This is a genomic window from Rhodoferax sp. TH121 (genome assembly GCF_002251855.1).
Lineage (GTDB): Bacteria > Pseudomonadota > Gammaproteobacteria > Burkholderiales > Burkholderiaceae_C > Allorhodoferax.
The window spans coordinates 114,760-934,707 of the sequence record NZ_NOXW01000021.1 but is presented as its reverse complement, the minus strand read 5'-3'; the positions used below and the strand labels follow the sequence as shown (position 1 = coordinate 934,707).

The following is an 819,948-nucleotide window of genomic DNA, read 5'->3' as shown; positions in this document are numbered from 1 at the left end:
CGACGGGGCGAGGGGCTGGGGGAGTGGGTGTTAAAAAAGCGATGCAACAACAGCAAAAAACAGCTGAAGAAGAAACCCCATCAAGCCCCGATATTGCATTCCCGCCGCAACAAAGCCACCGCATCGTTGAACGTGTAGTCGTGGTCACTCTCCAGCGTAGGCCGTGCGTCCTCGATGAAGTTGTCCCACAAACTCGCGAAATCGTCCTGGTGCTGGACCGGTGCATGCTCCGCAATGAACTGACGCGGCAGTTCAGGCTGGAGACCAGATTTGCGTATCTTGCGCACCAGGGTGGCGGCCGCCTTTTCTGTGAGCAAGGTTTTGGGGGTGCTGCCTGCTGCCATACACAGGAACAGGGTCAGCAGCGAGCTTTCATCGTCGTTGCCGCCTGTCGCCTTTTCCCACGCCTTGCTGGTGGCGCGCTCAAAGTGGTCCACTTCGGCCAGCGCATCTTCGAGCCAGAAATAGCGACCCATGAAAGCCGGGGTCTGGTCAAACAGTTTGCGCGCGGGAACGGTGGACTCCAGCCATTTGGGCGCATCCTGCAGGAGGGACTGGCGCACGGCTTCCACCACCTCTGTGTATTCGGCCGGCAGCGCTTTGGGCAGCGGGATCTTGAACTTCTCAGTCTGGCCCACAAACTTTTTGCGCAAGGCCAGCACCATTTTTTCGAACAGCACCCAGTCGGGCATCTCGGTGCGTTTGAGCGCCATGGCCAGCAGGCTGGTGCGAATCACTGCCTCCGCATCCTTGCCGGCTTCTTCCAGCGCGTCTTCGTCTACCCCCAGCTGCTGCGCCATCCAGATGGCGGCATCCACCACGGCTGCAACACGGCTGCGGCTGGCTAGCTCGGCCTGGTAGTCGGGCAGGCTGCGCAGCGCCCATTTGGCCAGCAGGGGAATGTGCTCGTCGCGGAAGCCACTGCGCTCGTTCATGCCGAAGTGTGTGGTCTGCGGCATGGCAATCAGGGCTTTGAGCATGTCAGAGCCGCCCTTGGAGCGTGAGAGGAAGCTGTGGTCGCGCAACGACTCGGCGGCGCGCTGGAGGTCGCCGCCACTACTATGTTCCAAATACAAGCTCACAAGGTTGACCATGCGGTCGCGCGCAATCTCGAGTTCCGGGCGGAGGAACTCGGTGCCGAAGTAGCGCGCAATCTGCACTATGCCTTTGGGGGCCTCGGTGCACATGGCCTCACGTTTGGCTGCATCGATCAATCCGTGCTGCACTCCATAGGCCAGCGCCTTCTCAAAGAAGGGGCGGGCGTCGTACAGGGAAACAGCTTGTGGTGCAGCAGACATGGTCAGATGGCAGATTCTTCGTCGTCGTCTTCGCGGGCGGCCGGTGTGGCTTTGCCCCGGTCGGTGTCACCGGTCTCCACTTTGCCATCGTCTTCCTCGGTCTCTTCCTCTTCGTCCAGACCCAGATCATGCGCGCGCGCCTTGGCGCGCAGCACCAGCAGCATTTCGATGAAAAGGTCGGGCAGCTCATGGCGCAGGGTCCAGGCCATCTGCATCCAGTCCTGGTCGGCGACTTCGTCCAGATCCACGCGCGGGCGCACGTAGGCAGACTGGTACAGCGCCTGCTCGGACAACATTTCGCCGTCATCTTCGACCGTGTCAAAGACACCGCTGCGTGCAAAAGCTTCCACGCGGCTCCACTTTTCGGTGAAGTAGTCGGCCAGCGCTTCGCTGCCGCCCTCCAAGTCGCCAATGGCGGTCAGAAATTCGATGGCGTCGGCCGAATCATCGCGAAAGATGACCGAGTTCATCATGCCGCGCAGATGGGTGCGGGTCAGGTCCTTGTATTGCTTTTCGATGACCACCGCATGGGCAAACTGCTGGGGCGTGATCAGCAGGTTGACGATGGATTCCTTGGAATCGTCGTACTCGCGGATCACGGCCAGGATGTCCTTGGGGGGCAGCTGCTCCAGCACCACCATCAGGGCGCCATCACCCTCGCTATCGGCCAGTTCGGTAAGCACGGATTCGGCGCCCACGATGTCGCCGGCGGCGATGAGGGCTTGGGTTTTTTCAATCAGGGCAAGTTGGGACATCGTGTTCTCAGCTCAATCAGTCTTTGTGGTCAAAGCCTTGTTCCACCATCCAGGCGGCGCCTTCTTCCTCGCGCACACGGGCTTCGCGTTCGTCTTCGTCCAAGCCCTCTTCATCTTGATGGTCAACGTCCGAGTCTTCATGGTCATCGTCGTCCTCGCTGTGCGCTGCCGTTCGGCTGTCAGGGCGACCGTACATGTACTCCAGCGCCGCCGCCACCGACATGAACCAAGCGCCAGCCGGCTGCTGCAACACCTGGCTGACCAAGGGGCGGGCTGCCGGTAGTACTTCCACTGTGTCGCAGACACTGTCCCAATCGGGCAGGTCTTCCGATTCGTGGGAGAGCAGGTGGTTCATGGCTGCTGTGGACTTGAAGCGAAAGGACTGGTGAAACACCACGGCCACCATCTCAGGACTCAGCTCCAGCATGCTGAGCAAGAAGCCCAGTTCCTTGCGGCGCTCAGCCAGCTTTTTGGGCAGCATGTGCTTGCCCTCGGAGTCGGAGGCCAGGTCATCGATCTCGGCCTCGTAGGCGCTACGCAGGTGCTGGAAAAACGGAGAAATGCTCATGCGGATTGTGTGCTCAAAGAATGCGGGTGAAGTAGGTGTTCCAGATCTCACGTGCGGTGTCGATCGGGCTGTCCAGCAGGCCACGGCGGCGGTTGTCGTCGTAGGCCTGGCGTTTGCTGTCATCCGACAGCGTGTCATAGGCTTCTTGCACTTCACGAAAGCGCAGAGCCGCATCCGCAGCCGGGTTGCGGTCCGGGTGGTACAGCGCAGCCTTTTGGCGGAATGCCTTCTTGATATCGGCCAGCGTGGCAGCGCTGTTGAGCCCGAGGGCAGCGTAGTGGTCTTTCATGCAGCGGCTTTCATGGAAGCGCATTGTGGCGGACAAAGAAAAAACCCCGCTACTGAAAAAGTAGCAGGGTTTTTTGCACCCTTGCGGGATTTTTTGGCTCCTCAACCTGGGCTCGAACCAGGGACCTACGGATTAACAGTCCGGCGCTCTACCGACTGAGCTATTGAGGAATGAAGCCTCAGATTATAGCGTGGTTTTTTCGGTGATTTGGAAAACACGCTAATTTTTTTAAAATCAGGCTATTTTTTTTCCGGCGTCTGCACACCGAGCAGCGCATGCAAGCGCGGACTCGTGGTGGTGTATTGCAACATGACTTTCTTCTCTGGAGAGATGAAGAGCATGGCGCCGTAGGCAGCGAGTGTAGCTTCATGGAAGCCGCACAAAATCAATTTCTTCTTGCCGGGGTAATTATTTATGTCCCCTACAGCAAAAATGCCGGGCACGCTGGTGCCAAAGGTCTCGGTGTTGACCTCCAGTTGTTTGCGTTCCATCGCCAAGCCCCAATCGGCCACCGGGCCCAGTTTGGGTGAGACGCCCAGAAATACCAGCAGTAGGTCCAAAGGCAGGGCGTGCGTGTCGCCGTCGGCATCGAGAATGTTCAGTGCCTGCAGCTGGTCCCCCTGTGCTTGCAGGCCGGTGATCTGGGCAGCCACAAAGCGCAGCACGCCGCTGGCACGCAGCGCTTGGACGCGAGCGATGGTGTCTGCTTGGGCTAGGAACACATCGCGCCGGTGCAGCAGCGTGACCGAAGCCGGGCGGTGGTGGTTGTCGGGTGCTAGGAGTTGCAGAACGCACTCCAGTGCCGCATCCCCGCCACCATGCACCACGACATGCCGCTTGGCCAAGCTATCCAGCGCTGGCATGTGGTAGTGCAGTTGGCGGCCTTCGAATGCGGTGGCACCTTCCACGGCCAGGCTGCGTGGCACAAAAGCCCCGACACCTGCGGCAATGAAAACAGTCTTGGCAAGAAAGCCTTGCCCGCGCGTGGTCTGTAGTGCAAAGCGGCCATCGCCCTGCTGCTGGAGTGTGGCCACCTGCTGCGCCAGATGCATCTGTGCGCCAAAGGGCGCAATTTGTTGCAGCAGGCTCTCGATGAGGCCGCGGCCCGTGGTGACCGGTACGGCGGGGATGTCGTAAATGGGTTTGTCGGCGTAGAGCTCGACGCACTGGCCACCCGCATAGGGCAGGGCGTCGATCACATGGGTGCGAACGTCGAGTAGGCCGAGCTGGAAGACCTGAAATAGGCCCACCGGCCCTGCTCCGATGACGACGGCATCAGCTTCAATGACGGGGGCCGCCATGCCGCGCGTCCGGCGCAATCAGCGCAACAGTTCCGACAGCTTGCCGGTCTTGTCTTTCCACTCTTCGGCTTCAGGCAGAGGCGCCTTGCGCTTGGTGATGCTCTTCCAGCCGGGCAGCTTGGCCAGGTCTGCGTTGAGTTGGATCATGTGCTGCTGGTCTTTGGGGGCGTCTTCTTCGGCGTAGATGGCGTTGACCGGGCACTCGGGGATGCAGACGGCACAGTCGATGCACTCATCGGGGTCGATGGTCAGAAAGTTGGGGCCTTCGCGGAAGCAATCCACGGGGCACACGTCCACGCAGTCGGTGTATTTGCACTTGATACAGGCTTCGGTGACGATGTGTGTCATGTTATTTGGCGGCTAGTAGTAGTAAATGTGGCAGCAAAGTGCCAAGCCCTTGATTTTATTGGGTTTTGAAGTCGCACCTGTAAACAGGGGCGACTCCTTTGCGTTGCGTCAACCCAGCAGCAGTGCGCCCGAGGTCTTGTGGCTGGCCGTGTCCACCAGAATCAGCGAGCCCAGCACCCGGCTTTGGGCATAGGGCAGGGCTGCAATCGGCTCCTGCAAGGACACTTCGATGTGGCCAATCGCGTTGGGCAGGATCTCGCCGGCGTCGTGTTCGGCCAGCGTGTTGATATCCAGGCTGTGCACGATGCGCTTGACCTTGGCCTTGATCCAGCGGTGCCCATGCAGCGCCAGGTACACGCGGCCGGCGACCAGTGGCTCGTCGTCCATCCAGGCCACGGTGGCCTTGATCTCGCGGGTGGTCTCAAAGTGGCTGGGCGCGTCGTTGGAGGCCAGAATCCAGTCGCCACGGGACACGTCGACCTCGCGGTCCAGCACCAGGCCGGCACCGTGGCCTGCGCCCAGGTCCTTGGGCACGCGGGCGTGGTTCAGCACCTGGGCGACCACGGCAGTTTTGCCGCTGGGCAGGATGGAGACGGTGTCACCGGGTTGCACGGTGCCTGTGGCTACACGGCCCCAGAACACACGGCGGCCCTTGCTGGTGTCGGCGGAGTCGTGGAATTTCTCGACCCACTGCACGGGGAAGGCGAAGGGGACGTTGGTCTCTGCTGCCGTTACGGGCAGGGTTTCCAGCAGCGCCAGCAGGCTGGGGCCGGTGTAGCCGCACCAGCCAGGGTTGGCCGTGACCACGTTGTGGCCCTTGAGCGCAGACATGGGGATGGTGGCGGTGATGGCAATGCCCGCTTGCGCGGCAAAGGCCTGCAGCGCCTCGGTGATCTTGGCGAAGGCCTTGGCAGCGTCGTCACCCAGGGCGTCCAGCTTGTTCACCGCGAAGATGATGCCGGGCACGCGCAGCAGGTTGACCAGCAGGCTGTGGCGGCGTGTCTGCGGCAGCAGGTCCACCAGTCCATCCACATTCCACTTGAGTTTGGTGGCGTCCACCAGCACTACTGCGGCGTGGGCGCTGCTGGCGGCAGTCACCATATTACGGGTGTACTGCTCATGGCCGGGCGCGTCGCCGATGATGAACTTGCGCGCGGGCGTGGCGAAGTAGCGGTAGGCCACGTCGATGGTGATGCCTTGCTCGCGCTCGGCGGAGAGGCCGTCGGTGAACAACGCTAGGTCGGCCTCGCCGCTCTTGGAGACGTTGGCCAGCTGGTCTTGCAGCACCGAGCGGCTGTCCACCAGCAAGCGGCCGATCAGCGTGCTTTTGCCATCGTCCACACTGCCGCAAGTGATGAAGCGCAGGGCAGATGAGGTGTCATTTGTGCTGCCAGCCGCTGTGGATTGTGCGGGGGCTGCTATCGTATTCGTAGCGGTCATCAGAAGTATCCGTCCTTTTTACGCTTCTCCATGGAAGCCTCAGAAGTCTTGTCGTCCATGCGGGTGGCGCCGCGCTCGCTCACGTCCGCCTGCAGTGTTTCGATCACGATATCAGCAGCGGTGGCGGCCAAGCTTTCCACCGGGCAGGTGCAGGTGATGTCGCCCACGGTGCGGAAGCGCACGTCGCGGCTTTCAATGGTTTCGCCCTCTTTGGCGGGGGTCAGGTCGGTCACCGGCACCAGGAGGCCCTTGCGCTCGACCACATCACGCTTGTGCGTGTAGTACAGGCTGGGCAGGGCGATCTTTTCGCGCTCGATGTACTGCCACACGTCCAGCTCCGTCCAGTTGCTGATGGGGAACACGCGGAAGTGTTCGCCGGGTTGAAGGCGGGTGTTGAACAGCGTCCACAGCTCGGGGCGCTGGGCCTTGGGTTGCCATTGTCCAAAGCTGTCACGGTGGCTGAAGATGCGCTCTTTGGCGCGGGCTTTTTCCTCGTCGCGGCGGGCACCGCCAATCAGCGCGTCAAAGCGGAACTCGTCGATGGCTTCGAGCAGCGTGACTGACTGGTGCACATTGCGGCTCTCGCCGGGGTGGGCCAGGCGCACGGTGCCGCGGGCCATGGAGTCTTCCACGCTGCGCACGATCAGTTCAGCCCCCAGTTCCTTGGCGCGGAAGTCGCGGAAGTCGGTCACTTCATGGAAGTTGTGGCCGGTATCGATCATCAGCAGCGGGTAGGGGATGCGGCCGACGCCGAACGCCTTCTCGGCGCACTTGAGCATGACCAGCGAGTCCTTGCCGCCCGAGAACAGCAGGGCGGGGCGCTCGAAGGCGGCTGCGACTTCGCGCAGGATGAAGATCGTCTCTTCTTCCAGCGCGTCCAGGTGCTGGTTCGAGAGGCGGTCGAAATGGGAGGTGTCTGTCATGGCGTTCATGCTTTGGCTTCTTCGTGTTTCACATGCAGGCCGCATTCCTTGGCGGCTTCGTCTTCCCACCACCAGCGGCCGGAGCGGAAGTCTTCACCCAGGCTGATGGCGCGTGTGCAGGGCTCGCAGCCAATGCTGGGGAAAAACTGGTCGTGCAACGGGTTGTAGTCCAGCTTGTTCGTTTGGATGTAGTGCCAGACATCGCCCCAGGTCCAATTGGCCAGGGGGTTGATCTTGGTGCGCTTTTCACTGGTGTCCACCAGCGGAACCTCGGCGCGTGCCCCTGATTGTTCCCGGCGCAGGCCGGTGATCCAGGCGTCCTTGCCCTTGAGGGCGCGGTCCAGTGGTTCCATCTTGCGGATGCCGCAGCAGGCCTTGCGCAGGTCAATGCTTTTGTACATCGCATCCTTGCCTTCGCGGTCCACAAACGCGATCACGGATTCCTGCACCGGTGTGTAGACGGTGACTGCAGCACGGCTGGACGCCTTGAAGCGCTCCAGCAGGTCCAGCGTTTCCTGGTGCAGGCGGCCGGTTTCCAGCACAAAGATGCCGATGTCCAGCTTCAGGCTGTTGATGAGGTGGCTGATCACCACGTCTTCAGCGCCCAAGCTGGAGGCCTGAGTCACCTTGGCGGTGCCACTGTCCTCACCGGCAAACTGCGCCGCAGCTTGCGACAGAACGGCCTGGGCCTCTGCCAGCTTGATGATGTAGTCGCCCGAGGGAGCCGCATTCCGTGCGATGGCGCTGCCAGCCGGCTGGGCCTGGGGCGCAAAGCGGCCGCTCAGGGAGGAGGTTTCTGCGCTCATGCGGCCGCCCCTTCTCGGGCGAACACAGGTTGCACGGTGACCGCATCGCCCTGGTAGAAGCCGCGGTAGCGGTCAAACTGGCGCTGGGCGAAGTCGATGTTCTGGTCGGCACGCAGGACGGCCACGTCAAAGCCGGTGCGTTCCATTTGCACCAGCTGGTCGATCAGCACGTCGCCCGTGGCGCGGATCTCTCCGGTGAAGCCCAGGCGGCGGCGCAACAGAAAGGCCTGGCTGTAGGCGCGTCCGTCGGTGAACTTGGGGAAGTGCAGGTCGATGCGGGTCACGCCCGTCAGGTCCAGCGTGCGGGGGTCATCAGTATTCGCAACTTCAAGGACTTTCTCGCCTTCAGCCCCGGTGGAATGTGCGCTAGCAGCTATTAATTTCATAGTGTTCTCTCTTTCTGCGTCCGGGGCTCAGGCTTCTTGTGCGTCTTTGGCGTATCCGTCGGCCTTGGGCATGGCGTGCAGGTCTTCTTTCTTGTCGGCCAGGCGGGCGCTGTTGGCGGCCGCCTTGAAGGTATCGAAGCCCACGCGCTTCACGCAGTCGATAAAGGTTTCGCTACCCAAACGGTGCTGGCGGAAGGTGTCGAGCAGGGCTTCGATGACGCCGGGCACTTCCAGCGCGGTGAAGGACGGGCCCACCACCTTGCCAGCGACGGCGGCACCACTCAGCGCGGAGCCGTCCGAGCCGCCCAGGGAGACCTGGTACCACTCCTTGCCGTCCTTGTCGACGCCCAGGATGCCGATGTGGCCGCTGTGGTGGTGGCCGCAGCTGTTGATGCAGCCGCTGATGTGCAGGTCGATCTCGCCCAGGTCGTGCAACTCGTCCATGTCCTGGTAGCGCTCGGTGATGGCAGCGGCAATCGGGATGGAGCGCGCATTGGCCAGCGCACAGAAGTCACCGCCGGGGCAGGCAATCATGTCGGTCAGCAGGCGCACATTGCTGCGCGCCAAACCGGCGTGGCTGGCGGCCACCCACAGGGCGGGCAGATCTTCCGCGCGCACCCAGGGCAGCAGCAGGTTCTGGTCATGCGTCACGCGCACTTCACCGGCGCTGAACTCGTCGGCCAGGGCGGCTGCGGTGTCCAGTTGGTCAGCGTCCGCGTCGCCAGGGGCCTGGCCTAGGCGCTTGTAGGACAGGGTGACGCAGCGCAGCGCGGGGTTCTTGTGCAGAGCCACGTTCTGTTGGAGCCAGCGGTCGTAGTCCTTTTGGCGTTCGGGCGGAATTGCTACAGTTTTGGTAGCTGCTTGCGCACGTTCTACGAGGGCTGGAGGCACAAAACATGCTGTAACGCGGTCCAGTTCGGCCTGCGGGATGGTGTGGGGGGCGCCGTCGCGGGTCAGGATTTCCTGGTACTCGGCTTCGACTTCGTCCACATAGCGCTGGCCCTCGGCCTTCACCAGGATCTTGATGCGGGCCTTGTAGAGGTTGTCGCGGCGGCCCCAGCGGTTGTAGACACGCACCACGGCTTCCAGGTAATTCATGATCTGGTTCCAGGGCAGGAACTCACGGATCACGGTGCCGGTGATGGGCGTGCGGCCCATGCCACCGCCCACCAGCACCTTGAAGCCCAGCTCGCCGGCGTCGTTCTTGATGAGGTGCAGGCCCACGTCATGCCAGCTCACGGCGGCGCGATCTTCCGTGGCGCCGGTGATGGCGATCTTGAACTTGCGCGGCAAGAAGGCGAACTCTGGGTGCAGCGTGCTCCACTGGCGCATGATTTCGGCAAAGGGGCGCGGATCGGCAATCTCGTCCGGCGCCACGCCGGCCAGCTCGTCGCTGGTGATGTTGCGGATGCAATTGCCGCTGGTTTGGATGCCGTGCATGTTTACGGTGGCCAGCAGGTCCATCACGTCGGCGCTCTTGACCAGGGGAATCCAGTTGAACTGCACGTTCTGGCGGGTGGTGAAGTGACCGTAGCCCACGGGCAGGTGGGTGGTGCCCCAGGTGGCCTGGGTGCCGATGGCCTTGTCGAACACCTCTTTGCTGGGGTGGTCGTATTCCCGGGCGATGCGGGCCAGGACACGCAACTGGGCGCTGGAGAGCTCGCCATACGGCACGGCCACGCGCAGCATGGGCGCGTAGCGCTGGATGTACCAGCCGTTTTGCAGGCGCAGGGGGCGGAATTCGTCGTCGCTCAGCGTGCCGGCCAGGTTGCGTTCCAGCTGGTCGCGGTGCTGGGCGGCACGGGCACGGACGAACTGGCGGTCAAATTCGGTGTATTGGTACATGGTCAGAGTGCGATGAGTTTCAGGCCCGCGTAGGCAAGAAGAAGGGAAAGCAAAGAACGAATGACGCGCTCGGGCGTTTTGAACATCAGGTGGGAGCCCACCCAGATGCCCGGAATGGAGCCCGCCAGCAGCTTGGCCAGCATGGGCCAGTCCACCGACCCCAGCGACGCATGGCCCATGCCGGCCACCAATGTCAGGGGGACGGCGTAGGCAATGTCCGCTGCCACGATGCGCGGCAAGGGGAGCAGGGGATAGAGCAGCATCAGCACGGTCACGCCAATGGCACCCGCACCGACGGACGTGAGTGTAACCAGCGTACCGATGAGCGCCCCAAACAGCAGCGGCAGGCTCCAGTGGCGGGGACGGGCGGCCGCAGCCTCCTGGCCGGCCGCAACCGCGGTGGGGGCGGTTTTGCCACGTAGGGCCTTGTAGAGCGTGGCGGCCGCCGTCATCAGCAGCGCACCGCCCAAGGTGGTGGTCATCAGGCGTTGCACCTCCGGGCTGGTAGCGCCCAGGGTGTGCAAGACATAGAGGGTGATCAGTGCGGCCGGGATGCTGCCCGCCGACAAATTGAGGACCACACGCCAGTCGATGTGTTTGGAGCGTGCCAGCTTGATGGTGCCGCCCATTTTGGTAAACGCCGCAAACAACAGGTCGGTGCCGACCGCCATATAGGGCTTGACGCCAAAGAAGAAAATCAAAATGGGCGTCATCAAGGAGCCACCGCCGACCCCGGTGAGCCCCACGATCAAGCCCACAAAGAAGCCCGCAAAAACAAACGCCACATCATGCATGGCAGCGAATGTAGGCGGGCGTGCTTAGCTTGAAAACTATTTTTTAGCTATGCCTATATGCCAATTGAGAATATGTAGACCGAAATGTTGGGATGTAGCGAGCAGACGCTTTACCATCAGCCCGCCAACGGCCCTCTGCGCCGCACGAGAAGGAGAACTCCATGGATTTGGATGCAGTCCCCAGTACCGCGGACCCAACGGGCTTGGTGGTCGTGGCGTCTGCCGAGGTATTGGCGCGGGTGCGCGATATGCTGGCTGCTGATTACCGGTTGCAGGTGGCCGCCACCCAAACCCAGGCTCTGGACATGGCCGCAGCGGCCACACCGGCAGAGTTGGTCGTGATGGACCTGGATGCGCAGTCATTCGCAGCCATGGCGCAGCAGACGGCTGCCGTGCAGGATGTGACCATTCTGGCCATGGCAGCACTGGCCGAAACCCGCGACTCCGACACCGGGAACCACCTGCGCCGCACCCAGCACTATGTGCGGGCATTGGCACGCAAGCTTTCCATACATCCGCGTTTCAGTGCGGTGCTTACCCCCAAAAACATCGGCATGATTTTCAAATCGGTGCCGCTGCACGACATCGGCAAGGTGTGCCTGCCTGACCGGGTGTTGCTCAAGCCGGGCAAATTGACAGAAGAAGAGTTCGAAATTATGAAGACCCACACCACCTTGGGCCGCGATGCGATCGTGCAGGCCGAGCAGGCGGTGGGGGTGGAGCTGGATTTTTTTATTTTTGCCAAGGAAATTGCCTATTCCCACCAGGAAAAGTGGGATGGTACGGGCTACCCGCAAGGGCTGGCGGGAGACGAGATCCCGGTATCGGCCCGCCTGATGGCGGTGGCGGATGTGTACGACGCGCTGATCAGCCGGCGGGTCTACAAAGCAGCCATGTCGCACGAGGATGCCGTGGCCATCATTGCCCAGACACGGGGACGCCACTTTGACCCCGATGTGGTGGATGCTTTTTTGGCGCTACAAGATACGTTTCACGCGATTGCCATCGCGTTTTCGGACACCGACGCCGATCTGGACAAAAAGGCGGCCTACCTGCAGACGGCACATTTCCAAGGCTGATTTTCAAGCCAAATCTGGCCTTGGGCCTCGTGGATACTGCGCAAGCAGCTTCTCTTTTGATAGCAAAAAAGAAGCGTCGCCGTGTCCGGTTTCAGTACTTCTTGCCGCGCAGTTCTTCCATGCGCTCGTTGAAGTAGCTCTCGACCGTGTAGCGCTCCGACAGCACCACCTCGCGGCGCGGGTGCAAGAAAAGTGGCAGCGAGATGCGTGATTTCTTGGCGCCTTCACCCGTGGGGTTGAGTACGCGGTGCACAGTGCTGGGGTAGTAATGGCCTGAGGCCTCTTGCAGCATGTCGCCAATGTTGACGATCAGCAGGCCAAAGTCGCAGGGCACATCGAACCAGGCGTTGTCCTTGCCCAGCACCTGCAGGCCAGGCTCGGTGGCCGCAGGCAGGATGGTCAGCAGGTTGATGTCGCCATGGGCGGCGGCACGTACGGCACCGGGTTCCTCGTCGCCACGCAGGGGCGGGTAGTGCAGCACGCGTAGCAGCGTGTGGTCGCTGCCTTCGATCATCTGGGGCAGCGGCATCGAATACCGTGCCTTCACCTCGGGTGGCGAGTTGTCTTCCACCCAGCCCAGCAAGGTCGCGGCCAGCTTGGCGCCCTGTGCGTAATACGCCTTGGCGTTGTTGCCCACCTCGGCGGGATAGCGACCCCAGGGGTAGATATGAAAGAACTCCTTGAGGTCTTTTTTGGTGTTGTTCTTGGCTGTCTCGGACACGCTGGGCGAGAAGTAGCCGTCGTGCTTGACCGGGTCATGGGCGTACTGGTGCTTGGCCTCGGTCTTGAAGAAAGCCAGCCATTCGGCGTAAATGCTTTCCACCAAGTCCTGGTTCAGCGGGTGGTTCTTCAGCACACCAAAGCCGGTATCGTGCAGGCTTTTGCAAAACTCTTGCGGCGCGGTTGGGCTGGTGAAGTCGACAACAGGTAAATGCATGGTGTTCCTTGCAGCGGTGTGGAATTACAGCCAGTTCGACATCAGGGTCTTGTCAATCAGCTGCAGTGCGGCCTCTGCCTTCAGGTTCAGGCAGACCTGGGTGTCGGGGACCTCATCGCCCCAGCCGGGTTGGGGGTAGAAGATGTCACGGCGACGCATCATGGTTTGCCCATTGGCAGGGCCGTCCAGCGCCACGCGAACGCGGCCTGCCTGGATGTCAAACAGCTCGGGATTGGTCAGCGCCACAAAAGCCAGGACATCGTGGCCGAAGCAGCCGTGGATCTTGGCCACATGGGGGTATATGCCGCTGTAGAAATCAGCGTAAAAGCTCACTGCGTGGTGCAGCACATCGGTAGCGACATGCTTGTGATGCTCAGCCACGCGTTTGAACAGCGCCAGCGGCACGATCAGCTGGTGCGTCACGTCCAAGCCCACCATGGTCAGCTTCCAGCCAGCGGTGAACACGAAGTCGGCCGAGTGGGGGTCGTTCCAGATATTGGCTTCGGCCACCGGGGAAACGTTGCCCGGCTCCATCACGGTACCGCCCATGATGATGACCTCTTGCAGCAATTGGGGCAGCTTGGGTTCGAGCTTGAGTGCGGTGGCCAGGTTGCCCAGTGGGCCCACGGCCACCAGGGTGATCTCGCCGGGGTGGGCGCGCGCCATGTCTACGATGAACTGGGCGGATGGGCGGGGGTCCAACACGCTGGTGGTGGGCACGCGGCTGGGCAGGTTGCCTAGGCCATCGGCGCCGTGGATGAAGTCGGGCGGCGTGCCGGGCGCCTTGAGCCAAGGCGTTTTGACGCCCAGGGTCACCGGGATTTTCTTGCCAGCGATTTCGGTCAGGTAGAGGCCGTTGGTGGCAGCTTGCTCCACCGTCACATTGCCAAATGTTGTGGTGATGCCCACCACGTCGATGCCGGGGTGTGCCAGCGCGTAGTACAGCGCCATGGCGTCATCCACGCCAGGGTCGGTGTCATAAATAACTTTGCGTGCGGGGGTGTTGCTCATAGGTGTCTCGCTTGAAAAATTGGGTTGAAAAAATCAGCTCAGGCCGCAGAAGGCGCGCAGGGCCTGTTCTGCCTGCGGCGATGTGGTGGGGTGCTGGGCCATGAAAGCCGTGACCTCCGCTGCCTCGGGGATGCTGGACTGGGCACCCCAGCGGGTGCACGCAATGGCGCTGGCTGCGCTGGCAAACTGCAAGGCGTCCGCCAAGGTCTTGCCCTGGCTCAAGGCCGCCACCAGGCTGCCGCAGAAGGTGTCGCCTGCACCCGTGGTGTCGACCGGCGTGATCGGGTAGGCGCCCTGCAGGGTAAAAGCGCCTTGCTGGCTGGCGCAGCTGCCGTGGTGCCCGAGAGTGACGACGACGGTGGGGACCTGGATGCGTTCCAGGCACTCGGCAATGCTGCCGGCGTGGCCAGACACGGTCGCCAATTCGCCTTCGTTCACCACCAGCACATCGATGTGGGCCAGCAAGTCGGCAGGCAGGTTTTGCGCCGGGGCTGCATTGAGCACCACTGTGACGCCTTGGGCTCGGGCGGCGCGCGCGTAGGCGCTTACCGTGTCCATGGGCGTTTCCAGCTGCAGCAGAAGGTGGGTGAAGCCCTTCAGGCTGGGCAGGTGTTCGGGGCGCAATTCGGCATTGGCGCCTGGGGCCACGGTGATGGCATTTTCGGCGTCGTCAGACACGCAAATGAATGCGGTACCCGTGGGGTGATCGGGCGTGCGCACGGTGTGCAGTTGCACGCCGGCCCCTTGTAGGGAGCTTTCGAGTGGAACGGCAAACGCATCCTGGCCTAAACCCAGCAGCATGTGCGTTGGGGCAGCACCGGCGCGGGCACTAGCCACCGCCTGGTTGGCGCCCTTGCCGCCAGGAAACGTTTTGAAATCACGGCCCAAGACCGTTTCCCCTGGGCTGGGGATGTGAGGGGCGCGGACCACAAAGTCCAAATTCGCAGAACCAGCCACCAGTATCATCAGTTCTTCTTTCTGTGCAAAAAGGACGTCTATTTTGACGCCGAAAATGCCAGCTCCCAATAAGACCCGTTGTATAGCCCCCAATGTATTCCCCCATGCCAGTTGCCGATGCCCCGCAGAGTTCGATGGAAGGGCCCCTGGCCGTGACCGTGGTGGGGGGGGCCAACATGGACGTGGGGGCCCAGACCGAGGCACCGCTGCTGCCAGGCGACTCCACGCCGGGGCACATCCACTACGCTCCTGGTGGAGTAGGGCGCAATATTGCTGAAAACTTGGCTCGCCTGGGTGTCCCTGTGTCTTTGTTGAGCGTGGTGGGGGACGACGCCTTTGGCGCCCAGTTGATCGCATCGACCACCGCCAGCGGAGTGAAGACCGGCAGCATGCTGCGCTTGCCGGGCCAGCGTACGGCCACCTACCTGTCCATGCATGGGCCCGATGGCGACATGGCCCTGGCCGTGAACGACATGGCCATTCTGGAGCAGCTCACCCCGGCCTGCTGCGCGCAACATCTGCCGCCGCCGGCGCCTGGTGAGTGGTTGTTGCTGGACTGCAATCTGCAGGCCGCAACGCTCGCCTATCTCCTGTCCCTGGGGCGTACCACGGTGGTCGACGCCGTGTCGGTGGCCAAGTGCAGCCGGGTGCAAGCCCATCTGCCGGCTGTGCATCTGCTCAAGGTCAACCGGCTGGAGGCCGAGGCGCTGACGGGCATTGCCGTGCACACCCCTGCAGATGCACTGCATGCCGCGCAGTCCTTGCATGGGCATGGTGTGTCGCGAGTGTTGGTCAGTCTGGGGGCGAAAGGGGTGGGCTGGTGCGATGCTGATGGCAGCAGCGACTTTTTGGCCGCCCGACCGGTTCCTGTTGTCAACACCACCGGGGCGGGTGATGCTTTGTTGGCAGGTGTGGTGGCGGGTTTGCAGCAGCAGATGCCCCTGTCGCAGGCCGTGGTCCATGGCCGGTCCTGCGCAGAGATCACACTTTCCAGTACATTCGCCAACTCTTCTGAATTGAGTCACGCCGCCGTTGTGCGGCACAACCCGAGTCTTCTATGAACGCTTTGCCTTATCTGGATATCGCCCCCGAGGTGCAACACGCCCTAGCGCAACAGCAGCCCGTGGTGGCGCTAGAGTCCACTATCATCTCGCACGGCATGCCCTATCCGCAGAACGTGCAGACCGCCCTGCAGGTCGAGGCCGAGGTACGAGCCCACGGCGCTGTGCCGGCCACCATCGCCATCGTCAATGGTCGGCTCAAGGCCGGCCTGTCGGGTCAGGACATCGAGCAACTGGGGCGTAGCGGACGCGAGGTGGTGAAAGTGAGCCGGCGCGACATCCCCTTTATCGTGGCGGCTGGCGCCACTGGCGCGACCACGGTAGCGTCTACCATGATCATTGCCGCTATGGCTGGCATCCGAGTCTTTGCCACCGGTGGTATTGGCGGCGTGCACCGCGGAGCGCAACAGAGTTTTGATGTCTCGGCCGATTTGCAGGAACTGGCCCAGACTCCGGTGGCGGTGGTCTGTGCAGGAGCCAAGTCAATTCTCGACTTGCGCTTGACCCTGGAGTATCTGGAGACCCATGGTGTACCAGTCGTTGGCTACCAGACCGATGCCTTGCCCGCCTTCTTTACGCGTGACAGTGCGTTTTCGGTGGACTACCGGCTGGACAGTCCGGAAGCGATCGCCCGTGCACTGCACGTGAAATGGCGCATGGCGCTGGCCGGTGGCATGGTAATTGCAAACCCGATTCCACAAGCGTATGCCATGGAGCGTGAAGCGATTGATGCCGCGATTGAGCAGGCTTTGCAGGAGGCACAGACGCAGGGTATTGGTGGCAAAGAGTCCACGCCATTTTTGTTGGCACGGGTGTGCGAGCTGACCGGTGGGGACAGTCTGGCCTCTAATATCCAGCTGGTGCTCAACAATGCGCGCTTGGCGAGTGCCATTGGCGCGGAGCTGGTGCGTCTAGATCGCGACAGTGCGGCGTGACGCAGAGGATGGTCGGTGGCGTAACAGGTGTATAACGTCGGCGTTATATACGGATAAGCCCTGATGGCCACACTCGGAGCGGTCAGTATTCTTGCTCTACAGTGCGAGGTGTTTGCCTTGCGTATGGCGTGTGCAAGTTTTCGGGGCGCCCGCAATGCGCCCCGATTTTGGTAAAAGTGGTTTCTTTTTTTAACCTGATAGAGAACTGAGAGAAGTTATGAACGTCAAATCTACTGTGCAAATGAGCCTGTTGGCCGCCACCTTGGCTGCAAGCTTCCAAGCGATGGCTGCTGACCCTGCGGTGGTGTTCGATATGGGTGGCAAGTTCGACAAGTCGTTCAACGAAGCCGCCTACACCGGCATCGAAAAATGGAAGAAAGAGACCGGCAAAAAGTATCTGTCCTTCGAAATCACCAATGAATCGCAGCGCGAGCAAGCCATTCGTCGCATGGCAGAGCGTGGTGCCAGCCCTATCATCGGTATTGGTTTTGGCCAAGCCTCCAGCATTGAAAAAGTAGCCAAAGAATTCCCCAAGCTGCAATTCGCCATCATCGACATGGTGGTCGACCTCCCCAACGTGCAATCCGTGGTGTTCAAGGAGCAGGAAGGCAGTTTCCTGGTGGGTGCCATGGCGGCCATGGCCAGCAAGACCGGCAAGGTTGGGTTCGTGGGCGGTATGGATATCCCCTTGATCCGCAAGTTTGAGTGCGGCTACAAGCAAGGTGCCATGTGGGCCAACCCCAAAGCCGAAATGATTGGCAACATGACCGGCACCACCGGTGCCGCTTGGAACGACCCCGCACGCGGCGGTGAGTTGGCCAAGGCCCAGTTCTCTCAAGGCGTCGACGTGGTATTTGCTGCTGCGGGTGGCACCGGTATTGGTGTGTACCAAGCTGCCAAGGACAGCGGCAAGCTGGCCATTGGTGTGGACAGCAACCAGAACCACATCCAGCCCGGCACCATGCTGACCTCCATGCTCAAGCGCGTGGACGTGGCCGTGTACAACGTGGCCAAGGGTCACAAAGCTGGCATCTCCGTGCTGGGTCTGAAAGAGGGTGGTGTGGACTACGCAGTGGATGCCAACAACGCCAAGCTGGTGACCGCCGACATGAAGAAGAAGGTGGAAGCCGCCAAGGCCGACATCATCAGCGGCAAGATCAAGGTTGCTGACTTCATGGCCGACAACGCCTGTAAGTTCTAAACCAGGTCAGGCTGTGGTGGGGCCGTGTGCGCCCCGCCCAAGCCGAAAAAACAAAAGCCCGCGGTGCTGCACACAGTGCCGTGGGCTTTTCACTTGATTACTTGAGAGCAAGAGCCCCCAAGAGGAGCAGGATTTGAGTGCAGATAGCTTGAGCCCCCGTGACGGCCCCTGGGCCATCCATATGCAAGGCATCAACAAACGATTTGGAGCGGTGGCGGCCAATGCCGACGTGGAGTTGCGCGTGGCCACGGGTACGGTGCATGGCATCGTGGGTGAAAACGGTGCTGGCAAGAGCACCCTGATGTCCATTTTGTACGGCTTCTACCAAGCGGACAGCGGGACGGTGGAGGTGGCGGGGCGTCGCGTGACGATTCGCAACGCAGACGACGCCATTGCGCAGGGTATTGGCATGGTGCATCAGCATTTCATGCTGGTGGACACTTTGACGGCCCTGGAAAACGTGATGCTGGGGGCCGAACCGCATTGGCTGCTGCACAAGGCGGATGCCACCGTGCGCAGCAAGCTGGAGACCCTGATGCTGGCCACTGGGCTGCAGGTCAAGCTCGACGCTTTGGTGAGCGATTTGCCCGTGGGGGACCGCCAACGCCTGGAAATCCTGAAAGCACTGTACCGGGGCGCCAAGGTGTTGATTCTGGACGAGCCCACCGCTGTGCTGACGCCGCAGGAGACAGAGCACCTCTTCAAGGTGCTGCGCGTATTGCGCGAGCAAGGCACCACTATTTTGCTGATCACCCACAAGCTTAAGGAAGTCATGAGGCTGTGCGACCAGGTCACTGTGATGCGCGGTGGCCGTGTGGTGCAGGAGTTGCCGATTGCCCGGGCCTCCATCGAGACTCTGGCTGAGGCCATGGTCGGCCGCAAGGTCCAGATGGGGCGTGTGGACGAGCAAGCCCGCCCGGTGGGGGATGTGCTGCTGGAAGCCAAAGAGGTGCTAGTGCGTGATGCCATGCAGGTGGTACGCCTGCAGGGCTTGAATCTGCAGCTGCGCGCTGGAGAGATCGTGGGCGTGGCCGGTGTGTCGGGCAATGGACAAAGCGAGCTTCTGGATGTGTTGTCCGGACTGTTGGCACCTCAGGAAGGCAGTTTGCAACTGGGCGGTCACAGTTTTGGGGCCAGCCAGTGGCTGGACCCGCGTACGGCCCGGGCCCTGGGCCTGGCCCATGTCCCGGAGGACCGGCATGCGCGTGCCATGGTGATGGACTTTGTGGCCTGGGAGTCTGCCGTGCTGGGTTACGACGGCTTGTCCGAGTACGCCAGCCACGGCTGGATGGCCCATGGCCGCATGCGCCAGGCCACGGCGCGGATGATGGAGCGTTTTGATGTGCGCCCCCGCGATCCCGAACTGGGGAGCAGCAAGTTCTCTGGCGGCAACCAGCAAAAGCTGGTGCTGGCGCGTGAAATTGGGCAATCCCCCAAGGTGCTGCTGGTAGGCCAGCCCACCCGTGGTGTGGACATCGGCGCAATTGAGTTTATTTACAGCCAGCTGCGTGCGATGCGCGATGCGGGCTGCGCAGTGTTGGTGGTGTCCAGTGAGCTGGATGAAATTTTGGCATTGTCAGACAGGGTGATAGTGATGAACCAGGGACGGGTCACCGGGGAGTTGGCGATTGCCGATTGCACCGAGGCTGGGTTGGGCTTGCTGATGACGGGGGGCGGGCAATGAGCGCATCCACTCCCTTGCCACGTTGGGCGGATCTGGTGTTGCTGCCGGCGGTGTGTCTGATGGTGGCACTGCTGGCCGCTGCCGGTGTGGTGGCCTTGGTGGGGCAAGACCCTGCAGAAGTCATCTCGGTGCTGATCCACGGCGCATTTGGCACACAACGTGGCATCAGCTACACGCTGTACTACGCCACCACGTTTATTTTTACGGGCTTGGCCGTCGCGGTGGCTTTCCATGGCGGCCTGTTCAATATCGGTGGCGAAGGCCAGGCGATTATGGGTGGGCTGGGCGTCGGCTTGGTGGCCTTGTGGTTGTCGCACGCTTTGCCAGCCTGGATCATGCTGCCGCTGATGGTGCTTTCGGGCGCCTTGTTTGGGGCGGCGTGGGCGGCGGTGCCCGCGTACCTGCAGGCCTACCGTGGTAGCCATGTGGTGATCACCACCATCATGTTCAACTTCATTGCCAGCAGTGTGCTGGTTTACCTGCTGGTCAACCACCTGCGCCCTGCGGGCTCCATGTCGGTGGAGAGTGCTGCATTTGCTGACTCCGCCAAGTTGCCGCCCATGCACGAGGCTTTGGCATCGCTGGGCATCGAATGGTCCGCCTCGCCCCTGAACGTGAGTTTGTTTTTGGCACTGGGCGCAGCGCTGGCGGTCTATTTGTTCTTGTGGCGCACGCGTGCGGGCTACCACTTGCGGGCGGTGGGCTCCAGCGCCAGTGCGGCCGAGTACGCGGGCATTCGCTCGCGGCACCAAGTGATGATTGCCATGGCCATCTCGGGTGGCTTGGCCGGCTTGGTAGGCATGAATGAGATTGCCGGCGTGAATGGTCGCTTGCTACTCGAATTTGTCAGTGGAGCCGGTTTTACAGGCATCGCGGTGGCGTTGATGGGGCGCAACCATCCTGTGGGTATTGTGTTCGCCAGTGTGCTGTTCGGGGCGCTGTTCCAGGGCGGGGCCGAAGTGGCGTTTGAGGTAACAGGGTTTAGTCGCGAGATGGTCGTGATGTTGCAAGGATTTATCGTGCTGTTTTCCGGGGCCATGGCCTATGTGATTGCGCCGCGCCTGGGTTGGGTGTTGGTGCGCGTATTCAAGGTGGGGGTGCGCCATGGATGAGTCCCTGATTTACGCCATGCTGGCGTCCACCCTGCGGGTGTCCACGCCGCTGATTCTGTGCGCGCTGGCGGGCTTGTTGTCCGAGCGCTCGGGGGTGGTAGACATCGGCCTGGAAGGCAAGATGTTGTTTGCTGCCTTCGCGGCCGGTGCGTGTGGTGCCGTGTACCAGTCCACCATGTTGGCGCTTTTGGTGGGGATTCTGGTCTCTACGGCTTTGTCCTGGATGCATGGCTTGGCCTGTGTGAGCCACAAGGGCGATCAGGTGGTGTCGGGCGTGGCCATCAACATCATTGCGGCGGGCATGACGGTGGTGCTGGGCATCGCCTGGTTCGAGCAGGGGGGGCAAACCCCGCCGGTGAGCGATGTGGTGCGTATCCAGCCCTTGTTTCCCGCGCTACAGGCGTCGGTAGAAACCATTCCTGTGGTGGGCAACTTCATCGGCGTGGGCTTGTTAAGCCATAACGCGCTGGTGTACTTGGCGTTTGCCCTGGTCCCAGCCACGTGGTGGCTGCTGTTCCGCACCCGCTTTGGCCTGCGCCTGCGGGCGGTGGGCGAGAACCCCCAGATGGTGGACGCCGCTGGCGTGTCCGTGGCCCGTTTGCGGTACAGCGCGCTCACGCTCAATGGCATTTTGTGTGGTTTGGCGGGCGGCTATTTGGTGCTGGCCCAAAGTGCCAACTTCTCCGCCAACATGACGGCTGGGCGTGGCTTCATGGCCTTGGCCGCGCTGATATTTGGCCGTTGGCACCCAGTGGGGGCATTTTGGGCCTGCTTGCTGTTTGGTTTTCTGGACGCTGCGGCCATTCGCCTGCAAGGCGTTCAGATACCCGGTATGGGCGAGGTGCCAGTGCAGTTCATCCAGGCACTGCCTTACCTGCTGACTGTGATCTTGCTGGCAGGCTTTATTGGCAAGGCAGTGGCGCCACAAGCTTTGGGCAAACCTTACACCAAGGAGCGCTAGACTCGGGTCAACATGGCAGCGACGGTATTGGTCAAGGTGGTGGGTTTCAGTGATGTTGAGCGGCATTCGCTCAACACCCTGTTTCGCCTGTCTGGCCGGGAGGGCCCGAATTACCAGCTTTGGACGTCTGACGCGGCCAGCCCGGCCCAGGTGGCCCTGATTGATGTGGACAGCTACGAGGCAGGCTTGGAGTTGGTCTCACCCAGTTTCAATCCCAATCTGAAAATGATTTGTGTGGGGGCCGAGGCCCCCACACTGGCGTGGCGTACCGTGCAACGCCCGGTAGATTGGGCTGCCATGGTGGGCTTGTTGGATGAGCTTTTTGTATCCGCAGCGGATGTAGATATCGACATCAGCCAGGAGGATCCCCCCGCGGCGCCCTTGCCACCAGGAGTCAAATGTGCCCTGTTGGCGGGCCTCCCCCAAGAGGCGCGTCTCTATCTGCGCGCGCGCTTGGCATTGGCAGGCATTACGGCGGTGGACGAGGTACAAACCGTGGCCCAACTGGACGACAGTGTGAAGGCGCGGCCGTATGACCTCGTGCTGGTGCACGTGAATGACGACGCCATTGACCCTTGGGTGTTGGTGAAACACTTGCAAGATTTGGAAAAACCTGTGCGCAGCGTGGTGGGCGTGTCCACCAATTCAAGCTGGAAAACGGCCAATCTGGCAGAGCGTATGGGCTGCATCGGTTTACTGGAAATGCCTTTCAACCCCTTGCAGGTCATAGGCATGCTGCAAAAAGTCTAGCTGCGCTTGCGTTTGGGGCGGCGCACATCCAGACTGCGCGCCAGGCTGCTTTCCAGTGGCCAAGGTTCGCCACATAGTCGTGCCACCAACAACTCGGCGCCCAATGCCGAGAACGTCAATCCCCGCGCGCCCATACCAGCGTGAATCCAGAGAGAGGCAGTTCCAGCTTCCGGCGCATCGTCGAGCGCCCCCACCCAAGGCAGTCGGTCGTGGGTTACACAACGGGTGGCAGACCAGTGCAGAACCTCCTGGCGTGCGAATGCAGGCGCTACATCGGCTCCTACGGCGGGCAGCAGTTCGCTCAAGCGCTGCGCATTGGCCCGGTGCTGGTCGGCCAGCGGTGCCAGGTGGTGGCCGGCCTGTTCGGGAATGCGGTCTGGCTCAAACGTGGAGCCCGCGAGCCAGGCCGGCCCGGCGTCCAGCGGCACGTTGGGTAAAAAGTTGCCATGGCCATTGACCGGCTGCCGGGGCCAATGCGCGGCCAGAGGCAGCGTACTGTGCGTGGCGTAACTCACCGTGCCGTGCACCGCGTGCAGAAATCCCAGCCGTTCGACCACGCCTTCACCCAAAACATCCACATGGGCCGGGTCCAGCATCAAGGGCACGCAGCCCGTGGCATTAGCCAGTACCACCAGCTCCGACTCGGCCCAGGTCTGCCCCTCGGGACCCTTCAAGCGCCACACACCTTCGCGGCGCTCCACGCTTGTCACACGCGCTGCAAACTGGCAGTGAATGCCGGGATGGCGCAGCCAGGCTTGCACCAAGCGGGCGGGGCGTATCCATGCGCCTTGGGGATGCCAGCGCGTTGTGTTTTCCTCGAGGTCCCGCTCCTGGACCCCGCTGGCATGCCAGTCGGTGCCGTCTTGCAACAGCGCCGCAGCATGCAGCAGCATCAGCCGCGCGCCCACACGCGACATGCGTGAACGCGGGCTGTCATCCGCCGATACATGGGGAACCACCAAGCCTGCTGGCAGGCCGGAGGCCCCGCCGGCTGCCGCAGCGTGCTGGTCCAGCACCGTGACGTGCCAACCGCGTCGCGCCAGGGCATGGGCCACGCTGGCGCCGGAGATACCGGCTCCCAGCACCGTGCAACGTTGTGGAGCGACTGTGGCGGGGCTCTGGTCGCGCGCGCCCAAAGACCAACGTGGCTCAAAACGTGCCTGCAAGCCTTGCCCGTGGGTTTGCACATCCACATAGCCTGCCTCCGCCAGCCATGCCTGGGTCTCGGTGGTCGCACTGTCTAGCATCAGCCGGGCGCCGCGATGGCTGGTGCGGGCCAGCGCCTTGATGCGCCACCGGTCCCACACCAGCGCTGCGCCATGCACCCACAGAGTGTGGGCCAGAAATTGTTGCTCTTGCAAGAGGGCGGCGGCATCGCCCACACACAGGGTAAGCGAGAGTTGGCCCTGCGCTAGCAGGATGCGGTGCTGGCCTGGCACCACCTCCGCGCAGGCGCTCGCCAGGGCTTGGGCCAAGGCCTGCCAGTGGGTGGCGGTGTGTGCGGCCTGCTGTGCCAGCGCAGGCAGTTGCTGTGCCTGGGCTGGTGTCAGCATGCCCACGTAATGCAGCATGCGCGGACGCCGTGCATCAGCCTGCCAGGTGTGCCAGCAGTGCAAAAACGGGGTGAGGGCTGCAAAGTCGGTGTCCAGCACCGTCCAGGCAGGGCGGTCGGCCCAGGCCTCGGGGAGTGCGCAGGACGCGAGCAGGCGCTGGGGCAGGGAGCCTGCGTCGTCCACGCGTGGCCTCAGGCGCTGGGGGGAACGTAGCCTTGGGCGGCGTCGGCACCATCGCCGAAGAAGTGGTTTTCCATCTGGCGGGCCAGGTACTGGCGCGCGCGCGCGTCGGCCAGGTTCAGGCGGTTTTCATTGACCAACATGGTCTGGTGCTTGAGCCAGGCGGCCCAGGCTTCCTTGCTCACGCTCTCCCAGATGCGTTTGCCCAGCTCACCGGGGTAGGGCGCAAAATCCAGGCCTTCAGCCTCTTTGCCCAGCTTGATACAGTTGACGGTGCGTGCCATGGGGAAAACCTCTTAGTCGGTGGTGTGAAAATCAGAACCGCGAATCTTATTCGGTTTGGCCCAAGCCCTGCAGACCCGGGGAACTTCGGCCATGTGTAGGGCACCAACCCGCAACGCCGCCCGTCGGCCGTGCAACAGAACGAGGAATTGATCTTGAATTTGGTTTTCAGCTGGATGGACAACGCGCCGCGCCGCGTGTTCGGTGGGGTGGTGTTGGCCTGTGTGGCCATGCTGGCGTTTGGCATGTACCTGCAGCATGTGGTGGGTCTGGAGCCTTGCCCGATGTGCATTGTGCAGCGTTATGCTCTCATTTTGGTAGCTATCAGCGCAGCATTGGCGGGGGCTAGTGGCCGAAAAGGCTTGCAAATCACCGGTGCGGTTCTGCTGATGGTGTTTGCAGTGGCGGGGGCCTATGTGGCGGCCCGCCAGAGCTGGCTGCAGTGGTACCCACCCGAGGTGGTGTCCTGCGGGCGCGACCTCTACGGCATGATCGAAACCTTCCCGCTCAAGCGCGCGCTGCCCATGATCTTCCGTGGTGGCGGTGACTGCAGCAAGATCGACTGGACTTTCCTGGGCGGCACCATCGCCAACTGGTCGTTCCTGTGTTTTACAGGCTTTGCCGTCTTTGGCTGCCTGATGGTCTGGCGCCGGTTTAAAGCTTCTTGACCAACACCTGGCTCTTGCGGTCCCAGTTGTACTTGCGTTTGCGGGCCTCGGGCAGCCAGTCCGGGTCCACCTGCACAAAGCCGCGCTTGATGAACCAGTGCATGGTGCGGGTGGTCAGCACGAAGATGCTGTCCAGCCCCGCCGCCTTGGCGCGTTGCTCCACGCGCTTTAACACCCGCTCGCCGTCGCCCTGACCCTGCACATCGGGCGACACGGTCAAGGCTGCCATCTCGGCGGTCTTGGCTTCGGGGTAGGGGTAGAGCGCGGCGCAGGCGAAGATCACGCCGTCGTGCTCGATGATGGTGTAGTTGCCGGCGTCGCGCTCGATCTCGGTGCGGCTGCGTTTGACCAGGGTGCCGTCGCGCTCAAACGGTTCGATCAGTTGCAGGATGCCGCCCACATCTTCTTCCGTCGCCTCGCGCAAGCTCTCCAGCTTTTCGTCCACCACCATGGTGCCGATGCCGTCGTGCACATACACCTCCAGCAGAATGGCGCCGTCCACCGAGAACGGAATGATGTGGCTGCGTTCCACACCCGCCTTGCAGGCTTTCACACAGTGCTGCAGGTAGAAGGCTACGTCAGTCGGTTGGTTGGCCGCGGGCAGGGCCTTGAGCAGCTTTTCGGCGGCGGCCAGGGGCAGCTCGGTGTCGATGGGGTTGTCTTCGCTGGCGGGCTGCGTTGGGTCCATACGAATGCCGGGCACTTCGGTCAAAAAGATCAGCTTGTCCGCCTGCAGCGCGGTGGCCACGCTGGTAGCGACCTCTTCCATGGCCAGGTTGAAGGCCTCACCGGTGGGGGAGAAGCCAAAGGGCGAGAGCAGCACCATGGCGCCCATGTCCAGCGTTTTGGTGATGCCGGCAATGTCCACCTTGCGCACCAGCCCACTGTGCTGGAAGTCCACGCCGTCCACAATGCCCACAGGCCGTGCGGTGATGAAGTTGCCCGAGATCACACGCACCGTGGAGTCCGCCATGGGCGTGTTGGGCAGGCCCTGGCTGAAGGCGGCCTCAATCTCATAGCGCAGCTGGCCTGCAGCCTCCTGGGCGCAGTCCAGTGCCACTTCGTCGGTAATGCGGATGCCGTGGCTGTACTTGGGCGTGTGCCCCTTGGCCTTGAGCTGCTCGTTCACCTGCGGGCGAAATCCATGCACCAGCACAATCTTTACGCCCATGCTCTGGATCATCGCCAGGTCTTGGGCCAAGCTTTGCAGCTTGCCGGCGGCAATGGCCTCACCTGCAATGCCCACCACAAAGGTCTGGTTGCGGAACTTGTGGATGTAGGGCGCGACCGACCGGAACCAGGGGACAAAGGTGAAGTTGAAGACAGAGGTCATTGCGGTGGCGGATGCCGGTAAATAAGTGGGCGGGGCGGGGATAATCTGCAATTCTCTACGAAGACCGCCCTTTGACAGCCAGCACGTTAAAAATCGAATTTCCTGAGTCGCTCCCGGTGTCGGGCAAACGCGACGAAATCATGGAGGCCATTGCGGCGCACCAGGTGGTCATCGTCTGTGGCGAAACCGGCTCGGGCAAAACCACGCAGCTGCCCAAGATCGCTTTGGCGATGGGCCGGGGCAAGCTCAACTACCCGGAAGGCCAGCGTGGCAAGCTGATTGGCCACACCCAGCCGCGCCGCATTGCGGCCAGCAGCGTGGCCAAGCGCATCGCCGAAGAGCTGAAGACGCCGTTGGGCGATGTGGTGGGCTTCAAGGTCCGCTTCAACGACCGCTTGGGCAAGGACGCCTCGGTCAAGCTGATGACAGACGGTATTTTGCTGGCCGAAACGCAGACGGACCCGCTGCTTAACGCTTACGACACCATCATCATCGACGAGGCGCACGAGCGCTCGCTCAATATTGACTTCCTGCTGGGCTATTTGCGCCAGATCCTGCCGCGCCGCCCGGACCTGAAGGTCATCGTTACCTCCGCCACCATCGACGCGGACCGTTTTGCCGAGCACTTCGCGTCTGCCAAGGGCAAGGCGCCGGTCATCATGGTGTCTGGCCGTACCTTCCCGGTGGAGCAGCGCTACCGGCCGTTTGAAGAGAGCCGCGAGTTTGACCTGAACGACGCGATTGCCGATGGTGTGGACGAGCTGTGGCGCGATCCGCAACATCAGGGCGACATCCTGGTCTTCCTGCCCGGTGAGCGCGAAATCCGCGAGGCGGCAGACCACCTGCGCAAGCACCTGAGCCACCAGCCGGTGATGCGCGGGGCCGAGGTGCTGCCACTATTTGCGCGCCTGAGTCCGGCCGAGCAGGACAAGATTTTTGACGGCCACACGGGCCGGCGCATCGTGCTGGCCACCAACGTGGCAGAGACCTCACTGACTGTGCCCGGTATCCGTTACGTCATTGACGCAGGTACAGCGCGCGTAAAACGCTACAGTTTCCGTAGCAAGGTGGAGCAACTGCTGGTCGAACCCATCAGCCAGGCCGCGGCCAACCAGCGCGCCGGGCGCTGCGGGCGTGTGGCCAACGGCATCTGCATCCGCTTGTACGACGAGAAGGACTTTGCGGGCCGTGAGCGTTTCACCACGCCGGAAATCCTGCGTTCCTCGCTGGCCGGGGTCATCCTGCGCATGAAGTCCTTGCATCTGGGCCATGTGGAAGACTTTCCCTTTATCGAACGCCCCAGTGGCCGGGCCATCGCTGATGGCTACCAACTGCTGAACGAGCTGGGTGCGGTGGACGACGCGAACGAGCTGACGCCCCTGGGCGGCGAGCTGTCGCGCCTGCCGCTGGATCCACGCGTGGGCCGCATGCTGCTGGAGGCGCGCAGCCGTGAGGCACTGGACGAAGCGCTGGTGATTGCATCGGCCCTGAGCGTGCAGGATGTGCGCGACCGTCCCATGGAGGCACAGCAGCAGGCTGATACGGCGCACAAGAAGTTTGAGGACGAGAAGAGCGAATTCACTGGCTACCTGAAGCTGTGGAAGTGGATCCACGACGCGCGGGGTGAGAAATCCGTCACCGCAACGACGGGCACCACAGGCCAGCACAAGCTGACCAACCGCCAGTACGAGCAATTGATGCGGCAGAACTTCGTCAACATGCGCCGCGTGCGGGAGTGGAAGGACATCCACAGTCAGCTGCACACCGTGGTGGCCGAGCACAAGTGGCGCCTGAACACCAAGCCGGCCAGCTACGAGCAGCTGCATATGTCCATGCTTTCGGGCCTGCTGGGCAACATCGGCTGCAAGCTGGAAGAGGGCCAGAACGGCGAGTACCTGGGCGCGCGCAGCATCAAGTTCTTCTCGCATCCCGGTGCGCACCTGAGCAAGAAGCCGGGCAAGTGGATCGTCGCCTCCGAGCTGGTAGAGACCACGCGCCTGTTTGGCCGCGGCATTGCGGCCATTGAGCCGCAGTGGCTGGAACAGGTGGGCGGGCATTTGCTCAAGAAACAGCTGCTGGACCCGCACTGGGAGAAGAAGGCGGCGGAGGTGGTGGCGCTGGAGCGGGCCACGCTGTACGGCATCGTCGTCTACAGCGGGCGACGCGTGAACTATAGCCGCGTAGATCTGGCGGGTGCGCGCGAAATCTTCATCCGCGAAGGGCTGGTGAACGGCGAGTGGGAAACCCCGCTGCCGTTCCTGACCGCCAACCGCAAGCTCATCCGCCAAGTGGAAGAGCTGGAGCACAAGGCGCGCCGCCAGGACGTGTTGGTGGACGACGAGCTGATCTACGCTTTTTACGACCAGCAGCTGCCCGCCGATGTATGCAGCGGCTACAGCCTGGAGCGCTGGTACCGCGACGAGGTAAAGAAGCAGCCCGAGCTGCTGAAGCTCACCCGTGAAGAGCTGATGCGCCACGAGGCAGCCGGCATCACCACCGCCTCTTTCCCCAAGACCATCCGCCTGGGCGGCGTGGACTGCGCTGCCACTTACCTGCACGAACCGGGCGATGCGCGCGACGGCCTGACCGTGACTGTGCCGCTGTTTGTGCTGAACCAAGTGAGCGAAGAGCGTTGCGAATGGCTTGTGCCCGGCATGCTGAAGGACAAGGTGCAGGCGCTGCTGAAGACCCTGCACCAGCGCCCGCGCAGCCGCCTGGTGCCGCTGCCGGATACGGCAGCCAAATTTACCGAGGCGCTGAACGCGCCCGAGAAGTTTGGCGGCGGCGGCCTCGTCGAGGCTGTGCTCAAGCTGGTGCGCGACGCGACCAGCCTGGACATTGTGAAGGCCGACATCAAGGTCGACATGCTGACGCCGCACCACTTCATGAACTTCCGCGTGGTGGACGAGCATGGCCGCCAGCTGGGGCAGGGGCGCAACCTGGGTGCACTCAAAGCGGAGCTGGGTAGCCAGGCACGTGGCGCGTTCCAGGCGCTGGCTTCGCTCAAACTGGCGCAAAACGCGTCGTCTGAAGCTGGTTCGACAGCGCATTCTGCGCAGGTCAAGGGGGGGGGCGCAAGGCGGGCGGAGGACACGGAGCAGAACGCCCTGCCGTTTCAGCGCCCGCCCCCCGCCAAAACTGCGCAAGCAGCTATAAAAAACGTAGCGCCCAGTATTCTCGATGGCCGTTTCACCGCCTGGACCTTTGGTGAGTTGCCGGAGCTGCTGGAGATCCGCAAGGGCGGCCAGACGCTGATTGGTTTCCCTGCGCTGATCGACGCGGGCGACGCGGTGACGGTGGAGGTGTTTGATGAACCGGAGGTGGCCGCCGCCAAGCACCGCGCCGGCCTGCGCCGCCTGTTTGCGATCCAGATCAAGGACGCGCTGAAGTACCTGGAAAAGAACATCCCCGACCTACAGAAGATGGCCGTGTCCTACATGAACGTGGGCAAGGCCGACAACGGCAGTGGCGGCGGCACCATCGAAGAACTGCGCGAGCAGATCATCGCTGTGGCGCTGGACCGTGCATTTCTGCTGGACCCGTTGCCCACCGATGAATTCGCCTTCAAGCGCCGCATCGAGGAAGGGCGTGGACGCCTGACGCTGATTGCCAATGAGGTGGCGCGCATGGCGGCGGTAATCCTGCTGGAATACGCCACGGCAGCGCGCAAGATCAAAGACACCAAGAACGCCACCGACGCGACCACCGACGCCCAGCAGCAGCTCAACCGTCTGATCCCCAAGAAATTCCTGCAGGCCACGCCCTGGGAGCGCCTGCAACACCTGGCACGCTACCTCAAGGCCATCACGCTGCGGCTGGACAAATACCGCGCCGATCCGGCCCGGGACGCCGCCCGCATGGCCGAGCTGCGCCCGCAGGAGCAGCGCTACTGGCGCTTGGTGGCCGAGCGCAAGGGGGCCGTGGACGAGCGCATGGCCGAGTTCCGCTGGTTGCTGGAAGAGCTGCGCGTGAGCTTTTTTGCCCAGGAGCTGCGCACGCCGCAGCCCGTGAGCGTGAAGCGACTTGACAAGGCCTGGGCCCAGATCGGGGGCTGAAGAGCTCTAGGGCTTGGGGGCTGCGGCGCCCTCAGTCCTCGGACGGCAGCAGCATGGCGATGCGCTCGCTGATGGAGTCGGCCCGCTCGTGGCCGGCGATGGTTTCCACCGCGGCGATCATGTCACGGGCCGCGGCCAGCATGGAGTCCCGGTCCTTGGCATTGCGCAGCGCTTCGCGGAAGGCTTCGGCCTGCTCGGGGGCGCGGCGCACAAACATGCGCTCGCAGATGTCAAACAGAAACATGCGCGTGGTGGCCAACGAGCGTTTGCCTTCAAAGCGGTCGGCGGCACTGGCCGTGGGCGTCGCAGGCTCGGGGGCCGGCTGTGGCACTGCCGCAAGGGGCGCCGCGCGTGGGGCGATGGGGCGCTGGAGGTCGATGCCCACAAGATAGCCGGCTTCGATGAGCCGGTGGGCGAGGACCTGGGCCTGGCCGTTGAACAAATGGTCCACCGCATGCACGGTGGTTTTGCCATCTGCCAGGATCAAGAGGGCGCGCTCACGCTGGCCCAGCGTGCGGCTGCCGCCCTGCAATTCGGCCCGCGCTTTGTCGGTCTTTTGAAGTTGCATGGTTCACCTCCAACGAAGCCCGCATTACACCGTTGGCAGATGACAGCCGCATGAAACCCCGCGGCCCGGTGCGGGCCACGCATCAGCTTGGCAGTACGCGCAGCAGGCGCCCGTTGGGGCTGTCGGTCAGGAGGTAGAGCAGGCCGTCGGGCCCCTGGCGTACATCGCGAATGCGCTCGCCCAGGTCAGGCAGCAGTTTGGTTTCACGCAGCACTTTGCCACTGAAGGGCGCAGAGAGTTCCAGCCGGGCCAGGTAGCCAAACTTGAGCGAGCCCACCAACAGGTTGCCCACCCAGGCCTTGCCATACCGTGTGCTGGTAATGAAGGCCATGCCGGACGGCGCGATGGATGGAACCCAATAGTGAAGCGGCTGTTCCATGCCGGCTTGCGCTGTGGTGCCCGCACCGATCTTGCCGCCACCGTAGTTTTCCCCATAGGTGACGACGGGCCAGCCGTAGTTGCGGCCGGGCTGGATGAGGTTGATCTCGTCACCGCCTTGCGGGCCGTGCTCGTGCTCCCACAAGCTGCCATCGGGCGCCAGCACCAGGCCCTGCGGGTTGCGGTGGCCGTAGCTCCATATCTCGGGCCGGGCGCCGTTGCGCTTGGCTGCGGTTGTATTGAAGGGGTTGTCGGCTGGAACGGTGCCATCTTTGTGGATGCGCACCACCTTGCCATGGTGGTTGTCCAAGCGCTGTGCATCGTCCCGTCGGCTGAAACGCTCGCCCAGGGCCAAAAACAGGGTGCCGTCGGGTTGGCCGGCTTTGCGGCCTTCCGCGATGCGGCAGCCAAAGTGGGCGCTGCTGGCCGCCTTGGGCTGTTGGCTGAACAGCACTTTCACGTTGTTCAGCGCGTCCCGGTCCTCGGCCAGCGTGGCGCGTGCCAGCGCCGTGCTGTTGCCGCCAGCGCCCGGTTCCGAATAGCAGAGGTACAGCGTGCGATTCTTGGCAAAGTCGCTGTCCAGCAGCACGTCGAGCAGGCCACCCTGGCCACCTGCGGCGACTGCAGGCACGCCCGCCAGAGGGGCAGACACGGCGCCCGTGGCTTCCACCACACGCAGCGTGCCGGGGCGTTCGGTCACCAGAAAGCGCCCTTCGGGCAGAAAGGCCATGGCCCAAGGGCTTTGCAATGGCGTAGCGACCACTTCCACGCGCAGAGTGGGGGGTGTTTGTGCCAGTACGCTGCTGCCAGCCAGGGCCGTCAGACAAAGACTCAGGCCGCGCCAGAAAGAATGCTTCAGAACCATTTTCGCCCTTCTTTTTAGGTTAAATCGGCCTCTAGCCCATATGGAATATGCGCAAGCAGCTCCTGAAACGATAGCGAATCAGAGCTTTTGCAAGCGCTCCAGCGCGGCGTGCAGGGTCGCATCCTGCTTGGCAAAGCAAAAACGCACCACGCGCTGGTCAAAGCCATTGCCGTAGAAAGCGGACAGCGGAATGGCTGCCACACCCACTTCCCGCGTGAGCCACTGGCAGAAGTCGGCTTCGTTCAGGTCGCTCACCTCCGAGATGTCCACGCACTGGAAGTAGCTGCCCTGGCTGGGCAAGAGCTTGAAGCGGGTCTTGGCCAGCCCGTCGCGGAACAGGTCGCGCTTGCCTTGGTAGAAGGCTGGCAGCTTCAGGTAGGGGGCGGGGTTGGACAGGTAGGCGGCCAGGGCGTGCTGCACCGGGGTGTTCACCGTGAACACATTGAACTGGTGCACCTTGCGGAACTCCGCCATCAGCGGCGCGGGCGCGACCACGGTACCCACTTTCCAGCCGGTCACGTGAAACGTCTTGCCAAAGCTGGACACCACAAAGGCACGTGCCGCCAGCCCGGGGTAGCGCGACACACTCTCATGCGGTTGGCCGTCGAACACCATGTGCTCGTACACCTCGTCGCTGATCAACAGCACATTGGTGGGGGCGAGCAGGTCTTGCAGCGCCAACATGTCCTCGCGCGACCACACGGTGGCGCTGGGGTTGTGCGGGGTGTTGATGAGCAGGGCGCGCGTCTTGGGTGTGATGGCCGCAGCAATTTTGGCAAAGTCCGGCCGGAAACTGCCGGGTGTGAGCGGAACGCGTACCACCACGCCGCCGGCCAGCTCGATATTGGGTACATAGCTGTCGTAGCAGGGCTCCAGCACGATGACTTCGTCACCCGGGTGCACCACCGCCAGGATGGCGGTGATGATGGCCTGCGTAGCGCCGGCGGTGATGGTGATCTCTAGATCGGGGTGGTACTGCTTGCCGTGCAGCGCCGCAATCTTGGCCGCCACGGCCTGGCGCAGCACCGGCACACCGGTCATGGGCGGGTACTGGTTGTGGCCGGCCTGCATGGCGGCGGTCACGGCATCCACCAGCGCGGGGTCGCAGGCAAAGTCCGGAAAGCCCTGGCCCAGGTTCACGGCCTTGTGCTCGGCGGCCAGCGCCGACATGACGGTGAAGATGGTGGTGCCGACCTTGGGTAGGCGGGAGACGATGGTTGGGGTAAGGTATTGGGTCATGCAATCAGCCTCTATCTGCGCGAAATGTCTTGTTTTGGGCTAGCGCGGAACCGGCTTTGCCGGGCCGCTGCTAGCGCCCCCTGAGGGGTAGGCGGCCGCAGGCCGCTTCGGGGGGAGTCATAACTCATAGTCATTGACATGGCCTTCCATAGCCTTGGCGATCAGGGCGCGGTCCAGGCGGTTGGAGAGCAGCTCGGCAAAGGTGTAGACGAAGTTGCGCAGGTAGGCGCTGCGCTTGAACGCCACGCGGGTGATGTTCTGGCCAAACAGATAACCCGCCGGGCGCACCACCAGGCCACCCTTGGAACCATTGTTCTCCATATCTTCCACCACGTCGGTAACCGCCATTTCGGCCGCGATGCCGATGCCCAAGCCCAGGCGCACATAGGTCTTGATCACGTCCGAATCGATTGCTTCGAGCGAAATGCGGGGCTCCAGCTTGCGTGCCGCGAAGGCTTGGTCGATCTTGGTACGGCCTGTGAACGACGGGTGGTAGGTGATCAGCGGCTCCGCTGCCACGTCCTCCAGGCTGATTCGCTCTTTCTGCGTCAACGGGTGGTCTACCGGCAGCACTAGCACGTGTTGCCAGTCGTAGCAAGGCAGGGTGACCAGTTCGGAGTAATTGGCCAGCGATTCGGTGGCAATGCCTATCTCGGCCACGTCGTCGATCAGCATGCGTGCCACCTGGTCGGGCGCACCCTGGTGCAGGCTCACGTTCACCTTGGGGAAGGCGGTGCGCAGGTGGGCCACTTTTTCGGGCAGCACGTAACGGGCCTGGGTGTGGGTGGTGGCAATCGACAGCGTGCCGCTGTCCTGCGAGCTGTATTGCTCGCCAATGCGCTTGAGGTTGTTCACCTCACGCAGGATCAGCTCAATGCTTTTGAGTACGTGCTGGCCGGGCTCGGTAATGCGCTTGAGGCGTTTGCCGTGGCGGGCAAAGATGTCGATGCCCAACTCTTCTTCCAGCTCGATGATGGCTTTGGACACGCCGGGCTGCGAGGTGTGCAGCGCTTTGGCGGCTTCGGTCAGGTTGAGGTTGCGGCGGGCGGCCTCTTGCACGAAGCGGAATTGGTGTAAGTTCATATCAAATTTCACCTAAAGATGAAATTCATTATGCACCGAAACATCTATCGCTAAACGCTATCCAAGGCAATTTGCGCCAGCAACCGCACCATGCGCGGGTCTTCGCCCACGGCGTCTTGCAGCAGGATGGGAATCAGGTGGTACTGCACGCGCAGGTCGTGCACCAAAGCGGGCAGGTCTTCGCGCGCATGGCGGCCCACGCCCAAAAACATGGGCATGATGCGCACCGCCCGCGCGCCCTGGGCGACCAAGTCGGCGACCGCAGCGGGCAGGTCCGGAGTGCTGAGCTCCAGGTAGGCACAAGCGACCAAGGCGCCGGGTGAGGATTGGCGGATCTGGGCGGCCACCGCCTCAATCGGTCGGTGCCACAGCGGGTCGCGCGAACCGTGGGCAAAGAGAACAATACCGGTGGGGTGGGGTGTGTTCATCGTCGCAGTACCAGCCAAGAGAAGGCAGTGAGGGATATCACCGAATAAATCAGCCCTGGAAGGGCCGCCGTGAACCAGGGCTGCCAGCCTTGCAAATTACCCAGGTCATTCATCACGTTGTTAAGAAGTACAAAGCTGATGCCGGCCATGACGCCACCAAAGGTGTAGCTGGCAATGCCGCCCGAGCGGAAATGCAGGTAGGCAAAGGGCAGGGCCAGCACCACCATCACCAGGCAGCTCATGGGGTAGAACACTTTTTTCCAGAACTGGATCTCGTATTTTTGTGCCGACTGGCCGTTGGCATTGAGGTGGCGCATGTACTGGAACAGATCGATGGTGCCCATGCGCTCGGGGCGCAACACGGCGGCTGACACCATTTCGGCACTCACCTTGGTGGGCCACCGAAAGCTATCGAACTGTGCGCGATCGGCGCGCGGCGTCGCGCTTTCGGGTGCGCTGAATTCGGTTCGCTCCACGTTTTGCAACAACCACGATTCATCTTCACCAAACTGCCCGGTTTTGCCTTGCGTCAGGGAGACCAGGTAACCTTGGTTGTCGAACTCGAAAATGCGCACGTCCTCCATGCTGGCGTCTGGCGCCAGCGAGCCCACATTGACGGCGTAGTGGCCATAGGCTTGTTTTTCCTTGAGCCAAGCGCCGGTTTTGCCGACCGACATGCTGCCTTGGAAGCGCGATTTGAGCAATTGTGCCGTCTTGTCGGCCAAAGGCGCGACATAGTCACCCACGGCAAAGGTGAACAGCACAAAACCCAGACCCAGCGCCATAAGGGTGCGCAGGGCCCGCCAGGGCCCCAAGCCACTTGTGCGCAGAATGGTGAACTCGGAGCTGCGCGCCAGGCGCGACATCACAAAAATGGTGCCAATCAAGACCGTGATGGGAAATAGTTCGTACACATGGCTGGGAATCATCAACGCCACATAAATCAGGGCCTGGGGGATCTGGTAACCCACAGCTTTGATCTTGCCCACCGCCTGCAGCTCTTCCACCACATCAAAGAAAAAGAACAGGGCAATGAAGCCCAGCGTGACCAGGGATACAGCGACGATGACCTCGCCGTACAACAAACGCCGCAGGGTTTTCATGGGCGGACCTCGGGTGCTGTGGTGCGGCGTCGGCGCAAGCGGGGTGTCCAGTTGGTGTGGCGTTTGGTCAGCCAGAGCAAGCCCAGTACCAGGGCCCCGCCATGCAAGGCCAGCAAAAACACGCCAAATCCGACTTGCCCGGACTGAATCCAGCTTTTCCCCAGCACCAGCAGGTTGAAGTACACCACGAAGGTGAGGAAGGCAAAACCCAGGTTGCCCGCGCGCCCGGCGCGTGGGTTGACCCCGGCAGAGGCCAGGCCAATGACGATAAAGTTAATGGCTGCAAAGGTGAGCCCGACGCGCCAGGCCAGCTCGGCCAGATGCGGGGGCGTGGGGCTTTGCAGCAGTTCCAGCGTAGTCTTGGCGTGGGTGGGTGCGTAGTCGCGGGTGGATTGGTCGTCCGCGCCCACGCGCGCGCCATAGCGTTCAAACACGCTGACGGTCATGTCGGCCTTGCCGGGAGTGCGTTCCAAGCGCTGGCCATGGTCCAGCACCAAAAATTTGTCGTCCCCGATCACTTCGACCCGGCCAGTCCGTGCCGAGGTGATGGTCTCTTTGCCCTGTTCCTGGGTGGCAATGAAGACGTTGTTGCCGGTCTGCTGGCCGCGCGCGTCTTTTTCAATGAAAAAGACGCGGTCGCCATTGGCCGATTCCTGGAACTGGCCAGGTTCGATGCGGGCAATGTCGCCGCGCTTGTCGTACTTGTAGCGCAGGTCTTCAATGCGGCCAAAAGCCCAAGGCAGAATCAGGAATGCCAAGGCCAGAATCAGCACAAGAATGGGCCAGGCAAACCGGAGCAGCGGCTTGAGCAAAGACGCCAAGCCGCGGCCGCTGCCAAACCAGATGACCATCTCGCTGTCTTGGTACATGCGTGTCAGTACGCTGAGCACCGCAATAAAAAGACTCATGGACAAGATGGTGGGCATGTCGGAAAGCACCGTGTAACCCATGATGATCATCACGTCGGCGGGGTTGAACGTGCCGCGCGAGGCCTCACCCAGCGTGCGGATCAGGGTCATGGTCATGACCACGGTGACCAGCACCACCAAGGTGGCACCGAAACTGCGGGCCAACTCTTTGCGGATGGAGGAATGGAATAACATGGCGGTGAAAGAAAGCACGAATTATGAACTTTGAACTCAAGCCTTTGACCCTGGTGGGCCTTGCCAACGAAAAATGTGATGTCCTGGTGCTGCTGGTGCAGCAGGATTTCAAGCCCGGCAAGGACGAGCTGTCCCTGTTGGTGGCCCAAGCCGTGAAGGCGGGTGATCTGGGCACCAAGCCCGGGCAGCTAGTGTCGCTGTACCGCGCGCCACAGGCCAACACCCCGCGTCTGGTGTTGGTGGGTATTGGAGAGGGCAAGGCCAAGCAGGTTCGGGCTGCGGTGATGTCCGCCGTGGGGGCGGTCAAGGCGTCCTTGGGCAAAAAACTGGTGCTCGGGTTCGCTGCTGCTGCCCAGGAAGATGCAGTACGCGCGGCCGTGGTGGCCGTGGCCGATGTGACCTACAGCTACACGCACGCCAAGAGCAAACCTGAACCACGCACCCTGCAGAAGTGCCTGGTCGCTGCCAGCAACGCCGCTGAGGTGTCTGCCAGCTTTACGCGCGCCACCGCCACCATCTTGGGTATGGAGTTGGCCAAGGAATGGGCCAACCGTCCCGCCAACCATGCCACGCCGACGCTGTTGGGGCAGGCGGCCCAGGCTTTGGCTAAGTTGCCCAAGGTGTCTTGTGAAGTGCTGGGCCCGAAGGAAGTCGCCAAGCTGGGCATGGGCTCATTTATGGCCGTGGCCCAGGGCTCGGACGAACCCTTGCGATTCATCGTCTTGCGTTATGACGGCGCCGCCAAGACCAAAGCGCCAACGGTGTTGGTCGGCAAGGGTATTACCTTCGACAGTGGCGGCATTTCGATCAAACCTGCAGCCGAGATGGATGAAATGAAGTTCGACATGTCAGGTGCCGCCAGCGTGCTGGGGGTGTTTAGGGCTCTGGCAGAGCTCAAGCCAAGCCTCAATGTGGTGGGCTTGATTCCTGCGTGCGAAAACCTGATCAATGGCCGTGCTGTCAAACCCGGCGATGTAGTAACCAGCATGAGCGGGCAGACCATAGAGATTCTGAATACGGACGCTGAAGGGCGGCTGGTGCTGTGTGATGCGCTGAGTTATGCCGAGCGCTTCAAGCCCACCGCTGTGGTAGACATTGCCACACTGACCGGTGCCTGTGTGGTGGCTTTGGGCAGTGTGCGTAGTGGCTTGTTTGCCAGCGACGACGCCCTTGGGGATGCGTTGTTCTCGGCTGGTGAGCGCAGTGGCGACCTGGCTTGGCGCATGCCTCTGGACGATGATTACGCCGAAGGCCTAAAAACCAACTTTGCGGATGTTGCCAATGTGGCGGGGCGCATGGGCGGCGCGATCACGGCCGCCAAGTTCTTGCAGCGTTTTACCAGCCAATTCCCCTGGGCACACCTGGATATCGCAGGCACAGCATGGAAAAGCGGTGCGGCCAAGGGTGCTACGGGGCGCCCTGTCGGTCTGCTGGTTGAATTTTTGATGGCCCGGGCAGAGAACAAGTGACGGAAGTGGCCTTCCATTTCGGCGCACCCAATAAGCTGGAATACGCCGGGCGCTTGTTGCGTAAGGCTGTCGGGCGCGGTGCACGTTTGGTGGTACTGGGGTCGCACGAACTGGTGCGGCGCCTGGATTCCCATTTGTGGGCACAGTCACCCACCGAGTTTTTGGCGCACTGCGTGGATGGAGATCCGTTGGCATCACGCAGTCCTGTGGTGTTAGTCACGGCGTTGCGCGCGGACTGGTCTTCGGACCGCGTGCTGTTGAATTTGTCCGACGCCGTGCCGGATGGTTTTGACCGCTTTGACAGGGTGATTGAAGTGGTGAGCCATGACGAAGAGGACCGCATGGCAGCCCGGGCACGCTGGAAGCACTATGCCCAGCAAGGTATTGCCATTCAAAAGCACGACCTGAATCTCAAAGGAGCCGCGTAATGCGCACCTCCAAGCCCACCCCGCGGTTCTTGCCGACGCTCACAGAGGTGGTTCAGCCGCCCCAGCCACCAGAACCGCCGCCTCAACCATCCATCGATACCGATGCCATGGTGGCCAAGGTCATGCAGGCTGTCGCACCTCATATCGAGAATCAGCTCCGTGAACTGGTTGCTGACTTGGTACAGGAGCAGTTGCGTGCGCTATCGCCGCGCATTCAGCACGACCTGGAGCAGATGGTGCGTGCGGCAGTTGAAGGCGCTGTGGCCGAAATGCCGGTACCGCCAACGCGCTGAGTGAGACCTCGGATCAAGGTTTTTTGTGCAGTTTGCAGCCATCGGTCCAAATCAGGCCGAAAGACAGGCTAGAATACGAGGCTCTGGAGCGGTGGATGAGCGGTTTAAGTCACACGCCTGGAAAGCGTGCGTGGGGTAAAACCCACCGCGGGTTCGAATCCCGCCTGCTCCGCCAGAAAACAGATAGCCCGTAGTGCAGCGCACTACGGGCTTTTTTGTTGCCCGTATTTCCAGCTTATTTGCTGGATTGCACCATCTTCATGGCGGTGGCGATCAGCCCGGACACCTCGCTCATGTTGCCGGGGATGATCAGGGTGGTGGTGGCATCCGCGGCCACTTTGCCATAGGCGTCGACAGCGCGCTCTGCCACTTTCAATTGGACGGCTTGTTCACCACCAGGTTGGCGGATGGCTGCTGCGATTCTCTCAATGGCATTGGCTGTGGCCTCGGCGACTGCAGTGATCGAGGCAGCCTCACCTTGTGCACTGTTGATGGCAGCCTGTTTCTCACCTTCGGAGCGGGCAATAAAGGCTTCGCGCTCGCCCGTAGCGATGTTGATCTGCTCTTGGCGGCGGCCCTCGGAGGCGGCGATCAGCGCACGCTTTTCCCGCTCAGCGGTGATCTGGGCTTGCATGGCGTGCAGGATTTCTTTAGGAGGCGTCAAGTCTTTGATTTCGTAACGCAGCACCTTCACCCCCCAGTTCAACGCAGCTTCATCGATGGCCGCAACGACCTGGGCGTTGATGATGTCGCGCTCCTCGAAGGTTTTGTCCAGCTCCAGTTTGCCGATAACCGAGCGCAACGACGTCTGGGCCAGCTGGGAGATGGCCATGATGTAGTTGCTGGAGCCGTAGCTTGCCCGCATCGCATCAGTCACCTGGAAATACAGGATGCCGTCGACCTGCAGCTGGGTATTGTCTTTGGTGATGCAAACCTGGCTGGGGATATCCAGCGGGATTTCCTTGAGCACGTGTTTGTAGGCCACGCGGTCAATGAAGGGCACCAAAAAATTCAGACCTGGGGTCAGGGTGCCGTGGTATTTGCCTAGGCGCTCAATCACCCACGCGTGCTGCTGGGGCACGACTTTGACTGAGCGGGTGATGAAGATGACGGCAATGACCAAAAGAATAATTGCGATTTCCATAAGGTTTTCCTGTTCAAGCTTTGTCGACCAAAAGGCGGTTTCCAACCATTTCTGCCACCCGGTGTGGGCCGGGAGACGGATTGATTCCTGCGCGGTGCATGGCAGTCCATTGCGCGCCGCGGTAGTGCACGCTAGCCGTCCCATCGGCATTCCAGCTACTCACCTGCACGGTTTCGCCAATGTCCAAGTTGACGTTGGGATTGGCCTGGGCCGGCGGTTCAGTGCGGCTTGCCGCCCGCTTGAGGTGCCAAAGCACGACCGCACCACCGCCCACGGCAGAAGCCAGCACCATCTGGAGGGTCAGGCTGGCCCCTAGGTGCGCGGCCAACGCAGCAGCGACTGCGCCCAGACCCAGCATCAGCAAGTAAAAAGTACCGGTCAGAAGTTCCGCGGCCACGATGGCACCGGTGATCAACCACCAGAGGGTGGGTTGCGACATGGGGGAAGCCTCCTTTGTGTTGATGACGCCACATTGTGGGCCAAATGCATGACCCCGCCATAACGTTGTCGCCAGAAGTCCTTACACTTCGCGCCTGTTTTTCGTTTTTTAGCCCGTCGTTGGAGCCTTTCGATGAAGTTTCGCTTTCCCATCATCATCATTGACGAAGATTTCCGTTCGGAAAACACGTCGGGCTTGGGCATTCGTGCCCTGGCACAGGCTATCGAGTCGGAAGGGTTCGAAGTTCTGGGCGTCACCAGCTATGGCGATTTGAGCCAGTTCGCCCAGCAACAAAGCCGCGCCAGTGCTTTCATTTTGTCGATTGACGATGAAGAGTTCACCCCCGGTCCGGATCTGGACCCTGCGGTGCTAAACCTGCGCCACTTCATTGAAGAAGTGCGCCGCAAGAACCTGGACGTGCCTATCTATGTGTATGGCGAGACCAAGACCAGCCGCCACATCCCCAACGATATCCTGCGCGAGCTGCATGGCTTCATCCACATGTTTGAAGACACGCCCGAGTTCGTGGCGCGCCACATCATCCGCGAGGCCAAGGGCTATCTGGAGGGCGTGCAGCCGCCATTCTTCAAGGCGCTGCTGGATTACGCCGAAGACGGTTCCTACAGCTGGCACTGCCCGGGGCACTCCGGTGGCGTGGCCTTCTTGAAGAGCCCGGTAGGTCAGATGTACCACCAGTTTTATGGTGAAAACATGCTGCGCGCCGACGTGTGCAATGCGGTGGAAGAGCTGGGTCAGCTGCTGGACCACAACGGAGCCATCGGTGCCTCCGAGCGCAATGCGGCGCGGATTTTCAATGCGGATCACTGCTTCTTTGTGACCAATGGCACCTCCACTTCCAACAAGATGGTGTGGCACCACACCGTGGCGCCCGGTGACATCGTGATCGTGGATCGCAACTGCCACAAGTCCAATCTGCACGCGATCATCATGACCGGGGCGATTCCCGTGTTCCTGAAGCCCACGCGCAACCACTTCGGCATCATTGGCCCGATCCCGCAAAGCGAGTTTGAGCCGGCGACTATTCAGGCCAAGATCAAGACCAACCCCTTGCTCAAGGGCGTGGACGCGAAGAAGGTCAAGCCGCGCATCCTGACGCTGACGCAATCCACCTACGACGGAGTGCTCTACAACACCGAAACTATCAAAAGCATGCTCGATGGCTACGTGGAAAACATCCACTTTGACGAAGCCTGGCTGCCACACGCTGCGTTTCACCCGTTCTATGGCACCTACCATGCCATGGGCAAGAACCGCGCACGCCCCAAGGAAGCGGTGGTCTACAGCACCCAGTCCATCCACAAGCTGCTGGCCGGTATCAGCCAGGCCAGCCATGTGCTGGTACAGGACTCCCAGACCGTGAAGCTGGACAAGCACTTGTTTAACGAGGCCTACCTGATGCACACCAGCACCAGCCCGCAGTACAGCATCATTGCCAGCTGCGACGTGGCTGCCGCCATGATGGAGCCGCCTGGCGGCACTGCACTGGTGGAAGAAAGCATCGCCGAAGCGCTGGACTTCCGCCGCGCCATGCGCAAGGTGGACGAAGAGTATGGCGATGACTGGTGGTTCAAGGTCTGGGGACCGGACAAGCTGGCCGAGGAGGGCATTGGCAAGGCGGCAGATTGGATCATCAAGGGTGAATCCAAGACGGCCAAGGCCAACTGGCACGGCTTCGGCAAGCTGGCCAACGGCTTCAACATGCTGGACCCGATCAAGTCCACCATCGTGACGCCCGGTTTGGACCTCAACGGCAAGTTCGCCAAAACTGGTATTCCGGCTTCCATCGTGACCAAGTTCCTGGCGGAGCACGGCGTGGTGGTGGAGAAGACGGGCCTGTACAGCTTCTTCATCATGTTCACCATCGGCATTACCAAAGGCCGCTGGAACAGCATGTTGACTGCGTTGCAGCAGTTCAAAGACGACTACGCCAAAAACCAACCCATGTGGCGCGTGTTGCCTGAGTTTGTGCAAAAGTACCCGCGCTACGAGAAGATGGGTCTGGCGGACTTGTGCCATCACATCCACCAGCTGTACGCCAAGTTCGACATCGCACGCTTGACGACTGAGGTGTATCTGAGCGACTTGGTGCCTGCCATGAAGCCCAGCGATGCCTACGCGCACATTGCCTTGCGCAAAACAGAACGTGTGGAAATAGACCACCTGGAAGGGCGCGTGTCTGTCGGCATGGTCACGCCATACCCACCCGGAATTCCCTTGCTGGTGCCCGGCGAGGTGTTCAACAAAAAAGTGGTGGACTACCTCAAGTTCTCGCGCGAGTTCAATGCGCAGTGCCCTGGCTTTGAGACCGATGTACACGGCTTGGTGAGCGAAGTGGGCGAAGATGGCAAGCTGCGGTATTACGCCGACTGCGTCAAAGCTTGAGCGAACGCCCCGACTGGGGCATACCAACAAAAATAGCGCGAATGCGGTGGCATTGGCGCTATTTTTTTAGGAGCTGCTCGCACGGCATCTACGGGGTCTAGCCCCCAATTTGGCTTAAATTAGCCGGCCGCAGGCTCCGTCGTTACGCCCATGGTCTGGCTGTAGCCGCCATCGACATAGGTGATTTCAGCGGTCACGCCACCGGCCAAATCGCTCAGCAAAAAAGCAGCCACGTTGCCTACATCTTCAATCGTCACGTTGCGGCGGATGGGCGACGCACCAGCCACCATGTTCAGCAACTTGCCGAAGTCCTTGATGCCGCTGGCGGCCAAGGTCTTGATCGGGCCGGCGCTGATGCCGTTGACGCGGATGCCCTTGGGGCCCACGGCCTCGGCTAGGTAACGCACGCTGGCTTCCAGACTGGCCTTGGCCAGGCCCATGGTGTTGTAGTTGGGGATGATGCGCTCCGCACCCAAATAGGACAGGGTCAGCAGAGCCGCTTTGGGAGTCAGGTAGGGCAGGGCGGCCTTGGCCATGGCGGGGAAGCTGTAGGCGCTGATGTCGTGCGCGATCTTGAAATTTTCGCGTGTCAAGCCGTCCAGGAAATTGCCGGCAATCGCTTCACGCGGCGCAAAGCCAATGCTGTGCACAAAGCCGTCAAAGGTGGGCCAGTGAACAGACAGATCCTTGAACAACTGGTCGATCTGCTCATCGTTGCCCACATCGCAGTCAAACACCAGCTTGGAATCGAAGTCAGCTGCGAACTCGGTGATACGGTCCTTGAAGCGTTCGCCCACGTAGCTGAAGGCTAATTCGGCGCCTTGCTCTTTGCAGGCCTTGGCAATGCCGTACGCAATGGAACGGTTTGACAATACGCCGGTGATCAACAACTTCTTGCCTGCTAAAAAGCCCATAGTGTCCTCATGAAAAATGCTTGGTCTGGTGCAGAATTGTCGCATGCGAATTCGGGAGTTTCTTTGTCTGGCATTTGGCAGCGTTTGTGCGCTTCCCGTATGGGCTGCCCATGGTTATGCGCTTTGGGGAGACCTCAAGTACCCTGCGGGCTTCTCTCAGTTTGACTATGTGAATCCGCAGGCACCCAAGGGCGGAGAACTACGCTTGGTGAGTAATCTGCGCGTCTCCACGTTCGACAAGTACAACCCTTTCACCATCAAGGGGACGGCCCCCGCCTATCTCAGCGGGCTGATGTTCGATACCCTGCTGGTTGGCGCGCTTGATGAAACTGCTGCTGGATATGGTTTGCTGGCCGAGGATGTGACTGTGGCAGCCGATGGCCTGAGTGCCACGTTCAAGCTGCGCAAAGAAGCCCGCTTCCACAACGGTGACCCGGTACTGGCGCGCGATGTCAAACACAGCTTTGACACCTTTATGGGCCCTTTTACCTCCCCGGCCTACAAGAGCGTGCTGGACGATGTTGCTGGCGTGGACGCCCTGGATGCCACGACGGTGCGCTTCCGCTTCAAGAAGCCCAACCGCGAGCTGCCACTGACCGTGGGTGGCCTGCCGGTGTTCAGCCACCGCTGGGGCGAGGAGGGGGGCAAGTCCAAGCCCTTTGACCAGGTGGTCATGGACATTCCGATTGGCAGCGGCCCCTACAAGATTGGCCCCGTTGTGTTCGGCAAGGACATCACCTATGTGCGCGACGCCACTTACTGGGCCAAAGACCTGAATGTAAAGCGCGGCAGTGCCAACTTTGACCGCATCACGGTCAAGATCTACAAGGACAACACCGCGCGGCTCGAGGCACTCAAGGCTGGAGAGTTCGACCTCATGCGTTTCTTTTCAGCGGGTGACTGGGCGCGCCGCGTGAACGGCCGCAAGTTTGACAGCGGCGAACTGGTCAAGGCCGAGTTCAAACACCGTCTGCCTACGGGTTTTCAGAGCTACGTGCTCAACACCCGGCGCGACAAACTCAAGGACGTGCGCGTGCGCCAGGCGCTGGGCTTGGCGCTGGACTACGAATGGATGAACCGCCAGATGTTTTACGGCGCCTACCATCGTGTGCAAGACCTATTTGGCAACACCGACTGCCAGGCCACTGGCGAGCCTTCTGCCGAAGAGCTCGTACTGCTGGAGCCTTGGCGCGCCCAAGTGCCTCCTACAGTGTTTGGTCCCATGGCCGTCCCTCCGCGGACCGATGGTGAACATAGCCTGCGCGACAACCTGCGCCTCGCACAAAAGCTCTTGAAGGACGCCGGTTGGACGTACCGCGACGGCGCTTTGCGCAACGCCAAGGGAGAGGCCTTTGCTCTGGAGTACCTGGACAGTGCTGAAACCGGCGCCCGGGTGGTGGCACCCTGGTCGCGCAACCTGGAGAAGATCGGTGTCAAACTCAACTTCCGCCCGGTGGACTTTGCGCTGTACCAGCAACGCTTGCAAAAGTTTGATTTCGACATCACGTCCATTGCCTACGGCGGCACCCACAACCCCGGGCAGGAATATGCCGACATGTTTGGAAGCAAGGCCGCCGACACCGAAGACTCGGGTAATTTCACGGGCATCAAGAGCCCGGCAGTGGACGCGCTAGTGACCCAGATCACGGCGGCCAAGCGCAAGCAGGATCTGCTATCAGCCTGCCGCGCGCTAGACCGCGTCATCATGCACAGCCACATTCTGGTGCCGCAATGGTCCGCGGGTACCCACCGCTTGGTCTACAACAGCTGGCGCTTGGATAAACCGGCCCAGATGCCTCCCTACGCGCAGGGCGAGGGTTGGGCCATTGATACCTGGTGGGCTAAATGAAGCCCCCACGCTCCACCGCTGCGCGGGTCACTGCCCCCCAAGGGGGGCCTCGCGCCTTGGGGCGGCCCGGCGGCGCTCACCCATTCGCATAATCAACGCATGTTGCTGTACTCCCTCAAGCGCCTGGCGCTAATGTTGCCCACACTGTTTGGCATCCTGTTGCTGACCTTTGTGGTTATCCAGTTTGTGCCCGGTGGTCCCGTGGAGCAGTACCTGGCGGAATCCCGGGCGTCTGCCGGGGGGGGGGGCGACGGTAGCGCCTTGAGCTACCGCGGTGCGCAGGGGGTGGATCCCAAGCGTCTGGAGCAAGCCAAGGCTTTGTATGGCTTTGACAAGCCAGCACCTGAGCGCTTTTGGCAGATGCTGGTGCAATTCGCCCAGTTTGATCTGGGTAAGAGTTTTTTTCACAACAAGAATGTGTCTGCCCTGGTGTGGGAGAAACTGCCGGTTTCCATGAGTCTGGGTCTGTGGACCTTTTTCATCAGCTACCTGGTTGCCGTACCGCTGGGGGTGGCCAAGGCAGTGCGGGCGGGTTCTCGCTTCGACCTGGCCACCAGCGTATTGGTGCTGATCGGTTATGCCATCCCGGGCTTTGTGCTGGGCGTAGCCCTGTTGGTGGTGTTTGGTGGACAGTTGCAATGGTTTCCGCTGCGCGGACTGACCTCCGCCAACTGGGAACAACTGAGTTGGGGCGGCCGCATCGTGGACTACCTTTGGCACATTGCCATGCCAGTCACGGCCATGGTGATGGGCAGTTTTGCAGTGACGGCCATGTTGACCAAAAACGCCTTCCTCGAAGAAATCCGCAAACAGTACGTGTTGACGGCGCGCGCCAAGGGATTATCCGACAAGCAGGTACTGTGGAAACATGTGTTCCGCAATGCGCTCATCCCCATCATCACGGGTTTTCCGGCAGCCTTTATCGGTGCATTTTTTACCGGTGCTTTGCTGATCGAGACACAGTTCTCGCTCGATGGCCTGGGCCTGCTGAGCTATGAAAGCGTCATCCGGCGTGACTACCCTGTGGTTTTGGGAACACTTTACCTGTTCACCCTGATCGGTTTGGTCACCAAACTGGTATCCGACCTCTGCTATGCCTGGGTGGATCCGCGCATCACTTTCGACTGAACCATGCAGCAAGCCGCATCCAACAGTAGCCAGCCGTTTGAGGCCGCAACCAGTCCCAGCCGCCGGGCCTGGCGGCGTTTTCGCAGCAACCGGCTGGGCTTTGCCAGTTTGGTGCTGTTCCTCCTGCTGGTGCTGTTCAGTCTTGCGGCCGAACTGGTCTCCAACGACAAACCGCTGGTCGTGAGCTACCAAGGCCAGACTTACTGGCCGCAGTGGCGCGAATACCCCGAGACCACCTTTGGTGGCGACTTTGCCACGCCTACCGATTACCTGGACCCCTTCATCCAGCAGCGCCTTGCCGAGCCTGGCAATTGGGCCCTGTTTGCGCCGAACCGCTACGGCCCCAAAACGCTGAACTACTTTGCCAAGGCGCCCAACCCGGCCCCGCCCAGTGCGGACAACTGGCTGGGCACCGACGACCGTGGGCGCGACCTGTTGGCCCAGCTGATTTATGGCTTCCGCGTCAGCGTACTGTTTGCGCTGGCGCTTACCTTGACCGGCGTAGTGCTTGGAGTCGTCACGGGTGCTATCCAGGGTTTTTTTGGCGGCAAGACTGATCTGGCATTCCAGCGTTTTATTGAAATCTGGAGTGCGATGCCTGAGCTTTACTTGCTCATCATCTTCAGTGCCATCTTTGCGCCCAGCATCGCGCTGCTGCTAGTGTTGCTGAGCCTGTTTGGCTGGATGGGCTTGTCGGACTACGTGCGGGCTGAATTTCTGCGCAACCGGCAGCTCGACTATGTGCGGGCTGCCCGTGCCTTGGGCGTCTCCAACTGGCGGATCATCACGCGCCATGTGTTGCCTAACAGTTTGACGCCTGTGGTCACATTTTTGCCTTTCCGCATGAGCGGCGCCATTCTGGCGCTCACCTCGCTGGACTTTTTGGGCCTGGGCGTACCGCCCGGCACGCCGTCCTTGGGCGAGCTGCTATCGCAGGGGAAAAACAATATTGATGCCTGGTGGATTTCGTTATCGACCTTCGCTGTGCTGGTCGTGACGCTGCTGCTGCTCACCATGATGGGCGATGCACTGCGAGATGCCCTGGACCCCCGCAAACAAGACACATGAGCGAACCGACCCCTCTTCTGGATGTGCAGGGCCTGCGAATCGCTTTTGGCGGACGCGAGGTCGTGCGTGGCGTGAATTTCCGCTTGGCTGCGGGTGAAAAGTTGGCCCTTGTTGGAGAGTCTGGCTCGGGCAAGACGGTGACGGCCTTGAGCCTGCTGGGCCTGGCCCAGGGGGCACGGGTGCAAGGGCATGCCCATTTCGGGTTGGCACAGCCAGTCGATTTGCTGGCCTTGCCGGAACAGCGCTTGCGCGGAATCCGTGGCGAAGACATCGCCATGATTTTTCAGGAGCCCATGACGGCGCTCAACCCGGTCTTGACCATTGGCGAGCAGATTGCGGAGATTTTGAGGCTAAAACAGGGTCTAAGCCTCGTAGAATCTGCGCAAACAGCTATACAATTGATAGCAGATACCGGCATTTCGGAGCCGCAGCGCCGCTTCAAGGCCTATCCCCACCAGCTTTCGGGCGGACAGCGCCAACGCGCCATGATCGCCATGGCCCTGGCCTGCAAACCCAAGCTGCTACTGGCAGATGAGCCCACTACAGCACTGGACGTGACTGTGCGCCGCCAGATTCTGGACCTGCTAGACGAGTTGCAACACAAACACGGCATGGCCGTGATACTCATCACCCACGACCTGAACCTGGTGCGCCAGTTCGCCCACCGCGTGGCGGTGATGGAGAACGGCCATCTGGTAGAACAGGGCCGTGTAGAACAGGTGTTCGCACAGCCGCAGCACGCTTACACCCGCCGTCTGCTGGCCAGTCGCCCGGTGCGCGATGTGCCGCCCCGCAGTGCCGACGCAGAGGTCTTGCTGCAAGGGCGGGCGGTCCGTGTCAGCTACCGCGTCCCGCTTGGGGGCTGGCGTGGCTGGTTTCGCTCGGGTGCCTTTGTGGCTGTGCAAGGTGCCGATTTCACCTTGCCAGCGGGACAGACCGTGGGCGTGGTGGGCGAATCCGGTTCAGGCAAGTCCACGCTCGCGCTGGCCGCGCTGGGCTTACATCCATTTTCGGGGAGCTTGTCAGTGCTGGGACAAGCTTGGGGGCAGGGGGGGCGTACTGACACAACCCTGCGTCGTGCGCTGCAGGTGGTATTTCAAGACCCATTTTCCTCGCTGTCCCCCCGATTGACGGTGGGCGAGATTGTGGGCGAGGGCCTGCTGGTGCACGCCCCCACGCTGTCGCCGCAGGCCCGCCGCGGCCGGGTGGCGGCGGTGCTGGAGACTGTGGGCTTGGGCGAGTCTCAGTTTCCGGGCCTGCTGGAACGCTATCCGCACCAGTTTTCTGGCGGGCAGCGTCAGCGTATCGCCATCGCCAGGGCCTTGGTGATCGAGCCACGGATGTTGGTGCTGGACGAACCAACCAGTGCGCTGGATGTGACCATGGCCCAGCAAATCCTGCAGCTCTTGCAGCGCCTGCAGGCAGAGCGCGGACTGGCCTATTTGCTGATTACCCACGATGTGGGGGTCATCCGGGCCATGGCGCACCAAGTATTGGTCATGCAAGCGGGTCAGATTGTGGAAAGCGGCCCTGTGGAACAGGTGCTGGAACGTCCACAGCACGCGTACACCCGTACTCTTCTGGCAGCCGCCGAATAATTCCTTACGAATCAAGGCTCTTAGCACAGTTTTGGAGTACAATCCAAAGCTCACGACCAAACGGGCGGGTAACTACCGCCCGTTTTTTTTGGTCGATTGTTTTTCATTCACGCTTTTTTCACTCTTAGGCAGGCTTTACCGACGTGGCATTACAGGAAATCGTTGCACAAACCGTAGCAGGGCTGGGATATGACTTGGTGGAGATTGAGCGCTCCGCCGGGGGCTTGCTGCGCATTACCATCGATTTGCCCTGGACTGCGCCGGTGGACGGCCAGGCGTCTGACGAGCAGTTTGTCAACGTGGAAGACTGCGAAAAAGTTACTAGGCAATTGCAGTTTGCCCTTGAAGTGGATGGCGTGGAGTACAAGCGGCTGGAGGTGTCCTCGCCCGGTATTGACCGACCGCTGCGGCACGCCCAAGATTTTGAGCGTTTTGCGGGGCAGATCATCGACATCACCCTCAAAGCGCCGATCGGCGAAGCCGCTGCAGGCCAGGTCAACGCCAATCGCAAGAAATTTCGCGGCACGCTGGAGCGTGTAGCAGCGGCCGATGGCGCCGTGGGGTGGCAAATCGTCTGGAGCGATGCGCCCGAACCCAAACCCGGTCAGAAGGTCAGTAAAAAACGTGTACCCCCGCCGATGCAGGCGCTGGGTTTCACTTTGGATGAGCTGCGCGATGCGCGGCTGGCACCGATTGTGAGTTTCAAGGGCCGCGGCAACGCCGGGGCCGCGGAGTAAGCCGTACCGCTGGGTTCCAGTTGGCGCGTCCCCCAAGTTTGTTTGTATTGATCAGAGTGTTCAGGAGAGTCATGGCATGAATCGCGAACTGTTAATGCTGGTGGAAGCAATTTCCCGAGAAAAAAACGTAGAGCGTGACGTGGTGTTGGGTGCTGTGGAAGCAGCCCTGGCCCAGGCCACCAAAAAGCTGTATCCCGGCGAAGTGGATATCCGCGTGGCTCTGGATCGTGACAGCGGCAATTACGAGACGTTCCGCCGCTGGCATGTCGTGCCCGATGAGGCTGGCCTGCAACTGCCTGATCAGGAAATTCTCTTGTTTGAAGCCAAAGAGCAGATTCCAGACATCGAAGTCGACGAGTACATCGAAGAACCCGTCGCGTCTGTGCCGATCGGCCGTATCGGTGCCATGGCTGCCAAGCAAGTCATTCTGCAAAAAATCCGTGACGCAGAGCGCGAAATGCTGCTCAACGACTTCATGTCGCGCGGTGAAAAGATTTTTGTCGGTACCGTCAAGCGTCTGGACAAGGGCGACATCATTGTCGAGAGCGGCCGCGTTGAAGGTCGACTCAAGCGTGGCGAGATGATCCCCAAGGAAAACCTGCGCACTGGTGACCGCGTGCGTGCCATGATCATGGAAGTGGACCTGACGCTGCGTGGCGCACCCATCCTGTTGTCGCGCTCCGCGCCTGAGTTCATGGTGGAGTTGTTCCGTCAGGAAGTGCCTGAAATCGAACAGGGCCTGCTGGAAATCAAATCCTGCGCCCGTGATGCAGGATCTCGCGCCAAGATCGCCGTGCTGTCGCATGACAAGCGCGTAGACCCAATTGGCACCTGCGTGGGCGTGCGTGGCACCCGTGTGAACGGTGTGACCAACGAACTTGCTGGTGAGCGTGTGGATATTGTGCTGTGGTCCGAAGACCCTGCCCAGTTTGTCATCGGTGCTTTGGCTCCAGCCAATGTGTCCTCCATCGTGGTGGACGAAGAGCGCCACGCCATGGATGTGGTGGTGGACGAGGAAAACTTGGCAATCGCGATTGGCCGTGGCGGCCAAAACGTGCGCCTGGCCTCCGAGCTGACCGGCTGGAAGATCAACATCATGGACGCCGCTGAGTCGGCCCAGAAACAGGCCAACGAGACGGATTCCGGCCGCAAGCTGTTCATGGAAAAGTTGGATGTGGACGAGGAAATCGCCGACATCTTGATCGCTGAAGGTTTTACCAGCCTGGAAGAGGTGGCTTATGTGCCCTTGCAGGAAATGCTGGAAATCGAGAGCTTTGACGAAGACACGGTGCATGAGTTGCGTAACCGCGCCAAAGATGCGCTGTTGACCATGGAAATTGCCCATGAGGAAAGCGTCGAAGAAGTTTCGCAAGATTTGCGTGACCTCGAAGGCCTGACCCCGGAGCTGATCGGCAAGCTGGCAGACGGCGGTGTACACACCCTCGATGACCTGGCCGACTTGGCCGTTGACGAACTTACAGATATCACTGGCCAGTCTGCGGACGAGGCCAAGGCCCTGATCATGAAGGCGCGCGAGCATTGGTTTACCAATGACGCTGCCTCTCAAGAGTAACGGTCATGAAAGGTTACACAGAATATGTCCAGTACGACCGTTGCCGAGTTTGCCAATGAACTCAAAAAATCTACCGATACCCTGCTTGAACAACTGAAGTCAGCTGGCGTTCCCAAGGCCTCGGCCTCGGACGTCCTGACCGATGGTGACAAACACAGTCTCTTGAACTTTCTGCAAAACAGCCATGGCACTGCCAGTCCGGAGCGCAAAAAGATCACGCTGGTGAAGAAGCAAACCACCGAAATCAAGCAGGCTGATGCCACAGGCAAGGCCCGCACCATCCAGGTGGAAGTACGCAAGAAGCGTACCTTTGTGCGCCGAGATGACGGTCTGGATGCTCCGTCGGATGCGCCCGAGGTGGAGTCGGAAGCTCCGGAATCTGCAGCACCTGCGATTGACCATGCCGAGCTCACACGCCGCGAGGAAGAAGCACGCCGCCAGGCGGAGCTGATTCGCCGCCAGGAAGAAGACCTGGCCGAAAAACGCCGCTTGCGTGAAGACGCCGAACGCCGTGAGCGTGAAGCCGAGGAACGTGCCGCCAGCTATGCGGCAGCCGAAGCACTGAAAAAGAGCCAGCTGAGCGCGACCGAGGCAGAGGCCTCGGCAGAAGCCGCACAAGCGGCTGCAGCGCGCGCCGCAGCGCAAGTGGAAGCACGTGAGACGGCTGCCGCCGAATCCAAAGCCCGTGCAGAAGAAGAGGCCAGCCGCGCCGCCGATCTGGGAGATCGCCGCCGCAAAGCAGAGGCCGAGGCTGCAGCTATCCGCATGATGATGTCAGCACCCAAAAAGGTGCTGGTTGCCAAGAAACCCGAAGAAGCCAAGCCTGCGGCCGATGCCAAGGCCGGCATGAAGGGAACGCTGCACAAGCCTGCAGCCGGCTCCACCGTGGCCAAACCCGGTAAACCAGCGGCAGGTGCGCCTGCGGGCAATGCAGGCCCAGGTGCGGGTAAAGAGGTCAAGTCGGCCAAGCTGTCTAGCAGTTGGGCGGGTGATCCGGCCAAGAAAAAAGAACTTAAAACCCGTGGAGACACAGGTGCTGGCGCAGGCCGATCTACCAATTGGCGTGCCGGTCCTAAGGGGCGCCGTGGCAATGACCGCGACCGCGATGAGCAGCACACCCAGTCGGCACCGGTGGAAGCGCGCGTCATTGAAGTGCACGTGCCTGAAACCATTACCGTGGCCGAACTGGCGCACAAGATGGCGATCAAGGCTTCTGAGGTGATCAAATCGCTGATGAAGATGGGCCAGATGGTCACCATCAACCAGCCGCTGGACCAGGACACCGCCATGATTGTGGTGGAAGAATTGGGCCACAAGGCCATCGTGGCGGCGCTGGACGACCCCGAAGCGTTTACCGACGATGAAGTGCAGGGCCAGGAAGCTGCGTCCATGCCGCGCGCACCCGTGGTGACTGTCATGGGCCACGTGGACCACGGTAAGACCTCGCTGTTGGACTACATCCGCCGCGCCAAGGTGGCTGCGGGCGAAGCCGGTGGCATTACCCAGCACATTGGTGCCTACCACGTGGAAACCCCGCGCGGCATGGTGTCCTTCCTGGATACCCCGGGCCACGAGGCGTTTACTGCCATGCGTGCCCGCGGTGCCCAGGCTACTGACATCGTGATTCTGGTAGTGGCAGCCGACGACGGCGTGATGCCCCAGACCAAGGAAGCTATCAAGCATGCCAAGGCGGCTGGCGTTCCTCTGGTGGTGGCGATTACCAAGTCCGACAAGCCCGACGCCAACCCCGAGCGCGTGAAGCAGGAGTTGGTGGTCGAAGAAGTGGTGCCCGAAGAATACGGCGGCGACTCTCCGTTTGTGCCCGTCTCCTCCAAGACCGGCATGGGCATTGACGCGCTGTTGGAACAGGTGCTGTTGCAGGCCGAAGTGCTAGAGCTCAAGGCCCCGGTGGATGCCATGGCCAAGGGCCTGGTCATCGAAGCCAAGCTGGACAAGGGCCGTGGTCCTGTCGCCACGGTGCTGGTCCAATCCGGCACGTTGAAGGCCGGCGACGTGGTACTGGCGGGTCAGACCTATGGCCGCGTGCGCGCCATGCTGGACGAGAACGGCCAGAAGATCGAATCTGCCGGCCCCTCCATCCCGGTGGAAATCCAGGGCTTGACCGAAGTGCCGCAAGCCGGCGACGAATTCATGGTGATGGGTGACGAGCGCCGTGCCCGTGAAATTGCCACCTACCGTGCTGGCAAATTCCGCAATACCAAGCTGGCCAAACAACAAGCCGCCAAATTGGAATCCATGTTCTCCGACATGTCTGCTGGGGACGTCAAGACGCTGCCCATCATCGTCAAGGCCGATGTACAAGGTTCGCAGGAAGCGCTGGCCGCCTCGCTACTCAAGCTGTCGACGGACGAAGTCAAGGTGCAGATGGTGTACTCCGCCGTGGGTGGCATTAGCGAATCCGACATCAACCTCGCGATTGCCTCCAAGGCCATCGTGATCGGCTTCAACACGCGTGCCGATGCAGGTGCGCGCAAGCTGGCGGAAGGCAATGGCGTCGATATCCGTTACTACAACATCATTTACGATGCCGTAGACGAGTTGAAAGCGGCCATGTCTGGCATGCTGGCACCTGAGAAGCGTGAAGAGATCATCGGTATGGCCGAGATCCGCACGGTGTTCGTGGCCTCCAAGATTGGTACGGTCGCAGGCTGTATGGTCACCAACGGCATGGTCAACCGCAACGCGCATTTCCGCCTGTTGCGCGACAACGTGGTGATTTACACCGGCGAGCTGGACTCCCTGAAGCGCATGAAGGACGATGTGCGCGAAGTGAAGGAAGGCTTCGAGTGCGGTATCAAGCTCAAGAACTACAACGACATCAAGGAAGGTGATCAGCTGGAGTTCTTTGAGGTTAAGGAAATCGCTCGTACGCTGTAAAAAACCATGGTGAAAAAGAAGTCATCCACCCCCAACCGCAGCTTTCAGGTTGCCGACCAGATCCAGCGCGATCTGGCGGAACTGATCGCCCGCGAGTTGAAAGACCCGCGGGTGGGCATGGTGACCATCCAGGGCGTCGAAGTGACGCCGGACTATGCCCACGCCAAGGTGTTTTTCAGCCTGTTGGTGGGTGATCCGGTGGCCACTGCCGAAGGGCTGAACCAGGCGGCGGGCTTTCTGCGCGCTGGCTTGTTCAAGCGTTTGCACATTCATACGGTGCCGACGCTGCATTTCATTTTCGACCAGACCACCGAACGCGCGGCGGATATGAACGCGCTGATTGCGCGTGCCGTGTCGTCGCGCGCCAAAGAGGACTAGCCATGAACGCGCCGCGCACGAGGGTGCTACGGCGCCCCGTGCATGGGGTGCTGTTGCTGGACAAGCCGATTGGTCTGTCGAGCAACCAGGCTTTGCAGAAAGCCAAATGGTTGCTGCGGGCGGAAAAGGCGGGCCATACGGGCACGTTGGACCCGCTGGCCACAGGAGTGCTGCCGCTGTGTTTTGGCGCTGCCACCAAGTTCAGCCAGATGCACCTGGATGCCGACAAAGCCTACGCCACCACGGTGCGGCTAGGTATTCAGACCAGCACGGCAGATGCCGAAGGTGAGGTGATCAGCGAGCGACCGGTTTCGGTGACACCTGCGGAATTGGACGCGGTGGTGCGGCGATTCACCGGGCCCATTGCCCAAGTGCCTCCCATGCACAGTGCCCTGAAGAAGGATGGTAAGGCACTGTACGAGTACGCCAGGGCCGGAATAGAAGTGGAGCGCGAAGCGCGCCACGTGACGATTTATGCATTAAATGTGCAGGAGTCCCTTGTAGATACTGCGCAACCAGCTATCAAAATGATAGTGGATTGCAGCAAGGGGACGTACATCCGCACGCTGGGTGAAGATATCGGAGAGGCGCTCGGCTGTGGAGCCCACCTCAGCGCGTTGCGGCGTATCCGCACTGGTGGCTTCAGCGAGGCCCAGTGCGTCACGCTGGAGGCCCTGGAGGCCATGGGCGAGGCGGAACGGCTGGCGTGTCTGCTGCCTGTGGATGCGCTGTTGCCAGAGCATGTGCCTGTCACACTGGACAGCGACAATGCGGCACGATTTTTGAGTGGAATGCGCAGACGCGGCCCTTGGCCGGATGCAGACCATGTGGCAGTGTATGCAGCGAGCCCACGTTCGCTGCTGGGAACTGCGCAGGTCAAAGCGGGTGAGTTGATTCCAGTACGGCTGCTGAGCCCTCAGGAGATCAGTGAATCCCAGGCCCAGGCAGGGGCCATGGAACAGAGTTTGAAGCAAGTAAATGAAACCTTGGCCCTTGGGGCGTAAGCAGAAAGTGAACCATGAGTAAACAAATCCGAAACATCGCCATCATTGCCCACGTGGACCATGGCAAAACCACCATGGTGGACCAGCTGCTGCGCCAGTCCGGCACCTTTGCCGAGCACGAAAAAGTGGTCGACACCGTGATGGACAACAACGCCATTGAAAAAGAGCGTGGCATTACCATCTTGGCCAAGAACTGCGCCGTGAGCTGGGAAGGCACGCACATCAACATCGTGGACACTCCCGGACACGCGGACTTCGGTGGCGAGGTGGAACGTGCTTTGTCGATGGTCGACAGCGTGTTGCTGTTGATCGATGCGCAGGAAGGCCCCATGCCCCAGACGCGCTTCGTGACCAAGAAGGCGCTCGCCCTGGGTCTGAAGCCCATCGTCGTCGTGAACAAGGTGGACAAGCCTGGAGCCAACCCCGACAAGGTGGTCAACGCCGCTTTCGACTTGTTCGACAAGCTGGGTGCCACAGATGAACAGCTGGACTTCCCCGTGGTCTACGCCTCCGGTATCAACGGCTGGTCGTCGTTAGAAGAAGGCGCACCTGGTGAGCAGTGGGGCCCCGACATGTCGGCCCTGTTCAACACCATCCTGAAACACGTGCCACCGAACTCTGGTGACCCTGCAGCACCTTTGCAGTTGCAGATTTCCGCGCTGGACTTCTCCAGCTTTGTCGGCCGTATTGGCGTGGGCCGTATCAGCCAAGGTACCTTGAAGCCCATGCAGGACGTGGTGGTGATGGAAGGCCCGGATGGCAAGGCTGTCAAAGGCCGCGTGAACCAGGTGCTGACATTCCAAGGTCTGGACCGCATGCAAAGCCCCCTAGCTGGCCCTGGCGACATTGTTTTGATCAACGGTATTGAAGACATCGGTATCGGCGTGACAGTGACGGACCCCGCCAACCCCCAGCCGCTGCCCATGCTGAAGGTGGACGAGCCCACGCTAACCATGAACTTCTGCGTCAACACCAGCCCGTTGGCTGGCCGCGAAGGCAAGTTCGTCACCAGCCGCCAGATCTGGGACCGCCTGCAGAAAGAACTGCAGCACAACGTGGCGCTGCGCGTCAACGAAACCGACGAAGAAGGCGTGTTTGAAGTGCTGGGTCGTGGTGAATTGCACCTGACCATCCTGCTGGAAAACATGCGCCGCGAAGGCTATGAAATGGCCGTCTCCAAGCCCCGCGTGATGTTCAAAGACATCAATGGTGAGAAGCATGAGCCGATCGAATTGGTGACCGCTGACATCGAAGAGCAACACCAAGGCGGCGTGATGCAAGCCCTCGGCGAGCGCAAGGGCGAGTTGATCAACATGGAACCAGACGGCCGTGGCCGTGTCCGTTTGGAATACCGTATTCCAGCCCGTGGCCTGATCGGTTTCTCCAACGAATTCCTGAACTTGACCCGCGGTTCCGGCCTGATCTCCAACATCTTTGACAGCTATGAGCCGCACAAGGGTGACATCGGTGGCCGCAAGAACGGTGTGCTGATCTCCATGGACGACGGTGAAATCTTCACCTACGCCCTGGGCAAGTTGGACGACCGCGGCCGCATGTTTGTGAAGGCGAACGATCCGGTGTACGAAGGCATGATTGTGGGTATCCACAACCGTGACAACGACTTGGTGGTGAACGCCACCCGTACCAAGCAGCTGACCAACTTCCGCGTGTCCGGCAAGGAAGATGCGGTGAAGATCACGCCTCCTATCGAGTTGACACTCGAATACGGCGTGGAATTTATCGAAGACGACGAGCTGGTCGAAATTACGCCTAAGTCGGTCCGCCTGCGCAAGCGCTTTCTGAAAGAGCACGAGCGCAAGCGCGCTAGCCGCGAGTAAGGCAAACAGGCGGCCCTTGCGGGCCGCTTTTTCGTTCATGAAACTCACCCACAACCGGGCCGTCTTTTTGATGGTGGTGGTGACCTTGATGTGGTCTACCGCTGGCGTTGTCACGCGCCATCTCGAATTTGCCCGCAGCTTTGAGGTCACCTTCTGGCGCGCCTTTTTCACGGTGCTCAGCCTGTCGGTGATCTTGCCATTTGTGCGCGGGCGCGATGTGTTCCGCAAGATGCGCCACGCGGGGCGGTTCTTCTGGCTCTCAGGCCTGTGCTGGAGCGTGATGTTCACGGCCTTCATGGTGGCGCTCACCCTCACCAGTGTGGGCAATGTGTTGGTCACCATGTCGATCGGGCCCTTGCTCACTGCGTTGATTGCGCGGATTTTCATCGGGCACCGGGTACCACTGCGCACCTGGCTGGCCATCGTGGTGGCCGGGGCGGGCATTGTTTACATGTACGCGTCCCAGCTCGGCAACGTGTCGCTACTCGGCACGCTGGTAGCGCTGTGTGTGCCCATCGCAGGGGCTACCAACTGGACGGTGACCCAGCATTCGCACGATCAGGGCTACGATGTGGACCTGATGCCTGCGGTGTGGGTCGGTGCGGTGATCTGCTGCATCGTGACGCTGCCTTTGTCTTATCCCTTCCAGGCCAATGTCCACGATGTAACTTTGCTCGGCTTTCTGGGTGTCGTGCAATTGGCCATTCCTTGCGTGCTCAGCGTGCGCTGCGCACAAATCCTCAAAGCCCCCGAGATCTCCCTGCTGCAGTTGCTGGAGGTGATCTTCGGCATTCTTCTGGCCTGGCTGGGCGCCAACGAAGTGCCCGCAAACGCCGTACTGTGGGGCGGGGCGCTGGTGATTGGCGCCTTGGTGACAAATGAACTGATTGGATGGAGACAACGCGCATGAATACCAATGCCCTGCACACCGCAGACCTGATCACCGACATCCGTGGCAGCGTGGGCTGCATTACCTTGAACCGAGCCAAGGCCCTGAACGCGCTGAGCCTGGACATGGTGCGCGGCCTCACCGCGGTGCTGCGTGCTTGGAAAGACGATGCCTCGATCAAAGCGGTGGCTATCCGGGGCAGCAACAAGGCAGGCGTTTTTGGCAGTTTCTGCGCGGGTGGCGACATCCGCTTCTTCCACCAGGCAGCCTTGGCGGGCAATCCGACGCTGGAAGACTTTTTCACTGAGGAATACGCTCTCAATTACCTGATCCACCACTTTCCCAAGCCCTATATTGCCTTCATGGATGGCATCGTGATGGGTGGAGGCATGGGAATCAGCCAAGGTGCGTCCCACCGCTTGGTGACCGAACAGACCAAGATGGCGATGCCGGAGACCGGCATCGGACTGTTTCCCGATGTCGGCGGTGGCTACTTCTTGAGCCGCTGCCCGGGCCGTACCGGGGAGTGGCTAGCGCTCACGGGTGATGTGATCGACGGCGCGACTGCCGTGGTCTTGGGTCTGGCCGATCATCTGGTAGATGCAGCCCGCCTCCCTGAGGCTTGGGAGGCCTTGGCGACCCTGAACTGGTCTTCGTCCGATCCTTTGAGTGCCTGGGCTGCTATGTTTTCAGGAGCTTCTCACGCAGATTCCGTGGGAGCTAGAGACCAAATCGACCAATATTTTGCACTCGACAGCGTGCAGGCCATCGTGCAGGCGTTAGAGGCCGACAGCAGCGAGTGGGCCCAGTACACAGCGGCTACGTTGCGCAAGCGCTCGCCGCTCATGCTGCATGTGGTCCTAGAGCAGGTGCGCCGCGCACGCAGCTTGGCGCTGGCAGACGATCTGCGCATGGAACGCGACATGGTGCGCCATTGCTTCTTCACCCAGCACCTGGGCCGCTCTGGTGCGAGCAGCGAAACCGTAGAAGGAATTCGCGCCTTGGCTGTTGACAAGGACCACACTCCCCGTTGGACCCCGGCCAGCATTGAAGAGGTGACTGTAGAGATGGTTGCGCCGTTCTTCGCCAGTCCGTGGCCTGCATCTGCTCACCCGTTGCGCGAACTGAATTAAATCGTATGGCTCCGCCGAGCGAGGAGTGGTACGAAATCGCACCCAACTGTTGGTGCCAATGTACTGCCGAAGTATTGGGCTAGCGGTTGCGGTCCTTCATGGCGCGCTCCACTTCCCGTTTGCCTTCGCGGTCCTTGATGGTGTCGCGCTTGTCATGCTCGGCTTTGCCTTTGGCCAAGGCAACATCACACTTCACCTTGCCAGCTTTCCAATGCAGATTGATGGGTACCAAGGTATAACCTTTTTGCTCTACCTTGCCGATCAAGCGTTTGATTTCCGCCTTGTGCATTAGCAGCTTCTTGGTCCGCACATGGTCAGGATTCACGTGACTGGAGGCAGTATGCAAAGGATTGATTTGCAGGCCAATGATGAAAAGCTCACCGTTGCGTATGACCACATAGCCATCGGTGAGCTGCACTTTGCCTTCGCGCAGGGATTTAACCTCCCAGCCTTCCAGCACCAGGCCCGCTTCAAAGCGTTCCTCAAAAAAGTAGTTGAACGCGGCCTTTTTGTTGTCGGCGATGCGGGAAGCAGTTTCGGGTTTTTTGGCCATTGCACTCAGGTGGGGATTACAGACAGGATTGAAAGGGCAGACGCTGTTGGGCTTGTCTACAATCCCGCGCAGACCGCCATTCTATGAAAACTGTTCACAAGTCCGTTCTGATCTGGTACAGCCCGCACGAGATGTATGCCCTGGTAACCGATGTCGCCCAGTATCCGCAGTTTTTGCCTTGGTGTGACCATGCCCAAATTCTGGAACATGATGACCAGGGAATGACGGCCGAGGTAGGCATTTCTTTCAGCGGTATCCGCCAAACGTTTACCACCCGCAACCGGCACACGGAACCTAGCCAAGTCGGGATGCAATTGGTCAAAGGTCCATTTTCCAAACTCGACGGTGTCTGGAACTTCCACCCTCTCGGGGACGGCTCGCAGCGCGCCTGTAAGGTAGAGCTGGTACTGAACTATGGATTTGACAATGCCACGCTCGGCAAGCTGGTCGGCCCCGTGTTTGACAAAATTGCGGCGAGCTTGGTGGACGCTTTTGTCAAACGTGCGCAACAGGTCTACGGTGACTGAGGCACTTTTTGCCGTAACAGTGGTGTTAGCGACCGGGCCCCGGCAGGTTCACGTCAGCCATTTGCAGGTAGCACAAGGCTGCACTGCTGCCATGGCCGTGCGGCAAAGTGGCTTGCTTGAGCCCCTAGAAGAATCGGAAATTGAACAATTGACCTTGGGAATCTGGGGCCAGAAGGCCAATAGCCAGCAGCCGTTACGCCCACACGACAGGGTGGAACTTTACCGCGCCCTGCAAGTGGACCCCAAGGTCGCACGCCGTGAACGCTTTGCCAAACAGGGGGCCAAATCCGCAGGTCTGTTTGCAAAACGCCGGGCAGGTTCCAAGGCCGGCTATTAGCGGCCCTAGCGCCGCCCCTATTTGCAATCGGCGTCGATGACGGTTTGAATGCGTTGGGCTTCGGCTGCGCGTGTTGCATCGTCCATGACTTCCCGTTCACCGGCAGCGTTGGTACGTGACAAACGGACACCAGATTCAAACGCCGCTTTCGCCTGTTTAGCGCGTGCGCAGTTCTCCACTTTGGCCTTTGCCACACGCTCTTCTTCGGCCTTGCGTTTGGCGGCTTCTGCATCTGCGGCCTGTTTTTTCTTGGCTTCGAGCTCTTTGTCTACGCCAGCGCCTTTGGCTGCGCTGCTCGGCAACGCAGGTACGGGCGCTGTGGGTGTGGCCGCTGCATCCACAGTCGCTGCAGGTGCAGACGCGGCCCGTTGCCCAGCGGGGCGCTTCAGAATACTTTTTTCAGGTATCTCAGCGCCCGGGGCACGGTCGCTAAAGACCTTGCGCCCGTCCTTGTCCATCCACTGCCATTGGGCCCAGGTACCTGTGACAGATAGGGCCAAAACGGCTGCCAAAAGTGCGTGAAAGGGTTTCATACAAGCAAGTGTAGCGCGCGGGGCAGGGCAAGGACAAATTGACGCGGGTACAATCCGATTTTTGGAGCTTTGACATGCGCCTTCTCGGCAAAGCGCTCACCTTCGACGATGTGTTGTTGGTGCCAGCGTTCTCCCAAGTCCTTCCCAAGGACACCAGCCTCGCCACCCGTTTCTCCCGCAACATCGCACTGAATCTGCCGCTCGTTTCCGCGGCCATGGACACAGTGACCGAAGCCCGCTTGGCGATAGCCATAGCGCAAGAGGGTGGCATGGGGATTGTTCACAAAAACCTGACTCCGGCCGAACAGGCTGCGCAGGTCGCCAAAGTAAAGCGCTACGAGTCCGGGCTGCTACGTGACCCGGTGGTCATCACACCGGAAACCACGGTGCGCCAGGTGATTGCGTTGTCAGAGCAGCTAGGTGTATCCGGATTCCCGGTTTGCGATGGCGGCAAGGTGGTCGGTATCGTGACAGGACGTGACTTGCGGTTCGAGACCCGCTACGACCAACCTGTGCGTGAAATCATGACACCGCGCGAACGGCTGATCACGGTTCCCGACGGCACGACACCAGATGCCGCCAAGGCCTTGCTGAACAAACACAAGCTGGAACGCTTGCTGGTCGTCAACGAGGCCTTCGAGCTCAAGGGCTTGATCACCGTTAAGGACATTACGAAACAACTCAACTTCCCTAACGCCGCCCGGGATTCCGCAGGTCGTCTGCGTGTAGGCGCTGCCGTCGGAGTAGGCGACGGCACCGAGGCCCGTGTGGAGGCGCTGGTGGCGGCAGGTGTCGACGCTATCGTGGTTGACACCGCGCATGGTCATAGCAAGGGGGTGATTGATCGGGTGCGCTGGGTCAAACAAAACTTCCCCCAGGTGGATGTGGTGGGCGGCAATATTGCCACCGGTGCTGCAGCGCTGGCTTTGGTCGAAGCGGGAGCAGATGCCGTGAAGGTCGGTATTGGCCCTGGCTCCATCTGTACTACGCGCATAGTGGCTGGCGTGGGCGTCCCTCAAATCATGGCCGTGGACAGTGTTGCCACCGCCTTGCGCGGTACCGGTGTCCCCCTGATTGCTGACGGCGGTATTCGTTACAGCGGAGATATTGCCAAAGCGATCGCGGCTGGTGCAAGCACCGTCATGATGGGGGGCATGTTTGCAGGTACTGAAGAAGCGCCTGGCGAGGTGATCTTGTACCAGGGCCGCAGCTACAAGAGCTATCGCGGCATGGGCTCCATCGGCGCCATGCAGCAGGGCAGTGCGGATCGCTACTTCCAGGAGTCGAGCACCGGAAACCCCAATGCTGACAAACTGGTGCCCGAAGGAATCGAAGGTCGTGTTCCTTACAAAGGCTCCATGGTGGCTATCGTGTTCCAAATGGCCGGCGGCATTCGTGCCAGCATGGGTTATTGCGGTTGCGCCACCATCGAAGAGATGCAGAACAAAGCTGAGTTCGTGGAAATCACAACGGCTGGTATTCGGGAGAGCCACGTCCATGACGTGCAAATCACCAAAGAAGCCCCCAACTACCGCGCGGACTGATCGGTACCTTTCCCATGCACCAGAAAATTCTCATTCTTGATTTCGGGTCCCAAGTCACGCAGCTGATTGCCCGCCGTGTACGTGAGGCCCATGTGTTTTGCGAAGTGCATCCTTGCGATGTCAGTGATGAATGGATTCGGAAATACGCCGCGGATGGTCAGCTGAAAGGCATCATTCTTTCCGGTAGCCACGCTAGCGTGTACGAAGAAGCTACGGACAAAGCGCCTCAAGCGGTATTTGAGTTGGGGATTCCAGTGCTGGGGATTTGCTATGGCATGCAAACCATGGCACAGCAACTTGGCGGCAAGGTTGAAGCCGGCCACACGCGCGAATTCGGTTTCGCCCAGATACGCGCTCACGGCCATACGGCTCTGTTGGACGGCATCCAGGATGCGGTGAATGCGCAGGGCCATGGCTTGCTGGATGTCTGGATGAGCCACGGCGACAAAGTCACTGAACTCCCCCCTGGCTTCAAGCTTATGGCCAGCAATGCAGCCTGCCCAATTGCTGGCATGGCGGACGAGTCTCGTAATTTCTATGCCGTGCAGTTCCATCCAGAAGTGACGCACACAGTGCAGGGGCAAGCCATGCTAGAGCGCTTTGTGCTAGGTATTTGTGGCACCCGTGCCGACTGGATCATGGGCGACTACATTGCCGAGGCCGTTGAGCGTATTCGTGCCCAAGTCGGTGATGAAGAGGTCATTCTTGGGCTCTCCGGTGGGGTCGACTCGTCGGTAGCGGCCGCATTGATCCACCGTGCCATTGGGGATCAGTTGACTTGCGTGTTTGTGGACCATGGTCTATTGCGCCTCAATGAGGGCGATATGGTGATGGACATGTTTGTTGGCAAGCTGCATGCCAAAGTCATCCGCGTAGATGCCTCTGCCCAGTTCCTGGGGCATCTCGCCGGTGTGAGCGAGCCTGAAGCCAAGCGGAAAATCATTGGCCGCGAGTTTGTGGAAGTCTTCAAGTCAGAAGCTGCAAAACTAACGGCATCGGGCGCCTCCAAATCCGGTGCAAAGTGGCTGGCACAAGGCACCATTTATCCAGACGTCATCGAATCAGGTGGCGCCAAGACCAAAAAAGCGGTAACGATTAAGAGTCACCACAACGTGGGCGGACTACCCGAGCAACTGGGCCTCAAACTTCTGGAACCATTGCGCGAGCTGTTCAAGGATGAGGTACGTGAGTTGGGGGTGGCCCTCGGCTTGCCGGCGGACATGGTGTATCGCCATCCGTTTCCCGGCCCAGGCTTGGGCGTGCGTATCTTGGGCGAGGTCAAGAGAGAATACGCAGACTTATTGCGTCGAGCTGATGCCATCTTCATTGAAGAGTTGCGCAAAGCGCCTTATGAGGGCAGTATCGCCTTGGGTGCAAACCCACGCCACGTGCCAAAAACTTGGTACGACGCGGTATCCCAGGCCTTTACGGTGTTTTTGCCGGTAAAAAGTGTGGGGGTCATGGGCGACGGCCGAACCTATGACTATGTTGTGGCTTTGCGTGCCGTGCAAACCAGCGACTTCATGACCGCTGACTGGGCTGAATTGCCTTACAGCCTACTAAAGACCGTGTCTGGTCGGATCATTAACGAGGTGCGCGGTATCAATCGTGTGACCTACGACGTCAGTAGCAAACCGCCCGCCACCATCGAGTGGGAGTAGGGGGATCGCTCCTAGGGAAATCCCGAGAGCGAATAGGTTTTCCGCAGAATCAACGTAAAAAGTTCATCCGGCGCCCCTCGGGGCGCTGACTTTTTATGCAAGCTTGGTGCACAATGTTTTTATGAACACCGAGCATCTGATGGGCCTCCACACAGACTCCGACACGCTGCATTTCTTGGAAGATGAGGCAGTCGGCGGGGCTGCCAAGGAGCCGGTGTGGCGTTTGTTGGTGGTGGATGACGAACCGGATGTTCACCGGGCGACAACCTTTGCATTGGCTGGCGTTCGGATTCTGGGTCGGGCATTACATTTTCTGCATGCGTATTCTGCTGCGGAAGCCAGCCAAATTCTCAACGCTGAACGTGATGTTGCTGTAGTGCTGCTCGACGTTGTGATGGAGCGGGAGGATGCAGGCTTAGCGCTGGTGAAGACGATTCGCCAAGACCTGCGCCTCAACGAGCTGAGAATTATTTTGCGAACTGGCCAGCCCGGTTACGCACCAGAGATCGAAACCATCCATGATTTCGATATTAATGACTATAAAACCAAGTCCGAACTAACACGTACCAAGCTCTACGCGACGGTAACTGCGGCACTGCGGGCGTATGAGCAGATTCGGAAATTAGACGAATTGGCTTTTTATGACCGGTTATCTTGTCTGCCTAACCGCAACAAGTTCATTGACCTGAGTGAAGAGCGGCTTAAGAACCAGCCCAAGGCGGACGACGTCATTGCCATTTTGGACATTGACGATTTTTCTGAAATTAATGATGCCTTGGGGCATCAGCAGGGCGATCGCTTGCTGCAGTCGGTCGCAGACCGACTCAAGACAGAACTGGGTAATGAAGTAATTTTGGCACGCATTGGCAGCGACACCTTTGGGCTCATGGGCGAACAGTCCGTGGTAAATCCTTTGCGGGTGTTGGCCATGTTTCGGGAGCCTTTCCAAGTGCAAGACGATTCCATGGTGGTGACAGCCACCATGGGATTGACCAAGCTGTTATCAGACGGTGTATCCGGGCGCGATGCCCTCAAGGATGCCAATATCGCACTCAAGCGTGCCAAAAAAAGCCGTCGTGGCAGTTTTGTTATGTTTTCGAGCGAAATGGGATCGGACATCCGCGAGCGTGTCCGTCTCCTGCAAAGTCTGCGCAGTGCTGTGGAAAGCGAGCGCTTGTTCATCGTCTACCAGCCGCAAATTAACCTCAGCAGTGGCAAGGTAGTGGGTATGGAAGCACTCATACGGTGGCGCAACGAGGATGGAACCTTTGTGCCGCCTGATCGCTTCATCCCGCTTGCTGAAGCTTCCGGCATGATTGTGGCCATTGGCGACTGGGTATTGCGCATGTCTTGCCATGAGTTGGTACGCCTGCAAGCGCTTGGGTTGACCGATTTGCGAATGTCGGTCAACGTCTCTCAAATTCAGTTCCGGCACCCTGAGTTTCTGGAGAAACTCAATGCCGCTTTGTTGGACACGGGAATCCGTCCGAATTGCCTGGAGTTGGAAATAACGGAGTCAGTAGCAATGGAGGATGCCGACTTCATGCTTGAGACACTGAATCTCGTGCGAGAGCTAGGTATTTCCATTGCAATTGACGACTTCGGAACTGGCTATTCATCACTCAGCCAGTTGCGCCAATTGCCGATAGACCGGCTCAAGATCGATCGGGCATTTGTATCTGAGCTACAAAAAGACATGTGCGGTGGGCATATCGCTTCCATGGTGATTGAGCTGGGGCGCAATCTCAATTTGACGGTTATTGCCGAAGGTATAGAAGAGGAGGCTCAAGCGGAAGCCCTGCGCGCCTTGGGCTGCCACGAGGGGCAAGGTTATTTGTATGCCAAGCCTATGACACCGCCACTGCTGAAAGAATGGCTAGTCGCTCGAGGCAGCATCTCCTGAACGCCTTGCTACCGAGCGTATGCACCTAGGTGCAAGCTAGTAGGATTAGGGGATGACACAAGACACCGCTTTTATGCGCCTGGCGCTGGAACAAGCCCAAGAAGCGCGCAAAGTTGGGGAAATACCGGTTGGAGCCATTGTTGTTAAAGAGGGGCGCGTACTGGGTGTTGGTCGCAATATGTCTGTTGCTACACATGACCCAAGCGCACACGCTGAGATCGTAGCTTTGCGTGCCGCTGCACAAACGCTGGGTAATTACCGGCTGGACGGCTGTGAGCTTTACGTCACGCTAGAACCCTGCGCCATGTGTGCTGGCGCGATACTACATGCCCGCATAAGCCGATTGGTATACGGTGCAGCAGACCCCAAGACCGGTGCTGCTGGATCAGTAATGGACCTTTTTGCGAATCCACGGCTGAACCATCACACCCAGGTTTGTGCAAACGTGCTGGCTGACGAATGCTCTGGCACATTGCGCAGTTTTTTTCAGGCCCGACGACAAACCCGGGCAGCACAGGCCCAAGCACTCTCAGATGATGCCTTGCGGACGCCGCTGTCAGTGTTTGCTGACCTGCAGGACTATCCTTTTACTCCCCACTTCTTTATCGATGGAGAAAAATTACATGGTTGGCGCATGCACTACCTCGATGAGGGTTGCGCAGGGGCGGCTTGTGTCGTACTTTGTTTACATGACCTACCAGGGTGGAGTTACCGGTTCAAGGCTTTGATTCCAGCGTTGAAAGCGAAGGGGCTTCGTGCCCTTGTGCCAGATTTGATAGGCTTTGGTGCCAGCGACAAACCCAAGAAGGAAACGGCGCACACCATAGACCTGCATTTGCGGAGTTTACAAATGCTTTTGGCGTCTTTAGGGGCTCCGAAATTGCTGATCGTGGCTGAAGGCAACGCGCTTCACTTGGCGCGCATGCTAGTGCAAAGCAAAGTTGTACGCGTGATCAATGTGGTTCAAGTCACATCCGACCCTGATGTTGCCTCCGACTCTCGTCCGTTTCCAGACAAAGGTTATCAAGCCGGGGGGAAGGCTGCGGCAAGACTGGTTCAGCAAATGGAGCTGGCCTCAGGTAAGCTGGCGCATCCTTTGGATGGCGTCATTCTGAATGGCCCCCCGGACGTGATGGCGGAGCAGATTTTCAGCATCACTTGCGACGGATAATCACCTATGGTGAAAAAACACATTTACATATATTCCCCGTCGGGGGCCGTGCGCGATAAAGCGGCATTCAAACGTGGGGTAAAACGCCTAGCAGCCCTAGGTTACGACGTTGAATTGGACGCCGATGCTTTAAGCAGCCATATGCGTTTTGCGGGTGATGATGACACCCGTTTGGCAGCGATTCACCGAGCTGCGGCAAGTGGCGCAGACATTGCAATGATCTCTCGGGGAGGCTACGGACTCACACGGATTCTGGATGGCATTCGCTATAAGACTATTTCGAAGGCGATTGAGCGCGGTACCCAGTTCGTTGGTATCAGTGACTTCACCGCATTTCAGATGGCGCTCCTTGCCAAAACGGGAGCGGTTACGTGGGCCGGCCCGGCCTTGTGCGAAGGCTTTGGCGTAGGCGGGGCCCCTGATTTGCAACCCGATGACATCATGGAAGACTGTTTTCATGACATGGCCAGCGGGCAGGGGGAAGGTACCGGTTGGCGCCAGAACCAAGCGTGGCCGAGGGCGACGCCTTTAAATGTTCACCATGCCACCGTGTGGGGCGGCAATCTCAGCGTGCTGGCGTCGATGGTCGGAACACCGTATTTCCCCTCTATCAAGAGCGGCATTCTATTTTTAGAGGATGTTGGCGAGCATCCCTATCAGATCGAACGTATGCTGACCCAGCTTTTGCTTGCAGGCATTTTGTCAAGCCAAAAGGCTGTGGTCTTAGGGCAATTCACAGGCTTTACGCTGAATTCGCATGACAAAGGCTTCAAGCTAAACACCGTAGTTGCTTGGCTTCAATCGCGACTAAAGGTGCCCGTGTTGACCAACTTGCCCTATGGGCATGTCCAAACCAAAGTGTTATTGCCTGTGGGTAAGTCAGCAGATTTGGCTGCCGAAGGCAAAGATGTGATGCTGGTTTGGGGGCACTGACGCTACTAGCGACCCAACGGGCTAGTGCGTGCGCTAAGGCTACGAGGTAAGAGGCCGTTGAACATGGCGTTGATATCCGCCAACTGTTTCCTCGCCGTAGCCTCACCATCGAGTGCGGCTATCGCAGCCATTACATCTCCGCGAAGGTACCAGAGGTCCTGCACATCATCAGCATATGTTACACGCAACTGAACAACAGGATATGCCTGTGCTCCTCGCTCACCAAGAATGTCCAGCATGGCATGACGAATGTCATTCAGTGTCCGGGCCGGAAGCCTGGATTCAGTGCCAACGCTACTTTTCAGTAGACTGTTCATCAAATTAGAGGGAGTCCAACGCATATATATTTCTTCTCAAGCCAGTTGCCGTGCGACCATAAGCAAACCTAATGCCATGGGCAATAGGGTGTGATACCGGGTTTGCGAGATATACAACACTGCACATCGAGGAGAACTCCGTCTAAAGTGCGTCGAACATTGATCGGCTATAGCGTTCTTATGGCCAAGCTTAGAGCTTTTGAAGCTTGGTCAAACGACGAATAAGCCTTGAAAAGCAAAGCTGTTTCTTTTTGCAGGCGGGTGGGGTTTCGTCCGCTCTATTTCCTACTCGTTTGCCCTAAACTCAACGACTAGACAAGCACAGGATCAATTGGGAATGGGTGTTCAAGCGACCGTTGTATTTACCGACTTACACGGCAGTACTGCGGTGTTTGAAGCGTTGGGTAATGCACGTGCCACTGAGTCCGTGACCCAGATTACGACTTGGATCACTGTCCAATGTGAAATACATGGTGGACGTCTTGTCAAGACACTCGGTGATGGAGTGATGGTTATTTTTGGGGATCCGGCCCAAGCTGTTGCTGCGGTTGTGGATATCCAGAGACTACATCACAAAAAGACTGTGCGCCTGCAGTCTGGGCTGCGGTTGCCCATACGTATCGGACTGGCCTCGGGTGAGATTGAGATGGTTGCAGATGACTGTTACGGTGACGCTGTTAACGTAGCCTCTAGGTTGTGCGATTTATGTGGGCCGCATCAGATTTGGGCTAGTGCTAATACGCTGGAGACGGTCCAAGAAGTACGAGGTAGTAGTTTTCGGATGTTGGGCCCCATTCATATTCGTGGCCGAGCCGAGCCTTGCAACGTGTTTCAGATTGAGTGGCGCGAGGAAGAGCCGTCGGACTTTTTGACAATGCAGGCACAACTCAGTCCTGAGGATTTGCTTGACTTCGGAGATGCGCTGGGGCGTGAAGTTGTATTGCAATGGATGGATACAGTAAAAAGCTTCAAGTCTTTTGAGTTGCCGATTCACATTGGGCGTGTCAAAAGTGTGGAGTTTGCGGTTAATGATCCCCGGGTGTCACGCACACATGCACGCTTGGAGTGGCGTAACGGTTGCGTTATGTTGGTAGACATGAGCAGCTACGGAAGCTGGGTACGTTTCTCTGAGGCCGGTGGCGCTGACGTGTTGTTACGCAGAGAAGAGTGCGTATTGCATGGCAAAGGAGAATTGGCTTTGGGGGCATCTTTCGCAGATTTGAGTGCTCCGACTGTGACGTTCACGATTAAATAAGTCTTAGACTCTCAGTTTCTTTTATTAACATAATATACATCGTATAAAGTAATATGAGCACAGGAAGACCCCCCGCCGTTCTTGACAAACCCGTTCGGTTGGTAAATATCCATTCAAATAACATTGGCTATTGGAAGTCCAACTGCGAAGCGATTCGCTGTAGCGCAAAGCTCAAAGCTCTTTACCAAGCCCCTTTGGGTCGTCTGGCGCGAATAAAGGCGGCAATTATGGTGGTGGAATCGGTATTCTTGACGCGTTCCGCGAAATCGATGGCCGTCAACCCCAAGTCATTTTTAATAGTTGGATCAGCACCAGCTTCCAGCAGCAACTTGACGGCGGAAGCGTTACCGTACATCGCGGCCATCATCAAAGGGGTTGTGCCATTGGGTGACGCTGCATCGATGTACGCATGCTGGTCTAGCAACAACTGCATAACAGCAATATGGCTCTCCGTTGCAGCGTAGTGCAACGGTGCCCAGCCAGACTTGTTCACGTCAGCGTCTCGCTCAATCAATAGCGCACACACCTCCAAGTAGCCGCGCAATGCAGCCAACATCAAGGGGCTCTCATCTTGCGCGTTGCGCGCCTCGACCTTCAGATCCGGCTGCCGCACAAGCAAAGATGCAACCTTGGGAGCGGGTACTTTCAACGCTGCAATCAGCGCGGGGACACCTTTCGGGTTTGGGGTGTTGGGATCAAACCCGCGCTCGAGGAGTTGGGCGACCACAACAGGATTGTCTGCATCCAGTGCATGAAAAAAATCTTCGTAAGAACCCGCCCTTGCAGGGTTTATTGCAATAAAAACAAGAAGATAGAGTACCTTCTTAAACTGATTTCGCATAAGATTTTGGGCGAAATAAGGTATCAAAATTTGCGCTACTCACATCGGCAATGGTTTGAAGATCGCACGATTTGAGGGTTGCCAGTGTTTGCGCAATATAGGGCACAAATGAGGGATTATTGGTTTTGCCTCGGAACGGAACTGGTGCCAAGTAGGGGCTATCGGTTTCGATCAGCAAACGATCCATGGGTACCAAGGCAGCCACATCTCGAATGGTTTGCGCGCTCTTGAAAGTCAAGATGCCAGAAAACGAGATATAGAAACCCAATTCCAACGCCGCCTTGGCGACCGCCATGTCTTCTGTGAAACAGTGGAAAACGCCGCCAGCGCACCCTGCCCCGCCCATTTCTCCTTGTTCACGCAGGATAGCGAGTGTGTCGTCCGACGCACTTCGGGTGTGGATCACGAGCGGCTTCTGAACTCTCCGTGCTGCCTGGATATGGCGACGAAACCTCTCGCGTTGCCATTCCATATCACCTACCGTACGATCGCCAAGACGGTAATAATCAAGACCAGTCTCACCAATGGCAATCACCTTGGGCAGTGAACCAAGGCGCACCAACTCCGCGACACTCGGTTCCGTCACGCCTTCATTGTCGGGATGAACTCCTGCACTGGCCCAAATGTTCGGATGGGCCAATGCCAATGAATGAACTGCAGGAAATTCCTCAAGCGTAGTGCAGATACAAAGTGCTCTGTGTACCTGAGCCTGGGCCATGGCCACCTGGATGGCGGGCCAATCAGCCACCAACTCTGGAAACGTCAGGTGGCAGTGGGAATCGGTAAACATGGGAATTCTTCTCTCAAAACTGCAGCAGTACTACAGTTGGCCCACTGTATGAGCCTAGTACTACACGGTCTGGGTGGGGCGGTCCGACGCCATGTGGGCACCCAAGATTTCCTCAATCTTGAGTTTGAGTTGACGTGACTTTTCGTCTTTGGGAAACAAAATGCCCACGCCCTGGGTGCGTCCGCCCGAGGCTTTTGGGGGGGTGACCCAAGCCACCTTGCCGGCAACCGGGTAACGCTGCACATCTTCAGGCAAGGACAGCAATACATACACATCGTCGCCCAGCGTGTATTCCCGGGTGGTCGGAATAAACACACCACCTTCGGTAAACATGGGAATATAGGCCGCGTACAGGGCGGCCTTCTCCTTGATGGAGAGCTGGATGACGCTGGGGCGGGCGGTGGCGGGATTGGTGCTCATGGTCGCGGTCTAATGGCCTGAGTTTAGGGCCGATTGGGCTTGCCCGACAAGCGCCTCAGCCATCAGGCCCGCGTTGAAAGGGTGGTCCATGGTTTTCATGGCATTTGACAGGGCCTTGCTCCACTTGCTCAGCACCGGCATGGTGACATGTAGAGTTCCCAAATCTTTGGATTCAAAAAATCGCGGGGGAGCCCCACAGAACTTGGCCATCAGATCGTGACAGAGCTTGTGCTGGGCATCGATGATCTGCGCGGCAGTCCAATCCTTGAGCACAGTCACGTCGCCATGGGCCATGGCGCGCGGAAAGGCCGCCCAAGCCATGGGGTCGCGGCCCGACTCCGCAAAAAGCAGCGCATCGGCCGGGCGTCCCCCCGTAGCACGCAACAAAAACTGGGCACGCCCCGCATCCATTCCCTGGGTTTGCAACCACTGAGCCCCCTCTTCTGTGCTGGGCCACACCATGGTATGGCCTATGCAACGGCTGCGGATGGTGGGCAACAACTGGTGAGCCGATTCGCTGGCCAAAACAAACCGAACATCACCAGCCGGCTCCTCCAAGGTTTTGAGCAAGGCATTGGCGGTAACGGTATTCATGTTCTCTGCAGGAAACACCAAGACCACTTTGCCACGGCCACGGGCACTGGTGCGTTGGGCAAACTCGACTGCGTCGCGCATGGCATCCACCCGGATTTCCTTGCTGGGTTTTCGCTTTTTGTCGTCAATCTCGCCTTGTGCTTTCTCACTCAACGGCCAGCCCATTTCCATCATCGTGGTCTCAGGCATCAGCATGCACAAGTCTGCATGGGTACGTACATCAATAGCGTGGCAGCTGCCGCACTCACCACACGCACCATGTGGGCTGGCACGTTCACACAACCAGGTCCGGGCCAATGCAAGTGCCAAGGCGTATTGCCCCAGGCCAGAAGGCCCCTGCAACAACCATGCATGGCCGCGTTGGCCCAGTAGCGTGTGCAGCTGGGTCTGAATCCAGGGCGCCAGATGATTGTTGATGCCAGACTCGGTCATGTACGCAGCACTCCGCGGGCACACAATGCGGCATGCACATCGTGCCAAACGACTGCCGGCGTCTGGTGTGCGTTGATTCGGGCAAAACGTGCTGGGTCTTCGGCTTGGCGGCGTGCATAACCCGCAGCCACGTTTTCAAAGAAGGCGATTGGTTGGGATTCAAATTTATCGGGCACCCGGGCGCCAGCCAATCGTTCGGCAGCCACTGCTGGCGGCAAATCAAACCAGACGGTGGTGTGCGGCTGCAGGAGTGCGGCGCCAAGGCTTTGCACCCATTGCTCCAGTTGGCGCAGCACCTGCCAGTCAAAGCCCCGCCCGCCCCCTTGGTAAGCAAAAGTGGCATCGGTAAATCGGTCGCACAGCACCACGTCGCCCCGCGCAAGAGCCGGTACGATGACGCGCTGCACGTGATCACGGCGCGCAGCAAACACCAGCAACGCCTCCGTCATGGGGTCCATACTGTCATTGAGCACCATGCTGCGCAGTTGCTCCGCCAGCGGGGTTCCGCCGGGTTCACGGGTCAGGGTTACGGCCTTGCCCTGGTCCCGCAAGGCATCCGCCAGGGCTTGGATATGGGTGGATTTGCCTGCCCCGTCGATGCCTTCAAAACTGATGAAAAGTCCGCTCATGCCGCCCTTGTGCTCGCGTCAAGCCTTATTGGCCGCGCTGGTATTTGTTGACTGCCCTATTGTGCGCGTCCAGAGACTCGCTGAACTCACTGCTGCCGTCTCCGCGTGCCACAAAATACAGCGCCTTGCTGGCCGCAGGCTGCACTGCAGCCAATAGCGCCGCCTTGCCTGGCATCGAAATGGGACTAGGAGGAAGGCCCTCGCGGGTGTAGGTGTTGTAAGGTGTGTCGGCCAGCAAGTCCGCGCGACGCAAATTGCCATCAAAGGCCGATCCCAAACCATAGATCACGGTGGGGTCGGTCTGCAAGCGCATGCCAATCAGCAGACGGTTGTTAAAAACCGCGGCAATCAGGGCTTGGTCGCTAGCTTTGCCTGTTTCCTTTTCGATGATGCTGGCCAGCACCAGAGCGTCTTCGGGGGTTTTGAGTGGGATTTGTGGGTTGCGCAGAGACCAGGCAGCGTCGAGCTGCTGGTCCATGGCACGCAGCGCGCGCTGTAACAAGGCCAAATCGCTTGAGCCCTTGGCATAAGTATACGTATCGGGGAAAAACCGCCCCTCAGGATGGACCCCGGTGCGACCCAGCTGAGCCATCAGCGCTTGGTCGGACAACCCCGCACTCTCCGCGTGCAAATGTGGGGCCTTGCGCAAGGCGTCACGCACTTGCCCAAAGTTCCAGCCTTCCACCAGCGTCACGCTGCGCAGGGCTTGGTCTCCATCAACCAGCTTGCGCAACAGGCTGTGGGGGGTACTGCCGGCTTCTATTTCATAACTGCCCGCCTTGATCGCGCGTGATTGGCCTGACAGGCGGAACCACCAGAAGAGCAGGCTTGAGGGCGTCTGCACACCGGCTTGGGTTACCGTGCTGGCGACATGGCGGGCACTGGCACCTGGTGGAATCACCACGTCCACAACCGGCGTGTTAAGCGTGAGCGGCGACTGCACCCAAACATAGCCTGCCCCCAGCATCCCCAAAGCGGCGAGTAGCACCGCAGCAAAAAACAAGCGCACAGCCCTACTTCCCGTCCGTCATCAAAAGCGGAATGATAATTCAGCCATGAGTACCCAGCCCTCTTCTCCTGCTGCCGTTGGCACCCTGCATGGTGTGGCCCTTCTGAGCCATCTGGGCGTGATCCAGATTGAAGGCGAAGACGCCGCCAAATTTATCCACGGTCAGCTGACACATGACTTTGCGCTGCTGGACCTGAACAATGCCCGCTTGGCTGCCTTTTGTTCAGCCAAGGGCCGTATGCAGGCCAGTTTCATCGGTTTCAAACGCCCTACGGGTGAGATTCTTTTGGTGTGCAGCATGGACTTGCTCGCTCTAACGCTCAAGCGCCTATCCATGTTTGTGATGCGCGCAAAGGCCAAGCTCAGCGACGCCACTGATCGGTATTCCATCTGCGGTCTGTCCGGAGATGCTACAAAAAACGTAGCTATTCACGCAGATTCTGTATGGTCAAAAGCCGATTTGGACACCGAATCTGTGATTCAGCTTTATCCAGCAGACGGAACCCCACGGCAACTGTGGATCGCTCCGGTGGGAACCCCAGCTCCGCAGGGGGCTCCCATGGCGCTAGACACATGGCTGTGGGGCGAGGTTCGCAGCGGGGTGGCAACGCTGAATCAAGCAGTGTTTGAAGCCTTTGTGCCGCAGATGCTGAATTACGAATCGGTGGGTGGTGTGAACTTCAAGAAAGGCTGCTACCCAGGCCAAGAGGTGGTCGCACGCAGCCAGTTCCGCGGCACGCTCAAGCGCCGGGCATTTGTGGTGCACAGCCAGGGAATGCTGCAGGCCGGTCAGGAAATCTTCACCCCTGCGGACGCCACCCAGCCGGTTGGTACCGTAGTACAAGCTGCCATGGCCCCTGGTGGCGGTATGGACGCCATCGTCTCCTTGCAACTCTCGGCACTGGAAGCCGGACCCTTGTTGGCTGCAGATTCGACTCTGCAGGTCTTGCCTCTGCCCTACCCTCTGCTGGACGACATTTAAACCTTCTTTTTCTGTCCGCCAGGGCTCCGGGGACTGCCGGCTGGATTCATAATGAAGGGGCCAAATAATGCGTCGGGAAGGGAATGTCTGCTTATGTCAACGCCGCTTAGCAAAGAAGAAGCATTTGCCCGCCTGGGCGCCATCACCCGGGAAATGCACGAAGCATTGACGGTGCTGGGTGGGAACCAGTTGAGCACCATCGTCGAGGAAATCCCGAACGCCCGAGACCGTTTGGCCTATGTCGGCAAGATGACCGAAGACGCGGCCAACAAGGTTCTGACCCTGGTGGAAACCGCCAAACCCGAATGTGATGACCTAGCCACCCGTGGTGTGCAGTTGGGGGAATCCCTGGCCCGCTTGGCTGCGGCCCCAGACATGAGCGTGGACAAAGCCCGCGGCCTGATGGTGGTTTGCGGCAAGTTCGCCCAAAGCACCGCCAAGTTTGCCGAGGGTCAGGGCGCTGTGCTCAGCGACATCATGATGGCTCAGGACTTTCAGGACTTGTCAGGCCAAGTGATCAAAAAGGTGATCGACATCATCACCCGCACTGAAATGCAGCTCGTGCAGTTGCTCGTCGACAGCTCCCCCACGACGCCCGCGTCGCTTGCCAAATCCGAAAATGCGGAGCCGGTGACCGTGGACAACCATGTGCTAGAAGGCCCACAAACCGCTGAAAGCGCCCTCAAGCAGGATGACGTGGACGATTTGCTGGCGTCGCTGGGTTTCTAGCGTTCAGCTCAAGGCCCGCACCATTTCTTGGTGTGCAATTCCGGCCTCTTCAAACACCGGGCCTCGCGGTACAAAACCTTCTTTGGCATAAAAACCCTCTGCACTGCATTGGGCATGCAGCATGACTTCGCTGTCCCCTCGCGCTTGGGCTTGCGCCATCAGTGCGCGCAGTACCTGCAAACCTAAACCTGTCCCTCGCAGTACGCGGTGGGTTGCCATTCGCCCGATGCGGGCCACCCCAGGTGCATGCACCAGCATGCGGCCACCGGCAACGACTTGTCCCACGGCATTGGGCACTACCGCGTGGACGGCCTCGGGGTCCGCTTCATCCACGACCAGGTGTTCGGCAATCCCTTGCTCCTCCACAAATACCGCGCGGCGCAAGGGCGTGATGCGCGCCGCCCAAGTGTTCCAGTCGCCCACAAGGCACTGGGTCAACGCAAGCCCGGATGTTTGTGCCGCAAACGCCTGGCGCAAGGCCTCGGGCACGGGGCGCGAGGTCTGACTGGCTGGATCAGCAAACACATACAGCAGCTCGCCCGAAACCAAGAGCGCGACACCCCGAAAAATGCCAGCCTCAATCACAATGGACGACCTGCCGACCCGCGCGCAACGCAAACCAATGTGCAGCTGATCATCGTAGTGGGCCGAGGCGTGGTACTCCAGCGTGGCCTTCTTCACATACAGGTCACCGCCCAGCAGGGCCATGCTCTCCTGGTAAGGCAGGGCTAATGCGCGCCAGTAATCGCCCATGGCCGTGTCCAGGTACATCAGGTAGTGGGCGTTGAATACGATCTGCTGCATATCCACTTCAGCCCAGCGCACCCGCAGAGGATGAAAGAAGCGAAAGTCAGCGCGTTGCAGTGCCATGGGGTACCTCAGCAAATGGAAAAAGCTTGGCGCAGTGCGCGCGCTGCATCGGCATGGGCGGTCGCGGCCTCGGGGATGGCGCGGCCCATCTTGATAAATTCATGCACCATGCCACGGTAAATCTCGAGATCCACTGCGACGCCAGCCATGCGCAGGCGATCGGCGTAGGCGACACCCTCATCGACCAGCGGGTCGCATTCCGCCAGACCTATCCAGGCAGGGGCCACACCGCCCAGATCCACCTCATATCCATCAGGGCCTTTGCCATCCAAGGGCGCAAAGCGCCAATCATCGCGATCGGCCGCGCTGCGGATGTACTGTTCAAAAAAATACGTGATGTGGGGCTCCTCAATCACAAAGCCCGTCGCAAAAGTACGGTGCGAGGGCGTGTTCTGGTGCCCCGCACAGCCAGGGTAGAAGAGCAGCTGCAGGGCCAGCGGTACGCCTACGTTGCGCGCCTCGATGGCGCATGCCGCGGCCAAGGTGCCGCCTGCGCTGTCGCCACCGAGAGCCATACGGGTGGATTCCAGCTGACGGGCAGCCCCCTCGCGCACGACCCACTGCACCACATCCCATGCATCGTTGTGGGCCGTGGGAAACTTGCTGTCGGGGGCCAACCGGTAGTCCACCGAAAGAACTGCACAGTGACCCAGGTGGGCGAGGCGCCGGCACAGGCCATCATGGGTGGCGATGCCGCCTACCGTAAAGCCACCGCCATGGAAGTACACCAATACCGGTAAGGGGCCTGCGGCAGGCGCGTAGTGGCGCACAGGAATGGCAAAGCCATCACGCGCCATGACGGTAAAGTCCTCCACCCGCGGCAGCTTCTGGGTGGGTAGTTCCAACACATTGGCGCCAGCGGCGTAGGCCGCACGGGCCTGGTCGGCACTCAGGGCGTGCATGGGTACATGGCCCGCACGGGCAATGCGGTCCACCACGCTGCGCATCGCGGGGGTCAACAGGGCACGCGGATGGGCGTGGCGGTCATGGTGGTGACTCATGGAAACTTGGCTTCTTGCTACAGTGTTTTTTTCAATCCTACACGCGGAGCCGCATGTCCCTCATTTACTACGTGACCCAGATCCAGTTCGAATGTGGTGCAGTTCGCCTGCTCCAACAAGAATGCGAACGCGTAGGCATCAGCCGCCCGCTTATCGTGACCGACGCGGGAGTGAAAGCGGCTGGCATTTTGCAAAAGGCGCTGGATGCCCTGCCCGGCCTGCCGGTCGCAGTGTTCGACCAGACCCCATCCAACCCCACCGAGGCTGCCGTGCGCGCTGCAGCGGCCGTGTACCGGGCCCAAAGCTGCGACGGGCTGATTGCCGTAGGCGGGGGCTCCGCCATCGACTGCGCAAAAGGCGTGGCCATTGCCGCTACGCACGAAGGCCCGCTGACCCAATACGCCACCATCGAAGGCGGCTCGGCGCGCATCTCTGAGCGCGTGGCGCCCATCATCGCAGTACCCACCACCAGTGGCACGGGCAGCGAGGTTGCACGCGGCGCCATCCTCATCGTAGACGACCACCGCAAACTGGGCTTCCACAGCTGGCATCTGGTCCCCAAGACCGCCATTTGCGACCCCGAACTCACTCTGGGCCTGCCGCCCAAACTGACCGCCGCCACTGGTATGGATGCCATAGCACACTGCATGGAAACCTTCATGGCGCCCGCCTTCAACCCGCCCGCCGACGGTATTGCACTGGACGGGCTGGAGCGCGCCTGGACCCACATTGCCCGCGCCACCGACAACGGCAGTGATGTGGAGGCCCGGACCCAGCTCATGAGCGCCAGCATGCAAGGCGCCATGGCCTTTCAGAAAGGGCTGGGCTGCGTGCACAGCTTGAGCCACAGCTTGGGCGGCGTGGACCCGCGCCTGCACCACGGCACGCTCAATGCGATGTTTTTGCCCGCCGTTGTTTCTTTCAATGCGCAGGCCGAATCGGTGCAAAAAGACAAACGTCTGCAGCGTATGGCCCACGCCATGGGTCTGGCTTCGGCCAGTGACATCGGGGATGCCATCAAAGACATGAATGCCCGCTTGGGCCTGCCCAACGGGCTGGCCGCCATGGGCGTGCAGGAGTCGCAATTCGACCAGATCATCACCGGTGCCCTGGCCGACCACTGTCACAAGACAAACCCCCGCATCGCCACGGCAGACGAGTACCGCGAACTCTTGCGCACCTCCCTCTAAGCACACCGTTGCAAGGGGATGCGTGACCCTACTCCCCCAATCGGTATATAAACGCGCCTTCAGGTTTGAAACCGTTTTCTTGTGAGTGCCCTCAGGGCACCAAAGGGTGGGTCATAAAAAGAATGCAAACATCTTCTATCAGGGACTGGATCAGCCGGGGCACTTACCCTCGGCTATTTGTGCCAATTTTTGTCATCATCGTGACGGTGACGTTGGTGCGCTACCACCTCTTATTCCAGGCTGAGCTGAAGGAGGCCCAGGAACTGCGGCAGGCCCAAATCGCCACCATTGGTCACTATTTGCCGCCCGCTTTGGCCAACACCAGCGTGCTTGGAGCCGCATCCGATGTCCAAGCGGCACTCAAGGTGGCACTGGATTTTCACCCTGAGCTGCAACGCTTGGTGTGGGCGTTCGGCGGCCAAACCTTTGATGCCCGCCAATCCGCATTGCTTCACCCCAAGGTGCCCGCATGGTTCGAAAGCTTTGCGAGCATGGATCCCTTGACCCAGGAATATTCAGTTGCCCTGCCCGATGGCTCGCAAGCAACCTTGTCGGTGGTGGTAGACGGTAAAGCGTCATTGGAGCAAGCCTGGCGCACCATCGGTACCCAGATGCGGATCTCGATCGTCAACGTGATCACCATCGTGGTCTTGCTGACTTTGCTGCTGCGTGCCAACGCCCGCCTGTTGGCCCGTCTCAAGCTCGCAACGGAGAACTTCCGGGGCGGAGCCTTGCACACCCGCATGCTGGAAAAAGGGACTCTGGAGATGCGCGCAGTGGCCCAAGCTTTCAATGCCATGGCGGCGCAGATCCAAGCCTTGGTTGGGTCTTTGCAAAGCACACGCTCTGCACACAGCGAACAGCGCCATTTCACCCACCAGTTCATCAATGCCCTGCCCTTGCCGGTGTTTGTGCGCGGCCACGACGGCACCTGCCTGGGGGTCAACAAAGCGTGGGAAGAGTTTTTTCATCAGCCTGCCAGTGCCGTGGTGGGGGCGCCTCTGCGTAGCGATTTCGTGGCCATGCCGCACGAATGTGAGGCCCGCGAGCGGCGCAACCAACCGCAGCAGGACAACGAGATCTCCGTCAAGGTGGGTGAGCATGAAGTGCGTGAGATGGCGTACTTCAAGGCCCCCTTCACACTCACCGATGGCAGCCAAGGGGGAACGATTGGTGCGCTGGTCGACATCACCGAGCGCAAGCTGGCCCAGGAAGCCTTGCTGGCCGAGAAGGAGCGGGCGGTAATTACCTTGTCCTCCATCGCCGATGGGGTCATCACCACCGACGCGAGCGGGCGCATAGAAACCCTCAACGAGGCCGCGCAGTTTTTGACAGGCTGCACTGCCGCGCAGGCTTTGGGCAGGCCATTGGCGACCGTGTTCCAGCGCGACTCTGCCTCCCAACCGCTGCCACATGAGTTGGAAGTCGCCCAGTTCCATCTGGTGGAGGCACCGGTGCATGCGTTGAACCAATTCCTGCAGCACCGTTCAGGAGAACGTTACGCCATTGAATTCACCGTCGCCCCAATTCGCCAGGCCCAGGGCTCCGCCGTCGGCTGCGTACTGGTGTTCCGCGATGTGACCGAAACTCGCGAGCTTGAGAAAAAAATCTCGTGGCAAGCCCGCCACGATGCCCTGACCGGGCTGAACAACCGCGCCGCCCTGGCCGAGCGACTGACCCATGCCGTGTTCCAGGCGCGAGAGTCGCAGCTGCTGCTTGGCATTTGTCTGCTGGACCTGGACCATTTCCAGGCCATCAACGAACAACACGGCATCTGGGTAGGAGACCGCCTTCTCAAGGAGGTCGCACAGCGCCTGCGGATCGGTGTGGCCGATATAGGGGACGCAGCGCGTTTGGGTGGCGATGAGTTTGTGGTCTTGCTGAATGGGCAGCGAGATCTCAGCACGATAGAGGCTGGGGTGCAGGCCCTGCTGCAGAGCCTGGCCCAGCCCTACGCAATTGACGATCTGTTGATCAACTGCACTGCCAGTGCTGGGGTGGCCGTGTTCCCACAAGACAAGGCTAGCCCCGACACCTTGTTGCGCCATGCCGACCAAGCCATGTACCACGCCAAGCAGGCTGGCCGGGGTGGATTGCATCTGTTTGATGCCCAGCAAGACCAGGAAGTACAAACCCACTACAACCGCCTGACCCGGCTAGGCCAGGCCCTGCAACAGGAAGAGTTCCGTCTGCACTACCAGCCCAAGGTTCACCTGCGCACGGGCGCTGTGGTGGGCGTGGAGGCCTTGTTGCGCTGGCAACACCCAGAGCAAGGTCTGATCGCCCCCGGGCACTTTTTGCCATTGATGGAACATACGGATCTGGTGGTGGACACCGGGGAATGGGTGCTGCACCAGGCGCTAGCGCAGTTGCAGGAGTGGGTGCGACAAGGGCGGCGTTGGGTCGTGAGTGTCAACATCGCCGCGCGCCATTTCCACCGCAAAAATTTTGTCGACCGCCTGCGCTTCTTGCTCGCCCAGTACCCGGCGGCACCGGCGCATTTGCTGGAACTGGAGATTCTGGAGTCCGCCGTGCTGCAAGACATCCAGCACATGCGTGAGGTCATGCAGGGCTGCCAGGCGCTGGGCGTGTGCTTTGCGCTGGATGACTTTGGAACCGGCTTCTCATCCCTCTCTTACCTCAAACGCTTGCCGGCCGAGACCATCAAGATCGACCGCATGTTTGTGGACGGCATCCTGGATGATCCGGAGGACATCACGCTGGTCAGCGCTATCGTGGCTTTGGCCAAGGCTTTTGAGCGCTCCGTCATCGCTGAAGGTGTGGAAACTCCGGACCAGGCGCGCAAGCTCCTGGCGCTGGGCTGTGAGCTGGGTCAGGGCTACGGTATAGCCAAACCCATGCCAGCGCAGGCGGTGGCCAGTTGGGCCGCCAACTACGCGGGTTTTGGCGTTCTGGCTTAACGCAAGCGGCTGGCCAGCGTGGGCGACAGGCTGGACAAAAACGCCTCCACGGCGGCGGTGTAGTCACCTGGCAGGCCCAGCTGTTCGTTGATGTCCCCGTGGCTCAGGTCTTGCGGTAGCACCTGAGCCCGCACTTGCAGCTGGCTGGCCTGGGCGGCAAAAGCGCGGGCCTGATCGCAGGACTCAGTGCGGCGGCTGGAGCACACGGCCAATAGCGGTTTGGTCCCCGAATGCAACTGCTGCAAGGGCGATACCGCCCGCCAAAACGTGGGATCGATGCCAAACGCGGGGTCGTAGAGTTTGTAGTGTTTGCGCTGCATGATGGGCAACACATCCAGCGCGGCACTGTCCAGTGCCACGGTGCCGAGCCAGGGTTTCGCACCCGCCTCGCTGCCCAGCGTGGCGGAGGCTGCCAACAGTGCCACCAAATGTGCGCCCGCCGAGTGCCCCATCAACACAAACTGTTGAGGGTCTGCACCCCAGCTGGCGGCCTGCGCCTGTGCCACCGCCAAGGCCCGTGCAATGTCATGCACCTGGTCCAACGGATCGGCCTCTGGCAACAGACGGTTGTTCACCGAGACAAACACCAACCCGCGCGGCAACCAGCGGGCGGTCTTGTTGTCCACCACCCGGGCCATGCGTTTGTCACCCGTGCGCCAGGCGCCGCCGTGCACCATAAATATCACCGGTGCCGGACCGGTGCTGGTGCCCGGGGCGGGCAAATACACATCCATGCGCTGCTTGGGGTCGCTCCCGTAGGGCAGATCACGCAACACTTTGCGGTGGGTGGTGACGCTGGGGCTGCGCTCCTCCCCATACGGCGTGTCCAGTTGCTGCTCCGGGCTACCCGGATTGCGCTCGGCCTGGCGTGCGGCGTGCCGCTCTTTGATGCGCTCCAGCAGCGGACCACCGGAAGCAGCACCGCTGCCCAGGACCAGGGCAGTGATCAAGACAATGGCAAAGGTGCTTGCAGCAGGCGGTTTCATAGAGGGCGTACCAAGTTCATATCGGGCTTGTCCAGCCAGGCGATGAACTCGTCCACCATCTGCTGACTGGCGCGGGTGGCGGCAGTCCATGCTTTCACCCGCGCTGCCAGATCATTGCCGTAGTGCGTAAAGTCTGTGCGGTCCGGAAGTTTGCTGTTTGGTAAAGTTTTTACCCACTCGGGGTTGGGTGCCAGTAGCACCATGGTGTCCAGAAAGGCGGTGGCACCATGGCGCCACTTGAGCCCTTTGTCCAACCAACCGGGTACCACGCTTTTCTGGAAGTGCGGGTACAAAACCAGTCCTTTGGCATCAAATTGGCCATCAGACCCCGCGGATTCTGCGCGAACAGCTCCTGTTTTAATAGCGTTTTTGGCGCCGGGGTAGTTCAGGTGCAGGTGGTAGTCGGTGATGCCGCCGTCCCAGTAGGCCCCGGAGGGCGCGCCAGGGATGTTGTGGATGGCCTTGAGCACAAAGGGAATTGAGCAACTCGCCTGCAGAGCAGGGTTGAAGTTGGCCTCACTCAGCGCCACCTGGCGCGTGCGGTAGTCACCGGTCGCAAAAGGCAAAGGCGCGCACAGGCCGCCTGAAGCGGCGTGTGGGCTGGAGAACACCACCCGCTCCAGCCAGGCCCCCATGGCCTTGCGGTGTACGGTGTTGGTCAGAAAAGCGCCCAGATAGCCCAGCGGTGTGCGCACGCCATGTTCGCTACGCAGCACATGGCGCCCACGGGACGTGACGATGTGCAGCCGGTAGCGGGGGTGGTGCAGCACTTCAGGCACGCGGCCACCATAAAAAGCCTGCAGGTTCTTGCCAAAGGATTCGCTGACCTGCTCGGCACTTACCCGCTTTTGCCCCGGCGCCAGCTCGTAATGCTGGTGGATGTAGTCATGCTCCAGCCGGGCAAAGGCGGCAGCAGGATCATTGAGGCAGGCGCTGGCCATGCGCCAGGCACCGATCGAGGCGCCCACCAGATCCACAGCTTGCTGCGATCGGGCTAGCCAGTCTCCAAAAATGAACCGGTCCAGCCGACCCAAGATCAGGCCTTTGGGGCCACCAGCAGCACCTGGAATGGTACGGATGTGCTCGGGCTGCAGCCCGTTGGCAGCCAGCGCCGCCCGGGCCTTGGGGCCCGCGTAAATATGAAGTGCCTGCATTCTGAATTTTCAAAACAGAGCTGTGTTTAGCGTATGCCGTGCGGGTGCGCGGGAGCCAAACCAACCTGAGGGGTCATGTGTAGGCTGTCCAGTCGAACGGGTCCTGCTGCAAGACCATGTCGATGTCCAGACCCAGGGCCAGGCCCACGCTACCGGGAAAGGTAACGGCCAAGCCACGCTGGGTAAGCTTGGCCTCCTTGCCACGGGCGCGCCAGGCAGCCAGGTGAATGACACCTGCCAGCGGCTCGTAGACATGGTTTTCAAACGGAGCGTACTGGTGCTCGAGCGCGTCCACCATGGGCTGTGGAAACTGCCACATGCGTGCAAAGCCTGCGCCCACGCTGGCATAGCAGTAGCCCAGCAGTTTGCGCTCGTGTGTAGCCCGATTCATGCCCAACGGATGTATATCTTCGTCCAGCGCCGCAGTGATGTCGGGCATGGCGAGATGCATGGCAAGTTCACCCACGGCATGGATCAGCCCGCAGGTAAACGCGGCCTGCTGGTTGAGCCGCACCAACCCGGCCAGCGAACGCGAGACGCGCGCCACATTGAGGCTGTAGTCCCAAAACTGCTGCAACTGGATCCCGGGCACCGCCTTGAGCGAGGCCCCCGTGGCTGCGGCATGTGCCATGGTGCGCACCTGGTTGAGGTCCAGCAGGGCCAGCGCTTCGGAGACACTGCTGATGCGGCCCGAGAGCTGAAAAAACGGGGAGTTGGCAAGCTGCAGCAGTCGGGTGGTCAACGCCGGGTCGGTGCTGATCAGTTGAGTGACCTTTTTCAGGTCAATTTCGGGGCGGTCGAGTTCGTTGAGCAGCAGTGCCACCACTTTGGGAATGCTGGGCAGCTCGAACTGCTGCTCCAGCAAGGCACTGAGTTTCATGGTGTCACGCTCCGCTTACAACGACTGTTACTGATGTGAATTATGGTACGCCAGCGCGCCCATAAAACAAAACCCCGCCGCAGCGGGGTTGGCAGGCAACATAGGCCTTCAGGCTTGCCGTGACTTGCGACGGCGCACGATAGCGCCCATCAGACCCAAACCAGCCACCATCATGGCGTAAGTTTGCACCTCTGGCACCGCAGTGACAAACGCATGGTTGTCCGTCTCAAAGGCCATGCCGCTGGAAGCAAAGGTGACCTTGGTGATCACATCGCCACCTGTGGCGCTGACGTTGAAATAGCTGGCGAAACTTTGGTTGCCGTTGGGCGGTGCCATCACTGCAGAGCCGCTGTAGCTGCCCAGCACAGTATTGCCATTCCAGAAAGTGACCTGGTTGTACGCGTCAGGCGAGCCCCACAGAAAGCCAAAGTAGCTCAGGCCCTGGGTAAATGTCAGTGTGGTGGGGCCAGACGAGTTACCAGAATTGCCCACCGACAGGAAGTTGCCCGTGGAACCAACAGGGCGAGCCGCCACGCCGTTAATCAGCGTAGTGTTGTACAGCGCACCATCAACGTACTGAAAACTGTTGCCCTGTGCCGCACCGTTGTAAATCACTTCGTTAGGCGCACTGGTGCCAGCCACCGAACTCGCGTTGTTGACCGCGCTGGCACCGAAGTCAATGGTGTACGCCCCTGCTTGTCCACTGATCGCTCCAAAACTGGTCGAGGTGTTGAGCGCAGCGTGGGCATGTGTGCCGCCAGCCAGCAGCAAGGCCGCAGCGGCCAGCGAATAAAGTGAGCTCTTGGGTGCCATGGCCTGTCTCCTGGAGTGTGCTAAGTCGATGGCCTGATTCTCCGCAGCAAGTGACTGCGGGCAATAGTCCATGTGGACTAATGCCGCATGCAACGAACCGTGCTTAACGCTTGAGCTTGGCAAAGGCCGAGGCCATGGCCGAATTGCCTGCGGGGGCATTGTCCCGGTAGCTACCCTGCTGGCGCTCGCCACGGGCGGGGCCTTGGTAGCGGTTGTCCCCTGCCCTGTCACCCCCGCGGCTGCCCGCGGGCGCCGCACCAATCTTCATGGTCAGGCTGATGCGCTTGCGGGCTACGTCCACCTCCTGCACTTGCACTTTGACGATGTCACCGGTCTTGACGACCTCACGTGCATCATTCACAAACTTGTGGGCCAGCTGGCTCACGTGCACCAGACCGTCCTGATGCACCCCCAAATCGACAAACGCACCGAACTGCGCCACGTTGCTGACCGTGCCTTCCAGAATCATGCCTTCCTTCAGGTCGGCAATGTCTTCCACCCCATCGTTGAAGCGCGCCACCTTGAAGTCCGGGCGCGGGTCGCGGCCGGGTTTTTCCAACTCGGTGAAGATGTCTTTGATCGTGATGACACCAAACTGTTCGTTGGCAAACAGTTCGGGCTTGAGGGTCTTGAGCATGTCGGCCCGGCCCATGATCTCTGCCACGGGCTTGCCGGTCTTGGCAATGATTTGCTCCACCACGGGATAGGTCTCAGGGTGTACGCCGGTCATGTCCAGCGGGTTGCTGCCGCCGCGGATGCGCAGGAAGCCCGCGCTTTGCTCGAAGGTCTTGGCGCCCAGACCAGTGACCTTCATCAGGTCCTGGCGACTGCCAAACGCGCCGTTGCTCTCACGCCAACGCACCACGGCCTTGGCCACGGTGCCCGACAGGCCGGACACGCGGCTCAGCAAGGGCACGGAGGCGGTGTTCAGGTCCACGCCCACCGAGTTGACGCAATCCTCCACCACCGCGTCCAGCGTCTTGGCCAGTTCGCTCTGGTTCACATCATGCTGGTACTGGCCCACGCCAATGCTCTTGGGGTCGATCTTGACCAGCTCGGCCAACGGGTCTTGCAGGCGTCGGGCAATGGAGGCCGCACCACGCAGGCTCACGTCCACATCGGGCATCTCTTGCGAAGCAAATTCACTGGCGGAATAGACCGAGGCTCCGGCTTCGGACACCACCACTTTCTCCACCTTGGTCTCCGGCAGACCCGCTTGCGTCGCCATTTTGGCCAGCAACTTGATCAGGTCACCAGCCAGTTTGTCGGTCTCGCGGCTGGCGGTCCCGTTGCCAATCGCAATCAGGTTCACGCTGTGCTTGGCGCACAGCTTGCCCAGGGTGTGCAACGAGCCTTCCCAGTCGCGCTTGGGTTCGTGGGGGAACACGGTGGCAGTGTCCACCAGCTTGCCGGTGGAATCGACCACTGCCACTTTGACGCCAGTACGGATGCCTGGGTCCAAGCCCAGCACCACACGCGGGCCCGCGGGGGCGGCCAGCAACAGGTCACGCAGATTGTCGGCAAACACCTTGATGGCGACCTTCTCCGCCTCTTCGCGCAGCTTCGCAAACAAGTCGCGCTCGGTGGACAGGCTGAGCTTGACCTTCCAGGTCCAGGCCACGCATTTGCGAATCAGGTCGTCCGCAGGACGGGCCTTGTGGCTCCAGCCCAGCTTGAGGGCGATACGGCCTTCGGCCAGACTCACCACTGGTGTCGCTATCTTTTTAGGAGCTGCTTGCGCAGTATTGGCGGTGGCTACTGCCACTTCCGGCTCCGGAAACACCAGCTTGGCGTCCAGAATGTCGAGCGCACGGCCACGGAACACCGCCAGCGCCCGATGGCTGGGCACGCGGCTGACGGGCTCGTCGTAGTCAAAGTAGTCGCGGAACTTGGCCACATCGGGGTTGTTCTCGTCTTTGCCCTCAGCCAGCTTGCTTTGCAGCAGGCCTTCGCTCCAGGCCCAGGCGCGCAGCTCCTGTACCAGGGTGGGGTCTTCCGCCCAGCGCTCGCTCAGCAAGTCGCGCACGCCGTCCAGCACCGCCTGCACCGTGGAAAAGTCGGGCTGCTTGTCGGCGATTTGCTCAGGCGTCAGCGGAGGCTTGAGGTAAGGCTGCGCCGCATCTGCAGGCACCAGTGTGGGGTCGGCAAACAGGGCATCGGCCAGTGGTTCCAGCCCAGCCTCCTTGGCCAATTGGCCCTTGGTGCGGCGTTTGAGCTTGAACGGAAGGTAGATATCTTCTACTTCCTGCTTGGTGGCGGCGTTATGGATAGCGGCGATCAGCGTGGGGGTTAGCTTGCCCTGTTCATCAATCAGCTTGACCACGGCCTCCTTGCGGTCGGCCAGCTCACGCAGGTAAGACAGGCGGGTTTCCAGCTCACGCAACTGGATGTCGTCCAGCCCGCCGGTCACTTCCTTGCGGTAACGGGCGATGAACGGGACAGTGGCACCTTCGTCCAACAGGGCCACAGCGGCCTCGACTTGCTGGGGACGAACCTGGATTTCTTGCGCGATCTGCGCGATGATTTTCTGCATTGCGAAAAATGGCTGGCCCAGTGCAGCCAGCGGGGAATCAATCAAGGGCGGGAGTGTGCCACAGCCCTTGCCCCGGATTTGCCACCGGTACACCCCCAGCCACCTGTCCCTTGGTGGCCAGGAGTGCATCGCAGGTCCCGAAGGCCCGCGGGTTCTTGCCTACACCTAGCTGGGTGTTTTTGCCTGGGCAGCTTTGCGGCGACGTGCCATGGCACCGACGGCGCCCAAGCCAAGCAGCATCATGGCGTAGGTTTCAGGTTCGGGCACCGCGGACACAAAGGTCACACCCACCACAAAATCATCCCAGTCGCCCAGCCGGGAGGCACCCGCAGAGTCGTTATAGCCCAGGATGAAATCGTAATTACCTACCGTGGAGCCCGTGGCTCCAGTGATCAAGCCGATCGAGGTGCCCGTGGCCCAGCTGCCGCCGTTGTAGGCGAACTTGCCGGTATTACCCTCAAACCAAAAGTTCAAGTCGCCAGGCCCGATAGAGGCGGACACGGATGTTCCTACCGCATTGCTTTCCAGCAAAGTCTGGCCGGCCCCCCCCAGATACATGCTGAAGCTGTCCACGTAGCCTGACTCGTTCCCCAAATACGTGAAGGTCACGGTCCCCGCACGGTCCGACACCAGCTTGCCCAGCGTCACCGACGTGCCAACGGCCATGTTGTTGATGCCCCCAATTCCGTTGAATGCCTCCGTTCTGGCAACCACCGGGTTGGATGCAATTTGCACAAAAGACAGGCCAGCCTGCGCGGCATTGGCCAAAGTCAGCCCGGCTGCGGCCAGCAACGCGTACTTCAATGTCATGTGTTTCTCCTTGAACCAGTTTACATACGCTTACAACTTGAGCTTCATTCTGGACTGCGGATGGGAATTCTCAATAGCCCGTTCGGACTATGGGAGGCCCTGCCGCATTGGAACCAACACCGCTTGGGGCCTGATAGCCATAAGCACCTATAACCCACGGAGCCCGGCGTAAACTGCAAACCATGCCTTGGCTTTTCACGCTGTTCGTCAGTGCCTGTGTCACCCTGCTGCCACTGGGAAATGCCGGCGCCGCGGAGCTGCGGGTGGGTTTCGGCCTGACCAAGCCGCCTTACGTCCTGGAGTCAGGCAAGGAAGGGCTGGAAGTGGAGATCGCAGAACAGGCCCTGGCGGCGGCGGGTTACAAAATGGTGGGCCTGCAGCTCCCACCCGCCCGCGGATTGGCCATGCAACGCGCCGGGCAGTTGGATGTGCTGCTGACGGTGGACGAGGGCATAGGCGGCAGCGACCATTTCTCGGAGCCCTATATCGTCTACCAGAATGTCGCGATCAGCCTGGCCGCGCGCAACTTGCAAATCAAACGCATTGAAGACCTGGCCCTGCACTCGGTGGCCGCCTTCCAAAACGCCGAGGTCATTTTGGGGGAGCGCTTCAGGACGCTGGTACTGAACCACAGCCAGTACAAAGAGTATCCGCAGCAAATCATTCAAAACAACCTGCTCTACACCAACCGGGTGGATGTGGTGGTGGGCGACCGGCGCATCTTCCGCTACTTCAGTTCCCAGCTCGACCCCAAGGTCGATGTGAGCCAACCTATCGCGATCCACGCCATATTTCCGCCAAACCCCCGCAAAGCAGTATTCAAGGACGCACTGGTGCGAGACCGCTTCAACGCTGGCCTCAGAACCATCCAGGGCAACGGCGTGTACGACGCCATCGTAAAAAAATACGCGGGGCAGCAGTGAGACAGCCAACGTACGACAGACCCATTCAAGGCATGTATGGAACCGTTTGATTTGATGGTGATTGGCGGTGGCTCTGGCGGGGTGCGTGCCGCGCGCATCGCCGCCAACCACGGGGCCCGCGTGGCGCTGGTGGAGGAATACCGCTTGGGCGGCACCTGTGTGATCCGTGGCTGTGTGCCCAAGAAACTGATGGTCTACGCCTCACGCTTTGCGCAGGAGTTCGAGGAAGCCGCCGGTTTTGGCTGGACGCTGGACACCCCCCGCTTGGACTGGAGCACCCTCAAAATCCGGCGCGACGCCGAGGTCGCGCGACTGGAAGGCACTTACCGTAGCAACCTGCTGGGTGCTGGCGTACAGATTCTGGAAGGACGCGCCACGCTCGCAGATCGCAACACCGTGCGGCTGTCCACCGGCGAGCGCTACCACGCTAAACACATTTTGATAGCTACGGGCGCAGAGCCCACGCCGGGTCCGGCCATTTCTGGCCATGAACTGGCGATCGACTCCAACGGTTTCTTTGACCTGCCCGCCCTGCCCAGGCGCGTGGTGGTGCAAGGCGCGGGTTACATCGCACTGGAGCTGGCCTGTGTGCTGCAGCGACTGGGCGCAGCGGTCACCGTGGTGGTGCGGGGCCAGCAGATTCTGCGCGGCTTTGACAATGAGTTGCGCGAGCATCTGGCTGCTGAGATGGCCCAAAGCGGCCTGCAGTTCCGCTTTGGCCGTGAACTGCAGGCCATTGCCCGTAGCGGCGCGTCACTACAGGTGCAGCTTGATGACGGCGACACGCTGGTCGCTGATTGTGTATTACGCGCTGTAGGGCGACGGCCCAACACCCATGGCCTGGGCCTGGAAGCGCTGGGTATCACGCTGGACGCCCAGGGCGCCATTCCGGTGGACGACTTCAGCCAGACCGCGGTGCCCGGTATTTATGCCGTGGGCGACGTGACCAACCGCGTCAACCTCACGCCCATGGCAATTCGCGAGGGCCATGCCTTTGCCGACACCGTGTTTGGCGGCATGCCGCGCCGCGTGGACCACACGCTGATCCCCACAGCGGTATTCACCACCCCCGAAGCCGGCGTGGTGGGGCTGACGGAAGAACAGGCCTTGCAAACCCATCCGCGGCTGGACGTGTACCGCGCCAGCTTTCGTCCCTTGAAGGCTACGCTATCGGGCCACCCGGGCAAGATGCTGCTCAAACTGCTGGTGGACCGCGATACCGACCGCGTGCTGGGCTTCCATGCCGTGGGGCCGGATACCGGCGAAATGGCGCAGCTGGTGGGCGTCGCCCTGCAGCTGCAAGCCACCAAGTCCGCGCTGGATGCCACACTCGCCGTTCACCCCACGGCCGCGGAGGAGTTGGTCACCATGCGGACCCCAACGGTGCGCCACAAGCTCTGAACCACGGGGGGGGACCAACGCCCGTCACGCATGGGCATGCGGGTTCGTTGCTTCAGGCACTGAACGGTCTGCCAGGCGCACTTGTATGGCCCTGCGCTCTTCGCCGGCGGACATCAGGGCTTGGACGCAGTGTTCATCCAAACGGCCCAAGACGACCTCTTTGGACAACTCTGCAGCAATCTCATCTTCCGTCCAGGGTTCCTTGTAGGGTCTGCGGTTCGACAGCGCGTCATACACATCGGCAACGGCCACAATCCGCGCCTCCAGGGGAATATCACCCATGTGCAAGCCCCGCGGGTACCCGGATCCGTCGCCCCGCTCATGGTGGCCGGCAACAATATTGCGCATCACCTCGGTAGCCAGGCTGCTGCCCAGGTTCATTTCGTGTGCCATTTGCGCAATGATCGACTCGCCGATTTCCACGTGGCGGCGCATCGTCACCCATTCATCTGCATCCAGTTTGCCCGGCTTGAGCAACACCTTGTCAGGAATCCCCACCTTGCCAATATCGTGCAAGGGCGCGAACAGATGTACGTACTCCACAAACTCGTCATCCAGTCCGTGTTGCGGAGCCAAACTGCGGGCCATCAAGCGGGAGTACGCAGCCATGCGCTCCAAGTGCTGCCCCGTTTCGAGGTCGCGAATACGCGCCAGACCACTTGCCAGGTTGACCGTGCCCACCAGGCTGTGCACCACCTGGAGCTGCAGCAGGTAGAGCTGAGAAATCAAGTTTGCAAACACCTCCAGAAACGCGGTGGCATCGGCATCGAAAGCCTTGGCGGTTTTGGAGTCAAAGAACAAAAATGCGGCCAAGTGCTCGCCATTGAACACCGGAACGGTGAAGCTGGACCGGTAATCCCGCTCCTTGAGCCAATCGGTGTGTGTGCTGTGCGCCTGAAAATTGTCAGCAATGTCATCGACCACCCGGCACTGGCGGTTCTGCATCAAGGTCAGCAATGAGGGAACCTCGGCCAGCTTGGCTTGGTAGTGCGACAGCACGGCACCATCCACGTTGCTGCTTACAAAGGTTTGGAGTTCGTCGGTGTCTGCAGAATAGGTTGCCAGGGCCATCCGGTCAATCGCCGGGTACCGCGAACGCACGACCCCATGCACGGTGCGCAATTGTTCTGTCAGGTTGCTGGCGGAAAAACCCGCTTTGCCAGAAAGGTGCTGCAGCCTTGGAGTGTTCATCGCGCCAACCGGATAGTTGATCTGCGGTTCATGATGCAGACAAATGCAGGCACTGACAAGCCCAAAAGACCTCCTTCGGGCAGAAAAACAAAAAGCTTGGTAGGCTGCGCCCTCTTGCATGACTACAAACCTATCCCGCATGACCGACGCTCTCTACACCGCCTCCGTTCCTGTCTTCAAGCAGATGCTTCACGCCCTGAGCCACGTGCTGCACAAGGCCGAAGAACACGCCACGGTCAAGAAGATCGACCCCAATGCTCTGTTACAGGCGCGCCTCTACCCCGACATGTTTCCGCTGCTGCGCCAGGTGATGATTGCCACCGACTTTGCCAAAGGCGCTGGTGCGCGCTTGGCCGGTGTGGACGTGCCCGTGATGCCCGACACCGAGCTGACCTTTGCTGAGCTGCAAACCCGTATTGCCACCGTCATCGCCTTCCTCAGCGGCCTGGATGCCAGCTTGTTCGACAAACCCCACAGCCGCGAAATCGTGATCCAAGCCGGTACGCCCCGTGAGCGCCGCTTTGACGCCTCCACCTACCTGCTGCACTACGCCATTCCCCAGTTCTTCTTCCACGTGACCACGGCCTATGCGCTGCTGCGCCACAACGGCGTGGAAGTGGGCAAAAAAGACTATATGGGCGTGAAGTAATTGCTATATTTTTAATAGCTGCTCGCGCAGAATCCATAAGCCCTCTAGCCACTTTTGATGCATGAAAACAAAAAGGCCCTCAATGAGGGCCTTTTGTATGGGGACACCCCGCGCGGGGTGTCGGGCTTAACCGTGGCGTTTGCCGGGGTTCTTTTTGCTGCGGGTTGCAACACCACGCTCCAGGCTCACGCGTTGGCCACGGCCGGCGGTGGGCAGGGTGTAGCCAGGCAGGGGCTTGGGAGCGGGAGTGGCTTTGCGGTCGGCTTCGGTAACGATTTTGTTGCCCATGGAACTATCCTGTTGGTTGGTGTGAAAACGCGTATTTTCTCATTTTTTTGAAGCCCCCCGGCCTTTGCCACAATCCAGACATGCAGGCCTACTATTCCGACCAGTTTGTGCTGCCCTTGCCCGAGGGTCACCGCTTTCCCATGGCCAAGTACCGCATGCTGCGCGACCAGCTGGTGGAGCACCTGCCAGCCGTGCGACTGACGGAGGCGCCTGCGGCCACGCGTGGCGAACTTGCATTGGTGCATACCCAAGGCTATATCGACGCGATTCTGGAAGGCACGGCAACGCCTGCCGTATTGCGCGAGATCGGCTTCCCTTGGAGCCCGGCCATGGCCGAACGCGCGCGCCGCAGCGTGGGGGCCACGGTGGCGGCTGCGCGGGTTGCGCTGCAGGAAGGGCTAGCTGCCAACCTGGCCGGTGGCACGCACCACGCCTATGCCGACAAGGGGGGCGGCTTCTGTGTGTTCAATGATGTGGCCGTTGCCGCCCGCGTACTGCAGGCCGAATGGGGCCGCACCCGCTTGGCGGACGGGCGCCAACGCCCCGCCCTGCAGGTGGCGGTGATTGACCTGGACGTGCACCAGGGCAATGGCACGGCGCACATCTTCCAGAACGACGCAAGTGTGTTCACGCTGTCCCTGCACGGCGACAAAAACTTCCCATTCCGCAAAGAAGCTGGCGACCTGGATGTGCCCCTGCCGGATGGCAGTGGCGATACCGACTACCTGGCGGCGCTGGAGCAGGCCTTGCTCACGCTGGACGGGCAGTGCCAGCCCGGTGTGGTGTTTTACCTGGCCGGAGCCGACCCGCACGAGGGGGACCGCCTGGGGCGCCTGAAGATTACGGCCGATGGCCTGGAGGCGCGAGACCGGCGTGTGATGGAGTGGTGCTGGCAACGCCGCATCCCACTGGTGTTCACCATGGCGGGCGGGTACGGGGTGAAGATTGAAGACACGGTGCAGGTGCAGCGCACCACCTACACAGTGGCACTGGACTACTGGCGACGCTGGCAAGCCCAGGCAATGCGCGCCGCCTGAGGTGCTTCAAGCCGCTGTGGCCTGGTATCTGGCGCGCCAGGCGATGAAATCGTTCAGCGGAATTGGCTTGCTCAGGTAGTAGCCTTGGGCTTCGTCACAGCTCAGCGTACGCAGCTGGTCCAGAATGGCCTGGTTTTCCACCCCTTCCGCCACCACGCTCAGACCCAGGTTGTGTGCCAGATCGATGGTGGAGCGCACGATCTTTGCGTCGCTCTCGTCTTTCTCCATGCCCATGACAAAGGACTTGTCGATCTTCAGTTCATTGACCGGCAAGCGTTTGAGGTAAGCCAGTGAGGAATAGCCGGTACCAAAATCGTCGATGGAAAGCTTGAAGCCGCGCTCGGCCAGGCGGTTGAGTGTGGCTTCGGCGCGCTGGGGGTCATCCATGATGGCACTCTCGGTGATCTCCAGGCAGAAGGCGTCGGTGGGCGCCTTGTACTTGGCCATCATCGCGTCCAGCTTGGCCGGAAAGTCCTGGTCCAGCAGGTCGCGGGTGGACAGGTTGATGGCCACCCGCAGCGGCCGACCGTCCGCACGCAATGTGGGCAGTTCGCGCGCCACTTCTTCAAACATCCATAAGGTCAGCTGTCGCACAAATCCCGTTTGCTCCGCAAACGGGATGAATTGCATGGGCGGCACCAGGCCACGCAACGGGTGCTGCCAGCGCACCAAGGCCTCAGCCGCCAGCACCGTGTTGTCAGCCAGATTGAGCTTGGGCTGAAGGTACAGGCGCAGCTGGCCTTCATCCACCGCATGGCGCAACTCGGTCAACAGCGACAGGGTTTGGGTACTCGACGAGTCCAGCGCCGGGTCGTAGACCTGGATACCGGTGGTCTTTTGCTTGGCCACGTACATGGCGATTTCGGCCCGGCTCAGCAAGGTGTCGGCGTCTTGCGCGTGGGCGGGCCAGGAGGCCACCCCGATACCGGCGCTGAAGTCCACTGTCTGGTCCTCCAGCGTCAAGGGCTGGTCAAACGAGGCGGCAATCTTTTGGGCTACTGCTATGGCTTCTTCGGCCGTGCTGCCCTCAATCAGCACCGCAAACTCGTCCCCCCCCATGCGGGCCACCACACCGAGTTCTGCCGAAATCAGGGCACTCAAGCGCTGCGCAACAGCCACCAACAAGCCGTCGCCAAAGGCATAGCCCAGCACATCGTTGACATGCTTGAAACGGTCCAGATTCAACAGCACCACGGCCACAGGAGGCGCGGCAGCTTCCATCGCAATGCTGGCACGGATGGACTGCTGCAACAGGTCGCGGAACTGGGTGCGGTTGGGCAATGCGGTCAGGCGGTCCCAGTAGGCGAGCTGCAGAATCTCGCCCTGCTGCTTGCGAATACTGCTGCGCATGTGGTCAAAGGCGCGTGCCAAGTCTCCGATTTCATCCTTGTGTCGCAGCGCGGGCAGCTTATGGTCGTACTCGCCCCGGCTGAGCTGATCTGCCGCCCCCACCAAGGACCGCAGGGGCGTGGTGATGCGACGCGCCAGTGTGGCACTGCCCACGACAAACAAGGCCAGGCCCAAAGCGGTGATACCGAGCAAGGCGATTTGCACCTGCAAATAGGGTGCAACCACCTCGTCCAGCGAACGAAGCAGGTAGGTCTCGACCGCCTTCACATCAGTGCGCTCGCTGCTGCGGCGCACCACCAAGGTGCCCTCAGGCACCTGCAGCTCGGCTCCCTGCCCCAACTGCTGGAGCGCGGCCTGCTCTTTGGCAGGGATACTGCTGAGCACAATGCCGCCTTGCGGTTTGACCAGCGCCACGTGGATGCTGGAGAGCCCAAACATGTCGTTGGCCTGGGATTGCTCGATGGGAAAGCCCATCAACACCCAGCCGATGGTCAACGGTGCCTTTAGTGGCACCATGACAAACTGGTACAGGGTGGTGTTGATCAGTTGCAGCTGCGAACTTTGCTCCGTCTGGCTCAGTTCTGCCGCCACCTGTTGCAGCACGGGAGTCAGGGCTTCCTGGCCGCCCATTTCAAAGCCTGCCGCCTGCAGGGCGAATCCGGTATCCAGCAATGCGGTGATCGGAGCACCAATACGTGCGCCGCTGTTCTCCAACGCCGAACGCAGCGTTTCGGTGTCGCCACTGCTTAGGGCAGACCGGAACCCGAAATCCGCCGCCAGTACGGCGGCCCCCTGACGCAGCTTCTGGGCGTTCTGGTCCAGCAGGCGCCACCACACCTTGTCACCAATGGCCAACTCTTGCGCCAGCTGGGCGCGCACATTGCTGCTGATGCTGGTGCGCACCACGCTGTACACGGCAATCTGCACCAGCAAGAGCAAGGCCACCGAAAGCACCAAAAATTTGGTGCCTATGCCCCAGTGGGCGTAGAAGCGAAACAGCGGGTTCTTCAACTGCTGCTCCCTGCCAGCTTCACTACCACGGTTGCCGGGCTTGCCCCCACGGCCTGGGCCTGCTCGGCCGCCGGGGCGCCGGTTGGCAGCGTCGCGTGCCAGGTACGCAGTTTGTAGCTTCCGTTCGGTACGTCGTTCAATGTGAGTTTGCCCTGGGCATCGGTGTGGCCAAAGTGGGGGGTGTCCACCACCAACACCCACGCAACCATGTTGTCGTGGATGTTGCAGCCCAACACCGCGACGCCTACCTTGTCAAACACGACCGGGTTGGCCGGCACCCCTGCATAGAGCTTGAGCTCGAAGGTTTTGGCAGGCGAGAATGAATATACGTGGTGGCGCACCGTGTCATTGTTGGGAAAGAGAACGGCAGTGCCCGGCGTGACCACCGTAACCGCGGGCTTGAATTGCCGCGCGATCTGCGCCACCTCCACCCCCTTCAGGGGCTTGGCCGCAGCCTTGGCCTCTGCCGACTCCAGAAAGACGACGGCATCCGGCAAGGGCTTGCCATTTTTATCCTGCACTTGCAGCTGCAGCGTACCGGCCCCAGCCGATTGCAGCACACCCCAGACGCCAACGACAGCGGCCGTGCGGTACAAGCTTTTCTTCAACAACATGCGGCACTCCAGGTGAATAGCAGTCGCGCGCCCTGTTTGGGGCACCGGGTTACGACTCTAACCCAAGCCGGAGGTTCCGCAGCGCTACCAGGCCGGCAGCGAGGCCCTTTTTAACCGCCGCGCAGCGCCTTCTTCAGTTCCACACCCAGCTCGGGCTTGTGGGCAAACGGATCGGTCGGGTTGCGTGCCATCAGCACGTCTTCCATACGCGTCTGCACCGAGCCAATGGCCTTGGGGTGGCTGTAGATATAGAACTGCCCTGCCGACAGGGCGTCGAACACCTTTTGCGCCACCTCGGCCGCTGTCACCTTGCCGCTGCCCACGGCCTTGTCGGTCATGGCCTGGCCGATAAGCTGGCTTCGCGTAGGCGTTGGGGCGTCGCCCGCAGGGCGGTTGCGATGGCTCTGACTGATGCCAGTGGGCACAAAGAAGGGGCACAGCACGCTGGCGCTGACCTGGTCGGTCACCAGCGCCAAATCCTGGTACAGGGTTTCGCTCAGGGCCACCACGGCGTGCTTGCTCACGTTGTACACGCCCATATTCGGCGCATTGACTAGGCCCGCCATGCTGGCGGTGTTGACGATGTGGCCGCGCCAGGCCGGGTCTTTGGCGGCCGCCTCCAGCATCATGGGGGTGAACACGCGCACGCCGTGCACCACGCCCATGAGGTTGACGCCCAGCACCCACTCCCAGTCCTTGGCGGAGTTTTCCCAGACCAGGCCACCAGCGCCCACACCCGCATTGTTGAACACAAAGTGCGGTGCACCAAAACGCGCCAGCGTAGCCGCACCCAGCGCCTCCACCTGCTCGGCTTTGGACACGTCCACGCGCATGGCCAGCACTTGGGCGCCTTCTTTCTGCATTTCTACGGTCGCGCGGTCCAGTGCGTCCTGCTGCACGTCGGCCAGCACCAGGTTCATGCCCAGGCGGGCGCCGATGCGCGCGCATTCCAGGCCAAAGCCCGAGCCCGCGCCGGTGAGGACGGCGGTTTTGCCTTTGAAATCAGTAATCACAAACGTTGCTCCAATCAAAGTTCAAGCGGGACGCAGCATTTCCAGGTGGGGAATGCCGTCCTCGAGGTACGGCTTGCCCACATCGGCAAAGCCATGGCGTTGGTAAAAATCTTTCAGGTGCGCCTGGGCGCCGATGCGGATGGGCTGGGCGCCCCACTCTGCCACCAGCGCGCGAATGGCCTCGGCCATCAGCACATGGCCCATGCCGCCCCCGCGCGCACTTTGGCGTGTGACCACGCGGCCAATGCTTGCCTCGGCAAACGTCACGCCTTTGGGGAAGCAACGCACGTAGGCCACCAATTCTGATGCCCGAACTCCCAGCAAGTGCATGGCTTGGTCGTCCAGACCGTCCATATCCTGGAACACGCAGTTCTGCTCCACCACAAACACCTCGCTGCGCAGGCGCAGCAGCGCGTACAGCTGCTCGCGGCTTAGCTGGTCAAAACGCAACCATTGCCATTGCAAGCCCTCGCTCATGCGGCAGCCTTGAGCACGTAGCCGATGCGGGGAAAGTGCACGCGCACCGTGCCAGCGCGCGCGTCGGTGCGCTGCAGGGTGAAGCGGGTGCGGGTTGCGGCGATCAGCGTGCCTGGCGTAGGCTCTTGACCGAACGTTTCGGCCGCAATGGTGACCTCGCTGCCCAGGGGAATGCCGTGTTCATCCTGGAAGGTGGTGTCGGAATCATGGGCAAATGGGGCGCTAGACACCGTGGATGCTGCGCAAGCAGCTATCGCTTCCGTAGCAGACAGTTTTTCCATTTGCCCGTGTCCGATGGCCGCCATGCGGCCCATCCAGGCCAGTACCGCGGGCGTGGTGGTCAGGATGTCGGCCATCACCGGCACGCGTTTGGCGGTGAACCACAGCGGGTGGTAGGCCGCAAAGTCGGCCACACAGGGGGCACCGCCGAGCAAAAAGTCTTGCCCTTCCAGCATGTTGGCCAGGCGGCGCAAATAGCTCTTGTAGGCGGCGGTGGCGTCGGCCGGGCGCAGGCGCGTCATGCCGGCGGACATGGCGGCGCGGTCGGCGCCAAAGGCCTTGGCGGCCTCAGGCGGCGCGCCCTCAAACATGCTGGCCGCGCCCTTGGGCTGCAGGTTGTACGCCATCGCGGCCCAGAACAAGGTGGTGTCAGCCCACTGCGCCAGCACACGGGCCACACCCTTGTGCGCGGCGGGGTACAGCGTAGGCGTAGGCTGGATGTGCTCCAGTACATCGCAGATCAGCGCGCTGTCGCAGTAGATGTCGTTGCCGATCTGCAGGAACGGCGTCTTACGGTAGCCGCCGGTCAGCGCCACCACGTCCGGTTTGGGCAGGATGGCGGGGATGACCACGGACTTCCAGGCCAGCTGCTTGTAGCCCAGTACCAGGCGCACTTTCTCCGAGAAAGGCGAGGTGGGGTAATGGTGGAGGATGAGGTCGGTGTGGCTACTCATGGCATGGCCCTTTCAATAATGCTGTCAAAGTCGGTGTCGGCGCCCAGGGTGCCGAAGGTGTGGCCCCAGTTGCCCGCCAGACGGGAATCACAAAACGCACTGAACACGGATGACGGTGCGGACTGGCACAGCAGCGCAGCCTGCACGGCCAGCGCCACGTCTTGGGCCAGGCGGCGTGCTTCCATTTCATTGGCCATCAGCTCCACGCGGCTAGGCAATGCGGCAGCCAGGCGGTCCAGCGCTGGGTGCGCTCCTTGGGCCGGCGCCAGCTCGCGCGCCAACGCAGCGGCCACGTCGCCCTTGCGCAGCGCGCGCAGCAGGTCCAAGGCCATGATGTTGCCCGCGCCTTCCCAGATGGAGTTGAGCGGCATCTCGCGGTAGATGCGGGCCATGGTGCCTTCGCCGCCCTCCTCCACATAGCCGTTGCCGCCCAGGCATTCCATGGCTTCTTGCGCAAAGGCGGCGCCGCGCTTGCAGATCCAGAACTTGGCAATCGGCGTGAGCAGGCGGCCCATGAGTAGCTCGTGAGCGTCATCTTTATGGTCAAAAGAGCGTGCAAGCCTCATGGATAGTGCGCAAGCAGCTTCGCTTTCGATAGCAAGGTCGGCCAGCACATTGCGCATCAGCGGCTGCTCGATCAATCGCTTGCCAAAGGCGTGGCGCTGCGCCGTGTGGTGCAGCGCGATGCTGAGCGCCTGGCGCATCAGGCCGCTGGTGCCCAGCGCACAGTCCAGCCGCGTCATGGTGCCCATTTCCAGAATCTGCGGTACGCCCCTGCCCTCTTCGCCCACCAGCCAGGCGGTGGCGTTGAGAAACTCCACCTCGGAGCTGGCGTTGGCCTTGTTGCCCAGCTTGTCTTTCAGGCGCTGGATGCGGATGGTGTTGGTGCTGCCGTCGGGCAGGATACGCGGAATGAAAAAGCACGACAGACCGGCCGGCGTCTGTGCCAGCACCAAGAAGGCATCACACATGGGGGCCGAGAAAAACCATTTGTGCCCCACCAAGGTGTAGCGCTGGCCCCAAGCGTCCTGCCCGTCGGGGAAGGCCTGGGTGGTATTGGCCCGCACGTCGGAACCGCCCTGCTTCTCCGTCATGCCCATGCCCATGGTCAGGCCTGCCTTTTTGCCAAAGGGCTTGAAGGCGGGGTCGTAAGCACGCGCCGTCAGACCCGGCGCCCAGTCCTTGAAGATGGCGGCATTGCCCGGCAGCGCGGCCATGACGGCATAAGTCATGGAGATGGGGCACAGGATCGACGGCTCCGCCTCCGTAAACAGCATGAAGGCGGCAGCGCGGCGGGTGTGGCCGTGCACCTTGTCCGTCCACGGCGTGCCATGCAAACCAGCCTCTGCGGCGGCCGTCATCAGCGCGTGGTAGCTGGGGTGGAATTCCACTTGGTCCACGCGGTGACCCATGCGGTCATGGCTATGCAGAACGGGGGTGTACACATTGGCCAGGCGCGCGTGGGTCTGCATCTCGGCGCTGCCCATCTGGGCGCCCAGGGCGTGCAGGCTGGCGGTGTCCAGCGTGGGCGCGTTGAATTTCAGCGCGCTCTGCAGGGCCTGGTTGCCACTGAAGAGATTGCGGCCCACCAGAGGTTCGGCCTGGTTGAACACGGTATGGGTGCTGATGTAATTCAGCGTCGGACTGGCCATGCGTTGCTCCTGATGATTGCTATTCTTTTGATAGCTGCTTGCGCATATTCCGCGGGGGCTAGGTGCCTATTTCGCTCTCAATCAATCGGTGGCGATGGCGTCGGGCGGATTCAGCGGGTTCACGCTGCGACTGCCCGTGGCCAGGCGCTTGAGGTATTTGAAGGTGCCGGTGGCGTGCGCGCAGGGCTTGCCGTCGGCATCGAAGACCGTGGCCTGGGTAAAGGCCATGGTGGCGGTGCGGTGCATCAGTTCGCCACGCGCGGTGAGCGTGCCCACCGCGGGCTGCATGAAGCTGGTTTTCATCTCGATAGTGACTGCACCCTGCTCCGGCGCCACGCTGCGGGCCGCCGTGGCCATGCTTACATCCAGCAGCGTCATCAGCGCGCCGCCATGGGTGACGTTGAAGGAATTGAGGTGCTCGGCCTTGGGCGTGTAGACGATTTCCGAGCGCCCGTCGGCAAAGGCCGTAAGCGCAAAGCCCAGGTGCGTAACAAAGGGAATCTCGACGCCAAAGCCCAGGGCCTGCTCCCACATCACGCTCAGCCTCCGGTGACGACGCTAACACCGCCATCCACCGCCAGCCACTGGCCAGTGATGTGCTTGCCAGCGTCCGACGCGTAGAGCACGGCCAGACCTTTCAGGTCCTCGTCGTCGCCCAGGCGCTTGAGCGGTGCGGCGGCAGCCAGCTTGTCTTCGCCCATGGCCTTGAGCAGGCCATAGGTCATCTTGCTGGGGAAGAAGCCCGGGCAGATGGCATTGACGGTGATGTTGTACTTGCCCCATTCCGCGCCCAGCGTGCGCGTGAAGTTGACCACCGCGCCCTTGGAGGTGTTGTAGGCAATGGTGGTCATGCCTTCGGGGTTGCCGTTCAGGCCGGCGATGGAGGCCACGTTGATGATGCGCCCGCTCTTGCGCGGAATCATGCTCTTCTTGGCAATGATTTGGCTCAGCAAGAAATAGCCGCGCACGTTAAGGTTCATCACCTTGTCCCAGGCCTCGACCGGGTGGTCCTCGGCCGGCGAGCCCCAGGAGGCACCGGCGTTGTTGACCAGAATGTCCACATCGCCCATGCGCTGCAGGGTTTCTTCGGCCAGGCGCGTGATTTCGCTGTCCTTGGCGCAGTCGGCGGCAATCCAGCGCGCGTCTATGCCGGCGGCCTGCAGCTCGGCACAGGCCTGCTCCAGGTCTTCGGCCTTGCGCGAGCTGATCATCACCTTGGCGCCAGCCTCGCCCAGCGCGTGCGCCAGTTGCAGACCGAGGCCGCGTGAGCCACCAGTGATCAAGGCGGTCTTGCCGGTCAGGTCAAAGAGTTGCTGGATGGTGCGTGTCATGCGATCTGCCTCGTTGGAATGGGTAAAAACAATGCGCCGCCCGGAGGGCGGCAGTGCGCCGACGATTGTGCGCAAGCGTGCATCGCTCGCATGTCTCCGGCGCGATACGCGGCAGGTCTTAGTGGTCTTCTTCGCGCATGCGGGAGCGCACGTAAATCAGCACCACACCGGCCGCCACGGCTAGGCCACCCAAGTTGTAGAACAGGCCAGCGTCCTGCGCCTCTTGTTGGTCCACAAAAGCACCCAACACAATGGCCAGCAGGCCGCCATAGATCAGCGTCCAGATCAGCCGCTCGATGCGCAGCAGCTTGGTGTTGGTGGTGCCGTTGTACTTCTTAAAAAATGCCATCAGAAAGCTCCTTCGGGAAATGATGCACAGGTCAGATCCCGTGATTGCACCACACCCAGCCACGCTCCGATTTTTGGCAGCTCGTAATGGAAGAAGAAACGCGCGCAGCCCACCCGGCCCTGGGTGCTGAGTTCGGTCTGTTTCGGGTCGTTGTCCAGCGCGCAGGCGGCCACGTCCAGCCAAATCCAGGCCAGCACCGTGTGGCCAAAGGCTTGCATATATGGCACGGCATTGGCCAGCGCCTCGGTCGGCACGCCGGTGGACCAGGCCTGCTGCGTCGCGGTGCTCACGTCCTGCAGCGCGCGGCCCAGCGCCTTGGCGTGCGCCGCTAGCGCCGGAATGCCGCTGCTGCGGTGGATGGTGGCTTGCATGCGGTGGGCCAGCAGCTGCAGGCCTTTGCCCTCCTCCATCAGCACTTTGCGGCCCAACAGATCCATGCCCTGGATGCCGTGCGTGCCTTCGTGGATCATGTTGAGGCGGTTGTCGCGCCAGTACTGCTCCACCGGGAAGTCGCGCGTGTAGCCGTAGCCGCCATGCACCTGGATGGCCAGGCTGTTGGCCTCCAGACACCATTCGCTGGGCCAGCTCTTGGCAATGGGCGTCAGCACTTCCAACAACAGGCGGGCTTCCTCGGCAGCTTCGCCGCCCGCCGTGTGATGCTCGTCCACCAAGCGCGCGCAATACAGCTCCAGCGCCAGCGCGCCTTCGGTATAAGCCTTTTGCGCCAGCAGCATGCGCTTCACATCGGCGTGTTCGATGATGCGGGTTTGAGGCGCAGCTGCGTCCTTCCCGGCGCCGGTGATCGGGCGGCCCTGCGGGCGGTTCTTGGCGTAGTCCAACGATGCGTAGTAGCCCGCCATGCCCAGCATGGTGGCCGCCATGCCCACGCCAATGCGCGCCTCGTTCATCATGTGGAACATACAGGCCAGGCCCTTGCCGGGCTGGCCCACCAGGTAGCCCACGGCACCAGCTTGGCCATCCACCGGGAACTTGCCTTCACCAAAGTTCAGCAGCGTGTTGGTGGTGCCGCGCCAGCCCAGCTTGTGGTTCAGGCCGGCCAGCGCCACGTCATTGCGCACACCGGTCAGCTCGCCCTGGGGGTTGACCATCTTCTTGGGAACGATGAATAGCGAAATGCCGCGCGTGCCGGGCACCAGCTTGCCGTCCGCATCGGGAATCTTGGCCAGCACCAGGTGGATGATGTTCTCGTTGATCTCGTGCTCACCTGACGAGATCCACATCTTGTTGCCCTTGAGGCGGTAGCGCGGGCCCAGCGGGTCGCTTTCAAAATCTGCACCGTCCGGTACAGCGCGCGTCGCCACGTCGCTCAAGGACGAACCGGCTTGCGGCTCAGACAGACACATCGTGCCCGACCAGCGACCCGAAAACTCGTTTTTGGCAAACACCTCTTTTTGCATGTTCGTGCCGTGCACCATCAGCAAGTTGGCGTTGCCCGTGGTCAGCAAGCCGGTGCCCATGCTGACCGACGCACAGGCAAAGAAGGCATTGGCCGCCGCCTCCACGCTGTACGGCAGCTGCATGCCGCCCAAGTCGTAATCCTGCGCGGCCGACAACATGCCGGATTCGGCATAGGCCTTCTGCGCATCGTGCGTAGCCCGCGGCAACACCACCCGCAGGCTGCCGTCCGGCTCTGTCACCGTGCGCGGCTCTTCCACATCGGCCAGCCGGTTGAACGGCGCGTACTTCTCCCGCGCAATTCGCTCGCAGGTGTCCAACACCGCGCCAAAGGTCTCGCGATTGTGGTCTGTAAAGCGCTCACGCTCGGTCAAAGCCGCAGTGTCGAGCCAGTCGTTGAGAAGGAAATCTAGGGTCGTGCGAAGGGTCATGGAGAGATTTTCCTGCAATGTTGGTGACTGGCTAACTACCGGTGTCCGCTAGGTGACCTGCCCATACCAATCCACCTTGCGCGTCCCCAGCATCACCGCAGCCAGCAGCAAGAACATCAACACCGAGCCAAGCAACAGTGCGTTTTGTTCCGACTGCAGGATGCCGAACAAGGCTGCGTAGAGCGTGCCCATGGCGGTGCTGAAGCCTACAGCCCGCGAGGCACCACGCAGCACAGACGCCAGGTAGATGCCCACCAAGACCACCGACGCCGTGGCGGACACGCCGTAGGCCACGGCAAAGGCCATGTGCTCGGACAAGCTGGTGAGCAACAGAAAGAACACCGCTTGGGCCAGGCCGACCAGCAGGTACTGGATGGGGTGGATGCGCAGGTTCTTGAGTTGTTCAAACACAAAGAAGGCGGCGAAACTCAGCGCGATGAACAGGAAACCATATTTCACTGAGCGCGTGGCCTGCTGGTACACATCGACCGGTTCAATCAGGCGCACCTGAAACCCTTGTGCCGTGGCACCGCCGTTGGACGCAAGCGCTGTGGTGCCCCACTGGGCGTTGAACCCAGTATTTTGTACAGACCGGGTGCGTGGCAAAAAGTCGCCCCCAAAGCTGGGGTGCGGCCAGTTGCTGCTCAGGTTGGCGGTCACCACCTCACCCACCGGAACAAAGCCGAAGACGCTGGTACCGACCAAACGCACCGTCACGGTAAATGGCAAGGTCTTGGCACTCCCGTCCAGGTGCACATTGCCAGCGACGCCATGAAAGCCGCCTTCAAAGTCTTTCACCTCGCTGCCGCCCTCGATGGCCAGCGTGCTCCCGGCCAGCATTGCCACGGGTGCACCGGCAATGCCGCGCGCATCGCCCACACCCACGCTCAACACCGGGGCGCCCCATTTGAGCCGGGCATTGGGCCCCAGGCCTGGCAGGTCTTTGGCCGTGGGGGCCACGTAATGGCCGCTGAGCGTGGCGTTGAGTTCAAACACGGGTGTACTGAACAAGCCCAGCTTGCGCCGCTCGACCTCCATGTGGCCCTTCAAATCGACCGCCGACGGTATCACCTGCAGCATGTGTTTGCGTGTTTTGCGGGTGGTACCTGCCACGGTACCTGACTTGATCCAGCCGCTCACGGTTTCGTCAAACTCTTCCTCCACGGTGATGGTCAGCACCGGGCCCCACAGCTTTTGTTCGCCGGCAGAACTGGCGGCAATGGCTTGTACGGCTTCTTCGCGGTAACGGGTGCGCTCCTGAATGGTGTTCTCGATCATCATCAGCGGAAACCAGAGTACAAGCCCCAGTACCGCGACTATGGCGCATTTCACAAGCAATGCGTTCTTCATTCCAGCTCCTTGTTGTTGCATGAGCGGGAAGTGTCTGGAGCCACGGCGATGCCAATGTGATGGCGACGTGCAGCCACCATGAAGTCTGTGTGAAGCGCAATAAAAAAGGCCACCGTCTCCGGTGGCCTTTGGCATGGCAAATGCGGCGGCGCGTTTACAGCACTTCAAACACCCCAGCTGCGCCCATGCCACCACCAATACACATGGTCACACAGACCCGTTTGGCGCCACGGCGTTTGCCTTCGATGAGGGCGTGGCCAGTCAGGCGTTGGCCCGACACACCGTAGGGGTGACCCACAGCAATGGCGCCGCCGTTCACGTTCAACTTGTCGGCAGGGATGCCCAGCTTGTCACGGCAGTAGATCACTTGCACAGCAAAGGCTTCGTTGAGCTCCCACAGGTCAATGTCGTTCATGCCCAGACCCAGACGCTTCAAAACCTTGGGGATGGCGAAGACGGGGCCAATGCCCATTTCGTCAGGTTCGCAACCGGCTACGGCAAAACCCAGGAAGCGGCCCAGGGGCTTGAGGCCCTTCTGTTCGGCCAGCTTTTCGTGCATCACGACCACGGCGCCGCCACCGTCGGAGAACTGGCTGGCGTTGCCGGCGGTGATCAGGCCGCCAGGCACGGCAGAGCGTAAGCCGCTGATGCCTTCTTTGGTGGTACCGGCGCGGATGCCTTCGTCATCGCTGACAGTGACTTGTTTGCTCATGAGGCCCATGACCTTGTCGGCCACGCCCATGGTGACAGTGATGGGGGCGATTTCGTCTTTGAACAGGCCAGCAGCAAGCGCGGCGGTGGCCTTCTGCTGGCTGGCGGCACCGTACTCGTCCATGGCGTCGCGGCTGATGTTGTAGCGCTTGGCCACGTTCTCTGCCGTTTGCAGCATGTTCCAATAAATTTCAGGCTTGTTTTTGCTCAGCCATGGGTCGTTGAGCATGTGAATGTTCATCTCTTGCTGCACGCACGAGATGGCTTCCACGCCACCAGCCACATAGATGTCGCCTTCGTTGGCAATGATGCGCTGGGCGGCGGTGGCTATGGTTTGCAAGCCGGAGGAGCAAAAGCGGTTGATGGTCATGCCAGACACGGTGACGGGGCAACCTGCGCGCAGGGCGATTTGGCGCGCGATGTTGGCGCCGGTGGCACCTTCGGGCGTGGCGCAGCCCATGATGACGTCGTCCACCTCGGCGGCTTCGATGCCAGCTCTGGAAATAGCGTGCTCCACGGCGTGGCCGCCCAGCGTGGCGCCATGGGTCATGTTGAAGGAGCCCTTCCAGCTCTTGGCCAGAGGGGTGCGCGCGGTGGAAACGATAACTGCGGATGTCATGGTGGTCTCTCCTAAATTCGGTCAAATACGGTCAGGGTTGGGTGGCCTTCGCACCCTGCGTGACAAGGCGGTGGTAGAAGCGGATCAGTTCGGCGTAGTTGCTGACCGCGATGCGTTCGTTGGTGCCGTGAAAGCGCGACAGGTCTTCCGGCCCGGCGCGCACGGGCGAGAACTTGAAGATGTGGTCACTGATGTCACTGAAATGGATTGAATCGGTCGCGCCGAGCATCAGGCCCGGTGCCACCAGCGTACCGGGGAACACCTCACGCACCGTGCGGTTGATGAGGGCGTACTGCGCGGAATCCACCGGCGTAACCTTGGAAGCCTCGGAGCCGCCAGGAAGTGCAAACAACTCGAACTTGTCGGTCTTGGTCGTATCGGCCACCAGAGCACGGGTGCGTTCCACCACCATGTCCTTGGTGTCTCCGGGCAGCAGGCGGAAGTTGACCGTGGCCTCGGCATTGCCGGGCAGCACGTTTTCCTTGTTGCCGGCGTTCACGATGGTCAACGCGGTGGTGGTGCGCATGACGGCGTTCGTACCGGCGCCATTCTCCAGCTGCTTCTGCACGATGGGGCCGAACAACCAGAGGTTGGACAGCGCCACGCGGGAGAAACCGCTCATCTCGGGCGCGATGGTGGCAAACATGTCGGCCGCCACACCGCGGATGCCGGCAGGCAACTGCTCGTCATCAATGCGCTTGAGCGCCGCACTCAGCATGGCAATGGCACTTTGGCCCTTGGGCGGCGGCATGGATGAATGGCCGGGCGTGGCCGCCATCTTGAGCACCACGGTGAGGTAGCCTTTTTCGGCCACACCAATCAGTGCTGCAGGCGCTTTGGGGCCGGGCATGATGCCTTCGGTGATCAGCAGGCCCTCGTCGATGACAAAGTCCAGCCGCACCTTGCGCTCTTTCAGCAAGGCCGCAATCTTCTCCGCACCGCGGTGGCCGCCCACCTCTTCATCCGCACCAAAGGCCAGGTAGACAGTTCGCTCGGGCTGGTAGCCGCTAGCAATCAGCATCTCCAGCGCTTCGAGCTGGGCCATGAGGTTGCCCTTGTCGTCCCAGGCGCCACGGCCCCAGACAAAACCGTCTTTGACCTGCCCTGCAAAGGGTTCGGTTTGCCAGTTTTTCTCGGTCCCCGGTGCAATGGGCACCACGTCTTGGTGCGCCATCAGCAAAATGGGCTGGGCATCCGGTTTGCTGCCGGGCCAGGTGTAGAGCAGGCTGAAGTTCCCCACCACCTCGCGCTTGAGCGCGGCGTGGACCTTGGGGAACTTGGCCTGCAAGAGCGCGTGCAGTTGCTTGAACTGGTCGGCGTTGAGTTCGGCGTCGTCGCGGGACGAGATGGTGCGCAAGCGTACCGCCTCGGCCAGGCGTTGGGCGGCCCCGGCCTCGTCCACGGCCACCACAGGCACCGGTGGCACGTCAAGCTGGCGCGAGCCCTTGCGCACGGTGTTGAGGGCCAGGACGGCCACCAGCACCAGCAGCAAGGCCAGTACGCTCCAGGCTAGTTTCTTGAGCATGGCGAGCAAGCGGCTCAGTTGAAGCGCTTGCCTTCAGCGGCCAGCTTGGCCAGCAGAGGCGCGGGCTGCCAGAACTTGGCGTCGTCCAGCGGATTCTGGGCAAAGCGGTTCATGGCTTGCACCACGTTGAAAAGGCCCACTTCGTCGGCATAGTTCATGGGACCGCCGCGGTGGGCGGGGAATCCGTAGCCAAAGATGTAGACGATGTCGATATCGCTGGCTTTGTTGGCAATACCCTCTTCCAGGATGTGAGCCGCTTCGTTCACCAGGCTGAACACCAGGCGCTGCACGATTTCCTCGTCCGAAATCTTGCGTGGCGTGATGCCCAGGGCCTTACGGTGCTCTTCAATCATCGTCACCACTTCGGCGTTCGGAATTGCATCGCGCTTGCCTTCGACATAGTCGTACCAGCCCTTGCCCACCTTCTGGCCAAAGCGGCCTTTTTCGCAAAGCAAGTCAGCGGTCTTGCTGTACTTCATGTCAGGTTGCTCGGTGTAGCGGCGCTTGCGGATGGCCCAACCGATGTCGTTGCCGGCCAGATCTCCCATGCGGAACGGGCCCATGGCCATGCCGAATTTCTCCATCGCTTTGTCCACCTGGGCGGGCGTGCAGCCTTCGTCCAGCAGGAAACCGCCCTGGCGGCCGTATTGCTCGATCATGCGGTTGCCGATGAAGCCATCGCACACACCGGAGACCACGGCCGTCTTCTTGATCTTCTTGGCGACCGTCATCACGGTGGCCATGACGTCCTTGGCGGTCTTCTCGCCGCGCACCACTTCCAGAAGTTTCATCACGTTCGCCGGGCTGAAGAAGTGCAGGCCCACCACGTCTTCGGGGCGCTTGGTGAAGGATGCGATCTTGTTCACGTCCAGCGTGGAGGTGTTGGAGGCGAGGATGGCACCGGGCTTCATCACGCGGTCCAGCTCCTTGAACACGGCTTCCTTGACGCCGATCTCTTCGAACACGGCCTCGATCACGAGGTCGGTGCCCGTCAGGTCGTCGTAGTTCAGCGTGGTGGACAACAGGGCCATGCGCTGCTCGTATTTGTCCTGCTTGAGCTTCTTCTTGGCAACTTGTGCTTCGTAGTTCTTGCGGATGGTGCCTAGGCCACGGTCAAGGGCTTCCTGCTTCATTTCCAGCATCTTGACGGGGATGCCGGCGTTCAGGAAGTTCATGGCAATGCCACCGCCCATGGTGCCGGCGCCGATGATTGCTACCGAATTAATAGCGCGCTGCGCAGTATCGGCGGGGACATCGGGGATTTTTGACGCTGCGCGTTCGGCCAAAAACAGGTGGCGCAAGCTGCGGCTCTCCGCAGTCCACATCAGGTTGATAAAGGCCTCGCGTTCCACGGCCATGCCGTCCTCAAATTTCTTCTTGGTGGCGGCCTCCACAACGTCCACGCACTTGGCAGGCGCAGGGAAGTTTTTGCTCATGCCCTTGACCATATTACGTGCGAACTGGAAGTAGGCATCGCCCAGCGGGTGCTTGCACTTGAGATCGCGCACCAAGGGCAAGGGGCGCACATCCGCCTTCTCGCGGGCGAAGGCCATCGCTTCCTCCAGCACGCTTTCAGCTGACGCCGCCAGCTTGTCGAACAGCTTTTGGCCCGGGGCCAATGCCAGCATTTCGCTTTTGACAGTTTCGCCGCTGACGATCAAGTTCAATGCGGGTTCCACACCCAGCACGCGCGGCAGACGCTGCGTGCCACCGGCACCGGGCAGCAGGCCCAGCTTCACTTCGGGCAGGGCCACGCTGGTACCAGGAGCGACAACGCGGTAGTGGCAGCCCAGGGCCAATTCCAGCCCACCGCCCATCACCACGGTATGGATCGCTGCGACCACGGGCTTCCCGGAGGCTTCAAGCACGCCGATCACACTGTTCAGGTTGGGTTCCTGCATGGCAGTGGGTTTGCCGAATTCTTTGATGTCCGCTCCGCCGGAGAAGGCTTTGCCGGCACCAGTGATCACGATGGCCTTGACCGCTGCGTCCGCTTGCGCTTTGGCCATGCCGTCCGCAATGCCTTGGCGGGTGGACAGACCCAGACCGTTGACGGGCGGGTTGTTCAGCGTGATTACGGCGATATCGCCATGGACTTGGTACTGGGCGGTCATGCTTTCATTCCTTGAAAAGGTGGAGCCAGAAAAAAATAGAACGATCGTTCTTTTTTAAAGATTGTAGGGGCTTTGAATGTCTTTCCAATGGCCTTTGTCCCGCGAGGGACAAACCGAGGGTTATCCCTTAGACCTCTAGCCATTCCTTACGTGTGTCGCTGTCTTCGCGCAGTGCCTGCGGTGTGCCCTCAAACACAATGCTGCCGTGTCCCATGACGAGACAACGGTCGGAAATCGCCATGGCGATGGTGAGCTTCTGCTCAATCAGCAACACCGAAACACCACGCGCCCGCAAAGCCTGCAGGTACTGTGCGACCAGCTCCACGATCTTGGGAGCCAATCCTTCGGTGGGTTCATCAATGATGATGAGGTCGGGGTCACCCATCAGCGTGCGGCATAGGGTGAGCATTTGCTGCTCCCCACCCGAGAGAACACCGGCCTCTGTGTGTTCCCGTTCCTTGAGGCGCGGGAACATGGTGTACATGTCCTCGAAACTCCAGCGCGCCTGCTTCTTGCTGTGCTTTTGGCCCAACAAGAGGTTCTGGTGCACGGTGAGCTTGGGAAAGACGTCGCGATTTTCTGGCACGTAGCCAATGCCCAAGTGGGCAATCTCAAACGGTGCTTTGCCAAGAACATTCTGCCCCCGCCATTGCACCGACCCATCACAGGCCACCAGGCCCATGACGGCCTTGGCGGTCGTGGAGCGGCCCGAGCCATTGCGCCCCAGCAGCGCCACAATTTCTCCCTCGCCCACCTCCATGTCCACACCATGCAGGACATGGCTCTTGCCATAGTAGGCGTGCAGATTCTTGATGTTCAACATGGCGGATTTCATCTCAATGTCCTGCCGCTTGCGCATCGGCTACCACGGAGCCGAGGTAAGCCTCTTGCACGCGCGGGTTGGCGCGTACGGCGTCAGGGGTATCAAAGGCAATCACCTCGCCGTAAACCACCACGGCAATTTTGTCGGCCAGCCCAAACACGACGCCCATGTCATGTTCCACCGTCATCAATGTCTTGCCCTCCGTCACTTCTTTGATCAAGCCCACAAAGCGGCTTGTCTCGCTATTGCTCATGCCAGCCGTGGGTTCGTCGAGCAAGATCACACTGGCGCCGCCACCGATGGTCACACCGATCTCCAGCGCACGCTGCTCGGCGTAGGTTAGGTTCATCGCCAATACATCGCGCTTTTTTTCGAGCTTGATCCGAGCCATGAGCTCTTCGGTGCGTGCATTGGCATCATCCAGATCCGCCAGGAACTTGAGGAAGGTGTACCTGTAGCCGAGACTCCAGAGCACACCACAGCGCAGATTCTCAAACACGCTGAGCTTGGGGAAGATATTGGTGATCTGGAAACTGCGCGAGAGGCCAAGGCGGTTGATCTCAAACGGCTTTTTACCGTTGATGCGGTGACCATTGAGCAACACGTCACCGCTGCTGGGCTCAAAGCGTCCACTTATCAGGTTGAACAAGGTGGACTTGCCGGCGCCGTTGGGGCCGATGATGGCTACACGTTCACCGGCTTGCACTAACAGGTTGACACCACGAATGATTTCCGACTTGCCAAAACTCTTGCGCAAATCGCGCAGTTCCAGTGCCGGGGTCGGCTGATGGTTTGCGCTCACAAGGCGTCCTTCCGCTGTATGTCTTGTTCAATCTCTTCCTGGATCTGGCTCCAGTCGCGGGTGAACTGGCGCCGTACCAACTCAAACAACGCCACGCCGGTGATCATCACCAAGCCAGCGCCGACCCAGCTGTTGACACTGCTGGCGTTGAGCGTGGCCCCCAAAAAACGCAGTTCCGGCCCCAGGGCGGCGTTGAGCTGTTGGTGGTACACCATTTCAACCATGGCCCCTGCACCTGCCAGTGCTACCAAGGCTGTAGCCGCCAGCCCCAGGTAGCTGACCCACAGCCGCCCGAGCTTGCCAAACTTGGCCACGCGCAGATTCATCATGATGAGACTGGCGATACCGCCAGGCGCATACATCACCATGAACAAAAAGATCAGGCCCAAATAGAGAAGCCAGGCCTTGGTGAACTCACTGAGCAAGACAAAGGCCAGGACCATGAGCACGGCACCAATAATCGGCCCGAAGAAAAAGGTGGCACCGCCCAGAAAGGTAAACAGCAGATAGGCACCCGAGCGCGCCGCACCCACCACCTCGGCGGTGACAATTTCAAAGTTCAGCGCCGCCAACCCGCCCGAAATACCGGCAAAGAAACCCGCAATGATGAAGGCTGTGTAACGGATACGCTGCGGGTTGTAGCCGATGAACTCCACGCGCTCGGGGTTGTCGCGCACGGCGTTGAGCATGCGGCCCAATGGTGTGCCAGTGAAGGCAAACATGGCAGCCACAGAGACAAAAGTGTATGCCGCAATCAGGTAGTACACCTGTACCGCAGAAGCAAAGGTGACGCCGAAAAATGGCTGCCCAACCACGCGGTTGGCAGAGACACCGGCCTCGCCACCGAAGAACTCTGAAAACATCAGCGACATGGCAAACACCAGCTCGGCCATGCCCAGCGTGATCATGGCAAAGGTGGTGCCCGATTTGCGCGTGGTGACATAGCCCAAGAGTGCGGCAAAGCCCATGCCTGCCACGCCCCCGACCAAAGGAATCACGCTCACCGGAATCGGCAAGGTGCCAGCACCGGCCGCATTGAGCGCATGGATCGCCATGTAGGAGCCCAGGCCGGTGTAGACGGCATGCCCAAAGCTCAACATCCCCCCCTGGCCCATCAACATGTTGTAGGACAGGCAGGCAATGATGGCAATGCCCATTTGCGACAGCATGGTGATGGACAAACCGCTGGTAAACACACGCGGCGAAACCAAAAGCAACAAGGCAAACAGACTCCAGACCACGACGCGGCCCACACGGGGAGATGAGGTGGCGCGAGAGTGCATAGGTGCGTGCATAAACAGTTCAGCCTTCCCGGGTGCCCAGCAGCCCTTTGGGCCTGAAAATCAAGATCAACACCAAAAACAGGTAAGGCAGGATGGGCGCGACCTGGGCAATAGTCAGCTTGACGACGGAGTTGTTGCGCAAAGCATCACTGACCTGAACCCCAAGGTGCGGCAGCACATCGAGCAGGGAGTAATCAAAGGCTACGGCGAAGGTCTGGATCACTCCAATCAGCAAGGAGGCGAGAAAAGCACCCGATAGCGACCCCATGCCACCCACCACCACCACCACAAAGATGACGGAGCCCACTGTAGCGGCCATGGCAGGCTCAGTGACAAAAGTGCTGCCGCCGATGACACCCGCCAAACCCGCAAGCCCGGTGCCCACACCAAACACCAACATGAATACGCGCGGCACGTTGTGCCCCAGTGACTCCACCATGTCTGGGTGGGACAAGGCAGCCTGGATCACCAGACCGATGCGGGTGCGTGTCAGCATGAGCCAGAGAGCCAACAGCATCAGCAGCGCAATCACCATCATGAAGCCGCGTGTCATGGGAAACGGTGAACACACCACACGCACCGCTGCGTCGGCGGCGGTGCACAGCTCGGCGGGCGCAGCGCCCCAAACAATTTGCAAACCGTTCACAGTATGGTTGACCAGAGTGAAAGCAGGCCCTTGCAATGACGCCGGTGGCCGGAATTCGAGGGCTGAACGGCCCCAGATGAGCTGCACCAGCTCCAAAAGAATGTAGGACAGGCCAAAGGTGATGAGCAGCTCGGGCACGTGGCCAAACTTGTGCACCTTGCGCAGGGCCATGCGCTCAAACACAGCGCCCATCGCCCCCACCACCACAGGCGCAATGACCAGCGCAGGCCAAAACCCTACCCAGCCCGACATGGTGTAACCCAGATAGGCGCCCACCATGTAAAAGCTGGCATGCGCAAAGTTGAGCACGCCCATCATGCTGAGGATCAACGTCAGGCCGGCACTGAGCATGAACAGCAGCAGCCCATAGCTCAAACCGTTCAATGTGGAAATGATGAAGAATTCCATCCGCAAACACCTTTAATCCCCGGCGGACGCGCAGTCCAGCCAAAAAAAGGCCCGACGAGGATGACCGGGTCGGGCCTGCGTACCATACACGACGAACGTTCAACCGGGACGCTTCATCTGGCAGCTGGTGGGGGTGCTGGACACATACGACTCAAAGGTTTTGACAGGTGCCAGGGTCATACCGGTGTTCTCAGGGCTGTAGGGATATTTCTTGTCCGCCTTTTGCCATACCGTCAGGTACAGGGGTTGCTGCAACTGGTGGTCGGTTTTCCGCATTTCCACATCCCCGTTGTAGCTTTTGAACTTCATGCCTTCCAGCACGGCCGCGACCTTGACTGGATCGGTGGACTTGGCTTTGGCCATAGCCTCCCCCAACGCCGTGTAGATATGGATGACCGAGCCAGTATAGAAGTCGTCGTTGAATTTGGCCTTGAAATCGGCGGTCCACTTGTCCATCTGGCCACCCATGTTGTAGTGGCTGTAGGCGATCTGGTAGACGCGCCCTGCCGAATTGCTCCCTAACGCGGTGGGCGTACCACTCACTCCGGTGTAATAGGTGTAGAAGCTGCCGGTGTAACCGCCTTCGTTGGCCGCCTTGACCAACAACGCAAGGTCAGAGCCCCAGTTGCCGGTAATCACGGTGTCGGCACCCGAGGCCTTGATCTTGGCAATGTAGGGCGAAAAGTCGCGTACCTGGGCCAGCGGATGCAGGTCGTCCCCCACAATTTGCACATCGGGACGCTTGCGGGCCAGGGTCTCCTTGGCGTAACGCGATACCTGCTGGCCGTGAGAGTAATTCTGGTTGAGCAGGTAGACCCTCTTCACATCCTTTTTGTCTGCCATGAAGGTTGTCATGGCCTCCATCTTCATGGAGGTGTCGGCATCGAAGCGGAAGTGCCAGTAGTTGCACTTACTGTTGGTGAAATCAGGATCCACGGCCGAATGGTTCAGGAAGATGACTTCCTTGCCGGGGTTGCGCTCATTGTGCTTGGCCACAGCGTCAATCAGCGCGCCAGCCACGGCAGAGCCGTTGCCCTGGGTGATGTAGCGCACGCCTTGGTCCAGCGCGGACTTGAGTGCATTCAGGCTCTCCGTCGGGCTGAGCTTGTTGTCAATGCCAATGATTTCAAATTTGACGCCTGCGGGGTTGCTAGCGCTGAATTTTTCGGCGAAGAACTGAAAGCTCTTGAGCTGGTTGGTACCAACAGGCGCCATCAGCCCAGACAGGGGATCAATCCAGGCAATCTTGACGGTCTCCCCCTTTTGCGCAAGGGCGTTTTGGGCACAGACCAGCAGGGAAGCTGCGGCGACAAATTGGAGTGTGTTCTTCATCGTGTTGTCTCCTGTAAAACTCAAGCCAGCGCAGCGTACATTTGTTTGTGCAGTGCAGCGCAAGGGTTTCCACCAAGAGGTATCACCCATGCGACTGCAGACTCTTTTCAGAGTGAAGGGAGACGGTAGTCCTTGAGCAGTTCGCGCAGCTTGCTCTTCTGCATCTTGCCCGTGCCGCCCAGCGGAATGGCATCCACAAACACCACGTCATCGGGCACTTGCCACTTGGCGGTTTTTCCTTCGTAAAAAGCCAGTAGCTCTTCACGCGAGACCTCACTGCCCGGTTTCTTGACCACAGCAATGATGGGGCGTTCATCCCATTTGGGATGCTTCATGCCGATACATGCCGCCATGGCCACGGCGGGGTGGGCCATGGCGATGTTTTCCACATCAATCGAGCTGATCCACTCGCCACCCGACTTGATCACGTCCTTGCTGCGGTCCGTGATCTGCATGTAGCCGTCGGGGTCGATCGTGGCCACATCGCCAGTAGGGAACCAGCCATCCACCAATGGCGAGCCGCCCTCTCCCTTGAAGTACTCACTGATGATCCAAGGCCCCTTGACCAACAGGTCGCCATAGGCCTTGCCATCCCAGGGCAATTCCTTGCCAGCGTCGTCCACAATCTTCATGTCCACGCCGTAGATACCGCGGCCTTGCTTGAGGCGCACCTTCATCTTGTCTTCGGGCGACAGGGGCAGGTGCTTGTTTTTGAGCGTGCAAACCGTACCCAGAGGCGACATTTCGGTCATGCCCCAGGCGTGCAGCACCTCCACGCCATAGACATCGTTGAATGCCGTGATCATGGCTGGCGGGCAGGCGGAGCCACCAATCACGGTGCGCTTGAGGGTGGAAAACTTCAGGTTTGCCGACTGCATATGGGCCAGCATCATTTGCCACACCGTGGGCACACCGGCCGCAAAGCTGACCTTCTCAGACTCGATCAATTCGAAAATGGACTTGCCATCCATCGCCGGACCGGGGAACACCAGCTTGGCGCCAGTCATGGCGGCAGAGTAAGGCAAACCCCAGGCATTGACGTGAAACATGGGCACCACGGGCAGCACACTGTCACGTGCGCTCATGTTCAGTGCATCGGGCAGCGCGCCCGAGAACGCATGCAGGATGGTGGAGCGGTGGCTGTAGAGCGCCGCCTTGGGGTTGCCGGTGGTGCCACTGGTGTAGCACATGCTCGATGCCGAGTTCTCGTCAAACTCGGGCCAGGTGTATTGCTCGGGTTGCTTGCCCATCCAGGCTTCGTAGCTTTGCAAACCGGGGATGCCTGTGTCGGCAGGCAGCTTGTCGGCGTCGCACAAGGCGATCCAGTGCTTCACCGTGGTGCAGCGGCTGTATACGGCCTTGATGATGGGCAAAAAGGTCATGTCGAAGCACAGCACCTGGTCTTCGGCGTGGTTGGCGATCCAGGCAATCTGGTCCGGGTGCAGGCGCGGGTTCAGGGTGTGCAGCACGCGGCCCGACCCGCTCACGCCAAAGTACAGCTCCAGGTGGCGGTAGCCGTTCCAGGCCAGCGTGGCCACGCGGTCGCTGAAGGCCAGGTTCAGTCCATCCAGTGCATGGGCCACCTTGCGGGCACGCACTGCAATCTCCTTGTAGGTCGTTCGGTGGATGTCTCCCTCCACACGTCGCGAGACCACTTCGCCCTCGCCGTGGTGGCGCTCCGCAAAATCGATCAGGGTAGAAATCAGCAGCTGCTGGCTTTGCATCAAACCTAACATGGGTCACCTCTGGAATTATTCGAATATTCGCCACGCGCCACGACGGTTGTCGCCAACGCGTCGCCGCATGGTAATCCCAGCAAGCCCCTGAAAAAGGCCTGCATTAGTCATATGCGGGACAATTCAGCCATGCCTAATTCGTCACATCAGGGTGACCCGCTGGATGTGGGACTGCCCTGGGTCAATCGCTTTGCCACACTGGGTGATGACTTTTACGCCACCCTCTCCCCTACCCCTTTGCCCGCCCCTTACTGGGTGGGCCGCAGCATGAGTGCTGCGCAGGCTTGGGGGCTAGATCCTCAGTGGCTACAGGCAGACGACGCCCTGCAGGTGTTCACGGGCAACCGTCCGCTAGCCGGCGGCCTGTCGCTGGCCAGCGTTTACAGCGGCCACCAGTTCGGCCAATGGGCAGGTCAACTGGGCGATGGCCGCGCGATTCTGTTGGGCGAGACACCGGGTTGGGAAGTCCAGCTCAAAGGCGCCGGGCTGACGCCGTTTTCCCGCATGGGCGACGGGCGCGCCGTTCTGCGCAGCAGCATCCGCGAATTTTTGGGCAGCGAGGCGATGCACGGCCTGGGCATCCCGACCTCTCGGGCACTCTGCGTCACGGGTTCTGACGCGCCGGTGCGCCGCGAAGAAATCGAGACTGCCGCTGTGGTGACGCGGCTGGCGCCCAGCTTCATCCGGTTTGGCCACTTCGAACACTTCTGCCACCACGGACACCACGACCAACTCAAGGCGCTGGCCGACTTTGTCATTGACCACCACTATCCCGCCTGCCGCACCGATGCGCGCTGGGGTGGCAACCCTTACGTATCGCTGCTGGCCGCAGTGACCGAGCGCACGGCCGAAATGGTGGCGCAGTGGCAGGCTGTGGGCTTTTGCCACGGGGTGATGAACACCGACAACATGAGCATCCTGGGGCTGACGATAGACTACGGCCCCTTCCAGTTCATGGACGCCTACGACCCCGGCCACATCTGCAACCACTCCGACCACCAGGGCCGCTACGCCTTCTACAAGCAACCCAATGTGGCGTACTGGAACCTGTTTTGTCTGGGCCAGGCGCTGATGCCGCTGATAGCTGCGCAGGAAGACGCCATCGCGGCGCTGGAGACCTACAAAGACCTCTACCCGCGCGCCTTCGCCCGGCGCATGGCTGCCAAGCTCGGTTTTGCCGACCTGCAGGAGGCGCACCGCCCCCTGATCGAAGACATCCTGAAGCTGCTGGCCGCCGACAAGGTGGACTTCACGATCTTCTGGCGCCGCCTGAGCCACTGGGCGCGTGCGCAGCGTGCGGACGACGATTCGGTACGCGACCTGTTCCTCGATCGGGCCGGGTTCGATGCCTGGCTGCTATCCTATTCGGAGCTGCTAGCGCAGGTACCACAAGGGCTAGCGGCCGATTTGATGCTAAAAATCAACCCCAGATACGTGCTGCGGAACCACTTGGGCGAAGAAGCCATCCAAGCCGCCAAGCAGAAAGATTTCACCGTGGTGGCCGAATTGCTGCAAGTTTTGGAGCGCCCGTTCGACGAACATCCCGAGCATGCCGCCTGGGCGGATTTTCCGCCGGACTGGGCATCTCACATCGCCATCAGCTGTAGTTCATAAGGATGCCCATGACCTTTCCTATTCAAAAAACCGATGCCGAATGGCAAGCCGTGCTGGCCGAAAAAGGCGCCGAGCCCGTGGCCTTTCAGGTCACCCGCCACGCAGCCACTGAGCGCCCCTTCTCCGGCAAGTACGAGCGCCAGTGGGCCGACGGCAGTTACCACTGCATTTGCTGCGGCAACACACTGTTCAGCTCCGACACCAAGTTCGACGCCCACTGCGGCTGGCCCAGCTTCTCGCTGGCGGTGCCGGGCGCCATCACCGAAATCACCGACCGCAGCCACGGCATGGTGCGCGTGGAAACCGTGTGCAGCCAGTGCGGCGCACACCTGGGCCATGTGTTTGACGACGGCCCCACCGAGACCGGGCTGCGCTACTGCATGAACTCGGCCTCGCTACACTTCACGCCTGCATGAAAACCTTTCTCGACTTCTTTCCCATCCTGCTGTTCGTTGGCGCCTACAAGTTTTACGACATCTACGTCGCCACCGCCGTACTGATGGGCGCCACCGTCTTGCAAATGGCGGTGATCTACGCCATGGACCGCAAGCTCCAGATGATGCACAAGATCACGCTGGTGCTGATTCTGGGCTTTGGTGCGATGACGTTGGCGCTGCACGACGACCGCTTCATCAAATGGAAGCCCACAGTGCTGTACACCGCGATGGGCATTGCCCTGGCCGTGGCGGTGTGGGGCCTGAAGAAGAACTTCCTCAAGCTGCTGCTGGGCAGCCAGCTGGAGCTGCCGGACCGCATCTGGCACAAGCTCAATGTGGCCTGGATTGCCTACACCCTCTTCATGGCCGCCATCAATGCCTATGTGGTGCTGTATTTCAGCACCGAGACTTGGGTGAATTTCAAACTCTGGGGCTATGTGTTTCCCCTAGTCTTCATTGTTGGGCAAGGCTTGTACATCTCGCCCTACCTCAAAGGGGATGAGACATCGCAAGACAAACCCGCACCATGAGCAACGCACCCACCGCCGCCCAATTGCAGGTGCGCCTGCAGGAAAAACTGTCCCCCACCCGCCTGGAGGTGCTGGACGAAAGCCACCAGCACGCGGGCCATGCTGGCGCCAATGGCAGCGGCTTTGGTACCCATTTTCGGGTGCGTATCGCTTCACCTTTGTTTACAAGTCTGAGCCGTGTGGCGCGGCATCGCCTTGTGTATGATGCGCTGCAAGATTTCATTGATCAGGGCCTGCACGCCCTGGCCATTGAGGCCGAAGACTCGCCCTCTGGCAGCACCACTTCCCATTGATACAAGCATCCCTGAAGGAACCGGTATGAAGAAGCACATTTTGTCCGCCCTGGCCGCCGCTGCGCTGTTGAGCGCTGCCTCGGCCTCCATGGCCCAGAACATCGCCATCGTGAACGGCAAAGCCGTTCCCAAGTCCCGCGTGGATGCCTTGGCTGAGCAAGTAAAGCGCTCCGGCCGTCCTGTGACACCGGAAATGCAAGGTCAGCTGAAGGAAGAGATCATTGCCCGCGAAATCTTCGTGCAGGAAGCCCAGGCCCGCGGCTTGGATGCTACCGACGACTACAAAAACCAACTGGAGCTGACTCGCCAGTCCATCCTGATCCGCGAATTGTTCAACGACTACCAGAAGAAGAACCCCGTCACTGACGAGGAAATCAAGGCTGAGTACGACAAGTTCGCCGCTGCCAATGCGGGCAAGGAATACCGCGCACGCCACATCCTGGTGGAAAAAGAAGACCAGGCCAAAGCCATCATTGCCCGCCTGAAAAAGGGTGCCAAGTTTGAAGACATTGCCAAGAAAGAATCCAAGGATCCCGGCTCTGGTGCCAACGGCGGCGATCTGGATTGGGCCAATCCCAGCAACTACGTGAAAGAGTTCTCCGACGCGCTGCTGGCCCTGGCCAAGGGCAAGACCACTGACACCCCGGTGAAGTCCCAGTTTGGCTACCACATCATTCGCCTGGAAGACATCCGCGAAACCCAGTTGCCCAAGCTGGACGATGTGAAACCCCAGATTGCCCAACAGCTGCAGCAGCAAAAAATGGGCAAGTTCCAGGAAGACCTGCGCGCCAAGGCTAAGGTGGAATAAATCTACGGTCTTTCTGCAAAGCAGTACATTCCAAGCGCGGCTCCGGCCGCGCTTTTTCTTTGCCCGTCATTTTTTCATGAGCCGCAAGCCCGACCTCAGCCACCCGGACGACCAGCAGCTGGTGCGCCAGCACAGCCCGCTGGTCGGAAAAATTGCGCGCTCTATGGCACAGGGGATGCCGCCCAATGTGCTGACGGATGATCTGGTGCAAGACGGCATGCTGGGTCTCATCGATGCGATCATCCGCACCACACGCAAGACATCGGGTGCCGAGTTTGAACACTACTTGGCCCAGCGCGCCCGTGGTGCCATGCTGGATGGCCTGCGTGCATTGGACCCTGCGACCCGCCTGATGCGCCGCCGCATGCGTGAGGTAGAACACGCCTTGCAGCGCCTGAGCCACCAACTGGGCCGCCCTCCAGCCGAAGGTGAGGTGGCGCTGGCCATGGAGATTCCGCTGGAAGACTACCGCCAGCTCTTGCAACAAGCCCATGGCTATTGGCTGGTGTCGCTGGACGACCTGGCCGGCAACGTGGACTTGCACGGCTACCTGGACCAGTGTGCAGGCAGCGACGCCGATCCATTGGTCATGCTGGAGCGCTCGGTATTTCGCAAGGCGCTGGCCAACAGCCTGGGCACACTCACTGTGCAGATGCAAGAGGTGCTGAATCTGTATTACGCCGAGGGCTACAAGATGCACCAGATCGGCAGCCAGATGGGCTTGAGCGAATCCCGTGTGTCACAGCTCCATACCAGCGCCATTGCCGGTTTGCGTGCACAGTTGCTGGACGCAGAACAGCACCAACAACTGCTGCGACCACGCCGCGTGGCGCGTTAGGTCCAGAGCCAGAGTAGACCCAACAACACCGGCTGGTGCAGCATGTAGTAGCTCAGGCTCCAGGTGCCCAGAAAGGCTACTGGGCGCACGGCTGGCGGCGGAATCCAGGCCGGCGCGAGGGGACGACGGCGCAACCACCACTGGGTGGCTGCCACGCCCCACCACATCACACCAAGCCATGGAACCAGGGGAACATAGTCCTCGGTCAGCGGCTTGGTGTTGATCAGGCCCAACCAGTTGAGCCACTTTTCATTAAAAAATAGTGGCATAACCCCCGTATCCATTGCGTAAGCAGCTATATATTTCATAGCAATCGCCAACCCGCCAAGCCACCACAGCCAACGGCCCCAACGCACCGTCAAGCGCGCAATCAACAGCATGACTGCCATACCGTGCAGCACACCAAAATAGATATAACTTTTGGGGAACATGAGCGAAGAAGCCGCCGTCACCAGCAGCGCACACCCGGCAATCTGGCCCCAGCGCTGCCAGAAGCGACGCCAGGACTGATCCTGCGCGCTCGCCAGCGCCTGCCCGGCACCAGCACACAGCAAAAACATGCTGAGGATGGCGGTGCGTTGCCAGGTCCAGACCGGATCTTGGTAAAAGTCTTGCCGGATCAGGCCAGCACTCGTCAGGTCAAAACAGAAATGGTAGACCGTCATCCACAGCAAAGCCACGCCTCGCAGCACATCCACACCGGCATGGCGCATCGGTTTCATGCCGCCCGCCGGTATTGGGTGGCGCCCCAGAGGCTCAGGGACAAGCCGAAGCTGGCGCACATCAGCACGCACACGGCCAAGCCCACGCCACCCAGAACGCTGATGGCCAACGCAAAACCGGGCGGGCCCAAGGTGGCGCCCAGGTTGCCCATCTGGGCCACCGCACCGTTAGCCCGCGCTTGCTGCGCCGGCTCCTCGTTCAAATAGGGGATCAATGCAAACGAACCACCGCCGGACAAGCCTGCTGCAAACATCAGTACCAACGCCACCGGAGCCACCCACCAACCGAGCCACAGCCCCAGGGCCCAGGCCAACCCGCTCAGGCCCACCGCCACAAAGGCCCAGCGCGCCAAGCGCAGGGGTGACAGCCAGTACTGCGCAATCCAACCCGCGCAAAATGTACCTGCCACCCCGGTGAGCGGCAGTGCCGCGGCCAGCCAAGCCCGGTCAGCCCCACCCTGCTGGGGCAAAAAAGTCAGCAACGCCACCGCCATACCGGTGTAGCCCAAAAAGCACAGGCCGGGCAGTGCCGTGGTCCAGCGCGTGTAGATATGCACATGCTGGCGCAACAAGGCGTAGGCATGCAGGGAGGATGGCCCTGCGTGCGGGCCGCGCTGGCGCCGCACATCGGCCGGCAACAGCAACAGCACCGCCACGGCGACCACCGCCAGAGCGAGTGCGTGGACCTGAAACAGCGCTGCCAGACCGGCGCTGGCGATAAAAGGCAGACCGAAGGCCCCCGTGATGGCAAAGGCCACCCCGACAAAGGTGCTCCACAGGCCCATGGCAATCGCGCGGTGCTGCGGTGCGGCGCTGGCTGCCATCAGCGTAGGTGCAGCGACCACCACCGCCAAGTGCGAAGCCCCTTCCAGAACGCGGCTCCCCCAAAACCAGGGCAAAGGCAAGAGAAACGATTGGGCGAAAGCCAGCAGTGCTCCCAAGCCCAGGCCGCCCACGAGCAGACGCCGGTATCCAATGCGGGGAGCGAGCAGCCCCATGGTCACGCCCAGCAACAAGCCCACCATACCTACCGTAGACAGGACCCACCCCATGCTGGCAGCGCTTGCGGCGTAGTGGCGCTGTAGCTCGACAAAGGCCACAGCAATCTTGGCGAACTGCATGGCGGCCAGAATGCCGCTGAACCAGAGCACGGCCACGCGGGGCCAATGGGTAAAGGAGACGGGAGAGGGAGCTTGGGCCATGGGAAGCGCCGCAGTGTACCGCCTAGGTCGGCGGGCTGGGATAATCGCGCCCATGTCTTTGCAAGATTTCCAACTCGAACTTTTGGCCCCCGCGCGTACGGCCGATATTGGCATTGAAGCCGTCAACCACGGGGCCGATGCCGTCTACATTGGCGGCCCGGGCTTTGGGGCACGGTCGAGTGCCGACAACAGCGTGGCCGATATTGCGCGCTTGGTGCAGCACGCGCACCGATTCAACAGCCGCATCTTCGTCACCATGAACACCATCCTGCGGGACGATGAACTGGAGCCCGCCCGCCAGCAGGCCTGGCAGCTCTATGAAGCCGGGGTGGACGCGCTCATCGTGCAGGACATGGGGCTGCTCGCCATCGACATGCCGCCCTTGCAGCTGCACGCCAGCACCCAAACTGATATCCGCACGCCCGAGAAAGCCCGCTTTCTGCAGGACGTGGGCCTGAGCCAGATCGTGTTGGCGAGGGAGCTCACCGCCAAGCAGATTGCGGCCATCCGCGCCGCGACCGATCCGGAAAAATGCACGCTGGAGTTCTTTATCCACGGCGCGCTGTGCGTGGCCTACAGCGGGCAGTGCTACATCAGCGCCGCGCACACCGGGCGCAGCGCCAACCGCGGCGAATGCAGCCAGGCCTGCCGCCTGCCCTACCAGGTGGTGGACGACAAGGGCCGCTTTGTGGCGCATGACAAGCATGTGCTGTCCATGAAGGACAACAACCAGAGCGAGAACCTGGCCGCCCTGGTGGACGCGGGTATCCGCAGCTTCAAGATCGAGGGCCGCTACAAGGACATGGGCTATGTGAAGAACATCACCGCCCACTACCGCAAGTTGCTGGACCGCCTGATCGAAGATCGCCAGGATTCTGACCAGCCCCTGGCGCGCAGCAGCAGCGGCACGACCACTTTCACCTTCGAGCCCGACCCCAACCAAAACTTCAACCGCGAATTCACCGACTACTTCGTACAGGGACGGCAGATCGACATTGGCGCCTTCGACAGCCCCAAGAACCCCGGCCAGGCCATTGGCTGGGTGAGCAAGGTGAACGCGGACAGTGTGGAACTCGAACTGAGCGACCGCAGCAAGGCGCTCAGCAATGGTGATGGTCTCTGCTACTACGACTTGCAGAAGGAACTGGTGGGCCTGGCCATCAACCGGGCCGAGGCCATCAGCGCGGCCAAAGGCCTCTGGCGCGTCTTCCCCAAAGACCCGATTGCAGGGCTGAAAGACCTGCGCAAGGGCGTGGAGGTGAACCGCAACCGCGATGTGAACTGGACCCGCGTGCTTGAAAAGAAAAGCAGTGACCGGCGCATTGGCGTTTGGGCTGTGTTGGCCGAAATAGCCGATGGCATTGCACTGACGCTGACCGACGAAGATGGCTTTGCTGCCACCGCCCGCACCACCCTGCCCCGTGAGCTAGCCAAGGATGCATCCACCGCAATGGACACCTTGCAGGCCAATGTCAGCAAGATGGGCGCCACTATCTTCGCTGCGCTGGATGTGCAAGTGCAGTTCAGCCAACCCTGGTTTGTACCGGCCTCGGTGCTGAACCCGCTACGCCGCGAAGCCGTGGAGGCACTGGAGCGTGCCCGCGCCACCGGCTTCCAGCGTCTACTGCCCGCCACGCCGGTGGAGCCGCCCGTCGCCTACCCGGAAGACACGCTGAGCTACCTGGCCAATGTATTCAACCAGGCGGCGCACGGCTTTTATGCCAAACATGGCGTCAAGGTGATTGCCCCGGCGTATGAGGCGATCGAAGAAATGGGCGAAGTCAGCCTGATGATCACCAAGCACTGCGTTCGCTTTTCGTTGAGCCTCTGCCCCAAGCAGGCGAAAGGTGTGACCGGAGTTCAGGGGCAGGTGAAAGCCGAGCCGCTGCAGCTGATCAACGGCAAAGAAAAACTCACCCTGCGCTTTGATTGCAAACCCTGCGAAATGCATGTGGTGGGCAAGATGAAAACCAGCGTGGCCAACCAGAGCCGCAAAGAGCTGCTGGAGGCCGCACAAGGCGTGCCCATGACGTTTCACAAATCCCGACCCAAGCAAGAGTTCGGGCATTGAAGGATCAGGAACTGTCTTCGCGGTCTGGCGGGGCTTGCAACAGCTGCCAGGCAAAACGCAGGCCCAAGGCTGCGTTGCCGATGGCAAAAACTGCCACCAACAACGCTGCCACGGGCACCAGGGCCCGGTTTTGCACAATCCAGACGAGTGCCGTGGACAGCGCATTGAGCGCCAGCATGAGCCAGAACGCAGGTTTGCGTGGCTGGAACAAGCGGCGCAGGTAGATCACGCGACCTCAGTGATGAACTGGTCGCGGGGGCGGCGCACCTTCTTCAGGTTTTGCAGCCAGTCGCCCTCATCCGCACGGTAGCCCAGGGGCAAAATTGCCACACTGCGCAGGCCACGGGCGCGCAAGTCCAAGATCTCGTCCAAGGCTTTGGGGTCGAAACCTTCCATGGGCGTGGCGTCCACCTGTTCCTCGGCGGCCGCAATCAGCGCAGTGCCCAAGCCGATGTAGGCCTGGCGTGCGGTGTGCTGGTAGTTCACTTCCGCATCGCGCTGGGGGTACATGCCCAACAGCATCTGGCGGTAGTTTTCCCAACCTTCGTTCTTGAAGCCACGTTCTTCGTTCACCAGATCAAACATGGTGTTGATGCGCTCAGCGGTGTAGTTGTCCCAAGCGGCAAACACCAACAGGTGGGAGGCATCGGTAATTTGTTCCTGGTTCCAGGCGATGGGTTTGATCTTCTCGCGCACTTCTTTGTTGGTCACCACAAACACTTCAAAAGGCTGCAAGCCGCTGGAGGTAGCAGTCAGGCGAATGGCTTCCAGAATGCGGTCCAGCTTTTCCTGGGGTACCACTTTGCTGGGGTTGAACTTCTTGGTGGCGTAGCGCCATTGCAGTTTGCTGATCAGATCGGACATAGTGCGTCACACATATTGGTTGCTAAGGGAACAGAGTTTGGGGGACTTTGCCCAAATGCAAGCCCGGGCACCTCAATTCACTGAGCAAACGCCCCCACTTTCCCCTGCGCCCAGCCCGAATCTCAAAAAAGTGCTACCACTCTGCCTAGCGGAGGATCCACCGGCCGATTAGCACGCCTCACAGGCCCTAGCCCACCCAGCGGCGCGCGTTGTGCCAGAGCTGCATCCAGGGGCTGAACTCGCTCTTGTCCAAGCTGGTCCAACTCATCTGCACGTTGCGGAACACGCGTTCCGGGTGCGGCATCATGGCCGTGAAGCGGCCGTCGGCCGTGGTCACCGCCGTCAAGCCGCCGGGGCTGCCGTTGGGGTTGAATGGGTACGCTTCGGTGGGCGCACCGCTGTTGTCCACAAAACGCATGGCGGCAATGGCTTTGTCCGCGTTGCCACGGTACTTGAAGTTGGCATAGCCCTCACCATGCGCCACGGCAATCGGCAGGCGCATGCCGGCCAAGTCCTTGAAGAACAGGCTGGGCGACTCCAGTACCTCCACCAGCGAGAGGCGCGCCTCGAAGCGCTCGCTCTGGTTGGTGGTGAAGCGCGGCCAATCCTGCGCGCCGGGAATGATGTCGGCCAGCTCGGCAAACATCTGGCAGCCGTTGCAAACGCCCAGGCCAAAGGTGTCCTGGCGAGAGAAGAAGGCCTTGAATTGATCGGACAGGCCGTCGTTGAAGGTGATGCTGCGTGCCCAGCCAATACCTGCCCCCAGGGTGTCTCCATAGCTAAAGCCACCGCAGGCCACCACGCCTTTGAAGTCGGCCAGCTTGGCGCGGCCGCTCTGCAGGTCGGTCATGTGCACGTCAAAAGCCTCAAAGCCCGCTTCGGTGAAGGCGTAGGCCATTTCCACATGCGAGTTGACGCCCTGCTCGCGCAGCACGGCCACCTTGGGGCGGTTCTTGAGAATCGCCGGCGCTACGTCTTTAGTAGCTGCTTGCGCAGATTTCACGAGGTCCAGAGCACGATTTGGCAGATAAACATGCAGGCCAGTGTCACCATCGGCACCGGTAGCAGCGTGTTCCGCATCGGCGCACGCGGGGTTGTCGCGCTGCTGGGCAATCTTCCAGCTCACGGCGTCCCAGACCTGGTGCAGATCGGCCAACTTGGCGCTGAAGATGTTCTTGGCATCGCGCCAGACTTGCAGCTCGCCCTTGCCGGCGGCGATGGCATCAGACGCTGGACGTGTCTTGCCAATGAAATGGCTGAATTTCGAGAGTCCATGCTCACGCAGCGTGGCCATCACGTCAGAACGGTCCGCCGTGCGCACTTGCAGCACCACGCCCAGCTCTTCGTTGAACAGGGCCTTGAGCGTCAGCTCATCGCGGCGGGCACCCACCTGCCCTGCCCAATTCTTGCTGTCACCCACGTCCATGCGGCTGTCGCTGATGCCGTCGCCTTCGGTCACCAGCATGTCCACGTTCAGCGCCACGCCAACACGTCCGGCAAAGGCCATTTCCGCTACCGTCGCCAGCAGGCCGCCATCGCCACGGTCATGGTAGGCCAAAACCTGGCCCTTGGCGCGCAATGCGTTCACGGCGTTCACGAGGTTGACCAGATCCTTCGCATCGTCCAGGTCAGGCACGGCATCACCGGTCTGGTTCAGTGTCTGCGCCAGGATGCTGGCGGCCATGCGGTGCTGGCCTTTGCCCAAATCCACCAACACCAGCGTGGTGTCGTCCGTCGCATTGAGTTGTGGGGTCAGCGTGCCGCGCACATCCTGCAGCGTGGCAAATCCGCTCACGATCAAGGACACGGGGGATGTGACCTTCTTGTCTTGGCCTTCTTCCTTCCATTGCGTACGCATGGACAGCGAATCCTTGCCCACGGGGATGGAAATGCCCAGCGCCGGGCACAGCTCCATGCCCACGGCCTTCACCGTGGCGTAGAGCGCGGCATCTTCACCAGGTTCACCGCAGGCCGCCATCCAGTTGGCAGACAGCTTGACGCGCGGTAGCTCAATGGGCGCCGCCAGCAGGTTGGTGATGGCTTCGGCCACGGCCATGCGGCCCGAGGCAGGCGCGTCCAGTGCAGCCAGTGGCGTCCGCTCGCCCATGGACATGGCTTCGCCTGCAAAGCCCTTGAAGTCGGCGAGCGTGACGGCACAGTCCGCCACCGGCACCTGCCATGGGCCCACCATCTGGTCGCGGTGCGTGAGGCCACCCACGGTGCGATCGCCAATGGTGATCAGGAAGCGCTTGGAGGCGACCGTGGGGTGCGCCAGCACGTCGATCACGGCCTTTTGCAGCTCCACGCCATCCAGATCCAGCGGCTTGAATTGGCGGGCGACGGTCTTCACGTCGCGGTGCATCTTGGGTGGCTTGCCCAGAAGCACGTTCATGGGCATGTCCACAGGCGACTCGGCGCCCTCGTCTACCAGCTGCAGCTGGCGTTCTTCGGTCGCGACACCAATCACCGCAAACGGGCAGCGCTCACGCTCACACAGGGCCTGGAACTGCTCCAGCGATTCGGGCGCGATGGCCAGCACATAGCGTTCCTGGCTCTCGTTGCACCAGATTTCCTTGGGTGCCATGCCGGACTCCTCCAGCTTCACGGCACGCAGGTCAAAGCGCGCACCGCGCCCGGCGTCATTGGTCAGCTCAGGGAAAGCGTTGGACAAACCACCTGCGCCTACGTCGTGGATGGCCAAAATCGGATTCTTGTCGCCTTGCACCCAGCACTGGTTGATCACCTCTTGCGCCCGGCGCTCGATCTCGGGATTACCGCGCTGCACCGAGTCAAAGTCCAGCTCGGCCGCGTTGGCACCCGTGGCCATGGAGCTCGCCGCGCTGCCCCCCATGCCGATGCGCATGCCGGGTCCACCCAACTGGATAAGCAAGCTACCTGCAGGGAATTCGATCTTGTGCGTCTGGCCCGCGTCGATAACGCCCAAGCCGCCGGCAATCATGATGGGCTTGTGGTAACCGCGCAGCACGGTGTCTACATCGCTGGCCACGGCCTGCTCGTATTCGCGAAAGTAACCCAGCAGGTTGGGCCGTCCGAATTCGTTGTTGAAGGCTGCGCCGCCCAGCGGGCCTTCCACCATGATTTGCAGCGGGCTGGCAATGTGCTCGGGCTTGCCAAATTCACCGCCCCAGAGTTTGGACACGGTGAAGCCGGTCAGGCCCGCCTTGGGCTTGGAGCCGCGGCCGGTGGCACCTTCGTCGCGGATCTCGCCGCCAGCGCCGGTGGAGGCACCGGGGAAGGGAGAGATGGCAGTCGGGTGGTTGTGGGTCTCCACCTTCATCAGGATGTGATTCGTCTCGCTACGCTTTTCATAGCTGGCTGCGCTTATTTCACGCAGGCCAGATGCCGATTTGGCAACAAAGCGCTCGACCTGCACGCCCTCCATGACGGAGGCGTTGTCCGAGTACGCCACCAGCATGTACTGGGGATGCAGCTGGTGCGTGTTGCGGATCATGCCGAACATGCTCTTGTCCTGCGCCACACCGTCAATCGTGAACTGGGCGTTGAAAATCTTGTGGCGGCAGTGCTCGCTGTTGGCTTGGGCGAACATCATCAGCTCCACGTCCGTGGGGTTGCGGCCCAGGGTGGTGAAGGCGTTGACCAGGTAGTCAATTTCGTCGGCCGCCAGGGCCAGGCCAAACTGGGTGTTGGCCTTGACCAGCGCATCCTTGCCGCCACCCAACACGTCCACATGGTCCATGGGCGCGGGCTGCAGCGCGTTGAACAGCTCCCGGGCCTGGGCGCGGTCCAGCATGGCGCTTTCGGTCATGCGGTCGTGCAGTAGGCCAGCAATTTTTTGCAGTTCGTCGGCGCTCAACGCGGACTTGGACAGCAGGCCACTCTTGAGCGTCAGGCGGTATTCCACCAGGCGCTCAATGCGCTTGACGGCAAAGCCGCAGTTGTGAGCGATATCGGTGGCCTTGGAAGCCCAGGGGCTCACCGTGCCAAAACGGGGGCTGACCACGATGGCTGGGCCGTCGGTGGGGCCGGTATATGGGTCGCCATAGGTCAGCAGCGCGGCCAGTTTGTCGGCCAGAGGCTTGTCCAGCGCGGTTTCAGTAGCCACCAAATGGACAAAACGGGCCGAAATGCCCGAAATTTTGTCGTGAATGCCCTGCAATTGCGGCAAAAGCTGTTGAACGCGGAAGTTGCTCAGGGCGTTGCCGCCTTCGAAAGAGGTCAGATGCAGGGTCACGATGGTGGCCTAGGAAAGATGAAGCGTTGCCCGAGGGGCTGGATGGGTGAGCGGCGATTTTAACTGGCTGTGCGGCGTGCTTCGGCGCGACAGAAGCGCCTTCTTGGGGGCACAATTTGCCGCGGGCGGCAGCCCGCACCACAAACCGGAGAATTGCCCGTGGCGCTTTTCAATAAATTTCGCAGTCTTTTCCAGGCGCCGCCCGCGGCAGCTTTGCCCATCGTTGACCCCACCGGACAACTGCCCGAGCGGCGGGTGCGCCCGCGGCTCAATGCACGGCCCGATTTACGCATCGTGGTGATTGACGACTCTGCCACTGTGTGCGCGGCGCTGCGCAAGATTTTGCAGAGTATTGGCCTGAATGTGCGTATTGCCGGCGATGCCGAAAACGGCCTGGCCATGGTGATGGCCGATCCACCGGACCTGATTTTTCTGGACATCGTGCTGCCGCAGATGAATGGCTTCTCGGCCCTGCGGGTGCTGCGCCGCAACGCCCTGACCCGCGCCATCCCCGTCATCATGATCAGCGGCAACGAGCAGGCCACCGAGCAGTTTTTTGGCAGCGCCATAGGGGCGGACGACTTCATGAAAAAGCCCTTCTCCCGATTGGAGGTCTTCGAGCGCATCGAACGCCTGCTCGATGAGCAGCACGTGCCGCGCCGCAAAACCCCCATGACCATGCCGGCCCCCTTGTCGACCTGAGCCCGGGAGGCTCCGCAGACCGGGGCCTAGCAGCCAGGCTCAAAGATTGGCTTGGGGCGCTTTTCTCTGCAGTGCAACCAGTTCACGCACCATGTGCTCCCCCGCCAAGCGCAACTTGTCCTGCATGGGGGCCAGCAGGGATGGCAGGGCCGCCATCACCCCTTGCATGATGTGCGGCATCTTGGTCACCATGGATTTGCCCACCGGGCTTTGGTAGAAGGTGATCATTCCGTCAACTTCTTCCTGGGTTAGGTGCTGGCCATAGAGCTGCAAGTGCAAAGGTTTGATGCGGTCCATCGTCAAGGTTTCGTTCACGATTTGCGTCGCAGTGAGCAGGTAGGCGTCGAGCACTTTTTGCTCTTCCGCGCTGGGCCTGCGGCCCTTCAGCGCCTGGTCCATATTGGCTTTCATGGCCCCCTGGACCTGCGGTTTGATGCCATCCATGATTTTTTCGGCCTGCACCAGGTCCAGCAAGAGCTCAATGGACTCGGGTGTTGGCGGAGCCGCATGGGCCATCCAAGAACAGACCGTCAGCAATGACGCCACAAATATACGTTTCACGATGTTCTCCCTGAAAAAATGGAATGCTCGCGGCAAAGTACCACAGGACAAGCCCTGCGCATGCGAGCCCGGGTCGCGTCTGGGATAATCCTGCCCCATGACTATCACCTACAAAGACGCTGACGGTATTGCAGGCATGCGTATCGCCGGCCGGCTGGCCTCCGAAGTCCTCGACTACCTGACCCCCTTCGTCAAACCCGGCGTGACCACCAACGAACTGGACAAGCTGGCGCACGATTACATCACCCAGGTGCAAGGCGCCATTCCCGCCCCGCTCAATTACACCGGCGGTGGCAATGTGCCCTACCCCAAATCCATCTGCACCTCGGTCAACCACCAGGTCTGCCACGGCATCCCCAACGACAAGCAGCTCAAGAAAGGCGATATCGTCAATATCGACGTCACCGTCATCAAGGATGGCTGGCATGGCGACACCAGCCGCATGTTCATGGTGGGCGAAGTCTCTATTGCCGCCAAGCGCCTGTGCGCCATCACCTACGACGCCATGTGGCACGGTATCAAGATGGTCAAGCCCGGCATCCACCTCGGTGACATTGGCTACGCGATCCAGAAATTTGCCGAGGGACAGGGTTTCAGCGTGGTGCGCGAGTTCTGTGGCCACGGCATCGGCCGCATCTTCCACGAAGAACCGCAGGTGCTGCACTACGGCCGCCCCGGCACACTCGAAAAGCTGGTCGAAGGCATGACCTTCACCATTGAACCCATGATCAATGCGGGTGGCAAAGACATCAAAGACGGCCCCGAGAAAGACGGCTGGAGCATCGTGACCAAGGACCGCTCGCTCTCCGCCCAATGGGAACACACCGTGCTGGTGACGCCCACCGGCTACGAGGTGCTGACGCTGTCCAGTGGCAGCCCTGCCACCCCCGCTTTTGTGACGGCCTGAGCTCCCCGTCTCCATGACTGAGCTGCATGCCCTGCGCGCCGAGTACCGCGCGCACAAAGCGCAGTTGCTGCAAACCATTGCAGCGCCCCAATCCACCGGCCGTGCCGTGCGCAAGGTGCTGCAGCGTATGGCCCAGCTCACCGACAGCGTGCTGATGCGCCTGTGGCTGCAGGCAGGTCTTGGGGAGCCTTTTGCCCTGCTGGCGGTAGGCGGCTTTGGCCGTGGCGAGCTGTTCCCGCACTCCGATGTGGACGTGCTGGTGCTGTTGCCCGACGGCCAATCGCCTGAATTCGACCCCGAACTGCAGAAGAAAATTGAAGCTTTCATCGGCAGCTGCTGGGACGTAGGCCTGGAAATTGGCTCCAGCGTACGCACCCTGGCTGACTGCCTGGCCGAGGCCGACAAGGACGTGACGGTGCAAACCGCGCTGCTGGAATGCCGCCTGATCATCGGCAACCAAGCGCTTGTAGCCCAGTTCCAGCAGGCATTCTTCGCAGCCATGGACCCCAAAGCCTTTTTTGTGGCCAAGACGCTGGAGCTGCGCCAGCGCCATACCAAGTTTGAAGATACGCCCTATTCGCTGGAGCCCAATTGCAAGGAATCGCCCGGTGGACTGCGCGACTTGCAGGTCATTTTGTGGGTGGCCAAGGCGGCGGGCTATGGCAACGACTGGGCGGCACTGGCCGCCAGCGGCCTGGCCACTGACTTTGAGGTCAAACAGATCCAGCGCAACGAAACCCTGCTGCTGTTGATCCGCGCTCGCCTGCACCTGATTGCCAACCGCCGTGAAGACCGTCTGATTTTTGACATGCAAACGGCGGTGGCTGAGTCTTTTGGCTACAAAAACACCAGCGCCACAGAGGGCCAGACCAAAACATTGGTGCGCGCCAGTGAAGCCCTGATGAAACGCTACTACTGGGCCGCCAAGGCGGTGACCCAGCTGAACCAGATTTTGTTGTTGAACATCGAGGAGCGGCTCAACCCCTCCACCCATGCGCCACGTCGCATCAACGACCGGTTCAACGACAAGGCGGGCATGATCGACGTGGCCAGTGACGACCTGTACCGCCGCAACCCGCACGCCATTCTGGAGACCTTTCTGGTCTACCAGACCACGGTCGGCGTCAAGGGTCTGTCGGCCCGCACGCTGCGCGCGCTCTACAACGCTCGCGACCTGATGGATGGCAAGTTCCGCAGCGATCCGGTCAACCGCGCCACCTTCCTGCAAATCATGCAGGCGCCCGAGGGCATCACGCATGCCATGCGCCTGATGAACCAGACTTCGGTGCTGGGCCGCTACCTCTGGGTGTTCCGCAAAATTGTGGGCCAGATGCAGCACGACCTGTTCCATGTCTACACCGTCGACCAGCACATCCTGATGGTGCTGCGCAATGCGCGGCGCTTCTTCATGGGCGAGCATGCGCACGAGTACCCGTTTTGCTCACAACTCGCCTCGGGCTGGGACAAGCCATGGATCTTGTATGTGGCCGCCCTGTTCCACGACATTGCCAAGGGCCGCGGTGGCGACCACTCCGATCTGGGCAAGGTGGAAGTGCGCCGTTTCTGCAAGCAACATAGCATTCCCTCGGAAGATGCCAAACTGATCGAATTTTTGGTTGGCGAGCACCTGACCATGAGTCGCATCGCCCAGAAGTCCGACCTGTCCGACCCCGAGGTGATTGCCGACTTTGCCCATCGGGTCGGCAACGAGCGTTACCTGACTGCGCTCTACCTGCTCACCGTGGCGGACATCCGCGGCACCAGCCCCAAAGTCTGGAACGCCTGGAAAGGCAAACTACTCGAAGACCTCTACAAGTACACCGCCCGTGCCCTGGGCGGCCGCGCGCCCGACGCGGACGCCGAGGTGGAATTGCGCAAGCGCGAGGCGCTGGTGATGGTGGCGCTCTACGCCATGCCGTTTGAAGCGCACAAGCCGCTGTGGGACACGCTGGACGTGAGCTACTTCATGCGGCACGATGCGGCCGACATTGCCTGGCACACCAAGCAGCTGTCGCGCCATGTGGGGACCGACCAGCCCATCGTGCGGGCCCGCCGTTCTCCAGTGGGCGAAGGCTTGCAGGTGCTGGTGTACACCCAGGACCAGCCCGACCTCTTTGCCCGCATCTGCGGCTACTTTGACCAGGGCGGCTTCAGCATTCTGGACGCTCGCATCCACACCACGCACAAGGGGTACGCGCTGGACACCTTCCAGATCGTAACTATGGCCGACATGGACGAGCACTACCGCGAGATGACCAGCCTGCTGGAAACCGGCCTCGCGCAGGCCATTGCCGAGGCCGGGCCCTTGCCCGCGCCCAGCCGAGGCCGTGTGTCACGCCGCGTCAAGAGCTTCCCCATCGCACCACGCGTATCGCTCAAGCCTGACGAAAAAGCGCAGCGCTGGCTGCTCAACATTTCGGCCAGCGACCGCCTGGGCCTGCTCTACAGCATCGCTCGCGTGCTGGCGCGCCACAACATCGTGGTGCAGCTGGCCAAGGTGGCCACGCTGGGCGAGCGGGTGGAAGACACCTTCTTGATCCACGGCTCCCAGCTACAACACAACCGCGCACAAATCGATATCGAAACCGAGCTGCTGGACGCCCTCAAAGCCTAGGCACGCCGGCTGCGCCATAGACACAGGCGCGTTGGCGTCCACCGTGTTTGGCGGCATACAAGGCCTTGTCGGCTTGGGCAATAAATTCTGCTGCGCCTCCGTCCTGTACCCAGGGCCAAGTCACGATACCGATGCTCACCGTCACCTGGGGCGCGGTGAGCGAGTGTTCATGGCCAATCGCCAGTGCGGCCAGCGCTTTCATCAACTTGTCCGCCATGGCGGCAGCACCCGCTGCGTCGGTGTCCGGCAGCAGCAGGCCAAATTCTTCGCCCCCCAGGCGGGCGGGCAAATCCTGCTGGCGACAGCTGGCCCGTAACAGTGCGCCCAGCTGGCGCAACACGTCATCCCCAGCGGGGTGGCCATAGTGGTCGTTGTAGAGCTTGAAGTGGTCCACATCCAGCATCAGCAAGGAGAGCGGCTCACTGTGCCGCCCCAGCCGTACCAGTTCGTGGGCCAAGCGTTCGTCAAATTGGCGGCGATTGGCAATGCCGGTCAGTGCATCGGTGCTGGACAGCGCCTCCAAGGCCCCCACTTGCTCATGCAACACCGCCAGCAAGCTATTGATGCCTTGGGTCAGTGCCCCAATCTCATCAGGCCGGTCGTAGGCCAGCGTCTGCTCCCAGCGCCGTGTGGCGCTGATGTCGGCAACCGCCCCGCGCAGGCGACCAATCGGCCGCACCAGCCACCAATGCACAGTCATCAACAACACAAGCCCTGTGGCCAGTGCCACCACCGCGAGCTGCAACAGCACATTCACCATGACACGCTGCCCCTGCTCCATCAAGTCACGATGCAGGCGGATGCGCACCCACGATAGCGGGTGCTCATTCAAATCCAGCAACAAATACTGCATGGCCATGCTGTCTTTGGAAAACTCTGCATACAACTCGCTCTTGGGCAAGTATTGAAAGGCAGGCAGTTGCCACATCAGCACGCCCTGCTCCGGTGTGGCTGGGTGGTTGGCACCCAGTTGCTCAAGCGTGAAGGTAACCCCGGCAAACTGGGCCATGCTCTTCAAGGCACGGGCATCCAGTTCCCGTGCCATCACGACGGTACCCACGGTCGGTCCCTTGCCATTGCTCTGCACAATGCCCGTCCAGCACACCGCACTCAGGGCGTAGGCCACCCGCGCCAGCCCGCATTCGGTACCGCCCGCCTGCACCGGAAAACGGGCCCAGCGATGCTGCAAAGGCGCCAGCAGGTCTTGCGCCTGCGCTTGTGCGCCGCCACTGAAATCACGCGCACCAAAACCCGCCACGCGGCCTTGCAAATCTACCAACAGGATGGCGTGCAAGCTGGAGCTCTGCATCGATTCGTTGCCCAGGTTGCTGCGTGCGAACGCCGGATCGCGGCGCTGCATGTGCTGGTACAGCTCGTCCCAGTATGCCCAGTCCCGGTTCAAGTTGCCGACGCTGCCCAGCTGCTGGTCAAACAGGCTGACCACGCGCTCGGCACTTTCTTGGGCAAACCCATGCTCCATGTTGTCGAAGGTGGGCAGCAGGCTGTTGCGCATCAGCAGCAGGCCCAAGCCGCCCATACAGACAAATACAAGAACAAAGACCAACACGATCCGGGAGCCGATCCCCAGACCGGCCATCAGGTGGCGAGTGGGCGGGCGCATGGGGCGAACACACTGTTCTTCATGGAGCCTCAGCTTAGCGCTGAATGTGCTTGTGCGCCAGCCCGGAAAAAACCCGCAATTTCACAGTGTTTTAGTGCCCTAAGCCTTGCTAAGTAAGCGCAAGCAGCTCCTAAATACATAGCAAACAAGGGCTCAATCGTCCTCTGCAGCAGCAATACCAGGGAGCAGCACCTCGGTGTAGCCAAACTTGGTGAAGTCGCGCATGCGCATGGGGTAGAGCTTGCCCCAAAGGTGATCGCACTCGTGCTGCACCACGCGCGCATGGAAGCCCTCCACCGTGCGGTCGATGGCGTCACCGTACTGGTCGAAACCGGTGTAACGGATGCGCGACCAGCGTGGCACCTGGCCGCGCAGACCGGGAACGGACAGACAACCTTCCCAATCGGTTTCCTCTGCCTCGCCCAAGGGGGTTATGACTGGGTTGCACAGCACGGTGGGTGGCACGATGGGACGGTCCGGGTAGCGTGGGTTGCAGTCCTTGGAGCCAAAGATCACGACTTGCAGGTCCACACCGATCTGCGGCGCCGCCAGCCCGGCACCGTTGGCCGCGCGCATGGTGTCCAACAAGTCAGTGATCAGCAGGTGCAGCGCATCACTGTCAAAGTCGGCCACCGGCTGCGCGGTGCGGAGCAGACGCGCGTCCCCCATCTTCAAAATTTCACGAACCGTCATGCGTTGCCTTTCTGTTCACCCGGCACAATCCGGGGCATGTCTGCATCTCCCAGTTCCCCGTCCGCGACCACGCCTCCGGTCCCCTTGCCCCACTGGCTGCAATGGCTGCTGCGCGTGCTGGCGGTGGTGAGTCTGGCGCTGGGCTTTCTGGGCATGTTCCTGCCGGTGCTCCCCACCACGCCCTTCATTTTGCTGGCTGCCTGGGCCGCCACCCGCAGTTCCCCGCGCCTGCTGGCATGGCTGGAGCAGCACCGCCTGTTTGGCCAGATGCTGCGCGACTGGCGCCAGGGTGGCGTGGTGAGCCGCAAGGCTAAATGGGGCGCCACCAGCGTGATGTCGGCCAGCGGTGTGTTTTTGCTATTCACCATGTCCAAACTCTGGGTAGCTGGTTGCGCCATTGCCTGCATGGCCACGGTGCTGGTGTGGCTGTGGCGAAGACCTGAGCGCATGCCGTCTGGGGTCTAAGCCGCAGGGTCAGGCCAGCTCACGCGGGCTGGGCTTGCAACAAGGCCAGCATGGCGGCCTCATCCAGCACCGGCACACCCAGCTCCTGCGCTTTGTCGAGCTTGCTGCCAGCCTCAGCGCCAGCCACCACATAGCTGGTTTTCTTGCTGACTGAGCCGGCCACCTTGGCGCCAGCGGCTTCCAGCAGGTCTTTGGCTTGGTCGCGGCTCAGCGTGGGAAAAGTGCCAGTCAGCACAAAAGTCTTGCCAGCGAGGGGCTTGGGCGCTTGGGCTGCTGCTTCGCCTTCTTCCCAGATTACGCCGCAAGCGCGCAACTGCTCCACCACCTCGCGGTTGTGCGGCTGGGCAAAGAAGGTGTGCAGGCTCTTGGCGACGATGGGGCCTACGTCGTTCACCGCCAGCAGTTGCTCTTCGCTCGCGTCCATGATGGCGTCCAGCGTGCCGAAGTGGCGCGCCAAGTCCTTGGCCGTAGCCTCTCCGATATGACGGATGCCCAGGCCAAACAGAAAACGCGGCAGCGTGGTCTGTTTGGACTTCTCCAGCGCGTCGACGATATTCTGGGCCGACTTCTCGGCCATGCGCTCCAGCGCGGCCAACGTGCTCAGGCCCAACTTGTAAAGGTCGGGCAGCGTGCGGATGGTGTTGCTCTCCACCAGCTGGTCCACCAGTTTTTCACCCAGTCCTTCCACCTCCACCGCGCGGCGCTGCGCGTAGTGCAAGATGGCCTGCTTGCGCTGCGCCGGGCAAAACAGGCCGCCGCTGCAGCGGTGGTTCATCTCGGTCTTTTCGCGCACCACCTCGCTGCCGCAGATGGGACAGATGCGGGGCATGCGGAAGTTGGGCACATACGCCTGCCGCACGGCTGCCACCACCCCCACGACTTCAGGAATCACATCGCCCGCGCGGCGCACGATCACACGATCGCCCACACGCGCCTTCTTGCGCCGCAGCTCAAACAGGTTATGCAGCGTGGCGTTGCTGACCGTAGTGCCGCCCACAAACACCGGCTCCAGACGCGCCACCGGCGTGAGCTTGCCAGTGCGGCCTACCTGCACGTCGATACCCAACACCGTGGTGATCTGCTCCTGCGCCGGGTATTTGTGCGCCACGGCCCAGCGGGGCTCGCGCGTCACAAAACCCAGCTGACGCTGCAGAGCCAGGCTGTTGACCTTGTAGACCACGCCATCAATGTCGAAAGGCAGTTGGTCGCGCGCGGCTCCAATGCGCCGGTGATACGCTATTAATTCAGGAGCGCCTTGCGCAGTATCCACCTGGCCTGCCACCGGAAAACCCCATGATTTGAGGGTTTGCAGCATGGCGAAATGGGTAGAAAACGCCGGGCCGCCCTGCTCCGCTGGCGTCACCTCGCCCAGGCCATAGGCAAAAAAGCTTAGAGGTCGCTGCGCTGCTATGCCTGGGTCCAGCTGGCGCACAGCACCTGCCGCCGCGTTGCGCGGGTTCACAAAGGTTTTTTCACCTTTATCGCGCTGCTTCTCGTTCATGGCCTCGAAGTCGTCGCGCCGCATGTAGACCTCACCGCGTACTTCCAGCACAGGGGGCACGCCCTCGCCTTGGAGCTTGAGGGGAATCTGGCCAATCGTGCGGATGTTCTGCGTCACGTCTTCACCGTACTCGCCATCGCCACGCGTGGCCGCCTGCACCAGCACGCCCTGCTCATAACGCAGGCTCATGGCCAGGCCGTCGAACTTGAGTTCGGTCACGTACTCCACGGACGCATCGGCGTCCGTCAACTCCAGCTCCTTGCGCACGCGGGCGTCAAAGGCTTCGGCGCCGGTGGACTCGGTGTCGGTCTCGGTACGGATGCTAAGCATGGGTACCACATGGCGCACGGTGGCAAACGCATCCAGCGGCTTGCCGCCCACACGCTGGGTAGGCGAATCGGGTGTCAGCCATTCGGGGTGCGCCGCCTCCAGCGCCTGCAGTTCACGGAACAAGCGGTCGTATTCCGCATCAGGAATTTGCGGAGTGTCCAGCACGTAGTACTGGTGCGCATGGTGGTGCAGCTGGGCGCGCAGCGCCAGCAGGCGGTCGTGGTCCGATGGAGGGGCCGGCGTGGCCGGCTCGGAAGAAAACAAGTCCAGCGTAGCCATGGGATGCGGGAGGATTTAGCTGAAGAGGCGGCGTGCCAGCGGCGAACCTGCGGCCAAGTCACGCTGCTCCAGCGTGTCGTACAGGGTATGCAACTCGGTACCGATCACGTCCATGGTCTGCGCTGCCAGAGGCTGGCCGTTGTCGTCAGTGACCACGCCTTCCATCGCCTGCGCCAGCGCTGCAGCGGACTCGCGCATGCGTTCAAACGCATGTTCAGCCCGGTCCACCTGCGCCACATCCAGATGCAGGCTGATGTCGCGGATGGCCGATTGGGCGGGGTCGTCAGCCAGCGCGGCCTGCGAGTCAAAGCCCAGCACCAGCACCGGAGGCAAGCCTTCTTGCGACGCGGGCAGCACCATGCGCCCGGGAATCACACCGGGCACAAAGCCCAGGCGCGCGGCGTTTTGGTGGATGTAGCCCGGGCTCCACGATGCATTGCGAGCGCGGATGGTGAAGCCCAGCTGTGCATCGTGCGCGCTGGCAAACTGGTCCAACTCACGGGCACGCGCCACCTCATCCAGCATCTCGGGGAATTCGGGGGTGGCGTTGATGGCGTCGGCAAAGGCCTGGGTCTTGACCACGAACTCGGAATACTCAATCTCGTTGAGCGCGCCCGAGCGGTTGGCCAGTTGCACCCCAGCCTGGAAGCCGCCGTAACGCTGGCCGGGCAAGGGAGCTTCCCACACCAGGGAGTTCAGGTTGTAGCCTTCGATGGAGAAGGGTTTGGTGCCCGCCCGGCGCGTGGCCGGCATGGCCGCCAGCGCGGCCTCGCCGGACACCGCGGAAACGCTGGGGTCCAGCGCCACCGTGGCGATCACGTCGATGAGCGAATCCATGACCGGACGGCGTGGCGGCTGCGGCAGCGAAAACGCAGGCGTGTCCAAGTCGATCTCCGACAAGGTGGGTTCTTGGTCGGACAGGGCAGCGCCGTCGAGGGAAGGTTCGGGTTGGGCCTGGCGTGGGGCGTTGCGGCGCGAGGTCCAGGTGCTGTGGGCGACCACCGCAGCCAGCACAACGCCGCCTGCGATAGCCAGTCCGATTTGCAGAGTACTCATGGTGGGTTCTTGTCGGTTGTGCTGGGAATGCGTGGCCTGTGTGTCAGGCCAGCTCCGCCAGATGGACCGCGGACTCCATGTCCACGGCCACGATACGGGAAACGCCCTGCTCCTGCATGGTCACGCCAATCAGTTGCTCAGCCATTTCCATGGCGATCTTGTTGTGGCTGATGAACAGGAACTGGGTGCCTTTGCTCATGCTGGAGACCAGCTTGGCGTAGCGCTCAGTGTTGGCGTCGTCCAGCGGCGCATCCACCTCGTCCAGCAAGCAGAACGGCGCAGGGTTGAGTTGGAAAATGGCAAACACCAGCGCAATCGCGGTCAGCGCCTTTTCGCCGCCGGATAGCAGGTGGATGGTTTGGTTCTTTTTGCCGGGCGGCTGGGCAATCACCTGCACGCCGGAGTCCAGAATTTCGTCACCGGTGATCACCAGACGCGCATTGCCGCCACCAAATAGCTCGGGGAACATGCGGCCAAAGTGGGCGTTGACCTGGTCGAAGGTGCCGGACAGCAACTCGCGCGTCTCGGCGTCGATTTTGCGGATTGCGTCTTCCAGTGTGTTCATGGCCTGGGTCAGGTCCACGTTTTGCATGTCCAGGAACTGCTTGCGCTCGCGCGCGGCGGCGAGCTCTTCCAGCGCAGCCAAGTTCACGGCGCCCAGCGCAGCAATCTCGCGATGCAGCCGGTCAATATCGCCCTGCATGCCGAACAGGCGCACATTGCCGTCCTTGATGCTTTGCTCGATGGCTTCCAGGTCGGCCTGCGCATCGACAAGCTGGGCCTCAAACTGCTCGAAGCCCAAGCGCGCAGCCTGCTCCTTGAGCTGGAATTCAGTGATGCGCGAACGCAGTGGTTCGAGCTCACGCTCCAGCTGCATGCGGCGCTCGTCGCTGGCGCGAAGCTTGGCAGTCAGGTCGTCGTATTCGCTGCGCTTGGCTCCCAAGGCCTGTTCGCGCTCCAGCTTGAGCGCCAGCGCGTTTTGCAGGCCCGCCTGGGCTGCGGCATCGGTCAAGCGGGTCAGTTCGTCTTGCGCACGCTGCTCCTCAGAGGCGATGCTCTGCGTTTGCTGTGCTGCGGTTTCAATGGCACGGGAGAGTTCTGCATTGCGGGCCTGCAGGCTCTTTTGTGCAAAAACGGCTTCTTGCGCCTGGCGTTCCAGTGTGCGCTGCTGTTCACGGCACTGCACCAGCTTGCGCTGGCCTTCAATCACACGTTCCTCCAACTGGGCGTGGCGCTCTTGGCTGTCGGCCAACTGCATGTCCAGCGATTCAAAGCGCGCTTCGGCCTCTACGCGGCGCTCTTGCAGGTCGTCGAGCTGGGCTTCCACCTCGGCCATGTCCGACTCGATCTGCGCGCTGCGCGCACGCGTCTGCTCCAGGATTTGTGTGAGGCGCAAAGTCTCCACCTGCAATTCGTGGGCGCGGCTTTGCGTTTCGGCGGCTTCCCGGCGCACACCAACCAGACGCTGGGCACTTTCGGCATAAGCGCTCTCAGCACGGGCCAGCGCCACGCGAGATTCGTCAGCAATCAGCTGCTGAGCACGCAGCTGTTTTTCCAGATTTTCAATCTCTTGCGCGCGCGCCAGCAAGCCCGCCTGCTCGCTGTCCTGCGCGTAGAAGCTCACGCTGTGGGCCGTCACCACGTGGCCGGATTTGAGGTAAATGCTTTCACCGCCCTGCAGCTTGTCGCGCTGGGCCAGGGCATCTTCAAAGCTGCCAGCGGTGTAGCAGCCCTGCAACCAGTCGGTCAACACGGCTTTCTGGCCGGCATCGTTGACACGCAGCAGGTCCGACAGACGCGGCAGGCTGCCAGTGCGTTCGGGCACGGCGGCTTGGGGCGGGCTGTAGAAGGCCAGCTTGGCCGGTGGCGCATCCACCGCAAAGGCACGCAACATTTCCAGGCGGGACACTTCCAGCGCGCCCAAGCGTTCGCGTAACGCGCCTTCCAGCGCGTTTTCCCAACCCTGCTCAATATGGATGCGGGTCCACAAACCCTGCAGGTGGCCCAACCCGTGTTTGGCCAGCCAGGGTTGCAGCTTGCCGTCGGTCTTTACTTTCTCTTGCAGGGCCTTCAGTGCTTCCAGCCGGGCGGAAAAATCGGCCTGCTTGGCAGATTCGTCGTTGACCGTGTGCTGCTGGGCGCGGCGGGCTTCATCGAGCTGCGGCACTGATTCCTGCAGCTCTTGCAAGCGGGCATCGGCGATCTGGTTGGCTTCCTGGGCGGCTTCCAGCTGTTCTTGCAGGTTTACCAAGCGCGCCTCATCCGGGGCAGACAGCGCGTTGCGGTCGGCCATGAGACGGTCACGGCGCGTGCTGAGCTGGCGGCTTTGTTCTTCAATGTTGCGCTGCTCGGCGGCCAGCACCTGGATCTGCTGCTGCACCTGGGTGACGGCGCTGCGCTGCTCGTTGGCGGTGGTCTGGGCGCGGGCCACGGCGTCTTCCAGCTCGGGCAGCTGCAGGGCCTGCTCTTCCACTTGGGCGGCCAGCAACTCGGTCTGTTCTTCGCCCAAGGCGGCCAGTTCGGCCAGGCGTTCAATTTCGGCCTGCGCATCGTCACGGCGCACCGCCCATTCAGCGACCTGCGCCTTCAGTGTGGCCAGGCGTTGCTCCACGCGCTGGCGACCTTCGACCACAAAACGGATTTCGGCTTCCAGCCGGCCCACATCGGTGCTGGCTTCGTACAGCAAGCCCTGGGCCTGATTCACCTGATCGCCCGCCGCATAATGGGCCTGGCGCACGGTTTCCAGATCGGCTTCGATGTGGCGCAAATCGGCCATGCGCGATTCGAGCGCATTGACGGCAGCCAGCCCTTCGGACTGCACCTTGGCTTGGTCGGCCAGCGCTTCCGCGCGCTTCAGAAACCACTGCTGGTGCTGCTTTTGGGTGACGTCAGCCTGCAAGGCGTTGTACTTCTGGGCCACTTCGGCCTGCTTTTCCAGACGCTCCAAGTTGGTGCCCAGCTCGCGCAGGATGTCTTCCACCCGCGTCAGGTTCTCGCGCGTGTCGGAAAGGCGGTTCTCGGTCTCTCTGCGGCGCTCTTTGTACTTGGAGACACCCGCCGCTTCCTCGAGGAACAAGCGCAGCTCTTCGGGCTTGGACTCAATGATGCGGCTGATGGTGCCCTGGCCGATGATGGCGTAGGCGCGCGGGCCCAGGCCAGTACCCAGAAACACATCCTGCACGTCGCGGCGGCGCACGGGCTGGTTGTTGATGAAATAGCTGCTGGTTCCGTCACGCGTCAGCACGCGCTTGACGGCAATTTCACCAAACTGGCCCCACTGTCCGCCAGCACGGTGGTCGGCATTGTCGAACACCAGCTCCACGCTAGAACGGCTGGCCGGCTTGCGCGTGGTGGTGCCGTTGAAGATCACGTCCTGCATGGACTCGCCACGCAATTCCGACGCTTTGCTCTCGCCCAGCACCCAACGCACCGCATCCATGATGTTGGACTTGCCGCAGCCATTGGGCCCCACCACGCCCACCAGTTGCCCTGGCAGCAGGAAGTTGGTGGGCTCCGCGAAGGACTTGAAGCCGGATAACTTGATGGAATTGAGACGCACGGGCGGGTGGTATCTGCTCTAAGCAGTTGATTTCATTGAATTAATCAGTCAGCGGTGACTGAGGAAAGGCCCCCGATGATACTGTGTCGCACGCGTGGTGGCCGCTATGGCGCCACGGGTAAACGTTACAGCATGAAAACCGCCGCCATGCCTGCGCGCTACGGGGCGGCTCATGGCCGGACGCACTGGGGACTCGGGGGATAATGCCGCCCCATGAACCCGAATTTGTCGCGCCTGCAGGCCTACCCCTTTGAACGCCTGCGCCAGCTGTTCTCCACCGTCACCCCCAACCCCGCCTACCGCCCCATCAGCCTGGGCATTGGAGAACCCCGCCACCCCACGCCCGACCTCATCAAGGACGCCTACTGCGACGCGATCCGCAGCGCAGACGGCGGCTTGTCGGTCTACCCGGCCACCACCGGTGACACCAAGTTGCGCAATTCCGTGGTGCGCTGGCTGCAGCGCCGTTATGGCCTGCAGCTCGATGCGGCCAGCCAGGTGTTGCCCATCAACGGCTCGCGCGAAGCGCTGTTTGCCTTTGCCCAGACGGTCGTGAACCCCGAGAAGACTGGCACGACTGGCCCCGTGCAAGTCGTGTGCCCCAATCCCTTCTACCAAATTTACGAGGGCGCGGCCCTGCTCTGCGGTGCCCAGCCCTACTTCGTGCCCTCGGTGCCCGAGCGCAACTTTGCGCAGGACTGGGACAGTGTGCCGGCCGAGGTATGGGCCCATACCCAACTGCTGTATGTGTGCTCGCCTGGCAATCCGGCTGGCGCGGTGATGCCGCTGTCGGAATGGAAAAAGCTGTTTGCGCTGAGCGACCAGTACGGCTTTGTGATTGCGTCGGACGAGTGCTACAGCGAGATCTACTTCCGCGACGAACCCCCGCTTGGCGGGCTGGAAGCAGCAGCCAAATTGGGCCGCAGCGACTTCAAGAACCTGGTGTCCTTCACCAGCCTATCCAAGCGCAGCAACGTGCCGGGCATGCGCAGCGGCTTCTGCGCAGGTGATGCCAAGCTCATCAAGCAATTTCTGCTCTACCGCACCTACCACGGCAGCGCCATGAGCATGGTGGTGCAAACCGCCAGCGCCGCCGCCTGGGACGACGAGGTCCACGTGGTGGACAACCGCGCCCAGTACCGCGAAAAATTTGCGCAGGTCACGCCAATGCTGGCTGAGGTGATGGATGTCGCCCTTCCGGACGCGGGCTTCTACCTGTGGGCCAAGGTCCAAGGCAGCGACACTGACTTCGCGCGCGACCTGCTCGCTCAATACAATGTGACCGTCTTGCCCGGAAGCTACCTGGCCCGCGAGGCCCATGGCAGCAACCCGGGCGCGCAGCGCATCCGCATGGCGCTGGTGGCCGAAGCTGCCGAGTGTGTGGAAGCCGCGCAGCGCATCGTCCAGTTTGTGAAATCCCGCGTTTCCTGAGTCTTTCAACCCCTTTTCCCCTCTGAAGAGCCCTATGAGCCAACAACTGCAAACCGTTATCGAAGCCGCGTGGGAAGACCGCGCCAACATCTCCGTCGCCTCTGCTTCCGCCGAAGTGCGCGATGCTGTGGAACATGTGCTCAACGAACTGGACGCAGGCCGCCTGCGCGTGGCCACCCGCGAAGGCGTGGGCCAGTGGACCACCCACCAGTGGATCAAGAAGGCCGTGCTGCTGTCCTTCCGCTTGAAAGACAACGAAGTGATCCAGTCCGGCGACCTGGGCTTTTACGACAAGGTGCCCACGAAGTTTGCCGGCATGAGCGCCGAAGCCCTCAAAGCCACCGGTGTGCGCGTGGTGCCCCCGGCCGTGGCACGCCGTGGCAGCTTCCAGGGCAAGGGCGTGATCCTGATGCCGTCCTACTGCAACATCGGCTCCTATGTGGACGAGGGCACCATGGTCGACACCTGGGCCACCGTGGGCTCCTGCGCACAGATCGGCAAGCACGTGCACCTGTCCGGCGGCGTGGGCATTGGTGGCGTGCTGGAACCCATGCAAGCCGGCCCCACCATCATTGAAGACAACTGCTTTGTGGGCGCGCGCTCCGAAGTGGTGGAAGGCGTGATCGTGGAAGAGAACTCGGTAATCTCCATGGGCGTTTACATCGGCCAAAGCACTCCCATTTACGACCGTGCGACCGACACCGTGAGCTATGGCCGCATCCCCGCGGGTTCTGTGGTGGTCAGCGGCAGCCTGCCCAAGGGCGACGGCAAGTACAGCATGTACGCCGCCATCATCGTCAAGAAGGTGGACGCCAAGACCCGGTCGACCACCAGCCTGAACGACTTGCTGCGCGACTAAACCGTAGACTTGTTCCAAGAGAGGTACGCCATGGCCACCACCACGCCCCAACCATCCGGAACGATGGAACGCATTCTTCGCCTGATGAGCGAAAAGAAAGCGTCGGATGTGTACTTGTCAGCCCATGCGCCTGCGCTGATCAAGATCAATGGCCAGTGCGTACCGATCAATAGCCAGACCCTGCCGGCCGATGCCCCGCGCAACCTGCTGGCCGAGGTGCTGCCTGCGGAGCAGATCGCCCAGCTGGAAGCCGAGGGTGAGCTCAATGTGGGCTTTCCCATGGCGGGCGTCGGCCGTTTCCGCGTCAGCGCCATGCGCCAGCGCGGCTCTATTGCCGCAGTGATCCGCTACATCGCTGTGGACGTCCCTTCCTTGGCGAGCCTGCAGCTTCCGCCGGTGCTGGGCGACTTGATCATGGAAAAACGTGGACTGCTGCTGATGGTGGGCGCCACCGGTGCGGGCAAGAGCACCACGCTGGCGTCGATGATGGACTACCGCAATGAGAATGTGTCGGGACACATCCTGACCATCGAAGACCCGGTGGAATTTTTGTTCAAGAACAAGAAGTCCGTGGTCAACCAGCGCGAGATCGGCACGGACACCGCCTCTTTGCAGGTGGCGCTGAAAAATGCGCTGCGCCAGGCCCCTGACGTGATTCTGATCGGAGAAATCCGCGACCGCGAAACGATGTCCGCTGCCGTGGCCTACGCACAATCGGGCCACCTGTGTCTGGCCACCATGCACGCCAACAACAGTTATCAGGCGCTGAACCGCATCTTGAGTTTTTATCCGGTGGAGGTGCGCCCCACCATGCTGGGGGACCTCGCTGCGGCCTTGCGCGCCATTGTGTCTCAGCGCCTGCTACGCACCACTACGGGCACACGCATACCCGCTGCCGAGGTCTTGCTCAATACCAAGCTGATTGCCGAATTGATTGAGAAAGGCGACTTCTCAGGGGTGCGCGAAGCCATGGAAAAATCCATGGCCGAAGGCTCGCAGACCTTTGAGTACGACATTGCCCGCCTGATTTTGGAAGGATCGGTCGATCGCAAAGAAGGCCTTGCCCACGCCGACTCGCCCACCAACCTGCTGTGGCGTCTGCAAAACGACTTCACCAAAGCCGCCAAGCCGGCCGCTGCGATGGAGGAGGACGAAGAGGCCTCATTCACCGAAATTACCCTGGATGTGAAGCACTGATGACAAATACACTGCAGCTCACCGAGCAGCTGCTTTCCATGGCGTCGGTCACGCCCAGCGACGGCGGTTGCCAAGCCCTGATTGCCCAGCGCCTGGCCCCTTTGGGCTTTGTGTGCGAGACGATGGAGAGTGGTCCCACCGACTTTCGCGTCACGAATTTATGGGCAAAACGCATTGCAGAACCCGTCAATACTGCGCAATCAGCTACAAAAACAATAGCGCCCAAAACTCTGGTGTTTGCCGGCCATACCGACGTGGTGCCCACTGGCCCTCTCGCGCAGTGGGACAGCGCCCCTTTTGTGCCCACGCACCGTGACGGCAAGCTGTTCGCCCGCGGCGCCAGCGACATGAAGACGTCACTGGCGGCTTTTGTGGTGGCCATCGAAGAGTTTTTGGCGGCCACCCCCGACCCGCAACTTAACATCGCGCTGCTGCTGACCAGCGACGAAGAAGGCCCGGCCAACGATGGCACCGTCGTCGTCTGCAATACGCTCAAGGCCCGTGGCGAGGTGCTGGACTATTGCATCGTGGGCGAGCCCACGTCCGTCGAGCGCACCGGCGACATGATCAAGAATGGCCGGCGCGGCACCATGAGCGGCAAGCTCACGATCAAAGGCGTGCAGGGCCACATTGCCTACCCGCATCTGGCCAAAAACCCCATCCACCTGGCAGCGCCTGCGCTGGCCGAACTGGTGGGCATCGAGTGGGACCAGGGCAACGACTTCTTTCCGCCCACGACCTGGCAGGTCAGCAACATCCATGGTGGCACGGGGGCGAGCAACGTCATCCCCGGCCATGTGGTGATCGACTTCAACTTCCGTTTCTCCACCGAGTCCACGCCCGAGTCCTTGCAAAAGCGGCTGGCCAGCGTATTGGAAAAGCATGAGCTGGAATACGACCTGGCCTGGACCGTGGGCGGCCTGCCCTTCCTGACCACGCCGGGCACGCTGGTGGACGCAGTGCGCGACGCCATCCGCTCGGAGACTGGCATCGACACCCAGCTGTCCACCACGGGCGGTACGAGCGACGGGCGCTTTATCGCCCAGGTGTGCCCCCAAGTCATCGAGCTGGGCCCGCCCAACGCGACCATTCACAAGATCAACGAATTTGTGGCGGTTGCGGATATCGAGCCGCTGAAGAATATCTACCGCCAGGTGCTGGTGAATCTGAACCGTCAGGCGCAGGCATGACCTTGGCCGAACTGGTGGCGCAAGCCGCCCAGCAGCTCACAGACGCCCACGTCTCCTTTGGCCATGGCACGACCAACGCGCGCGACGAAGCGGCATGGCTGGTGCTGCACGCCGTGGGCTTGCCGCTGGATACGCCACTGGACCCCGGTGATTTGGAATCAAATCGGCCTGTAGCCCCCGAGGAATATGCGCGAGCAGCTACTCTTTTAGGAGCGCGCATCAGCACACGCAAACCGGCAGCGTATCTGACGAACGAAGCCTGGCTTCAGGGTGTGCCTTTTTATGTGGACGAGCGCGTCATCGTGCCACGATCTTTGATTGCCGAGCTGCTGATGGATGGCAGCATTGACTATTGGCTGAAAGAAAGCACGCACCGGGTGCTGGATCTGTGCACCGGCAATGGCAGCCTGGGGATTCTGGCGGCGATGGTGTATCCCGAAGTGGAAGTCACCGGTGCCGACATTTCCGCCGATGCACTGGCCGTGGCACGCATCAATGTGGACAAACACCAGTTGGTAGACCGTGTGCAATTGGTGGCGTCTGACGGACTGACTGCTGTCCAGGGACCGTTCGACCTGATCCTGTGCAACCCGCCTTATGTGAATGCCCAGAGCATGGCCGCCTTGCCCGCCGAGTATCTGGCCGAGCCGTTTATCGCCTTGGATGGCAACCAGGCTGGTGGCAGTGGCGACGGTATGGACTTTGTGCGCGTGCTGCTGAAGCAGGCGCCTGCTCATATGGCGGACGACGCCGTGTTGGTGCTGGAGATTGGCAATGAGCGGCCTTTTTTTGAGGCTGCGTTTCCTGAGTTGGAAGTGGTGTGGCTGGAAACCAGCGCCGGGGAAGACCAAGTATTGCTGGTGACCAAGGAGGCTTTGCTGCTTTAGCGCCTTGGCGCTGGGCTTAGGTGCTGAGCACGCAACAGGCCAGAGGCAGGGAGCTCCGTTCCTGTCACCCGGCCTTCGGCCTCCTCCTTGACCTCACTGCGCCACCTGCCCCTACCCTGCTGCTACGAAGAATTTTCCTTAGGGCGCAAAAAGTGCCGCGCTGAAGATGGTGGATGGGGTGTTCGAGCGTAGGCGCTGTTCGCGGTTGCCACAGAGCGACCTGACCAACCAAGGCATTAACGAAAAAACAGAAGCGAACTAAGCGTGTTCGCCCGCGAGATGCACCGGAGAACGGATACCCCGTCCGCCAGCCCTCGCCAACCTGCAGGTGAGATGTGCCTGAACAGACAGATAACTGAGTCAAAAGAATGATTACCCTGAAAAACGTCACCCTGCGCCGCAGCGCCAAGGTGCTTCTCGAAGGTGCTTCCGTCACCCTCAACCCTGGCGAAAAGGTCGGTCTGGTGGGCCGCAACGGCGCCGGCAAGTCCTCGCTGTTTGCGCTGCTCAACGGTAACCTGCATGAAGACGCCGGCGAGTACTACATCCCCGCGCAATGGCGCATGGGCCAGGTGGCCCAGGACATGCCAGAGACCGAGATGGGCGCCACCGCCTTTGTGGTCGAGGGCGATACCGTGCTAGGCGCCGCTCGTGCGGAAGTAGCCGCTGCCGAAGCGACCGATGACTACGACCGCATGGCCCATGCCTACACGGCCCTGCACGATGCGGGCGAGTACGACGCCCCGGCACGCGCACAGGCGTTGATTTTGGGCTTGGGTTTCAAGACCACCGAGCTGGACAAACCCGTCAACAGCTTCTCGGGCGGCTGGCGCATGCGCCTGCAGCTGGCCCGCGCCTTGATGTGCCCCAGCGATCTGCTGCTGCTGGACGAACCCACCAACCACTTGGACTTGGACGCGCTGGTCTGGCTCGAAGCCTGGCTCAAGAAGTACGAAGGCACCATGGTCGTCATCAGCCACGACCGGGAGTTTCTGGACGCGGTGACCAATGTGACCCTGCACATCGACATGGGCAAGCTGGTGCGCTACGGCGGCAACTACAGCAAGTTTGAGGACATGCGCGCAGAACAGATGGAGCTACAGCAAAACGCTTTTGCGAAGCAACAAGAAAAGATAGCCCACCTGCAGAAGTTCATTGCACGCTTCAAGGCCAAGGCCAGCAAAGCCAAACAGGCACAGAGCCGTGTGAAGGCGCTGGACCGCATGGAGAAAATTGCGCCGTTGATGGCCGAGGCCGAGTTCACCTTCGAATTCAAGGAGCCCGCCAACCTGCCCAACCCCATGCTGTCCATGCAGGGCGTGAGCTTTGGTTACCCGCCGCCCGAGGAGGCCCCCAAGGGCACGCCACCCACCACCATCGTGCACAACGTCAGCAAGTCGGTACTGGCCGGGCAACGTATTGGCATTTTGGGTGCCAACGGCCAGGGTAAATCGACGCTGGTGAAAACCGTGGCGCGCGATCTAGCGCCGCTAGGCGGTGAGGTGACCGAAGGCAAAGGATTGAACATCGGTTATTTCGCCCAGCAGGAGCTCGACGTGCTGCGGCCCGATGAATCCCCGCTAGAACACATGATCCGCTTGGTGCGCGAAATGACAGCCGCCGGCAAGATCACCGGCCAGCAAACGCGCGAGCAAGACTTGCGCAGCTTCCTGGGCACCTTCAATTTCAGCGGAGACATGGTCAAGCAAGCCGTGGGCAGCATGAGTGGCGGCGAAAAAGCCCGCTTGGTACTGTGCATGATTGTGTGGCAACGCCCCAACCTCCTATTGCTCGATGAGCCGACCAACCACCTGGACTTGGCGACCCGCGAAGCATTGGCCATGGCCCTGAACGAATTCGAAGGCACGGTGATGCTGGTTAGCCACGACCGTGCGCTGCTGCGCTCGGTCTGTGACGAGTTCTGGATGGTGTCGCGCGGCGGTGTGGAACCGTTTGACGGCGATCTGGACGACTACCAGCGCTACCTGCTCGACGAAGCCAAGCGCCAGCGCGAACTGGCAAAGGAAGAAGCCAAGACCGAGGCCGTGAAGCCTTCGAAGGCCCCCGTCGTGGCTGCCAAGGTGGGCCCTACGCCTGAAGCCCTGCGAAAGTGGAAGAAAGAACTCGCTCAGGTGGAGGAACGCCTAGCCACCCTGAACACTGAAGGCGCTGAACTGGAAGCCAAACTTTCCACCAACCCGCATCCATCCGTCATCGCAGAGACCGGCAAGCGGCTGAAGACGGTGAACGCCGAGCTGCAAGCGCTGGAAGAGCAGTGGCTGGAGCTGACGACCCAGATCGAGGGCTGAGGCAGACTACAGAGAGGGCGCCACGGCCCTTTCTTGTCGTAACGACAAGGGCAAGGGGCAAGAAAAAAGCCCCCTGTTTTGCAACAGGGGGCTTTCTGATTCCACATAGAGTGGTGGGAACTGAGAGATTCGAACTCTCGACCTACGGATTAAGAGTCCGCTGCTCTACCAGCTGAGCTAAATTCCCTTAAATCGTCAATAAACTTGGTGGGACCAGCGGGGGTCGAACCCACGACAAACGGATTAAAAGTCCGCTGCTCTACCAACTGAGCTATGGTCCCTACGGGGCAAACAACTTAAGTCACTTGATCCCGCGAAGCCTCAAATTATAGCGTGTTTTTTTCTTTCTTTGGCCGTTGCTGCGATATTTTGTCAATGATCCAGCCAGCGGCACACATACCAAAGGTGGCGGTCACTGTCACCAAAGAGCCATACCCATGGCAGTTGAGTGATCCATCGGACACTACTGCGCACGATGCATCGGGAGCAGCGACGGCCTCCTTACTGAAAACACAAGCGACATGTATTTTTTTGCCATTCTTGGGGGCCCCGTACTCCTTGCGCAGACGATAGCGAACCTGTGCTAGCAGAGGGTCATGCGTCGTCTCGCTCAAGTCTGCAATGTCAACCGCATGCGCGAGGCGCTTGCCACCTGCAGCCCCAACGGTCACGAACAGAGTGCGGGATTGGACCGCCCAAGCAGCCATCACCGCTTTGGTGCGTACTTGATCGCAAGCATCCAATACGGCATCCACGCCATCCGCGACGAGAGAAGCCCAATTGTCTGCATCAGCAAAAACGTCAAGACAACGGACTTCACACGCCGGGTTAATGAGGGAAATACGCTGCCGCATGGCCTCTATCTTGGCCATTCCCAGTGTCGAAGACAAGGCGTGGAGTTGGCGATTGATGTTGGATTCGGAGACATGGTCCATATCAACCAGGGTCAAGCGCCCCACACCGCTGCGGGCCAATGCCTCGGCAGCCCAAGAACCGACTCCGCCAATACCGACCACCATGACGTGGGCGTGACGCACCCGTTCTGCGGGAGTCACGCCCAACAAGCGGTCCAGGCCGGAAAAGCGGCGTGCCAGATCGGCAGACACCTCGCTATCGATCATCGGCAAACCGCTACCACATCGATTTACTTGAGACGAGCCAGACGCTCTTTGGCTGCAGCGGCGGCCTCAGTCCCCGCGTGCTTGGCCAACACCTCTTCCAAGGTCTTGCGCGCCCCCTTCACATCTTTACCTTCGAGCTGGCAGTTGGCAATCGCCAAAAGTGCCTCGGGGACACGCATATGGTCTGGGCTTTGCTGTACCAGCAAACGAAAATTGGCTTGCGCGTCTTTGTAGTCCTTGGTCGCATACTGTGCGTTGCCAAGCCAAAACAAGGCCGACGATCGATATCCGCTGGCGCTGTAGCGGTTCAAGAAATCTACAAATGCGGTCTGAGCGGCAGTGAAATCACCCCTGCGAAACACTGCCAACGCGGCTTCGAAATCGCGCTTCTCGGCAGGTTCGGCTGAGAACTCTCGACCATCCACACTTACACGGACAGGTTCTAACTTGCGGAGGCGCTCTTCCAGCGATTGCCCCGCATCTTTTTGCAGACGCTGAATGTCAGCAACGTCGCGCGCCAACTGCTCGCTTTGTCCGCGCAATTTGGCCATCTCCGAACGCATGGCCTCCAGTTGATTCTGCAAATCGAGCATGGCACGACGCAACTGAGCAGTTTCCTCAGAGGATCGCTTGGTTTCCGCGGCCAGTTTTTGCTCAGACTCTTGCCTGAGCACATCAATACGCTGCCGCAAGTCCAGGATCGCGCGGCGGGCCTCTTCGTCGTCAAACAAACCCGCGTACGCAAAACCAGCACACGCAGTCAAGGCGAACGCAATAACCCAGCGCCCACCAACTGAACCTAAACGCAGTAAGCGCATGGTTTAGCGGTAGCTGATTTCGGTGCGGCGATTCTTTTCCATCGCAGCTTCCGAATTGCCCAAGACCGCAGGCTTTTCCTTGCCAAAGCTCACAGCCTCCAATTGGCTATCGGCCACGCCTTGCAGCACCAGCGCCTTGCGCACCGCTTCAGAACGCTTCTGACCCAAGGCCAAGTTGTACTCACGGCCGCCGCGCTCGTCAGTATGGCCTTCCAAAGTCACCTTGCGAGCCTTGTCTGATTTCAGAAACTTAGCGTGTGCTTCGATGACGGACTGAAACTCGGGACGAATCACGAAACTGTCGTAATCAAAATACACCGTACGGGTCGTGGACTTCATCAAGGCATCCAGCTTGGCCTTCTCCAAATCCACCGAAGCTACGTCGCTCTTCGCGACACCGCTTCCGTCGATTTTCCCAGCATCTGTGGTGGTGCTCACAGTAGCGCCAGACTTGTCTTCCACTGGAACCTTGTCGAGCTTGACAGACGAGCCGCATGCGGTAAGAACCAATGCAACGGCCATGGACAAAACGATACGCTTCATTAAAAACTCCTTGTTAAATTTGAAATTACTTTTGGTAAGGGCCCCAGTCCGGTTCCCGAATATCACCATTTTGGCCCGCCAAGCGTGCCTTGATTTTCCCGTCCAAAGTGCTGGTCATCAGCGCCTCTCGCCCCTGTTGCAAGGTGGCATAAATAACCAACTTGCCATTGGGAGAAAAACTGGGATTTTCATCTGCAGTGGTATCTGTGATTGCACTCACCGCACCGGATGCAATATCCATCACGTGGAGCTTAAACGCCCCACTCACCCTGGAGATATAGGCCAACCATTTACCGTCGGGACTCACTGCGGGCGATATGTTGTAGGTGCCGGTAAAGGTCACGCGCTCCGGGTTTCCACCACTGACCGGCATTTTATAGATTTGCGGAGATCCTCCCCGGTCACTGACAAAGTAAATGGTTTTCCCGTCCGCTGTAAAGGCTGGCTCTGTGTCTATGGCGCTGGATTGCGCAAGCCTACGAGGCTCGCCGCCATTGGCATCCATCAGATAGAGCTGCGAACCACCATCACGACTCAAGGTGAGTGCAAGCGTTCGACCATCGGGAGACCAAGCTGGCGCACTGTTGGAGCCTTTGAAGTTAGCAACCAAGCGGCGTCGGCCAGTGGAAACATCGTGCACATAAACCACTGGTTTACGCGATTCAAACGACACGTAGGCGAGTTGGTTGCCGTTCGGAGCCCAAGAGGGCGAAATCACAGGCTCTGGGCTGTTAAGGGCGCTTTGTGCGTTCTCACCATCTGCATCTGCAACCCAGAGGTTGTAGCTGCTGCCAGCCTTGGTCACATACGCCAAACGTGTGGAAAATACACCTTTGTCCCCAGTTAGTTTTTCGTAGACAAAATCCGAGATCCTGTGGGCTGCGAGCCGCAGGTCCCCCGCAACAACTGCATGACTTTGGGCACCCAGATCTTGAGCGCGCACTGCATCCCACAAGCGAAAGCGCACATCGAAACGGCCATCCGCTAATCGCGTCACGCTGCCCGTCACAAAAGCATCCGCCCCCTTTTGGCGCCAAGCCGACATCTCCGGACGGGAGCCTTCATCCCACAGACCAGAGACACTCTCCGTGCCACGGAACTGGCCACTGCGTTCCAGATCAGCCATCACGATGGCCGACAGCTTTTGAGGGGAAGCATCTTCTCCCTTGAAGCTAGGAATGGCGACCGGGATCTGGGTCAAACCAACGCCCGAGACCTCTACCCGAAACTGTGCGCTCGCCTGCAGACTCACGACACAGGTGATGACTGCCAGCATAATTTTTTTCATCATCTTTCAATTATCCCCAACTGCGCACCACCACGTCGGCGGCGCCTTTGCTTTCTTGGTAACCAATGGTAGACCGCACTTGGCCAGAGGCCTGGCGCTGGCGAACCTTCGCGGCATTCACGCCCTCTTCTGTTCGGCTGGCTTCTGGATGCCACAGGTGATATACCTCTGTGGCACAAAATCCATTCTTACGAATCAAGCCAGCGTTGTGCAGGCGCAGCACAAAATCTGCATCCTCATGACCCCACCCCACAAAGGTCTCATCAAAGCCATTGACCTGCAAATAGTCAGATTTCCATAGCGCCATATTGCAACTGCGTATCCCTTTCCACACAAAATTGGCCTGCAGTCGATAAGCAAAGTCGGGTAATCGCAGCAAGCCCGTTAGCTTGCTTGCATCGCCCGACAATCGCTTGCCAAACCAATAAACCAAAGACTGAAAATGCAACGTTTCTGCGTGAACCAATAAGCGCTGAGTCAATCGCTCGCTCAGCAAAACCCGACTTCCGTTTACAAAACATCCAGCCTGCATTAGCGCCCGATGGCGTGCGATGAAATCCACCTCAGGGACACAATCACCATCTAACAACACCAGATACGGGCACTCGGCGACCGCAACTCCCAAATTTCTGACCTGGGACGCAGTAAAGCCGACATCGGGATGCCAAACATGGCGCACCGGGAATCGCTGGGACTCGCAGGCTTTTGCTATCTGATCCTGGTGGAACTGGGTCGATCCGTCGTCCGCAACAATGACCTCAAAATTCACATCTGTCTGATGACTCAGCCCTTCCAACACTATGGCCAGCGCATCGCTGCGGTTATAGGTGGTGATTACCACCGATATCGGATCGGAAGAAGACATTTTGGAATAGACTAGACCGCTCGCGCGGGGTGTCGACAACACTTTGGCTTGCAGTAGAGCAAGCGCTGCAGAGAAAGTTCACAACACGAATGAATGTTATCACCGCATGCCACTGATTTCCGTTTACATCATCGCTTTCAACGAAGCAGAGAAAGTGCGGGCCGCAATCGACAGTGTGCGATGGGCCGATGAAATCATCGTCGTAGACTCTTGGAGCACGGATGGCACCGCCGAACTCGCTACGAGTCTCGGTGCCCGGGTGGTTCAGGTGAAATTTCAGGGTTTTGGTGATCTGCGCAACCGAGCCATTGCGGCCTGCACCCACGAATGGATTTTCAGCCTGGACGCCGATGAGCGCTGCACGCCCGAGGCCGCGGCCGAGATCCGTGCGCTGACACAAAATCCGGAAGCGCTGGACGCCTACCAAACGCCAAGGCGCAACTTCTTTATGGGCCGCTGGATCAAGCACTCGGGTTGGTACCCCAATTACCGCCAACCCCAGCTGTTCCGCAAGGGTGCCATGCATTACGATCAAAAGCCGGTGCACGAGGGCTATATCCTCACCTCGGACAAGGCACTTGGCCATATGCAACAGGCGATCTGGCAGTTCCCCTTCAAGAACATGGCCGAGGTGATGCACAAGGCGAACCGCTATTCCTCCCTGGGCGCGGAAAAGATCAAGCATAAGCGCATCACCATGCTCTCGGCCCTCCTGCACGCCAAATGGGCCTTCTGGAAGCACTACCTCTTCAAGCTCGGCTTCCTCGACGGCTGGGCCGGTTTTGTGATTGCCGTGGGCAACTTCGAGGGCACCTTCTACCGCTATGTGAAGGCGCTGGAGCTTCAGAAGGGGGAGGCGTGGCGCTCCCCGGCCCAGCCCACGATGTTCCGGCATGACTAAAGGGGACCGCACGCTCTACCTTCGGCTGCTGGGCTTTCTGCGCCCCTACTGGAAGGCCTTTTCCATCGCTGTGCTCTGCATGATCTGCACGGCAGCGACCGAGCCGGTATTTCCGGCCATAATGAAGCACCTGCTCGACAGCGGCTTTCGCGCCACCGAGGCGCGCATGGTCTGGCTGATCCCCACCAGCATCGTACTGCTGTTTCTGGCGCGCGGTGTGCTGTCCTTTGTCACCAACTACCTCATGACATGGGTCTCCACGCGCCTGGTGGTGGACCTGCGGCGTGCGATGTTTGACAAGCTGGTGGGTGCGCCTACCCAGGTCTTCCACACCCAGCCCGCCTCGCAATGGATTGCGCGCCTGCTATACGACGTGGACAACATCAACCAGGCCGCCACCAATGTGCTGGTCACCGCAGTACGCGAGTCGCTGACCGCGATAGCGCTGCTGTCCTATTTGCTCTATCTGGACTGGAAGCTGACGCTGATCACGCTGACCGTGGGTCCGGTGATTGCGGCGCTGATCCAGAGCTTTGGCAAACGCATACGCAAGGCCAGCAAGGCCAGCCTGGAGTCGCTGCGTGCTGTGGCACATACCGTGGAAGAGACCACGGCGGCCAACAAGGTGATCAAGATCTATGGCGGCCAAGCGCAGCAGAAAGCACGTTTTCACGCTGTAACCGAGAGCTTCCGGCGCAGCATGATGAAAGAAGCGGTACCGGCCTCAGCACTGACGCCCATCACACACATGACGGCCTCGATGGCGATCGCCTTCATCATCTATATGGCGCTGAGCCGCTCCATGGGCCAGGCTGGCGATACAGCCGGTGGCTTTGTCTCCTTCATCACCGCCATGTTGCTGCTGATCTCGCCGATCAAGCAGCTCACCACCATCAGCCCCATCCTGCAGCGTGGCCTAGCCGCCTGCGAGAGTGTTTTTGGCGTACTGGACGCACCCGTGGAGGCCGATGCCGGGCGGGCGAGGTTGGCCGCCTGCCGTGGCGCGATCCGATTCGAGGCCATCTCGTTCCGCTACCCAGGCAAGGATGGACTGGCGCTGAACCATGTCGACCTGCAGATACAACCCGGGCAGACTGTGGCGCTGGTGGGTGCCTCGGGTGGCGGCAAAAGCACGCTGGCAGCGCTGATTCCGCGCTTCTATGCACCTGACACCGGCCGCATCACGATAGACGGCATCGACATCCAGTCGCTGGCGTTGACCAGTTTGCGTGAACAGATCGCCTTGGTGAGCCAAGACATCGTACTACTCAATGACAGCATTCGGGCAAATATTGCCTTTGGCGAGTCGCAAGGTGCCGACGAGACCAGAATCAAAGAGGCGGCCATCGCCGCCCATGCCTGGGAGTTCATTGCGCAGCTGCCGCAGGGTCTGGATACGTTGGCCGGCGAAAATGGCGCTACCCTCTCTGGCGGCCAGCGCCAGCGCATTGCAATTGCACGCGCCTTGCTCAAGGATGCGCCCATTCTTATTCTGGACGAAGCGACCTCGGCACTGGACACCGAGTCCGAGCGTGTGGTGCAGGATGCCCTGGCTACGCTGATGCACAACCGCACCACCCTGGTCATCGCCCACCGCTTGAGCACGATAGAACGCGCCGACCTTATCGTGGTCTTGGACCAGGGGCGCATCGTCGAATCTGGTGACCACACCAGCCTGCTCCAGCACAACGGCTACTACGCCAACCTGCAGAGGTTGCAGACATGAAGATTCCGATACTGATGTACCACCAGATCGACGAGCCTCCCCAGCGCGGCACAGCGTTGCGCGGCCTCATCGTGGCCCCCTCCTCCTTTGCTTGGCAGATGCGCATGCTGCGTCTTATGGGCTACCGAGGCCTGTCCATGCGCGACCTGGAACCCTATCTGCGGGGAGAACAGCAAGGCAGAGTAGTAGGTATCACGTTCGATGATGGCTACCAGAACAACCTGATCCAAGCCCTGCCCGCCCTGCAGGCTAATGGCTTCACTGCCACCTGCTACGGCGTGAGCAGCATGGTGGGCGGTACCAATGCCTGGGATGCCGGCAAGGTAGCGCAAAAACCTCTGATGACGCAGCAGGACTGGCGGACCTGGCATGCTGCTGGCATGGATGTGGGCTCGCACACCCAGACCCACGCCAATCTCAAGGAACTGCCCAACGAGGAAGCGCGGCAACAGATTGTTCAATCCAAGACGGAACTTGAACAGCTGCTGGGCGCCGAAGTGCGGCACTTCTGCTACCCCTATGGCTGGTTCCAGACCCAGCACGAGGAAATGGTGCGCGCGGCCGGCTATGTCACGGCCACCAGCACGCGCCGTGGCCGGGTGCAGGCCGGCGACAACCCCTATGCGCTGAACCGCATCATGGTGGCACGCGCCACTCATCCCCTGCAGTTTTTCATGAAGGTGGCCACGGCCTACGAGGACAAGCGCGCATGAGCCCGCTGGCCCTGTATTGCAAAAGCTACAGCATCGATCTGCGCCGTGTGGTGCGCCTCATGGCGTCGATTGCACGCTTCAATACCAGTCACATCCCCGTCTACATCTCCGTACCCGAGACCGACCTGGCGCTGTTCCGCGAGCACCTGAGCGGCACCCCGGCACAACTGCTCAGCGATGAGAGCATTCTGCAAGCCTCGCCGCGCATAGACGCTGCACAGGTCGCGCGCATGCATGGCGCCGTGGCCCAGCAGGTCGTGAAATCGGAGTTCTGGCGCCTGGGGCTGTCGCAGACCTATGTCTGCCTGGACTCGGACGCGGTCTTCATCCGCCCCTTTGATGCCCAGGATTTTCTGGCGCCCGACGGCTACCCCTACACCGTACTAGACGAAGCCCACGACCTGCTCGAAGGCGCACTGCAGCATGGGCGCGGCCGCATCCTGGACGCCTTTATTCGCGAGGCCGCCCAGGTACAGCAGAAGTTTGGCCGCCAGGGACGGCGCTACAGCTTCGGCCCCTTCCCCCTAGTCTGGCACCGTACCGTCTGGGAATCATTGGACCAACGCTATCTGCAGCCACGCGGCATGAGCTTTGCCGATGCGATTACCGAGGCGCCCATCGAGTCGCGCTGGTATGGCGAGGCGCTGCTAGCTTATCAAGCAATCCCCCTGCACCCCTGCCAGGCGCTGTTCAAGGTCTACCACTACGCCTGGCAGCTCGACCAGGAAACGCGCCGGGGCATCACCCAAGCCCAGCTGGCTCCGCTGTATTGTGGCGTGATCTACCAATCGGCCTGGGAGCGCGAACTGGACTGGCCTATGGAGGGCGGCAGCCTGCTCTCGCGCCTGGGCCGGCGACTGCGCCGCAAGCTGGGGCGCATATGAGCCACACCCACATCCCGATCCTGCTGACCTCCAGCGTAATCGCCCATGACAAAGGCGTGCGTTTGCAGGACCCTGGCGAGCGCGAACGGCTGGCGCTGGAGTCCATCCAGGCCTGGAGGCGCATCGCGCCACACAACCCGCTGGTACTATGCGATGGTTCAGGCTTTGATTTCCAGCCCCATGTGGCCGCCCTGCCCGGCAGTGGCCCGGTGGAGTGCCTGAATTTCCAGAACGATGTGCAACGCGTCCAGCAGCAGGGCCGCGGCTATGGCGAAGGCGAGATCGTGCGCCATGCCATCGAACACTCCACGCTGATCCAGAGCGCCGGCAGCTTTGCCAAATGCACCTCCAAGCTATGGGTGGAAAACTTCCGAGATTGCATGCAGCCATGGAACGGACGCTTGCTCATAAAAGGAGTTTTTGACCACGTGTTTTCACCACATAGGAAGACAACGCTTGCCTATATTGATACACGGTTTTATGCGATGGACGTGCAGACCTACCGGCTCCACTTTCTACACGCCCATGAGACGATCCGTGTCCAGGATGGCTATGGATTGGAAGAAAGCTTCAGGGACATCTTTCTAAAAGAGCGGCTACAAGGTTGCCTAATGAGTCCCCCACCGGTTATCTGCGGCGTTGGTGGCGGAACTGGAGCGTATTACAAAAACACTCCGCTCCGACAATTCAAGGAAAGATGTCGATACAGGTTGGTCAGGGGCAATCCACTATTCGAACGCTGGTTTGCCTGAGCGCAAAAGGAAGAACAAGGTGAGCAGGAAAAAAGCCTGCATTTCCAAGTAGTGTTCCTGATAGACCGCATCCACCATGCCGCGCAAAAGCCAGAATATGGACAGTAGTAAAAGCGCCATACCCTCCGGCCATTTGTGCTCCTGCTTCAGCGCACTACAGCCCGACTTTGCGAATTGCAATAACACCCAAGCATAGAGTAATGCTCCGACCCAGCCCACGGCCAGTATTAGATTGATCCAAGCACTGTGAGCATGAGAAAAGTACAGGGCTGGCACGTGACCACACATTTGCTCGATACGGTACTGATATGCATCGCGCCCACCATTCCAACCCCAAGGATTGCTGGCACTAAGCTCAGCCCCGACACGGGCCAGCAAAACACGCCCCCCATCGCCACGAAGACCATCAATCAAGGACTCAACATAAGCTTGGTCCTTCCCAGGATGACGCTGGCGTACAAATTCCGTCGTCGCTGAGGAGAAACCGTCACATATCAAATCCCTCGGGTTCTCGACATACAACCCTACTGTCATTTTAGCCCCAACAGAATACCAAAACGAGTTTTGAGATACGACCTGTTGAAAGAACACCAAACACAGCACGACGATGCCAACAATAGATAGACGCACGCCCGTACTCAAAGAAACGCGCTTTGCGGGCACCGTCACCGTAAAGAACAAGCAGGCACATGCTAAGAGAAGAAAGCTGAAGTAAGTAGCAGCACGTGATGCTGCAATCACAACGCTCAAAAAGCAAAGTGCAACTAAGGTTCCCGCCTCGATCACTCTGCGTTGTTTCCCTTGCTGCCAAGCGGAAAACATCACTGCCAAGCCAACACACATGGTTTGTGAGGCAGGATAGCCCAAATTTCCATGCATGGGCTCTATTCCCCTAAACCCCAGAGGAAAAGATTGAAACGGTTTCTGCGGCAGGGACCCATCCTGCAGTATTGCCCACAATGACTGGCCTGCTGCCAGCAGGGAAGGATCTTGATAAAACGCGGGTTGAAGGACACCGGCCCAAGCCAGCAAGGTAAGACACAAGTGGATGAACACGGGTACCGCACTGACTAATGCAAGCAACCAGAGCGTCAGGCGCTTCTTGCCCAAGATCAAAAATGCCCCACCGGCAAGCAACCAAGTCAGCAGGGACTCACCCCACATACCTTTACCAATTAAGTTGCTCCATGCCCCGGCCGAATTGGGCGCAAACAAAGGAAATAGCAGAAGATAGGCACACCAGCACCAGACTGGCAATGGCACTGTACGGGTCAGTGCGACCACACGCCCCCGCTCCGTACGCCACATAAAGCCCAAGTACACCAACAGGAGTAGCAACAAGCCCAGATGCAGGAGGTTTCGCAAGGCGATCGTCCCCGAAACGGACAACACACCAGCAAAGGCCAGCAGCAGCGCAAGATAAAAATTCTGAAATCGGTTTAAAGTCATGCTCATCTCAGCGATTGACGCCGTTCAAACTCTCGCTCAGCCGCATGGAGCCAGCATGAGACAGGTGATTCTCGTCCTTGAAAATACTGTGGCCATCCTTCATGATGGGGCAATGCCCTTCATTGCATAACTGGGTATTAGGGTCCACAACACGCACCTGAGGCCATCGTGTGAGCACGCGCGCAGCACTCAAACGCACTGCTTCTGATTGAGCGTCATCTGCAGTTTTATCAATGACACAGGAATACGGGGGCTTCCGTCCAAGTGGCAACGCGCCCATGCAAAGACGGGGGTCAAAGCCCGGTTCCACTACTGGTAAAAAATAATAAACCTGCTTGCCACTTGCTTGCAGTAGCGCCAGCGTGGCATCCAGCTTTTTCTCAAAGTCATTGCGCTCCTGCTGCGAAGACTGAGCCGTCAAGTAGCGCCCTCTGAACACCAATGCCACGGTACGTATTTGTGAATCCGCCGCTATATCTCGCAACGTCGTCTCCATGTGGCCCTCACAGTCTGAAGCCGTTGTACCCGGTTTGAGCGCCATAACTGGAACACAAGCGCCCTTACCACGGACAGCAAGGTTCTGCCCTTGGGCATCAAGGGCTTCTGCTAGCCCCCAAAACGCGTGCACCGCATGGCTATCGCCGAGCACCACTGCGCTTACCGGCTTGTCTACATGGGCTTGCAGACATACGTCCCGCTCTGGAAACTTGAAGGGTTTTTCACATTTGGCCTCAGTAATCAGCCCCTGCTTCTCGAAGTCGAGGAAATCTTGGCTAGAAGCCTGATCAAGTTGAATAAGGTTCTTGTGGCGTATGCGCTCTAAACCGTGACGGTCATAAATATTCTTCCCCAGCAATCCTAAGATTGCTATAGTCACTACCATCAAACTGACAACCAGTCGGCTTGGCAATTGCCGCAGGGGTAACTCCCAGTACCGGTAAGTCAAGGTCGCAAGCAACAGGCTTGCCAATACAAGCCCTAAGCGCAGCCCCACTGATGCTTGGCCACTTTCGATAATGTAAGTAAAGCTCAGTAAAGGCCAATGCCATAAATACCAAGGGTAGCTCACCTTACCCAAGGCCACCATCCACGGAAGGCCAAGGAAACGCCCTGTCAAGTCGGACCTTGCCGGCGTGCCAACCAGAATCACCGCAGCCAACACGGGCAGCAGCGCCACCACACCAGGAAACGGCACATCGGCGTCCAAGAACATCGTCAAGCATGCCAAGACAGCAACGGCCAAGGCCCGCACAACAGTCGGAAAGGATTGCAAACGCTGGGGCTGCAAGGCAAGCCAAGCACCAGCAAGTAGTTCCCACGCCCGGCTAGCGGGCGAATAAAAGGCCTGCGTTCGATCACTCCAAACCCACCAGATCGAAAGCAATAGCGAAACGAGGGTCAGTGCGGCAACACTGCGCCCAGCGCTGGCACGACTACGCAAAAACAGCCACAACAAAATAGGCCAGACGATATAGAACTGCTCCTCAATCGCAAGCGACCACAAATGCAACAATGGCTTGACTTCAGAAGCCTTATCAAAGTAACCCACTTCCCACCATAAACCGATGTTAGAGAGAAAGACAGCACCGAGGCTTAAGTGTTTACCTAGCTCCTTGTACTCTTGCGCCAGCAACATGTGCCAGCCAGCGACTAGGCAAGCAAGCAGCACTAGAGTCAACGCCGGAAAAATACGCAGAATGCGCCGAGCATAAAAAGACGAGAGGCTCCATTGACCAATCTTTATTTCATGCTGCAGGATGCTAGTGATCAGAAAACCCGAAATCACGAAAAAAACATCGACGCCGATAAACCCACCTGGAAAAACCTCGGGAAATGCATGGAAAGCAACGACAGTCAGAATAGCAACCGCTCTAAGACCATCAATATCGGATCGGTATACGAGGCTCATACTCTTGCATCCAGTACGCGCAAAAGCTGGTTGACCGCTGCTTGCGTCGTGTAGGGACTTAATAATCCATTGTCCGCAAGCCCGTTACCCTCCCAAACAGCAGCCAACTGCGCAGTGGCCAGAGTCAGTGCTTCTTGGGCATTCGCGGTTCGCATTTCCACAGCAATATGTCCCAGCCCTCGCAACAACTGAGTCATTTGCGCGTTGCCATTTACCGTCGCCAGAATCGGCCGTTGCATCCACAAGTATTCGTAGAGCTTGGACGGGATGTACTCTGCGCAAATGGGCTCAGTACCATGTAGCAACAGCAGGACATCAGCACGGCGCATCTGACGTAATATCTGTTCACGACCGGATCTACCGGTCTGTTGGTCAGCCTCGACACGTCCAATATGACGCACTAAATCCCGGATGGGTGACTGCGCGATGACGGCCTCTGAGACGGCATCCAGAGGACCACCAGTGAGCTGAAGCTCCAGCATGCTATGCAATTCGGGGCGTTGAGACATCAACACTTCCAATGCTGAAATAATCGGGGCGAGGTTGCGTGTGGCAGACAGGGAGCCAAAGTGCCCTATGACCATCTTCGGTCCCGGTAGATACGGTGGCAAATCCCTGAAAGGCGCATCGATGCCTGGCAACATCATCTTGCCTCGATCACCCAGTTGGGGGTTGCGGCGCCCGGCACTGGCCAAAGCTTGTTCTGTAAACCAAATGGCCACATCTGCATCGGTGCAGATGTGGCCTTCCACCTCTGCTTGCATACGCTCCTGTGCAGTCTTAGGTTTGCTACCCGGCATCACCAGCGGGTCATGAACTTCAGCCAGCCATCGGACACCCAGTGATTGCTTCAAAGCCTGCGCAGCCACATGTGCGGCAAGGGCGCCCCCAGTAGAGTAGATCAAGTCGAACTTGCGCTGTCGGGCAAGTGACCGCCCCTTGCAGTAGGCACTCAGCCACCAGGACCAAGAGCTCTCCACGGGCCGCAGCAGCTTCTCCATGAACATAAAGGGCAGCAGGGGCAAGGAAAGCGACAACATCACCAAACGGTAGAGCTTGGGGCCACGCAGACGCTTGCGTAGCACATGGCGCAGCTCAAACCGTATCCCGGCGGGCCCGGTAGGCCAAAGTTGGTAATGTTCATAGTGGCGGTCACGCTCGCCCGACACGCCGCTCAACACCACCACCTCAATACCTGCTGCCTTCAGATGCGGCAGTTTGTCAGTGATCGTTTGGCTGGCGGCCCGGCCATCCATATTGAATGCGTGGGCAAGCACGAGCCATCGCTGCTTGAAACGCGGTGCGGCAAAGGCATACAGGCCCTCGTACGACGCGGCAGCCCGCGCCCAGGATCGCTCGTTTGCAAAAGCTGCGGCGGCCCGGGATAGTGCGTCGACCTCCGCCCCCCCCGGCAGTACACGTTCTATCGCTAGTGCCAAGGCAGAGGCATCTTGCGGATCCTGCAGCAGCAGGGCATCCACCCCATCACGCAGCTCCCGCGCGATACCGCAGTAGCGCGCCTGACTTACCACCACCGGCAATCCGTGCGCCATCGCCTCCAGCACCACCATGCCATAGGCATCTTCCAACGTGGGGTGCACCAAGGCGTCTGCAGCCCTGTAGACAGGCCCCATATCCCGTAGCGCCCCCAAAAACCTGACACGCGACGCCAAACCTTGCTCCTGCGCCTGGACCATGGCAGCCGCATGCCCATCACCCTGCCCCACGACCAGCAGGCCTATGGTTTCCGGCAACTGCCGCATGGCCTCTAGCAAGCCCGGCAGCCCCTTACGCACCACATCGTTGCCCACAAACAGCAACCACGGGCCAGACCCCGGAGGCAGGCCCAAGCCGCGACGGGCCGCCTCTTGCTCTACAGACGTAACCCTGCCTGGTGCAGCCTCCACACCCGGCGCCACCACAGACAGCATGGATTGGCTACCCGGAAAGGTCTTGGCCACTACCTCCCGCAAGGTTTCCGAAGCCGCAACAATCTGTTTGCGCAAACCCCAGGCATAGCGGCGCTTTTCCAGCCACAAATAGGCCAACAAGCGCGGGCTGGTCAACACTTTAAACCAACGCAACGCCAACGCTACGCCCCTCTTGCCAGCAAACAGGGTATGCCTGACAGGTAGTACATGCACCGTCTGCACATTGCCATGCCAAGTATTTTCGTGCGAATGCACGATGTCAAAACCCGCGCGGGTAGCACGCCAGGTCTTCCAGGCAAAGTAGAGCTGGTTGACCCAACGCGGCCGCTCTAGCGGCATTGCGATGCGGTGGTAGGTCACCCGAGGAAAGTCATGCGCAATAGTCTGCGCAAACACATGAATCTCATGCCGCGCGGCAAGCTGCTCCACCAGCGCGATGGAATACCGCTCCGCTCCACCGCCGGTGGTGGAAAAGTTACGGCTCAATACGGCAATGCGCAAACGCTCAGACACACATTCCCCTCACAGCAGCACGATGTCGTATTGTTCTTGGGCCATTGCCGCCTCACTCTGCAGCGAGACCGGCTTGCCGATGAACTCCGACAGCCCCGCTAGGTGCTGGCTTTCCTCATCCAGAAACAACTCAATGACCTTGGGCGAGGCCACTACGCGGAACTCGCGCGGATTGAATTGGCGCGCCTCGCGCAGGATTTCGCGGAAGATGTCATAAGCCACACTGCGCGGGGTTTTCACAATACCCTTGCCTTCGCAGGTCGGACACGGTTCACACAACATATGCGCCAAGGACTCACGTGTGCGCTTGCGCGTCATCTCCACCAAGCCCAGCTGTGAGAAACCGCCTGCCATGGTCTTGACACGGTCGCGCGCCAGTTGTTTTCGGAATTCACCCAGCACGGCTTCCCGGTGATCTTCGCGCGCCATGTCGATGAAGTCTACGATGATGATGCCACCCAGATTGCGCAAACGCAGCTGCCTCGCAATCGCCTGCGCGGCCTCCAGATTGGTCTTGAAAATCGTGTCATCAAAATTGCGCGCACCGACAAAGCCGCCGGTGTTCACGTCCACCGTAGTCAGCGCTTCGGTCTGGTCGACGATGAGGTAGCCGCCCGACTTGAGCTCCACACGACGCGCCAGCGCCTTGGCGATTTCTTCGTCAATGGAATAAAGGTCGAAGATGGGCCGCTCACCCTTGTAATGCTGCAATTTTTCGGCCGCGGCGGGCATGAACTCCGATCCAAAGGCCTTGAGTAGGTCAAACTGCTCGCGCGAATCCACGCGGATAGTCTGCGTGCCTTCGCCCACCAGGTCCCGCAGCACGCGCTGCAATAAGCTCAAATCCTGATGCAATAGGCTTTGCGCGGGCAGGCGCAGCGCAGCGTCCTTGATGCGCGCCCAAGCCTTGCGTAGGTAGGCAATGTCATCCCCCAACTCTGTATCGGACGCTTCTTCACCATTGGTCCGTAGGATGAAGCCCCCGCCCTCCTTGCCTGCCAGCTTCTGCAGACGGCTGCGCAGCTCGTCGCGCTGCGTAGTCGGTATTTTTTGCGACACGCCGATATGGTCATCCTGAGGCAAAAAGACCAACAGGCGCCCCGCAATACTGATTTGTGTGGACAGTCGCGCGCCCTTGGTACCAATGGGGTCTTTGATGACCTGCACCATCAACGACTGCCCCTCAAACACCTGTTTCTCGATAGGAATCTGCGGTTGCGAGGCACGCGAAGCGCTTAACGACTCACCCTCTGCCGGCGGGTGCCACACATCGGCCACATGCAGAAAGGCAGCGCGCTCCAGCCCAATGTCGATGAAGGCCGACTGCATGCCCGGCAGTACACGGGCCACCTTGCCCAAATACACATTGCCGACCAGCCCGCGCTCCAGCGTACGTTCTACGTGCAGCTCCTGCACGGCACCGTGTTCGACAATGGCCACTCGCGTCTCCTGCGGTGACCAGTTGATCAGGATGTCTTGTTGCATGCAAAGCCCAATTCGCGCAAGGCCTGCGCAGTTTCAAACAAAGGGAGGCCCATGATGCCAGAGTAGGACCCCTCGATCCGTGCAATGAAAGCAGCCGCCCTGCCCTGCACGCCATAGGCGCCAGCCTTGCCCATGGGTTCGCCACTGACCACATAGTCGGCGATCTGGGCATCGCTCATATCTGCGAAGGTGACTAGCGATTCGCAGAGGGCCTGCGCGGTCTTGTCACCCCAGCCAATGGCTATAGCGGTGTACACGCGGTGCGTCTGGCCGGACAGCATGCGCAGAATGCGCGTGGCATCAGCAGCATCGTCCGGTTTGCCCAAAATGGTGCCACCCATCGCCACTGTAGTATCTGCGCACAATATTGGGCGATTTTCACCTCCAGCCCTCACCAAACGTGCGCGAGCAGCTCTCAATTTGAGAGCAGTTACGCGTCGCACGTAAGCGTCAGGAGCCTCTCCCTCCAGCACAGCCTCCAGGCTTTCAGCGTCTTCCTCAGGCGTTGGCAAAAGCAACTCATGCGCCACACCTATCTGCGCCAGCAGCTCCCTGCGGCGCGGGCTTTGGGATGCCAGGTAGATGAATTCGGCACTGGACATAATTACTCGCGGTGATAAGGATGGTTGGCGTTGATAGACCAAGCACGGTAGAGCTGCTCAATCAGCAGCACGCGCACCATGGCGTGGGGCAAGGTCAAATCAGAGAGGCGAATGCGTTCGTGGGCGGCTTGGCGGAAGTCTGGGGCCAGCCCATCAGGCCCACCAATGACCAGAACGACATCCGTACCGCCAAGCTGCCACTCTTGCAGGCGTTCGGCCAGCGCCGTGGTGCGCAGGCTAGTGCCGCGCTCGTCCAGCGCGACGACGCGCGCACCTTTCGGAATCGCCTCCTCAATGCGCTTACGCTCGGCGGCGTAAAGCTGCTCAACGGTTTTGGAGCCCCGTGGCTCAGTTTTGATGGCTTTGAGCTCCACCTTGAGCTCATGCGGGAAGCGCTTGGCGTAGTCGTCCCAGGCGGTTTGCGCCCAATCCGGCACCCGCTGCCCCACAGCGATGATGACCAGTCGCATGACTGGCCTCAGGCTTTGCGGGTGGCGGCTTTCTTGGCAGGGGCTTTTTTGGCCGCAGCCGATTTAGTGGCAGCCTTTTTTGCAGCCGGCTTTACATCGGGCTTCACCACTACGGTCTTTACGGCCTTGGCTGGGGCAGCCTTTTTAGCGGGGGCCTTCTTGGCGGGTGCCGCTTTGGCGGCAGCTTTCTTCAATGCGGCCTTGGATGGGAAAGCCTCTTCCACCCCCTTCTTCGCGGCACTGGAACGGCGCATGCTGCCTTCGCCCGCCGCCTTCTTGGCGGGTGCTTTGGCAGCCGCCTTGACGGCCTCGGGTTGGGCTGGCTTGGCCGCACCCAACTTCAGGCGAACCGGCTTCTCGCCCCACAATTCTTCCAGGTGGTAGTACTGGCGGAAGTTGGGTTGCATGATGTGCACCACCACCTGCGCACAGTCCACGATGATCCATTCGCCATTGGCCTCCCCTTCAACACGGGGTTTGGGGAAACCGGCTTCACGCACGGCATCGCGCACGCTGGCAGCCAAAGCCTTGGTCTGGCGGTTGCTGGTGCCGGAGGCAATGATCACGCGTTCAAACAGGGCGGAGAGGTGCTCGGTGTCAAACACCACAATGTCTTGGGCCTTGACGTCTTCCAGGCCGTCCACGATGGCACGCTGGAGTTTTTGGGTGTTCTTGGCAACGGTGGAAGTAGTCATCAGGCAGGTCGGTAAAGATGGTGTTGGTCAATATAACGCGCAACGGTTTCAAAAACCAGAGGGCCAATGCTTTGGCCCGTGGCAGCGCGGTGTCGGATGTCGGTGGCACTGGTGGCCACGGGGGGCATATTCAGAACCGTCAGGCCGGGCAAAGTTGCCTTTAGGGCATCAAATTGGCCCTTGGCCCCCGTTGAATCTGCGCGAGCAGCTACACAAATTATAGCAAGTGCGGGCAACTGCTCCCAACGGCTCCAACTGGGCAGCGCGCGGGCCTGGTCTTCGCCAATCAGCAGGTAGAGCTGGGCGGCGGGATTTTCCTGCTGCAGCTCCTGCAATGTGTCCACGGTGTAGGTGGGGCCGGGCCGGGCAATCTCGCGGCGATCCACGACTACCTGCGGCAAGTCGGCAAAGGCCAGGCGCGCCATCGCCAGTCGGTGCTGCGCGTCGCTCAGTGTGCGGCTTTTGTGCCAGGCGTGGCCGGTGGGAATGATGTGCAACGCATCCAGCTGCAGCTGGGCAATGGCGGTAGCTGCCAGCGCGTGGTGCCCCAGATGTGGCGGGTCAAAGGCGCCTCCAAATACGCCAATACGACGCACCGGACTCGTCACACCCAGTCCCGCGCGGTCAAAAACCGCTCGGTCAGCGCCGCCTCGGGCGAGCCTGCTTCGGGCCGCTGCTGGTAGGCCCAGCTCACCAGTGGCGGCATGGACAGAAGGATGGATTCGGTACGCCCGCCCGACTGCAGGCCAAAGTGCGTGCCCCGATCCCACACCAGGTTGAACTCCACATAGCGACCACGGCGGTAGAGCTGAAAATCACGTTCGCGTTGGGTGTAAGCCATACCCATGCGGCGCTGGACTATGGGCAGGTAAGCCGCCAGAAAGGCATCGCCCACGGCCTGCAGCATGGCAAAGCTGCGGTCCTGGCCCAGCTCGGAGAAATCGTCAAAAAACACCCCCCCCACACCGCGTGGCTCATTGCGGTGCTTCAAAAAGAAGTATTCATCACACCACTTCTTGAAGCGCGGGTACTTATCCTCGCCAAACGGCGCCAGCGCATCCTTGCACGTCTGGTGAAAGTGCACCGCGTCCTCGTCAAAGCCGTAGTACGGCGTCAAATCCATGCCGCCACCAAACCAACAGACTTCCTGTCCCTGTGGGTTTTTGGCGGCCAGCATGCGCACATTCATATGCACCGTGGGCACACAGGGGTTGCGCGGGTGGAACACCAGTGACACGCCCATGGCCTCAAACGGCGCGCCAGCCAATTCCGGGCGGTGCTGGGTGGCACTGGGCGGCAGCTTGGGGCCGCTTACATGTGAGAAACCGCAGCCTGCGCGCTCGAACACCGTGCCACCTTCCAGAATCTGCGTGATGCCACTGCCCTGCAGCGGCTCGTGGGCGGCTTTTTCCCAGGGGTCAACCAAAAAATGGCCGCCGTCGAGATCGGCAATCGCCGTCGTGATGCGGCTCTGCAGGCCCAGCAAATACTGGCGGACCAAGGTAGGGGTGGCGTGTGGCTCGGCCATGGGGCTCATTCTTTACGTTTGCCAACGCCATGGGGCGCCGACAGGGGTTGGATAGGGGCAGCCAGCGCGGGATTCTTGCCCTGCACGCCAGCCAACAAGGCCGCCAAGTTGGCGAAATCCGCCTCCTGATTGCCCGTCAATGCAATGAATGTGGTCGCATTCACCAGCTTGCGCTGGTAATCCAGACTCACCACGCCCAGCGGCACACCGGCACGCAGCGCCACCTGGTAAAAGCCGCTGCGCCAGCCCGGGGTCCACTGGCGCGTGCCTTCCGGTGACAAGCCCAGCCAGTACAAACGCTGCTGCGCGCGTGCCTGGGCCACGCTAGCCACCACCTGTGCCACGACACCTTGGGGTGCATGGCGTCGCACCGGCACGCCACCCACCCATTGCAACCATCGGCCAAAGCCCGGCAGCCGGAACAAAGTGTCCTTGGCCCAAAAGTTCAGTTCCAAGCCCACCGCCCATTTGGCAAGAATCGCGACGATGAAATCCCAGTTACTGGTGTGCGGGTACACGACGAGCACACCTTGCGGCGCAGGCAAGCCCTCAAAACGCACCTTCCAGCCCAACAAGGCGAGCACCCATCGCGCCAGCGGGCTGCCCCGCAACTGCACGGGGTGCGGCAGCTTCTCGATCGGCTGCACGCTCAGCCCTTGAGGGCGCGGTAGCCGATGTCTGAGCGGTACTGCATACCGTCGAACGCAATTTCGCTGATGACCTGATAGGCACGCTGCTGCGCCTGCTTCACACTGTCCGCCAGGGCGGACACGCAGAGCACACGCCCGCCCGAGGTTTGCAGTACGCCATCCTTGAGGGTGGTGCCGGCGTGGAACACAGCAGCGTCTTCGCTGTCTTTGGGGATGCCGGTGATGGCATCGCCCTTGCGCGGGTTGAGCGGATAACCATGGGCAGCCAGCACCACGCCCAGCGCGGTGCGGCGGTCCCACTGCAGTTCCACCTCGTCCAGTTTGCCATGCGGGCCGGGTTCGGTAGCTGCCAGCAGGACATCCACCAAGTCGGTCTTCAGCCGCATCATGATGGGCTGAGTCTCGGGGTCGCCCATGCGGCAGTTGAATTCCAACGTCTTAGGCTGGCCGTTCTTGTCGATCATCAGGCCAGCATAGAGGAAGCCGCTGAACGGAATGCCATCGGCTTCCATACCCTTGACAGTGGGCAGAATGATCTCGCGCATGGCCTTGGCGTGGATGTCAGGCGTGACCACGGGGGCGGGTGAATAGGCGCCCATGCCGCCCGTGTTGGGGCCCTGGTCGCCATCGTGCAGGCGCTTGTGGTCCTGGCTGGTGGCCAGGGGCAGCACGTTTTTGCCGTCGACCATGACGATGAAACTGGCCTCCTCGCCCTCCAGAAACTCTTCAATCACTACGCGCGCACCGCCGTCGTTATGTGCCACGCCCAGGATGTTGTCCACCAGCATGAAGTCGATGGCCTCGTGTGCCTCCGCCACCGTCATCGCCACCACCACCCCCTTGCCGGCCGCCAAGCCATCGGCCTTGACCACGGTAGGTGCGCCCATCTTGTCCACATAGGCATGGGCCGCGGCGGGGTCGGAGAAGGTGGCGTATTCGGCGGTGGGAATGTTGTGGCGGCGCATGAAGGCCTTGCTGAAGGCCTTGGAGCTTTCCAGCTGGGCAGCGGCTTTGGTGGGGCCAAAGATGCGCAGGCCGTGGGCGCGGAACTCGTCCACCACACCCGCCGCCAGTGGCACTTCGGGGCCCACCACGGTCAGGGTGATTTTGTTGTCCTGCGCCCAGGTGCGCAGGGCCACCACGTCGGTAACGGCAATGTTTTCCAGATGTGGGTCAGAGGCTGTGCCACCGTTGCCCGGTGCCACATACACCATCTGGATTTTGGGGGACTGCGCCAGTTTCCAGGCCAAGGCATGCTCGCGACCACCGCCGCCAATAACTAGTACGTTCATAAATTGCTTTGTGTTCTTAAAGAGCTGCGTTATGGAAGAGATCCTGGGTGTCGTCCAAGTCTTCCAACACGTCCAGCAGTTTTTGCATGCGCTCGGCATCGTCGCCGGTCAGCTCGATGGAGTTGTCGGCGCGCATGGTGACGTTGGCCACTTCGGCCGTCAGGCCTGCGGCTTCCAGCGCCTTTTTGACACTTTCAAAGTCTGCGAAGGCGGTCAGCACCTCGATGGCGCCATCGTCGTCGGTGATCACGTCTTCGGCGCCAGCTTCCAGCGCCACCTCCATCACCCTATCCTCACTGGTGCCGGGGGCAAAAATCAACTGACCGCAGTGCTTGAACTGGAAGGCCACGGAGCCTTCGGTACCCATATTGCCCCCATGCTTGAGGAACGCATGGCGCACCTCGGCCACGGTGCGCACCTTGTTGTCGGTCATGCAGTCCACGATGATGGCCGCGCCGCCAATGCCGTAGCCTTCGTAGCGCACCTCTTCGTAGCTCATGCCTTCCAGCGTGCCGGTAGCCTTGGCAATCGCGTGGTTCACATTGGTCAGCGGCATGTTGGCCGCCTTGGCTTTTTCAATGGCCAGACGCAAACGGGGGTTGGCGCCCGGGTCACCTCCGCCAGTCCGGGCCGCCACCATGATTTCCCGGCTCACCCGGGTCCAGACGCGCTGGCGCTTCTCGTCCTGGCGCCCCTTGCGGTGCTGAATATTGGCCCATTTGCTGTGTCCTGCCACGCGAAATCCTTCAAAAATTCGTTACGCTACTCCCTAGATTGTACTTTTTGGGACATCCATGGCTTCCATCCAAGACGAGGGCATCCTGATTGCCCAACACGGCACCGGCAACTCCACCGTTCGCTGCTTTTTACGGCCCGACAAGGCCAATCGCCATGGACTCATCACCGGCGCCACCGGCACCGGGAAGACCATCACCCTGCAAACCCTGGCCGAGGGGTTTTCCAGCATTGGTGTGCCCGTTTTCATGGCCGATGTGAAGGGCGACCTCACCGGCATCTCGCAAAGCGGTAAGGTGAGCGACAAGCTCGCCAAGGTGCTGGCCGAGCGCGGTATCGAAGCGCCCGAGGCCTCGGCCTTCCCCACCACGCTGTGGGACGTGTTTGGCCAACAAGGCCACCCGGTGCGCGCTACCGTGAGCGACCTGGGCCCCCTGTTGCTTGCCCGCATGCTGAACCTGAACGAAACCCAGGCTGGCGTGCTGCAACTGGTGTTCAAGATCGCGGACGATGACGGCCTGCTGCTGCTCGACATGAAAGACCTGCGCGCCATGTGCCAGGACGTGGGCGACAACGCCAGCCACTACACCACCGAATACGGCAACATCAGCGCGGCCAGCATTGGCGCCATCCAGCGCGGGCTGATGCAAATCGAGCAACAAGGCGGCGACCAGTTCTTTGGCGAGCCCATGCTCAATATTGAAGACTTCATGCAGACCGATGGCTCTGGCAAGGGCTTGGTCAACATCCTGGCAGCAGACAAGCTCATGCAGTCGCCCCGGCTGTACGCCACCTTTTTGCTATGGATGCTCTCCGAGCTGTTCGAGGCCCTACCCGAGGTGGGCGACTTGGACAAGCCCAAGCTGGTCTTCTTCTTTGACGAAGCCCACCTGCTGTTTGCCGATGCGCCCAAGGTGCTGATTGAGCGCATCGAGTTGGTCGTGCGCCTGGTGCGCTCCAAGGGCGTGGGCGTGTTCTTCGTCACGCAGAACCCGCTGGACATTCCCGACAGCGTGCTGGCCCAGTTGGGCAACCGCGTACAGCACGCACTGCGCGCCTTCACCCCGCGCGACCAGAAAGCTGTGAAAAGCGCCGCCGACACCATGCGTGCCAACCCCGGGTTGGACGTAGCTACCGCCATTACCGAACTGGGCGTGGGTGAGGCGCTGGTCAGCCTGTTGGACGAAAAAGGCCGCCCCTCCCTCACCGAGCGCGTGTTTGTGCTGCCGCCTGCCAGCCAGATTGGACCCATCAGCCCCGATCAACGCAAAACACTGCTGACCGAATCCATCGTCGCCAGCGTGTATGAGAAGGCGGTGGACCGTGAATCCGCCTTCGAGAAGCTCAAAGGCCGCACCCAGGCCAATATGGGCCATGCTGAACCGGTGCAGGAAGACTTCCCCGGTACCGCCGCTCCTGCGCCGCGCGCTTCTCGCCGGGGCTCTGCCCCCGCACCAACGGCCTCACCCGCGCCCAGCGGCGGCGGCATTCTGGACAGCATTGGCGACATGCTGGGCGGCGGCGCCCGCCGTTCACGTGCCAGTGTGGGTGAGCAAATGATCAAAAGCGCCGCCAGCTCCATCGGCCGCGAAGTGGGCCGCCAGATCATCCGTGGCGTGTTAGGCAGCATTCTGGGTGGTTCGCGCCGCTGACAGAGCAACGCCCGGGCGCGAAACCTGCTTTGCCACAATCCATCCATCAACTAAACCAACAAGGAACACACATGGTCACCATCAACCCCGCTGCGCGTGCCAACGTCACGCTGATCGATCACCCCCTGGTGCAGCACAAGCTCACCCTGATGCGCAAGAAGGAAGCCAGCACCAGCAGCTTTCGCCGCCTGCTCAATGAACTGGCCGGCTTGATGATTTACGAAGTCTGCCGCGACATGCCGCTGCAAGATCTGGACATTGAGACCCCGCTGGAAAAAACCACCGGCAAGGTCATCGATGGCAAAAAGCTGGTGTTTGCCAGCGTGCTGCGTGCTGGCAATGGCATTCTGGACGGTGTGCTCTCCGTGGTGCCTGGCGCCCGCGTGGGCCATGTGGGCCTGTACCGCGACCCCAAGACCCTGCAGGCTGTGGAGTACTACTTCAAGATGCCCAGCAACATGGAAGAACGCGACGTGGTCGTCGTCGACCCCATGCTGGCCACCGGCAACTCCGCCGCAGCCGCAGTGACCCGCCTGAAGGCCTGCAATCCCAAATCCATCAAGTTCCTGTGCCTGCTGACCTGCCCCGAAGGCATTAACACCCTGTACAAAGAGCACCCCGATGTGCGCGTCTTCACCGCTGCCATCGACCGCGGCCTGAACGACCACGGCTACATCATGCCGGGCCTGGGCGATGCCGGGGACCGCATCTTCGGCACCCAGTAATTTCAAACCAAATGGGCGTCAAGCCCTCACCAAATCTGCGCAAGCAGCTCCTGAAACCATAGCAAATCTACGCCATGCTCGACCTGCTCATCCACAACGCCGCCCTGCCCGATGGGCGCCAGAACATGTCGGTGGCGGTGCAGGCCGGGCGGATTGTGGAGGTGTCCGAGGGGCTGATGGCCCCGGCGGCCGAGGTGGTGGACGCGGGTGGCTTGCTGCTCTCCACGCCCTTTGTGGATGCCCATTTCCACATGGATGCCACGCTCAGCCTGGGCCTGCCGCGCCTGAACCAGAGTGGCACGCTCTTGGAAGGCATTGCGCTGTGGGGCGAACTGAAACCCCACCTCACCTTTGACGCACTGGTTGACCGCGCCCTGGCGTATTGCGACTGGGCGGTGGCCAACGGCCTGCTGGCCATCCGCAGCCATGTGGACACCAGCGACCCGAGCATGTTGGCGGTGGAGGCGCTGCTGGCCGTCAAGAAAAAAGTCGCTCCCTATATCGACCTGCAGCTGGTCGCCTTCCCGCAAGACGGCGTGCTGCGGAGCAAAGGCGGTGTGGACAACCTGAAAAAGGCGCTCAGCCTGGGCGTGGACGTGGTGGGCGGCATTCCCCACTTCGAGCGCACCATGGCCGATGGCGCCGCCAGCGTGAAGCTGTTGTGCGAGCTGGCCGCCGAGCAAGGCAAGCTGGTGGACATGCACTGCGACGAATCGGACGACCCGCTCTCGCGCCATGTCGAGACGCTGGCCTATGAGGCCAACCGCCTGGGCCTGCACGGCCGCGTCACCGGCTCCCACCTCACCTCCATGCACAGCATGGACAACTACTACGTCAGCAAGCTGCTGCCGCTGATGGCCGAGGCGCAGCTCAGTGTGGTGAGCAACCCGCTCATCAACATCACCCTGCAAGGCCGGCACGACACCTACCCCAAGCGCCGCGGCATGACCCGTGTGCCCGAGATCATGGCCGCCGGCATGACGGTCGCCTTTGGCCAGGACTGCTGCATGGACCCTTGGTACAGCATGGGCAGCGGCGACATGCTGGAGGTGGCCAGCATGGGCCTGCACGTGGCACAGATGACCAGCCAAAGCGCCATGCAGCAATGCTTTGACGCAGTAACCAAAAACCCCGCCCGCATCCTGCACCTGCAGGGCTACGGGCTTGAGGCCGGTTGCAACGCCAACTTGGTGCTGCTGCAGGCACAAAACCCCGTGGAGGCCCTGCGCCTCAAAGCGACCCGGCTCAAGGTCTGGCGCCGGGGTGTGCTAGTGGCCCAAACACCACCCCGTACCGCCGCGCTGAGCCTAGCTGGTCGGCCACCCCAAACCTCGTTCTTACATACCAAATAAGCCTGCATTTCCCGTGGATATTGCGCAAGCAGCTAGCAAAGATATAGCAATCACCATCGCTGCAGCCCAAAGCACGTCGGCGCCTTTGGATGTGGCGGCCAATGTTCGGACCCACCTGCGCTTTGTGGAGGCAGCGGCGGACCACGGCGTGCAATGGCTGGTGTTTCCCGAGTTGTCACTTACCGGCTACGAACTAGCCGCCATGCCGGCCATGCTGTTACACCCCGGCCACGCGCTTTTGGCGCCCTTGCGCGAGGCGGCGCGACGCACCGGACTAGCCATTACCGTGGGTGCACCAGTGGAATCCGAGAATGCCCTGCCCTCGATCGGCGCGATCACGCTGCAGCCTGGTGGGGGGCGCAGTGTGTACCGCAAATTCCATTTGCATGCGGGTGAGAAACAGTTTGCGACGCCGGGTCAAGAGCCGATGCACCTGCAGCAGATGGGCGCCACCTGCATTGCCAGCGCCATCTGTGCAGATACCAACCAGCCCATCCACGCTGCCCGCGCCGCCCAAGCGGGTGCCCATGTATACGCGGCCGGCATCCTGACCTCGAAGACAGGCTACGCCGCAGAAGCGCCACTATGGCGTGCTTACGCCCGGGAACACCGCATGGTGGTGTTGATCGCTAACCACGGCGGTCCTTCCGGCAGTTATGTATCAGCTGGCAAGAGCTGCATCTGGAACACCCAGGGGCTTCCCATCGCCGCAAGCCCCGGCGACGGCGACTGGCTGGTCATCGCCCGCCCTTCGCCGCAGGAGTCCGCTTAGCCGCAGCGCGTGAGGCTCAGTGCGCTTGCCACCAGGCTTGCGCTTTGGCCCGATCGAACGGTGGCAAGATGTCCTTGGTGATCGTGACGCCCTTCAAAGCCGGAAATTTGGCGCGAAACAAGGCCTCGTCCTTGTCGAAGGCATCGCTGATGGTGACATCAAACGTTCCGCCTGATGCACCTACCACCGCTTGGTCAATCAGAGGAACCGGGGACCCTGCGCGGAACTCCTCACCCTTGCGCTCACGCACGGTCGCATCGACGTGTCCCAGGTAATACACCCCACTTTTTTTGGCGACGATGTCACTGTGCAAGGGCGCAAAGAAGTAACCGTTGATCAGAAAACCCGTGGAAGTGCTGGTGAGCCCCATGATTTTGTAGGGCCCTGGCTCGAGCTCCATGCGGATAAAGTAGTTATTGCCGGTTTCTGGCTTGTCAGTCTCCACCTTCGCCTTCTCATCCATCGTGAAGTTGAAACGCTCGCTGGACTCTTTGGCATCCGGCTTCTCGACATTCACCACCAGCAGTTTGGGCTGGTGAGACGTCTTGTAATGGTTCTTTAAGGTCACGGTCATCAACAAAACCGGCTTGCTGTTGGCAGTCAGTGTGTCGCTCTCGTTTTCAAAGGCCATCTTGGTACGTGTAGCACATCCTGTCAGCAACACCGCGGCCGCCAGCATTCCCATGCCGATCACTTTTCTCATCATGCATTCACTCCCTTGTAATTGAAATACGCACAGGCCGTATCGTTGTTCGCCCGCGCGCGCGCCCGAAATTCGAGGCCCCGCGTTTATAGCCCGACTGAGCACGACTTTTCGGGATTCCTCGGTCAAAATTCCCAACAAGCTGCCAATCCCAACCGAACACTGCCAACTTGCTATGAAAAACTACTGGTTGATGAAAGCCGAACCCGCCGAAGCCTCCATCGACGACGTGCTGGCCATGCCCAACGCCACGGTGCCGTGGACGGGCGTGCGCAATTACCAGGCGCGCAACTTCATGCGCGATGCCATGCAGGTGGGTGACGGTGTGCTGTTCTACCACTCCAGCTGCGCAGAGCCGGGCATTGTGGGTCTTGCGCGCGTGGCCTCTGGTGCCTACACCGATCCCACGCAGTTTGACGCCCAGTCACCCTACTTTGACGCGGCCAGCAAAGCGGAGGCACCGCGCTGGATGTTGGTGGACGTGCAAGTGCTACACAAGACGCGCAACTTGACACTGCCTGAGCTGCGCCAGGACCCCGAACTGCAAGCACTGACCGTGCTGAAGAAAGGCAACCGCCTGTCCATCACGCCGGTGGAGGCCCACCACTGGCGTACCATCCTGCTACGGCTGGGGCACGTCGACTCAGTATAAAACTGGCCTCTAGCCCTCGTATTTATTGCGCAAGCAGCTCCTAACTCTATAGCATTTACCATGACCATCGCCACCGACCTGGACCGCCTGGCACTGCAAGAGCAACGCCTGCAATTCGACGCCTTTGACCAGACCACTGCGTGGACGCTCGGCAGCACGCTCAAAGCATTGTGTGAAGCCGCAAGCGTAGCGCTGGCCATTGAAGTGCGTTTGTCCAAAGAAACTGTTTTCTACTACGCCATGCCGGGAACCGGGCCCACCAACGCCGACTGGGCCCGCCGCAAACGCAACACGGTGGAGCTGCTGCACACCAGCTCTTATGCAATGGGGCTCAAGCTGGAGCAGGAAAAGAGCTCACTGGAGGCCAAACAAGGTCTGCCTCTGCGTGACTACGCCACCCACGGAGGCAGCTTTCCCATCCGCGTGCGCGGGGTGGGCGTGGTTGGAGTGGTCACCGTATCAGGCATTCCACAGCGTGAAGACCATGCCATGGTGGTACAGGCGCTGGCCACGCTGTGTGGTGTCCCGCTGGCCGACGTAGCGCTCGACTGAACGCTGCTCAACTACTGTGCCGTCTTGCCAGAAAGACGGCCTCAAACTCCTGCGCCGGAATAGGTTTGGAATAGAAGTAGCCTTGGAGCAAGTCGCAGCCCTGCTGGGTGCAAAACTCAGCCTGGGCTTGGGTCTCCACACCTTCCACCACAATCTGCATATTCAGCGCCTTGGCAAACGCGATGATGGCCACGAAGAGTTTTTCACTCTTGCCGCCCTCGCCTACCGCAGACACAAACCCCTTGTCAATCTTGAGAATGCTGATGGGGAACAGCTTGAGGTGATCCAGGGATGAGTACCCGGTCCCAAAGTCATCCAGTGACATGGCCACGCCTTGGGCGGAAATGTCGGACAGCAGGGACACCGTGGTGTGGGTCACCTCGATCAACATGCTTTCGGTAATCTCCAGCTCAAGGCAGCTCGCTGGCAAACCGTGCTCGGCCAGCGCCGCCATGACGGTGCGGGGCAATTGATCCTGCTTGATCTGCACAGCCGACAAATTGATGGCCAGTGTCAGCTCTGCCAGGTGGGGCGCGTAGCGCTCACGCCAGACCTTGAGCTGTCGGCACCCCTCGCGCAACACCCAAACTCCGATGTCCACAATCAGGCCGGTTTCTTCGGCAATCGGCAAAAAGGCTGCTGGTGATAGCACGCCAAGGCGGGGGTGGTGCCAACGTAGCAGAGCCTCCATGCCGCGCAGACTGCCATCCATGGAACGAATCTGCGGCTGGTAATAAATCTGGAGCTCATCTCTTTCCAATGCACGCTGCAGGTCATTTTTGATAAGCGAGCGAAATTGCACCGCCTCTTGCAGCGACACAGAGTAGAAACGACTTTTGTTGCGCCCATCAAGCTTGGCCTGGTACATGGCCAGGTCGGCATACTTGAGCAGATCGGCTGCGTTGTCAGTCGTGTTGCCCAGCACCGCAATACCGATGCTCGCGGTGATGCTCTGCTCAGTGGAGCCGATGAAGATGGGCTCACGCAAGGTGGCATTGATCCGGTCGGCCAGCACAATGGCCTGCTCGTCATAGTCAAAGCTGGTCATCATCACCACAAACTCATCGCCCCCCAAACGGCACAGCAGGTCCCCATCCCGGGCTATCATCGTCAGGCGTCGCGCCACCTCCACGAGCAGTTGGTCTCCTGCATCGTGGCCTTGGGTGTCATTGATGCTTTTGAAATCGTCCAGGTCCAGCAGCAAGATGGCCAGGCGTCCATCCCGGCGTCGGACACGGGCCAACTGGGTTTCCAAAGAGCGCTCGAAACCACGGCGGTTCATCAGCCCGGTCAGCGCGTCGTGTTCGGACAGGCTGCGCACCTGCTCCAGGCTGTAGCGCAAGCGTTCCTCAATCTGGAAGCGCTGGCGGGCCTGAAGCACCACGCGGGTCAGGTGGCGGCTATTCACCTCGTCTTTGAGCAGGAAGTCTTGCGCCCCCGCCTCCAGACACTCTTCGGCCAAACTCTCGTTCTCGAAGCGGCTGAGCATCACCACCGCCACCCCGTCGTAGGTACCGCCACGCAGGGTGCGCAGCACCTCCAGCCCGTTGTCGTCCGGCAAACGGTAGTCCAGCAGGATGGCGTCGAACTTTTTACTCGCGGCCATTTCCAGCCCCGCAGCAGCCGTTTCTGCATAACTCACATCACAAGGCACCGTGCTTTTGCGCAGCGTGCGCGTGATGGCATGCCGGTCCAGCTCGTCATCATCGATCAGCAGCAGGGAGAGTTCTGCAATCATGAGTAACTTTTTTTCTAGGCGATGAGCTCCACCACACGCCAATAGCCATGCAGCATCTCCATGGCCCGCATCACACCGTCGCCGACCTGGCTTTTGATGATGTACCCAGCGATGTTGTTCTGGTAGGCCATCGCCTTGTCCTCTTCCGCCTTGGACGTGGTCAAAACAAACACCACGGTGCTGGACAACGCCGGGTCTTTGCGGATTTCTGCCAACACCTCCAAACCATTCAAGCGAGGCAGGTTCAGATCCAGCAACACCAGAAATGGGCGCCGCGCCGAAGTGCATTCGCGTACCTTGGACAGGCCCTCCATCCCGTCGCGCGCACGCACAATGGGGTTGCCAATCTTCAGCTTCTTGAGCGCCCGTTCAACGCCCATCACATCCACATCATCGTCGTCCACCAGGAGCAGGGTCACGTCTTTTTCGGGAGTGGCGGCTTGCACAGTATTACTCCTTATTGGGGCTGTGTTGGCCAGGTAAAGCGAAAGGTGCAGCCGGCCTTGCCATCCGACTCCAGTATGACCACACCGCCCACGGTTTCCACCGCCTTTTTAACGATGGCCAGCCCCATACCACTGCCCTCCACTTCGTCTCGGGGCTTCAAGGTCTGGAAAATGGTAAACACACGCCTCTGGTGCTCTGGCGGAATGCCGGGACCATCGTCTTGAACCGAAAACTCATGGCCACCAGGGTACGGGCGGGCCTGTACCCGGATCGTGCCCTGGGGCTTGTCATGGTGTTTGATGGCGTTATTGATCAGGTTGCGCAGCACCAGCTCCAGCGGCACTTTCTGGGTTCGCACCACAGGCATGTCCTCAGCGACTACCAGTGCAATGTTCTTGCGTGACGCGGCCAGTTCAAAGATGTCGCGCACCAGGTTGCCCGTGTTCATCGCGCCAATCGGGTTGTCCGACTGCCCTACGCGCGAGTAGGCCAACAAATCGTCCAGCAACATCTCCATGCGGCTGATGCGGCTGCGCATCAGCCGCAGGTGGTCCCGCGTCTCGCTGTGCAGTGCATCCCCCAGGTCCTCAGCAATCCAGGTGGCCAATTGATCCACTCCACGCAGCGGCGACTTCAGGTCATGCGATGCCACGTAAGCAAAGTTGTTCAGATCATCATTGCTGCGGGTGAGCTGCGCGACCAGGTTGCCCAGCTGCTGTTCCGATTGCTTGCGCGCGGTGATATCCACGATGGCCGACAAAATCTTCACGCCTCCAGAGGTCATGATGGGGTTAAGGCCAATCTCCACCGGGAATTCGCTCCCATCCTTGCGCAGTCCGTACAAATCGCGGCCACTGCCCATTGCGCGAGGGCTCGGGTCCGCAAAATACGAGGCTCGGTGGTGTGGATGTGCCCCCCGAAAGCGGGCGGGCAGCAACACGTCGATCGACTGCCCCAGGAGCTCTGAGCGGCTGTAGCCAAAAATCGCCTCCGCCTGGGTATTGACCATTTCGATTACTCCCGACTTGTCAATCATGACCATACCGTTGGGCGCCATTTCCACCACCTGGCGGAACTGTTCCTCCTGCCGCTTGCGCTCTGACAAATCCACAATCGCCGACACCACCTTCATGCCTTGCGCGGTCTTGATAGGGGTCAGGCCAATCTCGATGGGGAACTCCCCACCGTCCTTGCGGCGGCCAAAGAGGTCGCGGCCAATACCCATCAGGCGGGGGCTCGGTTCGGCCAGAAAGCTGGCCCGGTGGGCGGGGTGTACGCGCCGGAGGCGTTCGGGCAGCAGCACTTCTATCGGTTGGCCCACAAGCTCGGTACGGGCGTAGCCAAAAATGGTCTCGGCTTGCCGATTCACCATCTCAACCAGCCCATCGCTCCCGATCATGACGATGGCATAGGGCGCCATCTCCACGATCTGGCGAAACTGACCTTCCTGCCCTTGCCCCCCCGCGTCGTCCATGCACGTCCTCCGCTTTTCCCCGAAAAGCAATGCAGATACTCTGGGCACGCCGCAGTGCTCTTGGAGGCCTCAGCCCTTGGCAACTTGGCGCAGCGCGTGGGGGTGACTATGGCCGATTCTTGATGTTTGTCAAGGCGCGTAGCGCATCACACGCCGGGCGATCAGGCTCCTAGCGCCGCCGCGCCGAGCGCACACCAGCCAGTTCGCCCACCATTTTGAGCACACGTGCCAGACGACCCGACTCGGCCACCTCGACGGTGAAGGTCATCCAGGCAATGCCTTTGACGGATTGGGTCTGCACGCCGATGACATTCATCTTCTCCTTGGCAAACACCTCGGAAATATCGCGCAACAGGCCCTGGCGATCGATGGCCTCCACCGCCACGTCTACGGGGTACACATTGCTGTCCTTGCCGCTGGGCACACCCCACTCCACCTCGATCAGCCGGTCGCCACTGCGGTTGACCATGTTGCGCAAATTGGAGCAGTCGGCGCGGTGCACGCTGACCCCCTTGCCACGGGTGACAAAGCCGCTGATCAGGTCCGGCGGCGCGGGCTTGCAGCATTTGGCCAGCTGCGTCATGAGTGAGTCGATTCCCACCACCAGCACCCCGCCCTTGCCGCCACCCGCGCGGGGCTTCTTGAGCGGCATGTAGTCGTCTTGCGTTGTGGCAGGCTCAGGCGGACGCAGCAGCATCTCGATGTTGCGCAGCGAGAACTCGTCCTTTCCCACCACCTCGAAAAGTGCGTCCGCATTGTTGAAGCCCAGCTGGCTGGCCAGGTCGTCCAGCTTCACGGCGGTTTTGCCTTCGCGCTGCAGCAGCTTTTCTACCGCTTCGCGGCCCTTGGCCATGGTTTCACCCATAGCCAGCGCATTGAACCAGGCGCGCACCTTGGCGCGCGCGCGGTGACTGGCCAGGTAGCCCAGTTCGGGGTTGAGCCAGTCGCGCGATGGGCCACCTTCCTTGATGGCATTCACTTCGACCGTTTGACCATTTTTCAGCGGTGTGTTCAAGGGCACCATGGCGCCGTCCACCTTGGCACCGCGGCAGCGGTGGCCCAGGTTGGTGTGCACGCTGTACGCAAAATCCACCGCCGTGGCGCCTTGCGGCAGCTCCACAATGGCAGCATCCGGCGTGAGCACATAAATGCGATCTTCAAACATGCCCTGGCCCTCGGGCCCGGTATAGGCACCGGAGAGATCGCGCTCCCAGGCCAGCAACTGGCGCAACACGGCAATCTTGGCGTCGTACTCGCCGGCCGCCGTCACGCTGCCGCCATACCCTTTCGCACCCGCTTCCTTGTAGGCCCAGTGGGCGGCCACGCCGTGCTCGGCGTGGTCATGCATCGCCTGAGTGCGAATCTGCACCTCAATCGGCTGACCGCCAGCATCGCGCACCACCGTGTGCAAGGACTGGTAACCGTTGGGCTTGGGGCGTGCAATATAGTCATCGAACTCTTCGGTGACTGGCACAAAGTGGCTGTGTACCCAGCTCAAGGCGGCGTAGCAATCGGGCACGCTGGGCACCACGATGCGTAGCGCCCGAATGTCATACACCTGGTCAAACCCCAGCGATTTGCCGCGCATCTTCTTGACGATGCTGTAAATGTGCTTGGGCCGACCTTGCACCGTCGCCGCGATGCCCTGGCCCGCCAGCTCGTCGGCCAGCTGCTGGCGCAGACGTTCTACCGAGGCTTCGCGCTCCGCGCGTTTCTCGTCCAGCAATTTGGCCACCTGTTTGTAGGTGTCGGGCTCCAGAAAGCGGAAGGACAGGTCCTCCATCTCCCACTTGACCTCCCAAATGCCCAAGCGGTTGGCCAGAGGCGCAAAGACCTGCAGTGCCTCACTGGCCAGCCCCGGTGGCACGGGTAGCTTGGTAGCGGCAAAGTGGCGCAGTGTTTGCAAACGTGAGGCCAGGCGCAGCATGACGACACGCAGATCCTTGCTAAAGGCCAGCAGCATCTTGCGCACACTCTCGGTCTGGGCGGCCGCCGTCTGCGCCATAGGGGCGGCGCTGCCCCCTTGCTGGCTGTGGGTCAGGCGCGCCATGCGCTGCAGGCGCACCAGTTTGGTGGTTTCCAGTGCCAGGTCGGCAAAGTTGTCGCCGAAGGCTTTGGCAATGACCTCGTGCGGCTTGTTCAGGTGGTCGCAGGCATAGACCAGGTAGCTCGCGGCTTGCATGGCCTCAGAGCCGCCGATGGTGTGCAAGATCGAGGCCACGGCGTCGGCGTGCTGCAAGACGTTCTCGCCAGTGTCCAGAGTCTGGGTGGCCAGCAGCGGTTCGGCAAAGGCGCGCGCACGCGCCAAAGCATCTACCTGCTCGGGCAGGCTATCGGCGGTGGCCGCAATGACCTGCGGGGTGGCCGAGGCACTGTGCTCGGCGTACAAACTTTTCATGCAAGGCTCACATCATCCGGGGACCTTACCCCAGCAAAAAAGAAACCACCGCGTCGACCTGGTCCGCCGCGATGAGGGTGGGGGCATGGCCCACACCAGCAAATTCAACCAGGCGGGACTTGGGGCCGCGCTGGGTCATGGCCTGCGCGGTGGCAGGCGATAGCAAATCGGAGTTGGCACCGCGCAGCAGCAGGATCTGGGCCGTCAGGCTGTCGAACAACTGCCAGAGTTGGGCCTCGCCTTGCGCCGCAATCTCCTGCGTGACCGCGCCAAAGGGCACGGCAATGGCAGGATCGTAGTGCAAGGCCACTCGGCCGTTGGGCGTGGGCTTGACCATATGGCGCGATAAATCAAGCCACTGGGCTGGTGTATGCGGGCCAAAGCTCTGCGAAATGGCCCACATCGCGTCTGCCGCCTGCTGCAGGGAATCGAATGTCTGGGCCTTGCCCAGGTAAGTACCAATCCGCGCCAACGCCTCCCACTGGATGACCGGGCCCACATCGTTGAGGACCAGGCGGCGAACGCTGACGCCCACCGCCTGCGCATGTACGCACACGGCCATGCCAATGAGGCCACCCATGCTGGTACCCACCCAGTCCAGAGTGGCGGGCTTGAGCTGGGCCAGCATCGCCAGCATGTCTGCCGCATAGGTGGGGAGTTGGTAGCCCTGCGGGTCCTTGAGCCAGTCGCTCTGGCCGCGGCCCACCACATCTGGGCAAACCACGCGCAGTGGATGTGGGCTGCGCGCCAGCAGGGCTTGGGCCAGCACATCAAAGTCGCGTCCTTGGCGCGAGAGGCCATGGGCACAGACAATCGTGTGGGCGGCATCCGCAATCCCCCACTGCCAATACGCCATGCGGTGCCCCCCCTGCGCATCAGCACAGGGTACGTAGTTCAGCGTAGGGTCAGCCATGGTGCAATCAGTGGTTTGATAATGACCACATCCTAATGGAAACCCCTCTATTACTTTGGAAGGACGCAGCAATGTTGAAAGGTAAAACCGCCATCGTTACCGGATCCACCAGCGGCATCGGTTTGGGCATTGCCAAGGCACTGGCTGCCCAAGGCGCCAATATCGTGCTCAACGGCTTTGGTGACGTGGACAGCCCCAAAGCCGAGGTCGCTGCGCTGGGTGCCCAAGTGGGCTACCACGGTGCCGACATGAGCAAGCCCGCCGACATCGAAGCCATGGTTCAGTACGCCAACACCACCTTCGGGGGCGTGGACATTCTGGTGAACAACGCGGGCATCCAGCATGTGGCCCGCGTGGAAAACTTCCCGGTGGAGAAGTGGGACGCCGTTATCGCCATAAACCTCTCCAGCGCCTTCCACGCTACGCGGCTGGTGCTGCCCGGCATGCAGGCCAAGAACTGGGGCCGCATCATCAACGTAGCCTCGGTCCACGGCTTGGTGGGTTCGGCCGAAAAATCGGCTTATGTGGCCGCCAAGCATGGCATCGTGGGCCTGACCAAAGTGACGGCGCTGGAAAACGCCACCAGTGGTGTGACCTGCAATGCCATCTGTCCCGGCTGGGTGCTGACACCGCTGGTGCAGAAGCAAGTGGATGCCAAAGCTTCCGCCCAAGGCATCAGCAATGCCGACGCCACCAAGCAGCTGCTGGGGGAGAAAGAACCCTCTCTGCAGTTCACCACGCCTGAAGAGCTGGGCGGACTGGCCGTCTTTTTCTGCTCGCCCGCTGGCAACAATGTGCGCGGTGTGGCCTGGAACATGGACGGCGGCTGGACCGCTCAGTAAGAGGCATTTAGGCCCTTAGACCTCGTGGATACTGCGCGAACAGCTCCTGATTCAATAGCAACTACACGGCGGACTTGAGACTGGCATGGGCCGGCTGGCGGCTGGCCCACCAGCTCATGGCCATGGAGGCCAGCAAGCCTGCCAACGCAAACCAGTGCAGTGAGCCCATGCCGCCGTGGGCAATCAACCAGCCACCGCTGCCCGCCCCCAAGGCTTGGCCCGCATACATGGCTGAGCTGTTGAGCGCAATCGAGCCCGAAGCAAGCGCCGGCGCAATGCCCACCAGCCGCGCCTGCTGGGCCGAATTTGACGAAAAACACCCCAGCGCCCAGGGGATCAGCACCAGCGCCACCAGCACCAGATTGCTCCCCAGCGGCCACAGCAACAAGCTCAGCGCCATGGCTCCCACGCCCCACATCACGGCGCGTGGCGCCCCCAGACGGTCAATACGGCGCGATATCAGGATGTTGCCCAATAAACCAAAGGCGCCAAACCAGGCAAACAACAGGCTCAACTCCACCGGGGTGGTAGCCAGCATGGCCTTGAAGTACGGTGCGAAATAGGAGAACAGCACAAACTGCCCGGCCGAGTACAGCAGTGTGACCGCGACACACAGCATCAGCGCAGGCGAGCGCAAGGCCTCAGCCCAGGCGGCCCGCGACATCGCGGGCGGCTTGATGCCATCGGGCATGGCACGCCACACCCACACCGCGCTGACCGCCCCCAGAACCGCCACCGCCGCAAAGGCCGCCCGCCAGTCCAGGGTGCCGCCCAAAAAAGCCCCCAGCGGCAGGCCCAGCACCGAGGCGACGGACCACCCCAGAAACACAAAGCTGATTGCGCGCCCACGCTGCTCAGGCGGCACCAGCAGGCCCACACAGGCGGCCGCTTGGGGCGTAAAAATGGCGGGCGCCAGCACCGTGAAGATGCGCACGACCAGCAGCGAGGCAAAGCTGGGCATCAATGCGCTCAACCCCAAAAACACCGCGTACCAGCACAGAGTCAGCGCGAGCAGGCGCCGCCGGTCCCAGCCGGCAACTACGCTGGCCAACACCGGTGCGCCCAGGCACATGACCGCCGCGGCTGCTGCAATCAACTGCCCGGCAGTGGCTACCGAAATGTGCAAGGATGCGCTGATCTCATTGAGTGTGCCCGGCACCACCATAACCCCGGTACCAATGACAAAGTTGCCAAACAACAGAGGCCAGAGAACACGTGGCAAAGGGGCCAGTGCTGGGGCGGTGGTGGATTCGGGGGGGGCGGGCATCGTCATTGGGGGATAGCGCTGTGGGCCCCGCATTCTCGCAGTCCCGGGCAGTTGGCGCCTGTCATGGGGCGGACAGCCTCATCAGCGCCTACTTGCAAGCAAAATTAGCCGCAGAACCCCAAGGAATATGCGCAAGAAGCTATGAATTCAATAGCAAGGCAGGCAACACAAACTAACTGGACTGCTTGAAGGCCATCACGGCCTGGTTGCGCAGCGTGCGCAGCAGGGCCAGCTCTTTCTCGTCCAGTTCCAAAGAGCCGTGACGCACCTTGTCGGCGTAGATCAGGCCAAACGGCGCGTTTTTAATCTGCAACGGCAGCAGCAAAAAGGTGGGCGCATTCAGGCTGTGCGCATACCAGGCAGGCAGGCGCTGCACGATTCGGGGCTCAGTGGCGTCGGTGATCATGGTGTCCGCGCCCTTGAGGCACACCACGCCAAACAGATCGGGCGTAGCCGCCTTGAGGTGGGTCTTGAAACCTTTGACGTGGGCCTCCACCCCCTCGCCCAAGCCAAAGCGACCGGACATCATTTCCGTCTTGGGATCACGCATACAGAAAATGATGCGGTCAAACTCCAGCGCACGGTACATGGTTTCCAGAATCATGCGCAACACGTCGGTCAGCTTGAAGTCCTCCACCATCGCATTGGTGATGTCCTGAATGCCGGCAGCCAAGGTTTCCGCCACCTGACCGGCCCGGGAGATGGGCGCGTCGGCACTGTCCAATGGAGCCGACTGGGTCGCCTGCAGTTCAAAGCGCCCCAGGTTGCCGTCGGTATCGGCTTGCAGGGCTGCAGGTCGGCTGCTCAACGCGTCGGGCATGCGCAGCAGCTTGGCTGCCGCCGAGCCGGGGCTCACCCGGATTTCCATGGCAGCGGCCAAGTCAATCAGCTTTTGCCGGGCCTTGATGGTCGCGGCCTGCACCTGTTTGCCACTGGTGCCCATGGCCTGGGCGTATTTTTTCGTGATCAGGGCAATGCGCGCATCCACGTCCTTGGGGTCACTCTTGAGCAGGACATCGGCGATCTCATTGGACGCCAGGGCAATCCAGCGGATACGTTCACCGGCGTCCGTGGGGGCCTGTGAGGGCGGCGCCCCAGTGGGTTTGTTCATACAGCGCTGAATACCCGCAGGCAGCCCCCACGCTTTGGCAATCCCCAAGCCCAAATCTTCATAACTCATGCCCAGCACGCTGGTGGACGCCGCACGTTCCGTCATGGGCTCGCGCGCCGATTGCACCAAGGTGCGCACACGCGTGGCCTCTTCGGGAAAATAAAACTGCGCCAGCAGCCGCCCCAGGTTCTGGAACATGGCACCGATAAAGGCCTCTTCACTGTCCTTGAGGACCGGGCACAGCTCGCCGCCAATGGATCCCGCCATCAGCGAGCGCAAAAACTCTTCTTTGAGCTGGCCCGCATGGGCCTTGTCCTGCATGTGCTCCAGCAGCACCAGGCTCAGCGCCATATTGCGAATGCCATTGAAGCCCACCAGATTCACCGCGCGCGAGACCGTGCTGATGTTGCCCCCACGGGCGTAATGCGCACTGTTGACCAAGCGCAGCAGCTTGTTGGTCAGCGCCACGTCCTTCAGGATTTCGTTGGTGACACTGCCCACGCTCTCCGTCTCGGAGCTTGCCATGCTCTGAATGCGGCCTACGGAATCTGACAGCGCCGGAAAATCGCTTTTGTGGCGCATGCGGCGCAGCAAGAACTCCAGCGTGCTGTTGTTCACCCCACCGCCCTCGCCCGCCCCGTCGCCCTGCAGGGACTTGCTCCACAGCTCCAGCTCACTCTGAAAGGCCCGCGCACTCACAAACCGCTGCCTGGCATCCTTGGCCAGAGCCCGCTGCACGATGGCACGTAATCGGTCATCCACCCCGGCGGGCAGTACCTTTGGCAATTCCAACTGCTCATGCAGCGTGCGGTAGATGGCGCGGTGCGGGTCCGACTCCATGAGCAGGGGTCGCCCCATCAGCAACTCCGCCAGCACCAGACCGGCGGAAAAAATGTCCATGGCAGGTACAGGCGCCTCGCCATTGGCAGCCTCTGGCGACAGATAACCCACGGTACCTGCGGTGTCTGCGGCCGGAGCTTGGTTCTGGCTGTCGCGGATGCGGGCCGCAATGCCAAAGTCCATCACCCGGGCACGGCCCGCTGAATCCACCACCACATTGGAAGGCTTGAGATCGCGGTGCACCACACCAGCAGCATGGGCTACCGCGATGGCGTCCAGCACATCCATCATCAGCGCCACGGCTTCAGGCGCAGGCAAGGCACCACGCTGCTGCAGATGCCGGTCCAAGGTGCTGCCGGGGATGTACTCAAACACCAGATAAGGCTGGCGGCCATGCACATCAGCCTCGTACACCGGCACGATGTTGGGATGGGTCACGCGACTGGCATTGCGGGCCTCTTGCAGCCACTGGGCCACCGCCCTGTCGTCAGAGCCCGCTGCGGGGCGCATGACCTTGATCGCCACATCCCGCTCCATGCGCGGGTCAAACGCCAGCCACACGGTGGACTGCCCGCCTTGCCCCAGCACGCTGCGTAGCTCAAACCGTCCTAGCGTGGTGCCTGCCTCAGCGACAGGAGGGCGGCTGTTGGCAAAGGGAACGGGATCAGGCATGTCGCGGGCTCAGTGGGTGGTGCGTCAGTCGCAAAAGCTAAGCCCAAGTATGGCACCGAGCCGCCCGCCTTGCCCGCAAAAAAGCAGCTGGTTTTCCCTCACGCCGCAGCAGCGTCTGGCGGGGACTTGCGCCCCCCGTTGGTCCGGACAAAAGCTACAAATTCGGGCAATGGAAGGGGTTTGCTGAACAGGTAACCCTGAAAAATATGGCAGCCGTGCGTTACCAAAAAATCCCGCTGCCCCGGCGTTTCCACCCCCTCGGCCACCACGGCAAAGCCCAAACTCTTGCCCAGGGTTATGATGGTCTGGGCGATCGCCGCGTCATTGGGATCGCTCAGCACATCGCGCACAAAGGACTGGTCGATCTTGAGCTGGTCCAGCGGCAACTTTTTCAGGTACGTCAGGGAGGAATACCCCGTACCAAAATCGTCCAGCGAGCAGACCACGCCCAGCGCGCGCAAGGATTCCATCTTGTGCACGATGTCATCCATGTCTTCCACCAGCATGCTCTCGGTCAGCTCCAGCTTGAGGCGTTGCGGATTGGCCCCGGTACGCTCCAGCACCGCCTGCACCTGACCCACAAAATCGCTTTGGCGAAACTGCCGTGCGCTCACATTGACCGACAGGCTGAGATGCGCCAACTCCGGCACCTGCGACCAGGTCACGAGCTGGGTGCAGGCATGGCGTAACACCCAGGCACCCAGCGGCAAAATCAGGCCCGTTTGCTCGGCCATGTCAATAAACTCGCCGGGAGCCACCAAACCCATCTTGGGGTGGCGCCAGCGCAGCAAGGCCTCTGCGCCCAACACTTCCCCCTCGTGGGTCAGCTGTGGCTGGCAAAGCAGGAAGAACTCATCCCGCACGATGCCCTTGCGCATCTCAACCTCCAGCGCACTGGATTCGGCAACCTCGGTCACCATGATGTGCACCAATGCGTACAAACCCAACATGGCCAGAGCTGTATTGACCCAGGTGCCCGTAATGCGCACCTCATGCGGAATCAGGTACTGCGTCTGCAAGCCCCAAGTCGTGCTGCTCAGCGCAACATAGGAGACAAACAAGAGCCCCACCACACTGTGCCGCATCCAGGCCGCTTCATCGCGCAGCACCAGCATGGCCGAAAGCGCCAGTACCAGAATGAAGTGGTGAGTGGAGCGCGGCACTTGCGCATCGGGAATGTCAAACACCAGCCCAAAGGCACAGATGGAGGAGTACACCGTGGCCAGCATGACAAAAAACGCCATCCGCGTACGGCGCTGCTGGGTCAGCCAGGCCACAACAACACCCAGCACAGCCATGGTGACCTCCACCACCACAATGATCCAGGCCCCACGGGCGAAAAAGAACGCGGCCCATCCCACGCCGATACCCATCATCAACACCGCCGCCACCCACAGCATCATGCGCACCCGGCGCTGGTGCAGCTGGCCCGGTGGCGACAGGACTTCGTTCATGCCGGCTCCCCTTGCACTTGCGATGCCAGAACATAGACCGCGAAAGCGTCCACCGACAATGGCCGGCTGAACAGGTAGCCTTGGTAAGCCTGGCAACCGCTATCCAGCAAAAAATCACGCTGTTCAACAGTTTCCACGCCTTCGGCAATCACCGCCAGACCCAAACTGCGCCCCAACGCCACAATCGTCTTGGCGATCACGGCGTCGTTGGGGTCACTGAGCACATCGCGCACAAAAGATTGGTCAATCTTGAGTTGGTCCAGTGGCAGACGCTTGAGATAGGTCAGTGAGGAGTAGCCCGTGCCAAAGTCATCCAGCGAGAAGCCCACACCGCGCTCCCGCAAGGCCGACATTTTGGCAATCACCTCTTCCACGTTGTCCACCAGCAGGCTCTCTGTCAACTCCAGTTTCAGGCGCCGCGGGTTGGCACCGGTGTAGTCCAGCAGCGCCAGCATGTGTTCCGCAAAATCTTGTTGGCGGAACTGGCGGGAGCTGACATTCACCGCCAGGCTCAGCTGGGCGGTGGCGGAGTCCTGGGCCCAACTCACCAACTGGGCACACGCGGTCTCCAGCACCCAACTGCCTAGCATGACGATCTGTCCACTTTCCTCCGCTACAGGAATGAAGTCAGCCGGGGACACCATGCCACGCGTCGGATGCTTCCAGCGCAGCAATGCCTCGGCCCCCAGCACCCGCCCCTGCGCGTCCACTTGGGGCTGGTAGTGGAGTTCGAACTGGCCGAAGAGCAGGCCCTGGCGGATGTCGGCCTCCAGCTCTGCCCGCCGGGTCACGGCAGCCTGCATGAGCGGGTCATAAAAACGCAGGCTATTGCGGCCGGCATTTTTGGCCTGGTACATCGCGAGGTCGGCCTGCTTGAGCAGTTCATCCAGTGCGACATCGTGCCCGCTGAACAACGTAAGCCCGATGCTGGGGGTGCTGTGAAACTCATGACCGGCCAGGCGGTAGGGTACGTTGAGGGCAGCTATGATTTTTTCGCCAACTTGGGTTGCTTGCCCGGCTGCGACTGTGCGCTGGGCATCCAGCCCCTCGAGCATCACCACATACTCATCACCACCGAGACGAGCCACCGTATCTTCCTCACGCACCGCGTCCATCAGGCGGTGCGCCACTTGCTGCAACAGCAGATCACCCTTGTCATGGCCGAGTGTGTCATTCAGGGTCTTGAAGTGGTCCAAATCAATAAACAATAGCGCCCCGCATGCCCCGCTGCGGGCACTGCTTGCCAATGCATACTGAAGGCGGTCCATCAACATGCGGCGGTTGGGCAGTCCGGTCAGGGGGTCGTAAAACGCCAATTGCCGAATCTGGTCTTCGGCGGCCTTGCGCTGGGTGATGTCGATAAAGGTCGCCACGTAGTGGGTAACCCGGCCATCATCATCCGCCACCGACGAGATATGCATTTGCTGGGGGTAGATTTCACCGTTCTTGCGGCGGTTCCAGATCTCCCCCTCCCAGTGGCCCTGCTGCTCCAGCGTCTGGTTCAGTGCGTCGTAAAACGCGTTGTCATGCCAGCCAGAGCTGAACATGCTGGGGGTCTTGCCGATCACCTCGTGGTCTTCATAGCCCGAAATCCGGGTAAACGCCTGGTTGACGCGCAGAATGCTACGGCGCGCATTGGTCACCATCATGCCCTCTTGCGCCTCGAAGGCGGTGGCTGCCACGCGCAGCTCTGCTTCGGTGCGGCGGCGCTCGGCCAGATCCATGTCGAATCGGAAGAACTCCGCCACAGCCCCTTGGGCGTAGACCGCGGCATGGCTGGAGTACACCGGAACCTCCTGCCCGTTTTTGTGCATCAGCGTAAGCTCCTGCGACACAAAAGCATCGGGGCTGGCCTGCATGTCGCGCAGTACATCCTGGAAATCACGGCGCAGTGTGTGTGGCACGACCAGCGTGAACAAATTGCGGCCCACTGCCTCTTCGGCCGTATAGCCATAGAGGCGCTCGGACGCAGTGTTCCAGTAAGTGATGGTGCCGTCCGGCGTGTAGCCCTGCACGGACACGGCACCCACGTTTTGCAGCAGGCTGCGAAAGCGCTTTTCGGACGCCAGCAAGGCAGCTTCCGCCTCGCTGCGCTCGGTCACATCGCGAGCCAACAAGACCAGGCAGCGCGGCTGCCCCGGCACAGCCTTAAGCGCATGGGCCCGGCCTTCAAAACGGCGCACCCCTTGCTTGGACTGCAAATTGAACTCAAAAGTCTGGGTGGTTTCCAAGGCCAAAGTCCGCTGCAAATGCGTCAACAATGGATCAGCGTCTTCAGGGGGGAGTACCTCATGCAAGCGCTTCCCGAGCACATTTTGGCCCCTGCCACCGCGCAGCCGTGCTGCGTCCGACAAAACTTCAACAAAGGTGCCATGTGCATCCAGCACATACAAGAGATCGGGAATCGCCCCAATCGTGGCACGCAGGCGCTCCTCTTGGCTACCCAGCGCATCTTCAGTCGCCATACGGGCCTGCACATCTTTGAGGATGAGCCCCATCAGCACGGTCGCCGGGGAAAACACCAGCAACATTGGCAAGGCAACGGTTTGTAAAACCGCAGCCCCTACTGCACCCGGCAGCCAGGTAAACAGGTAGATCTCGACCAGGTGCACCAGCACCCCGAACAGCAGCAACTGCCACCAACCCAGCCCCACCCAAGCACGGCGGTACATAAAGTGGTAGGCCAGACCCAGCCCATAACATGACAGTGCTACGGCAACCCCGACGGGGGCCCCTGCCCCGCCCAGGTGCCAGCGATAGGCGGCTGCAATAGCGGTAGCCAAGCTGCCGACCCAAGGCCCACCAAACAGGCTGGCCATGCTCAAGACGACAGAGCGTGCGTCAAAAATGACCCCAGGAGCGATCTGCAGTGGCATCAGCATGCCAACCACACAGATACCGCCAAACAGCAGCCCCCCCACGCCCTGGCTGAGCCAAGGGTGCTGGCGCAAGGCACGCACGCTGTAGCTGTACAGCTGGCTCAAGGCCAGCAACAGCGCCACGCCCTTTGCAAGCTCTAAGAGCAAGGGAAACTCCAGCCACCTGGAACGCTAAAGCACGCCAAACGCCCTCCCCGCAAGTGTTGTTGCGAACATTATGGCGCGCAGCTGCGCGTTTGCGGGAGGTTTTGCAAGCCCGCGGTGCCTCACCCCGCAGGGCTGCGCTGGGGGAACGAATCAGCGGCGGGATTGGTCGCGCAGCTGGCGCCGCAATTCAGCCCGCTCGGTGGGGCTCAGCTGGCGCCCTGGGGCCTTCTCGGCTTCGGCAGGCGTTGTCTCTTGTTGCGGCACCAAAGCTTGGCGCAACGCAGCGCGCCGTTGGTCATTGCTTTGTCCTGCTTCCGCCCCCCGGATCAGGGCATCCCGCCCCGGTGCAGGTGTTGGGGCTGCCCGGCCATCGGCCGGCCCCGCCAAGCCCATCACGGGACAGGCGGCTAACACGAGGGATAGAAGGAGGGGGCGCATGGTAGAAAAACGCTAGGGATCACTGGGATGGCGACATTGTTGGAGCAAGGGACTGTCCGGGGGCTTGCTTATTTGTAACATAGTGTCAAAGTGGGGCTTGGCGCGGGCAAGGGCGGGCCTGCGCAACGCAAAATCTCGCCTGTTACAAATTTCGAGTAAGCCATGCAAGCCAACGCAAACCGTCCCAACAAGATTCTGGTGGTTGATGATGATGCCCGCATCCGTGACCTGCTGCGCCGCTACCTGACGCAGGAAGGTTTTGATGTGCTGCTGGCGGAAGATGGCAAGTCGCTTACCCGCATCATGCTGCGTGAGACTGCCGACCTGATCGTACTGGACCTGATGATGCCTGGGGAAGACGGCCTCTCGATTTGCCGCCGCCTGCGTGCCGCCAACGACGTGACCCCCATCATCATGCTCACCGCCAAGGGAGAAGACATCGACCGTATCGTGGGCCTGGAAGTGGGAGCCGATGACTATCTGGGCAAACCCTTCAACCCACGCGAGCTGTTGGCCCGCATCCACGCCGTGCTGCGCCGCCGCCCTGTGACCGAAGTTCCGGGGGCCCCTTCCAGCGAGAACGAGGTGGTCAAGTTTGGCACCTTTGTATTTGACTTGGGCGCCCGTACCCTGACCAAAGCCGGCCAGGAATTGACTTTGACCACCGGTGAATTCGCCATGCTCAAAGCGCTGGTACGCCATCCCCGCATTCCTCTCTCGCGCGAAAAACTGGCCCAGCTCTCGCGGGGGCGCGAGTTTGAACCCTTTGACCGCAGCCTGGACGTACAAGTCTCCCGCCTGCGCAAGCTGGTTGAAAGCGATGCCACCACCCCCCGCTTCATCCAGACCGTGTGGGGCGTGGGTTATGTGTTTGTGCCTGACGACGCGGCCTGACGCCGGGCAGAGCCGCAGTGGCAAAAACCGAGCAAGCAGACTTTGATGCCAGCACCCCCGCGGTGCTGGCCGATGGAGAAACCCCCAAAGGGCGCTGGCGCTTTGCGCGTCTGAGCCTGTTTTGGCGCACTTTTTTCCTGCTCGCCATCCTGCTGCTGGGCAGCATCCTGGCCTGGCTGCAGACCTTGCGCTCATTGGAATTTGAGCCTCGCGCCCTGCAAACAGCGCAGCAACTGGCCTCCCAGGTCAACCTGAGCCGCGCTGCACTCATCCATGCCGATGGCATTGCCCGCATTTCCCTCATCAAGACCATGAAGGATGAAGAAGGCCTGCGCATCGTGCCACGCGAGCCCTCAGACCGCTTCTCCCTGCTGGACAGCGATGCCCTGAGCCGCCGCGTGGCGGTAGACATGGTCGAGCGGCTGGGCAAGGGTACCGTCGTGGCCAATATGGTCAACGACCAGCCAGGGCTGTGGGTCAGCTTTGTGATTGATGGTGACGAGTACTGGCTGCAAACCGACCAGAACCGGGTCTCGATGGCCGGGGGCGCCACCTGGATGATCTGGCTGTTTGTCGCCGCCGCGCTGTCCCTGGCCGGGGCAGCGCTGATTGCGGGCCTGATCAACCGCCCACTCAAAGACCTGTCGTTTGCGGCCAGCCGGGTTCGCGAAGGCAACTTCAGCGCCAGCCAGCTCGATGAACATGTCAACACCAGCGAAATCCGCGAGGTCAACATCGGTTTCAACCGCATGGCTCAGAAGCTGGCCAAGGTGGAACAAGACCGGGCCGTCATGTTGGCTGGCATCTCGCACGACCTGCGCACCCCGCTAGCCCGCTTGCGACTGGAGACCGAAATGAGCGTGGCCGAGGAAAGTGCGCGGGCCTATATGGTGGCCGACATCAACCAGCTCGACGCCATCATTGACAAGTTTCTGGACTACGCACGGCCCGATCGCGTGGCGCTGGCGCCTGTGGTGCTGGGCGATGTGGTCGATGCCTGTGTCTACTCCCTGCAAAAATTGCCGGACGTGCGCATCAAGATCGACATGCAGGATGACCTGCTGGTGCTGGCCGACGAAGTGGAACTGGGCCGGGTGCTGTCCAACCTGCTGGAAAACGCCAGGCGCTACGGCAAATCGGTACACACCGGCGTGGCCATGATCGACATTGCCGCCATTGCCCGTGACAAGTGGGTGCTGATCAAGGTGCGCGACCACGGCATTGGGGTGGGCGAGGAGCAACTGCACCAGCTCACCCAGCCCTTTTACCGCGGTGAGGCCGCGCGCACAGCCGCCAACGGCGCCGGCCTGGGACTGGCCATTGTGGACAAAACCATCCAGCGCATGGGCGGTGTGTTCAAGCTGGCCAACTCGACCTCGGGCGGCCTGACCGCCCAGATCCGGCTCCAGCGCGCTACGCGGCTTTAAACAGCAGCACCACGGCGCGTGCTTCCATGGCCCGGCCTTCGCCGACCGGCCCCATTTTTTCGGCGGTTTTGGCTTTCACATTGACCTGTTCCACCGCCACTCCCAGCACGGCGGCAATGCGTTCCCGCATGGGCACGATGTAGGGTGCCAGCTTGGGTGCCTGAGCAATGATGGTGCTGTCCACATTGCCAATGGCGTAACCCAGGGCACGAATGTCGGCCGCCACCTTGGCCAGCAGCAGCGCCGAATCTGCGCCTAGGTACTGGGCATCCGTGTCGGGAAAGTGCTTGCCAATATCACCCAAGGCCGCAGCACCCAAGAGGGCATCGGTGATGGCGTGCAACAAGGCGTCGGCATCCGAATGGCCCAGCAGGCCTTTGGTGTGGGGGATGTCGATACCACCCAAGATCAGCTTGCGGCCTTCGACCAGCTGGTGGGTGTCCCAGCCTTCTCCGATACGAATCGTCATGCTTGTCCTTCAATTTCCATCAAAATATGCCTCCAACCCCTGTGCGATCTGCGCGAACAGCTATCAAAACCATAGTGATCTGATACCCCTGGCTGGCAAAATGACAACCGGCGTCTAGGCCTTCCTAGCCGCCAGCACCGCCTGCGCCAAGGCGAAGTCTTGCGGGTAGGTGACCTTGAAGTTTTGGGCGCTGCCCTCCACCAGCCGAGGCTGCAGGCCCACAAACTCCATGGCACTGGACTCGTCGGTCACAGCATCCCCGGCCGCCTGCAAGGCCTGCTGCAAAGCCGCCAGACGGAACATCTGGGGGGTCTGGGCCAGCCATTTGTCACTGCGGTCCACTGTCCGGGATACGCGGTCGCCATCGGCCTGCTTCAAAGTGTCGGGTAGCTTGAGTGCCAGCAGGCCGCCCACAGGGTCATCCAGACAGGCTTCGATCAATCCGTCGATCTGCGCCGGGGTGACCAGGCAGCGCGCTGCGTCGTGCACCAACACCCAGTCATCGGCCTGCGCGCCCCGCTGCAGCAGAGCATGCAAGCCGTTGACCACGGTCTGGGCCCTGGTGGCCCCGCCACATGCAGCGACCATCACGTCCGCATCCTGCCTGTCAAAAAAAGTGTCACCGGCAGACACCACCACCAGCGTGCCAGCCAAACGGCGCACACCCTGCAATGCAGCGAGCGTGTGCAACACCATGGGCTGCCCTGCCACGGGCGCGTACTGCTTGGGGCCCGCCGCCTGCGCGCGCGCGCCACTGCCGGCACACGGCACCAGCGCCCACAGGCGAGAATGGGATGCCCCGGGGGCGCAAAGAGTTTGGGAGGGTGAGCCGTTCATAAGGGTGGGCCATTCTAAAATCGATCCCATCCATGGATTTACCTAAACTTACCTCGGGCAAGCGCTTCACCCTGCCCCGCCCCGCCGGCTCGGCCGACGCCCTGCTCCTGGCCCGCTTGGGCGAACGCGAAAAGGCCACCGGCCGCCCCATGACGGTGGTCACGGCCAACGCCGCCGATGCCCAGCGCCTGCTGGAAGAGATCGCGTTTTTTGCCCCCACGCTGCGCTGCGCCCTGTTTCCCGACTGGGAAACCCTGCCCTACGACACCTTTTCGCCCCACCAGGACCTGATCAGCGAGCGCTTGGCCACCCTGTGGCGCATTAGCCAGCGCGACAAGGAAACCGGGGCCGACGTCGTGATCGTGCCCGCCACTACCGCGCTGTACCGCCTGGCGCCGCCCAGCTTTTTGGCCGGCTACACCTTCGAATTCAAGGTCAAGCAGAAGCTGGACGAGGCCAAGCTCAAGAGCCAGCTCACCTTGGCGGGCTACAGCCATGTGACGCAGGTGGTCAGCCCCGGTGAATACGCGGTGCGCGGCGGGCTCATCGACCTCTTCCCCATGGGCAGCCCGGTGCCCTACCGTGTGGACCTGTTTGACGACGAGATCGACAGCATCCGCACCTTCGACCCCGACAGCCAGCGCAGCCTCTACCCGGTGCCGGAGGTGCGCCTCTTGCCCGGCCGCGAGTTCCCCATGGACGACGAGGCGCGCGCCAAGTTCCGCAGCCGCTGGCGTGAACTGCTGGATGGCGACCCGACCAAGAGCCGCATCTACAAGGACATCGGCAACGGTGTAGCCACCGCGGGTATCGAGTACTACCTGCCGCTGTTCTTTGAAGAGACCGCCACGGTGTTTGACTACGTGGGTGCAGACGCCACCGTAGTGCTGCATGGCGATCTGGAGCCCGCCTTCCAGCGCTTCTGGCAAGACACCAAAGACCGCTACCGCCTAGTGCAAGGGGACCCCGATCGCCCCGCGCTGCCGCCAGAGTCGCTGTTCCTGGGCACCGAGCAGTTTTATGCCCGCGCCAATGCGCACGCGCAACTGGCCATTCGCGCGGCGGGCGAAGGCGACGCCTTTGTGGAGTTTTCCGGCCTGCCTGCGCTGTCGGTAGAGCGCGGCACCGAGGACCCGCTGGCACGCCTGAAGACCCACGCCCGCAACACCCAGCACCGCATCCTGGTGCTGGCCGAGAGCGATGGCCGGCGCGAGAGCCTGCTGGACTTTGTGCGCGCCAGCGGCATCTCGCCGCCCGCGTTTGACTCGCTGCAGGAGTTTCTGGCCAGCGACGAAAAATACGGCATTGCCACGGCTGGCCTGACGGTGGGCTTCAGCTGGCTGGAGATGGGCATCGATCTCATCACCGAGACCGAGCTGTTTGCCACCGGGCCCACCACGCGCCGGCGCAAGAAGCAGGAGCAGGTTAGCGATGTGGAGGCCTTGATCAAGGACCTCTCTGAACTCAACATCGGCGACCCCGTAGTGCACAGCGCCCACGGCATCGGCCGCTACCGCGGCCTGATGCACATGGACATGGGCAACAAGAACGCCGCCGGTGAACCCGAGTTGCAGGAGTTTTTGCACCTGGAATATGCTGACAAGGCGACCCTCTATGTGCCGGTGAGCCAGCTGCAACTGATCAGCCGCTACACCGGCGTAAGTGCCGACGAGGCCCCGCTGCACCGTCTGGGCAGCGGCCAGTGGGAGAAAGCCAAGCGCAAGGCTGCGGAGCAAGTGCGTGACAGCGCGGCCGAGCTGCTCAATATCTACGCACGCCGTGCCGCGCGCGAGGGACATGCCTTCCGCTACAGCCCTGGTGACTACGAGCAGTTCGCCAACGACTTTGGTTTCGAGGAAACGGCGGACCAAAAGGCCGCCATCCATTGCGTCATCCAGGACATGATTTCCCCCCGCCCCATGGACCGGCTGGTCTGCGGCGATGTGGGCTTTGGCAAGACCGAAGTCGCCCTGCGCGCGGCCTTTGTGGCGGTGACAGGCGGCAAGCAAGTGGCCTTTTTGGCACCCACCACGCTGCTGGCCGAGCAGCACTACCAAACCTTGGTGGACCGTTTCAGCAAGTGGCCGGTCAAGATAGCCGAGATGAGCCGCTTCCGCAGTGCCAAGGAAATCACCGCCGCCATGAAAGGTGTGGCCGACGGCACCGTGGACATTGTGGTGGGCACACACAAGCTGTTGAGCCAGGACACCAAGTTCGCCAACCTGGGCCTGCTCATCATCGACGAGGAGCACCGCTTTGGCGTACGCCACAAGGAGCAGATGAAGGCCCTGCGCGCCGAGGTGGACGTGCTCACGCTCACCGCTACGCCCATCCCACGCACTTTGGGCATGGCGCTGGAAGGCCTGCGCGACCTCAGCGTGATTGCCACCGCACCACAGCGCCGCTTGGCCATCAAGACCTTTGTACGTTCCGAGGGTAATGGCGTGATCCGCGAAGCCGTGCTGCGCGAACTCAAGCGAGGCGGCCAGGTCTACTTTCTGCACAACGAGGTGGAAACCATCGAAAATCGGCGCCAGAAGCTCGAAGAGCTGCTGCCCGAGGCCCGCATTGCTGTGGCCCACGGCCAGATGCCCGAGCGCCAGCTGGAAGCCGTGATGCGCGACTTTGTGGCCCAGCGCTTCAACCTGCTGCTGTGCTCCACCATTATTGAGACCGGCATCGATGTGCCCAGTGCCAACACCATCGTGATGAGCCGTGCCGACAAGTTTGGCCTGGCCCAGCTGCACCAGTTGCGCGGGCGCGTGGGCCGCAGCCACCACCAAGCCTATGCCTATTTGATGGTGCCCGACATTGAAGGCCTGACCAAGCAGGCCCAGCAGCGGCTGGATGCGATCCAGCAGATGGAGGAACTGGGCAGCGGCTTCTATCTGGCCATGCACGACCTGGAGATCCGCGGCGCGGGCGAGGTACTGGGCGAGAACCAGAGCGGCAACATGCTGGAAGTGGGCTTCCAGCTCTACAACGAGATGTTGAGCGAGGCGGTACGCTGCCTCAAGAACGGCCAGGAGCCGGACCTCTTAAGCCCGCTCAACGTCACCACCGAAATCAACCTGCACGCCCCCGCCCTGCTGCCGGACGACTACTGCGGCGATGTGCACCTGCGCCTATCCTTCTACAAGAAGTTGGCCACCGCCAAGACCACCGACCAGGTGGACGGGCTGCTGGAGGAAATCGTCGACCGCTTCGGCAAGCTGCCGGCCCAGGCGCAGACGCTGATTGACGTGCACCGCTTGCGCGTGATCGCCAAGCCCTATGGCGTGGTGAAGGTAGACGCCGCACCCGGTGTGATCACCATCACCTTCAAGAAAGACCCGCCAATTGACCCGATGAAAATCATCGCGCTGATCCAGAAAAACAAGCACATCAAGCTGGCAGGCAACGAGAAGCTGCGTATTGAGCGCGAGCTGCTGGAGGTGAAGGACCGGGCGCAGATGGTGCGCGACATTCTGAAGAACCTGGGCCAGCCGCTGGCCGCAACACCTGCCTAGTTCCGCATAAAATTGGCCTCTAGACCACGTAGATATTGCGCAAGCAGCTCCTGAAATAATAGCAAAATTCATGTCCAGCACCGAACTCGCCCCCGGCCTCGTGGTCCAGAACCTTCCTGCAGCGCTGAAGCTCTCCGACTACAAGCTCATCGCCTTCGACATGGACTCGACGTTGATCAACATCGAGTGCATCGACGAAATTGCCGATGCTGTGGGCCGCAAGGCCGAGGTGGCTGCCATCACCGAGGCCGCCATGCGCGGCGAGATCACCGATTTCAAGGACAGCCTGCGCCGCCGGGTGGCGCTGCTCAAAGGCGTCACGGTGGCGGACTTGGAGTCTGTCAAACAGACACGCCTGCAACTCAACCCCGGCGCCGCCGCACTGGTGGCCGCCTGCAAGCAGGCGGGGCTCAAGGTGCTGCTGGTCAGCGGTGGCTTTACCTACTTTGCCGAGCACGTGCGTGGGCTGCTGGGCATCGACTACACCCGCTCCAATGTGCTGGAGATTGCCTCCGGCCCGAACTGCGGCGTACTCACCGGCGGGCTGGTGCAGCAAAGCTGGGGCGACATCTGCGACGGAGCCGAGAAACGCCGCACCCTGCTGGAAGTGGCCTCGCTGCTGGGCATTGAAGCCGCCCAGTGCATCGCCGTAGGTGACGGCGCCAACGACCTGCCCATGATGGGCGCCGCCGGCCTCTCGGTGGCTTTTCGTGCCAAACCCGCTGTGCGCGCCCAGGCCCAGGTGGCCATCAACGAAGGCGGGCTGGACCGCCTGCTCGAGGTTCTGCAGTAAGCCCCGGCAGCCACGCCGCTCAGACCCGGTGCACCACCGCCTGGCCCGGCTCCACGGCAAATGCAGCGAGGGTTTGTACGCCAGAATCGGCCCGCGTGACATCGTCCACCGCCCGCAGGGCAACGCTCAGGCCCTTGGGCGTGAACTCCGCCACGCCATACCCTCGGCGTTCACGGTCGGCAAACACAAAGTGCGGGTTCTCTGCCAAGGTGTCGGGCAAACCATCATTGGTGCCTCCGCGTGAGGTAATGCTGGTGCCACAAAACTCCACGCCCACGGCCTTGCTCTGGGGCCGCGCGTAGTCGGCCTTCACGTGACCTACCCAGTTGGAATGCACATCACCCCCCAAAAACACCGGGTTGCTGACGCGGTGGTGCTGCAGCGCGTCGGTCAGACGCGTGCGGGCGGCGGCGTAGCCGTCCCAGCCATCGTTGGACACACTGAGCCCATCGCCGGGCTTGAAATCCCGCTGGCCAACTACAGTTTGCTGGCCCAGCACCGTCCATTGCCCGCCGCCTGCGGCCAAGGACTGCTCTAGCCAACGCTCTTGTGCAGCGCCCAACAGCGTGCGACGTGGGTCGGCCAGGGCGGCGCAACTGGCAGGGTTGACCGTGCTGGAACCCGGACCGCCGCCTTTGGTGCAGGCGTGGGGGTCGCGGTACTGGCGGTTGTCCAGCAGGTGCAAAGTGGCCAAGCTGCCAAAGGACACGCGGTCATACAGGCGCAATTCGCGGTTGGCACCCCACACGCCGTTCAACGCCCGCCCCAACGCCGAAGCACGCAATGGCATGTGTTCGTAGTACGCCTGGTAGGCGGCCGTACGGCGGGCGGCAAAGTCAATGCCCTCGGGCCCTCGACTGCCTTGCATGCTGCTGGCATAGTCGTTTTGCACCTCGTGGTCGTCCCAGGTCAGCAGCCAGGGGCAGGCCGCGTGCATGCCTTGCAGGTGCGGGTCGCTTTTGTAGAGGGCGTAGCGGGCGCGGTAGTCGTCCAGCGTGAGGGTGGCCGCGGCGGATACCGGGCGCACCGCCTTGCTGCTGCCACCGTATTCATAGATGTAGTCGCCCAGAAACATCACCGCATCCAGCGGCTCGGCCTGCATGTGGCGGTAGGCGCTGTAGTGGCCATGCTCCCAGTGCTGGCACGATGCATAGGCCAAACGCAACTTTTGGGCGGCAGCGCCCGGTGCCGGGAAGGTGCGCGTGCGGCCCACCGTGCTGACAGCCGCACCGACCATAAAGCGGTAGTGGTACCACCGGTCAGGCTCCAGACCCTGCACCTCCACGTGCACCGAATGCCCCAACGCGGGCAGTGCTTGGGCTCGACCCGACTGCACCAGACGCTGGAATTGGTCATCATGGGCCAGCTCCCAGCGCACGGTGACAGGTTCAAGCCAGGGTGCCTGTTCCGTGACCAGCCGGGTCCACAACACCACAGCGTCATGGGTAGGCGACCCGCTGGCCACGCCCAGAGCAAACGGGTTGCTGTCCACTTTGATGCGACTCCAGACGCTGCGCGGCAGCCACAGGGAGCTGGCGCTTGCAAGGGCCCAGCCCAAGAGCTGCCGGCGGTCGGCCATGGGGGCTTCGCTCAACCCTGCGCAGCGATCTGGCGCAGCGCCTGCTCAAACACCTCAGGCGGCTGGCCGCCTGAAATCAGATGGCGGTCGTTGATGACCACTGCGGGCACCGAGTGGATGCCTTGGTCCAGGTAGAACTGTTCCTGCTCACGCACCTCATCGGCGTAGTCGTTGGACGCCAGCACACGCTGCGCCTCATCCACATCGAGGTCGGCAGCCCGCACTGCGCGCAACAGTACCTCGTGGTTGCTGGGGTCTTCGCCGTGGGTGAAGTACGCCGCAAACAACGCTTTCTTGAGTGCCAGTTGCTGGCCCGAAGTCTCTGCCCAATGGAGCAGGCGGTGTGCGTCGAAGGTGTTGTAGATGCGGCCCCGTTTGTCCATGTTGAAGGTAAAGCCCAGGGCCTCCCCACGCTGGCGGATGTTTTCACGCGCTGCGGCGGCTTGCTCGGGGGTGGAGCCGTACTTTTTGTGCAGGTGTTCGGTGATGTCCTCACCCTCAGGGACCATCGTGGGGTTCAACTCAAAGGGCTGGAAATGGATGTCCGCCTGGACCTCGCCCTCCAGCCGCTGCAAGGCGGTTTGCAAGCTTTGCAGCCCAATGGCACACCAAGGGCAAGAGACATCGGAGACAAAGTCGATTTTTAGAGTGGAGTACATCAAAATTCTTTCCATGGGCGGACAGTTTCCGCAGCGGGCACCATTATGCTTAGGGTTATCCATGACTGTGGGTTTTGGGACTTTGCCCCCAGGCCCTTGAGCGATTCCCTCGACGTCCGTGCCCGCGATCCATTTTTTGGTGGCCGACAGCAGCCCCGCCATCCAGACCTTTTTACGACAGCTCCTTGAAGGATATGGCTTTGAGCCGTCCTGGATCAAAACCACCAGTACCCCCCACGCAGCACTGGAGTTGGCTGCCGAACACCAACCGCATTTGCTGCTGACGGATTGCTACTCCAAAGAATCCGTCAATGGTCTTGCCTTGTTCCAATCCCTGCGGATGCTGAACGCACAGTGCCAATTCGCACTGATGAGTGCCCACATGAGCCCGACCCTGGAAGAACAGGCCCAGCGCGCGGGGGCACTCTTTCATTTGGCCAAACCCTTTGCCGCGACCGATATCAAAGCAGCCGTGGCCAAGGCCCTGGAGCAGATGGCGGCAGTACACCCCCAGGTGGCACACAAACTCAAGCCCAGCTCGTCGCGCCTGACGCTGCCTCCCCTGCCCAAATTCAAGGCGGGGGACGCCGTGCTTTACCAAGGGCGGTACGAGACCGTGAAGGATGTGATTTTTCGCCAGGGTGAGCTGGTGGTGCACCTGCAGGGCACGCCAGGCATGGTGCCCGCCACCAAACTCACCAAACTTTAGCCGGAATGCGCCTGGCGCGCACGCCAAGCTTGGTAGTCTGCCCATAGGGGGCGCCAGACCAGCGCCATCAGGATCAGGGCCAGTGGGACGGTGGTGCTGTAGCCCACCCATTTAAAGCCCATGGCCCCTACCAGCGCACCGCCAAAAAAACAGGCCACCATCCGTAGCTGCACGCGCAGGCGCTCGCGATTGGCGCGCACCGGGGTTTCCGTGTGGCCGTTGATGTAGACCAGCTTGCCCAGCTCAATGCCCAAGTCCGTCACCAGCCCGGTCAGGTGGGTGGTGCGGATCTCGGCCTTGGAAATTTTGGTGACCACCGCGTTTTGCAGGCCCATCAGGAAGCACAGCAATACGATGGTGAGCGGCTCGAAAAACCAGAACTTGGCTTCCGCCGCCGAGCCAAACACCCCAAAACACAGCAGAAGAATCGCCTCCAGCAGCAGCGGCCGGCCAAAGGCGCTGCGCAGCTTGCGTAGCAGGCTCCAGTTCACCATCCAGGCGGTGGTCATGGCGCCGGCCAAAAAGGACCCCAGCGAACACAACCCCACCAGCACCAAGGACCATTGCCCGAGCACCAGATAGTCGGCCACCGAAGACACCACACCCGTCATGTGTGAGGTGTAGGTTCCTACCGCCAGAAAACCGCCCGCATTCGTCGCCCCGGCTACAAAGGCCAAGGCCGAGCCCAGCCCCAAGTTGGCCTGGGAAGAGCGTTCCAGGTCGGTCCAGCTCACGCGCGACGCGGTTTAGAGGGCCTGGCCCAGGCGGCCGATGCCTTCTTCGATCTTGGCCACATCCGCTGTGGCAAAGCTCAGGCGCAAGGTGCTTTGGTCGGGGTCGTGCGCATAGAACGGCGCGCCTGGCACAAAAGCCACCAGCTTGTCGATGGCACGTTTGGCAAACGCGCTGGCATTCGCCTCCTTGCCGTTCGCCCCCGTCAGGCGCGCCCAGAAAAACATGCCGCCCTGGGGTTGGTCAAAGGCAATTGCATCGCCCAGCTCGCGCTGCAGGCATTGGGCCATCACGCGGGCGCGCTCGGCGTAGGTGGCACGCACGGCTTTCAGGGCCGTGGGCAGGCGGTTCAGCGTAAGGTAGTGGGCGGCGGTGGCCTGGGTGAGGTTGCTGGTGTGGGCGTCGCTGAACTGTTTGCACATGGTGGCGCGGCCCAGCAAGGCGGCGGGCGCAATCAGCCAGCCCACGCGCAGCCCCGGGCTCAGCACCTTGCTGAAGCTGCCGCAATGCGCCAGCCAGTCGCGGCTGCCGGGCACACTGTCGCTCAAGGCCAGCAGGCTGGGTGGTGGCGCTTGGTCAAAAAACAGCTCGCCATAGGGGTCGTCCTCCACCACCAGCGTTTGGGTACGCACGGCGATTTCCAGAATGCGCTTGCGCCGCTCCAGGCTCAACATGGCGCCGCTGGGGTTGCCAAAGGTGGGAATCAGGTAGACCAGCTTGGGTTTGTGCTCGGCAATCAGCGCTTCTAGCTTGTCTACGTCCACGCCGTTGGCGTCGATGGGCGCGCCAATGACCTGGGCACCATAGAGGCGGAAGCACTGGATGGTGGCCAAAAAGGTGGGCGCCTCCATGATGACCTTGTCGCCAGGCGAGATCATGGTCTTGCCGATCAGGTCCAGCGCCTGCTGGCTGCCGGTAGTGACGATGAGGCCGTCAGGGGCCACGGTGGCCCCTTTGCTGGCCATGTGGGTGCTGATGCCTTCGCGCAAGGGCTGGTAGCCCTCGGTCGCGCCGTACTGCAGCACCGGACCGGGGTTGTTTTTGAGCACGGCCTCGGTGGACTCGCGGATACCCTCCACATCAAACAGCGCAGGATCGGGAAAACCACCCGCAAAACTGATGATGCCGGGCTTGCCCAGCAGCTTGAACAGCTCGCGGATGGCAGAGGTTTCTACGTTGTTGAGGCGATCGGCAAATTGCATGGACGGGTCTTTCGTCGGACAGAAGCGTGAAATTTAGTCGCGGGCAGGGCCCTAAAGCGGGCCCCGGCGCGCTGCGCATGGGGTAAATTGTCACCGATTGGTGTTGCAATCTTTTTTGGGGGGAATCCATGGTCAACCTTGAGTCTTTCTTCGCAAGCGTCAAATTGCCATCGATGTCGGAGGTCGCCCACGCACTGATTCAAACCCTGAGCGATGACGACACCTCCGTGCCCCAGGTGCGCGACCTGATTGCCAAGGATCCCGCGCTGTCGGCCAAGCTGCTGCGTCTGGCCAACAGCGCCCAATTCGGCCTGCCACGTGGTGTGGGCACACTGGACGATGCGATCACCATGGTGGGCATGTCCAAAGTGCGCACTCTGGCGCTGGGCGCCTGCCTGAGCGAATCCTTCCCCAACCTGCCTGATCTGGACCGCAAGGAATTCTGGCGCTCCAGCATGGCCTGCGCTGGATATGCCCAGTGGTTGGCCAACCGCCTGGGCATTGACGGGCAACTGGCCTGGCTCACCGGCATGATGCTGCGCCTGGGCGAACTGCTGATTGCCCAGGCCGACCCGGCCACCCTGCGCGAAATTGAAAAACTGCCCCACCTGCCCGGTGTGCGCTGGCAGCGCGAGCAGCGTCTGATCGGCTTCACCGAAGGCCAGATCACCGCCGAACTGGCACGCCGCTGGAACTTCCCCATGCAAATGGTGCAGGCACTGCAGCGCTCAGCCGACCCGATTACCGAGCAGGCCTTCTCACGCCTGGGCGCCGTGATGCACCTGGCCGGCCTGCTGGCCGAGACCGAAAACGCCGGCCCCGACACGGTAGACAGCCTGCCCGCCGAAGTGATTGCCGCACTGGGGCTGGATGCCGACTGGCTGCGCACCCGCTTCCCCGATACCAGCACCTTCCTGGATGTGACCACCTAGTGAAACCGGCCGCCATTGAAACTTTTTTTGCCACCCTGCGGGCGGCCAACCCCCATCCGCAGACCGAACTGGAGTACAGCTCGGTCTTCGAGTTGCTCGCCGCCGTGCTGCTCTCGGCCCAAGCCACCGATGTTGGTGTGAACAAGGCCACGCGACGCCTGTTTGCGGTGGCCAATACCCCGCAAAAAATCCTGGCCCTGGGCCTGGAGGGCCTGGAGCAGCACATCAAGACCATAGGTCTGTACCACAGCAAGGCCAAACACCTGATGCAAACCTGCAAGATGCTGGTGGACCAGCACGCGGGGCAGGTGCCACGCACCCGCGAGGCCCTGGAAGCCCTGCCCGGCGTGGGCCGCAAAACCGCCAATGTGGTGCTCAACGTGGCCTTTGGCGAGCCCACCATGGCGGTGGACACGCACCTCTTCCGTCTGGGCAACCGCACCGGCTTGGCACCTGGCACAACGCCGCTGGAGGTCGAAAAGAAACTGCTCCAGCGCATTCCGGCACCCTACCTCGTAGATGCCCACCACTGGCTGATCCTGCATGGTCGCTATGTCTGCCAGGCGCGCAAGCCGCTGTGCTGGCAATGTAGCGTGTCCACCAGTTGTAGCTATACACTCAAGACACCCGCTCCTACCCGGTAAGCCCCGCACCATGCCCGACATCAGCACCTTCATCCAAACGGTCAAGCTGCCGGTCATGCCGGAAGTGGCACACGCACTGATCCGCACCCTGAACGACGAAGACGCCGATGTGGTGACCGTGCGCGACGTGATTGCCAAGGACCCCGCCCTCACCGCCACTTTGCTGCGCATGGCCAACAGCGCGCTGTTTGGCCTGTCCCGATCAGTCACCACCTTGGACAGCGCCGTCAGTGTGGTGGGCATGTCGCAAATCCGGGCCCGCGCTCTGGGCATTTGCATGGCCCAGGTGTTTGCGCTGCCGCCCGGCGTTAATCGGTTGGAGTTCTGGCGCTACAGCATGGTCTGTGCCGGGTATGCCAAATTTCTGGCCGCCGAGGTACACATCGATGAGCAACAGGCTTGGCTCACCGCCATGATGCTGCGCCTAGGCGAGCTGATGATTGCGCAGCACCGGCCCCAATTGCTGGAAGCGATTGAAAAACTGCCCTCCGCAGCTGGCGAGCGCTGGCAACGCGAGCGGTCCCTGGTGGGCTTTGATGAGGGCCAGATCACAGCGGAAGTCGCCAGACGCTGGGACTTTCCGGAAGACGTGGTGCAGGCTCTGGGCCACGCTGCGGACACCCTGGCTGCGGCCCAGGCCTCCAAGCTCTGTGCCGTGGTGCATCTGGCGGCGTGGCTGGCAGACCAGGCGGGCAACCACGACACTGTGCGACAGGCTGTGCGGCAGCTGCCCCAGGCAACACGGGACGCCCTGCGGCTGGATACCGAGGCCTTGCTGACACGAATTCCTGACCCGGAGACCTTCAGCGACGTCTCCACCCTGCTGGCCTGAGGCCCCGAAAGCCGCCACGCCACGGTGTTGAAGATTGGCATGAACACCCTGCGCTGTCCCCTCCTCTTTCTTGGCTTGGCCCTGTCCGCGGGCGTGGCCTTGTCCACAGAAACGGGAAAACCGCCTGCGGGCCCGCTGCGCCTGTGTTTCGAAAGTGCCACCATCCAGCCCTGGCGCACGGAGGACGGCAAAGGCCTCAATATCGAGCTGCTGCAACTGGTGAGCCACCAGCTCAACCAGCCGTTCGTCTACCTGGCACTGCCATGGAAACGCTGCCTGGCCAGTCTGCAAGCCAACGAGGTGGATGGCGCCTTTGCGGCCAGCTTTAGCACCGAGCGGCTGGAAATCGGCGCCTACCCCGGGGGCAAAGTGGCCGACCCCACCAAACGCATGCACACCGACCGCTATGTGCTGCTCAAACGTAAAGGCACTGCCGTGCAGTGGGATGGTAAACACATCAGCCACCTGGACGGAGCCGTGGGTGTGCAGCTGGGCTACTCGATTGGTGCGCAGCTGCGTAGCTGGGGAGTCCCGGTGGACGAAGGCAACCAGGGGGCTCTGGCGTTGGCACGCCGCCTGATAGTGGGCCGTGTGGGCGCTGTTGCCATGGGCGGCAGCGATGCCACCATGCTCATGGCCCAACCCGAGATCGCCAGCCAGCTCGAAGAGCTACCGCTGCCCCTGACGGAAAAGCCGTACTACCTGATGCTGTCCCACCAGCTGCTGGCCACCCAGCCCGAGCTGGCCCAGCGCATCTGGAAAACGCTGGAAACCGTGCGCAACAGCACTGCCTACAAAAAGCAGGAGCGCCAGGCCATGGAGCAAATGCCAGACTGAGCCCGACACGGGGCCAGCGCTCAGGGCCGCACCCGCATCCACTGGCCAAAGGCTGGTGCGTCCTGCGGCCACTGGTCGGCCCGCAGCACACTGCGCACACCTTGGGCCAACAGCGTCACGGCCCGCGCCACCCCGGCATGGGTGATCCAAACCTGCACCTGGCCCGCCGCTCGCGCACGCTGGCAGTCATCCCAGACCTGTTCCACCCGGGCCATAAATTCAGCCACCGACTCCTGCCCGCCAAAGCGGTGGGCCCAGAAGTTGTCTGTCCAGGCTTCCATCGCGTCCTTGTCGATATCGGCCCAAGCCACGCCCTCGTACACGCCAAAATGCATTTCCACCAGCCGCGGCTCTGGTTTAAAGGTCAAATCGGGCCTTAGTCCTCGTAGATATTGCGCGAGCAGCTCACATCTTTGTAGCACCGACACATGCACCACAGCGCCTTGCGGCAGCACCCGGGCCAGTGCCTGTGCTGCCGTTTGGGTCGCCTCGGGGTCGGCCGGCAGGTCTAGTGCGCCATAACAAATGCCGGGTGCCACCCGCGGCTGCGCATGGCGCACCACCCACAGTGTCATGCGAGGCCACCGCGCGTCGCCGCACCCCAGGCCAGCGCCAGGCCCAGGTAAAAGGCCAGTTCGCAGACCTGCTGGGTGGCGCCCAAACAGTCACCCGTAAACCCCTGCAGCCGCCGCGCAAACCAGCGCAACATACCCAGCCAGGCCAGCCCACTGGCCAGCACCCCGGCGCCCAACCACAGGACCAAGCCTTGCACAGCGGGAAAATTCGCTACCAAAACCATAGCTGCTTGCGCAGCAAGCACGAGGGCTAGCGCCCCAAAACACCAAAAAACTGCTGCCCACAAGCTGCCCAGGCTGATCTGGTCGGCCAGCGGTTTGGACTTGGAGCCGGCCGCATCGCCCACATGCGGCAGCAGGCGGATGGTGAGCAGCGGCCAGAAGCGCGAGACCACATGCCCCGCGAACAGCGCCACACACAAAACCGCACCGTGCAACGAACCCAAGAGCGCCAGCAAACCCACCTTGGCCAGCAGCGCCAGCACCACGGCAATCGCGCCAAAGGCCCCCACGCGGGAGTCCTTCATGATCTCCAGCGCCCGCTCGCGGCTCTGCGTTCCGCCCAGGCCATCGGCCACATCGGCCAAGCCATCCTCATGGAAAGCGCCCGTGATCAGCACACTGAGCACCGTACCCAGCACGGCGGCCACCAGCGGCGCAAACGGGCTGGCTGGCAGCAGCGCCAGCAACAGCCAGGTGAACAGCGCCACCACGCCCCCCACCAGAACACCTACACCGGGCAAATGCGCTGCGCTGGCACGCAGCATGGCTGGGCTAAAGCCCACCCAATCCGCCAGCCGGCCGGTCACCGGAATGCGGGTGAAGAATTGCAGCGACAGCAGGTAATGGCGGACGAATCGGGCCATGGCAGCGTCAGTGCGCAGCCGCAGGAGCGGTGCTTTTCTCGGACACGCCCGCCGAGGCAAAGCTGGCCATGTCGCGCAGGATGGTGCAGGCCGACTGCAGCAGCGGCCAGGCCAGCGCCGCGCCGGATCCTTCGCCCAGGCGCAAGCCCAGGTCCAGCAGGCCTTGCTGTCCTAGGTGCTGCAGCATGAACTCGTGGCCGCGCTCGCCCGAGCGGTGGGCGAACACACAGCGCTGCAACACCAGCGGCTGCAGCGCATGCGCCACCACGACGGCGCTGGTGGCAATGAAGCCGTCCACCACAATGACACGCCGCTCGTGCGCCGCCTGCAGCACGGCACCCACCATGGTCGCAATCTCAAAACCGCCCAAGGCGGCCAGCGCATCCAGCGGCGCGGTGGCATCCGCATGGCGGGCCAACACCGCACGCAGCACCTCGGTCTTGCGCTGCACGGCCGGTGCATCCAGTCCGGTGCCAGCGCCGGTACATACCGCAATGTCCAAGCCGGACAGGCGTGCCAGCAATAGCGACGCGGCCGACGTATTGCCAATACCCATCTCACCGAGCAACAGTGCATTGCCGGGCAGGCCTTTCACCAGCTCCACACCGTGCTGCAGCGCCGCCTCGCATTGGGCCGCGGTCATGGCAGGTTGGACCGACGAATCCGCCGTACCTCGCTCCGCCCCTGGTGCCTTGCGCACTTGCAGGCCGGGCCGCGTTACGCCTTCGGGCAGGCCCGCCAGAAAGTCGCGCTTCACGCCGCAGTCCACCACCGTGAGCGCAATGCCGTTTTGCTTGGCCAGCACGCTCACCGCCGCGCCTCCCGCCAGAAAGTTCTCCACCATCTGCCAGGTCACATCGCTCGGAAAGGCCGAAATGCCGCGCGCTGTGAGTCCATGATCCCCGGCAAACACCACCATCTGCGGCTGGTCCAGCACCGGTGCAGTGCTGCCCAAAATCTGGCCGATCTTCAGCGCCACGTCTTCCAGGCGGCCCAGCGAGCCCAAGGGTTTGGTCTTGTTGTTCAGCGTGTGTTGCAGTGCGTCGGTGAGCGATGCGTCGGCGATATCGACCAGGTGTGGCAAAGAAAAAGTCATGGTGTGTCCTCGGTAAAAAGAAAAGTTATCGCAACAAGCCCTGCAGCACGCCGGGCGCAAAGTTCTCGGCAACGAAATCGGCCAGGCCGTCAAACACGGTCTCCAGCGTAGGCACAGTGCCGCCCAGTTGCGCGCCAAACAGGGCTTGCAACACCGCAGCGTCTTCAAACATGCCGTGCAAGTACAGGCCCAGCACATTGCCCTGCGGATTAGTCCAGCCCAGGTCGTCCGGCAACACGGCGATAGGCGCATTGCCAGCCGCCGCCATAGCCGCATGCGGCGCGGTCTGGCCGTGATGAATCTCGTAACCTGTCACAGATACACCAGCCAAAGCGGCCCAAGGAGAAGCTTCAGGACGAAGTGCGGGCACACCCGGATCCACGCCGATGGGGGGGAGGCCGGGGGCCGATTTCTGCGCGTTTGGCAGTATGAGGTCCGCGGCCTGCCCCCCGTCGGCGTGCGAGCGAAATGAAGAAAGAAATGCAGTCGAGGTATGCCGCACCGTCTTGTCCTGCGCAAACACCGTCACCAACGGCAACAAGCCCAGCCCCGGCGCATTACCGTCAATGCCGTGTGCATCAATCAGCGCCTCGCCCAGCATCTGCAGCCCGCCGCAAATACCCAGCACCGCCCCACCCTGACCCGCATGCTTGGCAATCGCCGCATCCAGCCCCTGCGAACGCAACCAAGCCAAGTCGCCACTGGTGTGCTTGGAGCCCGGCAAGATCACCCAATCCGTCGCTTTGAGCCCCGCCAGTTCAGACGGCGAACGCACCCACTGCAGCTTGAGCCCTGGAATATTCTTGAGCGGCTGAAACTCGTCCAGATTGCTGATGCGCGGGTAGGCAATGACGGCCACCGTCAGGCGCACCGCCCCCTTGGCCACACTGCGGTCGTCAAACACGCCGTCTTCCTCGGGCAAGCCGTGCTGCCACCACATAGGGAGCGTGGCCACTGTTGGCACGCCGGTCAGGTCTTGCAGCATCTGCGGCGCGGGAGCCAAGAGCGCGGCGTCGCCACGGAACTTGTTGAGCACAAAACCCTTGATGAACGGCCGCTGGTCCTCGGGCAACAGCGCCCAGGTGCCATAGAGGTGGGCAAAGGCGCCGCCCCGGTCAATGTCGGTCACCAGCAAACAGGCCGCATCGCCATGCTGGGCCACACGCATGTTGACGATGTCGCTGGCCGCCAGGTTGATCTCTGCCGGTGAACCGGCACCCTCGATCACCACCACATCGTTCTCCGCGCGCAAGGCATCCAGCGCCGCCGCAATCTGCGGCCAGACCTTGAGGCTGCGGCCGCGCCAGGGCATGGCACTCAGCTCCAGGTTCACCTGCCCCATCAACACCACCTGGCTGTGCGTGTCTCGCTCGGGCTTGAGCAGCAGCGGGTTCATGCGCACATCGGGCACCACATTCGCGGCCAGCGCCTGGAAGTACTGCGCGGCCCCGATCTCACCCTGTCCGCTCGCGGAAGCCACCACCCGGGCGTTGTTGCTCATGTTCTGCGCCTTGAACGGGGCGACTCTCAGCCCTTGGCGCGCGTAGTAGCGGCACAGCGCCGTGGTGAGCCAGCTTTTGCCGGCGCCGCTGGTGGTTCCGAGCACCATGATGCATTTCGCGGTCATGTAGAAACTTTCACAGTCAATGCGCCGGCTAGCGCGTCTTGCGCCTGCGGCGGCAACACGCCCAGCCGCACCCAGCCAGGCAGGCCAAACGAGGTGGCGTCGCGCAGCTTGATGCCCTGCGCGCGCAGCGTCGTGCATAGCGCCACGGCGTCGGCACCCGCTGGGGGGCAGGCGCAGAAAAACGGGGTGTCGCTGGGCTGCACGGTCCAGCCAGCCGCTAGCAGCATGGCCATCTGGCGCTGCTTCCAGTCGGCCAGGGTGTGCAGGCTGGCCTGCAGCCAAGCCTGGGTGTCTGGCTGTGTCCACGCCATCAGCAAGGCAGCCCCATGCGCGCCCAGCACCCAGGAGGACGCCAAAGATTCGAGCTGTTGCACCGCTGCCTCGGCCCCCAAGGGCGCAATGGCAAAAGCGGCCCGCACGCCGGTCAGTCCCATGGCCTTGTTGGGCGAGTACAGCTGCCAAAGTTGCTGGCGCTGCGCCGCGTCCAACGTGGGCTGGCCCGACAGGCGCAGCGGTGCGTAGGCGCAGTCCAGCACCACCATGCCATGGGTGGCGCCAAGTGCTGGGCGATGCGCCTGGCCCAGCGGGCTGGACGGCTCGCAGGCCCAGACCAGATCGGCCTGCGCGCTCGCTTCCACGGCGTGGAGTCCCCAGGCTTGCGCGGCGTAGGCGTAGTCGCCATAGGCGTGGGTGGGCAGGCCCACCGTGCGGGCGCCTTGCTGCCGCGCCCAGGCGGTGATGCGAAAGATGAACTCGCTGGCACTACCGGCCAACACGATGCGCAAGACCTCCACACTATGGAAAGCGGCGAGCGCTGTGCGCAATGCGGTGTAGCTGGCGTCGGGATAACGCGTGGCGTCGGCGGCCTGCACGGCGGCCAGGGCCTGCGGGCATGGGCCACAGGCATTGCTGTTAGTAGAAAAGTCCCACTGCGGGGCGCCCAACGCGTCGGGCCCGCCGTGGATGCGCGGTGCAGCACTCATGCCGGCCTCCCAAACGCTATCAAAAGCATAGCTGCTTGCGCAATGACCACGAGGGCTAGCAGTGATTTTGATGCATAAACCAACGCCCTCGCCGTGTCCACAGCGAGGGCTGCACGGCCCTGCGGGTTGAGCACATAGACGCCCGGTTTGCGCAGCGACACGTCCAGGTTCAGCGCCATGGCGGCCATGGGCCAGCCGCTGTTGGGCGACGGGGTCTGGCGCGCCTGGCCAGGCAGTTGCCGCGCCAGACGCATGCCACGCACACCAGCCGCCAGCAACAGCAGCGCCGCCGTGATGCGTGCGGGCACCCAGCTCAGCCCATCATCCACCCGCGCCGCCCACTTGCCGGCCCAGGCCCAGTTCTGCCCCTTGTAGACGCCGGGGTAGCCCCACATGGCATCGGCCGTATTGGCAAAGCGGTACAGCGCCGAGCCGGGCAGGCCCAGCAGCACGAACCAGAAAATGGGGGCGACCACCGAGTCATTGAGGTTCTCGGCCAGCGTTTCAATCGCGCTTTCGCGCACCTGCGTGTCAGTCAGTTGGGCCACATCGCGGCTCACCAGCCATCGCAGGCGCTCGCGGCCAGCGTCCAGCGATTCACCAAGCGCCGCCTCCACCGCCAGCACTTCACGCTTCAACATGGCCCAAGCCAACATGGGCTTGAGCAGCAGGCCCAGCGCCAACCCTTCAGCCCACCAAGGCAGTGTATCCATGGCCGATTGCAGCGCCCAGGCCGCTCCTGAAACCATAGCTGCTCCCGCACACCAGACGACGGCTGCAAGCCAAAAAGCCTTCAAGTCCCGCAACTCGGGCTGCTGCTGCGTGTGGCGCTGCACCCAAGTGCCCGTAGCGCTCAGGTAGTTGCCCATCCACACCACGGGATGCAGGCGCAGGCGCGGCTCGCCCCACCAGCGATCGACCAGCAGCGCCATTGGCAAAGCTACTGCGATGGTCAGCGCGGGCAGCAGCAATGTCATGCCGCTTCCTGGCCCACGGGGGGCAACCGAGCAAGAATGCCACTGCGTAGCCGCTCAGGGCGTGCGTTGCGGGCCAAGTTGCCATCGGGGCTTTGGTGGTGGAGTTGCGCACAGGCAATGACCTGGGCTGCTGTCTCTGCATCCCCCGCCAGATCGCCAAAGTAGTAAGTGAACTTACCCTGCGCCTGCAGGGTGACCGTGCAGGCTCGGCCACAACCACTCATGCAAGCCAGACCTCGCAGTTGTAGTCCCTGGTGCTCACCGGTGTCCAGCCCACATAGCAGCAATGCGTCTTGGACTGCCTCGAACAGCGCCAGGCCTTCGGCCGGCAATTCGCGCGAGGCACCGGGAGGGCGGCAGGTGGTGCAGACAATGATTTCGGTAGAGGCCATGGATTGGTATTCCGTCTATAGATCAGGCAGACGCCCGCTGGTAGTCAGCGCCCCATTGCGCGGCCCAGGCGGCGCAGCGGCCCAGAGTCTTGGTGCGGTCGTCAAAGTCCACGATGACCAGGTGCTGCGGTAATTGTGGCTTGCGGGGGCGCTCCAGCGAGCGTCCATCGGTCAGCAGCCAGAGCCAGCTCTCAACCGAGCCGTTCATGCGCAGCGTGCGCTGCAGCAGCCGGTCCGCTTGCCCCAATGCTTCAGCCAGCGGTGTGCCGCCGCCCCCGCCGAGTGGGCGTAGACGCTGGCTGCCCGACAGGCGAGCACGGCCCGGCGGCAGCAGCAGCTCCACACCCTGCCCGCCAAAGCGCAACAGTGCCACATCCTCACCTTGGCGCGCGGCCTGCTCGATCATGAACGCCGCATGCCCCTTAGCCAGGGCCAGACGTCCGCGCTGGCGCATGGAGCCGGAGGTGTCCAACACGATGCAATGCAATCGGCCCGCGCGCACGGCAATGGGCTGGTAGCGCAGGTGTGTACGCTGCAGCGGTGCGGGCCCCTTGGCCACCACCGTGGGCAGCCAAGCAATGGCCGTGCCGTGATGGCGTGCACCGGGCGCCGCAGGTGCAGAGAGATTCTGGGGTGGAGGCCACCGCCAGCTGCCAGGCCCGTTGCGTGGGCGGCGGCTGGGGTGGCCTAGGCTTTTTTTGGCGGCCAACCGGCAATGCGTTGTACTTTGGTCGTGCCCTCGGGCTGGGCGGGCAAAGCGCCCCAATCGCCTTGGGGCGTGGGCGATGCAGGCTGCAGGCCCTGCGGGCGCTGTGCGTCCAGGGCTGCTTGGGTTTGCGCCCCACTGGCTGGCGGCTGTGCCACATGGCCTTCGGCGCGGCGGTGCGCCAGTGCCAATTCGGCCACGGCGTCCACATCTGCCGTACTCACTTCGCTGCGCCCTTGCATCGCGGCCAGCGCACGAGCGGCCCGCAGCATCACCAGATCGGCCCGCATGCCATCAACACCAGCGTTGATAGCGCAGGCGGCAGCGTGGTGTAGCACGGCGTCCGTCCAGGTCAAACGCAGCAAGGTTTGGCGCGCGGCCACCAGCGCAGCACTCAAGGCCGCTTGCTCCTGCGCATGCTGCTCCGCCAGCGCAGCGGGGTTCTCATCAAAGCCCAGGCGCGCGCGCAGGATGGCCGTGCGCTGCTGTGCATCCGTGGGGTTGGCCAGCGCGACAGACAGGCCAAAGCGGTCCAACAGCTGCGGGCGCAGTTCGCCCTCCTCCGGGTTCATGGTGCCCACCAGCACAAAGCGCGCGGCGTGCTGCTGTGAAATGCCATCGCGCTCCACCGTATTGACGCCACTGGCTGCCACGTCCAGCAGCGCGTCCACTAGCGCATCGGGCAGCAGGTTCACCTCGTCCACATAGAGCACGCCCTCATGCGCGCGTGCCACCAGACCCGGCGCCAGTCGCACCTGGCCGTCGCGCAGCACGTCTTCCACATTCAACGTGCCCACCAGCTGCTCCAGGCTGGCAGCCAGCGGCAGCGTCACAAACGGTGCGCGAGGTAAAAGCGCCGCCAGCGCGCGCGCCGCGGTGGACTTGGCCGTGCCACGGGGGCCGCTGATGAGCACACCGCCAATGCCGGGGTCGATGGCGGCGAGCTGCAGCGCCAGTTGTAGCTGCGGCTGGCCGACCAAAGCGGTGAAAGGAAAGGTCGGGGTCTTGGTGGATGTGCTCATGCCAGAGGTCCTTCTCCGTATTCTTCAACGCGGCGCTCCAGCGCCAGCAAATGGTCTTCAATGCGTTCGCGCTGGTCGCCGGGCTCGGCCCACAGGCCGCGCTGCATGGCCTCCAGCAGACGTTCGCCAATGCTGCGCAGCGCGCCGGGGTTGTGCTGCGCCAGAAAGTCGCGGTTGGTGTCGTCGTGCAGGTAGGCATCGGCCACCAGTGCGTACTGGTGGTCGCCCACCACACCGGTGGTTGCGTCAAATGCAAACAGGTAGTCCACTGTGGCCGCCATCTCGAACGCACCCTTATAGCCGTGGCGGCGCACGCCCTCCAGCCACTTCGGGTTGACGGCGCGCGAACGCACCACGCGCGCCACCTCTTCGCCCAGCGTGCGGATACGCGGAGCGCCAGGCACGCTGAAGTCGCCGTGGTACAGCGCAGCGGCCTCACCGGTCAGGGCCTCCACGGCCACCGCCATGCCACCCTGGAACTGGTAGTAGTCGTCCGAATCCAGCACATCGTGCTCGCGGTTGTCCTGGTTGTGCAGCACCGCGTCCAGCCCGGCCAGGCGCTGCTCAAAACTGCCGCGTGCCGCCGCACCGTGCTCGCCCTGCCCGTAGGCAAAGGCACCGGCGCGCAAATAGGCCTGGGCCAGGTCCGCGCCATCGTTCCATCGGCCGCTGGCCATCAGCTCCTGCAGGCCAGCGCCATAACCGCCGGGGCGCGGGCCAAACACGCGCCACGTCGCCTGCCGCTCGGCCGCATTGGCGCTCAAGCCCTTGGCTTGTGCCTCGGCCGCCTCGCGGCGCACGCGGGCGCGGATGGGGTTGACTTCATCGGGCTCGTCCTCTTCGGGGATGGCGGCCACGGCGCGCACGGCGGTGTCAAACAGGTCAATCACATTGGGGAAGGCATCGCGGAAGAAGCCAGATACGCGCAGCGTCACGTCCACACGGGGCCGGCCCTTCAGGCTCATGGGTAGCACCTCGATGTCCGCCACCCGGCTGCTGCCGTCCGCCCACTTGGGGCGCACGCCCAAAAGCGCAAAAGCCTGGGCAATGTCCTCGCCGCCCGTGCGCATGGTGCTGGTGCCCCAGACCGACAAGCCTACCTGGCCGGGCATGGCACCAAAGTCCTGCAAGTGGCGCTCGATCACGCGCTCCGCCGCCGCGGCGCCCATAGCATAGGCGGTTTGCGTGGGTACGGCGCGCGTGTCCACCGAATAGAAGTTGCGCCCCGTGGGCAGCACATCGGGCCGGCCGCGCGACGGCGCGCCGCTCGGACCAGGCGGCACCAGACGGCCCGACAGGCCGCGAAGGCACTGTGCGATTTCTTGCGGGCCACAGGAATCCAGCCGTGGACGAAGCACGGTGCGCATGCGCTGCAATACAGGCGCTGCATTTGGCCAGATCGCATCGTTCACCGCAGTATCCGCCACCACAACATCCATTACCAGTTGCCGCGCCAGCAGCTCCAGCCGCTCCCGCGTATGGCCTGCGTGACGCCAGGCATCGTCGCTTTGAGCCTGCAACACAGCGGGACGTGGGCCATTCCACGGCGTGGACCATTCGGGGCTCAAGGCATTGAAACCATCCACGCCTTCCAGCTTCAGGTCTTGTGACAGCGCCACCAGCAAACTGCGCTGCCCCGCTGCAGTACCGGCAGGGAAACGCGCCAGCGCCACCAGCGTGTCAATCTGCTGTCGACCCTGTGGAGAGCTACCCAAAATGTGCAGGCCATCCCGGATTTGGGATTCCTTGATTTCGCAGAGGTAGGCGTCCAGCCGCTGCAGCAGCGCCTCGCGGCCCGCGTCATTAGCAGGCTTGGCAAAGCCCAGGTCGGTGTGCAAGTTCTCGCCCAACACGCGGTCCAGAATGTCGCCACGCAGGCGCTGCGCACGGCGCGGGTCCAGAGACAGGGCTTCATAGTACTCGTCCATCTGCCGCTCCAGCTTTTGCAGCGGGCCGTAGGTCTCGGCGCGCGTCAGCGCGGGCATCAGGTGGTCGATGATGACGGCCTGGGTGCGGCGCTTGGCCTGGCTGCCCTCGCCGGGGTCGTTGACGATAAAGGGGTACAGGTGCGGCAGCGGGCCGAGGATGGCGTCGGGCCAGCAATTGGCGCCCAATGCCACGCTTTTGCCCGGCAGCCATTCCAGGTTGCCGTGCTTGCCTACATGCACCACCGCGTCCACCGCAAACTGGCGGCGTAACCAGAAGTAGAAGGCCAGGTAGTTGTGTGTGGGCACCAAGTCCGCATCGTGGTAGCTGGCCACCAGGTCCAGGTCGCGTCCACGTGCGGGCTGGATACCGACAAACACATTCCCATAACGGTGGCCCGACACCATAAAGCGGCCGCTGCGCACCATGGGGTCCTGCTCGGGCGCGCCCCACAAGGCGTTCACCGCGTCGCGGCTGGCCTCTTCCAGACGGTTGAAGTCTTGCAGGTAATCGGCCATGGCAAAACTTTGGGCCACGGGGCGGTGGTCGTTGGCATCAAGATTGTTGGTCACGCCCGCCACCAGTGCGGCAATCAGTGCGTCGCCACCCTCGGGCAAATCGCCCGTGGCATAGCCCGCGTTCTGCATTGCGCGCAGCAGCGCCACGGTAGAAGCAGGGGTGTCCAGGCCCACGCCATTGGCCAGGCGCGCATCGTCATTGGGGTAGTTGGCCAGGATCAGCGCCACACGCTTGTTCGCATTGGGCGTATCGCGCAGCGCGCACCAGCGGCGCGCCAGCTCGGCCACAAAGCTTATGCGCTCGGGCTCGGCCTGGTAGCGCACCACATCCACCTCGGTGCGTTCGTCGCGCCAGGCCAGTCCCTTGAAGCTGATGGCGCGCGTGCCGATGCGGCCATCCACCTCGGGCAGCACCACCTGCATGGCCAAATCGCGCGGGGCCAAGCCATGCGGGTCAGCCTGCCATTGTTCTTGTGCACAGCCAGCGGTTATTAGTTGCAGCACCGGTGCATCGCCCGCCAACGCCTGCGCGGGCACGCCCAGCACGCGGTCGCTGTCAACCGCATCCAGCGAGCTCAGCGCAAAGCTGGTGGCGTTGAGCACCACGCCCACGCGGTGCTCCGCGGCCAGCGACTGCAGCAGCGCCAGGCTGGCGGGGTTCTTGAGCGAGTCCACCGCCACGGCCAGACTGTTGAGCCCCTGGACCGACAGCGCTACCTGCATGGCCTCAAACGCCGCGGTGTTGCCAGCCTGCCAGTGCGCCCGGTAGTAAACCAGCAGCGCCACGGGCGCGCCGGCATGCCAAGGCAAGGCCGCCACGCCGCCGTGGGGCGGCACCAGCAGCGCGGGCGGCAGCACGGCGGGTGCCTTTGGCCGCGCACCACGTCCAAGGGCGGCGTGGCCAATCAGGTCGAAGAAGCTGCGCGCGTTGTCCGGTCCGCCCTCCCGCAGACAGCGCCAAAGGTGGCGGCAATCCTCATGCGCGGCGGTGCTACGCAGCAGTAGCTGTAGGTCTTCGCTGGCGTCACCCGAGAACAGGGCCAGCCACTGGCCGCGTTGCTGCGCCAGTTCGCGCGCACGCTCCACCAGATAAGCCCAGTCGCTGGCGGCGCCGAGGTGGTCGATGACCACCACGCGTGCATGCTGCAGCACCTCGTCCACATACATGTCTGCTGACGCGGGCTGGCGCAGCCACATCAGGTTGGCCAGGCGCACGGAGGGGAAGTCATCGGGCAGCGCACGCGCAGCATCTGACAGCAACGCCAGCGTCGTGTCCGCTGCGCTGAGCACCACGATGTCGCCAGGCGTCTGCTCCACGCGCACCACACCCTGGCCACCGTCTTCGACGTGGCCTCCGGGGCGGGTGGAGAGCAGATGCATGGCGTGTGGCTTTCTGTTTAAGCAGCGACCGGCGTAGCCAATGCGGCGTTCAGCTCGGCCTGCAGGGCTGGACCATTGAGTTCGGAGCCGATCAGCACCAGACGCGACTGACGTGTCTCGCCCGCAGCCCACGCACGGTCAAAGTAGCTGTCAAACCTTGTACCCACGCCCTGCACCACCAGGCGCATGGCCGCACCGGACAAGGCTACAAAGCCCTTGGCACGGTAGATCTCATGGCGCCCCACCAAATCCTTCAAAGCAGCCAGCAAGCCGTCGCGGCTGGGCACATCCAGCGTCACCTGCACGGAGTCGAAGGCATCGTGGTCGTGGTCTTCCTCCTCGTCGTGGTGGGTCTTGCGGTTGTCAATTTGGTCTTCCACCGCACGCTCCAGGCCCAGCAGCAAATCGATGGCGATGCGACCATGCTGGCCATGCACCAGCTTCACGCCGGGCTGGGTTTCCTTACGGATTGCGGCTTCCACATCCACCAGCTGAGCAGGCGTCACGCCATCCGTCTTGTGCACGATCACCAGGTCGGCCGTGGCCAGCTGGTCTTCAAACAACTCATGCAGCGGTGAGTCGTGGTCCAGGTTGTCGTCGGCGCGGCGCTGGGCGTCCACAGCCACGGGGTCATCCGCAAAGTCACCGGCCGCCACGGCGGGCGCGTCCACCACGGTGATGACGGAGTCCACGGTGAAGGTGTTGCGCAGTGCGGGCCACTGGAAGGCTTGCACCAGCGGCTTCGGTAGCGCCAGGCCCGAGGTCTCGATGACCAGGTGATCGATCTGGTCGCGGCGCGCAGCCAACTTTTCCATCACCGGCGCGAATTCTTCCTGCACGGTGCAGCACAGGCAGCCATTGGCCAGTTCATAGAGCTGGCCGTTCTCTTCGCCGTTTTCATCACAGCCGATGCCGCAGCCTCGCAGCAATTCGCCGTCAATGCCCAGCTCGCCAAACTCATTGACGATGACGGCAATGCGGCGGCCCTGGGCGTTGGCCAGCAGCTCGCGCAAGAGCGTGGTCTTGCCGCTGCCCAGGAAGCCGGTAACGATGGTGGCGGGAATCTTTCGGGTTTGCATAGGTTTTTCTCGGATAAGGATTAACGGGGCGGCAATGCCTTGAGGCAGTCCACCAGCATCTGGGCTGCCTCGCCCAGGCGGGGGCCAGGGCGCGACAGCAGGTCCATGCGATCCGCATCCAGCAGACACAGCTGCTGCTGGCGCACCGCGGGCAGCGTTGCCCAGCCGGGGCGGTCAGCCAGATTGGCCAGCGTGGCGCGCGGGCCAATGATCAGGTCGGGCGGGCGGCGCAGCAACAGCTCGGGGTTGATCTTGGGGAACAGGCCCAGCTCGCCCCCCACCACATTCACCAGGCCCAGGCGGGCCACGGTTTCGCCGATGAAACTTTTCTCGCTGGCGGCTGTGGGTGCGGGCCCCACCTCCACATACACCGTGCGCCCGCGCAAGGCGGCGGGCATACGTGTTGCAGCAGCGTCCATCTCGGCATCCAGGCGTGCCACCAGTTCGGTCGCACGGGCGGTCTCGCCAAGCGCGTCGCCCAGTTTGAGCAACATGCGTTTCAGGTCTGCGTGGGTGCGGGCATCAAAAGTCAGCACTGGCACGCCCAGGGCCTGCAAGCGCTCCCCGGCGCGGCTGCGCGGGCCCAGCACCACCAGGTTGGGCCGCAGGGTGACGATGCGTTCGATCTGCGCGTCTTCCAGCCCACCCAATTTGGGCAATACTTGCACCGAACCGGGCCAAGTGGAATACCGGTCTGTGCCCACCAGTTGTGCACAACGGCCCAGTGCACACACGGCTTCGGTCAGCGAGGGGGACATTGTCACGATGCGCGACACGGGCGACACGCCCTGCGCCATGGTCATGCCAGAGAACAAGCCCAGCGCCGCCAGCGAAGACACTGCGGGCATCAGGCGCAGTGCCGCACCCGATGCCGCAGTGAAGGAACGCAGAGCCGAAGCAGACATGGTCAATCTTCGATGCCACGTTGGGCAGGAACGCCTGCATTGAAGTGGTGCTTGACCAGCGTCATCTCGGTCACTGTGTCCGCCAGCTCCACCAGCTCGGACGGCGCATTGCGGCCGGTCAGCACCACATGCACGTGGGCTGGCCGCTCTCGCAGGCAACGCAGGATCGTGTCCAGCGGAATCCAACCGTAGCGCAGCGGGTACATGATTTCATCCAGCACCACCATGAAGTGCTCACCCGCGCGAATCGTGGCCTCCGCCTTGGCCCAGCCCTCCAGCGCCAGCTGAGCCGAGTGGTCCAAGTCCTTGCTCTTCCAACTGAACCCGTCACCCAGGCCCTCGATGGGGATGCCCAGTTGCTCAAACAGGCGGTGTTCGCCAAAGCGCGCGCTGGGCACCTTCATGAATTGGTAGACCTTGACGGCCTTGCCGCGCCCATGCGCGCGCAATGCCAGCCCGAATGCGGCAGTGCTTTTGCCTTTGCCATTTCCGGTATGTATGAGCACCAGGCCGCGACGCTCGGCCGTGGGAATAACGCGCTCGTAATCGACGGGAGGAGTTTCAATTTCCACGGGTCGTCCTATCAGGTGGCGCTGTACAGGCGCTGCTCAACCAAGGCACTGCCTTTGAGTCGATGTAAGGCCTTGGCGGCGGCCAACACGCCTAAGTCAACCAGCGGCTCCAGCAACACCACGGTCATGTAGGCGGCACCAAAACTGCCAATCTGTGCAAAGTTCTCTGTATTGAAACCACGGCCATACAAAGCCCAGAAACCGACCCACATCACGATGCCGCCCTGGTAGGCCACCGACAGCTTGAACGCCTGTTGGTAGCTGATGTCCACGTAGGCCATGCTCTGGGGAACAATCCGGCGCGCCAGTGCATGGGTGGCGAACAGAGGCACCAGCAAGGTGGTGACATTCATGCCGTACTGCGGCAAATCCTGTTGCGCAAAAAACAGACTCTGGATCGCCAGACCACCCGCCAGCCCCAGTGCAGCGGGTGCCACGCCAAAGACCAGCAACAAGGTAGTGCCCAGAATCAAATGCACTTCGGATACGCCCACAGGATGGTGCGGCAACAGTTCAAAGAAAGAAAACACCAAAGCGACGCACAGCAGGCTGCGCAACAGCAGAGACAGGACGCCATCCTTCTTGACCGCATCCAAGGCCAGTTTGCTTGCATAAACAACGGCAGCGGTGCCTGTGGCGTAACTCAGGAAAATTTTGGAACCGTCAACCAGTCCGGGTTCGATATGCATGGTCTTACTCCTTGTGAATGAAAAAAATACAGACAACTCAACAATGGCGAGCACAGTAATGTCAGTTGGGGACCTCCCTGCGCTTGGCTGGCAGCGCCACCCACTGACCGTCGATGGCGTGGATGGCAACGCGGTGGTCGAACACATCAACCAGCTCTGCATGGGTTCTTGCGTCATTGCTTAGACCGTGGTGCGTCACCCGCCCTTGCGCCATCACCACCACCTGGTCGGCATGCAGGGCCATGCTGATTTCGTGCAACACACTCACTACCGTGGTGCCCTGCGCCACCAAGGCGCGCACCACGTCCAGCCAATCGGCCTGGTGCGGTGGGTCCAGATTGGCCAAGGGTTCGTCCATCAGCAACACTTGGGCTTGCACTGCCAGCGCACGCGCCAGCAGCACCCGTTGGCGCTCGCCGCCGCTAAGCTGACCGAGCGCGCGGCAACGCCAGTCCCAGGCTTGGGTGGCGCGCAAGGCCTGCTCTACGGCCGTATGGTCGGCCGCACTGGCGGGGGCTAGCCACGCCTGGTGCGGCAGCCGGCCCAGCAAGGCCACGTCCCACACCGTCAAATCATCCGCAGAGGCTTCGTTCTGGCCCAGCCAGGCGAGTTGGCGGGCGCGCTCGCGCGGTGGCAAGGCCAGCAGGGGCTTGCCGAACAAGGACACCGTGCCGCTGTGCGGTAACACGCCGGCCAGACAACACAACAAGGTGGACTTGCCCGCACCGTTGGGGCCGACGATGCTGGTCCATTGGCCCGCTGCAATGTCCAGCGAAACACCGTGCAGCACCTGCTGCTTTGCGATGCCATTTCCGAGACTAGCCCTTACGGAATCTGCGCGAATAGCTATGCTATTCATAGCACCGTTCTGACTCATGCGGCACCTCCACTGTGCCGACCGCCCCGGTGCATCAACCACAGCAGGTAGCCGCCGCCCAGCACCGCCGTGAGCACGCCCACCGGCAACTCCTGCGGTGCCAGCAAGCCGCGCGCCAGGGTATCTGCGCCCATGAGCAACACACCGCCCACCAGACTGGAGAGCAGCATGAGGTGTGCGTGCGTAGTTTTTACGACCGAGCGCACCAGGTGCGGAGCTGCCAGACCCACAAAAGCGATCAGCCCGGTCTGCGCCACCGCAGTGCCGGTCGCCAGCGCCAGCACCGCCACCAAAGCGGCGCGCATGGGCGCCACCGGCAGCCCCAGGCTGAGTGCCGTTGCATCCCCAAGGCTCAGACCATCGAGCACCCGGGCCAGGAGCCAAGCGGCCAACACACACACTAGCCAAACGCCTGCCATTAAGCTGAATGAGGTCCAGCCCACAAAGGCGGTAGACCCCAGCATGAAGGCCTGCATGGCCTGCAGCGAATCGGGGGTGAACAACAGTACCAAATGCGTGGTGGCGCCCAGCACCACGCCCACCACCACACCCGCCAGCAGCAGGCGCAGCGTATGGCCCACGCCGCGGCTCAGCATGAGGGTGAGCAAAACGGCCGCTACGGCACCGAAAAAGGCCGCCCCGGTCAAACCAATACGCACCCACACACTGCTGGAAAACACGCTGACCGCGACCGCGCCATTCATCATGCTGCCGGGGCTGCCACCGCCCAACATGCCAGCCCCGCCGCCCAGCGCGGCCAAAGCCAAGGCAACGCCCAACGAGGCGCCCGAGGCGCTGCCCAGCAAATACGGATCCGCCAGCGGGTTGCGAAACAGCCCTTGCGCCACGGCTCCCGCCAACCCCAGCAGCGCACCGGCTGCCCAGGCACCCGCTGTACGTGGCAGGCGGATCTGCCAGACGATTTGCTGCGCCATGGCGGCCTGGCCGGGGTCCTGCTCGGGGTGCAGCAAAGGGGTCAGCAGGTTCTCAAACCCGGTGCTGCCTACACACACGCCCACGGCCAGCAGCACGAGTGCAGCCAGCACGCCGGCCAGCGCCAACCAACGCACCATCGGGTTCGTCACGGCTTGCCTCCATTGGCGGGAGACTTGGACTCCAAACACTTAGCCATGATGCGTGCGGCCTCGGCCATGCGCGGGCCAGGGCGCACCAGCACGTTGGCCTCGTCGGTTGGGAAAATGCACACCCGGTTTTCACGCAGCGCGCGGATCGATTGCCAGCCCGGCCGAGCCATCAAGGCACCTGCACTGCGCTGACCTATAAGGATCACATCCGGGTTGGCTCGCACGATGAACTCGGGGTTGAGCTTGGGGAATGGTCCCAGCTTGGCGGGCACGATGTTTTTAGCGCCCAAGCGGGTCAGCGTTTCGCCGATGAAGGACGATTCACCCGCCGCATATGGCCCTTCGTTCACCTCAAAGTACACCTTGGCGCCGCGCACTTTGACGGGTAGCGACTGGGCCGCAGCAGAGACGCCCGCGTCAATCGCGCGCCAGATGCGCTGGGCGTCCTGCACCTCCAGCAACTGGCCAAGCTTGAGCATCACGCGTTGCACATCCGCATGGGTTTTGGGCTCCAATGCAAATACCTTGATGCCCAGCGACTCCAACCGCTCGCCCGCGCGTGATGACTTGGCCATCAGCACCACATCGGGTTTGAGGGCAACGATCATCTCGATGTTCGGGTCCAGCCCGCCACCCAGCTGGGGCAGCTTTTGCAGGCTGGCTGGGTAGGTGGAATACCGGTCCACGCCGACGATACGTTGGCAGTGGCCCAGCTCGCACACGGTTTCTGCTAAGGAAGGCAGCAGGCTCACGATGCGTTGCGGCGCGGCGGCTAAGGTGATGGTGACGCCACGGTCGTCGGTGACTTGCAGGGCATGGGCGGCACCCGCAAATCCAAATACCAATGCAAGCACCACCTTCAGGCGGGGCAGCAGCGCGTTTTGCTCCGTGTCCCCCGCCTGCTTTGCAGGCTCCTCCTTGACCTGCGCAAAACGCACTACTGCCCGGCCTTTGCGCCAGCACCTGAGCAGGCGCAGTGGCCAAGGGCTTTGCGGAGGTAAAGGAGGAGCCCGCAACGCGGGCGGGGGACACGCAGCAAAGCTCTTGGCCACTGCACCTGCGCCCCGTCCACCAAGGCGCCGACTGATTTCTAACAACCACGCCATCACGCAGCACCCTTCAAAGTCAAAGGCAGCCCCGCCGCCATCAAGGTCACGCGCTCACACACGCTAGCCACATCCTGGTTCAAGCGCCCCAGCGCATCCACAAAGGCGCGCACTTCACGCCCCATGGGAATCACGCCCAGACCAATCTCGTTACCCACCAGAACCACCGGACCCACCGCATCCTGAATCGCTATCAAAAGAGAAGCTATTTGCGCAGTATCCATGGGGGGTACAGCACTATTTGATGCATTTTCTGCAGGCATCAGCAGGTTGGTGAGCCACAGCGTCAGGCAATCCACCACCACCAAGGTGCAGGCATTGCTGTGCTGGCGGATGGCCTCGGCCAATGCCAACGGTTCTTCCACCGTGCGCATGCCAGGCACGCGCTGTGCCCGATCGGCCTGATGGCGTGAAATGCGCTGGCGCATTTCATCGTCCCACGGTTGGGCGGTGGCGATCAGCACCGCCTGATGATCCGGCGCAGCATCCAGCCACTGGCGGGCCAGCAGCTCGGCGCGGCGCGACTTGCCACTTTTCTGGCCACCCAGAATCAGCTCGCTTTTGGCAATGTTCATCTTCGTCATGGTTGGAAAGCTCCTGCCAGATCTGCGTCCATCCATTGCAGGATGATCTGGTGCATCTTGCGAACCCCATCAGTCAAAGCCGCAGGACCGGGTTGCAGGATGTCGGCCGACTTGATCTCAAAGAGTTGCTGGTGGCGCACAGCGCTCACTACGTCCCAGCCTTCACGTGCTGCCACGTTCTCCGGGCGGAATTTCTTGCCGCACCAAGAGCCCAGAATGATGTCGGGGTTGCGGCGCACGATCTCAGCGCCGTCGGCAATGATGCGTTGCTTGCCCATGCGCTCCAGCGACAGTTCGGGAAAACAATCGTCCCCACCGGCAATGCCCATCAGCTCCGACACCCAGCGGATCGCGCTGATGTGCGGGTTGTCCCACTCTTCAAAAAACACCTTGGGCCGGCGCGCACCTGCCGCCACCTTGGCCGCGACGGCTGCTTGCATGGCCCGCAGATCAGCCTGCATGGCGTCGATGCGCTGCGCGCCCTGCTCTGCCTCGCCCACCATGGCGGCGAGCTGGTAGAGCATGGAAAAAATCTCGGCCACGCTGCGCTGGTTGAAGATGGTGACTTGCACGCCGCGTTTGACGAGGTCGGCCGCGATATCTGCCTGCAGATCAGAAAAACCCAGCACGCAGTCTGGTTGCAGGTCCATGATCTTGTCGGTCTTGGCGCTCAGGAAAGCGCTGACTTTGGGTTTTTCTTCCCGGGCGCGGCGCGGCCGCACGGTGTAGCCCGAAATACCGACGATCCGATGTTCCTGCCCCAGCAGGTACAGCCACTCGGTCGTCTCTTCGGTGAGGCAGACGATACGCTGCGGGCCGTGGTCGAAATGCAAAAGGTCGTGCGTCATACAGCCACACCCTCTTGCGTTGTAAAGAGCTCAACCACCGCAGCCGGGCAGGACGGAAACCAGGCATGGAAGTAGCTGGCCCGGACCGCGCCCTGCTGCCACACGGCTTCACCGACGTTCGGCAAGGGATCGTGATCGGGCTTGGCGGTGCGTGTCGCTGCTTGCAGCGGGGTTCTGGTGGTGGAATAGTGAAAGGTGTGACCGCGCAAGGTGCCACTTTGCAAGCGGAGTTGCTGCGGCCCCAGGCCCGCCAAACGCTTCTGCATGGTGACCTCTCCCGGTAGCAAGCCCCACTGTGCGTGGCGGGCACCATCGGCGGTGACCAAGGTGTCGAACAATGCCATCATGCCGCCGCATTCGGCCCAGACGGGCTTGCCCGCAGCGATGTGCGCCGCCAATGATTCACGCAGAGAACGATTGTCCGCAATCGTTTGGGCATGCAGCTCCGGGTAGCCACCGGGAATCCACAGAGCATCACACACTGGCAATTCGGCATCACGCAGTGGTGAGAAGAACACCAGCTCTGCGCCAAGTGCGCGCAGCGTGTCCAGATTGGCCGCGTAGATGAAACAGAACGCCGCGTCACGAGCGACCGCAATACGTTGGCCTTGCAGAGTGGCAGGGTGCGAGGGCAAAGCGTTTTGCTCCGTGTCCCCCGCCCGCCTTGCGGGCTCCTCCTTGACCTGCGCAAAACCCTTTGCCCTCACACCCTCTTGAACGCCGGCAACTTCAACTGGGGTAAACGCCACCGACCACCGCTGCATATCCTCAACGGTCATGCGTCCCAACGGCGTTTGCGCCAAAGCATCCGCCGCAGCGTCCAGCCTCTCCATTGCATCCGTAACTTCACTGGCCACCGTCAGACCCAAATGGCGCTCCGGAAGCGTCATCGCAGCGTCGCGCATCACCGCGCCCATGAAATGCTCCGGCTCCCGCACGCTGCCTTGCAACATGGCCGCATGGCGCTCGCTGGCCACCCGGTTGGCCAGCACACCAGCCCAAGGCAAGCCGGCCCGATAGTGCTGCAGCCCATAGGCCAGTGCGCCAAACGTGCCCGCCATGGCAGACGCATCCACCACCGCCAGCACCGGCAGACCAAACTTCACCGCCAAATCGGCAGCACTCGGGTCGCCATCGAACAGACCCATCACGCCCTCGACGATGATCAGGTCTGCCTCCTGCGCAGCCGCATGCAAGCGGGCCCGGCAATCGGCCTCCCCCGTCATCCACAGGTCCATCTGGTACACCGGCGCGCCGCTGGCCAGCGTGTGCCAGTACGGGTCCAGAAAATCCGGCCCGCACTTGAACACCCGCACCCGACGCCCCTGGCGCGTATGAAGCCGCGCCAACGCGGACGTGATAGTCGTCTTGCCCTGCCCGGAGGCAGGCGCTGCAATCAGGATGGCGGGACAGGTCGTGGTAGCCATGTGAGCATTTATCAAGGTTGGTAGCGCAAAGTGACGTAAGCCGCCCGACCCGGCTGGTTGTAACCCAAAGCAGTTTGGTAAAACTTGTCGCCAAGGTTGATCACACGACCTTCCAGGGCCCAGTCCTTGCGAATCTTCCGGCTGGCGAACACATCCAGGGTGGTGTAGCCACCCAAAGACACCGTGTTGGTCGCATTGTCAAACGTATCGGATGTCGACAAGAGCGTGGCGCCCAGGGTCCAGTTGCCTGCTACGTAGCTCGCTGTGCTGCTGAGCTGCAGGTCTGGGCGGCGCACCAGTTTTTTGCCAGTCTGCTCATTGCGGGCATCCAGAAAGTCCAGGGCCGTGCGGTAGGTCCAAGCCCCAGCCTCCCCCTGCAGCGCCAGCGTCCAGCCATCCAGCTTCACATACGGGATATTGCTCACGGTAGGTTGTTTGGTGATAAAGCCTTGGATGCGGTTTTCATAGTGCACCACCGTGAGCAACTGGTCGCCCAACGCGAGACTGGCGCCCAGCTCGGCGTTTTCGCCACGTTCGGGCTGTGTAGTGGCGTTGCCCTGGAAGTTGGTGGGCACTGGGTCGAACCAGTACAGGGTGTTGAAGCTGGGCACCTTGAAGCTGGTGCCGTACGAGCCGTGCACGCGCAGATCAGGTGTAACTTTGTAGCCATAACCGACCAGACCCGTCGAGGCCGAGCCGAACTGGGTGTTGCGGTCATGCCGCGCATTGGCTTGCCAGCTGTGCGCGCCAGCACTGCCAGACAAGCCCAAGAAAGTGGACGAGGTAGTCCGATCGCTTACGGTGTAGCGCTGGGTCCCGTCCACCAATTCCCGCAAAGCCTCCAGGCCTGCAAACACCTGGCCCACCGGAGTGGCCACTTCGTTTTGCCAGCTCCATTGCTGCTGCTCGGTATTGAAGCGGCTGGTCGAGGTGCTGGTGAGGTTGGTGGAGCGGTCGGCGCTGCTGCTCAGCTCCAGGCGGGATTTCCAGGCCGGCAGGATCTGCCCCGCCACACCGAGTTTGCGGATTGCACTGGTGGACTCGCCCCGCACATCAAAGGGATTGCGCCCCCCGTCGTAGTGATTCACACCATCTGCCTGCACGACCAGGCCCTCCAGGCTCCAGCCCTCCACAAACTGCCAGTTCACACTGGTCTGCACCGAGTTCTGGGCATACCCATCCCGATCGGCATTGAAGCCAGACGTGTTGGTCGATCCAAGTCGGGGATTGGTGGCAGAAAAGCCACCTTCATTCTGGCTTTGCACTCCCAGGGAATAGCGGAGCTCCTTGGTGCCTGCGCTGAAACCGGCGGCCACCTCGGCACGGTCCCACTCGCCTGCCGTCAGGCTGGCATAGGGGTGAAAGCCTTCGCGGCCTTTGCGGGTGAAGATCTGTACCACCCCACCGACCGCATCGCTGCCATACAGCGCAGAGGCTGGACCCTTCAACACCTCGATGCGCTCAATCATCTCCAGCGGAATGCTGTCAAAATTGGCCGTACCCGAGGTGGACGAGCCATAGCGCACACCGTCGACCAACAGCAGGACATGGCGATTTTCTGTTCCGCGGATATAGATGCTCGATGTCTTGCCCAACCCACCGTTGGAGGACGTCTGCACACCTGCCATGCGCGCCAGCACTTCGGACACAGAGCGGCCGACGTTGCGACGCAACTCCTCATGGTTGATAACCGTCACATCGGCCATGACCTCGTCGGCCCGCATCTCGGACCGTGTAGCCGTCACCACCACTTCCTGCAGTTGCCGCACCTCATTGGATTGCGCCCAGGACGAAACCGCCAGGCAAGCGCCCAGCACCAGCGCCAAGGAACGCGCTTTGGAAAACACAAAAAACATGAAAAACAAACCCGACTAAGAACTCTCCCCGGCTTCCCCGCCAGGGCATGAGCGTCACGGAGTTGCGCCAGGCGCAGCTCCACCGTGTTGGCCGGTATCCGGGCTGGTGGATGCAACCTCCATCGTCTTCCCAAGCGCGTGTTCAAAGCACTCAGTGACCGTGATGAAAGCGGTGTCGGATGACACGTCCACTTACCGTTGCGGGGGCAGCGCAGGTTAGGTTGGCTGGCATCAGCCGCACCCTCCTGCTTCCCGTTGAACTGCGGCATGTGAACCACACCGCGAGCACCAACGCGCGCATTTTACGCTGCCCCAGCTTGCGCCCACCCTACAATGCGGCTTCTATGTCGAACCAGACCCCCATCGACCAAATCGCCGAACGCGTGGAGCGCCTGCTAGTGCGCTACGAGGAGCTGCAGCGCACCAATGCCCTGCTTGCTTCGCAGGTGGAGACATTGACCCATGAGCGCGACGCACTCAAGTCGCGCCTCAACACGGCGCGGGCTCGGGTCGATGCGCTGTTGGAGCGCTTGCCCGATGCCCTGGCCACGCAAAAAGACGCACCATGAAACAGCTTGAAGTTCAAATCATGGGGCAGAGCTACCTGCTGGGTTGCCCGGAAGGCGGCGATGCCCGACTACTGGAAGCCGTGGAGCGTGTAGATACCGCCATGTGCAAGATCCGCGACGCCGGCAAGGTGCGTGCCCGTGACCGCATCGCCGTGCTGGCCGCGCTCAACCTTGCCTTTGACCTGTCTGAACGCCCGGCAGCCCCTGTCCCTGTCAGCACCGATACGGCGAGCGCCACTCCCGCTAGCCCCCCCCCCGCGGCGGCCGATGGCGGCCTGCTGCTGAACTCCCTGCTCGAGCGGCTGGATGCAGCGCTGGGCGAAGACGGTCGCCTGCTCTAAACCGCCCTTTTGCGGGCACAAACTGTGCAGCCCGGCCTACAATAGCGTGGTCTGTGAAGCTGCCGGGCTTTATATTTCCTTGAACCAATGCTCATTGAGCCAGGGCTTGGAACATGGCCCAGCGAGCGTGATCATCTCGCGTCAGATGAACCCAATGCTGGTGCTGACCTCGCCCACCTGAACCCCGGTTCAGGATGCGGGTCCGGTGGACTTCGCAGACACCCTTCACTCCCCTACTTCCCCGCATGATGTTTGAACCTCTGCTCATTGGCGAGTTGGCAACGCTGGGCTTGGCCACCGGCTTCATGGCCGGCTTGCTGGGCATCGGTGGCGGCATGCTGATCGGCCCCTTCCTCACATTGATTTTGTCAGCCCGAGGCATTCCGGCCGATCTGGCGGTCAAGATGGCAATTGCCACCTCCATGGCCACCATCATGTTCACCAGTATCTCCAGCGTGCGCGCCCACCACCAACGCGGCGCCGTGCGCTGGGACCTGGTCAAGGGCCTGGCGCCCGGCATCGTATTGGGCGGGGCGCTGGCCAGCCTGGGCGTGTTTGCCCTGCTCAAGGGCACCACGCTGGCGCTGCTGTTTGCGGCCTTTGTGGGCTACTCGGCCACGCAAATGTTTCTAGACAAAAAACCCAAGCCGAGTCGCCAGATGCCGGGCATGGCCGGGCAGACCGCCACTGGCAGTGTGATCGGTTTTCTGTCGGGCCTGGTGGGTGCCGGCGGCGGTTTTGTCAGCGTGCCCTTCATGGTGGCCTTCAATGTGCCCATTCTCAATGCCGTAGCCACCAGCGCCGCTCTGGGCTTTCCCATCGCGCTGGCCAACACGGCCGGCTACGTCTGGAGCGGTAGCGGTGTGGCGGGCTTGCCCGCTTGGTCACTGGGCTATGTGTGGCTACCTGGCCTGCTGGTGATTGCCTGCTGCAGTGTGCTGACCGCACCGCTGGGCGCCGGCACCGCACACCGCCTGCCGATCGCCAAGCTCAAGCGCATCTTTGCCTTGGTGCTGTACCTGCTGGCCGCCTATATGCTCTACAAAGGCTTGAACGGCTAGAACCCCAAGGCGCCAGGGTGCGGTGGCTGCATAAGTCGCGCAGCCAGCGCCTCAAATTCCGCTGCCGGCAAGCCAGCTGAACACAAATACCCTTGGTACGACGCACACTGCAGCTCCCGCAGGTAGTCGCACTGGGCCTGAGTCTCCACCCCTTCCGCTACCACGGAGAGCTTGAGCGCGCGTGCCATGGCTACCGTGGCGCCTACGATGGCACGGTCACTCTCGTCCTCAGGCAGGCCCATCACAAAGGTGCGATCGATCTTGAGCTTGGAGATCGGAAATTTCTTCAGGTAAGCCAAGCTGGAATAGCCGGTGCCAAAGTCGTCAATCGCCAGGCTGACGCCCAGGCCTGCCAGTGCGTGCAGGCGGGCCAGAGCCTCGTTCGCGTCCTGCACTAGGATGGACTCGGTCAGTTCGAGCTCCAGCAGTGCGGGCTTGAGCTCGGCCTCGGCAATGCAGCGCGCCACGCGCTCCACAAAATCGGGCTGCTGGAACTGCAGCGCCGACACGTTGACCGACACCACCAGCGGTCTACCGCTACGCTGCCAGGTCGCAGCCTGGCGCACGGCCTCTTGCATGACCCAGTTGCCAATGGTGATGATGAAGCCCGACTCTTCGGCCAGCGGGATAAAGGCGGCCGGCGACACCACGCCCAGCTCGGGGTCCGTCCAGCGCACCAGGGCTTCGGCCCCCAGCAGCCGGCCGTCGTCCAGCGCCACCTGGGGCTGGTAGTGCAAGCGGTACAGGCCGGACTCCATGGCGCGGCGCATGGCATGGTCCAGCTTCATGCGCGAAAGCAGGTCCACATTCATCTGTGGCTGGTAGAAGCGGAAGTTGCCGCGGCCCCGCTCTTTGACGCGGTACATGGCTGTGTCGGCGCACTTGATCAGGTCGTCCAGCGTGCGGCCGTCGGCCGGGTACATGGCCACACCAATGCTGCAACCCAGCGAGAAGTTCATCTCGTCCACCAAAAAGGGACGGGCCAGCGCATCCAGAATGCGCCGTGCCGCCACCTCTGCACCCATCGCATCAGCGTCCTGCAAAAAGGCCACAAATTCGTCGCCGCCCATGCGGCTCAGCGTATCCACATCGCGCATGCAGTGCAAGATTCGGTCCGCCACCTCCATCAATACGCGGTCGCCAAAGGCATGGCCCAGCGAGTCGTTGATGTTCTTGAATCGGTCCAGATCGAGAAACAGAATCGCAAAGTGACCGCCACTGCGCTCGGCCAGGCGCAACGCAAACTCCACACGCTGCCCCAACAACAGGCGGTTGGGCAGGCCCGTCAGAACGTCACGGTAGGCCAGTTTTTCAATCCGGCGCTGCGCCTCCAAGCGCTCCGTCATGTCCTTAAAAAAAACCACGGTATGGCTGAGCTGGCCCTGCGCGTCCTGCAGGGCAACCCAGGACACCTCCACCGCCACAGCGGCCTCACCCACAGTGCGCCAGACTTCACCACTCCAGATTCCATGGGCCAGCAGCGCCATCTCGATCTCCGTGGAGAGTTGTGGCCGGGCCGGGTCGTGGAAAAATTGCAAGGCCCGTGAACCCAGCAGGCCGCTGGACGCGTGATCGGTCAGGGCCACGCAGCGCGGGTTGGCCTGCACCACCTCCAAAGCGGCATTGGTAATAAAAACCGCCTCCGGGCTGGAGTCAAAGACCTTGGCCGCCAACCGCAATTGCCCTTCCGATTCACGCTGCACGGTAATGTCCCGAAAGGAATACACCCGCCCGCGCACGCGGTTGCGGCTGCGCTGGGGTACCGATCGACGCTCCAGAACCCTGCCACTGCGCAGCTGCAGGATGTCTACCTGCTCCACCAAGTCATCGGAGGCCAGCGCCTGGGCTGCCGCCAGATAGGCCTGCGGGTCCAGCAGCTGGTTTTGCAAGTGCGCATTGAGCTGCTCGCCAGAAACCACGGTATGCAGCTCCACCGGCAGAGCCCACAGATCTGCAAACCGTTGATTGAAGTTGCGCACCTCTCCGCGCAGGTCGGTCACCAGAATGCCGTCGCCCGTGGACTCCAGCGTGGCACTGAGTTCGGAGACGCGATGCTCCAGGGTCTCTTCGGCCGCTTTCTCAGCGCGCAAGTCGCGCAGCGCCACCAGGTAGCAGGGGTTGTCCGGGCTAGGCCAGATCCGGCTGACCTTGCGCTCCACGGCAATCGCATCACCGTTGGCCCCGCGCAGCATGGCGTTGGAGTGGATGCTGTGGGTCAGGCCCGCTGCCACGTCTTCCCAAAAAAACATGTCCTCCGGAGTGACAGCCAATGCAATAGCCGGCATACCCACCAGTTGCGCTACAGGCAGCCCCACCAAGGTAGCGGCGGAAAGATTGGCTGCAGTGATGCGCAGGGTCTTGGGGTCTACCAGCCAGATGGCGTCCAGCGTGCCGTCCAGCAGCCCCGCCAGGCCCTCGTCGGTCATGCCACGGGTTCAGGCGACTCGGGGTCTGGGGCCTGTTCGAAGAAATAGCAGATGCGCTGGCGTGGCGCCAGGTAGTCCAGCGCCGAAGGCGGCAAATTGGCGGGTTTGAGGCTGCGCCTGATACCCAACTGGGGTGCATGCTCCAGGTCCAGGATGAGCGCCTCATGCTTGGGCACGCTGGGCTCATGCACGATGACGCGTGGCTTGAGCGGGCGGGCCGAATTGACCGATACCACGATGGCATAGCGATCATCAATAAGCTGCACAACCGATCCCGGCGGGTACACCCCCATCATCCGGATAAAGGCGCTCAGGGCCGCAGCATCAAAACGGGTCTTGAGCTGCGCAAAGATCAGGGACAGCGCCTCATGCGGAGTGAGCGCCGTGGCCGGGCGGCTGGGGTTGCAGAGATTGTCGTAACGGTTCACGAGCGCGAGGATGCGGCCCGCCACCGACATGGCCTCCCCTCTGATGCGCGACGGAAAACCACTGCCATCGGCCAGCTCATGGTGCTGGGCCAGCGCCAACTGCGCCCCGGGGCGCAGCTCCATGGCCCGCGCCAGGTTCACGCCCTGGACCACGTGCTCTTGGTACATGCGGTACTCAGACGTGGAGAAGTTTTCTTCCACCCAGCGCACGCGATCCGGCACATTCACTTTGCCAATGTCGTGCAGAAAGGCTGCCACGCCCAGGTCCTGCAGCTCTGCAGCCTGCAAGCCCATGGCCTTGCCAAGCAAGAGGCTGACAATCGTCACATTCACAGGGTGCATGGAGGACTTGTCGCCCGCCGCCTCTGAGAGCAGGCGAATGGAAGCTTCGCCCTTGTCTAGGAGCTCCGAGGTGTAGGTGCCGACCATGGCCTGGCACTGCTCGGCGACCAGTTTGGGCTGGGTCTGTACTTGGTCCATGGCCTTGCGGTACAGGCGCACCGACTCACCAAAACGGCGCTCACACACCACCAGGGCGCGGTCTTGCGCAGCCAGCGCCGTTGCGCGCAGCCGGCGTTGTTCTTTATCGCGCAAGGCGGCCAGTTGACGCTCATCCAGCGCAGCGGCTTGTGCCTGCGCACGGGCAGCAGCTTGCTCTGCAGCAGGATCGGGATCACTCTTGGAGGGAATGCAACGAATACGGGTCAAACCCAGGGTCTGCAGGGTTTCGATCTGCTTGGCCGAGCTAATCTTGAAGCTTCCCGTAGGAAAGGGATGGGACATCCAGCCCACATCCAGCTCAATATAAAGCCCCAAGCGTAGCGACTTTATATCTACCCAAACGGAATCTTCAATGGTCATAGTCAGTGGCTTGCGAAGCGCTTTGCGTCTGTCAAGTGTTCTGAGCATACCCCACGTCACTAGGGGAAAAATCTACTTGGGCTTTCAGTTTCTGTATATCTGCAACAGACCGTATCCGATGGCGCTGTGCACAATGGCGTCTACGCGTGCCCGAAACGGCTGTCCAGCCCATCGAGAGGACCTCCATGACACTGCGATTTGCAGCTTGCCTGGCCATTTATCCATTTTTTTGCGTTGCAAGCTCACTCGCGCAAGGCGATGCGGATGCGGATGCGAAGGTCGCGCAAGATCTTGGCCGGTACAGCACCGAGAAATTGGAAACTGCCTGCGCGCAGATGTCTGCACGCAGCTATGTCAGCGGGCTCACCGATGGCGCCTGGATGGCCCTGCCAGGCGGCGGACGTACCTACTATTACCGCTCTGCCTGCTACCAGGAGCTGGCCCGGCGCACCGGCAACGCGAGCTGGTGTGCCGAGGTCAAAGAGCGCAAGACCCTCTTTGGCGATGGCAGCGCCGTATCCCCCGCGCAGTGTGCGCGGCAAGTGGCGCAAGTACAACGCGACCGTGCCGAACAGCAGGCGTGGGCCGCACGCCACGCCGCGGCGTTGCAAGGGGCTTTTACCGTGTCGGGCGTGAAAGCAAGCGAACAAGCCCGAGGCGAATGGTTGCTGCTAGTGACGTTCGAGGGGCGCCTTCCCGGCCGCTACCGGCTGGAGGTCGCACGCCTGACACCCCAGCGCGGCATTCTGATTGACGAAGAACTAAGTCTGGAGGCGGACACCCAGCGGCAATGGACGCTTGCGCGCCCAACGGTGCTGGGCCCGGCCCAGCCACCAGCCATAACACCTCTATCGGTCAGCCTGTTTTACCTTCCCGCGGCAGACAACCAAGCCGTTCCCGGTCCGCATCTGACCGGGGTGCGTAATCTCACGCTGTCGCTTCCCTAAGCGGCTCGCCAAAGCACCATACAAAAAGCCCGCGCATGGCGGGCCTTGTGGCACTTCCCCGGCCAAGCCGGGGCAAGGCGATAGGCCATCAGCCCATGTGCAGACCACCGTTGACCGAAAAGTCCGCGCCGGTGGCGTAGCCACCCTCTTCCGAGGCCAGCCAAGCAATGATGGACGCGATCTCGGACGGCTCGCCCAAGCGTTTGACGGGCACGGTGGCCACAATCTTGGCCAACACATCCTCGCGAATGGCCTTGACCATGTCGGTCCCAATGTAACCAGGGCTCACGGTGTTCACGGTCACGCCCTTGGTGGCCAGCTCTTGCGCCAGAGCCATGGAGAAACCGTGCATGCCGGCCTTGGCGGCCGAGTAGTTGGTCTGACCGGCTTGCCCCTTCTCGCCGTTCACCGACGAGATGTTGATGATGCGGCCCCAGCCTTTTTCCACCATGTCGGGCACCACTTGCTTGGTCACATTGAACATGGAGTCTAGGTTGGTATTCATCACCGCATCCCAGTCTTCCTTGGTCATTTTCAGGAACATGCGGTCCTTGGTGATACCCGCATTGTTGACCAGCACATCGACACTGCCGTGTTCGGCCTTGGCCTTGGTAAAGGCTTCCACCGTGGAATCCCAATCGCCAACATTGCCCACCGAGGCGTAAAAGGTGTAGCCCAAGGCTTTTTGCTCGGCCAACCACTTGGCATAGTCACGCGTGGGGCCGCAGCCTGCAATGACCTTGAATCCGTCTTTGTGCAGACGTTGGCAAATGGCGGTACCAATGCCACCCATGCCGCCGGTGACGTACGCTACTTTTTGACTCATATTGTTTCCTCGTTGTTCAATTGAATACTACTAAATCCATAGCTGCATGCGCATATTCCATGCAGTCTAGCAGCCAAAACTCCTAAAAATCAGCGCTCCACAGCCAAGGCCACGCCCATGCCGCCGCCAATGCACAGCGAAGCCACGCCCTTCTTGGCACCGCTGCGCTGCATTTCGTGCAACAGTGTCACCAGGATGCGGGCACCGGACGCTCCAATCGGATGGCCGATGGCGATGGCGCCACCGTTTACGTTCACCTTGGCGGGGTCAATCTCGAGCAGCTTGTTGACGGCGCAGGCTTGCGCGGCAAAGGCTTCGTTGAGTTCAAACAGATCCACATCTTGCGCCTTCCAGCCAGCGCGGGCCAAGGCGCGCTGCGTGGCCGACACGGGACCCAATCCCATGACCGCAGGGTCCAGGCCGGTAGTGCCAAAGCTGGCGATGCGTGCCAGCGGCGTAAGGCCCAACGCGGCGGCCTTCTTGGCGGTCATCACGACCACGCCAGCTGCGCCGTCGTTGATACCGGAGGCATTTCCAGCGGTCACGCTGCCAGCCTTGTCGAAGGCGGGACGCAGGCCGGCCAAGGCTTCGGCATTGGTCTTCTTGTTGATGAACTCGTCCGTGTCGAAAATGATGGGATCGCCCTTGCGCTGGGGGATGGACACCGGAACAATTTCAACCTTGAACTTGCCCGCGTCTTGCGCGGCAGCAGCCTTTTGCTGGCTACCCAGCGCCAGGGCGTCCTGCTGTTCGCGCGTGATGCCATGGGCCTTGGCCACGTTCTCGGCTGTGATGCCCATGTGGTATTGGTTGTACACATCCCACAAGCCGTCTGTGATCATGGTGTCGGCCATCTTCCACTCGCCCATGCGCTGGCCATCACGGCTGCCCAGCAGCACGTGCGGCGAGGCGCTCATGTTTTCCTGACCACCGGCGATGACGATTTCGCTGTCACCCCAGGCCACAGCCTGGGCCGCCAGCATCACGGCCTTGAGGCCGGAGCCGCAAACGGCGTTGATGGTGAGGGCCGGGGTTTCCTTGGCGAGGCCGGACTTGATGCCTGCCTGGCGCGCGGGGTTCTGGCCCACGCCAGCGGCCAGCACTTGGCCCAAAATCACTTCGCCCACGGCGTCAACGGGCAAGCCGCTGCGCTCCAACAGGCTCTTGATCACGATGCTGCCCAGCTCGGTCGCGGGGGTTTTGGCAAGCGAGCCACCAAATTTTCCGACTGCAGTGCGGGCTGCAGCAACGATGACGATGTCTTCCATCAGGTGTCTCCTTCTCTCTTGGTAAATCAAAAAACTTCAAGCTTTGGCTTGGACATAACGACCCGGAGCCGCCTCTATGACTTTGTACTTCCCCTTGCCATAGCCCTTTGGCGCAGCAATTTGCTTGCCAGCATGGCCCTTGAGCCACTGGGACCAGTCGGTCCACCAACTGCCGGCATGTTCGGTCGCGCCCTCCAGCCACTGCGCGTGCTTCTTGGGCAACTTGCCGTCGGCGCGTATCCAGTGGCTGCGTTTGTTCTTGGCCGGTGGGTTGATCACACCGGCAATGTGTCCAGACGCACCCTGCACAAAGCGTTTCTTGCCAGGCAGGATTTGCGTGGAGGCGTAGGCGCCGCCGATGGGCACGATATGGTCCTCACGCGATCCGTAGATGTAGACCGGGATATCGACTGCACCCAGGTCCAGCTTCTCGCCACAAACCGTGAGCTTGCCGGGCTTCTTGAGGTTGTTTTCCAAGTAGGTGTTGCGCAGATACCAGGCGTACCAAGGACCGGGCAAGTTGGTGCTGTCGCTGTTCCAGTACAGCAGATCAAACGGTGGCGGCGTTTCGCCCTTGAGGTAGTTGCCCACCACGTAGTTCCACACCAGGTCGTTGGGGCGCAGAAAACTGAAGGTACTGGCCAGATCCTGCCCTTTCATAAGGCCGCCCTTGGCGAATTCCGCCTCACGGAACTTGACCATGGCCTCGTCAATAAAGACATCCAAGATGCCTGTATCTGAAAAATCAAGGAAGGTGGTGAGGAAGGTGGCGCTGTCCACGGGCTGCTCGCCGCGCGCGGCCAGCACGCCCAGCGCGGTGCCCAGCATGGTGCCGCCCACGCAAAAGCCCAGAGCATTAATGCTGGAAGCACCGCTGATTTCGCGCGTCACACCAATGGCCTTGATGACGGCGCCTTCAATGTAGTCATCCCAGGTCTTGTGGGCCAGCGTGGGGTCGGGGTTGCGCCAGCTCACCACAAAGGTGCGGTGGCCCTGCTCCACTGCGTAGCGGATCAAGGAGTTCTCGGGCTGCAGGTCCAGGATATAGAACTTGTTGATGCACGGGGGCACCAGCAAAAACGGCTTCTCAAAAACCTTGGTGGTGAGCGGCTTGTATTCGATGAGCTGGAACAGCTCGTTCTCGAAAACCACAGCACCTTCGGTCGTCGCCACGTTCTTGCCCACCTCAAACAGGCTTTCATCCGTCATGGACACATGGCCTTGCTGGATGTCGTGCACCAGATTCTTCACGCCCTTGGCGATGCTCTCTCCCTTGGTCTCGATCGCTTTTTTCTGCGCCTCGGCATTGAAAGCCAGGAAGTTGCTGGGTGCGGCGGCGGCCATCCACTGCTCCACGGCAAAGCGGATACGGCTCTTGGTCTTGGCGTCCGTGTCTACCGCTTCAGCCAACCCCATGAGGGTGCGCGCATTGAGTAGGTAGACCGCAGCAGCGTAGGCTGCCACCGGGTTGTCACCCCAGGCGGGCGCAGCAAAACGGCGGTCGGTACTGGCAGCAACCTGCGCGGGCTGGCTCAGCCCCTGACTGAACAGGCCCATGGCCTCCTGCAGGTACTGCTGTTGCAGGGCTTGCAGCTTCTCGGGGGCGAAATGGATTTCGGGTGGTTTTTCGGCCATGGCGGGGAAACCGGCGCCGGCCGCTCCCAAATCGAGCCCTTGGAAGGACTCCAGTGCCTTGGTCCAGCTCTGGGAGAAAGCTTGCTGGAACTGTTGCGTAGCCTGGGCCAAAAAGTCGGGATTGGATTGGGTCACGCCATCACCTTCGAAATTAGTGGGTCTAGTCTAACGCCCAAGTATGGCAGCCTCGGGCCTGCGCTATCCTGACAAGCCCCAAGGGAAACCCTATGTACATCATTCCGATCGCCTGGCTCTACGTGGCCCTCATGATGAGTGTGGCCGAAGCCACCAACACCACTGGCACCGTGCTGGGTGCCATCGTGACCTTTGTTTTGTATGGCCTGCTGCCGGTCGCGCTGATGATGTATTTCATGGGCACACCGGCCCGCAAACGCAAGATTCGGGCGCAAGAGATGGCCGAGCGTGAAGCAGCCATTGCCGCCCACGCAGCGGCTGCTGCCGCTGCCTCCCCCGCTACGGGAGCAGTCTCAGCCCAGCCAGATGCAGGCGGCCAGACGGCCGCTGACCCGGTCGCGCCGGTGGGAAAAGAAATGTGACGGGTTGTTAACCGTGCACCAGGGTGCACTGCCGTCGTTACCGTAAACCGCCTTCACACCTGCCGCCGCCAGGCGCCTGCGCGCCAGGGCCGGCAGGTTCGCCAACCACTTGCCAGGGCTGGCGGGCACAAAGCATTCGATAGCCGCCGCATCGCTGTCCACGAAGGCTGCGCGCACTTCATCCCCCACTTCAAACGCGGTAGGCCCAATGCAAGGCCCCAACCACGCTATGATTTCAGGAGCTGCTTGCGCACTATGCACGGGGGCTAGAGCCACTTTTTCTTTGCAAACAGCCGCCAGCGTACTTTCCACCACGCCCACGCCACTCTGACCCGCAAGCCCCCGCCAGCCCGCATGGGCCCCAGCCACCCAGCGGCCGCTGGCATCGCATAGCAGGATGGGCAGGCAGTCCGCCACCATGATGGTGCAAGCCACGCCAGTCTGGGTGCTCAGGCAGGCGTCGGCCACCGTACCATCGGGCGTGTCCAGCGCTAGCGTCTGCACCTGCGTGCCATGCACCTGCTCCAGAAACACCGGCCGGACACCCAAGGCACGCTGCAAAACGGCGCGATTGGCCAGCACATCGGCCAGCTCGTCACCCACATGGGTCCCCAGGTTCAGGCTGCCATATGGCGCGCGCGACTGGCCGCCGCTGCGGGTGGTGAACACCGCCTTCACCCTTGCTGGGGCGGGCCAATCAGGCACCAGCCAATCTGCTGGCCTGCTCATGGCATGAAGTCAGGGCAGCGGCTAGGCTGGGCAGCGTCAAACGCGGGAAGCGCCATGCAAGCCTCAAACGCGGCCATCGTCAGCGGTAATCCATCCAGATTCGTGTCAAAGCGACGGGCATTGAAAATTTGCGGCACCAGCAGGCAATCGGCCAGCGTCGGCGCGTCGCCATAACAAAAGCGCGTGGGGCGCACGCCGCGGGCGTTCAGCCGCTCCAACTGAAGCTCAAAGGCTTCCAAGCCTTGGCGTACCCAGTGGCGGTACCAAGTGTTCTTTTCGTCTTCCGAGCATTCCAGCGTACCCGTCAGGTACTTGAGCACGCGCAGGTTGTTGATGGGGTGGATCTCGCAGGCAATGGTTTGCGCCAGCGCGCGCACCTGGGCGCGGCCCAGCGCGCTGGCAGGCAGCAGGGGCGGCGTAGGGCGGGTTTCGTCCAAGTATTCGATGATGGCCATCGACTGGACCAGCGCGTGGCCATCCACCTCCAACACTGGCACCAGACCGTCGGCGGACAGCGCACGGTGGCCATCCTGCAACTGTTCGCCGCGCACCAGGTGCACGGGCAGATAGTCATAGTCTAGGCCCTTGAGCTTGAGCGCAATACGCACCCGGAACGAGGCCGAGGACCGGCAGTAATTGTGCAGCTTCATGCCCGCGAGGATAAACCCGAAGCCGTTACCATTGGAGGACCACTCAATGACCCATACACTGCCTGGAGCCCCCATGATTCTGGAACTCGCCGATATCCGCATTCACCCTGGCCAGAACGCCGCGTTTGACGAAGCCATCGCCCGCGGCCTGCGCGAGGTCATTTCCAAGGCCAAGGGCTTTCAGGGCTACAAGGTGAACAAGGGCATCGAAAGTCCCGAGCGCTACATCCTGCAAATCTTTTGGGAAACGCTGGAAGACCACACTGTGGGTTTCCGTGGTGGCGATCTCTTCCCCCAGTGGCGCGCCATTGTGGGACCTTTCTTTGCCCAGCCGCCCGTGGTGGAGCACTTTGACCTGCTGGTGAAGTCCGCCTGAGGGTCGCACCATGGACTACGTCGTCACGCCCCCCGCCCTGCCCAGCCTGCCTGTGCTTGGTAGCACAGCCCGCTTCCCCATCCACCGCATGTACTGTGTGGGCCGCAACTACGAAGACCACGCCAAGGAGATGGGCCACTCCGGCCGCGAGGCGCCCTTCTTCTTCATGAAGCCGGCAGATGCAGCCCTGGTGGCCGAAGGCGGCGAAACAGTGTCCATGCCCTACCCCACGCTGACCAGCAACCTGCACCATGAAGTGGAGCTGGTGGTCGCCATTGGCAAGGGCGGCAGCCATATCAAGGCGGCCGACGCACACCAGCACATCTACGGCTACGCCGTGGGCCTGGACATGACGCGCCGCGACCTGCAAAACGAGATGAAGAAGCAGGGCCGGCCCTGGTGCATTGGCAAGGGTTTTGACTTTGCCGCACCACTGGGCCCCATTACCCCCGCCGCCCAGGTGCCCGGCATTGGCAGCGCCACCATCGCCCTGCAGGTCAACGGCCAGGACCGCCAGCGCAGCACCATTGCCAAGCTGATCTGGAACATTGCCGAGACCATCGAGCAGCTGTCCACCGCCTGGGCGCTGCAGCCCGGCGATCTGATCTTCACCGGCACGCCCGAAGGCGTGGGTGCCGTGGTGCGCGGCGATGTACTGCTGGCCAGTGTGGACGGCCTGCAGCCCCTGCGCGTGCAGTTGGTCTGAGCCCGGGCATGCTGCGCCCCCCCATACGCCATTGCCGGCAGTGCGGCACCGCCGTGGTCTACCGCGTCCCTGATGACGGCGACACCAAGGAACGCGCCGTCTGCCCGGCATGCGCCACGATCCACTACGAGAACCCGCTCAATGTGGTGGGCACTGTGCCCCACTGGGGCGACCAGGTGTTGCTGTGCAAGCGCAACATCGAGCCGCGCTTTGGCAAGTGGACGCTACCCGCCGGCTTCATGGAACTCAACGAAACCACGGCCGAAGGCGCTGCGCGCGAAACCGACGAGGAAGCCGGTGCGCAGTTTGAGCTGGAAGGCTTGTTCACGCTGCTGAACGTCGCGCGCGTGGGCCAGGTGCATCTGTTCTACCGTGCCCGCCTGACCAGCGACCAGTTCAACCCCGGCACCGAGACCATCGAGGCCCGCCTGTTCCGCGAGGACGAGATCCCCTGGGACGAGATTGCCTTCCGCACCGTCAAGGAGACGCTGGAACGCTACTTTGCCGACCGACGCGCGGGGCACTACGGCATCCACGCCATCGACATCGTCTAGCGGACCATGTTGCCTTGCTTTGTCATGCTGGACCTGGAGACGACCGGGGGCAGCGCGGTGCATGACCGCATCACCGAAATTGCGGCCGTGCGTGTGGAAAACGGCGTGGAGGTGGCGCGCTGGAGCACGCTGGTCAACCCTGGCGTATCCATCCCGCCCTTCATTCAGAGCCTGACCGGCATCACCGACGCCATGGTGGAGGATGCCCCCACCTTCGCCCAGGTGGCGCCCCGCCTGCTGGAGCTGTTGGACGGGGCGGTCTTCGTGGCCCACAACGTACGGTTTGACCACGGTTTTGTGGTGAACGAACTGGCCCGACTGGAAAAGCCGCTCAAGATCAAAACCCTGTGCACCGTGCGCCTGTCGCGCAAACTGTACCCACAGCACAAGGGCCATGGGCTGGACGCCATCATGCAGCGCCACGGCCTGCACACACTGGCGCGCCACCGCGCCATGGGCGATGTGGAGGTAGTGCTGCAGTGGCTGCAGTTGGCGCAGGCAGAACTTGGTGCCGAGGTGCTGCAGCGCGAAGCCAAGACCTTGCTGCAAGGCAGCGCAAGCTTGCCGCCCCTGCTGGAAACACCGATGGAGGACATCCCCGATACGCCTGGGGTGTACTTGTTCTACGGCGAAGGGAGCATTCCGCTCTACGTAGGGAAGAGCGTGAACATGCGCACCCGCGTGTTGTCGCATTTCCAGAGTGCCTCCAAAGTCGCACGCGAGATGCGCATCCTGCAAGAAATCCGCCGGGTTGAGTGGCGCGAAACTGCCGGTGAATTGGGAGCACTGTTGCTGGAGTCGCGCCTGGTCAAAGAGCTGCAGCCTCTGCACAACCGCCAACTGCGCAAAGAACGCCAACTCAGCGCCTGGATGCTGCACGCGCAAGCCGACGCCCGCCCGCTGGTGCAACTGGTGCGCATGGACGACGTGGACGCCACCGCCATGGGCCAACTCTACGGCACCTACCGCTCCAAACGGCAAGCCATGGACGCCCTGCGCCTGCTGGCCGATACCCACCAGCTCTGCCCCCAAGCGCTTGGGCTGGAGTCGGGCAAAGGCGCCTGTTTTGCCCACCAAATCGGCAGATGCAAAGGCGTGTGTGCAGGCCACGAGCCTGCCGCCCTGCACCGCGTGCGCCTGGAAATGGCCATGGCACAGCATCGCCTGCAAGCCTGGCCGCACCCGGGGCGCGTGGGCGTGCGTGAGCACCACGCAGCTTCCGGGCGCACTGACATCCATGTCTTTGACCGCTGGTGCCATGTGGCCACCGTGCACGATGAAGTGAGTCTGGCGGATGTGCAACAGAGTCGCCAGCAGGTGCTGGCTTTTGACCTAGACACCTACCGTTTACTCCTCAAGCGGCTGGCGCCGCCGCTGGGGCGTGAGCGTGCGGTGTTCCATCTGCCGGGGTTGTCGTCATGACCCAAGTTCCCGCCCATTTGCGCACCCAAATCACCGACGCCCTGTTGGACTTGGTGGTGCAAGTCCCAGCCAGTGATGAAGCCGCGCAGACAAACCCTGGTGCGCGGGTGCAGGCCATCGCGCGCGCCGCTGCACGCAAGGCCAGCCTGCTGGCGGGTTCACTCTCGCTGCCGCCAGGGGTGCTGGGCTGGGTTACTGTGTTGCCCGAGATGATCGCCGTGTGGAGGCTGCAGGCCCAGATGGTGGCCGACATTGCGGCAGTGTATGGCCAGCACCACCAACTGCGGCGCGAGCATTTGCTCTACTGCCTGTTCAAACAAATCTCGGCCCAGCTGTTCCGCGACCTGGCCGTGCGCATGGGCGAGCGGGTCGTGGTACGCCCCACCACGCAAAAGGTACTGCAAGTGTTGGCGCAGAAACTGGGGATGGTTTTGGCAGGCGCTGCGCTGCGTAAAGGCGTAACGCGCTTTGTGCCGCTGCTGGGCGCGGTCGGCGTGGGGGCCTATGCCTACTACGACACCCTGCAGGTTGCCCACAACGCCCAAGCCTTGTTTGAGGACAAAAACGGCCTATAGCCCTTATAAATACTGCGCAAATAGCTACAAAAACAGGAGCAAATGAATGAACATTCTGCATGATTTGCAGTGGGTGCTACCGCTACGCTCGGCAGCCGGCATCCAGCTGGCGATGGCGTTTTCATGGCTGGGTTATGCCACCTTCCTGATGTTCTTCATGTCGATTGGCTACTGGGTGTGGAACAAGGAGCGCTTCTTCCGGCTGCTGGTGGTGGTGGCCGCCAATGCCCTGCTCAACGCCTATGCCAAAGACCTGTTCCAGGACCCGCGCCCGCCGCTAGAGATTCGCCTGGATGACTTGGTGGGCGCTAGTTACGGCCTGCCCAGTGGGCATGCCCAAATGGCCGTGGCGCTGTGGATATGGTTGGCCTGGGAGGTGCGCCGCGTATGGGCCTGGTGGATGTGCAGCGGGATTGCACTGGGCGTGATGTTCAGCCGCATGTACCTAGGCGTGCATGATCTGGAAGATGTGCTGGCGGGTGCCGTGTTGGGTGGCGCCAGCCTGCTGGTGTTTGCATGGGCGCAGCGCCAACCCAATCCGCTGCAACGTTCCTTGGTTTGGCAGTTGGCGGCCATTGTGGGGGTTGCGGGCTTGGCCCTGGCCAGCTGGCCGGGCGCTCAGCCCCCTGACTATGTGCCGATGCTGGCCGCTTGGCTCGCCACGGCCACCGCCTGCCTGCACTGGGACCGCCGTCACATGCAATTTGCAGCGCCGGCGGGCGCCATGCGTGCAATTGCCGCCACCTTGTTGGGGGCCTTGCTGTTTTGGGGCGAGCAAAAACTGCTCAAGATCCTGGGCCTGCAGCTGCAATGGGACCCTACACTATGGTCCGCCTGCAAGGGGGTGGTGAGCGGCGCATTTGTAGCACTGTTTGTCCCTTGGGTATCGCGCGCGCTGCACTTGACACCGGCGCGTGGCGCACCGGCCCCCCATTGAAATCCGTAGTCCCTAGTCACGTATTGCGCGTCTGCCCTCCATGGCCAAACTGTTCTTCCGCTACTCGGCAATGAATGCCGGCAAATCCACCTCGCTGCTCCAAATTGCGTACAACTACGAGGAACAAGGTCAGAAAGTACAACTTTTTACGGCGGGCATTGATGACCGCAGTGGCCACGGCAGCATCGCATCCCGACTGGGTATCCAGCGTGCGGCCAGCGTGTTTGATGCCCACACCGACTTCCTGCAGCTATTGGCCGCGCAGACACAACTGGCCTGCGTATTGATCGACGAGTCACAATTCTTGACGCCCGCCCAAGTGCGACAGCTGCACCAAATCGCACACACTGCAGACATTCCGACCATCTGCTTCGGCCTGCGCTCCGACTTCCAAGGCAATCCTTTTCCGGGCGCTGCGTTCCTGCTGACCCTGGCGGACGATATCGAAGAAATCAAGACCATCTGCGCCTGCGGCCGCAAGGCCACCATGAATATCCGCATCGATGCCCAAGGCCAGCGCGTGCGCGAGGGAGAGCAGGTCGAGATTGGCGGCAACGAGCGCTACCAACAGGCCTGTGCACGTTGTTTTTACCAGGAGCCCGGCGATGGACAAGTCTGAACTGTCTCCTCCTCCGTGGCCCCAGGTCGGCCGAGGCCTCTGGACTCGGTGGTGGGGCTATTTGGCGCGTTGGATGGTGTTTGGCGTGGTGGTCAGCATTTTCCAACCAGTGGACGATGGCGTGGAGGGATTGTGGCAACGCCTCGTGGTTCGCGTGGTCTTGGGCCTCGCGTTCGGGCTGGTTGCCGCAACGGTATTCACGCTGGCGGAGAACACACTGAACATTTCACGCGTGAAATGGAAAACTGGCCTGCTGGTGGTGTTGACCTGGGCGGTGGTCAAAGCGCTGTTTGTGACAGTGCTTGCATTGGTCTGACGCTGGCCCGGGCTGGCGGGCTACGGGTGTCAAACAGGGGACCCATGGGGAGCAAGAATCCGTCGGCACACCAATCGCAGCCACGCACACACGAGACCCTGATGAAAAAAGCCTTCAAGCATTGCTGCTTGAAGGCTTTTGACATATCTAATGGTCGGTGTGAAAGGATTCGAACCTTCGACCCCTTGCACCCCATGCAAGTGCGCTACCAGGCTGCGCCACACACCGATCGAGCCTCAAATTATAACCTCTGTTTAGGGCGCTTTCAGGCTGCTTCGGCAAGAAGTTCGCGAATCTCGAACAATTCACGCTTGAGTTGGACCAACTCCATCACAGGCAGCCCAGTGGCATCCGCCAACTGGCTGTCTTCAAAGTCATCCAAGTCCATATCGTCAACTTCAACGACTTCCAAACCATCCAACATCACCTCGCCGTTGCGCTTCTTGTCACGCTCGCTCTGGAGCAACTCCTGCATCTTGTTGCGCGCACCACTGATGGTGAAACCTTGGTCGTACAGCAAATCACGAATCCGACGAATCATCAGCACCTCGTGGTGCTGGTAGTAGCGGCGGTTGCCACGGCGCTTCATAGGGCGCAGTTGCGTGAACTCCTGCTCCCAATACCGTAGCACGTGGGGTTTGACGCCGCACAAATCGCCCACTTCACCGATGGTGAAATAGCGTTTGGCGGGAATGGGAGGGAGAGTTTTCTCCATTTAAATCAATGCTGTACGAGGCAAAGCGCAGAGGTTACTCTAAGTTTTGTCCGTATGCAAAGACCATTTCGCGGAGAGCCGCCAGATGGCGTTCCGGTGTTGCTAAACGGCGCTATCCGTTTTGCCTTCGTCCTGGATTTGTTCTTTGAGTTTGTGGCTGGCATGGAAGGTGACCACGCGGCGTGCCTGAATAGGAATTGCCTCACCAGTACGCGGGTTACGACCAGGCCGAGGCGCCTTGGTGCGGATCTGGAAGTTGCCAAACCCGGAAATCTTCACGTCGGTTCCATCCACCAGACTGGCTGCAATCAAGTCAAAAAACGAGTCGATCATGTCCTTGGACTCGCGCTTGTTCAGTCCAATTTGCTCAAACAGCATGTCGGCTAACTGCGCTTTGGTCAATGCCGGCGTTTCCAGGCTTTCAACAGAAAAATCCATGGTGGCTAGAACCTTTTCTGGGGATGGGTCAGGTCAAACGCGCTGGCGGGCAGCAACCGCAGCAACCAGTTGGTCCACCACGGCCTTCACTGTGGCCTCAATTTGCTCTTCAGTCAGAGTGGCCTCGTCACTGTTGAGGGTCAGACGCACGGCCAAGCTGCGGTCAGTGGCTCCTTCGGTTGCCACAGCGTCCTTGGCCAGTTTGGGGCGGTACACGTCAAACAGCTGTGCATCGCGCAGCAGCCCAGCGGTGGGCGCTGCCCACACAGCAGCCATCAGCGCGGCATGTGTCACGCTATCTGCCACTACAACAGCGATGTCGCGCTGAACCGCCTGGTACTTGGCCACTGGCGTGAACTCGGGCACTGGGCGCGCCAGCACGGCGTCCAAGGCCAGCTCAAACACTACGGGGGCATTCGCCAACTCGTAGGACTGGCGCCACTTGGGGTGCAACTCGCCCACATGGCCAATCACCTTGCCATCCAGCACCACCTGAGCGCAGCGGCCAGGGTGCATGGCAGGGTGCGTACCAGGCGCAAACTCGGCTTTCAAGGGTGCCAGCAGGGCTTCCACGTCACCCTTGGCATCAAAGAAATCCACGCCCTGCTCTTTGCGCCCCCACTGCAGCACATCAGCACTGCCACCAACCAAGCCTGCGATGCGCATGGGTTGGTCGAAACCTTCCACAGTCGCGTCCGTGCTTTTTACGGAAGCATCGCGTAGGAAAACGCGGCCCAATTCGAACACACGTACGCGCGGCGCCTTGCGGGCCGCATTAAACCGCAGCACCTGCACCAAGGAGCCGATCAGCGAGGAACGCATCACGCTCATCTGGCTGGCAATCGGGTTCAGCAGCTTGATGGGGTTGGGGTTGCCCGCCAGCTCGTGCTCCCAGCGCTCCTCCACAAAGCTGAAGTTGATGGTTTCCTGGTATCCCAGGGCCGCCAGCGCGCGGCGCACAGCAAACGGGCTGCGCTGCGCTTCCGCACGGATCTTGGCCGTGATGGGGGCCAACGGAGGCGTGTGCGGCAGGTTGTTATAGCCCACCATGCGGGCCACTTCCTCGATCAGATCTTCCTCGATCTGCAGGTCAAAACGGTACGACGGCGGCGCCACGGTCACCGTGCCCTCGCCTTCGGTGACAGACAATCCCAAACGTTTGAGCGCATCCGCACACTGGGCTTGGCTCAGCGGCATGCCAATGACCTTGACTGCGCGTGCTACACGCAATGTCACGGGTGGAGGGGCTGGCACATTGGCCGTTTGGTCGTCGACGGGGCCGCAGGTCGTAGCGGGGGTGCCGCAGATATCGATGATCAGCTGGGTAATGCGCTCGATGTGCGCAACGGTCAATTCTGGATCCACACCACGCTCGAAGCGGTGGCCAGCGTCGGTGGAAAAGTTGAAGCGGCGCGAGCGACCGGCAATCGACTTGGGCCACCAGAAGGCAGCTTCTACATAAATATGTTGTGTGTCATCAGAAACGGCAGTGGCATCGCCGCCCATGATGCCGGCCAGCGACTCGACCTGGGAATCGTCGGCAATCACCCCTACTTTGTCATCTACAGTGACGGTATTGCCATTGAGCAGCTTCAGCTGCTCGCCAGGCTTGCCCCAACGCACGTCCAGACCACCATGGATCTTGTCCAGATCAAAAATATGCGAGGGACGGCCCAGCTCAAACATCACATAGTTGGAGATGTCTACCAACGGGCTCACGCTGCGCTGGCCGCAACGGGCCAGGCGGTCCACCATCCACTGTGGTGTTTTGGCTTGGGTATTCACGTTGCGCACCACCCGGCCAGAAAAACGGCCACACAGGTCAGGTGCGCTGATTGTCACCGCGACTTTGTCGGTATTCGTCACAGCTACGGGGGCGATAGGTGCAGTGATCAAGGGTGCACCCGTCAGTGCTGCCACCTCGCGCGCGACACCGTAAACGCTCAAGCAGTGCGCCAAGTTGGGCGTGAGCTTGAGGGTGAACAGGGTGTCATCCAGATCCATGTATTTGCGGATGTCCTGGCCCAGAGGCGCATCCAGCGGCAGTTCCAGCAGGCCTCCATGGTCTTCAGACAGCTTTAGCTCGCGCGCAGAGCACAGCATGCCCTGGCTTTCTATACCACGCAACTTGCCGACTTTGATAAGGAACGGTTTTCCGTCTTCGCCGGGAGGCAACTCTGCGCCCACGAGCGCACAGGGAATGCGGATGCCGACGCGGGCATTAGGAGCACCGCAAACGATGTTGAGAAGTTCAGGCTGGCCCACGTCGACCTTGCAGACACGCAATCGGTCGGCATTGGGATGCTGCTCAGCCTCTTTGATCTCCCCTACTACGATCTTGGTGAACGGCGGGGCAACAGGCTTAAGTTCTTCCACTTCCAGACCTGCCATGGTGAGCGTTTCGGCCAGCTCGGCGGTGGAAATGGACGGGTTGCAGAAAGTGCGCAGCCAGGATTCGGAAAATTGCATGGTCGGTCAGACGAGAAATTGGGGCGGTGGACAGGTGAGGCGTGCTGGTCGACTTACTGGAATTGCGACAGGAAACGGACATCACCGTCAAAAAATAAGCGCAAATCATTCACGCCATAGCGCAGCATGGTCAAGCGGTCCGGGCCCATGCCAAAGGCGAAGCCGATGTATTTCTCGGGGTCCAAGCCCATGTTGCGGATCACGTTGGGGTGCACCTGGCCGGAGCCGGCTACTTCCAGCCAACGGCCAGCCAAAGGGCCTGTCTGGAATTGGATGTCGATCTCGGCGCTGGGCTCAGTGAAAGGGAAGAAGCTGGGGCGAAAGCGGAGCACCAAATCGTCCGACTCAAAGAAGGTGCGACAGAAATCGGTGAACACGAACTTCAGGTCTTTGAAACTCACGTTCTCGCCCACCCACAGGCCTTCGCACTGGTGGAACATGGGCGAATGCGTGGCATCGCTGTCCACCCGGTAGGTACGACCGGGGGCGATCACGCGGATCTCGGGCATGTCGCCGGAGAACAATCCCTTTGCAGAGGCACCTGCAGCAGCGCGGTGCGCCTTGACGTGCTGCACCGCGTAGCGAATCTGCATGGGGCTGGTGTGGGTGCGCAGCAGGTTGGGCGCAGTCTCCGAGCCACCTTCCACATAGAAGGTGTCGTGCATGGAGCGCGCGGGGTGATCTTCTGGCGTGTTGAGGGCGGTGAAGTTGAACCAGTCGGATTCAATTTCGGGGCCCTGCGCGACATCAAAGCCCATGGAGCCAAAAATAGCTTCAATACGCTCTAGGGTCAGCGAAACTGGGTGCAAACCACCCTGCCCGCGCTGGCGTCCTGGGAGGGTGACGTCCAGTGCCTCCGCCTGCAGTTGCTGTTGCAGTTCGGCATCAGCCAGCGCCTGGCGGCGCTCAGTCAAGGCTGCCTCAATGGCCTGTTTGGCCAAGTTGATCGCGGCACCGGTTGACTTCTTCTCTTCCACGCTAAGTGCAGCCATGCCTTTCATCAGCTCGGTCATGCGACCGGACTTGCCCAAAAACAGGGCCTTGGCGTTTTCCAGATCAGCGGGCGTCACGGCTTGGGAAAAAGCCGCTTTGGCGGTGTCAACGATGGCGTTCAACTCGGTCATAAATTTGGGTGTGACTGTGTATGTCATTGGAAATGGTTTTGGCCATTTCAAGAAAAAGGGCTAGTGCTTTTTCAAGCGCTAGCCCTTGTTTCTGGTGCGCAGAACGCTACAAAATCAGTAGCATTCAGCCGCGAACTCAAGCAGCCAGTTTGGCTTTCACTTGTTCCACGATCCCAGCAAAAGCAGCCATGTCATGGATAGCGATATCGGACAGAACCTTACGGTCGATCTCGATGTTCGCTTTCTTCAGACCATTGGCAAACTGGCTGTATGTCAGACCGCATTGGCGGGCCGCAGCGTTGATACGCGCGATCCACAACTGACGGAAGACACGCTTCTTGGTACGACGGTCGCGGTAGGCATATTGCCCAGCCTTCATGACCGCCTGTTTGGCAATCCGGAAGACATTACCGCGGCGACCACGGAAACCTTTTGCAAGGGCCAGAACTTTTTTATGGCGGGCGCGAGCCGTTACACCACGTTTGACGCGAGGCATGTGATTACTCCTTGTTCGTCGTTAATTAAATACCACGACCGGGCAGCATCTGTGCCATGTGACCCATGTTGGTCTCATGAACTCCAGTGGAGCCGCGCAGGTGGCGTTTATTTTTGGTGGTCTTCTTGGTCAAGATGTGACGTTTGAAGGCTTGACCGCGCTTGACGGTGCCACCTGGACGGACGCGGAAGCGTTTCTTCGCCGCGCTCTTGGTCTTCATTTTGGGCATGTTCATGCTCCTTTTTCATTTGTGCTCGTGAGGCGTCTGGAAAACGACTTCCAGCCTTGTTGGCCCCGAGCCACTTGTGCCATGCACCTTGCGATGCACCGCATATGCCATGGGTCTAAGACCTCTGGCGCACTACCGGCAGGTGACCAGACCTGCCAGTGGTATTTACGCTGCAGCTTCTGCTGCAGGCTTGGGAGAGCCACCGGGCTTTTTACGGCCGGGGGCAATCATCATGATCATCTGGCGACCTTCCAGCTTCGGGAACTGCTCCACGATGATGGTGTCGCCCAGCTCGTCGCGCATGCGCTGCAACATCGCCAGACCAATTTCCTGGTGGGTGATTTCGCGACCCCGAAAACGCAAAGTGATCTTGCACTTGTCGCCATCGGCCAAGAAGCGGCGGATATTGCGCATCTTGATGTTGTAGTCGCCGTCATCAGTACCCGGACGGAACTTGATTTCCTTAATCTCAATAACCGTCTGCTTGGCTTTCGCTTCCGCCGCCTTTTTCTGCTCCTGGTATTTGAACTTGCCGTAATCCATCAACCGGCACACGGGCGGGTTGGCGGTGGCTGCAATTTCAACCAAGTCCACATCCAGCTCACCTGCCATGCGCAGGGCTTCCATCAGGCTCACGACACCAAGCGGCTCGTTATCGGGGCCAGAGAGGCGTACCTCAGGGGCCATGATTTCCCGGTTCAGGCGGTGCTTGCGTTCTTCACGCTGACGACGATCACGAAATTCAGTAGCGATGGCTCAATACCTCACAATTTTTGCTACACAAACTGTAGCGGTTGCTGCACAGCGGGCGTCATCAAACCGGGTTTTCTTGGGGTGAACCTCAAGCCGCTGATTTGTTGGCAATGTCACTGGTGATTCTTTGGACAAAGGCATCAAGAGACATTGCACCGAGGTCTTGACCACCCCGGGCGCGCACTGCAACAGCGCCTGCTGCCATCTCTTTGTCGCCAATGACGACCAAATACGGCAGCTTTTGCATCGAATGCTCCCGTATTTTATAGGTTATTTTCTCATTGCGCAGGTCTAAATTGACCCTAAGCCCTTGATTTTGCAGCGTTTTAGCCACGGACTTGGCATATTCCGCCTGAGCATCGGTGATATTGAGCACCGCCACCTGCACCGGCGCCAGCCACGCAGGCAAGGCCCCGGCACTCTCCTCAATCAGGATTCCGATGAAGCGCTCCAAGCTGCCAACGATGGCCCGGTGCAACATGATGGGGCGGTGGCGTGCGCCATCCTCTCCCACAAATTCGGCATCCAGACGCTCAGGCAAGTTGGGGTCCACCTGAATGGTGCCGCACTGCCAGGGGCGACCCAGCGCATCTTTGAGCGTGTATTCGATCTTCGGACCGTAGAACGCGCCCTCGCCCGGCAGGTACTCAAAGTCACAACCGGACGCACGCAGGCCTTCCGCCAGCGCGTTCTCGGCGCGATCCCAACTCTCTTCGCTACCGATACGCTTTTCCGGGCGCGTGGAGAGCTTGTAGATGATGTTGGTAAAGCCGAAATCCTTGTAGACCTTTTGTAGCAGCGTCGTGAACGCCACCACTTCGGACTGAATCTGGTCTTCGGTACAGAAGATGTGACCATCGTCCTGCGTAAAGGCACGCACGCGCATGATGCCGTGCAGGCCGCCCGAGGGCTCGTTGCGGTGGCAGGCACCGAACTCGCCGAAGCGCAGTGGCAAGTCGCGATAGCTCTTGATGCCGTGCTTGTAGATCAGGATGTGGCCGGGGCAGTTCATCGGCTTCAGCGCGTAATCGCGCTTTTCCGACTCCGTGATGAACATGTTCTCGCGGTATTTGTCCCAGTGGCCCGTCTTTTCCCACAGGCTCTTGTCGATGATCTGCGGACCTTTAACCTCCAGATAACCGTTATCCTGGTAGACCTTGCGCATGTACTGCTCCACGCCCTGCCACAGCGTCCAGCCCTTGGGGTGCCAAAACACGGTGCCAGGGGAATGCTCGTCAATGTGGAACAGGTCCAGCTCACGGCCCAACTTGCGGTGGTCGCGCTTCTCCGCCTCTTCCAGCATCGTCAAATGTTGCTGCAGCTCATCCTTGGTGGCCCAAGCCGTGCCGTAGATGCGCTGCAGCATCTCGTTTTTGTGATCACCGCGCCAGTAGGCACCGGCCACCTTCATGAGCTTGAAGTGCTTGAGCTTGCCGGTGCTGGGCACGTGCGGGCCACGGCACAGGTCTTCGAACTTGCCTTCGCGGTACAGCGAAACGTCCTCGTTGCTCGGGATGCTGCCGATGATCTCGGCTTTGTAGTGTTCGCCCAAGCTCTTGAAATAGGCTACCGCTTCGTCACGCGGCAACACGCGGCGCACCACGGGTTCGTCCAGCGCGGCCAGCTGCGCCATCTTCCTCTCGATGGCAGCCAGATCTTCCGGGGTGAACGGGCGTTTGTACGAAAAATCGTAGAAAAAACCATGTTCGATGACGGGACCGATGGTCACCTGCGCATCCGGGAACAACTCCTTGACAGCATAGGCCAACAAGTGCGCTGTCGAGTGACGAATGACTTCCAGACCATCCGCATCTTTGGCGGTGATGATGGACAGCGCGCTATTGGCTGTCATCTGGAAACTGGTGTCCACCACTTTACCGTCCACTTTGCCGGCCAATGCAGCCTTGGCCAGGCCAGCGCCAATGGAGGCGGCAACTTCGGCCACAGTAACCGGACCAGGAAATTCACGTTGGGAACCGTCAGGGAGCGTAATTTGAATCATGGTATGCCTAACAAAGCGTCGGGAGCAAAAAGAAAAAGCGCGGAAGGGTCCGCGCTTTACTATGAATTTGGTAGCTGCTTGCGCACAAGGCGCGCGGACTACGGCCTTATTCGCTGATGAATGTCGCCGGTGTAGTTCGCGGTGTCATAACCAAACTGCCTTTCTCGCTCTTATACAAAGTTGATCTGTGGATTTTAACCCCAGTCAAGCGCCCCAGCAAAAAGGGCCGAACTCCCCTCACGAAAGTCCGGCCCAATGCTGCAAGCTGGCAGCTTAGTGGAACTGCTCTTCTTCGGTAGAACCAGTCAGCGCCTTCACGGAGGAAGAGCCGCCCTGGATCACAGTAGTCACGTCGTCGAAGTAACCCGCGCCCACTTCCTGCTGGTGCGACACAAAGGTGTAGCCCTTGTCACGTGCGGCGAACTCGGGCTCTTGCACCATGTTCACGTAGTGCTTCATGCCTTCGCCGTTGGCGTACGCGTGGGCGAACTGGAAGGTGTTGAACCAGTTGATGTGGATGCCGGCCAGCGTGATGAACTGGTACTTGTAGCCCAGCGCGGACAGGTCTTCCTGGAAGGACGCGATCTGGCTGTCGTTGAGGTTCTTCTTCCAGTTGAAGGAAGGCGAGCAGTTGTAGGACAGCAGTTTGCCGGGGCAGGCGGCGTGCACGGCTTGCGCGAATTCACGGGCAAAGCCGATATCAGGCACGCCGGTTTCGCACCACACCAGGTCGGCGTAGGGGGCGTAGGCCACGCCGCGGCTAATGGCTTGTTCCAGACCGTTCTTGACGCGGTAGAAGCCTTCTTGCGTGCGCTCGCCGGTCAGGAAAGGCTTGTCGTTGGCATCGTGGTCAGACGTGATCAGGTTGGCAGCTTCTGCGTCGGTACGGGCCAGCACGATGGTGGACACGCCCATCACGTCGGCGGCGAAACGTGCGGAGATCAGCTTTTCGCAGGCTTCTTGGGTGGGAACCAGCACCTTGCCGCCCATGTGGCCGCACTTCTTCACGGCAGCCAGTTGGTCTTCAAAGTGAACGCCAGCCGCACCGCTTTGGATCATGTTTTTCATCAGTTCAAACGCGTTCAGCACGCCGCCGAAACCGGCTTCTGCATCGGCCACGATAGGCAGGAAGTAGTCGATGAATTCCTTGTCGCCGGGGTTGATGCCACGGCCCCACTGGATTTCGTCCGCGCGCTTGAAGGTGTTGTTGATGCGACGCACCATGGTGGGCACGGAGTCGTAGGCGTACAGCGATTGGTCGGGGTACATGGTCTCCGAGGTGTTGCCGTCAGCGGCGACTTGCCAGCCCGACAGGTACACGGCTTCCAGGCCGGCCTTGGCTTGCTGCATGGCCTGGCCGGCGGAGATGGCGCCGAACGCATTGACGTAACCCTTCTTGGCGCCGCCGTTGATCTTTTCCCACAGTTTCTCAGCACCGCGCTTGGCCAAGGTGTGCTCGATGGACAGCGAACCACGCAGGCGCACCACGTCGGCAGCGGAGTAGCCGCGCTTCACGCCCTTCCAGCGGGGGTTGGTCGCCCAGTCTTTTTCCAGGGCGGCGATTTGTTGTTCGCGGCTCAGTTGCGAGTTGAGGTTTTGCGTCATGAGAACACTCCTAGGTTGGTTGATTGGCTGCGCACCGTTTGTCTTGCAATTCTGGTGCCCATGGATGAATTCTATGTCTTATATAAGACATATATTCAATCTTATGTCTTATATAAGACATAAATTTATTCATTACAAATCAACAACTTAGGCCTCTCATTTCTCAATGCAAAACAATTGGCTTGTATGTGAAATACAAAACCCCAACACAGTCGCATTACATTCCACAATAAGAAAAGGGCTGACGCATATCGAAATGCGCCAGCCCAAGGAACCTGCACCAGGCAAGAACAGGATCAGAAAGCCTGCGCGTAGCGTGCCATCTCCCAAGGGCTAACGTGCTGGCTGTAAGCAGCCCATTCCTCGCGCTTGAGCTGCAGGAACTGCGTACAAAAGGCATCCCCCACGCCCTGGCGCAACACCGTGTCCTGCTCCAGCGCCTGCAACGCCGTGCGCAAGTCCGCAGGTAGCGCGGGTGGCAAGGCCTGCCCGGCCTGGGCGCGCTGGTACAGATCATCAGCCACAGGTGTCGGCGGGGCCAAGCCGCGGTCTATGCCTTGCAGGCCGGCGACCAGCGTGGAAGCAATGGCGGCGTACACATTGCATGAGGGATCAGGCAGGCGCCACTCTAAGCGGCCATCGACCACCCGCACCAAGCAGGTCCGGTTGTTATGGCCATACGCCTTCCACACCGGCGACCAGGTGGTACCCGAAGCGCTCTCGCTACTGGCGAGGCGCTTGTAGCTATTGACCGTGGGAGCGCAGAGCGCGGCCAGTGCATCGGCATGGTGCAGCAGCCCGGCTGCGAACTGATGGCCCGCCGCGCTGAGCCCCAAGTCTCCTTGCGCATCGGCAAATACCGCGCGGCCTTCTGCATCGGTAATGCTGATGTGGAAATGCAGGCCGCTGCCCGGTGCGTGCGCCAGGGGTTTGGGCATGGCACTGAAGACCATGCCGTGGCGCTCAGCCACCGCATGGGCGGCCAGCTTGAACAGCATGTAGCGGTCGGCTGCGGCCAGTGCGTGGTCGAAGCGGTAATTGATCTCGTACTGGCCGCAGGCATCTTCATGGTCAATCTGCTGCAGCTCAAAACCTAGCTGCACCAGCGTACTGCGCATGTCCTCCAGATAGGCCGCGTTGCGATGGATGGACTTGAGGTCATAGGAAGGCTTGTCCAGTTGGTCCTGCCCATCCGCCACCTGCCAAACACCATTCATCTGGCGCAACAGGAAGAACTCGGGCTCGATCCCCACCCACATGCGCCAGCCTCGTGCCTCCAGCTGGGCCACGGCCGCCTTGAGTACCTGGCGCGAGCAGGTATCCAGCGCCTCGCCACCGGCAAAACCATCACACACAGCGCGCGCCACACCTGGCATAAACGGCAGCGCCTGCAAAGACTCAGACTGCACGCGCCCGTAATACTCGCTGCGCGGGCCCATACGCGGCAGCCCCGTGCCCCAGATGCTGGGGCCGGCAAAGCCCGCGCCTACCTCCACCCACTCTTGCAACTTTTCCAGTGGCACCAGTTTGCCCTTGGCCACGCCATGCAGGTCGCAAAACTGGGTGAGCACGGAATGCACGCCCTGCGCTTGCAGGGAATGGATGGTTTCGGTGTAGTTATGCATGAGATTGGCCTCTAGCACCCGCGGAGTTTGCGCGAGCTGCTATCAAATAAGGAGTAATCGACCACCATCCTAGCCGCTGCTGCGGCCTGGACGCAGGACTCACACCGGGCTGTCGATGCGTACCCAGGTGGTCTTGGTCTCGGTGTATTTGTCGAAAGCGTGCAGGGACTTGTCGCGCCCTACCCCGCTTTGCTTGTAGCCGCCAAACGGCACGGTGATGTCGTCTTCGTCGTACTGGTTCACGTGCACGGTGCCAGCTCGCAAGGCACGTGCCACGCCGTGGGCCTTGTTAAGGTCACTGGTCCACACACCGGCCTGCAAGCCGTAGACACTGGCATTGGCCATGCGCACGACCTCTGCCGCGTCGCTGAACGACAGCACCGACAGCACCGGGCCGAAAATTTCTTCGCGTGCGATCGTCATGTCACCACGCACACCGTCAAACACGGTGGGCTGCACATAACAACCGCCGGTAGACTGCAGCACTTGCTCGCCACCGGCCAGCAGCTTAGCGCCCTCCGCCTTGCCGCTTTCGATGTAGCGCAACACGGTGTTCATTTGCGTCTTGTCTACCAGCGCGCCCATCACCGTGTCGGGCAAGGTGGGGTTGGCCGGCGTATAGGCGGGCACCAGTGCCAGCGCCTTCTCCAAAAATTTCTCCTTGATACTGTCCTGCACATACAGGCGCGAAGGTGCATTGCAGCTTTCGCCCTGGTTGAAGAAGATGCTGCCCACTGCCGCCTCCACCGCGCGGTCCAGGTTGGGGCAGTCGGCAAACACGATGTTGGGCGACTTGCCGCCCAGTTCGGTCCAAGCGCGCTTGAGGTTGCTCTGCCCGGCCATCACATGGATCTGCTTGCCCACGCGCGTGGAGCCGGTAAAAGCAATGCAATCCACGTCCATATGCAGCGCCAGCGGCGAACCGGCTTCGGGGCCAAAGCCCGGCACTACGTTAAACACCCCATCGGGAATGCCGGCCTCCAGCGCCAGGTCCGCCAAACGCAGGGCGGTGAGCGGCGATTTTTCGCTGGGCTTGAGCACCACGCTGTTGCCCACAGCCAGGGCCGGTGCAATCTTCCAGGCGGCCATGATCATGGGGTAGTTCCAGGGCACTACCACACCCGCTACGCCCACCGGTTCGCGCGTGATCAGGGCCAGCGCCGTGTCGGCTGTCGGGGCAATTTCGTCATAAACCTTGTCGACCGCTTCTCCATACCAACGGATGCAGTTGGAAGCGCTGTTCACGTCCACCGCGCGCGCGTACTTCACGGGCTTGCCCATGTCCATCGTCTCGGTCAGAGCGAGGGTATCGGCGTTCTGGAGCAACAAGTCGGCAAAGCGGACCATGATGCGTTTGCGCTGCGCGGGTGGCAGGCCGCGCCAGCGCTTGTCGTCGAACGCCGCACGGGCCGCACCCACTGCGCGGTCAATGTCGGCCGCACCACATTGGGCCACCTCGGTCAGCACCCGCCCATCCACGGGCGAGATGCATTGGAATGTGGCTCCATTCAATGCGGCTACGCGCTGGCCACCAATCACGGCGCGCCCGTCAAACTGCAATTGGCTCATGTCGTCCTCGTCCTTGTTGTCCGCCCAGTCTGGGGCAGTGACTTCATATTGCAGGGTGCGTCACGCCCGCGTGGCAGCCGCAATCTCGCGCTCCCGCTTGCGCGTCTGCCGCGCCACCCACACGCTGTAGCTGATGATGACAATCGTCACCGTGAAGATGAGCAGCGTGGCGGCCGCATAAATGGTCGGGTTGATACCACGGCGCGCGTAACTGAAGATGACCTGTGGCAAGGTACTCACACCGGGGCCGGACAGGAATTCAGAAATCACCACATCGTCAAACGACAACGTGAACGAGAGCAAAAACGCCGCCAGAATGCCCTGCGCAATATTTGGCAAGGTCACCAGAAAGAACACTTCGTAGGGCTTGGCGCCCAGGTCCATGGCAGCCTCTTCGAGTGAGCGGTTCATCTCCAGCAAGCGCGACTGCACTACCACCATGCCGTAGGCCATACCCAAGAGCGTGTGGCCCAAAATAATCGTCAACATACCGCGCTCCGGCCACCCCATCAGGTTTTGCGCACCGACCATCAGCAACAACAGCGACAGGCCGATCACGACCTCGGGCATCACCAAGGGCGCATTCACCATGCCAGAGAAAACCGTACGCCCCAGAAATCGCCGGTAGCGCACCAGCACAAAAGCGGCAAACGTACCCAACACGGCGGATAACACACCGGTGATGGTGGCCACCTGAAGGGACAGCCAAAAACCCTCCACGATCTTGGTGTCGCGCGTCAGCGCCTCGTACCAGCGCAACGAAAAGCCGGTGAAGTTCGCGTCCTGGCGGGTGCTGTTGAACGAGAACACCACCATAAAGATCAGCGGCATGTAGAGGAACAGGTAGACCAGGGCCATCCAGCCCTTGCCAAAGTGTTTTTCAATCCAGGGTTTCATGGCCTGCCCCTCATGCCTTGCCGGACGTGTCGTTGTCGCCGGTGTAATGGTAATAAATGGCCAGCGGCACGATGATGAGCGCAATCATCACCACTGCCAACGCGGTGGCGCGCGGCCAGTTGTTGCTAGTGAACATTTCGTCCCACACGACGCGACCGATCATGATGTTCTCCGGCCCGCCCAGCAGCGAAGGAATCACGAACTCGCCGACCGCCGGAATGAACACCAGCATGAAACCCGCCACAATGCCGGCCTTGGACAGCGGCACGGTGACCAGCCAGAAGGCCTTGAACGGCGTGGTGCCAAGGTCGTAAGCGGCCTCAAGAAGTCGGAAGTCCATCTTGACCAAATTGGCGTACAGCGGCAGCACCATGAAAGGCAGGTACACGTAAGTCATGCCTACCAGCATGGAAACGTTGGTGTAGAGCATTTGAATCGGCTCGCTGGTCAGGCCCAAGGCCATCAGCAACTGGTTCACCACACCCTGGTCCGCGAGGATGCCTTTCCAGGCATAGACGCGCAGCAGAAATGACGTCCAGAACGGCAACATCACCATCATCAACAGCGCAGGGCGCGCACTGGGTGCCGATCGGGCAATGAAATAGGCAAACGGGTAGCCAATCAGCAGGCACAGCACGGCGGTACACAACGCGTACCAGATCGAGCGCAAATAGGCTTCGATATAAATGGTCTGAAACAGGGCGCCGTCTTCGCTATTGCGGAAGATAGACCAGTAGTTCTCGTACTTGAGCTTCAAGAGCCCGGTGGTGCTGTCCCAGATGGGCTTGAAGGGGTGGATATCGCTGCCCATATCTACAAAGCTGATGTAGAGCAAGATCAGGAAGGGCAGCAGAAAGAAGACCACCAGCCAAGCGTAGGGTACGCCAATGACCAGGCGGCGACCTGGCATGGGAAGAGAGAGTTGTGCCATGGTGTGCCTCAATCGCGCAACACGATGGCGGAGCGGTCACCCCACCAGAAGTACACATTGTCTTCCCAGGTGATGTCGCTGAGTTCCTGGCGTGAAGTATTGGCTTCGGTGATCTTCACCTTGGTGCCGTCGGTCGCCACCACGATGTAGGTGTTGTAGGAGCCGAAGTAGGCAATCTCCTTGACCTTACCGGTGAACAGGTTCACCCCCACGTCGGGACGCGCCTTGCTGATCTCGATTTTCTCGGGTCGCACCGCAATACCCACAGGCATGTTCAGCGTACCGCTGACACCATGGCCCACATGGATCTCCCCGATACCAGTCACCGCAGCGCAACGATCGTGTTCGTCGATGCTCAGGCGGCCTTCAAAAATATTCACATTGCCGATGAAGTCGGCCACAAAGCGGTTGGCCGGGTGTTCGTACACCTCTTCGGGGGAGCCCACTTGCTGCACACGGCCCTTGCTCATCACGGCAATCCGGCCGGCCATGGTCATGGCCTCCTCCTGGTCATGCGTCACCATCACACAGGTCACGCCCACTTTTTCGATGATGTTGACCAACTCAAACTGCGTTTGTTCACGCAGCTTCTTGTCGAGGGCGCCCAGCGGTTCGTCCAGCAACAACAGCTTGGGGCGCTTAGCCAAGCTGCGCGCCAGCGCCACGCGTTGCTGTTGCCCGCCAGAGAGCTGGTGCGGCTTGCGTTTGGCATAGGCGCCCAGTTGAACCAGGTCCAGCATCTCGCCTACCCGTTGCTTGATTTCGTCTTTGGGCAGGCCCTCTCGTTTCAGACCAAAAGCCACGTTTTCCCAGATGTCCAGGTGGGGAAACAGCGCATAACTCTGGAACATCATGTTGATGGGCCGGTCGTAGGGTGCGAGTTTGGCCACGTCCTGTCCACCCAGCAAAATCCGGCCCGAAGTAGGCGACTCAAATCCTGCCAACATGCGCAACAGCGTGGACTTGCCACACCCGGAGCTTCCCAACAACGCAAAGATCTCCCCCTGCGCGATGGACAGGGACACCTCGTCCACGGCGGTGGCTTCGTCAAAACGCTTCACCAGCTTCTCTGTCACCAGGTAGCCTGGTTTTCCGGATTGCACTGTCATCTCAGGGCCTTTGCATTGGTTGCAAACAATAAAAAGGGCTGTTTATACCTGCGTACAAACAGCCCCGACTGGCATCACGCCAATTTTTTACTTACCTTTTTTGAAAGCGTTGTAGGCGGTCGCCAATGCTTCACGCGCTTCGTTGCTGAAGCTGCTTGGGGGAATCATCTTAGAGAAGTACTCGGACTCCACAAAGATAGTCTTATTGCCCGCGATTTCGGGCTTGATTTTCTCGATCGCAGCCTTGTTGCCAGTGGGGTAGCTCATCTCATTGGACATCAGCGCCGCATTTTCGGCACGCAGGTAGAAGTCAATGAAGGCGGCTGCGTTGTTGGGGTGCTTGGCATCCTTGGTGATGGCCATGGTGTCAAAGAAGATCAATGCACCGGTGCTGGGCAACAGCGATTCAATCTCGTCCTTAGAACCATTTTCCTTGGCCCGACCTGCAGCGATGTTGATGTCGCCAGACCAACCCACCGCCACACAGGCTTTTCCACCAGCGATGTCGTCGATCATGGTGGAGCTGAACAGGCGCACGTCCTTGCGCACCTTGGCCAACATGGCAGACGCCAGCTTGTAGTCCTCAGGATTGTTGGAGTACGCGTCCTTGCCTACATAGTGCAGTGCCACAGGCATGATTTCAGTGGGCGAATCCAAGTAGGCAATGCCGCAGGACTTCAACTTGGCCGTGTATTTGGGGTCAAACACCAGGTCCCATGCGTTCTCGGGCATGGGCATGCTGCCCAGAGCCTTGGTCACTTTGGTTTTGTTGATTCCGACGGTGGTGAAACCCCAGGCCCAAGGCACCAGATGCTTGTTCTCGGGATCGGCCTTGGTCAGGGTCGCCATGATGGCTGGGTCCAAATTGGCCAGATTCGGGATCTTGGCCTTGTCCAGCGGCTGCAGCAGGCCACCTTCGATCTGGCCTTTGGCGAACACGGTGCCGGGCACCACAATGTCGTAGCCGGTATTGCCCGCCACCAGCTTGGCTTGCAATGCTTCATTGGTCTCAAAGGTGTCGTAGTTCACCTTGATGCCGGATTCTTTTTCAAACGCGGCGATCATGCCCTCTGGAACGTAGTCGGGCCAGTTGTAGATATTGAGGACTTTTTCCTCAGTATTCACTGGCGCGGCTGGCGCGCTGGCCACCGGTGCAGAGGCGGGCGCGGCAGCAGGGGCTTCTTCTTTTTTACCGCAAGCAGCCAAAGCTACTGCTGTCAGCGCAAAAGACCAGAGGTATTTTTTCATGGTGAGTTTGTCTCCACTAAAAGAGAGTTGGGTTAAAGACAATCAAAACGGCTTGGTGTGAATAAGCAAATTTCAGACCAAAAAAGATTATAGAAGTCCAAATCCGTCGCCCTACACCAATCCACGCACTTTGAGGTCCCGGTGTGTCAAGTCCAACGCCAGGTGGATCAGGCGCATCATCTCGTCAATGTCGCTGCGAGTCATCACCAGCGGCGGCGCAATGATCATGCGGTCACCTACGGCACGCATGATCAGACCGTTGCCAAAGCAATGGCCTCGGCACAGCATGCCCACCGCATCGTTTTCTTGGAAGCGTTCCTTGGTCTTTTTGTTTTTGACCAGCACCAAGCCGCCCACAAAGCCGCAGGTCTCAGCCAAGCCCACCAGCGGATGCTCATTGAGCTCCGCGTACCGCTGGGCGAAGTAGGCACCAATATCGCCATGCACCTTTTGGGGGAGTTGCTCCTGCTCCATGATGTCCAGGTTGGCCAGTGCCACGGCACAGGCCACGGGGTGGCCACTGTAGGTATAGCCGTGGTTGAACTCTCCGCCCTGCTCTATCAGCACCTTGGCCACACGGTTGCCCACCATCACACCGCCTAAGGGAATGTAGCCACTGGTCACCGCCTTCGCAAAGGTTACCAAATCCGGCTTGTAGCCAAACTTCTCGTAGCCAAACCAATGGCCAAGGCGACCAAAGGCACAAATCACCTCGTCACTGATCAGCAGGATGCCGTATTTATCGACGATGCGCTGAATCTCGGGCCAGTAGGTGGAGGGCGGGATAATGACGCCGCCCGCGCCTTGCACCGGCTCGGCAATGAAGGCAGCCACCTTGTCCGGGCCCACGGCCAAGATTTTTTCCTCCAGCCAGCCCGCTGCGCGCACGCCAAATTCGTCAGCGGTCTCACCTGGCTTGCCGTTTTCGAAAAAGTAGGGTTGGTCGATGTGCGTGATATTGGGAATGGGCAAGTCGCCTTGGGCGTGCATGCCACTCATGCCGCCCAGCGAGGCGCCGGCCATGGTGCTGCCGTGATAGGCGTTGTGACGGCTGATGATGACCTTGCGCTGGGGCTGGCCCAGCAAATCCCAGTAGCGGCGCACCATGCGCACATTGGAATCATTGCTCTCGCTGCCGCTGCTCGAATAGAACACATGCTGGAAGCTGCGGTCCCCCACCGTGGGCGCCAGGCTGGCCAGTTTGGCGGCCAGCTGCACGGCTGGCACATTGGTGGTCTGGAAAAAGCTGTTGTAGTACGGCAGCGCCATCATCTGCTGGTGCGCCGCATCGGCCAACGCCTTGCGGCCATAGCCCACGTTCACACACCACAGGCCGCTCATAGCGTCCAGGATCTTCTTACCCTCTGAATCCCAGACGTAAATGCCCTCCGCCCGCGTGATGACACGTGCACCGCGGCTGGACAGGTCTTTGAAGTCGGTGAAAGGGTGCAGAAAATGGGCGCTGTCTAGGGATTGAATCAGGGCGGTATCGACGACTGTGTTCATGGCGTTCGGCTCGAAGGTTGGATGGCTTAAACGTGTAGCAACAGATGCTCACGCTCCCAGGGAGAAATCACTTTCATGAACTCGTCGAATTCGAGTTCCTTGATCTCGGAGTACACGGTGATGAACTCTTTGCCCAGCACCTCGTGCAGGTCGGATTCCTTGCGCAGCCAGTCCAGTGCCTCCCCCAAGCTGCGGGGCAAGGCGTAGGGCGACAAATAGGCGTCACCGCGCATTTCGGGTTTGGGCTTGATCTTGTTCTTCAATCCCAGGTAGCCGCAGGCCAGCGTCATGGCCATGGCCACATAGGGGTTGGCGTCGGCACCAATCACGCGGTTCTCCACGCGGCGCGCGGCGGGTGACGAGATCGGCGAGCGGATGCCCACGGTGCGGTTGTCATAGCCCCATTCGATGTTGATGGGGGCTGCCGTATTGCGCGACAGGCGGCGGTAGCTATTCACATAGGGTGCTACCAGCACCATGGCCGCGGGGATGTAGCGCTGCAAGCCCCCAATGTAGTGGAGGAAGGCCTCCGACGGCGTGCCGTCCTCGTTGCTAAACACGTTCTTGCCCGTGGCCACATCCACCAAGCTTTGGTGCACGTGCATGGCACTGCCGGGCTCACCGGCAATCGGTTTGGCCATGAAGGTGGCGTACATGTCATGGCGCAGCGCGGCTTCGCGCACCGTGCGCTTGAAAAAGAACACCTCGTCAGCCAGCCCCAGAGGCTTGTTGTGGAAGAAGTTGATCTCCATCTGCCCCGCACCCACCTCGTGGATCAGCGTGTCCACGTTGAGCTCCATCTTGTCGGAGTAGTCGTAAATCTCCTCAAACAAAGGATCGAACTCGTTCACCGCATCAATGCTGTAGGCCTGGCGAGAGGTTTCGGCGCGGCCGCTTCGGCCAATGGGCGCACGCAACAGCGTATTGGGGTCGGTGTTGCGGGCTGTGAGGTAGAACTCCAGCTCGGGCGCCACGATGGGCTGCAGGCCTTCGGCGGCGAACAGGTCACACACCCGGCGCAACACGCTGCGCGGTGCGAATGGAACCAGTTTGCCTTCGTGGTCAAAACAATCGTGGATCACCTGCGCCGTAGGGTCAGTAGCCCAAGGCACGATGCGCACCGACGACGGGTCGGGGCGCAGCTGCATGTCCTTGTCGGTCGGATCGACGACGTCGTAGTAGGGGCCGCTTTCGGGGAACTCGCCGGTCACGCCCATGGCCACGATGGCCTGAGGCAGACGCATGCCGCGGTCTTCGGTGAACTTGCCGCGCGGCAGGATCTTGCCGCGCGCCACACCGGTCAAGTCGGGCACCAGGCACTCCACCTCGGTGACCCGGCGTTCGTTCAGCCACTGCTCCAAATCATTGAAGCTCATTGTCTTGTTCTCGGTCATCTCCATCTCCTTGCGGCGCACCCCAAAGGGTGGGCATTGTTGGGCCTGAGCCACTGTAGCAGTGCGCGCTGCCAAACCATTCTGCGGCAGAATTGGCTGCGAAACAGTGCCATTTGATAAAACCTGATGGTGCCACTTTAAACGGTCTGCTTTACCCCACTGGATTCACACCATGCTGTCCGAACTGCTTCTGACCGATATGCACCACAGCCCCGGGTCAGCCGCCCTCCCCCTGAACCGTCGGCTGTACGAGAGTCTGCGCAGCGCCATCCTGCAAGGCCACCTGGCCGGTGGCGATCGCCTCCCTTCTAGCCGCGAACTCACCCAGGACTTGCAGCTCTCGCGCAACACCGTGATGGCCGCGTTGAACCAGCTCAGCGCCGAGGGCTACCTAGTCAGCCGGGTGGGCAGTGGTACCTATGTGAACGAGCAACTGCCCAGCCCGCGCCAGCGCGGCCGCACGGGCCGAGCAACCCACGCCGGGGCGCGGCTTTCGCGCCGTGGCACGGCCCTGGCCACCCAATTCACCTCGGCCGAGCTGGAGATCCAGCCCTTCACACCGGGTGTAGCTGACTTCAGCGCCTTTCCAGTAGCGCTTTGGCAGCGACTGCAAAACAAGCACTGGCGCATGAGTTACCCCGACATGTTGGACTACTGCTACTCGGGTGGGCACGCGCCGTTGCGCCGAGCCGTGACCGACTACCTGCGCGTCTCCCGCAGCGTGCCGCTGGACATGGACCAGGTCATCATCACCAGTGGCACCCAGCAGTCGCTGGAGCTGTGTGCCCAGATGCTGGCCGACCACGGTGACACTGTGTGGCTGGAAGATCCGGCGTACTGGGGTGCGGTCAAGGCGTTCATGGCCAATGGCTTGCGCACCCACGGCGTGCTGGTGGATGCCGACGGCATGGCCCCAACTGCTACCGATGAGCGACATGCCCCCCGGCTGATTTACACCACCCCCTCACACCAATACCCCACAGGTGCGGTCATGTCGCTGGCGCGGCGCCAGCAGCTGCTGGCACTGGCCCAGAAGCACCAGGCATGGGTTCTGGAAGACGACTACGACAGCGAATTCCGTTTCAGCGGCCCACCTATGTCGTCGTTGGCGGGCCTGTCGGTGGACGAACGTGTGCTCTACCTAGGCTCCTTCTCCAAAGTACTGTACCCGGGCCTCAAGCTCGGCTATCTGGTGGTCCCCAAGGCGCTGGCGGGTGCATTTCGCCAAGCGCATTACGACCTGAATCGGCCCGGCCAGCTGCCTTTGCAAGCGGCACTGGCAGAGTTCATTGAGTTGGGCCACTTTGCCAGCGCGCTGCGCAAAGCACGCCACAGCTATGCGCAGCGCCGCCAGCAGCTACTGGACGCGCTGCAGCCCTGTCTGGGCCCGCACGCCCACATCAGCGGCGCCGAGCAGGGCCTCCACCTGTGCCTGCGCCTGCCTGCCACGGTGGACGACCAGGCCTTGGCGCTGCGCATCGCCCAGCAGGGCATGACGGTGCGCGCGCTATCTGCCTACTGCCTGCAGCGCAGCGACGCCAAGGGCTTGGTGATCGGCTATGGCTACGCCACACTGGAGGATATTGCGCACTGGGGACCGGTGCTGGCCAGCAGCGTCAAGCGCGCCTTGGCGGCAGGCCGCACGGGCAAGCGAACCTGACCTCTTCCACCGCAACGGCGTTACAGCCTGTCCATCAGCCGGTGGTACAGCATGCCCAGCACCAGGCTGGGTGTACGCAGCAGAGCGCCGCCCGGAAAAGGACGGTGCTGCACGCGCGCAAACACATCAAAGCGCTCTGCCTGGCCCGCAATGGCCTGCGCCGCCAACTGCCCGGCCAGACCGGTGAGCGCCACACCATGGCCGCTAAAGCCCTGCAGGTAGTACAGGTTGGTGCCCAGGCGCCCAAAGTCGGGGGCCCGGTTCATGCTGATGTCAACAAAGCCCCCCCAGACAAACTCCACTGCGGCAGCCTGTAGCGCTGGGAAGATGCTGCGCATGCGCTGCGCCATCAGTGCCTCCAGCCCGGGCGGCGTGCGTGTGGAGTAACTCACGCGCCCGCCAAACAGCATGCGGTGGTCGGCGCTGCAACGAAAGTAATCCAGCACAAAATTGTTGTCGCAAACTGCGGCACCCGAAGGAATCAGGGACTGGCACTGCGCCTCGCTCAGGGGCTCGGTACCAATGATGTAAGTGCCTACGGGCATGGTGCGCGGTGCAATGTCGGGTGCCACCTGCGGGCCGTACTCGGGCAGGGTGCAGTTGCCCGCCAGCACGCCAAACCGGGCCGTCACGGAACCCTGTGCGGTGCGCGCCACAAGCGGTTCACCGCGTTGCAACCGAGTGACAGCCGAAGACTCATACACCCGCACGCCCAGCGCAAGCGCTGCACGTAACAGGCCCAAGCCGTACTTGAGAGGGTGCAAATGCCCTGATGTGTCTTCCACCGCCGCAGCGCGGTAGCGAGCGCTGCCAATATGTTGCTGCACCTCGTGGCTCGTGTAGAGCGCCGACTCAAAACCATAGCGGGTGCGCAGCAGATTCACCTCGGCCTCCAGCGCCCGGGCTTTGCGCGGTGAATCGGCCACCGTGATGTAGCCTTTGCGCAGATCGCAGGCAATGTCGAACTCACGCACGCGCCGCTCCAGAAGGGCAATGGCATCCAGCGACATGTCCCAGACCTGCCGGGCCGCCGCCAGGCCCAATTGGTCTTCAAACGGGCCCTGCCCGCTGGCCAGACCCACAATGAACTGGCCTCCATTGCGCCCAGAAGCTCCGCTGCACACCCGGTCTGCCTCCAGCACCACCACCTGGTAGCCCCGTTGAGCCAGCGCGATGGCGGACGACAGCCCCGCATAACCGCCACCCACCACCAGCACGTCTGCACGCACTTCACCCTGCAACGGCGGCAAGGCTGCGGGCCGCTGCACGCTGGCCTCGTAGTAACTTTTCTGGTTCAGTTGGGTGTCCGAATGCAGCAGCATCACGCCCCCTCAGCCCAGCCGCTTGACCACTTGCGAAGCAAGGTAGGTCCAGACAAACGTAGCAGCCGCATTGCTGGTGAGTTCGGCATGGTCGTAGGCCGGAGCCACTTCCACGCAATCCATGCCCACGAAGTTGAGATCGGCCAACTCTTCCAGCAGGGTCAGCACCTGCGAGCTGCTCATGCCGCCAGGCTCGGGCGTGCCGGTGCCCGGCGCAAAGGCGGGGTCCAGGCAGTCAATATCCAGCGTCAGGTAACAGGGCTGCTGGCCAATGCGATCGCGGATCTGCTGCACCACCTCCTGCAAGCCAGCACCATCCCGCCCACGCAGCGCACGGGCCGTGAAAATCAGCCCGCCCTGGTCCTGCACATACTCGCGTGCCGTACGGGTTCCACTGGAGCGCAGCCCAATCTGGACCGTCTGGCGGGGAATGACCAGCCCTTCCTGCAACGCCTCGTAAGTCCAGGTGCCGTGGCCGGAGGGCTCGCCAAAATGGTCCTCCCAGGTGTCGCAGTGGGCGTCGAAGTGAATGAGTGCGACCGGCCCGTGCTGCGCATGCAGGGCGCGCAGCAGCGGCAAGGTGATGGAGTGGTCGCCCCCCAGAAAGACGCAGTGGTGGCGTGCCATCAACGCTGCAGCCTGGGTATGGATCGCCTCGCGCACCTGCGCCAGCGCACCGGCGTTGGGCAGACGCAGGTCGCCCGCATCGCCCAGCAGATCCATAGGCGACACACCAAACACCGGATGCAGCCCGTCGCACAACATCAGCGATGCACGACGAATTTCTTGCGGTCCAAAACGTGCACCCGGACGGTTCGTCACCGCACCGTCAAACGGCACCCCCACCAGCGCAAACGGCTGCGCCTGCAGGGGCGCAGAGGCGAGAAAGCGGTTGCTGTTGTTGGCGTAGGCAAACTCTCCAATGGCCATGGCGATCCTTGTTGGTTCAACACAATGGATGGCACATTAACGCAAATTGATGACGGTGATGGGGCCACTTGGCGCGCTGTGCATGGTGTAGGCTTGCATGCTCGCCGTTTCCACTCCCTTACTTGCATGCCCCATTCCACCGCTGCCCCTAGCCGCCTTTTGGCTTACTTCTTTCTTGCGCTTAGCATGGCGCTGGTAGGTAGCTACGTAGCTTTGTCCAAGCCGCTGGTCGCGGCCTTGCCGATATTTCTGTTGGCGTGGATGCGCTTTGGCATTGGCGGCCTGGCCATGCTGCATTGGCTCAGGCGGCCCGCCAACGAGCCTGCCATGACGCCGCACACGCGAGGCCTGGTGTTTCTGGAATCGCTGCTGGGCAACTTCCTGTTTTCCATTTGCATGCTGTTTGGCGTGAGTATGACCAGCGCGGTGGCGGCTGGCGTCATCTTGGCTAGCATTCCTGCCGTCGTGGCACTGATGAGCTGGGTCTTTTTGCGCGAGCGGATCGGCCCGCGCACATGGCTGGCGGTGGCCTGTGGTGCGGTTGGCATTGGCCTACTGGCGCTATCAAAACAGGAGCTATCCGCGCAATCTACATCGAATCCAGAGGCCGATTTGGCACATAACAAGGCACTGCTGGGCAACCTGCTGGTGTTTGGTGCCGTGCTGTGCGAAGCGGCCTACGCTGTGATTGGCAAGAAACTGACCGGTGCCCTCTCGCCCAAACGCATCACCGCGCTCATCAATCTCTGGGGCTTTGTGCTGATGACACCAATGGGTGTTTATGCCGCCTGGCGTTTCGATTTTGGCGGCGTTGCCACCAGCTCGTGGGTGTTGCTGGTGTTTTACGCGCTGGCGGCCAGCGTATGGACGGTGTGGCTTTGGATGACCGGCCTGAAGACCGTCCCTGCCGCCCGCGCCGGAGTGTTCACGGTCATGCTGCCAATCTCGGCCGCGCTGGTAGGTGTGCTGGTACTGGGCGAAAGTCTCAGCGGCCTGCAGCTGCTGGCGTTTGCCGTGGCCCTTTTGGGCGTGGTGCTGGCCACCTTGCCCTCGCGCAATACAGCCGCTACACCAGCGCCGTAGCCGACACCACGATACCATCCTCGTCCGCGTACAACCAGTCGCCCGGGCGTACCCACACGCCCTGCACTTGCACGGCAACGCCGACCTCACCCTGATTGCGCTTCTCAGTAGGTAGAGGCATGGGAGCCAAAGCGCGAATACCCACAGCCTGCGTAGCCAGCTCTGCGGTGTCACGCACGCAGCCGTCAATCACCACACCGGCCCAGCCGTTTCGCGCGGCGGCCGCGCCCAGGTTGCCGCCAAGCAAGGCCTTGCGCAGCGAAGCACCGCCATCAACCACCAACACCTGCGCCACTCGCCCGGCAGGCGTATCCACCCAGCCCTGCGCATCCACTGCAGCTTTGACCAAGGTGTTGTCCTCGAAACACTTAACGGTGACCACAGGGCCCGCGAATTTGCGCACGGCACCAAAATCACGGAACACAGGGGGCAGCACCCGAAAATCGCCGCTGGTATCGGCTTTGTAGGCATCGCAAAGATCACAGGTGGCAAAGGCAATCGGCATGAAAGAAGCTCCTGAACAAGATACAGAGCCATTCTCCAATGAAAAAAACAACATCCCAGAGGGAAAAATGCAGTTTCTCCCTTGGAAACGTGCTTTTTTGCCATTAGCATCCGCAGTACCAGTGAAGAAGCAGTTTTTTGCTGGTGATTAATCAATCTTCTAGAAGGACAATCAATCATGGCAACTGCGAAAAAAGCACCGGCAAAAAAAGCCGCTCCCGCAAAGAAAGCGGCTCCTGCTAAGAAGGCAGCCGCTCCCGCGAAGAAAGTCGCTGTGAAAGCAGCCCCCGCAAAGAAAGCGGCCCCCGCCAAAAAAGCAGCTCCCGCTAAAAAGGTCGCTGCCAAAAAGGCCCCCGCCAAGAAGCGCACCGTGAACGCCGCGTTCATGAAGGCCCTGACCCCCAGCTCCGCACTGGCAGCCGTGGTCGGCGCTGCCGCACTGCCCCGCACCGAAGTGGTCAGCAAGCTGTGGACTTACATCAAGAAAAACAAGCTGCAAGACGCTGTGAACAAGCGCATGATCAACGCCGACGCCAAGCTGAAGGAAGTCTTCGGCAAAGCACAGGTGTCGATGTTTGAGATGGCTGGCCTGATCGGCAAACACCTCAAGTAATCCTTGCTTGACTTAAGAAAAGGCCGCACGTGTGCGGCTTTTTTTTGGCCTGCACAGGCCTACACAGAAGTGCGTATACCGCCTATCGAACCAAGACCTCACAAACCTAGGGTTAACCGCCGTTTTTTTTGGGCATGCTTTATGCATAATCGCCCGCTTTCATTCAAAGGATCTTTGTCCATGAAACTCAAGATACTCGCTCTCGCCGCAACCATGGCATTCGGAGCAACTGCCCTGCAGGCCAAAACATTCAAATGGTCCAGCGCCAGTGACATTGCTACTTGGGACATTCACTCCCAAAACAATGCATTGCAGAACGGCATCCATGCGGCCGTGTACGAAAGTTTTGTTTACTACAACAGCAAGACCTTCAAGATCGAACCCGTGCTTGCCACCTCATGGAAGGAAATCAGCCCCACACAAATGCGCTTCACCTTGCGCAGTGGTGTGAAGTTCCATGACGGCAGCCCGCTGACTACGGACGACGCGGTGTTCTCCATTCAGCGCGCCATGATGCCCACCTCCAACTTCACCCCTTACATCCAAGGTGTGGACAAGGTGGTCAAGGTCAACGAGACGACCTTCGACGTCTACAGTAAGACGCCCAACCCCGTGCTGCTGAACCAGATGACCGAATTGCGTGTCATGAGCAAGGCCTGGGCAGAAAAGAACAAGTCAGTGGCTCCGAAAGACATCAAGACACAGGAAGAAAACTTTGCGCACCGCAATGCCATGGGTACCGGTCCTTACATGCTGAAGGAGTGGCTGCCAGACCAGAAACTGGTGTTGACACAAAACAAGGCTTGGTGGGGAAAGTCCGAGAGCAATGTGACTGAAATTGTCTACACCCCCGTCAAAGCTGTTGCCACACGCATGGCAGCCCTGCTGTCAGGCGAAGTGGACCTGGTGCTGGACCCCAGCCCCCAAGACCTTCCCCGCGTGCGCTCCAACCCCGAGTTGAAGGTGATGGATGGCGTGGAAAACCGCACCATCTTCTTCGGCTTGGACCAATACCGTGACGAGCTGGTGGGCAGCAACATCAAGGGCAAGAACCCTCTGAAGGACGTGCGCGTACGCAAGGCGCTCTACCAGGCGATTGATGCTGACGCCATCACCCGCGTCACCATGCGCGGCCTGGGCCAACCCACTGGCGCCATCGTGGCACCCCAGGTCAACGGCTGGACCGAAGCCGTGCACAAGCGCTACCCCTTCGATGTGGCTGCAGCACAAAAGCTGTTGGCCGATGCGGGCTACAAAGACGGCTTTGAGGTGGACTTTGCCTGCCCCAACAACCGCTATATCAACGACGAACAAATCTGCCAGGCAGTGACCGCCATGTGGTCGCGCATCGGGGTGAAAGCCAAGCTGCGTACCCTGCCCTTGGTCACCTACTTCCCGATGATCCAGCGCAACGAAGCCAGCATCTACATGCTGGGCTGGGGCGTACCGACATTTGATGCGCTGTACAGCCTGCAATCGCTGGTTCGTACCGTTGGCGCGGGCGGCGACGGAAACTACAACGTGGGCCGTTACAGCAACCCCCAGATGGACGCGCTGGTGGAACGCACCAAAAAGGAAACAGATCTGAAATTGCGCACAGAACTGCTCACCAAGGCTCTCCAGTTGCACAACGACGACGTTGCCAATATTCCCTTGCATAACCAGGTCATCCCTTGGGCCATGAAGAAGAATATTGACGTGGTGCACCGTGCAGACAACCGTCTGGACTGGCGCCTGGTCAAAGTTAAGTAAAACCGCCCTCACTTGCCAAACAGGGTCGCGGCAGCATTGCCGCGACCCTCATTTTTTTGAATCTATGTTTGCATTCATAGTGCGGCGCTTGGCGCAAGCGGCATTGGTGATGGTCACCGTTGCCCTCATATCTTTCATGTTGTTCCAGTACGTTGGCGACCCTGTCGTTTTCTTGCTGGGACAGGATGCCACGCAGGAGCAAATCCGCGAATTACGACAAGCCCTCGGCTTGGATCAACCCTTTATTGTCCAGTTCTGGCACTTTCTACTGAACGCGGTGCAAGGAGAATTCGGCTTCAGTTTGCGCCAGGGCACCCAGGTCTCTGCGCTGATTGCGGAGCGATTCCCGGCCACCCTGGAACTCGCCTTGGTGGCAGGCATTCTGGCTCTGGCGGTGGGTATTCCGATGGGGGTCTATGCCGCCCTTCGCAGGGGTTCGTTCCTTAGCCAGGTTTTTATGACGCTATCGCTTCTTGGCGTGTCTCTGCCAACCTTCCTGATCGGCATTTTGCTGATTCTTGTGTTTGCTGTGACCTTGGGCTGGTTTCCCAGCTTTGGACGTGGTGAGGTCGTGAAGATCGGCTGGTGGACAAGCGGATTGCTGAGCGCCAAGGGCTGGCACCACATTGTGTTGCCAGCCGTGACACTCGCCATTTTCCAGCTCACGCTGATCATGCGTTTGGTGCGTGCGGAAATGTTGGAGGTGCTGCGCACCGACTACATCAAGTTTGCGCGGGCTCGCGGCCTGACCACACGGGCTGTCCACTTTGGCCACGCGCTCAAAAACACGCTGGTCCCAGTCATGACCATCACCGGCCTGCAACTCGGGGGGCTGATCGCATTTGCCATCATCACCGAAACCGTTTTTCAGTGGCCGGGCATGGGCTTGCTGTTCATTCAGGCGGTCACCTTTGCAGATATTCCCGTCATGGCGGCTTACCTGTGCCTAATCGCGCTGATTTTTGTGGTCATCAACCTGATCGTGGACCTGCTCTACTTTGCCGTGGATCCGCGCCTGCGCGCTGGCAAGGCTGGCGGCCACTAAGCCCGGAACCCATCTTTCTTCACCTCTGAGGAACCTTGAATTGAAAACCCTGTTTCACCAATGGTGGGATGGCGATGTGGGCTATAGCTTCCGCACCTCCCCCACCGCTATTTTTGCTGCGCTGATCGCGCTGGTTTGTCTGGTCTGCGCGCTATTTGCCCCGTGGATTGCCCCCCACAACCCCTTTGACCTGGCCACGCTGCAACTGGACAACGCCCGGCTGCCACCCGCCTGGAGCGCGGGCGGGAAATCGGGTTTCCTCCTGGGAACCGATGACCAAGGCCGTGACATCCTGTCAGCCCTCATGTATGGCGCCCGCATTTCACTGGCCGTGGGTTTGGCTTCGGTTGTACTGTCGCTGCTGGTAGGCGTGAGTCTGGGGCTTCTGGCAGGCTTTTTGGGCGGATGGGTGGACGGGCTGCTCATGCGTCTGTGCGACGTAATGCTGTCCTTCCCTGCCATCTTGGTGGCCTTGTTGATCGCCGGGGTAGGACGCGCGCTGTTCCCCAATGCCCACGAGTCCCTTGCGTTCGGGGTGCTGATCATCTCCATCTCGCTAACTGGCTGGGTGCAGTACGCGCGAACAGTGCGCGGAAGCACCCTGGTCGAGCGCAACAAGGAGTACGTCCAGGCCGCTCGTGTCACCGGAGTCGCCCCATTGCGCATCATGCGCAAACATGTGCTGCCCAATGTACTCGGGCCTGTGCTGGTACTGGCCACCATTCAGGTCGCCACGGCCATCATCACCGAAGCGACCCTGTCGTTTCTCGGCGTCGGTGCACCACCCACATCCCCCTCCCTGGGCACGCTGATCCGGGTAGGCAACGACTACCTCTTCTCTGGCGAATGGTGGATCACCATCTTTCCCGGCGCCATGCTGGTGCTGATCGCCCTGAGCGTCAACCTGCTGGGCGACTGGCTGCGCGATGCCCTCAACCCCCGTTTGCGATAAACCTGTATGAGCTTGCTACAAGTCAAAAATCTGGTGGTGGAATTTCCATCACGCAAAGGCACCCTGCGCGCCCTGGACGATGTGTCCTTCGACATTGCCCCTGGCGAAATCCTTGGGGTTGTCGGTGAATCCGGTGCCGGAAAGTCCCTCACAGGCGCAGCCATCATCGGTCTGCTGGAGCCGCCAGGCCGCGTCGGCAGCGGTGAGATCTTGCTGGAAGGCCAGCGCATCGACAACCTCCCCTACGCCCAAATGCGGGCTATCCGGGGGCGGAAGATCGGGGCCATCTTCCAGGACCCACTGACTTCACTCAACCCGCTGTACTCGGTAGGGCGTCAGCTGATCGAGACCATCACTACCCACTTACCGCTCAACGCTGCGCAGGCCCGTGAACGGGCCATTCAGCTGCTCAAGGACACCGGCATTCCAGCAGCAGAACAACGCATTGACCACTACCCACACCAGTTCTCGGGCGGCATGCGGCAGCGCGTGGTGATTGCACTGGCACTCGCCGCAGAGCCCAAACTCATCGTTGCCGATGAGCCCACCACGGCACTGGATGTGTCCATCCAAGCGCAAATCATCACCTTGCTCAAGACCATCTGCAAGGAACGTGGCGCCGCCGTGATGCTGATCACCCACGACATGGGCGTGATTGCCGAGACCTGCGACCGCGTGGCAGTAATGTATGCCGGGCGTGTGGCCGAAATCGGCCCCGTGCATGACGTGATTAATCGCCCGTCCCACCCCTACACTGCTGGCCTGATGGCCTGCATTCCCGACATGAGCCAAGACCGCGAGAACCTTCACCAGATCGATGGCGCCATGCCTCGACTGAACGCAATACCACAAGGCTGCGCCTTCAATCCCCGCTGCACCAAAACCATTGCGAAATGTGGGCAACAGCGTCCCAATCTGCTCAAGGCAGGCAACACGCAGGCGGCCTGCTGGCTGCATGAAACAGGAGGTGCTGCATGAGCGAAAACGCACGCCCCCTGGTTCGTGCCACAGACCTGGCCAAAACATTTGACGTCTCTCCACCTTGGCTCAACCGTGTCATTGAGCGCAAGCCCAAGATGTTGCTCAAGGCTGTGAACGGCGTGAGTTTTGACATCGAGCGCGGCAAGACCCTCGCTTTGGTCGGTGAATCTGGCTGCGGCAAAAGTACCGTCGCTCGCCTGCTGGTGGGCCTGTATGAACCCACCCGGGGAGGATTCGAGTTTGACGGCGAGGACGCACATGCCGCCTTCAAGACCAAGGAAGGCCGCAAACTGCGCCGCCGGGTCCAAATGGTGTTCCAGGACCCCTACGCCAGCCTGAACCCGCGCTGGACAGTCGGAGACATCATTGCTGAACCCCTGCGCGAGCATGAAATCCTGAATGACGACACGGCGATTGCCCAGCGCGTCGGGGAATTGCTGCAATCGGTGGGCCTGTCAGCGCAAGACCGGGTGAAGTTTCCCCACCAGTTTTCCGGCGGCCAACGCCAGCGCATCTCGATTGCGCGGGCACTCGCAACCCAGCCCGAATTTCTGGTGTGTGATGAACCCACTTCCGCACTGGACGTGAGCGTTCAGGCGCAGGTGCTGAACATCATGAAGGATTTGCAGCGCAAACATGGCCTGACCTATTTGTTCATCTCGCACAACCTCGCAGTGGTGCGCCATGTGAGCGACCAGGTGGGCGTCATGTACTTGGGTGGCCTGGTGGAACTGGCAGACAAACACACCCTGTTTGACAGCCCGCGCCACCCCTACACCCGCATGCTGCTGGAGGCCATCCCCAAGATGCACGACACCGGCAGGGCCCGTACTGCGGTAGCAGGCGAAGTGCCCAACCCGCTCAACCCACCATCCGGCTGTGCCTTTCATCCCCGCTGCCCCCACGCCAACGCGCGTTGCAGCAGTGACAAACCGGAGATGAAAGTCTACGCAGGCGTGCGCGTGGCTTGCCACGCGGTGGAAGAAGGTCGTATCTAGGTCTCGCTCCGGACCAGGGCGGGCTCAGGCCCGCCCTTGGGACGCCGGGTAGCCGGTGATGTCTGCCAGCGCCGGGTAACCCGCCACCGCAAACGAGGCCAGGCGCCCGCCCATGACCGCCCCCTCCACACTGCCAACATTCAAACCCGTGTAGATCCAGTCGCCAGCCAGCGTGAGGTTGGCAAAGCCGCTGCCCCAGGCCTTGAGGCGTGCCTGGGTGCTACCTGGGGGCGAGGTCACGTAGCTTTCGGTCGGATCGATGTTGGCGCGCCAGAACTGCTGGTTGAAACGCTGCACCCCTACGCCGGGATGGGCCGGATCGGTACGCAAGAGGCTGAAATCCAGCCCCATGGGGTCGCCGGGCGGGCTCACCACATTGGTGGTCGCCAGGGGCAGCAGCGGGCCCATGCTGGCCTGCAGGTACTGCACACACTGCGCTTGCACGCGCGCGTGGGCGCGGGTCGGGTAGTCGGTGTCGGTAAAGGGGGGCGGAGCCTCATACTCGGCCATGGCACCGCTGAAGTACCACAGCGCCTTGGGCGCTGAGTCCTGCGGCCAGTCTTCCCATTTCAGCAGATGGGTGAAGTCCACCTGGCCGTCCAGCGGATTCAGGTAGGTGGCACCAATCACGGTGTCGGTCGGGTTCTGGAACGGGATGTCCCAGCCCAGCTCGGTGGTGCTGCGGTTCATCCACAGCTGCATGGTCTGCGTCTGCACGGTGGTGACCTTGTCCACCATGGTGCGCCACTGCGGCTTGGCGTCCAGCAGCTCGCGGCACAGGTAGGGCACAGCGCCAATCGAGATGGCAAACACCAGTTGGTCAAAGTCTACTCCTGCACGCAGCGTGCGCTGGGCCACGGGTTGCCAGCCGCTCCAGTACGACTCCAGGTCCACCCGCCCGTCGCGCAGCGCGTCGCCCTGCTCCAGCTGCTCGAAACGCGGCTGGCCCGGCCAGGCTGGCAGGCCTTTGACCTCAATCAAGGGCTCATACGGATGATGCTTGTCCTTGAGCGTAGCCTGCACCGCAAAGTGCACCGCGTCCACCTGCGACTGGTCGGCGCTGAGCGTCAGCGATTCGACCTTGTGGAAGAACTCAAACTTCACGCCGCGCTTGCGCAGCACTTCGTACAGCGGTGCAATCACGGTCTCGCCCGTGCCCGCCTCAAACAACCAGGCAAACGCGCCTGCATAGGCAAAGCTGCGCAGCGTCCAGTGCAGGTAGCAACCTGCACCCATCAGCGCCGTGCGAGCGGTGTCGCCCTTGGGATATTGATAGGACAGGTTCACTGTGTTCAGCGCCATGGGGCTGGACGCCACCATGACCGAGGCACCATGGCGGATCAGCCAATCGCTGAAGTTTTCTTCGTCCAGCGGGTCAAAACCTTTGGTGGCCACCTCGTCTTTGATGCAGCCGCGCAAAATGGCCAACAAAAATTCGGCCACGATCAGCAGGCGGCGCAGTTCTGTGTTGTCTTTCACCAAGGTTTCGGCCGCGTCGCGCACCCAGTTCCAGGCCGCGTCCAGCGCCTTCCACAGCGCCGACTCCACCCCATGCAGCGCCACCGACTCGGACTTGAGCAAGGCCACCACGCCCTTCACCAGCGTGCGCCCCAGCGCCCATTGGGCCGACTTCACCAGCCCCAGGTCGGCGTAGGCATGCGCGTGGTGATCCAGCAGTGCATCCAGCACGTCGGCCGTGGCGGTTACCCAATGGGCCACCGATTGCAACTTGGCCATGGAAGCCGGGTCGCCGGGAATCAGCGCGTTGCGGGGTGATGTGAAAGGCCAGCGACTCATCTTGCCGTCGATGTACTCCCACATCAGCACAAAGCTCTCGGGCTTGAAAGCCTCGTCAAACGTGGCCAACGGCTGCTGGCCCGGCGTGCGGCCCAGCGCTTCGTAGCAACGGCGCATCACCGGCAGCGCGTTGTAGTAGCTGCCCAAAAAACCGTGGATGCCATGCTCCTCAATGCGCATGTGTTCACCACGCGCAGTGGCGCACTTGCCGCCCAGGCGCCAGCCCATCTGGTAGAGCGTAATGTCCAGTGATTGCTCCCAGCCGGGCTGGCTGGTCAGCTCAAACGCGGTGGTGAGTGCAGAGATACCGCCACCCAAAATGGCCACCTTGCGGGGCCGGGCAGACGACGAGAGGGAAATTGCATCAGGGGTAGCAGTGGGCACGGCGGACTTTCAGGATGCTGCGGCAGCCCAGCGCCGCCACAAAGCCTGAAAGTTTACGCGTGCCACCCCGCATCCCGCAGGGCGCCGAGAAACTTTTCTCGGTGCTCTTCCTTGACAAAAGGATGGCCGAACATAAGGGACTGCAAGTTGTAGCCTCGCCCGCTCAGGGCTTTGGCCAGGCTGTCTTGTGCAGATGCCATATCCCCTGCAGCCGACAGGCAGGCTGCCATCAGCAGGTGGTTGAAATACCAGTCGGCCCGCTTGGCAGTGGCCTCGCGGGCGTAACGCACCGCATCGGCATGGCGGCCTTCAATAAAGCAGGCGAGCGCACGGCTGCGGATCCACAGGCTCAGGTGCGGGTCATGCGGACTCGCGTCGATGGCCTGCAGGATGAACTCCTCCGCCTCCTCGGTACGGCCCGAAAACACCAGCAGGCGCCCCAGCTCGCCCGCCGCAGCCGAAGCCTGCGGGTACAGGGCCAGCGCACATTCCATCTCGGCAATAGCCGCTTCCATTTGGCCGGCACACGACAGGGCCGTGCCCAGCGTGAAGTGGGCAAAGGCGTCACGCTCGTCATTACGCACCGCCACCAGGGCGAGGCGGTTGGCCTCGGCCACCGTGGCGCGTGGGTCTTCGGCCCAAGCGCCCCAAATTTTGGCGAGGTGGGTAAATGCCATCAGCGACATGGTGGGCGAATCGTTGGGCTTGATCGCCAGCGCCCGCGTCAGCAGCGCTTGCGCCTGCACCACGTGGTCTGGGGTTGTGCGCCAGAAATGCCAGCGCGCCCGCATCAGCAAGTCCCAGTGCTCCAGGTTCTGGTTGGGCACCTCGGCAGCGACCTTCTCCTCACTGTGCAGGTACACCGGCTCGATGGCGCTGACGATATGCGCCGAAATCTCCGCCTGGATGGCAAACATATCCGTGAGCGGCCGGTCAAAGCGATCGGACCACAGCGTCTCAGCGGTGGAGGTGTCGACCAACTCGGCCGTCATGCGCAGGGTCTGCCCCGCTTTACGCACCGTGCCCGACACCAGGTAGCGCGCACGCAGCGCGCGGCCCACCGCTTGGCTACTGTCGCTGGACTTGCGGTAGGCAAACGAGGAATTGCGCGACACCACCAGCAACCAGGGCGAGCGCGTGAGGTGGCTGATGATGTCCTCAGCCAAACCATCCGAGAAATACTCCTGCTCGGGGTCCGCATTCAGGTCCACAAAGGGCAGCACCGCAATGGTGCGGCGGTAGGCCTGCTGGTCGGACGCTCGCCCCTGGCTGCTGGCTGCCCGTACTGGCGCAACCGCTGACACCGGGCTTTCGGCCATGCGCATGGTGAAACGGTAGCCGCGCCCCGGCACGGTGGCAATAGCGTCGGCCCCCAAAATGCGCCGCAGGCTGGAGACGTGCACCTGCAGGTTGTTCTCTTCCACCACCAAACCGGGCCAAACCAGGTCAAACAGCTGTTTTTTGGTGACCAATTGGCCCGCGTGGTCCACCAACACACACAACACATCGAAGGCGCGCGCGCCCACCATGACCGGCTGGCCATCCCGCAGCAGGCGGCGTTCGTGCCGCTGCAAGACACACGCACCAAACATGCTGATGCCGGGATCGGGTGCGGTAGAGGCAGGTGTTACAGACAAATCAATCCTTTTGGGTGGCCGCGCGGCCTGGTCGGTCGCTAATTCAGGAATTTTAAGGACTCCTTGAGGACTTTTTTGCTGCATCCCAGCAAACTTGCTCCCAAGTCGTTGAAACAAGAGAAAAAGCCATGCAAAACAGCCTTCCTGGCACCCCTAAAAACACCCCCCAAGGCATTACCTGGCGCCAAACCGTGGTGATGCGCAACACGCAGGGGCAGGAAGAAGCCTTCAGCATCGGCCCCGACGGAAATGTCTGGAGCTTTATCGCCGACAGCGGAGACAGCCGTTTTGACGCCACTGGCCAGCGCCTGGAGAACCTGGGCCTCGCGGCCGACTTTCTGACCGTGGGCCGCAATGTGGCTGGCGCATTGGTGGTGATCGCGGCCAAGGGCCTGCACACCCAGTACCGAACCGAGACGCCCCAGGAAGGGCTCACGCTGGCGGACGGCCTGCGCAAACGCTGGTCACCCGCCCAATCCATCCACCTGCCCACCATTGCGGGCGCCACCGGCGTGCGTCGGCTCTACACCCAGACCGACTTCAGTGGCATGCGCATCGCCATGATTGTGGACACCGAGCAACCTGGCATCGGCGCCAGCTACGTCATGGCGTGCTCGCAGTGGGGCGATGCAGGCCCAGGCCCCTTCATTTTGCTGCCGCCCCTGGGCGCGCCGGGTGCGGGCCAGCCCGCCAAAACGGCCTCTGCGCCCGGCCAAGCAACCTTCCGGGTCGCGCATTCTGTATAAAAAAGCCCTCTAGCCGCCGCAGAATATGCGTGAGCAGCTATCAATTCAGGAGTAAATAAAAGCGCTCCTGCAGGCTAGCCCGACAGGTCGGTCAGGCCATGCTGCCGTGCAAAGGGCACCACATATGCACTTTGGACACATATGCGCTGCCGACCCGCACCGCGAAAGGTTCCGTCCCGAACGGAACAAACCCCAAAGACAGGTACAAGCTGGTCGCAGGAGCGTTGCCCTCGGTCACGGTGAGCTGCACCAGTTGGGTGCCGCTGCGGCTGCGCCCGTAGTCCAGCGCTGCTGCCACCAGCTGGCGCCCCAGCCCCAAGCTGCGGTGCTGCGCATCCACATACATGCCAAACAGGGTGGCCTTGTGGCGGGCCTTTTCGCGCGGCTCAAATGACAGACCGGCCAAGCCCACCAAGGAGTCCGCCTCCCAAGCGCCAAACACCACTTCTTTGGCGTCGTCGCCAGGCGCCAGCCGGTTTTCCCACCAACTGAGCGGAAAACCCGTGCGCTCCGTGGCACTGGTGGTGAAAGCGTCCGGGTGCAAGGCATAGGCTTGCAGGATCAAGGCGCGGTACGCCGCCGCATCCGCTGGGGTCAGGCGGGTGATGGGCATGGCTTAGCGTTGCAGCGCCGTTTGCTCCAAAGCCACCTTGGTAAGGGCAGCCAAAGTGCCACGTGTGCTGATCAGTTCAGGCTCCAGCACCACTTCGATCACCGTGCCATTCGGCCGCGCCAGCGCCGCCAGCAGTTCGGCTTCAAAGTCCGCGCTCTTGCGGATGGTGACACCGGCATAGCCATAAGCACAGGCCAATGCCGCGAAGTCGGGGTTGTTCAGCGCCGTGCCCGCCACATGCTGCGGGTATTCACGCTCCTGGTGCATGCGGATGGTGCCGTACATGCCGTTGTTGAGCAGCAAAATGATGCTCTTGGCGCCATGCTGTACCGCCGTAGCCAACTCCTGGCCGTTCATCAGAAAGTCGCCATCACCGGCAATGGTGAAGGCGACTCGTCCGGTGGTGATGGCCGCCGCAATGCCGGCCGGCACGCCATAGCCCATGGCGCCGTTGGTAGGCGCCAGTTGGGTCTTGTGGCCGTGCACCAGCCCGGTGTAGCGGTAAAAGCGATGCAGCCAGCTGGCAAAGTTGCCCGCGCCATTGGTCAGCACCGCATCGGCCGGTAAATGCTTTTGCAGCGTGGCAATCACACTGGGCATGTCCACCAGACCGTTCTCGTTGTCGGCAGGCAAGTCCTTGATGGTGCTGGGTACCAGATTAGCTTCGTAGTCGGCGTGGCAACCTGCGGTCCAGGCGTCCCAAGGCAGGTTGACCGGCGCGGTCAGGACCTCCAGCGAGCGGGCGGCGGCCCGCATGCTGGCGTGAATGGCCAGGTCTGCCTGGTAGACGCGGTTCAGCTCCTCGGCATCGCTGTGGATGTGCACCAGCGTCTGCGCCGCCTTGGGCGCCTGCAGCAGCGTATAGCCGCCCGTGGTCATCTCGCCCAGGCGCGGGCCGATGGCGATGATGAGGTCGCTCTCGCGGATGCGCTTGGCCAGCGCAGGGTTGATGCCGATACCCACATCGCCCGCGTACTGCGGATGGTGGTTGTCAAAGGTGTCCTGAAAGCGGAAGGCGTTGCCCACGGGCAGGCGCCAGTTTTCGGCAAAGCGCTGCAGAGCCTGCGCGGCCTGGGGCGTCCAGCCACCACCACCGGCAATGACGAAGGGGCGCTCCGCTTTCAGTAGAAGCTGGCGCAGATCCCGCAAGGCACCAGGGTCACTCCAGGCCTCCACCGGCTCCACGCGCGGTAGCGCTTGCGGCAGTCGGCCACGTGCATCGGGCACCAGCGTCTGTGTCAGCATGTCTTCGGGCAGCACTAACACCACCGGACCGGGGCGGCCGTTCATGGCGGTGGCAAAGGCCCGGGCGACGTATTCGGGAATGCGCGCCGCATCGTCAATGCGCTCCACCCGTTTGGCCATGCCCAGTGCGCTGGGGCCAAACATCACGCGGTAGTCCATCTCCTGAAACGCCTCCCGGTCCCGCTGGTCGCTGGCCACATCGCCCACGAAAAGAATCATGGGCGTGGAATCCTGAAACGCGGTGTGCACACCAATGCTGGCGTTGGTGGCGCCTGGTCCGCGGGTCACAAAGCAGATGCCAGGGCGCCCGGTCAGCTTGCCGTGCGCCTCGGCCATGAAGGCGGCCCCGCCTTCCTGCCGGTTGATAACGAAGCGGATCTGGTCCTGGTAACGGTGAAAACCGTCCAGTACTGCGAGGTAGCTTTCGCCGGGCACGCCAAAGGCGTGGGTCACACCTTGTTCAATCAGGCACTGCACCAGCAGGTGACCAGCCAGCGCGGGAGACGACACGTCGGGGGAGGAATGAAGGGTCTGCATGTGCGCCATTGTGCCTTCGCAAGATATGTATTTGGCGCACAAGCCTATGCCATTTCCGCCAGCGCCAGCCCACCTGCCAGGTGCCAGGCCTGCCCATGGCCACGGGCACGCAAGGCCTGCACCGCCTGCAGGCTGCGCCCGCCGCTACGGCAGAAAAACACCAGTGGGCGATGGCTTTCGCCCAGCCAGGCAGGCAGGTGCTGGCCCAGGTGGTCCAGGGGCACATTGCACAGGGCCTGCGCGCGCCAGGGCAGGTGGTCCTGGCTTGCTGCGTGCTCAAAGGCTTCGCGCACATCCACCAACAGCGCGTTGGGGTAGGTGTGCAAAAAGGCGGGCAAGCTAGCGGCGGTCAAGGTGCTGTCCTGCGTGTCAGGGCTTGGCGCTGCCAGCGCCGCTGGGCCAAGCGCCTGCGCGGCGGGCGCGGCGCATTGCAGCGCCTCACCACAACGGGCAATGCGCGCGCAGGCCTCGTCGATCTGGACATCGTCCGTCAGCGCGCCAATCGACAGGCGCGCAGCGCCCTCCGCTTGCCAGTCGGGCAGGCCCATGGCGCGCAGCACAAAGCTGGGCTCGGCCTTGGCCGCGCTGCAGGCGCTGCCTGCACTGATGCGCATGCCTGCGGCGTCAAACAGGTTGAGCAATGCCTTGCTGGACAGGCCAGGCACAGAGAAATTCAGCGTGGTGGGCAGGCTGCTCTCGAAAGGCATGTTGAACACCAGCCCCGGAAAGGCGGCACGCAGCGCATCAGCCAGGCGCAAGCGGGCCTGCTGCAGCGAGGCGTGGGAGCGGAACACTACGCCCTCCCCTGCCTCCATGGCCCGCAACACAGCACCTAGCGCAGCAATGCCGGGCATGTTCTCGGTACCCGAGCGCTGGCCGGCCTCCTGCCCGCCACCCACCATCAGCGGTGTGAAAGGGCTACCGGCCCGCACATAGAGCATGCCGATGCCCTTGGGCGCATAGAGCTTGTGGCCGGAGAACGGTGCGTAGTCGATGCGCGTGGCCTGCAGGTCCAACTGCAGCTTGCCCAGTGCCTGCACGCAGTCCACCAACCACAGCGCGCGGGAGCCACAGGCCTTGAGCAGCGCTTCGATGCCAGCAATGTCGCTCACCACGCCCGTCTCGTTGTTCGCGGCCATGGTGCACAGCAGGCCGGCGTTCGCCACATGGGCATGCAAAAAGGCCATGTCATGCAGGCCATGGCGGTCCACCGGCACCTCCACGATGGGCAGGTTCAGCCCCAGCACTGCATTCCAGTGCGCCAGGCTTTGCGGCACGGCCTTGTGTTCGGTGGCGCCCACCAGCAATGGGCCGTCCACACGCTCACCCGCATCGCGCCGCTCGCGCAGAGTGCACAGAGCCGACAGCACCGCGGTTTGGATGCCTTCGGTGGCACCACTCACGAATAGCAGACGCCCTGCCCCTACACCGAGCAAGCGGCTGGCGCGCTCCCGCACGTCGTCTACCAGCGCGCGGGCACGTAGACCCGTGCAGTGGCTGCTGCTGGGGTTGCCAAAGTGCGCGCCCAGTGCCTGCAATGCGGCGTCGCGCGCTGCGGGAAAAACGGGGGTCGTAGCGTTGCAGTCCAGGTAGATCTCGGTGGTAGGCATGGCAGCTCTCCGCGCTGTAGGAATGCCGGAATCTTAGATTTGTAGGGTGCAAACAGATGTTTTGAATTTACCGATAAATCGCAAATTCGTAGAATGAACGTTCTTCTATTACGTTAAATAGCAGCATGAAAGAACTAGACCGCATGGACCGCGCCATCCTGGGCACCCTGCAGCAAGACGGCACCCTGTCGGCCGCCCAGCTGGGCGAGAAGGTCGGCCTGTCGGCCACGCCCTGCTGGAAACGCGTGAAGGCCATGGAAGAAGCCGGCCTCATCACCAAGCGCGTGGCACTGGTGGACCGTGCGCAAGCCGGACTGCCGGTGACGGTGTTTGTGAGCCTACGCACCAATCGGCACGACGAAGCCTGGCTGCGCAAATTCGCCGCCACAGTCTCCAGCATGCCCGAGGTGATGGAATTCCACCGCATGAGCGGCGATGTGGACTACCTGCTCAAAGTGGTGGCCGCCGACATTGCCGGCTACGACCGCTTCTACAAGCGCCTGATCCAGAACGCGCAACTGGCGGGAGTGTCGTCCGCGTTCTCTATGGAGGAGATCAAGAGCACTACGGTGCTACCGTTGTGATAGCTGCTTGCGCAATATCCACGCGGTCTAGAGGCAAATTTCCTTAATAATCACGCCGCCGCAAGCGCCTGTGCCCGCACATAGCTCCCATCCCCCCGCTGAAACACCGTGTCGCTAGCCAACACATCCTCCGGCGCATAGTTGGACCCGCTTTTCAGCCGTTCGTAGATCGGGTCGAAGTCGATACGAGCCAGGGCCAGCAGGTCGTCCAGGCTGTCCAGCACAAAGTAGCACTCCTGAAAATCGTCGATGCGGTAGTTGGTGCGCATGACGCGTTCCAGGTCAAAGCCGATGCGGTGCGGTGACGGGCTTTGCACCGAAAAAACGCTCTCGGTGAATGATGAGGCGATGCCCGCGCCGTAGATGCGCAATGCATCTTCAACGCCAGCCTCTCCTTGCACCTTTTCCTTCACCAGCCCGAACTCCACGGTGTACCAGTACACGCGCGCCAACTCGGTAAGTTTGCCGATGCGCTGGGCGCGCAGGCCGGCTTCGCCATAGAGCTGGATGAAGTCCGCCATGACCGGATGCATGAGCATGGGTACGTGGCCAAACACGTCGTGGAACACATCGGGCTCTTGCAGGTAGTCCAGCTGGTCGGCGCTGCGGATGAAGTTGCCACTGGGGAAGCGGCGGTTGGCCAGGTGGTCAAAAAACACCTCGTCGGGCACCAGCCCGGGCACGGCAACGATTTGCCAGCCGGTGCGGGGCTTGAGCACTTCATTCAGCGCAGCAAACTCCGGGATGGCCTCCGCGCTGAGCGGTAGCGCGCGCATGCCCTCTACAAACTCGCGGCAGGCCAGCTGGGGCAGCAGCGCGGTTTGGCGTTCGAACAGCGTCTTCCAGGTGGCGTGCTCCTGCGGGGTGTAGTTTTTCCAGCCCTGATCGATGGTCCAGTCCGCACGCGTGGGCGACAGGCCAGCGGCCAGGCCGTGCTTGGTGGCGGCAGGCTGCTCGTTCATGGCGACACCGCCTGCGGCCGACCGGCAAACACGGCGTCGATATAGCACGCCAAGTCCAAATCACGCTGCGAGAGGCCTTGCACATCGTGCGTGGTGAGGGTGATCTCTACGCGGTTGTAGACGTTGAGCCACTCGGGGTGGTGGTTGCGCTTTTCGGCCATGATGGCCACCTGCGCCATGAAGCCAAAGGCCTGGGCAAAGTCGGCAAACACCAGGGTGCGTTGCATCAGGCCGCCGCGCTCGGGGCTGAAGTGCCAATGGCTCCATTCGGCTTGCAGGCTGTCAAAGGTATGGGGATCCATGCGTTCCATGCTTCACCTCCTTCACAGGGCACGCGCGGCCAGCACGGTGCCGCGGCAATCGCCAAAACCAATGCGGCGCGCACCCGCGCGCTCGCAGCTGCCACGCAAGGTGACGGTGTCGCCATCTTGCAGGAAGGTGCGTGTCTCGCCGTTGAGCAGGGTGATGGGCTGCTTGCCGCCCTGGCTCAGCTCCAACAGAGAACCGCCCTGCTCCGGCTTGGGGCCGGAGAGCGTGCCCGTGCCCAGCACATCGCCGCTGCGCAGGTTGCAGCCATTCACCGTGTGGTGCGTCACCAGCTGGGCCAGCGTCCAGTAGGCGTCGCGCAGATTGGACTGCGACAGGCGCACGCCTTCGCTACCCGCAGCGCGCATGGCGGGCGTTTGCAGCCAGACTTCCAACTGCACGTCGATGGCGCCCGCGCTACGGTTGTGGGCCGAATCCAGGTAGGCCAGCGGCTGCGGGTCCGCCGCAGGCCGCTCAAACGCGGCGCGGAACGGCGCCAGCGCTTCCATGGTCACCAGCCAGGGTGACACCGTGGTGGCAAAGTTCTTGGCCAAGAAGGGGCCCAGCGGCTGGTACTCCCAGGCCTGCACATCGCGCGCGCTCCAGTCGTTGAGCAGCGTGAGGCCAAAGATATGTTCCTCGGCATCCGCTATGGAAACAGGAGCGCCTAGCGCATTACCCATGCCGGTCCAGGCCGCCATTTCCAACTCATAGTCCAGCCGTGCGGTGGGGCCGAAGTCGGGCACGCTGGCGCCGGGCTTGAGCGTCTGCCCTCGTGGGCGGTGGAACTGCTGGCCGCTGGCGCCTATGCTGGATGCACGGCCGTGGTAGCCAATGGGCACCCACTGGTAGTTGGGCAGCAGCGGGTTGTCGGGGCGGAACAGCTTGCCCACCGTGGTGGCGTGGTGGATGCCGGTGTAGAAATCCGTGTAGTCCCCCACCTCGCAGGGCAGACCCAGCTCCACCTCAGTTTGGCGCAACAGCGCATCGGCCCAGACTTTTTGCAGGGCCGAGCCCTCGCGCAGCCCTTCCCAAATGGCCAGGCGCAGTGCGCGGCGCTCAGTCACCGGCGCGGCCATCAGGCGCTGCATGTCGTGGTGGTCGATCAGGCCCGTAGCGTGCAGGTTGAGCACGCGGTCGCCAATGGCCACACCAATCTGCCAAGGCTCGAGCGGGTTGTGGCGAAATCGGCCAAACGGCAGGTTTTGGATGGGGAAATCGGTGTCAGGCGCGTTGGCCGATTCCACCCAGCTGCGTGTGTCCGGGGCATGGGTGGCGTCCAGCGAGGTCAGCGCAGCGCTCATGCCTGGCCTCCCAGCTCTTTGGCGTGCAGAAAGGCGGCGTGTTTGGGTGCGCGCTTGGTCACGCTCCACTCTTCCAACATGGCCCATTTCACGGCGTCGGCCTGGGCTATTTTGGCGGTCTCTTCCGGATCCGGGCAGGCCAGCTCCAATCGGTGGCCGTTGGGGTCGAAGAAGTAGATGCTGTGGAACATGCCGTGGTCGGTCACGCCCAGCACGTCTACCCCATTGGCTTCCAGGTGCGCTTTGAACTCCAGCAGCTCAGCGCGGTCTTTCACGCGGAAGGCAATGTGCTGCACCCAGGCGGGGGTGTTCGGGTCGCGGCCCATCTCGGGCTGCGTGGGCAGCTCAAAGAAGGCCAGCACATTGCCCTGCCCCGCGTCCATGAAGATGTGCATGTAGGGGTCCGGCGCCTTGGTGCTGGGCACCACGTCTTCGGCAATGGCCAGCACAAAGTCCATGTTCAGCATCTTCTGGTACCAGAGCACGGTTTCTTTGGCGTCCTTGCAGCGGTAGGCGACGTGGTGGATGCGGTCGATTTTCATGGGGGTGTCTCCTCGGTCCGTCGGGGTTTATTTGGCCGCTTCAATCACGCCGCGGTTGATCTGGTCACGCTCCAGCGACTCAAACAGGGCCTTGAAATTGCCTTCGCCAAAGCCCTCACGGTAGTTGCCCTTGCGCTCGATGAACTCGAAGAACACCGGCCCCAGCAGCGGCTGCGAAAAGATTTGCAGCAGCAAACGGGGCTCGCCGCCTTCGGTGGTGCCATCCAGCAGAATGCCGCGGGCCTGCAGTTCGCCCACGGGCTGGCCGTGGCCCGGCAGGCGCTTGGCCAAGTTCTCGTAATACACGTCGTTGGGGGCGGTGAGCAGTGGGATACCGGCCATCTGCAATTTGTCGATGGCGCCCGGCAGGTCTTCGCACAGCAGGGCAATGTGCTGGATGCCCTCGCCGTTGAACTGCATCAGGAATTCCTCGATCTGCCCGCCGCCCTGGCGCGCTTCTTCATTGAGCGGAATACGCACCAGGCCGTCCGGCGCGGTCATGGCCTTGGAGGTGAGGCCGGTGTATTCGCCCTGGATGTCGAAGTAGCGAATCTCCTGGAAGTTAAACAGCTTGCTGTAGAAATCGGCCCAATAGGCCATGCGGCCGCGGTACACGTTGTGCGTCAGATGATCGACCACGCTGAAGCCGTGGCCCACGGGGTGGCGGTCCACGCCCTCAATGAATTCAAAGTCAATGTCGTAGATGGACTTGCCGTCTTCATAACGGTCAATCAAATACAGCGGCGCGCCGCCAATGCCCTTGATGGCGGGCAGGTTCAGCTCCATGGGGCCGGGGCGCAGCTCCACGGGTTGGGCGCCCAACTCCAGTGCGCGCGCGTAAGCCACATGTGAGTCGCGTACGCGGAAAGCCATGCCGCAGGCACTGGGCCCGTGTTCGGCGGCAAAGTAGCCAGCCACGCTTTTGGGCTCGCGGTTGACGATGAAGTTGATACCGCCCTGGCGGTACAGCACCACGTCTTTGGAGCGGTGTTTGGCCACCAGCGTGAAGCCCATGCGCTCGAAAATGGGTTCGATCAAGCCCGCCACGGGCGCCGCAAACTCCACAAACTCGAAGCCCATCAGGCCCATGGGGTTGTCAAACAAATCGGCCATACGTGCTCCTCAAACGCTGTTTTTGAAGCCTTGATTGTGGTCAATTGGACATGCAATGGGTGTGCAAGTTGCAGGCCAACTAGTGCCTTCCATGCATAATTTGTGCATGAAAATAGAAAAATACGAAGATTCGCTGCTGGATGGCTTTGATATCAGCCTTCTTGCTGCACTGCAGCGCGACGCCCATGCCACCCACCAGCAAATCGGGGAGCAGGTGCACCTCTCGGCCTCGCAGGTGAGCCGCCGGGTGCAGCGCCTGCAGGCCGCAGGCGTCATCCGCCGCTATGTGGCACTGCTGGAGCCCGCCGCCATCGGCCTGGGCGTGCGCGCCATCTCGTACGTCACGCTCACCCGCCACAGCGGTGACGAGGGCCTGGCCTTTGAGCGGGAGATTGCCGGTTTTCCCGAGGTGTTGGAGTGTTATTCGGTAGCTGGCGAGTCAGACTACATCTTGCAGATTGTGGCGGCGAGCCTGAGCGTACTGTCCGAACAAGTGCTGCGCCGCCTGACCCGCATCCAAGGCGTGGGCAGCATCCGCTCCAACATCGTGCTCGCCCGTATCAAAAGCAGCACAGAGCTGCCGCTGGAGCACCTCAAGCACTAAGCCGCGCTCAAGCGGGCTTGGCGGTGCGCAGCCCCACCCCCAGCGCCGCGCCCACGCTCAGTAGGAGCACCAGCGCTGCGCCCAAGAGCGTGGCGCCGTACCAGCCGCGGTCCATGAATACACCAAACACGATGGGCGAGACGGCAAAGCCGGTGTCCAGCCCCGAATACACCAAGCCATAGACGCGGCCAGTGGCGCCCTTGGGGGTCGCCTTCTTGATCATCATGTCGCGCGAGGGGCCGCCAATGCCCACGGCAAAGCCGGTAATCGCCAACACCACCATGGTGCCGGTAGCACCCAGCCAGCCGGTGCCACACAGCGCCAGCAGCACGGCACCGGCCGCCATGGCCCAGGCCACCACGCGGTCGGAATGCTGGGACTTGGCTGCCACAAAGCCGCCAATGAACATGCCCACCGCGCCGCACAACATGTACGACGAGATGGTGTAGGTGGCCGCCTCAAAGCTCACGCCGTGCATGGCCTTGAGGATGGAAACCGCATAACTCTGCACCACGGCCAGCGTCATGGTGGATAGCAAGAAAAACCCGAAGCACCACCACACCACCGGCAGCTTCATGAAGGCCATGTCGTGCTCTGCCTTGGGGCCACCCGCCACAGGCTCTGCCTTGCGGGCCACAGTGGTGAGCAGGTGCTGGCGCTGCGAGGCGAGCACTGCAATTACCACCACAAACAACACCGCAGCAGCCAGATACGTCTGCCGCCAGCCGATGATGGCGCCCAAGCCCGCAAAGAACACGGGCGCCAAGGCCCACCCCAAATTGCCACTCAAGCCGTGGGCGCTAAACGCATAGCCCAAACGCGGCGCAGACACACGTTGGTTCAGGATGGTGAAGTCCACCGGGTGAAAGGTGGCGTTGCCCAGCCCCGCCAGCACAGCCACCAGCATCAAGCCCAAGTAGCCAGTCGCCAACGAGGCGATCACACAGGCCACCACAAACAGGGTGAGCGACATGAACATCAGCGGGCGCGCACCAAAGCGGTCCACCACAAAGCCCGCGCAGGCCTGGCCCACGCCTGAGACCACAAAAAACGCCGTCATCAGCAGCCCCAGCTGCGAGTAGCTCAGGCCAAACTCCTGCATGAACACGGGAAACAGCAGCGGCAAGATCAAATGGCCAAAGTGCGAACTGGCATGGGCCAAGCCCACCAGGCCAATCACGGTGGCGTCTTGCTTGATGGGAACGGAAGGTGCGGCGGGGGCTGATGAGAGGGTTGCGCTGGTCATGAGGGGCATCGTACGGTCGGAGGCGATTTCTTGATTACGACAAAAAGACAATAATTGTCGAAATCCTGCCAAAACCTGACCCAACGATCAACACGCATGAAACGCAAGGCCCCGCTCACCCCTGTGTCCTTTGACACCTCGGCCAATCGCCCCCCCACGGCCCAGCGCCCGGTGCGCAGCCGTTCCCGCTCGCTGGCCATGGACGCGCATATCGAGCCCCACCAACACCCCTGGTCGCAATTTACTTACTGCGCCAGTGGGCTCATGCAGGTGACGGTGACGCAGGGCGAGCGGCAGGTGACCTTCATCGTGCCACCCAGCCGCGCGGTGTGGATTCCGCCCCACGTGCAGCACAACGTGGTGGTGCTGGAAACCGCAGAGCTACGCACGGTGGACGTAGACCCGAGCGTGCTACCGGCCAGCTGGACCGAATGCCGTGTGCTGGTGGTGAGCAAGCTACTGCGCGAGCTGGTGCACGCACTCAAAGGCAGCGAACCAGGCCCGCGCGACACCGCACTCATGGCCCTGACGGCTGATGAAATGGCCCGCTCGGACACGCAGGCCCTGGGCGTTCCCATGCCCCACCCCGAGCACGGGGACAAGCGCCTGCGCGCCCTTTGCGAAGCGGTGCTACGCGACCCGGCCGAAAAAGGCCAGCTCAAGGAATGGGTGGCCGACGTAGGGGCCAGCGAACGCACCATGGCCCGCCTCTTCCGCGACGAACTGGGCACCAGCTACCAGCAGTGGCGCACCCAGGCTGTGCTGGCCCACGCCTTGCCCCAGCTGGCGCGCGGCGTACCCATTGCGCAAGTGGCTGCGGCTGCGGGCTACGCCAGCGACAGCGCGTTCTCCGCCATGTTCAAGCACAGCATGGGCAAGGCGCCCAGCCACTTCCAGGCCAAAACCCTCTCCAAATAACCCCCAAGGAATTTCATGCACCTCTCCAACTGGCTCGTTTTCTGTGGCGTTGCGTTTCTGGTCACCTTCAGCCCTGGGCCTGGCGTGCTGCTGGCAATCTCCAACGCCATGGCGCACGGCAAACGTGACTGGGTGGCCAGCTCGCTGGGCAATGCTACGGGCCTGTTCATCATCTCGTGCGTGGCCATGGCGGGCATGGGGGCCATCCTGGCCGTATCGGCACTGGCGTTTACCGTGCTCAAGGTGGTGGGCGCGCTGTATTTGGTCTACCTGGGCATCCGTCAGTGGCGCAGCCGGACGGTATCGTTTGCCGCGGCGGCTTCGGCCAGCGCAGAGGCTGGCACACCGGCCGGCAAAGCCATCACCCGCCGGCTCTACGGCCAGGGCATGGGCGTGGCGCTCACCAACCCCAAGGCCATCCTGTTCTTCTCTGCCCTGTTTCCGCAGTTCATTACGGCGGATGCACCCGTGTTTGAGCAGGTGGCCGTGCTCACCTGCACCTTTGTGGCCATGTCACTGCTCTCGCATCTGTTTTATGTGCTGGTAGCGCGCCTGTTCAAGGGCCAGTTGGCCAACCCGCACAAGCAGCGCTTGTTCAACCGCATTTCGGGCGGCTTGTTTGTGCTGCTGGGCCTGAGCTTGCTACGCTTGAAAAACAAGGTTGCGGCCTAAACCGCTATCAAATCAGGAGCTTTTCGCGCAATATCCATGCGGGCCAGAGGCCAAAATCGCTTAAAAATTCACCTATTGGGCTGACTGCGGTAGCCCAAAGATGCGGTCAAACGCCCACGTAAAGCCCACGGTGTAGAAGAAGAAGAAGGCCAGCAGGCCCAGGTCCGCCACAAAGGCAGCCCACAACGAGATGTCCAGCCAATACGCCATCACCGGCGCCAGAATGATGGCCAAGCCGCCCTCGAAGCCCAAGCCGTGCACAAAGCGGCGCTTGGGCGAGCGGCCCTTCACGGTCTGGCGCGCCTCCCAGCGCTCAAACAGGCTGTTGAAAATGTAGTTCCACGCCAGCGCAATGCTGGACATAACGGCCGACAACACAAACGCCGAACCGGGAGGATGGGCGAAGGCCAGGGCCAACGTGGGCGTAACCACAGCAATGGCGATGCTTTCGTAAAGGGCGGCTTGGACAACGCGACGGGTGAAAGGAGTCATCCCCCAATCGTAACGGCCGCGCCCTGCACACTTATGGAGCCATATCCCTTCCTCCAGCCCTCTCCATCCGCAGCCGCCTAAACAACGGCAAGTGTGCGTTCGCTCGGCTGGAGCCGGAAAGCGCTGATGGCGTCTACCAACAAGCGCGCTTGCTGGCTCAAGCTGTCTGCCGCGGCGGCAGACTCCTCCACCATGGCAGAGTTCTGCTGGGTAGCCTGGTCCAAATCCGCCACCGACTGATTCACCTGCACGATGTCCTTGCTCTGCGAGGACGACATGGCACCCAACTCGGCAATCAAGGTCACCACCCGACCCACCTGGTCCCGGATATCGACCATGCTGGTGCCCGCCGTCTCCACTAGGCGCGAACCGGCATCCACCTTTTCTACGTTGCTGCTGATCAGGGTCTTGATCTCGCGCGCTGCAGTCGCCGAGCGTTGGGCCAGGCTGCGAACCTCCGACGCCACCACCGCAAACCCGCGCCCCTGCTCCCCGGCGCGAGCGGCCTCCACCGCAGCATTGAGCGCAAGGATGTTGGTCTGAAAAGCAATCCCGTCAATCACGCTCACGATGTCAGAAATGCGTTGCGACGCCACGTTGATCTGCGACATGGTGCTCACCACCTGGCTCACCACATCGCCCCCCCGCTGTGCGGCGCCATTGGCGGCGTTGGCACAGTCATTGGCCTCCTGGGCCAGGGTTTCGCTGCTGCGCACCATGGTGGAGATTTGCTCCATGGCGGCGGCAGTTTCCTCCAGGCTGGCGGCCTGTTGCTCGGTGCGGTGCGACATATCGCTGTTGCTGGCCGCGATCTCGGAAGCCCCCAATGCCACCGCGTCACTGCTGCTGCGTACCATGCCCACCAGGTTGCGCAGCGACTCCTGCATTTGCTTGAGGGAATCCATCAATCGCCCCACTTCATCTTTAGCTTCGGGTTCCACATGGGTGCTCAGGTCGCCCTCGGCAATGCGCTGGGTCACGTGCACCGCGGCCAATAGTGGCCGCGTGACACTGCGCGCAGTCCAGTTGGCAATCAACCCGCCCGACACCATGGCCACCCCCAAAAGCGCCAGCATGGCATAGCCCGCTTGGCGTACGGTGCCATCCGTTGTTTTGCGCGCGGTCTCCATGCGCTCCCGCTGCCAGGCAATCAGATCATCAAGCTCCGTGAAATACGATTTTTGCAGCTGCGTCACCTCGCCCACCAGCAAGTCACGTGCAGCCTCGTTATTGCCTTCCAGTCCCAGCTTTACCGATTGGTCCAACTTGGCGGCATACGCCAAGCGCTTGATGGACACTTCCTTGAACTTGGCTTGTTCTTCAGGAAGCGTCAGCAAATCTTCCAACTGTTTGAGCAAGGCGCGTGTGGAGGCTCGGTTACCGTCGATGACGTTTTTTTCGACTAACTTCCCCTGAGGATCGGTCTGCAATGCAATGTTGCGGGCGGCACGGGCAGTGAGGTTGACGTTGTCTTTGATGTTGGACAGCACGGTCACCACCACCAGGTTGTGTTCCGTGAGTGCGCGCACCTGGCCACCCACCTGTTCAAGGGCCAGGCGCCCGAACAGGGCCACCGCAATACTCACCAGTATGAGTAGACCAAAGCCCAAGCGCATACGTGTCGCGATGGAGCGGTTTTTCAGCAACTTCATATGTATCTCCCTGTTGAAACCGAAAACGTTTGATTTCCAACGCCTCTGCCTCAAAACGCTTCTGCGAGCGTGTGCCAATACAGTATGCGGGGATCTACAAGTCTTGGCAATACGTGGCCGTGGGCTTGGACGGAAGGCCCCTGGCAAGGCCGCCGACATAGTCATCTACGCGCTGGTCGACCCGCGCTCCTTTGGCTTGCACGACGTGGCCGTGGGCCCGGTGGCCAGCGGAGGGCGGCCTGCGCTCAAGGGGTTGTGGGTGAATGGGCAGCAAGTTGTCGAGAACGATGTGCTGCGGGGGGTGGATGTGTGGGCGCTACGCTCGGAAGCGCGGGGAGCGGTAAAGAGGCTGATGCAGTGTTAGACCGAAGCGTGGGAATAAAAGAATGTCAACGTTTGACTTAGGCATCACGCCAGCACCTTGGATCAGTTTCAAACTTCTGGTTTTCAAGCAGACGGAGTTCCTCGAAGCTGCTGGTTCGTTCCTTAATTTCTTCCCACGCCTTGCGAAAGGCCGGGAGATTAAGGTTGTACTCAATGCCTGCACACCAGCTAGTCCATACCTTCTTGCTGATGCGGTTGCGCTTTCGCAATGCGACCTGCTCATTCGATAGGTCTATGTACCTAAAGAACTCGTCTCGTGATTGCTTGTGCTCGGCCTCAGATAGAGAGGTTCCGTAGAAGGCTTTTGTAGGGATTCGAGCTGCTAGGTCTCGGTACTCCTTGGCAAGCGAATCTTCGAACTGAAGTTGAGCAACAGACTTCGTAAGTCTCAGTTGCCACAGAGCAAGAAAGAGTCCAGCTGCAGTTACTGCGTTAGCAATTGCCGATACCGCATTCCAGTCGAAGCAGTTCAATTGTGGCATAGATGTCGTTTTGATTCCAAACGTTGGAGGTAAGGGGAAGTCCGGCGGCGATCGCAGCTGAACAAAGCGTGATGTTTCACTTTGCTCTTCCTAACATCTCTTGAATAAGATTGGATTTGCTATAACCGCTCACCCAGTTCCACCCAGTGAATATCCTCCATAAAAACCGACAGAATGACTTTATTTCGTCGTAATCTTGAGTGGTGGACTCCATGCGAGCAATTTCCCTTGAAAGTCGCCCCAGAAAGTCGTACACCTCTACGTCCTTTATGTTCAGCGTTGACCTAACAAACCTTATCTCATCGTTGAGCATTCGCAACTCATAAACGATCTCTCTGAGATAGAACTCATTCTCTTGTATACCGTTGGCAACGGCATCCCACCGGTTTTCACCTTTTTCATTTTTGTTTTTGAAGTAACGCTTAAATTCTTCTTGATCCAAAAGCGCGTCATTGTGCGGATAGCTTTGAGAGCTACTCAGGATTAGAAAATTGCTTATGCAAGATCTTCTAAAACTATCGTATTGCTCATTGAGTCCAGAATGAATTATTTTCTTACGGTTGCTTTCGGGGAGATAGACAACCATCCAATAGAAAATCGCGCTTACGATGAAACCAACACTTAGATCGTAGGCTATTGCCTTGTAATCGCCATTTGCTGCGGTTGCCGCAGCTATAAAAATGCATACGAACGAAGCAAGAGCGATGAAAACTAGGTGCCTTCTGGAAATCATCCGCTAGACCTCTTTAGTGAAAATTGATATTGACCGCAGAAATGCGAAACAACGCAGCTCGTTTGTCATGATGCGCGCCTCCCAAGCAGCAGCTTAGTGGTTGTTTCTACTTGCTTTGGCAGCAGTATATGACCGTGCGTTAACCTCTCCTCCATGACGAAAACACCCCTCCACCTACAAACCCCAACTCTGGAATCCCGCGCCCTCAGCCTCGCCGCACAGCGCACTGTCTGGCTCAAGATGGAAGCTCTGCAACCGCCCGGCAGCTTCAAGATTCGCGGCATTGGCCACGCCTGCCAGATCCATGCGCAGCGTGGGGCCAAGCGGTTTGTGTCGTCGTCCGGCGGCAACGCGGGCATGGCGGTGGCGTATGCGGGGCGGGTGATGGACATCCCCGTGACGGTGGTGGTGCCACAGACCACCACGGCGCGGGCGCAAGAGCTGCTGCGGTTGGAGGACGCCGATGTGATCGTGCATGGCGCGTCGTGGCAAGAGGCTAATGAGATGGCCCTCTCCCTGGTGGGGCCAGACGACGCGTTTTTGCATCCGTTTGACGACCCGCTCCTGTGGGCAGGCCACGCCAGCATGGTGGACGAGGTGGCGCAGGCGGGCTTGATGCCCGATGCGGTGGTGTTGTCGGTGGGCGGCGGCGGCTTGCTCTCTGGCGTGGCCGAGGGTATGGAGCGCAATGACTGGGGGCAAGTGCCCATCATTGCGGTGGAAACGGAGGGCGCCGCGTCGCTGCACGCGGCCATGCAGGCCGGGCAGACGGTCGCGCTGGACGCCATCACCAGCGTTGCCAGTTCACTCGGGGCCAAGCGTGTGTGCGAGCAGGCTTTCCAGTGGACACAGCAGCGTCCGGTGCAGAGTGTGCTGGTGTCCGACGCGAGTGCGCTGGAGGCTTGCGAGCTCTTCTTGACGGACCACCGTGTGCTGGTGGAACCAGCCTGCGGTGCCAGCCTGGCGCTGGCCTACGAGGCGCACCCCGCGCTGGCACCCTACCGCAATGTGCTGTTCATCGTGTGCGGCGGCGCTACTGCCACGCTGGAGCAAATTCGCCAGTGGCGAGGCGCCTGAAAGCGGATTTTGCGCAAGCTGTTTACTATAAAAACAGTAGCTGCTCGCGCATATTCCACGGTGCCTAGAGGCACTTTTTACCCATAATTCCCGATATCCATGCCACGGCTGACCCAAGCTCCCAATCTGCAAATTGCAACGCTGTGGGCAGACGCGCTCCAGGCGGAGGGGATTGAAGCCAGTGTGCAGCGGCAATTTCTGGGCAGTGCGGCGGGTGAACTGCCACCCGACCAATGCCTGCCAGAGGTGTGGATTCGCCACCCGGAGCAGGAAGCTGCTGCCCGGGAGCTTCTGCACCACTTGCAGCATGTACCTCAGCGGCGGTGGTTGTGTGCATGTGGCGAGCTGGTGGAAGGTGGGTTTGAGCAGTGCTGGAGCTGCGGCGCGTGGATGCCCCGGTAGCCAATTTGGCAGCAGCACAACGCCAACAGGCCTCCAGCGCATGACGCCGAAGGCCTGTTTGGTTAGGGGACGGGGCGAAGCTCAGGGGGCCGCGTTCTTCTTGGCAATTTCATTGCCAATGTAGCCACCGCCCACAGCACCTGCGATGGTTGCCAGGGTCTTGCCATCACCACTGCCAATCTGGCTGCCCAGTGCGCCGCCCACAAGGGCACCCACACCGATGCCAACGACGCTGTTTTTCTCTGCCGGAGCGGCAGGCGATGCAGCGGGTTGCGCAGGGGTGTTGGTGTTTGCTGCTACTGGGGTGGAGGACTTTGGCGCGGATTGCTTCTGGCTGGCGGCCTTTTGCACGGTGTTTTTTGCAGCAGGGGTAGACACCTCTACCGGGGCACTGATGGCAACACCATCGGACGCCGCCTTGGCATTGGAGTTGGGAAGAATGCCCGTGATGGCAGCGGCGCCCAGCAGGCTCACCAGCACCACCGAACCGGCAGCAAGCGCCACCAGGGGGTGCAGGCGGGGAATGATGGTTGGTTTGGTCTGAATGGGGTACGAGTTCATAAAGTGTCCTTCTGTGACGATTGAAACAATCTCAACGCCAGTTTGGCTGGCCTGTGCGGCCACCACCAGAGGACATCATCTCGACTTGACGTAGGCGATTTCCTACAACGCCGTTGCCATCAGCAACCAGGCCTCACTCAGGCGTATTTACGTCGCCATCGGCCCCAGGGGCGTTCAGTGCCTGCTGCGCCAGCTCTTCGTCGGACACTTCTGGCAGGTTGTTCAGCTCGTTCCACTCTTGCAAAAATTCTTCGCTGGGTTCTTCGCCGTGCACCAGTACGTCATCGATCGTCTGGCGCCGCTGTGTGAAGGGCTCCGCAGCCGGTGGGGCGCCAGCAGGGCCTCTGGCAGAGGCCGCCGCTGATGGCATATTTTTGGCCTTTGCCTCCAGGAGCGATGCAAAGTCTCCGTTGTGGGGGGTGTCTTGGTCTGTCATAGCGGTTCTCCCATCAAATTTTTGGTGTGGTCAACGCATGGCTCAGGCCGTGACCTGCACGCCCTTCCAGAAGGCTACGCGGTCGCGCACCATCTCAGCTTCGGGTTTGGGATCGGCGTAGTACCAGACGGCGTCGATGTTCATCTCGCCATTCACCAGCAGCGAGTAATAGCTTGCTTGGCCTTTCCAGGCGCAGCTGGTCTTGTGGTTGCTGAACTGCACATAGTCGCGGTTCAGGGCACTGGCGGGGAAGTAGTGGCTGCCTTCCACCAGCACGGTGTCATTGCTTTCGGCTATTACGGTACCGTTCCAAATCGCTTTCATGGCGGGCTCCAGATGTTGCATGCAGGGGCTGCCATTGCATCACAGCTTTCACCACAGCGCCGCCGTCCGGGGCCTACCGGGGCCATCCGCTTTCGCTTATCCTGTGCCCACACTTGAAAGGCCCTGCCATGTTCACCTCCCACCTCTTCATGCGTCGCCACCTGCTGGTGCTGGCTGCCAGCCTGCTGGCCAGCTGGGCCGCCCAGGCCCAAGGCCCTGTGCGCGTGGGCTCCAAGATCGACACCGAAGGCAAGCTGCTGGGCAACATCATCGTGCTGGCGCTGGAGGCCAAGGGCATCAAGACCGAGAACAAAGTGGCGCTGGGCAATACCAAGGTGGTGCGCACGGCGCTGCTGGCCGGCGAGATTGACCTCTACCCCGAGTACACCGGCAACGGTGCATTCATGCTGGGCGACGAGGGCAACAAGGCCTGGAAGAGCCTGCGCGCGGGCTACGAGCTGGCCAAGAAAATGGACCTGGAGAAGAACAAAATCGTCTGGCTGGAGCCGGCCAATGCCAACAACACCTGGGCGATTGCCGTGCGCCGTGATGTAGCCAGCGCCAACCAGCTGCGCACGCTGGAGGACATGGGCCGCTACATCGCCAAAGGCGGCACGTTCAAGCTGGCAGCCTCGGCCGAATTCATGGCGCGTGCCGATGCCATGCCCGCCTTCCAGGCCGCCTATGGCTTCAAGCTGCGCGCCGACCAGGCGCTGGTGCTGGCCGGGGGCGACACGGCGGCCACCATCAAGGCTGCGGCCGAAAAGACCTCAGGGGTGAACGCCGCAATGGCCTATGGCACCGACGGCCCGGTGGCCGCGCTGGGCTTGGTAGTGATGGACGATCCCAAGGGTGTGCAGCCCGTGTATGCACCCGCACCGCTGGTGCGTGAAGCGGTGCTCAAGCAGTACCCAGCCATTGCCACGGTGCTGACCCCCATCTTCAAGGCGCTGGACGGCCCCACGCTGCAAATGCTGAACGCCCGCATTCAGTTGGAAGGACAGGACCCACGCAAGGTGGCCACCACCTTCTTGCAGAGCAAGGGTTTCCTGCAATAAGCGCCGCCGTGGCGGATACGCCTACCCAGCGCTGCAACCCGGTGCTGGCGCTGTGCACTGCACTGGCACTGACTGCCGCTTGGGCTCTGCCCTTTGTGCGCGTGGCGCCCAACCGCCTGCTATCAGGCGAGCCCGTTTACCTGGTCAACGTACTGCAGAGCCATGTTGCCTGGCTGGTCACTGCGCTCACGGTTGTGGTGCTGCTCTTCGCTACCCTGCAGGCCCAGCGCCGCGCCGCACACGCACTGGTGCTAACGGCCATGGCCGCCACGCTGGCCGGGCTGTGGCTGCTGGCAGGCGCACACGCCCAGCAAGTGGCAAACACCGAATCGCCCCTGCACCGCACAGCGCTGGGCGCCGGCTTCTGGACGCTGGCGAGCCTGGCCTGGCTGGCGGCACTGGATGCGGTAGCACGGCTGCGGCTGGGCACCGTGGCACGCCTGGCCGTACTCGCAGCCACCGCCCTGCCCTTGCTGGCTGTACTGGCCGCACCGGGTGTTGGGCAAGACCTTTCCATCGCCAAAGAGTACGCCAACCGCAGCGATGTGTTTGGCGCTGCCGTGCTGCGCCATCTGCAGATCGTGCTGCTGGCCACGGTGCCCGCCGTAGGTATTGGCGTGCCGCTGGCCTGGGCGATGGCCCGCACGCCACGGCTGCGCCAAACGCTGTTTCCCGTGCTCAATGTGATCCAGACGATTCCTTCCATTGCGCTGTTTGGCTTGCTGATGGCGCCGCTGGCCTGGGCCGCCGCGCAGGCGCCGGTGCTGGGGCAAATGGGCATCAGCGGTGTGGGACTGGCGCCTGCGGTGCTGGCGCTGCTGCTGTATGCGCTGTTGCCCATCGCCCGCTCCACGCTGGCCGGGCTGGAGCAGGTGCCCGTAGCGGCCACCACCGCGGCGCGCGCCATGGGCATGGCGCCCTGGCAGGTGCTGTGGCAGGTGGAGCTGCCGCTCGCGCTACCGGTATTGCTCATCGGCCTGCGCACGGCGGTGGTGCAGACCACGGGCCTGGCTGCTGTTACCGCGCTGGTGGGTGCCGGGGGCCTGGGTAGCATCATGTTTGACGGCCTGTTCAGCGCGGCCAACGAGCTGGTGATGCTGGGCGTGCTGCCCATCATGCTGCTGGCCGTGTTGGCCGATGCCGGTTTCAAAGCCTTGGGCGCCCTGCTGGAGGCGCCCTCCGCATGATCACCTTCGACCACACCAGTAAGTCTTACGACGGCGCCCCCGCCATTACCGACCTGAACCTGCACATTGCGCGTGGCGAGCTGCTGGTGCTGATCGGGCCCTCGGGTTCGGGCAAGTCCACCGCACTCAAGATGGTCAACCGCATGGTGGACCATGACGGGGGCCGGATTCTGCTGGACGGGCAAGAGATCTACAGCTTTGACGTGCTGGACCTGCGCCGGCGCATGGGCTATGCCATCCAGTCGGTGGGCCTGTTCCCGCACTGGACGGTGGCGCGTAACATCGCCACCGTGCCGCAGCTGCTGGGCTGGAGCGCGGAGCGCATTGACGCGCGTGTGACCGAGCTGCTGACCCTGTTTGCGATGGAGCCTGCGCAATACCGCAACCGCTACCCGCACCAGCTGTCGGGCGGGCAGCTGCAGCGGGTGGGCGTGGCGCGCGCACTGGCGGCTGACCCAGATGTGCTGCTGATGGACGAACCCTTTGGCGCGCTGGACCCGGTGACGCGCACCGCGCTGCAGCTGGAGCTCCAACGTGTGCACCAGGCGTCTGGCAAAACCATTGTGCTGGTGACGCACGACATTGACGAAGCCCTGCTGCTGGCCACGCGCATCGTGCTGCTGCGCCAGGGCCGTGTGGAACAAGTAGGCACGCCACTGGAGCTGCTGGCGACGCCAGCCAATGACTTTGTGGCGGACTTTGTGGGCCGCGCCGACCGTGGGCTCAAGCTGCTCTCGCTGCGGCCCATTGCGCCACTGGTGCAGCCGCTGGCCGAGCCCACGCCCCTTGCTCAGATTGCCGACACCGCCACGGTGCGCGAGGCCCTGTCGCACATGGCAGCGCAGGCGGTGTCCACGCTGCGCGTGGTAGGTGCTGCCGGGCAGGTGCTGGGCCAGGTGCGCGCGGCAGATCTGCTGGAAGCGCAGCACCGTGGCTAAGAACTTGGTGAACGCACCGCAGCCTGCCCGCGCCTGGTGGGCCGACCGCCTGCCGTGGACAGTGGCACTGCTACTGGCGCTGGCCTATGGCTTGCCGCACAGCCAGCCCCTGTTTGCCGCCCTTTTCCCTGCGCTGCCGCGCCCGGTCTACCTGCAGGAGCCGCTGGCCAGCTTGCTGTGGCAACACTTGGGGCTAGTGACAGTGTCCAGCGCGGTGTCGGTGCTGCTGGGAACGGCCGCTGGCCTGGCCGCCACGCGCCCGGCAGGCCGAGCCTTCCGCCCACTGCTGGAAACCATCGCCGCCATGGGCCAGACCTTTCCGCCCGTGGCCGTGTTGGCCGTGGCCGTGCCTGCGGTGGGTTTTGGTGAGCTGCCCGCGCTTCTGGCGCTGTCGCTGTTTGGCCTGCTGCCGGTGCTGCAGGCCACACTGGCCGGGCTGGAGTCGGTGCCGCGGCCGGTGCAGGAGTCGGCACGGGCCATGGGGCTCTCACCCTGGCAGCGGCTGTGGCGGGTGCAGGTGCCGCTGGCCCTGCCGCTGTGGGTGGCCGGTGTGCGCACCTCCGTCATCATCAACATCGGCACCGCGGCAATAGCCTCCACCGTGGGCGCCAAGACGCTGGGCTCCCCCATCATCGTCGGCCTCTCCGGCTTCAACACCGCCTACGTGTTGCAAGGCGCCGTGCTGGTGGGCCTGCTGGCCGTGGCGGCAGACATGGCGTTTGAGCGGTTGGCGCGGCGCGTTCAGTGGCAAGGCTGAGTGCCCGCAAATCGCTATACATTTGATAGCTGCTCACGCAATATCCACAGGTCCTAGATGCCAATTCGGCACCAAATCGTGCGTTCTGCAAGCTAACTTGACGGCAATCGCAGCCTGTTTGCGCCGGGTCAAGGCACCCCGGTCGCTGTCTGCCTACAGTGAGGTTTTCAGCCTCCGGAGCACCGCATGAGCAGCTTTGACCACAGCACCCTGATCAAGAACATCAACGACAACCTGGCCCCCCTGCGCAAGGCGCAGCCTGATGCGCTGCAAGGTTTTGGGCAACTGGCCAAAGCGGCCATGGCCGATGGCGCCGTGAGCGCGAAGCACAAAGAGCTGATAGCTCTGGCCATTGGCATCACCCAGCATTGCTCGGGGTGTATCGGCTTTCACATCAAGGCGCTGCACAAGCTGGGCTGCACCCGCGCCGAGCTGGATGAAATGCTGGCCGTGTGTGTCTATATGGGCGGCGGCCCCGCCCTGATGTACGCCGCCGAGGCAGGTGCCGCATGGAACAGCATGGCCCCAGCCCCAACGGCAGCCTGACACAGGGGTTGATACAGGTCAGAACCTGCAGCAGCCACAGGCCTAGGATAGCGTGGTCACTTAGGAGAAAACCATGAAACTGATGTCCGATTTGTTTTCCACTGACTACGGCCTCATGAGCTTGGCGGTGCTGGCGTTTATTGTGGCGATGGCGGTGTGGTTTGGCGCCTTCTTCCGCCGCAAGATGAACGAAAAACCTTGAAAGCCCCCCCAAATGCAAAACGCACCGTTTCCGGTGCGTTTTGCATTTGGGGGGGCTGGCGTCAGGCGAAGCTGAACTCCCCCGGCGCAAGGATGGGGTCCACGCCCACCTTGATGGTGGCCTTGGGCGCGAACTTACCCTCCAGCAACAGCTTGGACAGCGGGTTCTCGATGCGCTGCTGGATCGCGCGCTTCAGCGGCCGCGCACCAAACACCGGATCAAAACCGACCTTGGCCAACTCCGCCACCGCGGCCTCGCTCACATCCAGCGTCAGGTCCATCTTGGCCAAGCGGCCCATCAAGGTGGCGAGTTGGATCTTGGCGATGGAGGCAATATGGCCAGCACCCAGTGCGTGGAAGACCACGGTCTCGTCGATACGGTTCAAAAACTCGGGGCGGAAGTGGTTCTTCAGCTCACCGGTCACCGCGTCCTTCACGTCCTCGTAGTCCTGCCCCACCATGCTCTGAATGAGCTGGCTGCCGATATTGCTGGTCATCACGATGACGGTGTTCTTGAAGTCCACGGTACGACCCTGGCCGTCGGTCAGGCGGCCGTCGTCCAGCACCTGCAACAGCACGTTGAACACGTCCGGATGGGCCTTTTCGATCTCGTCCAGCAGCAGCACGCTGTAGGGCTTGCGGCGCACGGCTTCAGTCAGGTAGCCGCCCTCCTCGTACCCTACGTAGCCGGGTGGCGCGCCAATCAGGCGGGCCACGCTGTGCTTCTCCATGAACTCGCTCATGTCGATGCGCACCAAGTGCTCTTCGCTGTCGAACATGAAGCCGGCCAGCGCCTTGCACAGCTCGGTCTTGCCCACGCCCGTGGGGCCCAGGAACAGGAAGGAGCCTGTCGGACGGTTAGGGTCGGAGAGGCCCGAGCGTGAACGGCGGATGGCGTTGGCAACAGCGGCAATGGCCTCGTCCTGCCCGACCACGCGGTCGTGCAGCTTGTCTTCCATTTGCAGCAGCTTGTCGCGTTCGCCCTGCAGCATCTTGCTGACCGGGATGCCGGTGGCACGGCTCACCACCTCAGCAATCTCATCAGCCCCCACTTGGGTGCGCAAGAGCTGACGTGTGGCACCTTCGCCGCCTTTGGACTTGCCAGCCTCTTTTTCCTGGGCCTCTTTGAGCTGCTTTTCCAGCTCGGGCAGCTTGCCGTATTGCAGCTCGGCCACCTTGGCCAGGTCGCCCTTGCGGGTCAGGCCCTCGATCTGGGTGCGTAGCTTGTCAATCTCTTCACGCACCTGGGCGCTGCCTTGGGCCGTGGCTTTTTCTGCCTTCCAGATTTCATCCAGGTCCGCAATTTCCTTTTGCAAGGATTGGATCTCTTCGTCAATCAGCTCCAGGCGCTTGAGCGAGGCTTCGTCTTTCTCGCGCTTCACGGCTTCGCGCTCGATCTGCAACTGGATCAGGCGGCGATCGAGCTTGTCCATGACCTCGGGCTTGGAGTCCAACTCGATCTTGATCTTGCTGGCCGCTTCGTCGATCAGGTCAATGGCCTTGTCGGGCAAAAAGCGGTCGGTGATGTAGCGGTTGGACAGCTCGGCCGCAGCCACGATGGCCGGGTCGGTGATGTCCACACCGTGGTGGACCTCATAGCGCTCTTTCAGGCCGCGCAGAATGGCGATGGTGGCTTCCACCGTGGGCTCGCCCACCAGAATTTTCTGAAAGCGGCGCTCCAGCGCGGCGTCTTTTTCGATGTACTTGCGGTATTCGTCCAGCGTGGTGGCGCCCACGCAGTGCAGCTCGCCGCGCGCCAGCGCGGGCTTGAGCATGTTGCCGGCGTCCATGGCGCCCTCGCCTTTGCCAGCACCCACCATGGTGTGCAGCTCGTCGATGAACACGATGGTCTGGCCTTCGTCCTTGGCCAGGTCTTTGAGCACATTCTTCAGGCGTTCTTCAAACTCGCCGCGGAACTTGGCACCGGCCAGCAGTGCCGCCATATCCAGGCTCAGCACACGCTTGCCCTTCAGGCTGTCGGGCACCTCACCGGCCACGATACGTTGGGCCAGGCCTTCGACAATGGCGGTTTTGCCGACACCGGGTTCGCCAATCAGCACGGGGTTGTTTTTAGTACGGCGCTGCAGTACCTGGATGGCGCGACGGATCTCGTCGTCGCGGCCAATCACGGGGTCCAGCTTGCCCAGGCGGGCGCGCTCGGTCAGGTCGATACAGTATTTTTTGAGCGACTCGCGCTGCTCTTCGGCATCGGCACTGTCCACAGCCTGGCCACCGCGCACGGCATCGATGGCTGCCTCCAGACTCTTGCGGGTCAGGCCGTTGGCGCGGGCCAGGTTGCCGGCGTCGCCCTTGTGGTCGGCCAGCGCCAGCAAGAACAGCTCGCCCGCGATGAACTGGTCGCCACGCTTGATGGATTCCTTCTCCGCCGCCTGCAGCAGGCTCACCATGTCGCGGCCCACCGTCACCTGCTCGTGCCCTTGCACCTGGGGCAGGCGTTTGATCGCAGCCTCAGCCGACGCCAGCAAACCGGCCACATTGACGCCAGCGCGGTTCATCAGTGCCTTGGGGCCATCGTCCACTCGAATCATGGCCGCCAGCAAGTGCACCGGTTCGATGTACTGGTTGTCATTGCCCAAGGCCAGGCTTTGGGCTTCGCTCAAGGCTTCTTGGAATTTGGTAGTGAGTTTTTCGATTCGCATTGCTGCTCCCGCGACTGTGATTCAGATGCCTTCCAGCTTGGGGCCATGGTGCCCCATTTCAAGGCCCGCCCCCCCAGCGCCAGCGGGCATTGGTCCAGAGTTTGACCCACATCAAACGCCGGGCCAATCCCCAGCACGCTTAGCCCAAGAGCCAGTCGACCTGCACCTGATCTGGCGTGGCCACATCGAAGCGGCGCATGCTGAAACTGGCGCGCAGCTGCTGGCCGCCACCGGGCTGTGGCGCCAGTTCGCACTCCAGCCAACCGTCGCCATTCCAGGCCTGCGCCTCAATCTGCGCGTTACCGCCTGCCAGCGGCACGGTCTCTTGTGCCAGCACATCGCTGGCGGCCACGTTGGCAAAACGCAGCGGCGCGTGCAGCGGTGGCGTGACCAGTGCATAAGCCTTGACCGGGCTGTGGCTGAACACAATGGTGGCGCTGGCTGCGCAGTGGTAGTCGCCCGACAGGAACACCACGTTGCTGATGCGCTGCGTAGCGATGAAGTCGAGCACACGTTGGCGGTCGCCTTCGGCGAACTGCCAGTTGTCAGTCGACCTTGGCGAGGGCCGGCCCAGCCCTTGCACCAGCCCAGGTGCCAGCACGGCGCCGGTGGCGATGAACTTGGCATGGTTACCACGCGCCTGCTCCTGCAGCAGCCAAGCCTCCAGCACCGGCCACTGACCGGGTTCCAGCAAGCGCCGCTGTGTGCCGAGTGCGCGGTTGCGGTGCACGCGGGTGTTGAGCGAGAGAAATGCCGCTGCCGTGTGCGACACCGCCCCATCGTGCCCCTGCGGCCCTAGCGGGGCCGGGCCATGGGCACGCTGGAATGCGGCAAAGGCGCTCAAGGCGTTTCGTGTAAGTACCGCACGGGCCAAGCCCAGGCGTTCTTCGTCACGGCTCCAGTTGTCGGCAATCTCGTGGTCGTCCATGGCCATGTAAAGCGGCAGGCTGCGCGCCAGTTGCCGGAAGCCCGGCGAGCCAAAGGCCTCGCGGTAGCGCGGCAACAGCGATTCGATGGGCGAGGCGCTGGACGCCAGACCGGCGCGTGCATCAGCGTAAATCTGGTCGCCCAGCATCCACATCAGCGAGGCGGGAGCCTGCCGCTGGCGTGCGGCCAGTTGCTGCAGGGTGTGGTCACTGCGGGCTGCCTCCAGCTCGGTAATACCCGGGTGGCGACAGGTGGCTGCCACGAAACGCAGACCGTTGTGTGGCGCGAGCCGTTGGCCCTGCAAACGCAACACGCAATCGCGCATCCAGCGCAGGCTGCGGCGCTGGCGTGAGAGTGTGCCGGGCTGCGCGCGCAAGGCCACAGCACGCTGCTCACGCACCAGAGCCGCTAGGGGGCGCAACAGGGCCACCGCGTCGGCAAGGGTCAATGCGAGTGGCAAGGGCTGTAGCGCCCCGTGCCCTACCGCATGGGGCACAGCGCGTGTGGTGGGAGCCAGTTCCCACCCAGCGGCCCCTTGCGCCTGCGCCAGGATGTGCCGGTAATCCGCATGCGCGGCCTCCGCCGAAGGGGGCACCGCGGGCACCGGGCTGCGCCCGCCACTGTGAGCCACATCGGCCACCGTGACGGGCGCACCCCACAGCGCAGGCCAATGCAGTGCGTCGGCCGGGGTATCGGTGGGTGCGTCGGCCGCAATGCGGTGCAGGCTCACCATGGCCACGGTGATGGCGCCTTGCCATTCAGCCGGTACACGCAGATCTGCCACCGCATACACAATGCTCTGGTCGGGCGATGCATCCTTTGCCACCCCCACCAGTCCTTCGAGCGGGCTGCTGACAAGTGGCCAGGCTTGCACCGTGCGCTGGCGCCCGACCGAAAGCAGCGTCATGGCCGCCACAGCCGTATCGGCCTGGGAGTTGTCCACCTCAATCCAGACGCGCACCACCGTATCCGCCCCCTCGCGACGCACCCAGCCCGTAAGCGGTCCGGTGCGCGGCAGACGGGCGCGCAGGCGATTTTGCGTAGCGGGTTCGGGCAGGTCTGCAGCTTGGGCCTTGTTGAAGAAGTCCACGACCTCCGCAAAAATGACCTCGGGCGCACGCTTGCCAATGGTGCAGTCGAAATGGGCGTGGTCTTGGGCGACCAAAAAGCGGTCGAGACCTGTTGCCAGCCGCTGGCCGCCAAAGGCGCGGCTGAACTGACGCTGGGTTTCGTGCAGGGATTCCTTGTCGAACAGGACATTGTCCGCACCATGCAGCAACATGACAGGCATGCCCAGGTAGCGACGCACGTTTTCGTCCGTCACATAGATGTTCTGGCCGTCAGCGTCCACCAGATGTTCGTACTCTACGCACTTGGCGCCATGCAAAAACACGCCCAGGTTAGTGCGGCCAAAGTACAGGTCCAGCTTCTCGTGGGTGCCGGGGCGGCCGGGCTGGCTTTCGATCAGCTGGTCGTGCCGGAACAGGCGGCTGAGGAAACCCGCCATGCGCTTGCAGGAGGTGCTGTCGGGCTGGTGCACACGCAGGTCGTGTTCGTGCGGGCAACGCTCGGCCTCGTCGTAATGGAAGCTGGCAAACAGCCGGTCCATGAGTGCGTGAAGACCGTCCGCCTGGGCCGTACCCGCAGCAAAGTTCACGTACTCCAGACCCAAGGCATTGACCATGAGCGAGGCCACCTGCAAGCGCATCTGAGCGGTAACGGAACCAATCACATAAGGCTGGAACTGCGAAAACAGCACGGCGGCCACCTTGGGCTTGCCCGCCTCGTGCATGAGGTGGCCACCCAGCAAGGCCATGGCGGTGGACGCCGAGCCCACGCAGTGGCTAAACACGCTGAGCTGGCCGGGCAGAAGCTCTGGCTCACTGCGCTCGGACTGCAATACGCTGAGTGCGTGATTGACGGCGGCAGGAAGGTCGCAAGCGCCGATGTCGTCCATGCTGGAGAGCCGGGCCGAGGCGCGCAAAAAGGGACTGACGCGGTATTCGAGTAGCCACACGTCCCAGCCTTGGGCGTAGAGCATGGCCGCCAATGCACGTTCGCCCAGCTCTTCGGCCACAAAGGGCAAGGTGTTCTGCGCAAAACCGTTGAGCAGGATGATGGATTTGAATCGCCGCAAGCCCTGCGGGGTCACGCTGGATTCCACACGCGGCTGCGCATAGCGCACCAGACCGATGCGGATGGTTTCGGTCTTGGGATCGGACGCATCCTCCCCCGCACGCAGGGGCACGGTCAAGCACACCGGAGCCTGCGGCTGCACACTGTGGCCATCGGGCAGACGGATGGGCGGATACTGGTCGGCGGTCAGTTCGAAGTCGCCGTTGTCAGGGAGTGTGGCCGGGTCTACGGCGGGCAGGTCGGCGCGGTAGTCGGGCAGGCGGAAGTCCAGCATTCGGCTGCTGACCACGTAACGCAGGATGGTGAGCGGGTAGGTGATGAAGGCTGCCAGCCCGTTGACTGTGTCCGGGCCGGGTTTCATTTGCGGCGCAATTCGGCGCACCATCTCAGGCACATCCATGGTCAGGCGGCCCGTGGCTAACACACGCCCGCCCTTGGCCTGCATCAGTTGCACATCGAGTTGTGTGAGTTCGTCCCACACACTGCGGCGCTGCGGCGCAGGCCAACCACCGTGTTGCCACTTGTTACGCGCCCAAGCCCAGAGTTCACTCCAGCCCAGGGCAGGTTGTATCAACTTGCTGCCTTGCAGGTACCAGCTGCGTTCGCCATCGCTGAGCGTGAGCCTGTAGTCAAAGGTGCGCGCGGCACTGGCGTGCCAGAGCAGCTTGAGGCCATCCCAGACCAGATCCTTCAGTTTTTGCTTCGGGGCACCCTCCTCCTTAGGTCGCTTGCTGTCGGGGTACCAGCGGGCGATCCCGTAGGTCAAGCCCGCGCGCAAGGTGCGGCAGGCGCGAGCGATAAAACCCTCAGGCGCCGCTCGGAACAGCTGCACCGTGCCGCCGGTGACATGCAGCACCGTGGACGGACCGTGTGCAGCGTCAATCACCAGCCGCGAGGCGGTGAGGCTACGCGCCGTGGCACTTCCCGGCAATGCCAGCAGGGTGTGACTGGGGTCTTGCCACAGCCGGGTCCAGTCGGCAACGTCCATTTCCAGAAACAGGGCCGCCGCGGGTGAGGTGATTCCCGTGGGCCACCAAGAGGGCAGCACGGCCTCCGGCTCAGGCTGCAAGGGGCCACGCAAGACCTCGGCCAACACTGTCCCGCGGGGAGCATCGGGCCCGGCCTTCACGGTGGGGGCGATGGGCGGGTGCGGGGGCAAAGTGCGTGTTTGCGGCGCCCGGGCCGGTTCGTCTTGCAGCAGCAAGCGGCAGGCGCGCTCTGCCAGCGCAGTGATGGTGAGCAAAGGGTTCACCCCCAGCGAGGTGGGGATCACAGAGCCGTCCACCACGACCAAGCCGGTGTGCACGCTGCCATCGGGCAAGAAGACTTGGCCTTGGTGGTTGACTACGCCATGTGCGGGCGATGCGGCCATGCGGCATCCCCCCAACGGGTGCACGGTGATCCAGCTGGGTTCGGCCTTGGGGCCACTGAGCACGCTGGCAATTTTGTCGGGCAGTACTCCGGTGGCGGGGTTGGGCAAGAACTCGGCCCCGACGCCCTCGACACTCGCCGCCCGGCTGCGGTGCAGGCCTGGGGCCGGGTCTTGCGCACCCAGCTCCCAAGACCAGGCAATGCGCGACTGTGGCTTGGCCAAGTGGGCCCGTCCGGCCGAGCTGTCGTGCCCCATCCCCAGCATGACCAGGCTGCGTGCTGTGCGCAACGGGTCTGCGACCAAAGGGTCGCGCTCGCCAGATTGGCGCACACCGAATCGCGCCAACTGCGGCAACACCCCCAGGGTGGCCAAAGCTTCGCCCACGATAGGCGCGAGCATGCCAGGAATGCCACCGTCTTCCGTGACGGTGCTCTGGGTGTGGTCTTGTGTGTCGTGAAAGCGGATCACCGAACTGATCGTGGGCCCGACTTTGTCACCCGCTGGGCGCACCGTGCCACTGCCCTCGCCCACGGCGTTGGCCTGGTCGTCCATGTCGTAGGCTGCGCTGAGGTCGTCGCCGTTGGCAGAAATGCCTTTGCCCAACCAGCTGTGGGCCACGGGCAGCCCGTGCGCACGGGAGCGCAGCAGGATTTCGCTGGAGCCAAAGGTTCCGGCACTGAGTACGACGCGGCCGGTACGCAGCACAAACTCGTACGCAAGGTTCAGAGGGCCTTCAGGCGCATCAAAGGACTGTTCCCAGGCGCCGCGTTCGGTGGTGCGCACGCAGTGCACCTCCCAGTCCCGCCCGGGGTGGGCCACATCAGGGCGATGTTGCACGTACAACACGCTGACGCCGGTAAACATGCGTGCGCCTGCTTGTGCGGCGCGCGGCAGGTAGGTCTTGTCCAGACTGAGCTTGGCATTGTGGTTGCAACCCGAGCAACAGTCACCGCAGCCCACACACGCATCGCGCGGGCCCAAAGCTGCTGGGGCCTGGGCCCGGAACTCGATGGCCAGGGACACGTCCTCGGTGCGGACCTGCAGGCGGCTGCTGCCAAAACGGTCGGCTGCGGCCTGGCCAATCTCTTGCATGCGTTGGTACTTGAGGGTGTGTTGCGGCACGCACGCCGGTGAGGCACGCTGGGCTTCAGGCGACTGAACCTCCAGCACCTGTGCAGCACGCGCGTAATCGGCATCCAGTGAAGCGTCGCGCAGCGGCGCTGGCCAGGCCTCTTGCTGAAACACCCGTGCATCGGGGCGCAGCGCTACAGCGGCATTGATCAGGCTGCCGCCACCCAGGCCGTTGCCGACAAGGGCCGTGGCGCGCGTTCCCACCCGAAAATCAAACAGTGCGTCCTCATAGCCGATAGCCGAAGGGCCTTGGGCGCGATCAGCATTGCCACCCACCTCGGCGCGCACAAAGCCGCCGAACTGGCCAAAGTCGGTCGGAAACTCGCCGGCCACATACTCCGAGCCGCGCTCCAGCACGGCTACGCTGTAGCCATGTTCGGCAAAACGCAAAGCGGCGACAGAGCCACCGTAACCGGACCCGACCACGACCACCTCGGGCGCATAGCCCTCTTCCTGGGTGCTGGCAATCAGTTGCTCCACACCGTGTGACAGCCAATGCATGGCACATCTCCCTGAATAGTTTTTTAAGTTCAGCGCACAAAAGGCAGCTGGGTCTCGCACCAGCGATCAAATTCGGGCACCGGCATGGGCGCTGCGGCAAACCAGCCCTGCGCATAGTCGCAGCCAATCGCACGCAGCAATGACCACTCCTCTGCGTCCTCTGCCCCTTCGGCCACCACCGTAAGCCCCAGGCGATGGCCCATGGCAATGGTGGATTCCAAAAGCGCAGCGCCATCGGTGCCCGGGCGCACATGGCGCACAAAAGCACGATCGATTTTCAGCTCGGCCACCGGCATTTTTTGCAAATACGCCAACGAGGAGTAGCCCGTGCCAAAGTCGTCAATCGACAAACTGAAGCCGCTGGCGCGCAGTGCGTTCATGACCTCCAGTGCTGAAGCCGGGTCCTGCATGGCGCCGCTTTCGGTGATTTCGAAGCGGATATCACCTGGCTCCGCCCCCATCTCAAGCGCGAGGATGGCGGTACGGGCTGCAAAGCCGGTCTCGCCCAAGTCGAAGGTGGAGAGGTTGACCGAAATCTGCAGCGGGCGCCCTTGGGCGCGGTAACTGGCTGCCAAGCGCATCGCATGCTCCAACACCCAGCGCGTAAGCAGTGTGATGCGCCCCGTCTTCTCGGCAAAGGGCACAAAGTCGCCCGGCGGAATCATGCCGCGGCGCGGGTGCTCCCAGCGCACCAAGGCCTCAGCGCTGCCTACGGTGCCGTCGCTCAGGCGCACCTTGGGTTGCAGGTACAGGCGCAACTCATTCTGTTCCACAGCCCGCTTGAGCTCAGACAACAAATCCAGGTCGGCGCGCTGGCTGGTCTCCATTTCCTGCTGGTACATCAGCCAGTTGCGGTGCTGGGTCCGCCCTGCATCCAAGGCAATTTCGGCGTTGCGCAGCAGCTGTGCCATGGTGGTGTTGTCTGCGGGCGGCAGTGCCACACCAACCGCGAGCGTGATATCCACGGCCTGTCCTTCAATTTCTGCAGGGCTGTTGAATGCGTAGTCCACTTCTTCGCGCATGGCGGCAAGGCTGATATCGCTGGGAAACACCAGACAGAACTGGTCTGCATGCATGCGTCCTACGCAGGCGGCTGTGTGGACCTTGCAAACGGCCTGCAAGCGGCGGCCAGTCTCCTTGAGTATCTGATCCCCCAGCGTGGGGCCCAGCGTTTCGTTGATGGCGTGAAAACGCTCCACGTTGAGCATCAAGGCCGCGGGCACTTCCCCTCGGTCGATGCGCAACTGGCCATACTGCCGCGCCCCCTCACGGTTGAGCAGCCCCGTAAGCGCATCAAAACGCGCCATGCGAGCCGTCTCGCGCTGCAGGCGCAGTGTGCGGTCGGCAATGCCGTAGCAAAACGCGATCGGCAGCAGCATGGTGCGCGCAAAATCAAACGTCGAACCCAACGCGACCGCAGAGGGCATGGGCTCCCGCAGCACCACGCTGTAGAGCAAAAAGGTCAGCCAGTAGATGGCAATGGGAGTGAGCCCGAGCAACAAAATGCCACAACCACGCTCCCCCCCACGCCAGCCACGCCAATTGCCCGTTAGCAGCACCAGAAAATGCAGTGGCACCAAGCCATAGATCAACACCGTGGCCAAGCTTGGCAACAGGTAGTGCAAGGGAATCATGCTGGCAAACAACACCGCAACACCGTAGGCCACCTTGGTGGTACGGGGACTGTGCTTGGCAAAGCGCCCAAAGCGGACGCTGAGCAACACCGACAGCACGCCTACCAAGTAATTGAAGATCCAGGCGTTGAGCCACAGCGGCGAACTGACATCGAGCACAAAAGGCAGGCCACTCTTGGTAAAGATGGTCAGCGACTGCACGCTGGCATAGAGCGCATAAATGGCGTAGTTCAGGTCTCGCAGCGTGATGCCGAAAAACAAGGCCACCAGCGCCGTGGTGAATAGGAACACCGCGCCACTGTGGTTGAGCAGATCGGTTCCGTGTTCGTCACGCAAGCTTTCTTCAGGTGCCACCGCCTCCACCAACAGGGTGCGTGCCAATCCCGGGTAGGCCAAGGCCCCCAGGGCGGGCTCAAAACGCGCATAGAGCGGAAACGTCGCTGCAGCGGGCGGAAACAAGGCACGCAAGCCAGTGACAATCGCCCCGTTGCTGGGCCCTAGGCGCAAAGCCTGCCCCAAAGGTTTGCCTTGGGCATCGAACAAGGCAATGTTGACGCGCTGGACATTCAAGTCCGCGAAAGACAACCAAGGCGGGGTTTCCTGGGCCTGGCCGGAGGGCAGCCGCGCGATACGAACCCAGCAGGCCCCGCCATCCGGGTCCACCGGCACCTTGCCATCGGAGGCGGCAATCCAGCCCGTGGCGGGTTGGGCCAATATTTGCTGGATCGACGGAAGGTCGCAGCGGTATTCCACGGGCAAGGCTGCGCCGCACGCCCAGGCACTCCAAAGCGTAAACGCCACTCCTACCCATAGCCGCAGTGCGAGTCGCCGGAGGTCCATGTCCAACCTTGTTCAATGCGCTCAATCGGGAACCAGGCGGGGCCAAGGGCGCACCGCTTCAATCTGTTACCAATTGTAGGAGGATCAGGCCCGAAACGCCTGTTTTCAGGCTCCGCGTGCTACGCTTTTTGGCGCAGGTAGATTAAGCGTTACGCGCCTCGATACCCCAGCGGGCCAGGGCCTCGTCGTCACTCACCCGGGCATCCACCCAATGCGCGCCCTCAGGGGTTTGCTCTTTTTTCCAGAACGGGGCCTGGGTCTTGAGGTAGTCCATCAGGAACTCGCAGGCCTGGAAGCTCTGGCCCCGGTGCGCCGAGGTCACTGCCACTAGCACCACCCCGTCGGTGGGCCGCAGCACGCCGACCCGGTGCACCACGCGGGCGCCCAGAATGTCAAACCGCGCAAACGCGTCATCTACCATGGCCTCGATGGACTTCTCGGTCATGCCGGGGTAGTGCTCCAACTCCAGAGTCTGCACCGAACCTGCAGCACCGGGTGCATTGCGGTCGCGCACCGTGCCCACAAAGGTGCAGACGGCGCCAACCCGCGGGTCACCGGCCTGCAGGGCAGCAATTTCCTGCGCCACATCGAAGGGTTGTGGCTGGATACGGACACGGGGGACAGTGGAGACATCGAAAGGCATGGCCAGATTGTGGCACCGTGCTAGCATGTGGCCCATGTTCGCATGTACCGCACTCCTCGCCACGGCCACTTTGACCCTGGTCGGCGCACGTGTGGTGGCTGCGAACAAATCCAAAAAACCCAAGCTCATTTGACCGGAGCTGCGGTTCCGTCCTCAGATGAGCGATGGAACTGCGAACAACACCCCTCCCCCGTTTTCCGCACCCCGCCGCGCAGCTGACGATGGTTCTTTCCATCGGTCGTGTTTCTGCAAAGGATGTTTACGTGCACGCTACTGCTTCCTCTCACATCTTCTCCGGCCTCTGGATTCCATTGGTCACTCCCTTTCAAGACAACGCCGTGGACCACACGGCCCTGCGCCAACTGGTGCAACACTTGGAGCCCCAGGGCATTGCTGGCATCGTGGTGTGTGGCTCCACGGGCGAGGCTGCCGCGCTAGGTGCCGAGGAGCAATTGGCCGTCTTCGATACGGTGGCCCAGGCTGCGCCGGACCTGCCACGGGTGATGGGCTTGTCGGGCTACCACCTGCCCGATACGCTGGACTGGGTGCGCACCCTGGGCAGCCGCGGCCTGGCGGGTCTGCTGGTGCCGGCGCCGCACTACATCCGCCCCTCGCAGGCCGGGCTGCTGCAGTGGTTCACCGCCATTGCCGATGCCAGCGCGCAGCCGGTATTGGTCTACGACATTCCCGCACGTACCGGCGTGACCCTGAGCCTGTCCACACTGCGTACCTTGGCCCAGCACCCCAACATCGTGGGCATCAAGGATTGCGGCGGCGATATGGCCAAGACCCAGGCGCTAATTGCCGATGGGCAGCTGCAGGTGCTGGCGGGGGACGATGCCAACATCTTCACCACCCTGGCATTGGGCGGTACCGGCGCGATTGCCGCCAGTGGCCATGTGCACACGGCGCGCCTGGTGGCGCTGATGCAGCACGTGCTACGTGGAGAACTGGAGGCCGCGCAAACGCTGTGGCGGCCGCTGCAACCCTTGATCGAAGCACTGTTTGCGGAGCCCAACCCGGCGCCGGTGAAGGCGCTGCTGGCGCATCAGGGGCTGCTGCAGGCTGGCCTGCGCGCACCGATGACGGTTGCCTCCCAAGCGCTCACCGAGCGGCTGGTGGCCCTCAGTGCGGCGCTGGAGGTCAGCCCCCGGTAACCGGCGGGAAAAACGCCACTTCGCAGCCCGGCGTGAGCGGCGCCGACTCGGGGCTCATCACCTGGTCCAGCGCCATGCGCACCGCGCGGCCGGGCGCCAGGGCGTCGGCGCCAGCACCACCGCGCGCTACCAGCTCGGCACGCAATGCGGCCAGTGTGGTAGCTGCGGTGTCCAACTGCTCCGTGCCGGTGCCCATGGCCTCGCGCACGGAAGCAAAGTAACGCAGGGTGATGTTCATGCCAGCAACTCGCTGAACGGGATGTAGCGCACGGTGGCACCGTAGTGAATGGGCTCGCCCGGCGGGGTGTCGATCAGACCATCGCCCCACACCGCAGAGGTCAGCACCCCGGAGCTTTGGTTGGTGAAGAGCTCCAGGCCACCCTGCTCGTTGCGCCGCACACGCAGGAATTCACGGCGCTTTTCGGCTCTAGGCCAATCAAAATCTGCGCGAGCAGCTATGCTTTTCATAGCAACATCCTGCACACCCTGCATGCGCAGCAAGAAAGGCCGCACCAGCAACACAAAGGTCACGAAGCTGGACACCGGATTGCCAGGCAGGCCGATGAAATGCGCAGCGCCGATGCGGCCGTGCGCAAACGGCTTGCCGGGCTTGATGGCGATTTGCCACAGGTCCAGCTGGCCCAGGGACTGCACGGCAGGTTTGATGTGGTCTTCTTCGCCCACCGATACGCCGCCGCTGGTCAGCACTAGGTCATGGCTGGCCGCAGCCTGCTGCAAGGCTTCCACCGTGGCATCCAGCCGGTCGGGCACGATGCCCAAGTCCGTCACCTCGCAACCCAGGCGGCGCAACATGGCGCTGAGGAAAAAGCGGTTGGAGTTGTAAATGGCACCGGGCGGCATCTGCTCGGGCGGCACGGTGCCGGGCAGCACCAGCTCGTCCCCCGTGGAGAACAGCGCCACACGCGGCTTGCGCACCACCTGCAGCTGGGCCATGCCCACGCTGGCGCCCAGCCCCAGGGCGGCGGGCCCCAGGCGGGCGCCAGCGGCCAGCACCACATCGCCACGGGCCACGTCTTCACCCGAGCGGCGGATGTTCTGGCCCGGCAGCGGAGTGCTGTGGATCTGTACGTGAGCGGAGGCGGCGTCAGCGGCATCCACCACCACGCATTCCTCCTGCATCACCACCGCGTCAGCCCCCGGAGGCACCGGTGCACCGGTGAAGATGCGGGCCACCGTACCGGGCTGCAAAGGCGTCCCAACGCTGCCGGCCGCAATGCGCTGGGACACCGGCAAGGCCCCCTGTGCGGCCAGCACGTCGTCGACACGCACCGCATAACCATCCATGGCGCTGTTGTCACACGGCGGTACCTGCAGACCCGAGACGATGGCCTGCGCCAGCACGCGGCCATCAGCATCGCCAGTGGCCAAGGCTTCGGTCTGAGTGAGGGGCGCTACGCTGGCCAGCAGCTGGGCCAGCGCATCGTCCAGAGGCATCAGGGGTTTGCGGGGGGCGGTGGACATGCGGTGATTTGCTATGGTTTATATAGCTGCTTACGCACAATCCATGCGGCTTACACAGCTATTTCATTCTTATTCGGTTCAGTAGCCGCACTCGGCAGCCACCAGCGCCTTGATGGCGTCCACGTCAGCATCCATCACTTTGACGCGCTTGGGCAGCGCCTCAATACCTTCGAACTTGGCGGGGCGCTCGGGTTCGCGGCCCAGGGCTTCCACGATGGTGCCCGCAAACTTGATAGGCAGCGCGGTTTCCAGCACCACCATGGGCACGCCCTCAGTGCGCTGCTCCAGCGCCACCTTCAGGCCGTCGGCCGTATGGGTGTCAATCACCATGCCGTGCTGCTCAAAGGTCTCGCGGATGGTGCGCAGGCGGTCCGCATGCACGCTCTTGCCGCTGACAAAACCGTAAAGGCTGGCTGCTTGCGCAAACACCGGATCCGCGCTCAGGTCAAACTGACCGGTCTTGGCCAGACCTTCGCCAAACAAGGACTTGGTGCGCGCACCGTCGCGGCCCAGCAGGTCGAACACAAAGCGCTCGAAGTTGCTGGCCTTGGAAATGTCCATGGAGGGACTGGAAGTCTCGTGCGTATCGGCGGTGCCGCGCACGCGGTAGACGCCCGTGCGGAAGAACTCGTCGAGCACGTCGTTCTCGTTGGTGGCGACCACCAGCTTGGCAATCGGCAGGCCCATCTGCCGCGCCACATGGCCAGCGCAGACGTTGCCGAAGTTGCCCGAGGGCACGGCGAAGCTCACCTTTTGGGTGTTGCTTTCCGTGGCCTGGATGTAGCCCGCAAAGTAGTACACCACCTGCGCCAGCAGACGGGCCCAGTTGATGGAATTGACGGTGCCAATCTTGTACTTGCGCTTGAAGTCCAGGTCGTTGGACACCGCCTTGACGATGTCCTGGCAATCATCGAACACGCCGTTGATGGCGATGTTGTGGATGTTGGCGTCTTGCAGGCTAAACATCTGCGCCTGCTGGAAGGGGCTCATGCGGCCGTGCGGGCTGGTCATGAAGACGCGCACGCCCTTTTTGCCGCGCATGGCGTATTCAGCCGCGCTGCCGGTGTCGCCGCTGGTGGCGCCCAGGATGTTGAGCTCTTCACCACGACGGCCCAGTTCGTATTCGAACAGGTTGCCCAGCAACTGCATGGCCATGTCCTTGAAGGCCAACGTGGGGCCGTTGGACAAGGCTTCGATCCACACGCCGTCTTCCAGGTGGCGCAGCGGCACAATCTCGCCGGTGCCAAACACCTCGGCGGTGTAGGTCTTGGCGCACAAGGCGCGCAAGTCGGCGGCGGGAATGTCATCCACGTAGAGAGAAAGGATTTCAAACGCCAGCTCGGCGTAGCCTTGCTCATGGTAAACATTGCGCCAGCGCGTCAGTGTGGCGTCGTCGACCTGCGGATAGCTTTCAGGCAGGTACAGGCCGCCATCGGGCGCCAGGCCTTCGAGCAGGATTTCGCAGAAGCGCTTGCGGTCGGGGTTGCCACGGGTAGAGAGGTAATGCATCAGTTCAGCTCCTCTTTGCGGATGCGGGTAATCGGCGCCAGCACGGTGGGCAGGCCCTGCATATGGGCGATGGCGGCGTTCATCTTGGCTTCGGCGCAGTCGTGCGTGAGGATGATCACGTCGGTTTGGGTACCCGCTTCGCCACTGATTTCATCAGCTTCGCGCTGCAGCACCGCGTCGATGCTGATGCCGGCCTCGGCCAGGATTCCGGTAACCTTGGCCAGCACACCGGCCTCGTCGGCCACGCGCAGGCGCAGGTAGTAGCTGGTGACCACCTCCCCCATGGGCAGGATGGGCGTGTTGCTCATGGCACCGGGTTGGAAGGCCAGGTGCGGCACGCGCTGCGCCGCATCGGCGGTGTGCAGGCGAGTGATATCCACGAGGTCGGCAATCACGGCGCTGCCGGTGGGCTCGGAGCCTGCGCCCTTGCCGTAATACAGCGTGGTACCCACGGCGTCGCCGTTGACCACCACGGCGTTCATGGCGCCTTCCACATTGGCAATCAGGCGCTTGGCCGGAATCAGCGTGGGGTGTACGCGCAGCTCGATGCCATTGGCCATGCGCTTGGTGATGCCCAGCAGTTTGATGCGATAGCCCAGTTGCTCGGCGTACTTGATGTCGGCCGAGCCCAGCTGGGTGATGCCTTCCACATAGGCCTTGTCGAACTGCACGGGAATGCCGAAGGCAATGGCGCTCATCAGAGTGAGCTTGTGCGCAGCGTCCACGCCTTCGATGTCGAAGGTGGGGTCGGCTTCTGCATAGCCCAGGCGTTGCGCTTCCTTCAGCACCACATCAAAGTCCAGCCCCTTGTCACGCATTTCGGACAGGATGAAGTTGGTGGTGCCGTTGATGATGCCGGCGATCCACTGCACACGGTTGGCGGTCAGGCCTTCGCGCAGCGCCTTGATGATGGGAATGCCACCGGCCACGGCGGCCTCGAACGCCACCATCACTCCCTTGGCAGAGGCGGCTGCAAAAATCTCGGTGCCATGCACGGCCAAGAGCGCCTTGTTGGCGGTGACCACGTGCTTGCCTGCGGCAATGGCTTCGAGCACCAAGTCTTTGGCCAGCGTGTAGCCGCCGATGAGTTCGACCACGATGTCGATATCGGGGTTGCGGATGATCTCGCGCGCATCCGCCACCACTACCGCCTTGTCGCCCACGATGTCCTTGGCCAGTGCGGAGTTGCGGCGCGACACCATGGTCACCTCGATGCCGCGGCCAGCGCGGCCCTTGATCTCTTCCTGGTTGCGCTGCAGGACATTGAACACACCGCTGCCCACGGTGCCCAGGCCCATGATGCCCACTTGTATCGGTTTCATATATTTATCAGGTAAAAAGGCTTCTAGCTCTCGCAAATGCTGCGCGAGCCGCTATCAAAATCAGAGTGAATCAGCTGCCGTTGCGGGCTCGGTACTGCTCCAGGAACTTGGCTATGCGACCGATGGCCTCGCGCAGGTCGTCCTCGTGGGGCAAAAACACAATGCGGAAATGGTCGGGCTGTTGCCAGTTGAAACCCGTGCCCTGCACCAGCATCACGCGGGTCTCGCGCAGCAGCTCCAGGAAAAACAGGCGGTCATCCGAGATGGGGTACACCTTGGGGTCCAGCTTGGGAAACATGTAGAGCGCAGCCTGGGGCTTCACGCAGCTCACGCCGGGGATGGCGGTAATCAGCTCAAAGGCCAGATCACGCTGGCGGCGCAGTCGCCCACCTTCGCACACCAAGTCATTGATGCTCTGGTAGCCGCCCAGCGCCGTCTGGATGGCCCACTGTCCCGGCACGTTGGAGCACAACTTCATGTTCGAGAGCATGTTCAGGCCCTCGATGTAGTCCGAAGCGGCCTTCTTGTCGCCCGATACCACCAGCCAACCCGCGCGATAGCCGCAAGAGCGGTAGCTCTTGGAGAGCGAATTGAAGGTCAGCGTCAGCACGTCGGTGGACAGGCTGGCCATCGCGGTGTGCTTGATGCCGTCGTACAGCACCTTGTCGTATACCTCGTCCGCCAGAATCACCAGGCCGTGCTCGCGGGCAATGTTGATAATGCCCTTGAGCAACTCGTCCGAGTACAGAACGCCAGTGGGGTTGTTGGGATTAATGACCACAATACCCTTGGTGCGCGGCGTGATCTTGGCGCGGATGTCATCCAGATTGGGCATCCAGCCATTGGCTTCGTCGCACAGGTAATGCACCGGTGTACCACCTGACAGACTCGTGGCCGCAGTCCACAGCGGGTAGTCGGGCATGGGCAGCAGCAGCTCGTCGCCGTTGTCCAGCAGCGCGTTGGTCGCCATGGTGATGAGCTCACTGGCGCCGTTGCCCAGATAGATGTCATCGAGCGTAACGCCCGCAACGCCCTGCTTTTGGGTCTCATGCATCACCGCCTTGCGCGCCGCAAAGATGCCCTTGCTATCCGAATAACCTGCCGAGTTGGGCAGATTGCGGATCATGTCCTGCTGGATTTCTTCAGGCGCATCAAAACCAAACACCGCCAAGTTGCCCAAATTGAGCTTGATGATCTTTTGGCCTTCGTCCTCCATCTGACGCGCCGCGTCCATGATGGGACCGCGGATGTCATAGAGCACATTGGCCAGCTTGGCAGATTTCTGAATGGTTTTCAAAGTCCCTCCGGGAGGTGGCTACACAGGGTGAAACCTATAATTTGACCACAGAACGCTGGGCAATCTCCTGCCTGAGCGCTGCCATTCAACCGCTTAGCGCACCAGCGCAATCACCGTCCACCATGAAATTCATCCCAGACAACGCGCAAGGCCTGTCCATCACCGGCTATGGACCGGGCTGGGTGGCTGTCAACGGTGAGCAGCACCGCACCAGCCTGCTGGTCAGCAGCGAGGGTTTTTGCCGACCGTGGGGAAGCCCCAGCTTCTCAGGGCTTGAGGGTACACATTTCGACGAATTGGCCGAACTGGCCCCCGAACTGGTGCTGTTCGGAAGCGGCGAGCGCATCCAGTTTCCGCCCCCCCAGTGGCTGACAGCCCTGTACGGTCGACGCATTGGCGTGGAAACCATGGACACCCAGGCCGCCTGTCGCACCTACAACTTCCTGGCCGGCGAGGGCCGCAAGGTCGTGGCCGCCCTGTTGGTCTAGGGAATCCACTAGCAATTGGTGGCAGGGCGGTAGCCATTTCAGAGTAAAATTGCGGGTTGCGGTCTGGGGCGACGAATTGCTGTCACGTTTGGCGCCCCGCACTACGACTGACACATCAAGCACGCGAGACTGAAATACCCTATGGCGATCGTTGTCAACAAACCCCTGCCCGAATTTGAAGCCAACGCCACCGGCGGCATCAAGGTGACCAACACCACCCACGTCGGAAAAACCATGGTGCTGTACTTCTACCCCAAGGACAACACCCCCGGCTGCACCACCGAAGCCATGCAATTCCGCGACAAGTACAAAGACTTCGTCAAAGCCGGAGCCGAAGTATTCGGTGTCTCCCGCGACAACATGAAGTCCCACGACGAGTTCAAGGCGAAGTTGGAGTTGCCCTTCGAACTGATTGCCGACACCGAAGAAAAAATGTGCCACATGTTCGGCGTGGTCAAAAACAAGATCATGTATGGCAAGAAGGTCAAAGGCATTGAACGCAGTACCTTCTTGGTAGGTGCTGATGGCGTTCTGAAAGAAGAATGGCGCGGCCTCAAGGTTCCTGGGCATGTGGACGACGTGCTCAAGGCGGTCAAGGCGCTGAAGAAAGCCGCCTGATTTTCCTGCTGTTGTTTTGCGGCACAAGCAGAACAACAGCGCCATTTTGCTCATGCATAATGGTTTCATGCCGTTGAACGTCGCAACCGCGCTCTCACAAAAAGCCGCCTTGGCTCAAGGCGGCTTTTTCGTTTTTCTGGCATCTGTTTCTCACTCTCCATCTTCTGCGAGCCCACTCCATGCCATTGCCCACTGCCCCGTCCAAGCGCGCCGATCGCCTGACCGCCAAAGACTTTGACGCACCCGCACGAGCCGCCCTGCGCCCCCAGCGCAAGACACCGCAGACTGAAACGCCGCCCCCTGCTGCCCCAGTTACACGCAGCAAATCGGAGCCTTCGGTAACCAGCAAGAAGCCCCAAACAGCAGCGTTGACACATAGCCCCGTCACCGCGCCAGCGAGTACCCCGGTGCCGGCTGCGACAGCACCGAAATCGGCAGTGTCACCCGTACGCCGCAGCAAGAAGTCCGCAGCCAGTGGCCCTACCAAGCTGTTTGTGCTTGACACCAATGTGCTGATGCACGACCCGATGTGCCTTTTCCGCTTTGAGGAACATGACATCTATCTCCCCATGATCGTGCTGGAGGAACTGGACGGCCACAAAAAGGGCATGACCGAAGTGGCGCGCAACGCCCGCCAGACCAGCCGCACACTCGACGCGCTGGCAGGCACCCCCGGCGCCGACATCACAGCCGGTTTCCAGCTCGACAGCACAGGCCACAAGGATGCGCGCGGCAAGTTGATGTTCCAGACCCAGCCCCTGAACTACACGCTGCCCACCAGCCTGCCCCAAGGCAAGGCGGACAACCAGATCCTCGGCGTGGTCGAGGCCTTGCGCCAGCACTACGCCCCACGTGAGGTGGTTCTGGTGTCCAAGGACATCAACATGCGCGTGAAGGCGCGCGCATTGGGCTTGGCCACCGACGATTACCAGAACGACAAGACCCTGGAAGATGGCGACCTGCTGTACTCCGGTGCGCTCGCCCTGCCCTCCGACTTCTGGGCCACCCACGGTCAAGGCGTGGAAAGCTGGCAGCAAGGCCCGCACACCTTCTACAAGGTGGACGGACCCGTGGTACCCAGCATGCTGATCAACCAGTTTGTCTACTTCGAGTCTCCTGGCGAGCCCAGCCTCTATGCCCGTGTGACCGAGATCCGCGGCACCACGGCAGTGCTCAAGACACTGAAAGACTTCAACCACCTGAAGAATGCAGTCTGGGGCATCACTACGCGCAACCGCGAGCAGAACTTCGCCATGAACCTGCTCACGGACCCAGAAGTCGACTTCGTCACCCTGACTGGTACGGCCGGCACCGGCAAGACGCTGATGGCCCTGGCCGCCGGCCTGACGCAAGTGCTAGATGACCGCCGCTACACCGAAATCATCGTCACCCGCGCCACCGTGAGCGTGGGCGAGGACATCGGCTTCCTGCCCGGCACCGAAGAAGAAAAGATGGGTCCCTGGATGGGCGCGCTGGACGACAACCTGGAAGTGCTGGGCAAGACCGACACCAGCGCCGGCGAATGGGGCCGTGCGGCTACCAACGAATTGATCCGCAGCCGCGTGAAGATCAAGAGCATGAACTTCATGCGCGGGCGCACCTTCCTGAACAAGTACGTGATCATCGACGAAGCGCAAAACCTGACTCCCAAACAGATGAAAACCCTGATCACGCGTGCCGGCCCCGGCACCAAGATCATCTGCATGGGCAACCTGGCGCAGATCGACACGCCCTACCTCACAGAAGGCTCCTCGGGCCTGACCTTTGCGGTGGACAAGTTCAAGGGCTGGCCACACGGCGGCCACATCACGCTGGCACGTGGCGAGCGCTCGCGCCTGGCGGACTTTGCGAGCGAGGTACTCTGAGATCCCCGGTGTGAAGCGCTATTGATTCCATAGCTGCTCGCGCAATAAAGACAAGGGCTGGAGGCCAATTTGGCATCCAGCCCTTGTCTTTCATGACCTTCAGAATCAGTAGTCGTCGCCACCGCCCATGCCACCATGGGCCAGATTCTCAAACTTGGTGAAGCGGTTCATGAATGCCAGTTTGACTGTACCCGTGGGGCCATTACGCTGCTTGGCGATGATGACCTCGGCCACGCCGGGCTCCTTGCACTGGTCCTTGGTGTAGTACTCGTCACGGTAGATGAACATGATGATGTCCGCATCCTGCTCGATGGCGCCGGATTCGCGCAAGTCACTCATCATGGGGCGTTTGTCGGGGCGTTGCTCTACCGAGCGGTTGAGCTGCGAGAGCGCAATCACCGGGCACTTCAGTTCACGCGCCAGCATCTTCAACCCTCGGGAAATTTCGCCCAGCTCGGTCGCGCGGTTTTCGCCGTCTCCGCTGCTGCCACTCATGAGCTGCAAGTAATCCACCACGATCAGACCCAGCTGGCCGCACTGGCGCGCCAGACGGCGTGCATTGGCACGTACCTCACTGGAGTTCAGGCCCGCACTTTCGTCTATGTGCAGGGAAATGGTGCGCAACTTCTCGATGGCCTCAGACAGGCGCGGCCACTCGTCGTCGCTGAGTTTGCCGGTACGCAAATGGCCCTGGTCAATGCGACCGATGGAGCCCACGATACGAACCGCCAACTGGGCCGCACCCATTTCCATGGAGAAAATGGCGACTGGCAGGCCCTCGTTCAAAGCCACGTGTTCGGCAATGTTGATGGCCAGCGCGGTCTTGCCCATGGACGGACGTGCGGCGAGCACAATCAGGTCGCCGGCCTGCAAACCGGCCGTCATGCGGTCAAAGTCGATAAAGCCAGTGGGAACACCGGTCACGTCATTGGGGTTGTCGGCCATTTCCTGCACACGGTCCAGCAGGTTGACCACCAGCGTGTCCATGGCCTGGAAGCCCTGCTTGTTACGCTTGCCGGCTTCACCGATGTTGAAGATCTTTTGCTCGGACTCGTCCACAATCTCGGACACCGCACGCCCCTTGGGGTTGAAGGCATTGGTGGCGATCTCGTCACTGGCGCTGACCAACTTGCGCAGGATAGACCGGTCACGCACGATTTCGGCATAGCGCCGAATATTGCTGGCGCTAGGCACATATTGCGCCAAAGAGTTCAGGTAGGTCAGCCCGCCAATCTCCTCGGCTTTGCCCTGGCTTTGGAGATGCTCAAATACCGTGATCACATCGGCAGGTTTGTTGCCATTGATCAGTGTGCCGATCGAGGCGTAAATCAAGCGGTGTTCGTGGCGGTAGAAATCGGTATCCACCACCACATCACCCACCCGGTCCCAGGCCTCGTTGTCGAGTAACAAGCCGCCCAACACACTGGACTCACCTTCAATGGAGTGCGGAGGCACCCGCAGTTGTGCGATTTGGCGGTCGGGTTCAAAACCTTCGCTGGGAGACAAAACGGCAGACATGGTCAATTTCCTTGGAACCTTGCATCCTAAGCGGCCCGCAGGTACACGTCGAGGGCAAAGGCTGGGGGCAAGTTGTGGGCAAACTGTGCAAAGGGCGGGATAAGTCGCTCCCAAAAACACAAAAGCCGCAAGGGACCTGCCCCGGCGGCTTTTGGTGAGAACCGTCCCGTTACCGGGCCAGTCTTCGGGGTGCTGTTAGGCAGTTTCGCCGTATACAGACACGGTGATATCGACCACCACGTCCGTGTGCAAAGCCACGCTCACGGTGCTGTCGCTGACGATCTTGATCGGACCGTTGGGCATACGGATCTGGGACTTGGCAACTTTGTAGCCACCCTTGGCCAGCTCTTCAGCGATGTCGTAGTTGGTCACGGAACCAAACAAACGGCCATCCACGCCAGCCTTTTGGGTCAGCTTGATGGTAGTGCCGCCGAGCTTTTCGCCCAGAGCTTGGCATTCAGCCAGCTTGGCCGCTGCGGCCTTTTCCAGTTCAGCGCGCTTGGCTTCGAACTCTGCCTTGGCAGCTTCGGTAGCGCGGCGTGCACGGCCGGACGGGATCAGGAAGTTACGGGCGTAGCCGTCTTTGACCTTGACGATTTCGCCCAGGTTGCCGAGGTTCACAACCTTGTCGAGCAGAATGATTTGCATGGTTGGAGCTCCTTAGATCTTGTGCTGGTCGCTGTAAGGCAGCATCGCCAGGAAGCGAGCGCGCTTGATAGCGGTGTTCAGTTGGCGCTGGAAAATCGCGCGGGTGCCGGTCAGGCGTGCGGGGATGATCTTGCCGTTCTCGGCAATGAAATCACGCAAAGTGTCGATGTCTTTGTAGTCGATTTCTTCAACGCCAGTCACGGTGAAGCGGCAAAAGCGCTTGCGCTTGAACAGCAGCGATTGGGTGTTGCGCTTGGGGCGCTTGTCTTTGTTGAAACGTTTTGGTCCGGGCATGATGGACTCCTAAAAAATTAGTCTGGCAAAAATTCTTGAATGTGAAACACGAGGGATTTGCCTTGACGCGCATTGGCAAGAAAACCGCTAAACCTCCAGACACTGCCGATGGCCTGCCTTGCAAGCCGCTCCGCCAATGTGCCGAAAGCCACTGCTTTCACCACCACCTTCACGGTTCGCTGGCTTCCTGCTTCTGGCACCTGAGACTCGTGTTCGAGCCGCAGATTCAGGGCAGGTATGCCGGCCGGTGTGTACCGCATGGACTCAACCTCTGCGATACAAGCACTTAAAACCAGTGAGTTGGTTTGCACTCCTTCTCAGGCAAATGCGTGTTTACGCTTGGTACTCGGCCTGTTGGGCCTTGCGTGCGTCTTCACGTTCCACGGTTTTCATCATGGAAGAAGGACCGGTTTCGGCTTTCTTCTTCAGCACGGTGAGGTGGCGCAACACGGCGTCGTTGAACTTGAACGCATGTTCCAGCTCAGACATCACAGCCTGGTCGGCTTCGATGTTGACGCACAGGTAGTGGGCCTTGGCCAGCTTGTTGATCATGTACACCATCTGACGACGGCCCCAATCTTCAACACGGTGCACCTTGCCACCGCCAGCGGTGATCATGCCCTTGTAACGCTCCAGCATGGCAGGAACTTGTTCGCTCTGATCCGGGTGGATCATGAGGATGATTTCATAATGACGCATTGATACTCCTTGAGGATTTCGCAGCACTTGCGTGCCGGTCTGAGTGAAAGCTGCCCCCGGCGTCTAAAACGGGGTGCAGCAAGGCGAAGCCCGCGATTATAGCTCAGCCCAGATGCGGGGCCAAATCGCGCTCAGGGACGGGGTCAGGTTTTCCCAGCCAACTACACAATACACACGCCATGACACCGGCGCAGACACCAAACACCCCTGCCGAAATAGGCTGAATGCCCCACCACAGCCCATCGCCTTGCAGGCCAAAGCTCTGGCGTACCCAAGGCAGGTTAATGGCCATGTAGTAGACCGTGACCCCCAAACCGGTCAACATGCCGCCCACAGCCCCCGATCGCGTCATGCCCGGCCAAAAAATGCCGAGCACCATGGCCGGCACAAAAGCCGCCCCCGCCAGGGAGAAAGACGCAGACACCAAATACAAAATTCCAGCTGGCCGCTGCGCAGCCGCATAGGCGGCCACCAAGGCCACCACCAGAAGGGCAAATTTGGACCACATGACACGGCGCATAGCCTGGGCTTTATTGCTATTGCCTTCAAAGTACACATCATGGGCCAATGCATTTCCGATGGTCAGCAACAATCCGTCTGCCGTCGACAGTGCGGCAGCCAAACCGCCCGCCGCCACCAACACCGACACCACATAGGGCAAGCCGCCAATTTCGGGGGTGGCGAGCATCACCAGATCCGGGCCGATCTTGAGCTCTGCGAACTGCAAGATCTGGTCACCATTGACATCCACCGCCATCAGCAGAGACGGATCGCGCGACCACTGGGCTATCCAGTGCGGCAGTGCATCCATAGGCTGCCCCACCAAATGCGCCATCACCTCGTACTTGACCAAAACAGCGAGCGCCGGGGCCGACAAATAGAGCAAGGCAATGAACACCAAAGACCAAGCCACCGAGCGACGCGCCTCGGCCACCGAGGGCGTGGTGTAGTAACGCGTGAGCAAATGCGGCAGGCCGGCAGTTCCCACCATCAGGCAGAACATCAACGCCAGGAAATTGGCCCGTGCACTGTCGAAGTCGGCTTGATCCTGCACCGTGCCCTCCGGGCTACCCGCGTAAGGCCGCGTGTGGGCAGGCATGCCCCCCAAGGGCTGGGCACGCTCCAGATTGTCCGCCAGTGCTTTGGCCCACCGCTCACGCGCCGCGTTGGCATCTTTGGGCAAGGCTGCCAGTTCGCGGCGCAGCTCCTGGGCACGGGCATCATCGGCCTTCTGGTCACCGAGGGCACGTAGCTGGCGGCGCAGCTGTTGGCGCTCGTGCTGTAGAGACTCCTCCACGTTTTGCAACTTGCGCTCCAACTCGCGTGCACGCTGGGCGTAAATTTCAACGACTTCTTGCTCAAGGGGAGAGGCCTTGAATTGCCGCTCCAAGTCTGCAATCTTGGCCAATTGCTGCCCATAAGCCAGCGGCGCCAAGGGGTTGCCTGTCTGTTTGTAAGACAGCCAAGACACCGGAATCAAAAAGGCCAGAATAATGACTACGTACTGCGTCACCTGCGTCCAGGTCACGGCCCGCATGCCGCCCAGAAAGGAGCAAACCAAGACACCACCCAACCCCAGCAGGATGCCGATCTCAAAGTGCACACCTGTCAGGCGTGAAGTGATCAAACCCACACCGTAGATTTGTGCGACCACGTAGGTAAAGGAACACAAGACCGCAGCCATGGCCGCCAGCATGCGGGGCCAGCGCCCACCGAAGCGCACGGCGAAATAGTCAGGCACCGTGTAAAGACGCATGCGCCGCAGATAGGGCGCCACCAGCAGCGCGACCAGACAAAAGCCGCCTGTCCAGCCCAGGACATAGGCCAGGCCACCGGGCTGCCCTCCCGCCCCCGAAAAGCCCTGCAAGTACAAGCCACCGGCCATGCTGATAAAAGAAGCAGCACTCATCCAGTCGGCGGCCGTAGCCATGCCGTTGTACATAGCAGGTACACGGCGTCCCGCCACGTAATATTCATTGGCATCGGCGGTACGGCCCACCACGCCAATGACGGCATAAAGCACCAAGGTGGTGGAGAGAAAAATGCCGGCCACCCAGGGCTTGGACAGGCCCATACTCTCCGCCACGGCCAATGCAGCAATAAACAGCAGAACAAGCAGTACGTAGAGGGCAAAGCGACGGTGCAAGCGCCGCTCGTAACGGCTGTAAGCATCCGGGTCAAAGCCCAGGGTTTCCGTGTTGCGCCGGTTCACGCGCCAGGCAAACACCACCACGATGGCAATGAAAGCCAGCACAGCCCCCTGTGCGGCAAACCAGAAACCCACAGGCCACCCCCAAAATTCCTGCTGCAGGTCATTGGCGAAGAACACCACGCCAAATGACACAGCAAACCACAGCGCCAGCAGCCCTGCATGCAGGCGCCACCGGCGTGGGCTTGCCGCCGCCGTCATTTGCTGGCGAGCTGCTGCCAGGTGGCAACCACCGAGTCAGGGTTCAGGGAGATAGACGAAATGCCCTGCTGCTCCAGCCATTGCGCAAAGTCAGGGTGGTCGCTGGGGCCTTGACCACAGATGCCGATGTACTTGCCTTGGCGCTTGCAGGCTTCAATGGCCAGGCTGATCAGTGCCTTGACAGCAGGGTCACGCTCATCAAAATCAGCTGCCAGCAGCTCCAGGCCGGAATCGCGGTCCAGGCCCAGGGTGAGCTGGGTCAGGTCATTGGAACCGATGGAGAAGCCGTCGAAGTACTCTAGGAACTGATCGGCCAAGATGGCGTTGCTTGGGATCTCGCACATCATCACCAGCTTGAGCTCGTTTTCGCCACGGCGTAGGCCATGGCGGCCCAAAAGCTCGGTCACTTTCTTCGCCTGGCCCAAAGTCCGCACGAAGGGCACCATGACCTGCACATTGGTCAGGCCCATGTCGTTGCGCACGCGCTTCAGGGCTTCACACTCCATGGCAAAGGCTTCACCGAACTCGGTGCTGGTGTAACGCACGGCGCCACGGAAGCCCAGCATCGGGTTTTCTTCCTCGGGCTCATAGCGACTACCACCGATCAGCTTGCGGTACTCGTTGCTCTTGAAGTCCGACAGCCGGACGATGACGGGTTTGGGCCAGAACGCTGCGGCAATGGTGGCCACACCTTCGGCCACGCGGTCCACGTAGAAGGCGCGGGGTGACGCATGGCCGCGGGCCACCGACTCGACAGCCTTCTTCAGGTCACTGTCGATGTTGGGGTAGTCCAGGATGGCCTTGGGGTGTACGCCAATGTTGTTGTTGATGATGAACTCCAGACGCGCCAGGCCCACACCCTGGTTGGGCAACTGGCAGAAGTCAAACGCCAGCTGGGGGTTGCCCACGTTCATCATGATCTTGACGGGGATCTCGGGCATCGCGCCGCGCTGCACTTCGGACACTTCAGTCTCCAGCAGACCGTCGTAGATGAAGCCGGTATCGCCCTCGGCGCAGCTCACGGTCACCAACATACCGTCTTTGAGCAGGTCGGTGGCATTGCCACAGCCCACCACGGCCGGAATGCCGAGTTCGCGCGCAATGATGGCGGCGTGGCATGTGCGGCCGCCGCGGTTGGTGACGATGGCGCTGGCACGCTTCATGACCGGCTCCCAGTTCGGGTCGGTCATGTCGGTCACCAGGATATCGCCCGCCTGCACGGCGTCCATCTCGTTGATGTTGTGCACGATGCGTACCGGGCCGGTGCCAATTTTCTGGCCAATGGCACGGCCTTCGGCCAGCACATTGCCTTTGCCCTTGAGCTTGTAGCGGTACTCGGCCTGGGTGCCGGCCTGACTCTTCACCGTTTCTGGGCGGGCCTGCAGGATGTAGAGCTGTCCATCCACGCCGTCCTTGCCCCACTCGATGTCCATGGGACGGCCATAGTGCTCTTCGATTACCAGCGCGTATTGGGCCAGTTGCTCCACATCGGCGTCGGTCAGCGAATAGCGGTTGCGTAGCTCAGTCGGCACATCGGTGGTCTTGACCAGCTTGCCGCTCGCAGCCTTTTCCTCCGATGTGGAAAACACCATTTGCAGCAGCTTGGAGCCCAGATTGCGGCGAATCAGCGCGCGCTTGCCAGCTTTCAGCATGGGCTTGTGCACATAGAACTCATCCGGATTCACGGCGCCTTGCACCACGGTTTCGCCCAGACCGTAGCTGCTGGTGATGAACACCACTTGGTCAAAACCGGATTCGGTGTCGATGGTGAACATCACGCCCGCAGCGCCCAGATCGGAGCGCACCATGCGCTGCACGCCGGCGGACAGGGCCACCACGTCGTGGGCAAAGCCCTTGTGCACGCGGTAGCTGATGGCGCGGTCGTTGTAGAGGGAGGCAAACACCTCTTTCATCTTGTGCAGTACGTCTTCGATGCCGACCACGTTGAGGAAGGTTTCCTGCTGGCCCGCGAAAGACGCGTCGGGCAAATCTTCGGCCGTGGCAGACGAGCGCACGGCAAAGCTGGCCTGGGCGTTACCCGCAGACAGAGTGGCAAAGGCTTCACGGATGGCTTTTTCCAGATCGGCCGGGAAAGGCTGAGCCTCCACCATGGCGCGGATTTCGGCACCCACCTGCGCTAGGGCACGCACGTCCTCGGTGTCCAGGTTCTTGAGTTTGGCGCTGATCTTGTCGGCCAAACCGGCGTGAGCAAGAAACTGGCGGAAGGCGTGCGCCGTGGTGGCAAAGCCCGTGGGGACTTTCACGCCTTGCGGCAGTTGCGAAATCATCTCCCCCAGGGAGGCGTTTTTGCCCCCCACGGATTCCACATCGGCCATGCGCAGCAGCTCGAAGGGGACGACCAGGTCGGTCGGGTTGAAAAGTTTAGACATAGGATGCTCCAGAAGTTAAAACCTTTACAGGGCCCCGCGGGGAAACCTCACCCGCTTGCCGCAGCGCACGACCGTTCGTTTTCTGTTGTTGCTGTTATGGAATTACGAAGCAGTTACCAAATGCGCTAAATTGCACTGATTGTAGGTGGCAGGCGCAGCCCGCCGACCACCGGAAAACCCGTGAGCGCTTGCAAATCACTGACACCCAGGACCCCGCACCATGCCCCAACGCACCGTATTTTTCATTTCCGACGGCACCGGCATCACCGCTGAAACCTTTGGCAACGCCATCCTGGCGCAGTTTGAGATGAAGGCACGCCATGTGCGCCTGCCCTTTGTGGACACGGCCGACAAGGCCCACCAGGCCGTGCGCCAGATCAACCACACCGGGGTGGTGGATGGCAACAAGCCGATTGTGTTCACCACGCTGGTGAACATGGAGGTGCTCAAAGTCATCCAGGAGGGCTGCCAAGGCATGCTGCTGGACATGTTTGGCATGTTTGTGCACCCGCTGGAGAACGAGCTGGGCATCAAGTCCAACCACCGCATTGGCCGGTTCAGCGACGCCAGCAAGAGCAAAGAATACCAAGACCGTATCGAGGCAATCAATTTCTCATTGGCGCATGACGACGGCCAGAGCAATCGCGACCTGGAGCAAAGTGATGTGATTCTGGTGGGCGTGAGCCGCAGCGGCAAGACGCCGACCTCGCTCTACCTGGCCATGCAATACGGCCTCAAGGCATCCAACTACCCGCTGATTCCTGAGGACTTTGAACGCCGCCAACTACCGCCGGCGCTGGTGCCGCACAAAGGCAAGATTTTCGGGCTAACTATCCAGCCCGAGCGCCTTTCCGAAATCCGCAACGAGCGGCGCCCCAACTCCAAGTACGCCTCGCTGGAGAACTGCCGCATGGAAGTGAGCGAGGCCGAAGCGATGATGCGGCGCACCGGCATCCGCTGGCTATCGACCACCACCAAGTCCATCGAAGAGATCGCCACCACCATCTTGCAGGAGATTCACCCGGAGCGGTTGGTGTACTAGGCCCCCACGCTCCGCCGTTGCGCGGGTCGCTTCCCCCAAGGGGGCTAATTTGGCGATCGCCGCTGGCCGCCAAGCGGTCCAGAGGCCTTGGGGCGGCACAGTGGCAAATTGCCCTCTATCCTCGTAGACATTTCACTATGATTTTCATAGCTGCTCGCGCAATATCTACGAGGGCCAGGTGCCACTCTCACTAACAAATGGCTATTCCGGCACGTAGACGATACCGCCGTCCTTCATGCGGTAAGCCGTCCCTGCCTTGGCGCCCTCGCCCTGCCCGATCTGGCCGCTGGACTTGTAGCGCTCAATCTTCTCGCCTTTTTTGACCATCATCTCCATGGTGGGCTTGCCGGCGTCGGTGATCACCGTCACGTCCTGCTTGCTGAAGGCGTTGAGCATGGGGTTTTGTGCCACCGTAATGAGCAGCGCGGCGATGATGACCAGAAAGATATCGATGATGTTCACCACCGAGAGGATGGGGTCGTCGTTCTCGGGTTCGTGCAGCAACTTCAAGCTCATAGGATTTTCCTTTGCTGCAGAGAGACCAACTCCTCGGCCAGCCAACGGCGGCGTACATTGGCAACCCAATAGGTAATGCTGGCCGCGATCAGCGCCAGAATCACCGCAGAGAACGCTACCGTCAGGCTGCCAGAGACTTGGGCCAAATTGCCATCTGACAAGGACTTGAGTGCCGGCCCCATGGGAATCATCGTGCCCACCAAGCCCAGCATGGGCGCGATGCGGCTGGCCAGGCGCTCGGGCTCCAGCAGCTTGTGGGCAAACAGGTCCAACTCGTCTTCGGTGGCTTCGGGGCGGTTTTCCACGTAGCGCATCAAGGGATAGCCCGCCAACTTGGCAGGATTGCGACGTTGCACAGCCTGCACTGTGAACGAGCCCAGCACATACAGCGCATACACAAACAGCAGGGCCACCAGGGCCAGCACCGGCAGCAAAAATAGCTGCCCCACCTGGTACATGAAAATTTCAATCGTCGAGCTTTGGCTCATGGGATTTCCTTAAGGCTTGGGATTGGGAGATGGGGTTGAAGGGACTAAGGGTTTGGCAGCAGGTGCCGCCAGGCCCGGCAAGGGCGTGGCACACGGGTCAGGCCGCACTTCACCGGGCTCGGTGAACCACAGCACATCAAAGCCCGCGCGGTCATATTCGTCAGGCTTAGCTTTGCCGACTTCCGTCTCGACCATGGCAATCGCCAAGGCTTGATCGGGGGCGGCCAGGTAACGCGGCACTGCGCGGTCGCTGCGCACGTGACCCGCTCCGGCAATCAGCACCACCGGGCCCGCCACAGCATCCAGCACCTGGGCCATGCGTGCATCACGTGCACGCTGCGCCGCCACAATGCCGGCCAAACGCGCAGACTCGGGGCGGTGGCCGCAGTGGCCTTGCACCACGTCGTTTTCCAATGCCTCCAACTGCGCGGATGTGGCCGCATGCAATGCCGGGGTCACTTCGCCCAGGGCGATCTTGCGGGCTTCGGCACGCGAGAGATTGGCCGCACGTAGGGGCCACTGGCGCTGGGCCGCGAAAGCTATCAAGTCCTTGTACATGGGCCAACGCCAGCCCTTGCGGTTGAGCTGGCCTGCATCGGCCAAGGCGTCCGCATCCGTCTGGCCGGCCGACTGCGCGCGGCTCAGTGCGTCCTGGTGCTCAGCATCCAGCTGCTCCATGGCCAGCGCAGGCTGCGCGCCCAAGGCTGCCATGCCTCGCAGTACATCCAACTGCCGCGCGTGGTGGGCTTCGCTGTCGTGCTTCTCGCCCAGCAACACATAACGCGCGGCCGCCGCGCGCTGGTACAGCAGGGGCTCGGAAATGAACTGCTCTGTGCGTGTATCCCAGATACGGCCCTGCAGCGCGTGCGGCGCTTGGGCCGGCGTTTGGGCCATGGCGCCGCCGCTCAGGCATACGCCAAGACCAAGGCACAGGGTGATGGCCCATCGTTGGTTTCTCATGCTTTTCTCCATTGGCGCCAGGCCCCAATGGCCGGCGTCATCAACAACACACCCATGGCCAACACGAGCATGGTGCTCAAGGCCTGGACCACAGGTTCGCTCACTTTCTCCAGCTTCATACCTTCAATCAAGGGAGATTCGGAAGGCTCCACACGTCGTGACTCAGCAGCCTCAGAGGGCGGTGCAACCGTGGCCGGACGGGCGGACGCCGGGGCTGCAGCGGTCACCGCGCCGTCCACCGATTGGCCCAGACCATAGCCAGACAAACCGACAAACTCCTGGAAGGTGGTGTTGCTGGTGCGCACGTCAAAGCGCTGCGCCAAATCGGTGTAGCGCGCCTTCAGCTCCTCCACGGTGGTGGCATCAGCCTGCCAGTACCCCTGACGGGCCATCTCCAGCATGCGCTCCATCATCTGGGCCAGGGCGTGGGGGTTGTTCTTTTCCATGTACTGGCGCATGCCGAGCTGGTGTTTGTCCCGCACATACACATCGGCGAATTCCTGCCATTGGTCGTCCCGCACAATCTCGCGTGCCACCGTGGTCCAGCCGGTGAAGTTGTTGATCCCGTCCAGCATCTGCAGGGTGCCCGCGTAGCCCTCTTTCATCAAGCCCTGGATATAGCCTGGATGGAAGTTGCGCGTAGCCAGCTCTTTGGACAGAAAGCCCGCGGCATCCTCGGCCTTGCCCGAGCCCGTACCGCGCAGATTGGAGATGAACAACTCAGGCGCTTTACCGTCCAGGTAGCGCACTGCCGTAGCGATACCACCCAGATACTGAAAGGGGTCGTCGGTAGTGAGCATGCCGTAGAGGTTGGAGCTGCGGGCCAGCACCGCGCCTTGGGTCCCCCTGAGGTGGGCGGCGTAAAGATTCATGCTGGCACCTCCGCTGCTGCCTCCAGCCTCGCGGGCCAGATCACTGCCACTCTTACCCCAATCTGCCTCCACCGGTCCGTAGGCAAACTGCATTTTGCGCAAATACAGCTCAGCCATCTTGCGGTCGCCCTCTTCCTTGGTTTTCCAGGTGTCGGTGGCCAAGGCCGCGTCATCCAGCCCCGAGCCATAGTTGCCCGAGGCGCCCGAGAAAATCCGCGTCTCCCCTGCGCGCTGCGCCGCGTCGGCACGCCAGCCCTGGGCCTGCAGTTGGCTGGTGATGGTCTTGGCATTCTTGGCCACCGCATTGTCTGCTTCGGCCGTCGCCTGCGATGCGAGTTGTGCCGCACGCGCCAGCTGTTTCATGACATTGGGGAAATGGTCGCGGTACAAACCGGTGGCCGACAGCACCACGTCAATGCGCGGGCGCCCCAGGTCTTTGCGCGGCACCAGCTTCACATCGGTCACGCGGCCACCGGCATCCCACACCGGCTCCACGCCCATGGCCCACAGGGCCTGGGCCTCCAACATCCCCATGTGGCGCATGGTCTCGACGGACCAGAGCGTGAAGGTGAACTTCGAAGGCGTCACACCGGTCTTCTGCTGGTGTGCAAGCACCAGCTTGTCCAATGCTTCCTTACCTGCCGCCCATGCGGCCTTGGTGGGCACACGGGTGGGGTCAAAACCATACAGATTACGCCCTGTGGGCAGGCTGTCGGGGTTCTTGATCGGGTCACCACCATAAGACGTGGGGACGTAGCGGCCGCTCAACGCAGCCAGCAGTCCGCGGGTTTCACCTTCGGCTTGCAAGTCGATGTACCAGCGCCGTCCTTGCTCAACCATGGCCTTGAGCTTGGGCGGCAAACCATCGGTGGGCTGGCCTTGTACCGCATGCTTGGCCAGCAGCCTGTAAGGTGCCGTCTGGGCCATCTTGGCGTAATCTGCAATTAGCGCCTCGTCAGCCTCCAGGTCATTGCCATCGGCCAGGGTGGCTGCCGCCTCCCAGAACGGCGCGCCCAACATCATAAGTACCGTGTAGAGGCGTCCTTGCTCGTCCGAACCCTGCCCAAAGGTGTGCAGGCCCAGCGGCTGCGCCGTGGTGGCCAGCTCATGCAGGTGGTCGTGCAAGGCAGTGATAAAGGCTGGGAAATCGCGCTCCATGCGTTCCGGCGTCCAGGCCATGTCGCGGTCTATACGCTCCTTGCGTACCAGGGCAGTGATGGACAGGCGCAGCTGTTCCTTCACCGCCCCTTGGTCCTGGGCCAGCCAGGCATGCAAATCGTCGTGCAGCTTGGTCAACACGGCGTGCAGACCGGCGGGCGCAAATGGTGGCGTCTGGTGGCTGATGTTGACTGCACGGCCACGGCGTTTGGTTTGCGTCGCTTCGCCAATGTTGTCCACGATGTAGGGATAAATCACCGGAACATTGCCCAATGCCATCAGTGGGTAGTCATGCACCCACAGGCCACGCTCCTTGCCTGGCAACCATTCCTGTGTGCCGTGGGTACCGAAGTGAATCAGCGCGTCGGCCTTGAACTGCGCGCGGGTCCACAAGTAGCCCGCCATGTAGGAATGGGGTGGCGCGGCCGTGGTGGAGTGGTAAATCTCCTTGCTCTTTGCATACAAGCCTCCTCCGATGGGCTCTCCGCGTGGCGGCTGCGGCATGATGACCACATTGCCCAGCTTGAGACGCGGAATGGCAAAAAAGGCTTCCCCATTGCGGCGCACCAGAAACACCGATTTTTCAGGCTGAGCGACGGCGGACGACCAGACCTCGCGCCGCTCTTCGGGCAGGGTGTCCAACCACTTTTTGTAGGTTGCCAATGGCATCAGCTCAGCCAGGCCATCGCGCACCAGCGCCTCCATCTCGTGCGCTACGCCGCCGGGCCGGTAAAACGGCGTTAGCAGCCGCTGCAGGTTGCGCGTCAGGGTGGCTGCGTCCATCGCGTCGGTACGGTACCCATCGGCTTTCATGGCAGCCAATGTGCTGTGCAAGCTGGTGGGTAGGTTCATGAAAGAAGCGCCCAGGTTCTTCTCCCCAGCAGGGTAGTTCCAGAACATGATGGCTACTTTTTTGTCCGCATTGGCAGCACGGGCCAAGCGGGCCAGCCCCAAGGCCTTGCCCACCACCGCGTCGGCCTGTTCTGGAATCGCACGTAGCTGATCGTCAATGTCGGTGGCCGCCGCCACCATGATGTCGTGGACCCCTGCGTACTCAGGCTGAGCCAGGTAAAACGGCACATCCATGAGCGCAATCCCTGCACTGTCGTTCCACCAGGCATCGACACTGCCCTTGCGGTAGGCCATGGCCTGGATCACCGGAATGCCCAACTTCTCGAACTCGGTGCGCCGCCCCTCCGGGTTCAACATGATCTGCGTGGTGATCAGCACATCGGCCAGGGGTTTGCCCCCAGGCGCAAGAATCTTGGTGTTCGCATCGTTGTCCATCACCGGGCTGTAAAAGGCCAAAGGCACTGCCCCAGCAGCTTCGATGCGGGAGATGAAGTCATCGATCATGCCGGTCTGCTCGGCCGCAATCGCCTGCTGGTGGAAGGCCACGCCAATCACCGGTTTACCCTTGGGAGCTCCCTTCCAGCGCAGATAGGACGCCGTATCCGCAAACACTAGCGCAGGTGCCTTGGGATGGTAGATGGCCGTCGCCGGAAATACCTGGGGCGCAGCTATATGCATCCATGGTTTCTTGGCCAAATGGGCCGCTACGGTTGCAAAAAAACCGGCACTGTTGGTGCGCCCACCATTCACGTAATAGGCATGCAAACGCTTGGCAAGATCATCCGACAGGTGGGACCACTGGGGCTTGCTGGTGTGCAGCCACAGCACAGGCGTTTTAGCTTGCGCCAGCGCGGGCAACGCGTCTTTAACCTTAGCGGCCACAGCGTCCTGGATATGGTCGCGCGGTGCATCAAACAACACCATGTCATACCCCGCCCAAAGGCGAGCATCAACCACACCCAGCTTTTCAATGAACTTGGCCTCGACCTTGACACCGTAAGGCGCAGCGGCTGCAGACAGGACAGTGAACTTGCCAGGTGTGATGGGGCCCGTGGTCACAAACAACAGCGATGCGGCAAAGCCCATGGACGGCAACAGCCAGCCACCCAGCACCCAAGCTGCCCAGGAAACGAGCCGGCGCCAGCCCTTGCACCATGTCATATCAGTCATTGCATTCTTTGAGAAAAAAAGCCGGAAGCCCCCGAAAGCGCTTCCGGCAAACGGTGCCCTCACCGTCAGAAACTGTGGGTCAAACTCACTTTGAAATTGCGGCCGGGTTGGGTGTAGGCGTCAATGATCGTGCTGCTGGCAGCCAAATCCCGGACATCAGCCCATTGAACGTACTTCTCGTCAAACAGGTTGCCGATCCCTGCCTGCAAAGAGGTGGCTTTCCCAAACTGGTACCAACCCGTCAGGTCGACCACGGTGTAGCCTGCGGGCTTGACTAGGGTTGTCGTCTCAGGGCGATCTGGGCGCTCGACAGTGGTCACATTCATACTGACACCCCACAGTGCACCACGGGAATAATTCAGTCCGACCACCAGCTTGTCGGGGTCGATGCTATTGAGGGGTTTGGTGGTTGCGCCTTCGTAGACGTCGCCCTTCGCATGAGCATAGGCTGCAGACAGGCTCCAGTTGCGGTTCAATGCAATGTCACCACGCAGCTCAAAACCACTGATGACGACTTCGCTCAGGTTGACTGATTGGTACACGCTGGGGCTCGCCACCGTTCCAGCCCCACTCACTATCTTGTTGCTGATGAAATCGCGATAGCGGCTGTGGAAGACAGTCGCACTGTAGCGGTATGTGGCCTCTTTGCCACGCATACCCAACTCATAGGTATCACTTGTTTCCGGCTTCAGATCCGGGTTACCAATAGACATGTAGGGCGATGTTGCTGACAAGTTGGTTCCGCTACCACCATTGACTTGGTCGGGCTTGGGCGCCCGAAAGCCGCGAGCGTACTGCGCGAAAGGCTGCAGCATCGGTGAAATTTTCCAGACACCACCCAGTCGGGGTGATAGGGCACCGCCACTCAACGCAGATGGAGCCACCGTGTTGCTCACTTGGTAATACGCATCCGATTGCGGGTCAAGCCTGAATGCGTCGTACCGCAAACCGGGCGCAACACTGAAACCACCAAAATCTATGTCGTCTTGGACAAAAGCACCCAGCGTCAAATACTTGGTATCGGGAAAGTTCTTCTGCGTCGGGAAAGGAGCGCACAAGGAGGCTGGAGATGCCACGGTAGTACAACCTGTAAGCGCAGCATTCCTCGGTGTATAGGCACCGGAATAAATCGACGTAATGTCAGAGTATGTGAAGTCGACGCCCGTCACAAGGCGGTGCGCCGCGTCTTTCCCAAAATTGCTTTCAGCCTGCACGCTGGCACCCCAAGTGTCATTCCAAAACTTGCGGTCTCGGGTCCGCATCAAGGGGTTGACCGACCGTTCATCCAACGAAAACTGCTGGTTGTAATACTGCTGGTTGTAGATGCTGGTAGACAGCACATCGAACCACGCATTGGCCGGCGTGTAGCGATAGTCCAGCTTGAGCAGATCGCGATCAACGGCATCGTCGGTCGCGAAATTGGTTTGGGTTGCAGAGCGTGCAGAGAGAACGTTCGACTCTGTTTCTCGGCGCAACGTTTCGGCCGTGAGCTTGATCTGGTGCGTGCGATCGGGGGTGAGAATGAACTTGGACAGCAAATAACCAGACTGGAAGTCCGTGGGGTTGGCGGCTGTGCGGCTTGTCGTAGCCGTGGCATTCGTGCCCTTGGTTTCCGTTTCATGACCGTTTCGCAGGCTGGTCAACACCATGCCCTGCACCGTATCCCCCTTGAAGGCAAAGCTTGGCGCAAGTTGCCACGAACGATCTGCGGAGGAATAGCCCAGTTTGACGTTGAACTGGGTTGGGTTTCCCAGGGTCAAGAGATCGCCAGGATCTTTGGTCATAAAGCTCACGGCGCCCGCCAGGCCATCCGAACCGAATTGCGTACTGGATGCGCCCCGCAAAATCTCAACGCGCTTGAAACCTTCCGGATCCATCGCATCGCCACGCCCCACAAAATGCGGCCCATTCGAAAAAGAGGCAGGAAGACTCACACCATCCACCTGCAAGCGCACCTGGTCCCCCTCCATGCCACGTATATTCACACCCTCATTGCCACCACGCCCGGTACTAGATCCTGCGGTGGCGCGATTCGGAGGCACGCGCACAGAAACGCCAACTTCATCTTTCAGCAGATCCGACAAATCCCCGGGGTTCTTGTTAGTAATGTCATCCGCATTTATGGTCGTAATCGTCGCGGACACCTCATCAATGTCCTGCTCCACACGGCTGCCACTAATGACCACCTCTTTGAGCGTCCCCATGGATGGCATGGCAGCGTCTTGCGCCCACACCCCGTGGCTACCAAACGCCAAACCCAAACACAAAGAAAGCCGGGTCAGCGAAAACTGCCCGGACACACGGATACGTGCCATACACCACCTTTTGGAAAAACGGTTGTTTCACATTGGCTGGCTTGGCACATGCAAAGGGCGTCCGGTGAGACGCCCCTATTGGCTTGGCTTGCTACTTGATGTGAATTATTCTACATGAGAAGTATTCGCATTCACATTCAAATGCCAACTTTATTTGGTCTCCTGCTCCACAACGTCTACCGCAGGCTTGGCCAATGCCATCTGGACCAGGCCACGCTCCAGAGATGACGCGCTGGGGTTCTCCACAAACACGCAACGCTTGCCCGTGCGTTTGCAAAAGTCTTTGACGCGCCAATAGGCGTTGTGGCTGATGCAGCCCGTCTGGCAGATCACCAAATCCGCAGCGGCCAAATTGGCGTCCAGCACCGAAGCGTTGTCCTCCACCCCACCGTCGTGGTGGGCGAACTTGCCGCCCACGCGCTCCACCACGTCGCGGTAGTTGGCAATGTTGCCGCTGCGCCCTCCGACGCACAACACCACCTTTTGGTGGAGCTGCACAACGACCGCCTGAACGTCTTGCACGGCCACCAACTCAGGGGCTGAACGCTCCACAACGGCGCGCTCTGAGGCCGCGCGCTCCGCCACGGCAAGACGCCGTCGCAAGTCGGCGTTGTGGGCCTCCAGCTCTTGCTGGCGCTGGGTCACCTGTTCGAGACGCTTTTGCAGGCGCTGCCGATCCTCCAACTGCGGAATGGTGGCTTGCAGAGCCTCCAAGTCCTGCGCCATGAAGGCCATGCGGCTGTCCTTGGCAATACATTCCGCGCGGGCCTGCAGCAGCTCACTTTGCAGACGCTCCAGCTCCGACGTCTTTTGCGCCATCACACGGGTGATGCGCTCTTGCACTTTGCCCAGCTCGCGCCCCAGCACAGCGTTTTCTTCGGCCAGGGCGTTGAACCGGGCCATTTCCAGACGCACACCGGCACCCGCCTGGTGCTGGAACATGTGCAAGTCCTTGCACATGGCCTCTTGAAGCGGCACATCACAACGCGGGTGGCTGAGCGCCGCCCAAAATGCGCCAGCCACATCGCCCGCCTTCAGGTATTTGATCCACAACTCCGCTACGGCTAAAGCACTCTTGGCGGACTTGAAGGTTTGGATTTCACGCGCATACCGGGCGTCAAGCTCGGCCTGCATGAGTTCCGAGAGCTTGCAACGACGCGCCGCCTCCGACACCGCGCCCGCGTGCACTTCGTAGTCGTTGGCCACGGCACTGCCGCCCAGCGCCTTGTTCACCAAGCGGCGCAGGGTTTCGATCGGCAAGCTCACGCCGACCAGTGGGCAATGGCAATGGTGGTCCAAATCCCACAAACGCCGACGGCGTGAGCCCGACGCAGCGGGCGCCGGGTGTTCGTGGTGGCAAAGGGCTTCGGGTGTTGGCAGATTCTTGAGCACGGAAGGACCTCCAAATGCTATGTTTTCAATAGCTGCTTGCGCAGTATCTGTAATGGCTATTGGCACTTTTGACTCTTAAATGAGGGCGTCAGGCGAAGCATCTGACAGCGTTGGCTGCTGGGCCAAGCGGGTGCGCCAAGCCAGCACCGGGCGCTTGCCGCTCTGGCGCTGGGGCTTGCCTTCGCGGACTTCGGACTCCGACGCGCAGCATGCACACATGGGGCGGTACGCGCTGCGTTTGCCATGGCGAGCGGCTGGCGTGTGACCTTGCAGTAGCGCTTCCACCGCAGACGTCATTGCACCGCCTCCGGGCTGCTGTGCCACAGGCTGCGTTCGGCAGCAGGCAGCTGCGCCAGTGGGGCCCCTTGGCCTTGGGTTTGCCAGCGCTGGCGCAAGGCCCACAGCAAGGTCTTGAAACCCGGCGAGAGCAAGGGATCCTCGGCCAGCGCAGTGAGGTTGGCGACGATCTTGCCCACCATGGCCTCACGATGCGCTCCACAGCAGGCCTGCACGTGGCCTGTCATCAGCGCCATGGTACCGGCCAGCAAGGCCTCGGCACAGGGCATGGTGTATTCCTCGTTCGGGTGGGCTTGCGGGGTGTTCTGCATAGTCTCTCCTTGTGCTGATCCGTGCGCTGATTTCGCTGCGCCTCGAATCAGTATATGCGAATCGTTCTCATTTGCAATATTTTTATGGTTTCTGTTTGGGGGTTATTCGGCGGCGCTCGATTCGTGGGAAGCGGATCACCTAGGGATAATCGCCCTCTTCACTACAAGGAGTTCCCATGAAAGGCGACGCACAAGTCATTGGCCATCTGCAGGCCCAACTCAAAAATGAGCTCACCGCCATCAACCAGTATTTCTTGCACTACCGCATGTACAAGCACTGGGGCCTGGAGAAGCTCGCCAAAAAGGAATACTCCGAATCGATCGGCGAAATGAAGCACGCGGACATGCTGATGGACCGCATCTTCATGCTCGACGGCCTGCCCAACCTGCAAGACATGGCCAAGATCCTGGTTGGCGAAAACGTGCCAGAAGCACTGGAATGCGACCTGAAGGCAGAAATGGGCGCGCAGGCCACCATCAAGGCCGGCATTGCCCACTGCGAATCGGTACGCGACTACGTATCCCGCGATTTGCTGCAAAAAATCCTGGATGACACCGAAGAGCACATCGACTTTTTGGAAACCCAGATCGACCTGATTGGCAAGGTGGGACTGCAGAACTACCTGCAGAGCCAAATGGGCGAACTGTCCTAAGCCTCGCTAGACGCCCAGCTTTTGCGCCAGATCACGCTGGCGCTTTCTTTTGTCTACAAATGAGAACGATTTGTATTAACATACACATCGTACCTGCCGTGCACATATCTGCTTGGCAGTCTCTTTGTCAATTTCAGAAAGACGTGCATGCAAAAGCGACACTTCCTCACAGCCACCCTGCTCGGCGCTGCCCTGCTCGCGGGATTTCCGGCCCAAGCCCAATCTATTGACGCAAAAGCGGTGGTGCTGCACTACAGCACGCTGGTGCACGCCAACTACAGCGACGTGTTGACCAGCGCGCAGACCCTGCAGAAGGCCATCGTCTCCTTCACCGCCGCACCTTCCGCCCAGGGCCTAGAAGATGCCAAAAAAGCCTGGCTGGCGGCGCGCGAGTTTTATGGCCAGACCGAGGTGTTCCGCTTCTACAGCGGCCCGATTGACGATGACAACGGCCCGGAAGGCCGCATCAACGCCTGGCCGCTGGACGAGTCTTACATCGACAGCGTAGCGGGCAAGCCCAAGGCGGGCCTGATCAACAACCCCAAAATCAAGATCACCAAGGCCAACTTGGCCAAGCTCAACGAGCGCGGCGGTGAAGAGAACATTGCTGCCGGCTGGCACGCTATCGAGTTCTCGCTGTGGGGCCAGGACCAGAGCGACACCGGCCCCGGCAACCGCTCGTTTGAAGACTTTGTGGACGGCAAAGCCCCCAATGCCGACCGCCGCCGCGCCTACCTGGTGACGGCCACCGAGTTGCTGATCGACGACCTCGGCTTCCTGGTCAAGGCCTGGGCCCCCAACGCCAAAAATTACCGCGCCAAGTTTGAGCAAGGCGGCATCCAGTCGGTGCGCAAGATCATCGTGGGCATGGGCTCCCTGTCGCGCGGTGAACTGGCCGGCGAACGCCTCGAAGTGGCCATGAACACGCAGGACAAGGAAGACGAACACTCCTGCTTCTCCGACAACACCCACCGCGATGTGGTGACCAATGCCCAGGGCATTGAAAACGTCTGGCTGGGCAGCTACAAGCGCCTGGATGGCAGCACGCTGCAAGGCGCTTCCCTCAAGGAGCTTGTGGCCGCCAAGAACGCTGCCCTGGCCGACAAGGTGAGCCAACAGATTGCCCAGAGCGTGACCAACGCCAGCGCCATCCAGGCCCCGTTTGACCGGGAAATCGTGGGCGCCAAAGACGCGGCTGGCCGCATCCGGGTGCAAAAAACCATCGACAGCCTGGTGCAACAGTCCAAGGACATCACCGAAGCGGCTGCCGTGCTGGGCATTACCAAGCTGGCCCAAGCCAAATGAAGTTGCGCACCCGTCAAAAAGTCGGCCTGGTGCTGACAGCGGCGGGCGCAGTGGCAGGTTTGCTGTGGCCCCTCTGGGGCCATAGCGACGCAGACCTCTCCGGTGCAGTGCAGGGTGAGCTCACTGCCGCAGAGGCCACAGCCTTTGCCACCGGGCGCAACGCGTTCTCCATGCCCTTCCCCACACTGGACGACGAGGAGCGCGCGCGTTTTGCCGTGGGCAATTCCTTCTTCCGCCGCAACTGGGTGGAAGCCCCGGCCTCCACCACCGCGCGCGACGGCCTGGGCCCGCACTTCATCGCCCGTTCGTGCGGCGGTTGCCATGTGCAAGACGGCCGTGGCGCCCCGCCGGACTTCCGCAAGGGCCTGAGCGATCCGCCCGTGGCGCTGCTGATGCGCCTGTCCATCCCCGGCACCGGCGCCCACGGCGGTGTGGTGCCCGACCCGGTGTACGGCGACCAATTCAACAACGCGGCCATTCAAGGCGTACAGCCTGAGGGTCAGGTGCGCATCCGCTACCAAACCCTGCGCGGAAAGTTTGCCGATGGCACGCCCTACACTTTGCGCAAGCCTCTCTACAGCCTGACGAACCTAGCCTATGGCCCGCTGGCGCCCGGCGCCATGATCAGCCCGCGCATTGCGCCGCAAATGGCTGGTGTGGGCCTGCTCGAAGCCATCCCCGAATCCGAGATCTTGGCCAACGCCGCCACGCAAGCGGCAAGTCCAGGCCCCATCAAAGGCCAGCCCAACCACGTGTGGGACGACTTTGCGCAGGCGAAGCGTTTGGGCCGCTTTGGCTGGAAGGCCAACCAGGCCAGCGTGGCCAGCCAAACCGCGGGCGCATTTTTGGGCGACATCGGCATCACCTCGGCCCAGCACCCGGACGAGGCTTGCACGCCCGCGCAAAAGGACTGCCTGGCCGCACCCCGTGGCGCACAGAGCAAGACCCCCGAAATTGACGACCGCACGCTGGGGGATGTGATCTTCTACCAGGCCACACTGGCCCCGGCCGCCCGGCGCAATGTGAACGACGCCCAAGTGCTGCGCGGCCAGGCCCTGTTTGCGCAGGCCCAGTGCAGTGCCTGCCACCGGCCCAGCTACACCACGGGTGCGGCGCCCTTCCCGCGCTTCTCTAGTCCCAAGGTGCAGGGCCTGAAAATTTGGCCTTACACCGACCTGCTGCTGCACAACATGGGCCCGGACCTGGCCGATGGCCGCCCCGACTACGCTGCCAATGGCCAGCAGTGGAAAACCCCGCCTCTGTGGGGCGTGGGCCTGGTGCACGACGTCAACGGCCACCGCCGCCTGCTGCACGACGGGCGCGCCAATGGCGTGTTGGAAGCCATCCTGTGGCACGGTGGTGAAGCCCAGGCGGCCAAGCAGCAAGTGCTGCAACTCAATGCCCGCGACCGGCAAGCGCTGGTGGCTTTTGTGGAGTCTTTGTGAAACGACGCGCCCTGCTGAAATATATGCCATCTAGTGCTCTAGTGCTTATGGATATTGCGCAAGCAGCTACTAAAACCATAGCAACACCCAAGGTGGCTGCGCCCTACATCTCATCGGCCCAGATGGTGCAGGGCCTGCTGGCACAGCACTTGCTGCCCAGCGCTGCTGCCCTGCAGCTGGCCGCGCAGGCCCTGGTGCAGTCCCTGGCACAGGCCCAAGCGCCCTGGGCACAGCACCGGCCCCTGTGGGTGAACGCCATGCTGGCCTGGGAGCGGCTGGCCGCTGTGGCCGTGGGCCCGCTGCTGGAGCGCCGTTCGGCCCGCGCGATTGACTTTTGGCCCACCCGCCCGGCCCAAATCCAGCGCCTGCTGGAGAGTGGCAGCGTCACCGCGGTGGCGCAGCTTGACACCGTGGGCGCCACCGCGCGTGGCCTGCCCGCGCTGGAATGGCTGCTCTGGAAAACCGATGGCAGCGGCCACGCGCAGGCCTATGCCAGCGTGCTAGCCCAGCAGGTGCTGGCCGAGAGCCAAGCCCTTCAAACAGGCTACCAAACCCTGGCCAGCACCGAGCGGGAAGAGGAGGACGCCTGGGCCCTGTACGGCGAATGGTTTGGCCAGGCGGTGGGCGGGCTGGATCAGCTGCGCATCAAAAAGATGGTGGCGGACACCCGTGGCAAGGACAGTGCCCCCTGGGTGCGCGGCCTTAGCGGACAAACGGCAGCTTGTTGGCAAGCCCAAGCCCAAGGCTTGCAGGCATTTTTGCTCGGCTCCCCCGCTGCCCAGGCGGCCACCCAAGCTGCCACGCCCGGCTGGCCGGTGGCGGGCAGCTTGAACAGCCTGCTGCTGGGCCGTGGCCATTTGCGCGACAGCCTGGCCCTGCAGGAGCGCACGGCCACCCTGCTGCGTGCCGTGCAGGCGGCGCGCCCTGGCAACGTCGCCTCGGTACGCGCAGCACAGGCGGCGCTGGCCCAGGTCTCTGCGCTGGCCAATGGCCTGGCCAGCGACGTGCTGACCATCACCATGGGCTTCACCGACGCCGATGGGGACTGAACTGGCTATGCGTGCTACAAGCACGCGCCGTGCTTTTTTGGGCCAAGCCATGGCGCTGGGCCTGGCGGGTACCGGTCTGGGCGCCCACGCTGCCGCTGCACGCAACACAGCTCCCCGCGTGCTGACCGCCTGGATGCGCGGCGAGCAATCCTGGGCCGGGATCTGGACACCCGGCCAAACATCCCCCCGCGGCATTGCCCTGCCCGCACGCGCACACCAGCTGCTGGTGCTGCCGGCCAGCGGCCAGCAGCCCTTGCAGGCGCTGGTTTTGGCGCGCCGGCCCGGCGAATATCTGTTGCGCATGGACCCGCTGCGCAACCAGGCACTGCAGTGGCACACCATGGAAGACGACCGCTACCTCGGTGGACACGCAGCCCTGTCGGCCAGCGGCAACACGTTTTTCACCACCGAAACCGATGGCGACACCGGCCAGGGCTTGGTCGCCGAGCGCGACCTGCTGACACTGGAAAAGCTGCGCGAATTCCCCAGCGGCGGAATTGGCCCCCACGCCCTGCTGCTGGAGCCCACCGGCACCCTGATCGTGGCCAACGGTGGCATCCTGAACTTGCCCGAAACCGGGCGGCGCAAGCTCAATATTGGCCGCATGGATTCCAACCTGACCCGGCTGGACGTGCACAGTGGCCAGGTACTGGCGCAGTACCGGCTGGACGACCACTACCTCAGCCTGCGCCACCTGGCCTTTGCGCCCGATGGCACGCTGGGCATTGCGCTGCAGGCCGAACACCCGGCGCTCCCTGACCGGCGCCAAGCCCCCGCGCTTGCCCTGCTGCGGGGCGATCAACTGCGTACGGTGGACTGGAACCCGGGCGAAGCTCCCGCAGCATGGGACGGCTACGCGGGTGATGTGTGCTGGGCCGGAAACCTCTTTTGGGCCAGTGCCCCGCATGCGGGTTGGCTAGCCAGCTGGTCGACCCAGGGCGAGATGCTGCGCACACAGGCACTCGCAGGCGCAGGCGCCTTGGCTGCGCAGGGTGAACGTTGGCTGGCGGGCGGGGAGGCCACCGCCCTGCTATACCGGGATGCCCTGCCTCTGCCCCAACGCTACCCCCTGCCGGTGGCTTGGGACAACCACGCTACTCTACTATCTTTTTGATAGCTGCCCACGCAGTACTTGATTGGTTTTCAGGCATATTTCACACCTAAAACCGCTTGACGTCGTGACGACGTTCACGCGGCCTGCTGCTTGATTTGCGCAGACCACACAAAATCCACATATTTCTTTACACAGAATACAAATAGGATAGATTCTCATTTAGAATCCTCCCATCAATATCAGCCTCCCCCGATTTGCCATGATTGTTTGCGTTTGCCGCCGCGTGTCCGAGAAAGAGATTGCTCTGCACGCCAGCGAGGGCAAGGGATTCGACGACATCCAGTTTGAACTTGGCGTTGCGACCCAGTGTGGCCGCTGCGAAGAATGCGCCCGTGACGTCATCGACAAATGCCACGCCCAAGCCAGCCTCGCCACGCAAACCTGGATGCCAATTTCCGTGTCCCTGTCCCGGTAAATCGATCGCTTTTTTTTGATAGTAAACAAGAACGCTTCTTGTTTACTTGTTATTAACCCACAGCAGCAAGCCACACCTGGCTGCCATCCGGCAGCCATGACATAGCCAGCCAGCCCTCTACCCTGAAGACTTAGCGCCATGCCACCACTTGCTCCTGCTTTCGCTCGCCCCTCCCCCGTTCAAACTACTCGACTACTCCCGCTGGGGGCGATGCTGCTTGCCAGCTCGGTGGGGGCCTTGGCCCAGCAAGTCAATGAAGCGGAAGTCAAAACCCTCAAACAGGTCACCATCATTGAAAAAGCCGAAGAGGCACAAGGCAAGGATAGTCTCCGCGCCACCACCACGTCCATCGGCAAGGGCAAGCAAGAGTTGCGCGACATCCCCCAATCCATCACCGTGCTCACCGAAAAGCTGATTGATGACCGCAATCTTGACGACTTTAAAGAAGTGTTGCGCACTACAGGTGGCATAAGCTTTCTGGCAGGAGAAACAGGCGAAGAAGACGTGCGCCTGCGTGGTTTTTCGCTCACGCAATCAGGTGATGTCTATGTCGACGGCATGCGTGACTCCATGATCTATGAGCGCGACACATTCAACAACGACCGCATCGAGGTACTTAAAGGCTCTGCATCAATGTTGTTCGGTCGCGGCTCGACAGGCGGCGTAGTCAATCAGGTCAGCAAAACCCCCTCATTGATGACATCACACGAAGTCAACGTGACCGTTGGAACTGGCAATGAGCGTCAAGTGACAGGAGATTTCAATTTCCAGACCGACGAGAACGCGGCTCTGCGCCTCAATTTGATGAACAACGAAGCTGACAATTACGGTGCCAAAGTGGGAAAATCAGGAGCGGCTGTAGGTTATCGCTGGGGCATCGGGACCCAAGACGAGTTTTTGGTCAGCCTCTACCATCTGGAATACAACAATCGGGCAGTCTATGGCCTTCCCTGGCTAACCAGCGGTGGTGAAATTCAGACGATCTTGGATTCGAAGAACTATTACGGACTCGCCAGCGACTACAACCGCGGATCTGCAAACTACGCTACCGCCAGCCATACCCATCGTTTTGACGATCGCGCCGAATTGAAGACTACTCTGCGCCACGGACTGTATTACCGGGATCTTTGGGCTAGTGCCCTGCGTTTCACCACGACACCCGCATCCGCCAGTGTTGTGAACGACAACACGTCCATCTCCCGCACCCAAAAAGGGCGCATTGCTTACAGCACGATAACCAATCTGCAAAGCGATTACAGCGATACTGTCACTTGGCTGGGATTCAAGCATCAGATTATCACAGGCGTCGACTTGTCCAACGAAGACGCCCTGCGCAACAACAACTATGCTGGAGGCAATGCAACAGGCACTTTGTCCACCACATTAGTTGGCACGCCGAACGATGGCGAGTTCCGCACGGACACACGAGGTGATGCCCCGATGAACAAATTCAATGCTCGCAACATCGGTGTGTACCTGCAAGACACGATGGAACTCACGCCGGAGCTCAAATTGGTAGGTGGTCTGCGCAACGACCAATTCACAGCCAGCTACTACACGACTGCCGGCGGCAGCAACAACCGAAACGATTCATTGTGGAGCCCGCGCCTCGGCGCGATATACCAGCCCAATGACTGGTCCTCTTACTACACTTCCTACGGCACGTCTTACAACGTTTCCGGAGATACCTACCAATACGCCGTCGGTTCACCCACATCGCGCTCAGCGAACACGCCCCCGGAAAAAAGTCGGAATATAGAAGTTGGCGGCAAGTTCGACCTGTTCGACAAGAAGCTCATGCTGACATCGTCGCTGTTCTTCTCTGAAAAGTACAACGAGCGCAACACCGATCCTGACAGCGCCGCCACTCAGGAACTACTTTCCGGCAAACGCCATACCGCAGGTTTGGACATCAACATCGCTGGCCGGATAACACCTGCCTGGGAGGCTTACTTGTCGTGGACCTGGATTCCGAATGCCAAGATCATTGATGCCGTTTACACCACCAACGCGAACACCCCCCAGGCCGGAGACCGTCCAGGCCTGACCCCCGTACACAGTGGCAGCCTTTGGAGCACCTACAAGATCGACTCGCAGATTCGCGTAGGCGCGGGCTTGAACTACCGCAGCCGCCAGACTCCATTGACTAACAAAAACCTGAATGCCAAGGAGTTCACTACGCTGGACCTGATGGCTGAGTACACCATCAACGAAATGACATCGCTCAAGTTCAATATCAACAACGTCACCGATGAGCGCTATGCCGATGGTCTGTACAGCAGCTTCTACACCGCAGGTGCAGCCCGCTCGGCCCAGCTCACACTCAAGTTGCAGTTCTAATAGACCGAATCGACAGAAACTGACAACAGGCCTGTTCCATGTTGATACACATCCCCCATGTCCTGACCGCCAATGAGCTTGCACAAGCTCGGGCGGAGCTTGCACATGCCCCATGGCGGGATGGTCGGGCGACGGCGGGGCCACAAGCCCTGCTGGTCAAGAATAACGAACAGCTTTCACAGGACAGTTCCGAGTCGCAGCGCCTGCAGACTCTGGTATTGCAGGCCATCAACCGGCATCCCATATTCTTTTCGGCAGCACTTCCGAAAAAAATATTCAACCCACTCTTCAATCGATATGGTGGACTGACCGAACATTACGGCCAACACATCGATGCAGCAATCATGCACTCGCGCAGTCCCAGCCAGTACGTGCGCTCCGATGTGAGCTGCACGCTTTTTCTGGCGGACCCTGACGAGTATGAAGGCGGCGAACTCACCATTCATGACACCTTTGGCGCCCAGAAGGTCAAACTCGCTGCGGGCGACATGGTGCTCTACCCAAGTTCCAGCCTCCATGAAGTGATGCCAGTGACCCAGGGGTACCGAATTGCCAGTTTTTTCTGGATTGAAAGCATGGTGCGCAGCGACGAGCAGCGTCGCCTGCTCTATGAGCTGGACATGAACCTGCTGCGCTTACGCCAGCAGCACGGTGACAATGCAGAGACCACCGCACTCACAGGCACCTACCACAACCTCCTGCGCATGTGGGCGGACACATGAGCAAGACCCTTGCACGGGCACGCGTGCCAGACGGTGTTGTGACCCTGGCCGACCACGAAAGCCATGCACAAACACAGCTCGACTCCAATGCTTGGGCTTATTTCAGCGGCGGTGCCGCAGACGAACTAACGCTGCGTACCAACCGCATAGCTTGGGATCAGATTGCATTGTTGCCACGTGTATTGCGCCCCCTCGCCGGCGGCCACACCCGCATACAGCTGCTGAACCGTACCCTGGCCCACCCCATCCTTTTGGCACCCGTAGCCCATCAGAAATTAGCCCATGCCGATGGCGAGTTGGCCACGGCCCATGCCGCTGCAGCCCTGGGGGCCGGCCTGGTACTGAGCACCCAGTCTAGTGTTTCTTTGGAACACGTTGCCAGCGCCATTCGGAACGAGCTAGATCGCGGCCCGCTGTGGTTCCAGCTCTACCTGCAGCCGGATCGGGGACACACACGCGAGCTGGTCCAGCGCGCCGAGGCGGCCGGATATGAGGCCTTGGTGCTGACCGTCGATGCCCCCACCAGTGGTGTGCGCGACCGCGAGCGCAGGGCCAATTTTCACCTGCCGGCAGGCATATGGGCCGTTAATCTGCATGGCATGCAAATGCCATCAGCGGAACCACTTGACGCTGGTCAGAGCCCTTTGTTTGACAGCCTGCTGCACCACGCTGCAACATGGGACGATGTAGCTTGGCTGCAAGCACAGACCCGCCTTCCGGTATTGCTTAAGGGCGTGACGCATGCTGACGATGCACGCCAAGCAGCCAGCTTGAACATTGCCGGTCTGGTGATCTCCAACCATGGTGGCCGCACACTGGACACCATGCCCTCCACCGCTGCGGTGCTGCCGCGCATAGCCGACACTTTAGGCGGCTCCCTGCCGCTACTGGTGGATGGGGGTATCCGTCGAGGCACCGACGTGCTCAAGGCCCTGGCCCTCGGAGCAAACGCGGTGTTAGTGGGTCGGCCCTACATTTACGGCCTGGCAAACGCGGGCGCAATGGGCGTAGCGCACGTGTTGCGTCTGCTGCGCGATGAGTTGGAAGTCGCCATGGCCCTGTGTGGCTGCCGCACATTGCAGGACGCAACGCCCGCGCTGCTCGACACAGCCAACCACAAGTCCCTCATAAGCCCAGCCGGTAAGGCAAATCCACTTTGACAAGATGATCTTCAAGGCAGTCAACCCATTGTTTATGAGCCGCAATACCACCATCGTTTTCAGCGTGATTGCCCTGCACGTGGCGGTCCTGTGGGCCATGCAGGTCGGCTTGCTGCGCCGGGTGGCTGAAGCCGTGGTGCCAGCCGAAATTTTGGTGGAGATCATGGCTCCACCTGCGCCACCAGCGCCTGAGCCCAAACCTCAGCCGCAACCCAAGGTGCAAGTGAAGGCGCCTACGCCAAAACCTGCAATCCCCACCCCAACACCCGCGGTAGCGCCACAGCCTGCCCCAGCACCGCTTGCGATCGCGCCATCGGCCAATACGCCAGCGCCGTCTGCTGCGGCACCGGCTGCAGTCTCGGCTGCAACCGCAAGCGCCAACACTGGCAGCACGACCAATGCCCCTCCGGCGCCTCCAGCACCTCCCAAGGTGGAGTTGCCTTCCAGCGATGCGGACTACCTCAACAACCCCAGACCCCAGTACCCGGCGCTGAGCAAACGCCTGCAGGAACAGGGCAAGGTGGTGGTGCGTGTGTTGATTGGCACCGATGGCCAGGCGTCTCAGGCCTCGGTGAAGGTGTCCAGCGGCTTCGAACGGCTGGACCAAGCCGCGCTCAACACCGTTCTGAAATGGCGCTATGTGCCGGGTAAGCGCGGTGGCGTTCCGGAGGCCATGTGGTTTGACGTACCCGTGAATTGGGTACTGCAGTAATTTTTTCTGAATCTTTTTAGTGGAGTAGTAAATGGAATCGCAACTCGGACTCATGACCCTCTGGACGCAAGGCGACTGGGTCACCAAAGCCGTCGCAATACTGTTGCTGGGCATGTCCCTGGCCTCATGGATCGTGATCCTGATCAAAGCGCTGGACATCATCAAGTTCAAGTCGCTCAGCCAGCGCACCGAGGCGTTCTGGCATAGCGAAGACTTCTCTTCGGGCATGAAAGCCCTGGGCCCCCAGCAAGACAACCCTTTTGTGCAGCTGGCCCAGGCCGGGCAAGAAGCCACGGCCCACCACCGCAACACCCAGACGCAGCTGCATGACGCGCTGGACATCAGCGACTGGATCAGCCGCTCCCTGCGCAACAGCATTGACGACAGCACAGCACGCTTCCAGAGTGGCCTGGCCATCCTCGCCTCGGTCGGATCCACGGCACCGTTTGTGGGGCTTTTTGGTACCGTGTGGGGCATCTACCACGCGCTGATGGGCATTGGCGCTGCGGGGTCCGCCACCATCGATAAAGTTGCTGGCCCCATTGGCGAGGCACTGATCATGACTGCGCTGGGCTTGGCCGTGGCCATTCCCGCGGTGCTGGGCTACAACGCGCTGGTGCGCGGAAACAAGTCCATCCTGACAAAGCTCAACCGCTTTGCCCATGACCTGCACGCCTACTTTGTAACGGGTGCCCGTGTGGGTGCGCACCACAACGATGGCAAGGTCGTTGCCATGAAGAAGGCGTAAGGCCATGTCTTTCGGAATCCAAGACGGCGCCGCAGACAGTGACGGCGAAGTGATGAACGAAATCAATATGACGCCCCTGGTGGACGTGATGTTGGTGCTGCTGATCATCTTCATCATCACGGTGCCAGTGATGAAACATGCGGTGAACGTGGAATTGCCCACAGCCACCAGCCAGCCGCAAAACGCAAAGCCGGAAACCATCCAGCTCAGCGTGGATGCGCAAGGCGCCTACTTTCTGAACCTGAACCCGGTGGCGGCCGACACCCTGCCCGCGGTGCTGCAAGCCGAGGCCGCCAAAGAGCCCCAGCCGGAGCTGCACATCCGCGGCGATAAGGCGGTGCGCTATGAGTTTGTGGCCCAGGCCATGGGCGCAGCCCAGGTGGCCGGCCTGCGCAAGATCGGCTTTATCACCGAGCCCAAACCTTAGCGGGAGGTGGCGTGACAGAACCCACCCCGTTGACGTCCTGCGACAGTGGCTCGACCCAACCCCCTGGTGCGAACCTGCCATGGGCTTTGGGGCACGCGCAAGATGCCGTGCTGCCCAGCAGCGCGCTGCTGGGAGAACGCCAGGCCATCGAAATTGAGCATAACGGCCAACGCTACCGCCTGCAGAGCACCCGCTCCGGCAAGCTGATTCTTACAAAATAGGCATAAAAATAGCTGCCGACCCACGTGCACCGTGCGCTGGCAGCTATTGTTTTTGTAGCGATTGCTCGCTACGGACCGGGAATTACAAACCGATCGCGGCGATACCTGCCTTGGCAATCTGGGCGTCTTCATTCGACTTCACGCCGCTCACCCCCACGGCACCCAAGCATTGGCCGTCTTTCAGAATCGGCACGCCGCCTTCCAGCATGCCTTCCAGATGGGGGGCGCTCAAGAACGATACGCGGCCTCCATTGATCATGTCCTCATACACCTTGCTCTCACGGCGGCCCATGGCGGCCGTATGGGCCTTGGCGGGTGCAATGTGGGCCGAGATGGGGGCGGCGCCATCCAGACGCTGGAACGACAGCAGGTGACCGCCGTCATCCACGATGGCAATGCTGACGGCCCAGTTGTTTTTCAGCGCTTCGGCTTCGGCAGCTGCGGCAATCGCTTTGACGTCAGCGAATTCGAGAACGGATTTGGTTTTCATGGCGAGACCCTGTAGGTGAAAAGAAGCAGATAGGGAAAACCCCCAAGCATACCGTTTGCCGACACCGCTTTGGCCGTCGTTATTGAAGAACACCCCTGCACAAAACCCGGCCAATCGCAAGGCCAAATGCAGTACGCGCCTTGTTTATCCCTAGAATGGTCGCACCTGCAAATTGCAGTAACTAGGAGCTATGACTATGACCGATCGCATAACCACCATGGGCCAAAGCCTGGGCTATGGCGCATCTTCCGCACAGCGCAACAAAGTGCTGCGCAACACCTACTGGCTGCTGGCCCTGAGCCTGGTACCCACCGTGCTGGGCGCCTGGATTGGCGTGGCAACCGGCATCACCCAATCACTGGGTGGCATTCTGGGTATGGTGGTGTTTCTGGCCGGTGCATTCGGTTTCATCTACGCCATCGAGAAAACCAAAAACTCCGCCGCTGGCGTGCCGGTGCTGCTGGGCTTCACCTTCTTCATGGGCCTGATGTTGTCGCGCCTGATCGGCCACGTGCTGGGCTTCCGCAACGGCGCCGAGCTGGTGTTCACGGCGTTTGGCGGTACGGCTGGTGTGTTCCTGGTCATGGCCAGCCTGGCCAGCGTGATCAAACGCGACCTGTCCGGCATGGGCAAGTGGCTGTTTGTTGGCGTGATTGTGCTGTTGGTGGGTGGCGTAATCAACGCCTTTGTCGGCTCTACCGCCGGCATGATGGCCATGTCCATGGCCGCCATTGGCATCTTCAGCGCCTACATGCTCTACGACATTAAGCAGATCATTGACGGCGGCGAAACCAACTACATCAGCGCCACCCTGGCCCTGTACCTGGACATCATCAACGTGTTCCAGAGCCTGTTGGCCCTGCTGGGCATCTTCGGTGGCGAACGCGACTGAGTGGCATCAAACCCCTGCAAACCAAGGCCCTTCGGGGCCTTTTTGCATGGCAGGCTCAATAGGGCGCAAAATTGGCCGATATACGACCTAGACCACTCTTTGCATCCATGTATCTGCGCCTACTCCCCATCGCCCTTACCCTGCTGCTGGCCGGCTGCGACCTGGAAGCCCTGCTGGCGGACCCACGCGTGGCCCAACGTGAAGCGGATGCCAAAGCCATCGGCAGCGCCTGCCGCCATGGCTTGCGCAGCATTGAAGACTGCTACGCGCTCAATGAAAAGGCTTCCAAGGCTGCCGTGTTTGCAGGCTGGAAAGAGATGGACCAATACATGCGGGACAACAAGATTGAAGGGATTGCCCCTTCGGGCCTGAAGCCGCCCCCGCCGCAAGAAGAAATCGTCACCGAGACCCAAGAAGAAAAGACCAAGCCCGCTGCCAAAGCCAGCGGCAAGTCCTGATCTTCTGATTGATTCCGGCGCGCGGTGTGGCCGCTCAGTCCGCCAACTCAAACACCGCAATACTCTCCACGTGCGCCGTGTGGGGGAACATGTTGACCACCCCACCCTTGGTACAGCGGTAACCCGCCTCTGCCACCAGCACGCCCGCATCGCGCGCCAGCGTAGCCGGGTTGCAGCTCACGTAAACAATCCGCTTGGGCGGCGTCCAGCCCTTGCGCAGCTCGGGCTGCTGGTGCAGGGCGGCCAGCGCTTGCACCAGGGAGAACGCGCCTTCACGCGGGGGGTCCACCAACCATTTGTCGGCCGCGCCATCGCCAATCAACAACTCCGGCGTCATTTCAAACAGGTTTCTTGCTACAAACTTCGTAGCTGCCAGCGCAGATTTTGCGGGGGCTTGCGTGCTATTTGGCACTAAATTTGGTGCCATATTGAGCTTCAGGTTCTCGCGCGAGCGCGCCACCAGCGACTCAGCCCCTTCCACCCCCAGCACCTCGCGTGCCTGTGTGGCCAGCGGCAGCGTGAAGTTGCCCAGGCCGCAGAACCAGTCGATCACACGTTCATGCTTTTGCACCGCCAGCAAACCCAGCGCGCGCGACACCAGTACCCGATTGATGTGCGGGTTCACCTGCGTGAAATCGGTGGGGCGAAATGGCATAGTGATGCCAAAGTCGGGCAGCTGGTAGGCCAGTTGGCCAGTCGTGTGGCCAGGTAACTCGTCCAAGCGGTGGATAGTCTCCGGCCCCTTGGGTTGCAGCCACCATTGCAGGCCAGGGTTGGCCGCCGCGAACTGGCGCAGACGGTCCAGATCGCCTTCGGACAAGGGCTCCAGGTGGCGCAGCACCATCGCAATCACTTCGCCCGCGCCGCCATTGGCGCCAGCAGTGGGCGCCATGTCCCCCATGGCCAGCTCAATCTGTGCCAGTGTTTCCACGGCGTCCATCGATTCGATCAATCGGCGCAGCGGCACCAGCATGGCGCTCACGTGGGGTGCCAGCACATGGCATTCCTTCATGTCGGCCACGTAGCGGCTCTTGCGCTCGTGGAAACCGATCAGCACCTGGCCTTTTTTGCGCACATGGCGCACCGACAGGCGCGCGCGGTAGCGGTAGCCCCAGGCCGGCCCCTCAATGGGGCGCAGGATGTTGTCGGGCTTGACCTTGCCGATGTGCCAGAGGTTGTCCTCCAGCACCCGCTGCTTCACCGCCACCTGGGCGCTCACATGCAGGTGCTGCATCTTGCAGCCGCCACACGCCCCTTCGTGCAGACCAAAGTGCGGACAGGCCGGGCGCACGCGCTGAGACGACTCCTGGTGGATGTCGGTCAGCGTGCCCTTCTCAAAGCTGCTTTTGCTGCGGTGGATCTGGGCGCTCACCACCTCAAAGGGCAGCGCGCCGTCAATGAATACCACCTTGCCATCGGGCCGGTGGGCCACACCCTGGGCCTCCAGGTCCAGCGATTTGACGCGCAGCCAGCCCTCGGGCAGTGCGGGTTCGGTCGGGGTTTCAGGGGAGATGGGGGACTGGGTGTCCGGGGAAATTGCGTCGCTCATCCCCCAATTGTCTCAGGTCAGACTCAGGGGAATTTCCCGCAGGGCTGCCCCAAGTTCTGAACCGCCTGGCGGTCAGCCCCGAAAGGGAAAAATTAGCCCCCTTGGGGGGAAAGCGACCCACGCAGTGGCGGAGCGTGGGGGCCACGCCCTACATCAGGAATTCACGCTTGATGCCGCGCCGCGCCAGATGGCGCTTGAGCTTGAACAGCGCCTCGTTCTGTACCTGGCGCACACGTTCACGCGTCAGGCCCAGGCGGCTGCTGATCACGTCCAAGGTCTCGGGTTCGCGGTCATGCAAACCAAAGCGGCCCTCCAGAATTTCTCGTTCGCGTGGCGACAGCGTGGCGATCCACTCCTCCAGCAGCCCATCCACTTCGTGGGCGTGGGCCTGGGCCTGCGGGTCCAGCGCCAGCTCGTCCACCAAGCTGTCGCCCAGCGAGTGTTCTTCACCGCCCGGGTCGAGCGTGGCATCCAGCGAACGCGGTGCTTCCGACATGGCCAGCAAGTCCGCCACATCGGGTGCCTCACGGCCCAGCAGGGCAGCAATGTCTTCCACACGGATGCCTTCGGGGCGTTGCGCCACCAGCGCAGCATCGTTTTCCAGCGCCCGGCGCGCGCGCAGCACCTGTTGCACCTCGCGCACGACGTTCACCGGCAAACGCACGGCACGGCCCTGGTACATCAGCGCCCGGTCGACGGACTGGCGTATCCACCAGGTGGCGTAGGTGGAGAAACGGAAACCGCGTTCGGGCTCGAACTTGTCGATGGCATGCATCAGACCCAGGTTGCCCTCCTCGATCAGGTCGGACATGGGCACCCCGCGTCCGTTGTAACCCTTGGCGATGCTGACCACCAGGCGCAGGTTGTGCTCGATCATGCTCTGGCGCGCCGCAAAGTCACCTGCACGCGCGCGGGTGGCCATGGCGAACTCTTCTTCGGGGGTAAACAGCTCGGTACGCCGCACGCCGCGCAGGTACAGCGCCAATGCATCGGCCACCTCCTCGCCAGCCGCGGGTTGCACCAACTCTGCCGCCCATCCGTCAGAACCTGTATTTGCTATGCTTTCAGGAGCTTCTTGCGCAGATTCCATGCGCTCCAGAGGCATATTTGATGCCCAATCGCTCCCCCTGTGCAGTGGATGGGCTAGAGCGTCATCCGGGGCGGGGGGGCGGGGCTTTTTCATGGGAGCCTCTATCTGGCGGGGAGGTACTTGGCCGGATCCACCGGCTTGCCTTGCCGGCGCACCTCAAAGTGCAGTTTCACACGGTCCGCGTCGCTGCTACCCATTTCGGCGATCTTCTGGCCTTTCTTCACCGTCTGGTCTTCTTTGACCAGCAGGGTTTGGTTGTGGGCATAGGCTGTGAGGTAGGTGTTGTTGTGCTTGAGGATGATCAGGTTGCCATAACCGCGCAGACCGGCACCGGCGTACACCACCTTGCCTTCTCCGGCCGCCAACACCGGATCACCCGCGCTGCCGCCAATATCAAGGCCTTTGTTTTTCACTTCGTCAAAACCCGCCACCACCGGGCCATTACCGGGCCAAATCCAGGCCAGCTCGTCTTCACCAGACGCCGCAGCCGCGGGCGCAGGGGTACTGGGCGCAGGTGCTGCAGCAGGGCTAGATGCTGTTTTGGCTGGAGCAGATGCAGGAGATGAAGCAGCGCCAGCAGCAGGCAAAGTGGTCGTGGTCGTCGAGGCACTTGTCACCGGCTTGGCAACGGCCACCGTGTCCACGACGGGTGGCACTACCCGCAGCACCTGCCCCACTTCAATTTTGTCGGGGTTGTCCAGCGCGTTCCAGCGTGCGATGTCTTTGTGGCCCTGGCCGGTTTCCAGGCCAATGCGCATGAGGGTATCACCGGGCTTGACGGTGTAGTAGCCCGCCTTGCCTGCATTTTCAAAACCAGGGGGCTGCTTGGCCACCTGGGTGCGTGGATCGGCTGCGGCAACAGGCTTGCCTGCAGAGCTGCCGCGGTCTTCCACAGGCGCGCGGTTCACCGATGTGGAGCTACAAGCAGACAGGACCACCACCGCCACACAGGCACCCACCAACGCAAGACGACGCACACCAAACATATGTTTCTTTCCCTTTAGGCAATGCCCGATTTTAGGGGGACAAAATGCACAGCCTCCAACAGGCTCTGGCGCACGCCTTGGGGCGTCTTGTCCAGCACCAGCAAGGCCTGGGTACCGGCTCCTGTGACCACGGGTGCCACTAGGCGTCCACCAACGGCGAGTTGGTCCACCCAGGCTTGCGGCACAGCCTCCCCACCCGCAGCCGCGATGATGCCTGCGTAGGGTGCGCCTTTGGCGTACCCCACCATGCCATCTCCAAACAGCAGGTGTACATTGGGCAAGCGCAAGTGGCGCAGGTTCTCGCGCGCCTTGTCATGCAGACCCCGCAGGCGCTCGATGCTGTACACCTCGTCCGCCACCAGGCTCAGCACGGCAGCCTGGTAACCGCAGCCCGTACCAATTTCCAGAACGCGGCCCACACGGCCGGTGGCACCGTTGCGCAGCAGCTCAATCATCCGTGAGACCACACCAGGCTTGGAGATGGTTTGACCCAGTCCGATCGGCAAGCTGGTGTCCTCATAGGCCTGGTTGACCAAGGCACTGTCCACAAAGCGGTGACGTTCGATCGCGCCCATGGCACCCAGCACCAGCGGATCGGTCACGCCCTGCCCGGCCAGCTTTTGCACCATGCGCTGGCGCACAGCCTGCGAGTCCATGCCATGTCCTTGTGGCGCATGCGGCAGCGGATGGCTGCCCGGCTGGGTGCGCGCAGTGGGCAATGCAGCAGACTTGACAGGGCCGGCATGCACCGCAGTCTTGGACACTGGTTTGACCGTTGGCAGCCCACCACTCGCGACGGCTCCATGCGGGTTAGGCCGCGTTTTGGCCAGCGTGGCATCCAGCCGGGCGGGGAACGATGGGCGCGGCTTCATGCAAGAACCGTCGGATGCTGTGCAAGACGAGACGCGGTTTGCGCCCAATAACCCAAGTTGTCATGGTCGGTCAGGTCCACTTTGAGCGGCGTAATGGCCACATGGCCCTGCGCCGTGGCGTGGAAGTCGGTGCCATCGGCATCGTCCTTCGCAGGGCCCGCAGCACCGATCCAGTACATGGTTTCACCACGCGGGCTTTGCTGCTGGATCACTTTTTCCGCCGCGTGGCGCCGGCCCAGGCGGCACAGCTTTGCTGCGCCGATCTGGTCAAACGGCAAGTTGGGAATGTTGACGTTAAGAAGCCAGGGCTTGGAGCTGATGAGCTGTTGCTGCTGCATGGAGAGCACCAGTTCACGCGCTTTTTGCGCAGCAGAGGCCAGTTGCACCCAGTCTTTCTCGACCTGTGAAAAAGCAATCGCAGGAATACCAAACAAAAAACCCTCCATGGCCGCGCCTACGGTACCTGAGTAAATGGTGTCATCGCCCATGTTGGCGCCGTTGTTGATACCCGAAACGACCAGATCGGGCCGGTAGTCCAGCAGGCCACTCAACGCAATGTGCACACAGTCGGCTGGGGTCCCGTTCACATACCGAAAGCCATTGGCTGCACGATGCACATAGAGCGGGGAATGCAGGGTGAGCGCGTTCGATTTGGCGCTGTTGTTTTGTTCAGGGGCGATCACCTCCACTTGGGCGATGTCTTTGAGTGCGTCATGCAACGCCACGATGCCAGGGGCCTGGTAGCCGTCGTCGTTGGAAATCAGGATTTTCATAGGAGTGCAGAGTGTGCAAGCATTGTAGGTGGGGGGTGCGAGGCCAGGTCGCCCGTGAGACATTTTTCAAGCCATCCGACACCTATGATTCGCCAACTTTTGGAGACACCCCATGCACGCCTGGTTATGCGAGAACCCCACCGGTATCGAAGCCCTGAACTGGACAGAACTGCCCACACCGCAGCCCAAGGCCGGCGAAGTACTGCTGGAAATCAAGGCTGCCAGCCTGAACTTTCCCGACATTCTGATTGTGCAAAATAAGTACCAGATGAAGCCTCCCCTGCCCTTTGTTCCGGGCTCGGAATACGCAGGCATCGTGCAGGCGGTGGGTGAAGGCGTCACGCACCTCCAGGTGGGCCAGGCCGTAGCCTGCCTGAGCGGCACGGGCGGCTTTGCCACCCACACCATCGCACCTGCAGCTTTGTGCATGCCGCTGCCACCCGGTTTCCCCATGGTGGACGCTGCGGCCTTCATCATGATTTACGCCACGTCGCACCATGCGCTAGTAGACCGGGCACAGCTCAAAGCGGGTGAAACCGTGCTGGTGCTGGGCGCCGCGGGCGGCGTTGGCACAGCAGCCATCCAAATCGCCAAGGCCGTGGGCGCCCGCGTTATTGCCGCAGCGTCCACCCCAGAGAAGTGCGAGCTCTGCGCATCGATTGGCGCAGACGCCACCATCAACTACAGCACCGAAAACTTGCGCGAAGCCCTCAAAGCCCTGACCAATGGTAAGGGCCCCGATGTGATTTACGACCCTGTCGGCGGTGATTTTGCCGAGCCCGCCTTCCGCTCTATCGCCTGGCGCGGTCGCTATCTGGTTGTAGGTTTTGCATCTGGTCCCATACCTGCACTGCCCTTCAACTTGGCACTGCTTAAAGGTGCCAGCATCGTCGGTGTGTTCTGGGGCGACTTTGCCAAGAAGGAACCCAAAGCCAATGCGGCCATGATGGCGGAATTGGCGCAGTGGTACGGACAAGGCAAGATCAAACCCGTGATTGACCGCACCATGCCCATGGCCGAACTCAAAGCCGCCTATGCCCACATGGGCTCACGCGGCGTGATGGGCAAACTGGTGATGGTGAACTAAAACGCGACACCTCAAAGGTGCCAGAGATTGGCATCTTTGCGCGCGAGATGCGGATAGATCGCATCGTGGTCGTTCGACAGCTCATGAATCGCCATCAACACCCCGGCAGGAAAGCCTGCCCGCGGCCTGTTACCCGTGTCGTGCTGCAGCTCGTGCATCAGCGCCACAAACTCCGGGTGACCCCAGAACAGTTTGATCTTCTTCCCAATGTTCGGAAAGCCCGCATCAATCGTCTTGAAAAAGATGCTGTCTTCAACCATGTGTTTTCTCCATCCAACGACTGCCCACTGGCTGCTGCGGCCATCACATGCTGCGCGCCCGGGTCAGTTGAATGAGACAAGGGTTGCCAGAGAAAGTTTCTTCAGGTGCGCGCCAAGCCCGAATACAGTGGTGAGATGTAAAAAAACCCTGGCTCCTTGCGGAGACAGGGTTTTCAATACTTTGGGGTGGCTGATGGGGCTCGAACCCACGACAACAGGAATCACAATCCTGGACTCTACCAACTGAGCTACAGCCACCGTGAAGCGGAAATTATAACCCGATAAAACCCTTATGGCGCCTCTGGTGGGGCAGAACTTGCAGGCGCAGGTACTTTGATTTGCACTTTGAAGCGCTCTTTGAGTGCCGCATAGTACGCCAGGCTCTCAGCATTGGCGGTCCATTGCGCATATTGGTTGCGCTCCTGCTTGGCCACATCCTCCCCCACAGGGTTGCGTGGCAAGACCTTGTTGACCTTCACGATCGCATAACCTTGGCGCCCCAAGTCCACCCCTACTGTGGCGGGCAGCTTGGCCGGATCAGCACGCAAGGCAGCATCAAGCAACAGCCCCTGTACGGGTTGGTTGGCCTCACGGGACACTGTCACAGCAGCGGGGAAATTCGCCGCTGCGGGGGCCGCTTTCCAAGCATCCAACTTGGCAATGCCTTCTTTTTTGGCCAATTCTTGCGCACGGCTGGCAACCAGCTGTTCCCGCACCTGGGCCCGAACCACTGACAAGGGCAAGGCTGCGGCCGGGCTGTAAGACACCACACGCGCGGCACTCAGCTGGCTGGGCGCAGTTTCCACCGCCTCGGTATTGCGTTTCTTTTCCAGGGAATCCGCACTGAATATGGCAGCCAACAATTTTTCATTGGCCAACACCCCCTTGGCATCGGGTCCTGGCTGACGCTGCACCTGGCTGGCCTGCTTGACTTCCAGCTTGAGACGTTCAGCCACAGGTTTGAGGCTGTCTGATTGCTCGTACACACCGTTGGTGAAGGCCTCTGCCACTTCGGCAAACTTGCGCTGGGCCTGCTGGGTGCGCAGTTCCGCTTCCAAGCCGGCGCGGGCTTCCTCAAACACGGGCTGCTTGGGCACCTTCACATCCGTCAGCTTGATGATGTGGTACCCGAAGTCGGACTCCACAACATCGCTGATATCACCTCTCTTCATGGCAAATGCGGCATCTTCAAACGGCTTGACCATGGCACCGCGGGCAAAGAAATCCAGATCCCCGCCATTGGGAGCAGAGCCCATGTCGTTCGAATTCTTCTTGGCGAGCTCAGCAAAAGTAGCGGGAGACTTGCGTGCTTGCTCCAGCAAGGCCTGCGCAGTTGACTTGGCTTTTTCGCGGTCAGCGGCAGGCATCTCTTTCGGCGCATTGATCAAAATATGGCTGGCACGGCGCTCTTCCTTGGCACTCAGGCGACTCGCGTTTTGTTCGAAATAGGACTTGAGGTCAGCCTCGTTCAAAACCAGCGTTTTTTTTATGGCATCCAAGTCCAACACCACGTATTCGACGGTGGCAGATTCAGGCGATTGGTACTGCGACAGGTTCGCTTGGTAAAAAGCCTCGATGTCTGCATCCGTGGGGCTGACTTTGCCAGCGAAGTCAGCCGGGCTGAAGCGTGCAATTTGTACTTCGCGACGCTCAAAGAAAGCATTCAATGCCATGTCTGCCAATGCATTGGGCGCAAAGGCGGTCGACGTCACCCCGGACTCCACCTGCATCAACGATAAATCGGTACGAACACGTGCCTCGAAACCTTCTGGTGTCAGGCCCTGGCTAGCGGCCAACTGGCGATAGCGGTCCATATCCAGGGAGCCATCGGGTTTGCGCAAACCAGCGATCGTCGGATTTTGCTGTAACTCCCGGGCCAAACGCGCATCGGATGTTGTCAGGTGTGCATCCTTCACGGCAGCAGCCATTACACGCTCACGCACCAAGCGCTCCAGTGTGGCATAGCGCGCTTCGGCAGAGTCCAGCAACTTCGCATCCAGGTTGGGGATGGAAGCACGCAAACGGTCCACTTCGTTTTTGTGCGCAAAGTCCCATTCTTCCTGGGTAATGCTGGTGTTGCCCACCTGGGCCACGGTAGCGCCTGTGGAGACAACACCTTTGTATCCATCAATACCCACCAATACAAAAGCGGCAATGATCAGCAAGAACAATGGCGCCGCGATGAACTTGGTGTTCCGGCGGACAAATTCAAACATGCACTAACTCTCCATGTAAACAACAAAAAAGGCGAACACTCTGTTCGCCTTTGCTGGGTGGGTGGTGGGTGATGACGGGCTCGAACCGCCGACATTCTGCGTGTAAGGCAGACGCTCTACCAACTGAGCTAATCACCCAAACCGAAACCGAAAATTAGTTCAGGGCATCTTTCAATGCTTTGCCTGGACGGAACTTTGGCACTTTGGCAGCCTTGATTTTAATCGCAGCGCCGGTACGTGGATTGCGGCCAGTGCGCGCAGCGCGCTTGCCCACAGCGAATGTACCAAAGCCAACCAAAGAAACCGTGCCGCCTTTTTTGAGGGTGGTCTTCACTGCGCCAATGGTGGATTCCAGCGCGCGGGTTGCGGCGGCCTTGGAAATATCGGCGTGTTTTGCGATGTGCTCAATCAGTTCTGTTTTATTCACAAAGACCCCTTGTACGGAAGCAAATTAATGGAATGTCTCTTCAAATTTTGTTCTACTGCCTGCAATCAACAAAGGCTGCGTCATGTCAAACAACGCACGCACACATGGTTCGGCAGTGGCAGCCGAAACTGCTGCATTGCATTAAAGCCACGGCCTCATACCATGTCAATATGCCCTGCAACATTGCGACAGCGCGGAGGCGAATTCTAGACGCAATTCTTTCCAAATTCGGGCACAGCGTGGAAGTTTTTTCTGCGAGGTGACACAAGCTCAAATGCAACAAATTGTAGGTGCCACGCGGGGCGCACCGCTTCGGGGCACTCGATCAAAGCACTGGCTTACTTGGTGCGGGCGCGGATTTCTGGCAGTGCTTTCTGCAGGTAATAAACCATGGACCAGACGGTGAGGACAGCTGCCGCCCAAATAAGCCAGACGCCCCATTGATGCGTATCAATCAGGCCGAACAGCACACCGTCGAACAGCAAAAACGGGATGGCCACCATTTGCACTACGGTCTTAATTTTGCCAATCATGTGCACGGCCACGCTGCGCGATGCACCAATCTGTGCCATCCACTCGCGCAAAGCCGAGATCGCAATCTCACGGCCAATGATGATGAGGGCCACAAACACGTCGGCGCGCTGCAGGTGCACCAGCACCAGAACGCAGGCGCAGACCAAAAATTTGTCCGCCACCGGGTCCAGAAAGGCACCAAACGACGAAGTCTGGTTGAGCTTGCGTGCCAAGTAACCATCCAACCAGTCCGTAGCCGCAAAGACAACAAACATGATGGTCGCCACCAAGTTGCGCTCATACACCGAGGCCATGGATTCAGGCAAATAGAAGACGCCCACAATGAGGGGAATCGCGAAGATTCGCGTCCAGGTCATGAGGGTGGGGATGGTCATAAACATGGCGGGATTGTGGCACGGCTAATGCAGGGCCCGGTAGATTTCATCTGCCAGTTCCTTGGATATGCCATCCACTGTGGCGATGTCCTGCGCGCTGGCCAGCGCCACGCCCCGCACACCACCAAAACGCTGCAGCAGTTTGGCACGGCGCTTGGGGCCTATGCCCGGAATTTCTTCCAGTTTGCCACCGCCCGTGCGCACCTTGGCGCGTGCGGCGCGCATACCGGTAATGGCAAAGCGGTGCGCCTCGTCGCGGATCTGGGCGACCAGCATGAGCGCGGCCGAGTCGGCGCCTAGGTAGACCTTCTCGCGGCCATCGGCAAACACCAGTTCCTCCAGCCCCACCTTGCGGCCCTCGCCCTTCTCCACCCCTACGATGAGGGAGAGGTCCAGCCCCAGGCCCTCAAACACTTCACGCGCCATAGCAACTTGGCCCTTACCGCCGTCCACCAGTACCAAGTCAGGTAGGCGTGCCGTACCACTGGGCGTGGTGCCCAGATGCTTGGCCTCGCGCAGCGCATCGGCCAGCTTGCTGTAACGGCGCGTCAGCACCTGGCGCATGGCGGCGTAATCATCTCCGCCGGTGATGCCATCGATATTGAAGCGACGGTACTCGCTGTTCTGCATCTTGTGGTGCTGGAACACCACACACGAGGCCTGCGTGGCCTCGCCCGCCGTGTGCGAGATGTCGAAGCACTCAATACGCAAGGCGTCCAGATCATCCTGCGCCAGATCGAGTGCATCGGCCAGTGCGCGCGTGCGCGCCTGTTGCGACCCCTCTTCCGCCAGCAGACGTGCCAGCTGCAGCCCGGCATTGGTCTGCGCCATATCCAGCCAGGCACGCCGCTGCTCGCGCGGCTGGTGCACCGCCGTGACCTTGACGCCGGTCTGCTCCGACAGCGCTTGCAGCAGCCCCTTGCCCACAGGCTCGCTCACCACCAAAGCGCCCGGCATGGGCACGTCGATGTAGTGCTGCGACAAAAACGCCTCCAGCACGCGTGCCTCAACCGACTTCTTGGCCTCGCTGTCATCGGCCTCGCCCATGGCCGTGGCGTCCTCCACATGCACAGGGAAATAGGGCCGGTCACCCAAGTGGCGGCCGCCACGCACCATGGCCAGGTTCACACAGGCCTTGCCGCCCTGCACCTTGACGGCCAGGATGTCCACATCGCGGTCCGACACGTTGTCCACCGACTGTTGGTGCAGGACATTGGAGAGCGCCGCGACCTGATTGCGCAGCTCGGCGGCCTGCTCGAATTCCAGCTTCTCGGCGTGCGCCATCATGCGCGCCTCCAGGCCGCGCATGACGTCCTGGGCCTCACCGCGCAAGAAGCGCTCAGCATTCGCGACGTCCTGCGCATAGTCCAGCGGGCTGATGTGGCCCACGCAGGGCGCGGAGCAGCGTTTGATCTGGTACAGCAGGCAAGGCCGCGTGCGGTTGCTGAATACGGGGTCTTCGCAGGTGCGCAGGCGGAACACCTTTTGCATCAGCAAAATGGCCTCTTTCACCGCCCAGGCACTGGGATAGGGGCCGAAGTAGCGGTGCTTCTTTTCCACGCCGCCGCGGTAGTAGGACACGCGGGCGAACTCCACCGGTTGTGGCGGCCGGGCCTTGGCACCAGGCTCGGCAGGCGCCAGATTTTTTGGCACCAGGGGCGTGCCAGTCATCTTGAGATAGGGGTAGCTCTTGTCGTCCCGAAACAGGATGTTGTACTTCGGGTTCAGTGTCTTGATGAGGTTGTTTTCCAACAACAAGGCCTCAGCCTCGGAGCGCACCACCGTGGTCTCCATGCGGACAATCTTGCTCACCATGTGGCCGATGCGCGTGCCGCCATGGTCCTTCTGAAAATAGCTGCTGACGCGCTTCTTCAGGCTGATGGCCTTGCCCACGTAGAGCAGCTGGTTGTCCGCATCAAAGTAGCGGTACACGCCGGGCAATGACGGCAGGGCCGCCACGTCGCGCAGCAGCGCTTCCGAATGGGTTTCAGCGGGTTGGTCTTCAGACATGGGACGCTATTGTGCTTGCTCCCAGCGCCTTCATCCGAGCATGGACAATAGCCGCCATGCAATGGGATATTTTCTGCAGAGTCATCGACAACTTTGGCGATATTGGCGTGTGTTGGCGCCTGGCTGCCGACCTGGGACGGCGCGGTCACTCCGTTCGCCTGTGGGTGGATGACGCCAGCGCCTTGGCCTGGATGGCGCCTGGCGCCCTAGAGGGGCGCTGGCCTGGCGTGCAAGTGCGGAAATGGGCCGATGCGCAGAACCCCGCATTGTTGCAAACCCTGCCACCTGCCGACGTATGGGTGGAAGGATTTGGCTGCGAGATTGCTATTGAATTCATAGCTGCTCACGCAGCAAATACGGAAACCACAGGCCAAAACAACTCAAAAATACCAGTCTGGATTAACCTGGAGTATCTTTCGGCGGAGCCCTACGTCGAGCGCTGCCACGCCCTGCCCTCGCCCGTAATGCAGGGCCCGGCGCGGGGCTGGACCAAACATTTCTACTACCCCGGCTTCACCCCACGCACCGGCGGGCTGCTGCGCGAAGCAGACACACTCGCTCGCCAAGCAACGTTTGACGCCACCGCCCGCGCGACCTGGCTGGTAAATCACGGTATTGCCTGGCAGGGCCAGCGCCTTATCTCTCTGTTTTGTTACGAGCCGGCAGCACTGCCAACACTGCTGCAAGGATTCGCGGCAAGTGCAACGCCCTCGCTGCTGCTGATCACTCCTGGCCGCGCACAGCGCGCGGTGCAGGCAGCATTGGCACCGCTGGGTATGCCAGCAACCGGCACTGGCACACTCAGCCTGCATACATTGCCCCCACTGACTCAGACCGCGTTTGACGAACTGCTCTGGGCCTGCGACCTGAACCTAGTGCGCGGCGAAGATTCGCTGGTGCGCGCCATCTGGGCCGGCAAACCCTGGCTCTGGCACATCTATCCGCAAGACGATGGCGCCCACGCCGACAAGCTCCATGCCCTGCTGGACCAGATGCAGGCACCCGCCTCCTTGCGTGCGGCGCATGTGGCCTGGAATGGCTTGCCAAGCACGGACCTAGCGCTGCCATGGGGTGATTTGCCGCTGGCCGAGTGGTCGCAAACGGCGCGGCGGTGGCGCCACACTCTGCTGCAAATGAACGACCTGGCAACCCAACTCATCGGGTTCGTGCAGAAAAAACGATAAAATCCAAGGCTTTGCTGAATTTGCCGCCTGAGTTTTGGGGCAAGTCATGCCCCGCCGCAAACAGCGGCCTACAGTCGCCTCCGGCGACATTCGTTCCTGCAACCCTATGAAAATCGCTCAAGAAATCCGCGCCGGCAACGTGATCATGCACGGCAAAGACCCCATGGTCGTCCTGAAAACCGAATACGCCCGTGGCGGCCGCAATGCTGCCACCGTGCGCATGAAGCTCAAGAGCCTGATTGCCAACTTCGGTACCGAAGTGGTGTTCAAGGCCGACGACAAGATGGACCAGATCATTCTGGACAAGAAGGACTGCACCTACTCCTACTTTGCCGATCCCTTGTACGTCTGGATGGACGCAGACTACAACCAGTACGAAGTTGAATCCGAAAACATGGGCGACGCTCTGAACTACCTGGAAGACGGCATGACCGCTGAAGTGGTGTTCTACGAAGGCAAGGCCATTTCCGTCGAACTGCCTACCAGCGTGGTGCGTGAAATCACTTGGACCGAACCCGCTGTGAAGGGTGACACCTCCGGCAAGGTGCTGAAGCCTGCCAAGATTGCCACCGGCTTCGAAATCGGTGTGCCAATTTTTGTGGCGCAGAACGACAAGGTCGAAATCGACACCCGCACCGGCGAATACCGCAAGCGCGTCTAAGTCTTTCACCGGCTAAAAAGGGCTCCTTCGGGAGCCTTTTTTTGTTGGGCTGCGCTCCGCCGAAATGAGGTGACAATGCGCCCATGGAAAACACGCAAAACCTCAACGAAGCCCGCCTGGCCAACGCCTGGGCCGACCTGCAAGCCCATGCTGATATGGGCAATATGCTGGAAGCCGACGCCTACCGCCTGGCCTTTGCCGACCCCGAGTTCCTGCTGCGTCGCGAAACCCGCGGCCTGCGCATCCAGCTGGAAATGCTCAAGCCGGATCTGGACCAAGCGGCCCAAGGGGTGGAGAACACTGTGGTGGTGTTTGGCAGCGCCCGCTTCCCCTCGCCTGAAGATGCCAATGCCGCACTCAAGGCCGCCAAAACCAGTGGTGACGCCAAGGCACTGGCACTGGCCGAGCGCCATGTGCGCAATGCCAAGCACTACGACAACGCCCGCCTGTTTGCCCGCTTGGTGGCCGGCTACAGCGCGCGCAAACCGCTGAAAGACCGCCTGTTCATTTGCACCGGGGGTGGCCCCGGCATCATGGAGGCGGCCAACCGCGGTGCATTTGAGATGGGCGCCCCCACACCGGGCCTGAACATCGCCCTGCCCCACGAGCAACGGGCCAATCCTTATGTCACGCCGTCGCTGAGCTTCAAGTTCCACTACTTTGCCACCCGCAAGATGCACTTCATGATGCGCGCCAAGGCGCTGGTGGCTTTTCCTGGCGGCTTTGGCACGCTGGACGAGCTGTTTGAAGTCATCACCCTGGTGCAGACGCGCAAGGCCAAGCCGGTGCCCATCGTGTTGTTTGGAACGGACTACTGGAAACGCCTGATCAACATGGACGTGCTGGTAGAGGAAGGCGCAATTTCACCGGAAGACCTGGACCTGCTGCGCTATACCGACGACCCGCAGGAAGCTTGGGACACCATCCGCACCTTCTACAACCTGCCCTTGTAAGCCCGCAGCCACTACGGCAGAGACCGGGGCTGCAAGCCCCAGGCCATGCGGGCGCCCATGCCCACCATGGCGCCCACGGTCCAGAACACCACGGACACGCCCACCACCACGCCGGCAGTGCCAAACAGCAAGGGCATCAGCACGCTAGAGAGGTTGATACTCATGAGCCGCAACGCAATCGCCTGGCCATGCAATGCGTGTGGCGTGATCTGGTGCAAGGTGCTCATGAGCATGGGTTGCACTGTGCCCAAAGCCAAGCCCAGCAACACCGAACACAGGCCCATCGACCAAGCGCCCGGCATAAAGGGATAGACCGCAAACAAGACGGCAGTGGCCACCATGGCCCCTGTCACCACCGCCCATTCGCGCAGATGGGCTGCCAAAAGAGGCATCAGCAGCCGCACCGACGCCGCAGCCACCGCAAAGCCCCCCAAGATGGTACCGATCACCGAGGCACTGAAGCCCCGCTCATGGCCCAAAACGGGCACGACAAACGTGTGGACGTCCCAACAACTCGACAACAACCAGTTCACCAGCAACAGCCGGCGCATCAGGGGTTCGCGCAGCAATGGCCACACGCTGGGCGGTGCTGCGCCCGCATCTCCAGGCGCGGCGGGCATATCCGCTACACCCCGTACACACAGCCAGGCCAGCGCGGGCGCCAAAGCAGTGAGCGCGAAGGCGACAAGGAAACCGTTGGCATCCGCCGCTCGCCCCCCCAGCCACACCCCGGCGTGGTCGATCAGCAGCCCCACACACACCGGCCCTAGAAAATTGGATACCGCCGGGCCAATCGACAGCCAGCTAAAGACGCGCCGCAGCTCTTGTGCGCCATGGGCGGCACGCCCGACATGGCGCTGTAGCGCGATCGATGCAGCACCCGTCGCAGCGCCCATGAGCAATGCGCTGAAACACAGTGTGGCAAAGGACGGAAGCACTGCCGCCAGCCCGCCTCCCAGCATGGAGGCGATGATCCCCAGCGCGACGGGCCGCAGCAGGCCGTGCTGGTCGGCATAACGCCCCGCAGGCAAAGCCAAGAACACTTGGCTCAGTGAAAACAAAGCCAGCAGAAAACCAACCGCCAAAGGACCATACCCTTGCTGCAAGGCCCACAGCGGCGCCGCCATTCGCATGCCCGCCATGCTGGCGTGCAGGCAAACTTGGCCGGCAACCAAGCGCAACAGACCCAAAAGGCTGCTGTTGGTGTGGCCCTGCGCAGCAGCGTCACTCATGCCGCGCCACTGTCCGCATCGCGGTCAAAGTCGCGGTCCGCCGGAATCAGGGCCTGGGCCTGCGTGTCGGGTAGCGCGTCCACCTTCTTCAGTGCACGGCCCATGGCACGGCTGCGCACCTCGGCGCTGTCCAGGGTCTTGAGCACTGTCTCGGTCTGCGACTTGACCTTGGCCAGCACGTCGCCAAACTTGCCAAACTCGGTCTTGACGGCACCCAACACTTGCCACACCTCGCTGGAACGCTTCTCCAGTGCCAACGTGCGAAAGCCCATTTGCAAGGAACTAAGCATGGCCAAGAGCGTGGTGGGCCCGGCCAGCGTGATGCGGTGCTCGCGCTGCAGGGCCTCCATCAGCCCAGGGCGGCGCAGCACCTCGGCGTACAAGCCTTCGGTGGGTAGGAAGAGGATGGCGAAATCGGTGGTGTACGGGGGCTCCACGTATTTCTCGGCAATCGACTTGGCCTCAAGTCGGATACGCATCTCCAGCGCCTTGCCTGCAGCCTCGGTCGCCAGCACATCGGCACGGCCCTGGGCGTCGAGCAGGCGCTCGTAGTCTTCGTTGGGGAACTTGGCATCGATGGGCAGCCACAGCGGCGCACCGTCGTCGGATTTACCAGGCAGCTTGATGGCAAAGTCCACCACGTTCTTGCTGCCGGGGCGCGTGGCCACCTGGGTGGCGTATTGGTCGGGCACAAACACCTGCTCCAGCAGGCTGGCCAGCTGGGCCTCGCCAAACATGCCGCGCGTCTTGACGTTGGTCAGCAGGTGCTTCAGGTCGCCCACGCCTTGCGCCAGCGTCTGCATTTCGCCGAGACCCTTGTGCACCTGCTCCAGCCGCTCGGCCACCTGCTTGAAGCTCTCGCCCAGGCGGGCTTGCAGCGTGGTCTGCAGCTTCTCGTCCACGGTGGCACGCATCTCGTCGAGCTTGGCGGCGTTGGTGGTTTGCAGCTGGGCCAGTTGCTTCTCCAGCGTTTCGCGCACTTCGCTCATGCGCCGGGCGTTGGATTCGCTCAATCCCGAGAGCTGGTTGGTCAGCGTATCCGACAGCGTTTTTTGCAGCAAGGCCAGCTGCTGGCCAAAGGCGTCGATCTGGGTGTTCTGCGTGCGCGTGGCCTCGGCGCTCTGCTGCACCAGGCTTTGCTGAAACGTGGCCAGGTTTTGCGCCAACTCCTGGCGCCCCCCACGGGCAGATTCGGTGACCTCGCGGCGCAGTTCGCGTTCCAGCCGCTCACTGCTGGTCTTGACCAAGGCCAGCAGCTCTTGGCGCTGCATCTCTTGCAGGGGGCTGGGGGGTATTGAACCAGGGCGCCGCACCAGCAGAAGCACCAATACCACGAACTGCACCACCGCCAGGCCTAGCAGCAACCAATCAAACCCTTGCATTGCCACGCCCACCCAAATAGTAATAAAAACGCACTCCCGCCCTCTTGGAATGTGCGCAAACAGCTCCTGAATTCATAGCAGACTATCGACCACGCAGCATCGGTTCTACCGCGGTAAATGCCTGCTGGATAGCCGGCACCAAGGCCAACGCCTCGTCGGCCTTGCCTTGGCGCGCTTGGGTTTCCAAATCCTGGCACAAGGCCCCCAGTTGCATGGCGCCCACTGTGTGGGCCGAGGACTTGAGCCGGTGCCCCACGGCAGCCAGTCCCTTGAGATCCTGCGCGCCCCGCAGCACGTCCAACTCGCCCATCTGGGCCGAAGTGGTCGTGACAAAGCGGTCCAACAAGCGGCGGTGCATGGTTGGGTCATCGCCCACCATGCGGCTTAGCGCCTGGCTATCCCATTGCGGTGGCGCGGCCTGCGCACCGTTATCGCGCGGCAGCCATTTGGCCAGCATGGCGCCTAGCTCGCTCAGACGCAGAGGCTTGGTCAGGTAGTCGTCCATGCCGCGCTCTAGGCAGTGCTGCAGTTCACCATCCATGGCATTGGCCGTTACCGCCACGATGGGCATGTGCTCCTGCGGACCTTCGGCCTGGCGGATCGCCTCCGTCAGCGCAAAGCCGTCCATGTGCGGCATGTGGCAGTCGGTCAGCATCAGGCCGTAGCGGCCATCGCGCCACATCGCAAGTGCCGTGGCACCATCCGCAGCAGTTTCGGCGGCGTACCCGAGGATACGCAGTTGCTCCTGCATGACCTCGCGGTTGGTTTCGTTGTCCTCCACCAACAGGATCAGCCGGCCCTCTGCACGTGCGGCCTCCACCGACAAAGGTAAGGGGCTGAGCGCAGGCGCCGGAGCAGGCGGCGGCACTACAGCCGGTACCGACAAGCGTCCACAAGCCAAGGCTATGCCACGCAGCAACTCTTGCAGCAGCAGCGGCCGGGCACATACCGTGACCGAGCGGCCCGGCAGGCTGCTCTGGTTTTGCCGAACCAAGCGCACCACGCCACGGCCTGCCTGCGCCTGGGCCCAGTGATCCACCGATTCATCCCAGGCGGCGTCCACATCCAACAGCAATACCGCTTGGCCTTGGGCCGCCGCCATCCAGGTGCCTGACTGGTCCAGGGTGTGCACGGTTTGCACCTGGGCACCGGCGAGGCGCAGGTGGCCTGGCAGGTTTTGGGCACAGTCCGGGTCATCGGTCACCAGCAGCACCTGCGTGTCGTCCAGACGAACACCGGGCGCCACCTCGCCGCCTACGGTGGCCACCTGCAGTGGCAGCAGCACGGTGAAGATGGAGCCCTCGCCCAGGGTGCTGTGCACCAGGATGCGGCCATGCATCATTTCCACCAAGCGGCGGCTGATGGTCAGGCCCAGGCCCGTGCCACCAAACTGGCGCGCCGTGCTCACGTCGGCCTGGGCAAAGGCTTCGAACAGGCGCTCCACCAGCTCAGGGGCCATTCCAATGCCGTTGTCCATCACGCTCAGCTCCAGCATGGGCACGCCCTGCGTCTGCTGTGCGGCACGCACGTACAGACGCACATTGCCGCGCCGCTCGGCCCGGCCTAGGGTGAACTTCAGGGCATTGCCGACCAGGTTATAGAGCACTTGGCGAAGGCGGGTCGGATCCACCCAGACCCAGGCGGGCAGATCAGGATCAACCAGCACCGAAAGATCGATGTCCTTGCCTGCCGAAATGGTGACCATGAGCTGGCCAACCCCTTCAGCCAGCTCGCGCAGGTGGGTGGGCATGGCCTCCACTTCCAGCTTGTCGGCCTCGATCTTGGAGAAGTCGAGGATGTCGTTGAGGATCTGCAGCAGCGCGATCGACGAGTCGTGGATGGTGCCCACCATGCGGCGCTGCTCGCGCGTGAGTTCGGTGGCACGCAGCAGGTCCACCATGCCCACTACGCCGTTCATGGGCGTGCGGATCTCGTGGCTCATATTCGCCAAGAACTGCGACTTGGCCTGGCTGGCGGCTAGGGCCGACTGCTCTGCCTGGCGGCGCTGGGTGATGTCGGTGCTCACCGTGATGTACTCGCGTGGTGTGCCATCGGTGTGCATGAAGGCGGCGATGGTGGTGTCCAGCCAGTACAGGGTGCCGTCCTTGGCGCGGTTGCACAACTCCGAGCGCCAGACCTTGCCCTGCGCCACGGTGTGCAGCAGGTCGGCGTAGAAACGCTCGTCGTGCTGGGCGGAGTCCATCATGCGGTAGCTCTTGCCCAAAAACTCTTGCGGCGCGTACCCACTGATTTCCACAAAACGCTGGTTGCCATAGGTCAGATGGCCGCCCAGATCCATGATGGTGACGATGGCGTGCTGGTCGATCACATACCGCTGGCGCTCCAGCTCAGACAAAGCCTTGAGCACACGCGCATTGCTGGCATCACGCTCGTCCAGCAGCATCTTTTGCGCCGCGTTGATGCGCTGGGAAGCATCCAACAGGTGGCGCTTGATCAGCACGGCCATGCGGTAAGCGACTACAAACCCGGTGGTGAGGATGGCCCACTGGGCTGCAGGGACCGTGGGTGCCACAGGCAGCAAGCGCCCCGTCACCTGCGCCCAGGTAATACCCGCGCTGGCAGCCACCGAGAGCAAGAGCAGGACCAGCCCCGCACGCTCCCCCAAAATCACCACGCAGTAAATCAGCGGGATGCCCGCCAGGGCTGCCTGCGCAATGCTGACAGAGCCAAAGCGCAACATGCTGGAGTACACCCCCACAAACAGCAGCACCAGCACCACTGCCGAACTGGAGCGCACCCAGCCCCGGATGAGGAACACCTGCACCAGTGCGGCCAGACACACGAGCAACACCATGTTGCGCATATTCAAGCCATCGGTGAAGAGGCCCAGTGCATAGGCCACCACAATCACCAAGCCGCACACCACAAAAATGCTGGCGTTAAAACCGCGGGCAACCGCGCCTATGCCTGCCATGCCATCCGCAGAAGAGGCGCCGCCCGCGCCGATGTCGGCGTCGGTCTGCGGCCACCACTTCATGCGCGTCGGGCCACGGGCCGTGGCGTATTGATGGGGGTACGTACCGTGCCGCAGGCAAAGAAGTCGACCAGGTTGTCGGCTGCCAGCTGCGCCATGGCACGGCGCGTGCGCAGCGTGGCGCTGGCGATGTGCGGCGTGAGCACCACGTTGGGCACGGTCAGCAAATCCGGGTGGACCTGCGGCTCGCCCTCAAACACGTCCAGGCCCGCTGCCGCAATACGCCGCTCGCGCAGTGCCTGCGCCAATGCCGCGTCATCCACCACGCCGCCCCGGGCAATGTTGACCAGGGTCGCCGTGGGCTGCATCAGGGCCAGTTCTGCCGCCCCAATGGTGTGGTGCGACGCAGCCGAATACGGCACCACCAGCACCACGTGGTCGGCTGTCCGCAGCAGGGTCTCCTTGTCCACATAACGGGCACCACACGTGGCCTCGGTGGCCGCGTCCAGGCGGCTGCGGTTGTGGTAGATCACCTGCATGCCGAAGCCCAAGGCACCGCGCCGCGCAATGGCTTGGCCAATGCGCCCCATGCCGATGATGCCCAGCGTGGCGCCATGGACGTCAGAACCACAAAACATGTCATAGCGCCAGCGCTTCCATTGGCCTGCACGCAAGTAGTGTTCGCTCTCGGTCACGCGCCGGGCCGTGGCCATCAGCAGGGCAAAGCCGAAATCAGCGGTGGTTTCGGTCAGCACGTCGGGGGCATTGGTACCCTGCACGCCGGCCGCCGTCATGGCGTCCACGTCAAAGTTGTTGAAGCCCACCGCCATGTTGGCGCAGATGCGCAAGCGCGGGCAAGCAGCCAGCAATTCAGCACTGATGCGCACGCTGCCCGTGGTCAGCGCGCCGTCCTTGTCCAGCAGGCGCTGGGCCAGTTCCTCGGGCCCCCAGTCGACGTCAGCTTGGTTGGACTCCACATCGAAGTGCTGGGACAGGGCATCCAGCACCTCTGGAAAAATGGCTCGGGCCACAAGGATGCGGGGCTTGGCGGCGGACATGGACATGCGATTCCCTGGAAAAAGGCGCTGGACGGTGCAGCTGGCGATCAGGCGGGCGATGTGATTTGGAAGACCTGGCGCAGGTAGGCCAAGTATTTCTCGTCATCGCACATATTCTTGGAAGGAGTATCCGACAACTTGGCCACCGGTTGGCCGTTGCAGCGCACCATCTTGATGACGATTTGCAAGGGCTCGTAACCCAGATCGTTGGTGAGATTGGTGCCGATGCCAAAGGCCAGCAGGCAACGCCCACGGAACTGCTGGTACAGCGCAATGGTGCGCGGCACAGTCAGGCCATCGCTAAAGATCAGGGTTTTGGTGCGCGGGTTCACACGGTTGCGCTGGTAATGCTCCAGCATGCGCTCGCCCCAAGTGAAGGGGTCGCCACTGTCGTGGCGGGCACCATCGAACAGCTTGCAGAAGTACATGTCGAAATCGCGCAAGAAGGCGTTCATGCCGTAGACGTCGCTGAGCGCAATGCCCAGATCACCCCGGTATTCACGCGCCCACGACTCGAAGGCAAAAATTTGGCTGTCGCGCAGCCGTGGCCCCAATGCCTGCGAGGCCTGCAGATACTCGTGCGCCATGGTGCCCAACGGCAACAGGCCCATGCGCATGGCCTGCAGCACATTGCTAGTGCCAGCCAGCTGCCCCGGGGCAGCACCGGTCTGCCCCGGGCTGCGCACCGTACCCAGCTTGGCCGCCAGCACGCGCAGCACCTCCTCGTGCCAGGCGCGCGAGAACCGGCGCCGCGTGCCGTAGTCGGCAATCTTCAAATCCCCCAGCCCCGCTTCCCGCAGCTCGGCAATCTTGATGTCCAGTCGTCGTCGGCCTTCGTCCAGATCTGGCTTGGGCTGGGTGTTGCGGAAGTAGACCTCGTTGACGATGGCCAGCACCGGGATCTCAAAGAGGATGGTGTGCAGCCACGGCCCTTCGATCACGATCTCCAGTTCACCCGTAGGTAGCGCAGTGACGGTGATGTACTTTTCGTTGAGCTTGAAGAGGCCCAGAAAGTCCACGAAGTCACTCTTGATGAAACGCAGCGAACGCAGGTAGGCCAGTTCGTCGTCCTGAAAACGCAGGTTGCACAAAGCGCGAATTTCCTGCCGGATCTCGTCCGCATGGACCGCTAGGTTTACCCCGGGGTTGCGGCATTTGAAACGGTACTCCACCTGCGCGCCCGGAAACTGGTGCAAGACCACCTGCATCATGGTGAACTTGTACAGGTCGGTATCCAGAAGGCTGGCAATGATCATGGTGTCACAGGTGACGCCGCGCAGGCGCCTTGTTTTGCTATTTTATTAATAGCTGCTTACGCAGCATCCCCAGGGGCTAGAGCCCAATTTCTTATAAATATTCGGCCTTATTCAAGCCAGTGGGTGAATTCCGCCACCGGCACGCGCGGTGTGTGGTAGCCATTCACGGGCGCTTGCGCATCCGCGTAGCCCAGTGCCATGCCGCACACCAGCATCTCACCCTCCCCGGCTCCGATATGCGGCAGGATCACCTTGGCAAAGCCGTTCCAGGCCGCCTGCGGGCAGGTATGCAAGCCCCGGCCCCGTGCGGCCACCATGATGTTCTGCAAGAATGCACCGTAGTCCACCAGCGAGCCACGCCCCATAACCTTGTCCACGGTGAACATCAGGCCCACCGGCGCGTCAAAAAAGCGGAAGTTGCGCTGGTGCTGGGCATGCATCTTGTCCTTGTCTGCCTTGCCTATGCCCAGCAGGCCGTACAGGCCCCAGCCGTTCTCGCGGCGGCGGTCGATATAGGGGCTGACCCACTGGGCTGGGTAGTAGTCATAAGCTTCCTGGTAGTCGGCTGCCAGCGCCGGGTTGGCACGGATGGCGTCGTGGACAGCACACACTTTGTCCACCAAAGCACTGCGGCTGTCGCCCTGCAGCACATAGACCTTCCAGGGCTGGCAGTTGGTGCCACTGGGCGCGCGGCTGGCCACCTGGAGGATCGCTTCAATATCAGTGCGCGCCACCGGCTGCCCGGTAAAAGCCCGCACCGACATGCGGGAGGCAATGGCGTCGTCCACCACGGAAGCGTTCATACGAGGGTCTCCAATACGTGTTTAAGGGCCGGCGGCAGCGCCACTGGTTTGCGGGTGATCTGGTCGACATAGACATGTACAAAATGTCCCTTGGCGGCAGTGAGCTCGCCCTCGCCAAAGATACCTACCTCGTAACGCACGCTCGATGTACCCAGCTTGGCAACGCGGATGCCGGCTTGCACCGACTGCGGGAAAGCCAGCGAGGCAAAGTAGTTGCATTGCGTCTCCACCACTAGGCCGATGGTGCTGCCCCCTTGGATGTCCAACACTCCCTGTTCAATCAGGTAGGCGTTCACTGCGGTATCGAACCAGCTGTAGTAGACGACGTTGTTCACGTGGCCATAAACATCGTTGTCGGACCAACGGGTGGAGATGGGGCGAAACACCTTGTAGGCGCTGCGCGGTTCGGCATGGGGTTTGGCGGGTGCGTGGTCCATGGGTCCATTCTGCCAGCGCGGCGCGCGCTAGTTGCCCAAGGCGACAAGGGCGTGAAAAAGTGCCGAACTAGGCCTTTGCATCTAAATTGTTGCACTGCAACAAAAAATGCTTGCATTGCAGTGCAGCATCGCTACAATTCAACCCATGCTGCACTGCAACATGAACAGAGCCTAGGGGCCAAGTTACGGAGCAGATAGTGATTTTCACCTTAACTACTGGAGAATGAACATGCTGACCGTTGAACAAGTAATCGCTTCCCACAAAGCCAACATCGAAACCCTGTTTGGCCTGACCAACAAGGCTTTCGAAGGCGTGGAAAAGATCGTCGAACTGAACCTGACTGCTTCCAAGGCAGCCCTGTCCGAAGTTGCTGGCCACACCCAATCCATCCTGAGCGTGAAAGACGCCCAAGAATTGCTGGCCCTGCAATCCAGTCTGCTGCAGCCCTTGGCTGAAAAGACCGCAGCTTACAGCCGCCACCTGTACGACATCGCTTCCGGCGCCAGCGCCGAGCTGACCAAGACCGTGGAAGGCCAAGCCGCTGACGCCCAGAAGAAATTTGCCGGACTGGTCGACAGCGCAGCCAAGAACGCTCCCGCTGGCTCCGAAGCCGCTGTGGCCATCCTAAAGAGCTCGGTCGCTGCCGCTAACAACGCGCTGGAATCCGTGCAAAAGGCTGTGAAGCAAGCGACCGACGTGGCCGAAGCCAACTTCAACGCTGTGGCCGCTACTGCGACCAACGCCACCAAGGCTGCTGCCAAAAAGCGTTAATTCAGGTACAGGCTCTAAGTTTTTTTAACTATTTGAGCCTTTTCCCTAGCGACCAAGGGAAAACCCTGAGATAATTTAGTCATCGGAAACAAGGTTTGTTTCCATCGGTTGTCTCCTCGGGTCCTTTCGAAACCTTCAGGTTCAGGGATCCCTTCAAGGCCTCGTTGCAAAACGAGGCCTTTTTTTTGGCATCCCCCTGCCTTAGCGCATGCGTTCCGCCAAGGCAGCCTTCAACTCTGGAATCACCCGCAACATGGCTTGGCGACCCGCTTCAATGGAGCGCTTGCGGGCGCTGAAATCCGAACTGGCGATACCCTGCAAGGCCGGACGCACCACCACATCGGCATCACGCAACTCAAAAGTGTTAATGCTTTTACCCATGATGGAGAAGGTCTGCAGCAGGATTTCCAGCGTTCCACCTGTCAGACTCCCTTCGGGTGGGCTGGAAATATCAACCGCGATTACAAAGTCTGCACCCATCTTGCGCGCAGCGCCAACTGGTACTGGCGAGACCAGTCCACCATCTACATATTCACGCCCCGAGATCTTGACGGGCTGGAACACGGCTGGTACAGCACTGGAGGCGCGCACTGCGGTGCCGGTATCGCCCCGTTGGAAAATCACATCTTTGCCCGTATTCAAGTCGGTCGCAATGATGCCCAGAGGCAATGGCATGTCTTCGATGCGGCGAGCCCCCACCTGGGTATTGACGTAACGCGCCAACGCCTCACCCCGCAGCATGCCGCGGCTGAAGATGGGCAAAGTCCAGTCCGCAATCGCAGCCTCTTCCATGTTTTCGGCTACCCGCTGAAGTTGCACGCCGGTCTTGCCACTGGCATAAATGGCGGCCACCAAACTGCCCGCCGAAGTGCCCGTGACCAGTGTCGGCCGGATACCGTTTTCCTCCAAGACCTGAATCACACCGACATGCGCAAATCCACGCGCGGCCCCCCCACCCAGTGCCAAGCCAATCTTCGGCGGTGGTTTGACCACCATAGGTGGCACCACGGGTACTGCAGGAACGACATCCACAACACGAGGCTCCCCCACAGGTGCAGTGGCGCACCCAACCAATACCAACACCAAACTGGCAACACCACACATTGCCCAGCTTCGACCCAACCATCCATTGCTTTGCATCAATTAACCTTATCAAATCAAGAATTATTCTCGTTTACATTACTATTCTGTTTCCAACAACTCGCTACTGCACACGATGAAAATCTCACGTATGACTCTTGCCACATTGATGGCCCTCAGTGCAACCGGTGCCATGGCACAGGAGCAAACGCTGAACATTTACTCTGCTCGCCATTACCCGACCGATGAGGCGCTGTACACCAACTTCACAAAAGCTACCGGGATCAAGCTGAACCGGGTGGATGCAGACGATGCAGGCATTCTGGCGCGCCTGAAGGCAGAAGGCACGGCATCACCAGCAGACATTATCTTGCTGGTCGATGCCAGCCGCCTATGGCGCGGTGAGGTCGATGGCCTGTTTCAGCCCGTCAAGTCCAAGCTACTGGAAGAAGCCATCCCCGCCCAATTGCGTGGCAAAGCAGCCAGTGACGGTGGCACCCCCTGGTATGGCTTCTCTACACGCGCCCGTGTGATTGTCTACGACAAGGTCAAGGTCAAAAAAGACGATGTGGACACCTACGAGGAGTTGGGAGACCCCAAAAACAAGGGCAAGTTGTGCATTCGCTCCGGCTCCCATCCCTACAACCTTTCCCTGTTTGGCTCGGTGACCGAACATTTGGGGGATGCCGCCGCGGAGCAATGGCTCAAAGGCATGGTCGACAACATGGCTCGTGCGCCCAAAGGCGGAGACACCGACCAAATCAAGGCTGTCGCGAGTGGCGAGTGTGGAATTGCGGTCACCAACTCCTATTACCTGGCACGCCTGATGCGCTCAGAAGCGCCTGCCGACAAGGCAGTGGTGGAGCGTGTGGGTGTCGTGTTCCCCAACCAATCTTCGTGGGGCACCCACATGAACATTGCTGGCGGCGCAGTGGCCAAGAATTCCAAAAATGTGGCTAATGCCGTCAAGTTTCTGGAGTATCTGGCCAGCCCCTCGGCCCAAGAACACTTCGCCAACGGCAACAACGAATGGCCCACCGCAAAAGGTGTGAAATCGAGCAATCCGGCACTTCAAGCCATGGGTGGCGGCTCATTCAAGAGTGAAACCATTCCTATCAGCGTGGTAGGTATGAACCAGGTCAAAGTTCAGCAAATGTTGGACCGCGTGGGCTTCAAGTAAGCTTCAGGGGTTGCGTGTTTGGATGCCGTGAGCAGGCAACCCCCAATGCCTTAGCTTGAAGGAGTGTCACCGTGAAAGTCATATGGTTTGTATCTTTGCTGCTGTTGGTGATTGCTGCGGTACTGCTCTTGGTTGGCCAACTTGGCATGCTCAAGGGGACAGCCCCCACTGACTTGGGTGTCAAAGAAGGACGCTTGAAACCGCCCGCCCGAACGCCCAATAGCGTCAGTAGCCAAGCCAACCTGTACCCAGACCACCCACAAAACAACTACGCAGCCATTCCTCCACTGGCCTACCAAGGCGACAGCAAAGCTGCCATGGCTCGGCTTTTGAGTGTGGTGCAAGCCCAGCCGGGTACGGTAATCGTGTCGCAGACAGACACTTATATCTATGCCCAAAGCACCACTCGCTTGCTTCGATTCACGGATGACGTCGAATTTTGGCTGGACTTATCCAAGCAGACGATCCATGTGCGCTCCGCCAGCCGAATTGGGCGCAAGGATTTTGGCGTGAATCGCCAGCGAGTAGAAACCATACGCGCACAGTTCAACAGCAACTGATTTGCGATTTCGAATAAAAAAAGGGGCGCATCGTGCGCCCCTTTTTATTACCGAGACCGCACTCAGCCTGCGGTTGCCTCTTCTGGCTTGGACTTGCCCTCTTTTTTCGGCAATGGTTGAATGTCCAGAATCACTTCGGTCTTGTCCGCCACTGTGTCATCGAGATCAACCGTGAGACGGCCTCCGTCAACCAGACGGCCGAACAAGAGTTCATCTGCCAATGCACGACGGATGGTGTCTTGGATCAGCCGCTGCATCGGGCGTGCGCCCATGAGCGGATCGAACCCCTTCTTCGCCAAGTGCTTGCGCAGCTTGTCGGTAAAGGTGACATCCACTTTTTTCTCAGCCAACTGCGTTTCTAATTGCAGCAAGAATTTGTCAACGACGCGTAGGATCACCACCTCGTCCAATGCCTTGAAGCCCACGATGGCGTCTAGGCGGTTACGGAACTCAGGAGTGAACAGACGCTTGATGTCCACCATTTCATCACCTGACTCACGCGGATTGGTGAAGCCGATGGTGGCCTTGTTCATGGTCTCGGCACCCGCATTGGTCGTCATGATGATGATGACATTGCGGAAGTCCGCCTTGCGGCCATTGTTGTCAGTCAAGGAACCGTGGTCCATGACTTGCAGCAGCACATTAAAGATGTCTGGATGGGCTTTTTCAATTTCGTCCAGCAACAGCACTGCATGTGGTTTCTTGGTCACCGCCTCGGTCAACAAACCGCCTTGGTCGAAGCCCACGTAGCCCGGAGGCGCACCAATAAGGCGGCTAACCGCATGGCGCTCCATGTATTCACTCATATCGAAGCGAATCAGATCAATGCCCATGATGTAAGCCAGCTGCTTGGCAGCCTCAGTTTTGCCCACCCCCGTGGGGCCACTGAACAGGAAGGAACCAATCGGCTTGTCTCCCTTGCCCAGCCCTGAGCGCGCCATCTTGACCGCAGAGGCCAGGATGTCCAGCGCCTTGTCTTGGCCAAAAACCACACTCTTCAAGTCGCGCTCAAGCGTCTTGAGTTTGCTGCGGTCGTCGTTGGACACATTGGCAGGGGGAATACGCGCAATCTTCGCAACGATTTCCTCTACCTCAGTCTTGCTGATCGTTTTCTTGCGCTTGCTGGGCGACAGGATGCGCTGGGCGGCACCGGCTTCATCAATCACGTCAATCGCCTTGTCAGGCAAATGGCGGTCGTTGATATATTTTGCACTTAGCTCTGCTGCAGCTTGCAAAGCAGCGAGAGCGTACTTCACGTTGTGGTGCTCTTCAAACCGGGACTTTAGTCCTTTGAGGATTTCCACGGTCTGGTCGATGGTGGGCTCCACCACATCCACCTTCTGGAAGCGGCGAGACAGGGCGGCGTCTTTTTCAAAGATGCCACGGTACTCGGTGAACGTGGTTGCACCGATACATTTGAGCTGACCCGAACTCAAGCTGGGCTTGAGCAGATTGGATGCATCCAAAGTCCCACCCGACGCAGCCCCGGCGCCAATCAGCGTATGAATCTCGTCAATGAATAACACCGCATTGGGTTTGTCCTTCAGTGACTTCAGCACGCCTTTGAGGCGTTGCTCAAAATCACCGCGGTACTTGGTACCGGCCAGCAGGGCGCCCATGTCCAGCGAGTAAACAACAGACTCCGCCAGAATTTCGGGAACGTCGTTTTGCGAGATACGCCAGGCAAGGCCCTCCGCAATGGCAGTCTTGCCCACACCGGCCTCACCCACCAGCAAGGGGTTGTTTTTGCGACGGCGGCACAGGATCTGGATGACTCGCTCCACCTCATACTCTCGGCCAATCAGGGGATCAATCTTGCCATCCTTGGCCATCTGGTTCAGGTTTTGGGTGTACTGCTCCAGTGGGGAAGCCTTCTCGCTCTTCTCAGAACCGCCCTCCTCCGCTTCTGCGGGGTTTTCGCTGGACTTGGCAGCTTCGGGGGGATCACTCTTCTTGATACCGTGGGCGATGAAATTCACTACGTCCAGGCGGGTGACACCTTGCTGGTGCAAGTAGTACACCGCATGAGAGTCCTTCTCCCCAAAAATGGCGACCAGCACATTGGCGCCCGTGACTTCTTTCTTGCCACTGCCAGTGCTCTGCACATGCATAATGGCTCGCTGGATTACACGCTGAAAACCCAAGGTTGGCTGAGTGTCAACCTCATCACTACCAGCGACTTGAGGGGTGTTGTCCTTGATAAAGTTACTCAGGGACTTGCGCAAATCATCGATGTTTGCGGCGCATGCCCGCAGCACTTCAGCAGCGCTCGGATTGTCGAGCAAGGCCAGCAGCAAGTGCTCCACGGTAATGAACTCATGTCGCTGCTGCCGCGCTTCCACGAACGCCATGTGCAGGCTGACTTCCAATTCTTGGGCAATCATGTGAATTCCTTTTCGCCTTGCTATGTTGAATGACTGTAATGCGTTTTACATCGCCCAAAAGGCTCACGCCGCAAATACCCTACAAATCTACCGGTTCGCTCACACACTGCAAGGGATGACCAGCCTTGTGCGCCGCCTCCATCACCTGGTCCACCTTGGTAGCGGCAATGTCCTTGGAATAAACACCGCACACACCACGCCCGTCCAGATGAATTTTGAGCATGATTTGAGTTGCTGCCTCCAGATCTTTACCAAAAAACTCCTGGATCACCACTACGACAAACTCCATGGGGGTGTAATCGTCATTGAGCATCACCACCTGGTACATGGACGGTGGCTGCACTTTCTGCGTTAGCCTTTCCATCACCACGGAGCCATCTCCTTCACCAATGGAGGGGGGCAAAATTACGGGAGAGGTAGGTTTTTTCGTAGCCATGCGAGGGATTTTATCGGGCGCTTACTTCCGTGCACGCTGGCGATGTTGTTCTGAGTTGGAGGCAAGTGGCAAGGTTTCAAGCCAATCCATAAAAAAACCGCTGAGAGCATATGCGCATCAGCGGTTGGAGCGAATGGAGCAGCGGCGAAACGGACGCCACTGTAACCCTACATATTGTCAATCATGACCTGCCCAAAGCCGGAACAACTGACCTGCTTCGCACCATCCATCAGGCGCGCAAAGTCGTAAGTCACCTTCTTGCTGGCAATGGACTTTTCGATGGAACGGATAATCAAGTCGGCCGCCTCTTTCCAGCCCATATGACGCAACATCATCTCGGCAGACAGAATTTCGGACCCGGGGTTCACATAGTCCTTGCCTGCGTATTTGGGCGCGGTCCCATGGGTCGCTTCAAACATGGCAACAGTGTCGGACAGATTGGCACCAGGGGCAATGCCAATGCCGCCCACTTGGGCCGCCAGCGCATCGGAGATGTAATCCCCATTGAGATTCAGCGTAGCCACCACGCTGTACTCCACGGGGCGCAACAGGATTTGCTGCAAAAATGCGTCGGCAATACTGTCCTTGATGATGATGTCCTTGCCAGTCTTTGGGCTCTTGAACCGGCACCAGGGTCCGCCATCAATCAGCTCAGCGCCAAACTCCTTCTGGGCCAAGGCATAAGCCCAGTCCCTGAAGCTGCCTTCGGTGAACTTCATGATATTGCCCTTGTGCACGATGGTCACATTGGGTTTGTCGTTGTCAATCGCGTACTGGATCGCCTTGCGCACCAGCCGTTCGGTACCTTCACGCGACACAGGTTTTACCCCAATGCCAGACGTATCAGGAAATCGAATCTTATTGACCCCAAATTCATCTTGCAAAAACTTGATGAGTTTCTTGGCCTTGTCGGACTCGGCTTCGTATTCAATGCCCGCATAAATGTCTTCTGAATTTTCACGGAAGATCACCATATTGGTCTTCTCGGGCTCCTTCAGCGGACTGGGGACGCCTTTGAAGTACTGAACAGGCCGCAAACACACATACAGATCAAGTTCCTGCCGCAACGCGACATTCAGGGAACGAATGCCACCACCTACCGGTGTGGTCAGGGGACCCTTGATAGAAACCACATATTCACGCACCACATCCAGTGTCTCCTGGGGCAGCCAGACATCGGGGCCATAGACCTTGGTGGACTTTTCACCCGCATACACTTCCATCCACTGAATCTTGCGCTGGCCACCATACGCCTTGGCTACTGCGGCATCCACCACCTTGAGCATCACCGGGGTGATATCCATCCCCGTTCCATCACCTTCAATATAGGGAATGATGGGCTGGTCCGGCACATTCAATGTCATGTCAGCATTGACGGTGATTTTTTGGCCTTGCTCAGGCACCTTGATGTGCTGGTACATAGAAACAGAACTCCGTGCTCGGTACGGTAACAATGGGATGCCCAAGGCTGCACGACCATGTGCAACGCCTAAGCTGAAACGAGAGAATTTTAGTTGTAAACGTCTGTGCAGCCGCCCCTGCGCATGACGCACAATTCAAATCGCTTTCGCCTAACTAACGGAATGAAACCGCATGAAATCTCTCAGCAGCTACCTCCTCACGCTTTGCTTGACAATCGCGGGGCCTGCACTCGCACAAGATGCGCCCCAAATGAATTTGCCGCGTGTGCAGCTCAGTGCTGGAATGCATCGCATCGACGCACAAGTGGCACAAACACCAGACCAGCGCAGTATCGGACTGATGTTTCGCAAGGAGATGCCACAACACGAAGGCATGTTATTCGTCTTCGAACAACCCTCCGGCCTTTGCTTCTGGATGAAGAATACCTTGCTGCCGCTGACTGCAGCCTTTGTCGCTGACGATGGCACCATCGTGAACTTGGCGGACATGAAGCCGCAAACCACCGACTCCCATTGCGCCAGCAAACCCGTGCGTTATGTGCTAGAAATGAACCAGGGCTGGTTTGCCAAGCGCGGCTTCAAAGTAGGCAGCAAGTTGGGTGGAGTACCTTTCGACAAGCGCAACTAGCTCTCGAAAAAGCGACGCCCCAAAAAAGCCCCTGCAGGCGAAAGTCTGCAGGGGCTTTTTATGTCTAACGGCGAACCTCAAGAGGCCCGCATACAACCTCAGACCTTGACCACCTTCAAAGCTGCGTTCAGCGTCTGGCTGGGTCGCATCACGGCATCCAGCTTGCTAGTGTCTGGCAGGTAGTAGCCGCCAATATCGGCTGGCTGACCTTGCACCGCTGCCAACTCCGCCACGATGGTCTGCTCGTTATCCGTCAATTGCTTGGCCAAGGGGGCAAACAGCTTTGCAAGTGCAGCGTCTTCGGTTTGTGCCACCAATTCTTGCGCCCAATACAGGGCCAAGTAAAACTGGCTACCGCGGTTATCGAGCTGGCCTGTTTTTGGCGAGGGGTTCTTGTTATTGTCCAGCAGCTTGCCAGTCGCAGCATCCAGCGTCTTGGCCAAGACTTTGGCCTTGGCATTGCCAGTTTTCAAGCCTAAGTCTTCCAAAGACACCGCCAAAGCCAAGAATTCGCCCAGCGAATCCCAGCGCAGGTGGTTTTCTTCGACCAGCTGTTGCACGTGCTTGGGGGCCGAGCCACCTGCGCCGGTTTCGTACATGCCGCCGCCGGCCATCAAAGGAACGATAGACAGCATCTTGGCCGAGGTGCCCAACTCCATGATCGGGAACAGATCGGTCAGGTAATCACGCAAGATGTTGCCGGTGGCGCTGATCGTGTCCAGACCACGGACCACGCGCTCCAGCGTATAACGCATTGCACGCACCTGGCTCATGATCTGGATATCCAGACCGACGGTGTTGTGCTCATGCAGGTACATCTTGACCTTGGTAATCAATTGCGCTTCGTGGGGGCGGTACGAGTCCAGCCAGAACACCACGGGCATGCCCGAGTTACGCGCGCGGTTGACGGCCAGCTTGACCCAGTCACGAATTGCTGCGTCCTTGACTTGGCACATGCGCCAGATGTCACCAGCTTCCACGTTCTGACTCAGCAGCACTTCGCCGGTGGCCAAGTCGGTGATGTTGGCCACGCCATCTTCCGAGATTTCGAAGGTTTTATCGTGTGAGCCGTACTCTTCTGCCTGCTGGGCCATCAAGCCCACATTGGGTACGGTGCCCATGGTCTTGGGGTCGAAGTTGCCGTGCCATTTGCAGAAGTTGATCATCTCCTGATAGATACGGGCAAAGGTCGACTCAGGCATCACGGCTTTCACGTCCTTCAGGCGGCCGTTGGCGTCCCACATCTTGCCGCCGTTGCGGATCATGGCGGGCATAGAGGCGTCCACGATGATGTCGTTGGGAGAGTGGAAGTTGGTGATGCCCTTAGCCGAGTCCACCATGGCCAGTTCGGGGCGATGTTCGTGGCAGGCGTGCAGGTCGCGCTTGATTTCGTCTTGCTTGCTTTGCGGCAGGCTGGATATCTTGCCGTACAAGTCGGCCATGCCGTTGTTGACGTTCACGCCCAGTTCCTTGAACAAGGCGCCGTGTTTTTCAAAGGCTTCCTTATAGAAAATCTTGACGCAGTGGCCAAACACGATGGGGTGAGACACCTTCATCATGGTGGCCTTGACGTGCAGTGAGAACATCACACCGGTCTTGCGTGCGTCTTCGATTTCTTTCTCGTAAAACTCCAGCAGGGCTTTCTTGCTCATGAACATGCTGTCGATCACTTCACGGTCCAGCAAGGACACCTTGGGCTTGAGCACGATGGTTTGGCCGCTTTTGGTAATCAGCTCCATCTTCACATCGCGGGCACGGTCCAAGGTCATGGACTTTTCACCGTGGTAGAAATCGCCAGCATGCATGTGCGACACGTGCGAACGAGAGGCCTGGCTCCACTCGGCCATGCTATGCGGGTTCTTGCGAGCGTATTCCTTGACAGCCTTGGGCGCACGGCGGTCAGAGTTACCTTCGCGCAACACGGGGTTCACAGCGGAACCGATGCATTTGGAATAACGGGCCCGGATGGCCTTCTCTTCATCCGTCTTGGGCGCTTCTGGGTAGTCCGGGACAGCATAACCCTTGGACTGCAGTTCCTTGATACAGGCCTGCAACTGGCCTACGGACGCGCTAATGTTGGGCAGCTTGATGATGTTGGCATCGGCCTGCAAGGTCTTCTTGCCCAACTCGGCCAACGTGTTGGGGACGCGCTGGGCTTCAGGCAGACATTCAGGGAACTCGCCCAATACACGGGCAGCCACCGAGATATCACTTTCGGTCACATTGATCCCTGCGGGCGCCGCGAAGGTGCGGATGATCGGCAAGAAGGACGCCGTGGCCAAGCGGGGCGCCTCGTCAGTCAATGTGTAGATGATGGTGGGTTGCTGGGTACTCATCTCTTGTCTCCAAAAAATAGATAGGGGTGGCGCCAAGGGTCTGCACTACCCCAAGGCTTTATCCACCGGATACTGCGTGATTGTGCTTTCAGTGGTCTGACCCAAACCCTGTTTTTTGCAATGCATTCTCACAATGCGGGATTTGACTTCATTCCGATGAAATTTTTTTAGGGCCCAAGACATGCCCCGAAGAAAAAAAGGCCAACAGGTTGCCCTGTAGGCCTTTTTTGCATCTGCGAAGCAAGACTCAGGCGAAATTCTGCGCAGCAAAGTCCCAATTCACCAATTTGTCCAGAAAGGTTTCGACAAACTTGGGGCGCAGGTTGCGGTAATCGATGTAGTAAGCGTGTTCCCACACGTCTACAGTCAACAGCGCCTTGTCAGCCGTGGTCAGGGGGGTACCGGCAGCTCCGGTGTTCACGATATCCACCGAGCCATCGGGTTTCTTGACCAGCCAAGTCCAGCCAGAACCAAAATTGCCCACAGCAGACTTCACAAAAGCCTCCTTGAACGCGGCATAGCTGCCCCACTTGGCGTTGATGGCACTAGCCAGCGCACCGGTGGGCTCACCACCACCGTTGGGCTTCATGCAGTTCCAGAAAAAGGTGTGGTTCCAGATCTGGGCAGAGTTGTTGTAGATACCGCCGCTGGATTTTTTGATAATTTCTTCGAGCGTCATGCTCTCGAACTCAGTGCCTTTTTGCAGGTTGTTCAGGTTCACCACGTAGGCATTGTGGTGCTTGCCATGGTGGAACTCCAAGGTTTCTTTGGAGTAGGCAGGAGCCAAAGCGTCGATCGCATAAGGCAGGGCGGGCAAGGTATGTTCCATGGAGTCCTCTGGGTTGGTTAGCAAGAAAGCAGAATTGTAGAAACTAATTGGAAGCCTGTTGGGCAACCACAAAATCAACCGCGCCATCAGCAAGGGTGGCACGAACGGGGTCACCGGCATGAAGCTGGCTGGTCCGGGTCACGGCGTGGCCGGACTTGTCGCTCAGCCAGGCATAACCCCTGCGCAACACCAGGCTGGGGTCCAGCAGCTCTAGGCGCAAGCCTGCACGGGCAGTGCGCTCCAGCTGGGCTTGGTGGGCCCGCGCCAAGCTGGGCAACAAGCCTTGCTGGGCATGCTGCACGGCAGCGCCCTTTCGCAGCACTTCGGAGGCCACCGCATGCCGCAGACGCTGGCGCAAGTGTTCCAATCCTGCCCTGCGCTGCACCACCATAGACGAAGGGCGGCCCAAGCGGGCAGCCACACCATCCAAACGTTGCGCCTGCCGGTCCACCACGCGCATCAAGGCCGTTTGCAGCCGGTTTTGCTGGCTATCCACCAAGTCGTTCAGCTGCTGAGTTGGAGGACTGACCATCTCGGCCGCTGCCGTGGGCGTAGGCGCTCGCACATCCGCCACGAAATCGGCAATAGTGAAATCTGTCTCGTGCCCGACACCGCTGAGCACAGGAACGGGGCTAGCGGCAATGGTGCGGGCCAAGGTCGCATCGTTGAAGGCCCACAAGTCCTCCATGGAGCCGCCTCCACGCACCAACATAATGGCCTCCACACCACCCGACTGGGTGCCCCGATAACGGTAGAGCGACTCCAAGGCTTGCACCAGCGCAGGAGCAGCCCCCTCGCCCTGCACCAAGGACGGCGCCAACAACACCTGCACATGGGGGGCCCGCCGGCGCAGAGCGGTCACCACGTCGTGCAGGGCCGCTGCGCCCAACGAGGTCACCAGGCCGATGCAACGTGGCACCGCAGGCAATGGCCGCTTGCGCGCTGCATCAAACAGCCCCTCGGCCTCCAACTCCGCCTTCAGGCGCATAAACTGCTCAAACAGATTGCCCTGCCCTTGGCGCGTCATGCTTTCCACAATGAGTTGCAAATCTCCCCGTGGGCCATAGATGTCCAAACGCCCTGTCAACTCCACCAGCTCGCCCTCGCGGGGGGCGAAATCCAGCTGCGAGGCGGCGCGCTTGAACATGGCGCAGCGCAACTGGGCCTGCGCATCTTTCAGGGTGAAGTAGCAATGCCCGCTGCTGGCGCGCGTAAAACTGGCCAGTTCCCCGGTGACCCGCACCGGATTGAAGCGGGCATCCAGGGTATCTGCCAAGTCGCGGCACAGTGCCGACACCGGCCATACACGCCGCGTGGGAAGCGCGGACTCAAACGCGGCCATACACACAGCCCCGGTACACGCCACCGCACAGGCGTGCGTGGCAAGTGGTTGAATGGATTGGTTTTTTCACTGCTGTATTTGTCATCAAACTGTTCGCACCCGCATGCAGACGGGCCTGGGAGGCTTGGCAGGTGCAGTTGCCCACATACTTATCCACACATTTTGTGAAAAATGGGCACACCTGGGTACGCCATAATCAGCCAGCTTTTTACTCTGCGTGGGGTTTCACTCTTGTTTTCCATCATACAAGCCGCAGGCTGGCCGATCTGGCCCTTGATTGCCTGCTCCATTCTGGCTTTGGCCATTGTGATTGAACGGTTCATCAGCCTCAAAGTGGCCAAGGTTGCGCCCCCCCGCTTGCTGGAAGAGGTGCTCAGCGTCACCCGCACCAGCGTGCCGGCCCCAGACGTCGTCTCCCAGCTCGAAAAAAACTCGGCCCTGGGTGAAGTGCTGGCCAGCGGTCTGCGCGCCGTGAATGCGGATCCGCATATCTCGGAAGACGATGTGCGCGCCACCATGGAGGGTGCTGGGCGCAAGGTCACCCAACGTCTGGAAACCTATCTCGGCGCCTTGGCCACCATTGCATCGGCTGCACCGCTGCTGGGTCTGTTCGGCACCGTGGTGGGCATGATTGAGATTTTCGGCTCGCAAGCCCCTGGCGGGAGCACGGGGGGCAACCCCGCGCAGCTGGCGCACGGCATCTCGATTGCGCTCTACAACACCGCGTTTGGCTTGATTGTGGCGATCCCCTCGCTGATTTTCTGGCGCTATTTCCGCGCCCGGGTCGACAGCTACCTGCTCACCCTGGAGCTGGCTGCCGAGCACCTGAACCGGCACCTCAAAGCCATGCGCAAGTGAGCTGAGACACCGCAGGACACGCTACATCATGAACTTTCGCCACCGCCGCCAGGACGAGCCCGAGATCAATCTGATCGCCTTTATTGACGTGTTGCTGGTGGTGCTCATCTTCCTGATGCTGTCCACCACCTACAGCAAGTTCACCGAACTACAGCTCAAGCTGCCCGTCGCCGACACCGATGCCCAACGCGACTACCCCAAAGAACTCATCGTCGCGGTGAGCGCTGACGGCAGCTACAGCGTTAACCGCAACGCTATTGCAGGCCGCAACCTCGACAGCTTGGCTATGGCCCTGACAGACAACGCCAAGGCTGGCAAAGACACCGTGGTCATCATCAGTGCTGACGCCAGTGCCAAACACCAGGCCGTGGTCACCGTGATGGAAGCCGCCCGCCGTGCCGGGCTGAACCAGATCACCTTCGCCACCCAGTCCTCCGCCCAGGCGGGCGGCCAATAGACCATGCGCCCCGGCCTGCAACAGGCCTTGCTGCAGGCCTGGACGGGTCGCGGTGTGCTGGCCTGGACACTGCGTCCGATCGCCGGTGTCTATGCTGCGTTGGTGGCGCTGCGGCGTACGCTGTACCGTTGGCATTGGCTGCCCAGCCAGCGCCTGCCTGTTCCCGTCATAGTGGTCGGCAATGTGCTGGCTGGCGGTGCTGGCAAGACCCCCACCGTGATGGGGATCGTTGCGCATTTGCAAGCCCAAGGCTGGCAAGTCGGCATCGTTTCACGCGGTTACGGCCGCCATGGCGATGCCATTCTGGCGGTGCACGCCGCTGCCTCGCCTGCAGAGGTAGGCGATGAACCCTTGCTGCTGCATCGCAAGACCGGGGTTCCTGTCTACGTGGGGCGCCAGCGTGCAGCAGCTGCACGGGCGCTGCTGCAAGCGCACCCCCAGACGCAGCTCATCGTCTGCGACGATGGCCTGCAACACTACGCGCTCTACCGCGACGTGGAGGTGTGCGTCTTCGACAGCCGCGGCACCGGCAATGGCTGGCTCTTGCCAGCCGGCCCGCTGCGCGAGCCTTGGCCGCTGCATGCGCTGCACGCTGTGGGCCAACGCGCGGAGCACTTGCTGGTACTCAACACCGGCCCCAATGCCATACCCGGCTACAGCGCCAGCCGCCAGCTGGCCGACTACACCCTAGGCGCAGCGGGCGACAGGCAGCCGCTGGCCGCCTTGTGGGCTCCGCAAGCCCGGCCCGTGCGTGCGGTGGCAGGCATCGCGCAACCCGAGGCTTTTTTTTCTATGCTGCGCGCGCAGGGGGGGCCTCTGGAAAGTGCCTTGGCGCTGCCAGATCACTATGATTTTGATAGCTGGTCACGCAATAACCATGAGGGCTACACCCTGATTTGCACCGAAAAAGATGCCGCCAAGCTCTGGCAGCCTGCCCCGCAGGCGCGCGCCGTCCCACTGGTGCAAACCGCGCCGCCCGAGTTCTATGCCGCGCTGGACCGCTGCCTGCAGCCCCACCGCCCTGCCCCGCTATCATCCTGACATGGACACCAGACTTCTCGAACTGCTTGTTTGCCCCGTTACCAAAGGGCCATTGGAATACAACCGCGACCAGCAGGAACTCATCTCCCGCAGCGCCCGCCTGGCCTACCCGGTGCGCGACGGCATCCCCATCCTGCTCGAAAATGAAGCGCGCGTCCTGAGCGATGCGGAGCTCGGCCTGTGAGCTTCACCGTTCTTATCCCGGCGCGCCTGGCCTCGACCCGCCTGCCCAACAAGCCCCTGGCCGACCTGGGCGGCGTGCCCATGGTCGTGCGTGTGGCCCAGCGCGTACGTGAGGGCGTGCCCCAGGCAACCCGCGTGGTGGTGGCCGCCGACAGCGACTCCATCGTGCAGGCCTGCACCGCCCATGGCGTACAAGCCATCCTGACCCGCCAGGACCACCCCTCGGGCAGCGACCGCTTGGCCGAGGCCTGCGACATTCTGGGCCTGGCCGACGAGGACATTGTGGTCAACGTGCAGGGTGACGAGCCGCTGATGGACCCCGACCTCGTGCAGGCTGTGGCAGCCCTGCTGCAGACCACTCCGCAAGCCAGCATGGGCACGGCAGCCCACGCCATCACCGAACTGGCCGACTTTGCCAACCCCAACGTGGTCAAGGTGGTGCACGATGCCAAGCACCTCGCCCTGTACTTCAGCCGGGCCCCCATCAGCTGGTGGCGTGACGGTTTTGCCAATGGCATCTCCAGCCTGCCCTCGCCGGCCCCCTTGCGTCACATTGGCATCTACTCCTACCGCGTCGGCTTTCTGCGCGAATTTCCGCGCCTGCCCCAGGCGCCGATCGAGGTGGTGGAGGCGCTGGAGCAGCTGCGGGCGCTGTGGCATGGCCACCGCATCGCGGTACATGTGAGCCCGCATGCGCCCGGCCCCGGCGTGGACACGCCCGAAGATTTGGCGCGTGTGCGCGCCATCATCGCGGGCATGGCACCCAAGCTGTAAGTTAGGCACGGGGCAGCCCGTGCTATTCTCCAGCGCTGTACGCGCGCAAGAAAAAATGCACCAGCAAGGTGCCAAAGAAGCGCCAAAGGTTTTTGTTCTATCCGAGGATATCCATGAGACTGATTCTGTTGGGCGCACCCGGCGCTGGCAAAGGCACGCAAGCCACCTTCATTTGTCAAAAGTACGGAATTCCCCAAATCTCCACAGGCGACATGCTGCGTGCCGCCGTCAAGGCCGGCACCCCGCTGGGCCTGCAGGCCGATGCCGTGATGAAGTCCGGTGGCCTGGTCAGCGACGACCTGATCATCAACCTGGTCAAGGAACGTATCGCCCAGCCCGACTGCGCCAAGGGCTTTCTGTTTGACGGCTTCCCTCGCACCATCCCCCAAGCTGACGCCATGAAGGCCGCTGGCGTGCAGCTGGACTACGTGGTCGAAATCGATGTGCCATTTGACGCCATCATCGAGCGCATGAGCGGCCGCCGCTCGCACCCCGCCTCGGGCCGCACCTACCACGTCAAGTTCAACCCATCCAAGGTGGAGGGCAAAGACGACGTGACCGGGGAGCCTCTGGTGCAACGTCCTGACGATCAGGAAGAGACCGTCAAGAAGCGCTTGGATGTCTACAGCGCCCAAACCCGCCCGCTGGTGGAGTACTACTCCAGCTGGGCAGCCAAAGACCCTGTTGCAGCCCCCAAATACCGCGCCATCAGCGGCATGGGCGATGTGAATGCGATCACCAGCCGGGTGTTTGAAGCGCTGACCCAATAAGCGCTACTGGCACCGCCCGAAAAAGCCGCATCTGCGGCTTTTTTTACGCCATCAGCTCCAGCATCAACGCGATGCGCGCCTTCACCGGCGAAAGGCCCTGCGAGTGGGGCAAGGCTGCAGGGGCATCCCCCGCCACCACCTGACCGCGTGCGCAGCGGCTGGCTCGCACCACCTGCACTCCATGTGCCTGTGCCTCCAGCAAGGCGGTCTCCAGATCCACATGCAGCGTGCCATTGCCCGTACCCGCTACCACCAGACCGCGCAGTGGGGGAACCGTGACATCGGGTGCGACCAAGCTGCGCACCATTGCACCTGAAGCGCCCGCGTAGCTCATCACAATCTCCACCCGTGGCCATGGGGCGTTGGCCAGTGCCGGCAAGTCCACCATGCGGGGTGATGGCGCGAGATCAGGGTTGCCCAACCAACGCACGCGAGCCTCTTCCACCAGCGCCAAGGGCCCAGCATCGCCCGAATCAAACGCATCCACGCGGTAGGTGTAGCACTTTTGCACCAAGCGGGCGCTGTGTACCGCGCCGGCACACACCACCAACACGCCACGTGCCATGTCGTCCAGCGCCACGGCCACCGCATCCAGCACGTTTTGCGGACCATCGGGCGTCAGGGCCGACGCAGGGCGCATGGCGCAGGTCAGCACCAAGGGTTTGGACTGCAACAGCGTGGCAGGCAGCACTTGCTCCAGAAAGTAGGCCGTTTCCTCCAAGGTGTCCGTGCCATGGGTGATCAGTACCGCATCCACCTCGGCATCCTGCAAGTGCTGAGCGCAGCGCTGCGCCAGGGCAGCCCACACGGAAAAGCCCATGTCCTTGCTGTCCACCTGGGCCACCTGCTCGGCGACCAACGCACGCCCACACAAGGCGTCCTGCAAGGGCGCAATGTCTTGCAGCAGCGACTGCACCCCCACCTGCCCGGCCTTGTAGCCCACGTTGTCTGATCCTCGTTCCGCGCGGCCCGCGATGGTGCCCCCCGTGCCCAAAACCACCACTTTTTTACCCATAAATCACCGCCTCGCTTGCATTTGCATAAAAACTGGTTAAAAATACAGCTACTGGATGAGAAAACAGTGTGTATAGACACACAGCCAGCACCGACCCAACACGAAGGAGTCAGTATGCTTGAAAGCCCCAAACTCACCGCCCGCCAACAGCAAATTCTGGATCTGATCCAGGGCGCCATTGCGCGCACCGGCGCCCCCCCCACCCGTGCGGAAATCGCTTCCGAGCTGGGCTTCAAGTCGGCCAACGCCGCCGAAGAGCATTTGCAGGCCCTGGCCCGCAAAGGCGTGATCGAACTGGTCAGCGGCACCTCCCGCGGTATCCGCCTCAAGGGCGATGTGCTGCGCTCCATGCAAGAGTCGCGCATGAAGCAGTTTGCATTGCCCCTGCCCGGCCTGGCCCAGCTGGCGCTGCCCCTGGTTGGCCGTGTGGCCGCGGGCTCCCCCATCCTGGCCCAAGAGCATGTGGACCAGACCTACTACGTCGAAAACAGCCTGTTCCAGCGCCAGCCTGACTATCTGCTCAAGGTGCGTGGCATGTCCATGCGCGACGCCGGCATCATGGACGGCGACCTGCTGGCGGTGCAGGCCACCAAGGACGCCAAAAACGGCCAGATCGTCGTGGCCCGCCTGGGAGAAGAAGTCACCGTCAAGCGCTTTCGCCGCAACAAACACCTGATCGAACTGCACCCTGAAAACCCTGACTACCAGACCATCGTCGTCGAGCCGGGCGAACCCTTCGAAATCGAAGGTTTGGCTGTGGGCCTGATTCGTAACACCATGTTGATGTAATTCCGCCAGAAAGCCCTGCCATGACCACTGCCCTCGTGATGAAACCTGACTTTCTGGCGCCCCTGCGTCCACTGCTCGCCTGGTTGCTGCCCAACCGCCCTATATGTACTCCGGGCTTTCCAGCGACACGTGCCATGGAGCCCAAATTCGCTCCTTATTTGATAGCTACTCGCGCACAATCCACGGGGGCTAGATGCCAAAATGGCCTTAAATCCAAGCCACTGCGAGTAGTCCGTGTGCTGGAAAGCGGGCAATCCCGCACCGAGGTCGGGCGTATGGTGATCTCTGGCCGCATGGCAGACGTGTGTGCCGAGCTGGACCGCCTGGCCGCCTGCGAAGCCGCGTAACAAAAGCAGGGCACATTTGCCCTGCGCCCTCTTGGGCAGCCAGCATCCCAAGGCACAATGGCAAGTATGAATATTGTGATTCTGGACGACTATCAGGATGCGGTGCGCAAGCTGCAATGCTCTGCCAAACTGGATGCTTTCCCGGCCAAGGTATACACCAACACGGTCAAGGGCATGGGCCAACTGTCCATTCGGCTCAAGGACGCGGACGTGATCGTTCTGATCCGCGAGCGCACCCAGATCACCCGAGCGCTGATCGAAAAACTTCCCCGCCTCAAACTCATCGCCCAAACCGGCCGTGCTGGTGCACACATCGATGTACAGGCCTGCACCGAACGCGGCATTGCCGTAGCCGAAGGCGTGGGCTCCCCTGTCGCCCCCGCGGAACTGACTTGGGCCCTGATACTGGCCGCCATGCGCCGCTTGCCCCAGTACATCGGCAACCTCAAGCATGGTGCTTGGCAGCAGTCCGGGCTCAAAGCGGGCTCGATGCCTGCCAATTTCGGGCTGGGGAGCGTCCTGCATGGAAAAACTTTAGGCCTGTGGGGCTATGGCCGCATTGGCCAATTGGTCGCAGGTTATGGCCGGGCATTTGGCATGAACGTGTTGGTCTGGGGCAGTGAAAGTTCGCGCCAAAAGGCTGTGCAAGATGGTTACCAGAGCGCAGCCGACAGAGAAGATTTCTTCTCCCGCAGCGATGTACTCAGCCTGCATTTGCGGCTGAACGACAGTACGCGAGCTATTGTCACCAGCTCAGACCTCGCCTGCATGAAAAGTACAGCCCTTTTGGTCAACACCTCACGGGCGGAACTGATTGAGGCAGATGCCCTGATTGGTGCCCTGAATCGCGGTCGCCCGGGGATGGCTGCAGTGGATGTGTTTGAAACCGAGCCGGTGCTACAAGGGCATGCGCTGTTGAGGCTGGAGAATTGCATCTGTACGCCCCACATCGGCTATGTAGAGCAAGATAGCTACGAGATGTACTTTGGTGCGGCCTTCGACAACGTGGTGAATTTCATCAAAGGTACTCCCTCCAACATCATTAATCCAGGCGCGCTGCAAGTACGGCGTTAACTGCGGTCCCGGCTCTAGCGCCGCGGCGTCCAGGGTGGCGTGAGGGATGATAAGCCCGACGCGTCGAATTCGATGAGATTGTCTTGGGCCGGCACAGACTCCGACAAATCCAAGTCGATGTCGGTAGCAGGCAATGCGGCTTCCACTGGAACCGGGCCAGTGTCTGCAGGTGGCAGAGACGGCTCAGCCGATTTGGCGGTACTGAACGGTGCCACACCACTGGTGGCTTCCCCTGACAGGCGTGTCAGCAGCGCGTGCAAAAGCAGCAACTCGCGGAAGGCCTCCAAATCGAAGCGCACCTCCGCTGCTGCATTGGGGTCGCGTACCAGGCATTTTTCAATGAACTCTAGAGCTGCCCGACTCGGCCACACCGAAGCGATATGGGCACACAACTCAGGGTACATCTCCAGCCCTTGTCCGGCTTGGTTGAACTGGTTGTAGGAAGGCACTTCGCCGGTGAAGAGCGCGTTGAACTCATCGCGATAGCGGTCAAACGCCGCTTTGCGGCTCAGCGTATGCAAGGCCTTGAGAAGATCCAGGTAGACCAGTGGATTGGACTCCGCGTGGTCGGAGATGTTGTGCTCCAGCAAAGCGATCGCATCGTCATACTGCCCAAGCGTCATGAAAAAATCTGCCTGCTGGCGTACATCCACAACCTCTTGGGTGTTGATGGAGCGCAGCGAACCGGACATGCTGGGCGAAAAATCGCGCAAACCCATCATGCGGGAGGAGAGCGGGGCCGAAGCAGTCGGTGTCACCACGGGGGCCGGTGGCGACAACTCGTCCAAGTGCAAGTCGATGTCCACATCGGTCAAGGGCTTGCGGCTAACCGCTGGCTCAGACTTTGCCGGAGGCGGCATGACCGCCACAGGCGCAGCAGCTAGCGGAGGATGGGCTGCGAGGATGTTGTCTTCGGCAGTGGTTTCACGTTCCAAAGACGTCAACTGGGAATCGCCTTGCCCACGCCACCAAGGTGCATCGCCTGCATTGCGGAGTCGGTGCAACAACCACCCCATGCCACCGGCTAAGGCCAACAGTGCCAAGAAAAGGGCATACACCAGTGGATTGGCGTACCGCTCGGATTCTGATTTTTCCAGCCGCGCCAGCAAGCTCTGCACCTGGCGCTGATTTTGTGCGGTTTGCTCAGTTAGCTTGCTGACGTTTTGTTCGAGGCCTTGCAAACGCGCAGCGTCTTGCAAAACCTCTTCCGGTGTGAGGTTCAAGGTCTTCCAGAGCGCTGCCGCCGCAAGGCGCTTTTGCACATCCTCCACCGGAGGGACCAACAACTCCGAGGACGACTTGAGCGCGGGTTCCCAATCCTGCGACAAATCCAGAGGGGCCAGTTTGAGCCGGGACCGACTCGTGGTTGGCGTCTTGCCACCGGACTTGGGAGCATCCGCACGCGGCGTAGTTCTTTTGGCGGGCACCGCAGGAACTGGAACAGGCTTGGCCGTCGTTGTAGCGGCAGAGGTACCGTTTCCTGTCTCCACTGCAGCAGGGGCGCTGGATGGCAAGCGCTCCGCCGAGGGCGGGGCTGCAGATGGGCGTGTCAGTTGGGCAGGAGCAATGGGCACCACTGCCGGACTGATCTCGGAGACCAAATCGGCCAGCAACACGTAGCGGCGGGAAGTGGACACGCCACAGGCCGAGCGAAGGTAGATCGACACCACTGGCTCATCAACCGGCATACGGGCTTGAATACGCACAGCCGTGGGCTGGCCCGCAGCATTGCGCTCGGGCGTGATGGCCACGCGGGTGGCCTCTTGCCGTACGTCGCCATAGAACACATCCGCCTCAAAACACACCCCACTGGCGTCTTCGTCCGCCGCGAGCTGCACGGGTACCGTGATCTGCAAAGGCTGCCCCAACAAGGCCGCTCCGCGGGCGCGGCCCAGCGTCAGTGCACTGCTGCCCATGGCGGCACACAGGAGCACCGCCCCAAGGGCGCAATGGTTAATTTGAAAGACCGGCTTCATTGATGCAATCAATTCTCGCACACCCCAAGCGTGCGCAAAAGCGCCCCTGCCAACCGAAATGCCCCCTCCATCTTCGCCGCTACGCCAGATAATCCGGGCATGAAACCACACTTTGAACACATCGGCATCGTCGGTGCCGGCGCCATGGGGCGCGGCATTGCACAAATTGCAGCACAGGCAGGCAGCACCGTCTGGCTGTTTGACCTGAACCCGGACGCCGCCCGAGCCGCCAGGGAACAATTGCACGCGCAATGGAACACGCTGGTGACCAAACAGCGTATCCAGCCCGCGGATGCAGAGACCTACCTCTCCCGCATTCACGTAGCAAGCGGGTTGGAAGACCTGGCGCCATGCGAATTGGTGGTGGAAGCCGTGGTGGAGCGGAAGGATGCGAAGACCCAGTTGCTGCAAGCCCTGGAAGCATGCACCCCCGCGTCTACCGTGCTGGCTAGCAACACCTCGTCCCTCTCCATCACAGCGCTGGGGGCCACACTCCAGCACCCGGAACGTCTGGCGGGCTTTCACTTCTTCAACCCGGTACCGCTGATGAAAGTGGTGGAAGTCATTCCCGGCATTAAAACGGCCTCTGCAGTGGTGCAAGCATTGCAGCAATACGCCAAGGACCTGGGCCACACCCCCGTGCTGGCGCAAGACACACCGGGATTCATCGTCAACCATGCGGGCCGGGGCTACGGCACCGAAGCGCTGCGAATTGCCTCCGAGGGAGTCGCGGACTTTGCCACCATCGACCGCATTCTGCGCGACCAGGTCGGCTTTAAGCTCGGGCCCTTCGAGCTGATGGACCTGACCGGGCTGGACGTGTCGCACCCCGTCATGGAGGCGATCTACCACCAGTACTACGAAGAGCCACGTTATCGCCCCAGTGTGATTACGGCACAGCGACTGGCTGGCGGACTGACAGGCCGCAAGACCGGCGAGGGCTTTTACCGCTACAGCGACGGGCAAGCCACACTCCCCGCCGAGGCACCTGTGCCCGTGGTGGACGAGATGCCACCGGTATGGCTGTCACCCCGTGCCTCGCGCCGCATGGAGCTGCTGATGCTGCTGAAGAATCTGGGCGCCAAGATCGAAACCGGGCAATCGCCCTCGCCCGCCGCACTGACGCTGGTGGCCCCACTGGGCTTTGACATCACTACCGTGGCCGTGGTGGAACGGCTCGACCCCGCACGCACCGTAGGCATCGACATGCTGCTGGACGATGCCACGACCAAACGCCGCGTGCTGGCAACCAACCCGGCCACGCGGACCGACATGCGTGACGCCGCCCACGCCCTGTTTGCGCGCGATGGCAAGGCAGTGAGCGTGGTGCGCGACAGCGGTGGTTTTGTGACCCAACGCGTCGTGGCCAACATCGTCAACATTGCCACTGACATGTGCCAGCAAGGCATTTGCAGCCCCCGCGATCTGGAAACCGCTGTGACCATCGGTCTGGGCTACCCGATGGGGCCATTGGCCCTGGGCAACCTGTGCGGCCCTACCAATGTGCTGGAAGTGCTATTCAACATGCAAACGGTGTACGGTGATACGCGCTATCGCCCCAGTCCGTGGCTGCGCCGTCGCGGAGCCATTGGCCTGAGCCTGCTGCACGAAGAAGAGTAAGCCTGTACCAGACGCACTGGTGACAACCCCGGGATCGGCGCACGGTCTCGGGGGTGACAATGTGGGCGCGATTTCCCTTCTGCAAGTCACCCAAAAGACAGGCCATGGACGAACCCATTCTTACCATTGATGAACGTACTGCGATCAACGCAGGGCGCTGGTTTTCATCCCTCTCTCCTTCTCTCAAACACGACATTCTTCGATGCGCCTACGTCAAACGCTACAAAGACGGCGAGCTGATTGCAGCGCGCGGCGAGCCGCCCGAGGAATGGATTGCCTGTGCCAAGGGTGCAGTGCGCGTGAGCTCCACGTCCATATCGGGCAAGCAAATCACGCTGACCTACGTGGAGCCTGGCATCTGGTTTGGCGATGTGGCAATTTTCGACGGGGACCGACGGACGCACGATGCGTACGCGCATGGGGACACGACGATTCTGTGCGTGGCCAAGGCCGACTTCCGCAAGATTCTGGCCAATCATGTGGAGCTGTACGAAGCCATGCTGCGCCTGCACGCACGACGCATTCGCCAACTCTACGGTTTGGTGGAAGACCTCAACACCCTACCCTTGCGCGCGCGCCTGGCCAAGCAATTGCTGCACTTGGTGCGCAGCTACGGAGTGCCCTCGCTCAGCGATGGCAGCGAGGTGCGCATTGGCCTGCAGCTGGCACAAGAAGAGCTGGCGCAGTTGTTGGGTGCGTCCCGCCAACGCGTGAACCAGGAGCTCAAGGCCATGGAGCGCGAGGATGCCATTCGCATCGAACCGGGCGGTTTAGTGATTCGCGACCGCGCCGCGCTGATGCGCATCATTGACGCTGACAACTAGTTTTCGGCCTTCGCACGCCCCCACTTTGAACAAACCATCTGCATGAGCGACTTTGACCATTTTGTAGGCACCCGTTCCGTCTCAGGCCAGCACGCCATTGACATCGCGGCCCTGGACAGGTGGATGCACCAGCACCTGCCTGGCTACAGTGGCCCGCTGGACGTGGAGATGTTCAAGGGCGGCCAGTCCAACCCGACCTACAAACTCAACACGCCCGGCAAAAGTTATGTCATGCGGGCCAAGCCTGGGCCCGTGGCCAAGCTGCTGCCTTCGGCCCATGCCGTAGAGCGTGAGTTTGCGGTAATGCAAGGCCTACACGGCACCGATGTGCCAGTGCCGCAGATGCACTGCTTGTGCGAAGACGAGTCCGTCATAGGCCGCGCTTTCTACGTCATGGAGTTCATGCAAGGCCGCGTGTTATGGGACCAGTCGCTGCCGGGCATGACGCCGCAGGAACGCGGCGCCATCTACAACGAAATGAACCGCGTGATCGCTGCGCTGCACACGGTGAAATTCGCTGAGCGCGGTCTGGCCGCGTATGGCAAACCCGGCAACTACTTCGAACGCCAGATTGGCCGCTGGAGCAAACAGTACGTCGCCTCCATCACACAGCCCATTCCCGAGATGGACCAGCTCATGGAATGGCTGCCCAAGAACATCCCCACCATGGCGCGTGACGACAGCATGGTCAGCATCGTGCACGGCGACTACCGGCTGGACAACCTGATGTTCGACAGCACCGAGGCCAAAGTCCGCGCGGTGCTGGACTGGGAACTCTCCACGCTGGGCCACCCGCTGGCCGACTTCAGCTACCACTGCATGGCTTGGCACATTCCACCGGGTGCTTTCCGCGGCATCGGCGGGCTGGACTTTGCCGCGCTAGGTATTCCCCTTGAAGACGACTACATCCGTATGTACTGTGACCGAACTGGCTTGGCCAATCCCGAGCAGCTCAAGACGGACTGGAATTTCTACATGGCCTACAACATGTTCCGCATTGCGGCCATCCTGCAGGGCATCGCCAAGCGCGTAGAAGCCGGCACCGCCTCTAGTGCGCAAGCGGTCAGCTCAGCCGCGGGCGCCCGCCCGTTAGCCCAGATGGCCTGGACGTTTGCCCGCCAAGCCTGACCCCTTTTTCGTACTGCATACGCGCCCTACTCCCGGAGACTCCATGGATTTTGACTACTCCCCCAAGACCAAAGAGCTGCAGGCCCGCCTGCTCAAGTTCATGGACGAGCACATTTACCCGTCCGAAGCGGCCTACCATGCAGAAATCACGGCCAACACCGCCGCGGGCAAGCGTTGGACGCCGCTGCAGACGATTGAAACCCTCAAGCCCAAAGCCCAGGCCGCCGGCCTGTGGAACCTGTTTTTGCCCGTGGACAGCGCGGAGGCCTCGGGCTACCACGGCGCGGGCCTGACCAACCAGGAATACGCCCCGCTGGCGGAAATCATGGGGCGCGTCATGTGGTCGAGCGAGGTGTTCAACTGTTCAGCGCCCGACACGGGCAACATGGAAACCATCGCCCGCTACGGCTCGGATGACAACAAGGCTCGCTGGCTCAAGCCGCTGCTGGAAGGCAAGATCCGCTCGGCCTTCGCCATGACCGAACCCGATGTGGCGTCCAGCGACGCCACCAACATCGAGACCCGCATCGAACGCCAAGGGGATGAATATGTCATCAATGGGCGCAAATGGTGGATCTCCGGTGCCGGTGATCCACGCTGCGCTGTCTACATCACCATGGGCAAGACTGATCCCGAAGCGCCCCGCCACTCGCAACAGAGCATGGTGCTGGTACCTGCCGACACCAAGGGCATCACTGTGGTGCGCCCCCTGAATGTGTTTGGCTACGACGACGCCCCCCATGGCCATATGGAAATGCGCTTCGAGAACGTGCGTGTGCCCGCCAGCAACATCCTGTTGGGCGAAGGCCGCGGCTTCGAAATCGCACAAGGCCGCCTCGGCCCCGGTCGCATTCACCACTGCATGCGCCTCATCGGCCTGGCTGAGCGCGCACTAGAACTCATGTGTAGGCGTGCATCCAGCCGTATTGCGTTTGGCAAGCCCATCGCGGCTCAGACGGTGACACAGGAGCGTATCGCAGAAGCCCGCTGCAAAATCGATATGGCCCGCCTGCTCACGCTCAAGGCAGCCTGGATGATGGACATGGCAGGCAACAAGTTCGCCAAGAATGAGATCGCCATGATCAAGGTGGTCGCGCCCAGCATGGCCTGCGAGGTGATTGACTGGGCCATGCAAGTCCATGGTGGTGGTGGCATGTGCGACGACTTCCCATTGGCCTACAGCTACGCACAAGCTCGCACGCTCCGTTTTGCCGACGGTCCGGACGAAGTGCACCGCAACGCGATCGCCAAACTGGAATTAGGAAAGTACGCACTCGACCCCAAGCCGGTAGAGATGCCCATCACCCGCGGCTGCTAAACGAAAAAAGGGAGCGAGTGCCAAGACACTCGCTCCCTTTTTAATAGCTATTCACGCAACATCCACGGGGGTTAGATCCGGATTTGACTTAGATTTCCCCCTACCAAGGGGCATTGGGCAGCCCCGACCACAGCTCATTCAGGTCGGTAAAGCGCCATTTGGCAGGATCTTCGCGGCTGGCGATCTTGTCGTTTGCGGTGGGCTTGGACAAATCCACCAACTCAGGGACGATACGCATATTGGACTTGGTAGAGAAGAATACCTTCACACACGGCGTAGTTAGGGATTTTGCAGTCTGCTCCACCACAACGCCCAAGCGCCCCGAACTCAGGCGCACCAAAGAGCCGATCGGGTAAATGCCCAAACTTTTCACGAAGGCCTGGAATACTTTCCCGTCGAAATGCCCATTGGCCCACTCGGCCATCTTGCGCAGCGATTCCGCGGGGTCCCAGCCCGTTTTGTAAGGCCGGTTGGAGGTAATGGCATCGTACACATCACAAACTGCCCCCATCTTGGCGAACAGGCTGATCTCCTCTGCCTTCAGGCCTTCAGGGTAGCCAGAACCATCGGTTTTTTCATGGTGGTGCAGGCAGACATCGAGAACAACAGGATCAACATCCTTGCCCCCTTTGAGCAGGCGGTATCCTTCTTGCGGATGGGTCTTGATAATCGCAAACTCGGCGTCGGTCAGCTTACCCGGTTTGTTCAACACATCCATGGGCATGGCAGCCTTTCCCAAATCGTGCATCAGGCCTGCGAGTCCGGCCAAACGGCACTGCTCCTCATCGAGGCCCAATTGCTTGGCCAGCGCCACCATCATGGCGCACACCGCCACGGAATGCATATAGGTGTAATCGTCAGCCGTCTTGAGTCGGGCCAAACTGATCAACGCACCGGGATTGCGCGTGACCGAGTCGGTGATTTCCTCCACCATCTGCTTGGCGCCACCCGCGTCCACCGTGTTGCCCATTCGGGCTTCCTGGAACATGGACATCACCGCCTGCTTGGACTGGTAGCAAATCTTTGCCGCACGCTGCAATTCCACATCAATAGTGACTGGCGCAACTTCCCGCTGTGCCGACACCGCCTGGCGTAACTCTTCCTCAACTTGCTCTTCGGATTCAGACTCTGTCACTGCCGACTGGCCGTCGGCAACATCCAACCCCTTGCTGCTGTCAATCCAGACTTCCTTGATACTGCTGGCAAGAATGGTGGTGATGTCTTTCGGATCAGTGATCACAAAGCCCGTACGCCAGAACGGGTGCTCCATCCAGGAGCCACAAAACTCCTTGAGGTGCATGCCCACTGTCAGTTGCTGAACGCTGATTTTTTTGAGCATGGACTTGTTTTTGGAAACGCGCAACGACACGGACAATCCGAGAATCAGGCTACATGGTCTACGATGAATTCAGTATACGTGCCCGCGTGCCAAAACTCGCAAAAAAAATGGGCTCAGTGCAAATGGCGTGGTTTGCGTCCGCCGCCATGTCCGCTGCCAAAGCCGCCACCGGATCCACGCGGGGGTTTGCCAATCTCGAGCGAACTGACCAGAGCGTCAAAGCGTTGGGTAAACAGCTTGTCCACCTCCGCCACCACACCACCCAACTCCGAGCCATCAAAATGGCGCTCCATCAGGTTGATGACATCCTGCACCAAAAGATCGCGCTGGACCTGCATGATGGAAGCCGGGTTGGGACCAACGAACAAGACAAGAAAATCGTCTCTTGACGCCGCACCAGGCGAGGCCTCTTCCTCGTCGAACTCTGCGTCGTAGAAAGTGACTTCAATCGCGGCACCGGCCTCAGCCAATTCATTCAGGCTCATGCAAACCTCGTCCAAGGTCTGGCGAAAGTCGTCATCACCGGCGACCGTCCAGCACATCTGTAGTACGTGATCGTGCGCATCAAGTTGGATACCCGGCTCATCTTCATAGCTGCTTTTGGCACCATCCGTCAGCGACTTGGCTCCGGCATATTTCCACATCGGTTTCAACGCATCCTGCAATTGCGCAAAGGTCACGTCTGCGCGCAACATCACTTGGCCGTGGACATGGATTTCAAATGGGGCGTTGTAGTTCGACATAGCAGTGTGTGGTTGGTGCCCGAGACCGGAATCGAACCGGTACGCCCGTTATTCACGAAGCGGCGGATTTTAAGTCCGATGTGTCTACCTATTTCACCACTCGGGCACGTGGGTCTATTGTCAAACAAAAACGCCCCGCCAACCGAGGCCGACGAGGCGTTTGTAACCAGAAAAATCTGGAGGCGCGGTCCGGAGTCGAACCGGACTAACCGGATTTGCAATCCGGGGCATAACCGCTTTGCTACCGCGCCAATTTTCATTTAGCCCAAATCCGAGATCGGACCTGTGACTAATAAAAAAGGGAAGCAGCTGCTTCCCTTTTTCGGAATTGGAGCGGGAAAAGAGTCTCGAACTCTCGACCTCAACCTTGGCAAGGTTGCGCTCTACCAACTGAGCTATTCCCGCGTTTCAAGCCTCAAATTGTAGCGTATTTTTAAGCTACTTGGCAAATAGTTGAAAACTTTTTGCTCTTGCCACTTTCGAAATACGTACTGCTTCAGTGCTTGATCGAATCCGATAATTCTACCTCAGAAACAGGTGCAGAAACACCCGCTGCAGGCGCTGCATCCTCTTCGGGAAGAGGCACAGGCAAAGACTCCAGCGCCAGTTCCAACACCTGGTCAATCCAGCGAACCGGCACGATTTCGAGTCCGTTCTTCACATTCTCGGGAATGTCCTGCAAATCCTTGGCATTCTGTTCGGGAATCAATACCGTCTTGATGCCTCCGCGCAGTGCTGCCAGCAGTTTTTCCTTGAGACCACCAATTTCAGTGATCTCGCCACGCAAGGTGATTTCACCTGTCATGGCTACGTCACCACGCACGGGGATACCTGTCAGCGCGGAAACAAACGCCGTCGCCATCGCGGCCCCCGCACTGGGCCCATCCTTGGGTGTTGCACCATCTGGCACGTGAATGTGAATATCCTTCTTCTCGAACACCTCATCCTTGATGCCCAGGCGGCGTGAACGGCTGCGCACCACAGTGCGGGCTGCTTCGACCGACTCTTTCATCACATCGCCCAAAGATCCGGTACGCGTGATTACGCCTTTGCCAGGTGTCAACGCCGCTTCAATGGTCAGCAGATCTCCCCCAACTTCGGTCCATGCCAACCCAACGACTTGGCCAACCTGGTTCTGCTCTTCCGCACGACCATAGGTGTATTTGCGAACACCGAGAAAGTCGTTCAGGTTGTCAACGGTTACAACCACTTGGGGTTCCAGCTTCTTGAGCAACAAGCCCTTGACCACTTTGCGGCAAATCTTGGAGAGTTCACGCTCCAAAGAACGAACACCAGCTTCCCGTGTGTAATAACGCACGATGTCGCGTACTGCATCCTCCGACACTGCCAGCTCGGAAGCCTTCACGCCATTGTTCTTCATCTGCTTGGGCAACAGATAGGTGATGGCAATGTTCGTTTTTTCGTCCTCCGTGTAACCCGAGAGCCGAATCACTTCCATGCGGTCCAGCAACGCCGGAGGAATATTCATGGAGTTGCTGGTGGCCACGAACATCACATCGCTGAGGTCGTAGTCAACCTCTACATAGTGGTCGCCAAATTTGTTGTTTTGCTCGGGATCCAATACCTCCAACAAAGCGCTGCTGGGATCGCCGCGGAAGTCCGTGCCCAGTTTGTCGATCTCATCTAGCAAGAACAGTGGGTTGCGCGTACCAACCTTGGACAGGCTTTGCAGAACCTTGCCTGGCATGGCACCGATATAGGTACGGCGGTGGCCGCGAATTTCCGCCTCGTCGCGCATACCACCCAATGCCATACGCACGTACTTGCGCCCCGTTGCCTTGGCAATGGATTGCCCCAGCGAAGTCTTGCCAACACCAGGAGGGCCGACCAGGCACAGGATGGGCGCCTTTACCTTGTCCACGCGCTGTTGCACTGCGAGGTATTCCAGGATACGGTCCTTTACCTTGTCCAGACCATAGTGGTCTTCATTCAGCACATTCTCAGCATTCAACAAGTTGTGCTTGATCTTGGTCTTGGTAGTCCAGGGCAAGCCGGTCAGCACTTCAATGTAGTTGCGTACCACTGTGGCTTCGGCTGACATGGGCGACATCAGCTTGAGCTTCTTGAGTTCGGCTTCGGCCTTCTTCAAGGCCTCCTTGGGCATCTTGGCGGATTTGATCTTCTTCTCGATCTCCTCGATATCCGCGCCGTCCTCGCCCTCGCCCAGCTCCTTCTGAATAGCCTTCACTTGTTCATTCAGATAGAAGTCGCGCTGGTTCTTCTCCATCTGGCGTTTGACGCGGCCACGAATTTTTTTGTCGACATTGAGGATGTCAACTTCGCGCTCAATTTGTTCGAACAGATTTTCCAGACGGTCCTTCACCAACGGCAAGCTCAGCACAGTTTGCTTGCTATCCAGCTTCAGGGGCAGATGGGCAGCAATGGTGTCGGCCAAACGACCGGCATCGTCAATACTGGAAATCGAGGTCAGAATCTCTGGCGGAATCTTCTTGTTGAGTTTGACGTACTGGTCGAATTGCTGCATCACGGCTCGACGCAGCGCTTCCACTTCGCTGGCTGCTTTGCGCGCCACATCACTGTTGTCATCCACAACCTCAATGGGCGTAACGTTTGCAGTGAAGTGCTGCTCGCCTTCCACAATTTCATTGACAGTAGCGCGCTGATGCCCCTCCACCAAGACCTTCACGGTGCCATCAGGCAACTTCAGCATCTGCAAAATGGTGGAGACACAGCCCACATCAAACATGTCCGACACGACGGGGTCGTCTTTGGCCGCAGCCTTCTGCGCCACCAACATGATGCGGCGATCTGACTCCATGGCAGCTTCCAGCGCCTTGATGCTCTTGGGACGCCCGACAAACAGGGGGATCACCATGTGGGGGAAAACGACCACGTCACGCAAAGGCAACAATGGCAAATCAATGGGGGTAGCAGGCAGTGGTGTGTGGCCAGACATGGGGAACCTTTTCGTTACCTGTTGAATATGGACCGAGTTGCCTGAAATTCAAGCGCAGTGCCATTATGGGTGGCAACTTGGCCTGCAATTTCAGGTGTACTCGCCCAAAAGCCCTGTTAATTGAACCCTTGGGCGGAAATGCTCTACGCCTTCTTGGCCGACTCGCGGTAGACCAGCAAGGGCGGCTGGTTTTCTTCGATGGTGGATTCATCGACCACCACTTTTTCCACATTGCCCGCATTGGGCAACTCGTACATGGTGTCAATCAGCGATTGCTCGAGAATGGAACGCAGTCCACGGGCACCGGTCTTGCGCGCCAAGGCACGCTTGGCAATCGCCTTGAGGCCAGCGGGGCGAATTTCTAACTCCGCACCCTCCATGGCCAACAACTTGGCATATTGCTTGACCAATGCGTTCTTGGGCTCCGTCAGAATCTGCACCAATGCGTCTTCTGTCAGCTCCGCCAAGGTGGCCACCACAGGCATACGCCCGACCAGTTCTGGAATCAAACCGAACTTGATCAAATCCTCCGGCTCCACTTCCTTAAACACCTCAGTCAAGGCGCGCTGTTGCTTGCTCTTGACCGCTGCACCAAAGCCGATGCCCGAAGACTCAGTACGGCGCTCAATGACCTTCTCAAGACCTGCGAACGCGCCACCACAAATGAACAAAATATTCGTGGTGTCGATCTGCACAAAGTCTTGGTTGGGATGCTTGCGCCCACCCTGGGGGGGCACGCTGGCCATGGTGCCCTCGATGAGTTTGAGCAAGGCCTGCTGCACGCCCTCACCGGACACGTCACGGGTGATGGAGGGGTTGTCGGACTTGCGCGAGATCTTGTCGATCTCGTCAATATAGACAATGCCGCGTTGCGCGCGCTCCACATCGTAGTTGCAGCTTTGCAGCAGCTTCAAAACGATGTTCTCCACGTCCTCGCCCACGTAACCGGCTTCCGTCAAAGTCGTGGCGTCAGCCATCACAAACGGGACGTCCAGCATGCGAGCCAGAGTCTGTGCCAGCAGCGTCTTGCCAGAACCCGTCGGACCAATCAGCAAGATATTGCTCTTGGCCAGTTCGACATCGTCCTTCTTGGCTTTTTCCTTGTGCTTCAGGCGTTTGTAGTGGTTGTACACCGCCACCGCCAACGTGCGCTTCGCGGGCTCTTGCCCAATGACGTAATTGTCCAGGTTGGCTTTGATGTCAGCAGGCGTGGGCAACTCGCTGCGTGCGTCTTTGCTCTCGGTGGTTGCTGGCAACTCATCGCGGATGATTTCGTTGCAGAGTTCGATGCACTCATCGCACACAAACACCGACGGGCCAGCAATCAGCTTTTTAACCTCGTGCTGGCTCTTGCCGCAGAAAGAGCAGTACAAGGTTTTTTCGCCGGTTGCGCCTTTTTTCTCGGCCATGTGAAGTCTGCCTTTTCGCTAAGTTGAGCAATGATAACCAAATAAAAACGGTGCCTTTCCAGCAGAAAGACACCGTTGGGGGCCTGAAGCCGCTCGATCAGGGACGCTTGGCGATCACCTGGTCCACCAAGCCATATTCCTTGGCTTCGTCCGCAGACAGGTAGTAATCACGTTCGGTGTCACGCTCGATCTTTTCCAAGGGCTGGCCTGTACGTTCAGCCAAGATTTTGTTCAGCTGCTCACGCGTCTTGAGGATTTCGCGTGCGTGGATCTCGATCTCAGTGGCTTGGCCCTGGGTGCCGCCCAAGGGCTGGTGGATCATGACCTTGGAGTTGGGCAGCGAAAAACGCTTGCCCTTGGCGCCCGCAGCCAGCAGGAAAGCCCCCATGCTGGCGGCCATGCCGGTGCATAGCGTTGACACATCGGGCTTGATGAAGTTCATGGTGTCATAAATCGCCATGCCAGCACTCACAGAACCACCCGGGGAGTTGATGTAGAACGAAATGTCCTTGTCAGGGTTTTCGCTTTCCAAAAAGAGAAGCTGGGCCACCACCAAGTTGGCGGTCTGGTCATTCACCGGACCGACCAAAAAAATCACGCGCTCTTTGAGCAAACGTGAATAGATGTCGTAGGAGCGCTCACCGCGACCCGACTGCTCGATGACCATGGGGACCATGCCCAAAGCCTGCGTATCCATTGCGCCGGACATTCCATACTTCACGTTCATATGCTCTCCAAATTGAATGGTCTAACTGTACCGAAAAAACCGGCTCCTCCATGCAAATGGGGCTTGACCGCCAGACTGCAAGTCCCGCGCAAGCCCCATTTGCGGTTCAGCGTGCCGGGCACGCCAATGCCACGGCCAATCAGTTCTGGGCCATCAATTCATCAAAGGACACCGCCTTGGCAGTGACCTTGGCTTTGGCCAATACGAACTCGGTTACGTTGTTTTCAATCACGATGGCTTCGACTTCAGCCATTCGGCGGTTGTCGCCAAAGTACCAACGCACCACATCAGCAGGCTTCTCGTAGCTGGCCGCGAGCTCATCCACGTGGGCCTTGATCTGCTCAGGCTTGGCGGCCAAGTCGTTCACGCGCACCAGTTCAGCCACCACCAGCCCCAAGCGCACACGGCGTTCGGCTTGGGGACGGAAGATGTCGTCTGGAATCGGCGCCTTGTCAGCATCCTTGATGCCGCGTTGCTTCAGGTCTGCACGGGCGCTCTCAACCATGCGATCGAGTTCGGCTTGCACGCTGGACTTGGGTAAATCGAGTTCAGCCTTGGCAACCAGGGCATCCATGGCAGCTTGCTTGTTTTTGGCCAGCAGACGGAACTTAACTTCACGTTCCAGGTTCTTGCGAATGTCGGCGCGCAACGCTTCCACGGTGCCTTCGGCAATACCCAGTGACTTAGCCAGCTCGCCGTCCACGGCGGGCAGGTTGGCAGCTTCGAGCTTCTTCAAGGTCACTAGGAAGTCAGCGGTCTTGCCGGCTACGTCCTTGCCGTGGTAATCGGCAGGGAATGCCAGCGGGAAAGTCTTGCTTTCGCCAGCTTTCATGCCACGGGTGGCGTCTTCAAACTCCTTCAGCATCTGGCCATCACCCAAGATGAACTGGAAGTCATCGGCCTTGCCGCCAGCGAAGGGCTCGCCATCGATCTTGCCTTCGAAGTCTACAGTCACGCGGTCAGTGTCTTGCGCCGCAGTGCCCTGCGCACGCTGGGCAAAGGTGCGACGCTGCTTACGCAAGATTTCGATAGTCTTGTCGATGGCTTCGTCGGTCACGTCAGCAGACAGCTTTTCGACTTCGGCGGTCGCCAAGTCACCAATTTTAACTTCGGGGAACACTTCAAACACAGCGTCGAAAGCCACTTGGCCTTCTGCCGCAGTTTCGCTCTCGGTGATCTTGGGCTGACCAGCCACGCGCAGCTTGGCTTCATTGGCAGCAGTAGCAAAAGCCTCGCCCACTTTGTCGTTCATCACTTCGTAGTGCACAGAGTAACCATAGCGCTGTGTCACCACGTTCATGGGCACTTTGCCAGGACGGAAACCATCCATCTTCACCGTGCGGGCAAGCTTGCGCAGACGGCTGTCTACTTCAGACTGGATCACACCCACAGGCAGTGTCAGGGTGATCTTGCGCTCCAGTTTTTCCAGAGTTTCTACAGTAACGGCCATGGTTAGCTCCTAATGTTGGTGTTGGCAGGACTTTCACCTGCGGCACCGATCAACGGTGCCTGTTTAAGGTTGGTGCGCGGGGGGGGACTCGAACCCCCACAGTGTTGCCACCGTCAGGACCTAAACCTGGTGCGTCTACCAATTTCGCCACCCGCGCAAAAAACAGAAAAGGGAGGCCAAGTGCGCTTGCGAGGAGTTCTTGCAAGGCCCAGACCACCCATTTGAAATCGGTCAGCCCGCTATTTTAACCTGCGGAAAGACCGACTCTCCTCAAGTCCCCGCAGATGGCTCTTTCTTGACCCGGAACCAGGCGGCGTACATGGCCGGCAAAGCCAGCAAAGTCAGCACGGTTGCCACGATCAGACCGCCCATGATGGCCACGGCCATAGGCCCCCAGAACACCGAACGAGACAGCGGAATCATGGCCAGCACCGCAGCCGCGGCGGTCAGCACGATGGGGCGCAAGCGCCGCACGGCGGACTCCACAATCGCGTCCCAGGCCGGGATGCCGTTGGCGCGGTCCTGCTCAATCTGGTCGATCAGGATCACCGAGTTGCGCTGGATCATGCCCATGAGGGCGATCACCCCCAGCAGCGCCACAAAGCCAAAGGGACGGCCCAACAGGATCAGCGCGCCCGCCACACCGGCAATACCCAAGGGCCCGGTGATAAACACCAGCAGTGCGCGGCTGAAGCTTTGCAGCTGCAGCATCAGCAGCGTGAAGGTCAGGAACAGCATGATGGGCACACCGGCCACAATAGACGCCGATCCCTTGGAGCTCTCCTCCACCGCGCCAGCCACCTCAATCCGGTAGCCATGCAGGTTGGCTTGTTGCCAATTGGCTTCCAGCGTTTTGAGCTGGGGCAGCAGTTCGGCCGTCACAGTGGCGCCCTGCAGGCCTTCCACGATGTCACCCTGCACGGTGATGGCATAGTCGCGGTTCTCGCGCCACATCACACCGGGCTCCCAAGTGAACACCGGCTTGGCGATCTGCGTCAGCGGGATCGACTTGCCACTGGCCGTTGGCAGGTAGGCGTTGGCAATGTCAGTAATCGCGTTGCGCTCGTCCAGCGGCTGGCGCAGCACGATGTCAATGAGCTTGTCACCTTCGCGGTACTGGCCCACGGTCGTACCGGCCAGCACCGTCTTGGAGGCTTGGGCGATTGACTGGCTGGTCACACCCAGAGCGCGGGCCTTGGCCTGGTCCACTTCCAGACGCAGCACTTTGACCGACTCATTCCAGTTGTCATTCACACCACGCGTGTTGGGGCTGGCGCGCATCACGGCTTTGACCTCGTCCGCCCGATCACGCAAGGCAATCGGATCGGGGCCGACCACGCGGAACTGCACAGGGTAGGGCACCGGCGGGCCGTTGGGCAGCAGCTTGACGCGCCCACGCACCTCGGGGAATTCGCTGGCCAGCAGCGCCGGCAATTTCACCCGCAGGCTTTCGCGCACCTTCAAATCCTTGGGGATGATGATGAACTGCGACACGTTGGTCTGCGGGAACACTTGGTCCAGCGGCAGGTAGAAGCGCGGCACACCCGAACCAATCCAGGTGCTCACGGTGCTCACGCCCTCCTCCGCCATCAGGCGTTTTTCGACGCGCTGGGTGACTTCCTGGTTGGCCGCGAAAGACGTACCTTCCGGGAACCAGATGTCCACCAGTACTTCGGGGCGGCTGGAATCGGGGAAGAACTGCTGCTGCACCTTGCCCATACCGACAATGCCCAGCGCGAACACCAAAATGGTGGCGCCAATGGTTAGCCAGCGGTGCTGCACGCACCAGCTCACCGTCTTGCGGAAGATGTTGTAGAACGGCGTGTCGAAGTGCTCGGCATGCACACTTTCCTCACCCGCAACGTGCTTGTGCTCCTTGAGCAACAGAGTCCCCAGGTAGGGAACGAAGTACACAGACACAAACCAGCTCAGGATCAGCGCCAGCACCGTCACCGCAAAAATCGCAAAGGTGTACTCGCCTGTAGTGGACTTGGCCAGACCGATGGGCAAAAAGCCTACGGCGGTGATCAGCGTACCTGTCAACATGGGCATGGCGGTCACTTCATACGCGAAGGTGGCCGCACGCACCTTGTCGTAGCCCTCCTCCATCTTGCGCACCATCATTTCCACGGCAATGATGGCATCGTCCACCAGCAAACCCAGCGCAATGATCAGCGATCCCAGCGAAATCTTGTGGAGGCCAATGCCCCAGTAGTACATGCCCAAAAAGGTCACCGCCAGCACCAGCGGGATGGTGATGCCCACCACCAAGCCGGGGCGTATGTCCAGAATCCAGCGCTTCCACAGCGGATTCTTGCCAGGGCGCTTGTGCAAGCCCAACGAGATAAAACTCACCGCCAGCACAATCACCACCGCCTCAATCAGCACTTTCACAAATTCATTGACCGAAGATGTGACCGATTTCGGTTGGTCCTGCAGTTGCACCAGCTTGATGCCAGCGGGCAGATCCCGCTCGATACCGACAAACGCTTTCTCCAGGGACTTGCCCAGCGCAATGATGTCGCCACCCTTGGTCATGGACACCCCCAGCGCGATCACTTCCTTGCCTTGGTGGTGCACCTTCACCGACGGTGGGTCCACATAGCCCTTGGCAATGGTGGCAATGTCTTTGAGCTGCAACTGGTTGCCAGAGGCGCCGCGGATCGGCATGGCCTGCAGCTCCTCGACGCGGTTGAACTGGCCGCCCACGCGCACCTGCACCACGTCCAGCGGCGTTTGCACCGCTCCGGCAGATTCCACCGCATTCTGCTGGCCCAGCTGCGCCAGCACCTGGTTCAGATCCAACCCCAACTGGGCCAAGCGCTTCTGCGAGATTTCGATGTACAGCTTCTCGTCCTGCGCACCAAACAGCTCCACCTTGGCCACATCGGGCACCCGCAGCAGGCGTTGGCGCACGTCGTCTGCAAAGGATTTGAGTTCAGCGTAGTTGAAGCCGTCGGCCTCCAGTGCGTAGATCACGCCGTACACATCACCGAAGTCATCGTTGAAGAAGGGGCCCACCACACCGCCGGGCAAAGTGCCGCGGATATCGCCCACCTTCTTGCGCACGCTGTACCACACGTTGGGCACATCCGACGGTTTGCTGGAATCCTTGATCTGGAAAATGATTTGCGATTCACCAGGTTTGGAGTAGCTGCGGATCTTGTCGGCGTACGGCACTTCCTGCAGCGTGCGCTCAATCTTGTCGGTCACCTGCTCGGCCACCTGCTGCGCCGTAGCGCCGGGCCAATAGGTGCGCACCACCATGGCGCGGAAGGTAAACGGCGGGTCTTCGTCCTGCCCGAGCTGGAAGTAAGACGCCACCCCCAGCAACAGCAGCACGATCATCAGGTAGCGCGTGAGCGCCGCGTGGTCCAGCGCCCACTTGGAGAGGTTAAAGCCTGGTTTCGGTTCGTCGAGGTTCATGCGCGCCTCACTTCGCAGCAGATTCGCTGGCGGCCTTGGCGGCAGCGGGCGCTACAGTTTCAGGAGCTGCTCGCGCAGCATCCGCGCCGGCTACAGCCAACTTTTCCTTGTAAATGGAGACTTTCTGGCCGGGCGACAGCACATGCACACCCGCCGTCACCACCTGCATGCCCGGCTGCAAACCATCGGCCACCACGGCCTCGTTGCCATCGGCCGTGGCCACGGTGATGGGCTGCAGCTTCACAGTCATGCTGGCACTGTCCAGCACCCACACGGCGGTGGACTTGCCACTCTGCACCAGTGCACTGGTGGGCAGCTTGATGACCTGCACACCGCTGCGGTCAAACGCCTGCGGCACCACGGACACCGTGGTACCGAGTGCCAAAGCGTCTTTGGCATCCAGCCCCACCTTCACCACAAAGGTGCGGGTCACCGGGTCGGCACTGGCAGCCACTTCGCGCACCACGCCCTTCACGGTGGTCTTGCTGGCCCAAACCTTCACATCCACCGCGGAACCTGCCTTGATCATGGCCACCTTGTCCTCGGGCACCGAGAACACCACGTCGCGCGGGCCATCCTGGGCAATCTGCACCACGGGGGCCCCTGCACTCACCACCTGGCCAGGTTCGGCGTTGATGGCCGTCACCACGCCCGCCATGTCGGCCACCAGCGTCGTGTAAGACGCCTGGTTGCCCTGGCTGTTGAGCTGGGCCTGGGCCTGGTCGAGCTGGGCCTGGGCGGCTTTGAGCGTGGCCTCGCGGCGCTCCAGCTCAGCACCGCTGATGAAGTTCTGGTCACGCAGCTCCTTGAAACGCTTGAAATCTGCGGCCGCGAGATCTCGGTTGGTGGCGGCAGCGGCAACCTGGGCACGCGCGGCTTCCGTCGCCAGCTTGTAATCCTGCGGGTCCAACTGCGCCAGCACCTGGCCGGCCTTCACGGTTTGGCCCAGTTCCACCGGGCGGCGCACCAGCTTGCCAGCCACACGGAAGCCCAGACGCGACTCAATGCGCGGCCGCACCTCGCCCGAAAACTCCGCCCCCGACTGGATGCTGGCCATACCCACCGTGCTGATCTTGACCGCACGCACCGGCTCCTCAGACGGGGCAGGCTTGGAGCAGGCGGTGACGAACAACGCGGTGGCTAGCACGGCGCCTGCGGTGGTGAAAGTTCTGGTGCGCATGGTGGTGGGAGGCAAATAAAGAAAAACACACGGTGCCGGACAACCTGACCAGCACCACTAATGACCGAATGGTTAGTAATTTAGGGTAAGCCCTGATATTTGTCAAGGCACGGCAGCGCGAATGGGCCCAAAGGCACAATGGCGCCCATGCCCAGCCCCCAGCCTGCCACTACGGCCGCCGCCCCCATCACGCATTACGAGAACTTCCCGGTCGCCTCCTGGCTCTGCCCGCCGCAGTTGCGCACACCGATTGCTGCCCTCTACCACTTTGCCCGCACCGCGGACGACATTGCCGACGAGGGTGACGCCAGCCCGGCCCAGCGCCTGGCCAGCCTGCTGGCCTACCGCCAGGCCCTGCAACAGGCGGCCGAGGGTGGCACCGCCTTTGCCGACTGGCCCCAGGTATTTGGCCCGCTACAGGCTGCGATTGCTGCGCACCAGCTGCCGGTGCAGTTGCTGCACGACCTGTTGGACGCTTTTGTCCAAGACATTGAAAAAACCCGCGATGGCACCGGCTACGCCAACGACGCCGAACTGCTGGACTACTGCCGCCGGTCAGCCAACCCGGTGGGCCGCCTGCTGCTGCACCTGTACGGCGTGCACGATGCCCACGCCCTGGTGGAGAGTGACGCCATCTGCAGCGCGCTGCAGCTCATCAACTTTTGGCAAGACCTGAGCGTGGACATCCCGCGCGGGCGCTACTACCTCACAGAGGCAGCCCGCACACAGTTTGGTGTGTCACAGGCCGATGTACTGGCCCAGCGCCAGACCGAAAATGCTACAAAACTAATTGCTGCTTGCGCAGATTCTGCAAGGGCTAGCATGCTAAAAGGCGCCAATTTGGTACACCGCCTGCCGGGTCGGGCGGGCTGGGAGTTGCGCCTGGTGGTGCAAGGTGGGCTGCGCATTCTGGACAAGATCGCCGCGCTGGACTACGCCACACTCACGCAGCGCCCGGTGCTGCGGGCCTGGGACTTTCCCCTTCTGCTCTGGCGCGCCGCGCGCATGTAAGCCTGCGACCACAATGCGCCTGCGCGCTCCAGCGCAGGACCGCGGGATGTAACAATCCCCGCCATGACTCCAGAGCAATACGTCCAGGACAAAGCCGCCGCCAGCGGCAGTAGCTTCTACTACGCCTTTCTGTTCCTGCCCGCGCCCCGGCGCGCGGCCATCACCGCTTTTTATGCCTTCTGCCGCGAGGTGGACGACGTGGTGGACGACATGGTGGATCAAGGCGTGGCGGCCACCAAATTGGCCTGGTGGCAGAGCGAGGTCAGCAAAGCCTTTGCCGGCCAGCCCAGCCACCCGGTGATGAAGGCCCTGATGCCGCACACCACCACTTACGGCATCGAGGCGCGCCACCTGCTGGGCGTCATCGAAGGCTGCCAGATGGATCTGGAGCAGACCCGCTACCTGGACTACCCCAACCTTCAGCGCTATTGCCACCTGGTTGCTGGCGTGGTGGGCGAGGTGGCGGCGCGCATCTTCGGCCAGACCGACCCGCAGACCACCGCCTACGCCCACAAGCTGGGCCAGGCCTTGCAGTTGACCAATATCATCCGCGACGTGGGCGAAGACGCCATGCGCGGGCGCATCTACCTGCCGGTCAACGAGCTGCAGCAGTTCGATGTGAAGGCGCACGAGATCTTGAAGCGCACGTATTCGGACCGCTTCACCGCGCTGATGAAGTTCCAGGCGCAGCGCGCCCAAGGCCTGTACGACGAAGCCCTGGCACTCTTGCCCGCCGCTGACCGCCGCACGCAAAAGCCCGGCCTCATGATGGCCAGCATCTACCGCGCGCTGCTGCGCGAGATCGAGACCGACAACTTCCAGGTGCTTCACCAGCGCATTGCGCTCACTCCGCTGCGCAAGCTCTGGCTGGCTTGGAAAGTCCAGGCGCTTGGCCGCCTATGAACATGCCCCCCACGGTCGCCCACTGCGTGTGGCTCCCTGCCCCCCAAGGGGGCCGCGTTTTGCCTTGGGACGGCCCGGCGGCAAAACCTGCCTCAACTCGTACATGAAAGTTGCAATCGTTGGCGCCGGCTGGGCTGGCATGGCGGCGGCCGTGACCGCTACTCAAGCCGGCCACCACGCTACCGTTTTTGAAGCAGCCCGCGCAGTCGGGGGGCGGGCCAGGGCCCTTAATGGCACCTTGCCGGACGGCACGCCGGTGGTGCTGGACAACGGCCAGCACATCCTGATTGGCGCTTACTCCGAGACCCTGAAGCTCATGCGCACCGTGGGCGTGGACCCAGAGTCCGTGCTCTTGCGCCTGCCACTCACCCTGCTCTTCCCTGACGGCGACGGCCTGGCCCTGCCCGACTGGCCCAGCCCGCTGGATGCGCTGGCCGGCATTGCCACGGCCAAGGGTTGGACCTGGGGTGACAAATGGAGCTTGCTGCGCGCCGCCACGGGCTGGCAACTGGGCGGCTTTGCCTGCGCGCCGCAGACCAGCGTGGCCGATCTATGCCGTACCCTCACGCCCACCGTGTTGGCCACCATGATCGACCCGCTGTGCGTGTCCGCCCTCAACACGCCAGCCGATCGCGCCAGCGGCCAGGTCTTCCTCACCGTGCTGCGCGACTCGCTGTTTGGAGGGCGCGGCAGTTCCAACCTGCTGCTGCCGCGGGCCGACTTGGGCGCCTTGTTCCCCCAGGCGGCGGCCACCTGGCTGCAGGCGCAGGGCGGCATGGTGCACCTGGGTACGCGCGTGGACGCCATCACGCCGCAAGGCGCAGGCTGGCTGGTCAACGGCCAGCCGTTTGACGCTATTTTCTGGGCCACCTCATCCTCCAATGCGGCCTCAGCCCTCATGGAATCTGCGCAAGCAGCTCCTGAAACCATAGCAACTCCAATGCAGGCATGGGCTACCACGGCGCACGCGCTGCAGTTTGAAGCGATTGCCACCGTCTACGCCCACGCCGCTGGCGCGCGCCTGAGCCAGCCCATGCTGGCGCTGCGTAGCGATGCGGCGAACCCGGCGCAGTTTGTGTTCGACCGCGGCCAGCTCGGTGGCCCGTTGGGCCTGCTGGCCTTTGTGGTCAGCGCCAGCGAGGGTGATCGCGACACCCTGCAGGCCCGGGTACTGGCCCAAGCGCAGGCGCAACTGGGCCTGGCGCTCACACCGCTGCAAACCGTGGTGGAAAAACGCGCCACCTTCGCCTGCACGCCCGGCCTGGTGCGCCCCGGCACGGCCATCGCCCCCGGCCTGTGGGCCTGCGGCGACTACGTAGTCGGCCCCTACCCTGCCACGCTGGAGGGTGCGGTGCGCAGCGGGGTGGCAGTCGCGCAGGCGCTGTCTTCCTAGCCAAGGGCCCACTATGATTTGGGCCACACACACCACAACACGCCACGGAGACGACACGTGAAACTGATTCTCAAACTAGTGGGCGGCCTGCTGGGCCTGCTCGTGCTGGGGCTGGTCGCCCTGGGCGGCTGGTACCTGTACCACAAGCAACCCGTGCGCAGTGGGACGCTGGAAATGTCCAAACTCAGTGCTCCGGTGAGTGTGCAGTTTGATGAACGCGGCGTGCCCCACATCACCGCCGAGAACCAGTTGGATATGTACCGTGCCCTGGGTTATGTGCATGCCCAGCACCGCCTGTTCCAGATGGAAATGGTGCGCCGCCTTGCCAAGGGGGAGCTGGCCGAAATATTGGGCCCCAAACTGGTGGAGGTGGACACCCTGTTCCGCACCCTGGGCATCCGCGCCCATGCCAAGGCCACCGCCGCCAAGCTGGACATGACGACCCCGGCCAACCAGGCCCTTCTGGCCTACCTGGACGGCATCAACCAGTACCAGGACCACAACCGCTCACCCATCGAGTTCGACATCCTGGGCATCCCGCACCAGCCCTTCACACCCGAGGACACCTTGGCCGTGTCGGGCTACCTGGCCTACAGCTTTGCCGCCGCCTTGCGCACCGAGCCGGCCATGACCTTTATCCGCGACAAGCTAGGCCCCGATTACCTGCGCGCCTTTGACATCGACTGGCATCCCGAAGGCGTGATCACTCCGCTGGCACAACTCAGCACCCGCGACTGGAACAGCCTGAACCGCATCGCCGCCATCAGCCAGGACGCCATGGACTTGGCCGGTGTGCCTCTGTTTGAAGGCAGCAACGCCTGGGCCATCTCGGGCAAACGCACGGCCAGTGGCAAGCCGCTGCTGGCGGGTGACCCGCACATCGGGTTTTCCACGCCCAGCGTCTGGTACGAGGCCCACCTGAGCGCGCCCGACTTTGAGCTCTACGGCCACTTTCAGGCCCTGAGCCCGTTTTCGCTGCTGGGCCACAACATGGACTTTGGCTGGAGCCTGACCATGTTCCAGAACGACGACATGGACCTGGTAGCCGAGAAAGTGAACCCTGCCAACCCGCAGCAGGTCTGGCACCAGGGCCAATGGGTCAACCTCAGCACACGCTCGGAGACCATCACCGTCAAAGGCGCCGCACCGGTGCAGCTGGTCCTGCGCCGCTCACCGCACGGCCCCATCATCAACGACGCCTTCAAGGACAGCCTGGGCGACACGCCGATTGCCATGTGGTGGACCTTTCTGGAAACCGAAAACCCTGCCCTGCAAGCCTTCTACGAGCTCAACCGCGCCGACACACGTGACAAAGCGCGCGAGGCCGCCAGCAAAATCCACGCGCCTGGCCTCAATATCGTATGGGCCGACGCCACGGGTGACATCGGCTGGTGGGCCGCAGCCAAGCTGCCACAGCGCCCCGAGGGCGTGAACCCCACCTTCATCCTGGACGCCGCCAAAGGCGAGGCTGAAAAGCCTGGCTTCTACGCCTTCATGTTCAACCCGCAGGAAGAAAACCCGACGCGCGGCTACATCATGTCGGCCAACCACCAGCCACAGCCGAAGAGTGGTGTGCCTGTGCCCGGCTACTACAACTTGCCAGACCGCGCGCGCCGCCTGGACGCCGTGCTCTCCAACCCCAAAACCCTGTGGGACAGCAAAGCTGCGCAAACCCTGCAGCTGGACACCAGCAATGGCTATGGCCGCCGCGTGTTGCAAAACCTGCTGCCCGTGATGCAGGCCGTGGTGACCGATCCCAACGACAAAGCCTTCATGGAGCCACTGGAGAAGTGGGACGGCAACTACAGCACCGACAGCATCGCTGCCACCCTGTTCAGCCAGATGCTGTACGAGTTGGCCAAAGCCGCCATTGAAGACGAGCTGGGCGACGTGCAATTCAAAAACTTGCTCAACACCCGCGCGCTGGACGCAGCCCTGCCCCTGCTGGTGGCCGATCCCAAATCGCCCTGGTGGGACAACGTCAATACCAAGGCCCCAGAGAGCCATTTCGAGACCGTGCGCATCGCCTGGTCCAACACGCTCAAGCACCTGCAGGGCCTGTATGGCACCAGCCTGCTGGACTGGCGCTGGGGTGCTGCACACACCGTCACCCATGTGCATCCGCTGGGCCGTCAGAAGCCGCTGCACCTGCTGTTTAACGTGGGGCCCTTCCCGGCACCGGGCGGGCGCGAAACGCCCAACAACCTGTCCAACCCCGTGGGCCCAGCGCCCTGGGCCGTGAGCTACGGGCCCTCCACACGCCGGGTGATTGACTTTGCCGACGCCAGCCTTGCCGTGGGCATCAACCCGGTAGGCCAAAGCGGTGTGCTGTTTGACACACACTATGCCGACCAGGCCGAGCGCTACATGGCTGGGGGCTACGTGCCCCAGCACCTGAGCGAAGACGATGTGCAGGCCCACACCAAGAGCCGCCTACGCTTCAAACCGGCGCCCTGAGCGCCAACCCTGACCCGGGCTTAGGGTGCGCTGAGCAAGTCGCGCAGCTCGGTCAGGCTGGCCACCGTGGCATGCGGGTGCTGCGCGTGGCTCCACAGGTGCTCGGCGCGGTTCACCCACACCGCCTGCATGCCCACGCCCAACGCGCCCAACACGTCCAACGCCGCATCGTCGCCCACGTGCAAGATGTGCTGCGGTGCCACCTGCAAGGCATGCGCGGCCTCCAAAAATATCTTGGGGTCCGGTTTGCCCACGCCCGCATCACGCGCACTTATCGCTCCCGCAAAGTAGGCGCCCAGCCCCACCTTGTTGACATCGGCATTGCCGTTGGACACCGCATACAGCGGCCAACGCTGCGCCATCCAGTCCAGCGTTTCCAGCGCGTCGTCAAACAGCTCCACGCGCATGCGTTCGGCAAAAAACACGTCAAAGGCCGGATCGGCCAGGTCGGAGTCATCGCCCGCCCGCTCCAGCGCCAGGCGGATGGACTCGCGCCGCAGCACACTCAGGTCGTGCGCCTGGGCGGCCCATTGGCGCTCGGTGTCTTCGCGCAGCGTGCGGCGTGCGTGTGGGTCGGCATACAGCGTGGCGGTGGCCGGTGCGTAGTGCTGCAACCAGACATGCAACACCTGCTCGGCCCGCTCGATACACGGCCAGATCGGCCACAAAGTGTCGTCCAGGTCCAGGGTTATGGCCTTGATGGTGGAGAGTTGCAGCATAGGTGCGGGAGAATACCGCATGCTCTTCCAATCCCCTTTCCAGCCCGAGCCTCCTTTCACCCACGGCAAGGTGCCGCGCACCGCCGTGCTGCTGTGCAACCTGGGCACGCCCGACGAACCCACCGCCCCCGCCGTGCGCCGCTATTTGGCCGAATTCTTGGGCGACCCGCGCGTGGTGGAGATTCCGCGCCTGCTGTGGCTGCTGATCCTGCACGGCATCATCCTGCGGGTGCGCCCCGCCAAGTCGGCCGCCAAATACGCCAGCATCTGGACCCAAGAAGGCTCCCCGCTCAAGGTCTGGACCGAAAAGCAAGCCAAGCTGCTGCAAGGCTGGCTGGGCCAGCGCAACCACCAGGTCAAAGTGCGCTGGGCCATGCGCTATGGCAGCACGTCGATTGCCTCGCAGCTGGACGCCATGAAGGCCGAAGGCGTAACCCGTGTGCTCATCGTTCCGGCCTACCCGCAGTACAGCGGCACCACCACGGCCAGCGTGTGCGATGCGGTCTACACCTGGGCCGCCAAGACGCGCGCCATCCCCGAGCTGCGCTTCATCAACCGCTACCACGATGACGCGGGCTACATCAGCGCACTGGCCGCCAGCGTGCAGCGCTACTGGAAGGCCCACGGCCGCCCTGACAAACTGGTGATGAGCTTCCACGGCGTGCCCGAGCGCACGCTGCACCTGGGCGATATGTACCACTGCGAATGCTTCAAGACCGCGCGCCTGCTGGCCGAGGCCTTGAACCTGCCCAAAGACCAGTACCAGGTCACCTTCCAGTCCCGCTTGGGCCGCGCCAAGTGGCTGGAGCCCTACACCGAACCCAGCCTCATCGCCCTGGGCAAGGTGGGTGTGAAGCGCGTGGACGTGATCTGCCCCGGCTTCACCAGCGACTGCCTCGAGACGCTGGAAGAAATCAACATGGAAGGCCGCGAGGCGTTTCTGCACGCAGGCGGCAAAGAGTTCCACTACATCCCCTGCCTCAACGACGACCCGGAGTGGATCACGGCGCTCTGCAACCTGACGCAGAAGCACCTGCAAGGCTGGCCCACATTGGAAGCCCCGGATGCGGCCGAGTTGCAGGCATCGCGGGCGGCGGCGTTGGCGCTGGGGGCGAAGCAGTAGGCTGGGTTGCTGGAGTGCGGCTGGTGGGCTAAATATTGGTGATATTGGCCTCTAGCCCCCGTGGAATATGCGCGAGCAGCTACTAAAAGAGTAGCAATTTTGCTTTGCTGACCGCAGCGTGGGTGGGCGGGTTTGCGTGGCGGCTAAGTTTAATGCCGCCACTCACAAGATCCCCCGATCGGGGGATATGCAGACACTCACTGCATCGTCAGAATAAAGTCTTGCAGACTGCCGGGTTTGTCGCTATTTTTATGAGAGCAACTTGTGCAGACTGGATATAAGCTGATACCACTTTTGATTGATCACTCTCCCACTTTATACCGAAGCACTTTGCGGCATAAATTACGTTGAGCGTCAGAAGAGTGACCGAACATGAACGTACTTCTCCAAACAAGCCTTGCCCTGTTCGCAGCCGCCCTTGCTGGATGGTTTGCGGTTCAGAAGTTCTATCAAGAGCGTGAATATGAATTGATCCTTTCCCGCTATCTCGAAGGCGGGCTTGATTTGTAAGCGGCGGAAGCCGAAAGGGTGAACGCGGCCTTTCATCACAACTGGGCGCATTGCCTCAGCATGTTGGCTTCTTACCGCGATCTGGAAGGTGATTTCGACCCTTCCGAATTCGAAAAGGGGTTCGTCGAACTTCAGTCAAGCAATCTCAACATCGTTGCCCACCACAGACTTTTTACCCTTGTCGGAACGCACGAATACTGGTCGGTATATCAATCTGCAATGGCATTCTTCACGAGCGCAAACGCTGTATTGGTAAAGCAAATTCCCGATGCAATCAAAATCAAGCTAACTACGACCAGAATTGAACACGCTCACACTGAAGTTGTTGAAGAGGGTTTCAAGGAAGCGAAGCTCCAACAAGAAAAGAGCCAACGATATGTTCAGCTTATTGCCGAATTACAGGTTCTTTCCGCTGCACTTGAATCCGAGAGGTTTCGCTTCGCGGAACTAAAGAGTTTTCGAAACAAGGCGGAGGTGAAAGCATCAATTGACCGGTTGAAAAGCCTATTCGCCGAAGACTTGTCCAAGTATGCGACTGATGCTCAACCCGACAATGCACTGGACCTTGCGCAAGAAGCCGCGCAAGGCCGGTGATTTTGAACGTTAATGCGCATGTACCGGACCACCGTTATTTGCAAAGGACTTACGGAAACAGAGGCGCGAGAAGCTGTTACCGATATGCTGTCTGAGTTTGAGCAACGTCCATGGCAGCTTGATGTGGCCTGCGAATGGCGCGATGGTGTTCTGCGCCTAAGTGCGCAAAACGAAGTTGATTCAACGGGAATGGCCCTCCTTGATGAATTCGGTGATGCGGTCGTTGCTTATATCAATTACGGCGGAGAAGTACTTATGATGGTCGAAACGGTGGTGAAGCTGTGAGCGCATTCGATTTAACAAGCTGCTGTATCCGGCCGCCTTCGCCTCCGGCTCCGGCAGAGAAGCGACGTTGACACATTGGGGGCTTGTTGAAAGTGCTCAATCCATCTGCAGACTCTTCTATTGACAGCCCCATGCCCACCAAATCCGTTCAAACCCTTCTCGAAGACATCCGCCTCGTGAGCGAGGAGCGCCACGCTGTGGTGGAGGCGGTGCGTGCCTTGGTGAAGAAAAGCTTCAAGCCCTTTTCCGAAGAGGTGAAGTACGGCGGCATTCTCTTTGCGTCCGGGGTGCAGTTTTGCGGGGCGTTTGCGTACAAAGAACACGTGTCGGTGGAGTTCAGCCATGGTGCGCGCATCAACGACACCTGGGGCCATCTGGAAGGCGCGGGCAAGGGGCGACGGCATCTCAAGCTAAGGTCACTGGACGACATCCAGAACAAGAAGCTGGCCCAGTATTTGCCGCTAGCGCTGGCGGCGGCGCAAAGCGCCAGCTGAAAAGCAGGCGCTGCATGGTGTCCAATAGGGCTCTATGGACACCACAGAACGTACCGAACGCCGCCTGACCGAGCTGGAAATCAAGGCCAGCTTTGCCGAAGACGCGCTGGACCAGCTCGACAAAATCATTGTTCGCCAGCAGGCGCAAATCGATGCCTTGATCCGCGAGATCACGCATATGCGTCAGCAGGCCAGCGAACCGGCCACGGCGCGCAACCTGCGTGACGAATTGCCACCCCACTACTAACCCACTTTTCGACTTCCAAGGATTGAACCCATGAGCCTGCATACCTGGTGGCTGTTTGTGATGATGACGTTTGTGGTGTCGGCCACACCCGGCCCCAATATGTTGCTGGTGATGAGCACGGGCGCACGCCAGGGACTGCGCGGCGCGGTGACCAGCATGGCGGGCTGCATGACCTCGCTGATGCTGATGCTGAGCCTCTCGGCCGCGGGCCTGGGTGCGCTGTTGCAGGCATTCCCTGCCGTGTTTGACGCGCTGCGCCTGGCCGGTGCCGCCTACCTGGCTTACCTGGGCGTGCAGGTGTGGCGCAGTCCGGTGCAAGAGGCCCCTGCCGATGGTGGCGCCCCCAGCAAGTTAGGGGAAGCGCTGAGCACTTGGGCGCTGTACCGCCAGGGTGCGCTGGTGGCGGCCAGCAACCCCAAGGCCATTCTGTTTGCAGCGGCCTTCTTCCCGCAGTTTCTGAACCCGGCACTCCCCCAGTTGCCGCAGTTCGGCATCTTGCTCAGCACTTTCGCGGTGGTGGAAGTGGCTTGGTATTTTGTCTACGCCGCCAGCGGCAAACAACTGGCGCGCTACCTGCAGCGGGCGAATGTGATGCGCGCCTTCAACCGGCTGACCGGCGGGGTGTTTGTGGGCTTTGCCGCATTGATGGCGGGCGCCAAGAGCTGAATCGCTAGCAAATCAGGAGCTGCTTGCGCAGTATCCATGGGCTTTAACCCAGGATTTGATGCCTGGTGTCTTTCTCGACATACATGCCCACGTCGCAGCGGTGCAGCCAGCTCTTCAGGCAGTCTCCGCCCTGCGCACCGGCCACACCCACACTGACGCTGACGCACAGCCCAGGGCGCAGGCGGTCCCAGGGATGGCTCTCCACGGCATCCTGGATGCGCTGGGCCAGGCCGTGGGCTGCGGCTTCGTCCACATGGGCAAACGCAACGACAAATTCATCGCCGCCCAGCCGCACGGGCACATCACCTTCACGCACAAAGCTGCGCAAGATGTGACCCAGCTCCTGCAGCACGGCGTCACCCACCTGGTGGGAATAGTGGTCGTTGATGTGTTTGAAGTAGTCCACATCCACAAAGGCCATGGCCGGTGTCAGGCCGCGGTCTGCCCCCTTGCGCAGCAGCTCAGGCACCATGCGCTCCAGGTAGCGGCGGTTGAACAGGCCGGTCAGCGAATCTTCCATTGCCAGCTGCTCCAGCTGCTGCGCCTGCTGCGCCAGACGGCGTGCCGTGGCGCGGCTGGCACGGGCCTGCAGCTGCCATTCGATGCGCTCTTCGCGCTGCTGCAAGGCGGCATGGCGCAGATCGGTTTCGCGCTGCTTGAGCGCACGCAGCTGAGCTTGCGAAGCGCGCTCTTTGCCCTGGGCACTGAGGATTTGGGCGAGCAAGAGGTACGAGATGCCGACCAGGTGTTCGTGGTCGATGGACATGGCCAGCTGCATCATGCGGTGGCAGTGGTATTCGGCCAAGGACCAGTCGCGCGCAGCCCAAGCAATTTCAGCGCGCAGCCACAGCTCCATCAGGGTGACCGAGGGATTGGGATCGCCCCGGGTCTCGGCGGCTTGCGCAAAGTCGGCGTGGGTTTGTGCCACGACCAGTTCACCCAGCCAGCAGGCCTCAAAACCATCACCCAGGCCCAGCATGGCCTGGGTCTTGAGTTGGGCCCCTTGGAACACCAGCAAATTGGGAGCGGCCTGGGCCGATCGGGCGCTGGCGCGACGCAGCTCTGCCAGCCGCTGCAGGCCGGTGAATTGGCCCTGGTAGTAGCGGTCAAAAAAGCAGCGGCTGACTTCCATGAGACGCTGGTTCACCCGCGGCAGGTAGGCCTCCATCCAGTGGCCACCGTCTTCCAGCAGGCCAATGGCCGTGCGATAGGCAGCATCGGCTCGGTCGAAGTTGCCACCATGGGTGTAGGCCACGCCCAGGTAGTTGTACGACAGGGCTTGTGACAGCGCCGGTGCATCGGCGTTGAGCTTGAGGCCTAACAGCGCGGCTTCCACGCCCTCTTCGCTGTGGCCCATCACGCTCAGGGTGTGCGACAAGGTGGCCAAGGCTTCGGCCTCGCCTCGGGTGTCTTCACACATCTGGAACAACGTGGCCGCACGCTGAGCGGTTTCTTGCGCACGCCGAAAACGCGATACCAGACGATCCGCCTGCGCCAAGGCCAGCAGGGCGCGCGCCTCGGTCGGCAGGTCATGCGCTGCCTGGGCCCGGGACAGCGCGGCTTTGGCCAGCACCAGGCTATGCGTCACGTCGCCGTGCTTGAGCGCCAGCTGGGCCTGGTGCAGCACCTGCATCACAGGCACCGAGGAGTCGGGCGGCGCGTAAACGGGCATAGGGGGATGAAAGAAAAGGTGCTGCAGCGCATCAAAAATGAAGGCACCAGCGTAGTCCCGTCCCCCGCCGCTGTCACTCCCCCAAACGGGTGAATTTGCAGGGTGATTTTTAATCAATCGGTTTTAATTAGCCAGAGCTAAGGCCTTCACCTGCGCCCACACAGGCTGCCCCACCGCCAAGCCCAGCGTGTGGACGGAGCGCCGGGTCACCCGCGCCAGCAGGCGGTCCGGGCCGCAGCCCAGCTGCACCAGGGCCTGCGCCGGATGGCTGTCCTCGGCAATGGCCAGCACGGTGCAAAGCAGCACGTTCTGGATGCTGGTGTGCACGGGTTCCTGCGTGGCCAGGCTCACATCGCGCGCCAGCACGCGCAGACGCACCGGGGCGCCCACTGCCATGCCTGCGTCCGCCAGCCACAGGCTGCCCCCGGCAAACGCCAGCCGGGCCAGGTGCCAACGGGTATCCAGCTCCGCAACATGGGCATGCAACAGGGTGGACGCTTCGTCGCCCAGGCGCAAGGGCACATCGACTTGCGCCAGCACCTGGGCCGCCGGGCCGCTGGCTTGCACCCTCCCTTGGGCCAGCACCACCAAAGTGTCGGCCAGGCGCACCACCTCATCCACAGAATGGGTGACATAGAGCATGGGGATGTGTAACTCGTCGCGCAGCCGCTCCAGCCAGGGCAACACCTCCTGGCGACGCGCCGGGTCCAACGCGGCCAGGGGTTCGTCCAGCAGCAGCAGTTCGGGTTGGGTCGCCAGCGCACGGGCAATGGCGACGCGCTGGCGCTCCCCGCCCGACAAATCGCCAGTGGCCCGTGTGAGCAATGGGGCCAGGCCTAGCAAGTCAATGGCGGTGTCCACGGCCAGCAGGGCCTGGGAGCGGCCGCTGGCCTTGGCAGCACGCTTGTGCGCATAGGCCAGGTTGCCACGCACGTCCAGGTGCGCCAGCAGGCTAGCCTCCTGAAACACATAGCCCACCGGGCGGCGCCAGGCGGGCAAGGTGATGCCCTGGGCATCGTCCTGCCACAGCTGGCCGCGCAGGCAGATGCGTGCCTGCGCGGCCTGCTCCAGCCCGGCCACGCAGCGCAGCACCGTGGTCTTGCCCGATCCCGAGGCGCCAAACAGCACGGTGATGCCGCGCTCAGGCAAGCGCAGGTCCACGTCCAACGTGAAGCCGGGGCGGGGCAAGTGCAGGCGGATGTGGTTGGTGCCGAGACTCATGGGCGCACCCTGCTGCCGCGCGGGTTGAGCCAGCCCAGGCCCAGCAGCACGACAAAGGAAAACACCACCATGCCGGCCGACAGCCAGTGGGCCTGCGTGTACTGCAGTGCCTCCACGTGGCCGTAGATCTGGGTAGAGACCACGCGGGTTTTCTCGGGGATATTGCCGCCCAGCATCAGCACCACCCCAAACTCCCCCACGGTGTGCGCAAAGCTCAGCACCGCGGCGGTGACAAAACCCGGACGGGCCAGCGGCACGGCCACGGTGAAGAAGGCATCCAGCGGACTGGCCCGCAAAGTGGCCGCCACCTCCATGGGACGCGTGCCCATGGACTCAAACGCATGCTGCAGCGGCTGCACCGCAAACGGCAGCGAGTAGACCACCGAACCCAGCACCAGCCCGGCAAACGTGAAGGGCAGCAGCCCCCAACCCAGCGCCTGCGTGATCTGCCCCAACGGCCCCTGCGGCCCCAGGCTCACCAGCAGGTAAAAACCCAGCACCGTGGGCGGCAGCACCAGTGGCAGTGCCACCACCGCCCCGACCGGTCCGCGCCAGCGGGAGCCGGTGTGCGCCAACCACCAGGCCAGCGGCGTGGCCAGGAGCAGCAGCAAGACGGTGGTCACACTGGCCAAGCGCAGCGTGAGCCAGATGGCACCCAGGTCGTCAGAGCTCAGGGGCATGGAGCGGCCGGTTCAGACTTCGTAGCCAAAGCGGCGGATCATGGCCTTGGCGGCATCACTGCGCAAAAAGGCCATGAAGGCGGCTGTGGCTGCGCTGTTTTTGCCCGCGTTGAGCACGATGGCGTCCTGGCGCAAAGGGCTGTGCAGGTTGGCCGGCACCACCCAGGCAGAGCCTTGGGTAATCTTGCCCTCCACCATCACCTGCGACAAGGCCACAAAGCCCAGTGTGGCATTGCCGCTGAACACAAACTGGTAGGCTTGGCCAATGCTTTCGCCCTGCACCAGCTTCGGTTGCAGGCTGGCCGTGAGCCCGAGCTTGGCCATCACGTCCACTGCGGCGGCGCCATACGGGGCCAGCTTGGGGTCGGCCAGCGACAGGTGCGCAAACTGCCCACTGCGCAGTACCTCGCCCTTGTCATCCACCACTCCTGCCTGGCGGCTCCACAGCACCAGGCGACCCGTGGCGTAGGTGAACTGCGAGCCCGTCACACCTGCGCCCTCTTTGCCCAGGCGCGTGGGGGTTTCGTCATCGGCCGACAGCAGCACCTGGAATGGGGCGCCGTTCTTGATCTGCGCATAGAGCTTGCCGGTAGAGCCCACCACCACCGTGGCCTTGTGGCCAGTGGCGGCGGCAAAGGCCGTGGCGATCTTCTGGGCCGGGGCGCTGAAGTTGGCCGCTACGGCCACGGTCACTTCTTCGGCATGCAGGACCTGACCAGCCAGCAAAGCCAGGGCGGCTACCCAACGCAGCATGGACTTCAACAGGACCATGGACATCTCGCTATTCCAAAAAGGGATAGCGTAGCATAGCCGGTATGACACGCTCTTCTTCCCTGGCCGGCGCCCTGGGCCATGAGGCCGCAGACAAGCGCCTGGACATCCTGCGCCGCATTGGCCAGGCAGGCTCCATCTCCGAAGCCGCGCGCGGCGCAGGCGTGAGCTACAAGGCCGCCTGGCAGGCCATCGACACACTGACCAACCTGGCCGGTGCGCCGCTGGTGGAACGCACCGTGGGCGGCAGCGGCGGCGGCGGCGCCCAGCTCACGACCACCGGACAACAGCTTCTGGACGCAGCCGACACTCTGGCAACCCTGCGCCAGCAGGCGCTAGCCCAGGTAACGCAGCGCAGCACTTCCACGGACGGCGCAGCACCGCGCCTGGCGGGCTTGGGCCTGCGCACCAGCATGCGCAATCAGTTGCCCTGCCAGGTGCTGGCACTGCGGCGCGCCGGGCGCGCCGTACACGTCCGCCTGGGGCTGAGCGATGGCAGCACGCTGGTCTCGCGCATTACCCGCGAAAGCGCGGAACTACTGGGCTTGGCCGTGGGCGTGGAGGTGCTGGCACTGGCCAAGGCGACGGCGGTGGCCATCACGGCGGACCCCAACCAGGCAGCAGGACAGCCCAACCAATTGCATGGCACGGTGGCGCGGCTGGCGCGCTCCACCGCAGGGGACGAGGTGGTGCTGACGGTGGCCGGTGGACTGCAAATAGTGGGCTTTGCCGCGCCGGGCCTGCCGCTGCGGGTGGGCCAGGCAGCGGTGGCCCAGTTTGACGATGCGGCCGTGGTGCTGGCCGTGGGTGCTTAGCCCGGAAATGCTCCTATTTCAGGAGCTGCTTGCGCAGTATCCATAATGGTTATCGCCCTGTTTGGCTTAATTTCTGGCGAACCCAGCTTGGACCGCATCGATGAAGTCCGAGACCAGCGCGAGCTGCGAAGTCACATTCAATGCCGGCGCGTGGCCGCAGCCTGGCACTTCCACCAACTGCAAGCGCCCTGCACGGCCTGGCCCGCGCGTGGCCATGGCCTGCACGGTTTCTGGCAACACCAGATCGGACTCGGCACCACGCAGGCACAACACCGGCAGGCGGAGCTGATCGTAGTGGTCCCAGATGCGGTAGTCGTCAGGATGCTCGGTGAACTGCTGCACCATGGCGGGGTCGTAGTGCGGCGTCACACGGCCATCCGCCAGGCGGCGCACGGAGGTTTCGGTCAGGCGGCGCCACTGCCCGTCGCTGAGCCAGCCGTAGGGTTTGTAAACCTGGCGGAAAAAAGCCTCCAGCTCCAGCACTGTGTCAAACGCTGGCGGGCTGCCCGCGTAGGCGCGAATGCGGTCGATAGCCGCACGGGCCAATTCAGGCGCGTTGTCGTTGAGCGTGAGGCTGAGAATGCGGCCCTGCAGCTGCGGCTCAAACAGGCCACTGGCGCACACGGTGCCAATGGCGCCGCCCATGGAGGTGCCCACCCAATGGGCCTGCTCGATCTTCAACACATCCAACAGATCAGCCGCCATGCGTGCATAGAACTGCAAGCAGTACTCCTGAGCCGGATTGCGGCTCCATTGGCTCAGGCCGCGGCCCAGGGTGTCGGGACAAATGACGCGGTAGCGTGGGCTCAAGTGCTGGGCCAGCTCGTCCATGTCGCGGCCGGTGCGCGCCAGGCCATGCCAGGCAATAACCACTGGCGCATCGGCCGCGCCCCACGCGGTGTAGTGCAGCTCGTAGCCCGCGCAGCGCACGTAGTGGGAGGTGGGTGTGCTCATACTTGTCTCCCCCGGCTGGCCGCTGTCCGCAACCGCCCCACCACCCCGGTGGGAAAGTAATAGACCGACAGCACAAACAGCACGCCCAGCCACAGCAGCCAGCGGTCGGGCGACAGCAGCGCCGACAGCCAAGGCAGCGCACTGGCCGCCTCGCTGGCCAGACGCAGCAGGTCTTGCAGGTAGCTTTGGGCGATGAGGAACAGCACGGCCCCGACGATGGAGCCATACAGCGTGCCCATGCCACCAATGACAACGATGAGCAGCACGTCCATCATGATCTCGAAGGACAGCGAGGTGTCCGGCCCGTTGTAGCGCAGCCAAAGCGCCAGCATGGCGCCGGCCGCACAGGCAAACAGGGCTGAGAGGATGCTGGAGATGGTGCGGTACACCACTACGCGGTAGCCAATCGCCTCGGCACGGAACTCGTTTTCGCGGATGGCCTGCAACACGCGGCCAAAGGGCGAATTCACGATGCGCAGCAGCGCCAGGAACAGCACCGTGGCCACCACGAACAGCAGGTAGAAGCACAGCAGCCGGCCGTCCAGTGAAGCGCCCAGAAACGGTGTCTCGCTGAACTCGTAGCTGGGCGAGAGGATGGCCGGCACCTTGAAGGTCAGTCCGTCTTCGCCGCCGGTGAACTCATGCAGCTGCGAGGCCAGCGTAAGAAAGGCCGAGGCCACGGCCAACGTGATCATCGCGAAAAAGATGGCACGCACGCGCAACGAGAACAGGCCAATGAGCCAAGCCAGCAGCAACGAGACGACCAGCGACACCCCCAGCCCCAGCCCCAGCGCAGTCCAGGTGGCGCCCAGGCGCGTGGTGGCAATGGCAATACCGTAGGCGCCGATACCAAAGAACATGGTGTGCGCAAAGCTCACGATGCCGGTGTAGCCCAGCAGCAGGTCAAAGCTGGCTACCAGCACGATGAACACCAGCACCTTGGCCGCCACATTGAGCGCCTTGACGCCAGGAAACAAAAACGGCGTGAAGGCTAGCGCCAGCACCAGGGTGCCCAGCAGCAGTGCAAGCCAGCGGCTGCGCGGCAGGTCATTGGAAAGAATGCGGTTTAGCATGGGCTTTCCTCCTTATCGATTGGTCACGGGATAGACCCCCTGCGGTCGCCACAACAAAATGGCGACCATGAGGGCGATGTTGGAGAACAGTGCCACCTTTGGGGCAAGGAAGCCGGTGTAGTTGGCCATCAGCCCCACCAACAAGGCGCCAATCAGCGCACCGCCCGTGGAGCCCAAACCGCCGATGATGATGACGATGAAGATCAGCACATTGACCTGCGCGCCCATCTGCGGCGTCACGGTCTGCTGGTACAGGCCCCACATCACGCCTCCCAGACCTGCCAGCGCACTACCCACCACAAACACGCCGACAAACAGGCGCTTGATGCGGTAACCCAGGCTCTCCACCATCTCGCGGTCCTGCACGCCAGCGCGGATCAGCAAGCCCACCTTGGTACGGCCCAGCACCCAGGCCAGCGCGGCAAACACGGCCAGCCCCACCACCACCGCCATGAGGCGGTATTTCTCCACCGCGGCATCGCCCAGGTAGTAGGCGCCGCGCATGGCTTCGGGCAGCGGTAGCGGCAGTTGTGCCGGGCCCCAAATGACCTTGATGAGCTCCTCCCCAATGATCATGCCGCCCATGGTGATGAGAATCTGCTTCAGGTGTTGGCCGTACACAGGCCGCACAATAAAGCGCTCGAACACCAGGCCCAGCGCGCCTGCCACCGCCATAGCCACGAGCATGGCCGGGAACACCGCCACCAGGTTGCGCCACAGCTCGGCAGAACCCGTCCAGTCGCCCATGAGGCCCAGCACTGTGGTGGCTACAAAGGCGCCCAGCGCGATGAACACGCCATGGCCAAAGTTCAGCACGTCCATCAGGCCAAACACCAGCGTGAGACCGGAGGCAATGATGAAGATGATCATGCCCATGGCCAAACCCGCCACCGTAAGGGTGAGCCAGGTGGTGGGCGCGCCTATCAGGGGTAGCGCGATCAGGGCCAACAGCGGCACCAGCGCAAGCGGCTTCCAGTCGAAATCCAGTGTTTTCATAGCGCCAATCCCAGCAGCGATTGCTGCAGTGCTTCGTCTTCGGCCAGGGCCTGCATGCGGCCGGTGTGCACCACGCGGCCATCGTCCATCACGGCCACATGGTCGCCCAGGCGCTTGGCGAAGCTGATGTTCTGCTCCACCAGCAAAATGGTGGTGCCCGTCTGCTTGAGCTGGGCAAACGCATCGATCATGTTGTTGATGATGGCGGGCGCCAGGCCCTTGCTGGGCTCGTCCACGATGAGCAGCTGGCGCGGCTCCACGATGGCGCGGGCCACGGCCAGCATCTGCTTTTGCCCACCCGAAAGCTTGCCCGCCGGGTGGTTCCAGAATTTCTCCACCGCGGGGAAGAGCGAGAAAATCCACTTCAAGCGTTCACCATCGATGTGCTGCACACGCTTGGCCTTGCGGGCGGCCAACAGCATGTTTTCCTGCACGGTCAGGTCGGCAAAAATACCCATGTTTTCGGGCACATAGGCAATGTCCAGGCTGGCAATCTGCGGGGTCTCGGCGGCGGTGATGTCTTTGCCGTCAAACACCACACGGCCCTGGTTGGCGTGCCACAGGCCCATGATGGTGCGCAGCGTGGTGGTCTTGCCCGCGCCATTGCGCCCCAGCAGCATGGTGAGCTGGCCGCGCGGCACGGCCAGGTCCACGCCATGCAGGATGTGGTACGCGCCAATGTGGGTGTGCACGCCTTCCAACGTGAGCAGGTTGTTCGCTGCGGCGCTCATGCAGCCTCCTTGGCGCTCACGCCCAAATACGCTTCTTGCACAACCGGCGAAGCGATGACTTCGGCCGGGTCGCCATCGGCCACCAACGTGCCGTTGTGCAGCACGATGATGCGATCCGCCAGTTCGCGCACCACGTCCATCTTGTGCTCCACCAGCAGAATGATCTTGGTCGGATCTTGTTTCAGCGCACGGATCAGGTTGAGGATGACCGGCGCTTCGTCGGCACTCATGCCCGCTGTGGGTTCGTCAAACATGAACACATCGGGGTCCAGCGCCATGAGCAGCGCCACCTCCAGCTTGCGCTGGTCGCCATGCGGCAGGCTGGCCACGGTGGCATCTTGTTTGTCGCGCAATGCCACGGCCTGCAGGATCTCCAGGGCACGCTCGGTCAGGGCGCTGTGGTCACTCCAGATGCTCCAAAGATTGAGCCCACGCAAATGCTTGCCGTCCTTCGCGGCCTGCACGGCCAGGCGTACGTTCTCCAGCACACTGAGGTTGGGGAACAGGTTGGTGAGCTGGAACGCCCGGCCCAGCCCGGCGCGTGTGCGTGCCGAGGGGCTGAGGGACGACAGATTGGCGCCATTCAGATACACCCTGCCCTGCGTGGCCTGCAACTGGCCCGAGATCAGGTTGAAGTACGTGGTTTTGCCAGCGCCATTGGGGCCAACGATGGCGGTTAAGGTGCCAGGCAGGAAATTGCAGCTGACAGCATTCACCGCCACGTGACCGCCAAAGCGGATCGTGAGGTCTTTGGTTTCAAGCATATGGAGGGCTCCCAAAAGGATGGGAGCGGTGTAGCGGGCAGTTGTCAGGCAAGGCGCACGGAGCGCAGGAACCGGAACGTACTTGTGTACGTGAGGATTCCGAGCACCGCGCAACGCCGCATGGCGACTGCACGGTAGCCGGGCACATTCTTTTAGCGCTGATTACGAATCGGAACGGCCATCTCTTCGGCCTTGATCTCGCGGACCAGCTCAGGCACGCCCCAAGCAAAGGCCGGGTCCACCTTGATCTTGAAGTGGTACATGCTCTGCATGGCCTGGTGGTCTTCCTTGCGGAAGGTCATCTTGCCTTTGGGTGTGTCAAAGCTCATGCCTTCCATGGTCTTGATCAGCGTGTTGGCGCTGGTGTCGCCATTGCTGTTTTTGAGCGCGGTGACCACCGCCATGGCAGCACTAAAACCACCGGCGGTGAAGAAGTCCGGCGGGGCCTTGAACTGGCTGTAATGGCGCGACACCATGGCTTCGTTCACCGGGTTCTTGGGCATGCCAAAGTAGTAGTAAGCCGCGCCCTCCATGCCAGGGAACTGCTTGTAGGCCACCATAGCCGGCAGGATGTTGCCACCCGTGGCGATCTCGATGCCATGGCGCTTGAGGTCCATGTCGGCAATCTTGAAGGGGTTGCCACCAGCCCAGATGATGAAGATCACCTTGCGGCCGGGCTGGTCCTTCAACTTGTCAATCAGGCGCTGGCCGCCGGCCGTGAAGTCGGTGGTGGCAGGAGGCAGGTACTCCTCGTGCACCAGCTTGGCTTTCTTGATGGCTTCCTTGAAGGCCTTGACGCCATCACGGCCAAAGGCGCTGTCTTGCGCCATGGTGGCAATCGTCACACCGGCCTTGTCCAGCGCCACGGCATTGGCAATCGCGTCCTGGCTGCTGTTGCGACCGGTGCGAAAGATGTACTTGTTCCACTTGTCCCCGGTGATGGAATCGGCCACAGCGGGCTCCACCAGCAAGATCTTCTTGTATTCCTCAGCCACGGGCAGCATGGCCAGTGCCACGGGCGATGCCGTGGGGCCCACGGCCAGGTCCACCTTGTCGTCGCCATAGGCTGCGGCGAGCAAGCTCTTGCCTTGGTCGGGTTTGCCCTGGTCGTCTTTCTCGATCACGGTGATTTTTTTGCCGGCCACCGTCATGGTGCCGCCGGTGGCGTAGTCCAGCCCCATCATGAAACCGACCTGGGTCTGCTTGCCATAGGCTTCCAGCGGGCCGGTCTTGCTGTAGATGTGGGCGATCTTGATCTCCTTGGACTGCGCGAAGGCCGTGCCGGACATCAACGCCGCGCAAAGGCCTGCGGCAAAAAGTGTGGCCCGAGGGGCCCAGTGGCTTGGGTGCATGTCTGTCTCCTTGTATTGTGGTTTGACATGCAGTAATTTGCACAATACGTGCCACTACGCAAGTGCTTGATTTCACTCAGGATTTTTCTAAGCGACCATAAACAAGCACTCCAAATGTCTTATTTTTATACATTTCATGTGCATGAAATTTATGCACATGTTTATGTTTTAGACACTCCCAGACGCGCATACAAAGTGGCACGCGAGATGCCCAGTGCCTTGGCTACCGCCGCTTTGTTGCCGCCCAGGGCCACCATGGCATCACGGATGGCCTGCGCCTCCAAGGCAGCCACCTGCTCTGCCAATGGACGCACTGGCAGCGCCTCAGCAGCCCCAGCAGATGTCACCGGGGCGGTGCGCACAGGAGCTGCCTGCAGTGGCTGCACACCCGATTCGCGCAGCACCAAGGAAAACACCTCGGCCTCCACCCGTACCGACTCGCTGCGCATCACGGCCTGTTCCAGCACATTGCGCAATTCGCGGATGTTGCCGGGCCAAGGCTGCGCCTCCAACAAGGCCAGCGCTTCCGGGGTGAGTTCAGGCGGCGGCAGACCGCTGCGCAGGGCCACATCCTCACCCAGCACCTCCAAAAGCGCGGCGATGTCGGCCTGCCGCTCACGCAATGCAGGCACTCGAATGGGCAAGACATTGAGGCGATAGAACAAATCCTCGCGAAAGCTGCCCGCACGTACCAAGCCCGCCAGGTCACGGGAGGTGGCAGCAATCACGCGCACATTCACCGGCAGCAGCTTGTTGGAGCCCAGCGGCTCAATCTCGCCCTCTTGCAACGCACGCAGCAGCTTGCTTTGCAAGGCCTGCGGCATATCGCCAATTTCATCCAGAAACAGCGTGCCACCATCGGCCAGGCGGAACTTGCCGTCACGCCCCTTGCGGTCGGCTCCGGTAAAGGCGCCCGGTGCGTAGCCAAAAAACTCGGCCTCCAGCAGCGTCTCGGGCACAGCTGCAATGTTGACGCTGATGAAGGGGCCGCGTGCCCGACTGGATGCAGCGTGGATGGCATGGGCCAGCAGCTCTTTACCGGTGCCAGTTTCGCCCAGCAGCAGAACCGGGCTGCTGGAGAGCGCAGCGCGACGGGCATGGCGTTTGACTTCTACTGCGGCCGGACTCAAGCCGACAAAACTAGCAAAGGTGTATTTGGACTGGCGCTGCCCGGGGCTTTGCAGGCGCTGGGTGGCCAGCTCGCGGCGGGCGTCGTCCAGGTCGCGCTGCAAGAGCGCAAATTTGTCGATCAGGGGCTGCAGCGTGGTCTCGGCGTGGTCAAACAGCACGATACCCAAGGCCCCAATCACCTGCCCAGCCGCATCGCGCAGCGGAATACGGCTCACCACAAAGGTGCCAGCGCGGTTCGTCAGCAGATCGATGAGGATGGGCTTGCCAGTCTCCAGCACCTGGTGCATCTGTGTGTTGTGCACCACCATGGAGACCGGGTGACCGACAAAGTCTTCTTCGCGCTCAAAACCAAGGGCCGGCAAAAACCGTTTGTACTGCTCGTTGATCCAGACCACGCGGGCCTGCCGGTCCACCAGCATCATGCCTTCACTGGCGCTGGAGAACAGCGCAAACATGGAGCGCGCAGCCAGCTCCAGAATGCTCTGGGCGTCGCGCGGCAGGGAGTCTGAGGTGGGCATGCGACGATGTTAACGCAGGAACAGCCCCTGAATCGCTATGAATTCAGGAGCTGTTTGCGCAATATCCATGAGGGCTAGAGCCCTATTTCATGCCAAATTGCGGTCAGCCGATGGCCTCAATGTTTTTGCGCGACATGCGCTTGAACACGCGTGGCAAGACCAGCACGGCAGCCACCACCACCAGCAGCGTCAAGGACATGGGCCGCTGCAGGAACACCATGGCACTGCCCTCGCCAATGGACATGGCGTTGCGCAACTGCGCCTCCGCCAAGGGGCCCAGGATCATGCCCACAATCACCGGTGCGGTGGGGAAATTGAATCGGCGCATCAGCAATCCCAGCAAGCCCACGGCGTACAGCAAGAAGAGGTCGAACGCGCTTTGGCGCATGCCATAGGTACCCACTGTGGCAAAGATCAAGATGCCGGCGTACAACTGGGCTTTGGGCACCTTGAGCAGCTTGACCCACAGGCCCACCATGGGCAGGTTCAACACCAGCAGCATGATGTTGCCAATGTAGAGCGAGGCAATCAGCGCCCACACCAGGGCCGAGGAGCTGCTGAACAGCTGCGGACCGGGCTGGATGCCATAGTTCTGGAAGGCACCGAGCAACACTGCAGTGGTATTGGAAACCGGGATGCCCAGCGTCAACAAGGGAATCATGGCGGTGGTCACCGTCGCGTTGTTGGCTGCCTCCGGGCCAGCCACCCCTTCAATCGCGCCCTTGGTGCCAAATTCGGCCTGGTGCTTAGGCTTGGCCAGCTTTTTCTCGGTGGCGTAGCTCAGGAAGGTCGGGATCTCGGTACCACCGGCGGGGATACAACCAAACGGTGCGCCAATCGCGCTGCCGCGAATCCAGGCCGGGATGGAGCGTTTCCAGTCCGAGCGCGTCATGGTCACGCGGCTCATCTTGTTTTCGGTCTCCACCACCTTACCTTCAAACAGCACAGCGTGCAGGGCTTCGGCCACCGCAAACAGGCCCACGGCCACGAGCACGATCTCCACGCCATCGAGCAGCTCCGGCATGTTGCCGGTATAGCGCGCCTGGCCGGTGATCTGGTCCATGCCAATCAGCCCAATGGCCAGACCGATGAACAGGGCCGTAAGGCCACGCAGCGTGCTCTGGCCCAATACCGCACTCACGGTGGTGAAAGCCAACAGCATCAGGCAGAAATACTCAGGTGGGCCGAGCTTGACCGCGTACTCTGCCACCAGCGGTGCAAACAGGGTGACGACGATGGTGGCAATGGTGCCGGCCACAAAGGAGCCAATCGCCGCGGTGGCCAGGGCCGCCCCGGCACGACCGCTCTTGGCCATCTTGTTGCCCTCCATGGCCGTGACCATGCTGGAGGTTTCGCCCGGGGTGTTGAGCAGGATGGAGGTGGTAGAGCCACCGTACATGGCGCCGTAATAAATACCGGCGAAGAAAATCATGGAGGCCGTGGCCTCCACCTGGGTGGTGATGGGCAGAAGCATGGCCACTGCCGTGGCCGGCCCAATGCCAGGCAACACCCCCACAGCGGTGCCCAGTGCGCAGCCCACAAATGCCCACAACAAATTGACCGGCGTACCCGCCGTCATGAACCCCTGCAGGAGTTGGTTCCAAATATCCATCACAACCACCCGCTTTGCGTCAAACCTGGCAAGCTAATGGCCAGAAACTTGGTAAACATCCAGTACACCGGAGCGGAAATCAGCAGACCGACGACGGCGTCCAGCAACCAGGACCGTGCGCCCCCAGCGGGCTGTCCTTGGGACATGCGCACGCCCCGTGAAGCCAGCACAAAACACAAGGTGCAGCTAAAAATAAAGCCAATCGTGGTGATCAAAGCGCCATTCACCAGCAGACCCGCCGACATCCAGACAAAGCCTAGCCAGTACGGCGCTGGTTCATCTTCGTCAACCTCCAGGTCCCGAAAACCACCCGTGCGGGCCTCCCACAGGAGAAAGCCACCACACAGCAACAGAGCCACGGAGACCACCCAGGGCAGGAAGTCCGGGCCTACGCCCGCGTACCCTGCCTCCGAGGGAATGACCCAGGCCCCGCTGGCCAGCCCGAGTGCTATCAGGAGCACCCCCAGAGCCAACGCCGTTTGCTGGCGCACTTTGATCACCGCACGCATCACAACATGCCGGCCAGGTGCATCACACCGCGCAGGCTGGAGAACTCGTTGTCCACGAAGTCGTCAAACGCCTTGCCGGTCAGGACAGCCGGGGTCCAGCCGTTCTTCTCCAGCGACTCGGCCCAGGACTTGGACTTGGTGGCCTTGACCACCATCTCGGTCAGCGCTGCACGCTGTTCCGCCGTGATGCCGGGGGCCCCGTATACGGCACGCCAGTTACCCAGCACCACGTCAAAACCCTGCTCTTTCAAGGTAGGAATGTTGGGGATGCCGGGAAGGCGCTTCTCGGAGGTCACGCCGATCGCGCGCATCTTGCCAGCGGTGATGTATTCGGCAAATTCGCTGTAGCCGCTGCCGCCCACCGTGACGTTGCCGCCCAAGATGGCCGCAGTCGCTTCACCGCCGCCGCGGAATGCCACGTAGTTCACTTTCTTGGGGTCCACGTTGACCTTGGTGGCCAACATGGAAGCACAGATGTGCTCTGTGGAACCACGCGAACCACCGCCCCACTTCACGCTGCCGGGGTCTTTTTGCATTTGGGCGACCACATCCTTCATGGTCTTGAGCGGGGAGTCGGCTGGCACCACGAACACGTTGTATTCGCTGGTGATACGGGCAATGGGGGTCGCCTTGTCCAGGGACACCGCAGGCTTGCCCGTGATGATGCCGCCCACCATCACGGCGCCGGTGATCAACATGGCATTGGGGTCGCCCTTGGCTGCGTTGACAAACTGGGCAAGACCGATCACGCCGGCAGCGCCACCCTTGTTTTCGTACTGCACGGTGTCTGCTGCTTTGGCATCAATCAGGGCTTTGCCCAAGGCGCGGCCGGTGCCGTCCCAGCCACCACCAGGGTTGGCGGGGATCATCATCTTCAGGTTGGCAGCGGCACGGGCTGACAGGGGCAGAGCGCCAGCTGCGGCCATAACGGCCATGGACTTCAGAAAGGTATCACGACGCATGGGATGTCTCCTTGTGTTGAATGCAGGCCCTATGATGCGAGCCCAGCCTGTCAAACGGCTGTCCAAACGCCTAGGGAAAACCCCATGCATCTCTTGCTGATCGAAGACGACCCGGCCCTGCACACCACCTTGCAGCGCAGCCTGGTGCGCGCGCAAATGCGGGTGGATGTGTGCAGCGACGGCAGCCTGGCGCTGGACCACTGGCGTAGCGCCGAGCCCGACGTGGTGGTGCTGGACCTGAGCCTGCCCGGCATGGACGGCCTGGACATCCTGAAGACAGCTCGCGCCCAGGGTATGCGCACCCCGGTGCTCATCCTCACCGCCCGCGGCACCGTGGGCGACAAGGTGCTGGGCCTGAATGCCGGTGCCGACGACTACCTGCCCAAACCCTTTGACCTGGACGAGCTGGAAGCCCGGGTGCGCGCGCTCTACCGCCGCCATTCCGGTAGCACTGCCAGCAGCAGCCCTGACCTGCAATTGGGCAACCTGCGTCTGGACAAAAGCAGCGGCGCGCTCTACCACCGCCACCAGATCATGGACCTGAGCCCGCGCGAGCTGGCTCTGATTGCGGCGCTGATGGCGCGCCCCGGCCACGCAGTTAGCAAGGAGCGCCTGTTTGAGGTGGTTTTCCCCGGCGAGGCGGACGTGCAGTTTGAAGCTATCGAGGTCGTGGTCTACCGCCTGCGCAAAAAACTGGCTGCCACCGGTGTGGCCTTGGTCACCCTGCGTGGCCTGGGCTACCTGCTTAAGGCGGAAGGCTGAGATGCCCCCCAGCGACCGCGCGCCCCTGTCGCTGCGACGCAGCCTGCTGCTGGGCATTCTGCTGCCCATTCTGCTGTTTGTGGTGGTGGACACGATCAGCCTCTACCGCCAGGCCCTGGGTGCGGTCAACACGGCCTATGACCGCACTTTGCTGGCATCCGCCAAGGCGATCGGGGAATTGCTCGACATCGAGGGCGACGGCCCCCAGGCCCGGCTGCGGGCGCAGGTGCCCTATGCTGCCCTGGAGGCTTTTGAGGCTGACAACCGCAGTCGCATGAATTACCGCATCTCCGATGCTAGAGGGCAGTGGGTCGACGGCGCCGAGGACTTGCCCGCCTGGCGCGGCACTCTGCCCAACCAGGGACCGTATGCTGCTCTGGTGGATTTTTACGATGACACGTTCCGCGGCGACCCGGTACGTGTCGCGGTGCTGCTGCAGCCTGTGGCCACACGGCGCGAACGCACGATGGCCATGGTGCAGGTGGCCGAAACGCTGGAGCTGCGCCGCACCCTGGCGAGGCAGATCCTGATCGACACACTGCAACGGCAAGCCATTCTGATTACCGTCATTACCGCGGTTGTGCTGATCGTCGTGCAGCGAGTGACCCGCCCGGTGCGCCGCATGAGCAGCGAGCTGCAACAGCGCCCTGAAGATGACCTGACGCCCCTCAACGCCACCCACCTGCCGCTGGAAATTCGCCCCTTGACCGAAGCCACCAACCAGGTCATGCAGCGCCTGCAGCACCTGCTAGACCACCAAAAACGCTTCGTGCGTGATGCGGCCCACCAGTTGCGCACGCCGCTGGCGGTGCTCAAGGTGCAAGTGCAATCCGCGCTGCGCGGCGATGTAGCGCCGACCGAGGCCCTGCAGGAAATCCAGACCACTGTGGACCGCGCGACCCAGCTGGCCAACCAGATGCTCTCGCTGGCCAAGGTGGAGCAGGTCAAGCAGCAACAGGACTTCGCCACCATGGACTGGGCCGAACCGCTGCGCGCCGTGGCGCTGGATGTGTCGGCCCTGATTGCCGAGAAAGACCTGGACTTTGACATCCGCACCGAGACGTGCCTGGTGCACGCCCACGAATGGATGCTGCGCGAAATGGCGCGCAACCTGCTGCACAACGCGATACGCCTGAGCCCGCGGGGTGGCCGGCTCAGCGTGCGCCTGATGCCACAGGACGGCATGGCCGAGCTACACATCGAGGACAGCGGCCCCGGCATCTCGGATGAACTGCGCCTGCGCCTGTTCCAGCCCTTCGCAGCAGGCCACGCCCATTCGGGCTCCGGCTTGGGCCTCACGATCACACGGGAGATGGTCAAGGCACTGGGCGGCAGCATCACGCTCACCAACCTGTACGAACAGGGCTTGTGTGTGGGCTTGGACGCCTGTGTACGATTGCCCCTCCCCACCTCGCCCACCTGAACCCGCATGGACAGCACCCGCATCGACAAATGGCTCTGGGCCGCGCGTTTCTTTAAAACCCGCTCGCTGGCCACGGAGGAAGTGACCAAAGGCCATGTGCAGATGGCGCAGCATGACATCAAGCCGTCCAAGGAAATTCGTGCGGGTGATGTGCTGACCATTTGGCAAGCCAAGGTGCCACGCACCGTGATCGTCCTGGCGGTGAGCGACCAGCGCGGCCCAGCCCCAGTTGCACAGCAGCTGTACCAAGAAACGCCCGAAAGCATTGCCAAACGTGCCGAGATTGCCGAGCGCAACCGCTTAGCCGCTGAGCCAGCGCATGCCATTGCGCATGGCCGCCCCACCAAACGTGAGCGGCGCGCCCTGGACAAAGGCTGGGGCGACCGCTGGAGCGCATCTCTCGATTGACCCTTCGCAAGGCATTTGCACGGGGTTTGCGGCGATAATCGGGGCCACGCCTGCCATCGGCACGGCCTTGTTGGACCGCTCTTTTGAAAGTACTTCGCGCATGACTGCCTTCTCCCCTGTCCCCATTTCCCCGGTTGAAGACATCGTCGCCGACATGCGCGCAGGTCGCATGGTCATCCTGGTGGACGAGGAGGACCGCGAAAACGAAGGCGATCTGGTCCTGGCGGCCGACCACGTTACGCCCGAAGCCATCAATTTCATGGCCAAGTTTGGCCGTGGCCTGATCTGCCTGACGCTGACCCGCGAACGCTGCGAGTTGCTCAAGCTGCCGCCCATGGCCACACGCAATGGCACCAAACACAGCACCGCCTTCACTGTCTCGATTGAAGCCGCCGAAGGCGTGACCACCGGCATTTCTGCCGCTGACCGCGCCCGTACAGTGCAAGCCGCCGTGGCCAAAGGTGCCGTGGCCAACGACCTGGTGCAACCCGGCCACATCTTCCCGCTGCAAGCAGTGGACGGCGGCGTGCTCATGCGCGCCGGCCACACCGAGGCCGGGTGCGACCTGTCGGCCATGGCCGGGTGCACACCGGCTGCCGTGATCTGCGAAATCATGAAGGACGACGGCACCATGGCCCGCCTGCCTGACCTGCAGCTGTTTGCCGCCGAACACGGCCTGAAAATCGGCACCATTGCCGACCTCATCGAACACCGCAGTCGTACTGAATCGTTGATTGAAAAACTGGGCGTGCGTCCCATGCAGACTGCGTATGGCGAATTCATCGCCCATGCCTTCCGTGACACCACTGGCCAGGGCGTACACTTGGCGCTGGTCAAGGGTAGCTGGGATGCCAACACGGTGGTGCCAGCCCGCGTGCACGAGCCGCTGTCGGTGTTGGACGCGCTGGAGATCAACCGCTCCATGCACAGCTGGAGCCTGGACACCGCGCTGGCCCACATTGCCAAAGAAGGCCAAGGCGTGCTGGTGTTGCTGAACTGCGGCGAAACCGGTGAACAGCTGCTGGCCCAGTTTGAAGGCACGGCCCGCGCCTCGCAAGCGCCCGAGCGTGGCCGCATTGACTTGCGCACCTACGGCATTGGCGCACAGATCCTGCTGCAATGCGGTGTGCACAAAGTACAGCTCATGGGCAGCCCACGCCGCATGCCCAGCGTGACCGGCTACGGTCTGGAAATCACCGGCTACATCTGCAAATAAATCACATTGCGGGACAGCCCAACAGCGCTGTCCCCGACATGAAAGGACTCTGACTATGTTTGGCGCAGACAAAGGCATTACTGCCGAAGACCGTTTGAACGGCAAGAAACTCTCCATTGGCATCGTCCAGGCGCGCTTCAACGCGGGCATCACCGACGCCCTCTTCAATGCTTGCAAGACCGAATTGCTGGCCTTGGGCGTGGCTGACAAAGATATTGACCACGTCACCGTACCCGGCGCCCTGGAAGTGGCGGTGGCCCTGCAGGCCATGGCCGAGAAGGGCAAGTACGACGCACTGATCGCCTTGGGCTGCATCATCCGCGGCGAGACCTACCACTTTGAACTCGTGGCCAATGAGTCGGGCGCTGCGGTCACCCGTGTGGGCCTGGACTACCAGCTGCCCATCGCCAACGCCATCCTCACCACCGAAAACCTGGAGCAGGCCGAGGCCCGCCAGACTGACAAGGGCCGCGATGCTGCCCAGGTGGCCGTGGAAATGGCCAATCTGCTGGAGGCCATCTGATGAGCGACACCCCTACACCCACGACCGCCAAGCGCCCTCCCCGCCAGTCCCGCACCGGTCTGACCGCCACGGGTGCCCGCAAAGCCGCCGCCAAGTCGAACCGCACCCGCGCCCGCGAATTTGCGCTGCAAGGCCTCTACCAAAGCCTGGTGGGCCGCAATGCGGTGGACGACATTGACCCATTCACCCGCGACCTGGCCGGCTTCAACAAAGCCGATGCGGCCCACTTTGACGCGCTGCTGCACGGCTGCGTGGCACAGGGCGAGGCCATGGACGCCCTGATCGCCCCGCTGCTGGACCGTCCCTGGGCCGAGATTTCGCCCATCGAACATGCCGTAATGTGGATCGGCGTGTATGAATTTCAACATTGTCTGGATGTGCCCTGGCGCGTGGTGCTCAACGAGTGTGTGGAACTGGCCAAGGAATTTGGTGGCACCGACGGCCACAAGTATGTGAACGGCGTGTTGAACGGTCTGGCACCCAGCCTGCGTGCGCTGGAAGTGGAAGCCGACAAGGCCAAGAAACCCCGCAAGGCCTGATTGCGCCGCCACGGACCCATGCAAATCTCCACACGCGCACAGAATATTGAGCCGTTTTATGTGATGGAAGTGGCCAAGGCCGCCTCTGCCCTAGGTACCCAGGTGGCGAACACCGATGCGCCCATGGTGTTTCTCAACATCGGTGAACCCGACTTCACGGCGCCCCCCTTGGTGCAAGAAGCTGCAGAGCGCGCCGTGCACAACGGCAACTCGCAATACACCCCGGCCACCGGCCTGCCTCAGCTACGCGAGCGCATCAGTGCCTGGTACGCCAGCCGCTTTGGTGTGCAGGTGCCGGCCAGCCGGATTGTGGTCACGGCCGGTGCGTCGGCTGCGCTGCACCTGGCCTGCCTGGCCCTCATCGAGTCGGGCGACGAGATCTTGATGCCCGATCCCAGCTACCCCTGCAACCGCCACTTTGTGAGTGCGGCAGAGGGCAAGGCGGTGCTGGTTCCCACCACAGCCGCAGAGCGCTTCCAGCTCAGCGCGGCCAAGGTCGAGGCGGCCTGGGGCCCGCGCACACGCGGCGTGCTACTCGCTTCGCCGTCCAACCCCACCGGCACCTCCATCCATCCCGACGAACTGCGCCGCATCCACCAGGTCGTGCAAGCGCGTGGTGGCATCACGCTGGTGGACGAGATTTACCTGGCGCTAAGCCATGACAATCAGTTTGGCCAAACCGCGCTGGCGCTGGATGAGCACATCATCAGCATCAACAGCTTCAGCAAGTACTTCAACATGACCGGCTGGCGTCTGGGCTGGATGGTGGTGCCCGAGGTACTGGTACCCGTGGTGGAGCGCCTGGCGCAAAACCTGTTCATCTGCCCCAGCACCATCGCCCAACATGCGGCCCTGGCCTGCTTCGAGGACGCCAGCATTGCGCTCTATGAGCAGCGCCGAGCCGAGTTCAAAGCGCGGCGCGACTACTTCATTCCCGCACTCAATGCCCTGGGTCTCAAGGTGCCGGTGATGCCCGATGGTGCGTTTTACGCCTGGGCCGATTGCTCGGAACTTTGCCAAAAGCTGGGCATCAAGGACAGCTGGGACTTTGCGTTTGAGGTGATGAACCGCGCCCATGTGGCCATCACGCCGGGGCGCGACTTCGGCACGGCGCAGACGGCCCAGTTTGTGCGTTTTTCCACCGCCAGCTCGATGAAACAATTGGAAACAGCGATTGCCCGCTTGCGTGCGATGCTCTCCACCTGACCACCTGAACCATCCTGATGAACCAAGACCTCTCCATCCTCCATTTGGTCCTCAACGCCAGCATCGTGGTGCAGGCCGTGATGCTGCTGTTGATGCTGGTGTCCATTGCCAGCTGGGCTGCCATCTTTCGCAAGCTGTTTGCGCTGAACCGGGTGAAAGCCCAGAACGAGGCGTTTGAACGCGAGTTCTGGTCGGGCTCCAGCCTCAACGACTTGTTCAGTGCGGCCAGCAAGAATGCACAGCAGTGCGGCCCCATGGAACGCATTTTTGCCAGCGGCATGCGCGAGTTTCAAAAGCTGCGCGAACGCCGCGTCGCCGATGTGGGCACGCTGATGGACGGTGCTCGCCGCGCCATGCGTGCGAGCTTCCAGCGCGAGATGGACTCGGTGGAAAGCAACCTTTCATTCCTCGCCTCCGTCGGCTCGGTCTCACCCTATGTCGGCCTGTTTGGCACCGTGTGGGGCATCATGCACGCCTTCACCGGCCTGGCCTCGCTGCAGCAGGTAACCCTGTCCACCGTGGCCCCCGGCATTGCCGAGGCGTTGGTGGCCACCGCCATCGGCCTGTTTGCCGCCATTCCAGCGGTGGTGGCCTACAACCGTTTCGCACGGGACCTGGACCGTATTGCCATCCAGCAAGAGACCTTCATCGAAGAGTTCTCCAACATCCTGCAGCGCAATGTGAGCGCGCAGGCCTCGGCCCCGGCTGCCCGCTAAGCCAACGCCAGGAGCCACTCCATGCCCGCTGTAGCCGGACGCGGCCGAGGCCGCCGCACCATCAACGAGATCAACATGGTGCCCTTCATCGACGTGATGTTGGTGCTGCTGATCATCTTCATGGTCACCGCACCGCTGATCACGCCCAGCATGATCGACCTGCCCAGTGTGGGCAAGGCGGCACGCCAGCCCGACCAAATCATCCAGATCGTCATTGGCAAGGATGACAAGCTGGAGATGAAGGTGAAAGAGCAAACCACCTCCATCGTCCTCAAGGACGTGGCGGCCGCCGTCAAACGTGCGCAGGCCAATGCACCGGCCCCTAAGGACGGCGCCGCAGCCAACTCGGCCGTGGTCATTAGCGCCGACAAGGCCGTCAAGTACGAAAGTGTGGTCCAGGTGATGGACACCCTGCAGCGCGCGGGCATCCAGCGCGTGGGCCTGTCGGTACAGCTGGCGAACTGATACACCGCGACATGAGCGCCACACGCCACCACCTGGAGTTTGCCCCGCCCGCCACGCCGGGTTTGGTGCGTGCCGTGCTGCTGGCACTGGTGGCCCACCTGGTACTCGTCGCTGTACTGGCTATCGGCGTGGCCTGGAAACGCGAGACTCCGCCCGTAGCCGTGGAGGCCGAACTCTGGGCCGCAGTGCCGCAAGAGGCAGCCCCCCTGCCGCCAGAGCCGGAACCCGAGCCCCCCGAACCAACGCCCGAGCCCCCGCTGCCGACCCGCCCTGTACCGCCGCCCGCGCCACCCGTCGTGGACGCGCCCAAGGCGGCCGACATTGCACTGGCCAAAGAGAAAGAAAAGGAAAAGGCACGCCAGGAAAAAGAGAAAGAGCTGCAACAGGCCAAGCTGGAGCAGGAGCGTAAAGACAAACTGCAACGTGAGAAGCAAGCGGCCGACAAGCTGGCTGCGGAGAAGCTGCGCAAGGAGCAGGACGCCAAAGCCGCCCGCGAAAAGGCAGAGAAACTCGCCAAATCGGAGAAAAACGACAAGGCCAAAGCTGAGGCACTGGCCAAACAAAAGGCCGCCAAAGCAGCCGAACTGGCAGCCCAGAAAAACCGTGAAGACCAGCTCAAACGCATGGCCGCCTTGGCCGGCGGCGAGACCACTGGCTCCGGCGGCACTGGCACAGCAGCCAAAAGTGCAGGCCCCGGTGCCAGCTACTTCGGACGGGTGGCGGCCCGCATCAAGCCCAATGTGACGTACACCGACATCATTTCGGGCAACCCGGTCACCGAAATTGAAGTGTCGCTGAGCCCCAGCGGCGACATCCTGAGCCGCCGCATCAGCAAGCGCAGTGGCAACGCCGCCTGGGACAACGCCGCCCTCAACGCCATCGACAAGACCGAAAAGTTGCCCCTGGACAATGGCAAGGTCTGGTCACCGATGGTAATTGTGCTGTCACCCCAAACGCTGCTAGGCCCCTGAGCCCCGCAATTGCTACAAATTTAGTAGCTTTTCGCGCAGTATTCACGGGGCCTAGAGACCTAAAAGGCTTATAAATCGTAGACGATGGCGGCTTTGCCTTGGTAGGCTTGGGCGCGCCAACTGGCCAGGGCTGCATCGCTGGGGAAGAACTTGCCGCGTTCGTCCAGATGCAGGTCCACCGCCGCGCCCTCCAGCTCACCGGCAGGCGTCAGGCACTGGAGCTGCAGGCGCACCGGCAAGCCACGCACCAACTCGCCTTGCTCCGACATTTCGCGCTGTGCCGGAAACTCACGCAACAAGGCGTGCAGATCCGGCGCACGCTGCGGCCCACCCAGCTGCACCGCCACACGCAGAAACTTGCCAAAGCGGCAGCGCGCCTGCTCCAGGCTCCACACTTGCTGCAATACAAACCGCGCCGCAAAGCCATTGCGTCCCGGTTGCAGGCGGCCGCTCACAATCACCAGCGTGTCATCGCGCAGCAGCTCACTGTAGGTGGTGAGCATGGTTTCGTCTGCGGTGGCTTCAATGGCCGCGGATTTGTCATCCAGGGTGAAGATGCCCACCTTGCCGCGGTTGCCGTTGATGACCTTGAACCCACTGATGATGCCGGCCAACACCTGGGGTTCGCGGGTTTCCAGCACCTCTTCAATCGGCCGCTTGGCAAATCGGCGTACTTCCATCGCCATCTCATCAAACAGGTGACCTGACAAGTAGAAACCGACCGCAGACTTTTCTTGTGTCAGCTGTTCGCGCACGCCCCAAGGCAGCACTTCCACCAAATCAGGCTCCTGCGTGCTGGAGCCATGGTCGTCTTCGCCGCCCATGTCAAACAAGCCATGCTGGTTGGCATTCGCGGCACTGGCTGCGGCAAAGTCGAAGGCGCGGTCCATGCTTTCCACCAGGGCCGCACGGTTAAGGTGGATGCTGTCAAAAGCCCCCGCCTTGATGAGTGCCTCCACGCATCGCTTGTTCAGGCGCGTGCGGTCGACCCGGCGCGCAAAGTCAAACAGGCTCTTGAAGGGCCCCGCCTCTTCGGTGGGACCGCGGCCTTCCCGCGCGGCGACGATGGCCTGGATGGCTTGCTCGCCGGTGCCCTTGATCGCGCCCAGACCGTAGCGGATTTCCTTGTTCGAGATCGGCTCGAAGCGGTACACGCCACGGTTGATGTTGGGCGGCTCAAAGCTCAGGCCCATGCTTTCTGCGTCTTCAAACAACACCTTGAGCTTGTCGGTGTCGTCCATTTCCACAGTCATGTTGGCACAGAAGAACTCGGCCGTGTAGTGCACCTTGATCCAGGCCGTGTGGTAGGCCAGCAGCGAGTAGGCGGCGGCGTGCGATTTGTTGAAGCCGTAGCCCGCAAACTTCTCCATCAGGTCGAAGACTTCGTCGGCCTTCTCCTGCGGAATGCCATGGGTCTTGAGCGCACCGGCGCGGAAGATGTCCCGGTGCTGGTCCATCTCCTCTTTCTTCTTCTTGCCCATGGCGCGGCGCAGCAAGTCGGCACCGCCCAGCGAGTAGCCGCCCAGGATCTGCGCGGTCTGCATCACTTGCTCCTGGTAGACCATGATGCCGTAGGTCTCGCTCAGCATCTCAGCCACGGCCGGGTGCGGGTACTCCACCTCCTCTTTACCGTGCTTGCGTGCCACGAAGCTGGGGATCAGGTCCATCGGGCCCGGGCGGTACAAGGCGTTCAGCGCAATCAGGTCTTCCAGGCGGCTGGGCTTGGCATCCACCAGCATGCGCTGCATGCCCACGCTTTCAAACTGGAATACGGCCTCGGTCTTGCCCTCACTGAACAGGCGGTACACCTTGGCATCGTTGAGCGGCAGGTTTTCATACGCAAAGTTCTCCTGGCCAGGATGGCGCTTCATGATGAACTCGCGCGCAATCTCCAGGATGGTGAGCGTGGCCAGGCCCAAGAAGTCGAACTTCACCAGGCCAATCGCTTCCACATCGTCCTTGTCGTACTGGCTCACCGCAGACTCGCTGCCGGGCTGCTGGTACAGCGGGCAAAAATCGGTCAGCTTGCCGGGCGCAATCAGCACGCCCCCGGCGTGCATGCCGATGTTGCGGGTCATGCCCTCCAGCTTGCGGGCCAGCTCCAGCAGCGTCTTGACGTCTTCCTCTTTCTCCTCGCGCTCGGCCAAGATGGGCTCGGCCTCAGTGGCATAGACGTACTTGTCGCTCTTCTTGCCGTCCGTGGGCGGCAGCTGCAGCGTGACGTTGGTGCCCGGCTTGTTGGGGATCAGCTTGCTGATGCCGTCGCAAAAGGTGTAGCTCATGTCGAGCACACGCCCCACATCGCGCACCACGCCGCGCGCAGCCATGGTACCGAAGGTGGCAATCTGGCTCACGGCATCTTTGCCATACTTGTCCTTGACATAGTCGATCACCAGGTTGCGGTTGGTCTGGCAGAAGTCGATGTCGAAGTCGGGCATGGACACCCGCTCAGGGTTCAAAAACCGCTCGAACAGCAGGTTGTACTGCAGCGGGTCCAGGTCAGTGATCTTGAGCGCATACGCCACCAAACTGCCCGCACCCGAACCACGGCCCGGCCCCACCGGGCAGCCGTTGTTCTTGGCCCAGTTGATGAAGTCACCCACGATCAAAAAGTAGCCCGGAAAGCCCATTTTCAGGATGGTGGCCAGCTCGAACTCCAGGCGCTCCACATACCGCGCCATCTGCGCCTCGCGCTCGTCCGCCTTGGGGTAGAGGTGCAGCATGCGCTCTTTCAAGCCCTCAAACGACGCGTAGCGAAAATACTCCTCCGGTGTCATGCGCTGGCCGTTGACCTCGGGCGTGGGGAAGTCGGGCAGCTGCGGCTTGCCCAGCACCAGCGTCAGGCTGCAACGCTTGGCGATCTCCAGCGTGTTGGCAATTGCCGAGGGGATGTCGGCGAACAGCGCCTCCATCTGGGCCGCGCTCTTGAAATACTGCTCGCGTGTGAAACGCCGCACCCGCTTGGGGTTGCTCAGAATCTCGCCGTCGGCAATACACACCCGGGCCTCATGCGCCTCGAAATCATCGGGTTCGGTGAACTGGATGGGGTGTGTGGCAACCACCGGCAGCATCATGCGCGCGGCCAGTTGCACCGTGGCCACCACATGGGCCTCGTCATCAGCACGACCAGCCCGCTGCACTTCCAGGTAAAAGCGATGCGGGAACACGCTGGCCAGTTGCATGGCCGCTTCGTAAGCGCGGGCCGTGTCACCCTGCACCAGCGCCTGCCCCACCGGGCCGGCCTGTGCACCGGCCAGGCAAATCAGGCCCTCGTTCAGCTCTTTCATCCAGGCCATCTTCACCACGGCCTGGTTCTTCACCACGTTTTTCGTGAACGCGCGCGCAATCAGCTCCGAGATATTCAGGTAACCCTGCTTGTTCTGCACCAGCACAATGATGCGTGACAGTGCAGCCGGGTCACCGCCCAGCCCTTCGATGATGAGCTCGGCGCCGATCAGGGGTTTGACCCCTTTGCCCCGGCCTTCCTTGTAGAACTTGATAGCGCCGAACAGGTTGTTCAGGTCGGTGATGGCCATGGCCGGCTGGCCGTCCTTGGCTGCCGCCTTGATCACCTCGTCGATGCGGTTGGTGGAATCCACCACGGAAAATTCGGTGTGCAGGCGCAGGTGTACAAACATGGCTTGATTGTAGTTTTGCCGCCGCCGCCACACGCCTGCCGACACAGGGCGATGCGGCACAATCAAGGCAGAGGAGTCAAAAAAGCGGGAACCCCCGCATCGATCCAATTTGGAGCAAGAAACATGGCCCCAACCGCCTTCCGCCCGCACGGTACTGCCCAAGTAGAGCTGTCCGGCGCCATCCTGACGGTGCACATGCGTGGCGACTGGAATGCAGAAATGCGCAATCAGACCTCGCAGCAAATACGTGCCTACGCCCCCGCACTCAATTCAGCCGGCCCCTGGGCCATCTGCAACATCCTGCATGACACACTGGTCTACAGCGAAGCGCTGTACACCAGCGCACGGCAAGACTATGCCTCCCGCCCCGCCGCGTCGCGCCTGCAGGCAGTGGCATTTGTCATTGGCCCCCACGTGGAAGGCGCCAGTCTGCTCGGGCCTCGTTACCAGACCTTGCTGGACGGAGTGATTGATGCCCAGGTGTTCCAGGACCTGCAGAGTGCGCAACGCTGGCTGCAAGAACAACTCGATCGCGTCGGACAATCTTAAAATCGCAGGGTGAACTCCATCCTGAACATCTCCACCTACAAATTCGTCCCCATCCACGATGCCCCTGCGCAGCGCGAATTGTTGCTGCAGCGTGCCCAGGCCCTGAACCTCAAGGGCACCATCTTGCTGGCCGAAGAAGGCATCAACATGTTCCTGGCCGGCCCGGCCGAGGACGTGCGGGGCTTTGTGGCCCAGCTGCAGACTGATCCACGCTTTGCCGACATTGCGCCCAAGGAGAGCTGGTCCAACACACAGCCTTTCAAGAAGATGTTGGTCAAGGTGAAGGGCGAGATCATCCGCATGAACCACCCCACCATCAAGCCCGCCAATGGCCGAGCCCCAGCAGTGGCGCCTGCCACCGTCAAGCGCTGGCTGGACCAGGGCTTTGACGACAACGGCCGCCCAGTGGTGACGCTGGACACGCGCAATGACTTTGAAGTGGATGAGGGCACGTTCGATGGTGCTATTGACTGGCGCATCACCAAGTTCACCGAGTTTCCCGATGCGCTGCGCAGCCACCTGGGCGACCTGAAAGACAAAACCGTGGTGAGCTTTTGCACCGGCGGCATCCGCTGCGAGAAGGCCGCCATCTTGATGCGCGAGGAAGGGCTGGAGCACGTTTACCAGCTCGAAGGCGGCATCCTCAAATATTTTGAAGAAACCGACGGCAGCCACTACCACGGCGGCTGCTTTGTATTCGACGAGCGCCGCGCCTTGGGTGCCGACCTGCAAACCGTAGGCCTGCAGGCCGAACCCGCGGCGTCCTGAGCGGTCTAGCGCTGGGTCACCAGCGGCTTGTCCACCAGCCCGGCGCGCGGCATCCAGTCAAACACCGAATCCACCGTCACGGTCTCGATCTTGTCCGCATACCGCTTCACATCAGGGTGGTCGTCAAAGGCCACATTGGCCTTGGTCATGCGTGCCCCCAAGCGGGTGAGCGCAGTGATGGTGAGCGTGCTGGGCTGGTAGTCCTGCGCCTTGAGCCAGGCTTGGGCCTGCTGCCGGTCCGCCACGGGCGCCTTGCTCTCGGCGGTCATGGCCAGGGCCACAGTCTCCATGGCCCACTGGTTCGACTGCTGGTACTTCTGCGCCCACGGGTAGCTCACCATGTTGTAAGGCTTGTGGTGCAGCTGCAGCGCCTGCTTCTCGTCCAGCAACACGGCCAGCAATCGCTTTTGCACCGCTTCGGTGGGTACCAGCCAGGCGGCCTCGTACTGCCACAAATCGTCCATAAAAAACTCGCCAAGGCCTTGGCGGTAGATCGCTGATTCCGAAGTCCCACACTGGTTGAGCTTGTGTAACACGCGCCACACCTGGCCACCCTGCCCGTCGGGCTGCTGGTACACAAAGCCCAGGTGCGAGTAACGAAGGCCGTACTTGCTGAGGTCCTGCCCGGCCCGTGCCATCACCACCACCCTGGCGCCGCTGGCATCCAGAGTCTTCAGGGTGCTGAGTGCCAGGCCCAGCGATCGCTCCAGCGTCTCGGCCTTCAGCGCCTGGGGCTCATTGCAAGGGCGCCCGGCGTGGGCCGGGGCCAGCAGGGCCAGCGACAGCAGGGCTGTTGCTGCGCCGCCGATACAGGGGCGTGTCATCGGCTCACTCGCTCGTTGTGCAGCAATGCCTTGCCAATTTCGTTGGGAATAAACGCAATCACGGTGCCCGCCACCGACAGCACCACACCAGCCCCAATCACACTCACGGTGACCACGGTACCCACGGCAGTGGATACGCCGCTGGCCACTTTGCCCGACGCCTCCACGCTCACGCGCGCGCCGTCCGACACCCGCTCCAGCAGGTACACCGTGCCCTTGGCCGAGGCCTCTACCCCTTTGATCACCAGCACTGCACCCGCCGTCGACAAGGCCACCGGCACCGCGACCACCGCACCTGCACTGGCCCCTACCACCGAGGCCACCGGCATGGTGGACAAGGCGCTAAACGCCGATGCGTCAGTCTGCGCTTGGGCATAAAAAGGGACTGCAGCGCCCATGGATATTGCGCAAGCAGCTAGCAAATGAATAGCACGACGGTGTTGCATACGAGCAGGAACCTCGGGTTGCTGGCAAAAGTGCCAGCGCCATCTTAGCAAGGCGCATAAAAAAACCGGGCAGGTGCCGCAGCACCCCACCCGGTTTTCCAAGGCGCCTATGCGATTAGCCGCGCTTGCCCGCCAAGGCAGCAATACGCTCGCCATATTTGCGTGCGGTTTCCAGGTCTCCGGCGTTCATTTCGTCGGCGCTGGCATCGCCCGGGGTTTGGGCAATGGGGCCGGCGTTGGACGCCATGTAGTTCACATCGGTGCGCTGCGAACCCTTGTGGTTGTTGTAGGCCATGCCAGTGCCCGCCCACAGGCCGCCGTGTTGCATGGCCAGGGTCATGAAGTAGTGCAGTGTGGAGTGCTTGTCGCCGTCCACGTTGGCGCTGTTGGTGAAGCCACCAAAAATCTTGTCTTTCCAGGCCTGCACATACCAGGGCTTGCTGGATGCATCGGCAAACTTCTTGAACTGCCAGCTCACGCTGCCCATGTAAGTGGGCGAGCCGAAGATGATCGCGTCCGCTGCGGCCAGCGTGTCCCAGGCGGCTTCGGGCACGTTGCCTTCGGCGTCGATGGTGATCAGGTCGGCACCAGCGCCCTGCGCCACCGACTGCGCCATGCGCTGGGTGTGACCGTAACCGGAATGGAATACCACTGCTACTTTTGCCATGTCAAAGCTCCTTGAAAAAGGTGAAGGTTAAGGCGAACAAAAAAGACCCGCAGCCTGCGGGTCCAAGGGGAAATCAGTTACCGCGCTTGGCATCCAGGCTCAGGGTACCGGGGCCAAAGGCAGTCAGCATGAGCAGACCACCGGCGATGGCGATGTTCTTCATGAACATGATCTGCTGCATTTGCGCAGCCTCGGGGGCCGCGGCCCAGAAGGCGTGGAAAAACACACCGGCAACCACCGTAAACACGGCCAGCACCAGCGCTGCGATGCGGGTCTGCAAGCCCAGCAACAGCGCAATGCCACCGCCCGCCTCGGCCACGATAGCCAGCACAGCGCCCACGACGGGCAGGGGTAGGCCTACGGAGCCGATATAGCCCACGGTACCGGCAAAACCGGCAATCTTGCTGATGCCCGCAGGCACAAACAAGGCTGCCAGCAGCACGCGGGCCACCAGGGCCAGGGGGTTTTGGAATTTGTCAAACATGGGGTTCTCCTTCGTAGGTAAAAAATTCAAACGTCAGGCTTCCAGATCAAACACCAAGACTTCGGCGTTTGCCCCGTGGGCCAGGGTAATGCGGCTTTCGCCCTCCAGCAGCGCGGCGTCTCCGGTCGAGAGCTTGGCGCCATTCACTTCCACACCGCCGCGCAGCACCTGCACATAGGCTTTGCGTGCAGAGTCCAAGGCCAGCTCGGCACTCTGGGCGCCGTCAAACAGGCCGCTGTAGAGCTTGGCATCGGCGTGGATCAGCACGCTGCCATCTGCGCCGTCGGGTGAAGCAACCAGTCGCAGCTTGCCCTGCTTCTCTTCAGTGGCAAAACTCTTTTGCTCGTAGCTGGGCGGGATTCCGCGCACATTGGGCTCAATCCAGATCTGGAAGAAATGCGTGGTCTCGCCCTGGGCGTGGTTGAACTCGCTGTGCTGCACGCCGGTGCCTGCACTCATGCGCTGCACGTCACCGGGCGGAATGCCCTTGACGTTGCCCATGCTGTCCTTGTGCGCCAGGTTGCCCGACATCACGTAGCTGATGATCTCCATGTCGCGGTGGCCGTGGGTGCCAAAGCCGGTCCCCGGGGCAATGCGGTCTTCGTTGATCACGCGCAGGTTGCCCCAGCCCATGTGGGCAGGGTCATAGTAGCCGGCGAACGAAAAGCTGTGGAACGACTTGAGCCAGCCATGGTCGGCGTGGCCGCGGTCTTGGGATTTGCGTAAGGTCAACATAGCGAAGTCCTTTCTGTTGTGTGTCTTGCTGATGGGTTGAACTTTAGGCTTCGAGCAGGGGTTTTCCATCCACGCTGTTTGATGGCATCATTCAAAGCAATTCAACTTAAACACCCGCTTCATGCAAAACGCCCGCGACTTCTTGACCCCTGACGCGCTCGCCATGCTGCAAACCATTGCCGTGGCCGGCAGCTTTGCCGCCGCGGCGCGCGAGATGGGCATGGTGCCCAGCGCGCTGACCTACCGGGTGCGGCAAATTGAAGATGCGCTGGATGTGCTGCTGTATGACCGCAGCTCCCGCCAAGCCAAACTCACCGAGGCTGGCGCCGAGCTGCTGCGCGAGGGCGCACGCCTGCTGGAGGAAATTGACGCCGTGGCCAACCGCGTCAAACGTGTGGCCACAGGCTGGGAGCCGCAGCTCACCATCGCCATCGACACCGTCATCTCCAAGCCGACCATCATGGAACTGTGCGAGAGCTTTTTCAGCCAGTCGCCGCCCACGCGCATCCGCCTGCGCGAAGAAACACTCTCAGGCACGCTGGAGGCACTCACGCGTGGCCAGGCCGACCTGGCCATTGGCGTGGGCCCGGACTCAGCACGCACCGCTGGTGTGCACAGCAAGCCGCTGGGCCACATCACTTTTGTGTACGCCGTGGCGCCGCACCACCCGTTGGCCAATGCACCCGAGCCGCTGTCGGACGAGGTGATCCAGAAACACCGCGCCGTGGCCGTGGCCGACTCCATCAGCCGTGGCGCCGGCCAGACCTTTGGCCTGCTCAGCGGGCAAGACGTGTTCACCGTGCCCACCATGCACGCCAAGCTGGACGCCCAGCTTCGCGGCCTGGGCGGCGGCAATTTGCCACGCTGCATGGCCGACAGCTACATCGAGACTGGCCGCCTGGTCGTCAAACGCACCGAACGCGCCCAACGCCAAGTGCCCCTGCACTACGCCTGGCGCCTGAGCAAAACCACCCAGCAAGGCCGCGCCCTGCAATGGTGGCTGAGCCAGCTGGAGAGCCAGGCCACGCGCGACGCATTGCTCGAAGAACACCGCAGCGCGTAAGCCAGCACCCCCTGGCCAGCGTGTATAAAGAGACCACTACAACTATTGGAGATCGCGCCCATGACCCAACCCAAAAACATCGCCATCGTGGGCGCCGGCATGGCCGCCATCACCTGCGCACGCACCCTGGTGCAAGCAGGCCACCGGGTGACGGTGTTTGAAAAAAGCCGAGGGGTGGGCGGGCGCATGTCCACACGCGACAGCGCGTTTGGCACCTTTGACCACGGCGCGCAGTACTTCACCGTGCGCGACGCGCGCTTTGCGCTGGCCCTGCAAACCACCGCCGGCCTGTGCCGCCCCTGGAGCGCCAACACCGTGCGTGTGCTGGACTCGCATGGCCGCGTGGCCGCCGCCGGCCTGCCCGCCCGCGAGCCACACTGGGTGCCCTCGCCCGGCATGAACGCGCTGGTGCGCGCCTGGGCCAAGCCCCTGGTGGATGCGGGCTCTGTAGAACTGCAAACGCGCGTCATGGCCATCGCTCCCGATGCCCTCAACAAAAAGCAATGGCAGCTGCACACCACCGGTGCAGACGACAGCAGCCACGTCTACAGCGGCTTTGACGCCGTGGTGCTGGCCATCCCCCACCCACAAGCACAGGCCCTGCTAGCCACCACGCCCAAGGGCGAAGCCTTGGCCAAGAAAACCAACAAAGTCTCCGTGGCCCCCTGCTGGACGCTGATGCTGGCCTTCCCGCAAGCGGTGCAGCCCGGCCTCACCACGCTGGGCCCCCAGTGGAACGCGGCACGCAGTACGCACCACCGCATTGCCTGGCTCACGCGTGAATCCAGCAAACCCGGCCGTGGCCGCGTGGAGCGCTGGACCGTGCAGGCCAGCGCCGCGTGGTCGCAAGAGCACCTGAATGACGACCCCGCCCGCGTGCAGGCCAAGCTCATCAAGGCCTTTTCCGAGATTACCGGCATCCGCGCCGAACCGGCCCACGCCGAAGTGCACCGCTGGATGTACGCCAAAACCGAGCAGCCCCTGGGCCACAGCCACCTGCTGGACGCCAAGGCCGGCCTGGGCGTATGCGGCGACTGGTGCCTGGGCCACCGTGTGGAAGACGCATTCATCTCCGGCCTGGAGCTGGCACTGCAAGTCGCTTGAAGTACCGCGGTCGTTTCGCCCCCTCCCCCACGGGCCCGCTGCACGCCGGCTCGCTGGTTGCTGCACTGGCCAGCTGGCTGGACGCACGTGCCCACGGCGGCCAGTGGCTGGTGCGCATCGAAGATGTGGACACCCCGCGCTGCGTGCCCGGTGCGGACCACTTCATCCTGCAACAGCTGGCCGCCTGCAGCCTGCAGCCTGATGCGCCGCCCGTCTGGCAAAGCCAGCGCAGCGCGCTGTACCAGCAGGCGCTGGACCAGCTGGTCAGCGCGGGCCTGGCCTACCCCTGCGCCTGCTCCCGCAAAGACATTGAACACGCCCTGGCCGCGCGCGGCGACGGCAAGCCGCGCCACGGCGAACTGGTCTACCCCGGCACCTGCAGACCCGAGCGAGGCGGCCTGCACGGCAAGCCTGGCCGCGCCTGGCGCCTGCACACCGACACTGCCATTTTTAAGCCAAATTGGCCTCTAACCCCCGTAAATACTGCGCAAGCAGCTCCTGAATCAGGAGCAAACCCAAGCAGTGCATTGCACTGGACCGACCGCCGCCTGGGCCCGCAATGCCAGGAGGTGGCGCAGGCCGTGGGCGACTTTGTGCTCAAGCGGGCCGATGGCCTGTGGGCCTACCAGCTGGCCGTGGTGGTGGACGATGCGGCGCAAGGCATCAGCCATGTGGTGCGCGGCGAAGACCTGGCCGACAACACCGCACGGCAAATCGGCCTGCAGCGCGCACTGGGCCTGCCCACCCCGCACTACCTGCACACGCCGCTGGTGCTGGGCGCGAATGGCGAAAAGCTCAGCAAACAAAACGGCGCGCAGGCGCTGGACACCGGCACGCCAGAAGCGACGCTGCGGGCATTGCACCAGGCCGCACACCTGCTGGGGCTACCCGAAGCACCGCCCGCTTCCAGCCAAGGCGACTGCCTTGCACTATGGACCCGCGCCTGGCGTTCAGGCTCGGGCCGAGGGGCGGCAGCGCTATAGCGGATGCGCTGCATGGGCACCCGAGAGCGCCAGCAGCCGATTCACCACTTGGGCAGAATGCGGTCGCCAGGCATCAGTGCGTACGGCGCCACCCAGCCGGGCAAGGCTGCCATACGCTGCGCCCAGGCGCCCACATGGGGGTAGCGCGTCAGCAGATCCAAACCACTTTCCTCTTCGGGATAAAAGACATAGCCGCTGAGCGAAAAATCCGCAATTGTGGGGGCTTCGCCTACCATGTAAGGCTGCTTTGCCAGGTGCTTGTTCACGATGTCGTAGGCTGCCTCAAGTCGGCCCTTGAGCCAGCCCATCACGGCCGGATCGGGCGCAGCAGGGCCAAAGGACTTGCTGAAACGGTAGCTGGCAAAGTAGCTGGTGAACTTGTGGTTATCGAACAAAATCCAGCGCAGCACCTCCAGCTTTTCCTCGGGCGTGGTGCCGCCATAGGCGCCGTGCTTGTCAGCCAAGTAGCTGAGGATGGCGCCGGACTGCGTGATGCGGCGCGCACCGTCTTCCAGAATGGGCGCTTCGCCCATCTCGTTGCTGGACTCTCGCCAAGCCGCTTCACGTGTAGCGCCATGCATGTAGTCCACATAGACCAATTCGTGGGGCAGACCCAGGGCGCGCAAAAAAAAGGCCACCTTGAAACTGTTGCCCGACTGGGCGAAACAATGCAATTTGTACATTCGGACTTCCTTTAGTTTTCGTCGATATAACCGCGCGAGGCTGCAGCCTCGGGGTCCTGAAAAATCGCCATGGCCGTACGCATGCGGCGAAAGCCAAACTTGCGGTAGAACGGCTCCTTGCCCGGCACCGCATACAAAATGATCTTGCCGTGCCCCCCCGACATGTCCACCAAGCGCGCCACCAGCTGCTGCCCCAGCCCCGTGCCCTGGTGGCTGGGCAAGAGCGCCACATCACACAGGTAGGCGCAGTCCACACCATCCGCCAGCACACGCCCGGCGCCCACCAGCACCTCACCGTCGTACACAAAACAGCAAAACATGCTGTTGCCAAACGCCACCTTCAGCCCCTGCGGCGTCTTGTTACCCAAGGGCGCAGCACGGTAGAGCGCAGCAAGTTCGTCCCAGTCCAGGGCGTCGGTAGATTCAGACCAGCGGTATGTCATGTGGGGGCGATTCAAGTGGGGCAGATTCCGTTGATCTTCACACGATTTGCTGGCATGGATGGCAGCCACCTAGCGTGTGTAGTGAATCTTCAACATCCCATAGCGCCACTCAAAGCGGACTTCTGAGCCCCTGGAATACCTGCCCAAAAGCAGACATCCGATCTGTTACAAATGAGGTGGGCTTGCCGAGGTCGCCTATGCGGCGGAAGCGGACGCTAGCGAATTCACCCGAACGGGGGATATTCAGGGCTTGGCTGAATTGTCAAAATCGAAACGACCTTCAAACATCATGACTGATCCAAGTTTGTGGAAGATCTGGGGAGTTGCCGAGGCGAACTTAAAAGACGCTCGTCGATACCTGGTCGAGTCGATTGCTGAAATCGACTCAGATCGCTATTCATTGACTCAGTTTGACGAATATCTTTCTCAGAATGAACTGGGCTTGGCATTGGGCGAGATTGCCAGCATTGCGGAGGAATTGGTTTGCAAGGCTGCATTCTGGCGGCGACTCGAAGCGGCGGCAGAGGTAATGGGGCGCACTCAGGCTGCAGCGAAATACAGGGAGAAGTTTCTTGCGGAAGTTAACCGGCACTAGGACGTTCAGCGACATGGGCAATAACGGGGACTTCTGAAACAACTACTTCATGGCAAGCTCTCTGCCTGATGAGGCGGATAAAGTATCTGCTGGCAGATATCGACCAACGCCTGCTTGCAGTCTTACCCGGACTCCTGGTCTAGTTGAATGAGCGAAGTTTCAGGCTGGATCACACAGCTCCAAAGCAGTCACCTGGAAAGGAATGCACCCGGCCCTCAGCGGCTGTCGACCTACTCCCGCCCATCGCCCCTGCATACAATGCAGGCCCGGCCTTTTTGCCGCGACTGCTGACCATGACCACCTCCACACCCGACACCACCCCGCCCGAGAACCCTGCCGACGAAGGCGCCAAGCCCTTTATGCGCACCGTCAAGAGTTTTGTGAAGCGCGCGGGCCGCATGGGCAGCGGGCAGATCAAAGCGCGGGAAGAGTTGGGGCCCAAGTTCTTGCTGCCTTACCAGCCGGGCGCTATCAATTTCGAAGCTGCTTTCGCAGGTGCTGCGGGGGCTAGCGGACCAAAAGATGCAAATACTGCAACCCAGCGCCCGGTGGTGCTGGAGATTGGGTTTGGCATGGGCGAGGCCACGGCGCAAATTGCGCTGACGCTGCCGGGCACCAACTTTTTGTGCTGCGAGGTGCATGAGGCCGGCGTGGGCGCGCTGCTCAAGCGCATTGGCGAGCACAACATTCCCAACATCCGCATCTGCAACCACGACGCGGTGGAAGTCATTGACCACATGCTGCCGATGGGCAGCCTGGATGGCGTGCACATCTTCTTCCCCGACCCCTGGCACAAGACCAAACACAACAAGCGCCGCCTGATCCAGAGCCCGCTGGTGGCCAAGCTGGCCGCGCGCCTGAAGGTGGGGGGCTACCTGCATGCCGCCACTGACTGGCAGCCCTACGCCGAGCAGATTTTGGAAGTGCTGAGCGCCGAGCCCAAGCTCAAGAACCGCGCCCTGCCGGACCACCCCGAGCTGGCTGGCTACGCGCCCAAGCCGCACTACCGTCCGCTCACCAAGTTTGAGAACCGGGGCATCAAGCTCGGCCACGGTGTGTGGGACGTGGTGTTCGAACGCGTCTAAACCCGCTGGCATGGCCCGCCACCGGCCCAACGCCCCGCCCGCGCGCAAGGGGGTGAGCCCCAGCTGTGTGGTGCTGCCCGCCGGCCCCTGGCCCACGCTGCTGGATTTTTTGCTGGAGCGTTTTCCATCCGTGCCCCCAGCAGACTGGCGGGCCCGGCTGGAGGCTGGTGAGGTGGTGGACGCCGAGGGCCAGACCGCTAGCGCCCACGACGCACCCACGCCGGGGCGGCGCCTCTACTACTACCGCAGCGTGCCCGCCGAGCCACGCATTCCCTTCGAGGCCACGGTGCTGTGGCAAGACGAACACCTGCTGGTGGTGGACAAGCCGCACTTCCTGCCGGTCATCCCCTCGGGCAAATACGTGCAAGAGACCTTGTTGGTGCGGCTCAAGGCGCAGCTGGGGCTGGATGCCCTCTCGCCCATCCACCGCATTGACCGCGACACGGCCGGGCTGGTGTTGTTCTCGGTCAACCCCGCCACGCGCAATGCCTACCAGGCGCTGTTTCGCGACCGGGTGGTGGACAAGACCTACCAGTGCATTGCCCCCAGCAATCCCGCCCTGCCCTGGCCCATCCACCGCGAGAGCCGCATTGGCCAGGGCGCCCACTTCATGCAGCAAGCCGAGGTGCCGGGCCCCGTGAACGCGATCACTGACATCGACGTGCTGGAGACCCACGGCGCCTGGGCCCGCTACCAGCTGCGCCCCCTGACCGGCCAGCGCCACCAGCTGCGCGTGCACATGGCGGCGCTGGGCCTGCCGCTGTTGTTCGACGGCATCTACCCCACCCTGACGCCCGAGGACGCCACCGACTACCGCCGCCCACTGCAGCTGCTGGCGCAGCACATTGCCTTCACCGACCCCATCACCGGCGAAGCCCGCAGCTTTGCCAGCCAGCGCAGCCTGCTGACACTGCAAAATTTATAAGAAATATGGCCTTAAAGGCCGTGGTTACTGCGCAAGCAGCTCCTAATTCGATAGCAGAAGTACGCCCCAGCCGGGCTACGGCGCGCTCGCCGGGGCCGATGCGGCAGGCTGGGCTGGCTGCAGCGCGGTGGCATCCCCCCGGCGCAGGCCCTCTGACTGGGCGCGCGCCGCCTCCGCACGCTGCACCGCATAGGCCTGCAGCGCCTCCAAGGTGGCAGCAGATGGCGCCTGGCCGGCCGGGGTGGCGGCGGTCAGGTAGTCGAAGCTGCGTTCGTAGCCCACGGCCACTTCGTCCAAGCGCCCGGCCAGTTGCTCAAAACTCAGCCCTTCTTGCGGGCCGCGCTGCACCAGGCTGCCCCAGCGCTGGCTGATCCGCTCGTCGTCTTGCAAAAACCGGGCGATGCTGGCGCGGGCCTTGAGCTCCTCCCCCATCAGGTAGGGCGGCGCGGGCAAGGCGCGCCACAGCACCACCACCAGCAGCACCAAAGCGGCGACACTGCCGCGCCGCCAGCTGCGCACGGGTGGGCTTTGCGCCGTCCAGGGCTGGGCCAGCAGGCCGCCCAGCAGCGCACCGGCCAACAGGCCACCCGCGTGCGCCGCGTTGTCAATGCCGGGGAGCACCAGGCCTAGGCCCAGCATCAGCGCCGTAAAAAACAGCGCCCCGCCAAACAGCCAGCGGAACTCTGACCGGTCCACCTGCCGCCGCTCGCGCCACAGGCACACCAGCAAGGCCCCATAGAGGCTGAACACGGCGCCCGAGGCCCCGCCCGACACCGCCTGGTTGCCCTGCACCACCAGCGACACGCCGTTGCCCAGCACGCCGCTGCCCAGATACAGCGCCGCAAAGCGCCCGCGGCCCAGCAGGCCTTCCATGAGGCGGCCCACATCCCACAGCGCCCACATATTGAGCGCCAGGTGCATGACCCCAAAGTGCACAAACATGGCCGTCATCAGGCGCCACCACTGGCCGTCTTGCGTGGCGGGCCCAAAGTTGGCGCCCCAGGCCAGCGGCACACCTTGGGCCGCATGCCACCAGCCGGCCCCGGCCAGCAGCATGGCCAAAAACACCGCCACATTGAGTGCGATGACCCCGCACACCACCGGCGCGGCAGACGCTGGCGCGCGCATCAGATCGGTCAGCGAACGGTGGGGGCTGCTCTGCATGGCAAGGCGATGCTCTTAGCGCAGCACAAACGGCGCGGCCAGCGGCTCGCCCACCAAAACGCCTTGGCCGGGCCAGGCCACGCTTTTCCAATAGGCCTCCAGCGCGGTGGCGCCCTGCAGGTAGTGCAAAAGCAGCACCTGCGGGTGCGGAAACTTTTGCAGGTGGTTGCAGGGCTCGCTCACCGTGCCGTAGCTGGCGGTGGCGCCCGCTTCCAGCCACTCCAGCACGCTCATCTGACCATTGCCATCCATCAGCTGCCCGCCAAAGGAGGTGAGGTGGTCGGCCAGCGCGCCGGGAATCCACTGCTGGGGGTCGATAGGGTTTTGTCGGGTCAGCCCGGTCTGGTAGAGCACCACGCGGCGCAGCGGGTCGGGGTCGGCCTGCTCGCGCCGCACCACGGCCACGCCGCTTTGGCCCATGCGCCCGGCGGGCGGAAACAGGGCGGCACGCACATTGCGCGCCCTATCCTGCGTGTTGACAAACACCGCAAAGGCCGAGGGTGCCCCCAGTTTGCCCAACTTGCCATCGGCAGCCACGCCACGGTCAATCAGGGCCTTGGCACTGGCCACCGAACGCGAGGCCAGCAGCATGGACGGGCGGATACCCAGCTCGGTGAAGGGCTTGTGGGTGCGTGCATTGAAATACGGCGACGCCCGGCTGGGTGCACAGGTTTTGCGGCAGGCCTCGGGCTCAAAGCCCAGGCTCAGGGCCGAAGTGATGGAGTTGCACTCCACGGCAAACGGCTGCGTCCACGCCAGCGCCAATGCCTGCACCTGGGGCGGCATTTGCTCGCGCACCTGGCTGTAGAGCGCGCCAAACTCCAGCACATTCAGGCTGTTGCGCACCGGCAGCTCCACGCGCACGATGTGCTCGGGGGCAATGCCGCGCTGGGCCGCGTAGTACTCGCCCACCTCCACCGAATAGGGGTCGGCGGTGTTGATGACCAGGCCCACATCGGCCGCGGTGAGCCGCCCGGCAATACGCGGCACCGAAGTCTGGGGCGGCTCGGGCGCTTGTTGCGCCCACGCCCATGCAGCCGACAGCAGCAGCCCCAGCACCACCCAACGGCTACACCAGCGTTGCATCGAGCCACCCTCGCAAACTGTTGATAAACGCCAGGCCTTGCGCACGTGGCAAGTCTTCTACACGCACCACGGCTTCTGTCAGGCGGCCGCTCTGCAGATGCAGCGCGCGGCCCACACCCGGCAGCAAGCCGCAGGCCAGCGGCGGCGTGACCCAGCGGCCGTCCAGCTGCACCGCAATATTGCCGCGCGTGCACTCGGTCAGCTCGCCCTGCGCGTTGAACAGCAGGGTGTCGAACACCGTGGCGTCGGTGGGCGTGAAGGCGTCGTAGTGGGCACGGCGCGTGGTCTTGTGGCGCACAAACTCGCTGTGCGCCTCGGCAATCGGCGCCTTCGCCAGCTGCAGGCGCACGGGCTGCGGCGTGTCCGCCAGCGCGAAGGCTTGGGCCTGACAGTGCCCGTTGGCCGACAGCAGCAGGCGCACGCGGTACGCGCCCTGGGGGTGCGCTGCCGCCAGAGCCTGCAGGGTCTGCAGCGCGCGGGTGCGGTCCCACGGCGTGCCAAAGTGCTGGGCAGCACCCGCCATGCGGTCCAGGTGCAGATCGACATGCGGCAACTCCCCGTCGCACAGCGCCAGCGTTTCCAACAGTTCAAAGGGCTGGCTGGCACGCTCCAGAAACATGCGTTTGCTGCGCCACTCATTCCACTCACCCTCGGCTTGCGCATCGAAGGTGATGCCACTGCCAATGCCGCAACGGGCCGTGTCGCCTTGCACGGTGACGGTGCGAATCGCCACATTGAAAGTGGCGTGGCCACCGGGCCGCACCACGCCCACAGCGCCGCAGTACACACCCCGCTGGGCAGGCTCCAGGGTTTTGATCATGCGCATGGCCTGCACCTTGGGCGCACCGGTGATGGAGCCGCAGGGGAACAGCGCAGTGAACACATCCAGCAGCGTGGTACCGGGGCGCGTGCTCGCTTCCACATCCGAAGTCATTTGCCACACGGTGGGCAGTGCCTCCAGGTGGAACAGGCGCGGCACCCTTACGCTGTGCGGCTGTGCGACGCGCGACAGGTCGTTGCGGATCAGGTCCACGATCATCACGTTCTCGGCCCGCTCCTTGGGCGTGTTGCGCAGTTGCGTGGCATTGGCAGCATCGTCCTCGGGCGTGGCGCCGCGTGCGGCCGTGCCCTTCATCGGGCGGCTCAAGATGCGCTCGCCATCCCAATCAAAAAACAGCTCAGGGGACACCGACAACACCTGCTCAGTGCCTGCGTCAATAAAGGCGCTGTAGGCGCGGGGCTGGGCGCGGCGCAGCGCCGCAAAGTAGGCCAGGGCACTGCCAGAGAACTGCGCCTGCAGTGGCGCGGTGTAGTTGACCTGGTAGAGCTCACCAGCCGCAATGGCGCGGTGGATCTCGGCCATGTTCTGGTCAAACACGGCCCGGCTCACGCCCGTATTCCAATGCACGGTGGGCTCCGACTGGTCTTCGGCGGTGTACTCTGGCAGCGGCTGCGTGTGCACCCCAAACCAGGCCAGCGGGCCATCGGCCGCACGCACCTGCAGCGCCGCATCAAACGCGGGCGCCGCCTCGTAGCGCACATAGCCCACGCACCAGCGCCCTTGGCGGCTCAACGCATCCACCTGCGCCAGCACAGCGGCCACCTCGTGCACCGCATGCGCCACCAGCACCTGATCGGGCTCCCCAAACGCCAGTGGCACGGCAGTGCCAGCAGGCTGTCGGGGATTGGCAAAATCGATCAGGGCATGGGGATGGGGCATAGGCAGTGCGGATGTTACGCGGTGATTTCCCGCGCGCTGATCTGGTACTTGAAGTCGTCGGGCGCGTAGGAGTCCAGGCGGCCCGCAGCTGTCTCGGCCGTGGGGTACATGAAGAAGCCCAGCTTGGGGCCGGTGGACTGGGGCAGCACCACGTCGTGGGCCACGTTGTAGGCCATCCAGTTGCCCTCCCAGCCACCAAACAGGCCCTTGTTCACCGGCGCGACCAAGGGGTTGCTGGCGGACTTGATCCACTCGGGGGTTTCCTGGCGCATCACCTTGGCTACGTCGGCCGGATCCATGCCCACCCAGCCATGGCCTTTGAGGTAGACCTCGGCACGGCAGTGCTGCGCGCCCTTGAGGCTAGCGGAGTTGCCACCCAGCTCGCGGTAGCCAAAGGCGCTGGGCGCCACACGCAGGCCGTACACGTCACGTGCGGGAACACCCACCGCGCGGCACAGGCCCACAAACAGTGCGTTCAGGTCAGCGCACTTGCCACCCAGGTTGTTGGTCTCCAGCATGGTCTTGATGTCGCCCTCGCCGCAGCCGCGCACCTTGGGTTCGCGGAAGGTATTGGTGACGATCCAGTCATACAACTTCTGCACCTTCTCCACATCGGTCTTGGCGCCGCGGGTGGCTTCCAGGGCTGTGGTGCGCACGATGCCGTCGGTGGGCAGCAGTTCGGTGGGCTGGGTCCAATACTTGAGACTGGCGGCGTCTTCGGCGGGGGTGGACTTTTGCGTCCAGTCCTGGGCGCGGTTTTGCGTCTGGATGCGGCTGGTCAGCTCCACAAAAGGCTTGGCCTGGTCAGCCGCAAACTCCACAAACAACATGCGCGCGCCATAGGTGTTGTCGTCTTCCAAGCGGGCGGTGCCATTGGTCTGGTAGCTGCTCTCCATTGACTTTTGCCAGTCGCTGTTGACCGAGGGAATGGGCAACCACAGGCGGGTGGCGCCCTGGGGCTTGGCAATGTCCACACGGGTGGTCACTTCAAAGGTGCGCCACGCGCCCGGCTTGGGGCTGAACTGGCGCTCGGCCGCGCTCGTCGATTGTGCAAAATTAATAGCAGGTAGCGCAGTACCCACGATGGCTACAGCCGAATTGGCCATAAATTTACGGCGCGAAGCCACACGGGAAGCCACGGGGGCAGAGGAAGTAACGGGGGTCATACAGAGATCTCCGGGTGGATGAAAAGGCAGCGCGTACGGCGTAACACAAAGTACCCCGGGGTGGCGCAGGCCCGATTATCCCTGCTGCCTGTATATTCAGCCCTCCCCCGCGCTGAAGGTCCTCCCCGTTGTCTGACTTTTCCTCCCTGCCGCCTGCCAGCGCTGCCCTGGCCCAGCACGCCCTGCACGCCTTTGAGCAAGTGGTGGGCAGCACGTCCGGTTTTCGTCGCCGCCCCGGCCAGCACCAAATGGCCGAGACCGTGGCCGCCACGCTGGCGCAGGCCGACATTGGCGAGCACCCCAACCCCACCAAAGCCATTGCCGTCATCCAGGCGGGTACCGGCGTGGGCAAAAGCGCAGCCTATGCCAGCACGGCCATTGCCATGGCGCTGGAACGCAAGACGCGCGTCATCATCAGCACCGCCACCGTGGCCCTGCAAGAGCAGCTGATGACCAAAGACCTGCCGGCCCTGGCGCGCAGCATGGACCAGCCCTTTGCTTACGCACTGGCCAAGGGCCGGGGCCGCTATGTTTGCAAGGTGAAACTGGAGCGGCTGGAGGGCAGCGGCGCGGCCGAGGACGACATGTTTGACGACGACCTGCCGCAGCCCAAGGTGTCTGCCCTGTCGCAAGAAGCCATCGAAGAGCGCCGCCAATCGCTCTATGAGGGCATGGCCCACAAGCTGGCCGTGGTGAGCTGGGATGGCGACCGCGACACCCTGCCCGACACGCCCGACCCACGCGACTGGTCGGCCGTAGCCGCCGAGCGCCACACCTGCACCGCGCGCCACTGCCCGCGTTACAAGGAATGCAGCTACTACAACGCACGTACCAAGTTGGCCGAGGCCAATGTCATCGTGGCCAACCACGACCTGGTGTTGGCTAGCCTGGGCATGAAGACCCTGCCCGACTTGGACAATTGCCTGGTGGTGTTTGACGAAGGCCATCACCTGCCCGCCGTCGCGCTGGACCAGTTCTCCAACGCCATGGACCTGAGCAACCTGCGCTGGCTGGACAAGCTGCCCAAGGCCATGAACGAAGTAGCCGGCAAGCTGGCACTGCATGTGGGCGAAGACGTGCAAACCGTGACCAGCCAGCTCAAGGGCGCACTGACCACGCTGGCCCGCATGGCCATGGACCTGGTGTGGGCCCACACCGGCCAGAACGCGCGCGGCGAAGGTAACGATGGCACGCTGCGATTTGCCAATGGCGTGCTGCCCGAGGCCATGCATGAGCCAGTAAACCAAATCCACGCGCAAGCCAACGGACTGTCCAAAGCCCTGGAAGCGCTGGGTGTGGACGTGAAGGCCATCGCCAAGGACGACCCCAGCCAGGCAGTGCTGTGCGCCCAGCTCTATGCGCAGCTGGGCGGCATTGCGCCGCGCCTGGGCAGCCTGGTGTCTACCGCGCAGCTGCTGCTGGAGCATGGCGAACAGCCCTTGGCCAAATGGCTGCAGGCCGAGAGCGAAAACGGCTACCTGACGATGACCGCCCACGCCTGCCCCATCGTCCCTGGCGACCTGCTGCGCCAGTTTTTGTGGAGCCAGGTACGTGGCGCCATCGTGACCAGTGCCTCGCTCACCAGCTGCGGCAGCTTTGATTACTTTTTGAAAGAAGCCGGGCTATCCAACAAGCCCTATGTCACCGCGCTGGAAGTGGCCAGCCCCTTCAACTACGCCAAACAAGGCAGCCTGACCGTGGTGCACACCCAGGCCGATCCCAAACACGCTGACGCCTACACCGCCGAGATGGTGCGCGCGCTGATGGAAGACATTGAGGGTGTGAAACGTGGCGCGTTGGTGCTCTTCACCAGCCGTGCGCAGATGCGCGCCGCCACCGACGCCCTGCCCGGCCACCTCATGGACATGGTGCTGGTACAGGGCACGCAGTCCCGCACACGCCTGCTGGCGGCCCACGCCGAGCGCGTGGAGAGCGGTATGCCATCGGTGCTGTTTGGGCTGCAAAGTTTTGGCGAGGGGCTGGACCTGCCTGGCGCACTGTGCGAGACCGTGTTCATCGCCAAACTGCCGTTCGCGCCGCCCAGCGACCCCGTGGACGAAGCCCGCGCCGAATGGCTACGCAGCGTGGGGCGCGATCCGTTCAACGAACTGGTGATCCCTGCCACGGGCGTGAAGCTGCTGCAATGGACCGGCCGCGCCATCCGCACCGAAGAAGACCGCGCCCAAGTGATTTGCTACGACAAGCGGCTCACACAGACGAGTTATGGCAAACGCATGTTGGCGGGATTGCCGGCGTATAAGCTGGGGACGCGGGTGCTGGCCTAATGCCATAGGCTTGGAGCTGCCCACGCGACACGCGTCAGCCCCCAACGCCGCTGGCTTGGTGCGTCACCAAGGCCGCCCCTTCGTGGAATATCGGTCATCAGACCACGTGGCCACCAGCGTTTGCGCGTACTCCGACTTCGAGAGCGTTTCTTCGTAGCCAGCCCCTGTGGTCGCCAGCAAGAAATAACTGGCCTTGGGGTGAATCAACTTTGCATTGAAGTACGCTGACGCAAGCGAAACCTTGTCTCCGTCGGGCGGATCCCGATACCACGCGCCAAACGTGGCCTCGAGATCACTGAGGCGAACCGTATTCGGTCGCAAGACTGCCTGGATCGCGACAACTTGGCGGAATTTTTCTTGCCGTTGGCCCGGCGCGGTGCGCTCGCGGTGAATCATGAATTCCGACACGACAGGGTGCTGAGCAAGGTAGGCAGCACCCCAATCCGCGAGTTCGGTCCGCCGGGGGCGGGTGGAAAGTTCACCCACCTGCCGCATCACCTCGTCGAAGTTTCTGGTTCTGGCAAGGACGGCGAAAACCTCAAGAAGGATTTTCAGATCACGCATAGTTGTAAGGAGTGTGGAGGCAGGATGGGCGCCCTTGGCAACTTCGCCATTCGCAGCCAAGTTGAGCATAGACAACAAGGCGGCGGGCATGATGCGGATTGCCACGATTCGTCGATAGCGGCTGGTCATGGATGGCCGCCTGAGGAGCTGGGACTGTGGCGCCCCCCGACGGGAGCGATGTGGCATGGACTCAAGATGGTCTCCTATTAACTATTAATATTGAATGCGTGATTTATATCCGTCTCGTCATTTACCGATGTTCGCGACAGCACCTCCAACAGGTGCAGGGATCTCAATCGGGGTGCATGGGTAATAACGCAGCGTAGAAAATACAGTTTTGCACTGAAAGCACTTGTGACATCCTCCCCCGCCCACGCTGACCTAATTGCCACTTACCGCAGGGCGGAGGCCGAGGCGACGCACAAGTTCGGATTGATCAAGGCGGCAGCCAACAAAGGGCCCAAAGCGATTCAGGCTGCCACAGACACGGCAGCCAAGGCCGCCAAGCGCCGGGATTCGTATGCCAAGAAACTGCAGGCGCTGGGGGTGGAGCTCAAGGACTGAGGGGCGCCTCGCCCAATCCACCCAGCACGTGCTGCTTGCGTGCCGCGTGGTAGGTGGTGAGCACCTGGGTAGCCACCATGTCCAGCGCAGGGCGGGTGTTGCCTTGTTTGTCGGTCCACACCTTGGGCGTCAGTGCGCCGGCCAGTGCCACCGAGTCGCCATCGTCTAGAGCCATCAGTGCAGCGCTGGCCTCAGCTGCGAATGTAATCACGTTGACGATCAGGCTCTCTCCATCGCCCGCCATAGCTTTGACCTTGGCCAGCGCAAACGTGCTGCCGTTTTTGCCTTGGCGGGTTTCGGCCAGACCGACCAGGTGACCGGCAATCAATCCGTCAATCATGCTTACTCCTGCGGGCTCAGTTCCAAACGGGTCATGTCAAAACCGCTCTGGGCCAGGCGGGCCAGCAAGGCTTGGTAAGCGGCGGGTTCCACCTTGGGGGTACGGGAGAGTACCCAAAGGTATTCGCGCTCTGGCTCGCTCACGGCCACCAGTTGGTACTGCGGGTCCAGGTCGATGACCCAGTAGTTGCCCCACACCATGGGCAAGAACGACAGCCACGCGGGCGCAAATCGCACCTGCAGTTTGGGGGAGTCAGCAGCCCCTATCTGGCGGGCGGCGCCCAGCGCTTCGGTGGTTTGGCCATCGGACATGACACAGCGGTTGCGCACTTGCACGGTGCCATCCGGCATGGCTTGGTACTCGGCGCGTGTGTTGCGGACGCATTTACTCTGGAAGCGGTTGGGGTACTTGGCAATCTCATGCCAGGTGCCCATGTAGCGCGCCACATCGAGCGATGGGATGGGCTGCAAGGGCGGCTTGTCGCTTTGTGCCATTGCCACGCCACTGGCGAGAGCTGCAGAAAGTGCCCACAGAAGAAAGTGTTGTTTCATGCGCGCAGTATGCATGTGCGCCAGACTTCATCGGTACAGCACCGAACGTTATTGCAAAGCATGGGCCTTCAGTTGCTCCAGAGTCACACGCTCCAAGGCTTTGATGTGAGTCGCCTCCAGATGCACAGGTGGGGCCACGCCCGCTTGCAATGCCTCCAACCAACGGTTGACGCACAAACACCAACGGTCGCCAGGGCGCAAGCCCACAAAGCGGTATTCGGGACGCGGGGTGCTCAGGTCGTTGCCCCTTTGCAATGAATACGCCAAAAAGTCGGCCGTCACTTTGGCGCACACCACGTGGGTGCCATGGTCGTGGGCATCGGTGTTGCAACAGCCATCGCGGAAAAACCCGGTGAGGGGGTCAAACGAGCAGGCTTGCAAGGCGGTACCTAAGACATTCAAGGCGGTCATTCTCAAATCGCTTTCAGAGGCACCACAATGGCCCCCAACGGACACACATGGCGAGGTTTCCCACACAATACGGGCTCCGAATGCTGCCACAGTGGCTAGCAACTTTTTTGCATACGGACATTCAGGACGCCCCATGACTGCCGCCCCACCCCAGTCCCATCCCCTTCCGCGCTGGGCAGCCCGGCTGGGCTATGCCGGTGCGCTGCCGTTTGTTGCGCTGGCCGCCGCTACCTGGTGGGCACCAGCCGACTACCGCAGCCAAGCGGTGCTGGCCCTGCTGGCCTACGGCGCCAGCATTGCCAGCTTTATGGGGGCCATCCACTGGGGCTTGGCCATGCGCGGGCCGCTCACACCGCAACCTGGGCCATTTGTGTGGGGCGTATTCCCCAGCCTGGTGGCATGGGTGGCGTTGCTGTTGCCAGTGGCACAAGGCCTGGTCACGCTGGCCTTGCTGCTGGGCATCTGCCTGGCGGTGGACCGGCGCAGTTACCCGGCGTACGGCCTCACAGCTTGGCTACCCATGCGCCTGCACCTGACGCTCGCGGCAATACTCTGTTTGCTCGCTGCTGCAGTGGCCTGAACCTCACCGACACACAGCCAACCCAATTCCAGTGCCTTGAAAAAAGGCCTGCAAGCAGGCCTTTCAGGTGACACGCGGGCCGCGTGGGCCGAAGCGCTTATTGCTCTACAAACGCACGCTCCACCACGTAGTCGCCAGGCGTGGTGGTGTTGCCTTCCTTGAAGCCCTTGGCGTCCAGGATTTCGCGCATGTCTTTGTTCAGACCGGGGCTGCCGCAGATCATGATGCGATCGGTGGCGGGGTCCAGCGGGGGCAGGCCCAGATCGGCGGGCAGCTTGCCGCTCTCAATCAGCGTGGTGATGCGGCCCTGGTTCTCAAAGGCTTCGCGGGTCACCGTAGGGTAGTACAGCATCTGGTTCGTGACCATCTCACCCAAAAACTCGTGCTTGGGCAACTCGTTCTTGAAGTAGTCGTAGTAGGCCAGCTCTTTGACCTCGCGCACGCCATGCACCACAATGACCTTCTCGTACTTCTCGTAGGTCTCAGGATCGCGGGCCACGCTCAGGAAAGGCGCCAAGCCGGTGCCACTGCCCAACAGGTACAGGTTTTTGCCGGGCAAGAGGTAGTCGATCAGCAAGGTGCCAGTGGGCTTGCGACCCACCACAATCTTGTCGCCCACCTTGATGTGCTGCAACTTGGAAGTGAGCGGGCCGTCCTGCACTTTGATGCTCAAAAATTCCAGATGCTCTTCGTAGTTGGCACTGACGATGGAATAGGCGCGCAGCAAGGGCTTGCCGTTGTCTTGCATCAGGCCGATCATGGTGAAGTGGCCATTGGAGAAACGCAGGGCCGGGTCCCGAGTGGTGGTGAAGCTGAACAAACGGTCGGTCCAGTGGTGTACGCTTAAAACTGTTTCTTCCAGAAATGCACTCATGGGGGCCTTGGTGAAGGTCAATCGTTGGGGAGGGCCCGCGGCCACTTACGGCCAGGGCGAAGCCCTATATTGTAAAACTCCATACCCCAGCGCCTTGTTATATCGATATTGATTTGAGTCATTAGCCGACCACTATGTCCTACGCCCCGACCCTGCCCGAAACCGCATCCGCCCCGCTGCTGGTGGCCTGCCTGTGCGCCCAGTGGTGCGGCACCTGCACCGAGTACCAGCCCCTGTTTGCGCAGTTGCAGGCCGACTTTCCCAATGCTCGGTTTGAATGGGTGGACATTGAAGACCAGGCCGATCTGGTGGACCCCGTCGAGGTGGAAAACTTTCCGACCATCCTGATTGCGCAAGGTGAGCAGCCCCAGTTTTTTGGCACCGTGATGCCCCACCTCGAAACTCTGCGCCGGCTCATCCAGTCCAGCAGCGCGGCAGACGCCCGCCCTGTGCAGGCGCCAGAGGTGGTGGCCTTGGCTCAGCGCTTGCGCGCGCCCTGAGGCTGCAACAGGGGTCGCCAGAGGCGCTCGCCCTCGGGCCCGGCCCAGTCCAGCGCGCCACGCACGATGCCGCGCACCTGGCCTTCGGTGTCGATCAACACGGTGGACGGGTAAATGCGGATGCCCCAAGCCTTGGCAAGTTCGCCTTGCACGTCGCGCACCACGGGCAGCATCAAGCCCGTGGCTTGGACAAAGCGGGCGATCGCGTCAAACGATTCTTTGAGGTTGATCGCCAACACCACCATGCGCTGTGACTCCCGGGCAGCCAGGGTTTGCAGCGCGGGCATCTCGGCGCGGCAAGGCTCACACCAGCCAGCCCAGAAGTTGAGCAGCACCACACGGCCCCGCAGATCGGGCAAGCTCCAGTGCTGCCCCTCCAGATCCACCAAGTCGCCCACTGGCACCGCCTGCTTGGCGCCCCAAGGCTGCACGTCGTAGCCGGGGTTGGCTACAGCAGGGGCCATCACCGGCCCCATACTGGCGGCGCCCAGCAGGCCCAACACCTGCCGACGCTTCATTCGCATTTATGCATCAAATACGGCCCTAGCCCTCGTGGAATATGCGCGAGCAGCTTGTCTTTTTATAGCACTCTGTGCCGAATCACAACTTGGCGGTCACCCAGCCCTGCACGCTAGCCAGCGCGCCGGCCAGCTTGGCAGGCTCAGTACCACCCGCCATGGCCATGTCGGCCTTGCCACCGCCCTTGCCCCCCACCTGGCCCGCCACAAAGTTGGCGAGCTCTCCCGCCTTGACCTTGGCCGTGGTGTCGCTGGTCACGCCGGCTGCAATTTGCACCTTGTCGCCGTCCACCGCGCCCAGCACGATGACGGCGGTCTTCAGCTTGTCCTTGAGCTTGTCCATGGTGTCGCGCAGGGTCTTGGCATCGGCACCGTCCAGCTTGGCAGCCAGCACCTTCACGCCATTCACGTCGACAGCACTGCCGACCAATTCGTCGCCCTGGGCGGAGGCCAGCTTGCCCTTGAGGGCAGCCACTTCTTTTTCCAGGGCCTTCACCTGGTCCAGCACCTGACCCAGACGGCTACCCAACTCGGCCACAGGGGTCTTGAGCGTAGCGGCCGCGGTATCCACGGTGTCTTCCAGGTCTTGCAGGTAGGCCAACGCGTTGGCACCAGTCACGGCTTCCACGCGGCGCACGCCAGCAGCCACACCGCTCTCGCCCACCACCTTGAACAAACCAATGTCACCCGTGCGCTGCACGTGCGTGCCGCCGCAGAGTTCGCGACTCGACCCGATGTCGAGCACACGCACGGTTTCGCCGTACTTCTCGCCAAACAGCATCATCGCGCCGGTTTTCTGGGCCGATTCGATGTCCATCACGCGCGCCTGCGCAGCCGCGTTGGCCAGCACTTCGGCGTTGACGATGGCTTCAATCTGGCGAATCTGCGCGTCAGTCACGGGTGCGTTGTGCGCAAAGTCAAAGCGGGTGCGCTCGGCGTTCACCAAGCTGCCCTTTTGCTGCACATGCTCGCCCAGCACTTCGCGCAGGGCTTTGTGCATCAAGTGGGTGGCGCTGTGGTTGCGCACGGTGGCGGCGCGCTTGGCGGCGTCCACATGGGCGGTCACGCTGTCGCCCACCTTGAGGCTGCCGGTCTTGAGCGTACCGTGGTGGCCAAACACATCGGCCTTGATCTTCTGGGTGTCGCCCACTTCAAACAGGCCGGCATCCGAGAACACTGCGCCCTCATCGCCCACCTGGCCGCCGCTCTCGGCGTAGAACGGGGTGGTGTCCAACACCAGCACGCCGTCTTGACCGGCCTTCAGCTCGCTAACCGGCGTGCCGTCTGCGTAGAGCGCTACGATTTTTGCAGCTTGGGTCAGGTGCTCGTAGCCCACGAAGGTGTTGCCAACGCCGCTGTACTCCAGCGCCTTGTCCATCTTGAACTTGCCGGCGGCACGGCCCTTGGCCTTTTGCTGCTCCATGGCGGCCTTGAAGCCGGCTTCGTCCACTTCGACACCGTTTTCACGGCACACGTCGGCCGAGAGGTCGAGCGGGAAGCCGTAGGTGTCGTGCAGCTTGAAGGCCACTTCACCGGGCAGCACTTTCACGCCGCCAGCCAAAGCTTCGTCCAGGATCTGCATGCCGGTGGCCAAGGTTTCAAAGAAGCGCTCTTCTTCGACGCGCAGCACTTCGGTGATGCGGGCCTCTTGCGATGCCATGTGCGGATAGGCGGCGCCCATCACCTGCACCAGGTCTTTCACCAGCTTGTGGAAGAAAGGCGTCTTCTGGCCAAGCTTGTAGCCGTGGCGGATGGCGCGGCGCACGATGCGGCGCTGCACGTAGCCGCGGCCTTCGTTGCTGGGGATCACACCGTCGCTCACCAGGAACGCAGTGGCGCGGATGTGGTCGGCAATCACGCGCAGGCTCTTGTTGCCCAGATCGGTGCACCCAGTTTCGCGGGCGGCGGCCTTGATCAGCGTGTCGAACAGGTCGATCTCGTAGTTGCTGTGCACGTGCTGCAAGATGGCCGCCAGGCGCTCCAGGCCCATGCCGGTGTCCACACAGGGCGCGGGCAGCTTGGTGACCGAGCCGTCCGCCGCCATGTCGAACTGCATGAACACGTTGTTCCAGATTTCGATGAAGCGGTCGCCGTCTTCTTCGGGGCTGCCGGGAGGGCCACCAGGGATGTGGGCGCCGTGGTCGTAGAAGATTTCCGAGCAGGGGCCACAGGGGCCGGTGTCAGCCATCATCCAGAAGTTGTCGCTCTTGTAGCGGCCACCCTTGTTGTCGCCAATGCGGATGATGCGCCCCTCTTGCTTGACGCGCTCGGGGGTCCAGCCTGATTTGACGAAGATGTCTTCCCAGATGGCGTAGGCCTCATCGTCTTCCTGGTAGACCGTGGCATACAACTTGTCGGCGGGCAGCTTGTATACGGTGGTCAACAGCTCCCACGCCCAGTTCAGGCTTTCCTTCTTGAAGTAGTCGCCAAAACTCCAATTGCCCAGCATCTCGAAGAAGGTGTGGTGGCGCGCGGTATAGCCCACGTTCTCCAGATCGTTGTGCTTGCCGCCCGCACGCAGGCAGGCTTGAACGGACGCGGCGCGCACATAGGAGCGCTTGTCGGTGCCCAGAAACACGTCCTTGAACTGCACCATGCCCGAGTTGGTGAACATCAGCGTTGGGTCGTTGCCCGGTACCAGCGGGCTGCTAGCCACCACGGTATGGCCCTTGGAGGCAAAGAAGTCAAGGAAGGATTTGCGAATGTCGGCAACACTCATTACGGGCTGGGTCATGTCTGGGTTTCTTCGCGCGTGGAGGTCAATAGAGCCTTCTATTATCGCCGCCCCGGAAGGCCGCCCCGTTCAGCACCCTGAAGCCTCGTTATGCGGGTAAACACCATGCAGTCCGCCATGAAATTTAACTAACATGTCAGTCATGATACAGGCTGTAGCCAATGCCCCCGACGACACCACCAGCCAGCGCGCGCGGGCTTACCAAGGTTTCACGCAGCAGATCTTTACTGGCGGCATCCGAGCTGGGCAATTCATCTCGCAGCGCGAGCTGATGGCTTTGCTGGACATGCCACTGGGCGCTGTGCGCGAGATGATTCCGCGCCTGGAAGCGGCAGGGCTGGTGAAAACCGTGCCCCAACGCGGCCTGCAGGTGGCGCATGTGGACCTCAAACTGATCCGCAATGCATTCCAGGTGCGCTCGATGATCGAGCGCGAGGCGGTGCTGAACTTTGTGCGCGGCGCCAGCGACACAGAGCTGTCCGCCATCGAGACCAGCCACCGCGACATCCTGCAGCGCGCCGAAGCCACCGATGCCGTGAACGACGCCGCGCTACTGGACGATGCCCAGGCCGTGGACTGGGGCTTGCACGACCGCATGGTCGATGCGCTGGGCAACGACATCATTTCCGAGCAGTACCGCGTCAACAGCCTGCGCGTGCGCCTGATCAAGCTGGAGCACAGCGTAATCACGCCCAGCCGCCTGATCCCGGCGATGCAGGAGCACCTGCGTTTTATTGAAGCCCTGCGCCAGCGCAACGCCGCACTGGCTGTGGAGCTGCTCGAAGATCACATCAGCAGTGCCCGCAGCCGCGTGATGAATGCACCGCTGGAGCAAGTGCTCAACGAATGGAACACCCCCCACACCACCAGGAGAAACGTTTGAACCCCGACATCCACGGCCTCTGGCCTGCCCTGCTTTTGCCCCTGACCGCCCAAGGCGCACTAGACACCCCACGCGCCATTGCCCATGCCCGACGCATGCTGGCCGCGGGCTGCGATGGCGTCACCCTGTTTGGCACCACGGGCGAAGGCCCGGCTTTCACAATGGCGGAGCGCAAGGGCCTGCTTGAATCCATGCTGGGTGCGGGCATCCGCGCCGACCAGATCATCGTCACGACCACCGCGCTGGCGCTGGGTGAAGCGATCGACCTGGGCCAGCACGCCAGCCGCCTAGGCGTACACCGCCAAATGTTGATGCCACCCTTCTTCTTTAACCAACCGCGCGACGCGGGCATCATTGAAGCCGTGTCGCAGGTGGTGCGTGGCATTGGGGACGATGGCCTCAAACTCTTGCTCTACCATTTCCCCGCAATGAGCACCTTTGGCTTCTCCCACGCTGCCATTGCCGAGCTGGTGCGCCGACACCCCGGCCAGGTGGTGGGCGTGAAAGACAGCAGTGGTGACCGCGCGCACTCCTTGGCTCTGGCACGTGCCTTTCCGCAACTGGCCATTCTGGTCGGTGCAGAGCCCGATGTGGCACCCGTGATGTGTGAAGGCGGCTCCGGCTCCATCAACGGGCTGGCCAATATTGCCCCACGTCTGATGAAGCGCGTGATGGGCGCACCGGATACAGTGGCCCCCGCCGATGCACAACTGATTTTGGACTTGCTCAAGCTGCTCTCCATCAAGCCCGGCATGCCCTTTGTGGGTGTGTACAAGGCCATGCTGGCAGAACAGACCGGCGATGATGCATGGTTGACCATGCGCGCGCCACTGAGCCCCTTGGATAACACCGAGCTGGAAACCGTGCGCAGCGGTTATCGTGCCATCGGTAGCGCTTTGAGCCACCTGTGAGTTGATATTGCAATAACTAAAGGAGACACAACCATGACCACTTCCCACCTGAACCGCCGCGCCCTCCTGGGTGCCGCTGCCGCCCTGGGCGCCAGTGCCCTGCCCGCCATGGCGCAAACCAAAACGGTATTGCGCATTTCCACCCCCGCCGTGCCGGACGACTGGCACGCCAAGATGTGGACAGTGTTCAAGGAGCAACTGGAAAAAACAGCGCCCGGCGAATTCGATGTCCAGATCAACTTGAACGCCACCCTGTTCAAACAGGGCACCGAGCCCGCAGCCATGGCACGTGGCAACCTGGAACTCTCCAGCATCTCGGCGTTTGACATCGCCAAGCTGGTGCCCGAGTTCTCCATCTTCACAGCCGGCTACGTGGTGCGCGACCCTGACCAGCAACAGAAGATCTTCAACGGCCCCATCGGTGCCGAGCTCTTCAAGCTGGTGTCCGAAAAAATGGATGTCACACCGCTGGCAACCGTCTATCTGGGCACCCGCCAGGTCAATATGCGCGAAGCCAAGCCCGTCAAGACACCGGCGGACCTCAAAGGCGTGAAGCTGCGCATGCCTGGCTCCAAAGAGTGGCTGTTTTTGGGCGAAGCCCTGGGTGCCACAGCCACTCCACTGGCTTTCGGCGAGGTCTACATGGGCCTGAAAACCGGCACCATCGATGGCCAGGACAACCCGTTGCCTTCGGTGCGCGCCGCCAAGTTCTACGAAGTGACCAAACAACTGGTGCTGACCAGCCATTTGGTGGACGGCATTTTTATTGCCATCTCCAACAAGAGCTTCAACGCACTCACCGCAGCGCAAAAGCAGAAAGTGACTGCAGCTGCACAAGCCGCTGCTGCCTACAACAACGAAAACCGCATCAAGGAAGAAGGCCAGCTGGTGGAATTCTTCAAGAAAGAAGGCCTGCAGGTCATCACCCCCGATGTGAACGCCTTCCGCAGCACAGTGCAGACGGCCTACCAGAACTCGGAGTACGCCAAGGTCTGGCCCAAGGGTCTGTTGGACCGCATCAACGCGACGAAGTAAGACGCTCCCAGCATGCTGCGTCGACTGCAACAGGCCGCCAACCTTTTGGGCGGCGGCCTTTTTCTGATCCTGTTCGTTGTCTTCATCATCCAGATCGTGGCGCGCTTTGGCTTCCACAAGCCGCTGCCCTGGACCGATGAAGCGGCAGTGATTCTGTACGTATGGGTAATTTTGTGGGCCGCTGCTGCGGTGGTACCGGAGCGCGAACACGTGATGTTTGACTTGGTGTGGAACAGTGTGAATACCCGCACCCGCCTGGTCATGCGCATTGTGGGCAACCTGATGCTGGGAGGGCTGGCACTGGTCGCTATTCCCGCCAGTTGGGATTACGTGCGCTTCATGGCTCGCGAAGGCTCGCCCGTACTGGGCCTGCCATTTATGTGGATTTTCTTGCCGTTTGTACTGCTCTTGATCGCTCTGGTCATTCGCAGTGCCTGGGCCATCTGGAACGCCGTGCGTGGCATAGGCCTGGAAGCGGAACTACGACTATGACTTCTGGAATCTGGACTCTCGTTGCCGTGATGGCGGCGGGCTTGCTGCTGCGCTTGCCGATCGGTTTTTCGATGCTGGCGTCTGGCGTGGCCTATCTCCTGGTCAAGGGCCAGGATTTGGGATTGGTGGCGGAGCAGGTGGGCAATGGCCTCTACAACAGTTATGTGCTGCTGGCCGTGCCACTGTTTGTGTTTGCCGCCAACATCATGAACGCTGGCACCGTGAGTGAACGTATATTTGACTTCTGCCGGATTCTGGTGGGCCGCATGCGCGGCGGCTTGGCACAGGTGGATATTCTGGTGAGCGTGATCTTCTCCGGCATGAGTGGCAGCGCGATTGCAGACGCAGCAGGCCCCGGTCTGGTGACGATCCGGCAAATGCTGAAGAAGCCCGAATACACGCGTGGCTTTGCGGGTGCCGTAGTGGTTGCCAGCGCTACGCTGGGCCCCATCATCCCACCCAGCATACCCATGGTGATTTATGCATTGGTGTCTGGAGCGTCGGTGGGTGCACTGTTTCTGGGTGGCGTGGTGCCGGGCCTGTTGATGGCCGGACTGATGATGTTTGTCGTGCACATCATTGCCGTCAAACGCAATATGCCGCGCGACGAACCCGTGCCTCGCTCGGAGTGGGCGGGCCTGATCTTCCGCGGGGCCCTGCCTCTGTCCATGCCCATCGTTTTGCTCGGTGGCATTTACTCGGGCGCATTCACCCCCACTGAAGCAGCCGCCGTTGCAGCTTTGCACGCTTTGATCCTGTCGACGGTTTTCTTCCGGGCGCTCACCTGGCGCAGCTTCTGGGGTGTGGTGCTGGAGTCCACCCGTGGCAGCGCAGTCATCACCATCATTCTCGCCGGCTCCTTCATGCTCAATTACGCATTCACCGCCGAAGGTGTGCCGCAAAGCATGGCGATGTGGGTGGACAGCATGGACCTCACCAAGATCCAGTTTCTTCTGCTGGTGAATGTCATGTTCCTGGTACTAGGCTGCTTCCTGGATGTGTCGGTGCTGTTGCTGGTCTTTGTTCCCATGCTGTTGCCCGCCGCGAAGCTGCTGGGTGTGGATCTGGTGCACTTTGGCGTGCTGGTGGTGCTCAACATGATGATTGGCCTGATCCACCCACCTTTCGGCATGCTGCTGTTTGTGACCAAGGCGCTCACCGGCATTCCGATTGGCGAGATGTTGAAGGAAGGCTGGCCCTTCCTGGTCATGCTGCTGTGTTTGCTGCTGGCCATCACCTGCTTCCCCCAAATCGTGCTCTGGCTGCCCCAGACCATGGGCTATGTCACCGGATAAACCCACTATGCAACTCACCCCCGACAACACCCTTCCGATTGACGGCACCCACGGTGCGCTGGTAGGCCGCATCTGGCGCCCTGATGTGCAAGGTCCCAGCGTGGTGGCGGTACGTGATGGCATGGTGGTGGACATCAGTACCAGCTACCCCACGGTACGCGATCTGTGCGAATCACCGGACCCCGCTGCGGCCCTGCGTACGGCAAACGGAGAACCCATCTGCAGCGTACAGGCCTTGTTGGCCAATAGCAATGCCGCGAAGCAGCAGCCCACTCAGCCTTGGCTGCTGGCACCCTGCGACCTGCAATCCATCAAAGCGGCAGGCGTGACCTTTGCCACCTCCATGCTCGAGCGTGTGATTGAAGAAAAAGCGCGTGGCAACCCGGCTGCGGCTGCTGCCATCCGCACTGAAATTCAGGCGCTGATCGGCGACGACCTCTCCAAACTCACGCCTGGCTCTGAACAGGCCATGGCACTGAAACAAGTACTGATTGCACAAGGCGTGTGGAGCCAGTACCTGGAGGTGGGCATTGGCCCGGATGCTGAAATATTCACCAAAGCCCCCGTGCTGGCAGCCGTTGGCTGCGGTGCCGATGCGGGCCTGCACCCGGCGTCCCACTGGAACAACCCCGAACCTGAAGTGGTGTTGGCCATCAATTCACGCGGCCAGGTCGTGGGTGCCACGCTGGGCAATGACGTGAACCTGCGGGATGTGGAAGGCCGCTCGGCCCTTTTGCTTGGCAAGGCCAAGGACAACAACGCATCAGCAGCCATTGGCCCTTTTATTCGCCTGTTCGACGCGAGCTTCAGCATCGACGATGTGCGCCAGGCTGAGCTGAACCTGCGCGTAGAGGGTGAGGATGGTTTTGTGATGGACGGGTATTCGTCCATGGCACGTATCAGCCGCGACCCGCTGGCCTTGGCGAGCCAACTGATGGGGCCGCACCACCAGTACCCGGACGGCGCCATGTTGTTCCTGGGCACGTTGTTCGCACCGGTGCAAGACCGCGATGCGCCTGGCAGTGGCTTCACCCACAAGCTGGGCGATCTGGTAACCATCACCAGTGCCAAGCTGGGCACGCTGCGCAACCGCATGCAGCATACGGACCATTGCCCACCTTGGACCTTTGGGGCTTCACACCTAATGCGCAACTTGGCGAAGCGTGGATTGCTCTGAATTTTTAAGGGGTGCTGGACGTTTAAAAAACAGGGCAGCCCCAAGAAAACGAGTTACCGCAAATGCCCCCCTGTCGCTGGCAAATGTCCGTCCAGCGTAGGTCGCACCGCCGTCAAGAAATTACTCAAGGACTCCGGCAACATTGCCCCCTTGCGCCATGCCAGCCCCACATCCAGCGGTGGCAAGGGCTGTACCAAGGGGCGGGCCTCGATGCGATCGCCTTCCAGTGACCAGGGGCGGTACAGCATGTCGGGCAGCACCGAACAGCCAGCGCCGGTGGCCACCAAGCTGCGCACAGCCTCGACGGACGAGGTGCGAATCAGCACATTAGGGTCAGACCCACCGGCATTCCACAGTGCGGTGGTGGCGTCCCCCAGTTCGTCCACCTGCAGCAGGATCAGCGACTGCTGGGCCAGCTCAGCAGCCTGAATCCGCTCTTCCCCAGCCAGCCGGTGGTTCACGGGGCACCATACCCGCCAGCCGGACCGCAAAATGGTCTCGGTTTCCAATGCGCGGTAGTTCTGCAACTGCGATACCACAATGAGCGCGACATCCAGTTCGCCGCTGACCAACAAATGCTCGAGGTAATCGCGCCGGTCTTCGGTGATCTGCACCTGGATGCGCGGAAACACACGGCGAAACCGGTCCAGCAGGAACGGCAGGTAGTAGCCCACCATGAGGCTGGTCACTCCGATGTTGAGGCTGCCGGTGACGGTATGGGGGCGTGAGGCCAAGGCATCGCGCGCATTGCGCATGGCCACCTCAATCTGGTGGGCGTGGCGCAGAAACTGGTGGCCCGCATGGGTGAGCGACATGCCGCGCGCCCGCCGCTCGAACAGCAAGGTTCCCAAGTCCGCCTCGATCTGGGCGATGGCAGCCGAAACCACCGACTGGGAGACCCCCAACTCCTGGATGGCGGCTGAAATGGAGCCCGATTCGGCTACTGCAATGAAATACCGAATGCTCTTGAATGACGTACTCATTTCGCTATTTCTTCATTTCAGGCACCTTTTTGGCCCATTTAGAGGGTAAACCCGCAGATGCACCGCTTTAGAGCCTAGGGTTAACCATTAAATAAACGTAGTTTGGTGCGAGGTTTCTGTTTTACCGATGGATTGTATTGCTTAGGCGATATGGTTCAAGTCCGGGGCAAAACCTAAGATGCCTTTCAGGCCCGCACTTGCGCGCCCCAACATCCAACGTCAGGAGTTCTACATGTCCCCAACCCGCGCACTTCTTACCGGTTTGCTGGCCGTGGCCACTGCCACCGCCAGCCTCGCAGCTCCCCCCAAGGCCCTTGGCAAGGGGGAGGGACAGCTCAATATCATTGCCTGGGCCGGCTACATCGAGCGCGGGGAAACCGTCAAGGAGTACGACTGGACCACCAGCTTCGAAAAGTCCTCGGGTTGCAAGGTCAACGTGAAGACCGCAGCCACCTCCGACGAAATGGTTTCGCTGATGAAAGCCGGAGGTTACGACCTGGTCACCGCCTCCGGAGATGCCAGCGGACGGCTGATTGCCTCCAAGCTGGTGCAGGAAGTCAACATTGGTCTGGTGCCCAGCTACAAAACCATCGACAGTCGCCTGCAAAACGCGCCCTGGCACACGATCGACGGGAAACACTACGGCGTGCCCTACCAGTCCGGCCCCAACGTATTGATGTACAACACCGACGTCTTCAAGAAAGCCCCCGATTCATGGGCCGTGGTGTTTGAAGAGCAAAACCTGCCCGACGGCAAGTCCAACAAGGGCCGTGTGCAGGCCTATGACGGCGCCATCTATATGGCCGATGCCGCGCTGTACCTGATGGCCAAGAAGCCCGAACTCGGCATCAAGGACCCCTACGAACTCAACGAAAAACAATATGCCGCCGTACTGGAACTGCTGCGCGCCCAGAAAAAGCTGACCCATCGCTACTGGCACGACGCCACCGTGCAAATGAACGACTTCAAGAATGAAGGTGTCGTCGCGTCAGGCTCCTGGGGCTTCATGGTGAACTCGCTCAAGGGCGAAAAGAAACCCATTGCGTCTGTGGTCCCCAAGGAAGGGGCAACCGGCTGGGCCGACACCACCATGCTGCACGTGAATGCCAAAAATGTGAACTGCGCTTACCAGTGGATGGAGCACCAGCTCAGCGACAAACTGCAGGCCCCCTTGGCCGAATGGTTTGGAACCGTGCCGGTCACGCCCGCTGCCTGCAAGGCCAAAGCCCCCGGTGGCAGCGACTTCTGCAAAGTCAACGGCTTTGACGACCTGAACAAGATCAAGTTCTGGAAGACCCCACAGGCCAAGTGCACCACCCAAGGCACGTGCGTCCCGTACGCAAAATGGGCGATGGACTACATCGCCATCATGGGTGGCCGCTAAATAGAGCCCCCACGCTCCGCCGCTGCGCGGGTCGCTGCCCCCCCCCAAGGGGGTGCGTTTCAGCTTGGGGCGGCCCGGCGCTGAAACCAGCCCCCAGACGACGGCAGAGAAATTGTCTTCAACATAAGGTGTGTATGCCAGTTGCAATCGAGTTCAAGGACATCTCCCGGCATTACGGTGAGGTCAAGGCGCTGGACGGCGTCAGCTTTACCGTCCAGGAGGGTGAGTTCTTCTCCATGCTGGGGCCATCAGGCTCCGGCAAGACGACCTCCCTGCGCCTGATGGCAGGCTTTGAACAACCGAGCAGTGGCAGCCTGACCCTGATGGGCCAGGAGGCTGCTGGCACACCGCCTTATGAGCGCGACGTCAACACCGTCTTCCAGGACTACGCGTTGTTTCCGCACATGAATGTGCTGGACAACGTGGCCTACGGGCTGATGGTGCGCAAGGTGCCGTTGGCCGAACGCCAGGCCCGGGCCCGCGAAGCCCTGGCCATGGTCGCCCTACCCGACCATGCGCAGCGCACACCGGCCCAACTGTCCGGCGGCCAGCGCCAGCGCGTGGCATTGGCCCGTGCCCTGGTCAACCGCCCCCGCATCCTGCTGCTCGATGAACCCCTGGGCGCGCTGGACATGAAGCTGCGCGAACAGATGCAGGTGGAGCTCAAGGTCTTGCACCGCAAGCTGGGCATTACCTTTGTCTATGTCACACACGACCAGGGCGAGGCCCTGTCCATGTCCGACCGCATTGCGGTCTTCAACCGGGGCAAGATCGAGCAAATCGCCAGCCCGCGAGAGCTTTACCACCAGCCCCGCACGCGTTTTGTGGCCGACTTCGTGGGCAGCGCCAACGTGATTGATACGCCGCTGGCACAGACCATCACCGGCGCCGCGCAGGCCTTCGCCGTGCGCCAGGAAAACATCTCCATCCACCCGATGGGCACAGCCCCAGTGCCGGGCCGCTGGCAAGTGGACGGCGAAGTGTTGGCCATCCAGTTCCTGGGTGCCAGCCAGCGCCTGGAAGTCCAAGTCGGTGGGCAGGTTATCACCGCCCAGCAGGCCGAGAACGAGGCCGCCTCGGCCCTGGCTGCCCACACCCAGCCAGGCCAACGTGTGGCGCTGAGCTGGTCGCAGCAGCACATGGTGATGCTGGACGCCTGAGATCCCTGCCATGCGCACCCTCTCCAACTTGTTTTACCAGCGGCGCACCCTCACGCTGCTGCTTATCCTCACACCGCCCTTGCTCTGGTTTGGCGTGGTTTACGTGGGCTCGCTGCTCACATTGCTGAGCCAGAGCCTGTTTGTGTTTGACGACATGAGCATGTCCGTCGTGACCGAGTTCACCACTGACAACTTTGCCAACTTGCTGGTACCCGCCAACCTGGACATCGTGCTACGCACGCTGGGCATGGCCATCGCCGTCACGTTGGGTACGGTGCTGATTGGCTTTCCCATGGCCTATTACATGGCGCACCATGCCAGCCCGGCCGAGAAAGGCTTTTTTTATGTAGGCGTCATGCTTCCCATGTGGGCGAGCTACATCGTCAAGGCCTACGCGTGGACCGTGCTGCTGGCCCAGGGCGGCGTGATTTACTGGATAGTGAACGCACTGGGATTACAAACCGTCCTGCAAAGTGTGCTGGCCATTCCGGTGATTGGTGGCGACACCCTGGCCACCTCCAACATTGGGCGTTTCCTGGTGTTCACCTACATCTGGCTGCCCTTCATGGTCCTACCCATCCAGGCCGCCATCGAGCGGGTACCCGCCAACCTGCTGCTGGCCTCCGGGGACCTGGGCGCTCGCCCTTGGCAGACCTTCCGCAACGTGCTGTGGCCGTTGGCCTTTCCGGGCGTGGTGGCTGGCTCCATCTTCACCTTTTCACTCACGCTGGGCGACTACATCATTCCCCAGTTGGTGGGGCCCTCGGGACTGTACATAGGCAGCATGGTCTACACCATGCAGGGCACGATTGGCAACATCCCCATGGCCGCGGCCTTCACCTGCGTCCCGATTGTGCTGATCACCATTTACCTCTCGATCGCACGCAGACTGGGAGCCTTCAATGCACTCTAAACGTTGGCTGCGCCTGGCCGCCTATGCAGGCTTGGCTTTTCTGCACCTGCCTTTGCTGTTCATCGCGCTGTACGCCTTCAACAATGCGGACAGCAACTACAGCTTCCCCATGGAGGGGCTCACGCTGCGCTGGTTCGCCCGCACGCTGGAACGCACAGACATCCACGAAGCGATTTACCTGTCCCTGTCGGTAGCGGCCATGGCCACGGTGATCGCCATGGTGCTGGGCACGTTGACGGCCGCAGCCCTCAACCGCGACCGCTTTTTTGGCAAGGACGCCTTCACCACCATGCTCATCATGCCCATTGCGCTGCCTGGCATCGTGACCGGCATAGCGTTGCTGGCCGCCTTCAAGATGCTGGAGGTCAACCCGGGCTTCTGGACCATTGTGGTGGGCCACGCCACCTTCTGCGTGGTCATCGTGCACAACAACGTGGTGGCGCGCCTGCGCCGTCTGCCCAACCGCCTGTGGGAGGCGTCCATGGACCTGGGCGCGGACACACTCACCACGCTGCGCTACATCATCCTGCCGCAGCTGGGCACGGCGCTGCTGGCCGGTGGCATCTTGGCGTTTGCCTTGTCGGTGGACGAACTCATCGTCACCACTTTCACCGCAGGCGCCGACAAAACCCTGCCCATCTGGCTCATGGGCCAGCTGGGCCGGCCACGCGAATCCGCCATCACCAACGTGGTGGCGCTGGCCATCATGGTCATCACCATGCCCCTGATCCTTCTGGCTTGGCGCCTCACCCGCGATGGTGATGCCAGCCCCAATACCCGCTAACTGCCCTCTCTTTCTCCCCCACCCTTTTGGAGCACTCCATGGCTGCAACCCGTTTCCCCACCCAACTCCTGATCAATGGCCAGCGCGTCACTGGCGAAGGCCGTGCCGAAGCCGTTCTGAACCCATCCACCGGCGAGCTTCTGTGCGAAGTGCGGGAAGCCAGTGCCGAACAGTTGCGCCTGGCTGTGGATGCCGCCCACGCCGCCTTTCCAGCCTGGGCTGCGCTGACCCCGCGCGACCGGGGCGCCTACTTGCTCAAGATTGCCGATGCCATTGAAGCGAATGGCGATGAATTCGCCATGTTGGAGTCGCTGAATTGCGGCAAGCCTCTGGCTGCGGCGCGCAACGACGAGATCCCTGCGATTGCTGACGTTTACCGCTTTTTTGCCGGGGCCATCCGCAACATGTCGGGCGCACTGGCTGGCGAATACCTGCCCGGCCACACCAGCATGATCCGGCGCGACCCGCTGGGCGTGGTGGCCTCCATCGCCCCCTGGAACTACCCGCTCATGATGGCGGCCTGGAAATTGGGACCGGCCATCGCCATGGGCAACACGGTGGTGCTCAAACCATCAGAAAACACCCCACTGACCACCCTGCGCATGGGCGAGCTGCTGGCCGACCTGTTGCCGCCGGGCGTTGTCAACATTGTTTGTGGCCGTGGTGACACCGTGGGCGCACCTCTGATCCGCGACCCACGCATCCGCATGGCCTCGCTGACCGGCGATGTATCCACGGGCAGCAAGATCATGGAGTCGGCTGCACGCGGCATCAAGCGCACCCACCTGGAGCTGGGCGGCAAGGCCCCGGTCATCGTGCTGGATGATGCCGACTTGGGGCAAGTGGTGGACGGTCTGCGCACTTTTGGCTACTACAACGCAGGCCAAGACTGCACCGCCGCCTGCCGCGTCTATGCCACCGAAGGCATCTACGAGAAGCTGGTGGCCGACCTCAGCAGCGCGGTCTCCACCATCAAGACCGGCACCCAGCAGGAGCCCGGTGTGGAGATGGGCCCACTGATCTCGGCGCGCCAGCGTGATCGCGTGGCCAGCTTTGTGGACCGTGCGGCCCAACTTCCGCATGTGGAAATCACCGCTGGAGGAAGCACCCTGGGCAACAAGGGCTTTTTCTACAAGCCCACGGTGGTAGCCGGCGCGCTCCAGGACGACGAGATTGTGCGCAGCGAGGTGTTTGGCCCGGTGGTGTCCATCACCCGCGTGAAGGACGCCGAACAGGCCGTGGCCTGGGCCAATGATTCGGACTATGGCCTCTCTAGCTCGGTGTGGACCCGCGATGTGGGCCGCGCCATGAACATCGCATCACGCTTGCAGTACGGCTGCACCTGGGTCAACACCCATTTCATGCTGGTATCGGAAATGCCGCACGGCGGCATGAAGCATTCGGGCTACGGCAAAGACATGTCGGTCTACGCACTGGAAGACTACAGCTGCGCACGCCATATCATGGTGAAACACAACGCCTGATTCACCCCTTTTTTGTGAGCACGTTTTTATGAGCAATACCACCCAAGCCACCAACGCCGCCCTCATGGCCCGCCGCCGCGCGGCCATTCCCCGCGGTGTGGGCCAAAGCCACGAAGTCTTCATCACCAAGGGCGAGAACGCCGAGGTCTGGGACGTAGAGGGCCGCCGCTACATCGACTTTGCCGGCGGCATTGCGGTACTCAACACCGGGCACCGCCACCCGGAGATCATTGCCGCAGTCAAAGACCAGCTGGACCACTACACCCATACCTGCTTCCAGGTGCTGGCCTACGAGCCCTATGTGGAGCTGGCCGAGCGCATCAATGCGTTGGCACCCGGCAACTTTGACAAGAAAACCTTCTTCTTGAGTTCCGGCGCCGAGGCGGTGGAAAACGCCATCAAGATCGCCCGTGCCCACACCAAACGCTCTGGCGTCATCGCCTTCACCAGCGGTTACCACGGCCGCACCATGATGACACTGGGCTTGACTGGCAAGGTGGTGCCCTACAAAGTGGGTTTTGGCCCCTTCCCCGGCGAGATCTTCCATGCCCAGTTCCCCAATGCCCTGCATGGCGTGAGCGTGGACGATGCGCTGGCCTCGGTTGAGACAATCTTCAAGAACGACATCGAAGCCAACCGGGTGGCAGCCATCATCGTGGAGCCGGTGCAGGGCGAAGGCGGATTCAACGTGGCGCCGTTTGACTTTCTGCAGCGCCTGCGCGCGCTGTGCGACCAGCACGGCATCCTGTTGATCGCCGACGAGATCCAGACCGGCGCGGGCCGCACCGGCACCTGGTTTGCGATCGAACAAAGCGGCGTGGCGCCAGACCTGATCACCATGGCCAAGTCGATGGCGGGGGGCTTTCCCATCTCTGCAGTCGTGGGCCGCGCCGAGGTCATGGACGCGCCGGCACCCGGCGGCCTGGGTGGCACCTACGCGGGTAGCCCGCTCGGCTGTGCGGCCGCGCTGGCGGTACTGGAGATTTTTGAGAAAGAAAAGCTGCTGCAGCGCAGCCAGGCCCTGGGACAACGCCTCACCCGACGCCTGCAGACGCTGGCCGCCAAGCACTCCGTGATCGCCGACGTGCGCGGCCTTGGCGCCATGGTCGCGCTGGAGCTGTGCAAGAACGGCGATGCGCACCAACCCGATGCGGATCTGACCAAACGCCTCTGTGCCGAGGCCACCAAGCAGGGGCTGATCCTTCTGTCCTGTGGCACCTATGGCAATGTGGTTCGCATTCTGGTACCGCTAACCGCCAGCGACGCCATCGTGGACGAAGGCTTGGACATGCTGGAAGCCGCCTTGGCGACTGCGCTGCAGGCCTGAAACCAGAGGCGGAAGTAACATAGCTCTTCTGCCCTTTTGTCTATTGCTTTGACCACCGAGAGCCCCATGACCAGCCCCCTTGCCCAGCTCAAAGACCCGACCCTCCTCAAGACCGATGCCCTGGTGAACGGCCAGTGGATAGCCGGCACGTCACGCTTCGCGGTAATTGATCCGTCCAATGGCCAGCACTTGGCCGACGTGGCCAACCTCGGCCCCAAAGAGACCGAAGCCGCTATTGCCGCCGCCAACGCCGCCTGGCCCGCCTGGAAAAGCAAGACCGCCAAAGAACGCAGCATCATCCTGCGCAAGTGGTTTGATCTGCTGATGGCCAACCAGGAAGACCTGGCCCGCATCATGACTGCCGAGCAGGGCAAACCCTTTGCCGAAGCCAAGGGCGAGATTGCCTATGGCGCGAGCTTTGTGGAATGGTTCGCCGAAGAAGCCAAGCGCGTCAACGGCGAGACACTGCCCCAGTTCGACAACAACCGCCGCCTGATGGTCATCAAGCAGCCCATCGGCGTGTGCGCAGCCATCACGCCGTGGAACTTCCCGCTGGCCATGATCACCCGCAAGGTGGCGCCTGCGCTGGCCGCAGGTTGCCCGGTCATCATCAAGCCCGCTGAGCTGACGCCCCTGACCGCCCTGGCTGCCGCCGAGTTGGCCATTCGCGCCGGCATTCCAGCCGGTGTGCTCAACATGATCACCGCAGACAGCGAGCAGTCGATTGCCGTGGGCAAGGTCATTTGCGCGAGCGATGTGGTGCGCCACCTGAGCTTTACCGGCTCCACCGAAGTCGGCCGTATCCTGATGGCGCAAAGCGCTCCCACCGTCAAAAAACTCTCCCTGGAGTTGGGTGGTAATGCGCCCTTCATCGTGTTCGACGATGCCGATGTGGACTCCGCCGTGGAAGGTGCCATCGCCAGCAAGTACCGCAACGCCGGCCAGACCTGCGTGTGCGCCAACCGCTTCTATGTACAGGCCGGCGTGTACGACCAGTTCGTCGCCAAGTTCAGTGCCAAAGTGAAAGCCATGAAGGTGGGCAATGGCTTTGAAGACGGCGTGGTGCAAGGCCCGTTGATTGAAGATGCCGCCGTGGAGAAGGTGAAGCGCCACGTGGCGGACGCCGTGGCCAAGGGCGGCAAGGTGGAAACCGGCGGTAACGCGCTGCAAGGCCAGTTCTTTGAGCCCACCGTGGTGTCCGGTGCCACCGCCAACATGCTCTGCGCCCGCGAAGAAACCTTTGGCCCCTTTGCCCCAGTGTTTAAGTTCAGCACCGAACAGGAAGCCATTGACGCCGCCAACGCCACCGAATTCGGCCTAGCCAGCTACTTCTATAGCCGCGACATCGGCCGCATCTACCGCGTGGGCGAGGCCTTGGAGTACGGCATGGTGGGTGTGAACGTGGGCATTTTGGCCACAGAACACGTGCCTTTCGGTGGCGTCAAACAGTCCGGCCTGGGCCGCGAAGGCTCGCACTTCGGCATGGACGACTATGTGGAGGTGAAATACCTCTGCCTGGGCGACATCCTGAAATAAGCGAAATTTGCGCCAAATAGACACCTAGCCCTTGTAGATACTGCGCGGAAAGCTACTAAATTGATAGCAAAAAGAAACGGGGCCAAGGCCCCGTTTTCTGTTGAAACACAAGCCGTTCAGCTTAGCTCAGGCCCATTGGGCGTTGCTGCTGCACGGCTGCCACGGCTGGCACCGTTGTTCACCGACCAGGGAATGTTGGCCGGCTTGTCCAAGGGAGCCACTTTGGCCAACAGAGCCTGCCAGAAAAAGCCGCTTTGGATAGCAATCACGGCAAACAACATATAACTTTGCGAGCTGGAGGCCAGCCAGAGGTTGTAGGTCGGCATGAAGACAAAGGGGGAAACCAGCAGTGGCAACACGATGCGCAAGACCTGCATGGACTCGATGCCCTTGCCCATGTTGAACAGATCCCAGTAGTAGTTGGTGAACATGCCCAACACCATCCAGCACACCAGATGCCATGCGTACACGATGGCATGGTTACGAACCAGAAGAGTGACCCAAGGCTGCGAGCCCTCATCCGCATTGACGATCAGAACCATGAAGGTCCCCGTGGTGAGGAACACCACGAAGTAGATGAACATCAGGAATTTGAGCGCTCTGGACATGTTTTCCCCGGGGTTAGAAATTTGGCAAAAGTATCTTACCCCGGGACTACGCCGCTTCAGAGCAGGGGAACCCCTGTTTTCTCTTGCAATTCCTCACGGCTGACGCCCGGCGCCAGCTCTACCACCTTCAGGCCCTCGGGTGTCACGTCCATCACCGCCAGATCGGTGATGATGCGGTCCACCACGCCCACGCCGGTAAGCGGCAGGGTGCACTGGGGCAGGATTTTCAGATCGGTGGTGCCGTCCTTTTTCTTGGCGACATGCTCCATGAGTACGATCACGCGCTTGACGCCGGCCACCAGGTCCATGGCCCCGCCCATGCCTTTGACCATCTTGCCGGGAATCATCCAGTTGGCCAAATCACCCTTCTCACTCACTTGCATGGCGCCCAGGATGGACAGGTTGATCTTGCCGCCGCGGATCATGGCAAAACTCTCGTGGCTGCCAAAAATGCTGCTGCCCTTGATGGTGGTCACGGTCTGCTTGCCGGCATTGATCAGATCGGCATCCACCTCGTCCTCGGTGGGAAAAGGGCCGATACCCAGCATGCCGTTCTCGGACTGCAGCCACACCTCCTTGTCGGCCGGCACATGGTTGGCCACCAAGGTGGGAATACCAATGCCCAGGTTCACATAAAAGCCGTCTTCCAGCTCTTGCGCCGCGCGTGCGGCCATTTGATCTTGACTCCAGCTCATGATCAGACTCCTGCTTTCTCGGTGATGGTGCGTTTTTCGATGCGTTTTTCAGGCCTTGCGTTCAGCACAATGCGGTGCACGTAAATGCCGGGCAGGTGCACCTCGTCTGGCGCCATCGCCCCGGTTTCCACGATTTCTTCCACCTCCACCACGCAGATCTTGCCGGCCATCGCTGCGGCAGGATTGAAGTTGCGCGCCGTAAAGCGGAACTGCAGATTGCCAGACTTGTCAGCCCGGTGCGCCTTGACCAGCGCCACGTCTGGCACCAGGGCCCGTTCCATCACATAGGTCTCGCCATCAAACTCGCGCAACTCTTTGCCTTCGGCCACGATGGTGCCCACACCGGTCTTGGTGAAGAAAGCAGGGATGCCGGCACCGCCAGCACGCAGCTTCTCAGCCAAGGTGCCTTGGGGCGTGAACTCCAGCTCCAACTCACCCGCCAGGTACTGGCGTTCGAACTCCTTGTTCTCGCCCACATAGCTCGAAATCATCTTCTTTATCTGACGTGTCTCCAGCAGCTTGCCCAAACCAAAACCATCCACCCCTGCGTTATTGGAAATGGCGGTCAGATTCTTAACACCACTGTCTTTGAGCGCCTCGATCAGCGCCTCAGGAATTCCGCACAAGCCAAAGCCGCCCACAGCCAGCAATTGGCCGTCCTTCACTATGCCTTCAAGTGCCTTGGCTGCACTGGGGTAAATTTTGTTCACAGCAGGGTCTCCATAAAAAGAAGCGATAGCCGCTACGATACTACGTATGACCCTACGTAGTTCTTCGTAAAGCCCAACCCTATGGACATTGACTACCGCCTGGCGTTCGACATGGCCCCTGTCGGCCTGGCGCTCTCACGCAACCGCGCCATCGTGGACTGCAACCAGCGCCTGTGTGAAATGTTCGGTGCCGATCGGAGCCAGCTCATTGGCCAGTCCTTCCAAGTGCTCTACCCCAGCGCAGACGAGTACGAGCGCACCGGGGCACGCATCAGCCCCATCCTCAACCGCAGTGGCACCTATGCCGATGACCGCATCATGAAACGTCTGGACGGCCGCTTCAAGGGCGAAACATTCTGGTGCCATGTGACCGGGCGTGCGCTCAACCGCGAGGCGCCGCACGAAGCCGGCATTTGGAGCTTTGAAGACCTGAGCGCACGCCGCCCCGTGAAGGCCGAGCTGACACCGCGTGAACGCGAGGTCGCTGCCCATCTCATGCAGGGCTTGACCTCCAAACACATCGGCAAAACGCTGGAGATCAGCCATCGCACCGTGGAGATCTACCGCGCCCGGCTGATGCGCAAGTACAAGGCGTCGACCACGGCCGACCTGGTCCACAAACTCATGGCCGGCGGCTGAATTTCACAGGTGCAGGCTGCGCGCCACCAAGCCGGCGGCAATGCTCCACATCATGCCCGCCACCAGGAGGTCCAGCAGACGCCATGCCATGGGCTTGGCAAACAGGGGCCTGAGCATGCGTGCACCAAAGCCCAGCACCACAAACCACAACACGCTCCCGCCCCCTGCACCCAGCAAAAAGGCCCCTTGCGTTCCCAAGGGCTGCTGTGCTCCCACTGCCCCCACCAGCACCACCGTGTCCAGGTAGACATGGGGGTTGAGCAAGCTCAGGGACAAGGTCTGCGCCACCATGCGCCCCACTGGTACTGCGCCGCCACCAGCGTTAGCCTGCAGGGTTCCAGGTCGCACCGCACGACGCAAAGCTTGCGCACCGTAAACAACCAATACCAATGCCCCGAGCAACCCCAAGGCATCCAGTACCTGCGGGTACTGCACCAAAGAGGCCGCCAGGCCGCTGACGCCCACTGCCATCAAGGCGACGTCCAGAAGAGCACACACAGCCACCACAGCGGCCACATGTTCACGTCGAAGTCCCTGACGCAACACATGCATGTTTTGCGCTCCAATGGCCATGATGAGAGACAAACTGAGCGTGAGGCCCGTCAGGAAAACAGAGGAACTGAAAGAAGAAAACATTGGGAAAGTATCCACCTCCGAGCGTGCATTTGCTAGTGAAAGCTGCTAATGTAGAAACAGCAAAACTAAATAACGCATACCTATGCTCGAGACTGCATTGCTGGCTACTGTGGCTGCCGTTGTACGCGAAGGAAGCTTCGAGCGTGCTGCACGTACCCTCCACATCACACCATCCGCGGTGTCCCAACGCATCCGCCTGGCCGAAGAGCGCGTGGGCACCGTACTGGTCGTCCGCGGCCAGCCCTGCATGCCCACGGAGGCTGGCGCCCGGCTGTGCCGCCACGCCGATACCGTGGCGCTGCTAGAGAGCGAGTTGCACCGAGAGATGCCAGCGCTACGAAGCGAAGGCACCCCATCCGCGACGATCCGCATCGCCATCAACGCAGACAGCATGGCGACCTGGTTTGTGCGCGCCCTGCAACTCTTTTGCGAAGGCGGCAACACACTACTGGACGTGGTGCTGGACGACCAGGACAAGACCAGCGAATGGCTGCGGCGCGGCCAGGTGCTGGCCGCGGTCTGCTCTTTGGGCAAGCCGGTACAAGGCTGCCGAAGTCGCAAGCTCGGGGCCCTGCGCTATTGCGCCACTGCCTCGCCAGCGTTTGTGCAGCGCTGGTTTTCCGAAGGCGTGAATGCGGAGAGCCTGGCCCGGGCTCCCAGCCTGGTGTTTGACCGCAACGACCGCCTGCAAGAGCAGTGGGTCCGTCGCGCAGTACGCAAAGACGTTCCCCTGCCGGCCCACCGCCTGCCCTCGTCCCAAGGATTTGTGGACGCCTCACTGGCGGGTGTGGGGTGGGGCATGAATCCCACCTTGCTAGTCAAGAACCAACTGGAAACCGGTCGCTTGGTGGAGCTGCTGCCCGAGCGAAGGCTGGATATCCCGCTGTACTGGCAGGTCGCCAAGCTGCCTCTGCCTGAGCTGACTCGTTTGAGCGAATGTGTGCAACGGGTAGCGAGCCAAACATTGTTCATTTAAGCCCAAGCGCTGCCCATCACGACATATGGGCCTCACGCTCCCACAACCCCACCCCTGCCTGTTTGGCTGCATGTTTGGCCATGGCCGCCAGATTGGCCACATCCTCCGCCCGCGAAAACTGGCTGCCATCAATCACTGCTGCACCAATAGACAACGTGGTACATGGGAAAAAGCGCAGAACTCCGTGGCGGTCCTCAGCTTCAATGCCCCCGCGCGCACGGGTCTCATCGTCAAACATGGCCAGAGCGCGCTCGGCAAACTCGGTCACCAAGCGCTGACAACGCTCCTTCCAGTCGGGGCTCTGAAACAGGATGATGAAGTCGTCACCCCCCACATGCCCCAGAAAATCGCGCTGCGAGTCGCACTGTTCCATGGCGACGCGCGCCAATAGCCGGATCATTTCATCGCCACGCCAATAGCCGTAGTAATCATTGAAGGGCTTGAAGTTGTTCAGGTCTGCATAACACGCCACAAATCGCACCTGCTTCTTGAGCAGTCGCTCCATGTGCTGGCTGATAGGGATGTTGCCAGGCAAGAAGGTCAGAGGATTCGCGTGGCGGGCCGCCTCAATACGGGTTTCCGTCACTGAACGCACCAGTTGGTCACCTGTACCCAGTCCCACGTAGCGCCCGTTCTCGGTGGCAATAAAGCCGTCGTTCAAGTAACGCTGGTCTTGCGAGGTCAGGATACCCACCAGCTCATCGACGCTGTGCTCCCGCTCAATCAGGCGCGGCTCCAGGTTGGCATGCATGCCACAGGGTTTGCGGCCCCACACCTCGCGATAGTAGAGTTTGCTGTACTCGTTCATGAACAGTGCCCGGTTGATGATCCCAACCGGGCACTCTCCCTCAAGCATCGCCACCGCATGCAAAGTGGGATGGTCCAGAAAAATCTCGGCGAGGGCATCATTGGGTGTGTCTGGCGTCACTGTGGGCGCACGCAGCAACGAGAGACTGCGCAAATGCCCGCCCTGCGACATGCGCCCGAGCTCCGGGAACACTGCGACCTGGCGCTCACCCAGCACCCGCTGTGGATCCACACCCAAGTACTTGAGTGGCTTGCGATCCGGGTGACCCAGAAAGTAGCCCTGCCCATATTCAATACCCAGGTCACGCAGCACGCGCAGATCCTCGGCGGTTTCTATGCCCTCCGCCACCAGTGAACTGCCAAAGATGGTGGCTATCTGCTGCAAAGCCTGGATGGTCTTGAGCTTGTCGCCATGGGCGCTGATATTGCGCGTGAAGTACTTGTCGATCTTGACGATCTCGGGCTTGAGTTGGGACCACAGGCGCAAGCTGGAGTGGCCATCGCCAAAGTCATCCAATGCCAGCGAAACTCCCGCGGAGCGAATCTCCTGCACCACTTCGGCAAGGCGGTCCATGCTGTCCACGCGCTCGTGCTCGGTGATCTCCAGCACCAAGGTGCGTGGCATGACACGCAACTCCAAGATCCAGCGTAGCAAGCCCTCGCGTCCGCGCAAGTTGAACACGCGCACCAGAGCATTGGCACTGATGTTGACAAACAGGCGACCACCGCTGCGCAGGTACCCCCAGTGTCGCAAGGTAGACGCCACACAAGCATTCTCAAATTCATAGCGCAGATCCTCCTGCGCCGCTGCACGCAGCAGACAATCCGGAGTGTGCAAAGGTGTACCAGCAGGCCCGCGAATCAGGGCTTCGTGTGCATGAATGGAAGCATCCGCCAAATTCACAATTGGCTGAAACACGGGGTACAGGCTGCTGCTCTGCAACACCTGCTGCAAGGGCCCCGGCACCGTAGCCCGAGGTGCTTGGCGCGTCACCAATCGCAAAGGTTGTGCTTGCATGGCAGGATCTCCAGAACACTTGGGCAGGCGAGTTTATGAAGCCTTGGTGACAAAGTGATGACAGTGTTTGCGGACGAAATTTCTGCATAAAATTAAACGGTATAAACCGTATATACAGTTTCACTTATCACAAGGATTTTCCATATGACATCGACTGAAAAACCAGCGACACCCGTCGTCGCCACCGCACATTCCGCACCCGCCAAAACCGCGACCAGCAAAAAGCCTGCACGCACCACGGCTGCCAAACCAGCTGCCAAATCCAGCAAGACCGTCGCAGCAGCCACGCCCAAGGCCCCAGCTGCCAAAAAGGCAGCAGCCAATGTCACCAAGAAAGCTGGTACGGCCGCCGCCAAGACCAAAGCCAGCGCCAAACCTGCAGCCCAGCCCGCAACCGTAAAGGCCCCCAAAGCCAAGAAACCCAAGATGGTGCGCGACAGTTTCACCATCCCCAAACCGGAATACGATGTCTTGGACGTACTCAAGTTGCGCGCAGCCAAGCTGGGCAACCCTGTCAAAAAAACCGAGTTGATCCGTGCTGGCGTGAAAGCCATTGCAGCCTTGTCAGACGCTGCTTTCAAGCAGGCCCTGCTGGCAGTACCCAGCCTCAAGACCGGCCGCCCCGCCAAGGCCAAGAAGGCTTGAGCGCCCAGGGAAAGGCAATTTGCCGCCGGGCCGCCCCAAGGCCTCTGGATCGCTGGTCGGCCAGCGGCGATAACCAAGTTAGCCACCTCGGTGGGCAGCGACCTGCGCAGCGGCGGAGCGTGAGGGCCTAGAGCAACTCGGGGGATTGCACGGTCACCACCACCGTTTGCCCCACACCCTCGCGCTCTCGGTAGCGCAACCACCACACTGCGCCTTTTTTGATGGCGCACTCGCTCTCGTTGAGGCCCAGCAGCCGCGAGATGGTTTGCCCCAGCGTGGGCTGGTGACCTACCACCAGAACGCAGCCCTTGGCATGCGGCCACTGCACTAAATTCAGTAAGTCGTCCACGCTCCCGAGCGGGGCAAGGGCGGCGTGCTTTTTAAACTTGCGGCCCAGCGCTTGCGCCGTTTGGTCAGTGCGTGCCGCCGGACTGGCCCAGATACGCGCGCCATCTGGCAGCTGCCGGTCCAGCCAGGCGGCCATGCGGGTAGCCTGCTTGTCGCCTTTGCTGGTCAAGGTGCGCAACATGTCGTCGCCCACAAGATCCAGATCAATCGCCTCCGCATGGCGCCAGAGAATCAAATCCATCGCGGTCGCCCCCCCAGTTCAGTGCTTGTCACTGCGTGCATAGCGCGCCATCAGTGCGGCCTGTGCACCATGGGCTGCCACATGCGGTGTGTGTGGAACGCGCAGGTAACGACCATCGGCACCCAAATCCCAGGCATCCACGCCGTCGTGCAAATAAGCCACCAGACACTCATCCACAATCCGCTGGCGCAAGGCCGGATCGGTCACGGGCCAGGCCAGCTCCACGCGGCGCACCATGTTGCGGTTCATCCAATCAGCACTGGACAAGTACAGATCCTCCACCTCACCTTGGCGGAAGTAGAAAACCCGGGAGTGTTCCAGGAAGCGGCCGATCACCGAGCGCACGCGGATGTTCGCGGTGCGGCCTGGCACCTGGGCGGGCAGCATGCAGGCGCCACGCACAATCAGATCAACCTGCACGCCCTGCTCTCCTGCCCGCATCAGGCTACGGATCAGGGCTTCATCAGTCAGCGAGTTCATTTTTGCCACGATGCGGGTGGACTCGCCCCGTCCGGCTGCGTCGCCCAGCGCATCAATCTTGGCCACCAGGTTGCGGTGCAAGTGAAAAGGCGCCATCCACAGCTTGGTCAGGCGTGGCAGCTTGCTCTGGCTGGCCAGATGCACAAACACATGCTCCATGTCGGTGGTAATGGCGGCGTCCGCCGTCAGATGGCTCAGGTCGGTGTACAGCTTGGCGGTGCGCGGGTTGTAATTGCCGGTGGACAGGTGGCCGTAACGCTTGAGTGCCTTGCCCTCGCGCCGCGTGACCAGCATCATCTTCGCGTGGGTCTTGAGGCCCACCACGCCGTAGACCACCTGCGCGCCAATCGACTCCAGCATCTCCGCCCAGTTGATGTTAGCTTCTTCGTCGAAGCGTGCCTTAAGTTCCACTACCACAGTCACCTCTTTACCGCGGCGCACGGCTTCGCGCAGCAGGTCCATTAGCGCCGAGTCCGCACCTGTTCGGTAAATGGTCTGCTTGATGGCCAACACCTGGGGGTCGTTCACAGCTTCGCGCAGAAAGGCCAACACCCCGTCAAAACTCTCAAAGGGCTGGTGCATCAGGATGTCGCCTTGACGCAGCTGCGCAAACAGCGACTGGCCCTGCTGCAGCTGCACAGGGTACGACGGACGGTAGGCTGGAAAACACAAGTCCGGCCGGTTTACCAGATCAATCAGCTGGGTGAGACGCCCCAGATTGACGGGGCCGTGTACGCGGTAGAGTGCTTTGGCAGGAAGGGCAAATTGCTTGAGCAAAAAATCTGCCAAATGCTCGGAACACCCCGCCGACACTTCCAGCCGCACCGCTTGCCCATAGTGGCGGTGCACCAGGCCCTGGCGCAGCGCGGTGCGCAGGTTTTGCACATCGTCTTCGTCAACCGCCAAATCCGAGTGGCGGGTCACGCGGAACTGCGAAAACTGCCCCACCACGCGCCCTGGAAACAAACTGTCCAGGTGCGCGCGAATGATGCTGGAGAGCGACACAAACAGGGTTCGCTTGCCAGCCACCTTGTCAGGCATGCGGATCAGGCGCGGGAGCACCCGTGGCACTTTCACAATGGCGATTTCATTTTCTCGCCCAAAAGCGTCCTTGCCCCCCAGACGCACAATGAAGTTGAGCGACTTGTTGGCCACCTGCGGGAAGGGGTGGGCCGGGTCCAGCCCCACCGGAATCAGCAAGGGACGCACCTCGCGCTCGAAGTACTGGCGAACCCAGGCGCGTTGGGCCGCATTACGGTCACCATGCGAAACGATGCGCAGGCCCTCACGTTCAAAAGCGGGCATCAGCTGTTCATTGAACAAGGCATACTGCCGCGCCACCAGGGTGTGCAGGGCGTCAGCCAAACGCTCGAACGACTCGACAGTGAACTGACCTTTGTGGTCGTTCGCTTGGCTGGCCGAGAGGTGGGGCTCGGCGCGCACTTCAAAGAACTCGTCCAGGTTGGAGGAAACGATACACAGATATCGCAAGCGCTCGAGCAGCGGCACATCCTCACGCTCGGCCCAGTTCAGCACCCGCTCATTAAAGGCCAACAGGCTGTGGTCACGGTCCAACAGGTCGGGGGCAGTGAGGGCGGGTTTGACAAGGCGTTTGCGAAGCACGGACAACATGAAGACTCACCCATTTGTGACACTATGGTGAAGAATTGTTGACGCCTAAGATGACAGTGATGTGACATCATTCGCCCCCCGTACGGTGCTGGCTGGCGCAGTACGTGTCTGGACCAAGTGCCCCGCGAACAGCAGCGCGGCATAGGCCCAGCCAAAGTGCAGGGCCCGGGCCCGCGCCTCATGCCGCGGCACGGATAGCGCGCCGTACCAAGCCTGTGTCAAGTCTTCCTGCAGCACCCCGCCCTGCGCCGGAATGCCCACCACTTCATTGGGCCCCTCCACCGGGTAGGCGGCCACGGGCGTGCCGCAGGCCATGGCCTCCAGCATCACCAAGCCAAAGGTTTCGGACCGGCTGGGCATGACAAACACATCTGCCGCCGCATAGACCTTGGCCAGCTCGTCGCGGGGCAGCACGCCCAGCCAGCGCACATGGGGGTAGCGTGCCTTCAGGTCCGCTTCCAGCGGCCCCACGCCACAGACGATCTTGGTGCCGGGCACATCCATCTGCAGAAAGGCGTCGATGTTCTTCTCGTACGAGACACGCCCCACAAACAGTGACACTGGCCGCGCCAACAATCCCAGTGGGGCGTACACACGCGGCTCCTCCTGATAGGGGAAGAGCTGCACGTCCACACCGTGTGTCCAGCTGCGCAGCTTGCGGAAACCCTGCGCGTCCAGCATGCGCAGCACGCTGGGCGTGGGCACCATCACACCCGACGATGGCTTGTGAAAATGACGAAACAGCGCGTACCCCATCCACAGTGGAATTTTGAGCGCAGCCTGCAGGATCTCGGGAAAACGCGTGTGGTATGCCGTGGTGAAGGCCAGCTTGCGCTTGCGACAGTAACTGCGTCCAGCCCAGCCCAGCGGGCCTTCGGTAGCCAGGTGAATCGCATCGGGCGTGCAGGCGTCCAGCATCTGCGCCAAAGCTTTGCCCGGTCGCACAGCCAGATCGATACCCGCATAACCGGGGCAAGGCCGGGTCTTGAACAGGCCGGGGTGAATCACCTCCACCACATGGCCCAGGCCTTCGAGTTCACGCACCAGCTCCGCCAGGGTGGTGACCACGCCGTTGACCTGGGGCTGCCATGCGTCGGTAATAAGGGCGAGTTTCATGCGTGGGTTTCCTGCAAATGGGGGGTGGCCACGGCGGTGGCCGGCGGGGTGGGTGTGCCCGCCCAGTAAATGAGTTCGAGCTGGCCGTCCAGGTGCTCCACCAGCGCGGTTCGACTCTCCACCCAGTCGCCGTCATTGCAATAGAGCGTGCCGTCAATGGTTCGCATCTCGGCGTGGTGGATATGGCCACACACCACGCCGTCGTGGCCCCGGCGGCGAGCTTCGTGGGCGACCGCCTTCTCGAAGTCGGTGACGTAGTTGAGCGCCTTCTTGACCTTGTGCTTGAGGTATGCCGAGAGTGACCAGTACGGCAAGCCCATGCGGGCGCGCAGGGTGTTGAGGTAGCGGTTGAGCTTGAGCGTGAACTCGTAGGCGCTGTCGCCCAGGTAGGCCAGCCACTTGGCGCACTGGATCACGCCGTCAAAGTAGTCACCGTGCGTCACCCACAGCGTGCGGCCGTCGGCCGTGGTGTGGACCGTGTCCTCATACACCTCGATGCCGCCAAACTGGTGGCCCACAAAGGCCCGGGCAAACTCGTCGTGGTTGCCGGGGATGTAGACCACGCGGCAGCCCTTGCGGGCGCGGCGCAGCAGCTTCTGCACCACGTCGTTGTGGGCCTGCGGCCAGAACCAGCGGCGGCGCAGCTGCCAGCCGTCCACGATGTCGCCCACCAGGTACAGGTGGTCGCTGGGGTGGTGTTTCAGAAAGTCAAGCAGTGGTTTGGCCTGGCAGCCTGCGGTACCCAGGTGGATGTCGGAGACAAACACCGCGCGGTAGCGGCGGTGGCCCACCTCGTCGTCATCGGCTTCGGCGCCTGGCGCCAAACCCTGCCAGTTGGCTCCCAGAGCGTCGAAGGCGGTGCGCATCAGGCCCCCAGGAAGTGCTTGCGGTAACGGGAAGGCAGATCGGCGATGCGCATGAGCATCGGCAGGTCGGCCGAATTGAAATCCGGGTCCCAGGCCGGCGCGCCCAGCACCTTGGCGCCCAGGCGCAGGTAGCCCTTGATGAGCGCCGGCGGCTCCACGTCCAATGTGCTGTCGAGCTGCTCAATCGGCAGCGGCAGACGGGGACGCACGTGGTATTCGATGGGAGCCAAGTGGGTAGCTTCCACCTGGCGCCAGATGCTGGCCGCCACATCGCCACCCACCACGCCGTTGTGCAGCATGGGAATGCTGGCGCAGCCAATCATGGTGTCCAACTGGTTGCGCACCATGAACTCAGCCAATGCCCCCCACAACGCCATGATGACGCCGCCGTGGCGGTGGTCCGGGTGCACGCAGCTGCGGCCCAGTTCCACCATGCGCTCGCGCATGCTGCGCAGGCGGGTCAGGTCGAATTCGGTGTCGCTGTAGAAACTGCCCACGCGCTTGGCCTGGGTGGGTGTGAGCACGCGGTAGGTGCCCACCACCTGGCCACTGGCCTGGTCGCGCACGATCAGGTGCTCGCAGTAGTTGTCGAACAGGTCCACGTCGTGGCCTGCAATCGGGGTGTTCAGGCGGGCGCCCATTTCACCGGCAAACACGTCAAAGCGCAGGCGCTGGGCGGCGCGCACTTCGTCCTGGTGGCGGGCCCACGACACTTCAATGCCGTTGCGCGCGGGCGCTGCCTGCAATGGGCTGGTGGTTTGCACCGCAATCGGGTGCAGTGTGGGTGCGGCCAGTGTTGGCACGGCAGCGGCGGATGTTGTTGGCATTCTTGTCCCCTTCCTTCAAGCGTGATTGCACTGACCGGGAAGTGTGGGGAGCCCCTGTGACCCATCTGTGGCAGCGGCGTGAAGTTTTTGTGACACACCCCAGCATCAGGTTTTCATTTCAATATTTCAAGTATTATTGAAATATGAACAGCAACACCTTCAACGAAACCCAAGCCCTGAAGGCCCTGACCGCCCTGGCCCAGGCCCAACGCCTGCGTGCCTTCAAGGCCCTGGTGGTGGCGGGCCCCGAAGGCTTAACACCGGGCACGCTAGCCCAGCAGCTGGACAGCGCGCCTAGCGCGCTGTCGTTCCATCTCAAGGAACTGGCCCACAGCGGCTTGGTAGACATTGAGCAGCGCGGACGCAACCTGATTTACCGCGCCAACTTTGCCCAGATGAATGGCCTGCTGGCCTATATGACCATGCACTGCTGCCAGGGCGAAAGCTGCGAGGTGAGCGACAGCCCGGCGGGTTGCGCCAGCTGTTAGCCCACTCTGCATTTACAAGCCAATTTGGCTTCTAGACCTTTTGGATTATGCGCAAGCAGCTACTGAATTCATAGCAAATATCCCATTTTCCCCGTCAACCCAGGAGCCCCCATGTCCTCATCACCACTCAACGTTCTCTTCTTGTGCACCCACAACTCGGCCCGCAGCATCTTGGCCGAGGCCACGCTCAACCACATCGGTGGCGGCCGTTTCAAGGGCTTCTCCGCTGGGAGCAGCCCACGCGAGAACCAGCAGCCCAACGCCATCGGCCTGCAAACCCTGCGCAATGCCGGCATCAGCATCGAAGGCTTGCGCAGCAAAAGCTGGGACGAGTTCGCCCTGCCCGACGCACCCCACATGGACCTGATCATCACCGTCTGTGACAACGCTGCCGGCGAAGTCTGCCCCTTCTGGCCCGGCAAACCCGCCACCGCCCACTGGGGGTATGCCGACCCGTCTGCCGGTGACGGCACGGACGCAGAAAAAGCCGAAGCCTTCAAAAACACCCTGCACGCCATCCGCCGCCGCTTGGACTTGCTGGTCAACCTGCCCGCCGACAAGCTCGAAGCCATGGCCATCCAACAAACCGCGAAAGACTTGGCGAAAGCATGAGCGAATCGACGAAGATGGCATCGACCAATAGCGCCCCCCCAGAAGCCTGGGCGGCAGAGCGTTCTGCGCAGGTTAAGGGGGAGCCCGCGCAGCGGGCGGAGGACACGGAGCAGAACGCTCTGCCGCCCAGGCGCCTCACACAGCAACTGCTCTCGGAGTTCGTCGGCACCGCCGCCCTGCTCTGCGCCGTCATAGGCTCCGGCATCATGGCGCAACGCATCAGCGGTGGCAACGATGGCATCGCCCTGCTGGCCAACACGCTGGCTACGGTGTTTGCGCTGTATGTACTGATTGAAAGCCTGGGCCCCATCAGTGGCGCGCACTTCAACCCGCTGGTCACCCTGGTTATGTGGTCAAAAGGGCAGCTAGCACCCACCAATACTGCGCAAGCAGCTACTCTTTTTATAGCAGCACAACTCTCCGGCGCAGTGACAGGTGCTGCCCTGGCCAACGCCATGTTTGAGCTGCCCTTGCTGCACTTCAGCCAAAACATGCGCGGCGGCTGGGATGCTGCAGGCCAGTTCACCGGCTGGGGCCAGTGGGTGGCAGAAGCCGTGGCCACCGGCGGCCTGTTGTTCACCATCCTGCGTGCACCTGAAGGCAAAGCCAGCGCCTTGGTGGCCTGCTACATCGGCGCGGCCTACTGGTTCACCGCCAGTACCTCGTTTGCCAACCCCGCGGCTGTCATGGGCCGCATGTTCAGCGACACCTTTGCAGGCATTGCGCCGGCCAGTGCGCCGGGCTTTGTGCTGGCGCAAACCATAGGCGCATTCCTCGGCGTAGCCTTGGCTAACGCGCTCTCCCCCAAGAAGACCTTTGTATGACCATCACCATCTTCCACAACCCTGCCTGCGGCACCTCGCGCAACACCCTGGCCATGATCCGTAATAGCGGCGTGGAGCCCACGATCATTGAATACCTCAAAACCCCACCCACCAAGGCCCGCCTGCAAGAGTTGCTGACCGCCATGGGCACCGGCCCCCGCCCCCTGCTGCGCGAAAAAGGCACGCCTTACGCCGAGCTGGATTTGGCGAACGAGAAGTGGACCGACGACGAGCTGCTGGACTTCATGCTGGCCCACCCCATCCTGATCAACCGCCCCGTGGTGGAAACACCCTTGGGCACCCGCCTGTGCCGCCCGTCCGAGCTGGTGCTGGACATCCTGCCCCAGGCCCAGCAAGCCGCCTTCACCAAAGAAGACGGCGAAGCAGTGGTGAACGACAAAGGCCAACGTGTCTGATTGCATGTCTGAGTTGCAAAGCAACCTGCCCCAGTTGGAGGCCGCGCACTTCCGCCTGCCGGATGCTGCCGCACTGCGCCCGGCGCCGTCCACCCACGCGCCGCGCATAGCGCTGCTTTACGGCTCGCTGCGCCCCCGGTCCTTCAGCCGGCTGCTGACCGAAGAAGCCGCCCGCCTGCTGCAAGCCATGGGGGCGGAGACTCGCATCTTCAACCCCAGCGGCCTGCCCCTGCCCGACGACGCGCCCGACACCCACCCCAAAGTGCAAGAGCTGCGCGAACTGGTGCAGTGGTCCGAAGGCATGGTCTGGACCTCGCCCGAGCGGCATGGCGCCATGACCGGCATCATGAAAGCGCAAATTGACTGGATTCCGCTCAACAGCGGTGCGGTGCGCCCCACCCAGGGCAAGACGCTGGCGGTGATGCAGGTGAGCGGCGGCTCGCAAAGCTTTAACGCAGTCAACCAGATGCGTGTGCTGGGCCGCTGGATGCGCATGGTCACCATCCCCAACCAAAGCTCCGTGGCCAAGGCCTTCATGGAGTTCGGCGACGATGACCGCATGAAGCCTTCTGCCTACTTTGACCGCGTGGTCGATGTGATGGAAGAACTGATGAAGTTCACCCTGCTCACCCGTGACGCATCGGACTACTTGGTAGACCGCTACTCGGAGCGCAAAGAGAGTGCTGAGCAACTGACGAAACGGGTCAATCAGCGTAGCCTGTAGCAACAAGCCCCCTCAACCCATGCAACACACACCCACGGCTCTGGCAGATGCACTGAACCACGGCTGCCGCTGCCAGACGCTGGATGCAGCGCAGCTGCAGCGCGAACTGGGCCGAGATGCGGGCCTGCGCGATGTGGCGGACACGCTGGCAGTCACCCATCCGCACCTGTTCTCCAACACAGCCGTATTTGCCTCGCAGGCTACGGTGCAAGCCGTGCAGGCAGCGGTGGCGGCGCTAGAGCGCACCTTGTCCCTGCCCGCCTGGGCCCAGCAGGTGCTGCCAGGTGCCAGCGCGCTGGCACAGGCAGACCATGGGCCCTTGGGCGTGTTCATGGGTTACGACTTCCACATCACGCCGCAAGGTCCGCAGCTGATTGAGATCAACACCAATGCAGGCGGAGCCATGCTCAACGCGGTGCTGCTGCGCGCGCAAGCCGTGTGTTGCGGGCTCATGAACCCGGCCCTCAATGCCTACCGCAACATGGCCACGCTGGAAGACGAGTTTGTGGCCATGTTCCAAGCCGAGTGGGACTTGTTCAACCGCGCGCGCGGGCAGGCACCTCGCGCTTTGCGCAGCATTGCCATCGTGGACGAAGCACCCCAGAGCCAGTACCTTGCGCCCGAGTTCGCGCTGTTTGCCGAGCTGTTCCAGCGCCATGGCATCCAGGCCGTGGTGGCCGACCCTAGCAATCTGCAACTGCGCGACGGCGTGCTCTACAGCGGTGCACTGGCGCTGGACCTCGTTTACAACCGCCTGACCGATTTTGACCTGTCGGAACCAATACACGCGGCACTGGCGCAGGCCTACGAAAAAGATGTGGTGGCAGTCTCGCCGCACCCACGCGCCCATGCCTTGCGCGCGAACAAGCAACATCTGGTCACACTGGGTCAGGCGGCAACGCTGCAGGCCTTGGGCGTCCCGCCAGCGGACCAGCAGACCCTGCTGGCCACAGTGCCTGCCTGCGAACGCGTCAGTGTCGACAACGCCGCAGCGCTCTGGGAACAACGCAAACAGCTGTTCTTCAAACCACTGGACGGCTTTGGCGCACGGGCGGTGTACCGCGGCGACAAACTCACCAAAAAAGTGTGGGAACAAATCCAACAAGGTGACTACATCGCACAAGCGCTGGTGCCCCCGCCACTGCGTGCAATACAAGTGGGTGATGCAGCCACCGAACTCAAGTTTGACCTGCGTGCCTACACCTACGCCGGCAAGGTTCAGTTGCTAGCCGCCCGCACCTACAGCGGGCAGACCACCAACTTCCGCACCGAGGGCGGCGGTTTTGCCCCGGTCATGTGGGTGCCAGACGCGCCCGTCCCACCCGCACTAGAGGAACGTTTACCGTGCCACAGCTCCAACTGTTAGACCACCCCACACGCCATCTGTTCTTCACCGGCAAGGGCGGCGTGGGCAAAACCTCACTGTCCACCGCCTGCGCCATTGCGCTGGCCGACGGTGGCAAGCAAGTGCTGCTGGTGAGCACCGACGCTGCCTCCAACCTGGACGAGATGCTGGGCATCACCCTGGCCAACACCGCGGTGCCGGTGCCCGGTGTGCCCGGCTTGTCGGTACTCAACATCGATCCCGACAATGCCGCCCAGAGTTACCGCGCTCGCGTGTTGGCCCAAATGGACCCGACCAGCACGGAGGCGGACCGCAGCCAGGTGCTGGAGCAGTTATCGGGCGCCTGCACCACCGAAATTGCCGCGTTTGACGAGTTTGCCAACCTGCTGAGCGGCGATGCGGCGGGCTTTGACCACGTGGTGTTTGACACCGCGCCCACCGGCCACACGCTGCGCCTCTTGAGCCTGCCCAAAGCATGGACCGGTTTTCTGGAGGGCAACGACCGCGGCGCTTCGTGCCTCGGGCCGCACTCCGGCCTCAAGATGCAGGAGGCCCGGTTTGCCCAGGCCTTGCAGACCTTGAGCGACGCAGCGCAGACCACGGTCGTGTTGGTCACTCGGCCCGACGTGGGTGCGATTAAGGAGGCGGCCCGCACCTCGCTGGAGCTTCAAGACTTGGGCCTGCACAACCAGCGGCTGGCCATCAACGGTGTGTTCCATGCCAGCATGGCTGACGATGCAGTGGCCACCGCATTTGAAGCCTTGGGCACACAGGCACTGGCGGCCATGCCGGCCCACTTGCAGGCGCTGCCGCAAGACCAGATTCCGCTGCGCGCGTTTGACACGGTGGGCTTGCCTGCGCTGCGCGCGCTGCTGCAAACACCTGACAACATGTCACCAGCAACTTCCTCCGCGCCTACCCCGCTGGCCGACGCAACCCACACGCTGACCGCACTGACCGACGCACTCGCCGCACCGGGGCGCGGACTCATCATGGTGATGGGCAAAGGCGGCGTGGGGAAAACCACGGTGGCCGCGGCCATTGCCGCAGGGCTGGTACAGCGCGGCCATTCGGTGCACCTGAGCACCACCGACCCGGCAGACCACCTGCGCGTGACCGTGGACGGCAGCCTGCCCGGCCTCAAGGTCGACCGCATCGACCCCAAGGCGGAGACCGAGAAATACATCGCCAAGGTGATGGCCGCCAAATCGCCAGACCTGGACGCGGCGGGCATCGCGCTGTTGCACGAAGACCTGCAATCGCCCTGTACCGAAGAGGTGGCGGTGTTCCACGCGTTTTCGCGCATCGTGAGTGAGGCGCGCAGCGCCTTTGTGGTGCTGGACACCGCGCCCACCGGCCACAGCCTGCTGCTGATGGACGCTACTGGCGCCTACCACCGCCAGATGCTGCGCGAATATGGCGAGGCCAATCCAGGACGTCTGGTCACGCCGCTGATGCGCCTGCAAGACCCACAACACACCCGCATCGTGCTGGTCACGCTGCCCGAGGTCACGCCCGTGTCGCAAGCAGCCGCGCTGCAGGACGACCTGCGCCGCGCCAAGATAGAGCCCTTCGCCTGGGTCATCAACAAAAGCATGGCTGCTGCTGGCACGCATGACCCGCTGCTGGCCGCGCGGCTGGCGGGTGAACAAAAACAAATGGAACGAATTGCCAACGGACTGTCCCGCAACACCTACCTGGTGCCGTGGCTGGCCGAGCGGCCGGTGGGCATAGCAGCGCTTAGCGCGCTGACTTCGCTATCAAAATAGGAGCTTCTTGCGCAATATCCACGGGCGCTAGAGGCCTAAAATGCTTAAAAATAGACCTTTCAAGCCAGCCACTTCTGCATAAACCCGGCCTGCCCCATGGCCGGATCCAGTTCGTAGTAGGCAAAACCCACACGCTCGTACAGCTTGACCGCGCCGCCGTTGCCCGACAGCACTTCCAGCGTCAGCTTGCAGGCGCCGCGCTCCAAAGCGATCTGCTCCACCAGCGCAAGCATCTTCTCGCCAATGCGCTGGCCACGGTAGCCGGGCAGCACCGCCACGTCATGCACATTCACCAGCGGCTTGCAGGCGAAGGTGGAGAAGCCTTCGATGCAGTTGATCAGGCCCACGGGTACGCTGTCGTCTGCCGACGCAAAGGCCAGCACGCTGAAGGCCTGCGGGCGCGCAGCCAGCGAAGGCACCAGGTTGGCCTTGGCAAAGTCGCTCAGGCCTTCGCCACCACCCATGGGGTCGCTGGCATAAGCGTCCAACAGCATCACCAGCGCGGCGGCATACACGGGGTTGGCGTAGTCGGCACGGACTACACGGATCACATTCGTCATCGGGTTCACACTTTCAGGGTGTCGGCAATGCGCTGGGCGCAGCTTTGGGCTTGTGCGGCATCGCGCGCTTCCACCATCACACGCACCAAGGGTTCGGTGCCGCTGGCACGGATCAGCACGCGGCCGGTGTTTCCCAGGGCAGCTTCTGCGGCCTTGGTTTCCTCGGCCATGCGGGCGTTGCTCTTCCAGTCCTGGCCAGGAGTCAGGCGCACGTTGATGAGGGTTTGCGGAAACAGCGTTACGCCTCCCAGCAGCTGCGCCATGGTCTTGCCGCTGCGCACACAGGCCTGCAGCACCTGCAGGGCCGACACCAGGCCGTCACCCGTGGTGTGCTTGTCCAGCGCCAGCAGGTGGCCTGAGCCCTCGCCACCCAAGATCCACTTATGCTTTTCCAGCTCCTCCAGCACATAACGGTCACCCACCTTCGCGCGCACAAACTGCACACCGCGGGCTTTGAGCGCCACTTCCACCGCCATATTGGTCATGAGTGTGCCCACAACACCGGGCACATGCTCGTCGCGGCCCAAGCGGTCGTCCGCCATCAGGTACAACAGCTCGTCGCCGTTGTAGAGGCGGCCGTCCGCGTCCACCAGTTGCAGACGGTCGGCGTCGCCATCCAGGGCGACGCCAAAGTCGGCTTTGTGTTCTTTCACGGCCGCCACCAGCGCCTCGGGGTGGGTGGCGCCCACCCCCTTGTTGATGTTCAGGCCATCGGGGGAGCAGCCAATGGCGATCACTTCAGCACCCAACTCGTGGAACACCTTGGGCGCGATGTGGTACGCCGCGCCGTGGGCTGCATCCACCACAATCTTCAAACCCTTGAGGGTCAAATCATTGGCAAAGGTGCTCTTGCAAAACTCGATGTAACGACCCGCTGCGTCATCCAAGCGGCGGCTCTTGCCCAAGCTGGCGGAGTCCACCCACACCGGTGGTTTCTCCAACTCGGCTTCCACCGCCAGCTCCCAGGCGTCGGGCAGCTTGCTGCCTTTGGCGCTGAAGAACTTGATACCGTTGTCCGCGAAGGGGTTGTGACTAGCGCTAATGACCACGCCCAGCGAGGCCCTCTGCGCGCGCGTCAGGTAGGCCACGCCCGGTGTAGGCAGCGGGCCCAGCAGCACCACATCCACGCCCGCGGAATTGAAGCCACTCTCCAGCGCACTTTCAAGCATATAGCCCGAGATGCGCGTGTCCTTGCCGATCAGCACCGTGGGGCGCGCCTCGGTTTCCTTGAGCACATGGCCCACGGCATGCGCCAGACGCAGCACAAAGTCGGGGGTGATGGGGGCCTGCCCCACGGTACCGCGAATGCCATCGGTACCGAAATACTGTCGTCCCATTTTTGAGTTCCTGTAGTGTTGTTGTTTGTGTAGATGACGGCGCTTCAGGCCACAGCTTGCATGGCGGCCAAAACCTTCATGGCAGCCACAGTGTCGCGCACATCGTGCACGCGCACCACATTCGCACCGTTTTGCACTGCCAGCACTGCAGCCGTAATGCTGGGTGCACGGCGTTGGTCCACATCCATGCTGGCCGCATTGCTCAGCGAAGTTTGCGTCACCGCTGCCAATGACGATTTGCGGGACCAACCCGCCAGCACCGCATAACCCGCAGGTACAGCCTGGGCTTGCCGAGCGAGCAACGAGAAATTTTGTTGTACCGTCTTGCCAAAACCAATGCCAGGATCCAGGCAAATGCGCGAAGAATGGACCCCCAGCCCTTTTAAACGCTGCGCAAGCAGCTCCAAAAAAGATAGCACTTGGGGCACCACATCGCCCTCCATCGGGGCCACTTGCATGGTCTGCGGATCGCGGTGCATGTGCATCAGGCAAACACCGCAGCGCGGGTGCCCCGCCACCACGGACTCGCCCGAGGGGCCGCCCTGCCCGTCGCGCCAGCGCAGGGCCCAAACGTCATTGACGATGTCCGCCCCCAAATCCAGTGCGGCCTGCATGACTGCAGGTTTGTAGGTATCCACGGAGACGGGAACCCCCAGCGTCACAGCATGGCGGATTACCGGGAGCACACGCGCCAACTCTTCCTCCTGCGTGACCGGCGGCGCACCGGGTCGGGTGGACTCGCCACCAATGTCCAGAATATCGGCACCATCCTTCAGAAGACGATCGCAGTGGGCCTGGGCCGAGTCGCGCGCCGCGTACTGCCCGCCATCCGAAAATGAGTCGGGCGTGACATTGACGATGCCCATCACCTTGGGAGTTCGGAGATCGATGTCGAAACGGGAGGTTTGCCAGTGCATGGGGAGGATTATCGGTGTTGCCGAAGGGGTACCTCAGGAGACAAAGCCCCAAAACGAACACAGGGCCCGAAGGCCCTGTGGATGTCAGTGCAGACTAATCAGGCTGCTGTGGGTGCGGGGTCAGACGCTACAGCCGGGGCGCCACCGCTGCCGCCACCACCGTTGTTGGGTGTGCGGGGTGTCCAGTCCTTGGGTGGACGTGGCTCACGGCCAGCCATGATGTCATCGAGCTGCTCACCGTCGATGGTTTCCCAATCCAGCAAGGCCTTGGCCATGGCGTGCATCTTGTCGCTGTTTTCTTCGATCAGCTTGCGCGCCAAGGCGTATTGCTGGTCGATGATGCGGCGCACTTCCGAATCCACCTTTTGCATGGTCTGTTCGCTCATGCTGGTGGTTTTGGTCACACTGCGTCCCAGGAACACTTCACCCTCGTTTTCGGCGTAGACCATGGGGCCCAGCGCATCGGTCATGCCGTAGCGGGTCACCATGTCGCGCGCGATGGAGGTGGCACGTTCAAAGTCGTTGCTGGCGCCGGTGGTCATCTGGTTCATGAACACTTCTTCGGCAATACGGCCACCAAACAGCATGCTGATCTGGTTCAGCATGAATTCGCTGTCGTAGCTGTAGCGGTCTTGCGCAGGCAAGCTCATGGTCACGCCCAGGGCACGGCCACGCGGAATGATGGTGACCTTGTGCACCGGGTCGCACTTGGGCAGCAGCTTGCCGATCAGCGCGTGGCCGGACTCGTGGTAGGCCGTATTCTTGCGCTCCTCTTCGGGCATGACCATGGTCTTGCGCTCAGGGCCCATGATGATCTTGTCCTTGGCCTTCTCGAAGTCCTGCATTTCGACCAGGCGCGCGTTACGGCGAGCCGCCATCAGGGCCGCTTCGTTGCAGAGGTTGGCCAAATCAGCACCGCTCATGCCGGGCGTACCGCGGGCAATGGTCATGGCGCTCACGTCTTGGCCCAGCGGCACCTTGCGCATGTGCACGTTCAGGATCTGTTCGCGGCCACGGATATCGGGTAGCGTGACATAGACTTGGCGGTCAAAACGGCCGGGGCGCAACAACGCAGCGTCCAGAATGTCAGGACGGTTGGTGGCAGCAACCACGATCACGCCAACGTTGGTCTCAAAGCCGTCCATCTCCACCAGCATCTGGTTGAGTGTCTGCTCGCGTTCGTCATTGCCACCGCCCAAGCCTGCGCCACGTTGGCGGCCCACGGCGTCAATTTCGTCGATGAAGATGATGCAGGGCGCGTTCTTCTTGGCGTTCTCGAACATGTCGCGCACGCGGGAGGCGCCCACGCCGACAAACATTTCCACGAAATCGGACCCCGAGATGCTGAAGAAAGGCACCTTGGCTTCACCCGCGATGGATTTGGCCAACAGCGTTTTGCCGGTACCGGGAGGGCCGACCAGCAGCAGACCACGCGGAATGCGGCCGCCCAGCTTCTGGAACTTGGAGGGATCCTTCAAGAAGTCCACGACTTCCTTGACCTCTTCTTTGGCCTCATCGCAACCGGCCACGTCGGCAAAGGTCACGGTATTGGTGTTTTCGTCCAGCAAGCGGGCTTTGCTCTTGCCGAAGCTGAATGCCCCGCCCTTGCCGCCGCCTTGCATTTGGCGCATGAAGTACACCCACACGCCGATCAGCAGCAGCATGGGGCCCCAGCTGACCAGCAAGGTCATGAGCAGGGAGCCTTCTTCGCGGGGTTTGGTGTCGAACTTGACGTTGTTGTTGCGCAGATCGCCGACCAGGCCACGGTCCAGGTAGGTTGCGTTGGTCTTGATGCGTCGGTCATCGGTCGTGATCGCCGTGATCTCGCCGCCGCCAGCGCCATCGGGGATCATGGCGCTCTTGATGCTGCCATTGTTGACCATGTCCAGGAACTCGGAGTAGCTGACCGTGCCCGATGCCGCCGCACGCGTGTCAAATTGCTTGAACACGGTGAACAGCACCAAGGCCACCACCAACCACACTGCAATTTTAGAAAACCACTGATTATTCAAGCGAAGCTCCAATACTGGCGCAAGTAAACGAACCTTGCGTACTTGGGACCCATTTTAGGCGTTTCAAGCGATGAAAGCGCTTATTTCCGGCCGTACGGCCTCAGAAACAGCATGGGAATTGACGGACAAATGCTCAGACCGGCTTGAGGCCCAGGCCCACCAGAAAAGTTTCGGACGAACGGTCGCGCGAAGCCTTGGGTTTGAGGGGTTTGACGGTCACAAACGCCTGCTTGAAGCGCTGCACCACGGCGTTGTAGCTGCTGCCATGGAACACCTTGGCCACCAGGGCGCCCTGGGGTTTCATGTGGTTTTGGGCAAACTCGATGGCGAGCTCGATCAGGTATTCCACCCGGGCAGCATCCGCCGAAGAAATCCCCGACAGATTGGGCGCCATGTCCGACACCACCAGATCCGCCTGTTTACCACCCAATGCTGTCTCCAATAGGGCCAGCGTGTCGGCCTCACGAAAATCGCCTTGAATGAAAGTCACGCCCTCAATCGGCTCCATGGGCAATAAATCCAAGCCGATGATGGTTCCGTTCAGATCGCCCACCGCCGCCCCTTGGGGCGACATGCGGCGGCGCAGGTACTGGCTCCAGGCGCCGGGCGTACAACCCAAATCCACCACCAGCTGCCCCGGCTTGACCAGGTGCAGGGTCTCGTCGATCTCCTTGAGCTTGTAGGCGGCGCGGGCACGGTAACCCTCCTTGTTGGCCAGCTTCACGTAGGGATCATTGATGTGGTCGTGCAACCAGGCCTTGTTGACCTTTTTGTTGCCGGCCTTGTTATCCGGCTTGCTGCTTTTGCTCTGCGTATTCATTGCGTCGATAATACCCACATGCCCCAAATACAACTAACTCCCGCCCAGCGCAAGGATCACCGCGCTGACGCCCACCATCTGGACCCCGTGGTCATGGTCGGTGGCGACGGCCTGACGGCCAACGTCAAAAAAGAAATCGATGCGGCTCTCAATGCCCACGGCCTGATCAAGGTGCGCGTGTTTTCGGACGACCGCACGGCCCGTGAAGAGATGTTCAAGACCCTCGCGGATGAGCTCAACGCAGCGCCCATCCAGCACATCGGCAAGCTGCTGGTGCTGTGGCGCCCCCAACCCGAGAAGGAAAAAGTCATCGACGAGGACCGCAAGCCCGGTCCCCGTGACTTCAAGGTGCTGAAATTCGGCCGCCCCGGCCAGCGCCCCGAAGTGAAAACCTTGCGCGTGCTGGGCAACCAGCGCCTGACACCGGGCGGCAACGTCAAACGTGCCAAACCCAAGCCAAAAACCAGTTTAAAGAAACGCAGCCAGACCTGATCGGGGCCTGAAAGAACTGACAACCGGAGCCAAGCGCTCCGGTTTTTTTATGCCGATTCGGGCGCAGTGTGCGATGCTTTGGTGGCCGCCGCTGCCAACTTAGCAAACACAACCAATGCACACACCCACTGGGTGAAGTACATAGCGCTGCCCGCTTTGTGCCAGAGTGCCAGGTTGTCACGTGCCACGATGCGTGGCGCCACTGCCAGCTCCACCAGCAAGGCCAGCAGCACTCCGGCAACTACAAAAAGAGTAGCTGCTTGCGCAGTATTCACGGGCATTAGAGGTTGATTTGACCTAAAAGTCATGAGCAACAGAGCACCGCATACGACCGAGACCCAGGTTTGCGCAGCGAACAATTTAGCCGCCATCTGACCGGCCATCGCAGGCGTGGGCAGGTGCACGAACAGCATCGGCACCACCATCAGCCCCACCACCGTCAGGCTCATGGCCCAGGCCGCAGCCAGCCAAAGGGGAAGTTGGCGCATCAGATGTAGTGGACGGCGACCACTTCGTAGGCTCGCTCACCACCGGGCGCTTGGACCACGGCGGTGTCGCCTACTTCTTTTCCAATCAGGGCACGGGCGATCGGACTGCTGATGTTGATCAGGCCCTGCTTGAGATCAGCCTCGTCCTCGCCCACGATCTGGTATTTGACCTGTTGGCCGCTGTCTTCGTCTTCCAGCTCCACCGTGGCACCGAACACCACGCGACCGTCGGCCTGAATCGCAGAAGGATCGATCACCTGGGCGGCGGACAGCTTGCCCTCCACTTCCTGGATGCGGCCTTCGATAAAGCCCTGGCGCTCTTTGGCCGCGTCGTAGTCGGCGTTTTCACTCAGGTCACCCTGGGCGCGCGCTTCGGCAATGGCTTGGATGACGGAGGGACGCTCCACGGTCTTGAGTTTGTGCAGCTCGGCTTTGAGCATTTCTGCACCGCGCTTGGTGATGGGATAAGTTGCCATGGTGTCTCTAACTCGGTATTGGGGGCCTCAAAGTACAAGGACAGTGCGGCGCTTGCGCGCGGCACTGTCCCATGCAGTTGGCAGGATTATGCCAAGTTATTAGGCCCCCACGCTCCACCGCTACGCGGGTCGCTGCCCCCAAAAGGGAGCCGCGTTTTAGCTTGGGACGGCCCGGCGTTAAAAAAGACGCTTCAGGCCTGAAGTTCTGCGTGCATCTCCTGCACCGAGATCACACCCAGGCTGTCCAGGTACTTCATACCCTCCACCGCGGCTTCGGCACCGGCGATGGTCGTGTAGGTCGTCACGCGGGCTAGCAAAGCCGAGGTACGGATCTGGCGCGAGTCCGCAATCGCATTGCGGCGCTCCTCCACCGTGTTCACCACCATGGAGATCTCTTCGTTCTTGATCATGTCCACGATGTGCGGGCGGCCTTCTGCCACCTTGTTCACCACGCCGCAGGCCACACCTGCAGCGGTGATGGCAGAGGCAGTGCCCTTGGTGGCCACAATCTCGAAGCCCATGGCGGCCAGCTTGCGTGCTACTTCCACGGCGCGCGGCTTGTCGGCTTGTTTGACGGAAATGAAGGCCTTGCCGCCGCGGGGCAATTTGGCACCGGCACCGAGCTGGCTCTTCACAAAGGCTTCGCCGAATGTCTTGCCCACGCCCATCACTTCACCGGTGGACTTCATTTCCGGCCCAAGGATGGTGTCAACGCCGGGGAACTTCACGAAGGGGAACACCGCTTCCTTCACGCTGAAGTACGGCGGTGTCACTTCCTTGGTAATGCCCTGGCTGGCAAGGGTCTGGCCCGCCATGCAGCGTGCGGCCACCTTGGCCAACTGGATGCCGGTGGCCTTGGACACAAAGGGCACGGTGCGGCTGGCGCGGGGGTTCACCTCCAGCACATAGATCACGTCTTTGCCATCCACATTCTGGATCGCAAACTGGACGTTCATCAGGCCGACCACATTCAGGGCACCGGCCATGGCTTTAGTCTGGCGTTTGATCTCGGCCACTGTGTCGGCGGCCAGGCTATATGGCGGCAGCGAGCAGGCAGAGTCACCGCTGTGCACACCGGCTTGCTCGATGTGCTCCATCACGCCGCCAATGAAGGTGGCACCGGAGCTGTCGCGGATGCAGTCCACATCGCACTCGATGGCATCGTTCAGAAACCGGTCCAGCAGCACGGGGCTGTCGTTGCTCACCTTCACGGCTTCACGCATGTAGCGTTCCAGATCGCGCTGCTCGTGCACGATTTCCATGGCACGGCCGCCCAGCACATAGCTGGGGCGCACCACCAAGGGGTAACCCAGGGCTGCAGCTTTTTCCAGTGCTTCGGGCTCGGTACGGGCCGTGGCGTTGGGTGGCTGGCGCAGCTTGAGTTCGTGCAGCAGCTTTTGGAAGCGCTCGCGGTCTTCGGCGGCGTCGATCATGTCGGGCGTGGTGCCGATGATGGGTACGCCATTGGCTTCCAGGTCAAGCGCGAGCTTCAGGGGCGTCTGGCCGCCGTATTGCACGATCACACCGACCGGCTTTTCCTTGTCCACGATTTCCAGCACGTCTTCCAGCGTCAGCGGCTCGAAATACAGGCGGTCGGACGTGTCGTAGTCGGTGGATACGGTTTCGGGATTGCAGTTGACCATGATGGTCTCGTACCCGTCTTCACGCATAGCCAGCGCGGCGTGCACGCAGCAGTAGTCAAACTCGATACCCTGGCCGATACGGTTGGGGCCACCACCCAGCACCATGATCTTCTTTTTGTCGGTCGGCGCAGCTTCGCACTCGGAGCCTTCGGCCTCGTAAGTGGAATACATATACGCGGTGTTGGTAGCGAACTCGGCCGCGCAGGTGTCCACGCGCTTGTATACGGGGCGCACACCCAGGGCACGACGCTTTTCGCGCACAGCCTTGTCGGTGGTCTTGAACTGGCGCGCCAAGCGGCGGTCCGAGAAACCTTTTTGCTTCAAGGCGCGCAAAGTGGGCGCATCGATCTTATCCAAGGCCGAGCCGCTGGCAGGCTGGGGCAGGCGCTCGATTTCCAACTCCAGCTTCACGATTTGTTCGATCTGCACCAGGAACCAAGGGTCGATCTTGGTCAGCGCAAACACTTCGTCCACGCTCATGCCTTGGGCGAATGCGTCACCCACATACCAGATGCGCTCGGGGCCGGGCTCGCCCAGCTCTTTTTCCAGGACTTCGCGGTCCTGGGTTTTTTCGTTCATGCCATCCACGCCCACTTCCAGGCCGCGCAGGGCTTTCTGGAAAGACTCCTGGAAGGTACGGCCCATAGCCATCACCTCGCCCACGGACTTCATCTGGGTAGTCAGGCGACTGTCGGCTGCTGGGAATTTCTCAAACGCGAAACGCGGGATCTTGGTGACCACGTAGTCGATGCTGGGCTCGAACGATGCGGGCGTGGCACCACCAGTGATGTCGTTACGCAGCTCGTCCAGCGTGAAGCCCACGGCCAGCTTGGCTGCGACCTTGGCAATGGGGAAACCGGTAGCCTTGGAGGCCAGCGCAGACGAACGCGACACACGCGGATTCATTTCAATGACGACCATGCGGCCGTCCTTGGGGTTGATGGAGAACTGCACGTTCGATCCGCCCGTGTCGACGCCAATTTCGCGCAACACAGCCAAAGAGGCGTTGCGCAGAATCTGGTATTCCTTGTCAGTCAAGGTCTGCGCGGGTGCCACGGTAATGGAGTCCCCCGTGTGCACGCCCATGGGGTCCAGGTTCTCGATCGAGCAGACGATGATGCAGTTGTCCGCCTTGTCGCGCACCACTTCCATTTCGTACTCTTTCCAGCCCAAGAGCGACTCTTCAATCAGCAGCTCATTGGTGGGCGAAGCCTCCAGACCGCGCTTGCAGATGGTCTCAAACTCTTCAGAGTTGTAGGCAATGCCACCGCCCGTGCCACCCAGCGTGAAGCTGGGGCGGATCACAGTCGGGAAGCCTACGGTCTTCTGCACGCCCCAAGCCTCTTCCATGCTATGGGCAATGCCCGAGCGCGCAGAGCCCAGACCGATCTTGGTCATGGCATCTTTGAACTTCAGGCGGTCCTCGGCTTTGTCGATGGCTTCGGGTGTGGCGCCGATCAGTTCGACCTTGTATTTGTCCAGCACGCCGTGGTGCCACAGGTCCAGCGCGCAGTTCAGCGCGGTCTGGCCGCCCATGGTGGGCAAGATGGCGTCGGGCTTTTCCTTGGCGATGATCTTCTCGACCGTCTGCCAAGTGATGGGCTCAATGTAGGTGACGTCGGCCGTGGCCGGGTCGGTCATGATGGTGGCAGGGTTGCTGTTGATCAGGATGACCTTGTAGCCCTCTTCACGCAATGCCTTGCACGCTTGCACGCCGGAGTAGTCGAACTCGCAGGCTTGGCCAATGATGATGGGGCCGGCGCCGATGATGAGAATGCTTTTGATGTCGGTACGTTTTGGCATTTCGGTGCTCTTTACTTTTCAAATTAATTCAGACTGGCCGTGGCCAGCTTGGCGCCAAACCACATGAACAGGCCGCCCACGGCACTGGAGAGGCTGGCAGACAGTCGCTTGCGACGGCCAAAGCCTTGCGCCAGACGGGCGCCGGCAAAGATCAAGGCTGACAGGTACAGCGCGCTGAACACCATGATGATGGAGCCCAGGATCAGGAAGGGGATTGCAGGTGTCTCGTAGCTCGGATCAATGAACTGCACAAAGAACGAGAGCAGGAACAAGATGGCCTTGGGGTTGAGCAGGCTGATGACCAGTGCGCGCTGGAAGGGCTGCTGCATATTGGAAGCCGCCTCGCCTACCGCTGACTGCACAGACAGATCTGCCACATCGGCGCTACGCCACTTCTTGAACGCAGCGATCAACAGGTTCACGCCCACCCAGGTCAGGTAGGCTGCTCCTGCGTACTTCACCACCATGAACAGGGCTGGGTAGGTGCGCAGCAAACTGGCAGCGCCCAGCGCGGTGAGCAAGAGCAAAATGGTGTCGCCCAGAAACACGCCGCACGCCCCTTGGTAGCCCGCCTTGACGCCCCGCACGGTGGCCACCGACAGGACATACAGCGAGTTAGGGCCGGGCAGCAAAATGATGCCGATGGCGCCAATCACATAGGTCCAGAGGTCGGTGACACCGTAGAAGCTCATGGCTACTTACCCTGCCTTCTTTTCCATCAGACCGATGAAGCGGTCAAACAGGTACCCGATGTCATGCGGGCCGGGCGAGGCTTCGGGGTGCCCCTGGAAGCAGAAGGCTGGCTTGTCGGTGCGCTCCAGGCCCTGCAGCGTGTTGTCAAACAGGCTGATGTGCGTGGGGCGCAGGTTGACCGGCAAAGTCTTCTCGTCCACCGCAAAACCGTGGTTCTGGCTGGTAATGGAGACGCGGCCGCTGTCCAGATCCTTGACCGGGTGGTTGGCACCGTGGTGGCCGAACTTCATCTTGAAGGTCTTGGCACCGCTGGCCAAGGCCATGATCTGGTGGCCCAGGCAGATACCAAACGTGGGCGTGCCGGTTTCGATCAGCTCCTTGGCCGCAGCAATGGCGTAGTCACAAGGCTCTGGGTCACCTGGGCCGTTGGACAGAAACACGCCATCAGGCTGGTGCTTGAGGACTTCGGCGGCCGAAGTCTGCGCAGGCACCACAGTCACCTTGCAGCCGCGCTCAGCCAACATGCGCAGGATATTTTTCTTCACACCAAAGTCATAGGCGACCACATGGAATTTGGGTGCCGTTTGCTGGCCGTAGCCTTGGCCCAGTGTCCATTCGGCTTCCGTCCAGCTATAGCTGGCCTTGCTGGACACCACTTTGGCGAGGTCCAGGCCGGCCATGCTGGGCGCGCCCTTGGCGGCGGCCACGGCCTTGTCGATGGCGTCCTTGGTGATGGACTCACCTGGCGCCAGCGCCAGGATGCAACCGTTCTGCGCGCCCTGGGTGCGCAGCTGGCGGGTCAGCTGACGGGTGTCGAGGTTGGCAATGGCCACGGTGCCTTCAGCGACCAAATATTCGGTCAGCGTCTGGGTGCTGCGGAAGTTGCTGGCCACCAGCGGCAGGTCCTTGATGATCAGACCGGCGGCAAACACCTTGTGGGACTCGACGTCCTCGGGGTTGATGCCGTAGTTGCCAATGTGGGGATAGGTGAGCGTGACGATCTGCTGGCAATAGCTGGGATCCGTGAGGATCTCTTGGTAACCGGTCATGGAGGTGTTGAACACCACCTCACCGACGGTGGAGCCGGGAGCTCCGATGGAATTGCCAATATAGACCGTGCCGTCTGCGAGCGCCAGGATGGCGGGTGGGGTGGTTCCCTTGAGAGACAAAAGCACTGGTTTCTCCGAATGTTTTACGGGTACGCCCAAACGCGCTCAAGACAGGCTCTTGGCGGGTGCCGCGCGGGAGATGACTCCTGGCGGATGCTTTTTACGAGGGAATGTGCAGAGTTGCGCTTGGGACGGCTGTTTTCTGGAAAGCCTCTGATTATAACCGAGGGCAAACCCGAATTCAGTTTCAGGCAAGCTTCAAACTGCTAGCGTGCAGGCAAATAGCTGCCGCGGCGGCCACATTTAGGGACTCCTCGCCGCCGGGCTGACCAATCCGGACGAATACGCTGGCGCGCGCCATGAGTTCGCTGGAAACACCCTGCCCTTCATGGCCCATGGCCCAGGCGCAGGGATGGGGCAAGTCCAGCGTCTGCACCAATTCCCCTTGGTGGGAACTGGTGACAACCAAGGGAACGGCCAAGGTATCCATATCGGCGAGCTCCAGCCCCTCAATGAGTTGCAAGCCAAAGTGCGCCCCCATGCCGGCTCGTAGTACTTTGGGGCTCCAGAGCGCGGCCGTGCCCTTGAGCGCCAGCACCTGGCGAAACCCAAAAGCACCGGCACTGCGCAGGATGGAGCCCACATTGCCCGCATCCTGCACGCGGTCCAGGATAACGGTGGCCACACGTGGCTGGAGCGCGATGTCCTGCGGCAGCTCCAGCACAAAGCCCACCTTGGCAGGCGACTCCAGGCCACTCAATTCACGGAACATCACATCCGGAATTACTACTATTTTGATAGCTGCTCGCGCATATTCGACGGGGGCCATAGGCCAAAATGACTCTGAAACTACCAAAACAGCAGGTTGCAGACCACGCAGCAGTGCGGCGCTGCAGAGGTGGTCGCCTTCGACCCAGTAGCGCCCGGCCTTGCGGTAGGCGGTGTTGTCCGTGCTGAGCTTGCGCAGCTCCTTGAGCAGCACGTTTTCGCGGGAGGTGATCAAGACGGGCTCGCTCATCGCGTCACACCCAGCACTTGGGTGACAGGTGCAAACGTTTTGCGGTGCTCAGGGCAAGCACCGTGGGCTTGTAGCGCCGCCAAGTGTTCGGCCGTGCCGTAGCCCTTGTGGCCGGCAAAGCCGTACTGCGGATACTGCTGGTCCAGCTGGGCGCACCAGCGGTCCCGCGTGACTTTGGCCAAGATGGAGGCGGCTGAAATGGCAGGCACGGTGGCGTCGCCCTTCACAATGGCCTCTGCCAGCACATCCAGCACCGGCAGGCGGTTGCCATCCACCAGTACCTTGGCGGGCTTCAGGCGAAGGCCCTCCACCGCGCGGCGCATGGCCAGCATCGTGGCCTGCAGGATGTTGATCTCGTCGATCTCCTCCACACTGGCCTGCGCGATCGAGCAGCACAGGGCCTTGGCCCGGATTTCATCAAACAGTTTTTCTCGGCGCGCAGCACTGAGCTTCTTGGAGTCGTTCAGCCCGGCAATGGGGTTCAGGTCGTCCAAAATGACAGCAGCCGCGACCACCGGTCCGGCCAGTGGGCCGCGGCCGGCCTCGTCTACCCCCGCGATGAGCCCGGGCAGATCCCAGGCGAAGGCAACCTGATGGGCGGGCTCAGGCTTGGAGGACTTTTTCGATGGCATCAGCGGCAAGGGTGGCAGTGTCGCGCTGCAGCGTGGCATGCAGGGCAGAAAAGGTGGAATACAAGTCCGCCATTTTCGCAGGGTTGTGGTACGGGGCATCCAGCCAAGCCAAGACTTCATGGGCCAGCGCCTCGGGCGTAGCGGCATCCTGCAATAGCTCGGGTACCACAAAACGCTCGCACAAGATGTTGGGCAGACCGACCCACGGCTGCAGTCGCTTGCGCCGCATGATCTGCCAGGACAACCAGGTCATGTGATAGCCAATGACCATGGGGCGCTTGAACAGTGCAGCCTCCAAAGTCGCTGTGCCGCTGGCAATCAGCGTGACGTCGCAAGCGGCCAGCGCGGTATGCGACTGGCCAGAGAGCAGCTGCAAACGCCCTTGCATACCGCTTTGTTGTGCCAGACTTTCGATTTCAGGCATCAAGCCCGGCACGCATGGCACTATGAATTTGGTAGCTGCTTGCGCAGATTGGACAATGGCTGCAGCCCGAAAGAAGCGCAAAGCCAGGTGCCGGATCTCGGACTGCCGGCTGCCCGGCAGGATGGCAACTACTTTGTCCTCATCCGCCAAGCCCAGCGCTCGGCGTGCGGCGGCCTTGTCCGGCTCCATGGGGATCACATTGGCCAGTGGGTGACCCACATAGGTGGCATCGATGCCGTGGGCTGCCAGCAAGGCTGGCTCAAAGGGGAAGAGGCACAGCACGTGGTCCGCGCTGCGGTAGATCTTTTCGACCCGCTCCGGGCGCCACGCCCAGACGGAGGGGCAAACGAAATGCACCGTCTTGACGCCCTGCCCCTTGAGGCGGGCTTCCAGGTCCAGATTGAAATCGGGCGCATCCACGCCGATGAAGACGTCGGGCCGTTGCTGCAGCAAGCGGTCGCCCAACTGCTGGCGTATGCCCACGATCTCGCGGTAGCGTTTGAGCAACTCCCAGCTGAAGCCATGCACGGCCAGCTTGTGGTGCGGCCACCAGGCGGCAAAGCCCTGCTTGGCCATCTGTGGGCCGCCGATGCCATGGGTGGTCAGCGCAGGCCAACGTTGACGTACGCCCTGCAGCAAAAGGCCAGCCAGCAGATCGCCGGAGGCCTCGCCGGCCACCATGGCCAGCGCGGGGGCCGACGAAGCAGCTGCCATGCCTAGCGCACGATGCCGCGTTGGGCCGAAACACCGTCCAGAAAGCCATTCATCATGGCCACGTCGGGGGAGGTCGCGGGATTCGCGGCTTCCAGCTCTGCAATGCGCAATCGCGCCTGTTCCAGCGTCAGGTCGTCACGGTACAGAGCCTTGTGCATGGCCTTGACACCGCTGATGCGTTCAGCCGAGAAACCACGGCGGCGCAGCCCTTCGAAGTTCATGGAACGAGCACCCGCAGGCTGGCCCTGGCACATTACGAAAGGTGGCACATCGGCAAACAGCAGGGAGCACATCGCCGTCATGGCGTGGGCGCCCACGCGCACAAATTGGTGTACCACGGTAAAGCCGCCCAGGATTACCCAGTCATCGATGTGCACATGGCCAGCCAGCTGCGAGTTGTTGGCGAAGATGGTGTTGTTGCCCACCAAGCAATCATGTGCAAGGTGTACATAGGCCATGACCCAGTTGTCATTACCCAGCACTGTCTTGCCAACATCGCCAGGCGAGCCGATGTTGAAGGTACAGAATTCGCGAATGGTATTGCGGTCACCGATGATGAGCTCACAAGGCTCACCCGCGTACTTCTTGTCTTGTGGAATCGCACCCAACGAGTTGAACTGGAAGATGCGGTTATCGCGGCCAATCGTGGTGTGGCCTTCAATGACGCAGTGCGCCCCTACCGCGGTACCAGCGCCAATACGAACATGAGGACCAATGATGCTGTAGGGCCCAATAGTCACCGAACTGTCGAGCTCGGCCTGAGGGTCCACGATGGCAGTGGCGTGGATATTGCTCACGCGCCGACTCCTCAGGCAATGCTGCGCATGGCGCAGGTGAGCTCTGCCTCGCAGGCCAATTCGTCACCCACGGTGGCACTGGCTTTGAACTTGAAGATGCCAGCCTTCATACGCAGCATTTCCACATTCAACATCAACTGGTCACCCGGCTCTACGGGGCGCTTGAAACGCGCACCGTCAATGCCGGCAAAGTAATACACCATCTGGTCATTGGGTGCGGTGTCCAGTGCATCAAATGCCAGCAGGGCTGCGGCCTGCGCAAGCGCTTCCAGCATCAACACACCCGGCATGACGGGGCGATGCGGAAAATGGCCCTCAAAAAAAGGTTCGTTGATGGTGACATTCTTCAGTGCCTTGATCGTCTTGCCCTTGTCCAGCGCAACCACACGATCCACTAACAGAAAGGGATAGCGGTGGGGCAATTGCTTGAGGATTTTGTGGATGTCCATCATGATTTTTGTAACTCTTTTTCCAAGGTTTTGATACGGTCGCGCAGGCTGTGCAACTGCTTGAGCGTTGCTGCATTGCGCTCCCACGAGGCGTTCTCGTCAATCGGGAACATGCCGGTGTACTGACCGGGCTTCAAAATCGATTTGCTGACTACCGTGGCCGCAGAAATATGCACCCCCGCCCCCACCTTCAAATGCCCCAACACGATGGCGCCGCCACCGATGGTGCAGTTGGGGCCGATGGTGGCCGACCCCGCCACGCCGACGCAACCAGCCATGGCAGTGTTACGGCCTACGCGTACGTTGTGTCCGATCTGGATGAGGTTATCGAGCTTGACGCCATCTTCAATGACCGTGTCTTGCAAGGCACCACGGTCAATGCAGGTGTTGGCACCAATCTCCACATCGTTGCCAATCTGTACGGCCCCCAGCTGCTCTATTTTTTCCCAGCGCTCGCCATCAGGGGCAAAGCCAAAGCCATCGGCACCAACGACGACCCCAGAGTGCAACAGGCAGCGTTCGCCGACCACACAGTCCTCACCCACTGTGACGCGGGACTTGAGAACCGTATCGGCACCAATACGGGCACCTGCCTCGACCACGCATAGCGGGCCTATCCGTGCCGTCGCATCCACAGTGGCAGTTGCGTCTATCACGGCGCTGGGATGCACCTGGGGTTGTGGTGCCACGTCACCTTGCTGGCTGCGATGCAGCTTCCAAAGCTGTGTCACCTTGGCAAAGTAGAGATAGGGCTGTGAGGTGACGATACACGCCCCCCGTACCAGCGCCACCTCTTGCATGGCGGGTGACACAATGACACAAGCGGCCCCGGAGGCCGCCAGTTGCTGCTGGTACTTGGGGTTGCTAAGAAAGCTCAACTCTTGGGGCCCGGCCGTTTCCAACGGTGCCAGCCCTTGGATTGGGATTGCCGGATCTCCGTGCAGCTGACCACCCAATACTCGCACTATGGAGGCAAGATCCATACACTCCCCCCGCGCGCGGCGATCCAAGACTTACTTGGTGCCGTTATTGAGAATCTTGAGAACCTTCTCGGTAATGTCATGGCGTGCGTTGCTGTACACCACCTCTTGAATCACCAAGTCGTATTTCTCGGCTTCGGCTACTTGCTTAACCGCCTTGTTGGCCTTGTCCAAAACCTGCTGCAACTCTTCGTTGCGGCGACCATTCAGGTCCTCTTGAAACTCACGTTGCTTGCGCTGAAAATCACGATTTTGTTCGGCGAATTCTTTCTGGCGTGTCACGCGCTGGGTTTCGGTCAGCGTGGGAGCATCACGCTCGAAGCGGTCGCTCATAGTTTTAAGCGACTGCTGTTGATCTGCCAACTCTTTTTGACGCTTGGAAAACTCTTGCTCCAACTTCGCTTGGGCGGCCTTTGCCGGCCCCGACTCACTGGTGATGCGCTGGGTGTTGATGTACCCGATCTTGGAGTCCTGGGCATGGGCACCCACGGCGGCAAATGCCAGAACCAGTGCTGCGGCCCACATTGCTTTGAAGTGTTTCATTAGAAAGTTGTTCCGATCTGGAATTGAAGACCTTGGATTTTATCGCCTTCAAATTTGGTAATGGGACGGGCAAATGCCAAACGCAGAGGGCCCACCGGAGAAATCCAGCTGATACCCACACCAAACGAAGATCGCATGTCGCCCAGCTGGATAGATTCGTCAGCCCCGTAAATGCCACCGGCATCCACAAAACCGTACACACGCAAGGTACGGTCGTTGCCGCCACCGGGCAGTGGCGCAAGCAGTTCTCCATTGAAGGTGATGCGCTTTGTGCCGCCAGTGGCTGTCAAGGACCCCGCACGCTGAGCTGCAGTGGTCAGGCTGCCCTGCTCAAAACCCCGCACGGAGCCCAAGCCGCCCGCGTAATAGTTTTTAAACACCGGATAGGTGGTGCTGCCAGTCGCAGCTCCCAATGCGATCTCTGAGTTAAAGGCTGCAGTGACCTTGCGGGAAATGGGGAAGAACTGCTGATACTGCGCCGTACCACGTGCGTACCGCAAATCGCCGCCAACACTCCATTCCGCGCTGGTACGCAGCACCTTGCCTGTGCTGGGTACCAAGGCACTGTCACGCGTGTCACGTGACCAACCAAGCGTAAACGGCAGTGCTGTGCTGCTGTAGCCAAATTCGTTCGCGTAATCTTGGTAGACGGTTGGCAACAACGTACCGGGAATGATGCGGGTGCGGTCTGCACCAACGCCTAGGTATACGGTGTCCGAATCGGTAAATGGAATCCCAAAGCGCACAGCCGCGCCTGTGGTTTCGATCGCATAGGTATCGACATCGTCATAAGGACGAGACGTACGTTGGTACACGTCAATCGAGCGCGACACGCCATCTTCTGTGAAGTAGGGGTTGGTGGTACTGAAGACCACCGTACGGTTGGTCTTGCTTGTGTTGATCTCTACCCCAAGAGAATTACCCGAACCAAATGCGTTTTCCTGCTTGAAGCCGAAAGACAAACCCAAGCCATCCGCGCTCGAAATACCGGCCCCCAGACTGATGCTGCCGGTGGGCTTCTCAGTCACGTTTACAGTCAGGTCCACCTGGTCCGGCGCTCCAGACACCTCCTGCGTTTCGATACCGACTTCTGTAAAGTACCCCAAGCGGTCAACACGATTGCGGGACTGGCGGATTTTTTCACCGTCGTACCACGCCGCCTCCAGTTGTCGAAATTCACGGCGAATCACTTCATCGCGCGTACGGTCGTTGCCAGCCACATTGATACGCCGCACATACACCCTGCGAGAGGGCTCTGCAACCAGCGTAATCGCAACGCGGTTGGTCGTGCGATCAATGTCAGTCCGCGCTTCGGTGCGCGCGAAGGCGTAACCGAAATTGGCAAAGTAATCGTTGAAGGCCTTGGTCGTTTGTGTTACCTCGGTCGCGTTGTAGGCCTCCCCGGCCTTGATCGCGATCAGGGACTGAAACTCTTCGTCTTTGGCCAAGTAATTGCCCGCCAGCTTGATGCTGGAGACTACAAACCGCTCGCCCTCTGTAACGTTGATGGTGATATCAATGTCCTGTTTGTTCGGGGAAATGGCAACCTGCGTGGAGTCCACTTTGAACTCCAGGTAGCCGCGTGAAAGGTAGTAAGAGCGCAAAGACTCAATATCTGCATTGAGCTTGGTGCGCGAGTAGCGGTTGGACTTGGTGTACCAACTCAACCAATTACCCGTGTCGGAATCAAACAAATCCCGCAAAGTGCTCTGTGAAAACGCGTTGGCCCCCACAATTTTGATGTCATTGATTTTTGCGGTCTCCCCCTCCACAACCGCAAAACTCAAGTTGACGCGATTGCGCTCGATGGGCGTCACTGTCGTGACAACCTCGGTGGCATACATGCTTTTATTGATGTACTGGCGCTTGAGCTCTTGCTCAGCCCGGTCTACCAAGGCTTTGTCAAAAGGCCGTCCTTCAGTCAGCCCAGTTTCGCGCAAGGCTTTCTTGAGCACGTCCTTGTCAAACTCACGGGTGCCGGTGAAGTCCACATCGGCGACCGTGGGACGCTCTTCAACAATAACCACTAAAACGCCGTTGTTCGCTTCAATCCGGACATCCTTGAACAATCCCAAGCCGAACAAAGCGCGGATAGACGCTGCGGCTTTGTCATCTGTGTAGGTGTCCCCCACACGCACAGGCAAAGACGCAAAAATGGTTCCAGCTTCCACCCTCTGCAAGCCCTCCACGCGAATGTCGCGGACCGCAAATGGCTCCAGCGCCATCGCAGCTTGCGCCACCAGCCCAATCGCCAAGGAGCAAGCGACAGCGCGCAAAGAAGATCGTTTGAAATACATAGTTGCCAGTTCTAAAAGTGTGGGCTGCGCAGCCTGTAGGCACACGCTCAACTCAAGAGTTGGGCCACATCGTTGAATACCGCAATCGACATCATTGCCAAGAGCACACCCAAGCCAGCACGCTGCAGGAAACCCATCCATGCATCAGACACAGGGCGCCCTGTCAACGACTCCCAAAGATAATACATCAGGTGTCCCCCATCGAGGACCGGGATGGGCAGCAAATTCAGAACACCAAGGCTGATGCTGATCAGTGCCAAAAACACCAAATACTGGGACCATCCCACTGCCGCCGATTTACCAGCGTAATCAGCAATAGTCAGGGGGCCACTAAGGTTCTTCAGGGAAGCTTCTCCGACGACCATCTTGCCCATCATTTTGAGCGTCAATATAGACACTTCCCAGGTGCGCACCAGCGATCGCTCCACACCCTCCCACAAGCCGTATTGAACCATTACCGTCAGAGGCTTGTCACCCACCATTGCGTTCACTCGACCGATCAACTGTCCATCCACCGACTCTTGGCGGGGCTTGACCCATAGAACAACTCGCTGACCATCACGGTCCAATTGCCAACGCTGGGCAGCAACAGGGTTGGCAATGCCTGCCGAACGAATCAGTTCACGCAGCTGCGCGGCGTCCACCATTGGAATGTCGTCCACGTGGGTGACTAAATCACCTGCCTTCAAACCCGCGTAGTCGGCGGCCCCACCTGGAACAACATCCCCAATAAGCGCAGCCGACAAAGGCCCCTGCCAGCCGATGGCGCGAAAGAGACGGGCGTCCGCAAGCCGCGTGTCCAAGGCACCCAAGTCCAGTGTGCGTCTCAGTACGGTACCTGCATCTCCTGTGGCAGAGGCAGACTCTTGGTACTCAACAAACAAATTGGCTTTGGCCAGCGCGGCCTGCGTCAACCACCACCGAAAGTCTTCAAACGACTGGACGTGCTCCATAGTGCTGGGGTCAGTGCCAGCAGCCAAAACACGCTCCCCCCCCACGAACCCGGCTTGGGCCGCAACAGAGCCGGCCAGCGGACGAGAAAGCACAGCATCCAACTGTACGGAGCCAGACCAGTAGACGATGCTATAGAGCATAATAGCCAGCACCAAATTGGCCAGCGGACCAGCGGCCACAATGCAAGAGCGGATTCGCAAGCTTTGGGCGTCAAAAGCGCGATGAGACTCGGCATGGTCTACGGGGCCTTCGCGCCCATCTAGCATTTTTACGTAGCCGCCAAGAGGCAACATACACAACACAAACTCCGTGCCAGACCGCGGAGAGGTCCACCCCCAAATCTTCGGACCAAAACCTATCGAGAAGCGCAAAACTTTGACACCTGACGCCACCGCCACGCGGTAGTGCCCCCATTCATGCACAGCAATCAAGATCGCAAGTGCAAATACGAACGCAGCAGCCGTTTGCATGGCAATGCCTCCTCGTGGTTAAGGTGCCAGCCTAGATATGGTCCGCTGGGCTATCTGCCTGGCCGACTGATCAATCTCCAAAAGATCGTCAATAGACCGCGGGGCGGAAAATTTGGTTGAGGCGAGAGTTTCCATATTGACCCGATGAATCTGGTCGAACCGAATCTCACGCCCAAGAAACGCTGCCACTGCAATCTCATTGGCGGCATTGAGAACGGCAGTCGTGCCCTGAGGACCAGACATGGCATCCCAAGCCAGTTGCAAACCAGGAAAGCGCTCCGAGTGGTCATGGGCATGAATGGCCTCAAAACTCAAACCAGCCAATTGGGAGAAATCAATGGCCGCAGATCCAGACACAACGCGGTGCGGCCAAGACAATCCATACGCAATCGGACCACGCATATCGGGGGTTCCTAGCTGGGCAACTACGGAATTGTCTATAAACTGCACCATGGAGTGAATCACACTTTGCGGATGAATCACCACCTCAATCCGTTCAGCGGGCATTCCGAACAAGTAACGCGCCTCTATGACTTCGAGTGCCTTGTTCATCATGGTGGCCGAATCTACCGAAATTTTCCGCCCCATTACCCAGTTGGGGTGGGCACAGGCTTGCTCGGGAGTCACCTGATACAGTGTCTTAGGGTCACGCGTGCGAAAAGGACCGCCAGATGCAGTGAGGATAATTTTGTCCACCGTTGTGGACCAAAGTGAACGACTTTCTGGTAGCGACTGGAAGATCGCGGAGTGCTCGCTATCAATGGGTAACAAAGTAGCACCACCGGACAGCACCGCATCCATGAACAGCTGTCCGCCCACCACCAAAGCTTCCTTGTTGGCCAAGAGCAAACGCTTACCTGCCCGTGCAGCCGCCATACACGATGGCAGCCCTGCTGCCCCCACAATCGCAGCCATGACCGTATCTACATCCGGATGCGAAGCCATGGTTTCCAGGGCGGTCGCGCCACTGAGTACCTCAGTGGATACGCCAGCGCCACGCAGACGCGTGCGCAACTCAACGGCATGCTGCTCACTGACCATTACAGCAAACTGAGGGCGGTGGCGCAGGCACTGGGCCAGCATTGCCTCAACGTTCGTCGAGGCCGTCAATACAAATGCCTCGAACTGGTTCGGATGCCGCGCAATGACATCCAGCGTATTCACGCCAATGGATCCTGTCGCCCCTAGCACGGCAATGCGACGTGGAAGGGCACTCATAGTGACTGCAACATCATGGCCATGGGAAGCACGGGCAACAGCGCATCCAAACGGTCCAACACACCACCATGGCCTGGCAACAGGTTGCTGCTGTCCTTCACGCCCGCGCTACGTTTGATCAGTGACTCCACCAAATCTCCCACTACACTCCAAGCCGCCATCCACACAATGGCTACCGCAGTGACGAGCGCACCCCGCTGCCAGAGCCGACTGTAAATGCTGACACTGTCCAAACGCACACGTTGCTCCACCAATATCCAGAGCAGTGCACACAGCGCCACCCCAAACAAGCCACCCAATACCCCCTCCCAAGTTTTACCCGGACTAATGGTGGGGGCAAGCTTACGAGCAAACAATTTACCCCCGAGCAGACGGCCTGAAAAATATGCAGCGATGTCAGCCACCCACACCAACACCATGACCGAAAAGAGGAAATTAATACCTATTACACGCGCCTGCGTGACCGCCAACCAAGCGGCGCAAAGACAGGCCACACCGGCTGACCAGCGAACGGGCTTCGGAAGTGATATCCAACTTGCAGCACCACGGGCAAGCAACCAGCTACCCCCCAAAACCCACAGCGCAGCAACAGCAAGCCAAAGGCCAGCCACAGGCATATCTCCGTCGGAAAAGTACAGCAATACAGTGCACACTGCGACGCAAACCACACCCGTGACTAAAGCTTCGAAATTGCCAAATTGATTCAAACGAGCCCATTCCCAACCACCCGCCGCAATGAGAAGTGTCGCCACGACTGCAAAAGCCAAGGGCTGAGGATAAAAAACGGCGGGCAGCAGCACCGCCAGAAGCAACAAAGCCGTGATCACGCGCTGCCGCAACATGGGTATCCTTTTAAAGAGGTGGAACGCTGGCTTGCGCTACTTGGGCCGACGTTTTGCCAAAACGCCGTTCACGGGCATGGTATTCGGTAATCGCCAAGTCCAACGCGTGTTCGTCAAAATCCGGCCAAAAGGCCGGACTGAAATGCAGCTCTGTGTAAGCGGCCTGCCAAAGCAGAAAATTGCTCAAACGGAACTCCCCTCCTGTACGTATCAGGAGATCGGGATCTGACTCAATGTTCCGCAGCAATACCTGGGACAAGGAGCTTTCAGTAATTGCCTCGCCACGCGCAGCGAGATCAGCTGCGGCTTGCGCAATTTCCCAACGTCCGCCGTAGTTGAAACACACATTGAGTGTCAACAAACGGTTATCCATCGTATCCAACTCTGCACGGGTCAGGCCTGCTTGGACACGATCCGACAAGCCAGAGCGATCACCGACAAATCGCAAACGCACACCGTCTTGCTTGAGTTGGGATACCTCCCGCGACAATGCTCCCGCAAGAAGATCCATAAGACCTGTCACTTCTTCCTGAGGCCGGCTCCAGTTCTCAGACGAAAAAGCAAATACAGTCAGCACAGCAATTTGTCGCTGCGCACAAGCACGCACTATGCGTTTTAAGTTATCAACACCTTGTTTGTGACCAGCAATACGCGGTAAAAACCGTTTAGTGGCCCAACGTCCATTACCATCCATCACGATGGCTATATGCTGCGGCCCAGCATCGGGATGTGCCATGGAGGAACCGAGCGTCAAACGGCCATAATGTCTTGCTCTTTGGACGCAACGAGCCTGTCCACTTCGGCGATGTGCTTGTCTGTAAGCTTCTGAACATCGGCTTCCGAGCGCTTCTGGTCGTCTTCCGACGCGAGCTTTTCCTTGACAAGTTTCTTTACAGCTTCGTTGGCATCCCGCCGCAAGTTGCGCACAGCAATTTTTGCCGCCTCGCCTTCAGAACGAACCACCTTTGTCAACTCGCGACGACGCTCTTCCGTCATCGCCGGCATAGGCACTCGAATCAAGTCCCCCATACTGGAAGGATTTAAGCCCAAATCACTTTCACGAATGGCTTTCTCAATCTTTGCGCTCATGCCCTTTTCCCATGGCTGAACACTGATCGTTCGCGCATCAATCAAGGACAGGTTTGCAACTTGGCTCAGGGGTAGCATTGCGCCGTAATAGTCAACTTGCACAGTGTCCAACAGCGCTGGATTGGCACGTCCTGTACGGACTTTGGTCAAATTATTCTTAAAGGCAGCGATGGACTGGTCCATCTTGGTCTCAAGATTGGTTTTGATATCGACGAGTGACATGATGACTTCCTTGGCAATCAAACGTGAACCAATGTGCCTTCATCTTCGCCCATGACGACGCGCTTGAGGGCGCCGTGTTTGAAGATAGAGAAGACCTTGATGGGCAGCTTCTGGTCGCGACACAACGCAAATGCTGCGGCATCCATGATGCCCAAGTTCTGCGTCATTGCAGCATCAAATGTGATCTGAGAATAACGGGTGGCAGCCGGATCCTTTTTGGGATCGGCAGAGTAGACACCATCCACCTTGGTTGCTTTGAGCACAATCTCGGCACCGATTTCTGCGCCACGCAATGCTGCAGCGGTGTCCGTAGTAAAGAACGGATTTCCAGTACCTGCCGCAAAAATAACGACCTTGCCCTCTTCGAGGTACTGCAAGGCCTTAGGGCGGACATACGGTTCGACGACCTGCTCAATGCCAATGGCTGACATTACACGGGCAGTGAGCCCGGCATTGTTCATAGTGTCTCCGAGCGCCAGCGCATTCATCACTGTCGCCAACATCCCCATGTAGTCTGCGGTCGCACGGTCCATGCCGACGGAACCGCCCGCCACACCCCGAAAAATATTCCCGCCACCAATCACTACCGCGACCTCCACCCCCAGTCGCGTGACTTCGGCGATTTCATCCACCATTCGAACGATGGTGTCGCGATTGATCCCGAACTGGTCATCCCCCATGAGCGCCTCACCCGACAGCTTCAACAAAATGCGCTTATAGGCGGGATGATTTTGGCTCATGGGCGACTCCTGAACAATGGATAGTGATAGGCGACGTCTGGAAATCAAGCAGCTTGCTTGGCAGCAGCGACTTGCGCAGCAACTTCTGCCGCAAAGTCATCCACTTTCTTCTCAATGCCCTCGCCAACCACATACAGTGTGAAACCCTTCACCGTGGTGTTGACTGCCTTCAGCATCTGCTCTACGGTCTGCTTGTCGTTTTTCACGAAAGGCTGATTGAACAGGGACACTTCCTTGAGGAACTTCTGCACGCCACCTTCAATGCGTTTGGCGACGATGTCAGCGGACTGCACGGGCTTGCCAGCCGCTGTTGCCACTGCGGCATCTTCGGCAGCCTTGGCGGCGGCCACGGAACGCTCACGCTCCACCAGCTCGGCAGGAACTTGATCAGAGGACAGAGACACAGGCTTCATAGCGGCCACATGCATGGCCACATCTTTGGCAGCCACCTCTTCGCCTTCAAACTCCACCACCACGCCAATACGGGTGCCGTGCAGGTAGGAAGCCAGTTTGGACGAGCCATCAAAACGCTTGAAACGGCGGAAGGTCATGTTTTCGCCAATCTTGCCAATCAGACCTTTACGCACATCTTCCAATGTAGGGCCGAAACCATCTTGTTCGTAGGCCAGAGCGCCCAAGGCCGCCACATCGGCCGGATTGTGCTTAGCCACCAACAAAGCTGCTGCGTGGGCCAATGCCAAAAAGCTATCGTTTTTAGTCACAAAGTCGGTTTCGCAGTTGACTTCGATCAGCGCACCAGCGGCACCGTCCATCCCAGTAGCGACTACGCCCTCTGCTGTGACGCGAGCTGCGGCCTTGCCAGCCTTGCTACCCAGCTTTACGCGCAACAGTTCTTCTGCTTTGGCCATATCGCCCTCAGCTTCGGTCAGGGCTTTTTTGCACTCCATCATCGGGGCATCGGTCTTGCCGCGCAGTTCTGCCACCATGCTTGCTGTAATTGCTGCCATTTGGATTCTCCGTAATTCAGTAGTTTAAGTAAGAGCTAAAAAAAAGGGGCAACAAAGCCCCCTTTTGAAGGGTGACGCAGCGCCTTAGGCGGAAGCTTCACTCACTTCGACGAATTCGTCTTCGCTTTCAGCAGAGACCGCCTTGACCACATCGTCCACGGCGTTCGCACGGCCTTCCAGAATCGCATCAGCGATACCACGGGCATACAAAGTGACTGCCTTGGAGGAGTCATCGTTACCGGGGATCACGTAATCGATGCCCTCGGGAGAGTGATTGGAGTCAACGACACCGATCAAAGGAATGCCGAGCTTGCGCGCCTCGGCAATAGCAATTTTGTGGTAGCCCACATCGATCACGAAAATAGCGTCAGGCAATGTGTTCATGTCCTGGATGCCGCCGATGTCTTTTTCCAGCTTCTCCAGTTCACGGGCAAACATCAGTTGCTCTTTTTTGCTCATGCTTTCCAAACCGGCCTCTTGCTGAACTTTCATGTCCTTCAAGCGCTTGATGGATGTTTTGACAGTCTTGAAATTGGTCAGCATGCCACCCAACCAGCGCTGGTCGACAAACGGAACACCCGCACGCTGCGCTTCAGTAGCCAGGATTTCACGCGCTTGGCGCTTGGTACCCACCATCAAAATGGTGCCACGCTTAGCCGAAAGCTGGCGCACAAACTTTGCAGCTTCCTGAAACATCGGCAAGGATTTTTCCAAGTTGATGATGTGAATCTTGTTGCGATGGCCAAAGATGAACGGGGCCATTTTGGGATTCCAGAAGCGGGTTTGATGTCCAAAGTGAACGCCGGCTTCCAGCATTTCGCGCATAGTAACTGCCATGATTAACTCCAAAGGTTAGGTCTTAAATCCGGTCCGAACATCGCCCCTGCACGCAGCAGGCACAACACCTTGGTGAACCGGTTTGTGATTTGCATTGCCATAGCGGAAAAAGCTCTAGCAAAGCCAATCGAGTATACCACGCGGGAGATTCCGACAAAAGGCTGGCCAAGAGGACAGCTTTTCCCACGAAACCGCACCAATGCGCCCAAATTTGCCCGCGCTTGTGAAAAAATAGCACTCAGTGCAAGCGCAAAGCATGCGACAAAGTATCTGAAGGTAACGATGAAAATAGCAGTAGTGGGCGCCGGCGTCGTCGGCATAGCCACGGCGTATGAGTTGGCAACAGACGGCCATACAGTCACAGTTTTTGACAAATCTGCCGCCGCCTGTGAGGAGGCAAGCTTTGCCAATAGCGGCCTTGTCGCGCCAAGCATGTTCTTACCTTATGCACTTCCCAGTGCCAAAGGCAGCGCGGTCTTGCGTTTTCTGGACACGGGTCGGCGATTAACACTCAGTCCATGGCGCTCCTTGCAGCAGATGAAGTCATTGCGACGTTGGACTCACGCCTACAAACCGGAGACCCATGCCAAGCAACTTGGCATTGCACGGCAACTGGGACGATACAGCGCGGAGCGTTTAGCGCATGTGCTCGATTACAACCAAATGGAGGTCGAACGCAGCGAAGGACAATTGGTGCTCGTCCGCACTGAGCAAGAACTGCAACGTTTTCAGACAGACCTGGAAGCACTCAAGAATCTGGAGATTGCATGCAAAGTGCTCAGTCCGGATGAGGCTCGCAAACTGGAGCCGGCCCTGCACAGCGCCGCCCCTTTCCACGCTGCGCTGCACTTGTCCGCTGACCAAGTGGTCAACTGTCGGCAGTTTGCCCTGGAGCTAAAAGCCATCACCCAAAAAATGGGAGTGAATTACCAATTCGGCGCAGACCTGCAGGACCTGGGCCAACAGTCACACCCTACATTGACGTTGCTAAACACCCAAGGCGCCGAAACATTCACTGCCGATCACGTGGTGTTGTGCACCAGTCAAGTACCACGCCCCTTGCTGGCGACACAGCACTTGCACATTCCTCTGGTAGAACTGCATGGCTATGCACTGAGTGTGGCCGTACGAGAGCCCTTGAACGCACCGCGCAGCGCAGTGCATGTGCTGCATGACAACTTGGTTATTAACCGCCTAGGCAACCGAATCCGCGTCAGCGCGGGAGCCGAACTGGGCCCAAAACCACAGGTCAAACATGAGCAGGTGGTCAACGCCATGTACCGGGCCCTGGAGTTGTACTTTCCCGGAGCTGCCAATTACCCAGCTGGGACCCAAGTCTGGCATGGTACGCGGCATGCCACTACCGATGGACTGCCCGCAGTGGGTCCCAGTGGAGTCCCTTCCGTGTGGCTAAACATTGGGCATGGCGCATGTGGCTGGACTTGGGCCTGTGGTTCGGCGCGGTTGCTAGCGGATCAAATCGCGGGACGGCCGACGACATTGACATTGACCTCGATGTCGCCTGACCGGCTTTCACGCTAAAAAACTGTTGTCCAGCCCCCTGCGGTGCTGACACAATGGGACGAGGGAGACGCTTTTTCCATGAGTCCTGAACTTTCGCAAAAATTGACTGCTGCTGTCGACGGCATGCCGGCTTTTCCCAAAAGCGTGCAGCGCATTCTGGAACTGACACGCGACGTCAATAGCACACCCAAAGACCTGGTAGAGGTAATTGACAAGGACCCGGTGGTGACTGTCAAGGTTCTCAAGGTGGTGAATTCGGCGTACTACAGCCTGCCAAAACAAATTACCACCATCGGGCATGCCGTGGTGTACCTGGGCTTCAACACCATCAAAAATTTGGCATTGAGTATTGCCGCCATTGGCATGCTGCCAAAGGACAACGCAGCGGGCTTTGACGTGCAGCAGTACCTGCTTCACTCTCTGGCTACCGCTGGGATTGCCAAGCAATTGGCGCTTAAGGTCGATGATGCCGATCCCATGGACTGCTTTATTGCAGGCTTGCTGCACGACTTTGGCAAGGTTGTATTTGCACAGTTTATGCCCGAGGAATTCCGGAAAGCATTACAACTCAGCGAAGAAGGACACAGCTCACTCCACACCGCGCTACAAACCGTTATTGGTGCTGACCATGCGGTCGTTGGCGCCATGCTCGTGGAAAAGTGGCGCTTTGCACCCCATTTGATCGACACCATACGGCACCAGCGGATGGACAATCTGAAAGATACAGACATGATTGCCTGCGTCTTTGCCGCCAACCAAATCAGCAAAAAACTGCAATATGGATTTGCGGGTAACCACAAGGTCGAAGAACTTCCTGCAACTGTACAAAAGCGCCTTGGCGGCGATCTGGAGGCGGTGATTGCGTCCATGGGAAATCTGGACCACCTGTTTGCAGAAGCCCAGGTATTTGCCAAACTTTGAAATGAAGGAGACGGCATGAAGGTGAAGTTCTGGGGCGTCCGTGGGTCCATCGCCTCACCAGGCCCCAAGACCGTGCGCTACGGCGGCAACACGACGTGTATAGAAATCCGCACTGACAACAACGAACTCATCATCCTCGATGCCGGCACTGGCATTTTTCCTCTCTCGCAAACGCTGTTGGCAGAAATGCCTGTAACTGCCAATGTGCTGATCACCCACTCCCACTGGGACCACATCCAGGGCCTGCCCTTCTTCATTCCCAACTTCATCCCCGGCAACACCCTGCGCCTGCATGGGTGTTTCGACCCGGTGTCGGGCAAGGGGATTGAGCAAGTCATGGCAGTGCAGCTGCAGTACAGCTACTTTCCGGTGCGCGAGGCTGAAATGAAAGCACGCATCGAATACGTCACCCTGATGCCAGACCAGCCGATCCAGATCGGCTCGGCCACCGTCACGCCCTGTTTGCTGAATCACCCAGTGATCGATTTTGGCTACCGGATTGAATGCAATGGGAAGTCGGTATTTTTTACGGGCGACCACGAGCCGCCGTACAACATCTACGAGCCCGGTGACGAGGCCTACGACGAGTACCAGGTGTTTGTGGACGAGAAGGAGCGTTCCATCCAGGAAGCCATCCGCGGCGTCGACGTCTACATTGCGGACAGCTCTTACACCGACACTGAATACCCCTCCAAAAAAGGCTGGGGCCACGGCACATTCAGCACCAGCATAGCCAGCGCGCGCGGCGCAGGAGCCAAGGTGCTGTTTTGCACCCACCATGAACCCACCCGCAGTGACGATGCGCTGGAGGTCGCGTTCGCCGAAGCACTGAGCACCAACGCCGCATTGGCACAAGGCATGGACATACGCCTGGCCCGCGAGGGCGATGTCTACGAATTCTGAGTGGGTCGTGGGGCCGCAAGGCCCCTTGCACCCCACCGCCTACCAGCTACTGAGCGCGACCACACTGCGTGCGTTGGAGCAAGAAGCCGCGGCCAAGCTCCCGCCCCACACCTTGATGCAACGTGCCGGACTGGCCGTAGCACGGCTTACCCTCGCCTACGCACCACACGCCCAGACCGTGTGGATCGCGTGCGGTGGGGGCAACAACGGAGGCGATGGGCTCGAAGCCGCCCTGCATTTGCAACAGTGGGGGAAAACTGTCCGACTGTCGCTGCCTGCTGCGACCCGCACCCCACCCGCCGACGCGGCAGCCTCACTACAACGGGCCCTTGCTGCAGGCATCGGCATCCACACAGAACCACCACCGCACTGGGACGTGTGCATCGACGCACTGCTAGGCCTCGGTCAGGTAGGCGCGCCGCGCGGGGCAGCACTGGCAGCCCTCCAGACTATGTTGACAAGCAGTGCCCCAATCATTGCGGTCGATGTTCCCAGCGGCCTGAACGCCGACACTGGCCAGGCACTCGGCGCCAGCGTACGGGCGAGGGCGACGTTGTCATTTTTAGCGCTTAAGCCAGGGCTGTTCACTGCCCATGGGCGCGACGCCTGCGGTGACATTTGGCTGAACCCCCTGGGCGCCAAAACACCCCACGCGCCAGATGCGTGGCTGAATAGCGCCGCCCCGCACTCCCCACGCCTACATGCCTCGCACAAAGGCAATTTTGGTGACGTGGTTACCGTAGGCGGAGCCACTGGCATGGTGGGGGCGGCGCTGCTGGCAGGCACCGCAGCGCTCCATGCCGGTGCCGGACGCATCTACTTGGCACTGCTGGACGAAGGCGACCACCGTTCAGTCTTTGCCTCTTACCCCGCATTGATGCAGAGCAGCGTAGACCGGCTGGAAATAGAGGAAATGACCGTGGTGGCAGGCTGCGGCGGTGGTAAGGCCATCGATGCATACATGCCGCGCCTATTGTCTGGCGCACGCCAGTTAGTGCTGGATGCCGATGCCCTGAATGCCCTGGCTCGCAACCCCGCATGGGGCCAGGTGCTGGCAGCACGTGCGGATGGCACGACCGCTCTGACGCCGCACCCGTTGGAAGCCGCACGCTTGCTAAGCTGCAGCACCGCAGAGGTACAGGCGAACCGCCTGGCAAGTGCCCAGAGTCTGGCGCAGCAATTCAATTGCACCGTCGTTCTGAAAGGGTCTGGAAGCATCATCGCCAGTCCTGGCAAACTCCCTCGCATCAACCCGACGGGCAATGCGCGGCTGGCCATTGCGGGGACCGGTGACGTCTTGGCAGGCCTGCTGGGTAGCTTGATGGCCCAAGGGTACAGCGCCTTCGAAGCCGCCTGCCATGCGTGCTACCGACACGGACAGGCAGCAGACCGGTGGCCCTCTTCCACCACATTGACTGCAGCCGACTTGGCACGCCAGATTTGATACAAATAGCCCTCTAGCCCCCGAAAAATATGCGCAAGCAGATATCTTTTAGATAGCATTCTTGGCACATCCCGGTCAGCGCCGTTGCTTCTTACTTGTCTTTTTGGAAGCTCCGGAGGGCTTTTCATTCGACCGGGCGCTGCGTGGCGTCTTGACGCTGGCACGCTGTCGCTCCTTGCCCTTGAAGGCCCCGCCACCGGAAGTCTCCGCGCGCTCCGAGAACTCAGCACGTCCCTTGACTTCGCGAAGTACCCCTTTGTCTGCAGCCGCGCGCGGCTGCAGGCTCTGGCCCTCTTGCACCAGACGGAAGTCAATCTTTCGGCCATCCAGGTCGACACGGCTCACCTGGATACGTACCCGTGTGCCAATGGCGTAGCGTATGCCCGTGCGCTCACCACGCAGCTCCTGGCGTGCCTCATCAAAGCGGAAATATTCGCCACCCAACTCGGTGATATGTACCAAGCCTTCCACATACATGGCGTCCAGCGTGACGAACAGCCCAAAGGTGGTGGCCGACGTCACCACCCCCGAGTACTCCTCACCCAGGTGCTCGCGCATGTATTTGCACTTGAGCCATGCTTCCACGTCACGACTGGCCTCATCGGCACGGCGCTCGTTGGCACTGCAGTGCAGGCCTGCCGCTTGCCAAGCCGTGCCCTCGGCATTCATCTTCTTGGGCTTGGTGCCAGATTCTGCCACCCGGCCGGCCAGGTTTTTCTCCAGACGGCGTGCCAGCTTGGCATGGGCCTCACCCGGGGTGGGCAACACCGGCAGCTGGTACTTGGTCTTGGCCAAAATCGCCTTGATGACCCGGTGCACCAGCAAGTCGGGGTAACGGCGGATTGGGCTCGTAAAGTGGGTATAGGCGTCAAACGCCAGTCCGAAGTGGCCACTGTTGATTGGCGTGTAAATCGCCTGTGACATGGAGCGCAAGAGCATAGAGTGAATTTGCTGCGCGTCGGGCCGGTCCTTGGTCGCCATCGCTATGGCTTGAAACTCGCCGGGCGCGGGTTTCTCGCTGATGCTCATGCCAATGCCACTGGCCTTGAGATAGTTACGCAGGATCTCCTGCTTCTCGGGTGTTGGGCCCTCATGCACGCGGAACAAGCCCGGATGCTTGTTTTGTGCAATGAAATCCGCACTACACACGTTGGCCGCCAACATGGCCTCTTCAATCAAACGATGGGCAGTGTTGCGCGTGCGTGGCACGATCTTCTCAATGCGGCCATTCTCATCACACACGATCTGTGTCTCGGTGGTTTCAAAGTCCACCGCACCCCGCTTGTGGCGCGACTTCAGCAGTGCCTGGTACACGCCATGCAAGTCCAACAACTGGGGAACCAACGCACGCCGCTTGCTCGCTTCAGGTCCACGGGTATTGCCCAGGATCGCCGCCACCTCGGTATAGGTAAAGCGCGCATGGCTCCACATCACCGCTGGGTAAAACTGATATGCATCAACCTCCCCCTCGGTGGTCACGAACATGTCGCACACCATGCACAAACGATCCACCTCCGGGTTCAGCGAACACAACCCATTGGAGAGCTTCTCCGGCAACATGGGAATCACGCGGCGCGGGAAATAAACACTGGTAGCGCGGTCGTAGGCATCCACATCGATGGCAGAACCTGTCTCCACATAGTGGCTCACATCCGCAATGGCCACCAGAAGGCGCCAGCCTTTTTGCGCCGTCTTGCCGCGGCCCTTGGTAGCGGGTTCACAGTACACCGCATCGTCAAAATCGCGGGCATCCTCGCCATCGATAGTCACCAACGGAACATCGGTCAAATCAATGCGCTGCAGCTTGTCCTGCGAACGCACCTTGTCCGGTAGCGTACGAGCCAACGCGATACACGCATCGGAGAATTCATGCGGCACGCTGTATTTGCGCACGGCGATTTCAATCTCCATGCCGGGGTCATCCACCTCGCCCAGCACCTCTTTGATGCGACCGACTGGCTGGCCAAACAGCGCCGGGGGCTCTACCAGTTCCACCACCACCACTTGGCCGGGTTTGGCCGCACTGATCGCGCCCTTGGGAATCAATACGTCTTGGCCATACCGCTTGTCTTCTGGCGCCACCAGCCAAACACCGCTCTCTTGCAAGAGACGGCCAATAATGGGTTGGGTGGATCGCTCCACAATTTCCACCACACGCCCCTCGGGGCGGCCCTTGCGATCACTGCGCACAATGCGCACCTTGACGCGGTCCTTGTGCAGCACCGCGCGCATCTCGTTCGGGGGTAAATAGATGTCCGGTGCGCCATCGTCACGGGACACAAAACCGTGTCCGTCGCGGTGCCCCTGAACAATGCCTTCTACTTCGTCCAGCATGCCGCTGGTTTGGCTGACGTTTTTAATGAAATCTCTCGCTTTCATGAGTAGCCCGGGCCGAAAGGTTGTTGGTTCCTCTTGACCACTAGTATGCGCCAGAAATGCGACAGCTTATGCAGACACTATCGCAGCTCACGCTGTCACAACCATTTCAAAAAGTGCGGCGCGAGTCCAAAACAGCTTTTTAACCGTGCTACAATTCAATTCGATGCCCAGGTGGCGAAATTGGTAGACGCACTAGCTTCAGGTGCTAGCGGTTGCAAGACCGTGGAAGTTCGAGTCTTCTCCTGGGCACCACCGATAGACGAGCCCTGTGACGAAAGTCACAGGGCTTTTTCTTTGCCTGTTTATCCTTGCTAGCCATGAAAAGGGCCCTGTTACGGGCCCTCGGTTTTCCTAAGTCTTTCAGATCGGGACCGCAACCAGATCGTGCCCCTGCGCACTCACAATGCGCGCCTTTGTGAACTCCCCCACCTTGAGGGTCTTGCTGATTTTTTCGGGTGGCAGCAATCGCACTACGCCATCGATCTCAGGCGCATCGGCATAACTGCGCCCCACTCCACCTTTGCGACCCAAGGCTGGCGCGGAATCCACCAACACCTGCATCACGGAACCCACACGGCGCTGCAAGCGCGCTGCCGATACTTCTTCAGCTACAGCCATAAAACGCGCGCGTCGCTCTTCGCGCAACTCGATAGGCAACATGCCCGGCAAATCGTTGGCGGTCGCACCGTTCACAGCACTGTAGGCAAAGCAACCCGCGCGGTCGATCTGCGCTTCGCGGATAAAATCCAGCAAATGCTCAAACTCGGCTTCTGTCTCACCCGGAAAGCCGGCAATAAAAGTACTGCGCACCACAAGCTCTGGGCAGGCTGCGCGCCATTGCTGCAAACGGTCCAGATTTTTCTCGCCGCTGGCGGGGCGCTTCATGCGGCGCAGCACATCGGGATGGCTGTGCTGTAGCGGCACATCCAGGTAGGGCAACACGCGCCCTGTGGCCATAAAGGGAATGATGTCGTCCACACTCGGGTAAGGGTACACATAGTGCAAACGCACCCAAGCACCATAGGGCTCGGCAATGTCGCCCAAGGCCTGCACCAACTCCAGCATGCGGGTCTTCACCGGCTTGCCATCCCAGAAGCCGGTACGGTATTTCACATCCACGCCATACGCTGAGGTGTCCTGGCTGATCACCAGCAATTCCTTCACCCCTCCCTCAAACAGGGCACAGGCCTCCGTCAGCACATCACCAATCGGGCGCGACACCAAGTCACCACGCATGCTGGGGATGATGCAAAAGGTACAGCGGTGGTTACAGCCTTCGCTGATTTTCAAATAGGCATAGTGGCGCGGGGTGAGCTTGACGCCCGCCACACCAAAAGACTGCGGCACCAGATCCAGAAACGGATCATGGGGCTTGGGCAAATTCAGATGCACCGCATCCATCACCTCCTGCGTCGCATGCGGGCCAGTGACTGCCAGCACCTTGGGATGCATCTGGCGCACCATGTTCTCGCCGCCATCGGTAGTTTTTGCCCCCAGGCAGCCAGTCACGATCACGCGGCCATTTTCGGCCAGTGCCTCGCCGATGGTGTCTAGGCTCTCCTTGACCGCATCGTCAATGAAGCCACAGGTATTCACGATCACCAAGTCCGCACCCTGAAAGGTTTTGGAAGTTTGGTAGCCCTCGGCGCTGAGTTGCGTGAGGATCAACTCGGAATCGGTCAAAGCCTTGGGGCAGCCCAGGCTGACGAACCCCACTTTGGGTGCGGCGTGCGCGGGTGGGGTGGAGGTCAAAACGTCTGTCATATCCATCAATCCATAGAAGCAAGAGCCCACCACCGCCCCAACCAGAATGCGACTAGCGCTTCAGGCCGAAAGTGCCGAGGAACTGCTCTGTTTGTTTCTGCATTTGTTCCTGCATTTGCTGGAACATGTTGTTGCTCATGACACCTTGCACCATGGGTGCCTGCATGTCCATCAGCGCCTGCATGTTCTTCTCCAGGTACCCACCCATCATGCCCTGCATGGCATGGCCATAAAAACGGATGATGTGCGAAAGCACGGGCGTGGTGAACATAGGCGAACCATTCGCCTCTTCTTCCAGAATGATCTGCAGCAGGATGCTGCGCGTAATGTCTTCACCCGACTTCGCATCCACCACCGAAAACACTTCGCTGTCCATCACCAACTGCTTGATTTCTGCCAGCGTGATGTAGGCGGACGTGTCAGTGTCGTAGAGGCGGCGATTGGGGTATTTTTTGATAACCCGCTGCGACTTCTTGGAATCTTTGGAAGAGGTTTTTTGCATTGCGATCGCTCGACACTGAACGTGGGAGCCAAAATGGTGTTGCACTGCAGCACATTCTAGGGAGTGACCGCCTGGCATCGACCTAGGATTACCCTAGGAGCAGGAGATATTGGAACTTTGGTAGGCGCAATTGGACTCGAACCAACGACCCCCACCATGTCAAGGTGGTGCTCTAACCAGCTGAGCTATGCGCCTACAGTATCCGAGAGGCAGAAGTATAGCAGCATAAATTGGGGCTCTTGAACTCAAGCCCCACAAAAGTTGCAAAGGCCTGCGCCATAATTGACGTTTACGTAAACGTAATATCTTCCATCAAGCAAGGAGTTTTCTATGGACATCGCAGGCAAAGTCTTCATCGTGACCGGTGGCGCATCGGGTTTGGGCGAAGGCACCGCGCGCATGCTGGCGGCCAAGGGCGGCACGGTGGTGATCGCAGACATGCAGGCAGAGAAAGGCGAAGCTATCGCCAAGGACATTGGTGGCGCATTTGTGAAATGCGACGTGAGCAATGAAGCGGATGGACAAGCGGTGGTGGCCAAAGCAGTTTCCATGGGCAAGCTGATGGGGTTGGTGAACTGCGCCGGCATCGCGCCGGCCGAAAAAACAGTGGGCAAGAACGGTGCGCACGCTTTGGCCTCCTTCAGCAAGACCATCACCGTCAACCTGATTGGCAGCTTCAACATGATTCGCTTGGCCGCAGAGGCCATGAGCAAGAACGAACCGGAGGCAACCGGTGAACGTGGCGCTATGATTTCCACCGCATCGGTTGCGGCCTACGATGGACAGATTGGCCAGGCTGCCTACAGCGCGTCCAAAGGCGGGGTGGTTGGCATGACATTGCCGATTGCACGCGACCTTGCACGCAACGGTATTCGCAATATGACGATTGCCCCCGGCATCTTCGGCACGCCCATGCTGTTCTCCATGCCGCAAGAGGTGCAAGACGCACTGGCCGCTGGTGTGCCCTTCCCGTCCCGTCTGGGCACGCCGCAGGACTACGCCAAACTGGCGGTGCACATTTTTGAGAACGACATGCTCAACGGCGAAGTGATTCGCCTGGACGGTGCAATTCGTCTCGCACCGAAGTAAGCCGATAGGGTAATTGCGGAGCGTAGGGACGGACAAACTGCATACGGACAGCCCCGCGTAGCGGTTGCTCGTGGGGGCCCTACTTGTGCGCGCGAACGGTTGCGATGATCCCCATCACGAACGTCGCGCTCGCCAACCATTGCAGCCAGTGGGGCCAGACGCCGTATCCCACAAACGCGTAGAGCAGGGCAAACAGCGTCTCGCTCACAATCAGCTGACCGCACAGACTGGCACTCAGGCGGCGGCTGGCCATATTCCAGAGCACCGTTGCCAGCCATGCCGACCCCACCCCGGTCGCTATACAAACCATAGCTGCTTGCGCAATATCCGCCTGGGCTAACAGTGCTTTTGACTCTGAACCCAGCATCAGCCAGAGCCCGATGGCACCGAGCCCGGACGCCACACCCAACCAGTTGGTCCAGTCCGTCACATTCACATCGTGATGGTGTTTGAGCCAAGCCGAGTTCAGTACCGCAAACGCAGTCCAGCAAACCATGGACAAGAGCGCAAAACCGATGCCACGCCAGTACACCCAGCCTTGCGCGGCAAGCTCCGCAGCACCAGCCGTCTCTGCCCCCATCATCAACAGCACGCCCAAGACGGTGAGCAGCAAACCCGGCAACAGACTGCGCCACCGCAAGTGTTCGGGCTTGCCCAGCAGCATCACCCAAATGGGAATGGTGCCGATGATGAGCGTTGGCACCTCGATTCCTGCGTCGCGGATGGACAGCACCAGCAACAAGTAGTAACCGGAAAAACCCAACACGCTCAAGCCCAGGGCGGCACCCCACTGACTTGGCGTGGGCCAACGCCGCTTGCCACGCGCAAGCAACATCACCAGCAGCGCCGTCAGGCCATAGCTGGCAAAGCGCCCTGCCGCCAGATCCACCGAAGTCAAGCCAGGCGCCAGTGCTGGCGCCACAAACACCAAGCCCCACAGCGCCCCCGCCGCCAGCCCGGCCAGAATGCCGACTAACAAACCCGCACCCGACGCGTCACATGCAAACCCTCAAACGCCAAAACCATCGTCCGCAGCAATCACTGCGCCATTGATAAAGTGGCTTTGGTCCGAACATAGTGTGACCAGAATCGCGTCCAGGTCCTGCGGGTGGCCGATACGTTTGCGAGGCAACATCTGCACCAGCTTCTGGCCTGCATCGGTCTGCCAGTGGTGGTGGTTGATTTCAGTGTCGATGTAGCCCGGACACAGCGCATTCACATTGATGCCGAATTTGCCCCACTCCAAGGCCTGCGCCTTGGTCATCTGGATGATGGCGGCCTTGCTCATGCAATAGACGCCGATTTGCGGCAGCACCCGCAAACCCGCCATGGATGCAATGTTGACGATGCGCCCTCCGGTGTAGCTGCCGGGCGCCGCGCCCTTGGCGCGCGCCAGCATGCGTTTGCCCACCTCTTGGGCCACAAAAAACGCGCCTTTCACATTGGTGTTGAACATGAAGTCATAGTCGTCGGGCGACACATCCTGCAGGCGCTGCGTGGTGCTAACACCTGAGTTGTTAATCAGAATGTCGATGGAGCCGACTTCCGTCTCAGCGTGGGCCACGGCAGACTTGATCGAATCATGGTCGGTCACATCCAGTTCCACCACATGCGCTTCGCCGCCCTGCCCTGCGATTTCGGCACGCAGGTCTTTGAGTTTGTCCACCCGGCGACTGGCCAGCACCACGGCGGCTCCCGCAGCGGCCAAAGTTTTCGCAAACTGCGCGCCCAGCCCGCCAGATGCACCCGTGATGAATGCAACACGCCCTGAAAGATCGATGCTGTAAGCCATTTAGAGTGCCTCCTCAAAATAAAAAGAACGATCGTTCTTTTTTGAAAATTCAGCGAATAAAATCCCACTCCAGTTCGATGTGCCCCGTGTACGGGCAAAGCGACCCGAAGACCACCCATTATTAAGCGAGACACCCCATGACAAACCAGGAAATTCTGGCGCAATTCGGCCCCCGTGAATCCATGGAATACGACGTGGTCGTCGTAGGCGGTGGCCCTGGTGGTCTAGCAACGGCAATCCGCCTGAAGCAGCTTGCGGCCGAACAAGGCAAAGAGGTATCAGTCGTCGTGCTGGAAAAAGGTTCCGAGCCTGGCGCGCACATTTTGTCCGGCGCCATCATGGACCCCAAGGCGCTGACCGAGCTGATCCCCAACTGGAAAGAACTGGGCGCACCGCTGAACCAGCCTGTGACCGATGATGCCTACATTTTCCTGGGCGAAAAAACCGGCGTGCGCGTACCCAACATGTTCCTGCCCCCGTTCGCCCACAACGATGGCAACTACATCGTGAGCCTGGGCGCCGTCACCAAGTGGATGGCAGAACAAGCCGAGGCCCTGGGCGTGGAAATTTTCCCCGGCTTCACTGCGGCAGAAGTGCTCTACAACGACGATGGTTCGGTCAAGGGCGTGGCTACCGGCAACATGGGCGTCGGCAAGGACGGCGAGCCCACAGAGAACTTCCAGCTTGGTATGGAACTGCTGGGCAAGTACACCGTGTTTGCCGAAGGCGCACGCGGCCACCTGGGCAAACAGCTGATTGCCAAGTACAAACTTGACGAAGGCCGCGATCCCCAAAGCTTCGGCATTGGCATCAAGGAACTCTGGGAGATCGACCCCAGCCGCCACAAGCCCGGTTTTGTCATGCACACCGCCGGCTGGCCCATGGAATCGGACACCTACGGCGGTGCATTTTTGTACCACCTGGACGGCAACAAGGTCGCACTGGGCTTTGTCACCGGCTTGGGTTACAGCAACCCCTACCTGAGCCCGTTTGAGGAATTCCAGCGCTGGAAGACGCACCCCAATGTGCGCTACTACTTCGAGAACGACAAAGGCGAAGTCACCGCCAAGCGCCTGTCCTATGGCGCACGCGCGATCAACGCCAGTGGCATCAATGCCCTGCCCAAAACCGTGTTCCCGGGCGGCTGCCTGGTGGGCTGCAACGCTGGCTACCTGAACGTCAGCCGCATCAAGGGCAGCCACGCCGCCATCAAAACGGGCATGCAGGCCGCTGAAGCCGCTTTTGATGCCGTGGTGGCAGGTCGCCAGCACGACGAACTCAGCGCTTACCCCGAAGCCTTTGAGAAGAGCTGGCTGCACACGGAGCTGAACAAGGACCGCAACTTCAAAAACTGGTTCAAGCACGGCCTGACGGTGGCAACGCTCATGAACGGCTTCGAGCAGTTCGTGCTGCGCGGCCACATCCCCTGGACGCTGCGCCGTGACAAGCCCGACCACGCGTACCTCAAGCCCGCTGCCGAGTGCAAGCCCATCGTGTATCCCAAGCCGGACGGCAAGCTCACCTTCGACCGCTTGAGCAGCGTGTTCATCAGCAACACCAACCACGAAGAGCAGCAACCCGCGCACTTGACGCTCAAAGACGCCTCGGTGCCCGTGGGCATCAACCTCGCCAAGTACGCGGGTCCCGAAGCCCGCTACTGCCCGGCCGGTGTCTACGAGTTTGTCAAGAACGAAGACAACAGCGATCGCCTGCAGATCAACGCGCAGAACTGTGTGCATTGCAAGACCTGCGACATCAAGGATCCTACACAGAACATCGTCTGGGTCACGCCCGAAGGCGGCGGCGGACCAAACTACGCGGGCATGTAACGCACGCAGGTGCAAGTAACAAGGGAGGCCCAAGGCCTCCCTTTTTTACGCCTGAGCAATCTGTGCATCCAACTCCGCCAGACAGGCCAGCATCTGTTCACGGCAACGCTCCATCAGCGCGGGCATGTCCTCCAGCGTCATCCCCGCGGTGGGGATGGGCGCCAAGGTCTTGATCACAATGCGGCCGCTGTGCCAGCGGTTCAGCCGCATGGTGCTTTTGTAATTGCTACACACCAGGGGAACAATCGGCACGCCCGCATTGATGGCCATCTGGAAGGCACCTTTCTTGAAAGGCAACAAGCCCTTGCCCAGGTTGCGCGTGCCTTCCGGGAAGACCCAAATCGAGGTGTCCTGGTGCAACATCACATCGGTGGTTTTCAGCATGGCCTGTTTGGCCTTGAAGGCATTGCCACGGTCGATCAGTATGTTGCCTGCAAGCCAATAAATCTGCCCGAAAAATGGCACCCACTTCAAGCTCTTTTTACCCAAAGACACGGTGCGCCGTGGCACTGAGCAACCCAGCACCCACAGATCCCAGTTTGACTGGTGGTTGGCCACCACCACAAAAGGGTTGGGCTGGCGCAGCATATCGGCGGTATCCAGCTTCATGCTCAGCCCCAAAATACGCAAGGCAGGCGCCGAATACACCCAGCCACACAAACGCGAGTTGTCCGGGTTGAAGGGGCGCACCAGGCAAATGAGGAAATTGATCACCGCTGCAACGAGAAAGTGGAGCCCGATCAGACACAAGCGCAGGATTTGGAGCATAAGGAAGCAAGAAGAGATGACACGCGACACCCACCACGGAGCGCCAGCAACGGCAAAGCAGTGTAGATGAGCACGAGTTGGCCACGATTGCGACAAATCAGCTCTTGTGGAAAGCACAAATGCCGGGGGCTTGCAGAAGTCATGAGCACCTCGTTTAGAATCCCGTCCAGTCAGGAGAGAGCTTCCCCCGCGGAAGCCGCCGAAGGCGCAGGACGGCTGATTGCAGCGGTCTGAACGCTCAGGCAAAAGGACTGACATCCGTTGGTGGCTTGGCTGCCAACGAGACCCCACTGGAGAGAGGCTGCAGACTTTGCAGCCCACCGAAGGAGCAACCCGCAGTCTGCGCACGCTGTGCACGCAGGCCCGGCGAATCTCTCAGGTAAAGCGGACAGCGGGGGCAGCACCGGGTGTGCGCAGCGATGCGTGTGCCTCGGGTTTTGACTTGCCCCTATCTGGATTGCCGCCATGTCCGCTCCCTCCACCGAATCCCTGTTGACCACGCCACTGAACGCGCTGCACATCGAGCTGGGTGCCCGCATGGTGCCTTTTGCCGGGTATTCCATGCCCGTGCAATACCCGGCCGGCCTGATGGCCGAACACCACCACACCCGCAAGGCTGCCGGCCTGTTTGATGTGTCGCACATGGGCCAGCTGCGCCTGGTCGGCCCCGATGCCGCAGCAGCCTTCGAGACCCTGATGCCGGTGGACGTGATCGACCTGCCCGTGGGCAAGCAGCGCTACGGCCTGCTGCTCACCGATGAGGGCACCATCATTGACGACCTGATGTTCTTCAACAAAGGGAACAACGAGCTTTTCGTGATCGTCAACGGCGCATGCAAGGTGGGCGACATCGCGCACATCCAAGCCAAGATTGGCAGCCGTTGCCAGGTCATCCCCCTGCCCGACTACGCGCTGTTGGCGCTGCAGGGCCCCGAGGCCGTCACCGCGCTCTCTCGTCTGGCGCCCGGGATGGAAAAGCTGGTATTCATGACCGGTGGCAACTTCACCGTGGATACTGGCGCGCAAAAGATTGATGTGTTCATGACCCGCAGCGGCTACACCGGGGAAGACGGGTTTGAGATCTCGGTCCACAACGACCACGCCGAAGCCCTGGCCCGCGCCCTGCTGGCGCAGCCCGAAGTCAAGCCGATTGGCCTGGGCGCCCGCAATTCCCTGCGGCTGGAAGCCGGCCTGTGCCTGTATGGCAACGACATCGATACGACGACAAACCCTGTAGAGGCCAGCCTGAACTGGGCCATGCAAAAGGTGCGCCGCGCCGGTGGTGCGCGCGAAGGTGGCTTCCCAGGCGCTACAAAAATACTAGCTGCTCTCGCAGATGCCACGGGGGCTAGCGGCACAAAAGGCACTAGAAAGCGCGTAGGACTCATTGCGCTGGAGCGCATCCCCGTGCGTGACCACACCGAGCTGCAAGACGGCGCCGGCAACAAGATTGGTGAAGTCACCAGCGGCCTGCTCGGCCCCACCATCGACAAGCCCGTTGCCATGGGCTATGTGGACAGCGCATGGGCGGCTGTGGGCAGCAAGGTGGTGGCCATCGTGCGCGGCAAGCCCGTGCCCATGGAGGTCAGCCCCTTGCCCTTTGTGCCCACGCGCTACTACCGCGGCCAAACCACAGGCCGGGGCGGCTAAAGTCTGTCCTGGCAGGTTCGTTTTTATTGTTTCATTTCCATTTATTACCCGTTTTCAGGAGTTTCCCATGACGATCAAATACACCCCCGACCACGAATGGCTCAAGGTTGAAGGCGGCATCGCCACCGTCGGCATCACGCACCACGCACAAGATGCGCTGGGCGACGTGGTGTTTGTGGATCTGCCCGAAGTCGGCGCGTCCATCGACGCCAAGGCCGTCGCCGGCGTGGTGGAATCCGTCAAGGCCGCCGCCGACGTCTACATGCCCGTGACTGGCGAGATCACCGAAGTCAACGAGGCCCTGCGCGCTGACCCCAGTCTGGCCAACACCGACCCACTGGGCGCTGGCTGGTTCTTCAAGGTCAAGCTGTCCAATGCCGCCGAACTCGACGGCCTGATGGACGAGACCAGCTACACCGCCTTCTCCGCGGGCTAAGCTGGCCCCCACGCTCCGCCGCTGCGCGGGTCGCTGCCCCCCGAGGGGGCTAATTTTTCTAGGGGCGGCCCGTCGAAAAATTGCCTTCTCACCCACTAACAACAAGCCTGAACGTCCATGCCAACGACCTCTGCCCCCACTCTCGCCCAGCTGGAAAACGCCAGCGAATTCCACGCACGCCACATCGGCATCGACGCGGCTGACGAAGCGCTGATGCTCAAAGCGATTGGCGAGACCTCGCGCCGCGCGCTGATCGACAGCATCGTGCCGCGCTCCATCGCGCGCAGCAGCACGATGGACATTCCCGCAGCGATTACGGAGGCGGCAGCGCTGGCAGAGTTGAAGGCTTTGGCAGGTAAGAACCAGGTGCTCAAGAGCTTTATTGGCCAGGGCTACTACGGCACGCACACGCCTGGCGTGATCCTGCGCAACATCCTGGAAAACCCCGCCTGGTACACCGCCTACACGCCCTACCAGGCCGAGATTTCCCAGGGACGCATGGAAGCGCTGGTCAACTTCCAGACCATGGTCTGCGACCTGACCGGCATGCCCATGGCCAATGCGTCCATGCTGGACGAAGCCACCGCCGCGGCCGAATCGATGACGCTGGCCAAGCGCTCGGTCAGGAGCAAGAGCAATGTGTTTGTGGTGGCTGGCGACTGCCACCCGCAAACCATCGAGGTGATCCAGACCCGCGCCAAGCCGCTGGGCATCACCGTCGCGCTGGCCAACTCCGCACCCGAGTGGGAAGCTGCCATGGCCGGCGACTACTTCGCCGTGCTGGCCCAGTACCCCGCCACCAGCGGCCGCATTGATGACCTGCGCGCCGACGTCAAGCTGGCACACAGCAAGAACGCCGCCTTCATCGTGGCCGCCGATCTGCTGGCGCTGACCCTGCTCACGCCCCCCGGCGAGTTTGACGCCGACATCGTGGTCGGCACCACCCAGCGCTTCGGCATGCCGCTGTGCAACGGCGGCCCCCACGCCGCCTACATGGCCTGCCGCGACGAGTACAAGCGCTCCATGCCCGGCCGCATTGTGGGCGTCAGCATCGACACGCATGGCAACCCCGCCTACCGCCTGGCGCTGCAAACGCGCGAACAACACATCCGCCGCGAAAAAGCCACCTCCAACATCTGTACTGCGCAGGTGCTGCCCGCCGTCGTGGCCAGCATGTACGCCGTGTACCACGGCCCCGAAGGCCTGACCCGCATCGCCCAGCGCGTAGCCAAGTTCACCGCCATTCTGGCCAAGGGCCTGGAGCAACTGGGCGCCCCGTTGCGCGCCCAAGCCACCTTTGACACGGTGACACTGAAGACTGACGGCGCTACAAATTCCATAGCTGCTCGCGCAGTATCTGCGGGGGCTAACCTGCGCATTTACTTCAAAGACTACCTCTGCATCAGCCTGGACGAAACCACCACGCGGGCTGACCTGGCGCTGATCTGGAGCCTGTTTGCCAAAGACGGCCAGGCCCTGCCCACGGTGGAAGCACTGGAAGGCAGCGTGGACACGCTGATCCCCGCCGCGCTGCGCCGCACGAGCAAGTTCCTGACGCACCCGGTCTTCAACACCCACCATTCCGAAACCGGCATGCTGCGCTACATCCGCATGCTGAGCGACAAGGATTTGGCGCTGGACCGCAGCATGATCCCGCTGGGCTCGTGCACCATGAAGCTCAACGCGACCAGCGAGATGATCCCCATCACCTGGCCCGAGTTCGCCAACATCCACCCCTTTGCTCCTGCGGACCAGCGCCAGGGCTACGCCGAGCTGGACGCGCAGCTGCGCGCTTGGCTGTGTGCCGCCACCGGCTACGCCGGCATCAGCCTGCAGCCCAATGCGGGCAGCCAAGGTGAATACGCGGGTCTGTTGACGATCCAGGCCTACCATGCCAGCAAGGGCCAGGCACATCGCAATATCTGCCTGATCCCCAGCAGCGCCCACGGCACCAACCCGGCCAGCGCGCAGATGGTGGGCATGCAAGTGGTAGTGACCAAGTGCGACGAGAACGGCAACGTGGACATGGCCGATCTGCAAGCCAAGTGCGAGCAACACAGCGCCAACCTCGCCGCTGTGATGATCACCTACCCCAGCACCCACGGTGTGTTTGAAACCTCCGTGAAAGAGCTGTGCGCCCTGGTACACCAGCACGGCGGCCGCGTGTATGTGGACGGCGCCAACATGAACGCCCTGGTGGGCACTGCGGCCCCCGGCGAGTTTGGCGGCGACGTGAGCCACCTGAACCTGCACAAAACCTTCTGTATTCCCCACGGCGGTGGCGGTCCTGGCGTGGGCCCCGTGTGCGTGGTAGCTGACCTCGTGCCCTTCCTGCCTGGCCACGCCACAGGTGGTGTGCCCGGCACCGGTGCGGTGAGTGCCGCGCCTTTGGGCAATGCGGCCGTGCTGCCGATCAGCTGGATGTATTGCCGCATGATGGGCCCGGACGGCCTGCAGCACGCCACCGAAGCCGCCATCCTGGCCGCCAACTACATCAGCGCGCGCCTAGCCGACCACTACCCCACGCTGTACGCCAGCGCCAACGGGCACGTTGCGCACGAATGCATTCTGGACCTGCGCCACTTCAAGGACACCTGCGGCGTGATGGCCGAAGACGTGGCCAAGCGGCTTATGGACTACGGCTTCCACGCACCCACGCTGTCCTTCCCGGTGCCCAACACGCTGATGGTGGAACCCACCGAAAGCGAAACGCTGGCCGAGCTGGACCGCTTCGTCAACGCCATGATCGCCATCCGTGGCGAGATTGCACGCGTGGAGAAAGGCGAATGGCCGCAAGACAACAACCCACTCAAGCATGCTCCGCACACAGCGGCCAGCCTGCTGGGCGGCGAGTGGGACCGTCCTTACAGCCGCGAGGTGGGTGCCTTCCCGGTGGCCAGCCTCAAAGCCGTGAAGTACTGGCCCAGTGTGGGCCGCGTAGACAACGTCTATGGCGACCGCAACCTGTTCTGCAGCTGCGTGCCCTTGGCGGAATACGCAGAAGGCTAAATTGGAAATTCAGGGTGGCACTGCATTGCGTGCAGCCACCCTGGCCAGGCCCGACCTGGCACCGTAGCGGGAGAGCCTGGTGCCTTACCAGCACCAGCGCCGAAGGAGCAACCACCCCGGAAACTCTCAGGCAACCAGGACCGCTACGGTAGGGATCTTGCATCCCTGAGCACTCTGAAGAGCTGTCGCGGTCAGTCCCGCGGCACACCGCAGGAGCAAGCCGCTGGCCCACAAGGCCGGCGGTGAATCTCTCAGGTCTCAAACAGAGGGGGTCGTCACCGGCACATGGTGTGTGGGTGGGCGACTTCTTTGTTTGCGACTGTTCTTTGCGAGAGTGCTTTATGAAACACATAGCCATCATCGGCGGCGGCATCACCGGCGTCACCAGTGCCTACACCCTGGCCAACGCGGGCTACCAGGTCACCCTGATTGAGAAACACCGCTACGCGGGCATGGAGACGTCCTATGCCAACGGCGGCCAGCTCTCCGCGTCCAATGCCGAGGTCTGGACCCACCCCAGCACGATCGTGAAGGGGCTCAAATGGATGTTCACCAAGGACGCGCCCTTGTTGATGAACCCCACGCCCACTTGGCACAAGCTGAGCTGGATGGCCGAGTTTGTGGCCGCTATTCCCCGTTACCGCGACAACACCGAGGCCACCGCGCGCCTGGCCATTGCTGCGCGTGAGCACCTGTTTGGCTGGGCCGAAAAAGAAGGCATTGACTTCGACCACAAGCGCAAAGGCATCTTGCACATCTACCGCAACAAGGCAGGTTTTGACCATGCAGGCACCGTGTCCACCATGCTGGCGGCCGGTGGCCTGCCGCGCCGTGCGGTAACGCCTGACGAGATGCGCGCGATCGAGCCCACACTGCAGGGCCAGTACTACGGGGGCTACTACACCGAGAGCGATTCCACGGGCGACATCCACAAATACACGCACGGCCTGTCGCAGGCCTGCGCCCGGCTGGGTGTGACGTTTTTGTATGGCCATCAGGTGTTGAAGGCATCTGCCGATGGCACACGCGCCGAGTTGGTGCTACAGAGTGAAGCCGGCACCGAGACCCAGACGTTTGACGGCATCGTGGTGTGCGCCGGTGTGCATGGCCGTGGTATTGCCGCGCAGCTGGGCGACCGGCTCAACATCTACCCGGTCAAGGGCTACTCCATCACCGTGCACCTGAGCGACGAAGCCAGTCAGCTGGCTGCGCCGCAGGTGAGCCTGCTGGACGACGAAACCAAGCTGGTGACGAGCCGCCTGGGCCAGGACCGTTTCCGCGTGGCGGGCACCGCCGAGTTCAACGGCCTCAACCACGACATTCGCGCCGACCGCATCCGCCCGCTCATTCAATGGGTCAACCAATGCTTCCCCGGCGTGAGTACCCGCCGGGCCGAACCCTGGGCCGGCCTGCGCCCCATGATGCCCAATATGCTGCCGCGCGTGGGCCGGGGCAAGCGCGCCAATGTGTTCTACAACACCGGCCACGGCCACCTGGGCTGGACGTTGTCGGCCATCACCGCGCACCAATTGGTAGGGCATGTGCAACAGCACTTTGCAACGCAAGCTACTTCATCCACACTTAACCCACGAGGAGCACCCCATGGCAGTATCCGTATTTGATCTCTTCAAGATCGGCATCGGCCCCAGCAGCTCGCACACCGTGGGGCCCATGCGGGCGGCGCGGCAGTTTGTAGCGCGTCTGCAGCACGCAAACCTGCTGGCGCAAACCGCCAAGGTGCGCTGCTGGTTGCATGGCTCGCTGGGGGCAACGGGCAAAGGCCACGCCAGCGATGTGGCAGTGCTGCTGGGCCTCAGTGGCATGGAGCCCGACACGGTGGAGGTGGAGCAGATTGCGCCCACGCTGGCGCAGATCCGCAGCAGCCAGCGCATCACACTGGGTGGCGTGCACGGCTTCGCTTTCCACGAGAAGGACGACCTGCTCTTCATGCGCGCACCCCTGCCCTTTCACGCCAACGGCATGCGCTTTGTGGCGCTGGATGCGGCGGGCAATGAGCTGCAAGAGCGCATCTACTACTCGGTGGGCGGCGGCTTTATCGTGAGTGACGAGGTAGCGGCCGATGGCACGCGGCAAAAAGTGATTGCGCCCGACGCCACCGTGCTGCCCCTGCCCTTCACCAGCGGCGAGGCACTGCTGCAGCTGGCCGCACAACACAACCTCAGCATTGCGCAAATCATGCGCCGCAACGAGCAACATTGGCGCAGCGATGCGGACATCGACGCAGGGCTACTGCGCATCTGGCAGGTGATGCAGGCCTGCGTGCAGCGCGGCTGCGCCACCGAGGGCGTGTTGCCCGGCGGCTTCAAGGTCAAACGCCGCGCCAAAGCCCTGCGCGATGCACTGGTGAGCAAACCTGAGGAGGCTCTGCGCGACCCGCTGCAGGTACTGGACTGGGTGAACCTCTACGCGCTGGCCGTGAACGAGGAAAACGCCGCCGGTGGCCGCGTGGTCACTGCGCCCACCAACGGCGCAGCCGGCATCATCCCCGCCGTACTGCACTACTACACGCGCTTTGTGCCCGGCGCGAATGACCAGGGCGTCATCGACTTCCTGCTCACCGCCGCCGCCATCGGCATCCTTTACAAGGAAAACGCATCCATCAGCGGGGCTGAAGTCGGTTGTCAGGGTGAAGTGGGAGTGGCCTGCAGCATGGCCGCTGCGGCACTATGTGCCGTGATGGGCGGTACGCCCCAACAGGTAGAAAACGCAGCCGAGATCGGCATGGAACACCACCTGGGCCTGACCTGCGACCCGGTGGGCGGGCTGGTGCAAATCCCCTGCATCGAACGCAACGCCATTGCCTCCGTCAAAGCCATCAACGCGGCCCGCATGGCGTTGCGCGGCGACGGCAGCCACTTCGTGAGCCTGGACAAAGTCATCAAGACTATGCGCGAAACCGGCGCGGATATGAAGACCAAATACAAGGAGACGGCGCGCGGCGGGCTGGCGGTGAATATTGTGGAGTGCTAAAGCCCAGAGCGATGCAAGGGTTCAGGCCTCGTCTGCCAGCATGGGCAAGAACCCGCCAGCAATCAGGCGGGTGCCATCAAAGACAGGAGGTTGCCCTTCCAGTTGCATGCGCGGGTCACTGGTGAACGCGGCCATGCCCGCGTCCCGTGTGGCTTTGTCAGGCCACACCACCCAGGACATGACCACGGTTTCTCCGTCCTGCGCACCGGCGGCGCGTACAAAACTTCCATATGCATGCGCCCGCGCTCGCGTGCTCTCCCCATGGTAGCTTGAGGCGTCCGGCCCGGCATCGTCGAGCCAAGCCTCCATCACCCGCAGCGCGCCATGTGCCTTGACCACCATGGCCGACAAGCGCGCAAGCGCCTCATAGTCCACACGGTGCTCGCGGGGGACCGGAGCGAGGTAGCAATCGATATAGGACATGGGTGATCCTGTCAAAAATTGCTCCTAAAACAGGAGCTGTTTGCGCACATTCCATCGGCTCTAGAGCCCACTTTCATGCATATTTGCGATGGCCAATGCAATCAGTGGCGGGGTGTTGCTGCCGGTGCCACCAGGCCCAGCACGTGGCCAATCATGGATTTGGCCAACTCCGTTTCGCCTACAAACACGGTGCCTGCGCCGTCGCGCTCCAGCCGTGTGGCTTCTTCGACATTGTGGCTGCGCACCACCACGGCAATGTCGGGGTTGAGCGTGCGCGCCACTTCCACCATGCCGCGCACCTGCAGGGTCTCGGGGGTGGCAATCACCAGGGCGCGCGCCTCGCGGATATGGGCTTGCACCAGCACCATGGGTTCGGTGGCGTCGCCCCACACAGCCGGGATGCCCTGCCCGCGCAAAGACTCCACCGCCTCGCGGTTGGACTCGGCCACCACAAAGGGAATGCCACGCTCGGTCAGCGCGCCGGCAATCAGCTTGCCCACGCGGCCCCAGCCCACCAAGACCACCTGGTTGGCCAGGTACTTGGCCTCGGTGCTCATGGGCAGCTCAGCCAGAGGGTTGGACGCCAGCTCCAGGCGCGCCGCCAGCTTGGGATGGCGCTGCAGCCACTGCAGCAACGGCTGCACCGTGCCAAACACCACGGGGTTGAGGGCGATGGAGATCAGTGCACCGGCCAGGATTAAGCTGTTCCCCTCTTTGGGCAGCAGGTTCAGCGCCATGCCCAGGCCGGCGAGGATGAAAGAAAACTCCCCCACCTGGGCCAGGCTCGCCGCCACCACCAGCGCCGTGCGCGCCGGGTAGCCCAGCGCCAGCACCAGCGCGGCGGCGGCCAGCGTTTTGCCGAAGACGATGACCGCCACCGTGGCCAGCACATGCAGCGGCTCCTCCACCAGGACCATGGGGTCAAACAACATGCCCACGGATACAAAAAACAGCACCGCAAATGCATCTTGCAGCGGCAGCGTTTGCTCTGCCGCGCGGGCGCTGAATTCGGACTCCCGTAGCACCATACCGGCAAAAAAAGCGCCGAGCGCAAACGACACGCCAAACAAGGCCGCTGAACCATAGGCAATGCTGACCGCCGCGGCCACCACGCTCAGGGTGAACAGCTCGCGCGAACCCGTCTTGGTGACCTGCCAGAGAATCCACGGAAACAGGCGCCGCCCCACCACCAGCATGAAGGCGACAAAGCCCCCCACCTGCCCCAGCGTGATGGCAATCGTCATGGCCGTGCTGCGGTCAGTAGCCGCCGCTTTGCCCCCCAGCGAGGGCGCCAATGCAGGCAACAACACCAGCACCAGCACCATGGCCAGGTCTTCCACCACCAGCCAGCCAATGGCGATGCGGCCATCCGCCGCATCGGTCAGGCCCTGGCTCTCCAGCGCCTTGAGCAGCACCACCGTACTGGCCACCGACAGCGACACGCCAAACACCAAGGCCGCCCCCAGCGACCAGCCCCAGAACAACGCCACACCAGCCCCCAGCGCCGTGGCCACCACGATTTGCACGATGGCACCGGGCAGGGCAATCTTGCGCACGGCCATCAGGTCGTCGATGGAGAAATGCAGCCCCACGCCAAACATCAGCAGCATCACGCCCACCTCAGCCAGCTGGGAGGCGATCTGGGCATCGGCCACAAAGCCCGGCGTCGCCGGGCCGATCATGATGCCTGCCAGCAGGTAGCCCACTAGCGCAGGCAGCTTGAGCTTGGCGGCCACAAAGCCGAGGATGAGCGCCAAGCCAAAACCGGCGGCAAGGGTGGTGATGAGGCTGAGAGAGTGTTCCATGGTGTCTCAGGGCACAGGGTTGGGGGCTTGCGCGTGGGTGCGCAGGTAGTCGTCCACCGCTTGCTTGGCAATGCGGCGGTGGCCACCTTCAGAGCGGGTGACCTCGCCGAGCTTGCCCTGGTCGCACAGCATGGAGACATAGGGGCGGCTCATCCCCAGTTGGGCGGCTACTTCGGCGGTGGTGAGCAGGTCGCTGGCCGCGTCTACCCGGCGGGCGGATGGCTGTGCGGGCACGCTGCCGGCTGTGGCCTCCAACTGGGCCAGGGCACTCACCAGCTCCATGCGCTGGCGCGTCCCGTGGGCCGACGCCTCAGTCAGCGCCGAGGCGATGCCAAACGCCGCGACCTCAGCCAGCCGTTCGCACACGGCGTCCAACAGTGCGCGCGACTCGCCTGCGTCCGTCGGCAGGGGCAGCTCCAGCCCGGCCACACGCAGCAGCCGGTTTTTAGGTCCATCGGCAACCTCCACATGCTGTGCAAACGTGGTTTTGAGTTGCACAAACAGGCCCTGCAAGGTGGGCAGCGGGTTGCCGACGGTAGCGCTGGGTGGGGCCATGGTGTGCGCGCAGTGGCTGCGCCCGAGTTGTTCAGGCCCCTATTGTCACTTGCAAATACGACAAATTCGAAACAATCGAAATAAATACAAAACTTCTTTAACTCACTTGGCAAGCGAAAGCAGGCACTTTTGCTCCTAATTCAGGAGCTATTCGCGCAGTATCCACGCCCTCCAAGGCCAATTGGAGCCTTAAATTGGCCGATTACTGCAAGGTGAACGCATCCATGGCCAGCATGCTGTACATCACCTCGCGGCTCAGGTAGTCGGGCCGGGCATCGGGCCCTGCGGCGCCAAGCGCGAAAAACAGGGGCAAGAAATGGTCTTCGCTGGGATGGGCCCGGCTGGCATGGGGCGCCTGGGCCCGGTAGGTCAAGAGCGCATCCAGGTTGCCGCTGCTCAGCTTGTCTTCAATCCAGCGGCTGAACTCGGTGACATAGGGAGCGACCTCGCGCTCCCCCCCAAAAAACTCCGCCAGGTTGTGCGTCATGCTGCCCGAGCCCATGACCAGCACCCCCTGCGCACGCAGGCTCGCCAGGGCCGCGCCCATGGCGTAGACCTCGCGCGGGCCATAGCCCATGGGCAAAGCGACCTGCACCACCGGCACCTTCGCCTGCGGCAGCAGGTGCATCAGCGGTACCCAAGTGCCGTGGTCCATCGGGCGGGTGTCGTCTGGCTTGGCGCCGATCCCAGCCACCTGCAGCGCGGCAATCACCTCCTGCCCCAGCGCCGGGCTGCCTGGCGCGGGGTAATTCAGCTGATACAGCGCGGGCGGGAAACCACCAAAGTCGTGCCAGGTGCTGGGCTGGGCGGTGGTCATCACCGCAGGGCTGCGCGCCATCCAGTGCGGCGACATGATGACGATGCCCCGCAAGTCGGCCGGCAGGGTCGCCCCCCAAGCCGTCAATGCAGGGCCAGTGGTGCCAGTATCCACCGCAAAAAGCGGCGCGCCGTGGGAGACAAATAGGCTGGGCAACGTGGGCATGGCAATTCCTTGCGGAGTTCAAAAGTAATGCCTGCACTGTAAAAGCGCATAAACCAAAGATAAATATGCAAGCCATTGATTCAATGTCCTTGTTTTATTGACAATATGGTCCAACCGCCATTTTTGAAGAAAGCCCCGTATGCACCAGCAAGTCCCCCTCCCTCTTTGGTCTGTGGCCTGGCCCATCGTGGGCTGCGTGTTGTTGGCGGGCAGCATGTTCGGCCTGTCGGGCGGCTGGTGGGTGGCATTGCTGGCCGCCGGGCTGGTGGGCACCGTGCTGTCGGCGGTGCACCATGCCGAGGTGGTGGCGCACAAAGTGGGCGAGCCGTATGGCACGTTGGTGCTGGCACTGGCGATTACGGTCATTGAGGTCGCACTGATCGTCTCCATGATGCTGGCCAGCGGCCCCGAGACTACGGCGCTAGCGCGTGACACCGTCTTTGCTGCGGTGATGCTGATCCTCAACGGCATTGTGGGCATCTGCCTGCTGGCCGGTGGCAGCCGCTACCGCGAGCAGACCTTTGGCCAGCTGGGTGTGAGCGCATCGCTCACCACGCTGGCCGCCATTGCGGTGCTCACGCTGGTGCTGCCCAACTACACCACCAGCGTGATCGGCCCGGTCTACAGCCCCAGCCAGCTGGCCTTTGTAGCCATCGTGTCGCTGGTGCTCTACGGCACCTTTGTGCTGGTGCAGGCCGTACGCCACCGCGATTACTTTTTGCCCACCGAGGCCACCACCAACGAAGAAGTGCATGCCCAACCGCCCAGCGGCAAACACGCCGCCATCAGCGCCGGCCTATTGTTGCTAGGCCTGGTGGCTGTGGTGCTGCTGGCCAAAGCGCTGGCCCCCACGATTGAGGCGGCCGTGGCCAGTGCGGGTGCCCCCAAGGCGGTGGTCGGCATCATCATTGCCATGGTGGTGCTCTTGCCCGAAGGCCTGGCGGCCTACCGCGCGGCGCGGGCCAACCGCCTGCAAACCAGCCTGAACCTGGCGCTGGGCTCGGCCCTGGCCAGCATTGGCCTCACCATTCCGGCCGTGGCCATCGTGTCCCTGGCCACTGGCTGGACGCTGACGTTAGGCCTGGACATCAAGTCCAGCGTGCTGCTGCTGTTGTCGCTGTTTGTCTGCAGCCTGTCGCTGAGTACCGGGCGCACCACGGTGCTGCAAGGCACGGTGCACCTGGTGCTGTTGGCCACCTATTTGTTCACCACCATCGTGCCCTGAAGCCGCACAAACACGACCAGCGCCATGGACCAGTTTCGCCAGATGCAGGCCTTTGTGGCTGTGGTGCAGGCCGGCAGTTTTGTGCAGGCCGCCCAGCGGCTGGACACCTCCAAGGCCGTGGTCTCCCGCCTGGTGCTGGAGCTGGAAGCCGCGCTCAACACCCGGCTGCTGAACCGCACCACACGCCGCCTCTCGCTCACCGACGCAGGCAGCGAGTACGTAGAGCGTTGCCGCCAGATTCTGGAAGACGTGAACGACGCCAACACCATCGTGAGCGCAGGCACCGGCGTGGTGAGTGGGCGCCTCAAGATCAATGCGCCGCTTACCTTTGGCAACCTGCACCTGGCGCCGCTGTGGGGTGAGTTTTTGAAGCTGCACCCGCAGGTGGAACTCGACATCACGCTGACCGACCGCGTAGTGGACCTGGTGGACGAGGGCTACGACATGGCGGTGCGCATTGCGCTCTTGGCCAGCTCGTCGCTGGTGTCGCGCGCGCTGGCACACGACGAAGTGCTGCTGTGCGCCTCGCCCGCCTACCTGCGCAGCGCGCCGCCCATCACCACGCTGGACGATGTGGCCCAGCACAGTGTGATGGCCTACTCGTTATGGTCTGGCGGTGATGTATGGACGCTGACCGATGCGCAAGGCCAGCCCCACAGCGTGACCACGCACCCCCGCTTGCGCGCCAACAGTGGCGACACCTGCCGCGCCGCCGCGCTGGCAGACCAGGGCCTGATTTACCAGCCCGGTTTTCTGGTGGACGACGATGTACGCGCAGGCCGTCTGGTGCGGGTCTTGCCCGATTTGCGCGGGCCAACACTGGGCATCCACGCCGTCTACCCCACCCGTAAACATTTGCCGGGCAAGGTGCGCGCCATGGTGGACTTTCTGGCCAATGCGTTTGAGTTGCCCCTGTGGCGCGCCTAAGTAAGGCTGGCGCAGGGCGGGCATGCCAGAATCTTTGCTAAATACATTTACTTTTGTTGACATCTTGATCCACCGCCTCCCACGCCTTCACTGCATGCTACGGACCGTACTGGCTGGCATGGCGCTGGTGCTGGGCTGCAGCCAAGCGGCGTGGGCGGAGAAGGTGGAACTTGCCACGCTGGACTGGCCACCCTACTCCGGCGCGATTGCCGAACAGGGCTTTCTGTCGGTGGTCTTGCGCCAGGCCCTGGCCTACAGCGGCCACACGCTGCAAGTGCAGGTCTACCCCTGGAACCGCGCAGTCAAGACCGCCATGGGGGGCAGCAACACGGTACTCGGCTTTTACTCGGCCTCCCGGCTCGAATGCAGCGCTGCCAAAGGCACCACCTCCGACCCGATTGGCTATTTCCAGTTTGGCCTGGCCCAAGCCAAAGGCAGGCCGCAATGGCAAACCACCCAAGACCTGGAAGGCAAACGCGTGGGCGTGGTGGAGGGTTATGACAATGGCCCGGAACTGACTACGCTGATGGAAAGCAAACGAGTCCTAGCCGATGTCGCCATCAACGACCTGGCCAACCTGCGTAAGGTGCTGGCACAACGGGTGGACTATGCCTCGGTTGATTTGCTGGTTTTTAATTACCTCCAACGGGAACACGAGTTACACGGCCTGGAACTGGCCAAACAACCCGTCACTGGCCGCCTGCCCCTGTATGTGTGCTTCAACGCCAGCCCGCGCGCCCAAGCCATGCTACAGACCCTGAATGCAGGCCTCAAGAAAGTGGACGTCCAGGCGGTCGCGCAAAACTATGTGCGTGGCATCACCGCAGGCAAGCGCCCCTAAACCCGCAAGCCCGCCAGCCCCTGCAGCGCCGCGTGCTGCAGCAGCATGATGGTCTTGCCATCCTGAATCTCGCCACTCTGCACCATGGCCAGCGCTGTGGCCAGCGGCAGCTCCAGCACCTCAATGTCTTCGCCCTCGTGGGCCAGGCCCCCACCTTCGCCGGTTTGCTGGTGGCTCTCGTACTCGGCCATAAAAAAGTGCAGCTTCTCCGTCACCGAGCCGGGGCTCATATAGGCCTCAAAGATCTTGCGCGGTGACTCGATCTGAAAGCCGGTTTCCTCCTGCACCTCGCGACGAATGCAGGCCTCGGGCTCGGCGCCATCGAGCAGGCCCGCGCAGGCCTCGATCAGCATGCCATTGGCATTGCCATTCACAAAGGTTGGCAAGCGGAACTGCCGCGTGAGGATGACCGTGCCGCGCCGGGCATTGAACAGCAGCAGCGTGGCGCCATTGCCCCGGTCATAGGCCTCGCGGCTCAGGCGCTGCCAGCTACCGTCGCGGCGCTGAAAGTCAAACGTGACCTTGCTGAGCCTGTACCAGTTGTTGGACAGCAGCTCGGTGTCGATGATGCGCACTGCGGGTGCGGGCGCCAGCGTGGGGGCAGAAACGGACGGGGACATGGAAACCTCCTGATTGCGCAGTATCATGCACTATCGCGCAATTTCGTGCAAACATGTGCACCCACTTTCATGCTCACCACCCAACGCAAACAGCTGATCCTGCAACGCCTGGCCACCCAGGGCCAGGTGCTGGCCAAGGCCCTGGCCGAAGAGCTGGGCACCTCCGAAGACACCATCCGCCGCGACCTGCGCGAGCTGGCGCAAGAGGGCAAGCTGCAGCGCGTGCACGGCGGCGCCCTGCCCGCCTCCGCGGCGGTGGCCGACCTGGGCACGCGCAGCACGGTGTCGCCCGCCGACAAGGTGGCACTGGGCCGCGCCGGTGCAGCCATGGTCAAACCTGGGCAGCTGGTGCTGCTGGATGGCGGCACCACCGCGCTGCAGGTGGCGCGCCACCTGGCCCCCGACCTGCGCGCCACCGTCGTCACCCACAGCCCCACGGTGGCCGTGGCACTGGCGCAGCACACACACATCGACATCATCATGCTGGGCGGGCGCCTGTACCGCCACTCCATGGTGAACGTAGGCGCCGCCGTGATCGACGCGGCCACCCGCTACCGCGCAGACCTGTTCTTCATGGGCGTGACGGGCGTGCACCCCGAAGCGGGCCTGAGCACGGGCGACGGCGAGGAAGCCGATGTGAAGCGCGCACTCAGCGCGCGCGCTGCAGAGACAGTGGTGCTGGCCTCCAGCGAAAAACTCATGACCGCGTCCGCGTTTGTGATTGCGCCGGTCAACACACTGGCGGCGCTGGTGGTGCCGAGCGACACGGCCGCGGCGACGGTGCATGGGTTTCGAAAACTGGGCGTATCCGTGCTGTCAGCGGCGTAAGCTCCGTGAACCAGATGCAAAATTGCTATGAATTCAATAGCTGCTTGCGCATGTATCACAAGGGCTAGAGGCCCAAAAGGCTTAAAACTTTCTTATTGCATCCCCGCCAGCGCAGCCACTGCCAAGGCATAGCCATTGACCCCGAAGCCCGCCATCACGGCTTTGGCGGCGGGCGAGATGTAGGAGTGGTGGCGGAAGGCTTCGCGGGCGTGCACGTTGCTGATGTGCAGCTCGATCAGCGTGATGCCGGTGCCTTTGATGGCGTCGTGCAGGGCCACGCTGGTGTGGGTGTAGGCCCCGGCATTCAGGATCACGCCAGCCAGCTTGCCCTGCGCATGCAGGCGTCCAGCTTCATGCAGCCAGTCCACCAGCGTGCCTTCGTGGTTGCTTTGGCGGAAGTCCAGCGTGAAGCCGTGGGTCTGGCAGGCGCGTTCGCACAGCGCTTCCACATCAGCCAAGGTCTGCGAGCCATAGACCTGGGGCTCGCGCGTGCCCAGCAGGTTGAGGTTGGGGCCATTGAGGATGAGTGCGGTTTTCATGAGGACGTCCTTGTAGAAAAACGGTTACGCGGCAGGCAGCGCCGCAGGGTGGCGCAAACGCCAGACTTTGTAGGCACAGGCCGTGGCCAACACCGCCATGACAGATGTGCCCCAGAACACACTGCCTAGCCCAAAGTGCTGGCTGAGCTGGCCGCCCAGCAGCCCGCCCAGCACGCCCGGAATGCCATAGCCAATGATGATGTACAGCGCCTGGCCACGCCCGCGCAGGCTGCCCGGAAAGTGGTGCGACACCAGCGCAATGCAGGCGCTGTGGTGGGCCGCAAAGGTCAGCGCATGCAGGGCCTGGGCGATCACCAGCACCCACAGCACCGAGGCCAGCGAGGCGGTCACCGCCATGCGGAACACCATCACCAAGGCGCACAACACCAGCCATCCGGTCAGGCTCACCCGCGGCATCCAGCGGCTTTGGGTAAAGAACCAGCCAATCTCTACGGTAACCGACACCGCCCAGAGCAGGCCGATCATGGTTTTGCTGTACCCCAGCGAATCCATGTAAAGCGAGAAAAAGGTGTAGATGCCCATGTGCGAGAGCACATGGAAAAACACCGAGGCAAATAGCCAGCGCACCGCGGGTTGCGCCAGCACCGGGCCCATGGGTAGCGATGCTGCACCTGCCGTGGCGTGGTGCGCCTCTTTCACATCGGGCATGCGGTAGGCAAACACCACCAGCACCACCAGGCTCACGCTCACGATGAGCGGAAAACTGCGCATGCCTACATGCTCAAACCAGGCCCCGGCGCCCAGCACCGCCAGCATGAACCCCAAGGAGCCCCACAGGCGCACACGGCCATAGAGCTTGGTATCAAAGCTCCCGCCCTGACTCACCACATGGGCCACTGCGGCCTCGGTCATGGGCATCATGCCGCTGGTCTGGGTGAACATGATGAGCAGCACCGCCGCCAGCCACCACGCCCCGCCGTTGAACCAGAGCCCCGCCGAGGCCACCAGCGCCGTGAGTGCGCCCCAGCGCAAGAGCTTGGCCCGTTCACCGGTACGGTCACTCAGCGTGCCCCAGGCGTAGGGCGCAAACATGCGCGTGGCCGCCTGCACCGAGGTCAGCACACTGATGACCACCAGGCTCAGGCCCAGGTCTTTGAGCCACAGCGGAAGAAAAGGATTGAAGAAGCCCGCATGGGCGCAGTAGGCCGCCGTCAGCGCGGCGAACGGCATGATCTGGTGGCGCTTGCCAGGCTGCGCCGGGGACGCGGCCACGGTACTCAAACGCTGCCTGCGATGGGCGTGAGCGCGGGCACCACATCACCGCACTGCGCGCGGTGGCGCAGCGCATGGTCCATCACCACCAGGGCCAGCATGGCCTCGGCAATGGGGGTGGCACGTATGCCCACACAGGGGTCGTGGCGGCCCTTGGTGATCACCTGCGTGGGGTTCCCCTGCGAGTCGATGGAGTCGCGCGGCGTGATGATGGAACTGGTGGGCTTGATGGCAATGCTCACTTCCAGGTCTTGCCCGGTGGTGATGCCGCCCAATACGCCACCCGCGTTGTTGCTAGCAAAGCCATTGGGGGTGAGGCTGTCGCCATGCGTGGTGCCATGCTGCGCCACGCTGGCAAAACCGGCGCCAATCTCCACGCCCTTGACGGCGTTGATGCCCATCATGGCGTAGGCAATGTCCGCATCCATCTTGTCAAACAGCGGCTCGCCCAGGCCCACGGGCACGTTGGTCGCAGTCACGCGCACTTTGGCGCCGCAAGAATCGCCCGCCTTGCGCAGTGCGTCCATGTAGTCTTCCAGCGCCTGCACATCGGCCACCGGGGCAAAAAACGGGTTGTGGGGCACGTGCTCCCAGCTCTCAAAGGCAATGGGCAACTCGCCCACTTGGGTCATGCAGCCGCGGAATTCGGTACCGAACTTTTCCTTGAGCCACTTCTTGGCCACGGCCCCGGCCGCCACCATGGGCGCTGTCAGCCGGGCGCTGGAGCGGCCACCACCACGTGGGTCGCGGATGCCGTACTTCTGGAAGTAACTGTAGTCGGCGTGGCCGGGACGGAAGGTCTCCAGGATGTTGCCGTAGTCCTTGCTGCGCTGGTCGGTGTTCTGAATGAGTAGCGCAATCGGCGTGCCGGTGGTCTTGCCTTCATACACACCGCTCAAGATCTGCACCGCATCGGGCTCGTTGCGCTGGGTCACGTGGCGGCTGGTACCAGGGCGGCGGCGGTCCAGGTCGATCTGGATATCAGCCTCTGTCAGGGCCATGCCGGGGGGGCAACCGTCAATGATGCAGCCAATGGCCGGGCCGTGGGATTCACCAAAGTTGGTGACGGTGAAGGTGTGTCCGAAGGTGTTGCCGCTCATAGTGGGCGAATTATCCCAGACCGGGCTACACGCACCTGAGGCTGGAACACTTTATGCATCGTGCTGCAGCGCACCATTTCAGTGTTTCCCGCTTGTTTGAACAGGAGTGAGCCATGCTAGACCGCACCAGCACCCAGTTTTCCCACGTCAAGCCTGAGGACACGCAATTTGTGTCGGGCGGACTGCGCGATTTTTTCCTGTACCGCGATCTCGGTGTGGCAGAAGCCACGCACGGCAAGGTGATTGCGCACCTGGTGAAGGCGAATATGGCACCAGAAACAGGCACCGGATGGCACCGCCATGAGGCAGATTTCCAGATTGTCATCATGACCAAGGGCTGGGCCAAGTTCATGTACGAGGACAAAGAGACCTTGGTGCAGGCCGGTGACGTGGTGCACCAACGCCCCGGCATCCGCCACTACCTCTTCGACTATTCGCCGGACATGGAATATCTGGAAATCGTCTCGCCCGCCGATTTCAAATCGATTGACGTGGACCCGGTATGTGCGGTGCCAGCGCCCACGCCGTGGGAATAATTTTCAGAACTCCGCGTCGAGCTCGTCGATTTCCTCGGGCTCGGCTTTCGCAGCCGCCACCCACTCCTGCATGGCAGGCAGCGCCATGATGCGCTTGCAGTAGGCCGCAGCCGCCTTGTCGATGGCCACGTCGTAGGTCAGAAAACGCGTCACTACGGGGGCGTACATCGCATCCGCGAGGCAAGGCTGTTTGCCAAACAGGTAGGGGCCGCCATACTGCTGCAGGCACTCGGTCCAGATGGCCAACACACGGTCGATATCAGCCTGCGCGCGCGACCAGACCTTGAACCCCGGGAAATGCGCCTTAAGGTTCATGGGCAAAGCACCGCGCAACGAGGCAAAGCCAGAATGCATCTCGCCACACACTGCGCGGCAGTGCGCGCGCGCCTTGATGTCAGCGGGCAAGAGCCCGGCTTTGGGTTTGACCTCGTTGAGGTACTCCCCAATTGCCAACGTGTCCCACACGTTCACCCCGTTGTGTTGTAAGGAAGGCACCAACATGCTGCTGGAGAGCAGCAGCATCTCCGCCTTCATGGCCGGGTCGTCTGGGGAAATCACCTTTTCAGAGAAATCCAGACCTGCCAGCTTGGCCATCAGCCATCCGCGCAAGGCCCAAGCCCCATAGTTTTTGCTACTGATGGTCAGAACTGCCTTGGCCATGGGATGCTCCTCGCGCGGAAAAGGGAATGCCCGTCCCGTCGCAAGGCTTGTGCCAACACCTTGGCCCATAACTTGCCTGCAAGCTGTTCACCCGGCCACAAGCCGCTTTGACCACAGGACCACCATGCTGTACCAGGCCTACCAAACCCAGTCCGACCTCACCTCGCCCCTGCGCCTGATGGCACAAAGCCTGGGCGCCTCGCTGTGGATGAACCAGACCGAAGGCAGCATGCTGCGCAAAATGGCCGCGGGTATGGAAGTGCTGTCGCGCCTGCGGCTCACCCACACCCGCCCCGCCTATGGCATCGACAGCGTCAAGGTGGGCGACCGTGAGATTGCGGTGGCAGAACACGCCGTGCTGAGCATGCCCTTTGGCACCCTGCTCCACTTCCAAAAACAGGAGGCCACGGCAGAGCCCCAGCCCAAGGTGCTGCTGGTGGCGCCGCTCTCCGGCCACTTTGCCACGCTGTTGCGCGAGACCGCGCGCACGCTGCTGCAAGACCACGACGTGTACATCACTGACTGGCACAACGCCCGCGATGTGGCGCTGCGCCATGGCCCGTTTGGGCTGGACGATTACATAGCCCACATGATCCGCTTCACCCAAACCATCGGCCCGGGCACCCATGTGATTGCGGTGTGTCAGCCCTGCGTGGCAGCACTGGCGGCCACGGCCCTCATGGCCGAAGACGACGACCCGGCCCAACCGCGCAGCCTGACGCTGATGGCGGGTCCGGTGGACTGCCGCGTGAACCCGACCGAGGTCAACAAGCTGGCGGTGAGCAAACCCATTGACTGGTTTGAGAAGAACCTGATCAGCCACGTACCCCTGCCGCACGCTGGCTACATGCGCCGCGTCTACCCGGGCTTTGTGCAACTCAGCGCGTTTTTGAGCATGAACCTGGACCGCCACAAGCAGTCCTTCAAAGACCTGTACCAGCACCTGGTGAACGGTGATCTGGAGAAAGCCAACATCATCCGCGTGTTCTACGACGAGTACCTCGCGGTGAACGACCTGCCGGCCGAGTTTTATCTGGAGACGGTGGAGAAAGTGTTCCAGACCTACGACCTGCCACTAGGCAAGCTCAGCTACAAAGACCGTATCGTCAACCCTGCAGCCATTCGCCGCACGGCGCTGATGACCGTGGAAGGCGAGCGCGACGACATTTGTGCCGTGGGCCAGACGGTGGCTGCGCAAGATTTATGCAGCGGCGTGCGCCCCTATAAAAAAACACACCATGTGCAAACCGGGGTCGGGCACTATGGTGTGTTCAGTGGACGCAAGTGGAACCAGCAAATCTACCCGCGGGTGCGGGACATGATCCACGCAAACGACAACTAGGCTCAGGTGTTTTCTGCCTGGGGCTTTTCAGCCTCACCTTCAGGCCAGTCTCGGATGTAGGCCTTGAGCATCTTGTTCTCGAAATTCTGGCTGTCCACCACGGCCTTGGCCACGTCGTAGAAACTGATCACCCCCATGAGCAGGCGGTTGTCGATCACGGGCATATAGCGCGCGTGGCGCTCCAGCATCATCCGGCGCACCTCGTCCATCTCGGTTTCCATGGTGCAGGTCAGTGGGCCGGGGTCCATGGCGCGGTAGACGCTGGTGGTACCGAAGGAGCCGCCGTTTTTGACGACGGCCTGAATCACCTCGCGGAAGGTCAGCATGCCTACCACCAAGCCGTGGGAAATAACCACCAGCGAGCCAATATCCTTCTCGGCCATCAGCTGGGCGGCATCGGCCAGGCTGTCCTCTGGCGTGGTGGTGAAAAGCGTACCGCCTTTGACGCGCAGGATATCGCTGACTTTCATGGGGTTTCCTCGTGGCACAGGGATTGAAACAGTGCATCAAATATAGCCCACAATGCCCCAGTTTCATCCCGATTACCAAGTGACTTTCACCGGAGAACCCCATGCCTGGTTACGCTGACCCCGGCTTTGACACCCTGGCCCTGCACGCCGGTGCCGCGCCCGACCCCACCACGGGTGCCCGCGCAGTGCCCATCCACCTCACCACTTCGTTTGTGTTCGAGTCCAGCGAACATGCGCAGTCGCTGTTCAACCTGGAGCGCGCAGGCCACGTCTACAGCCGCATCAGCAACCCCACCAACGCCGTGTTTGAGCAACGCATGGCAGCACTCGAAGGTGGCATTGGCGCCATTGCCACCTCCAGCGGCCAGGCCGCGCTACACCTGGCCATCGCCACCCTCATGGGCGCGGGCGGCCACATCGTGGCCAGCACCGCGCTCTATGGCGGCTCGCAAAACCTGCTGCACTACACACTGCGGCGCTTTGGCATTGAAACTACCTTTGTGAAGCCGGGCGATGTGGACGGCTGGCGCGCCGCGGTGCGCCCCAACACCCGTCTGTTTTTTGGCGAGACGGTGGGCAACCCCGGCCTGGACGTGCTGGACACGCCCACCATTGCACAGATTGCGCACGAGGCCGGCGTGCCGCTGCTGGTGGACTCCACCCTCACCTCGCCTTGGCTGGTACAGCCCTTGAGCCAAGGCGCCGATTTGGTCTACCACTCGGCCACCAAGTTCCTCAGCGGCCACGGCACCGTGATTGGCGGTGTGGTGGTGGACGGTGGCAGCTTTGACTGGGCGCGTGCGTTTGAGGCCAGCGGCAAATTTGCCGAGCTGGCCGCGCCCTACGAGGGCTTCCACCACATGAACTTCAGCGAGGAAAGCACCGTGGGCGCCTTCCTGCTGCGCGCACGGCGCGAAGGCCTGCGCGACTTTGGCGCTTGCATGAGCCCACACACTGCGTGGCTGATTTTGCAGGGCATCGAAACGCTGGGCCTGCGCATGGCGCGCCACATCAGCAACACCGAGAAGGTGGTGCAATTCCTGGCCAGCCAGCCCTTTGTGGGCCGCGTTGGCCACCCGCTGCTGGAAAGCCACCCCAGCCACGCACTGGCGCAAAAGCTGCTGCCCAAAGGCGCCGGCTCCGTGTTCAGCTTTGACCTGAAGGGCAACCGCGAACAAGGCAAGAAGTTCATCGAAACACTCAAGGTCTTTAGCCACCTGGCCAATGTGGGCGACTGCCGCAGCCTGGTCATCCACCCCGCCAGCACCACCCACTTCCGCATGAGCGACGAGGCACTGGCCGCCGGTGGCATCACCCAGGGCACCATCCGCCTGTCCATCGGCTTGGAAGACCCGGACGATTTGATCGACGACCTGAAACGCGCGCTCAAGGCGGCCGAGAAAGCAGGAGCCTGACCATGGAACTCTTCGTCAACGGCGCCAAGGCCTACTGCTACACCGGTGGCAAACCTTTTGACGCTGCCAAACCCACCGTGGTGTTTATCCACGGCGTGCTCAACGACCACAGCGTCTGGATTCTGCAAAGCCGATACCTAGCCCACCACGGCTACAACGTGCTCGCCGTGGACCTGCCCGGCCACTGCCGCAGCGGCGGCGAAGCTCCTGCCAGCGTGGAAGAAGCGGCTGATTTCATCGTCGCGCTGCTGGATGCTGCGGGCGTGGGCAAAGCAGCACTGGTGGGCCACAGCTGGGGCTCGCTCATTGCGCTGGAAGCGGCTGCACGCCTGAAAGAGCGCGCCACCCACCTGGTGCTGGTCGGCACGGCCTATCCCATGAAGGTGTCGCCCGCGCTGCTAGAGACATCCCTGAATGAACCCCTGAAAGCGCTGACCATGGTGAACGTGTTTTCACGCAGCACGCTGGCCGCGCCGCCCTCGGCACTGGGGCCGGGCACCTGGGTGTTTGGCAGCGGCATGGCGCTGGGGCGGCGTGTGTTGGCCAGCAACACGGCCGTCAATGTGTTCCACCGCGGCTTCTCGGCCTGCAACAACTACGCACACGGTGAAGAAGCCATGGCACTGGTGCAATGCCCAGTGCTGTTTGTGCTGGGTGAACAAGACCAGATGACCACACCCAAAGCCGCACAGCTGCTATTGGCCGTAGCCCGCCAACGCACAGCCCGCACCGAGCTGCACATGGTGCCCGTGGGCCACCACCAGATGACCGAAGCGCCGGAGCAAACCCTGTCCGCCCTGCGACAGTTTTTGGCCAGCCCCTAGGGCAAACGCGCTTGCCAAGTGCAAGCGCTCTGCCCGACCATGGCGCACTACCGATCAGGAGAGCGACCATGGACGCCACCAACACCCCCAGCCCCACCGCCGTGGACCCGCGCAGCTTCCAGAGCTTTGCGGAGTTCTACCCCTTCTATTTGGGCGAACACAGCAACACCACCTGCCGCCGCCTGCACTTTGTGGGCTCCACGCTCACCCTGGTGTGCCTGGCCATGCTGCTGGCCACCGGCAAACCACTGTACTTGCTGTACGGCCTGCTGTGCGGCTACGGCTTCGCCTGGGTCGGCCACTTCGGCTTTGAAAAAAACAAGCCCGCCAGCTTCAAACGCCCGCTCTACAGCTTTATGGGGGACTGGTGCATGTACCGGGACATCTGGGTCGGGAAGATTCGGTTTTGAGCCAGACAAGCAAACTGGCCGGAGGCCGTATTTCGCTATTTATTTTGTAGCTGCTCGCGCAGATGGGATGGACGCTAGAGGCTTCTTTTCTTTAAAAAAAACAGCGGCAAAATCTGTGGACTGCAAATAGTGCTCAAAGGCTTGGTAGCCAGGAGTCTTCTCCGGGCCACCGGAGCTGCCGTTTCCGATCGACAGCTCTTGGGTATGCCCGCGAACCCACTGCATCGCGGTTGGCTCCCGGTGGATCCTGGATTTCACCCAAATGAGCGGATTCACTCGACCTTGAACCGGACTAGCCATAAAGCGCGGCGACAATATCGCAAACGCGTGGAGGAAGCTCAGGCGACTTCGGGCTTAGAGAAAAGAGGCGATAGCTCTGTCAGCTGGCACGGATAGTTAGATTCGCTTTTGCATGCGGAGGACAACCTCTATTTCAAGCATGATTGGTCTTCCAATGTAAGTAAACACCGGAGAAGATGAATGATTCGACAATTGAAGATTCGCGGCTTCAAGTCCATCACAGAACTAGATATTGAGCTGGGTGTGGTGAACTGCTTCATTGGCGCGAACGGCGTGGGCAAGAGTAACGTGCTGGAGGCCTTGGGCGTGCTGGGGGCCGCCGCCAATGGCTCCGTGGACGATGAGGCACTGCAGCGACGTGGCGTGCGCCCAGGCTTGCCGCGACTTTTCAAATCGTCTTTTCATGACTTTCGTAGTCTGCCGCACATTGGTCTGGAAGCTGTGGCTGAGAGTGGTGCCACCTATAAGGTCAGCTTATTGAACCCGCTGGATTCCCCAGATCCAGCCTGGTCGTTCAAGACCGAGACGCTGACAGATGGCCTGCAAACCATCCTGACCGATGGGGTTCGCAGCAAAGGCAATCTCAACCCAAAAGCCGGCCTCGCGGCGCTCAAGTTAGTGGAACTGCCCGCTGAAAGCCCAGCGACTTGGATGCTGCAACAACTGCAGCAGTACGCGATCTACTGCCCCAATACGCCCACTTTGCGCGGCATACTGCCCGACCCGCAGACACGTGAACCGCTGGGTTTGTCAGGGGGGAGGTTAGCGGAGGCGGTAGCCGACTTGAAACGTTTCGCCGACGAGTCCCAAGGTGATTTGCTGGAGGACCTCCTTGGCCTTGTGGATTGGGCTGCGGACGTTGGCACCTCGCGCAGCGTGCAGGCGCTCCTCTCGCCATCGGTGGCTCGCAGCCAAGAGGTCTTAAAGTTCACCGACCGCTTTATGGCCACCAGCCGCAACGAACTGACGGCTTTTGACGCCAGCGAAGGTGTGCTGTACGTTTTGTTTACCGCCGCGCTGTGCTTGTCGCCGCGCAGCCCTGCACTTGTGGCCATCGACAATCTGGATCAGGCTTTGAACCCTCGGCTGGTCACCGCTTTGACCGAGCGACTGGTGAGCTGGCTTACTCAGGTACGTTCGGGCGCAGATAGAGGTTCGTCCAGACCCAAGCGGCAGCTGATGTTTACGGCACACAACCCTGCAGTGCTGGACGGACTGGATCTGGACAATGACGAAGTTCGGCTATTCGCCGTTGACAGGGACAGTAACGGCCACACCGTGGTGCGAAGGCTGAACCCGACGGTAGAGCTGAAAGCCCTGAATCGTGAATACCCGCTTTCGCGCTTGTGGATGATGGGGCACCTGGGGGCGGTACCGAATGTCTAGTCCGTTGCGAATTGCCTTGATCGCCGAAGGCAAGACAGAGTTGGATGTAATTCATGCTGCACTGAAGAGCATTCTTGCTCCTCGTACCTTCGTGTTGAATCAACTACAGCCCGAAGCTACTAGGCCCGACATGGGCACCGGCTGGGGCGGGGTCCTGAAGTGGTGCAAGCAACAGGCTGCCCGATGCCGCCCAAATGGGGGCCTAGTAGAGGACGACCCCACCCTATCGACCTTCGATGGCATCGTAATCCAACTGGATGCTGACGTAGCTACTTTCTCTTACGCAAACCTGCGCCCACCTTACACGAACGCCAGTGTCACCGCCGAAGGCTGGCAACCTTTGCCATGCCCTACCCACTGCCCTCCCGCACTCCTGCCGCCTGACGACCTGAACGCTGTGTTGCAGTCTTGGCTGGATCCGGCAATACCCGGTGCCAAGACTGTGGTGTGCATCCCCGCAATGAACACGGGCGCCTGGCAGGCTGCGGCCAAGTTGCCCGCCGGTCACGCCTTGCTCGCGAGTCTCGAGTGCAACCCAACCATTGAAGCCCAGATGTCGGTGTTACCGCTCAATCAGCGAGTTAACAAGAAGGACCGCAAGAGCCGCCTAGCCGCTGCAAACGCGGTCGCCACGCGATGGGGCGACTTAACGACTCTGTGTAGCCGCGCGCTGGCTTTTGAGCAAGCCATCCTAGTCGCATTCCCCTGAATCAGAGTCAAAGATACTGAATCCGCCTTTTTGGGGCTATTTTGAGCGTACGCTTTCCAGCCTTGAATCAGAGATGTCATAAGACCGCTTCGGGTCGCATACCGCCAAAACTCCTGCCAGTTAAAGCGAGAGGCGGCAACCACAGCCCCCCGTAACACCCACGACTGCAACGCAACGATTGCTACTCTTTCTGTAGCGCCTCACGCAGCGTAGTTGCAGGCCAGCGGCCAATTTTCCATAAATTCTCGGTGACCGCATCGGGCTTGAGCAGCGCCGCGCGCATCAGCGGCTCCAGCACCGTGCTGTCCGGGTCGGCCAGCAGCACGTAGCGGGCTTGGGCGCCATGCGCACCGGCTTCGCTGAGCTGGCCCACCCAGTCCAGGTCCACCAGCATTTGCAGCACCGGCTCCAGGCGCAGCGGGTCCACCTGCATGATGGTGCGCATCTGGGTCAGGGTCAGGCCCTTGTCGGCGCTGGTGCGGGCGCGCTCCAGCATTTGCAAGGATTCCAGCGCCAGCTGGAACTGCCAGCCGTGGCCCAAACGGCGGCGCGGCACACCGGCAATCAGGCTGGGCAGATAGGCGGTGAGCGCCGCACCCAGCAGCACGATGACCCAGGCCACATAGATCCAGATCAGCAAGATGGGCACGGTGGCAAAGGCGCCGTAGACCACCGAATAGGTGGGCACCTTGCTCAGGTACAGGGCCAGGCCCTTGCGCGCCAGCTCCATGCCAGCCGACACAAACAGGCCACCCATCCAGGCGTGGCCCCAGCGCACCTGGGTGTTGGGCACGTAGTGAAACATGGCCGCCATGCCAGCCGCCACCAGCACAAACTGCAGGCTGTCCAGCAGCAGGCTCACGCCACCGGGCAGCCCGCCCACCACCCCCTTGGAGGCCGACACGGCATACGACGTGAGCGACAGGCTGGCCCCCAGCAGCAGCGGCCCCAAGGTCATGGCGGCCCAGTAGATCAGCACGCGCTGGCCCAGAGGACGGCGCTTGCGCACGCGCCAGATGCTGTTGAGCGTGCGGTCGATGGTGAAGATGAGTGCCAGCGCGGTGCCTAGCAGAATGGCCAGGCCCGCAGCGCCCAGGCGGCTGGCCTTGCCGGCAAACTGGTTCAGGTAGCCCAGCACCTGGCGGGCGATGTTGTCGGGCACCAGGCTTTCAATCAGCCACTTCTGCAGCACGTCCTGAAACTTGGCAAACATGGGGAAGGCGGTGAACACCGCCAGCGCCACGGTAATAAAGGGCACCAGCGCAATGGTTGTGGTGAAGGTGAGGCTGCTGGCAGTGAGGCCTAGGCGGTCTTCGCGGAAGCGCTCGCGCAGGGTAAGGGCGGCGTCCCGCCAGGGGATGCTGGCCACGTCGTGCAGCCAGGGTTTGAGACGTTCGATCAGTTGCATCCGCCAATGATGCCACCAGCCACCGCAGGGGCAGCGGCTAGCGCTCGACCAGCGTGGGCTGGGCCTTCCATTTCTGGAAGCTCTTGCGGATCAACTCCTCCAGCACGCCATTCTTTTTGAGCAGCGCCAGGCGGGCGTCGATTTGCTCCAGCTTGTCGGCGCATTTGCCGTTGCGGGTGAGCACCAAGTAGTTGGGCGTGTCGGTCAAAAACGGGGTTTTCACCACAAAGCGCTCCTCGTCGCCCCGCTTAAGCAGCAGCGCCATGCCGGTGTAGTAGCCGGTGATGAAGTAATCGAGCCGCCCCAGCGCAAGTTTGTCAAAGTTGCTTTCTGGGCTGTTGGACTCCTGGATGTTCAGGCGCTCACGCAGGTACTCGTCTACCCCGCTGCCAAACACATTGCCCCGGGTAATGCCGCCGCGCAGGCCCACCAGGTCCACGCGGTCTTTGTATTCAAACGGATGCTCGCGAAAGCCGAATACCGCCACCGGGTTGGAGAGCGCAGGCGTCTTGGGGTAGAGCAAAAACACCTCACGCTCGGGCGTTTTCTTCAGGGTGGCCACCATGTCCACCTCGCCACGCTCGGCCAGGGTCATGATGCGCGGAAACGGCCCCTGGTAGCGCACCTCGTAGGCGATGCCGAGGTCGGTCAACACGCGTTTGGCAATCTCGATGCTGGCGCCCTGCAGCGTTTCCCCGTCGTACCAGTGCATGGGCGGGTAAGACGGGTCGGCTGTAACGATCACGCGGTTGCACTGTGCCTGCGCCCCCGCGCAGACACCCAGCCACAAGCCACCGAATGCCAACCACCGCAGAAGGTTTGCTGCCATCGCCATACTCCCAGCGCCCAAGGGGCAGGCCCAGCCTATTCCTATCGCTGCCCGCCAGCAAGAGGGGAAAACCGGCCCCCTGCCGGGGCATGAAGCCGGCGGGGCCGCCCGGCACCAGCATTTGTTTTAAGCTACGCGGCTAACCTATGCAAGCTACTCCCCCCACCCCCTCTTCTTCCCACACCGTGCAGCTCAGCCGCTGGGTGGCCGTCGCCAGTACGCTGGGCCTGATTCTGCTGGGCCTGCTGTGGGAGCTGTGGCTGGCCCCCACCGGCAGCGGCACCTTGGCCATCAAGGTGCTGCCCCTGTGTATTCCGCTGGCGGGCATGCTCAAAAACCGCATGTACACCTACCGCTGGGTCAGCCTGATGGTGTGGCTGTATTTCACCGAAGGCGTGGTGCGCGCCTGGAGCGACAAGGCGCCCGGCAACTGGCTGGCCCTGCTGGAGGTGCTGCTGTGCATCGTGCTGTTTGTAGCGTGCACCGCCCACATCCGCCTGCGCCTAAAGCACGCCAAGCAGGCTGCAACCCCTGACGAACCGACGACCCGCACTGCCCCATGACCGACACCGAAACCCTGCGCGCCACGCTGCGTACCCTGGTGGGCGACGCCCATGTACTCACCGACGGCGACCTCACCGCCTTTGAGCAAGACTGGCGCAAACGCGAGCGCGGCCGCGCCCTGGCCGTGGTGCGCCCCGGCAGCACCGACGAAGTGGCCGCTGTGGTGCAAGCCTGCGCGGCGGCCGGCGTGAGCCTGGTGCCTCAGGGTGGCAACACTGGTATGGTGGTGGGCTCCATCCCCGATGCATCCGGTACCCAGGTGCTGCTGAGCCTGCAACGCCTGAACCGCATCCGCACCATCGACGCGGCCAACCTCACGGTCACCGTGGAAGCGGGCTGCGTGCTGCAGACGCTGCAAGAGGCGTGCGAGAAGGAAGGCTTTTTGTTCCCCCTGAGCCTGGCCGCCGAGGGCAGCTGCACCATAGGCGGCAACCTGGCCACCAACGCGGGCGGCACGCAGGTGGTGCGCTATGGCAACACGCGCGAGCTGTGCCTGGGCCTGGAGGTGGTGACGGCGCAGGGCGAGGTCTGGAGCGGCCTGACCGGCCTGCGCAAGGACAACACCGGCTACGACCTGCGCCACCTGTTCATAGGCTCCGAAGGTACGCTGGGCGTGATCACCGCGGCCACGCTGCGCATGTACCCCCTGCCCGCCGCCCAGCTCACTGCGTTTGCCGCCGTGCCCTCGCTGGATGCAGCCGTGGAGCTGCTGGGCCTGGCACACCAGTACCTAAACGCGGGCTTGACCGGCTTTGAAGTGATGGGCGAGTTTGCGCTCAGCCTGGTGCGCAAACACTTTCCGCAGCAGAACGTGCCGTTTGGCGGCTTGTCACCCTACTGTGTCGTCCTCGAAAACTCCGACCACGAATCCGAAAGCCACGCCCGCGAACAGTTCGAGCGCCTGCTCGAAGCCGCATTGGAGCAAGGCTGCGTGCTGGACGCCGTGGTGGCCGAAAACATTGCCCAGGCGCGCGCGCTGTGGCACATCCGCGAGAGCATTCCGCTGGCGCAGGCCCAAGAGGGCCTGAACATCAAACACGACATCTCGATTGCCGTGTCACGCATTCCGGCTTTTGTGACGGAGGTGGACGCCCTGCTGGCGCAGCACTTCCCCGGTGTGCGGCTGGTGAACTACGGCCACCTGGGCGACGGCAACCTGCACTACAACGTGCAGGCCCCGGAAGGAGCGGATGCCGAAGCCTTCTTGCGCGACCAGGAAGGTCCGATCAATGCGCTGGTGTACGAAGTGGTGGACCGCTACAACGGATCGATTTCTGCGGAGCACGGCATTGGCAGCCTCAAACGCGAGAAGCTGGCGCACCACAAATCGCCGGTCGCCCTGAACGCCATGCGCGCCATCAAGGGCGCGCTAGATCCGAAAAATCTGATGAATCCAGGAAGAGTGCTATCAATAGAGTAGCTGCTTGCGCAAATAACACGGGGTCTTGGGTCATATTTGGCATAAAAATCACCCCTCTCCATCAACTTCGCATTCAGGAATCTGCCGTGGCGCACCTCATTCTTCTGGGCATTGTGTATGTGTCCTTCATCAGCCTGGGCTTGCCGGACGGCATTCTGGGCGTGGCCTGGCCCGCCATTCGGGCCGACATGGGCCAGCCCCTGGCAGCGGTGGGCGCCATCACCATCGCCATGACCATCAGCTCAGCCACGGCCAGCTACTTTGCAGGGGTCATTGCCAAGCGCGTGGGCACCGGTGCGGTGGTGGCCGCCAGCTGCCTGATGACAGCGCTCGCGCTGCTGGGATTCTCGATAGCGCCATCGTTTGGCTGGCTGGTGGCGCTGGGGGTGCCGCTGGGTCTGGGCGCAGGCGCGGTGGACGCCAGCCTGAACCACTTTGTGGCGGCGCACTACTCCTCGCGCCACATGAACTGGCTGCACGGCTTCTGGGGGGTGGGCGCCACCACCGGCCCGCTGATCATGGGTCTGGCATTGGCCAGCAGTGGTGGCTGGGCACTGGGCGTGCGCAGCATTGGCCTGATGCAGCTGACGCTGGCCGTGGTGCTGTTTGCCACGCTGGCCCTCTGGGCCAAAGAACACTCCAAGCCGCCCGCAGGAGAAGACGCCCATGGCACGGCCACCTTCAAACCGGTGCGCCCGCTCGCCACTTGGTTGGCGCCCACACTGTTTTTGTTTTACGTAGCCGCCGAAATGGGCACCGGCCTGTGGGCAGCCAGCATCTTGGTCACCGACCGTGGCCTCACGCAAGCCCAGGCGGGAGTCTGGGTGTCGGTCTACTTTGGCTCCATCACCGCCGGGCGCTTTGCCGTGGGGCTGATTGCCAACCGTCTGGGCAACCGCCGGCTGGTGCGACTGGGGATTGCAGTGGCCAGCGCGGGCGCTTTGGTGTTTGCCTTGCCCGCCGTGTTTGGCGGTGCGGCCAGCGTCGGCCTCGTACTCATGGGCCTGGGCTGCGCGCCGGTGTTCCCATCCCTGATGCATGAGACTGCGCGCCGTTTTCCCGACGATGTGGCACGCACCGTCATCGGCCGGCAAATGACCTTTTCCTACGTAGGCGGCTCCATCATTCCCGCAGCCTTCGGCCTGCTGGCCACCTGGGCCGGGCTGGGGGCGGTGATGCCGGTGGTGGTGCTCATCCTGCTGGCGCTGCTGGTACTGGCCTCGACGCTGGACCGCATGACCTGACATTCGCCCTCGCGCACAGACCACTAAAATTCCGCCCATGACCAGCACCACCTCACTCCGCCCCGTGCGCAGCCAGTACGAAGACTTCATGCGCCATGTGCACACCACGGGTGTGTTCAAGGCCGACCGCACCGGCACTGGCACGAAGAGTGTGTTTGGCTACCAGATGCGCTTCGATTTGAACGAAGGCTTCCCGCTGGTCACGACCAAAAAAGTGCACCTGCGCTCCATCATCCAGGAGCTGCTGTGGTTCCTGACCGGCTCCAGCAACAACAACTGGCTCAAAGAACGTGGCGTCACCATCTGGGACGAATGGGCCAACCCCGAAACCGGCGACCTGGGGCCGGTGTACGGCGTTCAGTGGCGCAGCTGGCCCACACCAGACGGCGGCCACATCGACCAGATTGCCGATGTCATCAAGACCCTGAAGAGCAACCCCGACAGCCGCCGCATCATCGTGAGCGCCTGGAACGTGGCCGAGCTCAACAAGATGGCGCTGATGCCTTGCCACGCCTTCTTCCAGTTCTATGTGGCACCCGCCACCGAGCCGGGCGGCAAGGGCCGTTTGAGCTGCCAGCTCTACCAGCGCAGCGCCGACATCTTTTTGGGCGTGCCCTTCAACATTGCCAGCTACGCGCTGCTAACCCACATGGTGGCCCAGCAATGCGACTTGGACGTGGGCGATTTCATCTGGACCGGCGGCGACTGCCACATCTACAGCAACCACACCGAACAGGTGGAGCTACAGCTGAGCCGCGCGCCCATGGCCTACCCCACCCTGCACATCAAGCGCAAACCCGAGAGCATTTTCGACTACCAGTTTGAAGACTTTGAGGTGCAAGGCTACGAGTGCCACCCCGCCATCAAGGCACCGGTGGCGGTGTAAGCGGCATGCCCCGTCTGCACCTGATCTATGCCCGCGCTGCCAACGGCGTGATTGGCATCAACGGCACCCTGCCCTGGCATTTGCCCGAAGACCTGGCCCACTTCAAGCGCACCACACTGGGCTGCCCGGTGATCATGGGACGCAAGACTTGGGACTCGCTGCCACCCAAGTTTCGCCCGCTTCCGGGGCGCACCAACATTGTGGTGACGCGACAGCCTAATTGGCACGAAACAGGCGCTCAGACCGCACTGAATCTGCGTGAAGCGCTACAACTTTGCGAGCAATCAAGCGATGTGTGGGTGATTGGCGGTGCCCAGCTGTATGCGCTGGCGGAGCCGCTGGCCAGCACTGCGGTGGTGACCGAGATTGAACAGGACTTTGCGGGCGACGCGTTTGCCCCCACGCTGGGCCCGGCCTGGAAAGAAAGCGCCCGCGACCACCAGTTGGCGGCCAGCGGGCTGGCTTTCAGCTTTGTGACCTACACCCGCGGCTGAGTTACTTCTTGGTGGACTGGTGGCCAATGACGCCGCCCGCAGCCGCACCGGCTGCCGTGCCCAGCACGCTACCGCCGCCAATGATGTTGCCCGCCACGCCGCCGATGGCGGCGCCCACAGCGGTGTTTTTCTCACGCGTGGTCATGCCCGCGCAACCGCTGAGGACCAAAAGTGCCAGCACAACAGCAGTGCCGCGCAGAGAGATGGATGTTTTTTTCATGGAACGACCTTGTTATGAAGCATCAGCAGAATCTGATGCCTGCAGTATCTGCACGCGCCCTTGCGGCGGGTAGCAGACAGCACCGCAAACGGCTGTAGGTCTTGTCCTACACGCAGTCGGGTTGGTGGCCCATGGCCGACCATCGGGTTTGCAGGCACACTGTCAACAGATACGCTCTACACCCCGCCATGCCTGCGCTCAGCACCTTTCTTGTCGAGGACAGCCCAGTTATTCAGCACAGCCTGATTGCCACGCTGCAAGAGCTTGCCCCGGTAATGGTGGTGGGTGTTGCAGAGGACGAGCAGGCGGCCCTGCACTGGCTCGCACAGCCCACCCATGGGGCGGACTTGGTCATCGTGGACATCTTCCTGCGCAGCGGCTCAGGGCTGGGGGTGCTGCGGGCAGGCCGCCAGCGCTGGCCGCAGCGGCCCATGGTGGTGCTAAGCAACTACGCAACGGCCGACATGCGCAGCACCTGCCTGGCGCTGGGGGCGCAGCGCGTGTTCGACAAATCCACCGAAATCGAGGCGCTGATCTTGTACTGCCAAACTCTGGCCGGTGCGGCAAGGGCTGACACAGTCATTGCCTGATGGGGCTACTGAATCAGTCCGTTCTTGAGGCCGTAGTAGGTCAGGTCGCTGTTGGACTCCAGGCGCATTTTCTCCATCACACGGGTGCGGTAGGTGCTGACAGTCTTTACGCTCAGCGACATGCTGGTGGCAATGTGGCCCACGGTCTCGCCCCGCGCCAGGCGCAGAAAGACCTGCAGCTCGCGCTCGGAGAGCTGGGTGTGCAGCGGTTTGTCACTGTCCTCGCTCAGCCCTTCTGCCAGCAGTTCGGCCACGCCAGGGGTGATGTATTTGCGCCCACGGTGCACGGTGCGGATGGCCTGGACGATGTCCTCGGGGTCGCAGTCCTTGTTGAGGTAGCCGCTGGCGCCCTGACGCAACAAGGTGGTGGCGTAATGCACCTCAGCAAAGCCGCTCAGGATCAACACCGGCAGATCGGGGGCACGTGCCTTGATGGCCACCAGCGCGTCCACCCCGCTGTGGTCGGGCATGGCAATGTCCATCACCATCACGTCCACCTCGCCTTGGCGCACGATGTCCAGCGCCTCGCGGCCGTTTCCCGCCTCGGCCACGACCTGAAAGTCCGGCTGGTCTGCAAAAAACTGACGCAGCCCGGCGCGCACCATGGCATGGTCGTCAACAATAGCAATACGGATCATGGGTGCAGCAACAAGTTCATGCGGCATGATCCCACACTTCGCCGCACACTTGGCACATGACAACACCGCCCTTTTTTCAACGCCCCCCGCTGGTCATGGCCCTGGCCTTGGCAGCGGCTGCAGCGGTGCTCTTCATCAGCGAGGCCTCGTACTGGCGTTCGGCCGGCACCTTGCGAGAGCTCACCGACATGGGGGCTGCCCGAACCCAGATCCAGGTGCTCGAGCGCAGCATGCTGGACGCCGAAACCGGCCAGCGCGGCTACCTGCTCACGCGGCGCAAGGAATACCTGGAGCCCTATGCCCAGGCCTTGCTGCGTATCGACGAGGCCTACCGCGTGCTGGACGCCTACTATGGCACCGACCCTGAATCGCAAGCCCTTCTGCAGCGCCTGCACACTCTGACGGAAACCAAGCTGTCTGAGCTGGCGCTGACGCTGCAGCTCTACGAAGAAGGCCGTGGGAAGGCCGGGCAGGAAATCCTGATGACCGACATTGGCCGCGAGAAGATGGATGCCATCCGCGCCACCAGTGCCGAGTTGTTGGAATACCAAACCAGAGCGGTCAGCGCCAGCCGCGCCGAGCTGGACCGCACGTTGGCGCTGGGGCGGTTTGGCGTGGCGCTGCTGAGTGCACTGAGCTTGTTGGCGCTGTTTTTCTACTTGCGCCAGTCTCAGGTGTTGAAGCGGCAGCAAGCGGAACTGCAGCGAGTGGTGCAGCTGGAGCGTGACCGTCTGGAAGTGGAAGTGAGCCACCGCACGGCCGAGCTGATTGCGCTGGCGCAGCATTTACAGACCACCCGGGAGGACGAGCGCCAACGTCTGGCGCGCAACCTGCACGATGAGCTGGGTTCACTGCTGACCTCGGCCAAGCTGGACGCGGCACGCATCAAATCCCGTCTGGCCAGCACGGCACCTGAAGCGCTGGAGTTGCTGGCCCACCTGGTGGGCACGCTTAACAGCGGCATTGCGCTGGGGCGCAGCATCATCGAAGATCTGCGGCCTTCTTCGCTAAGCAACTTGGGCTTGGTGGCCGCACTGGAAATTTTGGCGCGGGAGTATGCGGCCCAATCGGGCGTGGCTGTGCATTGCCAGCTGGAGCCGGTGGCGCTGCGCCCATCGGCCGAGCTGGTGGTGTACCGCCTGGTGCAAGAGGCGATCACCAACATCACCAAATACGCACAAGCACGCAATGTCTGGATCACGCTATGCCCGCACGTCGGCCAGGTGGAGGTATCGGTGCGTGACGACGGCGTGGGCTTTGACACCGCGGCCAAGCCCAGCTCCGCCTATGGGCTGGTGGGCATGCGTTTTCGGGTCAGCGCAGAAGGCGGCAGCCTGCACTTGCAGTCCCACCCAGGGCAAGGCACACAGATTCTGGCACGCCTTCCCGAGCACACAGCGCCCGTAGCCTAGGCGTGTCGGAACTGTCCTACGCGCGTGCGCGCTCTGCGCCCACACCCATACGGCCACCCTGCTGATTCGCACCGGTGCGGCTTGGATGAACACTGGAGCCCTGCCGCAAAACCGTCGGCTTTGGGGGCAACCCGAGGCCAAGCCACAGCGGACTTTGTTCACTACCGATTGGAGACACACCATGCACTTTCGCACCTTTCTGGCCTTGGCGTTTGCCGCCCTGCTCACCCTCACCGCAACCGGCTGTGCCGTGCAACGCGGACAATCCACAGTGGGCGCCTACGTGGACGACACCGCCATCACGGCCTCCGTCAAAGCACGCTTTGTGGAAAACAAGGTGGTAGATGCCGCAGCCATCAGTGTGGAAACGCTCAACGGTACGGTGCTGCTGTCGGGCTTCGCCAAGAGCGCGGAAGAAAAAGCCACGGCTGCAAGCCTGGCCTTGGGTGTCAAGGGCGTGAGGGCGGTCAAGAACGACATCGCCATCCGCCCCTGAGAGCGGCACCGGGACCGCGCCCTCCGACAAGGCCACACCGCTACCTGAAGAAACCCCAGCCAACTAAGCCCAGCACAAACAGGCCCAGCCAATTGCGCCAATCACGCAGGCGGCCCATCAGGCCACGCTGCCCACCATCGTCATGCCGTGACACCAGGTTGGCGTGCCGGAGCCAGCGGTGGAACTGGGTGGCACGGTGGTCGCCCTGCTGCTCCCGCAAGCGTCTGCCCCAGGGCTTGGCTTGTCGGGGCTGTTGCGCACGCAGCAAGGGCTCCACCGCGTCCAGCAGGGGCCGGACACTGGTCCAGTCGGCCCACACCAGCACGTGGTCGCAGCGCGGGCAAGAGGTCTCGGTCGTCGGGTCCAGGGGGTGGCCACAACCCCGGCACGCCATGGCCAAGGGGTTGGCACCGGGTGGCAGCTGCAGCACATCGCCATGGCGCACCAACAAGGCGGAGGCCAGGCGCGGCACATCCACCATGCGCAGGGGGCTCTGGCAGTAGGCACACAGACTGGCTTGGGGGGCGTGCTCCCCGGCGCCACATTGCAGACACTGCAGTGCCCGCCCCTCTTGGGCCAGACTGGTTCGGTCAGCGGGCAGCACCTGGCGCAGCAGGCCGCGTTCCGCCAGCAACAAGGAGAAGGTTTGCAGTTGCCCGTGGCCCTGCTCACACTCCAGGGCTGCCGTGTGGCCAAACCGTGTTTGGTTGCGCACAGCGGAAAGCGGCTTGCGACAACGCACACAGGCCATGTTGGGCGGTAATACGGCGCGAGACGCCGGTTGCAGCACCATGGCACGCAGCAGCTGCACCCAGCCCAGGCCCGAGAGCCGCACCGACTCAAAGGCATCGAACCACACCAGATAGCAGGCCGTGCACAACTCCACCTCCACTGACTTGGCATAGTGCCCCTCCAGCACCAGATGGCGCAGCGCTTGCTGGCATGCGGGGCACGGAGCAGAGGTGGCAGTGGCGGTGTGCATGGAGCAGCGGGGAAGCCGATGTGAAGATTTTTCTAAGCAGGCCAGCACCGCATGGGCAAGGTGCGAAAATTCGCCGCTGGATGAGGAGCGTCCATTGTGGCATTGGGCCCGTGGTGCACTGCCCTGCCTCTTTTTTGCCCACCCTACCCTGCAAACTGCCATGAAACTTGCCACCTGGAATGTGAACTCTTTGGGCGTGCGCCTGCCGCAGGTACTGGACTGGCTGGCCAGCAACCCGGTCGACGTGCTGGCGCTGCAGGAACTCAAGCTCAGCGACGACAAATTCCCCGCAGATGCCTTTGAGGCGATCGGCTACCACCCACAGTGGTTCGGCCAAAAGACCTACAACGGCGTGGCCCTGCTGAGCCGTACTCCAGCCACTGAAGTACTCAAAAACATTCCCGGTTTTGACGATGAGATGGCACGCGTGATCACCGGCACGGTAGACGGCGTGCGGGTGATTGGCGCCTACTTTCCCAACGGGCAGGAGCCCGGCAGCGACAAGTTCGACTACAAGATGGAATGGCTCACCGCGCTGCGCCGCTGGGTGAAGGACGAGCTGACCCGCCACCCGCAGCTGGTGCTGATGGGCGACTACAACATCACCTTCGACGACGACGATGTGTGGGACCCCGAGGGCTTGTTCGAGAGCATCCACTGCACCGAGGAAGAGCGCTACCACCTGCGTGCCCTCATCGCCTTGGGCCTGCACGACAGCCACCGACTGTTTGCACAGCCGCCCAAAAGCTTCAGCTGGTGGGACTACCGCGACGCGGGCTTCCGGCGCAACCGCGGCCTGCGCATCGACCACATCCTGGTGAGCGAGGCGCTGCGCCCCCGCGTGACGGCTTGCGAGATCGACAAACAACCTCGCAAAAACGAGCGCCCCAGCGACCACGCGCCGGTGGTGGTGGAGATAGCACCGGCCGCATAAACAAAAAGCCGACGCATGCGTCGGCTTTTTGCTATGATTTCAGGAGCTGCTTGCGCAGCATTCACGAGCTTTGGAGCCCTAAAGCACTAAAAATTACTCTAAGCCCAGCTCCTGGATCTTGCGGGTGATGGTATTGCGCCCAATGCCCAGCTTGTGCGCTGCCTCGATGCGGCGGCCCTTGGTGTTGGCCAGTGCCGCCAAAATCAGGCGCGACTCGAAGCGGCGCGTCAGCGTGTCCCACACCTCGGGCTGGCCGGCGCCCAGCAGGGCCACGGCCTCAGTTTCCAGCTCAGCCTCCCAGCCTTCCAACGGGCCGTGCGCTGCGGCGGCACGGGCCAGCACATGCGACAGGTCTTCCGCCTCCCCTGCCGGGTGGCCGTGAGTGTGGGGGTCTTGCGGAACGTCCTTGAGCTGCGCTTCTGGCGCGGCGGTGAGCACAGGTTTGGTTTGCAAAGGCTCGCCAGTTTCCGAGCGCCCCAGGCTGACCTCGGGCGGCAAGTCCTTACGCTCAATAACCTGCGCTGGCGCCATCACCGTGAGCCAGTGGCAGATGTTTTCCAGCTGACGCACATTGCCCGGAAAGCCAAAGCCTTCCAGCCAAGCCAGCGCCGCGTCCGAGATGCGCTTGGGCTCCACGCCCAGCTGCTTGGCACTTTGCTGCAGGAAATGGCGCGTGAGCATGGCCACGTCTTCCTTGCGCTCGCGCAGCGCTGGCAGGCGCAAGCGGATAACGTTCAAGCGGTGGAATAAGTCCTCGCGGAACACGCCATCCTTGACCCGCTGCTCCAGATCCTGGTGGGTGGCGGCAATCACGCGCACATTGGATTTAACCGCACTGTGGCCGCCGACGCGGTAGAAGTGCCCGTCGCTCAAGACGCGCAGCAAACGCGTTTGCAGCTCGAACGGCATGTCACCAATTTCATCCAAAAACAGCGTGCCACCATCGGCCTGCTCGAAGCGGCCACGGCGCATGGTTTGCGCACCCGTGAAGGCACCGCGTTCATGGCCGAACAGTTCGCTCTCCAACAGATCTTTGGGAATGGCGGCGGTATTGATGGCCACAAACGGGCCATCGGCACGTGGGGAATGCTTGTGCAACGCGCGGGCCACCAGCTCCTTGCCGGAACCCGATTCGCCGGTGATCATCACCGTGACATTGCTCTGGCTCAGGCGGCCAATGGCGCGGAAGACGTCCTGCATGGCGGGTGCCTGGCCCAGCATTTCGGGCGACTCGGCCATGCGCTCCTCGCTCACCTCTTCGCGCTGGCTTTCTTCCACCGCACGGCGGATCAGCTCGACCGCCTTGGGCAAATCAAAAGGCTTGGGCAAATACTCAAAAGCTCCACCTTGGAAGGCGCTCACGGCGCTGTCCAGGTCCGAGAACGCCGTCATGATGATGACGGGCAGCCCAGGGTGTTTGGCTTTGACCTTGTCGAGCAGGTCCAGACCCGAACCGCCGGGCATGCGAATGTCGCTGACCAGAATCTGCGGGCCTTCATCGTCCGCGGCCGTGGCCAAGGCACTCAGTACATCGCGTGGATTGGAAAAGCTGCGCGTAGGCAAATGCTCGCGCAGCAGCGCCTTCTCCAGCACGAAGCGGATGGACTGGTCATCATCTACGATCCAAATCGGCTTCATGTTGTGGCGCACCCTTAATCATTGGCTATTACGGTAACGGAATCAGAATCTTGAAGTCCGTTCGGCCCGGCACGCTATCGACTTCAATCAGGCCGTGGTGTTGTTGAACAAAGGTTTGCGCCAATGTCAGCCCCAGCCCCGAACCACCTTCCCTGCCCGACACCAGCGGGTAAAAAATGCGGTCTCTGATCGAATCTGGCACGCCAGGTCCGTTATCGATTACATGCAATTCCAATGCCAACCGATAACGCTGCTTGCCGAACGTGACCTGACGCGCGACACGGGTACGGAATGTGAGGTTGGCGTCCCCCGCAGCGATGCGTTCGGAGAGCGCCTGGCACGCGTTGTGCGCGATATTCAGCACCGTTTGAATGAGTTGCTCGCGGTCACCACGAAACTCGGGGATGGAGGTGTCGTAGTCGCGAACCACACGCAGGCCGCGCGGGAATTCGGCAAGGATGAGCGAGCGCACCCGCTCACACACTTCGTGGATATTCACATCGCCCACAAGGTGCGGACGACGGTGTGGCGCCAGCAGGCGGTCCACCAGGCTTTGCAGGCGGTCCGCCTCGTGAATGATGACCTGCGTGTACTCGGTCAGCTCCGGCGACTCCATCTCCATCTCGAGCAGCTGCGCCGCCCCCCGAATGCCACCCAGCGGGTTCTTGATCTCGTGCGCCAGGTTGCGGATCAGTTCTTTGTTGGTCTGTGCCTGCTCGGCAAGACGTTCCTCGCGGTCTTGGCGGGCCTGCTGTTCTAGCGGCACCATCTCGATGATGATGTCTTCCGACTGCTCGGTGCGGGTCACGATCACATGCACGGGCATGGGCTCGTGGGCTGTTCGCTTGAGCCAGGCGTCGTAACGCAGTGCGGCAAACGCATTTTCTGAAGCGCCTTCCAGCGCACTCTGCAAGGATGCGGGCTCCGTGAAAAACTCAGCAAAGTTGGAACCCAGCAACATGCGCCGCGAGGTGCCCAAGGCGTCCTCCAGGGCGGCATTGGAAAACAACACATTGGCATCTGCGTGTACCACGGCTACCAGAGTGGCCAGCAAGTCAAAACAGGCAAAGTGCTCGGGTACGAGTTCAGGTCGATTCACGGCGCGGATATGAGAGCGCTGCACAGAAAATGGTGCAGCAGAAAACTTACTTCATGGAGGCCAGCGGCGCATTGGATGCAGGCACACGCCCCAGTTCGCGACGAATGCCCGCAATGTCACTCTCGTTGCGGGCAATGGCTGCCTTGAGTTCGGCCACCCGGTCCAGGTATTTCTGGTGATTGCGGGTTTCGGGTCCGAGCTTTTCAGGCTCGCCGTTGTTGTATTCCTTGACGAGCTCAATCTGGCGAGCCTCGGCCTTTTTGAGTTCGGATTCCAGAATCAGGCGGGCATCGGAGTCTTTGGCGCGCTGGTCGGCGGAGTCCACCCGCGGCGCTGGCGCACTGGCACTGCTACCGCCACTGGAAGCAACCTTGGCCCCAGTGTTGGCGGCGGGCTTGGCAGACTGCACCACGGTCACATTGCCCCCGGATACGAGCTTGCAATTCTTGGCCTGCGCTTCGGTAACGGTGTTGGTGTACTCGTTGCCACAACGGTAAATGCGGTCCTGCGCCACCGCAGTGGTCGCACACGCCAAGGTCATCCAAGAAATCAAAAAGGTGGTTTTCATGCAGTGTCCGCGCTATCAAGGCCTGAGCGCTGGATTCAGTATGCGCCAAAAAGTGCCCAAAAACAAAGAAAGTGACCGAGTATCCATGCGGATTGGACCGGAATCTGTGTCACTTTGTTTGCAAAAAAAAGGACGGCTTGCGCCGTCCTTTTCGCCTGCAGCGCTGCCGGTAAGGCAGCCGCGATTACAGGGAGTAGTACATGTCGTATTCGACAGGGTGCACAGACATGCGGTAGCGTGTCACTTCTTGCATCTTCAGGTCGATGTAAGCATCGATCATCGAGTCAGTGAACACACCACCCTTGGTCAGGAACGCGCGGTCCTTGTCCAGGTGCTCCAAGGCTTGATCCAAGCTGTGGCACACGGTTGGCACCTTTGCATCTTCCTCGGGTGGCAGATGGTAGAGGTCCTTGGTGGCGGCTTCGCCGGGATGGATCTTGTTTTCCACGCCGTCCAGACCCGCCATCAACAAGGCAGCGAAGCCGAGGTATGGGTTCATCAGTGGATCGGGGAAACGTGCTTCCACGCGACGGCCCTTGGGGTTTGCCACGAAAGGAATACGGATGGAAGCGGAACGATTCTTGGCAGAGTACGCCAACTTGACCGGAGCTTCAAAGTGAGGAACCAGGCGCTTATAGCTGTTGGTGCCAGGGTTGGTGATGGCGTTCAGGGCACGTGCGTGCTTGATGATGCCGCCGATGTAGTACAGCGCGAAGTCAGACAAACCGGCATAGCCGTCACCGGCGAACAGGTTTTTGCCGTCTTTCCACACGGACTGGTGCACGTGCATGCCGGAACCGTTGTCACCGTGGTAAGGCTTGGGCATGAAGGTGGCAGTTTTGCCGTAGGCGTTGGCCACGTTGTGTACCACGTACTTTTGCAGCATGGTCCAGTCAGCGCGCTCAACCAAAGTGGAGAACTTGGTGCCGATTTCGTTCTGGCCAGCGCCCGCCACTTCGTGGTGGAACACTTCAACCGGGATGCCCAGGGATTCGAGAATCAGGGACATTTCGGCGCGCATGTCTTGCGTGCTGTCAACGGGAGGAACGGGGAAGTAGCCGCCCTTGGTGGTGGGACGGTGACCGCGGTTGCCGCCTTCGAGCTTGGCTCCGGTGTTCCAGGGGGCTTCGTACTCTTCCACTTCGTAGAAGGTGTTCTGGGGATCGGTGCTCCAACGGATGCCGTCGAAGATGAAGAACTCTGGCTCGGGACCAAAATAGGCCGCATCGCCGATGCCGGACGCCTTCAGGTAGGCTTCTGCGCGCTTGGCGATGGAACGGGGATCACGGTCGTAGGCCTTGCCGTCCGATGGCTCCACCACATCGCAATTCATGATGATGGTGGTTTCTTCGAAGAAGGGGTCAATGTTGGCGGTATTGGGATCGGGCATGAGCAACATGTCCGACGCTTCAATGCCTTTCCAGCCAGCGATGGAAGAACCGTCGAATGCGTGGCCGGAAGTGAACTTGTCTTCGTCAAAATGCGAAACAGGCACGGTGGTGTGCTGCTGCTTGCCGCGGGTATCGGTGAAACGGAAGTCAACAAACTTGACTTCGTTCTCTTTCACCATCTTCATCACGTCTGCGACGGTCTTGGCCATCAAATACTCCTGTTGCACGGTTGTAAAAAGAATTGCCCTGCCCACAATGCAGCTTTTGTGCCAAAGACCACAGCCCCGGCAATTAGGCAAACGACCTTATTTTGCCTTGAGAAGTCGCGATTTTCGGCGGCGCACCGGAAAGAAGCACCTTGCTGACGATTGCGCCCCGCATTTGCGCACAATTTTGGTGCGCACAAAAGGCGCACCAAACACGTGCCTCGCCATCAACGCACCAATTCGGGGCCCAGCGACAACCCCATGGCGCGCAAGGCGGCATGGAGTTCGGAAAAGGCCGACTCCACAGCAGCAGGCGCTCCCTTGACGCCCAGTTCAATATGGCGCCCCCACTCTGGATGGTCGACGCTGGGCAAGCTGAACACTTTGATTGCATGTTCGCGTTCCAAGGTTTCCATGAGCGGCGTGAGCGCCGACTCCATGGCACCAAAGACGATCACGGATCGCTCCTGGTGCGCCTGCTGAACAAAGAAGTGCGAGTATTTGGTGTCCAGCACCCACTCCACCATGGGCCAGGCCATGACCGGAAAGCCAGGTACAAAGTGGATGTGCCCCCCACGTGCCCCGGCACAGCTAAAGCCGGGAATTTTGTTGTAGGGGTTCGGGATGATCTCTGCGCCTTGGGGGAACATGCCCATGTTAAGCCGGTGCACATTGTCGGCACGGTCAGGTTCGTAGGGCTGGCCTTGCTCGCGGGCCACATCCTGCATGCGTTCACGGATCAGGGCTTCGGCCTGCGGATGCAACACCAGCGGCAGGCCCAACGCCCGTCCCGCGCACTGGCGCGTGTGGTCGTCTGGCGTAGCGCCAATGCCACCGAATGAAAAAACCACGTCACCCGATTCCAACGCGCGCTGCAAGGTCTGGGTGATGCGTTCTGGGTCGTCGCCCACATAGTCGGCATAAGCGACTGACAGGCCACGGCACGAGAGCAGCTCAATTGCTTTGGTCAGGTGTTTGTCGGCCCGCTTGCCCGAGAGAATTTCGTCACCAATGATGATCAGACCAAAATTCATAACACCTCCAAAGCCTGTTCAGCGGGGCTTGGCACGGGTTCCAGCGCTGCTGCCGCAGTCTCTCGGCGCAGCTGCTGCAAGGCAGCCAAACAGTAGTGGGTGAACCACAGCGAAGAAAACGCAAATATCAGCGTGTACAGCCAGATCGACAAGGGCACCAGCACCGGCGCCAAGGCCACGGCCACAAAGCCCACCGACCACACCAGGCTGGGTGCCGCGCCCAAGTAGCCGGTAAAAATGCCCATGCCCAACAGCCACCAACGGTGGCGGCGCATCAGGATGTGGCGCTCTTCGGTCGTCGCATGGTCTGCCAAGGCGTCAAACGCCAGCACTCGGTAGGTGAGCCAGCCCCAAATCAGTGGCGGCAAGACCAATACCAGCGGGGGCACAAACCACAACGGCAGCGAAAGCACCAGCAAGGCGAGAGCAGTCAAACTCGCCCCCAGCCCCCACAACACACTCACCAGATAGGACGCACCGCCAGTGCGCTCCAGTGTTGGAAAACGGCGCTGCGTGACCAGGCGCACGATCAAGGGTGTCATCAAAGTGGCGACGAACAACAGACTGGCCACCACAATGAGTGGGGTGGCCAGTGCAATCACAATGAGGGGCACCAGAACCGTCTTGAGCTTGCCCGCACCAATTGATTCGAGCCAAGCCCAGAGTTGGTTAAGCAAGTCCGAAGATTCAAGCAAGCCCTGCACTGCCGCCAGCGCAGGGTCCATGTAGAAATAGCCAAGCCCAGCAATTAAACCGACGACCAGTAGCAGGGGCAAAAGAGAAAGGCCAATGACTTTGGGGTGCAGGCAATAGGCGACGGATCGCCAAAACGCGTCAAGCATGGGATTCATGGCTTACTCCTTGGCTTGCACCGCTACCAACTCCTCGGCGCTGAGCCAGCGCCATTGGCCGGGCGCCAAGTCGGCAGGCAGCGCCACGCCTCCGATGCGGGACCGGTGCAAACCTTCGACGCGGTTGCCTACGGCAGCCAGCATGCGCTTGACCTGGTGGTACTTGCCTTCGGTCAGGGTGAGGCGCAGGTGGAACTCGCTGACCGCTTCACAGGCGGCGGCGCGTACCGGCTTGGGGTCGTCGTCCAGCACCACGCCCGCGAGCAGTTTCTGCACCTGCTTCTCATCAAGAGCATGTTTGACGGTCACTTCATACACCTTGGGTACGTGGTGCTTGGGCGAGCTCATGCGGTGAATGAACTTGCCGTCGTCAGTGAGCAGCAACATGCCGGTGGTGTCCTGGTCCAGCCGCCCCACCGCCTGCACGCCCTGCACCGCCGCTTTTTGCGGCCGCAAGCGCAGGGGCGATGGCAGCAGTGTGTAGATGCTGGGGTAGGTCGAGGGCTTCTGTGAACACTCGGTACCCGCCGGCTTGTGCAACACCAGATAGGCCTTCTCGAAGTACTGCCATTCCACTCCCTGCACTTTGAAGCGCAGCCCTTCCGCTACAAATTCAGTAGCTGCTTGCGCAACAACGACGGGGCCTTCAGTGCTATTTGGCGTAAAAACCTGCACGAGGCCTTGTTGGATCAGACCCGCACACACGCGGCGTGTGCCAAAGCCCTGCGAATAGAGAATTTCCTGAAGCTGCATGGGCCCTAGTATCGCAGCCACAATCCGATAAACTGCAAAGCAGTCCTCCGCCCAACGAAAGCCCGCCTCATGTCCGATGATTTGGTGTTTAGTGACGAGCAAGCCGAAACCAGCAGCCGCAAATCCCTGCCCCCCTGGCAGATTTTGGTGGTGGACGACGAGCCCGCCGTGCACGAAGTCACCAAGTTGGTCATGTCGGACTTTGAGATGGACGGGCGTGGGCTGCATTTCACACACTGCTACAGCGCAGCCGAGGCAAGAACTGTGCTGGCTGAGCGCACAGATATTGCGCTGATTCTGCTGGACGTGGTGATGGAGTCTGAACACGCCGGGCTGGACTTGGCGCGCCACATCCGCGAAGACTTGGGCAACCTCAATGTGCGCATCATCCTGCGCACAGGCCAGCCCGGGCAGGCCCCCGAAGAGCAGGTGATCCGAGATTACGACATCAACGACTACAAGGAAAAAACCGACCTCACCCGTCGCAAGCTGATCACCGTGTTTTACGCCGGACTGCGTGCTTACCGCGACCTGATGCGGATCGAACAGGCCAGCCTGGGGCTGCGCCGCTCCATCGAGGCCATCAGCCAGGTCTGCGACTCGCGCAACCTGCGCGGTTTTGCCTCAGCGGTACTGGAGCAAGTCAACTTTTTGCTGGACCTGCATGGCGAAGGCTTGTGCGCGAGCCGTGTATCTGCGTACACGGCCAATGCCACCCAAGGCCAGCTCAAGGTGCTGGCCGCGACTGAAGCCTATTCACAACTGATGGTGGATGAAGAAGTGCGCAACCTGCCGGAGGGCGTGCAAGCGGCGATCACCCGGGCGCTACAAGAAAAGGTCAGTCACCATGGTGAGCGTTACTACGCCGGCTATTTCAAAACCAAAGCTGGTAGTGAAAGCCTGATTTACATGGAATTTGTGGAGCCCGTTGGGGCGCAGGCCCGCGAACTGCTGGAGCTGTTTTCGCGCAATGTGGCCATCACCTACGACGGCCTGCTGTTGCGCGAAGATACTGAAACGGCCCAGCGCACCACCATCTGCATTTTGGGCGGCGCTATCGAAAAACGCTGCAGCGAGTCGTCACTGCACTTGCAGCGTGTGGGCGACATCGCTGCACTGTTGACTGCAGCCACTGGTGGAACCGAGCAAGAAGTCGAGCTGATGCGGGTGGCCGCCACCCTGCACGATGTGGGCAAAGCCTGCATTCCCGACCACATTCTGACCAAGCCCGGCCCCTTGACGCCCGAGGAATGGGCCACCATGCAGACCCATGCCCAAGAAGGGCACGCACTGCTGTCGCACTCCCGCTCCCGTGTTCACACGCTGGGGGCCCAATTGGCACTGGAACACCACGAACGCTGGGATGGCACCGGCTACCCGCGCGGCTTGGCAGGCGAAGCCATCAGCCTGCCCGGACGGATTGCGGCCGTGGCCGATGTGTTGGACTCTTTGGTCAGCGCCAGCTGTTACAAGCCTGCGTGGACCTTACAGGCCGCGCTAGACTACCTGCAATCAGAATCCGGCCTGCAATTTGATCCACAACTCATCGCACTAGTCAACACCCAACGCCAAGCCATTGGGACTATTTACGCTGATTAAGCGATTGCGTAGACTTTCACCCGAGTAGTAGAGCCACGCCAGATGGCTTCATTTTTAGGGTGGTGTGAGATGTTCATTTCTTTTGTTGTGGGGATTTTGGTAGGAGCCGCCCTGCTCTTCTGGCGCAACCGCCACGTGGAGCGGCAGCGTCGCCGGATTCCGGCCAGCTGGCCACTCAAAACCCGTCCCTTGGTCAACAGCCAGGAGAGGCGCGTCTGGATTTGGCTCACCAAGGTGATGTTCGACCAACAGATCCTTATCAAACTTCCCGTGACCCGGTTTACTTCGCCAGCCAGCCAAGCTGAGGCTACCCACTGGTACAAATTGCTCAACGGCGTCTATTGCACGTTCACCATCTGCAGCCTGGACGGTCGGGTGATAGGCTGCGTCGATGTCCCGGGGCCCAATGGCTTGTCCATGGGCAACCAGACCCTCAAGCACAGCCTGCTGGACCAATGCAGCATCCGGTATGTGGTGGTGGACCCCAGCAACCTGCCACACCTGAGCCAAATTCGGGCGGCCTTTTTGGGCGAACAGGCTGCACGGACGAGCGCCAGCCAACCCTTGGATTCACGGTTCCAAGATGTGCGGGAACATTTGCAAGCAGTAGTGACCAAGCGCCGTCAAAGCAAAGTGACCGAGGCCACCCCCTCAGAGCTCGGCCCCCTGAGCATGCCTGACTTTCCCGAAAGCCGCCTGGCCTCTGGCTGGGAACTGAATTCTTTTGTGAGTCCTCTGGACAGCCGGCTCAGCGAACTCAAGTAGCGCTTGGCTGAGACTCGGGCGTCCGCCGTGGGCACTCAGACCCCACGCAGGCTGGCTTGGATATCCCGATCAAATTGCTGGATAGCGGCTTGCGTCAAAGCATCGGAGCTCCAGGCAACCAGGCTGGCCGGCGGCAAAGTAACGGCCGCAGCCCCCAAACCCATCAACTGGGCCAAAACGTCCGGCGACTTGATACTTGCAGCCAGCAACTGCGGGCCAGCATTTTGCTGCGCCACACACGCCTGCATGAGCGCCCAAACATTGCGCCCGTCATTGACCAAGCGTCCCACGTAGGGTGCCACATAGTCGGCCTCCATCTCACGGGCCCATAGCAGTTGCACGGGATTGGACAAACCGGTCAACAAGATTGGCTGCCCCTGCTTCTTGACCCATTGAATGCAGGTCGCCCATTCGGGAGCGCAGGGTAGTTTCACAGTGAGCTGTATGGAGAGACGTTGCGACAGAGCCCGTAATGCATCCAACCAAGCAGCCGCAAGCGCCAGGTCACTGCTGGGTAGCTGAAGCATCAACTCGGAGAATCCGTGGTCTGCTGCAGCCTGCAACAAATCCAGGTAAGTCGGCAGGTTGACCGGCAAACCCGCTTGATGGACAAGGCTGGGATTGGTCGTAACACCCTGCACGGACGGACAGCCCGCAGGGAGCTTCCAACTGCCAGTCTGGGCCGAATCCAGGTAAATCTTCACTGCGCAGTCCTTTGTGATTTAGAGAATGACGCCTTTGGCGTACATCGCGTTACCGTAGGCCGTCGACTCGCCGCTTTGTACGATCAAGCTCGCCCCCTTGATTCTGTCGTAGAAGGCAAACCGCTCCACGGGCTCGACGCGCTCTGGCGCGATACCCTCTGCTTGCAACAAACGCAATACCGCCAACTGCGCGTCTGTGCGGTGTGTATCAGGTTGGTGGCAGACACGCATGTACGCTGCGGGACACGCCATGTCATCAGCCAACGGAATGACCGATAGCACCGCGCGACTCACACGTTCCAGCGAGTGCCCCGGAAGGCGAACCAGTGGTTTCCCGGCACTCAAAAAATCGGCTGTGAAATTGGCATCCACCACAGCCACCCATTCGCCATGCCCCATGGCAGACAAATGCATGAGAAGCTCAGGAGTTAGGAGAGGATCAATACCTTTTAGCATGCGATAGGCTCCGAAGAAAGTGTATAGGTCGTTCGTAACGCGAAAACAGAGAAAAATAAATACATTGAATTTCTGTGCATGAGAGACTTGAAATTGGGCACTGGCTGAGCATGCCAGACACCATACGCAAATCATATTAGTAAAACCACTTGATTTATTTATGTGTATTTTTTGGTTTAATACTCTTTCGTCTTTATTAGCCACCACCCGCAACGATCGCTTGCAACTGGATATCAACAAATGAGGTTTCCCGCACAACAAGACGTGCGATGCTGGTTTAAGCTGCAACGTGGATCCGCCCCAAGCAGGTGTGGCGACTATCACAAGAGAAACACATGACAGCATCAATCTGGGTTCTGGGTGAAGCCCTCATGGACTGCGTAGCGCAGCCCGACGGGACATTGCGTCCCTTCATGGGCGGCAGCCCCTTTAATCTGGCGCGGGCGGCCGCCTTGCGCGGCGCACACGTGGGTTATATCAATCCATTGTCCACCGACCAGTTTGGCCAGCGCATGCGCGAGCGACTGGAACTGGACGGAGTTACGCCTTTGAGCGCCACCACCGCCCTTCCCACTTCACTCGCAGTGGTGCAAATTGACCATGGACAGCCTAGTTACGGCTTTTACCGTGAAGGCATCGCCGATCGGGACTACTCCGTAGATGCGGTTTTGCGTCGTTTACAAACGCAAACCGCGGGTGTGCTGCACACGGGGTCCCTGCTACTGGTGCCGCCAGAACATCACAAAGTGTTGGAGATTCTCACCGGAGCCAAATCGTTGGGATGGACCCTTAGCGTGGACGTGAACTTGCGCCCCAAGCTTGCGGCTGACCTGGCCCAGTATGTGAAAGCTGTGGAGCAGATCGCCCGACATGCGGATTGGCTCAAAGCCAGCGACGAAGACTTGGAGCTGCTAGGGTTCACCCGGCCTACGCGTGCAGATGGCGCAAAAATTGCTGCTCACTTCGCAGCACAAGGAACCCGCCGGATTGCTCTGACATTTGGCGCAGAAGGCGCTTGGCTGGGAGTGGATGGCGCCAGCGCCGACGCCGACGTACCCCCAACCCGGGTCGTCGACACGGTTGGCGCTGGCGATACGTTTTGGGGAAACTGCCTGGGTGATTGGACGCTGAGACCTGCAGACGCGCATTTGCGTGTGGGTCAAACATTGCAGGAGGCCATGCGCGCAGCTGCCATCAACTGTTCGCGCGCAGGCTGCCAACCCCCTACGTATGCAGAAGTGCAAGCGGCTGCTTGAAATTACTTGTTCTTGAGCTTGCCGCGGGGAATCACTGCAGTGGTAATGGTCGCACGCACCGGATCCACGCCCCCACTGGCGGGCTTGGGTGGCGAAGTATCTTTCTTCGGCTTCTTCGCTTCTTTGTTGGATTTTTGCTGACCCTTTGCCATAGTGACTCCTTGATGATGGTGGTAAGGTCAATCCAGTTTAACTGGCCCATCACTGCTCATGGCAATCGAAATTCAAATAGAGGAAGCCGAGGTAGAAACAACGGCGATTCGTGCACAAGGCGCAGGAGGACAAAATGTCAACAAAGTATCCAGCGCCATCCACCTGCGCTTCGACATACCAGCGTCCTCTTTGCCTGATGGCATCAAGGAGCGACTACTGCTCCTGCAAGACAGCCGCATCACCCGCGAGGGTGTAATGATCATCAAGGCACAGCAATTTCGTACACAAGAGCTCAATCGGCTGGACGCCTTCGCGCGGCTACATGCGCTGGTCAACAGTATTGCCACACCACCCAAGCCCCGCAAGGCAACCCAGCCTACCTACGCGTCCCGCCAGCGCCGTCTGCAGACCAAAACTCAACGCTCAGCCATCAAAGCCCAACGTGGCAAACCCGTGGAATAGGCAAGAAAAAAGCCGCCGCCCCTTGCGGGTTGGCGACTCTTGTCAGGAGGTATGGGCTGGCGTCAATTGAAAGAAGCCCCAGAACCCGCATGAAACCTAAAGAAAAGCATTCTTTCTTTGAGTTTGTTCCCCGATTTGTTCCCCGGTTTCGGTTTTGCTACCCCGCTTCAGGCGCTGGTCACATCGCAGGGATCCTTTCGTGCAAGGCTTTAATTGGACCTAGCTCATCTTTGGTTTAGACCTTATTCAGACCGACCCATGCCCTGGACGCTGATTCAGTCACAAGAACTGCGTGTTTTTTTCCAGTCGACTCCGCAGCGGCAACAGCTATATCTCGAACTTGCGCGGCAGTCAGTTCACCATGGCATTGGTATTCCGCCGGTGGCATTTTGTACTTAACACCATCGCTAGTGATCACATCCGTAATGTTTTTGGCCGCAAGCGCCTTCTCAAGAGTTGCGTAGTCCTTCGCTTGGGCGTCGTGAAGTTCGACGCGAATTGTAAATTTAGCCATTTTCCCCTCCCTTGATTTGCCACTGCGCCGCGCCGACATGGTCAACATTCAGTAGCAACCCGACGTTAGTATGACAACGTAAGCCGGGCACCCCCCCCCTCCCCATAACTTGCGCACACAAAAATTTGGCTAAGCGGCCGGTTTCCGGTCTATGGGTTCCAGACTTTTAATCCCCCCCTCCCCTTGTCCCACCGGGCGCACAGGCCAGCCCTACAACTACAAGCCATAGCCATAGCGAAGCGGCCCCACCCCAAACCCCAGGGGGGTAGTTTCATTTCCCCATAAACATGCTGCTAAGCGGTCGGTTTCCGGCCGACAACAGCCGCACTTTTGACCACCCCTGCCCCACCCTGTGTGCAGGCCCAGGCAAGGCCAACAACCCAGCCCCAGCAGTTATGCGTCTGAGGCCGCAGTTCAACACCCAGTGCATCCCCTCCCCACACATCTACAACAAGCACAGCACGAATGTGAGTAACACCGTTACGGAATAGTCCAACGCAGCACCGCGCAAAGTTCGGCCACCCGCTTTTTCTGTAGGGGACACAGGGGACATAGGGGACAGCCCCTATCCATGCGGGTTTGCGCGGTCCCCGGCATCTGAGAAAGCAGGGGACAGCAGGGGACAAACAGCCAGCAGGAAGTCCACCGAAGTCCAACGCACCGGAATGTGCAACTGCGCAGGGTGACAAGCCAAGAGAACAGAGCGAACCCGGCAACACTTGAAGCCGCTGCTGCTTCTGTAACTAAGTTACGCAGACCGCAGCGGCGACAAGGCCAGCACCAGGACAATCCAGACGCCTTGCACCCTGTTTTCCTTGGGGCACATCAAGGGGGCACACAGACCCGCTTTTGCAGCGCGAAAGGGCTTCGCACACACCGCCCCCACGCGCGGCCCGTGCAGCTACTCAGTAGCCATTGATCAGAGGCGCTAGCACTGTGGTGCTGGGGCATTAAGCAATGCACCCAGCCCCACACCCACAGCGCCCCACCTGCCTACACGTCAAGATCAAAGATTGCAGGCGTAACCAGGTAGCACCGTGCAGGCCCAATGCCGGGCAGCTTGGTCTTGATGCTGTAGCGCCCCGGCTCTTTCACAGTCAAGCAACTATGCTCCACCAGGACAGCGCACACGGCCTGTACGTCATAGCCCTTGCACACCTCAGCTTTGAACGTCTCCGACAGTACGAAGTATTCAAAGCTGACTGCCTCGCCTACCGCAGCGGGCATCCGCTCACCGAACTCCACCGCGTGCTGGCTGTTGGTCTTGATGGGCTCACCGTCTTCGTTCAACATGCGCCGCACACCGGCCCGCTGCAACGTCTTGGGGGCGTGGTCATCTGCCGCCCTGTGCCACATTGCAAACCGGCCATCACCGTGCGTCTCCAGGAACGAACGAACCGCCCGCAGCATGTTGGTTTTCTCGCTACTGCCAGCCCCGCCCCGCAACTTGATCCACGCATCAAAGCAGACCTGTGCAGCGTTGATTGCTTCATCAGCGGGCCATCCTGTAATGCCCGCTGCCGTGGCCATCTCACCGGCTGCAGCAATCAGGGCAAAGCGCCGCCCGCCCCGCTTCACTTGGCCCGAAGCATTGGCCGGGACAATCTGGGCCTCTATCGCGTCCATACGGGCACGCAGGCCAGCGGCCAGCCCCTCTGTATTGGCAACCAGGTATTCGAGCCAAGCACGGCCCGCCACGCCATAGCAGCGGGCCGCGTGGCCTTGCACCCAGCCGGACATTTCGTGCCCGTTGCTGAATTCGTGGAACTGCTCCAGGGCAGACCCTTCCCGCACCTCGGTTGGTATCGGGATCAGGCGCACCTCCTGCCCGCCCTTCATCTTTTTGCCCACCGTCTCCATGTGCTGGGCGAGGGTCAGCTCGCCACTGCTCAGGAACAATAGCCGCCAGGTAGGCTTAGGCCGCAGCCCGCCAGCCCCCTTGCCCCGTGTTTTGCCCATGCCATCGGCAAGCATGTACGCAGCGTTGCCAGCGTCCCCGGCGTCCATCTGCCCCAGCTCATCCAGGATCAGCGTGCAATCGTTGTGCTGCTCGCCCTGGTACTCCAAGCCGTTGGACGTTGCCCGCCATTTCTGCATGTAGCTGTCTGGGTCTTTCTCGGTGCCCTTCCCCCACACGCTCGCAGCCAATAGGAAGCATGTGGTTTTGCCAATGGACGTAGGCCCGACATAGTGAACCCCGCCGCCTGTCACACCATTGGCCCATGCCAGCAGCGGCCCCGCAAAGGCAGTGGCCACCGCAAAGGCAGCACGGGAGTTGCCCACGCACAAGCGTGCAAGATCCTGTTGCCACTGCGCCAGGTTGCCGCGCTTGCTGAAGTTGGCCTCTATGCCCGCTTCGCTGTGGAATATGACCCGCTCCCCGCTGTGGCTGGTGCCCAGTGTTTCGTCGGGCAGCACGTAGCAACGGCCCGCCCAGCCTACGCGGGGCACATGGCGCACGAGCTCCAAGGCTTCAGGGTTGCGGCTCTGCAGGTATTCAGTGAGCCACGCACGGCGCTTGCCATCGGTGGGCGTCATGAAACCCAGCCCCAGCAGCGCAGTGCGGTAGGCGTTGCCATCCCCGGCCAGCATTGCCAACGGCATCAGCCAGCGCCGCACCTTGCCGAACTGGGTCACAAACTCCAGCAGCAGGGCCGCTTGGTTGTCGTGGCTGTCCCGTGCCATGCCCACCACTCGCAGCACACCGCAAACCCTACGGGGTGCGCCGCCATCATCACCGGGCGGGGTGTAGTAAAGGCCATCGCCGTCAGCCACATGGAAGCGCTCAAAGCCCGCGGCGCTTTGCCGCTCTGTGTGCTCGTTTTGCTGTCGCTGGGTGCGCTGGCCAGCTTTTGGCTTTTCCGCAGCCTGTTGCTGGGTTTGGTGCGCTGCAATTGCGGCCTCTACCAACGTCCGCACCGCATCCAGCCCCGCCGCTTGGTGCATATCGTTGAAGTCGCTGCCCCCCTCTGGCAACTGCTCAGGGAATACAGCAATGCCCTGCACTGCCATGGCCGCTGCCGTGGCTTTGTCCCTGCCGGGGTTGTGGCCCTTTTGTGCAAACGTCTGCACATCGTCATCACCGCACAGCACCAGCAGCGCAGCGGGGTAATGTTGGTGCAGAGCCTTGGCAACGTGTGCCAGGTTGCCCGCATCAAAGGCCACGGCCACCGGGCGCCCTGTGGCTTCATGCAAGCTCGCTGCCGTGGCATAGCCTTCAGCCACCAGCAGCACCGTTGCGCTTACAGGGTCGCCGCACAGGTGCCAAAAGCCCGACTTGCGCCCGCCCTTCAGAAACAACTTATCCGGCCCGCTGGTGGGCTTGTCAGGGGCAATGCGCTGCACGTTCCACAGCTCGCCCGCAGCATCGCGCACGGGCACCAGCAGCCAGCCACCTGCCCCAAAGCGCACGCCATAGGGTTGCACACCTTTGCGCACCAGGTAAGCGCTCTGGCCAGTCTCGCCGCCCTGCTCCCATACGCTTGCAGCCTCGCTTGCTGCCTGTCGGTGCGCTGCCTCTTGCTGGTCGCGCTCTTCAAGCTGTACGGCCGCACGCTCATGGGCAATGCGTGCAGCGGCTTGCGGGTCGGGCTTGCTCTGGGGCTGGCCAGTCTTTGGCATGGTGAACCCGTTTTCTTTTGCCAGGTACAGCAGCGTGCCAATGCCTACCCCGCCGCCTGCCTTGATGTTGCGCCAGGTATCGAGCGCGTCTTTTTGGTTGAAGCCATCGGCGGTAGCACTCCAATCTGTGAACAGTTCGCGACCCGTATCGTCTGGGTATTCGGATTTGATCGCCATGCCGACACGCGCCCACTCATCGCGGGGCAGGTTTGCCGGTATGTGTTGAAGCGCCTGCCGTATCAGCTCAGGGGTGGGGGTGTTCATGGGTGGGTGTCAGGACTTGCGCAGGCCCCAGCCGGGACGCTGCGCCGTTTTAGGGGATGGACGTAGGCTTAGGTACGGCGGCGGCATGTTCGGCCGTTGCAAGCCACTTGCAGACCTTCAGCAAGGCCTGCACCGATCACAGTGCCAGCACTGTCTATCGCGCCTGCGTTTTCAATGCCGACATCGCGCAAGGCGTCCACGTGCTGCCGTGCGACATACACCCTGCTGGCGCACTCCAAGTGGGCAGCAGCAAGATGCACAACATTCGAGACGTGGGCAGTCTTTGCGAGGTTTAGCCCAATGGCATTTCTTGCGTAATCCATCGACTGTTCTGCCATGTGGTCTGCAATGTCGATGGCAATATTTGCCTCCTCCACAACCTGTTGAGGCAATGGAAAAGCCTCACCATCAATTGCAACTGCTCGCACTTGCCCGCAGGCACCATTGCAAAGGCGTTGCTCTTCTTTTGGCCAGGTTTCGCCGTTCATTGCACACCACCTTCCTGCAAGCGGGATTGCACCCAGGTCAGCACAGCGGCTTCGCTCCAGCCAGTCAGACGCCGATGAATGTGGATCTGGCGCGGAAAGTTGGACTCTTTGTCTTTTGCAAGGGCGTAGATAGTGGACTTTTTCAGGCCAGTTATGCGCTCCACGTCCGGCAATCGCAGGATGCGGTCACGGGGAATAACGGGTGCGGCACTGGCAGCGATATGCATCGGCAGCGGCGCCACGGAAGGGGTAACAGCTTTCATGGTGGGTTTTCCTCAGAGTTGGAAGCCCTCGATACCGGAATGGAGTCAGCGGGCTTGTGAGGAATTTCAGAACGGCAAAAGTTGCCGATCAATGGACGGGCTTGCCGACTCGTTTTGCCGACTCCCACAAGGGGCGACGGACAAAAGCACTCGGCAAAGTTCTATTTGGCTTGGCGCTTCAATTGCTCGGCCATGGCACCCAAAGAATTGCCTTTTACTGCCTTGATACGCCGTGTCACTTCCCGTATGGGTAGTCCGCACTCTGTCGCCAATAACGCAGTGAAATTTCGCAGGCCTTGCGCGAGGCATTCAGTCTTCAACTCGGCCTGTCGCTTGGCCAGCCTTTCACCCGACCAGTCCGGGGCAAGCTCACGTTGCGCAACTTTAGACTTAGCCACTGTGCCGACCAATGATTCCACTTGGTTTTGGGACGCATCCATAGCAGCAACGCCCACCGTCCCCCAGCCCCAAAGCCGGTGCGCCAGGTCATGGCTCACTGCAATACGCCCCAACACCTTGCATAGCGCGTCATCTGATGGCCACTCAATACCGTACTTTTGCTCCTCTGTCGCTGTACGCTTCGCCTTCCAAACTTCTGCATGGTCGGTTGTGCGATCGGCACTGCCAACCCAAACGCGTAAGGCAGCTTCCCCAAGGGTGTAGAGAACTCCTCCAGGGCTTCCGTCGGTCAATCGCACGTGGCCCAGCTCGGGGAGTAACCCGTATGGCCGCGCATGTTCATGCCTGCTGAGTGCGCCATCGCGGAACAAGGTTATTGGCCGATCTAGCGCACAAGCAGCATGCAATTGTTCGATTAACGGGGCATCGACCTTATGCCCACCAACGGCAGCAATGCACTCGGTATAGAACGGGGCAAAAATGTCGTAGGTAGCTTCTTTGGGCGGTATCCCCTTTTCACACATTGAGGCATGCACCTCCTCAAGCCGAACGAGATCAACACCCGCACGTGTCTGCAAGCTGCCATAAGCAGAGACAACTTTCCAGCTCGCTGGAGGCGTGACTGTTGGAGGGCTGGCGGGCTTCGTGGGCTTCATGGGTATTACCTTAGCTGTCATAGGCTTACAACATTCCGGTTTCGGCCATGCTGAACGCACTCGTGCCGCCAACAATCATGTGATCTAGTACCCGAACATCCACCAGTGCCAGGGCAGCTTTAAGGGTCTGCGTCAGTGCCGCGTCAGCTCGGCTTGGCGTCACAGCGCCGCTGGGATGGTTGTGAGCAAGAATCACGGCTGCCGCGCCATGATGTATGGCGGCTTGCACTACCTCACGGGGGTAGACGCTGGTCTGCGTCAGTGTTCCAGTGAACATAATTTCAAAGGCTAGCGCACGATTTTGCGAATCCAAAAACAAAACAGCAAAGCGCTCGCGTTGTTCACCAGCCATGTGCAGACGTAAATATGCCTTCACCGCGTCCGGAGATGTGAACTGGGAATGGGTTTCACGCAGGCAACGCCCCACAATCTCTAACGCCCGGTCGATTGCGTTGCGCTCGCGGGCCAGCAGGCTATGACGGAACGACAACACACCGTCGCCCAAGCCATAGGCTGGCACAGCTTCGCTGGCCATGGTGCGGGCCTTTGCACGTGTGCGGGGTGTTGCTTGGTTAGATATCGTTGAGGCCATAGCTCAAGCCCTCCCGCACTGAGATTCGGGCTTGCCTTTCGGACTCGCACCATCACGGAGTTGGAACACTTTGCCCGGCTGCTTTTGAATTGGTTGCGGGTCGGTGTCGGTCAAAGCGTTCAACATGCAACGAACAGTCACCAGGCGATCAACCAAAGACGCCTGCTCTTTCAACAGTTCAACGCACTTCACGTGGCGATGCGCCGGGGCCTTTTTTAGAACCTTGTGCGCCCGGCCGTATTCAATGTTTTTCACGGTGGCAAGTGTCATGGCTCAAGCCCTTCCCTGCGAATCTGCCAACAGATTGGCGACGGTGTAGACCAAGCCAGTCTCTGGGCGTTCATCAAGCAAGCGGTTTTCCATGCAGGCGCTCAACGCTGCCGCCATGGCAGCTTGTGCCGCCGATAGATCGGGTCCAGATTGAGCGCACAAAGCTCGGTGGGCTGCCATCAATTGGTCTTTGACTTTCACTTTCAGGCCGCCGGGCATCTGAAAGGCAAGCTGAATAAGCTGGGTGCAAAGTGCAGGCAATGAGCTGCCCGACTTGGATTGAGTCTTACGGACCATGATTCAAGCCCTCCCAGACACGTTTGCAGGGCTGGTGTGCCCCACGCCTTCACTCGCCTGCTTTAACAGCGTGAGCGCCCGATTTGCGCGGGCTGTAGCGGCCCAGAGATTGGCGGCAGACTCACCCGGCAAACGCACGAAGTGAAGCGCCATGCTTAGGGCGTTCTCAATGGCCGCTTGGCGGGCTACTAGGTCGGGAGTTTGTTGTCTAAACGTCTGCACTGTCAGCACAGGACGGGCACCAGCGCTGGGGCTGGCAAGTTGAATAGCTTTCGCCATGGTTTCATGCTCCTTATCGAGACTTCAAAACCACTCGGTGTGTTCTTACGCACAACGGGTGGACGGGATGTTAAGAACACGGGATAAGCCGTGCGCCAGGTGTTACCACTGAGGCCATCCCGCCCAAAACTCGGAACGCCCCACGGGTGGGCCATTCGCCATATCCAGACGTGACAAAACCTCACTATCGGGGAGGCTGCACCGCTTATCCAAAGGTGTTCTTACGCACCGGGCCATTGCTGGCTTGTGTAGATTATTGCACGGCAATCCCCAAACCAGCAATGCTATGCTCTGCAAAAAAATAGGGGGCTGGTTTGGCTACTGGAAATCCACCGGACAGGTATGTCCGGCTTTTGAACAATCTCAGAGATCGCTTTCAATTTCGGGAGCTTTCAGCACTGTTGAAGGTGGCTGGACTGCCACATGGCGGCGGCTGGGACAAGCTATTGGATAAGCTCAGAGAAGCTGATGCTTCGGTAATCAGCAATGTCGAAAGAATGATCGGCAATCTCTACAGCGATATCGTTATTGCGGGGACAAAAGACATTTTTGTATACCCACTTGATCAAGTTCAAACAGAGGCCCTGCACGCAGCCCTCACGGGGATTGAAGTCTCTCAGAGCAGCTATCAAGACTCCTATCCATTCCCTCTTTCTCCGACACAACTTGCGAACGAGTCAACAGATCACAAGCTAGTAAAAAAGGTTACGCACTCAAACGGTGATATTTCGCTAATTTTGTGCGCGAAACGCAGTGAAGAAGAGCGAACCTCCTACCAGTACAACGAGGTTACCGAAGCGGTGAAGATGGCCTTTGATGGGTTCGATGAATTTGTCACCATCAAAAGATCCAATTACCAAGTCTTTGATGTCGTGAACTTACGCAAGAGCTTGCATCGAATCGAAGTGCTGGTGGACCAGCCAACCAAACTGCGACCACCTGAAACTAACGAGAAACGGGGCGTTGCGATATTGGGCAGGTTGGCACACTACTCAGATGTGTTGCAGGCCATTTATCATGCAAACACGCCGTTAAATCTAGCGCCGTGCATCAGCGGCCTTTATCTTGCAAAGCGGGAAGGTCGAGTGAGTCACCTCAGCTTCAGAACGCCAACTGGTTTAGTTAACCGAGGCGCAAAGGCATCTGAAGACTTGCGAGTCGATGCATTCATCCAGGGTGGTATTGACATTGTGGGCGAGGTCACTCCCTACGATGTGACAGTCGCTTGGGACTCAATAATCAATGTCACTGGTGCCGTAAGTGTTCAAGTTGGCATGCCAATTTCCGGATTGGCCACAGATAGTTTCCACGTTCGACACGCAAGAATTATTGATGCGCGTGGCGACAATGCAGTAACAGTTGTAGTGAACAAGCTGGTGTCGTACGCCTCGAACTGAGATGCAAAGCTCCAATCAGATACTTGACAAGCTGGAAGGCATTTTTGGCAGCGGTGCCGAATGCATCACGGCCAAGCATTTGTTTGAGTACTTGAACGAGCATCCCGAGGCGAGCCACATCACATTGCAACTAACGAGGCGCATTGCTGAAGCAAAGCTCTTCAAACCCTCCGACACAAGCATCGTCAGAACACTCCAGTTCCTGTCGGCTGAGGGCATTGGTTTGCTTGATAGTTGCTTTGAACTGGTTTTGGATGAAATGACACCTTACGACTTGACGGTCGATGAGGTCAAGTCCGTGATCGATGACAAGATCAACCCCGTAAATGGCGAAGTCGACCCTGAGATTGGAAGTAAGGTGTCGATCTACTTTAGGCCAACCACAGCCATGCGCTTGATGCTTGAAAGCGAGAGCTCTCCAGCGGGGCGCGGAAACTGAATGGCTGACAACTCGCTAACCATTGAAAAGCTAGAAGCCTTGGCCACTCAAGATGTCTTCTTGGCCAACATGCTCCGCAGGCTGACAGTAAAGACTTACAGTGATTTTGTTGAGGTTTTGTATGACGACCTGAAACTGGCGACTGAGAGACTTGAACAAAATCCTCAACTACACCTAGAGGACGAAGAGGACGCTACGACTGAGAAGCTTCTCCTAATACTCTTCGGTTTTCAGTATCAAGCCTCACATGACGCACAGTCTGGCGGGGCTGTAGACATTACTGTCGAACTCCCCAAGCGGGGCTTCAAATGGATCGGCGAGGCTAAACGCTTTAAAAGCGTTGCCGACATGAGAGAAGGTTACCTTCAGCTCTCGACTCGTTATTCACCAGGCAGCGGCTCTCTTAACTTGGTACATGGTGGACTGATTGGCTACCTTCGCAGATCTCGGGCAGCAAAACATGTTGCAGACTGGAAAGAGCACTTCAAAGAGCAATTTGATTCTGAGGGCACAACCTATAGCGATTGCAATAGGCGGGGCCCATGGGGCTTCATAACTGAGCAAGAACATGAAAGCCTCGGAGTCCCCTTCAGAGTCTGGCATTTCTGTATATCTCTGCACTTTGCGCCCAAAGACAAGAGCGCCCGATCAGCCAAGAAATACAAATAGCGAATAGAGAACAGTTTTTTAGTTGCTCAGAAGCTGATACCTAGCAAGGCTCTGGGGTACTACATATGTGCGCACATACGGAAGCACATGGTCGACCTAACGGGCGTTGATTCGTACAAGCTCAGATTTGAGTTTTTGAACTTGCTCTTCCAAGACGCTTATGTGAAATCCAATTACGTCTTCAGTTGCGCCAAGAGTAGTTTGCTGGGGATCAAGCCTGTTTATGGTCAGGTTCAAGACACCATCTGAATCACTCAGTAGCTTACGGACTCTGAGAGCCACCTTTGCGCACTCCACCGATGGCATATTTGCAATTTGGATTGTGTTGAAGACTTCTGCGTAACGCCGTGCTCGATCAAGCGCATCAAACGGCGGCCGAAATGCGCCACGCTCAATAGAGTTGAGTGTCTCATCGTGAATACTTTTCAAATCTGCAACAGCCTCTTCAATGATGGCAATTGCCGGCGCTACTTTCTCTATAGTTCGCTGAGCCTCATCGAAAACTTTCTCAGCTGCAAGACGATTTGCTTGCCTGCTGGCAATGAACCAAGCGACAGCAATTGCCATTAGTGAGCCAATTGCCTGCACCCAGCTTGCACATTCAGTTGTACTCAAGCCCGGAACAAAAACACAGGAATCAAAAATTTTGTAAGCCATGCACACTCCCTCACACTTGTTTTTCCGAGAGATATCGCCTCGGGTTCATCTGCTGAGCAGTATTCTCGCTGAGGGTTTGGCACGAGAGGAAATGCAATCGCGCTCAATTCCGGCAAGGTGCGCAGGCATCCAAAGACAACAGCACCAAGGGGGACCGCAATCAAGCAGGGGAAGCGGGCGGCATGGGCCCGGTATAGAGCCGTGTGAAGAGCTTGAAAGTGAAGAAACTTCAATAGATGAGATAGAGAGAGTTTGTCCCCTATTAGTCCCCTATTAGTCCCCTGCTAGTCCCCTACAGTTTTCTGCCATTTCTCCTCTGAAACGCAGTTTGTCCCCTGTGTCCCCTACAAAAACGAGCGTCCGGCTGAAATTTCACGGTTTCACAGGCAAAAAAACCGCCTCGCAACTGGTGCAGGCGGTTTGCGTTGGGACTGGCCGGGGATCTCAGGCGGCACGTGTCGGCATGGCGATAACGTCTGCCCCCTTGCGCAGCTTGTCTAGATAATCCGCCCACTTCTGAATTTGCTCAAAGCGCTGCGCCAGGTACTGTGTGCGGTTGTAGCTACGCCCGTTGGCATCCTTTACAGCATGGGCAAGGTTCGCCTCAATGGCCAGCGGGTCAAGGTTCAGCTCATCCACCATCATCGTGCGAGCACTGGCTCTGAAGCCGTGCCAGGTCTGCTCATTGCCAAAGCCCAACGCATACAAGGCGCTGCGCACGGAGTTGTCAGAGATAGGCCGGTCATGGCTGCGCTCACCGGGGAACACATACCGCCCGTGCCCGGTCAGGGGCTGGATGCTGCGCAGCAGCTCCACCGCTTGGGTGGGAAGGGGTACGGCGTGGGCGTCGCCCTGCTCTTTCTCCAGCTTGGTGCGCTTCATCTTTGCGCTTGGGATTACCCACAGAGCGGCATCAAGGTCCAGCTCTGCCCATTCCATTTCGCGCAAGTTGCCGGGGCGCTGATACAGCAGCGGCGCGAGCTGCAGGGCCGTGCGTACGATAGCTCCGCCCTTGTAGGCCATCAGCGCCCGCAACAGCTCACCAAAACGGGCGGGCTCCACAATGGCAGCAAAGGTTTTGCCACGGTAGGGGGTCAGTCGCGCTTTCAGGCCCTCGGTGATGTTGCGCTGCTGCACGTTTGCCGTGGGTAACCAATAGTCCCACACCATGCCAGCAACCAAGCGCACACGGTCTGCAGTTTCTATTGCCCCGCGCTCCTCCACCTTCTGGAGAGCAGCCAGTAGCTCCATCGCATGAATCTCAGCGATAGGCCGTGCACCAATCCAGGGGAATAGATCGCGCTCCAACTGGCGCAGCGTGCGCTCTGCATGACTTGCGCTCCACTGTGGGGCCTGCTTGGCATACCACTCCAGGGCAACAGCTTTGAAGGTATCCCCGCCCGGTCTGGCGGCCTTGAGCTTTTCAACCTTGCGCACTTCTACCGGGTTGCGGCCCTCTGCCTTGACGATCTTGGCGGCATCACGCGCCCGCCGGGCATCGCTCAGGCTCATAGCGGGGTAGCTGCCCAGCGCCAAGCGCCCTTCCTTGCCGTCCTGGTACGTTTTCCAGAACCAGCGTTTGGAACCTGCCGGGCTGACTTCCAGGTACAGGCCCGCACCATCGGTGAAGCGGGCGCGGGTCTTGTCAGGGGGGCAAACAGCGTTTTTGCATTGCTTGTCGGTCAGCATGGGAAACCTCCTACCGGGGAACAAGTGGCCACTCTGGGACAGTTCCACCGGGGTAAATGCACACCAGACCGGGGAACAACTCGCCAAATTTTAGCCCTTACCCCGGTTTGTTCCCCGCTTTGTTCCCCGGTTTGGGGCTGGCTGTCGGCGCACTTCAATGCACTAACATGGAAGCGAAATGCCTGTAAGTTGTTGATTTACCAAAGAAAAAGGCCGCTTGCTGGATGTCAGCAAACGGCCTTGGACTTGAGTGTGGTGGAGCTGGCGGGATTTGAACCCGCGTCCACAAGCCTTCTTCGAACAGTTCTACATGTGTAGCCATCTGGTTTAAGTCTCGCTTCCTACATCGCGCAGTGGCACGCTATGCAAGACGCCAGCAACCTATTATCTCGACCTGCCCTAAGTTACCCAAAGCAGATCCAGCCGAATGAAATTAGCCCACAGCCTGGACGGCTTGCGCCACCCTTGCCCAGCCTATCGGCTTGCTGTTGTGAGCCTCACGTGCAATTAAGCAGCGAGTGCGAAACGTTCGTCGTTTGCAGTTAGTTTGTTTGAATCTGTTTTACGAGCGCATTCAGCTCGACATGCCCTGCTACGCGTCCGAACCCGTGTCGAAACCAGTGCAGCCCCTCAGTCCCTATTTTAGGCGCTAGGGAGTAATTGCAAGAGGGCAATGGGAGATTTAATTTCGGCGTCGGCATGCCATGCTGCCGTGTCTAGCTGGCTACCCAAATAACCGTAGGTTGCAGCGACCGTACGCATGCCAGCCGCATGTCCGGCAATGATGTCACGTTCGTCATCACCAACATAAATACAGTGGCGCGGATCTACGCCCAGACGATTGGCAGCCTCTAGCAGAGGGGCTGGATGTGGCTTGGCATGGGGCGTAGTGTCTCCACTCACAACTACTGCGGCCTTGGCAAATATCGGCATGGCTTGCGTCAAGGGTCTAGTAAATCGCTCAGACTTGTTCGTCACAACCCCCCATGGGAGGCCGCGCTGCTCCAGTGTGTGCAACAAGGCTGAAACTCCGTCAAACGCATAGGTGTTGTGCGTCATGCAGCGCTCGTAATTGGCGAAAAACTCTTCACGCATAGACTCGAAAGCGGGGTCTTGCGGCGCAATGCCGAAAGCAACCTGCAGCATGCCGCGGGCACCGGCACCTGCCATGGGGCGGTAAAGCGCATGCGGCAATGAAGGCATGCCGCGATCCAATCGCATTTTGTCTGCGGCAGCACCCAAATCGGGGGCGCTGTCGATGAGGGTACCATCCAGATCGAACAAAACGGCTTTGACAGCATCCAACATTTGCATCACACCGAGGCCACAGGCTTGCGGGTCGCAACAAGGTAATTCACCTGGGTGTTGCGGCTCATGGCATAGCGGCGTGTCAACGGGTTGTAACCAAGCCCACCACTACTCTGCAAATCCAGACCGGCACGCCGGCAAAACAAGGCCAGCTCACTGGGGCGAATCATTTTGGCGTATTCATGCGTCCCACGCGGCAACAGGCCCAGCAGGTATTCAGCGCCCACAATCGCTTGGAAAAACGACATGGCGTTGCGGTTCAAAGTAGAGAAAAACACCCAACCACCAGGTCTTACCAAGGTGGAACAGGCTTGAACAACCGATGATGGATCCGGCACATGCTCCAGCATCTCCATGCAGGTCACCACGTCAAATGCGGCTGGTGATTCGGCAGCCAGAGCCTCTGCACTGACTTCACGGTACGCAATATTGGGGGTCTGCGCCTCCAGCGCGTGGAGCTGGGCCACCCGCAAGGCTTTGGTGGAAAGGTCAATGCCGGTGACCTGCGCCCCTTTGCGGGCCATGGAGTCCGCCAAAATGCCACCACCACAACCGACATCCAGTGCAGCAATGCCTTGCAGAGAGACGAAAGACTGAATCCAGTCCAGGCGCAAAGGATTGATCTGGTGCAAGGGGCGAAACTCGCTATCCAAATCCCACCAGCGGTGGGCCAGTTCAGAAAATTTGGCCAATTCGGCCGGATCAGCATTCAGAGTGGAGTTCATAGGGCGATGGTGGCATAGACAAGAAAAAACCCGCCGAAGCGGGTCTTTTCACAAACCATAGTGAATGGCCGAATTACTTGGCGCGTGTGCCAACCACTTCGATTTCCACGCGGCGGTTTTTAGCCTTGCCTTCTTTGGTCTTGTTGTCAGCAACGGGTTGCTTTTCGCCCTTGCCTTCGGTGTAAACGCGGTTCTTTTCGATGCCCTTGGACACCAAGTAAGCCTTCACAGCTTCAGAGCGTGCCACAGACAACTTCTGGTTGTAGGCATCGGAACCGGTAGAGTCAGTGTGACCCACTGCAATGATCACTTCCAGGTTAATCCCCTTGACCTTGCTCACCAGATCGTCCAGCTTGGCTTTGCCTTCGGGCTTCAGCACGGATTTGTCGAAATCAAAGAAAGCGTCAGCAGCGTAAGTCACTTTGCTTGCAGCGGCGGCGGCGGGAGCAGCGGCGGCAGGAGCAGGAGCAGCAGCGGGAGCGGCGGCGGCGGGAGCAGCGGCGGCAGGAGCAGCAGGTGCGGCAGTCAAAGCGCCATCGCAACCAGCAGCTGCAGTAGCGGGAGTCCAGCTGGCGTCACGCCAGCACTGACCGGAGGCGTTCTTCCAGACGTCGCCGGAAGCGCTGCGCCAGTTGTGGATTTCTTGGGCGCCAGCGGCAGTCGCCAGAGCGGCGGTAGCGATCAGGATTGCTACTTTGTTCAATTGTTTCATGAGACCTTCCTTTATCGGGACAAACTGCAGCGAACTGCGACTAATTGTGTGACGCCCTAGGCCCAGTGCACCAAAGACGTTCGCACTATTGTGCCATAGCGAAGCACTCCTTTCGAAACATCTCTATCTACGATGTAACTCCGTCAAAAGCCACCGCCACTTTGTTGCTCTGATGCCACAGCACACCGGCCGTAGAATCGAGAGCTGTCCACGACACCGTCCACCGTCTATCCATGACCCAGTTCGCCAAAGAAACCCTGCCCATCAGTCTTGAAGAGGAGATGCGTCGCAGCTATCTCGATTACGCCATGAGCGTGATCGTGGGCCGCGCCCTCCCCGATGCGCGGGACGGTCTGAAGCCTGTGCACCGCCGTGTGTTGTTTGCGATGCACGAGCTCAATAACGACTGGAACCGCGCCTACAAAAAGTCCGCCCGCATCGTGGGGGATGTGATTGGTAAGTACCACCCGCACGGGGACCAGTCGGTGTATGACACCATCGTGCGTATGGCGCAGGACTTCTCGATGCGTCATATGCTGGTGGATGGCCAAGGCAACTTCGGATCGGTGGACGGCGACAACGCCGCAGCGATGCGTTACACCGAAATCCGCCTGGCCAAGATTGCCCACGAACTTCTGGCCGATCTGGACAAAGAGACTGTGGATTTCGGGCCCAACTACGATGGCTCCGAAAAAGAGCCCTTGGTGCTGCCCACCCGCATCCCTAACCTGTTGGTGAATGGCTCTGGCGGTATTGCCGTGGGTATGGCCACCAACATCCCGCCACACAACTTGAACGAAGTGGTGGATGCTTGTCTGCATTTGCTCAAGAATCCGGGTGCTTCCATCGACGAGCTGATGGAAATCATCCCCGCGCCAGACTTCCCCACGGCCGGCATCATCTACGGCATCAACGGTGTGAAGGATGGTTACCGCACAGGTCGCGGCCGTGTCGTGATGCGCGCCAAATGCCACTTTGAAGACATCGACAAGGGCCAGCGCCAAGCCATCATCGTGGATGAACTGCCCTACCAGGTCAACAAAAAGACGCTGCAGGAGCGCATGGCCGAATTGGTGCACGAGAAGAAGATCGAAGGCATTAGCCACATCCAGGACGAGTCGGACAAATCCGGCATGCGCTTGGTGATTGAGCTCAAGCGCGGCGAAGTGCCTGAGGTGGTGCTCAACAACCTGTACAAGCAGACACAACTGCAGGACACCTTCGGTATCAACATGGTGGCGCTGGTCAATGGCCAGCCCAAGCTGTGCAACCTGAAGGACCTGATCGAGGTTTTCCTACAGCACCGCCGCGAAGTGGTGACACGCCGCACGGTATTCAACCTGCGCAAGGCACGCGAACGCGGCCATGTGTTGGAAGGCTTGGCCGTAGCCATGGCGAACATCGACGAGTTCATCCGCATCATCCGCGAGTCGCCCACGCCGCCCGTGGCCAAGCTGGAGTTGATGAACCGTCCCTGGGACAGCAAGCTGGTACGCGAGATGCTCACACGCACACGTGCCGACGGCGGCGTGGTGAATGCCGATGACTACCGCCCCGATGGCCTGGAAAAAGAATTTGGCATGGGCGCAGACGGCCTGTACCGTTTGTCTGAAACGCAAGCACAAGAAATTCTGCAGATGCGTCTGCAGCGCCTGACCGGCCTGGAGCAGGACAAGGTTATCGCCGAATACAAGGAAGTCATGGCCGAGATCGAGGACTTGCTCGACATCCTGGCCAAACCCGAGCGTGTCTCGACCATCATTGGTGAAGAACTGGGCCACGTGAAGCAGGAATTCGGCCAGAGCAAGCTGGGCGCACGCCGCAGCCTGGTGGAGCACTCCTCCTTCGACCTGTCGACCGAAGACCTGATCACACCTACCGACATGGTGGTGACCATGAGCCACAGCGGCTATATCAAGAGCCAGCCCCTGCACGAATACCGCGCCCAAAAGCGCGGCGGGCGTGGCAAGCAAGCCACCGCCACCAAGGAAGATGATTGGGTTGACCAGCTCTTCGTGGCCAATACACACGACTACATCCTGTGCTTCTCCAACCGCGGCCGCCTGTACTGGCTCAAGGTCTGGGAAGTACCGCAGGGCTCTCGCGGTTCGCGCGGCCGCCCTATCGTCAACATGTTCCCTCTGCAAGAGGGCGAGAAGATCACCGTGGTGTTGGCACTGACCGGGGAGAAACGCACTTTCCCGGCCGACCAGTACGTGTTCATGGCGACTAGCATGGGCACCGTCAAAAAGACGGCGCTGGACGAATTCAGCAACCCGCGCAAGGGCGGCATCATTGCTGTGAACCTGGACGAGGGTGACTACCTGATTGGTGCGGCACTGACCGACGGCAAGCACGACGTGATGCTGTTCAGCGATGGCGGCAAGGCCGTGCGCTTTGACGAGGACGATGTGCGCCCGCTGGGCCGCAATGCCCGCGGCGTGCGAGGCATGTCCCTCGAAGCCGGCCAAAGCGTGATTGCCATGCTGGTGGCCGAAGACGAACAGCAAAGCGTGCTGACCGCCACCGAAAACGGCTACGGCAAGCGCACCAGCATCACCGAATACACCCGCCATGGCCGTGGCACCAAGGGCATGATTGCGATCCAGCAGTCCGAGCGCAATGGCAAAGTCGTTGCCGCCACGCTGGTGCATGCCGACGACGAGATCATGCTGATCACCGACAAGGGCGTGCTGGTGCGCACCCGCGTCGCAGAAATTCGTGAACTCGGCCGTGCGACCCAGGGCGTGACCTTGATTGGCCTGGATGAGGGCTCCAAGCTCAGCGGCTTGCAGCGCATCGTGGAGAACGACGCCAACACCACAGAAGGCGATGCGGGCGAGAGCGCAGAGGGATCGACCGGCTCCGGAGAAGCTACCGAGTAGCTATCAAATCAATAGCTACTCGCGCAAAAAACCACGAGGGCTAGAGCCCTATTTCACACAAAATCCAGTTGATGCAACGCCCCTACAACTTCTCGGCCGGACCGGCCGCCATGCCAGTCGAAGTGCTGGAACAAGCCGCCGCCGAGATGCTGGACTGGCACGGAAGCGGCATGGGCGTGATGGAAATGAGCCACCGTGGCAAAGAATTCCTTTCCATCTACGAACATGCTGAAGCCGATCTGCGTGAGCTGCTGGCCGTGCCTGCCAACTTCAAGATCCTGTTCATGCAGGGTGGAGGGCTGGCAGAGAACGCCATCGTTCCGCTGAACCTGAGTAGCCTGCGCGCCACAGCCGGCCAAGCCGGTGTGACTGACTTTGTGTTGACCGGCAGCTGGAGCGAAAAGTCGCTCAAAGAAGCTGGCAAATACAGCCAAACCCGCACCGTTGCGTCTGGCAAGGACGGAGGATTTACCGCCATCCCGCCGACCAGCGGCTGGGAACTCAGTGCGGATGCCAGCTACGTACACATCTGCACCAACGAGACCATCAACGGGGTGGAATTCCAGACCCTGCCTGACCTGAAGGCGCTGGGCTCCCGCGCAGAGCTGGTGATTGACTTCTCTTCCCACGTGGCGTCTCGGTCGGTGGACTGGAGCAAAGTCGGCCTTGCCTTTGGTGGTGCCCAGAAAAACCTGGGGCCGGCCGGCGTGACCCTAGTGGTGGTGCGCGAGGACCTGCTGGGCCATGCCCTGCCGATCTGCCCTAGCGCCTTTAACTACAAAACGGTGGCCGACAACGGCTCTATGTACAACACCCCGCCCACCTACAGCATCTACATGGCGGGCCTGGTGTTCCAGTGGCTCAAGCGCCAGGGCGGCGTTGCGGCCATGGAGGTACGCAACATCGCCAAGGCGGATCTGCTGTACCAAGCGATTGACGCCACCGGCTTTTACCTGAACGGCGTCGCGCGGAATGCCCGCTCACGCATGAACGTGCCCTTTTTCCTGCGCGATGAAGCGCTCAATGACGCCTTCCTGACCGGTGCCAAAGCCGCAGGACTGTTGCAACTCAAGGGCCACAAATCCGTGGGCGGCATGCGCGCCAGCATCTACAACGCCATGCCCATCGAAGGCGTGCAAGCGCTGGTGCAGTACATGCAAGAATTTGAACGCACCCACGGCTAGACACACACCATGGCACGCACCCTTCCCGAACTCCGCGTCCTGATTGACGCCGTGGACCAGGAACTTCTGGCCCTGCTGACCCGCCGTGCCGCTCTGGCCCATGAGGTAGGCGAAATCAAGAAGGTGGAAGGCTCTGCCGTCTTCCGCCCTGAACGCGAGGCGCAGGTCATTGCGAACCTGCAACAGGCCAACCAGGGCGCGCTCAAGAACGAGAGCGTGGCCGTGATCTGGCGTGAAATCATGTCCGCCTGCCGCGCCCTGGAGGCGCCGCAGCGCGTGGCCTACCTGGGCCCCAAAGGCACCTTCAGTGAAGAGGCCACGCTGCGCTTCTTCGGCTCCAGCATCACGCATGTGCCCTGCGCCAACTTCGACGAAGTGTTCCACGCCGCTACTGCAGGCTCGGCCGAATTCGGCGTAATTCCGGTGGAGAACAGCACCGAGGGTGTGGTCACCCGCTCCTTGGACCTGTTGCTCAACTCCCCCCTGCACATCGTGGGTGAGATCAGCCTGCTGGTGCGCCACCACCTGCTGCGCAGCACAGCATCGCTCGATGGCATCGAGGTCGTGCTGGCCCACCCCCAAGCATTGGCCCAGTGCCAACAATGGCTCAGCGCCCACTTGCCGAATGCCGAACGCCGCGCCGTGTCCAGCAACGCCGAAGGTGCGCGGCTGGCCGCAAGCAACCCGGCCTGGGCTGGCATTGCCAGCGAACGCGCGGGCTCTGAATTTGGCCTGCACATTGCATCCCACGCCATCCAAGACGAAGCCTTTAACCGCACCCGCTTTGTCGTGGTCTGCCTGCCCAGCGTGCTGCCCGCACCCGAGGCCTCCGGCAAGGACTGCACCAGTCTGGTGGTCTCTGTGCCCAACAAACCTGGCGCCGTGCACGACATGCTGGTACCGCTGAAGAAGCACGGCGTGTCCATGACCCGTTTTGAATCCCGGCCAGCACGCTCCGGCCAATGGGAATACTATTTCTACATCGACCTGCAAGGCCACCCCTCCCAGCCTCACGTAGCGGCGGCCCTACAGGACTTGTCCAGCCTGTGCGCCTTCTACAAGGTGCTGGGTACGTACCCTCTGGCCGACTGATGTACACCTGCAGGACTCTTTATGTTTGAACAGCTTGGCTTGATTGGATGTGGCTTGATGGGCGGGTCCTTCGCCCTGGCCCTCAAACGGGCGGGCTTGGTCAAACGCGTGGTGGGCTACAGCAAGTCGCCGTCCACCACGGAGCGCGCGCGCCAGATGGGCGTCATCGACATCGAAGCGCCCTCTGCCTTGCTGGCTGTCTCTGGCGCTGACATCGTGTTGATTGCGGTCCCCGTGTCCGCCACCGAGGCTACGTTCAAGGCCATCAAGCACCTGGTTACGCCCAATATGCTGATCATGGACGTAGGCTCCACCAAGCGCGACGTGATCGACGCGGGTCGCCGCGGTCTGCGCGAACACATCGGCTCTTTTGTTCCCGCACACCCGATTGCGGGCAAAGAGCTGTCAGGTGTGGAGCATGCCGATGCAGACCTGTATGCGGGCAAGCAGATCATCCTGACCCCCATTGAGCGTACCCTGACCACGCAGCTGCAAAAGGCGGTGGACGTGTGGACTGCGCTGGGTTGCCGGGTGCTCAAGATGTCACCCGAACAGCACGACGCGGCCTTTGCTGCCGTGAGCCACCTGCCGCACCTGATTGCATTCGCGCTCATGAACGCCATCTCGGGCCAAACGCAGGGCAAGGATTACCTCTCGCTGGCAGGCCCGGGCTTCCGTGACTTCACCCGCATTGCGGCGGGCGACCCCAAAATCTGGCGCGACATCATGGTCTCCAACCGCGAAGAGCTGCTGGAGCAAAGCAAGATTTTCCAGCGCACGCTGCAGGCCATGGAACTCATGATCTCCAGCGGCAACGGTGATGCGCTGGAAGGCCTGATCGAGCAGGCCAGCCACACCCGCGCCAACTGGACGATGGCGTCCAAACACCACAAATAATGTTTTCCACCGCCTTCCTGGACCTCCCCCCCCTCTCCCACGCTGCGGGCGCCGTCACCCTCCCCGGCTCCAAGAGCATTTCCAACCGTGTGCTGCTGCTCGCCGCCATGAGCGCGGGCACCACCACCATCCACGACCTGCTGGATTCGGACGACACCCGTGTCATGCTGGTGGCGCTGCGCACCTTGGGCTGCGGAGTCGAAGAATCCGGCCCCATCGTGCGCATCACGGGCCTGGGCGGCCAGCTGCCCAACGCATCGGCCAAACTGTTTCTGGGTAACGCCGGCACTGCAATGCGTCCGCTGACTGCCGCCTTGGCCGTATTGGGTGGTGACTTTGAGCTCAGCGGCGTGCCGCGCATGCATGAGCGCCCGATCGGCGACCTGGTGGATGCACTGCGCCAGTTGGGCTGCGGCATTGACTACCTGGGCAACGATGGATTTCCTCCCCTGCGCATCGGCAAGGCCCAGCTGAAGTTGGACGCCCCCATCCAGGTGCGTGGCGATGTGTCCAGCCAGTTCCTGACCGCGCTGCTGATGGCGCTGCCCTTGGTAGCAGCCGAGGACATCGTGATCGAAGTGGTCGGCGAGCTGATCTCCAAACCCTACATCGAAATCACGTTGAACCTGCTGGCCCGTTTTGGCGTGCAGGTGCGGCGCGACGGTTGGCAGCGCTTCACCATTTCCGCTGGCTGCCAGCTTCAGTCGCCCGGTGATATCCACGTCGAAGCGGACGCGTCCAGCGCTAGCTATTTCATAGCACTTGGCGCAATAGCCACGGGCTCTAACGGCATAAATGGCATCACAATCCAGGGTGTAGGCGCCGACTCCATCCAGGGCGACATTCACTTCATGGAAGCGGCCCAGGCCATGGGTGCCCGCATTGATAGCGGCCCCAACTGGCTGCACGTGCAACGTGGTGCCTGGCCGCTCAAGGCCATCGATCTGGACTGCAACCACATCCCCGACGCGGCCATGACATTGGCCGTGATGGCGCTGTACGCTGAGGGCACGACCACGCTGCGCAATATCGCCAGCTGGCGGGTAAAGGAAACCGATCGCATCGTCGCCATGGCGACCGAACTGCGCAAACTGGGCGCAACCGTCGAGGAAGGTGTAGACTTCATCCGCGTCACGCCGCCCACGTCCATCAACCAATGGACCACTGGCAGCATCCACACCTACGACGACCACCGCGTCGCCATGTGCTTCTCGCTCGCGGCCTTCAACCCGGCACGCCTGCCCATCCGCATTGAAGACCCCAAATGCGTGGCCAAAACCTTTCCCGACTACTTTGAAGCGCTGTTCTCGGTCGCCACGGCCGACACCGCTGCCATTCCCGTGGTCTGCGTGGACGGCCCCACCGCGTCGGGCAAGGGCACACTGGCCGCCGTACTGGCCGAAAAGCTGGGCTACCACTTCCTGGACTCGGGTTCGCTCTACCGCATTACCGGACTGGCCGCCACCCGCGCAGGTATTGCACTGGACGTGGCCCACGAACACACCATCGTCAACCTGCTGCGCACCCTGCACATCCACTTTGAAGGCAGCCACATCTGGCTGGCCGATGAAGATGTGAGCGACGCGATCCGTACCGAAGAAGCCGGAATGAACGCCTCCAAGGTATCTGCATTTCCGGCAGTACGCACCGCGCTCATTGACCTTCAGCGTGGATTCCGCAAGCTGCCGGGTCTGGTCGCCGATGGGCGTGACATGGGCACAGTGATCTTCCCGGACGCCCCGCTCAAGGTCTACCTGACCGCCAGCGCAGCCTGCCGTGCGGAGCGGCGTTATAAGCAGTTGATTTCAAAGGGAATTCCCGCTACACTTGACAGTCTTCGTGCAGATTTGGAGGCGCGCGACGCCCGGGACTCCTCCCGAACTGTTGCCCCCTTGAAACCTGCGGATGATGCCCAGTTGCTGGATAACTCGGATTTGACAGTCGAAACGTCTGTTGAAACGGTGTTGGCCTGGTGGCAGGGCAAACAGCCGTTCTAGCCCCGGCTAGGTAGGCAAACTGGCCCCCATCGCTCCTCTCGCGCGTCTGCGCACCGGTGGTGGGGTTCAATAACTTAACCCCGCGGTACCAACCGCAAACCTCATGTCTGAATCTTTCGCAGCCCTATTTGAAGAATCGCTACAACGCTCGGAAATGCGCACCGGTGAAGTTATCACCGCTGAAGTCGTCCGCATCGAGCACAGCTTCGTTGTTGTCAACGCTGGCCTCAAGTCCGAAGCCTACGTGCCAATCGAAGAATTCAAGAGCGACAAGGGCGAAATCGAAGTCCAAGTGGGCGACTTCGTGTCCGTGGCCATTGACTCCGTGGAAAACGGCTATGGCGACACCATCCTGTCCCGCGACAAGGCCAAGCGTCTGGCTTCCTGGATGAGCCTGGAAAAGGCCCTGGAATCCGGCGAATTCGTCACCGGCACCACTTCCGGCAAGGTCAAGGGCGGCCTGACCGTTCTGGTCAACGGCATCCGCGCATTCCTGCCCGGTTCGCTCGTCGACACACGTCCTACCAAGGACCTGTCTCCCTACGAAAACAAGACCCTAGAATTCAAGGTTATCAAGCTGGACCGCAAGCGCAACAACGTGGTGCTGAGCCGCCGCGCTGTGGTGGAAGCCTCCATGGGCGAAGAACGCGCCAAGCTGATGCACACACTGAAAGAAGGTTCTGTGGTGCAAGGCGTGGTCAAGAACATCACCGAATACGGTGCGTTCGTGGACCTGGGCGGTATCGACGGCCTGTTGCACATCACTGACATGGCATGGCGCCGCGTCCGTCACCCTTCCGAAGTGGTGACCGCAGGTCAAGAAATCACTGCCAAGATCCTGAAGTTCGACACCGAAAAGAACCGCGTGTCCCTGGGTCTGAAGCAAATGGGCGACGATCCCTGGATGGGCGTCAACCGCCGCTACCCCCAAGGTACCCGCATGTTCGGCAAGATCACCAACATCGCCGACTACGGCGCGTTTGTGGAACTCGAACCCGGTATCGAAGGTTTGGTGCACGTGTCCGAAATGGACTGGACCAACAAGAACGTGGCTCCGTCCAAGATCGTTGCCTTGGGTGACGAAGTCGAAGTCATGGTTCTGGAAATCGACGAAGACAAGCGTCGTATCTCTTTGGGCATGAAGCAGTGCAAGGCCAACCCATGGCAAGAATTTGCCCAGAACACCAAGCGCGGCGACCGCGTGAAGGGTCCGATCAAGTCCATCACCGACTTCGGCGTGTTCGTGGGTCTGGCTGCCGGTATCGACGGCCTAGTGCACTTGTCTGACCTGTCTTGGAATGAATCCGGCGAAACCGCCGTGCGCGAATTCAAGAAGGGCCAGGAAGTGGAAGCCATCGTGTTGGCCGTGGACGTGGACCGCGAGCGCATCTCCTTGGGTATCAAGCAATTGGACTCCGATCCTTTCACCACTTTCGTGTCCGTGAACGACAAGGGCCAGACCGTTACCGGTAAGGTCAAGACCGTGGACGCCAAGGGCGCTGAAATCGACCTGGGCGACGACATTGTTGGTTACCTGCGCGCTTCCGAAATCAGCCGCGACCGCGTTGAAGACGCACGCAACGTGCTGAAAGAAGGCGACGAAGTGACCGCTGTGGTGGTGAACGTGGATCGCAAGACCCGCAACATCCAGTTGTCCATCAAGGCCAAGGACATGGCAGACCAGAACGAAGCCATGCAGAACCTGAGCCAGCAGTCTGCCCGTGAAAACGCCGGCACGACCAGCCTGGGTGCCCTGTTGCGTGCCAAGTTGGACAACAACTCCTAATCAGAGGGGATCGGGCTACTCGCCCGCTTCACCCAACATCTGATATGTTGTTGACCTGAACGAACGACCGGCCCCCTTGGGTGCCGGTCGTTTTTTCTTAGCTTTACCCTCTGATTGCCATGACCCGCTCCGATCTTGTTGAAGAACTGGCCAACCGTTTCAGCCAGTTGACCCACCGCGATGCCGAGTTCGCCGTCAAGGCCATCCTGGACGCCATGAACGACGCCCTGGTCCGCGGTCATCGCATTGAAATTCGTGGCTTCGGCAGTTTCTCCATTAACCGCCGCCCGCCCCGCATGGGCCGCAATCCGCGCAGCGGCGAAAGCGTGGCCATCCCCGAAAAACGCGTCCCCCACTTCAAGCCCGGCAAAGCCCTGCGAGAAGCCGTAGACACCCGGACTGCGGAGCTGGAATCCGACAGCAAAGCGTGAAATGAACGCCGCCGGACCATCCGACGATTCAGGTGGCTATTGGACTTAGAATTCCTCGCCAACGAGGAGAAGAATGAAACAGCTCGCATGGCTCTTTAAGTGGCTACTTAAAGCGGCCATTTTTTTTACCCTGTTCGCCTTTGCTCTGAACAACCAAGGCGACGTCACCGTGCATTTTTTCTTTGGCACGCGCTGGACTGCACCCATGGTGTTGGTAGTGTTGATCACCTTTGCCGCTGGTGTGGCCATTGGAGTACTGGGCATGGTGCCGCGCTGGTGGCGCCATCGTCGGGCAGCAAAGTACGCCCGCAACCAAGCTGCCAGCGCACTGGCCACCATGGCCGCAGAGACGGACAAAACCCCAACACCTCCACCGCATGGACTTTGACATTACCCTGATCCTCATGGGCCTGCCCGTGGCCTTTGTACTGGGTTGGCTGGCATCGCGCATGGACCTTCGCCAGCTGCGCATGGAGAATCGCCAAGCCCCCAAGGCCTACTTCAAGGGTCTGAACTTCCTCCTCAATGAGCAACAGGACCAGGCCATCGACGCCTTCATTGAAGCCGTCCAGAACGACCCAGACACCTCCGAACTGCACTTTGCGTTAGGCAACCTGTTCCGTCGCCGCGGCGAATACGAGCGTGCCGTCCGTGTGCATGAACACCTGCTCTCGCGCGGCGACCTGAGTGACGATGACCGCCACCGCGCCCAGCATGCACTGGCGCTGGATTACCTCAAAGCAGGCTTGTTGGACCGTGCCGAGAACGCACTACTCAAACTGGAAGGCACCCGCTTTGAGGCCCAAGCTCGCCTGGCCCTACTGGCCAACTACGAACGCTCCCGCGACTGGGAGCACGCGGCCCTGGTGGCACAGAAACTCGAATCCAGCGACCAGGGTAGCTTCAAGGGTCGGCTGGCGCACTACCTCTGCGAACAAGCCGCTACCCTGCATGCGGCTGGCCAAACCGAGCAGGCCCATGCCTTGCTGGACAAAGCCATGGAGACGGCCCCCGAAGCCCCACGCCCACGCATGGACCTGGCCTCGCTGCAAGCGGGCGCCGGACAGCCTGCCAAGGCCTGCGCCACCCTAATGGCTGCCCTGCATGCGGCACCCGGTGCCGTAGGTTTGATTGCACCGCTGCTGGCCAAGCAGGCGCTGGCCTGCGGCCAAGGCGAAACCGTCTTGCATTTGCTGCAAGATGTCTATGCCAGTAACCGCTCACTAGATGTACTGGACGCCATCGTGGCGCTGGAGGCTGCGGGCACCCAGCCCGGCCCTACCGCGCGCGAATGGTATGCACGCCATCTGGAGGCGGAGCCGTCGTTGGTGGCCGCCGCCAAATGGATTGCCGGCGAGAAGCTCGAGCACGAGGCCTTCCACCCGCAGGTGCAACGTGCGCTGGACCATGCTGTCAAACCGCTCACACGCTACCGCTGCGCGGCCTGCGGCTTTGAGGCCAAACAGCACTTTTGGCAATGCCCCGGCTGCCAGGCCTGGGACAGCTATCCCGCGCGCCGGGTCGAAGAACTCTGAACACTGCCCGCTAAGATGACAACGATGAAGATTGCAAAAGAACGATTGGCCCAAGCCCGTGTGCTGGTAGTGGGCGATGTGATGTTGGACCGCTACTGGTACGGTGCGGTGGACCGCATCAGCCCCGAAGCACCGGTGCCCGTGGTACGCATCACCCGCGAAGAAGAGCGCTGCGGCGGTGCGGCCAACGTGGCTTTCAATGCCGCCACGCTGGGTGCCCAAGCCTCCTTGCTGACCGTGGTGGGCGACGACGAAGCTAGTCACAAGCTCGAAGCCTTGGTGGCCAAGACCGGCATACGCACCCACTTTGGTCGCGATGCCGATCTCAAGACCACCGTCAAGCTGCGCGTCATTGGACGCCAGCAGCAGCTGATCCGCCTGGATTTCGAGAACACCCCCAAGAATGAGGTGCTGGCCACCCAAACGGTCTCCTTCGCGCAACTGCTGCCCCAGCATGATGCGGTGCTTTTCTCCGACTACGGCAAAGGTGGCTTGGCCCACGTGAGCGACATGATTACGCGTGCCCGCGCCGCTGGCAAGCCCATCCTGATCGACCCCAAGGGCAGCGATTATTCGCGCTACCAGCAGGCCACGGTCATCACGCCCAACCGCGCAGAACTGCAACAGGTCATTGGCGGCTGGAACGGTGAGGAAGACTTGCGTACCAAGGTACAAGCCCTGCGCGCCCAACTGCAACTCGACGCCGTGCTGCTGACCCGCAGCGAGGAAGGCATGACCCTGTTTGACGCAGAAGGCCAGTTGCATGTGAGCGCGCAGGCGCGTGAAGTGTTTGATGTGACCGGTGCTGGTGACACCGTGATTGCCACCATGGCGACCCTGGTGGGTGCAGGCCTGAGCCTGCGCGAAGCCGTGCCCCTTGCCAATCGCGCAGGGGGACTGGTGGTGGGTAAATTTGGCACCGCCACGGTGTCCTATGAGGAGCTATTTGCATGACACGCATCGTGGTCACCGGCGCGGCCGGATTTATTGGCAGCAACATCATCGCCGGGCTGAACGCCCGAGGCCTGACCGACATTATTGCGGTGGACGACCTCAAACAAGGCGATAAATTCCGCAACCTGGCCGACCTGCAGATTGCCGACTATGTGGACATGGACACGTTTTACGACGAGTTTGCGTCCGGCCACTACGGCCAGGTGGAAGCTGTGTTCCATGAAGGTGCTTGCAGCGACACCATGGAGCAGGACGGCAAGTACATGATGGCCAACAACTACACGCTGTCCTGGCACCTGTTCCAGGCCTGCCAGAAGCGTGGCGCACGCCTGCTGTATGCGTCCAGCGCAGCCACCTACGGCGGCTCCGACACCTTCCGCGAAGACCCGGCCTTTGAGGCTCCGCTCAATGTCTACGGCTACTCCAAATTGCTGTTCGACCAGCGCATGCGCCGCGAATGTGGCCATGATTTTCAGCGCACCAAGGCTGGCAAAACCATGCAGGTGGTGGGCTTCCGTTACTTCAACGTCTACGGCCCACGTGAGCAGCACAAGGGCCGCATGGCCAGCGTGGCCTTCCACCAGTACCACCAGTTCAATGCCGAGGGCAAGGTCAAGCTGTTTGGCGAGTACGGTGGCTACCCGCAGGGCGGCCAGATGCGTGACTTTGTCTTCATTGACGATGTGGTGGCCGTGAACCTATGGTTCTTTGACCACCCTGCTCAGAGCGGCATCTTCAACCTCGGCTCAGGCCGGGCCCAGCCCTTCAACGATGTAGCCAGCTCCGTGGTCAACGCCATGCGCACCCTCCAGGGAGAAGCAGCGCTGCCTCTGGCCGACATCGCCGCCAAGGGCCTGGTGGAGTACGTCCCCTTCCCCGATGCACTGCGCGGCAAGTACCAGTGCTACACCCAAGCCGACCTCACGGCCCTGCGCGCCGCCGGCTGCGACCATGCGTTTGTGGATGTGCAAACCGGCGTGGGCAAGTACGTGCGGTGGCTGGCCAACCGCAAGGCGTAAGTTCCACCTTCAAGGAGTGCCCATGTTGAAACCACGCCAACTTGTCCTGCTTGCCATCAGCGCAGTCGTTAGCGCATCGGCGTGGGCGCTGGAGGTCAATACCGCTACCGAGGCACAACTCGACAGTGTCAAAGGCCTGGGCCCGAGCAGCACCGGGCGCATTCTGCAGGCCCGTGAGGCAGGTGCTTTCAAGGACTGGGCCGACTTCATGGCCCGCGTCAAAGGCATCAAGGCCTCTGCCGCGGCCAAACTCTCGGCCGAAGGCCTGACGGTCAACGGCGCAGCGTACAACCCCAAGAGCGGCGCCCAGTGATGCCGCAGGTGCTCGCCATCTGCATGGGTGCCTGCGTAGGCGCATTGGCACGCTGGCAGCTGGGTCTCTGGCTGAATCCTGTGGCCACTGCTGGCACCGTGCTGCCATGGGGCACTGTCGCGGCCAACCTTATTGGCGGTTACCTGATCGGCGTCTGTGTGGCCGTGTTTCAGGCCATACCGCAGTTGGACCCGGTCTGGCGTTTGGCCCTTGTCACCGGCTTTCTGGGCGCACTCACCACCTTCTCCAGCTTCTCCGCGGAAGTGGTGGCCATGCTGGGCCAGCAACGTTACGCACTGGCACTGGGCACTGCGGCCCTGCACCTGTTGGGCTCCCTGCTGCTGACCATCGCCGGCCTGCGTTCCGCTACTTTTTTTATAGCTGCTCGCGCTTAGTTTATAAGTGCTAGAGGCCGATTTGGCATCAAACTGAGTGGCGGTGCGTCCAGCAGAAACACGCGCACAGCGGCACGCAGCTGCTGGGTTTCTTGCGCCAAGCTCATGGTTCCGGCCGCAGATTCCTCCACCATGGCGGCATTCTGCTGCGTCGCTTGGTCAATCCCTCCCATCGCGCTGTTGATGGCGCCAATGCCTTGCAGTTGCTCTTGCGCAGCCGCGCGTATGCCCTGGACCACTGCAGCTACCTGCCCAACACCCGCCACCATCTCGCGCATGGTCTGGCCCGCCTGCGCCGCCAGCGCCGATCCCCGGTCAATTTTTTCAACCGAGGCGTGGATGATGGTTTTGATCTCGCGCGCTGCCTGGGCCGAACGCCCGGCCAATGAGCGTACCTCGCTGGCCACTACTGCAAACCCCCGCCCCTGCTCGCCCGCACGGGCGGCCTCCACGGCGGCATTGAGCGCCAAAATATTCGTCTGAAAAGCAATGCCGTCAATCACCGCAATGATGTCTGCGATTTTGCGGGAGGCGTCATTGATGTCCTGCATGGTGTGCTCCACCTGGTTCACCACTGCCCCTCCCCGTTGTGCCAATTGCTGGGCCGTATCGGCCGAGCCCACAGCCTCGGTGGCCGACTCTGCGGTGTGGCGCGCCGCCAGCGCCAGCTGTTCAATCGACGCCACCGTGCGCTGCAAAGCCGCCGCCGCCCGCTCAGTGCGTTCGGACAACTCACCATTGGCCGTCGCAATCTCGGCGGTGTTGTCTCCCACCACCTCCACCCCGGCGCGTACCTGCCACACCAGTTGGCTCAGCGCTGCGTGCATTCGCCCCAGATCCTGCTGCACTTGGGCGATCTCATCGCGCCCTTGGGCCTGCACCGTAGCCGTCAAGTTCCCTTGCCCCCAGGCCTTGGCCGTTGCCTGGAGCGACTGCATGGGGCGCAAGATGGACCGCACGATGGCCAACACCAGCAGCGTAGCCAGTACCGCCACCAATGCAGTTGCCGCCAGCACCACCCAAGGTGCCTGGCCGCCGGTGCGGGTCAGCGTGGCACGGCGCTCACCCGCACGCGTGGCAATGGACTGGGACACCGCCACCAATGCCTGCTCTGCAGCCTGCATGTCTGCCGCCAGAGGCGCCATGGCCGCATTGGCTGCCCAAGGGTCGTGCAGCTCGCCGCGCGCCAGCTTGCCCAGAATGTCTTTGAAGCCGGCCTCGTACAAGCGCAGACGTCGTGCCATATCGCCCAGTGCAGTTGCATCTGCATCCTGGGCCAGGGTTTGCACCTGCGCCAGGGACTGCAAGGTGGCAGCCAGAGACCGCCCCCACAACTGGCTGTAGCGCTCCGTAGCCGCTTCATCCCCCATGGTCAGCAACACATCTTTCTCGTAGCGGCGTGCATCACCCCAATGGCTGCGCACTGCGCCCAAGACCTGCAAGGATTCAAATTCCGAATCGATAAAGTGTGTTGCGCGCGTGGCTTCCCGGTCTATGGTCCACGCCGCAAAGCCTCCGACTGCGGCCAAGGCCAACACGGAGAACACCAATAGCACCATCAAACGGGATCGGATCCGCAAACGCGCAAGCCAAGTCATGGTTTACCCTTATTCAAGACTGCCATGCTCCGAAAAGGCCATGACATCCCTGTGACAGCAGGCCTCTGAGGGGCATCCCGTCAGGGTTTGTTCAGCCGCGCAATCCGGCTTAAGGCTTAGACTCCGTGGGTTCAAAGTGGGACGGGCCATAGCTGCCCGGCCATTTCCCAAAAACTACAACGGAGACGCCATGACACCCTTGCTCTCACTGTCCCGGCTGATCGACACGATCAGCACCTGGGTCGGTAAATTCACCATGTGGCTGATTCTGGCCACCACCCTGATCAGCGCAGGCAACGCGCTGGTGCGCAAGTTTTTCAACAACAGCTCCAACGGCCTGCTCGAAATTCAGTGGTACCTGTTTGCCGCCGTGTTCATGCTGGGCGCGGGTTATGGACTTTTGAAGAACTCGCATGTGCGCATCGACTTCATTTCCACCAAGCTCAGTGCCCGCGCCCGCAACTGGGTGGACGTGGTGGGCATCGTGCTGGTGCTGTTCCCCTTCTGCGTGATCAGCATCTCCCTGGGCTGGCCTTTCTTCATGCAGGCCCTGCAAAGCGGCGAGATGTCACAAAACGCTGGTGGCCTGATCCGCTGGCCCGCATACGCACTGATTCCCCTTGGCTTTGCCTTGCTGATGCTGCAAGGTGTCTCGGAGCTGATCAAACGCCTGGCCTTCCTGACCGGCAATGGCCCAGATGTGTTGAGCGGTGAAGACGCGAAATCTGACGACCAGAAGAAGCTCGAAGAGCTCGAAGCCCAAACCGCCAAGATGCTGGCTGGAGACAAATAAATGCAAACCACCCTCTTGGCACAACAGTTTGTGCCACTCATGTTCATCACATTGTTTGTGATTCTGCTCACCGGTTTCCCGGTGGCGTTTGGTCTCGCAGCGACAGGCCTGGCGCTGGGCTTTGTGGGTATTGAAGCGGGCATTTTCCCCGCTGCACTCTTTCAAGCCTTGCCGCTTCGCATCTTCGGCATCATGCAAAACGACACGCTGTTGGCAATTCCGTTCTTCACCTTCATGGGGATTATTCTGGAACGCTCCGGCATGGCTGAAGACCTGCTGGAGACCGTGGGCCAGGTGTTTGGTCCCGTGCGTGGTGGTGTGGCGATTGCGGTGATTCTAGTGGGCGCCCTGCTGGCAGCCACTACCGGCGTGGTGGCTGCAGCGGTCATCTCCATGGGCCTGATCTCCCTGCCAGTGATGCTGCGCTACGGCTACAGCCGCACCATTGCCACCGGCACCATCACCGCCTCGGGCACCTTGGCCCAGGCCATTCCGCCGTCTCTGGTGCTGATCGTGCTGGCCGACCAATTGGGCCGCTCTGTGGGCGACATGTATTCCGGCGCCCTGATTCCCGGCCTGTTGCTGGTGGGTCTGTATATCGCTTTCATTGTGGCAGTGGCTATCTTCAAACCGGCGATGGTGCCAGCCCTGCCACCCGAGGCCCTGCTGTACAAAGAAGACAACGGCGCTTCTGGCCACAAGTCTTTGCTGGTGCTGGTGTTGATTTGCGCTGCTGTGGGATTTGCCTGGTCACGTGTGCACGACGGCCTTATGACCCAATGGCTGGAACGCGCAACCCCATCTGCCGGTGATGAGATCGTGATTTTGTCCCTGACATTGGCATCTCTCACCGGCTTGGCACTGGCCATCATCAACCGCATCACCAAGATGGGCCTGCTGTCCAAACTGGCTGAGCAAGTCACCTTTGTGCTGATGCCTCCGCTGATCCTGATCTTCCTGGTGCTGGGCACAATTTTCCTGGGTGTGGCCACACCGACCGAAGGCGGCGCCATGGGTGCGCTGGGCGCCTTGATTTTGGCCATGGGCAAACGCCGTTTGGGCATGCCCCTGATGAAGCAGGCGCTGGACAACACCGCCAAGTTGGCCGCTTTTGTGCTGTTCATCCTGATTGGCTCCACTGTGTTCAGCTTCACCTTCAATGCGGCCGATGGTCACATCTGGGTGGAACATCTGTTTGACAAGATTCCGGGCGGCGCTTGGGGCTTCCTGGTGGTCGTGAACATCCTGGTGTTCATCCTGGGCTGCTTCATCGACTTCTTCGAAATCGCCTTCATCGTGATCCCCTTGCTGGCCCCGGTGGCAGAGAAGATCCTGCCCGGCCTGGTGCCCGGCATGACGCCCGACCAGGCCATGATCTGGTTTGGTGTGATCATCGCGATGAACCTGCAGACGTCGTTCCTGACACCACCCTTCGGTTTTGCCCTGTTCTACCTGCGCAGCGTGGCAGCCAAGTTCGACTACAAGGACCGCGTCACCGGCAAACTGATTCCCTCGGTCAAAACCACCGAAATCTACAAAGGCTCGATTGCCTTCATCATCCTGCAGCTGATCATGGTGGTTGCGGTGATTGCCTTCCCGGTCTTGGTGACGGGCGGCATCGAGAAGGTCGAATCCTTGAGCTCCGAGCAAATCATGGAGCAACTGGACATGCCGGGCGCTCCTGAGGCGGGAGAGACCGCCGACCCCACGGCAGGCATGGAGGGTGCCGCCAAGGAAGGGGAAATGCCCGAGCCCGCAGCTGAGGCCGGCAAAGAAGATGACCCCATGAAGGCCATGATGGAAGAGGCGGCCAAGGACGCCGCCAAGAAACCTTAATTCACGCCACAACGTACAAGGACCGGTTTCAGTGCCTCCGCTGAAGCGGTCCTTTTTCATTTCCAGCGGGCACCCTAACCGCAACCATTGCCATGACTGATCCAACCACCATCCAAATCACCGGTGCCGCCATCTTTGGCCTGGCGGTGCTGCATACCTTTTCCACCAAGTTTTTTGAACATCTGGCCCATACCCGCCCCAACCATGCGGGGCTCTGGCATTTGCTGGGCGAGGTGGAGGTGGTGTTCGGCTTTTGGGCCATGGTGCTGATGTTCGCCATGTTGGGCCTGGTGGGCACCCAAGAAGCCGCCCACTACCTCGACAGCCGCAACTTCACCGAACCGCTGTTCGTCTTCGCCATTGTGGTGATTGCCGGCAGCCGCGCCGTACTGCACATGGCCAAAAAAGGCGTCAGCGCGATTGCAAAGCTGGTCCCTCTCAAAGGAGGCATGGCCTTCTATTTCGTGGCGCTGTCGTTCATCCCCTTGCTAGGGTCTTTCATTACCGAACCGGCCGCCATGACTCTGGCAGCCATGATGCTGCGTGAGCGCATTTTTGGCGCAGGACTCTCCACCAAGCTGAAGTACGCCACCTTGGGCGTGCTGTTTGTGAACGTCTCGATTGGCGGCACGCTCACCTCATTTGCAGCGCCCCCTGTCTTGATGGTGGCTGCCAAATGGAACTGGGACAGCTGGTACATGCTCACCCATTTCGGCTGGAAGGCCGCGCTGGCCGTGTTCTTCAATGCGCTGGTGGCCACCTTGCTGTTCAAGCGCCAGCTAGCGCATCTGCCCAAGGCTTCCCAATCCAATGACATCCAGATCCCGTTCGGCGTGCTGCTGGTGCATGTGGTGTTCCTGGCTGGCGTGGTGACATTCGCGCACCATCCGGCAGCGTTCCTGGGCCTGTTCCTGTTCTTTATTGGTTTTGCCCAGGCTTACCCCAAGTACCAGGACAGCCGTTTGCTCTTGCGCGAAGGCCTGCTTGTCGCATTTTTCCTGGCGGGCCTGGTGGTGCTGGGCGGCCAGCAGCAATGGTGGCTGGAGCCGCTCCTACGCGGGATGGACTCTTCGACCGTCTACTACGGTGCCACTGCCTTGACTGCTGTGACTGACAACGCAGCACTCACCTACCTGGGCTCCTTGGTGGAAGGCCTGAGCGACGAGTTCAAGTACGCGCTGGTGGCCGGTGCCGTGACGGGTGGAGGTCTCACCGTGATTGCCAACGCCCCCAACCCCGCAGGCTTTGCGATTTTGCGCAGCAACTTCGAAGACGAAACCATCCATCCGCTGGGCCTCTTCCTCGCGGCCCTGCCGCCTACTGTGGTGGCCATCGTGGCGTTTCGCCTGCTGTAGCTTTTAAGCACACAAGGAACTGTCAGGGTTTCCCGCAGCCAGCATTTACATTTGTATGAATATAATTTGCTTGTGCTGAGCAATCAACACAATTTCCGGACTCAGTGAGATTGGGAGCCCTGCGGGGCTCCCCTTTTTTTGTGCCTACCTACCGGCTGTCGGGATGTACCGAAGCGCCTGCCATTGCGTGGCTAGAGCAACCGGAACGCCACAATGGCCACCAATGTGGGCGGCAATGCGCCGACCAACAAGCCCAAGGGGTGGATGGCGTTGTCGACAAATTTTTCCTTGAGAATGGCCGCCCCGGCGGGGTTGGGGGCATTGGCAATCAGTGTCAGCCCCCCACCGGTCACCGCCCCAGCCACCAAAGCGGTTTTGAACTCCAGACTCAAGCCTTCCACCAGCGACCCCAAGTAGGTCAGCGCAGCGTTATCCGTAATGGCCGTCAACGCCGTTGCGCCAAAAAAGACCGCGTCAGCATCCATGCGCATCAGCACAGGCTCCAGCCACCATTGCTGCAGCCCGCCCAACACAACCAGCCCTGCCAGGAAGAAAGCCACCAGCAAGGCCTCGCGCAGAATCAACGGGTTCTGATGGCGCTGGTAGGCTGTGGCAAATCCCATGAAAAACAGAAACAGGCCCATGAACAACACCGGGTGATGCGCAAACACCACCACCAGCACCAGGAATACGAGGTGCACCAGCACCACCGAGAAAGGCACCGCCGCCCCTTGACCCGCGGGTTGGGCTGCCATGTGACCCAGCTCTTTGCGGAAGATCAGCATGGCCGCTCCTGCATTGACCACCACCGCAATGGCGGCCTTCCAGCCGAAGGTCGAGACCATGAACCACATGTCCCAGTTCCACTTGGCGGCCACCATCAAGACTGGGGGGGCCGCAAAAGGCGTCAGCGTTCCTCCAATGGATATGTTCACAAACAGCACACCAATGGTGACGTATTTGAGGCGGGTAGACACGTCGCGCGAGAACAGCGTGTCCCGCAAGATCAGCGCCGCCAAGGTCATGGCTGCAGGCTCCGTAATGAAGGAGCCCAGCAATGGCACCAAGGCGAGTACCAAAAAGTACAGCGCCATGCCCCGTTGGAGCGGCATATAGCGTGCGATGGCGCGCACCAGGGTGTCAGCAAACTGCAGAATGGGCCGTGTTCCCGCAATCACCATGATGGCAAATACGAACATGGGTTCAGTAAAGTTTCTGGATTCGAGGTAGGCCGTTGCCTCCGTTTTGCCATTGATGCTGAACATGAACAGGACAAGGACCAAGGCCCAGAAGCCAAAGACCACCTCCACCTCACCCAGCAAATGCCAGATGCCAGCATGGCGCGGTTGGGTGTGCGCCAGATGCTCAAAAAATTTGGTGGAAAACGTGTGGAGTACGGCCAGACCGAACAGGGTCGCACCGACGATTTGAATGAGTGTGGGAGAGTTCATAAGCGTAGACAAATCGCGAGGCGGCCCGACCTTCGCTACTCCTGCCCTTCAGCCCCATGCTGCGACACCCTGCCGCGGATTGTAGGGTGGAAACCCAGTCTCACCCAGCCTGCTTTCCCAAAGACCCAAAATGAAAAAGGCCCTGCAATGCAGGGCCTTTTAGTTCGCGAAACGCAGTAGGCTGCTTACAGCTTTTGCGCTTGCATGAAGCTGTCGAAACGCGCTTCAGTGAAACGGAACCACAGGTTCTGGTCCTTGCGGAAATTGGCGTAGTCGGTGTACACCTTCTTCCAGTTTTCGTTCTTGGCGCTGATTTCTGCATACAGGGCCATGGACTCTTTGAAAGCGAGGTCCAGCACGTCCTTGGGGAAAGGCAGCACCTTGACCTTGGCGCCCACCAGCTGCTTGAGGGCAGCGGGGTTCTTCGCGTCGTACTTGGCCTGCATTTCGGTGTGGGCGTAGGCTGCAGCCGCTTCCACAATGGCCTTGTTCTCGGCGGACAGACCGGCATAAGCTTTGTCGTTCACGAACAGGTCCAACTGGGGACCGCCTTCCCACCAGCCAGGGTAGTAGTAGAAGGGAGCCACCTTGCCGAAGCCCAGCTTCTGGTCATCGTAGGGACCCACCCATTCGGCAGCGTCGATGGTGCCTTTTTCCAGGGCGGTGTAGATTTCGCCGCCAGGAATGTTCTGGGGAACACCACCCATGCGCTCGATCACCTTGCCAGCGAAGCCGCCCACGCGGAACTTCAGGCCCTTGATGTCCTTGGCAGACTTGATTTCCTTGCGGTACCAGCCGCCCATCTGGGCACCGGTGTTGCCCATGGGGAAGTTCACGATGTTGTACTTGGCGTAGAACTCGCGCATCAGCTTGCCGCCGTTGCCTTCGTACATCCAGGCGGTCATCTGGCGGCTATTCAAGCCGAAAGGAATGGCGCAACCCAGTGCAAAGGTCTCGTCCTTGCCGAAGAAGTAATAAGGCGCGGTGTGGGCCATTTCCACAGTACCGTTCTGCACGCCGTCCACCACGCCGAAGGCGGGCATCAATTCGCCGCCAGCGTGGGTGGTGATGGTGAACTTGCCACCGGACATTTCGCCAACCTTCTTGGCGAAGGTATCAGCCGCACCAAAGATGGTATCCAGCGCCTTGGGGAAGCTGGAAGCCAGGCGCCAACGGATAGTGGCGGCCTGGGCATGGACAGCGGGGGCTGCACCAGCAGCCAGCACGCCAGCGATACCAGCGTTTTTGATAATTGAACGACGATCCATTCGGTGTACTCCGGTAATTGTGTTGTAACCATCTTGCGACCCAGCTCTCCCAAGGCGCAAGGACTGTAGTAGTCAAGCGCGATTGTAGGAACGCACATGGGGGCTTTTGTGGGGGTTTTCCCTCGACACATGGAGCGATTGCATAGCCCTTCAGGATTCTGCAAGCCAGCGCAGGGCGCGCTGGTTTCTTAACTGACTTGTGGCTTACGCAGCGCGCGCCGCCGGTGCCAACAATGCACCAAAACGCTGCGTGATGGAGGCCTGAATACCTTGCGCATCCAGCCCCTGCAGTTGCAACAAATGGGCAGGGTCGCCATGTTCGGTGAACACGTCGGCCAAGCCCAGTTGCAACACCGGCAGCTCCAGTGTCGCTGCCTGCAGGGCTTCGAGCACCGCACTGCCTGCCCCGCCCAAGGTGGCGCCCTCTTCCACTGTGACCAGCGCCTGGTGCTTGCGCGCCACTTGCAGAAGCAGCTCGGTGTCTAGCGGTTTGGCCCAGCGCATGTTCACCACCGTGGCGCCCAGTACCTCAGCCGCCACCAGCGCAGGCTGCAGCAGCGTGCCGAAGGCGAGGATGGCAATGCCCTGCCCTTGGCGGCGGATTTCGCCTTTGCCAAAGGGCAGGCCTTCCAGGCTGCTCTGCACCGCCACACCCGCACCGCTGCCACGCGGGTAACGCACGGCCACCGGGTGGTTCTGTGCAAACGCGGTGCTCAACAACTGGCGGCACTCGTTCTCGTCGGCCGGGCAGGCGATGCTGACATTGGGGATACAACGCAGAAAGGGAATGTCGTACACACCTGCATGGGTGGCACCATCGGCACCCACCAGACCAGCGCGGTCCAGCGCAAACACCACGGGCAGGTTTTGCAGTGCCACGTCGTGGATCAGCTGGTCGTAGGCGCGCTGCAGGAAGGTGGAGTAAATCGCCACCACGGGCTTGAGCCCCTCGCAGGCCAGGCCACCGGCAAAGGTGACGGCGTGTTGCTCGGCAATGCCCACGTCAAAGTAGCGCGCCGGGAAACGTTTCTCAAACTCCACCATGCCGGAGCCTTCGCGCATGGCGGGCGTGATGCCAACCAAGCGCTCGTCGGCCGCAGCCATGTCGCACAGCCACTGGCCAAACACCTGGGTGAAGGTTTGCTTGGCGGGTGCAGTGGACTTGACCAGCCCCACCGCCGGGTCGAACTTGCCGGGGCCGTGGTAGGCCACGGGGTCAGCTTCGGCCAACTGGTAGCCCTGGCCTTTTTTGGTGACCACGTGCAGAAACTGCGGGCCCTTCAAATGCTTGATGTTCTCCAGCGTGGGAATCAGCGAATCGAGGTCGTGGCCGTCGATGGGGCCGATGTAGTTGAAGCCGAACTTCTCGAACAACGTGGCTGGCACCACCATGCCCTTGGCCTGCTCTTCAATGCGTTTGGCCAATGCAAACAGGGGCGGCGCCCCCTTGAGCACGGTCTTGCCCACATTCTTGGCGGCGGCATAAAACTGGCCGCTCATCAGCTGCGCCAGGTAGCGGTTCAGCGCGCCCACGGGCGGGCTGATGGACATATCGTTGTCGTTGAGGATGACCAGCAGCTTGCAGTCTTCCACACCCGCGTTGTTCAGCGCCTCAAAGGCCATGCCTGCAGTCATGGCGCCGTCGCCAATCACCGCCACCGAGTAGCGGTCTTCGCCTTTGATGCGCGCGGCCAGTGCCATACCCAGCGCGGCCGAGATGGAGGTGCTGGAGTGCGCGGTACCAAAGGTGTCGTACTCGCTCTCGTCACGGCGCGGGAATCCCGACAGGCCCCCAAACTGGCGCAGGCTGTGCATGCGGTCGCGCCGTCCGGTCAAAATTTTGTGCGGATAAGTTTGGTGGCCCACATCCCAGACCACGCGGTCTTCGGGCGTGTTGAAGACATAGTGCAGCGCCACAGTCAGTTCCACCGTGCCCAGGTTGGAGCTCAGGTGCCCGCCGGTCTTGGCCACGCTGTTGAGCAGGTAGGTGCGCAGCTCATCGGCCAGGGCGCGCAGATGCGCACGCGGCAGCTGGCGCAAGGCTGCGGGGTCGTCAATGGTGGACAGCAAGGACGAAGGGGGCAGATTGGTAGAGGGCATTTGCTATCTTTTTAGTAGCTGCTTGCGCATATTATTCGGGGGCTAGAGGCCTATTTGGCTCTAAAAATCTAGCTGGCGCGGTGCACCACCATGCCAGCCAGGGCCTGCAGGGCGCGGGTGTCTGCCAAGCCACTGGCCTGCAGCGCATCCAGCGCCTGCTGCAGCAGCTGCGTGGCGTAGGCCTGGCTTGCCTCCAAGCCCATCAGCGACACATAGGTCGGCTTGTCGTTGTCAGCGTCTTTGCCGGCGGTCTTGCCCAGCGTGGCCGAGTCGGCCGTCACATCCAGAATGTCATCCACCACCTGGAAAGCCAAGCCAATCGCTGCGCCATACGCCTCCAGGCCCTTGAGCGCCTGGGCCGAGGGACTTGCGCAGTGGGCCCCCATCAGCACGCTGCCTTGTAACAGCGCGCCGGTCTTGAGCTGGTGCATCTCGCGCAGCTGGTTTTCGGTGAGCGGCAGGCCCACGCTGGCCAGGTCAATCGCCTGGCCACCGGCCATGCCGGAGCTACCCGCCGCACGCGCCAACAGGCCACAGAGTTTGGCCTGCGTGGTGCAGGGCACCGAATCGTCCTGGGGCGTCAAAAACTCGAAGGCCAGGGCTTGCAAAGCATCGCCCGCCAGCAAGGCACTGGCCTCGCCAAACTGCACATGCACCGTGGGCTTGCCGCGGCGCAGCACGTCGTTGTCCATGCAGGGCATGTCGTCGTGCACCAGCGAATAGGCGTGGATCAGCTCCACTGCACAGGCCGCGCGCAGCGCAGCGGCCGGGCAGCCGTGACCCTCGGCAGCCACCGCCTCGTGGGCAGCCAGCACCAGCAGCGGGCGCAGGCGCTTGCCGCCGTCCAGCACGGCGTAGCGCATGGCTTCCACCAGCGCAGCCGGCGCGCCGTGGTCCACGCCCTGGGGCGCATCGGGAGTGATCCAGCTTTCCAGCGCGCGCTCGACCTGGTTCAGGCGTTCGCGGCTCCAGCTCTCCAAGTCAAAAGGAGCCAGAGCTTGGGGGGCAACAACGGCGTGCATCAGGCTTTCCAGGGTTTGAGGGCGCCGTCGTCCAGCACCTTGATTTGTTCTTCCACCGCCTGCAGCTGCTCGCGGCAAAACTGCAACAAGGCCGCACCGCGCTGGTAACCGCCCAGTAACTGGTCCAGGGGCAGGTCGCCCGACTCCAGGCGGCCCACCAGGCCTTCAAGCTCCTGCATGGCCGCTTCGTAAGTGGCGGGCATGGGGGGGGTGCTGGGGGACGGAGCGCTGGCCTTGGGCATGGGAGGGTGGTTCAAAAAGCAAACCGCGATTTTAGGCCCAAGCCCCGGTGCTCCGACCTAGGCAGATGCCCCCAAGCAGGTACAATCGCCCGTCCCGCTTCCGGCCTCCCGCTTCTGGGATGGACGGCTCCCATTTACCGCGCACTTTGGTGCATCCCCCTGTGGGGAGTCTTTAGGTCAGGTCACCCATGTCTGATTTAAGTCTTCAACTGCAGCAGGCGAATAGCCAACTACCAGTTTCGAGCTACTTTGACCCGGCGCTCTACGCGCTTGAAATGCAAAGTATCTTCCAGCAAGGGCCCCGCTACGTGGGGCACTCTTTGAGCGTCCCCAACGTGGGGGACTACTACGCCCTGCCCCAAGAAAACGAGGGCCGCGCGCTGGTGCGCAATGCCGGTGGCATTGAACTCATCTCCAACGTCTGCCGCCACCGCCAGGCCATCATGCTCAAGGGCAGCGGCTCGCTCACGCACAAGGGCAGCCAGGTGCAAAGCGGCAACATCGTCTGCCCGCTGCACCGCTGGACGTACAGCGGCGCCCACGCCGGGCAGAACGGCAGCCAAAGCGGCACGCTGATCGGTGCCCCCCACTTCGCCCACGACCCGTGCCTGAACCTCAACAACTACAAGCTGCAGGAATGGAACGGCCTGCTGTTCGAAGACACCCGCGCCCAAGGTGGCGTGGACGTGGCCGCCCAGCTGGCGAACATGGGCCCGCGCGCCGACCTGAGCTTTGAGGGCTATGTGCGCGACAAAGTGGAGATGCACGCGTGCAACTACAACTGGAAGACCTTCATCGAGGTCTATCTGGAGGACTACCACGTAGGCCCCTTCCACCCCGGGCTGGGCCAGTTTGTGACCTGTGATGACCTGCGCTGGGAGTTCAAGGAAAACTACTCAGTGCAAACCGTGGGCGTGGCCAACCGCCTGGGCAAGGCCGGCAGCCCGACCTACGAGCGCTGGCACAAGGCCTTGCTGGGCTACCGCAACAACGTGCCCCCGCAGTACGGTGCCATCTGGCTCACCTACTACCCCCACATCATGGTGGAGTGGTACCCGCATGTGCTGACCGTGTCCACCCTGTTTCCCATGGGCGTGAACAAAACCATGAACATGGTGGAGTTCTACTACCCCGAAGAAATTGCCGCCTTCGAGCGCGAGTTTGTGGAAGCCCAACAGGCCGCCTACATGGAAACCTGCATCGAGGACGACGAGATCGGCGAGCGCATGGACGCCGGACGCCGCGCCCTGTACGACCGTGGCGACAACGAAGTCGGCCCGTACCAAAGCCCCATGGAAGACGGCATGCAGCACTTCCACGAGTGGTACCGCGGCAAGGTAGACCTCTCGGGCCTGACTGCCTGAGCCCAGACCACTATTGTTTTTATAGCTGCTCGCGCAATATCTGTGCGGGCTAGCGCCCTATTTGAATACTAAACACCGATGCAAGCCTTGTGGATGGTTTTGGCCTCGTTCTGGTTTGCGCTGATGGCCGTGGGCATCAAGTACGCGTCCAACAGCTTTGGCACCTTTGAGCTGGTGTTTTACCGTGGCTTGGTAAGCATGGTGTTCATGGCCATCGTGGTGCGCGCCCGCGGTGCCACGCTCAGCACGCCCGTGCCCATGATGCACGTGTGGCGCAGCACTATCGGCGTGTTGTCGCTGGGCTCCTGGTTTTACGCCATCGCCCACCTGCCCCTGGCCACCGCCATGACACTCAACTACATGAGCGGCGTGTGGGTCGCCGCCTTCATTGTGGGCGGCGCCCTGCTCTACGGCGACGCCCAAAAACAAGGGCCGCTCTTGGGCACCGTGCTGCTGGGCTTTGCGGGCGTGGTCATGACCTTGCGCCCCACCATCGACCAGAACCAGCTGTTTGCCGGCGTCATCGGTCTGCTATCGGGCATGGGCGCGGCGCTGGCCTACATGCAGGTCACCGCGCTGGGCAAGGTCGGCGAGCCCGAGGAGCGCACGGTGTTTTACTTCTCGGTCGGCACCGCCATCGTCGGCGGCATTGGTGTGCTGTTCACCGACATCACACCCTGGTCCGAGGTGCGCACGCAAGACGCACTGTGGGTCATCCCCATCGGCATTCTGGCCTCGTTGGGCCAGTGGTGCATGACCCGCGCCTACCGCAAGGGCGCCACCCTGGTGGTGGCCAGCATGCAGTACTCCGGCATCGTGTTTGCCGCCCTGTTCAGCCTGCTGCTATTCGGCGACAAGATCGCGCCCATGGGCTGGCTGGGCATTGCCGTGATTGTGGTCAGCGGAGTGCTGGCCACCGTGCTGCGGGCACGGGCGATGCCGGATACGCCGGCTGAAGAGCATTGAGGGGTTTGACGGATTGCCGAAATTCGTCAGACAGCTAAAAGCAATTCCCATGCATACAGCTCGTAACCCCGCCAGCGATGAAAGAAAATGCCGCTGCTCCAACGACCGCAGCACAAACAAAAATAAACTTTCGGAGCTGTGAAAAAGGACTATTCCAAACTAGTGCTGTTGTTACAACAAACTGTAGCAACGCAACAGCGCCGATGACCGAGGAATAGTGGGGACGCTCGTAGCTGAATATGGGGATGCGCGAGTGCGATTCAGCGTAATCAAAATAGATGGCCACCAGCGAGACAGGTAGCATTTGAATGAGTAGGGACGCGCCTCTTGTTGGGCCACCTGAAAAGACTGAACTTTGAAAAATCAAAGGCGCAATCAGAAACACCAGTGAGACAACTGCGATGAGAGCGGCTAATGTGACAGCGTTCATGCTTTCATATCGTACTGCGCGATTGCACGACGTGGCGTAACTCTGCTTCAGCCGCATACCGGTCATCAACCTAGATACTCTTCATATCGCCCCACACCCAGGGCCATGTGGCGCGTACCCGGTAGTCGATTTGCTGGCCGCGCAGCGGGCTGATGAGCCACCGGGTATCCGCCACATGACCCTGCGCGCGCCAACCACGCCACCGACGCAAATGGATAATCACACCACCATGCCATACACCACCCTCATCTCCGTCGCCCAACTCCAATCCCTGCAAGCCAGCGCCACACCTGCCGTCGTCTTTGACTGCAGTTGCGACCTGATGCAGCCCGCGCAAGGCCCGGCGCAGTATGCCGAGAGCCATATTGCTGGCGCACTGTATGCGCACCTGGACAACAACCTCAGCGCCAAGGGCGACCCGGCGGTGACGGGTGCTGCCTCGGGTGGGCGCCACCCCCTGCCCGCGCGTGACAAGTTTGCTGCCTGGCTGGGCAGCGTGGGCGTAAAGAACACGGACCAGGTAGTGGTGTACGACCGCCAGGGCGCCAACTACTGCGGCCGCCTGTGGTGGATGCTCAAGTGGCTGGGACATGCGAATGTGGCGGTGCTGGACGGAGGCTTTCAGGCCTGGCAGGCGGCAGGCGGTGCCGTGGCGAGCGGCGCCGAGGCACCCCGTGCTGCCAGCACGTTTGTTGTGGGCGACCCGCTGGTGACGCTGGTGGGTGTGGGCACCGTGCTGCGCAACCTGGGCCAGAACCACCAGCACATCATCGACGCGCGTGGCGCACCACGTTTCCGTGGCGAACTGGAGCCGATTGATCCGGTGGCCGGCCACATCCCCGGTGCGTTGAACCGCGTGTTCAGCAGCAACCTGGGGCCAGACGGCCTGTTCAAACCCGCTGCGGTGCTGCGTGCTGAATTTGAAGCCTTGCTGGGCCAGCGCAAGCCGCAGGATGTGGTGCACCACTGCGGCAGCGGTGTAAGCGCCGTACCCAACGTGCTGGCGATGGAGATTGCGGGCCTGGGTGGCACCGCGCTGTTTGCAGGCAGCTGGAGCGAATGGTGCAGCGATGCCACGCGCCCGGTTGCGCAGGGCTAGCACAGCCCCGCAAAACCCCAAGGCTATCCCTGCCCAGCGGGCTGGTACTACACTGCAGAAATGGCGCCCGAGCCCCTTCCCCCGCACAGCCCAGGCAGCAAGCCGCTGACTGATGCCGCGGTGCTGGCTGCGGTGCTTGGCATTGGTGCGCTGTGCAGTGTGCTGGCCTTTGGCAGCTTGCGACAGACTGAGGCACTGCGCCTGCAAAACATCCACACGGCCAGCGCACGCACCGTGCAAGATGTGCTGGAGCTGGACGTGAACCGAACGGTGGAGGCCGCCCACAACATCAGTCTGGTGCTGGAGAGCCAGCCCCAGGTGCAGCGCAAGCAACTGGACTTGCTGAGCCGCCGTGTGATGGCCGACTTGCACACGCTCTCAGCCATTCGCTGGGTGCCCGCCGGCGGCAGCGAGGCGTCCCATGAACAGCAGGCCCGCGTGATTGGCCGGCCCGTGGCATCCGCGGTGTTTGCGGTGGTCAGCCCCAGCCACGATGGTGCCGGGGTCCCTGCGATCGCCATTGCTGCCCCCGTTTACGAACGGGACGCCACCACCGACGCCATCGTGCGCCACAGGGGGTTTGTAGAGTCCATCGTGCCCCTGCACGCCCTGCTGCGCGATGCAGGCAACCGCGCCAACCTGGTTGGCATGGACCTCATGGTCTACGACCTGGAGGGCGCAGCTCGCGCCACGGGTGAGGCGATCTACACCCGCATAGGCCCGGCAACGGAGGGAGCCGAATCTCACGCCCCTCGCGCCGTTTCTGCGCACAACGACTTTGTGGTGGCGCTGGACGTCGCCACCCGTCCCTGGCAAGTGGTGCTGCACCCACGCTCTGCGTTTTATGCCGACCTGACCTCCAGCTACGCGCCCTATGTGCTGGGCGCAGGCCTGCTGCTCACCGGGCTGATCATGGCCGCCGTTTGGCGGGCACAGCGCTACCGGCGCAGCATAGAGTCCGCGCGGCACCGCGCCTCCCGCGCGCGCGAGGCGCTGGCGCTGGAGCAGCAGCGCCTGCAGAACATCATGGACGGCACCGGCGTGGTTACGTGGGAATTTAACTACAACACCCGGATACTGCAGGCGAGCGAGCGCTGGGCCCTGATGTCAGGCTACAGCGTCGAGGAGCTGGGGCCCGATTTGTACTCGCGGTGGCTCGAACTAACGCACCCGGACGACTTGAGCAGGTTCTTCACAGCACTGGAAGAGCACTATGCCGGCAAGACCCCCCACTTTGACTACGAGTACCGCATTCGCCACAAGCGGGGCCACTGGATCTGGATTGGCTCCCGAGCCCGACTGCTGGAACGCGACGCAGACGGCAAGCCGCTTGTCCTGGGTGGCACCAACCTCGAAATCACCGAGCGCAAGGAAGCTGAGGAACGCATCCGTGAGCTCAATGCATCCCTGGAGCAGCGCATGCAGGAAGAAGCCACCCGCAGCGAGGCGCGCGCCACCCTGGGCACGCTGATTGCCAGCGTCTCGCACGAAATGGGCACCCCCATGGGCAACAGCCTGATGACAGCCAGCACGCTGGCCGATCAGGCCAAGCAGTTTCAGGCCCAGCTGGATGCAGGGACGCTGCGCCGCTCCACCCTGACCGAGTTCATCACCCAGGTGCGCGAGGGCAACGCTTTGCTGATGCGCAACCTGGAGCGTGCCGTAGCGCTGCTGAAAAACTTTCGCCAGGTGGCGGCCGACCAAGCCAGCGAGCAGCGCCGCGAGTTTGACCTGCGCCAGGTGCTGGGCGAGGTGCTGCACACGCTGGCACCCAGCCTCAAGCGCGAAGCCCACACGGTCTCGCTGGAGGTGCCAGAGGACATCAACATGGACAGCTACCCAGGGCCGCTGGGCCAAGTGGTCATCAACCTGGTGAACAACGCCTACCTGCACGCCTTCGAGGGCATGGCCCAGGGCAGCGTGTGGCTGCGGGCCAGCGCCAGTGCCGACTCGGCCACCCTGGTCTGCCAGGACAACGGCCGCGGCATTGCGCCCGAGACGCTGGAGAAGATGTTCAGGCCCTTCTTCAGCACGCGCATTGGCAGCGGGGGCACGGGCCTGGGCATGTCCATCGTGGACAACCTGGTCAAGTCCACGCTAGGGGGCAGCCTGAGCGTCGTTTCCACCTTGGGCGGAGGCACCACTGTCACCATCACGCTGCCGCGCGTGGCGCCAGCGCCGCACAGCGACGCTGACGATTAACGCTAACTCAGTGAGTCTCGGCCGCCACGGCCGAGACTGCTGGTGCGGCAGGCCGGCGCAGCACCTTGCCCTTGATGCGGCCCACAAAGTGTTCGATGTCATCCACGATGGTGAAGAAGCTGGGCGTGACCAACAGGCTCAGGATGGTGGAGGTAATCAGGCCGCCAATCACCGCTGCCGCCATGGGGGCGCGGAAGCTGTTGTCGGCACTGCCCAGACCAATCACCAGCGGCAGCATGCCGGCCACCATGGCAATGGTGGTCATGATGATGGGGCGCGCACGTTTGTGGCAGGCATCCATCAGCGCATCAAAGCGGGAGAGGCCATGTTCGCGCTGCGCCATGATGGCGTACTCCACCAGCAAAATGGAGTTCTTGGTGGACACCCCAATCAGCATCACCAGACCGATGAAGGACGGCATGGACAGCATCTTGCCCGTCACCAGCAGCCCCATGAAGGCACCGCCAAAAGACAAGATCACTGCGGGGATGATGGAGATGGGGTGCAGGAAGTCCTTGAACAGCAGGACCAGCACGATGTAAATGCACAGCACGCCGGTCAACATGGCCATTCCAAAACCCGCCACCATCTCGGCCTGCACTTCGGCATCACCTACCTCCAACTGCTGCACACCGGCCGGCATGTTGACGATGCTGGGCAGATTGGCCACGGCCTCGGTCACTTCGCCCAGCGGCACGCCAGAGAGTTCGACCTCAAAGTTCACATTGCGCACGCGGTTCAGGCGGCTGATCACCGCAGGGCCACCCGACATTTCGAGCGCGGCCACCTGGCTCAGCATGACTGGGCCCTTGACGCCGGGCACCATCAGGCGGCCCAGCAGCTCCAGGTCCTGGCGCGCATCGGTGTCGAGCTTCACCACAATGGGCACTTGGCGCTGGCTCAGATTGAGCTTGGACAGGGCCGACTCGTAGTCACCCACGGTCGCAATACGCAGGGTTTCGGCAATTGCGCTGCTGGTCACCCCCATGTCGGCCGCCTTGGCAAAGTCAGGGCGAATGGCGATTTCGGCGCGCGTCAAACTGGCACTCGATGAAATATTGCCCAAACCGGGGATCTTGCGCAGGTCGCGCTCCACCGCGGCCGCAGCTTGCGCCAGCGCCACCGGGTCTTCGCCCTTGAGTGCGAGCTGGTATTTCTCACCCGACCCACCCAGGCCCACCTTGAAACGGGCACCCGGCAACTCGGCCAGCGCAGCACGCATCTGGCTCTCGATCACCTGCTTGACGGGTCGGGCGCCCCGCTCGTCCAGCAGGACAGTGAGCGTGGCCTTGCGCACTTCATTGGTCGCGCCGCCAGCAAACGGATCGGAACCCACGGCACCGCCGCCGATGGTGGTATAGATGCTCTTCACATGCGCAACCTTGCCCACCAGGTCACGTGCGTGTTCGGCCGCGGCGTAGGTCTGCTGTAACGTGCTGCCCGGGGGGAGTTCCACATAGACCTGGGTCTGCGAGTTGTCGTCCGGCGGAATAAACCCACTGGGAATCAGCGGCACCAAAAACAGCGAGCCGACAAAAAACGCAATCGCTGCAAACATGGTGGTCCAGCGGTGGCCCAACGTCCAGCGCGTCATGCGCAGGTACAAGGGCATCCACTTTGGCTCTTCGTGCACGTGGGTGGACGGCTTCATCAGATAGGCCGCCATCATGGGCGTGAGCACCCGCGCCACCACCAGCGAGGCGAACACGGCAAATACCGCCGTCCAGCCAAACTGCTTGAAGAACTTGCCCACCACACCGCTCATAAAGGCGGTAGGCAAAAACACGGCAATCAGCGCAAAAGTGGTGGCGATCACGGCCAGGCCGATTTCGTCGGCCGCTTCCATCGCCGCCTGGTAGGGTGTCTTGCCCATGCGCAGGTGACGCTCAATGTTTTCCACCTCCACAATCGCGTCGTCCACCAGAATGCCGATCACCAGCGAGAGCGCCAGGAGCGTCACGATATTGGTGGTGAACCCCATGTAGTTCATGCCAATGAACGCGGGGATGGCCGACAGCGGCAGCGCGACGGCCGAGACCAGCGTGGCACGCCAGCTGCGCAGGAAGAACCACACCACGATCACGGCCAGCACAGCGCCTTCGTACAGCATGGTCATGGAGGCATCAAATTCCTCCTGCACCGGCGTCACAAAGTCAAACGCTTGAGTCAGTTCCAGATCGGGGTGTTGCGCCTTCAGGTCGGCCAGCGCTTTTTGCACGGCGGCGCCCACTTCCACTTCGCTGGCGCCTTTGCTGCGGGTAATTTCAAAGCCAACTACGGACTTGCCGTTGAGCAAGGCCATGCTGCGCTGCTCGGCCACGGTGTCTTTGACGGTGGCCACTTCGTCCAGGCGCACACGCTTGCCACTGGACAGGCTCAGCTCCAGCTGCGACAACTCTTCCACCGTGGCCACCGTGGCCAGGGTACGCATGGGTTGCTCCGATCCGCCCAGGTCAGCACGGCCGCCTGCGCTTTCGGTCTGCACCTGCTTGAGCTGGCGCGAGATGTCGGCCGCCGTGGCGCCCAGCGCCTGCAGCTTGAGCGGGTCCAGCGCCACCTGCACTTCGCGCGTCACCCCACCCACACGGGCCACCGAGCCCACCCCCCGCACGCCCAGCAGCGCCCGCGAGACAGTGTTGTCCACAAACCAGCTCAGGGCTTCATCGTCCATATTGCTGGAGCGGATGGTGAACGCCAGGATGGGCGCGCCCGACAGGTTCATCTTGCTGACGATGGGGTCACGTACATCGCTGGGCAAATCGCTGCGCACCTGCTGCACCGCGCTGCGCACATCGTCCACCGCTTCTTGCGTGGGCTTCTCCAGACGGAACTCGGCAGTCACCGATACATTGCCATCCGAGACCCGGGTGTAGATGTTCTTCAGCCCCTGCAGCGGCGCAATGGCGTTTTCCAGTTTGCGCGCCACCTCGGTTTCCAGCTGCGCGGGTGCAGCACCCGGCAGGCTGGCAGACACGGTGACGGTAGGCAGCTCCAGATCGGGGAACTGTTGCACCTTCATGGCATTGAAGGACATGATGCCTGCCAACGTCAGCAGCACAAACAGCATGACCGCCGGTATCGGATTCTTGATCGACCAAGCAGAAACATTCATCTGGCTTGCTCCTTATTTGCTAGCTGCTGGCGCAGCATTCACAGGGGCTGCGGGCATATTTGGCTTGGAAACTGCCTTGGGGGCCTCAACCACCTTGACGAGGTCTCCTTCGCTCAGAAAGCTGCCACCGGTCGCTACCAGCTTGTCTTCGGGCTTCACGCCGCTCTGCACTTCAATCTGGTCACCGACCACGCGGCCGGTCTGCACCTTGAGCTGGGCAATGCGGTTATCCGCGCCCACGCGGTATACGTAGCTGAAGCCATCACGCACCACCACCGCCGTCTGCGGCACCGTCAGCGCACCGGAGCTGCCCAACTCAAACTCGCCGCGTGCATACATGCCGGGCTTGAAGGCCCCTGGGGCCGTCTTGCCACCAGCTACCGCACCTGCCAGATCCACATAAACCAGGCCGTTGCGGGTGGCCGCATCGACCGTGGGGGCCAGCATGCGCACGCGGCCCTTGACCTGCGCGCCGGTGGGCGATGTGACCACCACATGGGTGCCCACGGTGATGCGGCCTAGCTCGGCCGATGTCACCTCACCGCGCCACTCCAGGCGGCCCTGGCGGATCAGCTTGAACATTTCGGTACCGGCACCCACCACGGAGCCCACCGAGGCGGTGCGCGAAGAAATGATGCCGTTGTCGGGCGCCAGCAGCTGGGTGTGTTTGAGGCGCAACAGCTGCGCGTCGAGCTGGGCCTTGGCCGACTCGACCCGCGCCTTGGCGGTGAGTTCGGCAGTGAGGTACTGGTTGACCTGCTGGGCGCTCAGGGCCCCGGTGCCCTGCACGGCGCGGGCGCGGTCGGCGTTGGCCAGGGCCTCTGCTGCGTTGGCCTGTGCCTCCGACACGGCAGCCCGGGCCAGGGCGACGTCGGCCTGCACGCTCTCGGCCGCAAAGGTGGCCAGCACCTGGCCCTTGCGCACGCTGTCGCCCACGGCGGCATGCAACTCCTGCACCCGCAGACCATTCACTTCGGTGCCCACGCTGGCTTCTTGCCAGGCGGCCACGCTGCCGTTGGCTGCCAGCTTGATGGGCAGCACGCCGCTCTGCGCCTGGATGGTGGTGACAGTGAGCGAAGGCTTGGCGGCAGTGGCCGCACCGGGCTTGGCCGGGTCAGCGGCATCGGCCGCCTGGCTGCGCGTGGCCAGCAGGCCCAGGCCCCCCAGAGTCAGCAGGCCTGCAGCCACCAGGCCAAGGGTCAGTGGTTGAAAAGAGAAGCGGTTGAAAAGACGGTTCATGGTGCGGTCTCGCTAAAAATCAATCAGATACAGGGAATTCAGGGAGCGGGCTCAAAGCCACCACCCAGGGCGCGGTACAAGGCCACCCAGGCGCGGTTGCGTTCCAATGCCAGTGCCAGCTGGGCTGACTGCGAGGCCAGTGCCGTGCGGCGCGCGTCCTCCAGCTCCACCAGACTGGCCAGGCCCTGGCTGTAGCGGCCTTCAGTGGCCGCCAAAGATTCGGCGTAGCCGCGGGTGGAAACTTCGGCATCTTGTTTGCGGGCGTCGGTGCTTTGCAGGTTGACCAGGGCCTCCTCGACCTCGCGCACGGCCTGGCGCACCTTGGCGCGGTACACGGCCACGGCCTGGGTGTAGCTGGCCTCGGCGGCCACTACATTGGCCTTGCGCACGCCGCCATCAAAAATCGGCAACGTCAGTGCCAAGGGGCCGAAGGACCAGGTGTCCAGATTCGTCTCGGTGCCCATGCTGCTGTAACGCAGGGCGCCCACATTGCCGCTCAGGGTCAGGCGTGGGTAGCGCTGGGCCTTGGCGCTGCCCACCTGGGCACTGGCCACCACCACCTCACGCTCGGCGGCAAACACGTCGGGGCGCTGGGTGAGTGTCTGGGCCGGCACGCTTGCTATCGAAACAGGAGCTGCTTGCGCAGGTTTGGTGAGGGCTGAGGCCAGTTTTTGCTTCAAATCTGCCTCGGGCACACCGGTCAGGGCCACCAGCGCCTTGGTGTCAATCTCGCAGGCTGCGGTCTGCTGCGTCACGCGGCTGCTGCCATCGGCGGCGCTGGCGCGGGCCAGGGCTGCCACCGAGGGTGCGGTGAAGCCGGCCTTGGCGCTGATGTCGGCCAGGCGCGCAGTTTCCTGGCGGGAGGCCGCGTCTTTGCGCGCCACGTCCAGTTGCTGGTAGCAGGTGGAGAGGCTGTAGTAGGTGTTAGCCACCTCGGCCGCCACGGCCACTCGGGCGTCGTGCCATTGGGCCTGGATGCCTTGCAGCTGGGCATCGGCCGCCTTGCTCACCGCGCGGTTGGCACCCACCAGGTCCAGCTCCCAGGCAGCCTGCAGGCCAATGGTTTGTGTGGTGGCCGCCGGCACGTTGGGTTGGCTCACGCCACGGCTGGCCGCGATGGAGGCATCGACCTTGGGCAAGAGCGCCGCGTTGGCGGTGGTGCGCTGGGCGCGGGCGGTTTCCACACGGGCCATGGCCTGGGCCACCGAGGGGCTCACGGTCTGGGCGGCCTCGATCAGCTCCACCAACAGCGGGTCACCCTGCTGCTGCCACCACTGCGCCAGGCTGCCCACCGTGCCCTGGTGGGGCAGCGGCGCTTGCCATTGGGCGGTGACCGGGGCGTCCACCTGGGTGGCAGGCATGGTGATGGCGCAACCGGCGAGCGCCAGGGTCAGGATGGACAGGGTGGCCAGTCCAAGAGTGCGTCGGGCGTGGGGCAAATGCATGGTCGTGGGACAGAGTAGGTAAGAACAATCAGGGCTGGGTAGGCACGGCACGGCGCTGGCGCTCGCCTTCCACCATGGACAGGGCGGCGACCAGCATGTGGTCTGCATAGGCATCAATGGCGGCGGGTGAAGCAATCAGCGCCGGGCGGATGGCCTGGATGACATCGCTGCCCACGTGCAGGATCATGCCCAGCCCGACAATGGAGAACGCCAGGCGGTGCACATCGTCGTCGGGCTGTGTGACACCCAGATGGCGGCACAGGGTCTGCACCAGTGCCAGGTGGGCGGGCTTGATGTTGTTGTCGATTTCGGCCTGCCACAGGCCGGTGGGCTCCAACATTTCGCGGATGTGCAGCTTCATGCAGTTTTGCATGGCCACGCCATTTTTCATCGGCTCGGTGAAGGTGTTGAGCATCGCGCGCAAAGACTCTGCCAGGCTTTGCGAGGGCTGGTCGATGCTGGCTGGCTCTATACTGGGGTTGCTGCGTGGGTCGGTGAATACCGCGCGGTAGAGGCCGGCCTTGTCGCCAAAGTAATAGCTGATGGAGGCCACATTGACCTGGGCAGTCAGAGCAATCTCACGTGTGGACGTTTTGGCAAAGCCTTTGTCGGCAAACAACACCAGGGCGGCATCCAGTAAGCGGGTGCGGGCTTCTTGCCCGTCGCTACGCAAGGGTTTGGCCAGGGTAGCGGACGAGCCAGGTTCAGGATGGGGGACTGCGGACATGCCGCGGAGTATAGCTAGTTAAATCAAACGTTTGATTTAACTAAGCCAAGAAACCCATTTCAAGACGGGGTTATGGGTGTCAGCAGGCGTAGGACTCACGGAAACGCGGCTCGCCTGCAAAGCGGCATTGCCAAGCCTGTGCCGCCAGCACCAGCAGGGCGCCGTTGGCAAAGCGCAGCTCCCACACGCTAGCCACACTTTCTTGCGCAGGCACGGGGAGAGATGGGACCAGTTTCCCTGCTTGGAACAGGCGCCCATGCGCGATGCGCCCAGCCGCAAAACCTTCCCACTGCGCGACCTGAACCTGGTGCAAATCCAAAACAAGCCCTTGGGCATAGCCCCAGGCAGAGGGTCCCTCCCCCGCCTGCATACCGAGAATGCGTGCTGTCACGGCAGAGAAATGCAGCGTTACGCTATCGGCCCGCCGCTGCGCATCGGACACCTCACTCTCGCTGAGTTGCCACTCCCACATCACCACCGCTTCAGTGGGCGTGCGCCAAGCCACTCACCACCGTGACAAGCGCAATGCCTGCCATCAACCAGGCAATCTGGGCGGTGGTTTCGCGGGCACTCAGACGTTTTTGCAACTGTGGGATCAGATCAGCCAGCGCCACATAGATGAAGCTGCTGGAAGCCACGACCAAGAAAAATGGCAAATAGTCCTGCAACTGCTCCACCAGCCAATATCCGGTCAAACCACCGATGGCGGTGACCGCACCGGCCAGGGACACTTTGGTCAGCGCGGCACGGCGGCTGGCGGTACCCGCCCGCAGCACCACCAGGTCGCCCATGTGGTGTGGCACTTCGTGGGCCAACACGGCCAAAGAGGCAATCACGCCCAAGCGCAGGTCAGCCATGAAGGCGGACGCAATCAGCACCCCGTCGCCAAAACAATGCACGCTGTCACCGGCCAGCACAGCCCAGGTGCCTGCCATGGGCCGATCGGGCTGCGCCGTGTGAGTATGGGCGTGGCCATGGTGCGCATGGGCATGCGCGTGGGCATCTTCGGTGTGCGTATCGCCGTGGTGGTGGTGCTCGTGGCCGTGGTGCCAGAGCTCGGCCTTGTCCAGCAAAAAGAAGAAAACCAGTCCCACCAGCAGCACCAGGAACAGGTCGCGCGCACCGGCTTGGCTCTCAAAGGCTTCCGGCAGCAAATGCATGAAGGCCGTGGCCATCAAGGCCCCGGCCGCCAGGCTCAGCATGTGCTGGGTGTAGCGCCCCAGCGCGCCAAAACTCAGGGCAGCGGCCAACCAGACACTTCCAATGCCGGCCGCCAAGGTGCCCATCACAATCGCAAGCAGGATCAAGCCACGCCCTTCGCCTTGAACCAGGCCAGTGCACGCAGGAAACCGTCCTCAGCTGCCTCTTTGCGGTAGCTGGGGCGGTAGTCGGCGTGGAAGGCGTGGGGCGCCTGCGGGTAGACCACAAACTCCGAGGCCTTGGCGGCCACGTTGCCCTTGGCCGCGGCCAAGGCCTCTTTCATTTCGTTCACGGTGGTCAGCGGGATACCACCATCCTGCCCACCGTACAGGCCCAGCACTGGTGCCTTCAGCGAAGCGGCCAGTTCCACCGGGTGTTTGGGGTTGACGGCATTGCTGGCACCGACCAGCCGGCCATACCAGGCCACGCCGGCCTTGACGTTTTTGCTGTGCGCGGCATACAGCCAGGTGATGCGACCACCCCAGCAGAAGCCCGTCACGGCGACTTTCTTCACGTTGCCACCGTTCTCGCCAGCCCAGGCCACTGCGGCATCCAGGTCGCCCATGACCTGGTCGTCCGGCACCTTGGAGACGACCTCGGCAATCAGCTTGCCAATGTCGGTGTACTTGCTGGCATCGCCTTGGCGCGCAAACAAGTCGGGCGCGATGGCCAGGTAACCGGCCTTGGCAAAGCGGCGGCAGGTATCGGCGATGTACTCGTGCACGCCAAAAATCTCTTGCACCACCAGCACGATGGGCAGGTTCTTTTTGCCTTCGGGTGCGGCGTAATAGAAGGGTACGGTAAAGCCATCCACATCAAAAATGCCTTCGCCTGCAGCCAGCCCGGTGGTGGGCGTCTTGATCGCGGTCTGCGCCATGATGGGCATGGCGGTGGCAGCGTAGCCCACGCCCAGCGCGGCCTTCAGCGCGGTGCGACGGGTGGCGCCCTCTTCGGTGGAGCTGCCAGGCAGCAGGGAATTGACTTGACTCTTCAAAGCATCCAACACGGCATTCTCCTTGGGTTGAAACACGGCAGCCCGCAGTGTAGGCACAAGCCCAAAGCGGGTGCAGTGTGCGGGTCTTTGGCAGACCCGGGACAGATCAGAAAGTTTCCCAGTCGTCGTCACCACCGGCTGGGGTAATGCGCGTCGATGTATGGGGTACCACCTTGGCGGTGGTGTTGACCACCGGGGGCGGCGTGGAGGGTGCTGGCTTCTTCGCGGGTGTTGCTTTGGCTGCGGCTTGAGGGGCCGCGGCACGGGCAGCAGGGCCAGCATCGGTGGCCCCGCGGCGCTCCGTGCCGTTGAAAGGCGGTGTTTTGGGCACCGAGGAGCGTACCGGCACGGCGGCCAATGCCACCCCATGCGCGGATACAGCGCCCACCTTGAACACAGCCACCGCCTGCTTCATGCGGTCGGCCTGCTCGCGCAGGCTTTCTGCGGCCGCAGCACTTTCCTCCACCAACGCAGCGTTTTGCTGCGTCATTTGGTCCAGGTTGCCGATGGCCTGGTTCACACCGGCAATGCCAGAGCTTTGTTCGTTGGCTGCCGCCGTGATTTCGCCGATCACATCCGCCACGCGGCGCACGCTTTGGACAATCTCCTGCATGGTGGCGCCCGCATCGGTCACCAGCTTGGTGCCAGACTCCACTTTCTCGACCGAGGTGCCAATCAGGCCCTTGATCTCCTTGGCCGCCTCTGCAGAACGCCCGGCCAGGCTGCGCACCTCGCTGGCCACCACGGCAAAACCACGGCCCTGTTCCCCGGCACGGGCAGCTTCCACCGCAGCGTTGAGCGCCAGGATGTTGGTCTGGAAGGCAATGCCGTCAATCACGCTGATGATGTCGTTGATCTTCTTGCTGCTTGCGTCGATCTCCTGCATGGTGCTAACCACCTGGGTCACCACCTCGCCGCCACGCTGCGCCACGCTGGATGCGCTGGCCGCCAAGGCACTGGCCTGGCGGGCGTTGTCTGCACTTTGCTGCACGGTAATGGTGAGGTTGTCCATGCTGGAGGCGGTGGCCTGCAGATTGCTGGACGTTTGCTCGGTACGCTGCGCGAGGTCATTGTTGCCGGTGGCAATTTCAGCACTGGCAATGGCAATGCTGTCGGTGCTGCTGCGCACCTGCGAGACCATGCTGGCCAAAGATTCATTCATGGCGCGCAGGGACACCAGCAAGGAACCAAACTCGTCAGCCCGGTTGGTGGTGATGACGGAACTCAGGTCACCCTGTGCGATCCGAGCAGCCAATTCATTCGCCTGGGCCAGGGGTTCGCGAATGGAGCGCACCAGCCAGGCAGTGCCCGCAAAAATCACTGACACTATCACGGCCAAGCCGACCATGATGCCCACTGAGTTGGCACCGCGGCGGCGCTCTGTCTCTTCTTTGGCCTCGTTCAGTTGCTTCTTCTGCAACTCCACCATTTCTTTCTGGGCCCCTATGTAGGCTGCCATCGCGGGCAGGTATTGGCCGTTCATGATTTGCAGCGCCTCATCCGGATTGCCGGCTGTCTTGGCATCGCGGGCCTTGGTACGCAAATCAATCACTGACTTGCGCAGGTCGCCGATTTTCTTCATCTGCGCCTTGTCCGCATCGGTCAAAGGCATGGCTTCGATTTTCTTCTGCAGTTCGCTGATCTGGGCCGAGGTCGCATTGATGGGTTCTTTGAACGAGTCGTTCACCGCATTGCCCTCTGCCAGCATGATGGCCTGGTTGCGCGCTGCATTGGTCATGGTCAAACCATTCCACTCGGTGGAGATTTGCACCAACTCCTCCATCTGCGACTGTTTCTCACGCCCTTCGGCCAAGATGTTCGCACTGCGTAGCAGCCCTACGATGGCCACTGCACAAATGCCAACTATGACCAGCACGATAAATGCCCACAACTTGGTGGCAATCTTCAGCCCATTGAGTCCCATACGTCGACCTCTTTAGTTTAGTTATCCACATCGGTGCGGCGCTGGGCGCCGCCAACACATCGTCTACCTTAATGGGCCTGGTCCCAATTAGGGCCAACCCCAACCTCGGCGAGCAAGGGGACCTTGAGCGCCGCCACACCCGCCATCAGGCGGGGAATCTCGGTTTTGAGCCAGTCTATCTCTACCTCGGGCACTTCGAACACCAGTTCGTCGTGCACCTGCATGATCATTTTGGTGCCCCTATTTTGCGCATCCAATGCTTGCTGCACCTTGACCATGCTCAATTTGATGAGGTCAGCGGCCGTGCCTTGCATAGGCGCGTTGATAGCTGCACGCTCCAGACCCGCCAACTGCGCCCCCTTGGCAGACTGGATGCCGGCCAGTTGCAAGCGCCGGCCAAACACGGTTTCCACGTAACCTTGCTGTTTGGCCAGTGCGCGGGTGGACTCCATGTAGTTCTTGACGCCGGGGTAACGCTCGAAGTAACGCGCGATGTAGTTCTTGGCCGCCGTGTTGTCGATCCCCAAGTTGCGCGCCAGGCCAAAAGCACTCATGCCATAAATCAGGCCGAAGTTGATCACCTTGGCGTAGCGGCGCTGCTCGCTGCTCACCTGCTCCACCGGCACGCCAAACACCTCGGCCGCGGTGGCGCGGTGCACGTCCAGCCCGTCGTGGAAGGCTTTGAGCAAGGCCGGGTCATCACTGATGTGGGCCATGATGCGCAGCTCGATCTGGCTGTAATCGGCACTGGCAATCACGCAGCCCGGCGCGGCCACAAAGGCCTCGCGCACGCGCCGGCCTTCGGGGGTGCGGATCGGGATGTTTTGCAGGTTGGGGTCGTTGCTGCTGAGGCGCCCGGTCACCGCCACCGCCTGAGCGTAGTGCGTGTGCACGCGGCCGGTGCGCGGCAGCGCCAGCAAGGCCAGCTTGTCGGTGTACGTGCCCTTGAGTTTGGCCAGGCCCCGGTGCTCCAAAAGCTTGGCGGGCAGCGGGTAGTCTTCGGCCAGTTTTTCCAGCACCTCTTCATCGGTGCTGCGTGCACCGGTGGCGGTCTTTTTGACTACGGGCATGCCCAGCTTGTCAAAGAAGATTTCGCCCAACTGCTTGGGGCTGCTCAGATTAAAGGGCTGGCCTGCAATCTCGTAGGCCTCGGTCTCCAGCTGCAGAATGCGCTGGCCCAGTTCGTGGCTCTGCGCCGCCAGCGTGGGCGCGTCGATCAGCACGCCATTGCGCTCAATGCGGTAGAGCGCTTCGCTGCTGGCGATCTCGAGTTCGTAGATGAAGGTCAGCTTGGCATCGGCTTGCAGCTGCGGCCACAGCGCCAGGTGCACGTCCAGGGTTTGGTCCGAGTCTTCGCAGGAATACTCCGACGCCTTGGCAATGACCACCTGGTCAAAACTGATCTGGTGGGCGCCCTTGCCACACAGGTCTTCAAAGCTGATGCCGCTGCGCCCCAGGTGGCGTTCAGCCAGGCTGGACAGGCCATGCGGCTGATGGACTTCCAGCACATAGCTTTGCAGCATGGTGTCGTGCACATAGCCCTGAACTTCGATGCCATGGTTGGCAAACACATGGCGGTCATACTTGATGTGCTGGCCCAGTTTTCTGGCTGCCGGGTTTTCCAGCCAGGGCTTGAGCCTGGCCAGCACTTCATCGCGATTGAGCTGCTCTGGCGCATCGGGGTAGCGGTGGGCCAAGGGAATATAGGCCGCGTGGCCGACCGCGACGCTGAAGCTGATGCCGACGATCTCGGCCCGCATCTCGTCCAACGAGGTAGTTTCGGTGTCCAGCGCCACCAACTCGGCAGCTTGTAGCTTGGCCAGCCAGGCGTCAAAAGCCTCCCAAGTCAGCACCGTGTCGTAATGGAGATTGCTGCTGCGAGGCGCGGGTTCGGCCCCAGCGTCAGTAGGTTCGTCAAACAAGCCGGGGGCCGCAGCGGCCGCTTTGGCAGTCTTGGGCGCCTTGGCTGCAGGTGTCGGTGCGTCACCGCCGCCCAGGGCCTTGGCCAAGCCCTTGAAGCCGTATTTCTCATAAAAAGTGACCAAAGCCCCCGTATCTTCTGCGCCAATAGCTATCGAATCCATAGCAGGCAGGCCGGGCAACCAGTCGTGCAGATCGCAGTCTGTCTTGATTTTCAGCAGCGAGCGGCCCGTGGGCAGCCAGTCCAGCGTCTTGCGCAGGTTTTCGCCCACCACGCCGCCAATCTTGTCGGCGTTGGCCACTACGGCCTCTAGCGAGCCGTACTCCAGCAGCCATTTCACCGCCGTCTTGGGCCCCACCTTGGGCACACCAGGCACGTTGTCCACGGTATCGCCCACCAGGTTTTGGTAGTCCAGCATCAGGTGTGCGGGTATGCCGAACTCGGCCTGCACGCCGGCCAGGTCGCGGCGCTTGCCGTTCATGGTGTCGATGATAGTGATGTGTTCGTTCACCAGCTGGGCCAGGTCCTTGTCACCACTGCTCACGATGACTTCGATGCCCTGGTTCGCCGCCGTGACGGCCAGCGTGCCAATCACGTCATCGGCCTCCACACCGGGTACGTCCAACACCGTCCAACCCAGGTGGCGCACCACCTCGTGGATGGGGGCTATCTGGCTGCGCAAATCGTCGGGCATGGGGTCGCGGTGGGCCTTGTACTCGGGGTAGATGGCATCGCGGAACGTGGGGCCTTTGGCATCAAACACGCAGGCCACATAGTCGGCCGGCACTTCCTTGCGCAGGCTGTTCATCATGTTGATCATGATGCGGATGGCACCGGTTTTTTGCACCGTGCCATCGGGCAGCTTGATGCTCATGGTTTCGCCACCGGCAAAGAAGGCACGGTACAGGTAGCTGGAACCATCGACCAGCAGCAGGGTTTTACGGGCTTCGCTCATCCGGGTATTGTGCCCCCACGCTCCGCCGCTGCGCGGGTCGCTGCCCCCCGAGGGGGTGAATTCGCCTTGGGACGGCCCGGCGGCGAATTGGTGCCCCCATGCCGCGCTCACGGCCCCCTACAATTACCCCATGGCGGTTTACACAGAGGTCTCCTTTGACGAGGCCAGCACTTTCCTCACATCCCTCAAGCTCGGCACCCTTCAGACGCTGGAAGGCTGCTCGGGGGGCATTGAAAACACCAACTACTTCGTCACCACCGACCAGGCGCCCTATGTGCTGACCCTGTTCGAGAGGCTCAGTGCGGAGCAGTTGCCGTTTTACCTGCGGCTGATGAAACATCTGGCCTTCCACGGCGTGCCAGTTCCGGACCCCGCTGCCAACCGTGACGGTGACGTGCTGCACAGCCTGAACGGCAAACCCGCCGCCGTAGTGAACCGCCTCAAAGGAAAAAGCGAGTTGGCGCCTGGCCTGGAGCATTGCCGCCAAGTAGGCGCCATGCTGGCCCGTATGCATCTGGCCGGACGCGACTTCAGCATGCAGCAACCCAACCTGCGCAGCTTGGCGTGGTGGAACGAGACCGTGCCCGTGGTGCTGCCCCACCTGGAACCGGCCCAGGCCCAGCTGCTGCAAGCCGAGCTGGCCTACCAAAACCACATTGCCGACAGCAGCGCCTACACCGGCCTGCCGCGCGGCGCCATCCATGCTGATCTGTTCCGCGACAACGTGATGTTTGACAGCCACGAAGGCAAACCGGTGCTGAGCGGCTTTTTTGACTTCTACTTTGCCGGCACTGACGCTTGGTTGTTTGACCTGGCCGTGTGCCTGAACGATTGGTGTATTGACTTACCCACTGGCGCGGCCGACTTGGAACGCTCTGCCGCTTTTGTAGAAGCCTACGCCGCGGTGCGTCCCTTGATCCCCCAAGAGCGCGAACTGCTGCCCGCCATGCTGCGCGCAGGTGCCCTGCGTTTCTGGATCTCCCGCTTGTGGGACTGGTATTTGCCACGTGAGGCTTCGATGCTCAAACCCCATGACCCGACCCACTTTGAGCGTGTGCTGCGCCAGCGCGTGGCCCAGCCACTCACCTTGGCCCAACTGGAACAGAAACTGGCGGTGAGCGCATGAAGCTGCGTATGGTGCCCGCCCGCCAGGGCGCAGTATGGGTGAAGATGGGCATGCGCACCTTCTTCAAACAACCGCTGGCCCTCTCGGGCCTGTTTTTCCTTTTCATGGCCGCCATGTCGGTGCTCAGCATGGTGCCCGTGCTGGGCAGCATCGTGGCGCTGACCCTGTTGCCCGCGGCCACGCTAGGCCTGATGGCCGCCACCCAAGAGACCACCAAGGGCAAGTTCCCCATGCCCACAGTGCTGGTCAGCGCCTTTCGCGCCGGGCAGCAGCAGCTGCGTGGCATGCTGGTGCTGGGCGGGCTGTATGCGATGGGCTTTTTGCTGGTCATGGCCCTGTCGGCACTGGTCGACGGCGGGCAGTTTGCCCGCCTGTACCTGGTTGGCGGCGAACTCAGTGCCGAGCTGCTGATGCAAAGTGACTTCGAGTGGGCGGCCCTGACTGCCATGGCGCTGTACCTGCCCTTGTCGCTGCTGTTCTGGCATGCGCCGGCACTGGTGCACTGGCATGGCATTTCGCCGGTCAAGAGCCTGTTCTTCAGCATGGTGGCTTGCGCGCGCAATTTCTGGGCGTTCACCGTGTTTGGTCTGACCTGGCTGGCAGCCTTTTTGGGCATGGGTCTGGCCGTGGCCATCGTGTCTGCGTTGCTGGGCAACCCGCAGCTGGTCAGTGCCATACTGCTTCCCATGGGCATGGCCATGGCGGCCATGTTTTTCACCTCGCTTTATTTCACGTTTGACGACACCTTTGAAGTCAGCCCAGGAGACACCGCATGACCCAGCACACCCTTGAAGGCCGCAGCGACAGCGAAGTGCTATGGTTCCAGCGCCGCAGCTTTTTGCAAGCCGCAGCCGCCTGGACCAGCATGGGCGGCTTTGCTGCCGCGCAGGCCCAGTCGCGCAGCAATGTGGTCGAACTGGTGGGGGATGCCCTGGTCAATGGCCGGCGCCTGCTGCCCCAGCAAGGCGTGTTCAGCGGTGACGAAATTGTCACCGGGCCGGACTCGCGCTTGCTGTTTGTCATTGGCAACTCGGCCTTCCATGTGCGCCAGAACTCCCGCTTGACGGTAGAACGTGGGGCCAGTCTCAATGCGGTGAGCCTGCTGCGCCTGGTCACAGGTGCCGTGGTCAGCGTCTGGGGCAAGGGAAGCAACCGCCAGATCGTCACGCCCACCATGACAGCCGGCATCCGCGGCACCGGCGTCTACACCGAGATTTTTGAGGACCAGGGCGGACGCAGCTACTTCTGCAACTGCTACGGCACGGTCGACATGTTTGCAGGCAACGACAAAACCGTGAGCCGCGCCAACTACCACCAAGCCTTCTGGGGTGAAGTACAACCCAAGAAAGGGCGCAGCCTGACTCCGGCCAAGGCCCTGAACCATACCGATGAAGAACTGGAGTTTCTGGCCCAATTGGTGGACCAGCGCACCGCCTGGCAGGTGCTTGGACGCAAGGGCGTCAAGGATGGCAAAGGGTATATGGACGAAAAGCCCGACCAGCCCCACCCGGCCGAAAATCTGACCCGTTAAAGCGACCTTGCGGCATCAGGGCCTGGCTTTGCGGTAGGCTGCCAAGGCCTGCGCCAAGTCTTGGTATTCCTCGCACACGCGATTGCCACAGATGGCCTCCAAGGCTGCCAGATGTTGCTCCGCCATCTCGGGCTGGTGGTTCATGAGATAAGCCTCGCCGATGTACTCGTGCGCGCCTTTGTGTTGTGGGTTGAGTTTCAGGGCTATCTTGTAATGCTCAAACGCCCGCGCAAGATCGGGGCGCTCTTGTTTGCGGTACGCATAGGCCAACAAATTGTGGGCATCGGCGTTGCCCGGCTCCTCCCCAATTACTTTTTTCGTTTCGTATTGGGCATTGCGCCAATCGGCTTTGGCAATGGCCTCCCGCGCGGCTTTCATGCGTTGGTTCACGGTGGGCACATTCATCACCGGCACATCAGCGGCCTGGGCGAGTCCGGCACACAGCAAGGCGAACAGACACAAGGTTTTTTTCATGGTGGGAGTCCCGGTACAAGGTAGTTGGCCTTGCAATATACCGGTGCTGCAATACGCGTGAGCGCGCCATCTTTGTCACAAAGCTGAAACATCACCGACGCATGCTACGCAGGCTTGTTTAACTTGAGGCCTATTGCATGACCGATACCACCCGCTCTTCCAGCGACATCTTCAACAACGAAGACTCCAACACCACCGCCAACCCGCACATCGACCACATCATGACCGCCCGCCTGAACCGCCGCGGTCTGTTGCTGGGCGGCATGGGTGCTGCGGCTACCTCGCTTTTCGGCGCTGGCGCGCTGACTGGCTGTGCCACGGCATCGACCGGTGCAGGCGCTGCAGCTGGCATGACCGCGCCTCTGTCCTCCCTGGGCTTTGCCGCCGTGGGCAAGAGCCTGGCCGACAAAGTGGTAGTGCCTGCCGGATACAACGTGCAAGTGATTTACGCTCTCGGCGATCCGCTCAAGGCAAGCACTGCCGCATTCAAGAACGATGGCACAGACACCGACTGGGACAACCGTGCCGGTGACCACCACGACGGCATGGAGTACTTTGGCCTGGACGCCAGCGGCAAGCCCTCGGCCAACGGCACCACACGCGCCCTGCTGGCCGTGAACCACGAAGCCACCACCGACCAGAAGCTCAGCTCCTTTTTCATCCACAGCAACGGCGGCACCAGCACACTGCCCCGCCCTGCGTCTGAGGTGGACAAGGAACTCGCCATCCACGGCCTGTCCGTGGTGGAAGTGGCAGCCCAAAATGGGCAGTGGACCTACAAGCCCGGCTCCAACTACAACCGCCGTGTGACCACCATGACCGAGGTGCTGATCAGCGGCCCGGCCAAGGGCAGCGAGCACCTGGTGACCAAGTTCAGCCCCGACGCCACCCGCGCCCGCGGCACGCTGAACAACTGCGGCACTGGCAAGACGCCATGGGGCACCTTTGTGTCGGGCGAAGAGAACTGGTTTGGTTACTTCCACCGCGATGCGAAGGACGACGAGCGCCGTGGCAAGAAGGACAAACAAGTGGCGGGCCTGGTGCGCTATGGCCGCCCCGCCGGTGCCGCCAGCCGCCACGGCTGGGAGAGCGCAGGCGCTGAAGACAAATACGTTCGCTGGAACAACGGCGCGCTGGGCGCCAATGCCAAAGCCGACTACCGCAACGAGATGAACACCTTCGGTTTTGTGGTGGAGATGGACGCCTACGATGGCAGCCAGCCCGTGCGCAAGCGCACCGGCCTGGGCCGCTTTGCCCATGAGAGCGTGAGCTTTGCCAAGGCCGTAGCCGGCCAGCCCATCGTGGCCTATATGGGCGACGATTCCCGTGGCGAATACATGTACAAGTTTGTCTCCGCCGCCAAGTGGGACGCTGCCGACGCCAACGCCAGCAACCGCATGGCCGTGGGCGACAAGTACCTGGACAAAGGCACACTGTTTGTGGCCAGCTTCAAGGACGACGGCACCGGCACCTGGATCGAGCTGTCGATGAACAACCCCATCGTCGCGGCCAACCCTGACTTTGAATTCAAGTCCGACGCTGACGTGGCCATCTTCACCCGCCTGGCCGCTGATGGCGTGAGCGCTACCAAGATGGACCGTCCTGAGTGGGGTGGCATCAACCCCCGCACCGGCGACTTCTACATGACGCTGACCAACAATAGCAACCGGACCGTGGATGGCGACATGGGTGCCGACGCAGCAAACCCGCGTGTCTACAGCGACATGAAGGGCAGCAAGGAAAGCAAGGGCAACGTACACGGCCACATCATCCGCGTAGCCCAGGCCAACCCGGCCGACACCGCCTTCAAGTGGGACATTTACCTGTTCGCATCCGAGGCCGATGCCGACAAGTCCAAAGTGAACCTCTCCAACCTGACCGACGAAAACGACATGTCGGCCCCGGACGGCCTCGCCTTCAGCCAAGCCACCGGCCTGTGCTGGATCCAGACCGACGACAGCGCCTACACCGACAAGACCAACTGCATGCTGCTGGCCGGCATTCCCGGCAAGGTGGGCGACGGTGGCAAGAAGTCCCTGGCCTACAAGCGCGCAGACGGTAGCGAAAAACGTGTCGACACCTACATGGGCAAGTCGCAGTCGCCTGACATCCTCAAGCGCTTTTTGGTGGGTCCGGTGGACTGCGAAATCACCGGCCTGTGCGAAACCCCGGACGGCAAAGCGATGTTCATCAACATCCAGCACCCCGGTGAGAACACGCCCATGGCCGAGATTGGCAACCCTGCCAAGTACACCAGCCAGTGGCCTGCCAATGCGGGTTACGGCGCGGGCAAGCGTCCCCGCTCTGCCACCATCGTGATCACCAAAAAAGATGGTGGTGTGATCGGTAGTTAAGGCACTTGCCGCGCCCTGCGGGGCGGCAACACCGGCGGGCTGCAGCGATGCAGCCCGCTATTTTTTTGATAGCTGCTCGCGCAATATCCACGAGGCCAAGATCCCGATTTGGCTTGAAATCAGAGCGAGGGCTTGAGCTTGAGGCAGCTGTTCTCGGGGATGCGCTTGGCGCCCGCTTTGCTGCGGGCCTCATCCTCTGCCTCGCAGGCGAAAAGGATGCCGTAGTACATGCGGCGCCAGTAGACGTCGTCGCCCGGCGCGTCTTTCTGCAGATTGGCGATGAAGATGGTTTCCACCTGGCGCAGCACATCCTTGCGCTGCGCCAGACTCCAGTCCTGCTTGAGCGGCTGCTCCAGAAACAGGCGCTCCAGGTCCGGCACATCGCGGCTATGGCCCCACAGCGTGGGGCTGGAGGCCAGCACCACCTTTTCATTCAAGACCACCCGGATCAACATGGACCGGTAGAGACACTCCCTGGAGTTGCGGTGAAAAGAATCTGCGCTGGCTTTGAGCGTGACTAGCTGGTTGGCAATGACGGAGGGCGACATGTACTTCACCGCACGTACGCGTTGCTCCAACTGGGCGACCGTCATGCGGATCATGGGGCTATCGTCATACACACCTAGCTGCGGGCACTCGGGCATCTCGCCCGCCACGCGCGCAGGCGCAGTCGGCTCGGCAGGGTCTGTCTCAGCCGCGGCTTGAGGCGGCGCAGTGGCGGCCAACGGCTTGGCCGGCGAAGCTGCAGGTCGCTGCGCGGTAGCGGAGGACGAAAGAGAAACTGGGGGCGTCACCGGGACCGTTGGCACCGGCAAGGCGACTGGCGCGCTGGCGGTAGCAGTTGCGGGCGCACTGGCTGCAGGCAACGGCACGGGAGGTGCCTGCACCACCGGTGCAGTGGGCAATGGCACGTCACGCCGGTCCAGTGCAACCCACAGCGCTGTGGCCGCCAGCCCTACAGCCAACACACCCACCAACACGGCCAGCCAGACACTGGCCCGCATTTGCAAAAAGGTCTTGCGCCCCGGGCGCGGCAGTTGCACGGGCTCACGCGCATCACTGCCCGACGCCTCCGGGCTGTGGGCAAAACTGGGGCGCGGGCGGCGGCGCACGGGCACCGAATGGCCCCACCACTGCGGGCTGTGCAGGGCTTTGAGTTCAGTCACCAGCGCCTGCATGGTCTGGATGCGCTCGCCCGGCTCTTTGGCGCAGGCTTGGGCAATCAGCGCGTCCAGCGCCGGGTAGTCGCGCAGGGGCTGCACGTCACGCAGCAGGGGTACCGGGTCGTTGAGTTGGGCCCACAGCAGCTGCGAGGTGTTGTCCCGGTCAAAGGCCTCGCGCCCGCTCAGGGCCTCGAACAGCACCAGCCCCAAGGCATACACATCGGTACGCGCATCCACGCTCCCGGCACTGATCTGCTCGGGCGCCATGTAGCGTGGCGTGCCGGCCACCCCGCCCTCCATGGTCAGGCGCGTGGCCATCTCGTCCATCACGCGGGCAATGCCAAAGTCCAGCACCTTCACGTGCCAGCCGGCCAGGTCGCGCCGCACGCGGACGTTCTCGGGCTTGATGTCGCGGTGCACCACGCCTTTGGCGTGGGCAAAGGCCAGCGTCTCGGCCACCTTGCAGACGATCTCCTGCGCGTCGGCAAAGGCCAGCGCACCCTCGCGGTCCAGCAGGGTGGAGAGGTCGTCGCCGTCTACATACTCAAACGCCAGGTAGAGGTGGCCGTCCTCGTCCACGCCCGTGTCCAGCAGCTGCGCCGCGCCCGGGTGGCTGACCTCCAGCGTCAGTGCGGCTTCGCGCTCAAAGCGCTTGCGCAGCTGGGGGTCATCGGACAGATGGGCCGGCAAAAATTTGAGCGCGACCTGCTTGCCCACCCCGAGCTGCTTGGCCAGGTAGACCGCGCCCATGCCGCCACTGCCAATCTTGCGCAGCAGCTGGTAGCGCCCGGCTACCACCTGCAGCGAGGGACGGGACGACGAGGAAGCGGGATCACGCATGCGCGGCGAAATCACTCACACACTTAGAGCGCGTAGTCGCGTTCCACGCGGGCAATGCGGGTCTTGAAGGCGGCGTACCACTTGGCGTGGCCCAGTTGCTGCGCGACCTGGTGTTCCGCGTTGGCCTTCCAGGCACGGATGGACTCCAGGTCGGTCCAGTACGACACGGTGATGCCCAGGCCGTCGCGTGCCGACTCCACGCCGAGAAAGCCGGGCTGCTGGGCCGCCAGTGCCACCATCTTCTCGGCCATGTCGCCATAACCTTCGTCGACCGCGGTTCGCAGGCTGGTGAAGATGACCGCGTAGTACGGCGTGGGCGGGGTGTTGGCAATGTCTTGGCTCATGGGCTGCTTTCTGAAAATTCAGGCTTCAGTTCAAGGAACCGGTGTGAGTTTGGCCACGCTCAGCGCCAACCACTTGGTGCCGTGGCGGGGGAAGTTGATCTGCGCCCGCGCGTCGTCGCCCGCGCCTTCGAGCGTGAGCACCGTGCCCTCGCCAAACTTGGCGTGGAACACCTTCTGGCCCTTGCGCAGGCCAGTGGGTTCTTCTTTGCGGGGGATTTCCTTCTGGGGTGCAGAATAAGAACCAAACTGGCCTGTAGAGCCCGTGGAATATGCGCGACCAGCTCCTGAATTCGTAGCATATCCACCGCCACCCCAGCTATTGCCAGAGCCGCCGAAGCCGCCTCCGAACCCGCCACTCGCAGGCATAGGCTGCTGTTTGGGCGTGAGGTACTTGAGGCATTCCTCGGGCAGCTCGTCAAAGAAGCGGCTCTTGAGGTTGTAGCGCGTTTGCCCGTGCAGCATGCGGGTTTGCGAATGGCTGAGATACAGGCGCTTGCGCGCACGCGTGATGGCCACGTAGGCCAGGCGCCGTTCCTCCTCCAGGCCATCGTGGTCGCTCATGGAGTTTTCGTGGGGGAACAAGCCCTCCTCCATGCCGGTGATGAACACGCAATCAAACTCCAGGCCCTTGCTGGAGTGCACCGTCATGAGCTGGATGGCGTCTTGCCCTGCGGCGGCCATGTTGTCACCAGCTTCCAGCGCCGCATGGGTCAAAAAGGCCTGCAGGGGCGACAGCGTTTCGCCGGTGTCGCCAAAGTCGACGGGCAGCACCTCCAGCGCCTCGCCACTCAGGCCCTGGCTGGCCGGGCTTTGGGTCAGCGCATCGGGCGAACTCACCAGCTGAGCCATGCCCGGCGCCTCGCGGCCAAAGCCTTCCTGCATGACAAAACTTTCGGCGGCGTTGACCAGTTCGTCCAAGTTCTCGACGCGGTCTTCGCCTTCGCGCTCATTGCGGTAGTGCTCCAGCAGGCCGCTGTGGTCCAGCATCAGTTTGATGATGTCCTTGAGGGTCTTGTCGGCGGTTTGCTCGCGCAGCACATCCAGCTTGGCGACAAAGCCGCCTACCAATGCGCCGGGGCGGCCCGGCAGCAGGCTCACCGCATCATGCAGCGAGCAGCCCGTGGCCTTGGCCTGGTCCTGCAGCTGCTCGATGCTGCGTGCACCAATGCCACGTGCGGGGAAGTTCACCACCCGCAAGAAACTGGTGTCGTCGTTGGGGTTCTCCAAGAGGCGCAGGTAGGCCAGCGCGTGTTTGATTTCGGCACGCTCGAAGAAGCGCAAGCCGCCGTACACGCGGTAGGGAATGCCCGCGTTGAACAAGCCGGTTTCAATCACGCGGCTTTGCGCATTGCTGCGGTAGAGCACCGCAATCTCCTTGCGCTCCACATCGTCGCGAATGAGCTGTTTCATCTCGTCCACCATCCACTGCGCTTCGGCAAAGTCGGTCGGTGCCTCGTACACGCGCACCGGTTCGCCCGCGCCCTGCGCGGTGCGCAGGTTTTTGCCCAGGCGGCGGCTGTTGTGGCTGATCAGTGCGTTGGCGCTGTCGAGGATGTTGCTGTAGCTGCGGTAGTTCTCTTCCAGCTTGATCTGCTGGCGCACCGCAAACTCACGCACAAAGTCCGTCATGTTGCCTACGCGCGCACCGCGAAAGGCGTAGATGCTCTGGTCGTCATCCCCCACCGCCAACACCGCGCCACCGTCGCCGTTCAGCAGGCCATCACTGCCCTGCCCCGCAATCATCTTGACCCAGGCGTACTGCAGTTTGTTGGTGTCCTGAAACTCGTCAATCAGGATGTGGCGAAAGCGCCGCTGGTAGTGCTCACGGATGGGCTTGTTGTCGCGCAACAGCTCATAAGAGCGCAGCATCAGCTCACCAAAGTCCACCACGCCTTCGCGCTGGCACTGGTCTTCGTACAGCTGGTAGATCTCGATCTTCTTGCGCGTGTCCGGGTCGCTGGCCACCACGTCCTTGGGGCGCAGGCCCTCCTCCTTGCAGTTGCCAATGAACCAGCCCAACTGCTTGGGCGGAAAGCGCTCGGTGTCAATGTTGTACTGCTTGCACAGGCGCTTGATGGCACTGAGCTGGTCCTGCGTGTCCAGAATCTGGAAGGCCTGTGGCAGGCCCGCGTTCTTGTAGTGCGCACGCAGAAAGCGGTTGCAGAGACCGTGGAAGGTACCAATCCACATGCCGCGCACGTTCACCGGCAGCATGGCAGAGAGCCGCGTCATCATCTCCTTGGCCGCCTTGTTGGTAAAGGTGACCGCCAGAATGCCGCCGGGCGAGACATAACCGTTCTGCAGCAGCCAGGCAATACGCGTGGTCAGCACCCGGGTCTTGCCTGACCCGGCGCCCGCCAGAATCAGCGCGTGCTCGGCCGGCAGCGTGACGGCGGCGAGCTGCTCAGGGTTGAGGTTTTCTAACAAGGGGGGAGTGTTGCCAGGGGCGGCGAGGGAATGCATGCCCCGATTGTAGAAAGGCGCCGTGTGCCGCCTGTTTGGCCCCCATACAAAAATCCATATACCGCCCTGCCCCCAATCCGCCTAGAATCGCGCACCGGGCCCAAGCAATTGGGACCCGGTTTTTTTATGGCCGGGTCCGTTCCAAGCGCCCATTGTTTTGAACCTGAAAACTTTGGATAGGAGCTTGGACCATGGAAATTTTTGACTACGACAACATCCTCTTGCTGCCCCGCAAATGCCGGGTGGAGAGCCGTTCCGAATGCGATGCCAGTGTCGAACTGGGTAGCCGCAAATTCCGCATCCCCGCTGTACCCGCCAACATGAAGACCGTGGTGGACGAATCCATCTGCGAATGGCTGGCCCAGAACGGCTACTTCTACGTCATGCACCGCTTCGACCTGGATAACGTGAAGTTCACGCAGGCCATGCACGCCAAGGGCCTGTTTGCGTCCATCTCGCTAGGCGTGAAGAAACCGGACTACGCCACGGTCGACGAATTGGTCAAGCTGGGCGTGACGCCCGAGTACATCACCATCGACATCGCACACGGCCATGCCGACAGCGTGCGCGACATGATCATTTATCTGAAGAAGCACCTGCCAGGCAGCTTCGTCATTGCTGGCAATGTGGCGACGCCCGAAGCCGTGATCGACCTGGAAAACTGGGGCGCCGACGCCACCAAAGTGGGCGTTGGCCCCGGCAAAGTCTGCATCACCAAACTCAAGACCGGCTTTGGTACCGGCGGTTGGCAGCTCAGCGCGGTGAAGTGGTGCGCCCGCGTGGCCACCAAGCCCATCATTGCTGACGGCGGCATCCGTAGCCATGGCGATATCGCCAAGAGCATTCGCTTCGGCGCCAGCATGGTCATGATCGGCTCGCTGTTCGCCGGCCACGAAGAATCACCCGGAAAGACGGTGGAAGTCGACGGCGCTCTCTACAAAGAGTACTACGGCTCGGCCAGCGACTTCAACAAGGGCGAGTACAAGCACGTCGAAGGCAAGCGCATCCTCGAACCCGTCAAGGGTAAGCTGGCCGACACGCTGGTGGAAATGGAGCAAGACGTACAGAGTTCCATCAGTTACGCCGGTGGCAAGAAACTCATGGACATCCGAAAGGTCAACTACGTCACGCTGGGCGGCGACAACGCGGGCGAACACCTGCTGATGTAAGCCCCATCGCAAGGGCTGTCAGCGTTTCGACAGCCTTTGTGCAGCCGTTGACAAGCACTTCGCCGCGGGGGGCGCTATTCTTGTGCCGAGGAGCACAAGAGTCACCATGAAAATAGCATTACTCGGCATCGGCCTCATGGGCCAGCCCATGGGGCGCCGCCTGTGTGAGGCGGGGCATGCGGTTCACGTGTGGAACCGCACCCGAAGCAAGGCCGAAGCCCTGGCACCGCTGGGCGCCACCGTACATGCCACCCCCGCCCAAGCCGTCAAAGACGCCGAGTTGGTCATCCTCATGCTGGACCACGGGGGTGTGGTCGGCCATGTCTTGTTTGAGCTGGGCGCTGCGGGCGGCATTGCTCCAGGCACCCTGCTGGTGGACATGTCCTCCATCAAACCGATTGAAGCCAAAGACCATGCCGCCCGTCTGAGCGAGCTGGGAGTCGACTACCTGGATGCGCCTGTGTCCGGTGGCACCGTGGGCGCCGAACAAGGCACGCTGGCCATCATGGTCGGTGGCAAGGCTAGCAACTTTGAGCGCGCCGTACCGGTGCTTAAGGTATTTGGCCGCCCCACCCATGTGGGGCCGATTGGCTCCGGGCAACTCACCAAACTGGCCAACCAGATGATTGTGGGCGCCACCATTGGCGTAGTGGCCGAGGCCCTGCTGCTGTGCGAGCGCGGTGGCGCCGACATGGGCAAGGTCAAGGAGGCCATCACCGGTGGCTTTGCCGACAGCCGCATCCTGCAGGTGCACGGCCAGCGCATGGTGGACCGCGACTTTGCGCCACGTGCGCGCATGACGGTGCAAATCAAGGACTTGCGCAACGCGCTGGCCACCGCCAGCGAAGTGGGCTTTGATGCGCCCATCACCGCGCTGTTTGAGCAGCTCTACGCCCAGGGCATCGACCATGGCCTGGCCGACCTGGACCACGCGGGCCTGTTTGTGGAGCTGGCCAGCCGCAATGGCATGGCCTGAACGGGGTCAGACCATTCGGACGTAAAAAAGGCCTCTTGCGAGGCCTTTTTGCTGGACGATCCGGGATGGATCAGTCGGTGTTGCGAGCAGGACGCTTCTTGGCATCGCGTGGCACGAACACTTTGCCACCGTTGCCGGGTTTGGCAAAGCCGGTGGGCTTGCCGAAAGCTGGCTTGCGGGCGCCAAAGTCACCACGCGGGGCACCGAAGTCACCGCGCGGTGCGCCGAAATCACCACGGGGAGCATGGAAATCACCACGCGGCTGGAAGTCGCCACGCGGAGGACGTGCGTCGCCACGGGGGGCACCTTGGCCCGCAAAGCGGTCGTTGAAACCGCCCTTGCGCTCGTAGCTGAAGCCTTCGCGGGCAGCAGGGCTGAAGTCACGTGCGTTGTCACCGAAACCACGGCCACCGCCCTCAGGGCGTCCACCGAAGCCACGGTTGCCACCACCAAAACCACCCTCGCGCGGACCACCGAACTTGCGATCGCGTGGCTGGAAGTCACCACGGCCACGGCCGCCAAAGCTGGGGCGCGACTCGGGGGCGCGTTGTTGGGGTTCCAAACCAGGAATGACTTCCGGCTTGATCGGCTGGCGGCTATAGGCCTCGATGTCGAAAATCTTGCGGCGGTCGCGCATTTCGGCAAAGGTGATAGCCAAGCCATCACGACCAGCACGGCCGGTACGGCCAATGCGGTGGGTGTAGTCCTCGGCTTTCATGGGCAAGCCAAAGTTGAACACGTGGGTGATGGTTGGCACATCAATCCCGCGGGCGGCCACATCGGTCGCCACCAGGAATTGCACCTGGCCTTGGCGCAGCGCCATCAGGCGGCGGTTGCGCAGGCCTTGGCTCAGTGCGCCGTGCAGGGCCACGGCATCAAAGCCGTCTTGCTGCAAGTCATTGGCCAAACCATCGCATTCGACTTGGGTGCTGGCAAAAATGATGGCTTGGTTGATGTTGGTGTCGCGCAGCCAGTGGTCCAGCAGCTTGCGCTTGTGCTGGGCGTTGTCTGCCCAATGCAGCACTTGCTTGATGTTGGCGTGTTTTTCTTGCGGACTGTCGATGGTCACGCGCTGGGGTTCACGCATCACGCGGGCAGCCAGTTGTTGGATGCGCGGCGCAAACGTGGCGCTGAACATCATGGTTTGCTTGCGGGCAATGGTCAACTGGTTGATTTCAGCCAAGTCATCGGAGAAACCCAGGTCCAGCATGCGATCCGCTTCGTCCACAACCAGGAATTGCACTTGGTCCAGCTTGATTTGCATGGAGCGTTGCAGATCCAGCAAACGGCCAGGGGTGGCCACCACCAGGTTGGCGTTTTGCAGCTTGGCGATTTGCAACTGGTAGGGCATGCCGCCCACGATATTGGCCACGCGCAGACCACGGCAGTGTTGCACCAGGTCAATCGCGTCATGCGCCACTTGCTGGGCCAGTTCGCGGGTAGGGCAAACAATCAGGGCGCCAGGGGACGGTGCCTTGAAGTTACGGGCATTGGTCGGGTCTTTGCGCTTGGGGCGCTTGGGGGCGGGCTCGCCCTTTGCCAAAGCTTCGGCGGTCAGGCGCTCAAATTCAGCACGCTCATCGGCTTCGGCTTGGGCGATCTGGGATAGCAGGGTATGCAACACAGGCAGCAAGAAGGCCGCCGTTTTGCCCGAGCCAGTTTGGCTGGACACCATCAGGTCGATGAACTTGCTGGCTTGGTCTTTGGTGGCCGCAGAGCCCATGGCCAAAGGAATGGCCTTGCTTTGCACAACGGTTGGTTGGGTGTAGCCCAGATCTTTACAAGCTTGCACCAGTGCGGGATTCAGGCCGAGTTCAACGAAGCCATTGGGAGCTTCAACAGTTTCTACCGCGTCAGCAGCGTCCAGCTCGGCGGTTTCGCCAGTGGTTTCCACGGTGTTTGCAGGCACGGAAAGGTTTTCGGCAGGCGCAAACTCGCCTGTCACTTCAAAAGCGTCAGTCATATTTTTCTCACACGCGAGCGCCGCAAGGTGTGCGGCTGCTCCGTCAATGGTTAAAAAACATCAACCATCAAACGGAACCTGCTCTGCCCCGCCGTAGGGGAATCAGTGCTGGGGGCGTATACCGCTTGAAAAAGCGAGCCCGGTGAATGAAGGGAGATGTACAAAATCCGCTGGCCGCCAACTGCGTTACCAGCGAAGCCTGCGATTATGGCATGGATTCGGGTTTCTACCTAATCCAGTTTCAAAAAGTGGGTGCGGTAGTGCGCCAGCTCATCGACCGACTCGTGCACATCGGCCAGCGCCGTGTGCTTTTGCTGCTTCTTGAATGACTCGGCCACACCGGGCTTCCAGCGCTTGGCCAGCTCCTTGAGGGTGCTCACATCCAGGTTGCGGTAATGGAAGAAAGCCTCCAGCTTGGGCATGTACTTCACCAAAAAGCGGCGGTCCTGGCCAATGCTGTTGCCACACATGGGCGAGCCGTTGGCAGGCACGTACTGGCTCAGGAAAGCGATCAGCGCGGCTTCGGCCTCGGCCTCGGTCGTGGTGGAGGCCTTGACCTTGTCAATCAAGCCGCTCTTGCCGTGGGTGCCCTTGTTCCAAGCGTCCATTTTGTCCAGTTGCGCATCGCTTTGGTGGATCACAAACACCGGTCCCTCCACGCGGTTACCCAGGTTCGGGTCGGTCACGATGACCGCGATCTCGATAATGCGGTCCACCTCGGGCTCCAGACCCGTCATTTCGCAGTCCAGCCAGACCAGGTTTTTGTCAGATTTCGCCAAGACGGCAGTTGTGGGGATGTTGGTTTCAGCCATGCCGCCATTGTCGCCGATGGCCTAAACTCTCGCGCCATGACTGACACTTCTCCCGTGACGAACTATTCCGTGCTGATGACCGCTGCATTCGCCCTCGCTTTGGTGGCCAGTGTCATGCTCAAATTTTGGCTGGCCACCCGCCAGATGCGCCATGTGGCGCAGCACCGCGCTACCGTACCCACGGCCTTTCAGGCACAGATCAGTCTGGAGGCCCACCACAAAGCTGCCGACTACACCATCGCCCAAGGGCGCCTGGGTTTGCTGGAGCTGGCTTTCGGCACAGCCGTGGTGCTGGGCTGGACCCTGTTGGGTGGTCTGTCCTGGCTGGACCAGGCGCTGCAGCAATGGATGGAACCAGGCGTGCCGCAGCAAGTTGCCTTGCTGGCCGTATTCATGGTGATCGGCTCGGTGCTTGACCTGCCCTTCACGCTGTACCGCACCTTTGTGCTGGAACAGCGCTTTGGCTTCAACAAGACCACACCCAAGCTCTGGCTGCAAGATTTGATCAAGTCCACCCTGGTGGGCGCCGTCATCGGCCTGCCGATTGCGGCCCTGGTGGTCTGGATGATGGGTGCTACCGGCGCCTACTGGTGGGTCTGGACCTGGGGCGTGTGGATGGGCTTTAACCTGCTCATGCTGCTGGTGTACCCCACCTGGATTGCGCCGCTGTTCAACCAGTTCAAGCCGCTGGACGATGCAGCACTCAAAGACCGCGTGAGCGCCCTGATGGCGCGCTGCGGCTTCACCTCCAAAGGCTTTTATGTGATGGACGGCAGCAAGCGCAGCGCACATGCCAATGCCTACTTCACTGGCTTTGGCGCCTCCAAGCGGGTGGTGTTTTACGACACCCTGCTGGCCCAGCTAAGCCCGGCCGAGGTGGACGCGGTGCTGGCGCACGAGCTGGGGCATTTCAAGCACAAGCACATCGTCAAGCGCATGGTCTCGCTGTTTGGCCTGAGCCTGCTCGGCTTTGCGCTGCTGGGCTGGGTGAGCCAGCAAGTGTGGTTCTACACGGGTCTGGGCGTGGTGCCCAGCATGACAGGCGCCAACGACGCGCTGGCCCTGCTGCTATTCATGATGGTGCTGCCCTTGTTGGGCAGTTTTGTCGGCCCGGTGTTTGCCCAGCTATCGCGCAAACACGAGTTCGAGGCCGACGCCTACGCTGTCGCCCACACCAGCGGCGCCGACCTGTCGTCCGCCCTGCTCAAGCTTTACAAGGACAACGCGTCCACACTCACGCCAGACCCGGTGTACGTGAAGTTTTACTACTCGCACCCGCCAGCCTCCGAGCGCCTGGGCCGCATGCGTACTGCTGCAGCAGGAACCTGACATGACACAAAATTTAGAGCAAAAAGTGCATCTAGCCCGCGTTCGTACTGCGCTAACAGCTACACAAATCATAGCAAGCCTGGCCAAAGTGGAGGGCTGGAAACTGCATGGTGATGGCGCTGATGTGGCCATCGAAAAGACCTACTGCTTCGACAACTTCTTGAAGACCATGGCGTTTGTGAACGCCGTCGCTTTTATCGCAGAACAGCAAGATCACCACCCGGAAATGTTGGTGGGCTACGGCAGCTGCTCTGTGCGCTTCAACACGCACGATGTACAGGGCGTGTCGCGCTCTGATTTTGAATGCGCCGCTCTGGTCGACGCACTGCTCACTGCCCAGGCCCCGCTTTGACCGCGCACGCACTGGAACCCGGAATTGTCGTCGCCGGGCACGGCCGACACGTGTGGGTGGAAACGCCCGATGGCCGCCGCCTGATCTGCCACCCGCGTGGCAAAAAGAGCCAAACCGTAGTGGGTGACCAAGTGCTCTGGCAGGCCACGCAGGATGAAGGCACGATCGAGAAGGTACTTCCCCGTCGCAACCTGTTTTACCGGCAGGACGAAATCCGTACCAAGTCGTTTGCGGCTAACCTGGACCAGGTGCTGATCCTGATCGCGGCCGAACCCGAGTTTTCCGAGAGCCAACTCTGCCGCGCGCTGATTGCCGCCGAGGCCGAGAAAATCCGCCCCATCATCGCGCTCAACAAAAGTGATTTGGTCGAGCCCTTTGGGCGCGCCTGGGAGCGCATGGGCGTCTACCGCGAGATGGGCTACCAGGTGGTTCCGCTCGCACTCAAGCCCAAAGCCGACGACATCAGTGCCACGGAACTCGACGCACTGATGCCCCTGATGCAAGGCAAAACCACGCTGGTGCTGGGACCGTCCGGTTCGGGCAAAAGCACCCTGATTAACCGGCTGATTCCCAACGCGCAGGTGTTGACCAATGAGATTTCCACCGCGCTGAACTCCGGCAAGCACACGACCACCAGCACCAACCTGTACTGGGTGGATGCAGCCAGAACCACAGCCGTAATCGACTCACCGGGATTTCAGGAATTTGGCCTTAACCACATTGAGCCCATGCACTTGGCCAGCCTGATGCCCGACATCAAGACCCACGCGCAGGAATGCAAGTTCTACAACTGCAGCCACCTGCACGAGCCAGGCTGTGGCGTAATCAACAAGGTCAAAGAGGGCGCCGTCCCCCATGGAATCAGCGCGAACCGCTACAAAATTTATAACGACTTGTTCGCAGAACTGTCACAGACCCGCTACTGACGTTGCAATTTTCTGCTGGGCCGCTTCTTCAGCCAATCAAGCGGGCCAATGAAAGCAGCGCCAGGAAAACCATCCACATGACCACGGTGCGCCAGACCAGGCCCACCACGGCGCGCAAATGGGCGAGCTCTGGTACCAAGCCACTGGCAGCAGGGTCGTTCTCCCCAAGGCGCACATTTACGGCACCAGCCGTTGCAGCCAACACCACGCCATCATTGTCCAGCGGATGCACGGCCTCATGGCGGCGCCAGCTGTCCACCGCCTCTTCAAAGCTGCCGACAAAAGCAAAACTCAACGCAGTCACGCGTGCAGGCAACCAATCAATCAAGGCCCACGCCCGCTGCGCCTGGCTTCTCACCGCATCGCTCACAGGCGCGGCCTCAGGGCGCGGCGTGCGCTTGGCAAACACTGCCACATACTCACTCACCCGGTAAAACACGGCGCCTGCAGGCCCCAGGCCCACAGCAGTCAACAAGGAGTACCAAGCAAACACGCCAAACACATGGCGGTGGGCACTGAGCACGGAGTGCTCAATCACATGGCGCACCATCTCACTGCGTGGCAAGGCGCTGGTGTCGATGCGCATCCACTGCGCCAATGCCTCGCGGGCCGCAGCTTCGTCACCTGCATGCAAGGCATCACGCACCAAGGTGAAATGGTGGCTGAACTGGCGAAAGCCCAAGGTGGCGTACAGGATGGCCACATTCCATACCACGGCCAAGGCCCAACCGAGCTGCCAGACCAGCAGCCAATGCACTGCCAGCACCGCCAACGACGGGCCCAGCACCGCCAATGACCATGCCAGCCAGCCATGCTGGGGTTTGCCAGCGTCGAAGTTGCGCATGACCCAACGCACCCAATTCCGCACCACGTTGTGCACCGGATTGATCTGCGGCAATGGCTTGGCCTGCTCCAACAGCAGGGCGAACAGAATGGCGATGAAACTCATGCGGTAATCATAATCAGTGCGCTTGCAGGAATCGGTACAGATTACGCAGCATGCCTGCTGTCGCGCCCCAAATAAAGTGCTCCATCTGCCCGTCGTGGTACGGCATGGACAACCATTCACGCACCCGCCCCTCCCATGGCACTTGATGACGCCGGTGGTTGGCCGGGTTCATGAGGAATGGCAAGGGCACTTCAAACACTTGAGCCACTTCGTGCGGATTGGCCTCAATCACCATCGCCTCATTGACCAGCGCTACCACAGGGGTCACCACAAACGCACTGCCCGTGGTGTAAGTTGGCATGGTTCCCAATACCTCAACATGCCGGGACTCCAATCCGATCTCTTCCTGCGCCTCGCGCAGCGCAGTGGCCACGGCATCAGTATCCTCTGGGTCCACTTTGCCACCGGGGAAAGCGACCTGCCCCGAATGGCTGGACAGGTGACTGGTTCGGTGCGTTAAAAGGACCGTCAGGGTCTCGCGCATCACCAAGGGCACGAGTACCGAAGCCGGCGACGGTGCGCGGCTTGAAAAGGATGGCTCGGTGCGCAGCTCAGGTGACCAGTCTGGAGGTTCGGCAAAACGACGGCGTAGGGCACTGGCCTGCAAGGCCGCCAAAGGCACCACAGGCAAATGCGCATCACGCCCGGCCACCGGAACTGTACGCGGATCAAACAAGGGCGGATTGCTCACTCGGTGCCACTCCAAAACAAGACTTCAAGCAGAGCCATGAAAAAAGCCGCCACAGGCAGATGCTGAGGCGGCTTTTGCGGGAAGAACTGCGCGTTGGATTACGCAGCAGTTTTCTTCGCTGGCAGCTTTTCCTTGATACGGGCCGACTTGCCGCTGCGGTCACGCAAGTAGTACAGCTTGGCACGACGCACATCACCACGGCGCTTGACTTCGATGCTGGCGATCAGGGGGCTGTAAGTTTGGAAAGTACGTTCCACACCTTCGCCACTGGAGATCTTGCGCACGATGAAGCCGCTGTTCAGGCCGCGATTGCGCTTGGCAATCACCACGCCTTCGTAAGCCTGTACACGTTTACGGTTGCCTTCAACCACATTCACACTCACAACCACAGTGTCACCGGGAGCGAATTCTGGGATGGTTTTACCCAGGCGAGCAATTTCTTCTTGCTCAAGAGTTTGGATCAGATTCATGATTTCCTTCGTGATCTTGCAAGCGCCGGCACCGGAATTGGTACCAACCAGCGTCTTCCCATGAAGCGTGGCCTGGCCGAGCAGAGGATCGGTTAGCCTTATATTATAGCAGGCTAGTCTTTTCCGGCCAAAACCTGCTCATCACGTTTACCCAGCCTACCCTGCGAGCGCGCGGTATCCAACAAGTCAGGACGATGTTGCGCAGTCAGCAAGAGACGCTGCTCACGCCGCCATCGCTCAATTTGCTCGTGGTGGCCGGACATCAGCACAGCGGGCACCGATTGCCCATTCCAGGCCTCCGGCCGTGTGTAGTGCGGGCAGTCCAGCAATCCATCCAAGGCCGGATTGAAACTATCCTGGTGATGGCTATCAGCATCCATCAGCACACCAGGCTGCAAACGCGCAATGGTATCCAGCATGACCATTGCAGCGAGCTCCCCCCCCGAGAGCACAAAGTCACCCAAGCTGATTTGCCCATCCACATACTGGTCGATAAAACGCTGGTCGATACCTTCGTAACGGCCACACACGAGAATCGCGCCCTCACTAGTCGACCAACGCGCCACTGCGCTGTGATCCAGGGGCTGACCAATAGGAGAAAACAAGAGCACCGGTGCCTGATCTTGGCGGCTGGCGCGTATGGCCTGCACAGCCTTTTCCAGGGGATCGGCCATCATCACCATGCCAGGACCGCCACCGAATGGGCGATCGTCTACCCGCCGGTAGTTTCCAGCGGCAAAGTCGCGGGGGTTCGTAAGCTGTACGTGCACCTGCCCAGTCTCATAGGCGCGGCGCGTAATGCCGACTTTGAGAAAAGGCTCAAACAGTTCAGGAAACAGCGTGATAACGTCAAAACGCATGCACACGCCAATTAGTAGTCAGCAAGCCAGTCCACACGGATGTTCTTGGCCGCAAGATCCACGGAATCCACATATGCAGAAACAAAGGGAATCATGCGCTCCTGTGTCTTGCCATCCTGCGCATACTCCAACACCAAGACGGTTTGGGGGCCAGTGGACAGAAGCTCGCGTACTGTGCCCAGCATTTCGTCCTGGCGATTGATCACGCTCAGACCGATGAGATCAACCCAATAGTACTCGTCAGTCCCAGCGGCAGGAAAGTTGGCACGAGAAACAAAAATGCGTGCGCCTCGCAAGGCTTCAGCAGCATTGCGGTCTGAAACGCCTTCGGCGCTGGCGACAACAGAGTCTGAATGTTCTTTGGCCTCCTTGACAGACAAGGCAGCCGTTCCGACGAAGGTTTTTGCACCTTTTTCAGTCGGCAAAAGAAACCAGCGTTTGGAAGAAAGTAGCGCTTCGGGGTCGGCGCTGTAGGGCAAGACTTTGAACCAGCCCTTGATGCCCCAAGCATCCGAGATACGGCCTACTTCGATGGCGTCAGCCGGCAATTCAGCAACGTCAAGACCGGGCAACATGGTATGCACAACCGCTGGAGCCCGTGGACAGACCACGCGCCCCAGCTTCACCTTAAGCGGCTTTTTTGGCTGCTTGATTGATCAGGCGTTCCACGGTGGGAGACGCTTGGGCGCCCACGCCTTGCCAGTAGGTCAGGCGATCCTGCGCAATACGGATGCTTTCTTCGTTGGCCGTAGCGATGGGGTTGTAGAACCCGATGCGCTCAATGAAACGGCCGTCACGACGGGCGCGCTTGTCAGCAACAACAATATTGAAAAATGGGCGAGCTTTTGCACCGCCACGGGCGAGTCGAATGACGACCATGATTTATCCTTTGGGTGACTGGAGTAATTCAGCCATTTAATTCAAAGTTGAGACACGCAACTGACCACCCGGCCAGTGACACTCTGAATAGCCCGACATTATAACGTTTTCCATCTTCATGACAAAAATCCGCCCCAGCACCGATGCCGACGTCAGCGCCATCACGGCCATTTATGCCTACCATGTGCTCCATGGCACGGGAACTTTCGAGATCACGCCCCCCACCGAGGCCGATATGGCAAGCCGACGCTCGGATGTGCTGGCCAAAGGACTGCCCTACCTGGTATTGGAAGACGACACCGGTGTCCTTGGTTTTGCCTACTGCAACTGGTTCAAACCCCGTCCCGCCTACCGTTTCTCAGCCGAAGACTCGATTTACCTAGCTCCTGCTGCGGCAGGCCGCGGCTTGGGCCGCTTGTTGCTGCAAGAGTTGATGGCTCAGGCGGAACGTGCGGGGGTGCGCAAACTGATTGCGGTAATTGGTGATTCCGCCAACCAAGGGTCCATCGGTGTGCACCGCAGCTGTGGCTTTGAGCAAGTGGGTGTGCTGACAGCATGCGGCTGGAAGTTTGAACGCTGGCTGGATGTCGTGCTCATGGAGCGCTTCATAGGCGCGGGCAACAACACGCCAGCTGCAGATATCCGCGCATGAAACATAAAACCATTGCAGTTTGGCTGACCTTGCTGCTGGGCTCGTTGGGACTTCACCGCCGTTACCTGCTGGGGCGATTTGACGCAGTGGCGCGGCTGCTCCCCATTCCTACCTTGTTGGGTTGTTATGGGGTCTGGAGGGCACGCACCTTCGGCGTCGATGACCAATGGAGTTGGGTGCTGATGCCCATGCTCGGCTTCACGCTGGCGGGCTGCGCACTGACCGCAATCGTCTATGGGTTGATGTCTGAGCAACAGTGGAACAGGAAATTCAATCCCTTGTCCGCCGAAGATGGCGCAGAAGGGCGTAGCAACTGGCTCACCGTTATTGGTTTAGGTCTCGCCTTGATGCTGGGCACCACAGTGTTGATGGCTAGCCTGGCGTTCAGCATCCAGCGCTACTTTGAGTACCAAATGGAACAGGCAAGCAGCCTATCCCAATTCGGCCCCCTTAAAAAATCTGCAGGCTGACCCAGTAAGCGATGGCCGCAACAAAGGCTGCCGCAGGAATCGTCAGCACCCAAGCCCACACGATGTTGCCTGCCACGCCCCAGCGCACTGCGCTGGCGCGTTGGGTGGACCCCACGCCAACAATGGCGCCGGTGATGGTATGGGTCGTCGACACTGGAATGCCCAAGGCCGTCGCCAAAAACAAGGTCATGGCACCACCGGTCTCAGCACAAAACCCTCCCACAGGTTTGAGCTTGGTGATTTTCTGGCCCATGGTCTTCACGATGCGCCAGCCGCCAAACATGGTGCCAGCGCCAATAGCCGCATAACAGGACACGATGGTCCACGTGGGCGGAGCACTGTCTGAAGCCGCCACGTACCCTGTGGCAATCAACATCATCCAAATGATGCCAATCGTCTTTTGCGCATCGTTACCACCGTGGCCCAGGCTGTAGGCGCCTGCAGACACCAGCTGCAAACGGCGAAACCATTTGTCCACCCGGGAGGGACGCGACCTGCGGAACACCCAAGCCACAATGACCATCATCACCGAGCCCAGGGTGAAACCCAGCAACGGCGACACGAATATGAAGGCAACCGTTTTCATGATGCCACTGGAAATCAGTGCTCCTGCACCGGCCTTCGCAATCACGGCACCGACAATACCGCCAATCAAGGCGTGCGAAGAGCTGCTGGGAATGCCGTAGTACCAGGTAATCACGTTCCAGGTAATCGCACCCACCAGTGCGCCAAACACCACGTGGGTATCCACCACGCCCGGCTGCACAATGCCTTTGCCCACGGTGGCCGCCACACTGAGGTGGAACACAAAGATGGCAATAAAGTTGAAGAAGGCAGCAAACAACACGGCCTGCCCCGGCTTGAGCACGCCTGTGGAGACGACCGTAGCAATCGAGTTAGCTGCGTCGTGAAATCCGTTCATGAAGTCAAATAGCAGCGCCAGCGCCACCAGCAACACCACCACCCACAGGGCAACCTGTACGTTTTCCATAATGGTTCCTGTCGCGAAATCAGGAGTTTTCGAGGATGATGCCCTCGATCACATTGGCCACGTCTTCGCACTTGTCGGTGATGGTCTCCAGCAATTCATAAATCGCCTTGAGCTTGATGACTTCGCGCACATCTGGCTCTTCACGGAACAATTTGCTCATGGCGGTGCGCATGACACGGTCCGCATCGGATTCCAAACGGTCAATTTCTTCACAGGTCTTCAACGCGGCTTCAGCCGTGCTCTGGTCCGCGATGTGGCCCAGCAACTTGACAGCATCCCGCAAGCGCTCGCAGCACTTCACGCTCAGGTCCGTCAGACGGGTAATCTCTTCCGTCATGTGGCGCACGTCGTACAGCGCCATGGTCTCTGCCGAATCTTGGATCAAGTCGGCCACATCATCCATGGTGTTGATCAGGGAGTGGATCTGCTCGCGATCAATCGGAGTGATAAAGGTGATGTGAATCGCTTTGTTGCACTCGTGGGTAACACGGTCGGCAGCGCGCTCAGCATCGTCAACCTCTTGGTTGTATTTGGCACGCAAGTCCAAATCGTTGTAATTGGCGACCAATTTCGAAAATGCCTGCGCCGCTTCGACGATGCGGTCCGCATGCTGGTTGAACATCTCAAAAAAATTGCCTTCACGGGGCAACAACTTTCCAAACAGCATGGCTGGCTCCTAACGAATGAATATGTCGGTTTTGTGACTAAATCTGGGCTGCGCGGAGTGTAACCGCCCGTAACCCGACGGTATCTGACGCCTTCATGGCGTCCGAAAAATAAAGTACACCGCCCCTACCATGCACAAACCCGCCCATACGAAATCCATTTTGAATGGCTGCTTGAGGTACAGCATGGCAAACGGCAAGAACACCAGCAAGGTAATAACCTCCTGCATGATCTTGAGCTGGGCTACCGAAAACCCGGCCTGCTGAAAGCCGATTCGGTTGGCGGGAACCTGCAGCGCGTACTCAAACAAGGCAATGCCCCAACTCACCAGCGCAGCGGTGTACCAAGGCGCTGTCGCCAAGCTTTTCAAATGCCCATACCAGGCGAACGTCATAAAAACATTGCTGACAACCAACAACAAGATGGTCTGCCACGAGAGAGGGATGGAGGAAAGAAAACTCATGGGTACCATTATCCCGTGCGCCATAAAAAAAGCCCCGCAGCATCCGCTGCGGGGCTTGCATCGTGCGGATGACGACGTTTACGCTTTGACCGTCGCAGCGGACTCGGTGTAGTCCTCGATCTTGTCAAAGTTGAGGTACTGGTACACCTTGTCGCTGGCCGCTGTTAGCACCCCCATATCGGCCAGGTACTCGGCCTTGGTGGGGATGCGGCCCAACTTAGAGCAGATGGCAGCCAGTTCGGCGGAACCCAAGTACACATTGCTGTTTTTGCCCAAGCGGTTGGGGAAGTTGCGGGTGGAAGTGGAGAACACGGTCGCGCCCTCTTTGACCTGAGCCTGGTTGCCCATGCACAGACTACAGCCCGGCATTTCCATGCGCGCACCAGCACCGCCCAAGACACCATAATGGCCTTCGTCGCTGAGTTGCTTGGCGTCCATCTTGGTGGGCGGCGCAATCCACAGTTTGACCGGGATGTCGCGTTTGCCTTCCATGAGTTTGGAGGCGGCACGGAAGTGACCGATGTTGGTCATGCAAGAGCCGATGAACACTTCGTCGATCTTGGCACCGGCCACGTCGGACAAGGTCTTCACATCGTCCGGGTCGTTCGGGCAGGCCACGATAGGCTCATGGATATCGGCCAGGTCGATTTCGATGACAGCGGCGTAGTCCGCATCCGCATCGCCCTTGAGCAACTGGGGATCCTTGAGCCAGGCTTCCTGTGCCGCAATGCGGCGGGCCAGGGTACGGGCATCGGAGTAGCCATTGGCAATCATCCACTTCATCATGGTGATGTTGCTGTTGACGTACTCGATGATGGGTTCCTTGTTCAGGTGAACGGTGCAGCCAGCCGCTGAACGCTCGGCGGACGCATCGGACAGCTCAAACGCCTGCTCCACCTTCAGGTCAGGCAGACCTTCTATTTCAAGGATGCGACCAGAGAAGATGTTCTTCTTACCTTTCTTCTCAACGGTCAGCAGGCCTGCCTTGATGGCATACAGCGGGATCGCGTTGACCAGGTCGCGCAGGGTCACGCCGTCTTGCATCTTGCCTTTGAAGCGCACCAACACGGATTCAGGCATGTCCAGCGGCATCACGCCGGTGGCTGCAGCAAACGCCACCAATCCAGAGCCAGCTGGGAAGCTGATACCGATGGGGAAACGGGTGTGGCTGTCGCCGCCGGTACCCACGGTGTCCGGCAACAAGAGACGGTTCAGCCAAGAATGGATCACACCGTCACCGGGGCGCAGAGAGATACCGCCACGGGTGCTGATGAAGTCAGGCAACTCGTGGTGCATCTTCACGTCCACGGGCTTGGGGTAAGCGGCCGTGTGGCAGAAGGATTGCATCACCAAGTCGGCGCTGAAACCCAGGCAGGCCAAATCTTTCAGCTCGTCGCGGGTCATGGGGCCGGTGGTGTCTTGCGAGCCGACGGAGGTCATCTTGGGTTCGCAGTAGGTACCGGGACGCACGCCTTGGCCTTCTGGCAGACCGCAAGCGCGGCCAACCATCTTCTGTGCCAAGCTGAAGCCCTTTTTGGTGTCCACGGGGTTCTGTGGCAGGCGGAACAGGGTAGAAGGCTTGAGGCCCAGCGCTTCACGCGCCTTGGCGGTCAGGCCGCGACCAATGATCAGGGGAATGCGGCCACCGGCACGCACCTCGTCAAACAGCACTTCACTCTTGACGGTGAACTCGGCGATCACCTTGCCATCCTTCAGTGCCTTGCCTTCATAGGGACGCAGTTCCACCACATCGCCCATGTTCATCTGGTCCACGTTCAGCTCAATCGGCAAGGAGCCTGCGTCTTCCATGGTGTTGTAGAAGATGGGGGCAATCTTGGTGCCCAGGCAGATGCCGCCAAATTTCTTGTTGGGGATGAAGGGGATATCTTCACCCGTAAACCACAGCACCGAGTTGGTGGCTGATTTGCGGCTGGAGCCGGTACCCACCACATCGCCCACGTAGGCCACAGGCAGGCCGCGAGCGACCAGATCCTGGATGAACTTGATGGGGCCGCGCTTGCCGTCCTCTTCAGGTACAAAAGCCGCGCCTTCGCGCTTGTTCTTCAGCATCGCCAGGGCGTGCATTGGAATGTCAGGGCGGGTGGTCGCGTCGGGCGCCGGCGACAGGTCGTCGGTGTTGGTTTCGCCTGGCACCTTGAAGACGGTGAAGGTGATGCTTTGGGGTACTTCGGGGCGGCTGGTGAACCACTCGGCATCGGCCCAGCTTTGCAGCACAGCTTTGGCAAAGGTATTGCCCTTGTCTGCCTTTTCCTTGACGTCGTGGAACTGGTCGAACATCAACAGGGTTTTCTTCAACCCCGCAGCAGCTTCCGCCGCTACGGTGGCATCGTCCAGCAGGTCAACCAGAGGGCTGATGTTGTAGCCGCCCAGCATGGTGCCCAGCAGCTCGGTGGCGCGGGCGCGGGAGATCAGGGCGCATTTCTCGGTGCCATGGGCCACGGCGGCCAGGTAGCTGGCCTTGACCTTGGCCGCATCATCCACACCGGCGGGCACGCGGTGGGTGATTAAATCCACCAAAAAAGCCTCTTCACCGGCGGGTGGGTTCTTCAGCAGCTCAATCACTTCGCCTGTCTGTTTGGCAGACAGAGGCAGCGGGGGGATGCCCAGCGCGGCGCGTTCGGCCACATGGTCACGGTAGGTTTTCAACATCATCATCTCCTTCAGTAACAACAAAATACCTCGCAAACCCTTATGGAATATGCGTACGCAGCTATCTAATTCGTAGCAGTTTTCACCGCATCAGGCGGAACCTTGGCAGGCTCGGTAGCGGTTGCCGGGGCTGACGGCAAGGGCTCCAGCAAATGAGGTGCCGGTGAGCGTGCCATTGCGTCCGCCACTGTCACCTGTTCGGCATTCATGCAGGCATCTGCGAGCCTACGCCCCTGCTTTTGATCCATCAGCATGGATTTGTTGGCAAGCTGCAGCCACACGGCTCCACTGGCAGCATCCTCCAAGCGGATGGCCCCTGTGCTGGTCAATACCGGCACCATGTGGAATTTTTGCCGCCCATGCTCCAGCACAAAACGCCCTTGGGCCGTTTCGTGCGCAGACACGGACACATGTGCACCCAACTCGCAAGGTACTTTGCCCAACACCACACGCTGGGCCACCGCCAGATGGTCGGCCGACAGTGGCACATGTGATTCCGCGGGCTGCACCGCCGCGACCGCCGGGAGCTGGCGAGCAGATTTGGCTTTCGCCGAAGGCTTGCTGCGCGCAGCTGCGGGATCGGCAGCATGGGCCGCTACACAACAAATGCCTGCAAGCATCAGACCCGATACCAGTAATTTCAGCATGCGCAACTCCTGCATCAATGTACAAGTGGTGAAAAATAGGGCTGCGCAACGGACGGAAGCGCACGCCCTGTCTGGTGGGCCCGCTCCAGCACTTGCCAAAAATAGCGGTAGCTGGCCCGGTCGTGCAGCTTGCCATCCACAGAAATCGGGGCCCATTCAGCACGTTCAGCGGCCTGCACAATATGCGCGGCCAGTGCGATCTCGTCCTCATCCGGGGCCATGGCCTCCACGATGGTACGAATCTGGTCCGGGTGGATGCTCCACATGCGCGTGTAGCCCAGCGCCCGCGAGGCGGTGCGTGCCGCACGCCGCAGGGCTGCCTTGTCCTTGAACTCGGTCACCACACAGTGCGATGGCACTTTGCCGTAGGCGTGGCAGGCGCTGGCAATGTCCAGCTTGGCCCGAAGCACCAGCGGGTGGTGGAACTGGTCCAGCGTACTGGCATCGTCAGCAGAGCGAACGCCCATCGCCGTGGATGGAATAGCTCCACCGTGGCTGGACACAAAATCCATCAGACCGAAGCTGATGGACTGCACCCGCGGGTGGGCTGCAATCTCAAACGCCCGGTGCACGGCAGCCGGGGACTCGATCAGTACATGCAAAGGCAACAATGCCGCGCCTGGAGCCATAGCCGCGTCCATGGCTGCAACAGCACGCTCCACATCCCGCAAGGACTCCACCTTCGGCACCATGAGGTAGCTCAAGGCAGCACCAGCCGAGCCCACGACAGTGCGCACATCGGCTGAAAACTGAACGTGATCCACGGCATGCACACGCACACCGATGCGTCGGGACAAGCCTTTTGCTATCAAATTAGGAGCTTCTTGCGAAGCAATGGCAAGGGCTGCAACCATAATTGCATGGTCTTCCTCACCACCAACCGGTGCACCATCCTCGCAGTCCAGGGTCACGTCAAAAACGCAGGCCCCGAACTCCTCGGTCAACTCGGCCTGCAGTTGCAGGCTTTTGACCATCCGCGCTTCGACGCCGCTGTAGTGGTCGCAAACAGGCAGTAAACCCGCTGCACCCTGCGCGCCAAGAAGGACCGTACGCGGATGGCTCACTGCCGTGTTATTTCAGCAGATGGGCAACGCCAGCCTGCTCTTCTTGCAGCTCTTTCAGCGTCACATTGATGCGCTCTTGGCTGAACGCATCCACTTCCAGGCCTTCTACCAGCTTGTACTCGCCGCCTTCGCAGGTCACAGCAAAGCCGAACATCACGTCCTTGGGAATGCCATATTGGCCGTCAGAGGGAATACCCATGGTGACCCACTTGCCGTTGGTGCCCAGGGCCCAGTCGCGCATGTGGTCGATGGCAGCGTTGGCAGCCGACGCTGCGGAGGACACGCCACGTGCGGCGATGATGGCGGCGCCGCGCTTGCCCACGGTGGGCAGGAATGTGTCCTTGTTCCAGACTTCATCGTTGATCATGGCCTTGACGCTTGCACCATTGATGGTGGCGAAGCGGTAGTCGGCGTACATGGTGGGCGAGTGGTTGCCCCACACGGCCATTTTTTCGATATCAGCCACGGCCTTGCCGGTCTTGGCGGCGATCTGGCTCAGGGCACGGTTATGGTCCAGACGCAGCATGGCGGTGAAGTTCTTGCGTGGCAGGTCCGGCGCGCTCTTCATGGCAATGTAGGCGTTGGTGTTCGCAGGATTGCCCACCACCAGCACCTTCACATTGCGGCTGGCCACGGCATTCAGGGCCTTGCCTTGGGCAGTGAAGATCTCAGCGTTGACGGCCAGCAGTTCGGCACGCTCCATGCCGGGACCGCGGGGACGCGAACCGATCAGCAGCGCGTAGTCCACATCCTTGAATGCAGCCATGGGATCGCTGTGCGCTTCGATGCCCACCAACAGGGGGAAGGCGCAGTCTTGCAACTCCATGATCACGCCTTGCAGGGCTTGCTGGGCTTTTTCTACCGGCACCTCCAACAGGCTCAGGATGACGGGCTGGTCCTTGCCCAGCATTTCGCCAGAGGCGATGCGGAACAAAATGGCGTATCCGATTTGGCCTGCTGCGCCGGTAACGGCAACGCGGACGGGTTTCTTGCTCATGGTAAAACTCCAGGAAGTGTTGGAAAAACGGCGTGAGACCAGCGCATTTCGCAATCGGTATTGCGCTGCAGAATGCGCGGGAGTTTACCCCCGATTTCTGCATTGCGTCAATTTGTCTTATGTCTTATATAAGATATGATTGGACATCATTTCGAGACTGACTCGCAGCTGACGCTTACCCTCATCATGGCCGCCCTCCCCCCCTCTCAAAGCGACAACGCGCCCTCCGCGGACGCCGCAGCGGGCGCGGCTGGCACCAGCGCAATCACCCCAGCCTTCAGCCCTTTGTACCAGCAGATCAAGGTGCTGATGTTGCAGAGCCTGCAAAGCGGCGAATGGAAGCCCAGCGCAGCGATTCCGAGCGAACTGGAGCTAGCTGCGCGCTTCAAGGTTAGCCAAGGCACGGTGCGCAAGGCGATTGACGAATTGGCTGCCGAAAACTTGCTGGTCCGCCGCCAGGGCAAGGGCACCTTTGTAGCCACCCATGCCGAGCACCATGTGCAGTACCGCTTTCTGAAGCTGTTTCCCGACAACGGGGACCCCAATAGTGAAGGCCCTGCCCAGCGCAAGATCATTGATTGCAAACGCCTTCGCGCCTCGGCCGAGGTCGCACGTGCACTCGCCCTGCGTCCCGCCGATGCCGTGCTGCAGGTGCGGCGCGTACTGTCGTTTGCTGGGGTGCCCACCATTTTGGAGGACCTTTGGCTGCCGGGCACGCCTTTCAAAGGGCTGACGGCAGAGCGTCTGGCGGGTTACGACGGGCCGATGTACGCCCTGTTTGAAACCGAATTTGGCGTGCGCATGGTGCGCGCCGAAGAAAAAATCCGCGCCGTGTTGCCAGACGCGGAGCAATGCAAGCTGCTGCACATAACGGCACAGACGCCGCTGCTCAGCGTGGAGCGCACAGCTTATACCTACAACGACACCCCCATGGAGATGCGCCGCGGCCTGTACCTGACCGACACACACTACTATCGAAATGCGCTAAATTGATCCCCAGCGCCGCGCAAGACCAGTGTCAGATTGGTGCGGTGCAATAGAATTTTGGCTGGCTGCGCCAAAATTACAAACCAGTTACCACCACAAGAAAGCCCATCCATGACTGAGCTCGCCTCCGCAAGCAAACGCCCTCGGCCCGAATTCCGCAACATCAACGCCCTGTCGGATCTACCCACCTACCGTCTGCCCCCCGCAGGCTGGGTGTCTATCCTGCACCGCATCAGCGGCGCCATCATGTTCATCCTGATGCCCTTCATTATCTGGATGTTCGACACCTCCGTATCCTCGGAAATCTCATTTGCAAAGTTCACCAGCGTGTTCAACGCAGGCGTGGGCGTTGTGCCCGGTTGGCTCTTCAAGTTGGTGGCACTGGCGATCATCTGGGCCTACTTGCATCACTTCATCGCGGGTCTGCGCCACCTCTGGATGGATATCAACCACGCAGTGAGCAAAGAGTTTGGCCGTTCTTCTGCCATCGTGACACTGAGCCTGGGTTCGCTGCTCACGCTGGCCCTGGCCGCCAAACTGTTTGGCCTCTACTAAACAACAAAAAGGAAATCAGAAAATGGCAGTGAATTACGGTTCCAAGCGTGTCGTCGTTGGCGCGCACTATGGTCTGCGGGACTGGTTGGCGCAGCGCGTCACCGCAGTATTGATGGCTTTGTTCACCGTGTTGTTGCTGGCACAGGTGCTGTTCACAGCAGGCCCCATTGGGTACGACAAATGGGCAGGCATTTTCTCCTCCCAGTGGATGAAGGTTTTGACCTTCTCGGTCATCGTAGCCATGCTCTACCACGTGTGGGTGGGCGTACGTGACATCTGGATGGACTACATCAAACCCGTATCCATCCGCCTGTCCCTGCAGGTGTTTTCCATTGTGTGGCTTGTCGGTTGCGCCGGCTGGGCCATTCAGGTCCTGTGGCGTCTCTGATCCCCTTTCCTAACAGGCAATCCATTCATGTCTTACTCCGTATCCAAACGCAAATTTGACGTTGTCATCGTCGGCGCCGGTGGCTCCGGCATGCGCGCGTCCCTCCAGCTGGCCCGCGCTGGCCTGAACGTCGCCGTTCTGTCCAAAGTGTTCCCCACCCGTTCGCACACGGTCGCTGCACAAGGCGGCATCGGCGCCTCGTTGGGCAACATGAACGACGACAACTGGCACTACCACTTCTACGACACCGTCAAGGGCTCCGACTGGCTCGGCGACCAGGACGCTATCGAGTTCATGTGCCGTGAAGCTCCCAAGGTCGTGTACGACCTGGAGCACATGGGCATGCCGTTTGACCGCAACCCTGACGGCACGATTTACCAGCGTCCGTTTGGTGGCCACACGGCCAACTACGGTGAAAAGGCCGTGGAACGCGCCTGCGCTGCGGCCGACCGTACCGGTCACGCCATGTTGCACACGCTGTACCAACAAAACGTGGCCGCCAAGACCAGCTTCTTCGTGGAGTGGATGGCACTGGACCTGATCCGCGACGCCGAAGGCGACGTAGTGGGCGTGACCGCACTGGAAATGGAAACCGGCGACATCCACATTCTGGAAGCCAAGACCACCCTGCTGGCTACTGGTGGCGCGGGCCGCATCTTTGCGGCCTCCACCAATGCATTCATCAACACCGGCGACGGCTTGGGCATGGCAGCGCGTGCGGGCATCCCCTTGGAAGACATGGAGTTCTGGCAGTTCCACCCCACCGGCGTGGCCGGCGCTGGTGTGTTGCTGACCGAAGGTTGCCGCGGAGAAGGCGCCATTTTGCTGAACAGCAACGGCGAACGCTTCATGGAGCGCTATGCGCCTACCCTGAAAGACTTGGCTCCACGCGATTTCGTGTCCCGCTCCATGGACCAGGAAATCAAGGAAGGCCGTGGCTGCGGACCGAACAAAGACTACGTGCTCTTGAAGCTGGATCACCTGGGTGCAGAAACCATCCACAAGCGTCTGCCATCGGTGTACGAAATCGGCGTGAACTTCGCCAACGTGGATATCACCAAAGAGCCTATTCCCGTGGTACCCACCATCCACTACCAGATGGGTGGCATCCCCACCAACATCAATGGCCAAGTGGTTGTGCAAAACGGCGACGTGCACAACCAGGTTGTTAATGGCTTGTACGCCGTGGGTGAGTGCTCTTGCGTTTCGGTGCACGGAGCCAACCGACTCGGCACCAACTCGCTGCTGGACCTGCTGGTGTTCGGCCGTGCCGCCGGCAACCACATCGTCAACTACATCAAAGGCAGCAAAGAGCACAAACCACTGCCCAAGGACGCTGCAGACCGTACACTGGAACGTGTGTCCCGCCTTGACAATGCCACCAGCGGCGAATACGCCCAAGACGTGGCCAACGACATGCGCGCCTCCATGCAGAAACATGCTGGCGTGTTCCGCACCCAAAAAAGCATGGACGAAGGTGTGGTCAAGATCGCCGAGCTGCGCGAGCGCGTCAAGGCTCTCAACCTCAAGGACAAGTCCAAGGTTTTCAACACGGCACGCATCGAAGCACTGGAAGTCGAGAACCTGATCGAAGCCGCCCAAGCCACCATCGTGTCGGCTGCTGCTCGTCACGAAAGCCGCGGGGCCCATACCGTGGACGATTACGGCGACACCCCTGAGCACCCCAACGGCCGCAATGACCAAGACTGGCACAAACACACCCTGTGGTACAGCGAAGGCAACCGCCTGAGCTACAAGCCCGTGCAGATGAAGCCTTTGACTGTGGACTCCGTGCCGCTCAAGGTTCGTACGTTCTAAAGCGAGATACAGATCATGACCAAACGCACTTTCTCCATCTATCGCTACGATCCGGACAAGGATGCCAAGCCCTACATGCAGGACATCGAGGTAGAACTCGACGGTTCCGAACGCATGTTGCTGGACGCCCTGATGAAGCTCAAAGCCATCGATCCGTCCATCTCTTTCCGCCGCTCCTGCCGCGAAGGCGTGTGCGGTTCGGACGCGATGAACATCAATGGCAAGAACGGTCTGGCCTGCCTGACCAACATGTTGACACTGCCTGGCAAGATCGTTCTCAAGCCCCTGCCTGGCCTGCCCGTGATTCGCGACCTGATCGTGGACATGACGGACTTCTTCAAACAGTACAACTCGATCAAGCCCTACCTGATCAACGACACTGTGCCGCCCGAAAAGGAACGCCTGCAGTCCCCCGAAGAGCGCGAAGAGCTCAACGGACTGTACGAATGCATCTTGTGTGCGAGCTGCTCCACCTCCTGCCCCAGCTTCTGGTGGAACCCGGACAAGTTCGTGGGCCCTGCCGGTTTGTTGCAGGCCTACCGCTTCATTGCGGACAGCCGCGACCAAGCCACGGGTGAGCGCTTGGACAACCTGGAAGACCCCTACCGCCTGTTCCGCTGCCACACCATCATGAACTGTGTGGACGTCTGCCCCAAGGGTTTGAACCCCACCAAGGCCATCGGCAAGATCAAGGAAATGATGGTCCTGCGGACCGTTTGACCTATACCCAGTAAACCGCACGTGACCGAAGCACTGATTGACGAACGGGCCCTGAGCAAACTGCAGTGGCGTTGCCGCCGCGGCTTGCTGGAGAACGACCTCTTCATTGAGCGCTTCTTCCAGCGCTTCAGCACCACCCTTACGGTGGGCCAGGCCGATGCTTTGGCAGCGCTGATGGACCTGAGTGACAACGACTTGCTGGACGTGCAGCTGGCACGCAAGTCGCTCGCCCAGGTAGACAACCAGCTCGACCGTGCGGATGTACATGAAGTTTTGAAAATGTTGAGAGAACCTCTCTGAAAGGCGAAAGATGAAACTAGCGGATAACAAAGCCACCCTGTCGTTCAGCAACGGCAGCCCCAGCGTGGAAATGCCCGTGTACCAGGGCAACATCGGACCGGATGTGATTGACATCCGCAAGCTCTACGCCCAGACCGGCATGTTCACCTATGACCCCGGTTTTCTCTCGACGGCTTCCTGCCAGTCCGGCATCACCTACATCGACGGCGACAAGGGTGAACTGCTGTACCGCGGCTACCCCATTGAGCAGCTGGCCACCAATGTGGATTACCTGGACACCTGCCACCTGCTGCTGAAGGGCGAATTGCCCAATGCAACAGAACGCGTCGATTTCCACAAACTCGTGACCAACCACACCATGGTCAACGAGCAGATGCAATTCTTTCTGCGTGGCTTCCGCCGCGATGCCCACCCCATGGCCGTGTTGACGGGTCTGGTGGGTGCTCTGTCGGCCTTCTACCACGACAGCACGGACATCAATAACCCTGAGCACCGCGAAATCTCGGCGATCCGTTTGATCGCCAAGATGCCCACCCTGGTAGCCATGGCCTACAAGTACGGCGTCGGGCAACCCTTCATGTACCCGCAGAACGACCTGAGCTACTCGGGCAACTTCCTGCGCATGATGTTCGGCACGCCTTGTGAAGAGTACAAGGTCAACCCCGTGATTGAACGTGCGATGGACCGCATCTTCATCCTGCACGCCGACCACGAACAAAACGCATCCACCTCCACCGTGCGCCTGTGCGGCTCCTCCGGCACCAACCCCTTTGCAGCCATCGCAGCCGGTGTGGCGTGCTTGTGGGGCCCTGCCCATGGTGGCGCGAACGAAGCCTGCCTGAACATGCTGGAAGACATCCAGCGCCAAGGCGGTGTGTCCAAGGTCGGCCAATTCATGGAACAGGTCAAGGACAAGAACTCCGGCGTCAAGCTCATGGGCTTCGGTCACCGTGTGTACAAGAACTACGACCCCCGCGCCAAGCTCATGCAAGAGACTTGCAACGAAGTGCTGGAAGCCCTGGGCCTCGAAAACGACCCGCTGTTCAAGCTGGCCAAGCAGCTGGAAAAGATTGCCCTGGAAGACGATTACTTCGTCCAGCGCAAGCTCTACCCCAACGTGGACTTCTACTCCGGCATCGTGCAACGCGCCATCGGCATCCCGGTGAACCTGTTCACCGGTATCTTCGCTCTGGCCCGTACCGTCGGCTGGATCGCCCAACTGAACGAAATGATCGGCGACCCCGAGTACAAGATTGGCCGTCCACGCCAGCTGTTCACCGGCTCGGTGAAGCGCGACGTGAAGCCTCTCGGCCAGCGCTGATAGCTGCAGCCCTAACGGCTGCGCAAAACCGAAGCCCCGCTGCCAGCTCTGGCAGCGGGGCTTTTTTATGTGAAATGTGCCCCTAGACTACGTGTTATCTGCGTGAAAAGCTATGCTTCTGATAGCAAACAACCCCAGCACAGCCCGATATCAGACATCGCAAAGCACGATGCCAAAACTAGAATTTAGGTGTAAAAATAGCACCAGCATTCGCAATTGGCGATGCCTTCACCTTGCACCATGCACGCCTCCAGCCCCAACCTCACCCGCCGCTTGGACCTGACCTCGCTGCAGCTGTTTGTGTCTGTGTGCGAGTTGGGCAGCATTGGCAAAGCGGCGGAGCGGGAATTCATTGCCGCTTCGGCCCTGAGCAAGCGGCTCAGTGATTTGGAAGGTGTGTTGGGCACGGCACTCTTGCACCGCCATTCCCGTGGCGTGCACCTCACTCCGGCAGGACAGAACCTTCTGCACCACGCGCGCAGTGTGCTGTTCAGCGTGGACCGCATGCAATCGGAACTGGCCGAGTACGCCGATGGCGTGCGCGGCCAGGTACGCATGCACGCCAGCATTTCGGCCACCGTGCAGTTCCTGCCCGAAGACCTAGGGGCCTTCGTCCGCGCCCACCAGGGTATCAAGATCGACCTGGAAGAGCACCTGAGTAGCGAAGTGGTTCGTGCGGTCCAGGAAGGCGCGGCCGACCTGGGCATCTGCAACACGGCCGATGGCGTGGGCGAGTTGCAGACACGGCCCTACCGGCAAGACCAACTGGTGCTCATCGTGCCCAGCGCGCACCCACTGGCGGCGCGCCCCTCGGTCGCCTTTGAAGAAACACTGGCTTTGGACCACGTGGGCCTGCACTCCAACAGCTCCATCTACGTGGCCATGCGCCAAGCTGCTGCCGCGATCGGCCAAAGCATCAAGCTGCGCATCCAGGTGACCGGGCTGGACGCCATGGGCCGCATGATTCTCAATGGCTTGGGCATTGGCGTCATGCCGCTGCGGGCTTTCACGCTGATGCACAGCGCTGCCGGCCTCAGCGCCGTTTCTTTGACCGACACCTGGGCCACCCGCCGCATCGAGCTGGTAGCCCGCGACTTCTCCACCCTCCCGCGCACCGCACGGCTGCTGGTAGACCACCTCACGGCCATGGCTCCGCAAGAGGCCACCGCCTAAAATTGACCTTGAAAAGGAAGACCCCTATGGCACGCACGCTTTACGACAAACTCTGGGACGAACATGTCGTCCATACCGAAGAGGATGGCACCGCCATCCTGTATATCGACCGGCATCTGGTCCACGAAGTCACCAGCCCCCAGGCCTTCGAAGGTCTGCGCGAGGCCGGTCGCAAGGTTTGGCGTGTCAGTTCCATCGTAGCTACCGCAGACCACAACACCCCCACCACCGGATGGGAGCAGGGCTACGACGGCATCGCGGATCCGATCAGCAAGGAACAGATCACGACGCTGGACTCCAACATCAAGGAATTTGGCTCTGCGGCCTTCTTCCCCTTCATGAGCAAGCGACAGGGCATCGTGCACGTCATTGGCCCGGAAAACGGCGCCACCCTGCCCGGCATGACCGTGGTCTGCGGCGACAGCCACACCTCCACCCACGGTGCGTTTGGCGCGCTGGCGCACGGCATTGGCACCAGCGAAGTCGAGCACGTCATGGCGACGCAAACGCTCTTGGCCAAGAAAGCCAAGAACATGCTGGTGAAAGTGGAAGGTACCGTGGCCAAGGGCATTACTGCCAAAGACATCGTGCTAGCCATCATCGGCAAGATCGGCACAGCCGGTGGCACCGGCTACACCATTGAATTCGGCGGCTCCGCCATCCGCGCACTCTCCATGGAAGGACGCATGACCGTCTGCAACATGGCCATCGAAGCCGGCGCGCGCGCGGGCTTGGTCGCCGTGGACGACAAAACGATTGATTACGTGAAGGGTCGTCCCCTGGCGCCGGGGCACAACGCAGCCAATCCTACGGCTGCCGCCGTCGAGTGGGACCAAGCCGTGGCCCACTGGAAAACGCTGCACTCCGACCCGGGCGCCCACTTTGATGCCGTGGTGGAGCTGGACGCTAGCCAGATCGTGCCGCAAGTCATCTGGGGCACTTCGCCAGAGATGGTGCTGGGTGTGGACGCCCGCGTACCCGATCCCGACAAGGAAAAAGACGCCAACAAGCGCGGCGCCATCGAGCGCGCGCTCACCTACATGGCACTGGAGCCCGGCAAGGCACTCAACGACTTGTACGTGGACAAGGTCTTCATCGGTTCCTGCACCAACAGCCGCATCGAAGACATGCGCGAAGCTGCCGCCGTCGTGAAGAACTTGGGCCAGAAAGTCGCCAAGAACATCAAGCTGGCGATGGTGGTGCCCGGCTCCGGACTGGTAAAAGAACAGGCCGAGCGTGAAGGCCTGCACGAGATCTTCAAGGCCGCGGGCTTTGAGTGGCGCGAACCTGGCTGCTCCATGTGCCTGGCCATGAACGCCGACCGCCTAGAGCCCGGCGAACGCTGCGCCTCCACCAGCAACCGCAACTTTGAAGGCCGGCAAGGCGCCGGTGGCCGCACCCACCTGGTGAGCCCGGCCATGGCCGCCGCCGCCGCCATCCACGGCCATTTCGTGGATATCCGCCAATTCTCCTGAGCCACCTACCGAGGAACCGTCATGAAAACCATTGTTTACGCCGTGTGCGCATCTGCCCTGTTGCTGCTGACTGCTTGCAATACCGTCAAGGGCATGGGCCAGGACATTCAAAAGGCCGGTGAAAAAATCGAAGGCGCAGCCAAGAAATGAACAAATTCAACATCCACCAGGGTCTGGTTGCACCCATGGACCGTGAGAACGTCGACACCGACGCGATCATTCCCAAGCAATTCCTCAAGTCCATCCGCAAAACGGGATTTGGCCCTAATCTGTTTGACGAGTGGCGCTACCTGGACGCGGGCTACCCCGGCCAAGACCCTGCGAGCCGCAAGCCCAACCCGGATTTTGTGCTGAACCAGCCGCGCTACGCTGGTGCCAGCATCCTGCTGGCACGCAAGAACTTTGGTTGTGGATCCAGCCGGGAACACGCGCCTTGGGCCATCGACCAGTACGGCTTTCGCACCATCATCGCCCCCAGCTTCGCCGACATCTTCTTCAACAACTGTTTCAAGAACGGCCTGCTGCCCATCGTGCTGAGCGAAGCGCTGGTGGACCAGCTGTTTAGCGAGGCGCTGGCCTTCCCCGGCTACCAGCTCACCATTGATCTGGAGCGCCAGGTCATCGTGAAGGCCCAAGGTGAAGAAATCCCGTTCGATGTGCAGGCCTTCCGCAAGTACTGCCTGCTCAACGGCTTTGACGACATCGGCCTGACCCTGCGCCATGCCGACAAGATCAAGGCATTCGAAGCCCAACGTTTGGCAACAAAACCCTGGTTGGCCCGCACCATGTCTGCGTGAGCAGCTATCAAATTTATAGTATTCAAAGGACATCATGAAAATCGCAGTTTTGCCGGGTGACGGCATTGGCACCGAAATCGTCGCGGAAGCCGTCAAGGTGCTGAACGCGCTGGACCTGAAGCTGGAAATGGAAACCGCCTTGGTGGGCGGCGTGGCCTATGACGCCTATGGCCATCCCCTGCCCGAAGCCACCCTCAAGCTGGCCAAGGAAGCAGACGCCGTGTTGTTCGGCGCGGTGGGGGACTGGAAGTACGACAAACTGGAGCGCCAGTTCCGCCCCGAGCAGGCCATTCTGGGCCTGCGCAAAAACCTGGGCCTGTTCGCCAACTTCCGCCCTGCCATCTGCTACGAGCAGTTGGTGGGCGCCTCCAGCCTCAAGCCTGAGCTGATTGCCGGCCTGGACATCCTCATCATCCGTGAACTGACCGGCGACATCTACTTCGGCCAACCCCGTGGCCGCCGCATTGCGACGGATGGCCACTTCCCCGGCGCCGAAGAAGCCTTCGACACCATGCGCTACAGCCGCCCCGAGATCGAGCGCATTGCGCACGTCGCGTTCCAGGCCGCCCAAAAGCGCAACAAGCGCGTCACCAGTGTCGACAAAAATAACGTGCTGGAAACCTCACAGCTCTGGAAAGACGTGATGGTCGAGGTCGGCCAACAGTACCCCGACGTGGAACTGGACCACATGCTGGTGGACAACGCCGCCATGCAGCTGGTGAAGGCGCCCAAGAAGTTTGACGTGCTGGTTACCGGCAACATGTTTGGCGACATCCTCTCCGACGAAGCCTCCATGCTGACCGGCTCCATCGGCATGCTGCCTTCCGCCAGCCTGAACAGCAGCAACCAGGGCTTGTATGAGCCCAGCCACGGCAGTGCGCCGGACATTGCCGGCAAGGGCATTGCCAATCCGCTGGCCACCATCCTGAGTGCGGCCATGATGTTACGCTTCAGCCTGAACCAGGAAACAGCTGCCCAACGCATCGAAGCCGCTGTCAAGAAAGTGCTGGAGCAAGGTTTGCGCACAGCCGACATTTACAGCGAAGGCAGCACCCGCGTCAGCACCAAAGAAATGGGTGACGCGGTGCGCAAGGCGCTGGCCTAAAGACCGTAAGGCGGAGGCCTGTTGCGCAACAGGCCTCCGACACGCGAAATCACTTCAGTCCGCGCGGAGCAAAAAATTCTTGTTTTGCGCTACAATAAATCCATGTTTGTCGCACGCCCCTTCTCTTTGAGCTTGTCGACTGCCACCCAGGCAGTTAAGGCCGCGCGCGCAATCATTTCCAAAACCACGACCATTAAGGGCTGACCCAGCTCCGGTATCGTCGTGCGCCCCCCCCCGGCCAGACGAGCCGGAGCAAACAGCCCAGGTCGGGCATCGTTTGTTTACATTGAAAGGGCGTTGATATGAGCAAGTTGGTAGGTTTGGTCGGCTGGCGCGGCATGGTCGGCTCGGTGTTGATGGATCGCATGGCGCAAGAAAAAGACTTCGATCTGATCGAACCGCTTTTCTTCTCCACCAGCAATGCAGGTGGCAAGGCTCCGGCTGAAGCCAAAAACGAAACCACGCTGCAAGACGCCTACAACATCGACGCCCTCAAGCGCTGCGACATCATCATCACCGCCCAGGGCGGCGACTACACCACCGAAGTCTTCCCCAAGCTGCGCGCTGCAGGCTGGAACGGCCACTGGATCGACGCAGCCTCCACGCTGCGCATGGAAAAAGACGCCGTCATCATCCTGGACCCGGTCAACATGCCCGTCATCAAAGATGCGCTGGCCAAGGGCGGCAAGAACTGGGTGGGCGGCAACTGCACCGTGAGCTGCATGCTGATGGGCGTGGGCGCGCTGTACAAGGCAGGCTTGGTCGAATGGATGAGCACCCAAACTTACCAGGCGGCATCCGGCGGCGGTGCACAGCACATGCGTGAGCTGCTGACCCAATACGGCACACTGAATGCAGAAGTCAAAGCCCTGCTCGATGACCCCAAGAGCGCGATTCTGGAAATCGACCGCAAAGTCATCGCCAAGCAGCGGGCTCTGACCGGCGCTGAAACCGCCAACTTCGGCGTCCCACTGGGTGGCTCCCTGATTCCCTGGATCGACAAGGATCTGGGCAACGGCATGTCCAAGGAAGAGTGGAAGGGCATGGCCGAAACCAACAAGATTCTGGGCATGGGCGAAGGCTTCGGCAGCTCCGCTATTCCCGTGGACGGTTTCTGCGTGCGCGTGGGCGCCATGCGCTGCCACAGCCAGGCCCTGACCTTCAAGCTGAAGAAGGACGTGCCCTTGGCAGACATTGAAGCCATGATTGCTGCGGACAACCAGTGGGTCAAAGTGGTGCCCAACACCCGCGAAGCCACCATCCAGGATCTGACTCCCGTGGCCGTGACCGGCACCATGACCATCCCTGTGGGCCGTATCCGCAAGCTGGCCATGGGTCCGGAGTACGTGGGTGCGTTCACCATTGGCGACCAGCTTCTGTGGGGGGCTGCCGAGCCACTGCGCCGCATGCTGCGCATCCTCTTGGACGCGTAACACCCCGTTACAGCTCGTTGTCGGCAGGCAACACAAACCTCCGAGGCGGACAGCGAAGTCGCCTGGCTTTCAAAGTTAAAACGTTTCTTAGCTTGTCAGGCTAATACATTGATGCTATTGTACTTTTTACGTTTTGAGAGTCGGGCAGCTTCGCCTGAAAACTGATAAGTAAATTGCCGCTCGACCGAGCAACGGAGGCTAATAAATTGATTGCTAAGTCACATCGTTGGCAAAAGACCGCTTTGGCGGCTGCAGCCATTGCGCTACTCGGCTTGTCGGGAACCGGGGCCTATGCGCTTTCGCTCGGTCGACTCACAGTCCAGTCAGCGTTGGGCGAGCCTTTGCGTGCCGAAATCGATATCCCCGAAATCACTGCGGAAGAAGCCGCCTCGCTCAAAGCGGGCGTTGCTTCGCCAGACGCTTTCGTTGCAGCAGGTTTGGATTACAGCCCCGCCATGTCGAGCCTCCAGGCTAGCTTGCAACGGCGCGCCGATGGCCGCGCTTACCTGCGCCTGAGCAGCGAGCGCACCATCAACGATCCATTTGTGGACCTGATTCTGGAGGCAAGTTGGTCACAAGGGCGCATCGTGCGGGACTACACCCTCCTCTTCGACCCCCCTGCCCTGCGCAAAGCCCCGGCTGCCCCAACACTGGCCCAAGTCCCGACTGCGCCGGTTGTCACGACATTGCCCAAAGCCACTGCTTCCGCGCCTGTAGCGGCAGAACCCGCTCGCACTCCCAGCACTCCGGCAAAAACAGCGCCGCCCAAACCGGCAGCCCCTCTGCCGACAGATGTCAGCGGCGATTCGGTGACGGTGAAGAAGGGTGACACGGCCAGCAAGATCGCCAACAGCATCAAACCGGCAGACGTCTCCTTGGACCAAATGCTGGTCGCGCTGTTGCGCAGCAACCCTGATGCCTTTGTCAATGACAACCTAAACCGCATTCGCGCGGGCGCAGTGCTCAGCATTCCCAAAGCAGAGCAAGCGCAAAGCGTATCCCCAGCGGAGGCTTCAAAGCTGGTGGTGGCGCAAAGCAAAGACTTCAATGACTTCCGCCGCAATTTGGCAGCCAACGCACCAGTAGCTGCGGTCGCCTCTGCAGACCGCAAAGCCAGTGGAACGGTGGAAGCCAAAGTAGAAGAGAAAAAGCCGACCAGCCCCACACCTGACAAGCTCACGCTGTCCAAGGGGTCTGTACAAGCTAAGGCAGACGAGGCCAAAATTGCCAAGGACCGTGAAGCCCAAGAGGCGGCTACACGTGCGGCGGAGATTTCCAAGAACATCAGCGAGTTGAGCAAACTCGGGGCGGCCGCCTCCCCGGCCGCAAGCAGCTCAGCACCCGCATCTCCAGCCCCCTCCGTCGCTGCGGCAGGACTCCCTGCGCCGGCGGCCTCTGCACCTGCTGCGCCTGCCTCCGAGGCGGTAGCAGCCCCCGTCACTGAAGCGGCGTCTGCTCCACAAGCCGCAGCGTCTGCTCCGGCAAAGCCCAAAGTGGCGGTACCTCTGCCGGTTCCGGAAGAGCCCGCCCTGCTTGACGAGCTGCTGGCGGACCCATTGGTTCCTGCCGGTGCTGCCGGCCTGATTGCGTTGCTCGGCGGTTACGCTGCCTATCGCATTCGCCAGCGCAAGAAAAACTCGGCTCAGGTAGACAGTGCCTTCCTTGAGAGCCGCTTGCAACCTGACTCCTTCTTCGGTGCCAGCGGTGGACAGCGTGTCGACACCAACCAGAACGGCCCCTCCAGCGCGTCTTCCATGGTGTACTCAGCCAGCCAGCTGGATGCTGCCGACGACGTGGATCCAGTGGCGGAAGCGGATGTGTACCTTGCGTATGGCCGAGACCTCCAGGCGGAGGAAATCCTCAAGGAAGCCGTGCGGACCAACCCAGGACGCTTGGCCATCCATACCAAACTGCTTGAGATTTTCAGCAAGCGCCGCGACACCCGCAGCTTCGAAAGTACGGCCACCCAAGCCTACAAATTGACCGGGGCCACCAGCCCGGACTGGACACGTATTTGTGAAATGGGTTTGGCGATTGATCCGAGCAATCCGCTGTACCAACCAGGCGGTACCCCTGCCTCTGCAGGTGGCGCTCCTGCTGCAACAAGCAATGCCGCTTTTGCCGCAAGTACCGCTCCTCAGTCTGCTCACGCGGGGCTCAGCGACGCTGGGGCAGCGGGTGTGGACTTGGATTTGGACTTGGACTTCTCCCTGGACGATGAGCCTGCAGCCAGCGCCATTAGTGATGTGACGGGTGGAACCATGGCGGACCCCGCAGACAGAACCGTCAAGATGGCTGCACAAGCCCAAGACAACGCATTGGACATGGACTTTGACCTGCCAGAAGCGCCAGCCTCGGTGGCGATGCCGGAGCCCGTCGCTTCCATGCCCGAGATTTCCTTGTCTCTGGACGACTTGGAAACGCCCATGCCTGAGGACACCTCCCAAGGGCTAAAGTTTGAAGCAACAGGCCCCGTGCCTGTAACGCCCCAAGCAGCCGCCTCTCAGACCGCAGATACAGGACTGATGGAATTCGATCTGGGCTCACTGTCTTTGGATCTGGAGCCCCAGGCTGATGGCCCGACACAGGCCCCAGACAGCGCGGGTGAAGACCCTCTGGAAACCAAGCTTGCATTGGCAGAAGAGTTCATATCCATTGGCGATGAAGATGGCGCCCGCGCGTTGATCGAAGAAGTGGTGTCTGAGGCCAGCGGCGACATGCGCGCCAAAGCCCAACGTGCCTTGGCTAAACTGAGCTAAGCCCTCCTCCGGGAGGCTTGGCGCATCGCAGAATCCAGAGCCCGTGCGGATTGCCCTAGGTATTAGCTACAACGGTGGGGCCTACCAGGGCTGGCAAAGCCAGCCCTCCGGTCTCACTATCCAAGACAAACTCGAAACCGCGCTGGGCAAGTTCACCGCCCAGCGCGTTTCCACTTTGTGCGCCGGTCGCACCGATGCCGGTGTGCACGGCCTCATGCAGGTGGTGCACTTTGACACCGAACTGGACCGCGACACCTACTCCTGGGTCCGCGGCACCAATGCCAATCTGCCCCGGGATATCGCAGTGCAGTGGGCACTCAAAATGCCCGATGCTTTTCACTGCCGGGCCTCCGCCATCTCGCGCCGCTACGCCTATGTGCTGCTGGAATCCCACATCCGCCCCAGCGTGGAATACGGCCGCGTGGGCTGGACGTTTGGCACCATGGACGGAGATGCCATGCGCCAGGCCGCCGCCATCCTGATTGGCGAGCACGACTTCACCTCTTTCAGGGCCTCACAATGCCAGTCGCTGACTCCCGTGAAAAACCTGATGGAAATCAGCCTGCACAAGCGCGGAGCCTACTGGCGTATCGAGTTTGAAGCCAATGCTTTTCTGCACCACATGATCCGCAACATCATGGGTTGCCTGGTGCAGATTGGCCAGGGCAAAAAACCGGCCGAATGGATGGCAGAGGTATTGGCCGCTCGCGACCGCCGTGCGGCCGCGCCCACCTTCTCACCCGACGGCCTGTACTTTCTGGGCCCGCGCTATGACGCCCACTGGGGTATGCCAGACCGTACAGCTGCGTATGATTCGCTGCCATGAGCAACCCGAACACCCCACAGACACGCACCCGAATCAAAATTTGCGGCTTGACCCGTGAACAGGATCTAGATGCCGTCGTGGCGGCAGGCGCCGACGCCGTAGGTTTTGTGCTGTATCCCAAGAGCCCACGTGCTGTCACCGCCAAGCGCGCCGCCGAACTGGCCAAGCGCCTCCCCCCCTTCATCACTCCCGTGCTGCTGTTTGTCAATGCCTCCGCTATCGAAATAGGAGCTTCTTGCGCAATGATTCCGGGGGCTACCGTTCAATTTCATGGTGATGAGACGCCTCTGGATTGCCTGGAATCCACCGACGGCGGCGCTCGCGCATTTTTGCGAGCCGCCCGAATTCCGCTGGGGGATGACGCCACCCCGTTCGACCTCGTACAATTTGCGCAGGACTTTTCAGCAGCCCAAGCTATTTTGTTGGACGCCCATGTGGACGGCTACGGTGGCGGGGGCAAAACATTCAATTGGTCACTTCTTCCTCCAAGCGTCAACGCTCACCTCGTCTTGAGTGGTGGACTCACCAGTGCAAACGTGGGCGACGGCATCACGTCGATTCGGCCGCGCTGTAAAACGCTGGCCGTGGACGTGAGCTCCGGCGTGGAAGCCGTCGACGCTCAGGGCAAGCCCCTCAAGGGCATCAAAGACCCCACCAAGATTTTCGAGTTCGTAGCTGCCGTGCGCGCTGCGGACCAGACTTTTCAGTAATCTCCGGTACGGACTCGGCCTTCAGAGCCAAATCCGTCCGGCTACGGATGGAACAACACCATGTACGAGTACCAACAACCCGACGCCAAGGGTCACTTCGGCAAATATGGCGGAAGCTTTGTCTCCGAGACGCTGACGCACGCGATCAACGAGCTCAAAGACGCGTACGCCAAGTACCAGCACGACCCAGAGTTCCTGGCCGAATTCCAGTCCGAGCTGGCCCACTTTGTCGGCCGCCCCTCCCCCGTCTACCACGCAGCCCGCATGAGCCGCGAAATGGGCGGTGCGCAAATCTTCCTCAAGCGCGAAGACCTGAACCACACCGGCGCGCACAAGGTCAACAACACCATCGGCCAAGCCATGCTGGCCAAGCGCATGGGCAAGCCGCGCGTGATTGCTGAAACCGGCGCCGGCCAGCACGGTGTGGCCACCGCCACCATTTGCGCCCGCTACGGACTGGAGTGCGTGGTCTACATGGGCAGCGAAGACGTGAAGCGCCAAAGCCCCAACGTCTACCGCATGAAGCTGCTGGGCGCCACCGTGGTGCCCGTGGAAAGCGGCAGCAAGACGCTGAAAGATGCGCTGAATGAAGCCATGCGCGACTGGGTGGCCAATGTGGACAACACCTTCTACATCATCGGTACCGTGGCAGGCCCACATCCCTACCCCATGATGGTCCGCGACTTCCAGAGCGTGATCGGCAATGAGTGTCTGGTCCAAATGCCCGAGATGCTGGCAGCCGCAGGTTGCAAGACCGAACAACCCGACGCGGTGATCGCCTGCGTAGGCGGTGGTTCGAACGCCATGGGCATCTTCTACCCCTACATCCAGCACGACAAAACCCGCCTGATCGGCGTGGAAGCGGCAGGTGAAGGCTTGGAGAGTGGCAAACACTCCGCGTCCATCCAGAAGGGCAGCCCGGGCGTGCTGCACGGCAACCGCACCTATGTGCTGCAGGACGACAACGGCCAGGTCACGGAGACGCACAGCGTCAGCGCCGGTTTGGACTACCCCGGCGTGGGGCCCGAGCATGCGTTCTTGGCCGACATCGGCCGTGCCGAATACGTGGGCATCACTGACCGGGAAGCGCTGGATGCCTTCCACTACCTGTGCCGCACTGAAGGCATCATCCCAGCGCTGGAGTCCAGCCATGCCGTGGCCTACGGTATGAAGTTGGCGAAGACCATGCGTTCTGACCAAAGCATTTTGGTGAACCTGTCAGGACGTGGTGACAAGGACATCGGCACCGTGGCCGACCTGAGCCAGGCGGACTTCTACTGCCGCCCCAGCTGCCGCGGCCAATCGGTCAAAGGCGGAGAACAACCCGTGCAGTTGCTGAAAGCAGGAGGTGCAGCATGAGCCGCATCGCAGCTACCTTTACGGGCCTGAAAGCCCACGGCCGCAAAGCGCTGATTCCCTTTGTGACCGCAGGCTACCCTTATGCAGACGTCACGCCGGAACTGATGCATGCCATGGTGGCAGGCGGCGCCGATGTCATTGAGTTGGGCGTGCCCTTCTCGGATCCCAGTGCCGACGGCCCGGTGATCCAGAAAGCTGGTGACAAGGCGCTGGCCTTCGGCATTGGCTTGGTGCAGGTGCTGGCCATGGTGCGCGAATTCCGCAAAACCAACAGCACGACCCCCGTGGTACTGATGGGTTACGCCAACCCGGTGGAACGCTATGACCAGAAGCATGCAAAAGACGGCGTAAGCAGCCCCTTTGTGAAGGACGCTGCTGAAGCCGGGGTCGATGGTGTGTTGATTGTGGACTACCCACCTGAAGAATGCGAAGCCTTTGCGGCGGATCTGCGGGCCCATGGTATGGACCTGATCTTCCTGCTCGCCCCCACTAGCACCGAAACCCGCATGCAGCAGGTCGCCCGGGTGGCCAGCGGCTATGTGTACTACGTGTCGCTCAAAGGCGTAACCGGCTCTGGTGCGCTGGACGTGGGCGCTGTCGAGGCCATGTTGCCCCGCATCCGCCAGCACATCAGCACGCCCGTGGGCGTAGGCTTTGGCATACGGGACGCGGCCACAGCCAGAACGATTGCCAAGGTGTCCGACGCAGTGGTGATCGGCAGCAAGATCATCCAGCTGCTGGAAGACCAGCCGCGCGATCAGGTCGCTGCAACAGCGCAAGGTTTTCTGCGTGAAATCCGCACGGCAATGGATTCATAGGCGCAAGGCAACTGACACAAAAAAACCCGCATTAGCGGGTTTTTTTCAAGGAGGTTGGCTTGTTTAAGCTTGCGGCCGTACACGGCGACGCGCCACAGCTCCGACAAGCCCCAGGCCCGCAAGCATCAGTGCCAGCGACTCGGGCTCGGGAACGGCCGACACGAAATTGGCAGAGTACTGCATATTGGCAACGTTCCAATTTGACCAACTTTGATCCAGCGTCAGGGGATCCACGCCATCGGAATTGAGGAAGCGGAATCCACCGGACATGCCCCCGTCGGTACTGGAGCCAGCGATACCTACGTTGGATGCCGCACCGTTGACCCCTGCAACCGTCAAATAAGCGATGTAGCTACCGGCGGAGAATGACTTGTTGATGCCGTTGAACGACAAAGACTGGGCGCCACCTGCGTAGGAAAACACCGAACTTTGGTACAGAGCGGGGCCTACGGCCTTGACGCCATCCCAAGCGGAAATGACCAAGCCCAGATTGCCGGCGTTACCGCTATCTGCAAAGAAAGACCAATCTGTGAGTGTTCCACCTGCCGAATTGAACACTTGCCCATAGCTTGTGGTGTCGGGTTGACCAAAATAAATAATGGTCGAGTCGCGGCTATTAGAGAACGACTGCGCATTCGCAATGCCGGTCAAAAGGGTGAGACATGCGGCTACAACGTACTGAGGTTTCATCATACTTTTCACGGTCAACAGACTCCTAGTCAGGTTAGGCAAAAACACAGAACAGTATCGCGACATGCAACGCGGTCACCAATAGTCCGAATGGACTATTGGTGAGGAAATACAATGGCGCAACAACGTCTTGCTGGATTGAGTAATCTGGCGGGACACAAACCAAAGGTCTACTTATGAGCTGGCTGGAAAAACTGCTACCCCCGAAAATTCAGCAAACCGATCCTGCGGATCGTCGCAGCGTGCCGGAAGGCTTGTGGATCAAATGCCCCAGCTGCGAAACCGTGCTCTACAAGACCGACCTGGAGCAGAACCAGAACGTCTGCCCCAGCTGCAGCCACCACCACCGCATCGGCGCACGCGCGCGTCTCAACGCCTTTCTGGACAACGAAGGCCGTTTTGAGATCGGTCAGGAAGTGCTGCCAGTCGATGCACTCAAGTTCAAGGACAGCCGCAAATACCCCGAACGCCTGAAAGAGGCGCTGGAAAACACTGGCGAAACCGACGCACTGGTGGTCATGGGCGGCGCCGTGCATGGCATCAGCCTGGTGGCTGCGTGCTTTGAATTCGAATTCATGGGTGGTTCCATGGGCTCCGTCGTCGGCGAGCGTTTTGTGCGCGGCGTCGAAACCGCCATCGAGCAGAAGGTGCCTTTCCTCTGCTTCACGGCTACCGGCGGTGCCCGCATGCAAGAAGGCCTGCTCTCGCTCATGCAGATGGCCAAGACCAATGCTGCGCTGACCCGTCTGGCCAAGAAGGGCCTGCCCTACATCAGCGTGCTGACCGACCCCACGATGGGTGGCGTGAGCGCCGGCTTTGCCTTCCTGGGTGATGTGGTGATTGCCGAGCCCAAGGCGCTGATCGGCTTTGCCGGCCCCCGCGTGATCGAATCCACCGTGCGTGTGACGCTGCCAGAAGGCTTCCAGCGCGCCGAGTTCCTGCAGACCAAGGGCGCAGTGGACTTCATCTGTGACCGCCGTGAACTGCGCAAGACCGTGGCCAACACCTTGGCCATGCTGCAGCGCCAGCCAGCAGACGCCGTGATCTGAGCAACGCGCGCCCCAAGCAAAAGAGGCCCTTCCGGGCCTCTTTTGCTTGGAGCCGGCGGATCTACCCGGCTGTGAAACCCAGCGCCATGGCTTGCAAGGAGCCCAGCACGATCAGGGCAATCTGGATCAGAACCAGCAGTGCCAACGGCGACAAGTCCACCCCGCCCACCAAGGGAATCACTCTGCGGATGGGAGTCAAGGGGGGTTGCACCAAACGATCCAACAGATCTGCCAGATATGACTGCGTTTGCACCCACGACAAGATGGCGTAGACGAGCACTAGCGCCGTCATGCCCGACAAGGCCATGCGCACCACGCCAAACAGGGCCAACACCACCACCGACACCAGGCTGGCGCCCAGACCGTTGAGCAGCCAGAGAACGGAAAACTGGGCCAACTGAATCAGAAACGCGCCCACCAGGCTGGCCGTATCCCAACGCCCCATGGCGGGCAACACGCGGCGCAGCGGCAGCACCAGCCAGTCAGTCAGCGCAAAAATGAACTTGCCCAAGGGGTTGCCCGAACGCGCCGACAAGGGAATGCGCTGGTGCTGCATGTACAGGCGCAGCAGGCAGGTGCTGGTGAGCAGGCCAGCGGCCACTTCAAGCAGGAGGGAAATGATTTGGTAGAGCATGGTGAGATGGGGCAGTGCGTGGGCATCATAGCGGCAGCTGCCCCTCTTACAATGGAGGGTTACGGCCAAAGCCCCACGGCTTGGCTGGTTCTGTCACCGTACCAACAACGCCCATGTCTGACCAAAACCAAGCTGCTCCCGCCCCGCTAGACGACAACCAGTTGATCCTGGAGCGCCGTGAAAAACTCAAAGCCTTGCGCCAGCAGCAGGCCGACGGTCAGGGCGTGGCCTTCCCCAACGACTTCCAGCCGGAGAACAAGGCTGCCGAGCTGTTTGAAGCCTACAACGACAAGACGCCCGAGGAACTGGTCGCCCTGGGCGCCACCGCCAAGGTTGCCGGCCGCATGATGCTCAAGCGCGTGATGGGCAAGGCCAGCTTCTGCACGCTACAAGACTCTTCCTTCGGCCCCAGCGGCGGCCGCATCCAGCTCTATGTGCGCGGTGAAGACGTGGGCGTGGACCTGTATGCCGCCTTCAAGCACTGGGATTTGGGCGACATCGTGGCCGCTGAGGGCACGCTGTTCAAAACCAAGACCGGCGAGCTGTCCATCCACGCCACCAGCATCCGCCTGCTGACCAAGAGCCTGCGCCCCATGCCCGACAAGTTCCACGGCATGGCCGACCAGGAAGTGAAATACCGCCAGCGCTATGTCGACCTGATGACGGATGTGGAAACCCGCAAGCGTTTCGTGGCGCGCAGCAAGGCGGTGAGCGCCATGCGCGAGTTCATGGTCGGTCACAACTTCCTGGAAGTGGAAACGCCCATGCTGCACCCGATTCCCGGCGGTGCGAATGCCAAGCCCTTCAAGACGCACCACAATGCGTTGGACCAGGAAATGTTCCTGCGCATTGCGCCTGAGCTGTACCTCAAACGCCTGATCGTCGGTGGCTTTGACCGCGTGTTTGAGATCAACCGCAGCTACCGCAACGAAGGCATCTCGGTGCGCCACAACCCCGAGTTCACCATGATGGAGTTCTACGCGGCCTACTGGAACTACCAGGACCTGATGGACTACACCGAGAAGCTGATCCGCGATGCCGCCCAGAAGGCCACTGGCGGTCTGCTGCTGACCTACGCCGACAAACCGGTGGACCTGAGCAAGCCGTTTGAGCGCCTCACCATCGTGGAAGCCATTCGCAAGTACACCGAAGCCGGTGACAACGTCGACAACGCGGAGTGGCTGACCAATGCGCTCAAGAAGCTGGGCCTGAATGAAGCCAAGAACAAGCTCGCCGGCCGCAGCCTGGCCAGCCTGCAGGTGCTGTACTTTGAAGAGACTGTGGAAGAGAAGCTGTGGAACCCCACATTCATCATGGAGCACCCCACCGAAATTTCGCCACTGGCACGCGCCAACGACGACCGCCCCGAAGTGACCGAGCGCTTTGAGCTCTACATCACCGGCCGTGAATTTGGCAACGGCTTCTCCGAGCTGAACGACGCCGAAGACCAGGCCGCCCGCTTCCACGCCCAGGTAGCCGCCAAAGACAGCGGTGACGACGAAGCCATGCACTTTGACCACGACTTTGTGCGCGCCCTGGAATACGGCATGCCTCCCACCGGTGGCTGCGGTATCGGCATCGACCGCCTGATGATGCTGCTGACCGACAGCGCCAGCATCCGCGACGTGATTCTGTTCCCCGCGCTGCGCCGCGAAGTTTGATCCAGATTTGAAGCAAAATCGGCACCTAGCCCCCGCGCAGTCTGCGCAAGCAGCTATGAAAACGGTAGCAATGCCCACGCTGCGCTACCTGAATGGCTACCCCGCAGACACCCTGGCTCAGGTGCAGCGCATGCTAGATGAGAACCGGGTGGGCAGTTGGTTGGCCCAGCGCTACCCACAAGCGCATGGTGTGCGGACGGACAAGGTGCTGTACGACTATGTGCAGGACCTCAAGGCCAACTACCTGCGCAGCGCCGAGCCCCTGAGCAAGGTGGCTTTTGACAGCAAGCTGCATGTGGTGAAGAACGCGCTGGGCACGCACACCACCGTCTCCCGCGTACAAGGCAACAAGCTCAAAAGCAAACGCGAGATTCGGGTGGCCAGCCTGTTCAAGGACACACCCGAGCCTTTCCTCAAGATGATCGTGGTGCACGAGCTCGCCCACCTGCGGGAGCGCGATCACGACAAGGCCTTCTACCAGCTCTGCACCCACATGGAGCCCAGCTACCACCAGCTCGAGTTTGAGGTACGCATCTACCTCACGCACCTGGAAGCCACGGGTGAGCGGCTCTGGGCGGCTGCGGACTGAGTCCCATGGCCTCCCGCCTGCTCTGCTTCAATAAGCCGTATGGGGTGCTGAGCCAGTTCACGCCGGAGGGGCGCTGGCACGGACTCAAGGACTTCATTGACATCCCCGGCATCTATGTGGCCGGCCGGCTGGACGCGGACAGCGAAGGCCTGCTATTGCTCACCAATGACGGCAAGCTGCAGGCCCGCATCAGCGACCCACGCTACAAGATGGAAAAGACTTACTGGGTGCAGGTGGAGGGCGAGCCAGACGACGCTGCGCTGGAGCGGCTACGCCATGGCGTGCAGCTCAATGACGGCCCCACCCTGCCCGCGCGTGCGCAGCGCATGGAGGCGCCGGCCAACCTGTGGCAGCGCGACCCGCCAGTGCGCTTTCGTCAGTCCATTCCCACCAGTTGGCTGGAGCTGGTGATCCGCGAAGGCCGCAACCGCCAGGTGCGCCGCATGACGGCGGCGGTGGGCTACCCCACGCTGCGGCTGGTGCGCGCGGCCATTGGGCCCTACACACTAGAAGGTTTGGCGCCCGGTACGCTGCGCGACGTACCGTTGCCCTAAAGGCTAACGCGGGCTGCGCAGCGGCGTGAGCAAGTTGCTAAGGCCGTTGTGGTCAATCTCGTGCATCAGCTGCAGCAGACGGCCAATCTCACCCTTGGGAAAGCCCTCGCGCGCAAACCAGTTGAGGTAATCGCCCGGCAGGTCGGCAATCAGGCGCCCCTCGTACTTGCCAAAGGGCATGGCGCGTTCCACCAGCTTCTGCAAGTCTTCGGGCTGCAAGGTTACAAGCCCCCAAGCACGCGCACTGCGTGTCGCGCGCGGCCCCCCAAGGGGGCGCATGTCAGCTTGGGGCGGCCCGGCGCTGCCATCAGCCCCCTGCCCGCTTCACCTTGAAGCCCTGGGCCTGCAAAGCCGCCATCACGCGCTCCACATGGTCGCCCTGCACTTCGATGACGCCGTCCTTGACCGTGCCCCCCGAGCCGCAGGCGGCCTTGAGTTTCTTGCCCAACGCGTTCAGTTCGTCATCGTCCAGCGGCACGCCCCGCACCAAGGTCACGCCCTTACTGGCGCGGCCCTTGGTCTCGCGCGACACGCGCACCACGCCGTCACCTACTGGGCGTTGCACGGCCTTGCAGGTGCAGGATGCAATGGCTTGGCGGCACACTGGACAGGTGCGCCCCACCTCGGTGGAGTACACCAGCCCGCCGAGGTCAGAGAGAGACATCTTGGCCACGCTACACCTGCGTCAACGGACAATGATTTCCGCGCGGCGGTTGCGCGGTTCATCCACATTCGCCTCGGTAGGAACCAGAGGCTCACGCTCGCCGCGGCCGACGGCCTCGATCAGCTCCGGCTGAAAGCCTTGCTCCACCAAAAGAGCACGCACCGCCTGCGCTCGCTGCAACGACAAAACATCGTTGGCCTGGGGTGACCCCGTGCGGTCTGTATGACCCACCACCACCAACTCGCCGCCCGGCAAAGCCCGCGCCTGCGCCAGGATGCTGGGCAGCTGAGCCTGCGAGTCGGGGGTCAGCATGGCGGTACCTGGCTCAAACTGGAGAACAAAACGCTGCACACCGGGGGGCTGCAGTGACAGCAAGGCGCCAAATTGCTGCTGCACCGCGTCTGCGGTGGTCTGGGCGCGGTCCACCGCACCCGTGCGATGCACAGCGGCCACAGCATAGGGTTGGTCCAGCTGCTGCACACCGCTGGCACCTTGCACCTGCACGGCCGTACTGCGGCCGTCAGCGTCAGGCAACAGCGTGACCCGGCTCAGCGGCGCGCAGGCCGCCAGCCCCAGCGTCAAGACCCACGCCAGCACAGCACTGAACCAAGGAACGCGCATCACAAGACCTCCACAATAAAGTCGGTACCGCGCACACTCACGGTGGACGAAGGCGTCTGCACCTTCACGTTTTCGGGCTGCAGCTTGCCCAGCAAGCCGGTCACCATGCGGATGGTGCCCAAAATGACCTGCACGGTCAGGCTGCCGGTCTGGGTGGTGGCATCAAACTGGAAGCGGGTGATATCCACCTGCGAGTTGGGACCTACGGTGATTTGGGTGCCGTCACGCAACAGCAGGACCGCCGAGCCCTGGGGCCCCGTGACGATGCGCTCGGCTTCGGCCACACCGCCACCCGGAGCGGCTGGGCGCGCAGCATCGCCCTTGACGACCTGGACACTGCCTTGCACGTTTTTGAGCGTACCGCTGCGCACGTCTTGTGCCCAGCCCATCGCGGCATGGCCCGCCACCAGCAGCACAGCGGCCCGCCGTATCCAGCGCATTCCCGTTTGGATCACACATTTCCCCTTGTTACAGGACGGGAATGGTAACGGATGGGGTCGTGCTTGCTGGACAGCCTTCACCGAAAATCACTATCATTTTGATAGCTGCCTGCGCAAATTCGGCGAGGGCTATGTGCCAAAATGGGGCTTATTCCGAACACCATGTCCAAAAACACCAACTCCCGCCAAAGCGTCTGGGCCACCAAGGTCCTGGCCATCATCCGCAGTGGCAACAGCCAAGCCGCCGTGGCCCAAATCAAAGTGGCGCCCACGGTGAAAGACCTGCAGCAGCTGCGAAAGCTGATGCAAGCCCAGAAGTTGCCTGCAGACCGCTTGCTCGACGAAGCCATCGACGCCAACCTGGCCCTGCTCTCCGCCCCCCGCCTGCACCGCGCCCCCTGAAACCGTTACATCCGCTTACTACCCCCGACGCGGGGCCGCCGCCCTACAATGTGCGCGGCCGCACAAAAAGTCAGCAAGACAGGCGGCTACAGACCATCTCCAGGGAGTCCGCACGTGAACTATCGACTGTGTTTGGGGGCCTGTTTCATCACCATGGTGATGGCGGCATGCGCCCAGGAGCCACCGCGCTATGCACCGCCCGCGCAAGCTGCCAGCGCGCAGCGGCTCATCATTCGTTTCACCACGGCGCAAGCGGTCTGGAACACGGCCGAATTGGCCCACCTGCGCACCACACTGGCAGCCGACATACAGCCCATCGCAGCCGTCTCGGACACCACGTGGGTCTACGCGGTGCAGCCACAACGCAGCCAACCCTCTTCGAACGTACTCCAAGCCCTGCGTGCGCGCCCTGAGGTGGCCCATGTGGAGGCGGACCTGCGGATCCGGAATCCATGAAGGCCCGCTACATGCGCACCTGGAAAATACTGGTATGGGCCGTTGCATCGCTTGGAGGGCTGGGGGCTTCCTGGGTCGCCACCTCGCAGACGGAGGGCTGGTTGGAGCCACGGGCCACATACGCTGAGGGCCGCACCCGCCCGGCAGAGCTGCCCATGCCGCCGTCGAACTTCCAACGGCTGATTGTGAAATTCAAGACACCAACGGCGACACGCTTTGCTGCGGACAGTACCCGCGACCACATCCGTGCGCTGAATGTGCCGGGTGGCGTGCAGGTGCTGGGACAGAAAGCCGTGGCGCTGGACTACCTGAAGTCCGTGTCCGAGCAAACCCATGTACTGCACATTGACCAAGCCTTGAACCGCGAGGAAGTGACGGCACTTGCTCACCAACTGGCACAAGATGCCAATGTGGAGTACGCCGAGGTTGACGAACGTGTGCTGCCCCACTTCGCCCCCAACGACCCGGAGTATGGAACCAGTCAGTGGGCTTGGCAATCCTCCGCCACCCATGCCGGAGCCACGAACACCAGTGCGGCCTGGAACAGATTCACGGCCGGCTCGCAGCCCGTCAGTGGCAGCGGTGTTGTTGTGGCTGTGCTGGACTCAGGCTATGTCACACACGCCGATCTGGGTGCCAACATCCTGCCGGGTTACGACTTCATTTCTCTCGATACGCTCCCCTACGCACCGTTCAGCACGGCCAACGATGGTGACGGACGCGATGCCAACGCTGCTGACCCGGGCAACTGGAATACAGACACCCGTAACAACTGCAAAACCTCCAACTCCAGCTGGCACGGAAGCCGGGTAGCGAGTGTGGTGGGGGCCATTGGCAACAACACCACAGGGATGGTTGGTGTTGCCTACGGGGCCAAAGTGTTGCCCGTGCGAGTGCTGGGGGTGTGTGGCGGGTACCTCTCTGACATTGCTGCTGGCATGCGTTGGGCGGCGGGTCTGTCGGTGGCTGGGACACCGATCAACTCCAACCCAGCCAAGGTTCTGAATTTGAGTCTGGGGAGCGAAGGTACCTGCCCCAGTACCTTTCAAGATGCGATCAACGACGTCCGGGCAGCGGGTAGCCTCGTCGTCGTCTCGACCGGTAATGAGGGCGCCACCGACAGCATTACCCAGCCCGCCAACTGCAAAGGCGTGCTGGCAGTGACCGCCCATGCCCAAAACGGAGGGAGCCCCAGCTTTGCCAACGTGGGGCCAGGCACTACCATCAGCGGGCCGGGTGTCAGCATCTTGGGCACCAGCAATAGTGGAACGAACGGGCCGACTGCGTCTCCCACTGGCGACTCCTATGTGGCAGGCAGCGGCACCAGCTTCTCGGCGCCGATGGTGTCTGGGGTTGCCGCGTTGTTATTGCAGATCAAACCTACCATGGGAGTGGACGAGCTGACCTCCCGACTGGTCGATTCAGCGAGGGCATTTCCCTCGGGAACTTACTGTGCCGGCAAGCCGGCCTGTGGGGCGGGCATGCTGGACGCAGATGCGGCCAGCGCCTTGGTCTTGGCAGACGCAGCACCTACTACCAGCGCAAGCGCCAGCAGCACCGACCCGGTAGCGCGAGGCGCCGTGGTGACATTAACTGGCAATGCTACAGCGGGAGCCACGGGCGGTGGCAGCATCAGCAACGTGCGTTGGACCCAGATGGCAGGCCCCACTGTCACCCTGACAGGTGCCAACAGCCTTAGCGCCAGTTTTACGACGCCCAGCACCTCAGACACCACAGGTATCACCTTCCAATTCCAGGCGACTGCGTCCAACAGCCTCAGCTCCAGCAGCAGGGTGTCCATCACCATGGTGTCGGCCCCCAACCCGGTGAGCAGCACAGGAGGAGGCGGTGGCGGCGGTGCCTTGCACTGGATAGAACTAGTGGCGCTCGCCGGGATAGCCCTGGTGAGCCGATGGATGCAGCGCGGGGTACCAACGCCGCACCAATAGCCACACAACGACACCAGCCACACCGCCGACAGCACCGGCCCCATGCGCTGGATAGTAGACCGGGATATCCAACCAATGGGGTGAGCCGGCAAAAGCCGCGTCTTGCCACCCTAATTTGGCAAGCAGCGCCAGACCCAAGCCCCCCCCTGCCAGCCGGGTGCGCCCCGGCGCCGTCAACATGTACAGTGCGGCGCCCCCCACTGCGCCATGCAGGGCTCCAGACGCACCGGCGTAGTAATCACATTGGGCATCCATTACCAACTGCAAGGCCACGCCGACCATGCCCCCCGACAATGCCAGCAGTTGGCCGTTCATGGGTACCCAGCCGCGCAGAGCCCAGCACAGCAACAATGCAGACATCGCATTCACCATCGCATGCGGCCAAGTCAGGTGCACCCACTGTGCGGAGATGGGCAGCCACACGGCACCATGGATGAAATCTGCACGCACAAACCTCAAACTGCTGCTGGCCCCAGGCCAAAGCTGCAAAACGAGAAGAACCAGCGCCAGCGGCCCACCCCAGCGCGCTGGCAAGCGCATGGCGCGCAACTGCAGAAACACTGGGCGCTCAGGCCACCCAGTCCAACGCCTGCATGTACTCGGGGTGCACCATGAGGTCGTCCCAAGCCAAGGCTGGCGTGCTGGGTAGCAGGGCGCGGCGACGGGCTTCGCTGGCCTCCAGAGGCTGCCACTGCCCCTTCAGCTGCGCCTCGGTCAGGCCATCGATTAGCTCGTCCACGGCCTTGCCACCGCCCTCGGCGCTGGGCATGGACTGGTTGCACAACAGCACCAGATCGCAGCCCGCGTTCAGCGCTACGACGGCTGCCTCGGTATAGCTCACCGTCTTGCCGTCGATCAGGCGGGCACCGGCCATGGACAGGTCGTCGCTGAAAATGGCGCCGGTGAAGCCCAGCTGGCCACGCAGGATGTCGTTGAGCCAGGTGCTGGAAAAGCCCGCAGGTCGAGCATCCACCTTGGGGTAGATCACGTGGGCCGGCATCACACTGCTGGTGACGGTGTTGAGCCAGCGGTACGGCGCCGCGTCGTCGGCCAGGATGGCCTTGAGGCTGCGCTTGTCGACCGGAATCTCGGTGTGCGAATCGGCTTTGACAAAGCCGTGGCCGGGAAAGTGCTTGCCGCAATTGGCCATGCCGCTTTTGTGGAGGCCATGCATCAGGCTCTTGGCCAGCAAGCTCACCACGCGCGGATCGCGGGCAAAGGCGCGGTCGCCAATCACACTGCTTTCGCCATAGTCCAGGTCCAGCACGGGCGTGAAGCTCATGTCCACCCCACAGGCGCGCAATTCAGCACCGAGCACGTAGCCCGTGGCCGTGGCGGCATTGGTGGCGTCCAGGGGGCCCGCTTTTTTGACGGATGCCGTGCCCACCGCTTCGCGCAACCACATCTCACCCAGCGCGCGCATGGGCGGCAAATGGGTAAAACCATCGGTCTTGAAACGCTGCACGCGCCCGCCTTCGTGGTCCACGCAAATCAAGAGGTCGGTACGCACCTTCTTGATGTCGCGGCATAGCGCGCTGAGCTGTTCGCGGTTGTGCCAGTTGCGGGCGAACAGGATCAAGCCGCCCACCAAAGGATGCTTGAGGCGCTTGCGGTCCACACTGCTGAGACTAGTACCGGCAATGTCAATGATGAGGGGGGCGTGGAAAGTCATGGTGCGTGCGGTAGTTTGCTATGTATTTAGGAGCTGCTTGCGCTTATTTTACGTGGGCTAGTGGCATTTTTGATGCCTATTCTCAAGAAAAAGAGGCCTCTGCGGCCTGTCAGGGCCGCATGGCAGCGCACCAATTTGTTACAGGTTGCCCCGAACGCTGCTGATAGACTTCCCCGCACATGGCGGCGCACGCAGCACCGCCCCAGCCACACAGCCTTGGAAACACCACCCACCGTGTTTGGATTCCTCAAAAAACGCGAGCGCAGTACGCCGGTCCAGGCGGTGCTGCTGGAAGAACCCACCGTTCGGCGCATGGAGCTGGAGGAGCGCATGGCGTACCGCCGCGAGCGCTTGTACCAGTCCATCCGCGAGACATTTCTGTCCATGGAAGTGGTGTCCCATATGTACCGCTTCAAAGTCATGCCCGTGGATGAGCGGCACCACCGCTTCATTGCCATGATCGATGTGGCCAAGTCTTTTGTAACAGGCGCCAACAGCAAGACCAAGAGTTTTGCTGCGATGGAGCAGGACATGCGCATCAACACCTACAAGCGCTTCGGCATCCTGATTGATGGCATCTACTGGCGTGTCAGTGAAACGGAAGACCAGTTTGAACGCCACGCGCGGGCCAGCGATCCGGCGCGCAGCGGAGAGTTTGCGCCCGTCGGGCAGGACCACCAGGCCCAAAGGACGGGGAACAAACTGTCACGGGCCGGCTACCAACCGATCTCTGTAGAGGAGCAAGCGGCTTTTATGGAGGCCCTGCAACGCGGCGCTACCTTGCCCGCCGTGCATGTAGGCGATCTGGAGTACCGATCCGACCTCGCGCCGCTGGACGGCGGCATCATGATTGGCGGCACCCAGTACGGCAAGCTCTAGCTTCAGCTAGGGCGTGGTTTCCACCACGCAAAAGCTGGCCGCGTAGTCGGTCTCGTCGGTCACGGTGATGTGCACCGTGAGCGCCTTGCCCTCACACCATTCCTTGAGCCCGCCGTGCAGCACAATGACGGGTTTGCCACTGCGCTCATTGGCGATCTCGCACAGCTTCCAGGTCATGGGCATGCGCATGCCCAGCCCAATTGCTTTGCTGAAAGCTTCCTTGGCACTAAAGCGCGTGGCCAGGTAGCGCAGGCCGCGCTCCGGCCAGCGGGCGCTGCGCGCCTTCCACGTCGTGAATTCGGCATCCGACAACACCTTGGCCGCAAACCGCTCGCCATGTTTGTCCAAGCTGGCGCGGATGCGGCGTACGTCACAGATGTCGGTGCCTATGCCGTATATCACAAGCGCCTCCTCAGTGGCCCAGACACGCCAGGTAGGCTTTGACCGTAGCGTCATAGCCCAACTCCAAGGCGTCAGCAATCAGCGCATGGCCAATGGACACTTCCTGCAGGCCAGGCACCTGCTGCGCAAAAGCGGCCAGGTTGGCACGATTCAGGTCATGGCCAGCATTCACGCCCAAGCCTACATCCAGCGCGGCCTGGGCCGCAGCTGCAAAACGGGCCAATTGGGCGCCCTGCTCCGCAGTGCCCCACGCTGCCGCGAAAGGCTCTGTGTAGAGCTCAATGCGGTCAGCACCGACCGCCTTGGCGGCTGCCATGGCGGACGGATCGGCATCCATGAACAGGCTGACCCGCAAACCCAGGGCATGCGCATCCGCAATCAGGGGTTGAAGACGCGCGCCATCATCAGGGAAGACCCAGCCGTGGTCGCTCGTGAACTGACCTTCGCTGTCCGGGACAAAGGTCACCTGGTGCACCGGCAGGCCGCGTTGGTGCAGGTTACGCACGCAGTCCATGAGGTTATGGAAGGGGTTGCCTTCCACGTTGAACTCGCGGTCGGGCCAGGCCTGCAGCAATTCGGCCAGGTCCAACACATCTTGCGCACGAATGTGGCGCGCATCAGGCCGCGGGTGGACGGTAATGCCTGCGGCGCCCGCCTGCAGGCAGAGCGAGGCCGCACGCGTGACGCTGGGAATGCCCAGGTGGCGGGTGTTGCGCACCAACGCGACCTTGTTGAGATTGACCGAGAGATGGGTTTTCATAGTCGAAAGGCCTCGCCTAGAGAGACTGAATGTCGATCATCATCTGCCGCGTGCGCAGCGTCTTGACACCGCAATGGTAGTGCAGCAGCGCGCGCAGCTGGGGCTTTAGCGCGCCCATCAGCTCCGCACAGGCGCGCAGCGTGGTAGTAAAGGGGGCATGGTCCTGCAGCGCATCGTGCAGGCGCAACCAATCTGCGCCGCACAGGCTGGCACGGTCATCGCCATGGGCTTGGCGTAGACCGCCTTCGGGCACCAACACATAGGCAACCTCAGCGTCCAGCGGGGCCAACGTCATGGTTTGCACATTCAGTGGCGGCAGAAAGCCCACTTCGCGCAACAGCAGCAGCTCAAAGGTGCGCAGAGCTCCCTGCAGCACCTCGTCATGCTCACTGGCAATGATCTGCACCACATTGGCGTAGATGTCAAACAGCTCGGCGTGCGGGTCGTCGCGGGCCAAAAGGGTCAGCAGCAGTTCGTTGAGGTAATAGCCCGACAGCAAGGCATCCCCCGTAGGCATCACATGGCCGCCCTGCCATTCGGCACTGCGCAGTGTTCGGATCTCGGCATCGCCTCCATAGGCCACATGCAGGGGCTGCAAGGGCAACAGGATGGGACGGAAACTGGAGCTGGGCTTCTTGGCCCCTTTGGCCACCAGGGCAATACGCCCGTAGTGGCGGGTAAAGACTTCCAGAATCAGGCTGGACTCGCTCCAATCGTAGCGGTGCAGCACATACGCGGGCTCGTCGGCAATGCGTTTGGTGGCCACGCGAAAGAAAACTTACTCGTATCCGAAGGAGCGAACGCGGGCTTCGTCATCCGCCCAGCCGGAGCGCACCTTGACCCACAGCTCCAGGAACACCTTGGCATCGGCCAGCTTTTCCAGTTCCACGCGGGTTTCCATGCCAATGCGCTTGATACGTTCACCCTTGTCGCCAATCACCATGGCCTTGTGGCCATCACGCTCCACGACGATGGTGGCAGCGATGCGCAGGAGGCGTTTCTGGCCCTTTTTTTGCGGCGGCTCTTCCTCGAACTTGTCAATGACGACGGTGGAGGTATAGGGCAACTCGTCGCCGGTCAGGCGGAATAGCTTTTCGCGCACCAGCTCGCTGGCCAGGAATTTCTCGCTGCGGTCGGTCAGCTCGTCTTCGGAATACCACCACGCCTGCTCGGGCAAGAATTTCTCGCACAGAGCCAGCAGGCGTTCCACATCCTTGGGAGCCTTGGCTGACAGGGGAATCAGCTCGGCAAACTTGCCGCGAGCCTGCATGGCCTGCAGCCAAGGCGCCAGGCTGGCGCGCTCTTTCACGTGGTCCAGCTTGTTGGCCACCAGCAGCACCGGGATACCTTCGCCCAGCAGCTTCAAAACCTTTTCGTCCGCTGACGTGAAGCTGCCCGCCTCCACCACAAACAGCACCAAGTCCACATCGGACACTGCGCCCTGCACGGCTTTGTTTAGCGACTTGTTCAGCGCATTGCCATGGATGGTCTGGAATCCTGGTGTATCCACAAACACGAACTGCGTTTGCCCTTCGGTACGCATTCCGGTGATGCGGTGGCGCGTCGTCTGCGCCTTGCGCGAGGTGATGCTGATCTTCTGGCCGACCAGCGCGTTGAGCAAGGTGGACTTGCCCACGTTAGGCTTGCCCACAATGGCAACCAGACCGCAGCGCTGGTTCTCGGCAACCTCGCCGGGCTGGGCCAGCTTGGGCGTGCTCTTGAGCAAGCCTTGCAGCATGGCGTCCAGATCATCCTGCACTTCAGGTTTAGTGTCTTTTTTGCCATTAGACCCCATGGAATCTGCGCCAGCAGCTATATTTTTAGGAGCATTCATGGTTTGACCTTTGATTTGATGGTTTGCAGCATGGCGGCCGCGGCGGCCTGTTCACCAGCACGGCGCGAACCGCCAATGCCGCGCTCGGACAGGCGGAGTTCGGGGATCTCACACTCCACATCAAAGCTTTGTTTGTGGGCGGCGCCCAAGGTGCCCACCACGGTGTAGACAGGCAGCTTCATTTTGCGACCCTGCAGCCACTCCTGCAACTCGGTTTTGGGGTCTTTGCCAATGGCGTCCATGTGCGGGTTGATTTCCACCGCCTCGAACAGGCGGAGCACCAGGGCTTGCGCCTTGGTGAAACCCGCATCGAGGTAGACCGCACCAATGATGGCTTCCAGGGCATCGGCCAGGATGGAAGCACGCTTGGGCCCCCCCGAGCGCATCTCGCCTTCCCCGAGCTTGAGTACATCCGGCAAGCCCAGTCCCAGGGCGAGCTGGTGCAGGGTGTCCTGTTTGACGAGGTTGGCACGCACGCGGGACAAATCACCTTCAGGCAAGGCCCCCAAGCGGGCGTACAGCAAATCGGAAATGGCCAGCCCCAGCACCGAGTCACCCAAAAACTCCAGGCGTTCGTAGTGGTCAGCAGAAAAGCTGCGGTGGGTCAGTGCCCGCGACAGCAGGGAAACATTCGAGAACTGGTGTTGCAGCCGCTGCTGCAACGCAATGAGACCATCTGCCACGTTATTTGGATTGCCCTGCGTACTTGAGCGTCAGAAATGCGGGGCCCACCAGGTGGATCTCACGCTGGTAGGCGAAAGACACCACCACTTTGTCGCCCTGCTTGCCCACTTCCAAGTCTTTGCCAGTGATGGACTTGATCGTGTCCACCTCGGTTTGTTTGTCAAAAATGGCACGAACCTCCACCACGGACTGGCCGGTGGCAGCACGTTGGACCGCCTTTTGCACGGCCATGTACTCGACCACGGTGGGAAATACTTGCGCCGCCACCACACCGGCCATGGCCAAAATACCGCCGATAAAAAGCAGACCGATGAAGGAAATGCCGCGTTGCTTGGATTTGGTGTGTACTGTCATTGTGAGATCCCTAGCCATGTGAAACGTCAATTGAACCCGCCGATACGCTTGAGGTTGCCAAAGTTCATCCAGACAAAAAATGCCTTACCCACAATGTTCTGGTCAGGCACAAAGCCCCAATAACGAGAATCCAGCGAATTATCGCGATTGTCGCCCATCATGAAATAGTGGCCTTCGGGCACTTTGCAGGTCACACCTTCCACGGTGTAGCTGCAAGCCTCGTAGCCTTCAAACTTGTCTGCACCTGGCACAAACGCCGGGCGGTCCGTGTCATTGAGGACGCGATGTTTCCTGTCGCCAAAACTCTCTTCAAACTGCTTGAAGTAGCGCATGGCGTCCTCATCGAAGAACTCCGGCAAAGCAGAGGTTTCCACCACTTGGCCATTGATGGTGAGGCGTTTGTTCAGGTAGGCCACCGTGTCACCAGGCACACCAACCACCCGCTTGATGTAATCCAGGCTGGGTTTAGGTGGGTAACGAAACACCATCACATCCCCACGCTGGGGCTTGTTGCCTTCAGTGATCTTGGTGTTGAGCACTGGCAAGCGAAGCCCGTACGTGAACTTGTTCACCAAAATCAGGTCCCCCACGAGCAAGGTGGGAATCATGGAGCCGGAGGGAATCTTGAAGGGCTCAAACAGGAACGAGCGCAACAAAAATACGACGATGATCACCGGAAACAAACCGGCGGTCCAATCCAGCCACCAAGGCTGCATCAACAACTTCACCTTGGCGTCGCTGATATCACCATCCACCTGGGCGATGCCCATCTTACTGAGGTCAGCGCGACGCTGCAGATCGTTGGCCTCCAAAGCTGCCACCGCTTGCTGGCGCTGTGGCAAAAAGTAGAAGCGCTCCGCTAACCAGTACAGCCCCGTGACCACAGTGGCCACAAATAACAAGAGGGAGAAGTTGCCGTCTACCAAGCCGAAGTACCAAGACCCGGCATAGAGCCCAAATGCCGCAAGAACGGCCGCCGTCAAAGCTTGCATCAGTCTTCCACCTGCAAAATGGCCAAGAACGCTTCCTGTGGCACTTCCACGGAGCCGATTTGTTTCATGCGTTTTTTACCCGCTTTTTGTTTTTCGAGAAGCTTGCGCTTGCGGGAAATGTCACCGCCATAACACTTGGCCAGCACGTTCTTGCGCAGCGCTTTGATTGTCTCACGCGCAATGATGTTGGCCCCGATGGCCGCCTGGATCGCCACATCGTACATCTGGCGCGAAATGATCTCGCGCATCTTGCCCACCACGGCACGGCCTCGGTACGCGGACTGGCTACGGTGCACGATGATGGACAGCGCATCCACCTTTTCGCCGTTGAGCAAAATGTCGACCTTGACTACATCGGACGCGCGGAACTCCTTGAACTCGTAGTCCATCGACGCATAGCCGCGACTCACACTCTTGAGCTTGTCAAAGAAGTCCAGCACGATTTCACCCAGCGGCATCTCGTAGGTCAGCACCACCTGGCGGCCCTTGTAAGCCATGTTCATCTGCACACCACGCTTCTGGTTTGCCAAGGTCATGACCACGCCCACATACTCCTGCGGCATGTAGAGATGCACCGTCACGATAGGCTCGCGAATTTCTGCCGTTTTGCCGATCTCGGGCATCTTGGACGGGTTTTCCACCATGATGATTTCGCCGTCACTCTTCATCACTTCATACACCACGCTGGGCGCCGTTGTGATCAGGTCCTGGTCGAACTCACGCTCCAGGCGTTCCTGCACGATCTCCATGTGCAGCAGACCAAGGAAGCCGCAGCGGAAGCCAAAGCCCAAGGCTTGCGAAACCTCGGGCTCGTAATGCAGCGAGGCATCATTGAGCTTGAGCTTTTCAAGCGCATCGCGCAGGGAGTCGTACTCGCTGGCCTCTGTCGGGTACAGACCGGCAAACACCTGCGGCTGGATCTCCTTGAAGCCCGGCAGCGCCTCGGTCGCCGTATAGGCAGCGCCACCCGTACCCTGCTTCACCAAGGTCACAGTATCACCTACCTTCGCGGCCTGCAGTTCCTTGATACCGGCGATGATGTAACCCACCTCACCCGCCTCCAGCGACTGGCGTGGCTGGTTGGCTGGTGTGAATACACCGAGGTTGTCGGCGTTGTAGGTCGCACCCGACGCCATCATCTTGATACGTTCCCCCTTGGCCAAACGACCATCCACCACCCGCACCAACATGACCACACCAACAAAGCTGTCGTACCAGCTGTCGATGATCATGGCACGTAGTGGGCCGTCAGGGTTACCCTTGGGCGAAGGAATCTTGGCCACGATGGCCTCGAGAATGTCGTCAATACCCAGACCGGTTTTGGCGGAACACACGATGGCATCGGTCGCATCAATGCCAATCACGTCCTCAATCTCGCTGCGCGCGTTGTCAGGATCTGCATTTGGCAAGTCGATCTTGTTCAACACGGGAAGCACTTCAACACCCAAGTCCAGCGCGGTGTAGCAGTTGGCCACTGTCTGCGCTTCCACGCCCTGCGACGCATCAACCACGAGCAAACCACCTTCGCATGCCGAGAGCGAACGGCTCACTTCATACGAGAAGTCCACATGCCCTGGTGTGTCGATCAAATTGAGGTTGTAAACCTTGCCATCTTTGGCCTTGTACTGCAGCGCTGCGGTCTGCGCCTTGATGGTTATCCCACGCTCTTTCTCGATGTCCATCGAGTCCAGAACCTGAGCCTCCATCTCGCGCGCCTCCAAACCGCCGCAGCGTTGGATCAAGCGATCAGCCAACGTGGATTTGCCATGGTCAATGTGGGCAATGATCGAGAAATTTCTGATGTGATTCATCAACGACGAGCTTCAAGTGATTGAATTAAAACAGGCAGGCAAGAAAAAAGGGCGCATCGTAAGACGACGCGCCCTGAACCAACAATCTTTGGCAACTGCGAAGGTTGGAAGCCCATTGTAGGCAAAAAGTCCAGAGAGCACAGCCCAAAAAACCTGATTCAGGGGAAGTTGCGACACCGCAACAAATAACTTATCAACAGCTTACTAACAAATCTATCAAACAAGCACTGGACAACTTGTGGGGGAGTTGTGGATCAACTGTGGGGTTCTTTTTGCCGTCCCATATCATGGACTTTGAACCCTCATATATATCCAATGACTTCCGTAGAAGCCCCATATTCTAACCAGTGCTTTCAACAACCCCAAAAAGTTAGCGGCCGCCCACATATCTAAAGACGGGGCGGCCGTGGCCAAAAAAAAGACGAACAGCCCAACAACCCCAAAGCCAACTGCGGTTTAGGGTCTTGGCACATGCCTATCGGTTGGGGCGAATGACCGCAAACTGGGTCCACTCACCGCGACGGAACAGCACATTCAGGGGTTTGGTTTTGTCCAACTTACCCAAGGCGGCTTCAAACTCTTTGACGGAAGCAACCTCTGTATTCGCGAGTTGCACAATCACATCCCCCTCGCGCAAGCCCGCACGGGCGGCAGCGTCTGCAGCAGCTTCAACACGCACACCACCCTTGAGGTTGGATTCCTTCTTTTGCGCATCCGTCAAGTCAGCCACGCTCAAACCCAATGTTTGGGCAACCGCAGACGTCCGGGGCTTTTCCTCTTTGCCAGCCGCTTTAGCCACAGGTTTATCACCCTCCACCTCCGCGATCACCACACTCAAGTCTTTGCTGCTACCGCGGCGAAACACTGTTACCGTGCTCTTGGAGCCAGGCTTGGTACTGCCCACCACACGTGGCAAGTCGCTGGATTTTTCAATGGTCTTGCCGTCGAATTTGGTAATGATGTCACCCGCTTCCACACCGGCCTTTTCCGCTGGCGAGCCTGCTTCCACACCACGCACCAAGGCGCCAATCGGCTTGCCCAAACCGATCGATTCAGCCACCTCTTTACTCACCTGGTCAATCTGCACCCCAATCCGCCCCCGCGTCACGCGCCCATTGCTACGCAGTTGATCACTGACCCGTACGGCTTCGTCCATGGGGATGGAAAACGAAATCCCCATCGAGCCGCCCGATCGCGAATAGATCTGGCTGTTAATACCGACAACTTCACCGCGCATATTGATGAGGGGACCACCGGAATTGCCAGGATTGATCGCAACATCGGTCTGAATGAAAGGCAAATAGTCGCCCGTATCCCGCTGCTTGGCACTCACAATGCCGGCCGTTACGGTGTTGTCCAGCCCAAAAGGCGAGCCGATGGCCATGACCCACTCACCCACACGCAGTCGACTGACGTCACCCACCTTGACAGCCGGCAGACCAGAAGCATCGATCTTCACCACAGCGACATCCGTGCGTTTGTCGGCCCCAATGATGCGGGCTTTGAATTCCCGCTTGTCCGTCAGGGTGACCAAGACTTCATCCGCATCCTCGATCACATGGGCATTGGTCATGATCAGCCCATCCGAGGTCAAAATGAACCCAGACCCCACGCCACGAGGCTGGGCCTCTTCGGGTTGTTGCTGAGGACGATTCTGCCGGGGAGTTTGGCGTGGCATATTCGGAATAGGCAATCCAAACCGGCGGAAAAACTCCAGCATCTCCTCTTCGTTCGGGCCTCCTGACGGCGCACGGGCACTGACTTTTTCAAGAGTACGAATGTTGACCACCGATGGACCGACCTGGTCCACCAAATCGGTGAAATCTGGCAAACCGCGGACGCCTTGCGCGGAAGCAGATGCCGCGGGCAGCATGGCGCCCACAAGCGGCAGGCACAACGAAGCTGCTACCCAAAATGTTCTCAAAAGTTTCAGTTGCATAGATTTCATTGCTCCAGTTCTCCGTGAATGTTCTTCAGTCCATGAACGCGGCATACAGTCACAGCGATGACTTACTTCTTGCGCTCCAGCCCCTGCACAAACAGCGCCAAAGTAGTAGCGGGAACCTCACCAACCGCCGTAATCCACCAAGCATCCAAGCGCCTTGTGTGCGTACGCGTGGCGCCTCCCAGTTCCGTGACGCCTTCTCGCACATGGCGGCGCGCGTCGAAGGCCTCCACAAAAAGCGAGACCGTGGCCAAACCGTCAGAGAACATCCACTGCATGGTCTGCTCCGCACGCCCTGTGGCCCCCGCCAACAGCGCGACAGGCCGGGTGTAGCACCCCATGGGCTTGAAACCAGGAACCGCCTTGGCCATATCCCAACCCTGCGCCTTGGCAGTGGTTTTCTGCATATCACGCCGCTCTACCCGGTAGCCGTCTGTAGCGTCCATCATCTGAACAAGTTTGGCTTTGTTGACTGGGGCATCCAGCTGCAATTCGGAAAAGGCCGACTGCTCCAGCACCCGACCATCCACATCCAGGGATTGCAACTGAACCACTAAGCCGGTTCGTTTCTCGCTCCATACCCGGTAGCCATACCGCAAGGCATCTTTGGGAAGCAACTGCACGATCTCGGCATCGAGGCCCGCGATACGCTCACTGCCTATCGGTTTCATCAGGTAATGATCACCAATGCTGGCGGCATTCGATTTGAGCAAATTGGGAAATAAGCCCAGTGACTCACGGCTCTCAGCCACAGCCACCTTGGACTCTGGGAAAAAAGTTACCACTTCATCGTTGCGACGAAAGGTTGCACGTGGCGTACCACTCAAGGACTCCACACGCTCCACTTGCTGCTCACCGTCACATACATGCCAGATACGTGCACTGGCCATTTTTCCAGCTGCCGACACCACAAAAGTACCGGTATAGGTACGGTGTCTGGACGCCTCGTGCAATCGCATCAGCCAAGCGTTGATGGAAGCCTCTTCGGCCCCAGCCAACGGCGACACCATTGCCAAGCAATAGGCCAGCAGGCCGGACACCAGCAAACGCAAAGGCTTCACCGCGCAGGCCTTTCGTAGGTCGCATTGCGCAGAAAACCTGAAGGCATTTGCCATGCCGAATGGCCGCCCATCTGCTGGTGCGCCGCCATCAAAGCATCCAGTTCAGGATCCCGCAGCATGACTCCGGGCACCTGCGCCGCGACCGGCTCCACGGCAGGTACAGTCACTTCGGCCAGTTGAGGTGATAGCTCGGATCCAGCTGTCCACCACATGCCGACCGAGACGACACCAGCCAACAGCATGAACGTTGCACTGGCTACCCAGCGCCAAGGTCCATTTGACGATAACCGCCTGAAAGGCTCAGCCCCCGGCAAGGCAGGAGCAGGCGATGGCATGACCTGCGCGGTGACTACTTCTCGGGCCAAGCGTGGCTCTAAGCGCTGCAAAAACGCCAAATCCGAGCGCAGAGGTGCAAGCGCCTGACTGCGCATAACATCACCTGCCACATGGTAGAGGTGCCAGGCATTTGCGGACGAATCCCCTTGCCCGAGGTCGTCCAGCAGCGCATCCAACTCAGCAGCTGGCAAGTCTCCATCCATCAAGGCAGAGATGCGCTCGTTCAATGGCCGCGCGTGCATGTTCATAGACTTCATTCCTACCAACGTTTCCCAGTCTGCTTCTCAAGCAAGGGTTTTACTTTCGCCGAAATTGCCTCGCGAGCCCGAAAAATCCGTGACCGCACGGTGCCGATCGGACAATCCATCGCAAGGGCAATCTCCTCATAACTCAAACCTTCGATTTCTCGCAGTGTGACCGCCTGACGCAATTCTTCTGGCAATGCATCCATCGCGGTGTTGACCACACCTGCAATCTCTTTGGCAGCCAACTCCGATTCAGGGGTTTCTTCCGTGCTTGGTTCGTATTTCGGCGCGGAAGTTTCATCGTCGTCAGACGAAGATAAAAAACTCTCCGACATCGTGGGGTTGCGCTTGAGCTCCAGCAGGAACTTTTTCGCCGTGTTTACCGCAATACGGTACAGCCACGTGTAGAACTGCGCCTCCCCGCGGAACTGGTGTAAAGCGCGGTAGGCCCGGATGAAGGTCTCTTGGGCAATGTCTTCCACGATATCCGCATCGCGCACCATACGCCCCACTAGGCGTTGTATACGGCGTTGGTACTTGAGTACTAGCAGGCCATACGCCCTCTGGTCTCCAGCCAAGGTGCGCTCTACGAGCAGAAAGTCCGCATCATTGGGCGTCGCCACCGAATCAGTCATGGCAACAGCCCCTCAGGGTTCGTCGATGAAGTTGGCGCCAAGCCATACACCGCTGAATGCACGAGTGCGCGTCGCAATGCATGCCAAGCTTGGGGCGACATGCCATCCGCCGGTTCCAACCATAAGAACAATGAGGAACGATTGATGCCGTTCAGAGACACAAGTACCAAGCGCTGAAAATCAAACACGATGCGCAAACCAGCGATGGGGGTCTCTTGGGAGCCAACCCAAAACCAGCGCTCGCCATCCCAACGCAATGTGCCCATGGGCGCATGACGCCAAGCCCAAGTAGCGTAGGCAACAGTCAGCACAAACAAGATCGCTTGCAGCACTAGCACCCACGTTGGAAATTCAGCCCTGGGCGCCAAAACCATCAGGCACCAACCAATAAAGTTCATCATCATGACCGCCCATAGCACGCGGGCATGCCAACACGAGCGACCAACCTGAAAGCTAAGCGCCGGGGGCCGATGCATTGTCCCTGGGCAAGGAGGCCAGAATCATACGCGCTTGAAAACCAGCGTGCCGTTGGTACCACCAAAGCCGAAGTTGTTTTTCACAGCCACATCAATCTTCAGATCCCGCGCGGTGTTGGCACAGTAGTCCAAATCGCACTCAGGGTCTTGGTTGAAGATGTTGATAGTGGGCGGGCTTTTTTGGTGATGCACGGCCAGTACGGTGAACACTGACTCCAAGCCACCCGCGCCACCCAAGAGGTGACCCGTCATGGACTTGGTAGAGTTGACCACCATTTTCTTGGCATGGTCGCCCAATGCCGCCTTGATGGCGTTGGATTCGTTGATGTCGCCCAGCGGGGTGGAAGTACCGTGCGCATTCAGGTAGTTGACCTGGTCTGGGTTCACCCCTGCGTTACGCAGCGCGCTGAGCATGGCTCGGCGCGGGCCGTCCATATTGGGGGCCGTCATGTGGCCTGCATCGGCACTCATGCCAAAGCCTGCCAACTCGGCGTAAATCTTGGCGCCACGGGCCTTGGCGTGTTCGTACTCTTCGAGCACCATCACACCGCCACCTTCGCCCAGCACAAAGCCATCACGGTCTTTGTCCCAAGGACGCGATGCAGTCGCGGGGTCGTCATTGCGGGTGGAAAGCGCACGCATGGCGGCGAAACCACCAATGCCCAGCGGGGACACCGTAGCTTCAGAGCCACCGGCAATCATCACGTCGGCGTCACCGTACTCGATCAGGCGGCCGGCTTCGCCAATACAGTGCAAGCCAGTGGTGCAAGCGGTCACGATGGCGATGTTCGGGCCTTTGAAGCCAAAACGCATGGACACATGGCCAGCCGTCATGTTGATGATGGAGGCTGGCACAAAAAATGGGGAAATGCGGCGGGGGCCGCGGTTGGTGTACTCGGTGTGGGTGTTTTCGATCATCGGCAAACCGCCAATGCCAGAGCCAATGACGCAACCGATGCGGGTGGACTCTTCTTCACCCAAAGCATCACCCGTCTTCAGGCCGCTGTCTTGCACCGCCTGCACCGCAGCCGCAATGCCGTAATGGATAAAGGTATCCATCGTGCGGGCTTCTTTGGTGCTGATGTAGGACTCCAGATCGAAGTTGCGCACCTCACCGGCGATCTTGCAGGCAAACGCCTCAGGATCGAATTTGGTAATCGTGGCAATGCCCGACTTGCCAGCCAGCACATTCGACCACGCCTCTGTCACCGTATTTCCAACGGGACTAATGCAACCTAAACCTGTGACAACAACACGGCGACGGGACATAGAGATCTGAAATTCAGCAGTTCGTCAATGAAATACCGCCAGCAGCGGCATGGGAAACACGCAGGATTTGGCAGCACCGCCAGGGTGCTGCCACAAGCCGATCAGGCCTTTTTGTGCGAGGTCGCGTAGTCGATCGCGTTTTGCACGGTCGTGATCTTTTCTGCGTCTTCGTCAGGAATTTCGATTCCGAACTCGTCTTCCAAAGCCATCACCAGTTCCACGGTGTCCAGGGAGTCGGCACCCAGATCAGCCACAAAGGCTTTTTCATTGGTGACTTGGGACTCTTCAACGCCGAGTTGTTCGGCAATGATTTTTTTGACACGGACTTCGATATCGCTCATGGGTTCCCTCTAAGGGTTGTAAAAGAATCCGAGATTTTACCCGGCCTAGAGATCTGCCTCTAACCGGGCCGCCGCTCAGACTTCGGCGGGGGTTTGAATTACATGTACATGCCGCCGTTGACGTGCAGCTCCTGCCCCGTCACATAGCTGGCTTGGGGCGATGCCAAGTAGGCCACCGCGTGTGCAATGTCACTGGGTTTGCCCAGGTGACCCAGAGGAATCTGGCCCAAAAGTGCTTTTTGCTGCTCTTCGCCCAAGCCAGCGGTCATGTCGGTCTCAATAAAACCTGGAGCCACACAATTCACGGTGATGTTGCGCGAGCCCAGCTCACGTGCCAGCGCACGCGTCATGCCGGCCACGCCAGCCTTGGCGGCCGCATAGTTGGCCTGCCCGGGGTTGCCGGAGGCGCCCACCACGGAGGTAATGCTGATGATGCGGCCGTAGCGCTGTTTCATCATGGTGCGCAGCACCGAGCGGCTCATGCGGAACACGCCCTTGAGGTTGGTGTCCACCACGGCATCCCAGTCGTCATCCTTCATGCGCATGGCCAGGGTGTCGCGGGTGATGCCGGCGTTATTGACCAGTACGTGCAAGCCGCCCTGCTCCTTGGCAATGGCGTCCACCAGCGCGTCGCCGGCGGCGCCGTCATTCACGTCTAGCGTGCGACCGTCGCAACCCGGGAAAGCGGCCAGCGCTTCGCGGATCTTGGCTGCACCTGCATCCGACGTGGCAGTACCGATGACTTTGAGCCCTTTGCGAGCCAGTTCCAACGCAATGGCGGCGCCAATGCCGCGCGAGGCGCCGGTCACCAGGGCCACCTGGCCTTCAAGTTTCACATCACTCATGCCAAGGCTCCCTTTGCTTCTTCCAGTGTGGCGGGGTCAAACAGGGCCAGGCCTGCCATCTCCGCGTCAATGCGCTTGACCATGCCGGCCAGCACCTTACCGGGGCCGCACTCTACCAAAGTGTTCAGACCGCGGGCCTTGAGCGCTTGCACACACTCCACCCAACGCACCGGGCCGAAGGCCTGGCGGTACAGTGCGTCGCGGATGCGGTCAGCATCCACTTCCACGGCCACATCTATATTGTTGACGAGCGTAATCTGGGGGGCCGCGATTTCGATGTCTTCCAGACGCGCCTTGAGCTTTTCGGCCGCAGGCTTCATCAGGCTGGAGTGGAACGGGGCGGACACGGGCAACAGCAGAGCACGTTTGGCACCATTGGCCTTGAGGATTTCGCAGGCCTTGTCCACCGCAGCCTTGCTACCGGCGATCACGGTCTGGGCGGAGTCGTTGAAGTTCACGGCCTCCACCACTTCAGAGCTATTTGGGCCAAAAACCCCCGTCGCTTCTGCGCAACCAGCTATCACTTTAGTAGCATCCATACCCAGAATGGCCGCCATGGCGCCCACGCCTACGGGCACAGCCTCCTGCATGGCCTGGGCGCGCAGGCGGACCAGCGGTGCGGCTTGCGCCAGCGTCAGAGAGCCAGCGGCAACCAGCGCGGAATATTCGCCCAGCGAATGGCCAGCCACGGCTTGGGGCGCTACGCCAGTGTCTGCCATCCAGACGCGGTACGCGGCCACACCAGCCACCAGCATCACGGGTTGGGTGTTGGTAGTCAGGGCCAAGGCCTCCTTGGGGCCTTCGTGGATCAGCTTGGCCACGTCTTCGCCCAGGGCGTCCGACGCTTCGCGCAAGGTTTCTGCGACCACAGGATGGTCACCCCAAGCGTCCAGCATGCCCACCGCTTGGGAGCCTTGGCCGGGAAATACAAATGCAAATGGTTTCATAGGTTTGACAATGAAATAGGACTCTAGCCCGCGTGGAATATGCGCGAGCAGCTACAAAGTCAGGAGCACTGCGCCCCAGGTAAAACCGCCACCCACGCCTTCAAGCATCAAAGTCTGGCCCGGCTTGACCTGGCCAGCACGCACGGCAGCGTCCAAAGCCAAAGGAATCGAGGCAGCCGAGGTGTTGCCGTGCTGGTCCACCGTCACCACCACTTTATCCATGGGAAGTTTCAGTTTTTTGGCAGTGCTCTGCATGATGCGAATGTTCGCCTGGTGGGGAATCAGCCAGTCAATGTCCGCTTCCGTCTTGCCCGCCTTGGCCAGCGCCGCACGGGCTGCGCTTTCCAGCACCCCCACTGCCAACTTGAAGACGGCCTGACCATCCATCTTTAATAGAGGGTCACCCAGAATATGGCCATTGGATACATGGCCGGGCACGCACAGAATGCCCACATGCTTGCCATCGGCGTGCAGGTCGCTGGCCAGAATGCCGGGCGTATCGGATGCTTCCAGCACCACGGCACCCGCGCCATCACCAAACAAGACGCAGGTGGTACGGTCGCTGAAGTCCAGCAGGCGGGAGAACACTTCGGCCCCCACCACCAGCGCCTTGTTGGCGGCTCCAGTCTGGATCATGGCGTCGGCTACGGTCAAGGCATAAACAAATCCGCTGCAAACGGCCTGCACATCAAACGCCGCACCACCGTTGGCACCCAGCTTGTTTTGCAAGATGCAGGCGGTCGAGGGGAACACCATGTCCGGCGTGGACGTGGCCACAATGATCAGATCAATGTCTTTGGCTTCCACACCAGCGGCTTGCAGCGCTCCTTTGCAGGCCTCCAGAGCCAAGTCACTGCTGTAAACGCCGTCGTCCACGAAATGGCGGGCGCGGATGCCAGTGCGCTCCACGATCCACTCGTCCGAGGTTTCCACGCCTTTGGCCGCCAGTTCGGCTACCAAATCGGCATTGCTCAAACGGCGGGGAGGCACATAGCTGCCAGTGCCGGTGATTCGCGAATATCGTTTCATGGGTGGTAAGAGCACCCGTTCAGGCTACTGCGTTGCGTCAGACGCAGCCAGCAAAGGGGCTGCATGGGCAATGCGGACCTGAACGCGGTCCAGCAAGTTGTTTCGGGCTGCATCATACGCGCGGTTCAACGCGTGGCTGAATGCCAGCACATCGGCCGAGCCATGGCTCTTGAACACCAGACCACGCAGCCCCAGCAATGCTGCGCCGTTGTAGCGACGGTGATCCACACGATTTTTAAGCGCCGTTAGCACCGTGTAGGCCGCAATTGCCGCCATTTTTGTGAATATGTTTTTGGAAAACTCGGCCTTCAGGAAGTTGCCAATCATGGACGCCAAGCCTTCGCTGGTCTTGAGCGCCACGTTTCCGACAAAACCGTCACACACCACGATCTCGGCTGTACCTTTGAAAATGTCATTGCCTTCGACATTGCCAACAAAGTTCAAATCACCGGACTTCGCTGCATTTCGCAGCAGTTCGCCGGCTTTTTTTATCACTTCGTTGCCTTTGATGACCTCTTCCCCAATATTGAGCAGCCCCACCGATGGCGACTCCTGGTTGGTCAGCACGGACACCAGCGCCGAGCCCATGACCGCGAACTGCAGCAGGTGCTCGGCCGTGCAATCCACATTGGCCCCCAGATCCAGCACCGTGGTGGCGCCGCCTGTGGCATTGGGAATCTGGCCTGCAATGGCCGGGCGCTCGATGCCGTCCATGGTTTTGAGGATGTAACGGGAAATCGCCATCAGCGCGCCGGTGTTGCCGGCCGACACTGCGGCCTGGGCGGCACCGTCTTTCACCTGCTGGATGGCCACCCGCATCGAAGAGTCTTTCTTCTTGCGCAGCGCCACTTCCAGCGGATCGTCCATGGTGACGACTTCGGTCACGCTGACCAGCGTGGCCCGGGGGTGCGAGAAGCCCTTGAGCGCCTCCGGCAGTCCCACCAGAACCAGTGCGGCATCCGCGTGCTGCTCCAGAAACTGGGCGCAGGCTGGCAGAGTGACCTGGGGACCGTGGTCACCCCCCATGCAATCGACGGCGACAGTAATCATGCGTGCATCATTCCAACGACAAGGCAGTCAAACATCCGAATATAGAGCCCATAAATGACAAAAGCCCGTCGCTACAGGTCTGTAGCTTCGGGCTTTTGGAGATTCAGGCGAATTAGGCTTCGGACTTGGTCTTCAACACCTTGCGACCACGGTAAAAACCGGTGGGGCTGATGTGGTGACGCAGGTGGGTTTCACCGGTGGTGGGTTCCACTGCGATGCCTGGCACGTCCAGTGCGTTGTGCGAACGGTGCATACCGCGCTTGGAAGGAGATTTCTTGTTTTGTTGAACGGCCATGATCGGCTCCTGAGCAAAAGTGCTGCACAGGGTGTGGCAACACGGGTTAGGTTGGTAAAACGCGGCGGATTTGCGCGCGAAGCCTCAGATTATAGCCCAAAGCGGACCTATTGGCCAAGGCCCTTGTCTTTGAGCTTTTGGAGCACGGCAAACGGGTTGGGCTTTTCCTCGGCCAGCGGCTCAAAATCTGCGTCCACGGCCTCCAGCTTCACAGCCTTGGGGCAACGCTCGTGTTTGGGTACGGGAGGAATGGACATCAACAACTCATCTTCCACCAAATCCACCAGGTTGAATTCCCGGCTCAGCACCAGCACATCCTCTTCGGATTCCTCATCCTCGATTTCGGCCAAGGCCTCGGTCGCGACAAAGCGGAAGTCGCGCGTGAACGTGATATCCACGTCCACCGGGGTCAGGCAACGCTGACAGGTCATGGTGAGCACGGTGCGGCCAGACAGGTGCAACCAAGGCTCATCGACGCCTGCCGCATCGGCACGGATGGCGCCCTGCGCCTCAAAATGCACCGCCACTGCATCTGCAGCCCCCTGGGTTTCCTCGCGCAGACGCTGCATCCGGGCCAAAGGCAGCTGGCCCCGCAACTGGCCGTCACTCTTGGCAAAGGTCAGTACATTGAGGCTGTTGGCAGAGTATTCATGTGTCATGGGCGCAGTGTAAGAGAATCGCCCCATGCAAGACTCCGCCCCCCGCAAACTCATCCTGGGTTCCACCTCAGCCTACCGCCGCGAACTGCTGCAGCGCCTGCGTGTGCCGTTTGGTGTGGCCGCGTCCGATGTGGACGAAACTCCACTGCCCCACGAAGCCCCGCTCGCATTGGCGCGCCGGCTGGCGCTGGCCAAAGCCCGGGCCGTCGCCCAGCAATACCCTGACTGTGTAGTGATTGGCTCTGACCAGGTGGCCGATCTGGACGGCGAACCGCTGGGCAAGCCCGGCACCCACGAACGCGCCGTCGCGCAACTGCAGAAGATGCGCGGCAAGACCGTGGTGTTCCAGACTGCCGTGGCTGTGGTCTGCCAGACCAGCGGCTTCCAGCAAGAAGATGTGGCCCCCGTGCGCGTGGTGTTCCGGGACCTGAGCGATGCCGAGATTGAAAACTACCTGCGCGCCGAGACGCCCTATGACTGCGCCGGCAGTGCCAAAAGTGAAGGCTTGGGTATTGCCCTTCTGGAATCCATTGACAACGACGACCCTAGCGCCTTGGTCGGCCTCCCTCTGATCCGTACCAGCCGGATGCTGCGTGCTGCCGGCATTGCGCTGCTGGGGCCGGTATGACGTACGCTGCCACGCCCGCCAAGGGCACGCTGTACTTGGTCCCTGCGCCGCTGGACTTTGGCTGTGCTACCCAAAGCCCGCTGGACCAGAGCATGCCGTCAGGCACCCTGGCCGTGGCCGCCCGCCTACGGCACTGGGTGTGCGAAAACGCCAAAAGCACGCGCGCCTACCTCAAACGGGTTGATGCAACCCATCCTCTGGCTGTGACCCTACAGGAGCTGCAGATACAGGAACTGCCGCGTGAGGTCCACAAGAAAGGTGACCACCAAGGCGGCTTCGACGCCACGCCCTTGCTGGCCGCTGCACTGCGGGGCCACGATATGGGACTTGTTAGCGAAGCCGGCATGCCAGCCGTGGCCGACCCTGGCTCGTCGGTTGTGCGTGCCGCGCACGACTTGGGTCTGCGCGTGGTGCCGCTGGTGGGGCCCGTATCCCTGTTGTTGGCCTTGGCTGCCAGCGGGCTCAATGGACAGAACTTTGCGTTTGTGGGCTACGTGCCTGCCGATCCCGGTGAACGGACCAAGCGCATCCGCGAGCTCGAGTCGCTGGCGTTAAAGACCGGACAAACCCAGCTTTTTATAGAGACGCCGTACCGCAACACCGCCCTGCTGCAGGGCCTGTTGCAAACCCTGCAGGCCAACACGCGGCTGGCCACCTCCAGCGGGCTAACGTTAGACACAGCCAAGACCCACAGCACGCTAGTAAAACAGTGGAAGCAAGCTGGCTGGGCACTGGACAACGCCACGCCCACGGTGTTCGCAATCGGGCGCTAGAGAGCAAGGTTTCAGCGCCGGTCCGCCACAAGCTGCTCTGAACCGCTTGGCGGTCAACCGAGCAAGGGAAACGCCACCCTTTTGTTTGGGGGGCAGCTGCCCGCACACTGACGGAGCGTGGGAGTCTCTATTAGTGAATGGCGGGCAGCGATCGCAGTGCCTTGGCAGCACCCTCGCCAATCGAGGCACCAAATCGCTTGACCAGACGCTCAGCTACGTTGTCCTTACGGGTGTAGTCGATGATGTCTTCGGCCTTCACCACCTCGCGCGCCACATAGTCCAGGTTGCCCAATTTGTCAGCCAGCCCCAGCTCGACGGCTTGCTGACCGGTCCAGAACAGGCCGCTGAACATGTCAGGAGTCTCTTTCAGGCGCGTGCCACGACCATCCTTCACCACGGCAATGAACTGCTGGTGGATCTGGTTGAGCATGGCCTGGGCAAATGCGCGCTGCTTCTCGGTCTGCGGGCTGAAGGGATCCAGAAAGCCCTTGTTCTCACCCGCCGTCATGAGGCGGCGCTCCACGCCCAGCTTGTCCATCAAGCCCGTGAAGCCAAAGCCGTCCATTAGCACGCCAATGCTGCCCACAATGCTGGCCTTGTCCACAAAAATCTCGTCAGCCCCCGCAGCAATGTAGTACGCGGCCGAGGCACAGGTTTCTTCCACCACGGCGTACACGGGCTTGTTGTGCAGCGCTTTGAGGCGCTTGATCTCGTCGTTGATGATGCCGGCCTGCACCGGGCTGCCGCCGGGTGAGTTGATCAGCAACACCACCGCCTTGGCACCGTCGTCTTCAAAGGCACTGCGCATTGCAGCCACCACGAACTCAGCACTGGCTTCAGCGCCCGCCGCAATCTCGCCCTGGATAGACACCACGGCCGTGTGCGGCGCGCTGACATCCGTGGTACTACCACCCTGTTGCAGCCCGAACCACAGCACAACCGACAAGAAAACCAGCCAGGCAATGCGGATGGCATTGCGCCAGCGGCGCGCGGCGCGCTGCTCCACCAGCGCCGCCATGGCCAACTTCTCCAAAGTGGCCCGCTCCCAGCCGGGAGTTGCCGCCACAGATGCTACGTTATTGATAGCTTCCTGCGCAGCATCCACGCGGTTAGAGGTCGAATTGGAGGCTGATTCCGGGGATGGTGGGACAGAATAATCGGACATATCAGAAGGCGACAGGTTGTAAGTTGTGGGCAGTATGCCAGTGGACGACACCATCGGCCTCGGTGAGGGCAATGGGCACCAGGCCACCGCGGCAGGGGCCGGTACGGCACTGGCCCGTTTGCGGGCTGTACATGGCGCCGTGGGTGGCGCAGATCAGCCAGTTGCCGGTCAGGTCAAAGAATCGGTTGGGCTGGTAGTCCATTTCCATGGGCACGTGGGAGCAACGGTTGAGGTAGGCGTAGACCTTGTCGGCATAACGCACCGCAAAGGCATAACAGGTCTGCCCGCAGTACTCCACGTCAAACGGCACGGCCAAGCCGCTGTTCACCAGATCGCCACTGTTGCACAGGGGAATCGCCACACCTGCAGGTCCCAGGGTCATGGCAGTCTCCTCAGGCGTGGGCCAAGAGCCAGGCCTGCAGCTCAGCCACCGAATGCGCCACATGGCGCGGCTGCAATGCCTCGAAAGCAGCAGGCTCATGGGCGCCATAACTCACCCCTACGCTGGCGCAGCCGGCGTTCAGCGCCAGTTGCAGGTCATGGGTGGTGTCACCAATCATCAGCACACGCTCGGGCGGCACGCCAAACTCGGCCATCAGTTCCTGCAGCATCAGGGGATGGGGTTTGCCGGCGGTTTCGTCCGCGGTGCGCGAGCCGTCGAACACGCCCCGTAGCTCTACTGCCTGCAGAGCCTCATTCAGCCCCGAACGACTCTTGCCAGTGGCCACCGCCAACAAATGGCCTGCTGCCTTGAGCGCGTCCAGCATGGGCAGCACCCCCTCAAACAGGCTGATGTCATTCTGGTGCAGCACGTAATGGTGCTTGTAGCGCGCCCCCAGAAGCGGATATTTCTCTTGGGGAACATCGGGCGCTGCATGGGCCAGCGCCTGCATCAGGCCTAAGCCAATCACGTAAGAAGCGTCTTTGTCGCTGGGCACGGTGCCGCCCACATCGGCCACTGCGGCCTGGATGCAGCGGGTGATGATGGCCGTGGAGTCGAACAGGGTGCCGTCCCAGTCAAAGGCAATCAGGTCGAACTGGCGGGCACGGGTGGAGGTGGAGGACATAGGGGAAATAGGGGTGTCAAACAGGACTCAGGTCGCAGCAGGTACCGCAACGCGCAAAAAATCGGCCAGCTCGGGCGGCAGTTGGGCCAACAACTCCACCCGATCACCCGTACTCGGGTGCCGGCACTGGAAACGCCAGGCATGCAAGAACATACGCTTGAGCGGCGCCGGAGCCGCGCCCCGCGCCAGCTCCTTGTTCAGATCGAAGTCACCGTACTTGTCGTCGCCGGCAATCGGCATGCCTTCGGACGCCAGGTGCACCCGAATTTGGTGGGTACGCCCGGTCTTGATGGTCACCTCCAGCAGCGAATACCCACGCTGGCCGGTCGCATCGGCCGACGCGGGCACACCAGACGTCGCCCGAACTTTCACCAGCGACAGGGAGGGCATGGCATCCGGGTGGTCTTTGTCGACCACCTTCACGCGGCGTTCTCCCGCATCCGCGCCGCCGTCCTTGCTGGCCAGCAGGTATTTGTGCAGGGACTTGTCCAGCACCTTCTTATTAGTAGGCCACTGCCCCACCACCAGGGCCAAGTAGGTTTTACCGGTTTCACGGTCGCGAAACTGGTCCTGCAGGTTTTTCAGGGCACTGCGCTTCTTGGCAATCAACAAAATGCCGCTGGTTTCCCGGTCCAGGCGGTGCACCAGTTCCAGAAACGTGGCCTGGGGCCGGGCCATGCGCAACTGCTCGATCACCCCGAAACTCACCCCCGAGCCCCCGTGCACGGCCACCCCGGCGGGCTTGTCGATCGCCAGGAAATGCTCATCCTCAAACAGCACCGGGAAGGTTTTGGCAGGCGCCCGGCTGCTCGCCTGCGCCACCACCTGCTGGGCCATGGCCTGGGCTTTTTGTTCGACCCGCTCGGACATGCGCACAGGTGGTACGCGCACCACATCGCCCACCTCGATCCGGGTATCGGCACTGGCGCGGCCCTTGTTCACGCGCACCTCACCGCTGCGGATGATGCGGTAAACATGGGTTTTGGGCACCCCCTTCAGTTCGCGCATCAGGAAGTTGTCCAGGCGCTGGCCCGCGCTGTCCTCGTCCACGGTCACGGATTTGACTTGCGGGTTTGTCAGGGGGAGGGCTGGGGTCGGATTGCCCCCTATAATGTGTTTCACTAGCGACGCGCCGTAAGTGGTTGATTTGTCTGGAGTTTAGTCCACACCCCACCAAACGCTGCGCTGGAAGGTCGATGCCGCCACGCTGCCTTGCTTGCAAATCACACGCCACCTGCCTGTGATGGCCCGCAAACAACATGGTCAAGCCGACGAATTGAAAACCTGAAACGGAATACCCCAAATTCGCAAGCCCACGGTTTGCGAATGGAATGAAACGAGATGTTTGTGTTGTTGAGCCTGATGACCTTGTGCCTGCGGAGCGTCTACGCCCCGTTGGGTGGCACATATCGGCCTGCAGCCCCGGTACAACCTGCGCAACGAGCTATCCTTTTGATAGCGAGTTCACAAACCCATCCCCTCGTCCCCATCCCTGCGCCTACGCTTCGTCACCTCGTGTGACCTGAAGTTCTCCGGCAATTCCACCTCACTTCAATTCGTCAGTCCGGCACCGTACGCCCATCCCGGGCATGTGCTTATTGAAGAAGGATGCAATCCATGAAACGGATGCTGATCAACGCCACGCAGGCTGAAGAACGCCGCCTGGCCATCGTCGACGGACAAAAACTCCTCGACTACGAAATCGAAATCGAAGGGCGCGAACAGCGCAAGGGCAATATTTACAAAGCCGTCGTCACGCGCGTCGAGCCCTCACTGGAAGCCTGCTTTGTGGACTACGGCGAAGACCGCCACGGTTTCCTGCCCTTCAAGGAAATCTCCAAGATGTACTTCAAGGAAGGCGTCTCTGCCAGCCAGGCCCGCATCCAGGACGTCATCAAGGAAGGCCAGGAACTGCTGGTCCAGGTCGAAAAGGAAGAACGCGGCAACAAGGGCGCTGCCCTGACCACCTTCATTTCCCTGGCGGGCCGCTATGTGGTACTGATGCCCAACAACCCCCGCGGTGGTGGCGTTTCGCGCCGCATCGAGGGTGACGACCGTGCCGAACTGAAGGAAAACATGGACCAGTTGGAATACCCCAACGGCATGTCCATCATCGCGCGCACCGCCGGCATCGGCCGCAGCGCCCCTGAGCTGCAGTGGGACTTGAACTACCTCTTGAAGCTCTGGTCCGCCATTGACGGTGCCGCCAAGGGCGGCAAGGGCGCCTACCTGATTTACCAAGAATCCTCGCTGGTGATCCGCGCCATCCGCGACTACTTCAACCACGATATCGGCGACATCCTGATCGACACCGACGACGTGTATGAGCAGGCCCAGCAGTTCATGGCCCACGTGATGCCCGAGCACGCGGCCCGCGTGAAGCGCTACCGAGACGATGCACCGCTATTCAGCCGTTTCCAGATCGAGCACCAGATCGAATCGGCCTACGCCCGTACAGTACAGTTGCCCTCCGGTGGCGCCATCGTCATTGACCACACCGAAGCGCTGGTGTCCGTGGACGTGAACTCGGCCCGCGCCATCAAGGGCGGCGATATCGAGGAAACCGCCACCCGCACCAACCTGGAAGCCGCAGACGAAGTGGCCCGCCAGATGCGCCTGCGCGACTTGGGCGGCCTGATCGTGATCGACTTCATCGACATGGAAGAGTCCCGCAACCGCCGCGAGGTGGAAAACCGCTTGCGTGACGCCCTGCGCCAGGACCGTGCCCGCGTGCAGTTCGGCACGATCTCCAAGTTCGGCCTGATGGAAATGAGCCGCCAGCGCCTGCGCCCTGCTCTCTCCGAAGGTGCTTCCATCCCCTGCCCGCGCTGCGGCGGCTCCGGCCACATCCGTGACACCGAAAGCTCCGCGCTGCAGATTCTGCGCATCATCCAGGAAGAGTCCCTCAAGGACAACACCGCCTCCGTGATGTGCCAGGTGCCCGTCGATGTGGCATCCTTCCTGCTGAACGAAAAGCGCACCGAGATCGCCAAGATCGAGCTCAAGCAGCGCATCAACGTGCTGATGGTGCCGAACAAGACGCTGGAAACGCCCAACTACAAGCTCGAACGCCTGAAGCACGACGATCCGCGTCTGGACCACATCGAAGCCAGCTACAAGATGGCCGACGACATGGAAGAGGCCACCGGCGTGACCCGTCGTTCGCAAGAGCCCACCAACAAGCAAACCCCGGTGATCAAGGGTGTGTTGCCCGATGCACCGGCGCCGATTGCCCCTCCCAAGCCAGAACCTGTGAAGGCTTCTGCGCCCGCAGCGGCAGCCAAGTCGGTGGCTGCACCTGCACCGGCCAGCAAAGGCTTCTTTGGCTGGATCAAGGGCCTGCTGGGCATGGAACAAGCCGCGCCCGTGGCCAAGCCTGTAGCCCCCGCAGCTGCCAAGACCGAAGATAAGCGCGAAGGCCGTGACGGCCGCGGCCGCGATGGCAACCGCAACGGTGGCCGTGGTGAACGCAACGACCGCGGTGGCGAGCGTGGCGAAGGCCGCAACAGCCGCGGTGGCCGCAACGAGCCCCGCGCCGATGGCCGTGGCGAAGCCCGCCCTGAAGGCGGTGCGGACCGCGCGGAGCGCGGTGAACGTGGTGGCCGCAATGGCCGCAACCGCGGTGAACGTGGCGAACGCCAAGGCGGTGCCCAACGCAATGAACGCATGGATGCCGGCGCACCCGCAGCAGCCCAGGACGTGCAAGTCAACGCGCTGGCTGAGGGCGGCAATGCCCCGGCTGCGCGCGGCGAACGCGGCGAAGGCCGTGGTGAACCGCGCCAGGACCGCGGGCCCCGCGGTGAAGGCCGGGGTCGTAATCGCGGCGAAGGCCGTGGTCCACGCGAAGACCAAGCAGAACGCAACGCTGAGCCACGCCAAGACAGCCGCGTAGAAGACGCGTCGGAAGCCCGCACGGATGCTGGCTCGGATGTCAACGCCGAAACACGTGGTGAAGGCCGTGAGGGCCGCGGTCGTGGCCGCAACCGCAATGGCCGCCGCGATGAGCGAGGGCCTCGCCAGGACGAAGGCAACCGGATGGAAGCGGAAACACCCGCTTTTGCCGACACAACACCTTCTGCCCAAGGCGACGCTGAGCGCACGGCAGGTGAAGTAGGCGCCCCAAGCGAAGGCCGGCAAGCCGGGGAGGGCCAGCGCCGCTCGCGCGACCGCTATGGCCGTGACCGTGGCAACCGTCAAGAGCGTGGTGAACCAGCGCCTGTGGCCGATGCCCCAGCAGAGCAAGCCGTAGCGGCCAGCGTGGAGCCATCGCACACTGTGGTGCTCGCCCCAGCCCCGGCCGCCCCCGTGGCTGTCGTGACTGTGGCACCTGTGGCAGCACCGGCTGTCACTCCAGTGGCTAGCGGCGGCATGCCCAAGGTCCAGGGCTACACCCTGCCCACGGATTCGCTACAACAAGTCGCCCAGAGTTCAGGCCTGCAATGGGTGAACTCGGATGCCGAAAAGATTGCTGCTGTGCAAGCGGCAATTGCCGCCGAACCCAAGCCCGTGCATGTGCCACGTGAACGTCCTGCCCCCGTAGTGGTGGATGCTGGCCCGCTGGTACTGGTGGAAACCCGGCGCGATCTGCGCACTATGAGCCTGCCGTTTGAAGAGAACACGGCAAGCTAAATAAAAAGGGGCACCGCGGTGCCCCTTTTTTTTGGCCTGCCCAGTCAGACTCAAAAGATATCGACAGCGCCGATTTTCACTGCATCGCCGAAAAACCCCTTGCGCACCAATTCGGCATGGCTGAACACTTTGTTGCGGCCGTTGTGCTGCGCATAGTCCACCGCACGCTCGGCATGCTCCAGCGCGGTGCTGGGGGAATCATCCGGCGTAATGCGGGTGAAGCCGGCACAAATGGTAATACGCCCCACCTGCGGGAAATTGAATTTCTCGATATTGGCGCGAAAACGCTCAAACGCGGCCAGCACCAAGGCTTCGTCCGGACAGTGCATGAGTACAGCAAACTGCTCTCCACCCAGCCGGTACAGGCGGTCATAGGTGCGGAAGGTATTGTTCATGATGCGCGCCACCAGCAACAAAACCTCTTCAGCAATTAGATGGCCATTTTTGTCGTTGATGATGCCAAACTGGTCGATGCTGATGGTGCCTAACCAGTAGTTCGGCGGTACCCGGTGACGGCGCTCTTGGCCAGGTGCCAAGGCTGTCTTCAAGACATCGGTTTGTGAGGATTCGGGCCCTTCGCCCAGCTCGTCGAGCACGGCACTGTAAAAGGTGTCATCCAGTGATTTGCGATTGAGCAGGCCAGTGAGGGCATCCCGGTCACTGTACGCCAGCAGGTGGTACATATTGCGGAACACGTGCTGAACCTGCGTCAGTGTTTGCAGTTGCTCGTCGGTAAGCGGCGAGGCGGAGTGGATCTCCAACGCCCCCTCATCTTCGTTAACGGTTTCGGAAAACAGCGGAAAGTAGGTGATGCGAGGGCCATCTTCACCGGCCCAGGCAATCTCAATCCGCTCGCGGTTTTGCACAGCCCGCAGACGGTCCCGGTTGTCCTCCAGCAAAGGCAGCTTTTGGAAGTCCACCCGCAACGGATCCACCACCTTGCCGCCCCCCTTGGCATCCAAGGTAGCCACCTCCAGCCAGCGCTTGATGCCTTCCTCACTCACCACCCGCGCGACGATGACGCGCTGGATAGGCACCAAGTCAATCAAAGCCTTGGACAGCGTGAGCTCCAACAGGTCGCGGTCGCGGTGGTCTGTGAGCTTGATGAGGTGGTCTATGAGTGTGGCCATGGGGCGGATAATAGCCCCGAAACTTCAAAGCGTCACGCTTTGGCAGCTTCCTTGTAAGCCTGCGCCGCAGCAGCCATATCTTGCCGTTGTTCGGCCAATTCGGCCAAGGCGCGCCAAGCATCACGCTTCAGTTCGGCATCCTTGAGCATGCTCAAGGACTGGCGCAACATCTGCTGGGCCTTGCCCCACAACTCCAGCCGCGCGCACATTACCCCCGCCAAGTATTGCAACAAGGGATCTGCAGGGTTTGCCAGTTGCAGCGATTCAATGCGCTGCAACCACGCGACATCAGGCGTACCCGCGGCCTGGGAAAAGCCTTTTTCCAATACGCGCACCACGCGCACCCGCATCGCCGGAACCAAGGCGTCCGTCCGTTCGGCCATCGCGGTCCACAGCGGCAACACCCACTGGCGCGACAGGGCGACATCACCACCCAGCTGCAGGCAACGCTCGGCGGCTTCCAGCGCGACCTCAGGCATATGACGCTCGGCCAGTTCCAGCGCCTCCCAGGCGCGTTGCAATTGCATGGGGTCATGGGCCGATCGCAGGATTTCCAACGCAAGTCCTCGCGCGATTCCGGCACCAGCCACTTCCGAGAAGGCTCGATGTTTGGTCAGCAAACGAACCGCATCAAGTGCTGCGCGCGACTGGCCCGCCAGCCGGGCCGCCTTGAGTCGCAGGCGCAGGGCAATGGTACGGCGGGCAGTGCCTTGGGGCAGTTGGTCCAGCCAGTCCAACGACTGGGAGGCATCGCGATCCTCAAAGGACCACCGCGCCGCACGCATCAACACACCATCACGCCCCTCCTGCGCGTCGCGTGCCCCAGTCAGTTCCAGCGCACTCTGGAAATGCTGTTCTCGGCGACTGCGGTCTTGCAGGGCATGGGCACTTTCGGCTGCAATCAAGTGCGACATGGTGCGCAGGCGCAAACCGTGGGCAGTGTGCTCCTCACTGCTGCGCAAAGACTCCTCCAGCGTCACCACCAATTCAGCCGCCTTGCGAGCCCGTACAAAACGCCCTGCCACAAGGTTGGAGAGGGAATCCAGCAGCGCTTCGTGCATGGCGCGCTCCTTGTAGAGCAGGCGCCAGCGCTTGGCCTGCAAAGGAATATGCAGCAGCCCCGACAGTGCGCGCAATGCCAGGTGCAGGGTCACAAACAGCAAGGCCAGCACGACCAGCACCAGGTTCAACGACACGTCGATGCGGTACGGTGGCCAATACAGCGTCACCGTGCCTTGGTTATTCCCCGCAAATAGGGCGGTGGCCACCGCCACCGCAAACAAGGCGAGGAGCCAGAGTGCAGCCCGCATATCAGCGCCCCGCCGCTGCAGTGGTCAGCGCAGCCAGGGTTTCATCCACGCGCGGCAACTCCAACGCACGCGCCTGCCCCTGCAACTGCTGCAACAAGTTCTGGGCAGACTGCGTCTTGCGCGAAGACACATCGAAGTAACGGGCCAAGGCCGCGGAGGCAGCAGCCAAGTCCGAACGTGCCGCATCGTTGTGGCGCGTAAGGAGGCCCAACCGTGCGTTGAGCAATTTGAGCTTGAGGTTCTCGCGCAAGAAAAACGCCTGCTCTGGCGTTAACAGAACCGCGTCCGGATTGTCGATACGACTGACGCGCACCAAACTGCGCAGCTCGGCATGCACCACCGCCATGGCGCGGCTCCACCAACCTGCCATGGACTCAGCATCTTTGCGTTTGAGGCTCTCTGCCGGGCTGGGCAGTGCCACGGCATTGGCCACCGGCAGGTCATCGGTGAGCTGCACCAGCTCGTCGAGTTTGACCAACAAAGCGGGCAAATCGGCCAAAGCCGTGGCTTTGATACGGGCCACATCTTTTGCAATGGCTCGTTGCACCGGGGTCAGACGCGGCTGGGCCGCGCGGGCGACGCGCAGCTCCGCGGTCTTCAGGGCGGCCAGCAAAGGCTCGGCGCTGCCGGTGAGCTGGGCCTGCTGTTGCGCCAGGCGCACGCCAGACTCAATATCGACCACCAGGTTCTCATCACGCGAGCGCGACAGGCTTTGCATCAACTCTTCAAGCTGGCTGCGTTGCAGCGACACCTCACTCAAACGCGCCTCCGTCATGGCGAGCTTGGCCGAGGTTTCGATGGCCAGTTCTTGGGCCTGACGGGCCATCGCCCGTGCTTCGTTGGCCTGGGAGCCAGTGTCAGCGCTCTGTCGCGCCAATTGCTCTTGAATGGAACTGAGCTTTTGCCACAACAAGGCGCTGGCGACCAAGCCCACAGCGGCCACCACCGCCACACCTCGCAACCACCGGCGCGAGGACTTCACCGTCGGCAGCAAAGCTGCAGGCGGGGAGTGCTCCAGGGAAAGGGGTTCGGCAGGGACAGCTGGCTCGGGGTTCATTGCAACGATTCTATCGACGCCATTAGCGCAGGCAGCGCAGGACGTGACTCGCGCACCACACCGAATCCAGCGTCCCGTGCCGCCTTGCCAATGCGCGGGTGGGTCACCACCGCACGGGCCGCCTGCCAAGGCTGGTTGGGGCACTGGGCTTGCAGATTGGCAATGGCCTCTGAACTGCTAAACAACCATACCGTTCCGTCATGTGCAGCTGCTGTGGCAGTCTCCCGCTGCTGTGCATCCAGTTGTGGTTGCTGGCGCTGGTATGCCACCACAAAGTCCACCTGTGCACCGGCCGCTGTTGCCTGCTTGGCAAACCAGTCGCGCCCCACGCCCTCATCACTGCCGGAGCCATCCAAGGTGGTACCACGCACAATGAGCAGCCGAAAGCCCGCTCGCATCTGGCCGCGGACCACGCGCCACAGAGCTTCGGAGTCAAACAGGCCCGCCGCATGGTCGGGGGAGTCAATCCAGGCCGCTTCGGCACCCGCACGCAAGAGTGCTGAGTAACTACCGGGGCCAGTCACATACGCTCTCTTTTTTATAGCTGCTTGCGCAGAGAAAACGGACGTTCCGGCCGGTTTTAATGCAAAAAAGTGGTCCACCGCATTGCGACTGACGAACATCACCGCGTCCCACTGCGCGATCTGCCGCCAGGCTTCTTGCACGGCCTGCGGCTGCGCTGTGGGCAGCACCTCAATCAAAGGCAGGCTGGTAGCTTGGTAGCCTGCTCCTTGCAAGGTGCTGACCCACTTTTGGGCTTCGCCTTCGGGGCGGGTCACGATCACACGCATGGCATCAAACTCCAGTTGAGGGCAAGGCCTGCACACCAGCCTGCAGTTGTAGGGCCACCCGCTCGCCGAGCGCAGTGGCATCGGCCACGCTATGCACCGGGCCCTGGGCTTGTGCAGTCACCAGCGGGTGCCGGCCCTCGGCATCACCCCAGGCGGCACGGATATGCAGCTGCGCACCCTCCAGCGTAGCGTAAGCCGCCAATGGCATGGAACAGCTCCCGCCCATCATGCGGCTCACCGCCCGCTCGGCAGCGACGGCGAACCAGGTGGACTGGTGAGCCAAGTGCTGCAGCGCCGTACGCACATCGTCACGACCCGAACGAACCTCAATACCCAGGGCCCCTTGCCCGGCCGCTGGCAGCATCTGCTCCACCGCAAAAGTGCTGCGAATGCGGGACGCCAACCCCAAGCGCTTGAGCCCGGCAGCGGCCAGCACAATGCCGTCATACAGACCCTCATCGAGCTTGCGCAAACGGGTATCCAGGTTGCCGCGCAACGGCTCGATCTTCAGGTCCGGCCGCATGGCCCGCAGGAGTGCCACGCGGCGCAAGCTGGAAGTGCCCACCACCGCACCTTGCGGCAGCTCCGCCACGCTGGCGTAACGGCCGGACACCCAGGCATCACGCGGGTCCTCGCGCTCCATCACGCAGGCGAGCTCGAAGCCATCGGGCAGCTCCATGGGCACATCTTTGAGCGAGTGCACTGCAAGGTCGGCACGGCCTTCTTCGAGGGCCACCTCCAGCTCCTTGACAAACAGGCCTTTGCCGCCCACTTTGCTCAGTGAACGGTCCAGAATTTGATCCCCCTTGGTGGTCATGCCCAGCAGGGTGACTGAAGCACCTTGTTGCTCCAGCAAAGCTTTCACATGTTCTGCTTGCCAAAGGGCCAGCCGGCTCTCGCGTGTGGCGATCGTAAAATGAGGCAAAGTCGTAACCTGCTAGTAATCGATGGAATGCCTTCGATGCTAGCATGGGCCCGATCCTTGCTTCACTCGAAGCCCCTCCCACCCCCTCGATCCAGACCCATGAAAAAAGCACCTGCCGCAGAGACGGCCAAGCGCACAAAAGACAACGAGCGTCCCTTGGTAGAAGACATCCGCCTTTTGGGCCGGATCCTGGGTGATGTGATTCGGGAACAGGAGGGCGTCGAGGCCTACGAACTGATCGAGCAGATCCGCACCCTGTCGGTGGCGTTTCGCCGCGATGCCGACCACGAAGCCGACAAGGCCCTGAAGAAACTGCTCAAAGGCTTGAGCGGCGACCAGACGGTGAGCGTGATTCGCGCCTTCACCTACTTTTCGCATTTGGCCAACCTGGCCGAAGACCGCCACCACATTCGCCGCCGTGCCGTGCACGAGCGCGCGGGTGACACACAAGAAGGAAGCATTGAGGTGGCGATGTCTCGCCTGCGCTGGGCTGGTATTGCACCCAAAGCGATCTCACAGACACTGGCGCAAAGTTATGTCTCGCCCGTGCTCACCGCCCACCCCACCGAAGTACAGCGCAAAAGCATTCTGGATGCCGAACGCGACATCGCCCAACTGTTAACCACACGGGACGAAATCAAGCTGCGCGCTGTCTCGGTTGACAGCAAAAAAGACGCCCTCACCCCCAAAGAATTGGCCGCCAACGAGGCCCAGATGCGCGCCCGCGTGATGCAGCTCTGGCAGACGCGCCTGCTGCGCTTCTCCAAGCTCACCGTGGCCGACGAAATCGAGAACGCGCTGAGCTACTACGAATCCACCTTCCTGCGCGAGATTCCCAAGCTTTATGCCGACCTGGAAGACATGCTGGGCACCCAGCCTGTGCACAGCTTTTTGCGCATGGGCCAGTGGATTGGCGGCGACCGCGACGGCAACCCCAATGTCAGCGCGCAAACGCTGGAATACGCGCTACGCCGCCAGGCCGAGGTGGCCCTGCGCCACTACCTGACCGAGGTGCATTACCTGGGTGGTGAATTGTCCATCTCCGCCATGTTAGCCGACTGCACCCCCGAGATGCAGGCGCTGGCCGAGAGCTCGCCTGACCAAAATGCCCATCGCAAGGACGAACCTTACCGCCGCGCCCTGACCGGCATGTACGCCCGACTGGCCGCCACACTCAAAAATCTGACTGGCACCGAGGCTGCTCGCCACGCCGTGGCCCCGCAAAACCCCTACCTGCTGGCGCAGGAGTTTGTGTCCGATCTGCGGACTATCGCCGCCTCGCTCAAGGCCCACCACGGTGCAGCCCTGATCAAACAACGCCTGCACCCGCTGATCCGCGCGGTGGAGGTCTTCGGTTTTCACCTGGCCACGGTGGACCTGCGCCAGAGCTCGGACAAGCACGAAGAAGTGGTGGCCGAATTGCTGGCCACGGCCCGCGTGGAAGCCAACTACAACACGCTGGACGAAGCCGCCAAACGTGCCCTACTGCTGCGCTTGTTGAACGACGCCCGGCCGCTGCGCGTGCATGGCGTGGACTACTCGGCCCACGCTCAAGGGGAGCTCGCCATCTTTGCCGCTGCCAAGGTCATGCGCGAGCGCTTTGGCCATGAGGCCATCCGCCACTACATCATCAGCCACACCGAGACTGTGAGCGACTTGCTCGAAGTGTTGCTGCTGCAAAAAGAAGTGGGCCTGATGCGCGGCACACTGGACGCGCAAGCCACTGCGGACCTGATCGTCGTGCCGCTGTTCGAAACTATTGAAGACCTGCGCAACGCCGCGCCCATCATGCGCGAGTTCTACGCCCTGCCCGGCGTGGCCGAGTTGGTCAAGCGCAGTGGCTCCGAGCAGGACATCATGCTGGGCTACTCCGATTCCAACAAGGACGGCGGCATCTTCACCAGCAACTGGGAGCTATATCGCGCCGAAATCGCGCTGGTCGAGCTGTTTGATGTGCTGGCAGCCCAGCACAAGATCCAGCTGCGCATGTTCCACGGCCGTGGCGGCACCGTCGGCCGCGGCGGCGGCCCCAGCTATCAGGCCATCTTGGCCCAGCCTCCCGGTACCGTGCGCGGTCAGATACGCCTGACCGAACAGGGCGAAGTGATTGGTTCCAAGTACGCCAATCCTGAAATCGGCCGCCGCAACCTAGAAACCCTGGTCGCTGCCACACTGGAAGCCACGCTCTTGCAACCCACCAAGTCGGCCACCAAGGCTTTCCTGGAAGCCGCTGCTGAACTCTCCAGCAACAGCATGGCAGCCTACCGCGCACTGGTGTACGAGACCCCCGGCTTCACCGAGTATTTCTTTGCGTCCACACCGCTGCGCGAGATTGCTGAGCTCAACATCGGCTCGCGCCCAGCGTCGCGCAAGGCCTCGCAAAAGATCGAAGACCTGCGTGCGATTCCCTGGGGCTTCAGCTGGGGCCAGTGCCGCCTGACGCTACCCGGCTGGTTTGGCTTTGGCTCTGCCGTGCAAAAGTTCGTGAGCAGCGGCACCGCCGCCGAGCAGAAAGAGCGCCTGGCGCTGCTGCAAAAGATGTACAAGCAGTGGCCCTTCTTCGGCACCCTGCTCTCCAACATGGACATGGTGATGGCCAAGAGCGACTTGGCACTAGCCTCGCGGTACTCCGAGCTGGTGGGTGATGCCCGCCTGCGCAAGAAAATCTTTACCGCGATTGAGGCCGAATGGCACGCCACTGCGCAAGCGCTGGCTACCATCACGGGCGAGAAGAACCGCTTGGCCAACAACGCGGCGCTGCAACGCTCCATCCGCCACCGCTTCCCCTACATCGACCCCCTGCACCACCTGCAGGTGGAGCTGGTGCGCCGCTACCGGGAAGGCAAGGCCGACGAGCGCGTACAACGCGGTATCCACATCTCGATCAACGGCATCGCCGCTGGCCTGCGTAATACGGGCTAAAGCAACAGGGGCAGCGGCTGCGCGTGGGGGCTGCCTTACCTCCAGCGCGCCTCAATACGCGCGTATTCGCCAGACTTCTGGATTTTGTCCAACCCGGCGTCAAAGCGCGCGATCAGCGGCTCCACACCTGGCCTTCGCTTGGAAAAAGAGAGGTACAGCAGGGGCTCCACCAGCGTCCCACGCAGTACAAAACCCTCTCCCAGTTGGGGATGCACCCGGGCGATTTCCTGCGCCACCCGGTCATACACCAGCGCGTAGTCGACACGCCCGGCCACCAGTTTGCGCAATGAGATCAAATCTGACGGCGCCACGTCGCGCACCATGCGCGTGTCATTGTCAAACGCCTCGCCATAGTCATACCCGTTGGTCACCCCGATGCGGCGCCCCAGCAAGTCTGCGGGTTCCACTCGTGTCGGCCCCGGGTCTTGGCTTCGGCCATAGATCGCAATACGGGCCTTGAACAGGGGCCGCTTGTGCCACAGGTATTTGTCTTCGGTCCGCGCATCGCGCAAGGTGTCAAAACACCCCGCCAACGTGCCGTTGTCCACCTCTCGCATACACCGCGCATAAGGCAAGGACACCAGTTCCAGCTCCACACCTGCGGCGGCCCACGCCGCGCGCGCCAAGTCCACGGCAAAACCCACTGGCTTGCCTTCGGCAACGTAGGAATAAGGCCGCCAATCGTCCTCCGCACCAATACGGATGCGATCAGCTGCAACCGCGCCGCCCACCATTCCTGCACACAGCACCACACGGGCTATCCGGCGCAAGCAGCGAAACAACAAAGCACCGCTCATTGGGCGATCAGACCACGCACCGCTGCCAACTGGCGGCGCGACACCGACAGCAACTCTTCGACCCCCTGCAGACGCACCGCCCAGCCTTCGCCTTCCTCCGCGTCGTAATGCTTCTCCAGCGCCCGCACGGCCCACCGTGCCACGATGGCGTTGCGGTGGATACGCAGGTAGTGCTCCGAGTACTTGGACTCCAGATCGTTGAGCGAACCGTCCAGGATGTAACTGCGCACGGCGGTACGTACAGTGATGTACTTGAGTTCCGCCTTGAAGTACAGCACCTGCTGCAGTGGCACCCGCTCAGTGCGGTGGCGCTCCTGGATGACCAGCACCTCATCGGAGGTGAAAACACCTCCCAGCCCTGCTGGAATATGCGCAAGCCGCTCTGCTTTTTGTAGCGCTGCCTGCAGGCGCTCCAGCCGCACTGGCTTGGTCAGGTAGTCGGCAGCCTCCAGCTCGAAGGCCTGCAAGGCGTGTTCGGCATGCGCAGTGACAAACACCACCACGGGCGGCTGAGGCAAGGCTTTGAGGGTGTGCGCCAGCGCCAGGCCATCGGCACCGGGCATGTGAATGTCTAAAAACACCACATCCACTCGCCGCCCGCGCAGCAGCTCCAGCGCCTGGCCTGCGTTGGCGGCCTCAGCCACCACTTCGGCGCCTGGGTTGTAACAATCGCTCAGCAGCGTGCGCAGGCGGGAGCGGGCCAAGGCCTCGTCATCCACCACCATCACCTGCAAGCGCCGGGAGAGAGGGGCTGTTGCGCTCATACGGGAAACTCCATGCGAACCTGGTACACACCATCCTTGAGACCGCAGCGAAACTGCGCCTGCACATCATGCAGCAAAGCCAAGCGGTCCTGCACATTGCGCAGTGCCAGACCATGACCCTCGGAGCCCTGCCCGGCGGGCACAGTATTGGTTACCTTCACCACCACGGTGGCGCCGCGACGCTGGGTAGAAATGCGAACGGCCGCTCCGGTAGCGCTGGGCTCCACACCGTGGCGCACAGCGTTTTCGACCAGCGGCTGCAACAAGAGCGGGGGCAGTCTGGCCTGCTCGGCCTCGGGATCCAGGGACCACTGCACATCCAGGCGCTCGCCAAAGCGTACTTGCTCAATGGCCAGATAGCGCTGCGCCAGCGCTATCTCTTCCGCCAAGGTCACTGCCGTGTCCTGGTCCATCAGCGCATGGCGAAACAGGTCGCTCAAATCTTCCAGCAAGGCCTCAGCCTTGGCCGGCTCGGCGCGTACCAAAGCAATGGCACTGTTGAGTGTGTTGAACAAAAAATGGGGACGAATGCGCGACTGCAGCTCGGCCAGGCGGGCGGCTGTGTCGGCGGGGGTGCGTCCCTTGGCACGCATCACCAAGGCCGCCACCAAAATGGATGAAAGCAAGGCACCACTAAAAGCACTGGCCACCCAGGGCGCATCGAACAGCAAACCTGAGATGGCCAGCAGACCACAGCCGTACAACCCAGCCACCGCTCCCAGTGCAATCGCCGCAGAGTACTGCGCACCAGGCCGCAATCGCGCCAGCCAACGTTTGGCCGCGCAGGCAGAGAGCAGCCAGGCCAAGGTGGCTGGCAGAGCGCCACCCGTAATCAAGGAAAAGCGCAAGACCCAACTCCACGGCGTAGTGGCAGCAAAAATGGCCGCTACACCCATGGCCAGCTCCACAAACAACACCGCCCGCAGCACCACGCCCATTTGGCAGGCATCAAACACCAGGGCTGGAGCTTTGGCCTCCACCGGCTGTGCAGGAGCCAGCTCCTGGAACGTCGATAATATTTGGGTGTCGTTCATGTCCACCAGATTTTGACTCCATTCTGAGAAGCGTCCCCCATGTCCCAAAACCAATTCGATAAAAAGTCCCAGGCGTGGTCCGCGCTGTTTTCTGAGCCCATGAGTGATCTGGTCAAACGCTACACCTCCAGCGTGTTCTTTGACAAGCGCCTTTGGCAGGCCGACATTACCGGCAGTCTGGCGCACGCCGAAATGCTGGCTGCGCAGGGCATCATCAACGCTGACGACCACGCGGCCATCCAGAAAGGCATGGCCCAAATCTGGGGCGAGATTGAATCCGGCGCCTTTGAGTGGAAGCTGGATCTGGAGGACGTGCACCTGAACATCGAGGCGCGCCTCACCCAACTGGTGGGCGACGCCGGCAAGCGCCTGCACACCGGCCGCAGCCGCAACGACCAGGTCGCCACCGACGTGCGCCTGTGGTTGCGCGGCGAGATTGACCTGATTGGCGAGCTGCTGGTGGACCTGCAAAAGTCTCTGGTGGACGTTGCGGAAAAGAACACCGACGTCATCCTGCCAGGCTTCACCCACCTGCAAGTAGCCCAGCCCGTGAGCTTTGGCCATCACATGCTGGCGTACGTGGAAATGTTCAGCCGCGATGCCGAGCGCTTTGCCGAAGTGCGCCGCCGCACCAACCGCCTGCCCTTGGGCAGCGCCGCTTTGGCCGGCACCAGTTACCCGCTGGACCGCGAGCGCGTGGCCAAGACACTGGCTATGGATGGCGTGTGCCAGAACAGCCTGGACGCTGTGAGTGACCGCGACTTCGCCATCGAATTCACCAGCGCCGCCAGCCTGACCATGGTGCACATCAGCCGCATGAGCGAAGAGCTCATCATCTGGATGAGCCAGAACTTCGGCTTCATCAAGATTGCCGACCGTTTCACCACCGGCTCGTCGATCATGCCGCAGAAGAAAAACCCCGACGTACCCGAACTGGCACGTGGCAAGACTGGCCGCGTGGTCGGCCACCTGATGGGCCTGATCACCCTGATGAAGGGCCAGCCCCTGGCCTACAACAAGGACAACCAGGAAGACAAAGAGCCGCTGTTCGACACCGTGGACACCTTGAAGGACACGCTGCGCATCTTCTCCGAGATGATTGGCGGCCAGGTAAATGCGGCCACCGGCCAAAAGGAAGGCGGCATCAGCGTGAACGCCGAAGCCATGGAGCGCGCCGCGCTCAAGGGCTACGCTACTGCCACCGACCTGGCCGACTACCTGGTGAAGAAGGGCCTGCCCTTCCGCGATGCGCATGAGACCGTGGCCCACGCCGTAAAGGCTGCGCAGAGCCACGCCTGCGATCTGTCTGAACTGCCGCTGGAAGTGCTGCAAGGCTTCCACGCCAGCATCGATAAGGATGTGTACGAGTGCCTGAGCCTGCGCGGCTCGCTCAACGCCCGCAACATCTTGGGCGGCACGGCGCCTGCGCAGGTGAAAGCGCAGGTAGCGCGTCACCGGGCGCGTTTGGGCTAAGGTCTAACCAAGCACTTTCAAATGCGAAACGGGGGCTTAGCCCCCGTTTTTATTGCGCAAGCAGCTACAAAATTTGCAGCGCCTCTGAAGTCGCTCACCCCGCCAGAGCCCGCTCCAGATCGTCCGCCAGGTGGTCCACCGCCTCTTCAGTGGTCGCCCACGAGCACATGAAACGCGCGCCGCCGCCGATGAAGGTGTAGAAGGTCCAGCCCAGGGCCTTGAGGCGGGCGATGGCGGGTTCGGGCAGGTTGACGAAGACGCCGTTTACTTCGGTGGGCAGGAGCAATTCGGCGCCGGCAATGCCAGCGATCTTTTCCGACAGGCGATGGGCCATGGCATTGGCATGCGCCGCGTGGCGCAGCCAGGTGTTGTCGGTCAGCATGGCCAGCCAGGGGGCCGACAAGTAGCGCATTTTGGAGGCCAGTTGCCCGGCCTGCTTGCAGCGGTAGGAAAACTCTTCGCCCAGCTTGCGGTCAAAAAACACAATCGCCTCGCCAATCGGCAGGCCCATCTTGGTACCGCCAAAGCACAGCACATCCACGCCGGCGCGCCAGGTGATGTCGGCGGGCGCCACCTTCATCGCGGCCACGGCGTTGGCGAATCGGGCACCATCCATATGCACTTTCAGGCCATGCTCCTGCGCGATGCGGCTGATGCCGCTGATCTCGCCCTTTTGATAGATGGACCCCATTTCGGTGGACTGGGTGAGCGTGACCACCTTGGGCCGCGGGTAGTGCACATCGGTGCGGCGTGTGATGACTTCCAGCACGCCGGCTGATGTGAGCTTGCCGTGGCGGTGCGGGGCAGAGAGCAGCTTGGAACCGTTGGAGAAAAACTCGGGCGCGCCGCATTCGTCGGTTTCCACGTGGGCGGTGTCGCTGCAGATCACTGCCTGATAAGACTGGCATAGTGACGCCAGCGCAATCGAGTTGGCGGCCGTGCCGTTGAAGACGAAGAAGACTTCGGCGTCCGCCTCGAACACCTCGCGGATGCGGTCACATGCCAAGCGCGTGGCATCGTCATTGCCATAGGACGCCGCAAAGCCCGTATTGGCCGCCACGAACGCCTGCATGGCCTCGGGGCAGATGCCGGAGGTGTTGTCGCTGGCAAATTGCAGATAGTGGCCAGTGGGCAGAGAATTAGGCGCGGTGGTCATGGTGGCGTGGGCAGTGTAAGATTGGATGAGCGGATATTTCCGGTATATCGAACAAAAATCCATTTTACCGACCAAAACCACCATGGCGCAAGTCCCCTCCCCCCATCCCCTTCACGACGGCCCGCCCGCCGTCGGCTCCAAGCTGCAGGAAATCCGCAAGGCGCAGAAGCTATCGCTCGACGAGCTGTCCAAGCGCGCGGGGGTTTCCAAGTCCATGCTGTCGGAGGTGGAGCGCAATCAGGCCAACCCGACGGTGGGCGTGCTGTGGCGCCTGGCCACCGCGCTGGGCATCAGCCTCACCGACCTGCTAGGGACTGCCAGCGCCGACAAGGTCACGCCCACGGTGGAGCTGGTGCCCGCCCACACCATACCGGTAACCACCAGCCCGGACGGCAAATGCACGCTGCGCATCCTGGGGCCCATCGCTCTAGCGGGGCGAGTGGAGTGGTACGAGCTGGCTGTGGAGCCCGGCGGTGTGCTGGCCTCCGAGCCACACGAGGCAGGTGCCAAAGAACACCTCTCGGTACTCAGCGGCAGCCTGACTGTGCAGGCGGCCGACAGCAGCAAAGTGCTCAAAGCGGGCGATAGTGCGCGCTATGCAGTGGACGTGCAGCACGCCATCAGCAACACTGGCAAAGGCATGGCCAAGGCGGTGCTGGTGGTGGAGCACCTGGGCTAAAGGTTTTAGGCAAAATCGGGCGTAGGCCCTTATGGAATCTGCGTTAACAGCTACTGAATCAATAGCACTCTCAGGTATTCGTGGGTACCACAAAGTCTGCCCGCGCCTGCAAGGCCCGCCCCCGTGCATCGCAGCCTTCCAGGTGGTCGTTCACCAGGCCCATGGCCTGCATGAAGGCGTACATGGTGGTGGGGCCGACAAAGCTCCAGCCGCGCTTGCGCAAATCTTTGGACAGGGCGATGGACTCGGCCGAGGTGGTGATGCCGCTGAGGGTCTGGCGCGTGATCTGGCTGGGCCGGTTGGTGGCTTCGGGTTCGAAGCGCCAGAAGTAGGCGGCCAGCGACCCAAATTCTTTGCGCAGCTCGATGGCCTTTTGGGCGTTGTTGATGGTGGAAACGATCTTGCCGCGGTGACGCACGATGCCGGCGTCCAATACCAAACGTGTCACATCACTGTCGTCAAAGGCGGCCACCTTGTCCATGTCAAAGCCGGCAAAGGCGGTGCGAAAGCCCTCGCGCTTGTTCAGGATGGTGAGCCAGCTCAGGCCGGACTGAAAGCCCTCCAGACAGATCTTTTCGAACAGGCGGGTGTCGCTGTCCACGGGGTAGCCCCATTCGTGGTCGTGGTAATGCTGGTAGTGCGGCGTGGCACGGCACCACACGCAACGGGTGACCTGGCTGTCGTCGGCAAACAGGCCGGTAGGGGCGGTGGTGTCGTCAAGCATGGCGGGGCTCCCGGTTCAAAATTCAAATACTGTTTTTAACAACAGTATATGGCAGCTTCCGAAAGCCCCTTCCTTGCAGACCTTGCTGCCCTGCCTTACATGGCCTTGTAGAGGATGTAGTCTGCTTGGTATTGCACGATCTGCTTGGCGCCTTCGTTGGCCTGGGCACAAGCGGCCTTGGGCGCAATACCGCCCACCGTCGCCACGCGCTGGATATACGTCACACCCTGCATGGCGCCCATGCCCATGGCGGGGTTGGCCTTCACCAGCTGCAGCGGAATATTGGCGTCGCCATTCGGCGCCACGGCCACCTGCGTGGCGGTGACCTTGGAGCCGTCTGTGCTCTCCCAGGTGGCGGGCGGGCCATAGTAGCGGCCCACGACCTTGCCGCTGCGGTCCTTCAGGCCCGCATCCGGCCCCACAAACACCCATTCAAACTGGCCGGCCATGTCTTTCTTGGCACGGCACTGGTAGGTGATGTCGCCGGCGGCAGCGGTTTCCATTGCCACGGTGTGGCCTGCGGGCACCTTCACGGCGGCGGGCAACATGTCTTGGCTGAACGGTGCGCGCATGGGCTGGTTGGCGCAGGCGGCCAGAGCGGCGACGAGCACAAGGGACAAAGCGGTACGTGTTTTCATGGTCTTACTTTCTGGGGTTGGAAGAAGGATCGGAAGGGGAAGCGGGTACAGACACGGAGGCCAGATAGGCCACCACGTCGTCACGGTCTTGGGGAATGTCCAGGCGGTAGTTCATGTCCTGCCCAGGCACCACGGTTTCCGGGTTGGTGAGCCATGCCTTGAGCTTGGGCACGTCCCATACATGGGTGGCCGCAGCCATGGCCTCGGAATAGAAATAGCCACTGGCTTTGCCCGCCGTGCGGCCCACCACGCCGCGCAGGGCGGGGCCCACGCGGTTGGCATCCAGACTGTGGCAGGCAACACAGCGGCTCTCAAACAGCGCCTGTCCGCGTGCTACGGATTGGGCCTGGGCCCCTGCAGCGAGGCCCAGCAAACCCAGCAGCAACACACAGGGCAAACGCATATGCATCAAGCGCCGAAGGACAAAGCGCCTGCGGGCAGCGGACGACCCAACGCGTTTTGCAGCAGGGTGTAGTGCATGGTTTCATCGGCTGCCAAACGGCCTGCCACCTTGGCCAGGTCCTTGTTGCCAAAGGCAGGAATGACGCCCAGGTAGGCATTGATGGCACCCAGCTCCAGGCGGGCGGCCAAGTCCAGCACATCGCCCTGGTTACGCAGGGTGTCGGCTTTCAGCGCCTTGGCGTAGTCGTCCAGCTTCTTTTCCATCACCGGTGTGCCACCCAATTTCTGGATGGTGGCGATCAGCGCGTCGCGGTGGGCCTTGTGGTCGGCCTGAAAGCGCACGGCCACGTCCAGCACCGGCTTTTGCAGCAGGCCGCTGCCGGCGCCCAGTTGGTAAGCGTTGATCGCTTCATGCTCCAGGCCCAGGGCCACGTTCAGGATGCTCACGTCCTTGGAGGTATCACCCGCCATGCCTTGGGCCATGGCGTCTTTGCCAGCCAGCAGGGCCACCGCAACGGCAGACAGGGTGCCCGTGCGGCCCATGAAAGCACGGCGGGAGGGAACAGAAGCGCCAGAGGTGAGGGTTTGAATCAGGGATGTCATGGTCAGGTCCTTTACGAGGTGTTAGACGAAACAAGCGGGGCGAAAAATGCCGACCCACGCTCTCAATACGCACCCTGCCCCCGCTCTGGATTCAGATTGACCCAGTGCAGCACTCGGACATTGCAGGGCTGAATCCATGGCCACCTGCGCTGCGTACCCAGTACAGGCCCTATTGGCAGACATACCCGGCGATTCACATGATTTCTCCATCCAGCCCCCGTCAAACAAGCGCGAGAAGCTCCTCTTTTCATAGCAAGTTACGCGGCTTTGTGCGCAAGCCGCAACATGCGGCTGTGGTACCGCGCATGACACACAATGGCGGTATGACGCCTGACAACCACGACGCCCTGCTCATCGTCCTGCTGGACCGCATCGCCCACCAGGACGAGGCCGCACTCAAAGCCCTGTATGAACAATGCGCCAGCAAGCTCTACGGCCTGGCACTGCGCGTGGTTCCCCAGCGCGAGCTGGCCGAGGACGTGCTGCAGGATGCCTTCCTGACTGTGTGGCGCTCTGCGGCGGACTACCGCGCGTCTTTGAGTCCGCCCATGGCTTGGCTGGGCCTCATCGTGCGCAGCCGGGGTCTGGACATGCTGCGCCGACGCGCCGCCGAGCGCAGCCACCTGACCGACGAGCTGGACGAAGCATTGGCCGACACCCTGCCCGCCGACGCCCCCACGCCCATGGACACCGCCCAGGCCAGCGAACAGGCCTGGGCCCTGCACCAGTGCCTGGGCAAGCTGGAAAGCAAGCAACGCGAGGTGGTGAGCCTGGCCTATGTGCGCGACCTGAGCCATAGCGAGCTGGCCGAGCAATTGCGCCTGCCGCTGGGCACCGTGAAAACCTGGATCCGCCGCGGTCTGGACCAGTTGCGCATGTGCATGGCACGCTTTGCGTAAGGAGCCCGGCATGAACCTGCAACAACACCCCGAACTGCTGGACCGCCTGGCCAGCAGCTACGCACTGGGCACGCTGCGCGGTGGCGCCCGTCGCCGCTTTGAAGCCATGGCCCGCGAGCAAGCCCCCGTCCGCGCCGCCGCTCTTATCTGGCAAAGCCGGCTGTCCAGCCTGAACGAATTGCAGCCCCAGGCCCAGCCGAGCAGCGCGGTGTGGACTCGCATCGACAACCTGGTGCAAGGCGAGAAACAAAGCGCTGTGCAACAAGCAGTGCGCGCGCAAGCAACCTCAACAGCTGCAGAATCCGCTGGCATTGGCAGCTGGCTGCGCAGCCTGACCGTGTGGCGCACGGCCACCGCAGCGGGGGCGTTTGCCACCATCGCCGCCGTGTCGGTCGGCATCGGCATGCGCGAGGAGCTGGGAGGCGAGATCGCGCGCCTCCAAACCCAACTGCAAAGCACCCCGCACATCGAATACGTGGCCGTGCTGGCCGACGACAAGTCGGCTGCATCCATGTTGGTGACGTTTGACCCCAAGGCCAAAAAGCTCACGCTGCAACGCGTGGGTGGCTACCAGGAAGCCGACGACCGCTCCCTGCAACTCTGGGCCCTGCCGCCCTCCGGTGGCCCCAAATCGCTGGGCGTGCTGGGCAGCGACAAGCTGCTGCGCCTGACCGCTGGTGAGAGCGATGTGCGCGAAGTCCCCACCCTGGCCATCAGCCTGGAACCCAAGGGCGGCGTGCCCAGTGAAACCGGGCCGACCGGGCCGGTACTGTTCAAGGGGACGTTGATTCAGAAGATGCTGTGAGGCGATGGCCGGGGTGCAATGCCCCGGTTGGATTTATAAGAAATTGGCCCCTAACGCCCGTGTATATTGCGCAAGCAGCTACTAAATTGATAGCTTTATGTGCTCTTGGCTTCTGTCGGGCTGTGTGGGCGCGCAGAGCCGGGGCTATGGGCCCCCGCCTCATACTGTCAAATGCCCAGAAATCGGCGAGAGCCCATAGCCCCGGCTCTGCGATTCGCCATATTGGTAAATCCACGTCAGAAATTCGTTGCTCCCATACAAGCCAAACTTCTTACAGAAAAACAAACCCGCCAGGTGCGCACGAGATTGGCCAACACAATGCTGGGCTACGCTATGGAATAGCGTCGAAATTTTTCATATGGCACGACTCTCGACCCATACCGAAATATCAACCGCTCAATCTCACCGAAAGTCTTCAGCAATCCTGGATTACGCAACTCGGCTTCTCAAATTTCCACTCATCCGTTTCCCGGAGTAAACAACCAAATGGCAACAGGTCTATCAAATAAGCTCACCGGCCAGATTGGCGAATACTTGGCTTGTGCAGAACTCGGGCGAAGGGGGCTCATCGCAACAACCTTTACTGGAAACGTCCCCGAGTTTGACCTGATTGTGTGCAATGACATGTTGCAAACAATCCCTATTCAGGTGAAGACTACCCGGGGGAAGACATGGCCTAGTCGTGCAGACTTATGGCTGGACATTGAAATAAATGAAGTCACGAGAAAACAAGTAAACCGTGGCAAAAAGCCTATCGAGCACCCGGATTTGGTTTTCATCTGCATTGCGCTAGGGGCGGCTCATGGTGAAGACCAATTTTTTATATGCAAGAAGACTGATATACAGAATGCTTGCATTTCTTCCTACGTGAAATGGATGGAGCCCAAAGATTGGATACGCCCGATCAATTACAAGTCACTCGACAATCGATATGGCGTAGAGGATTTGTTGCAGTTCAAAAACAATTGGGCGCTAGTTGAGCAACTTTTGACCAGATCCAACCGGCGTGAAACACCTACTCTGGATTGACTGCACCGCCGGTGCGCTGGCCGGTGTCGCCATGTTGTTACTGCTGGACTGGCTGGCCGCGCTGTACGGCATGCCGACAGACCTCTTGGTGTTCATCGGCGTCGCGAACATGCTCTACGCGAGCTATTCGTTCTCACTGGCCATCCGCCGCACACGCACTCCACGCGCGCTCAACGCCTTGATCGTCGCCAACGGTGTGTGGGCATTGGTATGCGTAGGCATCGCTGTGTGCTGGGCAGACACGGCCACACTTTTTGGCATGGCACATCTGCTGGTCGAGGCGCTGTTTGTGGGCAGCCTGGCCAGCCTGGAGTGGAAGTGGCGCGGGCAGCTTTTGGCACCTGGCCGCTAAACACCGCGCACCACTCCTTGCAAGATCAGCTGCGCCGGCGCGGCGCCACATCCAGCTGAAACGTCACCTTCCCCGGTGCCGCCAATACATTCACCTGCAGCGGCGTTTTTTCCACCAGCTGCGCGGCATGCCAGACCTTGATGCTGGCGGCGCCCTCGGGCACCTCCTCCAGCACGGCCACACCCTCACTGTTGGTCTTCACCGTCCAGGGCGAATCGGCCACATAGATGGCACCGCCCATGCGGCTGTGAATGAAGCAACCCAACAGGGCTGCGCCCATGGCGCCGGGTTTGTCCATGGTGAAGACGGCAGCGCTGGCGGGTTTGCCCTCGGCCTTGCCTTCCAATACGGCCGATTGCCCGTCTGACGCGCCCACCGCAGCACCAGCAGCCCCCACACGCACGTGGTGGTTCCAGGGGTCGCTGTTGATGAAACGCACGCGGGCGCCAACGGCCACCACGGTGACAGCGGGCACAAACTGCTGTTTCTCCTGGTTCACCACAGCGCTGTTGGGCAGCGGTGTTTTGGGCTGGCCTTTGCCACTAGGGATGACGATCACCACCGCATCGGGTGTAGGCTTGCCATCGCGGTCCAGCACCAGTACTTCCAGCGTGCCAGCGGCTGCTCCGCTGGCGGCCAGGGCCCACGCCGCACAGATGGCGGCCATACTCACAGTGAAACGCATGGTGCGGTACTCACTTTGCGGTAATCACGTCACGGTGCATGGGCGCCAGGCGCGCCAGCAACTGGTTTTGCGTGGCAAACGGAATACCGCGCGCATCCATGGCGAACTGCAGCACTTCCACCAGCGCGTTGAATTGCGCCTTGTTGATTTCCATGCCAGCGTGGGCGGACTTCATGTCGGCGCCCTGGTATTTGCAAGGGCCGCCGCTCACCACGCAAAACTGGTCCACCAGTTGCTCTTGCAGGTAGGACGACTTGGTGTCTTTGAACTGTTCGCCAATGCGTTTGTCGGCCTTGAGGCCCGCCACAAAGACTTCCATCAGTGCTTCGAGGCCGGGCTTGGCGCCCAAGGCTTGGTAGAGCGCGTCGTTTTGCGCGGGGGCAGCGCTTTGCGCCATAGCGGGGGTGGCGGCCAGGCCCAGGGCGGCAATCGTGAGTGTGATGAGGAGGTGTTTCATGTCAAATCCTTGCTGTGTTTCAAATCAGAACGCCACTTGGGCCGAGAGGTAGAAGCCGGATTGGCTGCGGTTGGCGGTGACGCCGGGCAACACGCGGCCCAGGTCCACATAGGCCAAGGTGATGGAGGTGTTTTTGTTGGGCGCCCAGGCCACAAAGAGGTCTTTCCACGCGTCCTCTTGCAGGCCTTCGCCCAAACCATTGGCTTGGCCCATGGCGCGCAAGTTATTGGGCTTGGCGCGGTACTCGGCACCAATCGCCAAGTCTTTGCGTAGCAGGTAGGCCACCGATACCTCGGGCACCCAGCTGCCTTCGTTGGTGCCCGGCGCCTTGCTGCCGAAGCCGACGAGGCCATTCTGGTTGGCATTGGTGTAGCGCAGCGTGCCATTCAGCAACAGGCTTTGGCCCAAAAACAGCTTGGTCGCGCTCACATAAAAGTCGGTTCCGGTGGTCTTAGCACCCAAAAAATCCAGCACCGGCTTGATGGAGCCCGCGTCCACCGACTTCTGCTCCACACCGACGGCGATCTGGGGCATCCAGCTGTCGCTGTCCAGCACGGCGTCGCCAGCGACTTTCAGCTTCACGCCCAGCACGTCCATCTTCACGCGCTGGCCGTTTTGGACCGCAAAGCCCAGGCCATTGAGCCCGGTGACGGGCGAGGCGTCAAAGTCTTGCCGCGCCAGCGAGATCTCCAGCCGGTCGTTAAAGGCAAAGGCCACGCCCATGGTGTTGAGGCTGTAGTCCTGCGTGGTGGCGCGGCTCACATGGGCCGACACCCCCAACTCGCCCTCGGTGGCGTTAGTGCCGATGACAGCCCAGGGTGTCAGGCCGCCGCCGGCGGCACCGTCGATGGAGCTGACGCCCCCGGTGAGCAGGAGTTTGCCGGTGTCGGCACAGGCCAGGCCGCTGCACAGGCTGACGGCGCTGACGAGCAATGCGGTGCGAAAGTGGTTCATGGGGCGTCCAATCGATCTGAGTTAGGAATGGGCACGCAAGCAAATGCGTTGCGGCTTGTTACAGGTACGCAGCCCAAAGCCGACTGGATTCAATGGGTTTCAATTTTTTTCGGCTACCCTTCCCCTCTGCTTTTCGGGAGCCCGCGTGAAAACACCAAAAATCCTTCTCGCCTGCGGCCTGGCCGCGTCCTCGTGGGCCGCCATGGCCCTGCAAATCACCAGCCTCTCCCCCCAAGGAGAAATTGCCCAGATACGCCAGGTGGTGGCCAAATTTGACGAAAGCGCCGTCAACTTTGGCGACCCCAAGGCAGAGGCCCCGCTCACCCTGAGCTGCAGCGATGCCCAGGTCACGAAGGGCACGGGCCGCTGGGTGAACGACCGGGTGTGGGCATTTGACTTTGAGAACGACCTTCCGCCCGGCATCAGCTGCACCGTGCAGGCCAAAGCAGGCTTTAAATCGCCCAAAGGCGCAGCGCTCACGGGCGCGAGCAGCTACAAATTCAATAGCGGCGGTCCGTTTGTGCAGAGCATTCGCCCCTACTCAGGCAGCCGCATCGACGAAGAACAATTCTTCACCCTGCGCCTCAACGGTGCCGCCACGTTGGAGAGCGTGCAGGCCCATGTGTGGTGCGCGGTAGAAGGTCTGGGTGAACGCGTGGCGATTCGCCTGATCAGCGGCAAAGACCGCGAAGCCCTGCTGCAGGCACAAGGCATGGAATCGGAGGCCAAGGCCAACCCGCTGTCCATCGTCACGCTGGCGTGCAACCGCACGCTGTCCTCATCGGCCAAGGTGCAACTGGTGTTTGGCAAGGGTGTGACCACGCCCGTGCGCGGTGGCGCAGCCACAGGTGTGCCCAACAGCGTGGAGAAACGCTTCAACTTCCAGGTGCGCGAGCCTTTTGCGGCCACCTTCAGCTGCGAACGCGAAAACGCGCAGAGCGCCTGCCTGCCGATTCGCCCCATGACGCTGAACTTCAACGCACCGGTGCCAGTGAAGCTGCTGCAAGGCATTCGTCTGGTGGGTGGCAAAGAGAGCTTCAAGCCCAGCCTGGGAGAGGAGCAAGACGAAGATGGCGTGGTCAACGGCATCAGCTTCGAGGCACCGCTGCCCGAGCAAACCGCGTTCACCATTGAGCTGCCCAAGAACTTCAAAGACGCTTCGGGCCGCACGCTGCGCAATGCCGACAGCTTTCCGCTCAAGACCGCCACCGCCGCCAGACCGCCGCTGGCCAAGTTTGCCGCGTCACCCTTTGGCATCGTGGAGCGTTTTGCCGAACCCAATGGCGTAGCCCTGCTGCCCGTCACCCTGCGTAACGTGGAAGCCGCGCTGAATGTCAAGGGTGTGAACACCGAACAGGCCAAACCCAACGCCAAAGCGCCCGCCGGCAAGGTCAGCACCTTCCAGCCGGGCACCGATGCCGACATCATTGCCTGGTGGCGCAAGGTACAGCGCTACGACAGTTACACCGTGTCGCGCAAGCAGGCCGCAGCCGATGTGCAAGGCCCGCTGCCCAAAATCGTGAGCGATGCCGACAAATACGGCGTACAAACCCGCATGGTGTCGCTCTTGCAAGGCCGTCCGAATGTGAAGACGCTGGACTTGCCCAAGCCAGAGAACAACGACCCGCGCCCCTTTGAAGTAGTGGGCATTCCCCTCACGCCCGGCTTCCATGTGGTTGAAATTGCCTCGCAGCGGTTGGGCAACAGCCTCCTGGACAAGCGTCATGGCGAAAGCCGCACCATGTACGTGCGCACCTCGGCCCTGGTCACCAACCTGGGCGTGCACTTCAAGCTGGGGCGCGAGAACGCGCTGGCCTGGGTCACTTCGCTGGACAAGGGTGCACCGGTGGCCGGTGCCACCGTGCGCGTGTCCGACTGCCGGGGCAAAGAGCTAGCCACCGGCGTCACCAATGCGCAAGGCGTGGCCAACTTTGAGGGCCTCTCGCCCCAGCCCCCGCGCTGCAGTGGGGAAGACGGTTATGGCCAAGCCTACTTTGTGAGCGCACGCGCCAGCCAGTCAGCGGGCGACGGCAAAGGCACGGCGCAAGACCTGGCCTTCACGTGGAGCGACTGGAACCGTGGCATCGAGCCCTGGCGCTTCAACGTGCCCACCAGCCGCGACGCGGTACCCGACGAACGTGCCCACACCGTGTTTGACCGCACGCTCTTGCGCGCGGGCGAAACCGTGTCCATGAAACACCTGCTGCGCACCGAAACGTCCAAAGGCTTTGGCCTGCCCGCCGAGCAGCCCGACACCCTGCTGATCACCCACGTGGGCAGCGGCCAGCAGTACGAGCAGGACCTGAAGTGGCGCAAAACCGCTACCGGTGGCCTGAGTGCCGAGAACAGCTTCTCCATCCCGCCCGCAGCCAAGCTAGGCGTCTACCAAGTTCAGCTGTCTGGCAGCCGGCAAGACCAGGACTTCTACACCGGCCAGTTCCGCGTAGAAGAGTTCCGCCTGCCAGTGCTGGAAGGCCGCGTGACGCCAGCCGAGAAGAAGGCGCTGGTGCATGTGGACAAGGTGCCCGTGGATGTGCAGATCAACTACGTATCGGGTGGCGGTGCGGTGAACCTGCCCGTGCGTGTGTCGGCGCTGGTGCGCAGCAAGTCCCTGAGCTTTGCCGACTTCAGCGAATTCAACTTCTCCGCCCCGCGCGGCAACCAACAAGCCAGCAGTGGCGAGGGTGAAGAAGACAGCAACGCCAGCGCAGACAACCGCGTGATTGCCGACAAGCTGCCGCTGACGCTGGACAAAAGCGGCGCAGGCAAACTCACACTGGAACAAGTGCCCAAAAGCCGCCAGCCGCAAGACCTGCTGCTGGAGGCCACCTACTCCGACCCCAACGGCGAAGTGCAAACCATTCGCAGCACGCAAACGCTGTGGCCCGCCAGCGTGGTGGCCGGCATCAAGACCGAAGGCTGGGTGTCCAGCAGCCAGAAAATCAAGTTCCAGGCCCTGGCGCTGGACCTGACGGGCAAGCCGCAAGCAGGCGTGGCGCTGGAAGTGAAAGCCACTGCCCGCATCACCACTACCACGCGCAAGCGCATGGTGGGCGGCTTCTACACCTACGACAACAAAACCAGCACCAAAGAAATGGGCAGCGTCTGCAGCGGCAAGAGCGATTCGCGCGGCCTGCTGTTGTGCGAAACCGAACTCAACGAAGCCGGTGAAGTGGAACTGGTGGTGACCGCCAAAGACGGCGCTGGCAACAGCATTCAGGCGGCCTCTTCGGTCTATGTCACCAAACAGGGCGAGCTGTGGTTTGGTGGCGAGAACACCGACCGCATCGACCTGCTCCCCGAAAAGAAGGCCTACCAGCCCGGTGAGACGGCCAAATTCCAGGTGCGCATGCCCTTCCGCTTTGCCACCGCGTTGGTGTCGGTGGAGCGCGAAGGCATTGTGCAGAGCGAGGTGGTGCAGCTCAACGGCCAGGACCCCACCATCAGCCTGAAGATTCAGGAAGGCTGGGGCCCCAATGTGTATGTGAGTGCACTGGTGCTGCGCGGCCGCCTGCGCGAGGTGCCGTGGTACAGCTTCTTCACCTGGGGCTACAAGGCCCCGCGCGAGTGGTGGACCAGCTTCTGGTACGAGGGCCGCGAATATGTGGCGCCCACCGCGTTGGTGGATTTGAGCAAGCCCGCCTTCCGCCTGGGCGTGGCGGAAATCCGCGTGGGTACCAAGGCCCACCAGCTCGACGTGAGCGTGAAAGCTGACAAGGAAAGCTACGCCGTGCGCGGCAAGGCGCAGGTCACTATTCAAGTGAAGCTGCCCAACGGCCAGCCAGCGGCCGGTGCCGAAGTGGCCCTGGCCGCCGTCGACCAGGCCCTGCTGGAGCTGATGCCCAACAGCAGCTGGAATCTGCTGGACGCGATGTTGCAGCGGCGCAGCTGGGGCGTGGAAACGTCCACCGCGCAGATGGAAATCATTGGCCGGCGCCACTATGGCCGCAAGGCCGTGGCACCCGGCGGTGGTGGTGGCCACAGCGGTGCGCGTGAGCTGCTGGAAACCCTGCTGCTGTGGAACCCCAGCGTGAAGCTGGACGCCAACGGCCAGGCGGTGGTCACCGTGCCGCTGAACGACGCACTGACCACCTTCAAGATCGTGGCCGTGGCCGATGCCTTCACCGGCATGTTTGGCACGGGTAGCACCAGCATCCGCGCCACGCAGGACTTGCAGATCATCAGCGGCCTGCCGCCGCTGGTGCGCGAGGACGACCAGTACCGCGCGCAGCTGACCCTGCGCAACACCACCAAGCAGGCCATGAAGGTGCTGGTAGCACCGCGCGCCACGCTGCTGACGATGGAGCCACAAACCGTGGACATCCCCGCAGGCGATGCACGCGAAGTGGCCTGGAACGTGACCGCACCGGCCCAGCTGGCGCTGACCCGTAACGAGGCCATCCTGTGGGAGATTGAGGCCAAGGACACGATCAGCGGTGCCAGGGATGCGCTCAAGGCGCGCCAGCGCATCGTGCCCGCTGTGCCGCTGACTGTGCAGCAGGCGACGCTGATGCAGATTGACGGCCCATTCACCCTGGACGTGAACGCCCCCGCCGACGCCCTGCCCGGCCGTGGTGGGCTCAAGATGTCGCTACAGCCCAAGCTGGCCGAAGGCCTGCCGGGCGTGAAGGACTGGTTTGCCACCTACCCCTTTGCCTGCCTGGAGCAAAAGACCAGCAAGAGCGTGGGCCTGCGCGACGGCAAGCTATGGCAGACCGTGGCCACGCAAATCCCCAGCTACGTGGATAGCGATGGCTTGGCCAATTACTTCCCGCCGCGCGATGGCGAGGCCAACCGCGGCAGCGACACGCTGACCGCCTACCTGCTGGCCGCCACGCATGAGGCGTCCACCATCAACCCCGCATTCGCACTCAGCGACGAAATCCGCGCGCCCATGGAGCGCGGCCTCATCGCCTTTGTGGAAGGCCGCATTCAGCGCGAGTTCTGGAGCCCACGCAAGGACCTGGACATGCGCAAGCTGGCCGCCATCGAAGCGCTGTCGCGCTACGGCAAGGCCCAGGGCCGCATGGTGAACAGCATCACCATTGCGCCCAACCAGTGGCCCACGCATTCGGTGATTGATTGGCTCAACATCCTCAAGCGCGTGAACGACGTGCCCGAGCGCGACAAGCGCATCGCAGAGGCCAACCAGATCCTGCGCAGCCGCATCAGCTACCAGGGAACCAAGATGATCTTCAGCAGCGAGAAGGACGACTACTGGTGGTGGCTGATGCAAAACGGCGACGTGAACACCGCGCGCCTGATCCTGGCCGTGATGGACGACCCGGCCTGGAAGGACGACATGGGTCGCCTGGCCAACGGCTTCATCAGCCGCCAGCAAAACGGCGCCTGGCACACCACCACCGCCAACCTTTGGGGTGGCCTGGCACTGGAGAAATTCAGCGCCAAGTTTGAGGCCGTGCCGGTGGCCGGCGGCACCAAGGCCAGCATGAGCACGGGCAGTGCCGCCGTGGACTGGAGCAAGGTCGAACGCATCAAGACCACCGATGCATCGGGGGCCGCGCACCAGACCACCATGTTTGGCGCACCCGCATCACCGGGCAACCTGCGGAACAACACCATGTTCCTGCCTTGGGGCAATACGGCCGCCAAGGACACGCTCAACGTGACCCACCAGGGCGCCGGCAAACCTTGGCTCACGCTGCAGTCTGTGGCTGCGGTGCAGCTGAAGGCGCCCTTCTTTGCCGGCTACCAAATCAAGAAGACCATCACCCCCGTGGAGCAGGCCAACAAGAACCTGCCTGCCGGCAGCTACACGCGCGGTGACGTGCTGCGCATCAGCATCGAGGTGAACGCCAGCGCCGACATGACCTGGGTCGCCATCACCGACCCCGTGCCCGGCGGCGCCACCATTTTGGGTAGTGGTTTAGGTCGCGATTCCGAGATTGCGACACAAGGCGAGAAACGCGATGGCTACGGCTGGGCCGCGTTTGAAGAGCGCAGCTTCGAATCCTTCCGCAGCTACTACGAGTACCTGCCCAAGGGCGTGGTGAAAATGGAATACACCATCCGCCTGAACAACATCGGCGAGTTCTCGCTTCCGCCCTCACGCGTGGAAGCGATGTATGCGCCGGAGATGTTTGGGGAGGCGCCGAACATGAAGGTGAAGGTGGAGGCTGCGAAATAATGTCAGCGCCTCAGCCAGCGTTGTTTCGATATGTCGTCTACAAGATCACTTTTCCAAACGGAAAGATCTATGTGGGGAAGGATGAGGGAGCGCCAGGTCACTCCTTGCGCTATTTCGGTAGTTGGGACAACGCTCTGGTCGAAAAAGATTTCACCAAGACCGACCTTCTCGACCTCACCTTGCGCAAGCAAATTCTTTTCGAGTCGGATGACAAGCTTGAAATTCGAAGAAAAGAAAGTGAGTTCATTCGAATACTGCAGAGCAATGACCCTGCTATCGGCTACAACCAAACGCACCGAAAACGCGCGGCCAAATCTCCACTTGAATGAGCGCTGGAAGCCGCTTTCACCCGCGCAGTAAGCTCACCCCGCCTGCACCACGACCTTAGCGAACCGCAGGTGGTGCAAACACTCCCGCAGGATCACCATCGCCGCATAAAACTGCGGCTCGGTAGGCAGGGCCTCCTGCCCGCTGGGGCGGCCTTGGCTGACCATGGCGAGGCGGTTGAAGAGATCCTCCACATCGTCCAGGCTCCATCGCAGCACAGCACCCGGCGCAGCGCCCACCCCTTGCAGAATCAACGCGGCTCCGGGCCCACGCAGCTGCAACTGGTCCGTGCGCACCAGCTTGGCTGCCAGCGGCATCACCACGTCTTCCACCTGCTCAATGGCGTGTTCAATGTCCAGCGGCGTGGGCGGTGTGTAGCGCATCCATTGGCGGGCTAGTGATGCGGTGCCCAGTGGCAACTCCTGCTCCAGCACAACGCGGCCGTCTTCGGTACACAGCACGGTGCTGGTGTCGGTGCCAAGTTGAAATGTGGTCTGTACGGTCATACAACATCCTTGCTTCGCAAACCTTCAAGCATGGCCACCAGGCATTGCCGGGTGTCGGCCAGCGCGTCCTGCACGCTGGCCTCATCGTCCGGCAGGGAATCCATGCCACCGTAGAGCGCGCCCAACACAATGCGCGCCAGGCGCTCCGGATCGTACCCCTGAAAAATGCCGTGCGCCTGAATGGCGCCGATGCTGCCGCGCATGGCGCCCAGACCCTGCCGCTGGCGGATTTCCCCCCACACCTGCGGGCCCAGCACCGCAGGCGCGTCCACCAGCATCAAACGCCGCATGGGCGCATTCGTGCCGGCTTGCAGCACGGTATCGATAGACGCCAAGAACGCATCCCAGGCGCTGCCACCGCCGTCAATGACGGCTTGGCGCGCCGCCAAAGCAGCCAGCACCAGCCCGGCGTCCACCTCCTCCACCACGGCGGCAAACAGGCCTTTCTTGTCGCCGTAGTGGTGGTACAGCGCGCCCACGGTCACGCCGGCATCGGCGCAGATGCTGCCGACTGGCGCTTTCTCGAAGCCCTGCTCGCTGAACCAACGCAGCGCGGCGCGCTGCAACGCCGCCTGCGTGGCGCTGGCGTTTTCTTTGCGACCATCGCGTTTGCTAGAGGTTTCAGCCATGGGTAACGTGGGCGACAAGGACTCGCTTTACAAACATAACGTGATTATGTATTCTCCATGCCATTGCATCAACCCAAGACTTTTCCATGCACATCCTTGCCCAAATCCTCATCGCCGTGGTCTGCCTGATCCACATTTACATCTTTCTGCTGGAAACCGTGCTGTTTGAGTCGCGCGGGGTCAAGGTGTTTGGCATTCCCAAGGCCGAAGTGGCCATGCGCAAGGCTGCCATGTCCAACCAGGGTTGCTACAACGGCTTTCTGGCTGCGGCCTGCCTGCTGGGCCTGGTCTACCCCGACCCGGCCATCGCCAAGGCGTTTGCCACCTATGGCTTGGCCTGCGTGGCAGTAGCGGGCATCTGGGGGGCGGTCACGGTGATGGTGCGTATTCTGTACATCCAGACTGTTCCAGCCGTGTTGGGATTGTTGGCGCTGTACCTGCTGTAAACGCCAGCCACGGGGCTCCGCCTACTGGCGTAGCCCCATGTCATCCCATCAAACCAAACTTGCCAACGCCGCCGGCGAGAAGTTCGACAACTCTGCCTCGCGGCCATCGCGCACCTTCACCGCCCAATCTGGGTCGCTGATCAGGGCGCGGCCCACAGCGACCAAGTCAAAGTCACCACGGTCAAAGCGGCGCAGCAGTTCGTCCAGCGATGCGGGCTTGGAGCTTTCGCCACCGAATGCGGCGATGAATTCGCCGCTCAGGCCGACCGAACCCACGGTGATGGTGGGGCGGCCGGTGAGCTTCTTGGCCCAACCGGCAAAGTTCAGGTCGGAGCCATCAAACTCGGGTTCCCAGAAGCGGCGCTGCGAACAGTGGAAGATGTCAGCACCAGCATCGGCCAGCGGCTGCAACCAAGCGGCCATCTCGTCGGGTGTCTGGGCAATGCGGGCTGCGTAGTCCTGCTGCTTCCATTGGGAGAGGCGGATGATGACCGGGTAGTCCGGCCCCACTTCAGCGCGCACGGCCTTCAGAATCTCGGCCGCAAAGCGGCCACGGGCCACCAGATCGCCACCGTATTTGTCGGTACGAGCGTTGGTGCCTTCCCAGAAGAACTGGTCAATCAGATAGCCATGGGCGCCATGCAGTTCGATGGTGTCAAAGCCCAGGCGCTTGGCCGCACCGGCGGCCTTGGCAAAAGCGGCAATCGTGTCGGCAATGGCTTCGTCGGTCATGGGCTCGCCGAAGGCTTTGCCGGGGCGCGACAGGCCGGAGGGCGAGTCCACGGGCGGGGGCGCGGTCCAGGTGGTGCGGGGGTTGCGAGCTGCACCCACATGCCAGAGCTGCGGCGCCATCACACCACCGGCCTGGTGCACGGTGTTGATGACGTCTTGCCAGGCGCCCAAAGCAGCATCGCCCCAGAAGTGGGGGACGTCGGGGTCGTTGGCCGCAGACGGGCGCTGCACGACCGTACCCTCAGAAACAATCAGGCCCACCGCAGCGGCGGCGCGCTTGCGGTAATACTCGGTCACCGCGGGAGTGGGCACACCACCGGGCGAGAACGAGCGCGTCATGGGGGCCATGACAATGCGGTTGGCGAGCGTGAGGCCCTTGAAGGTGAAGGGCTGGAACAGGGGAGCGGCGTTAGACATACAAACAGGACGGGAAGGGTTACAAGACCGGCCAGTTTACGGGGGACCGCAAAGGGTTTTCTGCCGCAGGGTCACCCAGGCTACACGCATCCACACTTACCCAAAAAACCGTGTCGAGCAGAACAGCTTTCACAGTGGGCGCTGCGGTTTATTCCTTGTGCATGGCCAAGGACTGGTTGGTGGCCAGCGGGATCCACAGGTGGGCTGTGGTACCCACCCCCAAAGTACTGGTCAAGGTGACTCGGCCTTGGTGCAGCTCGGCGACCTCCTTCACCAAACTCAAGCCCAAGCCAGTACCAGGAATGTTTCCAGACGCATCCGCACGGTAGAAACGTTCAAATGCGCGATCAAGCTGGTCCGGTGACATTCCTATTCCTTGGTCGCTCACCTCAATGACCACAAAGCCGGAGTCTTCGCTAGTCGCTATGCGCGAATTCAAACTGACGGTGCCGCCATGGGGCGAGTATTTGAAGGCATTGCTCAGCAAGTTGCTCATGGCCAGCTGCATTTTCTCGGGGTCAATGAGCACTTGAACCTCGGGCGTGTCCCCAACGAGCACCTGACGCTCGGTGTCGGTGCGCATCAGGCCCTTCACACTGTTTTCCACAAGTTCCGTGAGTGGGTGAGCATCAATCTGCATGTCCAGGCCACCGCGGGATTCAATACGCGCCAGATCCAGCAGCTCATTGATCATTTTCACCAGCAGACCGGATTGGCGATGAATGGTCTGCAACATATCGGCCTGCCGCTCTGGTGTGAATTTTCGTTTAAGCAACAGCTCCGTAAAACCAAAGATGCTCACCATGGGCGTGCGCAGTTCATGCGCTGCGGCTGCCAGAAACTCGCTCTTCATCCGGTCGACCGCATCCTCATGCGTGACGTCGCGGAAGTACAGAATGGTCTCGCTACGCCCTGCAATATTCCTGCGCGACTGCGCCTGAACCACGCGCGTTTGGGGGCGCGTGAGATGCAAGCGGGCTTGCCACGGTTGGTCGTCCGAGGTGTTGGTATGAAAGGACACGCTGGCTTGGTCGCCATCACACAGCGCGCCCATCATGGATTCAAACTCATCCATATGCACGGGAGGGGCCCCTTCTGACCAGGACCACCCCGTCATCCGCTCGAAAGCCGGGTTGGCAAAGACCATATGGTCATTGGCATCGAAGAGCACAAACCCATCGGGACTGAGGCTGAAAATGGCATCGAGTTGGGCACGGCGCTTTGCGATGGCTTCTTCAGCCATGACGCGGGCGGTTACATCCAGAACAATGCCTACGAAGTTGGTAATCGCTCCCTTATCGGAGCGCACGGGAGAGAGGGAGAGCTCCACCGTCCGCACACTTCCGTTGGGCAAGGTCTTGTGCAAGGTGACGTTGGCGATACGCTGCTCAGACATGGCCAGACGCAATTCGGACAAGGCCTGCGTATCCGAATCCATGCTGACCAACTCCTCCATGTTCTTCCCCAGTATTTGGTGAAGCGGAAGCTGCAGCATGGCCTGAAAGGCATCGTTGACATAAACGATTGGCTGGTGCTTGAGTTTGGCATTGGTGATGAACACCGAGTTGTGGCTGCAGGCCAGCGCACGCTCGTACAACTCGGTGAATTCCAATGCTGCGCGTTCATCCGTGACGTCCCGCATGATGCAGACATAACGCAAGCCTTCGATGCTCGCCACGGCACCCAATGAGATCTCCACGGGGAACAGCGTTCCATCGGCACGGGTACCGAAGAATTCCTTGAGCACTACCCGATTCACTCCAGCGCGGTACGCACTCGATTGGTCGAACATCTCTTCCAGGGCCTGCACGCTGAGTCCAGGGACGCAGTTCTCGATGGGCTGGTTCAACATTGTTTCTTCGGGGCGCCCGAAGAAGCTGCTGACCGCCGGATTCAGGGTTGCAATTTTTCCTTGCGCATCCAGTCCGATGATGGCCTCGGACGCCGTATTCACAATTGCCTGGGTTCGACCAATGTGTTCCGCAATGCCCTTGCTCGCTTCATTGAGTGCGGTGCCCAGTTGCCCAACTTCTATCGAATTGTGTGAGACCTCAATTTGACTTCCAAAGTGGGTTGGCATCTCTTTCGCATATTGCGACAACGCCCGGATGGGTTGCAATGCGCGCGCCGTGATGTAGTGGAGGCTTGCAATAACCAAGACCAACAAAAGCGCAATTCCCAGGCCCGACGCCATCCAAAGCTGGCGCAGTTCGATGTTCCGTTGGCTGAGGCTGAAATGCACTTGAACCCATGCACTCGGGCTCGCTTCGCGTATCAAAACAGGGGCCCACGCTTCGTAATAGTTCGCCTGCAAGGCCCCTGGCAGCTGCTGCGCTCCATCCAAGGGAACCACCATGCGCGCTTTGGCGCCAACCTCCGAGCGAATTGCTTCACCTTGTTTGAAGGCCACGACCAATTGCCGACCATCCGCACGGTACACCGCCACTCGGTCTATACCGGGGAGCTCCGCTACCTGTTGCAAATTGGATTCGATGGCTGCAACGTCATTGAGTATCAGCGCGCTGGCATTGCCGCTGGCGACCAAGTGCGCCATGGATTCAGACCAATTTTTGGCGTTTGCCCAAGTCACAGCCTCCAACCGGCTGTAAGCCAGCGCGGCGAATACAGCCCCCAACGCCAATACCACGACCGTTGCACCGGTCATGATCGCGGTGCGCAGGCTGTACGGCGGCGCGATCCCAGCTTTCAGTCGCGACAGGGCTTGCATGGCGTGTCACTCCAAGACAACGTATTTATCAATCTTCAGGCGCTCGAGAGGGGCGTAGTCCTTGGTATAGCTGGTCAGAACCGGGCTGGGCATTTGTATCCCTGCCATGATGGTTTGGGTTTCAGCAGCGGCAGCAAGACCGAGAAGTACCTCGGTAATGGCGGCTCTGACCGGCCGGGGTACACGAGGGTGCGCAGCCAAGGGATGAGGTGCCAGCGGCGGTGTGGTGTAGATCACGCGCAGTTTTTGCTGCACCTCTGGAGGTTCTTTTTCAAACGTGGTCTTCACCACACCTGCCGCCTGTGAGTCGCCCAACAAGACTTGGCGTATGGCATTGCGGTGGTTTTGGGCATAGTGCACCTCGAATGGCAAATGGTGCTGGGTATCGAGCACCGAACGGATGTACAAACTCGCTGCAAAGGCATTGGGCGCTGGAAAAGAAATGCGCTGCCCCCTGAGCTGCTCAATGTGATGAACGGGGCCATCTGCACTCACCAACAAAACGCCTTCGAGGGCTCGCGCATCGTGCAGCAAAGGCTCATAGTTGTGCGCACGGTGAGCCATCACCATGTGGTACGGATTCAAAAAAACGAGATCGGCTTTCCCACTCAGAAACTCGGCTTCGAACGCCGCGATGGATGGGTACACCACCAGCTCACAGGGAATGCCACGTTGCCCCAGGGCATCCACCACCGGCGACCAGTACCGACTCATTTCAATGGGGGTGAGCTGCGGAACCACGGCAAGACGCAAGGTCCGGCGTGTGGTGGCCGGCGGTGATGGCGTCGCTGCAAATGCGGGCATCGCCCAATGGGCTAACAGGCCCAAGCCACTCCCAACGAGGGTGCGTCGGGCAAGAGAGATGGCATTATTTTTTTTCATGGCTTCACCAACAATCTGTCCACAGTGTCGAGCAGCTCAATCGGGCTGAAAGGTTTGACCAGGTATGCATCACAGCCTACGGCCTCACCTCTTTCGATGTCCGTGCGTTGCCCGCGTGCCGTCAACAAGATGACTTTGGTCGTGGACTGCAAGGTGGCGTCTGCCTTGATCTTTTGGCACACCTGGTAGCCGTCCAGGGCACCTGGCATCATCACGTCGAGAAGCACAATGGCCGGACGCAAGTTCTGCGCTACGCGCCAGGCGTCCTCTCCGTTGTCGGCTTCGTGCAGGTCAAAGTCTTCAGACTCCATCGTGACCATCAGAAGATTCCGGATGTCGACTTGATCGTCAACAATCAGGGCGCTGCGTTTCATACGACCTCCTTTTTACGGCGCGACATGAGCTGGGCCAAATCTGCGGCATAGCGTTGCGCTTGCGCGATATCCAGTTGCGCCTGCCCACGCAAGGGGGCGCCTGTGGGGAACTCCATCATCACCCGCGTCTCGTCATCGCCGACGGGAGCGACCCGGATATTGCCGCCGTGCAGCCCCACGATCCGGCTCACCAGCGGCAGACCCAAACGGCCCTTGGTGTCATTGGCGGCCGGGTTGGGCGGCTTTGAGAACACATCGCGGGTTTCAATGCCTCGCTCCTCTTCGGGAATCGCTCCCAGATTCCGTACAGTGATCAACACGTGTTCACCGGTCAGGGTGTAGGCGACTTTGACCAACAGCTGCTGCTGGCTGTTTACCTCTCTGCGAGAGTGGGCAATCGCATTGTCAAAACACTCGAAGAATGCACGGCGGATGAGATTCGCATTGCCATAGATGGGAGGAAGCACTTGCGACGGCTCTGCGACTTCGATATGCACCTTTTTCGCATGTGCGCGAGGTGCCAGCTCAGCGCACACCGACTGCACAACGTCCGACAGCTCAATACGGTCCGTGGTGATCAGCACTTCATCACCGAACACCGCGATCAGGTCCGCCAAGCGCCGCAGCCTTTGGTCCAAAGCGCCAGCGGCTTCTTCGATGGCGGCGCCTTCTGCACTTTCTGGCAACGCGCCCAGCAAACCGGATAGCTTGCGCAAAGGCGGGCCCACTTCGTCACGCAGCAGCGCGATGATGTCCGGCAGGCCGCGCAGTTGGGTCTCACGACTGGGATGTTCAGAGGCCCCCTGGATCACAAAGGCAATGTCCAGGCCTGAGGGTCCTGCCATGAACACACCTGCAGCCTTCTTCCCGTCTGCCAACTCAACGTCAACGTTGTAAGGAAGTTTTACCTTGTTCAAGGCGACATCCTTCACCAAGGACTTGATCACGGGCTTGCCATTCATGGCCTCCGCCGGTTTGCCGGGATGCAATTTGGCAGCCTTGTTCGCGTAGCTCACCAAGCCATTGACTCCAAAAGTCAGTATCGGCCAGGGCATGGCATCGAACAGTGCATTCACGGAAGGCTGGTGGTAATTGATAGCCATGATGCGAATATAAAGTGCTGTTGGTGCCTTCAATTTATCACTTTTATCAATAAAGTCAAATATTGATTGAATTGATATTTAGCAATAAAAAGTGTTCCACCGCTCCTCGGAGGGCACGCCACCAACGCCTTGCGGTAATACTCAAGGCTGGACGACCAACACATGAAGTGCGACACAGCACCGAGAGACGGGAGCGAACAAGTTGCGGAAACGACCACTCTGGGGATTCGGATTGCTCGCCTATGGCAAGGACGAAGGCCCCAGCACATGCCAACCCGATACAGACAGCCCACCTGGCAGGTCATTGGCCACCCGTATGATTGCTATATTTTTAGTAGCTGTTTGCGCATATTCCACGGGCGCTGCAGCCACTTTTAATGAGATAAAGGCGGGTTACCAGTCGTCCGACACGCTGATCCTCTCGCGCGAAGGCGAACTGCTGCACCGCCTGCGCACCGATGCCACGGTGCGGCGCGGCCAGTGGGTGGCGCTGGCCGATGTGTCCCCTGCCCTGCGCACGGCGCTGGTGCTGTCGGAGGACAAGCGCTTTTACGAACACAGCGGAGTGGACTGGCGTGCGGTGTCCGCAGCAGCCTGGGGCAATCTGTGGAACACCAAAACGCGCGGCGCCTCCACCATCACCATGCAGCTGGCCGGACTGCTGGACGAGGACTTGCGGCGCGGCAGTGGCGGGCGCAGCGTGGTGCAGAAGCTGGGCCAAACCTGGTCCGCCCAAAGCCTGGAGCGCAGCTGGCGCAAGGACCAGATTCTGGAGGCCTACCTGAACCTGGTGCCGTTTCGTGGTGAGCTGGTGGGCATTGACGCCCTGAGCCAGACCCTGTTTGGCAAAGCCGCCCACGGACTGGACCACCGCGAAGCCGCCGTGGCCGCCGCGCTGGTGCGCGCACCCAACGCCAAGGAAGCGCAGGTGGTGCAACGCGCCTGCAGCGTGCTCAAAAGCCTGGAAAGCGCCGCCGCCAACTGCGCCGCGCTGGACCTGTTTGTGACCGGCGCGCTGCAGCGGCGCGACTATGCGGCCAGCGAAGGTGTGGCGCCGCATGTGGCCCGACAACTCACTGCCAGCCCAGGCACCCACGCGACGCGCCGCATCACCACCACCCTGCGCGCCCCGCTGCAGCGCTTTGCCGTGCAAACACTGCAAAGCCACCTGCGCGAACTGGCCGGCCGCCATGTGGAAGACGCCGCCCTGCTGGTGCTGGACAACGCCAGCGGCGAGGTGCTGGCCTGGGTCGGCTCCAGTGGGCCCCTGAGCAACGCGGCCGATGTGGACGCGGTCACCGCACTGCGCCAGCCCGGCTCCACACTCAAGCCCTTTCTCTACGCGCAGGCAATGGCCGAGCGACGCATCACCGCGGCCTCGCTCTTGGAGGACTCGGCCGCGCAGATCCAGACCACGGGCGGCCTCTACATTCCGCAAAACTACGACCGGCACTTCAAGGGCTGGGTGTCGGCGCGCACGGCGCTGGGCGCCTCGCTCAACGTGCCTGCGGTGCGCACGCTGGTGATGGTGTCGCCCGATGCCTTTGCCAAGCAACTGACACGCCTGGGGCTGCCTTTGGCCGAGAGTGGCGACTTTTATGGCTACAGCCTGGCCCTGGGCAGCGCCGAAGTCTCGCTGCTGAACCTGACCAACGCCTACCGCGCGCTAGCCAATGGTGGGCGCGCCAGCCCCAGCACGCTGCTGCCGCGCAAACCAGCACCCGCGAGCCAGGCGCTGGACCCGCGCGCCGCCTTTATCGTGGGCGACATCTTGAGCGACCCCATGGCGCGCGCCCGCACCTTTGGCACCGACAGCGTGCTGGCCACCCGCTTCTGGAGCGCGGTGAAAACCGGCACCAGCAAAGACATGCGCGACAACTGGGCGGTGGGCTACAGCCAGCGCTACACCGTGGGTGTGTGGGTGGGCAACGCCAGCGGTGCCCCCATGTGGGATGTGAGCGGCACCACGGGGGCGGCGCCCATCTGGGCCGCGGTGATGAATTTTCTGCACGCCAAGCAAGCCAGCCGCGCGCCCAAGCCGCCCGCAGGGGTGGTGCACAAAGCGGTGCAGTTTGCCAACAGCACCAGCGCCCCCACCCTGGAGGCTGCGCGCGACGAATGGTTTGTCGAGGGTACCCAGCAAACCACGTTTGCTATGGATTCAGGAGCTATTCGCGCAGTATCCATGAGCTCCAGAGGCCAAAAAGACTTAAAAACCGAGGCTGCGCCCAGCGCCCGCATCACCGCGCCTACCCACGGCACCATCATCGCGCTGGACCCCGACATCCCGCCCAAGGCGCAGCGCCTAAGCCTGCAGGCCGAAGGCGCCAACCTGCGTTGGCTGCTGAACGGCAAGCCGGTGGCCAAGGGCAACAGCGCGCAGTGGCCGCTCTGGCCCGGCAAACACCTGCTGCAAATCACCGACGCCCGCGGCCATGTGCTGGACCAGGTGCGCTTTGAAGTGCGTGGGGCGGGCGTCCTGTCCGCCCGCGCCGATGGCGCCAAACCACGCTAGCCCCAGGAACACACCCCATGCCCCGCGCCCCTGCACGCCCCATCCGACTCACCCGCTCACTGGCCATCATCCGCGTACGGCGCCAGCTGGAGCAAGACGCCTACCCGCGCCTGCAGATGGGGCTCATCGTGGCACTCACCGGCGCTGCCGGTTGGCTGTTGTCTGCCCTGTTGCTGGCGCTGGGCATGGACCAGATGGCCCTGCGTTACCCGGCCGCGCTGGGCGGTGCCTACCTGGTGTTTCTGGGCCTGCTGTGGCTGTGGTTGCGCACCCAGGCACAAGACTACGACCTGCTACCTGACGCAGTGGACATGGTGCTGCCCCGCGGCAGCCACGGAGGCTCTGGCAATGTGCCACTCACCAGCGGCGGCGGCGGGGACTTTGCGGGAGGCGGTGCCAGCGGCCACTTTGACGCCCCGGCGGCCCTGCCTGCGGACGAGCCCGGTGTGCTATCGGCCGTCGGCGACGCCGTGGGCTCGGTGGGCGACGCTGATGAATTCGCCATTCCGCTGTTGGCGATTGCCCTGGCTATCGGACTGGCGTTTGCATCGCTGTATGTGGTGTACCTGGCGCCCGCCCTGTTTGCCGAGCTGCTGTTCGACGGCGTGCTGTCCTACACCCTGTACCGCCGCCTGCGCCACGCCGACAGCAGCCATTGGCTCAGCACCGCGTTTCGCCGCACGGTGCTGCCTTTTGCGCTCACCGCCGTGTTTGTAGCGCTGGTGGGTGCGGGCCTGGCCGCCTACGCACCCGGTGCCCACACCCTGGGGCAGGCACTGCACGCCGCGCGCTGAATACCCACAGCGTGTGCAAGCTACTACGATGCTCTCCTGCCACCCTCACATCACACGCCCATGACCGACGCCCCAGCCCCCTCCGCCATCTCCGCACGCACCGGCGTGAGCCCCTGGTGGCGCGCGGGCACCATCACCTTGGCGGTATTGCTGGCCACGCTGATTGCGGGCACGGCCAGCATGTTTGAACAGTTCAAGGCCCAGATAGCCCACCAGCAGCACCAGCTGGCGCAGCAAGCGCAAATCCGCACGCTGGCCGTGCTGCTGGACGCCACCCAAAGCCCCGCCCTGCTGGTCACCCACGACCCTGCCAGTGGCGCGCTGCAGTTGCAACGCCTCAATGGTGTGAAGGAGGGCCGCGAAGACAGCATGCAGCTCTGGGCCCTGCGCCAGGGACAGGCGCCTCTGTCATTGGGAGTGCTGGCCAGCAAAGCCGGCACCTTGACCCTGCCCGCCCAGGCCGATGCCTTGCAGGGCGTGGCACAGCTCGCCATCAGTGTGGAAGACAAAGGCGGCGTGCCCTCGGAGCGAGGCCCGCGTCTGCCCTATTTGTTCCAGGGCGCAGTGGTGCACAAAGCCATCTGAGCCCGCGCCATGCCCACCACCGCATTTGCCCTGTTTGCCACCGCACTGGGCCACTCCGGCATCGCCTGGAGCGCCCAGGGCCTGACGGGGGTGCAACTGCCCGAGGCGGACGAGGCCACCACCCGCTTGCGCATGCAAGCCCGCTTTGCGCGTGCGCCCGAAGCCGCACCACCGCCCGAGGTGCAAACTGCCATCGCCGCCATCACCGCGCTGCTGGCCGGTGCGCCCACCGAACCGCGCGACCTGAGCCACCTGGTGCTGGACATGGAGGGCGTGCCCCCGTTTCACCAGCGCGTCTACACGCTGGCGCGCGACATTCCACCGGGGGAGACATTGACCTACGGCGAGCTGGCCCACCTGCTGGGCGAGCCCGGCGCGGCGCGCGCCGTAGGCCAGGCCCTGGGTGCCAATCCGTTCGCCCCAGTGGTGCCCTGCCACCGCATCCTGGCGGCCAAAAGCGGCGCAGGCGGGTTCTCGGCACCTGGCGGTGTCAACACCAAGCTGCGCATGCTGCTGGCCGAGCGGGCCCGCTTCAACGGCCCAGGCCTGTTTGACGCACTCTGAATGGCAGCCAATATTGCTATATTTTTTATAGCTTTTCGCGCAG

The 819,948-nt window shown here is 61.2% G+C and carries 768 protein-coding genes, 13 tRNA genes, 1 other RNA gene, 1 pseudogene and 5 riboswitches; of the genes and pseudogenes, 329 read left to right on the top strand and 454 right to left on the bottom strand.

Annotated elements, in window-relative coordinates:
* Window positions 1-80: 80 nt before the first annotated feature.
* The 13 genes from CHU94_RS14410 to CHU94_RS14350 form a co-directional block, all read right to left on the bottom strand.
* Window positions 81-1,298 (bottom strand): hypothetical protein, encoded by a 1,218-nt coding sequence (locus CHU94_RS14410; RefSeq protein ID WP_094480979.1) that lies wholly within the window; start codon window positions 1,296-1,298, stop codon window positions 81-83.
* A 2-nt stretch (window positions 1,299-1,300) separates the two neighbouring features.
* On the bottom strand, window positions 1,301-2,053 hold the full coding sequence (locus CHU94_RS14405) for a hypothetical protein (protein ID WP_094480977.1): 753 nt from the start codon (window positions 2,051-2,053) through the stop codon (window positions 1,301-1,303).
* 16 nt (window positions 2,054-2,069) lie between these two features.
* Entirely contained in the window at window positions 2,070-2,621 is a 552-nt protein-coding gene (locus CHU94_RS14400) for a hypothetical protein (protein ID WP_094480975.1), read from the bottom strand.
* Window positions 2,622-2,634: 13 nt separating this feature from the next.
* Window positions 2,635-2,910 carry a DnaJ domain-containing protein gene (locus tag CHU94_RS14395; RefSeq protein WP_094481133.1) on the bottom strand — a complete coding sequence of 92 codons (276 nt, stop codon included), beginning with the start codon at window positions 2,908-2,910 and terminating at the stop codon, window positions 2,635-2,637.
* 94 nt (window positions 2,911-3,004) lie between these two features.
* Window positions 3,005-3,080: transfer RNA gene (locus CHU94_RS14390), tRNA-Asn, on the bottom strand.
* A gap of 69 nt (window positions 3,081-3,149) precedes the next feature.
* Window positions 3,150-4,211: an NAD(P)/FAD-dependent oxidoreductase gene (locus CHU94_RS14385; protein WP_094480973.1), complete on the bottom strand. Its 1,062-nt coding sequence runs from the start codon at window positions 4,209-4,211 to the stop codon at window positions 3,150-3,152.
* Window positions 4,212-4,229: 18 nt separating this feature from the next.
* The gene (gene fdxA, locus CHU94_RS14380) at window positions 4,230-4,559 is read right to left on the bottom strand and encodes a ferredoxin FdxA (RefSeq protein WP_094480971.1); all 330 of its coding nucleotides are present in this window, start codon (window positions 4,557-4,559) and stop codon (window positions 4,230-4,232) included.
* Between the two features lie 108 nt (window positions 4,560-4,667).
* Entirely contained in the window at window positions 4,668-5,999 is a 1,332-nt protein-coding gene (locus tag CHU94_RS14375) for a sulfate adenylyltransferase subunit 1 (protein WP_176452038.1), read from the bottom strand.
* Complete coding sequence (gene cysD / locus CHU94_RS14370) at window positions 5,999-6,931, bottom strand: sulfate adenylyltransferase subunit CysD (protein ID WP_094480967.1); 933 nt, start codon at window positions 6,929-6,931, stop codon at window positions 5,999-6,001. Before cysD ends, CHU94_RS14375 begins: the two co-directional genes overlap by 1 nt.
* A complete protein-coding gene (locus CHU94_RS14365) occupies window positions 6,928-7,728 on the bottom strand; it encodes a phosphoadenylyl-sulfate reductase (RefSeq protein ID WP_094480965.1) in 801 nt (266 codons plus the stop codon). Before CHU94_RS14365 ends, cysD begins: the two co-directional genes overlap by 4 nt.
* Window positions 7,725-8,114 carry a DUF934 domain-containing protein gene (locus CHU94_RS14360; RefSeq protein WP_094480962.1) on the bottom strand — a complete coding sequence of 130 codons (390 nt, stop codon included), beginning with the start codon at window positions 8,112-8,114 and terminating at the stop codon, window positions 7,725-7,727. Before CHU94_RS14360 ends, CHU94_RS14365 begins: the two co-directional genes overlap by 4 nt.
* 27 nt (window positions 8,115-8,141) lie before the next feature.
* Complete coding sequence (locus tag CHU94_RS14355) at window positions 8,142-9,959, bottom strand: nitrite/sulfite reductase (protein ID WP_094480960.1); 1,818 nt, start codon at window positions 9,957-9,959, stop codon at window positions 8,142-8,144.
* A gap of 2 nt (window positions 9,960-9,961) precedes the next feature.
* Complete coding sequence (locus CHU94_RS14350) at window positions 9,962-10,753, bottom strand: sulfite exporter TauE/SafE family protein (RefSeq protein WP_094480958.1); 792 nt, start codon at window positions 10,751-10,753, stop codon at window positions 9,962-9,964.
* Window positions 10,754-10,914: 161 nt separating this feature from the next.
* On the opposite strand from CHU94_RS14350, the gene CHU94_RS14345 reads away from it, so the two are divergent.
* Window positions 10,915-11,832 carry an HD-GYP domain-containing protein gene (locus tag CHU94_RS14345; RefSeq protein WP_094480956.1) on the top strand — a complete coding sequence of 306 codons (918 nt, stop codon included), beginning with the start codon at window positions 10,915-10,917 and terminating at the stop codon, window positions 11,830-11,832.
* Window positions 11,833-11,923: 91 nt separating this feature from the next.
* On the opposite strand, the gene CHU94_RS14340 is transcribed toward CHU94_RS14345, so the two are convergent.
* From CHU94_RS14340 to CHU94_RS14330, 3 genes are read right to left on the bottom strand one after another with little or no spacing between them, the layout of a single operon-like run.
* Window positions 11,924-12,769, bottom strand: a complete 846-nt coding sequence (locus CHU94_RS14340; protein WP_094480954.1) for a 2OG-Fe(II) oxygenase family protein — start codon at window positions 12,767-12,769, stop codon at window positions 11,924-11,926.
* Window positions 12,770-12,793: 24 nt separating this feature from the next.
* Window positions 12,794-13,780 carry a nucleoside hydrolase gene (locus tag CHU94_RS14335; protein ID WP_094480952.1) on the bottom strand — a complete coding sequence of 329 codons (987 nt, stop codon included), beginning with the start codon at window positions 13,778-13,780 and terminating at the stop codon, window positions 12,794-12,796.
* 33 nt (window positions 13,781-13,813) lie between these two features.
* Window positions 13,814-14,746, bottom strand: coding sequence for a ribokinase (locus tag CHU94_RS14330; protein WP_094480950.1), 933 nt, complete (start codon window positions 14,744-14,746; stop codon window positions 13,814-13,816).
* A gap of 95 nt (window positions 14,747-14,841) precedes the next feature.
* Here CHU94_RS14330 and CHU94_RS14325 point away from each other — a divergent pair, with 95 nt between their 5' ends.
* From CHU94_RS14325 to CHU94_RS14295, 7 genes are all read left to right on the top strand, one after another.
* On the top strand, window positions 14,842-15,798 hold the full coding sequence (locus CHU94_RS14325) for a PfkB family carbohydrate kinase (protein ID WP_176452037.1): 957 nt from the start codon (window positions 14,842-14,844) through the stop codon (window positions 15,796-15,798).
* A complete protein-coding gene (locus tag CHU94_RS14320; RefSeq protein ID WP_094480946.1) occupies window positions 15,795-16,733 on the top strand; it encodes a pseudouridine-5'-phosphate glycosidase in 939 nt (312 codons plus the stop codon). Before CHU94_RS14325 ends, CHU94_RS14320 begins: the two co-directional genes overlap by 4 nt.
* Before the next feature lie 217 nt (window positions 16,734-16,950).
* Complete coding sequence (locus CHU94_RS14315; protein WP_255033962.1) at window positions 16,951-17,934, top strand: BMP family protein; 984 nt, start codon at window positions 16,951-16,953, stop codon at window positions 17,932-17,934.
* A gap of 133 nt (window positions 17,935-18,067) precedes the next feature.
* Window positions 18,068-19,618 (top strand): ABC transporter ATP-binding protein, encoded by a 1,551-nt coding sequence (locus tag CHU94_RS14310; RefSeq protein ID WP_369597399.1) that lies wholly within the window; start codon window positions 18,068-18,070, stop codon window positions 19,616-19,618.
* Window positions 19,615-20,730 (top strand): ABC transporter permease, encoded by a 1,116-nt coding sequence (locus tag CHU94_RS14305; protein WP_094480942.1) that lies wholly within the window; start codon window positions 19,615-19,617, stop codon window positions 20,728-20,730. Before CHU94_RS14310 ends, CHU94_RS14305 begins: the two co-directional genes overlap by 4 nt.
* Window positions 20,723-21,691: an ABC transporter permease gene (locus tag CHU94_RS14300; protein WP_094480940.1), complete on the top strand. Its 969-nt coding sequence runs from the start codon at window positions 20,723-20,725 to the stop codon at window positions 21,689-21,691. The genes CHU94_RS14305 and CHU94_RS14300 overlap by 8 nt, the downstream gene beginning before the upstream one ends.
* 12 nt (window positions 21,692-21,703) lie before the next feature.
* Window positions 21,704-22,441 carry a hypothetical protein gene (locus CHU94_RS14295; protein WP_094480938.1) on the top strand — a complete coding sequence of 246 codons (738 nt, stop codon included), beginning with the start codon at window positions 21,704-21,706 and terminating at the stop codon, window positions 22,439-22,441.
* Here the strand turns inward: CHU94_RS14295 and CHU94_RS14290 are convergent.
* Both CHU94_RS14290 and CHU94_RS14285 read right to left on the bottom strand, forming a co-directional pair.
* Complete coding sequence (locus CHU94_RS14290; protein WP_094480936.1) at window positions 22,438-24,177, bottom strand: FAD-dependent oxidoreductase; 1,740 nt, start codon at window positions 24,175-24,177, stop codon at window positions 22,438-22,440. The genes CHU94_RS14295 and CHU94_RS14290 overlap by 4 nt on opposite strands.
* Window positions 24,178-24,185: 8 nt before the next feature.
* Window positions 24,186-24,458 (bottom strand): oxidative damage protection protein, encoded by a 273-nt coding sequence (locus CHU94_RS14285; RefSeq protein ID WP_087493783.1) that lies wholly within the window; start codon window positions 24,456-24,458, stop codon window positions 24,186-24,188.
* Between the two features lie 174 nt (window positions 24,459-24,632).
* Between CHU94_RS14285 and CHU94_RS14280 the strand changes: the two genes are divergently transcribed.
* Window positions 24,633-25,124 (top strand): disulfide bond formation protein B, encoded by a 492-nt coding sequence (locus CHU94_RS14280; RefSeq protein WP_094481128.1) that lies wholly within the window; start codon window positions 24,633-24,635, stop codon window positions 25,122-25,124.
* Here the strand turns inward: CHU94_RS14280 and argA are convergent.
* A complete protein-coding gene (gene argA / locus CHU94_RS14275) occupies window positions 25,111-26,457 on the bottom strand; it encodes an amino-acid N-acetyltransferase (RefSeq protein ID WP_094480934.1) in 1,347 nt (448 codons plus the stop codon). The two genes, CHU94_RS14280 and argA, sit on opposite strands and share 14 nt — an antisense overlap.
* 71 nt (window positions 26,458-26,528) lie before the next feature.
* On the opposite strand from argA, the gene hrpA reads away from it, so the two are divergent.
* Window positions 26,529-30,512, top strand: a complete 3,984-nt coding sequence (hrpA, locus tag CHU94_RS14270) for an ATP-dependent RNA helicase HrpA (protein ID WP_094480932.1) — start codon at window positions 26,529-26,531, stop codon at window positions 30,510-30,512.
* 31 nt (window positions 30,513-30,543) lie between these two features.
* On the opposite strand, the gene CHU94_RS14265 is transcribed toward hrpA, so the two are convergent.
* The 7 genes from CHU94_RS14265 to lptF form a co-directional block, all read right to left on the bottom strand.
* A complete protein-coding gene (locus tag CHU94_RS14265) occupies window positions 30,544-31,080 on the bottom strand; it encodes a hypothetical protein (protein ID WP_094480930.1) in 537 nt (178 codons plus the stop codon).
* An 82-nt stretch (window positions 31,081-31,162) separates the two neighbouring features.
* Window positions 31,163-32,323 (bottom strand): PQQ-dependent sugar dehydrogenase, encoded by a 1,161-nt coding sequence (locus tag CHU94_RS14260; RefSeq protein WP_094480928.1) that lies wholly within the window; start codon window positions 32,321-32,323, stop codon window positions 31,163-31,165.
* A gap of 78 nt (window positions 32,324-32,401) precedes the next feature.
* On the bottom strand, window positions 32,402-33,562 hold the full coding sequence (locus tag CHU94_RS14255; protein WP_094480926.1) for a pyridoxal phosphate-dependent aminotransferase: 1,161 nt from the start codon (window positions 33,560-33,562) through the stop codon (window positions 32,402-32,404).
* Between the two features lie 117 nt (window positions 33,563-33,679).
* The gene (locus CHU94_RS14250) at window positions 33,680-34,645 is read right to left on the bottom strand and encodes a CysB family HTH-type transcriptional regulator (RefSeq protein WP_094480924.1); all 966 of its coding nucleotides are present in this window, start codon (window positions 34,643-34,645) and stop codon (window positions 33,680-33,682) included.
* Window positions 34,646-34,695: 50 nt separating this feature from the next.
* The gene (locus CHU94_RS14245; RefSeq protein ID WP_094480922.1) at window positions 34,696-35,073 is read right to left on the bottom strand and encodes a sirohydrochlorin chelatase; all 378 of its coding nucleotides are present in this window, start codon (window positions 35,071-35,073) and stop codon (window positions 34,696-34,698) included.
* Window positions 35,070-36,176, bottom strand: a complete 1,107-nt coding sequence (lptG, locus tag CHU94_RS14240) for an LPS export ABC transporter permease LptG (RefSeq protein WP_094480920.1) — start codon at window positions 36,174-36,176, stop codon at window positions 35,070-35,072. Before lptG ends, CHU94_RS14245 begins: the two co-directional genes overlap by 4 nt.
* On the bottom strand, window positions 36,173-37,279 hold the full coding sequence (gene lptF, locus CHU94_RS14235) for an LPS export ABC transporter permease LptF (RefSeq protein WP_094480918.1): 1,107 nt from the start codon (window positions 37,277-37,279) through the stop codon (window positions 36,173-36,175). The genes lptG and lptF overlap by 4 nt, the downstream gene beginning before the upstream one ends.
* A gap of 23 nt (window positions 37,280-37,302) precedes the next feature.
* On the opposite strand from lptF, the gene CHU94_RS14230 reads away from it, so the two are divergent.
* From CHU94_RS14230 to CHU94_RS14215, 4 genes are all read left to right on the top strand, one after another.
* A complete protein-coding gene (locus CHU94_RS14230; RefSeq protein ID WP_094480916.1) occupies window positions 37,303-38,748 on the top strand; it encodes a leucyl aminopeptidase in 1,446 nt (481 codons plus the stop codon).
* Window positions 38,745-39,176, top strand: a complete 432-nt coding sequence (locus tag CHU94_RS14225; protein WP_094480914.1) for a DNA polymerase III subunit chi — start codon at window positions 38,745-38,747, stop codon at window positions 39,174-39,176. The genes CHU94_RS14230 and CHU94_RS14225 overlap by 4 nt, the downstream gene beginning before the upstream one ends.
* Window positions 39,176-39,469, top strand: a complete 294-nt coding sequence (locus CHU94_RS14220; protein ID WP_094480912.1) for a hypothetical protein — start codon at window positions 39,176-39,178, stop codon at window positions 39,467-39,469. The genes CHU94_RS14225 and CHU94_RS14220 overlap by 1 nt, the downstream gene beginning before the upstream one ends.
* A gap of 85 nt (window positions 39,470-39,554) precedes the next feature.
* Window positions 39,555-39,644 (top strand) — tRNA-Ser (locus tag CHU94_RS14215).
* Between the two features lie 60 nt (window positions 39,645-39,704).
* On the opposite strand, the gene CHU94_RS14210 is transcribed toward CHU94_RS14215, so the two are convergent.
* Window positions 39,705-40,613, bottom strand: a complete 909-nt coding sequence (locus CHU94_RS14210) for an SPFH domain-containing protein (RefSeq protein ID WP_094480910.1) — start codon at window positions 40,611-40,613, stop codon at window positions 39,705-39,707.
* Window positions 40,614-40,626: 13 nt separating this feature from the next.
* Entirely contained in the window at window positions 40,627-41,052 is a 426-nt protein-coding gene (locus CHU94_RS14205; RefSeq protein WP_094480908.1) for an NfeD family protein, read from the bottom strand.
* Window positions 41,053-41,184: 132 nt separating this feature from the next.
* Here CHU94_RS14205 and CHU94_RS14200 point away from each other — a divergent pair, with 132 nt between their 5' ends.
* On the top strand, window positions 41,185-43,455 hold the full coding sequence (locus CHU94_RS14200) for an arginine/lysine/ornithine decarboxylase (protein ID WP_094480906.1): 2,271 nt from the start codon (window positions 41,185-41,187) through the stop codon (window positions 43,453-43,455).
* Window positions 43,456-43,574: 119 nt separating this feature from the next.
* On the opposite strand, the gene fabI is transcribed toward CHU94_RS14200, so the two are convergent.
* Window positions 43,575-44,369, bottom strand: coding sequence for an enoyl-ACP reductase FabI (gene fabI, locus CHU94_RS14195; RefSeq protein WP_094480904.1), 795 nt, complete (start codon window positions 44,367-44,369; stop codon window positions 43,575-43,577).
* Between the two features lie 43 nt (window positions 44,370-44,412).
* Here fabI and CHU94_RS14190 point away from each other — a divergent pair, with 43 nt between their 5' ends.
* The 12 genes from CHU94_RS14190 to CHU94_RS14135 all read left to right on the top strand — a co-directional run bounded on the left by CHU94_RS14190 (window position 44,413) and on the right by CHU94_RS14135 (window position 60,462).
* A complete protein-coding gene (locus tag CHU94_RS14190) occupies window positions 44,413-46,218 on the top strand; it encodes an extracellular solute-binding protein (RefSeq protein WP_255033960.1) in 1,806 nt (601 codons plus the stop codon).
* Between the two features lie 99 nt (window positions 46,219-46,317).
* Complete coding sequence (locus CHU94_RS14185; protein ID WP_094480900.1) at window positions 46,318-47,346, top strand: microcin C ABC transporter permease YejB; 1,029 nt, start codon at window positions 46,318-46,320, stop codon at window positions 47,344-47,346.
* A 3-nt stretch (window positions 47,347-47,349) separates the two neighbouring features.
* Entirely contained in the window at window positions 47,350-48,414 is a 1,065-nt protein-coding gene (locus CHU94_RS14180; RefSeq protein ID WP_094480898.1) for an ABC transporter permease, read from the top strand.
* Complete coding sequence (locus CHU94_RS14175) at window positions 48,411-50,012, top strand: ABC transporter ATP-binding protein (RefSeq protein ID WP_094480896.1); 1,602 nt, start codon at window positions 48,411-48,413, stop codon at window positions 50,010-50,012. Before CHU94_RS14180 ends, CHU94_RS14175 begins: the two co-directional genes overlap by 4 nt.
* A 143-nt stretch (window positions 50,013-50,155) precedes the next feature.
* Entirely contained in the window at window positions 50,156-50,749 is a 594-nt protein-coding gene (gene rimP / locus CHU94_RS14170; protein ID WP_094480894.1) for a ribosome maturation factor RimP, read from the top strand.
* A 76-nt stretch (window positions 50,750-50,825) separates the two neighbouring features.
* Window positions 50,826-52,322 (top strand): transcription termination factor NusA, encoded by a 1,497-nt coding sequence (gene nusA / locus CHU94_RS14165; protein ID WP_094480892.1) that lies wholly within the window; start codon window positions 50,826-50,828, stop codon window positions 52,320-52,322.
* Window positions 52,323-52,346: 24 nt separating this feature from the next.
* Window positions 52,347-55,220, top strand: coding sequence for a translation initiation factor IF-2 (infB, locus tag CHU94_RS14160; protein WP_094480890.1), 2,874 nt, complete (start codon window positions 52,347-52,349; stop codon window positions 55,218-55,220).
* A 6-nt stretch (window positions 55,221-55,226) separates the two neighbouring features.
* Entirely contained in the window at window positions 55,227-55,598 is a 372-nt protein-coding gene (gene rbfA / locus CHU94_RS14155; protein ID WP_094480888.1) for a 30S ribosome-binding factor RbfA, read from the top strand.
* A 2-nt stretch (window positions 55,599-55,600) separates the two neighbouring features.
* On the top strand, window positions 55,601-56,602 hold the full coding sequence (gene truB / locus CHU94_RS14150; protein WP_094480886.1) for a tRNA pseudouridine(55) synthase TruB: 1,002 nt from the start codon (window positions 55,601-55,603) through the stop codon (window positions 56,600-56,602).
* A gap of 14 nt (window positions 56,603-56,616) precedes the next feature.
* Window positions 56,617-58,440: a translational GTPase TypA gene (gene typA, locus CHU94_RS14145; protein ID WP_094480884.1), complete on the top strand. Its 1,824-nt coding sequence runs from the start codon at window positions 56,617-56,619 to the stop codon at window positions 58,438-58,440.
* Between the two features lie 37 nt (window positions 58,441-58,477).
* Window positions 58,478-59,350, top strand: coding sequence for a DMT family transporter (locus tag CHU94_RS14140; RefSeq protein WP_094480882.1), 873 nt, complete (start codon window positions 58,478-58,480; stop codon window positions 59,348-59,350).
* Complete coding sequence (locus CHU94_RS14135) at window positions 59,347-60,462, top strand: enoyl-CoA hydratase/isomerase family protein (RefSeq protein ID WP_094480880.1); 1,116 nt, start codon at window positions 59,347-59,349, stop codon at window positions 60,460-60,462. Before CHU94_RS14140 ends, CHU94_RS14135 begins: the two co-directional genes overlap by 4 nt.
* Window positions 60,463-60,541: 79 nt before the next feature.
* Here CHU94_RS14135 and smpB read toward each other — a convergent pair whose 3' ends face one another.
* Entirely contained in the window at window positions 60,542-61,015 is a 474-nt protein-coding gene (gene smpB, locus CHU94_RS14130; protein ID WP_094480878.1) for an SsrA-binding protein SmpB, read from the bottom strand.
* 83 nt (window positions 61,016-61,098) lie between these two features.
* Here smpB and CHU94_RS14125 point away from each other — a divergent pair, with 83 nt between their 5' ends.
* Window positions 61,099-61,542: a type II toxin-antitoxin system RatA family toxin gene (locus tag CHU94_RS14125; protein WP_094480876.1), complete on the top strand. Its 444-nt coding sequence runs from the start codon at window positions 61,099-61,101 to the stop codon at window positions 61,540-61,542.
* Complete coding sequence (locus CHU94_RS14120) at window positions 61,430-61,879, top strand: RnfH family protein (protein ID WP_369597398.1); 450 nt, start codon at window positions 61,430-61,432, stop codon at window positions 61,877-61,879. Before CHU94_RS14125 ends, CHU94_RS14120 begins: the two co-directional genes overlap by 113 nt.
* A 17-nt stretch (window positions 61,880-61,896) precedes the next feature.
* On the opposite strand, the gene CHU94_RS14115 is transcribed toward CHU94_RS14120, so the two are convergent.
* Entirely contained in the window at window positions 61,897-62,412 is a 516-nt protein-coding gene (locus CHU94_RS14115) for a DUF4124 domain-containing protein (protein ID WP_094480872.1), read from the bottom strand.
* A gap of 74 nt (window positions 62,413-62,486) precedes the next feature.
* Here CHU94_RS14115 and guaB point away from each other — a divergent pair, with 74 nt between their 5' ends.
* The 6 genes from guaB to CHU94_RS14080 all read left to right on the top strand — a co-directional run bounded on the left by guaB (window position 62,487) and on the right by CHU94_RS14080 (window position 71,196).
* Window positions 62,487-63,956, top strand: a complete 1,470-nt coding sequence (guaB, locus tag CHU94_RS14110) for an IMP dehydrogenase (protein WP_094480870.1) — start codon at window positions 62,487-62,489, stop codon at window positions 63,954-63,956.
* Window positions 63,957-63,970: 14 nt separating this feature from the next.
* On the top strand, window positions 63,971-65,617 hold the full coding sequence (gene guaA, locus CHU94_RS14105; protein WP_094480868.1) for a glutamine-hydrolyzing GMP synthase: 1,647 nt from the start codon (window positions 63,971-63,973) through the stop codon (window positions 65,615-65,617).
* 121 nt (window positions 65,618-65,738) lie between these two features.
* Entirely contained in the window at window positions 65,739-67,520 is a 1,782-nt protein-coding gene (locus CHU94_RS14100; protein WP_255033959.1) for a bifunctional diguanylate cyclase/phosphodiesterase, read from the top strand.
* A 52-nt stretch (window positions 67,521-67,572) separates the two neighbouring features.
* Window positions 67,573-68,691: a tRNA adenosine(34) deaminase TadA gene (gene tadA, locus CHU94_RS14095; RefSeq protein WP_094480866.1), complete on the top strand. Its 1,119-nt coding sequence runs from the start codon at window positions 67,573-67,575 to the stop codon at window positions 68,689-68,691.
* Window positions 68,692-68,697: 6 nt separating this feature from the next.
* Entirely contained in the window at window positions 68,698-69,624 is a 927-nt protein-coding gene (locus CHU94_RS14090) for an LD-carboxypeptidase (RefSeq protein WP_094480864.1), read from the top strand.
* 654 nt (window positions 69,625-70,278) lie between these two features.
* Window positions 70,279-71,196 carry an adenylate/guanylate cyclase domain-containing protein gene (locus CHU94_RS14080; protein WP_094480860.1) on the top strand — a complete coding sequence of 306 codons (918 nt, stop codon included), beginning with the start codon at window positions 70,279-70,281 and terminating at the stop codon, window positions 71,194-71,196.
* Between the two features lie 181 nt (window positions 71,197-71,377).
* On the opposite strand, the gene CHU94_RS14075 is transcribed toward CHU94_RS14080, so the two are convergent.
* Genes CHU94_RS14075 through mltG form a run of 6 tightly spaced genes read right to left on the bottom strand, consistent with a single transcriptional unit; the run spans window position 71,378 to window position 75,869 of the window.
* On the bottom strand, window positions 71,378-72,037 hold the full coding sequence (locus CHU94_RS14075; RefSeq protein ID WP_094480858.1) for an ankyrin repeat domain-containing protein: 660 nt from the start codon (window positions 72,035-72,037) through the stop codon (window positions 71,378-71,380).
* On the bottom strand, window positions 72,021-72,827 hold the full coding sequence (locus CHU94_RS14070; protein ID WP_094480856.1) for a TatD family hydrolase: 807 nt from the start codon (window positions 72,825-72,827) through the stop codon (window positions 72,021-72,023). The genes CHU94_RS14075 and CHU94_RS14070 overlap by 17 nt, the downstream gene beginning before the upstream one ends.
* 60 nt (window positions 72,828-72,887) lie before the next feature.
* The gene (locus CHU94_RS14065) at window positions 72,888-73,247 is read right to left on the bottom strand and encodes a PilZ domain-containing protein (protein WP_094480854.1); all 360 of its coding nucleotides are present in this window, start codon (window positions 73,245-73,247) and stop codon (window positions 72,888-72,890) included.
* A 9-nt stretch (window positions 73,248-73,256) separates the two neighbouring features.
* The gene (locus tag CHU94_RS14060) at window positions 73,257-74,273 is read right to left on the bottom strand and encodes a DNA polymerase III subunit delta' (protein WP_094480852.1); all 1,017 of its coding nucleotides are present in this window, start codon (window positions 74,271-74,273) and stop codon (window positions 73,257-73,259) included.
* Window positions 74,270-74,902 (bottom strand): dTMP kinase, encoded by a 633-nt coding sequence (tmk, locus tag CHU94_RS14055; protein ID WP_094480850.1) that lies wholly within the window; start codon window positions 74,900-74,902, stop codon window positions 74,270-74,272. The genes CHU94_RS14060 and tmk overlap by 4 nt, the downstream gene beginning before the upstream one ends.
* A gap of 25 nt (window positions 74,903-74,927) precedes the next feature.
* Window positions 74,928-75,869 (bottom strand): endolytic transglycosylase MltG, encoded by a 942-nt coding sequence (gene mltG, locus CHU94_RS14050; RefSeq protein WP_094481124.1) that lies wholly within the window; start codon window positions 75,867-75,869, stop codon window positions 74,928-74,930.
* 88 nt (window positions 75,870-75,957) lie between these two features.
* On the opposite strand from mltG, the gene CHU94_RS14045 reads away from it, so the two are divergent.
* Window positions 75,958-76,893, top strand: coding sequence for a folate-binding protein YgfZ (locus tag CHU94_RS14045; RefSeq protein ID WP_094480848.1), 936 nt, complete (start codon window positions 75,958-75,960; stop codon window positions 76,891-76,893).
* 93 nt (window positions 76,894-76,986) lie between these two features.
* Complete coding sequence (locus CHU94_RS14040) at window positions 76,987-77,622, top strand: protein phosphatase CheZ (protein WP_176452036.1); 636 nt, start codon at window positions 76,987-76,989, stop codon at window positions 77,620-77,622.
* 3 nt (window positions 77,623-77,625) lie between these two features.
* On the opposite strand, the gene CHU94_RS14035 is transcribed toward CHU94_RS14040, so the two are convergent.
* Both CHU94_RS14035 and CHU94_RS14030 read right to left on the bottom strand, forming a co-directional pair.
* Complete coding sequence (locus CHU94_RS14035; RefSeq protein WP_094481122.1) at window positions 77,626-78,486, bottom strand: YbgC/FadM family acyl-CoA thioesterase; 861 nt, start codon at window positions 78,484-78,486, stop codon at window positions 77,626-77,628.
* Between the two features lie 14 nt (window positions 78,487-78,500).
* Window positions 78,501-79,493, bottom strand: a complete 993-nt coding sequence (locus CHU94_RS14030) for an alpha/beta hydrolase (protein ID WP_094480844.1) — start codon at window positions 79,491-79,493, stop codon at window positions 78,501-78,503.
* Window positions 79,494-79,546: 53 nt separating this feature from the next.
* On the opposite strand from CHU94_RS14030, the gene CHU94_RS14025 reads away from it, so the two are divergent.
* The gene (locus CHU94_RS14025) at window positions 79,547-80,683 is read left to right on the top strand and encodes an iron-containing alcohol dehydrogenase (RefSeq protein ID WP_094480842.1); all 1,137 of its coding nucleotides are present in this window, start codon (window positions 79,547-79,549) and stop codon (window positions 80,681-80,683) included.
* 179 nt (window positions 80,684-80,862) lie between these two features.
* Entirely contained in the window at window positions 80,863-83,604 is a 2,742-nt protein-coding gene (locus tag CHU94_RS14020; protein ID WP_255033957.1) for an EAL domain-containing protein, read from the top strand.
* On the opposite strand, the gene CHU94_RS14015 is transcribed toward CHU94_RS14020, so the two are convergent.
* The 6 genes from CHU94_RS14015 to CHU94_RS13990 all read right to left on the bottom strand — a co-directional run bounded on the left by CHU94_RS14015 (window position 83,601) and on the right by CHU94_RS13990 (window position 90,780).
* Window positions 83,601-84,590 carry an alpha/beta hydrolase gene (locus CHU94_RS14015; protein ID WP_094480838.1) on the bottom strand — a complete coding sequence of 330 codons (990 nt, stop codon included), beginning with the start codon at window positions 84,588-84,590 and terminating at the stop codon, window positions 83,601-83,603. The two genes, CHU94_RS14020 and CHU94_RS14015, sit on opposite strands and share 4 nt — an antisense overlap.
* On the bottom strand, window positions 84,587-85,744 hold the full coding sequence (locus tag CHU94_RS14010) for a phospholipase (RefSeq protein ID WP_094480836.1): 1,158 nt from the start codon (window positions 85,742-85,744) through the stop codon (window positions 84,587-84,589). Before CHU94_RS14010 ends, CHU94_RS14015 begins: the two co-directional genes overlap by 4 nt.
* Before the next feature lie 73 nt (window positions 85,745-85,817).
* Window positions 85,818-86,624 (bottom strand): HDOD domain-containing protein, encoded by an 807-nt coding sequence (locus CHU94_RS14005; RefSeq protein WP_094480834.1) that lies wholly within the window; start codon window positions 86,622-86,624, stop codon window positions 85,818-85,820.
* Between the two features lie 108 nt (window positions 86,625-86,732).
* Window positions 86,733-87,437 carry a PEP-CTERM sorting domain-containing protein gene (locus tag CHU94_RS14000; RefSeq protein ID WP_094480832.1) on the bottom strand — a complete coding sequence of 235 codons (705 nt, stop codon included), beginning with the start codon at window positions 87,435-87,437 and terminating at the stop codon, window positions 86,733-86,735.
* A 103-nt stretch (window positions 87,438-87,540) separates the two neighbouring features.
* Complete coding sequence (locus CHU94_RS13995) at window positions 87,541-89,970, bottom strand: Tex family protein (RefSeq protein WP_094480830.1); 2,430 nt, start codon at window positions 89,968-89,970, stop codon at window positions 87,541-87,543.
* Window positions 89,971-90,135: 165 nt separating this feature from the next.
* Complete coding sequence (locus tag CHU94_RS13990) at window positions 90,136-90,780, bottom strand: FxDxF family PEP-CTERM protein (protein WP_176452035.1); 645 nt, start codon at window positions 90,778-90,780, stop codon at window positions 90,136-90,138.
* Window positions 90,781-90,962: 182 nt separating this feature from the next.
* Between CHU94_RS13990 and CHU94_RS13985 the strand changes: the two genes are divergently transcribed.
* Both CHU94_RS13985 and gorA read left to right on the top strand, forming a co-directional pair.
* Window positions 90,963-91,703 (top strand): ABC transporter substrate-binding protein, encoded by a 741-nt coding sequence (locus tag CHU94_RS13985; RefSeq protein WP_094480828.1) that lies wholly within the window; start codon window positions 90,963-90,965, stop codon window positions 91,701-91,703.
* Between the two features lie 36 nt (window positions 91,704-91,739).
* Entirely contained in the window at window positions 91,740-93,104 is a 1,365-nt protein-coding gene (gene gorA, locus CHU94_RS13980; protein ID WP_094480826.1) for a glutathione-disulfide reductase, read from the top strand.
* Window positions 93,105-93,128: 24 nt separating this feature from the next.
* Here gorA and CHU94_RS13975 read toward each other — a convergent pair whose 3' ends face one another.
* Entirely contained in the window at window positions 93,129-94,295 is a 1,167-nt protein-coding gene (locus tag CHU94_RS13975) for an HD domain-containing phosphohydrolase (RefSeq protein ID WP_094480824.1), read from the bottom strand.
* A 139-nt stretch (window positions 94,296-94,434) separates the two neighbouring features.
* Here CHU94_RS13975 and CHU94_RS13970 point away from each other — a divergent pair, with 139 nt between their 5' ends.
* Complete coding sequence (locus CHU94_RS13970; RefSeq protein WP_094480822.1) at window positions 94,435-94,944, top strand: DUF1993 family protein; 510 nt, start codon at window positions 94,435-94,437, stop codon at window positions 94,942-94,944.
* A 126-nt stretch (window positions 94,945-95,070) separates the two neighbouring features.
* Here the strand turns inward: CHU94_RS13970 and CHU94_RS19290 are convergent, their stop codons facing one another.
* Window positions 95,071-95,232 carry a hypothetical protein gene (locus CHU94_RS19290; protein ID WP_176452033.1) on the bottom strand — a complete coding sequence of 54 codons (162 nt, stop codon included), beginning with the start codon at window positions 95,230-95,232 and terminating at the stop codon, window positions 95,071-95,073.
* 80 nt (window positions 95,233-95,312) lie between these two features.
* On the opposite strand from CHU94_RS19290, the gene CHU94_RS13965 reads away from it, so the two are divergent.
* On the top strand, window positions 95,313-96,269 hold the full coding sequence (locus tag CHU94_RS13965) for a histone deacetylase (protein WP_094480820.1): 957 nt from the start codon (window positions 95,313-95,315) through the stop codon (window positions 96,267-96,269).
* Window positions 96,270-96,275: 6 nt separating this feature from the next.
* Here CHU94_RS13965 and CHU94_RS13960 read toward each other — a convergent pair whose 3' ends face one another.
* From CHU94_RS13960 to CHU94_RS13865, 20 genes are all read right to left on the bottom strand, one after another.
* Window positions 96,276-98,630, bottom strand: a complete 2,355-nt coding sequence (locus tag CHU94_RS13960; protein WP_255033956.1) for a bifunctional diguanylate cyclase/phosphodiesterase — start codon at window positions 98,628-98,630, stop codon at window positions 96,276-96,278.
* Complete coding sequence (locus CHU94_RS13955; RefSeq protein WP_255033955.1) at window positions 98,627-99,244, bottom strand: methylamine utilization protein; 618 nt, start codon at window positions 99,242-99,244, stop codon at window positions 98,627-98,629. The genes CHU94_RS13960 and CHU94_RS13955 overlap by 4 nt, the downstream gene beginning before the upstream one ends.
* Window positions 99,245-99,354: 110 nt before the next feature.
* Window positions 99,355-100,257, bottom strand: coding sequence for an SDR family oxidoreductase (locus CHU94_RS13950; protein ID WP_094480818.1), 903 nt, complete (start codon window positions 100,255-100,257; stop codon window positions 99,355-99,357).
* A gap of 21 nt (window positions 100,258-100,278) precedes the next feature.
* A complete protein-coding gene (locus tag CHU94_RS13945) occupies window positions 100,279-100,734 on the bottom strand; it encodes a GNAT family N-acetyltransferase (protein WP_094480816.1) in 456 nt (151 codons plus the stop codon).
* Entirely contained in the window at window positions 100,731-101,687 is a 957-nt protein-coding gene (locus CHU94_RS13940; RefSeq protein WP_094480814.1) for a glutathione S-transferase family protein, read from the bottom strand. The genes CHU94_RS13945 and CHU94_RS13940 overlap by 4 nt, the downstream gene beginning before the upstream one ends.
* Window positions 101,684-103,339 (bottom strand): isovaleryl-CoA dehydrogenase, encoded by a 1,656-nt coding sequence (locus CHU94_RS13935; protein ID WP_094480812.1) that lies wholly within the window; start codon window positions 103,337-103,339, stop codon window positions 101,684-101,686. Before CHU94_RS13935 ends, CHU94_RS13940 begins: the two co-directional genes overlap by 4 nt.
* An 81-nt stretch (window positions 103,340-103,420) precedes the next feature.
* The gene (locus CHU94_RS13930; protein WP_094480810.1) at window positions 103,421-103,873 is read right to left on the bottom strand and encodes a PaaI family thioesterase; all 453 of its coding nucleotides are present in this window, start codon (window positions 103,871-103,873) and stop codon (window positions 103,421-103,423) included.
* A gap of 5 nt (window positions 103,874-103,878) precedes the next feature.
* Entirely contained in the window at window positions 103,879-104,670 is a 792-nt protein-coding gene (locus CHU94_RS13925; RefSeq protein WP_094480808.1) for an SDR family oxidoreductase, read from the bottom strand.
* 118 nt (window positions 104,671-104,788) lie between these two features.
* Entirely contained in the window at window positions 104,789-105,019 is a 231-nt protein-coding gene (locus CHU94_RS13920) for a hypothetical protein (RefSeq protein ID WP_094480806.1), read from the bottom strand.
* Window positions 105,019-106,866 carry an acyl-CoA dehydrogenase gene (locus tag CHU94_RS13915; protein WP_094480804.1) on the bottom strand — a complete coding sequence of 616 codons (1,848 nt, stop codon included), beginning with the start codon at window positions 106,864-106,866 and terminating at the stop codon, window positions 105,019-105,021. Before CHU94_RS13915 ends, CHU94_RS13920 begins: the two co-directional genes overlap by 1 nt.
* A 48-nt stretch (window positions 106,867-106,914) precedes the next feature.
* Entirely contained in the window at window positions 106,915-108,216 is a 1,302-nt protein-coding gene (creD, locus tag CHU94_RS13910; protein ID WP_176452031.1) for a cell envelope integrity protein CreD, read from the bottom strand.
* A 154-nt stretch (window positions 108,217-108,370) separates the two neighbouring features.
* Complete coding sequence (locus CHU94_RS13905; protein WP_094480800.1) at window positions 108,371-109,546, bottom strand: acetyl-CoA C-acyltransferase; 1,176 nt, start codon at window positions 109,544-109,546, stop codon at window positions 108,371-108,373.
* 31 nt (window positions 109,547-109,577) lie between these two features.
* Complete coding sequence (locus tag CHU94_RS13900) at window positions 109,578-111,071, bottom strand: M20 family peptidase (protein ID WP_094480798.1); 1,494 nt, start codon at window positions 111,069-111,071, stop codon at window positions 109,578-109,580.
* Between the two features lie 14 nt (window positions 111,072-111,085).
* Window positions 111,086-113,185, bottom strand: a complete 2,100-nt coding sequence (locus CHU94_RS13895; RefSeq protein ID WP_094480796.1) for a 3-hydroxyacyl-CoA dehydrogenase NAD-binding domain-containing protein — start codon at window positions 113,183-113,185, stop codon at window positions 111,086-111,088.
* A 127-nt stretch (window positions 113,186-113,312) separates the two neighbouring features.
* Entirely contained in the window at window positions 113,313-114,008 is a 696-nt protein-coding gene (locus CHU94_RS13890; RefSeq protein ID WP_094481114.1) for an ABC transporter ATP-binding protein, read from the bottom strand.
* A 13-nt stretch (window positions 114,009-114,021) separates the two neighbouring features.
* Window positions 114,022-114,810 (bottom strand): ABC transporter ATP-binding protein, encoded by a 789-nt coding sequence (locus CHU94_RS13885; protein WP_094480794.1) that lies wholly within the window; start codon window positions 114,808-114,810, stop codon window positions 114,022-114,024.
* Window positions 114,807-116,093 (bottom strand): branched-chain amino acid ABC transporter permease, encoded by a 1,287-nt coding sequence (locus CHU94_RS13880; RefSeq protein WP_255033954.1) that lies wholly within the window; start codon window positions 116,091-116,093, stop codon window positions 114,807-114,809. Before CHU94_RS13880 ends, CHU94_RS13885 begins: the two co-directional genes overlap by 4 nt.
* Window positions 116,094-116,112: 19 nt before the next feature.
* Complete coding sequence (locus CHU94_RS13875) at window positions 116,113-117,153, bottom strand: branched-chain amino acid ABC transporter permease (protein ID WP_176452030.1); 1,041 nt, start codon at window positions 117,151-117,153, stop codon at window positions 116,113-116,115.
* Window positions 117,154-117,246: 93 nt separating this feature from the next.
* Complete coding sequence (locus CHU94_RS13870; RefSeq protein ID WP_094480788.1) at window positions 117,247-118,479, bottom strand: branched-chain amino acid ABC transporter substrate-binding protein; 1,233 nt, start codon at window positions 118,477-118,479, stop codon at window positions 117,247-117,249.
* 107 nt (window positions 118,480-118,586) lie between these two features.
* Window positions 118,587-120,215, bottom strand: coding sequence for a 3-(methylthio)propionyl-CoA ligase (locus CHU94_RS13865; protein WP_094480786.1), 1,629 nt, complete (start codon window positions 120,213-120,215; stop codon window positions 118,587-118,589).
* Window positions 120,216-120,344: 129 nt separating this feature from the next.
* On the opposite strand from CHU94_RS13865, the gene CHU94_RS13860 reads away from it, so the two are divergent.
* The 6 genes from CHU94_RS13860 to CHU94_RS13835 all read left to right on the top strand — a co-directional run bounded on the left by CHU94_RS13860 (window position 120,345) and on the right by CHU94_RS13835 (window position 124,735).
* The gene (locus CHU94_RS13860) at window positions 120,345-121,829 is read left to right on the top strand and encodes a YdiU family protein (RefSeq protein WP_255033953.1); all 1,485 of its coding nucleotides are present in this window, start codon (window positions 120,345-120,347) and stop codon (window positions 121,827-121,829) included.
* Window positions 121,830-121,837: 8 nt separating this feature from the next.
* On the top strand, window positions 121,838-122,245 hold the full coding sequence (msrB, locus tag CHU94_RS13855; protein WP_094481112.1) for a peptide-methionine (R)-S-oxide reductase MsrB: 408 nt from the start codon (window positions 121,838-121,840) through the stop codon (window positions 122,243-122,245).
* Window positions 122,242-122,796 (top strand): septation protein A, encoded by a 555-nt coding sequence (locus CHU94_RS13850; protein WP_094480782.1) that lies wholly within the window; start codon window positions 122,242-122,244, stop codon window positions 122,794-122,796. The genes msrB and CHU94_RS13850 overlap by 4 nt, the downstream gene beginning before the upstream one ends.
* Window positions 122,793-123,089: a BolA family transcriptional regulator gene (locus CHU94_RS13845; protein ID WP_094480780.1), complete on the top strand. Its 297-nt coding sequence runs from the start codon at window positions 122,793-122,795 to the stop codon at window positions 123,087-123,089. Before CHU94_RS13850 ends, CHU94_RS13845 begins: the two co-directional genes overlap by 4 nt.
* A 25-nt stretch (window positions 123,090-123,114) precedes the next feature.
* A complete protein-coding gene (locus tag CHU94_RS13840) occupies window positions 123,115-123,897 on the top strand; it encodes a peptidylprolyl isomerase (RefSeq protein ID WP_094480778.1) in 783 nt (260 codons plus the stop codon).
* Between the two features lie 76 nt (window positions 123,898-123,973).
* Window positions 123,974-124,735 carry a FliA/WhiG family RNA polymerase sigma factor gene (locus tag CHU94_RS13835; RefSeq protein ID WP_094480776.1) on the top strand — a complete coding sequence of 254 codons (762 nt, stop codon included), beginning with the start codon at window positions 123,974-123,976 and terminating at the stop codon, window positions 124,733-124,735.
* Here CHU94_RS13835 and CHU94_RS13830 read toward each other — a convergent pair.
* Together CHU94_RS13830 and CHU94_RS13825 are read right to left on the bottom strand one after the other, a co-directional pair.
* Window positions 124,732-125,457 carry a DUF1624 domain-containing protein gene (locus tag CHU94_RS13830; RefSeq protein WP_094480774.1) on the bottom strand — a complete coding sequence of 242 codons (726 nt, stop codon included), beginning with the start codon at window positions 125,455-125,457 and terminating at the stop codon, window positions 124,732-124,734. The two genes, CHU94_RS13835 and CHU94_RS13830, sit on opposite strands and share 4 nt — an antisense overlap.
* The gene (locus CHU94_RS13825) at window positions 125,454-126,659 is read right to left on the bottom strand and encodes an MFS transporter (RefSeq protein ID WP_176452029.1); all 1,206 of its coding nucleotides are present in this window, start codon (window positions 126,657-126,659) and stop codon (window positions 125,454-125,456) included. Before CHU94_RS13825 ends, CHU94_RS13830 begins: the two co-directional genes overlap by 4 nt.
* 52 nt (window positions 126,660-126,711) lie before the next feature.
* Here CHU94_RS13825 and CHU94_RS13820 point away from each other — a divergent pair, with 52 nt between their 5' ends.
* A complete protein-coding gene (locus CHU94_RS13820; RefSeq protein ID WP_094480772.1) occupies window positions 126,712-128,730 on the top strand; it encodes a U32 family peptidase in 2,019 nt (672 codons plus the stop codon).
* Window positions 128,731-128,734: 4 nt separating this feature from the next.
* Here the strand turns inward: CHU94_RS13820 and CHU94_RS13815 are convergent, their stop codons facing one another.
* The 3 genes from CHU94_RS13815 to purL all read right to left on the bottom strand — a co-directional run bounded on the left by CHU94_RS13815 (window position 128,735) and on the right by purL (window position 133,807).
* Window positions 128,735-128,959, bottom strand: coding sequence for a hypothetical protein (locus CHU94_RS13815; protein ID WP_255033952.1), 225 nt, complete (start codon window positions 128,957-128,959; stop codon window positions 128,735-128,737).
* Window positions 128,956-129,594: an NAD(P)H-dependent oxidoreductase gene (locus CHU94_RS13810; RefSeq protein WP_094480770.1), complete on the bottom strand. Its 639-nt coding sequence runs from the start codon at window positions 129,592-129,594 to the stop codon at window positions 128,956-128,958. The genes CHU94_RS13815 and CHU94_RS13810 overlap by 4 nt, the downstream gene beginning before the upstream one ends.
* A 187-nt stretch (window positions 129,595-129,781) precedes the next feature.
* On the bottom strand, window positions 129,782-133,807 hold the full coding sequence (gene purL, locus CHU94_RS13805; protein ID WP_094480768.1) for a phosphoribosylformylglycinamidine synthase: 4,026 nt from the start codon (window positions 133,805-133,807) through the stop codon (window positions 129,782-129,784).
* Between the two features lie 159 nt (window positions 133,808-133,966).
* Here purL and CHU94_RS13800 point away from each other — a divergent pair, with 159 nt between their 5' ends.
* Complete coding sequence (locus CHU94_RS13800; RefSeq protein ID WP_094481106.1) at window positions 133,967-134,509, top strand: PleD family two-component system response regulator; 543 nt, start codon at window positions 133,967-133,969, stop codon at window positions 134,507-134,509.
* 39 nt (window positions 134,510-134,548) lie between these two features.
* Here the strand turns inward: CHU94_RS13800 and CHU94_RS13795 are convergent, their stop codons facing one another.
* A complete protein-coding gene (locus CHU94_RS13795) occupies window positions 134,549-135,070 on the bottom strand; it encodes a DUF2059 domain-containing protein (protein WP_176452028.1) in 522 nt (173 codons plus the stop codon).
* A gap of 97 nt (window positions 135,071-135,167) precedes the next feature.
* Here CHU94_RS13795 and map point away from each other — a divergent pair, with 97 nt between their 5' ends.
* Complete coding sequence (gene map, locus CHU94_RS13790) at window positions 135,168-135,977, top strand: type I methionyl aminopeptidase (protein ID WP_094480764.1); 810 nt, start codon at window positions 135,168-135,170, stop codon at window positions 135,975-135,977.
* 13 nt (window positions 135,978-135,990) lie between these two features.
* Window positions 135,991-138,591 carry a [protein-PII] uridylyltransferase gene (locus CHU94_RS13785; RefSeq protein WP_094480762.1) on the top strand — a complete coding sequence of 867 codons (2,601 nt, stop codon included), beginning with the start codon at window positions 135,991-135,993 and terminating at the stop codon, window positions 138,589-138,591.
* On the opposite strand, the gene CHU94_RS13780 is transcribed toward CHU94_RS13785, so the two are convergent.
* Together CHU94_RS13780 and def are read right to left on the bottom strand one after the other, a co-directional pair.
* Window positions 138,581-140,212 (bottom strand): diguanylate cyclase, encoded by a 1,632-nt coding sequence (locus tag CHU94_RS13780; protein WP_094480760.1) that lies wholly within the window; start codon window positions 140,210-140,212, stop codon window positions 138,581-138,583. The genes CHU94_RS13785 and CHU94_RS13780 overlap by 11 nt on opposite strands.
* Window positions 140,213-140,365: 153 nt before the next feature.
* Entirely contained in the window at window positions 140,366-140,905 is a 540-nt protein-coding gene (gene def / locus CHU94_RS13775) for a peptide deformylase (RefSeq protein ID WP_094480758.1), read from the bottom strand.
* 36 nt (window positions 140,906-140,941) lie between these two features.
* Here def and CHU94_RS13770 point away from each other — a divergent pair, with 36 nt between their 5' ends.
* Complete coding sequence (locus CHU94_RS13770; protein WP_094480756.1) at window positions 140,942-141,370, top strand: YbaN family protein; 429 nt, start codon at window positions 140,942-140,944, stop codon at window positions 141,368-141,370.
* A gap of 19 nt (window positions 141,371-141,389) precedes the next feature.
* Here the strand turns inward: CHU94_RS13770 and ligA are convergent, their stop codons facing one another.
* Genes ligA through smc form a run of 3 tightly spaced genes read right to left on the bottom strand, consistent with a single transcriptional unit; the run spans window position 141,390 to window position 148,095 of the window.
* Window positions 141,390-143,480 carry an NAD-dependent DNA ligase LigA gene (gene ligA / locus CHU94_RS13765; RefSeq protein WP_094480754.1) on the bottom strand — a complete coding sequence of 697 codons (2,091 nt, stop codon included), beginning with the start codon at window positions 143,478-143,480 and terminating at the stop codon, window positions 141,390-141,392.
* A gap of 15 nt (window positions 143,481-143,495) precedes the next feature.
* On the bottom strand, window positions 143,496-144,536 hold the full coding sequence (locus CHU94_RS13760) for a cell division protein ZipA C-terminal FtsZ-binding domain-containing protein (protein WP_094480752.1): 1,041 nt from the start codon (window positions 144,534-144,536) through the stop codon (window positions 143,496-143,498).
* A gap of 43 nt (window positions 144,537-144,579) precedes the next feature.
* A complete protein-coding gene (smc, locus tag CHU94_RS13755) occupies window positions 144,580-148,095 on the bottom strand; it encodes a chromosome segregation protein SMC (protein WP_094480750.1) in 3,516 nt (1,171 codons plus the stop codon).
* 213 nt (window positions 148,096-148,308) lie between these two features.
* Between smc and dapC the strand changes: the two genes are divergently transcribed.
* The 6 genes from dapC (at window position 148,309) to CHU94_RS13725 (ending at window position 155,968) form a co-directional block, all read left to right on the top strand.
* Complete coding sequence (gene dapC, locus CHU94_RS13750) at window positions 148,309-149,526, top strand: succinyldiaminopimelate transaminase (protein WP_094480748.1); 1,218 nt, start codon at window positions 148,309-148,311, stop codon at window positions 149,524-149,526.
* A gap of 34 nt (window positions 149,527-149,560) precedes the next feature.
* Window positions 149,561-150,385, top strand: a complete 825-nt coding sequence (gene dapD, locus CHU94_RS13745; RefSeq protein WP_094480746.1) for a 2,3,4,5-tetrahydropyridine-2,6-dicarboxylate N-succinyltransferase — start codon at window positions 149,561-149,563, stop codon at window positions 150,383-150,385.
* A 30-nt stretch (window positions 150,386-150,415) separates the two neighbouring features.
* The gene (locus CHU94_RS13740) at window positions 150,416-151,582 is read left to right on the top strand and encodes a PilT/PilU family type 4a pilus ATPase (protein ID WP_094480744.1); all 1,167 of its coding nucleotides are present in this window, start codon (window positions 150,416-150,418) and stop codon (window positions 151,580-151,582) included.
* Window positions 151,582-152,772, top strand: a complete 1,191-nt coding sequence (dapE, locus tag CHU94_RS13735) for a succinyl-diaminopimelate desuccinylase (protein ID WP_094480742.1) — start codon at window positions 151,582-151,584, stop codon at window positions 152,770-152,772. Before CHU94_RS13740 ends, dapE begins: the two co-directional genes overlap by 1 nt.
* Window positions 152,769-153,659, top strand: coding sequence for a 50S ribosomal protein L3 N(5)-glutamine methyltransferase (gene prmB / locus CHU94_RS13730; protein ID WP_094480740.1), 891 nt, complete (start codon window positions 152,769-152,771; stop codon window positions 153,657-153,659). Before dapE ends, prmB begins: the two co-directional genes overlap by 4 nt.
* 368 nt (window positions 153,660-154,027) lie before the next feature.
* Window positions 154,028-155,968, top strand: a complete 1,941-nt coding sequence (locus CHU94_RS13725) for an ABC-F family ATP-binding cassette domain-containing protein (RefSeq protein ID WP_094480738.1) — start codon at window positions 154,028-154,030, stop codon at window positions 155,966-155,968.
* Window positions 155,969-156,079: 111 nt separating this feature from the next.
* Here the strand turns inward: CHU94_RS13725 and CHU94_RS13720 are convergent.
* The 7 genes from CHU94_RS13720 to CHU94_RS13690 all read right to left on the bottom strand — a co-directional run bounded on the left by CHU94_RS13720 (window position 156,080) and on the right by CHU94_RS13690 (window position 160,603).
* Window positions 156,080-156,155 (bottom strand) — tRNA-Lys (locus tag CHU94_RS13720).
* An 18-nt stretch (window positions 156,156-156,173) separates the two neighbouring features.
* A tRNA-Lys gene (locus CHU94_RS13715) sits at window positions 156,174-156,249 on the bottom strand.
* A 45-nt stretch (window positions 156,250-156,294) separates the two neighbouring features.
* Window positions 156,295-157,089, bottom strand: a complete 795-nt coding sequence (locus CHU94_RS13710) for a ThiF family adenylyltransferase (RefSeq protein WP_094480736.1) — start codon at window positions 157,087-157,089, stop codon at window positions 156,295-156,297.
* Window positions 157,090-157,112: 23 nt separating this feature from the next.
* Complete coding sequence (gene ybgF, locus CHU94_RS13705) at window positions 157,113-157,907, bottom strand: tol-pal system protein YbgF (protein WP_094480734.1); 795 nt, start codon at window positions 157,905-157,907, stop codon at window positions 157,113-157,115.
* Window positions 157,908-157,910: 3 nt separating this feature from the next.
* Window positions 157,911-158,450 (bottom strand): peptidoglycan-associated lipoprotein Pal, encoded by a 540-nt coding sequence (gene pal / locus CHU94_RS13700; protein ID WP_094480732.1) that lies wholly within the window; start codon window positions 158,448-158,450, stop codon window positions 157,911-157,913.
* A 25-nt stretch (window positions 158,451-158,475) separates the two neighbouring features.
* A complete protein-coding gene (gene tolB, locus CHU94_RS13695) occupies window positions 158,476-159,741 on the bottom strand; it encodes a Tol-Pal system beta propeller repeat protein TolB (RefSeq protein ID WP_094480730.1) in 1,266 nt (421 codons plus the stop codon).
* Between the two features lie 7 nt (window positions 159,742-159,748).
* Window positions 159,749-160,603, bottom strand: a complete 855-nt coding sequence (locus tag CHU94_RS13690) for a glycosyltransferase family 2 protein (protein WP_094480728.1) — start codon at window positions 160,601-160,603, stop codon at window positions 159,749-159,751.
* A 106-nt stretch (window positions 160,604-160,709) separates the two neighbouring features.
* Here CHU94_RS13690 and CHU94_RS13685 point away from each other — a divergent pair, with 106 nt between their 5' ends.
* Genes CHU94_RS13685 through CHU94_RS13665 form a run of 5 tightly spaced genes read left to right on the top strand, consistent with a single transcriptional unit; the run spans window position 160,710 to window position 165,579 of the window.
* Window positions 160,710-161,504: a glycosyltransferase family 2 protein gene (locus CHU94_RS13685; RefSeq protein ID WP_094480726.1), complete on the top strand. Its 795-nt coding sequence runs from the start codon at window positions 160,710-160,712 to the stop codon at window positions 161,502-161,504.
* Complete coding sequence (gene msbA, locus CHU94_RS13680) at window positions 161,497-163,230, top strand: lipid A export permease/ATP-binding protein MsbA (RefSeq protein WP_094480724.1); 1,734 nt, start codon at window positions 161,497-161,499, stop codon at window positions 163,228-163,230. Before CHU94_RS13685 ends, msbA begins: the two co-directional genes overlap by 8 nt.
* Window positions 163,227-163,943, top strand: a complete 717-nt coding sequence (locus CHU94_RS13675; protein WP_094480722.1) for a polysaccharide deacetylase family protein — start codon at window positions 163,227-163,229, stop codon at window positions 163,941-163,943. Before msbA ends, CHU94_RS13675 begins: the two co-directional genes overlap by 4 nt.
* A complete protein-coding gene (locus CHU94_RS13670) occupies window positions 163,940-164,827 on the top strand; it encodes a DUF6492 family protein (RefSeq protein WP_094480720.1) in 888 nt (295 codons plus the stop codon). The genes CHU94_RS13675 and CHU94_RS13670 overlap by 4 nt, the downstream gene beginning before the upstream one ends.
* Window positions 164,824-165,579: a hypothetical protein gene (locus CHU94_RS13665; RefSeq protein ID WP_094480718.1), complete on the top strand. Its 756-nt coding sequence runs from the start codon at window positions 164,824-164,826 to the stop codon at window positions 165,577-165,579. The genes CHU94_RS13670 and CHU94_RS13665 overlap by 4 nt, the downstream gene beginning before the upstream one ends.
* Here the strand turns inward: CHU94_RS13665 and CHU94_RS13660 are convergent.
* The 12 genes from CHU94_RS13660 to CHU94_RS13605 are packed head-to-tail and all read right to left on the bottom strand — an operon-like array spanning window position 165,556 to window position 178,839.
* Window positions 165,556-167,028, bottom strand: a complete 1,473-nt coding sequence (locus tag CHU94_RS13660; protein WP_141211462.1) for an O-antigen ligase family protein — start codon at window positions 167,026-167,028, stop codon at window positions 165,556-165,558. The two genes, CHU94_RS13665 and CHU94_RS13660, sit on opposite strands and share 24 nt — an antisense overlap.
* A gap of 7 nt (window positions 167,029-167,035) precedes the next feature.
* Window positions 167,036-168,937, bottom strand: a complete 1,902-nt coding sequence (locus CHU94_RS13655) for an acyltransferase family protein (RefSeq protein WP_094480714.1) — start codon at window positions 168,935-168,937, stop codon at window positions 167,036-167,038.
* Window positions 168,934-171,381: a glycosyltransferase gene (locus CHU94_RS13650; protein WP_094480712.1), complete on the bottom strand. Its 2,448-nt coding sequence runs from the start codon at window positions 171,379-171,381 to the stop codon at window positions 168,934-168,936. The genes CHU94_RS13655 and CHU94_RS13650 overlap by 4 nt, the downstream gene beginning before the upstream one ends.
* Window positions 171,382-171,390: 9 nt before the next feature.
* Complete coding sequence (rng, locus tag CHU94_RS13645) at window positions 171,391-172,866, bottom strand: ribonuclease G (RefSeq protein ID WP_094480710.1); 1,476 nt, start codon at window positions 172,864-172,866, stop codon at window positions 171,391-171,393.
* Window positions 172,848-173,468, bottom strand: coding sequence for a nucleoside triphosphate pyrophosphatase (locus CHU94_RS13640; RefSeq protein WP_094480708.1), 621 nt, complete (start codon window positions 173,466-173,468; stop codon window positions 172,848-172,850). The genes rng and CHU94_RS13640 overlap by 19 nt, the downstream gene beginning before the upstream one ends.
* A gap of 2 nt (window positions 173,469-173,470) precedes the next feature.
* Window positions 173,471-173,938, bottom strand: coding sequence for a 23S rRNA (pseudouridine(1915)-N(3))-methyltransferase RlmH (rlmH, locus tag CHU94_RS13635; protein ID WP_094480706.1), 468 nt, complete (start codon window positions 173,936-173,938; stop codon window positions 173,471-173,473).
* An 8-nt stretch (window positions 173,939-173,946) separates the two neighbouring features.
* On the bottom strand, window positions 173,947-174,633 hold the full coding sequence (rsfS, locus tag CHU94_RS13630) for a ribosome silencing factor (RefSeq protein ID WP_094480704.1): 687 nt from the start codon (window positions 174,631-174,633) through the stop codon (window positions 173,947-173,949).
* Window positions 174,633-175,241 (bottom strand): nicotinate (nicotinamide) nucleotide adenylyltransferase, encoded by a 609-nt coding sequence (gene nadD, locus CHU94_RS13625; protein WP_255033951.1) that lies wholly within the window; start codon window positions 175,239-175,241, stop codon window positions 174,633-174,635. The genes rsfS and nadD overlap by 1 nt, the downstream gene beginning before the upstream one ends.
* Window positions 175,238-176,161, bottom strand: a complete 924-nt coding sequence (gene hemF / locus CHU94_RS13620) for an oxygen-dependent coproporphyrinogen oxidase (protein ID WP_094481104.1) — start codon at window positions 176,159-176,161, stop codon at window positions 175,238-175,240. Before hemF ends, nadD begins: the two co-directional genes overlap by 4 nt.
* A gap of 5 nt (window positions 176,162-176,166) precedes the next feature.
* Entirely contained in the window at window positions 176,167-176,808 is a 642-nt protein-coding gene (locus tag CHU94_RS13615; RefSeq protein WP_176452027.1) for a 1-acyl-sn-glycerol-3-phosphate acyltransferase, read from the bottom strand.
* A gap of 2 nt (window positions 176,809-176,810) precedes the next feature.
* Window positions 176,811-178,103 carry a phosphoribosylamine--glycine ligase gene (purD, locus tag CHU94_RS13610; protein ID WP_094480698.1) on the bottom strand — a complete coding sequence of 431 codons (1,293 nt, stop codon included), beginning with the start codon at window positions 178,101-178,103 and terminating at the stop codon, window positions 176,811-176,813.
* A gap of 16 nt (window positions 178,104-178,119) precedes the next feature.
* A complete protein-coding gene (locus CHU94_RS13605; RefSeq protein WP_094480696.1) occupies window positions 178,120-178,839 on the bottom strand; it encodes a YebC/PmpR family DNA-binding transcriptional regulator in 720 nt (239 codons plus the stop codon).
* A 58-nt stretch (window positions 178,840-178,897) separates the two neighbouring features.
* Here CHU94_RS13605 and CHU94_RS13600 point away from each other — a divergent pair, with 58 nt between their 5' ends.
* The 4 genes from CHU94_RS13600 to CHU94_RS13585 all read left to right on the top strand — a co-directional run bounded on the left by CHU94_RS13600 (window position 178,898) and on the right by CHU94_RS13585 (window position 183,339).
* Window positions 178,898-180,490 (top strand): helicase HerA-like domain-containing protein, encoded by a 1,593-nt coding sequence (locus CHU94_RS13600; RefSeq protein WP_094480694.1) that lies wholly within the window; start codon window positions 178,898-178,900, stop codon window positions 180,488-180,490.
* Window positions 180,491-180,561: 71 nt separating this feature from the next.
* Entirely contained in the window at window positions 180,562-181,215 is a 654-nt protein-coding gene (gene upp, locus CHU94_RS13595; protein WP_094480692.1) for a uracil phosphoribosyltransferase, read from the top strand.
* A 74-nt stretch (window positions 181,216-181,289) separates the two neighbouring features.
* The gene (locus CHU94_RS13590) at window positions 181,290-182,567 is read left to right on the top strand and encodes an amidohydrolase family protein (protein WP_094480690.1); all 1,278 of its coding nucleotides are present in this window, start codon (window positions 181,290-181,292) and stop codon (window positions 182,565-182,567) included.
* Window positions 182,568-182,580: 13 nt separating this feature from the next.
* Complete coding sequence (locus CHU94_RS13585) at window positions 182,581-183,339, top strand: carbon-nitrogen hydrolase family protein (RefSeq protein WP_217901313.1); 759 nt, start codon at window positions 182,581-182,583, stop codon at window positions 183,337-183,339.
* Window positions 183,340-183,355: 16 nt separating this feature from the next.
* Here CHU94_RS13585 and CHU94_RS13580 read toward each other — a convergent pair whose 3' ends face one another.
* Complete coding sequence (locus CHU94_RS13580; RefSeq protein ID WP_094480688.1) at window positions 183,356-184,045, bottom strand: hypothetical protein; 690 nt, start codon at window positions 184,043-184,045, stop codon at window positions 183,356-183,358.
* 172 nt (window positions 184,046-184,217) lie between these two features.
* Here CHU94_RS13580 and CHU94_RS13575 point away from each other — a divergent pair, with 172 nt between their 5' ends.
* The gene (locus CHU94_RS13575; protein WP_094480687.1) at window positions 184,218-184,694 is read left to right on the top strand and encodes an EVE domain-containing protein; all 477 of its coding nucleotides are present in this window, start codon (window positions 184,218-184,220) and stop codon (window positions 184,692-184,694) included.
* A gap of 60 nt (window positions 184,695-184,754) precedes the next feature.
* Window positions 184,755-185,246 carry a heme-degrading domain-containing protein gene (locus CHU94_RS13570; RefSeq protein ID WP_094480685.1) on the top strand — a complete coding sequence of 164 codons (492 nt, stop codon included), beginning with the start codon at window positions 184,755-184,757 and terminating at the stop codon, window positions 185,244-185,246.
* A gap of 7 nt (window positions 185,247-185,253) precedes the next feature.
* Here the strand turns inward: CHU94_RS13570 and CHU94_RS13565 are convergent, their stop codons facing one another.
* The 5 genes from CHU94_RS13565 to CHU94_RS13545 all read right to left on the bottom strand — a co-directional run bounded on the left by CHU94_RS13565 (window position 185,254) and on the right by CHU94_RS13545 (window position 192,216).
* Window positions 185,254-186,984, bottom strand: coding sequence for an EAL domain-containing response regulator (locus tag CHU94_RS13565; RefSeq protein WP_094480683.1), 1,731 nt, complete (start codon window positions 186,982-186,984; stop codon window positions 185,254-185,256).
* Between the two features lie 14 nt (window positions 186,985-186,998).
* Complete coding sequence (locus CHU94_RS13560) at window positions 186,999-187,430, bottom strand: response regulator (protein ID WP_094480681.1); 432 nt, start codon at window positions 187,428-187,430, stop codon at window positions 186,999-187,001.
* Window positions 187,431-187,441: 11 nt separating this feature from the next.
* Window positions 187,442-188,905 carry a PAS domain S-box protein gene (locus tag CHU94_RS13555; RefSeq protein WP_094480679.1) on the bottom strand — a complete coding sequence of 488 codons (1,464 nt, stop codon included), beginning with the start codon at window positions 188,903-188,905 and terminating at the stop codon, window positions 187,442-187,444.
* Window positions 188,906-189,074: 169 nt separating this feature from the next.
* Window positions 189,075-191,303 carry a bifunctional (p)ppGpp synthetase/guanosine-3',5'-bis(diphosphate) 3'-pyrophosphohydrolase gene (locus tag CHU94_RS13550; protein WP_094480677.1) on the bottom strand — a complete coding sequence of 743 codons (2,229 nt, stop codon included), beginning with the start codon at window positions 191,301-191,303 and terminating at the stop codon, window positions 189,075-189,077.
* 25 nt (window positions 191,304-191,328) lie between these two features.
* Entirely contained in the window at window positions 191,329-192,216 is an 888-nt protein-coding gene (locus tag CHU94_RS13545) for an alpha/beta fold hydrolase (protein WP_094480675.1), read from the bottom strand.
* A gap of 71 nt (window positions 192,217-192,287) precedes the next feature.
* On the opposite strand from CHU94_RS13545, the gene CHU94_RS13540 reads away from it, so the two are divergent.
* Complete coding sequence (locus CHU94_RS13540; protein ID WP_094480673.1) at window positions 192,288-193,058, top strand: 3-hydroxybutyrate dehydrogenase; 771 nt, start codon at window positions 192,288-192,290, stop codon at window positions 193,056-193,058.
* 61 nt (window positions 193,059-193,119) lie between these two features.
* Here CHU94_RS13540 and CHU94_RS13535 read toward each other — a convergent pair whose 3' ends face one another.
* The 5 genes from CHU94_RS13535 to CHU94_RS13515 form a co-directional block, all read right to left on the bottom strand.
* Window positions 193,120-194,325 carry an MFS transporter gene (locus CHU94_RS13535; RefSeq protein ID WP_094481100.1) on the bottom strand — a complete coding sequence of 402 codons (1,206 nt, stop codon included), beginning with the start codon at window positions 194,323-194,325 and terminating at the stop codon, window positions 193,120-193,122.
* Window positions 194,326-194,497: 172 nt separating this feature from the next.
* Window positions 194,498-196,948: a serine/threonine protein kinase gene (locus tag CHU94_RS13530; protein WP_094480671.1), complete on the bottom strand. Its 2,451-nt coding sequence runs from the start codon at window positions 196,946-196,948 to the stop codon at window positions 194,498-194,500.
* A gap of 98 nt (window positions 196,949-197,046) precedes the next feature.
* Window positions 197,047-198,402: a bifunctional diguanylate cyclase/phosphodiesterase gene (locus CHU94_RS19690; RefSeq protein WP_094480669.1), complete on the bottom strand. Its 1,356-nt coding sequence runs from the start codon at window positions 198,400-198,402 to the stop codon at window positions 197,047-197,049.
* On the bottom strand, window positions 198,399-201,428 hold the full coding sequence (locus CHU94_RS13520) for an EAL domain-containing protein (RefSeq protein ID WP_094480667.1): 3,030 nt from the start codon (window positions 201,426-201,428) through the stop codon (window positions 198,399-198,401). Before CHU94_RS13520 ends, CHU94_RS19690 begins: the two co-directional genes overlap by 4 nt.
* A 150-nt stretch (window positions 201,429-201,578) precedes the next feature.
* On the bottom strand, window positions 201,579-201,842 hold the full coding sequence (locus CHU94_RS13515) for a hypothetical protein (RefSeq protein WP_141211461.1): 264 nt from the start codon (window positions 201,840-201,842) through the stop codon (window positions 201,579-201,581).
* Between the two features lie 186 nt (window positions 201,843-202,028).
* Between CHU94_RS13515 and ompR the strand changes: the two genes are divergently transcribed.
* Both ompR and CHU94_RS13505 read left to right on the top strand, forming a co-directional pair.
* On the top strand, window positions 202,029-202,760 hold the full coding sequence (gene ompR / locus CHU94_RS13510; protein WP_094480663.1) for a two-component system response regulator OmpR: 732 nt from the start codon (window positions 202,029-202,031) through the stop codon (window positions 202,758-202,760).
* A gap of 62 nt (window positions 202,761-202,822) precedes the next feature.
* Window positions 202,823-204,187, top strand: a complete 1,365-nt coding sequence (locus CHU94_RS13505; RefSeq protein WP_255033976.1) for an ATP-binding protein — start codon at window positions 202,823-202,825, stop codon at window positions 204,185-204,187.
* Here CHU94_RS13505 and ispF read toward each other — a convergent pair.
* Both ispF and ispD read right to left on the bottom strand, forming a co-directional pair.
* Complete coding sequence (gene ispF, locus CHU94_RS13500; RefSeq protein WP_094480659.1) at window positions 204,174-204,656, bottom strand: 2-C-methyl-D-erythritol 2,4-cyclodiphosphate synthase; 483 nt, start codon at window positions 204,654-204,656, stop codon at window positions 204,174-204,176. The two genes, CHU94_RS13505 and ispF, sit on opposite strands and share 14 nt — an antisense overlap.
* Window positions 204,657-204,770: 114 nt before the next feature.
* The gene (gene ispD, locus CHU94_RS13495) at window positions 204,771-205,493 is read right to left on the bottom strand and encodes a 2-C-methyl-D-erythritol 4-phosphate cytidylyltransferase (RefSeq protein ID WP_176452025.1); all 723 of its coding nucleotides are present in this window, start codon (window positions 205,491-205,493) and stop codon (window positions 204,771-204,773) included.
* A gap of 32 nt (window positions 205,494-205,525) precedes the next feature.
* On the opposite strand from ispD, the gene mfd reads away from it, so the two are divergent.
* Both mfd and serB read left to right on the top strand, forming a co-directional pair.
* Complete coding sequence (gene mfd / locus CHU94_RS13490) at window positions 205,526-209,002, top strand: transcription-repair coupling factor (protein ID WP_094480655.1); 3,477 nt, start codon at window positions 205,526-205,528, stop codon at window positions 209,000-209,002.
* 70 nt (window positions 209,003-209,072) lie between these two features.
* Window positions 209,073-209,795, top strand: coding sequence for a phosphoserine phosphatase SerB (gene serB / locus CHU94_RS13485; RefSeq protein ID WP_094480653.1), 723 nt, complete (start codon window positions 209,073-209,075; stop codon window positions 209,793-209,795).
* Window positions 209,796-209,814: 19 nt separating this feature from the next.
* On the opposite strand, the gene CHU94_RS13480 is transcribed toward serB, so the two are convergent.
* Window positions 209,815-211,374 (bottom strand): alkaline phosphatase, encoded by a 1,560-nt coding sequence (locus CHU94_RS13480; RefSeq protein ID WP_094481098.1) that lies wholly within the window; start codon window positions 211,372-211,374, stop codon window positions 209,815-209,817.
* A gap of 11 nt (window positions 211,375-211,385) precedes the next feature.
* Entirely contained in the window at window positions 211,386-212,033 is a 648-nt protein-coding gene (locus CHU94_RS13475) for a DsbA family oxidoreductase (RefSeq protein ID WP_094480651.1), read from the bottom strand.
* Window positions 212,034-212,151: 118 nt separating this feature from the next.
* On the opposite strand from CHU94_RS13475, the gene CHU94_RS13470 reads away from it, so the two are divergent.
* Window positions 212,152-212,742, top strand: a complete 591-nt coding sequence (locus CHU94_RS13470) for a response regulator (protein WP_176452024.1) — start codon at window positions 212,152-212,154, stop codon at window positions 212,740-212,742.
* Here the strand turns inward: CHU94_RS13470 and CHU94_RS13465 are convergent.
* On the bottom strand, window positions 212,739-213,476 hold the full coding sequence (locus tag CHU94_RS13465; RefSeq protein WP_094480646.1) for a YoaK family protein: 738 nt from the start codon (window positions 213,474-213,476) through the stop codon (window positions 212,739-212,741). The genes CHU94_RS13470 and CHU94_RS13465 overlap by 4 nt on opposite strands.
* Before the next feature lie 12 nt (window positions 213,477-213,488).
* Window positions 213,489-214,676 carry a PLP-dependent aminotransferase family protein gene (locus CHU94_RS13460; RefSeq protein WP_094480644.1) on the bottom strand — a complete coding sequence of 396 codons (1,188 nt, stop codon included), beginning with the start codon at window positions 214,674-214,676 and terminating at the stop codon, window positions 213,489-213,491.
* Between the two features lie 128 nt (window positions 214,677-214,804).
* Between CHU94_RS13460 and CHU94_RS13455 the strand changes: the two genes are divergently transcribed.
* Genes CHU94_RS13455 through CHU94_RS13440 form a run of 4 tightly spaced genes read left to right on the top strand, consistent with a single transcriptional unit; the run spans window position 214,805 to window position 217,921 of the window.
* Window positions 214,805-215,608 (top strand): HDOD domain-containing protein, encoded by an 804-nt coding sequence (locus tag CHU94_RS13455; RefSeq protein WP_094480642.1) that lies wholly within the window; start codon window positions 214,805-214,807, stop codon window positions 215,606-215,608.
* Window positions 215,608-216,252, top strand: a complete 645-nt coding sequence (gene nth, locus CHU94_RS13450) for an endonuclease III (RefSeq protein ID WP_094480640.1) — start codon at window positions 215,608-215,610, stop codon at window positions 216,250-216,252. The genes CHU94_RS13455 and nth overlap by 1 nt, the downstream gene beginning before the upstream one ends.
* Before the next feature lie 10 nt (window positions 216,253-216,262).
* Window positions 216,263-217,084 carry an HDOD domain-containing protein gene (locus tag CHU94_RS13445; RefSeq protein ID WP_176452023.1) on the top strand — a complete coding sequence of 274 codons (822 nt, stop codon included), beginning with the start codon at window positions 216,263-216,265 and terminating at the stop codon, window positions 217,082-217,084.
* 39 nt (window positions 217,085-217,123) lie between these two features.
* Window positions 217,124-217,921 carry an ABC transporter substrate-binding protein gene (locus tag CHU94_RS13440; protein WP_094480636.1) on the top strand — a complete coding sequence of 266 codons (798 nt, stop codon included), beginning with the start codon at window positions 217,124-217,126 and terminating at the stop codon, window positions 217,919-217,921.
* 20 nt (window positions 217,922-217,941) lie between these two features.
* On the opposite strand, the gene CHU94_RS13435 is transcribed toward CHU94_RS13440, so the two are convergent.
* From CHU94_RS13435 to CHU94_RS13335, 21 genes are all read right to left on the bottom strand, one after another.
* On the bottom strand, window positions 217,942-218,496 hold the full coding sequence (locus tag CHU94_RS13435; RefSeq protein ID WP_094480634.1) for a histidine phosphatase family protein: 555 nt from the start codon (window positions 218,494-218,496) through the stop codon (window positions 217,942-217,944).
* A complete protein-coding gene (locus CHU94_RS13430; RefSeq protein ID WP_094480632.1) occupies window positions 218,493-219,362 on the bottom strand; it encodes an adenosylcobinamide-GDP ribazoletransferase in 870 nt (289 codons plus the stop codon). The genes CHU94_RS13435 and CHU94_RS13430 overlap by 4 nt, the downstream gene beginning before the upstream one ends.
* Window positions 219,363-219,369: 7 nt before the next feature.
* The gene (cobT, locus tag CHU94_RS13425; RefSeq protein ID WP_094480630.1) at window positions 219,370-220,458 is read right to left on the bottom strand and encodes a nicotinate-nucleotide--dimethylbenzimidazole phosphoribosyltransferase; all 1,089 of its coding nucleotides are present in this window, start codon (window positions 220,456-220,458) and stop codon (window positions 219,370-219,372) included.
* Between the two features lie 25 nt (window positions 220,459-220,483).
* A complete protein-coding gene (locus CHU94_RS13420) occupies window positions 220,484-222,085 on the bottom strand; it encodes a cobyric acid synthase (protein ID WP_094480628.1) in 1,602 nt (533 codons plus the stop codon).
* Window positions 222,082-223,068 (bottom strand): aminotransferase class I/II-fold pyridoxal phosphate-dependent enzyme, encoded by a 987-nt coding sequence (locus CHU94_RS13415; protein WP_094480626.1) that lies wholly within the window; start codon window positions 223,066-223,068, stop codon window positions 222,082-222,084. The genes CHU94_RS13420 and CHU94_RS13415 overlap by 4 nt, the downstream gene beginning before the upstream one ends.
* Entirely contained in the window at window positions 223,065-224,045 is a 981-nt protein-coding gene (gene cbiB, locus CHU94_RS13410) for an adenosylcobinamide-phosphate synthase CbiB (protein ID WP_094480624.1), read from the bottom strand. Before cbiB ends, CHU94_RS13415 begins: the two co-directional genes overlap by 4 nt.
* Window positions 224,042-224,437 (bottom strand): DUF1636 domain-containing protein, encoded by a 396-nt coding sequence (locus CHU94_RS13405; RefSeq protein WP_094480622.1) that lies wholly within the window; start codon window positions 224,435-224,437, stop codon window positions 224,042-224,044. The genes cbiB and CHU94_RS13405 overlap by 4 nt, the downstream gene beginning before the upstream one ends.
* Before the next feature lie 22 nt (window positions 224,438-224,459).
* Window positions 224,460-225,146, bottom strand: a complete 687-nt coding sequence (locus CHU94_RS13400; protein ID WP_094480620.1) for a VWA domain-containing protein — start codon at window positions 225,144-225,146, stop codon at window positions 224,460-224,462.
* On the bottom strand, window positions 225,125-226,165 hold the full coding sequence (locus CHU94_RS13395; protein WP_094480618.1) for an ATP-binding protein: 1,041 nt from the start codon (window positions 226,163-226,165) through the stop codon (window positions 225,125-225,127). Before CHU94_RS13395 ends, CHU94_RS13400 begins: the two co-directional genes overlap by 22 nt.
* Window positions 226,162-229,989, bottom strand: coding sequence for a cobaltochelatase subunit CobN (cobN, locus tag CHU94_RS13390; protein ID WP_094480616.1), 3,828 nt, complete (start codon window positions 229,987-229,989; stop codon window positions 226,162-226,164). Before cobN (CHU94_RS13390) ends, CHU94_RS13395 begins: the two co-directional genes overlap by 4 nt.
* Window positions 229,990-230,006: 17 nt before the next feature.
* Window positions 230,007-231,068, bottom strand: a complete 1,062-nt coding sequence (gene cobW, locus CHU94_RS13385; RefSeq protein ID WP_094480614.1) for a cobalamin biosynthesis protein CobW — start codon at window positions 231,066-231,068, stop codon at window positions 230,007-230,009.
* Between the two features lie 20 nt (window positions 231,069-231,088).
* A complete protein-coding gene (locus tag CHU94_RS13380) occupies window positions 231,089-231,973 on the bottom strand; it encodes an ABC transporter substrate-binding protein (RefSeq protein ID WP_094480612.1) in 885 nt (294 codons plus the stop codon).
* Between the two features lie 2 nt (window positions 231,974-231,975).
* Entirely contained in the window at window positions 231,976-232,545 is a 570-nt protein-coding gene (cobO, locus tag CHU94_RS13375; RefSeq protein ID WP_094480610.1) for a cob(I)yrinic acid a,c-diamide adenosyltransferase, read from the bottom strand.
* Between the two features lie 11 nt (window positions 232,546-232,556).
* Window positions 232,557-233,234 carry an energy-coupling factor ABC transporter permease gene (locus tag CHU94_RS13370; protein ID WP_094480608.1) on the bottom strand — a complete coding sequence of 226 codons (678 nt, stop codon included), beginning with the start codon at window positions 233,232-233,234 and terminating at the stop codon, window positions 232,557-232,559.
* Window positions 233,235-233,295: 61 nt separating this feature from the next.
* Window positions 233,296-234,093: an ABC transporter ATP-binding protein gene (locus CHU94_RS13365; protein WP_094480606.1), complete on the bottom strand. Its 798-nt coding sequence runs from the start codon at window positions 234,091-234,093 to the stop codon at window positions 233,296-233,298.
* A 14-nt stretch (window positions 234,094-234,107) separates the two neighbouring features.
* Window positions 234,108-235,184, bottom strand: coding sequence for an iron ABC transporter permease (locus CHU94_RS13360; RefSeq protein ID WP_094480604.1), 1,077 nt, complete (start codon window positions 235,182-235,184; stop codon window positions 234,108-234,110).
* A gap of 8 nt (window positions 235,185-235,192) precedes the next feature.
* Complete coding sequence (locus tag CHU94_RS13355) at window positions 235,193-236,059, bottom strand: ABC transporter substrate-binding protein (RefSeq protein ID WP_094481096.1); 867 nt, start codon at window positions 236,057-236,059, stop codon at window positions 235,193-235,195.
* A gap of 242 nt (window positions 236,060-236,301) precedes the next feature.
* Complete coding sequence (cobU, locus tag CHU94_RS13350) at window positions 236,302-236,886, bottom strand: bifunctional adenosylcobinamide kinase/adenosylcobinamide-phosphate guanylyltransferase (RefSeq protein WP_094480602.1); 585 nt, start codon at window positions 236,884-236,886, stop codon at window positions 236,302-236,304.
* The gene (locus tag CHU94_RS13345; RefSeq protein WP_094480600.1) at window positions 236,883-237,734 is read right to left on the bottom strand and encodes an ABC transporter substrate-binding protein; all 852 of its coding nucleotides are present in this window, start codon (window positions 237,732-237,734) and stop codon (window positions 236,883-236,885) included. Before CHU94_RS13345 ends, cobU begins: the two co-directional genes overlap by 4 nt.
* Window positions 237,731-239,161, bottom strand: a complete 1,431-nt coding sequence (locus tag CHU94_RS13340; RefSeq protein WP_094480598.1) for a cobyrinate a,c-diamide synthase — start codon at window positions 239,159-239,161, stop codon at window positions 237,731-237,733. The genes CHU94_RS13345 and CHU94_RS13340 overlap by 4 nt, the downstream gene beginning before the upstream one ends.
* Before the next feature lie 11 nt (window positions 239,162-239,172).
* Window positions 239,173-241,017: a TonB-dependent receptor gene (locus tag CHU94_RS13335; protein ID WP_094480596.1), complete on the bottom strand. Its 1,845-nt coding sequence runs from the start codon at window positions 241,015-241,017 to the stop codon at window positions 239,173-239,175.
* 71 nt (window positions 241,018-241,088) lie between these two features.
* Window positions 241,089-241,325, bottom strand: a riboswitch (cobalamin riboswitch).
* 36 nt (window positions 241,326-241,361) lie between these two features.
* Here CHU94_RS13335 and zapB point away from each other — a divergent pair.
* From zapB to CHU94_RS13320, 3 genes are all read left to right on the top strand, one after another.
* On the top strand, window positions 241,362-241,586 hold the full coding sequence (zapB, locus tag CHU94_RS13330) for a cell division protein ZapB (protein WP_094481094.1): 225 nt from the start codon (window positions 241,362-241,364) through the stop codon (window positions 241,584-241,586).
* Window positions 241,583-241,927, top strand: coding sequence for a cell division protein ZapA (locus tag CHU94_RS13325; protein WP_094480594.1), 345 nt, complete (start codon window positions 241,583-241,585; stop codon window positions 241,925-241,927). Before zapB ends, CHU94_RS13325 begins: the two co-directional genes overlap by 4 nt.
* Before the next feature lie 245 nt (window positions 241,928-242,172).
* Window positions 242,173-242,988 (top strand): sulfite exporter TauE/SafE family protein, encoded by an 816-nt coding sequence (locus CHU94_RS13320; RefSeq protein WP_094480592.1) that lies wholly within the window; start codon window positions 242,173-242,175, stop codon window positions 242,986-242,988.
* On the opposite strand, the gene CHU94_RS13315 is transcribed toward CHU94_RS13320, so the two are convergent.
* Together CHU94_RS13315 and CHU94_RS13310 are read right to left on the bottom strand one after the other, a co-directional pair.
* Window positions 242,985-245,414, bottom strand: a complete 2,430-nt coding sequence (locus CHU94_RS13315; RefSeq protein ID WP_094480590.1) for an EAL domain-containing protein — start codon at window positions 245,412-245,414, stop codon at window positions 242,985-242,987. The two genes, CHU94_RS13320 and CHU94_RS13315, sit on opposite strands and share 4 nt — an antisense overlap.
* Complete coding sequence (locus tag CHU94_RS13310) at window positions 245,411-246,703, bottom strand: HD-GYP domain-containing protein (RefSeq protein WP_094480588.1); 1,293 nt, start codon at window positions 246,701-246,703, stop codon at window positions 245,411-245,413. Before CHU94_RS13310 ends, CHU94_RS13315 begins: the two co-directional genes overlap by 4 nt.
* 185 nt (window positions 246,704-246,888) lie before the next feature.
* Here CHU94_RS13310 and CHU94_RS13305 point away from each other — a divergent pair, with 185 nt between their 5' ends.
* Complete coding sequence (locus tag CHU94_RS13305; protein ID WP_094480586.1) at window positions 246,889-247,650, top strand: hypothetical protein; 762 nt, start codon at window positions 246,889-246,891, stop codon at window positions 247,648-247,650.
* An 88-nt stretch (window positions 247,651-247,738) separates the two neighbouring features.
* Here CHU94_RS13305 and phbB read toward each other — a convergent pair whose 3' ends face one another.
* From phbB to CHU94_RS13290, 3 genes are all read right to left on the bottom strand, one after another.
* Window positions 247,739-248,476, bottom strand: coding sequence for an acetoacetyl-CoA reductase (phbB, locus tag CHU94_RS13300; RefSeq protein ID WP_094480584.1), 738 nt, complete (start codon window positions 248,474-248,476; stop codon window positions 247,739-247,741).
* Window positions 248,477-248,565: 89 nt separating this feature from the next.
* Window positions 248,566-249,744, bottom strand: a complete 1,179-nt coding sequence (locus tag CHU94_RS13295; protein WP_094480582.1) for an acetyl-CoA C-acetyltransferase — start codon at window positions 249,742-249,744, stop codon at window positions 248,566-248,568.
* Window positions 249,745-249,780: 36 nt separating this feature from the next.
* Window positions 249,781-251,514 (bottom strand): alpha/beta hydrolase, encoded by a 1,734-nt coding sequence (locus CHU94_RS13290; RefSeq protein WP_094480580.1) that lies wholly within the window; start codon window positions 251,512-251,514, stop codon window positions 249,781-249,783.
* 92 nt (window positions 251,515-251,606) lie between these two features.
* Between CHU94_RS13290 and CHU94_RS13285 the strand changes: the two genes are divergently transcribed.
* Window positions 251,607-251,936 (top strand): hypothetical protein, encoded by a 330-nt coding sequence (locus CHU94_RS13285; RefSeq protein ID WP_094480578.1) that lies wholly within the window; start codon window positions 251,607-251,609, stop codon window positions 251,934-251,936.
* Here the strand turns inward: CHU94_RS13285 and pgeF are convergent.
* A complete protein-coding gene (gene pgeF / locus CHU94_RS13280; protein ID WP_094480576.1) occupies window positions 251,868-252,665 on the bottom strand; it encodes a peptidoglycan editing factor PgeF in 798 nt (265 codons plus the stop codon). The two genes, CHU94_RS13285 and pgeF, sit on opposite strands and share 69 nt — an antisense overlap.
* Window positions 252,662-253,315: a maleylacetoacetate isomerase gene (gene maiA, locus CHU94_RS13275; RefSeq protein ID WP_094480574.1), complete on the bottom strand. Its 654-nt coding sequence runs from the start codon at window positions 253,313-253,315 to the stop codon at window positions 252,662-252,664. The genes pgeF and maiA overlap by 4 nt, the downstream gene beginning before the upstream one ends.
* Window positions 253,316-253,388: 73 nt before the next feature.
* On the opposite strand from maiA, the gene CHU94_RS13270 reads away from it, so the two are divergent.
* Genes CHU94_RS13270 through CHU94_RS13235 form a run of 8 tightly spaced genes read left to right on the top strand, consistent with a single transcriptional unit; the run spans window position 253,389 to window position 258,820 of the window.
* Window positions 253,389-253,691 (top strand): antibiotic biosynthesis monooxygenase, encoded by a 303-nt coding sequence (locus tag CHU94_RS13270; protein ID WP_094481092.1) that lies wholly within the window; start codon window positions 253,389-253,391, stop codon window positions 253,689-253,691.
* Window positions 253,692-253,701: 10 nt separating this feature from the next.
* Window positions 253,702-254,397: a fumarylacetoacetate hydrolase family protein gene (locus CHU94_RS13265; protein WP_094480572.1), complete on the top strand. Its 696-nt coding sequence runs from the start codon at window positions 253,702-253,704 to the stop codon at window positions 254,395-254,397.
* A gap of 8 nt (window positions 254,398-254,405) precedes the next feature.
* A complete protein-coding gene (locus tag CHU94_RS13260) occupies window positions 254,406-254,951 on the top strand; it encodes an NUDIX hydrolase (RefSeq protein ID WP_094480569.1) in 546 nt (181 codons plus the stop codon).
* A gap of 6 nt (window positions 254,952-254,957) precedes the next feature.
* The gene (locus CHU94_RS13255) at window positions 254,958-256,373 is read left to right on the top strand and encodes an exonuclease domain-containing protein (RefSeq protein WP_094480567.1); all 1,416 of its coding nucleotides are present in this window, start codon (window positions 254,958-254,960) and stop codon (window positions 256,371-256,373) included.
* A complete protein-coding gene (locus CHU94_RS13250) occupies window positions 256,370-256,948 on the top strand; it encodes a hypothetical protein (RefSeq protein WP_094480565.1) in 579 nt (192 codons plus the stop codon). Before CHU94_RS13255 ends, CHU94_RS13250 begins: the two co-directional genes overlap by 4 nt.
* Window positions 256,949-256,994: 46 nt before the next feature.
* Window positions 256,995-257,885 (top strand): phosphatase PAP2 family protein, encoded by an 891-nt coding sequence (locus tag CHU94_RS13245; protein ID WP_094480563.1) that lies wholly within the window; start codon window positions 256,995-256,997, stop codon window positions 257,883-257,885.
* Window positions 257,886-257,925: 40 nt separating this feature from the next.
* Entirely contained in the window at window positions 257,926-258,504 is a 579-nt protein-coding gene (locus CHU94_RS13240) for a thymidine kinase (protein WP_094480561.1), read from the top strand.
* Window positions 258,491-258,820 (top strand): hypothetical protein, encoded by a 330-nt coding sequence (locus CHU94_RS13235; RefSeq protein WP_141211459.1) that lies wholly within the window; start codon window positions 258,491-258,493, stop codon window positions 258,818-258,820. The genes CHU94_RS13240 and CHU94_RS13235 overlap by 14 nt, the downstream gene beginning before the upstream one ends.
* Window positions 258,821-258,971: 151 nt before the next feature.
* Here the strand turns inward: CHU94_RS13235 and CHU94_RS13230 are convergent.
* From CHU94_RS13230 to CHU94_RS13145, 18 genes are all read right to left on the bottom strand, one after another.
* Window positions 258,972-259,048: transfer RNA gene (locus CHU94_RS13230), tRNA-Pro, on the bottom strand.
* A 37-nt stretch (window positions 259,049-259,085) separates the two neighbouring features.
* Window positions 259,086-259,535 carry a MerR family transcriptional regulator gene (locus tag CHU94_RS13225; RefSeq protein WP_094480557.1) on the bottom strand — a complete coding sequence of 150 codons (450 nt, stop codon included), beginning with the start codon at window positions 259,533-259,535 and terminating at the stop codon, window positions 259,086-259,088.
* Window positions 259,536-259,637: 102 nt separating this feature from the next.
* Window positions 259,638-259,973, bottom strand: coding sequence for an integration host factor subunit alpha (locus tag CHU94_RS13220; RefSeq protein WP_094480555.1), 336 nt, complete (start codon window positions 259,971-259,973; stop codon window positions 259,638-259,640).
* 33 nt (window positions 259,974-260,006) lie between these two features.
* Entirely contained in the window at window positions 260,007-262,442 is a 2,436-nt protein-coding gene (gene pheT / locus CHU94_RS13215; RefSeq protein WP_094480553.1) for a phenylalanine--tRNA ligase subunit beta, read from the bottom strand.
* Between the two features lie 53 nt (window positions 262,443-262,495).
* A complete protein-coding gene (pheS, locus tag CHU94_RS13210) occupies window positions 262,496-263,566 on the bottom strand; it encodes a phenylalanine--tRNA ligase subunit alpha (protein ID WP_094480551.1) in 1,071 nt (356 codons plus the stop codon).
* Window positions 263,567-263,702: 136 nt separating this feature from the next.
* Window positions 263,703-264,062: a 50S ribosomal protein L20 gene (gene rplT / locus CHU94_RS13205; protein ID WP_094480549.1), complete on the bottom strand. Its 360-nt coding sequence runs from the start codon at window positions 264,060-264,062 to the stop codon at window positions 263,703-263,705.
* Between the two features lie 25 nt (window positions 264,063-264,087).
* Window positions 264,088-264,291, bottom strand: coding sequence for a 50S ribosomal protein L35 (gene rpmI, locus CHU94_RS13200; protein WP_094481090.1), 204 nt, complete (start codon window positions 264,289-264,291; stop codon window positions 264,088-264,090).
* 165 nt (window positions 264,292-264,456) lie between these two features.
* Window positions 264,457-265,044, bottom strand: coding sequence for a translation initiation factor IF-3 (infC, locus tag CHU94_RS13195; RefSeq protein WP_094480547.1), 588 nt, complete (start codon window positions 265,042-265,044; stop codon window positions 264,457-264,459).
* Between the two features lie 88 nt (window positions 265,045-265,132).
* Entirely contained in the window at window positions 265,133-267,046 is a 1,914-nt protein-coding gene (gene thrS / locus CHU94_RS13190) for a threonine--tRNA ligase (protein WP_094480545.1), read from the bottom strand.
* A 273-nt stretch (window positions 267,047-267,319) separates the two neighbouring features.
* Window positions 267,320-268,651, bottom strand: coding sequence for an isocitrate lyase (gene aceA, locus CHU94_RS13185; RefSeq protein WP_094480543.1), 1,332 nt, complete (start codon window positions 268,649-268,651; stop codon window positions 267,320-267,322).
* A 296-nt stretch (window positions 268,652-268,947) separates the two neighbouring features.
* Window positions 268,948-270,276, bottom strand: a complete 1,329-nt coding sequence (gene glnT, locus CHU94_RS13180; protein WP_094481088.1) for a type III glutamate--ammonia ligase — start codon at window positions 270,274-270,276, stop codon at window positions 268,948-268,950.
* A 99-nt stretch (window positions 270,277-270,375) separates the two neighbouring features.
* A complete protein-coding gene (locus CHU94_RS13175; protein WP_094480541.1) occupies window positions 270,376-271,845 on the bottom strand; it encodes an aldehyde dehydrogenase in 1,470 nt (489 codons plus the stop codon).
* Between the two features lie 60 nt (window positions 271,846-271,905).
* Window positions 271,906-272,742: an ABC transporter permease gene (locus tag CHU94_RS13170; RefSeq protein WP_094480539.1), complete on the bottom strand. Its 837-nt coding sequence runs from the start codon at window positions 272,740-272,742 to the stop codon at window positions 271,906-271,908.
* Between the two features lie 10 nt (window positions 272,743-272,752).
* The gene (locus CHU94_RS13165) at window positions 272,753-273,673 is read right to left on the bottom strand and encodes an ABC transporter permease (protein ID WP_094480537.1); all 921 of its coding nucleotides are present in this window, start codon (window positions 273,671-273,673) and stop codon (window positions 272,753-272,755) included.
* Between the two features lie 8 nt (window positions 273,674-273,681).
* On the bottom strand, window positions 273,682-274,782 hold the full coding sequence (locus CHU94_RS13160; RefSeq protein ID WP_094480535.1) for an ABC transporter ATP-binding protein: 1,101 nt from the start codon (window positions 274,780-274,782) through the stop codon (window positions 273,682-273,684).
* A gap of 87 nt (window positions 274,783-274,869) precedes the next feature.
* Window positions 274,870-276,030, bottom strand: a complete 1,161-nt coding sequence (locus CHU94_RS13155) for an extracellular solute-binding protein (RefSeq protein WP_094480533.1) — start codon at window positions 276,028-276,030, stop codon at window positions 274,870-274,872.
* Between the two features lie 111 nt (window positions 276,031-276,141).
* The gene (locus tag CHU94_RS13150; RefSeq protein ID WP_094480531.1) at window positions 276,142-277,536 is read right to left on the bottom strand and encodes an aspartate aminotransferase family protein; all 1,395 of its coding nucleotides are present in this window, start codon (window positions 277,534-277,536) and stop codon (window positions 276,142-276,144) included.
* A gap of 26 nt (window positions 277,537-277,562) precedes the next feature.
* Complete coding sequence (locus tag CHU94_RS13145; protein WP_094481086.1) at window positions 277,563-278,930, bottom strand: glutamine synthetase family protein; 1,368 nt, start codon at window positions 278,928-278,930, stop codon at window positions 277,563-277,565.
* Between the two features lie 172 nt (window positions 278,931-279,102).
* On the opposite strand from CHU94_RS13145, the gene CHU94_RS13140 reads away from it, so the two are divergent.
* Window positions 279,103-280,590: a PLP-dependent aminotransferase family protein gene (locus CHU94_RS13140; RefSeq protein ID WP_094480529.1), complete on the top strand. Its 1,488-nt coding sequence runs from the start codon at window positions 279,103-279,105 to the stop codon at window positions 280,588-280,590.
* A 20-nt stretch (window positions 280,591-280,610) separates the two neighbouring features.
* Here CHU94_RS13140 and CHU94_RS13135 read toward each other — a convergent pair whose 3' ends face one another.
* Window positions 280,611-281,912, bottom strand: coding sequence for an FAD-binding oxidoreductase (locus CHU94_RS13135; protein WP_094480527.1), 1,302 nt, complete (start codon window positions 281,910-281,912; stop codon window positions 280,611-280,613).
* Between the two features lie 9 nt (window positions 281,913-281,921).
* Window positions 281,922-282,842, bottom strand: coding sequence for an agmatinase (gene speB / locus CHU94_RS13130; RefSeq protein WP_094480525.1), 921 nt, complete (start codon window positions 282,840-282,842; stop codon window positions 281,922-281,924).
* Between the two features lie 126 nt (window positions 282,843-282,968).
* On the opposite strand from speB, the gene CHU94_RS13125 reads away from it, so the two are divergent.
* The gene (locus tag CHU94_RS13125; protein ID WP_094480523.1) at window positions 282,969-283,925 is read left to right on the top strand and encodes a DMT family transporter; all 957 of its coding nucleotides are present in this window, start codon (window positions 282,969-282,971) and stop codon (window positions 283,923-283,925) included.
* Here the strand turns inward: CHU94_RS13125 and rraA are convergent.
* On the bottom strand, window positions 283,909-284,430 hold the full coding sequence (gene rraA / locus CHU94_RS13120) for a ribonuclease E activity regulator RraA (protein WP_094480521.1): 522 nt from the start codon (window positions 284,428-284,430) through the stop codon (window positions 283,909-283,911). The two genes, CHU94_RS13125 and rraA, sit on opposite strands and share 17 nt — an antisense overlap.
* Here rraA and CHU94_RS19285 point away from each other — a divergent pair.
* The 7 genes from CHU94_RS19285 to CHU94_RS13090 all read left to right on the top strand — a co-directional run bounded on the left by CHU94_RS19285 (window position 284,429) and on the right by CHU94_RS13090 (window position 290,770).
* Window positions 284,429-284,581: a hypothetical protein gene (locus CHU94_RS19285; protein WP_161499899.1), complete on the top strand. Its 153-nt coding sequence runs from the start codon at window positions 284,429-284,431 to the stop codon at window positions 284,579-284,581. The genes rraA and CHU94_RS19285 overlap by 2 nt on opposite strands.
* A gap of 26 nt (window positions 284,582-284,607) precedes the next feature.
* Entirely contained in the window at window positions 284,608-285,042 is a 435-nt protein-coding gene (locus CHU94_RS13115; protein ID WP_094480519.1) for an SWIB/MDM2 domain-containing protein, read from the top strand.
* A gap of 180 nt (window positions 285,043-285,222) precedes the next feature.
* Window positions 285,223-286,794, top strand: coding sequence for an ABC transporter substrate-binding protein (locus CHU94_RS13110; protein WP_094480517.1), 1,572 nt, complete (start codon window positions 285,223-285,225; stop codon window positions 286,792-286,794).
* Window positions 286,795-286,858: 64 nt separating this feature from the next.
* On the top strand, window positions 286,859-287,839 hold the full coding sequence (locus tag CHU94_RS13105) for an ABC transporter permease (RefSeq protein ID WP_094480515.1): 981 nt from the start codon (window positions 286,859-286,861) through the stop codon (window positions 287,837-287,839).
* A 40-nt stretch (window positions 287,840-287,879) separates the two neighbouring features.
* Entirely contained in the window at window positions 287,880-288,791 is a 912-nt protein-coding gene (locus CHU94_RS13100; RefSeq protein WP_094480513.1) for an ABC transporter permease, read from the top strand.
* A gap of 6 nt (window positions 288,792-288,797) precedes the next feature.
* The gene (locus CHU94_RS13095) at window positions 288,798-289,769 is read left to right on the top strand and encodes an ABC transporter ATP-binding protein (protein ID WP_094480511.1); all 972 of its coding nucleotides are present in this window, start codon (window positions 288,798-288,800) and stop codon (window positions 289,767-289,769) included.
* On the top strand, window positions 289,766-290,770 hold the full coding sequence (locus CHU94_RS13090) for an ABC transporter ATP-binding protein (RefSeq protein ID WP_094480509.1): 1,005 nt from the start codon (window positions 289,766-289,768) through the stop codon (window positions 290,768-290,770). The genes CHU94_RS13095 and CHU94_RS13090 overlap by 4 nt, the downstream gene beginning before the upstream one ends.
* A gap of 24 nt (window positions 290,771-290,794) precedes the next feature.
* Here CHU94_RS13090 and CHU94_RS13085 read toward each other — a convergent pair whose 3' ends face one another.
* On the bottom strand, window positions 290,795-292,951 hold the full coding sequence (locus CHU94_RS13085) for an NAD(P)-binding protein (protein WP_094480507.1): 2,157 nt from the start codon (window positions 292,949-292,951) through the stop codon (window positions 290,795-290,797).
* Window positions 292,952-293,004: 53 nt separating this feature from the next.
* Window positions 293,005-294,588 (bottom strand): winged helix-turn-helix domain-containing protein, encoded by a 1,584-nt coding sequence (locus tag CHU94_RS13080; protein WP_255033947.1) that lies wholly within the window; start codon window positions 294,586-294,588, stop codon window positions 293,005-293,007.
* Window positions 294,589-294,716: 128 nt separating this feature from the next.
* Between CHU94_RS13080 and CHU94_RS13075 the strand changes: the two genes are divergently transcribed.
* The gene (locus CHU94_RS13075; protein ID WP_094480503.1) at window positions 294,717-295,334 is read left to right on the top strand and encodes a hypothetical protein; all 618 of its coding nucleotides are present in this window, start codon (window positions 294,717-294,719) and stop codon (window positions 295,332-295,334) included.
* Between the two features lie 91 nt (window positions 295,335-295,425).
* On the opposite strand, the gene CHU94_RS13070 is transcribed toward CHU94_RS13075, so the two are convergent.
* Genes CHU94_RS13070 through CHU94_RS13060 form a run of 3 tightly spaced genes read right to left on the bottom strand, consistent with a single transcriptional unit; the run spans window position 295,426 to window position 299,339 of the window.
* Complete coding sequence (locus CHU94_RS13070; RefSeq protein WP_094480501.1) at window positions 295,426-295,947, bottom strand: GNAT family N-acetyltransferase; 522 nt, start codon at window positions 295,945-295,947, stop codon at window positions 295,426-295,428.
* 3 nt (window positions 295,948-295,950) lie between these two features.
* Window positions 295,951-297,729, bottom strand: a complete 1,779-nt coding sequence (locus CHU94_RS13065) for a thiamine pyrophosphate-binding protein (protein WP_176452022.1) — start codon at window positions 297,727-297,729, stop codon at window positions 295,951-295,953.
* Between the two features lie 44 nt (window positions 297,730-297,773).
* Window positions 297,774-299,339: an aminotransferase class V-fold PLP-dependent enzyme gene (locus CHU94_RS13060; protein WP_094480499.1), complete on the bottom strand. Its 1,566-nt coding sequence runs from the start codon at window positions 299,337-299,339 to the stop codon at window positions 297,774-297,776.
* Window positions 299,340-299,464: 125 nt separating this feature from the next.
* Here CHU94_RS13060 and CHU94_RS13055 point away from each other — a divergent pair, with 125 nt between their 5' ends.
* Complete coding sequence (locus CHU94_RS13055) at window positions 299,465-299,923, top strand: Lrp/AsnC family transcriptional regulator (protein WP_094480496.1); 459 nt, start codon at window positions 299,465-299,467, stop codon at window positions 299,921-299,923.
* A gap of 50 nt (window positions 299,924-299,973) precedes the next feature.
* Here CHU94_RS13055 and phhA read toward each other — a convergent pair whose 3' ends face one another.
* The 5 genes from phhA to hppD are packed head-to-tail and all read right to left on the bottom strand — an operon-like array spanning window position 299,974 to window position 304,150.
* Entirely contained in the window at window positions 299,974-300,885 is a 912-nt protein-coding gene (phhA, locus tag CHU94_RS13050) for a phenylalanine 4-monooxygenase (RefSeq protein ID WP_094480494.1), read from the bottom strand.
* Window positions 300,882-301,187, bottom strand: a complete 306-nt coding sequence (locus tag CHU94_RS13045) for a 4a-hydroxytetrahydrobiopterin dehydratase (protein WP_255033975.1) — start codon at window positions 301,185-301,187, stop codon at window positions 300,882-300,884. The genes phhA and CHU94_RS13045 overlap by 4 nt, the downstream gene beginning before the upstream one ends.
* Before the next feature lie 21 nt (window positions 301,188-301,208).
* Window positions 301,209-302,495, bottom strand: a complete 1,287-nt coding sequence (gene fahA / locus CHU94_RS13040; protein ID WP_094480490.1) for a fumarylacetoacetase — start codon at window positions 302,493-302,495, stop codon at window positions 301,209-301,211.
* On the bottom strand, window positions 302,492-303,037 hold the full coding sequence (locus CHU94_RS13035) for a VOC family protein (protein WP_094480488.1): 546 nt from the start codon (window positions 303,035-303,037) through the stop codon (window positions 302,492-302,494). Before CHU94_RS13035 ends, fahA begins: the two co-directional genes overlap by 4 nt.
* Before the next feature lie 27 nt (window positions 303,038-303,064).
* Entirely contained in the window at window positions 303,065-304,150 is a 1,086-nt protein-coding gene (gene hppD / locus CHU94_RS13030) for a 4-hydroxyphenylpyruvate dioxygenase (protein ID WP_094480486.1), read from the bottom strand.
* Between the two features lie 106 nt (window positions 304,151-304,256).
* Here hppD and CHU94_RS13025 point away from each other — a divergent pair, with 106 nt between their 5' ends.
* Complete coding sequence (locus CHU94_RS13025; RefSeq protein ID WP_094481082.1) at window positions 304,257-304,754, top strand: Lrp/AsnC family transcriptional regulator; 498 nt, start codon at window positions 304,257-304,259, stop codon at window positions 304,752-304,754.
* 7 nt (window positions 304,755-304,761) lie between these two features.
* Here CHU94_RS13025 and CHU94_RS13020 read toward each other — a convergent pair whose 3' ends face one another.
* Window positions 304,762-306,000, bottom strand: a complete 1,239-nt coding sequence (locus tag CHU94_RS13020) for an MFS transporter (RefSeq protein WP_094481080.1) — start codon at window positions 305,998-306,000, stop codon at window positions 304,762-304,764.
* Between the two features lie 96 nt (window positions 306,001-306,096).
* Between CHU94_RS13020 and CHU94_RS13015 the strand changes: the two genes are divergently transcribed.
* Together CHU94_RS13015 and CHU94_RS13010 are read left to right on the top strand one after the other, a co-directional pair.
* Entirely contained in the window at window positions 306,097-306,918 is an 822-nt protein-coding gene (locus CHU94_RS13015; protein WP_094480484.1) for a helix-turn-helix domain-containing protein, read from the top strand.
* A gap of 15 nt (window positions 306,919-306,933) precedes the next feature.
* Entirely contained in the window at window positions 306,934-307,590 is a 657-nt protein-coding gene (locus CHU94_RS13010) for a LysE family translocator (protein ID WP_094480482.1), read from the top strand.
* Window positions 307,591-307,662: 72 nt separating this feature from the next.
* On the opposite strand, the gene CHU94_RS13005 is transcribed toward CHU94_RS13010, so the two are convergent.
* Window positions 307,663-308,082 carry a PACE efflux transporter gene (locus CHU94_RS13005; protein ID WP_094480480.1) on the bottom strand — a complete coding sequence of 140 codons (420 nt, stop codon included), beginning with the start codon at window positions 308,080-308,082 and terminating at the stop codon, window positions 307,663-307,665.
* A 77-nt stretch (window positions 308,083-308,159) separates the two neighbouring features.
* On the bottom strand, window positions 308,160-309,734 hold the full coding sequence (locus CHU94_RS13000) for a methyl-accepting chemotaxis protein (protein WP_176452021.1): 1,575 nt from the start codon (window positions 309,732-309,734) through the stop codon (window positions 308,160-308,162).
* A gap of 103 nt (window positions 309,735-309,837) precedes the next feature.
* On the opposite strand from CHU94_RS13000, the gene CHU94_RS19280 reads away from it, so the two are divergent.
* Window positions 309,838-310,098, top strand: a complete 261-nt coding sequence (locus tag CHU94_RS19280; protein ID WP_176452020.1) for a hypothetical protein — start codon at window positions 309,838-309,840, stop codon at window positions 310,096-310,098.
* Between the two features lie 37 nt (window positions 310,099-310,135).
* On the opposite strand, the gene CHU94_RS12995 is transcribed toward CHU94_RS19280, so the two are convergent.
* Together CHU94_RS12995 and CHU94_RS12990 are read right to left on the bottom strand one after the other, a co-directional pair.
* Window positions 310,136-310,600: a hypothetical protein gene (locus tag CHU94_RS12995; protein ID WP_094480476.1), complete on the bottom strand. Its 465-nt coding sequence runs from the start codon at window positions 310,598-310,600 to the stop codon at window positions 310,136-310,138.
* Between the two features lie 76 nt (window positions 310,601-310,676).
* Window positions 310,677-311,333, bottom strand: a complete 657-nt coding sequence (locus tag CHU94_RS12990; protein WP_094480474.1) for a hypothetical protein — start codon at window positions 311,331-311,333, stop codon at window positions 310,677-310,679.
* 153 nt (window positions 311,334-311,486) lie between these two features.
* On the opposite strand from CHU94_RS12990, the gene CHU94_RS12985 reads away from it, so the two are divergent.
* Window positions 311,487-312,410 (top strand): pyridoxal-phosphate dependent enzyme, encoded by a 924-nt coding sequence (locus CHU94_RS12985; protein ID WP_094480472.1) that lies wholly within the window; start codon window positions 311,487-311,489, stop codon window positions 312,408-312,410.
* A gap of 99 nt (window positions 312,411-312,509) precedes the next feature.
* On the top strand, window positions 312,510-312,812 hold the full coding sequence (locus CHU94_RS12980) for a DUF2007 domain-containing protein (RefSeq protein WP_094480470.1): 303 nt from the start codon (window positions 312,510-312,512) through the stop codon (window positions 312,810-312,812).
* 81 nt (window positions 312,813-312,893) lie between these two features.
* On the opposite strand, the gene CHU94_RS12975 is transcribed toward CHU94_RS12980, so the two are convergent.
* The 3 genes from CHU94_RS12975 to CHU94_RS12965 form a co-directional block, all read right to left on the bottom strand.
* Window positions 312,894-313,373 (bottom strand): glycine zipper 2TM domain-containing protein, encoded by a 480-nt coding sequence (locus tag CHU94_RS12975; protein ID WP_094480468.1) that lies wholly within the window; start codon window positions 313,371-313,373, stop codon window positions 312,894-312,896.
* 133 nt (window positions 313,374-313,506) lie between these two features.
* Window positions 313,507-313,809, bottom strand: a complete 303-nt coding sequence (locus tag CHU94_RS12970) for a hypothetical protein (RefSeq protein WP_094480466.1) — start codon at window positions 313,807-313,809, stop codon at window positions 313,507-313,509.
* Window positions 313,810-313,851: 42 nt separating this feature from the next.
* Entirely contained in the window at window positions 313,852-314,133 is a 282-nt protein-coding gene (locus CHU94_RS12965; protein WP_094481078.1) for a DUF427 domain-containing protein, read from the bottom strand.
* A 128-nt stretch (window positions 314,134-314,261) separates the two neighbouring features.
* Here CHU94_RS12965 and CHU94_RS12960 point away from each other — a divergent pair, with 128 nt between their 5' ends.
* From CHU94_RS12960 to CHU94_RS12935, 6 genes are all read left to right on the top strand, one after another.
* On the top strand, window positions 314,262-315,191 hold the full coding sequence (locus CHU94_RS12960; protein ID WP_303396088.1) for an ABC transporter substrate-binding protein: 930 nt from the start codon (window positions 314,262-314,264) through the stop codon (window positions 315,189-315,191).
* 8 nt (window positions 315,192-315,199) lie between these two features.
* Entirely contained in the window at window positions 315,200-316,378 is a 1,179-nt protein-coding gene (locus CHU94_RS12955; RefSeq protein ID WP_255033946.1) for an ABC transporter permease, read from the top strand.
* Window positions 316,375-317,316: an ABC transporter ATP-binding protein gene (locus CHU94_RS12950; protein WP_094480464.1), complete on the top strand. Its 942-nt coding sequence runs from the start codon at window positions 316,375-316,377 to the stop codon at window positions 317,314-317,316. The genes CHU94_RS12955 and CHU94_RS12950 overlap by 4 nt, the downstream gene beginning before the upstream one ends.
* Complete coding sequence (locus CHU94_RS12945) at window positions 317,309-318,073, top strand: ABC transporter permease (protein WP_255033945.1); 765 nt, start codon at window positions 317,309-317,311, stop codon at window positions 318,071-318,073. The genes CHU94_RS12950 and CHU94_RS12945 overlap by 8 nt, the downstream gene beginning before the upstream one ends.
* Window positions 318,074-318,259: 186 nt before the next feature.
* Entirely contained in the window at window positions 318,260-318,619 is a 360-nt protein-coding gene (locus tag CHU94_RS12940; RefSeq protein WP_094480462.1) for a carboxymuconolactone decarboxylase family protein, read from the top strand.
* 73 nt (window positions 318,620-318,692) lie between these two features.
* A complete protein-coding gene (locus tag CHU94_RS12935; protein ID WP_094480460.1) occupies window positions 318,693-318,821 on the top strand; it encodes a DUF3149 domain-containing protein in 129 nt (42 codons plus the stop codon).
* A gap of 61 nt (window positions 318,822-318,882) precedes the next feature.
* Here CHU94_RS12935 and clpB read toward each other — a convergent pair whose 3' ends face one another.
* The 4 genes from clpB to CHU94_RS12915 all read right to left on the bottom strand — a co-directional run bounded on the left by clpB (window position 318,883) and on the right by CHU94_RS12915 (window position 330,664).
* Window positions 318,883-321,480 (bottom strand): ATP-dependent chaperone ClpB, encoded by a 2,598-nt coding sequence (gene clpB, locus CHU94_RS12930; protein ID WP_094480458.1) that lies wholly within the window; start codon window positions 321,478-321,480, stop codon window positions 318,883-318,885.
* Between the two features lie 139 nt (window positions 321,481-321,619).
* Complete coding sequence (locus CHU94_RS12925) at window positions 321,620-327,547, bottom strand: alkaline phosphatase D family protein (protein WP_094480456.1); 5,928 nt, start codon at window positions 327,545-327,547, stop codon at window positions 321,620-321,622.
* 29 nt (window positions 327,548-327,576) lie between these two features.
* A complete protein-coding gene (locus tag CHU94_RS12920; RefSeq protein WP_094480454.1) occupies window positions 327,577-330,021 on the bottom strand; it encodes a bifunctional diguanylate cyclase/phosphodiesterase in 2,445 nt (814 codons plus the stop codon).
* 142 nt (window positions 330,022-330,163) lie between these two features.
* Entirely contained in the window at window positions 330,164-330,664 is a 501-nt protein-coding gene (locus tag CHU94_RS12915) for a molybdenum cofactor biosynthesis protein MoaE (RefSeq protein ID WP_094481070.1), read from the bottom strand.
* A 263-nt stretch (window positions 330,665-330,927) separates the two neighbouring features.
* Between CHU94_RS12915 and dapA the strand changes: the two genes are divergently transcribed.
* A complete protein-coding gene (dapA, locus tag CHU94_RS12910) occupies window positions 330,928-331,821 on the top strand; it encodes a 4-hydroxy-tetrahydrodipicolinate synthase (RefSeq protein ID WP_255033944.1) in 894 nt (297 codons plus the stop codon).
* On the opposite strand, the gene moaD is transcribed toward dapA, so the two are convergent.
* The 5 genes from moaD to CHU94_RS12885 all read right to left on the bottom strand — a co-directional run bounded on the left by moaD (window position 331,808) and on the right by CHU94_RS12885 (window position 337,431).
* Window positions 331,808-332,059, bottom strand: a complete 252-nt coding sequence (gene moaD, locus CHU94_RS12905) for a molybdopterin converting factor subunit 1 (protein WP_094480450.1) — start codon at window positions 332,057-332,059, stop codon at window positions 331,808-331,810. The genes dapA and moaD overlap by 14 nt on opposite strands.
* Entirely contained in the window at window positions 332,056-333,303 is a 1,248-nt protein-coding gene (glp, locus tag CHU94_RS12900; RefSeq protein WP_094480448.1) for a gephyrin-like molybdotransferase Glp, read from the bottom strand. Before glp ends, moaD begins: the two co-directional genes overlap by 4 nt.
* Window positions 333,304-333,381: 78 nt before the next feature.
* Window positions 333,382-334,812 carry a threonine synthase gene (gene thrC / locus CHU94_RS12895; RefSeq protein WP_094480446.1) on the bottom strand — a complete coding sequence of 477 codons (1,431 nt, stop codon included), beginning with the start codon at window positions 334,810-334,812 and terminating at the stop codon, window positions 333,382-333,384.
* Window positions 334,812-336,134, bottom strand: a complete 1,323-nt coding sequence (locus CHU94_RS12890; protein WP_094480444.1) for a homoserine dehydrogenase — start codon at window positions 336,132-336,134, stop codon at window positions 334,812-334,814. Before CHU94_RS12890 ends, thrC begins: the two co-directional genes overlap by 1 nt.
* Window positions 336,135-336,204: 70 nt before the next feature.
* The gene (locus CHU94_RS12885; RefSeq protein ID WP_094480442.1) at window positions 336,205-337,431 is read right to left on the bottom strand and encodes a pyridoxal phosphate-dependent aminotransferase; all 1,227 of its coding nucleotides are present in this window, start codon (window positions 337,429-337,431) and stop codon (window positions 336,205-336,207) included.
* Between the two features lie 122 nt (window positions 337,432-337,553).
* Here CHU94_RS12885 and CHU94_RS12880 point away from each other — a divergent pair, with 122 nt between their 5' ends.
* The 3 genes from CHU94_RS12880 to CHU94_RS12870 all read left to right on the top strand — a co-directional run bounded on the left by CHU94_RS12880 (window position 337,554) and on the right by CHU94_RS12870 (window position 340,402).
* Entirely contained in the window at window positions 337,554-337,919 is a 366-nt protein-coding gene (locus CHU94_RS12880) for an Mth938-like domain-containing protein (protein WP_094480440.1), read from the top strand.
* Between the two features lie 141 nt (window positions 337,920-338,060).
* The gene (locus tag CHU94_RS12875; RefSeq protein WP_094480438.1) at window positions 338,061-338,537 is read left to right on the top strand and encodes a peroxiredoxin; all 477 of its coding nucleotides are present in this window, start codon (window positions 338,061-338,063) and stop codon (window positions 338,535-338,537) included.
* 179 nt (window positions 338,538-338,716) lie between these two features.
* Window positions 338,717-340,402 (top strand): PhoH family protein, encoded by a 1,686-nt coding sequence (locus CHU94_RS12870; RefSeq protein ID WP_094480436.1) that lies wholly within the window; start codon window positions 338,717-338,719, stop codon window positions 340,400-340,402.
* 105 nt (window positions 340,403-340,507) lie between these two features.
* On the opposite strand, the gene dnaB is transcribed toward CHU94_RS12870, so the two are convergent.
* The 7 genes from dnaB to ppsA form a co-directional block, all read right to left on the bottom strand.
* A complete protein-coding gene (dnaB, locus tag CHU94_RS12865; RefSeq protein WP_094480434.1) occupies window positions 340,508-341,920 on the bottom strand; it encodes a replicative DNA helicase in 1,413 nt (470 codons plus the stop codon).
* 195 nt (window positions 341,921-342,115) lie between these two features.
* On the bottom strand, window positions 342,116-342,568 hold the full coding sequence (gene rplI / locus CHU94_RS12860; RefSeq protein WP_094480432.1) for a 50S ribosomal protein L9: 453 nt from the start codon (window positions 342,566-342,568) through the stop codon (window positions 342,116-342,118).
* A 12-nt stretch (window positions 342,569-342,580) separates the two neighbouring features.
* Window positions 342,581-342,862 (bottom strand): 30S ribosomal protein S18, encoded by a 282-nt coding sequence (gene rpsR / locus CHU94_RS12855; RefSeq protein ID WP_029708819.1) that lies wholly within the window; start codon window positions 342,860-342,862, stop codon window positions 342,581-342,583.
* 17 nt (window positions 342,863-342,879) lie between these two features.
* Complete coding sequence (priB, locus tag CHU94_RS12850) at window positions 342,880-343,173, bottom strand: primosomal replication protein N (protein WP_255033943.1); 294 nt, start codon at window positions 343,171-343,173, stop codon at window positions 342,880-342,882.
* 22 nt (window positions 343,174-343,195) lie between these two features.
* Complete coding sequence (gene rpsF / locus CHU94_RS12845; RefSeq protein ID WP_029708817.1) at window positions 343,196-343,561, bottom strand: 30S ribosomal protein S6; 366 nt, start codon at window positions 343,559-343,561, stop codon at window positions 343,196-343,198.
* Between the two features lie 103 nt (window positions 343,562-343,664).
* Window positions 343,665-345,971: a VC_2705 family sodium/solute symporter gene (locus CHU94_RS12840; RefSeq protein WP_094480428.1), complete on the bottom strand. Its 2,307-nt coding sequence runs from the start codon at window positions 345,969-345,971 to the stop codon at window positions 343,665-343,667.
* Window positions 345,968-348,361 carry a phosphoenolpyruvate synthase gene (gene ppsA / locus CHU94_RS12835; protein ID WP_094480426.1) on the bottom strand — a complete coding sequence of 798 codons (2,394 nt, stop codon included), beginning with the start codon at window positions 348,359-348,361 and terminating at the stop codon, window positions 345,968-345,970. Before ppsA ends, CHU94_RS12840 begins: the two co-directional genes overlap by 4 nt.
* 220 nt (window positions 348,362-348,581) lie before the next feature.
* Here ppsA and CHU94_RS12830 point away from each other — a divergent pair, with 220 nt between their 5' ends.
* Window positions 348,582-349,403, top strand: coding sequence for a pyruvate, water dikinase regulatory protein (locus CHU94_RS12830; RefSeq protein ID WP_094480424.1), 822 nt, complete (start codon window positions 348,582-348,584; stop codon window positions 349,401-349,403).
* A 201-nt stretch (window positions 349,404-349,604) separates the two neighbouring features.
* Here CHU94_RS12830 and CHU94_RS12825 read toward each other — a convergent pair whose 3' ends face one another.
* The 8 genes from CHU94_RS12825 to CHU94_RS12790 all read right to left on the bottom strand — a co-directional run bounded on the left by CHU94_RS12825 (window position 349,605) and on the right by CHU94_RS12790 (window position 359,734).
* Entirely contained in the window at window positions 349,605-349,913 is a 309-nt protein-coding gene (locus tag CHU94_RS12825) for a DUF2149 domain-containing protein (RefSeq protein ID WP_081708677.1), read from the bottom strand.
* A gap of 2 nt (window positions 349,914-349,915) precedes the next feature.
* On the bottom strand, window positions 349,916-350,407 hold the full coding sequence (locus CHU94_RS12820; RefSeq protein WP_255033942.1) for a MotA/TolQ/ExbB proton channel family protein: 492 nt from the start codon (window positions 350,405-350,407) through the stop codon (window positions 349,916-349,918).
* 9 nt (window positions 350,408-350,416) lie between these two features.
* Complete coding sequence (locus CHU94_RS12815; RefSeq protein ID WP_176452019.1) at window positions 350,417-351,367, bottom strand: ChaN family lipoprotein; 951 nt, start codon at window positions 351,365-351,367, stop codon at window positions 350,417-350,419.
* Complete coding sequence (gene cobN / locus CHU94_RS12810) at window positions 351,364-355,419, bottom strand: cobaltochelatase subunit CobN (protein WP_255033941.1); 4,056 nt, start codon at window positions 355,417-355,419, stop codon at window positions 351,364-351,366. Before cobN (CHU94_RS12810) ends, CHU94_RS12815 begins: the two co-directional genes overlap by 4 nt.
* Window positions 355,420-355,484: 65 nt before the next feature.
* A complete protein-coding gene (locus tag CHU94_RS12805) occupies window positions 355,485-357,734 on the bottom strand; it encodes a TonB-dependent hemoglobin/transferrin/lactoferrin family receptor (RefSeq protein ID WP_094480418.1) in 2,250 nt (749 codons plus the stop codon).
* A gap of 150 nt (window positions 357,735-357,884) precedes the next feature.
* Entirely contained in the window at window positions 357,885-359,126 is a 1,242-nt protein-coding gene (locus tag CHU94_RS12800) for a DUF2325 domain-containing protein (protein ID WP_255033940.1), read from the bottom strand.
* Window positions 359,127-359,201: 75 nt separating this feature from the next.
* Window positions 359,202-359,423 (bottom strand): hypothetical protein, encoded by a 222-nt coding sequence (locus CHU94_RS12795; RefSeq protein ID WP_094480416.1) that lies wholly within the window; start codon window positions 359,421-359,423, stop codon window positions 359,202-359,204.
* Window positions 359,420-359,734: a hypothetical protein gene (locus CHU94_RS12790; RefSeq protein WP_094480414.1), complete on the bottom strand. Its 315-nt coding sequence runs from the start codon at window positions 359,732-359,734 to the stop codon at window positions 359,420-359,422. Before CHU94_RS12790 ends, CHU94_RS12795 begins: the two co-directional genes overlap by 4 nt.
* A 176-nt stretch (window positions 359,735-359,910) precedes the next feature.
* Between CHU94_RS12790 and bfr the strand changes: the two genes are divergently transcribed.
* The 13 genes from bfr (at window position 359,911) to CHU94_RS12725 (ending at window position 372,045) form a co-directional block, all read left to right on the top strand.
* A complete protein-coding gene (gene bfr / locus CHU94_RS12785) occupies window positions 359,911-360,387 on the top strand; it encodes a bacterioferritin (protein WP_094480412.1) in 477 nt (158 codons plus the stop codon).
* 147 nt (window positions 360,388-360,534) lie between these two features.
* Window positions 360,535-361,692 (top strand): imelysin family protein, encoded by a 1,158-nt coding sequence (locus tag CHU94_RS12780; RefSeq protein WP_094480410.1) that lies wholly within the window; start codon window positions 360,535-360,537, stop codon window positions 361,690-361,692.
* The gene (locus tag CHU94_RS12775) at window positions 361,689-363,137 is read left to right on the top strand and encodes a di-heme oxidoredictase family protein (protein ID WP_094480408.1); all 1,449 of its coding nucleotides are present in this window, start codon (window positions 361,689-361,691) and stop codon (window positions 363,135-363,137) included. Before CHU94_RS12780 ends, CHU94_RS12775 begins: the two co-directional genes overlap by 4 nt.
* A gap of 47 nt (window positions 363,138-363,184) precedes the next feature.
* Window positions 363,185-364,186, top strand: coding sequence for an imelysin family protein (locus tag CHU94_RS12770; RefSeq protein ID WP_176452018.1), 1,002 nt, complete (start codon window positions 363,185-363,187; stop codon window positions 364,184-364,186).
* A 7-nt stretch (window positions 364,187-364,193) separates the two neighbouring features.
* Window positions 364,194-365,300, top strand: a complete 1,107-nt coding sequence (locus CHU94_RS12765) for a DUF1513 domain-containing protein (RefSeq protein WP_176452017.1) — start codon at window positions 364,194-364,196, stop codon at window positions 365,298-365,300.
* A 199-nt stretch (window positions 365,301-365,499) separates the two neighbouring features.
* A complete protein-coding gene (locus CHU94_RS12760) occupies window positions 365,500-365,715 on the top strand; it encodes a bacterioferritin-associated ferredoxin (protein WP_094480402.1) in 216 nt (71 codons plus the stop codon).
* Window positions 365,716-365,853: 138 nt separating this feature from the next.
* The gene (locus CHU94_RS12755) at window positions 365,854-368,055 is read left to right on the top strand and encodes a TonB-dependent siderophore receptor (RefSeq protein WP_094480400.1); all 2,202 of its coding nucleotides are present in this window, start codon (window positions 365,854-365,856) and stop codon (window positions 368,053-368,055) included.
* A 38-nt stretch (window positions 368,056-368,093) separates the two neighbouring features.
* Complete coding sequence (locus tag CHU94_RS12750; RefSeq protein WP_094480398.1) at window positions 368,094-368,777, top strand: Fe2+-dependent dioxygenase; 684 nt, start codon at window positions 368,094-368,096, stop codon at window positions 368,775-368,777.
* Window positions 368,774-369,937: an alpha-hydroxy acid oxidase gene (locus CHU94_RS12745; protein ID WP_094480396.1), complete on the top strand. Its 1,164-nt coding sequence runs from the start codon at window positions 368,774-368,776 to the stop codon at window positions 369,935-369,937. The genes CHU94_RS12750 and CHU94_RS12745 overlap by 4 nt, the downstream gene beginning before the upstream one ends.
* A gap of 34 nt (window positions 369,938-369,971) precedes the next feature.
* Window positions 369,972-370,649: an energy transducer TonB gene (locus CHU94_RS12740; RefSeq protein WP_094481064.1), complete on the top strand. Its 678-nt coding sequence runs from the start codon at window positions 369,972-369,974 to the stop codon at window positions 370,647-370,649.
* A 31-nt stretch (window positions 370,650-370,680) separates the two neighbouring features.
* Window positions 370,681-371,397 carry a MotA/TolQ/ExbB proton channel family protein gene (locus CHU94_RS12735; RefSeq protein ID WP_094480394.1) on the top strand — a complete coding sequence of 239 codons (717 nt, stop codon included), beginning with the start codon at window positions 370,681-370,683 and terminating at the stop codon, window positions 371,395-371,397.
* Between the two features lie 4 nt (window positions 371,398-371,401).
* Window positions 371,402-371,824 carry a biopolymer transporter ExbD gene (locus CHU94_RS12730; protein ID WP_094480392.1) on the top strand — a complete coding sequence of 141 codons (423 nt, stop codon included), beginning with the start codon at window positions 371,402-371,404 and terminating at the stop codon, window positions 371,822-371,824.
* A gap of 11 nt (window positions 371,825-371,835) precedes the next feature.
* Entirely contained in the window at window positions 371,836-372,045 is a 210-nt protein-coding gene (locus tag CHU94_RS12725) for a hemin uptake protein HemP (protein ID WP_217901312.1), read from the top strand.
* An 82-nt stretch (window positions 372,046-372,127) separates the two neighbouring features.
* Here CHU94_RS12725 and CHU94_RS12720 read toward each other — a convergent pair whose 3' ends face one another.
* Window positions 372,128-372,535 (bottom strand): heme-binding protein, encoded by a 408-nt coding sequence (locus tag CHU94_RS12720; RefSeq protein WP_094480390.1) that lies wholly within the window; start codon window positions 372,533-372,535, stop codon window positions 372,128-372,130.
* Window positions 372,536-372,731: 196 nt separating this feature from the next.
* On the opposite strand from CHU94_RS12720, the gene CHU94_RS12715 reads away from it, so the two are divergent.
* Window positions 372,732-373,427, top strand: coding sequence for a Bax inhibitor-1 family protein (locus CHU94_RS12715; RefSeq protein WP_094480388.1), 696 nt, complete (start codon window positions 372,732-372,734; stop codon window positions 373,425-373,427).
* A gap of 107 nt (window positions 373,428-373,534) precedes the next feature.
* Window positions 373,535-373,885: a hypothetical protein gene (locus CHU94_RS12710; RefSeq protein ID WP_255033939.1), complete on the top strand. Its 351-nt coding sequence runs from the start codon at window positions 373,535-373,537 to the stop codon at window positions 373,883-373,885.
* Window positions 373,886-373,919: 34 nt separating this feature from the next.
* Here the strand turns inward: CHU94_RS12710 and rlmD are convergent, their stop codons facing one another.
* The 5 genes from rlmD to surE all read right to left on the bottom strand — a co-directional run bounded on the left by rlmD (window position 373,920) and on the right by surE (window position 379,155).
* Window positions 373,920-375,434, bottom strand: coding sequence for a 23S rRNA (uracil(1939)-C(5))-methyltransferase RlmD (gene rlmD / locus CHU94_RS12705; protein ID WP_094480386.1), 1,515 nt, complete (start codon window positions 375,432-375,434; stop codon window positions 373,920-373,922).
* Window positions 375,435-375,582: 148 nt separating this feature from the next.
* A complete protein-coding gene (locus CHU94_RS12700; protein ID WP_094480384.1) occupies window positions 375,583-376,617 on the bottom strand; it encodes a sigma-70 family RNA polymerase sigma factor in 1,035 nt (344 codons plus the stop codon).
* An 8-nt stretch (window positions 376,618-376,625) separates the two neighbouring features.
* Window positions 376,626-377,510 (bottom strand): peptidoglycan DD-metalloendopeptidase family protein, encoded by an 885-nt coding sequence (locus CHU94_RS12695; protein WP_094480382.1) that lies wholly within the window; start codon window positions 377,508-377,510, stop codon window positions 376,626-376,628.
* 14 nt (window positions 377,511-377,524) lie between these two features.
* Window positions 377,525-378,166 carry a protein-L-isoaspartate(D-aspartate) O-methyltransferase gene (locus tag CHU94_RS12690; protein ID WP_094481060.1) on the bottom strand — a complete coding sequence of 214 codons (642 nt, stop codon included), beginning with the start codon at window positions 378,164-378,166 and terminating at the stop codon, window positions 377,525-377,527.
* Window positions 378,167-378,378: 212 nt separating this feature from the next.
* Window positions 378,379-379,155 carry a 5'/3'-nucleotidase SurE gene (gene surE, locus CHU94_RS12685; RefSeq protein ID WP_094480380.1) on the bottom strand — a complete coding sequence of 259 codons (777 nt, stop codon included), beginning with the start codon at window positions 379,153-379,155 and terminating at the stop codon, window positions 378,379-378,381.
* Window positions 379,156-379,267: 112 nt separating this feature from the next.
* Between surE and CHU94_RS12680 the strand changes: the two genes are divergently transcribed.
* Window positions 379,268-380,242, top strand: a complete 975-nt coding sequence (locus tag CHU94_RS12680; protein ID WP_094480378.1) for an NADPH:quinone oxidoreductase family protein — start codon at window positions 379,268-379,270, stop codon at window positions 380,240-380,242.
* 11 nt (window positions 380,243-380,253) lie between these two features.
* Here CHU94_RS12680 and CHU94_RS12675 read toward each other — a convergent pair whose 3' ends face one another.
* The 7 genes from CHU94_RS12675 to uvrC all read right to left on the bottom strand — a co-directional run bounded on the left by CHU94_RS12675 (window position 380,254) and on the right by uvrC (window position 386,063).
* Window positions 380,254-380,502, bottom strand: coding sequence for a hypothetical protein (locus CHU94_RS12675; RefSeq protein ID WP_094480375.1), 249 nt, complete (start codon window positions 380,500-380,502; stop codon window positions 380,254-380,256).
* A 182-nt stretch (window positions 380,503-380,684) separates the two neighbouring features.
* Window positions 380,685-380,760: transfer RNA gene (locus tag CHU94_RS12670), tRNA-His, on the bottom strand.
* Window positions 380,761-380,792: 32 nt separating this feature from the next.
* Complete coding sequence (locus tag CHU94_RS12665; protein ID WP_094480373.1) at window positions 380,793-382,718, bottom strand: SurA N-terminal domain-containing protein; 1,926 nt, start codon at window positions 382,716-382,718, stop codon at window positions 380,793-380,795.
* A 62-nt stretch (window positions 382,719-382,780) separates the two neighbouring features.
* Window positions 382,781-382,856: transfer RNA gene (locus tag CHU94_RS12660), tRNA-Val, on the bottom strand.
* A gap of 16 nt (window positions 382,857-382,872) precedes the next feature.
* Window positions 382,873-383,145 (bottom strand): HU family DNA-binding protein, encoded by a 273-nt coding sequence (locus tag CHU94_RS12655; protein WP_066709320.1) that lies wholly within the window; start codon window positions 383,143-383,145, stop codon window positions 382,873-382,875.
* A gap of 338 nt (window positions 383,146-383,483) precedes the next feature.
* Entirely contained in the window at window positions 383,484-384,059 is a 576-nt protein-coding gene (gene pgsA, locus CHU94_RS12650; protein WP_094480371.1) for a CDP-diacylglycerol--glycerol-3-phosphate 3-phosphatidyltransferase, read from the bottom strand.
* Between the two features lie 18 nt (window positions 384,060-384,077).
* The gene (uvrC, locus tag CHU94_RS12645) at window positions 384,078-386,063 is read right to left on the bottom strand and encodes an excinuclease ABC subunit UvrC (RefSeq protein ID WP_094480369.1); all 1,986 of its coding nucleotides are present in this window, start codon (window positions 386,061-386,063) and stop codon (window positions 384,078-384,080) included.
* A 56-nt stretch (window positions 386,064-386,119) separates the two neighbouring features.
* Here uvrC and earP point away from each other — a divergent pair, with 56 nt between their 5' ends.
* The 3 genes from earP to CHU94_RS12630 all read left to right on the top strand — a co-directional run bounded on the left by earP (window position 386,120) and on the right by CHU94_RS12630 (window position 388,861).
* Window positions 386,120-387,247 (top strand): elongation factor P maturation arginine rhamnosyltransferase EarP, encoded by a 1,128-nt coding sequence (gene earP / locus CHU94_RS12640; protein WP_094480367.1) that lies wholly within the window; start codon window positions 386,120-386,122, stop codon window positions 387,245-387,247.
* Window positions 387,248-387,353: 106 nt separating this feature from the next.
* Complete coding sequence (gene efp / locus CHU94_RS12635; RefSeq protein ID WP_094480365.1) at window positions 387,354-387,908, top strand: elongation factor P; 555 nt, start codon at window positions 387,354-387,356, stop codon at window positions 387,906-387,908.
* Between the two features lie 83 nt (window positions 387,909-387,991).
* Window positions 387,992-388,861 (top strand): TIGR00730 family Rossman fold protein, encoded by an 870-nt coding sequence (locus tag CHU94_RS12630; protein WP_094480363.1) that lies wholly within the window; start codon window positions 387,992-387,994, stop codon window positions 388,859-388,861.
* Between the two features lie 11 nt (window positions 388,862-388,872).
* Here CHU94_RS12630 and CHU94_RS12625 read toward each other — a convergent pair whose 3' ends face one another.
* The 7 genes from CHU94_RS12625 to CHU94_RS12595 form a co-directional block, all read right to left on the bottom strand.
* A complete protein-coding gene (locus tag CHU94_RS12625) occupies window positions 388,873-390,093 on the bottom strand; it encodes an MFS transporter (RefSeq protein ID WP_094480361.1) in 1,221 nt (406 codons plus the stop codon).
* Window positions 390,090-391,475 (bottom strand): DNA recombination protein RmuC, encoded by a 1,386-nt coding sequence (rmuC, locus tag CHU94_RS12620; RefSeq protein ID WP_094480359.1) that lies wholly within the window; start codon window positions 391,473-391,475, stop codon window positions 390,090-390,092. The genes CHU94_RS12625 and rmuC overlap by 4 nt, the downstream gene beginning before the upstream one ends.
* Before the next feature lie 82 nt (window positions 391,476-391,557).
* Window positions 391,558-394,473 (bottom strand): response regulator, encoded by a 2,916-nt coding sequence (locus CHU94_RS12615; RefSeq protein ID WP_094480357.1) that lies wholly within the window; start codon window positions 394,471-394,473, stop codon window positions 391,558-391,560.
* Window positions 394,470-395,474 carry a D-glycerate dehydrogenase gene (locus CHU94_RS12610; protein ID WP_255033938.1) on the bottom strand — a complete coding sequence of 335 codons (1,005 nt, stop codon included), beginning with the start codon at window positions 395,472-395,474 and terminating at the stop codon, window positions 394,470-394,472. Before CHU94_RS12610 ends, CHU94_RS12615 begins: the two co-directional genes overlap by 4 nt.
* Before the next feature lie 41 nt (window positions 395,475-395,515).
* Window positions 395,516-396,724 (bottom strand): nicotinate phosphoribosyltransferase, encoded by a 1,209-nt coding sequence (pncB, locus tag CHU94_RS12605; RefSeq protein ID WP_094480355.1) that lies wholly within the window; start codon window positions 396,722-396,724, stop codon window positions 395,516-395,518.
* Window positions 396,725-396,831: 107 nt separating this feature from the next.
* A complete protein-coding gene (locus CHU94_RS12600) occupies window positions 396,832-397,527 on the bottom strand; it encodes a nitroreductase (protein WP_094480353.1) in 696 nt (231 codons plus the stop codon).
* The gene (locus CHU94_RS12595; RefSeq protein WP_094480351.1) at window positions 397,524-397,964 is read right to left on the bottom strand and encodes a thioesterase family protein; all 441 of its coding nucleotides are present in this window, start codon (window positions 397,962-397,964) and stop codon (window positions 397,524-397,526) included. The genes CHU94_RS12600 and CHU94_RS12595 overlap by 4 nt, the downstream gene beginning before the upstream one ends.
* 229 nt (window positions 397,965-398,193) lie before the next feature.
* On the opposite strand from CHU94_RS12595, the gene CHU94_RS12590 reads away from it, so the two are divergent.
* Complete coding sequence (locus tag CHU94_RS12590; RefSeq protein ID WP_094481056.1) at window positions 398,194-398,736, top strand: phasin family protein; 543 nt, start codon at window positions 398,194-398,196, stop codon at window positions 398,734-398,736.
* Window positions 398,737-398,937: 201 nt separating this feature from the next.
* Here CHU94_RS12590 and CHU94_RS12585 read toward each other — a convergent pair whose 3' ends face one another.
* On the bottom strand, window positions 398,938-399,732 hold the full coding sequence (locus CHU94_RS12585) for a patatin-like phospholipase family protein (protein ID WP_255033974.1): 795 nt from the start codon (window positions 399,730-399,732) through the stop codon (window positions 398,938-398,940).
* 235 nt (window positions 399,733-399,967) lie between these two features.
* Here CHU94_RS12585 and CHU94_RS12580 point away from each other — a divergent pair, with 235 nt between their 5' ends.
* On the top strand, window positions 399,968-400,996 hold the full coding sequence (locus CHU94_RS12580; protein ID WP_255033937.1) for an extracellular solute-binding protein: 1,029 nt from the start codon (window positions 399,968-399,970) through the stop codon (window positions 400,994-400,996).
* A 71-nt stretch (window positions 400,997-401,067) separates the two neighbouring features.
* Window positions 401,068-401,556, top strand: a complete 489-nt coding sequence (locus CHU94_RS12575; protein ID WP_255033936.1) for a DUF1499 domain-containing protein — start codon at window positions 401,068-401,070, stop codon at window positions 401,554-401,556.
* 62 nt (window positions 401,557-401,618) lie between these two features.
* Here CHU94_RS12575 and clpA read toward each other — a convergent pair whose 3' ends face one another.
* The 3 genes from clpA to icd form a co-directional block, all read right to left on the bottom strand.
* On the bottom strand, window positions 401,619-403,940 hold the full coding sequence (gene clpA, locus CHU94_RS12570; RefSeq protein WP_094480345.1) for an ATP-dependent Clp protease ATP-binding subunit ClpA: 2,322 nt from the start codon (window positions 403,938-403,940) through the stop codon (window positions 401,619-401,621).
* 79 nt (window positions 403,941-404,019) lie between these two features.
* Window positions 404,020-404,376, bottom strand: a complete 357-nt coding sequence (gene clpS, locus CHU94_RS12565) for an ATP-dependent Clp protease adapter ClpS (protein WP_094480343.1) — start codon at window positions 404,374-404,376, stop codon at window positions 404,020-404,022.
* A gap of 167 nt (window positions 404,377-404,543) precedes the next feature.
* Complete coding sequence (icd, locus tag CHU94_RS12560; RefSeq protein ID WP_094480341.1) at window positions 404,544-405,797, bottom strand: NADP-dependent isocitrate dehydrogenase; 1,254 nt, start codon at window positions 405,795-405,797, stop codon at window positions 404,544-404,546.
* 172 nt (window positions 405,798-405,969) lie between these two features.
* Here icd and CHU94_RS12555 point away from each other — a divergent pair, with 172 nt between their 5' ends.
* Window positions 405,970-406,425, top strand: a complete 456-nt coding sequence (locus CHU94_RS12555; RefSeq protein WP_094480339.1) for a DUF192 domain-containing protein — start codon at window positions 405,970-405,972, stop codon at window positions 406,423-406,425.
* Window positions 406,426-406,523: 98 nt separating this feature from the next.
* Here CHU94_RS12555 and CHU94_RS12550 read toward each other — a convergent pair whose 3' ends face one another.
* The 3 genes from CHU94_RS12550 to xseA form a co-directional block, all read right to left on the bottom strand.
* Window positions 406,524-408,761 carry an NADP-dependent isocitrate dehydrogenase gene (locus tag CHU94_RS12550; protein ID WP_094480337.1) on the bottom strand — a complete coding sequence of 746 codons (2,238 nt, stop codon included), beginning with the start codon at window positions 408,759-408,761 and terminating at the stop codon, window positions 406,524-406,526.
* 247 nt (window positions 408,762-409,008) lie between these two features.
* Window positions 409,009-409,590: a superoxide dismutase gene (locus CHU94_RS12545; RefSeq protein ID WP_094480335.1), complete on the bottom strand. Its 582-nt coding sequence runs from the start codon at window positions 409,588-409,590 to the stop codon at window positions 409,009-409,011.
* Window positions 409,591-409,633: 43 nt separating this feature from the next.
* The gene (gene xseA, locus CHU94_RS12540) at window positions 409,634-410,932 is read right to left on the bottom strand and encodes an exodeoxyribonuclease VII large subunit (RefSeq protein ID WP_094480333.1); all 1,299 of its coding nucleotides are present in this window, start codon (window positions 410,930-410,932) and stop codon (window positions 409,634-409,636) included.
* A 231-nt stretch (window positions 410,933-411,163) separates the two neighbouring features.
* Here xseA and CHU94_RS12535 point away from each other — a divergent pair, with 231 nt between their 5' ends.
* The 6 genes from CHU94_RS12535 (at window position 411,164) to adk (ending at window position 415,015) form a co-directional block, all read left to right on the top strand.
* Complete coding sequence (locus CHU94_RS12535; protein ID WP_094480331.1) at window positions 411,164-411,790, top strand: MotA/TolQ/ExbB proton channel family protein; 627 nt, start codon at window positions 411,164-411,166, stop codon at window positions 411,788-411,790.
* A 28-nt stretch (window positions 411,791-411,818) separates the two neighbouring features.
* Window positions 411,819-412,247, top strand: coding sequence for a biopolymer transporter ExbD (locus tag CHU94_RS12530; RefSeq protein WP_094480329.1), 429 nt, complete (start codon window positions 411,819-411,821; stop codon window positions 412,245-412,247).
* Between the two features lie 3 nt (window positions 412,248-412,250).
* Window positions 412,251-413,288, top strand: a complete 1,038-nt coding sequence (lpxK, locus tag CHU94_RS12525) for a tetraacyldisaccharide 4'-kinase (RefSeq protein ID WP_094480327.1) — start codon at window positions 412,251-412,253, stop codon at window positions 413,286-413,288.
* A gap of 1 nt (window position 413,289) precedes the next feature.
* Window positions 413,290-413,472, top strand: a complete 183-nt coding sequence (locus CHU94_RS12520) for a Trm112 family protein (RefSeq protein WP_094480325.1) — start codon at window positions 413,290-413,292, stop codon at window positions 413,470-413,472.
* Window positions 413,469-414,245 carry a 3-deoxy-manno-octulosonate cytidylyltransferase gene (gene kdsB / locus CHU94_RS12515; RefSeq protein WP_094480322.1) on the top strand — a complete coding sequence of 259 codons (777 nt, stop codon included), beginning with the start codon at window positions 413,469-413,471 and terminating at the stop codon, window positions 414,243-414,245. Before CHU94_RS12520 ends, kdsB begins: the two co-directional genes overlap by 4 nt.
* Window positions 414,246-414,358: 113 nt before the next feature.
* On the top strand, window positions 414,359-415,015 hold the full coding sequence (adk, locus tag CHU94_RS12510) for an adenylate kinase (RefSeq protein ID WP_094480320.1): 657 nt from the start codon (window positions 414,359-414,361) through the stop codon (window positions 415,013-415,015).
* Window positions 415,016-415,058: 43 nt separating this feature from the next.
* Here the strand turns inward: adk and CHU94_RS12505 are convergent, their stop codons facing one another.
* Window positions 415,059-416,030: an asparaginase gene (locus tag CHU94_RS12505; protein ID WP_094480318.1), complete on the bottom strand. Its 972-nt coding sequence runs from the start codon at window positions 416,028-416,030 to the stop codon at window positions 415,059-415,061.
* Window positions 416,031-416,144: 114 nt separating this feature from the next.
* Here CHU94_RS12505 and lexA point away from each other — a divergent pair, with 114 nt between their 5' ends.
* The 3 genes from lexA to CHU94_RS12495 all read left to right on the top strand — a co-directional run bounded on the left by lexA (window position 416,145) and on the right by CHU94_RS12495 (window position 418,240).
* Window positions 416,145-416,819 (top strand): transcriptional repressor LexA, encoded by a 675-nt coding sequence (gene lexA / locus CHU94_RS12500; protein WP_094480316.1) that lies wholly within the window; start codon window positions 416,145-416,147, stop codon window positions 416,817-416,819.
* A 20-nt stretch (window positions 416,820-416,839) separates the two neighbouring features.
* On the top strand, window positions 416,840-417,166 hold the full coding sequence (locus CHU94_RS19080; protein WP_141211457.1) for a hypothetical protein: 327 nt from the start codon (window positions 416,840-416,842) through the stop codon (window positions 417,164-417,166).
* A gap of 66 nt (window positions 417,167-417,232) precedes the next feature.
* Window positions 417,233-418,240, top strand: a complete 1,008-nt coding sequence (locus CHU94_RS12495; protein WP_094480314.1) for a D-2-hydroxyacid dehydrogenase family protein — start codon at window positions 417,233-417,235, stop codon at window positions 418,238-418,240.
* A 14-nt stretch (window positions 418,241-418,254) separates the two neighbouring features.
* Here the strand turns inward: CHU94_RS12495 and CHU94_RS12490 are convergent, their stop codons facing one another.
* Window positions 418,255-420,216: a FimV family protein gene (locus CHU94_RS12490; protein WP_094480312.1), complete on the bottom strand. Its 1,962-nt coding sequence runs from the start codon at window positions 420,214-420,216 to the stop codon at window positions 418,255-418,257.
* 99 nt (window positions 420,217-420,315) lie between these two features.
* Here CHU94_RS12490 and CHU94_RS12485 point away from each other — a divergent pair, with 99 nt between their 5' ends.
* The 4 genes from CHU94_RS12485 (at window position 420,316) to CHU94_RS12470 (ending at window position 425,106) form a co-directional block, all read left to right on the top strand.
* Window positions 420,316-421,836, top strand: coding sequence for a 3-hydroxyacyl-CoA dehydrogenase (locus tag CHU94_RS12485; RefSeq protein ID WP_094480310.1), 1,521 nt, complete (start codon window positions 420,316-420,318; stop codon window positions 421,834-421,836).
* Window positions 421,837-421,940: 104 nt separating this feature from the next.
* Window positions 421,941-422,660 (top strand): Crp/Fnr family transcriptional regulator, encoded by a 720-nt coding sequence (locus CHU94_RS12480; protein WP_094480308.1) that lies wholly within the window; start codon window positions 421,941-421,943, stop codon window positions 422,658-422,660.
* Window positions 422,661-422,702: 42 nt separating this feature from the next.
* Window positions 422,703-423,788: a phosphotransferase family protein gene (locus tag CHU94_RS12475; RefSeq protein ID WP_094480306.1), complete on the top strand. Its 1,086-nt coding sequence runs from the start codon at window positions 422,703-422,705 to the stop codon at window positions 423,786-423,788.
* Window positions 423,789-423,831: 43 nt separating this feature from the next.
* Window positions 423,832-425,106, top strand: a complete 1,275-nt coding sequence (locus CHU94_RS12470) for an acyl-CoA dehydrogenase family protein (protein ID WP_094480304.1) — start codon at window positions 423,832-423,834, stop codon at window positions 425,104-425,106.
* Window positions 425,107-425,206: 100 nt separating this feature from the next.
* Here CHU94_RS12470 and CHU94_RS12465 read toward each other — a convergent pair whose 3' ends face one another.
* The 12 genes from CHU94_RS12465 to CHU94_RS12410 all read right to left on the bottom strand — a co-directional run bounded on the left by CHU94_RS12465 (window position 425,207) and on the right by CHU94_RS12410 (window position 438,318).
* Window positions 425,207-426,445, bottom strand: a complete 1,239-nt coding sequence (locus CHU94_RS12465; RefSeq protein ID WP_094481052.1) for an HD-GYP domain-containing protein — start codon at window positions 426,443-426,445, stop codon at window positions 425,207-425,209.
* Window positions 426,446-426,558: 113 nt separating this feature from the next.
* The gene (locus CHU94_RS12460) at window positions 426,559-427,188 is read right to left on the bottom strand and encodes a DUF6806 family protein (RefSeq protein ID WP_094480302.1); all 630 of its coding nucleotides are present in this window, start codon (window positions 427,186-427,188) and stop codon (window positions 426,559-426,561) included.
* Window positions 427,189-427,201: 13 nt separating this feature from the next.
* Window positions 427,202-427,294: transfer RNA gene (locus CHU94_RS12455), tRNA-Leu, on the bottom strand.
* A 71-nt stretch (window positions 427,295-427,365) separates the two neighbouring features.
* Window positions 427,366-427,439, bottom strand: a tRNA-Cys gene (locus CHU94_RS12450).
* A gap of 78 nt (window positions 427,440-427,517) precedes the next feature.
* Window positions 427,518-427,593: transfer RNA gene (locus CHU94_RS12445), tRNA-Gly, on the bottom strand.
* A 91-nt stretch (window positions 427,594-427,684) separates the two neighbouring features.
* Window positions 427,685-430,126 carry an endopeptidase La gene (gene lon / locus CHU94_RS12440; protein WP_094480300.1) on the bottom strand — a complete coding sequence of 814 codons (2,442 nt, stop codon included), beginning with the start codon at window positions 430,124-430,126 and terminating at the stop codon, window positions 427,685-427,687.
* A gap of 143 nt (window positions 430,127-430,269) precedes the next feature.
* Complete coding sequence (gene clpX, locus CHU94_RS12435; protein ID WP_094480298.1) at window positions 430,270-431,535, bottom strand: ATP-dependent Clp protease ATP-binding subunit ClpX; 1,266 nt, start codon at window positions 431,533-431,535, stop codon at window positions 430,270-430,272.
* A 97-nt stretch (window positions 431,536-431,632) separates the two neighbouring features.
* On the bottom strand, window positions 431,633-432,262 hold the full coding sequence (clpP, locus tag CHU94_RS12430; protein WP_303396087.1) for an ATP-dependent Clp endopeptidase proteolytic subunit ClpP: 630 nt from the start codon (window positions 432,260-432,262) through the stop codon (window positions 431,633-431,635).
* Between the two features lie 139 nt (window positions 432,263-432,401).
* Window positions 432,402-433,712 (bottom strand): trigger factor, encoded by a 1,311-nt coding sequence (gene tig / locus CHU94_RS12425; RefSeq protein WP_094480296.1) that lies wholly within the window; start codon window positions 433,710-433,712, stop codon window positions 432,402-432,404.
* A 70-nt stretch (window positions 433,713-433,782) separates the two neighbouring features.
* Window positions 433,783-433,869 (bottom strand) — tRNA-Leu (locus tag CHU94_RS12420).
* A 113-nt stretch (window positions 433,870-433,982) separates the two neighbouring features.
* On the bottom strand, window positions 433,983-437,138 hold the full coding sequence (locus CHU94_RS12415; RefSeq protein ID WP_094480294.1) for an efflux RND transporter permease subunit: 3,156 nt from the start codon (window positions 437,136-437,138) through the stop codon (window positions 433,983-433,985).
* A gap of 7 nt (window positions 437,139-437,145) precedes the next feature.
* Window positions 437,146-438,318, bottom strand: coding sequence for an efflux RND transporter periplasmic adaptor subunit (locus CHU94_RS12410; protein ID WP_094480292.1), 1,173 nt, complete (start codon window positions 438,316-438,318; stop codon window positions 437,146-437,148).
* 138 nt (window positions 438,319-438,456) lie between these two features.
* Between CHU94_RS12410 and hpnC the strand changes: the two genes are divergently transcribed.
* The 4 genes from hpnC (at window position 438,457) to CHU94_RS12390 (ending at window position 444,082) form a co-directional block, all read left to right on the top strand.
* Window positions 438,457-439,329 carry a squalene synthase HpnC gene (gene hpnC, locus CHU94_RS12405; RefSeq protein WP_094480290.1) on the top strand — a complete coding sequence of 291 codons (873 nt, stop codon included), beginning with the start codon at window positions 438,457-438,459 and terminating at the stop codon, window positions 439,327-439,329.
* A 63-nt stretch (window positions 439,330-439,392) separates the two neighbouring features.
* Entirely contained in the window at window positions 439,393-440,232 is an 840-nt protein-coding gene (hpnD, locus tag CHU94_RS12400; RefSeq protein ID WP_094480288.1) for a presqualene diphosphate synthase HpnD, read from the top strand.
* Window positions 440,233-440,335: 103 nt separating this feature from the next.
* Window positions 440,336-441,625 carry a hydroxysqualene dehydroxylase HpnE gene (gene hpnE, locus CHU94_RS12395; RefSeq protein ID WP_094480286.1) on the top strand — a complete coding sequence of 430 codons (1,290 nt, stop codon included), beginning with the start codon at window positions 440,336-440,338 and terminating at the stop codon, window positions 441,623-441,625.
* 57 nt (window positions 441,626-441,682) lie between these two features.
* Window positions 441,683-444,082: a penicillin acylase family protein gene (locus tag CHU94_RS12390; protein WP_303396086.1), complete on the top strand. Its 2,400-nt coding sequence runs from the start codon at window positions 441,683-441,685 to the stop codon at window positions 444,080-444,082.
* A gap of 20 nt (window positions 444,083-444,102) precedes the next feature.
* On the opposite strand, the gene CHU94_RS12385 is transcribed toward CHU94_RS12390, so the two are convergent.
* The gene (locus tag CHU94_RS12385) at window positions 444,103-444,822 is read right to left on the bottom strand and encodes an HAD family hydrolase (RefSeq protein WP_255033935.1); all 720 of its coding nucleotides are present in this window, start codon (window positions 444,820-444,822) and stop codon (window positions 444,103-444,105) included.
* Between CHU94_RS12385 and hemH the strand changes: the two genes are divergently transcribed.
* The 7 genes from hemH to CHU94_RS12350 all read left to right on the top strand — a co-directional run bounded on the left by hemH (window position 444,821) and on the right by CHU94_RS12350 (window position 448,720).
* Window positions 444,821-445,924 (top strand): ferrochelatase, encoded by a 1,104-nt coding sequence (gene hemH / locus CHU94_RS12380; protein ID WP_094480283.1) that lies wholly within the window; start codon window positions 444,821-444,823, stop codon window positions 445,922-445,924. The two genes, CHU94_RS12385 and hemH, sit on opposite strands and share 2 nt — an antisense overlap.
* A gap of 372 nt (window positions 445,925-446,296) precedes the next feature.
* Window positions 446,297-446,434, top strand: a complete 138-nt coding sequence (locus CHU94_RS19275; protein ID WP_176452016.1) for a hypothetical protein — start codon at window positions 446,297-446,299, stop codon at window positions 446,432-446,434.
* 60 nt (window positions 446,435-446,494) lie between these two features.
* On the top strand, window positions 446,495-447,028 hold the full coding sequence (locus CHU94_RS12370; protein ID WP_094480278.1) for a hypothetical protein: 534 nt from the start codon (window positions 446,495-446,497) through the stop codon (window positions 447,026-447,028).
* An 18-nt stretch (window positions 447,029-447,046) separates the two neighbouring features.
* Window positions 447,047-447,313: a hypothetical protein gene (locus CHU94_RS12365; RefSeq protein ID WP_141211456.1), complete on the top strand. Its 267-nt coding sequence runs from the start codon at window positions 447,047-447,049 to the stop codon at window positions 447,311-447,313.
* 131 nt (window positions 447,314-447,444) lie between these two features.
* On the top strand, window positions 447,445-447,807 hold the full coding sequence (locus tag CHU94_RS12360) for a DUF1801 domain-containing protein (protein ID WP_094480273.1): 363 nt from the start codon (window positions 447,445-447,447) through the stop codon (window positions 447,805-447,807).
* A gap of 34 nt (window positions 447,808-447,841) precedes the next feature.
* Window positions 447,842-448,054, top strand: coding sequence for a SlyX family protein (locus CHU94_RS12355; RefSeq protein ID WP_094480271.1), 213 nt, complete (start codon window positions 447,842-447,844; stop codon window positions 448,052-448,054).
* 30 nt (window positions 448,055-448,084) lie between these two features.
* Window positions 448,085-448,720, top strand: coding sequence for a LysE family translocator (locus CHU94_RS12350; RefSeq protein ID WP_094480269.1), 636 nt, complete (start codon window positions 448,085-448,087; stop codon window positions 448,718-448,720).
* 43 nt (window positions 448,721-448,763) lie between these two features.
* Here the strand turns inward: CHU94_RS12350 and CHU94_RS12345 are convergent, their stop codons facing one another.
* From CHU94_RS12345 to modA, 4 genes are all read right to left on the bottom strand, one after another.
* On the bottom strand, window positions 448,764-450,392 hold the full coding sequence (locus tag CHU94_RS12345) for a diguanylate cyclase (protein ID WP_094480266.1): 1,629 nt from the start codon (window positions 450,390-450,392) through the stop codon (window positions 448,764-448,766).
* A 123-nt stretch (window positions 450,393-450,515) separates the two neighbouring features.
* Complete coding sequence (modC, locus tag CHU94_RS12340) at window positions 450,516-451,613, bottom strand: molybdenum ABC transporter ATP-binding protein (RefSeq protein ID WP_094480265.1); 1,098 nt, start codon at window positions 451,611-451,613, stop codon at window positions 450,516-450,518.
* A complete protein-coding gene (modB, locus tag CHU94_RS12335; RefSeq protein WP_094480263.1) occupies window positions 451,610-452,293 on the bottom strand; it encodes a molybdate ABC transporter permease subunit in 684 nt (227 codons plus the stop codon). The genes modC and modB overlap by 4 nt, the downstream gene beginning before the upstream one ends.
* 12 nt (window positions 452,294-452,305) lie before the next feature.
* Window positions 452,306-453,064 carry a molybdate ABC transporter substrate-binding protein gene (modA, locus tag CHU94_RS12330; protein ID WP_094481046.1) on the bottom strand — a complete coding sequence of 253 codons (759 nt, stop codon included), beginning with the start codon at window positions 453,062-453,064 and terminating at the stop codon, window positions 452,306-452,308.
* A gap of 44 nt (window positions 453,065-453,108) precedes the next feature.
* On the opposite strand from modA, the gene CHU94_RS12325 reads away from it, so the two are divergent.
* A complete protein-coding gene (locus CHU94_RS12325) occupies window positions 453,109-453,879 on the top strand; it encodes a TOBE domain-containing protein (protein WP_094480261.1) in 771 nt (256 codons plus the stop codon).
* Window positions 453,880-453,945: 66 nt separating this feature from the next.
* Here CHU94_RS12325 and CHU94_RS12320 read toward each other — a convergent pair whose 3' ends face one another.
* From CHU94_RS12320 to CHU94_RS12275, 10 genes are all read right to left on the bottom strand, one after another.
* Entirely contained in the window at window positions 453,946-454,833 is an 888-nt protein-coding gene (locus CHU94_RS12320; protein WP_094480259.1) for an alpha/beta fold hydrolase, read from the bottom strand.
* On the bottom strand, window positions 454,830-455,906 hold the full coding sequence (locus tag CHU94_RS12315; RefSeq protein ID WP_094480257.1) for a branched-chain amino acid ABC transporter permease: 1,077 nt from the start codon (window positions 455,904-455,906) through the stop codon (window positions 454,830-454,832). Before CHU94_RS12315 ends, CHU94_RS12320 begins: the two co-directional genes overlap by 4 nt.
* A 12-nt stretch (window positions 455,907-455,918) precedes the next feature.
* Complete coding sequence (locus CHU94_RS12310) at window positions 455,919-456,902, bottom strand: branched-chain amino acid ABC transporter permease (RefSeq protein ID WP_094480255.1); 984 nt, start codon at window positions 456,900-456,902, stop codon at window positions 455,919-455,921.
* The gene (locus CHU94_RS12305; protein ID WP_094480253.1) at window positions 456,899-457,633 is read right to left on the bottom strand and encodes an ABC transporter ATP-binding protein; all 735 of its coding nucleotides are present in this window, start codon (window positions 457,631-457,633) and stop codon (window positions 456,899-456,901) included. Before CHU94_RS12305 ends, CHU94_RS12310 begins: the two co-directional genes overlap by 4 nt.
* A complete protein-coding gene (locus CHU94_RS12300) occupies window positions 457,630-458,397 on the bottom strand; it encodes an ABC transporter ATP-binding protein (protein ID WP_094480251.1) in 768 nt (255 codons plus the stop codon). Before CHU94_RS12300 ends, CHU94_RS12305 begins: the two co-directional genes overlap by 4 nt.
* Window positions 458,398-458,549: 152 nt before the next feature.
* Window positions 458,550-459,686: a substrate-binding domain-containing protein gene (locus CHU94_RS12295; protein ID WP_094480249.1), complete on the bottom strand. Its 1,137-nt coding sequence runs from the start codon at window positions 459,684-459,686 to the stop codon at window positions 458,550-458,552.
* 224 nt (window positions 459,687-459,910) lie between these two features.
* A complete protein-coding gene (locus CHU94_RS12290; protein WP_094480247.1) occupies window positions 459,911-461,398 on the bottom strand; it encodes a sigma-54-dependent Fis family transcriptional regulator in 1,488 nt (495 codons plus the stop codon).
* 103 nt (window positions 461,399-461,501) lie between these two features.
* Entirely contained in the window at window positions 461,502-463,010 is a 1,509-nt protein-coding gene (locus CHU94_RS12285) for a tripartite tricarboxylate transporter permease (protein WP_094480245.1), read from the bottom strand.
* Window positions 463,010-463,519: a tripartite tricarboxylate transporter TctB family protein gene (locus CHU94_RS12280; RefSeq protein WP_094480243.1), complete on the bottom strand. Its 510-nt coding sequence runs from the start codon at window positions 463,517-463,519 to the stop codon at window positions 463,010-463,012. The genes CHU94_RS12285 and CHU94_RS12280 overlap by 1 nt, the downstream gene beginning before the upstream one ends.
* A complete protein-coding gene (locus CHU94_RS12275; protein WP_094480241.1) occupies window positions 463,519-464,481 on the bottom strand; it encodes a tripartite tricarboxylate transporter substrate binding protein in 963 nt (320 codons plus the stop codon). The genes CHU94_RS12280 and CHU94_RS12275 overlap by 1 nt, the downstream gene beginning before the upstream one ends.
* A gap of 84 nt (window positions 464,482-464,565) precedes the next feature.
* Between CHU94_RS12275 and CHU94_RS12270 the strand changes: the two genes are divergently transcribed.
* From CHU94_RS12270 to tolA, 10 genes are all read left to right on the top strand, one after another.
* Entirely contained in the window at window positions 464,566-465,243 is a 678-nt protein-coding gene (locus tag CHU94_RS12270; protein WP_094480239.1) for a response regulator transcription factor, read from the top strand.
* A gap of 1 nt (window position 465,244) precedes the next feature.
* Window positions 465,245-466,666: a sensor histidine kinase gene (locus tag CHU94_RS12265; RefSeq protein ID WP_094480237.1), complete on the top strand. Its 1,422-nt coding sequence runs from the start codon at window positions 465,245-465,247 to the stop codon at window positions 466,664-466,666.
* Between the two features lie 6 nt (window positions 466,667-466,672).
* A complete protein-coding gene (locus CHU94_RS12260; protein ID WP_094480235.1) occupies window positions 466,673-467,074 on the top strand; it encodes an RNA-binding S4 domain-containing protein in 402 nt (133 codons plus the stop codon).
* 100 nt (window positions 467,075-467,174) lie between these two features.
* Window positions 467,175-468,290, top strand: a complete 1,116-nt coding sequence (ribBA, locus tag CHU94_RS12255; protein WP_094480233.1) for a bifunctional 3,4-dihydroxy-2-butanone-4-phosphate synthase/GTP cyclohydrolase II — start codon at window positions 467,175-467,177, stop codon at window positions 468,288-468,290.
* 55 nt (window positions 468,291-468,345) lie between these two features.
* Complete coding sequence (ribH, locus tag CHU94_RS12250) at window positions 468,346-468,813, top strand: 6,7-dimethyl-8-ribityllumazine synthase (protein WP_094480231.1); 468 nt, start codon at window positions 468,346-468,348, stop codon at window positions 468,811-468,813.
* Window positions 468,813-469,352, top strand: a complete 540-nt coding sequence (gene nusB, locus CHU94_RS12245; protein ID WP_094480229.1) for a transcription antitermination factor NusB — start codon at window positions 468,813-468,815, stop codon at window positions 469,350-469,352. Before ribH ends, nusB begins: the two co-directional genes overlap by 1 nt.
* A gap of 18 nt (window positions 469,353-469,370) precedes the next feature.
* Entirely contained in the window at window positions 469,371-470,558 is a 1,188-nt protein-coding gene (locus CHU94_RS12240) for a pyridoxal phosphate-dependent aminotransferase (protein ID WP_094480227.1), read from the top strand.
* A 14-nt stretch (window positions 470,559-470,572) separates the two neighbouring features.
* A complete protein-coding gene (gene tolQ / locus CHU94_RS12235) occupies window positions 470,573-471,274 on the top strand; it encodes a protein TolQ (protein ID WP_094480225.1) in 702 nt (233 codons plus the stop codon).
* A 21-nt stretch (window positions 471,275-471,295) separates the two neighbouring features.
* A complete protein-coding gene (locus CHU94_RS12230) occupies window positions 471,296-471,739 on the top strand; it encodes a biopolymer transporter ExbD (protein WP_094480223.1) in 444 nt (147 codons plus the stop codon).
* Window positions 471,740-471,750: 11 nt separating this feature from the next.
* Complete coding sequence (tolA, locus tag CHU94_RS12225; RefSeq protein ID WP_094480221.1) at window positions 471,751-472,710, top strand: cell envelope integrity protein TolA; 960 nt, start codon at window positions 471,751-471,753, stop codon at window positions 472,708-472,710.
* A gap of 68 nt (window positions 472,711-472,778) precedes the next feature.
* On the opposite strand, the gene dnaE is transcribed toward tolA, so the two are convergent.
* Window positions 472,779-476,348, bottom strand: a complete 3,570-nt coding sequence (gene dnaE, locus CHU94_RS12220) for a DNA polymerase III subunit alpha (protein ID WP_094481044.1) — start codon at window positions 476,346-476,348, stop codon at window positions 472,779-472,781.
* A 123-nt stretch (window positions 476,349-476,471) separates the two neighbouring features.
* Between dnaE and CHU94_RS12215 the strand changes: the two genes are divergently transcribed.
* Together CHU94_RS12215 and CHU94_RS12210 are read left to right on the top strand one after the other, a co-directional pair.
* A complete protein-coding gene (locus tag CHU94_RS12215) occupies window positions 476,472-476,897 on the top strand; it encodes a hypothetical protein (RefSeq protein WP_094480219.1) in 426 nt (141 codons plus the stop codon).
* Between the two features lie 9 nt (window positions 476,898-476,906).
* The gene (locus CHU94_RS12210; RefSeq protein WP_094480217.1) at window positions 476,907-477,665 is read left to right on the top strand and encodes a sulfurtransferase; all 759 of its coding nucleotides are present in this window, start codon (window positions 476,907-476,909) and stop codon (window positions 477,663-477,665) included.
* 5 nt (window positions 477,666-477,670) lie between these two features.
* Here the strand turns inward: CHU94_RS12210 and CHU94_RS12205 are convergent, their stop codons facing one another.
* The 5 genes from CHU94_RS12205 to CHU94_RS12185 form a co-directional block, all read right to left on the bottom strand.
* A complete protein-coding gene (locus CHU94_RS12205) occupies window positions 477,671-478,489 on the bottom strand; it encodes a DUF2145 domain-containing protein (RefSeq protein WP_094480214.1) in 819 nt (272 codons plus the stop codon).
* Window positions 478,486-478,887, bottom strand: a complete 402-nt coding sequence (locus CHU94_RS12200; RefSeq protein ID WP_369597397.1) for a hypothetical protein — start codon at window positions 478,885-478,887, stop codon at window positions 478,486-478,488. The genes CHU94_RS12205 and CHU94_RS12200 overlap by 4 nt, the downstream gene beginning before the upstream one ends.
* 163 nt (window positions 478,888-479,050) lie before the next feature.
* Window positions 479,051-479,602, bottom strand: coding sequence for a flavodoxin family protein (locus CHU94_RS12195; protein ID WP_094480210.1), 552 nt, complete (start codon window positions 479,600-479,602; stop codon window positions 479,051-479,053).
* A 73-nt stretch (window positions 479,603-479,675) separates the two neighbouring features.
* Complete coding sequence (locus CHU94_RS12190) at window positions 479,676-480,086, bottom strand: DoxX family protein (RefSeq protein ID WP_094480208.1); 411 nt, start codon at window positions 480,084-480,086, stop codon at window positions 479,676-479,678.
* 33 nt (window positions 480,087-480,119) lie between these two features.
* Window positions 480,120-480,821, bottom strand: coding sequence for a pirin family protein (locus tag CHU94_RS12185; protein WP_094480206.1), 702 nt, complete (start codon window positions 480,819-480,821; stop codon window positions 480,120-480,122).
* 121 nt (window positions 480,822-480,942) lie between these two features.
* Here CHU94_RS12185 and CHU94_RS12180 point away from each other — a divergent pair, with 121 nt between their 5' ends.
* Genes CHU94_RS12180 through gluQRS form a run of 3 tightly spaced genes read left to right on the top strand, consistent with a single transcriptional unit; the run spans window position 480,943 to window position 483,971 of the window.
* The gene (locus tag CHU94_RS12180) at window positions 480,943-481,884 is read left to right on the top strand and encodes a LysR substrate-binding domain-containing protein (protein WP_094480204.1); all 942 of its coding nucleotides are present in this window, start codon (window positions 480,943-480,945) and stop codon (window positions 481,882-481,884) included.
* A 60-nt stretch (window positions 481,885-481,944) separates the two neighbouring features.
* Complete coding sequence (locus tag CHU94_RS12175; protein WP_094480202.1) at window positions 481,945-482,988, top strand: NAD(P)/FAD-dependent oxidoreductase; 1,044 nt, start codon at window positions 481,945-481,947, stop codon at window positions 482,986-482,988.
* The gene (gluQRS, locus tag CHU94_RS12170; protein ID WP_255033934.1) at window positions 482,985-483,971 is read left to right on the top strand and encodes a tRNA glutamyl-Q(34) synthetase GluQRS; all 987 of its coding nucleotides are present in this window, start codon (window positions 482,985-482,987) and stop codon (window positions 483,969-483,971) included. The genes CHU94_RS12175 and gluQRS overlap by 4 nt, the downstream gene beginning before the upstream one ends.
* Before the next feature lie 41 nt (window positions 483,972-484,012).
* On the opposite strand, the gene CHU94_RS12165 is transcribed toward gluQRS, so the two are convergent.
* Window positions 484,013-484,654, bottom strand: coding sequence for a glutathione S-transferase family protein (locus CHU94_RS12165; protein WP_094480198.1), 642 nt, complete (start codon window positions 484,652-484,654; stop codon window positions 484,013-484,015).
* 11 nt (window positions 484,655-484,665) lie between these two features.
* Complete coding sequence (locus CHU94_RS12160) at window positions 484,666-485,097, bottom strand: GNAT family N-acetyltransferase (RefSeq protein WP_094480196.1); 432 nt, start codon at window positions 485,095-485,097, stop codon at window positions 484,666-484,668.
* Window positions 485,098-485,347: 250 nt separating this feature from the next.
* On the opposite strand from CHU94_RS12160, the gene CHU94_RS12155 reads away from it, so the two are divergent.
* The 3 genes from CHU94_RS12155 to CHU94_RS12145 all read left to right on the top strand — a co-directional run bounded on the left by CHU94_RS12155 (window position 485,348) and on the right by CHU94_RS12145 (window position 487,702).
* Entirely contained in the window at window positions 485,348-485,692 is a 345-nt protein-coding gene (locus CHU94_RS12155) for a hypothetical protein (RefSeq protein WP_141211455.1), read from the top strand.
* A 359-nt stretch (window positions 485,693-486,051) separates the two neighbouring features.
* Window positions 486,052-486,777 carry a tRNA (guanosine(46)-N7)-methyltransferase TrmB gene (trmB, locus tag CHU94_RS12150; protein WP_255033971.1) on the top strand — a complete coding sequence of 242 codons (726 nt, stop codon included), beginning with the start codon at window positions 486,052-486,054 and terminating at the stop codon, window positions 486,775-486,777.
* A gap of 10 nt (window positions 486,778-486,787) precedes the next feature.
* The gene (locus CHU94_RS12145) at window positions 486,788-487,702 is read left to right on the top strand and encodes a pseudouridine synthase (protein ID WP_094480192.1); all 915 of its coding nucleotides are present in this window, start codon (window positions 486,788-486,790) and stop codon (window positions 487,700-487,702) included.
* 75 nt (window positions 487,703-487,777) lie between these two features.
* Here the strand turns inward: CHU94_RS12145 and CHU94_RS12140 are convergent, their stop codons facing one another.
* Genes CHU94_RS12140 through CHU94_RS12125 form a run of 4 tightly spaced genes read right to left on the bottom strand, consistent with a single transcriptional unit; the run spans window position 487,778 to window position 492,838 of the window.
* The gene (locus CHU94_RS12140) at window positions 487,778-488,866 is read right to left on the bottom strand and encodes a rhomboid family intramembrane serine protease (protein ID WP_094480190.1); all 1,089 of its coding nucleotides are present in this window, start codon (window positions 488,864-488,866) and stop codon (window positions 487,778-487,780) included.
* A 15-nt stretch (window positions 488,867-488,881) separates the two neighbouring features.
* Window positions 488,882-489,952, bottom strand: coding sequence for a TIGR03790 family protein (locus CHU94_RS12135; RefSeq protein ID WP_094480187.1), 1,071 nt, complete (start codon window positions 489,950-489,952; stop codon window positions 488,882-488,884).
* Window positions 489,936-491,672: an aminodeoxychorismate synthase component I gene (pabB, locus tag CHU94_RS12130; protein WP_094480185.1), complete on the bottom strand. Its 1,737-nt coding sequence runs from the start codon at window positions 491,670-491,672 to the stop codon at window positions 489,936-489,938. The genes CHU94_RS12135 and pabB overlap by 17 nt, the downstream gene beginning before the upstream one ends.
* A gap of 14 nt (window positions 491,673-491,686) precedes the next feature.
* The gene (locus tag CHU94_RS12125) at window positions 491,687-492,838 is read right to left on the bottom strand and encodes a transglutaminase family protein (RefSeq protein ID WP_094480183.1); all 1,152 of its coding nucleotides are present in this window, start codon (window positions 492,836-492,838) and stop codon (window positions 491,687-491,689) included.
* Between the two features lie 128 nt (window positions 492,839-492,966).
* On the opposite strand from CHU94_RS12125, the gene dinG reads away from it, so the two are divergent.
* Entirely contained in the window at window positions 492,967-495,123 is a 2,157-nt protein-coding gene (dinG, locus tag CHU94_RS12120; protein ID WP_255033933.1) for an ATP-dependent DNA helicase DinG, read from the top strand.
* A 63-nt stretch (window positions 495,124-495,186) separates the two neighbouring features.
* On the opposite strand, the gene CHU94_RS12115 is transcribed toward dinG, so the two are convergent.
* Entirely contained in the window at window positions 495,187-495,816 is a 630-nt protein-coding gene (locus tag CHU94_RS12115) for a hypothetical protein (protein ID WP_141211454.1), read from the bottom strand.
* Between the two features lie 225 nt (window positions 495,817-496,041).
* Between CHU94_RS12115 and CHU94_RS12110 the strand changes: the two genes are divergently transcribed.
* Window positions 496,042-496,251 (top strand): hypothetical protein, encoded by a 210-nt coding sequence (locus CHU94_RS12110; RefSeq protein WP_094480179.1) that lies wholly within the window; start codon window positions 496,042-496,044, stop codon window positions 496,249-496,251.
* Here the strand turns inward: CHU94_RS12110 and CHU94_RS12105 are convergent.
* The 3 genes from CHU94_RS12105 to CHU94_RS12095 are packed head-to-tail and all read right to left on the bottom strand — an operon-like array spanning window position 496,241 to window position 497,553.
* Window positions 496,241-496,591 carry a single-stranded DNA-binding protein gene (locus tag CHU94_RS12105; protein WP_094480177.1) on the bottom strand — a complete coding sequence of 117 codons (351 nt, stop codon included), beginning with the start codon at window positions 496,589-496,591 and terminating at the stop codon, window positions 496,241-496,243. The genes CHU94_RS12110 and CHU94_RS12105 overlap by 11 nt on opposite strands.
* A 2-nt stretch (window positions 496,592-496,593) precedes the next feature.
* Window positions 496,594-497,142 (bottom strand): lipocalin family protein, encoded by a 549-nt coding sequence (locus tag CHU94_RS12100; protein WP_094481038.1) that lies wholly within the window; start codon window positions 497,140-497,142, stop codon window positions 496,594-496,596.
* Window positions 497,143-497,190: 48 nt separating this feature from the next.
* Entirely contained in the window at window positions 497,191-497,553 is a 363-nt protein-coding gene (locus CHU94_RS12095) for a DUF2237 family protein (RefSeq protein WP_094480175.1), read from the bottom strand.
* Between the two features lie 133 nt (window positions 497,554-497,686).
* Between CHU94_RS12095 and CHU94_RS12090 the strand changes: the two genes are divergently transcribed.
* On the top strand, window positions 497,687-498,133 hold the full coding sequence (locus CHU94_RS12090; RefSeq protein ID WP_094480173.1) for a DUF3429 domain-containing protein: 447 nt from the start codon (window positions 497,687-497,689) through the stop codon (window positions 498,131-498,133).
* A 97-nt stretch (window positions 498,134-498,230) separates the two neighbouring features.
* On the opposite strand, the gene CHU94_RS12085 is transcribed toward CHU94_RS12090, so the two are convergent.
* On the bottom strand, window positions 498,231-499,007 hold the full coding sequence (locus tag CHU94_RS12085) for a ferredoxin--NADP reductase (RefSeq protein ID WP_094480171.1): 777 nt from the start codon (window positions 499,005-499,007) through the stop codon (window positions 498,231-498,233).
* 134 nt (window positions 499,008-499,141) lie between these two features.
* Between CHU94_RS12085 and CHU94_RS12080 the strand changes: the two genes are divergently transcribed.
* Complete coding sequence (locus tag CHU94_RS12080) at window positions 499,142-499,507, top strand: thioredoxin family protein (RefSeq protein ID WP_094480169.1); 366 nt, start codon at window positions 499,142-499,144, stop codon at window positions 499,505-499,507.
* Here the strand turns inward: CHU94_RS12080 and CHU94_RS12075 are convergent.
* Entirely contained in the window at window positions 499,486-500,031 is a 546-nt protein-coding gene (locus CHU94_RS12075; RefSeq protein WP_094480167.1) for a TlpA disulfide reductase family protein, read from the bottom strand. The two genes, CHU94_RS12080 and CHU94_RS12075, sit on opposite strands and share 22 nt — an antisense overlap.
* Before the next feature lie 76 nt (window positions 500,032-500,107).
* Window positions 500,108-502,759 carry an alanine--tRNA ligase gene (gene alaS / locus CHU94_RS12070; RefSeq protein WP_094480165.1) on the bottom strand — a complete coding sequence of 884 codons (2,652 nt, stop codon included), beginning with the start codon at window positions 502,757-502,759 and terminating at the stop codon, window positions 500,108-500,110.
* Between the two features lie 133 nt (window positions 502,760-502,892).
* Between alaS and CHU94_RS12065 the strand changes: the two genes are divergently transcribed.
* From CHU94_RS12065 to CHU94_RS12040, 6 genes are read left to right on the top strand one after another with little or no spacing between them, the layout of a single operon-like run.
* Window positions 502,893-503,642 carry a GntR family transcriptional regulator gene (locus CHU94_RS12065; RefSeq protein WP_255033932.1) on the top strand — a complete coding sequence of 250 codons (750 nt, stop codon included), beginning with the start codon at window positions 502,893-502,895 and terminating at the stop codon, window positions 503,640-503,642.
* Complete coding sequence (locus tag CHU94_RS12060) at window positions 503,606-504,553, top strand: dihydrodipicolinate synthase family protein (RefSeq protein ID WP_094480161.1); 948 nt, start codon at window positions 503,606-503,608, stop codon at window positions 504,551-504,553. Before CHU94_RS12065 ends, CHU94_RS12060 begins: the two co-directional genes overlap by 37 nt.
* Window positions 504,554-504,586: 33 nt before the next feature.
* A complete protein-coding gene (locus CHU94_RS12055; RefSeq protein WP_094480159.1) occupies window positions 504,587-505,588 on the top strand; it encodes a sialic acid TRAP transporter substrate-binding protein SiaP in 1,002 nt (333 codons plus the stop codon).
* 12 nt (window positions 505,589-505,600) lie between these two features.
* Entirely contained in the window at window positions 505,601-506,080 is a 480-nt protein-coding gene (locus CHU94_RS12050) for a TRAP transporter small permease (protein WP_094480157.1), read from the top strand.
* Window positions 506,077-507,375, top strand: coding sequence for a TRAP transporter large permease (locus CHU94_RS12045; RefSeq protein ID WP_094480155.1), 1,299 nt, complete (start codon window positions 506,077-506,079; stop codon window positions 507,373-507,375). Before CHU94_RS12050 ends, CHU94_RS12045 begins: the two co-directional genes overlap by 4 nt.
* A 7-nt stretch (window positions 507,376-507,382) precedes the next feature.
* Entirely contained in the window at window positions 507,383-508,552 is a 1,170-nt protein-coding gene (locus tag CHU94_RS12040) for a fumarylacetoacetate hydrolase family protein (RefSeq protein ID WP_094480153.1), read from the top strand.
* A gap of 53 nt (window positions 508,553-508,605) precedes the next feature.
* Here CHU94_RS12040 and CHU94_RS12035 read toward each other — a convergent pair whose 3' ends face one another.
* The gene (locus CHU94_RS12035; RefSeq protein ID WP_094480151.1) at window positions 508,606-509,535 is read right to left on the bottom strand and encodes a LysR family transcriptional regulator; all 930 of its coding nucleotides are present in this window, start codon (window positions 509,533-509,535) and stop codon (window positions 508,606-508,608) included.
* Window positions 509,536-509,767: 232 nt separating this feature from the next.
* Between CHU94_RS12035 and CHU94_RS12030 the strand changes: the two genes are divergently transcribed.
* The 7 genes from CHU94_RS12030 to CHU94_RS12000 all read left to right on the top strand — a co-directional run bounded on the left by CHU94_RS12030 (window position 509,768) and on the right by CHU94_RS12000 (window position 518,123).
* Complete coding sequence (locus CHU94_RS12030) at window positions 509,768-510,919, top strand: ABC transporter substrate-binding protein (RefSeq protein ID WP_094480149.1); 1,152 nt, start codon at window positions 509,768-509,770, stop codon at window positions 510,917-510,919.
* A gap of 134 nt (window positions 510,920-511,053) precedes the next feature.
* Window positions 511,054-512,079 (top strand): ABC transporter ATP-binding protein, encoded by a 1,026-nt coding sequence (locus tag CHU94_RS12025; protein WP_094480147.1) that lies wholly within the window; start codon window positions 511,054-511,056, stop codon window positions 512,077-512,079.
* A 10-nt stretch (window positions 512,080-512,089) separates the two neighbouring features.
* Window positions 512,090-512,992, top strand: a complete 903-nt coding sequence (locus CHU94_RS12020; RefSeq protein ID WP_094480145.1) for an ABC transporter permease — start codon at window positions 512,090-512,092, stop codon at window positions 512,990-512,992.
* A complete protein-coding gene (locus tag CHU94_RS12015; protein WP_094480143.1) occupies window positions 512,982-513,776 on the top strand; it encodes an ABC transporter permease in 795 nt (264 codons plus the stop codon). The genes CHU94_RS12020 and CHU94_RS12015 overlap by 11 nt, the downstream gene beginning before the upstream one ends.
* 38 nt (window positions 513,777-513,814) lie before the next feature.
* On the top strand, window positions 513,815-515,260 hold the full coding sequence (locus CHU94_RS12010) for a gamma-aminobutyraldehyde dehydrogenase (RefSeq protein ID WP_094480141.1): 1,446 nt from the start codon (window positions 513,815-513,817) through the stop codon (window positions 515,258-515,260).
* Window positions 515,261-515,288: 28 nt separating this feature from the next.
* Entirely contained in the window at window positions 515,289-516,587 is a 1,299-nt protein-coding gene (gabT, locus tag CHU94_RS12005; protein WP_094480139.1) for a 4-aminobutyrate--2-oxoglutarate transaminase, read from the top strand.
* Window positions 516,588-516,653: 66 nt separating this feature from the next.
* Window positions 516,654-518,123: an NAD-dependent succinate-semialdehyde dehydrogenase gene (locus CHU94_RS12000; RefSeq protein ID WP_094480137.1), complete on the top strand. Its 1,470-nt coding sequence runs from the start codon at window positions 516,654-516,656 to the stop codon at window positions 518,121-518,123.
* A gap of 116 nt (window positions 518,124-518,239) precedes the next feature.
* Here the strand turns inward: CHU94_RS12000 and CHU94_RS11995 are convergent, their stop codons facing one another.
* The 3 genes from CHU94_RS11995 to CHU94_RS11985 are packed head-to-tail and all read right to left on the bottom strand — an operon-like array spanning window position 518,240 to window position 520,136.
* The gene (locus tag CHU94_RS11995) at window positions 518,240-518,731 is read right to left on the bottom strand and encodes a hypothetical protein (RefSeq protein WP_094480135.1); all 492 of its coding nucleotides are present in this window, start codon (window positions 518,729-518,731) and stop codon (window positions 518,240-518,242) included.
* Window positions 518,732-518,787: 56 nt separating this feature from the next.
* On the bottom strand, window positions 518,788-519,426 hold the full coding sequence (locus CHU94_RS11990) for a CoA transferase subunit B (protein WP_094480133.1): 639 nt from the start codon (window positions 519,424-519,426) through the stop codon (window positions 518,788-518,790).
* Between the two features lie 2 nt (window positions 519,427-519,428).
* Window positions 519,429-520,136: a CoA transferase subunit A gene (locus CHU94_RS11985; RefSeq protein ID WP_094480131.1), complete on the bottom strand. Its 708-nt coding sequence runs from the start codon at window positions 520,134-520,136 to the stop codon at window positions 519,429-519,431.
* 81 nt (window positions 520,137-520,217) lie between these two features.
* Here CHU94_RS11985 and CHU94_RS11980 point away from each other — a divergent pair, with 81 nt between their 5' ends.
* Window positions 520,218-520,775, top strand: a complete 558-nt coding sequence (locus CHU94_RS11980) for a PAS and helix-turn-helix domain-containing protein (protein WP_094480129.1) — start codon at window positions 520,218-520,220, stop codon at window positions 520,773-520,775.
* A 3-nt stretch (window positions 520,776-520,778) separates the two neighbouring features.
* Here the strand turns inward: CHU94_RS11980 and CHU94_RS11975 are convergent, their stop codons facing one another.
* Window positions 520,779-521,411 carry a LysE/ArgO family amino acid transporter gene (locus CHU94_RS11975; RefSeq protein WP_094480127.1) on the bottom strand — a complete coding sequence of 211 codons (633 nt, stop codon included), beginning with the start codon at window positions 521,409-521,411 and terminating at the stop codon, window positions 520,779-520,781.
* Window positions 521,412-521,493: 82 nt separating this feature from the next.
* Between CHU94_RS11975 and CHU94_RS11970 the strand changes: the two genes are divergently transcribed.
* The gene (locus CHU94_RS11970) at window positions 521,494-522,387 is read left to right on the top strand and encodes a LysR family transcriptional regulator ArgP (protein WP_094480125.1); all 894 of its coding nucleotides are present in this window, start codon (window positions 521,494-521,496) and stop codon (window positions 522,385-522,387) included.
* Window positions 522,388-522,403: 16 nt separating this feature from the next.
* On the opposite strand, the gene CHU94_RS11965 is transcribed toward CHU94_RS11970, so the two are convergent.
* Window positions 522,404-524,212, bottom strand: a complete 1,809-nt coding sequence (locus CHU94_RS11965) for a phosphodiesterase (RefSeq protein ID WP_094480123.1) — start codon at window positions 524,210-524,212, stop codon at window positions 522,404-522,406.
* Between the two features lie 144 nt (window positions 524,213-524,356).
* Here CHU94_RS11965 and CHU94_RS11960 point away from each other — a divergent pair, with 144 nt between their 5' ends.
* Window positions 524,357-524,857, top strand: a complete 501-nt coding sequence (locus CHU94_RS11960; protein WP_094480121.1) for a hypothetical protein — start codon at window positions 524,357-524,359, stop codon at window positions 524,855-524,857.
* A 127-nt stretch (window positions 524,858-524,984) separates the two neighbouring features.
* On the opposite strand, the gene CHU94_RS11955 is transcribed toward CHU94_RS11960, so the two are convergent.
* From CHU94_RS11955 to CHU94_RS11935, 5 genes are read right to left on the bottom strand one after another with little or no spacing between them, the layout of a single operon-like run.
* Window positions 524,985-525,446 (bottom strand): histidine phosphatase family protein, encoded by a 462-nt coding sequence (locus CHU94_RS11955; RefSeq protein WP_094480119.1) that lies wholly within the window; start codon window positions 525,444-525,446, stop codon window positions 524,985-524,987.
* Between the two features lie 18 nt (window positions 525,447-525,464).
* A complete protein-coding gene (ppk1, locus tag CHU94_RS11950; protein WP_094480116.1) occupies window positions 525,465-527,558 on the bottom strand; it encodes a polyphosphate kinase 1 in 2,094 nt (697 codons plus the stop codon).
* Between the two features lie 45 nt (window positions 527,559-527,603).
* Complete coding sequence (locus tag CHU94_RS11945) at window positions 527,604-528,674, bottom strand: glycosyltransferase family 1 protein (RefSeq protein WP_094480114.1); 1,071 nt, start codon at window positions 528,672-528,674, stop codon at window positions 527,604-527,606.
* On the bottom strand, window positions 528,671-529,540 hold the full coding sequence (locus CHU94_RS11940; protein WP_094480112.1) for a UDP-2,3-diacylglucosamine diphosphatase: 870 nt from the start codon (window positions 529,538-529,540) through the stop codon (window positions 528,671-528,673). Before CHU94_RS11940 ends, CHU94_RS11945 begins: the two co-directional genes overlap by 4 nt.
* The gene (locus tag CHU94_RS11935; RefSeq protein ID WP_094480110.1) at window positions 529,540-530,367 is read right to left on the bottom strand and encodes a GNAT family N-acetyltransferase; all 828 of its coding nucleotides are present in this window, start codon (window positions 530,365-530,367) and stop codon (window positions 529,540-529,542) included. Before CHU94_RS11935 ends, CHU94_RS11940 begins: the two co-directional genes overlap by 1 nt.
* 143 nt (window positions 530,368-530,510) lie before the next feature.
* Between CHU94_RS11935 and CHU94_RS11930 the strand changes: the two genes are divergently transcribed.
* From CHU94_RS11930 to arsA, 7 genes are all read left to right on the top strand, one after another.
* Entirely contained in the window at window positions 530,511-530,855 is a 345-nt protein-coding gene (locus CHU94_RS11930; protein ID WP_094480108.1) for a helix-turn-helix transcriptional regulator, read from the top strand.
* A gap of 111 nt (window positions 530,856-530,966) precedes the next feature.
* Window positions 530,967-531,467, top strand: coding sequence for an arsenate reductase ArsC (locus CHU94_RS11925; RefSeq protein ID WP_094480106.1), 501 nt, complete (start codon window positions 530,967-530,969; stop codon window positions 531,465-531,467).
* Complete coding sequence (locus CHU94_RS11920) at window positions 531,464-532,291, top strand: MIP/aquaporin family protein (protein ID WP_255033931.1); 828 nt, start codon at window positions 531,464-531,466, stop codon at window positions 532,289-532,291. The genes CHU94_RS11925 and CHU94_RS11920 overlap by 4 nt, the downstream gene beginning before the upstream one ends.
* Entirely contained in the window at window positions 532,288-532,707 is a 420-nt protein-coding gene (arsC, locus tag CHU94_RS11915) for an arsenate reductase (glutaredoxin) (RefSeq protein WP_094480102.1), read from the top strand. Before CHU94_RS11920 ends, arsC begins: the two co-directional genes overlap by 4 nt.
* Before the next feature lie 4 nt (window positions 532,708-532,711).
* On the top strand, window positions 532,712-533,431 hold the full coding sequence (arsH, locus tag CHU94_RS11910) for an arsenical resistance protein ArsH (RefSeq protein WP_094480100.1): 720 nt from the start codon (window positions 532,712-532,714) through the stop codon (window positions 533,429-533,431).
* Between the two features lie 19 nt (window positions 533,432-533,450).
* Window positions 533,451-534,797, top strand: a complete 1,347-nt coding sequence (locus CHU94_RS11905; RefSeq protein WP_094480098.1) for a hypothetical protein — start codon at window positions 533,451-533,453, stop codon at window positions 534,795-534,797.
* On the top strand, window positions 534,776-536,545 hold the full coding sequence (arsA, locus tag CHU94_RS11900) for an arsenical pump-driving ATPase (protein ID WP_094480096.1): 1,770 nt from the start codon (window positions 534,776-534,778) through the stop codon (window positions 536,543-536,545). The genes CHU94_RS11905 and arsA overlap by 22 nt, the downstream gene beginning before the upstream one ends.
* Before the next feature lie 59 nt (window positions 536,546-536,604).
* Here arsA and CHU94_RS11895 read toward each other — a convergent pair whose 3' ends face one another.
* From CHU94_RS11895 to CHU94_RS11875, 5 genes are all read right to left on the bottom strand, one after another.
* Window positions 536,605-537,105, bottom strand: a complete 501-nt coding sequence (locus tag CHU94_RS11895; RefSeq protein WP_094480094.1) for an N-acetyltransferase — start codon at window positions 537,103-537,105, stop codon at window positions 536,605-536,607.
* Between the two features lie 5 nt (window positions 537,106-537,110).
* Window positions 537,111-538,442, bottom strand: a complete 1,332-nt coding sequence (gene glmM / locus CHU94_RS11890; RefSeq protein WP_094480092.1) for a phosphoglucosamine mutase — start codon at window positions 538,440-538,442, stop codon at window positions 537,111-537,113.
* A gap of 44 nt (window positions 538,443-538,486) precedes the next feature.
* A complete protein-coding gene (gene folP, locus CHU94_RS11885) occupies window positions 538,487-539,359 on the bottom strand; it encodes a dihydropteroate synthase (RefSeq protein WP_094480090.1) in 873 nt (290 codons plus the stop codon).
* A 98-nt stretch (window positions 539,360-539,457) separates the two neighbouring features.
* A complete protein-coding gene (ftsH, locus tag CHU94_RS11880; RefSeq protein ID WP_094480088.1) occupies window positions 539,458-541,371 on the bottom strand; it encodes an ATP-dependent zinc metalloprotease FtsH in 1,914 nt (637 codons plus the stop codon).
* A 133-nt stretch (window positions 541,372-541,504) separates the two neighbouring features.
* Entirely contained in the window at window positions 541,505-542,191 is a 687-nt protein-coding gene (locus CHU94_RS11875; protein WP_094480086.1) for an RlmE family RNA methyltransferase, read from the bottom strand.
* A gap of 18 nt (window positions 542,192-542,209) precedes the next feature.
* On the opposite strand from CHU94_RS11875, the gene CHU94_RS11870 reads away from it, so the two are divergent.
* Window positions 542,210-542,683 carry a YhbY family RNA-binding protein gene (locus CHU94_RS11870; RefSeq protein WP_094480084.1) on the top strand — a complete coding sequence of 158 codons (474 nt, stop codon included), beginning with the start codon at window positions 542,210-542,212 and terminating at the stop codon, window positions 542,681-542,683.
* Between the two features lie 47 nt (window positions 542,684-542,730).
* Here the strand turns inward: CHU94_RS11870 and CHU94_RS11865 are convergent, their stop codons facing one another.
* The 21 genes from CHU94_RS11865 to rpsB form a co-directional block, all read right to left on the bottom strand.
* Window positions 542,731-543,171 (bottom strand): DUF4149 domain-containing protein, encoded by a 441-nt coding sequence (locus CHU94_RS11865; RefSeq protein ID WP_094480082.1) that lies wholly within the window; start codon window positions 543,169-543,171, stop codon window positions 542,731-542,733.
* Entirely contained in the window at window positions 543,171-543,647 is a 477-nt protein-coding gene (gene greA, locus CHU94_RS11860) for a transcription elongation factor GreA (protein WP_094480080.1), read from the bottom strand. The genes CHU94_RS11865 and greA overlap by 1 nt, the downstream gene beginning before the upstream one ends.
* Before the next feature lie 191 nt (window positions 543,648-543,838).
* Window positions 543,839-547,093 carry a carbamoyl-phosphate synthase large subunit gene (gene carB, locus CHU94_RS11855; RefSeq protein WP_094480078.1) on the bottom strand — a complete coding sequence of 1,085 codons (3,255 nt, stop codon included), beginning with the start codon at window positions 547,091-547,093 and terminating at the stop codon, window positions 543,839-543,841.
* A 23-nt stretch (window positions 547,094-547,116) separates the two neighbouring features.
* The gene (gene leuE, locus CHU94_RS11850; protein WP_094480076.1) at window positions 547,117-547,785 is read right to left on the bottom strand and encodes a leucine efflux protein LeuE; all 669 of its coding nucleotides are present in this window, start codon (window positions 547,783-547,785) and stop codon (window positions 547,117-547,119) included.
* Window positions 547,786-547,791: 6 nt separating this feature from the next.
* Window positions 547,792-548,961 carry a glutamine-hydrolyzing carbamoyl-phosphate synthase small subunit gene (gene carA / locus CHU94_RS11845; RefSeq protein ID WP_094480074.1) on the bottom strand — a complete coding sequence of 390 codons (1,170 nt, stop codon included), beginning with the start codon at window positions 548,959-548,961 and terminating at the stop codon, window positions 547,792-547,794.
* Between the two features lie 181 nt (window positions 548,962-549,142).
* Complete coding sequence (locus CHU94_RS11840; RefSeq protein WP_094480072.1) at window positions 549,143-549,913, bottom strand: RNA methyltransferase; 771 nt, start codon at window positions 549,911-549,913, stop codon at window positions 549,143-549,145.
* Complete coding sequence (gene rnhB, locus CHU94_RS11835; RefSeq protein ID WP_094480070.1) at window positions 549,910-550,545, bottom strand: ribonuclease HII; 636 nt, start codon at window positions 550,543-550,545, stop codon at window positions 549,910-549,912. Before rnhB ends, CHU94_RS11840 begins: the two co-directional genes overlap by 4 nt.
* Window positions 550,517-551,683 (bottom strand): lipid-A-disaccharide synthase, encoded by a 1,167-nt coding sequence (gene lpxB, locus CHU94_RS11830; RefSeq protein ID WP_255033930.1) that lies wholly within the window; start codon window positions 551,681-551,683, stop codon window positions 550,517-550,519. Before lpxB ends, rnhB begins: the two co-directional genes overlap by 29 nt.
* 2 nt (window positions 551,684-551,685) lie before the next feature.
* Window positions 551,686-552,480, bottom strand: coding sequence for an acyl-ACP--UDP-N-acetylglucosamine O-acyltransferase (gene lpxA, locus CHU94_RS11825; RefSeq protein ID WP_094480068.1), 795 nt, complete (start codon window positions 552,478-552,480; stop codon window positions 551,686-551,688).
* 11 nt (window positions 552,481-552,491) lie between these two features.
* Window positions 552,492-552,932 carry a 3-hydroxyacyl-ACP dehydratase FabZ gene (fabZ, locus tag CHU94_RS11820; RefSeq protein ID WP_094480066.1) on the bottom strand — a complete coding sequence of 147 codons (441 nt, stop codon included), beginning with the start codon at window positions 552,930-552,932 and terminating at the stop codon, window positions 552,492-552,494.
* On the bottom strand, window positions 552,929-553,912 hold the full coding sequence (gene lpxD / locus CHU94_RS11815; protein ID WP_094480064.1) for a UDP-3-O-(3-hydroxymyristoyl)glucosamine N-acyltransferase: 984 nt from the start codon (window positions 553,910-553,912) through the stop codon (window positions 552,929-552,931). Before lpxD ends, fabZ begins: the two co-directional genes overlap by 4 nt.
* 30 nt (window positions 553,913-553,942) lie before the next feature.
* Window positions 553,943-554,452 (bottom strand): OmpH family outer membrane protein, encoded by a 510-nt coding sequence (locus CHU94_RS11810; protein ID WP_094480062.1) that lies wholly within the window; start codon window positions 554,450-554,452, stop codon window positions 553,943-553,945.
* Window positions 554,452-556,749 (bottom strand): outer membrane protein assembly factor BamA, encoded by a 2,298-nt coding sequence (gene bamA, locus CHU94_RS11805; protein ID WP_094480060.1) that lies wholly within the window; start codon window positions 556,747-556,749, stop codon window positions 554,452-554,454. The genes CHU94_RS11810 and bamA overlap by 1 nt, the downstream gene beginning before the upstream one ends.
* A gap of 47 nt (window positions 556,750-556,796) precedes the next feature.
* Window positions 556,797-558,173, bottom strand: coding sequence for an RIP metalloprotease RseP (gene rseP, locus CHU94_RS11800; RefSeq protein WP_094480058.1), 1,377 nt, complete (start codon window positions 558,171-558,173; stop codon window positions 556,797-556,799).
* A gap of 18 nt (window positions 558,174-558,191) precedes the next feature.
* Window positions 558,192-559,391, bottom strand: coding sequence for a 1-deoxy-D-xylulose-5-phosphate reductoisomerase (ispC, locus tag CHU94_RS11795; RefSeq protein ID WP_094480056.1), 1,200 nt, complete (start codon window positions 559,389-559,391; stop codon window positions 558,192-558,194).
* Window positions 559,388-560,233 (bottom strand): phosphatidate cytidylyltransferase, encoded by an 846-nt coding sequence (locus CHU94_RS11790; RefSeq protein WP_094480054.1) that lies wholly within the window; start codon window positions 560,231-560,233, stop codon window positions 559,388-559,390. The genes ispC and CHU94_RS11790 overlap by 4 nt, the downstream gene beginning before the upstream one ends.
* A 10-nt stretch (window positions 560,234-560,243) precedes the next feature.
* The gene (uppS, locus tag CHU94_RS11785) at window positions 560,244-560,969 is read right to left on the bottom strand and encodes a polyprenyl diphosphate synthase (RefSeq protein ID WP_094480052.1); all 726 of its coding nucleotides are present in this window, start codon (window positions 560,967-560,969) and stop codon (window positions 560,244-560,246) included.
* A gap of 14 nt (window positions 560,970-560,983) precedes the next feature.
* Window positions 560,984-561,544, bottom strand: a complete 561-nt coding sequence (gene frr / locus CHU94_RS11780; RefSeq protein ID WP_094481034.1) for a ribosome recycling factor — start codon at window positions 561,542-561,544, stop codon at window positions 560,984-560,986.
* A 17-nt stretch (window positions 561,545-561,561) separates the two neighbouring features.
* Window positions 561,562-562,284, bottom strand: coding sequence for a UMP kinase (gene pyrH / locus CHU94_RS11775; protein WP_094480050.1), 723 nt, complete (start codon window positions 562,282-562,284; stop codon window positions 561,562-561,564).
* Window positions 562,285-562,328: 44 nt separating this feature from the next.
* Entirely contained in the window at window positions 562,329-563,252 is a 924-nt protein-coding gene (gene tsf, locus CHU94_RS11770; RefSeq protein ID WP_094480048.1) for a translation elongation factor Ts, read from the bottom strand.
* A gap of 84 nt (window positions 563,253-563,336) precedes the next feature.
* The gene (gene rpsB, locus CHU94_RS11765) at window positions 563,337-564,089 is read right to left on the bottom strand and encodes a 30S ribosomal protein S2 (protein WP_094480046.1); all 753 of its coding nucleotides are present in this window, start codon (window positions 564,087-564,089) and stop codon (window positions 563,337-563,339) included.
* Between the two features lie 72 nt (window positions 564,090-564,161).
* Between rpsB and CHU94_RS11760 the strand changes: the two genes are divergently transcribed.
* Genes CHU94_RS11760 through CHU94_RS11745 form a run of 4 tightly spaced genes read left to right on the top strand, consistent with a single transcriptional unit; the run spans window position 564,162 to window position 568,881 of the window.
* Entirely contained in the window at window positions 564,162-565,631 is a 1,470-nt protein-coding gene (locus tag CHU94_RS11760) for an FAD-dependent oxidoreductase (RefSeq protein WP_141211452.1), read from the top strand.
* A 60-nt stretch (window positions 565,632-565,691) separates the two neighbouring features.
* The gene (locus CHU94_RS11755) at window positions 565,692-566,534 is read left to right on the top strand and encodes an HDOD domain-containing protein (protein WP_094480042.1); all 843 of its coding nucleotides are present in this window, start codon (window positions 565,692-565,694) and stop codon (window positions 566,532-566,534) included.
* A gap of 15 nt (window positions 566,535-566,549) precedes the next feature.
* Window positions 566,550-567,437, top strand: a complete 888-nt coding sequence (locus CHU94_RS11750; protein WP_094480040.1) for an MBL fold metallo-hydrolase — start codon at window positions 566,550-566,552, stop codon at window positions 567,435-567,437.
* Window positions 567,421-568,881 carry an NAD(P)H-hydrate dehydratase gene (locus CHU94_RS11745; RefSeq protein WP_094480038.1) on the top strand — a complete coding sequence of 487 codons (1,461 nt, stop codon included), beginning with the start codon at window positions 567,421-567,423 and terminating at the stop codon, window positions 568,879-568,881. The genes CHU94_RS11750 and CHU94_RS11745 overlap by 17 nt, the downstream gene beginning before the upstream one ends.
* 75 nt (window positions 568,882-568,956) lie before the next feature.
* Here the strand turns inward: CHU94_RS11745 and rnr are convergent, their stop codons facing one another.
* On the bottom strand, window positions 568,957-571,260 hold the full coding sequence (gene rnr, locus CHU94_RS11740) for a ribonuclease R (RefSeq protein WP_255033929.1): 2,304 nt from the start codon (window positions 571,258-571,260) through the stop codon (window positions 568,957-568,959).
* 165 nt (window positions 571,261-571,425) lie between these two features.
* Here rnr and CHU94_RS11735 point away from each other — a divergent pair.
* Window positions 571,426-571,512: transfer RNA gene (locus CHU94_RS11735), tRNA-Leu, on the top strand.
* A 108-nt stretch (window positions 571,513-571,620) separates the two neighbouring features.
* Here CHU94_RS11735 and rimO read toward each other — a convergent pair.
* From rimO to CHU94_RS11720, 3 genes are all read right to left on the bottom strand, one after another.
* On the bottom strand, window positions 571,621-573,024 hold the full coding sequence (gene rimO, locus CHU94_RS11730) for a 30S ribosomal protein S12 methylthiotransferase RimO (protein WP_094480036.1): 1,404 nt from the start codon (window positions 573,022-573,024) through the stop codon (window positions 571,621-571,623).
* A 52-nt stretch (window positions 573,025-573,076) separates the two neighbouring features.
* Complete coding sequence (gene phaR / locus CHU94_RS11725) at window positions 573,077-573,526, bottom strand: polyhydroxyalkanoate synthesis repressor PhaR (RefSeq protein ID WP_094480034.1); 450 nt, start codon at window positions 573,524-573,526, stop codon at window positions 573,077-573,079.
* Window positions 573,527-573,644: 118 nt separating this feature from the next.
* Window positions 573,645-573,721, bottom strand: a tRNA-Val gene (locus tag CHU94_RS11720).
* A 135-nt stretch (window positions 573,722-573,856) separates the two neighbouring features.
* Here CHU94_RS11720 and CHU94_RS11715 point away from each other — a divergent pair.
* A complete protein-coding gene (locus CHU94_RS11715; protein WP_094480032.1) occupies window positions 573,857-574,615 on the top strand; it encodes a 3-hydroxyacyl-CoA dehydrogenase in 759 nt (252 codons plus the stop codon).
* Window positions 574,616-574,694: 79 nt separating this feature from the next.
* Here CHU94_RS11715 and CHU94_RS11710 read toward each other — a convergent pair whose 3' ends face one another.
* Both CHU94_RS11710 and CHU94_RS11705 read right to left on the bottom strand, forming a co-directional pair.
* Window positions 574,695-575,594: a DMT family transporter gene (locus CHU94_RS11710; RefSeq protein ID WP_094480030.1), complete on the bottom strand. Its 900-nt coding sequence runs from the start codon at window positions 575,592-575,594 to the stop codon at window positions 574,695-574,697.
* A gap of 30 nt (window positions 575,595-575,624) precedes the next feature.
* Window positions 575,625-576,407: an SDR family oxidoreductase gene (locus CHU94_RS11705; protein ID WP_094480028.1), complete on the bottom strand. Its 783-nt coding sequence runs from the start codon at window positions 576,405-576,407 to the stop codon at window positions 575,625-575,627.
* Between the two features lie 137 nt (window positions 576,408-576,544).
* On the opposite strand from CHU94_RS11705, the gene CHU94_RS11700 reads away from it, so the two are divergent.
* Window positions 576,545-578,236 (top strand): electron transfer flavoprotein-ubiquinone oxidoreductase, encoded by a 1,692-nt coding sequence (locus tag CHU94_RS11700; protein ID WP_094480026.1) that lies wholly within the window; start codon window positions 576,545-576,547, stop codon window positions 578,234-578,236.
* A gap of 45 nt (window positions 578,237-578,281) precedes the next feature.
* On the opposite strand, the gene CHU94_RS11695 is transcribed toward CHU94_RS11700, so the two are convergent.
* On the bottom strand, window positions 578,282-579,004 hold the full coding sequence (locus CHU94_RS11695) for a 1-acyl-sn-glycerol-3-phosphate acyltransferase (RefSeq protein WP_094480024.1): 723 nt from the start codon (window positions 579,002-579,004) through the stop codon (window positions 578,282-578,284).
* Between the two features lie 161 nt (window positions 579,005-579,165).
* Window positions 579,166-579,268, top strand: a riboswitch (glycine riboswitch).
* Window positions 579,269-579,284: 16 nt separating this feature from the next.
* Window positions 579,285-579,406, top strand: a riboswitch (glycine riboswitch).
* A 63-nt stretch (window positions 579,407-579,469) separates the two neighbouring features.
* On the opposite strand from CHU94_RS11695, the gene gcvT reads away from it, so the two are divergent.
* From gcvT to CHU94_RS11670, 5 genes are all read left to right on the top strand, one after another.
* Complete coding sequence (gcvT, locus tag CHU94_RS11690) at window positions 579,470-580,654, top strand: glycine cleavage system aminomethyltransferase GcvT (RefSeq protein WP_094480022.1); 1,185 nt, start codon at window positions 579,470-579,472, stop codon at window positions 580,652-580,654.
* Between the two features lie 67 nt (window positions 580,655-580,721).
* Complete coding sequence (gcvH, locus tag CHU94_RS11685; protein WP_094480020.1) at window positions 580,722-581,090, top strand: glycine cleavage system protein GcvH; 369 nt, start codon at window positions 580,722-580,724, stop codon at window positions 581,088-581,090.
* 117 nt (window positions 581,091-581,207) lie between these two features.
* Window positions 581,208-584,099 (top strand): aminomethyl-transferring glycine dehydrogenase, encoded by a 2,892-nt coding sequence (gene gcvP, locus CHU94_RS11680; protein WP_094480018.1) that lies wholly within the window; start codon window positions 581,208-581,210, stop codon window positions 584,097-584,099.
* A 57-nt stretch (window positions 584,100-584,156) separates the two neighbouring features.
* A riboswitch (glycine riboswitch) is annotated at window positions 584,157-584,252 on the top strand.
* 11 nt (window positions 584,253-584,263) lie between these two features.
* A riboswitch (glycine riboswitch) is annotated at window positions 584,264-584,375 on the top strand.
* Window positions 584,376-584,440: 65 nt separating this feature from the next.
* Complete coding sequence (locus CHU94_RS11675) at window positions 584,441-585,721, top strand: D-amino acid dehydrogenase (protein ID WP_094480016.1); 1,281 nt, start codon at window positions 584,441-584,443, stop codon at window positions 585,719-585,721.
* Window positions 585,702-587,090: an L-serine ammonia-lyase gene (locus tag CHU94_RS11670; protein WP_094480014.1), complete on the top strand. Its 1,389-nt coding sequence runs from the start codon at window positions 585,702-585,704 to the stop codon at window positions 587,088-587,090. The genes CHU94_RS11675 and CHU94_RS11670 overlap by 20 nt, the downstream gene beginning before the upstream one ends.
* 21 nt (window positions 587,091-587,111) lie before the next feature.
* Here the strand turns inward: CHU94_RS11670 and CHU94_RS11665 are convergent, their stop codons facing one another.
* The 4 genes from CHU94_RS11665 to CHU94_RS11650 form a co-directional block, all read right to left on the bottom strand.
* A complete protein-coding gene (locus CHU94_RS11665) occupies window positions 587,112-587,513 on the bottom strand; it encodes a DUF1428 domain-containing protein (RefSeq protein ID WP_094480012.1) in 402 nt (133 codons plus the stop codon).
* 101 nt (window positions 587,514-587,614) lie between these two features.
* Entirely contained in the window at window positions 587,615-589,318 is a 1,704-nt protein-coding gene (gene ybaL / locus CHU94_RS11660) for a YbaL family putative K(+) efflux transporter (RefSeq protein ID WP_094480010.1), read from the bottom strand.
* 6 nt (window positions 589,319-589,324) lie between these two features.
* Window positions 589,325-589,873, bottom strand: coding sequence for a helix-turn-helix domain-containing protein (locus CHU94_RS11655; RefSeq protein ID WP_094480008.1), 549 nt, complete (start codon window positions 589,871-589,873; stop codon window positions 589,325-589,327).
* Between the two features lie 202 nt (window positions 589,874-590,075).
* Entirely contained in the window at window positions 590,076-590,855 is a 780-nt protein-coding gene (locus CHU94_RS11650; RefSeq protein ID WP_094480006.1) for a class III extradiol ring-cleavage dioxygenase, read from the bottom strand.
* A 139-nt stretch (window positions 590,856-590,994) separates the two neighbouring features.
* Here CHU94_RS11650 and CHU94_RS11645 point away from each other — a divergent pair, with 139 nt between their 5' ends.
* The 3 genes from CHU94_RS11645 to CHU94_RS11635 all read left to right on the top strand — a co-directional run bounded on the left by CHU94_RS11645 (window position 590,995) and on the right by CHU94_RS11635 (window position 593,848).
* The gene (locus CHU94_RS11645) at window positions 590,995-592,080 is read left to right on the top strand and encodes a calcium:proton antiporter (RefSeq protein ID WP_094480004.1); all 1,086 of its coding nucleotides are present in this window, start codon (window positions 590,995-590,997) and stop codon (window positions 592,078-592,080) included.
* 24 nt (window positions 592,081-592,104) lie between these two features.
* A complete protein-coding gene (locus tag CHU94_RS11640; RefSeq protein WP_094480002.1) occupies window positions 592,105-593,007 on the top strand; it encodes a LysR family transcriptional regulator in 903 nt (300 codons plus the stop codon).
* 94 nt (window positions 593,008-593,101) lie between these two features.
* The gene (locus CHU94_RS11635) at window positions 593,102-593,848 is read left to right on the top strand and encodes an ABC transporter substrate-binding protein (protein ID WP_176452013.1); all 747 of its coding nucleotides are present in this window, start codon (window positions 593,102-593,104) and stop codon (window positions 593,846-593,848) included.
* On the opposite strand, the gene nudK is transcribed toward CHU94_RS11635, so the two are convergent.
* Window positions 593,845-594,468, bottom strand: coding sequence for a GDP-mannose pyrophosphatase NudK (gene nudK / locus CHU94_RS11630; protein WP_094481030.1), 624 nt, complete (start codon window positions 594,466-594,468; stop codon window positions 593,845-593,847). The two genes, CHU94_RS11635 and nudK, sit on opposite strands and share 4 nt — an antisense overlap.
* Window positions 594,469-594,537: 69 nt before the next feature.
* Here nudK and CHU94_RS11625 point away from each other — a divergent pair, with 69 nt between their 5' ends.
* Window positions 594,538-595,296 (top strand): DeoR/GlpR family DNA-binding transcription regulator, encoded by a 759-nt coding sequence (locus CHU94_RS11625; RefSeq protein WP_094479998.1) that lies wholly within the window; start codon window positions 594,538-594,540, stop codon window positions 595,294-595,296.
* 92 nt (window positions 595,297-595,388) lie between these two features.
* Here CHU94_RS11625 and aroQ read toward each other — a convergent pair whose 3' ends face one another.
* From aroQ to aroC, 3 genes are read right to left on the bottom strand one after another with little or no spacing between them, the layout of a single operon-like run.
* Window positions 595,389-595,835: a type II 3-dehydroquinate dehydratase gene (aroQ, locus tag CHU94_RS11620; RefSeq protein ID WP_094479996.1), complete on the bottom strand. Its 447-nt coding sequence runs from the start codon at window positions 595,833-595,835 to the stop codon at window positions 595,389-595,391.
* A gap of 24 nt (window positions 595,836-595,859) precedes the next feature.
* Complete coding sequence (locus tag CHU94_RS11615; RefSeq protein ID WP_369597400.1) at window positions 595,860-597,068, bottom strand: MFS transporter; 1,209 nt, start codon at window positions 597,066-597,068, stop codon at window positions 595,860-595,862.
* A 5-nt stretch (window positions 597,069-597,073) separates the two neighbouring features.
* Window positions 597,074-598,168 (bottom strand): chorismate synthase, encoded by a 1,095-nt coding sequence (gene aroC, locus CHU94_RS11610; RefSeq protein ID WP_094479994.1) that lies wholly within the window; start codon window positions 598,166-598,168, stop codon window positions 597,074-597,076.
* Window positions 598,169-598,281: 113 nt separating this feature from the next.
* On the opposite strand from aroC, the gene CHU94_RS11605 reads away from it, so the two are divergent.
* Window positions 598,282-598,704, top strand: coding sequence for a cupin domain-containing protein (locus CHU94_RS11605; protein WP_094479992.1), 423 nt, complete (start codon window positions 598,282-598,284; stop codon window positions 598,702-598,704).
* A 3-nt stretch (window positions 598,705-598,707) separates the two neighbouring features.
* On the opposite strand, the gene CHU94_RS11600 is transcribed toward CHU94_RS11605, so the two are convergent.
* Window positions 598,708-599,364 carry a glutathione S-transferase gene (locus CHU94_RS11600; protein ID WP_094479990.1) on the bottom strand — a complete coding sequence of 219 codons (657 nt, stop codon included), beginning with the start codon at window positions 599,362-599,364 and terminating at the stop codon, window positions 598,708-598,710.
* Between the two features lie 124 nt (window positions 599,365-599,488).
* Here CHU94_RS11600 and CHU94_RS11595 point away from each other — a divergent pair, with 124 nt between their 5' ends.
* Entirely contained in the window at window positions 599,489-600,706 is a 1,218-nt protein-coding gene (locus CHU94_RS11595) for a polyhydroxyalkanoate depolymerase (RefSeq protein WP_094479988.1), read from the top strand.
* Between the two features lie 2 nt (window positions 600,707-600,708).
* Here CHU94_RS11595 and CHU94_RS11590 read toward each other — a convergent pair whose 3' ends face one another.
* A complete protein-coding gene (locus CHU94_RS11590; RefSeq protein WP_094479986.1) occupies window positions 600,709-601,176 on the bottom strand; it encodes a CBS domain-containing protein in 468 nt (155 codons plus the stop codon).
* 101 nt (window positions 601,177-601,277) lie between these two features.
* Between CHU94_RS11590 and CHU94_RS11585 the strand changes: the two genes are divergently transcribed.
* The 5 genes from CHU94_RS11585 (at window position 601,278) to CHU94_RS11565 (ending at window position 606,220) form a co-directional block, all read left to right on the top strand.
* A complete protein-coding gene (locus tag CHU94_RS11585; protein WP_094479984.1) occupies window positions 601,278-602,591 on the top strand; it encodes an O-acetylhomoserine aminocarboxypropyltransferase in 1,314 nt (437 codons plus the stop codon).
* 2 nt (window positions 602,592-602,593) lie between these two features.
* Entirely contained in the window at window positions 602,594-603,415 is an 822-nt protein-coding gene (locus CHU94_RS11580) for an alpha/beta fold hydrolase (protein WP_094479982.1), read from the top strand.
* Window positions 603,416-603,483: 68 nt separating this feature from the next.
* Window positions 603,484-603,825, top strand: coding sequence for an Mpo1-like protein (locus CHU94_RS11575; protein WP_094479980.1), 342 nt, complete (start codon window positions 603,484-603,486; stop codon window positions 603,823-603,825).
* Window positions 603,826-604,317: 492 nt separating this feature from the next.
* Window positions 604,318-605,511, top strand: coding sequence for an AAA family ATPase (locus CHU94_RS11570; protein ID WP_217901311.1), 1,194 nt, complete (start codon window positions 604,318-604,320; stop codon window positions 605,509-605,511).
* Window positions 605,504-606,220 (top strand): hypothetical protein, encoded by a 717-nt coding sequence (locus CHU94_RS11565; protein ID WP_094479976.1) that lies wholly within the window; start codon window positions 605,504-605,506, stop codon window positions 606,218-606,220. Before CHU94_RS11570 ends, CHU94_RS11565 begins: the two co-directional genes overlap by 8 nt.
* 181 nt (window positions 606,221-606,401) lie before the next feature.
* On the opposite strand, the gene CHU94_RS11560 is transcribed toward CHU94_RS11565, so the two are convergent.
* Window positions 606,402-607,628, bottom strand: coding sequence for a YhjD/YihY/BrkB family envelope integrity protein (locus CHU94_RS11560; protein ID WP_094479974.1), 1,227 nt, complete (start codon window positions 607,626-607,628; stop codon window positions 606,402-606,404).
* 37 nt (window positions 607,629-607,665) lie between these two features.
* Window positions 607,666-608,457 (bottom strand): ABC transporter substrate-binding protein, encoded by a 792-nt coding sequence (locus CHU94_RS11555; protein ID WP_176452011.1) that lies wholly within the window; start codon window positions 608,455-608,457, stop codon window positions 607,666-607,668.
* Between the two features lie 146 nt (window positions 608,458-608,603).
* Between CHU94_RS11555 and CHU94_RS11550 the strand changes: the two genes are divergently transcribed.
* From CHU94_RS11550 to CHU94_RS11530, 5 genes are all read left to right on the top strand, one after another.
* Window positions 608,604-609,020, top strand: coding sequence for a DUF2069 domain-containing protein (locus CHU94_RS11550; RefSeq protein WP_094479970.1), 417 nt, complete (start codon window positions 608,604-608,606; stop codon window positions 609,018-609,020).
* Window positions 609,017-610,441 carry an FAD-binding oxidoreductase gene (locus CHU94_RS11545; RefSeq protein ID WP_094479968.1) on the top strand — a complete coding sequence of 475 codons (1,425 nt, stop codon included), beginning with the start codon at window positions 609,017-609,019 and terminating at the stop codon, window positions 610,439-610,441. The genes CHU94_RS11550 and CHU94_RS11545 overlap by 4 nt, the downstream gene beginning before the upstream one ends.
* A gap of 86 nt (window positions 610,442-610,527) precedes the next feature.
* Window positions 610,528-611,685, top strand: coding sequence for a sugar MFS transporter (locus tag CHU94_RS11540; protein WP_176452010.1), 1,158 nt, complete (start codon window positions 610,528-610,530; stop codon window positions 611,683-611,685).
* Between the two features lie 37 nt (window positions 611,686-611,722).
* Window positions 611,723-612,571 (top strand): thymidylate synthase, encoded by an 849-nt coding sequence (locus tag CHU94_RS11535; RefSeq protein WP_094479964.1) that lies wholly within the window; start codon window positions 611,723-611,725, stop codon window positions 612,569-612,571.
* A 5-nt stretch (window positions 612,572-612,576) separates the two neighbouring features.
* Entirely contained in the window at window positions 612,577-613,065 is a 489-nt protein-coding gene (locus tag CHU94_RS11530) for a dihydrofolate reductase (protein WP_094479962.1), read from the top strand.
* Between the two features lies 1 nt (window position 613,066).
* Here CHU94_RS11530 and CHU94_RS11525 read toward each other — a convergent pair whose 3' ends face one another.
* Window positions 613,067-613,285: a glycine zipper 2TM domain-containing protein gene (locus CHU94_RS11525; protein WP_094479960.1), complete on the bottom strand. Its 219-nt coding sequence runs from the start codon at window positions 613,283-613,285 to the stop codon at window positions 613,067-613,069.
* A 188-nt stretch (window positions 613,286-613,473) separates the two neighbouring features.
* Here CHU94_RS11525 and CHU94_RS11520 point away from each other — a divergent pair, with 188 nt between their 5' ends.
* A complete protein-coding gene (locus CHU94_RS11520) occupies window positions 613,474-613,875 on the top strand; it encodes a response regulator transcription factor (protein WP_094479958.1) in 402 nt (133 codons plus the stop codon).
* Window positions 613,876-613,880: 5 nt separating this feature from the next.
* Here the strand turns inward: CHU94_RS11520 and CHU94_RS11515 are convergent, their stop codons facing one another.
* The gene (locus CHU94_RS11515) at window positions 613,881-614,513 is read right to left on the bottom strand and encodes a response regulator transcription factor (protein ID WP_094479956.1); all 633 of its coding nucleotides are present in this window, start codon (window positions 614,511-614,513) and stop codon (window positions 613,881-613,883) included.
* 56 nt (window positions 614,514-614,569) lie between these two features.
* Between CHU94_RS11515 and CHU94_RS11510 the strand changes: the two genes are divergently transcribed.
* Complete coding sequence (locus CHU94_RS11510) at window positions 614,570-615,925, top strand: CHASE3 domain-containing protein (RefSeq protein WP_094479954.1); 1,356 nt, start codon at window positions 614,570-614,572, stop codon at window positions 615,923-615,925.
* A gap of 181 nt (window positions 615,926-616,106) precedes the next feature.
* Window positions 616,107-616,421: a BON domain-containing protein gene (locus CHU94_RS11505; protein ID WP_094479952.1), complete on the top strand. Its 315-nt coding sequence runs from the start codon at window positions 616,107-616,109 to the stop codon at window positions 616,419-616,421.
* A gap of 40 nt (window positions 616,422-616,461) precedes the next feature.
* Here CHU94_RS11505 and CHU94_RS11500 read toward each other — a convergent pair whose 3' ends face one another.
* On the bottom strand, window positions 616,462-617,403 hold the full coding sequence (locus CHU94_RS11500) for a zf-TFIIB domain-containing protein (RefSeq protein ID WP_176452009.1): 942 nt from the start codon (window positions 617,401-617,403) through the stop codon (window positions 616,462-616,464).
* A 160-nt stretch (window positions 617,404-617,563) separates the two neighbouring features.
* On the opposite strand from CHU94_RS11500, the gene CHU94_RS11495 reads away from it, so the two are divergent.
* Window positions 617,564-618,337 (top strand): exodeoxyribonuclease III, encoded by a 774-nt coding sequence (locus tag CHU94_RS11495; protein WP_094479948.1) that lies wholly within the window; start codon window positions 617,564-617,566, stop codon window positions 618,335-618,337.
* Between the two features lie 93 nt (window positions 618,338-618,430).
* Here the strand turns inward: CHU94_RS11495 and ntrC are convergent, their stop codons facing one another.
* From ntrC to CHU94_RS11460, 7 genes are all read right to left on the bottom strand, one after another.
* Window positions 618,431-619,975, bottom strand: a complete 1,545-nt coding sequence (ntrC, locus tag CHU94_RS11490) for a nitrogen regulation protein NR(I) (RefSeq protein ID WP_094481026.1) — start codon at window positions 619,973-619,975, stop codon at window positions 618,431-618,433.
* Window positions 619,976-620,003: 28 nt separating this feature from the next.
* Window positions 620,004-621,074, bottom strand: coding sequence for a nitrogen regulation protein NR(II) (gene glnL / locus CHU94_RS11485; RefSeq protein ID WP_255033927.1), 1,071 nt, complete (start codon window positions 621,072-621,074; stop codon window positions 620,004-620,006).
* Window positions 621,075-621,120: 46 nt separating this feature from the next.
* On the bottom strand, window positions 621,121-621,642 hold the full coding sequence (locus CHU94_RS11480; protein WP_094479946.1) for a hypothetical protein: 522 nt from the start codon (window positions 621,640-621,642) through the stop codon (window positions 621,121-621,123).
* Between the two features lie 184 nt (window positions 621,643-621,826).
* Complete coding sequence (gene glnA / locus CHU94_RS11475; RefSeq protein ID WP_094479944.1) at window positions 621,827-623,242, bottom strand: type I glutamate--ammonia ligase; 1,416 nt, start codon at window positions 623,240-623,242, stop codon at window positions 621,827-621,829.
* 224 nt (window positions 623,243-623,466) lie between these two features.
* Complete coding sequence (locus CHU94_RS11470; RefSeq protein ID WP_094479942.1) at window positions 623,467-624,273, bottom strand: molybdopterin-binding protein; 807 nt, start codon at window positions 624,271-624,273, stop codon at window positions 623,467-623,469.
* Window positions 624,270-625,124, bottom strand: a complete 855-nt coding sequence (locus CHU94_RS11465; protein WP_094479940.1) for an EI24 domain-containing protein — start codon at window positions 625,122-625,124, stop codon at window positions 624,270-624,272. The genes CHU94_RS11470 and CHU94_RS11465 overlap by 4 nt, the downstream gene beginning before the upstream one ends.
* A 3-nt stretch (window positions 625,125-625,127) precedes the next feature.
* Window positions 625,128-625,877 (bottom strand): 16S rRNA pseudouridine(516) synthase, encoded by a 750-nt coding sequence (locus tag CHU94_RS11460; RefSeq protein ID WP_094479938.1) that lies wholly within the window; start codon window positions 625,875-625,877, stop codon window positions 625,128-625,130.
* 69 nt (window positions 625,878-625,946) lie between these two features.
* On the opposite strand from CHU94_RS11460, the gene CHU94_RS11455 reads away from it, so the two are divergent.
* The gene (locus CHU94_RS11455) at window positions 625,947-627,476 is read left to right on the top strand and encodes an HD domain-containing phosphohydrolase (RefSeq protein ID WP_094479936.1); all 1,530 of its coding nucleotides are present in this window, start codon (window positions 625,947-625,949) and stop codon (window positions 627,474-627,476) included.
* Between the two features lie 69 nt (window positions 627,477-627,545).
* A complete protein-coding gene (locus tag CHU94_RS11450; protein ID WP_094479934.1) occupies window positions 627,546-628,241 on the top strand; it encodes a DUF2726 domain-containing protein in 696 nt (231 codons plus the stop codon).
* Window positions 628,242-628,276: 35 nt separating this feature from the next.
* Here CHU94_RS11450 and CHU94_RS11445 read toward each other — a convergent pair whose 3' ends face one another.
* Window positions 628,277-628,945, bottom strand: coding sequence for a transaldolase family protein (locus CHU94_RS11445; protein WP_141211450.1), 669 nt, complete (start codon window positions 628,943-628,945; stop codon window positions 628,277-628,279).
* An 18-nt stretch (window positions 628,946-628,963) separates the two neighbouring features.
* Window positions 628,964-629,401, bottom strand: coding sequence for an RbsD/FucU family protein (locus CHU94_RS11440; RefSeq protein ID WP_094479930.1), 438 nt, complete (start codon window positions 629,399-629,401; stop codon window positions 628,964-628,966).
* A gap of 335 nt (window positions 629,402-629,736) precedes the next feature.
* Between CHU94_RS11440 and CHU94_RS11435 the strand changes: the two genes are divergently transcribed.
* Window positions 629,737-630,657, top strand: a complete 921-nt coding sequence (locus CHU94_RS11435) for a PfkB family carbohydrate kinase (RefSeq protein WP_094479928.1) — start codon at window positions 629,737-629,739, stop codon at window positions 630,655-630,657.
* Window positions 630,658-630,659: 2 nt separating this feature from the next.
* Here the strand turns inward: CHU94_RS11435 and CHU94_RS19270 are convergent, their stop codons facing one another.
* Window positions 630,660-630,809, bottom strand: a complete 150-nt coding sequence (locus CHU94_RS19270; protein ID WP_176452008.1) for a hypothetical protein — start codon at window positions 630,807-630,809, stop codon at window positions 630,660-630,662.
* 58 nt (window positions 630,810-630,867) lie between these two features.
* Here CHU94_RS19270 and arfB point away from each other — a divergent pair, with 58 nt between their 5' ends.
* Complete coding sequence (gene arfB / locus CHU94_RS11430; protein ID WP_094479926.1) at window positions 630,868-631,272, top strand: alternative ribosome rescue aminoacyl-tRNA hydrolase ArfB; 405 nt, start codon at window positions 630,868-630,870, stop codon at window positions 631,270-631,272.
* 235 nt (window positions 631,273-631,507) lie between these two features.
* Here the strand turns inward: arfB and CHU94_RS11425 are convergent, their stop codons facing one another.
* From CHU94_RS11425 to CHU94_RS11385, 9 genes and pseudogenes are all read right to left on the bottom strand, one after another.
* A complete protein-coding gene (locus CHU94_RS11425; RefSeq protein WP_141211449.1) occupies window positions 631,508-631,786 on the bottom strand; it encodes a hypothetical protein in 279 nt (92 codons plus the stop codon).
* A gap of 993 nt (window positions 631,787-632,779) precedes the next feature.
* Window positions 632,780-635,671 carry a DUF927 domain-containing protein gene (locus CHU94_RS11420; protein ID WP_094479922.1) on the bottom strand — a complete coding sequence of 964 codons (2,892 nt, stop codon included), beginning with the start codon at window positions 635,669-635,671 and terminating at the stop codon, window positions 632,780-632,782.
* Between the two features lie 68 nt (window positions 635,672-635,739).
* A complete protein-coding gene (locus CHU94_RS11415) occupies window positions 635,740-636,159 on the bottom strand; it encodes a hypothetical protein (protein WP_094479920.1) in 420 nt (139 codons plus the stop codon).
* Window positions 636,156-636,422, bottom strand: a complete 267-nt coding sequence (locus CHU94_RS11410; RefSeq protein ID WP_217901310.1) for an AlpA family transcriptional regulator — start codon at window positions 636,420-636,422, stop codon at window positions 636,156-636,158. Before CHU94_RS11410 ends, CHU94_RS11415 begins: the two co-directional genes overlap by 4 nt.
* A gap of 161 nt (window positions 636,423-636,583) precedes the next feature.
* Window positions 636,584-637,477 carry a hypothetical protein gene (locus CHU94_RS11405; RefSeq protein WP_141211448.1) on the bottom strand — a complete coding sequence of 298 codons (894 nt, stop codon included), beginning with the start codon at window positions 637,475-637,477 and terminating at the stop codon, window positions 636,584-636,586.
* 25 nt (window positions 637,478-637,502) lie between these two features.
* Window positions 637,503-637,877: pseudogene (gene radC / locus CHU94_RS11400) on the bottom strand (DNA repair protein RadC); the annotation flags it as partial.
* Window positions 637,878-638,072: 195 nt separating this feature from the next.
* The gene (locus CHU94_RS11395) at window positions 638,073-638,339 is read right to left on the bottom strand and encodes a hypothetical protein (RefSeq protein ID WP_094479914.1); all 267 of its coding nucleotides are present in this window, start codon (window positions 638,337-638,339) and stop codon (window positions 638,073-638,075) included.
* A gap of 3 nt (window positions 638,340-638,342) precedes the next feature.
* The gene (locus CHU94_RS11390; protein ID WP_141211447.1) at window positions 638,343-638,636 is read right to left on the bottom strand and encodes a hypothetical protein; all 294 of its coding nucleotides are present in this window, start codon (window positions 638,634-638,636) and stop codon (window positions 638,343-638,345) included.
* A gap of 3 nt (window positions 638,637-638,639) precedes the next feature.
* Window positions 638,640-638,915 carry a hypothetical protein gene (locus CHU94_RS11385; protein WP_094479910.1) on the bottom strand — a complete coding sequence of 92 codons (276 nt, stop codon included), beginning with the start codon at window positions 638,913-638,915 and terminating at the stop codon, window positions 638,640-638,642.
* Window positions 638,916-639,229: 314 nt separating this feature from the next.
* Between CHU94_RS11385 and CHU94_RS11380 the strand changes: the two genes are divergently transcribed.
* The 3 genes from CHU94_RS11380 to CHU94_RS11370 are packed head-to-tail and all read left to right on the top strand — an operon-like array spanning window position 639,230 to window position 641,420.
* Window positions 639,230-640,312, top strand: coding sequence for a hypothetical protein (locus CHU94_RS11380; RefSeq protein ID WP_141211446.1), 1,083 nt, complete (start codon window positions 639,230-639,232; stop codon window positions 640,310-640,312).
* A 1-nt stretch (window position 640,313) separates the two neighbouring features.
* Window positions 640,314-640,751, top strand: a complete 438-nt coding sequence (locus CHU94_RS11375; RefSeq protein ID WP_094479906.1) for a hypothetical protein — start codon at window positions 640,314-640,316, stop codon at window positions 640,749-640,751.
* Window positions 640,752-641,420 (top strand): hypothetical protein, encoded by a 669-nt coding sequence (locus CHU94_RS11370; RefSeq protein WP_094479904.1) that lies wholly within the window; start codon window positions 640,752-640,754, stop codon window positions 641,418-641,420. It abuts the gene before it with no gap.
* A 96-nt stretch (window positions 641,421-641,516) separates the two neighbouring features.
* Here the strand turns inward: CHU94_RS11370 and CHU94_RS11365 are convergent, their stop codons facing one another.
* The 6 genes from CHU94_RS11365 to ompA form a co-directional block, all read right to left on the bottom strand.
* Window positions 641,517-642,077 carry a hypothetical protein gene (locus CHU94_RS11365; RefSeq protein ID WP_141211445.1) on the bottom strand — a complete coding sequence of 187 codons (561 nt, stop codon included), beginning with the start codon at window positions 642,075-642,077 and terminating at the stop codon, window positions 641,517-641,519.
* A gap of 444 nt (window positions 642,078-642,521) precedes the next feature.
* Complete coding sequence (locus CHU94_RS11360) at window positions 642,522-643,766, bottom strand: integrase arm-type DNA-binding domain-containing protein (RefSeq protein WP_094479900.1); 1,245 nt, start codon at window positions 643,764-643,766, stop codon at window positions 642,522-642,524.
* A gap of 253 nt (window positions 643,767-644,019) precedes the next feature.
* Window positions 644,020-644,396, bottom strand: a transfer-messenger RNA (tmRNA) gene (gene ssrA, locus CHU94_RS11355).
* Between the two features lie 12 nt (window positions 644,397-644,408).
* On the bottom strand, window positions 644,409-645,074 hold the full coding sequence (gene gph / locus CHU94_RS11350) for a phosphoglycolate phosphatase (protein ID WP_094481020.1): 666 nt from the start codon (window positions 645,072-645,074) through the stop codon (window positions 644,409-644,411).
* 5 nt (window positions 645,075-645,079) lie between these two features.
* A complete protein-coding gene (gene ubiG / locus CHU94_RS11345; protein ID WP_094479898.1) occupies window positions 645,080-645,799 on the bottom strand; it encodes a bifunctional 2-polyprenyl-6-hydroxyphenol methylase/3-demethylubiquinol 3-O-methyltransferase UbiG in 720 nt (239 codons plus the stop codon).
* A gap of 73 nt (window positions 645,800-645,872) precedes the next feature.
* Window positions 645,873-646,511 (bottom strand): outer membrane protein OmpA, encoded by a 639-nt coding sequence (ompA, locus tag CHU94_RS11340; protein WP_094479896.1) that lies wholly within the window; start codon window positions 646,509-646,511, stop codon window positions 645,873-645,875.
* A 233-nt stretch (window positions 646,512-646,744) separates the two neighbouring features.
* Here ompA and gyrA point away from each other — a divergent pair, with 233 nt between their 5' ends.
* The 13 genes from gyrA to crcB all read left to right on the top strand — a co-directional run bounded on the left by gyrA (window position 646,745) and on the right by crcB (window position 660,999).
* A complete protein-coding gene (gene gyrA, locus CHU94_RS11335; protein WP_094479894.1) occupies window positions 646,745-649,396 on the top strand; it encodes a DNA gyrase subunit A in 2,652 nt (883 codons plus the stop codon).
* A gap of 71 nt (window positions 649,397-649,467) precedes the next feature.
* Complete coding sequence (gene serC / locus CHU94_RS11330) at window positions 649,468-650,580, top strand: 3-phosphoserine/phosphohydroxythreonine transaminase (RefSeq protein ID WP_094479892.1); 1,113 nt, start codon at window positions 649,468-649,470, stop codon at window positions 650,578-650,580.
* Between the two features lie 9 nt (window positions 650,581-650,589).
* Complete coding sequence (gene pheA / locus CHU94_RS11325; RefSeq protein WP_094479890.1) at window positions 650,590-651,672, top strand: prephenate dehydratase; 1,083 nt, start codon at window positions 650,590-650,592, stop codon at window positions 651,670-651,672.
* Window positions 651,673-651,693: 21 nt separating this feature from the next.
* Entirely contained in the window at window positions 651,694-652,569 is an 876-nt protein-coding gene (locus CHU94_RS11320) for a prephenate dehydrogenase/arogenate dehydrogenase family protein (RefSeq protein WP_094479888.1), read from the top strand.
* The gene (locus tag CHU94_RS11315; protein ID WP_094479886.1) at window positions 652,569-654,566 is read left to right on the top strand and encodes a bifunctional 3-phosphoshikimate 1-carboxyvinyltransferase/cytidylate kinase; all 1,998 of its coding nucleotides are present in this window, start codon (window positions 652,569-652,571) and stop codon (window positions 654,564-654,566) included. Before CHU94_RS11320 ends, CHU94_RS11315 begins: the two co-directional genes overlap by 1 nt.
* A 103-nt stretch (window positions 654,567-654,669) precedes the next feature.
* On the top strand, window positions 654,670-656,352 hold the full coding sequence (rpsA, locus tag CHU94_RS11310) for a 30S ribosomal protein S1 (RefSeq protein WP_094479885.1): 1,683 nt from the start codon (window positions 654,670-654,672) through the stop codon (window positions 656,350-656,352).
* 119 nt (window positions 656,353-656,471) lie between these two features.
* Window positions 656,472-656,783, top strand: coding sequence for an integration host factor subunit beta (locus CHU94_RS11305; RefSeq protein WP_094479883.1), 312 nt, complete (start codon window positions 656,472-656,474; stop codon window positions 656,781-656,783).
* Between the two features lie 73 nt (window positions 656,784-656,856).
* Complete coding sequence (locus tag CHU94_RS11300; RefSeq protein WP_094479881.1) at window positions 656,857-657,171, top strand: lipopolysaccharide assembly LapA domain-containing protein; 315 nt, start codon at window positions 656,857-656,859, stop codon at window positions 657,169-657,171.
* Window positions 657,161-658,318 (top strand): lipopolysaccharide assembly protein LapB, encoded by a 1,158-nt coding sequence (gene lapB / locus CHU94_RS11295; protein ID WP_094479879.1) that lies wholly within the window; start codon window positions 657,161-657,163, stop codon window positions 658,316-658,318. Before CHU94_RS11300 ends, lapB begins: the two co-directional genes overlap by 11 nt.
* A 24-nt stretch (window positions 658,319-658,342) precedes the next feature.
* On the top strand, window positions 658,343-659,272 hold the full coding sequence (gene rfaE1 / locus CHU94_RS11290; RefSeq protein WP_094479877.1) for a D-glycero-beta-D-manno-heptose-7-phosphate kinase: 930 nt from the start codon (window positions 658,343-658,345) through the stop codon (window positions 659,270-659,272).
* Entirely contained in the window at window positions 659,269-660,291 is a 1,023-nt protein-coding gene (gene rfaD, locus CHU94_RS11285; protein WP_094479875.1) for an ADP-glyceromanno-heptose 6-epimerase, read from the top strand. The genes rfaE1 and rfaD overlap by 4 nt, the downstream gene beginning before the upstream one ends.
* 22 nt (window positions 660,292-660,313) lie before the next feature.
* Window positions 660,314-660,604 carry a helix-hairpin-helix domain-containing protein gene (locus tag CHU94_RS11280; protein WP_094479873.1) on the top strand — a complete coding sequence of 97 codons (291 nt, stop codon included), beginning with the start codon at window positions 660,314-660,316 and terminating at the stop codon, window positions 660,602-660,604.
* A complete protein-coding gene (gene crcB / locus CHU94_RS11275) occupies window positions 660,604-660,999 on the top strand; it encodes a fluoride efflux transporter CrcB (protein ID WP_094479871.1) in 396 nt (131 codons plus the stop codon). Before CHU94_RS11280 ends, crcB begins: the two co-directional genes overlap by 1 nt.
* Here crcB and CHU94_RS11270 read toward each other — a convergent pair.
* Window positions 660,996-662,597 (bottom strand): methyl-accepting chemotaxis protein, encoded by a 1,602-nt coding sequence (locus CHU94_RS11270; RefSeq protein WP_094479869.1) that lies wholly within the window; start codon window positions 662,595-662,597, stop codon window positions 660,996-660,998. The genes crcB and CHU94_RS11270 overlap by 4 nt on opposite strands.
* Window positions 662,598-662,787: 190 nt before the next feature.
* Here CHU94_RS11270 and CHU94_RS11265 point away from each other — a divergent pair, with 190 nt between their 5' ends.
* From CHU94_RS11265 to CHU94_RS11255, 3 genes are all read left to right on the top strand, one after another.
* Window positions 662,788-663,390 (top strand): TRAP transporter small permease subunit, encoded by a 603-nt coding sequence (locus CHU94_RS11265; protein ID WP_094479867.1) that lies wholly within the window; start codon window positions 662,788-662,790, stop codon window positions 663,388-663,390.
* Entirely contained in the window at window positions 663,391-665,226 is a 1,836-nt protein-coding gene (locus CHU94_RS11260) for a TRAP transporter large permease subunit (RefSeq protein ID WP_094479865.1), read from the top strand.
* Between the two features lie 92 nt (window positions 665,227-665,318).
* A complete protein-coding gene (locus tag CHU94_RS11255; protein ID WP_094479863.1) occupies window positions 665,319-666,581 on the top strand; it encodes a putative Na+/H+ antiporter in 1,263 nt (420 codons plus the stop codon).
* A 191-nt stretch (window positions 666,582-666,772) separates the two neighbouring features.
* Here the strand turns inward: CHU94_RS11255 and CHU94_RS11250 are convergent, their stop codons facing one another.
* The 5 genes from CHU94_RS11250 to xseB form a co-directional block, all read right to left on the bottom strand.
* Entirely contained in the window at window positions 666,773-668,032 is a 1,260-nt protein-coding gene (locus tag CHU94_RS11250; protein ID WP_094479860.1) for a putative Na+/H+ antiporter, read from the bottom strand.
* 185 nt (window positions 668,033-668,217) lie between these two features.
* Window positions 668,218-669,300: a TRAP transporter substrate-binding protein gene (locus tag CHU94_RS11245; RefSeq protein ID WP_094479858.1), complete on the bottom strand. Its 1,083-nt coding sequence runs from the start codon at window positions 669,298-669,300 to the stop codon at window positions 668,218-668,220.
* A 204-nt stretch (window positions 669,301-669,504) separates the two neighbouring features.
* Window positions 669,505-671,400, bottom strand: a complete 1,896-nt coding sequence (gene dxs / locus CHU94_RS11240) for a 1-deoxy-D-xylulose-5-phosphate synthase (RefSeq protein ID WP_094479856.1) — start codon at window positions 671,398-671,400, stop codon at window positions 669,505-669,507.
* A 68-nt stretch (window positions 671,401-671,468) separates the two neighbouring features.
* Complete coding sequence (locus CHU94_RS11235; RefSeq protein WP_094479854.1) at window positions 671,469-672,422, bottom strand: polyprenyl synthetase family protein; 954 nt, start codon at window positions 672,420-672,422, stop codon at window positions 671,469-671,471.
* Window positions 672,422-672,664, bottom strand: coding sequence for an exodeoxyribonuclease VII small subunit (gene xseB / locus CHU94_RS11230; protein WP_094479852.1), 243 nt, complete (start codon window positions 672,662-672,664; stop codon window positions 672,422-672,424). The genes CHU94_RS11235 and xseB overlap by 1 nt, the downstream gene beginning before the upstream one ends.
* 188 nt (window positions 672,665-672,852) lie before the next feature.
* Between xseB and CHU94_RS11225 the strand changes: the two genes are divergently transcribed.
* Window positions 672,853-674,028: an aromatic ring-hydroxylating dioxygenase subunit alpha gene (locus CHU94_RS11225; protein WP_094479850.1), complete on the top strand. Its 1,176-nt coding sequence runs from the start codon at window positions 672,853-672,855 to the stop codon at window positions 674,026-674,028.
* Window positions 674,029-674,106: 78 nt separating this feature from the next.
* Window positions 674,107-674,994: a DMT family transporter gene (locus CHU94_RS11220; RefSeq protein ID WP_094479848.1), complete on the top strand. Its 888-nt coding sequence runs from the start codon at window positions 674,107-674,109 to the stop codon at window positions 674,992-674,994.
* 34 nt (window positions 674,995-675,028) lie between these two features.
* On the opposite strand, the gene CHU94_RS19070 is transcribed toward CHU94_RS11220, so the two are convergent.
* Window positions 675,029-675,424: a hypothetical protein gene (locus tag CHU94_RS19070; RefSeq protein WP_141211444.1), complete on the bottom strand. Its 396-nt coding sequence runs from the start codon at window positions 675,422-675,424 to the stop codon at window positions 675,029-675,031.
* 229 nt (window positions 675,425-675,653) lie between these two features.
* Between CHU94_RS19070 and CHU94_RS11215 the strand changes: the two genes are divergently transcribed.
* Entirely contained in the window at window positions 675,654-676,523 is an 870-nt protein-coding gene (locus CHU94_RS11215; RefSeq protein ID WP_094479846.1) for a sulfurtransferase, read from the top strand.
* A gap of 60 nt (window positions 676,524-676,583) precedes the next feature.
* Window positions 676,584-678,725 carry an ATP-binding protein gene (locus CHU94_RS11210; protein ID WP_094479844.1) on the top strand — a complete coding sequence of 714 codons (2,142 nt, stop codon included), beginning with the start codon at window positions 676,584-676,586 and terminating at the stop codon, window positions 678,723-678,725.
* A 7-nt stretch (window positions 678,726-678,732) separates the two neighbouring features.
* Here the strand turns inward: CHU94_RS11210 and CHU94_RS11205 are convergent, their stop codons facing one another.
* From CHU94_RS11205 to polA, 9 genes are all read right to left on the bottom strand, one after another.
* The gene (locus CHU94_RS11205) at window positions 678,733-681,837 is read right to left on the bottom strand and encodes an efflux RND transporter permease subunit (protein ID WP_094479842.1); all 3,105 of its coding nucleotides are present in this window, start codon (window positions 681,835-681,837) and stop codon (window positions 678,733-678,735) included.
* 12 nt (window positions 681,838-681,849) lie between these two features.
* Window positions 681,850-683,076: an efflux RND transporter periplasmic adaptor subunit gene (locus CHU94_RS11200; protein ID WP_094479840.1), complete on the bottom strand. Its 1,227-nt coding sequence runs from the start codon at window positions 683,074-683,076 to the stop codon at window positions 681,850-681,852.
* A 38-nt stretch (window positions 683,077-683,114) separates the two neighbouring features.
* Window positions 683,115-684,521 carry an efflux transporter outer membrane subunit gene (locus CHU94_RS11195; RefSeq protein ID WP_094479838.1) on the bottom strand — a complete coding sequence of 469 codons (1,407 nt, stop codon included), beginning with the start codon at window positions 684,519-684,521 and terminating at the stop codon, window positions 683,115-683,117.
* A gap of 28 nt (window positions 684,522-684,549) precedes the next feature.
* Window positions 684,550-685,248, bottom strand: a complete 699-nt coding sequence (locus CHU94_RS11190; RefSeq protein ID WP_094479836.1) for a CerR family C-terminal domain-containing protein — start codon at window positions 685,246-685,248, stop codon at window positions 684,550-684,552.
* Window positions 685,249-685,327: 79 nt separating this feature from the next.
* Window positions 685,328-685,753, bottom strand: coding sequence for a hypothetical protein (locus CHU94_RS11185; RefSeq protein ID WP_094479834.1), 426 nt, complete (start codon window positions 685,751-685,753; stop codon window positions 685,328-685,330).
* Window positions 685,731-686,555, bottom strand: coding sequence for a ZIP family metal transporter (locus CHU94_RS11180; RefSeq protein ID WP_094479832.1), 825 nt, complete (start codon window positions 686,553-686,555; stop codon window positions 685,731-685,733). The genes CHU94_RS11185 and CHU94_RS11180 overlap by 23 nt, the downstream gene beginning before the upstream one ends.
* Window positions 686,552-687,454 carry a dienelactone hydrolase family protein gene (locus CHU94_RS11175; RefSeq protein WP_176451997.1) on the bottom strand — a complete coding sequence of 301 codons (903 nt, stop codon included), beginning with the start codon at window positions 687,452-687,454 and terminating at the stop codon, window positions 686,552-686,554. The genes CHU94_RS11180 and CHU94_RS11175 overlap by 4 nt, the downstream gene beginning before the upstream one ends.
* 94 nt (window positions 687,455-687,548) lie before the next feature.
* Window positions 687,549-689,366 (bottom strand): methyl-accepting chemotaxis protein, encoded by a 1,818-nt coding sequence (locus tag CHU94_RS11170; protein WP_094479828.1) that lies wholly within the window; start codon window positions 689,364-689,366, stop codon window positions 687,549-687,551.
* Window positions 689,367-689,434: 68 nt separating this feature from the next.
* Window positions 689,435-692,242, bottom strand: a complete 2,808-nt coding sequence (gene polA / locus CHU94_RS11165) for a DNA polymerase I (protein WP_094479826.1) — start codon at window positions 692,240-692,242, stop codon at window positions 689,435-689,437.
* A 130-nt stretch (window positions 692,243-692,372) separates the two neighbouring features.
* Here polA and CHU94_RS11160 point away from each other — a divergent pair, with 130 nt between their 5' ends.
* From CHU94_RS11160 to CHU94_RS11150, 3 genes are read left to right on the top strand one after another with little or no spacing between them, the layout of a single operon-like run.
* On the top strand, window positions 692,373-693,368 hold the full coding sequence (locus CHU94_RS11160) for a homoserine kinase (protein ID WP_094479824.1): 996 nt from the start codon (window positions 692,373-692,375) through the stop codon (window positions 693,366-693,368).
* Window positions 693,365-694,144: a BPSS1780 family membrane protein gene (locus CHU94_RS11155; protein ID WP_094479822.1), complete on the top strand. Its 780-nt coding sequence runs from the start codon at window positions 693,365-693,367 to the stop codon at window positions 694,142-694,144. The genes CHU94_RS11160 and CHU94_RS11155 overlap by 4 nt, the downstream gene beginning before the upstream one ends.
* The gene (locus tag CHU94_RS11150) at window positions 694,141-694,899 is read left to right on the top strand and encodes an iron dicitrate transport regulator FecR (RefSeq protein WP_094479820.1); all 759 of its coding nucleotides are present in this window, start codon (window positions 694,141-694,143) and stop codon (window positions 694,897-694,899) included. The genes CHU94_RS11155 and CHU94_RS11150 overlap by 4 nt, the downstream gene beginning before the upstream one ends.
* A gap of 15 nt (window positions 694,900-694,914) precedes the next feature.
* Here CHU94_RS11150 and CHU94_RS11145 read toward each other — a convergent pair whose 3' ends face one another.
* Window positions 694,915-695,373, bottom strand: coding sequence for a hypothetical protein (locus CHU94_RS11145; RefSeq protein WP_094479818.1), 459 nt, complete (start codon window positions 695,371-695,373; stop codon window positions 694,915-694,917).
* Window positions 695,374-695,510: 137 nt separating this feature from the next.
* On the opposite strand from CHU94_RS11145, the gene CHU94_RS11140 reads away from it, so the two are divergent.
* Window positions 695,511-697,727, top strand: a complete 2,217-nt coding sequence (locus CHU94_RS11140) for a PhoX family phosphatase (protein WP_094479816.1) — start codon at window positions 695,511-695,513, stop codon at window positions 697,725-697,727.
* A gap of 119 nt (window positions 697,728-697,846) precedes the next feature.
* Here the strand turns inward: CHU94_RS11140 and CHU94_RS11135 are convergent, their stop codons facing one another.
* Genes CHU94_RS11135 through CHU94_RS11125 form a run of 3 tightly spaced genes read right to left on the bottom strand, consistent with a single transcriptional unit; the run spans window position 697,847 to window position 702,537 of the window.
* On the bottom strand, window positions 697,847-699,730 hold the full coding sequence (locus CHU94_RS11135) for a serine/threonine-protein kinase (protein WP_094479814.1): 1,884 nt from the start codon (window positions 699,728-699,730) through the stop codon (window positions 697,847-697,849).
* 23 nt (window positions 699,731-699,753) lie between these two features.
* Entirely contained in the window at window positions 699,754-700,074 is a 321-nt protein-coding gene (locus CHU94_RS11130; RefSeq protein WP_094479812.1) for an antibiotic biosynthesis monooxygenase, read from the bottom strand.
* A 30-nt stretch (window positions 700,075-700,104) separates the two neighbouring features.
* Complete coding sequence (locus tag CHU94_RS11125) at window positions 700,105-702,537, bottom strand: UvrD-helicase domain-containing protein (RefSeq protein ID WP_094479810.1); 2,433 nt, start codon at window positions 702,535-702,537, stop codon at window positions 700,105-700,107.
* Between the two features lie 191 nt (window positions 702,538-702,728).
* On the opposite strand from CHU94_RS11125, the gene CHU94_RS11120 reads away from it, so the two are divergent.
* Together CHU94_RS11120 and CHU94_RS11115 are read left to right on the top strand one after the other, a co-directional pair.
* Entirely contained in the window at window positions 702,729-703,706 is a 978-nt protein-coding gene (locus CHU94_RS11120; protein WP_094479808.1) for a GMP reductase, read from the top strand.
* A gap of 106 nt (window positions 703,707-703,812) precedes the next feature.
* Complete coding sequence (locus tag CHU94_RS11115; RefSeq protein ID WP_094479806.1) at window positions 703,813-704,682, top strand: NAD(P)-dependent oxidoreductase; 870 nt, start codon at window positions 703,813-703,815, stop codon at window positions 704,680-704,682.
* A 70-nt stretch (window positions 704,683-704,752) separates the two neighbouring features.
* Here CHU94_RS11115 and CHU94_RS11110 read toward each other — a convergent pair whose 3' ends face one another.
* Both CHU94_RS11110 and orn read right to left on the bottom strand, forming a co-directional pair.
* Window positions 704,753-706,645 (bottom strand): DEAD/DEAH box helicase, encoded by a 1,893-nt coding sequence (locus CHU94_RS11110; protein WP_094479804.1) that lies wholly within the window; start codon window positions 706,643-706,645, stop codon window positions 704,753-704,755.
* 230 nt (window positions 706,646-706,875) lie between these two features.
* Window positions 706,876-707,457 carry an oligoribonuclease gene (gene orn / locus CHU94_RS11105; RefSeq protein ID WP_094479802.1) on the bottom strand — a complete coding sequence of 194 codons (582 nt, stop codon included), beginning with the start codon at window positions 707,455-707,457 and terminating at the stop codon, window positions 706,876-706,878.
* A 36-nt stretch (window positions 707,458-707,493) separates the two neighbouring features.
* Between orn and CHU94_RS11100 the strand changes: the two genes are divergently transcribed.
* Genes CHU94_RS11100 through rsgA form a run of 3 tightly spaced genes read left to right on the top strand, consistent with a single transcriptional unit; the run spans window position 707,494 to window position 710,064 of the window.
* Window positions 707,494-708,786, top strand: a complete 1,293-nt coding sequence (locus tag CHU94_RS11100) for a M48 family metallopeptidase (RefSeq protein WP_094479800.1) — start codon at window positions 707,494-707,496, stop codon at window positions 708,784-708,786.
* Between the two features lies 1 nt (window position 708,787).
* A complete protein-coding gene (locus CHU94_RS11095; protein WP_094479798.1) occupies window positions 708,788-709,138 on the top strand; it encodes a 4a-hydroxytetrahydrobiopterin dehydratase in 351 nt (116 codons plus the stop codon).
* Window positions 709,135-710,064 carry a ribosome small subunit-dependent GTPase A gene (rsgA, locus tag CHU94_RS11090; RefSeq protein ID WP_255033926.1) on the top strand — a complete coding sequence of 310 codons (930 nt, stop codon included), beginning with the start codon at window positions 709,135-709,137 and terminating at the stop codon, window positions 710,062-710,064. Before CHU94_RS11095 ends, rsgA begins: the two co-directional genes overlap by 4 nt.
* Window positions 710,065-710,092: 28 nt before the next feature.
* On the opposite strand, the gene CHU94_RS11085 is transcribed toward rsgA, so the two are convergent.
* The 6 genes from CHU94_RS11085 to rpsP all read right to left on the bottom strand — a co-directional run bounded on the left by CHU94_RS11085 (window position 710,093) and on the right by rpsP (window position 713,913).
* Entirely contained in the window at window positions 710,093-711,013 is a 921-nt protein-coding gene (locus CHU94_RS11085; RefSeq protein ID WP_094479794.1) for a cobalamin biosynthesis protein, read from the bottom strand.
* 13 nt (window positions 711,014-711,026) lie between these two features.
* A complete protein-coding gene (locus CHU94_RS11080) occupies window positions 711,027-711,689 on the bottom strand; it encodes a CoA pyrophosphatase (protein ID WP_255033925.1) in 663 nt (220 codons plus the stop codon).
* A gap of 113 nt (window positions 711,690-711,802) precedes the next feature.
* Complete coding sequence (gene rplS, locus CHU94_RS11075; protein WP_094479790.1) at window positions 711,803-712,174, bottom strand: 50S ribosomal protein L19; 372 nt, start codon at window positions 712,172-712,174, stop codon at window positions 711,803-711,805.
* A gap of 113 nt (window positions 712,175-712,287) precedes the next feature.
* Window positions 712,288-713,034 carry a tRNA (guanosine(37)-N1)-methyltransferase TrmD gene (gene trmD / locus CHU94_RS11070; RefSeq protein WP_094479788.1) on the bottom strand — a complete coding sequence of 249 codons (747 nt, stop codon included), beginning with the start codon at window positions 713,032-713,034 and terminating at the stop codon, window positions 712,288-712,290.
* Between the two features lie 11 nt (window positions 713,035-713,045).
* Window positions 713,046-713,609: a ribosome maturation factor RimM gene (gene rimM, locus CHU94_RS11065; RefSeq protein ID WP_094479786.1), complete on the bottom strand. Its 564-nt coding sequence runs from the start codon at window positions 713,607-713,609 to the stop codon at window positions 713,046-713,048.
* A gap of 52 nt (window positions 713,610-713,661) precedes the next feature.
* Window positions 713,662-713,913, bottom strand: a complete 252-nt coding sequence (gene rpsP / locus CHU94_RS11060) for a 30S ribosomal protein S16 (protein ID WP_094479784.1) — start codon at window positions 713,911-713,913, stop codon at window positions 713,662-713,664.
* A 118-nt stretch (window positions 713,914-714,031) separates the two neighbouring features.
* Here rpsP and CHU94_RS11055 point away from each other — a divergent pair, with 118 nt between their 5' ends.
* Together CHU94_RS11055 and CHU94_RS11050 are read left to right on the top strand one after the other, a co-directional pair.
* Window positions 714,032-714,565 carry a GNAT family N-acetyltransferase gene (locus tag CHU94_RS11055; RefSeq protein WP_094479782.1) on the top strand — a complete coding sequence of 178 codons (534 nt, stop codon included), beginning with the start codon at window positions 714,032-714,034 and terminating at the stop codon, window positions 714,563-714,565.
* Window positions 714,562-715,035, top strand: coding sequence for a hypothetical protein (locus tag CHU94_RS11050; protein ID WP_094479780.1), 474 nt, complete (start codon window positions 714,562-714,564; stop codon window positions 715,033-715,035). The genes CHU94_RS11055 and CHU94_RS11050 overlap by 4 nt, the downstream gene beginning before the upstream one ends.
* Here CHU94_RS11050 and CHU94_RS11045 read toward each other — a convergent pair.
* The 7 genes from CHU94_RS11045 to CHU94_RS11015 all read right to left on the bottom strand — a co-directional run bounded on the left by CHU94_RS11045 (window position 715,016) and on the right by CHU94_RS11015 (window position 722,533).
* Window positions 715,016-716,026, bottom strand: a complete 1,011-nt coding sequence (locus tag CHU94_RS11045; RefSeq protein WP_094479778.1) for an inorganic phosphate transporter — start codon at window positions 716,024-716,026, stop codon at window positions 715,016-715,018. The two genes, CHU94_RS11050 and CHU94_RS11045, sit on opposite strands and share 20 nt — an antisense overlap.
* 19 nt (window positions 716,027-716,045) lie before the next feature.
* Window positions 716,046-716,693, bottom strand: coding sequence for a DUF47 domain-containing protein (locus CHU94_RS11040; protein WP_094479776.1), 648 nt, complete (start codon window positions 716,691-716,693; stop codon window positions 716,046-716,048).
* Window positions 716,694-716,786: 93 nt separating this feature from the next.
* Window positions 716,787-717,155 (bottom strand): DMT family protein, encoded by a 369-nt coding sequence (locus CHU94_RS11035; RefSeq protein WP_094481018.1) that lies wholly within the window; start codon window positions 717,153-717,155, stop codon window positions 716,787-716,789.
* Window positions 717,156-717,233: 78 nt separating this feature from the next.
* Window positions 717,234-719,825, bottom strand: coding sequence for a bifunctional aconitate hydratase 2/2-methylisocitrate dehydratase (acnB, locus tag CHU94_RS11030; protein ID WP_094481016.1), 2,592 nt, complete (start codon window positions 719,823-719,825; stop codon window positions 717,234-717,236).
* 65 nt (window positions 719,826-719,890) lie between these two features.
* Complete coding sequence (locus CHU94_RS11025) at window positions 719,891-720,472, bottom strand: hypothetical protein (RefSeq protein ID WP_094481014.1); 582 nt, start codon at window positions 720,470-720,472, stop codon at window positions 719,891-719,893.
* 14 nt (window positions 720,473-720,486) lie between these two features.
* The gene (locus CHU94_RS11020) at window positions 720,487-721,536 is read right to left on the bottom strand and encodes a CoA ester lyase (RefSeq protein WP_094479774.1); all 1,050 of its coding nucleotides are present in this window, start codon (window positions 721,534-721,536) and stop codon (window positions 720,487-720,489) included.
* 7 nt (window positions 721,537-721,543) lie between these two features.
* A complete protein-coding gene (locus CHU94_RS11015) occupies window positions 721,544-722,533 on the bottom strand; it encodes a malate dehydrogenase (protein WP_094479772.1) in 990 nt (329 codons plus the stop codon).
* Window positions 722,534-722,719: 186 nt separating this feature from the next.
* Here CHU94_RS11015 and CHU94_RS11010 point away from each other — a divergent pair, with 186 nt between their 5' ends.
* From CHU94_RS11010 to trpA, 18 genes are all read left to right on the top strand, one after another.
* A complete protein-coding gene (locus CHU94_RS11010) occupies window positions 722,720-723,526 on the top strand; it encodes a GntR family transcriptional regulator (protein WP_094481012.1) in 807 nt (268 codons plus the stop codon).
* A 105-nt stretch (window positions 723,527-723,631) separates the two neighbouring features.
* Window positions 723,632-724,075: a succinate dehydrogenase, cytochrome b556 subunit gene (gene sdhC / locus CHU94_RS11005; protein WP_094479770.1), complete on the top strand. Its 444-nt coding sequence runs from the start codon at window positions 723,632-723,634 to the stop codon at window positions 724,073-724,075.
* 22 nt (window positions 724,076-724,097) lie between these two features.
* Window positions 724,098-724,463, top strand: a complete 366-nt coding sequence (gene sdhD, locus CHU94_RS11000; RefSeq protein WP_094479768.1) for a succinate dehydrogenase, hydrophobic membrane anchor protein — start codon at window positions 724,098-724,100, stop codon at window positions 724,461-724,463.
* A 27-nt stretch (window positions 724,464-724,490) separates the two neighbouring features.
* Window positions 724,491-726,281 (top strand): succinate dehydrogenase flavoprotein subunit, encoded by a 1,791-nt coding sequence (gene sdhA / locus CHU94_RS10995; protein WP_094479766.1) that lies wholly within the window; start codon window positions 724,491-724,493, stop codon window positions 726,279-726,281.
* 15 nt (window positions 726,282-726,296) lie between these two features.
* Window positions 726,297-727,001, top strand: a complete 705-nt coding sequence (locus tag CHU94_RS10990; protein WP_094479764.1) for a succinate dehydrogenase iron-sulfur subunit — start codon at window positions 726,297-726,299, stop codon at window positions 726,999-727,001.
* 21 nt (window positions 727,002-727,022) lie between these two features.
* Window positions 727,023-727,301 carry a succinate dehydrogenase assembly factor 2 gene (locus CHU94_RS10985; RefSeq protein ID WP_094479762.1) on the top strand — a complete coding sequence of 93 codons (279 nt, stop codon included), beginning with the start codon at window positions 727,023-727,025 and terminating at the stop codon, window positions 727,299-727,301.
* 10 nt (window positions 727,302-727,311) lie between these two features.
* Window positions 727,312-728,622, top strand: coding sequence for a citrate synthase (locus CHU94_RS10980; protein ID WP_094479760.1), 1,311 nt, complete (start codon window positions 727,312-727,314; stop codon window positions 728,620-728,622).
* 240 nt (window positions 728,623-728,862) lie between these two features.
* Window positions 728,863-729,795 carry a LysR substrate-binding domain-containing protein gene (locus CHU94_RS10975; RefSeq protein ID WP_094479758.1) on the top strand — a complete coding sequence of 311 codons (933 nt, stop codon included), beginning with the start codon at window positions 728,863-728,865 and terminating at the stop codon, window positions 729,793-729,795.
* Window positions 729,796-729,821: 26 nt separating this feature from the next.
* A complete protein-coding gene (leuC, locus tag CHU94_RS10970; protein WP_094479756.1) occupies window positions 729,822-731,270 on the top strand; it encodes a 3-isopropylmalate dehydratase large subunit in 1,449 nt (482 codons plus the stop codon).
* 21 nt (window positions 731,271-731,291) lie between these two features.
* Entirely contained in the window at window positions 731,292-731,420 is a 129-nt protein-coding gene (locus tag CHU94_RS10965; protein ID WP_094479754.1) for an entericidin A/B family lipoprotein, read from the top strand.
* Complete coding sequence (gene leuD, locus CHU94_RS10960) at window positions 731,417-732,067, top strand: 3-isopropylmalate dehydratase small subunit (RefSeq protein WP_094479752.1); 651 nt, start codon at window positions 731,417-731,419, stop codon at window positions 732,065-732,067. The genes CHU94_RS10965 and leuD overlap by 4 nt, the downstream gene beginning before the upstream one ends.
* Before the next feature lie 34 nt (window positions 732,068-732,101).
* Window positions 732,102-733,172 carry a 3-isopropylmalate dehydrogenase gene (gene leuB / locus CHU94_RS10955; RefSeq protein ID WP_094479750.1) on the top strand — a complete coding sequence of 357 codons (1,071 nt, stop codon included), beginning with the start codon at window positions 732,102-732,104 and terminating at the stop codon, window positions 733,170-733,172.
* A gap of 302 nt (window positions 733,173-733,474) precedes the next feature.
* Window positions 733,475-734,605 carry an aspartate-semialdehyde dehydrogenase gene (asd, locus tag CHU94_RS10950; RefSeq protein WP_094479748.1) on the top strand — a complete coding sequence of 377 codons (1,131 nt, stop codon included), beginning with the start codon at window positions 733,475-733,477 and terminating at the stop codon, window positions 734,603-734,605.
* Between the two features lie 206 nt (window positions 734,606-734,811).
* On the top strand, window positions 734,812-737,364 hold the full coding sequence (locus CHU94_RS10945; protein ID WP_369597396.1) for a FimV/HubP family polar landmark protein: 2,553 nt from the start codon (window positions 734,812-734,814) through the stop codon (window positions 737,362-737,364).
* 43 nt (window positions 737,365-737,407) lie between these two features.
* Complete coding sequence (gene truA / locus CHU94_RS10940) at window positions 737,408-738,190, top strand: tRNA pseudouridine(38-40) synthase TruA (protein WP_094479746.1); 783 nt, start codon at window positions 737,408-737,410, stop codon at window positions 738,188-738,190.
* Complete coding sequence (locus CHU94_RS10935) at window positions 738,187-738,900, top strand: phosphoribosylanthranilate isomerase (RefSeq protein WP_094479744.1); 714 nt, start codon at window positions 738,187-738,189, stop codon at window positions 738,898-738,900. The genes truA and CHU94_RS10935 overlap by 4 nt, the downstream gene beginning before the upstream one ends.
* Window positions 738,901-738,960: 60 nt before the next feature.
* Window positions 738,961-740,259: a tryptophan synthase subunit beta gene (gene trpB / locus CHU94_RS10930; protein ID WP_094479742.1), complete on the top strand. Its 1,299-nt coding sequence runs from the start codon at window positions 738,961-738,963 to the stop codon at window positions 740,257-740,259.
* Window positions 740,256-741,077 (top strand): tryptophan synthase subunit alpha, encoded by an 822-nt coding sequence (gene trpA, locus CHU94_RS10925; protein WP_094479740.1) that lies wholly within the window; start codon window positions 740,256-740,258, stop codon window positions 741,075-741,077. The genes trpB and trpA overlap by 4 nt, the downstream gene beginning before the upstream one ends.
* Window positions 741,078-741,140: 63 nt before the next feature.
* On the opposite strand, the gene CHU94_RS19535 is transcribed toward trpA, so the two are convergent.
* Window positions 741,141-741,767, bottom strand: a complete 627-nt coding sequence (locus tag CHU94_RS19535) for a PEP-CTERM sorting domain-containing protein (RefSeq protein WP_255033924.1) — start codon at window positions 741,765-741,767, stop codon at window positions 741,141-741,143.
* Window positions 741,768-741,943: 176 nt separating this feature from the next.
* Here CHU94_RS19535 and accD point away from each other — a divergent pair, with 176 nt between their 5' ends.
* Window positions 741,944-742,816 carry an acetyl-CoA carboxylase, carboxyltransferase subunit beta gene (gene accD / locus CHU94_RS10915; protein ID WP_094479736.1) on the top strand — a complete coding sequence of 291 codons (873 nt, stop codon included), beginning with the start codon at window positions 741,944-741,946 and terminating at the stop codon, window positions 742,814-742,816.
* Window positions 742,817-742,877: 61 nt separating this feature from the next.
* On the opposite strand, the gene CHU94_RS10910 is transcribed toward accD, so the two are convergent.
* Window positions 742,878-743,450, bottom strand: a complete 573-nt coding sequence (locus CHU94_RS10910; RefSeq protein WP_094479734.1) for a YggT family protein — start codon at window positions 743,448-743,450, stop codon at window positions 742,878-742,880.
* Window positions 743,451-743,563: 113 nt separating this feature from the next.
* Between CHU94_RS10910 and lysS the strand changes: the two genes are divergently transcribed.
* From lysS to CHU94_RS10895, 3 genes are read left to right on the top strand one after another with little or no spacing between them, the layout of a single operon-like run.
* Window positions 743,564-745,111 (top strand): lysine--tRNA ligase, encoded by a 1,548-nt coding sequence (lysS, locus tag CHU94_RS10905; RefSeq protein ID WP_094479732.1) that lies wholly within the window; start codon window positions 743,564-743,566, stop codon window positions 745,109-745,111.
* A 55-nt stretch (window positions 745,112-745,166) separates the two neighbouring features.
* The gene (locus tag CHU94_RS10900; RefSeq protein ID WP_255033923.1) at window positions 745,167-745,700 is read left to right on the top strand and encodes a M48 family metallopeptidase; all 534 of its coding nucleotides are present in this window, start codon (window positions 745,167-745,169) and stop codon (window positions 745,698-745,700) included.
* Window positions 745,701-745,705: 5 nt separating this feature from the next.
* Entirely contained in the window at window positions 745,706-746,254 is a 549-nt protein-coding gene (locus tag CHU94_RS10895; protein ID WP_094479728.1) for a pseudouridine synthase, read from the top strand.
* A 3-nt stretch (window positions 746,255-746,257) separates the two neighbouring features.
* Here the strand turns inward: CHU94_RS10895 and CHU94_RS10890 are convergent, their stop codons facing one another.
* The 4 genes from CHU94_RS10890 to CHU94_RS10875 all read right to left on the bottom strand — a co-directional run bounded on the left by CHU94_RS10890 (window position 746,258) and on the right by CHU94_RS10875 (window position 747,994).
* Window positions 746,258-746,473 carry a DUF3820 family protein gene (locus CHU94_RS10890; protein ID WP_094479726.1) on the bottom strand — a complete coding sequence of 72 codons (216 nt, stop codon included), beginning with the start codon at window positions 746,471-746,473 and terminating at the stop codon, window positions 746,258-746,260.
* 88 nt (window positions 746,474-746,561) lie between these two features.
* Window positions 746,562-746,918: a translation initiation factor Sui1 gene (locus CHU94_RS10885; protein ID WP_094481008.1), complete on the bottom strand. Its 357-nt coding sequence runs from the start codon at window positions 746,916-746,918 to the stop codon at window positions 746,562-746,564.
* A gap of 21 nt (window positions 746,919-746,939) precedes the next feature.
* Complete coding sequence (locus tag CHU94_RS10880; RefSeq protein ID WP_094479724.1) at window positions 746,940-747,539, bottom strand: OmpA family protein; 600 nt, start codon at window positions 747,537-747,539, stop codon at window positions 746,940-746,942.
* The gene (locus CHU94_RS10875) at window positions 747,539-747,994 is read right to left on the bottom strand and encodes a FecR domain-containing protein (protein ID WP_141211442.1); all 456 of its coding nucleotides are present in this window, start codon (window positions 747,992-747,994) and stop codon (window positions 747,539-747,541) included. Before CHU94_RS10875 ends, CHU94_RS10880 begins: the two co-directional genes overlap by 1 nt.
* A gap of 147 nt (window positions 747,995-748,141) precedes the next feature.
* Here CHU94_RS10875 and CHU94_RS10870 point away from each other — a divergent pair, with 147 nt between their 5' ends.
* The 3 genes from CHU94_RS10870 to CHU94_RS10860 all read left to right on the top strand — a co-directional run bounded on the left by CHU94_RS10870 (window position 748,142) and on the right by CHU94_RS10860 (window position 750,786).
* Window positions 748,142-748,381: a hypothetical protein gene (locus CHU94_RS10870; RefSeq protein ID WP_094479720.1), complete on the top strand. Its 240-nt coding sequence runs from the start codon at window positions 748,142-748,144 to the stop codon at window positions 748,379-748,381.
* 114 nt (window positions 748,382-748,495) lie between these two features.
* Complete coding sequence (locus CHU94_RS10865) at window positions 748,496-748,837, top strand: hypothetical protein (RefSeq protein WP_141211441.1); 342 nt, start codon at window positions 748,496-748,498, stop codon at window positions 748,835-748,837.
* Window positions 748,834-750,786, top strand: a complete 1,953-nt coding sequence (locus tag CHU94_RS10860; protein WP_094479716.1) for a S8 family peptidase — start codon at window positions 748,834-748,836, stop codon at window positions 750,784-750,786. The genes CHU94_RS10865 and CHU94_RS10860 overlap by 4 nt, the downstream gene beginning before the upstream one ends.
* Here CHU94_RS10860 and CHU94_RS10855 read toward each other — a convergent pair.
* A complete protein-coding gene (locus CHU94_RS10855; RefSeq protein ID WP_094479714.1) occupies window positions 750,715-751,347 on the bottom strand; it encodes a rhomboid family intramembrane serine protease in 633 nt (210 codons plus the stop codon). The two genes, CHU94_RS10860 and CHU94_RS10855, sit on opposite strands and share 72 nt — an antisense overlap.
* Before the next feature lie 7 nt (window positions 751,348-751,354).
* Window positions 751,355-752,458 carry a beta-N-acetylhexosaminidase gene (gene nagZ, locus CHU94_RS10850; protein ID WP_094479712.1) on the bottom strand — a complete coding sequence of 368 codons (1,104 nt, stop codon included), beginning with the start codon at window positions 752,456-752,458 and terminating at the stop codon, window positions 751,355-751,357.
* 216 nt (window positions 752,459-752,674) lie between these two features.
* Between nagZ and CHU94_RS10845 the strand changes: the two genes are divergently transcribed.
* Window positions 752,675-753,337: a hypothetical protein gene (locus CHU94_RS10845; protein ID WP_094479710.1), complete on the top strand. Its 663-nt coding sequence runs from the start codon at window positions 752,675-752,677 to the stop codon at window positions 753,335-753,337.
* Between the two features lie 6 nt (window positions 753,338-753,343).
* On the opposite strand, the gene acpS is transcribed toward CHU94_RS10845, so the two are convergent.
* The 20 genes from acpS to CHU94_RS10740 form a co-directional block, all read right to left on the bottom strand.
* Entirely contained in the window at window positions 753,344-753,739 is a 396-nt protein-coding gene (gene acpS, locus CHU94_RS10840) for a holo-ACP synthase (RefSeq protein WP_094479708.1), read from the bottom strand.
* Between the two features lie 10 nt (window positions 753,740-753,749).
* Window positions 753,750-754,499 carry a pyridoxine 5'-phosphate synthase gene (locus CHU94_RS10835; protein ID WP_094479706.1) on the bottom strand — a complete coding sequence of 250 codons (750 nt, stop codon included), beginning with the start codon at window positions 754,497-754,499 and terminating at the stop codon, window positions 753,750-753,752.
* Between the two features lie 16 nt (window positions 754,500-754,515).
* Entirely contained in the window at window positions 754,516-755,265 is a 750-nt protein-coding gene (recO, locus tag CHU94_RS10830; protein WP_094479704.1) for a DNA repair protein RecO, read from the bottom strand.
* Window positions 755,266-755,277: 12 nt separating this feature from the next.
* Window positions 755,278-756,294, bottom strand: coding sequence for a GTPase Era (era, locus tag CHU94_RS10825; RefSeq protein WP_255033970.1), 1,017 nt, complete (start codon window positions 756,292-756,294; stop codon window positions 755,278-755,280).
* Between the two features lie 35 nt (window positions 756,295-756,329).
* The gene (gene rnc / locus CHU94_RS10820; RefSeq protein ID WP_094479700.1) at window positions 756,330-757,016 is read right to left on the bottom strand and encodes a ribonuclease III; all 687 of its coding nucleotides are present in this window, start codon (window positions 757,014-757,016) and stop codon (window positions 756,330-756,332) included.
* 1 nt (window position 757,017) lies between these two features.
* Window positions 757,018-757,371, bottom strand: a complete 354-nt coding sequence (locus tag CHU94_RS10815) for a DUF4845 domain-containing protein (RefSeq protein WP_094479698.1) — start codon at window positions 757,369-757,371, stop codon at window positions 757,018-757,020.
* Between the two features lie 26 nt (window positions 757,372-757,397).
* The gene (gene lepB, locus CHU94_RS10810; protein WP_094479696.1) at window positions 757,398-758,363 is read right to left on the bottom strand and encodes a signal peptidase I; all 966 of its coding nucleotides are present in this window, start codon (window positions 758,361-758,363) and stop codon (window positions 757,398-757,400) included.
* On the bottom strand, window positions 758,363-760,174 hold the full coding sequence (lepA, locus tag CHU94_RS10805; RefSeq protein ID WP_094479694.1) for a translation elongation factor 4: 1,812 nt from the start codon (window positions 760,172-760,174) through the stop codon (window positions 758,363-758,365). The genes lepB and lepA overlap by 1 nt, the downstream gene beginning before the upstream one ends.
* Window positions 760,175-760,649: 475 nt before the next feature.
* A complete protein-coding gene (locus tag CHU94_RS10800) occupies window positions 760,650-762,047 on the bottom strand; it encodes a Do family serine endopeptidase (RefSeq protein WP_255033969.1) in 1,398 nt (465 codons plus the stop codon).
* Between the two features lie 137 nt (window positions 762,048-762,184).
* Complete coding sequence (locus CHU94_RS10795) at window positions 762,185-763,180, bottom strand: MucB/RseB C-terminal domain-containing protein (RefSeq protein WP_255033922.1); 996 nt, start codon at window positions 763,178-763,180, stop codon at window positions 762,185-762,187.
* Window positions 763,177-763,764, bottom strand: coding sequence for a sigma-E factor negative regulatory protein (locus CHU94_RS10790; RefSeq protein WP_255033921.1), 588 nt, complete (start codon window positions 763,762-763,764; stop codon window positions 763,177-763,179). The genes CHU94_RS10795 and CHU94_RS10790 overlap by 4 nt, the downstream gene beginning before the upstream one ends.
* 11 nt (window positions 763,765-763,775) lie before the next feature.
* Entirely contained in the window at window positions 763,776-764,396 is a 621-nt protein-coding gene (gene rpoE, locus CHU94_RS10785) for an RNA polymerase sigma factor RpoE (protein ID WP_094479690.1), read from the bottom strand.
* A gap of 500 nt (window positions 764,397-764,896) precedes the next feature.
* Window positions 764,897-766,141 (bottom strand): beta-ketoacyl-ACP synthase II, encoded by a 1,245-nt coding sequence (gene fabF, locus CHU94_RS10775; protein ID WP_094479686.1) that lies wholly within the window; start codon window positions 766,139-766,141, stop codon window positions 764,897-764,899.
* A gap of 101 nt (window positions 766,142-766,242) precedes the next feature.
* Window positions 766,243-766,482 (bottom strand): acyl carrier protein, encoded by a 240-nt coding sequence (gene acpP, locus CHU94_RS10770; protein WP_094479684.1) that lies wholly within the window; start codon window positions 766,480-766,482, stop codon window positions 766,243-766,245.
* Between the two features lie 98 nt (window positions 766,483-766,580).
* On the bottom strand, window positions 766,581-767,327 hold the full coding sequence (gene fabG / locus CHU94_RS10765) for a 3-oxoacyl-ACP reductase FabG (RefSeq protein ID WP_094479682.1): 747 nt from the start codon (window positions 767,325-767,327) through the stop codon (window positions 766,581-766,583).
* Complete coding sequence (gene fabD, locus CHU94_RS10760) at window positions 767,324-768,274, bottom strand: ACP S-malonyltransferase (RefSeq protein WP_094479680.1); 951 nt, start codon at window positions 768,272-768,274, stop codon at window positions 767,324-767,326. The genes fabG and fabD overlap by 4 nt, the downstream gene beginning before the upstream one ends.
* Window positions 768,275-768,325: 51 nt before the next feature.
* Window positions 768,326-769,303: a beta-ketoacyl-ACP synthase III gene (locus CHU94_RS10755; protein ID WP_094479678.1), complete on the bottom strand. Its 978-nt coding sequence runs from the start codon at window positions 769,301-769,303 to the stop codon at window positions 768,326-768,328.
* 24 nt (window positions 769,304-769,327) lie between these two features.
* On the bottom strand, window positions 769,328-770,353 hold the full coding sequence (gene plsX / locus CHU94_RS10750) for a phosphate acyltransferase PlsX (RefSeq protein ID WP_094479676.1): 1,026 nt from the start codon (window positions 770,351-770,353) through the stop codon (window positions 769,328-769,330).
* A 112-nt stretch (window positions 770,354-770,465) separates the two neighbouring features.
* Window positions 770,466-770,648, bottom strand: coding sequence for a 50S ribosomal protein L32 (gene rpmF, locus CHU94_RS10745; protein ID WP_094479674.1), 183 nt, complete (start codon window positions 770,646-770,648; stop codon window positions 770,466-770,468).
* A gap of 107 nt (window positions 770,649-770,755) precedes the next feature.
* On the bottom strand, window positions 770,756-771,307 hold the full coding sequence (locus CHU94_RS10740) for a DUF177 domain-containing protein (RefSeq protein ID WP_094479672.1): 552 nt from the start codon (window positions 771,305-771,307) through the stop codon (window positions 770,756-770,758).
* Window positions 771,308-771,332: 25 nt separating this feature from the next.
* Here CHU94_RS10740 and CHU94_RS10735 point away from each other — a divergent pair, with 25 nt between their 5' ends.
* Window positions 771,333-771,935, top strand: coding sequence for a Maf family nucleotide pyrophosphatase (locus CHU94_RS10735; RefSeq protein ID WP_094479670.1), 603 nt, complete (start codon window positions 771,333-771,335; stop codon window positions 771,933-771,935).
* On the top strand, window positions 771,932-772,708 hold the full coding sequence (locus CHU94_RS10730; RefSeq protein WP_094479668.1) for an SAM-dependent methyltransferase: 777 nt from the start codon (window positions 771,932-771,934) through the stop codon (window positions 772,706-772,708). The genes CHU94_RS10735 and CHU94_RS10730 overlap by 4 nt, the downstream gene beginning before the upstream one ends.
* Window positions 772,709-772,838: 130 nt before the next feature.
* On the opposite strand, the gene CHU94_RS10725 is transcribed toward CHU94_RS10730, so the two are convergent.
* The 4 genes from CHU94_RS10725 to CHU94_RS10710 form a co-directional block, all read right to left on the bottom strand.
* The gene (locus CHU94_RS10725) at window positions 772,839-773,726 is read right to left on the bottom strand and encodes a S49 family peptidase (RefSeq protein WP_255033968.1); all 888 of its coding nucleotides are present in this window, start codon (window positions 773,724-773,726) and stop codon (window positions 772,839-772,841) included.
* Between the two features lie 148 nt (window positions 773,727-773,874).
* Window positions 773,875-774,255 carry a Rieske 2Fe-2S domain-containing protein gene (locus tag CHU94_RS10720; protein ID WP_094479664.1) on the bottom strand — a complete coding sequence of 127 codons (381 nt, stop codon included), beginning with the start codon at window positions 774,253-774,255 and terminating at the stop codon, window positions 773,875-773,877.
* A gap of 10 nt (window positions 774,256-774,265) precedes the next feature.
* Window positions 774,266-774,940: an HAD family hydrolase gene (locus CHU94_RS10715; protein WP_094479662.1), complete on the bottom strand. Its 675-nt coding sequence runs from the start codon at window positions 774,938-774,940 to the stop codon at window positions 774,266-774,268.
* A gap of 27 nt (window positions 774,941-774,967) precedes the next feature.
* Complete coding sequence (locus CHU94_RS10710; RefSeq protein WP_094479660.1) at window positions 774,968-776,062, bottom strand: RluA family pseudouridine synthase; 1,095 nt, start codon at window positions 776,060-776,062, stop codon at window positions 774,968-774,970.
* A 495-nt stretch (window positions 776,063-776,557) separates the two neighbouring features.
* Here CHU94_RS10710 and CHU94_RS10705 point away from each other — a divergent pair, with 495 nt between their 5' ends.
* Window positions 776,558-779,569 carry an Rne/Rng family ribonuclease gene (locus tag CHU94_RS10705; protein ID WP_094479658.1) on the top strand — a complete coding sequence of 1,004 codons (3,012 nt, stop codon included), beginning with the start codon at window positions 776,558-776,560 and terminating at the stop codon, window positions 779,567-779,569.
* A gap of 50 nt (window positions 779,570-779,619) precedes the next feature.
* Here CHU94_RS10705 and CHU94_RS10700 read toward each other — a convergent pair whose 3' ends face one another.
* Genes CHU94_RS10700 through hemC form a run of 5 tightly spaced genes read right to left on the bottom strand, consistent with a single transcriptional unit; the run spans window position 779,620 to window position 784,782 of the window.
* A complete protein-coding gene (locus CHU94_RS10700; RefSeq protein WP_094479656.1) occupies window positions 779,620-780,699 on the bottom strand; it encodes a GGDEF domain-containing protein in 1,080 nt (359 codons plus the stop codon).
* Between the two features lie 32 nt (window positions 780,700-780,731).
* Complete coding sequence (locus CHU94_RS10695) at window positions 780,732-782,009, bottom strand: heme biosynthesis protein HemY (RefSeq protein ID WP_094479654.1); 1,278 nt, start codon at window positions 782,007-782,009, stop codon at window positions 780,732-780,734.
* Window position 782,010: 1 nt separating this feature from the next.
* Entirely contained in the window at window positions 782,011-783,066 is a 1,056-nt protein-coding gene (locus tag CHU94_RS10690) for a uroporphyrinogen-III C-methyltransferase (RefSeq protein WP_094479652.1), read from the bottom strand.
* On the bottom strand, window positions 783,063-783,857 hold the full coding sequence (locus tag CHU94_RS10685) for a uroporphyrinogen-III synthase (RefSeq protein WP_094479650.1): 795 nt from the start codon (window positions 783,855-783,857) through the stop codon (window positions 783,063-783,065). The genes CHU94_RS10690 and CHU94_RS10685 overlap by 4 nt, the downstream gene beginning before the upstream one ends.
* Before the next feature lie 4 nt (window positions 783,858-783,861).
* On the bottom strand, window positions 783,862-784,782 hold the full coding sequence (hemC, locus tag CHU94_RS10680; protein WP_094479648.1) for a hydroxymethylbilane synthase: 921 nt from the start codon (window positions 784,780-784,782) through the stop codon (window positions 783,862-783,864).
* Between the two features lie 99 nt (window positions 784,783-784,881).
* Between hemC and ppc the strand changes: the two genes are divergently transcribed.
* Window positions 784,882-787,704, top strand: a complete 2,823-nt coding sequence (gene ppc / locus CHU94_RS10675; protein WP_094479646.1) for a phosphoenolpyruvate carboxylase — start codon at window positions 784,882-784,884, stop codon at window positions 787,702-787,704.
* A 35-nt stretch (window positions 787,705-787,739) separates the two neighbouring features.
* Here the strand turns inward: ppc and CHU94_RS10670 are convergent, their stop codons facing one another.
* Genes CHU94_RS10670 through CHU94_RS10660 form a run of 3 tightly spaced genes read right to left on the bottom strand, consistent with a single transcriptional unit; the run spans window position 787,740 to window position 790,299 of the window.
* Window positions 787,740-788,501, bottom strand: a complete 762-nt coding sequence (locus tag CHU94_RS10670) for an ABC transporter substrate-binding protein (protein ID WP_094479644.1) — start codon at window positions 788,499-788,501, stop codon at window positions 787,740-787,742.
* Window positions 788,498-789,265 (bottom strand): LytTR family DNA-binding domain-containing protein, encoded by a 768-nt coding sequence (locus CHU94_RS10665; protein ID WP_255033920.1) that lies wholly within the window; start codon window positions 789,263-789,265, stop codon window positions 788,498-788,500. Before CHU94_RS10665 ends, CHU94_RS10670 begins: the two co-directional genes overlap by 4 nt.
* Window positions 789,262-790,299, bottom strand: a complete 1,038-nt coding sequence (locus tag CHU94_RS10660; protein ID WP_094479640.1) for a histidine kinase — start codon at window positions 790,297-790,299, stop codon at window positions 789,262-789,264. Before CHU94_RS10660 ends, CHU94_RS10665 begins: the two co-directional genes overlap by 4 nt.
* Before the next feature lie 39 nt (window positions 790,300-790,338).
* On the opposite strand from CHU94_RS10660, the gene argH reads away from it, so the two are divergent.
* A complete protein-coding gene (argH, locus tag CHU94_RS10655; protein ID WP_094479638.1) occupies window positions 790,339-791,772 on the top strand; it encodes an argininosuccinate lyase in 1,434 nt (477 codons plus the stop codon).
* Between the two features lie 94 nt (window positions 791,773-791,866).
* Here argH and CHU94_RS10650 read toward each other — a convergent pair whose 3' ends face one another.
* Complete coding sequence (locus CHU94_RS10650; RefSeq protein ID WP_094481003.1) at window positions 791,867-792,928, bottom strand: low specificity L-threonine aldolase; 1,062 nt, start codon at window positions 792,926-792,928, stop codon at window positions 791,867-791,869.
* A gap of 82 nt (window positions 792,929-793,010) precedes the next feature.
* On the opposite strand from CHU94_RS10650, the gene CHU94_RS10645 reads away from it, so the two are divergent.
* Complete coding sequence (locus CHU94_RS10645; RefSeq protein ID WP_094479636.1) at window positions 793,011-793,607, top strand: helix-turn-helix domain-containing protein; 597 nt, start codon at window positions 793,011-793,013, stop codon at window positions 793,605-793,607.
* 70 nt (window positions 793,608-793,677) lie between these two features.
* Here CHU94_RS10645 and CHU94_RS10640 read toward each other — a convergent pair whose 3' ends face one another.
* The 4 genes from CHU94_RS10640 to CHU94_RS10625 form a co-directional block, all read right to left on the bottom strand.
* Window positions 793,678-794,331 (bottom strand): DNA-3-methyladenine glycosylase I, encoded by a 654-nt coding sequence (locus CHU94_RS10640; protein ID WP_094479634.1) that lies wholly within the window; start codon window positions 794,329-794,331, stop codon window positions 793,678-793,680.
* 95 nt (window positions 794,332-794,426) lie between these two features.
* Window positions 794,427-794,969 (bottom strand): DUF3455 domain-containing protein, encoded by a 543-nt coding sequence (locus CHU94_RS10635; protein ID WP_094479632.1) that lies wholly within the window; start codon window positions 794,967-794,969, stop codon window positions 794,427-794,429.
* Between the two features lie 4 nt (window positions 794,970-794,973).
* Window positions 794,974-795,372, bottom strand: a complete 399-nt coding sequence (locus CHU94_RS10630) for a cytochrome c family protein (protein ID WP_217901309.1) — start codon at window positions 795,370-795,372, stop codon at window positions 794,974-794,976.
* 5 nt (window positions 795,373-795,377) lie between these two features.
* Window positions 795,378-795,974: a ferritin-like domain-containing protein gene (locus CHU94_RS10625; RefSeq protein ID WP_094479628.1), complete on the bottom strand. Its 597-nt coding sequence runs from the start codon at window positions 795,972-795,974 to the stop codon at window positions 795,378-795,380.
* 323 nt (window positions 795,975-796,297) lie between these two features.
* On the opposite strand from CHU94_RS10625, the gene CHU94_RS10620 reads away from it, so the two are divergent.
* The 4 genes from CHU94_RS10620 to CHU94_RS10605 all read left to right on the top strand — a co-directional run bounded on the left by CHU94_RS10620 (window position 796,298) and on the right by CHU94_RS10605 (window position 799,059).
* Complete coding sequence (locus tag CHU94_RS10620; protein ID WP_094481001.1) at window positions 796,298-796,873, top strand: sigma-70 family RNA polymerase sigma factor; 576 nt, start codon at window positions 796,298-796,300, stop codon at window positions 796,871-796,873.
* Window positions 796,874-796,883: 10 nt separating this feature from the next.
* Entirely contained in the window at window positions 796,884-797,678 is a 795-nt protein-coding gene (locus CHU94_RS10615; RefSeq protein ID WP_094479626.1) for an anti-sigma factor, read from the top strand.
* Between the two features lie 486 nt (window positions 797,679-798,164).
* The gene (locus CHU94_RS10610; RefSeq protein ID WP_094479624.1) at window positions 798,165-798,707 is read left to right on the top strand and encodes a hypothetical protein; all 543 of its coding nucleotides are present in this window, start codon (window positions 798,165-798,167) and stop codon (window positions 798,705-798,707) included.
* The gene (locus tag CHU94_RS10605; RefSeq protein WP_217901308.1) at window positions 798,685-799,059 is read left to right on the top strand and encodes a hypothetical protein; all 375 of its coding nucleotides are present in this window, start codon (window positions 798,685-798,687) and stop codon (window positions 799,057-799,059) included. Before CHU94_RS10610 ends, CHU94_RS10605 begins: the two co-directional genes overlap by 23 nt.
* A gap of 25 nt (window positions 799,060-799,084) precedes the next feature.
* Here the strand turns inward: CHU94_RS10605 and CHU94_RS10600 are convergent, their stop codons facing one another.
* Genes CHU94_RS10600 through CHU94_RS10590 form a run of 3 tightly spaced genes read right to left on the bottom strand, consistent with a single transcriptional unit; the run spans window position 799,085 to window position 801,155 of the window.
* The gene (locus tag CHU94_RS10600) at window positions 799,085-799,744 is read right to left on the bottom strand and encodes a plastocyanin (RefSeq protein WP_255033919.1); all 660 of its coding nucleotides are present in this window, start codon (window positions 799,742-799,744) and stop codon (window positions 799,085-799,087) included.
* A gap of 10 nt (window positions 799,745-799,754) precedes the next feature.
* A complete protein-coding gene (locus CHU94_RS10595; RefSeq protein ID WP_094479620.1) occupies window positions 799,755-800,201 on the bottom strand; it encodes a group 1 truncated hemoglobin in 447 nt (148 codons plus the stop codon).
* Between the two features lie 24 nt (window positions 800,202-800,225).
* Window positions 800,226-801,155 carry a DUF3034 family protein gene (locus CHU94_RS10590; RefSeq protein WP_094479618.1) on the bottom strand — a complete coding sequence of 310 codons (930 nt, stop codon included), beginning with the start codon at window positions 801,153-801,155 and terminating at the stop codon, window positions 800,226-800,228.
* A gap of 202 nt (window positions 801,156-801,357) precedes the next feature.
* On the opposite strand from CHU94_RS10590, the gene CHU94_RS10585 reads away from it, so the two are divergent.
* Both CHU94_RS10585 and CHU94_RS10580 read left to right on the top strand, forming a co-directional pair.
* On the top strand, window positions 801,358-807,303 hold the full coding sequence (locus CHU94_RS10585) for an MG2 domain-containing protein (protein WP_255033966.1): 5,946 nt from the start codon (window positions 801,358-801,360) through the stop codon (window positions 807,301-807,303).
* On the top strand, window positions 807,303-807,632 hold the full coding sequence (locus tag CHU94_RS10580; protein WP_176452004.1) for a GIY-YIG nuclease family protein: 330 nt from the start codon (window positions 807,303-807,305) through the stop codon (window positions 807,630-807,632). The genes CHU94_RS10585 and CHU94_RS10580 overlap by 1 nt, the downstream gene beginning before the upstream one ends.
* 33 nt (window positions 807,633-807,665) lie before the next feature.
* Here CHU94_RS10580 and CHU94_RS10575 read toward each other — a convergent pair whose 3' ends face one another.
* Both CHU94_RS10575 and CHU94_RS10570 read right to left on the bottom strand, forming a co-directional pair.
* A complete protein-coding gene (locus CHU94_RS10575) occupies window positions 807,666-808,136 on the bottom strand; it encodes a hypothetical protein (RefSeq protein WP_094479614.1) in 471 nt (156 codons plus the stop codon).
* Complete coding sequence (locus tag CHU94_RS10570) at window positions 808,133-808,765, bottom strand: TetR/AcrR family transcriptional regulator (protein ID WP_094479612.1); 633 nt, start codon at window positions 808,763-808,765, stop codon at window positions 808,133-808,135. Before CHU94_RS10570 ends, CHU94_RS10575 begins: the two co-directional genes overlap by 4 nt.
* 86 nt (window positions 808,766-808,851) lie before the next feature.
* Between CHU94_RS10570 and CHU94_RS10565 the strand changes: the two genes are divergently transcribed.
* Window positions 808,852-809,211 (top strand): DUF1304 domain-containing protein, encoded by a 360-nt coding sequence (locus tag CHU94_RS10565; RefSeq protein ID WP_094479610.1) that lies wholly within the window; start codon window positions 808,852-808,854, stop codon window positions 809,209-809,211.
* A 48-nt stretch (window positions 809,212-809,259) separates the two neighbouring features.
* Here the strand turns inward: CHU94_RS10565 and CHU94_RS10560 are convergent, their stop codons facing one another.
* The 5 genes from CHU94_RS10560 to CHU94_RS10540 all read right to left on the bottom strand — a co-directional run bounded on the left by CHU94_RS10560 (window position 809,260) and on the right by CHU94_RS10540 (window position 815,447).
* Window positions 809,260-810,360 (bottom strand): NADH:flavin oxidoreductase, encoded by a 1,101-nt coding sequence (locus tag CHU94_RS10560; RefSeq protein WP_094479608.1) that lies wholly within the window; start codon window positions 810,358-810,360, stop codon window positions 809,260-809,262.
* A 148-nt stretch (window positions 810,361-810,508) separates the two neighbouring features.
* Window positions 810,509-812,674: a PAS domain S-box protein gene (locus tag CHU94_RS10555; RefSeq protein ID WP_217901307.1), complete on the bottom strand. Its 2,166-nt coding sequence runs from the start codon at window positions 812,672-812,674 to the stop codon at window positions 810,509-810,511.
* 420 nt (window positions 812,675-813,094) lie between these two features.
* Window positions 813,095-813,970 (bottom strand): phosphate/phosphite/phosphonate ABC transporter substrate-binding protein, encoded by an 876-nt coding sequence (locus CHU94_RS10550; protein WP_094479604.1) that lies wholly within the window; start codon window positions 813,968-813,970, stop codon window positions 813,095-813,097.
* Window positions 813,967-814,344, bottom strand: a complete 378-nt coding sequence (locus CHU94_RS10545; protein ID WP_094479602.1) for a response regulator transcription factor — start codon at window positions 814,342-814,344, stop codon at window positions 813,967-813,969. Before CHU94_RS10545 ends, CHU94_RS10550 begins: the two co-directional genes overlap by 4 nt.
* Window positions 814,341-815,447: a sensor histidine kinase KdpD gene (locus CHU94_RS10540; RefSeq protein WP_094479600.1), complete on the bottom strand. Its 1,107-nt coding sequence runs from the start codon at window positions 815,445-815,447 to the stop codon at window positions 814,341-814,343. Before CHU94_RS10540 ends, CHU94_RS10545 begins: the two co-directional genes overlap by 4 nt.
* Window positions 815,448-815,763: 316 nt before the next feature.
* Between CHU94_RS10540 and pbpC the strand changes: the two genes are divergently transcribed.
* Genes pbpC through CHU94_RS10520 form a run of 4 tightly spaced genes read left to right on the top strand, consistent with a single transcriptional unit; the run spans window position 815,764 to window position 819,905 of the window.
* Entirely contained in the window at window positions 815,764-817,962 is a 2,199-nt protein-coding gene (pbpC, locus tag CHU94_RS10535) for a penicillin-binding protein 1C (protein ID WP_094479598.1), read from the top strand.
* Window positions 817,963-817,979: 17 nt separating this feature from the next.
* Window positions 817,980-818,756: a hypothetical protein gene (locus CHU94_RS10530; protein WP_255033918.1), complete on the top strand. Its 777-nt coding sequence runs from the start codon at window positions 817,980-817,982 to the stop codon at window positions 818,754-818,756.
* 60 nt (window positions 818,757-818,816) lie between these two features.
* Window positions 818,817-819,341 (top strand): anti-sigma factor, encoded by a 525-nt coding sequence (locus CHU94_RS10525; RefSeq protein ID WP_094479596.1) that lies wholly within the window; start codon window positions 818,817-818,819, stop codon window positions 819,339-819,341.
* 9 nt (window positions 819,342-819,350) lie between these two features.
* Window positions 819,351-819,905, top strand: coding sequence for a methylated-DNA--[protein]-cysteine S-methyltransferase (locus CHU94_RS10520; RefSeq protein WP_094479594.1), 555 nt, complete (start codon window positions 819,351-819,353; stop codon window positions 819,903-819,905).
* Window positions 819,906-819,948 lie beyond the last annotated feature (43 nt).

Bases quoted from the DNA above. Each gene is read 5' to 3' on its own strand.
- CHU94_RS14410 (WP_094480979.1), bottom strand. From the start codon at position 1,298: ATGTCTGCTGCACCACAAGCTGTTTCCCTGTACGACGCCCGCCCCTTC.
- CHU94_RS14405 (WP_094480977.1), bottom strand. From the start codon at position 2,053: ATGTCCCAACTTGCCCTGATTGAAAAAACCCAAGCCCTCATCGCCGCC.
- CHU94_RS14400 (WP_094480975.1), bottom strand. From the start codon at position 2,621: ATGAGCATTTCTCCGTTTTTCCAGCACCTGCGTAGCGCCTACGAGGCC.
- CHU94_RS14395 (WP_094481133.1), bottom strand. From the start codon at position 2,910: ATGAAAGACCACTACGCTGCCCTCGGGCTCAACAGCGCTGCCACGCTG.
- CHU94_RS14385 (WP_094480973.1), bottom strand. From the start codon at position 4,211: ATGGCGGCCCCCGTCATTGAAGCTGATGCCGTCGTCATCGGAGCAGGG.
- fdxA (WP_094480971.1), bottom strand. From the start codon at position 4,559: ATGACACACATCGTCACCGAAGCCTGTATCAAGTGCAAATACACCGAC.
- CHU94_RS14375 (WP_176452038.1), bottom strand. From the start codon at position 5,999: ATGACCGCTACGAATACGATAGCAGCCCCCGCACAATCCACAGCGGCT.
- cysD (WP_094480967.1), bottom strand. From the start codon at position 6,931: ATGAACGCCATGACAGACACCTCCCATTTCGACCGCCTCTCGAACCAG.
- CHU94_RS14365 (WP_094480965.1), bottom strand. From the start codon at position 7,728: ATGAGCGCAGAAACCTCCTCCCTGAGCGGCCGCTTTGCGCCCCAGGCC.
- CHU94_RS14360 (WP_094480962.1), bottom strand. From the start codon at position 8,114: ATGAAATTAATAGCTGCTAGCGCACATTCCACCGGGGCTGAAGGCGAG.
- CHU94_RS14355 (WP_094480960.1), bottom strand. From the start codon at position 9,959: ATGTACCAATACACCGAATTTGACCGCCAGTTCGTCCGTGCCCGTGCC.
- CHU94_RS14350 (WP_094480958.1), bottom strand. From the start codon at position 10,753: ATGCATGATGTGGCGTTTGTTTTTGCGGGCTTCTTTGTGGGCTTGATC.
- CHU94_RS14345 (WP_094480956.1), top strand. From the start codon at position 10,915: ATGGATTTGGATGCAGTCCCCAGTACCGCGGACCCAACGGGCTTGGTG.
- CHU94_RS14340 (WP_094480954.1), bottom strand. From the start codon at position 12,769: ATGCATTTACCTGTTGTCGACTTCACCAGCCCAACCGCGCCGCAAGAG.
- CHU94_RS14335 (WP_094480952.1), bottom strand. From the start codon at position 13,780: ATGAGCAACACCCCCGCACGCAAAGTTATTTATGACACCGACCCTGGC.
- CHU94_RS14330 (WP_094480950.1), bottom strand. From the start codon at position 14,746: ATGATACTGGTGGCTGGTTCTGCGAATTTGGACTTTGTGGTCCGCGCC.
- CHU94_RS14325 (WP_176452037.1), top strand. From the start codon at position 14,842: ATGCCAGTTGCCGATGCCCCGCAGAGTTCGATGGAAGGGCCCCTGGCC.
- CHU94_RS14320 (WP_094480946.1), top strand. From the start codon at position 15,795: ATGAACGCTTTGCCTTATCTGGATATCGCCCCCGAGGTGCAACACGCC.
- CHU94_RS14315 (WP_255033962.1), top strand. From the start codon at position 16,951: ATGAACGTCAAATCTACTGTGCAAATGAGCCTGTTGGCCGCCACCTTG.
- CHU94_RS14305 (WP_094480942.1), top strand. From the start codon at position 19,615: ATGAGCGCATCCACTCCCTTGCCACGTTGGGCGGATCTGGTGTTGCTG.
- CHU94_RS14300 (WP_094480940.1), top strand. From the start codon at position 20,723: ATGGATGAGTCCCTGATTTACGCCATGCTGGCGTCCACCCTGCGGGTG.
- CHU94_RS14295 (WP_094480938.1), top strand. From the start codon at position 21,704: ATGGCAGCGACGGTATTGGTCAAGGTGGTGGGTTTCAGTGATGTTGAG.
- CHU94_RS14285 (WP_087493783.1), bottom strand. From the start codon at position 24,458: ATGGCACGCACCGTCAACTGTATCAAGCTGGGCAAAGAGGCTGAAGGC.
- CHU94_RS14280 (WP_094481128.1), top strand. From the start codon at position 24,633: ATGGACAACGCGCCGCGCCGCGTGTTCGGTGGGGTGGTGTTGGCCTGT.
- argA (WP_094480934.1), bottom strand. From the start codon at position 26,457: ATGACCTCTGTCTTCAACTTCACCTTTGTCCCCTGGTTCCGGTCGGTC.
- CHU94_RS14265 (WP_094480930.1), bottom strand. From the start codon at position 31,080: ATGCAACTTCAAAAGACCGACAAAGCGCGGGCCGAATTGCAGGGCGGC.
- CHU94_RS14260 (WP_094480928.1), bottom strand. From the start codon at position 32,323: ATGGTTCTGAAGCATTCTTTCTGGCGCGGCCTGAGTCTTTGTCTGACG.
- CHU94_RS14255 (WP_094480926.1), bottom strand. From the start codon at position 33,562: ATGACCCAATACCTTACCCCAACCATCGTCTCCCGCCTACCCAAGGTC.
- CHU94_RS14250 (WP_094480924.1), bottom strand. From the start codon at position 34,645: ATGAACTTACACCAATTCCGCTTCGTGCAAGAGGCCGCCCGCCGCAAC.
- CHU94_RS14245 (WP_094480922.1), bottom strand. From the start codon at position 35,073: ATGAACACACCCCACCCCACCGGTATTGTTCTCTTTGCCCACGGTTCG.
- lptG (WP_094480920.1), bottom strand. From the start codon at position 36,176: ATGAAAACCCTGCGGCGTTTGTTGTACGGCGAGGTCATCGTCGCTGTA.
- lptF (WP_094480918.1), bottom strand. From the start codon at position 37,279: ATGTTATTCCATTCCTCCATCCGCAAAGAGTTGGCCCGCAGTTTCGGT.
- CHU94_RS14230 (WP_094480916.1), top strand. From the start codon at position 37,303: ATGAACTTTGAACTCAAGCCTTTGACCCTGGTGGGCCTTGCCAACGAA.
- CHU94_RS14220 (WP_094480912.1), top strand. From the start codon at position 39,176: ATGCGCACCTCCAAGCCCACCCCGCGGTTCTTGCCGACGCTCACAGAG.
- CHU94_RS14210 (WP_094480910.1), bottom strand. From the start codon at position 40,613: ATGGAAATCGCAATTATTCTTTTGGTCATTGCCGTCATCTTCATCACC.
- CHU94_RS14205 (WP_094480908.1), bottom strand. From the start codon at position 41,052: ATGTCGCAACCCACCCTCTGGTGGTTGATCACCGGTGCCATCGTGGCC.
- CHU94_RS14200 (WP_094480906.1), top strand. From the start codon at position 41,185: ATGAAGTTTCGCTTTCCCATCATCATCATTGACGAAGATTTCCGTTCG.
- fabI (WP_094480904.1), bottom strand. From the start codon at position 44,369: ATGGGCTTTTTAGCAGGCAAGAAGTTGTTGATCACCGGCGTATTGTCA.
- CHU94_RS14190 (WP_255033960.1), top strand. From the start codon at position 44,413: ATGCGAATTCGGGAGTTTCTTTGTCTGGCATTTGGCAGCGTTTGTGCG.
- CHU94_RS14185 (WP_094480900.1), top strand. From the start codon at position 46,318: ATGTTGCTGTACTCCCTCAAGCGCCTGGCGCTAATGTTGCCCACACTG.
- CHU94_RS14180 (WP_094480898.1), top strand. From the start codon at position 47,350: ATGCAGCAAGCCGCATCCAACAGTAGCCAGCCGTTTGAGGCCGCAACC.
- CHU94_RS14175 (WP_094480896.1), top strand. From the start codon at position 48,411: ATGAGCGAACCGACCCCTCTTCTGGATGTGCAGGGCCTGCGAATCGCT.
- nusA (WP_094480892.1), top strand. From the start codon at position 50,826: ATGAATCGCGAACTGTTAATGCTGGTGGAAGCAATTTCCCGAGAAAAA.
- infB (WP_094480890.1), top strand. From the start codon at position 52,347: ATGTCCAGTACGACCGTTGCCGAGTTTGCCAATGAACTCAAAAAATCT.
- rbfA (WP_094480888.1), top strand. From the start codon at position 55,227: ATGGTGAAAAAGAAGTCATCCACCCCCAACCGCAGCTTTCAGGTTGCC.
- truB (WP_094480886.1), top strand. From the start codon at position 55,601: ATGAACGCGCCGCGCACGAGGGTGCTACGGCGCCCCGTGCATGGGGTG.
- typA (WP_094480884.1), top strand. From the start codon at position 56,617: ATGAGTAAACAAATCCGAAACATCGCCATCATTGCCCACGTGGACCAT.
- CHU94_RS14140 (WP_094480882.1), top strand. From the start codon at position 58,478: ATGAAACTCACCCACAACCGGGCCGTCTTTTTGATGGTGGTGGTGACC.
- CHU94_RS14135 (WP_094480880.1), top strand. From the start codon at position 59,347: ATGAATACCAATGCCCTGCACACCGCAGACCTGATCACCGACATCCGT.
- smpB (WP_094480878.1), bottom strand. From the start codon at position 61,015: ATGGCCAAAAAACCCGAAACTGCTTCCCGCATCGCCGACAACAAAAAG.
- CHU94_RS14125 (WP_094480876.1), top strand. From the start codon at position 61,099: ATGAAAACTGTTCACAAGTCCGTTCTGATCTGGTACAGCCCGCACGAG.
- CHU94_RS14120 (WP_369597398.1), top strand. From the start codon at position 61,430: ATGGATTTGACAATGCCACGCTCGGCAAGCTGGTCGGCCCCGTGTTTG.
- CHU94_RS14115 (WP_094480872.1), bottom strand. From the start codon at position 62,412: ATGAAACCCTTTCACGCACTTTTGGCAGCCGTTTTGGCCCTATCTGTC.
- guaB (WP_094480870.1), top strand. From the start codon at position 62,487: ATGCGCCTTCTCGGCAAAGCGCTCACCTTCGACGATGTGTTGTTGGTG.
- guaA (WP_094480868.1), top strand. From the start codon at position 63,971: ATGCACCAGAAAATTCTCATTCTTGATTTCGGGTCCCAAGTCACGCAG.
- CHU94_RS14100 (WP_255033959.1), top strand. From the start codon at position 65,739: ATGAACACCGAGCATCTGATGGGCCTCCACACAGACTCCGACACGCTG.
- tadA (WP_094480866.1), top strand. From the start codon at position 67,573: ATGACACAAGACACCGCTTTTATGCGCCTGGCGCTGGAACAAGCCCAA.
- CHU94_RS14090 (WP_094480864.1), top strand. From the start codon at position 68,698: ATGGTGAAAAAACACATTTACATATATTCCCCGTCGGGGGCCGTGCGC.
- CHU94_RS14080 (WP_094480860.1), top strand. From the start codon at position 70,279: ATGGGTGTTCAAGCGACCGTTGTATTTACCGACTTACACGGCAGTACT.
- CHU94_RS14075 (WP_094480858.1), bottom strand. From the start codon at position 72,037: ATGCGAAATCAGTTTAAGAAGGTACTCTATCTTCTTGTTTTTATTGCA.
- CHU94_RS14070 (WP_094480856.1), bottom strand. From the start codon at position 72,827: ATGTTTACCGATTCCCACTGCCACCTGACGTTTCCAGAGTTGGTGGCT.
- CHU94_RS14065 (WP_094480854.1), bottom strand. From the start codon at position 73,247: ATGAGCACCAATCCCGCCACCGCCCGCCCCAGCGTCATCCAGCTCTCC.
- CHU94_RS14060 (WP_094480852.1), bottom strand. From the start codon at position 74,273: ATGACCGAGTCTGGCATCAACAATCATCTGGCGCCCTGGATTCAGACC.
- tmk (WP_094480850.1), bottom strand. From the start codon at position 74,902: ATGAGCGGACTTTTCATCAGTTTTGAAGGCATCGACGGGGCAGGCAAA.
- mltG (WP_094481124.1), bottom strand. From the start codon at position 75,869: ATGCTGGGGGCAGGCTATGTTTGGGTGCAGTCGCCGCTCACGCTTAAC.
- CHU94_RS14045 (WP_094480848.1), top strand. From the start codon at position 75,958: ATGAGTACCCAGCCCTCTTCTCCTGCTGCCGTTGGCACCCTGCATGGT.
- CHU94_RS14040 (WP_176452036.1), top strand. From the start codon at position 76,987: ATGTCAACGCCGCTTAGCAAAGAAGAAGCATTTGCCCGCCTGGGCGCC.
- CHU94_RS14030 (WP_094480844.1), bottom strand. From the start codon at position 79,493: ATGAGTCACCACCATGACCGCCACGCCCATCCGCGTGCCCTGTTGACC.
- CHU94_RS14025 (WP_094480842.1), top strand. From the start codon at position 79,547: ATGTCCCTCATTTACTACGTGACCCAGATCCAGTTCGAATGTGGTGCA.
- CHU94_RS14015 (WP_094480838.1), bottom strand. From the start codon at position 84,590: ATGAAACCGCCTGCTGCAAGCACCTTTGCCATTGTCTTGATCACTGCC.
- CHU94_RS14010 (WP_094480836.1), bottom strand. From the start codon at position 85,744: ATGCAGGCACTTCATATTTACGCGGGCCCCAAGGCCCGGGCGGCGCTG.
- CHU94_RS14005 (WP_094480834.1), bottom strand. From the start codon at position 86,624: ATGAAACTCAGTGCCTTGCTGGAGCAGCAGTTCGAGCTGCCCAGCATT.
- CHU94_RS14000 (WP_094480832.1), bottom strand. From the start codon at position 87,437: ATGGCACCCAAGAGCTCACTTTATTCGCTGGCCGCTGCGGCCTTGCTG.
- CHU94_RS13995 (WP_094480830.1), bottom strand. From the start codon at position 89,970: ATGCAGAAAATCATCGCGCAGATCGCGCAAGAAATCCAGGTTCGTCCC.
- CHU94_RS13990 (WP_176452035.1), bottom strand. From the start codon at position 90,780: ATGACATTGAAGTACGCGTTGCTGGCCGCAGCCGGGCTGACTTTGGCC.
- CHU94_RS13985 (WP_094480828.1), top strand. From the start codon at position 90,963: ATGCCTTGGCTTTTCACGCTGTTCGTCAGTGCCTGTGTCACCCTGCTG.
- gorA (WP_094480826.1), top strand. From the start codon at position 91,740: ATGGAACCGTTTGATTTGATGGTGATTGGCGGTGGCTCTGGCGGGGTG.
- CHU94_RS13975 (WP_094480824.1), bottom strand. From the start codon at position 94,295: ATGAACACTCCAAGGCTGCAGCACCTTTCTGGCAAAGCGGGTTTTTCC.
- CHU94_RS13970 (WP_094480822.1), top strand. From the start codon at position 94,435: ATGACCGACGCTCTCTACACCGCCTCCGTTCCTGTCTTCAAGCAGATG.
- CHU94_RS19290 (WP_176452033.1), bottom strand. From the start codon at position 95,232: ATGGGCAACAAAATCGTTACCGAAGCCGACCGCAAAGCCACTCCCGCT.
- CHU94_RS13965 (WP_094480820.1), top strand. From the start codon at position 95,313: ATGCAGGCCTACTATTCCGACCAGTTTGTGCTGCCCTTGCCCGAGGGT.
- CHU94_RS13955 (WP_255033955.1), bottom strand. From the start codon at position 99,244: ATGTTGTTGAAGAAAAGCTTGTACCGCACGGCCGCTGTCGTTGGCGTC.
- CHU94_RS13945 (WP_094480816.1), bottom strand. From the start codon at position 100,734: ATGAGCGAGGGCTTGCAATGGCAATGGTTGCGTTTTGACCAGCTAAGC.
- CHU94_RS13940 (WP_094480814.1), bottom strand. From the start codon at position 101,687: ATGAGTAGCCACACCGACCTCATCCTCCACCATTACCCCACCTCGCCT.
- CHU94_RS13935 (WP_094480812.1), bottom strand. From the start codon at position 103,339: ATGGCCAGTCCGACGCTGAATTACATCAGCACCCATACCGTGTTCAAC.
- CHU94_RS13930 (WP_094480810.1), bottom strand. From the start codon at position 103,873: ATGTGGGAGCAGGCCCTGGGCTTTGGCGTCGAGATTCCCTTTGTTACG.
- CHU94_RS13925 (WP_094480808.1), bottom strand. From the start codon at position 104,670: ATGACACGCACCATCCAGCAACTCTTTGACCTGACCGGCAAGACCGCC.
- CHU94_RS13920 (WP_094480806.1), bottom strand. From the start codon at position 105,019: ATGGCATTTTTTAAGAAGTACAACGGCACCACCAACACCAAGCTGCTG.
- CHU94_RS13915 (WP_094480804.1), bottom strand. From the start codon at position 106,866: ATGACCCTTCGCACGACCCTAGATTTCCTTCTCAACGACTGGCTCGAC.
- creD (WP_176452031.1), bottom strand. From the start codon at position 108,216: ATGAAGAACGCATTGCTTGTGAAATGCGCCATAGTCGCGGTACTGGGG.
- CHU94_RS13905 (WP_094480800.1), bottom strand. From the start codon at position 109,546: ATGACATCCGCAGTTATCGTTTCCACCGCGCGCACCCCTCTGGCCAAG.
- CHU94_RS13900 (WP_094480798.1), bottom strand. From the start codon at position 111,071: ATGCTCAAGAAACTAGCCTGGAGCGTACTGGCCTTGCTGCTGGTGCTG.
- CHU94_RS13895 (WP_094480796.1), bottom strand. From the start codon at position 113,185: ATGACCGCCCAGTACCAAGTCCATGGCGATATCGCCGTAATCACGCTG.
- CHU94_RS13890 (WP_094481114.1), bottom strand. From the start codon at position 114,008: ATGTTGAACATCAAGAATCTGCACGCCTACTATGGCAAGAGCCATGTC.
- CHU94_RS13880 (WP_255033954.1), bottom strand. From the start codon at position 116,093: ATGCACTCTCGCGCCACCTCATCTCCCCGTGTGGGCCGCGTCGTGGTC.
- CHU94_RS13870 (WP_094480788.1), bottom strand. From the start codon at position 118,479: ATGAAGAACACACTCCAATTTGTCGCCGCAGCTTCCCTGCTGGTCTGT.
- CHU94_RS13865 (WP_094480786.1), bottom strand. From the start codon at position 120,215: ATGTTAGGTTTGATGCAAAGCCAGCAGCTGCTGATTTCTACCCTGATC.
- CHU94_RS13860 (WP_255033953.1), top strand. From the start codon at position 120,345: ATGCCTAATTCGTCACATCAGGGTGACCCGCTGGATGTGGGACTGCCC.
- msrB (WP_094481112.1), top strand. From the start codon at position 121,838: ATGACCTTTCCTATTCAAAAAACCGATGCCGAATGGCAAGCCGTGCTG.
- CHU94_RS13850 (WP_094480782.1), top strand. From the start codon at position 122,242: ATGAAAACCTTTCTCGACTTCTTTCCCATCCTGCTGTTCGTTGGCGCC.
- CHU94_RS13845 (WP_094480780.1), top strand. From the start codon at position 122,793: ATGAGCAACGCACCCACCGCCGCCCAATTGCAGGTGCGCCTGCAGGAA.
- CHU94_RS13840 (WP_094480778.1), top strand. From the start codon at position 123,115: ATGAAGAAGCACATTTTGTCCGCCCTGGCCGCCGCTGCGCTGTTGAGC.
- CHU94_RS13835 (WP_094480776.1), top strand. From the start codon at position 123,974: ATGAGCCGCAAGCCCGACCTCAGCCACCCGGACGACCAGCAGCTGGTG.
- CHU94_RS13830 (WP_094480774.1), bottom strand. From the start codon at position 125,457: ATGAAACCGATGCGCCATGCCGGTGTGGATGTGCTGCGAGGCGTGGCT.
- CHU94_RS13825 (WP_176452029.1), bottom strand. From the start codon at position 126,659: ATGGCCCAAGCTCCCTCTCCCGTCTCCTTTACCCATTGGCCCCGCGTG.
- CHU94_RS13820 (WP_094480772.1), top strand. From the start codon at position 126,712: ATGTCTTTGCAAGATTTCCAACTCGAACTTTTGGCCCCCGCGCGTACG.
- CHU94_RS13810 (WP_094480770.1), bottom strand. From the start codon at position 129,594: ATGTCCGATCTGATCAGCAAACTGCAATGGCGCTACGCCACCAAGAAG.
- map (WP_094480764.1), top strand. From the start codon at position 135,168: ATGACTATCACCTACAAAGACGCTGACGGTATTGCAGGCATGCGTATC.
- CHU94_RS13785 (WP_094480762.1), top strand. From the start codon at position 135,991: ATGACTGAGCTGCATGCCCTGCGCGCCGAGTACCGCGCGCACAAAGCG.
- CHU94_RS13780 (WP_094480760.1), bottom strand. From the start codon at position 140,212: ATGCGCCCGCCCACTCGCCACCTGATGGCCGGTCTGGGGATCGGCTCC.
- def (WP_094480758.1), bottom strand. From the start codon at position 140,905: ATGACGGTTCGTGAAATTTTGAAGATGGGGGACGCGCGTCTGCTCCGC.
- CHU94_RS13770 (WP_094480756.1), top strand. From the start codon at position 140,942: ATGTCTGCATCTCCCAGTTCCCCGTCCGCGACCACGCCTCCGGTCCCC.
- ligA (WP_094480754.1), bottom strand. From the start codon at position 143,480: ATGGCTACGCTGGACTTGTTTTCTTCCGAGCCGGCCACGCCGGCCCCT.
- CHU94_RS13760 (WP_094480752.1), bottom strand. From the start codon at position 144,536: ATGAGTACTCTGCAAATCGGACTGGCTATCGCAGGCGGCGTTGTGCTG.
- dapC (WP_094480748.1), top strand. From the start codon at position 148,309: ATGAACCCGAATTTGTCGCGCCTGCAGGCCTACCCCTTTGAACGCCTG.
- dapD (WP_094480746.1), top strand. From the start codon at position 149,561: ATGAGCCAACAACTGCAAACCGTTATCGAAGCCGCGTGGGAAGACCGC.
- CHU94_RS13740 (WP_094480744.1), top strand. From the start codon at position 150,416: ATGGCCACCACCACGCCCCAACCATCCGGAACGATGGAACGCATTCTT.
- dapE (WP_094480742.1), top strand. From the start codon at position 151,582: ATGACAAATACACTGCAGCTCACCGAGCAGCTGCTTTCCATGGCGTCG.
- prmB (WP_094480740.1), top strand. From the start codon at position 152,769: ATGACCTTGGCCGAACTGGTGGCGCAAGCCGCCCAGCAGCTCACAGAC.
- CHU94_RS13725 (WP_094480738.1), top strand. From the start codon at position 154,028: ATGATTACCCTGAAAAACGTCACCCTGCGCCGCAGCGCCAAGGTGCTT.
- CHU94_RS13710 (WP_094480736.1), bottom strand. From the start codon at position 157,089: ATGATCGATAGCGAGGTGTCTGCCGATCTGGCACGCCGCTTTTCCGGC.
- ybgF (WP_094480734.1), bottom strand. From the start codon at position 157,907: ATGCGCTTACTGCGTTTAGGTTCAGTTGGTGGGCGCTGGGTTATTGCG.
- pal (WP_094480732.1), bottom strand. From the start codon at position 158,450: ATGAAGCGTATCGTTTTGTCCATGGCCGTTGCATTGGTTCTTACCGCA.
- tolB (WP_094480730.1), bottom strand. From the start codon at position 159,741: ATGATGAAAAAAATTATGCTGGCAGTCATCACCTGTGTCGTGAGTCTG.
- CHU94_RS13690 (WP_094480728.1), bottom strand. From the start codon at position 160,603: ATGTCTTCTTCCGATCCGATATCGGTGGTAATCACCACCTATAACCGC.
- CHU94_RS13685 (WP_094480726.1), top strand. From the start codon at position 160,710: ATGCCACTGATTTCCGTTTACATCATCGCTTTCAACGAAGCAGAGAAA.
- msbA (WP_094480724.1), top strand. From the start codon at position 161,497: ATGACTAAAGGGGACCGCACGCTCTACCTTCGGCTGCTGGGCTTTCTG.
- CHU94_RS13675 (WP_094480722.1), top strand. From the start codon at position 163,227: ATGAAGATTCCGATACTGATGTACCACCAGATCGACGAGCCTCCCCAG.
- CHU94_RS13670 (WP_094480720.1), top strand. From the start codon at position 163,940: ATGAGCCCGCTGGCCCTGTATTGCAAAAGCTACAGCATCGATCTGCGC.
- CHU94_RS13665 (WP_094480718.1), top strand. From the start codon at position 164,824: ATGAGCCACACCCACATCCCGATCCTGCTGACCTCCAGCGTAATCGCC.
- CHU94_RS13660 (WP_141211462.1), bottom strand. From the start codon at position 167,028: ATGACTTTAAACCGATTTCAGAATTTTTATCTTGCGCTGCTGCTGGCC.
- CHU94_RS13655 (WP_094480714.1), bottom strand. From the start codon at position 168,937: ATGAGCCTCGTATACCGATCCGATATTGATGGTCTTAGAGCGGTTGCT.
- rng (WP_094480710.1), bottom strand. From the start codon at position 172,866: ATGCAACAAGACATCCTGATCAACTGGTCACCGCAGGAGACGCGAGTG.
- CHU94_RS13640 (WP_094480708.1), bottom strand. From the start codon at position 173,468: ATGTCCAGTGCCGAATTCATCTACCTGGCATCCCAAAGCCCGCGCCGC.
- rlmH (WP_094480706.1), bottom strand. From the start codon at position 173,938: ATGCGACTGGTCATCATCGCTGTGGGGCAGCGGGTGCCGGATTGGGCG.
- rsfS (WP_094480704.1), bottom strand. From the start codon at position 174,633: ATGACTACTTCCACCGTTGCCAAGAACACCCAAAAACTCCAGCGTGCC.
- hemF (WP_094481104.1), bottom strand. From the start codon at position 176,161: ATGGCCGAGCCACACGCCACCCCTACCTTGGTCCGCCAGTATTTGCTG.
- purD (WP_094480698.1), bottom strand. From the start codon at position 178,103: ATGAACGTACTAGTTATTGGCGGCGGTGGTCGCGAGCATGCCTTGGCC.
- CHU94_RS13600 (WP_094480694.1), top strand. From the start codon at position 178,898: ATGGCTTCCATCCAAGACGAGGGCATCCTGATTGCCCAACACGGCACC.
- upp (WP_094480692.1), top strand. From the start codon at position 180,562: ATGGTCACCATCAACCCCGCTGCGCGTGCCAACGTCACGCTGATCGAT.
- CHU94_RS13590 (WP_094480690.1), top strand. From the start codon at position 181,290: ATGCTCGACCTGCTCATCCACAACGCCGCCCTGCCCGATGGGCGCCAG.
- CHU94_RS13580 (WP_094480688.1), bottom strand. From the start codon at position 184,045: ATGATGAGAAAAGTGATCGGCATGGGAATGCTGGCGGCCGCGGTGTTG.
- CHU94_RS13575 (WP_094480687.1), top strand. From the start codon at position 184,218: ATGAAAAACTACTGGTTGATGAAAGCCGAACCCGCCGAAGCCTCCATC.
- CHU94_RS13570 (WP_094480685.1), top strand. From the start codon at position 184,755: ATGACCATCGCCACCGACCTGGACCGCCTGGCACTGCAAGAGCAACGC.
- CHU94_RS13565 (WP_094480683.1), bottom strand. From the start codon at position 186,984: ATGATTGCAGAACTCTCCCTGCTGCTGATCGATGATGACGAGCTGGAC.
- CHU94_RS13555 (WP_094480679.1), bottom strand. From the start codon at position 188,905: ATGGACGACGCGGGGGGGCAAGGGCAGGAAGGTCAGTTTCGCCAGATC.
- CHU94_RS13550 (WP_094480677.1), bottom strand. From the start codon at position 191,303: ATGAAAAGTTTGTACGCCGAGCACAGTGCCTCGGCCACCCCGCAGGTC.
- CHU94_RS13545 (WP_094480675.1), bottom strand. From the start codon at position 192,216: ATGGCTGACCCTACGCTGAACTACGTACCCTGTGCTGATGCGCAGGGG.
- CHU94_RS13540 (WP_094480673.1), top strand. From the start codon at position 192,288: ATGTTGAAAGGTAAAACCGCCATCGTTACCGGATCCACCAGCGGCATC.
- CHU94_RS13535 (WP_094481100.1), bottom strand. From the start codon at position 194,325: ATGCCCGCCCCCCCCGAATCCACCACCGCCCCAGCACTGGCCCCTTTG.
- CHU94_RS13530 (WP_094480671.1), bottom strand. From the start codon at position 196,948: ATGCCTGATCCCGTTCCCTTTGCCAACAGCCGCCCTCCTGTCGCTGAG.
- CHU94_RS19690 (WP_094480669.1), bottom strand. From the start codon at position 198,402: ATGAACGAAGTCCTGTCGCCACCGGGCCAGCTGCACCAGCGCCGGGTG.
- ompR (WP_094480663.1), top strand. From the start codon at position 202,029: ATGCAAGCCAACGCAAACCGTCCCAACAAGATTCTGGTGGTTGATGAT.
- ispF (WP_094480659.1), bottom strand. From the start codon at position 204,656: ATGACGATTCGTATCGGAGAAGGCTGGGACACCCACCAGCTGGTCGAA.
- ispD (WP_176452025.1), bottom strand. From the start codon at position 205,493: ATGAACGGCTCACCCTCCCAAACTCTTTGCGCCCCCGGGGCATCCCAT.
- mfd (WP_094480655.1), top strand. From the start codon at position 205,526: ATGGATTTACCTAAACTTACCTCGGGCAAGCGCTTCACCCTGCCCCGC.
- serB (WP_094480653.1), top strand. From the start codon at position 209,073: ATGTCCAGCACCGAACTCGCCCCCGGCCTCGTGGTCCAGAACCTTCCT.
- CHU94_RS13480 (WP_094481098.1), bottom strand. From the start codon at position 211,374: ATGGCCGACCGCCGGCAGCTCTTGGGCTGGGCCCTTGCAAGCGCCAGC.
- CHU94_RS13475 (WP_094480651.1), bottom strand. From the start codon at position 212,033: ATGTACTCCACTCTAAAAATCGACTTTGTCTCCGATGTCTCTTGCCCT.
- CHU94_RS13460 (WP_094480644.1), bottom strand. From the start codon at position 214,676: ATGCAATTTGCCGATCGCCTCAACAACGTAGAAACCTCTGCCATCCGC.
- CHU94_RS13455 (WP_094480642.1), top strand. From the start codon at position 214,805: ATGGTCAACCTTGAGTCTTTCTTCGCAAGCGTCAAATTGCCATCGATG.
- CHU94_RS13445 (WP_176452023.1), top strand. From the start codon at position 216,263: ATGCCCGACATCAGCACCTTCATCCAAACGGTCAAGCTGCCGGTCATG.
- CHU94_RS13440 (WP_094480636.1), top strand. From the start codon at position 217,124: ATGAACACCCTGCGCTGTCCCCTCCTCTTTCTTGGCTTGGCCCTGTCC.
- CHU94_RS13435 (WP_094480634.1), bottom strand. From the start codon at position 218,496: ATGACACTGTGGGTGGTGCGCCATGCGCAGCCGCGGGTGGCACCCGGC.
- CHU94_RS13430 (WP_094480632.1), bottom strand. From the start codon at position 219,362: ATGGCCCGATTCGTCCGCCATTACCTGCTGTCGCTGCAATTCTTCACC.
- cobT (WP_094480630.1), bottom strand. From the start codon at position 220,458: ATGACTTTTTCTTTGCCACACCTGGTCGATATCGCCGACGCATCGCTC.
- CHU94_RS13420 (WP_094480628.1), bottom strand. From the start codon at position 222,085: ATGACCGCGAAATGCATCATGGTGCTCGGAACCACCAGCGGCGCCGGC.
- CHU94_RS13415 (WP_094480626.1), bottom strand. From the start codon at position 223,068: ATGAGTGCTGCACCGCGCATCCACGGCGGGCCCGACGCGTTGGGCGCC.
- cbiB (WP_094480624.1), bottom strand. From the start codon at position 224,045: ATGACATTGCTGCTGCCCGCGCTGACCATCGCAGTAGCTTTGCCAATG.
- CHU94_RS13405 (WP_094480622.1), bottom strand. From the start codon at position 224,437: ATGGCCTCTACCGAAATCATTGTCTGCACCACCTGCCGCCCTCCCGGT.
- CHU94_RS13395 (WP_094480618.1), bottom strand. From the start codon at position 226,165: ATGAGCACATCCACCAAGACCCCGACCTTTCCTTTCACCGCTTTGGTC.
- cobN (WP_094480616.1), bottom strand. From the start codon at position 229,989: ATGCATCTGCTCTCCACCCGCCCCGGAGGCCACGTCGAAGACGGTGGC.
- cobW (WP_094480614.1), bottom strand. From the start codon at position 231,068: ATGCAAACCCGAAAGATTCCCGCCACCATCGTTACCGGCTTCCTGGGC.
- CHU94_RS13380 (WP_094480612.1), bottom strand. From the start codon at position 231,973: ATGTCTGCTTCGGCTCTGCGTTCCTTCACTGCGGCATCGGGTGCGGCA.
- CHU94_RS13370 (WP_094480608.1), bottom strand. From the start codon at position 233,234: ATGCATATCGAACCCGGACTGGTTGACGGTTCCAAAATTTTCCTGAGT.
- CHU94_RS13365 (WP_094480606.1), bottom strand. From the start codon at position 234,093: ATGAATAGCATAGCTATTCGCGCAGATTCCGTAAGGGCTAGTCTCGGA.
- CHU94_RS13360 (WP_094480604.1), bottom strand. From the start codon at position 235,184: ATGGTGCGTTGGTTGGCGCTGGCCGGCGTGCTGGCTGCACTCGTGCTG.
- cobU (WP_094480602.1), bottom strand. From the start codon at position 236,886: ATGACGAAGATGAACATTGCCAAAAGCGAGCTGATTCTGGGTGGCCAG.
- CHU94_RS13345 (WP_094480600.1), bottom strand. From the start codon at position 237,734: ATGACGCACGACCTTTTGCATTTCGACCACGGCCCGCAGCGTATCGTC.
- CHU94_RS13340 (WP_094480598.1), bottom strand. From the start codon at position 239,161: ATGGCTACCACGACCTGTCCCGCCATCCTGATTGCAGCGCCTGCCTCC.
- CHU94_RS13335 (WP_094480596.1), bottom strand. From the start codon at position 241,017: ATGTTTTTTGTGTTTTCCAAAGCGCGTTCCTTGGCGCTGGTGCTGGGC.
- zapB (WP_094481094.1), top strand. From the start codon at position 241,362: ATGTCGAACCAGACCCCCATCGACCAAATCGCCGAACGCGTGGAGCGC.
- CHU94_RS13325 (WP_094480594.1), top strand. From the start codon at position 241,583: ATGAAACAGCTTGAAGTTCAAATCATGGGGCAGAGCTACCTGCTGGGT.
- CHU94_RS13320 (WP_094480592.1), top strand. From the start codon at position 242,173: ATGATGTTTGAACCTCTGCTCATTGGCGAGTTGGCAACGCTGGGCTTG.
- CHU94_RS13315 (WP_094480590.1), bottom strand. From the start codon at position 245,414: ATGACCGACGAGGGCCTGGCGGGGCTGCTGGACGGCACGCTGGACGCC.
- CHU94_RS13310 (WP_094480588.1), bottom strand. From the start codon at position 246,703: ATGACCATTGAAGATTCCGTTTGGGTAGATATAAAGTCGCTACGCTTG.
- CHU94_RS13305 (WP_094480586.1), top strand. From the start codon at position 246,889: ATGACACTGCGATTTGCAGCTTGCCTGGCCATTTATCCATTTTTTTGC.
- phbB (WP_094480584.1), bottom strand. From the start codon at position 248,476: ATGAGTCAAAAAGTAGCGTACGTCACCGGCGGCATGGGTGGCATTGGT.
- CHU94_RS13295 (WP_094480582.1), bottom strand. From the start codon at position 249,744: ATGGAAGACATCGTCATCGTTGCTGCAGCCCGCACTGCAGTCGGAAAA.
- CHU94_RS13285 (WP_094480578.1), top strand. From the start codon at position 251,607: ATGTACATCATTCCGATCGCCTGGCTCTACGTGGCCCTCATGATGAGT.
- pgeF (WP_094480576.1), bottom strand. From the start codon at position 252,665: ATGAGCAGGCCAGCAGATTGGCTGGTGCCTGATTGGCCCGCCCCAGCA.
- maiA (WP_094480574.1), bottom strand. From the start codon at position 253,315: ATGAAGCTGCACAATTACTGCCGGTCCTCGGCCTCGTTCCGGGTGCGT.
- CHU94_RS13270 (WP_094481092.1), top strand. From the start codon at position 253,389: ATGATTCTGGAACTCGCCGATATCCGCATTCACCCTGGCCAGAACGCC.
- CHU94_RS13265 (WP_094480572.1), top strand. From the start codon at position 253,702: ATGGACTACGTCGTCACGCCCCCCGCCCTGCCCAGCCTGCCTGTGCTT.
- CHU94_RS13260 (WP_094480569.1), top strand. From the start codon at position 254,406: ATGCTGCGCCCCCCCATACGCCATTGCCGGCAGTGCGGCACCGCCGTG.
- CHU94_RS13255 (WP_094480567.1), top strand. From the start codon at position 254,958: ATGTTGCCTTGCTTTGTCATGCTGGACCTGGAGACGACCGGGGGCAGC.
- CHU94_RS13250 (WP_094480565.1), top strand. From the start codon at position 256,370: ATGACCCAAGTTCCCGCCCATTTGCGCACCCAAATCACCGACGCCCTG.
- CHU94_RS13245 (WP_094480563.1), top strand. From the start codon at position 256,995: ATGAACATTCTGCATGATTTGCAGTGGGTGCTACCGCTACGCTCGGCA.
- CHU94_RS13240 (WP_094480561.1), top strand. From the start codon at position 257,926: ATGGCCAAACTGTTCTTCCGCTACTCGGCAATGAATGCCGGCAAATCC.
- CHU94_RS13235 (WP_141211459.1), top strand. From the start codon at position 258,491: ATGGACAAGTCTGAACTGTCTCCTCCTCCGTGGCCCCAGGTCGGCCGA.
- CHU94_RS13225 (WP_094480557.1), bottom strand. From the start codon at position 259,535: ATGGAGAAAACTCTCCCTCCCATTCCCGCCAAACGCTATTTCACCATC.
- CHU94_RS13220 (WP_094480555.1), bottom strand. From the start codon at position 259,973: ATGGATTTTTCTGTTGAAAGCCTGGAAACGCCGGCATTGACCAAAGCG.
- pheT (WP_094480553.1), bottom strand. From the start codon at position 262,442: ATGCAATTTTCCGAATCCTGGCTGCGCACTTTCTGCAACCCGTCCATT.
- pheS (WP_094480551.1), bottom strand. From the start codon at position 263,566: ATGACCGAGTTGAACGCCATCGTTGACACCGCCAAAGCGGCTTTTTCC.
- rplT (WP_094480549.1), bottom strand. From the start codon at position 264,062: ATGCCTCGCGTCAAACGTGGTGTAACGGCTCGCGCCCGCCATAAAAAA.
- rpmI (WP_094481090.1), bottom strand. From the start codon at position 264,291: ATGCCCAAAATGAAGACCAAGAGCGCGGCGAAGAAACGCTTCCGCGTC.
- thrS (WP_094480545.1), bottom strand. From the start codon at position 267,046: ATGATTCAAATTACGCTCCCTGACGGTTCCCAACGTGAATTTCCTGGT.
- aceA (WP_094480543.1), bottom strand. From the start codon at position 268,651: ATGACGCAAAACCTCAACTCGCAACTGAGCCGCGAACAACAAATCGCC.
- glnT (WP_094481088.1), bottom strand. From the start codon at position 270,276: ATGCATAACTACACCGAAACCATCCATTCCCTGCAAGCGCAGGGCGTG.
- CHU94_RS13175 (WP_094480541.1), bottom strand. From the start codon at position 271,845: ATGAGCCAATTGCAGTTTGACGGGCGCGCCGTGATTGGTGGCCAGCGC.
- CHU94_RS13170 (WP_094480539.1), bottom strand. From the start codon at position 272,742: ATGAAACCCTGGATTGAAAAACACTTTGGCAAGGGCTGGATGGCCCTG.
- CHU94_RS13165 (WP_094480537.1), bottom strand. From the start codon at position 273,673: ATGGCACAACTCTCTCTTCCCATGCCAGGTCGCCGCCTGGTCATTGGC.
- CHU94_RS13160 (WP_094480535.1), bottom strand. From the start codon at position 274,782: ATGACAGTGCAATCCGGAAAACCAGGCTACCTGGTGACAGAGAAGCTG.
- CHU94_RS13155 (WP_094480533.1), bottom strand. From the start codon at position 276,030: ATGAAAAAATACCTCTGGTCTTTTGCGCTGACAGCAGTAGCTTTGGCT.
- CHU94_RS13150 (WP_094480531.1), bottom strand. From the start codon at position 277,536: ATGAACACAGTCGTCGATACCGCCCTGATTCAATCCCTAGACAGCGCC.
- CHU94_RS13145 (WP_094481086.1), bottom strand. From the start codon at position 278,930: ATGACCGAGAACAAGACAATGAGCTTCAATGATTTGGAGCAGTGGCTG.
- CHU94_RS13140 (WP_094480529.1), top strand. From the start codon at position 279,103: ATGCTGTCCGAACTGCTTCTGACCGATATGCACCACAGCCCCGGGTCA.
- CHU94_RS13135 (WP_094480527.1), bottom strand. From the start codon at position 281,912: ATGCTGCTGCATTCGGACACCCAACTGAACCAGAAAAGTTACTACGAG.
- speB (WP_094480525.1), bottom strand. From the start codon at position 282,842: ATGGCCATTGGAGAGTTTGCCTACGCCAACAACAGCAACCGCTTTCTC.
- CHU94_RS13125 (WP_094480523.1), top strand. From the start codon at position 282,969: ATGCCCCATTCCACCGCTGCCCCTAGCCGCCTTTTGGCTTACTTCTTT.
- CHU94_RS19285 (WP_161499899.1), top strand. From the start codon at position 284,429: ATGAAAGAAGCTCCTGAACAAGATACAGAGCCATTCTCCAATGAAAAA.
- rraA (WP_094480521.1), bottom strand. From the start codon at position 284,430: ATGCCGATTGCCTTTGCCACCTGTGATCTTTGCGATGCCTACAAAGCC.
- CHU94_RS13115 (WP_094480519.1), top strand. From the start codon at position 284,608: ATGGCAACTGCGAAAAAAGCACCGGCAAAAAAAGCCGCTCCCGCAAAG.
- CHU94_RS13110 (WP_094480517.1), top strand. From the start codon at position 285,223: ATGAAACTCAAGATACTCGCTCTCGCCGCAACCATGGCATTCGGAGCA.
- CHU94_RS13105 (WP_094480515.1), top strand. From the start codon at position 286,859: ATGTTTGCATTCATAGTGCGGCGCTTGGCGCAAGCGGCATTGGTGATG.
- CHU94_RS13095 (WP_094480511.1), top strand. From the start codon at position 288,798: ATGAGCTTGCTACAAGTCAAAAATCTGGTGGTGGAATTTCCATCACGC.
- CHU94_RS13090 (WP_094480509.1), top strand. From the start codon at position 289,766: ATGAGCGAAAACGCACGCCCCCTGGTTCGTGCCACAGACCTGGCCAAA.
- CHU94_RS13075 (WP_094480503.1), top strand. From the start codon at position 294,717: ATGCAAAACAGCCTTCCTGGCACCCCTAAAAACACCCCCCAAGGCATT.
- CHU94_RS13070 (WP_094480501.1), bottom strand. From the start codon at position 295,947: ATGCCCATCACCCGCCTGACCCCAGCGGATGCGGCGGCGTACCGCGCC.
- CHU94_RS13065 (WP_176452022.1), bottom strand. From the start codon at position 297,729: ATGCAGACCCTTCATTCCTCCCCCGACGTGTCGTCTCCCGCGCTGGCT.
- CHU94_RS13060 (WP_094480499.1), bottom strand. From the start codon at position 299,339: ATGCCTACCACCGAGATCTACCTGGACTGCAACGCTACGACCCCCGTT.
- CHU94_RS13055 (WP_094480496.1), top strand. From the start codon at position 299,465: ATGAAAGAACTAGACCGCATGGACCGCGCCATCCTGGGCACCCTGCAG.
- phhA (WP_094480494.1), bottom strand. From the start codon at position 300,885: ATGAACGAGCAGCCTGCCGCCACCAAGCACGGCCTGGCCGCTGGCCTG.
- CHU94_RS13045 (WP_255033975.1), bottom strand. From the start codon at position 301,187: ATGGATCCCCATACCTTTGACAGCCTGCAAGCCGAATGGAGCCATTGG.
- fahA (WP_094480490.1), bottom strand. From the start codon at position 302,495: ATGAGCGCTGCGCTGACCTCGCTGGACGCCACCCATGCCCCGGACACA.
- CHU94_RS13035 (WP_094480488.1), bottom strand. From the start codon at position 303,037: ATGAAAATCGACCGCATCCACCACGTCGCCTACCGCTGCAAGGACGCC.
- hppD (WP_094480486.1), bottom strand. From the start codon at position 304,150: ATGGCCGATTTGTTTGACAACCCCATGGGCCTGATGGGCTTCGAGTTT.
- CHU94_RS13025 (WP_094481082.1), top strand. From the start codon at position 304,257: ATGAAAATAGAAAAATACGAAGATTCGCTGCTGGATGGCTTTGATATC.
- CHU94_RS13020 (WP_094481080.1), bottom strand. From the start codon at position 306,000: ATGACCAGCGCAACCCTCTCATCAGCCCCCGCCGCACCTTCCGTTCCC.
- CHU94_RS13015 (WP_094480484.1), top strand. From the start codon at position 306,097: ATGAAACGCAAGGCCCCGCTCACCCCTGTGTCCTTTGACACCTCGGCC.
- CHU94_RS13010 (WP_094480482.1), top strand. From the start codon at position 306,934: ATGCACCTCTCCAACTGGCTCGTTTTCTGTGGCGTTGCGTTTCTGGTC.
- CHU94_RS13005 (WP_094480480.1), bottom strand. From the start codon at position 308,082: ATGACTCCTTTCACCCGTCGCGTTGTCCAAGCCGCCCTTTACGAAAGC.
- CHU94_RS13000 (WP_176452021.1), bottom strand. From the start codon at position 309,734: ATGAAGTTGCTGAAAAACCGCTCCATCGCGACACGTATGCGCTTGGGC.
- CHU94_RS12995 (WP_094480476.1), bottom strand. From the start codon at position 310,600: ATGCCACAATTGAACTGCTTCGACTGGAATGCGGTATCGGCAATTGCT.
- CHU94_RS12990 (WP_094480474.1), bottom strand. From the start codon at position 311,333: ATGATTTCCAGAAGGCACCTAGTTTTCATCGCTCTTGCTTCGTTCGTA.
- CHU94_RS12985 (WP_094480472.1), top strand. From the start codon at position 311,487: ATGACGAAAACACCCCTCCACCTACAAACCCCAACTCTGGAATCCCGC.
- CHU94_RS12980 (WP_094480470.1), top strand. From the start codon at position 312,510: ATGCCACGGCTGACCCAAGCTCCCAATCTGCAAATTGCAACGCTGTGG.
- CHU94_RS12975 (WP_094480468.1), bottom strand. From the start codon at position 313,373: ATGAACTCGTACCCCATTCAGACCAAACCAACCATCATTCCCCGCCTG.
- CHU94_RS12970 (WP_094480466.1), bottom strand. From the start codon at position 313,809: ATGACAGACCAAGACACCCCCCACAACGGAGACTTTGCATCGCTCCTG.
- CHU94_RS12965 (WP_094481078.1), bottom strand. From the start codon at position 314,133: ATGAAAGCGATTTGGAACGGTACCGTAATAGCCGAAAGCAATGACACC.
- CHU94_RS12960 (WP_303396088.1), top strand. From the start codon at position 314,262: ATGTTCACCTCCCACCTCTTCATGCGTCGCCACCTGCTGGTGCTGGCT.
- CHU94_RS12950 (WP_094480464.1), top strand. From the start codon at position 316,375: ATGATCACCTTCGACCACACCAGTAAGTCTTACGACGGCGCCCCCGCC.
- CHU94_RS12940 (WP_094480462.1), top strand. From the start codon at position 318,260: ATGAGCAGCTTTGACCACAGCACCCTGATCAAGAACATCAACGACAAC.
- CHU94_RS12935 (WP_094480460.1), top strand. From the start codon at position 318,693: ATGAAACTGATGTCCGATTTGTTTTCCACTGACTACGGCCTCATGAGC.
- clpB (WP_094480458.1), bottom strand. From the start codon at position 321,480: ATGCGAATCGAAAAACTCACTACCAAATTCCAAGAAGCCTTGAGCGAA.
- CHU94_RS12925 (WP_094480456.1), bottom strand. From the start codon at position 327,547: ATGCATTGGCTGTCACACGGTGTGGAGCAACTGATTGCCAGCACCCAG.
- CHU94_RS12920 (WP_094480454.1), bottom strand. From the start codon at position 330,021: ATGGACCTCCGGCGACTCGCACTGCGGCTATGGGTAGGAGTGGCGTTT.
- CHU94_RS12915 (WP_094481070.1), bottom strand. From the start codon at position 330,664: ATGCCTTTCGATGTCTCCACTGTCCCCCGTGTCCGTATCCAGCCACAA.
- moaD (WP_094480450.1), bottom strand. From the start codon at position 332,059: ATGAACATCACCCTGCGTTACTTTGCTTCCGTGCGCGAGGCCATGGGC.
- glp (WP_094480448.1), bottom strand. From the start codon at position 333,303: ATGTCCACCGCCCCCCGCAAACCCCTGATGCCTCTGGACGATGCGCTG.
- thrC (WP_094480446.1), bottom strand. From the start codon at position 334,812: ATGCATTACCTCTCTACCCGTGGCAACCCCGACCGCAAGCGCTTCTGC.
- CHU94_RS12890 (WP_094480444.1), bottom strand. From the start codon at position 336,134: ATGAAACCGATACAAGTGGGCATCATGGGCCTGGGCACCGTGGGCAGC.
- CHU94_RS12880 (WP_094480440.1), top strand. From the start codon at position 337,554: ATGAAATTCATCCCAGACAACGCGCAAGGCCTGTCCATCACCGGCTAT.
- CHU94_RS12875 (WP_094480438.1), top strand. From the start codon at position 338,061: ATGGCGATCGTTGTCAACAAACCCCTGCCCGAATTTGAAGCCAACGCC.
- CHU94_RS12870 (WP_094480436.1), top strand. From the start codon at position 338,717: ATGCCATTGCCCACTGCCCCGTCCAAGCGCGCCGATCGCCTGACCGCC.
- dnaB (WP_094480434.1), bottom strand. From the start codon at position 341,920: ATGTCTGCCGTTTTGTCTCCCAGCGAAGGTTTTGAACCCGACCGCCAA.
- rplI (WP_094480432.1), bottom strand. From the start codon at position 342,568: ATGCAAATCATTCTGCTCGACAAGGTTGTGAACCTCGGCAACCTGGGC.
- rpsR (WP_029708819.1), bottom strand. From the start codon at position 342,862: ATGCCCGGACCAAAACGTTTCAACAAAGACAAGCGCCCCAAGCGCAAC.
- rpsF (WP_029708817.1), bottom strand. From the start codon at position 343,561: ATGCGTCATTATGAAATCATCCTCATGATCCACCCGGATCAGAGCGAA.
- CHU94_RS12840 (WP_094480428.1), bottom strand. From the start codon at position 345,971: ATGACGGCGGCGGCAAGCCCACGCCGGTGGCGCCTGCATGCAGGGCTG.
- ppsA (WP_094480426.1), bottom strand. From the start codon at position 348,361: ATGTCTAAACTTTTCAACCCGACCGACCTGGTCGTCCCCTTCGAGCTG.
- CHU94_RS12830 (WP_094480424.1), top strand. From the start codon at position 348,582: ATGCCCCAACGCACCGTATTTTTCATTTCCGACGGCACCGGCATCACC.
- CHU94_RS12820 (WP_255033942.1), bottom strand. From the start codon at position 350,407: ATGAGCCAAAGCTCGACGATTGAAATTTTCATGTACCAGGTGGGGCAG.
- CHU94_RS12815 (WP_176452019.1), bottom strand. From the start codon at position 351,367: ATGAGAAACCAACGATGGGCCATCACCCTGTGCCTTGGTCTTGGCGTA.
- cobN (WP_255033941.1), bottom strand. From the start codon at position 355,419: ATGACTGATATGACATGGTGCAAGGGCTGGCGCCGGCTCGTTTCCTGG.
- CHU94_RS12805 (WP_094480418.1), bottom strand. From the start codon at position 357,734: ATGGCACGTATCCGTGTGTCCGGGCAGTTTTCGCTGACCCGGCTTTCT.
- CHU94_RS12795 (WP_094480416.1), bottom strand. From the start codon at position 359,423: ATGACGTCTGCGGTGGAAGCGCTACTGCAAGGTCACACGCCAGCCGCT.
- CHU94_RS12790 (WP_094480414.1), bottom strand. From the start codon at position 359,734: ATGCAGAACACCCCGCAAGCCCACCCGAACGAGGAATACACCATGCCC.
- bfr (WP_094480412.1), top strand. From the start codon at position 359,911: ATGAAAGGCGACGCACAAGTCATTGGCCATCTGCAGGCCCAACTCAAA.
- CHU94_RS12780 (WP_094480410.1), top strand. From the start codon at position 360,535: ATGCAAAAGCGACACTTCCTCACAGCCACCCTGCTCGGCGCTGCCCTG.
- CHU94_RS12775 (WP_094480408.1), top strand. From the start codon at position 361,689: ATGAAGTTGCGCACCCGTCAAAAAGTCGGCCTGGTGCTGACAGCGGCG.
- CHU94_RS12770 (WP_176452018.1), top strand. From the start codon at position 363,185: ATGGATATTGCGCAAGCAGCTACTAAAACCATAGCAACACCCAAGGTG.
- CHU94_RS12765 (WP_176452017.1), top strand. From the start codon at position 364,194: ATGCGTGCTACAAGCACGCGCCGTGCTTTTTTGGGCCAAGCCATGGCG.
- CHU94_RS12760 (WP_094480402.1), top strand. From the start codon at position 365,500: ATGATTGTTTGCGTTTGCCGCCGCGTGTCCGAGAAAGAGATTGCTCTG.
- CHU94_RS12755 (WP_094480400.1), top strand. From the start codon at position 365,854: ATGCCACCACTTGCTCCTGCTTTCGCTCGCCCCTCCCCCGTTCAAACT.
- CHU94_RS12750 (WP_094480398.1), top strand. From the start codon at position 368,094: ATGTTGATACACATCCCCCATGTCCTGACCGCCAATGAGCTTGCACAA.
- CHU94_RS12745 (WP_094480396.1), top strand. From the start codon at position 368,774: ATGAGCAAGACCCTTGCACGGGCACGCGTGCCAGACGGTGTTGTGACC.
- CHU94_RS12740 (WP_094481064.1), top strand. From the start codon at position 369,972: ATGAGCCGCAATACCACCATCGTTTTCAGCGTGATTGCCCTGCACGTG.
- CHU94_RS12735 (WP_094480394.1), top strand. From the start codon at position 370,681: ATGGAATCGCAACTCGGACTCATGACCCTCTGGACGCAAGGCGACTGG.
- CHU94_RS12730 (WP_094480392.1), top strand. From the start codon at position 371,402: ATGTCTTTCGGAATCCAAGACGGCGCCGCAGACAGTGACGGCGAAGTG.
- CHU94_RS12720 (WP_094480390.1), bottom strand. From the start codon at position 372,535: ATGAAAACCAAATCCGTTCTCGAATTCGCTGACGTCAAAGCGATTGCC.
- CHU94_RS12715 (WP_094480388.1), top strand. From the start codon at position 372,732: ATGACCGATCGCATAACCACCATGGGCCAAAGCCTGGGCTATGGCGCA.
- CHU94_RS12710 (WP_255033939.1), top strand. From the start codon at position 373,535: ATGTATCTGCGCCTACTCCCCATCGCCCTTACCCTGCTGCTGGCCGGC.
- rlmD (WP_094480386.1), bottom strand. From the start codon at position 375,434: ATGAGCGACGCAATTTCCCCGGACACCCAGTCCCCCATCTCCCCTGAA.
- CHU94_RS12700 (WP_094480384.1), bottom strand. From the start codon at position 376,617: ATGAAAAAGCCCCGCCCCCCCGCCCCGGATGACGCTCTAGCCCATCCA.
- CHU94_RS12695 (WP_094480382.1), bottom strand. From the start codon at position 377,510: ATGTTTGGTGTGCGTCGTCTTGCGTTGGTGGGTGCCTGTGTGGCGGTG.
- CHU94_RS12690 (WP_094481060.1), bottom strand. From the start codon at position 378,166: ATGGACTCGCAGGCTGTGCGCCAGCGCATGGTGCAAAAGCTGGCCGGG.
- surE (WP_094480380.1), bottom strand. From the start codon at position 379,155: ATGAAAATCCTGATTTCCAACGACGACGGCTACCAGGCCCCTGGCATC.
- CHU94_RS12680 (WP_094480378.1), top strand. From the start codon at position 379,268: ATGCACGCCTGGTTATGCGAGAACCCCACCGGTATCGAAGCCCTGAAC.
- CHU94_RS12675 (WP_094480375.1), bottom strand. From the start codon at position 380,502: ATGGTTGAAGACAGCATCTTTTTCAAGACGATTGATGCGGGCTTTCCG.
- CHU94_RS12665 (WP_094480373.1), bottom strand. From the start codon at position 382,718: ATGTTTGAATTTGTCCGCCGGAACACCAAGTTCATCGCGGCGCCATTG.
- pgsA (WP_094480371.1), bottom strand. From the start codon at position 384,059: ATGTTTATGACCATCCCCACCCTCATGACCTGGACGCGAATCTTCGCG.
- uvrC (WP_094480369.1), bottom strand. From the start codon at position 386,063: ATGTCTGAAGACCAACCCGCTGAAACCCATTCGGAAGCGCTGCTGCGC.
- earP (WP_094480367.1), top strand. From the start codon at position 386,120: ATGCAATGGGATATTTTCTGCAGAGTCATCGACAACTTTGGCGATATT.
- efp (WP_094480365.1), top strand. From the start codon at position 387,354: ATGAAAATCGCTCAAGAAATCCGCGCCGGCAACGTGATCATGCACGGC.
- CHU94_RS12630 (WP_094480363.1), top strand. From the start codon at position 387,992: ATGGAAAACACGCAAAACCTCAACGAAGCCCGCCTGGCCAACGCCTGG.
- CHU94_RS12625 (WP_094480361.1), bottom strand. From the start codon at position 390,093: ATGAGTGACGCTGCTGCGCAGGGCCACACCAACAGCAGCCTTTTGGGT.
- rmuC (WP_094480359.1), bottom strand. From the start codon at position 391,475: ATGCAAGGGTTTGATTGGTTGCTGCTAGGCCTGGCGGTGGTGCAGTTC.
- CHU94_RS12615 (WP_094480357.1), bottom strand. From the start codon at position 394,473: ATGAAGTGGTGGCCGCAGACCGACGCCGACATCGGCGCGGGCGGCGCC.
- CHU94_RS12610 (WP_255033938.1), bottom strand. From the start codon at position 395,474: ATGTCCATGTCCGCCGCCAAGCCCCGCATCCTTGTGGCCCGAGCCATT.
- pncB (WP_094480355.1), bottom strand. From the start codon at position 396,724: ATGATCATTGCCAGCCTTCTGGATACCGACCTGTACAAGTTCACCATG.
- CHU94_RS12600 (WP_094480353.1), bottom strand. From the start codon at position 397,527: ATGAACGCTTCCGTGGTGGACGACGCCATTGCCTCCCGCATGTCGGTG.
- CHU94_RS12595 (WP_094480351.1), bottom strand. From the start codon at position 397,964: ATGGACCACGCACCCGCCAAACCCCATGCCGAACCGCGCAGCGCCTAC.
- CHU94_RS12590 (WP_094481056.1), top strand. From the start codon at position 398,194: ATGCTGACCGTTGAACAAGTAATCGCTTCCCACAAAGCCAACATCGAA.
- CHU94_RS12585 (WP_255033974.1), bottom strand. From the start codon at position 399,732: ATGGTGGTCAAACCACCGCCGAAGATTGGCTTGGCACTGGGTGGGGGG.
- CHU94_RS12580 (WP_255033937.1), top strand. From the start codon at position 399,968: ATGACTCTTGCCACATTGATGGCCCTCAGTGCAACCGGTGCCATGGCA.
- clpA (WP_094480345.1), bottom strand. From the start codon at position 403,940: ATGATTGCCCAAGAATTGGAAGTCAGCCTGCACATGGCGTTCGTGGAA.
- clpS (WP_094480343.1), bottom strand. From the start codon at position 404,376: ATGGCTACGAAAAAACCTACCTCTCCCGTAATTTTGCCCCCCTCCATT.
- icd (WP_094480341.1), bottom strand. From the start codon at position 405,797: ATGTACCAGCACATCAAGGTGCCTGAGCAAGGCCAAAAAATCACCGTC.
- CHU94_RS12555 (WP_094480339.1), top strand. From the start codon at position 405,970: ATGAAATCTCTCAGCAGCTACCTCCTCACGCTTTGCTTGACAATCGCG.
- CHU94_RS12550 (WP_094480337.1), bottom strand. From the start codon at position 408,761: ATGAGTACCCAGCAACCCACCATCATCTACACATTGACTGACGAGGCG.
- CHU94_RS12545 (WP_094480335.1), bottom strand. From the start codon at position 409,590: ATGGAACATACCTTGCCCGCCCTGCCTTATGCGATCGACGCTTTGGCT.
- xseA (WP_094480333.1), bottom strand. From the start codon at position 410,932: ATGGCCGCGTTTGAGTCCGCGCTTCCCACGCGGCGTGTATGGCCGGTG.
- CHU94_RS12530 (WP_094480329.1), top strand. From the start codon at position 411,819: ATGAACTTTCGCCACCGCCGCCAGGACGAGCCCGAGATCAATCTGATC.
- lpxK (WP_094480327.1), top strand. From the start codon at position 412,251: ATGCGCCCCGGCCTGCAACAGGCCTTGCTGCAGGCCTGGACGGGTCGC.
- CHU94_RS12520 (WP_094480325.1), top strand. From the start codon at position 413,290: ATGGACACCAGACTTCTCGAACTGCTTGTTTGCCCCGTTACCAAAGGG.
- adk (WP_094480320.1), top strand. From the start codon at position 414,359: ATGAGACTGATTCTGTTGGGCGCACCCGGCGCTGGCAAAGGCACGCAA.
- CHU94_RS12505 (WP_094480318.1), bottom strand. From the start codon at position 416,030: ATGGGTAAAAAAGTGGTGGTTTTGGGCACGGGGGGCACCATCGCGGGC.
- lexA (WP_094480316.1), top strand. From the start codon at position 416,145: ATGCTTGAAAGCCCCAAACTCACCGCCCGCCAACAGCAAATTCTGGAT.
- CHU94_RS19080 (WP_141211457.1), top strand. From the start codon at position 416,840: ATGACCACTGCCCTCGTGATGAAACCTGACTTTCTGGCGCCCCTGCGT.
- CHU94_RS12495 (WP_094480314.1), top strand. From the start codon at position 417,233: ATGAATATTGTGATTCTGGACGACTATCAGGATGCGGTGCGCAAGCTG.
- CHU94_RS12490 (WP_094480312.1), bottom strand. From the start codon at position 420,216: ATGAAGCCGGTCTTTCAAATTAACCATTGCGCCCTTGGGGCGGTGCTC.
- CHU94_RS12485 (WP_094480310.1), top strand. From the start codon at position 420,316: ATGAAACCACACTTTGAACACATCGGCATCGTCGGTGCCGGCGCCATG.
- CHU94_RS12480 (WP_094480308.1), top strand. From the start codon at position 421,941: ATGGACGAACCCATTCTTACCATTGATGAACGTACTGCGATCAACGCA.
- CHU94_RS12475 (WP_094480306.1), top strand. From the start codon at position 422,703: ATGAGCGACTTTGACCATTTTGTAGGCACCCGTTCCGTCTCAGGCCAG.
- CHU94_RS12470 (WP_094480304.1), top strand. From the start codon at position 423,832: ATGGATTTTGACTACTCCCCCAAGACCAAAGAGCTGCAGGCCCGCCTG.
- CHU94_RS12465 (WP_094481052.1), bottom strand. From the start codon at position 426,445: ATGCTCAAAAAAATCAGCGTTCAGCAACTGACAGTGGGCATGCACCTC.
- CHU94_RS12460 (WP_094480302.1), bottom strand. From the start codon at position 427,188: ATGTCGAACTACAACGCCCCATTTGAAATCCATGTCCACGGCCAAGTG.
- lon (WP_094480300.1), bottom strand. From the start codon at position 430,126: ATGTCTGGCCACACACCACTGCCTGCTACCCCCATTGATTTGCCATTG.
- clpX (WP_094480298.1), bottom strand. From the start codon at position 431,535: ATGGCCGAGAAAAAAGGCGCAACCGGCGAAAAAACCTTGTACTGCTCT.
- clpP (WP_303396087.1), bottom strand. From the start codon at position 432,262: ATGAACGTGAAGTATGGAATGTCCGGCGCAATGGATACGCAGGCTTTG.
- tig (WP_094480296.1), bottom strand. From the start codon at position 433,712: ATGGCCGTTACTGTAGAAACTCTGGAAAAACTGGAGCGCAAGATCACC.
- CHU94_RS12415 (WP_094480294.1), bottom strand. From the start codon at position 437,138: ATGAACCTCGACGAACCGAAACCAGGCTTTAACCTCTCCAAGTGGGCG.
- CHU94_RS12410 (WP_094480292.1), bottom strand. From the start codon at position 438,318: ATGCGCACCAGAACTTTCACCACCGCAGGCGCCGTGCTAGCCACCGCG.
- hpnC (WP_094480290.1), top strand. From the start codon at position 438,457: ATGGCGCCCATGCCCAGCCCCCAGCCTGCCACTACGGCCGCCGCCCCC.
- hpnD (WP_094480288.1), top strand. From the start codon at position 439,393: ATGACTCCAGAGCAATACGTCCAGGACAAAGCCGCCGCCAGCGGCAGT.
- hpnE (WP_094480286.1), top strand. From the start codon at position 440,336: ATGAAAGTTGCAATCGTTGGCGCCGGCTGGGCTGGCATGGCGGCGGCC.
- hemH (WP_094480283.1), top strand. From the start codon at position 444,821: ATGCTCTTCCAATCCCCTTTCCAGCCCGAGCCTCCTTTCACCCACGGC.
- CHU94_RS12385 (WP_255033935.1), bottom strand. From the start codon at position 444,822: ATGCGGTATTCTCCCGCACCTATGCTGCAACTCTCCACCATCAAGGCC.
- CHU94_RS19275 (WP_176452016.1), top strand. From the start codon at position 446,297: ATGAACGTACTTCTCCAAACAAGCCTTGCCCTGTTCGCAGCCGCCCTT.
- CHU94_RS12370 (WP_094480278.1), top strand. From the start codon at position 446,495: ATGTTGGCTTCTTACCGCGATCTGGAAGGTGATTTCGACCCTTCCGAA.
- CHU94_RS12365 (WP_141211456.1), top strand. From the start codon at position 447,047: ATGTACCGGACCACCGTTATTTGCAAAGGACTTACGGAAACAGAGGCG.
- CHU94_RS12360 (WP_094480273.1), top strand. From the start codon at position 447,445: ATGCCCACCAAATCCGTTCAAACCCTTCTCGAAGACATCCGCCTCGTG.
- CHU94_RS12355 (WP_094480271.1), top strand. From the start codon at position 447,842: ATGGACACCACAGAACGTACCGAACGCCGCCTGACCGAGCTGGAAATC.
- CHU94_RS12350 (WP_094480269.1), top strand. From the start codon at position 448,085: ATGAGCCTGCATACCTGGTGGCTGTTTGTGATGATGACGTTTGTGGTG.
- CHU94_RS12345 (WP_094480266.1), bottom strand. From the start codon at position 450,392: ATGCCCGTTTACGCGCCGCCCGACTCCTCGGTGCCTGTGATGCAGGTG.
- modC (WP_094480265.1), bottom strand. From the start codon at position 451,613: ATGAGTCTCGGCACCAACCACATCCGCCTGCACTTGCCCCGCCCCGGC.
- modB (WP_094480263.1), bottom strand. From the start codon at position 452,293: ATGCCCCTGAGCTCTGACGACCTGGGTGCCATCTGGCTCACGCTGCGC.
- modA (WP_094481046.1), bottom strand. From the start codon at position 453,064: ATGGTCCTGTTGAAGTCCATGCTGCGTTGGGTAGCCGCCCTGGCTTTG.
- CHU94_RS12325 (WP_094480261.1), top strand. From the start codon at position 453,109: ATGACACGCTCTTCTTCCCTGGCCGGCGCCCTGGGCCATGAGGCCGCA.
- CHU94_RS12320 (WP_094480259.1), bottom strand. From the start codon at position 454,833: ATGAGCACACCCACCTCCCACTACGTGCGCTGCGCGGGCTACGAGCTG.
- CHU94_RS12315 (WP_094480257.1), bottom strand. From the start codon at position 455,906: ATGCTAAACCGCATTCTTTCCAATGACCTGCCGCGCAGCCGCTGGCTT.
- CHU94_RS12310 (WP_094480255.1), bottom strand. From the start codon at position 456,902: ATGAAAACACTGGATTTCGACTGGAAGCCGCTTGCGCTGGTGCCGCTG.
- CHU94_RS12305 (WP_094480253.1), bottom strand. From the start codon at position 457,633: ATGAGCGCCGCAGCGAACAACCTGCTCACGTTGGAAGGCGTGCACACC.
- CHU94_RS12300 (WP_094480251.1), bottom strand. From the start codon at position 458,397: ATGCTTGAAACCAAAGACCTCACGATCCGCTTTGGCGGTCACGTGGCG.
- CHU94_RS12295 (WP_094480249.1), bottom strand. From the start codon at position 459,686: ATGTCCGGCACGGCCTTCGCGCAGTCCAAGGAGATCAAGATCGCCCAC.
- CHU94_RS12290 (WP_094480247.1), bottom strand. From the start codon at position 461,398: ATGCCCACCTCAGACTCCCTGCCGCGCGACGCCCAGAGCATTCTGGAG.
- CHU94_RS12285 (WP_094480245.1), bottom strand. From the start codon at position 463,010: ATGGATATTTGGAACCAACTCCTGCAGGGGTTCATGACGGCGGGTACG.
- CHU94_RS12280 (WP_094480243.1), bottom strand. From the start codon at position 463,519: ATGCGTGCGGTGATCAAAGTGCGCCAGCAAACGGCGTTGGCTCTGGGG.
- CHU94_RS12275 (WP_094480241.1), bottom strand. From the start codon at position 464,481: ATGCGTCGTGATACCTTTCTGAAGTCCATGGCCGTTATGGCCGCAGCT.
- CHU94_RS12270 (WP_094480239.1), top strand. From the start codon at position 464,566: ATGCATCTCTTGCTGATCGAAGACGACCCGGCCCTGCACACCACCTTG.
- CHU94_RS12265 (WP_094480237.1), top strand. From the start codon at position 465,245: ATGCCCCCCAGCGACCGCGCGCCCCTGTCGCTGCGACGCAGCCTGCTG.
- CHU94_RS12260 (WP_094480235.1), top strand. From the start codon at position 466,673: ATGGACAGCACCCGCATCGACAAATGGCTCTGGGCCGCGCGTTTCTTT.
- ribBA (WP_094480233.1), top strand. From the start codon at position 467,175: ATGACTGCCTTCTCCCCTGTCCCCATTTCCCCGGTTGAAGACATCGTC.
- ribH (WP_094480231.1), top strand. From the start codon at position 468,346: ATGTTTGGCGCAGACAAAGGCATTACTGCCGAAGACCGTTTGAACGGC.
- nusB (WP_094480229.1), top strand. From the start codon at position 468,813: ATGAGCGACACCCCTACACCCACGACCGCCAAGCGCCCTCCCCGCCAG.
- CHU94_RS12240 (WP_094480227.1), top strand. From the start codon at position 469,371: ATGCAAATCTCCACACGCGCACAGAATATTGAGCCGTTTTATGTGATG.
- CHU94_RS12230 (WP_094480223.1), top strand. From the start codon at position 471,296: ATGCCCGCTGTAGCCGGACGCGGCCGAGGCCGCCGCACCATCAACGAG.
- tolA (WP_094480221.1), top strand. From the start codon at position 471,751: ATGAGCGCCACACGCCACCACCTGGAGTTTGCCCCGCCCGCCACGCCG.
- dnaE (WP_094481044.1), bottom strand. From the start codon at position 476,348: ATGTTTGTACACCTGCGCCTGCACACCGAATTTTCCGTGGTGGATTCC.
- CHU94_RS12215 (WP_094480219.1), top strand. From the start codon at position 476,472: ATGGCCCCAACCGCCTTCCGCCCGCACGGTACTGCCCAAGTAGAGCTG.
- CHU94_RS12205 (WP_094480214.1), bottom strand. From the start codon at position 478,489: ATGACACGCCCCTGTATCGGCGGCGCAGCAACAGCCCTGCTGTCGCTG.
- CHU94_RS12200 (WP_369597397.1), bottom strand. From the start codon at position 478,887: ATGGGCGCTGCAGTCCCTTTTTATGCCCAAGCGCAGACTGACGCATCG.
- CHU94_RS12195 (WP_094480210.1), bottom strand. From the start codon at position 479,602: ATGGCAAAAGTAGCAGTGGTATTCCATTCCGGTTACGGTCACACCCAG.
- CHU94_RS12190 (WP_094480208.1), bottom strand. From the start codon at position 480,086: ATGTTTGACAAATTCCAAAACCCCCTGGCCCTGGTGGCCCGCGTGCTG.
- CHU94_RS12185 (WP_094480206.1), bottom strand. From the start codon at position 480,821: ATGTTGACCTTACGCAAATCCCAAGACCGCGGCCACGCCGACCATGGC.
- CHU94_RS12180 (WP_094480204.1), top strand. From the start codon at position 480,943: ATGCAAAACGCCCGCGACTTCTTGACCCCTGACGCGCTCGCCATGCTG.
- CHU94_RS12175 (WP_094480202.1), top strand. From the start codon at position 481,945: ATGACCCAACCCAAAAACATCGCCATCGTGGGCGCCGGCATGGCCGCC.
- CHU94_RS12165 (WP_094480198.1), bottom strand. From the start codon at position 484,654: ATGTACAAATTGCATTGTTTCGCCCAGTCGGGCAACAGTTTCAAGGTG.
- CHU94_RS12160 (WP_094480196.1), bottom strand. From the start codon at position 485,097: ATGACATACCGCTGGTCTGAATCTACCGACGCCCTGGACTGGGACGAA.
- trmB (WP_255033971.1), top strand. From the start codon at position 486,052: ATGCGCACCGTCAAGAGTTTTGTGAAGCGCGCGGGCCGCATGGGCAGC.
- CHU94_RS12145 (WP_094480192.1), top strand. From the start codon at position 486,788: ATGGCCCGCCACCGGCCCAACGCCCCGCCCGCGCGCAAGGGGGTGAGC.
- CHU94_RS12140 (WP_094480190.1), bottom strand. From the start codon at position 488,866: ATGCAGAGCAGCCCCCACCGTTCGCTGACCGATCTGATGCGCGCGCCA.
- CHU94_RS12135 (WP_094480187.1), bottom strand. From the start codon at position 489,952: ATGCAACGCTGGTGTAGCCGTTGGGTGGTGCTGGGGCTGCTGCTGTCG.
- pabB (WP_094480185.1), bottom strand. From the start codon at position 491,672: ATGCCCCATCCCCATGCCCTGATCGATTTTGCCAATCCCCGACAGCCT.
- CHU94_RS12125 (WP_094480183.1), bottom strand. From the start codon at position 492,838: ATGACCCCCGTTACTTCCTCTGCCCCCGTGGCTTCCCGTGTGGCTTCG.
- CHU94_RS12115 (WP_141211454.1), bottom strand. From the start codon at position 495,816: ATGACCAGCCGCTATCGACGAATCGTGGCAATCCGCATCATGCCCGCC.
- CHU94_RS12105 (WP_094480177.1), bottom strand. From the start codon at position 496,591: ATGATTGACGGATTGATTGCCGGTCACCTGGTCGGTCTGGCCGAAACC.
- CHU94_RS12100 (WP_094481038.1), bottom strand. From the start codon at position 497,142: ATGAAACAACACTTTCTTCTGTGGGCACTTTCTGCAGCTCTCGCCAGT.
- CHU94_RS12095 (WP_094480175.1), bottom strand. From the start codon at position 497,553: ATGACCGCCTTGAATGTCTTAGGTACCGCCTTGCAAGCCTGCTCGTTT.
- CHU94_RS12090 (WP_094480173.1), top strand. From the start codon at position 497,687: ATGACTGCCGCCCCACCCCAGTCCCATCCCCTTCCGCGCTGGGCAGCC.
- CHU94_RS12085 (WP_094480171.1), bottom strand. From the start codon at position 499,007: ATGAGTGCATTTCTGGAAGAAACAGTTTTAAGCGTACACCACTGGACC.
- CHU94_RS12080 (WP_094480169.1), top strand. From the start codon at position 499,142: ATGTCCTACGCCCCGACCCTGCCCGAAACCGCATCCGCCCCGCTGCTG.
- CHU94_RS12075 (WP_094480167.1), bottom strand. From the start codon at position 500,031: ATGCGAATGAAGCGTCGGCAGGTGTTGGGCCTGCTGGGCGCCGCCAGT.
- alaS (WP_094480165.1), bottom strand. From the start codon at position 502,759: ATGACCCAGCCCGTAATGAGTGTTGCCGACATTCGCAAATCCTTCCTT.
- CHU94_RS12065 (WP_255033932.1), top strand. From the start codon at position 502,893: ATGTCAGTCATGATACAGGCTGTAGCCAATGCCCCCGACGACACCACC.
- CHU94_RS12060 (WP_094480161.1), top strand. From the start codon at position 503,606: ATGGAACACCCCCCACACCACCAGGAGAAACGTTTGAACCCCGACATC.
- CHU94_RS12055 (WP_094480159.1), top strand. From the start codon at position 504,587: ATGACCACTTCCCACCTGAACCGCCGCGCCCTCCTGGGTGCCGCTGCC.
- CHU94_RS12050 (WP_094480157.1), top strand. From the start codon at position 505,601: ATGCTGCGTCGACTGCAACAGGCCGCCAACCTTTTGGGCGGCGGCCTT.
- CHU94_RS12045 (WP_094480155.1), top strand. From the start codon at position 506,077: ATGACTTCTGGAATCTGGACTCTCGTTGCCGTGATGGCGGCGGGCTTG.
- CHU94_RS12040 (WP_094480153.1), top strand. From the start codon at position 507,383: ATGCAACTCACCCCCGACAACACCCTTCCGATTGACGGCACCCACGGT.
- CHU94_RS12035 (WP_094480151.1), bottom strand. From the start codon at position 509,535: ATGAGTACGTCATTCAAGAGCATTCGGTATTTCATTGCAGTAGCCGAA.
- CHU94_RS12030 (WP_094480149.1), top strand. From the start codon at position 509,768: ATGTCCCCAACCCGCGCACTTCTTACCGGTTTGCTGGCCGTGGCCACT.
- CHU94_RS12025 (WP_094480147.1), top strand. From the start codon at position 511,054: ATGCCAGTTGCAATCGAGTTCAAGGACATCTCCCGGCATTACGGTGAG.
- CHU94_RS12020 (WP_094480145.1), top strand. From the start codon at position 512,090: ATGCGCACCCTCTCCAACTTGTTTTACCAGCGGCGCACCCTCACGCTG.
- CHU94_RS12015 (WP_094480143.1), top strand. From the start codon at position 512,982: ATGCACTCTAAACGTTGGCTGCGCCTGGCCGCCTATGCAGGCTTGGCT.
- CHU94_RS12010 (WP_094480141.1), top strand. From the start codon at position 513,815: ATGGCTGCAACCCGTTTCCCCACCCAACTCCTGATCAATGGCCAGCGC.
- gabT (WP_094480139.1), top strand. From the start codon at position 515,289: ATGAGCAATACCACCCAAGCCACCAACGCCGCCCTCATGGCCCGCCGC.
- CHU94_RS12000 (WP_094480137.1), top strand. From the start codon at position 516,654: ATGACCAGCCCCCTTGCCCAGCTCAAAGACCCGACCCTCCTCAAGACC.
- CHU94_RS11995 (WP_094480135.1), bottom strand. From the start codon at position 518,731: ATGTCCAGAGCGCTCAAATTCCTGATGTTCATCTACTTCGTGGTGTTC.
- CHU94_RS11990 (WP_094480133.1), bottom strand. From the start codon at position 519,426: ATGAGCTGGAGTCAAGATCAAATGGCCGCACGCGCGGCGCAAGAGCTG.
- CHU94_RS11980 (WP_094480129.1), top strand. From the start codon at position 520,218: ATGGACATTGACTACCGCCTGGCGTTCGACATGGCCCCTGTCGGCCTG.
- CHU94_RS11975 (WP_094480127.1), bottom strand. From the start codon at position 521,411: ATGTTTTCTTCTTTCAGTTCCTCTGTTTTCCTGACGGGCCTCACGCTC.
- CHU94_RS11970 (WP_094480125.1), top strand. From the start codon at position 521,494: ATGCTCGAGACTGCATTGCTGGCTACTGTGGCTGCCGTTGTACGCGAA.
- CHU94_RS11965 (WP_094480123.1), bottom strand. From the start codon at position 524,212: ATGCAAGCACAACCTTTGCGATTGGTGACGCGCCAAGCACCTCGGGCT.
- CHU94_RS11960 (WP_094480121.1), top strand. From the start codon at position 524,357: ATGACATCGACTGAAAAACCAGCGACACCCGTCGTCGCCACCGCACAT.
- CHU94_RS11955 (WP_094480119.1), bottom strand. From the start codon at position 525,446: ATGGATTTGATTCTCTGGCGCCATGCGGAGGCGATTGATCTGGATCTT.
- ppk1 (WP_094480116.1), bottom strand. From the start codon at position 527,558: ATGTTGTCCGTGCTTCGCAAACGCCTTGTCAAACCCGCCCTCACTGCC.
- CHU94_RS11945 (WP_094480114.1), bottom strand. From the start codon at position 528,674: ATGAAACTCGCCCTTATTACCGACGCATGGCAGCCCCAGGTCAACGGC.
- CHU94_RS11940 (WP_094480112.1), bottom strand. From the start codon at position 529,540: ATGCGCACCGCCTTCGACGCTCTGGGAGCCAACTGGCAGGGTTTGGCG.
- CHU94_RS11935 (WP_094480110.1), bottom strand. From the start codon at position 530,367: ATGCCAACAACATCCGCCGCTGCCGTGCCAACACTGGCCGCACCCACA.
- CHU94_RS11930 (WP_094480108.1), top strand. From the start codon at position 530,511: ATGAACAGCAACACCTTCAACGAAACCCAAGCCCTGAAGGCCCTGACC.
- CHU94_RS11925 (WP_094480106.1), top strand. From the start codon at position 530,967: ATGTCCTCATCACCACTCAACGTTCTCTTCTTGTGCACCCACAACTCG.
- CHU94_RS11920 (WP_255033931.1), top strand. From the start codon at position 531,464: ATGAGCGAATCGACGAAGATGGCATCGACCAATAGCGCCCCCCCAGAA.
- arsC (WP_094480102.1), top strand. From the start codon at position 532,288: ATGACCATCACCATCTTCCACAACCCTGCCTGCGGCACCTCGCGCAAC.
- arsH (WP_094480100.1), top strand. From the start codon at position 532,712: ATGTCTGAGTTGCAAAGCAACCTGCCCCAGTTGGAGGCCGCGCACTTC.
- CHU94_RS11905 (WP_094480098.1), top strand. From the start codon at position 533,451: ATGCAACACACACCCACGGCTCTGGCAGATGCACTGAACCACGGCTGC.
- CHU94_RS11895 (WP_094480094.1), bottom strand. From the start codon at position 537,105: ATGACGAATGTGATCCGTGTAGTCCGTGCCGACTACGCCAACCCCGTG.
- glmM (WP_094480092.1), bottom strand. From the start codon at position 538,442: ATGGGACGACAGTATTTCGGTACCGATGGCATTCGCGGTACCGTGGGG.
- folP (WP_094480090.1), bottom strand. From the start codon at position 539,359: ATGCACTGGCAAACCTCCCGTTTCGACATCGATCTCCGAACTCCCAAG.
- CHU94_RS11875 (WP_094480086.1), bottom strand. From the start codon at position 542,191: ATGAATACGCAGAGCAAAAGCAGCAAGCCGGATAACAAGGCCGGCAAC.
- CHU94_RS11870 (WP_094480084.1), top strand. From the start codon at position 542,210: ATGCCCCAAATACAACTAACTCCCGCCCAGCGCAAGGATCACCGCGCT.
- CHU94_RS11865 (WP_094480082.1), bottom strand. From the start codon at position 543,171: ATGCGCCAACTTCCCCTTTGGCTGGCTGCGGCCTGGGCCATGAGCCTG.
- greA (WP_094480080.1), bottom strand. From the start codon at position 543,647: ATGGCAACTTATCCCATCACCAAGCGCGGTGCAGAAATGCTCAAAGCC.
- carB (WP_094480078.1), bottom strand. From the start codon at position 547,093: ATGCCAAAACGTACCGACATCAAAAGCATTCTCATCATCGGCGCCGGC.
- leuE (WP_094480076.1), bottom strand. From the start codon at position 547,785: ATGAGCTTCTACGGTGTCACCGACCTCTGGACCTATGTGATTGGCGCC.
- CHU94_RS11840 (WP_094480072.1), bottom strand. From the start codon at position 549,913: ATGAGCGAGCCCGTCTTGATCACCTCCCGCGAAAACGTGCTGCTCAAG.
- rnhB (WP_094480070.1), bottom strand. From the start codon at position 550,545: ATGCCATCGAAAAAGTCCTCCAAGCCTGAGCCCGCCCATCAGGTTGCC.
- lpxB (WP_255033930.1), bottom strand. From the start codon at position 551,683: ATGGCAGCTGCTTCGTCGGCCCCCGCGCTGGCCATGGTGGCCGGCGAG.
- fabZ (WP_094480066.1), bottom strand. From the start codon at position 552,932: ATGATGGACATCCACAAAATCCTCAAGCAATTGCCCCACCGCTATCCC.
- lpxD (WP_094480064.1), bottom strand. From the start codon at position 553,912: ATGGATCTTGCCTCCATAGTGCGAGTATTGGGTGGTCAGCTGCACGGA.
- CHU94_RS11810 (WP_094480062.1), bottom strand. From the start codon at position 554,452: ATGAAACACTTCAAAGCAATGTGGGCCGCAGCACTGGTTCTGGCATTT.
- bamA (WP_094480060.1), bottom strand. From the start codon at position 556,749: ATGTATTTCAAACGATCTTCTTTGCGCGCTGTCGCTTGCTCCTTGGCG.
- rseP (WP_094480058.1), bottom strand. From the start codon at position 558,173: ATGCAAACGGCTGCTGCGTTCGTATTTGCACTTGCGATCTTGATTGCT.
- ispC (WP_094480056.1), bottom strand. From the start codon at position 559,391: ATGAGTGCCCTTCCACGTCGCATTGCCGTGCTAGGGGCGACAGGATCC.
- CHU94_RS11790 (WP_094480054.1), bottom strand. From the start codon at position 560,233: ATGTTGCGGCAGCGCGTGATCACGGCTTTGTTGCTTCTGGCGGTGCTG.
- uppS (WP_094480052.1), bottom strand. From the start codon at position 560,969: ATGGCACATCCCGATGCTGGGCCGCAGCATATAGCCATCGTGATGGAT.
- frr (WP_094481034.1), bottom strand. From the start codon at position 561,544: ATGTCACTCGTCGATATCAAAACCAATCTTGAGACCAAGATGGACCAG.
- pyrH (WP_094480050.1), bottom strand. From the start codon at position 562,284: ATGAGCCAAAATCATCCCGCCTATAAGCGCATTTTGTTGAAGCTGTCG.
- tsf (WP_094480048.1), bottom strand. From the start codon at position 563,252: ATGGCAGCAATTACAGCAAGCATGGTGGCAGAACTGCGCGGCAAGACC.
- rpsB (WP_094480046.1), bottom strand. From the start codon at position 564,089: ATGGCAGTTACTATGCGCGAAATGCTGGAAGCCGGCGTTCACTTTGGA.
- CHU94_RS11755 (WP_094480042.1), top strand. From the start codon at position 565,692: ATGAGTCCTGAACTTTCGCAAAAATTGACTGCTGCTGTCGACGGCATG.
- CHU94_RS11750 (WP_094480040.1), top strand. From the start codon at position 566,550: ATGAAGGTGAAGTTCTGGGGCGTCCGTGGGTCCATCGCCTCACCAGGC.
- CHU94_RS11745 (WP_094480038.1), top strand. From the start codon at position 567,421: ATGTCTACGAATTCTGAGTGGGTCGTGGGGCCGCAAGGCCCCTTGCAC.
- rnr (WP_255033929.1), bottom strand. From the start codon at position 571,260: ATGAAAGCGAGAGATTTCATTAAAAACGTCAGCCAAACCAGCGGCATG.
- rimO (WP_094480036.1), bottom strand. From the start codon at position 573,024: ATGACAGACGTTTTGACCTCCACCCCACCCGCGCACGCCGCACCCAAA.
- phaR (WP_094480034.1), bottom strand. From the start codon at position 573,526: ATGCAAAAAACCTCTTCCAAAGATTCCAAGAAGTCGCAGCGGGTTATC.
- CHU94_RS11715 (WP_094480032.1), top strand. From the start codon at position 573,857: ATGGACATCGCAGGCAAAGTCTTCATCGTGACCGGTGGCGCATCGGGT.
- CHU94_RS11705 (WP_094480028.1), bottom strand. From the start codon at position 576,407: ATGGCTTACAGCATCGATCTTTCAGGGCGTGTTGCATTCATCACGGGT.
- CHU94_RS11700 (WP_094480026.1), top strand. From the start codon at position 576,545: ATGACAAACCAGGAAATTCTGGCGCAATTCGGCCCCCGTGAATCCATG.
- CHU94_RS11695 (WP_094480024.1), bottom strand. From the start codon at position 579,004: ATGCTCCAAATCCTGCGCTTGTGTCTGATCGGGCTCCACTTTCTCGTT.
- gcvT (WP_094480022.1), top strand. From the start codon at position 579,470: ATGTCCGCTCCCTCCACCGAATCCCTGTTGACCACGCCACTGAACGCG.
- gcvH (WP_094480020.1), top strand. From the start codon at position 580,722: ATGACGATCAAATACACCCCCGACCACGAATGGCTCAAGGTTGAAGGC.
- gcvP (WP_094480018.1), top strand. From the start codon at position 581,208: ATGCCAACGACCTCTGCCCCCACTCTCGCCCAGCTGGAAAACGCCAGC.
- CHU94_RS11675 (WP_094480016.1), top strand. From the start codon at position 584,441: ATGAAACACATAGCCATCATCGGCGGCGGCATCACCGGCGTCACCAGT.
- CHU94_RS11670 (WP_094480014.1), top strand. From the start codon at position 585,702: ATGGCAGTATCCGTATTTGATCTCTTCAAGATCGGCATCGGCCCCAGC.
- CHU94_RS11665 (WP_094480012.1), bottom strand. From the start codon at position 587,513: ATGTCCTATATCGATTGCTACCTCGCTCCGGTCCCCCGCGAGCACCGT.
- ybaL (WP_094480010.1), bottom strand. From the start codon at position 589,318: ATGGAACACTCTCTCAGCCTCATCACCACCCTTGCCGCCGGTTTTGGC.
- CHU94_RS11655 (WP_094480008.1), bottom strand. From the start codon at position 589,873: ATGGCCCCACCCAGCGCTACCGTCGGCAACCCGCTGCCCACCTTGCAG.
- CHU94_RS11650 (WP_094480006.1), bottom strand. From the start codon at position 590,855: ATGCCCACGTTGCCCAGCCTATTTGTCTCCCACGGCGCGCCGCTTTTT.
- CHU94_RS11645 (WP_094480004.1), top strand. From the start codon at position 590,995: ATGCACCAGCAAGTCCCCCTCCCTCTTTGGTCTGTGGCCTGGCCCATC.
- CHU94_RS11640 (WP_094480002.1), top strand. From the start codon at position 592,105: ATGGACCAGTTTCGCCAGATGCAGGCCTTTGTGGCTGTGGTGCAGGCC.
- CHU94_RS11635 (WP_176452013.1), top strand. From the start codon at position 593,102: ATGCTACGGACCGTACTGGCTGGCATGGCGCTGGTGCTGGGCTGCAGC.
- nudK (WP_094481030.1), bottom strand. From the start codon at position 594,468: ATGTCCCCGTCCGTTTCTGCCCCCACGCTGGCGCCCGCACCCGCAGTG.
- CHU94_RS11625 (WP_094479998.1), top strand. From the start codon at position 594,538: ATGCTCACCACCCAACGCAAACAGCTGATCCTGCAACGCCTGGCCACC.
- aroQ (WP_094479996.1), bottom strand. From the start codon at position 595,835: ATGAAAACCGCACTCATCCTCAATGGCCCCAACCTCAACCTGCTGGGC.
- aroC (WP_094479994.1), bottom strand. From the start codon at position 598,168: ATGAGCGGCAACACCTTCGGACACACCTTCACCGTCACCAACTTTGGT.
- CHU94_RS11605 (WP_094479992.1), top strand. From the start codon at position 598,282: ATGCTAGACCGCACCAGCACCCAGTTTTCCCACGTCAAGCCTGAGGAC.
- CHU94_RS11600 (WP_094479990.1), bottom strand. From the start codon at position 599,364: ATGGCCAAGGCAGTTCTGACCATCAGTAGCAAAAACTATGGGGCTTGG.
- CHU94_RS11595 (WP_094479988.1), top strand. From the start codon at position 599,489: ATGCTGTACCAGGCCTACCAAACCCAGTCCGACCTCACCTCGCCCCTG.
- CHU94_RS11590 (WP_094479986.1), bottom strand. From the start codon at position 601,176: ATGAAAGTCAGCGATATCCTGCGCGTCAAAGGCGGTACGCTTTTCACC.
- CHU94_RS11585 (WP_094479984.1), top strand. From the start codon at position 601,278: ATGCCTGGTTACGCTGACCCCGGCTTTGACACCCTGGCCCTGCACGCC.
- CHU94_RS11580 (WP_094479982.1), top strand. From the start codon at position 602,594: ATGGAACTCTTCGTCAACGGCGCCAAGGCCTACTGCTACACCGGTGGC.
- CHU94_RS11575 (WP_094479980.1), top strand. From the start codon at position 603,484: ATGGACGCCACCAACACCCCCAGCCCCACCGCCGTGGACCCGCGCAGC.
- CHU94_RS11565 (WP_094479976.1), top strand. From the start codon at position 605,504: ATGTCTAGTCCGTTGCGAATTGCCTTGATCGCCGAAGGCAAGACAGAG.
- CHU94_RS11560 (WP_094479974.1), bottom strand. From the start codon at position 607,628: ATGCAACTGATCGAACGTCTCAAACCCTGGCTGCACGACGTGGCCAGC.
- CHU94_RS11555 (WP_176452011.1), bottom strand. From the start codon at position 608,457: ATGGCAGCAAACCTTCTGCGGTGGTTGGCATTCGGTGGCTTGTGGCTG.
- CHU94_RS11550 (WP_094479970.1), top strand. From the start codon at position 608,604: ATGCAAGCTACTCCCCCCACCCCCTCTTCTTCCCACACCGTGCAGCTC.
- CHU94_RS11545 (WP_094479968.1), top strand. From the start codon at position 609,017: ATGACCGACACCGAAACCCTGCGCGCCACGCTGCGTACCCTGGTGGGC.
- CHU94_RS11535 (WP_094479964.1), top strand. From the start codon at position 611,723: ATGACCAGCACCACCTCACTCCGCCCCGTGCGCAGCCAGTACGAAGAC.
- CHU94_RS11530 (WP_094479962.1), top strand. From the start codon at position 612,577: ATGCCCCGTCTGCACCTGATCTATGCCCGCGCTGCCAACGGCGTGATT.
- CHU94_RS11525 (WP_094479960.1), bottom strand. From the start codon at position 613,285: ATGAAAAAAACATCCATCTCTCTGCGCGGCACTGCTGTTGTGCTGGCA.
- CHU94_RS11520 (WP_094479958.1), top strand. From the start codon at position 613,474: ATGCCTGCGCTCAGCACCTTTCTTGTCGAGGACAGCCCAGTTATTCAG.
- CHU94_RS11515 (WP_094479956.1), bottom strand. From the start codon at position 614,513: ATGATCCGTATTGCTATTGTTGACGACCATGCCATGGTGCGCGCCGGG.
- CHU94_RS11510 (WP_094479954.1), top strand. From the start codon at position 614,570: ATGACAACACCGCCCTTTTTTCAACGCCCCCCGCTGGTCATGGCCCTG.
- CHU94_RS11505 (WP_094479952.1), top strand. From the start codon at position 616,107: ATGCACTTTCGCACCTTTCTGGCCTTGGCGTTTGCCGCCCTGCTCACC.
- CHU94_RS11500 (WP_176452009.1), bottom strand. From the start codon at position 617,403: ATGCACACCGCCACTGCCACCTCTGCTCCGTGCCCCGCATGCCAGCAA.
- CHU94_RS11495 (WP_094479948.1), top strand. From the start codon at position 617,564: ATGAAACTTGCCACCTGGAATGTGAACTCTTTGGGCGTGCGCCTGCCG.
- ntrC (WP_094481026.1), bottom strand. From the start codon at position 619,975: ATGAAGCCGATTTGGATCGTAGATGATGACCAGTCCATCCGCTTCGTG.
- CHU94_RS11480 (WP_094479946.1), bottom strand. From the start codon at position 621,642: ATGAAAACCACCTTTTTGATTTCTTGGATGACCTTGGCGTGTGCGACC.
- glnA (WP_094479944.1), bottom strand. From the start codon at position 623,242: ATGGCCAAGACCGTCGCAGACGTGATGAAGATGGTGAAAGAGAACGAA.
- CHU94_RS11470 (WP_094479942.1), bottom strand. From the start codon at position 624,273: ATGAATTTTGGTCTGATCATCATTGGTGACGAAATTCTCTCGGGCAAG.
- CHU94_RS11465 (WP_094479940.1), bottom strand. From the start codon at position 625,124: ATGAATCCCATGCTTGACGCGTTTTGGCGATCCGTCGCCTATTGCCTG.
- CHU94_RS11460 (WP_094479938.1), bottom strand. From the start codon at position 625,877: ATGCAGCTTCAGGAAATTCTCTATTCGCAGGGCTTTGGCACACGCCGC.
- CHU94_RS11455 (WP_094479936.1), top strand. From the start codon at position 625,947: ATGTCCGATGATTTGGTGTTTAGTGACGAGCAAGCCGAAACCAGCAGC.
- CHU94_RS11450 (WP_094479934.1), top strand. From the start codon at position 627,546: ATGTTCATTTCTTTTGTTGTGGGGATTTTGGTAGGAGCCGCCCTGCTC.
- CHU94_RS11440 (WP_094479930.1), bottom strand. From the start codon at position 629,401: ATGCTAAAAGGTATTGATCCTCTCCTAACTCCTGAGCTTCTCATGCAT.
- CHU94_RS11435 (WP_094479928.1), top strand. From the start codon at position 629,737: ATGACAGCATCAATCTGGGTTCTGGGTGAAGCCCTCATGGACTGCGTA.
- CHU94_RS19270 (WP_176452008.1), bottom strand. From the start codon at position 630,809: ATGGCAAAGGGTCAGCAAAAATCCAACAAAGAAGCGAAGAAGCCGAAG.
- arfB (WP_094479926.1), top strand. From the start codon at position 630,868: ATGGCAATCGAAATTCAAATAGAGGAAGCCGAGGTAGAAACAACGGCG.
- CHU94_RS11425 (WP_141211449.1), bottom strand. From the start codon at position 631,786: ATGGCTAAATTTACAATTCGCGTCGAACTTCACGACGCCCAAGCGAAG.
- CHU94_RS11420 (WP_094479922.1), bottom strand. From the start codon at position 635,671: ATGAACACCCCCACCCCTGAGCTGATACGGCAGGCGCTTCAACACATA.
- CHU94_RS11415 (WP_094479920.1), bottom strand. From the start codon at position 636,159: ATGAACGGCGAAACCTGGCCAAAAGAAGAGCAACGCCTTTGCAATGGT.
- CHU94_RS11410 (WP_217901310.1), bottom strand. From the start codon at position 636,422: ATGAAAGCTGTTACCCCTTCCGTGGCGCCGCTGCCGATGCATATCGCT.
- CHU94_RS11405 (WP_141211448.1), bottom strand. From the start codon at position 637,477: ATGAAGCCCACGAAGCCCGCCAGCCCTCCAACAGTCACGCCTCCAGCG.
- CHU94_RS11395 (WP_094479914.1), bottom strand. From the start codon at position 638,339: ATGACACTTGCCACCGTGAAAAACATTGAATACGGCCGGGCGCACAAG.
- CHU94_RS11390 (WP_141211447.1), bottom strand. From the start codon at position 638,636: ATGGTCCGTAAGACTCAATCCAAGTCGGGCAGCTCATTGCCTGCACTT.
- CHU94_RS11385 (WP_094479910.1), bottom strand. From the start codon at position 638,915: ATGGCGAAAGCTATTCAACTTGCCAGCCCCAGCGCTGGTGCCCGTCCT.
- CHU94_RS11375 (WP_094479906.1), top strand. From the start codon at position 640,314: ATGCAAAGCTCCAATCAGATACTTGACAAGCTGGAAGGCATTTTTGGC.
- CHU94_RS11370 (WP_094479904.1), top strand. From the start codon at position 640,752: ATGGCTGACAACTCGCTAACCATTGAAAAGCTAGAAGCCTTGGCCACT.
- CHU94_RS11365 (WP_141211445.1), bottom strand. From the start codon at position 642,077: ATGGCTTACAAAATTTTTGATTCCTGTGTTTTTGTTCCGGGCTTGAGT.
- CHU94_RS11360 (WP_094479900.1), bottom strand. From the start codon at position 643,766: ATGCTGACCGACAAGCAATGCAAAAACGCTGTTTGCCCCCCTGACAAG.
- gph (WP_094481020.1), bottom strand. From the start codon at position 645,074: ATGTTGGATGCTGTCAAAGCCGTTTTGTTCGATCTGGATGGTACCCTC.
- ubiG (WP_094479898.1), bottom strand. From the start codon at position 645,799: ATGAACTCCACTCTGAATGCTGATCCGGCCGAATTGGCCAAATTTTCT.
- ompA (WP_094479896.1), bottom strand. From the start codon at position 646,511: ATGAAACAATTGAACAAAGTAGCAATCCTGATCGCTACCGCCGCTCTG.
- gyrA (WP_094479894.1), top strand. From the start codon at position 646,745: ATGACCCAGTTCGCCAAAGAAACCCTGCCCATCAGTCTTGAAGAGGAG.
- serC (WP_094479892.1), top strand. From the start codon at position 649,468: ATGCAACGCCCCTACAACTTCTCGGCCGGACCGGCCGCCATGCCAGTC.
- pheA (WP_094479890.1), top strand. From the start codon at position 650,590: ATGGCACGCACCCTTCCCGAACTCCGCGTCCTGATTGACGCCGTGGAC.
- CHU94_RS11320 (WP_094479888.1), top strand. From the start codon at position 651,694: ATGTTTGAACAGCTTGGCTTGATTGGATGTGGCTTGATGGGCGGGTCC.
- CHU94_RS11315 (WP_094479886.1), top strand. From the start codon at position 652,569: ATGTTTTCCACCGCCTTCCTGGACCTCCCCCCCCTCTCCCACGCTGCG.
- rpsA (WP_094479885.1), top strand. From the start codon at position 654,670: ATGTCTGAATCTTTCGCAGCCCTATTTGAAGAATCGCTACAACGCTCG.
- CHU94_RS11305 (WP_094479883.1), top strand. From the start codon at position 656,472: ATGACCCGCTCCGATCTTGTTGAAGAACTGGCCAACCGTTTCAGCCAG.
- CHU94_RS11300 (WP_094479881.1), top strand. From the start codon at position 656,857: ATGAAACAGCTCGCATGGCTCTTTAAGTGGCTACTTAAAGCGGCCATT.
- lapB (WP_094479879.1), top strand. From the start codon at position 657,161: ATGGACTTTGACATTACCCTGATCCTCATGGGCCTGCCCGTGGCCTTT.
- rfaE1 (WP_094479877.1), top strand. From the start codon at position 658,343: ATGAAGATTGCAAAAGAACGATTGGCCCAAGCCCGTGTGCTGGTAGTG.
- rfaD (WP_094479875.1), top strand. From the start codon at position 659,269: ATGACACGCATCGTGGTCACCGGCGCGGCCGGATTTATTGGCAGCAAC.
- CHU94_RS11280 (WP_094479873.1), top strand. From the start codon at position 660,314: ATGTTGAAACCACGCCAACTTGTCCTGCTTGCCATCAGCGCAGTCGTT.
- crcB (WP_094479871.1), top strand. From the start codon at position 660,604: ATGCCGCAGGTGCTCGCCATCTGCATGGGTGCCTGCGTAGGCGCATTG.
- CHU94_RS11270 (WP_094479869.1), bottom strand. From the start codon at position 662,597: ATGACTTGGCTTGCGCGTTTGCGGATCCGATCCCGTTTGATGGTGCTA.
- CHU94_RS11265 (WP_094479867.1), top strand. From the start codon at position 662,788: ATGACACCCTTGCTCTCACTGTCCCGGCTGATCGACACGATCAGCACC.
- CHU94_RS11260 (WP_094479865.1), top strand. From the start codon at position 663,391: ATGCAAACCACCCTCTTGGCACAACAGTTTGTGCCACTCATGTTCATC.
- CHU94_RS11255 (WP_094479863.1), top strand. From the start codon at position 665,319: ATGACTGATCCAACCACCATCCAAATCACCGGTGCCGCCATCTTTGGC.
- CHU94_RS11250 (WP_094479860.1), bottom strand. From the start codon at position 668,032: ATGAACTCTCCCACACTCATTCAAATCGTCGGTGCGACCCTGTTCGGT.
- CHU94_RS11245 (WP_094479858.1), bottom strand. From the start codon at position 669,300: ATGGATCGTCGTTCAATTATCAAAAACGCTGGTATCGCTGGCGTGCTG.
- dxs (WP_094479856.1), bottom strand. From the start codon at position 671,400: ATGCCCTCTACCAATCTGCCCCCTTCGTCCTTGCTGTCCACCATTGAC.
- CHU94_RS11235 (WP_094479854.1), bottom strand. From the start codon at position 672,422: ATGCACGCCGTTGTTGCCCCCCAAGCTCTGGCTCCTTTTGACTTGGAG.
- xseB (WP_094479852.1), bottom strand. From the start codon at position 672,664: ATGCCCAAGGCCAGCGCTCCGTCCCCCAGCACCCCCCCCATGCCCGCC.
- CHU94_RS11225 (WP_094479850.1), top strand. From the start codon at position 672,853: ATGTCTGATTTAAGTCTTCAACTGCAGCAGGCGAATAGCCAACTACCA.
- CHU94_RS11220 (WP_094479848.1), top strand. From the start codon at position 674,107: ATGCAAGCCTTGTGGATGGTTTTGGCCTCGTTCTGGTTTGCGCTGATG.
- CHU94_RS19070 (WP_141211444.1), bottom strand. From the start codon at position 675,424: ATGAACGCTGTCACATTAGCCGCTCTCATCGCAGTTGTCTCACTGGTG.
- CHU94_RS11215 (WP_094479846.1), top strand. From the start codon at position 675,654: ATGCCATACACCACCCTCATCTCCGTCGCCCAACTCCAATCCCTGCAA.
- CHU94_RS11210 (WP_094479844.1), top strand. From the start codon at position 676,584: ATGGCGCCCGAGCCCCTTCCCCCGCACAGCCCAGGCAGCAAGCCGCTG.
- CHU94_RS11205 (WP_094479842.1), bottom strand. From the start codon at position 681,837: ATGAATGTTTCTGCTTGGTCGATCAAGAATCCGATACCGGCGGTCATG.
- CHU94_RS11200 (WP_094479840.1), bottom strand. From the start codon at position 683,076: ATGAACCGTCTTTTCAACCGCTTCTCTTTTCAACCACTGACCCTTGGC.
- CHU94_RS11195 (WP_094479838.1), bottom strand. From the start codon at position 684,521: ATGCATTTGCCCCACGCCCGACGCACTCTTGGACTGGCCACCCTGTCC.
- CHU94_RS11190 (WP_094479836.1), bottom strand. From the start codon at position 685,248: ATGTCCGCAGTCCCCCATCCTGAACCTGGCTCGTCCGCTACCCTGGCC.
- CHU94_RS11170 (WP_094479828.1), bottom strand. From the start codon at position 689,366: ATGGGACTCAATGGGCTGAAGATTGCCACCAAGTTGTGGGCATTTATC.
- polA (WP_094479826.1), bottom strand. From the start codon at position 692,242: ATGAGCGAAGCCCGTAAAACCCTGCTGCTGGTCGATGGTTCCAGCTAC.
- CHU94_RS11160 (WP_094479824.1), top strand. From the start codon at position 692,373: ATGGCGGTTTACACAGAGGTCTCCTTTGACGAGGCCAGCACTTTCCTC.
- CHU94_RS11155 (WP_094479822.1), top strand. From the start codon at position 693,365: ATGAAGCTGCGTATGGTGCCCGCCCGCCAGGGCGCAGTATGGGTGAAG.
- CHU94_RS11150 (WP_094479820.1), top strand. From the start codon at position 694,141: ATGACCCAGCACACCCTTGAAGGCCGCAGCGACAGCGAAGTGCTATGG.
- CHU94_RS11145 (WP_094479818.1), bottom strand. From the start codon at position 695,373: ATGAAAAAAACCTTGTGTCTGTTCGCCTTGCTGTGTGCCGGACTCGCC.
- CHU94_RS11140 (WP_094479816.1), top strand. From the start codon at position 695,511: ATGACCGATACCACCCGCTCTTCCAGCGACATCTTCAACAACGAAGAC.
- CHU94_RS11135 (WP_094479814.1), bottom strand. From the start codon at position 699,730: ATGCGTGATCCCGCTTCCTCGTCGTCCCGTCCCTCGCTGCAGGTGGTA.
- CHU94_RS11130 (WP_094479812.1), bottom strand. From the start codon at position 700,074: ATGAGCCAAGACATTGCCAACACCCCGCCCACGCCGTACTACGCGGTC.
- CHU94_RS11125 (WP_094479810.1), bottom strand. From the start codon at position 702,537: ATGCATTCCCTCGCCGCCCCTGGCAACACTCCCCCCTTGTTAGAAAAC.
- CHU94_RS11120 (WP_094479808.1), top strand. From the start codon at position 702,729: ATGGAAATTTTTGACTACGACAACATCCTCTTGCTGCCCCGCAAATGC.
- CHU94_RS11115 (WP_094479806.1), top strand. From the start codon at position 703,813: ATGAAAATAGCATTACTCGGCATCGGCCTCATGGGCCAGCCCATGGGG.
- CHU94_RS11110 (WP_094479804.1), bottom strand. From the start codon at position 706,645: ATGACTGACGCTTTTGAAGTGACAGGCGAGTTTGCGCCTGCCGAAAAC.
- orn (WP_094479802.1), bottom strand. From the start codon at position 707,457: ATGGCTGAAACCAACATCCCCACAACTGCCGTCTTGGCGAAATCTGAC.
- CHU94_RS11100 (WP_094479800.1), top strand. From the start codon at position 707,494: ATGACTGACACTTCTCCCGTGACGAACTATTCCGTGCTGATGACCGCT.
- CHU94_RS11095 (WP_094479798.1), top strand. From the start codon at position 708,788: ATGACACAAAATTTAGAGCAAAAAGTGCATCTAGCCCGCGTTCGTACT.
- CHU94_RS11085 (WP_094479794.1), bottom strand. From the start codon at position 711,013: ATGAGTTTCATCGCCATTCTGTTCGCCCTGCTGTTGGAGCAGGCCAAG.
- rplS (WP_094479790.1), bottom strand. From the start codon at position 712,174: ATGAATCTGATCCAAACTCTTGAGCAAGAAGAAATTGCTCGCCTGGGT.
- trmD (WP_094479788.1), bottom strand. From the start codon at position 713,034: ATGCGTTTTGACGTTATCACGCTGTTTCCTGAACTGTTTGAGCCTTTT.
- rimM (WP_094479786.1), bottom strand. From the start codon at position 713,609: ATGTTGCCCGGTCTTGACGTTGCTGAATTGCCGGCTGACGCCATCGAA.
- rpsP (WP_094479784.1), bottom strand. From the start codon at position 713,913: ATGGTCGTCATTCGACTCGCCCGTGGCGGTGCAAAAGCTCGCCCATTT.
- CHU94_RS11055 (WP_094479782.1), top strand. From the start codon at position 714,032: ATGACAAAAATCCGCCCCAGCACCGATGCCGACGTCAGCGCCATCACG.
- CHU94_RS11050 (WP_094479780.1), top strand. From the start codon at position 714,562: ATGAAACATAAAACCATTGCAGTTTGGCTGACCTTGCTGCTGGGCTCG.
- CHU94_RS11045 (WP_094479778.1), bottom strand. From the start codon at position 716,026: ATGGAAAACGTACAGGTTGCCCTGTGGGTGGTGGTGTTGCTGGTGGCG.
- CHU94_RS11040 (WP_094479776.1), bottom strand. From the start codon at position 716,693: ATGCTGTTTGGAAAGTTGTTGCCCCGTGAAGGCAATTTTTTTGAGATG.
- CHU94_RS11035 (WP_094481018.1), bottom strand. From the start codon at position 717,155: ATGAGTTTTCTTTCCTCCATCCCTCTCTCGTGGCAGACCATCTTGTTG.
- acnB (WP_094481016.1), bottom strand. From the start codon at position 719,825: ATGTTGAAAACCTACCGTGACCATGTGGCCGAACGCGCCGCGCTGGGC.
- CHU94_RS11025 (WP_094481014.1), bottom strand. From the start codon at position 720,472: ATGCTGAAATTACTGGTATCGGGTCTGATGCTTGCAGGCATTTGTTGT.
- CHU94_RS11015 (WP_094479772.1), bottom strand. From the start codon at position 722,533: ATGAGCAAGAAACCCGTCCGCGTTGCCGTTACCGGCGCAGCAGGCCAA.
- CHU94_RS11010 (WP_094481012.1), top strand. From the start codon at position 722,720: ATGGCCGCCCTCCCCCCCTCTCAAAGCGACAACGCGCCCTCCGCGGAC.
- sdhC (WP_094479770.1), top strand. From the start codon at position 723,632: ATGACTGAGCTCGCCTCCGCAAGCAAACGCCCTCGGCCCGAATTCCGC.
- sdhD (WP_094479768.1), top strand. From the start codon at position 724,098: ATGGCAGTGAATTACGGTTCCAAGCGTGTCGTCGTTGGCGCGCACTAT.
- sdhA (WP_094479766.1), top strand. From the start codon at position 724,491: ATGTCTTACTCCGTATCCAAACGCAAATTTGACGTTGTCATCGTCGGC.
- CHU94_RS10990 (WP_094479764.1), top strand. From the start codon at position 726,297: ATGACCAAACGCACTTTCTCCATCTATCGCTACGATCCGGACAAGGAT.
- CHU94_RS10980 (WP_094479760.1), top strand. From the start codon at position 727,312: ATGAAACTAGCGGATAACAAAGCCACCCTGTCGTTCAGCAACGGCAGC.
- CHU94_RS10975 (WP_094479758.1), top strand. From the start codon at position 728,863: ATGCACGCCTCCAGCCCCAACCTCACCCGCCGCTTGGACCTGACCTCG.
- leuC (WP_094479756.1), top strand. From the start codon at position 729,822: ATGGCACGCACGCTTTACGACAAACTCTGGGACGAACATGTCGTCCAT.
- CHU94_RS10965 (WP_094479754.1), top strand. From the start codon at position 731,292: ATGAAAACCATTGTTTACGCCGTGTGCGCATCTGCCCTGTTGCTGCTG.
- leuD (WP_094479752.1), top strand. From the start codon at position 731,417: ATGAACAAATTCAACATCCACCAGGGTCTGGTTGCACCCATGGACCGT.
- leuB (WP_094479750.1), top strand. From the start codon at position 732,102: ATGAAAATCGCAGTTTTGCCGGGTGACGGCATTGGCACCGAAATCGTC.
- asd (WP_094479748.1), top strand. From the start codon at position 733,475: ATGAGCAAGTTGGTAGGTTTGGTCGGCTGGCGCGGCATGGTCGGCTCG.
- CHU94_RS10935 (WP_094479744.1), top strand. From the start codon at position 738,187: ATGAGCAACCCGAACACCCCACAGACACGCACCCGAATCAAAATTTGC.
- trpB (WP_094479742.1), top strand. From the start codon at position 738,961: ATGTACGAGTACCAACAACCCGACGCCAAGGGTCACTTCGGCAAATAT.
- trpA (WP_094479740.1), top strand. From the start codon at position 740,256: ATGAGCCGCATCGCAGCTACCTTTACGGGCCTGAAAGCCCACGGCCGC.
- CHU94_RS19535 (WP_255033924.1), bottom strand. From the start codon at position 741,767: ATGAAACCTCAGTACGTTGTAGCCGCATGTCTCACCCTTTTGACCGGC.
- accD (WP_094479736.1), top strand. From the start codon at position 741,944: ATGAGCTGGCTGGAAAAACTGCTACCCCCGAAAATTCAGCAAACCGAT.
- CHU94_RS10910 (WP_094479734.1), bottom strand. From the start codon at position 743,450: ATGCTCTACCAAATCATTTCCCTCCTGCTTGAAGTGGCCGCTGGCCTG.
- lysS (WP_094479732.1), top strand. From the start codon at position 743,564: ATGTCTGACCAAAACCAAGCTGCTCCCGCCCCGCTAGACGACAACCAG.
- CHU94_RS10900 (WP_255033923.1), top strand. From the start codon at position 745,167: ATGAAAACGGTAGCAATGCCCACGCTGCGCTACCTGAATGGCTACCCC.
- CHU94_RS10895 (WP_094479728.1), top strand. From the start codon at position 745,706: ATGGCCTCCCGCCTGCTCTGCTTCAATAAGCCGTATGGGGTGCTGAGC.
- CHU94_RS10885 (WP_094481008.1), bottom strand. From the start codon at position 746,918: ATGTCTCTCTCTGACCTCGGCGGGCTGGTGTACTCCACCGAGGTGGGG.
- CHU94_RS10880 (WP_094479724.1), bottom strand. From the start codon at position 747,539: ATGCGCGTTCCTTGGTTCAGTGCTGTGCTGGCGTGGGTCTTGACGCTG.
- CHU94_RS10870 (WP_094479720.1), top strand. From the start codon at position 748,142: ATGTCCAAAAACACCAACTCCCGCCAAAGCGTCTGGGCCACCAAGGTC.
- CHU94_RS10860 (WP_094479716.1), top strand. From the start codon at position 748,834: ATGAAGGCCCGCTACATGCGCACCTGGAAAATACTGGTATGGGCCGTT.
- nagZ (WP_094479712.1), bottom strand. From the start codon at position 752,458: ATGACTTTCCACGCCCCCCTCATCATTGACATTGCCGGTACTAGTCTC.
- CHU94_RS10835 (WP_094479706.1), bottom strand. From the start codon at position 754,499: ATGAAAACCCATCTCTCGGTCAATCTCAACAAGGTCGCGTTGGTGCGC.
- era (WP_255033970.1), bottom strand. From the start codon at position 756,294: ATGGGGTCTAATGGCAAAAAAGACACTAAACCTGAAGTGCAGGATGAT.
- CHU94_RS10815 (WP_094479698.1), bottom strand. From the start codon at position 757,371: ATGACAGTACACACCAAATCCAAGCAACGCGGCATTTCCTTCATCGGT.
- lepB (WP_094479696.1), bottom strand. From the start codon at position 758,363: ATGCAAGCTTTGACGGCGGCCGTTCTTGCGGCATTTGGGCTCTATGCC.
- lepA (WP_094479694.1), bottom strand. From the start codon at position 760,174: ATGAATCACATCAGAAATTTCTCGATCATTGCCCACATTGACCATGGC.
- CHU94_RS10800 (WP_255033969.1), bottom strand. From the start codon at position 762,047: ATGCTGCCCGCGGCATCTGCTTCCGCGCAAGGCGTCCGCGGTTTGCCA.
- CHU94_RS10790 (WP_255033921.1), bottom strand. From the start codon at position 763,764: ATGAACATGCACGCGCGGCCATTGAACGAGCGCATCTCTGCCTTGATG.
- rpoE (WP_094479690.1), bottom strand. From the start codon at position 764,396: ATGACTGATTCGGTGGCGACGCCCAATGATGCGGACTTTCTGCTCGTA.
- fabF (WP_094479686.1), bottom strand. From the start codon at position 766,141: ATGTCCCGTCGCCGTGTTGTTGTCACAGGTTTAGGTTGCATTAGTCCC.
- acpP (WP_094479684.1), bottom strand. From the start codon at position 766,482: ATGAGCGATATCGAAGTCCGTGTCAAAAAAATCATTGCCGAACAACTC.
- fabG (WP_094479682.1), bottom strand. From the start codon at position 767,327: ATGAGTGATGTGAAACTTGAAGGCCAGGTGGCCCTGGTGACCGGCGCC.
- fabD (WP_094479680.1), bottom strand. From the start codon at position 768,274: ATGAAACCATTTGCATTTGTATTTCCCGGCCAAGGCTCCCAAGCGGTG.
- CHU94_RS10755 (WP_094479678.1), bottom strand. From the start codon at position 769,303: ATGAAACGATATTCGCGAATCACCGGCACTGGCAGCTATGTGCCTCCC.
- plsX (WP_094479676.1), bottom strand. From the start codon at position 770,353: ATGATTACTGTCGCCGTCGATTGCATGGGGGGTGACCACGGTCCCCAG.
- rpmF (WP_094479674.1), bottom strand. From the start codon at position 770,648: ATGGCCGTTCAACAAAACAAGAAATCTCCTTCCAAGCGCGGTATGCAC.
- CHU94_RS10740 (WP_094479672.1), bottom strand. From the start codon at position 771,307: ATGACACATGAATACTCTGCCAACAGCCTCAATGTACTGACCTTTGCC.
- CHU94_RS10735 (WP_094479670.1), top strand. From the start codon at position 771,333: ATGCAAGACTCCGCCCCCCGCAAACTCATCCTGGGTTCCACCTCAGCC.
- CHU94_RS10730 (WP_094479668.1), top strand. From the start codon at position 771,932: ATGACGTACGCTGCCACGCCCGCCAAGGGCACGCTGTACTTGGTCCCT.
- CHU94_RS10725 (WP_255033968.1), bottom strand. From the start codon at position 773,726: ATGGCGGCGCTGGTGGAGCAGCGCGCCGCGCGCCGCTGGCGCAATGCC.
- CHU94_RS10720 (WP_094479664.1), bottom strand. From the start codon at position 774,255: ATGACCCTGGGACCTGCAGGTGTGGCGATTCCCCTGTGCAACAGTGGC.
- CHU94_RS10715 (WP_094479662.1), bottom strand. From the start codon at position 774,940: ATGTCCTCCACCTCCACCCGTGCCCGCCAGTTCGACCTGATTGCCTTT.
- CHU94_RS10705 (WP_094479658.1), top strand. From the start codon at position 776,558: ATGAAACGGATGCTGATCAACGCCACGCAGGCTGAAGAACGCCGCCTG.
- CHU94_RS10700 (WP_094479656.1), bottom strand. From the start codon at position 780,699: ATGGCCACACTCATAGACCACCTCATCAAGCTCACAGACCACCGCGAC.
- CHU94_RS10695 (WP_094479654.1), bottom strand. From the start codon at position 782,009: ATGCGGGCTGCACTCTGGCTCCTCGCCTTGTTTGCGGTGGCGGTGGCC.
- CHU94_RS10690 (WP_094479652.1), bottom strand. From the start codon at position 783,066: ATGAACCCCGAGCCAGCTGTCCCTGCCGAACCCCTTTCCCTGGAGCAC.
- CHU94_RS10685 (WP_094479650.1), bottom strand. From the start codon at position 783,857: ATGCGTGTGATCGTGACCCGCCCCGAAGGCGAAGCCCAAAAGTGGGTC.
- ppc (WP_094479646.1), top strand. From the start codon at position 784,882: ATGAAAAAAGCACCTGCCGCAGAGACGGCCAAGCGCACAAAAGACAAC.
- CHU94_RS10670 (WP_094479644.1), bottom strand. From the start codon at position 788,501: ATGAGCGGTGCTTTGTTGTTTCGCTGCTTGCGCCGGATAGCCCGTGTG.
- CHU94_RS10665 (WP_255033920.1), bottom strand. From the start codon at position 789,265: ATGAGCGCAACAGCCCCTCTCTCCCGGCGCTTGCAGGTGATGGTGGTG.
- CHU94_RS10660 (WP_094479640.1), bottom strand. From the start codon at position 790,299: ATGAACGACACCCAAATATTATCGACGTTCCAGGAGCTGGCTCCTGCA.
- argH (WP_094479638.1), top strand. From the start codon at position 790,339: ATGTCCCAAAACCAATTCGATAAAAAGTCCCAGGCGTGGTCCGCGCTG.
- CHU94_RS10650 (WP_094481003.1), bottom strand. From the start codon at position 792,928: ATGACCACCGCGCCTAATTCTCTGCCCACTGGCCACTATCTGCAATTT.
- CHU94_RS10645 (WP_094479636.1), top strand. From the start codon at position 793,011: ATGGCGCAAGTCCCCTCCCCCCATCCCCTTCACGACGGCCCGCCCGCC.
- CHU94_RS10640 (WP_094479634.1), bottom strand. From the start codon at position 794,331: ATGCTTGACGACACCACCGCCCCTACCGGCCTGTTTGCCGACGACAGC.
- CHU94_RS10635 (WP_094479632.1), bottom strand. From the start codon at position 794,969: ATGAAAACACGTACCGCTTTGTCCCTTGTGCTCGTCGCCGCTCTGGCC.
- CHU94_RS10630 (WP_217901309.1), bottom strand. From the start codon at position 795,372: ATGCGTTTGCCCTGTGTGTTGCTGCTGGGTTTGCTGGGCCTCGCTGCA.
- CHU94_RS10625 (WP_094479628.1), bottom strand. From the start codon at position 795,974: ATGACATCCCTGATTCAAACCCTCACCTCTGGCGCTTCTGTTCCCTCC.
- CHU94_RS10620 (WP_094481001.1), top strand. From the start codon at position 796,298: ATGACGCCTGACAACCACGACGCCCTGCTCATCGTCCTGCTGGACCGC.
- CHU94_RS10615 (WP_094479626.1), top strand. From the start codon at position 796,884: ATGAACCTGCAACAACACCCCGAACTGCTGGACCGCCTGGCCAGCAGC.
- CHU94_RS10610 (WP_094479624.1), top strand. From the start codon at position 798,165: ATGGCAACAGGTCTATCAAATAAGCTCACCGGCCAGATTGGCGAATAC.
- CHU94_RS10600 (WP_255033919.1), bottom strand. From the start codon at position 799,744: ATGCGTTTCACTGTGAGTATGGCCGCCATCTGTGCGGCGTGGGCCCTG.
- CHU94_RS10595 (WP_094479620.1), bottom strand. From the start codon at position 800,201: ATGAAACACCTCCTCATCACACTCACGATTGCCGCCCTGGGCCTGGCC.
- CHU94_RS10590 (WP_094479618.1), bottom strand. From the start codon at position 801,155: ATGAACCACTTTCGCACCGCATTGCTCGTCAGCGCCGTCAGCCTGTGC.
- CHU94_RS10585 (WP_255033966.1), top strand. From the start codon at position 801,358: ATGGCCCTGCAAATCACCAGCCTCTCCCCCCAAGGAGAAATTGCCCAG.
- CHU94_RS10580 (WP_176452004.1), top strand. From the start codon at position 807,303: ATGTCAGCGCCTCAGCCAGCGTTGTTTCGATATGTCGTCTACAAGATC.
- CHU94_RS10575 (WP_094479614.1), bottom strand. From the start codon at position 808,136: ATGACCGTACAGACCACATTTCAACTTGGCACCGACACCAGCACCGTG.
- CHU94_RS10570 (WP_094479612.1), bottom strand. From the start codon at position 808,765: ATGGCTGAAACCTCTAGCAAACGCGATGGTCGCAAAGAAAACGCCAGC.
- CHU94_RS10565 (WP_094479610.1), top strand. From the start codon at position 808,852: ATGCACATCCTTGCCCAAATCCTCATCGCCGTGGTCTGCCTGATCCAC.
- CHU94_RS10560 (WP_094479608.1), bottom strand. From the start codon at position 810,360: ATGTCTAACGCCGCTCCCCTGTTCCAGCCCTTCACCTTCAAGGGCCTC.
- CHU94_RS10550 (WP_094479604.1), bottom strand. From the start codon at position 813,970: ATGAAAAAAAATAATGCCATCTCTCTTGCCCGACGCACCCTCGTTGGG.
- CHU94_RS10545 (WP_094479602.1), bottom strand. From the start codon at position 814,344: ATGAAACGCAGCGCCCTGATTGTTGACGATCAAGTCGACATCCGGAAT.
- CHU94_RS10540 (WP_094479600.1), bottom strand. From the start codon at position 815,447: ATGGCTATCAATTACCACCAGCCTTCCGTGAATGCACTGTTCGATGCC.
- pbpC (WP_094479598.1), top strand. From the start codon at position 815,764: ATGATTGCTATATTTTTAGTAGCTGTTTGCGCATATTCCACGGGCGCT.
- CHU94_RS10530 (WP_255033918.1), top strand. From the start codon at position 817,980: ATGCCCCGCGCCCCTGCACGCCCCATCCGACTCACCCGCTCACTGGCC.
- CHU94_RS10525 (WP_094479596.1), top strand. From the start codon at position 818,817: ATGACCGACGCCCCAGCCCCCTCCGCCATCTCCGCACGCACCGGCGTG.
- CHU94_RS10520 (WP_094479594.1), top strand. From the start codon at position 819,351: ATGCCCACCACCGCATTTGCCCTGTTTGCCACCGCACTGGGCCACTCC.